Genomic DNA, 816544 nt, shown 5'->3' with positions numbered 1-816544 from the left:
AGTCGTTCCCATCATTCCAGTTGCGTGGCCATTGCATGGCGTTTGCTGCGGCCCAGGAAAGCAATGCGTTCCGCAGTTGTGCCTGTGCCGACGAAGACACAAACGCCGCTGCGCCTAATTCACCAATTGCTTCTGCATAACCGTCCAAAGCTTGGGACATAGCATCTGATTCAGCGCCGTAGTATTCGTCACGTGGGTCGACGACCAAGAAGGGCGCCGGTACAGGGCGCGGTGTTACGCTGCAATTGCCCAGCCCATCGTAGGATAATAATGCCACAGAGGGTTCGGGAGTTTGTCGAGCTACGCTGTCGGACGTTACACCCCCTGTGGTTGGTTGGCATGCGCTCAATGCGAGGATAGTCACAGCGAATGCGGTTGTACGTGTTCCCATCATCAGCCCTCCTGAGATCGTTTGAAAACAGTTGCTTGGACCGTGGTCCGTGGACCTTGGATCTGGGTAAATGGCGCGCTGGGGAGGTGGTTCGAAGCCTATCCTAAGCGCCATCAAGCAACTGAATTCTTACATTTCAATAGGTTACCATGGTCTTAGCGTGGGTCAACTATCAAAATTTTACCTGCAGTTTTACCTGCAGTGGCGCAAGGTCCGAGGATCAAGCTCCCAGCAACTCCAGATCAACGTCGGGGGTTACTTTGCCCAATCGATTTGCACGAGGCGCAGGGGGGCACCCCCGGGGGGCCTCTACGTGTGGGGCGTGCTCCTCGGACCTCGGGCCTTGGTTGTTGGGTTCGTGGATTTCGTCGGGTGGAGTTTTGATTGATGGCTCGATCCACTCAAAAATGTCCAGTTATTTCAATATTTTGTGGCCAAGCTTCTAAAATTATGCCGGCTATTTCTTGAAACTTCTAAATATGTTCACTAATTATGTGGAAGTCGCATAAATCTGCGAGAAGATTTTGGTACGCGACTGTGTCTTTGGATCTCGCCAGAGGGTGATTCCTCGCCAGACCCCGTGGCTCCGACAGAGCCGGTTCAGATCTCGCCTCTCTAGAACCAAGCGGAGACGTCTAACTGCTTTTCAGAAATTTCTGGGGCAGGCGTCTCTAGCAAATTTAACTCTATGTTAAAGCTCTCCTGTCCCTTACATGGGAAGGAGACGTTATGTCTAACACCAAAAAAAACTCTAATACTTCTTGCGTAAGCCCAATCTTGCGTATTGATCAAGTTGCTGAGCTGCTTGGCTGCAGCATCAAGCATATCCACAACCTTCAAAAAGCGGGGAAGCTTCCTCCGCGCATTCGCGTTAGCGATCGTATCATCGGTTGGCGCGAGAACGAAATTGAAGCTTGGCTTTCCTCCAACCGTGAGGAGGATTCTGATGATTAATTTTATTACGGAACCTAAGCCAAAAACCAGCGCCCTGATCGAAGAGGCAAAACAAGCCTATGAATGGTCGGGGGTTCTCCCAACTTCCTGCTGGCCAGGAGTGGGGCCTATCTCCCAAGGTGCCCTATCCCAAACACAATCTCAAATGTTACGTGACTGCAAGCGCAACAAGAATGGGTTAGTCGGGCTTCCAAGTGCTCCAAAAGGACTCGCAATTTTGGTTCGTAAAGTTTTGGTTGGAGAAGACTATCCATCTCAGTTAGCCGAGCGTTTTTTTGACCCGGATACGTTTCTCGTCACACGTACAAAGACTATCAACCTGAGGGACGGACGCATTGCACTGAACGAAACAGTAGTGGTGAAGTCCCCATTTGATTTTCTCTGTGGCATGAAAACAAACGATCCAAGCATCGTTGTCGCGCCAAACCACAGCTGGGCTTTGTTTGCTACAAAGGGAGAAAGAGTTATCGCCTTTCGTCGCTCAGGTGTTATCGTATCTATCCAGCAACTCAATGGCGGCACGTTCACAAACCGGGAAATCATGGATCCATCCTCAGATGACTGGGCCATCCTGCAAGAGGGGGCTCCTCTATGAGCGATATGTCGTCCTTAGAAATTGCACATATGGTAAAGGATATCACTGGTTATCGTGTGTTCCCCTCAAACCAGCAGAAGCAACCTTGCGTTAAGGATCCTTATGGGAAAGCCACCAATGACCTAGAAGGTATTACCGAGCTTTTCCGAAATTTCCCTAAAGCCATGACCGCTATTCCGACGGGTCCCATTAATGGGATCACGGTTGTCGATCTCGATGTGAAAGGAGGTGTTAACGGGATCGAAGCTTTTAGCAATCTAATTAAAAACGTACCCCACACTATGGTCGTCCGGACACCGTCAGGTGGCGCACATGTTTATTTTCGTACGGGGTCGGAAAACATCCCATCATCAGTCGGAAAGCTTGGACCTGGGATCGATGTTCGCGGTGCAGGAGCTAACGCAATAGCGTTTGGTAGCATTTCAGCTACCGGAGAGTATCGGTGGGATCATAGTGTATCAGGCTTCACTTGGCGGCCGGCCCCTATGCCACCAGACCTAAAGAGGTTGATTTATGAAGCAGCTTCAGCTGGTAGGAGCCCATCGAAGAGCGGGTATAATCAATCGAGCATCAGATATCGGTTGTCGGACCCTATCATTACGGGCCAGCGCAATAACGAGCTAGCGTCTCGCATTGGGTACTTATTAAAGATGTATCCTCCTCAACGAGTCCATGATCTTGCTCATCACATGAACGCTACTCTGACGACGGATCCGCTAAGCGTCAAAGAAGTTGATCGAATTTTTTATTCGATCTTGAAGCGGGAGTTGCAAAAATGACTGATGAAGAAGAACTGAACAAGCTTCTCGTTCAAGCGGCGGTGACCCCATCTCATGAAACTAGGGAGCTTATCTCCCATCTGGTGAATGCTGGGGAGTTAATAAGAAGGGAAATGCCGCCAAAGCAGATGCTGATATCGACATTTATGGCGAGTGCAAGCTTTGGAATGTTAGTCGCTCCTCGCGGGCTCGGGAAGTCCTGGTTTTCGTTAGCTTTGGCAGTTGCCGTCGCCACTGGCCAAACTTCATTTCTTGGATGGAAGATCCATAAGGAAGCACGAGTGCTCTATATTGATGGAGAAATGCAAACAATCGACTTGAAAGATCGCATTGCAGCATTGAGCACAGGTTACGGCTTAGGAAAGCTAGACATCCTGCCCAGTGAAGAGCTGTATCAATCTGGAAAACCCGTTTGCTTGGATGACAAATTTGAGCAACGGCAAATTGAAGCGTTACTTGCTACCCTGCAAAAAGAGGGACGCAATCCTAGTTTGATCATCCTCGACAATTTATCCACTCTCCGCAGAGGAGTCGATGAAAACTCAAATTCAGAAACCCAGAGCTTGGTTGATTTCCTAATCAGCTTGCGACACAAGGGCTATGCGGTGTTGGTTGTGCATCATACCAACAAAGCAGGCCAACAAAGGGGAGCCTCCATCCTTGAAGTTCCAATGGATTACGTGATCGAACTAAAGAAGCCAGAGGGAAGTGCGATTTTCCACAAAGGCGCGTGTTTCGATCTGAAGTTCTCAAAAATTCGTGGCCAAATGCCTGACAATCATAGTTTCACAGCGGTACTAGAAAAGAACGCCAGTGGAATACTGCAATTTAGCGTAGACCATAGTGTGAATGAGGTGCCAGACACCACCTCTGTGCTGCGAGTGCTCGCTGAAGCTAAGGGTACGATGGCTCAAAGGGCAATTGGTGAAAGGACGGGCTGGTCCAATGGCAAGGTAAATAAGCTTATCAACTCACTCAAAAAAGAGGGATTGGTCGCTGTTGATCACAGAGGCACAAGGATCACCGAGTATGGAGAATTTGAATTGCACCAGTTTTTTCCTGATCGCTTTGATCCCCCACCAAATCAAGAACGGTTCGAACTTCCTTTTTAGCGTTCATTTTGTGTGTTCACGCTAGTCCGTTCAAGCTCCTGTTCACACCATCCATACGGCGTGAACAGGGCCACCCTCAAGTCAACAAAACAATAGCTTTCTACATGTTCACCGGTGGTACCAAATGTGCTCACGCTCGTGTTCAGTTCATCCCCCCTTTAGGGGGGTGAACGAACGAACAAACAGCAACGTGAACAATGGGGCTAATCAAGTTGGTTTCTCCATTTGTTGGTCAACAGACCTGCCGCGATCGCCTCACTTTCAATCTCGGCTAGTTCAGCGCGGATTTGCCGCCCAACCTCGGCAGTCCGCTTGGCTTCAGCTCGCTTCTCTTTTGTGAGGCGGCCGTGCGTTGTTTGCGCCGCCGCTATCCGCGCAAGTCCTTCCTGGGTCCTTGGGCCTGTTGACTTACCTCCGTGTCGCGTACAGCGCCCGTTTTTCTTCACCGCAGGGCGCTGGCAAGCGGTTCCAGCCTTGGTTCGAGCACCACAACGTCGGCCTGCCCATTCTGGCCCAAACCTAGTAGCCGACCCGATCTTGTTACCTTTTATGAAACGCATGGCACCCCCTACATGACTTTTGTAGTATAAAGCTCTTTCTCCGCACATGCTACGCTGGGCTTGCAAGAACCACAGAGCATGGCCCATTCAACTTTCTAGGAGGACCGGGTTCGAAGCCACCCATCGGACACCGTCATCTTGGAATAGTGCTCACTCGTCAAAACTTCCAATCAGATCAACATTCTTATTCTCCGATGAGCTCGTCGCAAGAAAGATGCCGATGATCAAAGGGCACACAATCGAAGGTTTCAGATCCTGCAAATTGTGTTTTCAACTGAACGAAGCTTTAAAGTTAGTCGGGGTCAGAGTTACCTGCTCGGACACATCCCCAGAAAGAATAAAAAACTGGCCTGTTCCGCTTTTCTCATCAAAGTTGAAAACTCTATGAAGTTGATAGCTCTCCGGATGGCTCTGAGAGAAAGCAAGTTCGTTAGGGCTCAAGTAAAAGCCTGTCCCTTTTGAGCCTCTGGTGGTCTTTACCTCAATATATTTGCGGGAGCCGTCAGGAAAAAACGACAGGATGTCATATCCCAGTCCATCGCCACGGATAACCGAGCTATGTGAAACCTTAGATGCCAGCTCAGGTAGTCCAGCCGCGATAAGCCGCTCCTTTTCTTTCGCAACCACGAACTTCTCACCGGCAAGGCCGAGACTTTTATTTCGTTCATCCTGATCTGAAAAATCCGGCACTTTACTGGCTTTGAAGTCGCGTGAGCTAACAGCTCTCGCAGCGCGCTTAGGCGGCTCAACCTCAACGGCTTGTGGCGTCTCGATTTCTTGGCCACCGGGCACCGCTGTTACGGCATCACCATGCCCCTTGATTTGCTCATACACCTGTGGATCAGGCGCAAACTCGGAAATCTGGAATTGAAACCAAACTGGCCGTTCACGATCTGCGTCATGTGTCAAATATTGCAGTGTGCCGAGATAATAATACTCGTCACCCTTCCGAGGCCGGAGAAACAGGTAAATGTTATCAATCAGTGGGTCTTGATTAATCCACCTTTGTATTCGGCGGTCATCTAAACCCTGACTAGGCTGAGACTGCCACGTGAGAACACCATCAGACGTGATGCCTTCTTCAAAACTGTGATGAGCTTGTGACTGCCCGTAAGTTACAAAGAAAACCCAGTCGTTAGGCCGATCTTTTACAGAAACAACGCCCTGTAACCCCCACGACCCGGCACCTCGCGAGAACTGATATTCCGGTTCGAATATCTCTTGGACATCTTTACGTGAGTATTTACCGTATAGTTCTAGCATCGGTTTCACTTCGGCGGTTTGATGGTAAATTCAAAATCAAAGGCACACTGTATATTCTGTGAGCTTCCACCTGACCGCATTATTGCATCTGGATCAAGCTGCGTGGTTATTCGCGATGCTTATCCAGTTACTCCGGAACACGTGCTCATAATTTCGAAAAGGCACGTTGCCGATTACTTTCGGCTCACTAAAACGGAAATGAATGATTTGCACAGGATGGTTAGGCGCCAGCAATCAAGGATAAAACGCGAGGACCCCTCAGTCACCGGCTTCAATATCGGGGTTAACTCGGGGTTATCAGCCGGCCAGACAATATTCCACGTTCACATTCACTTAATCCCCCGAAGGGACGGAGATGTGGTTGAACCACGGGGTGGCGTGCGCGGGGTCATTCCAAGCAGGCAGCAATACTAACCAAGTGAGACTTGTTCGATAATCAATTCTGCTTGGCGCTTAAATGCCTCAGTAAATGTTTCTTTGGGATGGGCACCCTGAAACAAATCTTGGTTGGGGAACACACGCAGTTTCCGAGTGTATCTCTTTGCTTCAATTAATGCATCTTGAGCTTTTGCCATTCTCTTCGTCCCCTCAAAAGCGAATGGTAAAAAACAAACGCACTCCGTTTGGGCAAGCCGTTCGTCTGCAAGGTGTTTTAGGAATAATTTTGTACCCACCTCTCCGCCGAGCCCTACAACTACTACTCTAGGGTTAGAATTTTCAGATGCGGAAACCCAGTGATCAACACATGTGTGATATGTTCCACAAACAAGAAAAGTCGATCGAGGGGGAACCTCCGATATAGCATCCAATTGGAAATTTGAATCGTCATGGTCGGATTTATCCATTGCGAAACATCTAATATATTGACGATGTGTATCAACCAAGTTTGTACACATAGTACGTCCAGCACCACCTAAACCTAAGAAGGAGATGATTGTTTTTTGTCTTTGCAAATGTGTATCCATAGTCTCTGTTCGGGAGATACTTCAAAAAACCTGGTTAGTAGAACGTTCCGACTGACAACTATCACAGTTTTGCTCTGGATAGTTTTTTTGAGCCAAACCTTGGCTCAAAGCTCAACGGATGTCTATGATTGCGAGGGACAGATCGAGATCATAACAATTCCGGCACCCCTTCCACGGGGATTGGTTCCCATGCGAGACGGTCGAGCATGCTCGTTGTGCTCAAGCGATGTAAGACGTTACCAAAATATAGCCGACGCCTGCATGATAAAACTGACCCGCGAAAACTATGGAAGTTTAACTCGGCAAATCCGAAGTCATTGCCAAAGGTTAGCATGTAATCCGTCCTTACTAGATCGTCTCAGATACGATTAATTGGGCAGTCTCCGACAGCGACGCGTATATGTATCATGGTCAAAGGGATCATAGATACCGTTAGTCAGCTGTGTGTAAGTGTACGAAAGACTTATAAAATCAATCACCTCAACAGACCCTTGCACTACCCCCCCAAAGCGATCTTGGCCACCACCGTCAGTCCGGCACTGGCCACCCAAATCGCCAATTTCCAAACTTTGATTATGGTTTCTGCACCATTGCTCCCAGTCACCAGCTTTACGTATATAAATAGTAGAACTGAAAATTCCCGGTTCGAATAAAAATACAGCTTCTCTGGAGCACTGCATTATGACTTCGCTTGCCAATAGACATCTAGGAGTTAACAACCCGTACAGAGATAACACAGAAAGGATGACAAAAAACCGGGCAGAAGAGCGTGTTCGCATTACGCTAGCCGGGTTTTTAGAGCATGCCGAGCGGGGGCTGAAACCTAAATATAACAAATCATCAATTACAAGTACTAGAGCTGAATAGTACGCGTCCCGATACCAGCCGACAAGATGACCATATCAAACCACAAGGCTTAAAGGTTGTATACGCTCATTCGTCAACACGTTGTACCTTTTAAAAATATTACCGCGTTAACAGGGGCATCATTGGCTTTGGCGAGTTAGCCTTCGGTAAGGCTTGACCCAACGATACGATGGTGTTTTCGTATTTTTATGAGAAAAAGTTTCTGTCAATTGTTGATTGCAAACCTGCTTGCTCCGCTGTTGGGCCATCCCTTACATGCGGATCCTGTTGAAAGAGTACTCAATTTTTATCGCAGCGAATGTGCTGCAATTATCGGCGATGAGCGCAACATTGATGCGGATCTTGAAAAGATCATCTCGGACCCCTTGAATATAGCTGAGGACGCCATTTATCAAATTTCGCTTGGTTCGCCAGGCGTCACTGCAACAGTGGTATATGCAGGCTTTGGGTGTGAGGGCTATGGAGCGAGTTGGTGCGGGAGTGCCGGGTGTGAGTCTTATGTTATCGTAGCAGAACAAATTTTTGGTCCACTGCGTGGCGGCAGACCATTTACCACTACTTTTACAACCCCGTACGGCAATGAACAAACGCTACTTCTCGTGGGAATATCCGGAAGTGCCTGCGGTGACGCGTCTGGCGAACGCGGCATTAGTTCGGACCCATGCTATATGTCAGCCGTTTGGGATCAACAAAATCAAACATTCCGAGCCAATGGAGATCTAGTTGTTTTGTGGGATTAATAAATAGCGGAACAAACCCGTAAGACTTCAGTGTGGCCGCTGGTTTACATGTTGCGCTGTATCAATCGAATGGTTGCTGCCTTGCTTATTATAAATCTGATTAGTTAGCCGGCGGCAAACGCAAAATTTATTTTAGTAATCAAATTGCATTCCTGAGGTTTGCAAAGCTTTCAGTGCCTTACTACCTTTCTGATGGCCTTCATCAGCAGCTTTACTAAGCCAGTAATGAACCTGCTTTAGGTTTCGGCGGTTTTCAGAGAGGTAGTATAGGCTTCCCAGTTTGTAATGCATTTCAGGATTCCCAATACCATTGCTTGCATCCCATTCATACTGACACAATAAGATCACATAGTTCGAGCAATGGTTGGCATCAGAACTATTCCACCAGTCCTCTGGGGTGAACTCGTACAGATGTTGTTCAAACTTTTTACATCCATCTACAAATTTTGATGCCCTATTCCTCACTGCCTCCGCTTCTGAAGCGTTAAGCTCAGCACGTGCAAGTGCGATCCAATTGCCGTCACTGACATGGCCATTTAGCCGCGCGACTTCCAGCCAGTAGTAGCTTTGCTCAAAGTTTGGTTCTCCGCCCAGACCTGCTCCCTCAAAACCACCCAAAAAGTACTGTAAATCTGAGCGATTTTGATGCGCAGCTTTTCGAAGCCAAAAAATCGCAGTGTCAAAGTCCTCATGGCCAAAGTCTGGCCCAGCACACCGGGCGGCCAACATATACTGCGCGTGCACGTCGCCGCTTTTAGCAGCTTCTAGATACCATCTCTTAGCCTCTAAGGGGCTTCGATCAATGTGCCAGCCCTGGAAATATTGAGATGCCACTGATATTTGAGCTGATATATCGCCGTTTTCAGCAGCCGCTAGCATCCAATTGAAGGCTTTAGCAGGGTCTTCAGGGAAGCCTTTTGCACCTTGATACAGAAATGATAACCGCCGCTGAGCAATTGCATCGCCGGCTTCGGCTTTGTCTGCAAGATGTGCGAATGTTTCTGTGGTGCCCTGTTCATTGATAGGTAAAATTTCAGGATCAGTGTTCGTCATCATCAAAATCACTGCAGTGATACATCTGGAATTTGGCAATCCGAATGTTGAAAATCTGAAGCCATGCAACTTGATGCTCGTGCCTGCGCGCGTGCAATTTGTTCATTGGTCATAGAACTTGCGAGGCCATCTCGCATGCTGCGAAATAACTCCGCGTTTGAGCCAGCAGCTGCTATGTTGTACCACATATGTGCTGTTTCATAATTTTGTGGCACGCCTATTCCATGCTCAAACCACCTTCCAAGCATATATTGTGCCATGGCGTCATTATTTCTGACTGGTATCAACATCCAATACATTGCGGCATTAAAATCAGTGTCGCCATGGTCGTCGTTGACTAAGCTCAAACCCAGAGAATAGGCTGCACGGACGGAGCCTAATTCAGCGCCTCGGTGCCAAGTCTCGCGAGCTAAAGCATAATTTTGAGGCACCTCGGTGCCACTTCTATATAAGTTTCCTAGCAGATACAAAGATTCCGGATCGCCCAATTCAGCTCCCAATTTGATCCAATGAGCCGCTTCCGAGGTGTCTCTTTCAACACCATACCAACCCCAATAGTGTGTTCCAGCAAGCCATGATACGGCTGTCCTTTTGTAATACTCATCAGTCGAATTGCTTAATCTTATCAACCATTCTAGCCCAGCATCGACATCATTTACTTCAGAGTATTTACTACCCAGAAGAATGCCTACAAGCATCAGGATTGCGCCGTCATCTTGTTCAGCCGCTTCTAAAAAATAGTTTTTTGCTAAAAATAAGTTTTGTGGCACGCCCAAGCCATCTCGATACCTTTCTCCCATAATTAGCTGGGCAAATGTATTTCCTTCGCGTGCCGCTTGATCACATCGGCTTATCGCAGCATGTTCTGGAGTCCAGCAATCTTCCTCATCAAATCCACCAGTCCCGGCAACATACGTATCAGCCCAGGACCTGTCAGATTGGAATAAAGCTAACACAAATATTATACAAAATATTTTCATATTTTTTGCCTGACTGGGCGAAAAAAATCAATCATGAGGTCTCGTCAATTTTATTGCCTAAGTTCATTGTGGTCACAATGCTGGCAATATTGGTTCTTGCATTCAAGCGTTTTCCTGACGAGATCGCTTGAGTTATTCTCCGTCTGCCATCTGCACGCTTGATTGTTTTTGATGAAAAACAAGTTCACCAAACTGTTATGTATGTTGATACTAGCTTGCCCCAACAAAACTCCACCCGACGAAATCCACGAACCCAACAACCAAGGCCCGAGGTCCGAGGAGCACGCCCCACACGTAGAGGCCCCCCGGGGGTGCCCCCCTGCGCCTCGTGCAAATCGATTGGGCAAAGTAACCCCCGACGTTGATCTGGAGTTGCTGGGAGCTTGATCCTCGGACCTTGCGCCACTGCAGGTAAAACTGCAGGTAAAATTTTGATAGTTGACCCACGCTAAGACCATGGTAACCTATTGAAATGTAAGAATTCAGTTGCTTGATGGCGCTTAGGATAGGCTTCGAACCACCTCCCCAGCGCGCCATTTCCCTTACATTGTAGGTTTGTTTGTCCGTGGTGCCTCGCCTCTGCGTTTGAGTTTCAGTGGCATGACGCCAGTAGAGCTTTGGCTTAGGTTGTGAGTTCTGCGACAGGAATAAAGGGAAAGAATGTCCCGCAAGACCAAACGCCAAACCAGTCTGCGCCGCCCGTGTTATGCGCCACACCAAGATCGACAAGCCGATAAAAGCTCTTGCGATCGATAAGTGCCTCAAGGCCGCGGCGCACCATAACGTAAGGCGAAGGTTCCCCATCTGCGCTGCGGGTGAGGCGAATGGGGCTTTGGGCGCTGGCGCTGACGGTGTCGCCCACATTGGTCGTGAATTGCACCTCCTGCGCCGCGCCCTCGCCTGTCACGATAAAATCCTGCGCTACGAACGGGGCATCTTCGACCCTGATCCCCACCTTTTCTACGGGGGTCACGAGGAAATATTTATCCCCCTCCCGTTTCAGAATCGTAGAAAACAGGCGCACCATGCGCGGTCGCCCAATCGGGGTGCCGTTGTAAAACCATGTCCCGTCACGCCGAATTTCCATGTCGATATCGCCGCAAAAAGGTGGGTTCCATTGATCAACAGGGGGCAGTTTGCCTTGCTTTTGCGCATTGGTCGCGGCGGCCAATAGGGATTCAGGCGTCATGGTCACGATGTTTTGTCTCCTATGGGCTTTTGCCATTTGTGGTCGGCGCCATAGTTAGATTTACTAGCGAACAGGTTACGACCCCAACATAATCATTATGCGGAGCATTTCTATGGCTGAGCTTGAAAACCTGACATCCGAGATTGATCGGCTTGGTGCGCAGCTTGGTCAGGCGCGGGCAGAAATTTCCAAACGCATTATCGGTCAAGATCAAGTGGTCAGTTTGGCCCTGGCGGCGATGTTGTCAAACGGCCATGCCCTGCTGATGGGGTTGCCTGGTTTGGGGAAAACACGGCTTGTCGACACAATGGCCCAAGTCATGGGTCTGCGTGCCAATCGGGTGCAATTTACCCCGGACCTGATGCCCGCCGATATTCTAGGGTCTGAAGTTTTGGATACAGGCCCCGATGGGCAGCGCAGCTTTCGCTTTTTGGAGGGGCCTGTATTTTGTCAGCTGTTGATGGCCGATGAGATCAATCGCGCCAGCCCGCGCACGCAAAGCGCCCTTCTGCAAGCGATGCAGGAGCGAGAGGTCACAATCGCAGGTGCTGCACGCCCATTGCCCGCCCCATTTTTGGTTCTGGCCACGCAGAACCCGATTGAACAAGAGGGCACATATCCATTGCCTGAGGCGCAGCTTGATCGCTTTTTGTTGCGCATTGATGTGACCTATCCTGATCGCGCGGCGGAGCGGGACATATTGATTGCGACAACGGGCCCAAGTGAGGCGGCAACAGCCCAAGTTTTTACCGAAGCCGATTTGATTGCGGCACAAAATTTGGTGCGCCACATGCCCGTAGGGGATCGGATTTGTGACATGATCCTTGATCTGGTGCGCGGATGTCGCCCTGACCCTGCGGCTGATCCCGCGCGGATCGCGGCGCATTTGGCTTGGGGTGCGGGACCGCGTGCTGCGCAGGCCTTGATGGTTTCGGTGCGCGCACGGGCGTTGATGGAGGGGCGATATGCGCCTTCTGTCGAGGATATTCGCGCTATGGCCCCCGCTGTTTTGATCCACCGCATGGCGCTTGGTTTTGCTGCGCGGGCCGAAGGCCATGATCTGGCCGCTCTCTTAGCCCGCGAAATTGATCTTGTTTTGAATCGCGCAGCCTAAATGCCCCCACGCGCCTTGCATAGTGATCCAAACGATCTCATGCGCCTCCGCGCTGATGCGGCTGCCCATGCCGCACGTTTGCCCGCGTTGTTGGTTGCGGCAGAGCATTTGGCGTCCAGCCTGCATTTGGGGGATCATGGCCGCCGCCGCGCAGGCGGGGGGGATGAGTTTTGGCAATATCGACATGTCCAAGCAGGGGACAGCGCCACAGCGATTGATTGGCGCAGGTCGGGGCGAGGGGATGGATATTACGCCCGCCAAACCGAATGGCAGGCCGCGCAAAGCCTGCTGATATGGTCTGACCCTGCAGCCTCTATGCGGTATAGTTCTCTTTCTGATCCAATGGCGCAAAAACGGATGCGCGCGGATGTGATTGCGTTGGCCTTGGCCGAATTGGTGTTGCGCGCGGGTGAGCGGGTCGGGTGGTTAAATAGCCAGACCCCGCCGCGTGCAGGGGTCACGCAGCGCGAAGCTTTGGCGCGCGATTTGCTTGCCCCAAAATCAGGCACGGTCATGGCGCAGAGCATACCCAAAGGCGCAAAGATCGTGATCCTGTCCGATTTTCTGCGGGGGACGGATGAATTGGCCATAGTTCTGCGCAAGGCGACCGAGGCGCGCGCGCGCGGGGTCATTCTTCATCTTATGGATCCCGCTGAAATGGCCTTCCCTTTTGCGGGGCGTGTTTTGTTCCAAGATCATCACGCAGGGCCCGAGTTCGAGACGCAAGCGGCAGATGCATTGCGCCATGAGTATCAAGCGCGGTTAGACGCCCATCGTGCCAATCTGATGACCGAGGCACAGCGCCATGGATGGCCCTTCTTCACTCATGTAACCGACCACCCTGCCAGTGTGGCGTTGATGTCTATCTATCAGGCTTTGTCAGAGGCGCGGCAATGATTGGGGCGCTTGGATTTTCGGCGGCATGGGTCTTGGCGGCTTTGGCGGTGTTGCCCGCCCTTTGGTGGCTGTTGCGCGTTGTGCCGCCGCAGCCAAGGCGCGTTTACTTCCCCGCGCTGATCTTTTTGCTGGGATTGACCGATAAAGAAAATGACAGTGCCAAAACCCCGTGGTGGCTGTTGATGCTACGCCTTATGGCGGCAGGGTTTTTAATCTTGGCATTGTCTGGCCCCGTGGTGAACCCGCCTCCGTCTGAGGGGGATGAAACGCCACAAGCCCCTTTGGTGATTTTGCGCGATGGGGGTTGGGCAAGCGCGCTTGATTGGTCTGCAGAACAACAGGCCATCGAGGCGAATTTGCGCGCCGCCATCCGCGATGGGCGTGCTGCTGTCGTCATTAGCCTGACCGAGCAGCCTCAGGCTTCGCTTGAGGCGCTGCTGACCTCTGGGGATGAGCAAATCACGCGGTTGTCTGCGATGCGTCCCGCACCCTTCGCGCCCGATTATGCCGCATGGTCAGACTGGTTCGCAGAGCAATCCATCCCCTTTGACGGGCTTTGGTTTTCGGACGGCTTGGCGCATGGCAGTGAACGCGCGGGCTTAGCTGAGCTTTTGGCGGCGCGGGCGGCGCGGCTGCGCGTGATCGAAACGGGTGACAATCTTTTGCGAATGGTCGCCCTTGCCCCGCTTGAGCAAGGCGGGGCTGGTGTCACTCTCAGGCTCTTGCGCGCAGAATGGCCCGCGTTGCCAACGGCGCGTTATCGCGTGCAAGGGTTTGGGCCCGATCCATCAGGCGTGCCGCGCGTGTTGGTTGAGGCTGAAGCGGTCTTTGAAGAGGGGGCTGTAGAGGCCAACCTTGCCCTTACCCTGCCGCCCGAATTGCGCAATCGCCTGACCCGCTTTGAGGTGGCGGGACAGCCGCAGGCGGCTGCGCGTTTATTGATTGATGACAGTCTCGCACGGCGCGAGATCGGGTTGGTCGCGACAAATGCTCCTCAGGAGGGGCAGGCCTTGCTTTCCCCCTTTCATTATCTGCGCGAGGCGCTGGCCCCGAATGTCGATCTTATCGAGGGCGGTTTGGCCGAGATTTTGCCCGCAAACCCCGATGTGATCATTTTGGTTGATGTGACCCGTTTGCCTGAAACAGAACAATCCGATTTGACGGCATGGGTGGAACAAGGCGGTCTGTTACTGCGCTTTGCTGGGCCACGAATGGCCGCATTGTCACCCGCTGAGATGCAAGCCGATGCACTGATGCCCGTGCAACTGCGCCAAGGTGGGCGTGCTTTGGGCGGGGCGATGTCATGGGCCGATCCGCGCAAGCTTGACCCTTTCCCAGAGACATCCCCCTTTTTTGGCCTTGCCATTCCTGATGAGGTTACGGTCAGCCAACAGGTTTTGGCGCAGCCAGGCCCAGATTTGGCGGCGCGCAGTTTGGCCGCCTTGGAAGATGGCACGCCATTGGTCACGCAAATGACACGGGGCGCAGGGCGTGTCGTCTTGTTCCATGTGACCGCTAATGCAGAATGGTCAAACCTGCCTCTGTCGGGTCTGTTTGTGCAGATGTTGGAACGGCTCTCTGTCTCTACCCGCCCGATCAGCGCCGAGGGCAAAGATTACACAGGGCTTAGCTTTGTTTCCGCGCAAGTGTTGGACGGGTTTGGTGCGCTTTATGATTCGCAGGGCGAAATCACAGTTGCAGGTGAAGATTTGCAAAGCGGGGCGCTATCGGCCGATATGCCGCCAGGCCTGTATCAGACCACTACGGGTCGCGTGGCGCTAAATGTGATTAAATCTGCGCAGGATCTGACCGTGGCAGATTGGCCTGAAAATGTGTCGGTCATACGGGGGCTGGGCGCCCCACCAACGCCCCTTGCGCCTTGGTTGTTCCTGTTGGCGCTGATTGCGCTTGCCGCAGATATGATTGGCAGCTTGGCTGTTACGGGGCGGCTGCCTGTGCGGGCCAAAGCCGCGCTTTTTGTGGTGGTCTTGATTGCACCCTTCGCACCCAGTGACGCGCAAACCCTAACGCCCGAAGACATGTTTGGCTTGATGGCTACCGAAGATTTGCGCTTGGCTTATGTCCTTACCGGCGATGATGCGGTGGACGAGATTTCGCGCGCAGGGCTTCAGGGTTTGTCCGATACGCTTTGGGCGCGCACCACGATTGAGCCGAGCCCACCCGTAGGCGTGGATTTGACGCGCGATGAGTTGGCGTTTTTCCCGCTCCTATATTGGCCCGTGACAGAAAGTCAAAACCGCCCTTCTGATGATGTTTATCAGCGCCTCAATGCCTATTTGCGCGGTGGGGGCATGATTGTTTTCGATACAAGAGATGGGGATCTTGGTGGCATTGGTGGCGCAACGCCCGCTGCACGCCGTTTGCAGGATTTGGCGCAGGGTTTGGACATTCCGCCCCTCGCGCCAATCCCAGAGGATCATGTTTTGACCCGCGCCTTCTATTTATTGGCTGATTTCCCAGGGCGCTATACATCGCGCGATATTTGGGTCGAGGCGGCCCCACCCGAACCTGACCCTGCCGAGGGTATGCCCTTTCGCGCGCTCAACGATGGGGTGAGCCCCGTCATTATTGGTGGCAATGACTGGGCTGCGGCATGGGCGGTTGATGGGGCAGGTCGCCCACTCTTGCCCATTGGGCGCGGATATGCCGGTGAACGGCAACGCGAAATTGCGCTGCGGTTTGGGGTCAATCTTGTGATGCATGTCTTGTCAGGAAATTACAAATCCGACCAAGTCCATGTGCCAGCCTTGCTGCAAAGATTGGGGAATTAAGGGATGGGTATGATGATCCTATTCGATCCTTATCTCCCTCCCATGGTCGTGGCTGTTGTGGCGGCTGTGTTGTTGGTGATCACGGGCTATGCTGCACTGCGCGGCCTGCGCGGGTGGCCCTATCGTGCCCTTGCGGCGATGGTTGCACTTGTGGCGCTGATGCGCCCAATCTGGCAGGAGGAAACCCGCGCCCCTCTGGCCGATATCGCCCTCGTGGTGGTGGATCAATCGGCATCGCAAAGCTTGGCTGATCGCCCCGCCCAAACCGAAGCCGCGCTTGTCGCCCTTGTCGCAGAATTAGAGACAAAAGGGGTCGAGGTTGAACTGCGCTATGTGGCCGATGCGGATGGCAATCAAGGGACGCAGCTTTTGTCTGCCTTAAGCGGGCTTGCCGCGGAATTGCCCCAAGAGCGCATTGCTGGCGCATTTTTGCTGACAGATGGGCAAGTACATGATCTGGACGCAATGCCCACAGGGATTGGCCCCGTTCACGCGCTGATCACGGGGCAGGCAGATGATTGGGATCGCGCCCTTCAAATTGAAACGGCCCCCGCCTATGGAATTTTGGGCGAAGATGTAAAAATCGCATTGCGTGTCAGTGATTTCGGCCCCCTCCCTGATGGGGTGGATGCGCGCCAGACCGAGGTGATTTATTCGATTGACGGGAACGAGCCACAACGCGCCTTTGTGCCCGTTGGGCAGCCGCTCGAATTAACATTGAACCTCGCCCATGCAGGGCGGAACGTTGTGCGCTTTGAGGTGCCTGTGCAGGCGGGGGAATTAACCCCGCGCAACAATGTCGCTTATGCGCAGGTCAATGGGGTGCGAGATCGTTTGTCGGTGTTGCTTGTCTCAGGCGAGCCACATATGGGCCAACGGACATGGCGCAATTTGTTGAAATCTGACCCTGCGGTGGATTTGGTGCATTTTACCATTCTGCGCCCCCCTGAAAAGCGCGACAATGTTCCTGTGTCGGAATTGTCCTTGATTGCCTTTCCCACGCGTGAGCTGTTCATGGATCAAATTGATGATTTCGATTTGATCATCTTTGATCAGTATCAACGGCGCGGGATATTGCCCCTGATCTATCTTGAAAATGTGGCGCGCTATGTCCGCGATGGCGGCGCGGTTTTGGTGGCGGCAGGCCCAGATTTTGCGGGGGCAGGGTCGCTGTATCGCTCACCTTTGGCCGATATTTTGCCCGCCGAACCGACCGCGCGCGTGTTTGAAGAACCATATGTGCCGCATCTTTCCCGCCTTGGTGCGCGTCACCCTGTGACGCGGGGTCTTGAGGCGGCGCATTTACCCATTGCAGGATCAGATCAGCCATGGGGGCGGTGGTTCCGGCAAGTTGAGGTTGCCCCAAATGCGGGCGATGTCGTGCTTGAGGGGGTAGGTGATGCGCCGCTTTTGATCCTTGATCGCGTGGGTGAGGGCCGTGTCGCGCTCTTGGCCTCGGATCATGCATGGCTGTGGGATCGGGGATACGAGGGCGGCGGCCCACAATTAGAGCTTTTGCGCCGTCTGGCCCATTGGATGATGAAAGAGCCAGATCTTGAGGAGGAGGCGCTAAGCGCCGAAGCCGATGGTCGCGAGATGCGCATTACCCGTCAAACTATGGGGGCGGGTGTTGCCTCAGTCATTGTGACAGCGCCAGATGGGGAAGACATCACCGTGCCATTGCGTGAGGCGGCCGAAGGCATGTTTGAAGGCAGCTATCTTGCCCCCGAAGATGGGCTTTACCGCGTAAGCGATCCAAATGCGGCAGATTTGTCAGATATCGTTGTGGGCATTGGCCCTGCCAACCCGCGCGAATTTAACGAGGTTATAGCGACAGGCGATCTTCTTCGTCCTCACCTAGAGGCAACGGGCGGGGCGGTGTTTTTCCTCCGCGATGCTCTGCCTGATCTGCGTCTTGTGCCCGAAGGGCGCGGTGCAGTGGGGCGCGGTTGGATGGGGATTTATACCCGTGACGCCTTTGTCACTGAGGATGTGCGCGCCCGACCGCTTGTTCCTGTTTGGGTGTATCTGATCGCAGGTTTGGCTGCGCTTGCCGCCGCATGGCTGCGCGAAGGGCGCTTTAGAAGGGCTTGAAGACCACCACGATCAAAACGGCGATGGCGCCAAACACGCTGACCTCGTTAAAGACCCGCAGGTAAAAATCGCTTTCGCGGAATTCGCCCTTTAGGGCGCGCAGGATCAAGCGACCCGTCCACGCGTAATGCACGCCAAGCAGACTGACGAGGCCCAGTTTCACCCAGACCCAAGGCGCGAAATTCCAAAACCACCCAAGCCATAGCCCAGTGGCAATCGCAATGACACCAAGCCCTAGCGAAAAGCGGTAAATACGAATCGTCAGATCGCCTGTTGGGCCAAATTCACCAAGCCGCGCATATTCCCGTTTCCAAAAGATAATGGCGCGGGGGACGGCAAAAATACCTGTCATCCAGCCCATGACGCAAAGAATATGTATGACTTTGACCCAATCCATGCTGCCTTGCTGCCTGTTTTGTTATGTCTCGTCTATGGGCAATTCGGTCGCGCATGGCTTTTGCTTGCGCAATCCTTCAAATTGGTCTAGAAATCTTACCAATACCGCAGGGAGGGCTGATTATGGAAATGCCAAAACCAAACCCCGCCATTTTGGCCAAGCGCACGCGGATCATTTCGCGGTTGCGCGATGTGCTGCCCCATGATGCGGTTATTGATGATCCGCATGAAACGCGGGCCTATGAATGTGACGCTTTGACGGCCTATCGCTGCCCGCCTTTGGCGGCGGTGTTGCCCCAGTCCACGGCTGAAGTCTCTGAGGTGCTGCGCATTTGCCACGAGGAGTGTGTGCCCGTTGTTCCGCGTGGTTCTGGCACCTCGCTTGCGGGCGGGGCCTTGCCTACGGCCGATAGCGTCATTTTGGGGGTGGCGCGCCTGACACAGGTGTTGGAAACCGATTACGATAATCGATTCATCCGTGTGCAGACAGGGCGCACCAATCTCAGCGTGACGGGCGCTGTTGAGGCGAATGATTTTTTCTACGCCCCCGATCCATCAAGCCAATTGGCCTGCGCGATTGCGGGGAATATCGGAATGAATTCTGGCGGTGCGCATTGCCTGAAATATGGGGTGACGACCAATAACTTATTGGGCGTCACGATGGTGATGATGGATGGCACAGTCGTTGAGATTGGTGGCGCGCATTTGGATGCGGGCGGCCTTGATCTTTTGGGCGTGATTTGCGGCAGCGAAGGACAGCTTGGCGTAGTCACGGAGGCCACTTTGCGTATCCTCCGCAAACCCGAAGGTGCGCGCCCCGTATTGATGGGATTCGACAGCAATGAGGTCGCAGGGGAATGCGTCTCGGATATTATCAAGGCGGGCGTTCTGCCTGTGGCAATCGAATTCATGGATCGACCCTGTATCGAGGCGACCGAGGCCTTTGCCAAGGCGGGCTACCCGATGTGCGAGGCCTTGTTGATTGTCGAGGTTGAAGGATCTGAAGCGGAAATCCGCGAACAACTTGATGTGATCCTCGACATTGCCAAGCGCCACAATCCCGTGGAATTGCGCGAGGCGGCAGATGCCGATCAGGCTGCACGCATTTGGTTGGGCCGAAAATCCGCCTTCGGTGCGATGGGTCAGATCAATGATTATATGTGCCTTGACGGCACGATCCCCGTCTCAAGCTTGCCTTACGTTCTGCGCCGCATCGGCGAGATGAGCAAGGAATACGGACTTGGTGTTGCCAATGTCTTTCATGCAGGGGATGGCAATATGCACCCGTTGATCCTGTTTGATGCCAACAAACCAGGCGATCTGGAACTGTGCGAGGCTTTTGGCGCGGATATCCTCAAGCTCTGTGTTGAGGTGGGCGGTTGTCTGACGGGCGAACATGGGGTGGGCATTGAAAAGCGTGATTTAATGCTGACGCAGTATACCCCAACAGACCTCGAGGCGCAGCTTTGGGTGAAGGATGTGTTCGACCCCAAATGGCTCTTGAACCCTGCAAAGGTGTTTCCGCTTTCGGTCACTGAATCCCGCCGCGATCACGCTGCCTAAGCGAAATTTCATCCCCCGATCTCGCTCTTGGGGGCCTACCTTATGAAAGGGGCGTTGCGCTATGTTGCAACCGAAATCCGAGGCTGAATTGGCCGATTGTCTCGCCGCAGCAAAACATCCCATGGCGATCCGTGGTGCTGGCACCCGCCCGATTGGCCGCGCGGTTGCGGGCGAAGTTTTGTCAACGGCGGCTTTGACGGGGATCACGCTTTACGAGCCGGGTGCGCTGACCTTGGTTGCGCAAGCTGGCACGCCCTTGGCCGAAATTGAGGCCGTGCTTCATGCCGAGAACCAGCGCCTGCCCTTCGAGCCGATGGATCATCGCGCGCTTCTGGGCACAGATGGCACGCCCACAATCGGTGGGGTGGTTGCTGGCAATGTTTCGGGGCCGCGCCGCATTCAAGCGGGCGCCGCGCGTGACAGCTTGATCGGCGTGCGTTTTGTTGATGGGGCGGGAACCGTCATCAAGAATGGCGGTCGCGTGATGAAAAACGTTACGGGCTATGATCTCGTGAAACTGATGGCAGGCAGTTACGGCACGCTTGGGGTTCTGTCCGAAGTCTCCTTCAAGCTTCTTCCTGAAGTCGAAACCTGCGCCTGCCTGATCCTTGAGGGGCTGTCGGATCAGTCCGCCGTGGCTGCGCTGTCGCGTGCCCTAGCCTCGCCCTATGAGGTGACAGGGGCCGCGCATGCCGCCAATCGTGGTGGCAGGTCACGCACCATGCTGCGTCTCGAAGGCTTTGCCAAAAGCGTGGCCTATCGCACAGATGCCCTACGCGCCGTTCTTGCCGAGTTCGGGGAAGTGGAGGTGATATCTGATCCCGATCTGGTGCGCCAGATGTGGAAAGATCAACGCGATGTGACCGCGTTTGCGGGGCAAACGGGCGATGTCTGGCGCATCTCGTGCAAACCCAGTGACGGGCCTGCAATCGGCGCGAAAATCAAGGGCGAAGTGATCTATGACTGGGGCGGCGGTCTCATTTGGGCCTTGGTTGGCGAAGGGCATGATCTGCGCAAGACCCTTGGTGCATTTGGTGGCCATGCCACGCTGATCCGTGCATCTGAGGCCACGCATGCGCGCATCCCGACCTTCCACCTTGAGCCTGCGCCTTTGGCGGCGCTGTCAGATGGGTTGCGCCGCAAATTCGACCCAAAAGGAATATTGAACACAGGGCTGATGGCCACGGCCATGCCCGCCGCATAAGGAAGGGCGTGTTTCGCCATGCAGACGACATTCACCCCAGAACAGCTTGCTGATCCCGCCACTGCGCGCTCGAACGAGATTTTGCGCGCCTGTGTCCATTGCGGATTTTGCACGGCCACTTGCCCAACCTATCAAGTGTTGGGCGATGAATTGGACAGTCCGCGTGGGCGGATTTACCTGATCAAGGATATGCTTGAATCTGGGCGTCCAGCAGACGCAAAGACCGTCAAACATATTGACCGCTGTTTGTCCTGTTTGGCCTGCATGACCACCTGCCCTTCGGGGGTGCATTACATGCATTTGGTCGACCACGCCCGCGCCCATATTGAGCGCACCTATAAGCGCCCCTTTATGGATCGTGTTCTGCGCTTTGCCTTGGCGAAAATTCTGCCCTATCCGACACGGTTTCGCCTTGCACTTTTGGGGGCGAAGATTGGGCGGCCTTTTGCCTTTTTGATGCCCGATGCGCGGCTCAAGGCGATGTTGAACATGGTGCCTGCGCAAATCCCGCCCGTTAGTCGCAATGATGATGCACAAAGTTTTGCGCCGCATGGCGCGCGCAAAATGCGGGTTGCTTTGATGACGGGATGCGCACAACGGGCGCTGAATACGGATATCAACGATGCCACAATTCGCCTGTTGCGCCGTTTGGGCTGCGAGGTGGTTGTGGCCGAAGGTGCAGGCTGCTGTGGGGCCTTGACCCATCACATGGGCCGCGAGACGGAATCGCATGGCTTTGCGGCAGCCAATATCAAAGCATGGATGCGCGAGGCGCGCGGCGCAGGTTTGGACGCGATTGTGATCAACACGTCTGGCTGTGGAACCACAGTCAAGGATTACGGACATATGTTCCGCAATGATCCTTTGGCGGAAGATGCTGCAACGATATCAGGTCTTGCGATGGATATTTCGGAGCTTCTGCAAAAGTTGGACTTGTCTGCCGCCAAAGCCCCTGAAGATTTGAACGTGGCCTATCATGCGGCCTGTTCGCTGCAACATGGGCAAAAGGTGAAAACTGCGCCGAAGGATTTGCTCAGAGCCGCGGGGTTCACGGTGCTGGAACCTGCCGACAGTCACCTATGCTGTGGATCGGCAGGCACATATAACCTGATGCAACCTGAAATCTCGGGCAAGCTCAAGGCGCGCAAAATCCGCACGCTTGAGGCCCTGCAGCCCGATGTGATTGCTGCGGGCAATATCGGCTGCATGATGCAAATTGGGTCAGGCACAGGGCATCCTGTGGTGCATACGGTCGAGTTGCTGGATTGGGCCACAGGTGGGCCGAAACCGCCTGCGATATCGCGCGCACCGCAGGAAATGCCTGTGCCAATCTTGCGCTAAATCCCTGTTTCAAGGGTCTTGAAACGCGAACAGCTGCTTCCAATATCAGAACGGTCGGTGCCGCCAAGCGGGCCGACCTGAACCTTTGTTGGCGTGTCTCATGATGTAGAGCGCCACGAAAACCTTGGTATCGCTTCTGATGGAGGATGTCCTATGCGAAACTACGACCTAACCCCCCTATACCGCGCCACTGTCGGCTTTGATCGAATGGCCGATTTGTTAGACAGCCTGCTGACGCAGGAAACGGGCGCGAACAGCTATCCCCCCTATAATATCGAAAAAACCGATGAGAATACCTATCGCATCTCAATCGCTGTTGCGGGTTTTTCAGAGGCTGAATTGCGTGTTGAGCAACGCGAGACGGAACTGGTCATCGCGGCCCGCAAAGAGAAAGACGACACCGCCCGCACCTATTTGCATCGTGGCATTGCGACCCGCGCTTTTGAGAAGCGGTTCCAATTGGCCGATCATGTGCGCGTGACCCAAGCAAGCCATGAGAACGGCATGTTGCATGTCGATCTCTTGCGTGAGGTGCCAGAGGCAAAAAAACCGCGTCAGATTGCAATCACATCTGGCAAGGCATCCAAACAAACACCTGCACTTGAAGTGACAGATATAGAGGTCTGAGACAGACCTTCAGACACCCCTGCGCGTGCGCCCTCCCTCGCGCGCGCAGGCGGTGATCGGTGGCAGGACTGGGCGTGGCCCTAGAACCATTGCCCTGGTTCCATCAGCCCCAAATCCATCAATTGCTGACTAGACCATTGGAACCGCTTTGAGCGGTGCCAGCGAAAATCCCCGATATCATAGCGAGACCCTGCATTGCTGCGCAGTGCTTTGGCCACGCGAAACGAACAGATGGTTGCGGTGATGGAATGGTGCCATTGGCACGCAAAAGTGTTCATTTCCTCGTCACTGAGACGATGATCTTCGAACATTTGCAGCCCTTCCTTCGCCCGAAAGAACCCGATCCGATCAATGCGCCGCCGTTCTTTGGGAACATGTTCCTCAAAGCGCCAGCGTAAACCGCCAAAAAAATCATGTTGGCGATCCTTAGCGCGGCCCGTTTCATCACGGCGCGCATCGGCAAAATACCCTGCACTGTCGAGCATGGCATGATCTAGGTTCACGGCATTTGGTGCGATGTTCAGGTCTTGTGCGTAGAGATCAATCACATAGGTCAGCGCGCAGTCGCGGCGTTCTTCCGCGATAAAGGCTGCCATTTCTCCCACAGTGCGATCCTCGCAGAACGGGTAAAAGAAATATTCAGCGTTATAGCAGTAATGAACCCATTCATTTGGCACGAGAGGGATCAGCGCATTCACAAGACTGGCAGCGGCATCTGCGCGGCGGGTTTGCGCGCGAATAATCGAAACAGTGTTTGGGGCGTGCCCCTCTGTCTCGGGGGTAATGTCCAAACCAGTGGGGGCTGCGATGAACACATGGCGAAACCCCAATTGCATCAAATGAGACAGTGTCGAGGCCAATTCAACCCGATCCTCTGCAATCAAAATTGCAAAAGGCCCCTTGCCAAACCCGCCCCGCGGCAGGCGGCGAAATTCGGCCAAAGATGCATAGTCTTTGATCTGCATATGCGGTTTATTCCGACCAATTCTGAAATTTTTGTAACCCAACCCCAATTTGCGGGGCTTTGTGGTCTATTGCAATGGGTCACATGCGTTGATGTGCGCCCGCTCTTGGGCTAAATGACCCTGTGCTGCGATCTGCGAAAAAGGCCCCGTGCAATGACTGAACCCAAAAAGCTATTCGTGAAAACCTATGGCTGCCAGATGAATGTCTATGACAGCGAGCGTATGGCAGAGGCGCTGTCTGGTCAGGGTTATGAGCAGGTGGGCAGTGCGGAAGAAGCGGATATGATCCTGCTGAATACGTGCCACATTCGCGAGAAGGCATCGGAAAAGATCTATTCGGAATTGGGCCGCCTGAAACCTTTGCGCGATGACAACCCCAATGTGAAAATTGGTGTTGCGGGCTGTGTCGCGCAGGCCGAAGGCGAAGAGATTATGCGCCGTCAACCGATTGTGGACTTGGTCGTTGGCCCGCAAACCTATCACCGCCTTCCTGCCATGATGCGCGCGGTTGAGGCAGGGGAAAAGGCCCTTGATACGGATTTCCCCGAAGAAGATAAGTTTCTGCATCTGCCAAAAGATCGCCGTGCCAAGCGCGGGCCTTGTGCGTTTTTAACGGTGCAGGAAGGCTGCGACAAATTCTGTGCGTTTTGCGTTGTGCCCTATACCCGCGGCGCTGAGGTCAGTCGCCCCGTTGCGCGCATTTTGGGGGAGGCGCGCGATCTGGTCGAACGCGGCGTGCGCGAAATCACGCTTTTGGGGCAAAATGTGAATGCCTATCACGGCCAAGATGAGGATGGGCGTGAATGGGGGCTTGCGCGCCTGATCCGTGAATTGGCGAAAATCGAAGATTTGGCGCGTATCCGCTTTACCACATCGCACCCCAATGACATGGAAGATGACCTGATCGCGGCTTTTGGCGATTGTGATAAGCTGATGCCCTATCTTCATTTGCCTGTGCAATCGGGGTCTGATCGTATTCTCAAAGCGATGAATCGCAAACATACCGCGCAGGACTATCTCGACCTGATCGCACGCATCCGTGACGCGCGCCCTGATTTGTTGCTGTCAGGGGATTTCATCGTGGGCTTCCCCGGCGAGACAGATGAAGATTTTGCGCAAACGATGGATTTGGTGCGCAAAGTGAATTACGGACAGGCCTATTCCTTCAAATATTCCGCGCGTCCCGGCACGCCCGCGGCCGAGCGTGCAGATGTTGCGCCTGAGATTGCAGATTCCCGTTTGCAAGAACTGCAGGCGCTTTTGACCGAACAACAAAGGGCGGCTCAAGACGGCATGGTGGGGCGCGAACTGCCAGTTCTGTTTGAAAAGCATGGGCGCCAAGAGGGGCAATTGATTGGAAAATCGGGCTATTTGCATTCGGTTCATGCTGTCGCGCCTGCTGAATTAATTGGTCAAGTGGCAATGGTTCGAATCATTAAGTCTGCCACCAATTCCTTGACAGGCGCGTTGGTATAGTCTGCGGATGTCTGGGGTGGCCTTCGGCGGGTAGGATGCCCCAACAGGAACAATTTCTCACAATTTGTTGAGATTGTTTCTCTATTTATATCTAAATATTGATATATTTTTCTTTCCGAAGCGAAATTGCTCGGATATTCTCTCGAATAATCGCGCTGTTAACCACTCTTCCGCATTTTAGCGGGATGGTCGCAGGGAAAGAATTTTGAGATTGGGCGTGCTTTTGAACAGCTTTATCCAACATGGAATGGCACATGCTGTGCGGTTTTTGGCGATTGGGCTGCTTGCCTTTGTGCCACAATTCGCGGCAGCGCAGAGTGGGGCTATTTCTGGTCGCGTGCAGCCGGGGATCTGGATTGATCCTGACGGCTGTATGCATTGGGTCGCCGATGGCGGTCTTGAGGGCTACATGGAGGGACGTGTGAATCCCCAAACGGGGATGCCTGTCTGCATGCGCGTCAACACCTGCGCAGTGACGAATAGCGATGTTCTTTTCGCGACAGACAGCGCGCATTTGACCGCAAATGGTCGCGCGCAGTTGGAACAGTTTTTCCGCTCGGCGGGTGCGTTTGCCTATGCGATTTATGGGCATACTGATGCGCGCGCCTCAGATGAATACAATATCCGCCTCTCCCAGGCCCGCGCCGAATCGGTGGCCAATGTGGCGCGCGGTGTTGGGGCGCGCGTGGCGCGTGAAATTGGCTATGGCGAACGCCGACCAATTGCACCCAATGACAGCGCCTCCAATATGCAGCGCAACCGCCGCGTTGAAATCGTATGTTATAGATGAAGGGGGCCATGATGCGTCAGCGATATTTGGCGATTGCCCTAATTGGGGCGGCTACAGTTTTGTCGGGCTGTTCAGGTCTAGACCGCCCAATTGCGAGCAATCGTGATCGCGGTTTTGACGCAAAAGACCTTAGCCAATTACAGGCCGCCATCTATGTCGACCCTGATGGTTGCCACATTTGGATGATTGACGATGGCGCGGAAGGGTATTGGTCGCGCCGCCGTGATCCCGTGTCTGGCTTGCCTGTTTGCACGGCTGTTGCGCCGCCAAATTCAGTTGTTGGTGACTACGCTACAGGTGGGGTTGTGCCTGATATTCGCTCTGCTGGTCTGTTCTAGGCGCAAAAATCGGTCAGCTGTCGCCTAGATATGTGAAATTTTCGTGCATATCACACTAGCTATTGATTTGGCTGCGAGGGCTTGGCACTCTCAACTCAGGAATCTTCTCTGAGCGAAGGAGAGTATGTTGGCATTGTCCACGTTGAGCGCACCCGCCACCCCTAAATCTGGCCCCCCTGCGGATTTGCAGCTGAGCTTTCCTGACAATCGCCTTCTGATCGACCTTTGTGGAGAATTCGACCGAAATCTCACGCAAATTGAAACAACGCTGTCGGTGCAGATCATTCGCCGTGGCAACCAATTGGCCGTGCATGGCGAGGCGCGGGAGCGCGCGGCCGAAGTTTTGGGCAGTCTCTACGCGCGATTAGAGGCAGGAAAATCAGTAGAGGCCGAAGATGTCGAGGGCGCAATCCGTATGCGTGGCTCTGTTGAGGGGACAGGCGTTCGCGCAGGTGACCAGATTGAAATGTTTGGTGCATCCTCGTTGGAAATCGGCACCCGCAAGAAAACGGTCGAGCCCCGCACCGATGCGCAAAAAGCCTATGTTCAAAACTTGCTAAAAAACGAACTGGCCTTTGGGATTGGCCCAGCGGGAACGGGTAAAACCTATTTGGCGGTTGCTGTCGCTGTAAACCGCTTGATCAATGGCCATGTGGATCGGATCATCTTGTCGCGCCCTGCTGTGGAAGCGGGCGAGCGTTTGGGATTCTTGCCTGGGGATATGAAGGACAAGGTCGATCCCTATATGCAGCCCCTTTATGATGCGCTGCACGATTTTCTGCCCGGTCGGCAATTGCAGAAATTGATGGAAGAAAAAACCATTGAAATTGCACCTTTGGCGTTCATGCGGGGGCGGACATTGGCCAATGCCTATGTCGTTTTGGACGAAGCCCAAAACGCAACCACAATGCAAATGAAGATGTTCTTGACCCGTCTGGGACGCGGCAGCCGCATGGTTATCACGGGTGATCGCAGTCAGGTTGATTTGCCGCGTGGCGTAAATTCTGGCCTTGCTGAGGCCGAACGCATTTTGGGTGCTGTCTCAGGGATCAGCTTTAACTATTTCACCGCAAAAGATGTGGTGCGTCATCCGATGGTCGCCAAGATTATCGAGGCCTATGACGCCGATGAGGTTAAAGGTTAGGCGCAAGGCGCATGGAAATTGACATTCTGATTGAAACCCCTGCGTGGCAGGCCTGTGACATTGAAGATGTCACTGCGCGCGCGGCAGAAGGTATATGTGCCGAGCTTAGGCTTGATCCTGCGCGGTTTGCAGTTTCAGTTTTGGCCTGTGACGATACCCGCATCGCAACCCTAAACAGCGATTTTCGCGGCAAGCCGACATCGACCAATGTGTTGTCTTGGCCCGCAGAAGAGATTGACCTGCCCCTTGGTCAAATGCCCCAATTGCCGACCCCCGCCGCGGATGGCCCACCACATGAATTGGGCGATATTGCAGTCGCCTATGAGACTTGCGCCCGCGAGGCGGAGGAGCAGGGCAAAGATTTTGATGATCATTTGACCCATTTGATGGTTCATTCGATCCTTCATTTGTTGGGATTTGATCATATAAATGATCCCGATGCCACGGTGATGGAAAGTTTAGAGACACGCATCCTTGCCAGACTGGGGGTTGCTGACCCATATTAGGGCGGATGGCACAAGTTTTGTCAGTGTAACCTTGGAAAGGGGCTATGAGCTCAAATCCCGAACCCTCGTCTATCGCGGCGCAAAGCGCGCCCCTTGATGACGAGCCTCTGCCGCAAAGGCAAAGTTTCTTCTCCCGTCTTTTTGGGTCTAGCCCATCAGACCCCGATCATGCAGATCATGCCGAAGGCGAAAGCCTGAGCCACCCCGCAAGCGAGGGTAAATCCTTTGCGCAATTTGGCATGTCCAATCTGCGCCGTTTGCGGGTCGAGGATGTGTCGATCCCGCGTGTCGAGATCACAGCGGTGCCCGCTGATATCAGCCTTGACGATCTCATCGCGGTGTTTCGCGAAAGCGGCAACACGCGCCTGCCAGTTTACGATGGCACCCTCGATAGCCCCATCGGCCTCGTCCATTTGAAAGACGTTGCTTTAGGCCATGGCTTTCACAAGTCGGACGGCGATTTCGATTTACGCTCTATGCTGCGGCCCTTGCTTTATGCGCCGCCCTCCATGCCGATTGGGGTGCTTCTGCAAAAAATGCAGACCGAGCGCACCCATATGGCTTTGGTGATTGATGAATATGGCGGTGTCGATGGTTTGGTGACCATCGAAGATTTGATCGAACAGGTCATCGGTGAGATTGAAGATGAGCATGATGTCGAAGAAGACAGCCCATGGAGCCATGAGAAATCAGGCGCTTATCTCGCCCTTGCCCGCGCCCCTTTAGACGAGTTTGAAGCCGAGATTGGGATCAAACTGCTGGACACTGACGAAGATGAGGAAATCGACACCCTTGGTGGTTTGGTGTTCAAACTGACGGGGCGTATTCCCGCGCGCGGGGAAATCGTTCCGCACCCTTCTGGCGCCGAGTTTGAGGTTGTCGATGCCGATGCGCGGCGGATCAAACGGTTGCGTGTGCGATTGCCCAAAGGTGACGCTGCGTGATCATGACACGGCTGCGCGATCCGCGTCTGTTGGCATTTTGCGCAGGTTTCGGCGCGGCTCTGGGCATTGCGCCGTTTAACATACTCATCGCGACCCCATTGGGTTTGGGCGCTTTGATCTATCTCTTGGCCCAATCACCAACCTCCAAGGCCGCGGCGGTTTCCGCGTTTTGGGGGGGATTGGGCTACTTCATCCTTGCGCTGCATTGGATTGTCGAGCCCTTCATGGTCTATGCAGCGCAAGAGGGGTGGATGGCCCCTTTCGCGATTTTGGGCTTATCAGGTGGGTTGGCTCTGTTTTTCGCACTGCCCGTCTGGGCGATATGCGCCTTGGCCCGGCCCCAAGGCCGTGCGGCCCGCATCATGGCGATTGTTCTGGCGCTGTCATTCGGGGAATATCTGCGCGCCTATATCCTGACGGGGTTTCCTTGGGCAATGTTTGGCCACGCCATGATTGGCACCAATTTGCGGATTTTGGCGGGGGTCATCGGTGCGCATGGGATGGGCCTCCTGTTGCTCAGTGCTGCGGGTCTTTTGGCCCATTTTACAATGAACGGCGCGTGGCGTTTCGTTGGGGGGCTGTTGGGCGGCATTGTGGCGCTTTGGGTGTTCATGCCAGTCTTTCCCGCGCCACAGGCGGCCCCAGATGCGCCGCTCATCCGCATCATTCAACCCAATGCTGCACAAGACCTCAAATGGCGGCCTGAGATGAAGCCGTTTTTTCAAGATCGGATTCTGGATCTCACCGCTCTGCCCGTCCGTGAGGCAGGGGGCGCACGGCCCGATTTGATGCTTTATCCCGAAACGGTTTTAACTTCGCTCTTGGAGAATACCGAAACCATCCGCCAAGATCTGGCCTCTGCTGCAGGCGGCGGCCTGTTGATTTTGGGCGCACAACGTCTTGAGGGGGAGGTTGCCTATAACTCCCTTGCACTGGTGGATCAAACCGGCGCAGTGACTGCAACCTATGATAAGCATCATTTGGTGCCTTTCGGGGAATATATGCCCTTGCAATCCCTTGCGCGCGAGATGGGGCTACACGGGCTCGCAAATCGCATGGGTCTAAGTTTCTCACGCGGGTCAGGGCCACAGGTCTTTGACCTCGGCGCAGATATTGGAACCGTGTTCCCGATGGTCTGTTACGAGGCGATTTTCCCGCATTATATCACGGATGTGCCACGCCCTGATTGGATGTTCCATGCCACCAATGATGCGTGGTTTGGTCAGTTTTCAGGCCCGTACCAGCACTTGGCCCTGCTTCAGCTGCGCGCAGCAGAGCAAGGTTTGCCCGTTTTGCGCGCCGCCAATACAGGTGTCAGCGCCGTGATAGATGCGCGTGGCGAAATCGTATCTGCTTTGGGAATGGGAGAGATGGGTGTGATTGATGCCACCTTGCCCCCATCCTTACCCCCGACCCTTTATGCGCGGTTTGGGGATGTAGCTTATGGGGTGATGCTTTTGGGGCTCTTGGGCGCATTTTTGCGCAAGCGGCGTGTTGATATGGTTGATCCCACCCGCACTTGAAGATAAAGCGGCGCAATCTTGGCCCCACAACGGCTTCCTGACGTGGCGGCTTTAACCCCAATGGAGCACTTATCATGTCCCGTAAGCACTATGTTTTCACCTCCGAATCCGTTTCGGAAGGTCATCCTGATAAAGTATGCGATCGTATCTCTGATGCGGTCTTGGACGCGTTTTTGTCCGAAGAACCAGAAGCGCGTGTTGCCTGCGAGACTTTCGCCACGACCAATCGCGTTGTGATCGGTGGCGAGGTTGGTTTGTCCGACCAAGATAAGCTGCGCGACTACATGGGCCGTATCGAAGATATCGCCCGCGCGTGTATCCGCGACATTGGGTATGAGCAGGACAAATTCCATTGGAAAACCTGTGAGATCACCAACCTCTTGCACGAGCAATCCGCCCATATCGCACAAGGCGTGAACGCCGCAGAGGATAAAGACGAGGGTGCAGGCGACCAAGGGATCATGTTTGGCTTTGCCACCAATGAAACCCCTGATCTGATGCCCGCCCCGATCCAATATTCCCATGCGATCCTGCGCCGTTTGGCTGAGGCACGCAAATCGGGCGCGGCCCCGCAGCTTGGGCCAGATGCGAAATCGCAGCTTTCTGTGCGCTATGAGGATGGCAAGCCAGTTGAAATCACTTCCTTGGTTTTGTCGACACAGCATTTGGACGAAAGCATGACCTCCGCTGATGTGCGGGACTTGGTCGAGCCGTATATCCGCGAAGTGCTGCCCGAGGGGTGGTTGACCGCCGCTACAGAATGGCACGTTAACCCAACGGGTAAATTCGTCATTGGTGGCCCCGATGGCGATGCGGGTCTCACAGGGCGCAAGATCATCGTAGACACCTATGGTGGCGCGGCCCCACATGGCGGCGGTGCGTTCTCGGGCAAAGATCCAACCAAGGTGGATCGCTCAGCCGCCTATGCGGCGCGCTATTTGGCGAAAAACGTGGTGGCTGCGGGTCTTGCAGATCGCTGCACTATTCAGCTGTCCTATGCGATTGGTGTGGCCAAGCCCTTGTCGATCTATGCCGACACACATGGCACCGGCAATGTCGATGAGGCCGCGATTGAGCGCGCCGTGGCGCAGGCGATGAACCTGACCCCACGCGGCATTCGCCTGCATTTGGGTTTGAATAAGCCAATCTTCCAGCGCACTGCGGCCTATGGCCATTTTGGCCGCGCCCCCGAGGCAGATGGTGGCTTCTCGTGGGAGCGCACTGATTTGGTCGATGCGATCAAATCCGCGCTCTAATTTGAACCTTGCAGATGGAGTATGGCCCTGACCGATTTGGTTGGGGCCTTCTTTCAAAGATGACCGAAGCCAGACCCTACCGCAATTTCTATGGCCGCCGTAAAGGGCATAACCTGCGCGACAGCCAAGAAGCCTATTTGGAACAGGACTTGGCCAAGCTTAGTCCTGGCGCGGTTGATTGGGATGAGAACCCCGATCGCACAGCCCTTGATCTTGAGACGCTGTTTGGCGGGCGCGATGTTTGGCTTGAGGTTGGGTTTGGCGGCGGCGAGCACATGGTGCACCAAGCCGCGCTGAACCCCAATGTCGGATTGATTGGTTGCGAGCCCTATATCAATGGCGTGGCCATGCTACTTGGCAAAATTCGCGCCAGCGGTGTCGCCAATCTGCGGGTTTTTCCGGGCGACGTGCGCGATATGTTTGATGTGCTGCCTGATGCATCAATAGCGCGTGCGTTTTTGCTTTATCCTGATCCGTGGCCGAAGAAACGCCACCATCGCCGCCGTTTCGTCACGCCCGAGCATTTGGAACCTTTAGCGCGGGTTTTGCAGCCCGGCGCGATTTTTCGGGTTGCAACCGATATTCCCGACTATGTCCGCCAGACATTGGAGGAAGTTCCAAAGGCAGGGTTTGAATGGTTGGCCGAAGGGCCAGAGGATTGGCGCAAACCTTGGGGCGATTGGATTTCCACCCGTTACGAACAAAAAGCCCTGCGGGAGGGGCGGGTTCCCCATTATCTGACCTTCCGCCGATTGGGGTAATACCCCCAAAGCCTGTGGACGCGGCGGGCTGTCACCGCTATCAGATGGGCCAAGTTAATTTGCGAGGGAATGAAGCATGTCTGCCCACGGAAAACCTATCAAAATGCAGGCGCGGAAATCCGCGGGTTTGTCGGGCGAGGCGCATGTGCCAGGCGATAAATCCATCTCGCATCGCAGCCTTATTTTTGGGGCGATGGCCATTGGGCAAACGCGCATCAAAGGGTTACTTGAGGGGCAAGATGTTTTGGATACGGCCAAGGCGATGGCCTCCTTTGGTGCCCGCGTCACGCGTGTTGCGGATGGCGAGTGGCATGTGGACGGCGTTGGTGTTGGCGGCTTTGCCGAGCCTGATCATGTGATTGATTGCGGCAATTCTGGCACAGGCGTGCGTCTGATTATGGGGGCTATGGCCACAACCCCAATTGCCGCCACCTTTACAGGCGATGCAAGCCTTAATAAGCGCCCCATGGCACGGGTCACAGACCCGCTCGCTCTTTTTGGTGCACAGGCCTTTGGGCGCTCAGGCGGGCGCTTGCCGATGACGATTATCGGTGCGGAAACCCCCGTGCCTGTGCGCTATAAGTTGCCTGTGCCCTCAGCACAGGTCAAATCTGCGGTTCTGTTGGCGGGCTTGAATGTGCGCGGACAAACTGTGGTCATCGAAGAAGAGGCCACGCGGGACCATACCGAACGGATGCTTGCGGGTTTTGGCGCAACGATTACGAGCGAGCAGACCGATGAGGGCCGTGTGATCACCCTAGAGGGCCAACCAGAATTGCGCCCTCAAGATATCACTGTGCCCCGTGATCCCTCCTCCGCGGCCTTCCCAATTTGTGCGGCGCTGATCACGGAAGGTTCAGATGTATTGGTGCCAAATATCGGACTTAACCCCACCCGCGCAGGTTTGTTTGAAACCCTGATCGAGATGGGGGCGGATTTGACCTATGAAAACATCCGCGATGAAGGCGGAGAGCCTATGGCAGACATCCGTGCGCGTTTCTCACCTGATCTCAAGGGGATCGAAGTTCCGCCTGAGCGCGCCGCAAGTATGATTGATGAATACCCAATTCTGTCGGTCGTGGCCGCGAATGCCACGGGCGCGACTGTGATGCGCGGGGTCAAAGAACTGCGCGTCAAGGAAAGCGACCGCATTGATGCCATGGCCACAGGTCTGCGCGCAAATGGGGTTGAGGTGGAGGATGGCCCTGATTGGTGGATTGTGCAGGGTCGCGGTGCGGGCGGTGTGCAAGGCGGCGCGATATGTGCAACGCATTTGGATCATCGGATCGCCATGTCTTTCTTGTGCTTGGGGCTGTCCACGAAAGAGCCCGTGCAAATTGATGATGGCGGGCCAATTACGACTTCATTCCCCATCTTCATTGACCTGATGCGGGGGCTTGGCGCCACGCTTGGCGAGGTGGACGTTTGATTTTCACGGTCGCCATTGATGGGCCTGCGGCCGCAGGTAAGGGCACGATTAGCCGCCGCTTGGCTGATCAATTTGGCTTTGCCCATCTCGATACAGGCCTGCTTTATCGGGCCGTTGGGGCAAAAGTGGCTGATGGCGCCGCGCCTGAGATGGCCGCGCAAAATCTGACAGCCGCCGATCTGGCCCGCACTGATCTGCGCAGCCATGCGGCGGGGCAAGCCGCCTCAAAAGTTGCTGTGATCCCCGAGGTGCGCAGTGCCTTGGTGACATTTCAACGCGAGTTTGCCCGTCAAAGTGGCGGCGCCGTTTTGGATGGGCGCGATATTGGCACGGTGATCTGCCCCGATGCGGATTTGAAATTATTCATCACAGCCCGCCCCGAAGTGCGCGCGCATCGCCGCTATTTGGAACTTGGGGGAGATGAAGCACAGATCTTGAACGAGATCATTGAGCGCGACAGCCGCGATATGTCGCGTGCAGATGCCCCATTGCGTGCCGCCGAGGATGCGGTGGTGATCGACACCAGCGATTTGGATATTGAGGCGGCTGTTCGCCTTGCGGCAGAACATGTGACAGCTCGCCTCAAGGGCTAGTGTGAAAAATGGCCAAAACCCTTGTCATACTGGCGCAATGACTGTATGAGCCACGCAATCAAGCAGACGGTCAACGTCTCGGATTGAGCAGGGTCGGGATATCCTCCGGCCCTTCATCATTTTCGAGGGGGCGATTGAAAACGAAACCAAAGACCTGCGGAGACAACCGCATGGCCCGAATAGCTCTATGAAAAGGAACTGAATATCTATGTGCGCTAAAGCAACTATGGAAGAATTCGAAGCCCTTCTGAATGAAAGCTTCGAGATTGACACCCCCGCGGAAGGTGCGGTTGTCACTGGTAAGGTCATCGCAATCGAAGCGGGCCAAGCCATCATTGATGTGGGCTACAAAATGGAAGGCCGCATCGACCTTAAAGAATTCGCAAATCCCGGCGAGGCCCCCGAAATCGCAGTAGGCGATGAGGTAGAGGTTTACTTGCGCAATGTGGAAAACGCGCGTGGCGAAGCGGTTCTGAGCCGCGAAATGGCCCGCCGCGAAGCCGCATGGGATCGCTTGGAAAAAGCATATGCCGCAGAAGAGCGTGTCGATGGCGCAATCTTTGGCCGCGTCAAAGGTGGCTTCACCGTTGATCTTGGCGGTGCTGTTGCGTTCTTGCCTGGGTCTCAGGTTGACGTGCGCCCCGTGCGGGATGCAGGGCCTTTGATGGGCCTCAAGCAGCCATTCCAAATCCTGAAAATGGATCGCCGCCGTGGCAATATCGTTGTGTCCCGCCGTGCAATCCTTGAGGAAAGCCGCGCCGAGCAGCGCGCCGAAGTTATCGGCAAACTGGGCGAAGGCGACATCGTGGATGGTGTGGTCAAGAACATCACCGAATACGGCGCATTTGTCGACTTGGGCGGTGTTGACGGCCTGTTGCACGTCACCGACATGGCATGGCGCCGTGTGAATGATCCAAAAGAGGTTCTCACAATTGGTGAGACCGTGAAGGTTCAGGTGATCAAGGTCAACAGAGACACCCATCGCATCAGCCTCGGCATGAAGCAGCTGTTGGACGATCCATGGGATTCCGTTGAAGCGAAATTCCCGCTTGAATCCGTTCACATGGGCCGCGTCACCAACATCACCGATTACGGTGCATTTGTTGAGCTGGAGCCTGGCGTTGAAGGTCTGGTGCACGTTTCCGAGATGTCTTGGACAAAGAAAAACGTGCATCCTGGCAAGATCGTTTCGACCAGCCAAGAAGTCGAAGTTATGGTTCTGGAGATCGACAGCTCCAAGCGCCGCGTATCGCTTGGCCTCAAGCAGACCATGCGCAACCCATGGGAAGTGTTTGCAGAAACCCATCCTGTTGGCACAGCGGTTGAAGGCGAGATCAAGAACATCACCGAATTCGGTTTGTTCATCGGTCTCGACAACGACATTGACGGCATGGTTCACCTGTCTGACCTGACATGGGAAGGCCGTGGTGAGGATGTGATCGGCGATTACCGCAAAGGCGATATGGTCAAAGCGGTTGTTACCGAAGTTGACGTTGAGAAAGAGCGTATCTCTCTGTCGATCAAAGCTGTTGATGGCGATCCATTCGCAGATGCAGTTGGCGGCGTGAAGCGTGGCTCGGTCATCACTGTTGTTGTGACTTCGGTCGAAGAAGGCGGTTTGGAAGTGGAATATGAAGGCATGAAATCCTTCATTCGCCGCTCTGACCTCAGCCGCGACCGTGGTGATCAGCGCCCTGACCGTTTCTCGGTTGGTGACAAGATCGATGTGCGCGTAACCAATATCGATGCGAAGACCCGCAAACTGGGCCTGTCGATCAAGGCACGCGAAATCGCCGAAGAAAAAGAAGCGGTCGAGCAGTATGGCTCATCCGATTCTGGTGCAAGCTTGGGCGATATCCTTGGCGCTGCATTGAACAAAGACGAATAATCATCACGCGGGCCTTTGGCCCCGTTATGAGATCGAATTGCCCCGCTCAGCAGAGCGGGGCTTTTTCTTTGTCGGAACGACAGGCTGTCGCAGCCCATAGATTTTTCATCTTTTGCGCCTAACTCGAATACTAAGCATCAATGCGGGCAGGGCAGAGATGCATGATTTTATGCCGAAAGGTTGCCCGATGGACGTTGCAGACACGCTGTTGCTGTCGCGAATTCAATTTGCCGCGAATATCTCGTTTCATATCTTGTTTCCCACGATCACCATCGCCTTGGGGTGGGTGCTTTTGTATTTCCGCCTGCGGTTTTGGCGCACGGGCGAGGCGCGGTTTATGGCGGCCTATCTGTTTTGGGTGAAAATCTTTGCCCTGACCTTTGCCATGGGGGTGGTGTCTGGGATCACCATGTCCTTCCAATTCGGCACGAATTGGCCCGGGTTTATGGAAACTGTGGGCAATATTGCAGGGCCGCTATTGGCCTACGAGGTGTTAACCGCGTTTTTCCTTGAGGCGGCTTTTGTCGGCATCATGCTGTTTGGGGCCAGCCGTGTGCCTGCTTGGCTGCACATCTTGGCCACGGGCTTGGTCGCCTTCGGCACGACCTTGTCTGCGTTTTGGATTCTTGTGTTGAACAGTTGGATGCACACGCCAGCAGGGTTTGAGATGATTGATGGCGTGGCGCATGCCACTGATTGGGCGGCGATTATCTTCAACCCCTCAATGCCCTATCGCCTGTTGCATATGCTTTTGGCATCAGGGCTGACAGTAGCCTTCCTGATGGCGGGCTTGGCGGCCCTGCGCTGGCTGTGGGGGGATCGTGCGGCAGAACTGCGCGTGATGCTTCGCACGGGTCTTGTGATGGGTGCTGCGTTGATCCCACTGCAAATTCTGGCGGGCGATCTACATGGGCTTAACACGCTCGAACATCAGCCGCAAAAGGTTGCCGCAATGGAAGCGAATTGGGAGACGCAAGGGAATGTGCCCTTGGTTCTTTTCGCTTTGCCAGATGAGGCGGCTCGCGAAAATCGTTTTGAGATTGCTATCCCAAATGGCGCCTCATTGATCCTGACTCATAGTTTTGATGGGGTCGTTCCGGGGCTGAATGAGTTTATTGCCGAGGATGGCACGGCCCTACACCCGCCTGTCGCGCCTGTGTTCTTTTCGTTTCGCGTGATGGTGGCCACAGGCTTTGCCATGTTGTTCCTGTCATGGGGCGCGTTGGCCTATATGCGCCGCGGGCGTGTTGCGGGTGAAGCCCTCTCTCCCGAAGGGCTGCCAAAACTAATGCTTTATGCGCTCGTGCCAATGGCGTTGTCGGGATGGGTGGCTACCCTTGCGGGGTGGTATACGACCGAGATTGGGCGGCAGCCTTGGTTGGTGCAAGGCGTGGTCACAACCGCTGAGGCCGTGGCCGAGGTGCCCGCACCGATGGTGATGGGAACGCTGATCGTTTATCTGGCGATCTACGCAGCGCTTTTGGCCGCTTATGTGGGCGTATTGGTCTATCTTGCGCGTAAGGCCGCCATGGGGCAGGGCGGGGCGCGCCCTGCACGCCCGCAACAGGGCCTTGAAGCTGCATTGGTCGCAGGGGAATAGGGCGATGCTTGATCTCTTTGGTGATCCAAATATTTGGCTGCCGTGGGCCTTTGCCTCGTTGATGGGGTTTTCGATCTTGGTCTATGTGACCTTGGATGGGTTCGACCTTGGCGTGGGGTTGTTGTTCCCCTTCGCATCTGCCGAGGAAAAAGACCGCATGATTGCCTCCATCGGCCCGTTTTGGGACGCGAATGAAACATGGCTGGTTTTGGCTGTCGGGCTGCTTTTGGTGGCCTTTCCAGTGGCGCATGGGATCATTTTGACCGCGCTCTATCTGCCCGTTTTCGTAATGTTGGTGGGCCTCATCCTGCGCGGGGTTGCTTTTGAATTCCGCGCCAAGGCAAGCCTTCGGTTCAAATCCACTTGGAACCGCGTGTTTTTTGCAGGCTCGTTGATGACCTCTTTGGCGCAAGGATTCATGTTGGGCCTCTATATTCTTGGCCTTGAATATACAGGGGCGCATGTGTTTTTCGCGATATTGACAGCGGGCTGTTTAACAGTGGGCTATAGCTGCATTGGGGCCATGTGGTTGATTTACAAAACCGATAGCGGGCTACAGGCCAAGGCAATCACATGGGGCAAGCGCAGCCTCTGGGGTGTGATCCTTGGAATTGGATTGGTTTCTGCGGCAACACCATTGGTGTCGCTGCGCATCTTTGAGAAATGGTTCAGCTATCCTTCATTTCTCTATCTCGCGCCTTTGCCAATTCTCTCTGTCTTATTGGTGGCTGTTTTGTGGGTTATGCTAAGGCGCATGCCATTCAAGGGGGATCACGCGTCTTGGGCGCCTTTCGCAACAGCAAGCGCGCTTTTTGCGATGGCCTATATCGGGCTGGCCTATAGTTTTTACCCCTATGTCGTGCCCGAACGATTGACCATATACGAGGCGGCATCCGCCCCCGAAAGCCTGCTGATTATCCTGATCGGCGCCTTGTTCGTGGTGCCAATCATTATCGCCTATTCAATCCTTGCCTATGTGATCTTTCGCGGCAAGGCGACAGCCCTCAGTTACGACTAGGTTCAGAAAGAAACCGCAACATTGGGCAGGCGCAAATCTTTGATTAGGTCGCGCAGTTCTTGCTTTGCGGCGAGGTTTGAGATGTTTAGCTTGTCAACGCCAACCTCTTTCAAATCAAGAAGGGTCAGGCCTGATGGGAATAGCTCTCGAAAAATCACGCGCTCGGCAAAGCCCGAGCTGACGCGAAACCCGATCCGCTTGGCCAAGGCTTCCATCGCCGCGCCGACTTTGCGCTTATTGTGCATCTCTTGCGCGCCGAGGCGGTTGCGCAGCACGATCCAATCAAACGGCTTAAGCCCCGCCTGCGCGCGCAATTTGCGCGAATGCCACACCATTTCGGAATACACGCTTGGGCCTGTGATGTCGTAGGTTTCGGGATCAACCCGCGCCAAAAGATCAAAATCAACAAAGCTGTCATTCATGGGCGTCACCAAGGTATCTGCCATGGAATGGGCGACTTGGCTGAGCCGCGTATGCGATCCGGGGCAGTCGATAACGATGAAATCGACCTGGTTTTCCATGCCCGCAACCGCCGCGGACAGGCGTTTGTCGAAAATATTCTCACCTTCGGCCAAGGATGCAGGGTCAATTTCTGGCAGCGTCATCAAAATCGGACAAGGCAAAGAGATTGCACGTTTTTGCATCGTGGCTTGGCGGTTTTCGATATAGCGGTGGAAACTGCGCTGCCGCAAATCCAGATCTAGACCGCCAACCTTAAACCCCTCGCGCACCAGTGCTGTGGCCACATGCATGGTTGTGGTCGACTTGCCCGAACCGCCCTTTTCATTCCCGAATACGATAATATGCGCCAAAACGAACCTCACTTACCCCACTGCGCACCCGATATTGTGGGCGCATTCCGTTGATCCTCAATATACGGAAGGAATGCTGCGCTGTTAAGCAAGAAAGACATTTAACTTATGGCTAAAATGAAAAACACCGCCCCAAAGGGACGGTGTTTTGAAACAGTTAAGTGCGTTTGGATTAGAAACCCAGACCTTCGTATTTCTTTTTGAACTTGGAAACGCGGCCGCCTGTATCCATCAAGCGCGCGCCACCACCTGTCCATGCAGGGTGCACAGAAGGGTCAATATCCAGCGCAAGCGTATCGCCCTCGGAACCCCAAGTGGATTTCATCTGAACAACGGTGCCATCGGTCATTTTGACATCGATGACGTGGTAATCGGGATGGATGTCTTTTTTCATCGTCTAAGCCCTTCTTACGCTTCGGCGTTATCGCTGAGTTCGCGATAGTTTGTTTTCTCGGCGATACGGGCCGACTTACCACGGCGATCACGCAAGTAGTACAGCTTCGCGCGGCGAACACGGCCGCGGCGCACCACTTCGATTGAATCGATATTGGTCGAGTAGAGGGGAAATACGCGCTCTACGCCTTCACCAAATGAAATTTTGCGAACAGTGAACGAACCTGCGATCCCTTTGCCGTTTTTACGGCTGATGCAAACGCCTTCATACATCTGCACACGAGAGCGCGACCCTTCGGTCACTTTAAAGCCAACGCGAATGGTGTCGCCAGCTTTGAAATCGGGAATGGTCTTCCCAAGGGCGGCAATCTGTTCCGCCTCGATTTGTGCGATCAGATCCATTGGATCTTCTCCTCTAAATGCTCGCGGTTGCTCCGCGAAGGTGTGGTCGCATCTGAGAGCTCTGGTCTTCGACCGGATCCACCTGTTCCCATATGGGGGTGTCCGCCAGAGGTCACGCTGACTTTCCTAATGTGATCTTTGGCCAATCTGCCTTGCGCCGAAGTTCCGCTAAAGCGCGGGGACAAAGCCCCAAGAAAAACCAAAGAGGCCCGATCAGCCGATTCCGACTGCGGACGGATGGCGTATAGGCTGCAAATCCCAAAGGATCAAGCCTTATCGCGCCCGGTCTTGCCCTGTTTAGAGAGATATTCCGCCCAAAGATCAGGGCGGCGCGATTGCGTCAAAGCCTCGGCTTGGGCATGGCGCCACTCGGCAACGCGGGCGTGATTGCCAGATGTCAAAACCTCGGGGATCACCATCCCACGCCATTCAGCGGGGCGGGTATAGTGCGGATGCTCCAACAGGCCATTGGAAAAACTTTCTTCTTGGGTCGAGTCAAAATTTCCCAAGACACCCGGAATAAGGCGAATGGTGGCATCTAGCACCGCTTGGGCGGCAATCTCGCCGCCCGTCAGAACAAAATCACCTAGTGAAATTTCTTCCATCTCGTAATGGTCAATCACACGTTGATCCACCCCTTCGAACCGCCCGCACAACAGGGTCATGCCGTCACAGCCCGCAAAGCGCGCGGCATCGGCCTGTGTAAAAGGCCGCCCCCGAGGTGACAGATAGACACGTGGCCATCTTGCAGGGTCAGGTGGTGTGTTATCAGCGGCCATGTCCATGGCGCGCCCCAAAATGTCGGGACGCAAGACAAGCCCTGCGCCGCCCCCTGCGGGCGTATCATCAACATTGCGGTGCTTGCCCTCGCCGAAGATGCGCAGGTCGATGGTGTCTAATGCCCAAAGACCGCTTTGCAATGCCTTCCCCGTCAGTGAGCCCCCCAAGACACCTGGAAACATGTCAGGGAAGAGTGTGATGACCTTCGCGCACCATGCGTCCTTCAGGCGCTGCGGCCCCATCAAATCGCGTGGGGTCGCATTGGCCGAAATCGACAGACGGCCATAGCTGCGGGGTGGTTTAGACGTCATCGTCAAACAAGCCTTCTGGCGGATCAATCACGATGCGCTTGGCGCTGAGGTCGACTGTGGGAACAACCGCCTGTGTAAAAGGCACAAGAACGCTGCCCTTGTGATTGGGCACGCTGCGCAGTTCGAGAATATCACCTGCGCCATGGTTCAAAACGGCCGCCACCTTGCCGCGCGCCGCGCCGCCTGTGTCGACCACGTTAAGACCGAGAAGGTCGCTGTGATAAAACTCGTCATCAGGAAGGACGGGCAGGGCGGTGCGCGGTGCAAACAGACGGGTGCCGCGAAGGCCATCTGCCGCTTCTTTTGTCATCACCCCAACAACCCGCGCGGCAAAGCCACCTTTGACGGCACGGGTGATTTTAAGATCAAAGCTGCGGTCGCCTTTTTCAGAAAACAGTGGCGTGTAAGTGCCGATATCTTCGGGATTGGCGCAAAAACTTTTGAGGCGCACTTCACCGCGCACGCCAAAGGAGCCTGCAATCGCACCGACACAAATCAGGTTTTGATTGCTCATTCCACGGGGCCCTCTCTTAGGCATAACCGATCTGCGCTGACCCAGTCGCCCGAAAGGGCGAGACAGGCCGCTTGCGCATTGCGCCGTTCTTCAACGCGCCCACCTATATAGGCGAAAAGGCAGAGGATCGAAATTAGGATCAGGCGGCGCATTTAAGATACTCAAAGCCACATCTACGCTTGGCCCAAAGGCCGCCTTGCCCCCAGTACACAACAAGCGGGGGCAAGGCAGGGGGCTGATTACTCAGCCTTTGCTTCTTCTGCGGCTTCCTCAGCGGCAGGCGCTTCTTCAGGTGCAGCTGCTTCTTCAACAACGGCCTCTTCTGCGGGCGCTTCTTCAGCGGCAGGTGCAGGTGCGGCTGCTGCTTCGGCTGCTTCTGCGGCCTTAGCGGCTTTTTCTTCTGCGCGCTCTTGTGCTTTTTTGCCTGGAACGGCTTTGTTCGGGTTGTTGCGGGTTTTCGCGGCCAACACGCCAGCTGCTTCCAAGAAACGGCTTACGCGGTCGGTGGGCTGTGCACCCTGCTCGAGCCAGTATTTCACGCGCTCCATGTTCATTTTCACGCGATCTTCGCTGTCTTTTGCCAAGAGCGGGTTGTATGTGCCGAGCTTCTCGATGAAGCGGCCATCGCGGGGCATGCGGCTGTCAGAGGCCACGATGCTGTAGAATGGGCGCTTTTTCGAGCCACCACGGGCCAAGCGGATTTTCATTGCCATGTTAGTCTTCTCCTTCGGATAGATGATCGGGGCGTCTTTGTTTATTGCCCGTTTTCAATGTGTTGTTCATGGTGACGGATGACCTCCTGAATGATGAATTTCAGAAAGGTCTTGGCGAATTCGGGGTCGAGATCGGCCTCCTCAGCCAAACGCTCAAGCCGCGCGATTTGTTTGGCTTCGCGGTCTGGGTCGGAAGGGGGCAAATCATGCTGTGCCTTCAACTTCCCTACGGCTTGGGTGTGCTTAAACCGCTCGCCAAGGGTATAGACAAGGATTGCGTCCAAGCGATCAATCGAGGCGCGATGTTCCTTGAGCAGCGCTGCGGCGCGGGCGGCTGTATCGGTCATGATGCGATCCCTTTATTTCTTTTTGCCAAAGCCCGTCAGGGGCGGCAGACCACCGCCGCCACCCAAGCCGCCAAGCCCCATCTTGCGGGCTGCGGCCTCCATCGCTTTGGGATCCATTGCTGAAGGATCCATGCCCGCCAAATCTTTGGGTGCGCCTTTGCCCATTAATGCGCCAAGGCCCTGCTTGAGCATCCCGCCTTTGCCCATTTTGCCGAGCTTCTTCATCGCATCGGCCATTTGGCGGTGCATTTTCAAAAGCTTGTTCAGGTCAGAGACATCTTGCCCTGCGCCTGCGGCAATGCGCTTTTTGCGGCTTGCCTGCAAAAGGTCAGGGTTGGCCCTTTCCCGCTTTGTCATAGATTGGATCAGCGCGATCTGGCGTTTGATTACCTTGTCATCAAGCCCTGCATCATCAAGCTGCTTTTGCATCTTGGCCATGCCCGGCATCATCGACATCATGCCCTGCATCCCGCCCATTTTCAGCATCTGCTCTAACTGGCCTTTAAGGTCGTTCATGTTGAACTGACCTTTTTGGAAGCGCTTCATCATGCGCTCGGCCTGTTCAGCCTCAAGGGTTTCTTGGGCTTTTTCAACAAGGGCCACGATATCGCCCATGCCCAAGATGCGGCCAGCGACACGCTGCGCTTCGAATGTTTCAAGCGCCTCGAGCTTTTCACCCAACCCCACAAAGCGGATCGGTTTGCCTGTGACGGCGCGCATCGACAGTGCCGCGCCGCCGCGACCATCGCCGTCCATACGGGTCAAAACGATGCCAGAGACGCCAATTTTATCGTCAAATTCCTGCGCAACATTCACCGCATCTTGGCCCGTGAGGCCATCCACGACCAAGAGTGTCTCGCGCGGGTTGGCAATGTCACGCACGGCTGCGGCCTGCGCGATCAGGTCTTGATCAATATGCAAGCGCCCTGCGGTGTCGAGGATATAGACATCATAGCCGCCAAGCCCCGCTTGGGTTTTGGCGCGCTTTGCAATCGTCTCAGGGTTTTCACCTTGGATGATGGGCAGGGTATCCACGCCAATTTGTTGGCCAAGGATGGCCAACTGCTCCATCGCGGCAGGGCGGTTTGTGTCAAGGGATGCCATCAACACGCGCTTGCCTTCGCGCTCCTTCAGGCGCTTGGCCAGTTTCGCGGTTGTTGTGGTTTTCCCTGAGCCTTGCAGACCCACCATCAGGATGGGTGCAGGCGGGTTGTCGATTTTCAGTGCGCCAATCTCGCCTTCGCCCTGAAGCGTGGCGATCAATTCGTCATGCACAATTTTGACGACCTGTTGACCCGGGGTCACCGATTTGGTCACCGCAGCGCCTGTGGCCTTTTTCTCGACCGCGCGAATAAATTCACGTGCCACGGGCAAAGAAACATCTGCCTCAAGCAAAGCCACCCGCACTTCGCGCAGGGCTGTTTTTACATCATCAGCAGACAAAGCGCCTTGCTTTGTCAGCCCCTCAAAGACCGAGGAGAGGCGTTCTGAAAGTGTTTCAAACATTGGCCAAGGCCCCTTTGTCACGTCATCTCTTTGGTGATCTGTGCATCAGGCCACCGCATTGCAATGCACCAAGGCCCCCGTGGGCGAAACTCGCTGACGGGGGGCGATCTTGGACATATCCTAAGACCAGAAAGCCAAAGCTTGCTGGAAGTTGCGCTGCTCTTACGCGCGCGAAGAGGGGAATGTCAAGCCTTCGCGCCTTAGTTCAAATGGCGCAAGAGCCGCGCATGACGATCAAAGGCCGTGATCAACTGTCCCAAATTTTGGATATCTGTCGCCTCAAGCATGGGCAACATCTTCACAAAGGCCCGCGCCGTTCCCAATGTGTCGCCAAGTGCGGTATGACGGGCATTGTCGGGTATGCGGATGCTGAGGCGGTCACAGAGCGCGTCCAATGTGTGTTCCGCAGACTGACCAAAAAGGATGGCCGAACACAGAACAGTGTCCAAGATCGGCTGATCAAAACGCGCACCAATGGCCCCTTCGCGCCGCTGTAGAAAAGCCATGTCAAAGGGGGCGTTATGGGCCACCAGAACCGCGCCATCGGCAAAGCGATGAAACCGCGATAAGGAATCAACGACCGATGGAGCGTCTGCCACCATCTCATTGGTGATGTGATGCACCGCTGTTGAGGCCGCAGGGATTTTGCGCGCAGGGTTGACCAATGTGTCAAAGCGTTCGCTCTCGACCAATTTGCCGTTTACAATTCGCATCGCGGCGATCTGACAGATTTCATCGACTTGCGGGTTCAGCCCGGTGGTTTCTGTATCGAACACCACGAAAGACAAGTTCTTCAGCGGGGCCTGTGACAGCTCAGCAGGCAGTGCGGTTTGCAACAGGTCAAAATCATATTGGATCACGCGCGGCGTTTGCAGCGTTTCGGGGGCGGCGGCTAGTGACAGGCTGATCCGTTGATCTGTGGCTTCGATCTTGGCGCCGTGGCTGCGCAAAACATCGGCCCCTGCAAAGCGTGAATGGCCCGTGATCAGGGGGCTGTCTAACCAATCATTGAGTCGTGCCGCGTCAGGGGCCTTTGCATCTCCCTGCAGGTCAAGAATGGCCTCTCCCTCTGACAGTCGGGCCGAAAGTCGAATGTCAGACGCCCCCGCGCCAATCCACGACAGCGTCAGGCGCTCTAACAAGCGGCTGATGGCAAAGCCATCGGCGCGCAGTCGCAGGTCAGGCAGCGCGTCATACTGCAGTTGGATATCCTTTTGCGCCAAGCGCGTGGCAAGCGCGATTCCAATATCGGATAGGTCAAGCTGCTCAAGGGGCCACCATGCTGTATCGGTTTTGGCTTTTTCTTTTTGCACATCGTGCAACGTCTTTTCCAACTGCGCACGCGGCGCCCCATGGGGCAGGTCTGGCAAAACGGCATCCACGGCCTCAATTAAATCGGCAAACAAAGCCTCGCGCATGCCATGCAGTGCCAAATCCTCGGATCGGTCTTGCAAGCACAAGAGATAGGCAGGATCGGCTGTTTCCTGACCTTCGAGCCAGAATAAGCGCATCCGTGCCTCGAACAGGCGGGCATCGTGGCGGGTTGTTACCAAAATATCCGTGCCCTTAGCGCTCTGTGCGCGCAACAGCCTGCCATAAGCCTCGCGCAAGGGGGCCATGCGCAAAAGCTGATCAAGGGGGCGGTTCAGACCCAACCCCTCATCATCATTGAAGAGGTCCCGCATCTTGCCATTGTAAAGTGCGATTTTATGGTCAGGCGTGCAGAACACGACCCCAGCGGGAATTTCAGCCAGTAAGGTTTCAAGCCGCTGCTTCTCAAGGCCGAGCCGTGCTGTTTCACGCCCCACGGCCAATGCCATTGCGTTGCGCGTTTCGGTCAAATGCGCGGCAACAGCCGCAGCAGCAGGGGCTAAATCACCCAAATATCGCGCATAGTTTGGATTGATTTCATCATCCACATCGGCATGGGCGCGGGCGCGCATATCCGCGGCCAATGCTTCAAGGGGGCGGGCGACATACTCATCGAACTTCGTCCAAACCCAAGCAGACAGGCCGATAATTGCAAATGCCCCAACCGCCCCTGCGGTGATAAAGGCCGATAGCGCGTGATCCTCGCCCAAACGAACATACCCGATCACCAGACCCGCGGTCAGCAGGGCCGCGCCCCCAAGGGCCAAGAGCGCAAAGAACAAAAAGATGCGCAAACGCAAACTAAGATGGGTGAACATGGGCGTGCGGGCCTCCTCCTCCCGCAGCGGTGACGCGGCCTAGCCGCCCAAAGTTGGGCAGACCACCGCAATCAACGGATCATCTGCGGAAACCGCTAACCAATCGGCATTCTCGGCGCGGCCATCAGCATCAAAACTGGTGGTTGGAAAAATCTCTGCGCGGGCGGGGGTCGTGCAATCCACCAAGATGGGTTTGATGATCGCGGGCTGCCACCGCTCATGCAGGCGCGTTTGCACAACCCATTGGCCCGAGCCTTCGACTGTTTCGACAGTCTCTGACGGGGTAACTGCGACAAAACCTTTGATCCATGGCTTCACATATGTCCACGGCTGCCAAACAGCGCGCTGTTCGCGCGTGGCGATCATTACAGTGTCTGTGGGCAGGGTGGCCATGACGCCGCGCGCCCATGAATATTCGAGGGATATTGTGGTCAGGATCATCGCCAGCCCTGCGCCTGCAGGCACGAACCATTTTGGTATCCGCTCTCCTATCAGGCGGCGCAGGCCATAGGCGATGCCTGCCCCTGCAAAGGCTGAGGACAGTGCCGCAATAAGGACGAGGAACATTTGCATTTCGTTGGTCTTTCTCTTTTCGTGACAACCAAAAACAGGTGCGGGGGTTATAGAAATCCGCTGCGCTGTCCGATTGCCGATTGCATTGTTTTAATCACAACGAAGGCATCGCGGAGATGACTTCGATCAAAATCCGATAAATAAGCAGGTGCCATGAAATTATCGGGCGCGTGGCCATTGCGGATTTGGCGCGCTTGATGCGCAAGCCGCGCTTCTGCGATCATGTCATAGGCATCCAACAAATCACGTCCGCCCGAGGCAGAAACCGCACCTCCGTCAATTGCGGCAACCAAGCGCGCGCGGGTGTTTACTTCGGTCAACTGTCCTTTCAGCGCATAGATGCGCCCCAAATCCACCACGGGCACAACGCCGTTATGCTTGAGATCAATGCGATCTTTATGCTCGCCCGACCGAACAGTGGCAAAGCCCCGAAAGAGACCAAGCGGGGGCGTATGCTTGAGCGAATTGGAAATCATATGAGCCACAAAAATCGAATTTCCCGAAGCCTCTGCAAGGGTCGAGGCGTGAAGATCGTCAAACAGGGCCATCGTGCCGCCAATGGGCCGCAGGTCAAACATCACCGATGCCAACATCTGCGCCTCGGTGTCAGGTTTGTTGATCCATTTCGAGAAATAGTTTCGCCAAACGCGTAAGGGTTGCCGCCAACGCGCGGCGGTCGCCATCATATCACCTGGGCAGTAGAAATAGCCTGCCTCATCTAAACCATCCGAGACGAACTTTGCCAAAGCGGCGAAATACGCGTCATCTTCTGGGCGCATGGCATCGTCTATGATCAGGCAATTGTCTTGGTCGGACACGCCCGTTTGTTCTTGCCGACCTTGGCTGCCGCAGGCCAGCCACAGATAGGGCACAGGCGGCGGCCCAAGATGGTCTTCGGCAAGTTTTAGCAACCGCCGGGTCGCGGCATCGCCGATATCGGTGATCAGGCGTGTGACCACCTGATGATCATTATTTGCCCCAACCAATTGCATCAAAAGGGCAGGGATGCCTTTTACATATTTGGCAATTTCTGCGCTATTCGCGGCATAGGCGATATCCATGATGATTGAGGCGGAACTGGTCGCCTGAAAGCGCATCATATCGGTCTGGCTTAATATGCCTTCGGGCTGTCCGCGATCCATGACGGGCATATGGGTAAACCCATGCTCGACCATCAAATGCAGCGCATCAGCCACAAGGGCGGAGGCGGGCAAGGTCTTGGGCGCGCGCGTCATCACTTCAGCCACGGCCGTGTCTGATGGCAGCCCCGCCGCCATCGCGCGATTGGTTAAGTCGCGTGTGGTGATGATCCCTTGCAGCGCCCCCGTTTCGGAGGTGACAAGCAAGCAAGAGACGCGGTGATCCCGCATCTTCTGCGCGGCTCTCAGCAAGCTGTCTTGCGCTGTGCAGGTCAGAGGATTGCGCGTCATTAAATCGCCCAAGGTTTGGGTCGACAAGGCGCTGCGCTTGGCGCGGGCTGGGCGGGTGCGGTCAAAGAAATCTAGAAAGGCGGGGTGCTCTTTCACCAATTTATGGAAAAGTGGCGCCGAGATCTCCAAAAGTTCGGTTGGTTTCACGGCGGTTGCGGTGACAGGCGCAATACCATCGCGCATCAAGCCGCGCTCCCCGAAGGAGTTTTTGGGGCCGAGGATCGAGACCAGTTCACCATTGGGTTCGGTGATATCAACCTGCCCTGACACGATGAGGTAAAGCGCCTCAAGCGGCGCGCCCGCGTGATAAATCACAGCGCCCGCTTTTGCCATGGAGCGGTTCACCTGCCCTGCCAGTTCCGCCAGATAATCATGCGGTAAGCTGTCATAGGGGTGCGTTTGTGACAGAAGTGTCAGGATTTCTTTTGGCATCTGGATCTGGGTCTGATTGGTCGGTCTGGCTCAGCCTAGACTATTTATGAAAAAGGCGCATCCCGATTGATCGGAATGCGCCCATTTTTCTTAAGGGGTAGCCCCTAAGTGATCAAAGGATCACTTGTTGATGGCTGCACCTGCGCCACGTGGGATACGTACGGATTCCACGAGGTCTTGGATCTCCTGCGGAGGCTCTGCTGTCACGCGGGATACTGCGAACGCAACGGCAAAGTTCAGCAATGCGCCCACTGGCCCGAAATGGGTTGGTGGGATGCCGAACAGGTAGTTCGCTGCAGTGTTATCCAGCATGTTGGTGCCTGGGATGAAGAACCAACCCAAGAATGTGAACAGGTAGAGACAGGTTGAAATCAGACCTGCAAGCATACCTGCTGTTGCACCTGCGGAGTTCATGCGCTTGGAGAAGATACCCATCATCAGTGTTGGGAACAGCGAAGCTGCTGCCAGACCGAATGCCAGAGCCACGGTTTGCGCCGCGAAGCCTGGAGGGTTTAGACCAAGATAGGTTGCCAAAGCAATCGCGCCTGCCATCGAGATACGGGCAGCCAGAAGCTCGCCTTTTTCGGAGATGTCAGGATTGATCACCGACTTGATCAAGTCGTGGCTGATGGCAGAGGAGATCGCCAACAGAAGACCCGCCGCTGTGGACAGAGCCGCTGCCAGACCACCTGCCGCGATCAGAGCGATAACCCAACCTGGCAACTGTGCGATTTCTGGGTTTGCCAGAACGAGGATGTCACGGTTGAAGGTCACAAGCTCGTTGCCTGCCCAACCACGCTCGGCTGCCATTTCAGCCATACCAGCACCATTTTCATTGTAGTACTGGATCAGGCCATCGCCGTTCTTGTCTTCAACAGCCAGAAGGCCAGTGACCGACCAAGTGTTGAACCAATCAGGCAGATCAGCTTGTGCAACAGGCTCACCTTCAACGCCATTTGGCCACATGGTGGTCATGATGTTCAAACGTGCCATGGCACCTACCGCAGGAGCGGTCAGGTAAAGCAGCGCGATGAACACCAGCGCCCAACCAGCAGACCAACGTGCGTCAGCCACTTTGGGAACGGTGAAGAAGCGAATGATAACGTGGGGCAGACCCGCGGTACCAATCATCAGCGACAAGGTGAACAACGCCATCAACCATGGGCTAGAGCCTGTGGTGTAAGCATTGAAGCCCAAATCTGTCAGCAAGCCGTCCAATGTGGTCAGCAGAGGCTGGCCAGAGGCGGTGTGCTCGGAGAAGAGGCCGAGGCTTGGGATTGGGTTACCTGTCAGTTGCAGCGAGATAAACACAGCAGGGATCGTATACGCTGTGATCAGAACGCAATACTGCGCCACCTGCGTATAGGTGATGCCCTTCATGCCGCCCAAAACCGCGTAAACGAAAACGGTTGCGGATGCGATGTAGAGACCTGTTGTGCTGTCCACTTCGAGGAAGCGGGAGAAGGCCACGCCAGCGCCAGTCATCTGACCGATAACATAGGTCACGGACATAACGATCAGCGAGATAACGGCCACAACGCGTGCAGTCTGGCTATAGAAACGGTCGCCTACGAATTCAGGAACCGTATACTTGCCGAACTTGCGCAAATAGGGCGCAAGAAGCATCGCCATAAGCACGTAACCACCCGTCCAGCCCATGAGGAAGGTCGAGTTGTTATAGCCTACGAATGCGATCAGACCTGCCATCGAGATGAAGGAGGCCGCCGACATCCAGTCCGCTGCAGTTGCCATGCCGTTGATGACAGGGTTAACACCACGCCCTGCGGCGTAGAATTCAGATGTGGAACCCGCGCGGGCCCAAATCGCGATACCGAAGTAGAGCGCAAACGACAGCCCCACAACGATAATATTGAGTGTTGTTTGATCCATAATCTGGCCCGTCCCTTACTCTTCGTCCACGCCATATTCTTTGTCTAATTTGTTCATACGCGCTGCGTAGAAGAAAATCAGAACAAGGAATACGAGGATTGAACCTTGCTGAGCAAACCAGAAGCCCAGATCTGTGCCACCCACCGCGATGCCGCTAAGCATCGGGCGGAAAAGAATAGCAAAGCCATAGGAACACAGCGCCCAGATCACCAAGCATAGGGTGACCAAGCGGATGTTCGCGGCCCAGTATTCAGAGTTATTTGCCTTTTCGGCCATTGATATCTCCCTTCGGTTTCTAACCAGTGAGGCACTGCCCCAACGGTGACATCTGACGCCGCCTCCTCCTAAGGCGTCGACAGAATTCTTTTGCCCAATTACGCCCCAGTAAGGTGGGACACGATCTTGCCAAGTGCCTTGGCAATATCGTCAATAGCCCCCATAGCCGCGACTTTGCTAAGCGTGCCGCGGGCATTGTAATACTCGATAAGGGGGGCCGTTTGGGCATGATATGCCGACAGGCGCGTGCGCACTGTTTCGGCATTATCATCAGGGCGGCGCTTAAACGCGCTGCCCTGACATTTGTCACAAACACCCGCTGTTGCAGGCTGCTTGAATTCGTCATGATATCCTTCGCCACAATCCGCGCAGGTATAGCGACCCGATACGCGGGCCACCATCGCTTCATCATCCACCTCAAGGCTGATGACAGCGTCAATCTGCTGGTTGCGTGCCGCCAAAAGGCCATCAAGCGCCTCGGCTTGCGCGGCGGTGCGGGGGAAACCATCCAGAATTGTGCCTGCGGCCACATCGGGCTGCTGAAGGCGTTCTTCGAGAACGGCGAGCACAATCTCATCCGAGACCAATTCGCCCTTTTCCATAACCGATTTCGCGGCCAAGCCTGCGGGTGTGCCTGCATTGACTGCGCCGCGCAGCAAGTCACCAGTGGACAGCTGCACAAGCCCGAATGCCTCTTCTAGCATGCGGGCTTGGGTGCCCTTCCCAGCGCCCGGAGGCCCGAGAAGGATTAAGTTAACTGGTCGTGTCATCGTATCTGCCGTCATTTACTGAATTCCACGCGTTACTTAACGATGCGATTGGCGATGAGGTCATCCACCACGCTTGGATCTGCCAAGGTCGATGTGTCGCCAAGGCTGCCGAAATCGTTTTCGGCGATCTTACGCAAAATGCGGCGCATGATTTTCCCCGACCGCGTTTTGGGCAGGCCAGGTGCAAATTGCAGCGCGTCTGGTTTTGCAATTGGGCCGATCTCTTTACGCACCCAATTGGTCAATTCTGCCCGCAATTCTTCGGAGGGCTCTTCGCCCGCCATCAACGTGACGTAGCAGTAGATCCCCTGACCTTTGAGATCATGGGGGAAGCCCACCACTGCGGCCTCTGATACTTTTTCATGTGCCACAAGCGCCGATTCAACCTCGGCTGTGCCCATGCGGTGGCCCGACACGTTGATCACATCATCCACGCGGCCCGTGATCCAGTAATAGCCATCTTCGTCACGGCGGCATCCGTCCCCTGTGAAGTAATAGCCTTTGTAGTCACTGAAATAAGCCTGCACAAAGCGATCAGGATCACCCCACAGGGTGCGCATCTGACCAGGCCAGCTGTCTTTGATACACAAAACGCCTTCTGCGGCGGTTTCGTGGATTTCTTGACCAGTGGTGGCATCCAACAGCACGGGCTGAACGCCGAAGAATGGATTTGTCGCTGAGCCTGGCTTAAGCTTGGTGGCACCTGGCAGAGGCGTAATCAAATGGCCGCCCGTTTCGGTCTGCCACCATGTGTCAACAATGGGGCAGTTCCCCTTGCCAACAACGTCATTATACCAATTCCATGCTTCTGGGTTAATCGGCTCGCCCACCGACCCCAAAAGTTTGAGGCTAGAGAGATCATATTTGGTCACGAATTCATTGCCCTGACCCATCAGCAAACGAATGGCTGTAGGGGCGGTGTAGAATTGGTTCACTTTGTGCTTTTCACAAACAGCCCAGAAACGGCCCGCGTCTGGATAGGTTGGCACACCTTCAAACATCAAGGTTGTCGCGCCATTCGCAAGCGGGCCGTAGATGATATAGCTGTGGCCTGTTACCCAACCCACATCGGCGGTGCACCAGAACACATCGCCATCATGATAGTCGAATGTGTATTGATGCGTCATCGCAGCATAAGTCAGATAGCCACCTGACGTATGAACAACGCCCTTGGGCTTGCCAGTTGAGCCCGAGGTGTAAAGAATGAACAGCGGATCTTCAGCGTTCATTTCTTCCGCAGGGCAGGCGGTGGATTGGCCCGCAGAGGCCTCATGATACCAGATATCGCGACCATCGGTCCAAGTTACATCTTGACCTGTGCGCTTCACGACCAAGCATTTCACGTGGTCATCACAATGCAAAAGCGCCTTATCCACGTTAGATTTCAGATCGGTCACACGACCGCCGCGGGGGGCGCCGTCCGAAGTGATGACAACCCGTGCTTCCGAGTCATTGATCCGATTTGCCAATGCGTCAGGCGAGAAGCCCGCGAAGACCACGGAGTGGATCGCGCCGATGCGCGCGCAGGCAAGCATGGCATAGGCGGCCTCGGGGATCATCGGCAAATAGAGAACAACACGATCACCGCGCTTAACACCCAATGATTTCAGGGTGTTGGCAAAACGGCCCACTTCATCGCCGAGCTGTGCGTAGGTGATATGCTGCGCGGCTTCGTTGGGATCGTCTGGTTCAAACAAAATCGCGGTCTGGTCGCCGCGCGTTGCCAAATGGCGATCAATGCAGTTTGCCGCTACGTTCAGCGTGCCGTCCTCATACCAACGGATATCTACATTGTCATAGGCAAAGGAGGTGTTTTTGACCTTGGTGTAGGGCTTGATCCAATCAAGGCGCTTGCCTTGCTCGCCCCAAAACGCCTCAGGATCGGAAATGGAGGCCTCATACATTGCTGTGTATTTATCCGCGTCAATATGCGCGCCAGCAAGAAGGTCAGGGAATTTCGAAGTCGTTGGCAATGTAGTTCTCCCTCAAAGGTGGCGGCGCGGATGTCGTTTGACAAAGGGTGCCGCGCCGCAGCTTGGGTGTCGCTCACCCCGATCCCTTCGTGGAAATATGGCGGTTCGTGCTTGTTCAATGTAAACAAACGACACAAACGCAGCTCATGTGATGACTAAAACAGATCCTCCCCGATCCCCAAATTTTGCGTCCTTGCCCCCTCCATTGGGCGGTTTCGCAAAGTCGACAGTGGCCCCATCCTTGGCCTGATTTCCCGATCAGGCACACCGCTATCAATCACGAACAGTTTACAACAAGTTTTTGGCTTCAGAAGGAATACATCCTGATTTCCGCGATTTCTGTGTAACAAATTTACACTGCGTTGCGGAATTTGTAAATTTATTAACAATATTGGAAAATTTCCTTGGAAAACATACCTAGTTTGGTGGCGAGCGTATTTAAACCATAGGTTGTATTTGTGCGTTTTTAGAGAGTTAGCGCTAAATTCTGCGCTGCGGCGCAACCCCAACATGTGGTGTTTTTCCTGATTATCGGTTGATGGAGGGCCAAAGCCGCGCGCGAGTCACCCGAAATTAAGGGCGCTAAAGCACGCGGAAATCCGCCCCCAGCCAAGGCATCCTTTGCAGGGCTGGCGCAATGAACAGCTTCTGTGAAAGATCGCGGATCAGGTTCGCCATTTCACTGGGAATGGCGCCCGTCCAGTCATCGGTGCAATAGAGCATGATCTGGCGCGGTTGCGCGGGTGAGGGCAAAGGGTAGGTGTCAATCCCATCTGCAAATCGCTCGCCCCGCATCAGGCTTAGGGGCGTTGTGATGGTGAAGCCAAGCCCTGCCGCCACGAGGGCCGAAATGGATTGGTTCGAGTCGATCTCAAATCTGCGACTAACCTCCATATTATGCTTCTGAAGATACTCATCAATATGCTGCGCCATAACCTGCGCAGGGTCGCGCCCCAAAAAAGCAAGCCCGCCCAAATCTTCGAACTTTCCCTCAAAGGCATATCCTTTTGGGAGGGCCAAAATATAGGGATCCTGCACAATCGGGTGCGCCACGATATCGGCGGGCGCGGTCTGCGGTGCGGCGCAAATGATCATATCAAGGTTCCGCTTGGTCAACATATTCAGCAAGATGTGGCTCGCCCCAGTTTGTAGGCGGAATTTACAATCGCTGAGCGTCTCGGCCAAACGTGCGGCCAATTGTGGGGTTAGATCATTCTCAAAATCATCAATAACCCCAAGACCAAGGGCGGATATGCCCGATAGGTTTAGGCGGCTGAGATCTTTTTGCCCTGCACGCAGCGCACCAAGCGCCACTTCCACCCGTTTTAGGAACAACCGTCCCGCAGGTGTCAGGCCAATAGGCCGCCTGCGGGTGTCAATCAATTCAACCCCCACTGCCAAAGATAAATTGCGCAGTTGCTGCGAGGCGGCGGGAACGGATAGACCCATCTCCTCTGCCGCATCGGACAGCGATCCCGTGCGCGCCATGACCTCGAAGGTCTCAAGGCTCTTGAGGCTGATCCCCTTAAGATCGGGTCGCGTCATGCGGCGATGATCCGTTCCAATAGCGCCTGAGGCACAGCGACCCCTTCTGTCAGCGCGGTTTCAAATTTTTGCCTACGCGAAAGCGCCTGCAACCTGTTGGGGGCATCGGCAAGAAGGGCTTGGGTGAATTGCTCAAGCGCCGATACCTGCCCGTATGATTGCGGCTTGATGGCAAAAAGACAATGCCCCATGCGCAGCGGCCCGCTGCTTGGATCATCAGGGTCACCGATCATGGCAGAGGCCCCCGCCCCAACAAGGCTGAGCACGAGAATTTCGACCATCACCGCAATATTGAACCCGTAGTTGCCTTGAACAGGCAAGATGCTGCCCTCAATCGCCGCGCGGGGATTTTGCGTGGCGCGCCCGTGGTCATCAAGCGCAAGGTGGGGCGGCAGCGTGGTTCCTGATTTGATGTGATCAAACACAGTATCGCGCGATATCGCGGCTTGGCCTTGTTCAAAAATCAACACACCCTGTCCGCGCTTGTCAGGGACTGCCAGTGCCATTGGATTATCCCCCAAAGTCGGGGGCAAAGGCGGGTTTGTGCTGATGCATGCCGTGTCGGTCGATAGCGCCAAGCTCACATAGCCGCGCCGCGCAACGTCTTCGGCCATCTGCGGCAGAAATCCTGGGCTATGACCATTGACAAAGGCCAAACAGGCCGTCCCTTCCGCCTCGGCGATCTGCAGAAACTCGGGCAGGGCCAGATCAAAGGCCGCGGGCAAAAAGCCGTTGGCGATGTCACAATGTAACCGCACGCCGTGTCTGGTCTGCAATTTCGGCATCGCCCCCCCATCACAGCGACCAAGCGCCAGATCCTCAAGGCAATGCAATAAATAGCGAAGGCCTGCGCGGGCGCGTCCTTCAGCTTCGGCGCGGGCGATGCGGCGTGCAAGGGGTTTGGCTTGATGTGTTTTGGCCGACAATCTGCTGAGGCTGTCAAAACTCAGCGCCTCTAAATCGGCAAGGCTTAGCCGTTGATTGTTTTCGTCTTGCTGCTCATTCATACCCTGTCGCCTTTTACACTGCGGCTCAACATTGAGCCTCTATGGGACAGATTGTTTCACTCAAGAACGGCGGCAGAAGGGCGCAAGCGCGGCAAAAGCGGTGCGATATTGGGGCGCGCCTAGCCCTCGATGATCAGTTCGGGCAATTGACGCGCATAGCCGCGGATCACATCGGCCAATTGCCGATGCGCAGTGCTGGCCCCTGAGGTTGAACGCCATACAAGCCCGATAGAGCGCGAAAAACGCTTGCCCTTAAAGGGCCTTACCGCAACATCCTGCGCGCGCCCCGATATTTCGGAACGCACATAAAGCGCAGGCAAAAACGTGGCCCCCATCCCCATTGCAACCATCTGGCGCAGGGCATCAAGCGATGTGCCCTCATATTCGCGCGACAATGTCGCCCCTGTTTCAACACAAAGTGCAGATATCTGATCATGCAGCGCATAATTCGGCGACAGTGACAGGATTGTTTCGCCGCTGAGGTCTTGCGGTTCAATTTGGCTGCGCTGCGCGAGTGGATGATCGGCCGAGATTGCCACGACCAAGGGCTCTCGGAACAACCGCTCCGTAATCAAAGACGCGCCAGGGATTGGCAATTGCGTTAGGATCAGATCATGGCCCCCTTCGCTGATTTGACGGGCAAGGTCATGTGGGGCCGCCTCGCGCACATAGAGACGCAGATCAGGGTGGGAGCGATGCAAATCGCCCACGATATGTGGCATCAGATAAGGCCCCAGCGTGGTGGACGTGCCAAGGCGCAATGTGCCCGCGAGGCCCGTTTGCAAGGTTGCGGATAGATCAACAATCGCTTGAGTCGCGTCCAAAATATCGCGCGCGCGCGCCACAACTTCGCGTCCCGCTAGGGTCAATTTCACAGGCCCGCGCCCCCGTTCAATCAGGGTCAGGGATAATGCCTCCTCCAAGGTTTTGATCTGCACCGAGAGCGAGGGTTGCGATATCCCACAGGATTCTGCCGCTAGGCGGAAATGGCCCGTTTCCTCAATCGCGACCAAGTACCGAAGTTGGCGCAAGGTAAGCGGAATTTTTGGAATTGGCATGGCGGATGCCTCATTAGTTTTTTCCTATCAAAATATGTTGTAATGCAATATTTTCTTTCAGCAAGGGTGACCCTAAATCTTGGTCATGATCAGGCGCAAACCTGATTGGGCCGATGCGAAGGCACGCGCGCAAAGGCCATTTACACGCAAGGCCCAAGTCTCTGGTTGTTAGTCCCTTCCAGTGGTTTGAGATGGGCAAAGCGTTTCGGGTGTCCTGACGGGATCCTGCCGTCACCCCTGAGGGACACCCGATTTCTCCTTAAAAGCGCGGATTAATCAGCTCTCCCCGGTTAATCCGCGCTCACCTCTCTCTTAGGTATGAAATTCGGTGGTGCTGCCATCGGGCAAAATTGCCACAGCGCTTAAGCGTCCTGTTTCATCGGGGCGCGTGTTTAGCGCGATGCGCCCCTCCGCTTGGGTTACGCTGTCGACTGCGTTATGGCCGTGGGCTATCCATAGGCCATCTCCACGCAGGCGATAGGCAAATTCAGGATGGCCCCAGATCAGATTGCGCCCGCTTTGTTGGTCAAGCGGATGATGCGGATCAGCGCCAGCATGGGTTGCAGCCAAGCTGCCTGATTTCCAAAACAACGGCAGGTTGGCTAACCACGCAATGCGCGCCTCTCCCAAGACTTCTGATAGATGTGCAACCAAGTCATCGGGGGGCAGGTTCGGGTCAAGCTTGAGTTCCTGCAAAAATCGCGGTGCCCCTGCACGCAGCCAGCGTTGAAGTCGCACCGCCGGCGCATCTAAACTATCGAGCAAAAGCCGTTCCTGCGCACCGCAAAGACAGGTGACGTTATTTGGAAATTCTTGGGTCAAATCCATCAGGCGGTCGAGCGTGGCTAACCCTTGCCCGCCCGCGTGCAGGTAATTTCCAACGAAAACCAATTGTGGATTTGTTGCGCCACTATTGCCGATATGGGCATCAATGCGCGCCAAAATGCCTTCAAGCAAACTGGCGCAGCCCATAAGGTCGCCCACGATATAGCTTGCCAATTCAGGCCGCGGTTGCCCGCCTTTGCCCTGACCGAAGGCTGCCTGTCCTGTGGGTTTGGGGGTGCGCTTGAACAGTTTGAACATGGTTAAAATCTGCGCGGATATGGGCGCATAAGCAAGGCTAAATTTGCGGTGCAGCTGCGCGCTTAATCGCGCGCGCGCAACCGTCCCGCAGGGCGCATGGCCAAAGGTCGCCATGCGTAACCAAGCCCCGCAGCAAGGCTGACTAAGGCACCGCCCCCAATGATGAGAATGGCCGAGGTGAGGTCAAACTGAAAGGGCGCCTCCATCACAAATTCCATGACTGCAAAGCCGCCAAGCGTGCCTGCGCCAAGGGCGACCAAGCCCGCCATCGCCCCTAACAATGCGGAACGAAGGGCGAAGGATGACAGGATTTGCCCACGCGAGGCGCCGAGGGTTTTCAAAAGTGCCGCCTCATAGCTGCGCGCCCGTTCGCCCGATGCGGCCGCACCGATTAATACGATCAATCCTGTCAACAGGGTCACGCCTGCGCCAAGGGACGTTGCCGTTGCAATGGCCCCAAGCGCCTCGGCCACGCGGTCTAGTGCATCACGGATACGAATGGCGGTAATGTTGGGGGCATCGCCCGCAATATCACGCAACAACTGCGCTTCTGCCGACTCTTCGGCATAGACTGTTGCGATGAATGTATGAGGTGCGTCTGCAAGCGCGTTAGAGGAGAGGGTCATAACAAACCCAATCCCTGCATTCGAAAAATCAACCTCACGCAGCGCGGCTATGGTCGCGGTGATGTCCCGCCCCAAAACGTTAACAGTGATCTGATCGCCAAGCCCGACACCTAATTCGGCGGCCTCTTCGGCGGCAAAGGCCATCAATGGTGGCCCGTCATAGCCTTGATCCCACCATTGCCCTGCAACGATTTGGTCAGATGGTGGGGCTTCGTCCAGATAGGTCAGGCCACGATCCCCGCGCACGACCCAGTGATCCCCTGCCACTTCGCGCGCGTCTTGCCCGTTGATCCCCGTCACGATGCCGCGCAGCATGGGCGCGGTTTCCACCCGTGATACCGCAGGGTCGCTTGCCGTGCGGGTGAGAAAGGCGTCAATTTGGTTTGGTTGGATATCGACAAAGAAATAGGAGGGGGCAACCTCGGGAAGGTCGCGGTCAATCGCATTTTGTAGATTGGACGAGATTTGCCCCACCGCCGCCAGAACTGACAGGCCCAGCCCCAGCGAGATCATCACCGCGGTTGCTTCTGAACGGGGGGCGGCAATCGCAGCGAGGGCCGCGCGCAGCATGACCCGTCCGCGCAAGGCGCGCCCGCGCGCCAAATTGCGCAAGACACGGCGCAACACCCATGCAGCCACCCATAGGATCAAAAGGGCTGCGGCAATCCCCCCTGCTGCGCCAAGCGTCAAAATCGGCACGCCAGACCGCCATAGCGCCAATCCCAAGAGCGCGGCGCATAGGCCAAGCAGCGCTGCGATATAGCGTTTGCGCGGGGTGGCAATGGCTGGGCTTGCCGCATCTCGAAAGATCGCTGCGGCGCGCAGGCGTTCGGTTTGCGCCAAGGGTAGCAGCGTAAAGATTAACGCCGTCAGCGCGCCATAGCTCGCCGCCTCAAGAAGGGCAGCAGGGGCGATGGTTATGTTCAAATCCACAGGCATATGCGGGGCCAAGAACGGAGCCGCCACAAGCGGCAACACCGCCCCAAGCACCACACCCATGCCAACACCAAAGGCGCCCAAAATAATAATTTGGATCAGATAGGCGGCAAAGATCGTATGCCCCTCGGCCCCGATGGTTTTCAGGATCGCAATGGTGGATAGACGATTTTCCAAATAGGCCCGCACCGCGGCAGCAATGCCAACTCCACCTACGGCCAGACCTGCAAGGCCAACCAACACAAGGAACGTGCCGATACGATCGACAAAGCGTTGCACCCCCGGGGCCGCGCGGCGGCTGTCTTGCCAGCGGATACCGCCTTCGGGAAAAGCTGCCTCCATCTGACTGCGCAAGCTATCGAAATTTGCCCCTTCGGGCAGTTTCAACCGCACTTCGGTTTCATATAGTGTGCCGGGTTGGATCAGGCCTGAGGCGGTCAATCCGTCCAGCGATATGATGGTGCGCGGGCCAAGGCCAAAGCCGCCTGCCGCGCCATCAGGTTCTGCATCAAGGGCGGCGCGCAGTTGAAATTCTGCCGTTCCAATGGTGAAGACATCACCAATTTGCATGCCCAAACGATCAATCAGCACTTGCTGCATCACTGCGCCATGCAGGCCGTTTTGTGCTGAAATGGCCTCTTGGATCGGGTGATCTGGTATAAGATCCGCCGCGCCATAAAGCGGATAGGCCGCATCGACCGCCCGTAATTGGGTCAGGGCGTAATCCATCCCCTCGGGCCCCGTGAAACCCGCCATAGACCGCAGTTCGATGGTCTCAGAGAGATCTGTTGAGATTGCCGCCATAAAGGCGCGCTCTTCATCATTTGGGCCGCGATAGGTGAATTCCATTTCAGCGTCTCCGCCAAGGATCACCGCCCCCTCACGCGACAAGCCATCGCCAATTGCGCTGCGCACTGTGCCAACAGTGCCGATAGCCGCCACGCCCAAAATCAAACAGGCGAGAAAAATGCGAAAACCACGCAACCCCCCACGCCATTGCGCGCGCAATTCGCGCTGCGCAATTCGCCACGCCATGATCATGTGCGCGATCCTTTTTGCGGGCGTGTTTCTGAGACGACCCGACCATCACGCAAGGTGACCATGCGGTCACATTTTGCGGCCAGTTCCGAAGAATGGGTGACGAGGATCAGCGTAGCCCCGTGACGGGTTTGCAGATCCATCAGAAGGTCCATGATCTGCGCTCCATTGGTTGCGTCCAAATTCCCTGTCGGTTCATCCGCCAACAAGATCGAGGGGCGCGGTGCTGCCGCACGGGCCAAGGCCACGCGCTGTTGTTCACCGCCTGACATTTGCGCAGGATAATGCCCCGCGCGATGCGCAAGGCCAACCGAAGCCAGTTCCGCCTCGGCCCGATCAAACGCATCGGCCACCCCTGCCAATTCAAGGGGCGTTGCAACATTCTCCAGCGCGGTCATGGTTGGGATCAGGTGAAAAGATTGAAAAACAACGCCCATATGGTTGCGGCGAAACCGCGCTAAGGCATCTTCATCCATACGTCCCAAATCATGATCAAGCGCACGCACTGTGCCCGATGTGGGGCGCTCTAATCCACCCATCAACATTAAGAGCGAGGACTTGCCCGAACCCGATGGCCCAACGAGGCTGACGCTTTCCCCTTTGCTTATCGCCAAAGACACCCCATGTAGGATATCGACAGGGCCCGCATTGCCCATCAAGGACAGACCCGCGTCTTCAAGCGAAAGGATGGTTTCAGCCATGTTCAATAACCCCGCATACTTGGTTGCATCTCGATATGGGGTTTTGCCGCGCTGCGGCAAGGGGCGGCCTGTCTGGGCGGCGCTCTTTGGCGTGCTGCTGATGCTGCTGCCACAGACGGGGGCCGCACAGGTGCAGGTCGTTGCCTTGGGCGACAGTCTGACCCAAGGATACGGCTTGCCCCAAGGCGAAGGTTTTGTGCCGCAGCTGCAAAATTGGATCAATGAGCAAGGTCTTGATGCACAAGTCGTCAATGCGGGTGTCTCGGGTGACACGACCGCAGGGGGGCTGTCTCGGATTGACTGGACGCTGACCCCTGATGTGGATGCCGTGATCGTGGCATTGGGGGGGAATGACCTGTTGCGTGGGATTCCACCTGCAACTAGCCGCGCCAACCTTGAGGCAATTTTGCAGAAAATATCTGCGCGCAATTTGCCGGTTCTTTTGGTGGGCTTGCCCGCGCCCAATAATTACGGCCCCGCATTTAAGGCTGAATTTGACGCGATTTACCCCGATCTCGCGGCCCAATATGAGACTAGTCTTGTGCTTGATTTTCTTGGGCCTATTGCCGCGGCCGCAGAAAGTAACCGCCAAGAGGCATTGAGCGATTTGATGCAGCCCGATGGCATTCACCCTAATGCCAAGGGCGTGGCTTTGGTGGTCGAGGCACTTGGCCCTGAGGTTGCAAACCTTATTGCCCGCGCCGAGGCAGGCGGGTCATGAGCGAGGCTGCCGATCATCTGCGTGTGGCTCTTGGGCAGATGTGTTCTGCCACGACCCACGCCCCAAATATCGCCGTGATGCAAGAGTTTGCACGCGATGCGGCGGCAGCGGGCGCAGATCTTTTATGTCTGCCTGAAGTGGCGGGTTTGATGTGCCGCGATCGTGAGAAAGCTTTGGCACAGGTCAAGACCGCTTCGGAAGATCCGTTTCTGGATGCCGCGCGCAATGCGGCGCGCAGGCACAACCTTTGGATCCAAGCAGGCACAACACCGATCCGACCTGAAGGCGCAGAAAAATTCCGTAATCACGCTGTTTTGATCGCGCCTGATGGGGATGTGGTCGCGGCCTATGATAAAATTCATCTGTTTGATATCGCACTGGACGGGCAGGCCCCAATTGGAGAGTCGAGCCGATTTGACGCGGGGGATCAGGCGGTGTTGGTCGACACCCCTTGGGGCGCGTGGGGGATGAGCGTGTGTTATGATCTCCGCTTTGCCCATCTCTTTCGCGACTATGCCAAGGCCGGCGCGCGCATGATCTTTGTGCCATCGGCCTTTACGGTGACCACGGGCCAAGCTCATTGGGAGGTTCTGCTGCGTGCCCGTGCCATTGAGACGGGCAGTTTTATCGTAGCCGCCGCTCAATCAGGCAGCCATGAAGATGGGCGCAGCACCTATGGTCATTCGATGATTGTCGCGCCATGGGGCGAGATTTTGTTGGATGCAGGCACGGCAGTGCCCGCCTTACATATCTGCGATTTGGATTTGAGTCGTGCGGATCACGCGCGGGCACAAATTCCGAACCTGTCCAATGAAAGACCCTATCAGCTATCGCGAAAGGATGCGCGCACCAAAGCGCGCAATCCCAACGAAAGATAGGTGTGTCTACCGCTAAGATGGCGTGACCTGCTCTCGTCCTTCTTGGGGCGTTGGGATAAATTAAACCTATCGAAAGCGTGGATGTCTTTGCGATGGATGACGCGGCTTTTGCCAAAGGGGACGGATGGTTTTTGAGTAAGTCTGTCCAGATTGTTGTTGTCGTGAATTCTTTCTGTGGCAATGCGCTGAGGGCGGCATCGTCAAACGTGAAAGGGTTTTCTGCCTCTGGTTTAACCACCAGCAACGCATCATTTGCCAAAGCGCTTTGGGTAGCGGCGCTTAAAAATGCGCCACAAAGCATCAGCCTTGCTGCGCCGCGAAAACTTGCGCGGTTTATCATCATCGTCTCAATCCCAGTTTAGCTTGCATGAATCTATAGCATGACGGTTGTCTTTTTTATGGTATCGAAAGATAGTTATGCCTATCTATCGTTTATAATTTTTCGAGTAAGTATGCTGTGCTGCGAAAGGCTGGCATATTTTTTGAATAAGTAGTCATATAGTATAACTCTATATGATCTTTGTGTATTTAGTTTCGAGGTCGCAGGCGTTGGACAAGGCAAAGTGATCTTGAATATGTGGACGTATCTATTGGGAGATTGTGAATGTCCGAGGGGAATGGGAACGCTGCTGCTGCCCTTCAGGTTTTAATTGCCGATGATCACCGCCTCTTGGGTGAGGCAGTCGCAAACCTTCTGAAAACGGGGGCGGGCTATGGTGTGAAAACCGCTGAAACCTACGACAGCACCCTCAGTGCACTTGCCGAGGCGCAATATGATATTGTGCTGCTTGACCTGAAAATGCCGGGCATGGTGGGTTTGGCCTCTGTGCGCACAGTGATCGAAAAAGCGGGCGCAGGGAAAGTTGTTCTTTTCACTGGCCAAGTGGATCGCCATTTCTTGAATTCTGCGCTTGAGCTGGGGGTCAAGGGATTGATCCCGAAAACTATGCCGCTGCAATCATTGGTATCAGTCATTCAACTGATCGAGTCGGGTCAAGTTTTTGTGCCTATGCAAGAAACGGGCGCGGCGCTGCCCTCAGCGGGTCAAAGCGATGTGCCCCTGACGGAAAAAGAATTTTTCGTGCTGCGTTTGGCGGCAGATGGTCTAACCAATAAGGAAATTGCCCGCGATATGGGCACGACTGAGGTGACGGTGAAGATGCATATGCGTTCAGTTTGTAAGAAACTGGGCGCGCGCAATCGGGCGCATGCCGCAATCATCAGCCGCGAGCGCGCCATTTTGTGACCTGTCGGGTGTAGCGGTCAGTTTTTGGAAGAATTGGCTGGGGTGGTAGGATTCGAACCTACGGTACGCGGTACCAAAAACCGTTGCCTTACCACTTGGCTACACCCCAACCGTGACGCGCTAGTTACTTTGCGCGGGTCGCAGGATCAAGACCCTTGTGCGAAAAATCTTTGGTTTATTTTCGTGGTCTCAAATCGTTTGATCATAGGCCCCGACATCGGGTTCTGTTCGAATGATCGCGTCTAGGTCTTGGAAGATTGCGCGCATTTCTGCTTCGCTGGCGGGACTTTCGCAGACAACCACCAAATTCGGCGTGTTGGATGAGGCGCGCACAAGGCCCCATCCGCCATTTTCCAACATCACCCGCGCGCCATTTACCGTGACAACATCCACGATTTTCTGCCCGCCCAGTGAGCCGCCTTGACCCTGTAAAGCCACGAGTTTTTCCACCAACCGAGCGAGAACATCGTATTTTATCGTGTCCGCGCAATAGGGTGACATGGTCGGGGTGGCGTAGGTTTGGGGCAAAGCGCGGCGCAGATCCGCCATAGAGGCGTCAGGGTTGCGATCCATCAATTTACAGATTTCTACCGCAACGCGCATGCCGCAATCATAGCCACGCCCCAGAGGCGGCGCGAAGAAATAGTGGCCCGATTTTTCGAACCCCGCGAGTGCGCCCAATTCATGCACGCGGCGTTTCATATGGCTGTGGCCGGTTTTCCAATAATCCGCCCGCGCGCCAAGCGCCCGCAATTCAGGATCAGAGGCATAAAGCCCCGTAGATTTCACATCCGCTACGAAAATCGCGCCCTTGTGATGTTTGGCCAGATCGCGGGCCAAGATCACGCCCATCTTATCGGCGAAAATTTCTTCACCTTCATTGTCGGCCACGCCGCAACGATCGCCGTCCCCGTCAAACCCAAGCGCAAAATCAGCGCCGCTTTCACGCACAGTGTCGGCCATGTCATGCAACATTTCCATCGCTTCGGGGTTTGGGTTGTAATGTGGGAATGTGTAATCAAGCGCATTATGTGATGCGACCACCTCGACCCCCATGCGCGCGAATAACTCAGGGGCAAAGGCCGAAGCCGTGCCATTGCCCGTGGCGCAGACCACGCGCAGCTTGCGGGTCATTTTGAAATCGCCAACGAGATCATCCAAATAGGCCTCTTTGACCCCATCGACAAACTCATACGCGCCGCCCGTGCGCGCCACACCCGCGCCGCCCAAAACGATATCGCGCAAACGCGCCATCTCGACTGGGCCATGGGTGAGGGGCTTTTCAAATCCCATTTTCACCCCTGTCCATCCATTGGGGTTATGGCTGGCTGTCACCATGGCCACGGCTGGCGCATCAAGGTGAAATTGCGCGAAATAGGCCATCGGGCTGAGGGCGGGGCCGATATCCCGCACCTTGATCCCCGCCTGCATCAAACCCAAGATCAGCGCGTTTTTAACCGAGAGCGAATAGTCGCGGTAATCATTGGCGACCACGATCTCAGGGCGGATGCCCGCCTCATGCATTTGTGTGCCAAGCCCTAGACCCAAGGCAGTAACGCCTGGCAGGTTGATCTCTTCGGGAAAACGCCAGCGTGCATCATATTCGCGAAACCCGGTCGGTTTAATCATGGGATCGCGCAAAAAGGCCCATGTATTCGGGGTGACCTCGGCGAGGGGTTTTGTCATGACGAATACCTTATTGGGCTTGGGTTAAATGCGGATTGGGTTGGCTTTGGCCAATTGGTCAAGCTGCATCAACATTTCAATTAATGCGGGCATATCCGACAGTCGGATCATATTGGGGCCATCGCAAGGGGCGTTGTCGGGGTCTTGGTGCGTCTCGGTAAAGACCGCGGCCACACCAACCGCCACGGCGGCACGGGCCAAAACTGGGGCGAATTCGCGCTGCCCGCCTGATGCGCCACCCAAACCCCCAGGTTGTGCCACAGCGTGGGTTGCATCCATTACAACGGGGCAGCCCGTTTTTGCCATCTCGGGCAGAGACTGCATATCAACCACGAGGCGGTTATAGCCGAAACTGACCCCGCGCTCGGTGAGCAGGATCCGATCATTGCCCGTGCTTTCGATTTTGGCGACCACATTGGGAATATCCCACGGGGCAAGAAACTGTCCCTTTTTGACGTTGATCACGGCACCCGTCCTTCCCGCCGCTAGCAAAAGGGCGGTTTGGCGGCACAGAAAAGCAGGGATCTGGAGAACATCCACCACCTCGGCCACGGGGGCGCATTGCTCTTTTTCGTGAATATCGGTCAGAACAGGCACGCCAAGCGTGGATTTAACAGATGCTAAAACCTCAAGGCCTTTATCCAAACCCAAGGGGGGCGCGGCATTGAGTGAGGTGCGATTGGCCTTATCAAAGCTGCCCTTGAAAATATACTGCGCGCCTGCCTTTTCGCAGGCCTCTTTTAGGATACCTGCAATCATCTGCGCATGGTCTGCGCTTTCCAATTGGCAAGGCCCCGCAATAAGCGTGAGCGGGCGGTCGTTGCCGACCGTCAGATTTCCGATTTGCACGTCTCTCATAGTTTTTACGCCGATACCTGTTCGCGAAGAATGGATGCTGTCATTGATATCAACAGGTAGATGCCCGAAAACACAAGGAAGGCAAGCAATGTATTTTCAAAACTGCGCGGATAGGCCGCCTCGTCAGGGGCGATAGGAAAGACCCCGATAGAGAGGTAAAGCGTTTGGCGATTGGCCTCGATCCGTGCGCCCTCCATCTGTTGCAGAGCTTGGCTGAGCATTTGTTGGCGTGTTTCTAAATCGGTCTCAGCCACCATCAATTCCGACTGCACCCGTGCAAGTGAGGTTTCGCCTGTATCCGTATCGGTCAGGCCACTGCGCAGGCTTTCGATTAAGGTTTCAAGGCTTGCAATATTGCGTTCAGCCACCTCAACACGGGTCGAGTTGGGGCGAGGGTTCGATAACAGTTCACTCAAGCGCAGTCTTTCTTCCTGCAATTGCAGCTCGAAATTCGAGATCTGCTGGAACACGGTTGCAACCTCGCGATCAGCTGACAAAATCCCGCGCCGTTCTTGCAATTCGATCACGCGTTGACGCGCGGACATCATATTAGCCTCGGCTTCTTCATAACTTTCCCGCGCGCCACGCATTTGATCTTCGCGTAAACGTTGGCTCATTTGATCCACCCGCTCTTCAGCGTAGGTGATCAAGGCGGTTGAGAAATTCTGCGAGGTTTCAGGATCAGAGGCCAGAACCTCCATCTTGATTAAGCCTTCGGTCGGGTCATAGCCAATGGTCAGGTGACGCAGATAGGTGTCGTATAGCTCTTCGTCACTGGCATTGGCGGGTAAACGCGTCAGTGGGTCAAGGGCGGGGTCACTGAAATGTGCGCGCAGGTTCATCTCTTCATCAAGCCGCAGCATTGCTTCGCGACTTGTCAAATAGCTTTGGACGGTGATGCTTTCTTGGACTGTAGCAAAACTTGATCCGCCAAGTAGCCCACCCAAGCCCGAGGAACTGCTTTGTGCCTCGGCCTTTTGGATCAAGAATTCGGTATTGGTGGCATACATCGGTGTCGCCACCATGTAGAAATACCACCCCACAAGCATGGTGGGTAAGAGCACGAAAAATGCCAAACGTGCGCCAAGTAGCACCAATTTACGTTTGCGCCGCCGTGCGATTTCCATCTGCACATGGCGAATTTCGGCCAGCCGGCCCGCCTCGTCCATAGGGGCTGCAGCCGTGGGAGAGGCAGGCAGGGTTTGGCGAGTAATGCGCGCGGGCAAGTTTTGGCTTGCACCCTCCTCCGCCTCAGGGCCGCTGTTTGAAAATAGGTTGATCATCGGCGTGCGGGCAAATGGGTCAAGGCCACGTTGGCGCAGCATCCGCACCGCATCAAAATCCGAAGCGGGCTCCAGACCATGCTTCAACGCTAAGCGCCGTGCCATCCGCAACTGCCGACCTGTCAGACCTTCACGCCGTATCTCGGCCAGCGCCTCTTCGATCTGCTGCGCCTCAGAATTTGCAGGGGGCAGGGATGTGGTGCCTGCTGCATGTGCCGCTGATCCTGGGAAAACGCGATCACCGAATCCGTCATCATTGGGGTCAAAGGGACGATCTTCGGTTGCGGCTTGATCCGTTTGATGGGGTGCAGTTCCGCCTGCAATGCTGCCTAATCGGAATTTGCGTGCCTTAGGTGGAGTAGTCATAAAGCGCCTTTGCCTCCTCCAAATTGTTGAAACGATAGAGCGCGCCATCGCGCAGAACGGCGGCTTTCTGGGCAAAACGCTCTACGGTTCGCATTTGGTGTGATACGATAATGACTGTGGCTGATTTCAAACGCTCCGCGAGGATAGAGCCCGCACGGCGGTTGAATTCCGCATCAGTGGATGAGGGCATCCCCTCGTCAATCAAGTAAATGTCAAACTCAAGCGCGAGCAGCAGCGAAAACGAAAACCGCGCCCGCATGCCCGAGGAATAAGTGCCAAGGGGCCGATCAAAATATTCACCTAGATCGCAAACCCATCGACAAAAGGCTTGAACATAGTCGGCATCAAGGCCGTAAAGATGGGCGATGTAGCGTGCGTTCTCACTGGCTGAGAGGCGCCCGACCACCCCGCCCATAAACCCAAGCGGAAAGGAAATGCGACAGCCCCGGTGAATTTCTCCTTCGTCAGGTTTTTCAAGGCCCGCCATCATGTTGATCAATGTGGTTTTCCCAGTGCCGTTTGGGGCCAGAATCCCCAAAGACTGTCCGAGATCGACCCGAAACGAGGCGCGATCAAGGATCACCTTTCTCTGGGTGCCCGTCCAAAACGACTTGGAAACATTCACAAATTCGAGCATTCTCAGCCCTATACTGCTTGCCTAAGCGCCGATTATTCTTCGCGCATTTTCCCATATATGACATTTATGCATGGTTTATGTCTATGAATTATGTGTGAGGTGGGGCGGGTTTGGCAATTTGTTGCAAGATTGGGTGTGATCCTGCGCCCCGCCCTTGCGCAGGCCGAGGCAGGGCAATACGGGATGGGGGAAATAATCCTGGCCTGCGCGTCTTTTGCGCAAGATGTTGGAGTGTTGATGGATGACCGAAACGCCCTTGGATCATGCCCATGCGCAAATGCAAGCAGACCCTGATGCCCAGATGCCGCGAATGCGGTTCTATGACCGCCTTTTGGGGGCTGAGCTATTCGTGCTGCTTGAGCGCCCAATGGCCGCTGGGCAGGATCGGATTGAGCCAAAAATCCTGACATCTGAGGGGGTTTCCTTTGTCTTGGCCTTTGACCGCGAAGAACGGCTGTCGCAGTTCGTGGACGGGGTAGAAGCTCCCTATGCTGCGCTTACGGGGCGGGCCTTGGCGAAAATGTTGGCACCTCAGGATATTGGTCTGGGCTTGAACCTTGGGGTCGCGCCCAGCGAGATCTTGCTTGACGGCGCTGCGATGATCTGGCTGCGCGATATTGCCGAGCAGGGGCCAACATCCATAGATGCGCGCCCCGTGTCGCTGAACGCACCACGCGGCCTGCCGCAAGATGTTTTGATTGCGTTGGACGCCAAATTAGCAGGGCTGACGGGGTTGGCCGCAGGGGCCTATCTTGCCTTAGCCGATTATGCCGATGGCAGTCACAGCCATATTCTATGCTTTATCGATGCAGCGCCTGAGGCGCATGAGGCCTTGGCGCGCGCCGTTTCAGAAACGCTCCATCTGTCTGGCGTTGAGGCGGGCATGCTTGACGTGGTGTTTTTGCCGTCACATGAGGCCTTTGTTGCCAAATTGGCGAAGGTTGGCTTGCGTTTTGATCTGCCACAGGTTGAAAAGCCACGGGAACGCCCCGCGCCGGGATCGGACCCAGATAACCCACCCAAGCTGCGATAGCTTGGCCCGCTGCAACGAAAGGCTTAGCCATGCAAACCGCATTGACGACCGAGCTCTACATTCTCGCCCTCGCTTTCTTTTTACAGGTATTCCAATTGATGCTGTATGGCGTTGTTGCGAATTTACAGGTCGGGGTTGGGTATTCCATGAGTGCGCGGGATACAGCCAAAAGCCTAACGGGTGTGGCAGGCCGATTGCAGCGCGCCTTAAACAACCATTTTGAGGCATTGATCCTCTTTGCCATCGCGGTGGGGTTGGTAACGGCGCTTGGGGCGTCTAATGCTGCCACCGAAATTTGCGCCCATGCCTATTTGGTGGCGCGGATCCTTTATGTGCCAGCCTATGCGCAGGGACTCACGCCGTGGCGGTCTGTCATTTGGGCGGTTGGGTTCTTTGCGACAATCGCTATGGTTGTGATCGCAGTTTTTTAATTTGTGATCACAAAGCCGAAAATCACCCCCTGAGCCGCGCTATTTTGGCCCGTTTTCGGGGGGGTGAGGGGTGAAAATCCTTGTTTCGCGCACGCCAATTTCCTATGCGCTTGGCAAATTCGGCCTGACACAGGGCCACGACCAAGCGCCAAGGAGGCGAAGATTATGGCAGATTATGATGTTATCGTTATTGGCGCAGGCCCTGGTGGCTATGTGTGTGCAATCCGTTGCGCACAGTTGGGCCTAAAGACCGCCTGTGTCGAAGCCCGCGACACATTGGGCGGCACATGCCTTAATATCGGCTGCATTCCGTCTAAGGCGCTGCTGCACGCTAGCCATGCCTTGCACGAGGCAGAACATAACTTCGCCAAGATGGGCCTCAAAGGTGCTGCGCCCAAGGTCGATTGGAAAGGTATGCTGGCCTATAAAGATGATGTGATTGGCCAAAACACCAAAGGGATCGAATTCCTGTTCAAAAAGAACAAGGTGGATTGGATTAAAGGCTTTGGTTCCATCCCCGCAGCGGGGCAGGTGAAGGTTGGCGACACAACCCATAACGCAAAATCGATCATTATTGCATCTGGCTCAACGCCGTCCACGCTGCCAGGCATTGAGGTAGACGAAAAAATCGTGGTCACGTCTGAGGGTGCCTTGGCTCTGGGTAAAGTGCCCAAGAAAATGGTTGTCATTGGTGCTGGGGTTATCGGTCTTGAGCTTGGGTCGGTCTATGCCCGTCTTGGGGCCGAGGTCGAGGTGATTGAGTATCTCGATACCATCACCCCCGGTATGGACAGTGAAGTTGCCAAGAATTTCCAAAAAATTCTTTCAAAACAGGGTTTGAAATTTACGCTTGGCGCCGCTGTTCAAGGGGTAAAAACGACCAAGACCAATGCGACTGTCAGCTACAAATTAAAGAAAGATGACAGCGACCATCAGGTTGTTGCGGATGTGGTTCTGGTTGCGACTGGGCGCAAACCCTACACCGAGGGGCTTGGCCTTGATGCGCTTGGGGTGGAACTGTCCGAGCGCGGCCAAATCAAAACGGATGGCCACTGGCAGACCAATATCAAGGGCGTTTATGCGATTGGCGATTGTATCGCAGGCCCAATGTTGGCGCATAAAGCCGAGGACGAAGGCATGGCCGTTGCCGAGGTTGTCGCGGGCAAACATGGTCATGTGAATTATGGTGTGATCCCTGGCGTGGTTTACACAAACCCCGAAGTGGCTTCGGTTGGCGCGACTGAGGAGATGCTGAAGGCTGAGGGCCGCGCTTATAAGGTTGGGAAATTCTCCTTTATGGGCAACGGCCGCGCTAAGGCGAATTTCGCGGCGGATGGTTTTGTGAAAATCCTTGCCGACAAAGACACTGACCGCATTTTGGGGGCTCATATCATTGGCCCTGCAGCAGGGGATTTGATCCATGAGGTTTGTGTCGCGATGGAATTTGGCGCCAGTGCGCAGGATTTGGCGCTGACCTGTCATGCGCATCCTACATTCTCTGAGGCAGTGCGCGAGGCGGCATTGGCCTGTGGGGATGGGGCGATCCACGCCTGACTTGCGGCGTTTGAAACAAAGAGATGCCGAATGCAGGGGAGGCATTCGGCATCTTTCCTTTGGGGTGACTTGCGCAACAGTCGGGGAAACCTTGGGCAAGTCTAACGGCGGTTTCCTGATTGGGGGACTGCAAACCGCATGGCTCATTTAAAACCCGATTCGGTTTAAGCAATGGTTAATGGTCAGCCTCAGGCGGCCAGCAGCCTTAATCCATGGGTGACATCGGCCCGAACGGCCAAGCGCAACCCTGGCTCATCTCCAGCCTTTAATGCAGCGAGGATTGAGCGATGATGCTGCGGTGCATCGGTTCGGTTGAGCCGCCCGTAGAGGGCGCGCATGGTCGGCCCCAATTGCAGCCAAACCGTTTCCGCCAAAGCCAACATTGCGGGCGCTTGTGCGCGCAAATAGAGCGTGCGGTGGAATTCAAGGTTATAGCGAATATAGGCAATGGCATCGCCCGTATGGATCACCCCTGCAATCGCGCTATTGGTGCTTTCCATACGTTCGATAAGGGCCATATGCGCCCGCGGCAGGGCGCGTGCGGCCAATTCAGGCTCAAGCAAGGCGCGTAACGCTGCCAATTCTTCGATCCGTTCATTACTAAGTTCTGGGGTCGATACGCGGCCAGAAGCCGATAAAAACAATGCACCTTCGCTGACCAAACGCCGCACCGCCTCGCGCGCAGGGGTCATGGATACCTGAAATTCTTGGCCAATTCCGCGCAGCGTCATTGCCCGCCCCGGTAAAATTTCGCCATGCATGATGCGCGAGCGCAAAGCGCGATAGACCCGTTCATGGGCCACGGCAGCGGTTTGTTCAGCTGGGCGCGGGTTGATCAACATAGGCTATATGTGATCACAAACCTTATCCCGTTGGCAAGCTCTCAAAACGCCAAGCCAAAATCTCGTTCCCATGGGTTTTGAGCCATGCGCGATGCCGTTGATACTCAGGGCAAAGCGCGGCGCAATGTGCCCAGAATTTTGGGCCGTGGTTCATTTCTGCCAAATGCGCAACCTCATGGGCGGCGACATAATCTAGCACCTCAGGCGGGGCCATGATCAGTCGCCAAGAATACATCAAATGACCCTGCGCCGAGCAACTGCCCCAGCGGCTTTTGGTGTCACGAAGTGTGAGCTTGGAAAACTGTCTTCCCAGTTTATTCGCGTAATATTCCGAGGCTGTGTGGAGCCGCGCATTGGCGCGGGTTTTTAGAAAGGCGGCCACGCGAATGGGCAGGCGTGGATCATCGGCAACGCTTAAACATCCATCGACCAGCTTTGCGGAACGGCCACTGCCTGCGATGATTGGATGGGGAACACCTTCGATGGGAATCACCGCACCAATGACGGGGCGCTGTGCTGTGGGGCGGTTTTGCAAATGCCCCATCAACCAATCACGGCGAGCGTGCAGAAAGGCCAAGGCCTCACCTTCTGGCGCCCAATGGGGCATGGTTAGGCTGACAGTGCCATCTCGATTGGACACCCGTAACGAAAATCGCGTGGCGCGCACGGATTTCTTCATCACCACCTCAACGGGCTGTGGCCCGTCCAACTGGTGAATCCAAGATGATGTCTTGCGCCGCATCGCAATAAGCCTCTGTGTTTCGTCAATCGAACGGGCAATCCGCGCATTAGTTTTCGGAAAGCCTTTGACACCCTATTCACATTGTGGCAGGGGATCGCAATTCTCTCGATAGCGTTCATTGAAGGGGGTGTCATGCCCAAAGAGGAATGGGGTGTTAAACGCGTATGCCCAACCACAGGCAAGCGTTTCTACGACCTAAACAAAGACCCAATCGTCAGCCCATATACGGGCGAGGTGGTCACATTAGATACTGGTAAAGGCAGCCGCAGCTTGGTCGCCGAAAAACCATCTGCCGCCTCTGCGGCTAAGTCCAACGCCCATGCGGATGATGAGGTGGTCTTGGATGATGAAGATGATTTGGTGTTGGATGATGATTCCGATCTCGATGATGATCTTCTCGAAGATGACGATGACGACAATGTCTCGCTCGATGACATTGCCGATGTCGGTTCGGATGATGACGAGTAAACCACTTTGAAAACCGTTGCGTGTGGGGCGGATTTTTCGCTTGATCTGCCCCGCGCGACACCATAAACCGCAGATCGCAACAAATGTTGCGCATGGTTACGGGGCCTTAGCTCAGCTGGGAGAGCGCTTGCATGGCATGCAAGAGGTCAGGGGTTCGATCCCCCTAGGCTCCACCAAACCCCCTTGGATAAAACCAGTAAGAAGCGCGCATATTTGTGCGGTTTTCATGCCGTTTTTGCTAAATCATCGCTCTGCCGAGCCGTTCTTGTGACTACGTCCCAGATAGAGGAAGTGGCGCAATGAACGCAGAGCCAACCAAGCAGTTTCATGAGGCCGCAGCGCCTATTGCCTCGGGTCGCACTGACGAGACGATAGACTCGATAAAAGGGATCGCGCGGCGTGTTGGTAATCTGTCAATCGCCATTGCCCAAGTTTCTGGCGATGTTCAGGATGTCTCAGAAGGTGCCGAGCAACAACGCAGCACCTTTCATATTATCCGTGATCGGATGCGCGCCATGGCCTTGCGGGGGAATGACGTGATGATTGCCGCGACCCAAGCACGCGATGGGTCGAACGCGGCAAGTCATCAGATTTCTGAAACCACGCAAAGCATTGCGCAAATGATGCAAAGCGTGACGACCTTGACCGATCAGGTCAATGAAATTGCATCGCATTTAGGGCGCGTTGCCTCCTCGTTGGAGCGGGTTGCCAAAGTTTCGCATCATGTCAGTGGCATTGCGCGTCAGACCAATCTTTTGTCTTTAAATGCCTCGATTGAGGCCGCACGTGCGGGCGTGCATGGGCGCGGCTTTATGGTGGTCGCAGGTGAAGTCAAACAGCTGTCCAATCAAGCGGGTCTTGCCACAGCCGAAATTGGTGACACGATTGAGGAACTCAGCAGCGAAATGCAGGCGGTGATCTCGCAAGCGACCCAAGCCAGTGAAGTAGCCCAGATGATCCGCGCCCATACGGGCAATGTTGGTGATGATGTTCAGACCCTACCACAGACCTTAGAACAAATGCGCCAAACCCAAGAGCAGATCGTTGCGGCCGCGCGCGCGATTGATGCAGATATCAACGAGACACAAGTCGATATCGACCAAATGACGCAAAGCGTGGACAGTCAGGCGGCCACCTTGGCCAAAGCCAGCCAATCGCTTTTGACCATAACCGACCATTCAGAGGCGCTGACAGGGATCTCGGCACGACTTGGGGTCGAGACAGTCGATAGCCCCTACATCGCCGCAGTTAAAGAGGTTGCCGCGCTGATCTCGGGCATATTCGCGGCGGCTGTGCGTGACCGAAAGATCAGCGAAGCCGACTTATTTGACGAGCGTTATGTTGAAATCCCGCAATCTGATCCCAAGCAGCATATGACCAAATTTGTTGGCTTCACCGATCAAGTTTTGCCGCCGCTTCAAGAGCCCGTATTGACCCTATCGCGCGCGGTTGTGTTCTGTGCTGCGATTGATCGCAACGGGTTTATTCCTACCCATAATTTAAAATTCAGTGAACAGCAGAAATTAGGTGATCCTGCTTGGAATGCGAAACATTGCCGAAACCGCCGCATCTTTGATGATCGTGTCGGATTGGCCGCAGGCCAAAGCCAACGCCCATTTCTGTTGCAGGCCTACCGCCGTGACATGGGCAATGGCGAGTTCCGAATGATGAAGGATGTCTCTGCACCCATCACGGTCAATGGTCGTCACTGGGGCGGGCTGAGGTTGGCCTATTTGATTGACTAGGTCAAATCTTAGATGGGGCCATCACATCATGGCCCCATCCCAAGTGGCTTATCCCAAGACCTCTTTGATGGCCTCGGTCGTTACGCTAACGACAGTATCCGCTTCCTCGCGGCTGAGGCAGAGCGGCGGCGCATAGCCAATGATATCGCCCTGCGGCATGGCCCGTGCAATCACGCCGCGCCGCGCCATTGCGGCGACAATCTGTGGGGTGATCTTTTTGGCGGGGTCAAAGAAAGTGCGCGTGTCGCGATCCTCGACCAATTCCACCGCGCAAAGCATCCCATCACCGCGCACTTCGCCCACATGGGCATGCTCGGCAAGGGCGGTGCGCATGGCTTGGTTGAAATAGGCGCCCGTGTCACGGGCATTCTCAACCAAATTCAGGCTGTCCAAAAGTTTGATATTGGCAACACCTGCAGCCGCGCCGATGGGGTGGGCGGAATATGTCCAACCATGCCCCAAGGGGCCGAATTCATCGGTGCCGTCCTCAAGAACCTTCCAAACTTTGTTGGAAATAATGGATCCTGAGAGCGGCGCATAGGCCGAGGTTAGGCCCTTGGCGATGGTCATGATATCTGGAGTGATGCCATAATGGGGTGAGCCAAACATTGATCCCATGCGGCCAAAGCCCGTGACCACTTCATCTGCAATCAACAAGATGTCATGCTTTTGCAGAACGGGTTGGATTGCCTCCCAATACCCTGCGGGCGGCGGCACAATCCCGCCTGTTCCCAGTAAGGGTTCTGCGATAAAGGCCGCGATTGTGTCAGCACCTTCGCGGGCGATCAGCTCCTCAAGATCAGCCGCGCATTTGGCCGAGAATTCCGCCTCGGAGAGGCTGAGGTCATCACGGCGGAAGTAATAGGGGCTGGTCGTGTGCAAGACCGCATCAAAAGGCAGGTCAAATTTTTGATGGAACAGGCTCAACCCTGTCAGGGATCCCGACATCAGGCCTGAGCCGTGATAGCCGCGCCAGCGCGAGATGATCTTTTTCTTCTGCGGCAACCCACGGATATTGTTGTAATACCAAACCAGTTTGATGTTGGTTTCATTGGCATCTGATCCACCAAGCCCGAAATAGACCTTTGACATATGGTCGGGCGCACGATCCATGACCATCTGCGCAAGCGTGATTGAGGCCTCAGTGCCATGGCCTACATAGGCGTGGTAATATGCCAATTCGCGGGCTTGCTCGGCAATCGCCTCGGCCACTTCTTGACGGCCATAGCCGATATTCACGCAGTAAAGCCCGGCAAATGCATCCAAAAAACGATTTCCATCGCGATCGGTGATGTGACAGCCGCTTGCGGTTTGCACGATCCGATTAGGGCTTTCGCCGCGGGCGTGCTGCGCAAGATGTGTTGAGGGGTGCATGAAGCTGTCGCGATCCCATTTCGACAGCTGATCATTGGTAAGCATCGGCTTTGTCCTTTGTCATGTGGTTTGGCACGTTTGCCGCAAGCCTAAGGGAAAATCCGCCCCAGTGCCATGCCTTGCGGCGAAGTCATGGATCACAGACCCGACACTGTGATTGGCGCAAGCGACGTTTTTGGTGCAAGCAATGACGCGAAGCGGGAAGCGGTGGGCGCTGAATTATCGAAAACTTGGCCCACCAACAGGAGGCGGCAGATGGTTTCTCGTATTCATAACTTTCCAACCCAAGAATATCAGGCGCGTATTGCGCGCACACGCGCCGAGATGGCCGCGCGAAATTTGGATTTCATCATTGTAACGGACCCGTCCAATATGGCGTGGTTGACGGGCTATGACGGTTGGTCATTTTACGTCCATCAAGCAGTGCTCTTGGGCCATAAAGGCGAGCCGATTTGGTGGGGCCGCGCGATGGATGGATTGGGTGCCTTACGCACGGTCTGGATGTCAGATGACGCTGTGGTTGGCTATGATGACACCTATGTGCAAAACCCAGAAAAACACCCGCATGAAACCCTTGCAAGCCTGATCCATGATCATGGCGGCGTGCGAGGGCGCATTGGCGTTGAGATGGATAATTACTATTTCTCTGCTGCGGCCTATGCGGCTCTGGTGAAGGGGTTGCCGGATGCTGAATTTGTGGACAGCACAGGTTTGGTCAATTGGCAACGCGCGGTGAAATCCGAGCAGGAAATCACCTATATGCGCCGCGCTGCAAAAATAGTGGAGCGGATGCACGAAGTCATCCGTGAAACGGCCGAGCCCGGCATGCCGAAAAACGCCCTTGTGGCCGAGATTAGCCGCACGGGCATTTTGGGTGCAGATGGTCATTGGGGCGATTATCCCGCCATCGTGCCCCTGACCCCCTCAGGTGTGGATGCCACCGCCCCGCATCTGACATGGGATGACAAACCTATGGCTGCAGGCGAAGCGACCTTTTTTGAAATCGCAGGCTGTTATCGCCGCTATCATTGCCCTCAATCGCGAACCCTATTCTTGGGCGAGCCGCCTGAAAAATATCGCCGTGCTGAAGAGGCGGTGGTTGAGGCAATCCATGCAGGCCTTGAACAAGCGAAGCCAGGTAATTTCTGTGAAGATATTGCGAATGCCTTTAACAAAAAGCTCAATGAAATGGGGTTCGAGAAAGACAGCCGCTGTGGCTACGCGATTGGTCTAAGCTATCCGCCTGACTGGGGCGAGCGCACAATGAGCTTTCGGCGCGGGGATCGTTCCGTTCTTAAACCAGGAATGACCTTCCATTTCATGCCTGCTTTGTGGTTGGATGATGGCGGGCTTGAAATCACTGAGCCGATCCTGATCACCGAGACAGGTGTTGAATGCCTGTCTAACTTGCCACGCGAGGTATTTGTGAAATGACCCCAACCATTGCCCTTGATGGCATGGGCAAGGCGCATGGCCATTTGCGCCTGCCCCATAGCCGCGATGACAGCGCATGGGGCCATGTTATGATTCCGATATGCGTCATCGGCAATGGGGATGGCCCGACCGTTTTGTTGACGGGCGGCAATCATGGGGATGAGTATGAAGGGCCGATTGCCCTGCATGATTTGGCCTATTCGCTTGAGGCCTCTGATGTCGCGGGACGGGTCATCATTCTGCCGCAGATGAATACGCCCGCCTTTTTGGCGGCAAGCCGCACATCGCCGATTGATCAAGGCAATATGAACCGCGCCTTCCCTGGAAATGCGCGGGGCACGGTCACACAGAAAATCGCAGCATATCTCAACGATGAACTCCTGCCGCGGGTTGATGCGGTTTTGGATTTCCACTCAGGCGGCAAGACGTTGGATTTTCTGCCCTTTGCCGCAAGCCATGTCTTGTCCGATGCGGCTCAAGATCAGGCTTGTGCGCAGGCCGCCCGCGCCTTTGGCGCACCTTATACTGTTAAAATGCTTGAGATTGATGACACAGGTATGTTTGACGGCGCGGTTGAGCGCGCAGGGAAAACCTTCGTGACGACCGAGCTTGGTGGCGCAGGGATGGCGCGCGCGGAAACAGTCGCGATTGCCAAGCGCGGGGTGCGCAATTTTTTGGTTCATTTGGGCGTTGTGCAGGGCAAGGTAGAAGAGGCGCCAAGCAGTCTGTTAGATATGCCTGATGCGGATTGTTTTACCTTTGCCGAGATGAATGGGCTTTATGAACCCGTTGTTGATTTGGGCGCGCGCCTGCGCGCGGGCGATCTTGTTGCCCGCATTTGGCCTGTTGAGGCCACAGGCAAACCCCCGCTCGGCCTTCTGGCCAAGCGTGATGGTTTGCTTGTGGCCCGCCATGCACCTGGCTTGATCAAATCAGGCGATTGTGCAGCGGTCGTGGCTGTCGAGATGGGTGCCGCCTAATCTGCGCCCTCAACCTTGTGCAGGTCTTGCATGAGCGCGGGATCGACCCCACGCTGGGTGAGTTCGTAAGCCGTGTAAGAGAGCCATAACGCGAACTCACGCCCTTTGCGGATGTCTTGACGATTTTCGCCATCCTTGAAAGTGCGTGCGATCACTTCGCAGGCCTTTAGCACTATGCCGATCACATCGGACACGCGCACTTCGGGCCATTCTTTTGCAAGTTTTTTGGCGCAGTCGCTGAAATCTGATGTTTCAGACATAAGCAAAGCCAAAACTGCCTCAAGCAGTTCTTCATCTTCCATGGACATGTGGGGTTTTCCCGTACCAATTAATTATGGCCGGATTCTCCGAGCCGTATCCCGACAGGCTTTTCCTGCGGGCGCTCTGGTGCTGCACATGCCGTGCCAAGATGAATAAAAAAACCCCAAAATTTGAAAAACACTTTCCATGAATTTTGGTTAACTTCTCCGAAGCGGTGTTTTTGCCGTGGAAGGGGGGCATCTTGGGCGTTAGGGTGCGCCCATGTCTGCGTTGACCTTCTCCTCTGATCAGGCCGAGGCCTTTGATAATGTTGCCGCCATGTTGGCGGGGCATGGTGTGGACATTGAAGCTGAGACGATTACCCCAATCTCAGATGGCCAATCAGGCGTTCTGGCGATTACGGGAAAAGCGGGCTCTGGGAAAACAATGCTGTTATCGGCCTTGGTAAAAGGTCTTGAGGCCGCAGGGGTCGACCTGATCACAGGTGATTTCGAGCCGCGCCGCCGAAAAGACCGCAGGTCTGCTGCAATCCTTGCCCCCACCAATAAAGCCGCAAGCGTTTTGCGCATGCGCGGGGTGCCAGCCACAACGATCCACCGCATTCTGTATACGCCTGTTTATGACCCTGAATTTGAAAAGGTCGCAGAATGGCTGACAGGGCAGGGGGAAAGGCCGCAGATTGAAGCCCTGAGTGATGAGGCGCTCGAGCGCGCGCGCCTGACCTATGAAACCCATAAATCCGTTCCTGCAGCCTTGGCTGCAGCGGGCTTGCGTGGGTCGGATTTCATCACAGGCTGGAAACGGCGAGAGGAGCCATTGGATATCGGTCTGGTCGATGAGGCCAGCATGCTGGATGATAAGCAATTCACGGATTTGCGCGAGATATTTCCCGCGCTTGTTCTGTTCGGCGATCCCGCCCAATTGGCGCCCGTGGGGCAGTCTGGCAAAATGGTGTTCGAGCAGATCAACCAAAAAGCGGTTTTTTCCTTGGGCCGTATCCATCGCCAAGATGCAGATAACCCGATCCTTGATCTGGCCCATGCCTTGGGGGATCCCGCGCTTGAGTTCGAGCAATTTGAACGGATGATTGAACAGGCGGCCGCGCGGGATGAGCGCGTGGTTGTTTCGCCGCGCGCTGATAGTGATTTGATGGCCCGCAGCCCCGTTTTGGTTTGGCGCAATGCCACACGGGTGCGATTGATCACGGGCTTCCGATCGGTGCATGGCGCGCCCTCTGATGCGCTATTGCCAGGCGAACCTCTGATTTGTGATGGGATTGAATTGCCGCTGAAGCATCGCAAGAAGCGCATCGATCTGGAGGCGCGCGGATTGATTAAGGGGGCGCAGGTTGTCTATGTTGGGCCAGGCTCAAAACCTGGGTTTTCGCGCTTGCATGTCATAGGGGCCGAGGCGCCGCGCCTTTCGGCAGCCTCTATCGTGAAAATTGAACTGCCCGATGAGGAGGAACCATTCATCCCCTATGCCGCCCATATGGGCGCTGCGTTTTTGCACGGGGCTGCGGTGACGATCCATAAGGCACAAGGCAGCCAATGGCGCGATGTGCAGGTCTTTGCCCCTGATCTTTACGCGGCAAGCCGCATGGGCCGTGTCGAAGCGGGCCAACCATTGTGGAAACGCTTGGCCTATGTGGCGATTACGCGGGCCGAGAACCGCTTGATTTGGGTGACGCGCTATATGCTGTCAAAACCCAAAAGCCCGCTTGGGGTCGGTGATCTGGAGGTGCCAAGCGCGCCTTTGGTCTTAGATGCCCAATCAGGCGCGGATCATGCGGAATAGGGCGGAGACAAGCCACCCCACGGCAATGGCGATGAAGAGCGCCAAAAACCCGTAAAGCAACGGCTGTTCATTGGCGAGACGATAGGCTGCGCGCTCAATCCCGACTTTGCGAACGGCAATCGTGTTTTCATGTGCACTGATGACGCGCCCTTCACGGGTCAGGAAAATGCGCACCAAGTAATCTCCCTCAACCAAATTTGCGGGCAGGGCGATAGAGGTCGAAAATAGGGTGTCTTCCCGCAGATCGACACTGTTTTCATTGATCTGATAGAGGCCTTCTTCGGCGCGCAGACGGGCTAGGGCTTCGAGGAACCCACTGGCATGATCTGCGCCGCCAGCGACATTGCGAAACGCACGCGGCAGAGAGATGCTATAAAGCACATCAGACACACTGCTAATCGCGTCACGATAGGGGGCGCTGGTGGCGACAGCATAAAATGTTGGCGCAGCATCGATATGCGCAAAGGCGCGGTTGATCCAAATCCCGCCAAAGCGTTCCTTACGCCGCATTGTGACAGGGCGGCTTGGGCCTGCAACAGTCACCACGACCTCAAGGTCTGTATCGCGTGCAATGGGCGCTTCGCGCCGCACAGCACCAAAAATCAAAATTTCGGAACCAGAGAAATTGGTCGTAATCGAGATGCTGTCTTGGCTGAACCCTGCGACCACATCTTCGGCCCAGACCGGCAGAAGCGTGGTCAGATAAACTAAGACTGCGACAAGCATTCTCATCGTCCCACCCCCGCTTGGTAGGAGATGGAATAGAGCTCGGCGGGTTCGACCAAGAGATCAAAAGCCAGTTTTGCACAGACGATCAAAACGAGGCTTGCCAATAAAATCCGCAATTGCTCGGCCCGTAATTTTGTGCCGATCTGCGTCCCGATTTGCGCGCCAATCGCGCCGCCCACCAAAAGAACAATCGCCAAAACAATATCGACCGTGCGGTTCGTTGCGGCATGCATCACAGTGGCAAAGCCAGTGACAAAAATAATCTGGAACAGAGATGTGCCAACCACAACTTTGGTGGGCATTCCCAAGAGATAGATCATGACAGGCACCATGATGAACCCGCCACCGACCCCCATGATGGCCGCCAAAAGCCCGACAAACGCCCCTGCAATAAGTGGGGGGATTACCGATATATACAGCCCCGAAACACGGAATTTCATCTTGAAGGGAAGGGCATGAACCCAGTTATGTTTGCGCCGCTTGGGGGCTGTGCCATGGCGACTTTTGCGCAAGGCGCGTAGGCTTTCGACAAACATCATGCTGCCGATAATGCCCAAGAACACCACATAGGAAATCTGCACCACCAGATCGACCTGACCCATGGCGCGCAAAATCGCGAAAAGCTGCACACCTGCGCCCGCGCCGATCAAGCCGCCAATCAGCAAAACCACACCCATGCGCAAATCAACTGTGCGCCGCTTGAGATGGGCCATCACGCCTGAAACGGATGACGCCACGACCTGACTGGCGGATGTGGCAACCGCCACGGCGGGGGGGATGCCGATGAAAAACAGCAAAGGCGTGATCAAAAAGCCGCCGCCGACCCCAAACATACCTGACAATATGCCAACCAATCCGCCAATCCCGAGAATGGCAAAAGCGTCAACACTGACTTCGGCGATGGGCAGATAGATTTGCATAAGGGGGGCCGTTCATCACTCTTATCCCCTTACAGCACAGGCAGACAGTCGGGAAAAGTTAAATTTCTTTAACCATTTTTGAGATAGTGCCGCAAAAGGCTTTCGAATTTCTGCGCGCCCAAGGGGGCCATGGCCTTTGTATGGGCATGGCTGATGGCTTCATCAGACAGGCCCGCTGCCATGTTTGTGATGACCGATACCGCCGCGACCTCAAGACCTAAAAAGCGACACAAGATGACTTCGGGCACGGTCGACATTCCCACTGCATCTGCGCCAAGAATGCGGATAGCGCGAATTTCGGCGGGCGTTTCGAATGAGGGGCCAGAATACCACGCATAAACCCCCTCTGGCAGGTCGATGCCTTCGGACACCGCAGCCCTGCGCAGCGCGTCACGGATCACGGGGTTATAGGCGTCTTTCATCGGAACAAAGCGCGCATCATCCTCGACCCCGATCAACGGGTTGCGGCCCGAGAAATTGATATGATCATTGATCAGCATCACATCGCCAGGGCGGCACTCGGGCGTAAGGGAACCTGCGGCATTGGTGATCAACAGTTTCGAGCCGCCAAGCGCCTTGAATACCTCAAGAGGTAGGCGCATTGCATCAGCTTGGCCTTGTTCATAATAGTGAACACGGCCCCCGAAAATGAGAACGCGCCGCCCCTCAAGCTGACCTATCGCCAGTTGGGGCGAATGCCCTGACACGCTTGCATGGGGAAATCCCGCAAGATCGCTGTAGGGGATTTTGACCCCCTCAACCATATCGACCAAATGGCCAAGGCCCGAACCAAGGATCAGGCCGAGTTCAGGCGGTGTGTCCCCTGCGAGGGATTGTATCTGTCTGGTGAGGGCTTCAACGTTCTTTGACATAAGGCTCGCCTCCCGCGCGGGGGGGGATTGCACGCCCCACGAACCCCGCCAAAATTACAACTGTCAGAATATAGGGCAAGGCCTGCATGAATTGGACGGGGATCACGAGTCCTGCGATATCGATATTCTGATAGCGGTTGCCAACAGCATCCAGCAGGCCAAACAGGAAGCAGGCGGATAGCGCATACCATGGCCGCCATTTTGCGAAGATCAGTGCCGCCAGTGCGATAAAGCCTCGACCTGCACTCATGTCTTTGACAAAGCCCGCAGAAAGCCCAGTGGCCAGATAAGCCCCCGCAAGACCACAGAGCAGCCCGCAGATCAAAACCGCGCTGTAGCGCATCGCGGCCACAGAGATGCCCGCTGTGTCAACTGCGGCGGGGTTTTCTCCAACTGCACGCAAGCGGAGACCAAACCGCGTGGCATAAAGCAGCCACGCCGTGGCGGGAACAAGCGCTAGGGCCACATACACCAAGATCGAATGACCAGAGATCACCTCAGCATAAAGCGGGCCGAGATAGGGGATTTGTCCCAACGTTTCGGTAAAGGGCAAAGTGATTTCGCTAAAGCGCGCATTGCCCGTCAAGGAGGGCGTGCGCCCACCTTGGGCGAACCATGTCTGCGATATGACCACGGTTAGGCCTGCGGCTAGGAAATTAATCGCCACACCTGAGATCAGCTGATTGCCGCGAAAGGTGATTGACGCCAAGCCATGCAAGGCCGCCAACAGGCTAGAGGCGACAATCCCCGCCGCAAGACCAATCCAGACACTGCCTGTCACAAAGGCAATCGCTGCTGAGAAGAAAGCCGCGACCAACATTTTTCCCTCAAGGCCAATGTCGAACACGCCTGCACGCTCAGAGTAAAGCCCTGCAAGACAGGCCAAAAGGAGCGGGGTGCCAAGACGGATTGAACTGTCCAAAATTTGCAGGATCGTTGCGTAATCCATCACATATCCCCCGCTTGACGGGTGCGCGTGCGCGCAAAAAATGCCTCAAGGGGAAGACGCACCATCGTGTCCAAGGCCCCCGTGAACAAGATGACCAAGGCTTGGATGACCACGATCATTTCACGGCTGATTGCGGGGATGACGAATTCTAATTCCGATCCTCCTTGATAGAGTGCGCCAAAAAGTAAGGCCGCCAAACAGACACCAATCGGGTGAGAGCGCCCCATGAGGGCCACGGCAATCCCCACAAAGCCCGCGCCTTGCACGCTGCTGATAACCAGTCTTTCAGCCTCGCCCATAACCGAGTTAATCGCCATGAGCCCTGCAAGCGCGCCCGAGATCAGCATAGTGACGATGATAATCCGCACAGGCGAAATCCCTGCGTAAATCGCGGCCCGTTCCGAATGACCAAAGGCGCGGATCTCATAGCCAAGTCGCGTGCGCCAAATCAGAACCCACACCGCAAAAGCGGCCAAGAGTGCGACAAAGAAGGTCACATTCAACGGGGTTGAGGGGCGAAAGCCTAAAAAACCTGCGAATTGCGAGGCATTTGGCAAATGCACAGCCTCAGCAAAGCGCGCGGTTTCTGGTGCCATGGATCCAGGCACGCGGAACACATTGACCAAGAGGTAAACCAACAAAGCGGCCGCGATGAAGTTAAACATGATTGTGGTGATCACCACATGACTGCCGCGTTTGGCCTGCAACCATGCAGGGATAAGCGCCCAAACCGCGCCAAAGGCGGCGGCGGATAAGGTTGCAGCGAGCAATGCGATACTCCAATGGGGCCAAGCGACAGAGAGGCATATCACCGCCACCCCAAGCCCGCCCAATGTGGCCTGACCTTCACCGCCGATATTGAACAGGCGCGCATGAAAGGCCACCGCCACCGCAAGCCCCGTGAAGATGAAATTGGTGGCGTAGAACAGGGTATACCCCCACCCATAGGCGGAGCCCACCGCGCCTTGCACCATCACCGCCATCGCGTGAAACGGGTTTTCGCCGATTGCCGTGACCACAAGCCCTGAAACAATCAGCGCCAAAAAAATGCTGATGACAGGAACCAGAAAAATATCGGCCCATTTTGGCATGCGTTCCATCACGCGGCCCCCTTTGTGAGGCCTGCCATCAACAGGCCCAGTTCCGCCTCATCGGTTTTGGCGGCATCGCGCTCGCCCATGATTTGGCCGTCAAACATCACCGCGACCCGATCGGCAAGCCCCATGATCTCGTCCAATTCGACCGAAACCAAAAGAATGGCACAGCCCTGATCACGCAAGGCAATGATCTGACGATGGATGAATTCAATCGCCCCAATATCGACACCGCGGGTCGGCTGCCCAATCAGCAGTAGATCGGGCGTATGGGCCATCTCGCGCGCGACCACGATTTTTTGTTGATTGCCGCCCGAGAAATTGCGCGCAGGCAACATAATGTCAGGTGGACGAATATCGAATTGCGCCATTTTCTCGGCGCAATCTTTTTGGATTGCGGCATTGTCCATCAAGGTTGCACCCGCCTGATAGGCCGCGCGTTCATGATAGCCAAAGGCAATATTTTCCCATGCCATAAAGGGCATAATCAGCCCTGCGGTTTGGCGATCTTCGGGGATATGGGCAATATCCATTTGCCGCCGAGCGCGGCCATTTGCAGTGGCGCCAGATAGGGGCAGAGGTGCGGATTTATAGAGGGCTGCGCCCGCGCTTGCATGGCGCATACCGCCCAGAATCTCCAAAAGCTCGGATTGGCCATTGCCTGCCACACCCGCGATCCCCAGAATTTCACCTGCGCGCAGTTCTAGGTTGATATCCTTCAGGCGCGCCACGCCGCTTGCATCCACGAAAGACAGGTTTTGCACCTCTAGCACGATGTCCTTGGGGCGCGCGGGTTCTTTTTCGACCCGCAGTAGAACTTTGCGCCCTACCATCAGTTCGGCCAAACCCTCAGGCGTGGTGTCTGCGGTTTTGACAGTGGCGGTCATCTCGCCACGGCGCATCACGCTGACAGTATCCGTAATCTCCATGATCTCGCGCAATTTATGGGTGATCAGGATGATGGTTTTCCCTTCTTCGCGAAGGCGGCCCAAAATCCGAAACAGTTGGTCTGCCTCTGCAGGGGTCAACACCCCTGTGGGCTCGTCCAAAATCAAAATATCCGCTTCGCGATACAGCTGTTTGAGAATTTCGACCCGCTGCAAATGGCCGACCGATAAATCCTCAATCACCGCATCGCCATCAACCTTGAGCCCATATGTCTCGGAAAGATCCGCCAGTGCTTTGCGGGCTTTGGCAATCGAGCCGTGCAAGAGCCCGCCTTCCTCTGCGCCAAGGATGATGTTTTCCAGAACTGTGAAATTCTCAACCAATTTGAAATGTTGGTGCACCATCCCAATACCCGCCGCGATGGCGGCTTGGCTGTCGGTGATCTCGACCGCGCGTCCATTGATGAAAATCTCACCCTGATCCGCGCGGTAGAACCCATAAAGAATGGACATCAGCGTGGATTTGCCCGCGCCATTTTCCCCCACAATCCCGTGGATCGTGCCGCGCGCAACTGTCAAAGAAATATCTTTGTTGGCCTGCACAGGCCCGAAGGATTTTGAAATCCCTCTCAATTCAATGGCGGGTGCGGAGGTCATAGGGTGTCCTTGCCTTTTGGTGCAATGCGAGAGGGGCGAAGAGGGTATGATCCGCTTCGCCCCCGCATCTGTCACGCGCAAATTGCGCGCGTGTCGTTATTGCATCTGCACGGGGCAGCTGCCGTCATCGGTGTAGTTGTGAACCGCAATTTCACCCGCGATGATCGCCTCACGCGCGGCATCAACAGCGGCCTGCATTTCAGGGGTGATCAGAGCCGCGTTATTTTCGTCCAACGCATAGCCTACGCCATCTTCGGCCAAGCCCAACACAACCAAACCTGGCTGAACGTTTTCGCCTGCGCTGAATGCGTTATAAACGGCAACGTCAACGCGCTTAAGCATCGAGGTCAGAACCGAACCAGGGTGCAGGTGGTTTTGGTTGCTGTCCACACCGATAGAGTAAACGCCAGCATCGGTTGCGGTTTGCAATACGCCCACACCTGTGCCGCCGGCGGCTGCGTAGATCACATCAGCACCACGGTCAATCTGACCACGGGTCAATTCACCACCACGCACAGGATCGTTCCACGCGTCAGGCGTGGTGCCGGTCATATTGGACAGCACCGTCACATCTGCGTTGGCAGCCACGGCACCTTGGGCATAGCCACAGGCAAAACGAGAGATCAAAGGAATGTCCATGCCACCGATAAAGCCAACAGTGCCGCTTTCCGAGGCCATGGCCGCCAACATGCCAACCAAATAGCTGCCTTCATGCTCGCGGAAAATGACTGATTGCACATTTGGGGCATCGACAACGCCATCGATGATGACGAATTTTGTGTCAGGGTATTCTGGGGCGAGAACTTCTAACACGGAACCCCATGCGAAGCCTGCCATCACGATTGGGTTGGAGCCGTTTTCCGCAAAGCGGCGCAGGGCTTGTTCGCGCTGTGCGTCATTTTGCAATTCGATTTCTTGGTAGCTGCCGCCTGTTTCGCTGGCCCATGCTTCGGCACCACCAAATGCAGCTTCGTTGAAGGAGCGGTCAAACTTGCCGCCGAGATCGAAAATCAGCGCTGGATCAGCAAAGGCACCAGTCGCGCCCAAAGCGAGGCCCGCTGCAGCGCCCATCAAAGATTTCAATGCGCGTGAGGATTTTGTCATTGTGTTACTCCTGTTGTGCAAAGCCCTATTTGCAGCTTCCAATAAGCGGCAGAAATCAATGGGGCCTGTTTATTAATTGGCACCTATAAAGCGGGGCTTGCGCGAAATGGTCAATAAGATTCGCGCAGCTATCCACCGCTTTATGGCATGTGCCTTAAATTCAGGCCTTGCCGCTTTGATCAGTAGAAAAACGTCTTTGCCAAGAGGATCGCATCACCAAATGCACCGTTTTTGTAGCGGTAATAGTTTTTGCGCAGGCCCGTCTCATCAAACCCCGCAGATGCATAGAGGGCGCGCGCGGCATGGTTGGTGCTGTCGACCTCAAGAAAGATATCTTCTACGCGCGCCTCTTGCGCATGCGCCATCAATTCCTGCAACAAAACGCGCCCAAATCCCTTACCTTGATGGCTTGGGTCAACCGCGATGGTTAGGATTTCTGCCTCAGGTGGCACGATCCGCAAAACGGCAAAGCCGTGGTCGTGATGGCAGATGGTCATGTTGCGCGCCACGAGTAGCTCTTCAAAATCTTTGCGCGTCCACGCGCCACCTCTGCTAAAGGCACGAGCGTGTAAGGCGGCCATTTGGGTGGCGGTGCGGGTCACAGCAAACGTGGCCCATAGTCGCGCGCGGGGGCTGCATCCGCCGCGCGCAAGTAAAGCGGCGCAGGGCGCGGAAACGGCATATCCGTCGCGCGTTTTGCCTCGGCAATGTGGGCGATGGCCGTGGCAATCATGACAGGTGGGGCGACATAGGTTCGCCCATAAGCATCGGCAATTTGCGGCCCCAGACTGCCTGTGACCTGCTGAGCCAGTTCACGAGCAGAGAGCGTGTTCAAGCTGACAAGCCGCGCCTCATCTGCGCGGCCCTGATCATCAAAGCTTTGCAGATAGGCCTCATCACGGCGGGCATCTTCGATCACGCTGAGCGGGCCCTTGATCCCATAACGGCGCGCCTCAAAAACAGAGACACCAATCGCAGGTCGCGCTAAGGCCAGTGCAAGACCACGGGCGGCTGAGACGGAAATGCGAAGGCCTGTGAAATTGCCCGGCCCGATGCCGACACCAATGGCACCCAAGTCTTCGGCTGTTTTGCCTGCTTCTGCGAAAATCTCATCGACCAAAGGCATCAGGCGTTCCGCCTGACCTTTCGCCATTGGTTCAAACCGCGCAGCAAGGACTGCGCCCCCGTCTACCAAAGCGGCCGCGCAATGCGCGGCCGATGTATCTATCCCTAAGCAAAGCAAGGGGGATTAGACCGTGACAGGGCGCACTTCCACCACTTCGGGGATGTAATGGCGCAACAGATTTTCAATACCCATTTTCAGGGTCAAGGTTGATGAGGGGCAGCCCGCGCAGGCCCCTTGCATATGCAGATACACCACCCCACGATCAAAGCCGTGAAAGGTAATGTCGCCGCCATCTTGCGCCACAGCAGGGCGCACACGGGTGTCGAGCAATTCTTTGATCTGACCCACGATCTCGGCATCCTCGCCGCTGTGGTCAGCATGGCCCCCTGCGGCGGGCCCCTCATCCCCCATCACGGGCGCGCCAGACTGAAAATGCTCCATAATCGCGCCAAGAAGGGCCGGCTTGATATGATCCCATTCGATTGTATCGGCCTTGGTCACAGTCACGAAATCGGTGCCAAAAAATACCGCCGTCACGCCATCAACCGCGAAAATGCGCGCGGCAAGTGGCGATTTATCCGCCGTCTCGCGCGATGGAAAATCGGCTGTGCCCATGTCCAGAACGGTTTGCCCTGGCAAAAACTTCAGCGTGGCTGGGTTCGGGGTGGATTCCGTTTGAATAAACATTGGGCTATCTCCTGCGCGCAAGCATGAGCCTGATATGATATGACACCCTCGATAAGTCAAGTTTTAGAATAGTTCTAAAACTTAGCAATCAGGTGATCTGCTCAAGCTGTTCTTTGGTCAACTCACCTGGAACAATTGTGATCGGCGCGGGCAAACTGCCGGCCTGTTTCGTCAATTGCGTGACCAATGGGCCAGGCCCACCCTTGCCCGATCCTGCCCCAAGAACCAACACACCAATATTGGGATCATCGTGAATATGGGCGAGAATTTCTTGGACAGGTTCCCCCTCACGGATGGCGAGACTGGGATCAATCCCCTGTCGGTCGCGCATCCATTTTGCAAACACTTCGAAATGTGCCTCGATCCGTTCCCGCGCTTCGGCGCGCATCAAATCGCCAATGCCGATCCAGTGTTGGAATTCCTCAGGTGGGATGATGGAGAGGATTTCAACCGCACCCTTGGTGTTGGCTGCCCGCATCGCGGCAAAGCGCATCGCGTTAAGACATTCACGCGTGTCGTCTAGAACCACCAGAAACTTGCGCATCTTTCCATCCCCTCTCACCGCGTCAAAGGATGCGCATTTGCACGCCCCATTTCAACAACAAACGCGTGATGCTTTACGAGGTCGCCTCGCTGCGTGCCCAATCCCAATAGAGATCGCGCGCTTTCAAGCTGATGGGTCCGATCTCATAGGTGATCTCGTCAAAGGCGCTGACAGGGGTGATTTTTTGCAAGTTACCCGTCAAAAACACCTCATCGGCGCGGCGGAAATCATCAAAACTGAGCACGGTTTCAACCACCGTGATGCCATTTTCGCGCATGTTTTTGATATGGCGCGCCCGTGTTATGCCTGCCAAAAATGTGCCATTTGGAATTGGCGTATAGACCACGCCATCGCGCACCATAAAGACGTTTGCGGTGGCGGTTTCCGCAACATTCCCCATCGCATCGGCCACAAGTGCGTTGTCAAAACCCTTGGTTTTCGCCTCAAGAAGCATCCGCGCATTGTTGGGGTATAGGCAGCCTGCTTTTGCGTTAACCACATTATCCGCCAAGACGGGGCGGCGGAAGGATGTGGTGGTCAGGCGCACGGTTTTCTTGGGGTCGGGCATTGGGATTTCTTCAAGGCTGATCGCAAATCCTGTTGCGCCCGCCTTTGGCAATATCCCCAATTCGCCCCCATCAAGCGCCCAATACATGGGGCGAATATATACGGCGGCATCCGCGGGATAGCGCGCCAATCCTTCCCAAATGATTTCAAACATGGCCTTCGGGCTATGGCTTGGCGTGATCATCAACGCCTCGGCAGATCTGTTGACCCTTGCGCAATGCGCCATCAAGTCTGGCGCAAGCCCGTCCACATAGCGCGCGCCGTCAAACACATTCGAGCCAAGCCAAGCGCCATGATCAGCGGCGCGGATGACAGGGATATCCCCATCATGCCACGCGCCGTTGAAATAGGTTTTTATATTGCTGCCAGTTGCCATGAGTGATCCTCCTCATGGCTACCTATAGGCTGCTTCAGCCCGTTGGGCCAGTCGCAAAGCCCAATTGATATTCCATCGCTGATGACGCGGGTTTTGGGCCAGCTTTCGGATCTTGAGCAGGCTTTGCCGCCTGTGGTGCTGCGCCCAATTTGGGCGACTGCGGTGTTCCATTCTTCGATATCGTAGTCATGTCGAACCTCCGTTTCGTGTGAACCGTCGACCGAAATCAGCCAACGGAGGTTGAGGGCGCAAAAGCGCCCTGCCTTAGAATGCGTGCAAACCTTAACAACGGTATGACAAAGAAAGTGTTAAGCGCGGCACTATTCTTGCCGCGTTTGCAAAATATACGCCGCAATGCAGCAAAAAGTCAAGCCTCCGCCAAGAGCGCCTCTAGATCAAGCGGGGCGTTGACCATCTCCAATGCGCCTGATGCATCGCGGGGCCAATCAGCAGGCGCGCGGTCGCGGTAGAGTTCAATCCCATTGCCATCGGGGTCAGAAAGATAAAGCGCCTCAGACACGCCATGATCCGCTGCCCCTTCAAGCTGCACACCTTTGGCAACCACATTCGCTAGGGCACGGCCAAGGCTTTTGCGGTCAGGATAGAGAAAAGCCACGTGGTAAAGACCAGCCGCCCGCCGCGGTGCGGGGCCAGCCCCCGCGGATTCCCACGTGTTAAGGCCAATATGGTGGTGATACCCCCCGGCCGATAGAAATGCCGCTTGGCGGCCATAGCGTTGTTTAAGCTCTAACCCCAAGACATCGCGATAAAATGCGATAGAGCGCTCAAGATCGGTGACTTTCAGATGGACATGGCCAATGGCCAAGCTGTCAGGTGCAGTATATGTCATGATGTTCTCCTTTGCAGGCAATCTGCCCCCAAAGCACGCGCACATAAACTGACCATTTCGCAGGGGTTCTGTGCAAAAATGCACTAACGGCGTCTAGCTGCGCACCATCCCGACAATGTCATAGGCCTGCGCCAAAATCGGCGCTGCAATTTCGCGCGCACGTTCTGCACCGCGACCGAGAATGCGATCAATTTCGGCCTGATCCTGCATCAGGCGCGCCATTTCTGCCGAGATTGGGGCAAGTTTTTCCACAGCCAAATCAGACAGCGCCATTTTGAAATGACCAAAGAGCGCACCTTGATGCTGATCCAAAACGGCCTGCGGATCAATTTCTGCCAAAGCGGCATAGATATTGACCAGATTGCGGGCCTCGGGCCGCGCCGCCAGTTCGGCCAATACATCCGGCAGCGGATCAGGGTCCGTCTTCGCCTTGCGGATTTTCTTGGAAATCGCATCCGCATCATCGGTCATATTGATCCGACTTGCATCTGCGGGGTCGGATTTCGACATCTTCTTAGTGCCGTCTTTTAGGCTCATAACCCGTGTTGCCGCCCCTTCAATCACGGGCTCAGCGATCGGGAAGAAGTCGACCCCAAAATCATGGTTGAACTTGGCCGCAATATCGCGGGTCAGTTCCAAATGTTGTTTTTGATCTTCGCCGACTGGCACATGGGTGGCGTGATAGACCAAAATATCGGCGGCCATCAGCGCGGGATATGCGAATAACCCAAGCGAGGCGTTTTCGGCGTTTTTGCCCGCTTTGTCCTTCCATTGGGTCATGCGGCCCATCCATCCCATGCGAGCCACGCAATTAAACAACCACCCAAGCTGCGCATGTTCAGGCACTTGGCTTTGATTGAAGAGGATGGATTTTTCTGGATCAATCCCTGCGGCAATGAAGCCCGCACAAAGCTCGCGGGTGTTTTTCGTAAGGTCACTTGGGTTCTGCCAAACGGTAATCGCGTGCATGTCCACCATGCAATAGATGGTCTGAAATCCGCCTGCCTCTTGCATATCTACAAAACGCTTCATCGCGCCCAAGTAATTCCCAAGGGTCAGCCCGCCCGAAGGTTGGATGCCGGAAAAGACGCGTGGTGTGAATTTTGTCTCAGCCATTGGTGACCTATTGCGGTTGTGATTGGATGCCAGAAGAAAATCATTCCACAATACTGGCATTTGCCTTGCGCATCGCTTACCCACGAGGCGCAACAAGGTCAACCGAAGGTGCAGCCATGGATCAAGAGAATAATAGCCTGTTCAACGACCTTCACCCAGTCGTTCTTGGTTTGGCTGTGGTGATCTTCGGCCTTGAGGTGATGTTTCAGCTGGCCACTGCTGGGCTTTTGGGCGGGTCAGGCGGGATTGGGTGGCGCATGGCCGCGGTGCGGGATTATGGCGTGTTCCACGAAATTGCCGCTTGGATGTTTGCCAATAACAGCTATCCCGCACATGATCTGATGCGTCTTGTGACCTATCCGCTGATCCATGGCGGTTTTATTCATGCCGTGTTCGTGAGCGTGTTCATATTGGCCATTGGCAAAATGGTGTCACAGGTTTTCTCAGGGCTGTCGATCTTGGTTCTGTTCTTTGCGGGTTCCATCATCGGGGCTTTGGCCTTTGTGGGCTTGTTAAACAGCACCTACCCCCTGATCGGCGGGTATCCGGGTGTCTATGCTCTGATCGGTGCCTTCACCTTCATCCTCTGGGCCAATATGGGTCGGACAGGCGACAATCCGATGCGTGCTTTTTCCCTGATTGCAATGCTTTTGGGCATTCAAATCTTATTCGCTTTTTTGCAAGGCGATTGGGGCAGCGTGGTCTCTGATCTTTCAGGATTTGTGACAGGATTTGCTCTGTCTTTTGTATTGATCCCAGGGGGGTTGGCCTTGCTTTTGCAACGCCTTCGCAAACGCTAATCTAGCGGGCGGCAGCCACGATTATTGGCTGAATAGGGGATGTTGTTACCACCGCTTGTGGCGTGTTTGTGGTCATGGCCAAGATGGCCAAGCCAAAAATCACCGCAAGCGGCGCGTGAAGGATCAACCCGCGAGAAATGCTGTCACCTCATGCGATTGCGCCTCAAGGGATTTGCGCATCTTGGCAAATGCGGCAGCCTCAAGTTGGCGCACACGTTCCTTGGACAGGCCCAGTTCTTCGCCCAAGGATTCCAATGTGCGCGGTTCATCCCGCAATTTGCGTTCGCGCACAATGAACCGCTCGCGCTCGTTCAATGATGACAAGGCATTCAACAACCATTCGCGCAGTTGCGCGCGGTCGCGGGCGTGCTCAACCAAATCGGCAGCCTGTTCGCTGTCATCCTCAAGCGTGTCGATCCATTCGCGCCCCTCATCCTCAACAGATTGCGTGGCGTTCAAAGAATAATCAGACCCTGCAAGGCGACCTTCCATCATCTCAACATCATGCAGCGGCACGCCGACCTCTGTGGCGATCATCTGCAACAATTGATGCTTGTCGAGGTTTTGGCCTGCGGCCATTGCCTCGCGTTCGATGCGCGTCTGCACGCGGCGCATATTGAAGAAAAGTGATTTTTGGCTGGAGGTAGACCCCGTGCGCACCATCGACCAATTGCGCATCACGTAATCTTGGATAGATGCCTTGATCCACCACACGGCATAGGTTGAAAACCGCACGCCACGATCAGGGTCAAATTTATCTGCCGCCTTCATCAAGCCCAGACCCGCCTCTTGGATCAGGTCATTCATCGGCGCGCCGTAGCGCTTGAATTTCGCGGCCATGGAAATCGCAAGGCGCATATAGGCCGTCACCAGACGGTGCAAGGCTTCCTCATCTCGATGATCGCGCCAAGCATAGGCCAGCCGCAATTCCGTCTCTGCGTCTAACAGTTCCGCTTTCATCGCACGGCGCGAAAGCGCTTTTTCTCCACCCATGTCCAAAGCCATAACGCACCCCCTGTTGGCGTATCATTTTTGGCAGTGTCTTGTTCCGCATCTTGTGCGGTTCTATTGGTGTTACGCGGCAGCATGATGAATGGATCACTTTTGGTGAGGAATTTCTTTTGACGGGTTTGGCGGGTTTGACATTGGTTTTTGGCGGTGCGGCGTCTGGCAAGTCGCGCTTTGGCGAGGATTTGGTGCTGAATACGGGGCTGTCGCCCGTTTATCTCGCGACAGCACAGGCCCACGATGCCGAGATGGAAGCCAAAATCGCCAAGCATAAATCCGCGCGTGCGGCGGCCCAGTGGCGCACAGTCGAAGTGCCGACCGATATTCCTGCGGCTCTGACACAACTGCACAAAAGCGAGGCCGTGTTGATTGATTGCGCCACGCTGTGGTTGGCCAATTTGGGTATGACTAAACGGGACTGGCGGGCTGAATGGGCGGCGCTGGCCCGCGCCATAGCTAATTGCCCGGCCCCTGTTGTCATTATTTCGAACGAGCTTGGAATGGGCGTTGTGCCAGATCATCCCCTCTCGCGGGCCTTTCGTCAGGATCAAGGGGAATTGAACCAAGCCATTGCTGCTGCAGCGGATCTTGTGGTGATGGTGGCCGCAGGTCTGCCTCTCGTCCTCAAAGGGCAATTGCCAAAGGGGCAGGGGTGATGCGCCGTGCCTTTTGGCTGCGTCATGGGCCGACCCATGCCAAGGTGATCACGGGGTGGCGTGACGTTCCTGCTGATCTCAGCGATCACGCGCAAATCGCGCGGCTTGATGCCTATCTTCCCGCACAGGCCGTGATGATTTCCTCTGACCTCATCCGTGCTAAGGCCACTGCAGATGCGCTATCGCCGCGCCTGCGCCTGCCTCATGAGCCTCATTTGCGCGAATTTCATTTTGGCGAATGGGAGGGGCAGGGGTTTGATGCGGTTAGCCAATCTGCCCCTGAACTTTCGCGCGCCTTTTGGGAGGGGGGGGAAGACATCTGCCCGCCCAACGGGGAAAGTTGGGCGATGGTCATGGCACGGGTGAGCCGCGCGTCTGATCGCGTTCTGGCGCAGCACCCCGATCAAGATGTGATCTTTACATGCCATTTCGGCGCAATCCTAACGCAAATCGCGCGTCATTCAGGGCTAAGCGCATATCAGGCTTATGCCCATACCATCCCCCCTCTCTCGGTCACAGAATTTCACCAGAGAGAAGGCAGATGGTTTGTTGTGAGAATCGGGTATTGCCCCTAGCGGTGGTGTCCTTGGCACAGGATGGGGTGAGGCATGGCATACAGGCTTTTGATCGGGCAACGATCCTATTCCAGTTGGTCACTTCGGGGTTATCTGTGCTTTGCGCTTTTCGATATTCCCGTGACCCTCGAAGAGGCCGTGATCTACAGCCCTGACTTTGCTGCACAGGTTCGTGCCTTTGGCGGTGGGTCAAGCGTGCCTGCCGTGGCCACGGAAAACGGCACTATCTTACGCGATAGCCTGTCCATTGCGTGGCATTTGAGCGAGGCTTTCCCGCGACATGGTCTGTTGCCCCGAGATGATGCTGCGCGGGCTGAGGCGCAAAATCTTATCGCTGAAATGCATGCGGGCTTTGGTGCCTTACGCAATGCGTGCCCGATGAATCTACGCACGGCTTGGGCCGATTTCGTTCCCAGTGACGCGGTGATGGCCGATCTTGCGTGCCTTGAGGCCCGCTTGGGCGCCGCGCTTGAAAAATCGGGCGGGCCTTTCCTATTTGGCGCGCCTACAGTGGCGGATGCATTTTATGCACCTGTCGCCATTCGCATTGCAGGCTATGGTCTGCCCGTCAGCGCGCGCCTGCGGGCCTATGTCAACGTCATCCTTGCTCTGCCTGCGATCCAAGAGTGGCGCGAGGCGGGTCTTGCACAGGATGAAGAGGTGTCTGTTTATGACATGGCCCCGCTTGAGCGGCGGCGGTTTCCACAGCAAATTTGAATTAACCACCCGCTAACCATGTGCCGCCTATGGTGCGGCCTATGTTTGACGCGCCCAACCCATCTTCGCTTGCCACGATCCACACCGTCAGCTTTGAGGGGTTGGAGGCGCGGCGCGTTGAGGTGCAATGCGCGGTCACGGCGGGCACGCCGCAATTCAACATCGTGGGCTTGCCCGACAAGGCCGTGACTGAAGCAAAGGAGCGTGTCCGCACCGCTCTGACGCATATGGCGATTGCCCTTCCTGCCCGCCGGATCACGATAAATCTGTGCCCCGCAGACCACCCCAAGGAAGGGGCGCATTATGATTTGCCGATTGCCTTGGCGCTGTTGGCCGCACTTGGCGTGATCCCAAAAGATCGCAGTGAGGAAGCGTTGGCTTTGGGCGAGTTGTCGCTCGATGGCAGGCTTCTGCCTGTGTTGGGCAGCTTACCCGCTGCCTTGGCCGCAGGCGAGGATGGGCGGGTTTTACTCTGCCCTGCCGCATGTGGCGCAGAGGCGGCATGGGTCGGGGCAACGGCCGTATTCGCCGCGCGCGATTTGGCGCAAATGATTGCGCACCTCAACGACAAGCGCCCTCTTTTGCCCGCAGAACCGGGTGAGGTGCGGGGTGGGGATCACACCACCTGTTTCTCCGAGGTGCGTGGACAAGAGCGCGCCAAGCGTGCGCTGGAGATTGCAGCCGCAGGGCGCCATCATGTTTTGATGATTGGCCCGCCCGGATCGGGAAAGTCGATGTTGGCCAGTCGAATGTCCACCATCTTGCCACAACTCAGCGCGTCCGAAGCCTTGGAAACCTCGATGATCCATTCCATCGCAGGGCTTTTGGATGAGGGTGGCATTTCGCGGGATCGGCCCTTTCGCGCGCCCCATCATACGGCCTCAATGGCGGCACTTGTCGGGGGTGGACGGCATGCGAAACCGGGCGAGATCAGCTTGGCTCATAACGGGGTTCTGTTTTTAGATGAGTTCCCTGAATATCCGCGCCCCGTTTTAGAAACTTTGCGCCAACCCATTGAGACGGGTGATGTTCATGTGGCGCGCGCCAATGCGCATGTCAGCTACCCGTGCAGGTTTTTACTTGTGGCGGCGGCAAACCCCTGCCGCTGTGGTCAGCTTTATGACGCAAACGCCGCCTGTTCGCGCGCGCCGATCTGTGGATCTGATTATCTCGGTCGGATCTCTGGCCCGCTGATGGATCGGTTTGACATCAGGCTTGAGGTGCCCGCCGTAGCCTTTAGTGATCTTGATCTCCCGCCTGCGGGGGAGACATCCGCCATTATCGCGGCGCGTGTGGCTGCCGCCCGCATGCGTCAAACTGCGCGGTTTGAGCGATTGGGGGTGGAGGCGCGGGTGAATGCCGATGCCACAGGAAAATTGCTAGAGGAGATCGCGCAGATCACCCCTGCCGCACGCGCCGTGATGACACGGGCGGCAGAGCGGTTTGGACTATCGGCGCGTGGCTATCACCGCGTATTGCGTCTGGGGCGCACCATTGCGGATTTGGCAGCATCCGACAAAACCGAAGAGGCGCATATCCTCGAAGCGGTCAGTTATCGCATCAGCACAGGGCGTGAAGATTAGCCCGCACGCCGTGCCTCGATGGCTTGCCAAATGATTTCGGCGACATTGATTCCGTCAAAGCGTTCTAACTCTTGAATGCCCGTAGGTGAGGTCACGTTAATCTCGGTTAGGTAATCGCCGATCACATCAATCCCCACAAAAATCTGGCCTTTTTCGCGCAGCAGCGGGCCAATTTTGGCGCAGATCTCATGTTCACGCGCGGTCAGCCCGATTTTTTCAGCCCGTCCGCCAACATGCATATTTGATCGGGTTTCGCCTTCGGCAGGCACGCGGTTGATCGCCCCAACGGGCTCGCCGTCAATCAAGATGATCCGCTTGTCCCCCGCCGTCACATCAGGCAAGAATTTTTGCGCAATCAGGGGTTCGCGGCTGATAGAGGTGAACATCTCATGCAAGGAATTGAGGTTGCGATCCGTAGGTTCAAGACGAAACACGCCCGCGCCACCATTGCCGTAGAGCGGTTTGATGATGATATCCCCATGGCGCGCGCGGAACTCACGCAAAGCACCAATATCGCGGGCGATCATAGTGGGCGGGGTTAAATCGGGGAATTCCAGAACCAACAATTTTTCAGGATAATTGCGCACCCAAAACGGGTCATTCACGATCAAGGTTTTGGGATGAATCCGTTCCAAAAGATGGGTGGTGGTGATGTAACCCATGTCAAAAGGCGGGTCTTGGCGCAAAAGCACCACATCCCAATCGCCTAGGTCGATGGTCTGTTCTGCCCCAAGGGTGAAGTGGTTCCCTTTTTCGCGGCGCAAGGTGATCGGCCACCCGCGCGCGCAGACACGACCCTCGTCAAAAAACAAACGGTCTGGAGTGTAATAAAACAGCTCATGCCCCCGCGCCTGTGCCTCCAGCCCCACGCGAAACGTGCTATCCGCGTCAATGTTAATAGGCGCGATTGGATCCATCTGAATTGCGACTTTGAGTGCCATGTCTCACCCCGTATCTATACCCACCCTTTCATGGCCTTTGGCAGGGGGGGACGCAATGCCCAATTCATGTGAGGCAGGCTATTCGAGAAACGCATTCGCGATGATGTGAACCTGTCCGATCTGGTTGAGGGCTGCGAGATCATAACGGCAAGGGGTCGCAAGGCCCATGGGACAAAGACCTAAATACTCATCACCTGTCTGTAGGATGCGCGCCCTTTGTGCGGGGCTAACCCGTGATGCAGCGGTGTCAAAATCCCGCGATTTTTTAACTTCCACAAAAGTTATTTCGCCTGATTTTTCGAAGATCAGATCTATCTCGCCGCCCCGCCCGCGCCATCGCCGCGCCCGCAAGTGATAGCCATGGGTTTCATAGAGCCGCGCCACCTGATACTCGGCTGAAAGCCCCGCAAGATAGGCGGTTTTCCCGCTCACGGATCCGCGTCCAAGGACAGACCCAATTGATAAACATCGCGTTTCGGCAGGCCCAGTTCGGTTGCCACCTGTGCCGCAGCCTCTTTCAGCCGTGCAGTCTTAAGTCGCGCCCGAAGCGCCGCAATCACGGTGGCCTCATCAGCGGCCTGCTTTTCCGCGCGGTCAATGACAAGCACGATCTCACCTTTCAATGCTCGATCTTCGATCGCCGCAATCACATCTGCAAGCGATCCGCGAATGACCTCCTCAAATTTCTTGGTCAATTCGCGGCACAGAGCGATCTGGCGATCTTGGCTCCAAATCTCGGCCATCTCGTTTAACAATTTATGAATGCGCTTCGGGCTTTCATATAAGATCAGCGTTGTTTGGGTCTGATCCAAATCTTGCAGAAATTTGCGCCGTTCCCCTGATTTTGGGGGTGGGAAGCCCGCAAAAAGAAAGCGGTCACTGGGCAAGCCCGACACGGTCAGTGCGGCCAATGAGGCGGATGCCCCCGGTGCGGTGGTGACCATATGCCCATCCGCAATGGCAGCACGCCCCAAGGCAAAACCAGGGTCGGCCACCAACGGCGTCCCTGCCTCTGATGCATAGGCCACGGATTTTCCTTCGCCCAAAAGGGACATGATCTTTGGCCGCATCTCTGCGCCGTTATGATCGTGATAGGGCAAGACTGCGCGGCCATTCAGCGCCACCCCATGGATTTCCATCAAATGGCGCAAGGTGCGCGTGTCTTCTGCGGCGATGACATCGCAGGTGGCAAGGATGTCTAACCCGCGCAAGGTGATGTCGCGCGCGCTGCCAATCGGGGTTGCGACAAAATACAAACCTGCGGCCAGTTTGCTGTCGCGGGGGGTGTAGGCAAATTCGCGCCCGTTTTCTGTGTCGTTTCGCATCAGCTCACTTACATATCTGCGCAGTCTGTCCATTGCGAGCGTTTACTTGGCGGACAGGACTGGCTAGGGTTTGTGCAAATTGGCCCCACTGGGAGAGATCACTATGATCCCTGCTTTGACAAGATTTCGCAAGTTCTTGCGGTTGAGTTTGCTTTTGCTCTTTGGCGTGGTTCTGTCGGCCTGTCAGGCCACAATGGGAACAGGGCCACAGGTCGGGCAATCTGTGCGCGTTGCGATGCTGCTGCCCTATGGTTCGCCCAATGCAGGGGACGACCTTCTGGCCAGTAGCCTTGAGAACGCCGCGCGCCTCGCCGCCGCCGAGGCCGTTAGCACGCAAATCGAATTGGTGGTTTATCCAACGCAAGCCGATGCAGGCACGGCCGCAGCTGTGGCACAGCAGGCGGTTGCGGAAAGGGCGGATGTGATCCTTGGGCCATTGCGCTCGGACGCGGCGGCGGCGGTTGGTGTGGCCGTGGCGAATACCAATGTCTCGGTTCTTAGTTTCTCGAATAATGCCAGCATTGCAGGGCGCAATCTGTTTGTGCTTGGCCTGACTTACGACAATGCCGCCGCGCGGATGGTGTCCTATGCGGCGGCGAATGGCCGTGATCGCATCATGGTGGTGCATGCGCGCAATTTGGCGGGTGAAGTGGCGCGTGATGCAGTGCGCCGTGCGGCGGCGGCCTCAGGTGCCACTGTTGTGGGTGAAATCGCCTATGAGTTCAGTCAGACTGGCGTTGTTGCTGCCTTACCTGAGGTTGAGGCGATGGTCGCACAAACTGGCGCAAATGCGATGATTTTGACTGCGGACGCCTCAGGGGCTTTGCCGCTTTTCGGTCAACTCTTGCCAGATAATGGCTTTGACACTGAGGCCACCAAAATCATTGGTCTGACCCGTTGGGATATCCCTGCGCAGACCTTGGAAATTCGTGGCTTGCAGGGCGGGTGGTTTGTCCTGCCCGATCCCAATGCCGAAAGTGCGTTCCGCACCCGCTATCAATTGGCCTATCAGCAAGCCCCCCATAACCTTGCACCCTTGGCCTATGACGGGATGCGCGCTGTGATTGACACCGTGGGTCGCACGGGCCGTTTGGGCGGTGTGGATTTTGCATCAGGCTCTGGCTTTGCGGGCGCGAACGGCGTATTCCGATTGCTACCCGATGGCTCTATTGAACGCGGCCTTGCCGTAGTGACTTTGCAAGACAGGCAGATCATCCTTGTTGACCCCGCCCCAAGAACCCTCGGCGCTGGATTCTGAGCAGAACCCACGCCTTTCGGTCATCCCATCTGCTGCGGGGCAATTGATTTGTCCCGCTGAAGATATTTTTGATGCAGAGGCCGTGACGGCGGCGATTGATGGCGCGATATCTGATCTCAGCGATCCTGCCAAAATCCGCGCGGCGGTCGTGGCGATCTTGCAAGATGCCCAAGCAAAGGGTCGATCTGCCATTGATGCGGCCTTTGCGGAAAATCCCCTGACCGCACGCCGTGTGACCCGCGCCTATGTCCATCTGACCGATGGGTTGGTGCAGCAGGTGCTGCGTGTTTCATCTACGCGCTTACACCCCAATCCCACCCCGACTGAGGGGGAGAGGATGGCGATCTTGGCGGTTGGCGGCTATGGGCGTGGCGAGATGGCCCCGTTCTCGGATGTTGATCTTCTGTTTTTGACCCCATGGAAAAGCACAGGTTGGGTCGAAAGCGTGATTGAATCTAGTCTCTACATGCTTTGGGATCTTAAGCTGAAAGTGGGCCACGCCACCCGCAACATCAAAGATTGTCTGCGTCTGGGGCGCGAGGATTTTACAATCCGCACGGCCTTGTTGGAGATGCGCCACTTGACGGGCAATGCCGAATTATCGGCCAATCTCAAGACGGCACTGCGCAAAGATTTGTTTGAGGGCAGCCTTTCCGAATTCATCGAAGCCAAGCTGGAGGAACGGGTCAGCCGCCACAAAAAGCAAGGTGGCCAACGCTATATGTTGGAGCCGAATGTAAAAGAGGGGAAGGGCGGTCTGCGCGATTTGCAGACGCTCTATTGGATTGCGAAATATCAGCATGGCGTGGCGCGGGCTGAAGATCTGGTTGCCCTCAAGGTGTTCAGCCGCGAAGAATTTGACGCGTTTGATGCGGCCGAACGGTTCTTGTGGTCGGTGCGCTGTCATTTGCACGCAATTGCAGGCCGCGCGCAGGACGGTTTGAGTTTCGATTTGCAAGTGCAGGTCGCGGAACGCATGCAATATGCCGATCACTCAGGCCGCCGTGCGGTTGAGCATTTCATGCAGGATTATTTCCGCCATGCCACCCGCGTGGGCGAATTGACCCGCATCTTTTTGACCGCGCTTGAGGCCAGTCACGCCAAAAGCGAACCGATGATCTTAGGCTTTTTGCGCGGGCGCAGCCGCAAAAAGAAACTCAAAGACGGCTATGCGCTGAAACAAAATCGTCTGACTGTCGAAAATGAAAAGGCGTTTTTGGCCGATAAGATCAATCTATTACGCATTTTTGAGGAGGCGTTGCGCACAGGCTATCTTCTGCACCCCGATGCAATGCGGATGATCTCGGCCAATTTGCACCTCATTGACACAGCAATGCGCCGCGACAAAGAGGCGAACCGCATTTTCCTTGATTTGCTTTTGAAACAAGGCAACCCCGAACGTGCCTTGCGGCGGATGAATGAATTGGGGTTCTTGGGCGCATTCATCCCTGATTTCGCGGCTATCGTGGCGATGATGCAATTCAATATGTATCACAGCTACACAGTGGACGAGCATACGATCCAAGTTGTCTCTACCCTTGCGCAGATCGAACGGGGCGAATTGGTCGAGGAATTGCCGATTGCATCTGGTATTTTGAAGCGTGGGGTAAACCGCAAAGTGCTTTATGTGGCCTGCTTGCTGCATGACATTGGCAAAGGTCGGAAAGAAGATCATTCGATTTTGGGCGCGCGGATTGCGCGTGCACTCTGCCCTCGCTTGGGCCTCAAACCCGATGAGACTGAAACAGTCGAATGGCTTGTGCGCTACCACCTGTTGATGTCCGACATGGCCCAAAAACGCGACATTGCGGATCCGCGCACAGTGCGTGATTTTGCCAAACTGGTAAAAACGCGGCAGCGTCTGGATTTGCTGACTGTTTTGACAGTTTGCGATATTCGCGGGGTTGGGCCTGACACATGGAACAACTGGAAAGCCACGCTGTTGCGCGGCCTCTATCGCGCCACGGCTGAAGCCTTGGAAACGGGTCTTGAGGATCTTAACCGCGACAAATTGGAAAGTGAGGGCAAAAAGGCCCTGCGCGATGCCTTGGCAACTTGGCCTAAGGCGGATCTTAAAACTGAAATAGACCGCCATTATGGCCCCTATTGGCAAGGGCTTGATCTGGCCAGCCAGATTATCTTTGCCAATATGCTGCTTGGCCTTCGGGATGATGAAATCCGGATTGACACACAGCGTGATACTGACCGCGATGCGACCCGCGTCTGCTTTGCGCTTGTGGATCACCCAGGCATCTTTAGCCGCCTTTCTGGCGCCCTGTCACTGGTGGGCGCGAATGTGGTCGATGCCCGCACCTATACCTCGAAAGATGGCTATGCGACTGCCGTGTTCTGGGTTCAAGATGCTGATGGCAACCCCTATGAGGATGCTCGCCTGCCGCGTCTGACCTCGATGATCGACAAAACCCTAAAGGGCGAGGTAGTAGCCTCAAAAGCGTTTGAGGGGCGCGACAAGATCAAAAAGCGCGAGCGCACGTTTAACGTGGCGACCAATATCACATTCGATAATGACGGGTCGGAAATCTACACCATCATCGAAGTGGATACACGCGACCGCCCTGGTCTGCTATATGATCTGACCAAGACCTTAGCCGCGAACAATATTTACATCGCCAGTGCGATGATCGCGACCTTCGGTGTTCAGGTGGTAGATGTGTTTTACGTGAAAGATATGTTCGGTCTCAAACTCCACTCCAAATCCCGCCAAGATGTGTTGGAGCGCAAGTTGCGCGATGCCATCGCGCGCGTGGCCGAGCGGGCAGGGGTCTAGCGGCTGTGGCGGCCCCGCAAATCAGATTGGGCTTTGGCTTTCTCACGGTCGGCGGTTGGACATTGGTCAGCCGCGTCTTGGGATTTCTGCGCGATATTCTGATTGCCCGCTATCTTGGTGCGGGCGGCGTGGCCGAGGCGTTTTTGGTGGCGTTTTCTTTGCCAAATATGTTCCGCCGCTTTTTTGCTGAGGGTGCAATGAACACGGCCTTTGTGCCGATTTTTTCCAAAAAACTCGAAGGCGGCAGCGATGCGATGCCATTTGCGCGCAATGCACTATCCATGCTCGCTGTGTTTCTGATTGGCTTCACCCTGCTTGCGCAGATTGCCATGCCTTGGTTGGTTTTGGCGATGGCATCGGGCTTTGCCGATGATCCCCGCTTTGGGATCGCGGTGGAATTTGGCCGGATCTGTTTCGCCTATATTTTGCTGATCTCACTGGCGGCGTTGATTTCGGGCATGCTGAATGCGGCGGGTCGCTTTGCGGCTGCTGCTGCGGCGCCTGTGCTGTTGAATGTGATCCTTGTCTCGGCGCTGATCTTTGGCGCGCAGAGCGCTAAGGACAGCCCCGAAGCCGCGCGCATGATCGGGCTGGCCCTGTCTTGGGGGGTGCCCGTGGCGGGCGTGGCGCAACTGGCTCTGGTGTGGGGGGCGGCTGCACGCGCAGGGTTGGTCATCCGCCCAACTTGGCCGAAATTCACGCCTGATCTGCGCCGACTGGCCGTTGTGGCAGGGCCTGCCATGCTTGCAGGTGGGGTGGTGCAGGTCAATCTTTTGGTGGGGCGTCAGGTTGCAAGCTTCTTTGATGGGGCGATTGCATGGTTGTCTTATGCCGACAGGCTATATCAATTGCCGCTCGGTGTGGTTGGGATCGCAATAGGGATTGTGTTGTTGCCAGATCTCTCGCGCCGCTTGCGGGCAGGCGATGATGCAGGGGGGCGGCAGGCCTTATCGCGTGCGGCTGAGATTGGGATGACCCTGACCATTCCTGCCGCGGTTGCGTTGATGGTTATCCCAGTGCCTTTGGTCTCGGTCTTGTTTGAGCGTGGGGCCTTTGAGGGCCAAGACACTATCGCCACGGCTTGGGCGGTGGCGATTTATGGGGCAGGGCTGCCCGCCTTTGTTCTTCAGAAAATCTGGCAGCCCGTGTTTTACGCGCGCGAGGATACTAAGCGCCCATTTCACTATGCCGTGGTGGCAATGGTCATAAATGCCGCTCTCGCCATCGGGCTTGCCTTTTTCATCGGCTATATTGCCGCCGCATTGGCCACCACCATTTCTGCATGGGTCATGGCCTATCAGCTGCGCCGTGGTGCAAAGACCTATGGTGATGTCGCTGCCTATGATGCGCGGTATCTCGCGCGCATTCCACGCATTGCGGGGGCGGCCATCGCGATGGGGGCGGTGCTCTATGGTTCGGGATTGATCCTTGCCCCCGTTCTTGAGGGGGGGGGCGTGCGCTATCTCGCGCTTGCGGGGCTGATTGCAGTTGGCGCGGGAGCCTATGCCCTTTTTGGTCGCCTGTTTGGCGCCTTTTCATTCGGAGAAATTCTGGGCGCGCTGCGCCGCAAAGGGGCCGCGTGAGGGGCATTTCCCATTGCCCCACGCCGCCGCGCCACATAGGTTTCGCAACAGAACAGGCGAAAAGGTGAGATCATCATGATTTCGGGGAAACGTATATTGTTGATCATCGGGGGCGGGATCGCGGCCTATAAATGCCTTGAGCTGATCCGCCGTTTGCGCGACCAAGGGGCCGCTGTTACCCCTGTTCTCACACAGGCGGCACAAGAATTTGTGACACCACTCTCGGTCGCAGCCCTCGCGGGTCAAAAGCCATATACGCATCTTTTTGATCTGACCGATGAGGCCGAAATGGGCCATATCGAATTATCCCGCGCCTCAGATCTAGTTGTGGTGGCTCCAGCAACGGCGAATTTGATGGCCAAAATGGCGGGCGGTCATGCAGATGATCTGGCCTCGACCCTGCTGATGGCAACTGACAAGCCGGTGCTGATCGCCCCTGCAATGAATGTGCGGATGTGGGAACATCCCGCCACGCAACGCAATTTGGCGCAGCTTTTGGGGGATGGGATTCGGTCTGTTGGCCCCAATGAGGGCAGCATGGCCTGCGGTGAATTTGGCCTAGGCCGCATGGCCGAACCCGATGAGATTGTCAGCGCCATTGCCGCGCAATTTGCGGAAGGCCCGCTTGCGGGGCGACATGTTCTGATTACTTCTGGCCCAACACATGAACCCATAGATCCCGTGCGCTATATTGCCAACCGCTCGTCAGGGGCGCAGGGGGCGGCACTTGCTGCGGCCTGTCGCGATTTGGGCGCGCGGGTCAGTTTCGTCACAGGCCCTGCATCCGTGCCACCGCCTCATGGTGTAGATGTGATCAAGGTCGAGACTGCCGCGCAGATGGCAAAGGCCGTGACAGAGGCCCTACCTGCAGATGCCGCTATATTTGCCGCTGCCGTTGCCGATTGGCGCGTGGATAATGCCGCGAACCAAAAGATCAAGAAATCGGGCGATGGCGCGCTGCCCCGTCTCAGCTTTGCGGAAAACCCCGATATTTTGGCATCTGTGGCGCAGATGAAAAAAGGCCGCCCGACCTTGGTTGTAGGCTTTGCCGCCGAAACCGAAAATCTGGTTGATCATGCGCAAGCGAAATTGGCGCGCAAAGGATGTGATTGGATTGTGGCCAATGATGTGTCCCCTGAAACGGGGATCATGGGGGGTGCATATAATGCGGTCACGCTGATCACGCGCACAGGCGCCGATCCATGGCCACGCTTGAGCAAATCTGAGACTGCAGCACGGCTTGCCCTGCGCGTGGCCGAGGCTTTGGGGCAGGCATAATGGCGCAAGTAGAAGTAAAGTTCTTACGCGAAGACTGGGCCGATCCTGACCTGCCCCTGCCGCGATATGAAACCGATGGGGCGGCGGGTTTTGATCTGCGCGCACAGTTCACGGCTGACGCCCGCGAGGCCGGGCTGACGCTTGCCCCGCAGACGCGCGCCTTGATCCAAACAGGGTTTCGTGTGGCTGTGCCTCGCGGGTATGAGCTGCAAATTCGGCCGCGATCTGGCCTTGCCCTGAAACATGGGGTGACGCTTGCCAATGCGCCTGGAACGGTTGACTGCGATTATCGCGGGCCATTGGGGGTTATCCTCATCAATTTGGGCGATGCACCTTTTGTTATTGGCCATGGGGATCGGATTGCTCAAGGCGTTGTCGCGCCAGTGACGCAAGTCCGTTTTACGCTTGTGTCGCGTTTGGATGAAACCGCGCGTGGGGCGGGTGGTTTCGGCTCAACTGGGCAGGGCTGATGTTCACGGTTCTTGCAATCATGGCTGCGCTTTGGGGCTTTGGGGCCGTGATGAAAACCGCCTATACCCCCCGTCTTGTGATGGTCGCCCTTGTCTATGGGGTGGTTGTCTTGGGCCATTTCGTATTGCCCGAGGGCCACCCTTTGCGCATCGCGACAGGCGAAACTGCCGCGCCATGGTTGATTTTAGGCGGTGCGGTTCTGTTGGTTCTGGCCTATCGCGCGGGTCTAAACCGCTTGCGCCGCGTGGCCCAGCCCATGATCACGCCCGCGCCGCGCCAAAGCGGCACCTTCACGCCAGAGGAATTAGAGCGCTATGCCCGCCACATCACCTTGCCTGACATTGGTGGGCAGGGGCAAAAGGCGCTGAAATCGGCCAAGGTTTTGGTGGTGGGGGCAGGTGGCTTGGGCTCGCCTGTTCTGCTGTATCTCGCAGCTGCGGGGGTCGGGCGCATTGGGGTGATTGACGCGGATCATGTCAGCCTGTCGAACCTACAACGCCAAATCATTCACCGCGATGCCGATCAAGATATGCCCAAAGTGTTTTCAGCAGAACGTGCGATGAAGGCGATAAATCCACATCTTGATATCCGACCTTACAATCGTGCTTTGGACGAGACGATCGCGGCAGAGCTATTCGCGGGCTATGATCTAATCATTGATGGCACGGATCAATTTGAAACGCGGGCAATGATCAACCGCGCTGCGGTGTCCGCCAAGCGCCCGCTTTTGGCAGGTGCAATTTCAGCATGGGAGGGGCAGATTACCCTCTACGATCCAAGTGCTGGCGGGGCATGCATGGCCTGTGTCTTTCCCAATCCGCCTCAGGCAGTGATGGCTGCCACCTGTGCCGAGACGGGTGTCATCGGCGCGCTTCCAGGGGTGGTGGGCACCATGATGGCACTTGAGGCCATCAAGCAGATTACAGGTGCGGGTCAGGGGCTATTGGGGCGTATGCTGCTCTATGATGGGCTTGCGCCTGAGACGCGGATCGTCAAGCTAAAGCGCAATGCTTCTTGCCCCGTTTGCGCAGGGGACTAGTCGAAAATCTCGTCCTCCATCACGCCCCAAAGGGCGGATTTCTCGACCCATCCTGTAAACCCATCAACGGCAAAACGACACCAGTCGCGTTCGCATTCGCTTACCCGTCCGACCACGCCGCGTTGGGCTTGGGCAATGACAGTGGCCTCTGCATCAGGGCGTTGGTGCAAATCGGCAAGGTCAATGTCAATTTGCGCTGTGCGCCGCCCTGACAAAAGGGCGTAATGCATCCATCCGCCCACCCCGTCATGATCCACGACCCGCCGCCAATGCCCATGCTCGGCCACAACCATCAGCGGCATATTGCGTTCTTGAAAGACCCAATCAATGCGGTGGTTGCGCGAGGGGCCGCGCCGTGCATAGCCGCGTGTTGCATCCATCGAAACATAGCGCGGCAGCGGAAAACCTGTTTCAGGCCCAGTGGTCGGGGCGTCAAAACTGGGCGTTGGCGTGGGGGTGGCGGTCTCAAGTTCAGGTGTCTCGACTGGCACAAGATTGTCGGGGCGTGGCAACGGCACCGCGCCATCGGTGCTTTGCGCCCCTGCGTTGGCTGCAAACACAAGACAAACCGCACCAATCGCTAGGGTTATGCGCCAATCTGACCGTGGCATGACTATCCTCAATAGGCCTCGTCCCGCCGCTTTGGGCTGGGTTATTTTGATCTTTCTCACACCATAGCGAGAAAGCCATCGCGGGGGAAGATGACATTACGAAGCGCCTGTCGCGGCCAAGGCCCCGCGAATGCTTGCACCCGCGCGCAGAATGGGGAAGGGTAACAGCGTCAGACATGCCATCCGCCTCAGGAGAAGCCCATGCCCGCACCAAGGTTAAAAGTTGTCGTTACCCGCCATTTGCCCGAAGCGGTGGAAACCCGCATGAGCGAATTGTTTGATGTTCAGCTCAATGACGAAGACCGCAAAATGAGCCGCGATGATCTGGTTGCAGCGATGAAATCAGCGGATGTTCTGGTGCCATGTGTGACGGATCAGATTGATGCAGGCATGTTGGGGCAAGCGGGCGAACGGCTCAAGCTGATTGCCAATTATGGTGCAGGGGTCGATCATATTGACGTTGCCACCGCACGCCAACGCGGGGTCTTGGTCACCAATACACCCGGTGTCATGACGGATGATACCGCCGATATGACTATGGCGATGATCTTGGGTGTTCTGCGCCGCGTGCCAGAAGGGCAGGCTGTCATGCAAACGGGCACATGGCAGGGATGGGCGCCAACCGCCTTTATGGGGGGGCGTATCGCGGGTAAGCGTTTGGGTATTCTGGGAATGGGTCGCATCGGTCAGGCCGTGGCCCGCCGCGCGGCTGCTTTTGGAATGCAGGTTCATTACCACAACCGCCGCAGGGTTCACGCTGATATAGAGACAGCGCTCGGCGCGACTTATTGGGAAAGCTTGGATCAAATGTTGGCGCGGATGGATGTGATTTCAGTGAATTGCCCGCACACCCCTTCGACCTTTCATTTGATCAATGCACGCAGGTTGAAGCTGATGAAGCCATCAGCGGTGATTGTGAACACATCGCGGGGAGAGGTGATTGATGAAAACGCACTCACCCGCATGTTGCGCGCGGGTGAGATCGCGGGTGCGGGCTTGGATGTGTTTGAGCGTGGCCATGATGTGAACCCCCGATTGCGGGAATTGGATAACGTGATCCTCCTCCCGCATATGGGGTCAGCCACGCTTGAAGGGCGGATTGAGATGGGCGAAAAGGTGTTGATCAATATCAAGACCTTTGCAGATGGCCACCGCCCCCCCGATCTGGTTTTGCCGAGCATGCATTGAGACAGCGGGGATATGCGGCAAAAATCGCCTCATCCCCGACAGTCGCGCCTGACCTCGCGTTCCCTCAGCCCTGTCTCGACCAACATGCATCTGTCCCGTGCTACATAGTAATAGCCACGCGCGTAATGCATGACGGCCGTGTCATAAGATCCATCTGACAGCAGCCATGCGCCGCGCAGATATTTGACGGCATAGGTGAGATTGGTTTCTGCATCCAATAAATCGGCATCTTCACCCGTAAACCCCATATTGCGGGCTGTGGCGGGCAAGATTTGCATCATCCCGTAATAGGGGCCGTTGCGGGCATGGGCACGATAGTCGCTTTCCCGTTGGATCACGCGGTGGATCAGGGGGGCGGGCACATCATATTGGCGCGCCATTTTATTCACGAGGGCCCTAATTTCTGCTGTTTCGCCCGGGTAAAGATCAGGTTCGGGTGTGCCAATGCAGGCCACAAGCATCACGCAAAGGGCTGTGATCATAAGGCGGCGCATAGATCAATTCCCCCCGAACAGGCCACGCAAGGCACCTTCGACCTCATTGCGCAGTTGATTTTCGATGGCATCGCGCGCATCGCCCTCGGCGGGCAGGTTAAGCCGATCGCGCGCCTCTTGTTCCAGCCTAGCACGCTCTTCGTCAATACGGGCTTGGGCCGCAGCTTCAAGTTCTGCGCGTTCCAGTTCTAGCCGCTGATTGGCCAAATATTCTAGATCAGGTGCAAAACTAAGATCAGCCCAAGGGCCGCGCACGATGACGGGCACGGCAATATTCGACCCATCGGAGGATGTTTGCACAGCGGGGATCACGCGATATTCCACTGACTGGCCCCCAATATTGATCTCGCCCGTCCCTGTGACACCGCCCCATCCAGCGGTCAAGGTGAGGTCGTCATTGCGCGCCACACCGCCCGCAATCGCAAGGGTCGCGGTGATGCTGTCATAGACTGTGCGCGCGCCTTCGCCCCGATAGGAGCTGTCGAGATTGCGGATCATCCCCGCAAGATCAAGCCCCTCAATCGCCCCCTGACCAAAGTCAAGCGCGGCACTGCCCTCAAGGCTGTTCATCCATGCCGCTACAGACCGCCCGCCCGCTAAAATGTTGAAGGTGACGTTTCCCGTGCCTGAAAGGCGGTCATAATCTGCAAAATCTTGCAGCAAGGGTTGCAATTGCACCGCACGGATCGCCATGTTGCTGGCCACGGATCCATTGCCACGGCCATTTATTACAGTTTGCCCTGCAATCGTGCCGCCATAGGCCACGGCGCGCGCCAAATCGAGCTGCAGACGACCCGCATCAAGCGTGGTTTGTAGCGCAATATCTGACAGCCGCATCATACCCAAATCCAATTCGGCAAGGGCCAGATCAAGATCGGCATCTACCGCGAAGAGGCCCGTGAGGTCGATTTCGTCACGCGGCCATCCGCCGCCTGCGCTGCTGCCCTGGGTTGCGCTGCCTTCTGTCAGGTCGCTTAGGTCAACGCGCCCGCCCGCGATGCGGCCCGTGATCTTAGGGCGCTCACCGCCTGTGCTGAGCTCTGCAGATAGGGTTATGGCCGTGTCATCTAGCGCAAGGGTTGCATCCATGATCTGCGCAACGCCCTCGGGCGTGATCGCAATGGGGCCGTTCAGCGCGATACGATCGCGACCCAATCCCGTCGGTAAAGTCACCGCTGCAATACCCGCCGCAGTCGTGATCGGGGTCAGGTCGGTGATATCGGCATTCACCTCGCCCGCCAGGCTGAACGGGGCAAGCATAAGCGCGCCGCGATAGCCAAGGCTGCCGCCTGTCCAAGACAGGGACAGATCAATGCGCGCCTCACGCCCTGCAAGCGCATCGGCAAGAGTGGTGAGGGTCACATCGCCCCTCAAGCGCGCGCCATTGATTGCGGCGTTAAAGCTGCCTGTCAGACCGCCGTTCAGATCGGGCGCTTCAAGGCGAAGATTGACCGCTTCGGCCGCATAGCTTTGCGCTGTTGTGGCATCAGTATAGCGCAGGGTGCCATCGCTGATCTGTGCAAGGCTGAGGCTGATTTGCGGCAGGTCACCGCTTGTGCCTGTCTCGGCTGTGGGGGCGGTGGTTGAAAATTCCCAATTGGCCTGTCCATCTGCGTTTCGCAGCAAAATGATGTCAGGTTTTATAAGTTCCGCGCGCGCAATCCGCACCTCGCCAGAAAAAAGGGGCATGATTTCGACCCCGATATGCAAGGCCTCAGCCCGCAGCATCGGGCCTTGATCCGCAGCCCAGTAAGGGTTGGAAATTTCAAAACCTTCGGCGCTGATCCCGATCATGGGGTAAAAACTTGGCCGCACTGCGCCCGTCAGGGTCACATCACGCGCGAGGCTGGCCGATAGCCGCTCTGTCGCCAATCTGGCAATGGTATCCGTTGGAATTAACGCAATCCCTCCAACAGCCACGCCTACGAAAATCACGACAGCCAAAATGACCCGCAACACCCACTTCATCGAGAATCCCCCAAGCTATTTTTGTAACCCCAAGCACCTTTGTGTTTAGCGGCTATGGTTCGGGGCCGTAAAGCCTTGGCGGTGCCTTTTTGTTCAAGGTTGCGCGAGGTCATGGCAGAACAAGATGAGGCTGGATGTTGGCCCGCGCCGATGGTGCCTGAGTGCTTTCTTGCTTCACGATGGCCAAAAGCCACGCTATAGCGCGGGATATGACACAGAACCCACCAAATCTTCGCCCAGATCTTGCCCGTGCGCGCGTAGAGGAGACGATCCGCGAGGGTCAGCCCAAAATCGGGATGGTCTCGCTTGGCTGCCCCAAGGCGCTTGTGGATAGTGAGCGGATCCTGACCCGACTGCGCGCCGAAGGCTATGGGATCAGCGCCGATTATAGCGGTGCCGATGCTGTCATTGTGAACACCTGCGGCTTTCTCGACAGCGCCAAGGCCGAAAGTTTGGACGCGATTGGCGAGGCGCTGCGCGAAAATGGGCGCGTGATCGTGACGGGCTGTTTGGGGGCCGAGCCTGACTATATCACAGGTGCGCATCCGCGTGTTCTGGCCGTAACGGGCCCACACCAATATGAGCAGGTCTTGGATGCGGTGCATGCCGCCGTGCCACCCGCGCCTGATCCGTTTGTCGATCTATTGCCAAGTTCAGGCGTAAGCCTAACGCCCCGTCATTACAGCTATCTCAAGATTTCCGAGGGCTGCAATCACAAGTGCAAGTTTTGCATCATCCCCGATATGCGGGGCCGCCTGCAAAGCCGTCCCGCAAAGGCCGTGTTGCGTGAGGCAGAAAAACTGGTTGAGGCAGGGGTGAAGGAACTTCTGGTCATCAGTCAGGACACCTCGGCCTATGGCACGGATTGGGCTGGTCGGGATGAGAAATTCCCAATCCTTCCTTTGGCGCGCGATTTGGGCCAACTAGGCGCGTGGGTGCGGTTGCATTACGTCTACCCCTATCCGCATGTGCGGGAGTTGATCCCTTTGATGGCCGAAGGGTTGGTTCTGCCTTATCTGGATATCCCATTCCAACATGCCCATCGCGATACGTTGCAACGTATGGCCCGCCCTGCGGCATCAAGTAAAACCTTAGACGAAATCGCGGCTTGGCGTGCGGACTGCCCTGAGATCACCCTGCGCTCAACCTTTATCGTGGGGTATCCGGGCGAAACAGAGGCCGAATTCCAGACCCTGCTTGATTGGTTGGATGAGGCGCAGCTCGATCGGGTCGGCTGTTTCACCTACGAAAATGTTGCGGGTGCGCGGTCAAATGATTTGCCAGGCCATGTGCCGCAAGAGGTCAAGGACGAGCGTTTTGCGCGCTTTATGGAAAAGGCGCAGAGTATTTCCGAGGCGAAATTGGCCGCCAAAATTGGCACGCGTCTTGAGGTGATCGTGGATGAGGTGGACGATGAAGGGGCCACCTGCCGCACCAAATCAGACGCGCCAGAGATTGATGGCAATCTCTTTATCGATGAAGGGTTCCAAGATCTCAAAGCGGGCGACATCGTGACTGTGACAGTTGATGAGGCCAGTGAATATGATCTTTGGGGTCAGATCGCCTGACCCCCACCCTTAGCGCAAGCTTGCCATCGTATCCCGCACGATTTGAATGCGGTTTGCATTGGGCGGGTGCGTTCCAAGAAAGGTTTCGCCCGGATCAGGCAGGCGGGTGAAATATTGCGCGCCACGCTCGGGATCAAACCCTGCGCGATAGGCGATGACAGTGCCCAAAGCATCGGCTTGCAATTCGTGATCTTGGCTAAAACGGCGCGCGCCCACTGTGGCGCCAATATCGGCCGCATTTTGCACCATAGAGGCATCGCCACCCGCAATCCCTGCAAGCACGCCGAAAATTAACGCCCCCCCTTGGGCAGAGGCCCGTTGGCGGGGAATATGGCGGGCGATGTGATGCGCAGCCTCATGACCCATCACAAAGGCCAATTCGTCAATATTGCGCGCATCTTCAATCAGGCCAATCGTAAAGACCAGATATGGGTTGCCCGCATTGTCCAAGGTTTGAAACGCGTTGATGCCTGCATTTCTGTCACGCTCAATCGCAATGGTGAAATTACAGTTTTGATCTGGTGTTTCTTGACGGCAAATATCTTCGGCAATGGGTTCGACCTTGGCGACCACTGTGCGGAAATTATTCATTGCCACATCTGGGGCCAGTTTGGGCAGATTATCGCTGCTGGCCGTGCTTGTAGGTGCGCCGCTTGGTGGGGGGCTTGCCACCTGACACGCGGCAAGGAATGCAAGCATCGGCAAAATCAGAATTGCACGCATCAGAACCAAATACCTTTTTGTTGAGGCCAACCCTATTTTGCAGCCCATTTTGAGATATCTCAATCGAATTCTCATCACGAGAGGATCACATGATTGCCAAGAGGGAAATTCCCGCCTAGCGTGATCTTATGTTTAGCATTGAGCATGATTTTGACGCCACAGTTGTGACCTTGATGGATGAGGGGGAAAGCCCTCTCCAAGAGGATGTCGTGCTGACGGCTTTTGAAGAGGTCGTTCAGGTTGAACAATATGACCCGCGCAGTGATAGCATTCAGAAAATCTCAATCTCTATGGCGCAGTTGCGCGAGTTGGCGGCAGCGCTGAACTTGCCAGAAGGGGTGTATCGGATTGATCGCCCGACCCGCTAAGGCCCCTCAATTATCCCTGACACATCCCATCACGCGGCCAATTTGCGCGGCAGTTTGTTCATGGTTTTGGCAATGCTTGCCTTTACCCTTGAGGATGTCTTTATCAAGGCGGCAGCGGCGCATATCCCCTTGGGCCAAGTTATGGTGACCTTTGGGCTTGGTGGGCTGTTGGCCTTTGTGGTCATGGCGCGCCTTCGGGGCGAGGTGATCTTGCACCCTCAGGCCTTTGGTCGCGCCATGGCGTGGCGTGCTTTGTTCGAAATCACGGGTCGGGTATGTTACACGGTCGCGATTGCCTTAACGCCCCTGTCCTCGGCCAGTGCGATTTTGCAAGCCACGCCTTTGGTGGTGGCGGCAGGGGCGGTGATGGTGTTTCGCGAAACCGTGGGCTGGCGGCAATGGGCGGCGATTGGCGCAGGGTTTGTTGGGGTGCTATTAATCCTACGGCCTGGGCTGGACGCGTTTGAACCGCTGTCCCTCTTCGCGGTCTTGGGCATGATCGGCTTTGCTGGCCGTGATCTGGCGACACGCGCCGCACCAAAGAGCATGACAACGGCGCAGCTTGGCGTTTACGGGTTTATCATGCTGAGCATCGCAGGTGGTATCGTTTGGGGTTATCAGGGCGGCGTGGCCCCACTGGGCGCGGGCGGCATGGTGCTGACAGGGCCTGCCATCTTATTTGGCGTTGCCGCCTATATGTGCCTGACTATGGCCATGCGAACAGGGCAAATTGCCGTTATTGCCCCATTTCGGTATACTCGTTTGGTTTTTGCGATGATCTTGGCCGTGGCCGTGTTTGGCGAACGCCCCGATGCCCAGACCTTGATTGGCAGTTTGATTATTGTTGCCTCGGGCCTTTATACGGTTTGGCAAAGCCGCAGGGTTTAGCCCATATTCACGCCAACCACTTTGTTCCGATCCGTCTCGCCGCGTATCAGCGTCAGGCATGAGGGCGCGATCCCGATTGCCTGAGCCAAGAGTTTGAGAACGGCACGATTTGCTTTGCCGCTATCGGGTGCTTGGGTCACATAGACCCGCAACAGGTCTTCTTCGACCACGATACGGTTCTGCGCGGCTTTTGGGGTGACGCGTAAATTTAGCCGTATACCGGTCTGCGCATAGGCGCTGAGGTCGGGTAGGGATTTGCGCAAGGGGGGCCTCTCAAAAGCCAATGAGCTGCAAACTTGCACTCTGTCTCCTAGGGTGCAAGATGCGCGCGGTGGATTTGGTGATGAGGAAAGGTTTGATCATGGCAACAGGGTTTTTCTGGGATGAGCGCTGCTTTTGGCATTCGGGTGGCAATTATGCCTTTCTCGCCCCTGTGGGCGGATTGGTTCAACCTCTTGCCGCAGGCGGCCTGCCCGAAAATCCTGAAACGAAGCGGCGCTTGAAAAACCTTCTTGAGATCACGGGACTGTGGTCTGAACTTGCGCCTCGCCACGCGGATCCTGCAACCGAAGAAGATATTTTGCGCATTCATCCCGAAACCTATTTGCGCCAGTTTCAAGATATTTCAGCGCAGGGTGGGGGCGAGTTGGGGTTGCGCACACCTTTCGGCCCCGATGGGTTCGAGATTGCAGCCCTGTCTGCGGGTTTGGCCAAATCAGCCCTGTTTGCCGTGCTAGAGGGGGATTTGGAGAATGCCTATGCGCTGTCTCGTCCGCCAGGGCATCACTGCTTGCCTGATTTTCCCAATGGGTTTTGCCTCCTTGCCAATATCGCCATCGCGATTGAGGCCGCGCGGGCCGAAGGGCTGGCCACGAAATTTGCCGTGATTGACTGGGATGTGCATCACGGCAATGGAACTGAGGCGATTTTCTATGATCGTGATGATGTTCTGACCATCTCCCTTCACCAAGATCGCAATTATCCCCGCGATAGCGGTGCGTTTGAGGATCGTGGATCGGGTGCTGGGGCAGGGTTTAACCTCAATATCCCGCTGCCCCCCGGGGGCGGGCATAATGCCTATCTTGAGGCGATGGAGCGTTTGGTGATCCCCGAATTGGAACGCTTTGCGCCTGAAGTGATTATCATCGCTTGTGGGTTTGACGCGTCAGGTGTTGATCCTTTGGGGCGAATGATGGCAGGCAGCCACACGTTCCGTGCGATGGCAGAACAGGTGCGGGACGCGGCTGACGCGCTGTGCGAGGGTCGCCTCGTGATGGTGCATGAAGGCGGTTATTCCGAATTGCACGTGCCGTTCTGCGCCCATGCGGTTCTGGAGGTTATGAGCGGCAGTCGCATCACCGCCCCTGATCCTTTGTCAGAACGGATCACCGCACAGCAACCCGATGTGCGGTTTGATGCATTTGTGAGCGAATGGATCGCCGAGATGGAAGCAAGCCTTTCTGATATGCGCTAACAGACCCGCAAACTGATATTTGCTGCATTGCAGCACGTTGACACCGCGCAGGTTGCGGGTCAATTTGCCACAAATCTTTTTGGAAAAAGGGTGAGACCCGATGAAGAAAATCTATGGCTCTGCTGCTGAGGCTTTGGATGGCCTTTTGCAGGATGGAATGCTGATCGCGGCAGGCGGCTTTGGCCTCTGCGGGATTCCTGAATTGCTGATTGATGGCATCGTGGACAGCGGTGTTAAAGATTTGACCGTGGCCTCCAACAACGCGGGCGTTGATGATTTTGGTTTGGGCAAACTTCTGGCCACACGCCAGATCAAAAAGATGATGTCTTCTTATGTGGGCGAGAACGCAGAATTCATGCGCCAATATCTGGCGGGTGAATTGGAACTGGAATTCAACCCCCAAGGCACTTTGGCCGAGCGGATGCGCGCAGGGGGGGCAGGCATTCCGGGGTTCTACACCAAGACAGGTGTGGGCACAGTGATTGCCGAAGGCAAAGACCACAAAGATTTTAACGGCGAAACCTATATCCTTGAGGAAGGGATCTTTGCGGACATCTCTATCGTCAAAGCGTGGAAGGCTGATGAAACGGGCAATGCGATTTTCCGTAAGACCGCGCGGAACTTCAATGTGCCTGCTGCGACCTGTGGCAAGGTTTGCATCATGGAGGTCGAAGAAATCGTGCCCGCGGGCAGCCTAGACCCTGATCATATCCATTTGCCTGGAATTTTCGTGCATCGCTTGATCAAGGGGCAGCATGAGAAACGAATTGAACAGCGCACTGTGCGCCAGCGTGAGGAGGCCTAATCCATGCCATGGGATCGCAATCAAATGGCCGCCCGCGCGGCACAAGAACTTGAAGACGGGATGTATGTGAACCTTGGCATCGGGATTCCGACCCTCGTGTCAAATTATATTCCAGAAGGCATGACCGTGACCTTGCAATCCGAAAACGGAATGCTTGGCATGGGGCCTTTCCCCTATGAGGGCGAGGAAGATCCAGACCTGATCAATGCAGGTAAGCAGACGATCACTGAATTGCCCCATACCGCCTATTTTGACAGCGCGACATCATTTGCGATGATCCGTGGCGGCAAGATTGCGATGGCAATTTTGGGCGCGATGGAAGTGTCTGAGACGGGCGATCTTGCCAATTGGATGATCCCTGGCAAATTGGTCAAAGGGATGGGTGGCGCGATGGACTTGGTCGCAGGCGTGCGCCGTGTTGTGGTTGTGATGGATCACACCAATAAGCATGGGGAAAGCAAGGTTTTGAAATCTTGCACCTTGCCGCTGACAGGAACGGGCGTTGTGCATCGTATCATCACCAATTTGGGCGTTCTGGATGTGGTCGAAGGCGGCCTCAAGATCGTTCAACTGGCCGATGGTGTCACCGAAGCTGAACTGCGCGCGGCAACAGAGGCGCATATTGTCTGACCCTTAGGGTTGCATGGTTGCAAAAACGCAGCCATCCGAAATCAACTCAGGTGGCGTGATGCATAACAGCCGTGCCACCTGCCACGCCTCAGCCACTTTTGGCACATAGGCACGGGTCTCGGCAAAGTTTGGCACGCCACCCGCCGTATCCACTGCCCCTTCTCCCGCATTATAGGCCGCGATGACCAAAAGCGGGTCACGGGCGAAGCGCCCCATTAGAAAATCCAGATAGGCCACGCCGCCGCGAATGTTTTGCGCGGGGTCAAAGGGATCATCTACGTTAAAGCGCGCCGCTGTATCAGGGATTAATTGCATCACCCCTTGGGCGCCTGCGCGGCTTTGGGCATCTGCGACCCCAGCCGACTCCACCGCCAAAATGGCTAAGGCGAGAGCAGGGGATACCTGCGTTTCGATTGTCTCGCGCAGGATCACTGCGCCATAGCGGCGCGCCAGATCACCCATGCCCGCAGCGTTATATCCGTGTTGCCTATCAGGTGCGTTGGCGATCACATTCAGCGCGGCCTCAAATCTTGGCACCCCGCCCGTAAGCCCATCGGGGATATCTGCCCAGAACCATGCGCTATGGGCCCCGTCATCATGCGGGTTTCGCGGCAGGGGGTTCGCCGCAGGCGTGGCGTCTGGGACGGGCGGTGTGATTTGAATAGTGATCCGTGGCCCTTGGTGATTGGCATCCGGCACAGTCACCCGGCGAAAGTTAAATTCGGGCCAAGCTGGGGGGTCTGTGGCCTCTTGTGCAGGCAATGCGCTGCCCATGCCCAAGAACAGGCACAGAATCCCGAGTCGCAAAAATCCCGTTTGCATGACTGATATTGCCAATAATTTCGTAACCCAGGTCCATGCTTTGCCGCGTTTCTTCAATAAATCAAGCATTTAGCGCCAAGCCGAATGCTTTGCGCCATTAACTTACCCTTAAGATTTCGCGAGAATTTCCCATCTCCGCCCAATTCCCGCCCTGATCTGGGGGCAAAACAGGCTCATCAGCGGGCCAGATAGCCCAAAGGTATCAAGGCAAACATACAGCAAATTAACACTGGAGTGAAAACTATGAACATGATCAAATCTTTCTTCGCATCTGAATCTGGCGCAGTCACCGTTGACTGGGTTGTTCTGACTGGCGCAATGGTTGGCGTTGGTATTGCAGCGGCAGCAGCTGTAAGCACAGGCATCACTGGCTTGACAGACGATCTCGCAGCCAACCTCGGCGCGCAAGTGACCAACCCGAACGACTAATCTCCAAGTCACAGACTTGCACAAGAATTTATAAGGCCGCGCCCCGATGGGTCGCGGCCTTATCATTTCATTTCCTGCATATTAAAATTTAACATTCATTGTCAGAAACGGGCCCAGAATAAGCGCCGAAGGGTCACGGCTGCGCCACGATTGGCGTGGGATTTTAGCTCACCAAACGGCCAGAACGGCGTGCGGTGAACAGACAAATCACACGTAAATTCTGGAGCGCATATGATGACCAAGATTAGCGATTTTCTCGCGTCCGAGACGGGTGCGGTCACAGTCGATTGGGTTGTTTTGACGGGGGCGATGGTGGGCACAGGCATTGCCGCAGCAACCGCAATAAGCAATGGGATTGATGTCATTACGACCGACATTGCCGCCAATCTTAGCACCCAACTTGCAGGCCCCGCCTCGTCTCTCCCGCAAGGGGGCATTGCATCATCGTCTGAAATGTCGGGTGGCAGCCCGTCTTATTACGGGCCCAGTCACGATGATGATGACGAAGATGACGACTATGATGACACCGATGAGCGGTATTCATATCGCGATGACGATGACGATTATGACGATGATGATGACGATCAGGGCGAGGATGATGATGATTAGGCCGATCTGACCTTGTCCCTCACTCTAAAGGCCGCGCTGATATTTGGCGCGGCTTTTTCACAATCCACCCTCATCCATTTTCATAAAATCAGGGCAATTTGGCGCAAGGCTGCGCATCTTTTGCCGTATTCTGGCCCTATGGCACGCTTAAACCCAATCCCTGCGGCGGGCGGTGTCATGCGCTTTGGTCAGATGCATGATCCCGCCTTGCACCGCACGAGGTTGATGACTTCGGTCACCTTGGGGCCTGCCGCTCTGCCCCCTCTGACAGGGGCGGCGGGCCATCCCAAAGATTTCGCACCCTTTCCATCATTCTGCCCGAATCCGCCGCGATAAAGGCGTCTGAGGCAGTTTGTGCCGCGCACAGATCGCGGCAACTTGAGAAAGGATAGACCATGCGGATCATCTTTGGATTGGTTTTGTTTTTGGGGATCGGTTTGGCGGGTCTTGCCGTGACCTATGCCAAGGATCGGATGGAACAATATAGCACTGCGCTCGATCAGCAGCGCGAAGCGGTGATTGAAACCACCAAAGTGGTCATTTTGACCGCGCCGATGCGCTATGGTCAGTCGTTAAGCCGCACCAATGTGCGCTTGATTGATTGGCCCGCTGAATTTGTGCCAATGGGGGCGTTTACGTCACTTGACGAAGTGTTCCCGCCCGATGCTGAGGGTGATCGCGTTGCCCTGCGCGCTATGGAACGTCACGAACCGCTGTTGCGCGCCAAAGTCACTGCGCCGGGTGAGGATGCCGGCGTTGCTTCGCGGCTTGGATCAGGTATGCGGGCCTTTTCGTTGAGTGTTGATGTGACCACTGGCGTTGCAGGCTTCATCCGACCAGGTGACCGCGTGGATGTATATTGGACGGGCGGGGGCCGTGGTGAACGGGTGACGCGTTTGATCCAAACCAATTTGCAGATTATCGCGGTTGATCAGCAATCTGACCAAGATCAGAACAATCCAATGCTCGCCCGCACAATCACAGTAGAAGCGCCACCAGAACGCATTGGTGCCCTGGCGCAGGCGCAGGCATCAGGCACGCTCTCGCTTGCGTTGGTGGGGGTGCATGATGAAACCGAAAGCGGCATGGTTGAAGTAGGGCTTGATGATATCTTGGGTATTGTTGATGAACCCGCCGCCCCTGCCGAGGTGGCACAGGCCCCACAGGTTTGCACAGTGCGCGCGCGCCGTGGCGGCGAAGTGCAAATCGTGCCTGTCCCCTGTTCAAATAATTGAGTGCCAGACTGATGCGGGCAGAGGGATCTCCCTTGCCGTTTGCCCGCACTTTTTTGGCATCTATGGATGGCTTGCAAAAATACGTAATCTCATTCATACTGAAATAAAATATATAAAAATACAAAAAATGTGATCAGAGAGGCAGGATCACGATGCATATACGGATTTGGGGTTTCGCCAGATTAGCGTCATTTTTTGTGGCGCTTGTGGTGGTTTTTGCCATTCCAACGCCCCACGTGGCGGCGCAAAGTTTGCGCGTGCTCGAAGGGGGGACATCCTCGACCTTGCGGGTTCCGATGAACCGCGCCGTTGTTGTTGAGAGCGATGCGCCATTTGCCGAATTATCCATCGCAAACCCAAGCATTGCCGATATCGCAACCTTGTCTGAGACAAGCATCTATGTGCTTGGTCGCGCCCCAGGGCGCACCACGATGACGCTCTTGTCGCTTGAAGGGCGGTTGATTGCGAATGTCGAAGTGCAAGTTGTGCCAGATGTCACCGAACTGCGCGAACGTCTGCGTGAAATCTTGCCCAATGATCAGATCGAGGTGCGCACAGCGAATGATGGTATCGTTCTGTCTGGCCGTGCCAGTTCATTGGCTGCGGCAGAAAGCGCGATACAATTTGCTGACCGTTATGCGCCTGGTCGGGTGTCCAATCTGTTAACGATTGGCGGCGCGCAACAGGTGATGTTGCAGGTGCGTTTCTCTGAAATGTCGCGCAATGTGCGCCAAACTTTGTCCTCTAGTTTTTCGGGCGGCGCGTCAGATGTGCTGACAGGCACGGGAAATTTGATCGAAGGCACAGGCCTCGCCAACCCGACATTGCCTTCGGCTGTTGCCTCAAACGGGGCGCTGTTGGGGCGGCAAGGCGCGCTTTCTGTGACCTTTGGTGCGGGTGCGGCGCAAATGGGTATTTTGCTTGAGGCGCTCGAGGTTGAGGGCCTTGTGCGCACCTTGGCTGAACCCAATCTTACCGCCCTGTCAGGTCAGCCCGCCGCGTTCCTTGCAGGCGGCGAATTTCCTGTGCCTGTTCAAACCAATAATGGCCCTGCGATTGAGTTCAAAGAATTCGGTATTCAATTGAACTTTACCCCCACAGTGGTCAGTGACGGGGTGATCAATTTGCAGCTCGACACCGAAGTGTCATCGCTTGGTGAAACGGTCACTTTGGTGGGCAACCAAGTGCCCAGTTTGCGCACCCGCTCGGCATCTACCACGGTCGAGATGCGCGATGGCGAAAGCTTTGCCATTGCGGGCTTGCTGCAAGATGATTTCCGCGACTCCATTGGCCGCGTGCCATGGTTGGGTGATTTGCCCGTGATTGGGGCCTTGTTTCGGTCAACCTCCTATCAGCGTGAGCAGACAGAACTTGTGATTATCGTGACGGCGCATCTGGTGTCGCCCACCTCCAGTTCTGCCCTCGCCTTGCCAACTGATCGGGTGACAATCCCCACGGAAAGCGAGCTGTTCTTGCTCGGGCGCACTGCAGGCACGGGGCGCACTGGCCCCGCAGGCGATGTCGCGCGGCAAGATTTTAGTGGCTCATACGGCTATGTGATGGAGTAGGCGCGATGAAACTGTCCCACATCTTCGGCCTGATCGCCGTAACGGCCCTCTGCGCCTGCGAGCCGTTCAATCGCCCCCTTGGCGATGGGTTGGATGAGGGTGGCTTTGGTAATCCCACGATGCAGAATATCATGGCGCATCGTCAGGCACAGCGCACCAATCCGATCACCTACACTGTCAGTGCCGCGCAAGAACGCCAAGCCGCCGCTGCGACAGCACCTGCGCCCACAATGGGCGTATCCCCAACTGCTTTGACGAATATTTTAAGCGGTGCCGCAGGGCAGGGGGCAACGACCCCTTAGGTTGTTCGTAAAAATTCGACAAAGGCACTGAAAATTCCTCAGTGTTTCGGCTTTTTGGCCCCAATCTCGCCGCAGTTTGTCGCCATCATCATCCTTGCCCGCATTGGGTATGTCGTGATGTCCCGTCTGGTTTGGCCCCCAAACCACGATGTCAACGGGATATTCGTTCAGTTGGAAGTGAACAGATGAGCGCGGATTTGGAACTTGGAACCTCAAAGCAGGCTTTTGAGCCGCCCCTTGCCTGCACGGTCGCACGGGATGTCTATCATTTTGACCTCTTGATTGAGGATATGGAGAACCTCTGGGGGGATAAATGGGGGGATCTTAGCTTTGCCGATGCGGTGGAATATTTTGGGCAACCTGAGGCGCAAAGCCTGAAATTGATCACTGTCGCGGTCAGTCATCGCGATGAGGAAGATATTGCTGTGGTGGCTGAGATCATCCGCCGCGCCAAAGGGCGCGGGATTCGGGTCTTGCTTGTTGCAGGTGATGTAAGCCCCGCCATGTTGCACCAATTCTTGAAACTCGGTGCCGATGATTTTGTGCCTTACCCCCTGCCTGATGGCGCGTTGAAGGATGCCGTGACGCGGGTCTTAACGGCACCAAGTCCAACTGCGCAGTCGGGGCAGGCACCACAAACGGCGCGCACATTGGCGGGCCCATCAGATCTGGGTGGGTCTGTCTTTGCGGTGCATGGCCTTGCAGGGGGGGTGGGGGCGACCTCCTTTGCGGTCAATCTGGCGTGGGAAATGGCCACCATTGATGCAACCTTAAAGGGGGCGGTCGCGCCACGGGTCTGTGTCATTGATTTGGATTTGCAATTTGGCAATGTGGCGACCCTCTTGGATCTGCCCCGCCGCGAGATGATCGTAGAAATCCTATCAGATTTGCAGAGCATGGACAGTGACGCATTTTGCCAAGCACTGCTGGGGTATCGTGACAAGCTGTCAGTTTTCACCGCACCCGCCGATATTCTGCCCTTGGATTTGATTGGGCCAGATGATGTGCGCGCCTTGATTTCCCTCGCACGCAAGAATTTTGATCTCGTCATCCTTGATCTGCCCTCTGCTTTGACGGGGTGGAGTGATGCGATTTTGAACGAGGTGGATATCTATTTCGCCGTTCTCGAATTGGAGATGCGCTCGGCCCAAAATGCACTGCGTTTTGCGCGGCTTGTGCGCGGCGAAGGTCTGCCGATTGACCGGGTGAAATTCATTCTAAACCGCGCGCCGGGGCTGACAGATTTGAACGGCAAGTCACGGATCAAACGTCTGGCAGAGAGTTTGGACGTTTCCATCAAGACCTTGCTGCCTGATGGCGGCAAGCAGGTCGCAGGCGCCTGCGATCAGGGCGAACCCTTGGCCATTGGGGCGCGCAAAAATCCATTGCGCCGCGAAATTCAAAAAATCGCCACCAGCCTTCATGGCGGTTTGGTGCAGACGGCGACAGCTGCATAGGACGGGGTAGGTTATGTTCTCACGTTACAAAAAACCACAAATGGATGGTGTGGCCCCAATCGCGCGCGCAAGCGGTGCGGAAAAAGTGGAGCCTCTACAGGCCGCGGCACCTCTGCCACCGCCCATCTCTGCAAAACCCCTCGAACAAGAGCGCGACATGAAACGCCGCGCGCGGCTGGATGAATTGACGGGCGAGTTGCATCACCGCATTTTGGACAACCTCAACCTTGCCGCACTTGATACGGCGCAACCGCAGGAATTGCGCGCCGAAATCAATGCAATCGCCGCCGAAGAACTGGCGGAGATGGGGGTTTTGCTGAACCGCGAAGATCGCCAAACCATTCAAGACGAATTGTTTGACGAGGTGATGGGCCTTGGGCCGCTAGAACCACTTTTGCGCGATGACAGTATCGCGGATATTTTGGTGAATGGCCCGAACCGTGTGTTTGTCGAACGGGGCGGTCGATTGGAACTTAGCCCCGTGCGCTTTAAGGATGAAAAGCATCTGATGCGCATCATCGACAAGATCGTGTCGGCCGTGGGGCGCCGCGTAGACGAGTCGACCCCCTATGTGGATGCGCGCCTAAAGGATGGATCGCGATTTAACGCCATGGTGCCACCTGTCGCGGTCGATGGCAGCCTCGTGTCGATCCGTAAATTCAAGAAGGAAAAGTTGAAAATTGAGGATCTGATCAATTTCGGCGCATTTTCTGACGACATGGCAAAATATCTTGAGGCGGCCGTGGCCACGCGCCTTAACGTGATTGTGTCGGGCGGGACGGGGTCGGGGAAAACCACGACCCTTAATGCGCTGTCCTCCTATATCGACAATAAAGAGCGCATCTTGACTATCGAAGATACGGCTGAATTGCAGCTTCAGCAGGTGCATGTGGGCCGCATGGAAAGCCGACCCGCCAATATCGAGGGCAAGGGTACAGTAACGCAACGTGACTGTCTGCGCAACGCGCTGCGGATGCGGCCTGATCGCATCATCGTGGGAGAAACCCGTGGTGAGGAGGTGATCGATATGCTGCAGGCGATGAACACAGGCCATGACGGATCTATGACCACGATCCACGCAAACAACGCGCGCGATGCGGTCAGCCGTTTGGAAAACATGATCGCCATGGCAGGGATTGAAATGCCGCTCAAGGCTGCGCGCGCGCAGATTGCCAGCGCCGTGAACCTGATTGTGCAGGCCTCGAGACTGCAAGATGGCAGCCGCCGCATGGTGTCCATCACCGAGATCACCGGGATGGAGGGCGAGGTGGTCTCGATGCAAGAAATCTTTCGTTATCAGCGCCTTGGTCTAGAGCCCAATGGAAAAATCATTGGGCGCTTCACGGGCTGTGGTGTGCGCTCGCATTTCTCGGAGCGGTTCCGCCAATGGGGTTATGAGCTGCCGCCAGAGATTTACGAACCCGCTGTTTAGACCAGCGATGGAAAGGGATTAAGACCATGCAATTCAATGTCGAAACGCTGATCTATATCGGGCTTTTCCTTGGCACGCTTTTGTTCGTGGGCGGGCTCTATTTGGTAGTTTTTGGTGCGACCTTGACCAAAGCCAGCAAGTTTAATCGCCGTATGGCGATGCTTGAGGCAGGAAAGACCCGCCAAGATGTGCTGACCACGCTGCGTAAAGAGATCAACAAGCAAAGCCGCACAGGAAAAATCCCGTTTTTGAGCGGCCTTTTGTTGCTCAGTCGCCGTGCAAATTTGAACCTGACTTTGAAGGTTCTGGTAATGGCGATTTTGGGCATTGCGGTCGCCATTTTTGCTGCATTGAGCATCTTAACCGAAGCGGCGTTTGTCCTTAAATTGGCCGTGGGCCTGATTGGCGGCGCGGTTGCGGTGCATAGTTTCATTTCAAACAAGGCCAAGGCGCGCATTAAGCTGATTGAAGAACAATTGCCCGATGCGGTCGAATTGTTGGTGCGCAGTTTGCGCGTTGGGCACCCGTTCAGTGCCGCCCTTGCTGCCATCACCCAAGAAATCCCTGACCCTCTTGGCACCGAACTGGGACTGATTGCCGATGAAGCCGCCTATGGTGGTGATGTGGCGCAAGGTTTGGCGGATTTAGCCGATCGTTTAGATAATCAGGATTTACGCTTTCTGGCGGTGTCCGTCTCAATTTCGCAAAGTTCTGGGGGCAATCTTGCGGATGTTTTAGATGGTTTGGCAAAGGTCATTCGCGCGCGGTTTAAATTGTTCCGCCGCGTGCAGGCCATCACGGCGGAGGCAAAGTTTTCGGGAAAATTCCTATCGAGCTTCCCCGCGCTGATGTTGGGGGCCATCAAATTAATGAAGCCCGATTATTTTGACGGCGTTCAACAAAGCAGCCTGTTTATCCCTGGTGCAATCACGGTTTTTGTCCTGATGGCGGTGAACGTGTTTTTCATGAAACTCATGGTCAACATCAAGGTTTGAGGGGGGGGCGCAAAGATGATCAATCAAATCTGGCATGATCTCTCGCGTGTAGTTGAGAATTTTGTGGGTGATCTGGGTGTTATGGCCCTTTTGGGCATGGTGGGCGTGGCTCTGATCGCTGTTGCCTTGCCTGTGCTTCTCATCAAGCCAAAGGATCGTTTTGGGAAACTCGATTTGCGCGGTGTCGCGGAAAAGCCCGTGGAAGGCGAAAAGCGCGCGTTGCGGATCGCGAACACCGACAACCGCCTTGATCGCTACAAGCAATTTCTAGAGCCGACCGATGCCAAGGAATTGGATGCAACCCGCCTAAAACTGGTGCGTGCGGGCTATCGCAATCGCGATGCGGTGCGCAATTTCCATTTCGCGCAATTTGCTTTGGGTGTCGGTGGTTTGGTCGTAGGGCTTATTTATGGATTGTTCTTCAGCGGTGGATCGATCCAAGCTGTTGCCCTCAGCGTGGTTATCCCCGGCGCTCTGGGATACATGCTGCCCCGCTATATTGTCACCAAACGGCTACAATCCCGTATGGAAGAAATCGAGCTTGGTTTCCCTGACACATTGGATTTGATGCTTGTTTGTGTTGAGGCGGGGCAATCTCTGGATCAGGCCATTGTGCGCGTTTCAAAAGAATTGCGCTCTGCTTATCCTGCCTTGGCCGATGAGCTAGAAATTGTCGCCTATGAATTAAAAGCGGGCAAAGACCGCGCCACCGTGTTGCGTGAATTTGCGCATCGGGTGGATTTGCAAGATGTGCGTAGCTTTGTCACCACCCTGATCCAATCGACCAGCTTTGGCTCTTCGATTTCTGAGGCCATCCGTGTCTATGCTGATGAGATGCGTGACAAGCGCGTGATGCGGGCTGAGGAGAAAGCCAATAAGCTGCCCACGAAATTGACATTGGGCACGATGGTTTTTTGTTTGCCGCCCTTGTTGTTGATCCTCGTTGGGCCTGCGATTTACGATATTTTGCAGAATTTCAGTGGTGGTAATTAAGGCGATGCGGGCCGCGAAGGTCAGTTTCATCACCATTCTGACCCTGACCTTGGTTGCAGGATGCGGTGATCCCATGCGTGACCCGCTTGCAACTGGTGAAGCGCGCGCGGTCATCGACCCCGCGGGACAGTCGGTGGATGGGTTGATAGTGGGCCATCGGTTGATGGAGGCGGGCGAATATGAACTGGCCTTGCGCGCCTATTATCGGGCGGCCTCCGATCAGGGCATGACGGCCGATGTCCTCAGCGCGATTGGGTCGGCCAACTTGCGGTTGGGGCGTTTAGGCCAAGCGGAACAAGGGCTACGACAGGCCATTGAACTGGACGAGAGATTTGCCGCGGCTTGGAACAACCTTGGTGTTGTCTTGATGGAGCGTGGCGATTTTGGCCAAGCCCGCCGTGTTTTTGAGACCGCTTTTGCCCTTGATGGCGGCAAATCCCCCCCGCTGCGAGAAAATTTGCGCTTGGCTATCCAAATGATGGAAAATAATGTATATCATGAAGATATAAATAATGACGCGTTTGAGTTGGTGCGCCGGGGTGGTGGTCGTTACGAATTGCTGCAAACCCCTTAAGGCCCTCAATTACAGCGCGCCCGAGCAGTTGTGATTGGATTTCAGAATGCGTCTGTCCCCGTTTCGGTGGCTTTTGCTTGGCTTGGCATGCCCGCTTTTGGCGGCCTGCCTTGTCCAATCGGAACAGCCCGATCAAGCGGCGCAGGCCATTGGTGCCGCGAATTTAGAGTCGATCATGCTGACCTCGGCAGACCCCGAAGATGCAATCAGCTATTTTTCACGCCAAACCACGGAAAACCCCAACGATATTGGCGCGCGCCGTGGCCTTGCGCAAAGTCTGACACGGGCGGGGCGTGCGGCGGAAGGGGTCGTGATATGGCGGCAGGTTTTGGCCCATCCCGAAGTGTCTGATGAAGATCGGGTTGGCTTTGCCGAAGCCTTGATCCGCGCGGGGGAGTGGAATGAGGCACGCAGCGTTTTGGATCAAGTGCCGCCGACCTATGAAACCTATGAACGCTACAGGCTTGAGGCCATGTTGGCCGATTATGCGCAGGATTGGGGCCGTGCTGATGCGTTTTATGAGACTGCAGCGGGGATGACGACACGCCCCGCATCGGTCTTAAACAATTGGGGCTATTCCAAGCTGACCCGCGGCGATCACGCCGAGGCAGAGCGCCTCTTCACCGAGGCGATTGCCTATGATCCAAGTGTTTTCACAGCAAAGAATAACCTTGTGCTGGCGCGCGCCGCACAAGGTGAGTTTACCCTTCCGCTTGTCAATATGACCCAAGTGGAGCGCGCACAGCTTCTCTATACGATGGCATTGGCGGCCATTCGACAGGATCGCATTGATCTAGGCCGTGGCCTGCTGGCTGAGGCCATTGATACCCATCCACAATATTTCGAGGCCGCTGTCGCAACACAGCGCGCCTTAGACAGCGGGGTTCGCAACTAATGACACATTTGATGCAGATTGAGGCTTTGGTTTTTTTAATCCTGACCGCACCGTTGTGCCTTTATGTGACTTGGACAGACCTGAGCCAAATGCGCATTCCAAATCTGTCAGTGCTGATCCTAATTGCGATTTTCGCGGTTGCGGGACTGTTTCTATTACCGCTTGAGGTTTACGCCATGCGTTGGGTTTGGGCCTTGGGGGTTTTGGTTGTTGGGTTTTTGATGTCCACAATCGGCCCGATTGCCATTGGGGCGGGGGATGCAAAATTTGCAGCCGCTTTGTCCCTGTTCATCGCCAAAGGGGATGGGCTGCAATTTTTGGTTCTTTTTGCAGGCGTTTTGTTGGCGTCGTGGTTGGTGCATCGTATCGCGGGCAAAATCACCTTGATCCGCAAGGCTACCGCAACATGGGCCAGTTGGGAGGCTGGCAAATTGTTTCCTATGGGCGTGGCCTTAGCGGGCACATTGATCCTTTATCTTGCCTTAGGCGCGGCGCAAATCTGATCTTTGATTGGACGGGCAGGCGGGCCGCCCTATGATCGGGGTATGGACGCATTGCCTGCCCAAATTGACAATTGGTTCGCTGCGCGCGGATGGCAGATGCACCCGCATCAGCGCGCGATGCTGCGCGCGACATCACCTGCGCAGGTTTTGATCGCCCCCACGGGCGCGGGCAAAACCCTGTCGGGCTTTCTCCCTTCGCTTGTGGATTTGATCCATGCACCCAAACAAGGGCTGCACACGCTCTACATCTCGCCGCTTAAGGCGCTTGCGGCAGATATCAGGCGCAATCTTCAGACCCCTGTTGCCGAGATGGGCCTTGATATTCGTATTGAGGATCGAACGGGTGATACATCGGCCCATATGCGGCGGCGCCAACGCGCTGACCCGCCTCAGATTTTGCTGACCACGCCTGAATCGCTTGCGCTGTTATTGTCCTATCCTGAGGCGGATAAAATTTTTGCCTCGGTGAAGCGGGTTATTCTCGATGAAATTCATGCGCTGATTGACAGCAAACGGGGCGATCAACTGATGTTGTGTCTCGCGCGGCTTGCGCGGTTGTCCCCTCAGATGACCCGTGTGGGTTTGTCCGCCACAGTAAAAGAGCCCTCTCAAATCGCGGCCTATTTGGCGCCTGACGGCGGGGCTGAGATCATTACCGCGCCGCAAGGCCCCGCGCCCGATATCGCCATTCTTGAGGCGGATATCCCGCCCCCATGGGCGGGGGGCGGCGGGCGATATGGCGTGCAGGCGGTCTATGACCAGATTAAACGCCATCGCGCTACGCTGATTTTTCACAACACCCGCGCAAATGCCGAACTGTTTTTCCATGAATTGTGGCAGGCCAATGAGGACACCCTGCCGATTGGCATCCATCACGGCGCGCTGTCGCGCGAGGCCCGCGCTAAGGTCGAGGCCGCGATGAGTGAGGGCAGCCTGCGCGCAATCGTCTGCACAGGCAGTCTCGATCTGGGGATCGACTGGGGCGATGTTGATCTGGTGATCCAAATCGGTGCGCCCAAAGAGGTTAAGCGCCTTGTGCAACGTATCGGGCGCGCGGGGCACCGCTTTGATCTTGCATCTAAGGCGCGTATTTTGCCCGCCAACCGCTTTGAATATCTCGAATGCCAAGCGGCGCTTGAGGCGGTACGCGATGGTGGGCTTGAAGATGACCCCATCCGTCAGGGCGGGTTGGACGTTCTGTGCCAGCATATCTTGATCTCTGCCTGTGCAGGGCCGATTGCACCCGATGATCTTTATGCCGAGATCACAACAGCCGCGCCCTATGCGGGAGTAACCCGTGCCGAGTTTGACCGCGCCTTGGAGTTTTGCGCGACAGGTGGCTACGCGCTGCGCGCTTATGATCGCTGGCAAAGACTGGTCACGCGGCCCGATGGGACGCTAGCTTTGCGAGATCCACGCAGTGCGGCGCGCATCCGCCAAAATATTGGCACGATTATCGAAACCGACAGGTTGAAAGTGCGCATGGCCAAACGGCGCGGCGGGGCACCTTTGGGCGAGGTTGAAGAAAACTTTGCCGCGCAATTGCGCCAAGGTGACAGTTTCCTCATCGGGGGGCAGATCGTGCGCTATGAGGGTATGCGCGAATTGGTGGTTGAGGTCAGCCCAAGCCCGCAAAAGCGGCCGAAAATTGCAACATTCATGGGCACGAAATTCGCAACCTCGCTGCAACTTTCTGATCGCATTTTGGCGCGATTGGAAAGTGGCGATTGGTCGGGCTTGCCCGCCCATATTGCCGACTGGCTGGATTATCAGACGCGGCTGTCCCGCTTGCCGCAGCGTGACCGATTGCTGGTGGAAACCTACCCCCATGAGGGCCGCGCACATCTTTGTGTGCATGGTTTTGCGGGGCGCAATGCACAGCAGACCCTTGGCCTTGTTCTGACCCATCGCATGGATCAACTGGGTCTCGCCCCTATGGGCTTTGTGGCCAATGATTATGCCACGCTGATTTGGGGGCTTGATCCCATAGCTGATCCAAGGCCGCTCTTTGCGCCTGATTTATTGCGTGCGGCCTTTGAAGGGTGGCTGTCAGAAAACGCCGTCATGAAGCGCAGTTTCAAGGCGGTTGCGTTGATCTCTGGGCTGATCGAGCGCAGCGTGAACGGCACCAAGAAAACAGGGCGGCAGGCTGTGTTTTCGTCAGATATCCTTTATGACACGCTGCGCAAATATGACAGCGACCATATCTTACTTGAGATGACGCGCCGTGATGCGTTGCGGGGTTTGGTCGATTTTGGTCGCATTGATGAAATGTTGGCCCGCGTAGGCGGGCGTATTGACCATATCGCGCTGCCCCGCGTCAGCCCATTTGCAGCGCCCTTGTTGCTTGAGGCGGGGCGCATCCCTGTCCATGGTTCTGCCGATCAACGTCTGTTGGAGGAAGAAGCCGCAAAATTCCTGCCCCAAGCCGCGCTTGGTCACAGGTGAGAGGACTTGCCCCTGTCTTTGGCTTGGCGCATCTATAGGCGATGCAAGCCCATCTTGAATTTCAGTTTGGCATGGAACGCCTTTTGGCTACGCCGCAAGGCGCGCTTTATTGGCCAAAGGCGGATGTTCTCATCGTGTCCGACCTTCATCTGGGAAAATCTGAACGGATGGCGCGGCGTGGTGCAGGGTTATTGCCGCCCTATGACACCCCCGAAACCCTTGCGCGATTGACAGAAGAGATTGCCACCTATGATCCCGCTGTGGTGATCTGTCTGGGGGATAGTTTTGACGACCTAGAGGCCGCGCGGAACCTCTCGCCCTATTTGGCGCGGCGTTTAGGGCCAATCCAAGCAGGGCGCAAATGGGTTTGGATTTTGGGCAATCATGATGCAGGCCCTGTAAATCTTTCGGGCGAACATCTGGATGAATTTGAAACGCCGCCCTTTATCCTGCGCCATATCGCGCGGGCTGATTTACCTGAAGGGCAGTTTGAGATTTCAGGTCATTATCATCCAAAAATGCGCGTGGCTTTGCGTGGGCGTAGCCTGTCGCGCGCTGCGTTTTTGATGGATGCACAGCGCCTGATCTTGCCCGCATTTGGGGCTTATACGGGCGGTCTTTGGGCCGATGATCCCGTCTTTGCGGGGCTGTTGGGGGCAGATGCGGCGGCCATCGTTTTGGGACAGCCGCCTGTCATGATCCCGCTTAAGCGGTAAGCCCTTCGGGCTCGGGCAAGCCATGGCTGCGCGCGCAGGCGGTGAGCGTATTGGCCAAAAGGCAGGCAATGGTCATTGGCCCGACACCGCCAGGAACAGGGGTGATCGCGCCGGCTTTGGCCGCGCAGCTGTCATAATGACAATCGCCGACAAGGCGCGTTTTGCCCTCAGGGGTGGCGATGCGGTTGATGCCCACATCAATCACCGTAGCCCCCTCTTTGACGAAGTCACCCGTGATCATCTCGGGGCGGCCGACAGCGGCCACCAGAATATCTGCGCTACGGCAAATTGCGGCCAAATCCTTGCTGCGGGAATGGGCGATGGTGACAGTGCAGCTGTCGCCAAGCAAAAGTTGCGCCATAGGTTTGCCCACAATATTCGAGCGCCCAACAACCACAGCGTTGAGGCCAGAGAGGCTGCCGTGATGATCGCGCAACATCATCAAGCAGCCCAATGGCGTGCAGGGCACCATGGACTTTTGCCCCGTTCCAAGCAGACCCACATTCGAGATATGGAACCCATCCACATCCTTCGCAGGGTCAATCGCATTGATCACAAGCGCGCTGTCAATGTGGTCAGGCAGGGGCAATTGCACCAAAATACCATGCACCGATTGATCCGCGTTCAATTGATCAATCAAGGCCAGCAGTTCCGCCTGCGAGGTTGTGGCATCAAGGCGGTGTTCATAGGAATTCATCCCCGCCTCAACTGTGCGCTTGCCTTTTGAGCGCACATAAACCTCGCTTGCAGGATCTTCGCCGACCAACACCACAGCAAGGCCTGGGGTGATGCCATGATCTGCTTTCATTGCGGTCACATGGTCAGTCACCATTTGCTGAACTTTGGCTGAGAAAGCTTTGCCGTCAATGATATGGGCGGTCATGGCGTCATTCCTTATTCGGGGTCGTTTTTCGGTCTGTTGACAAGGCACATATCCCCACCGCGTTACTGCTGCAACGGGCGGGGATCGCGTTATTGAAAAAGGCGCTTAGAACAGCCCCTCAACCTCGCCTGCATCATTCAGGCGGATATTCTCCGCACTGGGGACGCGCGGCAGGCCAGGCATGGTCATGATCTCGCCGCAGATCACAACGATAAACCCTGCACCTGCCGAAAGACGCACTTCGCGCACGGGCAAGGAATGGCCTGTTGGTGCGCCGCGGCGGTTTGGATCTGTGGTAAAGCTATATTGTGTTTTTGCCATACAGACGGGCAGGTTTTGATAGCCTGCATCCTCCCATGCTTTGAGTTGATCACGGATTTTTTGATCCGCCAAAACCTCATCCGCGCGATAAATCCGCTTGGCCACTGTTTCGATTTTTTGGAACAGTGGCATGTCATCGGCATAGAGCGTTTGGAAGGCAGCAGAGCCGCTATCCGCCAATTCCGCCACTCGGGTCGCAAGGTCGGTGATCCCCTTTGATCCTTCTGCCCAGTGGCGGCACAAGATGGCCTCAGATCCCAGTGATTTCACATAGTCCTGAACGGCGGCGACTTCGGCATCCGTGTCGCTGTAGAAATGGTTGATTGCGACAACCACAGGAACACCAAAACCTTTGAGGTTCTCAATGTGGCGACCAAGGTTTGGGCAGCCTTTTTTGACCGCTTCAACATTTTCTGTGCCCAAGTCAGCCTTAGCAACGCCGCCATTCATTTTCATGGCCCGCACAGTGGCAACCAAGACCACGCAATCGGGCGAAAGCCCTGCTTTGCGGCATTTGATATTCATGAATTTTTCAGCGCCCAGATCCGCACCAAAGCCCGCTTCGGTGACCACATAATCCGCCAATTTCAGCGCGGTTTTGGTGGCAATGACCGAGTTACAGCCATGCGCGATATTGGCAAAGGGGCCACCATGCACAAAAGCGGGGTTGTTCTCGAGGGTCTGCACGAGGTTTGGCTGCATGGCATCTTTGAGCAGAACAGTCATTGCGCCATCGGCCTTGATGTCGCGTGCGTAAATCGGGCTGCGGTCACGGCGATAGGCCACGATCATATCGCCCAAACGGCGCTGCAAATCCGCCAAATCATCTGCCAAGCACAAGATGGCCATCACTTCGGAGGCCACTGTGATGTCAAACCCGGTCTGCCGTGGGAAGCCGTTGGACACACCGCCAAGCGAGGTCACAACATCGCGCAATGCGCGGTCGTTCATATCGAGAACACGGCGCCAGACCACGCGGCGCTCGTCAATCTGCAGCTCGTTGCCCCAGTAGATATGGTTGTCGATCATCGCAGAGAGCAGGTTATGCGCCGCCGTAATCGCATGAAAATCGCCTGTAAAATGCAGGTTCATTTCTTCCATTGGGACAACTTGCGCCAAGCCACCGCCAGCTGCACCACCCTTCATACCAAAGTTTGGCCCAAGCGAGGCTTCGCGGATACAAATCGCGGCCTTTTTGCCAATTGCACAAAGGCCATCCCCAAGCCCCACCGTGGTGGTGGTTTTGCCTTCGCCCGCAGGGGTGGGGTTGATCGCTGTTACAAGGATCAGCTTGCCATTGTCGCGGCCCTCAAGTCTGTTGATGAAATCCTGAGACACTTTTGCCTTGTCGTGCCCATAGGGCAGCAGCGCCTCATATGGGATTTCCAGCTTTTCGCCGATGTCTTTGATTGGCTGTTTGTTTGCGGCGCGTGCGATTTCGATGTCGGTTTTGAAGGCCATGATGCGCGTGTCCCATTCATAGTTTGGGGTTGAGAAAAAAGGTCGAATTCAGCGCGACTATAGGGAGGCGATTCTGAATCGCGCGGACTGTTTTCGACCTTTTCGCGCCGTGGTGCGCCAGAAGCAGAGCGCGCAGAAATGAAAACACCCCCAGATCGAAACGGATCGGGGGGTGTCTTGTGGTCTAGAAAACCATGGCCGCTTAGGGCGTGGGTTCAGGCTCCATCCCGCCATCGTCATTGCGCGGTTTGCGCGACTTGGTTTTTGGAATCGCGGTGATCGAGGCGCCACCGCCTGTGCCTGTGTCATCCCCATCATCGCCACGGTTCAAAGGTTCGCCCGCGATAACACGGGTGATCTCAGAGCCCGTGAGGGTTTCATATTCAAGCAGACCTTGTGCCAAACGCTCAAGGTCATCGCGCTTTTCGGTCAAAATGCGCTTGGCGGTCTCATAACCTTGATCCACCAATTCCTTGACCTTGTCGTCAATGACCTTTTGCGTGGCCGCCGAATGGTTCGTGCCGCCGCCATAAGAGCCCAAATAAGATTGCTGCTCATTGGCGTAATCGACATAGCCTAGCTCTTCAGCATAGCCAAATTGCGTGACCATGGCGCGCGCAATGCGGCTGACCTGTTGAATGTCAGAGGCCGCCCCAGAGGTGACGTTCTCTTTGCCAAATACCAACTCCTCAGCCACACGGCCCCCCATCGCCATTGCGATTTTCGAGGTGTATTTTGTGTAGCTGACGGACAGTTGATCGCGTTCAGGCAGGGAGAGAACTAAACCCAAGGCACGACCGCGCGGGATGATTGTCGCTTTGTGAATTGGATCGTGCTGCGGCACGTTCAATCCAACCACCGCGTGGCCCGCTTCGTGATAGGCGGTAAGGCGTTTTTCATCCTCAGTCAACACCATTGAGCGGCGTTCAGCCCCCATCATCACCTTGTCTTTGGCATTCTCGAAATCTTCCATCGTGACAAAGCGGCGATTGACGCGGGCCGCCATCAAAGCGGCTTCATTCACCAAATTGGCCAAATCAGCGCCCGAAAAGCCTGGCGTGCCCCGTGCGATGATTCGCAGATCGACATTCGGGCCAAGAGGCACTTTGCGCGCATGAACGCCCAAGATTTTTTCACGTCCCTTGATGTCTGGGTTGGGCACCTGCACCTGACGGTCGAAACGACCTGGACGCAGAAGGGCAGGGTCAAGAACATCGGGGCGGTTGGTCGCCGCTACGATGATAATACCCTCGTTGGCCTCGAAGCCGTCCATCTCAACCAGAAGCTGGTTCAAGGTTTGCTCGCGTTCGTCATTGCCGCCGCCATAGCCAACACCGCGCGAGCGCCCGACCGCGTCAATCTCGTCAATAAAGACGATACAAGGCGCGTTCTTTTTGGCCTGCTCAAACATATCGCGCACGCGGCTTGCGCCGACACCCACGAACATCTCGACAAAGTCAGAGCCAGAGATGGTGAAGAAGGGCACACCCGCCTCGCCAGCGATGGCGCGTGCAAGCAAGGTCTTACCCGTTCCAGGAGGGCCGACAAGCAGCGCGCCCTTGGGGATCTTGCCACCAAGCTTGCTGAATTTCTGCGGATTCCTTAGGAATTCAACGATTTCTTCCAATTCTTCCTTGGCTTCATCAATCCCCGCAACATCGTCAAAGGTGACGCGGCCATGCTTCTCGGTCAGCAGTTTCGCCTTGGATTTTCCAAAACCCATTGCCCCGCCACGACCGCCGCCTTGCATGCGATTCATGAAGAAAATCCAGATCCCGATGAGAACTAGAACGGGCAACCACAGCGACAAAATGGACATGAATCCCGATTGCTCCTGTGGGCGCACTTCGACCCGCACCCCTTGGTCAATCAAGGCGGTGGCGATGTCACTGTCCGCAGGACGGGTGGTTTCAAATGTGCCCTCCGAAGTGGTGAACTGCACCGCTTCGCCATCTATCGTTGCCGTGCTCACCGAGCCTTGTTCGACTTGAGAGATGAAATCAGAATAAGCCACTGATCGGGCATTGACCGATGACTGGTTGCCGCTGAACAGATTGAACAGCGCAAGGATCAACAAAAACAAAATGACCCAAAAGGCGATATTACGAGCATTGCCCAAGAGAATTCTCCTCGCTTTCGCGGCAGCCGCGCCACATGCGCGCTTGCGTTCCCTCTAAGATAAGGAAGCTTTGGCTGACTTCAATGCGATAATATGGATCGGTGGAACTCTGCCGATGGATCATATTGCGGCGCGCATAGTCCCTCGCGCGCCAAATAGGGCACGGCAACCAAGGCTTGGCCCGCCCAAAGCGCGGGATAAGACTGAAACGCGGCCTTTGGCAAACCCTTTGGCAACTCAAGCGCAGCAAGGCTTTGCGCGCCCAAGGGGCGGATCACCGCCTCGCCCAAACGGCGCCCTTTGATGCGCCACCGCCCGTCCCATGCTGACGCCCCATCTGCAGGGCATTCATAATCGGCCACTGCGCGCAATTCACGCACCAAGATCAGCGCATCATCTTGCACAAAACTTTGCGCCCCTTGAAGCGTTGCCCCGCGCCCCGCATATGCGGCTTCTGCCAAGGCCTCTAAGCTGCTGAGGCGGGGCCTGTAGGGGGCTTGGGTCAAGCACCCAATCCCATGTGCCAAGAGGCGCAATTGGGTTTCTTCTTCAATCCGTTCAAGGCGCGTCAGGTCAAACCGCAGAATGCCTGGATAGGGCTCGGTGACAACATCGCGGGCCACATCCGCCGCGCGCGCCCAAAGTGCAACGCTGGCGCGGGCCATGTGGTCTGCCGTGCGCGTGAGAGTGTCGACATCAAGACCAATTTCGGCCAGATCGCGCATCGCCTTGCGCGTGCGCACGCGCAGATAATCTTCGTTATCGTTTGAGGGGTCATCAATCCATTGCATCCCGCGCGCTTGCAGGGCCGCACGCAGATCAGCGCGGGACGCCCAAAGGATTGGGCGAATAACCGGGGCAGCCCCTGCCGCATCTGCGGCCTTATGCGAGAGCGGCAAGGCTTTCATCGCGGCCAACCCCTCAACGCCCGATCCGCGCGATAGGCGCATCAAAAAGGTTTCGGCCTGATCATCACGGGTATGGCCCACAAGGATCGCGCCAATTTCAGGCCGTTTGCGTCTGCGCCATTCTTGAACAAGACTATAGCGCGCAGCGCGCGCGGCGGCCTGTAAGTTGCCCACGCCATCCCATTTCCATTGCAAGGTGACGTGATCAATCCCAAGATCATGCGCGATTTTCGCCACCCCTTCCGCCTCGGCGGCGCTTTCGGGGCGTAGTCCGTGATCCACAGTAATCGCAATCAGCGTCACGGGGCCATTGTCAGGGTCTTGGCGCATCTCTGCGGCCCAGTCATGGGCCAGCATCATCAAGGCAAGGCTATCGCTGCCACCTGAAACCATGATGGCCAAAACTGGCGGTAAAGGCGCGGGGCATAGCCGCGCCATCTCACTGTGAAATTTATCGCTCAGGCTCAATTGCACGCAAGCGCCGCGCGCGTTGCTTCGGCAGTCGCAATTTCGCTGCGTGCCTCTGGATAGCGCGTAGCGACCTCCGACAGCGTGATACAGGCTTCCTCAATTTGGCCCAATTCGCCTAAGGATTGCCCAAGGCGGGCCAAGGCCGCAGGCGCGCGCGCGCCATCGGGGCTGCCTGAGAAACTGTCAAGAAAGGCACGGGCTGCACGGCTCCAAGCCCCTTGCTGGACTTCGGCCTCACCGCGCAGGAAATGTGCTTCGCCCGATAATGGGCCGCCCGGATAAGTTTCTGCGAAGCGGCTAAAGGCTTGCGCGGCCTCTGCCCAATTGCCCGCATCATAGGCCGCAAGGGCGCGGTCAAAATCCGATTGTTCGGCAACGGCCAATTGCGGGCCATCGCTGGCCCCGCCGGTGCTTGGCGCGGGCGCAAGGGTGCTGCCTTGGCCCAAGGGCGTGCCTGTGTCCCCACTGGGGGCAACACCGCCCAAGGAGGGCGTATCGCCCAGCGTTGCGATATCGCAGTCAGGTTCCAATTCACACAGGCGGAATTCCAGATCACCAATGCGGTTGGTGCCGTCCCCCACAATCGCCTCGATGCGCAATTGCAGCGTTTCGGTTGCGGCGGTCATACGGCGCAATTCCGCCTCAATGGCATCAAGCCGCGAAAGCGGGTTCGCCGTTCCTGCGGGCAGGCTTGGCCCGCCCGTTGTTGAGAGCTCAAGCCTGAGGCGCTGTATCTCGAAGTAAAGCACCGATAGCTCTTGCCGAATATCGGCAAGGCTTTGGGCTTGGTCAGTTTGGGCAAAGGCCGCTTGGGGGGGCATGCCGCCCCCAAGGCCAATGACCATAACCCCGCAGATCAGCGCCCGCTTGAGCATATCGTTTAGGCCCCCGCACCAGCGGCAATCACCGTCACCGCGCGGCGGTTGCGGCTATAGCACGCTTCGTTCGAGCAAATCTCAATCGGGCGCTCTTTACCATAAGAGATGGTCGACAGACGATTGGGCGCGACCCCACGGCTGATCAGATATTCCTGTGCCGATGCCGCGCGGCGCGCGCCAAGCGCAAGGTTATACTCGCGCGTGCCTTGTTCATCCGCGTGACCCTCGATAATCGCGGTGTAGTTTGGGTTGCTCAACAGCCAGTTTGCCTGTTGGTCTAGGGTCGCAATTGCCTCAGCCGACAGGTTCGATTGATCGACCGCAAAGAACACGCGGTCACCAATGGTTTGGTTGAAATATTCGGGGCTTGCAGGGTCGTAATTCCCGCCTGCGCCAGCGCCATATTGGCCACTTGCACCATTGCCGCCAAGCCCTGCTTGCGAACAGGCTGCAAGACCAAGCATCGCAACCATCAAAGTTGATTTTACCAAAAGTTTCATCGTTTACATTCCTAAGACAGGGGGCAGGTCATTCCACCCCGATTGTGGGCACCGCTTTGGCCCTGTGTAACATGTCCAAAGCGCGTTGTGAATCGGGCATAATGATTTGGCCAATCACGTGCGGGTTATTGCAACAGCGGCGACCAAGCGGGATCGGACGCCATTCCTGGTGTCGCGACACGCTGAAGGTTGCGCCCCGAAATATCGACCGAATAAAGCGCAGGCGCCCCATTTGTGCCTGCAGTTTCGCGGGTGAACATAACCACGCGCCCATTCGGCGCCCAAGTTGGCCCTTCATCAAGGAAAGACGCTGTCAAAAGACGCTCTTCGCTGCCATCAATGCGCATCACGCCGATATGGAACCGCCCTGCCTCTTGTTTGGTGAAGGCGATATAGTCGCCGCGCGGGCTCCAGACGGGGGTGCCATAACGACCACTGCCGCGGCTGATACGCTGCGCAGGGCCACCCGTGGCAGGCATGATGTAAAGCTGCTGGTTGCCAGAGCGGTCGCTTTCAAATACGACTTGGCTGCCATCTGGTGAAAAGCTTGGCGCCGTTTCAATCGAAGGCGCTTCGGTCAAACGTGTCTGCGTGCCCGTGACCAAATCAAGCATATAAATATCGCTATTTCCGCCCCGTTCGACCGAAAACACAACGCGCTGCCCGTCAGGGGAATAGCGCGGGGCAAAGGTCATGGTTCCAGGAAGATCGGCCAAAGGACGGTGGGTCACGCTCGCAATATCCATCTGATAGATGCGCGGTGTGCCACTTTCATAGGATGTATAGAGCAAGCTGCGCCCATCTGGCGAAAAGCGGGGCGCAAGAACAATCGCGCTGCTATCTGTTAGATATTGAACATTTGCGCCGTCATAATCCATCAGGGCCAGACGCTTGAGCCGCGCGTTTTTGGGGCCTTCCTCGTTTATGAAGGCCACGCGTGTGTCGAAATATCCGCTTTCGCCTGTAATGCGGCTATAGACTTGATCTGCCACCCGATGCGCCATGCGCCGCCATGTTTCGGGCGTTGCCACGAATTGCAGCCCATCCCCGAGTGGCAGTTGCGAGAACACATCAAAAAGCCGAAAACGCACAACCATCTGCCCCTCTGGGGTGCGGCCCACCGAGCCCGTGATCAGGGCTTGGGCATTGATGGCTTGCCAGTCGGCAAATTGCACGGGGCTGTCAAAACTGGTGATTGTGGAAATATGGGCCTCGGCTGGGATTTCGCGAAACAGGCCTGTGCCACGCAGATCGGCGGCAATCACCCGCGTGATATCTTGGGCGGCATCAGCCATATCAGGCGTGTCCGCGATAAAGACGGGCAGGGCAAAGGGGAGCGGCTCAATCACACCTTCGGTGATCTCAATGCGCAAAGGCCCGCCTGCACCTTGGGCCCATGCGGGTAGGCTGCTTGCGCCAAGCGCAAGGCACAGCCCCAAGCCGCGAAAAACTGTAATCAACTGCGCCTTCATCTCAGCCTCATCTGTTCAGGGTTGAAGACCATCTCGATGGTTTGCCATTGGTCGTATTTTTCCGGGGGCAGGTTAAACCCGTTTGCGCCACAGCGCAAAATTGCACGGCGTCCTGCTTCAAATGCTTGGGAGACCGATGCATCCGAGCCACCAGAACTGTCGATCATTCGGATAGACCCCGCATCTGGCCGCCCATCTTGGCCCAAGGTGACCGAGATGGTGACAATTGTGCGCTGCGCTTCGGAGGATAGCGCGCCCACATTCCAACAGGCGCGCACATCGGCGATCAAACCATCCACCTCGCCACTGCTGAGGGGCGGGCCAGAGGGGACGGAGGGTGTCGCAGGGGCGCTGACCGCATCTGCAACCGCCGCCGCAATCGCATCAGCGAGCGGGTCAGCAGGTTCAGGCGCGGGTTCAGGTTCAGGCTGCGGCTCTGGTTCGGGTGTTGGTTCGGGTGTGGGGCGCTGTGGCCGTGCGGTCGGCACTGGTGACGCAATCGGTGCAAGGCTTGCCGCGGGTGTTTCGGCCTCTGTTACGATCTGGGTCGTTGCGGCTTCGGGGGCTTGGGCCACCTCTTGTTCAACGGGTGTTTCACTTTGCGTATCAGGCTCAGGGGTTGCCTCGACAACAGTCGGCGCGATTTCGGCATCAGGCGGCGGTGCGGGCGCGGGTGTTGGTGCCACGCGCGGCGCGGCCTCAGGTGTTGGCGTGTCTGACGGGGGCGCATCCTCCGCACCCAAAGGGGGCGCGCTGATTTCTGGGGGCTGTGGTTGCACCTCGGGTTGCGGTGCGGGGTCTGGCGTTGGCTCTGGCGCAGGTTCGGGCGCAGGTGGCAGGCTCGCCGCTTGGGTGAGTTCCTCAAATTCAGCGGTTGAGATGATTTGAACGCCCGTCACCTGAAAATCGGTTTCCGTGTTGCGGTGAAACAAAATATCTCCAAACGCCACCCATAAGAGCAGCGCGATGTGCAGCCCAGCCGAGACATAAAGCTCCCGCCGCATCAAACTTACCCCTCAGGCCCGCTGCCCGCCGCGCCATCCAGCGCAGGCCCGCCCGCATCGGTCACAAGGCCAATTTCGCGAAAGCCGCCCGCATTCAGCGCGCCCATGATTTGCATCACTTGCTCATAGGAAATCGCGCCATCCGCGCGTAGGAAAATGCGCGTGCTGTCGCGCTCACCTGCAATGGCCAACAGCCGCGTGACCAGTTCATCCCGCGAAACTTCGGTGGTTTGGATCATCACCCGCCCATCGGGGGCGATGGTTACAGTGAGCGGTTCTTCTTCCTCACTCGGCAGGGCTTCTGCGGCAGTGTCTGGCAGGTTAATCGGCACACCAACAGTCATCAACGGGGCGGCCACCATAAAGATGATCAAAAGGCACAACATCACGTCCACGAAAGGCGTGACGTTGATTTCGGACATGGCGCGGCTGCTGCCCGCCCGTCTGCGGCCGCGTCTGCGACCGCCGCCCGATTTTTGCGCAACCGAGGCCCCCATCAGTCAAGCTGCCTTGACAGGAGGGTGGAGAACTCATCTGCAAAGCTCTCATAGCCTGCAATGATCCGATCTGAGTCGGACGACAGTTTGTTGTAGAAAATCACGGCAGGGATCGCGGCCAATAGGCCAAGACCTGTAGCCAGTAGGGCCTCGGCAATACCAGGCGCCACAACGGCAAGGGATGTGTTGCCAGAAATCGCGATTTCTTGGAAGGATCGCATGATCCCCCAAACTGTGCCAAAGAGGCCAACAAATGGTGCCGTTGCGCCTGTTGTGGCAAGGAAGGTCAAGCCTGCGGTTAGGCGCTCTGCTTCGCGGGCAATCGCCACATCCATTGAGCGATCCACGCGCTGCTGCACTCCAGGGATGAGCGCGCCATCGTCACGCAGCGAGTTGCGCCATTCGGCCATGCCCGCCACAAAGACACGTTCCGCGGCTGATTGCGGGCTTTCGGCGATTTGATCATAGAGCAAATCAAGCGGCTGACCCGACCAAAACGCTGCGTCAAAATCCGCTGTGTTTTGCCTTGCGCGGCGATAAATCCGAAATTTGTTAATCGTGATCGCCCAGACCCAAACTGAGGCCACGATCAGTGCGATCATCACGGCCTGCACAATAAAGGATGCGCGGAAAAACAGCGCCATGAGGGTGAAATCAGCCTCTTGCGCCATGCTAAGCGTTGTAGCGTCCATGCCCGTTCTTTCTATTTGCCTCGATGCCCGACCTTGCCTTTTGGGCAAAGCACCCCCAAATCGGCGCCGTTCTTTTTGCGGCACTCAGTATGGGGTCACATTCCCCTATATCAGGTTCAAAATCACTTGGGAATGGGCGCGCGCTCAAGCCCGCGTGATTGGCAAATCCTTGCGCTCAGGGCTTAGCAGAATTTCGACAGCATTTCGGGCGGCAGTTTCGCCACGCCGCCTTGACCATTGATGGTGGCGAGGGTGACTTTGGCGGCAAAGATCACGGTGCCTGCGCGCATGACATCTTGGCTCAATTCCAAGCGCACAGGGCTTGCGCGCAGAATTTTGGTTTCAACCACCAATTCATCATCGAATTTTGCGGGCGCGCGGTAATCAGCCTCAACGCGGCGCACGGCAAATACGATATCTTGGGTGGCCTTTAGCGCCGCTTGATCAATGCCAAGGTCGCGCACCATCTCGCTGCGGGCGCGCTCGATGAATTTTAGGTAATTGGCATAATAGACGATCCCCGCCAGATCGGTATCTTCGTAATAAACACGGATGGGCCAGTGATGCGTCATGCTCAATTTCTATGCTCCAAGACAGCCACCCGTGCCGCCATGCGTAGGCCATGCGTGCTGTCTTGCGCACAGACGGGCATCACAGGATCATAGCCTGCACGAATAATCGCTGCAATTTCAGGTTTCAGGCGCGCCGCGCCATCCGTCCCTGCGGCCAGTGGGGAGTGCCCTAGAAAGGCTTGATCCGACCAAAGTAAAATCGTCTGCACCGCTTGTGACAGCGCGATGGTATCGGCGGGCAGACGCGATAAATCCGCATCCATGCGCACAAAAACAAAGGCCGCTTTGATGCCACCATCGGCATCAAACCGAAATGCGCGATATTGATTGGCATCTACCGATTTGAGCCGCGCAATGATCTCGGCCAAATCGGGCAGCAGGCGATCCATATTGGGTGTGGCAAGCACCTCGTCCCAATCACGGATGAAAAACATCATGAAATTCGCGCCCAGTTCGGGATCTGTCTCGGCCATCTGGTGGCCGGCGAGTGCGACAACCGCCTCAAGCGCGCCCTTGACGATGGACACGGTCGCATCCTCAACCCCAAACACTACAGGGGCGATAGGCCGACCCCAACGGGCGAAGAGATAGCTGCCATCAGCGCGGGTGAAATAGGGTGTGACTGCATCTTGGGTCATAGGCCACGGGATTAGCGGCTTGGGGGCTGTGGTTCAATCCCCTCAACTGATCTCAAGCCTGCCAGTTTGATCCGTTATCTCGCCAATAACCCATCCGGTGTGGCCTGTGGCCTGAAGTCCCGCTTGCACCTCTGGCAGGGCGGTTTGGGGCAAGGCTGCCAAAAGCCCGCCTGCGGTTTGAGGATCAAATAACAAATCGGCGTGCGGGCCCGATGTGGTGCCCCGTATTTGCCCCAAAAGATGCGCGCGGGTTTGCGGGTAGAGGGTCGATTGAAACCCCGCTGCCGCCAAATGAAGCGCGCCTTGATAGAGAGGAATTCGATCAAGCCAAATCTGCGCCCCCACGCCCGAGGCGCGGGCGATATTCATGATATGGCCTGCAAGGCCGAACCCCGTCACATCGGTCATGGCGCAGGCATGGGGGGCGAGAATATCCGCCACCGCCCCCTGCGGTGTCGTAAGCCCCTGATAAAGCCGCGCAATGTCGCGGCCCTTTGCCAATCCTTGCATCTCTGCCGCCAGAAGAACCCCTGTGCCAATGGGTTTGGTCAGGATCAGCGCATCCCCTGCTTGCGCCCCCGTAAGTCCGATTGCGCGATCTGCAACAAGACCTGTGACTGTGAACCCGATGCTCAGTTCCGCCCCCGCCGCACTATGGCCGCCGATAATATCGGCCCCTGCCGCTGACATCACCTCGGCGGCGGCTGACATGATTTCGGTCAACCAAGCACTTTGCAGCGGTTCTGATAAGGGGGGCAGGGTGATCATTGCCAAGGCCGATTGCGGGGCGGCCCCCATGGCCCAAATGTCGCCAAGTGCGTGAATGGCAGTGATGCGCGCCATCACTGCAGGGTCATTGCAAAACGCGCGCAGATGATCTGTGCTGATCACTTGGCGCGCGCCGCCCATATGCAGCACCGCCGCATCATCCCCCCGCCCAATCTCAATGTCTTTGCGGTGGGTTGGGGGTGGGGGCAGGGCGGCCTCAAGCGCGGCTTGGCCCAGTTTCGCGCCACAGCCGCCGCATTGCGGTTTTGGCCCCATGGCCTCGATTATGCCAAGTGCGTGGTCTTGTGGCGGTTGCGGTCGTGCCGCCATCTCAGGCAACTGCGTCAGCTGTTGCATGAACTTGCGATCAATTTGGTCTTTCCACGTCCACAGAAAGGGAAAGGATGCAGCCACCCTCCCGCGCGTGGCAATGGCCCGCTTATCGCCCAAGGAAATCAGCTTGAGATAATGGCGTTGCGGCTGGTAGGTGCGCAAACTGCGCCCCATCGCAGCCGCGCGCAGATTGTGAAACAGGGGCTTTGCCGCGCGCACCGCATAAACGCCCGCCTTACTGCGGGGGGCATGATCAAAATGCGCGCAATCCCCTGTCGCGAAAATATCGGGGTCTGTCACGCTGCGCAGATCGGCGCCCACGCGGATGAACCCATCTTTCAGGGCAAGCCCTGTCTGTGCCAGCCACGGATGCGCCCGCGCGCCTGCCGCGCCAAGGATCAAATCAAAGGGCAGCGGAGGCTCATCCCGCAGATGGATCATTTGCGCGGTGATCTCGGTGATCTCAACGCCCTCGCGCAGGGTAATATTTTGGGTGCGCAAGTCTTGTCGCAAAAGCCGTGCCGCGCGCGAAGGCAATTCTTGCAACGCTTGTGCCCGCTCAAATATCGTCACCTCGGGCTTGCGCCCTGTGGCGCGCAGGCGGTGCGCCACGGCCATGGCGACCTCACCCCCCGCAATTCCGCCGCCGATAAGGGCGATGCGCGCAGGATTGGGCGCTTGGTTTAGAAAGCCCTCCCATGCGGCTGCAAACCCCTCGAGAGGTTTGACGGGCAAAGCATGATCTGCAAAGCCTGCTAAGGCGGGCATATCAGTCGTAATGCCAATATCAATCGACATTATGTCATAGGAAATAGACCTGCCCCCCGCGAGATGCAGGCGTTTTTCCGCTCGATCAATCCCAATGGCGGGGGCAAGGATGAGGCGGGCATTGGCGAAACGGGCAAGGCGAACCAGATCAATCTCGATTTCGTCTTGTTGGTAATGCCCTGCAATCGCACCGGGCAGCATCCCTGAATAGGCCGCCGTTGGGTTTGGCGAGACAAGGGTCAAGCGTGCACCCGCAAGTGGCTGCATCCCCCACATGCGCGCGACCAGCGCGTGACTATGCCCGCCCCCCACAAGCACAATTTCGCGGGTCACGGGCCAAGCGGTGGGGGTCATGATCCTTGACCCCTAAACGGATCATCTGGATACCCCACGCCCGTCAAGATTAATCCATCTGGCGGTGCAACAGGGCCGCAGGCGGCCCGATCGCGCGCCTCTAGGCTGATGCGCACATCGTCAGGCGCCCATGATCCCGCCCCAACCCGCTCAAGCGTGCCGACAATCGAGCGCACTTGATTATGCAGGAACGAGCGCGCGCGCAGGTGAAATTGAAATTCGACCGCATCGCCGCGCGCGAAGGCCTCAATCCGTATCTCATCAAGGGTTTTGATGGGTGATTTTGCCTGACAGATAGAGGCACGGAAGGTTGTGAAATCATGCTTGCCGATCAAATGGCGCGCGGCTTCTTGCATGGCGGCAAGATCAAGGGGCTGCTTGACGGCCCATGCCTGCCCCACATCAAGGGTCAAGGGCGCGCGGCGGTTGATCAGCCGATAGGTATAGCGCCGTTCAACTGCGGAAAACCGCGCGTGCCAATCCTCTGACACGGGCGCACAGGCCACAATCGCCACGGGCAAGGGTTTCAAATGATAATTCAGCGCCTCGGACAGGCGAAAGGGCTGCCATTCTTGGGCCATGTCGCATTGGGCAACCTGACCCGTGGCATGAACGCCCGCATCTGTGCGCCCTGCCGCAGCGATGGAGGGCACATCCGCCTCAAGCTGTGCAAGCGCAGCCTCAATCGCACCCTGCACTGAGGGTTGATCAGCCTGACGTTGCCACCCCGCAAAGGGGCGACCATCATATTCGACTTTGAGCGCATAACGGGCCATGGCTTTGGCTAGCGGAAACGCGCGCGCCATGCAATTGCCCATAACCCCCTATCCATGGCGGCTTTGGCATCCTATCTTTGCGCAAGGCATCAGATGGGGGCAGGCCAAGCGTGATATCATCTTTGGGCGATATGCTGCGTGACAGCGTGGAGGGCACGGGCGAAGCATTGACGCGCGCCTTTTCAGACCCAAGCCTGCGCTTGGGGGTGACAGGGCTGTCTCGCGCGGGAAAGACGGTGTTTATCACCTCTCTCGTGGCCAATTTGATGGAGCGGGGCCGCATGGCGGCATTCTCGCCCGAGCGCGAAGGTCGGATTGAAGCGGCCTATCTGCAGCCACAACCCGATGATACAGTCGCGCGATTTGATTACGAAAGCCATCTCGCCGCGATGACGGGGCCAGAGGCGCATTGGCCGATTGGCACGCGCAGCGTTTCGCAATTGCGCTTGTCCTTGCGCGTCACGCCAAAATCACGGCTTGCGCGTCTGACGGGTCCACGCCGCTTGCATTTGGATATCACTGACTATCCGGGTGAATGGTTGCTGGATTTGGGACTGTTGACGCAAAGCTACGCGCAATGGTCTAAGGCCAGCTTGGCGCAGATTTCCGCCAAGGCGCAGAACTTGGTCGAAGCACGAGATTTCTTGGCGATGGCCACCGAAGCCGTGGCTGAGACGCGCCATGATGAGATGCAGGCCTCGGCCCTTGCGCAAAGTTTTACCGCCTATCTGCACGCGGCGCGCGCGGCGGGGTTTAGCCAATTGACCCCTGGTCGCTTTATCCTGCCGGGCGAATTGCAGGGCAGCCCCGCGCTGACCTTTTGCCCCTTGCCGATTGAGGCCCTGAGGCGTGGCACAATCGCGCGCGAGGCCGCGCGGCGCTTTGAGGCCTATAAATCGCAAATCGTGAGGCCGTTCTTTCGCGCGCATTTTGCGCGCATTGATCGTCAGGTGGTTTTGGTGGATCTGCTCAGCGCCATGCAAGGTGGGCCTGAGGTCTTAGAAGATCTGCGACAGGCAATGGCGGGTATTTTGTCGGTGTTCCGCCACGGCGCGAATGGCCCTTTGGCAGCACTCTTGGGGCAAAAAACCGATCGCATCCTTTTTGCCGCGACCAAGGCAGATTACCTGCATCAATCCCAGCATCAGGCCTATGCCAATCTTCTTGAGGCTTTGGTGCAAGAGGCCAAACAGCGCGCCGATTATCGGGGGGCGAAAACGCGGGCTATGGCGATTGCAGGCCTGCGCAGCACCGTTGAGGAAAGCCGCGTTCTAGACGGGGCCGAGGTTGATCTGGTGCGGGGCCGTGTTGGGCAATCTAATCAGATGCGCGCCCTTTATGCGGGGCACTTGCCCGACCATCCCGACCATATCCTTGCCCCTGCACGCGAAGGCGCGCGGGATTGGTCGGATCATGAATTCGCGGTGACAGATTTCGCCCCGCCGATATCAAGCCTGCGCGCGGGGCTTGGCCCCCCGCATATTCGCCTTGATGCGGCGGCGGAATTTCTTTTGGCAGATCGTATGGGGTGAAAGTTTCAATTGCCAAGCCTAGCCCTTCGGGCCTATGGCAAAGTCTATGAAGCTCGTGCCCCTTTCTGAAACCTCACATTTGCCGCGCTGGCAGCGCCCGCAGGTTCTTTTGTTCCTGATGGCCTTTGCGATGCCTGTGGCCTTTGCCACATGGTCTGCATTGCTCAATAATTTTGTGATTGAGGCGGCAGGGTTTGACGGGGCCGATATAGGATGGCTGCATTCAGTGCGCGAAATTCCTGGGTTTCTCGCGATTGGCGTGATCGCCTTATTGCTTGTGATCCGCGAGCAAAAATTGGCGATTGTGTCCTTGGTTATGTTGGGTCTGGCCACGGCGCTGACCTCGCAATTCCCCTCCTTGGGGGGATTGTTGATCGTAACCCTGATCTCCTCCATCGGGTTCCATTATTACGAGACAGTCAACCAGTCGCTGCAATTGCAATGGATCGACAAAAAGCGCGCGCCACAGACCATTGGTTGGCTGATGTCGATGGGGTCTTTGGCCACGCTTTTGGCCTATGGGTTAATCGTGCTGACATGGCGTGCTTATGATTTGAGCTATGACTTGGTCTATGGCGTGGCAGGTGGCTTTACCGCCTTGGTTGCAGTGATTGCATTTTTCGCCTTCCCCCAATTCGAGGGCCCAACCCCGCAGAACCGCAAAATGATCCTGCGCCGCCGCTATTGGCTCTATTATGCGCTGCAATTCATGTCGGGCGCGCGGCGGCAGATTTTCGTGGTCTTTGCAGGCTTCATGATGGTCGAGCGCTATGGCTTTGCCGTGCATGAGATCACCGCGCTGTTCATGGTCACATTGGTCGCCAATATGATCGCAGCCCCGCTATTGGGTCGTGCTGTTGCCTTTTTTGGGGAACGTGCGGCCTTGATGTTTGAATATGCGGGATTGTTCGTGATTTTCTTACTTTATGCGGGCCTCTATCATTTTGATTGGGGCGTGGGTATGGCGGCGGTGCTCTATGTCGGCAACCATATCTTTTTCGCGTTGGCCCTCGCCATCAAAACCTATTTTCAGAAAATCGCAGATCCCGCTGATATTGCGCCTACGGCCGCTGTGGCCTTCACCATCAACCATATCGCTGCGGTGTTCTTGCCTGCGATCTTGGGGTATATCTGGCTGACCTCGCCGATTGCGGTGTTCCTGCTTGCATCAGGGATGGCTGCCACATCTTTCGCCTTATCGCTTTTGGTGCCGCGTCATCCAGAGGCGGGGAATGAAACCTTACTTGCGCGGCGCGGTTTACCCGTGGCTGCGCCCATCACCACCGTGATCAAATAGGGTGCTTATGACGACCTTTACCGCCTTTACCACATTGCCTGCTAAATCCGCCGCCGAAGCCTTAGGTGAGGCTATAGAGGCCCTTGATCCCGCGCCCTATGGCGTAGGGGTTTTTGAGATCGAAGATGGCTCTGGCCGGTGGGAGGTGGGCGGCTATTTCCTTGATGCCCCTGATGAAATCGGATTGGCGCTTTTGGCGGCATCGCATGGCGCGCGGGAATTTGTCGTTTCAGAATTGCCCGAAACTGATTGGGTCGCGCAGGTGCGCCGTGAATTGCACCCTGTGCGCGCGGGGCGGTTTTATCTTTACGGCAGCCATGATGCCGATACAGTTCCAAACGATGCCGTGCCCTTGCTGATTGAGGCCGCAATGGCCTTTGGCACAGGGCATCACGGCACCACCTCTGGATGTTTGATTGCCTTTGATCGCCTGCTCACTGAGGGCCATGTTTTCAAAAATGTGGTTGATATTGGTTGTGGCACGGCGGTCTTGGCCTTGGCTGCCGCCCGGGTCTTTCCGCAGACTGTTCTGGCCTCGGATATTGATGAGATCGCGGTTGATGTCGCCCGTGTAAACGCCCAAGCAAATGACCTCGCAGATCGGATCGAGGCTGTGCAAGCCGCAGGGTTTGATCATCCCACCCTTGCAGCCCGTGCGCCCTTTGATTTGATCTTTGCCAATATCCTAAAGGGGCCACTGATCGAACTGGCCCCCGATATGGCGCGTCATGCCGCGCAGGGCGGCTATGTGATCTTGTCGGGCCTTTTGTTGGAGCAGGCTGAGGACGTCACTGCCGCCTATCTGGCGGCAGGGTTCGAGCGGGTTTATGCGTCCGAGCATGGGGAGTGGGCGGCGCTGACACTGCGTTATCTGGGGTGATTGGCACGCCCCGCTTGTTGAATGTTCTTGTTTCGTGCTATTGATGGGCTAAGCTGACGCAAAGAACCACAAAGGGCGAGCAGGCCATGCGTATCATCGGTATTGACCCAGGGCTTCGCTATCTTGGGTGGGGCGTAATCGAGGCGGATGGCCCGCGCCTACGCCATATATCAAATGGCGTTGTCGAAGGGGTGGGCGATGATCTCGCCCCGCGTCTTTTGGCGCTATATGATGGATTAATCGCCGTCCTTGCCGAATTTGCACCAGATTGTGCGGCGGTCGAACAGACCTTCGTCAATCGTGATGGGGCGGCCACGTTGAAATTGGGGCAGGCGCGTGGTGTTGCGATGTTGGCCCCTGCCAAGGCAGGCTTGCCTGTGGCTGAATATGCGCCAAACACAGTAAAGAAAACCGTGGTTGGGGTGGGGCACGCGCATAAAGATCAGATTGGACATATGGTGCGCCTGCAATTGCCCGGATGCGCGCCAAAATCCCCTGATGCTGCTGACGCTTTGGCGATTGCGATATGTCATGCCCATCATGCGCAATCGCAAAGGCGGATCATGAATGCAGTGGGGGCAAGCCTGTGATCGGGAAATTGACAGGTCGCGTGGATTACCGCGCCAGTGACCATGTGCTTTTGGATGTCGGCGGCGTGGGCTATGTGGTTCATTGCTCAGAACGCACTCTTGCGAACCTGCCGAATGCGGGGCAAGTGGCAAGCCTTTACACCGAACTTCTGGTGCGCGAAGACCTTTTGCAGCTTTTTGGGTTTTTAACCCCCTATGATCGTGAGTGGCATCGTTTGCTGGTGTCTGTTCAGGGCGTGGGGGCCAAAGCTGCGATGGCAATCTCAGGCGCGCTTGGCACAGAGGCCTTGGCCCGCGCCATTGCGATTGGGGATTGGGGCGCGGTCAAAGCGGCCCCTGGTGTGGGCCCGAAATTGGCGCAGCGCGTGGTCAATGAACTAAAGGATAAAGGCCCCGCTTTGATGGCGATGGGCGGTAGTCTGGCCCATGATTTGACGCAGAATGCCCCTGCGCCCGTGGTGGACGGCCCGCAGGGGCCTGTATCCACCCCTGCGGAACCGCCGCCGCCTGCAACCGCGCAGGCCGATGCGCAAAGTCAGGCTGAGGCAATTTCAGCCCTGACCAATTTGGGCTATGGCCCTTCTGACGCGGCAAGTGCGGTTGCGCGCGCGGCAGATGAGGCCGACACGACCCCTGCGCTGATCCGCGCGGCACTGCGCCTTTTGGCCCCGAAGGAGTGATATGAGCACGCCTGATCCAACATTGCGCCCCGATCCGCACCCGCAGGATGATCTGCGCGAAGATCGCGCTTTGCGTCCTGAACTTCTGACCGAGTTTATTGGTCAGGCCGAAGCGCGGGCAAATTTGCGGGTGTTTATCGAAAGTGCCCGCAAGCGCGGTGAGGCGATGGATCATGTGCTGTTTCATGGCCCCCCCGGCTTGGGCAAGACCACCTTGGCGCAAATTATGGCGCGCGAATTGGGGGTGAATTTTCGCATGACCTCTGGCCCCGTTTTGGCAAAAGCGGGGGATTTGGCCGCGATCCTCACCAATCTTGAGCCGCGTGATGTTTTGTTTATTGACGAAATTCACCGCCTGAACCCCGCAGTCGAAGAGGTGCTCTATCCCGCGATGGAGGATTTTGCACTGGATCTGGTCATAGGTGAGGGGCCTGCCGCGCGATCTGTGCGCATCGAATTGCAGCCCTTTACCTTGATCGGGGCCACTACCCGCTTGGGGCTGTTGACCACACCCTTGCGGGATCGGTTCGGCATTCCCACGCGTCTGGTTTATTATGACACGCCCGAGTTGGAGCAGATTGTGACCCGTGGTGCGCGCCTGATGGGCGCCCCTGCGGATGAGGAAGGCGCGCGCGAGATCGCCAAGCGTGCGCGCGGCACCCCGCGCATTGCAGGCCGCTTATTGCGCCGCGTGGTCGATTTCGCCGTGGTCGAGGGGGATGGCCGCGTAACGGCGGCGATTGCAGATCGCGCTCTGACACGGCTTGGGGTCGATAAGCTTGGGCTTGACGGGGCAGATCGGCGGTATTTGCGCCTAATTGCGGAGTCTTATGGCGGCGGCCCTGTTGGGATTGAAACGCTTGCAGCCGCCCTTTCCGAAAGCCGCGATGCGCTCGAAGAGGTGGTTGAACCCTATCTCTTGCAGCAAGGTCTGATCGCGCGCAGCCCGCGGGGGCGGATGCTGACGCAATCGGCCTTTGCGCATCTAGGGCTGCCCGTTCCTACCCCGCCTGCGCAAACGGGGCTTTTTGAATGATCAGCCAAATTTCTCGGCCCATGTGGGCAGGGGATCATGCGCGGCAGGGGTGGCTTCAAAGACCGCGCGGGCAATCGCGCGGCTCAGACACAGGGCAGCTGCATTTCCCAAATGTAGCGTGTCCATCAGCGGATCACGCAGCGGCTGCGCGCCCGTTGCAGCTGCAAAGACCAAATCCCCATCCATCGGCGTATGCGCGGGGTAAATCGCGCGCGCCATGCCATCATGCGCGGCGGTGGCCATGCGGGTGGCTTGCGCTTGGGTTAATGCAGCATCTGTCGCCACAATCGCGATGGTGGTTGCCCCGTCCCGATGCCCTTTGACCAAGGGGCGTGCGGATGGATCGAACGCCCCTGTCCCAAGCGCCCCTGTTCCAAGCGCCCCTGTCCCAAGCCCGCCAAATTCTGCACCCAATTCAAATGGGGCTGCCCAGAATTGAGGGCCATCGCCCATAGTCACGCGGCCCAATGCGTTGACAGCGACCAGAGCGCCCACCGTGATCCCGTCAAAGGTGACCGAGGCTGAGCCAAGCCCACCCTTGAGGTCAGCGGTCAGCGCCCCTGTTCCTGCGCCCACTGTCCCAAGGACAAAATCAGGGGATGCTGCCTCAAACGCCGCACGTCCCAAGGCAGGATAGGGGTTCTGACCCCATGCTTTGTCACCGCCATTGATCAGATCGAAGAGAATTGCGGCGGGCACGATTGGCACAAGCTGATCGCCAACGGCGAAGCCGCGCCCCGCGGCCCGCAAGCCATCCATCACACCTGAGGCCGCATCAAGGCCAAAGGCAGACCCGCCCGCGAGAACCAGTGCATCCACCTCCTGCACCAATCGCTCAGGCGATAAGAGCGCCGTTTCTCGCGTGCCAGGCGCACCGCCCATGATATGCACCCCTGCCACAAAGGGGCGCTCGGCTGTCAGAACAGTGACCCCTGTTTTGATCACGTCATCCTGAGCGTGGCCGACATATAGGCCCGCGACATCGGTGATTAAGTTTTTCGCGCCTTTCTCAAACATCGCCATCCCCTTAGATGCAGCGCCCGCCATCAACCTCCAAGGCGGCACCTGTGATCATTGAGGCTTCATCCGAGCACAGGAAGCAGGCAGCATTGCCCATATCCTCGGGCGTGGAAAACCGGCCCAAGGGGATGGTTGATAGAAATTTTTCCCGCATTTCGGGCGTGTCCTCGCCCATAAAACTGGACAACAGCGGGGTTTCCCCCGCCACAGGGCATAGCGCGTTGACGCGGATACCTTGCGGGGCGAGTTCTACCGCCATCGCCTTGGTTGCGGTGATCATCCAGCCCTTGGAGGCATTATACCAATTCAGCTTGGGGCGTGGGCTGAGGCCCGCAGTTGAAGCAATATTGAGGATGGCGCCCGCTTTTGCAGTTTTCATATGCGGAACGATTTCACGGGCCATCAGATAAACAGATTTCGCATTCACCGCGAGGACGCGGTCGAACATCTCCTCGGTAACATCTTCCATCATCTGCGGCAGATGGGTGATGCCCGCATTGTTCACAACAATATCAATACGCCCCCACGCGGAAAGCGCAGATTGGGCGAGGGCGGCCACGCTCTCGCCCTTGGCGACATCGGTTTCATGGGCAAGGCTGCCCGTGGCCTGGGCCATGTCATGGGCTGCCGCGCCATTGAGATCGGCAATCATCACCTCGGCCCCTTCGGCGCGGAATTTGCGCACGATCCCTGCGCCAAATCCCGATGCGCCGCCTGTTACAATTGCGGTTTTTCCTGCAAGCCTCATGAAACTGTCCCTTTCTTTGGGGCCGCGTCCAAGCGGGGCGCGGTGTTGAGTAAGTTTTGTGTATAAGGATGTCTGGGGCCAGATAGAATTTGGGGCGCTGGCCCCTGTTCGACAATCACCCCATTTTCCATCACCGCAATAGTGTCGGCCATATGGGCCACAACCGTGAGATCGTGGGTGATGAAAATATACGAAAGCTGCAATTCCTGTTGCAGTGATTTTAGCAAATCCAAAACCCGTGCGCGCACGGAGACATCAAGGGCAGAAACAGCCTCATCAAGCACCACGATATCGGGTCGCGTGATCAGCGCGCGGGCAATGGCAATGCGTTGTCTTTGCCCGCCTGAGAATTGATGCGGGTATTTTTGCGCATCCTGAGGCGAAAGCCCGACCTGCTCAAGTGCAGTCGCAACGCGAGATGTGACCTCATTAGATGGGACATTTTGCAGATCAAGCGGTTCCGCGATCACGCGCCCCACCCGCCAACGGGGGTCAAAGCTGCCATAGGGGTCTTGAAACACAATTGACAGACGTCGCCGATTTTCAAGCGGCATGTTCGGATGCACCTCTGTGCCGTCTAAGACAATCCTCCCTGATTGCGCGGCCTCTAGCCCCAAAATGGCACGGGCGAGCGTGGATTTTCCGCATCCAGAGCCCCCTACGATCCCCAAACATTCCCCTCGCCTAAGGGTAAGATTTGCATCACGCACCGCAACGAAGGGTTCAGATTTGCGCAAGCCTAGGCGTTTGGGCGGATAGATGCGACTGACGCCTTCCACGGATAAGAGTGTCTCGCCTGTCAGGGGTTCGGTCTCTTTTGGGGCGGGGCGGGCGGCGGATAAGAGCGCCTTGGTGTAAGGGTCGCGCGGGCGGGACAAAAGCCGCTTTGTCTCGCCTTTTTCAATGATGCGGCCTTGGTTCATCACCGCCACCTCATCAGCCATCGAGGCCACAACGGCCAGATCATGCGTGATCAGCAAAAGCGCCATGCCATCCTCGGCAACGAGGGTTTTCAAAAGTGCTAAAATCCCCTGTTGTGTGGTGACATCAAGCGCGGTTGTCGCCTCGTCCGCGATTAAAACATCGGGCGCTGCCGCGATCGCAGCGGCAATGGCCACGCGCTGCCTTTGTCCGCCAGACAGCTCATGCGGATAACGATCAAGCGCGATCTGCGCCAAGCCAACCCGATCTAAAACGGTGCGCGCCTGCGCCATTGCGGCCCGCCGATTGGGGGTGATGCGATGCACCATAAGGGTTTCGGCGACCTGTGCGCCGATTTGCATAACGGGGTTCAGCGCGGTCATGGGTTCTTGGAAAATCATCCCAATCCTTCGACCGCGCAACTGGCACATTTTTTGATCTGACAGGCCCAAGAGACTGTCAGTGCCATTGAGCAGAACCGAACCCTGCGCGCAGCATCCTTGGGGCAATAGGCCCATAATCGCCAGCGCCGTCATCGATTTACCTGATCCAGATTCCCCAACCAACGCCGTGATCCGATGCGCGGCGAGCGTCAGGGAAAGATCAGAAACCAATGCACCCTCGTCATGGGTGATTGTCAGGTTCTTCAGTTCAAGGCGGGGCGAAGCGGTCATTTCAGGGCGCGCTCCAGTCTTGGGTCAAGGTGATCGCGCAGCCCATCCCCCGCCAAGTTCAAGCCAAGAACCAAGGCCATGATGCAGGCCCCGGGAAGAATGGCCAGCATCGGATGGGTGTAGATCATGGTTTGCGCCTCGGCCAACATGCGGCCCCAACTGGGGGTTGGCGGTTGCGCCCCAAGCCCAACATAGGAGAGCGCTGCCTCAGCCAGAATCCCAAGGCTGAATTGGATCGTGGCCTGCACGATGATCAGGTTCAGAATATTGGGCAAGATATGTTCAAGGCTGATCCTAAACTTGGATTTTCCCGCCACACGCGCGGCAAGGATGTAATCCAATGTCCAAAGTGGCAGCGCCCCTGCACGGGTCACGCGGGCAAAGACGGGGATATTGAAAATGCCAATTGCAAGGATCGCGTTAAACGCTGAGGGGCCGTAGGTTGCAGTGATCAGAATGGCGATCACCAACGCGGGAAAGGCAAAGATCAGATCATTGCCCCGCATAATCAGTTCATCGCCAAAGCGCCCATGCTGTGCGGCTGCCAGCAGACCCAAAGGCACGCCAATGCCTGCCCCAATGCCAATGGCCGCCACCGCCACCGCAATAGAGGTTTGCGCGCCCACCATCAGCAAAGATAGGACATCGCGCCCGAATTGATCCGTGCCAAGCAGATAGGTGGCGCTTGGCCCTTGCAGGCGATTGGCAATCGCAAGGCTTGTGACCTCATGGGGCACCCAGAGGAGGCTAAGGGAGGCGAGAGCAAGGAAAAACAGGCTGATCGCACCGCCAATGATCAAGGATCGCTGCACCTTCATCTGCGCAGCCTAGGATCAAGGGCGGCATAGGCCAGATCAACCAAAAAGGTTACAAGGATCACGGCGAACACAAGCAGCATAGTGACCGACTCGACCACGATCAAATCGCGTTGGGTGATGCCCTGAAAGATCAGGCGACCAAGCCCAGGAAGAAAGAAAACATTTTCGATGATAATGGCGCCCGCAAGAAGAAACGAGAATTGAAGGCCTAAGATCGTCATCACGGGAATGCCTGCATTGCGCAAGGCATGACGCCATAGGGTTTGCCTGCGGCTTAGGCCCTTGGCGCGGGCGGTGCGGATATAGTCTTGCTCTAATGTCTCTAAGAGGGCCGAACGCAAAACCCGCGCCAAAATGGCCGCCTGCGGCAGGGCCAAGGCGAAGGCGGGCAGCGTGAGCGAGGCGAGCCCCGCCCCAAAGCTGTCCCATCCCGCAAATCCACCCGCCGACACCCATTGTAATTGTATCGCGAACAGCAGCACCAACAGCATTGCAAACCAGAAATTGGGGATCGCAATGCCGATTTGCGCAGCCGCCATCACCCCAAGATCGGGCCATGCGCCGCGCTTGGCCGCGGCCAGCACCCCCACAGGGATCGCGAGGGCAGTTGACAGGATCAGCGCGTAAATGGCCAAGGGCAGTGAAACGGCAAGCCTATCTTGGATCAAATCGGCTACGGGCACGCGATAGGTGTAGGATAGGCCAAAATCTCCCTGCACCATGCCCCCGACCCATGCCAGATATCGGGGCAGAAGCCCCCCATCGAGGCCCAGTTCCGCCCGAAGGTTTGCAACCGCCTCGTCTGTGGCATTTAGGCCAAGCATGAAACTGGCAGGATCACCGGGGATCACCTCAATGAGGCAAAAGATAACCACGCTTGCCACGGCAAGGCTAAGGATCATCGCAAGCGCCCGATTGAGAAAATAGCTCAACATGGCAAAACCTTAGCCCGAAGGCGTGCTAGGCCGCTAGAGGGGACTTGCGCGACTCAAGGCTTTCGCGGCAGATAGTGCCACGAGGTTGGGGACGATGGCGTCGTCCTATGGCAGACCTTAACCGCCCTGAACGCCGGGGTCTTCTGTCAAAGGAGGGTCGGCGATGCAGCGACCTGAATTCTTCCGTTTCCACAATGGCGAAAAAGCCATTCTTCCGTTTTCTCAAGCTGAGTATGACGCCCGCCTGATGGGGCTGCGCGCGATTATGGATGCGCAAGGCCTAGATGCGGTTGTGCTGAGTTCGATGCACAATATCGCCTATTACTCGGGTTTTCTCTACTGTGCCTTTGGCCGCCCCTACGCGTTGGTTGTGACCGCATCTGAGGCGGTCGTGATCTCTGCGGGTATTGATGCGGGGCAGCCATGGCGGCGCTGTGCCTGTGATGGGATCACCTATACCGATTGGCAGCGCAACAATTACTGGCGCGCCGTGGCCCATGTGGCGGGGCAGGGCAAGGCAGTTGGTTACGAAGCCGATCATCTGGTCTTGAGCCAATTTGCGCTTCTCACTGAGTTCTTGGCACCAAAATCCACCGCCGATGTTGCGCCTGCTACGATGCGCCAGCGCATGGTGAAATCTGTCGCCGAGCGCGAGTTGATCCGCGCAGGCGCGCAAGTTGCCGATGTGGGCGGTTATGCCATTCGGGACGCCGTGAAGGCGGGGGTGCGTGAGATTGATGTCGCCATGGCAGGGCGCGATGCGATGGAGCTAGAAATCGCCAAACGCTTTCCCGATGCCGAATATCGGGACACTTGGGTATGGTTCCAATCGGGGCTTAACACCGATGGCGCGCATAACCCTGTCACGGGGCGGGTTTTACAGCGCGGCGATATCCTGAGCCTCAATACCTTCCCAATGATCTCGGGCTATTACACCGCGCTTGAGCGCACGATGTTTGTGGGCGAAGTGGATGCGGCAAGCCTTGGTTATTGGCAGGCGAATATCGAGGCGCATGAATTGGGTATGAGCCTGATGAAGCCGGGTGTCAGCTGTGCTGAGATCACCCATGCGATCAATGATTTCTTCGCGGAACGCGATTTGCTGCAATATCGCAGTTTTGGCTATGGCCATTCCTTTGGGGTGTTAAGCCATTATTACGGCCGCGAAGCAGGTCTTGAGCTTCGTGAGGATATCGACACTGTTCTCGAAGAAGGCATGGTGATTTCCATGGAACCGATGCTGACAATCCCCGAGGGGATGGCAGGCGCGGGCGGCTATCGCGAACATGATATTTTGATCATCACCAAGGATGGGGCCGAGGACATTACGGGCTATCCATACGGCCCTGCCGAAAACGTGGTGGGGTAATCTATCGGAAGGGGCGGTCAGGTGGCCGCCTCATTCCGTTGAAGTTTCTGCTTCAACCTTGCCCCCTGCATGGCATAAGCTGACATCAGGCTTGCGGAACGCACGGGTGATCTATGGCACGCAAAGGCATCATTTTGGCGGGTGGCACGGGAACGCGGCTTTATCCGATTACCATGGCCCTCTCGAAACAGCTTTTGCCGATTTATGATAAGCCTATGATCTATTACCCGCTTTCGGTGCTGATGTTGGCCGATATCCGCGAGATTGCGATCATCACCACCCCGCAGGATCAAGCCCAGTTCAAAAGCGCCCTTGGCGATGGCAGCCAATGGGGCATTCGGTTGGACTGGATTGAACAACCCTCGCCCGATGGTCTGGCCCAAGCCTATCTTTTGGCGGAGGATTTCTTGGCAGGGGCACCTTCGGCGATGATTTTGGGTGATAACCTGTTCTTCGGTCACGGATTGCCTGAATTGATGAAAGAGGCCGATCATAACAAAGCAGGTGGCACTGTCTTTGGCTATCATGTGTCAGACCCGCAGCGATATGGCGTGGTCGGGTTTGATGCTGAGGGCCGCGTGCGCGAAATCATCGAAAAGCCAGAAGTGCCGCCTTCAAATTATGCGGTGACAGGCCTCTATTTTCTGGATGGCACGGCACCTGCGCGCGCCAAATCGGTGACCCCATCGGCGCGGGGTGAGTTGGAGATCACCTCGCTTTTGCAAAGTTATCTTGACGATGGGCAATTGGATGTTTGCCAAATGGGGCGCGGGTATGCGTGGCTTGACACAGGCACTCATGCCAGTCTGCTCGAGGCTTCGGAATTCGTCTATACATTGCAAAAACGCCAAGGTTTGCAGACGGGCAGCCCCGATGAGATCGCCTATCACAAAGGCTGGATTTCGGCGGCAGATCTTGTCGCGCGCGCCCAGTTGTTTGGCAAGAATGAATATGGGCAATATTTGCAGGCACTCATCAAAGGGGGTTGACCTTCCAGTAACTGGAACCCTTATCTGAACGGGGAAATGCCCCAACTGAATGATAAGTGACCCTTTAGAATGCTAGACCACCAAGCGCAGCGCGTGATCCCTTTGACTGTTGAGAACCTCTCTTGTGGGGGCTGTGCTGCGCGGGCGGAAAAGGCGCTTGCGGCCTTGCCGCATGTTCGTTCTGCTCAGGTCAATTTGACCACCAAAACCGCCCAAGTGACAGCCACGCCAGAGTTTGATCTGTCGGCGATGGATGCAGCGATGCGCAAGGCGGGGTATCCCGTTGCGCTTGACCCTGCGCAGACCAATCACTGGCGTTTTGCCGTGGAAAATCTCAGTTGCGGGGGCTGCGCCTCCCGCGCTGAAAAAGCCTTGAATGCCTATCCCGCCGTGATCAAAGCCGAAGTCAATCTGGCCATGAAAGAGGCCTATGTCACCGCGGCCCCCGATTTGGCCCTTTCCGATTTGACCGATATGATGCGTCAAGCAGGTTATCCAATCCTGCCTGAGACACCGGCGGCAGAGGTGCAGTCCGAGAGCAGCGCAGAGGATGAAGGGCACCTGCTAAAGCGACAGTTGATCTTGGCGGCGCTCCTGACCCTGCCTGTTTTTATCATGGAGATGGGCGGGCATCTTTTTCCCGCGTTTCATCACTGGCAGGTCGCGACCTTTGGAGAATTTACAACCCGTCTGGTGCAATTTGCCCTGACCACCTTGGTCTTATTTGGCCCCGGTGCTGTGTTTTTCCGCCTAGGGGTGCCTGCATTGCAGCGCGGCGCGCCAGAGATGAATTCCTTGGTTGCGATGGGGGCCACGGCGGCGTGGGCCTTTTCCACCGTGGTCACATTCGCACCAGACTTAATCCCAGAAGCCAGCCGTTTCATCTATTTCGAGGCCGCTGCGGTCATCGTCACCTTGATCCTCTTGGGACGTTTTTTGGAATTTCGCGCGCGCGGTCAGGCGGGCGCAGCTATTCGCAGCCTCATGGAACTGCGCCCTGACACCGCCACCCTCTTGCAAGATGGGGCCGAGCGGCAGGTGGCAGCGTCTGAACTGCGGATCGGGGATCTGATCCGCGTCAAACCAGGTGAGAAAATTGCCACCGATGGCATCGTGACCGAGGGCGAGGCCTTGGTTGAAGAAAGCATGATCACAGGCGAGCCTGTTCCAGTGACGAAATCTGTGGGTGATAGTGTTGTGGGCGGCACGATGAACCGCGCGGGCAGCGCCATTTACCGCGTGACTGCGACAGGTGGGCAAACGGTTCTCGCGCAAATCGTGGATATGGTCACAAAGGCGCAGATGACGCGCCTGCCCATTCAATCTTTGATCAATCGCGTTGCGGCGGTGTTTGTGCCTGTCGTGATCGCTGTGGCGTTTGTAACCACGGCGCTTTGGTGGGTCTTTGGCCCATCCCCCGTGCAGGCTATGGTGATTGGCGTGTCTGTTCTCATTATTGCCTGCCCCTGCGCAATGGGTCTGGCGACACCTGTTTCTGTTATGGCAGGAACGGGGCGCGCTGCGGAATTGGGGGTGCATTTCCGCGAGGGACGCGCACTGCAAGATTTGCGGCAAGCCGACATTGTGGCCTTTGACAAAACAGGCACCCTCAGCACGGGCGCGCCTGCGCTTTTGGCGTGTTACAACGCGCAGAACGAAGATCGCCTGATTGCCTTGGCTGCAAGTGTTGAGCGTGGATCAGAACATCCCTTCGCCCAAGCAATTGTGGCCGAGGCCGAGGCACGTGGGCTGACCATCGCGGCGATGCAAGGGTTCCAGAACAGCATCGGTGGTGGCGTCCGCGCGACTGTCGGGGGCGCGGAGATCGCCCTAGGCACAGAGGCCTATTTGGCAGAGTTGGGTGTTAGTGTCCCAGACATTCCCCCTCAGGGCGCAAGCCTGATCCACTTGGCACAGGATGGTGCCTATGCCGGCAGTCTGGCCTTTCGTGACCCTGCTAAGAAAGATGCCCGAGACACGATTGACGCGTTGAAAAACATGGGTCTGAAGATCGCGCTTCTTTCAGGCGATGCGGCGCCTGCGGTTGATGCGCTTGCCGCAGAATTGGACATCACAGAAGCCCATGCTCGCCTCAAGCCCGAAGATAAATTGGCACTTGTGGCGGCGTGGCAAAAGGCGGGGCAGCGCGTTGTTTTTGTCGGTGATGGGATCAATGACGCCCCTGTTTTGGCGCAGGCAGATGTGGGCATCGCGCTTGGCAGTGGCACCGATATCGCGATGCAGGCGGCAGATGTGGTTCTGGTGTCTGGCGCGCCATGGGGTGTTGTGGATGCCATGACCCTGTCGCGGGCCACTTTGCGTAATATTTGGCAGAATCTGTTTTGGGCTTTTGGCTATAATGTGGCGTTAATCCCTGTCGCAGCAGGGGCATTGGCCCTGATCGGAGGGCCGCTTTTGAACCCGATGTTGGCGGCGGGCGCGATGGCGGCAAGCTCGGTCTTTGTGGTGATGAATGCGCTACGCCTGCGTCATGTGGGGGGGCATTGATGAATATATCGCAAACGGCCATGGCCACGGGGCTGCCCGCCAAAACCATCCGCTATTACGAGGAAATTGGTTTGATTGCGCCTGCGCGCGGTGAAAACGGATACCGCAGTTTTTCGCAACAAGATGTGCATAAGCTGGGCTTTCTTGGGCGCGCTCGTGAATTGGGGTTTTCCATCGAGGAATGCCGCGCGCTTTTGGCCCTTTACGAGGATCGCGGGCGCGCAAGCGCCGATGTGAAAGAGATCGCGCAACAACATTTGCAGGATATTGATGCGAAAATGGCCAAATTGGCCGCGATGCGGGCGACCTTGGCCGATCTTGTGTCGCGCTGTTCGGGGGATCACCGCCCCGATTGTCCAATCTTGGAGGATCTCGCGATTGAGCCAAGCGGGCGGGTGGATTGAAAAACTGCGCAGGCGCTTCGATTTTGAGGTTGACGCTTGCCCCCGCTTGTCCTACTTCCGCGATGCTTCTGGCGGAGTAGCTCAGTTGGTTAGAGCAGCGGAATCATAATCCGCGTGTCGGGGGTTCAAGTCCCTCCTCCGCTACCAAGCCCTTCCTTGCACATTCAGCACTGTGATTGACGCAGCAGCGGCGCTCGTGCGCCGCCGCGTTCATCTTAGCACAATTCCGCCAAACGCGCGAAGGCGGTTTTAATCTTGGCTTCTTCTTCCTCACGGGCCGCAAGGTTTTCGCGGGCCTCCGCGACCACATCTTCGGGGGCGCTTGCCACGAATTTGGGGTTGTTCACGCGGCCCTTCAGCCCGCCGATTTCCTTGGCCAACTTATCCAGCAGCTTTTGCAAGCGCGCCTTTTCCTCGGCCACATCAATCAGATCAGCCACGGGCAGGCCGAACGTGCCGCCCTCAACCGCAACTGTGACCGCGCCTTTGGGCATGGTCTGGGTATGGGTCAGCTCCGAGATGCGGGCAAGCCGTTCGATCATCGCTGCGTTATTGTCCCACGCGGCCTGACCGCGCGCATCGAGATCAAGCTGCAGCAATTGCACCTTAAGCCCCACAGGGACATGCATTTGCGCGCGCACGGAGCGGATTTCTTCGATCAGCGAAATCACCCAAGTCATCTCGCGCGCAGCCTCGGCATCGACCAGTTCCGCGCCATAGTCGGGCCAATCTGTATGCACCAGCATCTTGGGGCGATCTGCAATCTCGCCCCACAGCTCTTCGGTGATGAAGGGCATTGTGGGGTGCAAAAGGATAAGACATTGGTCGATCACCCATGCCATGGTTGCGCGGGTTTCGGCGATGACAGCCGCGTCATCAGAGGCAAAAAGCGGCTTGGCGAATTCCACATACCAATCGCATACTTTGCCCCAGACAAAGGCATAAAGCCCGTTTGCCGCATCGTTGAACCGATATTGCGACAGCGCCTCGTCATGGGCCAAACGCGCCTGCGCGGTTTCGCCGATGATCCATTTGTTTACAGTTTGACTGACCGATTTTGGATCAAACCCTGCAACAGGTTTGCAATCGTTCATTTCCGCAAACCGTGCGGCGTTCCACAGTTTCGTGCCGAAATTGCGATAGCCTGCGATGCGGTCTTTCGACAGTTTCAAATCGCGCCCCATCGCGGCCATGGAGGTCAGCGTAAAACGCAGCGCATCCGCGCCAAACTCGTCAATCAATTCGAGGGGATCAAGCACGTTGCCGATGGATTTCGACATCTTGCGCCCCTTTTCATCGCGCACCAGCGCGTGGACGTAAACGTCACGGAAGGGGATATCATCGACCACGGCCAATTGCATCATCATCATCCGCGCAACCCAGAAGAAGATGATGTCAAAGCCCGACACAAGCGTTGAGGTCGGGAAATAGCGTTCCAATTCTGGTGTCTTTTCAGGCCAGCCAAGCGTGCCAATGGGCCAAAGGCCAGAAGAGAACCAAGTGTCGAGAACATCGGGGTCGCGGGTCAGGGATTTGCCGCCTGCCATCGCCTGCGCTTCTGCCTCTGTTGGGGCGCAATACATTCCGCCTTCGTCATCATACCACACAGGGATCTGATGCCCCCACCAGAGTTGCCGCGAGATCGTCCATGGCTCAATATTCTCAAGCCAGTGGAAATAAACCTTGCGGTGTTGTTCGGGCATGATCCGCGTGCGGCCCGTGCGAACGGCCTCCAGCGCGGGTTCCACGATCTTGGCGGTATCGACAAACCATTGGTCGGTCAGCATCGGCTCGATCACGACCTTTGAGCGATCCCCGAAGGGCTGCGTGATGGTCTTTTCTTCGACCAAAGGCACCAGCGCATCCGCGCCTTCCGCATCCGCTTTCAGGGCGACTTTGCCAAGGCGGGGATCATCGGCGCGTGTCATCACAGCCAGACCTTCGGCGGTGATCTCGGCCACAACCGCATCACGGGCGGCGTAACGCTCCATCCCGCGCAGATGGTCGGGAACAAGGTTCAGCGCGTCCACTTCGGCCTCGGAGAGCGTGCGCGCGCCATTGGCCACTTCCTGCGCAATCTTCGCCGCCTCGGCATAGGCTGCGCCATCGGCGCGCAGATGCGCGCGCGTGTCCATCAGGCGATAGCAGGGGATATTGCCCCGCTTGGCCACGGCGTAATCGTTGAAATCATGCGCACCCGTGATTTTAACCGCGCCCGAGCCGAAAGTCGGGTCAGGATATTCATCGGTGATGATCGGGATCAGGCGGCGATGTTCCTTTGGCCCGACAGGAATTTCGCAGAGCATCCCCACGATGGGCTTGTAGCGTTCGTCATCGGGATGCACCGCCACCGCGCCATCGCCCAGCATGGTTTCAGGCCGTGTGGTGGCAATCGAGATATAATCGCGCGTCTCGCGCAAGGTGACGTTTCCGTCCTCATCCTTCTCGACATATTCATAGGTGGCCCCATCCGCGAGCGGATATTTGAAGTGCCACATATGGCCTGTCTGGTCGATGTTCTCGACCTCTAGATCGGAAATCGCGGTCTCAAAATGGGGATCCCAATTCACCAACCGCTTGCCGCGATAGATGTAGCCTTTGTTATACATATCGACAAAGACCTTGATCACCGCATCATGGAAATTGCCCTCTTCGCCTGCGGGCGCATTGGGTGCACCCGACATGGTGAAGGCCTCGCGCGACCAGTCGCAGGAGGCGCCAAGGCGTTTGAGCTGTTCGATGATCGTGCCGCCAGATTTCTTTTTCCACGCCCAAACATGGGAGAGGAATTCCTCGCGGCTCATATCGCGGCGTGCTTTGCCCTCCTTGGCCAATTCGCGCTCGACTACCATCTGCGTGGCGATGCCTGCGTGATCGGTGCCAGGCTGCCACAGCGTGTCAAAGCCGCGCATCCGATGCCACCGCACAAGCACATCTTGCAGCGTGTTGTTGAACGCATGGCCCACATGCAGCACGCCCGTCACATTGGGGGGCGGGATCATGATGCTAAACGCCTCGGAACCTGCTTTGGCATTGGCCCCTGCCTTAAAGCATTCCCCTGCTTCCCATTTCGCGGAAATCCGCGCTTCGGCTGATTTTGCGTCGAATGTCTTTTCCATTTGATCTGCCTTCGGGCTGCATCTGCGTGTGGGTTCTCAGTGCCTCCCTTACCCAATGGGGCGGGTGAGGCCAAGGGGCAAGGGGGCGCTTCTCCACGGGAAATCGTGAGAAAGCGGCGGGCGAGACTGGACAGATCGATCTGGCCCGCTACTGTGCGACATAAGCGAAGGCGCGTTTCGCAGGTCAGCGCCATGCCAGTAGGAGGGATCATGAAAAAGTTTGGATCAAGCCAATCGGTAAAACGCCTTGAAGATGCTCGTCTTTTGACGGGGCAGGGGCGCTATATTGATGATATTGCGCCAAAGGATGCCTTGGTGGGGTTCGTGCTGCGCAGCCCTGTTGCACATGGCACTATCACCACCCTTGATCTTGATGCCGCGCGCGCCGCGGATGGGGTGCATATGATCATCACGGGCGCTGATATCGAGGCGGCGGGGTATCCGAATGCGATGCGCTATGTCACCGTGAAAAACGGCGATGGCAGCGATGCGGCTGCCCCGCGCCGCCCCGTCCTGACCACCTCGCGGGTGCGGTTCGTGGGCGAGGCCGTGGCCTTTATCGTGGCAGATAGCCTTGCGCAGGCGCGAGATGCGGCTGAACTGATCGAATTGGATATTGATGACCTGCCCGTGAAATTAGATCTTTCTGCAGGCGGCGCGGCGCTGCATGACGAGGCGCCCGATAACGTGGCCTATAATTGGGAACATGGCGACGAGGCGGCTGTCAAAACTGCGATGGCACAGGCCAAACATCGTGTCAGTCTGCGCATCGAAGACAACCGCATTATCGTCAATTCAATCGAGCCACGTGGGTGCTTCGCGGAACCGCAGGGTGAGCGTATCCATCTGGGCGTAAATGGTCAGGGGGTCTGGGGCACCAAAGGTGATCTATCCAAATTCTTTGGCATTGATCCTTCGCACGTCCGTGTGACCACGCCCGATGTAGGCGGTGGGTTCGGGATGAAGACCATGGGCTATCCCGAATATTTCTTAACCGCGATGGCCGCCCGCCATCTGGGCCGCCCTGTGCGGTGGATGTCCGATCGCACCGAGGCCATGTTGGCCGATAACGCCGGCCGCGATTTGGTCACAGTAAGTGAGCTTGGCTTTGACGAGAATTATCGCCTCGTGGCCTATCATTTGGACAGTTGGTCGAACCTTGGGGCCTATGTCTCGCAATATGGGCAGCTGATCCAATCAAACCTATTCGCTCGCGTTTTGACGGGCACCTATGACATTCAAAATGTGTTCTTCCGCAACCGTGCGGTATTTACAAACACCGCGCAGGTCGATGCCTATCGTGGGGCGGGACGCCCTGAGGCGATTTTCTGCCTTGAGCGCAGCATGGATCACGCTGCCCGCGTCTTGGGGGTGGATCCCGCCGAACTACGCCGGCGCAATTTCATTCGCCCCGATCAGATGCCCTATCGCACCGCAACGGGGGAGTTATACGATGTGGGCGAGTTTGGGGCGCTTTTGGATCGTGCTTTGGAAAAAGCGGATCTGTCAGGCTTTGACGCACGCCGTGCGGCCAGCGCCGCCAAGGGCAAACTGCGCGGCGCGGGGATTTGTTACTATATCGAGTCAATCCTAGGCGACCCCGATGAGCGGGCCAAGATCGAACTCACCGATTCCGGCGCGCGCGTTTATGTCGGAACGCAATCAAACGGGCAGGGCCACGAAACGGTCTATCCGCAGCTTGTCCATGATCAAACGGGCCTTCCACTTGAGGCGATTGAGATCGTGCAGGGTGATAGTGATTTGATCGAAATGGGTGGCGGCACGGGTGGATCGCGCTCGGTCACTGTGCAGGGTATGGCGCTGCGCGCCGCAGGTGATAGCCTCATCGGTGGCTTGCGTGATTTCATGGCGGATCATCTTGATGCGGATGATGTCAATTTCGATGCCGATGAAGGTGTCTTCCGTGCGCCTGGCTCCAATGTGGTGGTTACGCTCCTAGAGGCTGCAGAGGCCGCGCGCGGTGCGGGCCGTGCTGATCTGTGTGTGGTGCAGGAATATGTCAAACTGCCCGGGCGTTCCTATCCCAATGGGTGCCATATTGCTGAGGTCGAGATTGACCCCGAAACGGGTGTGATGGCCGTGGATCGCTACACTGTGGTAGATGATTTCGGAAATATGATGAACCCAATGCTGGCCGAGGGCCAAGTGCATGGTGGCGTTGCGCAGGGGATTGGTCAGGCGGTTTGCGAGCGCGTGGTTTATGACGCAGATGGTCAGCTGTTGACAGCAACTTTCATGGATTACGCGATGCCGCGCGCCGATAATATGCCCTTTATCGGCTTCTCCATCCGTCCTGTTCCTTCAACCGCAAACCCGTTGGGGATGAAGGGCTGTGGCGAGGCAGGCACAGTGGGTGCGCTGGCGGCAGTTTCCAATGCGGTCAATGATGCGCTTGCGGATATGGGCGCCAAGGTTGAGATGCCCTTCACCCCCGCCCGCCTGTGGGAGGCCATCGAAGCCACCCGTGCGATTGCGGCAGAATAGGGTTATGTCCCGCGCGGTTTGGCCCGCAGGGTTGGGTCAGCCGCGCGTGGATCTTCGGGCCAAGGGTGGCGGGGATATTGCGCGCGCATATCCTTGCGCACATCCGCATAAGAGCCTTCCCAAAATTGCGGCAGATCTTGCGTCACCTGAATAGGGCGCTGCGCAGGAGAGAGCAGCGTGAATTTAATGGGCAAGCGATCTGGCCCGATGCGCGGATGCTCGGTCACGCCAAAGACCTCTTGGATGCGCAGTGCAATGGCGGGTTGGGCATCGCCGTAGTCAATCGCGACTTGTCGCCCTAAGGGGGTTGTCCAATGCGCAGGTGCAAGGCGATCAAGCTCGGCCAAGGCCTCATATCCCACCAACAGCTTTAGCCCCTCGCTTGGATCGAACCGCCCCAGATCATCTGCGGTGCGCGCTGTGCCGAGGAAGGGCAAAGCCCAATCTTCAAGCTGTGCCAAAAGCGCCTCATCGCTGACATCGGTCAAGCCTGCGAAGGCAATGCGCGCCCGCAGAAATGTTGCGCCGCGTGTCCACCCTAACGCGTTTAGACCAAGGTCGCGAATACCCGCGCAGAGGGCTTTTGCAACCTCCTCGGGGTTTGGCTTGGGGTCATGCCTCTCGTCTAGGATGAGCGCGCCAAGGCGTTCTTGCAGCTTGGTTTCAACGCGCCGCAGGCGCGGGTTCCAGTCGCAAATCTTCTGCCATGCAATCTGATCGCCATAGATGTCGCGCAACTCGGCTTCGGTCAGGGCAAGCGCGCCCCTGATCCGGGCTTCGCGCGGGTTGCCATCAAGGTCACTGGCAACAATCAAGCGCGCGCCTGCCAATTCATCGCCTGCGTCAAAGATGGCACCTTTTCCACCTGAAAGAATATATCGCGGGGCGTCCCCCTTGCGGCGCATCCCGATGCGGTCGGGATAGGCCAAAGCCAGATATTGCGCGTCACTTAATGCGCGACCTTTGGCGAAGGGTTTGAGGCGCGCCATTTCCTGACGGATACGCGCAAGGGCAGGGGATTTTCCTGCAGGGTCATCCACAAGGCGCAGACGCAGCTTCAGATCACTTTGCGAAGTTTGCCCCTGCAGGGGGTCACGCTCGCCCAAAAGGGCAGCAATTCGGGCGGCGCGCGCATCCCCAGACAACAGCATATGCGCAAGACGCGGGTGCAAGGGCATTACCGCCATCGCGCGCCCGTGAGCCGTGATCCGCCCTTCGGCGTCCAAACCCCCAAGCCCCTGCAACAAGGCCCGCGCCTCGGCCAGGGCGCCCAGAGGGGGCTGTGTGAGAAAAGCCAAGCCATCCGCGCTGCCCCAAAGGGCCAATTCCAATGCCAAGCCTGTCAAATCGGCGGCCTCGATTTCGGCGGGGGGGAAAGCGGGTAGCGCGCCTTCGCTGCCCTTCGTCCAATTTCGATAACAAATGCCTGCCGAGACACGACCCGCGCGGCCACGGCGTTGATCCGCCTCGGCGCGGCTGACGGGTTCGGTTACAAGCCGTGTCATGCCTGAGGCGGGGTCAAACCGCGCGCGCCTTGCGCGGCCACTGTCGATGACCACGGATATATCCGCAATGGTCAGTGAGGTTTCTGCGATGGATGTGGCAAGCACCAATTTTCGCGCACCATCTACCTCGGGGGTAATGGCCGCGCGTTGCGCGGCCAAGGGCATTGCCCCATAAAGTTGATGCAGGCGAATATCGCGGGGTAAATCAAGCAGGGCTGCGGTGCGCGCAATCTCGCCTTGACCCGGCAAAAAGGCCAAGATGCCCCCCTCCGTTTCGTGCAGGGCCTGCAGGATAAGATCGGCCATCGCGCGCTCAAGCCGCGTCTCCTTGGGTAGGGGGGCGGGCAGATGATGGGTCAGCACCTCAAAGGCTTGGCCCGCTGATGTGACAAGGGGCGCGTCATCAAGGAGTGCCGCCACGGGGGCCGCATCCAATGTGGCCGACATGACCAAGATCTTTATATCTGGCCTAAGCGCGCCGCGTAATTCCCAACTCAAGGCAAGACCAAGATCAGCATTGAGCGACCGCTCGTGGAATTCATCAAAGATGATCGCGCCAATGTCAGGCAGGTCAGGCGCGTCTTGGATCATGCGGGTGAGAATGCCTTCGGTCACAACCTCAATCCGCGTGGCAGGGCTTGTTTTGCTGTCGCCGCGCATGCGGTAGCCGATGGTCTGCCCCACCCCCTCGCCCAAGGTTTGCGCCATGCGTTCGGCAGCGGCACGCGCGGCCAAACGGCGGGGTTCAAGCATGAGGATACGACCCTGCACCACCCCCGCCTCCAGTAAGGCAAGGGGCACACGGGTGGTTTTGCCCGCGCCGGGCGGGGCCTGCAAAACGGCGCGGCCTGCGCGTGCAAGGGCGGCGATCAGCTCAGGCAGGATATCATCAATCGGCAGGCGCATGGGGCGGCAAAAGTCTTTCGGGGTGGACGTAGCTTGGCCGAACAGGCAGAAAAGCCCTTGTAAGGTCAAGGAGTAATCAGCCCCGATGACGGCAGAATTGGACATTCTCGATCTCAAGGATCGGATTTTGGCGGGTGAACGCCGTGCGCTTGCCCGTGCCGTGACCTTGGTCGAAAGCAGCCGCGCCGATCATCGTGCGCAGGCGGCCGCACTTTTGGACGCGCTGCGCGGCCATGGGCGTGAGGCGCTGCGCATCGGCCTCTCGGGCACGCCCGGTGTAGGGAAATCTACCTTTATCGAGGCCTTTGGGATGATGCTGACCGATGCAGGGCTGCGCGTGGCGGTTTTGGCGGTTGATCCCAGCTCTGCGCGCTCGGGCGGGTCAATCTTGGGCGATAAGACACGGATGGAGCAGCTCTCGCGCGTGCCCTCGGCCTTTATCCGCCCCTCACCCAGTCAGGCAAGCCTCGGCGGCGTGGCGCGCCGCACCCGCGCGGCGGTGTCGCTGTGCGAGGCGGCGGGGTTTGATGTGGTCTTGATCGAGACAGTGGGCGTGGGCCAATCCGAAACGATGGTGGCCGAGATGTGCGATCTTTTCGTGCTGCTTTTGGCGCCCGCGGGTGGGGATGAATTGCAAGGGGTCAAGCGCGGGATCATGGAAATCGCCGATCTGATCTTGGTGAACAAGGCTGATGGTGATTTGCGCGCCACCGCCACCCGCACAGTGGCCGATTACGCAGGCGCGCTGCGGCTGTTGCGCAAACGCCCGCAAGACCCCGAAGGGTTCCCCAAGGCACTGGCCGTTTCTGCCGTGGAAGGGGCAGGGATTGAGACAGCATGGGCCGAGATGCAGAATTTGGCGCAGTGGCGAAGGGAGGCGGGCATCTGGGAAGAAACCCGCGCCACGCAAGCGGCCCATTGGTTCGAGACAGAATTGCGCGAGGGGCTATTGGCGCGATTGCGCGAGGATCAAACGATCCGCGCCGCCATCGAGACCCGCGCGCGTGATGTGGCAGAGGGCAAAATCAGCCCCGATGCGGCGGCGGCGGAGATTTTGGGAAAAATGGCCCCTTAGGCCGTTTTCCGCATGAGCGCGACTTTGGCGATCAACAAAAGCCAAGGCAGGCCGTGCAGCAGCAGATCAAAGATATCGATGGCCTGCGTCAACCCACCCGCCGCCAGCAATTTCAGCTTTTCCCAGATATGGGGTTCGGGCGTGAAGGGCGCGAGGCCGAGTGTCAGGCACATCACGATCAGGATCGGGAAAGACAGTTGGTCTAGAAGGCGGCGGAGATTGGTCATGGCGGGCATCTAGCGGCTACGGGCGATGGGGGGAAGGGGAAAGGCGGCGCGCGACGGATTGGTTGCGGATTTTACCGCGACCGACACGCGGGGGCGTTAAAGGTGCGACCATCGTCGCGCCCGCCACAGGGTCTAAAGAATTTGGGGACGGTTTGGGCGCAGTTCACTGTCACAACCCAATGCGGGTAAGGAAAATTGCGACAACACTTGCAACTTAAATTTTTTCATAAATAAAATTTGTGTAAATTTAATATATCAGTGTGATACTGTTGTTACTTGATTAAATTCAACTAGGGAAATCATTCAATGATTGAGTTATCAATAAAGCCGATGGGCTATAGCCAACAACAATTCATTACATTTATAATGACCCAGGATACTTTAGAGGTAGTCGGAAAAAGTCAGTCACTCATAATCGATGACACGGATTGGAAACTGACAAAAAATCCAAACAAGCTTTCAAAAAACGAAGCTTTCAAAGTGATCTTTGAAGGATTAAATTGGCCTGAAAATTTACCAGATTGGCTTGAACTAATCTGGAGACGTTGGACAGAAGGCGTTTCCAGCGAACTTGATACACGCGCTAAGCTTTTGAATATTGAACAAGTCTTGACAGAGGTAAGCAAACTAACCCGTTCTTGGGGCTAATAGAAATGCACCCAAAGGGGCGCATTTCTCCTCACTGATCCAAGAAACTCCGCAGCTTTCTGCTCCGCGAGGGGTGCTTCAGCTTCCGCAGGGCTTTCGCCTCGATTTGGCGGATGCGTTCGCGGGTCACGCTGAATTGTTGGCCGACTTCCTCCAACGTGTGATCGGTGTTCATCCCGATGCCGAAGCGCATCCGCAGCACGCGTTCCTCACGCGGCGTGAGCGAGGCCAGAACGCGGGTTGTGGTTTCCTTCAGGTTTTCCTGAATGGCACTGTCCAACGGTAGCACGGCGTTCTTGTCTTCGATGAAATCGCCAAGCTGGCTGTCTTCTTCATCGCCAATCGGGGTTTCCAAGGAAATAGGTTCCTTGGCGATTTTCATGACCTTGCGCACTTTCTCAAGCGGCATTTGCAGCTTTTCGGCCAATTCCTCGGGCGTGGGTTCGCGGCCGATTTCGTGCAACATCTGACGGCCTGTGCGCACCAGTTTGTTGATCGTTTCAATCATATGCACAGGGATACGGATCGTGCGGGCCTGATCCGCAATCGAACGCGTGATCGCCTGCCTGATCCACCATGTCGCATAGGTCGAGAATTTATAGCCGCGGCGATATTCAAATTTATCCACCGCCTTCATCAGGCCGATATTGCCCTCTTGGATCAAATCCAAGAATTGCAGGCCGCGATTGGTGTATTTCTTGGCGATCGAAATCACGAGGCGCAAATTCGCCTCGACCATTTCCTTTTTGGCCTGACGCGCTTCTTTCTCGCCCTTTTGAACTTGGTTCACGATGCGGCGGAATTCGCTGATATCAAGGCCGACATATTGACCAACTTGGGCCATATCGGCGCGCAAGTCTTCGACCTTATCGCGGGAGCGTTCCATCAGGGCTTGCCACCCACGGCCAGGTTTTTCAGCCATGCGATCCACCCATGTGGGGTCAAGTTCATAGCCGCGATAGGCCTCGATGAATTCATGGCGATTGATGCGGGCCTGATCCGCCAGTTTCACCATGGCGCTGTCGATCGACATGATGCGGCGGTTGATGCCGTAAAGCTGGTCAATCAGCGCCTCGATACGGTTGTTGTGCAGGTGCAGTTCATTCACCAATTCCACAATCTCGCCGCGCAGTTTTTGATAGGTGGCCTCATCGCCCGAATCAAAGCTCGAATCTTCATTCAGCGTGGCCGAGATACGCTTGTCCTGCATTTCGGCCAGATAGATGTAATCATTGGCGATACGATCTAGGGTTTCCAAAACGCGTGGCTTAAGCGCGGCCTCCATCGCGGCCAAGCTCATATTGGCTTGATCGTCCTCGTCCTCGTCATCATCGCGGGCGATTGGGTTCCCGTCCGCGTCCAATTCTGGTTCGTCACTCTGGTTTGATGCAGCACTGCCGCTGTCGCGGTTGTCGCCATCCAAACCACCAACCACGGGCGCATCGTCATCTTCTTCACCGATTGAGCGGCCAAATGTGGCGTCTAGGTCAATCACATCGCGCAGAAGAATATCTTCTTCTAGCAATTCGTCCCGCCAGATGGTGATCGCCTGAAAGGTCAGGGGGCTTTCACAAAGCCCTGCGATCATGGTGTTGCGGCCCGCTTCAATGCGCTTGGCAATCGCAATTTCACCTTCACGCGAGAGCAACTCAACGCTGCCCATTTCGCGCAGATACATCCGCACAGGGTCATCTGTGCGATCCAGCTTTTCGGTCTCGCTGCTGGCCAAGGCCACTTCGCGCGAGGTGGAGGTTTCCACCAACTCACCGCCAGAGGATTTGTTTTCCTCGTCCTCGACCTCATCATCTTCGATGATATTCACGCCCATCTCAGACAGCATCGACATGACATCTTCGATCTGTTCAGAGGAGACCTGTTCAGGCGGCAAGACAGCGTTCAATTGATCATAGGTGATAAACCCACGCGCGCGGGCCTCGGCGATCATTTTTTTGACGGCAGCTTGGCTCATATCTAGACCGATTTCGGTCTCTTCGCCTTCGGGTTTGCCGTCATCGCTGTCTTTGGCCATCGGCGATTATCCTTTTCGTTCAAGCTCGGCCAAGGTCGGCTGACGCTTGCACCTGAAATCATTGTAGTGCGAATCAGTGATTCGCAAAGCGGATTAGCGTTTTTTCTTCTCCCACACACGCTCCTCTATCAAGTGGCGCAGGCGGTTTGAATATGCAGATGTGTCTTCACTGGCATCCGCTTGGTCGTTTCTTTTCGGCTTTGTGGCTTGTTGTAACGTCTTTAAGGCCTGAGTTAAACGCCATGACAGGTGCGGATCGTCTTCGGTGCGATCCAACCCCTCAAGGGCTTCGGCCATTTCATGGTCGATCCCATGCCACGCGGCCAGTTTCGCGAATTCCTCCGTGAGGCAGTCTCGTGCTTTGTCTTCGGCGCCCTGCGATAAAACGGGCGGTGTAATGCGGACATGGCCCATTGAGAGCAGATTTTCAAGAAGGGGAGATAACCCAAAAGCCTCTAATTCTTGGTTAAGGCTTTCTTTGTCACGGCATCGCGTCCCCAAAAGATGCGCGCTCAGGCGGCGATATTCCTCCAGCTCAGGGTGCAGTCGGTCAAGCTGCGGCTCAAAATGATCGAGCAAGGCGGGGTAAAGACACAACAACGCCAAGATGACCGACCAACGCAGATCTTTTTCGCTAATTGCCCCTGATGCGAGGGCCGAGGCACGGGTTTCCGCCAAAGGTTCGAGAGGGAGGTCAGGGCGCACAAACCCAGCCTTGCGGGGGCTGCGGGCTGTTTTAGGTGCTGCGGAACTCTGCCGTTTTTGGCGGAACAGCTGCCATTTGAGGTCTTTGAATGCTGTATCGTAGTGGTGGCGTAAATCAGGATCTTGGATCTGTGCCGTGGCGCGGCGCAAAGATTTGTCCAACTCGGCGCGCCGTTCGGGGCTGTCAAAAACACGGCCTTCGGTTTCGCGTTGCCACAAGAGGTTGACCAAGGGCTGCGCCCCTTCAATCAGGGTTTGCATTGCGCCGCGCCCTTTGGCACGGATCAGATCATCAGGGTCCTGGCCCTCAGGAAGGATGCAAAACCGCAGGGATTTTTGCGCACCCAACAAGGGCAGGGCTAGATCAATCAGGCGCATTGCGGCGCGCAAGCCCGCCTTGTCGCCGTCAAGGGCGATGATCGGCTCGGGCGAAATGCGCCACATGAGTTGTAATTGATCGGCGGTGATGGCGATGCCAAGCGGGGCCACCGCCGCCTCAAACCCTGCACGCCATAGCGCGATGACATCCATATAGCCTTCTGCCACGATCAAAGGCTGGCCCTTGCCCGCGGCTTCGCGGGCGGGGCCGTGATTGAACAAGGCGCGCCCCTTGTCGAACAGAGGTGTCTCGCGACTGTTGAGATATTTGGCGCGTGCGTTCGGATCCATCGCGCGCCCGCCAAAGCCGATGCAGCGCCCGCGCGGATCACGGATGGGAAACATGATCCGATCTCGAAACGCATCATAAGGCGCGCCACCATCATCGGGTTTGCTGGCAATCCCTGCGGTGATGATATCCTCGGCAGCGATACCTTTGGCCTGCAATGCCTCAAAGGTCCCGCGCCGTGCTGATGGGGCAAAGCCGATTTCAAACCGTGCAAGCGTGGCTTCATCTAGGCCCCGCTTTTCAAGATAATCCCGCGCGTCACGGGCCGCAGAGGATTTCAACTGTAGCTTATAGAATTGCACCGCCGCCTCGGTGGCCTGTGCCAAATTCTCGCGCGCGTCTGATTTTTCCTGTGCGCGTGGATCTCGTTCTGGCATGGGCATCCCTGCCTCACGCGCAAGAATTTCAATCGCCTCTATGAAGCTGACATTTTCAGTATCTTTCACAAAGCTGATTGCATCGCCTTTGGCCTGACAGCCGAAACAATAATAAAACCCCTTGCGATCATCGACATGGAAGGATGCAGTTTTCTCTTGGTGAAAGGGGCAAGGGGCCCACATATCCCCCTTGGCCGCATTGGATTTGCGGTTGTCCCACATGACTTTGCGCCCGACCACCTGCGACAGCGAGATGCGGGTGCGCAATTCATCCAAAAATCCAGGCGGCAAACTCATGGGGCGAGTATCTTCGCGAACGCGGGCGCTGTCCAGATGCCGCCGTGTGATCCTCTGTGGAGAACCCTGTGGGCAAACTCATAGTGCGGCTGATCTGCGCGCCGCCACCCCTTGCATTGCATGGGTCAGTTCGGTCAGGGCGGATTGCGCCATGGATCGCATCACAAATATCTCGATGTGACCTTTTTCATCGGATGTCACAAATAGCGCATCAATATGGCCCAATAAACTGCGCGCAGAACGCCATGGCCCGAAGGCGGTGGGGCGCAGGTCCAACGGACAAAGCCGCGCCAAAACCTCGGCCAGATCAGGCCCTGTCAGCGTGAACCGCGCCAAAGCCCCGCTTTGATCTGCCAAAAGCGCGTAAGGTGCCAAGGGGGCGAGGGGGGCTGAAGTCCCCAAAAGAAGCGCATGATCTAGCCCGTTCCAAATCAGCCGCAGTGTGTCGTGTGTGACGACCTCACTAGGCGCAGGAAATTTTAGGCCCAAATCAGATTTCAGGATCGTGTTCACCGCATCAAGGCAGTTTGGATGGGGCAAGAGTGCCGTGATGTTTTGGGGGGCATCAATGCTGAGCTGCATCGCGCCATGAGAGATTTCACTGGGGCCCGTTACAACTGGGGCTAGGGAAAGATCAGTCACGCATCCGCCCTCCGTCAGGGTCAAAGAAGACAGGCGGGCAAATCTCGCAAAGGGTTTCTTGCCCGCGCAGATGATCAACCATTTTTACTTGATCCCCATGTCGTGCGCGCCCATCCACAAAGAAGCCAAGTGCGATTGGATGGCCCAAGGTCGGCGAGAAACAGGCGGAAGATACGTAGCCTTTTGAGGTTTCCCGACTGGGTTTTGCATCGGCCTCGAACAAATGCCCGCCTGCAAGAATTTTTGATTGGCCATCAACAGGGCGCAACCCGATTAATGCAGGGCGCGCAGGGTCAAGCAGCCCTTCGCGCGCTGCGCCTGCACGGCCGATGAAATCACTTTTCTTCTTGGACAATAGCCCCGCCATGCCCAAGTCACCCGCGGTCACGCGGCCATTGATTTCGGCATGGGTGATAAAGCCCTTTTCAAGGCGCAAGACGTTGAGGGCCTCGACCCCATAAGGCCCGCCCTCCATCGCTTCGGCGCGGGTCAAAAGCACGTCATAAAGGCTTGCGCCATAGCCCACGGGAACCGCGATTTCATACCCTTCCTCGCCTGAGAAAGAGATGCGGAAAATGCGGGCAGGCACGCCCAAAACATCCCGCGCGACCCATCCCATAAAGGGCAATTCATCGCGGCGCAGTCCTTTGGTCAGACCCGCCACGAGGTCGAACGCCTTTGGCCCTGCAACCGCGAATTGCGCCCAAGCCTCTGTTGTAGAAGTCAGGCTGAGTTTCCAATTAGGGCAAAAGACCTGCGCCACAAATTCCAGATGCGCCATGACCTCGGCTGCGGCGGCGGTTGTCGTGGTGATCACATAGTCATAGGGGCCTACGCGCGCGCAGGTTCCGTCATCCATAACAAACCCATCTTCGCGCAGCATCAAACCATAGCGCACACGCCCCTCTGGCAGGGTCGACATCATATTGCTGTAGACAAAATCAAGGAACCGCGCGGCATCCGGGCCAGACACGGCGATTTTGCCCAAAGTGGAAACATCGACAACACCGACCGCATTGCGCACATAGCCCACCTCGCGGTTGCAGGATTGCAGCCACGTTGTCTCGCCATTTTGTGGGAAATAGGACGCACGATACCACAGGCCCGTGGCCACCATCGGGGCATTGCGAGCAACACTTGCTGCATGGCTGGTGGTCAGGCGTTCGGGTGCAAACCCTTTGCCTTGCGCGCCTGCGCCAATCGCACCAAGGGACACGGGCACAAAAGGTGGGCGATAGGTTGTCGTGCCAGTCTCGGAAATTCCACGACCCGTGGCATCTGCCAAAACCGCAATCGCGGTCGTGTTTGAACTGCGTCCTTGATCGGGCGCCATTCCTTGGGTCGTGTAGCGCTTCATATGTTCGACCGATTGATACCCTTCTTGCGCGGCAAGGCGGATATCTTTGGTGGTCACATCATTGGCGAAATCTATCCATGCCCGCTTTTTGCCAGAAACCACCCAATGGGGCCTCGCTGTCTCGCGCGAAGCGGGGGCGATTGGGCAGGGCGTATGAGGGGCCGTCAGGCCCAATTCGGACAGGGCATTGATCGCCGCTGCAAACCCCGAGGTGAAACACTCGGCAGTGCTGAAATATCCTGCAGCACTGCCTGCGTAATGCAGGGCAGGCACCGCGCCCTCAGGGGCAAGAAAACAGGATTTCTCCGCGTTCCAAATTGCGCGGGCGCCCATATGGCAGGCAAGGTGAATATTGGGGTTCCATCCCCCAGACATTCCCAAAGCGCCGATGTCCATATCGGTGGTTTTTCCCGCGGCATCACGAATGGTTATGCCCGAGATACGCGTGCGGCCGCGTGTCGCCACGACCTCCGCACCACGATAAAGGGGATAATCGCCAAGCGCAGGTGCATCGCTGCGCGGGTCGATGACGGCGGCAAGGGTTGCCCCCGCGGCCTGCAAGGCAAGCGCATCGCGATGTCCTTGATCCGTGCTGACAAACAGCGCGATTTTGCGCGCTGGTAAGACGCCGTAGCGGTCGAGATAGGATCGCATTGCGCCTGCCATCATAATGGCCGGGCGGTCATTGTCTGCAAATGCAATGGGCCGTTCAACCGCGCCCGTGGCCAAAATCGCAGCGCGCGCAGTGATGCGCCAGAAACATTCGCGCGGCACAGTGCCACTTGGGGCCTGCTCAAGTCCCACGCGCTCGATCATGCCATAGGTGCCACCATCATAGGCCCCCGTGACTGTGCAACGCGGCATGATACGCACATTGGGCATTGCAGAAAGCTTGGCCGATATCTGCGCGAGCCAAGTTTGCGCAGGCATATCGTCAATCGCAGCATCCTCAAGCCAAAGCCTGCCGCCGAGTTCTGTGTTCTCGTCAACAAGGATCACATCCGCGCCCGCTTCAGCCGCGACAAGGGCGGCAGTCAGGCCCGAAGGGCCAGCGCCAATGACCAGAAGATCACAATGCCCAAAGGCCTTTTCAGATGGTTCTGCCTGCATCTCGCGGGACAAGCGGCCCAAACCCGCTGCGCGGCGGATCAGGGGTTCGTACACCGCTTCCCAAAAGCGGCGCGGCCACATGAATGTTTTGTAGTAAAACCCCGCGCTTAAGAAGGGCGCGGCCAGATCATTCACGGCCAAAAGATCAAACCCAAGCGGCCCGAGATGGTTTTGACTGTGCGCAACAAGCCCCTCATAGAGGGATTGCATCGTGGCGCGTGTGTTCGGGATTGCGGCCCCATATGGCCCGCGTGACAGTTCAACCAAGCCGTTTGGATCATCCGAGCCTGCCGTCACGATCCCGCGAGGGCGGTGATATTTGAAACTGCGCCCGACCAATGCGACATCATTGGCCAGAAGGGCAGAGGCAAGGCTATCGCCCTCGAACCCCTGATAGGTTTTGCCGTCAAAGGTGAAATTGAGCGGCTTGTCGCGATTGATCCGTCCTTTGCCCTCAACCCGCATGATCTTGCCCTCGATCGCGGAGCAACTGTGCCCCTAGGATGGCGTGGCTGACTGTGTTTCGAGTGACAGATATCCACGCCCCGCAGCCGTGTGCATGACGCCAAATCTCAACGATTTGGCCCGGTTGATTGTCTCGCAAATGCAGATAGCTGTGCCACGCCGCCGCGCCCGCCTCAGCCGCAGGGCGATCTGCATATGTGATATCGCCTTTGGGACGAAATTCGCGGCTGTCTCTTTGGCCGCAAATGGGGCAGGGGATGCGCATAACCGTCTCGATCTCTAATGCAAATTATGTTGGCTGCCGCGGCCTTCTTCATCCATGAGGCCCCGCCCCGTCTCAAACCGGTCGAGGCGATAGCGCTCGGCGCTTTGATGCGGCTGATCTGTGGCCATAAGATGTGCGAAGGCATAACCCGATCCCGGCACGGCCTTAAAGCCGCCATAACACCACCCACAATTCAAATAGAGGCCCTCAATCGGGCTTTTGTCGATAATGGGGCTGCCATCCGAGGACATATCCATAATCCCGCCCCAAGAGCGCAGCATTTTGGCCTGTCCGATCATCGGCATGAGAGTCATACCTGTTTCCACCACATGCTCTGCAGTGGGCAGGTTCCCGCGCGAGGCATAGGATGCATAAAAATCAAGGTCACCGCCAAAGACCAGTCCGCCCTTGTCAGACTGGCTGATATAGAAATGCCCCATGCCATAAGTGATCACATGGTCAATTGCGGGCTTTAGCCCTTCGGTGACAAAGGCCTGCAACACATGGCTCTCAATGGGCAAGCGCAGACCTGCCATTGCGGCCACCTGAGAACTGCGTCCCGCCACCACAACGCCAATCTTGCGTGCGCTAATGGCACCCCGCGTGGTTTGGACACTCGTGACGCGGCCCTGATGCACATCAATCCCTGTGACTTCGCAATTCTGGATGAGGTCTACACCACGTTGATCCGCCGCGCGGGCATAGCCCCAAGCCACCGCATCATGGCGCGCTGTGCCGCCGCGTTTGTGGTAGAGCCCGCCAAAAATTGGGAAACGGGTTTGATCATAATCGAGATAGGGGATCATGCGCCGCAATTCATCACGATCCAACAAGATCGCATCATCGCCTTGATTGATCATCGCATTCCCGCGCCGCGCAAAGGCATCGCGTTGCCCGTCTGAATGGAACAGGTTGATGATGCCGCGCTGGCTGTGCATGACATTGTAATTCAGGTCTTGCTCTAGCCCTTCCCACAGTTTCAGAGAATGGCTGTAAAATTGAGAATTGCCTTCAAGTAGGTAATTTGCGCGCACAATGGTGGTATTACGACCGATATTGCCACCGCCCAAATAGCCCTTCTCAAGCACGGCAATATTTGTGATGCCATGATTTTTGGCGAGGTAATAGGCGGTTGCCAGACCGTGGCCGCCACCGCCAATGATAATCATGTCATACTGCGCTTTTGGAGCAGGATCGCGCCACGCGCGCGTCCATGATTTTTGCCCTCGCAATCCTTCGCTGATCACACGAAGGCCTGAATAGCGCATCTGACCTCTCCCTTTGTCCCTAAGCTCACCCTAGGACAGCAGCGCAGAAGGGTTTCGTCAAGTTGCGACAAACTCGGGTATTTTGCCGACTCTTTCAGTATCACCTAGGGCTGGGGCAGGGTGGGCGCTTCGCCCTCGGGCGCAGGGACAGGTTCCATCCCGATCCCTTCTGAGATGTTGCAATTGCTGACGCAGTATTGCGCACCAGACGCCAAGGAAAAGATCACCCGATCCCCAAATCGAGGCCGTGTTGGCATGAAGTTGTCGAACACCCGCGTAGGCATATCGAAATTCAAAATCGGCTCGTAGACAAAGCGGGTTTCGACCAACAAGATGTGGCTGCCCTCTGGCAAGGCGGGAAGGCGTGAACGGGCTGAGATGGCGGTGGCGCCATCCATTGCTGCAAGATCGCCTGCCCCATATGACCAATCTAGCGTTACCTCATCATTGATCCGCTTAAACTGCGACACGCGCAAAGACGTGCCTGTTTCTTGATGGGTCATGTAGCGAAACACGTTCAATAATCCCTCAATATCCTCAGGGGTCAGAACGGCTTCAATGCGCGATATGGAATCTGCCAAAACATTACTGGCGCGCGTGGTCATGGTGTAATGACGAAACCCGTCATACAGCGCCAAGCAAGTGACGATAATGGCGATCAACACGGGCAGGATAAGCGCGACTTCAATCGCGATTGCGCCCTGTGTTTGGTGCAGGAATTTTTTAATTACGCGCCTCATTGTTGGGCCACCTCAGTGATGGGTTCAGACACGAAAATCGTGCTTGCTTCCATGAACAAACGCCCGCTGGTGTCGCCATTGATTTGGGCCATCAAGGCCGAAACCCGCAATAACGGATCAATCTCGACACAGACGCGCAGAAGCATCAATTCATTGGGCAAGGTCTGGCTTGGCTCAAACCGCGTCACGGGACGTAGCAGGGTGTTGCGGTCGATACACATCGCATCGCGTGAAGGCAGCACATAGCTTGGCCGCACAATCGAGCGCAGATCGAGAGAGATTGTCTCGTGGCAATTCCGGATAATCCGTGCCTTGTCACAGATCATGTCTGCGACTGTGTCAGTTGTCAGATCAAGTCGCGAAGAGAGGCGTAAGCTCCGCGAGGTGATGTCGACCGCCCGTTCCAACATAGCTTGGCGCACGATGATGATGGATGTCTCAAGCGACATCAAAAACACCGAAAAGACCACGGGAAATAAGAGCACGAATTCGAGGGTCGAAGCGCCGCTCTCGTCTTTGATCCATGTGTGAAGATGTTTCATTCAATCAGCCTCAACATACCGATGGCCTCGGAGATCGAGGCGAAAGCATCCGTCAGGTTGCTGCTGCGCGTTAAGTAATGGTTGGAGGTTGTCGCAGCGCAATTTTGCAATATAGCGGCGTCTGATTCAGTCGCATCCAGCGAGATCGTAAAGATCACAATGTCACGCGCCGCAGCTGCCGCGCAGAGGGTCTCGAAATTCTGGTTTGAGCGGGCGGTCGTATCGGCCAGAGAGATCGCATTGTCGCTGAAGTTAAAATACGCATCATACGCGTTGCCCCATCCGACCAAGCCGTCTAGGGCCGCGCGGATTGTCATCGGGTAATAAAAGTCAAACAGGATCGACCTTGATGTCCGCGTTGCCCAAAGTTCAGGCCACGTCAGTTGCTGCGCTGCTGCACCGCCAAAGGGCTCAGACTGCCATGTGCCTGCGGTATCAAAGGGGGCTGCGCCGCTTGTGACATAATAACGACCAGCCGCGGCATGATAGGTTGACCATCGCACAACACCGCCCGCTTCAAAGCGGTAGATGGGCGCAAATCCGCGTTTGAATTGTTGTGCCACATCAGGGCTTTCACCGCTGGCCATGCCATCGGCGATCAAGACGATGACCTTTAACGCGTCATTGCTATAAGCGGTTGGTCTATTTGCAAAGCTCGCGGGAATCTCGCCATCGCTGGCCAGAACTGCCGCGGCAGGCTGTGCCGCAGGGTCAAGCAGGGCCGCGCCCCATTTCAACGCTTGGTCAGGTCGCGCAAAACCTTCTGCCACCAAGCCTTGGATATGGGCATTAATCTCGGCTTCATCGTTAGACCAAGGCAAGATCGCGTTCACGTCATCCGTTGGGCAATAGGCCTGTGCGAAGGGTATCCAATTATATTGGTAGATATAATCGAAATGCATGGTGCGCTCGATTGGGTCAAATGGGGTGACCGCAACCGATGAGAAACTGTCATCTGGAAATTTGGCACAGGTGCTGAAGGAGTGTTCTTCGGTAAAATTGAACACGCCCGCCAGTGCAGTCCCCGCAACAATGCGATCATTGAAAGGAATGACTGAGATCGAAACCACATCGCTGCTTCGGTTATTTCCAAGCATCTCTGTCACGAAATTGGTCGCTGCGGTCTTCATCCAGTCCAACTTGGAATTGTCCAGCATGGAACCTGAGCGATCCAGAACCAGCGAGATTTCGACTGAGCGAATATTCTGTTCCGCCCGCGAATTGGCCTCTGCCCGCAAGGTGTTGAATCCGAAATAGCGCAAGAAATAGGTGCGAACATCTTGTTCTACGCGCACCCCTGTGATCCGCCGACCATCTTGGATGAAATAATCAGGGGTTAATCGCGAGGGCGTAATGTTTTGCGCGTTCAAATATTGTGTGACGATGCTAGAAACTTCGGCCTCATCATTGGCGGTGCCTGCCGCAGAAAGAACCGCACGATCAATCGCGCTTTGCAATTGCGCCCGTTGAGATTCGAAGCGGATCACATCCACCGCCAAGCCGCCAAGGCTAACCATGACCATCGTCAACAGCACCACAAAGATCGTGACCGATCCTTGCTCGTCCCGCCAGAATCGGTTCGCGCCCAAACCATGGCGGCAAAGCTGTGCCGTTTTCGGTTTTCCCTGCATCATCCTCAATCCATTGACCTGACCCACCGCAGATTTGGCGGAGGCTTTCCTGTCATGTCCTCAAAGAGCGGCGAAAATGCGGCGATTACGGGAAGAGTTTACGAAGTTTTTTGCAATCTTCGTGGCAAGGCGTAGGGTTCGAAGTGTGACACAGATCACAAACCCTTTTTGAGTGTCATGATTTGGCAAAGTTTGGGTGCGATGAGGGGGGATATGTAAATTTAATCGCACCCGCGCCGTTTTGTTCGCTGTCTAAGGAAGGAACAGCTATGGCCAGCATCCCTGCAAATGAACCGAGTTTTCGTCAATCCGTTGAACTGATGTTCAACCGTGCGGCCGCGTTGATGGATCTCTCCCCCGGATTGGAGGAGAAAATTCGCGTCTGCAATTCCACCTATGTGGTGCGTTTTGGCGTTAAGCTACGCGGCGAAATTAAGACCTTTACAGGTTATCGCTCGGTGCATTCCGAGCATATGGAACCTGTAAAAGGTGGCATCCGCTATGCCCCCAATGTCAATCAAGATGAGGTTGAGGCCTTGGCGTCCCTGATGACGTTTAAATGTGCGCTTGTAGAGGCGCCATTTGGTGGCTCGAAGGGTGGTCTGTGCATTGACCCGCGCGAATGGGATGAAGATGAACTCGACCGCATCACCCGCCGCTTTGCCTATGAGTTGATCAAGCGTGATCTCATCAACCCCAGTCAAAACGTGCCCGCCCCAGATATGGGCACGGGCGAGCGTGAGATGGCGGTGATTGCAGATCAATATGCTCGCATGAACACAACCGACATTAATGCAAAGGCCTGCGTTACAGGGAAACCCATTCATGCGGGGGGTATTCAAGGCCGTATCGAGGCCACAGGGCGAGGCGTGCAATATGCCTTGCGGGAATTCTTTCGCCATCCAGAGGATATCAAGGCGGCCAATCTATCGGGCGACCTTGAGGGCAAGCGTATCATTGTGCAGGGCTTGGGCAATGTGGGCTATCATGCGGCGCTGTTTCTGCGTGATGAGGATGGCGCAAAGATTACCCATGTGATCGAACGCGATGGCGCGGTTCATAATGATCAGGGTTTGGATATCGAAGCCCTGCGCGCACATATCGTTGCCACGGGCGGTGTGCGTGATTTCAAAGGCGGCACCTTCATCGAGGATGGCGCCTCTGCGCTTGAGGCTGAGTGCGATATCCTGATCCCTGCAGCGCTTGAAGGGGTGATTAACCTGTCCAATGCCGCGCGGATCAAAGCACCGCTCATCATTGAGGCGGCCAATGGCCCGATCACCGCTGGCGCGGATGATGTGCTGCGCGAAAAGGGCGTGGTGATTATTCCTGATCTTTACGCCAATGCGGGTGGCGTGACCGTGTCCTATTTCGAGTGGGTGAAGAACCTGTCACATATCCGATTTGGTCGGATGCAGCGCCGCCAAGAAGAAAGCCGCCATGAATTGATCGTAAATGAGCTGGAGCGGCTGTCGCGCGACACGGGCATTGGTTGGACGTTGTCGCCCGATTTCAAACAAAAATATCTGCGCGGCGCAGGAGAGTTGGAATTGGTGCGTTCGGGCCTCGATGATACGATGCGCACCGCCTATCAGGCGATGCGCGAGGTCTGGCACGATCGCCACGATGTGCCTGATTTGCGGATGGCGGGATTTTTGGTGTCCATTGCTCGTGTGGCGGCAAGCTATCGCGCAAAAGGGTTATGACCTCTTTCGGGGGCGGGTTCGCGCTTTAGGATTTCGCCCCCAAATCCCGCTCCGCCAATATGATTTTGATCAAATCAGCTACGGCCTTGGCTTCGCCTGCGGATGTGACGCCGCCAACAGCCACAGATTTCCCCCAACGCCGCCAAAGACCAGGGGCATAAACGCGACCCCCTTCCTCGGGTTTGTGCAAAAAGACGATAAAGCCTCCCGCGGGCTTCATCGCGAAAAACCCGCGATCCACGCTTTCGACATTGTCTATATGGAACAGCACGCGGCCATTCTCTTCGCGTAGGCATTCGCGGGTTAGGATCAATTTGTGCGATGAGGCTTCCCACAATTTATAGGTCATCCCCAATGACCCCACGCCAAACACAATCAACAGCAAGAGCCAGAAGATATGTTGGGGCGGGTTTGTGGCCGCAATCATGATCAGAAGAAACCCTAGGCCACCCAAACAAAACACCGCAAAGCTGCGGCGGGCAATATTGGGGGCGATATAGCCGATAATCTCGTCTTGGGCGCGTTTCTTGGCCACGAAGCATTCCTTTCGCTGAAATCTGCTCCCCGCTCATACATGGAATATCGGCCCTCGCAAAGATGCACATCTTTTTGCGGATTTGTGCAGATTGTCATGGTGCGGGATGCGCCCTAGTTTCACTCACGACACGCCCCAAAGATCTTAAGGGGCATGAGAAGGAGAAAGCTTATGTCGATCCGTCCTGTTGTCGAAGCGCGCAGCGCAAAGCCCACGTTGGAAGGGGCAGGGGTGCATTTGCACCGCGCCTTTGGCTTTCAAGATCCAACCGAACTTGATCCGTTCTTGTTGTTTGACGATTTTCGTAACGAAGATCCCGCCTATTTCCAGAAAGGGTTCCCTTGGCATCCCCATCGTGGGATTGAGACAATCACCTATGTGCTGGCAGGCACGGTTGAGCATTCAGACAGCCTTGGCAATACTGGCAAATTGGGGGCAGGTTCGGTGCAATGGATGACCGCAGGGCGGGGCATCTTGCACCAAGAAATGCCGCTCGGAAACGCCAAAGGGCAAATGCACGGATTTCAGCTGTGGGGCAATCTGCCGTCATCTATGAAAATGACAGATCCGCGCTATCAAGATGTCGCCGCGCAAGAAATCCCAGAGGTGATTGATGATGATGGCACCCGCGTCAAAGTGATCGTTGGGGAGTTTTGGGGCAAGAAGGGCCCCGTTGATGGCATTGCCGCTGATCCTCAATATTTGGATATTTCGATCCCTGCGGGCGTGAAGAAAACCTTCCGCATCGACACCTATCGCCGCGCCTTTGCCTATGTCTTCGAAGGCCAAGCCGCATTCGCGGATGCAAGCCAACCCACAGGCGTGCTTTTGGAAAAAGAGGTCATGGGGCAAGAAGTGAACATTCGCGATATGTCGGGCGATCGCACCTTGATCCGATTTGGCACAGGCGATGAGATCACTGTGCAGGCGGGGCCTGAAGGTGTGCGGTTCCTTCTGATTTCGGGTGCACCGATTGAAGAACCTGTCGCGTGGCATGGGCCAATTGTGATGAATACCCAAGACGAAATCCGCCAAGCCATTGCGGATTTGCGCAATGGCACCTTTGTGGCGCCCGCGCATTAAGTCACCTTTCCAAGGGGCGGGGGATCCCCTAAGAAGCGGCCTATGTTGAACATTGTCGAACATGGCACGCCGCAGGATCGCCCGCCGCTTTTAATCGCGCATGGTCTTTATGGATCAGCGCGCAATTGGGGTGTGATTGCGAAACGGGTCGAACGGCATTGCCTCACCGTTGATATGCGCAACCACGGCGCAAGCCCATGGTATGACAGTCACAGCTACCCTGATCTGGCCAATGATCTGGCCCAAGTGATCGAGGCGCATGGCGCCTGTGCCGATGTGGTTGGCCATTCGATGGGAGGCAAGGCGGTGATGATGCTGGCTCTGACGCGGCCCGATTTGATCCGCCGCGCCGTGATCGCGGATATTGCCCCCGTGACCTATGGCCATTCGCAACAACCGATGATTGATGCCATGCGCGCAGTTGATCTCAGTGCGGTTGCGACACGCGGGGATGCAGATCGCCAATTGCAGGCCCATGTGAACGATGCAGGGGTGCGCGCGTTTTTGCTGCAATCGCTGGATGTTAAGGCACAGGCGTGGCGGCTAAACTTAGATGTTCTCTCGCGCGAAATGGCGAAGATCACAAGCTGGCCTGAGGGGGATTTCACCCCCTTTGCGGGGGATATCTTGTTCCTGTCGGGCGGGCGTTCCGATTATGTCCGCCCCGAGCATCGCCCCGCCATTAAGGCGCTGTTTCCCAATGCGAAATTCGCAGAAATTCCGCAAGCGGGGCATTGGCTGCATGCTGACACCCCGCGGGAATTTGTGGAAAGCCTCAAGGTGTTCTTAGGCTAACCTGCGCGTTTCATGCGCTGCATGATATTGGTCTTCCAGACAAATTGATGCACCAAGACCGCGCCCACATGCACCAAGACCAAAAGCATGAGAAGCGACTTGAGAACCTCATGCACCTCGGCGCTCGCCTCAATCTGACCGCCCCATGCCAGCATCCCTGTGATTGGCAAGGCCAGCATCAGCGCATAAAAGGCCCAATGGGCGAGATGCGATAGCCGCGCGAAAATCGCGGGCTCTTCTGCGGGGGCATCAGGCGCGCCGCGCCGCAGGCGCAGAACAAGCCGCCAGATCACCAAAAGCAGCACCAAAATCCCAGGAATGGCGTGGCTCGCCCATCCCAAGGATTGCGCGTAAACGCCTGTTTCAAGCGCCTGCTCATAGGCCTCTTCAATGCCTTCGTGGTAGACGAATTGATAAATGATCAGGGCGGCTATGCCCCAATGCAGCGCAATCTGCGTGCCGCTATAGCCCAGTGGTTTTGACATCTCTTTTCCGTTCCTATCAGGTTAATGCCTTAATACGCCCCGCTATGATCCACGCAGCGGGCAAGGCAATGACCGCACCACCCCCTGCGGCAATGGCAATCGGCTGCCACCCGTCAAGACCTGCGGCCAACACAGCTGTTACGCCGATCCCCGCCAAAGCTGTCGCGGCCAATGTGAACAAAAGCAAGAACAGGCGCATCTAACACCCCCTTTATCGCATGAGGCGCGTTCCCCATGAGGGCAGGATGGCAGAGGTGGGGCCAGTCCGCCTTGATTTTGGTCAATTCATTGAGAAAATATGACCTGCGCCGAAAGCGTGGCCCCAGACCCTACTTCCGACGCAGCACAAGGCCACCATTTACCCCCATCACTGCGCAAAGCCGCTGGCCCGACTGTTGCGCCCCCTCATCAGAGCGCGCGCGGGGCCGTGATGTCAAGGCAAAGCCGCGGGTCAGTTGGCTACAAAAAGGGCGTGGGAGTATTGGACGCGGGAGGGATAGCTGTTTGTTACCCTGCGCTTCAATGCTCATCGCTGGAGTTGCTAATGCGGTAGTTTTTGATTGGAGCGCGAGCTTGGGGCGTACGGGCAATGATTCCGATGTTGTCATTACAAAAAAAATATATATTTTTAACAACAAACAGACGTCGCACTGAGCATATCATGACACCCGATCATTTTGACAGGTCGATCTTCGAGGTTGTGAACAACCGAGCGCAAAAACTTGAAGGCGTGCTGGAGTCAGACGTAATTTTTTATCATGGAAGCATATACCCTCAGTATTTTCGATACTTCCGCGATTTTGTTGAACAGGTAAAGCGCGCAAGCAAACGTAGTGACAACGCAATATCTGTGATACTAAGAACTGGTGGCGGGTCAGCCGAAACCACAGAACGTATGGTCGGGGTCCTTCGTAAGCATTACAATACAGTCAACTTCGTCGTGCCGGACGTTGCGATGTCGGCAGGAACAATATTTTGTATGTCTGGTGACAAGATTTATATGGACTATGCATCAACCTTAGGTCCGATTGATCCTCAAGTGCCCACCCCAGATACTGGAGACTACGTGCCAGCGCTTGGATACCTTGATAAAGTGCAAGAGTTGACGGTTAAGGGGCAGCTTGCACCAGCCGACGTTGTAATGTTGAAAAGCCTTGATCTCGCTAAACTTGCACTTTTCGAGCAAGCTCGTGAGCTCTCAATAGAACTTCTTAAGAAGTGGTTAGTGGAGTACAAGTTCCGCAATTGGACGCAACATCGCACTACAAATCGTGGGGCGCCAGTCACTGAACACGAAAAAGCCGAACGCGCTGAGCAGATTGCGCGGGATTTAGCCGATCATCGAATGTGGCGATCTCACGGACGGAGCCTAGACGTGAAAAAGCTTACTGATCTAAGAATTGAGATTGACGATTATTCTGATGATGAGGCACTGCGAAATGCCATACGAGAATATAACGATCCTTTAACTGGTTTTGTGGATCGTATGCGTACGGAATTCATGCTACATAGTCACAATGTTCCGTTGTGAGGGAGGAAGCGATGAGCATAACTGGTGATGTACGGAAGCTGCTCGCCCACCAGCGGCAGCCTGAAGAGTTGGAAGGCGCTTTGCGCGATGCCGAGCTATTAGCGGACCTTTTTTCGGATGTAAGACCAATCCCGTACATTGTGCCGATAGAGAGGTTCGCTGGGTTGCCAATCTTAGGCGAGGAAAAGAGCAGCTTTCTACCTTAGCCCGCTTCATACGCAGTGCATAATTTTGCCTGCCTACGCCCTAAGTGGTTGAGCGTAACTTAAGGCACTGTAAGCGGTTAACTGGGACCTAGCATTGGCCCCCGACCAATTTTTTGATGGTGGTAGTTCTAGGACGCATTGTCTTATTACCATTGGCACGACCTGTGCGTGATTGGCATCGCTTGAAAAATTACTGAACCAAACGCTCTGATTAATGCTCAATCATCCATCTTCAACGCGTTGATGAACGCGCTTTGCGGGATTTCGACCTTGCCGAATTGGCGCATCTTCTTCTTGCCCGCTTTCTGCTTATCCAAGAGTTTCCGCTTGCGGGTGGCATCCCCGCCATAACATTTTGCGGTCACGTCCTTGCGCAGCGCGGCCAAGGTTTCGCGTGCGATGATGCGCCCGCCAATCGCGGCTTGGATCGGGATTTTGAACATATGGCGGGGGATCAGCTCTTTGAGCTTTTCGCACATCATGCGGCCCCGCTGTTCGGCGCGGTCCCGATGCACCATGGTCGATAGGGCATCAACTGGCTCATCATTCACCAGAATTTGCATTTTGACCAAGTAATCCTGCTGATAGCCCGTCATCTGATAGTCAAAGCTGGCATAGCCTTTGGTGACCGATTTCAGGCGGTCGTAGAAGTCAAACACAACTTCGTTCAGCGGCAAATCATAGACCACCATCGCGCGGTTGCCCGCATAGGTGAGGTCAAGCTGCACCCCGCGGCGGTCTTGGCAGAGTTTCAGGACATCGCCCAAGAAATCATCAGGCACAAGGATCGTGGCCTTGATCCGCGGTTCTTCGATATGATCGACATAGGTCAGGTCGGGCATATCGGCGGGATTGTGCAATTCCACCATCGACCCATCCCGCATATGCACATGATAAATCACCGAAGGTGCGGTGGTGATAAGGTCGATATCATATTCACGCTCGAGACGGTCGCGGATGACCTCAAGGTGCAAAAGACCCAAGAACCCGCAGCGGAAGCCGAACCCAAGCGCGGCCGAGGTTTCCATCTCATAGGTAAAGCTTGCGTCATTGAGGGCCAATTTCTCAATCGCATCGCGCAGGTCTTCGAAGTCATTGGCATCCACAGGGAAAAGGCCGCAGAACACCACAGGGATCGAGGGCTTGAACCCAGGAAGCGCTGCCGCACAGCCGCCTTTATCATGGGTGATGGTGTCGCCCACACGGGTGTCGCGCACCTGTTTGATGGAGGCGGTCAGAAACCCGATCTCGCCTGGCCCGAGCTCTGCAATATTTTCCATCCGCGGGCGGAACACGCCTAGGCGGTCAATTTGATACAGCCCGCCCGTTTTTATCATACGGACGCGGTCGCCCTTTTTGATCTTGCCATCCACAACGCGGATCAGAACGACCACGCCCAGATAAGGGTCATAATAGCTGTCGATCAGCATCGCTTTTAGCGGTGCATTCGCGTCACCTGTGGGTGCAGGCAGGCGGGTGACGATTGCCTCTAGAACGTCAGGGATGCCCAAACCCGTTTTCGCGGAAATCATGACCGCGTCCGAGGCATCAATCCCGATCACATCTTCGATCTGTTCGCAAACCCGTTCAGGTTCGGCGGCAGGCAGGTCAATCTTATTGAGAACGGGAACAATCTCATGATCCGCTTCAATCGCCTGATACACATTGGCCAAGGTCTGCGCTTCAACCCCTTGGCTGGCATCCACAACCAATAGCGACCCTTCCACCGCCCGCATCGAGCGGCTGACCTCATAGGCGAAATCGACATGGCCGGGCGTGTCGATCAGGTTCAGAACATAGGTCTGGCCGTCCTTGGCAGGGTATTCAATCCGCACAGTATTGGCCTTGATGGTGATCCCGCGCTCGCGCTCGATATCCATCGCGTCAAGCAATTGCTCTTTCATATCTCGCTCGGCCACTGTGCCTGTCAATTGAATCAGGCGATCCGCCAAGGTGGATTTGCCGTGGTCGATATGCGCCACGATGGAGAAGTTACGAATGCGAGAAAGCTCGGTCATGTTGGCCCTAGGCTATGCGTGCAGTAAGCGGTCAGATAGCGCAAGGCGGGCCAATAGGAAAGAGGGCTCAGATGATAAACCCGCGCAAGCACATGCCCTGCCTGCGCGGGTTTGCGGGATCAGTTGTTATGGCCTTCGCCCATCGACCCGTGGCCACTCATGGAATGACCTTCGGGCATGCGATCAAGATCAACGGGGATGGTCACTGTCAGCGGGCTTGCCGTCTCGAAGGTGAACGTCACTTCGATCTCAGCACCATTTTCCATCGGTGCATTCAGCCCCATGAACATCACGTGCTTGCCGCCACGTTCTAGGAAGATGGTTTCGCCTGCTGCAATGGGAAACCCTTCTTCGACATGCACCATACGCATCACCCCATCCCCATCGGCGATATGGGTGTGTAGCTCGACTTTGGCAGCCGCATCTGACGTCACGCCCGTGATGACGTCATCTTGGCCCGTATCGTTGGTGATTTGCATAAAGGCCGCACCTGTGGGGGCCGAGGGGCCTGTGCTGCGGGCATAGGCATCGCTGACGACCATATCGGCCAACGCGAAAGAGGGCAGCGCGCAGAGGGCTGCCGCGAGGAAAAACTGTTTTTTCATTTTGGATATCTCCATCCAGATCTGTGTTGAAATTCAAATAGGGTTGAACTCACAGAAGGATGGGGGGTGCGCGGGCCTGTTTGTGGCGGGGGAGAGAGGCCCCAATTAGGGTGGGGGCTTCGCGTGTCTGGTCAAATTTATGATAGCTTGCATTAGCCTGCCAAGCAGGGCTGAGGATCAGCGGGGCGGCATGGGCCAGATGGCAATCAAGGCAGGCGTGTTTGTGCGCGACAGGCGCCCCGTCTTGATCCAGAAGTGGCAAGCCCTGCGCATCGGTGGCGATCCAGACCTGCTCGGCCCCGAGGCATAATGTCGTTAAGTCGCCCCAAACCATTTGACCGCGCGCCATGGCATGGGCGCTGCTCGTTAGCACCATCAGCGCAATCAGCGCTGTCATCAGCCAATTGGAAGCCTTGCGTATCATGGCGCCAATCAAAACCACAAAAAACAATGTCTGGCCCTGCGCGATGGTGTCGCGTTGCCGCATAAAACGAAACACCCCGCAACCAAGGGTCGGGGGCGTTTCTTGCAGCATCCTCACCCGCGAAGGTCAGGATCTCGATAAGCGGTGATTAGGCTTGCGCAGCTTGCGCTTTGGCAATCTCGCGCTTGATCTTCAAGGCGCGGGGCGACAAGACGTCATCCTTCGCGCGCAGAAGAACAGCATCCAAACCGCCGCGCGCATCTACGGTGCGCAAAGCAGAGTTGGAAACACGCAGTTTGAAGCTGCGATCAAGAATTTCAGAGCCCAAATTCACTTCCGTCAGGTTTGGCAGGAAGCGGCGCTTGGTTTTGTTGTTGGCATGGCTGACATTGTTGCCAGACATCGGCCCCTTGCCAGTCAATTCGCAGACGCGTGACATTGGATCATCCTCGTCATAAGAACGGTGTATAACTATAAAAGGGCGCGGAAGGCTCCACGCCCCTTAATCTCGCGAGGGGATACGGGCCTTCGCCGCAGGTGTCAAGCGATTCATCGGCAAGATTTCTGCTTCCGTCCGAGATCTTGGAAAGCGCAGTTTTGTCGCAAAATGCAGTAGTTTGAACCTGCCTCTACCCAATCCCTATTGATTCCCCTAGACTGGCTGTGGATAACTAGCATCCAGATGCAGGATATTGAGCAGGGATAAGGAACCACCATGCGTTGCCCCTTTTGCGGAAATGTTGACACCCAAGTCAAAGACAGCCGCCCCGCCGAAGACCATGTCGCCATTCGCCGCCGTAGGCTCTGCCCAGGCTGTGGGGGACGGTTCACCACTTATGAAAGGGTGCAACTGCGCGATTTGGTGGTCGTGAAAACCAATGGTAAGCGCGAAGATTTCGACCGCGATAAGCTTGAACGCTCCATTCGTATTTCTATGCAGAAGCGTCCGGTCGAGCCTGAGCGGATTGATCAAATGATCTCTGGCATTGTGCGGCGTTTGGAAAGCATCGGCGACACGGATATTCCATCGAAAACCATCGGTGAGATCGTGATGGAAAGCCTCGCGCGGATTGATACAGTCGCCTATGTGCGCTTTGCGAGCGTGTATAAGAATTTCCAAGCTGCGGATGATTTCGAAGATTTCGTTGCTGAATTGCGCCCGCCGATCCCCCCTGAGGGGTGAGCCGCAATGAACGCGGCATCGCAGGAAGAAGATTTACGCTTCATGCGGGCCGCGCTGACACTCGGACAGCGCGGGCAAGGTCGCACTTGGCCAAACCCTGCTGTTGGCTGTTTGATTGTTAAAGATGGCTTGATCATCGGGCGGGGCGTGACCGCACCTTCGGGTCGGCCACATGCCGAAACGCAAGCCTTGGCACAAGCGGGGGAAGGCGCGCGGGGGGCGACTGCCTATGTTACGCTTGAGCCGTGCAATCATCACGGCCAAACCCCGCCTTGCAGCATGGCCTTGATCGAGGCAGGGGTGGCCCGTGTGGTCATCGCCCAAGATGATCCCGACCCGCGCACCGCGGGGCAGGGCATCGCGCGGCTGCGTGACGCGGGTATATCTGTGACGACCGATATTGCCGCGCCCGAAGCTGCGCAGGCCCATGCAGGGTTTTTCATGCGTGTGACACGCGGCAGGCCCTTGGTGCATTTGAAACTGGCAACAACGCTTGATGGTCGCATCGCAACGGCCAGTGGCGAAAGCCGCTGGATCACGGGTCCTGAGGCGCGGCGTATGACCCATGTCATGCGTGGCTGCCATGATGCCGTGATGATCGGTGCCGCCACCGCGCGGGCCGATGACCCTGACCTCACCTTGCGCGATATTGGCAGCCCGCATCAGCCGTTGCGCGTTATCCTTTCGCGCAGGTTAGATTTGCCGCGTGGGGGGCGCTTGCAAGCCTCTATCGCGAAGGCGCCGCTTTGGCTTGTCCATGGCCAAGACGCCCCGCATGAGGCCTGTGCCTATTGGGGCGAGGCAGGGGCGCATTTGATCCCGCTTGCCCAGTCCCAAGGGGGGCATCTTGAGTTGAACGCCGCATTGCAGGCGTTGGGGGATGCAGGTCTGACCTCCGTTTTCTGCGAGGGCGGGGGGGCTTTGGCCGCAGGTCTGTTATCGGCGGATTTGGTGGATCGTCTCAGTGTATTTTCCGCAGGCAGCCTGATTGGTGCCGAGGGGAAGCCCGCGCTTGGTGCTTTAGGGATTTCCGAACTTGCCGCTGCACCACGGTTCTCGCGCCTTACGCATCGTGTGGTTGGGGCGGATATTCTCAGCCAATGGTTGCGCGTCTAAAACGCCTTGCGCAGACGATTTAGGCGATCCATTGCCGTCAGAATGGGGCTGCGCCGTTGTGGATCTTTGAGACGGGCAAGCGCCACCTCAATGCTACAAGGGCTATTGATGATCGGATCATAATATCGCGGATAGGCGATGAGCGCGGCATAGGTCAGCGAAAGAAGATCAGGCTGCACCCCTTTGCGCCGCTCGGGTCGTGGTAAAAGATCATCCGTTAGCCGCCATCCCGCATAAAAGGGCATGCCTGTTGTGGTCACGGGAACCCCCCGCAAAAGCGCCTCAAACCCATAAGTTGAGGAGATGGTCATAACCCGGTCAATTTCGGCGAGCAGCTTGGTGGGGTTGCCCTTGAGGACGATGTGATCGACCAAAGGCCCAAGATCTGTATCCCCTTCACGCAGGCCAGCCACCACATCGGGGTGGGGTTTGTAGATCAGGACAGCATCGGGAAATCGTGCCCGTGCAGCCTCGGCCAAGGTGCGGTCGCTGCGAATATCGCCTGCGCCATGGCGGATTGAGGCATCATCGGCCACTTGACCCACCACCAAGACCCGTGCCCGTCCATCGCGGGGCGGCAGGGCAGGGGTGATAGGATCAGCAAGCCCGTATTTATTGGCCCCTGTTTTGCGGATAAGCGTCAGCACGGTTTCGACCCGCGCGCTAAGCCCCTCAGGCAGGGGCGTGGTGTCGCGGATCAAAGCCTCAAGGCGTGAAGGTTGGCTTGGATCATAATGTATGCCCAGATCATCGCAGATCAGACTTAGCGGCGGGATCAGCCTTGCGCCAAGGCCATTTGAGCGGAGGAACCCATCCTCAACCCTTATCGCTGTGGATTTCGTGTTGTCGCGTGCGGCCCAAACCATTGGGCGGGGCGTGCTCTTGGGGTTCACGGGCCCCTGCGCGAAACGGATTGGCCCCTTGAAAAAGCGGCGCAGATGCCTGCGCTTCCATAGGCTCATGCCATAGGCTGTGTAGCCGCCTCGATCTTCGCGCCACGCGCGGGCTGTGGCCTCGAGATGGCCCAAGACATCTTCGATGTTGCACAGCCTGTCGTGATGGGGGTCATACCATTTTGGATAGAGGATGAGCGCCGCCGCAGCCAATTGTGCGCGGCTCAGGCTGCGATTGCGCCTTGGCATTTGACCCAGACGATCATCGCTGAGGCCCCATCCCGCGTAAAAAGGTGCGCCAAAGGTCACGGGCCGATGCCCCGCCAAAATGGCCTCGAACCCCATTGTGCTTGAGACAGTATAAACCGCGATTGCCCCTTCGAACAAAATCCATGGCGAATAGTTGGCATCAAGCAGGGTGATGTTATCGTCAAATCCACCTATAACTGCGGGCGTGAAATGCCCTGCCCGCAATCCTCGGGCGGTTTCGGGATGGGTTTTGATGACGATATGCGCTTTTGGATGATCGGCACGGGCGGTGGCCAACATTTCCTGAAAATGCGAAGCATTGGCCATGGCCCCTGTGATTGAGGCGTCACCACGGGCTTGGTCGATAACCAACACATAGCCTGCAGGCAGAGGGGGCAGATCAAGGTCTGTGGCGCTAAATTTTGACAGATGGCACGCGCGCATTCGTGCGATGACAGAGCGCGCCCTATTCAAAACGGCGCTATCATCCAAAGGATTGTGCCGCAGGATGGTTTCTAAATCGCTGCTTTGGCGGGCATCATAATAGATGCCGCTGCGATCTAGCACGAGGCCAATCGGTGCTTCGCCTGTGCGGCCCGGGAAAAGGCCACGCAAAAATGCCTCCTCCACGCGGATCAGCGGCAGCGCGCATCGCGTTGCGGTGCGTTCGGCGCGCGCGGCATATCTGCCATTGCCCCATGCCAAAACAGCCTCCGCGCGATGCGGGGGGCAGAGGCTTGGGGTTAATCCTGCCAGTGTTAGGATACGATGGATGCGGCGATTGGTGAAAAACCCCGCCGTGACTGCAATCCCCCGCCCTTTTGGGGCGGGGGATTTTGGCTGTGCGTCAAAGGTGCAGGCTTTAATTGCCATTCGCCAAATTGGTGATGGCCCCAGCAGTCGACAGCGTGCCGGTCACAACACCCAACACCTTAGACCATTGCGCAAACGGGGCTTCGGTCACGAGGATCGTGTCACCATCGCGGATCACAAAATCGCGCGCCTCGAACATGCCCGTGGGTGCGGTCAGATCCAGCACATAAATCATCCGCTGCGTGCCCGTCAGATCATTGCGGCCCAATACATTGCGCGCGATGGTTTCAGGCTCGTTGCGCAGTACGAAAACCCCTGTTGGATCGGCAAGGTTCGAGTTCAGGCCACCCACTGTTGCAATGGCATCAATTGCGGAGATCGTTTGGCTCTCGAAATCGACCCGTGTTTGTTGGCCTGTCGCACCAAGCGAGGTGAAGGAACGGCTGTCCTCCTCAACCAGAATTCGGTCGCCCGCACGAAGAGCGATATCCAATTCTGGGTTTTCATAGAGATCTTTGAACCAAATTGTTCCGCGATGCGCACCGCGCAAAACCGTGACGCGAGAAATATCAGGGTCGCCCGTCATGCCGCCTGCAACGGCCAACATACCCGACAAGGTGCGGTTAGGGCGCTCGATTGGGTAGACGCCTTGGCTGGCAATGGTGCCTGCCACTGACACAGTCGACCCATCGCCCGCAGTGCGGCGCACGATGACTTGGGGGTCTGGGGTTTGCTCGTCCAAATTGCGGGTCAAGATTTCCCGCAATTGATCGGGCGTGTTGCCTGCGGCGCGAATGCGACCTGCATAGGGCACGAAAATATTGCCTGCGCCATCCACTTGGACTTCTTGGATTGTGGCATTGCCAGATTGCCCTGCCAATAGGCCATCATCCACGTTTTCATAAACGGTCAGGCTAATCTCATCCCCTGGTTGGATGATGTCCGCATTGCCAATCCCTGCCGTGATGAACTCGGTCGGGAACCCAAGCGCCTCGGTCACTGAGGTCGCGCGGGTTACACGCGAATTCACCTCGACCACAAAGGCATCGCCTTGGCGCTGAACAGAGCCTGCAAAGATTTGACCACGGGTTGGCCCTGATCGCGGCAAACACCCTGCAAGCATTGCCGCAACAACAAGCGCGACAAGGCGCGCCCCTTTTGAAGCCTGCTTGAACACGTGACGGCTCCTTCTGAAATAACTGCCTCGATTATATTTTTTTATTATCCTAACATATCATGTAGGATTGATCTAGTGTTTTGGCGTCTTTGTGGGGGCCAGTAATTTCTGATAGGGGTCTGCCTCGGATAGCATCAAATCCCCCATGCGGCGCAGCAATTGTGCCCGCCCTGCCGCGGAATAAAACGACCCACGAATTTGCGAGCTTTCCATCAAGAATTGCCGAAAAAGCAAATAGCTTGCGTGATTGGGTTTTGCGGGGTTCTCGAAGAAAGATGCCGTGTCTTGGTTGGAAACAAATTCGGGTTTGCTGTAGACTGCGGTTCCATAGGCCTTGAGCGGCAGACCCCGCCACAACGCCTGTTGTGCGGCGGTTGAATTCACAGTGAGGGCCGAGCAGGCCTCGTCTAAAAGCGCGGCCAATTTGCCACCATCAATGAAATGCACACGCCCTGTGAGATCATACTCGCGCGCTAGATCGCGCAAGATGCGTGGGATCGGGCTGCGTCCATCTTCGAGGGGATGTGCTTTGAACACCAAATGATGATGTAAGGGGGCGCCCTTGGCAAAACCTGCCATCACTTCCTGCAAAAAGGTGCGTTGATTGGCAAAGGGCCCGTGATCTCGAAAACTGGCATCATGTTCCAGTTGCAAAAGAACCAGATGATAAGGGCGTCCTTGCCATTGCAGGCGGCGGGTGGCGAAATGGCGGTGCAAATAGATAAAGGGCGCAAGGGTCATACGGCGCAGATAAAGGCGGAATTCCCCCGCCACGCTTAGACTGCGATGGGGGCGAAACTGCCGATAGGCGCGATTCAACGCTAAGACATACCAATGATAGACTGCGCCATAGTAAATGTGGTGCCACAATTGCCCCCAACGGGCAGGAATATCGGTCAAGTCGGGTTCGCGTCCGATCACCGCTGCTTCGATTTGCGACATCGGCATATCCATCAGCGGGCTGTTTCCGTTGGCCCCCCCGCGTTCATAGCTGACCCAATAGGGCCGCAGATACCCTTCCTCAAAAACATGGATCCGCATTTTCTGTGCCTTGGCCAGTGCGATGGCCGTGGCATGGATTGGACGGGTGTCGCCATAGAGAACAAGATCACTAAAGGGTGTCTCGCGCAAAAACGTGGCTAGCCATGTCCGCCATTCATCAGGCGCTTCAAGATAGGGGGTATAGGTCTTGCGATCTTGCCAAAATGCCTGATCGCCGCGATTAAACCCGATGCGATGACATATTGCGCCCGCCGCGGTCAATTGCTGCGCAAGTTCCGAAAAAAAGGGCCCGTGAGGCCCCTGAAGAAAAAGAAACTTGCGCTGCATCGTAACCTTTTACACGCCGAAGGGGAGGCGCGCACAAAGCGCGCATTGGGGAATAGAGAGTGGCACCGCCCGTGCCGAGCCTTATTATTTTGAGGATGCTTGGGCACATCCCACGAAAATCATGCGCTTAGATGGTGGTTGCAGTAGGGCTGAATTGTGGCACAAATTTGGCGCAGCTTTTGGGGCACGCTCTTGCTCTAAGGCAGGGGCGGCGCTAGGCAGAGGGACAAAGAGGGTCTCAAACGAAAGGCGGGCCGATGTTCACTGGCATCATCACAGATATCGGAACGGTCACGGTATTAGAGCCGCGCGGGGATTTGCGTGCGCGCATTTCTACACATTATGACACGACACGCATTGATATCGGGGCTTCGATTTCCTGTGACGGCGTTTGTTTGACGGTTGTGTCATTGGGTGAGGATTGGTTCGCGGTCGATATCTCGGCCGAGACCGTGTCGAAAACCACGATTTCGGACTGGGTCGAGGGGCATCACATCAACCTTGAGCGGGCCTTGCGCTTGGGTGATGAGATGGGGGGCCATATCGTTTCGGGCCATGTGGATGGCGTGGCTGAATTGATTGAAATGTATGACGAAGGCCAATCCACCCGTATGCGATTTCGCGCACCACGCGATTTGGCCGGATTTATCGCGCCAAAAGGATCGGTCGCGCTGAATGGCACATCTTTGACCGTGAACGAAGTGGACGGCGATGTGTTCGGCGTGAATGTGATCCCCCACACGAAATCGGTCACAACATGGGGGGCAATGGCGGTGGGTGCGCGCCTGAATATCGAGATTGATATGCTCGCGCGCTATGTCGCCCGATTGCAGGATTGGAGAGGTTAACACCTCTCTGCGTTGACGCGCCGCGCGAAGCACCTTAGATGCGGCGCAACTTATGACAGATGATGCGCGCGCGAGATGCTGCGCCCCAAGGATTGATACAAGCCCGATGAGCACCCCGTCAGATGACACCCCTAGCCGAGAGACTGCCCCACAAAATGCGCGGCAGATGAAATCGGCAGCCCGTCTATATGCGGTGCAAGCCCTCTTCCAGATGGAGCATTCTGGCCAAAGCGTGGACGCCGTGCGCCGCGAATTCGAGGCGCATCGCTTTGGTGCGGTTCTCGATGGCGAAGAAATGGCTGAGGGCAATATCGACCTCTTCACCCAGCTTCTTGAGGATGCTGTGGCGCGTCAGGCCAAGATCGACCAAATGACTGATCGCGCCTTGGTTGCAAAATGGCCGATTGACCGCATTGATCCCACCTTGCGTGCTTTGTTTCGCGCGGCTGGGGCGGAATTGGTTGGGTCTGATACACCGCCCAAGGTCATCATCACGGAATTTGTAGATATTGCGCGCGCGTTCTTTCCCGAAGGACGCGAACCAAAATTCGTGAACGCCGTGCTAGATCATATCGCCCGCGAAGCACGCCCCGAGGCGTTTTAACCGCCAAAGCCATGCGGCCGATCTGTCGCAGGAATCGCAGTTGCACTGGCGTTTCTTTGCGCTAACCTCTCTTTAGGGATTCCCAAATTATCCTGCAAAGGGAGGTGCGAGATGCCAGAACATATCCGTTTGATTCTACGCCACGCGGCCATTGGTGCCGTGATTGCCTTTGCCTTTGTTGCGATGCTGTTGGGTTTCAACCTTGCCAATCTGCGTCATCTGGTTCTGAACAGCGCTGATGGGGTTCTTGCCGTTGTGATGCTTTATATCTTTTGCACCATTACCTTCGGTTCGGCGCAAGTCGGGTATCGCATTATGACCCTATCAGATGAGGACAAAGGCGATCAGGGTCGCCGTGATCGGGCCTTTACCCCCGAGATGCAGCCAATTCCCGTTCGTATCCGTGAGGATAAGCGCGGCTAAGTTTAAGGCTGAGGTGACGGAACCGCATCCACCGTAGAGGCGTAATTCCCGAGAGCCTGTATATACAGGTGGGTGCCAGGTAACGCGACCAGGGCCGTGACAGAGCCAGCTCCCTCGGAAATGATTAAGGCCACCGGAATGTTGCCACAGATACGAATGGCGCAGAACCGTCACCACATCACTTAGGTCTTTCCTTGGCTTTCGACAAGTGGGGCAGGATCGACCTAAGCCTTGCTTTTGTTCCGTATTTGTTCCAATCATGTGACTATGACTGCCTCTGATCCGCACCCGTCCGATATAATGACCGCAGGCCAACGTCTTGCACGGGGGGTGTGTCGGCATTTCGCGCGGCTTGGTTTCACCACATTGGAGGAGTTTTGCCCCAAACGGGGCAAGCGTGTGGATGTCATCGCACTTGGGCCCAAAGGTGAAATTTGGATTATCGAGTGCAAATCAGGCGTGGCTGATTTCCGCAGTGACGGCAAATGGGATGGCTACCTCGAATGGTGTGACCGTTATTTCTGGGCGGTTGATGCCGATTTCCCAACCGAAATTCTGCCCGAGGATACTGGGCTGATCTTTGCGGATGATTACGATGCCGAAGTGATCCGCATGGGGCCAGAGGTAAAACTGGCCCCTGCGCGGCGCAAAAAGATCACGCATGATCTGGCGCAGACCGCCGCGCGGCGCTTGGCGCGGATGCGCGACCCGATGGGGCGTTATTGATTATTTGCGCGATTTGCGTGCGGCTTCGGCAGCAAGGCGCAATTCTTCGGCGATTTCATCTGCCTCGTCAGGATCGAAATCAAGCGGAAGGTCGACACCTTCGGCCTCGACATAGATGCGCACCATCCCAAGGCTTGTTGGCCCGATCTGTAGATTCGCGGCGATATCGCTTTCGCTATTGATACTCATCTCTTCCTCTCCAGATGACAAAAGGCACGGATGCATTGCCCCTTGCGGCAAAGGCCCTAATCCTTTGCGCCATGAATGACAATATCCGCGTCATCCACCCCTTGCAATCGCGGCGCGAGGGGGCTATTTCCGCCGACAGTGCCGCCTTAGCTCAGTTGGTTAGAGCGCTGGATTGTGGATCCAGAGGTCCCCCGTTCAAGCCGGGGAGGCGGTACCATCTCTCTCTCCCTGTCTATCGTTACTGCGCGGTTGTGATGTCCAACCGTCCGATTTCGGCCATGGTGGTCGCGTCAAACACAATGATCTGCGCGCCTTGATCGACCACCGCAATCCACCCATCGCCAAAGGTCACGGCCGTTGCTGTGATCCCTTCGGGCAGGGTAAGGTCAGCTGGAAGGGCGATTTCATTTTGCGCGGGCTTTGGGAAACGGGTGACAAAAACCGAAACCACCGTTATCAGGCCCAAGATCATCACAAGGGTCAAAACCCAAACCATACGCTGCAGCCAGACCAGATGGGATGGCAGCGCGGCAGATTGGGGATCGTCACCTGAGGAAGGCGTGTTCATGGCGGAACTCCGCATCATTAGTTTCGAGATTGGGCCAGAGCCTGCACCTCGTCTTGATAAGGCACTTGGCCGCGATGTGCCAGAAGAAGCCGCGCTCAGCCGATCCCGGCTTGCCCGGTTGATTGCGGCAGGGGATGTCGCGATCAATGGCGCAACAATCACAGATGCCCGCGCGCGTGTTGTTGAGGGCGATCAGGTCACCATTCGCGTGGCCGAGGCATCAGAGGTGGAAACCCGTCCTCAGGATATCCCGCTTGATATTTGCTACGAGGATGACGATCTGATTGTGGTGAATAAGCCCGCAGGTTTGGTTGTCCACCCCGCACCAGGCAGTCCTGACCACACGCTTGTGAATGCGCTGCTGCATCATTTTGGCGGCAATTTATCTGGGGTGGGCGGCGAAAAGCGGCCAGGCATTGTGCATCGCATCGATAAGGACACATCGGGCCTTCTGGTCATTGCGAAATCAGATCGTGCGCATCATGGGCTGGCCGACCAATTCGCCGCCCATAGTGCCGAGCGGCATTACATCGCGCTCTGCCATGGCAGCCCTGACCCCGCTGATCCCCGCCTGCGAGGTGTGCGTGGCACAAGTTTTGAGGATGGTAATATCCTAAAAATCACCACCCAATTGGCGCGCCATAAAACTGACCGTCAACGTCAAGCGGTTCTGTTCCAAGGGGGGCGTCACGCTGTGACGCGGGTCAAACCCTTGCAAAACTATCACGATGCCTTGGCCTTGATTGAATGCAGGCTAGAGACGGGTCGCACGCATCAAATTCGCGTGCATCTTTCGCATGCAGGTCATGCGCTTGTGGGGGACCCCGTCTATGGCGGGCGGCGTAGGGTTTCGGAAAAGCTGTTTGGGCCCGAGCTTGCGGGTGCCGTGAACCAATTTCCGCGTCAGGCCCTGCACGCTGCCTCGCTTGGCTTTGCACACCCTGCCAGTGGCGAATGGATGCGCTTTGAGGCGGATTTGCCCGAGGATATGGCAACCCTCGTCACTCGCCTTGAGGCAACCTTACCTTAGCGCGCCAAGGCCAAGCCATTTGCGCGGGGGTCGGTCGCGGCCTCAACCAGGCCGTCCAAATGGGTGACAACCGCGCCCGCATGACCAACCAAATCGCTGTAATCGGGTAAGATTTCTGTCTCATGCCCCATATTGGAAAGAGCCGTGATCAAGTCAGGACCAAACCGTGCCTCGAGTTTCAGAGAGGTCGTTGCATCGCCCCATGTTCGCCCCAACAGCCATCGTGGCGCTGTAACCGCCTGTTGTAATTCCTGACCCAAATAGGCATAGCGCGCAAAAATCGCCGCTTGGGTTTGTGGCTGTCCTTCGCCGCCCATCGTGCCATAAGCCATGACGCGCCCGTCTTCGAACACGGCCATTGCGGGGTTGAGGGTATGAAATGGCACTTTGCGCGGCGCGATTTGGTTCGGGCCATCGCCCATGCCAAAGCCTGCGCCACGGTTTTGGAAAAACACGCCCGTGTCGGGGCAGGTCAGGCCTGACCCAAATTCCCAGTAGACGCTTTGGATGAAGCTCACAGATGTGCCTTCCGCATCGCTGGCCCCCATCCAAATTGTATCACCGTCCTTTGGCTCATAGGGCCATGGCAATGCGCGCTTGTGGTCAATTTGCCCTGCCAGATCGTCTAGCACCTGATCTTGCAAGAACGTCTCGGGCGGTTGCCGCATGGCGCTGAGGTCACCCAATTCACGATTTCGCAGAATAAAGGCCTGCTTCGTGGCTTCGATCAGGGCGTGAATAGGCGCGACCCCTTCTTTCGCCCATGTTTGGATGCGATCATAAATCCCCAAAATCATCAGTGATGACATCCCTTGGGTGGGTGGGATCATGTTGTAAAGCATGGCTTTTGATGTCTTGACCGACAGCGGTGTCACCGCACGGGCGCTATAGGCGGTGAAATCTTCAAGACGCAAAGGGCTGCCTTGGGCCTCAAGAAAGGCCGCGTGGGTTTTGGCCAAATCGCCGTGATAATAATCTGCAATGCCCTTTTGCGCGATCTGGCGCAGCGTTGCCGCCAAAGCAGGTTGTGTAAACCGCGCACCCGCCACAGGGATTGCACCGCCAAACAGATAGGTATCCGCAAATCCAGGCACATCTTTCAGCCCGTCAATCTTGTCTGTGATGCACTGGGATTGATTATTGCTGACAGGAAAGCCTGCCTCGGCGTGATAGATTGCATGCTCAAGAAGACGCGACAGGGGCAGGGGGGTGGCGCTTGGGGCGGCTTCGAGCGCGGCGCGCCACCCATCCACCGATCCTGGAACAGTCAACGCGGCCTTGGCGCCGCGGGTGGGGATTGCATCGGTGAAACCAGCGGCCTCATACCACGCACGGCTTGCCAACGCGGCAGAGTGGCCCCCTGCAAAAATCGCCTGCACAGGGGCATCCTTGCGTTTGATCAGCCAAAACCCATCGCCGCCGATCCCGTTCATATGCGGATAGGTCACGGCTATTGTTGCGGCCATGGCCACCATCGCTTCAACGGCGCTGCCGCCCTCGGCGAGAATATCCTGACCTGCCTGTGCGGCCAAATGATGGGGGGCTGTCACGGCGCCCCGAAATCCTTGTGTGGTGTTCAGCATGGTTTGTCCCTCGTCACGCGTTGAGCTTTAGCTTATGTCGTGGCTGCCTCGTGACAAGGGGTGGGACGCATTGCGATCATATCCGCGTGAGCTTTGCTATAAAAAATGGCAGTATGCCTTGTTTGCTGCTGGTTGCGGGGGTAGGCCTAGGATCTTTCTGCACGCTTCCCCTTGAATGGGGGATAAAAATTCCCATCTGAGATGAAGTTAATCATCGTTACATTCACGGTTTCTTAAAAAAAATCGTGCAAATTAAGACGAAAATCAGGGATCCTATGCTTATGAGCAGCTATGCAAATCTTCCAGCACCTTCCCCCGAACAGGGGTTGAACCGCTATTTGCAGGAAATTCGCAAATTCCCCCTGCTTGAGCCCGAACAAGAATACATGTTGGCCAAGCGTTGGGCGGAAGATCAAGATACCGAAGCCGCCCATCAATTGGTCACATCGCATCTGCGTTTGGCGGCTAAAATTGCGATGGGGTATCGTGGGTATGGCTTGCCGCAGGCCGAGGTGATCTCTGAGGCCAATGTGGGCCTGATGCAGGCAGTCAAACGTTTTGATCCCGAAAAAGGGTTTCGTCTCGCCACCTATGCGATGTGGTGGATCCGCGCGGCGATCCAAGAATACATCCTGCGCTCTTGGAGCCTTGTAAAACTTGGTACGACATCAGCACAGAAAAAGCTGTTCTTCAATCTGCGCAAGGCGAAGGCGCGGATCGGCGTGTTGGAGGAGGGCGATTTGCGCCCCGAGAATGTCGCCAAAATCGCCACAGATTTGGGTGTGACTGAGGATGAAGTGATCTCAATGAACCGCCGCCTGTCGGGTGGGGATGCCTCGCTCAATGCGGTGATTGGCAGCGATGGCGAGGGTGCCACGCAATGGCAAGACTGGCTTGAAGATGAGGATGCTAACCAAGCCGAAGATTACGCCGAGCGGGATGAGTATCAAAGCCGTATGGCCTTGATGCAGCAGGCCATGGAAGTTTTGAATGAGCGCGAGCGTGAGATTCTCGCGCAGCGCCGCCTGCAAGATGTGCCTGTCACCCTTGAGGAGCTGTCTGGAAAATACAATGTCAGCCGCGAACGCGTGCGCCAGATCGAGGTGCGTGCCTTTGAAAAGCTGCAAAAGAAAATGCGTGAACTGGCCGTTGAAGGCGGGATCATTCCCGCCTAACCTGCGTTCAGGCGGGTTCTGCGTTCAGGGCTGTGATGAGGGGGGTAAAGGCCTCTTCAAGTCGCTGTTGAAGATGCCAGTAAAACGCTTTTTCGGCCCGCGCTCTGCCGCTGCCTATTTGCACCAAACTACCCGTTTCAAGGGGGCCTTTGAGCATGTCATGCGGGGCCGCGACCCAGCCAAGCCCCGATTGTGCGCCAATCACGCAATCCCCAAGCGATGGCATGATCCGCGCAGGGCCAAACGCGTCATGCTTATTGCCAAAATGTGCCTTGGCCCAAATATCGGGCAGAGAGGATTTTGGCGCGGTGACCAGACGCGGGGCCTTTAGGATGGCAGCCTCTGGATAATTGCGCACCATTGCAGGGCTTGCGCAGGCGACAATTTCCATCGGGGGCAAACTATAGCTTGCCACACCCGAAATCGACAAAGGGCGGCTTGTGATCCCTGCATTCACCTCGCCGCGCCGTAATAAGTCCAACACATCGTCAGAATTGCGCTGCACGATTTCAAAATTTTGCATTTGCGCGCGTCCCAAAGCCCGCAGGAGCAGGCCATTAATCGCCTCGCTTGGGGCAGCGATGCGGAAATGCGCGCTGATATTGGGCGCAAGCAGGCCTAAATCTTTGATCAGCTGAGCTTCCATAAGGGTAACATCGTCAATGTGGCGCAGCATCCTTTGGCCCGCTTCGGTTGGGCGGACCGGGCGGGTGCGTTGCACCAAATTGCACCCAAGCCGTTCCTCCAATGCTTTGACGCGCTGCGACACAGCCGATTGCGTGACGCCCAAGATTTGCGCGGCCGCGTCAAAAGACCCAGTCCGCAAGACAGCAGCAAAAGCCGCAAGCGCAGCATAATCCAACATGGCAAACCTGCATTTGTATAGAATTATTAGGCATAATTATAAATAATGCGAAGGTAAATCAAGACTTTCATCGCGTGACGCCCGCGGGATTTTGCGGCTTGTGGTTTTTTGAGATTGGCGCATCATGCGCGCTATGACGACCACCCCACGCCTCAAAAAAGAAACAGCCACGCGCCCCGTGATTGGGATGGCGTGGATGTTGTTGACGGGCCTCTGTTTCGTTCTGGTGACGGCCTTGGTCAAACATGTTGGCAGTGATGTCCCGCCCGCACAATCCGCCTTTTTGCGCTATATTTTAGGCTTGGGTTTCTTGATCCCGATGATCCGCCCCATTTTGCGCGCGCGCCTGACGCGGGGGGATCTGGCGCTGTTTTCTTTGCGGGGCGCGTTGCACAGTTTGGGCGTGATTTGTTGGTTCTATGCGATGACGCAAATCCCAATCGCTGAAGTGACCGCGATGAACTATCTGAACCCTGTTTATGTCACTGTTATGGCAGTGCTTTTCTTGGGCGAGCGTATGGCGCTGCGCCGCGCACTTGCGGTGCTTTTGGCCTTTGTCGGGGCGCTTGTAATCTTGCGCCCGGGCTTTCGCGAATTATCGATGGGGCATTTCGCGATGATTTTCACGGCCCTGTTTTTCGCAGGCGGCTATTTGGTCGCCAAAATCATGGCAGATCGGGTTGATGCAGCAGTGGTGGTTGGGATGCTGTCGGTCACAGTGACCATCGGCCTTGCCCCCTTTGCTTTTGCGGTTTGGATCACACCCACATGGGAACAGATTTTTTGGCTGTTCCTTGTGGCCTGTTTTGCCACGGCGGGACATTACACCATGACCTTGGCCTTTGCAGCTGCACCTTTGACCGTCACGCAGCCTGTGACCTTCCTTCAACTTGTGTGGGCGACCACGATGGGGGCTGTCGTGTTTGGCGAGGCGGTTGACCCCTATGTGATTTTCGGTGGGGCGATTATCATTGGCTCGATTTCCTTTATCACATGGCGCGAAGCGGTCTTGAATCGCCGTCAAATCACGCCAGCGGTGCCGCAAACAAAGTAGGTGAATTTTGGATTGCCTGTTTCTTGGGCATCGCGCTTGTTTTTTGCACAAGCGCGCACCAGCCTGCCACGCTGCAATGCAGAAAGGTCGGCCATTTCATTGTTCCTTTACGTTGATTTGCTTCAGTCAAACCAAAGGAGTTGCGGTGAATGTCTGACTGGTTGCAGGGCTATGATGCGGTGATTTTTGGCGGGCTTGGCACATTGGCCGATTGTGCAGAGCTTGACCTTGCCGCGTGGAACGCGGCCTTTCGGATCCATGGGTTAGATTGGTTCTGGTCATGGGAAACATATGCATCCCTGACCCATGAGGTGGGGCATCGTCATTTGGCGGCGGCCTATGCGGCGCTGCATGGTGAAGATCATCGTGCTGATGCACTTGATGCGACCCACCAGAAAATCTTTGCAGCGAAACTGGCTCAGAACATTCATTTGCGTTCGGGTGTGCGCGATGTGCTGCGCGCTGCGGCCCATGGGGGGCGGGGTCTTGGCTTTGTCTCGCGCTCGGATTTGATGCCTGTGCGCGCGCTTTTGGGGGCAACGGCCCGTGCCCGCGAAGGAATTTCCTTTGACGCTGTGATCCTGCGCGGCGATGTCACCCGCCACGCCCCTCATCCTGAGGCCATGCAAAGCTGCATCAGGGCGCTAGAGGTTCCAGCAGACAAGGTTTTGGCAATCGTTGATCGCGGTGCCGCGGCCTATGCCGCACAAGATGCGGGGTGTCATGTGGTGGGTTTTCCCAGCCGTTTGGCAGAAGAGGGCGAATTTCCTGCTGACCTGCCCTTGCTGCATATTTTGGATATTACAAAATTGGTTAGACCCGGCGCTGACGGGCAGGGCCAACACGCCGCTGAATAAGGTGCAAAAAAGGCTGGCCACATGGCCAGCCTTTTTTAATTCTCATGCGGGCAGATCAGATCACAGTTGATCCATGATCTCGTCAGGAATTTCAAAATTCGCTGTGACGGTTTGCACATCGTCATCATCTTCAAGCGCATCAATCAGCTTCATCAGCTTCTGCGCCCCGTCAAGATCAAGCGGTGTTGTCGTCTGGGGACGCCAGACCAATTTGGTGCTTTCCGATTCCCCCAATTGATCCTCAAGGGCGGTCGAAACATCCGACAGGTCGGTGTCGGCGCACCAGATGATATGACCATCTTCGCTGCTTTCGACATCCTCGGCCCCGGCCTCAATTGCGGCCATCATGACGCTATCTGCATCCCCTGCTGAGGCGGGATAGCTGACCTGACCTTTGCGGTCGAACATAAAGGAAACCGACCCTGTTTCGCCCAAATTCCCGCCATTCTTGCTAAAGGTCGAACGCACATTTGATGCGGTGCGATTGCGGTTGTCTGTCATGGCTTCCACGATGACCGCAACGCCATTGGGGCCATAGCCTTCGTAACGGATTTCTTCGTAATTCTCCGCATCGCCGCCTTGCGATTTCTTGATCGCGCGCTCAATCACGTCTTTCGGCACTGAGCTTGACTTCGCTTCTTTCACGGCAAGGCGCAAACGTGGGTTTTTATCAGGATCGGGGTCGCCCATCTTCGCGGCAACGGTGATTTCCTTTGCCAGCTTAGAAAACAGCTTAGAGCGCAGCTTGTCCTGCCGCCCTTTGCGATGCTGAATATTCGCCCATTTTGAATGGCCTGCCATGGCATGCGTCCTTGTGTTTGAAACTCGCGCGGGGTTTTAGCCCTGCGGCCCAGATTGCGCAAGCGCGGCTTTCGGGATGATCAGCGAATGGGAGCCACGGGGCGGGGTGATACAAATTCGTAGGTCTGGCCCCGCGCATCTGTGATGGTCACGCTTGCCACTGGGGGAAGCTCTGCTTCGGGTGCCACCGATTTGACCACCAATTCGACCACGCGGCGCAAGATATTGCTGCGCGGGTCAATCTCAACCACATAGCCAAAGCCATCAGGGCAGCCCTCAAGCGCCCCTTGCCACAGCGTCACATCCGCTTCGGGCGCGGTTGCGGTGCAGGTTGTTCCATCACTCATTCGCACTTCTAAGTCACCACGCGACAGGCGGATGTCCGTAGGGTTTGGGTTCGCTTGGGAAAGCGCGCAAGCACAAAGCGCAAAAACCAAAGGCACAAGTGCAAAATTGCGTGTCATCAAGAACCATCCTTTTCACAGTGGCCAAAGCAGAGGAATGGTCAAACAGACCACGACACCTAAGGATATATTCAAAGGGATACCCACTTTGAGATAGTCGGTAAAGCGATAGCCCCCAGGCCCGTAAACAAGCATATTGGTCTGGTATCCAATCGGCGTCGCAAAACAGGCAGAGGCTGCAATCATCACCGCCACGACCAAGGGGCGCGGATCCACCCCCATCGTTTGCCCAAGCGCGATGGCAATCGGGGCCATAATCACGGCGATTGCGTTATTGGACACCAGTTCCGTCAGAAGTGTTGTGATGAAGTAGATTGTCCAAATCAGAACCACGGGCGGCACATTTTCAAGCCAAGGGGCAAGACTGCCAACCAAAAGCTCGATGGCGCCCGTGTGTTCAAGCGCTGCGCCAACAGCCAGCATGGCGAAAATCAAAGCCAAAAGCCGTCCTTCGACAAAAGAGAACGCTTCCTCGGCGTCAATGCAGCGCGCAATCAGAACCACGGCCATGGCTAAGACGGCCAAGGGCAAAATAGGGGCCAAATTCAGCGCGGCCAAAACCACGATGCCTGCCATAGCCAACAGCGCGATTGGGGCTTTCTCGCGGCGATAGGGGCGTTCGGATGGGGTTGAGACATCGACCATGTCCATGTCAGCTGCAAGGCGTTGGATGTCGGCGGGATCGCCCTCCAACAACAGGGTATCGCCCACTTGCACAACCAAGTCATCTAATTGCCGACCGATATTTTGGTTCCGCCGATGCGCTGCCAATGGATAAACGCCATAGCGCCGCCGCAGGCGCATAGACCCGAGGGATCGGCCCACCATGCGGCACCCAGGTGTAATCAGAACCTCAACAGTGGTGGTTTCCACCGAAGACAGCTTATCAATCGTGCGCAGGTCTTTTGAGCTTTGCATCCCCAACAGCTCGGCCATCTCGGTGCGCAAAACCACGCGATCGCCCAACTGTAACGTGACCCCGTCCATGTTGCGCCGCAGCGAGGCATCCCCGCGCAAAACGTCAATCAAACGCACCCCGTCTCGGGTAAACAGCTCGACCTCGGTGACATTTTGCCCGATCAGCGCACTGTCTTCTGGAATGGCCACTTCGGTAAAGAATTTCATTTTGGCCCGATTGCCACCCAAAAGCGTGGCCATAGAGGCGCGATCAGGCAACAGATGCCGCCCGATTAAGGCAAGGTAAATCATGCCCCATGCGACCACGACAAGGCCAAGCGGGGTTACCTCAAAAATCGTGAAAGGCTCTAATCCCTGACTGCGCGCCACCCCATCGACCAAAAGATTGGTTGATGTGCCGATCAATGTCAGCGTGCCCCCCATGATTGCGGCATAGGACAGCGGGATCAAAAGTTTAGACGCAGATTGTTTGAGGATTTTCGCGACCTGCACGAAAATCGGGATCATGATGACCACAATGGGCGTGTTGTTGATAAAGGCCGAGGCCAAAGCCGCAAAACCAAGCAAAAGCGTCACCGCCAATTTCGGATGCGTTTTGGCCGTGGTTTCCGCCAAACGCGTCACCCGATCAAGCGACCCTGTTCGCACCAAAGCCCCCATGACAATAAACATGGCCGCAATTGTCCATGGTGCGGGGTTCGACAAAACCGCCAAGCCATCACTATAGGGCAAAAGACCCGTGACCAGGAGCAGGCCAACGACACCAATGGCCACCACCTCGGTCGGGTAGGTCTCGCGCAGGAATAGGATGAACATCCCAACCAAAATGATCAGGGTTGTAATCGCCTCACCCGTTGGTGTCAGTCCCAAGTCTAGCATTGGCACCCTCGCTTGTGCGGGCCAAGGTCAGCCCGCCCACAGCCCCATCTTCCCCATCTGATCAGGAGAGCGCAAGCACCCTATTCACGCAGTTGCCTGAGACAGCTTGCCGCCGACCCGCACCGCGCGCGCGACAGTGGCGCGGCCTGTGCGGTCATCGGTTTCAATGTATACCCCTGATAAGGTCGCCTCACCGAGGGCAGGGCTGAAACGCTCTTTTGGGATGTGGGTCAGGAAACGGCGCAGCGGCTCGGCCTTATCCATCCCGATCACGCTGTCATAATCGCCGCACATCCCCGCATCTGTTTGATAGGCGGTGCCATTTGACAGGATCATCGTGTCTGCGGTCGGCACATGGGTGTGGGTGCCCACAACAAGGCTCGCGCGGCCATTGCAGTAATGGCCCATGGCCATTTTCTCGGATGTCGCTTCAGCGTGGAAATCCACGATGACCGCTTGCACCATGCCGCCCAAAGGATGCGACTTTAGGATCGGATCAAGGGCTGAGAAGGGATCATCATAAGGGTGTTTCATGAACACCTGACCCAAGGCCTGCGCAACCAATACTTTGCGCCCACCGGGGGCTGTGAAAATACGCGCGCCCTGTCCAGGTGCCGCTTTCGAGATATTCAGGGGCCGTATCACGCGCGGCTCATTTTCGATAAAGCCAAACATATCTTTTTGATCAAACGCATGATCGCCCAAAGTTATGCAATCAGCCCCAGCCGCCAGAATATCTTTCGCATGCCCACCCGACAGTCCCATGCCCGAAGTGGCGTTCTCGCCATTCACAACAACGAAATCAAGTTTCCAGTCTTCGCGCAGACGCGGCAGATGGGTGGTGATGGCGGCGCGCCCCGCGCGGCCCATCACATCTCCTAAGAAAAGGCATTTCATGGGGAAACCCCTAGTCCCCTTTGGTGTTTTGCGCAAGCGCAGCATGGTGAAGGCCGCTTTCGGTGACGACCACATCCAAGGGTTGATCTGTTGGCTCAACGGGCAAGCCGCCAAATCGTTGGGCACTATAGGCAAAGCCAATCGCGCGCAAATTAGGCTTTGCTACGCGCAGACCTTCTAGGCTGCGGTCGTAAAACCCGCCCCCATACCCAAGGCGCTGGCCATGATCGTCAAACCCGACCAAAGGAACAATCACGATATCAGGGATCAGGCTTGCCCCTTCTGGCGGGATTTCTGCGCCAAATTCCCCCGTGATCAACGGGCCATCATAAGCCCATTCTCGAAACAGCAGCGCCGCATCCTTGGCCACGATTACGGGAAGGCAGAGGCGATTTTTCTGCCCCAAACGTGCCATTGCAGGGCGGGGGTCTATTTCCGTGCGGATGGGCATATACGCGGCGATGATTGCCCCCTCGACTGGCCCGATTTCAGCCAAAAGTCGCGCGGTCGCGGCCTCAGGCGCAGGCCCTAATTCGGTATGGGCCAATTTACGCGCGGCGAAGGCAGATTTGCGCAAGAGCGCCTTGTCATTCGGGGTTGTCATTTTTGCCTCTTGCCTTTGCGCCGAAATCTTCATTCAACACGATCATAAGGTCGTGCAAGGGCGCAAGGATGTTTGCGCGCGACCATAACCCTGCATAAAGGCGACTTGAAGATGATGATGGTATTAGATCACGTGGCAATCGCCGCAGAAGACTTGGCTGGCGCCGAGGCAGAATTGACCGCGGCCCATGGCCTGACCTTTCAAGGCGGCGGTCAGCATATGGATATGGGCACTCATAATCGCCTCATTGGGCTTGGGCCTTCGGAATATTTGGAACTGATTACCCCGTGCCCAGACATTCCCGCACCTTCGCAACCGCGTTGGTTTGATTTGGATCGGTTCTCTGGCGCGCCGCGGGCGCGGTCTTGGGTCTGCGCAGTGACAGATTTGGACGCTGCTTTGGCGCAAATTCCCTTTCCTGTGGGCAAGGTCTGGAATTTGGGCCGTGGTGATCTGCGGTGGCGCATGACGATCCCTGAAGATGGGATTTTGCCGTTTGATGGCCTGTTTCCTGCGCTGATCGAATGGCAATCGGGCGGCCACCCTGCAACGCGCCTGAATGAGGTTGGGGTGCGACTTGAGGCGCTCGCGCTAGAAACGCCACAGGCGGAGGCGCTTCGGGCCGCGCTTGCGCCTCTTTTCGCGGATACCCGCTTGTCTATCGCCAAGGCGGACACGCCTAAGATTTCCGTAACGCTTGCGACCGAAACTGGCACTGTGGTTCTTTAAATTGTGGTTCTCTCAACAATCGACACCTTCAAAATGACCCCAGAAATTTGTCCCGCCCGTGCCGCGCATATTCCTTCGATCCTTGAGATTTGGAACCATGTGATCCGTGACACGGCCTATACATTCACAAGCACGCTCAAGACGGTTGAAGATGTGGAACATATCCTCACCGATCAATGCGCCCTTGTGATGGTTGAAGGGGCGCGGGTCATTGGGTTCGCGCGCTTTGGCCCGTTTCGCGGGGGGGATGGTTATAGGTTTATCGCAGAACATACGATCTTGATGGCCCCATCGGCGCGCGCACGCGGGCTCGGCCCCCGCCTCCTATCGGCCCTTGAGGACGAAGGGCGAAAGGCAGGCATCGCGCGTTTCGTTGCGGGTATTGGTGGCGAAAATGACATCGCGCAGAAATTTCATAAATCCATGGGATATACCGAAACGGGGCGGATGCCGCGCATGGGGTGGAAATTTGAACGCTGGCACGATCTGGTCTTGATGCAGAAAGATCTTTGAGTGGCGGCAAAAGCCCAAAAAACTCTGACAAGCCCTGCCAAACAAGCTATGGCTAGGCCCATGTCGATCTGGGCCAAAATATCGGATGCCATATCCGCCCTCGCCCGTGGTGAAAGCCTCTCGGTTCTGTTCGAGCGCCTGCGCCGTCCGCCCGAGCGCAGTGTGGCCTTTACCATCGCAGTCATCGCGCTTGGGGCAAAAATGGCCAAGGCGGATGGTCAAGTCACCCGTGATGAGGTCGCAGCCTTTCGGCAAGTGTTCCATATTCCTGCGGCGGATACCGCTGCTGCCGCGCGTGTTTTCAACCTAGCGCGCGAGGATGTAGCAGGATTTCAGGATTACGCGCGCCGCATCGCACGGATGTTTGAGCCCGCTGCGCCAATTTTAGAGGATCTGCTTTCAGGTCTGTTTCATATCGCCCAAGCCGATGGTCACTATCACCCCGCTGAGGATGAATTTTTGGCGCGAGTGGCCGAGATTTTTGGAATTTCGCCTGCGCGGTTTTCCGCCCTGCGCGCAACATTTATCCCAGATGCGCCGCAAGACCCTTTTGCCATTTTGGGCATATCCCCTGAGGCCAGTGCACAGGACATTCGCAGCCGCTATCGCGCGCTTGTGCGGGAAAACCACCCAGACCAGATGCAGGCCCGTGGCGTGCCGCCCGAAGCGGTTAACCTTGCTGCTCATAAAATGGCGGCGATCAACCGCGCCTATGATGAGATTGTAAAATCCCAGACCCGACAGGGGGGATAGATGCGCTTCGCCAGCTACAATGTCGAATGGTTTGATGCGCTGTTTTCGGATGATGGCAGCTTGCTTGAAGATGGCACATGGTCATCGCGCTATAAAATCACCCGCGCGGATCAAGTGCGGGCCTTGGGGCGGGTTTTCATCGAGCTAAATGCCGATGCGGTGATGATCATCGAAGCCCCAGACACCAAAAAATCCCGCGACACAGTGCGTGCCCTTGAAAATTTTGCGGCCCGATTTGAGCTGCGCTGCCGTAAGGCTATCAAAGGATTTGATAACGACACACAACAGCAAATTGCGCTTTTGTATGATCCTGATCAGATGGATGTGCGCCATGATCCCGTGGCGAGCGAGGCCGCGCCGCGGTTTGACGGAAAATTCCGAATTGATCTCGATATTGATGCGCGCGCCGATGTGATTGGCTTTTCCAAGCCGCCGCTTGAGGTCGCCGTGACAACCGCTAAAGGCGCAATGCGCATGATCGGTGTTCATGTGAAATCCAAAGCCCCGCATGGGGCCCGTAGCCCCGAGGAGGTGATGCGCCTCGCCATCGCCAATCGGCGCAAACAACTGGCCCAAGCGATCTGGTTGCGTGCCCGTGTTGATGACCATTTGGCCGCAGGTGATCCCTTGATTGTGATGGGCGATTTCAATGACGGGCCAGGTTTGGATGAATATGAAAAACTGTTTGGGCGCTCCTCGCTTGAGATTGTTTTGGGCTGCGATCTGCCGCGGGCGCAACAATTGTTTGATCCGCATGCCGCGCGCGCGCTGCAAAGCCTAACTGCGGCAACACAAACCAGCGCGCGGTTTTATATCCCAGAGGAAAAGCGCTATCTGTCAGCGCTGCTAGATTATATCATGGTTAGCCCCGATTTGCGCGCCAAACGGGGGCAGTGGCGCATCTGGCATCCGTTCGAGGATGCCGCCTGCTACGCGGATATTGATCTGCGCACAGCGCTGTTGGTGGCATCCGATCACTTCCCCGTTGTGGTTGATCTTGACCTTTAACTTGGCGCCCTGAGAGGAAATCTGCGCCTTAGGGGTTGAGGGCGCGGGGTTTGCACCGCATATCTTGGGAAAGATATTTCGCAGTTTATCAAAGGCAGTGACATGACCCATCATACCGATCCCCGCCAATTCGATGCCCAGTCTGAGACAGGTGGCGGGGCATGGGCGGATTTGCCCGAATGGGATTTGAGCGACCTTTACCCATCGGTTGATGCGCCCGAACTCAAACGCGACATGGAATTTTTGACCAAAGAATGCGCGGCATTTGCCGCGGATTACGAGGGCAAATTGGCCAATCTCGATGCCAAGGCCATGCTGGATTGCGTGCTGCGCTATGAAAAGATCGACATGGTGGCAGGGCGGATCATGTCCTTTGCAGGTTTGCGCTATTACCAAAAAACCACTGATGCAGGCCGCGCGAAATTCATGTCCGATTGTCAGGACAAGATCACCAACGCGACCACTGCGCTGGTATTCTTTAGCCTTGAGTTTAACCGTTTGGACGAAGCCCATCTTGAGGCGTTGTTGGCTGCGAATGCCGAACTGGCGCGGTATCGCCCCGTCTTTGATCGGATGCGCGCGATGAAGCCCTATCAGCTGTCTGACGAGATGGAGAAATTCCTGCATGACCAATCGGTCGTGGGGGCGGCTGCATGGAACCGTCTTTTTGACGAAACGATCGCAGGCATGAGCTTTAAGGTGGATGGCGAAGTGATGGGGATTGAGGCCACGCTCAATTGCCTATCTGAGCAGAACCGCGCCAAGCGCGAGGCGGGTGCGCGCGCCTTGGTAAAGGGGTTCACTGCGCAATTACCCCTCTTTGCGCGGGTGCATAACACTTTGGCCAAAGAAAAAGAGATCGAGGATCGGTGGCGCAAATTGCCCTCCGCGCAGGCGGCACGGCATTTGGCCAACCATGTCGAGCCCGAGGTGGTCGAGGCGCTACGCAACGCGGTCGTGGCGGCCTATCCGCGCATTTCGCACCGCTATTACGCGCTTAAGGCCAAGTGGCTGGGCCTTGAGACCTTAGAGGTCTGGGATCGCAACGCGCCCCTGCCGATGGAGGATGAGCGCATCGTACCATGGATCGAGGCGCGCCGTATTGTGACCGAGGCTTATTCAGCCTTTGATCCGCGCATGGCCGAATTGGCCGAGCCGTTTTTCACCGATGGTTGGATTGACGCGGCGGTGAAAGAGGGCAAAGCGCCCGGTGCCTTTGCGCATCCCACTGTGGCCGATGCGCATCCCTATGTGATGCTCAACTATCTGGGGAAACCGCGCGATGTGATGACCTTGGCGCATGAATTGGGCCACGGCGTGCATCAGCGTCTGGCGGCAGGGCAGGGGGAATTATTGTCCTCCACGCCTTTGACCTTGGCGGAGACGGCAAGCGTTTTTGGCGAGATGCTGACCTTCCGCAGAATGTTGTCTGAGGCCAAAGATCAAGCTGCGCGCAAGGTTATGTTGGCGGGCAAGGTTGAGGATATGATCAACACAGTCGTGCGGCAAATTGCGTTTTATGATTTTGAATGCAAACTCCATGCGGCGCGGCGCGAGGGGGAGTTGACCCCTGACGATATCAACGCGCTTTGGATGAGCGTCCAAGCCGAAAGCCTTGGGCCTGTGTTTAACTTCATGGAAGGCTATGAAACCTTCTGGGCCTATATCCCGCATTTCGTGCATTCGCCCTTCTACGTATATGCCTATGCCTTTGGCGATGGGCTGGTGAACGCACTTTATGCGGCTTATGAGGAGGGCCAAGACGGGTTTGAGGAGAAGTATTTCGATATGCTAAAGGCAGGCGGGTCAAAGCATCACAAAGACCTGCTTGCGCCCTTTGGGCTTGACGCCTCTGACCCTGCGTTTTGGGATAAGGGCCTGTCTATGATTGAAAGCATGATTGATGAGCTAGAGGCGATGGAATAACCCCGCGCCACCACAGCCAAAGAAAAAGGGGCCGCGCGGATGCGTGGCCCCTTTTTTCTTACCCCGCCTTGGCGCGGATTGCGTCAATCGTTTCTTGGGTTTCTACCGCATCCTCAAGTCGCCATTTGAGCGCGGCGCCATCCAAAATGGCCGCATTCAGATTTTCCACCTGCAACACATATTGATTGACCTTGGGGAAGCGGATTTCGCGGCGCTCCATCCCTGTTTCAATCACGAGGCGGGCTTGGTCGAACACGCCCGCATTATAGGGGGTTGGGACGCGCAAAACCCCATCGCTGCCGTGGAAGGTGACCTCTTGGAACGGGTGCATCCGCATTGAGGTGAGCCATTGCGCATCAAACCCATCAAAGCCTGCCCGCGCCTCTGCGGTAACTTCACAATCGCCCTCATATTCGATTTTCGCGTCATAAATCTCGCGTAAGGTTCCACCTGTTGCAAAACGGGTCGAGCCGATGGTGTAAACCCCGATATCGGGCAATGATCCGCCACCCATGGCCGCCTTATTGCGGATGTTCTGGGTATCGGCCGCATTGTTATAGGTAAAGGCCGCACGCACGCGCTGCAGCTGCCCCAATTGGCCCGATGTAATAATCTCTCGGGCCATTTGCCATTGCGGGTGATGCACGATCATAAAGGCCTCGCTGGCAACCAGACCTGATTTATCGCGGGCTTCGATCAAAGGTTGGATTTCGGGCGCGGTCATCGCGGTTGGTTTTTCAACCAAAACATGCTTGCCCGCTTGGAGGGCTTTGATCCCCCATTCAACATGCATCGTATGGGGCAGCGGAATATAGACCGCATCAATCATCGGATCCGCCAAGAGCGCGTCATAGCTGTCATGCACGTTCAGGTCAGGGGCGATCCGAGTGAAGGGCGCGGCCTTGCCGACATCGCGCGTGGCAATTCCCGCCAAACGCCCACGCCCCGCCAGATGCAGCGCAGGTGCCATCTCGTTTAGTGCAAAATTGGATGCGCCCAAAATGCCCCAATTGACGTAATGTTCCATTCTGTCCCTCCCTTATATGCCGAAACCCTAGCGCCAAGCTGTGGCGCATGCAAAGTGCAATCATTTGATTTAGCGCAAAGACCGCTGCCTGTCTGGGGATTTAGATGGGGCGTGACTGTAATGGTAAAAGGACGCGAACCGATGTCGAACACCCCGCATGAACTGGCCGAAGATTTTCCACAGGATGCTGAGAAAATCCATGAGCTGAAAACCCAAAACGCGCATTTTGCAAAACTGGCGGCTGATTATCATGAGGTGAACCGCGCCGTGCATCGTGCCGAGACAGGTGTTGAGCCATTGGAAGAATTGGCTGAAATGGCGCTGCGCAAGGAGCGGATGCGTCTCAAAGACGAAATCGCCGCCATGTTGGCGGCGGCGTAATCGCAGATTGAAAATTTGGGGGTGGGCCTGATTGGCCCCCCGCCTTAGCCCTCAGCAGTGCCTTCGACCTGCGCCTGAAAGCGTTCAAAGAATTGATCAGCCATTTTAGTGGCAAAGCTATCAATCAAGCGCGAGCCAAGTTGTGCGATTTTACCTCCAACTTTGGCCTCGACCTCATAGGTCAGTTCGGTGCCACCGCCCTCGGCATCGGATAAGGCCACTTTCGCGCCCCCTTTGGCAAAGCCCGCAACACCGCCTTTGCCTTCGCCTGTGATCGTGTAGCTTTCAAGCGGAACGATATCGGAAAGCGTGACCTCGCCCTTAAAGGTTGCTGAAACAGGCCCAACCTTCTGTTTGACTGTAGCGGCGAAGCCTTCCTCAGGGCTGCCTGTCAATTCCTCGCATCCTGGGATGCACGCCTTGAGCACCTCGGCGGAATTCAGCGCCGCCCAAACGGTTGCGCGGTCTGCGTTCAAAATACGAGAGGCTGCTAATTCCATGGATGTCATCTCCGTCACTGTGTTGCGAAAATCCTATATCCTAGGGTGGTCAGCCGTCAATTCTGTATGGCCTAAGTTTCGAGGCGATAGGGCAGTGTGCCGCGTTCATGCGGATCAACGCGCAGTTTTCCTTCGAGAGGCGGCACGGAGCGTTGGTGACAATTTTGCCGTTCGCAAATGCGGCAGGAAATCCCGATGGGCTGATAGGCCCCATCATCGTCCAAGGGCATGCCATCGGCATAGATCAATTCCTTGGCATGTTTCACCTCGCAGCCCAAAGAGATCGCAAAGCGGCGCAACGGTGCGCCCCATGCCCCGCCTGATTTCGAAACATCCCGCGCCAAAATGAAATAGCGCACCCCGTCAGGCGTTTCGGCCAATTGACGCAAGAATTGGGTCGGTGTTTCAAAAGCCTGATGGACATTCCACAAAGGGCAAGCCCCGCCAAAGCGCGCGAATTGAAAGCGTGTCGCAGAATGGCGCTTAGTGATCGTGCCTGCTTGATCGACACGGGTAAAGAAAAACGGCACCCCTTTGGCCCCTGGTCTTTGTAGGGTGGCCAGACGATGGGCAACTTGTTCAATTGAAGCGCCAAACTGGATCGACAGGCGTTCTAGATCATGGCGGGTGGTGCGCGCGGCCTCGGCAAAACGGGTATAGGGCATTAACACAGCGCCCGCGAAATAATTGGCCATGCCGACTTGGGCAATGGCGCGGGCTGTCTCCGATTGGAACCGAGCGAAATCAAGCGTTGCGTCCAACAACTGCGCCTGCCCCAAAAGCGCGTATTGATGCAGCAATTGAAAGCGCTGTGTTTCGGGCGCGGCGCGTGGCGACAGCGTTAAAACGCGCGTTTCGGTGTCATAACGGCGCAATCCCTGATCTGTCGCGCGCCGAATTGTGACGCCTTGCGCGGCCAACATGGCCTCGGTATGCGCGGCCAAGTCCCCTTGCGCTTTCGCGGCAAAACGTTCGGCGGCATGATCCACGGCATCAATGTAATTGTCGCAATAATGGAAGAAATCCCGCACCTCCTCCCAAGGTGAGGGGGCAGCGCCGCTGCCATCGCGGCCCAATGCCTCATCCAAGGAGGCGAGGCGCTCTTGCGCCTGACGATAGGCGCGATGCAGGGAGAGGAAACTACGGGCAAGCGCGGGCGCGTTTGAGGCGGCCAGCCTCAGATCGGTCAGCGCAGGTTGGCCATCCGTGAAAACGGGGTCTGCCAAGGCCTCGCGCATATCAGAGATCAGGCGTTCCGCATCGCCCGAGGTCAGTTCAGTCACATCAAAACCAAATTCCTGCGCCAAGGCCAAAACAACCACGGTCGAGAGCGGGCGGTTGTTGTTTTCCATTTGGTTCAGATAGGGCAAGGAAATGCCAAGCTTGGCTGCGAAGTCCTTCTGCGTCAGCTCAAGCCTTTGACGCAATTCGCGCAATTTCGCGCCCACATAGAGCTTGCGTGTATCTTGGCCATTCGCGCGCATGGATTTGCCCCTTGGTTGGCTTTGCAAACCCTATTTTGCCAATTTGCAAGATTGCGCGCAAGTCTCACACGCGGGCACGGATCCCCTGATAGGCGAGAGCGGCGATCCCGCCAACAGCGGCAAGGCTCAGTGATGGATCACTTTGCCATTGCGAGACAATCACACCAACCAAGGCCCAGATCACGGCAATCGGATAAGTGATGACCCTGAGCCGCGTGGTCAAGGCGGAGGCGGTGGCAAGCGCCCCCAAAAGACCCGCCCAACCTGCAATCTCGCGGGGCATTATGCCAAAACCCGTCAAGGTTGTTGCAAGCGCCACAAACCCCGCAGCCGAGAGCCACCCCGCATATAGGCCCAAAGGCGCCCGCGCCCATGAGGTTGGGCTTATTGGTGCGCGTAAACAGGCCAGAACGGCGGTGATCAGCATGACGAAGATAAGGATCGTTGCCCAAATCGGACTGCGCAGCGCCACCTCAATCCAGATTGCGCCAATGCCTGCGCTGACGATCAGGGGCCAGCGCATGGCATCCCAGTTTGGATTGTTGGCATGGCGCCACAGCCCATAGCCCGCGCTTGCAATCAGCCACAGGTAAATGACCCCCCAAATCGCAAAGGCATAGCCCGCGGGCTGCACAGGCGGGGTGCTGACATCATAGGGCAGGGTTGAGGGGTCAAATCCTGTGAAAGGCGCGGTTAAAAGCGGCGCGCCTGCAAAGGCCAAAACCAAGACCAGCGTGACAGCGGCACGCAATGTTGTGGGGTTTAGGCCAGAGTTAGCCAAGCGTGCCATCCGCCAAAAGCCGTGTTTTGCCGCCCAAATAGGGGTGCAGCGCCGCAGGCAGGGTGACGGAGCCATCTGCCTCTTGCCCATTTTCAAGCACTGCGATCAAACAGCGCCCGACCGCAAGGCCAGAGCCGTTGAGGGTATGCACAAATTCAGGCTTGCCGCCGCCTGATGGGCGGAAGCGCGCATTCATGCGGCGTGCTTGGAAATCTCCGCAGCTTGAGACTGAGGAAATCTCGCGATAGCAATCCTGACCTGGAAGCCATGCTTCAATGTCATAGGTGCGCACCGCGCCAAAGCCCATATCGCCCGTGCAGAGCGTGACAGTGCGATAGGGGATATTGAGCGCCTCTAAAATGCCCTCAGCACAGCGCAACATCCACTTTTGTTCATCATCCGAGTGATCGGGATGCGTGATCGAAACCATTTCAACTTTTTCGAACTGGTGCTGACGCAGCATTCCCGCCGTATCGCGCCCTGCGCTGCCTGCCTCAGACCGAAAACACAGGGAATGCGCGGTATAGCGCATCGGCAATGCGGCCTCCTCCACAATCTCGCCTGAGACGATATTGGTCAGCGTCACTTCGGAGGTTGGGATCATCCACCAGCCATTGGTGGTTTCATAACTGTCTTCGCCGAATTTCGGCAATTGGCCCGTGCCGAACATCGTTTCAGGGCGCACAAGGACAGGGCCGTTCATTTCGGTTAGGCCGTTTTGATCGACATGGGTGTCGAGCATAAATTGCGCCAAGGCGCGGTGGATCCGTGCCACAGCACCCCCAAGCATCACAAAGCGCGCGCCTGACAGTTTTGCGGCTGTCTCAAAATCCATGCTTGGCGCAACAGACGACAATTCAAAATGCTCTAAAGGTTTGAAATCAAAGCTGCGCGGGGTGCCCCATTTGTGCAATTCCACATTGTCAGTCTCATCCGCCCCATCTGGCACATCAGCGGCGGGCGCATTGGGGATCGTGGCCAGCATATCGCGCAAAGCCGCATCACGGGTCTTGGCCTCATCCTCAAGGCGGGCAATCTCGTCTTTCTTTTCTGCAACAAGGGCGCGCAGGCGATCGAATTCGGCTTCATCACCGCGGGCCTTGGCCGCCCCCACATCTTTTGATGCGGCATTGCGTTCGGCCTGCGCCGCCTCAGATGCCGTGATGCAGGCGCGCCGTGCTTCGTCCAACGCCAGAATTTCCGCAGACAGTGGTGCGAGACTGCGGCGCGCAAGGTTGGCGTCAAATTGTGCGGGGTTTTCACGAATGGCGCGAATGTCATGCATTGGATTTGCCTTTATCTCAGAACGGGGCGCAGGTTCCCTTTTGGGCGGTATGCAATATTGCGCGGCGCGGGGAAAGGGGGTGTTATAATTCTTGGCGCCTCAGGGGCTGACAGCGCCGCATCTTATACCCATATAGGGCGCGATGGCAGGATTGCCGCAGGGCGCAGTCGCAGTATTGGCCTGCCTTGCGCTTCGGGCGGGGGGAAAGTAACGTGCCGCCAAATTGACGGGGCTTGGATTAACATGCACCCAAGTCCGCCAACCATCTGCCCGATCTTGGGTGAATTTGATCAAGCCTCCGCCGCTGCGGGCGCGAATATAAGGATAGACCGACCATGGAAGCATTTGCACAATTCGTGCCGCTGATTTTGATCTTCGCGATCATGTATCTGCTTTTGATCCGTCCCCAGCAGAAAAAAGCCAAAGAGCATCAGGCGATGGTTGCTGCCTTGCGCCGCGGCGATCAGGTTGTGACCGCAGGCGGCATCATGGGCAAGGTCAGCAAAGTCAAGGATGAGCGCGAGGTCGAGCTTGAGATTGCAACGGGCGTAAATGTCCGCGTTGTGCGCAACACCATCACGCAGGTTGTTTCAAAAACAGAACCCGCGAAAGAATAATCTTCGACTGACCAAGCCCTGCCATTTGGCGGGGCTTTGTGTGAGAAAAGGCTAAGATATGCTCGATATCCCGCTATGGAAACGCATCCTGATTTGGGGCGTGGTTCTGGTTGCACTGGCTTTGGCTGTTCCAAATTTGGCCTATGATCGGGTCGAGCGTCACAATGATGCCCTTGCTGCCCTCGAAGGTGGCGCACCCTCTACGCCTGAACTCGAAGCGGATCTGGCACTTTGGCCGTCTGTCCTGCCCTCAAGCCTTGTTAATCTTGGGCTTGATTTGCGCGGTGGCGCGCATCTTTTGGCTGAGGTGCGGGTTGAGGATGTCTATACCGCACGCATGGACGCGCTTTGGCCCGAGTTGCGGGATGCATTGCGCGATGCCCGCGATGAGGTAGGCCCCATTCGCCGCACCGATGCCCCCGCAGGCGAATTGCGGGTGCAATTGGGTGAGGCTTCGGGCATGGCCCGCGCGGTGGAATTGGCCCGCGGTTTGGGTGGCCCTGTTGTCAGCCTAACAGGTGTAGGATCAGCCAGCCTTGAGGCGCGCGGCGAGGGTGATGTGCTGATCGTCTCGCTTTCTGAGGCGGAGAAGATCGCAACCGATGATCGCACCATGCAGCAATCGGTGGAAATTGTGCGCCGCCGTGTCGATGAGGCAGGCACCCGTGAGCCGACCATCCAACGCCAAGGCGAAAATCGGATTTTGATCCAAGTTCCCGGTGTAGGTTCTGCACAAGAGTTGAAAGACCTGATTGGCACCACGGCACGCCTGACCTTTCACCCTGTCATCACCCGCACCAGCGACCCTGAGGCCCGTGTGGACGCGCGGCAACTGCTGCTGCCCTCGATGGATGAAGAAGGCGCGTATTACATTCTAGAAGAAACCCCCGTGGTGACGGGCGATGATCTTGTGGACAGCCAACCCGGTTTTGACGCGCAAAATGGTCAGCCCAATGTCAGCTTCCGCTTTAACCCGCACGGCGCGCGCCTCTTTGGGGAATATACATCGGCTAATGTCGGTGCGCCTTTTGCCATTGTTCTGGACGATGAGGTCATTTCAGCGCCCACAATCCGTCAGGCGATTACGGGCGGCTCTGGTCAGATCACAGGCAGTTTTACGGTCGAAAGTTCGACCCAATTGGCGGTTCTTCTGCGCGCAGGGGCCTTGCCTGCTGAGATGACCTTCCTTGAGGAACGCACCATTGGCCCTGAATTGGGGGCTGATAGTATCGCAGCGGGTCGGATTGCCGCGATTGTGGCCTTTGTGGCGGTGCTGGTGTTTATGCAGGCGAGCTATGGCCTTTTCGGCCTGTTCGCCAATATCGCGCTGCTGATGAACGTGGCGATGATCTTTGGTACCCTAAGCCTTGTGGGGGCAACCCTGACCCTGCCGGGGATTGCGGGGATCGTCCTGACGATTGGTATGGCGGTTGATGCCAATGTGTTGGTCTTTGAACGGATCCGTGAAGAATTGAAAACTGCACGCGGCCCCGCCCGCGCGATTGAACTAGGCTATGATCGTGCGATGTCGGCGATTGTGGATGCCAATATCACAACCTTCCTAATCGCGGTGATCCTGTTCACCCTTGGCTCTGGCCCTGTCAAAGGCTTTGCCGTCACCTTGGCCATTGGGATCATCACATCTGTTTTCACTGCGCTTTATGTGACGCGGGTCATGGTCGTGACATGGTTCGAACGCGCCCGCCCCAAAAAGATTGAGGTCTGATATGAAACGTCTGAGACTGGTTCCAGAAGTCACCAATATCGACTTCTTCCGTCATGCCCGTATCACGTTTGGGGCCTCAGTCGTGGCGGTGTTTCTGTCCATTGGGGTTTGGTTTGCGCTTGGTCTGAATTTCGGGATTGATTTTTTGGGTGGCACGACCATCCGTGCCGAAAGCTCGACCCCTGTCGATGTGGGGGCCTATCGTGAAGCCCTCAGCCCGCTGGGCCTTGGCGATATCGCGATTTCCGAAGTGTTCGACCCAAGCTTTGGCGAAAACCGCCATGTGGCCATGATCCGAATTCAGGCACAGGCGGGTGAAGAGTCTGTTACACCCGAGATGATCGCGGCGGTTGAAGCCGCATTGCAAACCATCGCGGAGGATATGACCTTCCCATCGGTAGAATCCGTTGGCCCCAAAGTCTCAGGTGAATTGATCACCACAGCCCTCATTGCGGTGGGCGCCTCCCTTGCGGCGATTTTGATTTATATTTGGCTGCGATTTGAGTGGCAATTTTCGGTGGGTGCAATTGCGGCGCTGGTGCATGACGTTCTGCTGACCATTGGCCTTTTTTCCCTTCTCCAAATCCGCTTCGATCTGGCGACCATTGCCGCGATTCTGACGATCATCGGTTATTCGATCAACGACACGGTGGTGATTTTTGACCGCCTGCGCGAGAATCTGATCAAATACAAAAAGCGCGATTTGCAAGATGTGATGAACCTATCGGCCAATGAAACACTCAGCCGCACCTTGATGACATCCGGCACCACCCTTTTGGCGCTTTTGGCGCTGCTTGTTCTGGGGGGGGATGTGATCCGCAGCTTCGTTTTTGCGATTTTCTGGGGTGTCATCGTTGGCACCTATTCCTCGATCTATGTTGCAAAGAATGTGGTGTTGATGATTGGTGTAAAGCGCGATTGGTCAAAACCAGACCAGAAGGCAGGCACGACCTTCGCGGAAAAAACCTAATCCGAAGGGGGCGTATTGCCGATGGAACTTAACGAGGTGCGCTATAATGGCGGCATGCCGATTGATGGATATGGCGCAGGCTTTTTCCGCATTGACGGGGCGGTCTATCACGGCGCTCAGCTGATCTTGCCCAATGGGCGCCAGGATTGGGGCGGCTATGATGATCCCGCGCCCCTGCTTGCAGCGGCGGGTTTAATTGATGTTTTGCTGATTGGCACAGGGGCGGAGATTGCGCATATCCCCGCCAAACTACGCGCGGCACTTGAAGGCGCGGGATTGGGTGTTGAAGTGATGGGCAGCCCCTCAGCCGCGCGCAGCTATAATGTGCTGCTTGGCGAGGGGCGGCGCATCGGTGCGGCCCTGCTCCCTGTTTAGGCAACCTCCCGAAACACGGCGTTCAATGCGCTGTTCAGCTTGTCGCACATTTCGTCCATTTGCTCATTGGTCAGATTGAACGGCGGACACAGAACCACGGACTGTCCCAAGGGGCGGCAAATCAAGCCGTGATCCGTGCAGGTGTTGGCGATGCGCTCACTGACCGATAAATCAGAGGCAAAGGGGGTTTTTGTGGCGCGATCCTGCACCGCCTCAAGCGCCCACATATAGCCGATCCCGCGCAACTCGCCGATATTTGGGTGCTTCGCGATCTCGCGAAGACCTGCCTCCATGCGGGGTGCGCCGATCTTCACCATATCGGCCAATCCCTCGTTCAGAACCACATCGATTGCTTTAAGCGCAACGGCGCAGCCCACAGGATGGCCTGAGGCGGTGAAGCCGTGCGGAAATTCCTCGACCGGGTCGATGGTGGCTTGCAGTCGCGCGGATAATTCTGGCCCTAAAATCACCGCGCCCATCGGGAAATAGCCTGCGGTCAGCGCCTTGGAGGAGATAATCGCATCAGGCACAAACTGATAAGTGTCGCATCCCCATAGGTTGCCCGTGCGACCAAAGCCGCAGATCACCTCATCTGCGATGAGAGGGATGTTATGCTTGCGCAAGATCTCTTGCACGATCTGGAAATAGCCTGCTGAGGGGGGGATCACGCCGCCTGCACCCATGACGGGTTCTGCGAAAAACCCTGCGATTGTATCGGCGCCTTCGCGCGCGATGACCTCCTCCAATTCTGTGCCAAGGCGGGCGCTGAATTCTGCCTCGGTTTCATCTGCGCGCCCTTCACGCCAGTAATGCGGACAAGTCAGGTGGATGAACCCCTCCATCGGAAGACCAAAGAGGCTGTTGTAAGGTTTGCCTGTCATCGAGGCTGAAACCGCGGTGACGCCATGATAGGCATTCTTGCGGGTCAGAATCTTGCGCCCCTGTGGCCGCCCCTCGGCCTGTGTCATGAACCATAGCATCTTGACCATGGTGTCATTCGCCTCAGACCCAGAATTGGTGTAAAACACCTTGCCGCTATCAAAGGGGGATACCTCAATCAGACGTTCAGAGAGAGCAACAGTCTGATCTGACATCCGCCCGAAAAAGGCGTGATAGCCAGGAAAGCGGTCATATTGCGCCTTGGCGGCTTCGGCCAAACCTTTGTGATCAAACCCCGCCACCATATTCCACAGGCCAGAGTTCGCGTCCAAATAGCGTTTGCCGTTTGTGTCGAACACATAAGGCCCCTCGCCATGGGTTAAAACGACAGTGCCACGATCCCGAACGGATGGCAGATCGGTAAAGCCATAAAGACTATATTCTTCAGCGCGGGCTTCCCATGAATTGAGCGGGCTATGATCATGCGCGGGCATCTGGTCACTCCTTCAAGCGTGTCTGTGCAGAGGCTAGCGCCGCATCTGCGCTGCTGCAATTGGGCAAACGCGCCAAAGCCATAATAAAAAGCCCGCGCAAAATTGTGCGCGGGCCTGTCTTGCTATTGGATCAGGGGTGCTGCGTTACGTGCCGTAGGCGGCCTCCTCTGACCCCATCACATCTTCGGCCGCCATCACCAGCGCGTTAATGATAAAGTCAAGCTCGCTGCGTGTCAGGCGGGCAGGCAGGCGCACATCGCAGGCGCGCATCAACATCGCGCGCGTCTTTGGCAGATCAGGCATCTCACCGGGAATGAATTGCCAGTTCCAAAACGCACGGGCATTGTCGGTCGATAGGCCAAAGACCTGCACCTTCACGCCGCGTGCTGCTGCTGCATCTTGAAAGGCGACCGCATCCTCATCACGCGCAAAATCCACCAGATTAAACTGGATAGAATCTGGTGCGCGGGTTTCGGGCGCCAAGGCAGGGGGAACATTCAGCCAAGGTGATTTGTTCAACTCACCCGCGACATAGTCGTGATTGGCAAGGCCATCGCGCACACGGCGCGCCAATTCAGGCAATTGCGGACGGATCACCGCGGCAGACAGGTTTTGCAGGCGCATGTTGTAAAGCGGCAATTGGTTTTGCCAACGCGCAAAGGCCTCAGCCAATTCTGGGTCATTTTGACCATTCGGGCCTTTGTGCTTTTTCCAATTATGTTCATAGGCCCCTGACATGATCACAGCGCGGGCAATCAGGTCGGGATCATTCGAGATTAAAATCCCTCCTTCGCCCGCGTTGATCATTTTATAAGATTGGAAAGAGAAACACCCAACTTTGCCAAGGGTGCCAATTTTTTCGCCATGCCACAGCGTGCCAAGCGAATGGGCCGCGTCCTCAATCACGGGGATATTGCGCGCGTCACAGAGCGCCTTGATGGCATCCATATCGGATGTATGGCCGCGCATATGGCTGATCAAAACCGCATCAATGTCTTGGTCGATCTTGGCTGTGAAATCGTCCAAATCAATGCGGTAGTTTTCACCCACTTCGACCAATACAGGCTGCATCCGTGCATGCACGATGGACGAGGGAACAGCGGCAAAGGTGAAGGCAGGAATAATCACCCGCGCGCCCTGTTTCAGGCCAAGCGCCTCGAGCGATAAAAACAGCGCGGCGGAACAAGAAGACACCGCAAGCGCGTATTTCACGCCCATCAAATCTGCAAATTCGCGTTCAAGCAGCGCAACAGGCGCATCGGCGGGGGCGGTGTAGCGGAACAGGTCGCCAGAGTGCAGAAGGCGGTCGATCTCGGCACGCGCGGCTTCGGGGATCGGTTCTGCGTCATAAACATTTGGCGCAACGGTCATGATTTCACCTTTTTGAAAAAGTCCCTTTCAAAAATCTTTACATAAAACGCGGTTCAAAATCTAGCGAAGCTTTTGTGACACTGGGGCGGTCAGGGCAATTCGCCATGCGTCTGTGGCATCAGTGCCGCAGCGCTAAATTCCCAATCGGTCGCGCAAAGCGAACCACGTCATTGCAAGGGCAAGGATTGGCGCGCGCAATGCGCTGCCACCTGGAAAGCGGGGCGTGGGAAGGGTTGCGAAGGTCTCAAGCCCGCGCCCATCCCCTAAAATGGCCTCAGCCATGATGCGCCCCGCCATGCCTGACAGCGCAACCCCCTGTCCCGAAAACCCGCCAGCAGCGATGATATTGGGCGCAATGCGCTTGACCATCGGCAAACGGGTGGGGGTGATGCCAAGCGCGCCACCCCAAACATAGTCGATCTTCACCCCCTCAAGCTGAGGGAATAGGCGATGCATCCGTGCGACAAGCGCGGTGGCGATATCATCGGGAAAGCCAATCGAATAGCTTTCCCGCCCGCCGAATAAAAACCGCCGATCTGCGCTGAAGCGATAGTAATTCACAACGAATTTGCTATCCGCCACGGCAATATCTTGGCCCAGCACCTCTTGCCATTTTTGGGGCAGGGGTTCGGTCGCAGCAATGAAACTGTTAATGGGCATCACGGCCGCATTCACCTGCGGCAGAATATTGGGCAGATACCCATTTCCTGCGACAATCACCTGATCTGCTGTGACACTGCCCTTAGCGGTTTTCAGGGCTGCCTTTGCCCCGCGGACAATTTCTGTCACCTCGCTGCATTCGTGGATGACCGCCCCTTCGGCCTCGGCTGCACGGGCAAGGGCTTGGGCATAGGCCAAGGGGTGTAGATGTCCGCCGCTTGGGTCAAGCGTGCCGCCGCGATAAAGCGGGGATTTGACCAATTCCGCAAATTGGGAACGATCCATCACATGGATCTCATGGTCATAGGTGCGGGCCATATAGTCAGCCTCGCGGGCCAATTCATCCCGCTCGGCCATGCTATAGGCGCCATGCGTGATCCCTGAGCGATATTCTGCTTCGGGCGCGTGGGTCTCGCAAAAATCGCGCAGGTTTTTCTTTGCCGCTTCGCTAAGGGCCCATAAGGCGCGGGCCGCATCAACCCCAAGTCGCGCCTCAAGCCAATCTTGCCCCTTGTTAAAGCCAGAATGCACCTGCCCGCCATTGCGCCCCGATGCCCCAAACCCCACGCGATGCGCGTCTAGAACCACAACCCGCACGCCACGGCGGGCAAGGGTTAGGGCCGCCCAAAGACCTGTGAACCCTGCGCCCAAGATGGCCACATCGGCGCGGATCGTGTCGGCCAATGCGGGCCGATCAGGCGCGGGGGGCACTGAGGCCGCATACCAAGAGGGGGCATGATGTCCCGAAATGTCGTTGCGATAAAGCGGGTTCATACGTTCAACAAAAGATGCTCGCGTTCCCAAGGGCTGATAACTTGCAGGAATTCTTTATATTCGAGGTCTTTGACCGTCTTGTAGACGCTACAAAATTCAGGCCCGAGGATTTCGGTCATTGCCGCGTTTTCCACGAATAAATCCAAAGCATCGCCAAGACCGCGGGGAATATTGTCATCGCCTTGATAGGCATCGCCTTTGAATTCTGCGCTTGGCATTTTACCCTCGTGCAGCCCGATCAAACCGCAGGCCAGAGAGGCGGCAATCCCAAGATAGGGGTTGCAATCCATGCCTGGCAGGCGGTTTTCGACACGGCGGCTTGCAGGGTCAGACACGGGCACACGCAGGCCTGTCGTGCGATTATCGCGCCCCCATTCAAGGTTAATGGGGGCTGCGAAATCAGGGACATAGCGGCGATAGCTGTTTACATATGGGGCCAGTAGGGCAATCGCAGCAGGCAGGTTGTTTTGCAGCCCTGCTATGAAATGTAGAAATTCGGGCGTTTCATCACCTGACAGGGTCGAGAAGATATTTTGCCCTGTGGTCATATCCACCACTGAATGATGGATATGCATCGCTGAACCCGGCTCGCCCTCAATCGGTTTCGCCATAAAGGTGGCATAGCAGTTGTGGCGCAACGCGGCCTCGCGGATCATGCGCTTGAAATAGAAAATCTCATCTGCCAATCGCACAGGGTCGCCATGGCGGAGGTTCAACTCAATTTGGCCTGCGCCGCCCTCTTGCAAAATACCATCAATCTCAAGGCCCATGGCTTCGGCAAAGTCGTAGATATCGTCAATCACAGGGCCATATTCATCGACCGCAGACATGGAATAGGCCTGTCGAGCGGCAGCCCGCCGCCCTGAGCGGCCCATGGGTGGCTCGATCTCGCGGGCGGGGTCGGTGTTCGGGGCCACGAGGTAGAATTCCATCTCAGGCGCCACAATCGGCGCGAGCCCTTTGGCGTTATACATTTCGACCACGCGGCGCAGCACATTGCGCGGAGCAAAGGGCACCATCTGACCCTGTTGGTCATGAATGTTATGGATCACCTGTAGCGTCCAATCGGCTGTCCATGGCGCAGGCAGGGCAGTATCCCAATCAGGGGTCAGCACCATATCAGGTTCAGTGAACCCATCGGGCGAGGCATCCGCCCAATCCCCCGTGATCGTTTGGAAGAAGATAGAATTGGGTAGGTAAAACTGGGTTTGGCCTGCAAATTTCTGGCCGGGCATGGCCTTGCCACGCGCAACACCTGCAAGGTCGGAGACGATACATTCCACCTCGTCCAAGCGGCGATTTTCTAGAAAACTGCGCGCAACCTCAGGAAGTTTGTCAAGAAAACTGTCATAAACGCTGCTCATGCAGGCACCTTGGCGCTTTTGAATAGGCTTGCCATCTGTTCAGCCAAAATCCCGTTATCGGTGGGGGCTGAAAGTTCGGCTTTGGCGCGCTGCAAGAGGGGGTCGGGCACAATCCCTTGACCCCGATGCGCAATCAATCCCGCAATCACATCAGCCCCGAATTCTGGATGGGCCTGCACAGTAAAGGTATGCCCCCCGTAAGACAGCATCGCATGGGCGCAAAATTCATTCGAGGCAAGGGTTTCCGCCCCCTCACAGGGGGTAATGACCTGATCCTGATGCCATGCGTTCAAATGCAATTTGCGGCCATCTTTGAGGTGGTATTCTTGCCGCCCGACACACCAGCCGCCTGAAAATTTTTCAACCCGCCCGCCAAGGGCCTGCGCGATGATTTGGTGCCCGAAACATACCCCAATCAACGGAATGCGCGCGGCGTGGATGTCGCGGATCAATGCCTCGAGCGGCGGGATAAAAGGATGATCCTCATAGACCCCATGACGTGAGCCCGTAATGAGCCACCCATCGGCATCAAATAGGCCTGTGGGAAACTCCATATCGACCACGTTATAGACGCGGAATTCGAAATCTTGCCCGTCCAAAAGCTGGGCAAAAAGCCGCGCGTAATCGGTGAAATCAGGTTTTAATTCATCAGGCATATGGCCTGTTTGTAAAATGCCAATGATCATGGGTGGCCTGTAAAAAAAGGATATCCAAAGGCTACGCCGCCGCGCATCGTTCGGCAAGGGGGCAGTTTAGACAGTGTCGAGGTAGAGTTGCATCTGCTCTTCGGGTGAAAGTTCGGCCATGTAATGCATCTCTTGACGCTTGGTGGCGAGGTAGTTTGCGACCAACTCCCGCGGAAAGATTTGCGCGGTCATCTGGCAGTCTTCAAAGGCCGCGATGGCCTCACCCCATGTGGTTGGCAAATGCGGGCTTGCCGCATCATAGGCGTTGCCATGGGTGGGCGTGGGTGGTGTGAGTTTGCCCTCAATCCCTGTGAGTGCCGCGCCAAGGATACTGGCCACCAAGAGATAGGGGTTCACATCACCCCCCGCGACCCGATGTTCGATCCGCCGCGCGGCAGGCGCGCCAGAGGGAACCCGCAGCGCGGTTGTGCGGTTCTCATAACCCCACGCCAAAGCAGTTGGGGCGTGGGCGCCTGGCACAAATCGATCATAGCTGCTGGCATGGGGGGCGAAGATCAGCATAGACCCTGCCATCCCTGCCAAGCACCCCGCAATGGCATGGTGCAACGCCTCTGACCCTTCAGTGCTGCCATTGTCGAAAATATTGCGCCCCTGTTGATCAAGAACCGAGAAATGCATATGCATTCCGTTGCCCGCGTAATCTTCGTAGGGTTTGGCCATAAACGAGGCGGCAAAGCCATATTTGCGCGCAACACCTTTGACCAAAAGCTTGAACAGCCACGCGTCATCCGCCGCCTTCAAAGCATCGGATTGGTGCATCATATTGATCTCGAACTGTCCAGGGCCTGCCTCGGAAATCAATGTGTCGGCGGGTATATCCATCGCCTCGCAGGCATCATAAATTTCGGTAAAGAACTGATCAAAGGCATCAAGCTGCCTGAGGGCCAGAATTTCGGCTTGATTGCGTCTTTTGCCTGAGCGGGGCGATGGCGGCACGCGCAAGTCGGGGCCGCGATCATCGATGATGTAGAATTCCAACTCGGTGGCCACAACAGGGGTCAGGCCAAGCGCCTGATACCGATCTAGAACTCGCGCCAGCGCGTGGCGCGGATCACCCGCAAAGGGGCGGCCATCTTCGTGGAACATCCAAAGCGGCAACAGCGCGGTTGGATTGCTCAGCCACGGCATTGGCACAAAGCCCCGCTCGGTCGGCAGAAGCAGACCATCGGGATCACCGCTTTCAAAGACAAGCGGGCTGTCATCGATATCTTCGCCCCAAATATCAAGGTTCATGACGGAGAAGGGAAAGCGTGTTCCGTCTTCCCATGCTTTTTGCGCATAGCGCCGCGCAATCCGTTTTCCGCGCGGCTGACCATTGAGATCAGAGGCCGCAACGCGGATCGTTTTGATCTCTGGATTATCGTTGAGATAGCTGCTCATGCGCCCAGTCTAGCGTGGCATTTTTGAAATGGCAGCGAAATTCGCGCAGGCTTGCGCGTAATTTATGCGCTTGCCTAAAGTTTGGCCACACGTTGGCGCGCAAGGGCGCTGTCGCGGTCGTTGATCCCCAACATAGGCGCCACCATACGCAATAGCGCGTCCTCATCCGCGCTGCGGTGCCCATCGGCTAAGGCAATCGCCCAAAGGGCCTCAATCACCACGATCCGATCTTCATAGGCGACCGACTCCTTGATGGCGCGTGTAAAGCGCACCGTGTCTGGGGCTTCTGCTTCAACCGCCTCGGCCTCATGGATCAGGGCGTCAATGCCTGACGGGTCAAGCCCGTAGCGCGCCGCTAAGGTTTCCGCGATTTTCGCGCGTTCTGCTTGGGCATAATCGCCGTCACTGCGCGCAAGACGCACGAGTAATGCGCAAAGCGCCAGCCGCGCATCGCTGTCAGTGATGGGTTCTGGTTTGGGTGCGCCAAGGCGGCGAAGGAGATCTGCAAACATAGGCCCCAATATAAGCCGTTTTTGCGATAAGAGAACCCGCCTATTGCGCCTTGGATTTTGCAAACACCGCTGCAATCTTGGCCAATGCGGCCTCCATGCCGAAAGGCGGGTTGAGAATAAACAGGCCCGAGCCAATCATCCCATGTCCTTCGCGGGCGGGGGGGAAGGTCTGGCGGTGGAGCATCGCATCAGTAAAGGTTTGGCGTAACTCTGTTTCCATCGGCTGATGGGCTTTGTTTGCGAGGATCGGATACCACAAGATTATAATCCCAACATTCCATTTGCGCGCCAACTGCCCCATGATTTTTGGGATGCGGGCATAGTCGGTCTTCACCTCATAGGAGGGATCAATCAACATCAGGCCACGCCGTGGATCAGGCGGGCAAATGGATTGCGCCATCTCGAACCCGTCTTGGCGATAGAGCTGCGCCCCGCCCGCTTGGATCATTGCCGCCTGCAGGGCAGCATGTTCCTGAGGATGCAGTTCCGCGAGATGTAAATTATCCATAGGCCGCAACAATTCAGCCGCCAAAAGGGGGGAACCCGCATAGGCCTGAGGGCCGTATTTTGCGGCAATTTTTTCCTGCAGGGCCGCGTAAGGATGATCTGCTGCAAAACCTGCGCGCAAGCGGGCGATGCCTGCCTCTGCTTCGCCCGTTTTTACGGCTTCGGGGGCGGCAAGATCATAAAGCCCCCGCCCCGCATGGGTTTCGATATAACTCAGCGGTTTGTCTTTGCGCGTCAGGTAATCCAACACCCATGCGAGGGCCGCGTGCTTATGCACATCGGCCAAATTGCCCGCATGATAGATATGTTGATAAGACAGCATCGCGGGCCTGTCAGGCAGGCTTAGACAAGCCTGCTGACATCCTTGGCTGCCCGCACAAAGTCACGGAACAGCGGGTGCGGTGCGAAGGGTTTCGATTTCAATTCTGGATGGAACTGAACCCCGATATACCACGGGTGGTCTTTGATCTCGACAATCTCGGGCAGTTTCCCATCGGGCGAAAGGCCCGAGAAAAGCAGACCGCATTTTTCAAGTTTATCACGATATTTGATATCGACCTCGTAGCGGTGGCGATGACGTTCCTCGATGGCGGTTGTGCCATAGGCCTCGGCTACGCGGCTGCCTTCTGCGAGAACCGCATCATAAGCACCCAAACGCATCGTGCCGCCTTTGTCATCATCTGATTTGCGGGTGACTTTATAATTGCCCTGCACCCATTCTTTGAGGTGATACACAATCGGCTCGAACCGCTTTTGACCCGCTTCGTGATCAAATTCCTCCGACCCTGCTTTGGCCATGCCCGCCAGATTGCGCGCAGCCTCGATCACCGCCATTTGCATACCCAAGCAGATGCCCAAATAGGGGATCTTGCGGGTTCGGGCGAATTCTGCAGCTTTGATCTTGCCCTCGGTTCCGCGCTCACCAAACCCACCAGGGACAAGGATCGCATGGAAGCCCTCAAGATGTGGCGCAGGATCTTCGCGGTCGAAAATCTCGGCATCAATCCATTCGGCGCGCACTTTGACGCGATTGGCCATGCCGCCATGGGTCAGCGCCTCGGCGATAGATTTATAGGCATCTTCCAACTGCGTGTATTTGCCAACAATCGCCACGCGCACTTCGCCTTCGGGATTGTGAATGCGATCTGACACATCTTCCCAACGGCTGAGATCTGGTTTCGGGGCGGGGGCGATTTGGAAAGCATCCAACACCGCCTGATCCAACCCTTCACGGTGATAGGCCAAAGGCGCATCATAAATCGTGCTGAGGTCTTGTGCGGCAATCACGCTATCGGGGCGCACATTGCAAAACAGCGCAAGCTTCTCGCGCTCTTTGCGCGGGATCGGCCCCTCAGACCGGCATACCAAAATATCGGGGGCAAGCCCGATAGAGCGCAGCTCCTTTACGCTGTGTTGGGTGGGCTTCGTTTTCAACTCACCCGATGCTTTGATATAGGGCAATAGGGTCAGGTGCATAAAGATACACTGGCCACGCGGGCGCTCTTGGCCGAATTGACGGATCGCCTCAAAAAACGGCAGGCCCTCGATATCGCCGACCGTGCCGCCGATTTCGCACAGCATGAAATCCACTTCATCCTCGCCGATGGCGATGAAATCTTTGATCTCATTGGTGACGTGGGGAATCACTTGGATGGTTTTGCCTAGGTAATCACCACGGCGCTCTTTTTCCAAAACGTTGGAATAGATACGGCCTGATGAGACGCTGTCTGTCGCGCGGGCAGAGACGCCTGTGAAGCGCTCGTAATGGCCCAAATCCAGATCGGTTTCCGCACCATCATCGGTCACGAAAACTTCGCCATGTTCAAAGGGCGACATCGTCCCAGGATCAACGTTGAGATAGGGGTCAAGCTTGCGCAAACGCACGGTGTAGCCACGTGCCTGTAGCAATGCACCAAGCGCGGCTGAGGCGAGGCCCTTGCCAAGCGAAGAGACCACACCACCCGTGATAAAAATGTATCGTGCCATATACCTGTATTCTCCCGCGCGGGCTATTTTGTCTGTTGGAAACAGACCGCGTTTGCCACCTGTATCACGGGATTTGACCGTATCAGGATTCGTGTCCTTAGGGCAAGCGGTCAGCGCTATATCATGTGGCTAAAAATAACAAAGACCCAATATTTATTGGGTCTTTGCGGTGAATTAATTTTAGATGCTGCGTTATTCCGCCCGTGGCGGTAGCGCGGGCGCATCCCCCAGTGCTGGGGGCAGAAGGCTATCTGCCGCAGGCGCGTTGTCGGTTGTGCCATCGGTTGCGGCCCCGTCAGCGGGGGCTGATGTGCCAATGCGGTCTAGCACAGATGTGGTGGCCGAGTTTTGCGCCGCCAAAATGGTCAATGTAACCGATGTAATCAAAAACGCAGTCGCAAAGGCCCATGTGAGTTTGCTGAGGGCTGTTGCCGCTTGGCGGCCTGTCATAAGGCCACCGCCTGCACCACCGCCGCCACCAAGGCCCATGCCGCCCCCTTCGGAGCGCTGCAAAAGCACCACGGCAATCAAGCAGATTGCGAGGATAAGATGGATGACGAGAACGATATTTTCCATGAGCGGCCTCAGGTGCGTGTCTGTAACAATCCGTCACTTTTCGCGGCTTACTTAGGGGATGCGACCCGCCGCCGCAAGCCAAGAGTTTCACAACTTTAAGGCGAATTCGGTGAATATTGCAACACATATGACAGTTCCATGACCCAAGGATGCGGGCCCGTCCCGCGTTCTGCCGCAGGCGGGCAATGCGTTTCGCGCTTTTCACCGAGGCTGCGTGTCGTTATAGACGCCATCGTTTGCAAGAGCCGGCCATTCTGGCCTGCGGATAAGGACGGATCGTAAAATGGCGAATGTTGTGGTTGTTGGCGCGCAATGGGGGGATGAAGGCAAGGGCAAGCTTGTCGACTGGCTCAGCGAGCGCGCAGATGTGATTTGCCGCTTTCAAGGCGGGCATAATGCAGGCCATACATTGGTTATTGACGGCAAGGTCTACAAGCTCAACGCGCTGCCTTCGGGTGTGGTGCGCGGCGGCAAGCTGAGCGTTATTGGAAATGGCGTTGTTCTAGATCCTTGGCACCTCATCGAAGAGATCGGCAAAATCCGCCAAGATGGTGTGACCATCAGCCCTGAAACATTGATGATTGCGGAGAATACCCCGCTGATCCTGCCAATCCATGGTGAGTTGGATCGTGCCCGCGAGGATGCGGCCAGCGCCGGTACCAAAATCGGCACCACAGGCCGCGGCATCGGCCCTGCCTATGAAGATAAGGTTGGTCGCCGTTCGGTGCGGGTTGCGGATTTGGCGGATGAGGCCACCTTGATCGCCCGTGTTGATCGCGCGCTGCAGCATCACGACCCGCTGCGCCGTGGCCTTGGCATCGCGCCTGTCGATCGCGATGCGCTGATCGAAAAGCTCAAGGCCATTGCGCCTGAGATTTTGCCCTACGCCGCACCCGTTTGGAAGGTTCTGAACGAACAGCGCCGCGCGGGTAAGCGTATTTTGTTCGAGGGCGCACAAGGCGCGCTGCTGGACATTGATTTTGGCACCTATCCCTTTGTGACCTCCTCCAACGTCATTGCAGGGCAGGCTGCGACAGGTGTCGGTCTTGGGCCAGGTGCGGTTGATTATGTGCTGGGCATCGTAAAAGCCTATACAACCCGCGTGGGCGAGGGGCCGTTTCCAACGGAATTGGACGATGAAGATGGCACCCGTCTGGGGACGCGTGGCCATGAATTTGGCACGGTCACAGGGCGCAAGCGGCGCTGCGGGTGGTTTGACGCCGCCCTTGTGCGCCAGACCTGCGCGACCTCTGGTGTGAATGGCATTGCGCTGACGAAGCTGGATGTTCTTGACGGGTTTGACACGCTCAAAATCTGCGTGGGCTATGAATTGGACGGCACGCGGATTGACTATCTTCCAACCGCGTCTGAGGCGCAAAAACGCTGCACGCCAATCTATGAAGAGATGGAAGGATGGCATGAGACGACCGAGGGCGCACGCTCTTGGGCGGATTTGCCTGCCAACGCGATCAAATATGTGCGCCGTGTGGAGGAGTTGATTGACTGCCCCGTGGCGCTACTTTCCACCTCACCCGAGCGTGAAGACACAATTCTTGTGACTGACCCGTTCGCGGATTGATCTGATCACCGACCAAAGGGAGAGCTGCCCGTCATGGCCCTTGGCTATAAAACCCGCAAGCGATTGTCCCTGCTTATCCTGATCTTCGGGCTGCCTGCCTATATCGCGGCGGCGTGGTGGCTGATGAGCTTGTTTGAGCGCCCCTCCATCTGGGTGGAGTTTGCCATATATGTGGGGCTTGGTATTTTGTGGGCCCTGCCATTCAAAGCCGTTTTCAAGGGCGTTGGACAGGCGGATCCAGACGCAGCTCATGACGATCAGCGCTAGCCATTAAGCGAGAGAAAAGGCCCCATTCTCATCGCGGGTAATGCGGCCTGACTGCAACAAGGCTGCAAACCCTTGCAACAGCGTCTCGCGTTCGAAACCCGCCCCTGCATCGACCTCCAGCAGTTCAAGGATTTGTGGGCGCTGAAACTTTGGGCTGTCGGAATAGTCGATGATATGGCGCGCCGCCAAAAGAATTGCGTCTTCCGCCGTTTTAGGGGCCGCGTCTAGAAACGCCGCCGCAAAATTTCCACGAAGGTCTGGGCGCAATTTCGGCAGGTTTTCTGCGCCGCCCCCAATACTGGCGGTGCGTTCTGCCAACATTGCCAAAGTTGCCGTGAACTTGCGGGTTGGCATGCGTGGCACGGGCGCGCCATTGGCATAGCCTCCGCCACCCGCCACGGCGCGGCGTGGGGGCAGCGCTTCTTCAACTTCGCCGAGTGCGGGTGCATTGAGATCAATGCGTTGTTCGGACACCAGCACCAAGGGGGCGGGGCGGGCTGCCACCTCAGATGCCTCTGGCCTATTTTCCAAACTGCCACGCTTTACATCTACGCTCACGCGGCGTGGCCCCTCTGTTGCTTGCGCGACTTGTGCCTCAGCACTTGTTGCAGCCATCGCCGCCTTGAGGTGGCGCAAAGTGTTTTGACGGCGTGCATGTCCCTCATCACCCATATAGGCGTCGCTTGAGGCGAAGAGACGGGCCGCCACCGCGTCAGGATTTTCAGCGGGGGCTGTCATCCCTGGCGGGGTGGTTGAGCTTTTCCCTTCCTCCTGCGCAATGGCGTTGAGTTGTGCCATCAACTCGTCATCGGCCACAGTGTCGAGGGTGGACATTGCTGGTGCAGGCGGGGGTGCCTCCGCGTCACGCGTGTCGCGTTTGGCCAAATCATCCATCCGCTCGGTCATCTCGGTGACGATATCAAGCGGAGGGATGTCCGAAGGCGCAGCTTCGCTTGCAGGGGCGGGGGTGGCCTCATCCTCGACAGTGCTGTCTGGTGTCGGGGATACGGGCAGGTGATCTGGTGTTTCTGGTTTCGGCGCTGTGCGGCGGATGCGCGCCTCGTTCAGAATATCGGCAAGGGCAGCTTCTGCCGCAGCAGCCAAATCAGGATTATCTGTTGCCTCCGCAAAAGTTTCGCCAACCGTGGTTGCCTCTTCGGTTTCGGCTGTCGGTTGCGGGGCTGCCGCCTGCGCAATTGGCTGAGGCGATATTTCGGGCGCGGGTTCCGCCGCGATGGTTGACGCAGCTTCGGTCGTTTTGCGCAAGGTGACAGGCGCGGTCATATCAGAGGCTTCGGCCCCTCTATCGCGGGTCAAGGCCTCGATTTGCGGGTCACGCTCCGATGCTACGGGATCCGCCGAAATCTCAACCGCGGGCGCAGGTTTCGCGGGGGGTGCCATGAAATCGGCGTCAGCGTGTTGATCTTCGGTAAACTCGTCTTGCGGCGCCCGCGAGATCACGCTGCTTAGTGCCGCCAATCTCGGACGCGTGGCCCCCTCCACCGCAGTTGGGGGGGGCGGTGCGGAAACAGCCGCATCGCCCATAGGTTCATCGGCGGGCTTTGGGTCAGGCATAGATGCTGCGCCCGCATCAGGGTTTTGGGCCTCGGGTGCTTTCGGCTGCGCGGCATTGGTCACCATATCTGGGTCAACTGCATCTTGAGCAAGCTCAGGGCGCAGGATCATGCCGTTTTCAATCATCTCGGCGCGAATTTTCCCTCGTGCGGCGGTTTCAGCGAATTGGCGTAGCATCTCGGCATCGGGTTGCGGGGGCTCTGCGCCAAAAAAACGATCCTCTGCGGCGAGGTCACGGAAATATTCTGCGACACCTTTCATGGCGCTGAACGGATCATCAAACCCCTCCAACGTGCAGGAAAATGTGCCATAGGACACCGTTAGAATTTTTTGCGTTTCACCCATCTGAACCACTCGCTTGCGCTTTGGGGCGCATAGACTTCATTTATCATTTATTCATTTACGGTAAAAAAACTATTAATCATAAAGACGACAGGATTGGGGCTATTCAGTGATGAATTCTTGCGAAATTCGCCACAATGCGGCGGGAGAGCCGCGGATCGTTTCCGAAACGGGATTGATCTGCCTGATCGGTGGTGGGGCGGTCGATTTTGAGGCCGTTCAGGATTTGGTCGCGCGCGGGGCGATTCTTGTGGCGGCAGATGGGGGGGCGGATCACGCCCGCGCACTCGGTCTGCGACCTGTTGCTGTTATTGGGGATATGGATTCCATCAGCCCTGAGACGCGCGACCAATTTGGGGATCTTCTGCATCACATTCCCGAGCAGGACAGCACCGATTTTGAGAAATCTTTGCGGGTTTTGGATGTTGCGGGCATCGTAGGTTTTGGGTTTCTAGGGCCGCGCGCCGATCATGGATTGGCCGCGATGCAGGCCTTGGCGCGGCATCAAGGCGCGCCCGTCATTTTGCAAAGCGCGCAGGATGTGGTTTTCCACCTACCTGCGCATCGTGAAATGGCTTTTGAATTGCCACCAGAAACGCGCGTCTCTTTATTCCCCTTTGCCTCTGTGGCTTGTGCCGCTGAAGGGCTGCGTTGGCCCCTTGATGGTTTGACCTTCGACCCGATGGGGCAGATTGGCACATCCAACAAGGCCACGGGTGGGGCGCTGCGTCTGATGGCCAAGGGGGCAGGGCTGCTTGCCATTTTGCCTGCGCGTCACCGTGATCAGGTTTTGCAGAGTTTCGGTTTGTCTCTTTGACCCTCGCATCCCTGAACAAGTTTCGCTAAACATGATGCGAGATCGACAAACGCCACTGGCGCAGCGCGGCTGACCCTTTGGCATGACAATATGGAGACGCGCGAATGGCGGCTGACCTGAACCCAATTGATAAAGCAAAATATGTGGCGGCAAAGCGCGCTGTTGATTTTGTTGAAGATGGGATGCGCCTTGGGCTTGGGACGGGATCAACGGCGGCGTGGATGGTGCGTTGTCTGGGCGAGATGGTGCGCGAAGACGGATTGCAGGTCACAGGTGTTGCCACATCCACCCGCACAGCAGAGCTTGCCCGTGAAGTTGGCATCACAGTCAAAACCTTGGACGAGGTGAAATGGCTGGATCTCACGATTGACGGCGCGGATGAGTTTGACCCAAACTTGAACCTCATCAAAGGTGGCGGTGGTGCGTTGTTGCAAGAAAAAATCGTAGCAACCGCTTCGGATCAGATGATCGTGATTGCCGACCCTGCAAAAGAGGTAACGGGTCTTGGGGCCTTCCCCTTGCCCGTTGAGGTTATTCCGTTTGGATGGCAAACCACCAAAGCCCTGATTGAGGAAGTTTTGGTCAATCTCGATGTTCTGGGTCGCAGCACATCTTTGCGCCTTTCGGGGGAAGAACCCTATCGCACAGATGAAGGGAATTTCATCATCGACTTGCATCTCAAGCGCATTGCCAACCCGCAACAAGCCTCACTTGTTCTGAACCAGATCCCTGGCGTGGTAGAGAATGGTCTGTTCTTAGATATTTGCGACATTATCGTGATCGGCAATGGCGATGGCACCGTTGAGGTGCGCAATATCAACGATGGCACGGTCGAGCGGGAGAAGATCGAAATTCTTGAGGGTGATAACCTCTTTAACCTCTCCTAATCCCTCAACTCAGGCTGATTGATGACATTCGACTATGATCTTTTCGTAATTGGTGGGGGCTCTGGCGGGGTGCGCGCCGCCCGCGTTGCAGCAGGTTTGGGGGCCAAGGTGGCCTTGGCTGAGGATAGCCGCATGGGGGGCACCTGTGTGATCCGCGGATGCGTGCCAAAAAAACTGATGGTCTTTGCCTCCGAATATGCGCCGATGGCAGAAGATGCAGCGGCCTATGGGTGGGATATTTCACTGGGGGCATTTCATTGGCCGAATTTCCAGCGCAAATTATCCGCCGAGTTAGATCGCTTGGAAGGGGTTTATAACGGCCTGTTGGACAAATCAGGCGTCACTGTTTTTGCGCAGCGCGCCACGCTGTCGGATCCGCATTCCGTGCGCCTTGCCGATGGCACAATCAAATCCGCGAAACATATCTTGGTCGCCACGGGCGGTCGGCCCGTCCGCCCCGATGTAAAAGGCGCGGAATATGGCATTGTATCGGATGATATTTTCAACCTGCCGCAACTGCCGAAATCAATATTGATTGTGGGTGGTGGCTATATCGCGTGCGAGTTTGCCTGTATTCTCAACGGCCTTGGGGTTGAGGTCACGCAATATTATCGCGGCGCACAAATTCTGCGTGGCTTTGATGATGAGGCGCGTGGGCTGATTTGCGACCAGATGCGGGCCAATGGGATTTCTATCCATATGGGCACCGATGTGATCGGGATTGAGAAAACAGACACGGGCTTGCGTGTTGAGGCGACAAATGGCGAGACGCAAAGTTTCGATCAGGTGTTTTTTGCTACAGGCCGCCGCCCCAACACCGATGGGTTGGGGTTAGACGCCCTCGGCCTGGAATTGGGCCGTGGTGGTGAGATTGTGGTGGATCAATTCAGCCAAACCGCCGTGCCTTCGATTTATGCGATTGGGGATGTGACCAATCGAGTGAACCTGACCCCCGTTGCCATTCGCGAAGCGATGGCCTTTGTGGCGACAGTCTTTGAAGGCAAGAAGACGCCCGTGGATCATGACTTAATCCCCTCGGCGGTGTTCACGCAGCCTGAATTTGGCACTGTGGGCCTGTCTGAGGAAGAGGCCCGCGCGGCAGGCCCGATTGAGGTCTACGCGACATCTTTCAAAGCGATGCAATCCAGTTTTGCGGGGCGGTCTGATCGGGTGATGATGAAATTGGTGGTTTGCGCTGAAACGCGCCGCGTTTTGGGCTGTCACATTGTCGCCCCACAGGCGGGTGAGATGATACAATTGGCGGGTATTGCTGTGAAGATGGGCGCAACAAAGGAAGATTTTGACCGCGTCTGCGCCGTGCATCCCACCATGTCGGAGGAATTGGTGACACTGAAAACACCCGTCCGCGTGGCTTGAAAATCAGGCGCAAAGGCACATCTGTGACAAGACGGTGATGGCCCATGTGGTGCAGCGTGGCGCGGCAGGGCACAGATTTGACTGAATATGTAAGACGAGAGATCACAAGAGGATATAGCGCAGCATGGCTGGAAATAACGGCGGCCCTTGGGGCTCTGGCGGAAATCGCGGTGGCGATGATGATGGTCGCAATGGCGGCCCGCGCCGCCCTGAACAGGGCGGTGGGCAACAGATCCCCGAATTGGATGATTTGGTTCGCAAGGGCCAAGAGCAACTCCGCGTTTTGATGGGGGGGCGCGGTGGCGGCAATGGCGGCTTCGGCGGCGGCGCAGGCGGCGGTGGGTTTAAACCGACACGCAGCATGTTCCTGCTTGGCGCGGGCGCAGGCATCGTTGCTTGGTTCTTGGCGTCCTTTTACACGGTTCAGCCGTCTCAGCAGGGCGTTGAGACATTCTTTGGCAGTTTCTATCGCACCACGGGCGATGGCCCGCATTTGGCGCCTTGGCCGTTTGTGCGTGCCCAAGTGATCGAAGTCACCACGCAGCGCACCGAGGCGATTGGGTCTTCCCGTGCGGGCGAGGGCCTGATGCTGACCACGGATGAAAACATCGTTGATATTGATTTCCAAGTTGTTTGGAACATCAAAGACCCCGCAGAGTTCCTCTTTAACCTTCGAGATCCAGAGGTCACTGTGCGCTCGGTGTCCGAGGCCGCCATGCGCGAAGTTATCGCGCAATCCGAACTTTCGCCAATTCTAAACCGCGATCGCGGCGTGATTGCGGATCAGGTGCGGGATCTGATCCAAACCACGATGGATGGATATGATTCAGGCATCAATATCGTGCGTCTCAACCTTGACCGCGCTGACCCGCCCGCCGAGGTGATTGACGCCTTCCGTGACGTGCAAGCCGCAGAACAGGAACGCGACCGACTAGAGCGTCAGGCGGATGCCTATGCCAACCAAGCCCTCGCGGGCGCGCGCGGTGAAGCGGCGCAGCTACTAGAAGAGGCCGAAGGGTATCGCGCCCAAGTGGTCAATGAAGCCGAAGGTCAAGCAAGCCGTTTCTTGGCGGTTCTTCAAGAATATCGCGGGGCGCCCGAAGTGACACGCCGCCGTATCTATCTTGAAACCATGGAGCAGGTTCTGGGTGATGTGAACCTGATCGTCATGGATGAGAATGGCGGGGGGAATGGCGTTGTGCCGTATTTGCCGCTCAATGAATTGCGCAGAACTGAGCCCGCAGCAGGGGGGAATAACTGATGTCTCGTATTGCTTTCCTAATCCCCGTTGGCGTTCTCGCCGTTGCCGTGGCGTTCAGCTCATTGTTCATCGTGGATGAGCGTCAAAAGGCGCTTGTTCTGCAATTTGGTCAAATTCGTCAGGTCATCGAAGAGCCAGGGTTGAATGTCAAAGTGCCGTTCATCCAAGAGGTGGTGTATTATGACGACCGGATCCTGTCGCTTGACACCCAACCGATTGAGGTGACCCCGTCTGATGATCGCCGCTTGGTGGTTGATGCCTTTGCGCGCTATCGGATTTCAGATGTGGTTGCCTTCCGTCAGGCGATTGGCGCGGGCGGTCTGCGCGCGGCTGAGGCGCAGTTGCAAGATATTCTCAACCCACAGATCCGTGCTGTTTTGGGTGCTGATGGTGTGACATCAAACACCATTTTGTCTAGCGAGCGCGCAGAACTTATGGCGCGGATCACGGCGCAAGCGCGTGTCTTGGCCGAGCGTTTGGGTCTTGAGGTTCTGGATGTGCGCCTTAAGCGCACGGAATTGCCACAGCAAAACCTTGAAGCCACCTTCGCCCGTATGGAAGCCGAGCGGCAGCGCGAAGCCACCGATGAACGCGCCCGTGGTGCCGAGGCTGCACAGCGTGTCCGCGCCCAAGCCGACCGCACCGTGGTTGAGATCGTGTCAGAGGCCACCCGCGAAGCCGAAATCATCCGCGGTGAAGCGGATGGGGAACGGAACCGCATCTTTGCCGAGGCCTTCTCGCAGGATACGGAATTCTTTGAATTCTATCGTTCGATGAATGCCTATAGCCAAGCCCTGCGCACGGGGAATTCAACCTTCCTCTTGGCCCCTGATAGCGAATTCTTTGATTATTTGGGGTCTTCGCAGAGCCCGCGCTGATGCTGGGATTGTCGTGGGACATTATAATTGCAGGGCTTGGTATGGCCCTGCTGATCGAGGGGCTGGTCTTTGTGCTGGCCCCTTCGCGTTTGGAAAATCTGATTGCTTTTCTCGCGGCGATCCCCGTGGAAACACGCCGCCTCATCGGCTTTGGCGCGGTGTGTTTCGGGGTTATCATTCTGGCCTTTGCGGGAAGTTTGTAATTTACTTTCACGGCCTTGTGACGGGGGTGTGAGATAGGGTGATGGGGATGGTTCTTGAATAGCCTTGTGGGCGGCCAAATATTCATCTGACCCTATTGGTTATGACGGAACCTAACCGCAGCCCGTCTGGGCGTGGTTTGGGAGATGAAAAAGGAGTGTGCAGGTGAGACGCGATTATCAAACCACGGAATGGATGCGGCTAAGAGGTGCTGCGCGGGCGAATGCAATTGCCATCGCGCCACCGCAGGTCTCGCCTCTGCGCCAAGCGGCGCTATTGCTGGCTGCCGCACTTGTGGCGCTGGGGCTAATCACCCTGCAAAGCCCCGCGCAGGCGCAATCGGCGCGGCCTGACACATTCGCAGATTTGGTGGATCAAGTGGGCGATGCAGTGGTGAATATCACCACAACCTCAATCGTTGCCGCCCGCCAACAAGGGCCGCAGGGCATCCAACCCATGTTGCCACCTGGATCGCCATTTGAAGATTTCTTTAACGATTTCATGAACCGCAATGGCCAAGGGGGCCAAGCTCCCCGCCGTTCGCAGGCTTTGGGATCGGGGTTTGTGATCTCTGACGATGGGTTCATCGTCACCAATAATCACGTGATCGAAGGGGCCGATGAGATTTCGGTCGAATTCCGCACGGGCGAGGTCTTGCAGGCTGAATTAATCGGCACAGACCCCAACACCGATATCGCGCTTTTGAAGGTTGACCCTGAAAGCCCGCTCACCTCTGTCTCCTTTGGGGATAGTGACGCGCTGCGCGTGGGGGATTGGGTTATGGCCATGGGCAACCCGCTAGGGCAGGGGTTCTCTGTTTCGGTCGGTGTCGTATCGGCACGCGGGCGGGAATTGTCGGGGGCCTATGATGATTTCATCCAGACAGACGCTGCAATCAATCGCGGTAACTCGGGCGGGCCATTGTTCAACCTCGAGGGCGATGTCATCGGCGTGAACACTGCGATCCTGTCACCTAACGGTGGCTCGATTGGTATCGGGTTTTCTATGGCCTCTGCCGTGGTCAGCGATGTGGTTGATCAATTGCAGCAATTCGGCGAAACGCGCCGCGGATGGTTGGGCGTGCGCATTCAGGACGTGACCCAAGATATTGCCGATGGCCTGTCCTTGGAGGAGGCGCGCGGTGCATTGGTCACAGATGTGCCAGAAGGCCCCGCCCGTGATGCGGGTGTCGAGGTGGGCGATGTGATCCTCAGCTTTGATGGGCAGGATATTCAGGATACCCGCGAATTGGTGCGTGTTGTGGCCGCGGCCCCTGTTGGGGAAACGGTGGATATGGACGTTCTGCGCAGTGGTGCCGTTGAAACTCTCTCTGTCACCTTGGGGCGCCGCGAGACCGCGGATGCAGGCGGTGCGGGGCAGCCCGAACCGATTAAACCCGCATCCGTGGATGTGCTTGGCCTGCGCCTTGGCCCTATCACCGAAGAGGATCGTGCAGACCTCGCGGCACGGGGCCTGAGCGGTGTGCTGATTGAGGCGGTCGATCCAAGCTCGGACGCGGCGGCAAAGGGCCTTCAGGCGGGCGATATCGTGACCGAAGTTGCACAAATGCCGATTTCCACCCCGCAGGAATTCGACCAAATTGTTAGAGAGGCGCGTGATGCAGGGCAAAAATCTATTCTCTTACTGATCCGCCGCGCGGGGGATCCACGCTTTGTTGCTCTGACCCTGACGGATTAAGGCACCCCACCTAGCAGACACAGGCGCGGGCTGAATTTATCTTCGGCCCGCGCTATTTCTTTGCCCCAAGCGCAAGGGTTTGCTAGGGGAGGCGTGACCAGAATTTCGACTGCCCCAAGGAGGGCCAAACCCATGCGCCACTTGCCCGTTGCTTTGATCTTGACCGCCACCTTTCTTGCAGGGTGTCAACCGATGAGCATGCCCCCTGTGGAAGAGTTGAGCCCCCCCCAACAGGCTTTGGCGCAGGTGATCCCGCCGCGTGGTGGGGTGGTTATGGCCGCTTTCACAGATCCCGAACTGCAGCCGCAATATCTCACCGATGATTTGGTGCAGGCCTCGGCCCGTGCCGCTGCCTGCCATCAGGACGCCTATGGGGTGCCACTAGAGATAAGCGACGTCTTGCCAGTCCTCGCGGAACTTCCTGAGACCTTGGTCTATGAGAGCCAGATAGAGACCTTGCAAGCAGCACAGGTATCCGTATTGACCGGTCGCACTCCGGGCTCGCAGCGCGTGGATGTGACGTTATTGCGCGACGGGTATCGTTGGAAAATTGCTGACCTTTCGCATGACGGTAAATTACTGTCGGCTCAATTGGGTGCTCACTGTGATTTTATAGCCCGGGAGGCGGCTGCACTCGAGCGTGCGGCTGCCCAGTCGGAAGCTGAAGCAGACGCGTCAACTCAAGAGGCGCCGCCAGCGAGCTGAGGGCCTACATGGTCATCGATATCTTTGGGCCGCCCGTATCGCGATGAATTTTATCATTTCTGGCGATTTCTAATGTAATGGTAGCTTGATAAAATGGTCGCCGTTGTATGAATAACATTACCCTCGATTGCTGGCGCAATTGATTGATTTTACCTGCTGAGATATATTGTCCACGTGGACTAAATTATTTGGAGTGGCTTCCAATGGGGCGGCATGCAAGTTTAGCTCGTATCTGTGTACTGGCATCGCGTCTGGAGCGTATGGAGCAGGCTGCTGGGATAGGCAGCCTGTCTCATCTTGAGAGGAAGGTGTTAAGGGCAGCCTTTGCGGCATCCAATTCGGAAAATATATTTTCTCCGGTTGAGGTTCTTGAAATGTTGAGGGGAGAGGATGGTGTGTCTCGGAGTTCTTTTTTCCGTTCACTCAAAGCTTTGTGTGAAGGTGGTTACGTAACTAGGCTCGGAACGGACAAGAGAGCTGGGTACGCAATTTCGTTGCCAGATTGATATTATTATATTTTTGGTGGTAAATCTTCTCGCTCACTCTGAAGTTTTTGGCTACTTAATTATTTTCGCTTCACTAATTAATTATTCAAGACAAATTTTAAAAAAAATTTTTTGGTGCCCCCATTAAAAAGCCTTGAATTTTTCTTCCATTTATTGAATTGGTTTCAGGCAATTTATTTGGAGTATCAAAATGAATATAGATCTTGATAATCTTTCCTTAGCTGAACTCCGTGATTTGAATAAGCGCGTCAGTAAGGCTATCGATGGCTACGAAGACCGAATGAAGAGGGAGGCGCTAGCCAAACTTGAGAAGCAGGCTGCTGAGATGGGCTTTTCGCTTTCGGACTTATTGGGCGGGAAGCCAAGGAAGTCGGTATCCAAGGTGGCGCCAAAATACGTGAACCCGGACAATTCAGAGCAGACTTGGACTGGGCGTGGGCGCCAGCCAAAGTGGGTCGAGGCACACCTTGCCTCCGGCAAGTCACTTGACGGTTTGCTGATAAAGTAACCGAAGCGTTGTGTGGCCGGGCGCTGCTTGGCCACATGAGCGGCTATCCAGAAAGTGTTTCGCGGGTTATAATTCAACCCAGTGAGGCAAACTTTTGTGAGGTGGAGGCAATTGGCTATGAATTTTGACATCCTCACCAATGTTGCGCGGTTGCGCTATACGTTGGAAAAAATGGAGGCGTCAGTGGGCATTCACCAACTCACTGAGGCTGAGAAATATGTGCTCAGTGCCGCGGCATTGGCCGCAAAAGCGGACGGCTCGTTTTCGCTTCATGATTTAGAGGCGCAGGATTTGATTGCGGACATGCCCGTGAGCACGAAATTCCGCACGCTGCGTTGCCTGATCGATAAGGGCAAGCTGAAGCGCGCAGGCGCAGGTCGCAAGTCCGATTATATTATCGTGGCTTAATCTTTTAAGCTCCCGAGTAAGGCTGTGCGTATGCGCCATGCACTTATGACCGATCTTGTGGCCTTGGTCATGTGTTCGATCTTTTACGCGGTTGCCTTTGAGGCCGTATTTGTTGTCTCGGATAAATTGCAGCAGTCCGTGGTGCCTGGCATTATTTATGGCAGCGTGCTGTTCTTCCCGCATGGTGTTCGGGTGCTGGCGGCCTATTTATTTGGCTGGCGAAGCATCCTCTACCTTCTGCCTATCAGCGCGGTCTATGCGGGGCTTGGGGGTGATGCGGCCACGATCCTCGAAGGGCTTGTTCTGGCATTGGGGAGCCTCGTGGCCTGCGTTCTGGCCTTTGAGTTATTGAGCCGCTTTGACTTTATAGAGCGTAATTATCTCGCGGTTTCAATCGATTGGAAAAGTCTGGTTCTCGCCGGTGCGTTTGGTGCAATGATGAATGCGGCCCTGCATTACACTTTGGATGTAACAGACGCGCGGGCCTCTGGCGCTATTTTTGTCGGAGATGTGTTAGGTTTTGCAGCAGTGCTCTTAGTTTCGACGCTTTTCTTCAGATTGCTCCGCGAACTCTCCTGAGCCCATCTGCAACTGCGCTGATTGGCAAGCAGACTGCCCGTGGAAGTAAATTTTTGCACACCCAAACATAACTTATCCCCACTAGCAGTATAGCTCAGTCGTCACGCCTACTCGGCGGCAAAGTTTTTACGTTGTCTGTGTGCTGCAAGGCGCTCTAACTTTTCTGATAGTGCTTTATGAAGCCGCGGGTGTACAAAATCAGGTTCCAAGTTCGCCATCATACACACTTCTCGAAAGTCTCTCGACGGGTATTCTCCAATCCAGCGCCTGACGTCTTGAAACTCTCGATCTCTGCTGCTTTCGCTTGCTTGTAAATCCTGATTTGCCCTCCACAGGACGGCTTGCCACAGTCTCAATTCTGGAATCGGATCGCTCATTGCGTGAGGCTATCATGGGTATTTTTTCTATCAAGATGAAAGATAACTGCACGTCGACATAATTTGTAGACTTAGTCCCGAAGACTAAGCCACTGTTTTGATCCAGTTAATAAACGAGCGGGTATTTTGTGTCGGTGTTTTCCAGCTTGAGATGTAATATGCCGTACCAAAATTGTGGGCTAGATCTGCGAGTGGTCGAAGTGTTCCATCATTAATTGCGCCAGCAGTAATCGAGCGCCACCCTAGCATGAGGCCTCGGCCATCCAGAGCTGCTTGCATGGCTTGGACATAGTTATTGAATGAGTGCCCTGCCTGCTTGGGCGCTGGCATACCCTTGGCTGCAAGATAGGCCTCCCACCCGGCCCAGTGTTGTGTGTGCGGGTTTCGCACATGTATTAAGGGGGCGCTCCATATTGGAGTGCCACTTGCTCGCAGTGTATCGATGAGCTTAGGGACTCCCACGGGACAGACCACTTCATCAAACAGCTTTTCGTTGTGCCCGTCACGCCAATTCTGAGCCCCATAACGCAGGGCCAGATCGATATCTGGCGACAGTATTGGTAAGTCTGTGGGTGGCGCCTGGACGTTCACCGTTATTTCTGGGTGCAGCGCGTAAAACTGCGGGAGGCGCGGCATCAGCCAATAGGTTGCAACCCCCAGAGTGCAAGCGACTGTGATTTGCAGCTCACGTCCCGCTTGCGCTGCCCGAATGTCGCTGATGGTCGCGCGAATTTGGCTCAATCCCTCCCGCACAGAGCGCGCCAGTATCTCACCTTCTTCCGTCAAGCTTGCTGGTTTGCGGCGCCGATCCAATAGTGTGGTGCCAATATATTCCTCGAGTGTCTTTATCGCCTGACTGATCGCTGGCTGGCTCACGTTCATTTGTGCGGCAGTCTCGCGCATGGATCCGTGCCGGGCGAATGCCTCAAAGCAGACCAATAAGCGAAGTGGGGGGAAGTGATCCATAATATGATTATAACTCAAGACTTATGTTATATTCATATAAATCCATCTATAATTAAAAAATCAATGTGCAATTGTAATTTTTAATTATTGTAATCATCTGGACCAAAGTAATGCTTGACGGAAAATCCTCAGTCGTAATGGCAGTAGAGTTGGGGGATAGGGGCCTGTTGGTGACCCTGCCCAAGCGGGGCCGTCGCTACCTAAATTATTATTGGCTGCGCGACAATTGCCCTAGTTCCTTCAGCCCAATAACGCGTGAACGTAGTTTTGACATTTTTCATTTAGAGCAACCGCCACGAGCGAAAGCAGCCCGTATTGCTGATGGTATCCTGCAGGTTGAGTGGTTAGACGAGGATCACGTGACGCGCATGCCGCTGGACTGGATTGAAACTTATGCAATTGGCAAGCCCCGCCCAGATCCAGCCGACCTCAAGCGTGAGGCTTGGTACAGCGATCACTACCCCAATGTTCCGCGTTTTGCGCAACCGGATCTCCTTGCAGACACTGGACAGCGATCAGCGTGGATTGAGGCCATGCTCGTCCATGGCTTTACGATAGTCACAGACATGCCCGACAGTGACGAGGGATTGACCCAGACTGCTGAGTTGATGGGGTATGTTCGCCCGACATTCTTCGGCACTTATTTTGATGTGCGCACTCACATCAATCCAACCAACACCGCCTACACCTCGGCTGCGCTCGAGCTACACACAGACACACCCGCAGAGGAGTTTGCGCCGGGCATTCAGTTTCTTCACTGTCGTGTCAACACAGTTGAGGGAGGGCAGAGCCTTTACTCTGACGGCGTGGCAGTGGCTAATGATTTCCGGCTGCGAGACCCACGGGGGTTTGAGCTCCTCTCAACGATCTCAATTCCGTTCTTCTGTGAACACGATCACTATGATGCACGCTCACGCCAGACTGTGATTGAACTCGACAATCATGGCGAGGTGTCGGGTCTCACAATTAGCCAGCACATGGCAGATATTTTTGACCTCGATCAGACGCTGTTGGACGAGTATTACCCCGCCTTCTGCCGGTTTGGCCGTATGCTCCAAGAGGACAAGTATATGATGCGCTTCATGATGAAGGGTGGCGAGTGCCTGGTGTTCGATAATCACCGAATTGTTCACGGGCGCGCGGCCTATTCAGCAACGAGTGGAGATCGCTATCTGCGCGGTTGCTACGTTGATCGCGGGGAAATGCGCTCGACATATCGCGCATTGGTCAGTGAGGGGCGGTTCAAGTCATGATGGACGAACATGAAATTACCCTGCGCGCAGAATTAGCCGATGCATTTCGAATTTGTCACGCTCTCGGCTGGAGCGAAAGTGTCGGTAACCACTTCAGCGCAGCGCTAGACCCGGATGGCAAAGTCTTTCTTCTAAATCCCCGTTGGCAGCACTTTGCAACAATCAGTCCCGAGGATCTCTTGACCTTGAACTCAGGTGACCCATCCGTCATGACGCGGGATAATGCGCCCGACGCGTCTGCTTGGTGTATTCATGGGACAATCCACCGGCGACTGCCGAGCGCGCGTGTGGTGTTGCACGTGCACTCGCCATATGCGACTGCCTTGGCCTGCCTTGAAGACCCCACACTCTGGCCGATTGACAATAACACTGCACGCTTCTTCGGCCGGGTCGCGTACGACCTGCACTTTGGTGGCATTGCGGACGCGCTAGAGGAAGGCGAAAGGATTGCAGGGGCACTGTCTGATAAATCAGTGCTCGTGATGGGCAACCACGGCGTCACTGTCGCGGGACCTACCGTTGCCGATGCGTTTGAGGATCTTTATTTTTTCGAGCGTGCGGCCCAGACCCTCATGCTGGCCTATGCAGCTGGACGCCCCCTGGCGGTGCTAGAGGATAAAGTGGCGAGGGACACCGCAGAGGGTTGGGTGGCCTATCGTGGTATGGCGGCACGCCACTTTAACCATCTGAGGACTGCCTATGGGCTAGCAAATAACGCTGGCTAGACAATAGCCGTCTCAGAGGTTTGAAAATACCAAGTAAATTGCTGCTGAAATTAAGGCAGCAGATGGGACTGTTATCACCCATGCGGCGATAATCGTCATGAAGTGTGACCGGCGTACCAGCTTGCGGCGCTTCTTCTCCTCGCGCCCCGGCAGGTCAGATTTTGATAGACCAATCTGTAGTCTCTGGCGCCGCCGATCTGCATCCCACTCGCGGAAGAAGCCCACTCCGAAGACACCACCAACCGCTATGTGAGTTGAGCTTACTGGTAGCCCGAGCCAGCTGGCCACGATAACCGTAATTGCCGCTGAGAGGGCCACGCAGTAGGCCCGCATTGGGTTAAGTTTCGTGATTTGATTGCCGACCATGTGGATCAGCTTGGGGCCAAATAGGAACAAGCCAAATGAGATCCCGAGCGCCCCAATAATCATGACCCAAAGGGGAATGGCTGCGGTACTTTCCACCATACCGGATTGCGAGGCCTGCACAATGGCAGCAAGCGGGCCCACGGCATTGGCCACGTCGTTTGCGCCATGTGCGAAACTCAACAATGCCGCGGAGACGAGTAGCGGTATACGGAACAATACCTTGAGCGACTTATTTCTATTTTCCAATCCCTCGGATTGTTTCTTGATCACTGGAAACATTAGGATTGTGACCAAGATGCCCGCTGCCACTCCGATACCGAGCGCTGTGGTGAGATCAATCTTCACTAACTTCTTGATGCCCTTGAGCGCCAAGTAAGTGGCAAATGCACCGGCCATGATTCCAAGTAAAATCGGGACCCACTTTCGAGCCGCCTGAATTTTATCTTCCTGATAGATGATCCGAGACTTGATCAGCGCCAAAAAGCCCGCCGCGATGACGCCACCCAACACGGGTGAGATGACCCAACTCGCCGCGATCGCACTCATGGTGGGCCAATTAACGCTGGCCAACCCCGCGGCGGCGATGCCCGCGCCCATGACTCCGCCCACAACTGAGTGAGTGGTGGACACTGGCGCGCCAATCCAAGTCGCTAAGTTAACCCACAGGGCAGAGGCCAATAGGGCGGCAAGCATAGCCCAGATGAAACTCTGTGTGTTAGAAAGTGCGGATTGGTCAATAATGCCCTTCGCAATGGTCGAGACCACATCTCCGCCCGCAATCAATGCGCCCGCGCTCTCGAATACAACGGCAATCGCGATTGCGCCGGCCATTGTAATTGCCTTTGCACCTACGGCTGGCCCCATATTATTTGCGACGTCGTTGGCTCCAATGTTGAGTGCCATGTAGGCACCAAAAATTGCTGCCAACACAATTAAGAAGCCGCCATTGGATAAGCCGAACATTGTGGCACTGGCTAAACCGGCTATCGCAATGAAAACAAACGCAAGGCTGGGGCCAACAATTGGGCGTGAAACATAATTAGACGCAACTTCAATTGCAGAAAGACGGTCGAGGTCACGGTCGAGGGTCTCCAAGTGCCGTGGATCAAACTGATTTTGTGCCATATCTCTCTCCAAGGCCGTGAAGTTCGTCAGCGCCCCGAGGGTGTATCTTTTCCTGCTATCGCTGTCGAGAAATCTAAGATCATCTTTTTTAATTCGGGTTCCGAAACTTTTTTGGCTGCCTTCTTCGGGGTGAACCACTTACGTTTACGCTGGCTTTTCTCGGGGTAGTTTTTTGTGATCTTCGATACCTCGCAGGGATACACAAAAGTCGTGACGGGCAGGGCCAGGCCACTCGCCATTTTCTTGCGATAGCGATATTGTCCGAGCGGTTCGCTTTCAATTTGAGCAATAGCCACGCCGGCCTCCTCCCAAGCTTCCTGCTTTGCGGCGGGGGACCCGTGCTTGCCCGGCATTGGCCAGCCCTTCGGAATAATCCAGCGCTTTGTGCCGCGGCTCGTAACCAGAAGGATCTGTAATTTCCCTTTTTTGTGGCGATAGCACAGTGCGCCGACTTGAACCCACTCGGGGCGCTGCACCAACAGCTTAAGGCTCTCTTCAACGATTTTTGGAATAAAATTTTTCATGCGGTGCGGATGCCGCCTCTCTGCCGAAGGTGCTTTTGAGCCTCAATGATATTTTGTAGTGTGGATTAGATCCAATAGCCAGCTCAGGGCCCAATATTGTCATGATGACTAAATCGGCCCTCTAGTTGTAGACGATCTGATGTGTTTTGTGCGCGGCAATAAACTCCCAGTCGTAAGCCACGCCAAGCCCCACGCCATCAGGTAATTGGACCATGCCGTTTTCGTCAATGCAGTCCAGTTGGTCAGTGTAGCCGCATTCATACACTGGCGGCACTGCATTTGGGCAGTCAGGCCCCACCAGGGCCACCTCGTAGAAATTTGAGTTACGACTGCGGGCGATCATGTGGCGATGCGCGGGCCCACAGGCATGCACCTCGACATCCACGCCGAAACTTTCGGCCATATTATGAATTTTAAGGCAGCCCGTGATCCCCATGTCATATTCGGGATCAGAGCGCAGGAAGTCAGTGCCGCCCGCAATTAAGAAGTCAGCTTTGGGTTCAACGCCACGCACGTGTTCAGTTTGTAGCAACGGAGTGCGCAACATTTCGCGTAATTTCTTGTGGGCAAAAGCTGAGACGCCGCTGTCGCGGTAGGGATCTTCAAGCCAAAAGTAATTGGCCTCGTCGCAGGCCTTCCCGACGTAGAGCGTGTCCGCGAAGTTGCGCAACTGACAGGCTGGGTCGAGCATCAGCGTCATCTCATCCCCAACAGCCTTACGCACGTGAAGCACTAACTCTGCCTCCTCTCGGGCATTGCCATCGTGCCAGCCGTGGATTTTAAAGGCGCGATATCCCATTTCCTTGCAAGCCAAGGCGAAGTCACCGTAGGCCTCCTTGCGGTCTAGCCCACCACTGCGGTCGCCGTGGTAGGTGCTCGCATAGGCGGGGAATTCCCGCCGGTGGCTACCGAGTAGTGTGGCTATCGAGCAGCCCAGTGCTTTTCCCTGCCAATCCCAGAGGGCAATATCAAGCGGCCCATGCCCCATGTGATCAAACTGGCGAGCCTCACGCTTGAGGTCGTCGTATATACCCTCACGCTCCTCCGCGTCGCGTCCAATAAGCATTGGTGCCAGCATCTGCATTTGTCCAAAAACAGAGAGTGACGCCCCCCAGTTCGCGACGTAGCTTCCAATGCAGCCATCATCTGTCTCGACTTCAACGGCGTATTTTTTGATTGGCGTGGACGCGCCGGATCGGTAGTGAAGCCCGCCGATTGAACTGCCCCCGGCAGATGGTGCCAGATTTGCGGCCTCGAATTCAAACTCAGTGAGGGTGACGCGCGTAATCTTTGTCATTGGAAAATTTCCTAATTCAATTGATTGATGAGCGGCCGGCCCTCAGCCAGGCGCGCGATGTTGTCTGCAATTGTAGCCTGTCGCCGCGCTATGGTGCCGCTTGTCCATCCCGACATGTGCGGCGTCATAACTATGTTTGGCAGCTCCTCGAAGCGGCGTGTCGCGGGGCGGTGTGGTGTGGAGGTATCCGTCGGATAACTGTACCAAGTATCTATGATTGCGCCGCCAATTGTCTTGTCCGCGAGGGCGTCATATAGCGCGTCTTCATCTACCACGCCGCCACGACCCACGTTCAGGAAGACGCAGTGGCGCTGCATGGCGGTGAAGGCTGAGCCGTCAATCAATGAGACTGTGGAGGGCGTGAGCGGGAGCGTGTTGACGACAATGTCAACCGCGCTCAGCATATTGTTGAGTTCGTCTAGACCGTAAACGGCGGTATAGCGTTCGCCCGTGACAGGGCTTCGATTGGCAACGTGTACCGCCATGCCAAAGGCTGCCGCCCGCTCCGCGACGGCCTGCCCGATGTGGCCATGGCCAATGATCCCAATGCTCTGAGCACCCAGTTCGGTTCGCAGAGCCGTGGGGCCCGCGCCCGCCCAAAAATTCCAGGTGCCCGCTCTCAATTGAGCGTCTGCCGTCGCTAGGGGGACGTGACGGGAGAGGAGGGCAGACATTACATATTCTGCAATCGCATTCTCGTGGCCAAAGGCGTTACACACTTTGCAGGTGGCCGGAAGAGCGTCAAATGCCACCTGGTCGTATCCTGCTGCGGGTAGCTGGAATAGTTGCGCATTTCGAGCTGTGACGGGGGACTTGAAGTGGACACCCACTACAACGTCTGCTGCGTTAAGTGCATCCTGAGCAATTCGATCAACCGCGTCCGGTACGCTGGTGATCTCATGGGGGGGCGCTAACAGGTCAGACAATCCCGGTAGAAAGGTTGTGGCATTTGCACCGTAGAAGACAATTTTCATGGCCTCAATGTCTCGTCAGATTGCTGCGTGTTCACTCACCCATAAGATATTGATCAAACGGATAGGTCGAGAGATTTTCGTAGCCGCACTCAGTGATGACGACCTGGTCCTCCAACTTGATCGAGAAATCCTGTCCCACTTCGCTCACCAGTACCTCCACGCAGAGCGTCATGCCGGGCTGCAGAATGTAGTCGAATGCCCCGGCGACCTCCTGGTCGGAATAAGCCACCAACGGCCACTCGTCGCACAGTCCGACGCCGTGCATCAGGCATCCATATTTCTGGGCTTGGTATTTGTCTGCGAGCCGGTGCGACTTGGCCACGAGCTCTGGGATGCTGATGCCGGGCCGCAGCAAGCTCATGTTGGTCATCATGTGCTCCTGGGCGTGCCGCATTGCGTCCAACATGTCTGGTCGAGGGCGCTGATCGCCCACCCACCAAGTCCGGCTCATGTCAGTGCATATGCCATAACTGCCGATGAGGTCAGTGTCGAAGGCTATGATCTCATTATTTTGCACGATCCGTCCACCGCACTCCTGAAACCATGGATTGGTGCGCGGGCCCGAGGTGAGGAGGCGTGTCTCGATCCACTCACCCCCTCGGCGAATGTTTTCAGCGTGCAGCACCGCCCATATGTCGTCTTCTGAAACTCCGCCGCGCGGCACCTCGGTCCGGGCAAAGTCCTCCATCTTCTGCATGGCGGTCTCGCAGGCGTGGACCGAACAGCGCATGGCCCGTATCTCGTCCGGCCCCTTAATTGAGCGTGCCTTCTCAGTCAGCTCCTCGCCCTCCATGATTTCTAAGCCCTGCGCCTCGAGCGCGCGGAGCCCGTGGATCATGATTTTGTCAACGGCGAGGCGGTTATTTTGGCCGGCGTGCTCCTCAATAAGGATCCTCACTTCATTGGAGAATTGATCCGCGGCCACGTCAATTTTGTCGCCGCGGTCGAAATAGAAGAGATCAGCCCCGGACCGGACCTCGCGCACTAGGGGATTGAACTGTGATAGGAATGGGGCGTTCTTATAGTCCCACATGACCATATACCCGTCCGCACAGAGCAGGACTGCGCGGAATGGGTTGTGGGTGTTCCACAGCTGCATGTTGGTGCTGTCAGTCGCATAGCGAATATTGAGGGGGTCAAAGAGCAAGAGGCCGGCGTAGCCGCGCGCCTGAATTGCGTGCGTCAGGCGAGCCCAACGAAACCGTCGCATCTCCTGCAAATCAGGCAGGGCGAGACCCGCATCGGCCCACTCTGCATAGGCAAGCTGGGTCGGCCCAATTTCAATGCGATCTTGATCATTGGGGGTATTGTCGCCGGTGACGGCGCCGCGACTGGGGTCAATCTTGCGACTGTCTCGAAAGTGGTTGTTCATGGCACTCCTCCCACCACCAGCGTGGTGAAGGTTCGTCAATTGAACGCGCCGATTTGCGACGGCAGCATCGGCGTAGATGCCGCTTTTGTTGTCTGAGTGCGCGCTGCGCAGTGTGCCTGGGCACTAGCCATCGCCTGATCGAAGGCTTCTCATTTGACGGGCTTCGGCAGTTCTATTACTACCCCTTGTAGGAACTCCAGAGCGTCATCGTGCGCTCAACGTCACGTGGCACCTCTCGCCAAAAGGCAGCCGTGACCACCAATTTTCTAGGGGTCTCGCTGAATTGCGTGCTCAATGCGCCTGCCCAAGTTCATCGCAATTTGCGTCCCAAATGCCACGCAATACTTATGGTTATCGGCCACGACTGCCGGAAGGTTTGTCGTATCGCTCAATGCCTTGTCGATCCCTGTGAGGCCCGCTCCGCCGCCCGTTAAAACGAGCCCATGCTCCTGAATGTCCCCCGCCAGGTCAGGTGGCGTCTGCTCTAGGAGTAGCATCACGGCCTCGCAGATATTGTTTACCAATGGTCGCAGTGCCTCGGCCATGTCTGCCTGCGTGACCTCGATCTCTTCCGGGAGGCCGCTGACGCCGTGGCGGCCGCGCACTTTTGTCTTCCTCCCGACGCCGTCACTGGGGGGGGTGGCGGTCCCGATCTCGAACTTCAGCATTTCACATGTGGCCAGGCCGACGTTGAGGTTATATTTCTTTTTCAGGAATGCCGCTATCGCCGCGTCGAAGTGGTCGCCACCAACTCGGATGGATTGCGCCACGACAATGCCCCCGAGGGACAGCACCGCGACCTCGGTCGTGCCGCCGCCAATGTCTACGATCATGGAGCCAGTGGGCTCTAAAACTGGCATTCCGGCGCCCAGTGCGGCCGCCATTGGCTCCTCGACAAGGCCAACACGGCGGCCACCAGCAGCCTCAATGGATGCCTTGATCGCGCGCTTCTCCACCGGGGTGGCGCCATATGGCACGCACACGAACACAACCGGCTTTCTGAAGGCAAAATTATTCAGGACCTTTTTGAAGAAGGCAGAAATCATGTCCTGGGCCGCGTCGAAATCCGCAATCACGCCATCGGACAGGGGGCGGATGGCCAATATACTCTCCGGTGTCTTGCCCAGCATGAGTTTGGCGTCATCCCCAACCGCTAGGAGGCGTTTCTGACCGTTTTTCAACTGATAGGCGATCACCGAGGGCTCATCTAAGACGACGCCATTCTTGTTGTCGACGATGACGATGTTGGCAGTGCCGAGGTCAATGCTAATTTCATAAGCCAAGAATTCGCCTTCACCATTCAATTCCTGGCCTTTTGATGGCTCAGGCTAGTGCTCGACTGCGGTGACTCTGGAACAGCGGTGCATTCCAGTCTTCATTTTCTCCATAACTTTACAAAAATATTAATTGCAAGCAATCAATGATTTTCTGGGCTATGACTGTGCCTAAGCACTTTCCCAGACGTTGTGCTCTGCCTTCTCCAGGTATCGCGCCAAAATTGTGGGTGTGCGCCAGCCGCCCGCACGCATTATGGCGACGCTGTCGTGTCCCCTCCGGAGTAATTCCTGCGCGGCGCCCACGCGGAGCGAGTGCGCGCTAAAGTCACTCACGACCCAGGGGTCATACCCAGCCGCACGCGCGCTGGACTTGATGATGTTTTTCACGGTGGAGCCAGATAGCGGCCGATTGATAGCCACGCCACGGTAAATCGAGCAGAAGAGGGGAGCTATCTCGCCGCCGCGCCACTCTAGCCAGGCGCCCAAGAGACTGGCAGAGCGCGGCGACGTGAATGCAATGCGGCCTAGACCAGATTGATCCGTCTTGGATCGGCGCAGGATTACCTCCAGCGTGCCGTCCCGGCGCCAACTCACATCCTCGCTGCGCAGCGCGGTAATTTCTGACCGGCGCGCTAACAAGTCATAGCCGAGCGAGAGAAGTGCCCGATTGCGGAGCCCCCAGGGCGTGTCGGGCTGCACGTCTAGGAGTTTGTGTAGTGCGGTGAGACTGAGACCCCGAGCCTGCTTGGGCCGCGTCGGCCGCGCCCGAGCGATCCGGCGCAGGCACAATTCGACTTCTGGACTATTGGAGGGGTCAGACACTCCCGCCAGCGTGAAGACACGGCGGGCGCTGTAGACACGCCGCACGATAGTGCCATGGCACATGCCACGCTCCGCCTCATGCTCCAAGAAGTCACACACGTTCTCGGGTGACAGGGCATCCCAATTGAGGCCATGTCTCACGCACCAGTCGACTAGCGCGCGCATGTCGGTATAGTACGATTTAATCGTGGCGGGCGCGTATGCGCCGTTTAGGCGTTGAATGTGAGCTGTCCAAACATTCGAATCGGATTGTTGCATACGACATATATGGTCTAATTTGGATCTTAAGTGAAGTTTAAAATGATTACAGGTGACCAATTGAAAGCGGCAAGATCTGTCTCTGGCTTGTCAGTGCAGCAACTTTCCGATGTTACTGGGCTCGCTACAATGACGATCAAACGTTACGAAATGTCCACCGGTGTTCCAAAATCGCGAAAGGGACACCTAGAGCTTTTGAAGTCATTCTTCGAGGCCCGCGGAATTGAGTTCGTGGGCGCGCCCGACGAGGGCCCCGGGATCCGCATCTGGCGCCGCCCAGACTGAGACTGCCCCTGCCTCCACGCGTCGCACTCAAACGAATTGCGCACGCCTCAGTCGCCTAAACAAGCACAAAACACACGCCGGCGCGCTAAAAATCTAAGTGACTGAAATCATTTACTGAAAAGCGTTCCACGCGCGCGTGGCTGCGTGCTCAAAAATTTTTTGATTTTTTGAATTCCCGATAAGGTCACAACCCCCTCACACCCCCTCCACAATCTCGCGCATGGCGGTGAGGAATTGTGCGACTTCGGTTTCGGTGTTGTAGTGGCACATTGAGACGCGCACAGCGGCGTCTAGGCCCAAGGGGGAGAGCACGTTGCCTGAATAATGATCCGCCTTGCGGGTATGGGTGCGGATGCCGCGTTCGCGCAGTTTGGTCACAATATCAGGCGCGGCTTGGCCCTTGACGGTCAGGCAAACCAGACCCTCGCGGGCGGGGTTATCGAGGCCGCCGATGATGTCGACCTCCGCCATATCCTTGAGGCCTTTGATATTGCCAATGCCGTTGATCATGGCATCGGTGAGGTGTTTTTCATGGGCGTGGATCGCCTCGCCTGCCGCGACAATCCGCGCGCGGGGATCGGTCTGATCTGAAACTTCACCGCCGAGCCAGACAAAATAATCCACCACATCGGAAAAGGTCACATAGGCACCCGTATCGCGGGTGCCGAATTCCCACGGGTTTCCGGGTGCATCAATCAGATGTTCGTGCTTGATCGCATGCAGCCTGTCGCTGACCCAAGCCACGCCATAGCCATGACGCGAGAAGACCTTATAGGGCGAGATGACATAGCCATCGACATCATAGCTCTCGATATCAAGCCTGCCATGCGCGGCGTGCTGGATGCCATCAACGATAATAATGCAATCAGGCGCGATTTTGCGGATTTCGGCGGCAATGGCGCCCACATCCACCCCCATGCCCGTGACGGGCGAGGTGTGCAGGATGGTGGCCACGCGGGTATCTGGGGTGATTTCGGGGCGATAGGCCTCGGGGCCGACTGTGCCCGTGGTGTCATCATGCGCGACAAGAATATGGGGTTTGCCCGCCACTTCGGCCCAATGGGCGGCGGCACTGCGCGAGGCGGGATGCTCCAACGTGCTGCCCAAAACGCGGCCTGCGCCGGTGCCCACAATCGCGGTTCGGATCAAGCGAAACAGCAATTCTGTGCCGCTTTCGCCGACGAAAAACTGCCCCTTCGGTGCGTTGAAAAACAACCGCATATCGGCCTTTGCTTTGTCAATCAGCGCCACAAGGGCATGGGCGGCAGGGTTGTCACGACCTTGATTGTCGGGGATGGCGGCGAATTTGGCCGAAGTTTCGACCACAGAATTCAACGTCAATGCACCGCCTGCATTCTCGAAAAACACCCGGGGCCCTTCAAAGGGGCAGGTGTCCACATGGGCGAAGCGACCGCGAATTTCATCCAACAAACCCGATTTTTCACTCAGCATTTGACCATTTCTTTCTAGACAGTAAGGTTGCGCCTCTTAGGGCAGAGGGCGATAAAACGTCCCAAATCAGCGCGCCCATAGGAGTGAGGAAATCGCAAATGAGCAACCCCCTTTTTGACGCTTTATTGGCCCCTCATCAGGGCAAGGAGAGCAGCTTTCTCATTTTGCCGGACGGGTCAGAAGTCACACATAGCGCATTCCTTGGTTTGGCCAACCAAATGGCGCATGCTTTGCGCGCCGCCGATGTGGGGGTGGGGGATCGGGTTGCGGTGCATGTTGAGAAAACCGCGCCTGCCTTGGCGCTTTATGCGGCATGTATCACGGCGGGTGCTGTGTTTTTGCCATTGAACACCGCCTACACGCCCGCAGAACTATCCTATTTCATCACTGATGCGGATGCGGCGCTGGTGGTCTGTGACCCGTCTGAACTGGCCGCCTTGACCCCAATTGCCGAAACCTGCAAGGCGGCAATCCTGACCTTGGACGCCTCAGGGCAGGGCAGTTTGGCCCGTGCCGCGGCGCAACACCCCACGGAATTTACGCCCGTGCCGCGCGGCCAGAATGATCTTGCAGCGCTTCTTTACACCTCGGGGACAACAGGCCGCTCCAAGGGGGCGATGTTGACCCATGAGAACCTGCTGTCAAACGCGCGCGCCTTGGCCGAGGAGTGGCGCTTTACAAGCGATGATGTGCTGCTGCACGCTTTGCCGATTTTCCATTCTCATGGGCTTTTTGTGGCGTGCAATGTCAGCTTATTGGCGGGCAATGCGATGATCTTTTTGCCAAAATTTGACCAAGAGGCAATTTTGCAGCTTCTGCCGCGCGCCACCACGATGATGGGGGTGCCGACCTTTTACACGCGACTGTTGGAGGATGCGCGCTTTACCCGTGACTTAGTCGCGCATATGCGGCTGTTTGTGTCTGGCTCTGCGCCGCTTTTGGCGGAAACCCATCTGGCTTTTGAGGGGCGCACAGGTCACCGCATTCTTGAAAGATACGGGATGACTGAGACGAATATGAACACCTCAAACCCCTATACGGGGGACCGGCGCGCAGGAACGGTGGGCTTCCCCCTAAAGGGGGTGGAGGTGCGTGTCTGTGATCCGGAGACGCACGTAGAATTACCCACGGGTGAGATCGGGATGCTTCATGTGCGCGGGCCAAATGTATTTTGTGGCTATTGGAATATGCCTGAAAAAACCCGTGAAGAACTGCTTGAAGATGGGTTTTTCATCACGGGCGATTTGGCCAAGATTGACGCGGATGGCTATGTCAGCATTGTGGGGCGGGGTAAGGATCTGATCATCTCAGGCGGGTTTAACATTTACCCAAAAGAGATCGAGATGTTCCTCGATGCGCAGTCAGGGGTTAAGGAAAGCGCTGTCATCGGGGCGCCGCACCCTGATTTTGGGGAAAGCGTGGTCGCGGTCTTGGTGCCTGAGGCAGAAGGCAGTATTGATTTGGATGCCATCCTTGCCTTGGCCAAGGCCGAACTTGCAGGCTTCAAGCGCCCCCGTCATTTCGCGATTGTCGATGCCTTGCCACGCAATACAATGGGCAAGGTGCAAAAGGCCGAGATGCGCAAAACCTATGCAGATGTGTTTCAGGCTTAGACAGGTGGGGTCGGGCGGCGTTCCAAATCTGCGCGCCGCTCGCGTGCAAAGACATACAGACCTGATCCCACGATAATCGCGATACCCAACCATGTCAGGCTGTCTGGGAAATCTTGGAACAAGATATATCCCACTGCGACAGATCCCGCGATTTCGAGATATTGCAGCGGCGCGATTGTGGCTGTGGGGGCCAGTTTCAATGCAACTGACAGCAACAGATGAGAAATCGTTGCCATGATCCCCACGGCCAATAAGGTCATCATCGCAAATTCATTGGGCCAAACAGGGTCGAGCCAAGGGTTGCCCGTGCCGTCAAACCCAATGATCAGGGGCAGGATCAGCACGGATGCCCCCAAGGCCGTATAGGCCTGAAGCGTGATTGGATGTTGGCGATCTGACATCGTGCGTGTGAGGATCATATAGGCGGCAAAGGTCACAGCCGTGCCAAGCGGGAATAACGCCACAAACCCCAATTCCTGAAAGCTTGGTTGGATCACAAAAAGCGCACCGATAAACCCTATGATACAGGCGATGATACGGCGCGGGCCAACCTGCTCGCCCAGCAAAAGACCGCCCATCAGGGTCAAGATAAACGGCTCAACAAAGAAGATGGCCATAGCATTTGCAATCGGCATGTATCGAATGGCCGAAAAAAAGCAAAATGTTGCCAGAAGCAGCATCAAGCCGCGCATCAGATGGCCGATAACATCGCGCGCTGTGGGGCGCATGGCGACCCCCATCATGATCGCCAAGGGGATCAAGATCACAACTTGAACCCCGAAGCGCGCCGCAACAATTTGCAGCACAGGCACTTCATTTGGGGTCAGCTTGGCCATCCCGTCCATGATTGGGGCTGTGATGCAAAAGCCGATCATAAAAAGAATACCCAAAACGGGCTTATCTGCGGTGCTGCGCATGCTGTGATCCATCGTCAGGTGCCCCACCTAACAGGGGCGCATGGCCCATCACTGGCACGATCATGCGGTTTTTGGAATGATAATTTGCGGGGCGCGGGTTTAGGCCATGACCTCGTTGCGATCATCATCGCGCAAGGGGGCTTGGCGGGGGGCAGGTGTTGCAAAGACGATCAACCCCATCACATCTTCTCCACGATCTTGGCGAATAGGGGCTTCGGTGATCTGCGGCGGGGCAAAGCCCGCTTGTGCCAGAAGATCGGTGATATAGCCCTGTGAATGGGTGAAGCGGCGCGATGCCATCAGACGCAGGGGCGCATCCCCAGCCTCAACCGTGAAACAAAGCCGCCCTTCTGGCAAAAGCGCATCGGCGCACCAGCCAATCACCTGTTCCAAAGCGCCGATATAATTGAACACATCCGCCGCAACGATCAGATCATAACTTGGGCCGATCAGAGCCAGTTCCGTGATGTCGCATTTTTCCAGCCTGTCGTAACAGCCCTTTTCTTGCGCCTCTGACAACATGGCGGCAGAGAGGTCATACCCAACAAGCTGCGCTGCAAGGGGCCGCAACAGAACCCCCATCAGACCTGTGCCGCATCCCAAATCCAGTGCAGCATCGGCGTGGCGCAGGCCTGCGCGTGCCAATCCTTCGGCAATCAATTCTGGGGCGCGATATCCAAGCCCCTCGCGCAGGGATTTCTCAAAGCGCGGCGCATATTGATCGAATAATGTTTCGACAAAGGCAGCGGGCATGCGGTCGGTAATGGGGTCAACCCGCGCCACAAGATCACATTTCATCGCCGCGCCAAAAGGATCACTTGGGTCAAGGGCCATGGCCTTGCGCCAAGCTGCAAGGGCCAAATCCGCTTCGCCCGTGGCCTCGTAATATTCCCCTAAACGATACCATCCAGCCGCCCAATCAGGCGAGAGTTCAAGCGCGGATTTCAACGCCTCAACCGCGCCTGCCGCATCGCCTAAATGGGCCAGTGTCTCGGCAAATGAGGCACGCCGATCTGCCGCTGCATCGCCAGAGGAAAAGGTCTTAAACCCCATGATCGTATCACTGTAGATAGCAGCCCTGCGCCAATGCCGCGCCTGTAGCCATGATGCTGCGGCCAAGTCCCCGCATCACTTCGCCATCTAGGCCTGCGCGCCTTTACAGTCAAGGGAAATGGCGCGCCTGCCAAGATCCGCTATGGCGTGGGTTTTGGCCCATCATAGCTATACAGAAACCGTGGTGGGATCGGCCCCTTATTGCGACCGCCTTGTTGGGTTTGTTCCCATGCGTGGGCAAGGATCCCCACGGATCGTGACAGGCAGAACAACCCTCGCGCCAACGGGGGGGCGCAGCCAAGCTCCGCAAATATGACGGCAGTGGCCCCGTCAATATTCATCGGCAAGGGGCGCGGACGGCCCTGGCCCAAATATTGCTCAACAGCATGACCAATATCGGCAAAGCGGCCCGTGATGCTGCCTTTGGCTGCCATGTCGCGGACAAGTGCCATCAAGCGCGGCGCGCGCGGATCGCCATCTTTGTGAAAGCGATGCCCAAACCCGGGCACGAATTTACCATTGCTGGCCTGCCAGTCTGCAATCGCGTCTGCGGTGGCCGCAGTCAAACCCGCGCCTTGTGCCATGCGGGCATCAATGTCGTAGTAGAGTTCAAGCGCCTGTTGCCCCGCCCCCCCATGCACATCGCCCAACATATTCACCGCAGTTGCCATTGCATTGTTGAGGGGCAAGCCACAGGTGACGGCCATCCGCGCCGCCGCAATCGAAGGGGCCTGTGGCCCATGATCCACTGCCGCAACAAGGGCCGCCTCTAACAGTGCCGCCTCATCCGCGTTGGGCAAACGCCCCGCAACCATTAACCAGATCATTGCGGGAAAGCTGACAGTGCCGATCAACTCCTCAATCGGCAGACCGCGAAACCGGATTACGCCCGGCTCCATCTCGATGATTGAACTGCGCCACCAATCGCGAACTTCGTCTGCATCCGTGCTCATATCTCGCCCCTTTCGCGCATTGTGCTGATTTCGTCCACGCCATAGCCAAGCGCGTGCAGGATCGCGTCAGCATCCTCTCCCAAGGCAGGGGGTGGTGTCGTGACTGACAGCGCCGCGCCGTCAATTTTCACGCCCGTGCGCAGAACCGATACAGGGCGCGCTACGCCTGCCACAGCATCGAATGTGGCAATCAGGTCGCGCCCCCGGATCACGGGGTGATCCAAAATAGCGGGCAGGTCAAAAACCTCGCCTGCGGGCACGCCCAATTTGTTCAAGTCTTCGGCCCAATCAGCGGCGGGTTTGGCGGCCAAGGTCGCATCAATTTCCGCCTTTAGGGCCGCGCGGTTGCGCTTGCGCAATTCGCGGGTGGCATATTCAGGGCGCGCCAACAAATCCGCACGCCCAATATGCTGAGCAAGGATCATCCATTGCTCGTCCTTATTGGCGGCGATGTTTAAGGGGCCATCTTTGGCGCGAAACGTGCCCGATGGCGCGGATGTCAGATTTTCATTGCCGTTCGCCGTTGGGCGCTGATCTGCGACCAAGTAATTCGAAACAGCCCATCCCATTGTCGCAATCAGGCTTTCTAACATTGAGATATCAATATAGGCCCCACGCTTGGGTGCGTTGAGGGCGGCGGAAATCGCCATGGCGGCGGTCAGTCCCCCCACCGTATCCGCCACGGGAAACCCCACCCGCAAAGGCGCGCTATCGGTGTCGCCCGTAATCGCCATGACGCCCGATGCCCCTTGGACGATCTGATCATAGGCGGGCCTGTCTGACCAATCCCCCGTTTGACCAAAGCCCGAAATGGCGCAGTAAATGAGGCGCGGGTTGATATCGCGCAACGCCTCATAGCCCACGCCAAGCCTGTCCATCACGCCGGGGCGATAATTCTCCACCAAAACATCGGCGCTTGCCACCAGACGGCGCAAGACCTCTTTGCCGCCTTCAGATTTAAGGTTGGCTGTAACCGATTTTTTCCCTGCATTTTGAGCAAGAAACGAAACCCCCATCCCGATCTTGTTGAGCTCAGGGTCAGCCCCCAATTGGCGGGCCAAATCCCCCGTTTTTGGCACCTCAACTTTAATCACCTCAGCGCCAAGATGCGCCAGTTGATGACAGCAAAACGGCCCTGCAAGCACATTGGTTAAATCCAATACGCGAATTCCGTGAAGCGGGGTTTGTCGATCCACTTAGGTTTGCCTTTTGCTGTGTTCTATCTAGTAGAACAAAATTGCTAATAATAGAACAGGCTGATAGGATTTTGGGGATGAGTCAAGAATATAAGGGCAAAAGGCATGGCAGAGTCGAAAGGTGTGGATGCGGTCGAACGCGCGTTGTTGATCCTAGAATGCTTTACGGCGGACCAGCCCGATCTTAGCCTCGCTGATCTAGCCCGTGCAACGGGCCTCTACAAAAGCACCATTCTGCGCTTGGCTGTGTCGCTTGAAAAATTTGGCCTGCTGCAGCGCGCGGCAGACGGGCGGTTTCGGCTTGGCGCAGGCGCATTGCGTCTTGGTTCGGCCTATCGGCACGGGTTCGATCTGGCGCATGTCTTGCGCCCAGAATTGCGCGCTTTGTCGGATGCAACGGGCGAGACAGCCTCGTTTTATGTGCGTGATGGCGAAAGCCGCCTCTGCCTTTATCGCAGCGAGCCCGCGCGTGCGATCCGCCATTCGGTCACCGAAGGGGCGACCATGCCATTAACCTATGGGGCCAGTGGTAAAATCTTGCGCGCCTATTCGGGCCAAGCGGCCAAGGCGGACGCACAAATTTTGCAAGATGGATATGCGATTTCACGCGGTGAGCGTGATCCCGATGTGGCGGCCATATCTGTGCCCCTTTCTGCCCCTGATGGAAGCTTAGTTGGTGCTTTGGCCCTCTCAGGGCCTATCTCGCGATTTGAGGACGCGCATACGGCCCGTTTTGTGAAGGCGCTGAGGCAAAGCCAAACCCGCCTTGCAGGGCAGCTTGCACTTGGGTCGTGATATTGGGGGATGTGGCAGCCCGTAGGGGAATCGAACCCCTCTTTCCAGGTTGAAAACCTGGCGTCCTAACCGATAGACGAACGGGCCACGCTTGGTGTGGGCGGTTATTAGGAAATGCACGGCGGGGGCGCAAGAGGATTCTGCATCACGATGCGCGAATTTTTTGCGGCTGCAAACTGGCCCTATTGGGGCTTAGCTCGGCGCGCCCTCCGCCCATGCGGCATCCTCAAGGCGCAGTTGCACTTTGGTGCGGCCCTGCCAATGGTTTAATTCAAGACGCCCCGCCAAATGCATTTTCCGCCCCGATCGCTGCGCCTCTTGCAAGGCGGGGCCAAGCGGGCCGTCCATCGCGCCAAAGGCGATGCCCTCCATGGCAACGGGCCCGCCATCGGTGGCGGTGAATTTCAGATGCGCCTCGCCCACAGGTTTCGTGAAACTAATCCTTAGGCTTGGCAGCGCAAAACGCGGGGCAGGGGCAGAAGCGCCGAATGGCCCTGCCTGCTCCAACATCTCGAGCAAGTCAGGTGTAGCACCTGAGGGCAGGATCACGGCATCAACCCTCAAATCCTGATATGTGCTCTCGCCCGCGCCTTGGCGGGCCAACAGATCAGATAGGCGCGCCATTGCAGGCTCGAGTTGCGCACGATGAAGGCTTAGACCTGCGGCCATCTTATGCCCGCCGCCCTTTTCAATCAGCCCTTCTGCGGCAAGCTTTTGGATTGCAGCCCCCAGATCAACACCTGCAACCGAACGCCCCGACCCTTTGCCCGCATCCCCGTCAAAACTGATGACGATAGAGGGGCGGTTTGCTGTCTCCTTCAGGCGGCTTGCAACAATGCCCACCACGCCTGCGTGCCACCCATCGCCTGCGGCCCACACAAGCGGGGCATCCAGACCACGCGCTTCGGCTTGGGCAAGGGCAGCCTCCCGCACAGCGGCTTCAATCTCGCGGCGGTCGGTGTTCAGGCTTTCGAGGCGGGTTGCCATCGCTTGGGCCTTCTGCGGATCGGTTTCGCATAACAGCCTCGCGCCGAGATCTGCCTCACCGATGCGCCCGCCCGCATTGACCCGTGGCCCAAGGACAAAGCCCAAATGATAGGCGTTTGGCGCGCGATCAAGGCGCGCCACATCGCACAGCGCCACAAGCCCCGCCCGCGCGCGCCGCGCCATAACCGTCAGACCTTGTCGCACAAAGGCACGGTTCACCCCCACGAGGGGCGCCACATCCGCTACAGTGGCAAGCGCCACAAGATCCAGCATCGCCATAAGGTCGGGGCCGGTTGTGGCATGATCCTCGCGCAGGCGGCGGTTCATCTCGACCAACACCAAGAAGACCACCGCAGCGGCGCAGAGATGGCCTAAGTCGCCTGTCTCGTCTTGGCGGTTTGGGTTCACCACGGCCACGCAGGTTGGTAAATCTGCACCGCCCAAATGGTGATCGAGAACAACAACATCGCAGCCCGCTGCCGCAATCGGTTCATGGGACAATGTCCCACAATCCACACAGATGATCAGATCATGTGTCGCGCCCAACTCCTGCATTGCGGGGATGTTCGGGCCATAGCCTTCGTCAATTCTATCAGGCACATAGAGGGTCGCACTGTGGCCCATTTGGCGCAGCCAATCGACCAATAGCGCAGCCGAACTGCCGCCATCGACATCATAATCTGCGAAAATTGCAATTTTTTGGCGCGCGGTCAGGGCATCCAAGATGCGCGCGGCGGCCTTGTCCATATCGCGCAAATTGCGCGGGTCAGGCAGGAGGTCGCGCAAAGCAGGGGTTAAAAACGCCTTTGCATGTTCCGGCAAAACGCCCCGCTGTGCCAACAAGATCGCTACCGCCTCGGGCAGGTCTGCCTCGCGTTTGATGGCGGCGGCATGGCGCATCACCTCAGAGGCGGGCGCGATCCATCGTTTTTGGCCGAGTGACAGGCCGACATCAAGGCAGAGGGGGTGTGCGAGATCATCATTCATCACAGGCTTTTCAGGATTTCGTCACAAGATTGCGCGCGGACAAATTCGCCATGCAAATGCGCAACCGCGATCTGGTGGCTGGTTTCAGGGTCAATCGCCATGCTTGCGTCAGACCACGACATATCCCCATTGCGCGCGAAGGTCGCACAGGCATCATGTGCAAGGATAACATCGAAACCCAAATTGGCAGCCATGCGGGCGCTGGTTGAGACGCAATGAGGCGTGGTTAGCCCTGCAATAACAACCGCCTTTATGCTTTGATCGCGAAGATATGCCTCAAGTCCCGTGCCGATAAATGCGGAATTCACGGATTTCTCAAACACAGGCTCATCGCCTTTGGGGGCAAGCGCATCCATAAAGGCAAAGCCTGCACTGCCTTTGGCAAGGGGGCTGCCCGCCTGCGTAGAGGCGTGGCGCACATGCACGACAGGCGCATGGCCCGCGCGCCATGCTGCAAGCAGCCCTGCGGCGTTTGTTTCTGCATCCTTATTGTTGCGCTGCCCCCATATTGGGGCTTCGAAGCCTTTTTGAAAATCAATCAGGATCAGTCCCTGCGTCATTCAACGCTCCGTTGGGTCGGGTGGCGATAGCTCATTCGGCGGATCGACCCTGTTTTCGAACGCATCAAGATTGTTTCGGTGGTCAGCCATCCAGGTTCGCGCTTGATCCCCGACAGGATTGAGCCCGAGGTCACGCCTGTTGCCGCGAAGATCACATCTTCGGTCACCATTTCATCGCGTGTGTAGACGCGGTCAAAATCGCTGATGCCTGCCTTAGTGGCGCGGGCGCGTTCATCGTCATTGCGGAACACCAAGCGGCCCCACATCTGACCACCCATGCATTTCAGGGCCGCTGCGGCCAACACCCCTTCGGGTGCGCCGCCTTGGCCCATATACATATCGATCCCTGTCAGATTGGCCTCTGCCGTATGGATCACCCCCGCGACATCACCATCCGTAATCAAACGAATTGAGGCGCCTGTGCCGCGAATTTCTGCAATCATCGCCTCATGGCGGGGGCGTTCGAGAACACAAACTGTAATGTCATTTGGGCTGCATCCGCGTGCTTTGGCCAAGGCCATGACACGTTCTGCAGGGGTCATATCCAAATTAAGGACGCCCTCAGGATAGCCCGGCCCAATGGCAAGCTTATCCATATAAGTGTCGGGGGCGTGCAACATGGAGCCACGTGGCCCCATCGCAATCACTGTCAGGGCGTTAGGCATATCCTTTGCGGTCAGGGTTGTCCCTTCTAGGGGATCAAGCGCAATATCAACTGCGGGGCCAGTTCCTGTGCCGACCTCTTCGCCGATATACAGCATGGGGGCCTCGTCCCGTTCGCCCTCACCGATGACAACCACACCTTGGATATCAAGCAGGTTCAACTGCTCGCGCATGGCGTTTACCGCGGCTTGGTCGGCGGCCTTTTCATCGCCGCGGCCAATAAGATCTGCCGAGGCAATCGCCGCCGCTTCAGAAACACGGGCCAAGCCCAAAGAGAGCATACGATCATTGAAATCGGATTTTTGCGACATGGGCGGTATGGCCTTTCTTTCAGACGTCTTCGATGCGCAGGGCGACAGGGGGGCTCATCAGCACACCCGTCTGCGGCAGGGCGGCAAGCGCCTCTTGCAACGCGGGCTGTGCGGCTTTGTGGGTCACAATCAAAACAGGCGCGGCCTCGTCTGGGTGATCATATTGGCGCATCCGATCAATAGAAATGCCATTATCGCCCAAAACTGTGGCAATTTTTGCCAAAGCGCCTGGTTTGTCGGTCAAGGTCATGCGGATATAGTAGCAGGCCGCCGAAGCTGCTGATGCAGGTGGGGCTGCCTTGAGGGTTTTTGCAGGTTGGCCAAAGGTCGCAACCCGTATGCCGCGCGCAATGTCGCAAATATCAGACAGCACCGCGCTGGCGGTTGGGCCTTCGCCTGCACCCGCGCCGCGCAGCACGATTTGACCAACATGGTCGCCTTCGACCACCACCATATTCGTTCCGCCCTCAAGCTGCCCCAAGGGGGAGGAGGCGGGAACAAGGCAAGGGCTCATGCGCTGCTCTAGGCCACGGCCCGTCATCCGCGCCACGCCCAAAAGTTTGATCTTGAACCCCAGATCAGCCGCGCGCTTGATATCTTCGATGGTGACAGCGCCGATCCCCTCAAGGCGCATGCCGTCAAAATCAACCTTTGTGCCAAAGGCGATAGAGGACAGAAGCGCCAATTTATGACCCGCATCAATGCCGCCCACATCAAGCTGTGGATCCGCCTCCAAATAGCCAAGACCATCGGCTTCGGCAAAGGCCTCCTCATAGGTGAGGCCTGCATTTTCCATCCGCGTGAGGATGTAGTTGCAGGTTCCGTTCATCACGCCCATCACGCGGGTGATCTGGTTGCCTGCCAAACCTTCGGTCAAGGATTTGATAATTGGGATGCCACCCGCCACTGCAGCCTCAAAGCGCAGGACAAGGTTCTTATCCTCTGCCGCTTCGGCCAATTCTTGCCCATGCAAGGCCAAAAGCGCCTTATTGGCCGTAACAACATCTTTGCCTGCGGCAATCGCGGCCTCGGTCGCGGCCTTGGCAGGGCCATCCGAGCCGCCCATCAGTTCAACAAAGACATCCACATCCTCGCGCTTGGCCAGTGCCACGGGATCATCCTCCCATGCGTATTTCGCCAGATTCACGCCGCGATCTTTGTCACGGCTGCGGGCGCTTACGGCGGAAATGGTGACCTTGCGCCCTGTGCGGGCTTCAATGAGCGCGCCATTGTTCTGAATCATCTTGATGACACCTGTGCCAACGGTGCCAAGACCTGCGATTGCAAGACGCAAAGGGCGTTCCATGATCCCGAACCTCCAAATACTTATGCGCAAGGCGCACATTCTTAAGTTGAACCCCTGTTAGCCCCTTCCAATGCGAGGTGCAACGCAGGCAGGGCAACTATTCCACACGGATTTAATTGAGTGGCGCGTTGGCCAAGGCAGCGGCGCGGCGGCGCATGTCTTCTGCGCGCTCGGACAATTCCCCAACAGTGGCCTCAGCGGTGCTTGGTGTCTCGGCGCGGGTCGGGTCACGCACCCCCTCAACTTCAAGCGCGCCAAGCGGCAAAAGCGCGGGGTAACTTGCGGCGCGCAGATCTTGGCGCGCGGTGTTCTGTGCGCTGCAAGCAGACAGCGCGAGAGGCAAGACCAGCAAAAGGGGCGTGATATATCGCATGATCTTGCGATAGCGCGCCAATCGGCTTGGGTCTAGCCTTGTTTGCGTGCTCAGGCCTTTGCCATTTGGCAAATTGGCGGTTTTTGTGGTTAGAGTGACGCGGGGAACACGAAAGCACCGATAAACTGGTCTTAGGCTTGGTGCGATTAGAAAAGGGACATTGCGCCATGGAAGACACAGCCTTGCACCCAACCGCGATCCACGAGAATCCTTATCGCGGGGCGGGTCTGCCTGATTTGCAGTGCTTTCCCAGTCAGGATGCAAGCCCCGTTCAGGCCCTATTGGAACAGTGCCCCGCTTATGCGCCCACGCCCCTTTTGGTGCGCGATGATTTGGCCAAAGCGGCAGGCACAGCCGCGTTTTTCGTTAAAGATGAGCGCGCGCGTATGGGGCTTGGAAGCTTCAAAGCCTTGGGCGCGGCCTATGTCATCGCCCGCGCTGCGCGCGCAGCCATGGAAAATGGGGCCACTGACTACAGCACGGCCCTGACAGGCCGCGCGTTTATCGCCGCAAGTGCGGGCAATCATGGTCTGTCTGTTGCGGCAGGCGCGCGGGTCTTTGGCGCGCGTGCCATAATCTATCTGTCTGACACTGTCCCTGAGGCTTTTGCCAATCGTCTGCGCGCGCAAGGGGCGGAGCCGCGCCGTGCAGGGGCAACCTATGAGGAAAGCATGAAGGCCGCCGAGGCTGCAGCCGCGGCGGGGGAAGGCACGCTTTTGCCCGATAGCACATGGGCGGGTGAGATGACCCAAGGCTATCTCGTGATGGAGGGGTATTTGCAAATCGGGGCGGAAATGGCCGAAGCACTGGACAGCCCCCCAACCCATATTTTCTTGCAAGCAGGTGTGGGTGGCATGGCAGGGGCCTTGGCCGCCCATGCGCGCGCCACATGGGGGCAGACCCCGCAGATTATCGTGGTCGAGCCTGACGCAGCCCCCGCCCTGCAAGATGCGATTGCCGCGGGTCATGTGGTCGACAGCCACGGCCCTGTCTCAATCATGGGACGGCTTGATTGCAAAACCGCCTCGCTTGTGGCGCTTGCGGGGCTGGCGCGCGATGCGGATCAATTTTTGACGATCTCAGATGGTCAAGCGGCCTCGGGCGTCGCGCGCTTGACCGAGGCGGGGCTTGCCTCCACGCCATCGGGCGCCGCGGGCGTGATTGCTGCGGCCTATCTTGGCTATGACTTCCCACCCGATGCGCGGGTTCTTTGTGTGTTGAGCGAAGGGCCAGAGGATGTCTGACCTGTTCCCGCCCTCTGAATATCACCGCCGTCATAGCGCGATTCAGGCCCGCCTACAGGCCGCAGGCCTAGATGCCATTTTGCTGACCCAAGCCGCGGATATTTTCTATGTTACGGGTTTTCTCACCCGCTTTTGGGAAAGTCCCGCCCGGCCTTGGTTTGTGGTGATCCCCGCCACAGGCACCCCAATCGCCGTGATCCCCGAGATTGGGGCCTATCTTATGGGGCAATCGGTGATCTCCGATATCCGCACATGGCCCGCGCCGCGCCCCGAAGATGATGGGGTCAGCTTGTTGGCTGAGGCCTTATGTGACGTCACATCCAAAGACGGAAAGATTGGTGTGGCCATGGGCCTAGAGACGCAGCTGCGGATGCCTTTGGGGGATTTCTTTGCGCTGCAAACCCGTCTCGCCCCCCGCAGTTTTGTGGATGCGACAGATATCATGCACCGCACCCGCGAGATAAAATCAGCGCTTGAGATTGAAAAATTGCGCGCCGCCTGCGCCATTGGTAATCGTGCCTTTGCCCGCGTTGATGAAATTGCCCGTGTTGGCACGCCCTTAGACGCGGTGTTTCGGGCCTTTCAAATCCTGCTGCTCGAGGAGGGGGCCGACTGGGTGTCCTATGTCGCAGGGGGCGCGGGCGAGGGGAGCTATGGTGATGTGATCTCACCTGCCGCGCCGACACCCCTGCACAGTGGCGATATTTTGATGCTTGATACAGGCGCGGTGAAAGACGGCTATTTTTGTGACTTTGATCGCAATTTTGCCATCGGCACCCCAAGCCCTGAGGCGGCCCGCGGGCATCAGATTTTACAAGATGCGATCCATGCGGTGATGGAGGGGGTTGCGCCGAATATACGCGCCTCAGACCTGCACGCGATGCTATGCCGCGAAATTACGGCGCACGGCGGCACGCCTTGTGGTGGTCGCTTAGGGCACGGGTTGGGCGTGACGCTGACTGAATGGCCATCCCTGACACCGCACGATCAGACAATGCTGCCTGCGGGTATGGTTCTCACGCTTGAGCCATCTGTTGATCTAGGGCAGGGGCGGATACTGGTCGCCGAAGAAAATATTGTCCTGACAGAAAACGGGGCGGAGTTTTTAACAAACCCCGCCCCGCGTGATATTACAATTTTATAGGCGCTGTCAGATGCTTGGGTAGATGGGGAAGCGCTGGCAGAGTGCCTTTACCTCTGCGGCAACTTTTGCCTCTACGGCGCCATTGCCGTCCTCACCATTCGCGGCCAAGCCATCGACCACTTCAACGATCCAATCTGCAACTTGGCGGAATTCGGTCTCGGTAAAGCCACGGGTTGTGGCCGCAGGTGTTCCCAAACGCACGCCTGAGGTGATCATCGGCTTTTCGGTGTCAAACGGGATGCCGTTTTTGTTGCAGGTGATGTTGGCACGGCCAAGCGCCTTTTCAGTGGCGTTGCCTTTTACGCCTTTGGGGCGCAGGTCAACCAACATCAAATGCGTATCTGTGCCGCCTGTGACGATATCCAAGCCGCCCTTCATCAGCTGATCCGCCAGCGCCTTGGCATTGGCAATCACTTGGGTCTGGTAGGCTTTGAATTCAGGGCGCAGCGCCTCACCAAAGGCCACGGCCTTGGCGGCGATCACATGCATCAACGGCCCGCCTTGGATGCCAGGGAAGATGGCAGAATTGACCTTCTTGGCGATATCTTCGTCATTTGTCAGGATCATCCCACCGCGTGGCCCGCGCAGGGTTTTATGCGTGGTGGTGGTTGCAACATGCGCATGCGGGAAAGGCGAGGGGTAATGACCCGATGCCACAAGTCCCGCGAAATGCGCCATGTCGACCAAAAGATAGGCCCCGACACTGTCAGCAATCTCACGCATTTTTGCAAAATCAATGACACGCGGAATGGCCGAGCCGCCCGCAATCAGCATTTTGGGCTTATGTTCAGCCGCAAGTTCGGCAATCGCGTCATAGTCGATTTCCATGTCCTGCTTGCGCACACCGTATTGGATGGCGTTAAACCACTTGCCCGATTGGTTGGGCTTGGCGCCATGGGTCAGGTGGCCGCCTGCATCAAGGCTCATACCCAAGATGGTATCGCCAGGCGTCAAAAGAGCTGTGAAAACCCCTTGGTTCGCTTGGCTGCCTGAATTGGGCTGCACATTGGCATGCGCACAGTCAAACAATTTGCAGGCCCGCTCAATCGCAAGGTTTTCTGCGATATCGACATAATCGCAGCCGCCATAATACCGCCGACCAGGATAACCTTCGGCATATTTATTGGTCATCACCGAGCCTTGCGCAGCCATCACAGCAGCCGAGACGATGTTCTCGGAGGCGATCAATTCGATCTCTTCGCTTTGACGACCGAACTCTTTGGTAATCGCGCCAAAGATTTCAGGGTCACGGGTGCTGAGGGCTTCGGTGAAAAATCCATCGTCACGGTGGGGCGCAGTCATAGTGAGGGCTCCTTACATCGGGGGCGCGTTTTGTTGGGTGACGCGCGGGCGCTGTCTATCGCATGGGGTTTAGGGCAGAACAGCCCTTTGGAAAAGGGCGAAAGCGGCAATTCGACAGAGAGTCGCGCCCTGCCGCCCTGCAAGGCGGGCAAATTTGCACTGTTTTGCGGGGTCTTGTGTTTCGGCATGGCAGGGAACAGGATGGCATCACCCCTGTCTCGCAAAGGTCGCGCAGATGAGCAAAGATTTGAAAATAGCCTTTTTGGCCTCGCGGGCGCGGATGGCGCAGGCCGCCCTTGCGGAATTGAGCGCGGCTTATGGCCAATCAACGCCTCAGGAGGCCGATATCATCGTGGCGCTTGGCGGGGATGGCTTTATGCTGTCGACCTTGCACGAAACCCAACCGCTCAATCGTCCGGTCTATGGAATGAACCGTGGCACGGTCGGCTTTTTGATGAATGAATATTCTGCCGATGGTTTGATGGCCCGCCTCACTGCGGCGGAGGAGGCGCAGATCAACCCGTTGCGGATGAAGGCGCGGCGCGCGACAGGCGAAACAATCGAGGCTTTGGCGATCAATGAGGTCAGTTTGCTGCGCGCAGGCCCCCAAGCCGCCAAGCTGCGCATCCATGTTGATGGAAAGCTGCGCATGCAAGAACTGGTCTGCGATGGCGCGCTGTTATGCACGCCTGCAGGCTCGACCGCCTATAACTATTCCGCGCATGGCCCGATTTTGCCCATTGGTGCAGATGTTTTGGCGATGACCGCCGTGGCGGCCTTTCGTCCGCGCAGGTGGCGGGGGGCGCTGCTCAATAAATCATCCAATGTGATTTTCGAAGTGGTCGATCCTGACCACCGCCCTGTGATGGCAGATGCCGACAGCGTTTCGGTGAACAACGTCACCCATGTAGAGATATCCAGCGCGCAAGACGTGACCCATCGTATCCTGTTCGATCCAGGCCATGGTTTGGAAGAGCGGCTTTTGCGCGAGCAATTCGTGTAATCCAAACGGGATTTGCCCTTTCCTCGGCGATAGTTTAACGTTAAACTAATTGTGGAGGGTGGCCGTTTGCGGCCGTTTGGCGACCATAGCCGATTGGGAATAGATCATGACTGAAGACAGCAACGACAGTTTGCGCCAGCGCGCGCTTGCCTATCATGCAGGCCCGAAACCAGGGAAATTGGAGGTGCGCGCGACCAAGCCTTTGGCGAATGGGCGCGACCTGTCCTTGGCCTATAGCCCCGGCGTTGCTGAAGCCTGCCTTGAAATCAAAGCAGACCCCGCCCATGCCGAAAGCTATACAGGACGCGGCAACCTTGTCGCCGTGGTGACCAATGGCACGGCTGTGCTAGGTCTTGGCAATATTGGCGCACTCGCCTCTAAGCCTGTGATGGAGGGGAAGGCGGTTCTTTTCAAGAAATTCGCCGGCATCGACTGCTTTGACATTGAATTGAACGAGAGCGATCCCGAGAAATTGGCGGATATTGTTTGCGCGCTTGAGCCAACCTTTGGCGCAATCAATCTTGAGGATATCAAAGCGCCAGATTGTTTTATCGTAGAAAAACTGTGCCGTGAGCGAATGAATATTCCCGTTTTCCATGACGACCAACATGGAACGGCGATTGTCGTGGGCGCGGCCGCAACCAATGCGCTGCGTCTTGCGGGGAAATCCTTTGCCGATATCAAGGTCGTGTCTACGGGCGGCGGTGCGGCGGGGATTGCCTGCCTCAATATGCTGCTGAAACTGGGCCTCAAGCGTGAGAATGTTTGGCTCTGCGATTTGGATGGTCTGGTCTATCGGGGCCGTGAGGCGGGAATGACACCGCAAAAAGCCGAATATGCCCAAGGGGCCAGTCCTGCTTCCTTAAGCGATGTGATCGAGGGGGCGGATTTGTTCCTTGGCCTGTCTGGCCCGGGTGTTTTAACGCGCGAGATGGTTTCGCGCATGGCGGATCGTCCTGTGGTCTTTGCCCTGGCGAACCCGAACCCAGAAATCACCCCCGATGATGTGCGCGCGGTAAAGCCGGACGCGATCATTGCCACGGGGCGGTCAGATTTTCCCAATCAGGTGAACAACGTCTTATGCTTTCCGTTCATCTTCCGCGGCGCTTTGGATGTCGGCGCAAGCGAAATCAATGACGCGATGCAAATTGCCTGTATTGAAGGCATCGCCGCATTGGCGCGCGCAACCACCAGTGCCGAAGCTGCGGCGGCCTATAAGGGCGAGCAGCTGACCTTTGGCCCTGACTATCTGATCCCCAAGCCATTTGACCCGCGCCTGATGGGTGTGGTGGCCAGTGCCGTGGCCGAGGCGGCTATGAGTTCGGGTGTGGCGAAGCGGCCCATTGATGACATCGCCGCCTATCGCGCCAAACTTAATCAGGCGGTGTTCCGCTCTGCGCTTATCATGCGCCCTGTCTTTGCTGCAGCGGCCACCACGACCCGCCGTATCGCTTTCGCAGAAGGCGAGGATGAGCGCGTTTTGCGTGCGGCCCAAGCCATGCTTGAGGAAACCACAGACACCCCCATTCTTATCGGTCGTCCCGATGTGATTGAAATGCGGGCCGAGCGGGCAGGCCTGACCATCCGCCCGCGGGTGGATTTCGAAATCGTAAACCCCGAAAATGACCCGCGCTATCGGGATTATTGGGGCAGCTATCACAGCGTTATGGAACGTCACGGGGTGACCCCCGATTTGGCCCGTGCGATTATGCGCACAAACACCACCGCCATCGGCGCGGTCATGGTGTATCGCGAAGAGGCAGACAGCTTAATCTGCGGCACCTTTGGCCAGTATTTGTGGCACTTGAAATATATCAGCCAGCTTTTGGCCCGTGACGGGTTACATCCCGTTGGGGCGCTGTCCTTGATGATTTTGGAAGATGGGCCGCTCTTTATTGCCGATACGCATATTCATGCGCAGCCCACCCCAGACCAAATCGCCGAGACGGTGATTGCCACGGCCCGTCATGTGCGCCGCTTTGGCATCGCGCCAAAAATTGCGCTGTGTTCTGGCAGTCAATTTGGCAATCTCGACAGTGATAGTGGGCGGCGGATGCGCGCGGCGCTTGATATTCTGGACGCGATGGCGCTTGATTTCGCCTATGAGGGCGAGATGCATATCGACAGCGCGCTTGATCCCGAACTGCGCGCCCGAATTTTCCCCAATTCGCGCCTTGAGGGGCAAGCCAACGCGCTTGTCTTTGCCAATACTGATGCCGCTGGGGCGGCACGGAACATCCTAAAGATGAAGGCGGGCGGGCTCGAAGTTGGGCCGATTCTTATGGGGATGGGTAATCGCGCGCATATCGTCACCCCCTCAATCACCGCGCGGGGGCTGTTGAATATTTCTGCCCTCGCAGGCACGCCTGTCGCCACCTATGGCTGACAGGCGCACTGCCGCGCCTTAGCCAAAGGTGATGCGCAACAGTGTGAGAAACATCAATGCGGTTGCCCCAAGCGCCGAGATGATCAGTGCGGGGAATCCCCAAATCAGAATGGCCGAGGCAACAGCCGAAACAACCATGATAATAAGGGCAAAACTGTTGTCTACTTCGCCCTCGACCACCTCGCGCGCGATGCGCCCGATGACGGGCAGGCGATAGGTGACATGGCGTGTGATATAGTGGCTTGTGTCTTCGTTTAAGGACATGGTCATGGGGGAGGCTCCTGTTCAATATCCCCTCATTTAACCTTCCCCCCGTTAAAACAAAGTGGCGCATGGTCGCAGTTTTCGCGCCTGCGTCAAAGTCACCTTCTTGCGCAAGCTATGGTTGAAGGGATAGAAAATTGCGCAAGCAAAGGGAGGCCCGCATGAGCTATCAAAAGATTTATGAGTATGCCCGTTCCAACCCAGAAGGGTTTTGGATGGAGGCTGCTTCTGCCATTGATTGGGATGTTGAACCATCCCACGCGCTGTCTGATGAAAACGCGCCTCTTTATGAATGGTTTGCAGATGGTCAACTGAATGGTTGTTGGAACGCGGTCGATCGCCATGTTGCAGCAGGCCATGGGGATCGCACCGCTATCATCTATGACAGCCCCATCACCAACACGGTTCAGAAAATTTCCTACGCAGAATTGCAAGAACGTGTCGCGCTTCTGGCGGGTGGCCTTCAGGCCAAAGGTGTGACCAAAGGGGATCGGGTCATTATCTATATGCCGATGGTGCCACAGGCGGTTGAGGCGATGCTTGCCTGCGCGCGCATTGGCGCGGTGCATTCGGTGGTCTTTGGCGGCTTTGCTGCGGCTGAATTGGCGGTGCGCATTGATGATGCGCAGCCCAAATGTATCATCGCCGCCTCCTGTGGCCTCGAGCCGGGCCGCGTGGTGCATTATAAACCACTTTTGGATGCGGCCATCGAGGCCGCTGCCCATAAGCCAGATTTCTGCGTGATCTTTCAGCGCGAGCAAGAAGTGGCAAGCTTGACCGATGGGCGCGATGTCGATTGGTATGGCTTCCAACACGGGGTTGCGCCTGCGCCTTGTGTGCCCGTAGAGGGCAACCACCCCGCCTATATTCTCTACACCTCTGGCACAACGGGCCAGCCAAAGGGCGTTGTGCGCCATACAGGCGGCCATCTGGTTGCGTTGAATTGGTCAATGCGCAATCTCTACGATATGAACCCCGGCGAGGTGTTTTGGGCCGCCTCTGATGTGGGTTGGGTCGTGGGGCATTCCTATATTTGTTACGCGCCTCTGACCTTTGGCTGCACCACAATCGTCTTTGAAGGCAAACCTATTGGCACGCCTGATGCAGGCACGTTCTGGCGCGTGATTGATGAGCATAAGGTCAAATGCCTCTTTACCGCCCCAACGGCCTTTCGCGCGATCAAGCGCGAAGACCCAGAAGGCAGCTTTATTGGGAAATATGACATCTCTAGCCTTGAATCGCTGTTCTTGGCGGGCGAGCGTGCCGACCCTGACACAATCCAATGGGCGCAGGCAAAACTTGGCGTGCCAGTGATTGACCATTGGTGGCAAACCGAAACGGGTTGGGCCATTTGTGGCAACCCATTGGGTATTGAAAAATTGCCTGTCAAAATCGGCAGCCCCTCGGTGCCAATGCCTGGGTATGATGTACAAATTTTGGATGAGGGCGGGCATGAAGTGCCTGCGGGCGAATTGGGCGCGATTGCGATTAAATTGCCCTTGCCGCCTGCAACCTTGCCTACGTTGTGGAATGCCGAAGCCCGCTTCCGCAAATCCTATCTTGAGCATTTCAAAGGCTATTACGAGACGGGTGATGCGGGATATAAGGATGAAGACGGGTATCTTTATATCATGGCGCGCACGGATGATGTGATCAACGTGGCGGGTCACCGCTTGTCGACAGGTGGGATGGAGGAGGTTCTAGCCTCCCACCCAGATGTGGCTGAATGCGCGGTAATCGGTGTGGCAGATGATCTCAAAGGGCAAATGCCTCTGGGGTTTTTGTGTCTCAACAAAGGGGCGACCAAAGATGCGGCAGATGTCGTGTCTGAATGCGTGAAACTTGTGCGTGACAAAATCGGCCCCGTTGCGGCGTTCAAACTGGCCGTTGTGGTGGATCGCCTGCCCAAAACCCGTTCGGGCAAGATTTTGCGTGGAACAATGGTGAAAATCGCCGATGGCGAAAGCTATAAAATGCCTGCAACAATTGATGATCCTGCGATTTTAGACGAGATTGCAGTGGCCTTGAAAACTTTGGGCTACCCCAAAGCCTAAGGCGGGTTTGACGAGACGGGATGAAGGGCGGGCCTTTGGGCCCGCTTTTTCTTTCGCCTTGCGTGCATCGGTTCGTCAGGACAGATTGAGGCAACGCAATTCAAGGAGTGCGGATCATGCCCCAGACCAAGACACCAGACCCCGCATTGATGGCCGCCGCCGCAGAAATCCGTCCGCGCGCCTATGCCCCATATTCGGGCTTTGCAGTCGGTGCTGCGCTGCGTGGGGCAGATGGGCAGATTTACCACGGGGTGAATGTCGAAAACGCGGCCTATCCCCAAGGCACCTGTGCCGAGGCGGGCGCAATTTCAGCGATGATTGCCGCAGGCTGTCATGAGATCCTAGAGGTTGCTGTGATCGCAGATAGCCCCGTTCCTGTCGCCCCTTGTGGGGGGTGTCGCCAAAAATTGCGAGAATTCAGCAAAGATGAGGTGCTGATCACCATGGCCACAACGCGCGGCACAGGTCAGGCGATCCTGAGCATGGCGGACATTCTGCCTGGCGCCTTTGTGAAATCGGCGATGGAATAGGGCAGATCATGGCCGATCCGCGCAGCATCTTGGCAAAATTGCGAGAGGGGCAAACTCTGACCGAATTTGAGATGTTTGCCTTTGCCGAAGGGTTGGCGGATGGCACTGTCAGCGATGCGCAGGCGGGGGCCTTTGCGATGGCCGTATGTTTGCACGGTCTCAGCCTTGAGAACCGCACCCATCTGACCCATGGGATGCTGGAAAGCGGCACGGTTTTGGGGTGGTCACTGGATGGCCCTGTAATCGACAAACATTCCACAGGCGGGGTGGGCGATTGTGTGTCGCTGATCCTTGCCCCTGCCTTAGCGGCGTGCGGGGCCTATGTGCCGATGATTTCAGGGCGTGGCTTGGGGCATACGGGCGGCACTTTGGACAAACTTTCGGCAATTTCGGGCTTGCAGATTGATGTCGCCATTGAGGATTTGCAACGCATTGTGGGGCAAGTGGGCTGTGCGATTGTCAGCGCCAATGCCGATATCGCCCCTGCGGATCGTAGGCTTTATGGGTTGCGTGATATCACCGCCACTGTGCCAAGCATTGATTTGATCACGGCCTCTATTTTGTCCAAGAAATTGGCAGCAGGGCTAGAGGCCTTGGTTTTAGACGTGAAATGCGGCACGGGTGCCTTTATGCAAACCCCGCAAGAGGCCGTGCAACTGGCTCAATCCTTGGTGGATACAGCGCAAAGCGCGGGCTGTAAAACCACGGCGCTTGTCACCGATATGAACCAACCGCTTGCGCGTGCAGCGGGCAATTCTTTGGAAATGATGGAGGTGATGGAGGCGCTGTGCAGTCCAAAGCTCGACAGTGATCTGATCCGCCTAACCATCAGCCTTGGGGGTGAGGTTTTGGTGCAAGCGGGGCTTGCGGTTGATGCGGCGGCAGGTGAGATGGCACTGACAAACGCGCTGACCCAAGGTCACGCCGCCGAGGTTTTTGGCCGTATGGTCGCGGCGCAAGGGGGCGCCACAGATTTTGTGGCACGTTGGCGAGATCGCTTGCCTGCAGCGCTCTATGCGGTGGATATTTTCCCGCAAAAGACGGGCTATATCCGTGCAATTGACGCCCGCACCTTGGGCGAGGTTGTGGTGCATCTTGGCGGGGGGCGCCTACAGGCAGAGGATCAGATCGACAAACGTGTGGGTCTTTCTGACATCCAGCGGATTGGTGATTTGGCCGACCCCACGACCCCGCTTTTACGCCTTCATGCGCGCGACCCTGAGATTGCCAAACATATGGGGGCAATCGTGTTAGACGCCTTCACCCTTTCCGAAGAAAGGCCGCCGCGCCCTGCCTTGATCCATGAAAGGATCGGCTGAATGGCGCGTGGATTTTTGGTGGTGATGGATTCTGTTGGTATCGGGGGCGCACCAGACGCAGACCGATATTTCAATGCGGGCCATCCCGATACAGGCGCGAATACCTTGGGCCATATCGCGCAGGCACAGCCGCTGAGAGTGCCGAATTTGGATCGTCTAGGCCTTGGGGCCGCTTTGCATCTGGCAAGCGGCATCTGCCCTGCACCCCTGACATCGGCTGCACCGAATGCCATTTGGGGCGTGGCCGAAGAATCCGCCAAAGGCAAAGATACGCCATCAGGCCATTGGGAATTGACGGGCTGCGCCTTGCCTTGGGATTGGCACTATTTTCCCGCTACCGTTCCCAGTTTCCCTGAGGCTTTGGTCGCGGCGGTTCAATCTATCGCAGGTGTTGGGGGGATTTTGGGCAATTGCCACGCCTCTGGGACTGAGATCATCGAACGCCTTGGGGCGCAACATCTGCAAACGGGGTATCCGATTTGCTACACCTCCGCCGATAGTGTCTTTCAGATTGCCGCGCATGAAGAGGTCTTTGGGCTAGAGCGTCTCTATGACCTCTGCGAAAGGATCGCACCGCAACTGCACGCGATGCGGGTAGGGCGGGTGATCGCGCGCCCCTTTACGGGTCGCCTAGGCGCGTTTGAGCGCACTGAAAACCGCCGCGATTACGCGATGATGCCGCCCCACCCAACCTTGTTGGATCACGCATCTGAGGCAGGGCGCGCGGTCATTGCCATTGGCAAAATCAGCGATATTTTCGCCCATCGTGGCATCACAGAAAGCCATAAGGGAGGTGATGCCCGCCTGATGGAACATCTGGCCCACGCGGTAGATTGCGCCCCCGATGGTAGCCTCACAATCGCCAATTTCGTTGAGTTTGATGCCCGTTTTGGCCATCGCCGCGATGTGGCGGGTTATGCGGGTGCGCTGGAATGGTTTGACGCAGCGATTGCGCCGATTATCGCTGCGCTGCGCCCGGGTGACATGCTGATTTTAACAGCAGATCATGGTAATGATCCCACATGGGTTGGCACGGATCACACCCGTGAACGTGTCCCCTTTTTGGTGGCGGCCCCTGACCATGCGCCCCAAGGGCTAGGCCTTCGGGCCTTTGCCGATATTGGCGCAAGCCTCGCCGCGCATTTGGGGCTTGGCCCCCTTCAGATTGGAAGCCCTGTCTTATGAGCCAGATTGACAGTCAAATCATCTATGCTGCCATGACCTTTGTCGCTGCCCTATTTGGGGTGCGTTTGGCCGCGCGGATCTTGTCGCAGCGAGTGATCTCATGGCGCGCGGCTACCTTATTTGCCATAGTGGTCACCGCGCTTGGCTATTATTTTTAGGGGAACGGCGATGTCAGATATGGCCCGCGTCAAAAAGGTTGAATTGCACCTTCATCTTGAGGGGGCGGCACAGCCTGATTTTATTCGTCAGATCGCCTTCGAAAAAAAGGTGGATTTATCGGGCATTTTCACCGCGCAAGGCGGTTATGACATTCATGATTTTGTGCATTTTCTGCGCGTCTATGAGGCGGCAACATCGGTTCTCACCACGCCCGAAGATTATGCGCGTCTGACGCGCTCTGTGCTTGAGGCATCAGCAGGCCATGGGGTGGTTTATTGCGAAACCTTCTTGTCCCCTGATTTTTGCGGCGGTGGGGATATTGGTGCTTGGCGCGAGTATCTTTCTGCGATGACCGAAGCCGCAGATGCCGCCGAGCGGGATTTTGGGATCACGATGCGGGGCGTGATTACGGCGGTTCGTCATTTCGGGCCAGATCAGGCGAAGCGGGCCGCGCGCTGTGCTGCGGAAACGGCGGGGCGCATGATTTGCGGCTTTGGAATGGCGGGGGACGAGAAGATTGGCCATGTGCGCGATTTTTCGTGGAGCTTTGATTGCGCGGCCGAGGCAGGACTACCCTTCACCATTCATGCAGGCGAATGGGGGGGCGCGCAATCGGTGCGCGAGACGCTAGATGCCTATAATCCGCCCCGTATCGGGCATGGTGTCGAGGCGATCAGTGACCCTGACTTGGTCGCACGCCTTGCCGATACGGGTGTTGTTTTGGAATGCTGCCCTGTGTCGAATGTTTTTCTTGGGGTTTTCCCAAATTGGAAAAGTCACCCGCTTGCGAGTCTGCGCGAGGCTGGGGTCAAAGTAACCGTGTCAACCGATGATCCACCCTTTTTCCATACCAATATGAGCCGTGAATATGAGGCCTTGGAACAGCATTTTGGGTGGGCTGAGACGGAATTCACGGAAATAAACCAAACCGCGCTTGCGGCGGCCTTTTGTGATGAGGAAACCCGCGCGCGCGTTGCAAAACGGCTTGAAAGCTAGGGGGAAGACTATGCCAGAATTCGATACACTGACCATCGTGACCCATCCGCTTGTGCAACATAAGCTGAGCTTGATGCGCGATAAAAACTGCGCCTCCCAAGATTTCGCGCGGCTTTTAACCGAAATTTCGATGCTGATGGCCTATGAGGTGACCCGCGATTTGGCGGTTACCACCACCGCCGTTGAGACCCCGCTTGAGGTGATGGATGCGCCGACACTTGCAGGGAAAAAACTGGCTTTGATTTCGATTTTGCGGGCGGGCAACGGAATGCTTGAGGGGATGCGCGCCGTGATCCCCGCTGCGCGGGTTGGATTTGTCGGGCTGTATCGCAATGAGGAAACGCTTGAGCCCGTGGATTACTATCTCAACCTGCCCTCGCACCTGTCCCAACGTCATGTCATCGCCCTAGATCCCATGCTGGCCACGGGCAATTCGGCGGCTGCGGCGGTGGATAAAATCAAATCGGAAGGGGCCGTTGATATCAGTCTGATGACATTGCTGGCCGCCCCTGAGGGTGTCAGGACATTCGCCGCTCGCCATCCTGATGTGCCAATTTTTACCGCGGCCTTGGATCGCGGTTTGAACGAAAAGGGGTATATCCTTCCGGGTCTAGGGGATGCGGGGGATCGGATATTTGCCACCAAATGAGGGGCGGATATCTATTTGTTCTGTTATGTGCCTTTACTATGTCTAAATATTGATGCATTCTTGCCCCAATTCGGGGGCTTGAATGGTCAAAAAAGCAGTAAAATTTTGGGGCAGCATGGGATTTTCTGCAACGGTTCTATCCTCAATGGTTGCCGTTGCTGGGCAGGGGATCGCGCAGAACCTAAGGCCACCCGCGGAATTCCCCCCCCAGTCATTCACCTCTGAACAATATGTCGACAGCACAGGCTGTGCGTTCATTCGCACGGGGCAGGGGGCTTCGACAGATTGGATTCCGCGTATCTCGCGGGATCGCAGGCAGATTTGCGGTTTGCCGCCCTCCCTGTCGCAAATGGCGGCGGCCCCTGTCGCAACTGCCCCGGTTGTGGGTGCAGCGCCCGTGACACGGCCCGCACAGGCCCCCATGCGCCTGCGGGAACCCGTTGGTGTGGCACCCGCTGCGGCACCTGTCATGGCGATTGTTCCGCCCGTGCCAAGCCCGTCAAATAATTCCAATCGCTGCATCATTCGCGCCCGCGATGGCAGCGTGACCGAAATTCGCAGCCGCACGGCAATACGTTGTGGCCCGCAACCCATTCACCCTGCCGATGGGTTGGCCCGTTCTGAGGCTCGCGCGCCATTGGCGGTTCCCGCCATGATTGCGGGTGCCGCGACAGGACGGATTGGGGCAACGGATCCAAGCGGGATTATCGTGCCCGAAGGGTATCGGCCTGCGTGGTCAGATGGGCGTCTCAATCCGATGCGGGGGCCGCGCACGGCTACGGGTGATGCGCAAATGGCTCAGATTTGGGATCAGGGCGTGCCAGCGCGTCTGCAAAATGACCGCAGGGGACGCTTGCGCTTTGGCCTGCAAAATTTTTTCGCGGGCCTATTTAGCGGTGGCAGACCACCCGTTGCCACAGCGGTGGCAGCACCCGTGCCTATCCCACAGGCCATTGCAACGCCTCAAGCCATGGAGGCGCCGTCAATTTTCGTCAGCCGATCCACACGCGCGCAACCCGCCGCACAACCGCAGGGGCCCGTGACGCAATCAAGCCGCAATGCCCCAGCCGCAGAGGCAGCACCCGTCCCGCCCCGTAGCGGCCTAAGGGCCTCAGAACCTGCAACGGTTCAGGCAACAGCCATGCCCACAGTTTCCGTGACAGGGGCCTTGGTTCGCGCCGCCACCTATAGCACGCGGAACGAAGCCGCGCAGACCGCCGCGCAATTGGCTCAATTTGGCATGACTGCACGGCTTGGGCGTATGAGTTCGGGATATGCGGTTCTGGTCGGTCCGTTCTCAAGTGATGCAGCCACGCAACGCGCGGCATTGGCCCTGCGTGCGGCAGGGTTCACCTCGGCCCGCGTTCAGTGATCTGTTCACTCAGTGCAAATCTCCTGCAGGGCAACCCATCTCGTATCTTCTAGCAAGGGCGCATTTGGTGCTGTCCGCAGGGGGTCTGCCTCGATCAGGCTAAGGGTGTTTTCACCCGAGATATCGAGTGCGTAGGCGTAAGGCTGCGAGGAAATCTCGGCCTGTGCAAATTGCGATAAAAGCGCCTCATCGGCCACATCTGTTGGTGTTTCGGTCAGCAGACTGGCGGCGCGCGCAGCCAGATGCGTGTCGCTGATCTGGCCTGTGGTCAACAGTCGAAATGTCGCCCATAAACCCGCCTCTTGCAGCAGGGCTTGGGTGGGGTTGCTGTCCACCAAGCGTATATATTCCGACAATAAAAACCCTGCCAACACATCAGGGCTTTGGTAATCCTCAACCACGGATCGGTTGAGCACGATCAAATCACCGGGCAAATGTAGGCTTGCGGGCAGACCATCACGCAGAACCACAAGCCGCGGCACGGTCGGCGTGGCGATGAACACCCGCCGCGCAAGGGCTGCAAGCGCGGCTTGCCCCGCGGTTTGATTGCAGCTTGGCCCCGTCAGTTGGATCATCTCTGTGAGAATATCCTGACCTATTTCGCGCTTTTTTGCCTCGGGCAAAAGATGCACTGTCTGGCGCACCAAGGCATCAGGCAACCAAAACAGGCCCAAGCCCAGAACCACTGCCGCGGTTGTGGCCGCCAGAATACCACGCAACCGCCCCGGATGGGGGCGATGGCGGTCAATCATACTGCGCAGCTTTTCGATTGCGGCGATCATGTCCTCATCCGCGATCTCTAGGCTTTCGTCACTCCCCTCCACAGGCACATAAAGGGCTGGCAGCTCGCCTGGATTGACGCGGATCACCGCGGCCAGCGACCAATGGGTGAGCGCTGTTTCTGAAAGGGTCGATATGATCAAAGAAGTGTTGCCCAAATTGATCAACACTTCGCGGCGTTGGCTGTCGCCAACATCGCGCCAAAGGCCTGTGGCCTCTAGTTTTTGATATTCCTCTAACGCGGTCACGCACTGCCCTCGCGCTTATGCATCGCGAAACCCGTTATCTTTGCCCAAGGTTGGCGCAGGCATTAGGTCATAGGGATGTGCCCAATTGGGTTGGTGGGCCAAGCGGGTCAGCCATGCCGAAATCGCAGGATAATCGGCGCGCGTGAAATTGAAATTTTCAGGATAATAGAGATAGCCCGCGCAGGCGATATCCGCCGCTGAGACACTGTCGCAGGCAATCCAGTCGCGGGTGCTGAGCACCCCTTCGAGAATGGAAAGCGCGGCCTGCATCCGCCCCGTCAAATACCCAATAACGCCCGCATCTCGTTTGTCCTCGGGCGCGAAATTCATCAAAAACCGCAACGGCCCCGCAGTGCCCGAAACCTTTTGATTATCGAACAAAATCCACCGCAAGATTTCTTGACGATCTGCGGCACTCGCCCCTGCAAGTTTGCCTGTTTCATCCATAACCCAAGTTTGTATCAACCCTGATTGGGTCAGGATTTTACCCCCTGCATCTAGCACGGGAACTTCGCCCATTGGGTTTATTGCGCGAAACTCTGCACCGCGCGCCTCGCCGTTGAAGAAATCAACAAAACGGGGCTGCCAAGGCACACCTGCCAATGTTAGGCACAGCGCGGCTTTATAGGCATTTCCAGATTCCCCAAAACAATAGAGGGTGTTGGTCACGGCTCGGTTTCCTTATGTCACGTTATGACTGTGGGTCTTGATCCGATTTTCGGTCTGCCAGCATTTGCGCCACCAAATCAATTTGACTTTGCAAATCTCGAATGGCTTGGCCTAACTCGGTATATTGTGCCTGCATATCGTGCAATCTTTCACGCCCAACTTCTAGGCTTCTTTCCAGTTGCGTCACTTGATTGTCGCCAAGTGCATAAAGGTCAAGCAATTGTCGCATCGCCTCTAAGCTAAAGCCAAAGCGTTTGCCCTGTAAAATCAGTTTAAGACGTGCTTGATCGCTGCGGGAATAAAGCCGCTTTTGTCCCACACGCAAGGGGGCCAACAGCTCCTTGCTTTCGTAGAACCGAAGGCTGCGCGGCGTCACTTGAAACAGGGCGCACATCTCGCCGATGGTGCGAAAATCGGCCTCGCGCTGTGGGGCGTCTGATGGCATTTGCGGCATCCTCGGCTGATCCATGATTTGACCACAGCTTATCATAGAATTGGTATCGATGTAATTTGCGCATTGCCGCGGGCGCGCGCTGCGCGTTAGATGGTGCAGATCATTAACCCCAATTTGTTGGATTATGCCCGTGCCCTCCGACCAGTCGGATATCCTCCATGTCGCGCAAAGTTTCATCACGCAACTGCCCTATGCGGCGGCGTTGCAGATGAACATTGTTGCCCTTGGATCTGGGACTGCGGCGATGACGATGCGGGTTCTGCCCGATCTTTGTGATGCGGTGGGCGCGCTGCATGAAGGCGCACTTACGGCGCTGATGGACACCTGTGCAGGCACAGCAGTGGTGGCGCATGACAGCAAACCCCTTGCGACCGCGACCTTAGATCTGCGCCTTGATGTGATGGGCCAGAGTGCAAAAGGCACTGTTCTGGCCAAGGCGGAGTGTTACGCCATCAGGGGAAATGTGGCCTTTGTCACTGTGGCGGCCACTGATCAAGAGACAGGCGCGCTTTTGGCCAAAGCCAGCGGAAGTTTCACGGTCGAATATGGGCCAGAGGGCAAGGGTGTCTTGGAGATGGTCAACCCGCAAAAGAGGCAGGGCTGATGCAGCAGATTTTGAACCAGCTGCCCTATGCGCGGTTTTTGGGCCTAGAGGGCCAAAAGGGCGGGGTAATCAAATTGCCTTATCGTGGCGTTTTGATTGGCAATCCGATTTTGCCCGCGCTGCATGGCGGGGTTACAGCATCGGTGCTGCAGATCACGGCGCAAACCCATGTTATTGATGCGCTCTCTATCCCGCTGACAACCCCGCCAAAGTTGATTGATTTCACTGTGGATTATTTGCGCCGCGGCCTGCCCGAAGATGGGTTTGCCAAGGCGCAGCTGACCCGCGCGGGGCGCCGTTTTGCCTCGGTCTCGGTCACGATGTGGCAAGGTGATCCAGACACTCCCATTGCCGCGGCGCATGGCCATTTTGCCTTGGTGACAGCCCCATGACGGACCAGACCCCGCCCTTGACTCATGCGCGGGTGTTGCGCATCGCCGTGCCTGTGGTTTTGTCAAACATCACAGTGCCGCTTTTGGGTTTGGTCGACACGGGCGTTGTTGGCCAATTGGGTGATGCAGCTATGATCGGCGCGGTGGGCTTGGGTGCGATATCCATGACCACTGTGTTTTGGATTTTTGGATTCTTGCGCATGGGCACTGTCGGCTTGGCCGCGCAGGCCCATGGGGCAGGGGATCAGGCAGAAATCTCGGCCTTGCTGTCGCGTGTTTTGATGATTGGCGTGGTGGCTGGTGTGCTTTTGATCCTGCTGCAATCGGTAATTTTTGCGGCTATTTTTGCGATAGCCCCCGCAAGTGATGCGGTCGAGGCTTTGGCGCGCGATTACATGGCAATCCGCATTTGGTCTGCCCCCGCGGCAATCGCGATTTATGGCATCACGGGGTGGTTGATTGCCGCTGAACGCACAGGCGCCGTGTTCGTTTTGCAGCTCTGGATGAACGGGTTGAACATCCTGCTGTCAGTGGGGTTTGTGTTGGGTTTGGGCTATGATGTCGATGGTGTGGCCGCGGCCACGGCCATTGCAGAATGGTCGGGCTTGGCGCTTGGGCTTTATCTGTGTCGCGCGGGATTTTCGCAAGCGGCATGGCGCGATTGGCCGCGCGTTTTTGATCGCGGGCGGCTGTTGCATATGGCGCAGGTCAACACCGATATTTTGATCCGTTCCGTCTTTCTGATGGCGGGGTTTACCTCCTTCATCTATATCGGCTCGGATTTCGGGGATACGACCCTCGCTTCCAATCAAATTCTTATGCAATTCATCCATATTACCGCCTATGGGTTGGACGGATTTGCTTTTGCCGCCGAAAGTCTTGTTGGAAAATCCTTAGGGGCCAAAAACCGCGCCGCCTTGCGCCGCAGCGCCATGATGACGGCGCTTTGGTCGGGCGGTGTGGCGGTGGTGATGGCCGCAGCTTTTTGGGTCTTTGGAGGCGAGATTATTGATATTCTCACCACTGCGCCCGAAGTGCGGATTGAGGCGCGTGATTACCTGTTTTGGATGGTGCTTGCGCCGCTTGTTGGGTTTCAAGCATGGATTTTGGACGGGATATTCATTGGCGCAACCCGCACCCGTGACATGCGCAACATGATGGCCCTGTCTTTCGCAGGCTATGTCATACTGTGCCTGACGCTGATCCCCGCCTATGGAAATCACGGGTTATGGGCCGCGTTGTTGGGGATGTTCATCCTGCGCGGTCTCAGCCTTGGGGCGCGCTATCCCGCACTTGAGCGCAGCGCGACCTAAAGCAGCGTAAGGATATTTTCAGGCGGGCGGCCAATCGCGGCGGCGGTTTCACTGATCAAAACAGGGCGTTCAATCAGGCGTGGATCATCGGCCATGGCAGCCAAGATTGCGGCTTCATCCGTCAAATCCACCCCCGTTTCGCGGGCCTCTTTTGCGCGGATCAAATCGCGGGCAGGGCGGCCTAGTTTTGCGATCACTGCGGCCAGTTCGGCATGGGTGGGCGCGGCGTCTAAATAGGCGCGCGTGTCAAACTCGATGCCCCTCTCTGTCAGCAATGCCAAAGCCTGACGGGATTTCGAACAGCGTGGATTATGCCAGAGGGTCAAAGCCATGCGTCAACCCCCGTGCCGATGGCAGATTGCAAACTGTCATGGCCATCTTGCGCAAGAGCGGCGTCAAGGCCTTGAAGGATATCGGCAACCAAACCCATACCCCCATAAACAAGCCCCGTGTAAAGCTGCACCAAATGCGCGCCCGCCTTGATCTTGGCATAGGCTTGATCCGCATTGGCCACGCCCCCCACACCAATCAAGGCAATCTTGCCGCCTGTTTGCTGCGACAGTCGTGCCAGAACTTTGGTGGATCGCTCGAACAAGGGTTGCCCTGACAGGCCCCCAGTTTCGCGCCGATGGCGCCCGCGCAACCCCTCGCGTGAAATGGTGGTATTGGTGGCAATGATCCCCGCAAGCTGCATCCGCAAGGCAAGCTCTGCAATGGCGTCAATCTCGTCATTGGTCAGGTCAGGTGCAATTTTCACAAAGAGGGGCACGGGGCGCGCGAGATCAAAATTCGCATCCATTACCCCTTGCAACAAGCGCTCAAGCTGGTCTGCGGCCTGTAGGTCGCGCAGGTTCTCGGTGTTGGGCGAGGAGATGTTGATCGTAGCAAAATCAATCAGCCCCCCACAACGGGCCAAAACCAAAGCGTAATCTGCCGCGCGATCCGTGCTGGTTTTATTGGCGCCCAAATTCAAACCCAAAGGAATGCGATGGGGGCGCTCGGCCAGACGTTTGGATGCAGCCTCCATGCCTTCATTGTTAAAGCCAAAGCGATTGATCACTGCGCGGTCACGCGGCAGGCGAAACACACGGGGTTGCGGGTTTCCCGGTTGGGCCTGCGGCGTGATTGCCCCCACCTCAAGAAACCCCAACCCTGTTTCCATTAAGGGCGCAATTGCGGTGGCATTTTTGTCAAAGCCCGCCGCAAGGCCAAGCGGGTTTGGGAAATTCATCCCCGCCACAGTTGTTGCCAAACGTGCGGTGGTGATTGGCCCTGGTTTGGGGGCAAGCCCCATGTTCAGCGCGGTCAGCGCAAGACCATGCGCGCGTTCAGGCGAGATCAGGCGCAAGGCAGCAAGGGCGGCTTTTTCAAACATCAGATGTCCTAATCTCTCATCACCCGTTCAAATCGGGCAGAATGTGAAGACCATTTTCAAGCGTCAATTCATGATGCCATAAAACCCCGTCTAAGGGCAGCTTGCCATATAAATGTGGGAAAAGATCGCCGCCGCGCGACACCTCCCACCGCAGGGCATCGCCAAAGGCATCGGCCTCATAGGCGGCAAGGATCAATCCTTCGACAGCTGAAAAATGCTTGGCCAAGGTTTCGGCCACCTGCGCTGCGGTCGAGAAATGGATATAGCCATCGGCCTGATCAATCGGCGCGCCAAGGGTTTCTTTCTGGGCGCAAAGCGCGTCCCATTCGGAAGGGCGGAGAATTTTGAATATCAACATATGTGTGCTGTGCGGAAATCCGCATCATAGGTCAAGGCTCATTCATCCTTGACGAAAACGGGACGATGACTTACCCCCAGATTCAAGGACGCGGGTATGGTGTAATGGTAGCGCCCTAGCCTTCCAAGCTAGTCGTGCGGGTTCGATTCCCGCTACCCGCTCCACGCTCTCACCACTTCATCAGACTTGTATCATGGCCCAAGTTCCGCAAAGCTATGCGGTGTGAACAGGGCGCATGGGGCAAACTATGTCTAGGGCAGTCGTGATTGGTGGCACAGGCGGGATCGGCGCAGGCATTGCGCGGGTTTTGCTGCGCGAAGGATGGCAGGTCACGGCCACCGGCCTGGCCCCACAAGAGATTTCTGATTTTGCAGCGGCTATTCCACAGGTGGCCACAGCCCAGCTTGATGTCACGGACCAAGCGGCGGTGGATCAGTTTTTCGGACAGTTTGACGGGCTTGACGCTTTGGTGAATTGCGCAGGCGTTTTGTTTCGCGGCGCGGAATATGAAATGGATGTGTTCACCAAAGTGATCGAGATCAATCTGACAGGCACGATGCGCACTTGTGTTGCCGCCCATCCGCTGCTTGCGAAATCTAAAGGGGCTATTGTGAACACGGCCTCCATGCTGAGCACATTTGGAGGGCCGCTTGTTCCCGCTTATTCGGCCTCCAAGGGCGGTGTCGCGCAGTTGACAAAGGCCTTGGCGGGGAAATGGGCCGCGGACGGCGTGCGGGTCAATGCGATTGCGCCGGGATGGATCGAAACTGAGATGACCGCAGCCTTGCGCGAAGACCCCGCGCGAAACGGCCCCATTCTGGCGCGCACCCCGATGGGGCGGTGGGGCAAACCCGATGAAATAGGCGAGTTGGTTGCGTGGCTGTTATCGGCCCGTGCTGGCTTTGTGACAGGTGCCATTTATCCCGTGGATGGCGGCTATAGTGCAATGTGAGGTGACCATGCCCCTTCAGAAATCTGACCATGATCCAATGACCCCCTATCAGTTGCCCTTTCCCCAAGATGCATTGGAGGAGATTATGATCCCCAATGCCATCCCAGAAGATGAGCGGATTTGGGTGCCGCAGGCCCCGAATGTTTGGTTTCGGCCGCTCTGTCTTAATCGCTCGCAAGGGTATTGGATGAACCTGCTTAAGGTGACCAAATCGGGCGTGCTGTCGCGCCATCGCCATCCGCAGGCGGTGCATGGTTGGGTGTTGAAGGGACGGTGGCATTACCTTGAGCATGACTGGGAGGCCACAGCGGGCTCTTATGTTTACGAACCACCGGGCGAGACGCATACATTGGTCGTGCCCGAAGGGGTTGATGAGATGATCACCTTTTTTCAGGTCAATGGCGTCATGTGCTATGTCGATCCTTATGGCGAGGTTTTGGGCTATGAGGATGTCTTTACCAAGATTGATCTGTGCCGCGCGCATTACGAACGTGTCGGGCTTGGCGCAGATTACGTTGACCAATTCATCAGATGACAGATCATGCACCATCCCCGAATGCTGCGGAAGCTGGCTTTTGGGATGCGGTCTATCACGATCGCGCGGTTGATCAGCTTGGGTGGTATCAAGCAGATTACACCTACGCCCTTGCCCAAATCGCGGCGCTCAAGCTTGGGCCTGACGCGCCCATTCTAGATGCAGGGGCAGGGCGGTCAGGCTTGGCGCGTGGCTTGGCGCTTACAGGCTATCGCGATGTCACAGTCATCGATATTTCGGCCCATGCCATGACCCAAAGCAAGGCGGCCTGTCGTGATCTTGATCATCCGCCGCGCTTCATTTGTGCGGATTTGCGCAACTGGCAACCGCCCCGCCACTATCACCTTTGGCATGATCGCGCGGTGTTTCATTTCTTAACCGACCCTGACGCGCAGGCGGCCTATGTGCAGATGATGGCCCGCGCTGTGATCCCCAAGGGTCATGTGATCTTGTCGGTGTTTCACCAAGATGGCCCTGAGCGATGCAGCGGCCAGCCTGTGCAGCGTTATGATGCCGCCACGCTTGCTGGGCGACTGGGGTCAGATTTCACCTTGCACGCGGCGGAGACAGCCACGCATCACACGCCAAGCGGTGTTGCGCAGCTTTTCCTTAGGGCGCATTTTGTGCGGGCGGCAGGGGTGTCGGGGCAGAGCCCTCAACCCGCAATTTAACGCGCCCGCCGACCATCACGCTTTGCCCGAATTCCAAGACCGCGCCAGATTTTGCGCAGATGTTAATCGCGGTGATTTCTAACAGGGCCGCGCCATGGCGAATGCCCAATTGATGTGCCTGCAATTTTGTGGCCGCGCGCGCGTCAATTTGCGTGTCGCGGCGCAGGTAATCGTCAAATCCATCCGCCGCAAAGGCCGCTGTAATCGAAGGGTCGCGGGTAAGATTGTCCAATAAATTCGGCAGCCTTGCGGCAGGAAAGCAAGATGAAAACAGCGACAGAGCCACCCCATCGGCATAGGATAGACCCTCTGCGTGATGCACCAATTCCCCCTCGCGGATATCGAGCATTTCGGCCTCTTTGGCATCAGCAGGGCGGCTGAACAATGCGGTGTAACGTCTGTCGGGCACACGGCCTGTTGCGCGGATGGCTTGGGAAAACCGCACCCTTGGCCCAATCTGATAGGGGGTCTGGGCTTCGGTTGCAAAAACGCCTGCGCCTTGGCGGCTAAGGGCCAGCCCTGCCTCAACCAGACTTGCGATGGCGCGGCGCACCGTATGGCGGTTCACGCCAAAGCGGGCGGCCAATTCCGCCTCCGTGGGCAATTTCGTGCCCGCTGCAAAGCGTCCCAAACGGATATCGGTTTCAAGGTCGTTTCGAATTTCTGTCCAGATCGTGGCTTTGGGCATCTGTCATCAAAATTTCATCAAAAGCCGCTTGTGAGGGGGCAGGGTTGAGCGTAAAGTTTGTCTAGTTGTATATTTTATCGGATAACTTCGCAAGATGTCGAATTTAGGCGAACACATCGAACGGCAAGCATGGCTGTCCACAATGGCACAGGCCCCCGCAGATCGCCTGATCGCGCTGTGCCAATCCGCAGGCGTTGAGGTGCCGCATAGCGTTTTGCGTGCGCCTGAAATTGGCACGGTCATGGTGCGTGGGCGCGCAGGTGCGGTGGGCGCTGCGTTTAATCTCGGTGAAATGACTGTCACCCGCGCCTCGGTGCGCCTCAATGAAAGCGGTGCGGTTGGGCACGGATATGTGCAGGGCCGCAGTCATGAGGCCGCAACCTATGCCGCGCTTGTCGATGCGCTGTGTCAGACCGATCAGGGGTCGGCTTTGATCGCCTCCGTGATCGCCCCTTTGCGTGCGGAGAAAGCGGCGCGTGAGGGCGCGCGGGCGGCGCGCGCGGCGGGAACAAAGGTTGAATTTTTCACCATGGTTCGGGGGGAATGAGCATGGCACTGTCTGAGCCAAATGTGACCGATGCGATGGGGGGCGGGTTCGCCAATCCCCCGCGCGATGCGGCAATTGCCTTTCGCGCGGCTTTGGATGTGATGGCCCGTCCTGGGGTGATCCGCGAAATTTCAGGCGGGCATCCGCCGCTGCCCTTATCCCCTGCCGCAGGCAGTTTGCTGCTGGTTCTTTGTGATCCCGAAACACGGGTTTACCTTTCCCCGTCTTGCGACAAAGACGCCATTCGCGCATGGCTGCGCTTTCACTCGGGCGCGCCTCTGGTTGCCGCGGATGAGGCGGATTTCGCCATTGGCCCATGGGATGAGCTTTGCCTTGATCTCGCGCGCATGCGTCAAGGCGTGCAAGATTACCCTGACCGCTCTGTCACATTGATCGTTGAGATGGATCATCTCGCGGCGGAGGGGGTGCGCTTGACGGGGCCAGGCATTCAGGCGGAGGCCTATCTTAATCTGCCCGAGACCGCGGCCTTTGTCGCCAATGCGCGCCGCTTCCCGCTTGGGTTTGACACGTTCTTCACATCAGACAGCCAAATAGCGGCCCTGCCGCGATCCACCCGTATTGAGGGGGCTTCCTGATGTATGTTGCGGTAAAGGGGGGCGAGCGGGCGATTGACGCCGCCCATGAATGGCTGGCCGATGAGCGGCGCGGCGCAACCGATGTGGCGGAACTGACTATTCCGCAAATTCGCGAACAGCTTAGCTTGGCTGTCAATCGGGTCATGGCCGAAGGTTCACTATACGATCCTGATTTGGCGGCTCTGGCGATCAAGCAGGCGCGCGGCGATATGATTGAGGCGATTTTTCTGATCCGCGCCTATCGCACCACCTTGCCCCGTTTTGGGGTGAGCGCCCCGATTGATACTGGCGCGATGCGCTGTGATCGGCGCATCTCGGCCACCTTTAAGGATCTGCCGGGCGGGCAGATCTTGGGGCCAACCTTTGACTACACCCACCGCCTTTTGGATTTCGCTTTGATGGCGGAGGGGGCGGTGTCGCCCGAAGCCGAAGAAGCCGCCCTAGTGGACGCCGCACCTTTGCCGCATGTCACCGAATTTCTGGATCGCGAGGGCCTATTGCAGCCCGAGCCTGAGGATAACACGCCCCCGCGTGATCTGACGCGCGAGCCGTTGGATTTCCCCGCGGATCGTCCGCTGAAACTTCAGGCCTTGGCGCGTGGCGATGAGGGTTTTGTTCTCTCCATGGCTTATTCCACGCAACGGGGCTATGCGCGCAACCACCCGTTCGTAGGCGAATTGCGGATCGGGCGCGTGGCTGTGTCGATGGATATTCCCGAATTGGGGTTTGCGATTGATCTCGGCGAGATCACGGTCAGCGAATGTGAAACCGTGAACCAATTCACAGGCAGCAAGACCGAGCCGCCGCAATTCACCCGCGGTTATGGTTTGGTCTTTGGGCAATCCGAACGCAAAGCGATTTCCATGGCCCTCGTGGATCGCGCCTTGCGATGGGAGGAATTGGGTGAGGATGATGTGGGCGCGCCCGCGCAAGACGCAGAGTTTGTCCTGTCCCATTCTGATAATGTGCAAGCAACTGGGTTCCTCGAACATATCAAACTGCCCCATTATGTGGATTTCCAATCTGAATTGGAACTGATCCGCCGCCTGCGCGCCGAGGCGATGATGGCATCTACAGGCCCACGGGAGGCTGCAGAATGAGCTATAATTTTGCCTATCTGGATGAGCAGACCAAGCGGATGATCCGCCGCGCTATTCTGAAGGGGGTGGCCATTCCAGGCTATCAGGTGCCCTTCGCAAGCCGCGAAATGCCGATGCCCTATGGGTGGGGCACGGGCGGCGTGCAGGTTTCTGCCGCCTGTCTGACCCCTGATGATGTATTCAAAGTCATCGACCAAGGCGCGGATGACACGACCAATGCCGTCTCCATTCGCCGCTTTTTCGAGAAAACCGCAGGCGTGGCCGTGACCGAGAAAACCACAGAGGCCACCGTGATCCAAACGCGCCACCGTATCCCTGAAACGCCACTCAGCGCAGATCAGATTTTGGTCTATCAAGTGCCAATCCCCGAGCCGCTGCGTTTCCTAGAGCCGCGTGAAACCGAAACGCGCAAGATGCATGGGCTTGAGGAATATGGCCTGATGCATGTCAAGCTTTACGAGGACATTGCGCGCCATGGCGAGATTGCGACCGCCTATGCCTATCCTGTGAAGGTGGAAGATCGCTATGTGATGGATCCCTCTCCAATCCCGAAATTCGACAATCCCAAATTGGAAAGCCCTGCCTTGCAATTGTTTGGGGCGGGACGTGAGCAAAGGATTTACGCGCTGCCGCCCTATACCAAGGTCGTAAGTCTCGATTTTGAAGATTACCCCTTTGATCCGTCAAAAGCGGCACATCCTTGTGCGCTATGTGGGGCTGAAGACAGCTATTTAGATGAGGTGATCGTGGATGATGCGGGTGGGCGGATGTTTGTCTGTTCCGACACAGATTACTGCGCCAGCCGCCGCGAGACAGGAGAGGCCGCATGACCCCGCTTTTGCAAGTGCGTAATATTGAGAAACGATACGGCGCGCGGATTGGCTGTGCAGATGTCTCGTTTGATCTTTATCCAGGCGAAGTCTTGGGGATTGTGGGGGAGTCTGGGTCAGGTAAGTCCACGCTGCTCAATTGCCTCGCGGGGCATCAGAGCCCTGATCAGGGGGAGGTGATTTTTGACACCCGTGCCGATGGCCCCCGTGATGTCCGTCAGATGCCCGAGGCCGAGCGGCGGATGCTGTCGCGCACTGATTGGGCCTTTGTGCATCAAAATCCGCGTGATGGATTGCGGATGCGGGTATCCGCAGGCGGCAATGTCGGCGAGCGGTTGATGGCGGTCGGCGCGCGTCATTATGGCGATATTCGCCAGACAGCGGGTGACTGGCTGAGCAAGGTTGAAATCGACACCGCCCGCATGGATGATCGCCCTTCGGCCTTTTCAGGTGGGATGCAGCAGCGCCTGCAAATCGCGCGCAATTTGGTGACAGGCCCGCGCCTTGTTTTTATGGACGAACCCACGGGCGGCTTGGATGTAAGTGTGCAGGCACGGCTGTTGGATTTGCTGCGCGGTCTTGTCCGCCGTATGGGTCTTTCGGCCATTATCGTCACCCATGATTTGGCGGTGGTGCGTCTTTTGGCAGATCGGCTGATGGTGATGAAATCGGGCCATGTTGTGGAAACAGGTTTGACCGATCAGGTCTTGGATGATCCGCAACACGCCTATACGCAGCTTTTGGTATCTTCGGTTTTGCAGGTGTGAGGGATGACGATGATCACAGTCACAGATTTGGGAAAATCTTTTACCCTGCACAATCAAAACAGCGCGGTGATCCCCGTGCTGGAGGGCGCGAATTTTTCCGTAGCGGCGGGCGAATGTGTCGCCCTGACAGGGGAAAGCGGGGCAGGGAAATCCACTGTCATGCGCATCCTTTACGGAAATTATCTGGCGCAAGCGGGGCGTGTGGTGGTGAACGGGTTGGACATCACCACCGCTACCCCGCGTGAGATTTTGACCCTACGGCGCGAGGTTTTAGGGTATGTCAGCCAGTTCTTGCGCGTGGTGCCGCGCGTGCCCACCCTAGAGGTTGTGGCAGAACCTCTCTTGTCTCTTGGTGTGGCTGAGGACGAAGCGCGCGCGCGGGCCGCAGATTTGCTGACGCGGTTGCGTATCCCCGAACGGCTGTGGCCGTTATCGCCCACGACATTCTCGGGCGGTGAACAGCAACGCGTCAACATCGCGCGCGGATTTGCACATCGGTATCCCGTTTTGCTGTTGGATGAGCCAACCGCCAGCCTTGATGCCCAGAACCGCGAGACGGTGCTATCGCTGATCGAAGAGGCGAAGGCAGAAGGGGCTGCGATCGTTGGAATTTTCCATGACCTTGAAGCGCGCGAGCGGGTAGCGGATCGCGCCATTGATGTCAGCGTCTTTACCCCAAGGAAGATCGCATGAAGACAGGCCGCCTCATTGCGGTTGTTGGCCCCTCTGGCGTGGGCAAAGACAGCGTGATGGCAGGGCTGATGGCCCGCCATCCAGATTTGCGCGCGGCCAAACGCGTGATCACCCGCCCCAGTGATGCGGGGGGTGAGGCGTTTGATGGGGTCAGCGCAGATGAATTTGCGCGTCTCAAGGGGAAGGGGGCCTTTGCCTTGTCATGGCAGGCGCATGGCCTCTCTTATGGTATTCCCGCTGAGGTGGCCGATTGGATTGCCGCAGGTCATGATGTCCTTGCAAACCTGTCTCGCAATATGTTGAGCGAGGCTGCATTGCGATTTACGCATGTGGTGGTTCTGTCCATCACCGCAAGCCCTGCGGTTTTGGCCACGCGTCTTGCCGCGCGCGGGCGCGAGGACGCACAGGATATCGCCGCACGTCTGGCGCGACAGGTTCCTTTGCCCGAGGGCCTGAATGTCGTGGAAATTGACAATAGCGGCACGTTAGAGGTCGCCATCGCCGCCGCTGAGGCAGGCTTATTCAAAGGATAGAACAATCATGAGCAGCGAAGTGATTTTCGGCAATGCGCAGATCGTTACTGTGGATCGGGTCTTTGCAGGCAGCGTGATTGTGCAAGATGGGGTCATTGCGGATATCCATGAAGGCGCCACCTTGCCGCGTGGCGCGATTGATTGCGAGGGCGATTATCTGACGCCCGGTCTGGTTGAATTGCACACCGACAATCTTGAGCGGCACATGCAACCGCGCCCGTCAGTTGATTGGCCCCATGATGCGGCCATTATCGCCCATGATGCCGAACTGGCAGGGGCAGGGATCACGACAGTTTTCGATGCCATGCGCATTGGGTCGATTAATTCGGGCAAAACCCGTTACGAACGCTATGCCCGTCCTTTGGCCAGCGAGATGTTGGCCCTGCGCGATCAAGGGATGCTGAAGATCAGCCATTTTCTACACCTGCGTGCCGAAATCTGTTCCGAAACCTTGGCCGAAGAATTGGCAGAATTTGGCCCAGCAGACCGCGTGGGTTTGGTGAGCCTCATGGATCACACACCAGGGCAACGGCAATTCCGTGATCTGTCCAAGCTCAAAGCCTATGTGATGGGTAAGAACAATCTCAGTGAGGATGAATGGTTAGACCATATCGCACATCTGACAGAGATGCGTGCGCGGTTTGGGGATATGCACGAACAGGCCGCAGTGGATCACGCCCGCCGCTATGGTGCGCTTTTGGCAAGCCATGATGACACCACCGCGGATCATGTCGAAAAATCTGCGGGCTACGGGATCAAATTGGCCGAATTCCCCACCACGCGCGAGGCGGCTGAGGCCTGCCATAGGCATGGCATCGCGGTTATGATGGGCGCGCCCAATTTGATCCGTGGCGCGTCACATTCGGGCAATGTTTCGGCTGCCGAACTGGCCGAAGCAGGCCTGTTGGATATCATCTCCTCTGATTATGTCCCTGCTGCGCTTTTGCTGTCAGCTTATCGCTTGGGGCAAATGTGGAATGATCTGCCGCGCGCCATCGCCACAGTAACGGCCAACCCAGCTGAAGCTGCGGGTTTGCAGGATCGTGGCCGCATCGAACAAGGCTTGCGCGGTGACGTTTTGCGCCTGTCCGTTGCGGGTGGCACACCGCGTTTGCGCGGGGTCTGGTCGCGCGGCTTGCGCGTTGCCTGACCGATGATTTTTTTACGAAACGGTAACAATTCGGTCATGTAACTGACTCACTGCACAGCGATACGGCCCTCAAGATTTTGGAAGGGGGCCTTATGCTCGAAGTGCGCAACGTAACCCGGGTTTTTGGCAGCAAGATTGCCGTTGACCGTGTTAGCTTTTCTATCGACCGACCTGCCTTTGTCGGGATCATTGGTCGCTCTGGGGCGGGCAAGTCCACCTTTCTTCGAATGATGAACCGCCTGACCGATGCCACGGATGGCGAAATTCTGGTTGATGGCACCAATGTGCTTGCCTATCGCGGTGCGGATGCGCGCGCATGGCAAAGCCGCTGCGCCATGATCTTTCAGCAGTTTAATCTTGTGCCGCGCCTCGATGTTGTCTCGAATGTGTTGCATGGGAAATTGAACCACGCTTCGACCTTGGCCACGATGTTTAATCTTTGGTCAAAGGCCGATATTTCCCGCGCGATTGATATTCTTGATCGTCTGGGCATTGCCGAACAAGCACCCAAACGGGCCGAGGCGTTGTCCGGTGGTCAACAGCAACGGGTCGCTATCGCCCGCGCCTTGATGCAAGACCCCCAGATCATTCTGGCCGATGAGCCAATTGCCAGCCTTGATCCCATGAACGCCCAAATCGTGATGGATACGCTCAAGCGGATCAACACAGAAGACGGGCGCATGGTGATTGCGAACCTGCACACATTGGATACGGCGCGCCAATATTGTGACCGCGTGATCGGAATGCGGGACGGGCGCATCGTGTTTGATGGCACCCCTGAGCAACTGACCACGGGTGTCGCGCGCGACATTTATGGCGCGGATGAAACATTCAACGAATTCGCTACCTCTACCAAGATTTCGGGTGCTGAGGCGGTGGCGGAAAAGCGGGTCAAAAATCCCGCGATGCAAGGTCTGATCTAAGACCAAAACCCCAGTCCATCTGTTCGGACATCTCATCTCACGGAGACTTCTCATGAAGAAACTGGCAACCCTCCTCGCAGTGACAACAGCCCTTGCTGGGCCTGCTGCGGCACAGGAGATCACCGAATTCAATATCGGCCTTTTGGGCGGTGAAAACGCGCAAGACCGTTTGGCAAATAACGAATGCTTCCGCGCCTATGTTGAAGAGGCCCTTGGCGTTCCAACCCGTTTGTTTACCCCTGCAGATTACAACGGCGTGATCCAAGGTTTGCTTGGCGGCACGCTTGATTTCGCATGGTTGGGCGCGTCTTCCTATGCCGCGACCTATATCGCAGATGAAAACGCGGTCGAGCCAGTCTTGGTTAAGACCAATTTGGATGGCTCTTTCTCGTATCATTCCATCGGCTTTGCCCGCGTTGACAGCGGCATTACCGATTTGGCCGATCTTGAAGGCAAAACCTTCGGCTTTGGTGATCCAAACTCGACCTCTGGTTTCTTGATCCCTTCGGTTGAGATCCCACAGTTGGGTTACTCGATGGAGCCAGGCGATTTCTTTGGTGATGTTGTATTCACAGGCGGTCACGAGCAGACAATCATCGCCGTAAACAATGGCGATATTGATGCAGGCGTGACTTGGGCCGATGGTTTGGGCAACTGGGAAGACGGCTACAACTCGGGCGCGTTGCGCCGCGCGGTTGATGCAGGTCTGGTTGACATGAACGACTTGGTTGAAATCTGGCGCTCTAAGCCAATTCCAGAAGGCCCTGTTGTTCTGCGTCAATCGCTGCCTGACGATGTAAAGGCGACTGTCACCGAACTTTTGGCCAATCTGCACGAAACAGATGAGGCCTGCGCCTATGGTGTGGCGGCAGGTGAAACCGCAGGTTTCGCACCCATCAGCCACGAAGCCTATGAGACCATCATCGCTGTGCGTTTGGCACAAGGCAACTAAGCCCTTGTTGCACACTGGTGCATGACATTGGGGGGTGCGCAGATTTGCGCGCCCCCACCTTTACGAAAGGTTGACCATGACCGATATCACCTCATCCCAGATGGATCGAGAAAGACGGGAAACAGTGCGCGAAGATTATCTGCAGATGACGCAGCGCCGCCGTCTCTATTCAGGTCTGCTCATTTTGATCTTTGCGGTGATGTTGATTTCTGGCTTCTCTATTGCAGAAGATCGCAATGCAGGTGGTTTCTGGGACGGTCTACATCGCCTTTTTGATTTCCCTGCTGATCTGATTTCTGAGGCGATTGAAAAAGCAGCAAACCTGCCCGGCCATATGGTGGATGCACTGCCTGCTTTGATTGAGACGCTTAATATTGCGGCGGTCGCGACTTTGCTTGGCTGCGCGGGTGGGGTGGTGTTCTCGCTCTTGGGCACGCGCGGGCTGGCCTATTGGCCGCGTCTGATCCCGTTCTTTCGCCGTATCACCGATATCTTGCGCGCGATCCCTGAGGTTGTGGTGGCATTGGTGCTGATTTTCATCATGGGCGGTGGCCCTGTGCCTGCAATGATTGCCATCGCGCTGCACACGATGGGTGCCATGGGCAAATTGTTTTCTGAGGTGAATGAAAACACGGACATGAAACCTGTCGAAGGGTTGCAGTCTGTCGGTGCAAATTGGGGTCAACGGATTTGGTTGGGTGTCATCCCACAGGTTTTGCCCAATTACCTCAGCTATGGGTTGCTGCGCTTTGAGATCAATATCCGCGCGTCAGCCATTCTTGGTTTTGTGGGCGCGGGCGGCATTGGCTACGAGCTGAAAAATGCGCTGACCTTCGGGCAGGGCAAGTTCGATGAGGCCGCCGCCGTTTTCGTAATCCTGTTTTTGACCATTGTCGCGGTTGATCAACTCTCAAGCAGCCTGCGCAATTATTTGACCAAGGGGACGTTCTGAGATGGTCATGGCTACCCAAGATGTTGCGGCCTTGCGTGCCTCCGAAATTCGCCGCATTGGGCGCAAGAAACTATTTGGTTTTGCGATCCCAGCGGTGATCTTGGCCTATGCGGTCTATGTCTTTTTTGCCTTTGACATTCTGGGTCTGGCAGAACGGGCGCGGATGGATAACGCGGCGGTGTTGGTGTCGGATGCGGTTAGCTATAAAACCCATGTCACGCGCGATAATCGCTCAGGCGAGATCACGGTCGCCATTGAAGGTTCACGCCGTGCCACCTATGCGCCTGATCAAATCCCCGCTTGGGCCGAAGTGGCAGGTGACACAGCCGAAATCGAACTGCGCCATGGGCATCGCGTGAGCTATGCCGGGCCGCTGATCACCTATCACCATCCTGAATTTGGCGATATTGTCATTGATACATCAAATGGGGTTGATTTGCGCCTATCCGCCGAGGCGGTTCCTGATTTCATCAATGCCTCGGGCAATCGCGTCTCGATTGCGACCGAAGGCGGGCGGCTGTCTGTCACCCGCAACCGCACCGAAACGATGCGCTATTTCGCGGGATGGGAGATGTTCTTTTTCGATCTGGCCAGCCCCTATTCGGGCATGAGCGCGGGCGAGGTTTTCGCAACCATCACCCGCGGCGCACAAATTGACCCCGCGCATTCCAATTTTGGTCTGATGTTGTCGAATGTCTGGAACAATTCAATCTGGCGGCATGGGGATGTTTTTTGGGCTTTGGGGGAAACGATCCTGATGGCCTTTCTAGGCACATTCGGCGCGGCAATGATTGCGCTGCCTTTGGCATTTTTTGCAGCAACAAATTTCGCCCCGTCCAAAGCGGTGCGCTTTGTCATCCGCCGCCTGTTTGATTTCGTACGTGGCTTGGATGCGTTGATCTTTACCATCATCTTATCGCGGGCCTTTGGGCCAGGGCCGATGACGGGGGCCTTGGCGATTTTGCTGACAGATACGGGCAGCTTTGGGAAACTGTTTTCTGAGGCCCTTGAAAATGTCGATGAAAAGCAGATTGAGGGGCTGGCATCGACTGGCGCGAATGCAGTGCAGCGTAATCGTTTTGGCGTCTTGCCGCAGGTCATGCCCATTTTGCTCAGTCAGGTGTTGTATTTCTTTGAATCGAACACGCGCTCTGCCACGATTGTGGGCGCGATTGTGGGCGGGGGCATCGGTCTATTGCTGACCCAAGCCATCCAGACCACGGCAGATTGGGAAAAGGTCACTTATTATATCACCTTGATCGTGCTGATGGTGGTTGCAATGGATGCGGTTTCTGGTCGTATACGGGCGCGCCTGATCAAAGGCGATGGGTCGGGCAAGTGATAGGCCAACATGAGTGACGCAAAAAAACTGACAGCCGATACGCCCCTGATCCATCAAGGCTGCGAAATCGCCAATTCTACCTTCGGGGCTTATTGCGAGGTGGGGGCGTTCTCGCGCGTTCTGAACTCGGCTTTCGGGGACTACGCCTATTGTGACCGCATGGCCGATATTGCCAATGCAGATATCGGCAAATTTTCGAACATTGCCGCGATGATACGGATCGGTCCAACCGATCACCCGATGCACAATGCGGCACAGCATCATTTTCTCTATCGCTCTGAGCTCTATTTCGATGACGCGTCAGACGATGCTGCATTTTTTGCAGCGCGTGCGGCGCGCCGTCTTAGCCTTGGGGCCGATTGTTGGATCGGTCATGGTGCGATTATCAAACCCGAAATCCGCGTGGGCATCGGCGCGATTGTGGCCGCGGGCGCTGTGGTGACCAAGGATGTGCCAGATTTCATGATTGTGGCAGGCACGCCCGCAAAGCCCTTGCGCATGCGCTTTGCCGATGAGGTCGCGCAAGATCTGATGGATTTGGCGTGGTGGGACTGGGATCATGCCCGTCTGCGCCGCGCACTGCCTGATTTCCGCGCGATGCCTGCGGCGGAATTTGTTGCCAAATATCGTGGGCAGCGTCCCTGATTTCATTTCTGCGCGCATTAGGTCGCGCCACGCGGGGCTTGTTTGATGGGCCGTGCCGCTTTATCCCACTTTCACAGATTGAGGATAAACGCGACCATGACCACCCGAACCGATGCCGCCAAGGCAGCACCGCCTGCAAAGGCCGCCAATGCCACGGAAGAGCGTGCGCGCTCCAAAAAGATTGGATCGCTGCGTGCGCTTGTGCCATTTCTTGTGCCGTATCGTGTCTGGATCATCGGGGCGGGTTTGGCGCTTGTGACCACGGCGCTTGTGGCGCTGATTATGCCCTTGGCCGTGCGCCGTGTCGTAGATGGGTTTGAGACAAACACCGCCGCCCTCTTGGACAGCTATTTTCTTGCTGCCTTGGGGATCGCGGGCCTTCTGGCGTTGGGGACGGGCGCGCGCTATTACCTCGTGACACGATTGGGCGAGCGCGTGATTGCCGATATTCGCAAGGCTGTGTTTTTCCGCATGATCTCCATGAGCCCAAGTTTTTATGAGAAGGTCATGACGGGTGAGGTGCTCAGCCGCATCACCACAGACACCACGCTTTTGCTCAGTGTGATCTCCTCCTCGGTGTCGGTGGCCTTGCGCAATGCGCTGATTTTGATGGGCGGCTTGGTGATGATGGTTGTCACATCGCCCAAGCTGACGGGGATGGTTCTGCTGCTTGTGCCTGCGATTATCGTTCCGATTGTGGTTTTGGGGCGCAAGCTGCGTGCGTTGTCGCGTGAAAACCAAGATTGGATTGCGCAAAGTTCTGGCGCGGCCTCCGAGGCGCTTTTGGCGGCTCAAACGGTGCAGGCCTTTACCCATGAGCGCGCCTCGTCCAACGAGTTTTCCAATGTGACCGAGGCCAGTTTCACAAGCGCCAAGCGCCGCATTTCAACCCGCGCCTTTATGACTGTCATTGTGATCTTCCTCGTTTTTGCGGGGATTGTGGGTGTGCTTTGGGTGGGCGCCCGTGATGTGCGTGCAGACGCGATGAGCATCGGCGCGCTGATCCAATTTTTAATCTATGCAATTATGGTTGCGGGTGCGGTAGGTGCGCTGTCTGAGATTTGGGGCGAATTGCAGCGGGCCGCAGGTGCGACCGAGCGGTTGGTCGAACTCGTTTATGCAGAAGATACAGTCACCGATCCCGCCCGCCCTGTGCCCCTGACCCATGGGGGCAAGGGCGATATCATGTTTGATGGCGTGGGTTTCGCCTATCCAACCCGCGCGGAAACGGCGGCCCTCACGGATGTGAGCTTCACCATTAAAGCAGGCGAGACAGTGGCACTTGTCGGGCCATCAGGCGCGGGTAAATCCACGATCTTCCAATTGCTGCAACGCTTCTATGATCCGCAAACAGGCAAGATCACCCTTGATGGGGTTGATCTGCGGGATATGCGCCGCGAGGGGTTCCGCGCGGCTATGGCGCTGGTGCCGCAAGACCCTGTGATTTTCGCGGCCTCTGCGCGTGACAATATTCGCTTTGGTCGTCCTGACGCCACCGATGCTGAGGTCGAAGCCGCCGCCCGCGCCGCCGCCGCGCATGAGTTCCTTGCGGCTTTGCCCGAAGGCTATGACAGCTATGTGGGCGAGCGGGGGATTATGCTGTCTGGGGGGCAGAAACAGCGTATTGCCATCGCCCGCGCCATTTTGCGCGATGCGCCGATCCTGCTGCTAGACGAAGCGACCAGTGCGCTTGACGCTGAAAGCGAGCGATTGGTGCAGCGCGCGGTCGCAGATCTCAGTGCCGAGCGCACGACCTTGATTGTTGCGCATCGTCTGGCAACGGTGAAAAAGGCCGACCGCATTTTGGTCTTTGATGCGGGACAGATTGTTGCCGAAGGCAGCCATGATGCGCTTGTCGCGGAAGGCGGACTTTATGCGCGTCTGGCGCGGTTGCAATTCACCGATGGAATCGCCGCTGAATAATCACAGCGTGCTTGCGAAAACGCGCTTTTCTCTTCATTCTCACGCAAAGCCTGCCGTGCGACCGCGTGCATCGTGACCGCAGGATCATTTGGGAGAATGATGGGGGGAGGCAAGGCCATGCTGCCTTTTGCGAATAATCAAGATGTGCGCAAAATTGAGACAGATCACCCGTGGCCTAAGGCCGCGCCTGCGCAAAGCATTTATGAATTGCTGACTGACGTTGCAGCGCGCCATCCCGCGCGCCCGGCGGTTACCTTTCAACTGTTTTCAGATCCTGACGCAAAAGCAGAGACATTGGACTGGCAAAGACTCAGGGCGGAGGTGACCCAACTGGCCAATCTGTTCGCGCGGCTTGGCATTGGCTCTGAGGATTCGGTGGCCTTTGTGCTGCCCAATAGCACCGAAACAGTCTTGACCCTTCTGGCGGGGATGGTTGCAGGCGTTGTGGTGCCCATAAATCCGCTGCTTGAGCCTGACCAAATTGCAAGCATCCTGCGCGAAACCAAAGCGCGGCTTGTGGTGACTTTGGCGCCATTTCCGAAAACGGATCTTGCGCAAAAGACCGCTGCCGCCGTGGCCATGGCCCCCGAAGTTGAAACAGTGTTGGAGGTTGATCTTCTGCGCTATCTGACGGGGATCAAGCGGGTGATCGTGCCCTTGCTGCGGCCCAAGGTAAAGGTGACGCATCAGGCCCGCCTGTTGTCCTTGCGCGCGGAAATGGCGGGCGAGGCGGCGGATCGCTTGCGCCACCCAGATCAGGGCCGAGATCGTATCGCGGCCTGTTTTCATACAGGCGGCACAACAGGCATGCCCAAAGTGGCGCAGCACAGCTATTCGGGCATGATCTATAATGGTTGGGTGGGTCACAGTCTGTTATTCACAGAAACCGATACCGTGCTCTGCCCGCTGCCGCTGTTTCATGTTTTTGCAAGCCATGTGATCCTGATGGGGGGATTGTGTTCAGGCGCCCATACGGTCTTTCCGACCCCGCAAGGCTATCGCGGGGCAGGGGTGTTTGATAATTTCTGGAAATTGGTCGAACGCTGGCAGGTCACCTTCTTGATCACGGTGCCAACTGCGCTTGCGGTGTTGATGCAACGGCCTGTGAATGCGGATATTTCATCGGTGAAAACCGCTTTTTCAGGGTCAGCCCCCTTGCCTTTGGAATTGTTCCGCAGATTTGAGGGGGCAACGGGCGTCAGCCTTGTCGAGGGATATGGCCTGACCGAGGCCACTTGTCTTGTCTCCTGCAACCCAGTTGAAGGTGAGAAAAAAGTGGGTTCTGTTGGGATCCCCTTTCCGCATTGTGATGTGATCATATTGAAAGATACGCCCGAAGGCCCCACGGAGTGTGCGATTGATGAGATCGGCGAAATTTGCGTGGCAAGCCCAGGTGTAACGGCGCAAGGTATTTATAAAGACGCTGCAAAATCGGCGGCGCAGATGTATCAGGGCCGATATTTGCGCACGGGCGATTTGGGGCGGTTTGATGCGGATGGGTATCTTTGGATCACGGGCCGTGCCAAGGATTTGATCAATCGTGGCGGCCACAATATCGACCCCGCCCTGATCGAGGAGGCTTTGGCCACTCATCCCGCCGTGGCCATGGCCGCGGCCATCGGGCAGCCCGACCCAATCGCAGGCGAATTGCCCTGTGCCTATGTCGAATTGGTTCAAGGCGCAGATGTGACAGTCGAGGCGCTGATGGAACACGCTCGCACGCATGTCAGCGAACGTGCAGCCGCACCCAAATATATTGAGATTCTCTCAGAACTGCCCAAAACCGCCGTGGGTAAAACCTTCAAGCCTGATCTGCGCAAGCGCGCGATTGCCCGTGTCTTGGATGCAAGCCTTGCCGAGGCGGGCTTTGCGGCCCGTGTCATGGCCGTGCGCGAAGACCCGAAATTTGGCTTGGTAGCCATGATCCATAGCGCAGATGCGGCGGAACAGGCCAAGGTGCCGTCCGTCATGGATAAATTTGCCCTTCATTGGGCATGGGGTCAGGCGTAATTTGGGGGGGATGGTGCTGCAGGGGAGGATTGAACTCCCGACCTCTCCCTTACCAAGGGAGTGCTCTACCACTGAGCTACTGCAGCACGCTTGTGGCGCGTGGATTAGACGCAATCGCAGACCCATGCAAGACCAAAGCAGGCGAAAATTTGCACCAAGGCCTAATTCCTTATGGTGGGTGCGGATGCACATGGGCAATTTTTGCCAATTTCGATTTGCATCGCGCTAGACGCGAATTGTCCGCTTCGCTATGAGAGGCGGCATGAAGCAACCATCAAACCCGCAGAAAAGATCAAATTCTGGTCAACGAAGCGCGCAAGACATTCGCACGGAGCGGTTGAAAGCAGCGCTTAAGGCCAATTTGGCCCGCCGCAAGGCGCAGGCCCGCAAAAGACGTGCGGAAGATGGCGAAAATGGCGCGGGCCCGTCATCTTGACGCGGCCTGAGCAGAGCAAAAGAGGCAGCACCCGTGGACAGTATCATCGTTAAAGGAAATGGCCCGCTTTCGGGCGAGGTTCCCATCGCGGGCGCGAAGAACACCTGCCTAAAGCTGATGTGTGCGGCCCTCTTATCGGATGAACCTTTGACGCTGACCAATGTGCCGCGCCTGTCTGATGTGGCGACACTGGGCAGCTTGTTGGAAAGCTTGGGCTGCGAAGTGGCCCGTTTGGCCGATGGCCGCGCGATGATGATCTCGTCTGCCGATGTGACCAATCTGACCGCGCATTACGACATCGTGCGCAAACTGCGCGCTTCTTTCAACGTGCTTGGGCCCTTGGTGGGCCGATTTGGTGAGGCGGTTGTCTCGCTTCCGGGCGGTTGTGCAATTGGGGCGCGCAAAGTGGATTTGCATTTGACCGCGCTTGAGGCTTTGGGGGCCACAATTGATCTGCGCGAAGGCTATGTTCACGCAACGGCAAAAAATGGCCTCAAAGGGGCTGAGATCAGCTTTCCCTTTGTTTCCGTGGGTGCCACGGAAAATGCGCTTTGCGCGGCGGTTTTGGCCAAAGGCACCACCGTTTTGCGAAATGCCGCGCGCGAGCCCGATACCGTGGCGCTGGCGCATTGTTTGCAAGGCATGGGCGCAGATATCAAAGGCGCAGGCACAGACACCATCGTTATTCGTGGCGTGGATCGTTTGCATGCAACAACGCATCGTGTCATCGCAGATCGTATTGAACTGGGCACATATATGATTGCCCCCGCGATTGCAGGCGGCAGCGTGGAATTGATCGGCGGCAGCCGTGCTATTGTGGCGGCCTTGGCCGATAAGTTGGAAGAGGCGGGGGTCGAGATTGTTGAAACCGATCGCGGCTTGCGCGTCAGCCACAAAACGGGCCGCGTGCGGGCCGTGGATGTGACCACCGCCCCATTCCCAGGGTTCCCAACTGATTTGCAGGCACAGATGATGGCGTTGATGTGCACCGCTGACGGGGTTGCCACATTGGAAGAGACCATCTTTGAGAACCGCTTTATGCATGCGCCCGAATTGATCCGCATGGGGGCCAAAATTGATGTGCATGGCGGAACAGCCAAAGTGACCGGCGTTGCACAATTGCGCGGCGCGCCTGTGATGGCCACGGATTTGCGCGCCTCGGTCAGTTTGATCCTCGCGGGGCTTGCAGCCGAAGGGGAAACCCGTGTGAACCGCGTCTATCACCTTGATCGCGGGTATGAGCGGGTTGAAGAAAAACTCAGCGGCCTTGGCGCACATATTGAACGGGTGGCAGACCATGGTTGATGCCCGATTTGAGGATGGTTTCGAAGCGCCTTTGGCGCTTGCCGCCGCAGATGCGGAGGATGTGAAAATCCTGTCTGCGCTTGCGCAAGATGCCGTCCTTACTGTGGCTGATATCAAATACACGCGCGCCAAACGTCAGGTGGTTCTGCTTCTCAATCGCTTTCGTTGGGAAAATGGGGCGCGCGTCAGCCCGCCTGAGCGGGTGCGCAGTTTGCTGATTGTGGATGATGTGCTGAGCATGGCTGCGCAAGGCATCAGCCCGCAGGCGCGCGATGTGGTTTTATCATTGCTTTCGGTCGAGTGGCAGGCGGGCGAAGATGGTATGGGGCGCCTCACCCTGACCTTTGCAGGCGATGGGGCCTTGGCGCTTGAGGTCGAGGCAATCAACCTTGCTCTGCGCGATGTGACCAAGCCCTATCAGGCCCCTTCAGGAAAAACCCCCTCGCACCCGTGACGCTTTCGCGTCTTGAGCGCGCGGCCAACACAAGGTAAGCCCCTCCTATTCTGACGGAGACGGGTATGCCTATTTTTCTGAACACGGATACGGCGGATTTTGAGGCGGCGTTTGAAGCGCTTCTCGGGATGAAGCGCGAGGATAGCCCTGATGTAGATACGGTGGTTGCCGATATCATTGCGCAGGTGCGCCGTGATGGCGATGCAGCCTTGATTGCCTTTGGCGAGAAATTTGATCGTGTCCGTCTGACGCCCGAGCAGTTGATCTTTTCCGAGGCCGAGATTGATGCGGCGATTGCCACTGTGCCCGCCGCCGAGCGCGCAGCACTGGAATTGGCCGCCACGCGCATACGCGCCTACCATGCCCGCCAACTGCCCGAAGATGCTGCGTGGCAGGACGAACTTGGTGCCAAACTTGGGTGGCGGTGGAGCCCTGTTTCACGCGCGGGTCTTTATGTGCCGGGCGGGCTGGCCAGTTATCCCTCATCCGTTTTGATGAATGCCATCCCCGCTGCCGTGGCAGGGGTTGGCCATTTGTCGATGGTGGTGCCCACGCCCGATGGCAAGGTGAACCCTCTTGTTCTCTTGGCGGCGCGTCTTGCGGGGGTGCATCGCATTTACCGCATGGGTGGTGCGCAGGCGATTGCAGCCTTGGCTTATGGCACTGAAACCGTGCTGCCCGTGGATAAGATCACAGGGCCCGGCAATGCCTATGTCGCCGCCGCAAAACGGCGGGTCTTTGGCAAGGTCGGAATTGACATGATCGCAGGCCCGTCTGAGATTTTGGTGATCGCAGATCGTGACAATGACCCCGATTGGATTGCACTGGATCTTCTGTCGCAAGCGGAACATGACGAAAGCGCGCAATCCATTCTGATCACGGATGATGCAGAATTTGGCCGCGCTGTTGCGGAGGCTGTAGAGAAACGCCTCGAAACCCTAGAGCGGCGGGCCATCGCAGGGGCCAGTTGGCGTGATTTTGGCGCTATCATTGTTGCGCGTGATTTGGATGAAGCGGCCGCGCTCTCCAACCGCATTGCGCCTGAACATCTCGAGCTTTGCGTGGCTGAGGCCGAAACCTATGCCGATAAGATCACCCATGCCGGCGCTATTTTTGTGGGGGCGTGGACGCCCGAAGCGATTGGCGATTACATCGGGGGGCCAAACCATGTGCTGCCGACCGCGCGCTCTGCGCGGTTCTCTAGCGGGCTATCGGTGCTTGATTTCATGAAACGCTCCACCATGGCGCAAATGACACCTGCAGCATTGCGGGCCATTGGCCCTGCGGCGGCAACATTGGCGAAATCAGAAAGCCTTGAGGCACATGGCCTATCCGTTTTGGCGCGGCTTGCGCGGATCAATCAGGGGGATGGTGAATGACAATGCACATTACCGATATTCAGATTGACACCTCGAATATGCCTGCGCCAACCCCTGAGATCGAACAGGAACGGCGCGTAGCGATTTTTGATCTACTCGAAGAAAACAGTTTTGTTTTGCCTGCGCGGGATGGGCGCACACCGCCCGATGGGCCCTATCATTTGGCTTTGGCCATTCGTGACAAACGTCTGGTCTTTTCTGTTGCCACCCAAGAGACGGAACTGGCCGCCGAATTTCACCTTTCACTGTCGCCATTCCGTCAGGTGGTCAAAGATTATTGGCAGATTTGTGAGAGCTATTATTCTGCCGTGAAAAAGCTACCTGCGGCCCAAATCGAGGCGATTGATATGGCGCGGCGCGGCATTCACAATGAGGGTGCGCGCGTTTTGCAAGAACGGCTTGAAGGCAAAGCCGAGATTGATACCGATACCGCGCGCCGCCTCTTTACCCTGATCTGCGTGCTGCATTTCGGGAATTGATCTGGTGGGTAAAGAATTTCCATCCTCGGTTCTGTTTTGTTGCGATCATAACGCAACCCGCTCACCCATGGCGGAAGGGCTGATGAAGAAATATTACGGCCACCGCGCCTATGTTCAATCTGCGGGTGTGCATCATGAATTGGAGATAGATGGCTTTGCCGTTTCTGTTTCCGCCGAGATTGGCGTGGCCCTTGAACGTCATCGCGTGCGCTCTTTCGATGAAATGGCGGAATGGGGGGATGATCTCTCGGGGTTTGATCTGATCGTGGCGCTTTCGCCCGCCAGTCAACGCCGCGCGCTGGATCTGACGCGTCATGCGCATCTCGATATTGAATATTGGCCCATCATTGACCCAACAGGGTTGGGCGAAACGCGCGAGGCGAAATTGGATGCCTATCGCCAAGCCCGTGATCAAATCAAAAAACGCATTCTAGATCGTTTTGGCCCCCCAGATGCGGGGCTAGAACAGGAGGGGGACTAATGGATCTGATCAATCGGTATTACGCCGCGTTTAATGCGGGCGATCTGGAGGCCATGCTTGATTGCCTCAGCGAAGATGTGGCGCATCATGTCAATGAGGGGCAGGTGCGCATGGGCAAAGCGGCCTTTGCCGATTTTTGCGCCCATATGAACCGCTGCTATAAAGAACATCTCACCGATATCGTGGTGATGCAGAATGAAGCAGGCAGTCGCGTTGCCGCCGAATTTATCGTAAATGGCACCTATCTGGCCACGGACGCAGGATTGCCCGAGGCGCGCGGACAGACATATGTCCTGCCCGCTGGCAGTTTCTTTTCCGTTGAGGACGGTAAGATCACCCGTGTTGTGACCTATTACAACCTTGCTGATTGGATCGCTCAGGTTTCGGCATGAGCCTTGACTATCGCATCTATCGCGGGGCTGAGATCGCGGCAATTGTTCCCGATCTGGCACGGCTGCGCATCACGGTCTTTCGTGATTGGCCCTATCTCTATGAGGGGGATTTGGCCTATGAGACGGGTTATCTCGCCCGCTATGCGCAAGGCGGGGCCATAGTGGTTGCCGCCTATGATGGCGCGCAGATGGTGGGCGCGGCCACGGGGATGCCCTTGCTTCAGCATGATGATGATTTCTCTGGTGCTTTGGCGGCCTGCGATATCGCCGCCGAAGATGTGTTCTACTGCGCAGAATCTGTTCTGATGCAAGACCATCGCGGGCAGGGGGCAGGGCATATATTTTTCGATGCGCGCGAGGCAGAGGCCCGCGCACAGGGAAAAACATATAGCGCCTTTTGCGCAGTGGTGCGCCCTGCGGATCATCCGATGGCCCCAAAGGACTATCGCCCGCTTGATGAATTCTGGAAAAAGCGGGGCTATCAGAAATTGGATGGCGTCTTTGCAGAATTTTCATGGCTCGATATCGGAGATTCTGAAAAAACCCAAAAGCGCCTGCAATTTTGGATCAAACAGCTATGAAATGTGCCGCCGCCGCCTATCCGCTCGATCCCTTGACCCGTTTCGCTGATTTTGACGCGAAGATCACCGCATGGGTCGCTGAGGCCGCGGATGGCGGCGCAGAGATTGCGATTTTTCCTGAATATGGCGCGATGGAATTGGCCCATCTTGCAGGGCCATCCGTTGCGGCAGATCTTGAAGGCAGCCTGCGTGCGGTCAGTGATATTTGGCCTGAGGCGGATGCCCTTTTTTCGCGGCTTGCGGTGCAGCATGGCCTTGCCCTAGTGGCCCCATCTGCGCCGATTTTTGACCAAAATTATGGGCTGCGGCCCGTCAATCGCGCCTGCATTTATGGGGCGCAGGGGCGGATTGGGCATCAAGACAAGCAGATTATGACCCGCTTTGAACGCGAGATTTGGCAGGTGCAATCGGGCGGGCCTTTGCAGGTCTTTGACCTTGGCGATCTGCGGGTGGGTGTGTTGATCTGCTATGATGCGGAGTTTCCGCTTTTGGCGCGCGCCTTGGTTGAGGCGGGGGTTGATTTGCTTCTGGTGCCATCCTGCACGGATAGTGGCGCAGGCTATTGGCGAGTGCGGGTGGGGGCGATGGCCCGCGCGCTAGAGGGACAATGCGCGGTTTTACAATCACCCACAGTCGGACAAGCGGCATGGTCGCCCGCAGTGGATGAAAACCATGGCGCAGCGGCGATCTACGGCCCGGCTGAAGCGGGCTTTTGTGACAATGGCGTGTTTGCTGAAGGCGCAATGAACAAGCCAGGATGGGTGATGGCCGATATTGACCTTGGTCGGCTGCGAGATCTGCGCCAAAACGGCACTGTTTTAACCCGCCGCGATTGGCCAGAGAGCGCCGCGCGCACAGCGCTTGTGCCGCAGGTGAAAGATTTACCTTGAAAATCCGCTCCTTTGGGCGCATTTACCGCGGCGAAGCTGCCATTTGGGGCAGTGAGAAAGCTAAGGAGAGACCATGGCCAAGGAAGAGATGCTCGAATTCCCCGGTGTCGTGAAGGAACTCCTGCCAAATGCGACATTCAGGGTCGAGCTCGAAAACGGCCATGAGATCATCGCACATACGGCAGGCAAGATGCGCAAAAACCGTATCCGCGTTCTGGCAGGCGACAAGGTGCAGGTTGAGATGACCCCCTATGACCTGACCAAGGGCCGTATCAATTACCGCTTTAAGTGATTTGTTTTGCGCCTGATTTTGGGATCAGCAAGCCCGCGCAGGCGGGAGTTACTGGCGGTGTTGGGGATCTCACCTGACGACATCGCCCCGCCTGAAATTGACGAAACCCCGCAAAAGGGGGAACATCCGCGCGCCTATGTCACCCGTATCGCGCGCGAAAAGGTTGCCGCCGTGTCATCTGCGCCCGAGGACATCGTTCTATGCGCAGATACGACCGTCTTTATGGGCCGGCGGATTTTGGGCAAGCCTGCGGATGCCGTGGAGGCTGAGGCGTTTTTGCGCCTTTTGTCGGGCCGCCGTCATCGCGTCATCACGGCCTTGGCCGCCCGAAAAGGCGCGCGCGTGATCGAGCGCGCAGTTGAAAGCCGTGTGAAGATGAAATCCCTCAGCGATGCGGAAATCGCGGCTTATCTCGCGACAGACGATTGGCGCGGCAAGGCAGGCGGTTATGCCATTCAAGGCCCTGCTGGTGCGTTTATTCCGTGGATTTCAGGCAGCTATCCCGCCATTATGGGCCTTCCTTTGGCGGAAACAGCCAGTGCCTTGGCGGCCTTGGGCTATCCCGTTTGGAGGCAAGAATGAAGGGCTGCGTTATTGCATTGGATGAGGTTGCAGGGCGCAAGGCGGCGGCATTGATCGTTGATGGCCGCTTGCAGGATATCCGTATTGATCCCCCCGAAAATGACCCAAGCCCCGAGATTGGCGAGATTTACCGCGCCAAGGTGGCCCGTGCCATGGGCGGGCAGGGCGGCGTTATGGTTACCCTTCCCGATGGGCAATCGGGATTTTTGCGCGGGGTCAAAGGCCTTGAGCAAGGGGCAAGCGTGATTGTTCAGGTGATGGGCTATGCCGAAGGCAATAAGGCCGCGCCTGTGACGACAAGGCTGTTGTTCAAAAGCCGCTACGCCATTGTCACGCCCGCGGCGGCAGGATTTAACATCGCCCGCTCGATCCGTGACGAAGAAGACCGCGATCACCTGTTGGAACTGGCCCATGAGGCGATGGAGGGCGCGCCTGAGGATTTTGGCGTGATCATTCGCTCAGCCAGCGCTGAGGCGGTGGATGAAGATATAGTTGAGGATGTCAGCGCCATGCGCGCCTTGGCCGAGGCCGTGGTGGCCGATATGAATGGCGCCCCCGAATTGCTGGTTGCAGCCCCCACATCTCATGAGGTGGCGTGGCGCGATTGGACAAGCCCAATGCCTGATGAAGTGGTGGAAAGCCCCACCGCCTTTGCCGATCTCGGCGTGGAGGAGGCGGTTGATGCCCTCCTCTCCCCGCGGGTGGAGTTGGGTGGTGGCGCCTGGGCCATGTTTGAACCCACCTCTGCCCTCGTGGCGATTGATGTGAACACGGGCGGTGATTTATCCCTTGCGGCAGGGCTGAAGGCCAATTTGGCTTTGGTGCGTGATTTGCCGCGTCAATTGCGTCTGCGTGGGTTGTCGGGGCAGATTACAATGGATTTGGCCCCGATGCCGAAAAAAGACCGCCGTCTGTTCGAGGATAAATTGCGCAGTGCCTTGCGCTCTGACGCGACTGACACGGTGCTTGCGGGATGGACACCGCTTGGCCATTTTGAACTGCAGCGCAAGCGCGACCGCGCGCCTTTGCACGAGATATGGCCGTCATGAGTTGCCCGATTTGTCAAAAAGAAACAGTCGCGGCTTATCGCCCTTTTTGCTCGCGCCGCTGCGCGGATGTGGATCTGGCGCGATGGTTGAACGGATCATATGCCGTGCCGTCCAATGACCCCGAAGATATCGAAGAAGCCCTTGATCAAGCAGCCCGCGCCAAAGCATTTGGTCGCAACGGCGATGGCGAGGATGACGCAGGGCCGCTGCAATAGAAAAAACGCGATAATTTTGCGCAAACCCTATGGACAGCCCCCCACGAAGGCCCTAGAACGCCCCCACCCTGATGGTGTTCCGCCATCTCCCGTGCCCGGGTAGCTCAGGGGTAGAGCAGTGGATTGAAAATCCTCGTGTCGGTGGTTCGATTCCGCCCCCGGGCACCATTTATACAATAAAATCAAATACTTAAGTTGACGCTATACACGCTAAGAGTGTATTTTTCAAAAACACACCAAACACACACTTTTTGCTTTGTTTGTCGCTGGAATTTGCGCGGAATCGCTGTGTTGAACACAGCTAATCTGTCAGTTTGCTCATAGTTTGATAGACATGTTGGAGTAACGAGCCATATTGTTGGGCAAGGAGCTCAATATGCGGCAACTGCGCGACGATACACATTTGATACTTGACGGCGAAGTCCGTGTGTATCGGCGTGAGCGCAGCAAGCGGTGGCAGACGGCTTTTAGCATCGATGGGCATGTGGTGCGTGTCAGCACGGGCAAGCGCGACTTGGAAGAAGCCAAAGAGTACGCCCGTGATACATACTTAGAGTACAAGTTCCGTCATAAGAACAACCTACCAGTTGTTAGTAAGAAGTTCTCTGACGTGGCGCGGCTGGCTATTGCTGACATGCGCAAGCAGCTGGATGCGGGCTTGGGCAAGCTGGTGTATGAAGACTACATCGTCTGCATCGAACGCTATCTGATCCCATTCTTTGGCGCACAGTACGTAACCTCAATCGACTATGAGAAAATCCAGCAGTTCTATGACTGGCGTCGAAACAAAATGGGGCGGGAGCCAAAGGCATCCACGCTGAACACCCACAACTCTGCAATGAACCGTGTGTTCGATGAAGCGGTGGCACGTGGGTTTCTCGCACATAAGAACGTGCCCTTGCTAGTGAACAAGGGTGAAAAGAGCGAACGCAGGCCTGACTTTACGCGCGAAGAATACGCCACCATGATCCGGAAGCTGCCGTCATGGATCAATCAAGGTAAAGCCGGCAAGCCAACAGACATGCGGCACTTGATGCGGGATTATGTTCTGATCCTAGCCAACACAGGTATGCGTCATGGTACAGAGGCGCTGAACCTACGGTGGAAGCACATCACCCTGTTTGAAGAAAACGGCCTCCAGTATTTAGAAATGAGTGTACGCGGCAAAACAGGTCGGCGTGACATCATCTGCCGCAGCGGCACCATAAACTACCTTAAGCGCATCCACGAACGCAGCGATGACATCAAGCACATGAGCTTTGAGCGGCTCATCAAAGATCGAGTTGACCGTCCTGTATTCCGTTTGCCTGATGGCACAGTTAGCAAAAACTTGCATCAGACGTTCCGTGCCTTTCTGACAGAAACAGGGCTCATCAAATGTCCGCGCACCGGACAGAACCGAACCTTGTACAGTCTACGCCACACCTATGCGACATTTGCTCTTCTAAACGACGGCATGGATATACACGCTCTAGCAATACAGATGGGCACATCGATTGGTATGATTGAGCGGCACTACAGTCACCTCACGCCGCGTCTCAAAAAAGAAATGCTCACTGGCAAACGCTATGAACAGTCGCGACTGGAGTATGAAGAAGAGCAGGGCGCAGAGCCGTAGAAGTATAACAATGCAGTTGCGTATTTAGTATACTCTTTACAGTAATGCACAACTTATAGTAGCATAAAGATACTGGCACGGAGCACTGTATCCTCTCCAAGAAGAACTACCCCTGCCGTGCCAGCAGCTTTTGATGTATTAAAGGATTATGAATTGTATCCAAACAGCTCGGGTAGAAAGAGAACTATGTTTGGAAAAATGATCAGTGCCAAAAGCGCTATTACTAAAACAACAAAAAATGGTAAAATTTCTCGAATTATTTCAGCTAATGGAATCCCGGTAACGGCATTTATTACAAAGAGAAGAATTCCATAAGGTGGTGTAATCAAGCCAATCATCGTGTTTATGATGGCTACAACCCCGAAGTGAACAAGGTCAATTTCCAGCTCACGACACGCTGGCAGAAACAGTGGCAAGATGACCAGAATGATAGTTGTGGCATCTAAAAAGCAGCCTAACAGGAGCAACAAGATGTTGACTCCGATCAGAAAAATGAGCGGGTGTACATCAAGACCCGTCAAGTGCTGTGCCAACATACTTGGAATATTTTCGGAAGCGACAATGTAATTGAGTATAAGCGCACCGCCAATGACCAGTCCAACAGCAGCAGATGAGCGTGCGCTTTCAACTAAAACTTCAAATAGTGAGCGAAAGCTTAGAGTTCGGTAAAAGAATGCCGCGAGCATCAAGGCATAGAATGCGGCTACCGCAGCTGCTTCAGTGGGTGTGGTGACCCCCCCATAAATTCCGTAAAGCAGGATAGCTGGCATTAAAAGAGCGGGAAAAGCGCTCATAGTGCGCTTAGGTAAGTCAGAGAGTGGTACTGCCTCCTCAAGTGCAAAATTACGTTGATGCGCAATAAAGGAATTAAGCCCCATCAAGACTATTCCCATCAATAGGCCCGGTAATATGCCGCCTAAAAATAGGTAACCGATTGATGTATTTGACACCAAAGCATAAATAACCATCGGAATTGAAGGAGGTATAATTGGTCCAATTGTTGCAGATGCAGCCGTTATCGCCGCAGCGTAACCTCGAGTGTAGTGCCCGCTCTTTGTCATCATGCCAATGATAATTTTTCCAATGCCTGCAGCATCTGCCACCGCTGATCCTGACATCCCTGAAAAGATTAAAGAAGCTACGACATTCACATGTCCCAACCCACCACGAAAACGGCCAACAAGCGCGACACAGAAACTGAGTAACCGATCACTTATTGTACCTGCGTTCATAATATTGGCTGCAACAATAAATAGTGGAACAGCTAGCAATATGAAACTTTGATAAAGGCCATCCATGAGAGTTTTGCCGGCGAGTCCAATACTTTGACCGGAAACAAAAAGATAGCTAATTGACGCCACAAGAATGGCATATGCGATTGGCATTCCAATTCCTGCGATCAAGAACAAAACACCCAAGCAGATAAGGAACTCTATACTCATTGCTAGTCCTCATTCTGCCGTAAGCAGCCCTCATTTTTTGTATGTTTGGTTGCTGCGTTGTATACTGAGTGGGCGTAACGCATAGCCACAACAAATAGAAACATAATATATATGTAATATATGTCTCTCATGCGTATCCAGTCGCCAAATAAGCTGGACAATGTGGCAGTTCGTTTCAGTCTTAAAATCTCGAACTTTTCCCACGTCGGGTATATAGAAATAGTCAGAGCAAAACACACAAGGGCACCGCCAAGCATGACGAGCGCTCGTTTTAACTTTGGGCTCATGATGTTAAAAATAATATCAAAGGTTACATGGTCCTGATCGCGCACGACAAATGCGCTGCTCCAAAACACTAACCATACCCATAGTAATAAACAGAACTCTAAAGTCCAACTATACAGTGATGGATCAAGGATTGGCAGTGCTTCGGGAATCCACTCTGTACGCGCGGTATACCGTATAACGATCTGCAAAATAAATGTTCCAAACATTCCTGCCACCATCAGTGCAGCGACTGTTTGCGCAAAGCTCTTAAAGCCTTTTTGCAGTATTTTCATGGAAGGCTCGCGCTCAAATACAACTTTGTTTTCGTATGGTGGGGGCAATCTCTATGCCCCCACCATTTGAAAGCAGTAATTAATTGCCGAGGGCATTAATGCGGTCTAGCACACCTTCAGGCCAACTTTGTGCAAGCTCTGAACCAGCATACTGGGCTTGAACATGCGTCCTGAACGCATTCAAGTCTGGCTCATAAACGTCTAGCCCTTGCTCCGTCAGAAACGATACTAATTCGGACTCTAGAGCCAACTGCCGTTGACGAGCACTTTCGGCTGCAGCGTCAGCAGCCTCTTGAACAGTCGCTTGTTGGTCGGGCGTAAGGCTGTCCCATACCTCTTTTGAGAACGCGATATAATTCAGATCTACCAAGTGAGAAGTCAGAACGATTTGGTTAGTAACTTCATAAAATTTGGCATCAACCACAGTTGGAAGCGGGTTATCTTGACCATCTACAGAACTTGTTTGGAGAGCAGTGTAGATCTCGGTAAAGGCCATCGGTGTTGGGTTGGCTCCCAGTGCAGAGCCAAGAAATTGCCAAGCATCTGTACCAGGCATACGTAGGTTGACACCGGCCAAATCAGCTGGAGTCATGACTGTTAGCTCATCTTTAGTCTGACGCAGATTAACGTGGCGCTGACCAAGATACATGACTGATAGAAGTTTAACTCCTAACTCATCCTCCACCATGGCTTTGAATGGCTCCATCAACGGATCGTTAAATACAGCCACCTGGTGTGCGGCACTTTGGTGAACATACCCAGTGGCAAAAATTGTAAATTCAGGGAAAAACTGTCCTAGCTCTTGTGCCGAGGTTATAGACATTTCGAGATCGCCAGATGCGATGCTTTCGAGTTCGGAGCCTTGTGCTATCAAGGATGCGTTGTAGTGTGGTTGATATGTCGCAAATTCAGCTACCGCCGGGGCAAAAACTTCTGCCAAAGCAACGGAGCGTTGATCGGTTTCAGATGCAGGTGTGGACATTCGCAAAGTGATGTCACTTAACGCCATCGATGGTGCAATGACCGCACTTGTAGCTAACGCTACGGCAATGAATGCACCTTTTTTGAATTCTCTGATCATCATTGGTCCTCCCTATTTAAGTAATGATCGTTTCTGCTCGGTATCTGAGTATCCTCGTTTGCGCAAAGAAATGAGACTAAACGTTGAGTGCTCTTTTCCTAGCGCTGTTTATATGGGTTTGCAGGGTAAAGACTGCCGCCCCCACGTCTCTTGAGATCAAAGCCTCAATGATTGCAAAATGTTCGTCGAGTACGGATGATAATAAATCCGGATATATCGATGTTTTACTGTTACGTATTAAGCGGATCTTGATCATGTTCACTCGATAGATGTCCGATATTATTTTGTTTTCTAAACGATCGACAATCATATCGTGAAAGTCCCAATCTGTTTTTTGTGCCTTTTTCAGGGCATCATCAGACATACCTTGACCTGCCAAAGCTTTCAGTTTTTGGTGATCTTGATCAATTTTTTCGATTTCACTTGACGATGCTAGCCGGCAGAAGTTCGAGATGGCCTCTGTCTCGATAATTGAACGTAGTTGGAATGCATTTCGAACAAGTTCAATATCAACAGATAAAACCTGTAATCCTCTTTTTGGCACTGTTTTTATAAGCCCATCGGCTTCAAGGCGCGGGATCATTTCTCGTATGGCCCCAAGTGATCTTCCCGTGAGTTCAACCAGTTCACGTTGTGACAAAATTTGCCCGGGCTTTATATCCCGAGCTAGAAGCTTTTCGGTAAAATTCGAGTATGCATGATCTCGGAGCCGCATATGAGTATTTTCTGTTCTCATGTATTGTACAATTACCTCAGAAAACGCTCTGAAATTTGTGCCTTTGCAGCAGCATCCAAAGCATTTAGCGGTGATCGCAACCGTCCCCAATTATCATTGCCGCTCAGGATGACTTTTGCCTGCTTTATTGCCGCTATCACAGGATGACCCACAATCATGTTTACATCCGTACAAAGATCATGATCCTCTTCATGGGTTGTTAGAATTTGTTTAATGCGTTCTGGATATAAATTAGCCATACCACAAATCGAACCTGCTCCACCTATTGCAACGGCTTTGTGCAGAGCTCGCTCGTCACCCACTAAAATCGGTATGGAACCGTCTTTGAGACGATTGTACGTTTTGCCCCAGTCTCCTTCGCTGTCTTTGAGTCCAATCACTTGTTTGCTGAAGTCTGTTGCGAGACGCTTAGCAAGTGTTTGGGAGATAGGAATTTGAGTGATTTGTGGGATGTGATACAGTATGAATTGCGCTTCGCGAGGTGCTCGCTCTAACATGCTGACATGCCACTCATACAAAGCATCATCGTTAATGCCCTTAAAGTAGAACGGTGGCAAAACTAAAAACTTGCTAACCCCTAGCGAGCAAGCATGTCGCACTTGATCCAAGGCGTCGCCTAACGAATTGGCACATATCCCAACAGTGATTTTTTCTGCAGGTACACCGGATTTATTCATTGCTTGAATACTAATGCGACGCTCCTCAGCGCCAATCGATGCACCCTCTCCTGTGGTTCCGAACATAGTGATACCATCGGCGCCTCGCTCTAACATCTCAATGGCATGATCATTAAAGAGAGCTTGATCAATCGTCATATCGGTGCGGAATGGCGTAAGAAGCGCAACAGAAACTCCAAAGTTCATCATCCACCTAACCTTATTTATTGCTTCAAACTGACCATCCGCGTGAGCCAGTGTTGTAATATGACTAACATGTTACGCTGCTTGTCAATAAATTATTTGAAGGTTGCTAGAAATGCTAACCGCACACTATTGTCAGCGAGTTGTGTTTGCGATGTTTCAAAAAATTCAGGGATTGTTCGGTGCCTAGTGTTCTCTGTTGTGGCCTTGTGACAGCTGACTTATTTTATCATTATGACGACCCCGTTGTTTGGGGCGGAAAATTCAAATCTGCCTCAAGCAATATCGAGCCTGGTGGAGGTGCTGCCATTGCAGCATCAGCTATTGCAGCGCTCGGTGGTGACGCCAGCGTCGTTGGACGTATAGGACAAGATATATTGGGTGACTGGGTCCAAGCTGATCTCAACAAAAGAAATGTAGACACAAAATTCTTACAAAAAGTACAAGGATATTATACTCCAAATTCTGCTATAATCACCACGTTTGATGGAGAGCGCACCGTTTTTAACGCGCGCGATAGCCGTCTTCTATCCGCAAGATCCGATATCCATCAATTTCCTGCTTTTGATGCGGTTTTAACTGATACGAGGTGGCCCGCTGGAGCGGAAATGCTTTTAAAGGCGGCACAATTACGCAACAAACCGGCTATTCTTGATGCAGAAGCACCTGTGTCATTCGCAGAAGATGTCATTCACCTGGCAACTCATATAATTTTTTCCGAGCAGGGGCTAAGCGACTATGCTGGAAAATGTGACGAAAATGCACTTATTAAAGTGGCGAGGGAAACCGGCGTTTGGGTTGCAGTAACACGCGGTTCCAAATCAGTGATATGTTGTCACGAAAACAAGTTAACATACTTCGCGCCCCCTAAAGTAAAAACGCGGAACACTTTGGGGGCAGGTGATGTTTGGCACGGAGCATTTGCGCTATCAATGGGGCAGACTGGTTCTGAAAGTGTGGCTGTGGAATTTGCTAATGATGTAGCTGCAATGAAAGTTTCATTGCCTAACGGTTACCCGACTTTGGCCATGCTCCAAGGAAAGTAATATCGTGGTTCATGATTAGATCAAAAAGTTAAAGCAGTTCTACTGCTGCGCTGAGTTGCTCGGCGTTCACATCAATATATCTTTGAGTGGTTGATATGTGAGAATGGCCTGCAAGTTCAGCCAGCAAACGTACGCCCACACCCTTGTTGGCCAACCTAGTAATGTATGTCCTGCGTCCCGAGTGACTTGATGCATCTTTGAGCCCTACGGCTTTGTAGATGTCCAGGAACAGCTGGCACATTGTGTTGGCAGAAAAGTGCCCGCCTTTTTGGCTTTCAAACAGTGGGCGGTTTGGATCCTGCAAGTAAAGTTTAGCGCCATAATCTGCCAAAGCCCTGCGCAGGCGTTGATTGAGATATACAGTGCGTGTATTGCCGCCCTTGCTCTGTGCCGCGCTCAAGATAAACTGCTCGCGCACGTTGCCATCCTCATCAAATATATCCCCGCGTGTAAGGGCAGCTAACTCCTTAGCTCTAAGCCCGGCGTAGAAGCTGAACAGGATGATTGTTTCATCACGAGTTGGATGACGACGACTACGGCAGTAGTGTAAAACACGACGCAGTTGGGCTTCGTTGAGTGTCTGTGCTTGGCGCATGGCGTGATCCCCTCAAAACATAATCATTTGCTACAAATGACTGTAAAGTCTGAGGTTTTGGTTGGTCGACCGAAATCACGCCTGCCATGATTTATATATTTTTCAATGACTTAAGCGAAAATCTCATGGAATACTAATTATGTGAGATTTTATGTATGCATGCTTCTCACGGCACAAAAAGTAAAAAAGTGGCAGGTGTTTAGCTAACGGTGGCGCTAATGGCACGAGCGGTCAGTTTTCTTTCTGGCGGCATTCGAGTGTCTGGATCCGGTTATGTGTTGACCAAGAGTTTAAAATCATTATCCCTAGAAGCGTCAGGGGCGCCGAGAGGCTGAGAAGTACCCTTTGAACCTGAACCGGATAATGCCGGCGGAGGGAGGCACACAAAAACCTTGTAGGTTTATTGCGTCTTTCCGTCAGTTTTGAAGAGGAAAGATTGCATGAACGCCAACACGACCTTTGCCAAACTTCGTGATCAGGTGCCACTGGTGCACTGCATAACGAATTACGTCGCTATGAACATAGCGGCGAATGTAACGCTGGCAGCTGGCGCATCCCCAGCGATGATCCATGCGGAAGAAGAAGTCGCTGATTTTTCCCCAATTACCGGTGCGCTTACAATCAACATTGGCACATTGTCCACGCCGTGGCTGAGGGCAATGAAGAATGCAGCGATTGCCGCAAATGAAGCAAATATCCCTTGGGTTTTGGACCCGGTCGCTCATTTTGCGACGCCCTATCGTGCCCTTGCAGCAAAAGACCTTCTTGCTCTGAAGCCGTCTGTTGTTCGAGGGAATGCATCTGAAATCATTGCACTTTCTGGGCAGGCGGGTTCTGGAAAAGGCGCAGACAGCGGAGACAAGGTGGAAGATGCAAGGGCTAGCGCCGAAATTCTGGCACTCACGCATGGCTGTGTTGTCGCTGTATCTGGGCCAGTTGACTATATTACAGATGGCGAACAGCGTGCGCATATAACTGGTGGCTCTGCGCTCATGCCGAGCGTAACGGCTTTAGGCTGTTCGCTTACAGCATTAGTTGGTGCTTATTGTGCTATTGCACCAAGACTTGAAGCCGCTGTTGGCGCTTTTCTACTCTTTGCTGAAGCTGGAGAACGAGCGGAGGCTCACGCTTCAGGCCCAGGCTCGTTTTGCGTTGCATTCTTGGATTGTCTGCACAACTTGCAACCTGGAGATCTTGATGAGGCACGGGTCTCATGGGGATAAAGGCAGAACAACTTTTGCTTTACCTTGTGACCGATCCAAGCCTTTGCCCGGGGCCAGTTTTATTGGATACCGTAAGTGCTGCTGTGCGCGGCGGCGTGACAGTCGTGCAATTGCGGGACAAAAAGGCGTCCACTCGTCAGCGGATCGATGCAGCACGCGCAATCAAAGCAGTTTTGCATGACAGTGGCGTACCTTTGGTCGTCAATGATGATGTCGAGGCAGCTATCTTAAGTGACGCTGATGGTGTTCATATCGGACAAGAGGATGTCGCACTGCGCAGTGCACGTGCGCGGTTAGGACCAGAAAAAATTATTGGCTTATCCTGCGAGACACTCGATCAGGTGGCACATGCTAACTGCCAGCTAGTGGATTATCTCGGCTTAGGAACGGTGTTTCAAACATCGACTAAGCCAGATCATAAAGCAACAATTGGGATCTCTGGTTTAGCGGCTATGGCTCAGATCGCAAAGGTTCCAACGGTTGCAATTGGCGGGCTAAAGCACGGTCATGCGCGCGATGTCATCCAAGCAGGATGTGACGGCATGGCTGTTGTTTCAGCAATTTGTGGACAGCCTCATCCTGAAAACGCAGCGCGCGAACTCGCAACGGCTCTAAAGGCTTTAAAGAGGGTGATCTGATGATCAAGAATGTTCTGAGTATAGCTGGATCTGATCCTTCTGGAGGCGCAGGCATACAAGCCGACCTTAAGGCATTTGCGGCAAATGGTGTGTATGGAATGGCGGTTATAACCGCTTTGACGGCGCAAAATACTCAAGGCGTTACAGGCGTTGAACTGGTTGCGCCACAGTTCGTAAAGGCGCAGATTGATGCCGTCTTTGCCGACATAAAAGTGGATGCAGTCAAGATTGGAATGATTGCAACAGCTGAAATCGCAATCGCGATCGCAGAAACATTGGCGGATAAGAAAGACGTCCCCATTGTACTTGATCCGGTGATGATTGCGAAGGGTGGCGCTCCGCTTTTGCAACCAGATGCAATGGAAGCTTTACGGACTGTATTGGTACCCAAAGCAACGGTCTTAACACCAAACCTGCCGGAGGCAGCTCAGCTATTGGATTTGTCTGAGGCGCGGGATCGCTCAGAGATGGCTCAGCAAGCACGCGCTTTAACGGCTTTAGGGCCTAAGACTGTTCTTGTTAAGGGCGGTCATCTTCCCGGTGATGAAAGCCCCGATGTGCTTTGGGATAGTGGTACGCTGCATTGGTTTGAGAATAGGCGCATCTCTACAAAGAACACCCATGGCACAGGCTGCACCCTGTCAGCATCGCTGGCGGCCTTTATCGCCAAGGGGCTTAGTCCTTGCTCCGCAGTAGCACAAGCAACTGAATACGTATGTGGCGCCATCGCCGCGGCAGACCATCAGAGTGTTGGCCATGGTCACGGGCCGATACAGCATTTTTATAATTTATGGAGAAATGAACTATGAACAAAAATATAGCTGAACAAACCGTTTTGGTTACTGGTTCGGGTCGTGGGCTGGGTTCTGCAGTTGCGCGAGCATTCGCCCGTGAAGGAGCAAAGGTTATTATTAACTACCGAAACAGTCGAACATCTGCAGAAGAACTGTCGCAGGAGCTTGGGCCCCGTGCTGCAGCCTTTCAAGCGGATGTTCAAGATGCAGCCTCTGTCGCGCAAATGGTCATGGAGGCGGAGACAGCCTTTGGCCCAATAACAACCGTAGTTCACAATGCTTTGGCAGATTACAGCTTCAATGGTGATGCTCGGGCAAAATTAGACACTTTGACTTCTGAAGAAATTATCTCACAGCACAGTACAGCTGTTTTGGGGGCACTAAATGTTATTCAAGCTACAATACCCGCGATGGTTAAGGCAAGCTTTGGTCGGATCATAACTATTGGGACTAATTTAGTGCAAAATCCGGTTGTGCCTTATCATGACTATACATCTGCAAAGGCAGCGTTACTTGCGCTGACACGCACATCTGCTGCGGAGCTGGGTCCTAAAGGCATTACCGTCAATATGGTATCGGGTGGCTTACTTCGGAGCACGGATGCGAGTTCAGCTACGCCAAGTGAGGTTTTTGAATACATTGCTAGCGTGACGCCGCTACGCTCAGTCACGACGCCAGAAGAAGCTGCCGATGCTGTGTTGTTCTTTGCTAGCCCCTGGGCAAGGGCAGTGACAGGTCAGAACCTTATTGTGGATGGTGGGTTGGTTTACGGATAGTGCCTTTAGGCCGGCTAAGAACGGAGTGTTGAAAATTGATGAATAAGCCAAGATAGGACAGCCGATATATGCGTAGCGTAATTGAATTAAAGCAACTGGAACTTCAGCTGTCTTTGGGGTCGTATGGCCCTGATGATGTTGTCCCTGAGGCTTATCTGCTCGACCTTACACTAACTATTGATCCCAGATTGGTTTTAATCTCCAGAGATGGCATGGATTTGGTATTTGATTACGACCCTATAATCGCGCAGATCGATCAGCTGGGCAAAGACGGACATTACCATACGCAAGAGTAGCTGATATCACGGATCGTCTATGCCTGTGCAATGCATTAAGAAATCATCGCTGTTGATGTCTGCCTCAGTAAGCGGCCGGTCATTTGAGATGCGGGCGTTCTAGGTGTTGGCTTGACGGTTGACCAGAAAAGTCTTGACGCTATCCGTGCTTCAAAAAATTCTCTAATTTTTTCCTAACTTGAAATGTGTCGACCCTACAATGATATGTTTTTCTAGCTGTTTAGATCAGGCGGTCCACAGAATTTAATAATGCCCATGCCGTTATGGTATGGGCATTACTTGTTCCTTTTTGCGAGATCACCAAGCGTTGTAAGCTAAATACTTACCTGACATTTCAATCTTTACGCGATCACCTTTTGGATTAGGAACCCGCGTAATCTGCATATCGAAATCGATTGCTGACATGATGCCGGTGCCAAACTTTTCTTCGATCAACGCTTTTATAGTGGGACCGTATACTCCTACGATTTCGTAGAGACGATAAATGCATGGGTCAGTCGGAATGCTTTGTTCCCAAACCTTAGTTGGCGGCTCCTGCATAATGTCGATTGCTTCATTAGGTAAGTCCAACACTTTCGCTAGTGCTGTAGCTTTTTCCTCAGAAAAAGCGTTCATTCCCATACATGCAGAATGTGTCCATACAGGTGACATAGAGATTTTTTCGGCAATTTCTTCCCATGTGAGCCCGCTAGATTTTTTTGCGGACAAGATCATCATAGTGACATCTTCTTTGGTCAGCATGGGTTCAATTTGGAAGGTATGTTTCATGATAAGGTCCTTTTCTTTGTAAGGAGAGGTCTCAATGAGCCAACGCGTGAAAGTCACGGTTATTGGTTTACTGCTCTGAGTGACGGTGTTGAGCTGTCTGGTTCTTTCGTCCCAGTTTTGTCGATGTGAACTGTTTCTGGACGGACGGCTTGATCAGCAAAACTTTTCCCTGCCAATTCCTTTGACCGATGTCCAAGGAACTGCACGAGATGATTTCGAATAGCATAGTAGTTGGGATGCTCTACAATTTCCGTACGGTTGCGAGGCCGAGGGATTGTTATGTCCACAGACTCTGCGACACGTGCGTACGGACCGTTAGTCATTAGAAGAATCCGGTCAGCCAGCAACATTGCTTCATCAATATCATGAGTGATCATGAATACAGTTTGTTCAGTTTCACCCCATACTTTGATGAGTTCATCTTGGATTGTGCCCCTGGTTAGTGCGTCGAGCGCACCAAACGGTTCATCTAGTAGCAAAAGTTTTGGTTGGTTTGCGAATGCACGTGCAATAGAAACACGTTGGCGCATGCCGCCTGACAATTGGCTAGGTTTGCGGTGGACAACATCACCTTCCAGGCCGACCTTCGAAAGAAATCCAAGTGCGTGCTGTTCAACTTTTTCACTGGGCCAATCTGGATAGCGTGCTTTCACCCCAAAAGTTACGTTTTTAATCGCCGATAACCACGGTAGCAGTGAGTAATTTTGGAAGACAACGCCACGGTCTAAAGAGGGCCCGGACACTTCTAAGCCATCCATTTTAACCGCTCCAGATGTGGGTTCAGCTAATCCGGCCAAGATATTCATTATCGTGGATTTGCCACAACCCGAGTGCCCAAGAATGCACACAAACTCGCCCTTCTCAATTCCGAAAGTGGCATTTTCAAAAACAGTATGTGTGCCGCCTTGCCCATCAGGAAATTTTTGAGTCAAGCGCTCGATACTAAGGAAAGGTTTAGACATATGATTTCTCCCTATTCGGCGTACGCGACGGCTCGTTGCAAAATGCCAAAAGCAGAGTCGAGCAGCATTCCTACCACGCCAATCATCAGAATTGAGAATATGACGGAGGTTAGATCCAGATTGTTCCACTCGTTCCAGACGTAGTAGCCAATACCGGTTCCGCCCACGAGCATTTCTGCAGCCACAATTACGAGCCACGCGATGCCAATAGAAATTCGCATTCCGGTGATAATCGTTGGAGCTGCAGCCGGTAAAATGACAAAGAAAGCTGTCTTTAAATTACTGAGCTCATGTGTGCGTGCTACGTTGACCCAGTCTTGACGTACGCCGGCTACCCCAAATGCCGTGTTAATTAGCATCGGCCAAATTGAACATATGAAGATGACGAAAATCGCACTCGCTTCGCTATCTTGAATGATAAAGAGTGCAAGTGGCATCCACGCCAGTGGCGATATAGGGCGGAGGACCTGGATGAACGGGTTGAAGGCTTTGTACGCTACTTGGCTCATCCCAATGAGAAAACCAAACGGAATGGCTACCAGAGCTGCCATAAAGTAACCTGATAGGACGCGATAGATCGAGTATCCTATTTGGATGCCGATACCTTTGTCATTTGGCCCTGCATCGTAGAAAGGGTTGCTAAGTTGCTCCCAGGCCTTGGCTAACACATCAGATGGTGGAGGCACGCCTGCGCGTTCTTGGCCAAGCCCCATGAGCCGTTCATATTCGGTCAGTTCTGAAGCTGCTGTTTGTGCGGGGATCGCGGCCTCCCATATCAGGAGGCCGACCACCAACATAATCAATGACAAAAGCGCAGCTCTCTGATGAATTGAGAGAGTGTATGACATCGATCAGCCTCTACCGATTTCAAAGCTTTGAACATAAGCTTCTGGTTGTGCTGGATCGAAGGTCTTACCCATGATCATGTGCGACTTGTAGGTAACGTCCGGGGCATCGTAGCCCAGGTCTTCCATTACTTTTTTGCAATCGGCGGCAAGATAAACTTGTTCAGCAACTGCTTTGTAATCTACGTCACCCTCAATGTAGCCCCAGCGCTTCATTTGCGTCAGGATCCACACCCCCATTGAGTGCCAGGGGAACGGATCGAAATCAATTCGATCTGGTACATTTTGCACTTGTCCAAGTCCGTCTGCAAACGTGCCAGTTAACACTTGCTCGATGACTGGAACGGGTTGGTTTAGATAGTTCGTTGGTGCAATTGCTTCCGCAATCTGGCTTCGGTTGTCTGGGTTTGAAGCATATTGTGTGGCATCAATAATAGACTTGAGAAGGGCGCCGTAAGTATTTGGTAGCTCTTGTGCAAAGGACAATGGCGCCGCAAATGCACAACATGGATGACCTTCCCAAATGTCCTTAGTGAGCATGTGGATGAAACCAATACCTTCCCAAACGGCACGTTGATTGAATGGGTCTGGTGATAAGTAACCGTCTAGGTTTCCAGCGCGCAAATTAGCTACCATTTCAGGCGGTGGAACAACGCGAATTTGGATGTCTACGTCTGGGTCCAAACCAAACTCCGCTACATAGTAGCGCAAAAGAAAATTATGCATTGAATACTCGAATGGAACGCCAAACGTGAAGCCCTTCCATTGCGTTGGGTCGCGCTTATCAAGGTGCTCATTGGACAAGACGATTGCCTGACCATTAATGTTCTCAACCGCTGGCATAATATATGGCGAGGCCACTGACCCAGCACCCAATGTCATTGCGAGTGGCATCGGTGTGAGCATGTGGCTCGCGTCATACTCACCAGACAAAGACTTATCGCGCGCAACTGCCCAACCAGCAGTTTTGATCACTTGTGCGTTCAAGCCGTACCGTTCGTAGAAACCCATGGGCTGCGCCATAATAATTGGTGTGGCGCAGGTGATGGGAACGAACCCGATATTCAAGTCTGTTTTCTCAGGTGGGCCCAGTTCATCAAGAATCGCAGCTTTAGCTTTGTCTAAGGGGAATGCTGACGCGAGTGCAGCAGCAAAGGTGCTGCCACCGAGCATCCCCATGAAAGAACGGCGACTTATATCGTTCTGACCAAAAACTGAACGTACCACTGCACTCTCGATGGCGCGCTCCAACATCTGTTCAGACGACATGCTGGGAGCGGCGTGGTGTTTAGATGAAACTGCTTCGCTGATGGCACATGCATGGCAACCGCAATCAGCACCATGACGTAAGTCCGTTTTTTCGGAGAATGGATTTCCTAAACTTTTTATAGACATGGGAGGTCCTTCCTGAGTGGTTGGTCGTCCCATGAACAATCACAAAAATTTTCAGTGTGGTGCAGGTCATCGCTGAAAATTTCTCAAATTATGAAATTTGTTTTAAATCAATATCTTACTATGAATTTTGTTGTTTTATAATTTACGAAAAATCGTAAATTATAAAATTTCGTATCAATTTTTGTTTGCATAGTGATAGTGTTGCCACATGGCGAGGATTGTTGAGTTTCTTGATTCCCTTGTGTCGGCTTTGCCGAGCCCTGCGCTTATTTTGGACACGCATTCTGATGAGATTGTTGCCTCCAATCCCGCTGCTAAAAAATTACTCGCAGCGGATGAGGTTATTGAAGGCATTGCATTCTCACGCTTGATACAAGCTGACCTTGCGAAATTTATCGTATTTCTGGAGGAGGTGGATCACCGCGGCGAAGCCTGGTCACGAGATATACAACTTTTTACGCTTCATAACCGATCGGTGCGTTGCGAAATTCATGCAAAAATTCTTCCGGATGACCCAAGGCATGTTTTGTTGCTTATGATTGATCTCGATGAATTTTCTCGAAGAGCCGCGTTAGCCGAGACGGCAAAGATCCACCGCGGCGGCTTAGAAGAGTGGAAACATGCCGAGCAATTTTTTACTGAACTGGAACGTGAAAACCAACTTATTCTCAACGCCGCTGGTGAAGGAATTTATGGTGTTAATGCTGAAGGGCAGGCAACTTTTGTAAATCGCGCCGCCCGTGAAATGTTGGGCTGGACAGCAGAAGACCTATTAGGTCGTAATATTCACTCTTTGATTCATCACCATCATTTAAACGGCGACGTATACCCAGCGCATGAGTGTAAGATTTATCAATCCTTTCGATATGAACAAGTTAATCGAATTGATGATGAAGTGTTTTGGCGTAAAGACGGCAAACCGATCCGTGTAGAGTACGTTTCGACACCAATCTACGACCAACAAGTTCTGGTTGGAGCTGTGGTGATCTTCCGTGATATCACTGAGCGAAAAGAAAACGAACGCAAGTTAAAAGACGCATTAGCTGAAGTGGCGTCGTTACGCGATCGGCTAGAGCAGGAAAATGCATATCTTCAAGAAGCCATAAGTTCAGAGCGTGCCCATCATGATATTGTTGGTGTATCGCCAGCAATAAAGCAAGTTAGGGCTCGCATTGATTTGGTTTCTGCGACGGATAGCACTGTTTTGATCACCGGAGAGACTGGTACAGGAAAGGCCCTGGTGGCCAATGCAATTCACAAAATAAGCAATCGATCAAAACGTGCAATGATACAGTTCAAGTGTGGCAGCGTTGCAGCAGATGAATTAGAACGTGAGCTTTTTGGCGTTGTTCGCGGAGCTTTTGCCGATGTGTTACGTGATAAGCCTGGAAAGTTAGAGCTTGCGCATGGCGGAACGTTATTTTTGGATGACGTTTCTGAGCTGCCACAAGAAACCCAAGGGCGGCTTTTGCAGTTTTTGCAGACAGCAACTATTACCAGGCTTGGTGATACCCGTGTAAAGGCATTGGATGTGCAAGTGATTGCAGCAATGACTGACACACCTGAGAGCGCTGTAAAGTCAGGTAAAATGCGCGAAGACTTAATGTACTTTCTCAATGTGTTCCCAATATCATGTGCGCCATTAAGAGATCGGCCAGAAGATATCCCATTGCTAGCTAGCCATTTATTGGGCGTTACTTGTAAGAAGTTAAATCTTGAAGCTCCAATCCTCACAGAGCGCGCTGTGCAGCAAATGAAAGCATACTCATGGCCAGGTAATGTTCGCGAGCTGCGAAATGTAATTGAGCGTGCTGCGATTTTGTCTGCTGGTGGTAAAATTGTTTTAGAACTTGGAGCATCAGGGGCTTCAAGCGCCGCGCCTGTACGTCAAATCCGAACTGAAGACCAAATAGATGATATAATACGCGACAGCATGATAGCATGTCTTAGAGAAACTAACGGCAAGGTTGCTGGTGCCAACGGTGCGGCAAGCTTGATGAATGTTAAACCAACGACATTTTACTCTCGTATTAAACGGTATCAAATTACGCCTGCGGAATGGCGCTCCATTTAACAAAAGGTTTTTAGAGCGAACTTGGAGTAATTACGGTCAAAACCGACCGACATGTGCCAGTGTGCCCATCATGAACTCTCGATTGTAGTGAAGGTATTTCACGCGAGGGTCGTTGTTGGATCGTCGCATTACAGTGTCATAGTCAGATAGGCAGACAAGCTGGGCTTGGTTGTGCACAACTTCAAAACTTCTGTCGGTTAAAAACTCCGCTTTGAATTGGTCCGCCAGCGCCCTGTCTACAAAGTTGAGCACCGTTACCGTTCCACCCGCGTTGTTCTTCAGGCCGTAGCAAATGACCTTGCTTCGCTCGTATATGAAGCTCGCGTATTCCATTGGGCTTTCGTAGAATTCCGTCATTGCACCTACTCCCAATACCACGATTTCAGCGTGTGCTCTTAGAAGCAAGTAGTGCAACAAGCGGAATAAGCGACTTTGCATGGTAGATTGGATTGCGCGCGAATGATGCAGATGAATTGGCCATTCGCACAAAATATAGCCGCTTATGATGCCGTATGTAAAAGCAGTCATTAGCGCATTTGTATTAAAACCGTTTCTCCACGAAGGCTGGAAAAGACCTATCGCCGGAGTGCACGTCGGACTTCAAATCCTCTAAGCTCTTATCAGTGCCGCTGCTGTCCTGTGGCGTATGGATGCTCCAAAGCGCTGAATATACCACGAAGCTCCGCAAGACCTTTGAGTCTCCCAATCACTGGATATCCAGGCTGCGTATTACGACTAAGATCATCCAAAATATTTTGTCCATGATCTGGTCGCATAGGGATTGAGTAATCGGACCGTCCTTCGGCTTTGCGCCGCGCCTCTTCATAAACAATTGCTGCAATTAAAGCCACCATATCAGTATTGCCACCAAGGTGCTCGGCTTCGTGGAATGAACAAAGGATACCGTCAGTTTCTCGCAATACATTACGGAGATGGAGGAAATGTACCCGATCACCCAAACGGCTCATCATTCCAGGTAGGTCATTGTCTGGTCGCGCGCCGAGTGACCCAGAGCACAGGGTAACGCCGTTGGCCATAACGTCTACCGCTTGCAGTACTTTAGTATATTGTGCCTCAGTGGACATAACACGTGGTAATCCCAAAAGGGGAACGGGTGGATCGTCTGGGTGGCAACACAAGCGTAACCCTAACTCTTGAGCAACTGGTGCAACTTCAGTCAGGAAATCAATTAAATGGGCTTGGAGCTTAGCTTCACTCATGTGAGCATACTGGCTTATATGTGTCCGCACATCGTCTAGTGAAAAATGTTCTGCCGCCCCTGGCAGTCCACATACAATGTTCGATGCTAATTGTTCTTTGCGAGCATCCGACATATCGGCAAATCTTTTTTCTGCGGCTTCTTTCAACTCCTCATTTAAATCATGTGGTGCTTCAGGTCGCTTGAGAATAAACAAGTCAAAAGCAGCGAAATCTACTAGATCGAACCGCATACAAGTGCCACCGTGTTTAACTTTCCAGGCTAAATCCGTTCGGGTCCAATCTAAAACTGGCATAAAGTTGTAACAAATTACCTCAAGACCAGCATTGGCGAGATTTTGAAGGCTAGCTTTGTAGTTTTGGATATGTGCTCGCCAGTCTCCATTCTGCTTTTTTATATCTTCGGATACTGGCAGGCTTTCGACCACGTCCCAAGTCAGTCCTGATTTTGAACCATCTTTAAAGTGTTCAATCTCAGCTTGCCGTTTTGCTATTTCACTGGCTGTCCATATCGAGCCAGTAGGTAGATGATGGAGTGCCGAGACAATGCCTTCAGCACCCGCCTGAACTACATCGTCAATGGAGACAAGATCTTTCGGGCCAAACCAACGCCATGTTTGTTTCATGATTCCCTCCAAAATATTGACTATGAACTTATCAGGAAAATTATTTGCCGACTAGTATGGCAGTATGGTAATTCTGTGATTAGGAGGACAAGAATCATGGATGGTGGATCAATCCGCGCTTGGAAAATTGATCAATATCTACCGATCGTGCCGCAGTTGTCTGCTTTTTTGCGCGATGCCATTATCCGTGGTGATCTCACTCCTGGCCAAAGAATTTCCGAAAGTGAGATAGCAACGCTTTGCAAAGTCAGTCGCCAGCCTGTGCGCGAAGCATTTATTCATCTTGCGATTGAAGGACTGTTGGAAATCCGCCCACAGCGAGGGACGATCGTCTCTAAAATTGATTTTGTTACGGTGTTGGATGCGCGTTTTCTGCGTGAAGCAATTGAAGCGGATATTGTTGGAATTTTAGCTTCCAAGCCAAATCCTGAATTAATTCGAGACCTAAAAGCCCAGATCAAGGCGCAATACAAAGCTGTAGATCCATCGGAGTTTATGCGCTTAGATGAGGACTTTCATCATACTTTGGCAGATGCTGCAGACAAAAAAGGTGCATGGAAACTCATTCAAGGTCTGAAATCGCAAATGGACCGCGTTCGTTTTTTAACGCTCGATAATTTTGAAGTTCGTCATTTGATCGCTCAGCATGAGACTGTGGTTGATTGCATTTCTAGGTCTGACCGGAAAGGTGCCAATCGTGCGATACGAACCCATCTTCGCGCAATTTTGTCAGATCTCCCAAACATGATTGCAGAGCATCCAACCTCATTTCATCGGCCGGAAGGGGATCTTCCATGTCCTCTGAACGCACCCATCTAGCAGGGAGGAACGAACAGTTACAACTTAAGCTTCTACTCGTGATCAAAACTATTGATTGCAGGTGAAAATTTGTGAACTCTCTGATGCAGGGAGTGAATGTATAGCGATCAGGCTTAACATTGATATAGGGAGGAAAATCATGCCATCCATCAAAACCATGACGCAACTTGGGGCAAGCACCGCCATCTTGGCGTTGGGATTTGCGAACATTTCTGCCGCCCAAGAGGCTGGCACAACTTTAAAATTTGCACACGTGTATGAAACTAGCGAGCCTTATCACACGTGTGCCGTTGACGCACATTCTGCGTTAATGGCCGCAACAGACAATCGATACGGGATTGAAGTGTATCCAGCGTCAACCCTCGGTAAGGAAGTCGACATCAATGAAGGTTTAAGTCTTGGTACAGTAGATATTATATACACTGGGCAACTTTTTGCAGGCCGCTCATATGGCCCAATTGCGATTGGTGGTGCCCCTTACATGTTCCGTGACTATGAACATTGGGATGCTTTCAGAAACTCCGATTTGTTTGATGAGCTGTCTCAGGGTTACACGGATGCCACCGGGAACCGCATTGTCGCGATGACCTATTATGGAAATCGTCACGTAACATCGAACACTCCAGTCACAAGTCCTGCAGACATGGAGGGATTAAAAATTCGTGTGCCAAACGCGCCTTTGTACATGATGTTTCCTGAAGCAACGGGCGGTAACCCAACCCCGATTGCCTTCGCAGAGGTTTATCTAGCTTTGCAGCAAGGGACAGTTGATGCGCAAGAAAATCCACTTCCCACCATTCAAGCGAAAAAATTCTACGAAGTGCAGTCAAACATTAATTTGACAGGCCACATAACAGACGCATTGCTGACCATCGTTGGCGGGCCCACCCTGTCATCCATGGATGAAGCAGACCAGGCAGCTCTTAGCCAAGTACTGCAAGATACAGCCGTTTGCGCGACCGACGCAATTCGTGCGGCAGAAGCAGAGCTAGTTGATTGGTTCCGTGCGGAGGGCGTGACAGTCAATGAAGTTGATCGGGGTCCATTCATCGAAGCTGTTCGTGCAATGCACAACGGTGAAATGGCAACTTGGGATCAAGAGACGTACGATCGTCTTCAGGCCATCGGCCAATAATTTATTTCGGCAAAAAAGTAATAAGGGGGACGGTGTCGTCCCCCTTACGTACGGACACAAATTAGGTTGTCTCACATGAACCATGATAATGGCAGCAGCGACGGACAAGAAAATTTACCGGAATTTCTCGAGGAAGAAATTTCGCTTTCCGATGTACGTTTAGATGATATTCCAGTCTTCCTAATTTTTTGGATCTTAGCATTTGTTGTATTTTTGCAGTTTTTCACTCGCTATGTGCTTAATGACTCATTGGGCTGGACTGAGGAGATAGCTCGCTTTCTTCTGATAGGTGTGGCTTTTTTGGGAGCTGTGATGGCTACGCGGAAACAGTCTCACATCGCAGTGGAGTTTCTTTATCGCTACGTACCCCGTCAGGGACGCAAAATTGCTCAATTAATTATTGATTTGGTAAATGTTGCCTTCTTTGGTTTGTTAACAGTCCTAACAATCCAAATATCGGGCCGGACCCAACAAATGATGGTCTCAATCGATGTACCCAAAGCATACATGTATTGGGTGGTCGTGGGCTGTTTTGCCGCAATGACGTTATATGCATGTTTGAACACATGGAGGCACTGGCAGACCGGAACTTCGCGGCTCATAGACCCAGAATTACACGCAGATAAATCCGCAAAGGTTGAATAGGAATTTTCCAATGGAGATAGCAGTACTCTTTTTGGCTTTATTTGCTTTGATTGTAATGGGCGCGCCCATCGCTATTGCGCTGGCGGGTTCATCTGCAATCTTTATTTTTCTAAATGGCAGCGTTCCGCCGATGGTCGTGTCTCATCGCATGATTAATGGCGTGGACAGTTTTCCTTTGCTGGCAGTCCCGTTTTTTATTCTTGCTGGTAATCTGATGAACACGTCTGGAATTACCGAGCGTATTTTTAGTTTTGCACTTTCGCTAGTTGGTTGGATGCGTGGTGGCTTAGGCCATGTGAATGTTGGGGCTTCAGTTATTTTTGCGGGTATGTCAGGGGCTGCAGTTGCTGATGCGGGAGGACTAGGTGCTATCGAAATCAAGGCGATGAAAGATGCTAAATACGACCCTGAATTTGCGGTTGGTGTGACGGCAGCATCTTCTACAATTGGACCTATCATACCGCCTTCCCTACCGATGGTTATTTATGGAGTTGTCGCGAGTGCTTCAATTGGTCAGTTGTTTGCAGCTGGCTTTATTCCGGGCCTACTCATGGCAATTTCCTTGATGATCCTCGTTGCTGTAATCGCACGACGCAGGAATTATCCGCGTGACCAGAACTTTTCTTTTGCATTTTTGTACAAAAGCTTTGGACGAGCGTTTTTGTCGTTAATGACACCCGTGATTATTGTCGGTGGTATTTTGTCTGGAGCTTTTACGCCAACTGAAGCGGCAATCGCTGCGTGTGCCTATGCTATCTTTCTTGGCCTTCTCGTGTATCGCACGCTTAGCTGGAAACGATTTATTCGAGTTAGTTACGACACAATTGAAACGACAGCGGTTGTTTTGTTTGTTGTGGCCGCGGCTTCCATATTCGCGTGGGTTTTGACTTCTAATCAAGTTCCCAGGACAGTGGCTGATTTTCTTCTGACTATTTCTGATCGCCCCTGGGTAATCCTGCTGCTCATCAACGTCATTCTTTTGATTGTCGGTTGTTTTATGGAAACTGTAGCCGCAATCACAATTATGGTACCGGTTCTTTTGCCCGTAGCCATGGCAATTGGTGTGGATCCAGTGCATTTTGGCGTCATTATGGTACTAAATCTGATGCTTGGTCTTCTTACACCTCCCGTTGGCATGGTCCTATATGTGCTGGCGAGAATAGCGAATATTCCCTTTGAACGAGCGTTTGTCGGAACTGTGCCATTCTTGATACCTTTGGTAATTGTCTTGTTGTTGGTCACCTATGTGCCAGCCATAACAATGTGGTTGCCGACCTTGCTGTACCGTTAATGAGCTCCTTTTTAGCAATTGGTTAGAAAAATTGATTGTTAATGATAGGTGAGTTTGATGGCTGACCAAATGGATTAGTATTTTCAATATTCCTCAGCCAACATCACCGTGAGCACCCGTGCGGTAACGGTTTCATCTGCAGGGTCAGGTGAGTGCATGGTGTAATCGAGGTCGTAGTAATCAAACTTCCAGAACACCTGGTGTTCCCCGTAGTGAAATGACCCGAAGTCATGCTCGCCATAGGGATCGTTGGCAGGAATAAAATCGTCATAGGCTTTGATGCGATCAAAGATCTCATAAACAGCAGCATGACCCAGAGCTGCGATGCCCGCTATGACGGCCACACGACAGCCCGTGAAGCTCTGCCGTGCGCGATCATTAAGTGCCCTTATTTGCTCAACATCTGGCTCAGCCATTTGCGGCTGCCCGCGCTGCTCCTGGCTTGACACGTGGCTCTCGCTGTGTGGCTTTGGCTATGGCACTGTCCAATTCCCCAGATGATGCTGCGGCGATGAATGCATCTAGAACAGGCTCGACCTCTTTGAGTGTTTTGACGAATACAGCATTGTTGATGCCATCGACTGCGATCACACGTGCCCCATAACGGCACTGCACATACCAGCCGCCGTCTTGAGCAAAGAACCAAGGCCGCACACGGCGATGGGTTTGTACTGACACTCGTTCCCCGTGCTCGTTGTTCATCCATTTGTGTCGTTCAACTCTATGATCCTTTCCTTCAAGTGCAGCGGCATAGACCAGCTTTTGTTCTTTGAGCCCCGCCACGAGCTTTTCACGACGTGCGATCACAGGATCACGTGTTGTGGCTTTGGTAACTGTCTTGAAGTTGAGTTTTGCCAATGCATTCATCTGCTTGCTCCGATATTATCTAGTGATATCAGAAGCATATGGTCACAGATGTGCTTGGACGACCGAAAAGATTGGTCGCTGTCAACTATTGGCTAGCGCACATAAACCGAAGCTACGCCCATAAAAAAAGCGCCTCGCGGTGTCATCCGCTGACGCTTGATGTTCATTGATCTCTTGTTCGCTCGCTGAGCTCTTGTTTGTTGTGTTTGATCTTCACTGAGTTTGTTTGATCAATTGCTGTTCGAGCATTTGCTGTTTGATGCCACTGAACAAGGATGTGCCAAGATTTTCATCTACGACACGATTTAGTTCTACTTGTCAGATATGCGTCAGTGCGAAGGGGCCTTGCCACGCTCCGCTAGGGCTGTGATGCCCTCTGAGGAATATCTTGCCCAATAATCTGCGTAAGCTGCTTGAGCTTGCTGCATCCAAATGGGACTTGCTGCTTTATTTATGCGCAGCGCCTGTTGTTCATGCTCATAGGCACGCATTGCATCAGGATAGCCACGATCCCAAGAGATGTCCAACAGCTGTGTGTCTGCACCCATGCGCCAATATTCGCGTGTGGCGTAGTTGGCTACTTCCCATCGGTCCTTCACAGGCATGATCCAGTTTTTGGCAATCGGACCAGTTTGTTCGTGATGTTGGGCCCAAACAGCGTTCAGCACACAGCAGGCGTGCTTAGTGTCAGCAACAGGCGACTTGAGTAGGAAGTGGAGGTGGAAGTTTTCGCTGTCTGAGCCTTCATGCGCAAAGCACCAGCGTGGCACACGCATGTTCTGACGATCTGCTGCATGTCCGAAGAACACGCGATCCACACGGTTCCAGTAGCTGCGGAGAAGTTTATCTGCGGTGTTGCGGCCAAGCGTACGGCCATTCACAAACTTGAGCGTGCCGAACACATCCCAGTCTTGCTCCAGCAGATGCTTCATTAAAGCTCTGCGTTCCTGCTTGCGCTGCGCAAATGTCATGCTCTGTCCTCCTCGTGTATTTATCAACGAGGGGCAGATGCTGGCGACAACTTGGATGTTCAGTTCATTTTTGACATGCGGTGTTAGTGGCAGCCCATGAATTAGGCGATAAGTCCTGGCATTTTGCGCTTAATCAAAGAGACCGCCGGCTGAAGGCTGCCAGCCACATCGCAAAGTGAAGTAAGTTTTGCAAAATTCAGATCGCTACCTCGATCAATATAGAGACAAACGGTGCGTAGGTCTTGGATCAAAACTGCATGTTTTGTTTCGTCTACAAACTGATCCGCGAGCGATGCCGCATATCGAAACCAAGGCGCATAAAGTTGAAGCTCAGTTGCTAGAGCCGCAGATTTTGTTCGGAACACAGTTTCCGAGAATGCATCCAACCTGATGTCTCGGACCGCTCCGTGTAAGTACATCATCAGGGAGAAGCGTTCGACGTCATGCAGATTAATCTTACAATCAAATCCTACGTAATCGCATGAGTGATCAAAGAGCTCAGAAGATGCGTATTTCTCAAAGATCGTTTTCAGAGGCTCAGGAAACTCACTGCGAATTGACGTTGAAATAAGCCCGGCCTTGCCGCCATGTTTAGGCAAATTCATGACAGTGATATTGCCTTCATCCCAAATAACGCAGTTGCCAAAATCGTGGCATTGGAACACGTCAGCCTGAAATCCAGTTATCATTGATGTGTATGGATTGGGATCATCATCGTTGTAGGTAAAGCAGAACTCAGCATCCAAATTTATGATGCAGATCCAATCTCGAACCATTTGGTCCAAGACAGCATTTAGCTCTGATACTCCAGTGCTGAGATTGTTCATTTGGAAACACCTCGCACGTAGTCTTCGAGATACTGAAACTGCTCATATACAGACATTTGGTGCCATTGATCTGCAAAGACAGAGCCAGCTTCGCGGGAAAGATTTTCAAAGATTGAGCGATCAATTGCATGAATGAGATCACTTTCCAGGTGATCCAGCATGTCATGGAAGGGGTTCACCGCTTCGTATTCATCCGCCAGAGTGTTTACAGCCTGGCGCTTGTAGATAAGATCTCGTACGTCTGCGTCCACAACCTGCGAGAGCCCCTTCAGTTCCAACATCAGTGTTTTCCTATCCATGATCTTTCTCCAGCATGGTGCAGATTTGTGTTTGTTCATCTGCGGTGAGGGTTGGCCAACGCGCAGCGAATGCACGGGCTTGGGTTTCGGGAAGCAGCGCTTCAGCTAGAGGCACAAAATCTGAGGATGCGATTTTGTAAGTGTGTGCAGCATTGATCACGCGGCGTAGCCCATAGAGCTCAAAAAGCTTCAATTCCGTGGTGAGGCTTTTGTCAGGATCGCTCATGGCGTGCCTCCAGAGGCTTGGTTCAAGATGCTTGCCACCGTGCGCGGCTGAGGGGAGGCTGCAGGCGCAAACTGCCGTGCGGCGTCCACTTGTTCTTCGAGGTAATCGATGAAGTCACGTGCATCGCCAGTAAAGTTAGCCATCAGCTGCTGAACTATAGACAGGGGGACATTTGCCCCCTCAGCGGTGAGGATGGCATGAGCGCGCGGCACCCAATCCATTGGCGCAGGCTTTTTGACCTCCACACAGCGCATACGGCTTTGCAGAGCGGGCTTGAGCTTCTTGATGTAATTGGTACTTGCCAGAAGCTGCACGCTTTTGTGCTGCTCGATGAAGGTGCGGGTTTTACCCGGGAGAGCCTCTTCGATCTCGTCTATCTCATCGACCACGATAATTGCGGGCGTGCCGATTGGCCACATCTGCATCTGGGCCATGTTGAGCATCTTGTCATAGATGCCTTTGGCTGCATCCGCGCCGTTGAGTGTAAAATCCTCACATTCAATGCCTGCTTGAGCGAACTGGGTTTCTGCGATCAAACGCAAAGCTTCTGACTTACCAGTGCCTGGCTCACCATAGAGCAAGAGGGGCTTGGAGGGGCGTGCATGGGCGTAGCGATCAATGATCGCGGCGACATTGGGATCGGCAAAGACGAGGTCATGCACAGACCGCGGCCTGTGACGTTCAGCGAAGGTCATGGGATATCCTTTCGGGGGAAGAGAGCTTGCGCTGCGGGACGTAATTAGAGACGCCCCGCAACGACGTTTGTCATTCAGCTGGGATAGCTTCACCGTTGATCCGCACCTTGTGTGACATGGAGGCAAAGAGCTTGGGCGCAAAAGTTTTGACGTCTTCTGTGCGCCGCTTGGCAACGTCAGCTGCCTCAAGACCTTTCTGATCATCCTGCGCTTTTTGATCGAGATACTTGCCCGATGCGATCAGCACCGTATCGATGACCTTGGCATCGTTATTGCCAAACAAGAGATCACCCGTGCCATCAGGATTACAGCGGATCAGACCCACCACATAGTCCTCGTCATATTCGCTGTTGGGTTGGATGAACTCAGGCAGATCAAAGGTGGCAACTGGAATGCGGGCCATATTAAGACCCATAACGGCCATTTGCTTGTAGTCTTCGGCAGTCATTGTCTTGCCGTCTTTGATCTTAGACGTACGGCGCACTTCTTCCACGCCACCGCATTGTTCGATGTAGCTGGTTAGAGATTGATCAGCGGGCTTAAGATCATAGGAGATGCCCAACACACGCGCATAAGCCTGCTCGCGGTTGCCTTCTTTGCCAAACACGTAGCGGATTACCTTTAAGCCCAGGCTCGTATTTGAACGTGGCTTCATTGCACGATCAGTGAGCAACGCATTCAAGGTGCGGCGCTTGGCTGTGTCTTCCTTCATCTCTACGAAGACGGCAAAGCAACGCTCGAGAATAGCATAGAGCTCTTCATTGGCAGCTTTGAGCGATCCTTCTTCCCATACAGCCCGTGCATGGGCGATTTGATCGAGTGTGGTTTCCAGCGTTTTGCGATAGTCATTAGTAGACATGTGATGTCCTTTCACAGATTGAGCTTGGTGTGGCTTAGAGCCACGCAGACAGCCAACGGACGGCTGATCATCACAATCTGCTCGACAAATACTGATCTGGGACTAACTGACGAACATGCAGAGCTTCGTGGAGTCACTTCCTGATTACCAAGCATCTGGGTGTTTCTCCCAGTACAGTTTTCAATGTGCCCCTCCCAAAATAAGCAAGAGACAAAGGGTCCGAAGCGCACCAACACCTCCATACATAGGCGCGCCCGGACATAAATGCTCGGTTTATTATTACTGGTGGCGCTTTTTAAAGCTCAGCTCAAATTACTATCAAACCTGTAAACAAAACGGTGTAGGTCCCTGCGCTAAACTCTATGAAGACTTTGGCGATCTTTACAAAACTGGTTTCCGTGATTGGTGGCAGGAACGGTGGCAACTCTTTGCTGAGCGGCCTGCCGTTACGGTTGCCGATGGTCAGTCTGCAGCGGACGACCCGTCGAATATTCTTACACTCAAGCTGGACTTAAGCCGAGGCAAAGAAGCTATACGGCGATCCCTTGAGGCACTGCATTTGCAACTTCATTATCCAGAACGTGTCGCAACAAACCATGGGTCTACTGCACGATACTCTGTGTTTTCGCGTCCCATCTTGATGACCTTGCATCGTCAACTTCAAATTTACCGGCATAAAACACGTGATCCTGGTGCCACTGATGCAGAAATCGCGGACAGGGTTGGTATCACCGTAAACAATCGCCTCGAAGGCTTAACAGAGCGACAACTGATCAAAGCTGGCATCTCAATAGATCCGCTTTATGCCCAAATGCGACGGGCCAAAAATCGCGTGGTTCAGCGAGACTTTCGAATGGCATGCAGCCTGATAAGGAATGTAGAGCAAGGGATTTTCCCCAAAGCGGACACACGCTAAGGATGATTTTGGGAAATTTTGCTCGCCTCGATTGGCTTCCCAAAAATCTTAACTACATGTTTTAAATTGATAAAAAGTTCAAACACTGTGTTGTGAAACACTATGTTTTTGACAGTAAACTCAAACACTGTGTTCTGCGAAGTAAACGCCAACACTGTGTTAAATCCGTAAACAACCGCAGAATGTTTGCAGCAAGATTTACAGGGCAGACCAATATACTGATACGCTTACCGGACCGCTGCTGCCTCGCTCCTATTTTGGATAAATATCTGTGAACGTTGGATATTTAGGAGGCAACATGAGCGTAAAACTACTTGAACATTTGAGAGATGAGCTGATTGGCAGTGGCGCTGTGCGTAACACGCCAGAGTTTTGTCGGGCCTGGCTTGGGCGCAGTGAGGGGTACATTCGAACACTCCGCAATCATGGAACAGGCCCAAGCGTAGAAACCCTTGCAATCTGCTCTCATAAGCTTGGGCATTATGCTGAGCGCCTACGTGCTACTGGATCAGCAGAGCACGGCAAGCTCGCACTACAATTTGAGCGTCTCAAAGGATTGTGTGATCAGAGTATAGCCCGACATGCGGAGGCTGTGTGGCGAGACCCAGAAAGGATGTCGGCATGAGCGTACATTCGAAATGGGTCCTGCAGGATAAAAAATCTGCCGCGCGGATTTTTCTAGGGAAGTACTTATCAATTCAGCCTGGTGATTTTGCATCACCCCAATTTTGCACAGGGGCAGCGCATGGATGATCGTGATGAACTGCGACGCTTGATTGATTTGATCGAAAAAGGATCAGGAGCTGCAAGTGTTGAGCAGGCGGTAGATGACCTCAAAACTTTTGCCAACACAGCGAGCTTCCTCGCAAACAAACTTGATGGCAGGCTCAAGGCAAAAGATGCCAAGCCAAAAGCGAAAAAAGCGGCTGCAGCTCCCAAGGCGCCAATGCCTATCCCAAAGTCGAAGGTTAAACCCGCTAAACCATCTCAATCTCCTGAGCCTGCTAGCAAGCCTGTGATCAATGCGATCTCTACTGGGATATCGCAGGCAGACTTTGATCGTCTCAAGCCGCAGTCACCACAGGCCCCGATCAGCTCTATTACATCGTAATGGCGTCTAAGACACGCTGTACGGGCCCTGTGTGGGGTGGACGGTGGTGATGCTAGGCCAGTGTAGCGGCACACGTGAGTTGATAAACTGCGCCTAAAAACGAGCGAAACATTCGCAGATTTTGGGTGAAAGAACTGCCTCCTAAAATCTAGACCTTACGGCCAAGAGGTGCATAGCGCGAATAGTGTTTCAGCAGAGGTACACCCCATCCACGTCAATCAAGTATATGATTTGTATGAAAATAATAGACCGGCAAAATAGTGTAGATCCGAATCTTTCATCTGTTTAGCTCTCAAGGCTGTTGCAAAAATGTGAGGGACTAATGACTGCTTCTGCCGATCTACTTCTATTCGTAAAGTCAGCCGGGGTAGGGGAGCAGCATCAGTATGCTCACAGCAATGGCCACAGACCTATGTCTTTGATGGAATTGGCGCGTAACCTGTCGGAGCAGGGGCTGGTTCATCTGGTTCAAAAGCGTGACCGCAACGGCTTTGCTTATATTGCAGTTCGAACAAGCCAGCCTTTTTACGCGGCAGCAGAATAGCCAACGCCTTCCTCGTTATGCTTGCTTTCAATTTGAAAGCGTTCAAGGTGTGAGTGTCAGCAGCTACTTTCTGATCCCAAGTCCCTTATGTAGCTGCTCACATCCAGAAAGCGGATGACTTTGGAGCTGCAAGGGCGTTCATCAATTCTTGATCATAGCAGATCAATTCATCATCCGTTCATGCACAGCTTGCATCCCACGATCCACCATGTCGCTTACCTCAGCGGCATGGCGATGTAATGCCGATACCAGTTCTGGATCGTTTGATGTTTGGGTCACTGCAACGCCGTTTTCGATGACTTCAATTTCAGTATCTATATGCTCACCGCGCATGAAGAATGCATCCAGCGTTGGGCTTTGAATAATGACTTGTGGGTCATCCTTCGCTTCAACACGTGCAATCATGCCCGTCACATGGCTCACCAGAGCGTTGAATGTATCAGGGTCACTGGTTGTTGTTACCGTATATATGCCGTTTTCCAGATTGCTCACCTCACGCTCAATTAATGTGAAGTTACGAAATAAGGTTTGCATTTCGGCAGTCTCATCCGCTGTCGTATTAGCCCCTCGAAGTCCTGGCATGGTATGTTCGTCATGCCCCATTCCATGGCCACCGTGCTGCGCATGAAGCCGCTCATGCCGGGTCATCATCTGTGCTTCAACGATATACGCACCTGCCGCGAGTGTGCTGAGAACTGCTATGCCTGCGAAAAGGTAACGTTTATTCATTGGATGGGTCTTTCTGTAACTATCAGGCACTAAATCAGCGTGGCTTACTTCCTACAAGTCCACGGATTGCCGCATGAGAATTAGCTATTTCAGTGTTGCGGGGTCAAATTAAGCAATGAGAATTTCGTTTGGTATCAAGCAAATGATACGTTGCGCTGATATCCTACAAGATTTTGAGGTTTTGCTAGAAAAGGTCCAATTTCTCTATAAGCCAACCCCTGCTTTGATCCCATGTTGCATGCGGTGTCGTTTTTTTCTAGCCTGGCGTCATGGCATTATTACGTAGTGCAATTTTGGGGTGTTTCGTTCTTTTCGGGGCGATGTTTGCTGTGTCGGCGAACGCGCACACTGTCATGTCGGAACCGCACATGACTGTTGCTGGCATGGATGGACATGGCGATGCCGCATGCTGTGACGAGATCAAACACTCTGCTTCAACTTGCTCCGTGTTTATGGCTGTCTTGGCACCCACAGAGATATTACAGATTGTTGCGCAGCAAGCATCTATTGTCTTTGCAACAGATACTGTCTTGCCAGATGGGTTCATCGTGCCACGGCTTAGGACCCCGCCACGAGGGTGAAACTGGTCATAGAAGGACGGCTACGCTTCGCCGTCACGACGCAGTGAAAATTTTCTAGTGGTAATAGCGATAGGTCCACTCCCCCTAAGCCCTTGGGTGATGTGAAAGGTCGCTTGGTCTTGATCGAATTGGACATAATCAGAAATGAAACGAGCATTAATTCTTGGTGCGGCGGGTGCAGGTTTTGCGGCTGTTGGTTATTTTGTCATGGGCAGCAACCAGCCCGCTCAAGCAGTAACCTTACAGGCTGAAAACCCGATGGTCGTCTTGCAAGGCAGCCAAATTTATCAGAACAACTGTGCATCTTGTCACGGTGCCAATCTGGAGGGTCAACCCAACTGGCGCCAACGAGATGCAGAAGGGCGTCTGCCCGCGCCTCCGCATAATGAAGATGGCCACACATGGCATCACGATAGTCTTACGCTATTTGGTTTAACCAAATACGGCGTCGCAGCCCTTATTAATGACCCGAGCTATCAGTCAAACATGCCCGCTTATGAGGACATTTTGACGGACGAAGAGATCATCGCGGTGCTGAGTTACATCAAATCTACTTGGCCAGAAGAAATTAAGGCCATGCATGACGAAATGGAGCGACAACGATGAAACAGGTCTTTTTTGCATTCCTTGTGGTTCTGGGCAGTTACGCGGCAGCATTCGCGCATTCTGAATCTGAAGAAACGACACCGGCTAATGCCTCACGCGTCACGGCTGTTGATCAAATTGAAATACGATTTGACGACCCGATGCGCGTGACAGCGGTGTCACTTGTCGGGCCGAATGGCGACACCGCCCTTGAGCGTCAAACAGGCCTAGATCCCGCGACTGAGTTTGTCGCCACCCCTGAAGATGCGCTTCAGCCCGGCAACTATGAGGTTGAATGGAGAGGGCTGTCTAGTGATGGCCATCCCATGGAGGGCAGCTTTTCTTTTGAGGTGGTTGAGTGATGCTTGATGGCATCATTGCGACCGCAATTGCGCTCAAGGCGGGCAATTACGCAGCGAGCCTTCTGTGTTTAGGAGGGCCGCTATTCTTAGCGGCTTTTCCTGACGCCGATAGCAAGATCAAGAAAGTGGCCAAGGATGTCGCTATCTTATGTGCGTTAGCCCTGCCGCTTGTTGTTGCCCTGCGGATTGCTGTCCGTTCGGCCCGTATTTCTGGGGGCGGGTTGGAGGGGATGCTTGACCCGATCATGCTTCAGATCGTTTGGGAAAGTCCTTTAGGGAGCTTTGCGCTGTTGCAAGTTATTGGGTGCACCCTAATTCTGGCTACAATTGCCTCGCGACAGTTGCGGCTTGTTGTTGGTTTGACCGGGGCAATCATTGTTGCAACATCATTCGCAACCATCGGCCACTCTCTGGGGGAACCTCGTTATCTCCTTGCGCCGCTCATAGTCGTCCATATCTTGGCGGGGGCATTTTGGGTAGCAGGTCTAGCACCCCTATATCGCGCTTCTTGTGAGGCCAATGGAGTTGTGCTCCTGCATAGATTTGGCGTTTTGGCAGGTCTGGCAGTGCCAATACTGGCGATAGTCGGACTGGCATTTGCGTGGTGCATGCTAGGGTCATTGTCGCTGTTGTTCACGACAGACTATGGCGTGACACTCTTTGCCAAACTTGTCTTGGTTGCGGGGCTTCTAAGTTTAGCGGCTCTTAACAAGTTCAGATTAGTCCCAGAAATGGGTCAGTCGGCGCAAGCTGCGGGCAAAAAGCTGCGGCGCTCCATAGCATTTGAGGCGATCGCCATCGGGGCAATTCTTATCGTGACCGCTGCACTTACCAGCGTGACAATTCCTCCTGTTAACATGTAGGCGGCTCGCCTTAGTCTATGCTGTATAAGTCAAAGACTGAGCGTATGTTTGCCCACCTGAAGAGGGCTAGCACAGCCCACCATGCTAGCCCTCAAACGTATTTTCTTACGCGGCCAGTTTCGAAGTAATCTCAACTTGCCGTTTGATTTGATAGTGGAGCGACTTTTTCAATGTTTCTGTCAGCTCACCTGGTTGCATAACAAAGCCGTAAGGGTTGCCGCCATCCTCAAACTTAACTGGGTCACCGTAACCTGGTGCGACTGGGATCATTCCGAAGTGCATGGAAGACACATAGGTCTGCTGGATTGCGCCTTCAGCTCCACCATTTTTATTCTGCGCAGTTGCAGCCGCTGAAATTGTTTTACCTGCCAGAGCACCGCGCATCCATAATCCACCCAATGTGTCGAGCCATGCGCGCGTTTGGCTCGCCATTCCGCCATAACGTGTTGGGCTCGAAACAAATAGGGCGTTACACCACTCCAAGTCCTCCTCAGAAACGAGTTCTACAGCGGCCGCTTTTTCGGCTTGAGCTTTCCAGCCATCTTGGCTGTTCACAACCTCTACCGGTGCGGTTTCCACGATGCGCCGTAGACGGACAGAAGCACCTGCTTCTTCGGCGGCTTTTGCAGCTTCTGCTGCGATCGCGTGATTGGTGCCGTAGGTAGAATAGAATACTATCAAAAGGTTAGTGTTAGACATGAGTGCCTCCAAATTTGATAAGGCGATATGTAAAGCGCAAAGTGGCGAAATGCTTCCCGCTAAAGTGCACAGCTGATGTGCATTTTTTGATGTGTAGATGATGTTGATTTTCTTCTAGAGCGGTTTGACTGGTCTAGGAAAAGGCCTTTGGTGAGGTAAGGGCTACAGATTATGGATTTAGAAAACACGGATACGAAGTCTGGCCTTGCCTTTGCAGTTTCCGCATATCTGCTTTGGGGTGTCTTGCCTCTCTACATGAAGCTTTTGGCACATGTCTCTCCGGCAGAGGTGGTCGCGCATCGAATTATTTGGTCCGTCCCGATTGCTGCTGCTGTTTTGATATCCTTGGGCAGGGTTGCAGATGTGGTTGCAGCGTTCAAATCGATCAAAATGATGACGATGGGCCTCATAACGGCGGCCCTAATTTCCTTCAATTGGACGGTATATGTTTGGGCCATAGCAAGTGACCGAGCGTTGGATGCTGCGCTTGGATATTATATCAACCCACTTTTCAGCGTTGCACTGGGAGCTGTTTTTCTTCGAGAGCGGCCAAATGCCGTTCAGTTGCTTGCCATTGGCTTTGCCGTTGCTGCTGTCGCCATACTTACGGTTTCAGCAGGCAGCCTGCCTCTTGTTACAGTCGGGCTCTTTGTGAGTTGGGGTTTTTATGCGCTTGCGAAAAAGCAGCTTCCAATCGGCCCGAACCAAGGCTTTCTTCTGGAGGTTTTGGTCCTGCTGCCGTTTGCTCTCGGCTATAGCTTTTATTTGTTCGCAACGGAGACCGGTAGTTTCCTTGAAAGTGATTTGATGACAACGCTTTTGCTACTTGGTTGCGGTGCTATTACGGCAGTGCCTCTTTTGCTTTACTCTAATGGTGCAAAAAGACTGCGCCTCACAACGATCGCAATCCTGCAATATATTGCGCCGACAATGATATTTTTATGCGCAGTGCTTATCTTTAAAGAGCCGTTCACGGGGCCACGTGTAATAGCGTTCCCTTTAATTTGGGCTGCTCTGATAATCTATTCTTGGTCGCTGTACCGTAATTTTAGTGTCAACCGCAGCAATTGATGTGCGTTACAGATCTTTGGGGTCACGTCCCGGGGCGGAGCGATAAGCGGGCAGGCGCCAGCCATATTTTATAGTGCCACCTCGAATGATGAATGCGAACACAAAGCCTGCAGTGGCGGAGATCCAAGTGGAATACTCTAATCCTTCAGCAACAACATAAATCGCTGCTCCAACTGCACAGGCGGCTATGTAGATTTCACGCCGCAAAAGAACTGACGGTTCCCTTGCTATTATATCTCGGATTATGCCACCCAAAGCAGCTGTAAACATGCCCATGACGATTGCTACAGCTGCTGATCCGGTCAAGGAGAGGCCCTTGTATGCCCCATAGACACTGTAGGAAGCCATGGCGAGTGCATCTAGCCAAAGCAAAACCTTGTAGCGAGACTCAACAAAGGGTGCTGTGAAGTAAATTCCAATAGAAGTGCAGGCACATATTAGTAGATACGTCGGCTCAACAATCCAAAAAACTGGGACATCTAAAATTAGATCTCTCGCCGTGCCACCACCTATGCCAGTTGCTGCTCCAAGAAATATAAAGCCTATGAAGTCTAGTTGCTTTCTAGAAGCTGCAAAGGCACCAGTCGCGGCAAACAGCGCCACTCCAAGGTAATCAAGTGCTTCTATGGGGGTCATCACGGAGCAAACTTCCATAATTTTCGTGGGCCAGATTTTGTCATTAGCCGTATATGTTGCTTTGGTTTAGATAGCATTTGAAAATTGCGGGCTCGAATGTTTTATTTTGTCAATTTGTCCACTCGAATTTGGCAAGGGCTTAGTGTCGCCCCTGATGGTTTTTCAAATTTTTTGATGCTTTAAAGTGCATTTTTGACGTCAGCTATCATTCATTTTTCCGACGCAAAATCTAAGATTAGGCGTTTAAGCTCAGGCTCAACCACTTTTTTACTGGCTTGCTTTGGTGAAAACCACTTGCGTTTTCTCTGGTGCTTTTCGGGATACTCTTTGGACAATTCTGAGACTTCATAGCAATAAACAAGTGTTTCAACGTTAAGGCCTACACCTGTTGGCAGTATTTTTTTTGACCGGTATTTTCCTATCATCGCGGAGTTGATCTCGCCAGAAGTGACACCTGCCTCTTCCCAGGCCTCTTGTTGCGCCGCTAAACATTCGTGTTTACCTCTCATGGGCCATCCCTTTGGGATGATCCAACGACCTGTTCCTCGGCTTGTAATTAAGAGAATTTGAAGCTTTTCCTTTTTGTATCTGTAACAAAGCGCGCCAACTTGCAGGTGGTCAGGTCGACGGACTAGTAATTTGATGCTTTCTGCGAGAGCGTTTGAAATAAATCTCTTCATAGTTTTTGATTTCGATTTGTTCTTTAGAGAGCGGTTACGCGCGAAAGCTCTCAACACTTTTTTCAAAGTGAGCTATGAATTCCTTGGTCAGCATAGACGGGGCTTTGTGGATTGGCCTGACCAACGAAATGCGATGTGGGAGAGCGGGAGTAAACGGTCTGAAGCTCAAGCCTTTTTCAGTGTATTGTACTGCGTCGAGCTCACTAACTACTGATACTCCAACACCGTTACAAATGAGCTCGCAGGCTGCTGTGAATTGCCTGACTTCCACGTGTGAATTGAAGTTACTTTTAGCCATTTGGAACCGGCTAGAAAGTTGACTGAAAAATACACTGTCTTTTCGAGTGTGCACCATTGGCTCTTCTGCAAGATCAGAGGGCGAAATCTCATGCAACGCTTCCAAGCGATGCCCAGTTGGGAAAATGCAAACCGTTCTTAAGTTGAGCTCGATATGGTCAATTGCAGGATGACCAAAGAAACCATCGGTAATGCCGAAGTCGTATTGTTCATTTACCATCCATTCTAGGATGCGTTCTGGTCTATCGGGCTCTATTGTCATTGTGATGCCCGGACGATCACGTAAAAAGTCGGCAACTACTTTAGGTAAGTGGCTTGTTGCAAACCCAGGCAAACAAGCGATCCTTAGGTGGCCAGCTTTGTGGCGCGTAATATCGGCGCTTACATCAGCAATGTGCCGCATCAATTCAAGCACTCTGCGAATGTCAGCTTCCAGCACTTGGATTTCTTGACTTGGGCGCAGTTGGCCATCGCGTTTTTCAAAAAGCTGAAAGTCGAAATCCTTCGCCAAATCACTCAGAAGCCGGCTGATCGCTGGTTGACTAATGCCAAGGTTTGCAGCTGCTGCAGTCATTGAGCCGCTGGCTATTACTGACATTAATGCTTCAAGTTGACGAATTTTGGGAATGTTGCGTGATGTCATGCACTTAGCTCCTGGTCGTTTAAAATTATAACCTTGTATTATAAAAATCCACCAAAATAATTACTTGAATTATATGTCGCCCAAGATAAAGTTTCGATTCTGAGGGTCGGTGCGGGTGGGAGACCCGCTTGGCCGTTTGACAGCGCAGTTGAGCGCGTAAGGGAGGGAAAGATGAAAAAGTATCTTTTGAGCGGGGCAGCTGTCGCCGCGACACTGTCGCCCGTCGCAGCATACGCTCAGACGGAAATAAATTTTTGGCATGCTTTCACTGGTCGGCTTGGTGAATTGGTAGCAGAGCAAGTTGAACAGTTTAACGCGAGCCAAAGCGACTATGTCGTAGTTCAGAGCCACAAAGGAAATTACTCAGAAACACTAAACGCTGGTATTGCTGCATTTCGTGCTGGCGAACAGCCTCATGTACTAATGGTCTTTGAGGTTGGTACTGCCACAATGATGGCCGCCGAGGGTGCGGTGCGCCCAGTTTATGAAGTTATGGCTGAGAGTGGCGCAGAGTTTGACCCTGATGCATACATTGGCGCTGTCAAAGGCTATTACACGACAACTGACGGCGACATGTTGTCATTGCCGTTTAACTCCTCAACGCCAGTTTTGTGGGTTAACCGCGATGCATTTGAAGCAGCAGGTGTGGATCCCGACATGGATCTCTCAACCTGGGAGCAAGTTGGTGAAGCTTTGGATGCTTTGAAAGCTGGCGGGGAAGATTGCCCCCTCGTAACCGCATGGCAGAGCTGGATCCATTTGGAAAATTTTTCCGCCTATCACAATGTTCCTTTCGCAACTCGTGACAATGGTTTCGCAGGTCTTGACACCGAGTTGACCTTCAATGGTCCTGCGCAAATTGCGCATTTGACTGCAATGCAAGAGTGGGCTCAGGACGGTAAGTTCATTTATACTGGTCGTCGCAATGAGGGCGGTGCAAACTTCCGCGCCGGCGAGTGTGCTTTGTTTACTGAAAGTTCGGCTGGGTACGCAGGTATCAGTGCCGAGGCCGAGTTTGACTTTGATGTGCGCCCACTGCCTTACTGGGAAGCTGTCGCATCTGAACCCCAAAATACTATTATTGGTGGTGCATCTTTGTGGGTTATGGAGGGGCATGACGCAGAAGAGTATCGTGGCGTTGGCGAGTTTTTGAGTTTCTTGTCATCTACAGACATCCAGGCAGCGTGGCACCAAAATACAGGTTATTTGCCAATTACCGCTGCTGCAGGTGAAGCTACCCGAGCATCTGGTTTTTATGATGAAAACCCTGGCACGGATGTTGCTGTAATCCAAATGACCGCTAACGAGCCAACAGCAAACTCGAAAGGGCTGCGTTTGGGCTCATTTGACCAAATTCGCGGAATTATAGATGAAGAGCTGGAAGCCATTTGGTCTGGTGACAAGTCGCCACAGGAAGCAATGGATAGCGCTGTTGAACGCGGAAACGGATTGCTACGGCGTTTTGAGCAAGCAAATCGTTAATCACGGTAACGGTGGATTTGGTGCGGGCTAATTAGGCCCGCACCTATTCGGGGTTTCATAATGGAAAAGCGTGTAACTTTTCGAGGCTGGCTTTTGCCTTTGCTTCTGATTGCGCCACAAGTTTTGATATCGGCTGTTTTCTTTTTTTATCCAGCAGCACAGGCTATTTGGCAGTCGCTTTTCATTCCTGATCCTTTTGGGCTTTCTGCGCAATTTGTCGGGTTGGGGAATTTTGAATTTCTTTTGTCTGATCGCTTTTATCGCGCATCCTTTGTAACTACTGCTGTTTTTTCTGTTTTGGTTACTCTTTGTTCTATGGTGCCTGCTTTATTTTTGGCGGTGGTTGCAGACCGCTTGATCAAGGGTTCTGGCCTGTACCGGACCCTACTTATTTGGCCTTACGCTGTGGCTCCAGCAGTGGCAGGGGTGTTGTGGATGTTCATGTTCAACACTCGCGTTGGCGTGGTGTCTTGGTACCTTGGGCAACTTGGCTATGATTGGAACCACGTCCTCAACGATGGTGAAGCGATGGGGTTGGTCGTTATCGCTTCAGCATGGGGGCGCATAAGTTATAACTTTTTATTTTTCTTCGCGGCTCTGCAATCTGTCCCGCGTTCTGTCATTGAAGCTGCAGCAATTGATGGCGCACATTTCTGGCGTAGGTTTTTTGGAATAGTATTGCCTTTAATTACTCCAACAGCGTTCTTCTTGTTGGTAGTGAATGTTGTGTATGCTTTTTTTGAGACGTTCGGGGTGATCCACACGATCACTTCAGGTGGGCCACAACAAGCAACGACTATCCTCGTTTACAAAGTGTTCTCTGACGGGTTCGTAGGCCAAGATTTGGGCTCATCCTCTGCGCAATCAGTAATTCTTCTGTTTGTTGTCGGTTTGTTAACGGTCATTCAATTTAAGTATGTAGAGAAAAGGGTGCATTACTAATGGCGCAACATCACGGAATGGTCGAGCGTCGTGGTGCGGGTCTATGGCTAAGCCATATTTTTATGATCTTTGGCGTACTCGTAGTGTTTTTTCCAATATGGTTGGCTTTTGTAGCATCAACTGTAACCCAGCCTGAAATCGTGCGGCCGCCTATGCCGTTGATCCCAGGCGAACATTTTTGGGAAAATTACAAAGCCGCGCTCTTTTCAGGCGTCAACGTGCCAGTTCTAACGATGCTGCTTAATAGCTTAGTAATGGCGCTGGGGATTGCTATTGGAAAAATCGCAATTTCGTTATTGTCTGCTTTTGCTATCGTTTATTTCCGCTTCCCAGGGCGAACTACTTTTTTCTGGATGATTTTTATTACTTTGATGCTCCCTGTAGAGGTACGCATAGTTCCTACTTTTGAAGTGGTTGCAGGTTTTGGAATGCTGAATAGCTATGCGGGACTTATTTTTCCTCTGATCGCTTCTGCAACTGCTACGTTTTTATTTCGTCAATTTTTCCTCACAATTCCAGATGAACTCGCCGAAGCTGCTCGGGTCGACGGCGCAAGGCCAATGCGGTTTTTTATAGACATCGTTGTCCCAATGAGCCGTACCAACATCGCAGCCTTATTTGTAATTTTATTCATATATGGTTGGAACCAGTACCTTTGGCCGCTGTTAATTACTACAGATCCGAGCATGAATACGATTGTGATGGGTATCAATCAGATGTTCCCATCCGGCGATGATGTAGCTGAATGGCCAGTCATTATGGCGACGTCGATTTTGGCCATGGTTCCCCCTGTGATTGTTGTGGTTTCAATGCAAAGCCTTTTTGTCCGCGGCTTGGTTGATAGCGAGAAGTAGAATGGCGACGGTAAGTTTAAACAACGTAAAAAAGAGCTTCGGTTCAGTGGATGTCATACATGGTGTGAGCCTGGATATTTTTGACGGAGAATTCATTGTAATCGTTGGGCCGTCTGGCTGTGGAAAGTCCACACTTCTTCGAATGGTTGCTGGTTTGGAAACGGTGACTGAAGGCGACATTATTATCGCAAATCAGCGTGTTAACGAGAAAGAGCCAATGGAGCGAGATATCGCAATGGTCTTTCAAAACTATGCATTGTATCCGCATATGTCTGTTAGAGAAAATATGGGATACAGCCTGAAGATAGCGGGTTTGCCGAAAGCTAGCATAATGTCAAAAGTTGATGAGGCGGCCAAATTGCTTCAATTGACTGAATTGCTGGATCGCAAACCACGGCAATTATCTGGAGGGCAACGCCAGCGTGTCGCGATGGGGCGCGCAATTGTCCGAGAACCATCTGTTTTTCTTTTTGATGAGCCTTTATCCAACTTGGACGCCAAATTGCGCGTACAAATGAGGTTGGAAATAAGAGAGCTTCAACAGAAACTTGGAATTACCTCTCTTTATGTGACGCATGATCAAGTCGAAGCTATGACAATGGCGGATCGAATGATCGTTATGAATAGTGGCGTCGCAGAACAAATTGGAACCCCTTTAGAGGTCTATGAAAGGCCGCAATCATTGTTTGCAGCACAATTCATTGGAAGCCCCGCAATGAATGTGTTTGATGCGCACGTCAAAGATAAATTCGTTTATCTCAATGAAAGCAAAGTCGTAGCCACTAAGTTGCCAAATGGCCCTGTTAAATTTGGCGTTAGGCCTGAACATTTAGTTCCTGATCAAGAAGGAACTATCAGCGTTGAGATGCGCGTGTCCGAACCTTTAGGTGCTAACACACTCTTGCATGGTCACTTAGAGGCCACATCCGAAGCTATAACTGTGAGTGTAAACGGTGTTCATACCCTTGATCATGCATCAAATCTTATGAAGTTTAGTGTGTCTGCTGCGAACATCCATCTCTTTGATCCAGCTTCACAAAAGAGGTTGGATCATGACTAAATTGGATGCTGCGGAAGCTTTCCGTGGTGCCGAAAATGTGGTCAGAATAATTGGGCACAGGGGGGCACGTGGAATTCTTCCTGAAAACTCAATGATCGGCTTTGAGTTTGCTCTAAATACAGGAATAAATTTGTTAGAATTTGATGTGGTTATGACCGCGGATTTTGTTCCTGTAATAACCCACAACCATCGACTACACGCTCCGACCTTTCGTGAGCCAAGCGGTTTATTTATTAGCAAAGAACAGCCTATTTCAGAGCTTACGCTAGATGAAGTCCTACAGTTTGATATTGGTCGGATTGATGGCACTACAACGTACGGGCAGAGGTTCAAAGACCAAGCGCAAATCGATGGCATTCATGTGCCCAAGCTGGACGATCTCTTAAACCTAGCTGCCAGACCTGAACACTCTAATACCTTCCTAATGCTTGAGATTAAGTCTGATCCACAGCGTTCCTGCGATATGCAGTATCGTAAACGCCTTGTTAAAGAAGTCGTTGATGCGGTCAGAGTGGCGAAATTAGCTGACCGAACGCTTCTGCATAGTTTCGATTGGAAGTTGTTGAATTTATGCCAGCAGTATGCGCCAGATTTCCCCACTTCTTTCCTCACACATTTAAATCCTCCAGAGACTTTAGAAGGGGAAGACTCTTCGCACTCTGTTGCGCCGGACTTCACAGGGTTGAGTGCTCAAATTCCTCAGCTAATCAAAGATGCAGGTGGGCGTGTTTGGTGCCCATATTTTGATGAGGTCACCAAAAATATGGTAACGGCTGCGCAAGACCTTGGATTGGTGGTAGCGGTTTGGACCGTCAATGAGGCCGACGACATCATTCGGATGCTGGATATTGGAGTTGATGCAATAGTAACTGATTATCCGGGAAGAGTGCAGCGACTGATTGCAGATGCCGGCATGAGGCCCAACATATAAACAGGCGGCGCGAGCCTTTTCATTAATCAGAGTTCTTAGGATTACCGCTTAAATACGCGACAAGCGCCAAGTGGAGTCTAGCCCTGCATTGGTTCGATAGCCCACAGTATCCACACCGGCAAACATTCCGTCGCGCTCCACTAGAACGGTGCGCCAGTTTCTTGCCGCGGCTCCCAGTATATCAGTATGAAGAGTGTCTCCGCACATTGCTATTCGTGACGTCGATGTGCTCGGAAGAGATTTTTCAATCATTTCGAAAACTTCGGGAAACGGTTTTCCATAGAATTTAATATTTTCTATGCCATCATCTGCTAAAAGATGTCCGAAGTGTCCGGGTTCAAGGGAAAAACCGTAATCACGCGGAGCAGCAATATCAGCATTTGCGATAATTAAAGGTCGTGGCTTGCGTAACAGGGTATCGCGCAGGATGAGCTGGTATTCTGGGGTCCAGCTTTCAGTAGATAGAAACAAAAAACCGTCGACGTTGTCGTAATCTTTCGCTTGATCCGATAGCTTGATTGTATCTTTTCCAATATCTTCGAGCTGATCTGCGTCAGCAGCAATGCAGCCCCACAGTCTGTCGTCTAAATCTTTTAGCGCAGCATCTCGACTAGTTATGATTTCTTCTGAATCGATTTGGATGCCAAGATCCCGAAATTTTTGTACGGCATGATCATGGGAGTAGCTTGCAGCGTTGGATAGGATTCGTATCTGCAACCCAAGATGACGTAGTTCTTCAAGTCTTTGTGCTGCGCCAGGTATCGGTGTTTCTCCCACATTCAGAACACCAAATGCGTCAAATACAAAGGCGTCAATCTCATCTGCAATTTCAATTAGTGAAGCAATAAACACAGAGCTTTTTGCACTGACAGCGCTCGGCAATCGATGCCTGATGGCTTCGTATCTGTGAAATATACTCGCGACGTCGTGCATATGTGGGACGGCCTTTCGTGCAACCTGGTTGCTTCATAGCGTTGCGTATCCTTGTATAGCAACAAAGTTACAAAACAACAAAAAATGAGCTATTTGGCAAAAAATATCAAATATTTTAGGTATGTAATGCTTTAATTTTGCGTTGTTTGTTAAATTTGTAATAAAAGATTACAAATAGTGTTGCTTTGTTGCTTTTGTGGTGTATCGTAAGCGCTCGAGGGAGGAATATGCCTTGGCGTCAAAAAAAATTAGAAGACATGAGCTAATCATGGAGCTTGTAAGAGAGCGTGGTGGCGCAAGCGTCGGCGCTCTCTCAGAAATGCTTGGCGTCTCGATGCAAACAATTCGGCGAGACGTCGATTTGCTGTGCGATGGGAAAACTTTACGGCGAGCGCATGGTCGAATTGAGCTCGCGGCTGGCCATGTGAATACGCCCTTTGATCAACGTGCTGGAACCAATTTGATGGGTAAGCGCGCAATCGCCTCGGTGGTCGCGTCCCAAATTCCCAATGGAGCAACATTATTTATGTCAATTGGCTCCACGCCGCTGACGGTCGCTCGTGCTTTGCGCTATCATAAGGAGCTTACGGTCATCACAAATAACCTGAGCGTTGCGATGGCTTTAAGTGAAGAGCTATCTAATCGCATTATCCTTCCGGGTGGTGAGCTTCGCCTTCCAGACCGCGACTTTGTGGGTGAGGAAGTCGTCTCATTTTTCAATCGTTATCGCGCTGAATTCGCCGTCTTTGGAACTGCTGGTGTCGCGGAAGATGGTCGTTTGCTTGAATTTCATGAGGCTGAAGTTCGGGCGAGTGAAGCGATGCGCATGAATGCTCAGCGTTCAATACTTGTTATCGATAGTAGTAAGTTTGGCCGGCTTGCTCCTGCCGCTGGCGCCATGATTTCTGAAGTCAGTGAGGTCATTTGTGACCATCGACCTGACGTTACTTATGATCCTGTCGTTGAGATGATTTCGGATAGAATTTCTTTTGTAGGAATAACTGAATGACCCAACCAGTAGCCTTTGTGGAAATCAGTGGTGTTGCTAAGCGTTGGAATGGTCAGCTTGGGGTTGAGGATGTGTCCCTTTCTATTCCACGGGGAGCATTTGTAGCCCTTTTAGGGCCAAGTGGTTGCGGAAAATCAACAACCTTGCGCCTCTTGTCAGGTTTAGAGCTGCCAGATCAGGGACGTATTACAATTGATGGGGTCGATGTCACCAACGCGGCGCCGTCAGATCGTAATTTGTCGATGGTTTTTCAATCATACGCGTTGTTTCCGCATTTAACAGTTTCTGAAAATGTTGTTTTTGGCCTCAAGGTCCGTAAGGTTTCAGCGCCTGAACGCAAGGCTAAACTCCAGCGAGCTCTCGAGATTACAGGTCTGCTGGGATATGAAGATCGCAAGCCAGGCGAATTATCAGGTGGACAGCGCCAACGTGTTGCGTTGGCTCGAGCTATCGTAGCTAACCAGCCGCTATGTCTGATGGATGAGCCTTTGTCCAATCTTGATGCTAAACTACGCGCATCTGTGCGTAAGGATATTAAGAAACTTCAAGTGGATCTTGGAATTACTGTTGTTTACGTCACTCATGATCAGACCGAAGCCATGAGTATGGCGGATATCGTCGTCTTGATGAAGGATGGCCGGATACAACAGGCCGGTACCCCAGAAGAGCTTTATTATTCGCCTGCAAATACGTTTGTTGCAGAGTTTGTTGGCTCGCCACCGATGGCTCTAATCAATGCTTGCGATGTAGGCGAGTTCGATGGAGTCGAAAAAGTTGGGTTGCGAGCAGAAAACATCACTGTTTCAAAAAAAGGCAAAGGACGCCTCACATGTACCGTAACAGAATGCGAATTTTTGGGTTCTGAGACTTTTGTCGGATTAGAGCACAAATCTGCATCGGGTTTGACACTCAGCTTGCCTGGGCTCCACAACATTTCATCCGGTGAGACGATAGAAATCTCGTTCGCGGATAAAGATCTCCACCTTTTCGATACTGCAGGCAATCGGCTTGCAAATCATGCCCGATAAGGGCTTAGCGCATTAAATTTTAATGCAAATCAGGGAGGACTAAAATGAAACTTTCATGCAAACTAGGAGTTGTTGCGACCGCTGCTACAGCGTTTGCCACACCCGTTGTCGCGGACACCGAACTCACTATGTACTACCCGATTGCTGTGGGTGGTGCGTTAACCGAAGTGGTCGATGGGATCGTAGCCGATTTTGAGGCAGCTAACCCCGATATTACCGTAAATGCGATTTACTCAGGCAACTATGACGATACTCGTGTACGAGCCCTTTCAGCTTTGTCGTCGGGTGAACCTGCTCAATTGGCAGTCATGTTCTCAATCGATGCTTACGATTTAATTGAACAGGAGCTCATTGTCGCGTTTGACGATATCGAAGGTGTTGATCCAGCATGGCTGGACAGCTTTTATCCTGCATTGATGGCAAATAGCCGTATCGAAGGAAAGACTTGGGGTATTCCATTCCAGCGCTCAACCATTGTTGCTTACTACAACAAGGATATGTTTCGAGCTGCTGGTCTAGATCCTGAAAGCCCGCCTACGACGTGGGAAGAGATGATTTCGATGGGGCAAGCGCTGACGAATGGCGATACCTATGGACTTATGATCCCGTCGACGGGATATCCGTATTGGATGTTCCAGGCATTAGCCATTCAAAATGGTAAAGAGGTGATGTCAAACGATGGTTTGACAACTTATTTCGATGATGAAGCCGTTGTCGATACTCTTGAGTTTTGGCTGTCGCTTAGTCAAGAACATGGCATAATGCCTGAAGGTACAGTTGAATGGGGAACATTGCGTCAAGCCTTCCTAGAAGGGCAAACGGCAATGATGTGGCATTCAACTGGCAACCTTACGGCCGTCAAAAATAATGCTACTTTTGATTTCGGTGTCGCAGAATTGCCAGCGAATGTTCGTCCAGGCTCGCCGACTGGTGGTGGTAACTTCTATGTTTTTGAAGATACCACACCCGAGGAACGTGAAGCAGCTCTTCGTTTGATTGAGTTTATGACTTCGCCTGAGCAAGCTGCAGCTTGGTCAATTGCTACCGGGTATATGGGGGTATCGCCTGCTGCATATGAGACCGAGGCTTTGCAGGCCTACACCGCAGAATTTCCTCCCGCATTGGTTGCTCGTAACCAGCTTGAGAATGCAGTTGCAGAGTTCTCAACGTTTGAGACAGCTCGTGTCCGTGAGGGTCTGAATAATGCAATTCAGGCAGCACTGACAGGAACTGCTACTCCTGAGGCAGCCTTGTCGGAAGCTCAAGAAGCAGCAGAGCGCCTGTTGCGTGCTTATCAGTGAAATCACTATGGGCGCCCATAACATTTGGGCGCCCAATGTCTCGCAAAGGCTAATTTTATGTCACGATTTGTTCAAATGGAGCGACGACGGCAGGCTGTATACGGGTGGATCTTGCTCTCTCCCGCAGTGGTTCTCTTGAGTACCTTTGCATTTTACCCATCACTTGCAACCTTTTGGTCAAGTATCTTTAGTCGCCAAACACGTAGGCGCCCAAGCGAGTTTGTTGGCTTCGAAAATTATTCTGATTTGTTCGCGGATCCGACCTTTTGGAAAGTTGTAACCAATAATCTAATCTATGCCGCTGCGACTATCCCGATATCAATTGCAATAGCTTTGGCCATGGCACTTTGGGCCAACTCCAAAATCCCAGCCCGTGGCTTCATTCGGACTGCGTATTTTACGCCTACCGTTCTTCCTATGATTGCTGCGGCAAATTTGTGGTTATTTTTCTACACACCGGGATTAGGTGTGTTGGATCAAATTGGCGGCTTGTTTGGATTGCCGAGTGTGAATTGGCTTGGTCAGCCCTCTACCGCGTTGTGGGCAGTTATCATTGTCACAATCTGGAAAGAGGCCGGATTTTTTATGATTTTTTATCTAGCCGCACTTCAAACCATTCCAGAGGATTTAAAAGAGGCTTCCGATATCGAAGGTGCAAGTCGTTGGACTTATACGCGGCGCATTGTGTTGCCTTTGCTAATGCCGACGACCCTTTTCATAATGGTGAATGCGCTGATTAATTCGGTAAAACTTATCGACCATTTATTCATTTTGACTAAAGGCGGTCCGAACGATGCGTCCAAACTAATACTCTATTACATTTGGGAGATGGCGTTCGCATTCTTTGATGCGCCCCATGCTGCTGCTATGACTATCCTTGTGCTTCTGGTGCTGGGGGTTGTGGCCGGTGTGAAGTTCACCGTTCTTGATAAGCGGACGCACTATCAATGAGCCGTATTATTCAAAATATTGAACCAATCGGGGCTATCCTGCTCGCTATAGTTTGGATTTCGCCCTTGGTCTTTGCCTTCTGGGCTGCGTTTCACTCAACTTCGGATGCAGTGAATTTCAATCTAACGGCAAGTTGGACCTTTGATAACTTTCGGACTGCTTGGGATGGTGCTCCGTGGATGCGGTATTTTTTAAATACGTTTGCATTGGTCACTATCATACTCATCGGGCAGTTCGTTGTTACAACCTTAGCGGGCTTTGCTTTTGCTCAAGTACGTTTTCCTGGCAGGGACTTAATGTTTATCCTTGTGCTTATGCAGTTGTTCATACTTCCTGAAGTTCTGATTGTTGAAAACTATGCCATGGTTTCGCGTATCGGTCTTTTCGACACAATCCTTGGCGTTGGGATGCCTTACATGGCCTCTGCTTTTGGTATCTTCTTGATGCGGCAGGCTTTCAAAGGCGTTCCCGTGGAGCTGCATGAAGCTGCGCGAGTGGAGGGTTGTGGTTGGTTTGGAATTTTGTGGCGTGTTTATGTGCCATTGGCGCGGCCTACCTATCTTGCGTATGCATTGGTTTCGGTTTCTACCCACTGGAACAATTTTTTATGGCCGCTTATTGTTACCAACTCACCTGATACGCGTCCACTCACTGTTGGCTTGTCAATTTTTGGCGCGCCTGAAAATGGAGTAGATATAAGCGTAATCTCTGCAGCAACAATGATGTCCGTTGCGCCTCTTCTGCTGGCTTTTTTAATCTTTCAGCGTCAATTCGTGCAGGCATTTTTGCGGGCAGGGATCAAATAATCCAATGGCTCGATTTTTGCATCTGACCGATCTACACGTGGTTGCAGAAGGAAAAACTGCTTCTGGTGTCTTGGATACTAGGGCTATTTTGTTAAATACGATCGATCAAATCATCGAAATGCTATCCGCTCTTGATCCGGTCGATGCTGTGTTGGTTAGTGGCGATTTAAGTGACGATGGTACCGCATCTAGTTATCAATTCGTACGCGCACAATTAGATCGATTGGGCGTGCCGGTTCTTCCGATACCTGGGAACCATGACCACAGAGAGCATTTTAGAAATGCATTTAGTGATTTGCCGTTTATGCCCGATTGTGGTGCTATAAATTGGCAGACCACAGTTAACGGAACTTTGATTGTGGGCCTCGATACCCTAATCGAAGGAAGCGGGTCAGGAGAAGTGAATAAAGATGGCCTAGCTTTTCTAAGCTCTGCGATGTCTCAGTCAGTTAAAACTCCAACCGTCGTGTTAATGCATCACCCACCCTTCAAAACGGGCATTAAATTTATGGATGCAATTGGGTTAAGAGGCATTGATGAATTCAGCGCAATAATGCGTGATGTCAAACATAGCATTATAATTCTAGCTGGGCATGTACACGGGGTGCATTACGGTCAGGTAGGCGGCCATTCAGCCGTAACTGCTCCGTCGGTTTGCAGTGCATTTGCGCTCGACAGAAGAACGGATGCTTTTATTGGCTTTTTTACCCAACCAACCGGTTTTGGCGTCCTTGATACAGAAATGGGTTACCATTGGAGTGCAGTTCCAACATCGTATAACGGTGGCCCTTATGCTTTCTGAGTGTAGTTAGAATGGACCATGCACCAATAATAGTTGCTCTGAATTTAGCTGCTGCCGCCGGTCTTTTGATTTGGGCGGTAAGGCTGGTTCGCACTGGTTTTGAGAGGGCATACGGAAGCAACATCCGCCTCTGGATGAGGCGTACCACACAAAACAGGGTCAGTGCTGCATTAACTGGTATAACCGCCGCGACGCTACTGCAAAGCTCAACCGCTGTGGTGCTTTTAATGGCTGGTTTTATGTCCAGTGGCGCTTTGGGCACAATGTCAAGTCTAGCGCTCGTGTTAGGAGCGGATCTTGGATCTGCTATCGTGGTACAGGTTCTCAATTCTAGAGTTGCTATTTTGGAGCCAGTGCTTCTCTTAGTTGGGGTCATTTTTTTCTTGAGAAGTTCTCGCAGAACTCTGCGACAGGTTGGACGCATTTTTATCGGGCTGGCCCTAATTTTTGTCTCCTTAGATTTAATTCGGATTGCAAGTGCACCTGTAGCTGAAGCTGAAGCTCTTCAAGCTGTTACAAGATATTTAGCAAACGATTTGATCACTGCTTTTATAGTTGCTTCAATATTTGCTTGGTTTGTTCATTCTAGTGTGGCGGCAATCCTATTGTTTGCGATGTTTACTGCCTCTGGAATTCTTCCCCTAAATGCAGCTTTCGCAATGGTTTTAGGTGCAAATCTTGGAGGTGCGTTTATCGCGTTTGTTTTGACATTGCATGCTGATCTGTCTGTCAGGCGTGTTGTGATTGCAAATTTGCTGCTGCGCGGCGGAGGCGCAGTTGCAGGCTTAATGTTTGTTGCCCAGTTTCAAGTAGGCGAGCTAACAATGGGTGTCAGCGCAGAACAGCAGGTTCTAGGATTACACTTGGTATTTAATTTTTTCTTAGTCATCCTGGGGCTAGTGTTTTTAAGCCCAGTTTTACGAGTTGTAGAACTCATGGTTCCTAATAAGCAAACAAGTGATGGACTAGTTTTCGAACGCTCTGCTTTAGATCAATCGGTGCTTGATCAGCCTGAGCGTGCTTTTTCATGTGCTCGCAGAGAAATGGTTGAGATGGGTAACCGTGTTGAAGCAATGTTACGAGAAGCCGTTGGTTTGTTTGATGTTTATGATCAGCGCGTGGCAGATCAGTTAAAAGAAGAGCATGCTCAAATTTCTCGAATGGCTACCGATGTAAGGGTTTACCTTTCCAATATACAAAGCGCCGATAGGAAAGAGGAGATCGGTACACGTGCCTTCGATTTGTCAAGTAATGCAGTGAACATAGAAACTGGCTCAGATGTAATCGCCAGAAAGCTAGTTGGGCTTGCACGACGTAAATTCCTAGAAAAGACAAACTTTTCAGATCAGGGGAAGGCTGAACTTTTAGATTTTTATGATCGTGTACTACGTAATATTCAGCAGGGTATTGTGGTGCTGATGTCTGATGATGTGGGTATTGCGCGTGCGGTGGTAGAGCAAAAAGAAACTATAAGAGATCTTGAGCAAGAGTTGGAAAAACAACATTTGATCCGCTTGCGCGAGGGGCAAATTGCCTCCATTGAAACAAGCGCTATTCACATTGATCTTTTAAGATCTTTGAAAACTTTAAACTCTTCATTTGCAACCTTGGCGTACCCACTTTTGACTGAAGCAGGTGAATTGTTAGATAGTAGGTTAGCGAGCGCTTAGAGGTGCTAGCAGTTTATGCACCGCCAGCATGCTAATACGCTATGTTCAACACAGTGGTTGCGTTCCAAATTTGGGTGCATTTTAAAACACATTTATAAGCACACCAAAAAATGTTATTTCTAAATTATTGTAAATCAACAGAAATATATAAACATCTTCATTGAAAATCCTCGTGTCGGTGGTTCGATTCCGCCCCCGGGCACCACTTAAATAATAAAAATCAACCCCTTAACCGCATTCGAGTTGCGCTCACCGGATAGGCGCATTGGGCTGGGTGCCCGTTGGGTGCCATGTAGCAACGTCTAGTGCCGAATACGCGCACCGTTCGGTCGGAGCAACGTGTAAAACACCTTGGCACCTGTGGTCGACACACGCACGTGCAGGCCGTTTACTTTCTGGTCGCGGACCTCGTACCGTTTGGTGGTCGCGGGGCGCATCGCGTCGAGCGATTTGGTTGTCAGCATCTGTTTCATGCAGACATCATAAGACACCCAGAATCCGCGTGTCAGGGTATGGTTTGGCAGGTTCTGTGCCGGATCGCATACGTATGCTTGGGATTGCCCATATCCAGAGGCTAGTCTTCATCTGGCAGTTGCTCGGGTTCTTCCCAGCCCAAAGAGCGAAGGTGTTCCCAAACATCGTCGAAGCGGGTTCTTAAGCGGCTTGAAAGGCTCAGAAAGAATTCGTCGACCGAACCGGCGCTGGGGCATATTGGTTGCTTGGCTTTCAACAACTCGAAAAGACGGTCAGGTACTCCGCCTGCATCCCAGATTTGCCCATTCTCTCGGGTTGCCTCTAGCACCTGATCCAGCATTTCTTCCGTCATACCTTCGGTGAATGGCCTTATGAATCTGTCAAAGTTGGCCTCAGCATTCCGGTAACTTCCTGAGTTGCCGAACCTTTCAAGCGCGTTTGGCCAGAACATTTTTGCAGCGACTACATTCAATACTTCTGCGGCCTCAGTGCGCGAAAGGTCTGCGAACCTTGTTAGGAGTGCCTCTTTAAACGGTTCAAGCTCCACAGCTGCAAATGCTTCTGGGTAGTCTACAAGCTGTGCATCGGAGCTCGCAACTTCCTGCAAAGCAGCCAACGGCGCCTCCTCAACCCTTGGCAGAAGCTCAGGGAAGTCTGCAAGCATGGCTAGCGCGCGCGGTCGCAACTCCGGATCGTCATCATTGATCAGCTTTGCGACAGCTGTAAGAATCTCTTGCCAGCTTTCTGATCGGCGGAGCCGCAGCGCGTTCAGCGCGTCAACAATACGAATGCGATGATTGTCCCATTCGGCAGGCACGTTCTTAATGAGAGACTTTGCCAGTATTATTCCGAAATTCTTAAGGACTTCGCTACGCATACCAGAGAGGTATTTGTCTTCAACGAATTGGATTGCTTTTCCCTCGTCACTTGGGAACCCGGGCGATTGGACGTCGGTACTAAAGGCCTCGAAGATCTTTCGCCCTTGTACGGGGCGCTGACTCAGGACGATGTCCACAATGCTCACGATATGCGTTCGCACCAACTCATCAGTCGGTTCAAACAGCTTATCTTCTACCGCAAATGCCGGGTGAGCGCACAGGTGCCGATCCTCGTAAAGCCTCTGCAGGAGGCGATGCTCCTGCAAGTTCATCAGACCCATCTTTGTCTTGGCGTGCTCAAGCAAACTGCGTTCATGCTCAAGCAGCTTTGCGACATCGTTCGCCGCAATAGCTTTGTCCCAACCGCCAATGAATGTCGTGGCTTCTGCATCACCTGCTGCAGAAAGTTCCCGGTACTTAAGCAAGATATCGAATACCAACGCCACCCACGCTGAGGAGATCGCTGCGCGATACGCTCCCGAGCGATAGGCGCGCAAGGCTTCAGTGTAGTACGTTCTAGACCTGTGGTCTCTGATTCTGACGATTTCTGCGTCGAGGTCTTTCAATGCCATAATTAAGAACCTTGGTCGTGGAGGTGGCTACAGGGCCACAAAAATCAATCAATCAGGCACGAACAACTTTCTCAAGGCTCGGAACTTGGCCTTGGGTGCCGTGGGGGTGTCCCACAGCGTAGGCTAGAATGATCTGAAGGGGAACGGATCGGGGCAGTCTGCTACTCTTAAAACATTGAAGTCACGATATTACTTGCGCGGATTGCTACGGTTTGAACCCCTTTGGAATCTAATCCGGGAAAATTGAAAATCCTCGTGTCGGTGGTTCGACTCCGCCCCCGGGCACCACTTCAAAAAACCGGATAAACTGTGTTGATCTTCCTTTTGTGCCTCAAATGTGTTGGGCCACATATTCGGGACGTGTTCGGTCAGGGCGTTTGTCAAGAAATCCTTGCGATAACGCAACGGGTTGCGGCTGTCCGGCGCTGTGCTGGACTCAAGCGGCCGACCCACATAAACTATCGGAAATCATTCGACTGCTAATATGACAGCAGAAGGAGCACTTATACGTGTCGATGAAGTTTGACATCCTCACCAATGTCGCGCGGTTGCGCTATACGTTGGAAAAAATGGAGGCGTCAGTGGGCATTCACCAACTCACTGAGGCTGAAAAATATGTGCTCAGTGCCGCGGCATTGGCCGCAAAAGCGGACGGCTCATTTTCGCTTCATGATTTAGAGGCGCAGGATTTGATTGCGGACATGCCCGTGAGCACGAAATTCCGCACGCTGCGTTGCCTGATCGATAAGGGCAAGCTGAAGCGCGCAGGCGCAGGTCGCAAGTCCGATTATATTATCGTGGCTTAATCTTTTAAGCTCCCGAGTAAGGCTGTGCGTATGCGGCATGCACTTATGACCGATCTTGTGGCCTTGGTCATGTGTTCGATCTTTTACGCGGTTGCCTTTGAGGCCGTATTTGTTGTCTCGGATAAATTGCAGCAGTCCGTGGTGCCTGGCATTATTTATGGCAGCGTGCTGTTCTTCCCGCATGGTGTTCGGGTGCTGGCGGCCTATTTATTTGGCTGGCGGAGCATCCTCTACCTTCTGCCTATCAGCGCGGTCTATGCGGGGTTTGGGGGTGATGCGGCCACGATCCTCCAAGGGCTTGTTCTGGCATTGGGGAGCCTCGTGGCCTGCGTTCTGGCCTTTGAGGTATTGAGCCGCTTTGACTTTATAGAGCGTAATTATCTCGCGGTTTCAATCGATTGGAAAAGTCTGGTTCTCGCCGGTGCTGGCGGCGCGCTGATCAACGCTGTGCAGCATTATAGCTTGAACGTCACCGATGCGCAGGCTTCGGGTGCGATATTTGTCGGAGATGTTCTTGGCTTTGCTGTGGTGTTGCTCATCGCTATGATGGGCTTTCGGCTCTTGCGAGAGTTGAAATAGCTTTGAAAAAGCGGAAACAGCAAGCGCACGCCCCGAAAAAAGGACGTGCGCTCGTTGTAAATGCTTACGCGGCCAGTTTCGAAGTTATGTCGATCTGGCGTTTGATTTGATAGTGTATCGACTTTTTCAAGGTGTCAGTCAGCTCACCTGGTTGCATGACAAAGCCGTAGGGGTTGCCGCCATCTTCAAACTTTATGGGGTCACCATACCCAGGTGCGACTGGGATCATCCCGAAATGCATGGATGAAACATAGGTTTGCTGAATCGCCCCTTCGGCGCCGCCGTTTTTATTCTGCGCCGTTGCCGCTGCTGAGAGTGTCTTGCCCGCCAAGGCGCCGCGCATCCATAAGCCGCCCAATGTGTCAAGCCATGCGCGCGTTTGGCTCGCCATGCCGCCGTACCGCGTTGGGCTCGAAATAAAGAGCCCGTTGCACCACTCCAAATCCGCTTCGGACACCAGATCAACAGTGGCCGCTTTTTCGGCTTGGGCCTTCCAACCATCTTGGCTGTTTACAACCTCTGCCGGTGCGGTTTCCGCGATGCGCCGTAGACGGACAGAAGCACCGGCTTCTTCGGCGGCTTTTGCAGCCTCGGTCGCGATGGCATGGTTGGTTCCATATGTGGAATAAAAAACGATCAGTAAATTTGTGCTAGACATATGTGCCTCCAAATTAGGTGACCTAACGTATAGCGCGCGCAGCAGGGGGGTGCTTCATACGAGAACGCACAGGGTATGTGCGTATTTTGAGGGTTGGCCACCGAGAGAAATGCCTATTTTTCAATAGGCTGCCCAGCAAGGGGCTAAGAGCGATGGATTGAAGCCCCTCAAACCTTGAATTAAATTCATTTATCCAACGGCAAGCCTGTTGCGAGATGGCGAAATCGGCCTGATCTGGCCCGCGCTGCGCGGCAGCCGCTCTCATCTGGATCGGGCCTTGTCGTTAGTCGGCCGCTTTGCCCAAGATTGATTTCAGGCTTGTATGCGGTTTGGCGGCCTCGCGCAGATCCAATGCGGATAGAATATCCAAAAGATGGCTTTTCATCAGCGCCTCGGCCTCTGCGCCATCTTTGCGGCGGAAGGCCTCGACAAGGGCGTGATGGGCGTGCTTCTCGCAAAGCGCGCTTTGGCGGCGCCAGTAAATCGCGACAATCAGCGAAGATCGCGCAACCAAGCGTTCGATGAATTCTGCAATGGTGGCTTGGTCAGCGATGTGAGAAATTTCGATGTGGAATTGACCCGAAAGGCGCACTGCCTTGCCCTGTTCGCCTGCATGGATGGCTTGATGTTCGGCCTCGATATGGGCCTCAAGCCGCGCAAGCGCCGCATCTGTCATCCGCTCGGCGGCAGAACGGGCGGTGCGCGGCTCAAGCAAGGCGCGGGCTTCGAAAATTTCGCGGGCCTCACGGACAGTCGGTTGCGAGACAAAAGCACCCCGATTGCGGCGCAATTCGACCAGTTGCAAATGCGAAAGTGCCTGCAAAGCCGTGCGCACCACGGTGCGTGAGACGTTGTAAATATCGCTCAATTCGTCTTCCCCCAGTTTTGTCCCTGGAAGAAGGCGGTGTTCATAAATTGCCATGCTGAGATCAGTGACCAGATCCCCGCTTGGGCCATTGACCACGGGATTCAGAAAGAACTGTTCTTTGGGTGCTTTGTTCATCAGGTTCTCCTTACACACAAAGATGGGGGCGAATAGAATCGAGTGCAAGGCGCGCCCGTTCAGTATCCAAGCTATTATCAGATTGTATACAATTTTGTGCGCAATCGCTGCGCAAACAGGGAAATACGTGCTTAAATTTTAAGCGTTTGCCTGCAAGGGCGAGATTCGATTTCTGTCCATCATAGACCTGCGCCGCTTTGGGCCGCTTGCTGAGAAAAACAGCAAGGAAACCCCATGACGGCCCCGCTTGACCTTGAATTGATTTCTCTCACCAAACGCTATGGCGATGCGCTTGCGGTGGATGCGATTTCGCATGGCTTTAAGTCGGGGGTCTATGCATGCCTGCTGGGCCCCTCTGGCTGTGGTAAATCTTCGACATTGCGGATGATCGCGGGCCATGAAGGGGTATCAGACGGCGCAATCGTTCTTGACGGGCGCGAAGTCACCCATTTGCCACCCGCAAAACGCGGCACGGCTATGATGTTCCAAAACTATGCCCTGTTCCCGCATCTCAGTGTGCGCGACAACGTTGCCTTTAGTCTGCGGATGGCAGGGATTGATCGCGCAACCCGTCACAAGCGCGCCAATGAGATGCTTGAATTGGTCGAGATGTCTGCAATGGCCGAGCGCAAGCCTGATCAATTATCAGGTGGGCAGCAACAGCGGGTTGCCTTGGCGCGCGCCCTGATTACCCGCCCGCAAGTCTTGCTGTTGGACGAGCCGCTTTCGGCGCTTGATCCGTTCCTACGTATTCGGATGCGCGCGGAGCTTAAGCGCCTTCAGCGTGAGCTTGGGATTACCTTCATCCATGTCACCCATGGCCAAGACGAGGCGCTGGCCTTGGCCGATGAGATTATCGTGATGAACAATGCCAAGATCGAACAGGCAGGATCGGCACGCGATATTTTCAATAAGCCAAAAACCGCCTTCGTTGCGCGGTTCTTGGGGGGGCATAACGTTTTGAAATTGCCCCAAGGTCAGGTTGCGCTGCGCAATGATGCAATCCAAGTCACCGCCCAAGGGGCAGGGCGCATGGATGGCCGTGTGATTGGCGTTGAATATCAAGGCGCGCATGTGGCGTTGACCGCCCTTGTGGCGGGGGATCAAGAGGCCACCGCCCTCGTGCCAGATCATCAATTCATCGAAACCCCCAAAGACCTTGGTGAGGTCATTGGGCTTACCTGGGACGACCAAAACGCACATCTGGTCTCCGCCTAAAACTGCCGTTTCAGCCAAGAGGATCACGACATGACTTCAGTTCCAAAAATTCGCTACAGCCGCCGCTCCCTCCTGAAAACAGGCGGGGCAGCTTTGGCCGCCTCTGCATTGCCCGCGCCAATGGTTTGGGGGCAATCCATTCGCGACATCACCTTGCGCCAGTTTGGCACAGGCGTCTCGAACCTCAATGAGGTGGCAACCAAGGTGAAAGAAGACCTCGGTATCACCCTTGAGATGACCGCACTCGACACCGACAGTGTGACGCAGCGCGCCGCCACCCAGCCTGACAGTTTCGACATTGCGGATATCGAATATTTCGTCTGCAAAAAGGTTTGGCCTTCGGGCAATCTTCAGGCGATGGATGCCAGCCGCATCACCAATTACGATAAGATTGTCGGCATTTTCCGCGATGGTAAGCTGACCCCAGAAAGCACCATTGCACAGGGCACCGCGCCCCATACTGTTGGCTTTGTTGAGGGGCCAGATGGCACCGAATTTGTGAACAATGAATCGGGGTGGATGACCCTGATCCCAACCATCTACAACGCAGATACGCTTGGCATTCGCCCCGATTTGATTGGTCGCCCGATTGAAAGCTGGTCTGAGTTGTTGAACTCAGAATTCGCAGGCAAGGCCTCGATCCTTGATATTTCCTCCATCGGCATCATGGATATGGCAATGGTTTGCGAGGCCATGGGGGAAATCCAATATGGCGACAAGGGCAATATGACCCGCGATGAAATCGATCGCACCATCGCCATCTTCACGGAAGCCAAACAAAATGGCCAGTTCCGCGCCTTCTGGAAAACCTTTGACGAAAGCGTCAACCTGATGGCTTCGGGCGAGGTGGTTATTCAGTCTATGTGGTCGCCCGCGATTACCGCCGTGCGTTCGCGCGGTATCCCATGCGTCTATCAGCCATTGCGCGAAGGCTATCGCAGCTGGGGTGGCGGCATTGGCCTGTCGGCCAATCTCTCGGGCATGGAGTTGGATGCCGCCTATGATTACATCAACTGGTATCTCTCGGGTTGGGTTGGCGGCTTCTTGATGCGTCAGGGCTATTATTCTGCCGTGCCTGAAACCTCCAAAGACTTCATGAGCGAAAACGAGTGGGGCTATTGGTTCGAAGGCAAAGAAAGCACCGATGACATCACCTCGCCATTTGGGGATAAATTGGCAGGTGCCGGTGAGATCCGTGATGGTGGCTCATTCTATGACCGCATGGGGGCTGTGGCCTGCTGGAACTCAGTCATGGAAGAGAACCAATACATGGTGCGCAAGTGGAATGAATTCATCGCCGCTTAAGCGATCTTGCACAACTGAGGGGGTGGCCCATGCTGCCCCCTCATACCCCAAAACCACCCCATAACCAAAGTGTTCCCAGATGACCAAACAAGTCACCGCATGGATACAAGCGGCCCCGATGGCGGCTGTTCTCTTATCCTTCCTTGTTGCGCCGATTGTCATGATTGTGATTGTCAGCTTCTGGGGCGCGACCGAATATTCAATTTACCCTGCTTTTCAATTCGACAATTATGAATTCCTGTTCGGGTCATCCGTGACCTACAGGGTCTTTCTCAATACATTCAAATATGCCTTGATCACTTGGGCCTTCACCCTCGTGATCGGGTTCACTGTTGCCTATTATCTGGCCTTTGAAATCCGCAGCCTCAAATGGCAAATTGCGCTCTTTTTGCTCTGCACCATCCCATTTTGGACATCCAATATCATCCGTATGATTTCGTGGATTCCGTTTTTGGGGCGAAATGGCCTAGCCAATTCTACACTGATCTCATGGGGTGTTATTGACGAGCCCCTTGAATGGTTGCTGTTCAGCGATTTCAGCGTGATCTTGGCCTTTGTGCATCTCTACACGCTGTTCATGGTCGTACCAATTTTCAACACGATGATGCGCATTGATCGCGCCCTGATTGAGGCAGCGCGAGATCAAGGGGCCAGCGCGTGGCAGAGTTTGACCCATGTGATCATCCCACTGTGCAAGCCTGGCATCATGATTGGCACCATTTTCGTCACCACGCTTGTGATGGGCGATTTTATCACGGTGCGCTTTATGTCGGGCAGTCAACGCGCCAATGTGGGGCGCCTGATTTCCAATGACATTAACCTGCTGCAATACCCTTCGGCCTCTGCCACGGCGGTGGTCTTGCTGATCACTGTCTTGATCGTCATCGGCCTGTTGTTGCGTCTTGTCGATATTCGAAAGGAGCTGTGAGATGGAAAAGCGCAGCCGCAGCTTTTATCTGCTCTCCGCCTTTTTTGGCCTTTTCGTTCTGTTCCTTTACGGCCCAATTTTGACCATTGGCATCCTCAGCTTTCAGGGGCCAGAGGGGGGGCTGACCTTCCCAATGCGCGGTGTGTCGCTCTATTGGTTTTACGATTTGTTCGAAGAACAGGCCGTAGGGGATATTTGGGGCAGCTTCCGCCGTTCCTTGGCCTTGGGTTTGATGGTGATGGTGACGACTGTGGTTGTCTCGGTTTTGGGCGGGCTTGCCTTTCGCAAGAAATTCGCAGGCTCCAGCTTACTGTTTTATCTCTGCATCGCCTCGCTCGTGATCCCTTCGATCCTGATTTCATTGGGTGTTGGGCTGATCTTCAACCAAATTGGCCTGCCCGTGCATTGGGCCAGTTCTGGCTTTGGCAGCCAACTGACATGGACATTGCCCTTTGGTCTTTTGATCATGTTTGCCGTCTTTAACCGTTTCGACAAAAGCTATGAGGAGGCGGCGCGTGACCAAGGTGCGACCGCGTGGCAGACATTTGCCCATGTGGTCTTGCCGATTATTGCCCCATCCTTGATTGGTGTTGCTCTGTTTGGCTTCACGCTCAGCTATGATGAATTCGCACGCACCCTTTTGACTGCAGGCAGCTACAATACCCTGCCGCTTGAAATCTTTGGGATGACCACGAATGTGACAACGCCTGTGATCTTTGCGCTTGGCACGCTGACCACGGTATTTTCCTTTTGCATAATTGGGGTGTTTTTCCTTGCTGTTTGGCTGTTCTCACGGCGCAAGGATCATTCTTCTGATGCAGGTCAGGGGATGGTTTGATCCCATGCGCGTGTTCCTGATCAACCCCAACAGCACCGAGGCGATGACGCAGACCGCCCTTGCGGCTGCACAGCGAGCGGCCCCAGATTTGGTGTTTGAGGGGTGGACATCGCATCTTGGCCCGCCCGCAATCGAAGGGCCCGAGGATGGCGCGCGCGCTGTGCCGCCTTTGCTGACGCTGATTGACCAAGCGGCCGCACAAGGGGCAGGGGCGATTATCATCGCCTGTTTTGACGATACGGGCCTTGCAGAGGCCCAAGCGCGGGTCAGTTGCCCCGTGATTGGGATCGGCCAAGCCAGCTTTGTCATGGCGCAGCTCAGAGGTGGATCAAGTGCCGTGATCACGACTGTTCCCGAGGCCATCCCCGTGATCCAAGAAAACCTCCGTGCGCAAGGATTTGCGCAGACCATCAAGGTGGTAGAGGCGGCCAACACGCCTGTTTTATCGCTGACCGAAGATCCCGAATGGGCGGCTGCGCAATTCCTAAAACTTGCGCGCAATTTGCCCCAAGGCACCCGAAGCTTGATCCTCGGCTGTTCTGGGGCCGTTTCTATCATCGAGGCTTTATCCCGCGACCTTGATCTTGTTTTGATTGATGGGGTGACAGCCGCTGCACGACTGGCCACTGTTCTGCGCCCGTCTTGATGGTCGACCAATCCGCCGAAGGCAGTCCAAGGGTCTCAATCTGACAGATTGGCATGGCCCTATTTTTGGCCTCAAAACCGTCATGCATCGCAAATGACTCGGACATTTTATCGGCATATTTTCGATGCATTTGCGGTCTGTCATTCGTTAATAAGTTATTAAATTATGCTTGAAAATTAAATATTATTGTGAAATCAAAAGAGGTGATGCGCTCTCTTTTGAGCACGATTTTTTAACTATGGGTGCCCGGTGCTGCTTCAGCACCTACAAAATGTGGTGGTTAAACATGCGCGATCTTTCCCCTGTTGATGCGGCTTTCTCGGTTGTTTCTGGGCGCAGCTCTGTGGTTCGGGTGGCCGATTATGCGCAGATGGATGGGTTCTCCGTTATAGGGGCCGATGGCGCCCTAGATGGGGTCTCTTTCGTTGTCGTGCAGCGGGGCGATGATCTTGTTGTAATTTATGCCGATGGCACCGAAGTCATCATCGAAGATTACTTCCTCAGTAATACAATCGCGGTTTTTGATACGGGCGTCACACCTGTGGAACTCGGCCCCTTGGTCGAGCCTATTGGCACAATCGGTGATGACGCGCTCTATGGCTATAGCGGCCCCGTAGATGAGGTGCGCGCGATCATCCTAGATCGGGCTGATATCGCACCGCTTGAGCCGTTCCTCAGCGATGATGACGGGGGTATTGCATCTTTTGCGGGCAATCTGGCCGGTCTTGGTTGGGGTGGATTTGCCGCAGCCGCAGTTGCCAACGCCGTGAGTGGCAGCTCTGCGCTCTTGGGCGGTTTGGCTGCTGTGACCACCGTGATTTCGGGCAAGTTCGTGGCAGGCCCGATTGTTCCCGGCAATGGTCTTGTCGTGGATGTCTATGATGCTTTGGGCAATTTGTTGCTGTCCGATGTCCCGCTCGATGCGAATGGATCCTTTTCTGTCACCTTGCCTGGCACGGTTCCAAACGTCATTGCGATTTTGCGCGATACGAATGCCGCCCCAGATTACCGTGACGAGGCGACAGGCGGCAATGTTGATTTGAACGCCAATCTCGCAGGGATTGGGGTGGGCGTTCCGCAACCAGGGGGCACCACCACGGTGTCGCTCAATATCAACCCCGTGACCACAGTGGCCGCCCGCTTGGCGGGCGTTGGGGCAAATGGAACAATCCCTCAAGGCGGCATCACGCCCGAGGCGATCACGCAAAGCCTTGCGACTGTCCAAAACAGCTTTGGGGTGTCCGATCTCAACGGGGTTCCGCCGATTGATATTTTTGATCCCGACTTTAACGACACCGATGGGAATATCAGCGATGGCGAGCGGTATGGTCAGGTTCTCGCAATGCTGTCGGGGAAGGATAAGCTCAATGGTGGCAACCAACAAACGACAATTGATGAGCTTGTAACATCCCTTCAGAATGCGGGGGGCGACAGCACGGCGCAACAATCCGCAGTGCGGACAGAGCTGCTTGAAGGCGCGCGCGAGTTTGAATTCAACAACACCAGTGGCACGCAAACAGAGGCGGATCTTCTGGGCCCGCCCAGCCTTGGGGTTGAACGCACGCCAGAGGTCGGCACAGATGGCAACACAACTGAGCCGAGTTTTGCAAACCTTCTCGAGGATGCGTTGGAGGGCACCTCCACAGGCGATGGTGCCAACCCTAATGCCGATACGATCACGGGGTTTCAAACCCTTGTGGATACCGCCGATGCGGTTCAAGCCCTCGCCGCCCTCGATACAGGCGCGGGCATTCCGCAAGCGTTGATTGATCAACTGACCGAAGAAAACCTCACCGCTTTGGGCCTGACGGGCCTCACCGCCCCATCGCCCTATCTAGACCAATTCCTTGACGCCCTGCGCGATGTGGCGACCGAAGACGCGGATACGGTTCAGGAATTGCAGGATTTATTTGATGGTGTGGTCGCGGCAAATCTCTTGCCGCCCACGATCACGACCTCGAACGCGGATACGCTGTCGGGCACGGCCGAGCCGAACAGCACGGTCACGCTGACGCTGGCTGATAACAGCACGGTCACGGCAACGGCGGATGGGTCTGGGAATTATGCCTTCTCGCCGAACCCTGTGCCAAACGGGCAGACCGCGACCCTGACCGCCACCGATGCGGCGGGGAACGTCTCGGCCCCGACCACGGTTCCTGCGGTGGATGCGACCGACCCGAACCCGCCCACGATCACGACGTCGAACGCCGATACGCTGTCGGGCACGGCCGAGCCGAACAGCACGGTCACGCTGACGCTGGCTGATAACAGCACGGTCACGGCAACGGCGGATGGGTCTGGGAATTATGCCTTCAGCCCGAACCCTGTGCCAAACGGGCAGACCGCGACCCTGACCGCCACCGATGCGGCGGGGAACGTCTCGGCCCCGACCACGGTTCCTGCGGTGGATGCGACCGATCCCACGCTCACCATCACGACCCCTATCGAGGGGGATAATGTGGTCAGCGCGGCGGAAGATAATGATGTGGTGGTGCAAGGCACCACTGATGCCGAAGACGGGCGGGTGGTGACGGTGGTCTTCACCGATAGCCTCAACGCCACGGTGACGGCGACTGCGACTGTCACGGGCGGCAATTGGAGCCTTGCGGGGGCCGATATCTCGGGCCTTGCGGAAGGGGCGATCAGCGTTAGCGCGACTGTCTCGGATGCCGCTGGCAATGCGGCGACGCCTGCCACGGCGACAGTGACCTTGAACAACACGCCGCCCGCAGCACCCACGATCAACCAAGGCATCACCGATCAAGCCAATACCGTCAGCGGCACAGGCGAGGCGGGGGCGACCCTGACGCTTTTCAACGGCGGAACCCAGATCGGCACGACCACAGTGGCCAGCGATGGAACCTGGTCGCTGATTACGGCGGCGCCGGTCGCCGATGGCGCGGTCCTGACCGCCCGGCAGACCGATGCGCAAAACAATGAAAGCCCGCTTTCGGCCGGGGTGACCACCTTTACCGATACTGATGGGGACGGCATCCGCAACTCACTAGATACCGATGATGATGGGGATGGGATCGCTGACGCAACTGAGCAGCCGCAGACAGTCTTTACGGAAAACTTCGACAATCTGACGGGCGATGTAGAAATCACCAGCACGGGAACGCCTTGGGTATTTACCGGCATTTCCGACACCGACTCAGGCGGCGGCACGCCGAATTCCTTCTACGCCTATCAAGGAAAATTGCAGTTCTTCCGCAATCCCGCGCAGCAAACCCTCACCCAGAATTTCACGGATATGACGGGCGGCAGCAGCATCACCGTCAATATGGCGATACGCAGCAGCCTGCCCAACAGCGCCACTTTGGAAATTCTCTATGAAGGTGTTGTCTATGCCACGATTGACACGACCACGCCGAACAATGTGGTGTTCTCCAATGGTGCCAGTGGCAGTTGGGGGGGCAGCACCGATCTTGCCACATTAAGCAATCTCGTGGTCAATTTGCCTGTTTCTGTTCCCAATTCTGGCACGGTGACCCTGCGCTACACGACCACTGCGTTTGACGCGGATGATATCGACATCAGTTCGATCACCGTCAGCAAACTTCCTGTGCTCGGAGATATCGATGGCGATGGCGTTGTGAATATCCGCGACCGTGACACCGATGGCGACCGTATCTGGGACGAGTTTGAACCGACCACCGATGGCGATGGCGATGGACGCCCCGATTACCGCGACACCGATAGTAATGGCGCGGGCGTGGGCGATGACACCAGCAATGCCAGCCTGACCGCGGCGCAGATCACCGCGCTCGAGGGGGGCGGGACCTATGCCAATGGTTTCATCCTGTTGTCCGAGGCCGTGACGCTTGATTTCACGGCGATCCCTGACAGTGGGGTTTTCACCTCGGATGTTGAATATATTGACATGCGCGATGGTGCGAACGCGCAAGTGGTGATCTTGAACGAGGCCGAGGTGATCAACCTGACCGATGGGAATAATGAATTGATCCTAATCGGTGACGGCAATGACAGCGTCACCGCAACTGGGTTCGTGGGTACGGGCAAGGATCAATCCATCGATGGGCGCAGCTTCAGCATCTATGAGGCGGGCACGGCGACCCTGTTTATTGATGATGAGATTGGCACGATCACATTGACCTAAGGTTGGGGGGGCGGGGGCTTCCTCCCGCCCTCTTGCCTTAAATATCCTCAGGGTCGCGTCCAGGGGTTGAGCGATAGGCGGGCAAACGCCAGCCGAATTTTATCGTGCCGCCGCGAATGCCAAAGGCCATGACAAAGCCAACCGCCGCCGCAGCCCAAGGTTCAAGGCCCGCCTTATTCAGTGCAACATATATCGCCGCGCCAATCGCACAGGCGGCGATATAGATTTCGCGCCGCAGCAAAACCGAGGCTTCGCGCGCAAGGATGTCACGAATGATCCCGCCAAGCGTGCCTGTCAGCATGCCCATCACAATGCCGATTGTGGCGGATCCCGTCACAATCAGCCCTTTATGGGCTCCAAATACCCCATAGGCCGCCAATGCCACTGCATCCAGCCAGAGCAAAATTTTATAGCGCGACTCCACAAAAGGGGCTGTGATGTAAATGACACCTGCCGTGCCCGCACAAATCAAAAGGTAAATCGGATTGCTGATCCAAAACACGGGCACATCCAAGATCAAGTCGCGCGCTGTGCCGCCCCCGATCCCCGTGACAGCCGCTAGGAAGAGGAACCCGATAATGTCCAACTGTTTGCGCGATGCGGCCAAGGCGCCTGTGGCTGCGAATAGGCCCACGCCCACGTAATCAAGGGTTTCAATCGAGGTCATCGGCGGCACGCTCCAGATATATTTTTTGCGATCTTAACGGCTCTTGCCGCGCTTCTAAAGGAGCACGCTTTTTGGTTTGTGATGAGATCACTTTACTTTCTCAGTCAAGCGCATAAGTCAGGGGCAACCCATTTCATCCAGTCTTATCATAGGCGGTCTGCTATGCACTTTGAGAGTAAATTATTTTCGCCCGTGACCCTGCGTGGCCTCACCTTGCGCAATCGTATCGTTCTCTCGCCGCTGTGTATGTATTCCGCACAGGATGGTTTGGCCTCTGATTTTCACGCGTCCCACCTGTCGGCGTTTGCGCGCGGCGGGGTGGGATTGGTCTTTACCGAGGCGACTGCGGTCGAGCCGCGCGGACGGATCACGCCCAAATGTTTGGGAATTTGGAACGATGCACAGGTGGAGGCGTTCAAACCCATCACGCGGTTCATCACTGAGATGGGCGCGGTGCCTGCAATCCAATTGGCCCATGCGGGGCGCAAAGCCAGTAGCGCCCCCCCATGGGGCGGCGGCAAGCCTGTCGCCCCCGATGACACAACATGGGGCGAGGGGGGGTGGCAAACGGTTGCGCCCTCTGGCCTGCCTGTAGCCGATGGGTGGCCAAGCCCCAAAGCGTTGGGTGTGGAAGAGATCGCGGGGCTGATTGCGGCCTTTGCCGATGCCGCAAAACGCGCGCTGGCCGCAGGGTTCAAGGTGATCGAAATTCACGGCGCGCATGGGTATTTGATCCATAGCTTTTTGTCGCCCGCCACCAATCAGCGCAATGATGCCTATGGTGGGGATCTTGAGGGGCGGATGCGCTTTGCCTTGGAGGTCAGCCGCGCGGTGCGCGCGGTTTGGCCTGAGGAACTTCCCCTGTTTTTCCGTATCTCTGCGGTGGATACAGGGGGGTGGTCGCTTGAGGATTCCGTCACGCTGGCCAAGGCGCTTAAGGCGATTGGGGTTGATGTGATTGATTGCTCATCAGGTGGGATTGCGGGCGCGCCTGCCTTCCGCGCCAGCGATGATGGGCGGCCTTTACCTGCAGGCGGACAGCGACCTTTGGGATTTCAGGTGCCCTATGCCGAGGCGATGGAGCGCGAAGCAGGTATTGCTGCCATGGCGGTTGGACGGATCGTGGACGGGCAGCAGGCTGAGGATATCCTGCAAGAGGGGCGCGCCAGTTTCATCGCCTTGGGGCGGGAATTGATGCATGATCCGTTTTGGCCCCTTCACGCCGCCGAGGCCCTTGGCGAGGCGGATGCCTTTTCGCTCTGGCCTGAACAATATCGGTGGGCCATCGTGCGCCGTGCCGAGCTTGGACAGTATCAGGCCGGGTGACCTCAGGCCCTGCGGTCAAACAGCCCCGATGCCAACACCACGCCGGCAGCCACCAAGATCACACCGATTAATTTGATCAGGGTAACAGTTTCGCCCAAAAACAGCGCGCCCCCGATTAAGGCGAGAACGGGGGTCAACGCGCCAAAGGCGGCGGTTTGCGCCGCCCCCAATTGGCGCACCGCTATGGCATAGAGAACCAAAGCCAAGACCGCGATGAGCACGCCTTGCAACAGCGCCATGACTAGAAAATCGCGCGGGCTTACGCCCGCAAAGCTGACATTCCCTGAGAGGGCCAAAAATGGCGCCACGGCCAGGGTTCCCCAAAATAGCCCAATTACCAAACCATGCAGGGGCGTGAATCCGCTTTGTTTGAAATAGACCGAATAGATCGCCCATAAAAAAGACCCAGAGAGAAACAGGATATGCCCCCGCCATGCGCCATCTGCGCTGCCATGCAAGACCTGCCACAGCCCCACCATCAAAGCCCCGATAAAGATCACGATCAATCCGATCAGTCGTGGCTTTGAGGGCTGCTCACCCGTCATGACGACCATAACAAGCGCCGTCCAAAACGGCAGCATTCCCGGTGCCAAAACCCCCGCATCCGAGGCAGGCGCAAAGAATAGGCCCATTGAAACGATGTAGGGGAAAAGCGCACTGGCCCCTAGACCGAGCATGACTGCACCAATCACGCTTTGCCCGCGGGGGATCACGCCCAATTTCAACATCAGCGGGATTGTGACCAAAAACCCAGTGCCAAGGCGCAGAAGCAACACCTCCTCTACTGTGAAATTCGTGCTGACGGCAAACCGCGTGCCGACCAGAAACACGGCCCATATCGTGACAGTCGCCAATGCGGCGAAAAGACCTTTGAGGGGAAGGGTCATTGGCGGGTGTCATCCATCATTGCAAAGGGGTTTTCCGCGCGGAAACTGCGCAACCCGACCATCGCGCGGATTGTGGCCCAAATGCAAGGGGTGGGGTGCATAGCGGCTATGCACCAATCACCGCTTGACTTCTCATCTCAGATACACGAGGTGCAAGGCCTGCACCCGCGTGATCGCGTGAGAGAGTTGTGCCCGACAGACGGGCCGAGCGGGGCATCACCACTCAGTATCCCAACACGCAGGGTTCCTGATACAGCGATAGGGTGGCGGGAAGGCCAATGTCGTTGTGAACCCGAAACGGCTGCCGATCATTTGGCGGCCAAACGGCTTTGTGCGCGCTTTGCACAGGGCTTTGTGAAAAGGATATCTCTTTGTTTGATTTCGATATGCTGGGACTTGAGCCCACATTGAACGCGGCGTTGAAGGCCGCAAACCTGTCCGAACCCACCCCGATCCAGAACCAAGCCATTCCTTTGGCCTTGGAAGGGCACGATATTATGGGTCTGGCGCAAACAGGCACAGGCAAGACGCTGGCCTTCGGTTTGCCGCTGATCAACCATTTGTTGGGCAAGCAGGGCAAGCCTGAACCAAAAACCGTCAAGGCATTGGTGCTTGCGCCAACGCGTGAATTGGTCAACCAAATCGCAGACAGCCTCAAGCCTCTGACGGCAGGGTCCAAGTTGCGGGTTCATTCTGTGGTGGGGGGGCAATCCATTCCCAAGCAGATCAACCTTCTTGCGCGCGGCACTGATATTTTGGTGGCAACACCCGGTCGCTTGATTGACCTGCTCAATCGCCGCGCGGTTGATCTCAGCCAAACGCGCCATCTGGTTTTGGACGAGGCCGATCAAATGCTTGATCTGGGCTTTATCCATGCGCTGCGCCAAATCGCGCCGCATTTGGCAACCCCGCGCCAAACCATGCTGTTCTCGGCCACCATGCCCAAGCAGATGGAAGAATTGTCGAGCGCCTATTTGAACAACCCCCGCCGTGTTCAAGTTTCGCCTCCAGGAAAAGCGGCAGATAAGATCACGCAGTCGGTGCATTTTGTTTCTAAGGGCGATAAACCCGCCAAACTGCGCGAAATCCTGAGCCGCGATTTGGACGCGCTGACGCTTGTTTTTGCGCGCACAAAACATGGTGCGGAAAAGCTGATGAAAGGCTTGGTTGAGGATGGCTATAAGGCCGCATCGATCCACGGCAACAAAAGCCAAGGTCAGCGCGATCGTGCCATCAAACAATTCCGCGCGGGTGAGATCACTGTGTTGGTCGCAACCGATGTTGCGGCCCGTGGCATCGATATCCCAGGTGTGGCTTATGTGGTCAATTATGATTTGCCAGATGTGCCTGAGAATTACGTCCATCGTATTGGCCGCACGGCCCGCGCAGGGCGCGAGGGAGAGGCAATTGCCTTTTGCGCCGCTGATGAAATGGATTTGCTGCGCCAAGTGCAAAAGCTGATGAAACTCGAAATCCCCGTGGCCAGCGGCAGCGCGCCCGAGGGGGCCGAGCAAGGTGGCGGTCGTCCCCATCGCGGCGGCCCTCGCCGTGGCTTTAAGCCAAAGGCCAATGCAGGGCATGGCGCGGCGGATGGAAAACCGCGTCATCGCCGCCGTGGCAAACCCGCCCGCGGGCCACGCCAAAAGGCAGCATAATCTTTAAAAAAGGGGGCCATGCGCCCCCTTTTTTCTTTGCACCCCCGTCCTTCGGGGTTTAGCAAAAGCACCACAGTGTTTCGTGGGAGGGGACAAGATGGTGGTGCGTGTGGCGGTCATTGGCGCAGGCGTGATGGGGGCGGATCATGCAAAGATCATCGCCCAAGATGTGCCGAATGCCTGTTTGCAACTTGTCTGCGACATGGATGGCGCGCGGGCGCGCGCCGTGGCCGATGCGACAAGTGCGGTTGATTGCACAGATGACTCCGAAGCCGCGCTGTTGCGCGAAGATATTGATGCGGTGATTATCGCCTCGCCCGATTTTACCCATGCAGCTTACACCAAGACGCTGATTGCACGCGGCAAGCGGGTTTTGTGTGAAAAGCCCCTAAGCCAAAAGATTGACGAATGTTTGGATGTGATGGCCGCCGAACAGGCGACAGGTTCGCCCCATATCATGGTTGGCTTCATGCGCCGCTATGATCGTGCCTATTTGGATATGCGCGAAGCCCTTGCCAAAGGTGTGTTGGGGCGGGCTTTGATGATGCATAACTTTCACCGCAACCTCGCCACGCCTTATCCCAGTTTCACGGGGGCCATGGCGATTACCAATTCCGCGCCGCATGAGTTTGACATCGCGCGGTATCTATTGGGGGTGGAGGTGACCACGATCACCGCCCATCAGCCTAAGCGCAGCGATGATGTTGTGGCGCCCGTGGTGATGGTTCTGGAAACCGATGATGATCAATTGATCACAGTCGAGGTCAACAACAACGCCGCCTACGGATATGATGTGCGCGCAGAATTGGTGGGCGAGCTTGGCAGTATCTCAACCAACAAAGTGGCGCATTCCCGCCTTGATGCGCGACTGAGTTCGGCGATCCGCTATGACGAGGATTGGCGCGGACATTACCATGATGCCTATGTCGCCCAAAATCGAGATTTCATGGGATTTGTGCAAACGGGTATTTTGCCAGAAGCGGCTGCCAGCACATGGGATGGCTATGCCGCCGCCCTTGTTGCGGATACAGGCGTGCGTGCCTTGCACTCAGGCGTCAAAGAGCGGGTTGAAATGATCAAAAAACCCGCCTTTTACGCTTAGGCCCGTTCCATCAAATCGCGGGTCATGGCCGCGTGATTTGCCAAGAGTTTGCTCATATCCATGCTGACCAACTGCCCCTCTGCAACAATAACCTTGCCGTTGATGATGGTGTAATTGGTCTTGCCCGAGCCGCAGAACAACAGACCTGCAAGGAGATCCCATTGCGCGCCTGCAAAATCGATGCCGCGTGTATCAAAGGCAGCAAGATCGGCGGCATAGCCCTTGGCAAGCACCCCAATATCATCGCGGCCTAGAACTGACGCGCCGCCACGGGTTGCCACCGCCAAAGCCTCGCGCGCGGTCATCGCATCGCCCCCTTTCATGACGCGCTGCAGCAGCATGGCTTGGCGCGCCTCATTGAGCATGTGGCCGCTGTCATTGGAGGCCGAGCCATCAACCCCAAGCCCCACCTTTACCCCTGCATCCAGACAGTGACGGACGGGTGCAATGCCACTGGCCAACCGCATATTCGAGCAGGGGCAATGCGCAATGCCCGTGCCTGTTCGTGCGAAGAGGTTGATCTCGCCGTCATCCAATTGAACGCAATGGGCGTGCCAAACATCGTGGCCTGTCCAACCAACCGCCTCGATATATTCACCGGGGCGCATCCCAAAGGTCGCAAGGCTATAATCGATATCCTCGACATTCTCGGCCAGATGCGTGTGCATCCCGACCCCGTAGCTGCGCGCCATAGTGGCGGTTTCGCGCATCAAATCCATGCTGACGGAGAAAGGCGAACACGGGGCCAAAGCTACCCGCCGCATCGCATAGCGGCTGGCGTCATGATGGGTTTCGATCAGGCGTTGGCAATCGGCCAGAATGGCGGGTTCGGCTTCGGTCAGACGATCTGGGGGAAGCCCCCCTTTGCTTTCGCCAATGCTCATCGAGCCGCGTGTGCCGTGAAAGCGTAAACCGATATCTTCGGCAGCGGCAAAGCTATCTTCAAGCCGTGCGCCATTGGGATAGAGATACAAATGGTCGGAGGAGGTTGTGCAGCCCGTCATCGCCAATTCCGCCATGGCCAAGGCCCCTGACCAATAAATATGATCTGGCCCGATATTGCACCAAATAGGGTAAAGGGTCTGCAACCAACCAAAAAGCGGTGCGTTTTGCGCCGCAGGCACGGCGCGGGTGAGGTTTTGGAACATATGGTGATGGGTGTTCACCATCCCAGGGATCACCACATGACCGCGCATATCAATCACGCGGTCTGCGCTTTGCGGCAGATCCGCGGTTTTTCCAACCGCCTCGATCACCCCGCCGCGTGCGAACAGCGCGCCATCGGTTATTTCATCGCCATAGGGCGCATCTGGGCGCGCCTCCATCGTGCACAGAAGATCTGCGTGTTTGATCAAAAGCGTCTCTTGCGCCATGGGCACCTCTTTTTGTGGGGTCTGCGCGACCCATGCAGAGCCATGCCTGAACTCAGGTGAACGTATGAACATTCACTCAACATCTCGCGCAGACCACCTCATTGCTCAATTAGGCGACTCTAAGCTGCTCGGCGAAGTATAGCCTCGATTTTAGAGTTTGTGCCATCTCGTCCAGCGCCTGACCAATCTACAAGGTTTAATACGTCATTGTTCATTGTGCGTTGGCGATTTTTCTTTGAAATAGAGGAGTTTATGAAGTCTTCGTATACTACAATTGGCGTCACTGTTACCAAACGCTCACGCGCAATCAACTCCGCCGCAAGAAGAGCTTCCAGCACCTTTATTTCTGCCGTGGCAACGTAAACTGCTGCTGATCTTCCACTATCGGCTGCAACAAAGATGTCTGTTATGTATCCACCTTTGTCGGGGGATATTTCGTGCTTCTCGAATACAGTATAGCCATTTGTGAAGTGCCCCCTTATTGCGTCAAGCAAGTCTTCTTTGAACAAATTTTCAGCCCTCTCTCGGGATTGAAACTCTAGGTCTTGAAGTCTGTTCATAAACGAGAGTAATTCGATTACGCCTTGGCCCGATTGGTCTTCGTCGAACCATTGGCTTGAGAACGTCACGGTGTCTTCATCAAAGTTTATCTCATGTAGCTTTGCTAGCTGACGCACCGTTTCCATTCTGGTGTCTGTCGTAAGATCACCCGCTACGTCTTCTAGGTAAAGAAAGGAAGCGCCACTATCCTCGAAACGTATTTTCGAGGCTTCTTTGCTTGCGTAAAACACTAGTGGTTCATCGCCAAGCCACGTGAAAGGGGAAGTTATTACAAACCCTTTTGGAACTTCTCGTACTCGGAAGCCGTCACAGAATGATTTGCATATTTGTTTTTGAAGGTTCATGCAAAAAGCTCACTTTGTTCAGGCTCTTGAAAGCGAAAGCGGACGGCTGCGTGTTTTACAGCATTTGATAGGTTGATGGTAAAGGCCGTTGTACACTCGATCTCCACGCCTCCGCTCGGATGGTATATCATGTGTTCTCGATCACGCAAATATCCTGTCTCTACGCGTGTCACATCGCCTTTAATGAAGTGACAGTGCCAGTTCTTGTGGGACACGTGGAGATCATGGCTACAGAGCACAGCCATTCCATCGTCTCTCTTGTGGCCGAGATAGGCATAGTATTCTTGAATACGCTCGTTGACGCGGATTAGTATAATGAAATCATTGTCTAACGCTTTGAATTCTATGATGCGCCAATACCATTCTTGACTTTGCTGCATCTTCTTTTTTCGTAGTGGAAACGAAGCTCTTGGGATCGTTCCTCTTTCCCAAGTGCCGTATGAGGTAACTTTTTTGTCAGCTTCTATGATTTCCCTCAGCAGCATTAACTTTCCATTTCTCGCTTCTATAGGCCTTAACAGTATACGTATCTATAAATATTATCTACAAGTTAAGAATCTTTACGGCAGGCGGCGCGACAAAATTCTTGCCAAACGCGAAAACCCTCGCTTTCATTGTTATTAACACAGCCGCTCAGGTCTCTACGCCGCATCGACGCCTGAGGATGTGACAGCACATGACGGGGTAAAGCGGCAGGTTAAATTCTCGATGGAGGTTTCGTTTCTTCTGAATGGAGAGGCCGTGCAGGTCTCGACCCATCCCACTGCGACATTGCTCGATTGGCTGCGCGAAGCGCGGGGTCTGACCGGCACAAAGGAAGGGTGCAACGAAGGCGATTGTGGGGCTTGCAGCGTGGTGGTTCAGGATATTGACGGGGTTCGCGCCGTTAATGCCTGCATTCTATTTTTGCCCCAGATTGATGGCAAAGCCATTCGCACCGTTGAGGGTATTGGTTCTGACACGCTGCACCCGGTCCAAGAGGCCATGATCACGCATCACGGGTCGCAATGCGGCTTTTGCACGCCCGGCTTTATTGCTTCGATGGTCGCAGGCCATGCCAATGGGCGCCGTGATCACGACACGGTTTTGGCGGGCAATTTGTGCCGTTGCACGGGCTATGCCCCGATCATCCGCGCGGCACAAGCGGCTGAAGATGGCGCGCAACCCGCATGGCTTGCGCGTGATGCAGCATGGGTGGCCACGGCACAAAAAAGCATTCATGCCCCGCAAAACAGCGATGAATTGGCCACGCTTTATGCTGCAAAACCTGACGCGTTATTGATTGCGGGGGCCACCGATATTGGCCTTTGGGTCACCAAACAGTTGCGCGATTTTGACGAGGTGATTTTTCTCAACCAATGCGCTGATCTGGCTGATGTGCAGCTGGGCCAAGATGAAATTTGCTTGGGCGCAATGGTTAGCATGGCGCGGGTGCATCAGGTGATGGCGCAGTATCACCCCAGCTATGCCGAGATGATCCGCCGCTATGGGTCAGAGCAGGTTAGAAACGCCGCCACAATCGGCGGGAATATCGCGAACGGCTCGCCCATTGGGGATAACCCGCCCGCATTGATTGCGCTTGGCGCGCGGCTGCATTTGCGCAAGGGCGATGCGCGGCGGGAGATTGCGATTGAAGATTTCTTTATCGACTACGGCCAGCAAGACCGCGCAAGCGGGGAATTTGTCGAAGCCGTCACTTTGCCGAAATCCGCGCCTGATTTGCGGTGTTATAAATTGTCAAAACGCTTTGATCAGGATATTTCCGCCGTTTGCGGTGCGTTCAATGTCGTCGTCAAAAATGGCATTATTCAAGACGCGCGTCTGGCCTTTGGCGGTATGGCAGGAACGCCCAAACTGGCCCGCGCGGCAATGGCCGCGTTGATCGACCAACCTTGGGGCGAGGCCACAATCGCGGCTGCTGCTGCAGCCTTAGTTGATGATTTCACGCCGCTCTCTGATATGCGGGCATCAGCCGCCTATCGGATGGCAGCGGCGCAAGGCATGATGTGGCGCTATTACGCCGAACGCCAAGGCACACCTGTATCTGTGCTGGAGGTGACTCCATGAGCGTTCAAGCCCCCATGGCCCATGACAGCGCGCGCCTGCACGTGACGGGCGCCGCGCGATATGTGGATGATATTCCAACCCCGCAGGGCTGCTTGCATCTGGCCTTTGCCCTGTCGCCCGTGGCGCGTGGGGTGATCCGCGGGCTGGATCTTGCCGCCATGAGGGCTGCACCAGGCGTGGTCGCGGTGCTTGTTGCGGCTGATCTGCCCTTTGCCAATGATGTCAGCCCTTCGGTGCATGACGAACCTTTATTGGCGACAGATCGGGTGCATTACATGGGGCAGCCCGTGGCCTTGGTTGTGGCAGATACTCACCTTGCAGCGCGCAAAGCTGCGCGGCTTTTGCAGATTGAGATTGAGGCAGAGCCACCGATCCTCAGCATTGAGGATGCATTGGCCGCGGAGAGTTATTTTGAGGATGGCCCGCGTGTTTGGGCCAAGGGGAACACAACTGCCGCCCTCGATCAGGCTCAGCGCCGCCTGCAAGGTGAAATCACCATGGGCGGGCAAGAGCATTTCTATCTCGAAGGTCAAGCCGCCTTGGCCCTGCCACAAGAGGGCGGGGATATGGTGATCCATAGCTCGACCCAACACCCGACTGAGATACAGCACAAAGTGGCCGATGCTTTGGGCCTGCCCATGCATGGGGTGCGGGTGGAGTGTCGGCGTATGGGGGGTGGCTTCGGCGGCAAGGAAAGCCAAGGCAACGCATTGGCCGTGGCCTGTGCCGTGGCCGCGCGTCAGATAGGGCGCGCCTGCAAAATGCGCTATGATCGCGATGATGACATGATCATCACGGGCAAACGGCATGATTTTCGAATTGCCTATGATGTGGGCTTTGATGATCAAGGCCAGATCGAAGCGGTGCGGTTCACGCAGATCACGCGGGGCGGTTGGGCGCAGGATTTAACGGCACCCGTGGCAGATCGCGCGATGTTGCACGCGGATAACGCCTATCTTTTGCCCCATGCGGAGATCACTTCGCTGCGGTTAAAGACCAATATGCAATCGGCCACGGCCTTTCGCGGGTTTGGGGGGCCTCAGGGCGTTTTGGGGATTGAACGGGTGATGGATCATATCGCCCATGATTTGGGCCTTGATCCCGCCCTTGTGCGGCGCAGAAATTACTACGCTGCCCCAAAGAGCGCCGCGCGTGCGGGGCTTGCGAACACCACCCCCTATGGGATGGAGGTGCGCGATTTTCTGCTGCATGAGATGACAGATCAATTGCTGTCTGATTGCGATTACGCGGCGCGGCGTGCAGAAATTGCCGCGTGGAATGAAACCTCGCCCATCCTGAAACGCGGCATTGCGTTTTCCCCCGTGAAATTCGGAATTTCCTTCACCCTCACCCATCTCAATCAGGCGGGTGCGCTGGTTCATGTGTATCAAGATGGGTCAATTATGATGAACCATGGCGGCACGGAAATGGGGCAGGGCTTATTCCAAAAATTGGCCCAAGTGGCGGCAAGCCGTTTTGGGGTCGGGGTGGATCAGGTAAAGATCACCGCGACCGACACGGCCAAGGTTCCTAATACTTCGGCCACCGCGGCCTCATCGGGCAGTGATCTGAACGGGATGGCCGTTCTGGCTGCTTGTGATGCCATTCGCACCCGCATGGCCGAGTTTCTGGGCCAAGGGGCAGAGGTGCGGTTTGCCGATGGCCGTGTCATGTGGGGCGACCAAAATATCAGCTTCGCCGAGGCTGTGGCGGCCTGTTATCAGGCCCGCGTGGGTCTGTCGGCTACGGGATTTTACAAAACCCCCGATCTGTCATGGGATCGCGCCGCAGGGCAGGGCAGGCCCTTCTTTTATTTTGCGCATGGTGCCGCCGTGAGTGAGGTGGTCATTGATAGATTGACGGGCGAGAACCGTATTTTGCGCGCCGATATTTTGCATGATGTGGGCGCATCGCTGAACCCCGCGCTTGATCGCGGGCAGGTTGAGGGCGGCTATGTCCAAGGGGCCGGATGGCTTATGACCGAGGAATTGGTCTGGGATGATCGGGGCCATTTGCGCACCCATGCGCCATCCACCTATAAAATTCCTGCCTGCTCAGATCGGCCCGCCATTTTTAACGTGGCGCTTGTGGATGGTGAAAACCCCGAAGCCACGATTTATCGCTCAAAGGCGGTTGGTGAGCCGCCCTTCATGCTGGGCATATCCGCCTTTCTTGCTGTGTCAGACGCGATTTCGGCCTGTGGTGGGGGCTATCCAAATCTGGATGCACCTGCAACGCCCGAGCGTATTTTGCGCGCCATCCAAGGCTTGCAACCATGAGCCTTGATTTGGCATATTTGCGCGCTTGTGCGGCACGGGGGCCGTTTGTGCGGATTTTGATCACGCGCACGGCGGGGTCTGTCCCACGCGAGGCGGGCACATCCATGATCGTTTGGGCCGAAGGTCAAGAGGGCACAATCGGCGGGGGGCGTCTTGAATGGGAGGCTGTGGCAGAGGCCCGCACGATGCTGCCGCAGGGCGGGATCGCGGCGCGGAACTATCCGCTTGGGCCAAATTTGGGTCAATGCTGCGGCGGGTTTGTCAGCGTGGTGTTCGAGGTCTTTGCGAAAGATATTCCAGATAGTTTGCCCTATGCGCGGCCGCTTGGGCCAAATGCGCGTTGGGACGCAAAAATCGCGCGCGCGGTCGCGCGTCTGCACCCATCCCATAGCCCTGCCGTTGTTGGGGATTGGCTGATCGAAACGGGGCCTGCCGCCCCGCATCAGATTTGGATCTGGGGCGCGGGTCATGTAGGGCGGGCTTTGGTGAATGTGCTTGCACCTTTGCCCGATCTGGCCCTGACTTGGGTGGATATCGCGCAGTCGAGATTTCCCGAGGTCATCCCCCCCAATGTCACGCCATTGATCGCGCAGACCCCGCAAGGGGTGGTGCGCCATGCGCCAAAGGCGGCTGATCATATCATCGTGACCCATAGCCATTCCCTCGATCTCGAACTGTGCCATGCCCTGCTTGGTCATGAGTTTGGCAGCGCAGGATTAATCGGGTCGGCCACAAAATGGGCGCGGTTTAAGGGCAGATTATCGGCGCTTGGCCATAACAGCGCACAAATTTCGCGCATATCCTGCCCAATAGGGGATATATCCTTGGGCAAACACCCGCAGGCCATTGCCTTGGGGGTTGCCACAGCCTTGCTGTCTCGGGCAGAAGAGGCGGCACATAAAAACACGGGGGCAATGTGAAGCTTCTTGAATTGCAGGGACTGACCAAAGCCTATCCGGGCGTCATCGCGAATAGCGATGTCAGCTTTGATATCGACAAGGGCCAGATCCACGCCGTGCTTGGCGAAAATGGTGCAGGCAAGTCGACCTTGGTCAAGACCATCTATGGTCTTGTGCGCCCCGATGAGGGGCAGATGCTGCTTGAGGGCGCGCCCTTTGCCCCCAGTGACCCGCGCGCTGCACGCGCCGCAGGCGTGGCGATGGTGTTTCAGCATTTCTCGCTGTTTGACGCGATGAGCGTGGCAGAGAATATTGCGCTTGGTATGGAAAACCCACCCAAGACGCAGGACCTTGCCGCGCAAATTCGGGCTGCATCTGAAAATTATGGGCTGCCACTATCGCCTGATCGAATTGTGGGCGATCTATCTGCGGGCGAGCGGCAGCGGGTCGAGATCATTCGCTGTTTGCTGCAGAATCCCAAGCTTTTGATCATGGATGAGCCAACCAGCGTCCTGACCCCGCAAGAGGTCGATATCCTGTTTGGCACATTGCGTCTCTTGGCGTCTGAAGGGACATCAATCCTCTATATCTCGCACAAACTTGAAGAAATCCGCGCTTTGTGTGAGCACGCCACTGTTTTGCGCCAAGGTAAGGTTGTGGGCACCTTCGACCCGCGCGAAATGAGCAACCGTGACATGGCCGAGATGATGGTGGGCAAGACCCTTGCCACGCCAAAGCGCGCGGCTGTCACGACTGGACAGCCCTTGTTGCAAGTGTCGGGCCTGAGCGCGCCTGCGCCGCACCAATTCGGAACAAGCCTAAAAGAGATCAGCTTTACCCTACACGCGGGCGAGGTCTTGGGGATCGGCGGTGTTGCGGGCAATGGTCAAGATGAATTGGTCGCGGCCCTGTCAGGCGAGATGCGCACACATGCTGATATGATCCAATTAGAGGGTCAGGGCATTGGCGCCGATGGGCCAAATGCCCGCCGCGCCCTTGGCCTTTGTGCCGCGCCAGAGGAACGCAATGGCCACGCCGCCGCCCCTGATATGAACCTTGTAGAAAACGCATTGATGACGGCGAAAACGCGGCTTTCTTTGTTGAAAAACGGGTTTATTGATTGGCCGCGCAGTCGGGCCTTCGCCCAAGAGGTGATCGCGCGTTTTGATGTGCGCACCCCAAGCCCCGAAACTGCCGCGCGTGCGCTATCGGGCGGGAATTTGCAGAAATTCGTAATCGGGCGCGAGATCAGCCAAAACCCGCGCGTTTTGGTGATCAACCAACCCACATGGGGCGTTGATGCAGCTGCCGCAGCCGCGATACGTCAGGCTTTGCTGGATTTGGCCAGTGCAGGATCAGCGGTGCTTGTGATCTCGCAAGACCTTGAGGAGGTTTTGGAAATCACTGACCGCTTCGCGGCATTGAACGAAGGCACCTTGTCACAAGCGGTGCCAACATCGGGGCTGACCATGGAGAAAATCGGGTTGATGCTCGGTGGTGCGCATGATCTGGAGGTGGCCCATGCTTAGGCTTGAGAAACGGCCACAGCCTTCGCGCGGGTGGACATATGGCGCGCCCGTCTTGGCGGTGATTTTGACCATCATTCTCGGCATGGGTCTGTTTGCGATTTTGGGCAAAGACCCATTGATCGCGATCAAGACGATTTTCTGGGATCCAATCTTCGGCCCCTTTGCGCATTTTTACCGCCCCGAGATTGTCAAGAAAGCTGCCCCTTTGGTGCTGATCGCCGTGGGGCTGTCCTTTGGGTTTCGGGCGGGAATTTGGAATATCGGTGCCGAAGGTCAGTATATTATCGGCGCCATTTGTGGGGCAGGGGTGGCCTTGGCCTTTTACCCGATGGAGGCGCGCTGGTTGATCTTTCCGCTGATGATCGTTGCGGGCCTCTTGGGGGGGCTTCTTTGGGCGATGATCCCTGCGATTTTACGGGTGGTGTTCAAGACCAACGAAATCCTTGTATCGCTGATGCTGGTCTATGTGGCCGAAGTTTTGATCAAGGCCTTTTCCATTGGCCTTTTGCGCAACCCCGAGGGGTTTGGCATGCCTGGTAGCCGTAATTTGCGGCAATACCCATCGGCCGCCAATTTGGATTTGATCCCCAACACAGGCTTTCATTGGGGGGCTTTAGCGGCGCTGATGGCCGTGGTGGGGGCCTATATCCTCTTCACCCGACATCAGTTTGGCTTCAACGTGCGCCTTGCAGGGCAAAGCCCGCGGGCGGCGGGATTTGCAGGGGTCAATGCTAATCGCCTTGTGATCTTATGTATGGGTATATCGGGCGCGCTTGCGGGACTTGCAGGATTGTTTGAGGTGGCTGGGCCATCGGGGCAAATCCTTGGTTCTTTCCCCGCCTTTTACGGGTTTACCGCAATTATCGTGGCCTTTTTGGGGCGCTTGCATCCTGTGGGCATTCTTTTTGCGGGGCTGATCATGGCGCTGACCTATATCGGTGGACAGGCGGCCGAGGCACAGTTGAACCTGCCTGCAGCGGCAATTTTGACCTTTCAGGGCATGTTGCTCTTTTGCCTTTTGGCTGTGGATGTGCTGACCAATTATCGTTTCAAATTCGGCCAAGGGGAGGTGCGCTGATGGATATCAATCCAATCCTGCTTTTGGCCGCGCTGATGGTGGCCTCAACGCCGATCTTGCTTGCGGCAATCGGTGAATTGGTGGTCGAGCGCGCGGGCGTCCTGAACCTTGGGGTTGAGGGGATGATGATTGTCGGTGCGGTTTGCGGCTATATTGCGGGCCATTCAAGCGGCAACCCCTATTTCGGATTTGTCGGGGCGGCCTGTGCGGGGGCAGTCGTTTCCTTGGTCTTTGCCGTCTTGACCCAATTTCTTTTGACCAATCAGGTCGCCACAGGTTTGGGCCTGACGATGTTCGGCTTGGGCCTGTCATCGCTGATCGGGCAAGATGCGGTTGGATCACCTGATTTGACGGTGGCGAAGCTGTCTTTCCCCATTTTGTCCGATATTCCGGTTTTGGGGCCGATCCTGTTTCGCCATGATCTGATGGTCTATCTGAGCATTGCCATCGTGGCGGGGGTTTGGGCGTTTTTGAAATATAGCCGTGCGGGCCTGATCCTGCGCGCTGTTGGTGAGAATCACGAAGCCGCGCATGCGCTAGGGTATAATGTGCGCCGTGTGCGCGTTCTTGCGATTGTATTTGGTGGGGCCTGTGCAGGGCTTGCAGGCGCCTATATCAGCCTTGTCCGCGTGCCCCAATGGATTGACGGGATCACGGCAGGCGCAGGCTGGATTGCTTTGGCCATTGTGGTTTTCGCCTCTTGGAAGCCATGGCGCTTGATTGCAGGTGCCTATCTTTTTGGCGGTGTTACTGTTCTTCAGCTTAATTTGCAGGCAGAAGGCTTGAAAATTCCTGTCGAATATCTGTCAATGGCCCCATACCTTGCGACCATCATCGTCCTTGTGATGATACGCGCAGGACGGGCGCCTGCCTCATTGGGCAAACCCTTTCACCCCTCGTCTTGAGGGTTTCAGCAACGACCAGAGCCTGATCTCTGGTAAACCGGGAGAGTAATTATGAAACGCAGAACACTACTTGCGACTGGTGCGGGTGCCGCCCTCGCCGCAGCAATGGGCATGCCCGCGCGCGCGCAGGACAAGACCAAAGTCGGCTTTATCTATGTTGGCCCGATCAATGATGGCGGCTGGACACAGCACCACCATCATTCCGCAATGGAAATGGTCGAGCATTTTGGCGATGCGGTTGAATTTGTCTATCAAGAGAGCGTCCCAGAAGGCCCCGATGCCGAGCGTGCGATCACCCAAATGGCTTTGGGTGGTGCGGATATTATCTTTACCACATCCTTCGGCTTCATGGATCCAACCGTGAATGTGGCGGCGAATTTCCCTGATGTGAAGTTCGAACACGCAACAGGCTATAAGCAGGCGGATAACGTGTCTGTCTATTCCGCGCGCTTCTACGAAGGTCGCGCGATCCAAGGCACATTGGCGGGTCGTGTCACCACCACCAACAAGATTGGCTATATCGCGTCTGTGCCAATTCCTGAGGTGATCCGTGGCATCAACTCGGCCTATATCCACGCCAAAAAGGTCAACCCTGATGTGGAATTCAAGATCATCTGGATCTTTGAATGGCTGAACCCCGCGAAAGAAGCAGATGCGGCCAAGGCATTGATTGAACAGGGCTGTGACGTTGTTCTGCAGCACACCGACTCGACCGCGCCGCATCAGGCCGCGCGTGAGGCAGGTGGCGTTTACACCTTTGGTCAGGCGGCCGATATGGCGGAATATGGTCCGATGCCCCGTATTTCTTCGATCATCGATAACTGGGCGCCCTATTACATCGACCGCGTGCAGGCCGTGATTGATGGCACATGGTCATCCGTGAACACATGGGATGGCATCAGCACGGGCATGGTTGGCATTGGTGAGATTTCCGATGTCGTGCCCGCAGATGTAAAGGCCGAGGCCGAGGCGCTGCGCGATGCAATCGCGGCGGGCGAATATCATCCGTTCACAGGGCCGATCAACAAGCAAGATGGCAGCCCATGGTTGGCTGAGGGCGAGACCGCGTCCGATGGCGACCTTGCGGGTATGTTCTTCTATGTCGAAGGGGTCGAGGGCGATATCCCGTCCTGATCCCAACCCTTATTGGGCGTGAAAGTGGGCGCATCTGCGCCCACTTTTTCTTTGCGGTGGGTTATAGTGCCTGATCTCCCTTTAGGCGTAGAAGCTCCACCAATGCAGCATCGCGGCGCGCGCGCAAATCTGCGCCTCCCATGCTCGCCAATTCCGCTTCGACACCTGCAACCAATTTCGCCTTGAGTGCCTCGGTCAGTTCGGGATGACCAAGGTCTTTCCATCGCGCCTCTTGCGTGGGGCCAAGATGGTCAAGATACGCGCGATAGCCGCCCGCGCCACCGCCCAAGTGATAGGTGAGATGTGGCCCCATCAAGGCCCATCTCAGACCTGGCCCATTGGCAATGGCGCGATCAATATCGGCGACATCCGCAATTCCTTCGGCCACAAGATTGACCGCTTCGCGATAGAGTGCTGCGGTCAGGCGGTTGGCGATGTGGCCTTGCACCTCGCGCTTTGCACGAATGGGCACGCGGTGCAGTGCATGATAATGCGCTTCGGCTTGATCCATTGCGTCTGGTGCGGTGAGGCGGCCTGCGACCAGTTCAACCATCGGTATCAGATGCGGCGGGTTCATTGGGTGCGCGACCAAGATGCGCTCAGGATGTTTGGCGCCCTGCTGTAGATCACTGGCCATGAGTGACGAGGTGCTTGACGCAATCACGACCTCGGGCCCGACCTGCGCCTCGATTTGACGGATCACCTCGTGCTTGACTGCGATCCGCTCTGGCGCATTCTCTTGGACAAATCTGGCCCCTTTGAGGGCCGCATAATCTGGGCTGACATCAGGCGCAGTCGGAGATTGCGCTAACCCCAATGCTGCGAGGTTCGGCCATGCATGGGCCAAGAAGGTCGCAAGATGCTGATTGCAGTCAGGATCACGGTCGATAATGACCACCTTATGCCCCAGTGATGAGGCCAAAGCGGCCCAACTTAGACCGATCAAACCACCCCCAACAATTCCAATTTGGTCTAAATCCGACATATATGAAGCCTTTTAGGTATTTTTATTATGCGTTAACAATTTCAAATACTTGCCTTACATCCCCCGCAAGATGAAATAATGATAACTTAACCCCCTACGACATCTAGTAGTCATTGACTGTTGCGCGTGGATTTGATTCCATAGCATTGCCCATAAGGAGTGATTGATCATGAAAAAACTATCTGTTGCAGTTTGCATCACAGCGCTTGTTGCTCTGTCGGCGTGCTCTTCGCAGCCCGTTGCAGCGCCAATCGAAGCGCCTGCGGCAAACAAAGTTCCAGGCTGAGGTTTGCCTCGGATTTCCCCATCACCCGCCACGAGCAGGTGATGGGGCATCTTTCAGTTACCCATTCATCGCGCGGGTAAGTTCTGAAATCTCTACAGCGCGATGTTCCTTCATCGAAATTTGTGCAGCCATTCCCATAATGACGGCCATGTAGCCATCATTCAGGCTGACTTCGGGTGCTTGGCTTTTCCCGCGCACCAAATCTAAGAATTTCTGATGCTGATAAAAGGTTGATCCATTATGGTCGCCTGCGGCCAATAGGGTCGGGTCGACAGGGATGTCGCGGGCGATAGGCCCTTTGGGGTCTCGTGGGCTTTCAATCAATTGCGGGATTGGGGCCTCGCCCAAATGATCGGGCCAGAACCGACCGGGGCCGGGCACATAGGCCTCAATCTTGCCTTTAGGGCCAGTGGCGCAGACCTCTTCTTGATAGCGGCTGCCTTCAGCGAACATGCACAGTTCGAGCAGCGCCCGCGCACCACTGGCGAAATCCACGATGACAAACCCATTATCGAGGATATCTGGCGTCTCGCCGTCATAGGCCTCGTCTCGGTGGTTCACATCCATCCCGCCCGAGGCCAACACCCGCACGGGTTCCGATTTCAAGGCGAGGCGCATCAGGTCAAAGAAATGGCAGCATTTCTCAACAAATGTTCCGCCCGTATAGCGGTTAAAGCGGTTCCAATCGCCAACCTTTTGAAGGAAAGGAAAGCGATGCTCGCGCAAAGACAGCATCTTGATCCCGCCTGTGGCCCCTTCGGCGGCCTCAAGGAAGGCGGTGATTGGCGGCATATAACGATATTCCATCGCGACCCAAATAGGCGCGGGATAGCTGTCACGGATCTCGCGCAGGCTGTCTTGTTGCGCGGGATCCGTAAAGAGCGGCTTTTCCACGAGGACGGGCAGGGGGCGATGTTTTGCGAGATATGTTAACTGCTCGACATGGCGGAAATTCGGGCTGGCGATCAGGTAACAGTCGAGATCAGGATGGGCCACCAGTGCCTCAAGGCTATCGTAAAGCGTGGCCTTCGGTGCAAGGGCCAGTGATTTCGCAGCCATACCCGCATCGGGCTCGAAAATCGCGGCCACCTCCGCCCCGTCTAGCAGGGCGATATTTTGCAGATGTTCTTGGCCCATCATACCGCAACCGATGATGCCGTAGCGTGTGATTTGAGACATTTGTCCTCTCTACTTTAGACGCTGCACATAATGTGCACGCGTGTGGTCAATCCAATTTCGGGAATATTCAATGATGCCCTGACCGTCTGCATGGCTGTAACGCTCGACAAAGGGGGCGGGGCTTGTGGCTGGGCGCGCGAACTCGGGCGGCGCCCAATCGGGGATGGGGGCGATGCTGACATAATCCTCAGCCTGAAGAATCCGCAGGCCCAATTGCACACGATAGGTCAGATACAACGAATCAGACAGCTTTTCGGCCTCCAATCGGCCCGCAGCCCCGTCTAGCCAGATCTCCTCCACCGCCACTGGCAGAGAATTGAGGAACCTCAAACGGCGGATTCGCGTGGCATGCGAGGCCGTGCCAAAACTGGGCAGATCGGCGGGTTTCGCAATATAGTCCACCGCCAGAACTTGCGCGCTTGGCAGCCCGCCGCCTGTGCGAAGTTCGAGGCGAAACATCGAGTAAATCGAACTGATCTGCGCGCTTGATTGCACGTAATTTCCAGAACCCTGCACGCGGCGCAAAAGACCTTTTTCTTCTAGAATATCTAGGGATTTTCGCAATGTGCGCACCGTAGTTTGATACTGCGCAGCCAGCGTGCGTTCGGGCGGCAGGCGGCTGCCATCGGGCAGACGTCCCGCTGCGATTTCGCGGATCAAGACCTCGCTTAATTGTATGTAAAGCGGCAGCGCCGATGAGGCGGGTCTGCGGTCGATTTGATCGCGCATCGAAGCGGCCTTTCGAAAAAATTGATACACTATTGATCCAGATCAAGGACACGGCTAATTTCGGGGAAAGTCAAGCGGCAGCGATGACGATTTAGATCAACGCGCCGTAGGGAGGGGAGAAGAGATTTGAGCGTGGTTCCCATCACATCTGCCGATCTAGATGCCGCCGAAGTGTCGTGGTTTGCTGCGCTTTGCTCGGATGATTATCAATTCTTGGGCGTGCCAGATGGGGCGTTGCGCTCATCTTTTGCGCATTGCTCGGATATTGTGAAAACCGCTGAAAACCACGGCTTTCGCAATGTGCTGTGCCCCTCGTCCTATCAGGTGGGACAAGATACGCTCAGCTTCGTTGCAGGCTGTGCGCCGATCACCTCCAAGATTAACCTGCTAGCGGCTGTGCGCTGTGGCGAGATGCAGCCCATTATGTTGGCGCGCACCATCGCGACACTCGATCACATGCTGGAAGGCCGCCTGACTGTTAACATCATCTCTTCGGATTTTCCTGGTGAGGTGGCCGACAGTTCATTTCGCTATCAGCGTTCGCGCGAGGTTGTGGAAATCCTGAAACAGGCATGGACGCAGGACGAGATCAATTACAAAGGCGAAGTTTATAACTTTGAAGGCCTGACCACAGATCCCGCGCGCCCCTATCAAAAGGGCGGGCCGCTGCTGTATTTTGGGGGCTACTCGCCTGATGCGCTTGAGCTTTGCGGTCAGCATTGTGACGTCTATCTCATGTGGCCTGAACGCGAGGAAGAGTTGCGCGGACGGATGCAGGCCGTGAATGCCGTGGCTGAACGTTATAACCGCACGCTTGATTACGGTCTGCGCGTCCATGTGATTGTGCGCGACACCGAGGCCGAAGCGCGCGAATATGCCGAATATATCGTTTCAAAACTTGACAAGGATCAGGGGGACGCGATCCGCAATCGCGCGCTTGATGCCAAATCCCTTGGGGTGAGCCACCAGTCGAAAAACCGCGAGATTGCGGATGATGCGGGGTATATTGAACCCCATCTTTGGACGGGTGTTGGTCGCGCGCGGTCTGGCTGTGGGGCGGCGCTTGTTGGCTCTACCGATCAGGTTTTGTCACGGCTTGAGGATTACCAAAAAATGGGCATCCGCGCCTTTATTCTTTCGGGGTATCCGCACAAAGACGAGGCAGAGCATTTTGGCAGTCGCGTGTTACCGCAGATGAAAACTTGCTCTTTGCCCCATGAATATGGCCGCGTGCCCGCTACATTGCCGAATACACCCCTAGGCGGAGGCGTTCGCAAATGACCAAAACACCCCCCACCATGCCCCGCGTCCAAATCGCCGAGGGCCTGAGTTTTAGCCGTCTTGTCTACGGGATGTGGCGGCTTGGCGATGACACGGATACCTCCACCGATCATGTCATCGCAAAAATCGAAACCTGCCTTGCCCAAGGGATAACAACCTTTGATCAGGCGGATATTTATGGCGCTTACACCGCTGAGGCCATTTTGGGTGCAGCATTGCGCGCGCGGCCCGATCTGCGGGCCAAAATGGAAATCGTCACAAAATGCGATATCGTGGCCCCGATTGGCCGCTATTCTGACGCGCCTGTGAAATATTACGACACATCCGCAGCTCATATCACGCAATCTGTTGATACCTCATTGCGCGAGATGGGGATTGATCAGATTGATCTGTTACTCATCCACCGCCCCGATCCTTTGATGGATCACCACGAGACGGGGGCCTGCCTTGATGGATTGATCAAATCGGGCAAGATCCGCGCAGCGGGTGTGTCGAATTTCCGCCCTTGGGATTGGGAGTTGCTGCAATCTGCGATGAGCGCGAAATTGGTGACCAACCAAATTGAGCTGTCGCTGTCTCATATCGCGCCCTTCACAAATGGGGATTTGAGTTTCCATCAACGCCACGCACAGCCCGTCATGGCGTGGTCGCCTTTGGGGGGTGGTGCGCTGATGACGACACGCGAGGGGCTGTTAGCCACGCGTCTTGACGCCATTGCGGCAGAGCAGGGCGTGGATCGTGCGGCTGTTGCTGTGGCGTTCCTCTTGGCCCATCCTTCGACAATCTTGCCTGTGCTTGGCACCAATGCGTTGCCGCGCATTGCCACTATTTCAGACGCGCTGCGCGTGCGTCTTGATCGGCGCGATTGGTTCTCGCTTTACGAGGCCGCACTTGGTCACGAGGTCGCCTGATGGATCAGAAGATGCGCCGCCACCCCCTCAGCAGCTTTGTGCCTGACCCTGCAAACCCGCGCGCCTTTCGCACTGCGCTTGGGTGTTTTGCAACGGGTGTGACCATTGTCACAGTCGCAAGCGATGAGGGGCCGGTGGCCATCACGGCGAATAGTTTTACATCCGTGTCGCTCGATCCTGCATTGGTCTTGTGGTCGATTGATCGCGCTTCGCGCCGTTACCCCTATTTCGGTGCGGCCCCTGCCTATGCCATTCATGTTTTGGGGGCGGATCAAGAAGATCTTTGCTGGCGCATCGCGCGCGATGCAAAGGGGCTTGGGCCTGATGATTTTGATATGAATGCCGAAGGTGTGCCCGTGCTGCATGACTGTCTTGCGCGGTTTGAATGCACAGCTTGGGCCAATTACGCGGGCGGTGACCATGATATCATGGTCGGCCAAGTGCAGCGTGCGGGCTATCGCGATTTGGGTGGGTCGCTGGGATTTTTCCGCGGCAAGCTTGGCACGTTCACCGTGAGGGAGACAGAGCCCGCATAACTAAGTTACCCCGATCAAAAGGGGGAAAGTGAGACGACCAAAACCAACGGGAATGTTTAAGGGAGGAATTACATGACCGCTAAGTTTACCAGCACTGCACTTGCAGCACTTATGGTTGCAAGCGCAGCCCCCGCTTTCGCGGATGAAATTACGTTTTTGTGCTATCAAGACGGCAATGAATGCGATGTGATCGGCGAAATGCTGCCCGAATTCACCGCTGCCACAGGCCATACTGTTAACATGGAAACCGTTGCCTATGACGTGATCCGTGATCAGTTGGAAAACCAGTTGCAAACGGATGCGGCCCCTGATGTCGCGCGCGTGACCAATTTGGGCGGCTTGAACCAGTATTACCTTGATCTCGCGCCCTATGTCGATCGTGGCGCATGGGAAGCCGCCTATGGCGCGACCCTGCCGTGGTTCCGCGCACCAGGTGCGGGGGATGATGGGATTTACGGGTGGATGACCCAGCTGACTGTGACAGGCCCCTATGTCAACGTCTCGCTCTTTGAAGATGCAGGCGTGGATATGCCAGGGGATGGCGCAACATGGGACGATTGGGCAACGGCCTTGGCCGAAGTTCAGGCCGTAACAGGCGTGACTGCAGGCTTGGCAATGGATCGCACGGCGCATCGTATGGCGGGCCCTGCGTTTTCCTATGGCGCGCGCTTCTTTGATGATGCGGGCAACCCGATCCTCGTGGATGAAGGGTTCCGTGACTTTGCAGAAACATTTGTGGGTTGGCACGCCTCAGGCCTGATGCCTGCCGAAGGTTGGCCTGCGGGTGAGGGCACGCAATACCGCAACGCTGCACCGCTGTTCCAATCGGGCGAAGCTGTGATGCACATGTCGGGCTCGTGGATGATCAATTCCTACTCGGAAAACATCACCGATTTCGAATGGCGCGCGGTTCCAGCGCCATGTGGCGTAGGTGGCTGTGGCGCAATGCCAGGGGGTGCCGCGATCACGGCGTTCAAATCGACCGATGCACCTGAAGCAGCTGCGGCCTTTATCGATTTCCTCGCTTCTGAGGAAAATGCAGCCCGCTTTGCATCTGCAACCCGCAACATCACCGCGCATCAGGGCCTTCAGGCTTCGGGTGTTGATTATGGTGATGCATCCCCCGCGGTTGCGGCTGCGCTGTCTGTCTTTGCGGCAAATGCTGGCAAGGCAGCAGAAACGACACCACAGGCTTACACCTTCCAAGGTTACGCCAAGAATTTCGTAATCTATGGTGTTGTGCCTGACTACCTGACCAAAGCGATCACAGGCGAAATGAGCCTTGATGATGCTTTGGCCGCGATTGATGCGGATGTTGCCGCACAAATTGCCCAGTAAGTGAACCAAAGGACGACCCTGCAATGATTGACGCCTTCATCGCCGCATTTGCAGGGTCACCTTGGCCGCTCTATCTGGCCCTCTACTTGGCCGTGGGGTGGGTGTTGATCCGCCCCACTGGCCCAATTACGGGGCAATTGGCCTCGATTATGGGATGGCCGATTGAGATGACACAGCGCCTCGCAGGCGCGACTGGTCTGCCCTATTTGTTCCTTTTGCCCAATATGTTGGTCTTTGGCCTGTTCACCTTTGCCCCGATGTTTATCAATTTGGGGTTCGCGGTGACCGAAGGCCAATCCATTCTCTTTGATGAGCGTGCCTTTGCAGGTCTTGATAACCTGCGCCGTCTTGTGGCCGAAACACAGATTGACACCGGCGCCGCCAATCTTGAGGACGACAAATTTTTCTCGGCCGTCTACGACACGGCGATCTTCGTGATTTTCCAAGTGCCCGTTATGATCCTTGTTGCGCTGTTATCTGCGCTTGCGCTGAACCGCCAAATCATCGCGCGCGGCTTTTGGCGGGCGGTGTTTTTCTACCCTGTGATGTTGTCGCCCGTGGTGGTCGGCTTTTTGTGGAGTTTGATCCTCAAGCGTCAAGGCGTGTTGAGCCAAAGCCTGATCATGTGGGGCTGGATTGAGGAGCCGATCCAATGGCTGACCGATCCGTCATGGACGATGTTTTGGTCTGTCTTTGTCTACACTTGGGCGCATCTTGGCTTCTATATGCTGATCCTGCTTGCAGGGCTGCAGGCAATCCCGCGCGATGTGTACGAGGCCGCTGAAATGGATGGCACATCCGCCTTTCGGCAATTGACCCGCATCACCATCCCGCTGCTTGCGCCGACCCTGTTGGTGGTCACGGTTCTGTCGCTGATCAAAGCCTTTCAAGCATTTGAGGAACTCTATGCCATGTCGGTGCGGTGGTCTTCGCTTGTAGCCTATATTTTTGAAACATCAGGTCTGCGGGGGCAGGCCACAGCCAATGGTCTGGGGGTTGCGGCGATGGCATCGCTGATTGTGGCTGCGGTTTTGATTATGCTGTCGTTGTTGCAGGTTTGGCTCTCATCGCGGGGGGCGCGGCAATGAGTGGGGCATGGGCATTTCTGACCCGCAAGGCAGGCGGGCCACGTGCGAATTGGTTGGATTACCTCACCTATGCCTATCTCTTGCTTGGCGTGATTGTGATCCTCGTGCCTGTGCTGTGGCTGGGGCTGAATTCGTTGAAATCTTCGGCGCAGTTGGAACGCCAAGACCTATCGCTTTTGCCTGCCCCTTATAAACAGGTGGCGCGCGCCACAGTCACAGGGCCAGAGGGTAAGCGCATTTTCTACATCAGTGATCTGCCCTATTGGGTTTTGGATTGGTCGGATCTGCCCGATACGCAAAAGGCACGACACGATTTATCCGCCTTCTTGGCAGGGTATGAGGGGGATGCGCATTATGCCTTGCGGGCGCATTTGGGCCTTTTGCCTGAGATGACGCGTGACTTGGTTGCACGGGAAAACCTGCCTGATTGGATTTTGCGCTACGTGTCCATGTCGGCGCAGGCACGCAGTGAATATGATGTTGCGGCCATCATCGCGGGGCTTGGCCCCGAAGATCAGCGACTTCTGTCGGAATTTTTATCGCTTGATCCTTACGAGCCATCTGCCATTTCCGTTCAGATTTTGGCCCGCGCCCCTGATCCAGTTACAGGCATTGAGACACTGTTTGGGGTGTCGCGCATCAACCCCACGCGCGACACAACGCCCGCGCGCTATGTTGATAACCGCAGCGCGGAGGTGGTTCAGCTTGCCACGGCCACCATTCGCACAGAGCGCAGCTTTGCCCCCAGTTGGGAAAACTACACCGATCCCCTTTTGGGGCGTGCCTTTGGCGTAAACGTGAATTTTGCGACCTGCTTTACCAATTCGGTTTTGGTCACGGCCATAGCCACGGCTCTGACCTTGCTCATCAATTCGATGGCGGCCTTTGCGTTGGCGAAATATAAATTCCGTGGCCAAGTTTTGTTCTTTGTGATCATCTTGGCCACGCTGATGGTGCCCCCCACCATTACGCTTGTGGGCTTGTTCAAGGCAATCAATGCCACGGGCCTGTCAGGGTCGATCTGGGGCGTTATCATTCCAGGGGCGGCCACCCCAACGGGGGTGTTTTTGCTTCGCCAATATATGCTGTCGATCCCCGATGAGTTGATCGAGGCAGCGCGCATGGATGCGGCGAGCGAATGGAAGGTCTATTGGCGTATCATTTTGCCTTTGGCCTTGCCCGCGATTGCGGCCTTGGCGATCCTATCGGTGATCTGGCGTTGGAATGATCTGATCTTGCCGATGGTGGCCATCGCGACCACCAAAGAGGCCTATACAATTCAACTTTGCCTGCTTGAATTCCGTGGCGAGCATCTCAGCCAAGAGCATTTCCGCCTCGCTATGACCATGGTCAGCCTCGTGCCTGCGACCTTGGTCTTTGTGTTCTTGCAGAAATACATCACCACGGGCATTGCCAATACGGGATTGAAATAGTGAGTGACCTACAGCTGAAATCAGTGATCAAGCGCTACGGCTCGGTCGAAGTGATCCATGGCATTGATCTTGAGATCAAGTCAGGCGAGTTTTGCGTCTTTGTTGGCCCATCTGGCTGCGGAAAATCCACGCTGCTGCGGATGATTTCGGGGCTTGAGGGGATCACGGGCGGGGATGTCGTGATCGATGGGGCCGTGGTCAACCATGTGCCCGCGGCACAGCGTGAATTGGCGATGGTGTTTCAATCCTATGCGCTTTACCCGCATATGTCGGTGCGCGGAAACCTGTCTTTCGGGCTTGAGAACCTCAAAATGCCGAAAGCCGAAATTTCCCGCCGCGTGGAGGAGGCCGCGCGTATGCTCCGCATTGAGGCGTATCTGAACCGCCGTCCTGGTCAATTGTCAGGCGGTCAGCGTCAGCGGGTTGCCATTGGCCGCGCGGTTGTGCGCGAGCCAAAGATTTTCCTTTTTGACGAGCCGCTGTCCAATCTTGACGCTGAGCTGCGCGTGACGATGCGCCGCGAGATTGGCAACCTCCATCGCCGCCTTGGGAACACGATGATCTATGTGACCCATGATCAGGTCGAGGCGATGACAATGGCCGATAAAATCGCGGTTTTGCGCGATGGCAGGCTGGAACAATTCGGAACCCCATTAGAACTGTTCAACAATCCAGATAATCGCTTTGTTGCGGGCTTTATTGGGTCGCCTGCGATGAATTTCCTGAAGGGCAAAATCGCCGAAGGTGGGGTGGCTTTGGCCGCTGGGGGGCACATTCCCCTTGGGCCGCGCAGCGGTGTCGGTCAAGGCGATGCAATCGAATTGGGCATCCGCCCACGTGACATTAGCATTGCCAAAACAGGCGGCGTGAAGGGCGAAGTGACCGAAGTCGAACAATTGGGCAGCGAAAGCTATATCTTCGTCACCCTGCCGTCAGAGGAGCCGCTGGTGATCCACCAAGCGGGTCAGACTGATATCGCCATTGGCCAAACAGTTGCCGTCAAACTTGCCCCTGAGGCCGTTCACATCTTCCGTGCCGATACAGGGCGCGTGTGTCGGTGACCCTGCGCAACGCTGACATCCTCTCTGGCCTTCAGCGCATTGGGCCAGGGTTGCTGATGGCGCTTTTGGTGGCGATGGCTGCGCAATTCCTGTCGGATCATTACGGCGCGCCTGTGATGCTGATGGCGATTTTGCTCGGCATCCCATTTCATTTCCTCTCGCAAGAGCCGCGTATGGCCGCAGGCATTCAATTTGCAGGCCGCACCGTTCTGCGCATTGGGGTGGCGCTGCTTGGCCTTCGCATCAGCGCGCAATTGTTGGAAGGCATTGGCGTGGCCGAAGCGATCATGCTGGCGATGGCGGTCGTCACCACGATTGGCGCGGGAATTTGGCTGGCCCCGCGGTTTGGCAGATCGGGCTATTTTGGGTTTCTCGCGGGTGGCTCTGTTGCCATTTGTGGCGCCTCTGCGGCGCTTGCCATTTCAGCGTTACTGCCAAAACGGCATGTGGCCGAAGATGATGTCACCTTTACTGTGGTGGGGGTAACGGTTCTCTCAAGTGTCGCGATGATCATCTATCCGATGATCGTCACCTCGCTTGGTCTGTCGACCCATATGGCAGGGATATTCTTAGGCGGCACCATTCACGATGTGGCCCAAGTTGTGGGGGCGGGCTATTCCATCTCGGATGAGACGGGGGATCTTTCCACCTTGGTCAAATTGTTTCGCGTGATGATGTTGGCCCCCGTGATTTTGGTGGCGTCTATGATCCTGCGCAAAGCTCATCTTGAGGCGGGCGAGGGCGGGAACGCCCCGCCACTCATCCCTGCGTTCGTGGCGGGGTTCATCGCATTGGCCGTTCTGGGCACGATGCAGCTTGTGCCGCCGATGATCACAGAGGGCGTTAACCTTGTCTCGCGAAGCTGCCTTGTGGTGGCCGTTGCTGCCGTTGGGATGAAAACCTCGTTGCAGGCATTTGCATCAGTTGGGCGCAGCGCCTTGGCGTTGTTGATCACCCTAACGCTGCTAATTGCAGCTTTGGTTGCCATTGGCCTCGCGGTCTTGGCCTAGGCCTGACGTGCTGTCAGATTCCGATTCTCAGATCCGAGAGAGTGTCTGTGCATCTTGCGCGGTGCCCCCAACAGATTGTGACAAAAATCGCGCCACTGCGCCCGATGCGCGCCAATTGTTTCCAGTTTTGGGGCTTTGCCCAAGTTTTTTATAAATATTTTCAAATAATTGGCGGGTATGTCTTAAGTTCTGCGCAATTTTTAGAAATTTTTTAATTGTGGCGGGTGTTTCTACAATCCTGTCCCATCTTGGCCAAATTCCCCCCCTAAACCTGTGACCATTACGAGCATTACTTGCATCAGCAAGGCTAAAACAGGACTGGGAACAATGTCGAAAACCGATATTTCAAAGCTAAGCGAGATTGCGGGCTTTATTGGGGCCTGCCTTGTCGACAGCGAGACAGGAATGATGTTGGCCGCCGTTGGCGGTGGCGCGAAATTTGACCTAGAGGCGGCAGGCGCTGCCAATACCGAGGTGGTGCGGGCAAAATTGGCCGCAATGGAGCAGATCGGTCTGAATGATCAGATCGAAGATATGCTCATCACCTTGGGCACCCAATACCATCTCATCCGCCCGCTCAAGGATAGCCCAAGTGTCTTTCTATATGTGGCCTTGGAAAAGAAATCGGCAAATCTGGGTATGGCGCGTCTCAATGTGAAGGCGGTGGAAAGTGGTTTGGCCATCTAAGGCCTATGGTGGGCGCATCTGACAGATGCGCCACGCATTTTGGTTTCGCAATGGTAGAGATGAAGACGGGTTTAGGTGATGGAGCGCGATAGCACCCCAAGATTGGATCGAACGGCCTTTCAGGCGCTGCAAGCCCAATGGGACTTGATCAGCCAGTTTGACTCTGTGTTCCATTCGATTCTAGAGCCAGATGTTGAATTCGTGCGCGACACGATCGACCGCTGCCTTGAGAAAATCGCGGCTTTCGAGCCAAATGTGAGCATTATCGGTCAGGTTAAGGCGGGTAAATCCACTCTTCTAAACGCGATGGTGGGCAAGCCCGATTTTCTACCTGTGGATGTGAATCCATGGACATCGGTGATCACGGGGCTGCATTTTAACTGCCGCCGCCGCCCGCCGCAAACCCGCGCGCTGTTCCGCTTTTTTGATCAATATGAATGGGATCGTCTCATTGAGACGGGCGGAAAACTGGGCGAGATGGCCAATCGCGCAGGATATGCGCAAGAGGCCGAAGATGTGCGTCTTCAGGTGCTTGAGATGCGCGCTGCAACAGAAGCGCGGCTTGGGGGCGCGTTTCAACGTCTGCTCGGTCAAAGCCACGCTTTCGCCGAATTTGATCAAGATATGATCAATCGCTACATCTGCTATGGCGATCCCGATGATCTGGGCGATGGCGGACAGGATGGATTTTACGCCGATATCACCAAATCGGCGGATCTTCATATCGAAGATCCAAATTTCCCGACCAATCTTTGCTTTCGCGACACGCCGGGGGTCAATGACACTTTCATGATGCGTGAACAAACCACGCTGAACGCGATTGGTGAAAGCCGCGCTTGTATCGTGGTTCTGTCGGCACATCAGGCCCTCAGCACAATGGATATGGCCCTGTTGCGGATCATCTGCGCGATTGATGCACGTGAGGTCGTCATTTTTGTAAACCGCATGGATGAATTGGCCGACCCATTGGCCGAAGAGACAAAAATACGCGCAAGCATCACCAAGACCCTTGAGCGTTTCGGACTTGGGACAGAGATCGAGATCCTGTTTGGGTCGGGATATTGGGCCCAAGCCGCGCGTTCGGCGCAGCCGCAAAATATGTTACCTGCTGCCCAGAAATCGCTGCGGGCTTGGGCCGATGCTGCGGGACGTAGTATCACAAATGAGGCCGATTTGCGCCGCGTGGCCTATGAGGCAAGCGGTCTGCATCAGTTGTTATCCGCCGTGGCGGGGCGTATTGCAGATGGCCCTGGCGCAAGGATGGTTGAGGAATTGCGCGCCGAGGCGCGCAATATCGTCTCGATGATGGAGACTGTGCAAACCATTGGTGCAAAATCGGGCGCGGATCATGATGTTGCCGCGATCAAGCAGCGCCTTGACCGCATCAGGGATACAGCACTCAGTCGCCATCAGCAAAACTTAGAACAGACCCGCGAAGACCTCGAAGCGCGCCTGCGCCGCGCGCAAGAGGCCTTTGTCGAAAGCGCGCTTTCTGCCTTGTCCTCTCATGTTGCGATTTACGGCGAAGCTGAAACATGGACGCATGAGCCAATGAGCCTGCGGATGTCGATGCGATCGGCCTATTTATCAGCATGCAAAAGCCTTGATCGCAAGGCGCAAGCCCTACTGGTCGAGGGGGCCGCGGCAGTGCAGGACATTTTGGATGTCGATCTGGCCGTGGTCGGTGTGGATTTGCCCGATGATCAGGTCTTTTTTCCCATCATTCGCCCGCCTTCCAGCTTGTCTGCCACGCTTTCGCTTGATCTCAGTCAAGCCTGGTGGCAGCGGTTTTGGAAATTTGGCGCGGCCGCACGATTGCGCAAGAAATATGCGGATGTGATTTTGGCCGAAACAGACCCGCTGATTGAGCAGGTTTTAACGCAGCATTTTGATCAGCGCGCGGCAGAAGTGTTGGAGGTGATCCAAGATTATCTCAATGATCGTGCGCGCTATATCACTGCGATTTTGGATCAAAAAACGCCTGCAACCAAGCAGACGAGGGATGTGGCATGATGCAAGAAACACGCAAACCGCGCCTTCTAATGGCGGGTGAATTTAGCGCAGGCAAAACCCAATTGATCAACGGGTTGCTTGGGGTTGATTTGCTGCCTGCAAACGTGACCTCAACCTCTTTGCCGCCCATTTGGCTAAGTGCCGATCACGCGGCCGATCTTGTTATCGGCGCAGATGGGACAAGGCAGCCGCTTGGCGATTTGAGCCATGTCCCTGTCGAGGGGACGTTATGCTGTCAGATGCGCTATGCAGCCCCCATTCTGGACTATGTGGATTTAATTGATACGCCCGGAAATTCTGATCCAAATATTGATGCGGCCTCATGGATGCGAATGCTAGATGCGGCCGATATGGTGATCTGGTGCACCAATGCGGTGCAAGCATGGCGTCAATCCGAAAAGGCGGTCTGGCAACATATGCCCGCGCGTTTGCGCGCTAACGCCACCTTGGTGGTCACCCATGCAGATAGATTGCAGGATAGCAAAACGGCAGATCGCCTGATGCGCCGCGTCTTGCGCGAGGCTGAGGGGTTCTTTGACCATCACATTCTTGCCTCTTTGATGGTTGAAAGTGATTTGGATTTTATCGCCAATCATGTGGTCAACCAATCTGAAACCATCGCGCGCACGGGCAGCGAGCTTACGATCCGCGCAGCAGCCCATCCTTCAGTGGCACCAAGCGCGGCAGCGGCACCGCGCCGCGTGATGGTGCGTGCTGTGCGCCAGTTGCGCACCGCCCCCCCTGAGCCCGCGGGCGACCCAGCGACCAATGTGGTGCCGCTGTTTGAGGGCAGTTCCCCAAAAACGCGGGCCGAAGAAATTTGGGCTGAGTTGGTCAAAAGCAGCCCCCCCGTATCGCCAGAGGACTGGCAAGCGATGATGTCAAAATATATGCGCGCCGTGGATGCGGAGCTTGGGCCAATGGCCGATGGCACCCCGCCGCGTCATCTGAGCATCACATAATCGGGGGTGGGTATGGAAATTGCGCCACTTCAACGCCAAGAAATCGATCTGTTGGATCGCATGCTGGCCCATTTATGTGATGGGGTAGGGCGTGAGAACCGTGGCAATTTGATTGCATTGCGTGATCAACTGGCGGCATGGGCCGCGCGTATCTCTGTCATCGGTCAGGTTAAAGCGGGCAAATCCACCTTTCTCAATGCGTTTTTGCATGAGCGTGATTTTCTGCCTTCGGATGTGAACCCGTGGACATCGGTGGTCACAAATATTCGGATCAATATTCCTCATGACCCGCGTGTTGGCGCCATGTTTGAGTTTTTTTCCGAGGCTGACTGGGATGAAATTATCAATGGCACATCAGAGCTGCGCGATTTGACCGAACGGCTGTTGCCCGGATTTGATTCAGCCGTGCTGCGCCGCCAAGCCGAGGAGATGCGCGCACGCGCGCAGAGGCGCTTGGGTAAATATTACCCCATGCTTTTGGGGCAATCGCACAGCTATGAATTTCTCAACGCTGATTTGATGAAACGCTATGTCTGTGCAGGCCAAGAAGAGGACACAGGCGATGCGCAAGGGCGCTACGCATTGATCACCAAAGTGGCCAATGCCTATATGCGCCGTCCTGAATTCAAAGTGCCTGTGATCCTGACGGATACGCCAGGTGTGAATGATCCTTTTTTGGTGCGCGATGAATTCACCTGCCGCAGCCTGGATCGATCGGATATTTTCATCGTGGTGCTATCTGCGCACCAACCCTTGACCTCGGTGGATCTGGCTTTGATCCGTTTGCTTGGGCAACAACGCACCAAAGAGGTATTGATTTTTATCAATCGCATGGATGAGTTGGACGATTATGCAACCGAAGTGCCACGCGTCATCGAAGATGTCTCGACACGGCTGCGGATCGCGGTGCCCGAGATTAAATTTACGATTTTGGCAGGCAGCGCCTTTATGGCCGAGATGGCCACGCGCAATGATGCTGAGGCCGCCGAGATCCGCGCGGCCCTCGATACGCCTCAATTGCACGCCTATGTGCGGCATATTGCGGGCTATGTCCCCCAGGACCAGATTGATCGCTTATTGATCGCTTCTGGCCTCGATACGGTCAAAGAGGCCTTGTCGGAAATCATCGACAGCGGTATTGGCGCGCACGGGTTGTCGCGCATTTGCGAAGATACACGGGCCGAGATTGCCACGCTTGGCTATGCCATGAAACGCGAGCGAGAGTCGGTCGCCCACCAATTGCACGGGTTACAACGCAGCAATGCAGACAGTGTGGTGCGCAGCCTCGAAGTAGAGATCACCCAATTAAGCGCGGTTGAGCGTGACGTGATGGGTTTGATCGAAGCGACAGATGGGGTTTTGACAGGGCATCTTGATCAGTCATGGGCCAGCTTCGAGGCGGATTTGGGTCAGGCCATCCAATTGTTTTTACAAGAACAATATCGCGCTTTGAATGATCAGATTTTGCGCGAAACTGTTGCTGACAAAACATTCGGGGGGTTGCGGGTTGACCTTACGCATTTGCATCAAGCCTTTGAGAAATGTTTTGCGCAGCATTTTGAAAAATCGCGCGCCGGCATCGATCTGGTGTTGGAGAAATGCCTGCAGGCCTGCAAGCAGATCGTCAGCAGCGCGCTTGATGATGTGATCTCGGGCGTGGGCCTTGATGATTTGCCGCATGACCATTTCACCTCGGCGGTTACCTTCTCCAAAAAGGAATTATTGGTGCCATTGGTCAGTGACCGCGGCTGGGCCTTTTGGCGTCAGGGCACAATCAACGCCGAGAAATCACGCGCGGCATTTTACACGATTTTCACCGCGGAACTTCGACCTGTTGTTCAGAAGATGGTGCGGGTTTTCAACGAGGCACAGGTGGAACGTGCGAGCAGTGGCACGGATCGCATCCGTGCGCTGAGCCGTATGGTTGAGGTGGCTGTGGCCGAGCGGCAGCGCCGTCTGCGCCGCGACCGCCGCCAAATTGATGCCCTTGGCCATGATCACGGCCAAGCCGCAATTTTGTACGACCGTTTGCAAAGTCAAATGGAAATTTTGGAACGCCGTTTGCAGATCCTATCGGTGGCGCAATCGGCCTTGTCACGAGTGAACTTGTCCCATGCAGCCTAATTATCTTATCGAACCCAATAACGTCACCCAATTCCCGAAAAACCCAAATGTCACATCCGCATTGCGTGTTGTGATTTTGGGCGAGGGAAAGGCAGGAAAATCTGCGCTGATCAACGCGGTGGCGCGCGGGGTTGTCATAACGCAGCCTTCTGAGGGAGAGGGGCCTGTAACCCTGCGCCACGGCGTGGCACGCGCCGCGCATGACATCAGCCATGACTTGGCGCATTTGCAAGATATTGAGTTTACGGAAATTGCCTGCGACCATGAGCGCCCGTTAACCCCGCCCGAACAAGATATGATTGCGGGTGCCGATCTGATCATTTGGGTCACCATCGTATCGCAGGCGTGGCGCTTGAGCGAACAGGTGATCTGCGACCGCCTGCGCGAGAGTGTAAGCTGCCCGATGATTTTGGCGGTAAGCCGCGCAGATAAATTGCGCAGTCAAACCGATATTGAGAAAATCGCAGGCCGTTTGCATCGGGATACGGGTGGAAGATTTGAGGATATTGTCTTTATTTCGGCCAGCCCCGCCGCGATTGAGGCCAGTGCGACAGATGCCCATGCGTGGAAGGCCACGGCGGGCCAGAAGCTGCATGGTTTGCTGATGCGCGCCACCAAGATAAAGCTGCGCGAAGCCCCGCGTGCGCGCCCCGTTTCCACATGGATTGATGATCTGACCCAGAAGCTAGAGCGCGTTTCTGCACGGCTTCAGCGTTTGGTTGTGACAGGGGTGATCTTGCATGAAACAGGTCAGGTCATTTCGCCTCAACAAGGCCACCCTGATTTGATGAAGCTGTCTCAAATGTGCGGTCTGTGGTCTGAGGCCCAAGCCCGTCTGGCCGAACGTCAAGGGGCGGAGCGATCGGATATTTTGTCAGAGGTGAGCATGGAAGGCTATTACCTCATTCACCATACTGACCGCCACCGCCAGCGCACTGTGTTCTTGTTTTGCGGGGCGGATTTGCAGACCCGTATTTTGGCGCGCACCTTGTTCATGCCGATCTCAAAGGCGGCATGATCAGCCAATATCTTCGCGCGCGACCGATAGGGTTTTAAGGATGGCATAGACCGCCCGCCCTTCGTTCAGGCCCAATAGATGGGCCGAGCGGCGGGTCACACGGGCCAAGATCCGCCCCAATTTCGTGTCGACTGCGACCAAAACGGCGGGGCCATCGCCGCTGCGCATACTGTGAATTGTGCCTTCGATGACGTTGAGCGCCGATAGGCCTTGTGGTTTTTGGGTGGCCAAAATCACTTCATGTGCGGCAATACGCAGTTGTAATTTTCGCCCCAAATCGCCGCTCAAACGCGGCACAAAAAGTGCCACATCGGCGTTACGTAATTCGCTGACCCCATCCGCGTGATGCGCCGTCAGCGTGGCCTCAATAACGGCCCCCGCTTCGCGTGACCCTGCAGGCAGGCTATGGGGGTCAGAAAAGACCTCGCTTGGGCGCCCTTGCGCCTGTATCCGCCCCGCCTCAATCATGATCACTTCTGTCGCTAATCGCGCAACCTCGGTGGGGGCGTGACTGACATAAAGAATGGGAATGTCCATTTCATCGCGCAGACGTTCAAAATAGGGCAGGATTTCTTGTTTGCGCGCCTCATCAAGGGCTGCCAGTGGCTCATCCGCCAAAAGGATACGGGGGGCTGCCAACAACGCGCGCCCGATTGCCACGCGTTGCTTCTCGCCGCCTGATAGCATCGCAGGTCGCCGCTGCAGCAACGGCCCGATCCCCAACATCTCGACAATATCCGCGAAATTCGGGGCAGGGCGCGCGCCGCGATAGCGCATCCCATAACGAAGATTTTGCGCAACGCTTAGATGCGGAAAGAGGCGCGCCTCTTGAAAAATATAGCCCGCTTGGCGCTCATGCGCGGCAAGGTTTATCCCGCGCGCAGCGTCAAACAGATCCATATCCCCCACGCGGATATAGCCGTCATCAGGCGTGATAAGACCCGCGACTGCATTGATCACGGTGGTTTTGCCCGCGCCCGAGCGACCAAAAAGGGCGGTGATCCCGCGGGCGGCTTGGAAGTTGAGATCAAGTGAAAACGCACCGATCTGGTGACGAAGCCTCAGATCAAGCATCACGTCCCCCGATACGTTTGGACAAAGCCCGCGCCAGAATTTCTGACAAAACGAGGGCAAGAATAGCGATAAAGATCGACACGGCCACTAAGATCAGCGCGCCCTGTTCCCCGTCTGGTTGCTGCAAAAATGTGTAAATCGCCGAAGGGATTGTGCGGGTTTGATTTGGAATATTCGAAACGAAGGTGATGGTGGCGCCAAATTCCCCCATCGCCTTTGCAAACCCCAAAATCGCGCCAGCCAGAACCCCTGGCAGGCTCAGAGGCAAGGTGAGGGTGGCAAAGACCGCCCAAGGCGGCGCGCCTAGGCTGCGGGCTGCATCCTCTAGTTTGGGGTCAACCGCCTCAAGGGATAGGCGCATCGCACGCACCATCAGCGGAAAGGCCATGACCGCCGCGGCAAGGGCTGCCCCCGTCCAATGAAAGGCAAAGCCCAGACCTAGTGCAGCCAAGGCCTGCCCCACGGGGGCCTGCGCGCCAAAGACCAAAAGCAGCACATATCCCGTCACCACAGGCGGCAAGATCAGGGGCAGATGAACCGCTGCATTCAAGATTTGCTTTCCAAAAAAGTTACAGCGCGCCAACAGATAGGCAACCCAAAGTGCAAAAGGCAGGCTGGCCAAAGTGGCCCAAAAACTGACCTTGAGGGACAGCGCGATTGCGGCCCATTCTGCGGGGCCGAGAAGATCACTCATTTCTCAGCCTCCGCCAGTGTCTCAAATCCATTTGCCGTGAAAATCATCGCCGCGTCACGCCCGCGCAGATAGGCGAGAAAAGCCGCGGCCGCAGGTTTCATCTCCGCGCCAAGCGCGGCAACAGGGTAGCGGATTGGGTCGTGACTGTCTGCGGGGAAGGTGCCAATGATATGCACCTGCGTGCTGATCATAGCATCGCTGCGATAGACCACCCCAAGGGGGGTTGCCCCCGCTGCAACTTGGGCAAGGGCGCTGCGCACATTGTCGAATTGCGCGACCCGATCCGCGACTGTGTCCCAAAGGTCGAGATGGGTGAGTGCGGCGTGGCCATAAATCCCCGCAGGCACGGCATCAACAAGGGCCATGGCCAGATAACCGCCGTCCAGTAAATCGGTCAAATTGATCTCTGGCGTGATAATCTGACCCGATTGATCCAGACCTTCCCCATGCGCCACAAGAACCAGTTGATTGCCCAAGAGATCAAACCGAGCATCGGGCGCAATCAATCCCGCTTGGGCGATGCGATCCATCCAGTCGGTATTGGCTGAAATAAAAATATCGGCAGGCGCGCCCTGTTCAATCTGACGGGCCAGTGTTGAGGATCCTGCATAAACCATGCTGACCTCAGTATCGCTTGCGGCCTCAAATTTCTGTTCGATTTCATCTAGGGCTGTCGCAAGGCTAGAGGCCGCGAACACCAATATCTCTTCAGCCCGTGTCAAAGTCGGGCTAAGGCACAGCATCAGGGCTAAAAATATAGGACGGATAGGGGCGTTCATAGGGGCAGAGTTTCCGCGACCAATGCCGCTTGTGCAAGGGCCTTATGCGCTCTTGATGACCTCTGCCAAATAGTCGCGCCACCTTGGTCGGGCGATGCCGAAGGCGTTTTGGGTTGTCTCGCAATCAAGACGACTGTTGAGGGGGCGTGTTGCAGGCGTGGGATAATCCCGTGAGGGGATGGGGGTGATGGTCACCTGATCGCCGCTTTGTGCGAAAATTTCAGCGGCGAAATCGGCCCAAGAGAGATCAGGGGTGCCGCTGAAATGATAAATCCCTGCCAAGTCAGGCTGCTTGCGCAGGATATCCCCCATTTGCAGCAGGGCCTCGGCAATGGCGCGCGCAGGCGTGGGGCCGCCAATTTGATCGTTGACGATGGATAGCGCCGTGCGGCCCTGCGCCAATCGCACCATGGTTTTGACGAAATTGCCGCCATAGGGAGAAAATACCCAAGAGCAGCGCAATATCGCCGCCACGCCCCCTGCGGTCAGAACCGCCACCTCGCCTGCCCGTTTGCTGTCTCCATAGACCGAAAGGGGCGCGCAGGGGTGATCTGGCGCAAAGGCTGCATCCCCTTGCCCGTCAAACACGTAATCGGTCGAGATGTGCAAAAACACCGCCCCGATTTCTGCAGCCGCCTTGGCCATCGCGGCAGGGGCATCGCGGTTTACGGCAAAGGCGGTTTCAGGGTCGGCCTCAGCCGCATCCACCGCCGTGTAGGCGGCGGCATTGATCACCACCGCAGGTTTATGCGCGAAAATTGCAGCAGCACAGGCGGCGGGGTTGGTCAAATCAGCACCCGCGCGATCAAGAAAAATCGCGTCAGGCGAAAGATCGGCCAAAGCGCGGGCCACTTGCCCCGTTTTGCCGAAAATCAGGATCATGCTTTACGCCCCAAACGCTGGCCCACCCCATCGCGAGATTGCAGCGCGCGCCACCATGCCTCGTTGTCCAGATACCAGCGCACTGTCTGTTCAAGCCCCGCTTCTAGTGTGGTGTTGGGCCGCCACGACAGTTCGGTCGCAATGCGGGTGGGATCAATCGCATAGCGCGCGTCATGTCCGGGGCGGTCAGGGACAAAACGGATTTGATCCCGATAGCTGCCTTGCGTTTTGGGGCGCAGACGATCAAGGATATCACAGAGTGTTTCGACCAATTCGAGATTGCTGCGCTCATTCTCGCCGCCAATGGCATAGCTGCGGCCAATTTGCCCGCGGGTGATGATTAGCAACAGCGCCTCTGCGTGATCCTCGACAAACAGCCAATCGCGCTTATGCGCGCCATTCCCGTAGATCGGTAAATCTTTGCCAGAAATCGCGTTGATGATGATCACGGGGATCAGTTTTTCAGGGAAATGAAAGGGGCCGTAATTGTTGGAACAATTACTCAGCACCACTGGCAAACCATAGGTTTCGTGCCATGCACGCACCAGATGGTCGGAGCTGGCCTTTGACGCGGAATAGGGGCTGCGCGGGTCATAGGCGGTGGTTTCCGTGAATTTCACGCGTGGATCATCGGGCAAGCTGCCAAAGACCTCATCCGTGCTGATGTGATGGAAGCGAAAGGTTTCGGGTCGCCCTTCCGCGTCCCAATAATGGCGCGCGGCTTCTAGCAGATTGAAGGTGCCAAGGATGTTGGTTTCAATAAAGGTGGCGGGGCCATCAATGCTGCGATCTACATGGCTTTCTGCGGCCAGATGCATCACGGCATCTGGGCGATATTCGGCCAAAATTTTATCAAGTGCCGCGCGGTCGCGGATATCCGCCTGCACAAAGCGATAGCGGGGGTTGTCGGCCACGGGCGCGAGATTGTCGAGGCAAGCCGCATAGGTCAGCGCGTCAAGGTTGAGCACCTCATGCCCTTGTGCAATGGCCAAGCGCACCACTGCCGATCCAATAAACCCCGCCCCGCCTGTAACCACCAATCGCATCAGTCTGCCCCCCCGTGAAATGGGCTGTCTAAATCTGACAGGGGCAGGGCGGCGCGGTCTTTTTCAGACAACACCGCATCTGCCAAATCCAAGGGCCATTCAATCTCGCAGGATTGCCAATGCACCGCCCCCTCATGGTCGGGCGCATAGGGTGCGGTGCATTTATAGATGATTTCGGTGTCAGGGGTCAGCGTCATGAACCCATGCGCAAAGCCCTCGGGTATCCAGAGCTGTTTGCCATTCTCAAAGCTTAATTCGACCCCGAACCAGTTTCCATAAGTCGGGGAGGTGCGTCTGATATCCACGGCAACATCAAACAGAGCGCCGCGCCCGCAGCGCACAAGTTTGCCCTGAGCAAAAGGGGGCGCTTGGAAATGCAGGCCGCGCACCGTGCCGCGTGCGGCAGAGAAAGAGTGATTGTCTTGCACGAAGGCAGGCAAATTTACCCCGTGATCTACAAGGGTGGCCGGGTTCCATGTCTCGCAGAAAAAGCCGCGCGCATCGCCAAAGCGGCGCGGTGTTATGACCAAAAGTCCCGCGAGGGGGGATGTCTCTATCTGCATGATGCTGCCTCGGGCCAATTCCCTTTGGCTATATATCGGCCCGCGCCCCCTGACAAGAAACCCCGCCCTTAGGCCCCCCTGATTGTTTCATGGGTTTGTTACCTTTTTGTTGCGTGGCCGTAACGCAGATGGGGCAGGTGGGGCGGCGTAGTCTGTTTTACCTGAGGGGGATACCTGATGAAGCTGCGCATGCTTTTGGCCACAACAGGCCTTGCTTTGCTTGCAGGGCCTGCACTGGCCCAAGATATGAATTTTAACCGCATCGCGTCTTTTCCAGTTGCCGCGAATACGCCCGATGCCGAAGAAACCTCGGCCGAGATTATCGCGGCCACGGGCGATGGCATGACATTGGTCTATTCCGATAGCCCTGCAGGTGTGATCGGTTTTGTCGACATCACCGATCCTGCGAACCCTGTTGCCGCAGGCGTATTCGCGCTGCCAAGTGGCGAGCCAACAGCCGTATCCGCGCTTGGAAACACGGTGTTTGTCGCGGAAAACACATCGGAAAGCTATACCAGCCCGTCAGGCGTTTTGCATGCGATTGATGCAGGGAGCCGTGACGTTCTCGCCTCTTGTGATCTGGGCGGGCAGCCCGACAGCACGGCTGTTGCCCCCGATGGCAGCTTCATCACTGTTGCGATTGAGAACGAACGTGACGAGGATCTAGGCGATGGCCGCGTGCCGCAAATGCCTGCGGGTCATTTGGTGATCCAACCCTTGGGCGAAAATGGCGCGATGGATTGCGCGGCGCAGATCCGTGTTGATCTGACAGGCCTTGCTGATATTGCCCCAGAAGACCCTGAACCAGAATTCGTTGATGTGAACGCCAATGGCGACATCGTTGTGACGATGCAGGAAAACAATCACATGGTTGTGGTTTCTGCTGCAGGTGAGGTGCTCAGCCATTTCTCGGCGGGTGAGGTGACGCTGAACGGTGTGGACACCGAGGAAGAAGGCGCGCTGATCTTTGATCAGACCATCACAGTCCCGCGCGAGCCTGATGGGGTGCAGTGGATCGATACAGACCATTTCGCGATCGCAAATGAAGGCGATATGGATGGTGGCAGCCGCGGCTTTACCGTGTTCAACCGCGATGGCACCGAAGTTTTTGAGGCAGGCACGGCTTTTGAATACGCGATTGTGGAAATCGGCCATTACCCCGAAGAGCGCTCTGGCAACAAAGGTGTCGAGCCTGAAGGGATGGAATTTGCAACATTTGGCGGCGTGCCAATGATGTTCCTCTTGTCCGAACGTTCCTCTATCGTGGGCGTCTATGATATGTCGAACCCTGCTCAGCCTGCATTGGCACAGCTTCTGCCCTCTGGCATTTCCCCTGAGGGTGCGATTGCGATCCCCTCGCGCAATATTTTGGCCACGGCCAATGAATATGACGCGCGGGGTGATAGCGGCGCGCCTGCCCATGTAATGATCTATGAATATCAAAACGCCCCCGCCGTATATCCGCATCTGACGAGCGCAGGTATGGATGAGTTGACAGGGTGGGGTGCGATCTCGGGGCAGGTCATGGCTGAAGATGGCACGCTCTATGCGGTGTCTGACAGCTTCTATGCCATGCAGCCAACCATCTTCCACATCGATGTTAGCCAAACCCCTGCGCGCATTGTCGATGCAATTCGCGTCACCCGCGAGGGTCAGCCTGCGCAGTTGATGGATATGGAAGGCATTGCACTTGATGGTGAGGGCGGTTTCTGGGTTGCCTCAGAAGGGCGCAGCGACCGCTTGGTGCCGCACGCGATCTATCACATTGGGGCCGATGGCGCGATTGAGGATTACATCGCCCTGCCAAATGAATTGCTGGCCGTGGAACAGCGTTTCGGGTTTGAGGGGATCACCCGTGTTGACGATATGCTGTATATGGCCGTGCAGCGTGAATGGCGCGATGATCCTGAAAACCATGTTAAGGTTCTGGGCTATAACCTCGAAACCGAAGCGTGGAGCGTGGCGCATTACCCGCTGACCGAAGCATCTACGGGTTGGGTGGGTCTCTCGGAAATCGTTGCGCATGGTGACGACCTCTATTTCATCGAGCGTGACAATCAACTGGGTGACGCAGCGGTGACCAAGCTGATCACCCGCGTCTCAATGGATCAGATGGCGGGGATGGTCGCGCTGGGCGAAACGCCACCCGTTCTGACCAAAGAGATTGTTGTCGATCTGCTGCCTTACCTGACCTCGACAGGCGGCTTTGTCTTGGACAAGGTCGAAGGTCTTGCAATCGCTGAAGATGGCACAATGTGGGTGTCCACCGACAATGATGGTGTGGACGACCATTCTGGCGAAACGATGCTGTTCGCGATCTCGGCGCAGTAACCATCGGTGGTTTGACTGAGCGAAAAACGCCCCTCGCAAAGTGATTTGCGGGGGGTTTCTTATGCCAGATTGTGGCTTTCGATATGATGAAACTGCCCTGTCTCATCCTCGCCCATAAGGGCCAATGAGGCGACCTCAAAAGGCTGGGGGATCACAGGCGCGAAATGCGCATGTAGACGGGACACCAGATCATTGGCCTCGGATTGTGGCAGGCGGCCTGACAAGGTCAGATGAAAGCGGAATTCCTCCATCACATAGGGATAGCCCCATGCGACCAACATCTCTTCTTGGCGGGGGGTAAGGTTGGCTGATCTACGCTTGGCCAATTCCGCCTCGGATGCAGGCGCGCGAAACGGATCCAACCCTTTGACCATCGTTGCGGCCAGTTCTTGGAGCGCGGGATTATGACTTGCTGGGACAGCGGCGACAAAGCCCCCCAAACGGCGGATTTCCAAAACGGGGATTTCAACCCGCGATGTTGTTTGGCACAATTCCCGGAACCTTGCCGCAAGGTCATGGGCGCTTTGACCCTTGGCCAGTTTGAAAGGTGGCTTGATCGTTGCGTGAAACCCGTATTTGCGGGGGGTGTCGGTGATTTGTGCGATGGGCCGCGATAGGCCCGCAAGCTCGGGATGCATGCGCACAGCGCCTTGGCGGCTGCACCAGCCCAACCAATCCGCGCCAAGGCGATAAAACCCGCCATCGGGCAGAAAATATACCGCATATCGGCTATAGTCGGACATTCTGCGTCCCCCCTTTTGGCTTGGGGTCGGCCTAGGTTCTGCGTCTTGATTTGGCAATGATTAATTAACCAATAAGGTCTATCCTTTGGTTGTGGCAGATGGTGGACAACGCCCCCCTTTGGGTCGCTGCCCCAAACACCGCTGCCCTTGGCCGAGTTTCACTTACCCGAACGGGGGATCGGTCGCACATATCATGGTTTAATCCCGCTCCTTCGCTCGCATAGCAAAGGATAGATTATGGATATTTTCCATGGACGCGCGTTAAGCCCTGCAGGCCCCGCCACCGATATTATGCCCGTAACGCCCAATGATGCGGCTGATCTTGCGATCACCGCTTCGGCGCTTTTCATTGAAATTGGGGGCATCATTGAAATTGTCACCGTGCGCGGTGAGACGCGCAGTGTGACAGTTGGGGATATGATGCTGCTGCCTGTTGGCGTGCGCCGCGTTCTGGCAACGGGCACAACGGCACAGGGTATCCATGCCCTTGTGGTGGCCTGATGATGGCATTGCAATTAGACGTTTCCCTGACCAGCGCGGCGTTTCGACGTCGCGTTTTGCCATGGTGGTCGGTCTATCGGTCTGTTGACGGACGGATGCCTGACTTGATCCTTGATTATACAAATGATGCATATGGCTTGGGCGGTCAAAAGATTGCCCAACCCATAGCGCAGGCGCGGCTTGGCCCATCTGTGGTTGATGGGCGGGCGGCTGGGCTGTTGGTTGAGCCACAGCGGAGCAATCTTGTGGCGCGCTCTGTCGCGCGGCCGACATGGGGGCCCGTGGGCCCTGTGACCTTGACCGCTCTTGATGAAGCGCGCGCAGGGGTGTTTCCAGGGCTGCTGATCACCTCTGGCGGGGCAAGTTGGCATCGCGCGGCCCCAGGCAATATGACCTTCGAGGCTGGGCAATCCTATGCCATGACCCTTTGGTATGGGCAGCCCTCAGCCGCAATGATGAAGGCCACGCTTTATAGCACCGCCACCACCCCACCAAGCAATCTTGAGTTGCAAGGCGCGGCGGGTCAGTTGGCTGCTGTGGTGCAAAACGGGGGGCAGATCACAGATATTCGTAACGATCAGATTACCGATGGCCTCTATCGCATGCGCTGCCGCTTTTCTCTGAGCCAGACTGTGACCACAACATGGGGCTTTGGGTCTGGCACCGCCACGGCGGGGGAGAGCGTGACAATCTATGGTTTGCAAATCGAGGAAGGCGCGGATGCCACAGGCTATATCCTCAGCGATGGTGTCGCCGTTTCGCGGGGTGCGGATCGGTATACACTCGCGGCAACGGGGTGGGGCGGTCTCGAGGGGGGCACGCTTGCCCTGCGCGCCACGCCCATGGGGGCGGGCGCTGCGGTCTTTGCCTCTGTCACAGACCTGTCTGGGGAAAAGATCACCGCCTTGTGCCGCGCTGATGGCGAAATTGTCCTGCGGTATGGTGCGCTGGGCAGCGTGGAGGAGATGCCAACGGGCATGAACGCGCTCAGGGATCAGGCGGTGGCAATTGCGCTGTCATGGAGTGGCACGGCTCTGCGCCTAACGCTGGGCGGGTCGCCCGTTCAGACCGCTGCACCCATTGCATTTGGGGCGCTCTCGGAATTACGCCTCTATGATGATGATATCATCGCCGCGCCTGCGCCTGTGCAAATTGGGCGTCTGTTGCATTATCCAATGCCCGTATCGGACGCTGCCTTGCAGGCCCTGTCTTCATGAATGGGCGGCCTTTGCCTGTTTGCAGGCAAGGGCCGCCTCATAGCAGTGCATCATCAATTCAAGGTTCTGTGCAGCGGTAAATCTTGCGTCAAATTGGGCGCGCGCCGCATGACTGAGCCGCGACCAATCCATGGCCTCGAATTGTAAGACAGCGTTTGCCAAAGCTTCACCCTAGAGCGGGTTAAACGAAAATGTGGCGAATTCTTGCGGCAATAACTCGCCCGCCACGCCGATATTGCTTGCAAGAACGGGGGTTCCCTTCGCAAGCGCCTCAAGTAAGATCATTGGGCAGCCCTCATACCATTTTGACGGAAAGAGCAGCGCGCGTGCACGACCAAGGATCTCTTGGGTTTGCGCATAGGGCAGGGCGCCATGAAGGCGGATATGGGGGGCTGCATGCGCGGCACACCATTCGGCCTCTGGCCCGTTGCCGATGATGTTTAGCGGATGATGCGGCATCTTATTCCATGCCGCAATCAAGCGCGCGATGCCTTTTTCTTGCGAGAGCCTGCCAATAAAAACATAGCCCATATCACGGGCATCTTTAGGCACGGTTGGCACGGGGCAGTGGGGCAGGAAGTTCGGCTTCACGAAGAGGTTCTCTTCAGGCAGCCCGCCTTTGACAAACAGCGTTTTGCCAAATTCCGTGAGCGCAATGAAACGATCAACCGACCTGATCCATTCAGGATTGTCTGTCGCAGCGCCGATCATCCGATTGACCGCCAAACTGCCCAGATACGACCCGCGATAGCATTTGTGTCTGATTGCGGGCAGACGGCTTGGGCCGAGGCACTCCTCGCAAGTCTTTCCACCCCGCATCAAAAGGGCCGAGGCACAGAGCAAGCGGTAATTGTGCAAGCTTTGCACAACCGCAGCCCCTGATCTTGCCGCTGCAACATGGGCGGCAGGTGTAAGGCGCGGGAAGAAGTTGTGAATATGCACAATATCAGGCCGCAATGTTCGGCACATTTGCAGCACCCGCTGATATTGGGCCTGCGACCCTGAAATGGCATAGGCCGTTCGCACTCTGTCGAATGGGCTGGTGATGTCATCATTGCTGATTTGGTCGAGAACCACCTCGTGCCCCGCGTCATGCAACAGGTTGTGTTCATGCCTCACCACAACATCTTCGCCGCCCTTTTGTTGATAGCTGTTGTGTAAAATCAGGATTTTCATTGTTGCGCGGCGCATTGCGACCTATGGTCGAAAGTTGGAAGGGGTTCCAAAACTATCTGATTGTATTGGCCATTCATGTCAAATTTTGAAAGACGATCTGTCGTCTTTTTTACACTTGTGTTGACGCATTACCGCGTGGCCTTTCACAGGGCGCTGCGCGCGCATCTGGCTGCGCGGGGTGTGTGCTATGATCTGGTCTACAGCCCCGCCACAGGGCCAGAGGCACAAAAAGCGGATGTTGTTGATCTGGAATGGGCCAGATGTCAGCCTGCATGGTCTATGCCCTTTGTGCCGGCTTTGCGCTATCAATCCCTGTGGCACTGGCGCAAGGCAGGTTTGGTCATTGTGGGCCAAGAGAACCGAAACCTAACCGCCTATGCGGCCATTTTGGGCGCGCGGCTGTTTGGGTATCGCGTGGCTTATTTCGGGCATGGGCGAAACTTCCAAGCCAAAAACCCAAATAGCCTGGCCGAACGATGGAAGCGGTTCTGGGCCACCAAGGTGGATTGGTGGTTCACCTATACTAATGGCTGCGCTGATTTGATTGCGGGCTATGGTTTCCCGCGCGCCAAAATCACCGTGTTCAACAATGCCATTGACCTGTCGCAAATTGCGGAGGAACGCGCCGCGTTAGATCCCGCGAAAATCATCGCGCTGCGGGCGCGCCTTTGCCACGGCAGCGAGAATGTCGCGGTCTTTGTGGGGGGACTCTATGCGCAGAAAAGATTGTCGTTCTTGATCCACGCGCTTGATCTTTTGCGCTGGGATATTCCTGATTTGCAAGTCTTATTCATCGGTGCGGGGCCAGAGGCGCATATCATTCAAGAGGCCGCCGAGACGCGCGATTGGTTGCACGCCCTTGGCCCAAAATTCGGGGCCGAAAAAACCCTTTATGTCAGCCTTGGAAAGGTTTGGCTGATGCCGGGTTTGGTGGGTCTGGGGGTTTTGGACAGTTTCGCCTACGAAACCCCGATGGTCACCACCCAATTGCCGTATCACAGCCCCGAGATTGATTATCTGCAAGATGGGGTCAATGGCGTGATCGTCAGGGACAGCGATAACCCGCAGGCCTATGCCGATGCCGTGCATCGTGTCTTGAGTGATCTGCAATATCGCGACACCCTGATCCAAGGCGCCCGCATCGCCCGCCACAAATATTCCATCGAGGACATGTCCCGCCGCTTTGCCGAAGGTGTTCTGAGGGCCATGAAATGATGGGAGCCGTGGCCTCTATTCGTGCGCAATGGCGCAATCTGGGCACGATTGCCGCCTTTGCCTTTGCCTTTATCGCCGTTTTTGCAATGGCGTCCTTGATTGTGCGACTTGCGGGTGTGGCCGTATATGCCGAATACGCGCTTTACCTGACCTTCGGCGTTGCCATCCGCATCATCTGGCATGGTATTATCGGCACTGTGTTCGCGCGGGGGTTTTCGATTGCCACGGCCCAAGGGTTGGGCGCGCATCATTTGGCCTATTTTGGCATAGGTCTGTTTGCCCCTTTCGCAGGTCTTGCAACCATTGCCCTGACCCCAGTTCTGCTGGATGCTCAGATCGGGTTTGGCGAGATTACACTCAGCCCGTTTGGTCTGTTTGCGGGGCTGATGTTGGGGGCAACAATCTCGGCTGCGGGGGCGGTTGTCGAATTGGCCAATGTCATGGGGCGGCGCAGGCAGGCAATCTGTGCGATGCTCTCGCCAAGCGTTGCGCAACTTATGGCTTTGGCAAGTCTCAAAGAAATTGGCCTGCTCACTGCGCCCAATCTTGCGGCGCTGGCCGCAGGATTAGGATTTATCTCCCTTGTGGCGCAGTTCATTTTTCTGAGGCGCGCGCAGGGCGTGGCAGAAGCTAAACCCGAGGGCGCGGGGCGCTTAAAATCCTTTCTGACGGAACATTCGAAAACCATGCTCTTCTGGGTGCCGCCAAGTCTTATGATGCGCGCACTTGATAAATGGTATGCGGCGGATCATCTGTCGGTTGAGGGATTTGCCGCAATGGCGGTTCTTATCCTAATGACCCAAGGAGCGATGCAGGCGGGAATGTCGATCCTGTCGCGTGTGGTTTTGCCTAAAGTTTATGATTTGGCCGCCGATGGCCAATCCCCTAATCGGCTTAGAGCCGCCCATCAGATCACGCGGCGGTTCGGATACCTGATCCTAGTCGCAGGGGGCATCTGGGCCGTTATTCTAGCGCAATGGGGGTCTTGGCTTTTGGCGCGGCTGTTCACCGATGAAATCGCAAACCACCATCTGGCCTTAATCCCATTTGCCATTGGGGCAACGCTGATGACCTATGCGGGGTTTCAGATCACACATGGGCATATCGCGCAAAATATCAAACCCTTCACCAAGCAACGCTATGGCGAGGCGATTGCCTATGCCGTTGGCTTGGTGCTGTTCGTGCCCGTCTACGGGGTGATTGGGGTGGGGTTTGCGATGGGAATATCTGGTATTATTTCGTGTATTCTGTCATTTTGTGCGCGACTGGAAATATTTAATAGTACTCTAAGCTAGAATTCATTGTCTTTGGAGCGTGCAAAGGCTAATAGGAAGATCCAATAAAAGTGATAGCTGATAATATTGTCGGTCAAAAATAAAACTGACGAATATATTGATGCATATCCAATAAAACCCTTTTTTGTCGAAAGATATATAAGAGCTGTAATGAGGGTTATGATTCCGAACCAGCCATAATCAACTAAAACTCTTAGATAGTCATTGTGTAGGAGGGTGAAGTTACTATTAACATAGTTATGACGGGCGAGGAATGTATTGGTGGCCCCAACGCCATCGCCAAAGATAATTTGTATAAATCCAGTTCTTTGTTGTAGATCGGAGGAGATATAGCCTATTGTGTCAAATCTTCCAGAACTGAGCTCGTTTGGAGATATAAATATATCATAGGACCTTAGGTAGTAAGAAATACTTTGAAATACATTGTTTGATTCAAGTCCAATAAAAAAAAGAATAATTGGAATGAGAATCCTTGCGGCAATGCTTACTGGCTTAATTCGGTCGAATCTATCAAGATAAATTAAAATGAGGACAATTATGAGCCCTAATAATGCTATCCTTTTGAAAATTATAAATGAGGATACGATTGAAAGAATGAGCGGTATGTTTTTCCGATTTGCGGCTGACCAAATGCCCATTAGGGGTATAATTAGGGCAAATGACGATTCATAAGTAGCTTGCGTTGGTGTGAGTATACTAAAGCCTAGCTCTTCTTGAATCGCAATAATCATGGCGATAGAGGAAAAAAATATAATATAGATATATATTTGTAAATATTTTTGTGATGTTGTGAATGTCAATGATGCAGCAATAAGGCTACATGATATGTGTGCGAACACAGTAAAGTTAGATTTATCAGAAAATGCTAGGAATGGTGTGCAGTATATTGCGTATATTGCTAAGAAAAAAAGTCCGGCCTTGTTGATTTTTAGAGATTTGTTCACTACTTGAATAAATATTATAGCTAATGGTGTAAGGTATATTAAAAATCTGAATGGTGTGTCATTAAAAATAGTCAAGTATGTAGAAACTTGAGTAAGTAGAAAAGTCGTTAATATTCTACCGTCTGCAATGTAATTTTCTTTTGTATGTCTATTTTGCATTATCATCTTTTGCATAAATTTTTAATCCTGATAGCAACACCAACCACACAAACCTTGGCGCCAAGATCAAATAGCGGCGCCACAGGCGGCGGGGCTCGCTGATGAGGCGGAGCAGCCATTCAAGGCCTGAGCGTTGCATCCACCGCGGCGCGCGCCGCACGCGGCCCGCGTGAAAATCAAACGCGGCCCCGATCCCGATCAAGGTTTGCGGCAGGGCGTCTACATGATCCCGCATCCAGACATCTTGTTTGGGCGAGGACATGCCGACCCAAACGATATCCGCCCCAGATTGGGTGATGCGCGCGATTGTTTGGCTGCGCTCTGTCGCGGTCATGGGGCGGAAGGGGGGGCACTCCCATCCTGCAATCTGAATGCTTGGATAGCGCGCCTGACACAGCTCCGCGAGGGTTGCCGCGACCCCCTCATTGCCGCCAAAAAAATAGTGCCGTAGCCCCGACTGGGCCGAATGGCGGCATACATAGTCAAACAGATCAGGCCCCGCGCAGCGCGCGACCTTATGACCCTGTTTCTGACCCAGCCAAACCAATGGCATGCCATCTGGGATGACCAGTGCTGCCCTTTGGTGCAGGGCGCGCAGGTCTGGATCATCGCGGCAGGCCATTAGGCTTGCAACCTCGCGCACAGCTATGAAGCGGCCCGTTTGATCCCGTGACCATTGCAGCAGTGCCGCATAAATTTCGGGAATCGATGTGGCCGCGATTGGGATGCCCAATACATCATATCGCGGGATAGCGGAGGGATCACGCAAGAGATAGCCTTTTAGATATAAATAATACACCTATATGGCAGAAGCGCCTTCTGCGCAATTCGCTTTGGGACATTTATGATGCGCGGCAAGGCCGCGCGGCCCCCATAGCGACCAGATCCGCACCACTGAGTGCGCGATACTCGCGCCCCGTCAGATGCGCTGCTTCGCGCAGATACCAGCCTTGCAAATTGGCGGGCAGGTATTCAGCAAACAACCGCAGGGCATCGCGGTTTTGTGCTGCGGTTCCACCGCTTGGTGCGTGGAACCCAAATTGCGCATCCCGTGACACGCAGGTTTGCGGCAGGCTGAGGTAAAGCGTGCAGGCGGAGGCGCACCACCCTGTGATCTGCACCTCGTCATGCGTCAGCCCCGCAAGGCGGGTGTGCAGGATATAGTCGCCCAATGGGCCACCGCCATCATTTTGGATCAGCAAACGTCCTGCAGCATGGCCTGGGGCCATCATCCCGCCTGTCGCAAGGAGACATAACCAAGCCATGACCGCGCCACGCCACCGCGTTATCGCGCGCATCTCAACACTCCCATAACTGTCAGAAGGGCCGGCTTCTGCGCGGCGACTGGCAGCGGGGATGAAACGGCGCAGCTTTGCGCTTGAATATGAAGGCAAGGGTTCGCTCTATCGTCTGGGTATCGCCAGACATAGGCAAAACGCGTGCCAAATTTCCCACCACCTCAGCAGTGGGTTATGGCATCAAATTGTTAATGTAAGTTTAGGATGGGTGCGATGGTGTCAGTCTTAGCCGCCATAAGGCCTGCCATAGCCGTATCCATATCCATAAACACCTTGTTTTGCTTCGCTTAAATTCAGCGCGGTGACAATCGGAACCGCACTGGCCGTTGACTGCATCAAAATAGAATAAGCGCTACGAAAATCTGCCAGACGCGTTGCAGCCCATTTTACGGGCATGACGATCATATCCACCTGTGGGGCGATGTAGCGGGCATCCACCACCGGTAGCACGGGCGAGGTGTCGATGATGATAACCTCAAAAAGACTGCGCGCCTGATTAAGCAAGTTTTCAAATTCCAAGGAACTGATCAATTGATCCGTTGCAATCTGCGGCCGATCCGCGCCCGGCAGAATCCGCAAAGGGGACTTGTTATCCTTAAGTAGGCTTAACTGTGGTTCAGCCGTTTTGTCGGTAATAGTGTCGCTGAATTGCTCGGGATCGAGATAGGTCAAAAGCCCTTTTTTGGGCTTTTGTCCGAGATAGGCGGCAACCGATGGTTTTCTGAGATCTGCGTCAATTAAAAGCGTGGACTTACCTGTCGCGGCATAAATCCGCGCCAGTGAGAGGGCTATGGTTGTCTTTCCTTCGGCAGGCAAGGTCGAAGTGACCATAATCACATGGCCCTCAGGTCCAACCCGTGCTTCATTTGATGTTCTGCGGCGTTGCAACTCGATGGCGGCGCGCAGTTTTCGGATCGACTCAGAATAGATTGACAGCGGATCATCGATGATCTGATCCACCATGATCTTGTTGTCTTTTTCATCAAGCCGTGGGACTGCGCTTGCGGCCATATGTCCCGTAACCATGCGCAACTGGTCTGGATTGGTGATCCCGCCGATATAGGTTTCGTTGAGCACGGCAAGCCCGAGGCCAAGCCCAAGCCCAAGCATGGCGGCAATTGTAAGGATCAAACGCTTGTTCGGGGCGCTTGGCGCATTTGGCGGCAAGGCGGGCGAGACGATACGGCTGTCTGCAACCTGCAAGGCCGCGCGGGTTTCGATCTCGCCAAATTGGGCGAGCAGCGTTTGATACTGGCTGCGGGTGATCGAGGCGGCCTGTTGCAATTCGAAAATCCGCGCCAAAACATCCGATGGCAGATCGCTTGAGACAAGGTTTTCGCGCAATGTGGCCCGTAGGTTTTCGGTCTGGCTTGTGATCTGTGCAACGTTTTGGCTGATAGCGGCCAACTGGGCCCCCGCCCGCTCCTCAATGCGTGCATCGACCTCGGCCAAGGCATTTTGCAAATCAAAAAACACAAGCCCCCCCGCGGAGGCTTCTTCCAACTGGCGTGTTATTTCAGCTTGCTCTGCCGCTAATTCCCGCAGGGCTTCATCGGCCAAACTTTCTGCAAGGGCAGTGAAATCTCGGGTCTCAAATGCGGTTGTCGCAGTGGACAGTCTCAACTCGTTGCGGCTCAATTCGCTGCGCAAATTGTTGATTTCATTTTGCAGAACCGCAAGATTTGGATTTCCGCCCTGACGTGCAAGGTCCTCAAGGCTTGCATCAATGAAATCATTGAGCGCCTTGTCCGAGGCGGCGACAGCCACGCGCCCCGCTTCCACTTGGCGGCTGAGGATATCGCGCGCGGATTGACTGGCGGCGATCTTGGTGTCGACTTGCGCGTCAATATAGGTTTGCGCCATGAGATTGGCCAAATAGGCCGCTTTTTCGGGGCTGGTCGAGGTGACATCGATTGAGATCAAATGTGTCAGCCCGATGCGGCGGATTGTTGTTGCATCCTGGAGGGCCTGACGCACCGCTTGTAAAAGGGCGGGGCCAGATGGCGGCTCATCGGCGCCTAATCCCAGACGCAGGCGGATTTCTTCAAAAAAACTTACGCTTGGCCCGAATTCATCATCGGTTACCAACCCGGCGCTTTGGATCACGGCCAATGTCGTGGCGGGCGCGCGAAGGATCTCGACCTCGCTATCCACGCGCGCGTTGTCGATCATGGGCGCACGGCGCATTGTATCGTCAGCTTCAAGCAGGTTTTGCTGTGTGGGGTCGACCATAATCAGGCTGCGCGCGGTATAAACGGGGGTGACGCTGACCACGTATAAAACCGCCGCCCCAATCACCAAAGCGCTCACCAATAGGATCAACCGCAACTGGCGGCGCAACAGCTGCAAAATATCGCGTAGGTCGAGATGCTCTTGTGCCGTTTGGGTGTGCGTTTGGTCTGTCATCTGGGAAATTTGCGTTTGGGAGGGATGCGTCATTGGGCTGAAAAACTCGCTACGTCTGTGATGATGGGGCTGTGCCGATCAGCGGCGGTCTGGATCAGGCGCGCGCGACCTGTCGCGGAAATGGCCAAGGCGCTCAGAACGCCCGTGGCATAAGCGCCTGTGTCAAGGCCAATCATGGGTTTGGAGCAGTCGATGATTGATTGTGGAATGTGGCCGTGGATGACATGGCTGATCCCGCATGGCATATGAGTGCGGTCAGCTGTGCTGCGCGACCACAAAAGATCATAGGCCGTCTGTGCATCGGGCGCCGCATCGGGGTTCAGCCCCGCATGGGAAAGAAAGACTGTCCCGTGTTGGGCCGAATGCGGCAAATTTTCCAAAAAATCGAAATGGTATTGAGGGATATGTGCCTCAAGCAGCAAGCGCCGTCTTGTCCGCCTTGTGCTGTGCCAGAGTTCAGGTGTGATGCCATAAGAGGTGAGGGTGGCCGCGCCCCCGAATTCCAACCAAGCAGCGTCTTCGTTTGGGTCATTGAGAAAGCGCCGCATCATCTCTTCGTGATTGCCGCGCAGGCAAAGGCGCGACAGCCCTGATGGGGGCGCTTGAAGCAAATGATCCAGCATCTTTGCCGTATCAGGGCCGCGATCCACCATATCGCCTAAGAGAACGAGGGTCGCAGGGGCCTTGCCTTGCGCTACCTCTGCCGCGATCACGGTTTCGATTTGGTGGTAAAGCGCGAAACATCCGTGAACATCGCCCACCACATACAGCCCCCCCGCACAGGGAGAAAGGTAATTGGGGGCGAAAACCGCTTCTCGTTCGATACCAGAGGGACTATCGAACAGCCCGCGAGCCGTGGCAATCAGGCCGTTCAACAATGTTTTCCGTCCTTTGCGCGCGGCGCCCTTAGGCGGCACTGCCCAACTGTGCGACAATCTCGGGTGGAACATCGCCGCCCGCCTCAATGGAGCTGGCCACAGCCTCGACCGCCGCCAATTGTGTGGCGATTTCTTCTGCCGCGCCTGTGAAGCCAACCTCAGGATCGGCTGCCACGCGCACCGCAGCGGAGATGCCCGCGCGTTGTGCCACGGGTAGGTTGAGGGCAACCGCCGCAACACGTGTCACCACGGCGGCGATCTGCGCGTTCAATGTTGCGGGTGGCAGGGTCACGCCCGCAGCGCGCAAGCGGGTCAGGGCGGTGCGCATGATGGCCGCACAGCTGCCAGAATCGGCTGCACATCCCGCCTCAACCTCAGTGATCAGAGCATCGACATCAACGGCTTCTTGTGCATGGAGCGGTGTTACGGCCACCGCTGAGGCGATGACCGTAGCGCGCAAAAGGTTAGAAAAAGAGGGCATCAGACGATTTCTCCATTTACAGGCGATCATGTGAATTCACTGAAGATAGATATATATTTACATATAATAGTCAAATATAAATAACCATATAAAGGTGAGTAATCGCGCCTGTTGGGGGCCTAACGTTGAAACAGGCGCTTTTGCGGCTCTTGAAATTCATTGAGATTAATTAAGGATACCTTTTCCAGTGCGTTGGGTGATCGGATTCATTGTTTTAGCGGGTCTGACCTTTGCAGCAGGTGCCCTTGCTCGCGATGAGTGGCGTGCGCAACGGCAAGCGGCGATATCCAACACTGCGCTGCGCCTTGATCCCGCACAAATCCTTGGCCATCTGCCCCGTACGGTTGAAAGCCGATATCGGCTGCTTTCACGGTGCGATGCGGTGATGTCTGATAGGTTTCAGCCGCTTCAGCCGCCCCAGACGCGCGCCGCTGTAGGGGCCGCTTGCCAATCCTTGGCCGAGTATATCTTGCTCGATGCACCAAGCCTGTCTTTGGCGCATCTCGTGCGCGCACAGGCCTTGGCCGAACAGGGCCAAGATCCCCATAATAGCTTAATGGCCGCGCATGAAACGGGGGGCGCGCTTCTGTGGATGGCGGCGCGCCGTCTGCGCCTCGCCTTCGATGGCGCGGGGCGCGCGGCGCTTTCGGAAATGATTGGCGCGGATATCGCGCAATTGGCCAAGGCGGATCTTGGCCGCGATTTCCTTGCCGCGCTTTATCTGCAAGCCGATGCGGGCAAGCGGGCAGAGATGAGCGCGGTTTTCGCAACCCTTGCCCCCGATCTGCAGGCGCAGATCGTGGCGCAGATCAGGCGGCGCCTATGATGCGCAGCGATACAAATAAGCTCAACCGCGCATTGGCGCTGACCCTTAGCCTTGGCGTGATTTTCTCCACGGTATTCATCGGCCTGAACCGTCCGCTTCTATGGGCAGGGTTTTCCACAATGATTGGCCTTGTCGCGATGATCTACTTTGCCAATTTGTGGCGCGTAGCCCCCAATCGCACGCTTGCCGCGCGCAAGCTTTGGCCTGCTTTTGCCTGCGCCGCGCTTGTGCCGATCTGGGCCATAGTGCAATCCATTGCGCTGCCACAAGGCCAAGGTTGGGGCAGTCTGCTGTCGCCCGATCTGCAACCGTCCACGCTTTCGCTGATGCCAGATGCGGGACGTTCTGCATCGGTGCGGTTCGCCTTTTACGGCCTTTGGATGGCATTGGTGCTTGAGGCCGCGCGCCGCGTGTCGCGTGGGCGATTAATGCTGCAAATCCTGTTTTGGGGTGTGTCCGCCCATGCGCTTTGGGGGCTTTTGGCGCTGAATGTCTTGGGGGATATCACCGTTTGGGGGGAGGCAAAGACCACCTATCAAGGGTTTGCAACGGGGGTGTTCATCAACCGCAATTCCTTCGCCAGTTTCCTTGCTATGGGGGCCGTGATTGGGGTCACTTTGTTAATAGTGCCCGCGGCCAATCAATCATCGCATAGGTCTACACTGCTCAGCCATGGGAATGTTACCAATGGACTTTATGCCTTGGGTCTTGTGATCATTTTTGCGGCGTTATTTGCCACGGGATCGCGCCTAGGTGTGGCCTGTGCTCTTCTTGCCTGCCTGCTTTGCATCGGGGTGTGTCTCGCGCAGCGGGGCCTGTCGGCTTGGCGCATCGTGTTGGGCAGCCTAGGCCTAATCGCCTTGGGGGGCGGTGCCATGGCCCTGCTTTATGGCAAAGAGGGGATTTTACGCTTGTTCGATTTGAGCATAGCAGGCGATGTGCGCATGGCCGCGTGGGGTCGGATATGGGATTTGATCTTACTGCGCCCTTTAACGGGGTATGGGTTCGAAACCTTCCGCCCTGCTTATGAGTTGATCCATGGCGGGACAGGTGCAGGCGAGCAGATATGGGATCGCGCCCATGCAACCTATCTGTCGCTTTGGTTAGAGCTTGGGCTTATCATTGGAACGGTGCCAATCGCGCTGTTCTTCTGGGCGGCAATGGTATTGGTCCGCCGCGTTCATGCACGAGGTCGCGATGCACCCTTGGCGATTGCTGCCCTTTTCGCAATGCTTGCGGTTGGCCTTCATTCCTTGGGGGATTTTGGGCTGGAGATGCCCGCAAATGTGTTTCTGTTGCTCACATTGGTTGGGATTGGTCTTGCGCCACGGGCTTAAACGCCTGTGCCTTTGACCACCGCGCGGACAGTGCGCAGCAACAACAGCATATCGGTCTTGAGCGAGGCCGTGCGCGCATAGATACGATCATAATGGGCGCGGGCCGCAAAGCTGGTCATATGACGCGCGGTGACCTGCCATAGGCCCGTGATCCCCGGGGTGCGACCAAAGTAAATCGGGCCAGGGTAGAGCGGGGCCTGTTCTGGCATCATGGGGCGGGGGCCGACAAGGCTCATTTCCCCCTTCAGCACATTGAACAGCTGTGGCAATTCATCAAGCGAGGATCGCCGCAAAAATCGCCCAACCCATGTGATCCGAGGGTCAGTTTTCAGCTTTTGGTGCAAGACCCATTCGCGCCGTAGAACAGGGTCTGCGGTTATCGCGTCTTGCAGTCGCGCCTCCGCATCTGGCACCATCGTGCGCAGCTTGAGGCAGTCAAAGGTGCTGCCATCCGCGCATAGGCGTTTTTGGCGGTAAAACCCCGCTCCCCCATCAAGGCGGACAACCAGCCATAAAGCGGCAATAACAGGTGCAGTTACGGGCAGGGAAAGGGTGACTAAACCAATGTCCATAACGCGCTTAAAAGGATAGGAACAGCCCGTGGCGTTAGCGCGATTGGCCACGTCAGGCCTTTGCGCGTGGCTATGTCCTGTCGCATTTGATAGGTTTGCAGGATGGCGTCTCGATGCACCCAAAGCGGGCCCTGACGATGTGGCCAAGGGAATGTTCGCAGCATCAGCCGTTTTAAGGTCATCCAACATTAGCATATATCTTTCGATAGCCGAGCATATCGATCTCTCGATCCCTGCTCTTAAGATGCCCTAACCAACTATAAAAGATATATATAATTTCAAGATAATTTTAGCAAATTTCTCACAAGAGTTTGATTTAAAAAAACTTTTTTCTGGAAATTTTTTTAGTTCGCGCGGTTTTTACCTAGGGTTCTTTGCATTTGCCACTATCGATTCTGTGCCTGCAAAACCTAGGGTTGAGCGCGGCGTGCTCACCTGTTTTGTATGGCGTGGCTCAATGCTGCCCCTAATTCGTAATAGGCCGCGCGCAATTGACCAAATCCCGTTACCGATTTTTGCAATGGTGGCATCGGCCAGAGGTTGCGGTTTTGTTGCAAAAGGGCCTGCGCGGCCACTGTGCCAAATACGGTTCCAGGGCCTATCCCGCGCCCTGAATATCCAAACACAGCCGCACCATTTGGTCCGATCTCCAAGACTTTGGGAATATGGTCGCCAGTCATGGCGATACGCCCTTGCCAGATATGGCTAAAGCCTTGCCCTGCCAGTTGCGGGAAGGTTTGCGCCAATTTGCGCGCTGCCCATGCGTGATGCGTGCCGCCCCCAAGCCGCCCTTCAACATTGCCAATCGCGCCCAAGATCAGGCGCCCTGTCGCATCCATGCGAAAGGAACTCATGACCATTGCCGTGTCCCACGCCCCTTCACCGCCCGCTAGAATTTCGGCGCGCAAGCTCTGCGGCAGGGGTGTTGTCGCAAATTGGCTATAATAAACGGGGATGAAGCTGGGCCTGTAACTGGAAAATCCCGCCATGTGATAGGCATTGGTGGCAATCAATGCGGATTGCGCGGTGATCTCGCGCCCTGCGGCGCGCGCCACCCAAGCGCGGCCCTGATGGGTTAAATCTTCAACTGTGAGGGGGGCAAAGATCAGTGCCCCTGCCGCTTGGGCCGCGCGGGCAAGCCCGCGTGCGTAAGCCAAAGGTTGAATCGTGCCAGCACGCGGATCAAACAGCGCGCCTGAAAAGTTAGGGCTGCCCGTGCGCGCGGCAGTTTCCTCGGCATCAAGCAGCTGCAAGGGCGCGCCATATTGGTTGCCTTGGCGATGGCGGGTTTTCAGATCATCCAATCCCGCCGCGTTATGGGCAAGGTGCAAGGTGCCGTTCCGCGTGGCTTCGCAGGCGATATTCTCGCGCGCGATCAGGTCAAAAACACGGGCAGGGGCCGCGCCAAGCGTATCAATCAGCGCTTCACCCGCATTGACGCCGAGGGTTTTGATGATCTCCTGCGGCGGCAACCACAGCCCTGCATTCACAAGGCCCACATTGCGCCCCGATCCGCCATGGCCGATCTCTTGCGCCTCAAGAAGCGCGACCTTGGCGCCCATGCGGGCGGCCTCTAATGCCGCAGAAAGGCCCGTGAAGCCGCCCCCGATGATCAAGAGATCAACCGCGCTTGGTAAAGCGTCTGCGCTGTCGGCTGTCACCTGCTCGCGCGCGGTGCTGTGCCACAGATTGCCCTTTGATCCAAAAGCCCCAGACGCCTGCATCGGCGCGCCCCTTTGTGATTAGAAAAACGCCTGAAGCCCTGTTTGCGCGCGCCCCAAAATCAGGGCATGCACGTCATGTGTGCCTTCGTAGGTGTTGACCGTCTCAAGGTTTTGCGCGTGCCGCATCACATGATACTCAGCCATGATCCCATTGCCGCCATGCATATCCCGTGCATCGCGCGCCACGGCCAAGGCTTTGCCGCAATTGTTGCGTTTGATCAGGCTGATCAATTCGGGCGCACAGCTGCCCTCATCCATCATGCGACCTGCACGCAAAGCCCCTTGCAGGCCAAGCGCGATTTCCGTCTGCATATCGGCCAACTTTTTCTGAAACAGCTGTGTTTGCGCAAGAGGGCGGTCGAATTGGCGGCGGTCGAGCCCATATTGGCGGGCGCGATGCCAGCAATCTTCGGCGGCACCCATCACCCCCCACGCAATGCCATAGCGCGCGCGGTTGAGGCAGCCAAACGGCCCCTTCAGCCCCTCGACATTTGGCAAAAGCGCATCTTCTGGCACGGCAACCTGATCCATCACGATCTCGCCCGTGACCGAAGCCCGCAAGGAAAGTTTGCCCTCAATCTTGGGCGCAGACAGGCCCTTCATCCCTTTCTCAAGGATGAAGCCGCGGATCTTGCCGCCATGGGCCTCCGATTTTGCCCAAACGATAAAGACATCCGCGATAGGTGCGTTGGAAATCCACATCTTTGCGCCGTTCAACACATAGCCATCTGCGGTTTTCGTGGCTGTGGTTTTCATCCCTGCGGGGTCAGAGCCCGCTTCGGGCTCGGTCAAACCAAAGCAGCCAATAAGCGCGCCGCTGATCAGTTTGGGCAAATATTTTTGTTTTTGTGCCTCTGACCCGTAAGCATGGATCGGGTAGATCACGAGGCTTGATTGCACGGACATCATCGAACGATATCCAGAATCGACCCGCTCGACTGCGCGGGCGATTAAGCCATAGCTGACATAGCTTGCGCCAATGCCGCCATAGGTTTCGGGCACAGTTACGCCCAAAAGGCCCATTTCTCCCATCATGGGAAATAGTTCAGGCGCAGTGGTTTCGTTCAAATAAGCTTCGGTGACGCGGGGGGCGAGGTGGTCTTGGGCAAAGGCCTCGGCGCTTTCGGAAATCATCACTTCCTCAGGCGCAAGCTGCGCTGCCAGATGAAAGGGATCGGCCCACTCAAAAGCCGCGAGAGCAGGGCCTGATTTTGCGCTGTGACCATCTGGCATCGTTACGTCCTCCAAAGCAAAAAACATATGGTCGACATTGCCGCGAAGCGCGGCAAGGTTCAACCCATGCGCACCCGCCCAATAAGGGCAGAAAGCGCAAAGAACAGGGCGGCCGCACAGACAATGCTTGGCCCTGTGGGGGTGTCATAGGCGAATGATCCCCAAAGTCCAAGCGCAACCGATGCCACCCCAATCAGCGAGGCCAAAATGGCCATCCCTTCTGGGTTGCGGGCCAAGGGCCGTGCCGCTGAAGCGGGAATGAGCATCAATGCAATGATCAACAGCGCCCCCACCACCTTGATGGCCACAGCCACGCTGATGGCAAGGGCAAGGGTCAGCAACATATTCTCACGCCGTGGCGCAATGCCACTGGCATGGGCCAATTCAGGCGACAGCGTCACAGTCAACAGCGCCTGCCAACGGCTGAGGATCAGCACCAAAACCACCGCCGCACCAAGCCAGATCACCGCCAAATCAGCACGACTAACCGCCAGAATGTCACCAAAAAGATAGGCCGATAAATCAGCACGCACCCCTTTGGTCAGGCTTACGGCCACTAGGCCAATAGCAAGCGCCGCATGGGCGAAGGTGCCAAGCAAGCTGTCAAGGCCGAGTGAGCGTTCTGATAGGCTTGTCACCATCAAGGCCACGATCAGGCAGATCACCAGAACCCCTGTGAAAATCGACAGGTTCAACGCAAGCGAGATGGCAACCCCCAACAGCGCGGCATGGGCCGTGGCATCACCAAAATAGGCCATGCGCCGCCAAACCAGAAAACAGCCCAAAACACCCGCAACCACAGCGACCCCGACCCCCGCAAGGGCGGCGCGGATCATGAAATCATCAAGCATCATTGCACCTTTTCGGGGCTGTGGTCGTGGCTGTGCGCATGGCCGTGATCGTGATCATGGCTGTGGCTATGTTCATGCCGATACAGGGCCAATGCCCCATGCGTGCCCGTTCCAAAAAGCGCGCGATATTCAGGCGCGCTTGCAACTGTTTCGGGGCGGCCTTCGCAGCAGATATGCCCGTTGAGGCAAATCACCCGATCCGAGGCACTCATCACAACGTGCAATTCATGGCTGACCATCAAAACCGCACAACCCACCTCGCGCCGCAGATCTTCGATTTGGGTGTAGAAGGCGGCAGATCCCGGTTGATCCAGCCCTTGTGTGGCTTCGTCCAAAATCAGCAATGTTGGGCGGTCAAGAATGGCGCGGGCCAAAAGGACACGCTGAAATTGCCCCCCTGACAATTCGGTCATCTGCCGCGCGCCCAAATCGGGCAAACCCGCTTGATGCAAGGCGGTTGCAATTTCCGCAGGGCTGTGACGGCGCGGCATCGACAAAAACCGCGCCACAGTCACAGGCAGGCTGCGGTCAATATGCAGCTTTTGCGGCACATAGCCGATCCGCAAATTCTCGGCCCTTGTGATTATGCCCCGCTCAGGCTGCAACGCCCCAATCAAGGCGCGCAATAGCGAGGTTTTCCCCGATCCGTTCGGCCCCACGATTGTAACGATTTCACCAAGGGCAATTTCAAAATTCACATGATCCAACACCACGCGCCCCGCTTGGCTCAGGCGCAGATTTTGGGTTTGGATCAGGGGCCGTTTTCTAGGTGCGTTCATGGCCGTGCCTCGCGGCAGGCGGGGCAGAGCCCTTCCAATTCGACCGAACTGCGTTCAACCGCGAAGCCCAAATTTTTTGCCTCGCTCACCAGCCCCAATTCGGCCTCAGGCCTGCCCGTTTCTGCAACCATATCGCAGTTGCGACAAATCATGAAGGCAGGCATATGCGCCCCCTCATTGGGCAGGGTGCAAGCGATATAGGCATTGAGGCGCTCAATGCGATGCGCGAAGCCATGGCTGACCAGAAAATCGAGCGCGCGATAGGCCACAGGGGGTTGGGCATTCTGCCCCTCAGCCGATAGGCGCGCCAGAATATCATAGGCCCCAAGGGCGCGATGCTCCTCAAGTAGGATTTCCAAGACACGTTTACGCTGCGCCGTCAGGCGCAGGCCTTCGGCGGCGCATCGTGCCTCGGCGGCGGCAAGCGCCGAGGCGATGCACCCTTGATGGTCGTGGTCGTGGAATTGGTTTTGCGACATTGGCGCGCATAACCTTTCATATTGCCGATTTTCGGTATTGATATGTTATAACATATCTACTAACTCTGACCCTGTTCTAATCATGAGGGTGCGCGGATGTCTATGAGATTCTTACTTGGCACAGGTGTGATTTGCGCCTTTTCAGCGGCAACGCCGTCTGCGGCGGTCGCAGAGGTGCCGAGGGTTGTAACAGATATCGCCCCCGTGCATTCGCTTGTGGCACAGGTCATGGCGGGGGTCGGTGTACCTGATTTGTTGATCGACCAAGCCACAAGTCCGCATCACTTTGCCTTGCGCCCCTCGCAGGCGCGCGCGCTGCAAGAGGCTGATTTGGTGATCTGGATTGGGGCTGGCCTGTCACCCGCCTTGTCGGGGGCGATTGCTGATCTTGCAGGGGCGGGTAAGGAGATGGCGCTTTTGTCGGTGCCGCAGACGGATCTCCTGCCCATTCGCGAAGATGTGCGTTTTGAGGCGCATCGCCACGATGATCACGATGATCACGGCCATGATGACCAAGGTCACGATGATCATGACGACCACGGGCATGACGACCACGGGCATGACGATCACGAAGATGAGGGTCACGAAGACCATGCCCACGATGGCGCGATTGATCCCCATGCGTGGCTTGATCCTGACAATGCCGCCCTGTGGCTGACCGCGATTGCCGAGGAATTGGCGGCGGCAGACCCCGACCATGCACAGACATATCTCAGAAATGCCGAAAACGCCGCGCGGCAGGTGGAAGATCTCGCGGATCAAATCGAGGCGGATTTTGCGGCAACGCCGCCGCCCGCCTTCATCGTGTTCCACGATGCTTATCAGTATTTTGAAGATGCGTTTGATATTTCCGCGCAAGGGGCCATTAGCCTGTCAGATGCAAGCGCCCCTTCGGCGGCGCGCCTGTCTGAAATTCGCACGATTGTGGCCGAGCAGGGGGTCGAATGCCTGTTTGCGGAGCCGCAATTTGACCCAGATATCCTCAGCGCCGTGGCCGATGCGGCCCCTGTCTCAATCGCAGTGATTGACCCATATGGCGGGCATATCCCCACGGGTGTCGATTTCTACCCCGCGCTTTTGCAGGATTTGGCTACAGGTATTTCGGGCTGCAAGGGCTAATGGCCTAGCGTAGGCCAAGCCGCTTTTTGAGGCTGCGCTTCCAACGGAACATCAGATGCACGCGCCGCGCATGGCGCAAATCGGCGGCGGTGACAGCGGGGCGCTTGGTGACCGCAATGCGGCGCAAGATCGTCAGGCTGCCTGCGCGTGCCTCAATTTTGAAATCCGGGTTATGGGCGAGGAATGTGTCAATCGCCCATCCCACGCCAGGAAATGCCGCGCCGTGATCATGCAGGGCAATAACGCCACCTTTGGTGACGCAATCGGCCCATTGCAAATCCACAGTGACGTAATAGTGGCGATGGTCACCATCAATGAAAACGAAATCAAACATCTGCCCTGATGCGCGAGCAGGATCGATGAAATCTTGGGTCACACCTTTCCAAAAGGTGACCAGATTGGGGTCAATCCCCGCCGATATCAGGTTGCGGGTGATGATATTTTCTTGATCGGGGTAATAGGTCAGCGGATCAATCACAAAAAAATCTGGGCGGGCATCGGGCGCGTATTGCCCCATCATCTCTTTCAATGTGCCGCCCGCCGCGGTGCCAATTTCCAAATGCGCCCCTGAAAATGCAGAATTTTTCAAGGTTTCCATCAAAAGTGTGCGCTCTTCTGCGGTGCATTCGGATTCGAGCGTGGTCGCGCTAGGTCTGGCCATTGTGATATTTCCCCGTAAATCTTGTCTGCGGCATTGCGCGAATATGGCAACAAGTCAAGCGTGCCACCCTTGCAGCCCCTGTCCTGCAAGACTAAGACTCTTGGTAACACTTCGATGATACAGCGCCAAAACAGCAATTAACCCCAGTTGAGGATGCACCATGAAAGATCCGATTGATACCTACATGAACACGCTTGTGCCTATGGTGGTCGAGCAAACCTCGCGCGGGGAGCGGGCCTATGACATTTTCTCGCGCCTGCTGAAGGAACGGATCATTTTCATCTCTGGCCCAATCCATGACGGCATGTCGAGCCTAATCGTGGCGCAGCTTTTGCACCTTGAGGCCGAAAACCCTTCAAAAGAGATTTCGATGTATATCAATAGCCCTGGTGGCGTGGTGACATCTGGCCTGTCGATCTATGACACCATGCAATACATCAAACCAAAGGTCTCGACTTTGGTGGTGGGGCAGGCGGCCTCGATGGGGTCGCTTTTGCTAACCGCAGGTGAGGCGGGCATGCGCTTTTCTCTGCCCAATAGCCGCATCATGGTGCACCAGCCCTCAGGCGGGTATCAGGGTCAGGCGACCGATATCATGATCCATGCACAAGAGACGCAAAAGCTGAAAGATCGCTTGAACCAGATCTATGTCAAACATACTGGCCAGAAATTCGAAAAAGTGGTCGAGGCGCTTGAGCGCGACAATTTCATGGATGCCGAACAAGCCAAGGCTTGGGGTCTGATTGACCAGATCGTGGAAAGCCGCGCAGCCCTGGAAGAAAAGTAAGAATGGCACGGGCGGGGCAGATATGACCTCGCCTGATGCAATTTGGCGTTGTGGTGGCGGTTTTGCTGTTCTACGCTATGAGCCAAAGATGAAACAGGCGCAGATAGTTTGCGGCAGGGGCCGTTCCTGCCGAACCGTTCGAAGGTGATTGAGATGGCAGATTCCGCCAGTGGCGACTCGAAAAATACGCTTTACTGCTCGTTTTGCGGCAAAAGCCAACACGAGGTTCGCAAGCTTATTGCAGGCCCGACAGTGTTCATTTGCGATGAATGCGTTGAGCTTTGTATGGATATCATTCGGGAGGAGACGAAATCCTCAAGCTTGAAATCCACTGACGGCGTGCCAAGCCCGCGCGACATTTGCGCGGTTCTCGATGACTATGTGATCGGCCAAGAGCATGCAAAGCGCGTGCTGTCTGTTGCGGTTCACAATCACTACAAACGCCTAAACCATTCGGATAAATCCGAGATTGAATTGGCGAAGTCCAATATCTTGCTGATCGGCCCGACTGGCTGCGGCAAAACCCTTCTTGCGCAAACCTTGGCGCGGATCTTGGACGTGCCGTTCACGATGGCTGATGCAACCACCCTGACCGAAGCGGGTTATGTGGGTGAGGATGTCGAAAACATCATTCTTAAGCTATTGCAGGCCTCTGAATATAACGTGGATCGTGCGCAACGCGGCATCGTCTATATTGACGAGGTCGATAAGATCACGCGCAAATCTGACAATCCCTCCATCACCCGTGATGTTTCGGGCGAGGGGGTGCAGCAGGCCCTTCTGAAAATCATGGAAGGCACGGTTGCAAGCGTTCCGCCACAAGGGGGGCGTAAACACCCGCAGCAGGAATTTTTGCAGGTCGACACGACCAATATCTTGTTCATCTGCGGCGGCGCTTTTGCGGGTCTTGAAAAAATCATCGCGCAGCGTGGCAAAGGGTCGGCCATCGGTTTTGGCGCCGATGTCAAAGACAATGACAGCCGCGGTGTCGGTGAAATGTTCAAGGAACTTGAGCCAGAAGATCTGTTGAAATTCGGCCTGATCCCCGAATTTGTGGGCCGTTTGCCCGTGATCGCAACGCTGACCGATCTTGATGAGGCGGCTTTGGTCACGATTTTGACCGAACCGAAAAACGCGCTTGTGAAACAGTATCAGCGTCTTTTTGAACTGGAAGATGTGAAGCTGAAATTCACCGATGACGCCCTGAGTGCGATTGCTAAGCGTGCGATTGAGCGTAAGACGGGCGCACGCGGCCTGCGGTCAATCATGGAAGATATCCTGCTCGATACCATGTTTGAATTGCCAGGCGCGGAAGGCGTGTTGGAGGTTGTGGTCAATGATGAGGCCGTGACGTCAGACGTTCAGCCCCTGATGATCTATGCCGATCGCAAAAAAGATGAGGCCGCCTCCTCGGCAGGTTAAGGTCTAGCGCATCCAATAGCCTGCATTGCGCAGTCTGTTTCGAATAACCTGCTCCTTTCGGGGCAGGTTTTTTTGATCGAACAAGGCCCGCGCCTCACGCCCTTTTCCCTGATAAATCAGCCGCTTGAAGGGGGCATATGCCTTGAGAACCTTTTTGTATTTCTGGGGCGCTGTGATCGCCTCTAAGGCCTCTACCACGGCATCGCTTTCCCGCGCATATAGCAATGGGATTAAGCGGTAATGGCAGGAATGGCTGCCATCAAGATATCCTTGTGGCAGGGCCTCTGCCCCCCCGCCGAAGGAGTGAATAACCAAGGGAAGCGCCACTTGATCCAGCCACGGATCAAGCGATTGACAGGCAAGTTCAGGCAAATCGCGGTCGCGGATTGTGCAGGCATATTCTGCAAACCGCGCCCCGAATTGGGGGGCTGAGTGATAATAGAAAAATCCCGCATTGAAATAGGGGTAATGGCGCCAACAGTCAGGCGGATATGCGGGATTGACGGCTGTCGCCATATCAAGCCCAAACAGCCCATAGAGCGCCCCCCAAATGCCCGCATAATCGGGCCCGTAAAGGGGCAGTTCAGGCCAAGTGCCGCTGACCCGCAGCGAGGCAGAGGGGCGGCTGAAATCAAGAGGCACATCGCGCACCTCGTCCGTGATCAAAGTATCACTGTCAAAGAAGAGGAAAGGCCGCCCATCGGGCATTGCGCTTAACGCTTCGATCTTATTGCCGTAGGGGTAGGGCGCACCAAAATGACGGTTTTCAAACGGTAAGATCTCCGCCCCTAAATCGCGCAACAAACCCTTGACCTGAGGGTCATTGATGCGCGGGTCTTTGGGCCAAAGCGGCCCGGGCTGCGGTTCGGCCACATAAAGCTTGCCTGAAAAACGGGGGGAATAGGCGCGCAAAGACAGCGCAAACAGTGCCGCCTCATATTGCCACCGCCCCGCTTGGGCAATGATGACGATGTCAAAATTCTGCTCAGACGCGGGGTGCGCCTGTGATGTTTGTGCTTTGGCCATATGTCCCGTAACCCTTTGGACCCCTTATGCTTAGGCCCGTTTCCCTGCTCTGTCACGAGGCAAATCACCGAGCCGCCCTTGGCAAGCCCGTTTCGCACTGCGATAGAGGGGCAAGACGCACGACAAAAGGGCATGGGCAAATGGCCGCGATCATTTTCGACCTAGACGGCACGCTGATTGATGCGGCGCCTGATATTTGCGCCACCGCCAATACCGTCTTGGCCGAGGAGGGGGCCGCCCCCATCAGTCTTGAAGAGACAAAGTCATTTATCGGCAATGGCGCGCGCGTCTTTGTCGAGCGGATGTCAAAGTTGCGCAACCTGCCTGAGGCGGGGTTCGAGGCGCGCCACCGCCGATTTCAACAGGTCTATGTCGAGGCGCATGATCACACCGTAATTTATGAGGGCGCAGTGGCCGCGCTTGATGATTTGCGCGCGGCGGGGCATCGTTTGGGCCTGTGCACCAATAAACCGCTGCTGCCCACGCAATCGGTTTTGGCGCATTTCGATCTGGGTGGCTATTTCGATCATGTTATCGCGGGCGATAGTCTGTCGCAGCGTAAACCAGACCCCGCCCCTCTGCAGGCCGTGGTCGCGGCGCTTGGGGTTTCGCCTGTGATCTATGTGGGCGATAGCATGACCGATGCGCTGACTGCCAAATCGGCAGGCGTGCCGTTTCTGCTTTATACGGAGGGCTATAATCATGGCCGCTTGGCCGAGATGGAGCGCGCTGCAACCTTCAGCCATCACCGCGATATGGTCGCGCAAATTCAGTCAATTTTGGCCTGTGAGGCCTAAATCAAACCACCAAGTCCATGAGGGGGAGAATGGTGGGCGACCCTGGAATCGAACCAGGCATGGGTCTCCCCGGCGGAGTTACAGTCCGCTGCCGCACCTTGCAGCACGTCGCCCGACGCGAGAGGCGGGATAGCCGCCACAGGCCTCAGGGTCAAGGGCAAATGCGCGCTTTTGGCTTGCAGTTTTTCGCGCAGAGTGATCAAGGTCAGCCATGGCAAAAAAACCAACATGGGTGGTGGAAAAGGAACGCGGCGCAAAGGCGGCTGCGGCCGCTACGATTTGGCTGTTTGGACTGCACGCAGTGCGAGATGCGCTGATGAATTCGGCGCGGCAGAAATTGCGCCTGATTGTTACCAAAAACGCATATGACAAACTGGCCGATGCGATTGCAACGGCCGCGATTGAGCCAGAATTGGTGGATCCGCGCAAATTCAACGCGCCGCTTGATCCGCAATCTGTCCATCAAGGGGCAGCCCTCGAGGTTAAGGCGCTCGATTGGGGCAGTCTGGCTGATCTGGCGTTGTCGGATGGTCACGGGCCTGCGCGGCTGTTGCTGCTCGATCGGGTCACAGACCCGCATAATGTCGGTGCAATCCTACGCTCAGCCGAAGTTTTCGGCGCGCGTGCGGTGATCGCCCCCGCCCGCCATGCCGCGCCCGAGACAGGTGCGCTTGCCAAAACGGCCTCGGGCGCGTTGGAGCGGCAACCCTATCTGCGGGTCAAAAACCTTGGTGATGCGATAGAAGAACTTAAGGCGATGGGATATATCTGCCTCGGCCTTGCGGGCGAGGCTGAAGATGAGATTGACTGCATCGCAGATCAATATCGGGATCGCCCCCTTGCCTTGGTTCTCGGGGCTGAGGGGCCAGGATTACGGGAACGCACCCGCGAACTATGCGACCATTTGGTCAAAATCCCCTTTTTGGGCGAATTTGGATCGCTCAATGTCTCAAATGCGGCGGCAGTCTCCCTATATGCGGTAAGAGCAAAGCCGTAATGAGGAGGGGTGCCAATGCCCCATGATCGCAAACTTGCCACCTGCTGCTATTGTGGGCGGCGCACGGTTCTGGAACTAACCGCGCGGGGTGGGCATGAACTGGCCTGTGGATCATGTGGCGCGCCTTTGCATGAGATGAAGGCGCTGAAACCCCCAAGCGGGTCAGCGAAATATGCGCCGCCAAAACCGCGCCCCGTTGCAGAATTTGGCCAAGGACGTAAGAAATCCGCGAATAAGAAAAAGAAGAAGCTTTGGAAAAAGGCCTTTGGCGAGATTTTTGATCTGGTCGAGGACATCCTCGACTGATCTCACAAATTCGTGGGCACGTCTTTTACGCGCGCTGTGCATGCATATCTTTGACATATGCCAACGTGGCTTCGGAACGCCATGTTGGGCACTGTTACTGTCCCTCGTTCCGTAACTTATCGCCTGCGCGCCTTTGGCCCGCAGGCGTCTTTTTCAGCGGTTGGCTTTCTCGGAAATCCCGCTTTGGCTTGTGCGGCGCTCAAGCTCGGCAAGGACGTCTGAGAGCGCAACATCGCGCGCGGCTAGCATGACCATCAAGTGGTAAATCACATCGGCTGCCTCCCGCGTCAGCGCCGCCTTGTCGTCCTTTACGGCCTCGATAATGGCCTCAACCGCCTCTTCGCCGAATTTCTCGGCGGCTTTTTCGGGGCCTTTGGACAGGAGTTTTGCTGTCCAACTGCTTTCGGGATCGGCGCCTTTGCGGGCTTCGATCGTTTGGGCCAATTGGGTCAGAATATCACTCATGTCAGCCTCATTGGGATACCTGCCTTGGCCATATGCGCCTTGGCTTCGGAAATCGTATAGGTTCCGAAATGAAAAATCGAGGCGGCTAAAACCGCGCTTGCCTTGCCGATGGTCACCCCTTCGACCAAGTGATCCAAATTCCCCACCCCGCCTGAGGCGATCACGGGCACATTCACCGCGTCAGAAACCGCGCGGGTCAGGGGCAGGTTAAAGCCCGATTTAGTGCCGTCCCGATCCATCGAGGTCAGCAAAATCTCGCCTGCGCCTTTTTGGGTGACCAGTTTTGCGAATTCCACCGCATCAATCCCTGTGGGTTTGCGCCCGCCATGGGTGAAAATCTCCCATTTACCTGGGCTGACGGTTTTGGCGTCAATGGCCACGACAATACATTGGCTGCCGAATTTATCGGCGGCGCGGGCCACCACATCGGGGTCAGCCACAGCCGCGGAATTAAAGCTGACCTTATCGGCGCCTGCCAGAAGCAGATTGCGGACATCTTCCACTGTGCGCACCCCACCACCTATGGTCAGCGGCATAAAACATTGCTCCGCGGTGCGGGTGGCCAGATCATACATGGTGCCGCGGTTTTCATGCGTGGCATGGATGTCTAGGAAACACAGCTCATCCGCGCCTGCCGCATCATAGGCGCGGGCCTGTTCGACAGGGTCGCCTGCATCAATCAAATCCACGAAATTCACACCCTTCACCACGCGGCCATCGGCCACGTCCAAGCAGGGGATGATCCGTGTCTTGAGCATTACGCGCCCTCACGCAACGCGGCCAAGGCCGCCGCTAGATCAATCGCGCCATCATAGAGCGCGCGGCCCGAAATCGCGCCTGCAATCACGCCTGTGTCGCGCAAGGCGATGAGATCAGCCAATGATGACACACCGCCCGAGGCAATCACAGGCAGTGTGGTTGCGCGCGCCAAGGCCTCGGTCGCCTCGATATTTGGGCCAGCCATTGCGCCATCGCGATTGATGTCGGTGTAGATAATCGCGGCCACACCTGCATCCTCAAAGGATTTGGCCAAATCGGTCACCATGACATCGGTTTCTTCGGCCCAACCACGGGTGGCCACACGGCCCTCGCGTGCGTCCAAACCCACAGCGATTTGATTGGGGAAGTGGCGCGCGGCTTCGCGCACCAAATCGGGGTTTTCCACGGCCACGGTGCCAAGAATGACCCGTGATATGCCGCGCGTAAGCCACATCTCTATCGTGGCCATGTCGCGGATACCCCCGCCAAGCTGCGTTGGCACATCGACATCGGCCAAAATTGCCTCAACCGCAGCGCCATTAATGGGCGTGCCTGCAAAAGCCCCATTAAGATCAACCAAATGCAGATATTCACAGCCCGCGTCCACAAAGGCGCGCGCTTGCGCGGTAGGGTTGTCGTTGAACACGGTCGCCTGTTCCATTTCGCCTTTGTAAAGGCGCACGGCCTGTCCATCTTTAAGGTCAATCGCGGGATAAAGGATCATCTTATCTATGGTCTTTCTAACCGAGGTTACGGCGCCCAATTGAGGAAATTTGCAATCAGGCGCAACCCCGCCTCTTGGCTTTTTTCTGGGTGGAACTGCGTGCCGATCACATTGGCATGGCCCACAATTGCGGTGACATCGCCGCCATAATCACAATGGGCCAAACGATGAGCGGGGTTGCGCATCTCCATATGATAGGAATGCACGAAATAGGCATGCGCGCCGGTGGCGATACCCTCTAAAACGGGGTGGGGTTGGTCGATGACCAGATCATTCCACCCCATATGTGGCACTTTGAGGGCGGGATCATTGGGTGCGATCTTGCGCACATCGCCTGCGACCCAACCAAAGCCTGTGACGGTTTCATATTCATGGCCCTCATTGGCCAACATTTGCATCCCCACGCAAATGCCCAAAAAGGGAATAGCGCGTTTGGTCACCGCTTCGACAATCGCCTCCTCCAGCCCGTCAATCGCGGCGAGGCCGCGGCGGCAGGCGGGAAACGCCCCATCGCCTGGCAAGACGACACGGCTTGCTGTTGCCACATCCTCGGGGCGGTTGCTGACCCGCACCATGCCTTGGCCCGTTTCGCGCGCCATGCGTTGAAAGGCTTTTTCCGCTGAATGCAGATTGCCGCTGTCGTAATCAATCAGAACGGTGGTCACGGCGATTACAGCTTGCCCTTGGTGGAGGGGATTGCGCCCGCACGGCGCGGGTCTTCTTCCACCGCTTCGCGCAGCGCACGGGCAACGGCCTTAAAAGCCGCCTCTGCAATGTGGTGGCTGTTGACCCCGTCCAGCTGTGCAATATTCAAGGTGATCCCCCCATGGGTGGAGAGCGCCTGAAAGAATTCGCGCAGAAGTTCGGTGTCGAATGTGCCGATTTTGGGGGCTGTCATGGCCACATTCCAGACCAGATAGGGTCGCCCCGAAAGATCAAGGGCCGCCCGCACCAAGGCATCATCCATCGGCAAAAGGCAAGCACCGTAGCGGCGAATCCCAGCCTTGTCGCCAACAGCCTCGGCAATTGCCTGACCAAGCGCGATCCCGCTATCCTCTACCGTGTGGTGGTCATCAATGTGCAAATCGCCCTGCGCGCGCAATGTGATATCGATCATCGAATGGCGAGCCAGTTGTTCGACCATGTGATCAAAAAAGCCGACCCCTGTTTTCACATCATAGGCACCAGTGCCATCGAGATTGATCTCAACCTCAATGGATGTCTCGGTCGTGCTGCGGCTGATCTTTGCGCGGCGCATGGGGCATATCCTTATCGTGTGCTGTGTCACAGGGGGCTTATAGGCGGATGTGGCTTTCGTGCCAAGCCCGCCAATGCGCGGGACAAATTTACGCGATGTGTCGGTTCTGACACGCAAATCTGGGGCAGATGTGTCCTTATCCGCCCATTGGTTCGGGGCTCTCGGAAAACCAGAGCGAAATTAATATTTGATCCCTTGCTCCATCACCTTAACTCAACCTCCATGGCACCATTAATTGTCTAGGGAGGACATCGGATGAAACATACGCATAAACTGGCCTTTGCCTTGGCCCTGCTCGCAAGCCCCGTTGCGGCGCAAGAGCAGCTTTCCATCGCCACAGGCGGCACAGGCGGCGTTTACTATCCCATGGGGGGTGGTTTGGCTGAGGTGATCAACAATTACGTTGATGGGTATTCTGCAACAGCCGAAGTGACCGGCGCATCAGTAGAAAATATGGGCCTTGTGGCCACAGGGGACGCGGATCTGGCGATTGGTTTGGCCGATACTGTGTTTCAGGCGTAATCAGGCACAGGTCGCTTTGAAGGTCAGCAGCTTGAGATGATCCGCGGCGTTGCGGTTCTTTACGCAAACCTTGTGCAGATCGTGACCTTGGCCGATAGCGGCATCACCACGCTTGATGATCTGGTGGGCAAGCGCGTGTCAGTCGGCGCGCCCGGTTCGGGCACCGAAGTGAACGCAGAGGCTATTTTGACCGCCAATGGCATTTCCTATGATGACATTGACGAGCAGCGCCTGAACTTTAACGAAACCGCAGATGCATTGGCCAATGGCGACATTGATGCGGGTTTCTTCTCGGTGGGTGCGCCGACCTCGTCCATTTTGAACCTCGCCACCACCAATTCAATCCGCATGATTGCCCTCAGCGAAGAAGAGATTGCCGCAGCGCAAGCGGCTGATCCGATTTTCGCCAGCGCCGAGTTGGCAGGCGGTCTTTACGAGGGGGTCGATGCACCCGTGGCAGGTTTGGGCATTCCAAACGTCTTGGTCGCATCCTCTGAGATGAGCGAAGACACGGTTTACGAGATCACCAAAGCGATGTTTGAAAACATTGCAGATCTGCGCGCCGTGCATCCTGCGGCGAACCAAACCGAGATCAGCTTCACTTTGTCGGCTTCTCCGATCCCGCTGCATCCTGGTGCAATTCGGTATTACGAAGAAACAGGCGCAACAATTCCTGACCGTATGCGCCCCTAATGTTGGGACGTCATGCAAAGGGGTGGCGCATCTGCGCTGCCCCTTTTTTCTCTTTGATGGCAGGGGCGGCGCTGTTCCTGCTGCCGCAGTCCACTCATGCCGCCTCGCTTGAGGTGAGTTTGGCTGAGACGGGCGCGGTATTGGCCGAAATTGACCTTCCTGATCCCGCTGAATGGTGTGTGCTGTGGCGGCATTCCGTCAAAGGGTTTGAAGTGCAAGATTGCTACGCGATGCAGAACGGGCAAATGGTGCTTGTTTGGTCGCATCTGCCAGATTTTGCCGCGGGTCTTGACCATATCATTGGCCGCGGTCGACAAATCTCTGACGGGCAGGGCGGTTATATCATTGAAGACATTAACGAGCCTGTCGCAGGCAATGCCTATATCTTGCGGCCAGGTTCGATGGCGGTGGATCACCGTATCCACGCGGGCGCGACTGAAATCTCGCTCTCGCGCATGGCAGAACATCAGCGGGTGCGCATTGCGCTGATCCCGTAACGAACAAAAGGATTTGGGGTATGGCAGATCAAATCGACATCACAGATATCGGCCCAAAAGATGCGGCTGAACCGAAATTGATCCTGCGCTTGATCGCTGTGGTGGGCATCGCGCTGTCGCTGTTTCAACTTTACGCTGCGGGTGTTCAGCCCTTGGGGCTGTTCTATCAAAGGCCCATCCATTTGGGTTTTATCCTTGTTCTGTGTTTCTTGGTCTATCCGCCCCGTGGCCGCGCCAAAGGGCGCAGTCCCTTAGACTATGCGATAGACGGCTTTCTCATTCTGGCCTCTATCGCGGTTGGGGCATGGGTGCCTGTAAACATTGACACAATCGCAAATCAAATCTTTCCCCGCGACATCGATGTTGCAATGGGGGTTTTGACTGTTCTCTTGGTGCTTGAGGCAGCGCGCCGCGCGGTCGGTTGGGTGATGACGGTGATCGCGGGCGTGTTCTTGCTCTATGCTTTTGCAGGGTCGCGCGGGGAACTGCCGTTTTTGGCAGATTTCATGCCCGGCATCCTAAACCATCGCGGCTATTCCTTGGATCGCTTGGCAAGTCAAATGACGTTGGGGGCCGAGGGGATTTATGGCATCCCCTTGGGTGTGGCTGCGACATTCATTTTTGTATTTGTTCTCTTTGGCGCGTTCCTTGAGGTAACGGGCGCAGGCAAATTTTTCATTGATCTGGCCTATGCCACAACAGGCCGTCAACGCGGCGGGCCTGCCAAGGCGGCGGTTGTTGCCTCTGCGGGGATGGGGTCAATCTCAGGCTCTGCCATCGCCAATGTGGTCACAACGGGGGCCTTCACAATCCCGCTCATGAAAAAACTGGGCTATCGCCCTGCCCAAGCGGGCGGGGTAGAGGCCGCTGCCTCAACAGGGGGGCAGATCATGCCGCCCTTGATGGGGGCAGGCGCCTTTTTGATGAGCGAATTTACCCAATTGCCCTATGTTCACATCGTGTTGGTGTCGATTTTCCCGGCCTTTCTCTATTTTGGGGCCGTCTACCTGCTTGTGCATATCGCGGCTGTCAAACAGGGGATGCGAGGCTTGACTGCGGCAGAACTCCCCAGCGTGCGCCAAGTGATGCGCGAAGGGTGGCATTTCATCTTTCCGCTTGTGGCGCTCATCTTTTTATTGGTGGCAGGATATTCACCGATGCGGGTGGGGTTCTATGCGATTGTGGCGGTGATGGCGGCGGCTGCGGCACGCGCGCTTTGGACATTTTCAAGGGACGCGCCCAGTGTCGAAGGCTTTGTGGCCCTGTGCAAACGTGGCGGGGCCTTAACCCTTGAGGCGCTCGAACTTGGGGCGCGCAACGCAGTTGCCGTTTCAGTCGCCTGCGCCGTGGCGGGGGTGATTGTGGGGGTTGTCGGGCTCACAGGGTTGGGTCTGAAATTCTCGGCCATGATGTTGGCCTTCTCAGGCGGTAATCTGTTCTTGGCGTTGATCCTCGTGATCTTGGCCTCCTTGATCCTTGGCATGGGCCTGCCAGTTACTGCGGCCTATATCGTTTTGATTATCTTGGTCGGCCCTGCCTTAACCACGGAATTTGGCGTGCCGCTGTTGATCGCGCATTTGGTGGTGTTTTGGTATAGCCAAGACAGCAACGTCACCCCGCCTGTCGCATTGGCAGGGTTCGCAGGCGCGGCCATTGCAGGATCAAAACCGATGGAGACCAGTTTTCAGGCGTGGAAATACGCCAAGGGCCTCTATCTGATCCCGCTCTTCATGGTCTATAATGAAGAGATCATCCTTGGTGGCCCGCTGCATATGGTCATTTTTGCAGGCATCTTGGCGCTTGCGGGGATTGTGGCCTTTGCCGCTGTCCTTGAAGGGTTCCTTTTCACCTCAATGGCGCTTTGGCACCGTGCGGCGCTGATCCCTGCGATTGTTGCGGTCTTTTGGTCATCGGCCATGGTTGAGGCGATCGGTCTTGTCGCGATCCTTGTCCTTTTGGGGCTTAACTGGTGGCAGGCCAAACAGCACCCCTATCAGGCAAAAACCTAAGCGGTTGGGTCTAATCATGACACAAGAAAAAACCCTCTCGAAATCGAGAGGGTTTTTTTCTGAAATCTTCGATTTTGAAGATTGGAGCGGGCGATGAGATTCGAACTCACGACCCTTACCTTGGCAAGGTAATGCTCTACCCCTGAGCTACGCCCGCTCTGTGAGGAGGGGTTCTATGACCATGGATCAGGGTTTGCAAGGGGGAAATTCCACAATGCGCGCGTTTTTTTGCGCCATTTGTCCTGCGCATTTTTGAGCTGATTTCAGGTTGGGAAAATCCCCGCCCCAAGGCCATGGGCACAGGGCGGGGGATGTTCTGATCCGCGTGGCTCAGTAACTTACCTCGAAATTGTCGAGGCCATAGAATTCATTATCTATGCCTTCGTTCAGGTTGTTTGTCATGGCAAAGGTCACCTCAGGAGGTGGGTTGTCCATGGTTAGGTAAACCCGCGTGATCGAGTCCTTCCAATAAGGATCGCCGCCGATATTCTCGTTGATACGGATTGTTTCATATCGCGCAGAAAACCCTGCAGGTGTGCTACCATCATTGCCAAGGAAGGCAAGGTTGGTTTCCTCGCTAGCGGTTGGCCGGCTTTGCGAGTTGAGGTGGGTGATCAGCTCATCATTCAGATAAAAGAAGGCGGTTTCCAAATCCACTGTGTCGCCAGAGGCCACATCAAAGGAGAAAGTCACCTGTTCAGTGCCTTCTGGAATCTCAACTGTGCGGGTCATGGTTTCGCCTGCGGCCATCACCAACAGTTCACCAAATTGGTCGATATCCATCACCGTGCCGCCCGTCCATCCTGCACGATCCCCGCCCGCGAACCCGTCAGACGCTAAGATATTTTGCGTCTGTGCGGATGTTCCCATCAGTTCTGATGCGATGTTTTGCGCCAAGGTGTTGACGCCACCCGATACTGCCGCGGCGGTCGTCACACCAACGCCCGTGAGTGCACCCGACAGGACGACATAATCCACGGTCACTGCGCCAGTTTCATCCCGTAAAAAACGGGTAATCCTCTCGCCATGTTTCATGTTGCTCTCCAAACTATGCCCCTGATGATGGCTACTGGCTTGGAAAGGCCAAATTGTGGCGAAACTGGTTAATTTCCGCTGAGTATTTTCTGATTGTTGAACGATTATCGGGATGTTGCGGCACTATCCACAGCGCCGCAACAATCTCTTAGGCTTCGAACTCGATCAGCAGGTCTTTTGCGTCAATCTGGGCGCCAGGGGTGACATGCACAGATTTGATTCGACCATTGCGTTCTGCGTGCAGGCCTGTCTCCATTTTCATCGCTTCGATGGTCAGCAAAAGATCGCCCGCCTTAACCTCGGCCCCGTTTGACACGGCGATAGAGGCCACAACCCCCGGCATGGGCGCACCGATATGCGCAGGGTTGCCGCCTTCGGCCTTGGCCCGTTTGGTGCTGCTTGCGGCGGCTTTGCGGTTTGGCACGCGGATGGTGCGGGGTTGACCGTTCAATTCAAAGAAGACTTTGGCCTCGCCTTCTTCGTTGGTGTCCCCGACCGCTTGCAACTGCACAACCAGCGTCACACCTGGGTCAATTTCGACTTCGATTTGCTCGCCAACATCCATCCCATAGAAAAAGGTTTTTGTAGGCAAGGTGCGCACAGGGCCGTAATCGGCGTGACGCATGGCGTAATCGGTAAAGACCTTGGGATACATCAAATAGCCGTTGAGGTCTTCATCATCGACCGCCTCATCAAGTGTAGCTTCCAATTCCTTGCGCGTGGCCTCCAGATCAACGGGGGGCAGATGCTTGCCGGGCCGTTCGAAATTTGGTGCCTCGCCTTTGAGAACCTTCGCCACAATTGCAGGGGGGAAGCCACCATGGGGTTGGCCCAAATTGCCGCGCATCATGTCGATCACGCTATCGGGGAAGGAGACGTCTTTCTGCGGGTCTTCCACATCGGCGCGGCTCAGACCTTGGGACACCATCATCAGGGCCATATCCCCGACCACTTTGGAGGAAGGCGTCACTTTGACAATATCGCCGAACATTTGGTTCACATCCGCATACATCTGCGCCACTTCGTGCCAGCGTTCTTCAAGGCCCATGGAGCGCGCCTGTGCCTTGAGGTTGGTGAATTGGCCACCTGGCATTTCGTGCAAATAGACCTCGGATGCAGGGGCCTGTAGCCCTGATTCAAAGGCCAAGTAATGGGCGCGCACCGCCTCCCAGTAATCCGAAATCTCGCGGATTGCCGCGATGTCCAGACCTGTGTCGCGTTCGGTGTAGCGCAAGGATTCCACAATCGTGCCAAGTGTCGCTTGGCTGGTATTGCCCGACAAGGCATCCATGGCGCAATCGACCGCGTCAACACCTGCCGCACTGGCCGCCAGAATGGTGCCAGAGGCAACACCTGCCGTGTCATGGGTGTGGAAGTGGATAGGCAGATCAACCGCATCCTTCAGGGCAGGGATCAGCACCGATGCCGCGGCAGGCGTCAACAACCCCGCCATATCCTTAAGGCCCAAAACATGCGCCCCTGCGGCCTCAAGCGCGCGGGCTATATCGACATAATATGTGACGTCATATTTCGCGCGATTGGGGTCAAGGATGTTGCCCGTGTAGCAAATCGTGCCTTCACAGATTTTGCCCGTTTCACCGACCGCATCCATGGCCACGCGCATATTCTCAACCCAGTTGAGGCTGTCAAAGACGCGAAAGACATCGACCCCCGACTGCGCCGCCTGTTTGACGAAACTTTGCACCACATTGTCAGGGTAATTCGTATAGCCCACACCATTCGAGGCGCGCAAAAGCATCTGTGTCATGATGTTGGGCATTTTCGCACGAATATCGCGCAGGCGCTGCCATGGGCATTCCTGCAAGAAACGATAGGCCACATCGAATGTCGCCCCGCCCCAACATTCTACGCTGAACAGCTGCGGCAGTTTCTCGGCGTAGGCAGGGGCCACTTGAATCATATCATGCGAGCGCATCCGTGTCGCAAGCAGCGATTGGTGGCCATCGCGCATGGTTGTGTCAGTGATCAAAAGCCGTGTTTGATCTTTCATCCATTTGGCAACCGCAAGCGGGCCTTCACGCTCAAGCAGTTGCCTTGTGCCATCGGTGACAGGATCGGTTCCCACACGCGGCGCGCGCGGTGGTTTAAGATCAGCCGCAGGGCGGGGGCGGCCAACCGTTTCAGGATGCCCGTTCACCGTAATATCCGCGATATAGCGCAAGATTTTGGTTGCGCGGTCGCGGCGCGGCGCAAAGTCAAAAAGTTCCGGCGTGGTGTCGATGAATTTCGTTGTATATTCGTAATTCAAAAATGTTGGGTGCTTGAGCAGGTTTTCGACAAAGGCGATATTGGTCGAAACCCCGCGAATACGAAATTCGCGCAAGGCCCGATCCATGCGCGCAATCGCGGCCTCGGGCGTGGGGGCCCATGCCGTCACCTTTTCCAAGAGGCTATCATAATAGCGCGTAATGACCGCGCCCGAATAGGCCGTTCCGCCATCAAGGCGGATGCCCATCCCTGTTGCTCCGCGATAGGCGGTGATGCGGCCATAATCGGGAATGAAATTGTTGGTTGGGTCTTCGGTTGTCACGCGGCACTGAATGGCATGGCCCGAAAGCGTGACCTCATCTTGGGCCGCTACGCCAGTGGCCTCAAGCAGGGTTTTGCCTTCGGCAATCAAAATCTGGGCGCGCACGATATCAATGCCTGTGACCTCCTCGGTCACAGTATGCTCCACCTGCACGCGCGGGTTTACTTCGATGAAGTAGAAATTCCCGCTGTCCATATCCATTAGGAATTCAACAGTGCCCGCGCATTCATAGCCCACATGGGCCGCAATCTTGCGACCAAGCTCGCAAATCTCGCTGCGCTGCGCCTCGGTCAGATAGGGGGCAGGGGCGCGTTCCACCACCTTTTGGTTGCGCCGCTGCACCGAACAATCGCGTTCATAGAGGTGATAGATATTGCCATGGCTGTCGCCCAAAATCTGCACCTCAACATGGCGCGCGCGGGTGATCATCTTTTCGAGATAGCCCTCGCCATTGCCAAAGGCGGCTTCTGCCTCGCGGCGGCCTTCGCGGATTTTTGTTTCAAGCTCGTCTTCGCCAAGGATTGGGCGCATACCGCGCCCGCCGCCGCCCCATGAGGCCTTCAGCATCAACGGATATCCAATTTCGCGTGCGACTTCGCGGGCGCGGGCCATGTCATCGCTTAAAACCTCGGAGGCGGGGATCACGGGCACCCCTGCGGCAATCGCCACCTGCCGCGCGCTGGCCTTGTCACCCAAGGCACGCATCGTGTCGGCCTTGGGGCCAATAAAGGTGATACCCGCCGCGGCGCAAGCCTCGACAAAATCGGGGTTCTCGGACAAAAGCCCGTAGCCGGGGTGGATGGCATCAGCCCCCGCCATTTTTGCCACGCGAATGATTTCAGGGATCGACAGATAGGCCGCAACAGGCCCCAAACCTTCGCCCACCTTATAAGCCTCGTCTGCCTTAAAGCGGTGCAGCGACAGCTTATCTTCTTCGGCATAGATCGCCACGGTGCGTTTTCCCAACTCATTGGCCGCGCGCATGATGCGGATGGCAATCTCACCGCGGTTGGCGATCAGGATTTTCTTGAATTCGGGCATATCATGTCCTTGAGCTGTCAAAACGGAAGGGAGGGGCAAGGAAACTCAGGTCGCGCGGTTCGGCCACCTGTCACAAAACTTTTTATGATCTGTTCTATCGTCATCGCTGCAAAGCAGCATTAACTGCAACGCGGCAAGAGTCAATCAGCCGTGAAAATGAGGTTTTGCCCTTTTCAAATGTAATTATTGCGCCAGATCAGTGTCGATGCGGCGGTTGCGAAATGGCGCGGTCATTTGCAGACGGATCAGGAAATCCACATCAATCACGCGGTATGCCACGCCCGTGGCCCGCGCTGCGGTTTCAACCTGAAATTCGGTTGGGTTTTCCCGCCCGTCCGTGTCGATCAAGATCACCATGGGCGCGCGATCCAAGAGCGCGCCGTAAAACAAGGCCTGTTGCAAACTGTCGAGGGACGAGCGGCGATCATCCAGCCCGATTTCGATAGCATGGGTGTCTGTGACGCAATCCACCCGCACATAATGGGCGCTGTCGTTCAAGCTATAGGGCAGGCGCAATTCGGCCTCGCCGCCAAGCAGCATCGCGCAAATAATCGGGATCAGGTCAGCCTCGGTCATGGAGGCCATGTTAACATTTGTTAACAGGCACGGCGAGGGCAATTGCCCGCTTTGGTTAAAGGGTTAACAGCCGCGCGGGCAGGTCGGCAAAGCGGCGCGCGCCAATCTGCGCCATGTTTGAAATCATGTCTTTGCGCAACAGGTCAACCAAATGGTCAGGGCCATCCGTGCCAAGCGCACCTAGCGCGTAATGCCACGCACGGCCCATCATGATGAAATCTGCGCCAAGGGCCAAGGCGCGCAAAATATCCAATCCCCCTTCAATCCCACTGTCAAAAATGAGGGGCAGGGTGGTGGCGCGGCGAATGGCGCGCAGGGCGTCAAGCGCCGCAGGCGCACCATCAAACTGACGCCCCGCATGGTTTGACACCCAAATCGCATCCGCCAGATCATCGGTTTGGGCTTGGGCGGCGACCTCAGACCCCATCACGCCCTTCAGGATCAAGGTGCCCTGCCATTCATCGCGCAAAATGCGCAGATAGTCCCAGTCGGGCGCGGCGCGCAAAAGGTAACCTATATGCGCGGTCGAGGGCAGGGTGCCGCCCGTCATTTCCTTGGGCGCATATCCATCCATCAGCCGCATCCGGGGCATCCCGTGTTTTAGGGTGCCAAATGCCCAAGACGGGCAGCGCGTCACCTGTAGCGCAAGCCGTGGGGTGAGGCGCGGGGGCTGTGTCAGCCCGCCCCGTGTCTGCCTTTCTCGGCGGCTTGCGGCAGGCACATCCACAGTTAGCACAAGCGTATGAAACCCTGCCCCTTTTGCGCGCGCAAGCATATCGCGCCGAATGCCTGCATCGCGCGGCGGATACATCTGAAACCACCCTTGATCGCCAATGTGATCTGCCACCTCTTCGGGGGTGCGGGTGGCCACAGTCGAGAGGCAATAGGGCATCTGCGCCCGCGCGGCGGATGCTGCCAAAATCCGCTCTGCATCGGGCCAGACAAGGCCTGACATCCCCACGGGCGAGATGCCAAAGGGCTGGGGATAGTCCCGCCCCAAGAGGCGGCAGGACAGGTCAGGTGAAATTTCCCCGCGCAAGGCTGCGGGCTGCATCAAGACGGCATCAAGCGCGGCACGATTGCGCCGCAGCACGGACTCGCTCCCAGTGGCGCTGTCGAGATATTCCCACACGAAATGCGGAATGCGCGCACGGGCATGCGATTTGAGATCGCTCAGGGCGGGATAGCGGCTGTGAAACTGTGTCATGGCGGCGATCCTGTGCGCAAAATTTAACCCTTGTAAACCCTGACATAAGGTTTTGCGAACAATTACAGAACATATCTTTTCGAGCCGCGCGAATATCGTTATGGTTCCGCTCATGAGCAGTTCTGAAAATAACACCCTTGCCGCCACCGTTCCCCTGTCGCAGAGGGCCGCCGCTCTGCGGCCCATGCCCTATTTGGAGGGGTTGAACCCAGAGCAGCGCAAGGCCGTAGAAACCTTGGACGGCCCCGTGTTGATGTTGGCGGGCGCAGGCACGGGCAAAACCCGCGCCTTGACCGCGCGGATTGCACATTTGATCTCCACAGACCGCGCCACGCCGCGCAGTATTTTGGCCGTAACCTTCACCAACAAAGCCGCGCGCGAGATGCGCGAACGCGTCAGCGCGGCCCTTGGTCATCCGACCGAAGGCATGGCCTGGCTTGGCACGTTCCATTCGATCTGCGTTAAACTTTTGCGCCGCCATGCCGAATTGGTTGGGCTGAAATCCAATTTCTCGATTTTGGACACGGATGATCAAATCCGCCTGCTGAAACAATTGATCGAGGCCGAGGGCATTGACGCAAAGCGCTGGCCGCCACGGATGTTGGCGGGCATCATCGATCATTGGAAAAACCGCGCATGGCGTCCCGATACGCTGCCCGCCGCTGAAAGTGGGGCCTTCAACGGCAAGGGGCCAAAGCTATATGCGCTTTATCAACAGCGCCTTGCCGCGTTAAATGCCTGCGATTTTGGCGATTTGCTGTTGCATATGGTAACCATCTTTCAGGCGCATGAAGATGTGTTGCAGCAGTATCAGCGCCAGTTCGCCTTTATTTTGGTCGATGAATACCAAGACACCAATGTGGCCCAGTATTTATGGCTGCGTCTTTTGGCGCAGGGGCATTCCAATCTTTGCGTGGTGGGGGATGATGACCAATCCATCTACGGATGGCGTGGGGCCGAGGTGGGCAATATTCTGCGCTTTGAGGCAGATTTCAAAGGTGCCGCCGTAATCCGCCTTGAGCAGAATTACCGCTCGACAGGCCATATCCTAAAGGCCGCCTCTGCGGTGATTGCGGGCAATTCGCAGCGTCTTGGCAAGGAGCTGTGGACAGAAGGCGAGGACGGCGCGCCTGTGCGTCTGATCGGCCACTGGGATGGCCAGGAGGAGGCCCGCTGGATCGGTGAGGAGATCGAGGCGCTTGGCATTGGCACGCGCGGATTGCGCGCGATTGGCCCCGAGGAAATCGCCATTCTCGTGCGCGCCAGCCATCAGATGCGCGCCTTTGAGGATCGTTTCCTCACCATTGGTCTGCCCTATCGCGTCATCGGTGGCCCGCGCTTTTACGAGCGGTTAGAAATTCGTGATGCCATGGCCTATTTCCGCCTCGTGATCAGCCCTGAGGATGATCTGGCCTTTGAGCGGATCGTGAACACCCCCAAACGCGGGCTTGGCGACAAGGCTCAGGCCACCATCCATGAGATCGCTCGCCGCAATGGCGTCAGCCTTTTGCAAGGGGCGGCAATGGCGGTGGAAACTGGTGCGATTGGCGGCAAGGGCGGCAAGGAATTGGCCCGTTTCGTTCTGCAAATTGCCCATTGGCGCAATCTATTGCGCGAGGGGGTGGTTGCAGGCCCCGCCACCGATGATCTGATCGAGCGCGAAAATCCCGAAGGTCTGAGCCATATCGAATTGGCCGAAACGATTTTGGAGGAGTCGGGCTACACCGCCATGTGGCAAAACGACAAAACCCCCGAGGCCCCAGGGCGGCTTGAGAACCTCAAGGAATTGGTCAAGGCGCTTGAGCAATTCGAAAACCTGCAAGGCTTTCTCGAACATGTCAGCCTTATCATGGATAATGAGCAAGATGATGGTCAGGCCAAGGTCACCTTGATGACTTTGCACGCGGCGAAGGGTCTGGAATATCCCGCAGTCTTTTTGCCAGGTTGGGAGGACGGCCTGTTCCCAAGCCAGCGTGCGATGGATGAAGAAGGGATGAAAGGATTAGAGGAGGAGCGCCGCTTGGCCTATGTGGGTATCACACGGGCCGAGGAGCTATGCACAATTTCCTTTGCGGGCAATCGCCGTGTTTATGGCCAATGGCAAAGCCAGATGCCCTCGCGCTTTATCGATGAATTGCCCGAAGCCCATGTCGAGATTTTAACCCCGCCAGGCCTTTATGGTCATCAAAGCCACGGAATGGGGCAGTCAGCGTCACCTGTTTCTCAAATGCAGATCGCCTCGAACCTGCCAAACCGCGCAGCGCAGGCAGATGCCTATAATTCACCGGGGTGGCGGCGCCTGCAGGCGCGGCAGGGGGAATATGGCCTCAGCCAACCCCGCGAAAGCAAGCGCGCGGGTTTTGACGAGGCGGCAACGGTTCCTTTTGATATGGGCGAGCGCGTCTTTCACCAAAAATTTGGCTATGGGGCAATTACCGCGATTGAGGGTGACAAGCTTGATGTGGCTTTTGACAAGGCAGGCGTGAAAAAAGTGGTGGCGCGCTTTCTTGTTGCGGCGGACAGCGCGGGCGATCTGCCCTTTTAAACGCAGCTGATCTCAGCATTTCGAAAATAAAAAAGCGGTGATGCCAAGGGAGGAGGAGGCATCACCGCTTCTTTTTTTCAACCACACCCCCAAGGGAGGAGGAAGAGGGCGCAGTTGTGGCGGCGCGGATCCTAAGGGAGGAGCGGATCCTTGCCGTGATACGGCCCCAAGGGAGGAGGAGGGGCGCGTCCTTGCGGGTCTTTCGACCCTTGTTCTTGCGAGAACCACTAAGGGAGGAGGAAGTGGTTCCCGCTAAATCCCGCGCTTCAAGGGAGGAGGAGAAGCGAGAGATGTTCCTATGTTTCAGGCGTAACGCCCGTAAGCAGCCTCAAGGGCGATGTTGCGCAGGTTGCTGCGCGCGATGCCCAAATCGGCCAGCTCGCGGTCGCTCAGGCTATTCAGCTCATCAAATGTGCGCTGATAGACGCGGCGGGCTTTGATCGCTGCGGTCAGGTGGGATTTCATTTCCCCCAGACGTTCGGCGAAGCTCAAGCTCGGTGCGTGGCGTGTGGCAAGATAGGCCATTTCAGTAATCCTTAGTTCATATTCATAACCGCTCGCGCTGTTGGGTTATCCGAAGCGCTTTGGTTCCAAGCCATGTTGGCTTACACGGGTGTGTGTAGGTAATTGCTGCGATTGCACAATAGGTCTTCTTATCAATTCTGCTATGCAGCAAATGCATAGCAAATGCTGACCTATTTCATAATTTTGTCACTTTCGTGTTTTTTGCCTATTTTCTGAGCAAAAGAGGGGGTTGCAGCCGCGCATGCGCCGCGCGACATAAGGACGAGTGAGCCAAAACGTGGAGTTGCCACCCAATGTCGGACGGAAAGTCGCAGATCACCCGCGCAGAAGTTGATGCATTTTTGGCACAGTTTGCCCTTCCAGACGGCGGAAATCTGATTTCCCGCGATATGGTTCGGGCGTTGCGAGTCGAAGATGGCCGCGTCACATTCATCATCGAAGCAGAAACGCCGCAGGCGGCGCGCGCTCTCGAGTGGTTTCGGGCCGCCTTGCAACAGGCCCTTGAGGCGCAGGCGGGGGTGAGCGCTGTTTCAATAGCCCTGACCGCACCGACCCAAGCCCCGCAACAAGCCCCTCAGCAAGCGCCGCACTCTGCGAAACCTGCGCCCGATGGCCCCCCAAGTCTGAAAATCGGGGGGCATGCTAAGCCGCAATCGGAGCCGATGAACCCCAAAGGCGTTGCGCGGATCATCGCGATTGGATCGGGCAAAGGGGGTGTTGGAAAATCGACATTATCTTCAAACCTCGCCGTGGCCCTTGCGCGGCAGGGGCGCAAAGTGGGCCTGTTGGATGCAGATATCTATGGGCCATCACAGCCGCGCATGATGGGTTTGACCAAGCGCCCCGCTTCGCCTGATGGCAAAACCATCCTGCCTTTGCACAATCATGGCGTCACATTCATGTCGATTGGTCTGATGCTGCCCGAAGAAAAGGCTGTTGTTTGGCGCGGGCCTATGTTGATGGGCGCGTTGCAGCAAATGATGACCCAAGTTGAGTGGGGCGAATTGGATATTCTGTTGGTCGACCTGCCGCCTGGAACGGGCGATGTGGCAATGACGCTGTGCCAGCGATCAAAGCTGACAGGTGCGATTGTTGTCTCTACCCCGCAGGATGTGGCCCTTCTGGATGCGCGCAAGGCGCTTGATATGTTTGCCACCCTCAAGACCCCCGTTTTGGGTCTGGTCGAAAATATGTCGGGCTTTGTTTGCCCCGAATGTGGGCATGAGGCGCATATCTTCGGGCAGGGCGGCGTGGCGGCTGAGGCCGAAAAGATGGGCGTGCCGTTTTTGGGTGCTTTGCCGATCTCCCTTGAAACACGCTTAGCGGGGGATGCCGGCAGGCCGATTGCCGCCAGCGAGGGCGCGGCCGCCGAGGCCTATGCACAATTGGCCGCCCGTCTTGTGGCTGGTGGCATGGCATAATCACCTAAAAACCAAAGGTGATTCGTGTAATTGGGCGCGAAAATGCGCTGATTTTGCGAGATCTGGCGCGGTTGGATGGAAATTTCCCCCATTTCGCCCCAAATCGCAGGCCACCCCGAAAAATCAATATATTGTGGTTGTGATTTTCCAAACCACCCCATGCAGGGGTGGTTTTTTCATTTTGGCACAAGATGCTGCAATTTTCAGACCTACAGGGGCACATCTTGGGGCAAATTCCCAAAAAAAGGGATTGATTGGGAAATATTTCCATGAGACAAAGATGGCACAGCAAAAGAGACGCGCCCAGAACCTGAAACAGGCGGGCGCATACAATAAAAAAAGAACTCTAGGCAGGTGTTCATACAGGCATCTCAATTGCTGAAGCGCCGTTGCGTAAGCGAGCAGACCATCCCCCCAGATGTGCTGCGCAATCGGCCCCCGATGACGGGATGAGGGCGGCGGATCGGGCATAAAACTGTCTCGGTCCGCCGTTGTCGTTTCACGGGTCGGGAAAGTTTGAAGATGTGACGGGGAAACGGCCATTGGGGCCATAACGAGGGCAGGGCAGTGGAGCGCAGGTTTCAGGGCGAGAGCCTGAACAAGGTGGACGGAAAGGGCCGAATTTCGATTCCGGTCAAGTTTCGCCGTGTGCTTGCCAATTCCGATGCCAAGGCTACGGCGGGCGCCTCTCCGCGCCTATACATTGCCTATGGCGACAAATCGAAGAATTACCTTGAATGTCTGTCTGGTGACGCCTTTGACCAAATTGACGCGATGATCCGCCGCGCGCCCTTGGGCACGCCTGTGCGCCGCGCTTTGGAATTTCTCTATTATCAGAAATGTGATGAAACCACCGTGGATGACACGGGCCGTTTGGTTCTGCCTCAGGCCGCGCGCGACAAGATCGCGCTTGCCGATGAGGCGCTGTTTCAAGGCATGGGCGACAAGTTTCACATCCTCAACCCAAGCGATGCAAAAGACGCCGAGGCGCAAATTGATGCGCTGATTGACAGTCTTGCCCAAGGTGACGAGTTCTTTGATCCGCTGTCCCTCGTGGCTGGTGGTGTTGGAGCGATGGATCATGACGGGGGCGTATGATCATGGCGGCGGCCAAGCTCAACGAACCCGCGAGGGCAGAGGGGCCGCATATCCCTGTTCTATTGGATCGGATCTTGGCCGAGATCGCACCCGTGTCTGGGGACTGGCTCGATGGAACTTTCGGCGCTGGTGGCTACGCCCGTGGCTTGCTTGATCGGGGGGCGGCATCGGTGATTGGTGTCGACCGCGATCCTCTGGCGCTTGAGATGGCCGAAGCGTGGCGCGCTCAATATGGTGACCGTTTAAAATTGGTTGCGGGCGAGTTTGGCGATCTTGATGATCATGCCCGTTCTGTGGGCTATGATGCGCTTGACGGCGTCGTGCTTGATCTGGGCGTTTCGTCTATGCAGCTTGATTTGGCCGAACGTGGCTTTTCATTCATGCGCGATGGCCCGCTTGATATGCGCATGAGCCAAGCAGGGATGTCCGCCGAAGATCTGGTGAACGAGGCGCCCGAGGCGCATTTGGCGGATATTTTGTATCATTACGGCGAAGAACGCGCCGCACGGCGCATTGCCCGCGCGATTGTTGCCGCGCGCAAAGGCGCGCGCATCACCACCACTGCCGCCCTTGCCAAAATCGTTGAGGGCTGCCTGCCGCGCCCCAAACCCAATCAAAGCCACCCCGCAACGCGCAGCTTTCAGGCCTTGCGCATCGCGGTGAATGATGAGTTGGGCCAATTGGTTAAGGGCCTTTTGGCCGCAGAGCGTATCTTGCGCGAAGGCGGCATTTTGGCGGTGGTCACCTTTCATTCATTGGAGGATCGGGTGGTCAAACGCTTTATGCAATTGCGCAGCGATACGGGCGGCGGCGGGTCGCGCCACGCCCCAGAGCGCGCGCGCCAAACCCCCAGTTTCCTGCAAAATACCCGCAAGGCCATCGCACCAAGCCCCGAGGAAGCCGCGCAGAACCCCCGCGCGCGCTCGGCCAAATTGCGATTGGCTGTGCGCAGTGGGGAGGCCGCCCCCGCCCCCCTTGATTTTAGTGCTTTGGGCCTGCCCCCGTTAGAGGTGACATAATGCGCGCTTTGATGTCCTTATTCACAGCAATTGCCGTTATTGGCCTTGGATTTTGGGCCTATCAGCAAAATATCCTAACTCAGCAAGCCGAACGCGAAGTGGCGCGCCTAGAGGCCGAGATTGCCGCGCATCATGAACGGCTTGCCATTTTGCGGTCGGAATGGGCCTTTCTCAATCGTCCTGATCGCTTGCGCGCGTTGGTCGATATGAATTTTGATCGCTTGGGGCTGTTGCCGATGCAGCCAGATCAGTTTGCCACCATTCATGAAGTGTCTTTCCCTGATCCTCTGGCCGCGCTGACGGAGGCAAGCCTTGTGTCGGATGAGGCCGTGCAGGAGGATCAACCATGAACGGTCAACGCATCCCCTTGCGCCCGTTGTCACGGGTGATTGAAGCGCGCCAAAAGGGCGAAAACCCCGATTACATCGAGCGCGAAAACCTGCGCCAACGCCACGAAGCGGAGCGGGACAAATTGCGCTTGCGGGCCGAGGGGCGGATTTTGGTCGTGGCTCTGTGCTTTTTGCTTGGCTTTGGCGCGGTTGGCGTGCGCATGGGCGCCTTGGCCGCCTCCGAACCGCAAGAGCCTGGTGTGACCTCTGTTGCAAGCGCCATTCAGACCGCCCGCGCGGATATTGTCGATCGGCAGGGGCGTATTTTGGCCACTAATCTTTTGACCAATGCGCTTTACGCCCACCCCCACGAGATGGTCGACCCGCTTGCTGCGGCTGAAGGTTTGGTCGAAATCTTCCCTGAGATGGATTATGACCGCTTGGTCGCGCAACTGACCTCTGAGCGCCGCTTCCTTTGGCTGCGCCGCTCGATCAGCCCCGAGCAGGAACAAGCGGTGCATGATCTGGGCGAGCCTGGCTTGCTCTTTGGCCCGCGCGAAATTCGGCTTTACCCCAATGGCGCGATTGCCGCGCATGTTTTGGGGGGCGCAGGGTTTGGGCAAGAGGCCGTGAATGCCGCAGAAATCGTAGGTGTTGCGGGGCTTGAGGCGCAGTTTGACGCCGAATTGCGCGATCCTGCCCGTGCACATACGCCGCTGCGCCTGTCGATGGATTTGGCCATCCAATCCGCCACCGAGGAAGTTCTCGCCTCTGGCATGGGATTGATGAATGCGCGCGGCGCTTCGGCGGTGTTGATGGATGCCCATACGGGCGAGGTGATCTCCCTTGCAAGCCTGCCTGATTTTGACCCCAATGCGCGGCCCCGTCCGCTGACATCGGGCAATGATCCGAGCCAAAGCCCGCTCTTTAATCGCGCGGTGCAGGGCGTGTATGAGCTTGGGTCTGTGTTCAAAATCTTCACCATGGCGCAGGCCTTGGAATTGGACATGGTGACGCCTGAGACATCAATCGACACGACAAGTCCGTTGCGGATTGCAGGGTTCAACATCCGTGACTTCCACAATTACGGGCCACGCCAAACCGCGACTGAAGTGATTGTGCATTCGTCAAATATCGGCACGGCGCGTATTGCTGATGAGATCGGGCCAGATCGCCAACGCCTGTTCCTCGAAGATTTGGGTTTGCTTGAACCAACCCCCCTTGAGATTGTCGAAGCCCCAACGGGCCGCCCGATGATCCCTGCGAGATGGGAACGCCTTTCAACTATGACTGTATCCTACGGCCATGGTCTGTCGACATCGCCTTTGCATTTGGCGGCAGGATTTGCCGCGATGGTCAATGGTGGCACGCGGGTTGCGCCGACCTTGATCGCACAGCGGGGCGCGCCGCAGACGGGGGCGCGCATCATTTCCGAAGATACCTCTGCGCAAATCCGTGCCATGATGCGTGCCGTGGTCGATGGCGGCACAGCCAGCCTTGCCGAAGTCGAAGGCTATGAGATGGGCGGGAAAACGGGCACGGCCGATAAACCCAACCCATCGGGCGGCTACTACGAGGATCGCGTGATTGCGACCTTCGCAGGGGCCTTTCCAATGAGTGACCCGCAATATGTGATTGTCGTCACCTTGGACGAACCTGAAATTGTCGCCCTTGGCGAGACGCGCCGCACCGCGGGATGGACGGCTGCGCCAGTGGCCGCAGAAATCCTACGCCGCGTAGGCCCTTTGCTGAATCTGCAGCCGCGTGGTGCAGCAGAGATTGCGCAAAGTGGGGTTTCTCAGCTATCGAGCCATATCGAGTGATTTTGCCAAACCGACCAAAGGATTAACCCATGCCTGCGTCCCATCGCGATGAGACAATCCGCCTTTCATCGCTTGGGTTGACCCCAACGCGGGGTGAGGATGTGGCGGTGACGGGTTTGTGTCTTGATAGCCGCAAGATCAAACAGGGCGAGGTCTTCGCCGCCCTTGCAGGCAGTCATGCTCATGGGGCCAATTATGCGCAAGCGGTGCTTGCCGCGGGGGCTTCGGCGATTTTAACCGACCCTGAGGGCGCAAAGATCATTGGTGATCTTGCCGCTGATCACAATGCCAGCCTGATTGTCGTGGCCGAGCCGCGCGCAGCATTGGCGCAGGCTGCTGCCCTTTGGTTTGGCGCGCAGCCCGACACCATGGTCGCAGTGACAGGCACCAATGGCAAAACCAGTGTCGCAAGCTTTACCCGTCAGATTTGGAACGCCTTGGGTTTTGATGCGGTGAATATCGGCACCACGGGCGTGGAGGGCAGTTTTGCCGCCGCAGGCACCCACACAACGCCCGATCCTTTGACCTTACACGCCTTGTTGCGCGATATGGCCGAGGCGGGTGTCACCCATGCCGCGATGGAGGCCTCGTCACACGGGCTTGATCAACATCGCCTTGACGGTGTGCGCTTGGCTGCGGCGGGTTTTACCAATTTCACCCAAGATCACCTTGACTATCACGGCACGATGGAGGCCTATTTCGAAGCCAAAGCCCGCCTCTTTCGCCAAGTTTTGGATGAAAATGGCACTGTCGTGGTCAATCTCGATGATCCCAAAGGGGCGGCCATTGCCGCCATCGCCGAAGCGCGAGAGATTGAAGTGATCACTGTGGGTGAGGATGCGCCAAATGCACGCCTGCGTATTACGGCGCGGCGCTTGGATGAACGGGGTCAGGATTTACTCTTTACATGGCAAGATGACCCCTATCGCGCGCGACTGTCCCTCATTGGTGGGTTTCAGGCCATGAATGTCTTGGTCGCGGCGGGTTTGGTGATTGCTGCAGGGGCCGCCCCTGACGCGGTTTTTGCTACGCTGCCGCGCCTACAAGGCGTGCGCGGGCGAATGCAGCTTGCCGCAACCCGTGCCAATGGCGCGCCTGTTTTTGTCGATTATGCGCATACGCCCGATGCGTTGCGCACGGCGCTTTTGGCGCTCAGACCGCATGTCATGGGGCGGCTTCATCTCGTCTTTGGTGCAGGCGGGGATCGCGACCGCGCCAAGCGCCCTTTGATGGGGGCCGAGGCCGCCGCCCATGCAGATTGCATCACTGTCACCGATGATAACCCCCGCAGCGAAGACCCCGCCGCCATTCGGGCCGCCATTCTTGAGGCCTGCCCGCAAGCCCGCGAGGTCGGCGATCGCGCCGAAGCGATTTTGCGCGCCGTGGCCGATTTGGCGCCAGGCGATGCGCTTTTGATTGCGGGCAAGGGGCATGAAACAGGGCAGATCGTCGGTGACGTTACGTATCCGTTCGATGATCTCGAACAGGCAAGCCTTGCCGTGAGCGCATTGGAGGGTCAGCAATGAGCGCGCTTTGGACATCAGCCGAGATTGCCGCAGCCACCCATGGCCGCACGCATGGGCCAGATTTTGAGGTCACAGGCATCTCGATTGACACCCGCAGCCTTATGGCAGGGGATTTCTTTGTGGCCTTGTCTGCCGCGCGCGATGGCCATGATTTTGTGGCAGATGCCTTGGCCAAAGGTGCCGCAGGCGCGTTGGTCAGCCGCATTCCTGACGGCGTTGCACAAGATGCGCCCCTGATCCTTGTAGAGGATGTGCAAACCGCGCTTGAGGATTTGGGGCGCGCAGGGCGCGCGCGGATGACGGGGCAGGTGGTTGCCATTACGGGGTCGGTTGGCAAAACCACCAGTAAAGAAATGATGCGCGCAGCCCTCGCACCCTTGGGGCGGGTGCATGCTTCTGTTGCCTCCTATAACAATCACTGGGGCGTGCCTTTGACTTTGGCGCGGATGCCGCGCGAGACAGATTTCGCGGTGATTGAAATCGGCATGAATGCCCCTGGCGAAATCGCCCCCTTGGCGCGCATGGCGCGGCCCCATTTGGCCATTGTGACCACTGTTGCCGCCGCACATCTAGAGGCATTTGGCAGTCTTGAGGGGATCGCCCATGAAAAGGCGAGCATCTATGAGGGGCTTGAGACAGGTGGGATCGCCCTTGTTAATGCAGATGTTGAGACGAGCGCCATTTTGCAAGACAAAGCAACCGCCTGTGCCGCCCGCGTCCTTCGTTTCGGCGAGGCCGAAACCGCCGCGGCGCGCTTGGCTTCGGTTGAGATTATCGAGGATCGCACCATTGTCTCGATGGTCTTTGACGGGGACACACATCTGTTTAAGCTGAACACCGCAGGGCGGCATTTGGCGCTGAATGCGGTGGCCGTTATGGCCAGTGTTGCTGCTTTGGGCGGGGATGTGGCGCTTGCGGCCCTTGGTTTGTCGGATTGGCAGGCCGTAACAGGGCGCGGCACCCGCGAGCGTTTGACCCTGTCAAATCGTCATGCCCATGCAGGCGAGATTGAAATGATAGATGATGCCTATAACGCCAATCCTGCCTCTATCGCAGCCGCGCTTGATGTTCTGGCTTCGGCAGAGGCACGCCGCCGTGTGGCGGTTTTGGGCGATATGTTGGAATTGGGCGCACAAGGCCCCGCGATGCACGCAGAATTGGCTGATCTTCCAAGTATCGCCAAGATCGACCGTATTCATACAGTGGGCGGCTTGATGGAACATTTGCACGAAGCCCTGCCAAGCGACAAGCGCGGGCTGCATTGCGAAACCGCCGATGAGATGGCGCGCGCCCTGCCCAAAACCCTAGAGGAGGGCGATATTGTCCTTCTGAAAGGTTCAAACAGCGTAAAACTTGCGCGCGTGGTTGACGCATTGCGCAATCTCGGGCAATCCGTTGAGGAACGCTAAGGGGAGAACCGCCATATGTTGTATTGGCTCAGCGAATTGTCAGATGGCGGCGACCTCTTTAACCTGTTCCGCTATATCACCTTCCGTGCAGGGGCCGCGTTTTTCACGGCGCTGATCTTTGGCTTTATCTTTGGCCGCCCCCTGATCAACGCGCTGCGCCGCCGCTATGCCAAGGGACAACCCATTCGGGAAGATGGGCCTGCGCATCATATCGCAACCAAGGCAGGCACGCCCACGATGGGGGGCTTGCTGATCCTTGCGGCGCTGACGCTGTCCACGCTGCTTTGGGCGCGGCTTGATAATGGCTTTGTTTGGATTGTCTTGGGGGTGACTGTGGCCTTTGGCCTGATCGGTCTGGCGGATGATTGGGCCAAGGTCAGCCGCCAAACCACGGCGGGGCTTTCGGGCAAATTGCGCTTGGCGCTTGGCTTTGTGATCGCGGCTGTGGCCAGCATTGCGGCCTCAGCTTTGCACCCTGATGATCTGACGCTGCAACTGGCCGTGCCTGTGTTCAAAGATGTGCTGATCAATCTGGGCTATGTCTTTATCCCCTTTGCAATGATTGTCATTGTGGGCAGCGCCAATGCCGTCAACCTGACCGATGGTTTGGATGGCTTGGCGATCATGCCCGTGATGATCGCCGCGGCCACGCTTGGGGTGATTGCCTATGCGGTGGGGCGGGTCGATTTCACGGAATATCTTGATGTGCATTACGTGCCGGGAACGGGCGAATTGCTGGTGTTTTGCGCGGGCCTGATCGGCGGCGGTCTTGGGTTCTTGTGGTATAATGCCCCGCCCGCGGCCGTGTTTATGGGGGATACAGGCTCGCTCGCCTTGGGCGGTGCTTTGGGCGCCATTGCCGTTGCCACAAAGCACGAAATTGTTTTGGCCATCGTGGGCGGCTTGTTCGTGGCCGAAGCGATGAGCGTGATTATCCAAGTTCTCTATTTCAAACGCACAGGCAAACGCGTGTTCTTGATGGCCCCCATCCATCACCATTTTGAGAAAAAAGGCTGGGCTGAGCCGCAAGTGGTGATCCGCTTCTGGATCATTTCCCTTATCCTTGCGCTGATTGGCCTTGCGACATTGAAACTGCGCTAACAAAGCAAGGAGCGGTCAGATGATCCCCGTCACTGGGTTTTCAGGTCAAAAAATCGCTGTTTTGGGCTTGGGCCGTTCAGGTCTTGCCACAGCGCGGGCGCTGCAAGCGGGTGGGGCCATTGCGCTTGTTTGGGATGATGGGCAAGAGGCGCGCGCGCGCGCCGAGGCGGATGGGTTTGTGGTCACTGATCTAACAAAGGCAGGCGCTTTTGAGGGCGTGTCGCGCCTGATCACCTCGCCCGGTATCCCCAACCTCTACCCTGCGCCGCATCCCGCAATTTTGGCCGCCTATCGCGCCAATGTGCCTGTTGATAATGATGTGGGCCTGTTTTTCGCGGCGCTTGGTCAGGCGGATTGGGCGCAATTTGACCGCCCCCCGCGCGTGGTCGCGGTGACAGGGTCAAACGGGAAATCGACCACCTCGGCGCTAATCGCCCATATTTTGGATGTTGCGGGCTTATCTGTGCAGCTTGCGGGCAATATTGGGCGCGGTGTTTTGGATATTGATCCGCCCGAAGATGGGGGGGTGGTCGTGTTGGAATTATCCTCCTACCAAACCGAGCTTGCCCGCGCCCTGACACCCGATATCGCGGTCTTTACCAACCTGTCAGCAGATCATTTGGATCGTCATGGTGGGATGGGGGGCTATTATGCGGCCAAGCGCAGGCTTTTTGCCGAAGGTGGCCCAGATCGCGCCGTGATTGGGATTGATGAGGTTGAAGGGCTGTCCTTGTCCAATCAACTGACCCAAGGGGCAGGGGATGATCGGGTGATCCGCATCTCCTCTGCGCAGAAATTAGACGGCACGAATTGGGATGTCTTTGCCCGTAAAGGCTGGCTGTCGGAATGGCGCAAGGGGCGTCAGGTGGCCTCTATTGATTTGCGCGATATCGCGGGGCTTGCGGGCGCGCATAACCATCAAAACGCCTGCGCGGCCTATGCGGTGGCGCGCGCGCTTGGCCTTGCGCCGCGCGTGATCGAGGACGCGTTGCATTCCTTCAAGGGCCTGCCGCATCGCAGTCAGGTTTTGGGCGAACTGCGCGGTGTGCGTTTCGTCAATGACAGTAAGGCCACCAATGCTGATGCCGCCGCCAAGGCGCTTGCCGCTTATCCTGCCATCCGTTGGATTTGTGGCGGGCTTGAGAAAGAGGGCGGGCTTGATGTGGCACGGCCACATTTCGGCTCGGTCAAAAAGGCCTATGTCATCGGGCGCGAAGCTGCAAAATTTGCCTTGAATTTGGGGGATCTTCCCAAAGAGATTTGCACCGATATGGCCACCGCCGTGGCCCGCGCTGTCGCCGAGGCCGAGCCGGGCGATGTAGTTCTATTGGCCCCTGCCGCCGCTAGTTTTGATCAATACGACAATTTTGAGAAGCGGGGCGATGATTTTGCCGCCCAAGTTGCGCAAGTTCTTGCGCAATCGTAGGGCTGATGCGGCTTTCTCTGGCTTTCGGGAATAAATTTCGCTAATTTGCCCATGAGACCCGAAAAATCGGGCGGTTGAGGCAGTATCGGGCGGTATATCCCATGACAGAAATGGCGCATGGCACAGTTCTTGTGCAATCAGGCGAAGCGGTTTTGCCCCGTTGGTGGCGCACTGTTGATCGCGGCACAATAGGCTGCATTTTGGCACTTTTTGCGATTGGCCTGTTATTGGGCTTTGCCGCATCGCCACCTTTGGCCGAACGCAATGGTCATCCGCCCTTTCACTATGTAACACGCCAAGCCATCTTTGGCGGTGCGGCGATGATTGGGATGCTGTTAGTGTCGATGCTGCCGCCGCTCATGCTGCGCCGCTTTGCGGTGGTGGGGTTTGGTGGCGCGTTTCTATCCCTTGTGGCGCTGCCGATTTTTGGCACTGATTTTGGGCAAGGCGCTGTGCGGTGGTATTCGCTTGGGTTTGCTTCGGTGCAGCCATCCGAATTTCTGAAACCTCTCTACATTGTCACAGTCGCTTGGATGGTCGCCGCAAGCCAAGAATTGGCAGGCCCACCAGGCAAGCGCCTGTCCTTCGGATTGACCATTCTCATTGTTGGCATTTTGGTGATGCAGCCTGATTTCGGTCAGGCGGCCCTGATCTTGATGGGGTGGTGCGTGATCTATTTCGTTGCAGGCGCGCCCATTATTCTCATGGTCAGCGTTGTGGCGCTTGCAGGGGTCGGGGGTATCTTTGCCTATCATGCCTCCGAGCATTTTGCGCGCCGTATTGATGGGTTCCTCAGCGCCGAAGTGGCGCCAAACACCCAGCTTGCTTATGCGGCCAATGCAATCCGTGAAGGTGGGTTTTTTGGCGCAGGCTTGGGCGAGGGTGCTGTGAAATGGACATTGCCTGACGCGCATACCGATTTCATTATCGCGGTCGCTGCCGAAGAATATGGTGTGATCCTTGTGTTGATCATCATCGCCCTCTTCGCAGCAATCGCCTTTCGCAGTTTCCTGCGTTTGCTTAAAGAACGCGACCCGTTCATCCGCCTTGCAGGCACGGGTCTTGTGACCATGTTCGCGCTACAGGCCTTTATTAACATGGGCGTTGCGGTGCGGCTTTTGCCTGCAAAGGGCATGACCTTGCCCTTTGTGTCCTATGGCGGGTCTTCTATCCTTGCAACAGGTCTTGCGATGGGGATGATTTTGGCCTTTACCCGTGCGCGGCCACAGGGTGATTTGGCCGATATCTTTAGCAAACGGGGGCGTTGATCCGATGGGGACTGGAGGCGCGCGTCACGCTATCATCGCGGCAGGGGGAACGGGGGGGCATATGTTCCCCGCCCAAGCTTTGGCCGAGGCCTTGGTGCGGCAGGGGTGGCAGGTGACGCTTTCGACAGATGCGCGCGGTGCGCGCTATGCGGGGGGATTTCCCCATGTGGTGTCTGTGCAAACAGTGGCGGCGGCCACATTCGCCCAAGGGGGGCTGGCCGATAAACTTAAGGCGCCCTTTAAAATCTTGGGGGGTATTCTATCGGCCTTGATGCTGCAGCGCCGCCTTCAGCCCGATATTGTCATAGGCTTTGGCGGTTATCCCACCATTCCCGCATTGGCCGCGGCGTGGATTGCGCGGCGTCCGCGGGCCTTGCATGAGCAAAATGGCGTCCTTGGTCGCGTCAATCATCTGTTTGCGCGGCGCGTGGATCGGGTGGCCTGTGGCACATGGCCCACGCGCCTGCCTGAGGGCACACAGGCGGATCATATCGGCAACCCTGTGCGGGCTGCGGTGATGGCGCGCGCAGGCGCCGTTTATACACCGCCCGGCGATTGGCCCCTGTCACTTGTGATCATCGGTGGCAGCCAAGGCGCGCGTATCCTGTCTGAAATTGTGCCAAATGCGGTGGCGAAACTGCCCAAAGGAATTTTGGCGCGCTTGCGCGTGGCCCAACAGGCCCGCCCCGAGGATATTGATCGCGTCATCCGTGCCTATGATTATTTAGGTGTCACCGCCGAGGTGCAGCCGTTTTTCGATGATATTCCTCGCCGGATCGCGGAGGCGCAATTGGTGATCAGCCGCGCAGGCGCGTCCTCGGTTGCGGATATTTCGGTCATTGGGCGGCCTGCGATTTTCATCCCCTTTGCCGCCGCCACCGCAGATCATCAAACCGCCAATGCCGGCCCTATGGTCGCCGCAGGGGCCAGCCTTGCGATTGCGGAACATGAGCTGAACGCCGACAGCCTATCAGAAGCCATGCTTGAGGTTTTGGCCGACCCCGCACAGGCCCAAGCCATGGCAAATGCCGCGCTTGCGCAATCCGTGCCAGATGCCACCGATCGTCTTGTTGCGATGGTCGAGGAAATTGCAGCGAAAGGAAGATCATGAACGCCGCCGCCACAAAACTGCCCACACAGCTTGGGCCGATCCATTTCACAGGCATTGGCGGCATTGGCATGTCGGGTATTGCTGAGGTGCTATTGAACCACGGCTATGCGGTGCAGGGCTCTGACCTGAAGGAAAGCAAGATCACCGAACGGCTTGCGGCATTGGGCGCGCGGATTTTTATCGGACAGGCGGCAGAAAATTTGGATGGGGCCGAAGTGGTTGTGATCTCCTCCGCCATCAAACCCGGCAATCCTGAATTTGACGCGGCCCGCGCGCGGGGCTTGCCGATGGTGCGCCGTGCCGAGATGTTGGCCGAATTGATGCGCCTGCGCTCGAATGTGGCGATTGCAGGCACGCATGGCAAAACGACCACCACCACCCTCGTGGCGACCCTGCTCGATGCGGGCGGCATTGACCCCACTGTGATCAATGGCGGCATCATCCACGCTTATGGCTCAAACGCCCGCGTGGGCCAAGGCGAATGGATGGTGGTCGAGGCCGATGAATCGGATGGCACCTTCAACCGCCTACCCGCCACCATCGCCATCGTCACCAATATCGACCCCGAACATATGGAACATTGGGGCACAATCGAGAATCTGCGCAAAGGCTTTTACGATTTCGTCTCGAATATCCCCTTTTACGGGCTCGCGGTCTGCTGCACCGACCATGCCGAGGTGCAGGCACTGGTTGGGCGCGTCACGGATCGCCGCGTGGTGACATATGGGTTCAACGCGCAGGCCGATGTGCGCGCGGTGGGCTTGCATTACCTCAAGGGTGTCGCGCATTTCGACATCGCACTGCGTGGCGAGGATCGGGTGATTGCGGGCTGCACCCTGCCTATGCCCGGCGATCACAATGTCTCAAACGCGCTGGCCGCCGTGGCCGTGGCGCGCCATTTGGGCATGAAATCGGATGAAATCCGCGCGGCCCTTGCGGGCTTCAAGGGGGTCAACCGCCGCTTCACCAAATTGGGCGAGGTGGGGGGCGTGACCATCATCGATGATTACGGCCACCACCCCGTGGAAATCGCGGCCGTTTTGCGCGCCGCAAGGCAGGCCAGCGAGGGGCGCGTGATCGCGGTGCATCAACCCCATCGCTATACGCGCCTCTCCTCCCTGTTCGAGGATTTTTGCAGCTGCTTTAACGATGCCGATGTGGTGGGCATTGCCGAGGTTTACGCCGCAGGCGAGGCGCCCATTGCGGGCGCATCCCGCGATGATCTGGTCGCGGGCCTCACCCGCCACGGCCACCGCAACGCGCATGCAGTCGACAGCGAAGACGCGCTCGAGGCACTGGTGCGCGCCGAGGCCAAAGCGGGCGATATCGTGGTCTGCCTCGGCGCAGGCACGATCAGCGCATGGGCGCATGGCCTTGTGGGGCGGCTGCAGAAATAGGTTTGCTATTTAGGTCTGAATTGGGCCACTCTTGACTCGGGTAACGGGGTCAGGGGTTTGGCTGCATGAAGGCGGAAGAGATTCAAACGGCAGATGATCTAGAGGCGTGGCTGAATGGGCTGCCTGAGGAGCAGGCATTGCAGGTCGCGCCGCTGATTGTCGCTCGCGCCGCGCTGCGGCTGTTCCCAGTTTGGGCGGAATGTTGCGCTCATCTAAACGGAAAGGAGTCCGAAGATTCGCGTGGCCCGCATTTTTTCAATGGTTTGAGATGTTATATCTTCATGCTTGTGCTGTCACAGCCCTGTGCAAATGGGGAGAGGGTATATGACTTTTCAACTCCTTTAATGAAGATTGCATTTAGGCTCCCAGAAGATTTTAGTAAATACCCAGTTCTGGCGGCTATTACAGGCAAAGTAGCTTTTGAAGCTGCGGCATGTGCGTTGCGGGAAAACACAACTTCCAGAGCAGTGCGTGCAACCCAAGATGCGCTAGGGTGTACTGAATCTGTGCTACTTTCTTATTCGCTAAGTGCGCCTATTTTTTCAATTAAAGACGATAATTGCAATCCCCTATCGGTAATAGTCTCCGATGCTATATCCTTTGAAGAGGGTCAGGAATTTCTTCATTTACCACTATGGCCAATTGGTGAAGACCCGCTTGCTACAATATGGGCAGAAGCTGCCCCTCTGTTTGATCGTCACCGCGCATGGTCCGTCTTCAAAGACCTCTACGAAAACGCCCTTCACGCCCGCCCGCAGAACTGGCCGCTTCTGACCGAATTGGCGCAGAAGGACGAGGCGTTTTGGACGGGGACGGATACGGAGGTTCTGGATCGTATCGCGGGGGTGATGGAGGGGTTTGCTATCTCGCGTGCTATTCCATTTGATTATACCTTCGATCAGATAGCACGAATGATGCGTATCGTTGGTATAGGCGATGACGCGGCGCACCTTCGCGACCCTAAGGCAAATAGACGTTTTCTTGATGATGCAGAGGAAGCGCGGGATCGGCTTCAAGATTTTGTTGACTACACTGCCAACATGGGCGGTGGTAGCAACACCGCAGGGGTGACGCGCATTGCCGCAGTTAAATTATTGGATGAGTTAAGACGCATTGAGGACCTAAATCACTTGCGCGTGCGATTGCTCATGGAGCGCGCCAAGTCTCTTGAGATGTTCATGGGGGATCCCCAACACGCGGGTGACCTGAGTGCGTCATTAATCACTATTTTGGCGGATGCGGTCACAGGGTTGCGAGGGGTGTTTCGGACCCATTTCGGCCCCGCCTTTGCTGCGCTTGCGCCGCTCTCACAGTTGTCATGGGACCAGTTGGACCGAGACGCCGTCTTGAGCTTATTCGACCAAAAGATCCATGAAATAAGGACAATTTCTTCTGAGCAGGTTCCACTTGATTCAGAGGGGCAGGCGATCTTGGCTGATATGTTGCGCGAGTTATTCGAATGGCGCGCGCGCGTCTTTCAGGCGTCAGACGATCAAATGCGTGAAATTTTCGATCAGCGATTCGCAGAGGCAACGGGTGCCACGGGTTTGGCATTGTTGAGGTTTTGGCAGAAGCGGGCGCCTCAAATTGGGAAACTTGCTGATGGGACGGTGAAGATTGGAAACGCGGCTAATGCCCTTGGCGATATCGTTGAAAGTGTGACGAACTTGTCCAACTAAATGATCGCGGCAGCCTAACCACAAAACCCTGACGGGGGTGCGGGATGGCCCACTCCTCGGGCTGTGCGCGACAAAACCTTAAAGGGGGGCCAAACTCCTACCTCTCTGCCAAAACCCTTGCGCGGGGGAATCGCAACCGCTACTTCCCCCGATATGACCCACCGCCTTCCAATCCCGCGCGGCACTTTGACCCCAGATCGCCCTTTGGCGGATCTGACTTGGCTGCGCGTGGGTGGGCCTGCGGAGTATCTGTTTCAGCCTGCGGATCTTGACGATCTGCAATCCTTCCTTGCTGCGCTTGACCCTGCCATTCCTGTTTTTCCCATTGGGGTGGGCTCGAACCTCATCATCCGCGATGGCGGGATGCGCGGTGTGGTGATCCGTTTGGGGCGCGGGTTTAACGATATTCGCATCGAAGGGGATCAGGTCATTGCGGGGGCGGCGGCGCTTGATGCCCATGTCGCGCGGCGCGCGGGCGAGGCGGGGTTAGACCTGACCTTTCTGCGCACCATTCCTGGCACCATCGGCGGGGCTTGCCGCATGAATGCGGGCTGCTATGGGGCCTATGTGGCGGATCATTTGACCACAGCGCGCGCCGTGACGCGGGCGGGCAGGGTGGTTACGCTTGCCCCTGATGACTTCCAATTCGCCTATCGCCAGACGGGGCTTGACCCTGATCTGATCTTGATCGAGGCGCGGTTCACCGCGCCGCGCGCCAAACCCGATGATCTTGCCGCCAAGATGGACGACCAACTGGCGCGCCGCGATGCCAGCCAGCCGACCAAAGACCGCACCGCAGGTTCGACCTTTCGCAACCCTGCGGGGTTTTCCTCGACTGGGCGCGCCGATGACAGCCACGAGATGAAAGCGTGGAAGCTGATCGAAGATGCAGGTCTGCGCGGGTATCGTCTGGGCGGCGCGGTGATGAATGAGAAACATCCCAACTTCCTGACCAATGCAGGCGGGGCCACCGCCAAAGAATTGGAAGATTTGGGCGAATATGTGCGAAAAAAGGTTTTCCAAAACAGCGGATTGCAGCTAGAATGGGAAATTATGCGTGTGGGTGATCCGTAACGGATCAAAAGCGCGCCAATAACAGCCCGCCGCATAGATGCGGGCAACGCGGTGGCCAAGGGGCGCAAAGACCCTGAAGGCCGATTGAGGCAAGAGGCAAGATTTGGGCGGTTCTGCTGCAAAAGCATCCCCCCGTATTGCGTTATTGATGGGTGGCCCCTCGGCAGAGCGCGAGGTGTCCCTTTCATCGGGGCGCGAATGTGCCAAGGCACTGGCGGGCGAAGGCTATGAGGTGATCGAGGTCGATGCAGGCCCCGATTTGGCTATGCGTCTGTCTGACATTTCTCCTGATGTTGTGTTCAACGCGCTTCATGGCCGCTTTGGCGAAGATGGGGTGGTGCAAGGCATGTTGGAATGGATGCGTCTGCCCTACACCCATTCGGGTGTTTTGGCCTCTGCGCTTGCCATGGATAAACAGCGCACCAAAGATGTGTTGCGCGCCGCAAACCTGCCCGTGATGGACAGCCAGATCGTGGCGCGGGACGATGTCGCGCGCGCCCATGTGATGCCGCCGCCCTATGTGGTAAAGCCCAATAACGAGGGCAGTTCTGTCGGGGTGTATCTGGTGATGGACGGGGCCGATACCCCCCCCGTGCTTGGCCCTGAGATGCCAGATCAGGTGATGGTGGAAACCTATGCGCCTGGTCGTGAATTGACCACCACAGTGATGGGGGATCGCGCCCTTGGCGTGACCGAGATCATCACGACAGGGTGGTATGATTACGATGCCAAATACAAGCCCGGCGGGTCGCGTCATGTGATCCCTGCCGATATTCCCGCTGAGATTACGCAAGCCTGCCTTGATATGGCGATTGCCGCGCATCGCGCGCTGGGTCTGCGGGGGGTCTCGCGCAGCGATTTCCGGTGGGACCATACGCGCGGCTTGGCTGGTTTGGTGATGCTTGAGGTCAATACGCAACCCGGCATGACCCCAACCTCACTGGCGCCCGAACAGGCGCAGGCCGCAGGGATCAGTTTCGGCGCTCTGTGTCGTTGGATGGTGGAGGATGCCTCATGCGACCGCTAGGCCCCGCGCAGCGCCCAAGCGCACCGCAACATGGCGCAAGCGCCTTAAGCCCGCGCCAAAAGCGCGACCCCGCCCCATCGGTGATGGCCTATCGTTTTCAGCGCCTTTGGCTGACGCCCGTCTTTCGCGTCTTTATGCGCTATGGTCTGCCATTGATCATAATCGTTGGGGGCAGCGCCGCCTATCTGTCGAACCCGCGCAATATGGATCAGCTGACCGCGCAGGTGGAAGATCTGCGCCGCACCATTGAGGCGCGCCCAGAATTTCGGGTGACGCTGTTGTCAGTGAATGGAGCAAGTCCCGCTTTGGCCGATGAAATTCGCGGGCGTTTGTCGCTTGATTTCCCGCTCTCCTCCTTCGATCTCGATTTGCCCCAGATCAAGGCGCAGATCGAAGACATGCCCGCAGTGCGCAACGCCCAACTGCGCATCGCGGCAGATGGGGTCTTGCAATTGGACATTGAGGAGCGGCTGCCTGAATTGATCTGGCAAACGCGCGAGGCGTTCTTGTTGATTGATGGCGATGGCGTGGTCATCGATGATTTGATCAGCCGACCCATTTCGCAGGCCTTGCCGTTGATCGGCGGGGAAGGGGCTGATCTTGCCGCGCGCGAGGCCTTGAACCTTGTGCGTATCGCGGCCCCTTTGGCCGATCAGTTGCGCGGTTTCGTGCGTGTGGGCGAGCGGCGCTGGGATGTCATCCTTTCTGATGGGCGCAAGATTATGCTGCCCGAGGAAAATGCCAGTTTTGTCTTAGATCGTGTGATCGCCTTGGATCAGGCGCAGGATATCCTGAGCCGCGATATCCTCAGTATAGATATGCGCAGGCCAGATCGGCCCACATTACGCCTCAGCGCAGAGGCCAAAGATAATTTCGACATGTTGCGTGGTCAGTTGGTGGTGAGTGGAGAACGGCAAGGATGATGAACAATCTGTATCATATGCAGCGCGCAATGCGCGCCAAACGCCAAGAGGCGCTCAAGCGCGGTGTCATGGCGGTTTTGGATGTGGGCAGTTATAAAATCTCCTGCCTCGTGTTGCGGTTTGATGAGACGGGCATGGCCTATTCCACAGATCGCCAAGCTGCCCTTGCGGGGCAGTCTGCCTTTCGGGTGATTGGCATGGGCACAACGCGCTCGCGCGGTGTGCGTTTTGGCGAGATCGACACGGTTCAAGAAACCGAACGTGCCATTCGCACCGCTGTCCAGACCGCGCAAAAAATGGCCCATACCCGCGTGGATCACGTCATGGTGGCTTTTGCAGGGGCGCGTCCGCGCTCCTATGGCATGGCGGGCGAGACGATTGTTCAAGACAAGACTGTGCAAGATGATGATGTGGCCCGCGCTTTGGCCAGTTGTGATTTGCCTGATTTGGGCGAAGGACGCGAGGTTTTGCACGCGCAGCCTGTCAATTTCTCATTGGATCATCGCACAGGCCTATCCGACCCCCGTGGTCAGGTTGGCGAACGTCTGGCGGTGGATATGCATCTTCTGTCGGTCGAGGCCAATGCCATTGAGGCGCTGCTCTACTGCGTGAAACGCTGTGATTTGGAACTCGCAGGTCTGGCCTCTTCGCCCTATGTGGCGGGGGTGTCGAGTCTTGTCGAGGATGAACAAGAATTGGGCGCGGCTTGTGTGGATATGGGCGGCGGTGCCACGGGCCTGTCTATTTTCATGAAAAAGCATATGATCTATGCCGATACCGTGCGCATGGGCGGGGATCATGTCACCTCGGATATTTCGCAGGCGTTGCAAATCCCCATGACCCATGCCGAGCGGATCAAGACCCGCTTTGGGGGGCTTGTTGCCACGGGCATGGATGATCGCGAAATGATCGAATTGCAGGGCAATACAGGCGATTGGAATTACGACCGCCGTCATGTCAGCCGTGCGGAACTGATCGGCGTGATGCGCCCGCGCGTTGAGGAAATCCTTGAAGAGGTGCGCGCCCGCCTTGATGCCGCAGGGTTTGATCATCTGCCCAGTCAGCGTATTGTTTTGACAGGGGGGGGCAGTCAGGTGCCGGGTCTTGATGGTTTGGCCTCACGCATTTTGGGCAATCAGGTGCGGCTTGGTCGCCCGATGCGGGTGCAAGGTTTGCCGCAATCGGCCTGTGGCCCCGCGTTTTCAACATCGGTTGGTCTGTCGCTGTTTGCGGCTTATCCGCAAGATGAATGGTGGGATTTCGACATTCCTGCCGAAAGCTATCCTGCCCGCTCGCTGAAGCGCGCGGTGCGTTGGTTCCGCGACAATTGGTGAGATACCGCCCCGCTTGCCGCGTCAAACCCTAGCGAAATTGCCCCCTCGCACCACAGAATGCGGGGGGTGTCGGCAAGATCACGCCGAATGTCACAGATAAGCCACTCTATTTTGTGGTAAATTTGCAATTTTCTGATGACGCGGCGCAGATTTATCGTTACTGTGATCCAAAAGAAACACGAGGCAGTCAAACCCCAAGATATCTGGCGCAAGATCAGATCAGGGACGACAAAACAGGTGGACCGAGTAGATGACCTTGAACCTTTCCATGCCCGACACAGGGACAGAGCTAAAACCACGGATCACCGTTTTCGGTGTGGGTGGCGCAGGCGGCAATGCCGTGAACAACATGATTGAGCAGGCCCTTGATGGCTGCGAATTTGTTGTCGCGAATACCGATGCCCAAGCCTTGCAGCAATCCAAAGCGCCGCAGCGCATCCAGATCGGCGCGCGCGTGACCGAGGGTCTTGGGGCAGGGGCGCGCCCTTCTGTTGGGGCAAGCGCGGCAGAAGAATCCATCGAAGAGATCGTGGATCAATTGGCAGGCTCACATATGTGCTTCATCACCGCGGGCATGGGCGGTGGCACAGGCACGGGTGCGGCGCCAATCATCGCGCAAGCGGCGCGTGAACTGGGCGTTTTGACAGTGGGTGTGGTGACAAAGCCCTTCCAATTCGAAGGCGCCAAGCGGATGCGCCAAGCCGAAGAGGGCATTGAGCAGCTGCAAAAGGTTGTTGATACGCTGATCATCATTCCGAACCAAAACCTGTTCCGTTTGGCCAATGAGAAAACCACCTTCACCGAAGCCTTCGCGATGGCGGATGATGTCCTCTATCAGGGCGTCAAAGGTGTGACGGATCTGATGGTGCGTCCGGGCCTGATCAACCTTGACTTCGCGGATGTGCGCGCCGTCATGAACGAGATGGGCAAGGCCATGATGGGCACAGGCGAAGCCGAAGGCGAAACACGCGCCATTCAGGCCGCTGAAAAGGCCATCGCCAACCCGCTCTTGGATGAAATCAGCCTCAAAGGTGCAAAAGGCGTCTTGATCAATATCACAGGCGGCTATGATCTGACCTTGTTTGAATTGGACGAGGCCGCAAACCGCATTCGTGAAGAGGTTGACCCTGACGCGAATATCATCGTGGGCTCGACCCTTGATACCTCGATGGAAGGTCGGATGCGTGTGTCTGTTGTGGCAACAGGTATCGATGTTTCTGAAATGCAGATGTACCAGCCAGAGCGCAGCTACACAGCCGCGCCTCAGCCTGTTGCAGAAGTTGTTGAAGAACAGCCTGCACCTGCCGAAGAAGTCGCAGAAGATCAATCGCCTGAGCCGTTCTTGTTCGATGATCTTGAGCGTGAAGTTACCTCTGAGCCCGCCCCGATGATGGAGGTGGATCACAACGAGGTTCCCGCGCCTGTGTATGACAGCGCGATGAGCAGCCCCGCCCCTGTCGCGGCTGACCCTGAGCCTGTTTACGAGCCTGAAGCGGCCAGCTTTACCGCCCCGATGCGTCCTGCAGCAGGCACGCCACGCCCGCAGGCCTTGGATCGTCTGAAAAATGCAATCGCAACGCATAATGCAACGACAGCACGCCCAACTGCGCCGCGCCCCGCATTGACGGAGAAACCCGCCGCGCCCCGCCGTGCCTTTGGGATTAATTCGCTGCTTGAGCGGATGACGGGTCAAAGCAACACAGACGCCCCCGTGAATCGCAGCCGCCCTGACCTCAGCGCGCAGCATCAGCCGATGATGGAGGATGACGCAGTCGACCCAGAGCAGGAGCGCATCGAAGTTCCTGCATTCCTGCGCCGCCAAGCGAATTAAATTTTCGAAAATATGACAGCGAAAAGGCCGATTTTGTGTCGGCCTTTTTCGTTTTTAATCAAAGGATTAGATGAGTATCCTGTGGTCTTTGGCAAGATTCTGCCGATGCGTTTTTGCATTGTTGCAGAGAGTCACAAAGGTTGAATTGTCTCGCCCCCGCTCAGTTTGTATCACAGGCTTGCAGTCAGATGGGGTGGCTGTATTGGGGGCGCCCACGATTGTGGGCACATGACGACAGAAAGGTTTGCTGTGCAAGCAACGCTGAAAAAATCTGCAAGTTTCAAAGGTGTAGGCCTTCATGGGGGAAAGCCTGTTACCTTGACCATCCATCCAAGCGTGGCCGATAGCGGCATTTGGTTCAATCGGGTGGATGTGCGCGATGCGGATCCGCTGATCCCCGCGCGCTATGATGCGGTTCCAGAAAGCCGCCTTTGCACAAAGATTTCCAACGCTGATGGGGTTTCCGTTTCGACCATTGAACATTTGATGGCGGCATTGGCGGGCTGTGGTATCCACAATGCGCGTGTCGATATTGATGCCGAGGAAGTGCCCATTTTGGATGGCTCGGCGGTTGAATTTGTGCGCGGCCTTCTTGCTGCGGGTATCGCGCCGCAAGATCGCCCCATCTATGCGATTGAAATCCTGAAGAAAGTGACTGTGCGTGATGGCGATAGCGAAGCATCGCTTTCGCCTGCCTCGCATCTGACAATGGCCTTTTCGATTGATTTCCCTGATCCTGCGATTGGGGTGCAGCATCGCCACGCGGATTTGGCCAATGGGCGTTTCGTGCGCGAACTCTGTGACAGCCGCACATTCTGTCGCCAATCCGATGTTGAGGCGATGTGGAATGCGGGTCTGGCCCTTGGTGGATCCTATGACAACGCTGTGGTTGTGGATGGTGATGATGTGCTGTCCCCCGGTGGTTTTCGTCATGCGGATGAGGCTGTGCGCCACAAAATGCTTGATGCTCTTGGTGATTTGGCCTTGGCAGGCAATCCGATCCTTGGCCATTACGAAGGCGTGCGTGCAGGCCATATGTTGACCAATCGCCTGCTGCGCGCGCTATTTGCCATGCCTGATGCGATGCGTTTGGTGCAATGTGACGCCCAGACAGCCGCCCATTTGCCTGGCATGGGGGTTGGCCAACATGATTTGGCGCATGTTGCTTGAGGCAATCTGACGTTTTGCCCTTCCGATTAATGTGCTAACACCCTAGGAATAAGATACCCAAGATTTGGGGTTGGGCGGATTTCTACAGGGTAGATAGATGAACGACACGTCACGCGCGCATGGATTTTCACGAAAGCTTGGGCTTGGTCTGCTGATCCTGTCGCTTGGGGTGACGGCCTGTGGCCCGCGCGCCGATGGTGAGCCGCGCCGTGGTCTCTTTGGGCCGCGTGTGGTGGAACAGCCCCTTGAGGCCCTGACCGCCGAAGAAATTTACAACCGGGCCGAGTTTGAGCTTGAAAATAAAGATGATCCAGAGGCAGCCGCGCCTTTGTTCCTAGAGGTTGAACGCCTGCATCCCTATTCGGAATGGGCCAAGCGCGGGTTGATCATGGCCGCCTTCAGCCATCATGAGGCGCGCCAATACGAAGAGGCGCGGGTTGCCGCACAGCGCTTTATCGAATTTTATCCTGCCGATGATGATGCCGCCTATGCGCAATATCTTTTGGCGTTGAGCTATTATGATCAGATTGAACAGGTGGGCCGCGACCAAGGTTTGACTTTTCAAGCCCTGCAAGCCCTGCGCGCGGTGATCGAACTTTACCCTGATAGCGAATTCGCCAATTCCGCCGCTTTGAAATTCGATTTGGCTTTTGATCATTTGGCAGCAAAAGAAATGGAAATTGGCCGCTACTATCTTGAGCGCCAACATTACATGGCGGCAATCAACCGCTTTCGTGTCGTTGTCGAAGAGTTCCAAACAACCTCGCACACGCCTGAGGCGCTGATGCGCTTGGTTGAGGCCTATCTTTCTTTGGGTCTGACGGATGAGGCGCAAACTGCGGGCGCGATATTGGGCTATAACTTCCAATCTTCGCCCTTCTACGAAGATGCTTATCGTCAATTGCAGGGGCAGGGCCTCGAGCCTGAACCGCAAGGTGAGGGTTGGTTGCGCGGCATTTGGAACAACACGATCCGTGGGGCGTGGCTCTAGGTCACTGAACGGGGGCATGGCCGATGCTGCGGCATCTCGAAATTCGCGATCTTCTGTTGATTGATCATCTCAGCCTTGAGTTTCAGGCGGGGTTGAATGTTTTGACGGGGGAAACGGGCGCGGGGAAATCCATTCTTCTTGACGCGCTTGGCTTTGTCTTGGGCTGGCGGGGCCGTGCCGATTTAGTGCGCCAAGGTGCAGAACAGGGCGAGGTATCCGCCGTATTTGATCTGCCCATGGATCACCCTGTTCAGGCAATTTTGGCGGAGGCGGGTCTCCCCTCTGGCCCTGAATTGATCTTGCGCCGTATCAACACCCAAGACGGGCGCAAGACCGCATGGGTGAATGATCGCCGGGCAAGTGGTGATGTTCTGCGCGCCCTGTCGGATGTTTTGGTCGAATTGCACGGCCAGCATGATGATCGCGGTCTGCTTGACCCGCGCGGACATCGTGCGCTGCTCGATGAGTTTGGCGGCCATAGCGATGATTTGGCCGCGTTGAGCGCGCTGTGGCGGGCGCGCAGCAAGGCCGCATCTGCCCATAAAGCGGCGCTAGACGATCTCGAAAAAATTCGCGCTGAGGAAGATTTCCTGCGCCACGCTGTGGCCGAGTTCGAATCCCTTGCCCCCGCAGCGGGTGAGGAAGATGCGCTTGATGCCAAGCGCCGCCTTATGCAAGGGGCCGAGCGGTTGCGGGAAGATGTGGCGCGGCTTGTCGCCATTTTGTCGGATCAGGGGGCTGAGGGGCAGATTGGCGATGCGCTGCGCCTTGTGGCTGGGTTGTCGGATCGTAGCGATGGCGCCTTGGACGAGGCACTGGCCGCCCTAGAGCGCGCCAATCTCGAATTGGGCGAAGCGCAACGCGTTGTGGGCGATTTTGCAGATCGTTTGATTTTCAATCCGCAGGATTTGGAAGAAACCGAAGATCGCCTTTTTGCTTTGCGCGCTTTGGCCCGCAAACACGGCGTTCTATGTGATGCCTTGCCAGAGATGTGGCAGGATTTGCAAACCCGCCTGAGCGCGATTGAAGGGGGGGATGCGCATTTGGCTGCTCTTGCCGCCGCCGAAGCCGCCGCAGATCAGGCTTATCACGCGGCAGCCACCGCCTTGCGCAGCAAACGTGAGGCAGCGGCGCGCACCCTTGATGCGGCGATGGCGGGGGAATTGGCCCCGTTGAAAATGGAACGCGCGGTCTTCACCACCGCGCTCACTGATGCCCCCGCAGGGCCAGAGGGGATTGATGCCGTGACCTTCACTGTGGCCACCAATCCTGGCGCGCCTGCAGGGCCCTTGAACAAGATCGCCTCGGGCGGAGAATTGTCACGGTTCCTCTTAGCGTTAAAGGTGTGCCTCACGCGGCAAGAATCTGATATAACGATGATTTTTGATGAAATCGACCGCGGTGTTGGGGGGGCGACCGCCGATGCCGTAGGGCGCCGTTTGGCCGCGTTGGCGCAAGGGGGGCAGGTCTTGGTTGTGACCCACAGCCCGCAGGTTGCGGCCCTTGGCGCGCATCATTGGCGCGTCTCAAAAGCGGTTGAAAATGAGACCACACTCAGCACCGTGACGCCGCTTGATGCCGATGCCCGTGTCGATGAGATTGCGCGCATGATTTCTGGGGATGTCATTACAGACGCCGCGCGCGAGGCGGCGCGTGCCTTGGTGTTCCAGGCTCAGCTTTAGCGCGCTGCCCGCGCGCCAAGCCCCGCGCGCATCAAGATTTGGCGCACAGGTTTCACCGAGTAAAAACTGTTCAGCGCCTTCATCCGCAAATCGCGCAAGCCTTGATCATCGGCCATCGAGGCGCGATTGAGCGCATCCACCCCTGCCACGCGGGCGGCAATCTCGGCATGGCGTGCGCGTTCATATTTTTGCAACATGGCAGTCTCACCCAATCGGTCAGGCGCGGCCTTGGCCAGATCAAGCAGGGTCGCCATATCGGTAAGGCTCATGTTGAGGCCCTGCGCGCCAATCGGGGGAACCACATGCGCGGCCTCGGCCACCAAGGCGAGACGCTCGCCTGTCAGGCGATGCGCCACTTGCGAAATGATCGGCCAGATCGTGCGCTGTGAAATCAGACGCAAGGGCCCATAAAGCTCGGCAGAGCGCGTGCGCATTTCATCCTCAAACGCGGGTTGGGGGAGGGCATAGAGGCGTTCTGCCTCTGGCCCGCGTTCCATCCAAACCACGGCGGAGGAGGGTTTGCCTTCGTAATCTGGCAACGGCACAAGGGTAAATGGCCCGCCCGAGCGATGCACCTCGGTCGAGATATTATCATGCGGGTGGTCATGGCTGACAGCAAAGGCTAAGGCCTTTTGACCATAGCGCAAGGTCGTCACTGGGATGCCCGCCGCCTTGCGCATGGGGGAATTGCGCCCGTCTGCCGCAATCACCAAACGGGCCCGCACACGGGTGCCATCGGTGAGGGTGACGCGCGCCTCTGCGCTGCGGGTGAGTAAGGATTTCGTGCCAACGCCCGCCCGAAAGGTGACATGATCCAATTCAGAAATCCGAGCCAAACCTTCACGGCGCAACAGCCAATTGGGCAGGTTCCACCCAAATGGCAAATCCGAGATATCGCTTGCGTTGAAATCATGCGCGCTGCGCGCCACGGCCTCGACCCCGCCTGCGTCCACGATGCGCATGATCTGCAAGGGCATTGCATGCGGTGCAAAATGCCGCCACAGCCCCGCCTGATCGAGAAAGTCGCGCGAGGGCTGTAAAAACGCGGTGCTGCGCAGATCGGAGCCTTCTGCATCGCGGGTGGTAATCGGCGCGCTTGGGTCTACGCAAAGAACGGAAAAACCTGCCGCACCAAAGGCAGAGGCGGCAATCAGCCCTGCAATGCCGCCACCCGAAATCAGAATATCTGTGTCGATCATATCGCTCATGATCTCTTAAATAGGCCGCACCCTGCCGCGCGTCCAAGCGTCATTTTCGCGCGGCCCATCGTGCCGCCCGCGGATCCATCACCCGCCGCCACAGCGGCGGCACCGTTGCCAAGGCGGCCATGACAGGAAGGCTGTAGGGCAGGCGCGGGTGATCTGGAGCACAGCTTAGTTCCACATAGCTGCGGGTCGGATTGAGGTGGTGGTCTGAATGCAGCGGCGCGGCCAAGAGCATGTTGGTGCTAAAGGGGCGCGGTGCGTTCCAGCTGTCTTGCGCAGATTGCGGCGCGGGGCGGCCATCTGCGTCAATGGCGCGGCGCAGCCCGTAATGTTGGATGTAATCGGATAACATCACTTGGATATGGAAGAGGGCGGCCACCAACAGAAATGCGGTCAAAGCCAAACCACCCCCCGCGGCGAAGGCATAGATCAGGAACAGCGCCGTAAGCGCGATATGCCACGGATAGGGATGCGCCCATGTGACACCGCCACGGCGCGCAGTCTCGCGGGCAAGCGCCCCGTGAAAGGAGCCCCACCATGCCCGCGTAAGATAAGCCCAAAACCCAACCCCAAGCGCGGGGCTATTTGGGTCGCGCGCGGTTGCAACATGGGGGTGATGGATCAACAAATGGGCCGAGGCGTGATGCCCCATCCCAAGGCTTGCATAAAGGCTATGCCCCAAGCGCCGCGCGGCACGGCTGGGGTGGTGGATCAATTCATGCGCATTGGGGTGCGTGATCTGTCCTGCAAATGATGCCAGCGCAAAGGTGAAGATCAGGGAGGCAAGTCCCCCCCGTTGCACCACAAAAGGCAGGGCAAGGATAAGACCAATATGACCGATCCCCAAAATCCATTGCAGGGCCAGTGCCCCATGTCGGTTGGGGCGCGCAGATACGCCGCTTGGGCGGGAGAGCTGCGGACTGAGATGGTCAACCAGACCCGCCACCACCGTCAGCACAATCAGCGCAAACAGCCCAAATGGGCCTCGTGCGAAAACCTCAAGCCACAATAGCCCAAAAGGCAACAATGTTGCGCCTGCGAATAGAACAATGGGCGGAAGTTTCATTCCCGCAAAACCCCGTCTGTGATCTGGCCAAATCAAGTGCTGAAAACTTACCCGCAGGGGCCAATCAGTGCAAAGCCTTTGCAATGCCCCGCGCGGCGTATTAGGGGAAGGGACGTAAGGTAAAAGGCGGTTTTTGAGCGAATGTCATTTTTCAAGAAAATGAAAGAGCGGCTCTTTAAGTCTTCGTCCAAGATTGACGAAGGGTTAGAGGCTTTGGTGGCCGAAGGCGCCACTGATGATATGGCCCCTGAGATAGTCGAAGAAACTGCCGAAGCAGCCGAGCGCATAAGTGAGGGGCAGCAGGCACCAGAGCCAGAACCTGCGCTAGAACCTGAACCACAAGCCGAGCCAGAGCTAGAGCAAAGCCAAGACCCTGAGGGTGCCCCTGAGGATGCTGCAGAACCTGCCGCGGTGGAAGAACCGCAGCCGCAACCAGTCGCCCGCCCCGCGACTGAGAGCGCGCAGGCGGAGGCGGCGAAACCACCTAAACCTGCGCCCGAACCTGCGCCCGAACCCGCGCCTGCAGCGAAGCCAAGCCTGTTGCGCCGCTTGGTGGGTGGAGGCGCTGCGCCCGTTGCTAAGCGCGTGATTGATGATGAGATGATCGAGGAATTGGAAGAAATCCTCATCAGCGCAGATTTGGGGGTGGAAACCGCCCTTGCGCTTTCGTCAAATCTGGCCTCCGAACATTTTGGCCGCCGCATGAGCGTGGCCGAGATCAAAGCGGCGCTTGCCCGCGATGTGGCCCGCGTTATGGAAGCTGTGGCCAAGCCGATGCCGATTTACCCCAAACGGCCGCAGGTGGTGTTGGTGGTTGGTGTGAACGGGTCTGGCAAGACCACAACCATCGGTAAATTGGCCAGTCAATTCAAAGCTGCGGGGAAATCCGTTGTCATTGCCGCCTGCGATACATTTCGTGCGGCAGCGGTTGAGCAATTGGAGATTTGGGGCAATCGCGCTGGCGTGCCTGTGCTGCGTGCCGAAACGGGGGGCGATCCCGCAGCCTTGGCCTTTGATGCAATGGCGCGGGCCGAAGCCGATGGGGCCGATTTGCTGCTTATTGATACGGCGGGGCGGTTACAGAACCGCGCGGATTTGATGGAAGAATTGGCCAAAATCGTGCGGGTGATCCGCAAAAAAGACCCTGATGCGCCGCATAACACGCTGTTGGTTCTTGATGCGACCACGGGCCAAAACGCGCTCAGACAGGTCGAAGAATTCCGTAAGATATCGGATGTCAGCGGCCTGATCATGACCAAGCTTGATGGCACGGCCAAGGGCGGTATCCTTGTGGCATTGGCCGATAAATTTGGCCTGCCCATTCACGCCATTGGTTTGGGCGAGCAGATTGACGACCTCGCCCCCTTTGATCCCGAAGAATTTGCAAACGCGCTTATGGGGTTGGAGAGCAATGCGTAACAGGGTGGAGGGTCGCCCTTGGGGGATCTGATCATCGCCCTTGAGGGCACGGCTGCGGGCGAACAATTGGCCCTGATCTTAGCCTTATGCGCAGCGCTGCTGCATGCGATTTTCGGCGCGTTGCAAAAGGGGCGGCATGACCCCCTGTTGTCACGCGGTGCGATTGATGCGGCGATGGTGGTTTTGGCAGGGCCTGTTGCCCTGTTCATCGTGCCATGGCCCGAGCCGCATATGTGGCCGATTTTTGCGGGCATGTTCATCATCCATGCAGGCTATAAATGGGCGGTGCTGTCGGCCTATCGGCGTGGCGCCTATACGGTGGTTTATCCCGTGATGCGGGGCACAGGCCCGCTCTTTACTGTGATCGGGGCGGGCATCTTGTTTGGCGAGGTCTTTACCCTTGGCCAATGGATTGGGGTGGGCGTTTTGATCACGGGGCTTTATGGGCTTGCTGCCTATAATATCGCCACGGTGACGATTGACCGCGAAACGCTGATCCCCGCCTTGGGATTTGCAGTGCTGACAGGGTTATTCGTGGCGCTTTACACCAATTATGATGCCTATGGCATTCGCGCCACCGCCGACCCTTTTACCTTTCTGGCATGGTTTTTCTTTATTGATGGCTTTGCCATGCCTGGTTTTGCCTATGTCGCGTGGCGGCGTATGGCAAACCCGCCCGCGCTCTCAGGGCTGGCTTTGCGTGGGGTCATCGGGGCCTTGGTGGCATTCGGGTCTTTTGGGTCGGTCATGTTGGCCACGCGCCTTGATCATGTGGGCGAGGCTGCTGTGCTGCGCGAGACATCCACCGTGTTTGCCGCGCTGATTGGTTGGATTTTCCTCAAGGAAACCGTTGGCCCGCGGCGTTTGGCCCTTATGGGGTTGATTGCAGCGGGCGCGGTGATAGTTGAGGCAGCAGGCTAGAAAAGGAACAGACCCATGCAAAACGGAAAACCCATCGCGCCATGGTTGAAAACCACGCTAGAGCTTGGGCCTGTTTTGGGGTTTTTCGTTCTGTATCTGTGGATCAAAGAGCAGACCTTCACCATTGCGGGGGTGGAGTATTCGGGCTTCATCATGGCGACCGCGCTGTTTATCCCCGTGATTGGCGCGGCAATCGCGGCCCTTTGGTATCTGACAGGGCATATCTCACGCATGCAGATATTCACCTTGGTTATGGTCGTGTTCTTTGGGGGGCTGACCATCTGGTTCAATGACGAGCGGTTTTTCAAGATGAAAACCACGCTTGTTTACGCAGTGTTTGCGGCCTTGTTGGGGATTGGCCTTCTGCGCGGGCAAAGCTGGCTCAAGGTGTTGATGGGTGAATTTCTCAAGATGCGGGATGAAGGTTGGATGATCATCACCCGCCGTCTGACAGCCGTTTTCGCCGCAATGGCGGTTGCCAATGAGATCGTCTGGCGCAATTTTTCGGAACAGTTTTGGGTAACCTTTGAAACCTTCGCGCTGCCCGCCTTTTTGTTCGCGGCCTTTATGGCGCAAGCCAAGGTGATTGAGCGCTTCAGCGAGCCTTCGGACGAGGCTTAAACCCGCCCCGTTTGGCCGTCCCACCATCGCGCGTGGGGGGCGTAGATTTTTTGGGCGGCGCTTTGCGCAGCTTTCCCGTTTTGGGGCCAGTTTTGGCCTTCGCGTGCCCCTCAACCCGCACTTCTAGGCCCAGTTGATCCGCCAAGACGCGCGGTTTGATCTCTTCAACCTCGCCCGCTTTGAGTTCGCCCAAGCGAAACGGGCCGTAAGAGATGCGGATCAGCCGGTTGACCTCAAAACCAATCGCCTCCATCGCACGGCGAATTTCGCGGTTCTTTCCCTCGCGCAGGCCAATGGTGAGCCATGCATTGGCCCCTTGTTGGCGATCCAGTGAGACGCTCATGGGTTGAAATGTCTCGCCCTCGATGCTCAGGCCCTTGCGCAGAGGGGCAAAGGCCTCGTCATTGGGTTTTCCCTTAATGCGCACGCGATATTTGCGAAGCCATCCCGTAGAAGGCAATTCAAGTTTGCGCTTCAGGCCGCCATCATTCGTCAATAAAAGCAGACCTTCGGAATTCAGGTCGAGCCGCCCCACGGACATCACCCGTGGTAGTGTATCTGGCAAAGCGTCAAAGACGGTCTTGCGCCCCTTTTCATCCGCGGCGCTTGTGATCAGCCCCGCAGGTTTGTGATAGAGCCACAGGCGCGGGGCGGCGATCTCGGGCAGGGGGGCGTTGTCCACCTCGATGCGATCTTGCGCGGTCACATTTAGGGCAGGGCTGTCGATGACTTTGCCATTCACGCTGACGCGACCCTCGGCAATCATCCGCTCTGCCTCGCGGCGCGAGGCAATCCCTGCGCGGGACAGGCGTTTGGCGATCCGCTCGCCCTGTGGTGTGCTTGTGTTCATGTGCCCTCCCTAAGGGTTTGGCTTCTGCTTGGAAAGAGGCAGAAACTGAGGCATGAAGGGAATATGAACGAATTTCACAGCCATATGCCCCGCGCGCTTGATCTGGCGCGACAGGCCGCCTTGCAGGGTGAGGTGCCTGTTGGTGCCGTGATCATCAAGGATGGCGCGGTAATTGCCGAAGCCCGCAACGAGATGCGCGCGCGTCATGACCCGACCGCCCATGCCGAGATGCTCGCCATTCGTGCCGCTTGTGCCGCATTGGGGCAGGAACGCCTTACAGGATGCGATATTTGGGTCAGTCTTGAGCCTTGCCCTGCCTGTGCAGGGGCCATTGCCGCAGCACGCCTGTCGCGTCTTTATTATGCGGCTTCTGATCCGAAATCGGGCGGCGTGGCGCAGGGGCCATGTGTCTTTGACCACCCCCAATCGCATTGGAAGCCTGAGATATATTCTGGCATAATGGAGAATGAGGCAGCCGCACTCTTGCGCGCGTTCTTCGCAGCCAAGCGAGACGAGTGATGGCCGACAGAATATGCGCGGAGGGCCTATAAGCCGGATTCTGTCTTGCCCCTTGCGGGGCATGGATGACCATTCCTCTGGGCGATCTGTTGCCAGATCACTCTAGCTGCCAACCCGGATCGCACGGGGCAGAAGCGGCCCTGAAAGGTTGCCCTTTCCAACGATCCCTATTTGGCATTGCTCCCGGTGGGGCTTGCCGTGCCGCCCGTGTCACCACGCGCGCGGTGGGCTCTTACCCCACCGTTTCACCTTTTCCCAAGGCCGAAGTCTTGGGTAGTTTCATTTCTGTGGCGCTTTCCGTCAGATTGCTCTGCCTAGGCGTTACCTAGCACCGTTGCCTCTTGGAGTCCGGACTTTCCTCGAACATTGCTGCCCGCAGTCATCCAGCCCTCCGCGCAAGAGGCGCTTTACGTGACGCGGCCCGCGCGGTCAACGCCAAAGCGCGCCGCCAAATCAGCCGCAATCGCGCAATCCCATCCGTCAAGCGGCGCGGCTTTTGCCAAAGCATGGGGGCGATACCTGCGCCGCAGCGTGTCGCGCATAAGGTCGAGATCCTCCACATGATACCCAATTTGCGCGCAATCATTCATAAAGCGCTGCGGGTCTATCGCCAAAGGCGCGCGGGGCTTTGGCATTACGGCGAGGCCTTCATGCGCAAGCCGTGCCCAATCAAATCGTGGGCCTGGGTCAATCTTGCGCCCTGCGGCCAGATCAGAATGGCCGATAACGCCTTCGGGCGGAATATCCCAACGGGCCATGATCCCGCGCAGTAGATCACCAAGGCAGGCCATTTGTGGTTCGGAAAACGGGCTAAATCCGCAATTGTCCAATTCAATTCCGATAGAGTGGGAATTTACGTCCACGATCCCGCGCCAAGCCCCCGCGCCCGCATGCCATGCCCGCATCGCCTCATCCACCAAAGCGTGGCATCCGCCATCACGCCCAATAAGATAATGCGCCGAAACCTCGCGGGATGGGTCGCAGAGCGCGCGCGCTGCCCCCTCGCAATCCTCCATCGCGGTATAATGGATCACGATCAAAGAGGGGGTTGCCCCCTCGCGCCTTGGCCCGAAATTCGGGCTTTGGCGGGGCAGGCTCATTGGGTCGCACGCGCGGCTTGGGCCGCCGCGCGATAGGGTGCAGGATCCCATCCGCAGGCATAGCCATCCCCATCAGGGTCAAGCACCATTGGGTCGCGATTGGGCCCGCCGCGCGCTAAGAAATCTTCTTGCGCGAGATCATCCCCGCGATAGGCCGCACAGTTTTCCGCATGTCGCCCCCGACCCAAGGGGGAACGGGCATAAACCCGTTGCCCCATCGGATGGCTCGTTGCCAAGGCGTAATTCAACACCGATGGGCCAACCGTTTGGGGGCGCTCAGGCACGGGTTCAGGTGCCACCACTACCAATTGTTGCTGCATCCGTGCGCGCCGTTCGGCGTCTGATTCAATTGTCTCACGCGCGGACACCGCGTTGAAATCCTGTTCGTCAGAAATCCCACGGGGTGTTGCAGATCTCGGGGGTGCAGATACGGGTGCCGCAGAGGCAATGGTTGTCACAGCGACAGATGGCGTGGATGCCGCAGGCGCGGGGGCGGCGATAGCGTGCGCGCCTTGTTGTGAGACCGCCTGTGGCGCGGCGGCCTCAATGGCCGCGCGGGCGCGGGCCGCTAAAATTTGATCTTGCGTCAAAACGGGTGCTGCGGGTGCGGCAGCATTGGCCACGATCGGCGCCGTTTGCGGCGCGGTGATTGCCTGTGGCGGTGTTCGCAAGGCCTCGCGCCGTGCAGCCTCGGCGGCGAGATAGCTTTGATAATCGTTGAACCCAACCCCTTTGGCGACATCATTGGGGGCAGAGACGCATCCACTTCCCCCAATTCCTACGGCCACAAGCAATGCCCCCACGCGCAGCTTGTCCCGCAAATTTGCGGAATGCCCGACCTTAAACCCCATCACTGCCTCATAAGCTTTTTGCATATTTATGCAGAAAGCTTACCACCATTTATTGGGTTTGGCTACAAATCCCGCCGCAGTTTCCAGCGCGTAGGCGGTGTTGAGCAAATCACCCTCTTCAAAGGGGCGGCCGATCAATTGCAGACCCAAAGGCAGGCCCGCACTGCTCAACCCTGTGGGCAGGGCCACACCTGGCAGGCCCGCAAGGTTCACGGTGACTGTGAACACATCGTTGAGATACATCTCAACAGGGTCAGCCACCTCTTTCCCCAACTCAAACGCCGCCGATGGTGTGGCGGGTGTCAGGATTGCATCAACGCCTGCGGCAAATACCTCGTCAAAATCGCGCTTGATCAGGCTGCGCACACGGCGCGCGCGGTTGTAATAGGCATCGTAAAACCCTGCTGATAGCACATAGGTGCCGATCATGATCCGCCGCTTTACCTCGGCACCAAAGCCTTCGGCGCGGGTTTTCTCGTAGAGTTCTGTAATGCCGTCCCCTTGGGACAGTTCCGCGCGATAGCCAAAGCGCACCCCATCATAGCGCGCAAGGTTTGACGAGGCCTCGGCTGGTGCGATCACGTAATAGGCGGGCAGAGCGTATTTTGTATGCGGCAGCGAGATGTCGCGCAGTTCTGCACCTGCATCTTTCAGCATCGCAGCGCCATCGGCCCAAAGTTTCTCAATCTCTTCAGGCATCCCATCAACACGATATTCGCGCGGGATGCCGATGGTTTTGCCCCGAATATCACCCGTCAGAAGTGCTTCGAAATCGGGAACGGGCAGATCGGCGGATGTGCTGTCTTTGGGGTCATGCCCCATCATCGCGGCCCCCATGATTGCGGCGTCCCGCACCGTTTTGGTCATTGGCCCTGCTTGATCAAGGCTAGAGGCAAAGGCGACAATCCCCCAGCGCGAGCAGCGCCCATAGGTGGGTTTCAGACCTACTGTGCCCGTGAAGGCGGCAGGTTGGCGGATTGACCCGCCCGTATCCGTGCCAGTGGCCCCCAGGCAGAGGTCAGCCGCAACCGCGGCAGCCGATCCCCCAGAAGATCCACCGGGTGTCAGGTTTTGATCGCTGCCGTTCGCGCGCCACGGGTTGACCGCTGGCCCGTAAACAGAGGTTTCGTTGGACGACCCCATGGCAAACTCATCCATATTAAGTTTGCCCAACATGACCGCGCCTGCATCGCGCAATTGCGCTGAGACGGTCGATTCATATTCAGGCCGAAAGCCTGACAGAATTTTTGACGCGGCTTGGCTCTCGACCCCTTCGGTGCAGAACAGGTCTTTGATCCCAATAGGAATGCCGCAAAGGGCGGGCGCATCGCCCGATTTGATCCGCTGATCTGCGGCCTCGGCGCGGGCAAGCGCAAGATCGGGGGTGTTATGGACGAAGGCGCCAAGCGCGCTGCTGCCCTCAATCGCGCTGAGGCAGGCATTGGTCAATTCAACTGCTGTGGTCTCGCCACGGCGCAGGGCATCGCGCGCCTCGGCAATGGTCAATTTGTTCAGATCAGACATCACTCAACCACCTTTGGCACGGCAAAAAATCCTTCGCGCGCATCGGGCGCGTTCGACAAAACTTTGGATTGTTGATTGCCATCCGTCACCTCATCTACACGCGCCTTAAGGCGCTGTGGCGTGACCGATGTCATCGGCTCAACATCGCTGACATCCAGTTCTGAGAGTTGCTCAATAAAGCCCAAGATCGCGTTGAATTCGGACGCTAGGCTTGGCAATTCGGCAGGGTCAACCTTGATGCGGGCAAGTTTCGCCACGCGGGCTGCGGTGTCGGTGTCAATTGACATCGTAATATCCCTTCTGTTCTGTCAGGCGCGGGTTTAGCGGGGCAGGGGCAGCACTGCAAGCGGCCACGCGCAGAAAACCCGTTAGGTGAACCGAACACTTGGCGGGTCGTCATCTGACTGTCACAGTGTCACGCCATAGCCGTGATCCGTAGTATAGGTGCGCCAGCATGAGCGAAAATCAACACCCCCCCAGTCTGAGCGCGCTTTTCGCGGTTTTTGCGCGCATTGGGGTTTTGTCCTTTGGCGGGCCCGCCGCGCAAATCGCCTTGATGCATCGTGAGTTGGTCGAGCAGCGCAATTGGTTGAGCGAACGACAATTTCTTGCGGCACTGTCCTTCACCATGCTTTTGCCCGGGCCAGAGGCTATGCAACTGGCCACTTATGCAGGGTGGCGCTTGCGCGGCACTTTGGGTGGCTTGATCGGTGGGGGACTTTTCGTCTTACCGGGTGCTGCGGTGATCATGGCCTTAAGCGCGCTTTATGTGGGCTTTGGTCAGCTGCCGCTTATGGCGGCGCTGTTCTTGGGCATCAAGGCAGCGGTGATTGTGATTGTCATCCAAGCCTTTTTGAACCTGTCAAAGCGCGCCTTAAAGGGGGCCGTTGCCGTGTGGATTGCGGGACTGGCATTTACGGCACTGTTCGTATTTGATCTGCCCTTTCCTTTGGTGATCGCAGGGGCGGCGCTGATTGGCTATTTGGGTTGGATCACGCCGATTGCGGCGGCGGCAGACCTGCCGCAAGGGCGCCCGTCCAACAGCGGTGCTCATCTGGCGATCTGGGGCGGGTTGTGGGCCGCGCCCTTGGGGCTTTTATACCTGATAGCGCCTGAGGGGCTGTTGTTGGAGGTTGGGCTTTTCTTCTCGAAACTGGCGCTTGTGACCTTTGGCGGGGCTTACGCGGTCTTGGCCTATATGGTGCAGCAAGTTGTCGGGGATTTTGGATGGCTCACCACAGGGCAGATGATGGATGCTTTGGGCTTGGCTGAAACCACGCCTGGGCCGCTGATATTGGTGACGCAATTTGTTGGCTTCCTTGCAGGGTTTGGCACCTATGGGTGGGCAGGTGCGGTCACTGCCGCGGTTTTGACCCTTTGGGTGACGTTCATACCCTGCTTCTTGTGGATATTCCTATTCGCGCCACAAGTGGATCGCTTGGTCGCATGGCCCAAGCTAAAGGCCGCGCTTGACGGGGTTATGGCGGCGGTTGTTGGGGTTATTGCCAATTTGTCTGTGTGGTTCGCGCTGCATGTCTGGTTTGAAACGGTCACGCGCGACAACGGGCTGTGGCTGCCTGATTGGGCGAGCCTTGATTTGGCTGCCGTGATCTTGACCCTTCTCGCGGCAATCTTACTGCTGTGGCAGAAGATGGGCCTGATCCGCGTTCTTGTGATTATGGCGGGGGCGGGCGCGCTTATTTCCCCGTTTTTCGGTTGACACCTGCCGCCCCGTCAGTAAAAGCGCCCAAACAGAATTATCTCGCGCGCGGATTCTCGCGCCGATCAACGCCGTTCAAGGAGCAACGCCATGGCGAAGCCGACCACGATTAAAATCCGCCTGAACTCCACGGCGGGTACAGGCCACTTCTATGTGACCAAGAAAAACGCACGCACAATGACCGAGAAAATGACAGCGCGCAAATACGACCCAGTCGTGCGCAAGCATGTCGAATATAAAGAAGGTAAGATCAAATAAGATCTGCCTCTCTTGGGTATACATAAAAAAGCCGCGCCTGATTGCGCGGCTTTTTTATTGGCGTGATACAGCAATGGAAAAGGGCCGCACTGTTCATGCGGCCCTTCATTTTTGGATATGTGCCCTGAAGGCTTATTCGCGGTTACCCAAGAATTGCAGCAGGAACATGAACATATTGATAAAGTCGAGATAGAGGCGCAACGCCCCCATAATCGCGGATTTGTTCAGCCATTCCTGATCGCCATGCACGGCATGGTCGATATATTCTTGTTTGATGGACTGGGTGTCATAGGCAGTCAGACCTGCGAAGATCAGCACGCCCAAAATGGTGATTGCGAAATGGATCGCGGGTGAGCCCAAGAAAATATTGATGATCGAGGCCACAATCAGGCCGATCACGCCCATCATCAAGAATGTGCCCCAGCCGCTGAGATCCTTTTTGGTGGTGTAGCCATAAAGGCTAAGCCCCGCAAAGGCGATGGCGGTGGTCAGGAAGGTCTGTGTGATGGACACGCCTGTGAACACAGCAAAGATCCACGAGATGGAGATACCCATCACGGCAGCGAAGGCATAGAAGAACAACTGCGCTGCTGCAGCAGACAAGCGGTTCACCGCCGCGCCAAAGGCAAAGACCATGATCAGCGGCGCGAACATGGCAATCCAGCCAAGGATATTGGGCTGCATCGTGATCGGGTCGCGGAATAGGGCGTTCAGCGCAGGGTTGCTGCCGATTGCCCAAGCAGCGCCTGCGGTCATGACCATGCCTACGGACATGGTGCCGTAGACCTTGTTCATATGGGCGCGCAAGCCCTGATCAATCTGCGCTGCATTGGCCGAGGCCGCTGCCGAGCGCATCGTTTGATATGGTGCCATTGATCCCTCCTACAGAGATGGCTGTGACGGTCAAAAAGGGTGGCAAAGCCGCCCCTTGGGGTCGCAGGCGGCACTCTGCCGCCCGTCCTTGGCCTTAATATTGGCAAGAAGGGCTATTTTTTCAAGTGAAAGCTATGCAAAACACACTCAAAGGTTTGATAGTTTTTTCCTATCACGTAAGCCTGCGATAGGTATCAAAGCGTCTTTGAAATTTCGATCACCACTTTGCCCGTGGATTTGCGCGATCTAAGCGCGTCAAGGGCTGCAGGCAGGGCGTCAAACGGGTAAGTTGCACCAATATGAGGCTTGAGGCCGCCTTGTGTATAAAGGCCAAAAACCTGTTCAAGGGAGTGTTGCAAGGCCTCTGGATTAAAGCGCAGATACCCGCCCCAATACAGGCCCATCACATCAAGATTTTTGACAAGCAGATGATTGGCGGGGATTTGCGGAACGGTGCCGCTGGCAAAGCCGATGCTTAAAATCCGCCCTTCGGGCCGCATAGCGCGAAAACCGGCCTCAAATCCCGCGCCGCCAACCGCATCATAAAGCACATCAACACCGCCAAGGGCGCGCAATTGGTCGCGCAGATCGGGGGTGTCTGCGTCAATCACATGATCCGCACCAGCGCGTTTGGCAATTTCAAGCTTGGCTTGCCCGCGCGCCACCGCAATGACCTTGGCCCCAAGGCTTGCGCCGATTTCCACCGCGGTCAGGCCGACCCCACCTGCCGCACCTAACACGGCAAGGGTTTCCCCCGCAGCCAGACGCGCACGCCGCGTCAGTGCCAGATGTGAGGTGCCATAGGCAATCAAAAATCCTGCGGCCTCGGTCAAGGGCATGTGATCTGGCAGGCGCAGGGCGCGCTGTGCGGGAAAGCATCCATATTCTGCCAAACCGCCTTGGCCCGCATAAACGGCCACAGGATCCCCTACCGCGTGGGTTGTCACCCCATCCCCAAGCGCATCCACCACGCCCGCCAATTCTAACCCCATGACGAAGGGCGGGGTCGGGGTGTCTTGGTATTTTCCCTCAATCATAAGCAGATCGGCAAAGTTCAGACCACAGGCGGCAATGCGCACCCTGATCTCGCCTTTGTTTGGGCGTGGCATTGGAAGTTCACGGATTTCTGGCGCGGTGTTAAAGGCGCTCAACTCCCATGCTTGCACGGCAAAATCCTTTCCCAATCATCCAAGCCCCTGATCTTGCACAGTTAAGACATCGCGCCAAGCCGTCAAAGCGCCGCGCGCTTTTTCGTTAGGAAAAATTCGCCTTATGCGGTATCATAGGGCTCCGAACGCAGGTTGTGTGACCGGCTTTGGCGCGTGAATTATCAGGTCTGCCTCTCCCCTTTCTTGACCGATATTCGTTGCGCCCTATCTTGCACTCGGTGCCGCATGGGTTGAGTGATGTCTTGCGAACTCGCTTGGCTTTTGTGGTCGTTTGTTGCCAAACACCAATCGCAGTCGCAGGAGTAACCAAGTGACACATCCCGTAGACATTCATGTCGGCAAGCGCGTTCGTCATCGCCGTTGGATGGTGGGTATGACCCAGCAACAGCTCGCGGCCCATGTTGGGATCAAATTCCAACAGATCCAAAAATACGAAACTGGCATGAACCGCATCAGCGCCTCGCGCCTTTGGGATATTGCGGCAACGCTTGGCGTGCCTGTGCAGTATTTCTTTGAGGGATTGGACGAAGCCAACACCACCGCCGCAAATCAGCCCGATGATCTTTTGGCGGATAAGGAAGCGTTGGATTTGATCCGCTCTTACTACGCGATCCCAGAAAATCAGCGCCGCCGTTTGTTTGATTTGGCGCGGGTTCTGTCGGACGCAGCTGCTTGACCTAGGGCGGTTTTGCGTGGCACTGCGCGGGGGCGGGGCAGAAGGCCCTGCTGCCACCAGTGAGATGCCATCATGACCGCGACCCGCAATTTGCCCAATGTGACCGATGTCGAGGCGGCCGAGCTGATTGCCTTGGCCCATGACCTGGCGGATGCTGCGCGCAAAGCGACCTTGGCCCGTTTTCGTCAAGCGGGGCTTTCAACCGAAAACAAGGCAAGCGCGGGATTTGATCCCGTAACCGAAGCCGACCGCGAGGCCGAGGCAGCGATGCGCGCCTTAATCGAGGCACGCCGCCCGCAAGATGCGATTTTGGGCGAGGAATTTGGCGTAAAATCGGGGCAATCGGGCCTGACATGGGTGCTAGACCCAATTGACGGCACGCGTGGATTTATGACGGGCACACCCAGTTGGGGGGTGTTAATTGCCCTGTTGAATGAGACAGGCCCAATTTTCGGCGTCATTGACCAACCCTATATCGGTGAGCGTTTTATCGGCGGTTTGGGGCAAAATTCCCTGACTGGCCCGCAAGGCGAAATGATCTTGCGGACAAGCGCGCGCAAAACTTTGGCTGAGGCGCGGCTCTTTTCGACTTTTCCAGAAATCGGCACGATGTCCGAGCGGCTCGCCTTCGAAGCGGTGCGCGATCAGGTGCTTTTGACGCGCTACGGGATGGATTGCTACGCCTATGGTTTGGTGGCCTTGGGGCAGGCAGATTTGGTGATTGAGGCGGGTCTGCAATCCTATGACATCGCCGCCCCGATTGCCGTGATTGAGGCGGCGGGGGGCATTGTCACCAATTGGCAAGGCGGCCATGCCCATCAGGGCGGGCAGGTCTTGGCTGCAGCCAATCGCGATTTACATCAGGCGGCATTGGTGCTTTTGTCTAAGCATTCTTGATCCTTTATGGGGTGCGTCATGCGTAAATTTCTTTCGCTCGGTCTTGTGGTTGCGGCCCTTGCGGCCTGCGCGCCAAACGCGCCGCAAAACGGGCCTGATCAAGATGGCCGTCTCTCCCTGCGCCAATCCTCGGAAATTGGGCGTGTGGGCACCTATCTGGCCATCGCGCGCGCGGATGCGGGGCTGACCATTCCGCTGCGCCATTCACCGAAATTGCAAGGTGTCGCCGCCGCGCGTGCGGTTGATCTCGCCTCAGGTGGGCTGGCCCCCTTGTCGGATCGCATTGCGCAAGCGGGCTACTCTGCCTGTTTTAGCGCCGAGGCGGTGGCGCGCGATGCGGCCGATTTGCGCACGGGCGTAGATCAAATGTTGGCAGATCCCGCCACCCGCGCAGCGATCCTATCTGCAAGCCCAAGCGAGTTTGGCTTCTTGCGCAATGGGGCAGAGCAAATCTTGATCCTTGCGCGCCCCTGTTAAAGGGGTCAGGCGCGTGGGCCAAGGATGCGGATCACTGTTTTCCATTGGCTGATTGCGACCCCGCACAAGATTAATCCAAGCGCCACAAAAAAGCGCAAAGGCAGGTCTTCTGACAGGATCAGCCAGCCAAAGAACACCGACCACAGCGGCACTTGATAATTGACCAAGGTCATAAACACTGCGCCCGCGCTGCGGATCACCGAAACCCGCAAAAGCGCGGCAAGCGCGGTGGGAAAGAGGCCAAGCACGATGATGGCCCCCCCTGAGCGAAGGCCTTGCCATTGCGGCAGACCTTCAACGATCAGCATCGCAGGCAGGATCAAGACCGCCCCAACAGCAAGGGTCGTTCCCGCAAGGCTGATGGGGTCGACCGCAGGGCAGGTGCGGGTCATCACCGAGGACACGGCGTAGGAAATGGTCGCGGCCAAACAGGCGAGGGGGGCCAACACCTCCCATCCTTGTGAGGTGCCCATCTGAAACGCCGCACCGAGGTTTGGGCCCACCAAAGTTAGCGCGCCGAAAAAGCCCACAGTCACGCCAATCACACGGCGGCGATCCATTTTTTCATCGCTAAAGACATGCGCCAAAGGCAGCACGAACAGGGGCAGCGCGGCCATGGAAATACCTGCAAAGGCCGAAGGCACATATTGCTGGCCCCACGACAGAAGTGAGAAGGGCAGCGCGGAATTGAGCGCACCAATGATCAGAATATAGGGCCATGCGGCGCGGGTGGGCAGGGGGCGGCCAAGGGCCGCCATCAATCCAAGCAAGGCCAATGCCCCCAATGTGGTGCGGGCTGCCGCAACAGTAAGCGGGCCATAGCCCTCAAGCGCGATAGAGACGACCATAAATGTGCCGCCCCAGATCACGCCAAGCGCGGCGATCGAGGCCCAATTAGAGGCACTGGGGCTGTCGGATATACGGGTTTCGGTCATGATATTCTGCTCCTGCCAAGGCGGGTTCTGCCGCCTTCAGAGGGCATGTGCAATGGGGCGACAGAAAAAAGGCCCGTCTTTGCGGACGGGCCTTTGATCGGTTGAGCTGCTAAGCGACTTAGTTCTTCGCTTTGTCCACCATCTTCCCTGCGGAAATCCAAGGCATCATGCCGCGCAGTTTTTCGCCCACTTCTTCGATCTGGTGTGCGTCATTGATGCGGCGTGTCCCTTTGAAGAAGGGCTGACCCACGGTGTTTTCGGTCATGAAGTCACGAACGAATTTACCTGTCTGAATATCGGTCAGAACCTCTTTCATGCGCGCCTTGGTTTCATCGTAAGGCAGGATGCGGGGGCCAGAGACGTATTCGCCATATTCGGCCGTGTTCGAGATCGAGTAGTTCATATTCGCGATGCCGCCTTCGTAGATCAGGTCAACGATCAGCTTCACCTCGTGCAAGCACTCGAAATAGGCCATCTCAGGGGCGTAGCCGGCTTCGACCAAAGTCTCAAAGCCCATGCGGATCAGTTCAACCAAGCCACCGCACAACACGGCCTGTTCACCGAAGAGGTCGGTTTCGCACTCTTCTTTGAAATTGGTTTCGATGATGCCCGAACGGCCACCGCCAATGGCGGAGCAATAGGACAAACCGATTTCCAAAGCTTTGCCGCTTGCATCATTGTGAACGGCCACAAGGCAAGGCACGCCGCCGCCTTTGGTGTATTCGCCGCGCACTGTGTGGCCTGGGCCTTTGGGGGCCATCATGATTACATCAACGCCAGGCTTAGGCTCGATGAGGCCGAAATGCACGTTCAGGCCGTGGGCGAATGCAATCGCCGCGCCTTCGCGCAAATTGTCATGGACGTATTTCTTGTAGGTTTCGGCCTGCAATTCATCGGGCATGGTGAACATGATCAAGTCGCACCAAGCGGCGGCTTCTGCGATCCCCATAACCTTGAGGCCTTCGCCCTCGGCCTTCTTCGCAGAAGGGGAGCCCTCGCGCAGGGCCACAACAACATTCTTTGCCCCGCTGTCGCGCAGGTTCAGCGCGTGCGCATGGCCTTGGCTGCCATAGCCCAAGATGGCAACTTTTTTGTCTTTGATTAGGTTCACATCGCAATCGCGATCGTAATAGACGCGCATCGGCTTTCTCCTTGCTGGCTGCAAATTTCATCTGCCGTTGGTATAAGCGCGGTTTGCTGCGAAGTGCGGATGAATATTTGATTATTTTGAGTATTATATGATAAGATCATTCGCAAATATTAATTTTTGGATTATTTCATGCTCGATGATCTGGATCGCCGCATTTTGCGCCATCTACAGTCTGACCCTGACCAACCTGTGGCGCGGGTGGCCAAAGCGGCGGGTGTGCCTGTGGCGACCTGCTATAAACGGCTTGATCGCATGCAGGCGATGGGCGCGTTGCGCGGGACGCGCGCTGTTATTGATTGGCGGGCACTTGGCTATGCGGTTCAGGTGTCGTTGCGGATCTCATTGGATAAAACAGATCCACGCGCCTTTGATGAATTTATCGTCGCCGCGCGCGCCGTGCCAGAGGTGACCGAAATTCAAACATTCTTGGGCCGTGTTGATGTGCGCCTTGAGGTGATTGCGCGCACCATGCCGCATTACCAAGAAATTTACCGCGACCGCATTCTAAGCCTGCCCCATATCGCGGATATCGAGGCCCTGATGCATGTCGCGGCAATCAAAGACAGCGAAAGCTTGCCCTTATGATTGATCTTGATCCGATTGACCGCCAAATTCTGCGCGCTTTGCAGGAGGACGCCACGCAAAAGGCCGCCGAGATCGGGCGGCGCTTTGGCCTAAGCCAACCCGCAGCATGGCGGCGCATTAAGCGCCTGTCTGATGCAGGTGTGATCACCACCCGCCGTCTTGATCTTGATGCTGAAAAGCTGGGCTTTGGCGTGACAGTGTTTTTGGGGGTGAAATTGGCCACCAAGGGCCGCGTCAGCCTTGAGGATTTCGAGCGCGCGGTGACCGCCATCCCTGAGGTGCAATTGGTGCAGCATGTTCTGGGCCTTTATGATTACAGGCTGCGCATTATTGCCCGCGATCTGCCAGATTTTGAACGGGTGTTGCGCCGCCGTATCATGACCCTGCCTGGGGTTGGGAATGTCGAGGCGAATGTGCTGTTGTCAGAGGAACGCCGCCCTGGCCCCTTGGGGTAAGCGCGCTATTTTTCAGCTATGCCCAAAATGAAACGCAAATCAGACCTGCCTCAAAAAACCTGTGCCACCTGTGGTCGCCCCTTCGTGTGGCGGCGCAAATGGGCCAAGGATTGGGAGGGGGTGCGCTATTGCTCGGACAAATGTCGCGCGGCGCGCAAGTCGGTCAAAGCGTAAATTGCCTTCCCTCGATAATTGGTCTGTTTATTTTACCAGATCGCTTGCCTCTCGTGTGATTTTTGGCTAACGCGAGGGAAGGGACGCGGGCTGCTTTTGTGCAGCATGAAGAGAGGAGACCCCGCAAATGACCAAACGTGTAGAGCGTGCAGGCCTGCAAGTGGCGCAGGTTTTGGCGGATTTCATCGAGACTCGGGCCTTGGTTGGCACTGGCGTGGCCGCTAATGCATTTTGGACGGGGTTCTCTGATCTTTTGCATGGCAAAGCTGACAAAAACCGCGCCCTTTTGCAAAAGCGCGAAGATTTGCAGCGTCAGATTGATGAATGGCATATTGCACGCCGTGGTCAGCCCCATGATGGCGATGCCTATCAGGCCTTTTTGCGTGAGATCGGGTATCTCTTGCCTGAGGGGGAAGATTTCCAGATCGACACAGATCGCGTTGACCCTGAGATCGCCACAGTGGCAGGCCCGCAATTGGTGGTGCCCATCACCAATGCGCGATTTGCCCTGAACGCGGCCAATGCGCGTTGGGGCAGTTTCTATGATGCGCTTTATGGCACGGATGCTATGGGCAGCCTGCCCCCCAAAGGCGGCTATGATCGCGGTCGTGGATCGCGCGTTGTGGCGCGCGCGCGGGTCTTCCTTGATGACAGCTTCCCCATTGAGGGGGCAAGCCATGCCGATATCCGCCGCTATAGCGTGGATAAGGGGCAGTTGATGATGGATGACAAGCCCCTCGCAGATCCTGCGCAGTTCAAGGGCTATACGGGCAATGCAAAGGCGCCTGATACCATCCTTTTGTGCAACAATGGCCTGCATGTTGAATTGGTCTTTGACCGCGCCCATCCGATTGGCAGCCGTGACCAAGCCTTGCTTGCGGATATCCGTTTGGAGTCTGCGGTTTCGGCTATCATGGATTGCGAAGATTCCGTGGCCTGTGTCGATGCTGAGGACAAGGTTTTGGCCTATTCCAATTGGCTTGGTTTGATGCAGGGCGATCTGGAAGAAAGCTTTGAGAAGGGCGGGCAAACCATGACCCGCCGCTTGGCCGCCGATAAAACCTTTACCGCGCCCGATGGCAGCACGTTTGACGTGAAAGGCCGCGCTTTGATGCTGGTGCGCAATGTGGGTCATTTGATGACCAACCCTGCGATTTTGCTCAAAGATGGCAGCGAGGCTTACGAGGGCATGATGGATGCGATGATCACCGCATTGATCGCCATGCATGACCTGAAGAAAGCCGATGGTCTGCGCAACAGCCATGCAGGGTCGGTTTATGTGGTGAAGCCCAAGATGCACGGGCCTGAGGAAGTTGCCTTTGCGGACGAGATTTTCACCCATGTTGAGGGCGTTTTGGGTCTGAAACCCAATACGGTCAAACTGGGTGTCATGGATGAAGAGCGCCGCACCTCGGTTAACCTCAAGGAATGTATCCGCGCAGCCAAGCATCGCTTGTGCTTTATCAACACAGGCTTCCTTGATCGCACGGGTGATGAAATTCACACCTCCATGGAGGCAGGGCCATTCAGCCGCAAGGATTTCATCAAGCGCAAATCATGGATCACCGCCTATGAAAACCAGAATGTGGATATTGGTTTGGAATGCGGGTTGCGCGGTCGCGCGCAGATCGGCAAGGGGATGTGGGCCATGCCCGATGCCATGGCCGCGATGCTAGAGCAAAAGATCGAACATCCGCGCGCGGGCGCAAATTGCGCTTGGGTTCCAAGCCCGACTGCCGCGACCCTGCACGCCACCCATTATCACCGCGTGAATGTGGCTGCGGTGCAGGAAAAACTGGCCGCAGGTGGTCGCCGTGCCTATGTGACGGGTCTGTTGGATATTCCAATGGCCAGCTATCGCCGTTGGTCGCAAGATCAGATCACCCGTGAATTGGACAATAACGCCCAAGGTATTTTGGGCTATGTTGTGCGTTGGGTGGATCAGGGTGTTGGCTGCTCGAAAGTGCCAGACATCAACAATGTGGGCCTGATGGAAGACCGCGCGACCTGCCGCATCAGCGCGCAGCATATCGCGAATTGGCTGCATCATGGTGTCGTCAGCGAGGATCAGGTCATGGCCGCCATGCGCCGTATGGCCGAGGTGGTTGATGGCCAAAATGCAGGCGACCCTGCCTATAGCCCAATGGCGCCCGGGTTTAACGGCATCGCCTTTGCGGCGGCCTGTGATCTGGTCTTTAAGGGTCGCGTGCAACCCTCTGGCTATACTGAGCCAGTGTTGCACGCCCGCCGCCTTGAATGGAAAGCGGCGTAAAGCCACCCGATTATATCGGTTTATCTCTGCCCCCCCCGTGCCTGTCTGATCGCTGGCGCGGGGGTTATTTTATCGTGGAACCCGCGTGAAAAAGGGGGGGCTTACCTACCACAAGACGGGTGTCTTTACTTTCGATAGACCGCCGCGCGTCCTTTGAGGGGTCGTGATACCTTTGCGCGGCCGACCTAACCCTCCGCCCATCTGCACAAAGCCCGCAAATGTCGTTGTCACTGTCAAACACTGTGTTTGAAGGGTGCAAGTCATGGATCGGTTTGTGATCAGCGGTGGAACACTGCAAGGCGATGCGATTACATCGGATTTATTTGGCGCGAATTTTGTCACCAGTTTCGACCGCACCGATGGCAGTTTTGCAGCGCGTGTCGAAATGATCGGGGCTGATTATCTGCGCTATCCCGGTGGCACGGTGACGGAGCTCTTGTTTGACCCTGCAAACCCCGATGCAAACAGCGCCGAGGTGACCCGCGCCGATGGCGTGACTGTTTCCCGCAGCCTAGAACCCCTCAGCGATTTTTTGGATTACCTCTACGAGGCTGATCGCGGCGGGCTCTTTGTGATCCCAACCCTGCGCTATCTTGATGCGGCGGGGCAAGGCAGTCAGCTGTCAGACAGCGATATTGCGGGGCTGCGCCATTACATCGGCACAGTTTTGAGCAGCGGTGTCGAGGTCAAGGCTTTTGAGCTTGGCAATGAATTCATGTATCTAGACTGGTTTGACATCCCTTCTTATGCGCAAATCGCGGGTCAAATCGCCTTGATTGCGGATGAGGAAATCCGCAGCTTTGAGGCAAGCACCGATTTGGCCGCAGATTACGCGCGGCCCCTAATCTCGCTTCAGTCGACTGTGCCGTGGCAGATATCCGATGCGGATGGCGATGGCATAGCCACGGCACAAGAGGCGATGGTGACCTTGATCGAGGCGCTTCCGCAGGGCGCGCTTGAGGCGATCACGGGCCTTTCTGCGCATCGCTATATCAGCGGGGCCTATGAGGGCATTGATCATGTCGATGCCTTGTGGTCGCATTTGGATCAAATGTCCGACTTGGTCGGGCGCGATCTGCCCGTGCTGTTGTCTGAATGGAACATAAAATCCAACCAGCTTGGGGTGCGCGATTGGAACAGCGCCACGGAGGCTGAACGCGATGCGATTGACACAGGCCTTAAGCACGCAGGGGCCTTAGCCGCCTATTTTCACGAGATTGCAGCCAATGATGTTGAATTTGCCTCGATCTGGGGGCTTCAGCATCAAAACCAGATGTCGCTCGCGGCTGCTGAAGGCAGCGACAGCGCGCTTAAGGCGGGCGGCGTTATGATGCAGCTTTTGCAAGATTTGGTGATTGGCACCCATGCGATGGAGATTGCCCGCCCCGATGGCGCATTCGATATTCACGGATTTGGTGGGGCCAAACGTCAGGTCTTTGTGATCAATTCGCGCGTGGGGGATGATCTGGCGATAGAATTGGATTTGACCCAATTCGTGGGGGGCGCAGCCCCGCGATCTGCGCAAATTCTTGGGGTGGTGGATGGGGCTGACCCGCGCGATCCGAATGCGCCCACAACCCTGCAAAGCCTTGACCCTGCAAGTTTGATTGCGGGCAGCGGCGTGGTTCTCCACCTTGCCCCTTACGAGGTGCTGGTGTTGGACTATGACGTGCCTGTCGCAGATGCGGCGATTGCGCCCGATACTATTTTTGATCTCTTTTCCCATGACCCTGCGGAGATCATCGCCGCCGAGATCGTGTTGCCACAAGGTGATGCGCCCGATGCAGTCGAGACAGAAAACCATTTCGATCTTTTCACGGCCTTCGCCGCATTCGATAAAGCCACGCCTGCACCAATCGCGCAGGTCTTAGGGCATGATCAAATTTTGGCCCATTTGATGTATCGGGATGAGGCACTGGCCGAGGCTGCCGTTGGCGATCTGCGCCACCGCGGTGGCAGCGCCCATGATGATGGGATCATGGGGCGGGGCGGGGGGGATGAGCGGCTCGTTGGTCGTGGTGGTCATGACACGCTGTGGGGCGCGCGGGGGGCGGATGCGCTTTTTGGCGGTGTCGGCAGCGATGCGCTGTTCGGTGGGCAAGGCGATGACCTCCTGCATGGCGGTGCGCAGCATGACAGGCTGTTTGGCGATGCAGGCAATGATCTGTTATTTGGCGGCTCAGGCAGTGATCACCTTGAGGGTGGGGCGGGGGATGATCTCTTGTCTGGTGGCGCAGGGTTCGACCGCTTTATCGGCGGGGAGGGGCGTGATGTGTTCTTCTTTGATGCAGAAGGGGCCGCATGGCGGGAAACCATTGTGGATTTTAACGCTGCAGAGGATCGTCTTGCCTTTCAGCTAGAGGGGCTATCGGTGATGGAGGCGTTGAGCCTCTCGCGCGAAGAAACGGATTTGATTTTGAACTACGGTCTAGGCTCGGTCGTTTTGTCAGGTCAGGCTGAGGCAGAGCTGACAGAAGACCATTTCCTCTTTGTTTGAACGTGCTATCTGAGGGAGCAGGGGCTATGGCCCCAAGATCAAGACAAGAGGGACAAAACCAAGATGATCACACTCGATCAGGCACGCACAATTATTTCTGCAACCCGCGCCAAAGGCCGTGAGATGGGGCTAAAGCCCCTTTCGGTCGTTGTTCTCGATGCAGGCGGCAATATTCAAGCCTTTGAGCGCGAGGATGGCGCAAGCCCAGGTCGCTTTGAGATTGCGCGCGCCAAGGCCTATGGCGCGGTGATGTTGGGCATGGGCGGCAAGGCGCAAATGGCGCGGGCCGAGGCGCAGGCCTATTTTGTCAACGCGGTCAACGGGGCCTTTGGGGGCCGTGTTGTGCCTGTGCCTGGTGGTGTTCTGGTTAAGCGGGATGGCGTTGTGATCGGCGCAGTTGGGGTTACGGGTGACACATCCGATAATGACAGCGATGCGGCTGTGGCGGGTATTGCCGCAGCGGGGCTTGACGCAGAACCATGAGCGCGGATGCCCTATCAGGGCGGCGCCTGATTTCCTCAGGCTCGCCCTTTGAGGCCGAGATCGGATATAGTCGGGCAGTTGTGCAAGGTGATTGGATTTTCGTGTCGGGAACCACGGGATTTGATTACAGCACCATGCAAATTGATGCCGATATTGCGGCCCAAGCCGAGCAATGCTTTGCCAATATTGACACCGCCCTGCGGGCAGGCGGTGCGTCAATCTCCGATGTTGTGCGGGTTCATTACATCGTGACCGATGCCGCCCTTTGGCCCACGTGCTGGCCTGTCACGCAAAAATGGCTTGGCGCAGTGCGCCCTGCGGCCACAATGTTTGTGGCAGGCCTGCAAGACCCGCGCATGAAGATCGAGATTGAGGTAACAGCCTATCTTGGCTCAAAATGAGGATAAATTTATCGAAAGCAGCCCCGCTAAATTCTTGCGGCGAGTTGGGCGAAGGCCTATAGATTTGGGGAACAGATTTTTCCTAACGGCGTCCCCAAAAGCCTGAAGGAGAGGATATTATGGCCCGCCCGGTCATTGGAATTATTGGAAATTTTCATCTGATCAATGATCAATACCCCGCGCATACAGTGGGGGCTATGGACTGTTGTGCTGTCTCGGATGTCGCCAAATGCACGCCTTTGGCCATTCCTGCCAATCCAAATTTCGTCAATTACGAAGACCTGCTTGAGATTTGTGATGGGTTTCTGTTCACGGGCGGTCGCCCGAATGTCCATCCCGAGGAATATGGTGAGGAAGAAACAGAGGCGCATGGCGCCTTTGATCGCAACCGTGATGCTGTGACATTGCCCCTGATCCGCGCGGCGGTCGAGCGGGGCTTGCCGATCCTTGGTGTTTGCCGTGGGTTTCAAGAGGTGAACGTGGCCATGGGGGGCAGTCTTTACCCCGAAATCCGCGATTTACCCGGACGGATGAACCACCGCATGCCGCCCGATGGCACCTTGGAGGAAAAATTCGCACCGCGTCATGTCGTGCGCTTCACGCAAGGCGGGCCGTTTCAGCGGCTCTATAACAGCGCCGAGGTGACCACCAACAGCCTGCATGGTCAGGGGTTAAAGACCTTGGGCCGTGATGTGGTGGTTGATGGATGGGCCCCTGATGACACGCCTGAGGCCATTTATATCAAAGGCGCGCGGGGGTTTACCCTTTCGGTGCAATGGCATCCTGAATATCGCGCCGCAGAAGACCCTGTCTCGCGCCCGTTATACGAGGCCTTTGGCCGCGCGGCCCATGCATGGCAGGCTGATGGCAAGCCCATGCCAGTCGCGGATGTGGCCTAATCAAGATCACCCAATATATGGCCTAAAAACCATGATAGATCATGGGTCTGGTGATGGATGTGGGCACTTGGGCCCTCATGGCTACCCTCTTCGTCAATCAAGATCGTCCGCAGGCCCAATTCATGCGGCACGGCCAGATTGCGGGGGTCATCCTCGAACATCGCGGCACGCGTTGGGCTAAGCCCGTCTTTGCCAAATATCATTGCAAAGGCATCGGGGTCTGGTTTGGGGCGATAATTGGCGTCCTCGACCCCGTAAATCGCGTCAAACAGGCCCGACAAACCCCGATGGTGCAAAACATTACGGGCATAATCGGCGGTGCCATTGGTGTAGACGATACGCCGCCCCCTCAGGCGCGTGATACGGTCTGCCAAAATCGGATCTGGTTTGAGGATGCTGAAATCTATCTCATGCACCTCGTCCAAATAAGGGTAGGGCGGGATATTATGCTGTGCCATCAGCCCCGCCAGGGTTGTGCCATGGGCGCGCCAATAGGTGTGGCGGATATGATCCGCCTCCTGCGCATCGACATTCAAGGCGCGCATGACAAACGCGGACATGCGGATATTGATCTGATCAAACAGCGCCATTGAGGCGGGATAAAGCGTGTGATCGAGATCGAACACCCATGTGTCGACATGTTGGAAATCTGCGTGTTTCATGGCCGCTACACTAGCCTCAGGTGCTTTTGCTTGCCAAGGGGGGCGGGGCTGCTTAGCTTTGGCAGCGTTAAGAATTGGAAAGACCCTACGCGATGCACAGCAAGCCACAGCAAAAAGACGCCTATGATATGATTTTGGATGCGATAGATGGCGGCATCTATCGCCCTGGATCGCGTTTGGTGGAATCGGAATTGGCCGAGCGGTTCGGTGTCAGCCGCACCCCCGTGCGCGAGGCGTTGCAGCGGTTGGAAACCCAAAGCCTGCTCACCCGCGATGGGCGCAGTCTGATTGTGGCCTCATTGGATCATGCGCAGATGGCCGAACTTTATGCCGTGCGCACCGAGTTAGAGGCGCTGGCCGCCCGTTTGGCCGCGCAACATGCCGCAACCGAGGAAGTGCGCGTCTTGCGAGAAATGGCACAGGCGGATCGCAAATTGTTGAATGATCCGCAGGCGCTGAGCCGTGCAAACCGCCGCTTTCATAAGCAAATCCATCTTGCCAGCCATAATCGCTATTTGGTGCAGCAATTGGATCTTGTGCATCGCTCAATGGCGTTGATGGCCACCACATCCTTGGCCGCAAAGGGGCGGGGCGAAAAAGCCTTGGACGAGCACGATGATATCGTCAACGCCATTGCCGCGCGTGATGGGGATGCAGCAGCTGATGCATTGCGGCGGCATCTTTCCATTGCCTTTGAGGTGCGCCTCAAGGAGGAGGCGGGCGCGGTCAGCTAGGTTTGCGTGTCACCACCGTGCCACCAAAAACCCCATGCTTTGTTTTCGCCCAATGAAACGGGCGCAACAGTAAATTCGCAACCGCCATCCATGCTGCGAGTGTGGCCAAAGGGAAGTAAAGCTCCATCATCGGAATAAACCACCGATGTTTGCGCAAATGCGGGGCTTCGCAGGCGATGATCATCGTGGCCCAATTCAGCAGCATGACCAACAAAAATCCCAGCCCCGCAATCAGTTCTAGATTGCGGTTCAAAACCGCCTCCATCGGGTGTTCAAGCCCAAAGGGCATGACTAGAAAGCTCCACAATAGGGGGGCAAGAAGGAAACCCAAGATGGTGCAAAGAAGCTGCACCTGCAGGCCCAAAAATCGCCATGGCCCCAATTCCCGCAGCAAGCGCACGGGTGCACGCATCGCGGTGGCATAGGTCATCAGATAGCCTTTTTGCCATCGCGCCCTTTGGCGCAGCCATGGCAGGATGGCGCAATTGGCTTCTTCATAGGTGGTGGTGTCGAGCAATTCTGTGCGCAACCCAAACCGTGACAGTCGTAGACCCAGATCAGCATCTTCGGTGACATTATGCGCATCCCACCCGCCAACCCGTTCAAGCGCGTCACGGCGCAAAAACACAGTTGTTCCACCGAGCGGCACAAACAGCCGCAACGCCTGCACGCCGCGCAGCATCACCCGAAACCATGTTGCATATTCAACCGTGAAACAGCGCGCGACCCAATTATGGGTGGGGTTATAGTAATCAAGCCGCCCTTGCAGACAGGCCAGATCATCGGGTGCGGTCGCAAAGCGGCGCACAACGCGCCAGATTTGGTCGGGTTCGGGGTGATCCTCGGCATCATAGATGCCAATGATGCTGCCACGGGCAAAGTTCAACGCAAAGTTTAGCGCCCGTGGTTTAGTGCGTGGCGATCCATCAGGCACCACAACCACGCGCATATGTCGCGCAAGGGGCGTGCGCGCCAAAGCGGTGCGGGTGACAGTGTCGACCTCCTCCACGATCAGCAGTATTTCGAGACATTCGCGGGGATAGTCCAACGCGGCAAGACGTTTGAGCAGGGAATTGGCGATGTCACCCTCCTCAAAGAGCGGCACAAGCAGGGTAACGTTTGGGCGGTGCAGCAGGGGCACAGGCGTCTTCGCAAGCCCTGACAGGGCCGTATCCGCCCCATCAAGGCGCTTGGCGCGTCCCTCTATCATCGAGGCAATCAGCACAGCCACCCGCAGCCCTGTGTTCAACACGAATACCCCCACTGCAAGGCTGAACCCTGCGATCATAGCAATCTGCCAATCAAGCCGCGCCAATAGCAGCGTGGCGGTGATCAGCAGCACAGCAAGGGCAATCATCTCGCGTGATTTCAAATTGCGACAAGAGACATCTGCGGGGGCCATGCCTGCGGCTTGATGGGCTAGACAGGGGCCATAAGAGCGGGTCAAAGCCGCCTCAATTTGCGCTTCGGGGGCCAGAACGAAGATAGGTTTCACCCGCCCTGCGAGGGCATCGCGAACACGTGCGGCCTGTGACAGGCGCGAAATTGCGACCAAAAGCGCGCCACCCTGCCATGCAAGGGGCAGGGCGCCAATGCGCAACGCTACGCGCCCCGATAGGTGCTCTAGCGCCGAGGCAACAGGGCGCGGCATCTGCGCGAGGTCAACCACATCGGCGCGCATCATCTCAGCCTCAAGCGCATGAAGGCTGGCCTCATCCATCACACCTCGCAGCACAAGAATTTCCGATAAAGACAGCTCGCTGATTTTCTCAAGCGCCAAAGCATGGGCAAGGGTTTCAAACGGGATCAAGCCACGGGTCAGTAACAGGTCAGCCAATTTGCGCTTATTGCTGGCACGTGGCATCGGGGCTTTGGGGCCTGTGTCGGGTTTCTGACGAGAGAGCCGCAGAAAGCGCTCTTGCCAGTGTTTCAGCGTTTGATCCTTTTGCGCAGGGGTAAGGGCCGCCTCAAATCTGGACGCAAGCGGTGATTTGATAAAACGAATATTCTCTCCCACGATCGAAATGCGCCTGTCAAAAGGGTCTGAACACGGCAAAACGGGGGCCTGCCCCCCTGATGGCCGACTTGAAATCTTCGCGTTTCAAGCCCCGTTAGGGAAGCGCTGCGATGGTTAACAAAATCCTAATCGCGAATAATTTTTTTACGAAAATTCAACGATTTCCGCGGTATACAGCCTTGGGTTTAAGGGGCTTTTGCCCCCTTCAACTTTAGCGTGTTGCCATGGCGGCGGCGAAGCGCTCGAAAAGGTAATAGCTGTCTTGTGGGCCGGGGCTGGCTTCGGGGTGGTGCTGAACGGAAAAGATCGGGCGATCCTTGACGCGGATGCCGCAATTTGACCCGTCAAACAAGCTGACATGGGTTTCCAAAACATCATCAGGCAGGGTTTGGCTGTCGACAGTGAACCCGTGGTTCATCGAGGTGATTTCGACTTTGCCCGTTTCCAAATCTTTGACAGGGTGGTTTGCACCATGGTGCCCGTGGTTCATTTTCACGGTTTTCGCCCCAAGCGCCAAAGCCAACATTTGGTGGCCAAGGCAAATTCCGAAAACGGGTAGGTCTTTTTCCAAAATCGTACGGATCATCGGCACGGCATATTCCCCCGTTGCGGCAGGGTCGCCTGGCCCGTTCGACAGAAATACACCATCTGGGTTTTGTGCAAGGATTTCTTCGGCGGTGGTGCTGGCGGGCATCACAGTGACATCACATCCCGCGCTTGCGAGACAGCGCAGGATATTACGCTTGGCACCGTAATCAATCGCCACCACTTTGGGGCCAGTGCCCGTGCGCTTGCTATAGCCCTCAGGCCATGACCAACGCATCTCGTCCCAACGATAGGATTGCGCGCAAGTCACCTCACGGGCGAGGTCGAGCCCCTCCAGACCCTGCCATGCGCGCGCCTCCTTCAGCATCGCCTCAATGTCGAAATTGCCCTCAGGATCATGCGATAGGCAGACATGCGGCGCGCCTTGTTGGCGGATCGCGCGGGTGAGGCGGCGGGTGTCAACACCGCCCATTCCGATGCGGCCCCGTGCGGACAGCCATGTGGTCAGGTTCTGCTCCATCCGCCAATTGGAGGGCTCGGTCGGATCCCATTTCACAATCATCCCTGCCGCGACTGGATCGGCGGTCTCGTCATCCTCAGCGGTGATGCCTGTGTTGCCAATATGCGGGAAGGTGAAGGTGACGACCTGCCCAGCATAGGAGGGGTCGGTCATAATCTCTTGATAGCCCGTCATCGCGGTGTTGAAGCACAGCTTGGCAACCGTTTGGCCTGTGGCGCCAAAACCCTTGCCGTAGAACACGGTTCCATCAGCCAAAACAAGACATGCAGTGGGGCGTTCAGTCATGGCGCTGCTCCGATTACGGCGATGTTGAAATTCGCGGCAACCTAAGTGTCCAAGCGTGCAGGGTCAAGCACCTTGCGACACCAAGTTGCAACCACCAATCTGCCCCCTATTTCAAAGGTTGTTGCGCGACAAAAAATGCCTTAAACGGGCGGTCTGGTGCGGGTCAGATGGCCCGTTGCAATCTGGGGATAAGACCATGAGTTTGCGAGAGCGTATCACCAACGGCCTAAAAGACGCGATGCGCGAAAAGGATGCTGCGCGTTTATCAACCCTGCGTTTGATCAATGCGGCGATCAAGGATCAGGACATTGCCGCGCGCGGCGCAGGCAAGACCGAGGGTGTCGATGAAGGTGAGATTCTCGCCATCCTTGCCAAAATGGTGAAACAACGGATCGACAGCGCCAATGTCTATGAAGAGGGCGGGCGCCTTGAATTGGCCGAAAAAGAGCGTGCAGAGATCAAAGTGATCGAAGGGTTCTTGCCGCGCCAACTGTCCGAGGCGGAAATCGCCGCAGCGATTGATGCCGCGATTGAGCAGACAGGGGCGAGCAGCATTCGCGATATGGGCCGTGTGATGGGGGCGCTGAAAGCGGCCTATGCGGGGCAGATGGATTTCGGTGCCGCAGGGGCGCTGATCAAGGAGCGGTTGGCCTAAACCGCCCCTGACCCTTAGGCCTTTGCCTGTGCTAAGGCCTCTTCTAATGCGAATTTCAGCTTGACCCTTTCGCTGGGCGTCAGAAACGCGCCAAGCTCGATTTCGCGTGTTGCCTTATCGCCGCGCAAGGTCAGGTAATTGGGCACAGGCCCACCCGTTTTGTGCAAGGTCAGCCGCACCCAATAGGGGTTTGCTTCCCAGATTTTCGTTTCTTTGCGGGGCTCCTTGCGCTCAACCCTTATATGATCAGGCCACAATGTCAGGGTTTCTGCGATTTCCTTATCGCGCCATGAGCGTTTCAGCGCCGCCCAAATGGCCCAAATCGCCGCCAATAGAAAGGGCAGCAGCGCCCAGAACACCGCCGTGCCTAGAATGCCGAAAAGCGGCAGGGCAATTAGCGCGGCGGTCGCACCGACAAACCAAACGAACCCTTCAGGTGTCAGCGATTTATGCGGCGTAATCCGCATCAGCATGTGAGGTGCGCCGCGATCAGGATGAGCAAAGGCCCCGAATTTCTCCGGGGCCTTCTCTATTTGCGGCGTCTCGATATGAAACGGCATATTTTCTCTCAACTGTTCAAAAAGCGGCCAGATTAGTGGCTTGGCTGTTTGTCCCACATTTCGCGTGTGGGCAGTTCCTCGAACGTGTGCTCGGGCGGTGGGTTTGGCAATGTCCATTCCAAAGTATCGGCATGCTCGCCCCAGTAGGCAGGTTCGCTCAGTTTGCGGCCTGCAAGCAGGGTGTAGGCGACAATGCCAAGGAAGAAGAGGAAGGACGCGAATGCGATGAACGCACCGATCGAGCTGACATAGTTCCAGGTTGCAAATGCATCAGGATAATCGATGTAGCGGCGTGGCATGCCCTGACGACCCAAGAAGTGCTGTGGGAAGAAGGTCAGGTTTGCGCCGATGAAGAACAACCAGAAATGCAGCTTGCCCGCCCATTCAGGGTATTGGCGACCGGACATTTTGCCGATCCAGTAATAGATGCCTGCGAAGATACCGAAAACGGCACCCAAGCTCATCACATAGTGGAAATGCGCCACAACGTAGTAGGTGTCGTGATAAGCGCGGTCAACGCCCGCTTGGCTGAGCACAATCCCCGTTACACCGCCAACGGTGAACAGGAAGATAAAGCCAATCGCAAACAGCATTGGGGTTTCAAACGTCATCGACCCTTGCCACATCGTTGCAATCCACGAGAAGATTTTGACGCCTGTTGGCACCGCAATCACCATGGTTGCGACCATGAAATAGGCCTGCTGGTTCAGCGTCATGCCCGTTGTATACATGTGGTGCGCCCACACAACGAAGCCCAAGCCACCGATTGCGATCAACGCCCAAACCATCGGCAGATAGCCAAAGACGGGCTTGCGCGAGAAGGTCGAGATCACATGGCTGACAACGCCAAAGGCGGGCAGGATCACGATGTAAACCTCGGGGTGGCCGAAGAACCAGAAGATGTGCTGGAACAAGAGCGGGTCACCGCCGCCTGCCACATCAAAGAAGGTTGTGCCAAAGTTGCGGTCGGTCAGCAGCATGGTGATTGCGCCTGCCAAAACGGGCAAGGACAGCAAGAGCAACCAAGCGGTCACAAAAATCGACCATGCAAAAAGCGGCACTTTGAACAGGCTCATGCCAGGGGCGCGCATGTTGAGGAAAGTCGTGATAATGTTGATCGACCCCAAGATCGAGCTTGCACCCGAGACGTGAACCGCGAAGATCGCGAAATCCACCGCGCGGCTTGTGGGGGCATCTTGCCACGACAAGGGCGGGTAGAATGTCCAACCTGGGCCTGCACCACCATCCACGAACACTGCGCAGAAGGCCAAAGCCGTGCCTGCAACATAAAGCCAGTAGGACAGGTTGTTCAGACGGGGGAAGGCCATATCAGGCGCGCCGATCATCAGCGGCATGAAGAAGTTACCAAAACCACCGAACAGGGCAGGAATGACGACAAAGAACATCATCAATACGCCATGGCCCGTGATCAACACGTTCCACAAATGCCCATCAGGGGTACATTCGCCCGCTGCAGCTTGGCTCAAGACGCGTGCGCCTTCGGCACACATGTATTGAACGCCAGGCTCCATCAACTCGAGGCGCATGTAAACGGTGAAAGCAACCGATACGAGACCCACCAAACCTGCAGTGATGAGGTAGAGAATCCCGATATCTTTATGGTTTGTGGACATGAACCAGCGGGTAAAGAAGCCCGGCCGTTCGTGATCATGTCCAGAAATGGCTGCATCGGCCATGTCTGTCTCCTGTTCATAATTATGAGGGGCAGGGGTCTGGCCACCTGTCCCTTTGACGTTCCACTGACCCCCGTTCTAGTGCGCCTCGCGCGCGCGATCAATTGCGATCACGCCTTTGAGGTGGGAAAAATTGCCTCATGCCAGATCAGCAAGTTTCGCGCCGAAATCTTACGAAAATGGAAAAGGGGGCGGTTGCAATGATCTTTAGGGGTTAGCCGGGTCAGCCAGATCCGCGTCCTGCGTTGGCCCAAAGCGCCGTTCAAATTCTTGGCGCAAAGCGACATCAAGGTCATCCAAGCTCACGGGCAGGCCTAAATCCGCAAGGCTTGTCACGCCGTGATCACGGATCCCGCAAGGCACGATTCCCTCAAAATGGCTCAGGTCAGGATCGTGATTGATCGAGATGCCATGAAAGGACACCCATTTGCGCAAGCGAATCCCGATGGCTGCAATCTTGTCCTCACGCGGGCTGCCATCGGGCAGGGGGGCTTTGTCGGGCCGTGCAACCCAGACCCCAACACGCCCGTCCCGTATTTCGCCTCGCAGGTTAAAACTTGCGAGCGTGTCGATCACCCAATGTTCCAAATCTTCGACAAAACGGCGCACATCGCGGCCACGTTTGTTGAGGTCTAGCATAACGTAGATCACCCGCTGGCCTGGGCCGTGATAGGTATATTGCCCCCCGCGCCGAGCCGCATAGACAGGAAAACGATCGGGGTCCGTCAAATCTTCGGGCTTGGCCGAAGTGCCTGCGGTATATAGCGGCGGATGCTCCAACAGCCAAATTGCCTCGGCTGCAGTGCCTGCCGCAATTCTTTCAACCCGCGCCTCCATCATGCGGAGCGCGTCCTCATAGGGGGTCAGCCCATCCGATATGATCCAATCGACCATTGCGGCCTCCGTTAGCGCGGCAAAAGTCCCGCTTGTTTGATCGCAGCTATATGCGCGCGGCTGACGGGGATGTCATCCCCCATGCTGAGCTGCAAGAGAGTGCGCGCGCCAGTGCGGCGCACAGCTACCACCTGATCAAGCGCCACCCAATGCGAGCGATGCACTTGTAAACCTTGCGCAGGCGCAGCTTCGCGGATGGAATCCGCCAAGCGCAGCAAAGCCAATTTCTCCCCCTTGGTGGTGCGAATGCGGGTATAGTGATCCTCGGAGGAGAGGGCGACCAAGGCCCCGCGCTTGTCCAAAGGCAGGCGTGCAAGAATATTTGGCACACGCGGCTCTGATGGAGGCGCTTTTGAGACTTGACCTGAAATTGTTTGAAAAATGATCGTGATACTCAGCGCGATTGCCAAGAACTGTGCAAGCAATATTGGCCATTGCTCAAGCGCAGGCCAAAACCCGAAGCTGATCAGATTAAGCAAGGTGATCATAGGCGTTATCGCAAGGCCAGTGGCCAAGCCCACCACGACCAAGCAGATGGGTTTCGGCAGCCTTGAGGCCAGGCGGGGCCAGAGGGCGGCGTTGACCAAGAAACCGATTGAATAGGTCGTGCTTGCCATCATCACCCAATAGACAAAGCGCGGCACAAGGCCGAGCATTTCGCCCGTATTAAACGGCCCTAATATCGCCAATAAGGCCGCCACCGATCCCAGCGTCACAAGGGTCGGCAGTTTGGAAAACTGCGCCGCCCATTCACGAAGCGCGGATGACACTAGGGTGTTATTCACGAAGCAGACCTTGCGTTTGACGAAGCTTGGATTGAGGCGCACGCAGCCTTGGGTCAGTCATAGCCAATCGAAATGAATAAGCCAATATTTCAAAGGAAATCGCCATGACACTTGCCCCGTTTTTTGACGCGCCCATTTATATCCAACTTCATGCCAGCACCGCTGCGCTGGCGCTTATCCTTGGCCCTTTTGTGATCCTGCGCACCGCCCGTGACCGCCTGCACAAGGTGGGCGGCTACATTTGGGTTCTGGCGATGTTTGTGGTGGCGGTTTCCTCCTTTTGGATCACGGAATTTGGCCTTATCGGCCCCTTCAGCCCGATCCATCTTTTGTCGGCCTTTACGCTGTGGTCGCTTTGGGCGGGGATGCGCTATGCATTCGCGGGACGGATGGATTTGCATCGCAGGGTGTTTCAAAATCTCTATTGGCGCGGGCTGGTGATTGCGGGGCTGTTTAATTTTCTTCCGGGTCGTGCATTAAATCGGTCGGTCTTGCCCGATAGGGCCGATGCAGGCTGGCTTGTGATCGGGTTTGGCATGACCCTGATCTTGGGCGATATGGCCCTCCGCCATCGGCGCGCAATTTCTCTTGAGAGAAACGCGAAATTTGCCCTTGAGAAGCCCGCGCCCTTGGTCTAGAGAGCGTTTCACCAAGCCTCAGACAGTGCGGTCGTGGCGGAATTGGTAGACGCGCAGCGTTGAGGTCGCTGTGGGGTAACTCCCGTGGAAGTTCGAGTCTTCTCGACCGCACCATTCTCTCTCCCGTTATCAGTGAACCATCGTGACCTGTCCGGCTTTGTGCCCGCTGTGGTTTAGGGAATTCTGACCAAATCATATTTCAGAAAGAACATCACAGACCGCTCAATGGTTGCGGGTGGCCAGCCTGTGCTGTGGCATAATTCGGGCAGGGTGATCCCTGCATCCCCCGCCTCGTGAATGAGGGTAAAAATGCGCTCAAGCGTGCTTTGTTTCTCAAAGGGGCTGCCGATCTTCTCATAGCGCCTGAGGGCGTAAATCTCTATCAATCGCGGCAGGGGCGCATTGGCCACGACCCGCATCCCGCCATCGGGCGCGCGCAGGCTTGGGTAGCCTGCGAAGAGGGCGGCGGGTGGTGGGCTCAGGGTCAATGCTTCGGGCGGCAGTGGGGCGTGGGCGCGGCGTCTGGCGTTTTGTTCGGCCCATAGGTCTTGATAGGCGGGAATGATCTGCGCCCAATCAAACAGCGCGCGCGCGCGGGCAAGGCCCGCTTGGCCAAGCCGTTTGCGCAATCCCTCATCACGGGCAAGCGCGAGAATGGCTGCGCGCATCGCGGATTGATCCAGAACTGTCATAGCCGAAAGGTTATTGCCGTATTGGCCATAGTTCAGCCGTCCAAGAAAATGACCATGGCCCTCGGGTAGGCTGGCAGGCCCGCTGATCATGCGGGTGGGGATCAAGATGCCCGTGTCGCTGGTGACTGTGTCTCGGATTCCGTCCCAGTCTGAGGCCAGAATAGGCAGGCCCGCCGCCATGCCCTCAACAGGGGCGAGGCCAAAGGTTTCCTGAATATTATCAATGGGAAAGCTAAATACATCGCCGCCTGACAGCGCCTCGGCACGGGCAGTGGCATCGGCCCCGTCTAAATGGGTAAAACTGACATCGGGCATCAGGGTGCGGGCGCATTCCTCAAACACCGATTGCGAATGCGTGTCGCCATAGATCCCGCACATGACGACATGCAGCGTGCGAGTTTTGCCAAGCTCGGCTTGGGCGGCTTGCAGGGCGATGAAATAGGGGGCGGGGTCAAATTTGCCATAGGGCAAAAGCCGCGCAAGGGTCGTAAAGACCACATCTTTCTTGCCCCACCCCATACGGGTGCGCAAAGATTTGCGCGCGGCCTCATCGCGCGCATAAGATGCCACATCAAGCCCAAGCGGGATCACAGGCATGAGGGGGAGGGCGCGGCGCACGGCCCCCGCACCCAAGGTTTTGCTCAAATAATCATCCACATGTTCCAGGTTATAGAGACACGCGGCCTTAACTGCTCGTGAGGTGCAAATCACCGCATCCCAGGATTGATAGGGGCTTGTGCGGAGGTGAAAAAACCCTGCCATCACAGCAAGCGTTGAGGTCGTGTGGGTGATGCCGCAAAGGCCATAGGCGCTATGGCCAAAGGCCTGACGTTGAAAGGCCAGCGCGCTAAAGTCAGGCGCGGGGTAAAACATCACCCCTAAAGGGGCGATTTGTGCGGCGCTATGTTGTGCAACATGGCGCAATGGATGCTGCACTGCCCCTGATGTGGCCTGCATCAAGCTGGCAAATGCCGCCCCGTCTTTTTGGCTATCAGAGACAGACACGACCTGATCGACATCGGCATGACGAAAATAGCCTTGCAGAAAGGATTGCCCTGCAACGCGGCGGCCATTGATCCCTTTGCCTGCCACATCATAGCCGTCACTCAGGGCATAAAGCGCGGCGTTGCGGTCGGGATCAGCCATGGCGCGTCATCCAAAGCCATGGGGTGGGGCCAACGCGCCATTCCCATAACGCAATAGCACGATCCAAATCCCCAAGCTGCGCCATCCAATCAGGCAGCGCCTCGGGCGCAAGGCCGCGTTCAATGCGGGTGATGTGATGGGTTGTGGCGAAGCGCTGCGTGATCTCGGCGGTCAGGCCGCGATGCCAACATTCATGCACCTCAACCAGAATGTCGCAATCGCGCAATTTAGGGTGCTGAATGGGATCAAGAAGCGTTCTCTCGCCCCCCTCGATATCGCAGATCAGCACCGTGTTTGGCGTGATGTGTCTGTGCAAAAACGCACCATCCACTTCGCCCCCGATTTTGATGCGGGCTGCAACCCCATTGACATGTGCAAGTTCGGCGCAGCGCTTTTGGCTTTGCGGGTTGGTGTCACGCGCTAAAATCTCGGCCCGCGGCATTCGCCGCGCTAGACCCACCGCATAATATCCTTCGGCGCAACCAATATCGATGATGCGGGCATAGTCGCGGGCGATGATCTGTTCGATGATTGGGTGCAGGCTTGCCTCATAGGCCCCGATCCGGCGCGCCAGTGCCGCGCCCTCGGTCGCAGCCCCTGCATAGGACATGCCCGCAAATGGCCCATAGGCGATTTGCACAGCGCCGCCCGATCTGGCGCAATGGGTCGCGTCTAAAAGGGCCGCGCGCCATTTTGCTAAATCCCGCAAGGCCGCCGAAAGGGCGGCCTGCGAAGGCGGGCCCTCAAGATGTTGGCGCAGCCTGTTGGTGATGGCCTTTGTCAAGGCAGAGGCCGCATCAGGGGTCACACCCTGATCCGCCCCCTGATCCGCCATAGGCGTCTTGGGTTGGGTCATAGCAGCCGATCTTGCGCGAAATCCCCGCGCGGTTTTGTTTAGCAGTCACAGGTAGTGTTGCGGCAGAGGGCGCACAAAGTCAACAAAACGAAGCCCGCCAAAAGGCGGGCCCGCGCAAACAGCGTAAAATCAGCCTAAGGTGAAATCAGGCCGCGCGATCTAGATCAAAGGCGTCATGCAGGGCCTGCACCGCCAATTCCAGATATTTGCGATCAACAAGAACCGAGACTTTAATTTCGGATGTGGTGATGACTTTGATATTGATGCCTTCATCGCGCAAAGTCGCAAACATCTTCGCGGCCACGCCTGCATGGCTGCGCATCCCGATCCCTACGATTGATACTTTGCAAACATCGCTGTCGATCAGCAATTCGGAAAAGCCGATTTCATTGCGGGCTTTCGCCTCCTCAAGGGCCTTTTGCGCGCGTTTGACCTGATCAATCGGCAGCGAGAAGGTCATATCGGTTTTGCCTTCTTCCGAGATATTTTGCACGATCATGTCCACATTGACCGCGGCCTCGGCGAGGGGGCCGAAAATAGCGGCTGCAATGCCTGGGCGATCTTCGACCTCGGTCAGGGTCACCTTTGCTTCATCGCGCGAATAGGCCACGCCCGCCACAGCTTTGCTTTCCACGATTTCCTCCTCGTCACAGACCAATGTGCCCGCGCTGTCATCCATTTCTTCAAAACTCGACAAAACCCGCAAGCGCACCTTATAGCGCATCGCCAGTTCAACCGAGCGCGTTTGCAGAACCTTCGCACCGAGGCTTGCAAGCTCAAGCATCTCTTCAAATGAGATTTTCTCAAGTTTGCGCGCCTTGTTGGTGATGCGCGGGTCGGTCGTGTAGACCCCGTCAACATCAGTATAGATATCGCAGCGCTCGGCCTCGAAAGCAGCGGCAAAGGCCACGGCAGTCGTGTCTGATCCGCCACGGCCCAATGTGGTGATGCGCCCTTCAGGGCTGATGCCTTGGAACCCCGCAACCACGGCAACCTTCATCCCTTCGCCAAATTTGGCCATGATGTTATCGGTTGGGATTTCTTCAATCCGCGCACTGGCATGGGCGGAGGTGGTTTTGACGGGCACCTGCCATCCTTGCCACGAGCGCGCAGGAATATCCATTTCTTGCAAGGTCAGCGCCATCAGGCCGGCTGTAACATTCTCGCCCGAAGAGACGACCGCATCATATTCGCGCGCGTCATAGAGCGGCGAGGTCTCGCCCACATATCCTACAAGCTTGTTGGTCTCGCCCGACATGGCCGAGACAATCACGATCACATCATACCCATTGGCCACCTCGCGCCCCACACGTTTTGCGGCGCGGCGGATGCGATCAAGGGTGGCCACCGATGTGCCCCCGAATTTCATGACCAAAAGCGGCATAGCACTTCCCACTTATAAAGTTGCGCCGAGGCTTTACGCGCCAACGCAAGCGGGCGCAAGTGGAAGCGCTATTCCACCGTGACCGATTTCGCCAAATTGCGCGGTTGATCCACATCGGTGCCTTTGGCGATTGCGCTGTGATAGGCCAAAAGCTGCGCAGGCAGGGCGTAGAGGATGGGTGCGCTCAGCGGCGTGGTCGCGGGCAGGGCCAATGTGGCCGCGGTGCCCTCAGCGGCGGCTTTGCGCCCCGCCTCATCGGTGATCAGTGTCACTTGGCCGTGGCGCGCCATAACCTCCTGCATGTTTGAGATGGTTTTATCAAACAGTGCGTCATGCGGTGCGAATACCACCACAGGCAGGCTGCGATCAATCAGGGCGATCGGGCCATGTTTTAGTTCACCTGAAGCATAAGCTTCGGCGTGTATGTAGCTGAGTTCCTTTAATTTTAAGGCCGCCTCAAGGGCTGTGGCATACATCACGCCACGGCCTAGAAACAGCGCAGATTTTGCATCACTCAAGCCTTCGGCGAGATCGGCAATCTCGCCCTCCTTCGTCAGAACTTGGCGCATTTGATCGGGCAGTTTTTCCAAGCTTTGGATGTGATCCCGCACTTCTTGGGGGGACAGCGCACCGCGCTGCGCCGCGGCCTGCACCGCCATCAGCGCAAGGATGGTTAATTGGTTCACATAGGCCTTGGTTGACGCCACCGAGACCTCGACCCCTGCTAGAATGGCCAAGGCCAGATCGCTTTCGCGGGCGATGGAGGATGTGCCAACATTGACAAGGCTTGCCACCATGGCAGCGCGTCCGCGCATATATCGTAGGGCCGCCAATGTGTCAGCCGTCTCGCCAGATTGACTGACGAAAAGCGCAAGGGTGCGGGGCGCCACGGGCGGTTCACGATAACGGAATTCCGATGCGATATCGACATCGCAAGGCATCCCTGCCACCTGTTCGAACCAATATTTGGCGGTCAGGCAGGAATAATAGCCTGTCCCGCAGGCCACCATCACAACGCGGTCGAATTGGGTGAAATCTAAGGCTTCGGGGAAGGCAGGCACACCTTTGGGGGCATAGCGCCCCAAGGCCTCGCTCATGGTTTGGGGCTGTTCATGGATTTCTTTTGCCATGAAATGCTTATAACCCGCCTTGTCGATCACGGCGGCCCCTTGTTCGATACGGGTTTTGGCGCGGCTGACAGCGTGGCCCGCCTCATCAAAAATCTCGATGCTGCTGCGGGTCAGGATGGCGCAATCGCCCTCCTCAAGATAGGTAATTTCATGGGTGAGGGGGCCAAGCGCGATTGCGTCTGAACCGACATAGGTTTCACCATCGCCATGACCAATGGCCAAGGGCGACCCTTTGCGCGCGGCGATCATCAGATCATCTTCGCCCTCAAAGAGGAAACAAAGCGCAAACGCGCCTTCAAGCCGTGACAAAGTTTTTCGTGCGGCCTCAGCAGGGCTTAGACCTTGGGCAAGGTAATGCGCGCAGAGCTGAGAGACGGTTTCTGTATCGGTTTCGCTTTCAAAATTGCGGTCTTTTAATTCAGCCCGTAATTCGCGGAAATTCTCGATAATGCCATTATGCACCACCGCAACTTGCCCCGATTTATGCGGATGCGCATTGGTTACAGTGGGCGCGCCATGCGTGGCCCAACGGGTGTGCCCGATACCAGACTTGCCTGCCAAAGGGTGATGCACCAATTCATCCGACAGGTTCACAAGCTTACCCACCGCGCGGCGGCGATCAAGCGCACCGTTTTGCACAGTCGCAATGCCTGCGCTGTCATAGCCGCGATATTCCAGACGTTTAAGCGCCTCAACCAATGTGGGCGCAACCTCGTGGCTGCCCAAAATGCCAACGATCCCGCACATAGCCCTTACCCCTTTTTGGTCTTTTCTTTCAGCGCCAGCAGCCGCGCACGCAGGCGTGTGGCAAGCCCCGCTTTGTTTTCCTGCCGTCCACGCGCCACCGCCAAAGCCCCCTCTGGCACGTTTTCGGTGATCACCGAACCTGATGCGGTCAGTGCATCCGCACCAATGGTAACAGGGGCCACAAGCATCGTGTTTGACCCAATAAAGGCCCGCGCGCCCACTTCGGTGTGATGTTTGAACACGCCATCATAATTGCAGGTGATGGTTCCTGCGCCGATATTGGCCCCTTCGCCGATAGTCGCATCCCCGATATAGGACAGGTGGTTGACCTTAGCCCCTTCTTGGATTTGTGCTGATTTTACCTCAACGAAATTGCCGATCCGCGCGCCATTGTCGATTTCAGCACCAGGGCGCAGGCGGGCGTAAGGCCCCACAACGGCCCCTTGCGAGACATGTGCGCCCTCAAGATGACTAAAGGCGCGGATATGCGCGCCCGATTCAACAGTCACATTGGGGCCGAAGACCACATATGGCTCGATCACCGCATCGCGGCCAATATAAGTGTCATGGGCAAAATAGACTGTTTCGGGCGCGTGCATGGTGACGCCCAACTCTAGCATCTCGGCGCGGCGGGTTGCTTGAAAAATCCCTTCGGCGCGCGCCAGTTCCGCACGGCTATTGATCCCCAAGGTTTCCGCTTCTGGGCACGTCACATAGCCTGCTTTCAGGCCCGCCTTATGTGCCAAAGCAGGCACATCTGTCAGGTAATACTCGCCCGCCGCATTCGCGTTATCGACCTGTTCCAAAAGGTCGAATAATTGCGCGGCATCTGCGGCCATGAGGCCAGAATTACACAAGGTTATAGCAAGCTCGTCTCGGGTCGCATCCTTGGCCTCGACAATTTTATGCAAGGCCGTGCCCTTGGTCACCAAGCGGCCATAGCGCGCAGGGGTGTCTGCCTCAAATCCCAAAACGACCACATCATGGTCAGCGCGGGCCGCGATCAATTTGGTCAGGCTGTCCTCGCTGACAAAGGGCGTATCGCCGAACAACACCACCGCATCGCCCGCGAAATCCGCCAAAGCGGCGCGGGCCTGCGCCACGGCATGACCTGTGCCCAATTGTTCATTTTGGCGAATGCAGGTCACAGGGTGGTCGGCCAAGGCCGCCTCAACTTGATCCGCGCCATGACCTGTTATCACCACAACCCGCGCGGGCTCGAGGCTGAGGCCGCTGGCAAGGCTGTGTTCAATCATCGGAACGCCGCCCAAAGGATGCAGCACCTTGGGCAGGTCGGAATTCATCCGCGTCCCTTGGCCTGCGGCCAGAATGATCAGGGCAACGGGGCGTGTGCTCATGAGGGTGCCTTTTGGGATTTATGCCTGTTTGGTGTTCTCTTAACCTTCTTCACTTGATCTGCAAAGCCCGCAGGCGGTCACTTCCTCTTTCGATTTGTTACGATGTGCCATCGGCCCTTGGCGAAAATCCGCCTTTAGGTCATAAGCGGGGCACATCTGAGGCATGAGGACAGAATGGGCGCGCATATTATCGTTTTCGATTTGGATGGCACTTTGGCTGATACCAGCGCTGATCTTCTTGCTGCGGCCAATCAGGCGGTGGCAGAGGCGGGATGGCCCGCGATGTTGTCTCATCCAAAAGACGCGCTTTGTGCCTTTCGGGGCGGGCGGGCGATGTTGAAGCTTTCCCATGCGCGGCTTGCGGCGCAGGGCGGGTCTGACCTGCCACAGGAGGAGGCCTTCATCGAGGCGGGCTATCCCCGTCTGCTTGCGGCTTATGGGGCCGCGATTGACACGCATACAAGGCTTTATGAAGGTGCGGTTCAGGCGGTGCAGGCGTTGCGTGCCGCAGGCCATGCAACGGCGATTTGCACCAATAAGCCCGAGGCGCTGGCCGTGGATTTGGTCGCGAAATTGGGTGTTTCTGATCTTTTTGATGCTTTGGTCGGGGCCGATACATTGCCCACACGAAAGCCAGATGTGGCGCCCTATCATGAAACGCTGCGCCGTGCGGCCAAGCGGCGCTTTGGCGTGGATTTGGGGGCGGATGTGCGCGATTTTCCGCAATCCTGTTTGATAGGGGATACAGTCACTGACCGCGAAACGGCGCGCGCGGCAGGGGTGCCTTCAATTCTCGTGGGCTTCGGGCCAGAGGGGGGCGATATTGCACGCCTCAGCCCTGAGGCGATTTTGGATCATTACAGCGATCTGCCTGCGCTGATTGAGCGGGTCTTATCGGCGTGAATTCAATTGACCTGCCGCGTGAGAACCCTAACCTGTGCGCTATGAGCGACAAACCCATTTTCATCCGGTCTTTCACCCAACAAGAGCCAATCCCAGAGGCGGCGATTGAGGCGGCTAATCGGGTTTTGCGGACGGGCAGGTTGCACCGCTACAACACCGCCCCTGATGAGATTGCCGAAACTGCCCTTTTGGAGGAGGAATTCGCGGCGATGACGGGGGCCAAATATGCGCTTGCCGTGGCATCGGGTGGCTATGCAATGGGGGCGGCCTTGCGTGCAATTGGCGTGGGGCAGGGGGATTTGGTTCTCTCAAACGGATTTACGCTTGCGCCTGTGCCCGGTGCCATCGCCTCGGTGGGCGCTGTGCCTGTCTTTGTAGAGGTGACCAAAAACTTAACCATTGATCTTGAGGATTTGAACACCAAAGCCCAAGCCAGCGGTGCGCGCGTGTTGCTGTTGTCGCATATGCGCGGGCATATCTGCGATATGGGCCGCCTCATGGAAATATGCGATGCGGCGGGCATCACCGTGATTGAGGATTGCGCCCATACAATGGGGGCCGCATGGGATGGTCTGGCCTCAGGGCGGCATGGCAAAATCGCCTGCTATTCCACCCAGACCTATAAACATATCAACTCAGGCGAAGGTGGGTTCCTCACCAGTGATGATGCCGATGTCATGGCGCGGGCCATTCTGCTGTCGGGCAGTTACATGCTTTACACGCGCCACCGCGCCGCCCCCCCGCCCGAGGCTTTTGCCCAAGCGCGTTTTGAGACGCCCAATGTTTCGGGGCGGATGGATAATTTGCGCGCCGCCATCCTGCGCCCGCAATTGGCCGATCTGCCGCGCCAAGTGGCGCGTTGGCGCGAGCTTTACGAGCGGATGGAGGCGGGGCTTGCCAATCTGCCCCATCTGCGCTTGACCGAGCGCGATCCGCGCGAGGATTACGTTGGATCCTCGTTTCAATTCCTTTTGCCCGATTGGTCGCCCGATAAAATCACGGCATTCGTCCAAGCGGCCGCGCGGCGGGGTGTTGAACTGAAATGGTTCGGCGCGGCAGAACCTGTTGCCTTTACCTCGCGCTATGACAGTTGGCGCTATGCACCTGCGCAAACCCTGCCCAAAACGGATCACATTTTGGCGGGGTTGATTGACTTAAGGCTGCCTTTGACCTTTGCGCCCGAAGATGTGGATCTTCTCGCCGAGATTTTGCGCGATGAGGTGATCGCGCATGCCCCCTGATGCCTCAGGCGGGTTTGGCAAGGCTTGTGCGATTTCGACCATCGGCCTTTGAGGCGTAAAGCGCCGCATCTGCGGCCTCAATCAGGCGGGGCGCGGTTTGGTTATTCTGTGGATGGGCCACTGCAAGACCGATACTTGCGGTAATGGTCAGCGGGCTTTCCATCGTATCAATCACAAACCCTTGCCCCGAGATCACCTCGCGCAGCGTGTCGGCGAGATGATAGGCCGCGCTGCCATCGCGCACGGGTGTGGCGACCAAGAATTCTTCCCCGCCCATGCGGGCGATGACGCAGCCATCGGGAAGGAATGATTTCATACGCAGGGCCAAATCCGTCAGGATTGCATCCCCTGCGGCGTGACCAAAGCGATCATTCACCGATTTGAAATGGTCAATATCAATCACCATCACCGCCAGATTGCCGCTTATATCGCACAGCAATCGGTCAAGCTGAAACATGGCGTAACGCCGATTGAACAATCCTGTCAGCGGGTCTGTGGTGGCCATTTGCATCCCTGCAGAGAGGCCCGCGCGCAAACGGTCTGCTTGGCGTTTGCGGCGCAATTGCGTTTTCAGACGCACCGCCATTTCTGCGGGATCAAAGGGGTCATAGATGATGTCGCCCGCCCCCAAATCCAACGCAATCGCGGCGCGTTCGGCGTCATTGGCAGGCAGAACCATCATCATGCCCGCATGGCGCGTGGCAGGGCGCGAGCGCAGATCAGACAATAGGCGCAACCCCTCGTTGCGATGGGATAGGTCTGTGGCAATGACAAAAATATCAGGAACGGATTGACTGGCCGAAAGATCAGAGAGCGCTTCACTGCGTGTCATGATGCGAATGTTAAGGCCCCGAAACCCAGCCAAACCTGCACGCCAAAACAGTCCCGTTTCAGGGCGGGGTGCAATCAGGGCGATTGTGTTTTCTGTGTCATTCGGGGCGGGGGTCGCCTCAAGCGCCAGATCAAGGGCGCTTGCCCCTTGTTGGCGCAGTTCCGCTGTGCCGTTCGTTTCGCGCAAAAGCGACCGCACCCGCGCCAGAAGTTGGTTTTCATCAACGGGCTTGGTGAGATAGTCATCCGCCCCCGAATTCAGCCCCTCAAGTTTTGAGGCGTGATCAAGGCGCGAGGTGATCAAGATGATTGGAATATCGCGCGTGGCGGGGTCACGTTTGAGGCGCGCACAAACCGAAAGCCCGTCAAGATCGGGCATCATCACATCCAACAAGATTAGGTCAGGGGCCGCATGGCGGGCCATGCGCAGCGCCTCATGGCCAGAGCTTGCCTGCAAAACCTCGTAACAGGCGCTGCGCAGCTTCACTTTCAGCACGATGCGATTGGTCGCGACATCGTCCACGATCAAAATACGCTCGCCCATATAACCTCTATCCTCGTTAGATCGCGCGGGGTTTGCCCGCGCCTATGTTTTGACCTTCATCATCAGGTCTTGTCTTGGGTTATGCATGGCCCAAGTGATATGTGCAGTGATACAAGAGGAATGGTTAACAAATTCTTTCTATGCGCGAGGAATGCAAAGAATGAAGAAAGAAATCGCACAGGAAAAGGCGATTGCAGCCCTTGTGTGGCTTTCGTCCGATGACGCGCTGACGGGGCAGTTCTTGGGCGCATCTGGCCTGTCGGTCGAAGATATGCGGGCCGCTATCGCCAAAGGTGATCACGGGTTCTTATCCGCCGTGGTCGAATTCATCTCGCAAGACGATGCTTGGGTGGTTGAGGCTGCGGGGGCAATTGGCCTCACGCCAGATGAATTTGTCACCTTGCGGCAGGTGATGCTTGGGCGCTCTGCCACCCATTGGACATAAGTTTATCTGCCCCCTTTGGGGGCTTCATTCCCGTTGAGCTTGCATAAGAGATAGCGCAGCTGATCCAGCTCTTCTGGGGTTAATCGCCCCTCAATCATCTGCAAATGATCGCGGCAGGAGGGGTGGTAATAAGCCATAATTTCCACCCCGCGCTTTGTCAGTTTGACTTGGGTCATACGGCGATCAGAATGATCGATGCTGCGCTTGATTGTGCCCAACTCCTCTAATTGCCGCAGAGCCCGCGAGGTGGCAGTGCGATCAATTCCGACAAAGTCGGAAATTTCCGAGGGGCTTGTCAAATTATGTTCATGCAGGGCCAATAAAATGCACCAATTCACCCGCGACAGACCACTGTGGCGTAGGGATAGTTCGATGCATTTTTCAAATACACGCGCCGTTCGCTGTAGTTTAAAACCGATACTAGAATGCAAACGCCCCGTGGGCGTCTCATCAGTCATTTGCATGGCGGCTACCATATGTTCTGGGTCTGACAGAAGTTATTATTAAGTAGTCATTTATCTCATTTTAGCCGAATTTATGGGAAAATAAACAAGGGGGCAGCAAAAATATGCAAGAAAATTACTTCCAATTGTTAATATTTGACAAAGATGGAACACTGTTTGACTTTGCTAAATCTTGGGAAAATTGGGCAAAATCGGCTCTGCTTGCGCTCGCGGGGGGTGATGAAATTTTATTTCGCGCCCTTGCAGATCGCTTGTCCGTTGATGCGGAGCGTGGCGTGTTCTTGCCCGATAGTGTCGCTATTGCAGGCACGCTGGACGAGACTGCGCACCACTTGGCCCCGCTTTTGGGGGCTGATTTTACCCCGCAGCAGATCGCGGCGCGTCTGAATCACCTTGCACAATCTGCTGTCATGGTCGAGGCGGCCCCGTTGACGCCGCTGCTCACGGGCTTGCGGCAGGCGGGCTACATCTTGGCTGTGGCGACCAATGGGCAAAAGGACGAGGCCGAGGCCCATTTGGCGGCACATGATATCCGCCCCTATTTTGCCGAAGTCATCGGGTGCGACAGTGGGCATGGTGCGAAACCTGACCCAGCCATGTGCGCCCATATCGCACAGGCCTGTGGTGTTGCGCCTGCGCGCGCGGTAATGGTGGGCGATAGCCTGCATGATCTACGGGCGGGCCGCGCCGCTGGCATGGCGACAGTGGGCGTTCTCACAGGACTTGCCGATCATGGCACGCTCGTGCCGCATGCTGATGCCGTGTTGCCAGACATTGGCCATCTTCCCGCTTGGCTGGGGCATTGAAGCTGCGTTTGTCTGTTCGCGTCAAAATGGCGAGGGGTTTGGTCGGAATTTGTCGGGTTTTTCCCGCCCTCGCGCGGGCAGTCTAAAGGGGCTTTGATCTCCCTTTTTGTAAGATCCGATCCTATGACCGAAACCACAGTTGATCCAAAACGCCGCCGTTCCGGGGGCACGCGCGCCAAACATCAAGGTGTCAGCCAACATGCGATTGCGCAAAGGCCGTGGCGTATTCCGCAAAATATAGATCAACCAACCGAACCCTTGCCGCCTGAGGGTGTCTTGGCCATCCACAACAACGCTCTGCGGATTCTGTCCGAGCTTGGGCTTGAGATGCTGCATCCTGAGGCGCGGCAAATATTGGTGCAGGCAGGCTGCCGCCAAGAGGGCGAGACGATCTTTTTTGATCCTGATTTTGTGACCGAGATGGTCGCGCGTGCGCCCCAAAGCTTTACAGTGACGCCGCGAAACCCTGCGCGTCAGCTGACCATTGGCGAGGGGCATATTCTCTTTGGCAATGTGTCCTCCCCCCCCAATGCATGGGATATGGCACGCGGCAAACGGGCGGGCGATTTTGCGACCTTCCGCGAATTCATCAAATTGACGCAATATTTTAACTGCATCCATTTTGCAGGCGGCTACCCCGTTGAGCCGATAGATATTCATCCCTCAATCCGCCATTTGGATTGTTTGCACGAAAAGCTCATCGCGACTGACAAGGTGGTGCATACCTACTGCCTTGGCAAAGAGCGGGTTGAAGACGCTATGGAGATGGTGCGGATCGCCGCGGGTCTCAGCCACGAGGAATTCGAGGCGACACCGCGGTTTTACACCAATATCAACTCGGTCAGCCCGCTGAAACATGACTATCCAATGTTGGACGGGGCGATGCGTATGGCGCGGCGCGGGCAGCCTGTGGTTGTTACCCCCTTTACCTTAGCGGGGGCGATGGCGCCTGTGACCCTTGCGGGGGCTGTGTCCTTGTCCATTGCCGAGGCTTTGGGGGCGATTGCCTTGTTGCAATATATCGCGCCGCACGCGCCTGTGGTGATTGGAACCTTCACCTCAAATGTTGATATGAAATCAGGCGCGCCTGCCTTTGGCACACCTGAATATATCCGTGCCACCCAAATGACTGGGCAGATGGCCCGTTTTTATGGGCTGCCTCTGCGTTCCAGCGGGGTTTGCGCCGCCAATGTGCCCGATGGGCAGGCCCAAGCCGAAACCCTGCAAAGCTTGTGGGCCGCGGTGCAATCTGGCACAAATATGGTCTATCACGCCGCAGGTTGGCTGGAAGGGGGGCTGATCGCAAGCCCCGAGAAATTCGTGATGGATTGCGAATTGCTGCAACAGTTCCAACGCTATTTTGACCCCGTTCTGACCCAGACCAATGCGGATGATCTGGCCTTTGAGGCCGTGCGCGATGTTGGGGCGGGGGGGCATTATTTTGGCACGGCGCATACCCAAGCCCGTTTTAGCACGGCCTTTTATCAGCCGTTTCATTCTGATTGGCGCAATTTCGAGGCGTGGGAAAAAGATGGTGCCGTTTGGAGCGCCGAGCGCGCGCATGGAATTTACAAGGCAATCTTGGCCGAGGCGACAGACCCACCCCTTGATCCGAGTATCCGCGAAGAACTCGATGCCTTTGTCGCCAAGCGCAAGGAGGAGGGCGGCGCGCCCACCGATTTCTAACGCGCAGATCCCGCTGCATGCATCAGCATCTTGTTAATCTTTTGCGCTTAAGCGTGGAAAGAGTGATGTTTGATTTTGCAAGGTAAATCGGTGCGATGCAGGGCTTTGTAAACCGCGCATTTCAGCAATATGTGCAAGATATGCACGGCGCTGCCGCGTGGGAGGAAATACGGGTCATTGCCGGCGCCCCCCTTGATGGGTTCGAGCCCATGTTGCCCAGTGATGCGCAATCCACGCGGTATCTTTTGGATGCTATGACAGGTCATTTGGGCCATAGCGAAGACGCGCTTTGGGAGGAGTTGGGTCTTTACCTCGTCACCCACCCCCGAATGGAGGGGCTGCGCCGCCTTCTGCGCTTTGGGGGGCGGGATTTTGTCGAATTTATTTGGTCTTTGGCAGATTTACATGATCGCGGGCAGCTTGCCTTGGGCCTGCTTGATTTGCCCAAGATCAATATCCGCAGCATGGATGGCCCAAACCAGATGCGCTTTGATCTCGACATCACATGGATGATGGAGGGGGGGGTGTTCTTGATCTATGGCGCATTGCAGGCCATGGCAGATGATTACGGGGCCTTGGCCGTGATCCGACCCAATCCGGGCTGCATTACGATTGAGCTGCACGATTTGGGCTTTGGCCCTGCGCGCAGCTTTGCCCTGATCGGTGAGCCGCCCCTGTCCGAGGCGCGGGCATGATGGCGCGTGCCCCTTCATCACTTGCGCCGCATGGCCCCGATGCCTTGCCTTGGGCGGGCTTGGCCCCGCTTTTGCCGATGCATCTGGCCTGCGATGATCAGGCGCGGATTGTCTCGGTCGGGCCAACTGTGTCGAAAATGTTAGAGGTTCCGCCTGATCAGCTTATTGGGCAGCCTTTGTTTGACTTGGTTCAGATCAAATCCCCGCAATTGGCCAATAGTTTTGAGGAGCTGTGCGCCATAACGGGGCAGCGTTTGCAGCTATGTCTTTGCAGCGCGCCCGAGATTATGTTGCGCGGCGTGATAAGCGCGTGGGGGCAGGGCGCAGTTCTCAGCCTGTCATTGGGGCTGAATTTCACCCAAGGCATCGCGCGCTGGGCCTTGCATATGTCGGATTTTCCGCACACGGATCAGACCGTGGAATTGCTCTATTTGCAGGAGGCCAATACCGCTGTCGCGGCCGAAAGCCGCGCGTTGACAGAGCGCCTTTTTACCGCCCGCGCGTTGGCCGAGCGCGAGGCATTAACAGATCCGCTCACGGGGCTTGCCAATCGCCGTGCCTTGGAACGCGCGCTGCCGCGCCTCTTGTCGCGCATCGAGCGGCCCTTTGCCCTGCTGCATATTGATTTGGATTATTTCAAGGCGGTGAATGATCAATATGGTCATGCGGCAGGTGATCTGGTGCTGACCCAAGTTGGGCGTATCTTGCGCAGTGACATCCGCGCGGGTGATTTCGCCGCGCGTTTGGGGGGCGATGAATTTGTGGTGATGATCGCCAATGCCATTGATCCCACGATCCTTGCAGATCTCGCAGCGCGGCTGATTACCCATCTTGAGGCCCCCATCACAGTCGAAGGCGGGGTTGCCCGCATCTCGGCCTCTGTCGGGATCGCGATTTCAACGGATTTTGCGCAAGATGCCCGCGCCATGCTGCAGGCGGCTGATGAGGCGCTCTATAACGCCAAGGCCGCAGGGCGGGCAGGATTTGCCTTTGCTGCCCCGCCTCAGCTGGGGGTGGCATCGCCTGTGGCTATTGCCTCATCGGGTTGATCCAGTAATTCGGGATACCAAACCGCCAACCCCAATTGTCGCGCTGCGGGCAGGGATAAAATCGGGCTGTCGAGGCCTTGCCCGCGTTGAAAGGCGCGAATGGCGGCCTTGGTTGGGGCGTCTAATTGCCCTGTGATTGCGCCTTGATACTGCCCGCGCGCCTGCAGCGCGCGCTGTAGGGCGGTCAAAAGCTCAGGGTTGCGCTCAAGATCGCAAATGGTTTCAAACCATCTCTCGCGCCGTTCCTCAACAATCACCTGACGGGTTTCTGTGCGATAGGTTGCAGGGGTCACCACCTGACCCTCCGCACCAAGGCGTGCGGGGCGGGTGATGATCTGCTCGGTCACAGTTTCAATCACTGCAGGCGTCACCTGTAGCCCATAACAGGCCTCGGGGCGGGCATCAGGTGGGCCTGATCCGCGCTGCACTTCTGCAATATGGGGGGCAATTTGACCACGCTGTTCAGGGTCAATCTCGAAAGGCGCGCCCACGACACAGCCCGAGAGGCCAAATGCCACCCCAATCATGCCGCAAAGAACACTGCGCGCCATAAATTTATGCCTCAAGGTTATTCTTATTTTTCCATAACAATAGGCAAACTGGCTCAAAGGGCAATGGCTTTGCGCAGGCTGTGACGCTCTAGGGGGCGGTATGGTGCAAAACAATCTCATCCAGCAGGGGCGATATATCTTCGATCTGTTCGGCGATGATATGGGTGATGCCCGCCTGCCGTTGCAGCCGCCCCGTCACGCGCATCAGCCGCGCTGCGATGACCGCACGGCGAAATTGCTGATATATTTTCTGCCAGATGATCACATTGCAGGTGCCAAACTCATCTTCCAAGGTGATGAAAATCACACCTTTGGCCGTGCCTGGTCTTTGGCGCAGCACCACCAAGCCCGCCACCGCAACCCGCGCCCCCTCATGGGGCAGATGCAGCAAATGATGGGGCAGGCAATCGGGCGGTTTGGGCCAAACGCGTGGGGCGAGATCGGGTTCCATGGCAGATATCCTGTTTTAGAACAAAAATAGAACATTTGCCTAAAGATGCAAGCGCGACTGCATGACATAAATTTCGGGGCTAGAAAGCGGCAGCAAGGAACGCTACCTAGGCAAGATCCGAGGTTAACAGCAAGAAAGTGCGCGTTTATGGCTAAGATCACTTATATCGAACATAACGGAACCGAGCATGTCGTTGATGTGCCAAACGGGTTGACCGTGATGGAAGGCGCGCGCGACAATGGCATTCCTGGCATTGAGGCTGATTGCGGCGGCGCCTGCGCCTGTTCGACCTGCCATGTCTATGTGCATCCTGATTGGGTCGCAAAACTGCCAAGCATGGACGCGATGGAACAGGATATGCTGGAATTCGCCTATAAACCTGACGAGGGGCGTTCGCGCCTGACCTGCCAGTTGAAGGTGACAGATGCGCTTGATGGTCTGGTTGTGCAGATGCCAGAAAAACAAATTTGAGCCAACAGGCCTCAAAATGACACCAAAGCCCGCGCTGTGCAGTCGCGGGCTTTTCGCTGCTTGGGGTTGACTTCGCGCCCCGCTCCATGTGTATCGGCGGCACAGAGATGACAGGCCAAAAACAAGGCCAATATATAGGATATTTCGTGATGCACGCTTTCCGCAGCCATACCTGCGCAGACCTGACTAAGGAAAATGTCGGTCAAACGATCCGCCTCTCGGGCTGGGTTCATCGGGTGCGCGATCATGGTGGGGTTTTGTTCATTGACCTGCGCGACCATTATGGGATGACACAAGTGCTCTGTGATCCCGACAGCCCTGTGTTTGCCGAGGTTGAAAAACTGCGTGCGGAATGGTGTATCCGCATTGATGGCGAGGTGAAGGCCCGTGATGCCAGCCTTGTGAACCCAAAAATTCCTACAGGCGAAATCGAAGTTTTCATTCGGGATCTCGAGGTTCTGGGTGCGGCGAATGAATTGCCCCTGACGGTGTTTGGCGATCAGGAATATCCTGAGGAAACCCGCCTGCGCTATCGCTATCTCGATTTGCGCCGCGAGGTCATGCAAAAGAATATGACCTTGCGTTCTGATGTTGTGGCCTCAATTCGCAAGCGGATGTGGGACAAAGGCTTTCGCGAATTCCAGACCCCAATTATCACGGCCTCTAGCCCTGAGGGCGCGCGCGATTTCCTTGTGCCTTCGCGTCTGCATCCTGGCAAGTTTTACGCGCTGCCACAGGCACCACAGCAGTTTAAGCAGCTGTTGATGGTGTCGGGCTTTGATAAATATTTCCAAATCGCCCCTTGTTTCCGCGATGAAGACCCGCGCGCGGATCGCTCGCCGACTGATTTCTATCAGCTCGACATGGAAATGAGCTTTGTTACACAGCAAGATGTGTTTGATACGATCCAGCCCGTGCTCAAAGGCCTGTTCGAGGAATTTGGTGGCGGCAAGAAGGTCGATCAAGACTGGCCACTGATTTCCTATAAAGATGCCGCGCTGTGGTATGGCACCGATAAGCCGGACCTGCGCAACCCGATCAAAATGGAAGTTGTGAGCGAGCATTTCAAAGACTCGGGCTTTGCGATTTTTGCAAAAATCCTCGAGCAGGACGGCACCGAAGTGCGCGCCATTCCTGCCCCCACAGGCGGCAGCCGCAAATTCTGTGACCGCATCAATTCATGGGCGCAAGGTCAAGGCCTGCCTGGCATGGGCTATATGTTCTGGCGCGAAGGCGAGGATGGCACGATGGAGGCCGCAGGCCCCTTGGCCAAAAACATTGGCCCTGAACGCACCGAGGCCATCCGCACGCAATTGGGCCTTGGTGTCGGTGATGCGGTGTTCTTTATGGCAGGCAAGCCCGCGGATTTCGAGGCCGTTGCGGGGCGCGCGCGCACCGAAGTGGGCCGCGAATTGGGGCTGATTGATGAGAACCGCTTCGCCTTTGCATGGATCGTGGATTTCCCGATGTATGAAAAAGACGAGGAAACGGGCAAAATCGATTTCAGCCATAACCCGTTCTCGATGCCCCAAGGCGGGATTGACGCACTTGCGGGTGACCCGCTTGAGGTGTTGGGATATCAATATGACCTAGCCTGTAACGGCTATGAATTGGTGTCGGGTGCGATCCGAAACCACAAGCTTGAGATCATGTTCAAGGCGTTTGAACTTGCAGGCTATGGTGAGGACGAAGTCCGCCGCCGTTTTGGTGGTATGGTCAATGCGTTCCAATTCGGCGCGCCGCCTCATGGCGGCTGTGCGGCGGGGATTGACCGCATCGTGATGCTCTTGGCGGAAACGGCGAATATCCGCGAGGTGATCCTCTTCCCGATGAACCAACGCGCGGAAGATGTGATGATGAATGCACCCTCCGAGCCGATGGCAGATCAGCTGATGGAATTGGGTCTGCGGGTTTTGCCGCGCGACTGATCCCGTTTCACCCTTGCCAATTTTTGCGGCCTCTGCCCTGATGGGCGGGGGCCTTTTCGCGTTTTGATGGGGGTTACGATGCAGGATTTGTCAAAATATGTGCCGCCCGCGCGGCCCGAATTCCAACAGCGGCAAGGGCGCTATGCGCGACTTGAACGGCTCAGGGCGCATTTGCACGCGGATGAGCTGTTCCGGGCCTATGACGGGGCAGAAGAATTGTGGCAGTTTCTGCCCTATGGCCCTTTCATTTCTGCCGCCGCCTATCATCGCTTTTTGCGCGGCTTTGAGGCGGGCGAAGATCCTGTGTTTTACGCAATCCGCGACATGGCGCGGGGGCAGGTGATGGGCGTGGCCTCTTATTTGCGTATCGCGCCTGAGAAAGGATCAATTGAATTGGGGCATATATGCCTTGGCCCCGCCTTGCAAAAAAGCCCCGCCGCGACCGAAGCGTTTTTTATGATGATGTCATGGGCCTTTGATGCGGGGTATCGGCGTTTTGAGTGGAAATGCGATGCGCGCAATATCCCCTCGCGCCGCGCGGCACAGCGTTTGGGGCTGAGTTACGAAGGGGTGTTTCGCCAAGACAATATCGTCAAAGGCAAAAATCGTGACACCGCATGGTTTGCCGCCATTGATGCGGAATATCCCGCGCTGAAAGAGGCCTTTACCGCATGGCTTTTGCCGCAGAATTTCGATGCGACAGGGCGCCAGATCGAACGTCTTTCTGACCTGACGGGATTGGTGCGGGTGGCGCGCGACCCCGCGCTTGGCTCATAGTCGTGGGCTGATTTCCGCGATTTTTTGTGTCAGCGCATGGCGCAGCGCCGCGCGGGTGTCGCGCATCAGACCGCGCGCGGCTTCGGCCAATTCACGATCGCCCGCCTCCTGCGCGATGCCCATCAAGAAGGGGCGCAGATAGGGCAGGGGTGGGTCGGGCTGATCCAAGAGATCAATCGCATGGGTCAAATCCTCGCGATAGGCGATGGGGTCAGGGCTCACGGTGTCGCCTGACACAGCATGGGGGGTTGTGGGGGCCAAATCGGGGGGCAAATGGCGCAAGATTGTTTCTTGGAAATGCGCGAGGGTTTCGATGGGTTTGGCTAAAAACCCATCGGCACCTGCGGCCTTTGCCTCGGCGGCGCTGTCATGGGGATCAGCGGCGGAACAGGCCAAGATCACGGGCAAGCGGGGGCTTGCCATGGCCAAATCTTGGATCAAATCCAAGCCAGACCCATCTGGTAGACCGAGGTCGATAATGGCCACGCTGGGGCGATAGACCTGCAGGTGACGCCGCGCGGAGGACAGGCAATCGGCCCGCCTGATCCGCGCGCCCGAACGCAGGCTCAGCAATCGCAGCGATTCCGAGGCGTATCGGCTATCCTCAACGATTAAAATGGTCAGCCCCATCAGCGGATTTAGCGCCTGCATTTTCGCCTGACGGGTTGGCGGCAATTTGAACTCATCCATTTCAGGCACCTCGAATTTGTGATTCCCTTCCTCGATTACAGCCTGTCGCGGTTACCGAAGGGTAAACGGGGCGCGACCACACGCCTCTTGCCCACAGGATTTTGCGCAGGCATATCGTGGGGCGAGTGACCCAAGGAGATGAAAATGATCGGTAGATTGAACCATGTGGCCATTGCTGTGCCTGATCTCGAGGCCGCATCAGCGCAATATCGTGATACGCTTGGCGCAAAAGTTGGCGCGCCGCAGGATGAACCCGATCACGGGGTGACGGTGGTCTTCATCGAATTGCCCAATACCAAGATCGAGTTGCTCTACCCTTTGGGTGAAAATTCCCCCATCGCGGGCTTTCTTGAGAAAAACCCCTCAGGCGGCATTCACCATATTTGCTACGAGGTCGAAGATATTTTGGCGGCGCGCGATAAGCTTCAGGCCAGTGGCGCGCGCGTTTTGGGCACGGGGGAGCCGAAAATTGGGGCACATGGCAAGCCCGTGTTATTCCTCCACCCCAAAGATTTCACAGGCACATTGGTTGAATTGGAGCAGGTCTAATGGGTATTGTCACAGGCCTCGTGGTTTATGCGATTGTATGGTTCATGTCGCTGTTTCTGACCTTGCCGTTTTTCGTGCGCACCCAAGGGGATGAGGGCGAGGCCGCGCGCGGCACATCGCAATCTGCCCCCGCCTCAAGCTTTAACCTGCGCCGCAACCTGTTGATCAATACAGCCATTGCCACGCTGATCTGGGCCGTGATCGCGGGTATCATTTTATCGGGTCGTGTCTCTATCGAAGATATTAACCTCTTTGCCCTCTTTGGCATGGGCGACAGCGCTTATTGACGCGCCCCCGTCAGGCCCACCCGATGGGCCATATGGGTAAAGGTCGCAGCCCCCAATATGGGCACGATGAGGTTCAAGATTGGCACGCTTAAGGGGAGTGCCATCATGACCCCGCCTGCAAAAAATGTCAGGCGATTTTTGCGCCGAAATTCAATCGCCGATACGCGATCGAGGCGGCGCTGTGCCACCATCTGCGAATATTCACGCCCCAAGAGAAACCCGTTCAACCCCCAGAATACAAAGGGGGCGAAGGGCGTGAAATAAAGAACCAAGGCCAATGTGTTGGCCAATAGGATCACGCCCAAGAATCGTAGGCTGTCACCGATGGCTTCGGCCAATTTCACATGGCGGGCGGGCGGCAGCTGGGGGTAATGTTCTGCTTCAACCGCATCTGCGATTTCGTCTAAGAAAAACCCCGTAAAGGCCGAGGCCACAGGCACCATCATCACCGATGACAGCAAGATCAAAAATGGCACGGCCGCCCATGAGAGTGCCGCCCCAAAGAAACTGATTGTGCCAATCCAAGGCAGGGTGATTGCATCAGGCAAGAGCCATCCCAAAAAGATCAGAACCGCCGCTGAGATCGCAACCAGCAATGCAATGGTCAACGCCACGCCAATCAACAAAACGCGCAAAAAGCGCCTGTCGCGGAATTGCAAAACGGATTTTAGGAAATCAGCAAGTAATGCGGCCATGTTGAGATGGCTCCTTTTGGGGCAGGTCTGTTCTTAGGTGGGGCAGGCCCCATCATGGCGCAAGGGCAAGGTCACGCCCTAATCGCGATATGTGACGATATCGCCCATCTCGGGGCGGGGGCGTTCTGGGGCCTTGGCGCTTGGCGTTCCAAGATGAATGAACCCTGCCACGAATTGCGGCGCAGTAATGCCATAGGCACGGGATAAAAATTCGGGATCAAAGGCCATCCAACCGCTCAGCCAATTTGCGCCAAACCCGTGGGCCATCGCGGCATGCATCATTTCAAGACAAACCGCACCTGCCGACAGTTGCTGTTCCAAGAGGGGGATTGCATCATGCGCAACGGGGTGAGACAGAACCGCGACCACAAGAGGGGATTGGTCAAATGCCGCGGCGGATTTTTCGACCTTTTCGGGCACGCGGCCTGCGCCATGGCCCAATTCGCGGGTGAGCGCGGCCAAGCCCGCACGGCTTTCTGGCCCGTGCACAACGATGCGCCACGGGGCCAATTTTCCGTGATCTGGCACCCGCATCGCGGATGTGAGGATATCTTCCAACACCGCCCCTTCAGGCGCGGGGGCATTGAGAAGCTGCGCAGGGGTAGATCTGCGCAGGCGCAAAAATTCAGCCAATTCTGGCCAATGCGGGGGCTGATAGGGGGCGTCCGTCATGATTTTTTTGCCGCAGCTTTTTTCGGGGCTGCCTTCTTTTTGGCAGCGGCTTTAGGCGCGGCTTTCTTGGCGGCGGTCTTGCGCGGGGTTTTCCCGCCTTTGGCGGCCTTGGCCGCGATCAGCGCCAAGGCCTCCTCCATCGTGACGGCTTCGGGTTCGGTACCCTTGGGCAGGGTCGCATTGATTTTGGCCCATTTCACATATGGCCCATAGCGGCCATTCATCACCTGAACCGCGCCGCCATCAGGATGCTCGCCCAACTCTTTGAGAGGGGCGGCCGCGGCCCCACGGCCTGCACCGCGCGAGGCGGCCTTGGCGGCCAAAACCTCAACCGCGCGGTTCATGCCGATCTCGAACACCTCATCCACCTCGGGCAGGTTGGCGTAAAGGCTGCCATGTTTGACATAAGGCCCGTAACGGCCAATGCCTGCCTCGACCAAAACGCCATCCTCAGGATGCGCACCAATCGCGCGAGGCAATGACAAGAGGCGCAGCCCTTTCTCCAAATCCATGCCCGCAGGGGGCCATGTTTTGGGCAGTGAGGCGCGCGGAGGTTTGGGGCTGTCTTCGGTCGCTTCGCCCAATTGAACATAAGGGCCAAACCGCCCTGCTTTCAGCCAAACGGCCTGTCCGCTTTCGGGTTCGACCCCCAGCATTTTATCACCCTCGCTTTCCTCGCCATTGGGGGCGAGGGGGCGGGTATAGCGACATTCAGGGTAATTGGAGCAGCCGATAAACGCCCCGCCAGAGCGCGCTGTGCGCAAGGATAGACGCCCTTCACCACATGCCTGACATTGGCGTGGATCACCACCATCGAAGCGCTGTGGGAAGAGGTGCGGTTCCAACACCTCGTTGATTTTTTCCAAAACATCGGTGATCCGCAACTCGGCGGTTTCATCGACCGCCGCCTTGAAATCGCGCCAGAAACGGGTCAGCAAATCGCGCCAATCGCGCTCGCCTGCACTGACCTCATCCAGTTGGTTTTCCAAATCCGCGGTGAAATCATAGCCCACATATTTTTGGAAATAATTGCTGAGGAATATGGTGACTAAGCGCCCCTTATCCTCGGGGATCAGGCGCCCCTTATCTTTGAGCACATAGCCGCGATCTTGGATCGTGGTGACGATAGAGGCATAGGTGGACGGGCGGCCAATGCCCAATTCTTCCATGCGCTTGACCAAGGTGGCCTCGGTGTAGCGGGGTGGCGGTTGGGTAAAGTGACGCTGTCCAAACACCGCGCCTGAAGTGTCGATGATGCCCCCTTCCGAAAGGCGCAAGCCGCCGCTTTCACTGGCTGTGGCCCCATCCAAGGCCTTGGTGAAATCACCCATCAAACTGCTTTGATCAAAGTCAAGCTTGTCGCCAACCGCCATATTGGGCAGGCGATTTGCGTCTTCCTCATCGCTGTCATCACGCCCTTCGACATAAACCTTGAGGAAACCCTCAAACTGGATGACCTGACCGCTTGCGCGCAGCACGACATTCTCATCGCTTGAGGAAATATCAACCGTGGTGCGCTCGAGGCGGGCGGCCTCCATCTGGCTTGCGATGGTGCGTTTCCAGATCAGTTCATAGAGTTTTTTCTGATCCGCATCCGTGATGCGCAGCTTTTCTGGCCCCATGGACATATCGGTGGGGCGGATACATTCATGCGCCTCTTGGGCGTTTTTGGCCTTGTTCTTATACATCCGTGGGGATTTTGGCAGGAAGTCTTCGCCAAATCGTGCGCGGATTGTGTCGCGGGCGGACATCACCGCCTCGGGGGCCATGTCGATCCCGTCTGTTCGCATATAGGTGATATGCCCCGCCTCATAGAGGCGCTGTGCCGCGCTCATGGTTTGGCGCGCGCCCATCCCAAATTTGCGGCTGGCCTCTTGTTGCAGGGTCGAGGTCATAAAGGGCGGGCTTGGATTGCGGGTGGCAGGTTTCGCCTCGACACTGGTCACAGTGAGCGCGCGGCTTGCTACCGCGCTGACCGCCATCTGGGTCGAGGATTGCGTGGCCAAGTCGAATTTATCCAACTTCTTGCCCCCAAAATGGGTCAAGCGCGCCTCAAACCCCTGTCCGCGCGGCGTCACAAGGCCCGCGCGCACTGACCAATATTCTTGGGCGCGGAACGCCTCGATTTCCATTTCGCGCTCAACGATCAGACGCAGGCAGACGGATTGCACACGGCCTGCTGATTTTGATCCGGGCAATTTGCGCCACAAAACGGGGCTAAGGGTGAACCCCACCAAATAATCCAACGCTCGCCGTGACAAATAGGCATCGACCAATTCCATATCGACCTCGCGCGGGGCCTCCATCGCTTGGGTCACAGCGGTTTTCGTGATTGCGTTGAACACAACACGGCGCACGGGCGTGTCTTTCTTAAGTGCCTTTTTCTGCGTCAACGCCTCAAGCAAGTGCCAAGAAATCGCTTCACCCTCGCGGTCAGGGTCGGTGGCAAGGATCAAATCGGGGTCAGATTTCAGCGCATCGACAATCGCCTTGATGTGCTTTTTGCTATCTGTGGCGACCTCCCATTTCATCTCAAACCCTGCGTCAGGATCGACTGAGCCATCCTTGGGGGGCAGGTCGCGCACATGGCCGTAGGAGGCCAAAACTGTATAATTCGCGCCCAGATATTTATTGATCGTCTTGGCCTTGGCGGGCGATTCGACAACGACAACGGGCATGAGTGGCAACCTAACTTTTTATGGAAATGTAATCGGTCTTAGGTCGCGCAACATTTGGTCTTGTGCAGGGTTTGTCAATGCACCCCTGTCACAATCACCCTATTTTTGTGGCATCTAGGCTGCGGTTTGGTGTCTCTGTGCGGCAGGTTCTGCGGCGCTATGATCACTGCGCGCCACCATGCCGCCTGCGCTGCGGGTGATCTCACCTGCAAGCTCCAACTCGGTCAAATGGCGGGCGAGATCGGCGCTGGGCATTGCGCTCACACGCGCCAGATGATCCTCGCTGACCGCGCCTGCGCCGATGAACGACAGGATCATTGCGTGGGGGCTGTCGTGATGGGTGATGTCGCGCGCTGCTGCAGGGTCGGGCGGCTCTGCGCTGGCAGGGGCGGGGGCAAAAGCCCCGTCCAGATCAAGCGCCACGAGGACATCGCGGGCCTCGCGGATGAGATGCGCCCCTTCGCGCAGCAAAAGATTACACCCCGATGCGCGGGTGTCGAGCGGATGCCCAGGCACGGCCATCACCTCGCGCCCCTGTTCAGCGGCCATACGCGCGGTGATCATCGACCCTGATCTTAATGCGGCCTCAATCACCACAATGCCCCGCGATAGCCCTGAAATGATGCGATTACGCCTTGGGAAATGGCGCGCTTGGGGCGCGCGGCCCATCGGCATCTCAGACAGGCGCAAACCGATTTGCGCCGCAAGTTTGGCGTTTTCGGGCGGATAGATCACATCCACCCCGCCTGCCATGACCGCGACCGTGCCTGTGCTGAGGCTTGCGTGATGCACGGCTGTATCAATGCCGCGGGCAAGGCCTGAGGCGGTCACAATCCCCGCTTGGCCCAAGTCGCGTGCCACCGCGCGCGCCATCCGCAACCCAAGCGCTGACGCATTGCGCGTGCCCACCATGCCGACCATTGGGCGGGTGAGCAGGTCAAGATCGCCAATGGCCCACAGAAAAGGCGGGGCATCGGACAGTGCGGCGAGGGTTGCAGGATAGGCCGCCTCACCCAGAAACAGGGCGCGGGCCGCACAGCTTTGCGCTGCGCGAATTTCGGCCTGTGCCGCAGATTTGGAATAGACCGCATAGCCTGACACACCCGCCTTGGCCGCAATCTGTGGCAGGGCCGCCAAGGCATCGGCCCCCGATCCATATTCGGCAATCAATCGGCGATAGGTCACTGGCCCAACTTTTGGCGAGCGGATCAACCGCAGCCGCGCCAAGCGTTCGGCCGTGTCATCGGACGGTGCAGGGAGAGGGGCAGAAGGGGCGGCATGATCTGTCATGCCGCAACCCTAGACGCAGCTTGGTTGAGAAGGCGTTAATGCAGGATCAGGCCGAACCGCCGACTGTCAGACCGCCAATCATCAATGTGGGTTGACCGACCCCCACAGGCACCCATTGCCCCGCTTTGCCGCAATTCCCCATGCCCGGATCTAGGGCCATATCATTGCCAATCGCGCGGATTTGCTTCAGCGCAGTGGCCCCATCCCCGATGAGCGTGGCCCCTTTGACAGGCGCCCCGATCTGGCCGTTTTGCACGCGATAGGCCTCGGTGCAGGAAAAAACGAATTTGCCATTGGTGATGTCAACCTGCCCGCCGCCAAAGCCAACCGCATAAATCCCGTCTTTCAAATCCGCCAAAATATCGGCAGGCGCGCTGTCGCCGCCAAGCATATAGGTGTTGGTCATCCGCGTCATCGGGGGGTGGGCATAAGATTCGCGCCGCCCATTCCCTGTCGCAGCTACACCCATCAGGCGGGCGGATTGGCGGTCTTGCATGTAGCCAACCAAAATCCCGTCCTCAATGAGCGGGGTGGCTTGGCTTTGCGTACCCTCATCATCAATCGAAATGGATCCACGCCGATCAGGCAGCGTGCCATCGTCCAAAACAGTCACGCCTTTGGCCGCCACTTGCTGCCCCATCAGGCCTGCGAAGGCGGATTGGCCTTTGCGGTTGAAGTCCCCCTCTAGTCCATGACCCACAGCCTCGTGCAGTAGGATACCTGGCCAGCCTGGCCCCAGCACCACATCAATCACGCCCGCAGGGGCAGGGACGCTGTCGAGGTTCACGCAGGCCACGCGCAGGGCCTCACGTGCAACCGATTGCCAATGCGCAGGGGCCATGACGCGGTCAATCGCAAACCGCCCCCCACCGCCTGCCGAGCCACTTTCACGGCGGCCCTTTGCCTCGACAATGACCGAGATATTCAGGCGCACCAAAGGCCGTGCATCGCGCAACACCTGTCCCTCAGGGCGCAGGATTTCGACCTCTTGATGCGAGGCGGCAAGCGATACAGACACTTGCACAACGCGCGGATCAAGGGCGCGGGTATAGGCGTCAATCTCGCCCAATAGATCAATGCGGGCCTCAAAGCTGCTGCCATCCATCGGGTCATTGGGCATATAGAGGTGGCGGTTGGTGCCTTGTGGGGGGGCGGCCATGATCCCGCCGCTTTGGCGAATGGCCATGCGGGCAGTGTCACTGGCGCGGGACAGGGCCGCTTCGCTTAACTCGGTCGCATGGGCATAGGCCGAAACCTCCCCCAAGACCGCGCGCAGCCCGAATCCCTCGCTTGCGTCATAAGACGCGGTCTTGATCCGCCCGTCATCGAAAACCAAGGCCTCAGATCGTTTTCTTTCGAGAAATAACTCTCCGTCTTCGGCCCCTGTCAGGGTTGCGCGCAACAGTCGCAGGGCGGCCTCTTGGTCGAGGGATGTCTCGAAGGGACGGAAGCTACTGGCACGATCAGACACGCAAATTCCTTTCAAAATTGGGCACTTGGCCCGCGTTCCGCCGCCGCGGCGGCAGCATAATCACCCCATTTGAGCCGTGAAAATGATCCAAATCAACTTTCCCAAGGGTGAGACATTTTTATCCAATGTCTTGTAATGTAACCCTCTATATGGTTCTTGCAGCTTTGAACGCAACGGGATGTCACAGACCTTAAACGGGCATCACGAAAAAACAGGACGACATGACAATGGCACTTCGTACCAAGCTCTCAAGCTTTTGGGCCGCAGCAGCGGCAACATTTGCCCTGACGGGTGGTGCATCTGCGCAGGCGTTGCGCGATGGTTTGGAGATTATCGGCGCACCCCATCTAGGTGGTGTGAATATGCAAACAGGCGTGACCGAATTGGCGCATGACGTTCGCATGTTGGATGGTCTGCTTTTGGTGATTATCACCGCGATTGTTATCTTCGTGACCGCATTGATGGTCTATTCCATCCTGCGCCACAATCGCCGTGCGAACCCAAAACCTGCAACCTTCACCCATAACCGCAAGATCGAGATCATCTGGACAGTCGTGCCAATGATCATCTTGTTTGTGATCGGCGGCTTCTCACTGCCTGTGTTGTTCAAGCAGCAGACCATTCCTGATGGCGAAGTGGTGATCAAGGCAACGGGCTATCAGTGGTATTGGGGCTACGAATACCCGCAGCATGACATTGTTTTTGACAGCTTCATGTTGGCCGAAGATGAATTGGCCGATTATGGTTACACAAGCGATGAATATTTGCTCGCCACCAACACAGCGATGGTTGTGCCAACAGGCCGCGATGTTGTGGTTCAGGTCACGGGCGCGGATGTGATCCATTCTTGGACAATTCCCGCCTTCGGTGTGAAGCAGGACGGGATCCCTGGCCGCCTTGCGCAGCTGTGGTTCAATGTTGAGCCTGGCCGTGAAGGCATCTATTTCGGGCAGTGTTCTGAGCTGTGCGGCGTGAACCATGCCTTTATGCCAATCACCGTCTTCGCAGTGACCCCTGAGGAATATGACGCATGGACACGCGGCGAGATCAGCGATTTCGCCTCCGTAGATGCGCGTGCGCCACAGGATGTGGAACTGGCCGCGGCGCAATAAGCGCAGCAAAGCTTCTGCCAAGCCACCCGCGCAATCAGGTGGCTTGGCGATCTCGCAAATAACCCCCCAAAGGACGCGCCCGCAGATGAGCGATGCATCCATTGATATCACCACCAAACCGGCGAAACCCGCTGAACTGGAACCCAAAGAAGCAAGCTTTGGGGATTATGTGCTGCTGCTTAAGCCGCGTGTGATGTCTTTGGTGGTGTTCACCGCTTTTGTTGGCATTGTCGCGGCCCCCGAGGCGCAGTCTTTGTTCATCTCTTTCTGCGCCATTTTGTTCATCGCCATTGGTGCGGGGGCGTCTGGCGCGCTGAATATGTGGTATGATGCCGATATTGACCGCGTTATGAAGCGCACCGCCTCGCGCCCTGTGCCGTCTGGGCGTGTCACCGCGCAAGAGGCGTTTCAGATCGGTCTTGCGCTCTCGGTCATGTCGGTTGTGTTCCTTGGCCTTGCGACCAATTGGGTTGCAGCGGGGCTCTTGGCCTTTACCATCTTTTTCTACGTTGTGATTTACACGATGTGGCTGAAACGCGCGACCCCGCAGAATATTGTCATTGGTGGCGCGGCAGGGGCCTTTCCCCCAATGGTGGGCTGGGCCGCTGTTACGGGAGATGTTTCGCTGGCCTCTTTGCTGATGTTTGGCTTGATCTTCATGTGGACGCCGCCGCATTTCTGGGCCTTGGCCTTGTTTATGAAATCGGATTACCACAAGGCCGATGTGCCGATGCTGACGGTGACCCATGGGCGCGCGGCGACCCGCCGCCATATCTGGATTTACACTGTGCTCTTGGCGCCTGTGGCGCTTGGCATTGGTGTGACGCAAATCGGCGGCCCGCTCTACATGGCGGCAGCGGTGGTTCTGAACCTGATCTTCTTGAAGGGCGCATGGGATATCCGTGCCCGCAGCGAAGATGTGGCAGAGGCCGATGGCTATGCGACTGAAAAGAAATTCTTCCGCTTTTCCCTCTATTACCTTTTCCTGCATTTCTGCGCGATCTTGGGCGATATTGCCCTGCGCGCCGCAGGTCTGTCATTGGGGGGGTGGTAAGCCATGGCGATCCGTGAACAAAGCGATATGCACAAGCGCCGCCTGAGCCGCAATATCGGCGTGGGGCTGAGCCTTGTTGCCTTTTGCGTGATCGTCTTTGGGATGACGGTGGCAAAAATCCGTGAAGGCTCGAAGATGGAGGCCTTTGATCATCAACCGCGCGTGTCGATGACCCCTGCGCAAGAGGGGCAATCAGGAGGCACGCAGCAATGACACAAAACCGTAAAACTGTTTACAGCCTGCTGGGTGTCATCGTCTTTATGGGGGCGATGGCATGGGCGGCAGTGCCTCTTTACGATCTCTTCTGCCGTGTCACAGGCTATGGCGGCACCACGCAAGTTGCGGATACTGAAAGCGCGGTGGTGTCTGATCGCATCGTCACTGTGCGCTTTGATGCAAGCACCGCGCGCGACATGCCGTGGGAATTCCGCCCCATGCAGCGCGAAATTGATGTCCGCCTAGGCGAAACAGCCTTGGTGTTTTACGAGGCCTATAACCCGACCGATGAAGTGGTGGCAGGCACTGCGAGCTACAACGTGCTGCCCTACACGGCGGGCGCTTATTTTGCGAAAATCGCCTGTTTCTGTTTCACCGAGCAGGTGCTGCAACCAGGTGAGCGGGTCGAAATGCCTGTGACCTTTTTCGTAGACCCCGAAATCCTTGAGGATGACGAGGCCTATGACACACAAGAAATTACCCTGTCCTATACATTTCATGTTATGGATATAACCGAAGACCTTGCCGCGCTGAGCGGCACAACTGAATGACCGAAAGCGAAGGACCAAAACAGATGGCCCATGCAAAGAACCATGATTATCATATCATTTCGCCCTCGCTCTGGCCGCTGATTGCTGCCGTTGGGGCTTTTGTAATGCTTACGGGCAGCGTGCTGTGGATGCACGGCTCTGGCCCGTGGATGTTCCTGATGGGCCTTGTGGCCGTCCTTTACGTGATGTTCGGCTGGTGGTCGGATGTGGTCGCGGAAAGCAACCAAGGCGATCACACCCCCGTTGTGCGGATCGGCCTGCGCTATGGCTTTATCATGTTCATCATGTCCGAAGCCATGTTCTTTGTCGCATGGTTCTGGGCGTTCTTTAAGCACGCGATTTACCCGATGAATGAATATGTCGGGTCGCAATATGTGCAGCCAAGTTTCTATCAGATGGATGTCTGGCACTTGCCTTTGATCAACACGCTGGTGTTGCTTCTGTCGGGCGCGGCGGTGACTTGGGCGCACCACGCGTTGGTGCACAATGAAAGCCGCAAGGATGTCGAATGGGGCCTTTTGATCGGTGTTGTGCTGGGCCTGTTCTTCACGGCGCTTCAGGCCTATGAATACTGGGAATTGCTGGTTCACAAAGACTGGACATTCGGCGGGGATAAGTTCTTCTCGACCTTCTTCCTTGCAACGGGTTTCCACGGGATGCACGTGATTATCGGCACAATCTTCCTGTTCATCTGCTATCTGCGCGTGCGCAGCGGCCATTTCACCGCAGAGAAACATATCGGCTTTGAAGCGGCTGCATGGTACTGGCACTTTGTTGATGTGGTCTGGTTGTTCTTGTTTGCCGCAGTCTATATTTGGGGCATTGGCGGCTGAGCTGATCCCGCGTGATCACCTGATTTTGGAACGGCCCGCCACCACAAAGGCGGGCCGTTTCTCGTTCGATCTGCCATCTATGAGAGGTGCTATGACACATTCGCGCGTTGCGATTTTCTCGGTTCTGTCATTCGGGGTTGCGGGGGCCGCTATCCTGATTGCGCTTGGCGTGTGGCAGACCCAACGTTTGTCTTGGAAACAGGGCGTGTTGGCCGATATCGAGGCGCGGATTGTTGCCGAAGCAGTGACCTTGCCTGACGCGCCAGATGCGATCCGTGATCGGTATATGCCTGTGATGCTTGAGGGGCAGTTTATCCGCGGGGCAGAGGACACGCTGCGCGTCTTGGTCAGCCGCAAGGGCGTGGGGGCGGGTTATCGCCTGATCTCAGGGTTTGAGGATGATCTGACGGGGCGCCGTGTCCTGGTGGATCGTGGGTTTTTGCCCGTAGCCGCCGAGATGCGTTCTGCGCCAGAAGGCCGCTTTGCCCTTACGGGCAACCTGCATTGGCCAGATGACCGCAACAGCTCGACCCCCGATAATGACCGCGCCGCAAATATCTGGTTCGCGCGCGATTTGGCGGATATGGCCGCGGTGCTTGGCACAGACCCCTATCTTGTGGTGCTGCGTGACGGCACCCCGCCAGAGGCAGACCTGACACCGATGCCCGTGGACACATCCGCCATCCCCAATGACCATTTGCAATATGCGGTGACATGGTTTTCGCTTGCAGCGGTATGGTTGGGGATGACAGCCTATCTTCTGTGGCGTATCAGGCACAGAACGCTTTGAAGGGACAATAACCATGCGCTACATCTCGACACGCGGCACAGCGCCTGAACTGACATTTGAGGACGCCATGTTGACGGGGCTTGCCCGTGATGGGGGGCTGTATGTGCCTGCAAGCGTCCCACAGTTGAGCCATGCGGAGATCGCCGCAATGGCGGGTCTGCCTTATGAGGAGGTCGCCTTTCGCGTGATGCGCCCCTTTGTGGGCGATACATTCAGCGATAGTGAATTTGGCGATATCATCACCCGCGCCTATCAGGGCTTTCGCCACGCAAGCCGCGCCCCGCTCAAGGAATTGGCACCCAATCATTTCCTGATGGAATTGTTCCACGGCCCCACCTTGGCGTTCAAAGATTTTGCGATGCAGCTTATTGGGCAAATGTTTGAGCATAGCCTGACCAAACGCGGGCAGCATGTGACCATTGTGGGGGCAACGTCAGGCGATACAGGCTCTGCCGCGATGGAGGCATTTCGCGGGCTTGATGCGGTGTCGGTGTTCATCCTGTTCCCCCATGGCCGTGTGTCCGAGGTGCAGCGCCGCCAAATGACCACGGTCACCGAGGCCAATGCCCATGCTTTGGCTATTGACGGCACATTTGACGATGCGCAGGCGCGGCTCAAAGATATGTTCAATGATCTCACCTTTCGCGATGAGGTGCGCTTGGCAGGGGTGAACTCGATCAACTGGGCGCGTGTCATGGCGCAGGTTGTTTATTATTTCACCGCCGCAGTCAGCCTTGGCGCGCCACATCGTGCCGTCAGCTTTACCGTGCCGACTGGCAATTTCGGCGATATTTTCGCGGGCTATATCGCGCGCCAAATGGGTCTGCCGATTGATCGTCTTGTGGTGGCGACCAATAGCAATGACATTTTGGATCGCGCCTTGCGCACGGGCGGCTATCATATGGGCGGTGTGCAGGCCACAATCAGCCCTTCGATGGATATCGAAGTGTCGTCCAACTTTGAGCGGGCATTGTTTGATGCATATGGTCGTGACGCAGGCGCGGTTGTGCAATCCATGGCTGCGTTGAAATCCGAAGGCGGGTTTGACATCAGCCAAGGCGCGCTTGAGGCTTTGCGGGACATCTTTGCCTCGGGTCGTGCGAGCGAGGATGAGACATCCGCGATGATCACATCTTGCCTGTCAACATCGGGCGAGCTGCTTTGCCCCCATTCCGCAGTCGGGGTTCATGTGGCCCAAGATCACCTTGGGACGACCCCGATGGTTACATTGGCCACAGCGCATCCTGCGAAATTCCCCGATGCGGTCGAGGCGGCAACAGGCATCCGCCCCGCATTGCCGCCCCATATGGCAGATTTGTTCGAGCGTTCCGAACGGGTGCAGCGCGTGCCAAATGACCTTGCCGCCCTTGAGGCGCTGATCCGCGAAAAGGTGGCCGCATGAGTGTTGAGATGCACCAACTCTCCAACGGGTTGCGGGTGATCACCGAACGGATGGAGGGGCTGCAATCCGCAGCAATCGGGGTTTGGGTGTCCGCAGGCGGGCGCCATGAGCGGGTCGAGCAAAACGGCATCGCGCATTTCCTTGAACATATGGCGTTTAAGGGCACGAAACGGCGCAGCGCGCTGCAAATCGCCGAGGAGATCGAAGATGTAGGCGGCTATATCAACGCCTATACCTCGCGCGAAGTCACCGCCTATTACGCGCGCGTGTTGGAGCAAGATGTGCCCCTTGCCCTTGATATGATTGCCGATATCGTGCTGAACCCTGTGTTTGATCCCCGCGAGATCGAGGTTGAGCGGGGCGTCATCCTGCAAGAAATCGGTCAGGCGAATGACACGCCTGATGATGTAATTTTCGACTGGCTTCAGGAAACGGCCTATCCCAACCAACCGCTTGGGCGCACCATTCTTGGCCCCAGTGAGCGGGTACGCGGCTTTGGTCGCGAGGATTTCGGCCAATTCGTGACCGAACATTATGGCCCCGATCAGATGATCCTATCGGCCGCAGGGGCGGTGGATCATGCGCAGATCGTGCGACTGGCCGAAGAGAATTTTGGCCATTTACCCTCACGCCGCGCGGCCCCAGCACCTTTGGCGCAATTTGCAGGCGGAGAATTCCGCAAGGTCAAGAAACTGGAACAGGCCCATATTGCGATGGCCTTTGAAACACCTGGATATCGGTCTGACGACATCTATACCGCGCAGATTTACGCAAGCGCGCTTGGCGGGGGCATGTCCTCGCGCCTTTTCCAAGAACTGCGCGAAAAGCGTGGCCTGTGCTATTCGATTTTTGCCCAAGTGGGGGCCTTTGATGAAACGGGCCTTCTTACCATTTACGCAGGCACGGGCGGTAAGGATGTGGGGGATTTGGCGCTTTTGAGCATGGATGAGATCAAGCGCGCCGCGAGTGATTTGAACCAAGCCGAGCTTGATCGTGCGCGCGCGCAGATGAAAGCGGGGCTTTTGATGGGGCTTGAAAGCCCATCTTCCCGCGCTGAACGTCTGGCACGGGTTTTGGCCATCTGGGATCGTGTGCCGCCCCTAGAGGAAACTGTGGCGCGGATTGATGCGGTCAGCCTTGCGCATATTTGTGACTTTGGCGCAGGGATTGCCGAAAGCGGCGCGCTTGCCTTGGCGCTTTATGGGCCCGTCAGCAAAGCGCCTGATTACGCGCAATTGACGCAGCGTTTGGCGGCTTGATGCTGAGGCGGCGGCCGAAACTTGCCATTGAAACCGAGCGCATGACCCTGCGCCTGCCTCTGCATGAGGATTATCGCCATTGGGCGGGATTGCGTGAAGCGTCAGCCGCCTTTCTGCAGCCATGGGAGCCTGCTTGGTCATCGGATCATCTGACCCGAAAAAGCTTTTCTGCGCGGGTCTATTGGGCACAGCGTGCCTCATCGGAAGAAAGCGCGCTGCCGCTGTTTTTGATCCGCCGCGAAGACCAACGCCTGCTTGGCGCGGTCACATTGGACAATATTCGCCGTGGCCCCGCGCAGGCGGGAACGATTGGCTATTGGATTGGGCAGCCATATGCGCGCAACGGATATATGCGCGAGGCGGTGGTGGCCTTGATCCACTATGCTTTTACCCGTCTTGATCTGTCCCGTATCGAAAGCGCCTGTTTGCCTGAAAACACCCCTTCCCGTGGTCTTTTGGAGAAATGCGGCTATAAATATGAGGGGGTCGCGCAAAGCTATTTGCAGATCAATGGGCGCTGGCGCAATCATGTGCTTTACGCCAATTTGCGCAGTGACCGCCGTGGCCGCACCGAAGTGGGCTAAGGCTTTGTGGGTGTAAGGGGGACAGGCGTGACAGCTTCATCAAAACTTGACGCGGTGAAGGGCGATTTGCCCGCAGATATCTGGCGCGAGGCGACCCCGAACTATCTCGAAGAACCGCGAGGGCGGTGGCAGGGCAAAGCTGCGGCTGTTTTGGCACCGCGCTCTACCGAGGAGGTTGCTTTGGCCCTGCGCGCCTGTGCGGCGCATCGGGTGGCGGTGATCCCCTATGGCGGCGGCACGGGCTTGGTCGGTGGGCAGCTGTCTGAAAATTTTGATCATGGCGTGATTTTATCACTCGAGCGGATGCGCGCGATCCGCGCGATGGACGAAGATGGGCGCAGCCTAACCGTTGAGGCGGGTGTTATCTTGGCTGATATTCACGCGACCGCGCAAAAGGCGGGGCTGCTTTTCCCCTTAAGCCTTGCAAGCCAAGGATCGGCGCGCATAGGCGGCCTTTTGGCGACCAATGCGGGCGGGGTGAATGTTCTGCGTTATGGCAATGCACGGGATTTGGTTTTGGGCATTGAGGCGGTGATGCCCGATGGCAGCATTTTTCACGGGCTGTCGCCTCTGCGTAAAGATAACACGGGCTATGATCTGCGCCATTTGTTGATTGGCTCTGAGGGCACATTGGGCATCATTACAGCGGCCAGTTTGCGGCTTTTCCCTGAGCCTGCGGCACAAGGCGCGGCCCTGATGGCGGTGCCCGATCCACGCGCGGCCCTGTCTTTGTTGCGAATGACGCAGGATATGGTGGGCGAGGGGCTTTCGGCCTTTGAATTGATGCACCGCCAAGGGTTTGATTTCTTGGCCGAGGTCGGGCCAGATTTGCGTCAACCTTTTGATGACATCCCCGAATGGTGCGTCTTGATCGATTTGGGCCTTGGCGCGGGGCAAGATCCCGCCGCGCTTTTGGAGGGGCTATTTGCCCGTGCTTTTGAGGCGGATTTGGTCAGTGATGGGGTGATTGCCCAATCCATGGCGCAGCGGGATGATTTCTGGGCCTTGCGCGAAAACATACCCGAGGCCAATCGGCGCATCGGCGCGGTCAGTTCCCATGACATCTCTTTGCCCGTGGGGCTGGTGCCGCAATTCATTGCTGACATTCCTGCGCGCATCGCCGAGATCGGGGATTTCCGCCATAATTGCTTTGGCCATATGGGGGATGGGAATTTGCATTACAACATCTTCCCCATGCCAGGCAAAACGCGTGCGGATCATCTGGCCGAGCGCGATGTGATCAAGCGCGCCATGCATGATCTGGTGCATGAGATGGGCGGATCCGTATCTGCCGAACATGGGATCGGGCGGCTTAAGGTCGATGACCTTGAACGCTATGGCGACCCTGCCAAATTGGCCGCCATGCGCGCGATCAAGGCCGCGCTTGACCCGCAAGGCATCATGAACCCTGGTGCCGTGCTGCGCAGCAACGCAGGCTAAGGGCGTTTATTCCTCGGGCGGGATTAGGCGCAATTCGCCTGCCTCCTCCAAGTCACGGATCGCGGCAATGACGCTGTTCATTGCGGCCTCCCCTTCCTCAAGGCGCGGGGTCTCGCGGGCATTGGCATCTTCGCGGATTTGTTCGGCCAAGCGCTTGGACATATTGCCAAGCAAGAACTCCACCACTGCAGGGCAGGATTTCAAACCAGCGGCCAAGGCGGTCAGCATGGTTTCACCATCCACTCTACGCATAACCTTGGCCACATCTTTGGCATCCAAACGGCGTGGAATATGCTCGAAGGTAAAGATGGCGCGCTTCACATCCTCGCCGAAGGCGGCGTCGCGTTCCATCAACCCTTTGAGGATCGCCTCGCGCGCTGTGCCGCGCGCAGCGTTGAGCATGGCCCCAACACGTTCGACTGCGGATGCCTTGAACACTGAACGTGGCTGAGATTGCATTTGTTTTAATAGGGCCTTGCCAATTTTCTCAACCATCGTTGGGGTCACAGTCGAGGTGAGGGAGATTGCATGGGCCACTTGTGGCGCGCGATCCTCGGGCAGGCCTGCCAGAATTTCGGCGGCCTTAGCCACGCCAATTTTTGAAAGCAAAATGGCGCAAACCTCGGCGCTTTCATGCACCAAAAGCGGGGCAAGCCGTTCGGCGGGCATGGCGGCCAAAATGGGCCACGGGTCTGACCCATCCCCTGCGGCAGCTTTGGATTTCAGATTCTCTGCGGCATTGGGGGAGAGGTGCTGTTCCAACAGTTGCACGGCATCGGGCAGGGCACTGGGAAAGGTCAGCGCCAGATCATCCAAGGCTTCGGCAAATTCGCGGATCACGGCATAAAGCGTGTCGCGGTTGATCGGCCCCAAACGCGACATGGTCAATGCAAGGGTTTCTTGGTGTTCTGGGGGCAGGCGGTCAATCGAGGGGGTTAGTCCCTGCGACAGAAGCAGACGCACAATCACCGCCGCCTTTTGCGAGGGTTTCAGCGGCCGCACCCGCGCGGCGCGCGAAGGCAGGCCTTGGATAGCCATCGCGGCAGGCCCAAGGATTTCTTCCTCCTGCGTTTCTGAAAAACTTGCACCGCTCAAGGGGTCTTTGACCCGCCCGGCAACGGCCATATTCTCTGTATCATCCGACAGCATATCCATGCGCATCACCCAGATCTCGCTTCACCCATGGGCGAATGTGGCGGCAAATCCTTAATCATTGCCTAGCATGCGGAGGTCAAAACGTGATGTTATGTGCAAGATTTTACACGATTTAAAAGGAAAACCCCGCCTTTGAGGGGCGGGGTTTGTTGCGGGTGCTGCCGTCTTTGGCCCTTAGCCAAAAACGCGCTTGAAAATCGTGTCTACGTGTTTGGTGTGATAGCCGAGGTCGAATTTCTCTTCGATTTCTGCGGCGCTCAGTGCGGCGGTCACTTCGGCATCTGCGAGAAGTTCGGTTTTGAAATCAGCCCCTTGCTCCCAAACTTTCATCGCGTTGCGTTGGACAAGGCGATAGGCGTCCTCGCGGCTGACGCCCGCTTGGGTCAACGCCAAAAGCACGCGCTGCGACATCACCAAACCCTTAAACTTGTTCATATTGGCAAGCATGGTTTCGGGATAGATCACCAGTTTTTCGACAACGCCCGCCAAGCGGTTTAATGCGAAGTCCAAGGTGATGGTGGCATCAGGGGCAATCCCGCGCTCTACTGAACTGTGCGAGATATCCCGCTCGTGCCAAAGCGCGACATTTTCCATTGCGGGGATCACCGCCATTCGCACAAGCCGCGCAAGCCCTGTCAGGTTTTCGGTCAAGACAGGGTTGCGCTTATGCGGCATTGCCGAGGAGCCCTTTTGCCCCGCAGAGAAGAATTCTTCTGCTTCAAGCACTTCAGTGCGTTGCATATGACGGATTTCGATTGCGATATTTTCAATGCTGCTTGCAATGACGCCAAGCGTGGCAAAGAACATCGCGTGACGATCGCGAGGGATCACTTGGGTTGAAATCGGCTCAGGCGAAAGGCCCATCATTTTGCAGACATGTTCCTCAACGGCGGGGTCGATATTGGCGAATGTGCCAACCGCGCCTGAAATCGCACCCGTGGCGATCTCGGCACGCGCGGCTTGCAGGCGGGCCTTGTTGCGATCCATTTCCGCATAGAAGCGGGCAAAGGTCAGGCCCATTGTGGTGGGTTCTGCGTGAATGCCGTGGCTGCGGCCAATCCGAACGGTGTCTTTATGCTCTATCGCGCGGGTTTTGAGCGCGGCTAAGACCTTCTCCAGATCCGCCAGCAAAATATCCGCCGCGCGCACAAGCTGCACGTTCAGGGTGGTGTCCAGAACGTCTGATGAGGTCATGCCCTGATGCACGAACCGCGCATCCTCAGACCCGATATGCTCGGCCAAATGGGTAAGAAAGGCGATCACATCATGCTTGGTGACAGCTTCAATCTCGTCAATGCGGGCCACATCGAATTCTACATCCTTGGCCTTCCAAACGGCGGCGGCGTTTTCGCGGGGGATCACGCCAAGCTCGGCCTGCGCATCGCAGGCATGGGCTTCGATCTCATACCAGATGCGGAATTTGGTTTCGGGCGACCAAATGGCAACCATTTCAGGGCGGGCATAGCGGGGGATCATGGGCGAACCTTCTGTAATGCAGTTTCAAAGGGGTTGCGCGCCTTCTAATCTAAATGTCACAGAAGGGGAAACCGCTTTTCGACCGCCTGCGACCATGAGGGAGGCCAAATTGGATCATTGCGCCCTAATACCAGAAAGTGACGCGCTGGCAGGCGCGTGGCGGGTCGCGCGCGAGATCCACGATCACCGCGCAGAAATGCACGGTCATTTCGAAGGGCATGCGCGGTTCACCCCCGCTGAGGATGGTGTCCTGCGCTATCACGAGGCAGGGCGTTTGAACTATGGCGCGGGTCAAATCTTTGAGGCGGAGCGGCGCTATATTTGGCGGCGCGTCCCAGAGGGTTGGCAAGTGGATTTTGACGATACCCGCCCCTTTCACCTCATTCGCGCCGCGGATCACCCTGCGCGCCATGACTGTGCCCCTGATCTCTACATCTTGCGCTATCAGTTTGAGGCACTTCCGCGGCAGTGGCAGTGCCAATGTCGTATTACGGGGCCGCGCAAAGATTTGGATTTGGTGACGAATTATTATCGCGACTGATCGCGATTGACCCGTTCGGCCTTCTTGCGCACCAAAACGCTGCGCAGATCATGCATCGCCAAAAGCAAGCGATCAGTGAAATCCTCGAGATCCTCATCATCGGCGCGGGATTGCGCCCAATGTGCCGTTTCGTTGAGATGGTCGATGGTGCGGTGAATGTCATCGAGGTCACGGCGCTTGAGCAGGGCGCGGCGCGCCTCCATCCATTGGGTTATTGCGGTGGTCTCGTCTGCGGTTAACTCATGCGCGCCATGCGCTTTGATATTGCCATTGCGGATATTCACCATGGCAATCTCGTGCATTTCAATACGGCGGTGGCGGTTTTCGGTATCAACCCGAAACACCGATGCCCCGTTTTCACGCACGCGGAAATAAAATTCAGGCAGCTCGGCCATGGCCCCCCAACGACACAGATACCCCAGTTATACAGCCGTATGACCCTGCGCGGCTTTGGTCAAAAGGTCAAGTGACCTTGCGCTGTGGCGTTGATTTATGGGGGATTTGTGTGCCACCCGCAGCAGGCGCTTGCGGCGCTGCTGCGGGTGGGGGAGTTGTTCACAGAACAAAGATTATTTCAGGCTTGCGCAGAAGCGTTGGATGCGGCTGCACGCCTCGCGTAGATTGTCATCCGATGTCGCATAGGACACGCGGAAATTGGGCGATAGGCCAAAGGCCCCCCCAAAGACCACAGCCACGCCCTCTTCCTCGAGAAGGGCTGTTGCGAAATCCTCATCCGTTTCGATCTTTTTGCCAGCGGGGCTGGTCTTGCTGATGCAGCCTGCAATGGACGGATAGACATAAAATGCCCCGTCTGGTGTTGGGCAGGTGATGCCCTCTGCCGCGTTCAGCATCTCAACCACCAGATTGCGGCGGCGCAAGAACAGCGCCACGTTATCCGCCAAGAAATCCTGCGGGCCATTGAGCGCCTCAACAGCGGCCCATTGGCTGACCGATGAGGGGTTCGAGGTGGACTGACTTTGAATTTTGCGCATCGCGCCAATCAGGTTCTCGGGGCCTGCCGCATAGCCGATCCGCCACCCTGTCATCGCATAGGCCTTGGAGACGCCGTTACAGGTCAAGGTGCGCTCATAAAGGGCGGGCTCCACTTCGGCCGGGGTGCAGAATTCAAAGCCGTCAAAGACCAGATGCTCATACATATCATCCGACATGATCCAGACATGAGGATGGCGCAGCAACACATCGGTCAGCGCCTTCAACTCGGCGCGGGTATATCCCGCACCTGTGGGGTTCGAGGGGCTGTTGAAAATGAACCATTTGGTCTTGGGGGTAATGGCCGCCTCAAGCGCCTCGGGTGTCAGTTTGAAATTCGTTTCAATCGTGGCCGTTGCGATGACAGGGGTGCCGCCTGCAAGCAGAACCATATCGGGGTAGCTCACCCAATAGGGGGCAGGGATGATCACCTCATCGCCGGGGTTTAAAGTGGCCATCAGCGCATTATACAAAATTTGCTTGCCGCCCGTGCCCACCGACACTTGCGAGGGTTTATAGCTTAGGCCATTTTCCCGCTCGAATTTCTTGCAGATCGCCTGCTTGAGTTCGGCAATACCATCCACCGCAGTATATTTGGTCCGACCCGCATCAATCGCGGCTTTGGCCGCGTCTTTGATGTTTTGGGGGGTGTCAAAATCAGGCTCACCTGCGCCAAGCCCAATCACATCTTTGCCTTGCGCCTTCAACTCTGCGGCGAGGTTGGAGACGGCGATTGTGGGGGAGGGTTTGACCCGCGAAAGCGTGTCGGACAAAAAGGCCATTGGATTTCTCCAGTTCTGCGGCGCACGCATCAAAGGCGGGGGCCTGCGGTTTACTTCACTGCGGCACAGCTTTAGGGTTTGGCGCAAGGCTGTTCAAGCGCGGAATTGTTGGGCGAAGTGCCGCATATATGCATTTCCTGCGCCTTTATCCCTTTTAGGTTGAACAGTGAGAGCTGCGCGCGCCCGCGCTGTGCAGCGTGAAAATAAGTTGGCCGATTTGAAAAGGAGCCTCCGCAATGAGCGATGATGTGATCACCCATGAGCCCCAGACAGATGCAAGCTGGTATGACGAAGATACAGCCACATTTGGGGATCGTATGGCAGGGGCGCGCGAAGCGGCAAATATGGGTCAAGCAGAACTGGCGCGGCGCATGGGGGTCAAAGCCAAGACGATCCGTGCATGGGAAAATGACCAAGCCGAACCGCGCGCCAATAAGTTGCAGATGTTGGCAGGGGTTTTGGGCGTGTCGATTATGTGGCTGTTGACAGGGCGCGGCGATGGGATTGATGGCCCGTTTGAGGCATCTGCCCTGAGCGAAGACACCAGTGCGATCCTAAAAGACCTGCGCCGCATTCGTGCCGAGCAAGCCCAACTCTCCGAAGCCTTGGGTCGGTTGGAAAAAAGATTGCGTCAAACTCTGGTGCAAGAGGCAGGTGGGCAGTAGAGAGGGGTAAATTTGCCCCCAGCGAAGAGGCCGCCTATGTCCCAATCAGCCCCCCAAGAGACCCGCGAAATCCGTCTCAAGCGTCTTCGGATGCGGGCATGGCATCGGGGTATCAAAGAGATGGATTTGATCTTGGGGGGATGGGCAGATGCGCATTTGCCCTCTGCTGATGATGCCACGCTCGATCTGTTCGAGGCGGTGCTCGAGGAGGCGGATCAAGACCTGTATCAATGGGTTTCTGGGCAAAGACCCGCGCCTGATCATATCGCAGAATTCCTCGAACAAATCAGCCGTGAGTTTCGCGCCACATTAAACCGCAGCACTTAACGGTTTTTTTGTTTTTTGCCGTCATCTGTTGGGTCGTGACTGAATCACGGAGTAGCAGATGAGTATTGAGACCCCCATTGTTCCCGCAGGATCGCGTGCTTTGGCCGCGGGCTATCTTGAATCCCTCGCCTTGGTGGAGCGGCTTCATCGTCTGCTTCTCGATGTGATCAAAGACGAATTTGAGCGTCTGGGGATGTTGGAGGTCAATTCCGTTCAAGCCCTGCTTTTGTTCAATATCGGCGAGCATGAGGTGACAGCGGGCGAGTTGAAAAGCCGTGGCTATTATCAAGGCTCGAACGTGTCGTATAACCTCAAGAAACTGGTTGATATGGGGTTCATGCACCACCAGCGCTGCGATATTGACCGCCGTTCCGTGCGGGTGCGCCTGACGCCAAAAGGGCGCGAAGTGCGCAATGCCGTGGCCGAACTTTTTGAGCGGCATGCAGGGCAATTAGAGGCGCAAGGCTTTCTCATGGCGGATGGTGTTGGGCAAATCAACCATTCGCTAAAACGATTGGAGCGGTTCTGGACGGATCAAATCCGCTATATCTATTGATTAGCCCTCAGTGGCCTCGAACCCTTCGGGTATGACCAGATCATAACCTTTGTCCTGCAAAGAGGGCAGCACTTGATTGGCCAAGACCCGTTGCGTGATCGGGCCTCGGAAATGTAGCACCACTACACCTTCGGAATTGATAAAGAAGGTTTCAGGCATCGCAACCACGCCCCAATCGCGCCCATTTCGCGCTTCTTCATCGCGACCGATGCGGTCATAGGGATTGCCCAATTCAGATAAAAAAGCACGCGCTTGGCCCAATTGATCGCGATAATTTACGCCAAATAGCGGGTTTCCTGCTTCGGCCAATGCGGTAAGGGTCGGATGCTCGGCGCGGCAGGGTGGGCACCAACTGGCAAAGAAATTCAGAATGATAAGCCCGTTGCCCTCAAGATCGGCACGGGTCAGAAGCGGCGTGTCGTCAAGCGCCGTCAGATCAAGATGCGGGGCCACGCGGCCTTCACGCGTGGAGGGGAGGGCGGCCGTGTCAACGCCGATGCTGCGCGCGTCCTCCGTGCGGCTTAGCTGCACCGCCGCAAGCCCGAAAAACCCAAGCGTTACGGCCAAAGGCACAATCATCATCGGACGAAATTTCATCACAGGTTTTCCGTAGATTTTGGACGCTTGGCCGTGCGGCGCGCTTCGAATTCCTCAAGCCTGATCCGCGTTTTGCGCCCCTGCCAAACAGAGCCTGCCACCAAGATCAACAAAAGCGCCAATGTCCCTGCATAGGCAGATAAGACCTCGACCGCATATGGCCCCAGATCGGGAAAGATGAAAGCTGTCATGCCATCCGCTCCTGCGCGATCAGGGCGCTGAGGCGGCGGGCGCGAATTTCAGTGCGCGTGCGCAACAGCACAAGGCAGATAAACAAAAGGCCAAAGCCGATAATGCAAATCCAAAGCGGATAGGCAAAGACATCGGCGACATTTTCCTCGGCATCCATAGACAGCGAGGCGCCTTGATGCAGGCCTTGGTTCCAGAACAAAATCGCATAGCGCGAAATCACCGCAAAGACCGTGCCAACAAGGCAAAGAACGGCGGTCAGGTCTGCGGCCGTATCGGGGTTTTCGACCGCCGCCCACAGCGCCATATAGCCCAGATAGAACAGGAAAAGGATCAAAAATGCGGTCAATCTTGGGTCCCATTCCCACCATGTGCCCCACATGGGTTGCCCCCAGACCGCGCCTGTGAACAGGCCGATCAGCGTAAACACCATCCCAACGGGGGCCGCGGCCTTGGCCGCGAGGGCGCTGACATGGTGGCGGCGAATGACCCAAACCAACGAGGCGGCCAACATCATAAACCATGTGCCCGAACCCATAATCGCGGCAGGCACATGGATATAGATGATTTTGACAGTCGCGCCTTGGCGAAAATCATTCGGGGTGAAGAAAAACCCCCAGATCAGCCCACCCACCACCATGGCAACGGCAAGGGCCGTCACCCATGGCAGAACCGCGCCCGACAGCGACATAAATTTTCGCGGATTTGCGTATTCCCATATGCTCATGAGCGCAGAGATTAGTCGCAGCGCCGCAAGGCCACAAGGGGCTGAAAGAGCGGCAGCCTAGCGCAGATTGACGCGGAGGACAGAGGCCGAAGCAAAGGGCAAAATCGCCAAACTGCCCAGACTGATGGCCGCCAATAGGGCCAAAGGGGTGCCAACCGCCTCGCCAGAGGCCCCGTATGAGACGACCATCGACCCAAAAAGTAAACTGGGCACATAGAGCGGCAGCACCAATAGCGACAGCAACAACCCGCCCCGCCGCATCCCCACCGTCAAAGCCGCGCCAAATGTGCCAATGGCCGAAAGGGCGGGCGTTCCTACCAAAAGCGAGATGACAAGCCACAGAAACCCGTCTTCGGGCAAATTCAACAACAGCCCCAAAAGCGGCGCCACCAAGGCCAAGGGCAGCCCCGTGGTGATCCAATGCGCCGCAGATTTGGTGATTGCGACCATCTCAAGGGGCAGGGGGGAGGTTGCCAGAAGTTCAAGACTGCCATCTTCCCAATCAAGGGCAAAGATCCGATCCAGTGATAAAAGGCAGGCCAAAAGTGCGCCAAGCCACAAAACGCCCCCCGACACCTCGCGCAGCAAACCCGTTTCTGGCCCGATCCCGAACGGCACCAGAACCGAAACGATCAAGAAAAAAGCAAGCGCAAGGCCAAAGCCGCCCCCCGCTTTTACGGCCAACCGCAAGTCGCGTATCAAAAGACCGATCATGCCGCCCCCCAATCCGAAAACGGGTCAGTCTCGGCTAACTTTTTGCACATGAAAGGTTTGATGTCGAAAATTCGCGCCTCGGCCAGCCCGAGATCAATATGGGTGGCAATCAATGCGGCCCCGCCACGGGCCAAATGCGCCTGCACGGCGGCAGCAAAGCGCGCGACATTTTCTTGGTCAAGCGACACTGTCGGCTCATCAAGGCACCAAATGGGGCGCCCCGTCACTAAGAGCCGCGCAAGGCTGAGGCGGCGTTTTTGACCTGCACTCATTTCGCCTGCAGGGCGGTCACGCAGATCATGCAGATCAAACGCATCAAGCGCAGGCGTGATGTCACGTTGTCCAAAAACACCTGCCCAAAAATTCAGGTTTTGCGCCACGGTTAGACTGGTTTTGATCCCGTCTGCGTGACCGCTATAGGCGATGCTATCGCTGGCGCAACTGATCTGTCCCGACAGGGCGGGGGCTAGCCCCGCGATGATCCGCAACAGCGTGGTTTTACCTGCCCCATTCGGCCCGCGCAGCACCACGGCCTCGCCCGCAGAGAGGGTGAGGTCGACATTTTGCAACACTTGCACAGCGCCACGCGCGCAGGCCAGAGAGGTGATTTCCAACATCATAGCTTCACAGCTAAACGGAATTTAAGAATTTGGAAAGCGCGCAAACAGGAATGCTTGCGCCTGCCTGTGAAAAAATGTATGCAACGGCATACAAACGCGACCAACCCCCATTGCCACATCCAAAAGCAAGGGCTAAGGCCGTGACCGTTCAACCCGTTTTTTCGATGAGGGAGGCAAATATGCCCATCACCGTAGGCCACGATAGCGCCGCGACCCGCAAGACCCTGACGGCAGGGGGAAAAACCTATGCCTATTATTCCATCGCCGCCGCTGAGGCCGCGGGGCTTGGCGATTTCTCGAAATTGCCTGCCGCGTTGAAAGTGGTGCTGGAGAATATGCTACGATTCGAAGATGGTAAGACGGTCAGTGTCGATGACATCAAGGCCTTTGCTGAATGGGCCAAGTTGGGTGGTCAAAACCCGCGCGAGATCGCCTATCGCCCCGCCCGCGTTTTGATGCAGGATTTCACAGGCGTGCCTGCGGTGGTGGATCTGGCCGCGATGCGGGACGGGATCAAGGCGCTTGGCGGCAACCCTGACAAGATTAACCCGCTGAACCCCGTGGATTTGGTCATTGACCACTCCGTGATGATTGACGAGTTTGGCAATCCGCGCGCCTTCCAGATGAATGTGGATCGCGAATATGAGCGCAACATGGAGCGTTACACCTTCCTCAAATGGGGCCAGAACGCATTCAACAATTTCCGCGTTGTGCCTCCTGGAACGGGGATTTGTCACCAAGTGAACCTTGAATATCTGGCCAAAACGGTTTGGTCGGATGTGGATCAGAACGGCGATTTGGTCGCCTATCCTGATACGCTTGTTGGCACAGACAGCCACACCACCATGGTCAATGGCGCGGCTGTTTTGGGATGGGGCGTTGGCGGTATCGAGGCAGAGGCCGCAATGCTTGGTCAACCGATCTCGATGCTGATCCCCGAAGTGATTGGCTTTAAATTGACGGGCGCAATGGTGGAAGGCACGACAGGCACTGACCTTGTGCTGAAAGTTGTGGAAATGCTGCGCAAGAAAGGCGTGGTTGGCAAATTCGTTGAATTCTACGGCGAAGGTTTGGATCGCCTGCCTTTGGCGGATCGCGCGACCATCGCCAACATGGCGCCGGAATATGGCGCGACATGTGGCTTCTTCCCAATTGATGATGAAACCCTGCGTTACCTGCGCAACACGGGCCGCGAGGAAGAGGTTATCGCCTTGGTCGAAACCTATGCCAAGGAAAACGGGTTCTGGCGCGATGCGAATTACGCGCCCGTTTATACCGACACGTTGGAATTGGACATGGGCACGATCGTGCCTGCCATTTCTGGCCCAAAACGCCCACAAGATTATGTGGCGCTGTCGAGCGCAAAATCCGCCTTCCGCAAGGAAATGGAAGAAACGTTCAAGCGTCCTTTGGGCAAGCAGGTCGCCGTCAAAGGCGAAGATTACAGCATGGAATCAGGCAAGGTTGTAATTGCTTCGATCACCTCCTGCACCAACACATCGAACCCTTATGTGATGATTGGCGCAGGTCTTGTGGCGCGCAAAGCCGCTGAATTGGGCCTGACCCGTAAACCATGGGTCAAGACATCGCTTGCGCCAGGCAGCCAGGTTGTATCTGCCTATCTAGAGGCCGCAGGCCTGCAAGAAGATCTTGATAAGGTCGGCTTTAACCTTGTGGGCTATGGCTGCACCACCTGTATCGGTAACTCTGGCCCGCTGCAGAAAGAGATTTCCGAGGCGATTGCCGAGGGTGATTTGGTCGCCACCGCGGTGCTGTCAGGGAACCGTAATTTCGAGGGCCGTATCAGCCCTGATGTGCGCGCAAACTATCTCGCCTCGCCGCCGCTGGTCGTGGCTTATGCGATTGCGGGCACGATGGATATTGATCTGGTCAATGACCCGATTGCCCAGACCCCAGATGGCCGTGATGTTTATCTCAAGGATATTTGGCCAACCACGCAAGAAGTGGCAGAAACAGTTGAGCGCACTGTGACGCGCGAAGCGTTCCAAGCCAAATACGCCGATGTGTTCAAAGGCGATGAGAAATGGCAGGGGGTCAAAACCACCGATCAGCAGACCTATGATTGGCCTGCGACCTCGACCTATGTTCAGAACCCGCCTTATTTCCAAGGCATCACGATGGACACCAAAAAGATCGAGAATATCGAAGGGGCCAAGGTTCTGGCGCTTTTGGGCGATATGATCACCACAGACCACATCAGCCCTGCAGGATCGTTCAAGGACACCACCCCTGCGGGTCAATATCTGATCGAGCGTCAGGTGCCTGTACGCGAGTTCAACTCTTACGGCGCGCGCCGTGGCAATCACGAGATCATGATGCGCGGCACATTCGCCAATATCCGCATCAAGAATGAGATGTTGGATGGCGTTGAAGGCGGCTATACCAAAGGCCCAGATGGCGCGCAGACCTCGATCTTTGACGCGGCAATGGCCTATCAAGAGCAAGGCACGCCCTTGGTGATCTTTGGGGGCGAGCAATATGGCGCGGGCTCAAGCCGTGACTGGGCTGCAAAAGGCACCGCCCTTTTGGGTGTCAAAGCCGTGATCGCAGAAAGCTTTGAGCGCATCCACCGCTCCAACCTCGTTGGTATGGGGGTAATCCCGTTCGAATTCACAGGCGGCGACACCCGCAAGACCTTGGGTCTGACGGGCGATGAAACCGTGGCAATCAAGGGCTTGGATACAATCACACCCTTGGCCGAAGTGCCCTGTGATATCACCTATGCCGATGGCAGCGTGAAAACGATCACGCTGAAATGTCGGATCGATACGGCGGTTGAGATCGAATATATCGAGAATGGCGGCGTCTTGCATTACGTTCTACGCAACCTCGCCCGCGCTGCGTAAGCCTCGCCACAGTGAAACCAAAAGCCCCGCGCATCGCGCGGGGCTTTTTTATTTGGGTGGGTTTTCGGCGAATTCTACCTCGACAATCCGCGCTTGCCCCGTGGCCCATTGCCAGATTTGGCGGGGGGCTTGGTTTATTTCGGCGCTGCCGCGTTTGAGTTTGCGCCATGTTTTGGCCCATCCTTTGGGGCGCACGGCTTTGCCAAGGCCTGAGATATCAGAATTATAGGCATAGGCGCGCTGTGTCGCCATCGCGGGCACAATGATGCTGGCGGCCAAAGCACGGCGAATGGGGCTGACCGTGTCATTGAACAGGAAATGGTCAATCGGCACCCGCATCTTGCCGCGCCAAGACAGGGCCAGCTCCGCCCCCCGCCGCGACAGGATATAGGCCCCACCCCCGACATGACGCGAACGCATCGGGTGGATTGCGCGGCCTGAGGGGGTTTGACCAATTTGCGCGCCAAGCAATAGTTTGGATATGCCTTCGTTGAATTTCTCAAGTTTGACCGCCTCAGTGCCGCGCGGGATCCAATCAGAGGTCATTACCGCAGAGGCCAGATCAGCGGCGAGATAGATGTCATCCTCTAAAAAGAGGGCGAATTGCGCGTCTGTTTGCAGAAAGGCGGCCCAAGCCTCGGTGTGGCTGACGGTGCAGGCGCGGTCACCCAAACCAAGCCGACCCAAGGGGCCATATTCGGCAATCACAGCATCTATGCGGGCGGCATCCGCGCTTTGTGCATCACAGGCGGAATGACGAATGAAGGTCACGCCGCGCGCGCGCAGATGATCCCCGATCCGCTCGAGCCGATCAGGGCGGCGGTCGAGATTAACGACATAGATTGGGATATTTTGCGCCATGCGCGCCTCTGGGGTGATTTCTGCTTGCGGCGCATTTGTCATGAAAGCGGCTGTTGGGGCAAGCAATGATGCGCGGCGCTTGTGTTCAAACCCGTGGCTGGGCTATGCCATTCCCAAGGATAAAGGAGCGGCGCGCGTGCAAGACTGGCCTGTTTACGTCATCAATATGGACAGCAATGAAACGCGGCTCGCCCGTGTCGGCGCAGAGTTGGACGGCGCGGGTGTCGCATGGACGCGCCTGCCTGCGGTGAATGGTCGGGCGCTGTCCGAAGGCGAGTTGGCCCGCGTCTATGATGTGCGCGCCAATCGCCGCTACGCGCGGCATGATTTGGTGGCGCCTGAAATTGGCTGTTACCTCAGCCATATCAAGGCCGCTGAGTGGCTGTTGGAAAGCGGGGCTGAGGCCGCGGTGGTTCTAGAGGATGACCTGCGCATCACGGGTGACTTTGCCGCGACCCTATCCGCCTTGCAGGATGATCTGCAAAAGCGCCCCGCGGCATGGGATATGGTAAAGCTCTTTTCGTTCAAGCCTGTGCGCCTTGATCAGGCGCAGGCGATTGGGCTGGGCTTTACGCTGGGTCGCCCTGATCGCGTTCCCTCTACCACTTTGGGCTATGTTCTGACGCGGGCGGGGGCCGAAAAAATATTGGCCAAAGTGCCGCCGATTTTCCGCCCTGTCGATGAAGATCATAAGCATTTTTGGGAGTTTGATTTGCGCGTGGCGATGATTGCGCCGCAAACGATTGCCATAGGCGCGCAAGAGACGAGCGATGGCACAGTCGGCGATAGCCGCAAAAAAATGGCGCAGAAGGATCCGATTTGGATCAGGTTGTGGCGCTTTGGGCGGTATCGCGTGAATTACCGCCTGCACTTGGCGCGCGCACGGGCCAAGGGATTATAGGCGCGTGGTCAAACGGATCTTCCATATCATGATGGGGCGCGATGGTGGCACAGAGCGCTTCTTCCTTCGCCTGACCCAAGGGTTTCATGAGGCGGGGATCGAACAAGAATTTGCCGTGCGGCCCGCGCAAATCTGGCTGCCCGAATTGGCCCCGCGCGGGCGCGTGCATCAGGCGACCTATTTGCGCCGTGATCCGATCTCGCTCCTGCGTCTTTGGGGCTTGCATCGCCAAATTGCGCGGTTCGCGCCTGATGTGGTGATGGCATGGCGCGCCCCCGTTGCGCGCCTGATCCCCGATGGCCCATGGGTCAAGGTGCTGCGCCTTGGCGATTTTCCGTTCAATATCAAATATTTCCCGCGTCTTGACGCAGTAATTGCCAACACGCCCGACATTATCACCCATATTCGCGGCCAAGGGTGGCAGGGCGCAGCACACGTGATTTCAAACTTTCCGCCCGCGCCGAAAACTACATCGGGGGCGCATGTGCCCCAAGCCCCCCGCGCCAAAGGCGGGCGGGTCGTGGCGATTGGCCGCTTTGTCGGGATCAAGGGGTTTGACACGCTGATCCGCGCAATGAGCCACGCACCTGACGCAGAATTGTGGCTGATCGGTGATGGCCCACTAGAGGCGGATTTGCGCGCCTTGGTTGCCGATCTTGGTCTTGTGTCCCGCGTCCATTTCTTGGGGTGGCAAGGGGATATTCTGCCTTTTGTGCAGGCCTGCGATATCTTGGCCATGCCGAGCCGTGATGAGGCTTTGGGCAATGTCATCCTCGAGGCATGGGCGGCAGGGCTGCCCGTGGTCGCCACGCGCAGTCAGGGGCCGCTCTGGTATGGGGTGGATGGCGAGAATATGGATTTGGTTGATATTGATGATGCGCCTGCGATGGGGGCCGCGATTGCACGGCTGGGGGCAGATCCTGCGCGGCGCGCGCGATTGGCCGAAGCGGGCGCTGCAACCCTTGCAGCACGCTTTTCCAAAGAGGCAGTGATCGCGCAATATGTAACCCTTTTTCAAAATCTGGCCGAAGAAAAGGCGCTGCGATGACCGGACGCCGCGTGATCCATATGCATTTTGGCACCGATGGCGGGGCGGAGCGGTTCTTTGTCAATCTGTGTCAGGCTTTGGCTGAAGCGGGGGTTGAGCAGCGTTTTGTGATCCGCCCCAATCGGGCTTGGGCCGAGGATCTTCGCCCGCTTGGCGCGATTTATGAAACCAATTTTCGGCTTCTCAGCCCTCAATCCCTTTGGCTGCGGTGGCGCTTGCGCCAGATGCGCGCGGCGTGGCGGCCAGATGCGACATTTGCATGGATGTCGCGCGCCTCGAAACTCTTGCCCCAATCGGGTGGGGGGGTGCGGATCACGCGCTTGGGGGATTATCCGCGCCATTTGAAAAACTTCGCACGCAATGATGTGATCGTTGCGAATACGCCCGGTATTGCGCAGGCTTGCCGCGATTTGGGTTGGCAGCGTCCCCTTGGGGTGATTTCCAATTTCGTGCGCGAGGTGACACCGCGTGCGATCGCGCGCACCACCTATGACACGCCTGACGATGCCTTTTTGATTGTCGGGTCGGGGCGTTTCATTCATCGCAAGGGGTTTGACACGCTGATCCGTGCCTTCGCACAGGTGGAGGGCGCGTATTTATGGCTCGCGGGTGAGGGCGAAAAACGCCCCGCGCTCGAGGCGCTTGCCCGTGATCTTGGGGTGATAGATCGCGTTCGCTTTTTGGGTTGGGTCGAGGAGCCGATGCATCTTGTGGCCAGCGCAGATGCCTATGTCATGCCTTCGCGCCATGAACCGCTTGGGAATGTCATTCTCGAGGCATGGCGCAGTGCCACCCCTGTTGTCGCCACGCGCAGCGAGGGGCCATCATGGTTTTGTGAGGATGGCAAGGATGCGCTGCTTGTTGACATTGACGATGTTGATGCAATGGCACAGGCGCTCTTGCGATTGCGGGCGGAGCCAGACTTGGCCGCGCAATTGGTGACAGCGGGCCAAGCGCAATTATCCGAGAAATTCACCAAATCCCGCGTTGTGGCGCAATATTTGGCGCTGATTGACGGGGATTTGTCTGCAATGGATTTTGGCCGATGAAGGTGTTGATCATCAATATGGCAACGGCCACGGATCGTATGGCGTTTATGGCCGCGCAGATGGATCATTTCGGTCTGGACTGGGCGCGGATTGAGGCGATCACCCCCGACACGTTAACCCCGCCTGCCGATGATCCTGTATGGCATCGGTGGCAGCGCCCCTTGCGGGTGACAGAAATGGCGCTTTGCGCTTCGCATATGGCCGCGTGGCGCGCTGTGATTGCGGCGGATGTCCCGCATTTGATTTTAGAGGATGACGCGACCTTGGCCGCGGATTTGCCCGCCTTCCTCGCGGGTGTTGCGGGGTTGACCGATGTCGATCACATCTCGCTTGAGACGCGCGGTCGCAAAAAGGTTTTGGGCCGTGTCTTGCATTCTGCGGCCCCGATGCTGCGCCTGTGGCAGGATCGAACGGGTTCTGCGGCCTATATCGCCTATCCTAAGGGGGCAAAGCTGATGCTTGATCACGCGCTGCGTGTGGGTGGGCCATCGGATGCGATTATTTCCTCCACATATGGGATGCGCAGCTATCAGGCTGTTCCTGCTTTGGCGGTGCAATTGGATATTTGTGCGCAATATGGGGTGCCGCAGGCGCTTGAAACTCGATCATTGATTGATGCCGTTGAAAAGCCGCGCTTGCCGGTGTCAGGCATGGCGGCGCTTGGGTTTCGGACACGGCGGATTTGGGGGCAGATCGTCATGGGATGGCGCCAGTTGCGGTATCGGGGCACAAGGCTGCATGTTGCGCCTGCGCGCGATTGGCCAAAGATCACGCTATGAGGGCGTTACGGGCCTATATTGATATTCCACCGATATGGCTGTTCCTTGCCGCAGCGGTGGCGTGGATCTTGGCGCGAGAATTGCCCCTGATCATGGCCTTTGGCCCCGTGTTTCGTGTCGGCGGGGGTTTGACCATCGCTGTGGGGGTCGCCGTGATCTTATGGGCGGCTTGGTTTTTCTATCGGGCCAAAACACCGATTGAACCGCGCCATACCCCAAAGGCTTTGATCACATCTGGCCCGTTCAAATATAGCCGCAACCCGATCTATTTAGGCATGGTGTTGATTTTAATCGGGTGGGTATTGGTTTTGGGTGCGCTATCGCCTGTCTTGATCCCCTATCTCTATTTTTGGATGGTGGATCAACGATTTGCTGCCCCTGAGGAGGAGGGGTTGCGCCACGCGTTCGGCGTTGAGGGACTGCGCTATATTCAAACCACGCCGCGTTGGATTTAACGCTTCTTTGGTTTCCTTCGATAACAATCGCGGCCATAGTTGTGGCATGGGTGGAATATTACCGTGGCTCGCAAAGGCTTGATTGGCGCAGTCGCGAAAAGCGGCCTATGTGAAAGGGGACAGTGCAAGAGGGATGATGATGACAGGCTCGCTGCTGCAAATGGTTCTAGGTCGGATGGTCATTGGCCTGCGCCCCATGGTGCAGGCGCTCTGTTTTGCGATTTTAGCCATCATGGCCCTTTCCCCCAAAATGGCCGAGGCGCAATTATCCGCAACAGGCCCTGTTGTTGTGGAATTGTTCACCTCGCAAGGCTGTTCCTCTTGCCCGCCTGCGGATGCCTTGCTCAATGAATTGGCCACGCGGGGCGATGTTTTGCCCTTGGGTCTGCATGTGGATTATTGGGATTATATCGGTTGGCCCGACACATTCGCCCAACCTCAATTCTCGCGGCGCCAAGAGGCCTATGTGCGCGCCGCAGGGGGGCGGCGGGTTTATACGCCGCATATGGTCGTGGGGGGGCATGATCATCTGGTGGGGGCGCAGCCGATGGAATTGGCCGATTTGATCCGCGCCCATGCCGCGCAGGGCTATCCTGTTGCGGTCGAGCTTATTCGCAGTGCAGACGGCTATCGCCTGACGGCGCAAACCACGCAGACTGCGCCAATGGTGGTGCAGGTGATCCGCTATACCCCGCGTGCTGAGGTGGATATCACCCGTGGCGAGAATGCGGGGCGTGATGCCCATTACAGCAATGTGGTGCGGGGTTTGGAAATCTTGGGCGATTGGGATGGCCGCGCCCCGTTTGTGCGCACGATCACGGCAGAGGCAGAGACGGATTTGGCCGTGGTGGTGCAGGCCCGTCTTGGCGCTGGTGCGCTTGGCCCTGTGATGGGGGCTGCACGGGCGCCTCAATAAACGGGGCGCTACAAATCGCGGCGCAGCGCCTCTTCCTCTTCGGGATCTAGATCAAAATAACGCAATTGGCGTTCCGGCTTCCAGCGGCGATGCACCCACAGCCATTGTTCGGGTGTTTCGCGGATGCGCCGCGATATTGCATCTGAAATGGCCTGCGTCATGGCCTCGGCTGTGTCATGCGGGATGGGCGCATCGACCAGAATATCGAAATCCAAGCCATTTTCACAGCGGCGTGCAAAAATTGGCACAACCAGCGCGTCATGGCGCAACGCCATTTCCGCCCCCGTCAGGGCCGTTGGTGCAGGTTTGCCTAAGAAATCAACGCGCACCCCGTCTGCAAAATATTGATCCAACAAGATGGCGCATTGCCCTCCCCCCTTAATGTGGCGCAGGAATTGCGCCACGCCCCGCCGCCCGCGGGGAAAGGCGGGGCCGCCGAATGCGCGCATCGTATCTTCGTAATGGGCATTCACATAGCCATTGTTCATTGGGCGATAGAGCCCGCCCATGTGATAGCCGCGTTGGTTCATGGCGCTGCGAAAGGCTTGGTAATTGCCGAAATGGCCTGAGACAAACAGGATCGGGCGCCCCGCCTGTCGCGCGGCTTCGGCCGCCTGCCATCCCGCGCCATGAGGCTGCCAGTGCCCTGCACGGGCAATCAGGTCGGGTGCGGAATATTGCTCGATCACCGAACGGCCCAGATTATCTAAACTGGCATCGGCAATATCCGCGCGCCGTTTCTCGGGCAGATCAGGCCAGATATAGGCCAGATGCCCCATCGCGCGGCGGCGAAACCCCGCAAGCGGCCCCAACACGCGCCGCGTCAGCCATCCGATCAAGGCCACACGCTGCGCATAGGGCAGGGCGCGTGCCGCCGCCAGAACCGCTTGGAACAGGGCGTTTACGACCCAATCAACAGGGGTGCGGCGATCTCGGTCATAGGCGGCCATGGCGGCTGTATCTTTCCCTCAGCCATCCGCGCGGGTGGATGCCACATGGTCAATCTGCGGGCCGAGATGGGGCATCGGATAGCCCGCAGTGGCAATCGCGTCCAAAATATCATCCCGCGCCATGGTGCCTGCAAGGGCAAAGGCCGACAAAACCGCCGAACGCGTGCCAGAGGCGCAATAGGCCAAAATCTTGCCGCTGCTGCCCTCAATCGCATCGGCCTGTTCGTCAATCATGTCCATGCTTAACCCCGCAGCCCCCATTGGGTTATAGACAAATTCCAAGCCCGCCGCTTCGGCCGCGGTCTCAAATGCCGCTGCTTGGAGGGCTTCGGGGTTCTCGGCATCGGGGCGGTTGCAGATCAAGGCTGTGAACCCTTCTGCTTTGAGGGCGGCCAAATCCTCGGGTGCGACTTGCGGCGAGACAAAGATTTTATCGGTGATTTGGCGCAGTTCCATTTCGGGGCATCCTTTGGTTGGGCGGCTATCTCGCCCAATCTAGGCAGGGTTGGGGCCAAGGGCAATTGCAGAAGTTGACACAAATCAAAGCGGCGCTGCCTGCCTCGCGGCACTGTTGGGGGGTGAACAGGCAAGTTTTAGGAAAGGATAGGGTTATGAGTGGCCATCTGAGTAAAACTGCGATTGCCGCAAAGCGTGATCAATTACAGACACGTTTGGCGCAATTGGATCAGCGCATTCACACTGTGGAGGATGCGCTTGACGCCCCCCATTCGCGCGATTGGCCCGAAGCCGCCAAAGAGCGCGAAGATGACGAGGCCCTTGAGGCGCTTGGCCTTGAAGCACAGCATGAGATTGCGATGATAAACGCGGCAATCGCGCGCATAGATGCAGGGCAATATGGGATATGCACCTCTTGCGATTTGCCAATAGCCGAAGACAGGCTAGAGGTTCTGCCCTTTACGCCGTTTTGCCGTGATTGTGCCGCACAGGCGGCCCATTGAGCCGCGCGTTTCAGGCGAGGAAAATTCCAACCACCACGGACATCAGCCCGAGCGCTGAGAGCAAAAGCGCGCCCATATTGATCACCACGATCCGTTGCAATTTTGCGCGCAACTCAGCCTCAGGCAGGCCCGCGCGTTTGGCGGCCATGGCCGCGAAAATGCAATAGGCCAAAAAGCCAAGACCGATCAGTGTTAGCCCCGTCCCGATCCAAACAAGCCATTCCATCGCGCATATTCCCTTGGGCTTAGACTTCACCGCCTGCGGGCTAACGCGATTGCGGCCTTCGCGCAATCCCTTTGCGCCAAACGCGCTTGCGAAAGCCAAGGACAGGCGCTAGGTCATGGGCCGCAGAATTGCGCTGACCCGCCCTAAGGAGAGATGTGTCATGGATGACCAAATTGCCCCAAGCCCCGCTGCCCCCTCCTCCTCGGATGCGACCTATCGGGTCACCGCAGATGAGCTGCGCGCCTTTATCGAGCGGTTCGAGCGTCTCGAAGCCGAGAAAAAAGACATCGCCGATCAACAAAAAGAGGTGATGGCCGAGGCCAAAGGGCGCGGTTACGACACCAAAGTCATCCGCAAGCTGATTACATTGCGCAAGCGTGAACCTGACGATATCGCCGAAGAAGAAGCCGTGCTTGAAATGTATAAAGAGGCGCTTGGGATGCGCTAAGGCGCAATCATCCTCACCCCTTCGATCTGTGCCACGCTGAGCAAATCCGCCTCATAGGCCGCACTCATTCGGTCGAGCAGGGTTTGATCCCAATCTGGGATTGTGCAGGCCTCAACCATGAGATCTTCTTTCGCGTATCGCTCTAGGAATGCCAGATGGATACGGCGTAAATGCGCGGTCGACTGGGGCGGGTTTGTCATCAAGTAAAGCTCCATCTGCGCGGCCACAGATTTATCAAGCAAAGACGCGACCAAATCGCTTTCGCCCTTGAGGCGGGTGTCGGGCGGTAGGCCCGCCAAGGCACGCATCACATCGCCCCAAATCAAGGGCGTATCTTCGTTGGCCCAAACTGTCAGCTGTGCATCAGGTTGAGCCGCGCGCAGCCGTTGCAGCATCTCTGACCACCGCAGGGCTTCGGGCTGTATATCCGCCGCAAATTCGTTGAAGTCATCATAACGCGATGCCCGAAATAATGCGGGCAAAAGCGTGCTTGGATCTCGCAACGCAATAAAGAATTCGATCTCGGCCTCGGGGAAAAGGGCGCGCATATTGTCAGTCTGCCGCTCAATCGCGGGCCAAAATTGTGCACCTTGCGCAACAAGACGATTGATCGAGACAAGCCTTGGGTCAGATAACACCAAACGCTTGGGCGTTCCCGCACCCAGTATCGCATCTAAAAGCGCCTCGGTGATCTCGCGCGAAGCGGCCTTGCCTTTGAGTGCGCGCATGGTGTCGCGCAGCACGGTGCGGAATTGCCCCGCCTCAGGGATTGCAACCCCTAAGGCCGCCAATTCGGCGGTGTTTTTGTTTAGCGCAGCCAATAACATATCGTCATCCGTGCATGGCGCACCGAGATGAAAAGCAACCTGCATAAAAGGCCCAGTCCTTATTATCGCTCGTAACCCTAAGGTGCAAATTACAGAAGGGTCAGGATTTGCGCAAATCCTAATGCCGCAGAGAGGCTGAATGTTTCTTTCGGAAATTTTTCAAGCAGCCTCTTGCGTCCGCCCGCATAAAGCCCTATTTCCCCGCGCAGTGCCCCTATAGCTCAGCTGGTAGAGCATCTGATTTGTAATCAGAGGGTCCGCGGTTCGAGTCCGTGTGGGGGCACCATTTCATATTAAAACACTAGATTTAAGTGCGGTGTTCCGATGGGCCGTTTGCGCGCTGCTATGCGCTGCTATGCGGCGCAGTGACCCCTGTGCAAGCGAAGGGCGCTGTCCGTTTTAGGATGGTGGCGGTGCGGCAGGCGGCTTTTGTCTGCGTTATTTTGGCATCAAAAAATCAACAGCGGGATCGGCCTGAAAGCGCCATTTGCGCAACGGGCCTGCCATGACGTTGAGGTAATAAAGTTCAAACCCGTGCGGTGCGCCGCAGGGGTGGTGGCCGCGTGGCACCAGAACCACATCGTGATCTTGCACGGCCATCACCTCGTCCAAGCTGCCATCTTCGGTATAGACGCGCTGCAGCGCGAAACCTTGGGCAGGGTTGATGCGGTGGTAATAGGTTTCCTCAAGATAGGTGATATTGGGATAATCATCCTCATCATGGCGATGACTGGGATAGGATGACCAATTCCCTGCGGGGGTAAATACCTCGGTCACCAGCAGGCTGTCGCAGTAATCTTCTGCTTCCATCGCGATATTGTTGATGAAGCGGGTGTTGTTGCCTTCGCCCCGCTGCGTCAGCGTGATCCCGTCAGGGCCAATCTTGCGCGGCCCGTGGCCCGATTTCCCAGGCGCGGCACAAACCGCGACCGTGCAATCAGTCTGCGCCACCAAAGACCAATCGCTGTCATTTGGCACATAAAGGCAATGGGGCGGGGTTTTTTCGAACACATCCATCCGATCCCCCAACACGCCCCAATCTTGCCCTGCGGCGGTGATCTGCGCCTTGCCTTCGACCATGACCAAAATCACCTCATTCGCCCCCGTGAGTTCAGCGGCCTTTTCGCCTGCACGCAGGCGATAGAGCGAAAATCCCACATAACGCCACCCCGCGCTTGCGGGGGTAATCTCATGGGTTTTGCCATGGCTGCCAAAGGGTTTGAGCTGCAATTGGGGCATGGTTTTGGGCCTTTCTTCTGCGGGGTTTATCCCATCCGCTCCGAGGCGTAGGAGCCAGGTGAGGGCGGGAAAACCACGGTCTTGTCGCCGTTGAGGAACACGCGCCCTTTGACATGGGCATGGATCGCGCGGGCGAATACTTGCGCCTCAACATCACGGCCAAGCGAGACATAATCCTCGGCCGATTGGGCATGGGTGACGCGGATGATATCTTGCTCGATAATCGGGCCTTCATCAAGGTCAGCGGTCACATAATGCGAGGTCGCGCCGATCAGTTTTACCCCTCGTTCAAACGCTTGCTTATAGGGGTTCGCGCCTTTGAAAGAGGGCAAGAAGGAATGGTGGATATTGATAATCCGCCCAGACATTTTGCGGCACAGATCATCTGACAAAATCTGCATATAGCGCGCGAGGACGACCAATTCTGCCCCCGTTTCTTCGACCACGGCCATAATGCGCGCCTCGGCATCTGGTTTGTTTTCCTTGGTCACTTTGATGCAGTGAAACGGGATGTCGTGGTTCACCACCAGTTTTTGATAATCCATGTGGTTCGAGATCACCGCAACAATCTCAACGGGCAAGGCGCCGATGCGCCACCGATAGAGCAGATCGTTCAAACAATGACCAAAGCGGGAAACCATGATGACCATCTTGCGCTTGACGGCCTCGTCAAAAAATTCGGCCTCCATGCCAAAGGCCGCGGCGATTGGGGCAAATGCATCCTGCAACCCGTCTAGCCCCTGACCTTGTTCCGAGCGGAAACTGACGCGCATAAAGAAATTACCCGTTTCGGTGTCGTCAAATTGGGCGCTGTCGGTGATGTTGCAGCCTTGATCGGCGAGGAATGTGGAAATCGCGGCCACAATACCCCGCCTGCTGCTGCATTGCACCCGAAGGGCGTAACTGCTCATGGAATGCGCCCCGCCTTAGATGTCAGCCAGAAGAACGGGCTGCCCCGTTTTCGCGGATTTTGTTGCCGCCTCGGCCATTGCAAGGGCCAAAACCCCATCGGCCAAGGTGACGGGCAGGGCGGCCCCTTCGGTGATCGCCGCAACAAAGGCCGACCATTCAGCCTTGTAGGCCTGCATATAGCGTTCAAGGAAGAAATAGGTGGGCTTGGCCCCCGTTACGCCATCGGTGCCTGATTTTACGACCGTATTTTCAAGCATATTTTGCGCCTGCAAGAGGCCCTCTGACCCAAGCAGCTCCACGCGTTGATCATAACCATAAACCGCGCGGCGCGAGTTTTTGATGACGGCCAATTCGCCGCCTGCATAGCGCAAGGTCACAATCGCCGTGTCAAAATCACCTGCCGCGCCGATGTCTGGATCCACGATTGAGGAGGCCGTGGCACTGATCGAAACAGGGGCAGAGCCCATGATGAAATTCGCCATGTCAAAATCATGGATCATCATATCGCGGAAAATCCCGCCAGAGACTTTGATATAAGCAACAGGTGGGGGGGCGGGATCAAAAGAGGTGATCGAGAGCAATTCCGCCTTGCCAATCTCGCCGCCCGCAAGCGCGGCTTTAAGCGCGCCAAAATTTGTGTCAAAGCGGCGGTTGAACCCGATCATCACGGGGCGGCCTGTGGCATCGACCACGTTTTGGCAGGCGCGCGCGCGCTCAAGGCTGAGGTCAACGGGCTTTTCGCACAGCACGGCCTTGCCCGCGCGGGTGGCAGCCTCCATCAAATCGGAATGGGTGTCGGTTGAGGTTGCAATCAGCACAGCGTCAATCGCGGGGTCTGCGATGATCTCATCCGTGCTGCGCGCCACAGCCCCGTATTGCGCCGCCAATTTTTCAGCCGCCTCAGGATAGAAATCTGATACCGCGACCAACTCGCTTTGGGGGTGTGAGGTAATGGCTGTGGCATGCACGCCCGCGATGCGGCCCGCGCCGAGAAGTCCAACTTTCAACATGATCTGTGCCTTTTCTTCGGGTCAAAACCCGTGGGAGTGTGAGTCTCAAGTGTTAGCGCCAAATGTGAGGATGCCCGCGTCCGCGTCAAGCGCCGAGTTTGGCAAGAAAAGCATCATATTCAGAATCCGCTATCGCCACGCTATGCCCTGCTTCGGGGTATCCGCCTTGGTCGACATCTGCCTTGAATTCACGAAAGGCTGCGATGCGCTCTTGCTGAAGGCGTTCAAATTCAGGGGCGAAATTGCGATACATTTTGCCGTGCCGCGGTTTGTGGTTTTTGCCATAGCCGCAGACATCTTCGGTAAAGAGATATTGCGCATCCGCATATTTGCCTGCCCCCATGCCCAGCATCACGAGAGATGAATTCTCGGTCAGATATTGCGCGACACGATCAGGCACGACTTCAAGCTCAGCGGCAAAAACGCCGATTTCTTCAAGCTTTTTGGTATGGCGCCAAAGCGCGGCGGCCTCGTCTGCGGTTTTTCCAACAGCACGCCATCCTGTCCAGGTTATGTAACTTGGGATTAGACCGATATGCCCCACAACGGGCAAGTGATTGTCGCACAACACCTTTTGAATGTCATAGGAGGCGGCGCAGTAATAGGCATCGCCGCCCAGCCCCGCGTAATGAAAGGCCGCGCACAGGTAATCTTCGGCGGTCGCAATGGGCCGCCCTTCGAAACGCCCCCAACCGCCATAGGGCAGGCCGACCTGAACGAAACAATCGCCGGCCGCTTCGCGCATCTCTGCATCAAAAAAGCGCCCCTCAATCGAGAGCATGTGAATACCCGCTGCATGGGCTGCGGCGGCCTCCTCAGGCGTGGTGACGAATAACATAGAAATTTTTTCACCGCGCTTTTTCATGGCGCGAATATCTTCGACATGGGGGCGATTGTGATACATGGGATGTCTCGCTGATTAAAACTGTGGCGATAGGGTAAAGGCTGTGCGGAACGCGTCTAACGCCTCCTCAGGGGTGCGGGAGGCAAAGGCCTCCATGCCCACGGGGCCGTTGTAGCCCATTTTCTGAAGGGCGCGGGCAATGTTTGGCCAATGCATTTCACCTGTTCCAGGCTCGCAGCGGCCAGGGTTGTCGGCCACTTGCACCTCGCCGATCCAAGGCAGGCAGGCCTCAGCCCATCGGATCACATCGCCTTCGCCAATTTGCGTGTGGTAAAGATCAAGATTGATCCGCAGTTCTGGGCGATTAATGCTCGACACCAGTTCTAAGACGTCATTCGTGCTTGAAAACGGGCATCCTGGATGGTCGCGCAGATTGAGGTTTTCGAGCGTAAACACCACGCCCTCGCGCGCGGCAAGATCACAGATGCGATGCAACGTGTCGCGTGCGCGTTGCCACATACCAGGCGCGACATGGGCAAGCTGCGGGATTGGCAGGCCCTGATCGCCCAGACCCGTGCCATGCAAATTATACCGCGCCACACCAAGCCTTTTGCCTTGTTCAACCGCCTCGGCCGCAGAGGCCAAAAGCATATCTGCGCCCTCTGCATCGGCCAATCGACCCTGCAGGTAGCCGTTCATTATCGTGAAAGTCGCACCAGTGCGGGCGAGGGCATCAATATCCCAAGCGGGCCAATTCCACAGGCCCACGCCAAACCCCATCTCATGCAGGCGCGCCGCCCGCCATGAGATCGGTTTATCCTGCCACAACATTTCGGCACATGCGGCGAGTTCAAAGGCCATCTTTTAGATCTCCACAAACACGCGGCCCGCTTCGACCTTGGTTTTATAGGTGTGCAAATTCTCGCAGGCGGGGGGTGTTTCAACTTCGCCTGTGCTGACATCAAAAATCGAGGAATGTTTTGGACATTCAATCGTGGCTTCTACGACCAAGCCCTCGCACAGATGCACATCTTCATGGGTGCAGAGCCCGTCTGTGCAATAGTAATTATCCTCGTGATCGCGCACGATGATAAAAGTACGATCCCCGTGATCAAAGCGGATCACATCTTCTTCGGCGATGTCAGTGGCGGCGCAGGCGTCAATCCATTCGGCCATGGTCAGTCCTTTCTTCTGTGTCAGTCAACCTCTGCCCTAGCGGGCATACGGTTAAATATCCTGTAGTTTAAAATCTGCGGGTTTGTCGGGCATCACGGCGTGCAGCAACGCCACTGATTTTTCCAAACCCTCGAGCGAATTGAGCAGCACGTCCTCATGTTCAATGGACAGCCACCCATCATAGCCGCCCATTTTAAGCCGATAACAAAATTGCCGCCACCAATGCGCGCCATGACCGTAGCCCAAGGTGATGTATGACCAACTGCGCGCAGGGATATCCAACAACGAGCCATTTTCAAGCAAGCTGGTTGTGGCTTGCACAGGGGGGTTTAGGAAGGTGTCTTTCGCATGCACATGATACACTGCAGCACCCAAAGCCTCAGCCGAGATGAGCGGGTCTGCCCCCATCCAAAACAAGTGCGAGGGATCAAGATTGGCCCCAATAATCGGCCCAATTTCCGCGCGCAGTTTCAGCAAAGACGGCACATTGTAGACGCATTGATTGCCATGCAATTCGAGCGCAATCTGGCGCACCCCTTCGGCTTCGGCAGTTTTGGCGATGTCAGTCCAAAACGGGATCAGTTTTTCGTGCCACTGATAGGTCAAGATCGTCTGCGTTTCAGGGGGCCAGCTTGAGACAACCCAATTGGGCATCGTATCACCCGGCGCACCTGCGGGCAGCCCCGACATTGTGCAAACTTTGGCTACCCCCATCTGGCCGGCCAGTCGTAACGTGCGGCGCAGATCGGCCCCTTGTTTGGGGTCGGTCGGGTGCAATGGATTGCCATTGGCATTAAACGCAATGATCTCAAGGCCTCGATCGGCAAAAGCCTTAAGGAAGGTTTTCTGCGCGGCGCTGTTATCAAGCAGGTCGTCAAGACTGCAATGGGGTGCGGTTGACCAACCGCAAGTATTGACCTCAACCCCGCTGACACCAAGGCGCGCTGCATGATCAAGCATATCCTCAAAAGACAACCCGCCGAGACTGTCGGATACAAAGCCAAGCTTCATTTATAAAACTCCGGTTTTGGGGCCATGGTGACGGGGTGCTTGCACCCTTCGGCCAAGGCACGCGTGCCTGCCATCGCGACTACGGCGGCGGCATAGCCATCCCAACAATCTGCCGCGCGGGAAGGGAATTGACCGCTGTCTACAAAGGTCAAGAAATCGCGGTTTTGGCGCAGATAGGCCTCGTGGTAGCGGCCACGCCAATCGCTTTCATATCGGGTAGCGGCCTGCAGCCCTGCATCGAGCCGCGTATAGGCGATGGGGGCCATGGTGATGCTGCCTGTCTCCCCAACCAATTCGGCCCGCACATCATACCCATAGGCCGCATTGTTGTTGATCTCGATGGTGACCAGTTGATCATCATCCGTCTCAAGCACCATAATCACAGGGGCCACGACATCATCTGAACGGCGCGGTTGATACGCGCTGATGGATGTATATTCACAGCCCAAAACATGACGGACCACATCAAATTCATGGGGCGCAGAATTGGTGATCGCCATAGCCCCTGTAAATTCTGCATTCGGCGTTTCCACATTGCGGTGGAAATTATGCATCATCAAGGCGCGGCCAAGTGCCCCTTGGGTTAAGGCATCGCGCATCTCGATATAGGATTGGTCATAGCGGCGCATGAAGCCCAACATCACATGGCGGTGGCCAGCTGTGATTTCAGCCTCCATCACCGCGAGGCATTCGGCGACATCTTGACTGAGGGGTTTTTCGCATAAAACAGGCTTACCTGCTTGGGTGGCCCGCAAAGAGAGGGGCGCGTGAGTAAAATCGGGCGAGGCGATCACAAGCGCATCGACATCTGCGCGCGCAATCACCGCAGCGGGGTCTGTAGATATATCCCGCGCGCCGCAGCGATCCGCAACAGAGCGCGCGCGGGTTTCGTCCATATCGCAGATCACCTCAAGCGTGGCATTGGGCAATTCTTCGGCGATGATCTGTGCGTGATCCGCCCCCATTAGCCCCGCCCCGATAACAGCAAGTCTGATACTCAATTTTTGTCTCCGATCACAGTTAGATCTGCGCTTCGATGGTGGCTTCAAGGTCTGCCATAGATTCCCCGCCCGCCATCAAATCAGCGATTTCTTCACGGGTTTTCTCGCCTTTGCGGAAATCAGCGGCGACCGCGCCACGAATGAGAACGGCAAAGTGATCGCCAACGGCCATGGCATGCATGACCTGATGGGTGATGAAAATCACCGCAAGCCCGCGCTTTTTGGCTTCGTTGACGATACGCAGCACATGGGCCGCTTGTTTGACCCCAAGGGCCGCTGTCGGTTCATCAAGGATCAAAACCCGTGCCCCGAAATAGACCGCGCGCGCAATCGCAAGCGATTGCCGCTCGCCCCCTGAGAGGCCGCCGACCAACCGGTCACCATCATCAATGCGGGTGATGCCAAATTTCTGCACCTGTTCCACCGCAATGCGATTGGCGGTTTTTCGATCAAAAATCTTGAACGGGCCAAAGCCGATTGTTGGTTCTGCCCCTGCAAAAAAATTCCGTCCAATCGACATCAGAGGATAGGTTCCGCCGAATTGATGCACCGTTGCAATGCCCATGTCCTGCGCATCTTTGGGGCCAGTGAAGTTCACGGGTTTTCCATCCATGAACATCTCGCCGCGGGTGGGCTGATGCACCCCTGATAAAGTTTTGATCAGGGTCGATTTGCCCGCGCCATTATCGCCCAAGAGACATAAAACTTCGCCCTCATGCACCTTGAGGCTGATCTCATGCAGGACATCAATCGGGCCAAAGCTTTTGTCGACCTTGCGCATCTCTAGAACTGGGTGGTGTTGTGTCACAGGTTTGATCTCCCGATGGGTTCGGTTAAGGCGCTGGGGTCGCTGGTTTTGGGCGGCGTTTGGATTTTGCCCCAACAAGGCCAAAGGCCATTTGCCGAAAGCTGGTGTTCATCGCGACCGCGATCAAAAGCATCACGCCGATGATGAAGTTTGACCAATTGCGGTCAATATCTGTGAAATCGATGCCTTTGTTGACGATGGCAAAGGTGAGGGTGCCTACGAAAATTCCTGTGATCGAGCCAAACCCACCGCTCAGCAATACACCACCCACAACAACGCTGACGATGATGTTGAAAATATCATTCATGCCGCCCGATACTTGGGCGGAATTGAACAAAATGGCCTGACACATTCCCACAAAGGCGGCGGAGGTGGCGCTCATCACGAAAAGCGCGATGGTCATGCGATCTACGGGGATGCCCGCATTTCGCGCGCTTTCACGATCCCCACCAATGGCAAAAATCCAATTGCCAAAGCGGCTGTGATGCAAAAACACCCAAGCCAAAACCGCACATCCGATCCACCATAAAATAAGCACCTGATGTGCGCCGCCAAAAATGAAATCCCCAAACAGGGTCTTGGCCCAATCAGGGGCATTCAGCGGCACAGAGGCGCTGCCCGTCAAAATTTTAGAACCTGCCAAGACCACCCCTTGCATTCCGACCAGCGTGGCCAAGGTGATGATGAGGGTCGGCACATTGGTGCGCACGGCTAGGATACCATTGATAAAGCCCACGATTAGTCCAATCCCAAGGGCGCCTGCGATACCATAGGCAATGGGAAGGCCGTAATGGCCAGAAATAATCGCAACGCTCATCGCACCCGCAGGGATCATGGCGCCGATGGAGATGTCAATCTCGCCAGAGATCATCAACAATCCCACGGGTAAGGCCACAATCCCAATCCGCGCTGCGTAATTGGCCCAACTGGCCGCACCGAATAATGTCTCAAGATTGACGCCGCCAATCAGCACGTAAAACAGCAAAACGGCAAAGAGGCTGAGAACCGATGCGCTTGCGGGGCGTGCCAAAAGTGAAAGACCGATCATGCCCCCCTCCTATTTCGCTGTGCGGCTTGCTTGGGCGGCAAGCCTACGGAACGTGTCGTTGGACAGAACAGCCACCAACAACAGCGCGCCTACAATGATCGAGCCAATATTGGGGTCGAGCGCTGCAAAAAACACGCCTTGATTGACCACTGCGAAGGTGATGGTGCCAAGGAATATCCCAAGAATTGAGCCCGCACCGCCTGTCAGCAGGACGCCACCGATCACCACGCACATGATCGAGTTAAAGATAAACGCCTGACCGCCTGCCACTTGTGCTTGTTGATATGTCATGACCTGAGCAACGCCTACAAAGGCCGCGCAAAACCCAGAGGCCATGAACATACCTATCGTCAACTTGCGTGTCGGAATGCCGGCATTGCGCGCGCTTTCGCGGTCGCCGCCAAGGGCGAATATCCAATTTCCAAGCGGTGACATATGCAAAACGAAATAGGCAAGGGCGACAAATCCAAGCCACCAGAAAATTGCCACGTTGAACATGCCGTTTATGAATTGCCCGAGCATCGCTTTGGCAAGTGGGGCAGGGACATAAGAGACGCTGGTGGAACCCTTGATCATCACGGCGATGCCTAGGGTTAGCCCCATGACCGCAAACATAACGCCAATGGTCACAATTAGGGAGGGGATCGCGCTGCGCGTGACGATGATACCATTGATAAAGCCGACCCCCAACCCCACGGCTAAGCCGCCGAAAATCGCCACGAGCGCAGGAAAGTCGTAATGCCCTGCAAGCATGGCCGTTGTCATAGAGGCTGCGGGGACAACCGACCCGACCGACAAATCAAATTCCCCCGCGATCATCAATAAACCGACAGGCAGGGCAATAATGCCAACTTCGGCGGCGATATTCAGCCAACTTGACCAACCCGGCGCACCAATGAAAACGGGGCCGCCCATGATTGCAAAAAAGACATAGACCGCAAGAAAACCCAATGCTGTCCCCATTTCAGGCCGTTTGAAAAAGGCGCTGAGGCGCAGATCTAGGCGAGGGGCAGGTTGCATTGCTAAGGCTTTCTTGTGCTGCAAAGAGAGGCGCGCGCCACCCCTTGGGAGTTAGGCAGCGCACGCGAAGTTTTCTTGAAAGACGCTTGGCTTTAGCGCGCGCCCGCCTGAACGCCCGCGATCACCAGATCCACGTTATTTGCATCGACAATGCCAGGCCCTGTGAGGATTTCACGGGTCGGGATCGTGGTGCCATATTGCACGTGGTTGGTCAGGATCGACACGGCGAAAAAGCCTTGCTGATAGCCTTGCTGATCAATCGCGCATGCCTGAGTGCCCGATTGAATATTCGCAAGGATCGAGTCGTTGAAGTTCATGCCGCACACATGAACTGACCCGGTCTTTCCAGCCTGCTGAATGCCGCTGATCGTGGCGTTTGTGTCTTGGTCGCCAATGGCGAACATTGCTGTGATATCGGGGTTTTGCAAAAGATGCGCCCGCACAGCCTGCGCTACGGCGGTCGAGTCACCAAAGGCGGTCGCTGGCAATTGCAACACGGAACCCGTGCCGCCGCCTGCAACGATGCCATCGTTAAAGCCGTTGCAGAAAGCTTCGATATTCGCGGCACCGGGCAGGGTGTTCACGCATGCGCCGTTGGTATGTCCTGCCGCCGCGAGATATTCACCCCCCGCATAGCCAGAATTGTAATCAACCGCACCAACATAGTTCATTGCGCCAAGGCGATCTGCCGCCTCAATGCCGCCTGCGTTATAGATCACAAGAGGAATTCCTGCTGCGACAACGGCCTCGAATGCGGGATCCATCGCTTCGGGCACCCAGTTTGGGCCGACAACCGCATCGGCACCCTGGTCGATGGCTTGACGGATCAATTCAGCGGCATCAGGGCCCAGATTGTCATAGTTTTGTGGGCCAAGCCATGTCACCGAGCCGCCATGCGCTTCGGCGACCAAACCCGCATGTTCCGCACCCAGTTTCACGCGCGACCAGAATGGATCGTCTGGCTTTCCGCCAATCACGAAAATATTGGGGCCACCATCGGCCATCGCGAATGTCGCAGACATTGCAAGACCTGCGGCTGCGAGTATGTATTTTGATAGTTTCATTTCTAGTTTCCTCCCTATTTTTGCCGCGATACGGCAATCTTAAAAACCGCAGCCCCTGCCATCCGAGGCGTCCTCCGCCTCGGGTGTTGTGGGATTATTCTGCGGGTGTTTGTGGTGCCTGTTTTGCCTTGAGCCGCTCTTTTTTGCGGCGGAAGCGGGCCTTCATTTGCTCGTCCGCTTCTTTTGATCCGTCATGCCAAAGCCCGAACCACTTATCGAGGGGCACAAGACCATCCGCGCCGTAATTTACCTCGAAATATTTGTGATGCAGGTGATGGGCATAGGCATGGCTGTCGATTTGGACATCATCGGTAATTTCGAGTTTGTCGAAGCCAATATGCCCGTTCAGTGCGCCATAGCCGACCGCGTGGCTGTTGAACATCATCACAATCGGATTGGACGGGATAATCAGATGCCAGAAAATCTCGCCAAAATAGAACAGGTGCTCGACAGGGTGCATCGACAAGGATGACCACGGGCTGGGGTTGATCGAGTTATGATGCACCGAATGCACGTGTTTATAGAGAAACGGCGTGTGGATCAGGCGGTGGATGCAGAAAAAATGAATCTCATGGATCGCAGGAACCAGAAGGGTCAGCGCGATCAACCACAGCCAATTGTCTTGGAAATCCACCCAACCAAAGAGATGGATGCCATTGGCAAAGCACAGTAGCATCACCACTTCAATCGCTGTCCAAATCGGGATGCCGACCAGAAAGCTGCGCAGGAAATTGTCAAGGTTTTGGCTTTTGAACCAAAACACATCTGACGGGTTCTCGGATGGGAATTTAGCGTTGTATTTAAACCGCGTCTCTTGCTTGCGTTTGATATAGAAAAACAGCTCAATGCTGCCATAAAGGACAAAAATCCCGCCTGCATTGACCGCAAAGAGATACAGCGCCCAATCCCAGGAAAAGCTTTTCATCACCTCGACATCAGGCAATACAAACGCCCAATAGAGCAGGGCGGTTGCCATGTGAAACGCGTTCCAAGGCCAGAAATAATCGAGGATGAAATGTGCCATCTTTCCCCATTTCCCAGTCCAGAAAGGGGCGATTTCTAATGTTGCATTCGGTGTCCAGTTGCCGCGTTTGTCGCGGGTTCCATAATCCAAATCGTTCATAACTTGCCCTTCGCAAATGGGGTCGTTTCACAGCGCAAACTGCGCCAGTCCTTTGCTGCGCAATTTGTGAGAAATTGATCTGGATCAAATCAATCATATCTTTACATCTCAGAAATTTTCATGCCAAATAATATCAAATTGGCGTGAATTTGAGATGAAATGAGATTTTTATGACGGCGCGGCGCCCCACCATTCCTGATCTTGCAGCGGCCGCGGGCGTTTCTGTGTCGACTGTGAACCGCGTCTTGAATCAGCCAGAATCGGTGCGAAAGCCAACACGCGATAGGGTTTTGGCCGCGGCACATGACATCGGATTTTATGGGCTTGGCACGCTGCGCCATTCTGTGGCTGGCCTGCGCAAGACCCATCGCTTGGGCGTTTTGCTGCATCAAAAAGGGCGTAGGTTTTACGATAATTTGGCCCGTGCCATTCGTGAGGCTGCCGAAGGGCGCGCCGAAGATCAGGTGGAATTGACGCTTGAGCATCTCGATGATCTGTCGCCTGAGAAGATCGCGGAACGTCTGTTGCGGATGTCGCAAAGCTGTGAGGCGATTGCGGTTGTGGCCGCTCAGCACCCTTTGGTGTCAAACGCGCTTGATGAAGTGATCGAGAAAGGTGTGGCCGTGGCGGCGCTGATTGCACCGCTTTCAGCGCGCAATAATGTCAGCTATGTCGGCTTGGACAATTGGAAGGTCGGGCGCACAGCCGCTTGGGCCTTTGATAAAATCAGCCGCGAACCAGGCAAGATTGGTATCCTTTTGGGCAACCACCGCTATCGTAACCAAGAAATGAATGAAAGCGGGTTTCGATCCTATTTCCGCGAGCATAACACCGCCTTCACAGTGCTTGAGCCGCTTGCGACCTATGAATCCGCGACCGCCGCCCGTGATTTGGTTGATCAGCTATTCCACGAGCATCCTGATCTATGCGGGCTTTATGTGTCAGGCGGCGGGATCACGGGGGCGATGACGGCCCTGCGTGCGCAAGAAAAGCGTGAGGGGTTTGTGACAGTTGGCTACGAATTGTTTGACGAGACCCGCGCCGCCCTCAGTGATGGCACGCTGACGATGGTCATTTCCCACCCAATGGCGCGTCTGGCACAAGAAACGCTCAACACATTGATCATGGCGAAGTCAGCGGGCCCCCGCGGCGGCGCGCAACGTGTGGCCTTGGAATTTGATATTTATACATCAGAAAATCTGTAACAGGGGTCAGCCCAACCATCGCGCATAGTCGCTGACCAGAAGATGGGTGGGGGGCTGATCTTCTTCGATCTCAGCAAAACGCCCGATCGGGTCGCGGAATATGTTATCGGTTTCATCATCATTGACAGTTGAAACCTCGCCGATCAAAACATCGCCCCCTTCGCCCCAGAAGGCGTGCCAATCACCGGGGCGCAACGTGACGCTTTGACCAGGGGCAAGGATCAGCTTTTGCCCCGCATCATACTCCACCCGCAGACCATCACAAAAGACAGTGCCACCCCGATCCTCGGCGAAATTGCCGTGATCATCTGATCCGTAAAGTTCGACCACCAATTTTGCGCCGCCGCGGTTGATGATGTCTTCGGCCTTTAGGATATGGCTGTGCATCGGGCTGAGTTGATCTTGCTTTGAAATCAACAGCTTTTCTGCATAGCACATTCCGCCCCCCTGTCGCAGATCATCGAGAAGACCATTGCGCAAGGTGAACAAGAACAGACCCATGCGATCATAATCGCCCGCACCGTAATCGGTGATGTCCCATCCACAGCGCGAGGTGATGAGGTGGGCGGCTTGATCTTTGCGGGCCACGAATTCTTCAGCTGTCCAATAGGCAAAGGGCGGCAGCACAAAGCCGAATTGGCGGATCATCTCATCGGCATCCGCCATGATGGCATTGATGGCAGAGCGTTTCATGTCAGATCCTTTTCCAAGGGGGTGAGCGTCCATGTGTCAGTCGAAAGGCGCATCATGCGGGGCAGGCCCCCCTGTCCATAGCGGAGGCCGATGAGTGCTGCGGGTATAGAGGTTGCAGCGCGCAAGGCCTCAATAAGGGGGATGCCGACATTCTCAACCATCACCTGCACTGCACGGGTCAGGTCTAAATCCGCGCCTGCAAGCGTGCCATCGGCCAAGGTCAAAACCCCGTTCTTTCGGGTGATGCGCCGACCGCCGAGGTCAAATTCCGTGATGTCGCCACCTGCCACCGCCATTGCATCGGTGACAAGGAATAGCCCGCATGGCCCCTTTTTTGCGTCCCATGCCGCGCGCAAGGATTGTGGATGCACATGCACCCCATCCGCAATCACACCTGCGCTGACGCTGCCCGTGCCCAAGGTCGCCCCGACCAAGCCAGGCGCACGGCTGTTGAGCTGGCTCATGGCATTGAACAAATGCGTTGTGGCCCGCACCCCCGCCTTAAAATAGCGCAGGCAGGTATCGTAATCTGCATCCGTGTGGCCCAAGGACAAAATGACGCCTGCGCGCGCCAATTGGGCCACTTGGTCTTCTGTGACGTTTTCAGGGGCGATGGTCAGTTTCAAACAGGGCAGGGATGCCGCCGCGTCAAGATAGAGCGCCAGATCCTGCTCGGTCATCGGGCGTATCAGGCCGCCCGCATGCGCCCCTTTGCGCGCCAGTGACAGATGCGGCCCCTCAAGGTGCAAACCCGCAATCCCATCGACCTGTGCCGCGACAGCATCTTGGGTGGCGGCGATGGCCGCACGGGTGACTTCGGGGGTATCGGTGATGAGGGTCGGCAAAAAGGCAGTGGTGCCCAAGCGGCGATGCGCCTTGGCGATGCGCCGCAATCCGTCACAATGAGGGGCAGAATTGAACAAGATCCCATCCCCGCCATTGACCTGCAAATCCACATAGCCTGCAAATAAAATATCGCCGCCCAGATCAATCTCTGCGGCCCCTTGCAGGTGGTGATCCGTGCCAAACGCCCCTGCAAAATCATCGCCGTCAAACTGTGCTGTGGCGGGGCCCGTCAGGGTGGCGCCATCAAAATAGCGGGCGTTGCGGATCAGGTGGTGTCGCGCGCTCATGCAACCCCCTCGCGGGCAAAATCCGAGGCAAGGGCGAGGGCGCCGATAATGGGTGCGGCCGCAGGCGCGGTGATGCGGGCCTGTAAGGCGGGTGGCAAATAGGGGTGATACTCGCCCCCAAGCCCCCCTGTGAGGCAAAGATCTAGCCCCTCATGCCATCCCAAGGCCGTTAGGCTTTGCGTGATTTCTTGCGCCCCTGCCTGCATCAGGGCGAGGGCGAGAGGGTCATCTTGGGCGGCGGCGCTGCACACCAAGGGCGCGAGTGCCGCGATCTCCTCAGGGCGGGCATGGGTGGCAAAGCGCACAATCCCTGCCGCCCCATCATATTGGGCGAGCAGGGATTGCGAAAAATCAGTGGCGCACCGCCGCTCGTCCACGGTTTCTAGCGTGGCGCTGAGGGCCGCGCGCCCCAACCAATGGCCCGAGGCCTCATCCCCCAAAACATAGCCCCAACCGCCTGCGAATTTTTGCGCCCCGCCCAGTTGAACCCCCCAAAATGATCCTGTGCCACAATGGGCAATCGCGCCATCTTTTGCCCCAAGAGCGCCGCGCAGGGCAGGGGGTCGGTCATCGGTCACTTGGACATGAGAAAAGGGCAGCGCCTTGCGCAGGCGCGCGGCCATCTGTGGCCCAGTCACCCCGGCAACCCCGATATAGCAGGGGCAGGCGATAAGATCCGCAACGGGCATTTGCAATTTGGCACAAAGCGCCTCAACCCCGCCAAGGATCGTGTTCACTGCGCCCTCAAAATCACTCGACACATTGGCCGCGCCCATATCCACCAAGCTGTGATTTTCACAGCTGCCATAGGCGATACGGCAATGCGTGCCGCCACCATCAATGGCCAGAACATTCGCGTCAGGGGCATTTTTCATAGCCTCTGCGATAGCATAGGATTTGTCGCTCAAGAAAGCTTATTCCTGCATCTACGTCAGTTTGATGCTCTAGGCTGAAAGAAGTAGCCCTGCCGCAATGGCCCACATGATGCTGCCAATGACGGCCTCAAGAATGCGCCAGGCTTTGGCGGACTGAAACAAGGGTCGCGCAAGCCGTGCGCCGAAGCCAAGGCTGAAGAAAAAGCAAAAAGAGGCCAGAACGGCCCCCGCTGCAAAAATGGGTTTCTGCCCGATAAATTGGGCAGAAACCGCGCCCAAAAGAACCATGGTGTCGAGATAGACATGCGGGTTGAGCCATGTGATGGCCAAACAGGCGGTCAGACTTGCCCAAAGGCGTTTTGGCGGGGCGGCCTTGCTCAGGTCGATTGCGTCCGTGCCTGCAAATGCAGCGCGAAATCGCAACGCGCCATAGGTGAACAGAAAGAGCGCCCCGCCATAGGTGAGGGCAGGCGCAATCCAAGGCGCTGCCGCGGTCGCCCGTTCAAAGCCTGCAACCCCAAGGCTAATCAAAATCGCGTCTGACAGCGCACAGGTGAGGCAAACCCAAAACACATGACGCCCCAACAGCCCTGTGCGCAACACAAAGGCATTTTGCGCCCCAATGGCCAAAATCAAGGTCAGGCTGGTGAAAAATCCTGTGATGAAGGCGGTCATAATCTGCGCATGGGTGAATTGGTGTCGGGTTGAAATGTTTTCATAATACAGGACTTTTTTTCTATTGATCCTTTGGTGTTTCAACGTCCTAAATTTCTACTTAGCGTTTGAAAGCACTTATTTTTTTAAGAAAATCTCTTATATTATCGGGGTGAACGTAATGAGTATGAAAGGGGTTTGTGATGGCACGCAAGGGTATAGTGACGATTTCTGTGTTGGCTTCAATCGGGTTCTCTCTCGGGGCTGTTCAAGCGCAGGAGGTCGCGCCAGAGATTGAGGAATTGGTCAGTGATCTCGCCACAGAAGGGTATACTGAGTTTACGCTCGAAGACTCGATCTTCACCCCGCCGACTTTGGTCGCAGAGCAAGACGGCATTCTTCTTGAGCTAGAGTTGGATCCTGAAACCTTTGAGGTGACCGAGACGGTTGTCGCCTTGGATGAAGATGGGGATGGCACGGTTTCGCGCGCCGAGCGTAGGAACGCTATCGTTGCAGAAGACTTGCCCGCCCAAGCATCTGATCGCGCGCGTGAGGCAGTCGCACAGGCCCGTGCGCGTCAGCAGGAACGCGTAGAAACCCGCGCCGCAAATGGCGGCAATATGGGCAATGCTGCGGCGTCTGCCACCCGCGCTGATGGCCCGTCCAACAGCAATGCGGGCGGCAATAGCGGTGGCAATGGAAATGGCAATGCGGGCGCCAATGGAAATGGGAACGGCGGCGGCAATGGCCGCGGCCGCAACTAGGCTTTCGCTACGGATGTGATGATTAAGAGGTGGGGCGTTGTCACGCCCCCTCGAACCGATACCCCTGATTGGCGCGGGTGACACGGCCAATCCCGCCATTGGGCAGGTGATAGCCGATGATGGTGATTTCGTCAGCGGCGCATTGATCCATCAGCGCGGCACGGGTTGCTGCCCCCAAGGCCTCATCCTGATCTGATCCCGATGTCCACTCGGGCCGTGCAAAGCCAACATGGTCATTGGTCACGACATCACCAATGATCATCAATTGTTGTGACCCTGACGCAATTTCAAAGGCCATATGGCCCGGGCTATGGCCGGGCGTTAATTTCGCGCGGAGGCCAGAAACGATTTCGGCGCCATCACTGATCCGTGTGATCTGGTCGCCCAAACTGTCAAGCCGGCGCGAGGCGCCTGCGGCAAAGGCCGCGCGGGCCTCGCCAATTGAATTGACGGTGTTTGGGTCCATCCAATAGTCATATTCAATCTCGCCCATGATATGCTCGGCATTGAAGAATGTCGCCTCGTCAAAATCATCTAGCACACCCCAAAGATGGTCAGGGTGGCCATGGGTAAAGAGAACATGGGTGATGTCATCTGCCGCAATGCCCGCCGCGTTGAGTGCATCAAGCAATTGCCCCGCGCTGTCTTGAAAAGCAAAACCTGCGCCCGTGTCGATCAGGATTGTTGCATCGCCCTTTCGCAGAAGCGTAACATTGCAGGGCGGCGTCAGCGGCGCGTTTCGATCTACGCCCGCCTCGGCCAAAATGGGGGCAAGGGCCGCGTCATCCATTGGGCCAAAGATGAAATCTGCGGGCAGGGTGAGGCTGCCATCTGAGAGGGTCATCACCTCAAAATCACCCATATTTAGCGTGGTCTGCGCCCATAATTTGCGCGGCAGGGCAAGGCCTGACAGGGTGGCTGCAGCACTTGATAAGATCAAATTGCGTCTGGTGATTTGCATGGTCATTCCTCCCAAATTTCGAGGGAAGGATAGCCAAGCAAAACATATTCGAAAAGTCTAATATTTACGACTCGGCCTCGAATCCAAGGATCAGTTGGCGCAGGCCCACCCATGCCCCAAGCCAGATCGCCGCCGCGACAAGGGGGGCGGTGATGGAGAGGCTGGACATCGCAGATAGACCCTGGCCAATGCTGCACCCCGCGGCCAAGACAGCCCCAAAGCCCATGAGAACCGCCCCAAACAATTGGCGTTTCAATTCACGCGGGTCTTCGCAGGCCTCCCACCGAAAGCCCCCTTTGATCAAGCTGCCTAAAAAACCGCCCGAGATTACGCCGATGACGGAGCCAATTCCAAATTTCGCGGCGAGCCCTGAGGAGAACATCGCATAATGGATGGTCTCACCGATAGAGGCAGCAAAGGTTTGTGAGACAACAGGCCAAGCCTGCCATCCGTTTTGCCCCACCCAATAGGTGCCGAAAAAACCCCATGTCACCGCGCCCCCAACCGCCATGCCCCAGAAAGTGTTGCGCAAGAGCCGCGCCTTTGGGGTTTTGACCAAGGCGATTAAAAACACAGTCAATCCAAGAGCCATTCCTAAAACCGAAGGGGCCACCAAATCGCCTGCAAGAAAGGCAAGGCTTGTTGGGGTGCCATGCGCAGGGGTGGCATCAAAGAACAAGACCCGCAGCGGGGCCAGAATGCCCGATAGGGCGATCAGGGCTGCAACGCCCATAACCAAAGCAATGACCATCGCGCGCAAATCGCCACCACCAAAGCGGGCCAAGGCCGTAAAGCCGCAATTGCCCGCCTGTGCCATGCCATAGCCAAAAATCAGCCCGCCGATCATGGCGCCCGCGATTGTATAGCTGTTTTGCAGGTAAACCACGCGGCCCAAATCAAGATAGCCTAAGTGATGCAGCGCGTGGTTGAGGAAAATGGCGATGCCAAGCGCCGCGAGCCACAGATAAACGCGGCCTGTGTTTTCGCCATAATGGACATCTTCAATCATGCCTAAGGTGCAAAATCCCGCCAAACGCGCGGCAAGGCCCAAGACCAAACCACCTGTTAGGCCGATCAGCACAATGGCCAATGGCTCACCCAATACTTCGAGCACGTCCCCTCCCTTCCGCCGGAACAGGGGTGACCGATTTGCCCGATCTTACCCTTTGGCGCAGAACAACTCGTAAACCAGTTCGATGATCCGCGCTGCGCGGTCATCTGTCAAACGATAATATATTTGCTTGCCATCGCGCCGTGCGGTCACCAACCCCTCAAGGCGCAGGCGCGCAAGCTGCTGAGACACGGCCGCCTGACGTTGCGACAGGAGTGTTTCAATCTCGGTCACGGATTTTTCGCCGCGCGTGAGGGCGCACAAGATCATCAAGCGGCCCTCATGGCTTATGGCCTTGAGGACATCGCTGGCGGCTTGTGCGTCACAGCGCAGTTTTTCCCAACTGGCCTCGTCCATCGGCGCGGTGAGGTCAGGCAATATTGTTGGCCTGTCTTCGTTAAGCATGGTTCATCCTGCCAAGATCGGGTGGCACGTCCCAAATTTTGACTGGCTTTAGCTTAACCTGCTGCATCAATCAACTGGCCGAGCAAAAACCAAAAGAATTCTTCGCCCGGATAGCCTTCGATACGGCCTGTTTCTGCACCGTCTTTGAGCAGAACAAAGGTTGGCGTATAGACCGCCCGCCGCGCAAGGGTCACGCCATCGGGCAAGGGATCATCAATATCGGTCTGGCGCAAAGGGGCTGTTTGCCCCTCTGGGGTGATCGGAAATTCAGGGCCAACCTCGGCATGCCACTGCGCGCAATACACACATCCCTCATCTTCAACCATCAGCAATTCCAAATTTTGCGCCGAGGCCGCAGTGGCCGCGCACAACCCAAGCGCAAAAAACAGCGTTACAACACGCGCAAAGATTGACTTGCCCAAATTTGTGAATGCAATATGAATATTTGAATATGAAAAGGTAGGAGGCGTCATGTTCGATGTAACCTTGGGCGGTGCCTTTGTTGCGGGACTGTTGTCGTTTCTATCGCCATGCATTTTGCCGATGGTGCCATTCTACCTCAGTTACCTAGCCGGCGTAAGCCTAAATCAGGTTGCCGAGGGTGGTGGCATTACCCGTGAAATCCGTCTGCGTGCGGTTCTTGCGGCGATGTTCTTTGCCGCGGGCATCATGACGGTCTTTGTTGGGCTGGGGGCTTCGGCCTCGGTATTTGGGCAATTGCTGCGCGATTGGTTCGACATCCTGCGTTGGATTGCAGCCGCGCTGATTATTGCGATGGGCCTCCATTTCCTTGGCGTGATCCGAATTGGCATCTTGTATCGTCAGTTCCGGGCAGAGGCGGGATCGGTCAGCAATATGTCATATGGCGGGGCTTATGTGATCGGTCTTGCCTTTGCCTTTGGGTGGACACCCTGCGTGGGCCCTGTTCTGGCTGCGATCTTGTTCACCGCTGCAGGCACTGACACCGCCAGTCAAGGGGCCACATTGCTGTTGGCCTATGGTCTGGGCATGACCTTGCCCTTTGTTTTGGCCGCAGGATTTGTGGGGCCATTCATGCGCATGATGGGGCGGTTCCGCCGTCATTTGGGGCTGGTCGAAAAAATCATGGGTGCGCTTTTGATCATCTTTGGTGTGCTGATTGCGACCAATGCCCTCAATTACATCGGCCAATGGCTGATCGAGAATTTCGAGATTTTCCGCCAATTGGGTTAAGGCGGCAAAAGGGGAGGATGCGATATGAACCTAAGAACCATGATCGTTGCCGCAGGTCTTGCGCTGCTACCAATGTCGGCTGTGGCGGTGGAATTGGATGGCGATGGGCTGCACCGCGCCGATTGGATTGTAGATACGTTCCGTGATCTTCGCGAGGATTTGGACGAGGCCAATGCGATGGGCAAGCGTCTGGTCGTGATGATCGAACAGCGCGGCTGCATCTACTGCACGCAGATGCACGAAGAGGTCTATGTGATCCCCGAAATTGAACAGATGCTTACCGATGATTTCTTTGTGGTGCGCGTCAATATGTATGGCAGCACCGAGATGGTTGATTTTGACGGCACCACGTTGTTGGAGGGCGATATGGTGCGGCGGTGGCGGGTGATGTTTACGCCCACAATCTTCTTCTTCCCCGAGGATGTGCCAGAAGATGCCACCGCGCCTGATGCCGCGGTGGCGATGATCCCCGGCGCTTTTGGGCGGTGGACGACCTTTAATATGCTCAATTGGGTATTGGAAAAGGGCTATGAAGGCGAGGAGGGCTTTCAGGCTTATCATGCGCGCATGCTACGCGATCAGCTGCCGCAATAGGAAATCTTTGGTTTCGCAACAGTATTAAGTGCAAGCAATTTCAATGGCTTGGCTGGCAACTAATTCAAAAAACTAAATATGTTGTTGCAATCTAAGGGCGAGCTTGTTTACCGTTGCATACAGAGGTGACTGAATCGCCTTAGGGAGGAAATAAAGTGACGCGCCATCTTATTTTGGCGGCTCTCTTCGGAGTGTCCGCAGGTGTCGCACAGGCCGAAGTGGTTGCACCTTCGGATGTTGTGGCGAATGAATACGGAGAAATCAGTGTCTCTCTCACCGGTGTTGCGGGTGATCCCGTGCGCGGTGAAGAGGTGATGACATCACGTGGCTTGGGCAATTGCATTGCGTGCCACCAAGTTACGGCATTGGAGGATTACCCGTTCCATGGTGAGGTTGGCCCATCCTTGGATGGTGTCGGCGCCCGTTGGGACGCTGCGGGTTTGCGGGGGATTGTAGCCAACGCAAAGGCCGTTTTCCCTGAATCCGTGATGCCAAGTTTTTACAAAATTGACGGCTACACACGCCCCGGTGACGCCTTTACCGGCAAGGCCGCAGAAGGCGGTCTTGATCCGCTTTTGTCGGCTCAAGATATCGAGGATGTGGTGGCCTATCTTTTGACCCTCACCGAATAATCGGTCGAGCGTAGGTAAGGAGAAAAACTTATGTCGCTAACGCGCAGAGAATTTGTTGGAACCAGCCTGACGGGCGCTGCTGCATTTGCGGTTTTGCCTTCGATGGGTTTGGCCGAAGGTGCAGATGAGGCTATCGCCGCCTACACGGGCGGGGCGGCCACATCGGACGCGGGCATCACCCTAATCGCACCAGAAATTGCGGAGAACGGCAACACCGTGCAGATCGAAGTCAGCGCGCCAGGTGCTGAGGAGATCATCATCTTCGCAGCAGGCAACCCGAACCCGAATGTTGCGACATTCAAATTCGGCCCAATGGCAGGGTCGCAAGCTGCCACAACCCGTATTCGTCTCGCAGGCGAGCAGGATGTGGTCGCCATTGCGAAAATGCCCGATGGCAGCTTTGCCAAGGCGGTTTCCAACGTAAAAGTCACCATCGGCGGCTGCGGCGGCTAATAGGCAGAGGGTTAGAAAAATGGCAGAGAATGTAACACCACGCGTCCGCGCCCCTCGTGAAGCTTCGGCTGGCGAAGTGGTTTCCGTGCGCACCTTGATCAGCCATCCCATGGAAAGCGGTATGCGCCGCGATGGCGATGGTAACACAATCCCACGTTCGATCATCAATCGCTTTGTTTGCACCTTTAACGGCGAGACTGTGGTCGATGTCACGATGGAACCCTCCATCGCAACAAACCCTTATTTTCAGTTTGAAGCCAAAGTGATGGAGTCGGGCACGTTCAACTTCACTTGGTATGATGATGATGGCTCGGTTTACGAGGATAGCTCGGACATCACCGTAAGCTAATCTGATCCATCGCAAGGGAGGGCGAAGGATGACACATAAAACAAAACTCGCAACGGCAGCTTTGGCAGCACTGTCATTGTCTGTATCTTCATTGGCCCTTTGGGCCGATGAGGACGCAGATCTGGTGGTCAATGGCGAGATCGAAATGGTCGTGCGCACCGATGCGCCTGCGCATTTGGATGGGGCGCTGAGCACCATCTATTCGGGTTGGGTCTTCCGCTCGGACGAGACGCAAGCCATGCAAATGGATGACTTCGATAACCCCGCAATGCTTTTTGCAGAGCAGGGTCAGGAGTTGTTCAACACGGCCATGGGCGCGAATGGCGAAAGCTGTGCTTCTTGCCACTCGAACCCAGACGACCTGAACCGCGTGCGCGCCACCTATCCGCAATGGGATGAGGAACATGGCACTGTGCAAACAGTCGAGATGCAGGTTCAAGAATGCCAAACCGAAAGCATGGGCATGGCCGAAGCTTGGGGGATTAATTCCCAAGAGATGCTGAACATGACGGCCTATATCGCCTCAATCGGGCGGGGTCAGGTGATTGACGTGGCCATTGACGGGCCTGCGCAAGACACATGGGAAGCAGGGCGCGAGATTTATTACACGCGTTTTGGTCAGCTTGAGCTGAGCTGTGCAAGTTGCCACGAACAAAACTATGGCAACTACATTCGTGCAGATCACCTTAGCCAAGGGCAGATCAATGGGTTCCCAACCTATCGTCTGAAGAACGCGCGCCTCAATGGCATACATAACCGTTTCCGCGGCTGTGTCCGTGACACGCGCGCTGAAACCTTTGCCATCGGTAGCGATGAATTTGTTGCGCTGGAACTTTATGTTGCCTCGCGCGGCAATGGTCTGACGGTCGAAGGTCCTTCGGTTCGAAACTGATTTGCTGCTTGCCCGCCTTGGGGATCCTGAGGCGGGCATTTTGCATCTAAACATATGCAATTTATAGAATGTGAGTGACAGAATATGATCGCACGCCGCCATTTCCTTCAGGCTGCTTTGGCCACGACCGCGCTTTATGGCGCATCGGGCTTTGGCAATTGGGCCAAACTTGCCGCGCAACAAACCTTGACGCAGGAAGATCTGATTGGCACAGGCGGGGCAGGGAATGTCACCTTGGTGCATATCACTGACATTCATGCGCAAACCCAACCGATTTATTTCCGCGAGCCCGAGTTCAACTTGGGCGTGGGCTCTGCCTTGGGGCAGGTTCCGCATTTGACGGGCGCAGATTTCCGCGCGGCCTATGGCATCTCGCAGGGCAGTCATTTGGATTATGCGCTGACCTATAGTGACTTCGCGGCCCTTGCCCAAGGTTATGGCCGCATGGGCGGGCTTGACCGCATCGCGACTGTGGTCAACGCCATTCGCGCCGAACGGCCTGATGCGATTGTCTTGGACGGGGGCGATACATGGCAGGGGTCTTTGCCCGCCTTGCGCACCAATGGCCAAGATATGGTGGATCTTTTCAACGCGCTTGGCGTGGATGCCATGACCTCGCATTGGGAATTCACGCTGGGCTCTGACCGCGTGCATGAGATTGTCGAAAATTCGCTGCAACCTGCCTTCTTGGGCGCGAATATTTTTGACGCTGAATGGGATGAACCCGTTTTTGACGATTACAAATTGTTCGAGCGCGGCGGCACCATGGTTGCGGTGATTGGGCAAGCCTTCCCTTATATGCCAATCGCCAATCCAGGTTGGATGTTCCCTGAATATAGTTTCGGGCTGCGCCGTGAACGCATCGCCGAAGTGGTCGAGGAGGTGCGCGGCCTTGGTGCTGAGGTGGTCGTTCTACTGTCGCACAATGGCTTTGACACAGACCGCCAATTCGCCCGCGACATACCTGGAATTGATGTGATCCTGACAGGTCACACCCATGATGCGCTGCCTGACGCGGTTCAGGTGGGCAATACATTCCTCATCGCCTCGGGCAGTCATGGCAAATTCGTCAGCCGTGTTGATTTGGACGTGCGCGATGGCGCGCTGCAAGGCTTGACCCATCGGTTGATCCCGATCTTCTCAGATGTGATTGCGCCTGATCCTGACATGGCGGCCTTGATTGCGCAGACCCGCGCGCCCTTTGAGGCCGAGATGGGCGAGGTGATCGGCACCGCAGGGTCGCTGTTGTATCGCCGCGGTAACTTTAACGGCACATGGGATGATGTGATCTGTAACGCCCTGATCAGTCAACGGGACGCACAGATTGCGCTATCCCCCGGTTTCCGTTGGGGGCCAAGCGTGCTGCCGGGTCAAGAGATCAAGCGCGAAGATATCTATAACGCGACCGCCATGAGCTATGCGCAGGCCTATCGCACTGAGATGACCGGCGAATTCCTAAAAGTCGTTATGGAAGATGTGGCTGATAACATCTTTAACCCCGACCCCTATTACCAACAGGGCGGCGATATGGTTCGCGTGGGCGGTATGGGATATCGGATTGATGTCAACGCGCCAGCGGGCAGCCGCATTTCCGAGATGACCCTGCTTGAAACAGGCGAACGCATCGACCCTGCTGCCTCTTATGTCGTGGCGGGTTGGGCCAGCGTGAATGAAGGAACCGAAGGGCCTGCGATTTGGGATGTGGTCGAAGACCATATCCGTGCGCAAGGCACCGTCACAGTTAACCCCAACACCAGCGTGGATGTTGTTGCGGGCTAAGCCTCGCCCGCATTGATTATTGAAGGAGCTGACATGGCTAAAGACGATGGTTTCACCCCTTCGCGGCGGCAATTCCTGAAAGGGGCCGCAGTTACAGGTGGCGCTCTTGCTGCAGGCAAGGTTTACGCGCAGGCGGCCCCCGATCCATTGATCACGGAAATGCAGCCTTGGACACAGTATCTTGGGCCCGGCGTGGATGCCGCGCCCTATGGTATGCCATCCCCGCATGAGGCCCATGTGGTGCGCCGCAACGTGCCATGGCTGACCGCCGATACCGTATCATCGGTCAATTTCACGCCGCTGCATGAGCTTGATGGGATCATCACCCCCAATGGCCTGTGCTTTGAGCGCCATCACGGCGGGGTGGCCGAAATCGCCCCCGAAGATCATCGCCTGATGATCAACGGCTTGGTCGATAATCCGCTTGTCTTTACCATGCAGGACATCATGCGCTTCCCGCGTGAGAACCGCGTTTATTTCCTCGAATGCGCGGCCAATTCAGGGATGGAATGGCGTGGCGCGCAGTTGAACGGCTGCCAATTCACCCATGGGATGATCCATAACGTGGTCTATACAGGCGTGCCCTTGCGCCTGCTGCTTGAAGAGGCAGGGGTGAAAACAAATGGCACATGGATCCTGCCAGAAGGGGCGGATGCCTCTGGCATGACCCGTTCCATCCCTATGGAAAAGGCGCTTGATGATTGTCTTGTCGCCTTCAAGATGAACGGCGAGGCGCTGCGCCCTGAACAGGGCTATCCGCTGCGTCTTGTCGTGCCGGGTTGGGAAGGGAATATGTGGGTGAAATGGTTGCGCCGCATCGAAGTGGGCGATCAACCATGGCATCACCGCGAGGAAACCTCGAAATATACCGACCTTCTCGAAAATGGTCAGGCGCGGCGCTTCACATGGGAGATGGATGCAAAATCCGTCATCACCAATCCAAGCCCGCAAGCCCCCATCACCCATGGGCCTGGCCCAACTGTTTTGACAGGGGTGGCTTGGTCGGGCCGCGGCACAATTCCGCGGGTTGATGTGACATTGGATGGTGGCATCAATTGGCACCAAGCGCGCATGTCTGGGCCATCCTTAGACAAGTCGATGCATCGCTTCTATTTCGAATTTGATTGGGATGGGCGGCCCTTGCTGTTGCAAAGCCGGGCCCATGACAGCACGGGCTATGTGCAGCCCACCAAGGAAATGCTGCGCCATGTGCGCGGCGAGAACTCCATCTACCACAATAACGGGATCCAGACTTGGGCGGTGGATGAAAACGGCAATGCGGAAAATGTGGAGGTTGGATAAGATGAATAAGGTAATCAGTCTTTCCGCAGCCCTGTTGATGGGGAGCGCAACCTTTGCGCTTGCTGAGAATGCGGCCCCGTCTCGGGATGGCGGCTATGGTTTGGGTCGCACCGCTTTGCCCGAAGAAATCGCGGCATGGGATATTGATGTGCGCCCCGATGGTCTGGGCCTGCCCGTTGGATCGGGTGATGTGTTCACGGGCGAAGAATTATGGATTGATAATTGCTCGGCTTGCCATGGTGACTTTGGCGAGGCCCGTGGCCGTTGGCCCGTGATTGCGGGTGGTTTTGGCACTTTGCAAGGCGAAGACCCCAACAAGACAGTCGGGTCATATTGGCCTTATCTGTCGACTGTGTGGGATTATGTCCACCGCGCAATGCCCTATGGCAATGCTCAGAGCCTCAGCAATGATGAGGTCTACGCGATTGTGGCCTATATCATGTATTCCAACGATCTCGTGGATGATGATTTCGAATTGTCGAATGAGAATTTCCTCGAGGTGCGTTTGCCTAATGAAGAGAATTTCTTCATGGATGACCGCGCCGAGGTGGAATTGCCCATGTTCAGCGAAGCGGTCTGTATGGAAAACTGCGCCGAAAGTGTCGAGATTACGGCACGCGCGGCGGTTTTGGATGTAACCCCAGAAACCGAGGGTGATGCCGCCGCCGCTGAGGTGGTTGAGGTTGCCGCCGCCGCCGAAGAGGCCGCGCCCGCAGATACAGGCCCAAGCCCAGAATTGGTTGCTGCAGGTGAGGAAGCCTTCCGCGCCTGTCGCTCTTGCCACCAAGTGGGCGAGGGCGCGCGCAATGGTGCGGGGCCGCAGCTTAACGGCATCTATATGGCAACCGCGGCCCATGCCGAAGGGTTCCGCTATTCCCCTGCCTTTGAACAGGCCCGCGCCGATGGTCTGGTGTGGGATGATGAAGCGCTGACTGCCTATCTGATGGATCCGCGCGGTTATCTTCCAAATAACCGCATGGCCTTCCGTGGATTGCGGGATGCGGCAGATGCCGAGGCCATTATCGCCTATCTGCGCGCCGAAGGTGGGGAGTAGGCGATGGGGAAACAAGGGCTCTTTGCCTTTGCTTTGATCTCTTGGGCAATGCAATCCTCCCCCGCATTGTCCGAGGGTGACCCGAGCGCTGGGCAGGCGGCATTTCGTCCCTGCGCCGCGTGCCACATGATCGGGGATGGCGCGATCAATCGCGTGGGCCCGCATCTGGATGGTTTGATGGGCCGCCCCGTTGGGGGGCTTGCGGATTACCGCTATTCTGACACGCTGACCGAGGCGGGCAATGAGGGCGAGCTTTGGACAGAAGACCGCCTCAACCGCTTTCTCGAAGATCCGCAAGGCTATTATCGCGGCACACGGATGGTGTTTCGTGGGATCAGCGATCCTGAAACCCGTGCCGATTTGGTTGCCTATATCGTGGCGGAGGCGGGCCATTATGACAGTGACGCCACCCCAACCAGCACAGGGGATGTGCCCCCAGAAATCGCTGCGATTTTGGCGATTGAAGGCGACTACGCCTATGGCGAGTATCTGTCATCTGAATGCACCGCTTGTCATGCGGCGCAATCGGGCGGCGATATTCCCGCGATTGCAGGACTTGCCCCCTCAACATTCATCCATGGCTTGATGAGCTACAAAACAGGCGCACGCAGCCATCAGGTGATGAGCATGATTGCCGAGAGATTGGGAGATGAAGAGATTGCCGCATTAGCGGCATATTTTGCCACTGTTGAGTGACGATCAAAGGACAACAGGGCGGGCAACCAAAAGGGAGGAATTTGGAATGCCATTCGATAGACGACAGTTCTTAACCAGCGCCGCGGCGCTTGGTGCAACCCTTGCAGCACCCATGGTGGCGCGGGCGCAAACCGCGCCCCATGTGGTCGTAATTGGGGGCGGTGCAGGCGGGGCAACAGCCGCGCGCTATATCGCCACTGGCAGCAATGGCGCCATCAATGTGACCTTGGTGGAACCGACCCGCGCCTATTACACTTGTTTCTTCTCGAATCTTTATCTTGGCGGGTTCCGCGAGATGAACAGCCTCGGCCACAGCTATGGCACTTTGGCCTCGAATTTCGGGATCAATGTGGTGCATGATTGGGCCGTTGGCGTTGATCGCGATGCAAAATCGGTCAGCTTGGCAGGCGGGGGCAGCCTGTCTTATGACCGCCTCGTCCTCAGCCCTGGGATTGATTTCATCGAAGACAGCGTTCCAGGCTGGTCGCAAGCGGCGCAAAATGCCATGCCCCATGCCTATAAGGCAGGCAGTCAAACCGAATTGCTGAAGGCGCAAGTGATGAATATGCGCGAAGGCGGTGTCTTTGCCATGATCGCCCCCCCGAACCCCTATCGCTGCCCTCCAGGGCCTTATGAGCGGGTGTCGATGGTCGCGCATTTGCTGAAGCAAAATAATCCAACCGCAAAAATCCTGATCGTTGATCCAAAAGAGTCGTTCTCAAAGCAAGGCTTGTTCGAGGATGGATGGCAGCGCCACTATACGGGCATGATTGAACGGATTGGGCCTGATTTTGGTGCCACCAATGTGTCTGTTGATCCTGACGCGATGACTGTGTCAATCGATGGCAATGTCGAGCAGGTTGATGTCTGCAACGTGATCCCTGCGCAGCGTGCAGGGCGCATTGCCCATCTGGCAGGGATCACCGATGGTAATTGGGCGCCTGTATCGGCCTATGATCTGTCATCTAAGATGGATGAAAATATCCATGTCTTGGGCGATGCGGCGGCGCAGGGCGCGATGCCGAAATCAGGGTTCTCGGCCAACAGTCAGGCCAAGGTCTGCGCGAATGCCATCGTGGCGGCCCTTGCGGGCGGTCGGGCCTTCCCACCGCGTTTCGCCAATACTTGCTGGTCACTCATTGATACCAATGACGGGATCAAAGTCGGTGCGACCTACGAGGCCTCGGACGAGGGGATTGTTTCGACCTCTAGCTTCGTGAGCGATGTGGGCGAGGATGCCGCAACCCGCGAAACCACCTATCGCGAAAGCCTCGGTTGGTATGACGCGATTACCGAAGATATGTTTGGCACGGCCTGACATAACACCACCACAAGGGCAGGGGCGCAGATCGCCCCTGCCGTCATTTGATAAAGGACTAGGCCCATGTCGTGCTGCACCGCCCCCCGTTTGTTTCTTGGCCTCATGGCTGGCCTTTTCGCGGCATTTGCTGCGCAGGAATCCCCCGCACAAGAGGCGGTGTTTTTCGAGTATGACGGCAGTTTCGAAGATGCCACTTTTGCGGTGGAAAACACCATTATTGGGCGCGGCTTGGTCATCGATTACCGCTCGCATACGGGTGATATGCTGAACCGCACCGCCGCGGATATCGGCAGCGATGTGGTGATTTTTGATCAAGCGGATATTTTCTTATTTTGCTCGGCCGCCGTGTCGCGCCGCGTGATGGAGGCGGATCCCGCGAATATCGCGCATTGCCCCTATAATATCTTTGTCACCTCAAAGGATGGTGTCGTGCAAATAGGTCACCGCACCTATCCCGATGGGCCAATGCAAGAGGTCGAGGCATTGTTGGACGCAATCATCCTAGAGGCGCGTGACCAATGAGCGCCTATGATTACGAGGGTTTTTTCGCCGCCAAAATTGACACGCTGCGCAGCGAAGGCAATTATCGCTATTTCGCGGATATTGAACGCAAGCGGGGCGCATTTCCCCATGCCCGAAATCACCATAAGGGCGGCACGCGGGACATTACTGTGTGGTGTTCCAATGATTATTTAGGGATGGGGCAACACCCCAATGTGATTGCCGCGATGCAAGACGCGATTGAGCGCACAGGCGCAGGCGCGGGCGGCACGCGCAATATCTCGGGCACAACCCACGCCCATGTCGCGCTTGAGGCGGAATTGGCCGATCTGCACGGCAAAGAGGCCGCGTTGTTATTTACCTCAGGCTATGTGTCAAATTGGGCGGCCCTTGGAACATTGGCCGCGCAGATCCCTGATTGTGTTGTTCTGTCAGATGCAGGCAATCATGCCTCGATGATTGAAGGCATCCGTCATTCGCGCGCGCAAAAGATCATTTGGGCGCATAATGATTTGGCGGATCTCGAGGCGAAACTGGCGGCCCTGCCGCCAGAGCAGCCCAAATTAATAGCCTTTGAATCGGTTTATTCGATGGATGGCGATATTGCCCCCATCGCCGCGATTTGTGATTTGGCAGATCGCTATGGCGCGATGACCTATCTCGATGAGGTGCATGCCGTGGGTCTTTACGGGCCACGCGGCGGCGGGATTGCCGAAGCGCTGGGGTTAATGGATCGTCTGACTGTGATTGAGGGCACGCTTGGGAAGGCTTACGGCGTGATGGGGGGGTATATTGCGGCCAGTGCCGCATTGGTTGATTTCATCCGCAGTTTTGCCAGCGGCTTTATCTTTACCACCGCCTTGCCGCCTGCGGTTGCGGCAGGGGCCTGTGCCGCTGTGCGCCACCTGAAAACAAGCCAGACAGAACGCGCCGCCCATCAGGAACGGGTCGCAGAATTGCGCGCGCGCCTTGATGGGGCGGGCATTCCCCATTTGGCCAATGACAGTCACATCATTCCCGTCATGGTCGGTGATCCTGTGAAATGTCGCTATATCTCAGATAGGCTCTTGGATGAGCATGGCATCTATATCCAGCCAATCAACTATCCCACAGTTCCCAAAGGCACGGAGCGTCTGCGCATCACCCCAAGCCCTGTTCATGATGCAGAAGCGATGGATCATCTGGTCAAGGCGCTGTCAGAGCTTTGGGCGGAATGCAAATTGGCGCAAACCGCACGCGCCGCGCAATAGTTGACCTAGATCATCGCAGGCGGCGCAGGCCCTGTGGTCTGCTGCGCGTGTGGATAAAACCAATGAGGCGCTTTTATGATTGAGAACCTGCTCATCGCATGGGGCGAAGGCCCTGTTCTGGCGCTTGCAGGGGTGGGGGTGGGCCTTGTGTTTGGCGCGGCGGCTGAGCGGTCGCAATTCTGTCTGCGTGCCTCAACTGTTGAAGTGGCCGAAGGCCATGCAGGCCCACGGTTTTCGATTTGGCTCATTGCCTTTTTTGCCGCGCTGACCCTCACCCAAGGGCTGATTGCAGCGGGGGCTTTGGATGTGACAGCGGCACGACAATTGGCCGCCACAGGCAGTATGAGCGGGGCGATTATCGGCGGATTGATGTTTGGGGTGGGAATGGTTCTTGCCCGTGGCTGTGCCTCGCGGCTGTTGGTCTTATCTGCCACAGGAAATCTGCGCGCGCTGATCACAGGGCTGGTTGTGACCTTGGTCGCGCAAGCGGCCTATAGCGGGGCGCTTGCCCCTCTGCGCGAGGCAGTTGTTGGCCTTTGGACAGTTCAAGGCAATGGCGCGCGAAATTTGGCAAGTGCGATTGGCCTTGGCGCCCCTGCAGCGGCCTTTTTGGGGAGTGTCGCCTTGAGTGCTGCCATCGCTTTTGCGCGCCGCCATGCAATGTCTTATGCCCGTATCATCGGGGCTGCGATGGTGGGGGCGGCGGTGACCTTGGGGTGGTTTGCGACCTATATGATCGCGCAAAATTCCTTTGAGATCGTCCCGATTTCCTCGGTTACTTTCACAGGGCCTGCGACCGATACATTGATGGCTTTGGTGGCCGAGCGAAATATCGCGCTTAGCTTTGGCATTGGCCTTGTGCCAGGTGTGTTTCTTGGCGCGGGCGCAACATCCCTTTTGGCGGGCGCGTGGAAATTGCAACGCTTCGGCCCCGATAGCCCGATGGAGCGGCATTTGATTGGCGCTGTTTTGATGGGGTTTGGCGCTATGGCCGCAGGGGGCTGCGCGGTTGGGGCAGGGGTGTCAGGTGGCGCAATCCTATCTCTGACCGCATGGGTTGCGGTGGCCGCCATGTGGGCGGGGGCCATGACCACAGTTTGGATCATGAAGGCAGGGCAAAGCCGCCCCGCCGTGACCTGATCCCCTTAATCATGCTGCATCTGCGGTCGCACCAAAGCCCGATAGATATCCTCCATCTTCACCTTGCCGATGATCTTGGTGGGATCGTTCGGGTCAGAGACGGCAAAGGTGCCATCAATGCGGCCCTTATGGGCGTTGATGACCGCCTCTAGCGTATCATCGCCCTGCACGACATCACTACAGCCGCGCTTTGTTTTGGCGGGGCTCATGATGGATTTCACCTTCAAAACGCGAGCGCGGTTGATGTCTTGGATGAATTCCTCAATGTAGCGTGCGGCGGGGCGCAGCAATATCTCCTGCGGATCGCCTTGCTGCACGATATAGCCATCTTTCAAAACCACCAAGTGATCGGCCAGTTTCAGCGCCTCGTCCAAATCATGGGTGATGAAGATGATGGTCTTGTGCAGATCGCGTTGCAATTCCAACAGCAAATCTTGCATCGAGGTGCGGATCAGCGGGTCAAGCGCGGAAAATGCCTCGTCCATCAGCATCACATCGGCGTTTGAGGTCAAGGCGCGGGCCAGACCCACGCGCTGCTGCATCCCGCCTGAAAGCTGGCTTGGATAGCTGTCTTCCATCCCTTCAAGACCCACACGCGCCAACCATTTGCGCGCCTCATCCTCGGCTTGCTTAATATTCTCGCCGCGCGCCTCGGGCGCAAGGACTGTGTTGGCCAAGACGGTGCGATGAGGCAAAAGCGCGAATTTCTGGAACACCATCGACATAGACCGCCGCCGCAAATTGCGCAGCGCCTCCTCGTCCATGGCCAGAACATCTGTGCCATCGAGAAAGATCTGCCCTGAGGTCGGTTCGATCAATCGGTTCAGGTGGCGGATCAGCGTGGATTTGCCAGAGCCAGACAGGCCCATCACAACGGTAATTTGCCCCTCGCGCATATCCACGTTGATATTATTCAACGCCAGAACATGCCCCGTTTCTTGCATGAAGGCGGATTTGTCGATGCCATCATAAACCTTGTCCTGCACGGCGCGCGGATTGTGGCCGTAGATTTTGAACAGGTTTTGCACCGAGATTTTTACGTCACCCAAAGCCATGGTTTCTTAGTCCCTTCTGCGGTGCTTATGATTTGTTCGACTTGTCGATGCGTGCCAAGGCGGCCTTGGAGACGCGATCAAGCATAATCGCGATCAACACGATGCCAAAACCTGCCAAGAAGCCAACACCGAGGCGCAGGTTGTTGATGCCATCGAGAACCAATGTTCCCAGACCTGGGGCCGATACGAGCGAGGCAATCACCACCATCGCAAGGCTCATCATGATCGTTTGGTTCACACCCGCCATAATATTGGGCAGGGCCAACGGAATTTGCACGCGATAAAGTTTCTGGCGATCCGTTAAGCCAAAGGCCGTGACCGCCTCCATCACATCGCGATCCACAAGGCGAATGCCCAAATTGGTCAGGCGCACCACGGGCACAATCGCATAGAGGATAATCGCAAGCCCATAGAGCTTGGGTTCGGTGATATTGAACAAGAAAATGAGGGGGATCAGATATACAAAGGTCGGCAAGGTTTGCAGCATATCCAAAATCGGGATCATCGCGTTTTGAAACCTGTCCGAGCGCGACATGGCAATGCCAAGCGGCACCCCGAAGGCCACACACAGCACCGTGCACACAAAAATGATCGACAGCGTTTGAATGGCGAATTCGTAGTAATCGACAAAGAGCAAAAACAAGAAAGACGCCGCCACAATGCCCGCCACCTTGTAGGAATTCGACAAAAGCTTGGCCACCAAGATCAAAAGCGGCACCAAAATCCACCACGGCATTTCCACAAACAGGGTCAAGGCACCATCAAGCGCCCATGACAGGGGCTGTGTCAGCGGATCAAGCACAGCGCGCAGGGCGGGGCGAATATAAAGGAACCCATCCTCCAACGCGGCGGTGAAATCGCGGGTTTTGGGAAAGGCTGCACAGGCTTCGTTCAGCGTATCAAGCGAGGGAAAAGGCAAATCCCATGGGCTTGGGGCTTCGTTGCGCAAAGATGACAGTGATAAAAGCGGCCCGCTATCGGTTTTGCAGGCGTCTGTCATGCCAAGCGCGCTGAATATCCAATCATATGCCATAGGTTTCCCTCCTCGCAAAATGAGAGAGGCCAGCGCCCTGCGGCGCTGACCTTTGTCATTGGTTGTGGATTATTGCAGAAGCGCTGAAACGCGCGAAGCTGCATCCTCGGACATCCAGCCAAGGATCATGTCGCTGTGGTTGGTCAAAACCCAAGCCGCAGCTTCATCCGCGGAGGCGCCATTGTCCTCAGCCCATGCAAGCATAGAGCTGACAACATCATTTGGCATTTCCATATTGCGAACGAAATCAGCAACCTCGGGTGCACGCTCTGCCAAATCGGCGGTCACAGCGTTCACAACAGTTGCAGCAGGGAAATCCGATGGGCCCCAAGTGGCAGGGTCAGCATCGGCATTTTGGTTGATCGCATGCTGTGGCCCGTCAACAGGGCCAAGGTCGATCTTGGTCAGGTCGTATTTGCCCAAGATTGCAGTCGGGCCCCAGTAATAGCCGAACCATGGCTCACCCGCCTCGTCAGCGGCGGCGATGGAGGCGGCAAGGTTCGCGCCCGAGCCGTGATCAAATACTTCGATCCCGTTGCCCTCAAGGTCAAATACAACTTTCAGCGCATCATTCACGATACGGCAGCCCCACCCAACAGGGCAGTTGTTAAAGCGTCCGCCAACCAGTTCTGGATTGGCCAAGACACCTTGAATTGTTGCCAATTCAGGATGGGCTTCAACCGCACTTGTGGAGATCCACCAACCTTCTTCGCCGCCATTGGAGAATGTGTTTGAGGCAGTGATAACTTTGCCTTGCGCTTCAAGATCGGCATAGACAGTGGCCGAGTTCACCCAGACCTCAGGCACGATGTCTGGCTCGCCATTTTCGGCCAAAGATGTGACTGCGGGCACGGTGTCTGTTGGCACGATGGTGACTTCGCAACCATAGCCTTGCTCAAGGACAAAGCCCGTCAGCGCCGCCAAGGCCTCGCCCGAGGCCCAACCCATTGCGCCAACGCTGACCTGACCACAGGCAAATGCGCCGCTTGTGGACAGCATGAGGGCCGCCACGGATGTATAAGCAAACTTCTTCATCTTTCATTACCTCCCAGATGGTGTTCCAAGTTCACAACGAACTTGTAGGTTTTCAGGTTCTTCAACCGACATTTTGCGCGCAATTGCGACATTCTCGGTTTTAGTGTCCGACCTCGGCGCAAGATCAGCGCCGAACCCGATTTCTGGCATGGGCTTAGCATGCCGGTCTCGGCACGAGGGTCAACCAGGTGAGGCTGAAATTTTCGTGCAAACTGAATATTTTTTGGCAAGAGCGTCTTGGTCTTTTTGCCACCTCCGCGGTGGGCTGTTTGGTATCCTTCTGATCAATCATTGTCGCTCAAGCCCGCACCTGCGCCCGTCTCGCGCGATTGCGCCGTGGCGGGCACGGTTGTCGCAAGCGCAAAGCGATCAAGGCTTGCGTAGGCCTCTGGCGTGATTTCGGGGGGATGGGGCGCGCGCAGCACAGATGCGCCATAGGGGCTTGGTTTGGCGCAGAGGGTCAGGGTGTGACCGCGCGCGTGATCTGCAAATTCGGTGATGTCGCGCGCAGCCAAAGGGACAAGCCCGCCAAAAACAAGCGCGGCTTTGGGTGTTGTAATTTGCACCGCGCGGCCCGCGCGCGCAGCCAGCCCATCCACGAGCGGCAGCAGCATCAGCGGCTCGGCCACAGCGGCAAGCGTCACGGGGTTTGGGCCAAAAAGACCCCGCGGGCTCGTCCCGAGATCACAAATCAGCGCGCCCGTTGTGACAGGGCAAAGCGGTGTGCCAGATTGCCCCCAAACGCGCCCGTCAATCTCGGTCATCTGTGGCAGACCCAAAACCGCCTGCGCGGCACATAACGCAAGGGCAGGGCCTGCGCCGTTGATGCCCCATTGCGCTAAAGTCGCCAAACTTGCGCCGAATTCCTCGGCCAAGCCCCAAGAATAGCCCGCGCCGCGCGCGGCCTTCATGCCCAAGCTCGCCCATTCCCCCGCGCTAAGCTGCATCTGCCCCCCCATGCGCGGGTGCGCAGATATGTTCAGGGAAAACTTGCCCCGCAAAGAGGCTGATGCGCAGCCATTTATCCGAGCGCGGATCAAAGTGATTGGCCCCAAAAAAGGCCAGCTTATAGCGCATCATATCAATGGGCAGGATGTCAGCGCCGATGAGGTTTTCGCGAATCTCGCCATAATCGCGCCCCGCCAACCATTGTAGGCGGCGCAGAATTTGGCGATGTTCGGGATGGGCCAAAAGAAACGCATAGGCGGGCGTGGCATCAGGGTAGGCGGCCATCGCGTCATAGGCCTGACGGATCAAATAGGCGATGCCAAGCGGGGCTTCACGGGTTGCGCCCTCTTCCTCGAAGCGCGCGCCAAGGCGGGGTTCAAGCTTTTCTTCCGAGACATACCAGAACCGCGCTCGTGCTTCTTGGGTTGAGAAATCATAGGACAAGGCCCAATCGTAACGGCCCTCAATCGCGCGGCGCAGATCGCCAAGCCGCGCTTGCCCCTCAATCGGGGGGGCAGGTGGCTCGTCTGCGCGCAGCGACATTTCCAAATCGTCAATCAGCGCGCCGCAGGGTTCAAGCAGGATCGACAAGAGCATTTCTTGCCCCTCAAGGCTTAGATGCGCTTCCCCCCAGTGCCATATCGCATTCCATGGCAGATCTTTCGCGCAATGTCCGCGACCTGTGGTGAGATGATGATGCAGCTTTTCCAAATCCCCCCGCAGATCTGCCAATTTGGCCAGTTGCACAGGGTGACTTGAACGCCATGTCGCGGCTGTGTCGCGCGCAGCCTCGCAGCCCGCGATCAGCGCACGCAAATCTGCCTCTGACATCCGTCTTTGGCCGCGCACCCGTGCAAGCGCCGTTTCGCGCACCCGCACCCAAGCGTCCAAAAGGGCAGGGTGACGGACTAAGAACGGGGCCATGCCAAGACCTGTAGAATTTCCCACCCCAAGACTGCGGGCCAATGCGGGCGCAAGCGTTGTGGCCTCTGCCCCGCCTTTGGCGCGGGCCAGATGATTGACAAGGTCGATGGTAAAGCTGCGGGTCAGCCAAACCGACATCATCTCAGCTTGGAACGGCGCGCATAATTCTGGCCGCGTGGCAATATCGGCATTTTCCGCCGCCCCGAATTTGGACGAGCCATAAACGGCGGTTGTGCGCATTAAATAGCCCACCTCATCAAGCGCATCGCGTTCTGGCTGTTGGCCCGTGGCCAAGCGGGCCACAACATGATCAAACAACCTGACCGACCGATTGGCGCGGCTGAGGGATAATTCCCGCGGGCTGATGCGCCCTGCCTCTTGCAGGGGCACATTGGCGCTCAGCCGCGTGATATCATCTGCGGTGGGGATACCATCAAAGAGGGTAAAGGTGGCATCCCACGCAGTCGCAATCACCCGATCCGAGCGTTGATCTGCGGGCAGATCGTGGGCAAAGGCCACAAGGCTATAACTGCGCTTAGGCCCGTGTAGGCAATAGACGGCATACCCAACACCGTTTTCGTCAAGATCAAAAATACGCCGCTCAAACCGCCACCCTTCGGTTTCAATGCGGCGCAGCAACATGCGCAGAAATGACAGCCGCGTGGGGTGGGCTGATCCCATCCGCGCGAGGCGCATGACCGTATCAGGCGCCCGCAGCGCAATCGGCGCAAGGCCCATGATATGGGGCGCCGCCCGATCCATCATTGCGCGGCCTTTGTATTGGGGACAGCCTGCACTGCGGGGGTGAAACTTTCGCTGAAAAAGCGCTGCCAATTTCCACCCATGATTGCCGCGACATTGCCCGCGTCAAACCCCGCTGCGCGCAGCCCTGCGGCCAAACGGCCAAAATCGCGATTGTCGGCAAAGAAATCAGGCATGGGCGGGAACCCCGCCTGCGCGGCACTGCCTTCGCCATAGTCGATATTTTTCGTCCAACGCCCGACCCGCATCCATTCGACCACGCTGTCGGGTTGATCTTGGCATAGATCCGTTCCAATGCCGATCTGCGAGACGCCCATCAAATCGGCAGCCCGCGCAACCATGTCGCAGAAATTTTGCAAGCTACAGGCAGACCCGCCCTTCAGGTGATGGGGATAGATCGAAAAACCAAGCATCCCCCCCGATTGGCCAAGGGCGCGTAAGAGATCATCGGATTTATTGCGCAAGGCAGGGTGCCAACTGGCCAGATTTGCATGGGTGATTGCAATCGGGCGGGTGGAGTGTTCCATCGCCTCAAAGGTCGAGCGCTCGCCCGAATGGCTCATGTCGATGACCAGACCCACGCGGTTCATCTCGGCCACCACCTCGCGCCCCATGCGGGTGAGGCCTGTATCCTCGGCCTCATAGCAGCCCGTGGCAAGCAGGGATTGGTTGTTATAGGTCAATTGCATGAACCGTAGACCTAAGCGATGCAGCACCTCGACCAACCCAATGTCATCTTCGATGCAGGAGGGGTTTTGCGAGCCAAAGAAAATTGCCGTGCGCCCCGAGGCGCGCGCGCGGGCAATATCGCTCGCGTCAAAGCCTTGAAAAATCAGGTCTGGATAGGTTTCGAACCAGCGGTTCCATTTTTCGATATTGAGAACCGTTTCACGGAAATTCTCGTGATAGGTGATGGTGACATGCACCGCATCCACCCCGCCTTCGCGCATCTGGCGAAAGACTTTTTCCGACCAATTGGCATATTGCAGCCCGTCAATCAGCGGGTTTTGCACGGGATGCATCGCACCTGTTCCACTCATTCCAAATCCCCCGTGACCCCAAGGTAAGAGGTTTTGACTGTCGTGTAAAACTCTGCGGCATAGCGGCCTTGTTCGCGTGGCCCGTAGGAGGATGCCCCCCGCCCCCCGAAAGGCACATGGTAATCTGTGCCTGCGGTGGGAAGGTTCACCATCACGCAGCCCGCCCGCATATGCGCGCGGAAATGGGCGGCGCGGGCAAGGCTTTTGGTCATGATCCCTGCGGTGAGGCCAAATTCGCTGTCATTGGCAACGTCTAGCCCTTCGGCATAGCTGCCCACCTTAATCACCGATGTGATGGGGGCGAACATTTCTTCGCGGTTGATCCGCATATCATTGCGGGTCTTGGCGAAGACCGCAGGGCGCATGAAATAGCCTGTGGTATCCGCCTCAGCGCGGGTTCCGCCACATAAAAGCTCGGCCCCTTCGGATTGACCGAGGGCGATATAATCAAGATTGCTCTTAAGCTGGGCTTCGCTCACCACAGGGCCGATTTGCGTGGCGCTGTCTAGGGCGGGGCCAACCACGAGCTTATTTGTGGCCGCGACCAATTTTTCGACAAAAGCATCGTGGATTTTCTCATGCACGATCAAACGCGAGGCGGCGGTGCATTTTTGACCCGTGCCCCCGAAAGCCGCATTCACACTATGGGCCACAGCCAGATCAAGGTCGCAATCCTCCATCACGAGCATAGGATTCTTTGATCCCATTTCCATTTGCAACTTGGTCATATTGGGAATGGCTGATGCGGCAATGGCGCGGCCCACAGGAACCGAGCCTGTAAAGCTGATGGCATCCACTGCGGCACTTTCCACCAAAGCCTGTCCAATCGTGCCCCCTGCGCCCATAACCAAGTTGAACAGGCCTTTGGGAATGTTTTGGCGAGCGATGATCTCGGTCAGCATCACGGCGCTTGCAGGGGTTAGGTTGGCAGGCTTCCAGATCACGGCATTGCCAAAGGCCAATGCAGGCGCGATTTTCCACGCGGGCGTTGCGATTGGAAAATTCCAGGGGCTGATGATCGCCACAACGCCTACAGGTTCGCGGCGCACATCCACCTCAATGCCGCCGCGCACGCTTTCGGCATGGTCGCCTTGATTGCGCAGCGCCTCTGCTGCGAAATAGGTAAAGAATTGGCCTGCGCGATAGGCCTCACCGCGACCTTCGGCGCGCGGTTTTCCCTCCTCGCGGGAAATCATCTCGCCCAGTTCATCGGCCCGTGCCATCATCTCTGTGCCAATGGCCATCAGCACATTGTGCCGCGCCTCAATGCCCATGGCCCACCATTCGGCCTGTGCACGCCGCGCCGCGGCCAAGCTTTCTGTCAAATCTTCATGGCTGGCTTGGGCGAAATGGCCAATCACATCGCTGGTGTCAGATGGGTTGATATTCGCAATCTGCGCCACGCCATCGCGCCACATACCATTGATGAAATTCTGACCCTGCATAAACCTGTCCCTTGTTACCGCGCATTCAGCCTAGACAGGGGGGTATACTTCAGGCAATCTCAAATTATTGAAATAAATTTCAAGAATCCTGAAATATGATTAAGTTAGAGATGTTGCGCGTGTTTTTGGCCGTGGCCGAAGAGGGGGCCTTGGCGCTTGCGGCGCAGAAATTGGGGCGCACGCCATCGGCCCTGTCGATGGCCCTATCACAGCTTGAGGCCCAAGTGGGCGCGCCCCTCTTTGAAACGGATCGCAAAAATCGCCTCACCCCTTTGGGACGTTTGGTGTTGGAGGAGGCGCGGCGCGCCACCAATTCCTATACCCGCAGTCTCGATGCCATAGCGCGCCATGCGCGATCTTTGGCGGGAACTGTGCGGGTCATGGCGGTGCCTTCTGCGACCATCACGCTTTTGCCGCGGGCGGTTTTGGCCTTTTCGCAGGCCCGCCCTGATGTGCGCCTTGATATTCGCGACAGCGACACCGCCAGTGTGATTGCACAAGTGGCGATGGGCGAGGTGGATATTGGGATAATCTCGCAATCCCCGCGTGCCAATGCCGCGCCATCCGTTGAGGCAGAGGTCATTTTGAGCGACCCTTTAGGGATTGTCGCGCGCCATGACGGGCGATTTGCACAGATGACCAAGGGGCGCGGCGTGCGGTGGCAAGATTTGATCCACGAGCCGCTGATTGCCAATCCGCTTTGCGATTTGGTGGATCACCCAAGCGTGACCGAAGGATTGCAAGATTGCCGCATTGAGGCGCGCAATACCACCGCACTTTTGGCCTTTGTGCGGGCGGGTATCGGGATTACGATTTTGCCCCAAACCGCGATGACCGAGGCCGACCCCGCCTTGCGCTTCTTTGCCCCAAATGATCCGCATAGCCGCCGTGAGCTGTGTAAAATAAGGAACCGCGCCGCCCATCTTAGCCCTGTGGCGCAGTCATTTTGGGACTTGCTTGCACCGCTTGCGTCAAGCCCTTAGCCTTTGACAAAACGACCACAGGGAGGGCGGCCATGGCGCAAGTGGCGATCAGCGAGATTGAAACCGTGACCAAAGCCGCGCTTATGGCCCATGGGGCAGGCGCATGGCAGGCGGGGGAGGTGGCCCGCGCCACTGCCCATTCCGAGGCGCATGGCAATGTGATTTGCGGCCTGCAATATGTCGAAAGCTATTGTGTGCAATTGGCCTCTGGGCGTGTTGATGGGCAGGTCATGCCTGTTGTCAGCCGTCCCAAGGCGGCTGCGATCTTGTCAGATGCAAAACTTGGTTTTGCCCAACCAGCCTTTGCCGCGGCCAAAGATCAATTCTGCGATCTTGTGGATGAAACAGGCGTGGCCATGCTGGCCGTGGCGCAAAGCCATACCTGCACCTCGCTTGGTTATTTTACCGAACAAATCGCGCAAGCGGGAAAGCTTTGCATCGGCTTTACCAACGCCTCGCCCGTGGTGGCAGCGCCAAATGGCAAGCGGCGCGTCATCGGCACCAACCCCATCGCCATGTCTGTGCCTGATGGGCAAGGGGGGCTGTCGGTGCATTTTGATTTCTCAACCTCGGCCGTGGCTTTGGGGAAAATCACCATGGCGAAATATGCAGGGGAGGAGATCCCATTGGGTTGGGCCGTAGATGCCGAAGGCCGCCCCACAACCGACCCCGAAGCGGCCTTGCAAGGTGCCTTGTTAAGTGCAGGTGGCTATAAAGGGTGGGGGTTTGGCATTATGGCCGAGGTCTTGGCGGCCGCGATGACGGGCTCGGTCAATTCGCTCGATGTGGGGGGGCTGAAATTGCCAGATGGCCCGCCGCATCGTTTGGGGCAATTCTATCTGGCCATGGATACGGGAACATTTAGCGATCAGTTTGGCGCGCGGATCACGCGACTGTTGGAGGCCGTGGCCGAAGATGAGGGTGCGCGTGTTCCGGGCCAAGGGCGGGTGCGGGAGACATCGGTGGATGTGCCTCAGGCCCTTTGGGATAAGATTACAGGATTGGCGGCCTAACGCGCCGCGAGACAGGAAGAGAACCCATGGATTTAACAGTTTACCTTTCGGGCGAGATTCACACGACATGGCGCGAGGAGATCATCGCCGCCTGTGCCGAAGCAGGCCTTTCGGTTCGCTTTAGCGCGCCCGTGACCGATCATGCCGCCAGTGATGATTGCGGCGTGGCTATTTTGGGGGCTGAGGATCAGAAATTCTGGCATGATCACAAGGGCGCAAAGATCAATGCCATTCGCACCCGTAAGGCGATTGCAGATGCAGATATCGTGGTTGTGCGCTTTGGCGAGAAATACAAGCAATGGAATGCGGCCTTTGACGCGGGATATGCGGCGGCCTTGGGAAAGTCGCTGATTGTGATGCATGGGGCAGATCATCAACATGCGCTCAAAGAGGTTGATGCGGCGGCCCTTGCTGTAACCGAGACGCCCGCGCAGGTTGCAAAAATTCTAGCCTATGTGATTGACGGCACCCTTTAGGGGGTTATCTGCGCTTGGCAGTGCTGCGGGGCTTTCGTATGAAAGGGCCAAAGCGGCGCGCGTGCCGCGCATATCCCGTGACGGGGAGTGCGCATTTTCTGGAGGGACAAGATGGATTTCATGACGGCGGAATTCGCCATGGTGGCAGTGATGCTGCTTGCGGCGGGTGCAGTGACGGGCGTTCTCGCGGGGCTGTTCGGCGTGGGCGGCGGCGCATTGATTGTGCCTGTGCTTTACGAGGTCTTCGGCTTCTTGGGTCTCTCAGATGAGGTGCGGATGCCGTTGGCGGTTGGCACCTCATTGGCCATCATTATTCCCACCTCAATCCGCTCTTATATGGGCCACCGCGCCCGCGGGGCTGTGGACGAGGCGCTGTTGAAATCATGGGCGCTGCCCATTCTGGCAGGTGTGCTGATCGGCGCGGGTTTGGCCCGTTTTGCACCGCCATTCGTCTTTCAGATCGTTTTTGTCGTGGTGGCGGGGGCCAATGCGATCAAGATGATCTCTGGTGCAAAGAAATGGGATTTGGGCGCTGATTTGCCCACGGGGGCAGGGCTTTATTCCTATGGGGGTTTGATTGGCCTTTTGTCAGCCCTGATGGGGATTGGTGGGGGTCAGATTTCAAATATGATCATGACATTGCATGGCCGCCCCATTCATCAGGCGGTGGCCACATCGGCAGGGATTGGGGTTTTGATCTCGGTCCCCGGCGCGATTGGCTATATGATCGCGGGCCTCGGCCAAGAGGGGTTACCGATGGATGCCATCGGATATGTCTCGTTTTTGGGGATGATCCTATTTGTGCCAACCACTATTCTGACTGCGAATTTGGGGGTGAAATTGGCGCATAGCCTGTCGCGGCGGCATTTGGAATTGGCCTTTGGCCTCTTCCTGGCCTTGGTCTGTTTGCGCTTTGTCTACGCGATTGTAACGGGTTAGTCGGGTGCCACCAAGGGCAGCAGCAATGCAGCATAAAGACGCGTCTATCGGATAGGTCGCAGATCTCATGCCCCTTGGTGGCATTGAAAACGCTATCATATTCAATGAGTTGTGTATGAATGATTTCACTTGATAGGAAAATCCTATCTTGGTCTTTCGCATTTCATACATGGCTTGGCCAAAGGGACGAAAGCGGCGCAAATAGGCCATGAGAGGTCGCAGGGCGCGCATGATTTATAACAAAACCCCCGCAGCATAGAGGGCAATCGCGATCACGCATGGGGCCCTTGGCCATGGAAGATGTGTTTGACTACACTGTTGCACCTATTTTGGGGCGCCGTGCCGTGTTGGGCATGGTCGTGTTGCAATCCGATGAAACGCTAGAGCACGACCTGCGCCGTATCTTGCCGCAAGAGGATGTGGCCCTCTATATCAGCCGCGTTCCCAGTGCGGAAACGGTCAGTTCAGACAGTCTTGCCGCGATGGAGGGGCATCTAAGCGATGCCGCCGCCCTGATGCCGCCCCCTTTGGACTTTGATGTGTTGGGATATGGTTGCACCTCGGCGACATCGGTGATCGGGGCGGGGCGGGTGGCTGAATTGCTGCGCAAAGGATGCCCCGCGACCCATGTGACCGACCCGCTTTCGGCGCTCGTGGCGGCCTGCCGTCATATGGGGATCACGCGCTTGGCGTTTTTGTCACCCTATGTGCCCGAGGTCTCAAGCCGCCTGCGCGCCGCAGTTGCGGCACAAGGGGTAAAAAGCCCAGTGTTCGGAACCTTTAACGAGGCGCGCGAACATGCAGTTGCGCTCATCGATGGCCCGTCTGTCACCCGCGCGGCAACGGCGTTGCTGCACCGGGGTGGGGCCGAGGCGGTGTTTTTATCCTGCACGAATTTGCGCACCTTAGATGTCATTGATGCCATCGAGGCCGAGACAGGTGCCGTTGCCCTGTCGTCCAACCAAGTGATGGCATGGCATATGTGCCATCTCGCGGGGATTGCGCCCGCCTTGCGCGTTGGGCGCTTGATGGCCGAGCCTCTATTCGACCGAAGTGCCGAATAGGGTGATCGCCCCACCTAGGAGGGCCATCGCAAAAAAGAATAGGCGCTTTGGCCAATTGCCCGCGCCTGCCGCCGCAATCGCGGCTTGTAGCGCGTAATAAAAGGCAAAGGCGCGGGACGCGTAGCCGATGATGGAAAACACATCGCCCACCCATGTAAGGATCAGCGCGACTGCGCCCAAAATGACATAGCCTTGGCGCGCATCGATGCGGTCGCGGGTCAATTCTGCGAGCAGCCCGCCTGATCCGCCCGTATCGGCCAAAGCGGCGCTGAACTGGGCACTCAGCGCCGCAATCATCAAAAGCGGCGCAAGGATTGGGGCCAAACGGCCCATCATGTCGATAATGGCTGTTTCGCTGACGGCTTGCGGGTCGGGCGTAAAGATTAGGCTGAGGGGCAGAAGATAGGCCATATAGATCAGCGTGGCGATAAGCAGCGCCATATGCATGGCGCGGATCCGTAACGCGGGGTCATACTCCGCCCCCATATACCGCACCGTTTCGAAACCTTGCACGGTCACAATCAGCCCAAACACCAAAAACAGGGCTGCGGGGCCCGTTTCTGTCGCGGGGGTTAGGATCACACCCTGCCCATCGAGCATATCTGTGCCAAGCGCCAACCATAGCGCGCCAAGAAGCCCCGCAATCACCGCCAATTTGATCCCAACCGAGATTTGTTCGACCCGTTCAAGGGCATGAAAGCCGTGAGCAAGCCCCAAGATCACGATGAACCCGAGCGCGCCTGTGGTGATCCATCGCGCGGCATGCGGATCGGTCACGGGGGTCAGGCGGGCTGCAAAAGCGCCAAACAGATTTAGGTAATAGGCCACCGACACCATATAGGCAAACGCCAAGGCCCATGACGCGGCGCGATCTAGCCAGATCTCTATGGGCCTGCGTGATCCTTCAGCCAATCGCAGGATATTATGAGCAATGGCCCGACTAAACCCCCAAGCCAGCGCACATAAAACGGCCATTGCAAGCGCGGCATAGGCGCCAAATGCGTGGTGCAAAACGGGCCCAAGAACCAAAAACCCGCTGCCGATAATTGAGGCCAATGGGGTGATTGCGGCGCGCCAGAGTGTCGATTTTGCCAAGGGTGGCCAGATCAACAGACCCGCAACAGCCAAAGCAATGATCAATATAAGTGCCGTTTGCATGCGCCTAGGGCTAGCAGGCAGGTCTGGTCTGTGAAAGATAAAAAAACGCGCGCCCTTTTGGGGCGCGCGTTTGTCTTTGCTTAGCTGCGTGTTTTATGCGGCCGCGTCAAAGCGGTCTGCATTCATCACCTTTGTCCACGCAGCAGCGAAATCATGCACGAATTTCGCGGCATTATCGTCTTGTGCGTAAAGTTCAGCATAAGCGCGCAGGATTGAGTTGGAGCCAAAAACCAAATCCACACGGGTGGCTGTCCATTTTGTTTCGCCTGTTTTGCGAGACACGATGTTGTAGAGGTTCGGCCCTGCAGGTTCCCACTTATAGGCCATGTCGGTCAGCGCCGTGAAGAAATCGGTCGACAATGTGCCAACACGATCCGTAAACACCCCATGCGCGCTGCCGCCATGGTTGGTGCCAAGCACACGCATACCGCCAATCAATGCGGTCATTTGGGGCGCTGTCAGACCCAAAAGCTGCGCACGATCCAACATCAGCTCCTCTGGTTGCACGGTGTAATCCGCTTTCAACCAGTTGCGGAACGCGTCATGGACGGGCTCTAGCACTTCGAAGCTGTCAATATCGGTTTGCTCTTGGGTGGCGTCACCACGGCCTGGCGTGAAGGGCAGGGTGATCTCGACACCTGCGGCTTTGGCCGCCTGCTCGACACCGACATTACCTGCCAGAACGATCACATCCGCAAGGCTTGCGCCTGTTTCCGCGGCGATGGGTTCCAATGCGGCCAGCACCTTTTGCAGGCGGGCCGGCTCGTTGCCTTCCCAATCCTTTTGTGGGGCCAGACGAATGCGCGCGCCATTGGCACCGCCGCGCATATCAGACCCACGGAAGGTGCGCGCGCTGTCCCATGCGGTCGCGACCATCTCGGAGATGGAAAGGCCCGTTGCCGCGATTTTCGCCTTGACCGCTTCAACATCATAACTCGTGGAGCCCGCAGGGATCGGGTCTTGCCAGATCAGATCTTCGGCAGGCACATCTGGCCCGAAATAACGCGCCTTTGGCCCCATATCGCGGTGGGTCAGCTTGAACCATGCGCGGGCGAAGGTTTCTGAGAAATATTCAGGATCGGCATAGAACTTTTCCGAAATCTTGCGATATTCGGGATCCATCTTCATCGCCATATCCGCATCCGTCATGATCGGGTTGTAGCGGATAGATGGGTCTTCGACATCAACGGGCTTGTCCTCTTCCTTGATGTTTACAGGTTCCCATTGCCATGCCCCTGCGGGGGATTTCTTCAATTCCCAGTCATAGTTCAGCAGCAGATGGAAATAGCCGTTATCCCATTTCGTGGGGTGGGTTGTCCAAGCGCCCTCGATGCCCGAGGTGACAGTGTCGCGGCCCACGCCACGGGTGGTGTGGTTGTTCCAGCCAAGGCCCTGCTCATGCACATCGGCACCTTCAGGGTCAGCACCCAAATTGGCCGCATCGCCATTGCCATGCGCTTTGCCCACTGTATGGCCGCCTGCGGTCAGGGCCACTGTTTCTTCGTCATTCATCGCCATACGGGCAAAGGTCACGCGCACGTCATGCGCGGTGCGCAGCGGATCGGGCTGACCATTCACACCTTCTGGGTTCACATAGATGAGGCCCATTTGAACCGCCGCAAGCGGGTTTTCCAATGTCTCAGACCCGCGATCTTCGGCATAACGCTCAGACCCCAGCCAATCTTTTTCTGCGCCCCAATAGATGTCTTTTTCAGGATGCCAAATATCGGCGCGGCCAAAGGAGTAGCCAAAGGTTTTGAGGCCCATGGATTCATAAGCAATATTGCCTGCGAGGATAAACAAATCCGCCCAAGATACGGAATTTCCGTATTTTTTCTTGATTGGCCACAGCAGGCGGCGAGCTTTGTCGAGGTTGGTGTTGTCGGGCCAAGAGTTCAAAGGCGCGAAACGCTGGTTGCCAGTGCCGCCACCGCCGCGACCGTCAGCGGTGCGATAGCTGCCCGCCGCGTGCCATGCCATGCGGATCATCAAGCCACCATAATGGCCCCAATCTGCAGGCCACCAATCTTGGCTGTCGGTCATCAGCGCGTGCATGTCTTTCTTCAGCGCATCGATATCGAGCTTTTCCAATTCTTTGCGGTAATCGAAAGCCTCGCCCATCGGATCGGTCTTGCGATCATGTTGGTGCAAAATGTCGAGGTTCAACGCATTTGGCCACCAATCGGTAACAGTTGTGCCAAGCGCGGTTTGCGCGCCATGCATCACGGGGCATTTGCCAATGTTATTTCCATCCATGAGGGCAGTCTCCTTTTGGGTTGTCTCATGCAGGCCCCATCATCGGGGTGCGGTTCTCGGTGATCAGAGGGCCGTTGCACGGATTCGCATGCAAACGGCGCTTAGGCTTGTTTTAGCATCAGTGAGCGATTAGTTTAATTTTGATTTTCTGATGTGAGCGATCAGGTTTTGTTATGGCTAATATCACCTTGAAACAGTTGCGATATGCGGTGGCCGTGGCCGAGCATGGTCATTTTGGACATGCGGCCGCCGCATCCGCGATTTCGCAGCCCGCTTTGTCTATGCAAATTCAAGCCTTAGAGGATGGTTTGGGTCTGGCCCTGTTCGAGCGCGCCGCCCGCCATGTGCGACCCACGCCCTTTGGGGTTGGGTTCTTGGCGCGTGCGCAGCGAATATTGGCCGAGGTTGACGATTTGGGCGATAGCGCGCGTGCGGCGCGGGGCGATGATTTGGGGCGCCTGCGTCTTGGTGTGATCCCCACCATTGCGCCATATCTTTTGCCCCGTGTGGTGGGCTTGATGGGGCAGTATTACCCGCAGGCCAATTTGGCATTGCGCGAAACGATCACCCCGCGCTTGATCTCGGAATTGTCCGAAGGGCGGTTGGACGCGGCGATTGTGGCCCTGCCCATATCTGAGCCGAGCTTTGAGGAGGTGGAGGTGTTTCAAGAAGATTTCATTCTTGTGCGCCCGCCCGAAGATGCGGGCAAGCCTGTGCCCGATGCCAATTCCCTGCGCGAAATGAAACTGCTTTTGTTGGAGGAGGGGCATTGCTTCCGCGACCAAGCCCTGTCTTTTTGCGCACTTGGCGCAAATACCCCGCGCGAGGTGATGGATGGCTCATCACTGTCAACGCTTGTGCAGATGGTGGGGGCGGGGATTGGCGTGACGCTTATCCCTGAAATGGCTGTGCCTGTTGAGACGCGCTCTGCGAGCGTGGCCTTGGCGCGGTTTCGCACCCCTGCGCCTGCGCGCAAAATCGGGGTTATTTGGCGGCGCACAAGCCCGCTTTCCAATCAGTTGCGCAAATTGGCCAATGTGGTGCGCGAGGCGGCAGAAACGGGCGCGTCCGATGCCATGACAGGCGGGCTTATGCCCAAAATCGCGTAACCAAAAAGAAAAAGGCGGGCCAAAGCCCACCTTTTCCAATCCAAACTGGATGAGGCTTATGCCTTAGACCAGCGTGATATTTACGGCGCTTTCGCGGCCATCACGGCCTTTTTCCAGCTCGTAAGTCACTTTCTGGTTGTCGTTGAGGCCTTTGAGGCCAGAACGCTCAACACCAGAGATGTGAACGAATACGTCTTTGCCGCCTTCATCAGGTGCGATGAAGCCGAAACCTTTGGTTGCATTGAACCATTTCACGGTGCCATTGGCCATTTCCGTGTCTCCTGTCATTATGCTGCCCACACCATGTGGCAGCTTGGCAATCGTCATGCGAGATAGGCTGCACTGTTGCCTTTAAAGAGGGACAGAAGAGCGATATCAGATAACTAGCGCGGCCCGTGTCGCATGAAATGGGCTTCGCGTAAAGATAAATCGTTGGGGGTAAAAGATGCTGTTCAAATTGTTCATATCGGTTGCAACGCTTTTTGGCATCGTAATTTTTGCGGCGGTGGCCTTTCGCGTGATGCCAATGGATGCCGCCCGCTATCATATTCGCCCCGCTTTGGCTGTGCCGCCATCAACCCCCAATTTCGCCCTGATGGTGGGGGATGAGGCCTTGGTGTTGCCGCGCAATCTGGCGGATGTGGCGGCAGATGTCGCACTGAAGGCCGCCAGCGATGGCGCCGTTCTGTTGGCAGGCCAACCAGAGGATGGCTTTGTCACCTATGTCTATCGCAGCCGTTTGATGGGCTTTCCTGACGCGCTCAGCCTAACGCTTGATCCCACTGATGAGGGGGGGACGCGGGTTCAGATCTTCTCGCGGTCGCGCTTTGGTTATAGTGATTTGGGGGTGAATGCGGCACGCGTGGCCGATTGGGTCGCTGCGTTGCAGGCCGCGCGCTGATCAATCAGGCTTGACGCGCCCGCGCCGCTTCGCCAAACCCTGCCTATGTTGCCAGCAGAACCCCTTCGCCAAATTGTCGAGCGCTTCGAGTATCTCGAGGCGCAATTAAACGCAGGCCCCGCCGCTGATGCGATTGCCGCAATCAGTCGCGAATATGCGCAGCTGAAACCTGTGGTCACGCAGATTGACGAATATCAGCAGATCAAATCTGACCTTCAGGGGGCCGAGGCGATGTTGGCCGATCCTGAGATGCGCGCCTTGGCTGAAGAAGAATTGGCACGGCTGAAAATCGCGCTGCCTGAGGTTGAATATGCCTTGCGCATTGCGCTTTTGCCCAAAGATGCGGCCGATGCCCGCCCTGCCATTCTTGAAATTCGTCCAGGAACGGGCGGCGATGAGGCGGCCCTTTTTGCGGGTGATTTGCTGCGGATGTATCAACGCTACGCCGAAGTGCGGGGGTGGCAATTTGAATTGATCGAGCAGCAGCTCTCCGAGCTTGGCGGTGTGCGTGAAGTGACCGCACGGATCGTGGGCGAGGGTGTTTTTGCACGAATGAAATACGAGTCTGGCGTTCATCGCGTGCAGCGGGTGCCAGAAACGGAATCAGGCGGGCGTATCCATACATCCGCCGCGACTGTGGCTGTTCTGCCCGAGGCCGAAGATGTTGATATCGATATCCCCGCAACCGATATCCGTATTGATACAATGCGCGCCTCAGGCGCGGGTGGTCAGCATGTGAACACCACCGACAGCGCCGTGCGCATCACCCATTTGCCCACGGGGATCATCGTCACCTCATCGGAGAAGTCACAACACCGCAACCGCGAGATTGCAATGCAGGTCTTGCGCGCGCGGCTTTATGATCTGGAACGGCAAAAGGCCGATGATGCCCGCGCCGCTTCGCGCAAAAGTCAGGTGGGAACGGGCGATCGTTCCGAGCGTATCCGCACCTATAATTTCCCCCAAGGGCGCATGACAGATCATCGGATCAATCTGACCTTGTATAAGTTGGATCAGGTCTTGTCGGGTGATTTGGACGAGATCATTGACGCGCTGACCGCCCATGATCAAGCCGCCCTATTGGCTGAGATGGACGGGTGAGCGCGCGCTATCGGGATCTTTACGCCGCCGCGCGCGTGCGTTTGTCTTTGCGCTTGCCCCGAGATGAGGCTGAGCGCGATGCACGCCTTTTATTGGCGCATGCGGCAGGCCTGTCAGCGGCGGGGTTGTCAGCCTGTCTCAATGATCTGGCCGCCCAAAATCACATCACTGATTTTGAGGCAGTGGTGGAGGCCCGCCTTGCTGGACAATCTGTGGCCCATATCATCGGGAAATCTGCATTCATGGGATTGGATTTCGTGGTTGGGGCAGGGGATTTGGCCCCGCGGCCTGACACGGAAACCTTGGTAGAGGCTGCACTCGCGCATGGCTTTACGCGCTTGCTTGATCTGGGCACAGGCACAGGGGTGATTGCAATCAGCCTGCTTGCCGCGCGGCCAGAGGCGCAAGGGGTTGCAACCGATTTGGACGAGGGCGCATTGGCCCGCGCGCGACAAAATGCAAAGACCCATGGCGTGGCGGGGCGGTTGCAGTTTTTCACAGGCCCATGGTTCGCGGCGCTGCCAGAGCCCGCGATATTTGATCTGATCCTATCCAATCCGCCCTATATTGATCAGGCAACTTATGCAGGTCTACCCGAAGAGCTGCGCTTGCATGAGCGCGCTGCGGCGCTGACCGATGGTCATGATGGGCTGAGCGCATATCGCGTGATCGCGGCGGAGGCAGGCGCCTATCTTGCGCGCGATGGGGCGGTCATGGTCGAAATCGGCTATGATCAAGGCGAAACGGTGCCGCAAATCTTTGCTCAAGCAGGGTTTCGGTCTGTGCGCGTCATCCATGACTTGGCAGGCAAGCCGCGTGTTGTGGTGGCGCAAGCGATGCGTTCCTAGGCGAAAAAGCTGATAATTTCGCCGTTTTTGCAACTTTCCGCTTGTAAGCGCCCCTCAGCCATGGCAAGCGGAGGTCACGGGAGAGGAATTATTAAGACATTCCCCCGAAATAACAGCCACGATATTCTGGACAAAGGCACAGATTGCACAGGCTGATCGTGGATATTGGCACGGACTTGGCACTAGGCCGCCTGACACCCTGCCGTGGATGGCTTCAACACTGGACTATATAAGAACAATGAGATCATCAAAGAACCGCTCGCGGTCAAAGGGCAATCGCAACCGCTCTGTTGGCAATATCATCAATCGGGTGTTTGACAGCTCTGGCCCAGAGGGCAAGGTGCGCGGCACACCGCAGCAGATCATCGACAAATATCAGCAATTGGCCCGTGATGCGCAGTTGAGCAATGACCGCGTGGCCGCTGAGAATTTCTTGCAGCACTCCGAGCACTATTCCCGCCTCCTAAGCGAGGCGCAGCGCGAGATGGACGCGCGCCGCGAAGAGCAGCAAAGCAATAATGGCGGCCAGAATGGCCATGATCGCCGTGGGTATTCGAACGAGGACGAGGCCGAGACTTCGCAGGATGCAGGCCAAGAGGTCGTGCCCAGTGAGACGGATGGTTTGGCGATTGCCGCCGATGGCGATGGGGAAGAGGCCAGCACCTTGGTCGACACGCCCGAAAGCAAACCTCGCGCGAAACGCGCGCCGCGTGGCCCCCGCCGCCCGCGCAAATCTGACGAGGCGGGCAGCGATGCCGCCCCAATGGTTGCAGCCCCAAGCGAGGCGCAAGGCGAATAATCGCGCCTGACCTTGTCGCATGACATTGCCCCCGTGCCATCCTTGGCGCGGGGGTTTTTCTTGCCTTAATCGGCTGCGACAGCGCGGGCGAGGGCGCAAAACCCCTCAAGGCTGACTGTTTCTGCGCGGTCAGTCGGGCGCAGCCCTGCGGCCAAGATGCGATCCTCAATATCAGGGCAAAGCCCCTTCAGCGCGGCGCGCAGCATTTTGCGGCGTTGATTAAAGGCTTTAGCAACCACGCGCTCCAGCACCTTTTGATCGGCGGGAAATTTCGGTGCCTCAAGTGCTGTTAAATGCACCACCGCAGAGCTGACCTTTGGGGGTGGGGTGAAGGCCTCGGGCGGCAGGTTCAGCGCAATCCGCGCCTCACAGCGCCATTGCGCCAAGACGGCCAAGCGGCCATAGGCCTTGCTGCCCTCGCGTGCCACAATACGTTCGGCCACTTCGCGTTGGAACATCAAGGTCAGGCTTGACCATTGTGGCGGCCAAACAGGCGGGATCAGCCAACGGATGAGCAATTCGGTGCCCACATTATAGGGCAGATTGGCGATGATACGGATCGGCGGTTTCAGATGCGCCGCCCAATCCACGGCCAAAGCATCCTCATTGAGAACGCTCAGGCGGTCGGGATAGGCGGCGGCGATTTCTGCCAACGCAGGAAGGCAACGCGCGTCTTTTTCAATCGCCACAACGCGCCGCGCCCCTTCGGCCAAAAGGCCACGGGTCAAACCACCAGGGCCAGGGCCGATTTCCAGAACATCACATTCGCTTAAATCCCCTGCAATGCGGGCGATTTTTGCGGTCAGATTCAGATCAAGCAGGAAATTCTGCCCCAAGGATTTCTTGGCGCGCAGATCATGGGTTGCGATCACCTCGCGCAGGGGGGGGAGGGTATCAATCATGCCGCGCGCACCTGTGCCATTTGATCCGCCATGCGCAACGCGGCGACCAAGCTTGTGGCATCTGCGCGGCCCGTGCCCGCGATGTCAAAGGCCGTGCCATGATCGGGCGAGGTGCGGATAAAGGGCAGGCCAAGCGTCACATTCACCCCGCCTGAGAAATCAAGCGTCTTGATCGGGATCAGCGCCTGATCATGATAGGCGCAGATGGCCACATCATACCGCGCGCGCGCCGCAGGGTGGAACATCGTATCTGCGGAGAGCGGCCCCGCGATCTGATAACCTTCGCCGCGCAGCCCCTCCAGACAGGGGATCATCCATGCGATTTCCTCGCGCCCCATGGCGCCATTTTCGCCCGCATGGGGGTTCAGGCCCGCCACGGCAAAACGTGGGGACTGCAGACCGAAATCACGCTGCATTGCGTCCGAGGTCACGCGGATCACATCGCGCAATAGATCGGGGGTATAGGCCGCAGGAACCGCGCTGAGGGGGATGTGGATGGTGGCAGGCACAACGCGTAATTCTGCGCAGGCCAACATCATCACCACCTTCACCCCGCCCGCCAAGGCCGCGAGATATTCGGTATGGCCTGGATAGGCAAAACCCGCGCCTTGTTGCAGGGCGTGTTTATGGATGGGCAGGGTGCAAATTGCGCGCGCCGCACCCGATTGGGCAAGCTCTACCGCCTCCGCGATTGCGTCAATAACCCCTTGCGCATGGGCGGCTTGGGGGTGGCCTGCCACACGGGCGGGGCCAAAGTCGCGATGCAGAACTGGCAACCCATCGCCAAAGGCCGCAAAGGCGGCACTTGCCTGGGATATTTTGACAATAGGTGCGCCATGCCCGTTGAAATGATCCGCATCCCCAATGACAAAAAAAGGAACCGCGCCCCGCAATTCATGCCACGCTTTCGCGGCAATCTCGGGGCCAATCCCCGCAGGCTCCCCACTGCTGAGCGCAATGGGGCCGGTCGTGCCCGCACCCATGGGATCAGTCCAAATCACGGATGATGGCGTCCGCGCGCAATTCCTCAAGATAGCCAGAGGCATAAGTCTCAAGGCGCTGCGAGAACAAGGCTTGGCGAATTTCCTCACGCGCGCCATCTTCAAGCTCGACTGTGCGATTGCACAGCCAAACCATCAGAAGGTCGGCGCCATTGTTGCGGCGCAGGGCGGTCGAGCTTTCATTCGGGTCAAGCTTAGCAAGCTCTGCCGCAATATCTGCGGGCACTTCGGCGCGCGGGGCGCTGATCCGTTCAAACTGACCTTCTAGAGTGCCGTAAAGATCATCGCAGCGGTCATTTTGCGCGGCGATCTCAGCGGCGCGCGCGGCGGCATCTGGCCCTGAAAGCAGAATGGTCGCGTAATCATAACTGCTCGGCGTTGGGAATTGATATCCCGCCTCTTCAAAGCCCAGCATTTGAAAAATCCCAATCCCAGGCCCCAAAGGGACGGGTTCGGTGACGTCACCAACATCCAAGGTGATCAACATGGCACTCAGGCCTTGGGGCAGAGATGACAGGGGACGCCAATCCAACGCACCACCATCCACCGCGGTGGGGGCGGCTGAACGGGCGCGGGCGGCATCGGCAAAAGCCGTCAGATTTCCATCCACATCTTCGGCAATCGCCAGCAATTCCGCGCGCAGCGTGTCAATATCGTTGCCTTCAATCGGCAGGATCAATTCCGCCAAACGAATTTGCGCCCCGCCCCCGCTGGAGCCGAGCGCAAGTGCGCGGTCAATCTCGGCCTCAGAGACTTGGGCGCGTGCCCCAAACCGACTGCGCAATATCTCGCGCCACAAAAGGCCTGCATTGATAAAATCGCGCAGGGTCTCATAGGCGACCCCCTCGTTCTCAAGCGCATCAATCAACCCTTGGCCGTCCAAATTCGCGCGGGCGGCAAATTCGTCAATTCCGATCATCAACTGGTCTTGGGTGATTGTGATCCCCGCTGCTTGGGCAGCGGCCATTTGCAGGCGTTCCTCCACCAAAACCTCGCGCGCGCGGGCCTGTAGGTCACCTGGTGCATTCAAGATGCCCAAAAATGTGGCGCGTTGATCCACCTCATATTGCGTGATCACGGTATCATTAACCGCAATCACAGGCGTGAAATCGAGCGATTGCGCGCGCATTTGTGCAGGGGTAAGCGCCAAGGCGCATCCCATGATCACACCAAAACACAGGTTGCGCGCGGCGCGCGCGCCCAAGAATTTACCCAAGATTGGGGAAGATACGTGATGTGAACTCATCTTGTCCTTCTTCGGTCACTCTTGCGAGGGGCGGCGTCAGAGCGCCCGTTGATATTTGTGCCAAGCCTACAAGAGGCGAGCAAGCGAAGCGAGGGGAAATTCATGCCCCCCTCATGTCTTGGGCCGATCCATCACTGTCTTAGCCATCTTCCATATGCAAAATCACCCCAAGCGCCAAAAGCGACCCCGCAAGGGGCGGTGTCCATGCAACGATAAAGGCGGAAAGCTGACCATTCTCACCCAAAACTTGGGCAAAGCTGCGCAGAAAATAGAGGCCAAAGCCCAACAAAATCGCGGCGAGCACCAAAGGCCCCGTGCGGCCAAAACGGGTGTGACGCATCGTAAGGCTTGCACCGATCAAGACCATGCTCATCAGCATCAAGGGGTTTGCCAACTGCATCTGGAACCAGACCCGATGCGACAGGCCCGCAAATCCCGCATCCTGCAACTGCGTAATGAAATCGGGAAGGGCGTAGATCGAGATATTGCTCGGATCCCCAAAGGAATCGAGAATTTGTTCCCGCGTCAGCGTTGAAGGAACGGCATAGCTTTCAAAACTTTCTGCACTGGCCTCGGGGTTGGTTTGGGTTAAGTCCCAGATCTTGGCGCGGGTAAGATCCCATGATTGCAGTCCAAGGCGCGCTTCATCGGCGTCAATGCGCTGTTCAATTCGGCCAAATGTATCGAAATTATAGAAGGTGACGTCAAATAACTGCGTGCCATCGCTATTGGCGCGCAGCGCGTTGATGACGGTTTGCTGATCGCGCGTGCCTTGGCGCAGCCAAAGCCCTTCTTGCGTGATGGCCAAGGTGCGTTCCTGTGCGCCACGCACCTGTGCCAACTTACGCTCATGCGCGATCTGTGTGTCGGCCACGATTGGGTTGATCACCAAAAGACCGATGATCCCGATGAGGGCGGCCACGCCAATTGGGGCCATCGTGGCCCGCAAAGCCGAGCGCCCCGATGCCCGCACCACCACCAATTCCGAACTGCGTGCCAGTGACAAGAAAAAGACCAAGGTCGCCAGCATGACAACCAGTGGAAAGAGGGAATAAAGCGCTGACGGCATATTGAGCAGCGCAAGCGTGAGCGCATCGCCCAAATCCCCGCCGTTGAGCGCGATTTTTCGCATCTGTTCGGTCAAATCCACGACCATGTGGATCACCGCAAAGATCGCCAACACGGTGAGGAAGTTTTTGAAATAGCGCTGCGCGAGGTAAAGTTGCAGGATCATGCGCCGCCCTCAACCAGATCAGGCTGCCGCATCGGGCGCCAATGTGCGGTTTTATATACCGCCAACAGCACCGCCCCGAACACCACGGCGCAGAGCAGTGGCTGCACATAGGCCAATGGTGCCAAATGCGGCGCGTTGGTCACCTGAGCGCTCAAAAGGTTCTTGCTCATCTGCAACGGGATCACCAACCCTACGGCCAGCATGATCTGCGCCCATAACCCAAGCCGCGAAAAATTGCGCAGCATCAGGCAACTGGCCGCAATCAAAGGCACAAAAAACGCGAACATCGCCTGCGCGAAACGATAATGCAGTTCCCATTTGATACGATCTAGGGGAATGCCCGCGCGGTTGGCAAGATCTTGATCCGCCGCAATCAGCGCAGGCGTGGACATCGCGCGCTCGTTCTCGGGCAGAACTTCGCCCTCTTCGTCACTGCCTGATGCAGTCGGGCTTTGTGCCTGTGTGATATCATAGTTCAATCGCTCAAAGCTGAGATTGCTCAGGCGGTTTGTGACCCGATCCAAGGTGATACTGCGCCCTGATACCAAGATCATCCGCGCGTTTTCCGCATCGCGCAAAAGATACCCGCGATCCGCGCGATAGGTCACTTCGCGGGTCTCGCTGCGGCGGTCATGAATGAACAGACCCTGCAACTCACCTTCGGGTGAAATATCGCTGATGTAAATCGTGATGCCCGAGATCGGGGATTGGAACACGCCCGCGCGCAGCAACTGCGCGACCAGATCATTGCCCAAGATGTTTGATCTTTCGCGAAATTGTGCTTCGGCCTGCGGGGCCAAACCATTGCTAAGGCCCGCAACCAAAAACGCCATAATCGCCCCGAAATAGAAAACGGGCCGTAACAGGCGCAGCGGCGAGATGCCGGCGGTCTGCAAAATCACCAATTCACTATCGGTGATCAGGCGGTTGAACACATAAAGGGTCGCCACAAACCCCGCCACCGGCAGCACCATCATGATAATCGGCGGCAGCGCCAATGTGGTCAGTTCGAGGAAGGCCAAAATGGTTTGGCCGTCCGAGATCAATTGATCGAACAAATCAACCCCTTGGTTGATCCAATAAACGGACACCAAAACAAGCGCGAAGAAGCCAAAGAAACTGAGGCACATGAGCAAGATATAACGATCATATCGTGTCAAATTGGCAGCCTTTGTAAATTTGGCCCCATATCTTTGGGGTGCAAGCGGGCCTGATTGCCCACAAGGTCTTTTGGTTTTGGGGGTTTTTGGGGCTTAATGCAAGGCTTCCGCGCGAAGGGCACGGGTTCGTGCAATCGCCCATCTGGTCAAGCCGCAGTTTGCGCCCTAGTGTTGCCGTGAAATGACGCTTTCAACCAATGTGAGGATCTTCATGACCCGTCCATCCGCGACACAGTTTTGCGAAATTGATCTTGATGCGCTTAAGGGGCTTTCGGGAAAGATTGCCTGTTTGGCCACGCCAGAGGGTGGTTTGGATGCAGCGGGGCGGCGGTTGAACCGCCTGAGCAAAGGCGCGGTGGATCGGGCCCTTGGCAGCCCTGCATGGGAGGGATTAAACGCGGGCGATGTCATGGTCTTGGCCTATCCTGCGGGCATGGCGGCAGAGGCCGTGTTGCTCCTCAAAACAGAGCGCCGCGTCACCGCACAAGCGGCACGCCGCGCGGGCGCTAAATTGCGGGTCGCGGCGGGCAAATCAGAGTTGCATATCTGTGCGGGCAATTTCGCACGCAGCGCGGATTTGGCGCTTGGGGTGGTCTTGCGGGGCTATGAATTTGGCGATCACAAATCCAAAGCCCCCGAAAGCTATGGCAGCGTCACGCTCTATTGCAGCAAACCTAATGAGATTGCCGCAAAGGCCGCGCCGCTTTTGGCGGTGGCGGAAGGGGTGTTTTTCACCCGTGATCTGGTCAACGCCCCAGCCAATGTTCTGACGACCACCAGTTTTGCCGAACAGCTCAGCGATTTGGCCGCGCTTGGCGTCAAGGTCGAGGTTCTTGATGAACCCGCGCTCGAAAAATTGGGAATGCGCGCCCTTTTGGGGGTTGGGCAAGGCTCGGAAAGCCCGTCCAAGGTTGTGGTGATGGAATGGATGGGCGCAGGTGATGCGCAGCCCTTTGCCCTCGTGGGCAAGGGGGTTGTGTTTGACACAGGCGGCATCAGCCTAAAACCCGCCGCAGGCATGGAAGATATGACCATGGATATGGGCGGCGCAGGTGTTGTTGCAGGGGTGATGAAAGGCCTTGCCTTACGCAAGGCGCGCGCCAACGTGGTTGGTCTGGTTGGCTTGGTTGAAAACATGCCCGATGGTCGCGCGCAGCGTCCTGGCGATGTTGTGGTCTCAATGAAAGGGGACACAATCGAGGTCATCAATACCGATGCCGAAGGGCGCCTCGTTCTGGCGGATGTGCTGTGGTATGCGCAAGAACGCTTTGCCCCACGCGCGATGATAAATTTGGCCACGCTGACAGGCGCAATTATCATTGGTCTGGGCCATGACAATGCAGGCGTTTTTGCAAATGATGATGCGCTTTGCGCAGCCTTCCTAAAGGCCGCGAAAGCCGAAGATGAAGGCGCATGGCCGATGCCATTGGATGACAGCTATGATGACCTGATCAAAAGCCGCATAGCCGATATTAAAAACTCAGGCGGGCGGCCTGCGGGCTCGATCACAGCGGCCAAATTCCTGCAGCGTTTTGTCAAGAAAGACATGCCTTGGATCCACCTTGATATTGCGGGTGTTGCTTCGATTGCAAAGGACAGCAAATACGCCCCCGCAGGGGCAACAGGTTGGGGCGTTTTGGCACTGGATCGGTTGATCCAAGATATGTTTGACGAAGGCTGATGTCCGAACTGTGGTTCTACCATCTGACCCGCTCGCGGCTTGAGCAAGTTTTGCCCATGCTGATTGAGCGCGCTTTGGCGCAAGGGTGGCGCGTGGCCTTGCGCGCGCCCGATGCGCAAAGCGTGGCGCGGATGGATGACCTTTTATGGGCCGCGCATCCGCCCGAGCGTTTTCTGCCCCACGGGGTCGAGGGCGGGGCGGATGCCGAACTTCAACCCATTCTCATTGGCACAGGCGATCTGCGCGCCAATCGCCCCGATTATCTGGTGGCGATTGGCGGGGCCACGATCACACCTGAGGATTGCGCAGGCCTGACCCGCGCTGTTTTGGTTTTTGACGGCCGAGATGAGGCATCCGTCACCCATGCGCGCACCCATTGGCGCAGTTTTGCCGAGGCGGGCCTGCGTCTTCAATATTGGTCGCAGGCCTCAGGCGCGTGGAAAATGGAACGCGAACATCCACAACCTTCGACAAAAGATTGATGTTTCGATGAAAAACCAAATTGCTTTGACGAATTATTAGGATTCCATCCTCTACAACCCTCGTCACCTTGGGCCATGATTGCGCGCCCATCAGTCGTTGAGGAGAGGGTCTGGCCCATGGTTGCCTATGAATTTGATCAACATCTGCCCGAATTCAATTTGGTCGGGGACGACCTAAACCTATTGGCCAATGTGGGCACGCTTATTGTGCCCGAGATTGATGCCGTTCTCTCGGAATTCTACGCCCATGCCTTGAACGATGCCGATTTGGCCAAATATTTCAAAACAGAGGCTTCGGTTGATCATGCGCGCATGGCGCAAAAGGCGCATTGGATCAATCTGTTTTCTGGGCGTTTTGATGCGGATTATTTCGCCTCGGTGCAGCGCGTGGGGGCGATCCATGCCAAGATTGATCTGCCCCTTTTTGCCTATGTTTCCGCCTATTCCAAGGCAACAGGACGGTTGCTTGAGGCGCTGACGCGCAAGGCGCAAGTGCCGCCAAAACGGTTTCGGGGGGTGCGCGAAGCGGATGACCGCTTGGGGCCGATGTTATCGGTTCTCAGTCGCGCCTTTGCCTTTGATATGCAATGCGTGGTGGAGGTGACCATTGGCATATGGCGTGACGAACAGCAGCGCCTTTTTGATCATATGGAGGTCGCAGTTGGCGCCTTGGCCGAAGGAAATCTGGGTCATGTGATCCCTGACCCAGATTATAGCGATTTTCCAAGACGCTATGACCCGATGCGGAGGGATTTCAACGCAACTGTCGCCCGTTTGGCTGCGATTGTGCGCGACATCGGGGCCTCAATGGAAAAGTTGATGTATGAAACCGAATCCGTGACCCGCGCCGCACAGGATTTGTCGGGGCGCACCGCCTCGCAGGCGGCCTCGCTGGAGCAGACCGCAGCCGCGATGGAGGAGTTGACTGTCTCCGTCCAAGGCTCGGCCCAAAACACCCGCGCCGCAGCCGATGTTGCGCGCGAAGCCCGCCAAGAGGTGACCCGCGGGGCAGGGGTTGTGTCCGATGCCGCAAAGGCGATGGAAATGATCAAGCAATCTTCGGATCGCATTTCCCAGATCACTGGTGTGATTAATGATATTTCCTTCCAAACCAATCTTTTGGCTCTGAACGCTGGGGTCGAGGCGGCCCGCGCGGGGGATGCAGGGCGCGGTTTTGCGGTGGTGGCCCAAGAGGTGCGCGCCTTGGCCGCCAAATCCAGCCAAGCGGCGCGTGAGATTGATCAATTGATCAGTGAAAGCGCCGCGCATGTCTCCTCAGGTGTCGGTCTGATGGATGAGGCAGGCAGCACCCTAGAAGGGATCGTGGTCAGTTTCGAAAGGGTATCGGTTTTGGCGGGCGAAATTGCATCGGCGGCGCAAGAACAGTCCCAAGGTTTGGGCGAGGTCAACCTCTCGGTTGGTCAAATGGACGAGATTACACAGAAGAACGCGCAAATGGTGGAGCAGACCAATGACGCGCTTCATAAGCTTAGCCTGCAAGCCAAAGATGTTCAGCGTCTTTTGGGCAGTTTGCAAATCGAACCCAATTCATCCGCCTCAACGGGGACAGGGCGTGGCCCTTCGGCCCGTGGGATTGCGGCATAAAGGATGAAAGCGCGCGGGGTGAGCGGATTGGCCCGCGCGTTAGCGTTCCAAAATCATTTCGCCGTTTTCAATCACGATCCTGCGAAAGCCGTTTAAAAATTCCATCCCAAGTAGGCTGTGATCCATCTCGCCGCCATTGATGACGGCAGCGATGTTTTGCGCAGTGGTTGTGCCCAGGCCAAGCCGCGCTATGCGCACAGGCGCGGTGGAAATGCGCCCGTTGGCCGTATTGGCGCGCCCTGAGAAAACGATGCCTTCAAGATTGAAGCCTGCGCGTGTCGCATCTTGGCGTGATAACACAATTTGGCTTGCGCCCGTATCAATCATGAACAGCACGGGCACATCATTGACCTGCAAGGTCAGATAATAATGCCCATCCATCGCGCGGGACAAAATGATATCCCTGCCAGTGTCGCGCATTTGCGCCAAGCCGCTGGACGCACTGCGAAAATCATTCCAAAGGCCAATGCCTGCGACTGTCCCAATGATAATAAAGAACCACAGCGCGCTATGGCGCAGAAGTCGGCCCAAATTCCGCCGATGTGCTGCAATCGCATAGCCCAGAACCGCGACAAAAATAGCGCCAAGGTAGAAAAGCTGCGGGATATCTTGCAGATCAAAAGCCCCCATCTTGCCCCTCATAACACCTGTAAATCGCGCATCCCATCAATCACGAATTGCACGGAAAGCGCGGCCAAAAGCATGCCCAACAATCGTGTGACCACGTTGATCCCCGTCGGCCCCAAGGCGCGCTCTAACGGGGTGGAGAGCAAAAACAGCGAAAAGACACAGATCAAAACCGCCGCCATCACGCCATGCACCGCCAAAACCCATGTGATGTCGCCGTCCATCTGGCCCGTCAAAAGGATCATGGTCGCCAAGGCACCAGGGCCTGCGATCAGGGGGGTGGCGAGTGGAAAGACGCTTGGGTCGTCCTTATGGGGTTGATCCGCCTGTCCCTGTCGGCGGGCGCTGCGCCGCTCAAACAGCATATCAAGCGCGGTCAAAAACAATAAAATCCCGCCCGCGATGCGAAAGGCTGGCATGGAAATACCAAGGAAGTTCAAAACGGCCTCACCCGCCACGCCAAATAGCGTTAACAGGACAAAGGCGATCAGGGTCGCCCGCAGCGCAATCTTCCGCCTTTCGGCCATGCCCATGCCGCGGGTCAGCGCGACAAAGAGCGGCGCCAAACCGATGGGATCAATAATGACAAAAAGCGCCACAAAAACGGGGATGAGGGTTGCGAATTCCATGCCCTATCCCTGACCTTTGAGGGGGCAAAGGTCAAATGAAATCGGGGGAGGGGGCTATTCTTGCAACGCCGCGTCAAGCCGCGCCTGTGCTGCGACCCAAAGCGCCTCGGCGCGCGCTAATCCTTCTTCGACTTCAGTGAACTTCGCCTGCCATTGCGCCAATTCAGATGCTTTGGCAGCCTCATAGAGCGCAGGATCAGCCAGTTTCACCGAAAGTTTCTCATGCATCTCCATAATCTTTTCGACCCGCGCTTCGGCACGGCGCAATTCGGCGCGTATCTCTTTGATCTCGTCATGGCTTGGGCGGGGCGCAGTTGGTGCGGGCTTGTCTTTGCTGGGTTTGTCTGGCCGCGCCCCCAAGAGGGTGGCGCGATAACTGTCCAAATCGCCCTCATAGGGGGCAACCCGCCCATTTGCGACCAGCCACAACCGATCGGCCACTAGCCCCAAAAGGTGCATATCATGGCTGACCAAGATCACCGCCCCCGAATAGGCCGAAAGTGCCTCGACCAAGGCCTCGCGACTTTCGATATCCAGATGGTTGGTCGGCTCGTCCAAGATGAGCATATGCGGCGCGTCCAAAGTCGCGAGCAACAAGGATAAGCGCGCCTTTTGCCCGCCCGATAATTGGCCAACTTTGGTTTCGGCCTGCGCCGCCGCCAGACCAAACCCCGCAAGTCGTGCGCGGTGGCGTGTTGGCGCCTCCTCGGGGCGCGCGCGGCGCAGGTGGTCAAGCGGGGTTTCGTCCAAATGCAATTCGTCAACCTGATGCTGCGCGAAATACCCGACCCGCAACTTGGAGGAGGCGGTGACACTGCCTGCCATTGCCGCCAATTTGCCTGCAATCAATTTGGACAGGGTCGATTTGCCCTCGCCGTTGCGCCCAAGCAGAGCGATGCGGTCATCTTGGTCAATGCGCAAATCCAGCTTTGACAGCACCGCACGCCCCTCATAGCCAACACTTGCCCCGTCCAGCCGCAAAATAGGCGGCGAGAGCGTCTCGGGTTCGGGGAAGGTGAAGACAGTGCGGGCCGCGTCTTCGGGGGCGCGGATGGGTTCCATCCGTTCCAGCATCTTAAGCCGTGCCTGTGCCTGCTTTGCTTTCGAGGCTTTGGCGCGGAAGCGATCCACGAAACTTTGCAAATGCGCGCGCCGCGCCTCTTGTTTTTTGGCTTCTGCCGATTGCAGCGCCCGCTGCGCCGTGCGGGTTTTGATGAAATCATCATAGCCGCCCGCATAAAGGGTCAATTTTTGATCACTTAAATGCAAGATATGCCCCACCGCGCGATTGAGCAGTCCGCGATCATGGCTGATGACAAGGACAGTGTGCGGATATTTGGCCAGATAAGCCTCAAGCCAGAGCGCCCCCTCAAGGTCGAGATAGTTGGTGGGTTCGTCCAAGAGCAGGAAATCAGGTTGCGAGAAAAGAACGGCGGCCAAGGCCACGCGCATCCGCCACCCGCCCGAAAAATCGGAACAGGGGCGGGCGGTTTCCGCATCTGTAAAGCCCAAACCCCGCAGGATCGTAGCGGCGCGCGCCTCGGCCGACCAAGCATCAATATCGGCAAGCCGTGTTTGCACCTCGGCCATGCGTTCGCCCGTTGCGGTTTCCGCCTCGGCCATGAGGGCGGCGCGCTCTGTATCGGCGGCCAAGACAGTGTCGAGCAGCGACACCGCGCTGCCAGGCACTTCTTGGCTGACGCCGCCGATGCGCGCGCGCGCGGGGATCTCAATCCCCCCCCCATCAAGCGATAATTCCCCCTTGATCAGACGAAACAGCGTGGTCTTGCCCGCGCCATTGCGCCCGACAATGCCCACCTTATGCCCCGTGGGGATGGTCGCGCTGGCCCCATCAAACAGGGGACGACCCGCCATAGAAAAAGAGAGATCAGATATGCGCAACATGCGCGGCTCATGCACGGCTTGGCGCGTGCTGTCAATCGCGGCTTCCCTATTCTGATCCCTCATGTTATGGCCGCGCCAAATTCACCTTCCCATGGAGAGACCAATGGCCGTGCAACGCACATTTTCCATCATTAAACCCGATGCAACCAAGCGCAACTTGACGGGTGCAATCAACGCAAAGATCGAAGCAGCGGGCCTGCGCATCATCGCGCAAAAGCGCATTCACCTGACCCCCGCGCAGGCAGGCGTGTTCTATGCCGTGCATAAAGAGCGCCCTTTCTACGGCGAGCTGTGCGAATTCATGGCGTCTGAGCCTGTTGTTGTGCAGGTTCTGGAAGGCGAAAACGCGATTGCGAAATATCGCGAAGTCATGGGCGCCACTGATCCTGCCGAAGCGGCAGAGGGCACAATCCGCAAAGATTTCGCGCTGTCTAAGGGCGAAAACTCCGTTCACGGGTCAGATGCCCCTGAAACTGCTGCGGAAGAGATTGCCTATTTCTTTGCAGGCCTAGAATTGGTCGGCTAAGCCGATCACCATAGTCCTTGAATGAGGGCCGCATAGCCAATCGGCTGTGCGGCTTTTATTTTGCGCGTAAGCCGAGAATATCCATTTGGCGTTCAAATTCGCTGCGGTCTGGATCGTAGTGGTCATTGCAAATCTGATCAAAACTTGCGCGCAATTGGACTTTTTCAGCCCCTTTGCAATCGTTCCAAGCGCGACCTTGAAGTGCCATATGCAGAACGTAATACATGATAAAATGGGGTGATACCCCTGAGCGTAACAGCGCGATATAGGCCTGATCTGCCCCCAGTTCGCGCAAATCTGAGGCGGTTTTGATCCCAGCCTTACGCAGGCTTTGTGCCATGGCAGGGCCAATATTGCGCAAGGATTGCAGATCATCGGGATCGGATTTTGGCATCGTGATATCCTCGGGGGCGGCCATATGACGTGGCCTATATTATTCATTTCGTGCCACGAAACATGGCGAAACGCGCGAATATCCGCCGATTTTGGCGCGAAAAGTTCCATTTTTGCAAAATGACATGAAAATTTAATATGATTCTTGTATGCGATTCGCGCTGTTGCTGCTATGCGGGGTGCGATTTTGGCCTAGGGGTAGGTCAAACGTCAAAACCCTTGGGGGGCAACTCTGTGGGGAAAACGACCAATTACGATGGTGCCTGCCAGATCGAAAAGGATTGGGCAAACAGATTTGGTGGCATCAAGAGGGGAATAAGATGGGGTTGGATTTTAAAACGACAACAAAACCAAAGAAACGGTTTCGTTTATTGGTCATTTTGGCGGCGATGGCGATGATCGCTTCTTTATTGATGCCGCTCTCTCTGGCACGGACAGCTTAACCATCACAGGCGGCGAAGGCGGCGAGATCGGCTTGGGCGATATTCTCGATCTGTCGGGGCTGAACCCCGCCGATGTGAACATCACCTTCAGCGATCCCGCCAGTCAAAGCGGCACGCTGACCTATCTCAATTCCTTTGGCCAAAGCGTGACCGTCACGTTCTCCGAGATTGAGCGCATCATCTGCTTTTGTCCCGATACCCTGATTGATACCCAAGATGGCCCGCGCGCGGTGCAGGATTTGACCATCGGCACCAAGGTTTGGACGCAGGATCATGGCTATCAACCTCTGCGGTGGATTGCACAGCGCCGCATCCCGCAAAAGGTGGCGCTGCAGCATCCCAATCTGTGGCCCATTCGCATCAAGGCAGGCGCGATGGGGCAGGGTTTGCCGACACGCGATTTGATGGTCTCACCCCAGCATCGCGTTTTGCTGCGCTCGCGCGTGGCGCAACGGATGTTTGACTGTGACGAAGTTTTATTGGCCGCCAAGCATTTGACCGCCCATGCGGGCATTGATCAAATTCGCCCCGAGGCAGGCATCGAATATTGGCATTTCATGTTCGACAACCACGAATTGGTCGCATCAAACGGGCTGCTGACCGAGTCGCTCTTTACAGGCCCCGAGGCGGTCAAAGCCATCCCCGCAGAGGCACGGGACGAGCTGTTCACCCTCTTCCCCGATTTGCGTCATATCGAAGACTGCCCCGCAGAGCACAAAGCCCCCGTGCGCCCCGTGCCACGCGGCGCAGCCGGCCGACGCTTGGTCGAACGCCACATCCGCAATCAAAAAGAATTGGTCATGCGCGCATAAACTAGGCCACGCCTTTAGAACGCCGCGCTGCAACGGGTCTGCCAATTTAAATTTCAGGAAAATTGGCTCCGGCGGTAGGGATCGAACCTACGACCAATTGATTAACAGTCAACTGCTCTACCGCTGAGCTACGCCGGAACACGTTGGGCCGTATAGCAAGACGATTTTTGCGCGTCCAGTGCTTTGGGGCGAAAAAATCGTTCTTTGGATCAAATTCTGGAAAAACCTGCCTCGGCGCTGAGGGGGCTATCTGGTTTTGCTTGGTTTTCTTCAATCAATCCAATGAGATGCGCCAAAATGTTGCGCTCAGCCATCGGGTGCAGCAGGGGCTGAAGATCGGGGTAGATTTCCGCACGCAGGCTGCTGAGGCTGCGCGGGTTTGCTGTGAGGGCAGAAAGAATCTGGCCGTGTCGCATCGCGCGATGGGCGCGCAACTCGGCACAGCGCGCGCGGGGGTTCGCAATCGCGGCCCCATGGGCGGGCAAAAGCCGTTTTGGCCCGCGCGCCTCGATCGCGGCGAGCGAGGTCAAATAGGCCCCCAAATGACCATCAGGCGGGGAAATCAAGGTGCTTGACCAATCCATGACGATATCGCCGCAAAATTCGACATCTTGCCATGCGACATTCATATGATTGCCCATATGTCCGGGGCTGTGATGGGCAGTGATGCGCCAGTCTTCTGTCTCGATCACGGCCCCATCGGGCAGGGCAATGTCGGGGATGAAGCCGTGATCCACCCCCTCGCCACCGCCCAGATCAGGCAGCGTGCTGCGCCCCATATCCCATGGGCCTGCCGCCAAAATGGGCGCCTGTGTCGCCGCGGCCAAAGGGCGGGCGAGGGCGCTGTGATCTAAATGGGCATGGGTGACAAAAATATGGGTGATCCGCCCGCCCTGCGGCACGGCCGCGAGGATAGCAGCCAAATGCTGGTCTGATGCAGGCCCGGGGTCAATCACGGCGATAGAGCTTTCCCCCAGCATATAGGTCAATGTGCCTTCTGCCGTCATGGGCGAAGGGTTTGGGGCGCAGATGCTGCGCAAAAGTGAGCCATGCTCGGTCATCATCGGGCGTGTTTTTCCTTTGGCGCTTTGCGCGGGCCGCGGCTATAGATGGCCTATGTTGACGCGATTGATCAAGAAAATGCTGCCACGCGGCCTTTATGGGCGGGCTGCGCTGATCATGCTTGTGCCAATTTTGACGATCCAGCTTGTGGTTTCTGCGGCGTTTTTGCAGCGCCATTTTGACGGGGTGACGCGTCAGATGATGGAGGGGTTGGCGGTTGAGCTGCGCTTTATCATCCAAGAGATTGAGCGCGGCGGGATTTGGGCAGGTCGCAGTGTGGCCGCCCCGCTTGAGATCAGCCTTTTTGAGGGTGGGGACAAGCCATTTGAGGGCGGTGGACTGGAGGCGCGCGCCTTTTATGACCTCTCAGGGCGCAGTGTGATTGAGGTTTTGCGCCGTGCGGTGCCTGAGGTGACATGGATTGATCTGATCACCGATGATCGCAAAGTGATGATCGGGCTGCGTCTTGCCGATGGCACGCGCGTGGATGCCGAGATTGCACGGCGGCGTGTATCGGCCTCGAACCCGCATCAATTGTTGGTCTTGATGGTGTTTACGGGCATTTTGATGACTACTGTGGCGTTTCTCTTTCTACGCAACCAACTGCGCCCCATTCGCCGCTTGGCGCGGGCGGCAGAGGATTTCGGCAAAGGCCGCATCGTGGATTACAGCCCCGCAGGGGCATTGGAGGTGCGCAGTGCGGGCCGCGCCTTCCTCGATATGCGCAATCGTATTGAAAACCAGATCGAGCAGCGCACCATGATGCTCTCAGGTGTCAGTCATGATTTGCGCACCCCGCTGACGCGGATGAAATTGGGTCTCAGTGTCATGGAGGAAAGCGAAGATGTGACGGCCCTGCGCCGTGATGTCGAGGAGATGGAAACCCTGCTCGAGGCGTTTCTTGATTTCGCGCGTGGCGATGCATTGGATGATTTGGCGGAATTGGATATTGATAAATTCCTGCGCGAGATTGTCTCGGATGCCACGCGGTCAGGGGCGCAGATCAACTTTGCCCATTCTTCGAACAGTGGGATGCTTCAGGATTATACGGCCACATTCCGACCTGCGGCGCTGCGCCGTGCGCTTGGCAATTTGATTTCAAATGCGCAGCGATATGGCAGCGAGGCGCGTGTGACCTTGTCGCTTACGCCGCGCCAATGGCGCATTTCTGTGGAAGATGACGGGCCAGGCATCCCCGCAGATCAGCGCGAGGAGGCGATGCGCCCCTTCGTGCGGTTGGATGTGGCGCGAAACCAAAATCGCGGCTCGGGCGTTGGATTGGGTTTGGCGATTGCGCAAGATATTGCACGACGGCATGGCGGGCGGCTGACTTTGGGGAAAAGCGCCGATCTGGGCGGATTGAAAGCAGACATCATTCTACCGCGATAGCCGTGCTGGGGGGAGGATGGTAGGCCCGGCAGGACTTGAACCCGCAACCAAAGCGTTATGAGCGCTCTGCTCTAACCAATTGAGCTACAGGCCCCCGTAGGGCTTGGGTTACTGCGCCAATGCGAGGGGGTCAAGTATTGGATCACTCGCTTATGGACGAAGGCGGCGAAGATCGGTATCAGGGCGGAAATTCACGCCCCCTGATGAAAGGCCCGATCAATGCCCGCAGATGCGCAAGCGCCCAAAAACAGTCTCACCTATGCCCAAGCGGGTGTTGATATTGATGCGGGCAATGCGCTTGTTGATCGGATCAAACCTGCCGCTGCCGCGACTGCGCGAGCGGGGACGATGTCGGGACTGGGCGGTTTTGGGGCTTTGTTTGATCTCAAGGCTGCAGGATATCATGACCCGATTTTGGTCGCCGCCACCGATGGGGTTGGCACCAAGCTGCGCATCGCGATTGATACGGGCGCGGTGGACACCATTGGCATTGATCTGGTGGCGATGTGCGTGAATGATCTGGTCTGCCAAGGGGCGGAGCCTTTGTTCTTCCTTGACTATTTTGCCACGGGCAAATTGGCGGTAGATCAGGCTGCGCGGATCATCGAAGGGATTGCCGAGGGCTGTGCGCAATCGGGCTGTGCCTTGGTTGGGGGGGAAACCGCCGAAATGCCTGGTATGTATGACGCAGGCGATTTCGACCTTGCGGGCTTTGCCGTTGGCGCGATGGAACGTGGCGCAAGCCTGCCTGCCAATGTCACGGCGGGCGATGTGATCCTTGGCTTGGCCTCGGACGGGGTGCATTCAAACGGCTATTCCTTGGTGCGCCGCATTGTTGATGTGTCGGGTTTGGCATGGTCAGACCCCGCGCCCTTCGCCCCTGAGACAAGCCTTGGCGCCGCGCTTTTGGCCCCAACACGGCTTTATGTGAAGCCTATTCTTGAGGCGATCCGCGCAGGCGGGGTGCATGGGTTGGCCCATATCACGGGCGGTGGTTTGACCGAGAACCTGCCCCGTGTCCTGCCTCAGGGGCTTGGCGCGCGGATTGATTTGGGCGCTTGGGGTCTGCCACCCGTGTTCCAGTGGTTGGCCGAAACAGGCGGGATAGAGACGCGCGAGATGCTCAAGACCTTTAACGCAGGGATTGGGATGTGCGTGGTAGTCGATGCGGCTGAGGCCGATGCCATTGCGCGGCTCTTGGTGGCTGCGGGTGAAACCGTGACACGGCTTGGCGTGGTTGAGGCGGGCTCTGGCGTGACCTATGAGGGCGCGCTTTCGTGAAACGGGTCGCCATCCTGATTTCAGGGGGCGGTTCCAATATGGTGGAACTGCTCAAGTCAATGACGGGGGATCACCCCGCGCGGGCCTGTGTGGTTTTGTCGAATATCCCTGATGCGGGCGGTCTGGCCAAGGCAGAGGCCGCAGGCGTGCCAACAGTGGTGGTGGATCACAAACCTTTTGGGGCTGATCGCGCGGCCTTTGAGGCTGAGATGGCCAAGGCGCTTGACCAATATCAGCCTGATATCATTGCGCTTGCGGGTTTTATGCGGGTTTTGACCGCTGAATTTGTGGCCCGCTATCAGGGGCGGATGCTGAATATTCATCCCTCGCTATTGCCCAAATATCGCGGCCTGCATACCCATGCCCGCGCGATTGAGGCAGGGGATGATATCGCAGGCTGCACAGTGCATGAGGTGACCGCGGATTTGGATGATGGCCCGATCTTGGGGCAGGCACGCGTCCCTGTGGTGGCGGGGGATACGCCCGAAACCTTGGCCGCGCGGGTTTTGGTGCAGGAGCATCGCCTTTACCCTGCCGTATTACGCCGCTTTGCTGCGGGGGATCGCAGCCCGCTGATCTTTGAGGATGCTGCGCCCTGATCTAGAGGGGGGCTTTCCTTTTCCTGCGCCTTTTCGTAAACCCGTGTATCGCGGAAAAATTGAAGAAGTAACGCCCTTGCCGAAGACGCTGACAACCACATCCGAATTGGCCGAATTTTGCGAGGCCGCCGCACAGCACCCTTATGTGACCGTTGACACTGAATTCCTGCGCGAGCGCACCTATTATGCGCAGCTGTGTCTTGTTCAATTGGCGATGCCGGGCACGGATGACAGTGGTGCGGTTTTGGTTGACCCGCTGGCCGAAGGCATGTCGCTTGAGCCGCTTTATGAGCTGTTCCGCAATCCTGATGTGGTCAAGGTGTTCCATGCTGCGCGGCAGGATCTCGAGATCTTTCATGTGGAGGGCGGGCTCGTGCCTGCGCCTCTCTTTGATACGCAAGTGGCCGCAATGGTCTGCGGATTTGGCGATCAAGTGGGATATGAAACTTTGGTGCGCAAAATTGCCAAGGCCGCGCTTGATAAATCCTCACGCTTTACCGATTGGTCGCGGCGTCCTCTATCTGATGCGCAAAAAACCTATGCCTTGGCCGATGTCACGCATCTGCGCCAGATTTATGAATATCTGTCCGCGCAACTGGCCCGATCTGGGCGCAGTGCATGGATGGAGGAAGAATTGGCGCAGCTGACCAATGCAGACAGCTATATCGTAAATCCAGATCACGCGTGGATGCGGATCAAAATGCGCTCAAGCTCGGGAAGGCTTTTGGCGGTTGTGCGTGAATTGGCCACATTCCGCGAGGCCTATGCGCAGGAACGTAACATCCCGCGCTCGCGCGTCTTCAAGGATGATGCCTTGATGGAATTGGCCTCGACCAAGCCGCGCTCTTTGGCGGATTTGTCGAAATCGCGCCTATTGCTGCGCGAGGCGCGGCGGGGCGATATTGCGGAAGGCATTATTGCGGCGGTCAATCGCGGCATGGACACGCCGCCCGAAAAATTCCCCAAATTGCCAAATGGGCCAGATCGCAGCGACCTTAACCCTGCCTTGGCGGATTTGCTGCGTGTCTTGCTCAAGGCCAAGGCCGATGAAGCGGGCGTTGCACAAAAGCTGATCGCGTCCAGCGCGGATTTGGACAATATCGCGTCTGGCCATTTGGATGGCCTGTGGCGCAAAGGTTGGCGCGGTAAGGTCTTTGGCGAGGACGCATTGCGCCTTGTTCAAGGCGATGTGGGCCTTGGTGTCAAAGGCAGCAAAGTAGTTTTGTTCGAACTTTAACGCGACACCGTGCGGCGATTATTGGCCCCTTGCACGCTGATCCGTGTGACACCGCGCAGTTCATTCGCGCTGCGGAACGTGCCGACCAGAATTTCGCGAGTGCGCGGCGCACCTTCTGCCGTGTCATCCCGCGGGGGAACCACGCGGAATTCGAACAGCATGAGCCCGTCCTCATTGGAAATCTCGACCAGTTCGGCCTCCCAATAACCTTGACGTTCTGCGCGTCCTACGGCGCGGATGATGGCGCCGCCGTCAACCTGATCCGCCTCAAGCGAGATGACATCTGCGACAAGCGGGCGTGGATCGACAAATTCCTCGACCTGCACAACCTCGATCCGCTGCTCTTGGCGGTCATTTCCGAACCAGTTGAAGGGGTTCAGCCGCGTGGAACAGCCCGCAAGCCCCAAGATCATCGCAGCAAAAATGGCAGTGCGCAGCATATTGGCCCCTCTTGGCAAAGCATTACCCTTTGAGTGCTACCCTATCAGGGCGGTTTTGAAAAGCGCCTCTGGACGAATGGGGGGCTGCGCTTTAGGTCAGGGGGAGGTGACAGAAGAATGAGGGAAGAATGGCCAGCGAACGCTTTGAGGAAATCGCAGAAACATTCGAATTTCTGGACGATTGGGAAGACCGCTATCGCCATGTGATCGAATTGGGCAAAGCGATGGAGCCCTTGCCCGAGGCGATGCGCGTTCCCGCCACCAAGGTGGATGGTTGCGCCTCGCAGGTCTGGATCATGCCGCGGATCGAAGGGCAGGGGCCAGAAGCGCGGTTCGACTTTCAAGGTGAAAGTGACGCGATGATTGTGCGGGGCTTGATTGCGGTCTTGCACGCGCTTTATGCGGGCCTGAGCATTGCCGAGGTTTTGGCGGTTGATCCACGGGCAGAATTGGCGCGGTTGGGGTTGAATGACCACCTCTCTGCGCAGCGCTCAAACGGGTTGCGGGCCATGGTCGAACGCATCCACCTATTGGCGGCAGAAGCGCGGGGTTAATCCGCCCATTTTTTCAGGGCCGTTTCAAGATCACCATAGCCCGTAAAGCGGTGTTCAAAAGCAAGGCCGAGAAAATCGGCACAGGCTTTGGCTTTTTCGGTTAGGGCGGCGTCATCTGTCTGCGCCTGATAAACCAGCTTTTCGTAATTGCCAAAATAGATATCCCGCAATTCGGGGTGTTTATCGAGGCCAAGAGGGCGGGTAACAAAAGCGTCAAATTGACGGGTAAGGAAATCCGTCAGGTAAAAGGCAGTGACCTCGCCCAAGTCTTCAAAGCGGGCATTGCCCTCGAAAAAGCTGTAGCAATGTGGGCCTTCGAGCATGTCAACGCCAAGCGCGGCACAGCGCGCGGCCAAAGCCCCGCCTGTGCCGCAATCGGCATAAAGCACATAGATACTGTCGTAATCCCCACGCGCCCGCGTGACCGCCGCTTCAACCGCGTCAGGGATCAATTCGGGGCGATTGTGTAGAATGGCGGGCAGGCATTGCAGGTCGAGATGGTCAAACCCATTGGCCGCTTTGATCGCCAAAACTTCATGCGCCAAGGCCCCGCAGGCCAAAAGCAAAACCCGCCCCCTGCCAGATGCTGAAACGCCGCTATCGCGTAACGTGTCGTCATCTGGCAGATGCAGGGCGGGCTTTGTCATAATCGCTTAATGCGCGGCCATTTGGTTGTGTTTGCGCAGAACGAACTCCTTGGCGGTTTCCACGGCCACGGCCGCGTCACGGCAATAGGCGTCTGCGCCAATCGCGCGGCCAAATTCTTCGTTCAAGGGCGCGCCGCCGACCAACACGATGTAATCATCGCGGATGCCTTGCTCTTTCATCGTGTCGATCACGACCTTCATATAGGGCATGGTCGTTGTCAAAAGTGCGGACATCCCCAGAATGTCGGGGGTCTCTTTTTCCAAGGCTTCAAGATAGGCTTCGACCGCGTTATTGATACCAAGGTCAACCACTTCAAAACCTGCGCCTTCCATCATCATGGTGACAAGGTTCTTGCCGATATCATGGATATCGCCCTTTACCGTGCCAATCACCATTTTGCCGATACGGGGGGCGCCTGTTTCTGCCAAAAGCGGCTTAAGGATGGCCATGCCACCCTTCATCGCATTGGCCGCCATCAGAACCTCGGGCACGAACAAGATGCCATCACGGAAATCGTGACCCACAATGGTCATACCACCCACCAGGGCCTTGGTCAGGATGTCGTAGGGGGCCCATCCGCGCTCAAGCAGAATGTTAACCGCCTCTTCGATTTCTTCTTTTAGACCATCGTAGAGGTCATCGAACATTTGTTGGACAAGTTCGTCATCGTCCAGTTCTGAGAGGATGATTTCATCATTTTCGTCAGACATCTCAAGCGTCTCCTGAAGCGGCACTCAGCCGATAGCGTTTGAACGATTACCTAAGCTCTTCGCGCCACCAGACGCGCAAATTTACGACATCACGACCGCCGCAGGCGACCTTTGCCCATGCGATTGCATACCAAATTAGCTGCGGCGGCGGCCTGTGCGCTCGCGGCGCTGCGGGCCATTGCCATCCGTGCCATCCGATCCTGAGGAAAAGCCGCCCAACTCTTCGGCGATCTGTTCAAGGCTTGGAACGGCGCCGCGCGGGGTTTCTTCCAGCGCCTTGCGCATTGCCGCAAGATGGACAGGTTGGGTGCCGCAACAGCCCCCGATGATCTTGGCCCCTGCATCGCGGGCTAGAACGGCGTAACGGGCCATCAACTCGGGGGTGCCATCGTAATGGATATGGCCATCAACGTATTTGGGGATGCCTGCATTGCCCTTGGCAATCACGGGGCGCTCGTTGCCCGAGGCGCGAAAGCCCAGAACCGTGCGCATCAAATCCGAGGCCCCAACACCGCAATTTGCACCATAGGCCAAAGGTTTGTGATCCAGTTTCTCAACCAAATCCGACATCGCGGCGGAGGTGACACCCATCATCGTGCGCCCTGCCGTGTCAAAGCTCATGGTGCCGCACCATGGCATACCTGCTAGTTTGCACGCTTCGGCTGCGGCGGCGTATTCTTCGGGGGCTGAGATTGTCTCGACCCAACATACATCCGCACCGCCTGCCTTAAGCCCTTCGGCCTGTTCATGGAACATCTCCACGGCGGCCTCGTGGGTCAAAGGCCCCATTGGCACCATGATCTCACCCGTTGGCCCCATGGACCCTGCAACGACCACCTCGCGGCCAGAGGCATCAGCGACTTCGCGGCCGATCTCTGCGGCAATTCGATTTAGGTCAAAGGCGCGATCTTGGGCATCATGCAATTTCAGCCGTGCGCGCGTACCACCAAAGGAATTGGTCAAGAAGATATCGGATCCCGCATTGACGGCCCCGCGATAGAGTTCGGCAATGCGATCAGGGTGATCTTCGTTCCACAATTCTGGCGCATCGCCCGATTGCAGCCCCATGTTAAAGAGGGTCGTGCCCGTTGCGCCATCGGCCATCAGCCAATCGCGGGTTTCCAAAAGGGTCTGCAAACGGTTCGACATAATGAAATTCCTTGTGTCACATCAGCTGCGACATGGCCCCTCTGGGGCAATGATGCAAGCCCGAAAATCCACATGATCTTTATGAAAAATCTGCGAGGTCAAAAAAGAAACACCCCGCGCAACAGATGCACGGGGTGCGCAGAATTGGGGCAGGGGTGGTGATTAATTCTCGTTCACCAATTGGGTCTTGGCCTCGATCAAGAGCGCTTCAAATTTTGCGCGCAGCTCATCTTCCGAAACTTTATCGCCCAAATCCGCCTTCAGCTTGCCGATGACATCCTCGTGGCCTGCTTCTTCGAAATCAGCGCGGATCACCTCTTTGGCATAGGCCTCGGCCTCATCGCCCGTTTTGCCCAAGATTTCGGCGGCCCATAGGCCCACCAGTTTATTGCGGCGCGCTTCAAGCTTGAATTTCATTTCTTCATCATGCGCGAATTTTGCTTCGAACGCGTGTTCACGGTCGTCAAATGTGCTCATTAATCTGTCTCCTTGGGCGGTGAGCTTGCGGTTTATCCCTGTGATAGCCTTAGCAGGGTTTTGGCCGCAAGCGGTGATTGGCAATCCAACTTGCGACACAGCGCGCTTTGGTCTATTGCGCGAGCAAGAGAGAACGGGGCGCAGCATTGGTTTGGGCCAGATGCGGCGTTGCAGCACGCCCTCGATCTCAGACCACCACCTGCCTCCCGCAGATCAGGGATTGGAGACATCATGGCACGGCGCAAAAAAATCTACGAAGGCAAGGCGAAAATCCTATATGAAGGCCCCGAGCCAGGCACATTGGTGCAATATTTCAAGGATGACGCGACCGCCTTTAACGCGGAAAAGCGCGCCACGATTGACGGCAAAGGCGTGTTGAACAATCGCCTGTCCGAATTTTTCATGTCGGGTCTGAATGCAATTGGCGTTCCAACCCATTTCATTCGCCGCCTCAATATGCGCGAGCAGTTAATCCGCAGCGTTGAGATCATCCCGCTTGAGGTGGTGATCCGCAATGTCGCCGCGGGTTCGATTTCCAAGCGATTGGGGATTGAGGAGGGCACAGCCCTGCCGCGCCCGATTGTTGAATTTTACTACAAGGATGACGCGCTGGGTGATCCTTTGGTGGCCGAAGAACATGTCATTGCCTTTGGCTGGGCTAGTCAGCAAGATTTGGACGATATGGTCGCCTTGGGCTTGCGGGTGAATGATTTCCTGTCTGGCCTGATGATGGGTGTCGGCATCAAATTGGTGGATTTCAAAATCGAAATTGGCCGCATTTGGGAGGGCGATTATATGCGCCTGATCGTGGCCGATGAAATCAGCCCCGATAGCTGCCGCCTGTGGGATATGAAAACGGGCCAGAAGTTGGACAAAGACGTCTTCCGCCGTGATTTGGGCGATTTAGCAGATGCCTATACCGAGGTGGCCAAGCGCCTTGGCGTTTTGCCTGATCAGGGCACGGTGTCAGGCCCGACATTGGTGAATTAAGCGAAGCCCCGCTTCGCAGATAGAACGTAGACAGAAAGGCAAAAGCAATGCGCGCAACCGTGACCGTGATGTTGAAGCAGGGGGTTCTTGATCCACAAGGCGAGGCGGTGCGCCATGCGCTGGGCGCTTTGGGCTTTGAGGGTGTTTCGGGTGTGCGGCAGGGTAAAGTGATCGAACTTGATCTGGCCGATGGCACCACCGAAGACCAAATCCGCGAGATGTGCGAAAAGCTTTTGGCCAATACTGTGATCGAAAGCTACCAAATCGCGATCAGCTAAAGGGGTCTGTCGATGCGTGCTGCCATCCTGCGTGAATATAACAAAGACCTGTCGATTGAGACTGTGTCAGACCCTGAATGCCCCGAAGACGGGGTGATCCTCAAAGTTCTGGCTTGTGGTGTTTGTCGCTCTGACTGGCATGGTTGGGTGGGGGAACACCCACGCATCAAACCCGGTCAAATCGGCGGGCATGAATATTGCGGCGAAGTGATCGAAGCAGGACCGCGCGCCACCTACAAAAAGGGGGATCGTTTGGTTGCCCCCTTTATTCTCTCCTGCGGCTCTTGCCCGACCTGTCAATCTGGCGCGGGTCATACCTGCCCCAATCAACGCTTGCCGGGCTTTACTGAGCCGGGCGCCTTTGCCGAATATGTCGCCGTTCCTTTTGATCATAATCTTGCGCGCTTGCCCGAAACGCTGTCACCGACTGTTGCGGCGGGGCTAGGGTGTCGTGTGACAACATCATGGCACGCGCTGACGGGGCGCGCGGCCGTGCAGGCGGGGGAATGGGTCGCGGTGCATGGCACGGGCGGCATTGGCCTTTCTGCCGCGATTTTGGCCAAGGCGCTTGGGGCTTTTGTGGTTGTCGTAGATGTCGTGCAGGAAAAGATCGACCATGCCCTGTCTTTGGGTATTGATGCAGGGGTGAACGCCCGTGATGGCGATGTCGCGGCCAAGATCATCGAAATCACCAAGGGCGGCGCACATGTCAGCATCGAGGCCCTCGGGATCGAGGCCACGGTTGCAGGCTCTATTGGATGTTTGCGCCCCTTGGGGCGTCATGTCCAGGTGGGCATGCCCGTAGGGCATACAGCCCAGATGCAGATTGATATGAACACGGTCTATATGCGCAATCTGGCCCTTTACGGCACGCGTGGCATGCCCTCTTGGCGGTATCCAAGTCTCTTGGGTCTGATCGAGGCAGGTCGGGTGGATATGTCCCCCCTGATTGCGCGGGAAATCCCGCTTTCGCAAACAGGGGCCGAGCTTGCCGCATTTAATGGCCCAACACCGCCCGGTGTGGCGGTCATCACTGATTTTACGTCCTGACGAAAGGAACCCCCAAAGATGAAAGCCGCCGTTCTTGTGTTTCCCGGATCGAATTGTGACCGCGATCTGAAGCGCGCCTTTGAACAGGTGGGCTTTTCCGTGGATATGGTCTGGCACAAGGACACCAAACTGCCTGAAGGGGTGGATTTGGTCGGTGTTCCGGGCGGGTTTTCTTATGGCGATTATTTGCGTTGCGGCGCGATTGCCGCGCAATCGCCCATTTCAGGCGCGTTAAAATCCCATGCGGATCGGGGCGGGTATGTGTTTGGGGTTTGCAACGGGTTCCAAATCTTGACGGAGACCAAATTGCTGCCCGGTGCGCTGCTGCAAAATATGTCGACCCGCTATATTTGCGAAACGGTTGGGTTGCGCGTGGAAAACACGCAAAGCGCCTTCACCACCGCCTATGAACAGGGCGCTGTGATCGAGGTGCCAATCGCGCATCATGAGGGAAATTATCAAGCCGATGCAGAGACGCTTGCGCGCTTGAACGGCGAGGGCCAGGTGGCATTTCGCTATATCGAAAACCCCAATGGCGCGGTCGAGGATATTGCAGGCATCTTGTCAGAAAACCGCCGCGTTTTGGGGATGATGCCGCATCCCGAGCGCGCCTGCGAGCCATTGCATGGCGGCACGGGTGGTGCAGGCGTTTTTGCTGGTTTGGCACAGGCCTTGGTTGCGGCCTAGCGCGGCTCTGCCATCGGCAAGACATCGCGCAAGCGTGATCTAATCTTCTTGTCTGGCCTGCAGGGCGCGCGTAGGTTTGCGCCATGAGCCTAAACACACGCCCCACTCTTGAACCCCGCCGCTTGCGTGCCTTACCACGCCTCAGTGGCGTTTGGGTTTTACGCCTTTTCTTGGCGCTGTTCTTGGTGGGCTTTATCGTCACCATCTGGGCGGCCAACCTGTTTTTGACCGAGCGCCTGACCGAAAGCACCCGCAACCGCGCAGAAATTCGATTGGCGCTCTATTCTGGCACGATCATGTCAGAGCTACAGCGCAGCTCTGTCGTGCCGCTGTTGTTATCGCGCGACCCTGTCCTCATCACCGCGCTGCGCGAGGGGGAATTTACGGCCACCTCACAACGCCTGATTTCTTATTTGGATGAAATCGGGGCGGCCTCTTTTGTGCTTCTAAACCGCTCGGGCCGTGTTGTTGCTGCGACAGACCGCGCGCGGCTTGGGGAATTGCGCGCAAGCGAGCCCTTTTTTGTGCAAGCGGTGCGCAGCGCAGATACGGTCTTTACCTCAAACGAACCTGCCACTGGGCGGTATGACTTTACCTTTTCGCGCCATATCACTGATAACAATCAGCTTTTAGGCGTGATCATGGTCGAGGTGAACTTGGCCCGTGTGGTCGAACAATGGCGCGGGGCATCCGAGGCTGTGTTCATCACCCAAGGGTCAGGCGAGATCATTTTGGCAACCGAACCCCGTTGGCGTGGCTTGATTGAGGCGGATGCCTTGGCCCGCCAAGATGCCCCATCGGCCATTCGCCGCGCCATTGAGAATGCGGGCGATTGGGCCTTTGGCGAGGAGGGGTATGTGTTTGGCGATGACACGCTGCGCCTTGCCCAAGATATGCCCTTTCGCGGGTGGGAAATCGTGTCCTACACTGCCTATGCCTCGGTGCGTGAGCGGGTGAACGGGGTATTGGCCCTTTTGACAATGGGCTTTGCCCTTGTGCTTGCTGGCGCGTTTTACCTGTTGTCGCGCCGCGCGCGGTTGCAAACGGCCGTGTTTCAACGCGAAAGTGCGGAATTGCGCCGCCTCAATGACCGCCTCAGCCGCGAGATTGCCGAGCGCGAAAAAGCGCAGCGCGATTTGGAGCAGGCCGAATTATCGCTAGCGCAGAGCCAGAAATTGGCCGCTTTGGGGGAAATGTCCGCTGCTGTCAGCCATGAGTTGAACCAACCGCTTGCGGCCATGAAAACCTATCTGGCAGGGGCGAAATTGCTGTTGCAGCGCCGCCGCCCTGATGAGGCGATGTCCTCCTTTCAGCGCATTGACGATCTGATTGAACGCATGGGGGCGATCACGCGGCAGCTCAAATCCTATGCCCGCAAGGGCGGCGACAGTTTTGCCCCCGTTGATCTGCGCGATGCGATCACAGGCGCGATGACCATGATGGAGCCGCAAATGCGGCAGATGAAGGTGGAAATTGCACAAATCATCCCCAATCAGCCTGTGATGATCTTGGGCGATATCGTGCGGTTGGAACAGGTGATAATCAATCTGTTGCGCAACGCCCTTGATGCGATGAAAGGCCAAGAGACGCGGCGCATTGAAATCCTTTTGGCCGAAGGGGATGAGGCGGTTCTCTCGGTGCGTGACAACGGGGCAGGGATCGAAGATTTAGATCAACTCTTCGAGCCGTTTTACACCACCAAGAAGCCTGGTGAAGGGGTGGGGCTTGGCCTTGCGATTTCTTCGGGCATTGTCACTGATTTTGGGGGCCGTTTGCGCGCACGCAACAGCGACACAGGCGGCGCGGTATTTGAAATCAGGCTGCCGCGTCATCAGATAAAGGGGGCCGCAGAATAGGCGGCGAAAGGATCGGGTTGGAATGAAAGTTGTGATTGTCGATGACGAGCAGGATATGCGCCAATCGATCAGCCAATGGTTGGCCCTTTCTGGGTTTGAAACCGAAACCTATGGCAGCGCAGAAGAGGCGCTCAAAGAGATCACATCCGATTTCGCGGGCATTGTTATCAGTGACATTCGTATGCCCGGCATGGATGGGATGGCCTTTCTCAAACGGCTGAATTCTATCGATCACAGCCTGCCAGTGATCATGATCACGGGCCATGGCGATGTGCCAATGGCGGTCGAGGCGATGCGCATCGGCGCTTTTGATTTTCTCGAAAAACCCTTTGATCCCGAAAAGATGAGCAGCCTTGCCAAACGCGCGATCCAAGCGCGGCGTTTGACCCTTGATAATCGCTCGCTCAGGCGGGAACTCAGCGATGGCACAGGGATCATGCGCCGCTTGGTGGGCACAAGCCCCGCGATGGAACGGCTGCGCGAGGATATTCTCGACCTTGGCCAAGCCGATGGTCACGTTCTGATCACAGGCGAGACGGGCACGGGCAAAACCCTTGTCGCCCATGCCCTGCACGCGGTCGGCCCCCGCGCGGGCAAACCCTTTGTCACCGTCACCTGTGGCGCGCAGGACGAGGCGCAGTTGCGCAGCCTGATCTTTGGCGCAGAAGAAAACGATCTGGCCCGTCCCGCCCTAGAGGCCGCACGCGGCGGCACATTGGTGCTTGAGGATGTCGAAACCCTCAGCGATGCGCTGCAGGCGCGGCTGCTCTCGGCCTTGGACGAGGCGCAAAGCGCGGGCCGCGATCTGCGCATCATTGCCATTTGTAACGGGGCCGAAGGGGCCGCGGGCTGCGAGGCGGCGCTCAGGCCCGATCTGTTTTTCCGCTTGGCCGCGATGCGCAGCGCGCTGCCCCCCTTGCGGCAGCGCGGCGAGGATGTGCTGACACTGTTCGCACAATTCGCTGAAAATTACGCCGAAGAATACGGCACCGACCCGATCCACCCCAATGCCCAAGAGACCGCGCAGATGTTGCAGGCCCCATGGCCGGGAAACCTGCGTCAATTGCTGAACTTGGCTGAACGCGCCACGCTGCAAGCCCGCCGTGGCGCGGCCTCGATCACGGCGCTGTTGATGAACGACACGACCGAGGTGGTGCCGCAGGATATGGGCGAGGGCAAACCCCTCAAAGAATATGTCGAGGCGTTCGAGCGGATGCTGATCGACAACACCATGCGCCGCCACCGCGGCTCCATCGCTGCCGTGATGGAGGAACTCAGCCTACCACGGCGCACCCTGAACGAGAAAATGGCGAAATACGGGTTGAGCAGGTCGGATTATTTGTGAGGGGGGGGCGATATGGGCGGGAAGTGGAAGTTCGCTGCACAGGCGAAAGTGTTAAGGCCAGTTGGTCAAAGCAGGCATTTGCTTGGAGCTTCACAATACTCTCGGAACCGCGCCCAAGGACGAGTTCCCCCGATCCATAGATGCAGTATTCTAAAGTATTATGATGAATCCATTTTTTAGATTTACCATGGTGGTAACGTGCAAAAAGAACCGAGAACTGAGCGCGAGATATTTGAAGACCTTGTAAAACTTTGCACGCGCCCAGGTTATGTGCATGCCATTGCTTACCTTTGCTTCCGAGACAATGTCATCCGCTACACAAAGGATGTTTCGGGAAAAGACTTTGCAAAAGTGCGACCGTTCGAGCGGCTGATCCGCAACGAAATCAATGCCCTCATCGGCTGCATGGTCAAAGCAGACCTTGATTGGTCACTCCCAGAACCGGCGACAATGAACGAGTTGATCGAGTCATCGGATAGTCTTCTTGCCGAATACCACGACAGAATGAGGGCAGATGCTTATGCGGGCATGTCAGCTGAAGCAGTTCAATCTGGGTTTGACCCAACTTCCACTGGTGAAGCGCTTAGGGAAGCGGTCTTCTATGCAGCGGAGTCTGCATATGTTTTTCAGTTTCGAGACATGGCGTGCTAGCGGTATGGACAAGACAGTGACTGGCTCGTAGAGCAAAAAGGATATTCGCCTATTGACGCGCGCGAAATCTGCCGAGCCCTGTTTACTTCGCAAAATCAGATAATCACCACCACCCTAAACGGATTGAGGAATAAGCCACCTTCGGAGTGGACTGTTTTGGAGGGTTTTCGGCTCGATATTGATGACATTGCTGATCGATGTGGCAAGACAAAGGAGACTGTTTCCAAGTTCCTTTCAGCCTTCACATACCAAATGGAGAATGGTCATAAAGGTTACTCGCAGATTGATGATTTCAATGAGGTGGCTGTAGCACCTATACTGCAAGCTCCGGACGGTGCTCGGTACCTGTTTCAATATTATCCACTTGTGGAGGCTGTCTATGACAGCCCCTTCTATTGGTTCTTGGAGGACGAACAGTATTTTCCTGCCGCCTTGAGGAATCGCGGTGAATTCACTGAGAAATTTCTGACTGAGCGCCTCATTTCGATATTTGGAAAAGAGGCTGTCTTTGCCAACGTAGATGTCTACGATGGGAAGAACCGAGTAGGTGAAATGGATTGTTTGGTCGTGTTTGGCGAGTACGCAATCATCTTTCAGGCGAAATCTCAGCGTCTCACCCATCCAGCCAGAAAGGGAAAGCTTGAAAAGCTGAAAGAAGATTTTGGACGTGCTGTCCAGAATGCGTACGATCAAGCAGTCGCATGTGCGAGGACGATCCCGAAGGAAGGCGTCCGTTACGTATGTCAAGATGGACGGGAACCTGACCTTTCGCAAATTGAGCGCGTCTACCCAGTCTGCGTCTTGGCGGATCATTATCCGGCATTGGCTATGCAGGCGAGATCGTTTCTCAAATCCACGACTGACAGCCTGATTGGAGCGCCACTGGTTTGCGATCTCTTCCTGATCGACGTGGCCACTGAAATGTTGCCGTCCCCACTGCGTTTCCTCAGCTACATCACATTGAGGGCGCAGTTTGGAGAAAAGATCCTGGTTACAAACGAATTGGCTACGTTTGGTTACTATCTGCGACAGAGCCTATGGGTTGATGACGCTTACAACATGTTGTTGCTGGACGACAGTGTAGCAAGTGATCTTGATGCGGCGATGACCGTGCGAAGGGACGGTTTACCAGGCAACGACACGCCCAAAGGCATACTTACGAAACTCCAAAACACCCGCCTTGGCAAAATAGTTGCGGAGGTTGAACATGATCCCAATCAATTCTGTGTCGGTATGGGCTTATCCATATTGGAGATGGGTGAAGATTCCTTTCGAAAAATGAGCTCCGCACTTGATGTCATGATCAGGGATGCTGGCCGTACTGGCAGGCAGCATGACCTGACTATCCCATTAGAGCACCGAGACGCTGGTCTGAGCATACATGTGAATGCTGATCCAGATCAGGGAGCTTCTGATAAGCTGCGTTCTCACATGCTATATCGCAAGTATGCCCAGCGAGCGGGAAAGTGGTTTGGGCTTTTACTTGAACCGACGACGGGGAAACCACGTTTTGGTGCCAAGGTTCGCTCGCTACACACATTCGACTTTGAACTTGAGGCAATCACGTCCAAAGCAGCGCCTCTCCAAAAGTTAGATGAACTGCCTTCCCAATTCGCAAACCGGAAGACTGGACGAAACGATCCATGTCCTTGCGGCAGTGGGAAAAAGTTCAAGCGTTGCTGTCTCGAATAGCAACAATTGTGGGTTCTTTAGAACTGGTCTGATGAGTATCCGCTTTGGAGAAGCTGCGCTACGGAATCGTTTATGGCGGCGAATGTCTCCTAAGGGCCGATCGCCGACCAAAATGATTTCATCTTTATACATCGTTGCCCCCCCCCAAAAAAAACCCATTGCCCTCTTCCCCGCTCTGCCTCTATGGTGATTGGGATGATCTGGCGGTTTGAGCCAGCTGGACATCTGCAAAGTTTATCTGCCCCCTTCTTGAAGCGCGTCCGAAAACCCGCGCGGGAGAGAGGGCAGGATGCCAAAGCCTGACCGCCGCCCTTGTGCTGCCCTCAGGCCCATCTAACCCCCCGCGCAAGCGGGACATAATGGGAGAGGCGCGGGCGAGTGCACGCGCAGCTTCGGAGATAAATCGCGATGAAACGCGTGCAGATCAGCCAAGTGAGTGACGGGGCGGCCCATGCCGCGCCCGCCCATCCTGCTGTCCGCGTCATCGCCCTTTCAGGACAATATCCCCCTCTCACGCGACCCTCTGGGGTGCGCGCAGCGCGGGGATGTGCAAGGAACCCATGGCAAAGAAAATGCTTATCGATGCCACCCACGCGGAGGAAACCCGCGTTGTTGTGGCAGATGGAAACAAGGTCGAGGAATTCGATTTCGAGTCGCTGAATAAGCGGCAACTGGCAGGAAATATCTATTTGGCAAAGGTGACGCGGGTTGAGCCCTCGTTGCAGGCGGCCTTTGTGGATTATGGCGGCAATCGTCACGGTTTCTTGGCTTTTTCCGAAATTCACCCCGATTATTATCAAATCCCCAAAGCGGATCGTGAGGCGCTTTTGGCCGAGGAGCGGGAATTGGCCGCCGAGGCCGAAGCCGATGAGGAGGAGAAATCCGCCCCCAAACGCCGCCGCTCGCGCCGCCGCAAATCCTCGGACACCCGTGCAGAGGCCGCCGCAGGTGATGCGATTGCCACAGGCGAGGTCAGCACGCCCTCGGGCATGGATGTGATTGATCTGGACGCGGATGCTGAGACTGAATCTGAGATGGAGGTAGATGAGGCGCTTGATGCGGCCCTGACGGACACGGCCGCCCCTGAGAGCGATGCCGATCCTGAGGTTGAGGCCGATATCGAAGATGGCGCATCTGAGGAGGACGCCACCGCCCCCGCCGAGGCCGAAACCATCGCCGATGATGATGATCATGAAGATATTCGTCCTGTGCGCAAACCGCGCGCGCGCAAATATAAAATCCAAGAAGTGATCAAAGTGCGCCAGATTATTCTGGTGCAGGTCGTCAAAGAGGAACGCGGCAATAAGGGTGCTGCCCTGACCACCTATCTCAGCCTTGCTGGGCGCTATTGTGTTTTGATGCCCAATACCGCGCGCGGTGGCGGGATCAGCCGCAAGATTACCAATATTTCGGATCGCAAAAAGCTAAAGGAAATCGCGCAATCGATGGAGGTGCCGCAGGGCGCGGGTCTGATCATCCGCACCGCGGGCAGCCAACGCACCAAGGCCGAGATCAAGCGCGATTACGAATATTTGCAGCGCCAATGGGAACAGGTGCGCGAATTGACCCTGCGCTCGATAGCGCCTGCGCCAATTTACGAGGAAGGTAATCTGATCCACCGCTCGATCCGCGATCTCTATAATCGCGATATTGACGAGGTGTTGGTTGAAGGCGAGGCGGGCTATCGCCAAGCCAAGGACTTCATGAAAATGATCATGCCGTCCCATGCCAAAAACGTGAAACATTATGCGGACAGTCTGCCGCTTTTCGCGCGCTATCAGGTCGAGGGTTACTTGGCTGATATGTTCAACCCTGTCGTGCAGCTCAAATCGGGCGGCTATATCGTCATCGGCATCACTGAGGCTTTGGTTGCGGTTGATGTGAACTCGGGGCGCGCGACCAAGGAAGGCTCTATTGAGGAAACCGCGCTTAAGACCAATCTTGAGGCTGCCGAAGAGGTGGCGCGTCAAGTGCGCCTGCGCGATTTGGCGGGTCTGATTGTGATCGACTTCATCGATATGGATGATCGGCGCAACAATCTGGCTGTGGAAAAGCGGCTGAAAGATCGCCTCAAAACCGACCGCGCGCGCATTCAGGTTGGGCGTATCTCAGGCTTTGGCCTGTTGGAAATGTCGCGCCAACGTCTGCGTCCTGGGATGTTGGAGGCCACGACACAGCCCTGCCATCACTGCCACGGCACGGGGCTTGTGCGTTCTGATGACAGTCAGGGCCTATCAATTCTGCGTCAGTTGGAAGAGGAAAGCACCCGCCGCCGCTCGCGCGAGTTATTGTTGACTGCGCCTGTGGGCATTGTGAATTTCATCATGAACCAAAAGCGCGAATACCTCGCTGATCTTGAGGCGCGCTATGGGGTTTCGATCCGTGTCGAGGCCGATCCTGCGATGATCACGCCCGATTATCGGATTGAAAAATTCAAAACAGCCACCCGCCGCATCGCCCCTGCAAGCCCTGTTGTTTCGATGGATGCAGGGCTGATGGAGGAAATCGAAGCCGCCGAAGCCGATGCTGCGGATGAGATTGATATCACCGAGGCACCTGAGGCAGACCGCCCCGAGGCACAAGGCGAAGAGGGCGAGGGCAAGAAACGCCGCCGCCGCCGCCGTGGTGGCCGTGGCCGCCGCCGCAATCGGGGCGAGGGGGACGAGGCCCGCACAACCGAAGCGGGCCCTGAGGCCCCAGAGGTTGCAGAACAGAGTGCAGGCGCGTCTGAGGCTGATGCCTCGCCCGCAGTGGAGGCAGAGGCCACGCCCGAGGTTGAGGAAAAGCCAAAGCGCCGCCGCAGTCGCAAGTCAACCAAATCTGACGCATCGGCAGAGACGGTAGCCGCGTCAGAACCATCTGATCCCGCCACAGAAGCACCTGCAGAGGCAACGGTAGAGGCAGCGGTGGAAGAGGCCCCAAAACCAAAGCGCCGTGGTCGCAAAACCAAGGCCGAGAAAGCCGCTGAAGAGGCCGCTGCGGCAACGGTGTCGGTGGCTGAGGCCGAACAGGCCCCAGAGCCCGCGGAAGAGGCGCCAAAGCCCAAGCGGGCCACGCGCAGCCGTAAAACCCCTGCGAAAAAGGCCGAACCTGTGGCCGAGGTGCCATCTGCGCCAGACGCGACTGTCGAGGCGGTGTCTGCGCCACAGGCCGCAGAACCTGCGCCTGAGGGGCCAAAGAAGCGCGGGTGGTGGTCACGCGGCTAACCGACCCGATTAAAATAAAACGGGCAGGGGAAACCCTGCCCGTTTTTCATTTTCACGCTAAGCGTTTGTTCAGTTTGCGCTGCGTTCAGCTGCAATAGCCGCCTCAATCTGGTCGCGCGGCAAGGCCCCGCGCAAGAGCCCCGTTTCCAGCACAAATGTGGGCGTGCCTGAAATATTCAGCGCACGGGCCAATTCGTAATTGAGGCTGATTGTTGCATCGATTTGCGGGTTGTTAATTTCGGCCACGATGGCCGCGTGATCAAGACCCAGCCCTTCGGCGGTGGCCTGCAATGACCCTTCGCTGACCTCGGCCCGCATCACCATCATCGCATCATGAAGCGCGCGATAGGCCTCATCCCCCAATGCGATTTTGGCCGCAATCGCATAGCGTGAGGCCAAGAGCGAGGCATCACCCAAAATCGGAAACTCTTTGACGATAAAGCGGATGTTCCCATCTGCCTCGAGCATGGCTTCGATATCGGGGAAGGCACGTTTACAATAGCCACAGCGATAATCAAGAAACTCGACTAGGGTCACATCACCCTCGGGGTTGCCGCCGACATAATCATAGGGTGAGGCGAAAATCGCGTCAGAATTGGCCGCGATAATCTGGGATTCAGCCTGCGCCTCTGCCGCGGCTTGACGCTCGTCTAGAATGTCGAAGGCCTCCATCAGCACTTCGGGATTATCCAGCAGATAGGCGCGGATTTCCGCACGAAACGCTGCGCGTTCTGTCTCGCTCATGGCATCGATGTCAAATGCGGCAGCGGGATTGAGGGCGCCAAGTGTTAGGCCAAGCGCCAAGATCAGGCTTTTCGGGGAAGGGGTCATCGCGCATCCTGTCAGTCGTTTTTCGTTTCAGCCAGACGTAACACATCTTGCGCCCGAAGCCACCCGCTTGATCCTTGGGGCAAGAGGCCTGTGGCGCGGCGGGCGTGAAGGGCGGCGGTTTCAAAATCTCCCTCCAAGGCCGCGCGTTCTGCGGTGGCCCATGCGGCCATACCATCTTGGCCATCGCGCGCATAGGCCATAGCCAAATCTCGCATAAGCCGCGCGTTGCGCCGTTCGCGGGCAAAGGCGGCCTCTAGCACCTCCAAGGCCTCGGCATTGCGCGCGGGGCTGTCGGGCGCAAGAAGGGCACGACCATATCCCGCTAAAATCAGACCTGCATCAGGGGACATCTGGATGGCCCGTTCATAGGCCACAATCGCCGCGTCATACCGGCGGTTTTCAAATAGAACCTGTGCATATAGCTCTTGGTAATAGGGGTCTGCGGGGTGGTTTAGGATCAACCGCTCTAACTCACGCAAGGCGGCATCGCCTTCGGAATTGCGGTGATAGGCCACTGCGCGGCGCATTGTTGCGATCTCTGAGGGGTCATTTCCCACCTGCGCAAATGTCCAAGAGGGTGGGTTCAGAAAGGCTGCTAATTTCCCCTTGCTGCGATCAAACCAATATTGCGCCTCGCTGTCAGGGGTTGGGGCTGTGCCGCCGTCAAAATTTGCAACCAATCGCAGACGATCACGGGTCAGCGGGTGGGTGCGCACATAGGGGTCTTGGCGGTCAGTTGAGAGTAACTCTTGCCCTGCAAAGCGATCTAGGACGCGCGCCATTGCGGTGGGGTCAACGCCTGCGCGCTCGAGATATCTCAGGGCGGCGGCATCCGCGCTCGCCTCTTCGGCGCGGGTATGTGAGAAAAAGACGCGCTGCGCGCTTGAGGCCATACCTGCCGCAACGCCCGCGCCTGCACCCGCATCCCCCGTGACGCCTGCGGCGAGCAGACCTGCCACCAAACCCAGCCGCGATGCACCGCTCATCGTGTCGGCATTCTCGGGGCGGCGGGCCAAATGCCCGTTGGCAATATGCGCGGCCTCATGGGCCAAGACGGCCTGCAATTCGGCAGGCTCGTCCAAGGCCATCATCAGCCCCGAAGTGATAAAAATCGTGCGTGCATCGCGCACAAAGGCGTTCATCTGCGGATCATTGAGCAAAATCACGCGGATAGATTGCCCCAATCCTGCCGCCTCGAGAATGGGCATAAGCAGGTTGCGTAAACCTGCCTCAATCTCGGCATCGCGGATTATGGATTGCGCCAAGGCCCCTTTGGGCGCAAGGCCAAGGCACAGGCCCAAGATCACGGCAAAAAGAAAGGATCGCATCTGTGATTGACCTTTTCGGGCAGGGCTGTTTCAAACCGATGCATCCAGTCTAGTGAGGAAGCAATGCGTTATTCAAGCCGTGGTCAGGTGGATCCCTTTATTGTGATGGACGTCATGGAGGCCGCCCGCCGTCTTGAGGAGGAGGGGCGCCACATCATCCATATGGAGGTCGGCCAACCCGGCACAGGCGCGCCACGCGCCGCGCGCGAGAGGCTCGCGCGCGCAATGGAAGAAGACACGCTAGGCTATACTGTGGCGCTCGGGCGTCCTGATCTGCGCGCGGGGATCGCAGCCCTTTATGGCGAATGGTATGATATCGACCTTGATCCTGCGCGCGTGGTGATCACCGCGGGGGCATCGGGCGGGTTTTTATTGGCATTTTCCGCGCTTTTTGATGCGGGCCAAAAGGTTGGTATGGGGCTTCCCTGTTATCCGTCTTATCGGCAAATCCTTAAGGCAATGAGTTTGGACGTTGCGGGATTGCGCACCGATGCCAGCAGTGGGTTTCAGCCGCGCCCTGACCAGATCACCGAAGATCTCGCAGGTCTGATCTTGGCAAGCCCTGCAAACCCGACAGGCACGATGATCCAAAAGCCCGCACTTGCGGAACTGGCAGCTGCCTGCGCCGCGCGGGATGTGGCCTTGATCAGTGATGAAATCTATCACGGGCTGCATTACGGGGCGCGCGCCGTCAGCGCGCTTGAGGTGACCGATCAGGCCTATATTATCAACTCCTTTTCCAAGTATTTCTCGATGACAGGATGGCGATTGGGGTGGATGGTCGTGCCCGAAGAACACCTGCGCGTGGTCGAGCGTTTGGCGCAAAATATGTTTATTTGCGCGCCACATGCGGCACAAATCGCGGCCTTAGGGGCCTTGTCGCCTGAAGGGCGTGCGGAACTGGATGAGAACCGCGCGATCTATGCCAAAAACCGCATGATCTTGTTGCAAGGGCTGCGCGCGGCGGGATTTGAGCACCTCGCGCCTGCAGATGGTGCGTTCTATGTCTATGCCGATATCAGCGCCTTTGATTGGCCTGCGCAGGATATGGCGCGCGCAATGTTGGAGGAGGCAGGGGTTGCCGTCACCCCGGGCCTTGATTTTGATCCCGAAGAGGGCACGCGCGCCTTGCGGTTCTCCTATGCCCGCAGCACGGCCGATATCGAAGAAGGGGTTGCACGCATCACGGCCTTTATGGCTGCGCACGCAAAATAGATTGTAAATCTCAATCTAAATTTTGTATCTTTCTGACGCGGATAAGAGCAGAAAGATAACCCCATGCCGCAGGTCGTGTTTCGCAGTATTTTTGCGATACTGTTTTTGTGGATTGGCCCCATGGTTTGGGCCGAAACACCCGTGCGCCTTGATCTAGGCGAAAGCTATGTCACGGATCGAGGCCAAGGGATTGAGGTGCAGCTTCGCCTTAATCGTGCCACCGCCTATGGGCTGCGTCTGCGCGACAATCCGATGCGGTTGATTGTTGATTTGGCGGGGGTAGAGGTGCAAAATCTGCCCAATGGGTTTGATCGAGCGGATCGCGCACAGGCGGTCACGCTTGGCCCCGCACCGCGTGCAGGTTGGGGGCGGTTGAGTCTGCATTTGACCGCGCCCATGGTGATTGAGCGCGCGGTGATGGATACAAGGCATTCTGACGCGGTGCGTCTCACCTTGCGGCTGCGCCCCGCAACGGCGCAAGAATTTGCAACCCATCTCACCCCCGCAAGCGCAGATGAGCCACCTCAAGCGGTGATTGCAGAACCCGCGCCGCCACTGCGCACACGGCCCTTGATTGCCCTTGATCCGGGCCATGGCGGGATTGATCCAGGCGCAGAGCGCGATGGCTATAGCGAAGCGGATTTGGTTTTGCTCTTCGCGTTAGAGTTGCGCGAGATGCTGTTGCGTGATGGACTGGTGGATGTGTTCATGACGCGCGAGCGGGATGAATTTATCCCCTTGCCCTATCGGATGTCGCGCGCGCGCATGGCGGGGGCTGATCTTTTCATTTCAATTCATGCCGATGCCTTGGCCGCAGGCGATGGCATGGCGTCTGGGGCGACAGTTTATACCTTGTCCGAGACAGGCTCTGATGCGGCCTCAGCGGCGCTTGCTGCGCAGCATGACCGCGCCGATCTATTGGCGGGCGTGGATTTGGGCCAATCCGATGATGTTGTCGCAGATTTGCTCATGGATTTGGCGCGCCTTGAAACCGATCCGCGCAGTGATGCCTTGGCCGATGCCTTGGTGACGGGCCTTGAGGGGGCAGGGGTTGAATTGCACAGCCGCCCGCGTCTTGAGGCAAATTTTACAGTGCTGCGCGCGCCTGATTACCCTTCTGTCCTCTTGGAAATCGGATTTATGTCCGAAGGTGGGGATTTGGAAAATATCCTTGACCCTGTTTGGCGGTCGCGGGCGCAAGGCGGGATTGCGCGGGCCATCGAGGCATGGTTGGCCGAAGACAATCTGCGCCGCAGCCTGATGCGGCGATAATCTTGTGTGATCTCACCATGAAGTGAAGGTTTAAGCTTTTGACGCGCGCGCGGCTGCGCCCTATAAGCGGACACGCGCTTGGGGTAAGGCTTTTTGGGGAAGTGACACGCATGGGCCAGATCATCCGTTTTGTGATGGGTATTTTCGGCGGGCTCTTTGCCTCGGCGATCATGGCGGTTGTGTTTGGTGCCATTATTGTTGGCGGCGTGATTTGGGTTTTTGCGCGCGATTTGCCCAATTACGAAACGCTGTCGCAATATACCCCTGCCACAATTAGCCGCATCTATTCGCGCGAAGGCCGTATCATTGACGAATTCGCGCAAGAGCGCCGTGTTTTCGTGCCAGCCGAAGAAATCCCTGATCTGGTGGCTCATGCCTTTATCAGCGCCGAAGATCGCAATTTCTATCAGCATGCGGGCTATGATCCGCGCGCGATTGCATCGGCCCTTGTGGATGCGGTGCGTTCGCGCGGTCAGGATGTGCGCGGCGCCTCCACCATCACGCAGCAGGTGATGAAGAATTTCCTTCTCGATGGCAGCCGCACGATTGAGCGCAAGGTGCAGGAAATCATTTTGGCCGCACGCATTGAGCGATCCATGAGCAAGGAACGTATCCTTGAGCTGTATCTCAACGAGATTTTCCTTGGTCAGAATTCCTATGGTGTTGCCGCCGCTGCGCAGACCTATTTCAACACGGCGCTGTCCGATTTGACCCCTGCGCAAGCTGCCTATTTGGCCGCTCTGCCGCAACGGCCTGCGCGTCTGCATCCTGTGCGTGATTACGATGATGCGGTTGAGCGGCGCAATTATGTGCTGCGCGAGATGTTCGAGAATGGCTATATCACGCGCGAGGTGATGGAAGATAGCCAAGCCTCTGAACTTGAGACGGTGCAGCGGGGGGATATCGCGCCTTTCCGCTCTAGCCTGCCGCCACGGGGCTATTTTACGGATGAAATTCGCCGTCAATTGTCGACCCAGTTTGGCGAAGAAGAATTCTTCACAGGCGGGTATGCCGTGCGCGCAACGATGGATGAAAATCTTCAAATCGTGGCACAGCGCGCGTTGCGCAGCGCGCTTGAAACCTATGATCGCGGGCGCGGAGTTTGGCGGGGGGCCTTGGCGCAACTGGATGTAGCGGCCCTTGAGGATGCGGCCAGTTTGGCCGAGGCACTCTCAGCTGCGGACATCCCGCGCGATGTGGATCAGTGGCGTGTGGCTGCTGTGACGGGGTTCGAGGGCGGTGATGCCCTGATTGCCTTTGAGGATGGCGAAACGGGCCGCATCTTGGCCGATGATGTCACTTGGGCGCGTCCTTTGCGTGAAGATGGCACAACAGGCAGCGCGGCCAATTCTGCCGATGACCTGCTTGCACGCGGGGATGTGATCCATGTTCTGCCTGTGGAGGATGACACAGGGGCAGGGCATTATTCCTTGCGCCAAATCCCCGAGGTGCAAGGCGCCTTTATGGCGATGGATGTGAACACGGGCCGCGTTTTGGCGATGCAAGGCGGCTTTTCCTATCAATATTCGGTGTTTAATCGCGCCACCCAAGCCACGCGGCAGCCCGGCTCAAGCTTTAAGCCATTTGTGTATGCGGCGGCGTTGGACAGTGGCTATAGCCCCAACACCATTGTGATCGATGCGCCCATTCAGGTGGAAACGCCCGAGGGTCTTTGGCGTCCAACCAATGCTTCGGATCGGTTTTATGGCCCTGCGCCCATCCGCACAGGGATTGAACAATCGCGCAACTTGATGACCATCCGCTTGGCCCAAGATGTGGGGATGGAGACCGTTGCGCGCTATGCCGAACGCTTTGGCGTTTATGATGAGATGCAACCATTTTTGGCCAATTCCTTGGGCGCGCAAGAAAGCACGCTTTACAAAATGGTCGCGGCCTATGCGATGTTTGCCAATGGCGGTGAGCGGGTGGAGCCTACCCTTGTTGACCGTGTCCAAGATCGGTTTGGCCAAACTGTGTATCGCCATGATCAGCGTATTTGCGAAGATTGTTTGAGCGACACATTGCCCGCAGGCTTGGGACCGCGGATCGTATCCAACCGCGCCCGTGTTATGGATCCAATTACCGCCTTTCAACTCACCTCGATGCTTGAGGGGGTTGTCGAGCGCGGAACGGCGGCGCGCGCGGTGAACCTGCCCGTGCCTGCCGCAGGGAAGACGGGCACAACCAATGACGCCCGCGATGTTTGGTTTATTGGCTTTACCTCCAATATCGTGGCGGGCTGCTATATCGGCTATGACCAACCGCGGTCGCTTGGCCGCGCCTCGGGCGGTGGCACTTGTGCGCCCGTGTTCCAAGAATTTATGCAAGAGGCCGTGGCTGAATATGGCGGCGGCCCGTTCCGCGTGCCCGAGGGCGGTGTGTTCGTGCCAATTGATCGCTTCTCTGGCGAACGTCTGGCCGATGGGGAAAGCGGCGAAAACGTGGTTTATGAATATTTCCGCGCCGCCGAAGTGCCCCCTGTTGGTGCGCGTTCGGCCATTGTGGATGGTGGGTTTGCTATGGCCTCGGATTTGCCCGTCTTTGGGCCGGGTGAGGTTGATGGCGCATTGCAGGAAGAGGGCGCAGATGTGCGCACCTCGTCAGGCGAAACAGTGCGGGTTCCCACCGATACGGGCTTTGGCACGATCAGCTCAGGCGGGCTCTATTAAACCCCATCGGGGATTGCAGCCACGCCGCCGCTGGTCTAGATCACCGCGACCAGATGATTTCTTGATGCAATTGGAGCAGGTATCCGATGCGGGCCGAAACCCAATCCAATATCGACAAAATTCGCCGTTCGCTTGATTTGCTCGGGCTGCGAATGGATTTGACCACCGCCAAGCACCGCTTGGAGGAGTTCAACGCCCGTGTCGAGGATCCAGACCTGTGGAACGATCCCGAAAAGGCGCAAAAGCTGATGCGCGATCGTCAGGTTTTGCTTGATAAAATCGGCACCTATGATGCGATCAAATCGGGACTGGACGATAATATTGGACTCATCGAATTGGGCGAGGAAGAAGGTGACAGCGCCATCGTGACAGAGGCGGAAGCCGCCCTGTCTGCCTTGGTCGAGACCGCCGCCGCAAAAGAGCTTGAGGCCCTATTGAACGGCGAGGCGGACGCCAATGACAGCTTCCTTGAGATCAATGCGGGCGCAGGCGGCACAGAAAGCTGTGATTGGGCCTCCATGTTGGCACGCATGTATGTGCGTTGGGCCGAAAAACAGGGATATGAGGTTGACCTTCAATCTGTCTCTTACGGGGAAGAAGCGGGGATCAAATCCGCCGTTTACAAAATCTCGGGGCATAATGCCTATGGCTGGTTGAAATCGGAATCGGGCGTGCATCGTTTGGTGCGCATCTCGCCTTATGACAGTTCCGCGCGGCGGCATACGTCCTTTTCTTCGGTTTGGGTCTATCCTGTGGTTGATGATAATATCGAAATCGAAGTGGCCCCAAATGAGATCCGCATCGACACCTATCGCTCGTCAGGGGCGGGGGGGCAGCACGTCAACACCACCGACTCAGCCGTGCGTATCACCCATATTCCCACGGGGATCGTGGTCACGAGTTCGGAAAAATCGCAGCACCAAAACCGCGATATCGCGATGAAGGCACTGAAATCGCGCCTTTATCAGATGGAGCTCGACCGCCGCAATGCCGAGATCAACGCAGCCCACGAAGCCAAAGGTGAGGCGGGTTGGGGCAATCAAATTCGCTCTTATGTTTTGCAGCCCTATCAAATGGTTAAAGACCTGCGCACAGGGTTTGAGACCTCTGACACCCAAGGTGTTTTGGATGGCGAAATTGATGGGCTGATGGCCTCGGTTTTGGCGCTGGATGTCTCTGGCAAAAGCCGTGCCGATGCACAGGCCGAAGATTGACGCCTGAGACGCAAGCACGCAGCGATGCGGCGCATTCGCGTCTTGCACTGCAGCCTTTGGTTGATTACTTCTACTGACATTCTCGGGGCGGGGTGAAATTCCCCACCGGCGGTGACAGCCCGCGAGCGCCTTGGTTTCACGACCAAGGGTCAGCAGATTTGGTGAAATTCCAAAGCCGACGGTTATAGTCCGGATGAAAGAGAATGAGCCGTGTTTCGCGGTTGCGCGGGGGCGTGTCCCTTGTGCAGGTTCGGACGCGCGTTCACGATCGCCTTGGGCACCTTGGTCTTTAGAAAGGATGACCCAAATGACGAAAACACTGAATATCGCTTTTATCAAAGCAAATTGGCACAGCGACATTGTCAACCAAGCCTTGGTTGGCTTTGAAGCGGATATGAAAGCATCAGGTCAGGCGTATAACCTGATGACCTATGATGTGCCCGGCGCGTTTGAAATGCCGCTATTGGCAAAGAAACTGGGCGCGTCTGGTAAGGTTGATGCGATTGTCTGCGCCGCATTGGTGGTGGATGGAGGCATTTACCGCCATGATTTTGTGGCCGCTGCTGTGGTTGATGGTCTGATGCAAGCACAGTTGGACACAGGCATTCCCACCTATTCCGTATCGCTGACCCCGCATCATTTCCACGAGCATGCGGTGCATCACGATTTCTATCATGATCATTTCGTGAAGAAAGGCGCAGAAGCAGCGCAAGCCTTGCGCATGGTCGCAAGTATCGAGGTTTGATCCTGATGGCGCAGGCCCTGAGCTTTGAGTTTCTCACCGCAGGTCAAATTCAATTTGGTCGCGGAAAGGTCGGGGCGGGGCTTGCGCCGCAGATTATGACTTTGGGGGTGCCCGTGATGGTGATCACGGGTGGCTCTGGTCTGCGTCACGCAGGAACGCGTGCTTTGGTTGATGCTCTTGCGCCCGTGCTGCAGGTGGCGATTGCGGCTGAACCCGATTTGAAAACCATTGAGGGTGCCGTCATGCGTGCGCGCGGGGCAGGGGTTGCCTGCGTTGTGGCGATTGGCGGGGGGGCCGTCATTGATGCAGGCAAGGCCATCGCCGCCTTGATCCCCGCACCGCATCCCGCGCTTCGTTATCTTGAGGTTGTCGGTGAGGGGCGCGCACTGGATGCCGCGCCTTTGCCTTTTGTGGCCATTCCCACCACAGCGGGCACAGGGGCCGAGGTCACCAAAAACGCGGTGATTTCTGTGCCCGAACATCAACGCAAAGTATCTTTGCGTGATGCGCGAATGTTGCCAGATTTGGCCATTATTGACCCAAGTTTATGTGACGGGACGGGGCGCGCGCAAACCATGATGAGCGGGCTTGATGCCCTGACCCAAGTGATCGAGCCTTATCTGTGCACCCGCGCCAACCCGTTCACCGATGCGCTGTGCAGGGATGCCATTCCGCGGGCCGTGTCGGGGCTGCGCCGCCTATCTGATGCCTTTGATCGGGGCGGCGATGATCCGATGGCGCGCGATGATATGGCCTTGGCATCGGTGATTGGCGGTCTTGCCTTGGCCAATGCGGGTTTGGGGGCGGTGCATGGCTTGGCGGGGCCTGCAGGCGGCTATCTGGCGCAACATGGCCTGATTTGCGCCCGTTTATTGGTGCCTGTTCTTTTGGCCAATGAGGCCCGCGCCGAAAGCCCCGCATTGCGTGGACGCTTTTCTGATCTGCGCGCTTGGATGGGCGATGCCTTTGGCGTCAGCGCCGAGATGGCCTTTGAGGCCTTGGCGCGATTTATCGAGGGGCAAAACCTGCCGCGATTGGGGCAAGCGGGTCTGCCTGCCGACAAGATCGACCAGATTGCACAAGCGGCGGCAAGCTCGTCTTCGATGAAGGCGAATCCAGTCGATTTGACCGCGTCTGATTTGACCGAAATTCTGCGCGAAGCCTTATAACCCAAGCCCCAAATTACCCGTTGCAATTGCAACAATGGCCTCGGTTTCCGCCAAAGTTCCAAAGATTTTTTCAAGAAATTATCTCATGAAATCAACGTAAAGTTGAGGCCGCTCGCATGTTTTCTGCAATGCGGCGTGTAATCCCTGTTGACGTAATTTTGCCCGAATGCAAGAAATTACAGCAAGTGTAATATTTTTCATTGCGGCGATGTATTGCCGCGCGAGGGGGGATCACGGGTTATGCCGAAGCCAAGGATGATCTTTGGGGATGCTCATGGATTATGAGGCCAGTCTCGCCATTCGGGCTGCGTGGCTGCATTACGCAGGCGGTTTGACGCAGGCGGCTGTGGCCAAGCAGCTTGGCGTGCCATCGGTAAAGGCGCACCGCTTGATCTCACGCGCGGTGCAAGAGGGTGCTGTCAAAGTGTCGATTGATGGCGATATCTCGGAATGTGTGCGCTTGGAGAGCGAGCTAAAAGCGCGCTTCAATTTGGATTTTTGCGAAATTGCCCCCGATATCGGCGAAGAAGGCTTTCCCATTCGGGCCTTGTCGATCGCGGGGGCAAGCTTTCTGCGCCGCGAAATCGAACATGGCGGCCACAGTTGCATCGGGGTTGGGCATGGGCGCACCTTGGCCGCTTCGGTGGCAGAGATGCCGCGTCTCGATGCCAAAGGGGTGCAGTTCGTGTCTCTTCTGGGGGGGCTTACGCGCAATTATTCGGCCACGCCCCATGACGTTATGACCCGCTTGGCCGAAAAAACAGGCGCAACCGCCTATGTGATGCCCGTGCCGTTTTTCGCCAACACTGTTGAGGATCGCGAAGTGCTGCTCAGTCAGCGCGGTGTTTCTAACGTGTTTGAGCTGGCCGCAGGGGCAGAATTGAAACTTGTCGGGGTCGGCACAACCGAACCTGACGCCTCCCTGGTTTCATCGGGCATGATCCAGCTCGATGAAATCCAGGAAGTCATTTCTCAAGGGGGGGTGGCCGAAATCTTGGGTCACTTTTTTGACGAGAAGGGGCAGCCGTTGGAAACAACGCTGACCGCAAGAACGCTGTCGGTCGGGCTGGAGGAGCCTCGCCGCACGCGGATTGTCGCCATCGCTGGTGGCAAGGAAAAGATCGGCGCAATCCGATCTGTTTTGATGAGCGGCTGTCTCAGCGGCCTCATCACTGATGAGCGCACAGCAATGGCGCTTGTGGTCCAAAAATCCTGATTGGTATCGGGATATAACGGGAGGATACCCTATGTACGATAAGGAAAAGCAGCTTGCCGAGGATTTTGTTGCTAAAAAAATCGGCCGCCGCGATCTGATCAAGGGAATGTCGGCTTTGGGCGTGAGCACTGCTCTTGCATCCACTTTGGTGAATGCCGCAGCGACACGCGCATTGGCGCAAAACGGGTTCAACTGGCGTGCGCATGAAGGCACGACCATCAAATTGCTGCTCAATCAGCACCCCTATACCGATGCGATGATCGCCAATATTGAAAACTTCAAATCCCTCACTGGGATGAATGTTGAATATGATGTGTTCCCCGAAGACGTCTATTTCGACAAAGTGACCGCGGCGCTGTCCTCGGGCTCCAGCGAATATGATGCCTTCATGAGCGGCGCATATATGACTTGAACATATGGCCCTGCAGGCTGGATTGACGATCTGAACGAATACATCATGGATCCCTCCAAAACCAACCCAGATTACAACTGGGAAGATGTTTTGGAAGGCGTGCGCAAATCTTGTGCGTGGAATGGTCGCCCAGGTGGTGCATTGGGCTCTGACGATGCGATGCAGTGGTGTATCCCATTGGCCTATGAGCAGAACAACCTGACCTATAACAAGCGCGTTTTTGACGCGAACGGCCTCAGCGTTCCAACCGATCTCGACAGCCTTGTTGATACCGCTGCTGCCGCAAAGGCCGCGATGGGTGATGGCTACGGCATCGGTGTGCGTGGTTCGCGGTCTTGGGCAACGATCCACCCAGGCTTCTTGTCGGGCTATGCAAACTTTGGCCAGTCTGACCTGACTGTTGGTGGCGATGGCACCTTGTCTGCGGCAATGAACACAGATGTGTCGCGCAACTTCCACAGCAAGTGGGTGGAAATGATCCAGAATTCAGGGGCGCCTGACTGGTCAACCCATACATGGTATCAGGTCGGCACAGATGTCGGCGCAGGTAAGTCTGCGATGATGTTTGACGCGGATATCTTGGGCTACTTCATGAATGGTGGCGATAATGCCGAAGCGGGTAACCTTGCCTTCTCCGCATTCAAAGCCAACCCTGCGGCCGCTGCCCCCACACCAAATATCTGGATTTGGGCAATGGCGATGTCGTCCTTCTCGACCAAGAAAGACGCGACATGGTATTTCCTTCAGTGGGTCACCGGCCCTGAGCATCAGCTGTTCGGTGCGCAGGATATGGACCTCGTGAACCCAGCCCGCAGCAGCGTTTGGGCGGATGAAATGTTCCGCAACAAGTTGTCTGCATCCTATTCTGGCTATGTGGAAATGCATGATGTCTCGGCGCCTGGTGCATCGATCAAATTCACCGCACAGCCCTTGTTCTTCGATCTGACCACAGAATGGGCGGCGATGTTGCAGCGCATGGTGGCAGGCGAGGTGCCTGTGGATGAAGGTCTCGATATGTTGGCTGAATCGGTAAACAGCCAGCTTTCTGAGGCTGGTCTGCGCTAAGAGATCACGCAGAGGTCGGGGGTGCGCTTGCATCCCCGACCTCATCCATTTTCACAATTTATTTTCTAATTCAGTGACGCCCCATGAGGTTTGCACCTTGGGGACGCCATAAGAGGGACTGAAATGTCTGACACCAGCTTTAACGCGCCACCGCGGCGCAGGTTCAAAGTCAGCCGCAAGTTTTTGCCTTATCTGCTGAGCTTGCCCGCGCTTTTAACCTGTATCGGCATTTTGATCCCATTCTTTACGGCCGTTTGGTATTCGCTCCAGCGGTATCGTTTGTCTCAACCTTGGAACCGCGGGTTCAATTGGGGTGAGAATTACCTGAATTTCATGACCGATGATGCGTTTTGGAATACCTTGCAGGTGTCCTTGACCTATGCGTTTTTCGCAGTCACAGCGCAGCTGCTCTTGGGGCTTGGGATTGCGCTGCTTTTGCAAAAGCGCAGCATGTTCAACAATTTTGTCTCGATTATGTTGCTGATGCCGCTGATGACGGCCCCTGCATTGGCTGCCCTGATGTGGAAGCTGATGACCAATCCGGGCTTCGGGATCTTAAGCTATCTGGCAAGTTTGATCGGGCTGGAAGATTTCAGATGGGCCTCTGACCCGCAGACCGCCATGCTGACCGTGGTGATTGTCGATATCTGGGTCTACACGCCCTTTATCATGATCTTGCTTTTGGCGGGTTTGCGCTCGCTGCCGCAGCAGCCCTTCGAGGCCGCAGCCCTTGATGGTGTGCCGCGCCTCTTCGTGTTCTGGCGCATCACCCTACCGATGCTGACGCCATTCCTTTTGACCGCGACCCTGTTTCGCGTGATCGAAAGCATTCAGCAATTCGACATTATCTACGCCATGACCCAAGGCGGGCCTGGTAATACGCTGACCGTGTTTCAGGTCGAGGCTTATTTGAATTTCTTCCAATCCACCAATGTGGGGCGGTCTGCAGCGCTTTTGATGATCCTTTGGGCGATCACCTATGTGCTGTCGAACATCTTTATCAAAAACTGGTTGCGCCTGCGTGAAAAGCAGCGCGGCGAAGCCTGACGCGCGGAGGGGGCATCCATGGAAAGCACAAGTTTGATTGAACGCATCCTGCGCGGCATCGCCATCACCGCAGTGATCCTTTTCTTTATGTTTCCGATTTTCTGGATTTTCTTGATGAGTCTCCAGACAAACGAAACGATTTTGCGCGTCCCACCTTCGATGGTGTTTGAGCCGACTTTTCAGAATTACCGCGCGCTCATCACGGGGCAGCTTGAGACACAGACAGGCACATTGGAAATTCGGTTCATGGGGAACCTGTTTAACTCCTTCTTCCTGTCGACCACATCTGTTGCGATTGGTTTGTTGTTGGGCGTGCCTGCGGCCTATGCCTTTGCGCGGCTCAAATTCCGCGGCTCTGAGGACATCGCCTTTACGCTGCTCTCCTTCCGCTTCGCGCCGCCTTTGTTGGTGTTGCTGCCCTTGACCATCTATTTCCAACAATTGGGTCTGGCCAATACCTATGGCGGGTTGATCTGGGTGTATCAATTGATTGTGCTGCCGCTGATCCTATGGATCGTGCGTGGCTATTTCGAGGATATCCCCGCCGATGTCGAATATGCTTATCGCATCGCGGGGCATGATTTCTGGGCGACCTTCCGCAAAATCGCGCTGCCTTTGGCGGGCCCAGGTATCGCGGCGGCAGGTCTGTTGGCCTTTATCTTTGCGTGGAACAATTTCATTTTCGCCTTGGTTTTGGCCTCAGCTGATAAGCAGCCCGTCACGGTGGGGGCCTTGGCCTTTATCACGGCATCGGGCATTCAATATGGCCAAATCGCGGCGGGGATTGTGCTGTCAATCGCACCTACATTTGCCCTCGCGCTTTATGCGCAGCGCTATCTCGTTGAGGGTCTCAGCCTTGGCGCGGTGAAAGGATAAGAACATGAGTTTGGTTCTCAATAATATCGTCAAACGCTTCAAGACTGAGACCGTTCTCGATGATGTCAGTCTCAGCGTGGACACGGGCGAGACGCTTGTGTTGTTCGGGCCATCTGGCGCAGGGAAAACCGTTTTGTTGCGTCTGATTGCGGGGGTGATCGAACCCGATGCAGGGCAGATTTCCATTCATGGCCAAGATATGGACGGGGTCGAACCCGAAGATCGCGGGATCGGGATGGCGTTTCAAAACTTTGCGCTGTTTCCCCATATGGATGCCAGTGCCAATATCGCGGCCCCTTTGACCGCGCGGCGCATGGGGCAGGGCGCAATTTCTGACACGGTCGGAAAAGTCGCTAAGATGTTGAAGATCGACCACGTTTTGCATCACAAGCCCAAGGAATTGTCGAACGGGCAAAAGCAGCGCACGGCCTTGGCCCGCGCACTTGCGGGCGCGCCATCAATCTTGTTGCTCGATGATCCGCTGCGCAATGTGGATGCCAAGTTGCGCTTTGAGATGCGTCTGGAATTGCCGCGCTTGCTGAAAGATCAGCAGGCCACAGTGATCTATGTGACCCAAGATTATAAAGAGGCGATGGCGCTTGGCGATCGCATTGCGGTGATGAGTGGCCGCGGCATTCAACAAATTGGCACGCCGCAGGATATTTATCTCAATCCCGCAAATATTGATATTGCGCGTCTTTTTGGCGACCCTGTGATCAATCTGCTGGATGTGACCCCTGAGGCGGATGGTGCGGGTGTTGTTGTCTCGCTTTCGGGTCAGCCGCTTAGTCTGGATGCGGGCTATGCCGATGCTGTCGGGCAGGACTGTGTGATCGGCATTCGCCCCGAAAGCCTGCGTTTTGTCAGCAAAGGCACCAAGGGCGCAATTCCTGTGACCATTGAAACAGAGGCGCCGTTGAACGAGAAAACAGTGACCTTGGCGCTTACGAAGAATGGCCGTGAGATCATGATCTCGCGTCCTGCAGGTCAAATCGCACCGAGCAGTGGCGAGGCCTATATTGCCGCCGATACATCACAGATTTATTTGTTTGATCGCAAAAGCGGCACGCGCATTGCGCAATCTTCGGCACAAAACAAGAAAAAAGGAGCGGCCTGATGACAGCGCAACTCAAGCTTCAGGGCGTTGATAAATTTTACGGCCCGATTGGCAAAGGCGTTCATGCCGTGCGTGATATCAATATGGATATCGAAAAAGGCGAGATTATCGCCCTTTTGGGTTCGTCTGGCTGCGGTAAAACCTCGACCTTGCGGATGGTTGCAGGGTTTGAAGAAACCAGCCGTGGCAAAATCCTAATCGCGGGGCGTGAGGTGCAAAATCTGCCTCCTGTGCGCCGCAATGTGGCCATGGCCTTTGAGGGGTATTCGCTTTATCCCACAGTGACGGTGCGCGAGAATATTGCTTTTGCCCTAAAGGCGCAGCGTGAAAGCGATGCGCAGGTGGATGCCAAGGTCAATGAAGTGGCCGAGATGTTGGAAATCACATCCATCCTCGACAAATTTCCCGCGTCCATTTCTGGCGGCCAGCAGCAGCGCGCCTCTTTGGCACGCGCCTTGGTGCGCGATGCTGATCTCTATCTTTTGGATGAACCCATGGGCCAGCTTGAGCCGCAATTGCGCACGCTTTTGCGCGGGCGGATCAAATATTACATCAAGGAGCGTGGTCTAACCGCGATCCTTGTGACCCATGACCAGACCGAGGCCAATGCCATGGCAGATCGCATCGCGGTGATGGAAGGGGGCGTTTTGCAGCAATTCGCAAGCCCCGATGAAATCAAACTGGCCCCTGCCAATCTGTTCACGGGCACATTCGTGGGCGAGCCGCCAATGAATGTGTTTCCCGCCCGTGCGTCCGAAGTGTCAGGCGATATTCAATTCCGCCTCGATGCAGGGGTGGAGCTGACCTACAACGCCGATCAATTCGCGCCTGATCTGCGCGCGGCGCTGTTGTCGCGCGGTGATGTGGTCATCGGGGTGCGCCCCTATGCCGTGCGCCGCGCCAAGGGCAAGAGTGGGGCTGCCGCGCAGGTTGTGGCCAATCAATGGTTGGGGGATCAAACCCATATCGCCGCGGCCTTTGCAGGAAGCACGGTGGTCTTGGTCGAACATGATCGCGCCGATATTTCGATGGGTGACACCATTAGCGTTGAACTGAAGCCCGAAGATTTGCATTTCTTCGACCCTGCAAGCGGGGCCGCAATCAGCCACGGGACGCAAATGGCATGAGCGCATCAGGGGCAGACATTCTGATTGGAATTGATGCAGGCACATCGGTGATCAAATCGGTGGCCTTTAGCCTTGGCGGACAGCAGATCGCCATGGCATCGGTTCCGAATGTCTACCACTCTGACGCAAGCGGGGCGGCGAGCCAGTCCTTGGCGGATACATGGGCGGGCTGTGCGCAAACGCTGCGGGATTTGGGCGAAAAAATCGAAAACCTAGGGGCGCGGGTTGCTGCGATTGCCGTCACGGGACAGGGGGACGGCACATGGTTGGTGGGGGCAGGGGGCAAGCCAGTCACTGATGCTTGGCTTTGGCTCGATGCGCGGGCTGCGAAAACCGTGGATCGCCTGCGCGCCAGCGCCGCGGACATATCGCGGTTTGCCAAAACGGGGACGGGTCTCAACACCTGTCAGATGGGCACGCAAATGGCCCATATGGATCAGCACCATCCTGAGTGGTTGGATGCTGCCGAAGTCTCGCTGCATTGTAAGGACTGGCTTTATCTTCAGCTGACAGGCATACGCGCCAGTGATCCGTCCGAGACAAGCTTTACCTTCGGCAGCTATAAATCGCGCGGCTATGAGGCGGATGTGATTGCGGCTTTGGGATTGACCCATCGCGCGCATCTTTTGCCCCCCGTGGTCGATGGGGTGCGGCAGACGCATCCTTTAAGTGCCGATGCCGCAAGCCAAACGGGCCTGCGCGCGGGAACGCCCGTTTCCCTTGGCTATGTCGATGTGGTTTGCACCGCTTTGGGGGCGGGGATTTACACGCCAAACGCCCCATCGGGTTGCACCATCCTTGGCTCAACAGGCATGCATATGCGCGCCACGGCAGAGGCGGATGTTGTCCTGAATGAGGGGCGCACAGGCTATGTCATGGTTTTGCCCGTTTCGGGAATGGTTGCGCAAATCCAATCGAATATGGCCGCGACATTGAATATTGATTGGGCGCTGAAATTGGGCGCGAAACTGATGGCTGAGTTTGGCCATGAGGTGAGCCACAAAGAGATGGTGGCCCGTATCGATGATTGGCTATCGGCCACCCGTGCGGGCCAGATTCTGTATCATCCTTATATTTCCGAAGCAGGTGAGCGCGGCCCCTTTGTTGATGCGCGCGCGCGCGCAGCCTTTACGGGGTTGGCCAGCAATCACAGCTTTGCCGATCTCATCCGCGCGGTGATAGAGGGTTTGGGATATTCGGCGCGCGATTGCTATAGCACCATGGGGGCTGTGCCCGATGAGGTTCGCCTCACGGGGGGGGCGGCGCGCTCGGGTGCGCTGCGCAAAATTATGGCCGCCGCGATTGGCACCAAGCTGCGCAGTTCGACCCGCGAAGAGGCGGGTGCGGCAGGGGCCGCGATGATGGCCGCCTGCGCCATTGGTGTCTATCCTGATATGGATGCCTGTCTGCGCGATTGGGTAGAACCTGCGCTTGGCCCGATTGAGGCCCCAGATGCCGCCCTCACAGCGCGCTATTCGGCACTGTTCCCGTCCTATCGTGCGCTGCGTGAAGCCGCGCCTGTGGCGTGGGCGGCCCTCTCTGAAACTCAATCGCAACAAGGAGAATAATAAAAATGACAACCAAAATTGCGATTATCGGTGACCTGTTCATGTTGCCTTCAGCCTTTGAGGATGCCGTGACATTGGCCTGCGCAGGCAAGGATCTAGAGATCCGCACTCGCCAAGATGCATGGCCCGATGAGCCGATGGAACATGGCTATGCGGTGGCGGGCATGGATGGCCTGAAAGAATATTTTGGCACGGCTGACGATGTGGTTGAATTTGTTGGGGATGCAGAGATTTTGATCACGCAATTAGCGCCCATGTCGCGCGGCATGTTCGAGCGCCTTCCCCATCTCAAGATGATTGCCGTCTCGCGCGGTGGCCCTGTGAATATTGATATGAAGGCGGCCAAGGATCACGGCGTCTTGGTTGTGAACACGCCTGGCCGTAATTCTTCGGCGGTGGCGGAATTCACGCTTGGGGCGATCCTGTCGGAAACCCGCCGCATTCGTGCAGGGCATGAGGCGCTGCGCGCAGGCACTTGGCGCGGGGATCTCTACCGTGCCGATGTGACGGGGCGCGAATTGTCAGAGATGACTGTGGGTGTCATCGGCTATGGGGCGATTGGCACCAAGGTCGTGCGCCTGTTGCGCGCCTTTGGAACCCGCGTTTTGGTGTGCGACCCCTATGTGCAACTCAGCCCCGAGGATGCGCGCGATGAGGGGGTCAGCCATGTCGATTTCGACACGCTTTTGGCGCAGTCGGATGTGGTCACCTTGCACAGCCGCGTCACTGATGAAACGCGGGGGATGATGAACAAGCATGCCTTCACCAAAATGAAGCCTGACGCGATTTTCGTGAACACGGCGCGCGGGCCGATGTGTGATTATGACGACCTTTACGCCGCCCTCACCACGGGCGAGATTGCAGGCGCGATGTTAGAGACCTTTGCGGTTGAACCTGTGCCAGTGGATTGGCCGCTGCTGCAATTGCCCAATGTTACAATCACCCCCCATATTGCGGGCGCGTCTGTGCGCACCGTCACCTATGCCGCCGAACAAGCCGCAGAAGAGGTGCGCCGCTATTTGGCGGGCGAGCCAGCACGGAACCCTTGCGCATGAGTGGCCCTGCATCAGAAAAGCAGCTTCGCGCTGATATTGTCGCCGCTTGTCACAAGCTAGAGGCGATGGGACTAAACCGTGGCGCTTCGGGAAACATTTCGGTGCGCTATGGTGATGCGATGCTGATCACACCTTCGGCCATTCCCTATGATGCGCTGACACCCGATATGATTGCGGTCATGGATTTGGCGGATGAAACAGGCGCATGGCAAGGGCCAAAGGCCCCTTCGTCCGAATGGCGCTTTCACCGCGATATTTTGCGCGCGCGCCCCGATATGGGGGCGGTCGTGCATACCCACGCGCCCTATTGCACGATTTTGGCTGATGCGCGCCGCCCGATCCCTGCCATTCACTATATGATCGCGGCCTTCGGCACTGTGGAAATTCCCGTGGCGGGCTATGCGCGCTATGGCACACAGAAGCTATCTCAACAGATCATCAAGGCGCTTGGCCCAGTGCAGGGCGGCAGCAAGGGCTGCCTTATGGCCAATCACGGCATGATCGTTGGAGGGGCTGACCTGACGCGGGCCTTATGGTTGGCGGGGGAATTAGAAAGCCTTGCGCATCAATATTATCACCTTCTCGCCATTGGCGGGGGGCATGTCTTGAGTGCGGCAGAGATTGAAGACACTGCGCGCGGCTTTGAAAGCTATGGCGTGCAGTCGAAAGGGGACGGTGCATCATGACGCAAACGGTTGATCTGTTTGTCATTGGCGGCGGCATCAACGGCGCAGGCATTGCGCGCGATGCGGCAGGGCGTGGCCTGTCTGTGGTCTTGGCGGAAAAAGATGATCTGGCGCAAGGCACGTCCTCACGTTCTGGCAAGCTTGTTCATGGTGGTTTGCGATATTTGGAATATTACGAATTCCGCCTTGTGCGCGAGGCATTGATTGAACGCGAAGTTTTGTTGAACTCAGCCGCCCATATCATTTGGCCGATGCGGTTTGTCTTGCCGCATTCGCGCGATGATCGGCCTGCATGGTTGGTGCGGTTGGGTCTGTTTCTTTATGACCATTTGGGTGGGCGCAAGAAATTGCCGCCCACGCGGGTTTTGAACCTTGCCACGGCCCCCGAAGGGCGGGCGCTGAAAGACAGCTATAAAAAAGGCTTTGAATACTCTGATTGCTGGGTCGATGATGCGCGGCTTGTGGTCTTGAATGCCCTTGATGCCGCCGAACATGGGGCCAAGGTTCTCACCCGCAGCGCCTGCACCTCAGCGCGGCGCGTGGATGGGATGTGGCAGATTGAGGTGCAAGATGGGCGCACAGGCGAAAAACGTCAGTTTCGCGCCCGCGCCTTGGTGAATGCAGGCGGGCCGTGGGTGAATGACATCATTGGCCGCGTTGCAGGCAGCAACAGCCGCCGCGCGGTGCGCTTGGTCAAAGGCAGCCATATCATCACCCCAAAATTTTGGGAGGGGTCACAAGCCTATCTGGTGCAAAACCACGACAAACGCGTGATTTTCATCAACCCCTATGAGGGGGATAAGGCGCTGATTGGCACAACGGACATTCCCTATGAGGGTGCGCCTGAACGGGTCGAGGCGGATGAAGATGAAATCACCTATTTGCTCGCTGCAGTGAACCGCTATTTCAAGCGCGCGTTGACCCGTGAGGATGTGATTGAACATTTTTCAGGTGTGCGGCCCCTCTATGATGATGGCAATGGCAACCCTTCTGCGGTGACGCGGGATTATGTGTTTGATCTTGATAAAACCGCCCAAGTTCCGATGCTGAACGTGTTTGGTGGCAAGATCACCACTTTCCGCAAATTATCTGAACATGCGATGCATAATCTGCGCGAGATTTTCCCGCATATGGGCGGCGATTGGACGGCGACAGCGCCGCTGCCTGGGGGGGATATGGCTCGCGCCGATTTTGAGGGCTTTTTGCAAGAGGTCAGCGCGGCTTATCCGTTTTTGCCATTTGAATTGTGCCACCATTGGGCGCGGCTTTACGGCACGCGGATGCATCGCTTTTTGCATGGAACCAACAGCCTCGCCGATCTGGGGCGGAAATTCGGCCCGCGCCTCTATGAGGTTGAGGTGAAATATTTGCGCGACCATGAATGGGCGCTGAGTGCCGAGGATGTGCTGAAGCGGCGCACCAAAGAGCATCTCAATATGACCGATACACAAATGACCGATTTGCAGGCATGGTTTGATGATATGTTGGAGAAATCCGCATGAGCGCGCCTGCGCGCCCCGCTGATCTGGCGGCTTTGGCGGAATATTCTGCCAAAATCGGGGCCGATCCTTTGCTGATACAGGCTGCGGGTGGCAATAGTTCTGTCAAATCAGGCGATGTCATGTGGATCAAGGCCTCGGGCACGGTTTTGGCGGACGCGATGCGGCGCGATATTTTCGTGCCCTGTGATCTACCCAAGATGCGGGCCGCCCTTGCCGCGCAAAGCGCGATTGCCGATCAACCGCAGGAGTTTTTGTTGCAAGAGGGGGGGCTGCGGCCTTCGATTGAAACCTCGCTTCATGCGGTGTTTCCGCAGCCTGTGGTTGTGCATGTGCATTGCGTGCATACGCTGTGCATGGCGATCCAAGCCGACCCTTTGGCGGCTATTGGCACAGCGCTTGACCATTTTTCTTGGGGCTATGTGCCCTATGCAAAGCCTGGCGCGAATTTGGCCGCGCAGGTTGCGGGGCTTGTGGGCAGTGGCGAGGTCGATGTGATTGTCTTGGGCAATCACGGCTTGATCGTGGCCGCAGAAACTGTGGGCGAGGTTGCCTCGCTGTTGGCGGCTGTGCATGAGGCGTTGCGCCCGAAACAGGCCCCGTTGACGGGGCCCACGGAGATGCCTGATCTGCCCAAAGGGTGGCAGCCCGCACCAGACAGTTTGATCCGCCTTGGCAAATCGGCGGAGTTAACGGCAATGGCCAGTGCAGGCAGCCTTTATCCTGACCATGTGATTTTTTGCGGTGTTGCAATTCGTGCGGTTCCCTCTGTCGCGGATTTGCCAGACCCAACTGACCCCGACACGCCCCCCGCGATTTTGATCCAAGGGCAGGGCGCGGCCCTTCGGGCTGATGCAAGCGCAGGCGCGCGCGCCTTGGCGCAATGTTTGGGCGATGTTCTGGGCCGCACCGCCCCTGATGCCCGCCTGCATTATTTGAGTGCGGCGCAGAATATGGAACTATTGGATTGGGATGCCGAAAAATATCGGCAAGCGTTGAATGCCTGATCTTTACCTTGGCCTTGATATCGGCACATCGGGCGCGCGGGCGCTTGTGATGTCCGATAGAGGCACGGTTGTGGCCAGTGCAAAATCCGCCATGTCGGATCATGGGGCCAATCATCGTGACCCGATGGTGTGGTGGGCTGCGGCGCAAACGGCCTTGCAGCGGGCCTTGGCGGACTGCCCTGTGAAAAATATCCGCGCTGTGGCTGTGGATGGCACATCTGGCACAATGCTGGCCTGTGACCGCGCGCTGACGCCTCTGGGGGATGGGGTCATGTATAATGACCCTAGTAGCGATCAAGGTTTGATCGCGCGTATTGCGGCCGCTTCGCCCCCCCAAACCGCGGCGCGGGGCGCAACCAGTGCCTTGGCCCGCGCCGTTGCCTTGTATCATGCGCATCAGGGTGTGACGGGTTTGCACATCCTGCATCAGGCCGATTGGATCGCGGCAAAGCTGACGGGCATTGTCGCCAGTGACGCAAATAACGCCCTGAAAACGGGCTATGATCCTGTGGCGGGCAGTTGGCCTGATTGGGTGGCAGGGTTTTTGCCCCTCGATCTTTTGCCCAACATCCATGATGCAGGCACAGATTTGGGGGCCATTGGCGCGAATGATTTCGGTCTTTCGCCCGACACCCGACTGGTTGCAGGCACGACAGATGGCTGCGCCTCTTATTTGGCAACGGGGGCCGATCAAGCGGGGGATGGGGTCAGTGTTCTTGGCACGACCCTGACCCTTAAAATCCTGTCAGATCAGCCCATTTTTGCGCCTGAATTCGGGATATATAGCCATAAGGTTTTGGGTCTTTGGCTGGCTGGGGGGGCATCGAACACGGGCGGGGCGGTGATTTTGCAAGAATTCCCCGACCAAGATATTGCACAGCTCTCGCAGCAGATTGACCCTGCCGCACCAACAGGTCTGGACTATTACCCCCTGACCCAAAAGGGCGAGCGGTTCCCAATCAATGATCCAGAGCTGCCCCCACGCCTTGGCCCGCGCCCCGCGCAGGATTGGCGGCACCTTCAGGCGATATTCGAAGGGATTGCGGCGATTGAATGCCGTGCCTATCGCCGCTTGGCCGAATTGGGTGCGCCTGCCTTAAGCACCATTCGATCTTTGGGGGGCGGGGCGCAGGATCGGGCCTTTACGGCCATCCGCCTGAATAGATTGGGGGTTCAGCCCCGCAAGCCCCTCTCGGGCGAAGCTGCGATGGGCGCGGCGATTTTAGCGCAAAAGGGGATGCGCGGATGAGGGCCACGCTCACCACATTGCGCGATCTGGCCGATCAATATGATGCCTTTTTGATTGATCAATTTGGCGTTCTTTTGGATGGCGCTGGCGCTTATGAAAATGCCCCTCGGACCCTGTCGGAATTGGCCAAAACGGGCAAGCCCATTGTGATTTTGTCCAATTCTGGCAAACGCGCGGCCCCCAATGAGGCGCGCCTGACGCGTTTGGGCTTCGCGCGGGGGGATTATCAAACCGTGCTCTCCTCGGGCGAGGCGGCCTATCGCCTACTGTCAGAGATGGGCGATGATCGGCGGGGTGGGGCCACGCCCGTGTGGTTGCATGCCCGTGACGGCGATCAAAGCGCGATTGAGGGGCTCAATCTGCGCTCTGTCGCTTCCGCCTCTGAGGCTGATCTCTTGATCCTTGCGGGCAGCCAAGGGGATCAGCGGGCCCTTGAGTGGTATCGTGCCGAACTTACACCTGCGGCGCAGCGCGCTGTGCCCTGTTATTGCACCAATCCCGACCTCGAAATGTTGACCCCGCAAGGCAAGGCCTTTGGGGCTGGGCGGATTGCGGCGCTATACGAAGAATTGGGCGGACGCGTCACCTATATCGGCAAACCCTATCCTCAGATTTACCAAATCGCGGGGCAAATTTTGGGCCAGATCGCGCCGCGTGGGGTCTTGTGTATCGGCGACAGCCCCGCGCATGATGTTTTGGGTGGGGCGGGCGCAGGGTTTTCAACCGCGCTTGTCCGCGATACGGGGCTTCATGCGGGGGCCGATTTTGCCCATCTGCAAGAGATTTGTGAGGGTCTGGGCGCGCGGCTTGACCATGTGATACCCGCCTTCGACTGGGAGAGTTGAGATGCCACTGACCTTGTCATTGAACACCAATCCTTTGGTCAATCGCTTTGCCGAAATGGATGATCTGATCTTCACAGTCGCGCGCGATATCAAAATCCGCGACCTGCAATTGACGCATGAATTCATCAACCCTGCATGGCCTGCCCATGTGACCGCGCGGCTTACGCGCCAGATGCGGCGGGCTTTGCAGCAAACGGGTGTTCGGGTGACCTCGGGCATGACGGGGCCTTATGGGCGGCTCAACCATTTCGGCCATCCCGATGCGGATGTGCGGCGATACTATCTTGATTGGTTCAAACATTTTGCCGCGATCACTGCCGATTTGGGCGGGCGGGCCTTGGGCACGCAATTTGCCATTTTCACCTATCGCGATTTTGATGACCCTGCACGCCGCGCCGCGTTGATTGAGATTGCGCTCGACCATTGGGCGGAATTGGCTGAATATGCCAAGCCCCTTGGGATTGAGCATATTTTTTGGGAACCGATGAGCGTGGGTCGCGAATTTGGCGACACGATCGAGAACGCGATGGCGCTGCAAGATCAGATTGCCGCGCGCAAGATGGCCGTGCCTATGTTCATGATGGCAGATATTGATCACGGGGATGTCACATCGCCAAATCCCGATGATTTTGACCCTTATTCTTGGGCGCGTGCCGTGCCGCCTGTCTCGCCCATCATCCATATCAAGCAATCCTTGATGGATAAGGGGGGGCATCGTCCCTTTACCGCCAAACATAATGCGGTCGGGCGGATACAGCCCGCACCGCTTTTGGCGGCTTTTGCAGAAGGCGGGGCGGTGGATAACGAGATTTGCCTTGAGTTAAGTTTCAAAGAGCGTGAACCAGATGATCGGGCCGTGGTGGCCGATATCGCTGAAAGCGTGGCTTTCTGGGCGCCCCATATCGACACAGGCGCGTCTGATCTGCGGGTATGAAAAAAGCGGCGGGCCTATGGCGCCGCCGCTTTTCAAAATCGGTATGAACCTGCCTTAAAGAATGGTTTGGCCCGTTGCAGCCCAATCTTTTGTGAATTGCTCAAGGCCCTTATCGGTCAAGACGTGCTTGGCCAGACCCTTGATCACTGCGGGTGGAATGGTCGCCACATCTGCACCAACCATCGCGGCATCTTTCACATGGTTTGCCGTCCGAATGGACGCCGCCAGAATTTCAGTCTCAAATCCATAATTGTCGTAAATCTCGCGGATTTCTGCTATCAATTCCATGCCATCAAGGTTGAGGTCATCCAAGCGCCCGATGAAGGGGCTGATATAGGTTGCACCTGCCTTGGCCGCCAAAAGCGCCTGATTGGCCGAGAAGCACAAGGTCACATTGGTGTTAATGCCCTTATTGGTGAAATGGCGGCAGGCCTTTAGGCCATCCAAGGTCAAAGGCAGCTTGATCACGACATTATCGGCGATTTTTGCCAAATGCTCGCCCTCGGCCACCATGCCCGCAAAATCGGTTGCGGCGACTTCGGCGGATACGGGCCCATCGACCAGCGCGCAAATTTCAGCGATGACCTCTTTGAAATCGCGGCCTGATTTTGCGATCAGCGAGGGGTTCGTGGTGACCCCGTCCAACAGACCATAATCGTGCAATTCACGGATTTCATCGACCACGGCAGTATCGACAAAGAATTTCATGGATGGCTCTCCTTGATGCTTATTCGCGCGGGGCAGGCGAGGCCTGATGCGCATGGGTTGCTTGGCGCTTCGATAACCTTGCGCGACAAATTCTGCAAATCGCAATTTGCGCAAGGCCGCTTGTAAACCACCACATCAAACATCACAATTAAAAATCACAAAATCACATTTTTATATTGATTTAACTGCGCCCCCTGATAGCGTGCAGGCGTATCTAAAGGGGATCACATGAAACTTGAGACGCGGCGCGAGCAGATATTGGCATGGCTGGCCGAAGCGGGATTCGTAGGGCTGGATGATCTGGCTGCGCGGTTTGCCGTGTCAAAGATGACGATCCACCGCGATTTAGATGATCTTGAGGCAGCGGGGCTTTTGCGCAAGTTGCGTGGTGGGGCCTCGATAGAGGCGAGCGCGCAGTTTGAGGCAGATTATCGCTATCGCGCCCTGCGCCATGTCGAGGCCAAGCGCCAAATCGCCCGCGCTGCGGCTGATCGGGTCGAGACGGGCATGCGTGTGATGCTGAATGATGGCAGCACCGCCGCGCTTTTGGCCGAAGAGATTGCCCTGCGCGGTCTTGGCGTGACCATTATCACCAATAACCATGCCGCCATCCATGTGCTGCAAGAGGCTGCAAGCGTGACCCTCATCACCCTTGGTGGCCGCTATAGTCGCAAATTTCACTGTGCCACGGGGCCCATGGTGCAAGCCGAAATTGCAATGATGCGGGCTGATCTGGCCTTTATCTCAAGCCCCGCAATTGATGCGCGGGCCTGCTATCACATGGATGAGGGCGTGCGCGCGATAAAGGCTGCGATGATTGCGGCCGCCGCGCGCCCCATTTTGATGGCAGAAGGTGCGAAATTTGGGCGCGATGCGTTGTATCACCTTGCCGATCTAGACGCGTTTTCAGCACTCGTGACTTATGATTTGCCACAGGCCCATAGGGCTGTTTGGGCAGACCTAAACCTGCCTTTCATTGATGCAAAGGAAATATGAAATGTCCGAATTTTGGGTTGGCACCAGTTGGAAGATGAACAAAACCCGCGCCGAGGCACGGGCGTTTGTTGCAGGTCTGAAGGGGGCGCAGACCCCCGCCGACCCGCGCATTCAGCCTTTTGTGATCCCGCCTTTCACAGCCTTGGCTGAGGTTGCGGCTGACCTCGCGGATAGCTCGGTGATGGTGGGGGCGCAGAATATGCACTGGGCCGATCAAGGTGCATGGACGGGGGAAATTTCCCCCGTGATGCTGCGCGACTGCGGCGCGCAGATTGTCGAATTGGGCCATTCTGAGCGGCGCGCCAATTTTGGTGAGACGGATGAGACAGTCGGGCTAAAGGTTGCAGCTGCGCTGCGCCACGGCCTTGTGCCCCTTATTTGCATCGGCGAGACTTGGGCCGAGCGCGAAGCAGGGCGCGCCACCGAAGTTTTGTGCGCTCAAACCGAGGCTGCCTTGGCGCAGATTGCCTCGACTGATCGCGCCCGTGCCATTCTATTTGCCTATGAACCCGTGTGGGCGATTGGCGAGGGGGGCGTGCCTGCCACCGCTGACTATGCTGATGCGCGCCATGCCGAGATCATCGCGGTCACGAAGGCGGTGATGGGGCGCGCTTTGCCCTGTCTTTATGGCGGGTCGGTTAATCCTGAGAATTGCGCAGAATTGATCACCTGTCCGCATATTGACGGGCTGTTTATTGGCCGCTCCGCATGGAACGTGGCGGGCTATCTTGATATTTTGGCGCGGGTGTCGCGCGCTATTCAATCCCTATGATCGCAGGAGGAATGATCATGAAATTGGCAATCGCAGGTGACAGTGCAGGTGACGGTTTGGCGCGGGTTTTGGCAGATCACCTCAAAGCCAGCCATGAGGTGACGCTGATTGATATGGATGCAGCAGGCGCAGAGTTTTACGCCAACCTGTCTGAATTTGTGGCCAATCGGGTTTTGACGGGCGAGTTTGACCGCGCGATTCTGGTCTGCGGCACGGGGATTGGCGTGGCCATGTCCGCGAACAAGGTGCGCGGCATTCGCGCCGCACAGACCCATGACACCTATTCAGCCGAGCGTGCCGCGTTGTCGAATAATGCGCAGATCATCACGATGGGCGCGCGGGTGATCGGGGCAGAATTGGCGAAATCTATTGCCGAGGCCTATTTGGCGCAAAGTTTTGACCCCAATGGCCGCAGCGCCAGCAATGTTGCCGCGATTGATGCGCTAGACGGATAGCGCGGTCTGCCAAATTTCCCTTGGCGGCGCGTGGATCGGGGGCTTAACCTATTCCTGACGGAAGAAGGGAGGGCGCAATATGAACGACCGCGTGCAGCTCGAGGGGCCATCGCCCCTGCCGCCATTGGCCAAGATGGGATTGGGCGATATTTGGGCGGCATTGGGCGCAGGGTGGCGCGATTTTCGCCAAAAGCCGATGATGGGCCTGTTCTTTGCCCATATCTATGTGGTGGGGGGCTGGTTGATCTATGGCAGCCTTTCGATCCTGGATATGGGGTGGTTGGCTATTCCGATTACGGTTGGCTTTCCCCTCATAGGGCCTTTCTTGGCGGTCGGGCTTTATGAGGTTTCCCGCCGTCTTGAAGCGGGGGATCGGGACTTTCGCCGCAATGATATCTTCAGCGTGATCTGGCGGCAAAGATTGCGCCAATTGCCGTCTATGGCATGGGTGATCATCGTTTATTTTCTATTTTGGTCTTTCTTTGCGCATATGTTGTTCGCCCTGTTTATGGGGCCATCTGCGCTGATGAATGTGACCTCAAGCTATGCCTATCTGCTTCAGCCCGAAGGGTTGATTATGCTGTTGGTGGGCTCAGGCTTTGGTGCGGTTTTTGCTTTGGTGTTATTTTGCCTCACGGTGATTTCGCTGCCCCTTTTGTTGGATAAGGAAGTGGATTTTGTCACCGCCATGCTCAAAAGCATTGCGGTGGTCAAAGCCAACCCGAAGGTGATGCTGATCTGGGGGGCGCTGATTGCAAGCCTAACCTTTTTGGCGATGCTGCCTGCGCTGTTGGGGTTGTTTTTGGTCTTGCCCGTTTTGGGTCATGCCTCATGGCATATTTATCGCCGCGCCTTTGTGCATGAGGCAATATGATGACAAAGAAAAACCCCCGCGCGCGGATGCGGGCGGGGGTGCATTGTAAATAAATCGCTTCTGCGCTTATTTCTTTTCGGGCTCTGCGGCGGCTGCGGCAGGTTTTGCGGCTGGGGCAGGGGCCGATTTCGCACCGCTAGACAGCGGGTCTTCTTGACGCTGAACCGTGCCTTCAAAATGCGCACCAGATTCAATCGCGATGGTCTTATGAATGATATCGCCCTCAACTCGCGCGCTTGAGGTGAGGCGCACTTTCAAGCCACGAACGCGGCCTTTGACATAGCCGTTCACGACCACATCATCGGCAAGAACCTCGCCATCAATGCGTGCGCTTTCACCAACAGTCAGCGAATGTGCGCGGATGTCACCCTTGACGGTGCCTTCGATTTGAATGTCGCCCGAGGTTTTCAGATTGCCCGTAATCACCAAATCTGAGCTCAGCAAAGACGCAGGCGGCTTTGGCTTGGCGGGGGCAGCAGATGTGCTGGAGGCCACCGGTGCCGAAGGCGCGCTTGGCGCTGGCGCGGCAGGGGCCGCGCTTGGCGTTGTTGTTTCTTTTGGTCCAGGTTCGTTGATTTTTGATTTAGAAAACATTTCGTCCTGCCGTGATAAAGGTCATCGGGTTGGTTGGGTTGCCATTCTGGCGCACTTCGTAATGCAAATGGGACCCGGTCGAGCGTCCAGTATTTCCCATATCACCAATTCTGTCGCCGCGCGACACTCTTTCGCCCCGTGTCACGCGAATACGCGATAAATGTGCGTAGCGTGTTGTATATCCCATAGCGTGGCGAATTTCTATCATATTGCCATAGGCGCCGCGGCGGCCCGCGAAAACCACAGTGCCATCTGCGGCGGCAACAATTGGGGTTCCAACGGGGCCCGCAAAATCTTGGCCCTCATGCATCCGCCGCCCCCCTTGGATCGGATCATTGCGATAGCCATAGCCCGAGGTGCGCCGCGCAGCGCCCTGCACAGGGTAGCTGAAGGGCAGGCTCTCTGCGGCAATACGATAGAGGTTCACCGCATCGAGATCTTCCAACACCTCATTGGCGCGCAGCGAAACAGGGTCGGGTTGGCCGTTGGAGGTGGAAAAGGTAATTGGCGTCAAAGGCCCGCCTTGGCCTGAATAGCCACGGCGCACCGTCTCAAGAATGCTGTCGGTGGGCAGGCCTGCCGCACGGAACATCGCATCAAGTGGCTCAAGCGACATCGCGACCGCGTCTTCAATTTGAGTAAAGATGCGTTCATTGCGCTCGGCGGAAAGGGCAGCTTGGAATTCCAAGTCTTGAATCTGCGCGCGCGCCTCGGCGATCAAATCATGTGTTTTATCGCGCCCTTCGGCTGTTTCTTGCAGCGCCTCGGTCAATAGCGCCAAAACCTGCTCTAGATCCCGTTGACGGCTTGCGGCGGATTGCAGGCTGCCATTCTCATCGGTCATCTCGGCGGTCAATTGTGCCACCTCTTCAAGCGCGTCATCGCGTTCACTGATGGTGCGGCGCAAGGTGCTTTGGATCACGTTGACCGCGGTTTCCAACTCGCGGCGGCGTTCTTCTGATGCCAGAAGCTGCGATTGCATGGCAGAGACTTGGGCCATCGCAACGCCAAATCGTTCATGGGCGGCTTGTGCCTCAAGGGCGCGGCTGTCGCGTTCACTGGACATTGCATTGAGGCGGTCTTGATAGGCCTGCGAGGCGCGCGCGACCTGATCGCGATTAGAGCCTGCATTGATGGCATCGATGAAAAACACCGCTGAAACAATCGCCGTCCATGTGACCAGAAGCCCTGTCGTGGCAATGATTGCGGCCTGCGTCAGGGGCCTCAGGCGCACAAAGCGCGTGCTTGTATCGGATTTCAGAAACAGCCGTTTTTCAGGCAAATGCCGATCCAATGCGTGGTTTGCGCGCTCAATCAATCGCGATTTCAATGCCAAGTCCCCTGTTTTGTCGTTCGGGCGCTTTGCTCTGCGCCTCTCGTCACCACCCCATCACAGCGTCCCCAAACCAATTGGGGGGCGCGAGGAGTGGATAGGACATTGAGCGGGGCGGCTCAATATTTTTTGCGCCATTTAGACGGGAAATTGAGGTCATCCCCGCAATTTGGGCGAGATTTCGCCGATAGATGGCCTAGCGTTCAGAGAGAGGCCAGTAAAAATCGGGTGGAAGGCCCGCTTCGGCGCGCTTTTCTTCGTTGAAGGGCGGCTTCAATGCGCCGTGGAAATAACGCTGCACCAGTTCATGAAACGCATCCTTTGGATCAAGGTTTTCGCGGCCACAGAGGAAATGAAACCATTTGCTGCCATAGGCCACGTGATGCACCTCTTCGGCATAGATCACGTTTAGCGCATCGACCGCAGCACTGGCGGCAGGGTCATTTTGCGGGCGTTTGAAAATCTCGATCATCGAGGGCGTGACATCAAGGCCGCGTGCCTCGAGAACCATCGGCACCACCGCCAAGCGGCCCATGAAATCGGTGGCCGTATCTTCGGCGGCGCGCCACATCCCCGCATGTGCGGCAAGCGCGCCATAATGACTGCCCATTTGTTCAAGGCAATCTGACAATAGATTGAAATGCTTGGATTCTTCATCGGCCGATTTGACCCAATCATCGTAGAACCCGATGGGCATGGGCGTCTCGGCAAAGCGGGGGATAATGTCCCAATGTAAATCCACCGCATTAAGTTCGATATGCGCCACCGCGTGCAAAATCGCGATCCGACCCTCGGCTGTACCAGGTTTACGCTTTGGCACCTCGCGCGGATCAAGCAATGCGGGTTGTGCAGGGCGCGCGGGTTGATCGGGCGGTGTGGCGCGGCCAAGGGGCAAGGGCGTCCCTGCTGCCCGCGCAGCGAACCATTTCTTGGCACAAGCGCGCGAAAGTGCGCATTTCTCCTTGGCATTGGCGGTGGTCAAAACCGCCACCGCCATTTCGGCCAATGTCTCGGGTATTTGTAAGTCACTCATGGGGCGGTGAATTAGCCCAAGGATTTCACCGCGTCCAGCACGGCATCAACATGTCCTGGCACCTTTACCTTGCGCCAAATCTGGGAAATTTTCCCATCGCCATCAATAAGATAGGTGCAGCGTTCGATGCCCATGTATTTTTTGCCATACATGGATTTCTCCACCCATGCGCCATAGCGTTCGCAGACATCGCTGGCTTCATCCGAGGCAAGGATCACCCCAAGATCATATTTGGCGATGAATTTATCGTGCTTGGCCACGCTATCTTTGGAGACACCAATCACCACGGCGCCTGCTGCGGCAAAGGCGTCTGCCGCTTCGGTGAAGCCTTGCGCCTCTTTGGTGCAGCCTGATGTGTCATCTTTGGGATAGAAATAGAGAACCACTTTCTTGGGCTTTTGAGCCGATAGCGTCACTTCGCCACCGCCATCGCGGGGAAGGGTGAAATCTGGGGCGGGGCTGCCGATCTCAAGCATGGGCTTCATCCTTTGTTCATTCTTTTGCGCGGAAACTCGCCACATCTTGATCCAGTGCGGCGAATATTTGCGCGGGGCCAGTTGCAGGGTTTTGTTATGTGTGATTGCAAGCTAGGGGATTTACAGCAAAGATAAAGGGCGGCATCCGAAATCGCCCCTCTCTTTGTTCCGCGCCCGACCCGTAAACAGCCCCGTGACCAACCTCGTGACCAGACAGATTATAGATTGACCGCTTCCCGTGACCTCCAAAGAAAACGCCGAGTCCGAAGTTAAACCACAGCCTGCCAAATCGCGCAGAGGGCGGTGGGTCTTGGCTGTGGTTTTGGGCCTGTTTGTGACCATTTCAGCGGTGCTTGGTGGGTTTTACCTGCGACTGTCTCAGGGGCCCGTTTCGCTGCCGACCGCATGGCAGGCGCGTATTATTGCGCAAATGCAAGCGGGTATGGTGCGCGATGAGTTAAGCATTGCAGATATGTCCATTGCCCTTGATGAGACGGGGCGCCAAGCCCTTTTGGTCATCACCGATGTCACGGTGCGCGATGAAACTGGCCTGCGTGCGGCGTTTCCGCAGCTTGGCTTTGCCTTCGATGCAGGCGCCTTGCTGATGGGGCAAATATCCCCCATCCGCGCCGAAATGCGCGGTGCCAGTCTTTTGCTTGAACGGGATGCAACAGGCGGTATTGATTTGGCTTTCACAACCAATCAAGACGCCGCGCGCGCCGATTTGGCCCAAACCATGGCCGCCTTTGACAGAATGTTTGCCGATCCGCGTTTTGCCAATTTTCAAGAGGCGGTTGGCCGCGAGATTACGATTTCTCTGCGCGATGCCACCACAGGACGGGCCTTATCTATTGAAAACGGGCAAATGCGTCTGGCCCGTCAGGGCCAAGATTTGGTTTTGGCGGTGACCGCAGGTCTTGAGGCCCATGCGGAGGGGGCGGCAGATCAGGCGGGGCGTCTTTCCTTTGTGGCGACCCGCACCGATGCCGCGCGTGAGACTGAATTACGCCTCCAATTTCAAGGGATACCTGCAAATAACCTTTCTGTTGCATCGCCTGCCTTGCGGTGGCTTGATCTGATCTCTGCACCATTGTCGGGCAGTCTCAGCACGAAATTGCGCGATGCCGAAGGCGTTGGTGATCTTGAAGCCCGCCTTGATTTGGGGTCAGGGGAATTGGCCCTTGAGGGAGCAGAGCGCCCCCTAAGCTTTAGCGAGATCTCAGCGCGATTTCGGTATGAGGCCGCCACAGGGCGCGCGGCGCTGGATGAGCTGTTGGTTGATGCGCGCGACCTAGATTTTACCGCAACGGGTGATGCGCTGATTTCGCCCGATGGCACGCGAATTGACGCCACGCTTGATCTTAATGATCTATTGGTGAACCCCAATGAGATGTTCGAGGCGCCCTTGCTGTTCTCGCAGGGGCGGTCTGAATTTCGGATCAGTTTGGGGGAGGAGCCGCGCCTCGATCTTGATCGTGTTTTGATCCGCACAGATGCGTTTGAGTTGACCCTTTCAGGCTATGGGGTGGCGCGCTCTGATGGCACGGAATTGGCGATTGATGGGAGTATTGCGCAAATGGTTCTGCGCGATGCCCTGATTTATTGGCCAAATGAGTTTGTCTCTAAAACGCGTGACTGGATTGATCGCAATCTGCACGAAGGGCAGGCGCAGAACCTTATGCTGAGCCTGCGTAAGGCCCCGCAAGATGCCCGTGCGCAGGCGGCCTTGGGGTTTGATTTTAGCGCGCTCGCGCTTAGCCCCATTCGCGATATGCCGCCTTTGCGGGATCTGCAGGGCCAACTGCGCCTAGAGGGGGCGCGGCTGACCATTGTGGCGCAAGATGGTTTGATGCGCGCGCCAACGGGCCAAGATATCGTGATGCATCAAGGCAGGTTTACCGTGCCCAATGTGGCAATGCGCGGCCCTGCTGCCACCCTTGATTTGGATGTGTCTGGAGAAATTCCTGATCTTTTGACCCTATTTGCAGGGCCGCCCCTCAACCTATTTCCCGAAGACGGGCGCCTTGACCCTGCCACATTGGCCACAGGTCAGGCAGAGTTGTCGGGTCAGATCGGTCTGAATTTGGTGCAACGCCAACCCATTGGTGAGATGAGCCTCGATATCACGGGCCGTCTGATAGATGTGCGCTCAGATACACTGGTTCCCAATCGCGATCTGCGTGCAGAGGCGCTTGATTTGGCGATTACCTCCGAGGCAGGTGTGATGATTTCTGGCGCTGCCACAATGTCAGGTCGGCCCCTCACAGGCCGTTGGGTTCGGCCTGATCTTAACCGTGATGCCCCGCAATCTTATGTCGAAGGGCGGGCGCGTTTGAGCCCTGAAACCCTTGCGGCCTTTGGTGTCATTTTGCCTGATGGTATGGTGCAGGGCGATGCAGCACTGGATTTGCGGCTTGATCTTGCAGGGCGCGGTGCAGCCCCAGAATTGCGTCTCACATCACCGCTTGAGGGCGTTGCGCTGTCCCTCGCCGCGTTGGGTTGGACGAAACCCGCAGAGGCAGCGGGGGATTTAGACGTCACCCTGATCCTTGGGCCTAACCCAAGCCTGCGCGCATTCCGCCTATCAGGGGCGGGCCTATCTGCACAGGGTTCGGGGGATCTCGGCCCCGAAGGCCGTCTTGAGCTGTTGCGCATAGAAGGCTTTACCATTGATGACTGGCTAGATGTGACGGGCACGCTGACGCCGCGTGGCGAGGGTCTGGCACCTGCACTTGGGATTGCTTCGGGGCGGTTGGATTTGCGGGGCCTGCCGCAGGGCGGCGCACAAGCGCAAACGGCACGCGCCCCCCTGTCGGTCAATTTGGACGAGCTGCGCATTGGCGCCACGATTGCCCTCAGCGATCTGCGCGCGGATCTCAGTTCTGGCGGTGGCGGGTTGGCAGGGGCGTTTCGCGGCAACCTTAACGGCGCCGTTCCGCTAGAGGGCGCGATTGCCCCGCTTGAGGGCGGGGGCATTGATATTCGCCTTCAGGCTGATGATGGCGGGGCCGCCATGCGCAGCGCGGGCATCATGCGCAACCTCTATGGTGGCGCGCTGACACTGCAATTGCAGGGCGCGACTGGCGCGCGCAGCTATGAGGGCCAGTTGCAAATCACCAACCCCAGACTGCGCGATGCGCCCGTTATGGCCGAATTGCTCAACGCCGTCTCCGTGATTGGATTGATTGAACAACTGTCGGGGGACGGGATTAATATGGGCGAGGTAAATGCGCGCTTCACGCTCGATCCGTCAAAGATCACTGTGCATCAAGGCACCGCCATTGGCCCGTCTTTGGGGATCAGCATGGATGGGGTCTATAATACATCTGCGCGGAATTTGGACTTTCGCGGTGTGCTGACGCCGATTTATGCGCTCAACGGCGTTGTCGGGCGGCTGTTTGCACGGCGCGATGAGGGGTTGTTTGGATTTAATTTTACTCTGAACGGCCCGCCCGATACGCCGCAGGTGCGGGTCAATCCGCTCTCCATACTTGTGCCAGGCATTCTGCGCGACTTGATGCGCCCGCAGCTTGACACAAATTCCCAATAATCCGCCCGTTTCTTTGCGATGGCCCGTTTCTGTCAGGTTTACAATGCGTCTTGATGATTTCGATTTTCACCTTCCCGAAACCCTTATTGCGACCCGTCCGGCAAAGCCGCGCTCTTCGGCGCGGCTGCTATATGCGCAAGGTGGGCAGATCACCGATGCGATTGTGCGCGATCTGCCGCAATTTTTGCGCAAGGGGGATCGGTTGATCCTGAACGACACCCGCGTCATTCCGGCCCGTCTGCGTGGCCAAAGGTGGCGCGACAGCGCACAAGGCCGCGTGAGCGCAAAGATTGAGGTGACCCTTCTCGAGCCACAGGCCGATGGCACATGGTCGGCCCTTGCCAAACCGATGCGGAAACTCGCCTTGGGCGAGGTGGTGGAGTTCACCCCCGATTTTCACGCTGAGGTGGCAAGCCTTGAGGGGGGGCTGCACCTGCGCTTCAACCTTGGGGGGGATGATTTTGATGCGGCGTTGAACGCCGCAGGTGCGATGCCCCTGCCGCCCTATATTGAGGCCAAGCGCCCCTCTGATGCCCAAGATCGGGAAGATTACCAAACCATTTGGGCCAAGCGCCAAGGGGCGGTGGCCGCCCCAACCGCAAGCCTGCATTTTGACGAAGGGTTGATGGCAGATTTGCGCGCCCATGGGGTGACGTTCAGTTTTGTCACCTTGCACGTTGGTGCGGGCACGTTTCTGCCCGTGACGGTGGAAGATGTCACCACCCATAAAATGCATGCCGAATGGGGTGAGGTTTCGCAAAGCGCGGCGGATGAAATCAACGCCACCCGCGCCGCAGGCGGGCGGATTATCCCCGTGGGCACAACAGCATTGCGTTTGATTGAAACTGCGGCAAGCGAAACTGGCGAGATGCGCCCCTTTGAGGGGGATACCGATATTTTCATCTACCCCGGGTATCGCTTTAAAATCACCGATGGGTTGATGACCAATTTCCACTTGCCCAAATCGACCCTGATGATGTTGGTGTCGGCCCTGATGGGGGCTGAACAAATTCGGACGATCTATGACCATGCAATCACTCAGAACTATCGTTTTTTCTCCTATGGGGATGCTTCGCTATTAATCGGGTCGCAGACGTGACAGGATAGGGCGTGAACGCGGCATTAGTTTGGTGCCGCGCAGCGTAAGGATCGCGCATGTTATTGGTGTTGCGAAATTCATGGGCCTTGCTTTTGGGTATCATGCTTCTGATGGTCGGGAATGGCCTTCAGGGCACGCTTTTGGGTGTGCGCGGCGAAATTGAGGGTTTTTCAACCTTTGAGATGTCCGTGGTGATGTCTGCCTATTTTGCGGGGTTTCTGATCGGCTCGCGTATGGGGTCAGAAATGATCCGCCGCGTGGGACATATCCGCACCTTCGCTGCGCTGGGCTCGGTCATATCGGCGGTGCTGATCCTTTATCCTGTGCTGACGGATCCTATTGCATGGACAGTGTTGCGCCTGATTATTGGGGCCTGTTTTGCAGCCGTCTATGTCACGGCGGAATCTTGGCTGAACAATGCCGCAACCAATGAAACCCGTGGTCAGACCCTATCGGTCTATCTGGTGGTGCAGATGGTCGGCATTGTTGCCGCGCAAATGCTGCTGAACCTTGGGGATCCGTCCGACTATTTCCTCTTTGTGGTGCTGTCGGTTCTGGTTTCGCTAAGTTTCGCGCCGATTTTGCTGTCGGTCACCCCAACGCCGGCATTTGAAACCGCCAAGCCGATGAGCCTGATGGAGGTTTTGAAAATCTCGCCCCTGGGTGTGATTGGCACATTCCTTATGGGCGGTGTCTATTCGGCCATGTTCGGCATGGCGGCCGTTTTCGCCACGCAGGCAGGGCTGCCAATTGCGCAATTGTCCATTTTTGTATCGGCCTTTTATGTGGGCGGCTTGGTTCTGCAATTCCCCATTGGATGGATTTCTGATCGGATGGATCGCCGTCTGTTGATCATGATCTTGGCGGCCATTTGCGGCGCAGCGGGCCTGTTGGGTGCGCTCAGTTCTGGCATCTTTTCGATCTTGGTGATTTCGGCCTTCTTCATAGGCGGCATGGCCAACCCGCTTTATGCGTTGTTGATTGCCTATGTGAACGACTTTCTTGAGGTTGAACAAATGCCCGCCGCAGGGGGGCGTCTGTTGTTTGTGAACGGGGTCGGGGCGATTTTCGGCCCGATTGTCGTGGGCGGCATGATGCAGGCCATTGGCCCCTTGGGGTATTTCTATTTCATCGGCGGCTTGGTCACGGTTTTGGCGCTTTATGCGGCCTATCGTATGACGGTGCGCCCTGCACCCACAGTGGAAGATACAGGCAGCTATGCGCCTGTTTTGCCCTCAGCCTCGCCCGTTGTGGTGGGCTTGGCGCAAGAGGTTTTCGCGGATGCGGCCTCCGATGATGGCGATGACGCGCAAGGAACGCTTCCTCCTGCTGCGTGATCGTGGCAGTCTCTCTTTGACAATAGTCTAAAGGGGGAAGATCGGATGACAGACCCGCTGGCGCAAGAGATCACAGAGTTCTGGATCGGGGCAGGGCCCGAGGCGTGGTATCGCCGCGATGATGATTTTGACGCTGAAATTCGCGCCCGTTTTGGCACGGCATGGCAGGGGGCGGCAGCAGGCGCGATGGATCATTGGATCAATACCGCCCCGACTGCCTTAGCGCTGATGATCCTGTTGGATCAATTCCCGCGCAATATGTTTCGCGCCGACCCGCGGGCCTTTGCCACCGATGCAAAGGTTTTGGGATTGGCCAAGGACGCGTTAGAAATGGGCCATGATCTGAGCATCCCAGAGCCTGAACGTCAGTTTTTCTACCTGCCCTTCATGCATTCGGAGGATTTGGCAGATCAAACCCGCGCGATTGAGTTGATCGAAACGCGGATGCCGCAGACGGGGCAGGGCAATGTGATCCATGCCCGCGCCCATGCTGAAATTATCCGCCGATTTGGCCGTTTTCCCTATCGAAACGCGGACTTGGGGCGGGATATGACCGCAGAAGAACAGGCGTTTCTAGACGCGGGCGGTTATGGTTCTGTGCTGCGCAGTCTGCAGGAATCTTAGATAGATTGCAGCGCGATCAGAGATGGTTTAGAGATAGTTTAACGTTGAACAATTCCGAATCCCGCCGCCCCTGCGTGGCCCGAATTGCAGGAGAACTGCCATGTCCAACCAAGATTTCGATGTAATCGTCATCGGTGCAGGCCCCGGGGGCTATGTGGCCGCGATCCGCGCCAGCCAATTGGGGCTGAAAGTTGCGATTGTCGAGCGGGAACATATGGGCGGGATTTGTCTCAACTGGGGCTGTATCCCAACCAAGGCCATGCTGCGCTCGTCCGAAGTTTTCCACCTGATGCACCGCGCTAAAGAATTCGGTCTGTCTGCGGATGGCATTTCCTATGATTTGGATGCGGTCGTGAAACGCTCGCGCAATGTGGCCAAACAGCTGAATTCGGGCGTTGGCCATTTGATGAAGAAGAATAAGGTCACAGTCGTGATGGGCGCGGCCACCATTCCCGCGAAAGGCAAGGTCGAGGTGAAGGCCGAGGATGGCGTGAAAACCATGACCGCCAAACATATCATTCTGGCCACAGGCGCCCGGGCCCGCGAACTGCCGGGCCTAGAGGCGGATGGCAAGCGCGTATGGGCCTATAAATCGGCACTGACCCCGCCGCATATGCCTAAGAAATTGCTTGTCATTGGGTCGGGCGCGATTGGGATTGAATTTGCAAGTTTTTATAACACGCTAGGCGCTGAGACGACAGTTGTTGAGGTGATGGATCGCATCCTGCCCGTGGAAGATGCTGAGATTTCCGCCTTTGCCAAAAAGGCCTTTGAAAAGCAGGGGATGAAAATTCTGCAAAAGGCTGTGGTCAAGAAACTGGATCGCGCGGCTGATAAGGTCACAGCGCATATCGAAATGGGCGGCAAGGTTGAGACGCAAGAATTCGACACAGTCATTTCTGCCGTTGGTATTGTCGGCAATGTTGAGGGCTTGGGCCTAGAGGGGCTTGGGGTCAAAATAGACCGCACCCATGTTGTGACGGATGAATATTGCCGCACGGGCGTGGACGGGCTTTACGCGATTGGCGATGTTGCAGGCGCGCCGTGGCTTGCACATAAGGCCAGCCATGAAGGCGTGATGGTCGCCGAGATGATTGCAGGGCGCAAGGTTCACGCGGTGAAACCTGAAAGCATTGCAGGCTGCACCTATTGCCACCCGCAAATCGCCTCGGTCGGTTTGACCGAAGAAAAGGCCAAAGCCGCAGGCTATGCCGTAAAAGTGGGCCGCTTCCCCTTTATTGGCAATGGCAAGGCCATCGCCTTGGGCGAGCCTGAAGGGCTGATCAAAACCGTGTTTGATGCCAAAACGGGCGAGCTTTTGGGCGCGCATATGGTGGGCGCGGAAGTGACCGAACTGATCCAAGGCTATGTGGTGGGGCGCAAGCTGGAAACCACTGAAGAAGACCTGATGGAGACCGTTTTCCCGCATCCAACCTTGTCAGAGATGATGCATGAGGCGGTTCTTGATGCCTATGGGCGGGCGATCCATATCTAGGGGGCATGCGTCTCATGTGTCTGGGGTATTGGGGCAGGGGCAACCTTGCCCCTTTTGCTGTTCTAGCGCCATGCTTGACAGGTTTGCGCGTTTCGGTTTTGTTCTCGCCATCCTGCCCCTTGCTTTGTGGCACTGGCGCAGGCACAGGATCGCCCTAGCTTGTGGCGCATTAATATAGGATCGGGCGGTCAGATGGCGGAATTAAAGAAAATCGAAGTGCGCGGCGCACGCGAGCATAATTTGAAGAATATCGATGTCGATATTCCCCGCGACCAACTGACCGTGATCACGGGCCTATCGGGATCAGGAAAATCGTCACTGGCCTTTGACACGATCTATGCCGAAGGGCAGCGCCGCTATGTTGAAAGCCTCAGCGCCTATGCGCGGCAATTCCTTGACATGATGCAAAAGCCCGACATGGATCACATCTCGGGGCTGTCGCCCGCGATTTCCATTGAGCAGAAAACCACTTCGAAAAACCCGCGCTCGACCGTGGGAACCGTGACCGAAATTTACGACTATATGCGCTTGTTGTTTGCGCGCGTGGGCACGCCCTATAGCCCCGCAACAGGTCTGCCCATTGAGGCGCAGCAGGTTCAGGATATGGTCGACCGCATTATGGGCATGGAGGAGGGAACCCGCGCCTATCTCTTGGCCCCGATTGTGCGCGACCGCAAAGGTGAATATCGCAAAGAAATGCTGGAGCTGCGCAAGCAGGGGTTTCAAAGGGTCAAGGTAGATGGGGCGTTTTACGAATTAGAAACCCCGCCAAGCTTGGACAAGAAATTTCGCCACGATATTGACGTTGTGGTGGATCGCATTGTGGTGCGTGCGGGCAGTGAGACGCGTCTGGCCGATAGTTTGCGCACGGCGCTTGATCTGGCCGATGGGATTGCCATTCTGGAGACTGCACCAAAGGACGGCGATCCCGAGCGGATTACCTTTTCTGAGAATTTCGCCTGTCCTGTTTCGGGCTTTACCATTCCCGAAATTGAGCCGCGCTTGTTCTCTTTTAACGCGCCCTTTGGGGCGTGCCCGTCTTGTGATGGGTTGGGGCATGAGCTGTTTTTTGATGAACGGCTGATGGTGCCTGATGTCACGCTTAGCCTTGCCGATGGGGCCATTGCGCCGTGGCGCAAGGGGAAATCACCCTATTTCCTGCAAACCATCGAAGCAATTGCCCGTCACTACGGCTTTGATCCTAAGGCGCAATGGAAAGACCTGCCTCAGGCGGTGCAAGATGTGTTCTTGCGCGGCTCTGGCGAAGAAGAAATCGCCTTTCGGTATGACGAGGGCGGGCGGGTTTATCAGGTTTCCCGCGTGTTTGAGGGGGTGATCCCCAATATGGAACGCCGCTATCGTGAAACCGATAGCGCGTGGATCCGCGAAGAATTTGAACGCTATCAGAACAATCGCCCCTGTGGTGCTTGTGGCGGGCACCGCCTTCGGGCTGAGGCATTAGCGGTGAAAATCGGCGGCCTTCATGTGGGCGAGGTGGTGCAAATGTCCATCCGTCAGGCCTATGATTGGATCGACACTGTGCCAGCGGCCTTGAGTGCGCAAAAAAATGAAATCGCCCGCGCGATCCTAAAAGAGATCCGCGAACGCCTCGGGTTTTTGAACAATGTGGGGTTGGATTACCTGACGCTGTCACGCAATGCAGGCACCTTGTCAGGTGGTGAAAGCCAACGCATCCGTTTGGCCAGCCAGATCGGCTCGGGCCTCACTGGGGTGCTTTATGTTCTTGATGAACCCTCGATTGGTTTGCATCAGCGCGACAATTCCCGCCTTCTGGATACGCTGAAAAACCTGCGCGATCAGGGCAATACCGTCATCGTTGTTGAGCATGACGAGGAAGCCATTCGCGAGGCGGATTACGTTCTGGATATTGGCCCAGGTGCAGGGGTGCATGGCGGCCAAGTTGTGGCCTCTGGCACGCCGCGTGAGATCATGGAAAACCCTGCCTCAATCACGGGGCAATATCTGTCGGGCAGCCGCGAGATTGCTGTGCCCCAAGAGCGGCGCAAGGGCAAAAAGGGCGGCAAGTCCGTGACCGTGGTCAATGCGACAGGCAACAACCTGCAGGGGGTGACAGTGGATTTCCCGCTTGGGAAATTTGTTTGCGTCACGGGTGTTTCTGGGGGGGGCAAATCCACCCTGACGATTGAAACCCTGTTCAAAACAGCCTCAGCCCGGCTGAATGGGGCGCGCCAGACACCTGCGCCTTGCGAGACGATCAAAGGGCTAGAGCATCTCGATAAGGTGATTGATATTGACCAACGCCCAATTGGGCGCACGCCCCGCTCGAACCCTGCGACCTATACAGGCGCCTTCACCCCAATCCGTGATTGGTTCGCAGGCCTGCCCGAGGCCAAGGCGCGCGGCTACAAGCCTGGACGGTTCAGCTTTAACGTCAAAGGCGGTCGCTGCGAGGCCTGCCAAGGCGATGGGGTCATCAAGATCGAGATGCATTTCTTGCCCGATGTTTATGTGGAATGTGAAACCTGCAAAGGAAAGCGCTATAACCGCGAAACCCTTGAGGTGACGTTCAAAGGTAAAAGCATTGCCGATGTATTGGACATGACTGTCGAAGACGCGCAGGAGTTTTTCAAAGCGGTGCCATCCATTCGCGAGAAGATGGACGCGCTGATGCGTGTGGGGCTCGGCTATATCAAGGTGGGCCAGCAAGCGACCACCTTGTCGGGTGGCGAGGCGCAGCGTGTGAAACTGTCCAAGGAATTGAGCAAACGCGCCACGGGCCGCACCCTCTATATTCTGGATGAACCCACCACGGGCTTGCATTTCGAAGATGTGCGCAAATTGTTGGAAGTACTGCATGAATTGGTTGATCAGGGCAACTCAGTCGTAGTGATTGAGCATAATCTTGATGTGATCAAAACCGCCGATTGGCTGATCGACATTGGCCCCGAAGGCGGTGATGGCGGGGGGCAGGTCGTGGCGACAGGCACGCCCGAGGATGTCGCGGGCGTTGCCGCATCGCATACGGGACGTTATTTGGCCCCGATGCTGCCCGCGGCCCGTGTTACGGCTGCGCAATAGATTTACCCCTTCACGCAAATTTTTCCCCGTTCGGTGCTGATTGCGTCTAAGCTTGGCGTGACGGATGAAGCATAAATAGGGGTTAACCAATGTCGGCACGTATGTCTTTTGCCTTGTCACTGGGGCTGTTTGCGGCAAGCAGCCCTGCCTTTGCGCAGGATTTTTGTGGGGGAATGGGGGCCATGGGTCTTTGGGCCAATGGCACCGAGGCCGCCTCTGACCTTAGCCAATCAAGCACGGCCTTTGATCTGACGGGTCTTGGCCTGTCTGCGGGCAATCAGGCGGTCGGGCTGTTCACATTATCGCAATCTGCAAATCTGCGCGTTGAGGCGGTGGGGCAGGGTGGGGTTGATCCCGTTTTAGACCTCTATGACGAAACGGGCCGTCTGATCTTGAATGATGACGATAGCGGCGGAAACCTTGCTGCGCGCGGTGAGATCAACTTGGCGGCGGGGCGCTATTGCGTTGCGGTGCGCGATTTTAGTGGAACCGCTGGCGCGGTTGACCTGCGTATTGGCCTCAGTGATCGCGATCCTGCGCTGACGATGGGATTGGATGCAGGCACAGGCAGCTTTGCAGGGGTTACGCCCTGCACGGCGGATACGCCCGCCACGGTTTTGGGAGCGGGGGCCTTGAGCCAAGCGGAGCTGAGCGCAGGTATCAGCCAAACAGGCAGCGTGGCAAGCACACCTTATTATCGCTTTGGCCTTTCGGCCCCAACGGCGGTGACCATTCAAGCCGAAAACAGTGCGGCTGATCCCTATATCTATCTCTATGGGCCAGATGGGCGGCTCTTGGCGGAAAATGACGACCATGTGGGTCTTGATAGCCAGATTGACATGGCTGACCCGCTGCCCGCAGGCAGCTATTGTATCGCGATGCGCGCCTTGTCGGATCAAAACGCGCCTGTGACAGTGACCTTGCGCGATTATGACCCCATGCGTGCCATGCAGCAGATGTATGAGGCGCTAGAGGCCAGCCCCCCCATCGGTGGCAGCTATCCTATCACGGATTTGGGCGCAATTTCGGGGCAGTTTGTGCGCGATGTCAGCGTGTCAGGCAAGGCGCAATGGTTCCTCGTGTCTATGCCAGAGGATGGGCTTTTGCTGATTGATGCGGTTGGCATGGGCAATTCTGACCCAATTCTGGCCCTTTACGATCCAGTGGGCCGTGAGCTTGCCTATAATGACGATAGCGGGTCTGGATATGACAGCCAAATCGCGCAGCCTCTTGGCGGTGGCAGCTATTTGGTGGGCTTGCGGCAATATGATAACAGCGCAGGCATGGTGCGTCTGGTGATCCAGCGCTTTGTGGCGGCCAATTAAGCGCGTTCAGGCCCCGTCTGATGTGGCCAAGGCCGTGATGATGGGGCCAAAATCCTGCGCCTTCAGAGAGGCCCCCCCCACCAAAGCGCCATCGATATTTTCCAATGCGAAAATCTCGGCGGCATTGGTTGGCTTGACTGACCCGCCATAGAGCAGCGGCACGCTTTTTGCGGCATCCGCGCCGTAGCGGGCAGCCAGATTAGCGCGCATGGCATCATGGATTTCGGCAATATCACCCAGTTCAGGAACAAGCCCTGTGCCAATCGCCCAAATCGGTTCATAGGCTATCACAAACGCGCCTTCATCGGGGAGGGAGGCGTCAAGCTGTGCTTCAACAACCGCGCGGGCATGGCCCGCGCGCCGTTCTGCCTCGCTTTCACCTAAGCAGATAATGGGGGTCAGCCCCGCCGCCAGTGCCGCTTCTGCTTGCGCGCGCACTTGGGCGTTGGTTTCGCCGTGATCAGCGCGCCGCTCGGAATGACCCACAATCACATAATCCGCCCCGGCATCCTTCAGCATGGGTGCGGAAACATCGCCCGTATGCGCCCCTGCCGTTGCGGTATGGCAATATTGCCCCCCAAGCGCGATGGCGCTGTCGCGGCACTTTGCGGCAAGCGCACCCAGCAAGGTCGCGGGCGGACAGATCAAAATATCGACTGGCTGCGGTGCAGGGAATGCCGCAATCAGGCTTTGCACTTCGGCCATATTCGCCAAAAGCCCGTTCATTTTCCAATTTCCTGCGGCAAGTTTTCTGCGCATCGCGCTCTCCTCTTTATCTTTGGATTTATGGGTGGCAAGGATGCAGCCAAGGGTCAAGCCAATATGGGGTAAGAATCGTGATGATACCGCGAATTGATTTTCAGAAAATGATCGCAGGTGATGCCGAGACCCTTGAGACTATCGCCTATGGCGCGCGTGACGTTGGGTTTTTGACGCTTGAGAATACGCCGATTTCGGGCGAGGCTGTTCAAGAATTAATCGCGCTCTATCGCCGTTTTTTCAAAATGGATGATGCGGCCAAAGCGGCCGTGGATATGGCGCGCACAGGGGCCAATCGCGGGTGGGGTGCCTCCAAATCCGAACAGGTCGATCCCATGGCAAACCCTGATTATAAACAAGTGTTCGACTGTGGCTTGCCCGTGCCCGATGGCGATCCAATGGCGCATTTGCCTGTCTATGCGCCAAATCTTTGGCCCGAAGCCCCTGAAGGTTTTCAAGAAACAGTCGAGCAGTATTTTGCGCAAGCGCGCGCTGTGTCCTTGGCCCTGCTTGCGGCGATTGCGCGGGCAATTGGCAAGGACGGGGATTATTTTTCCGATAAATTCGATCGCCCCATGGCGCTGTTGCGGGCAAATTTCTATCCACCCCGTCCAGATTGGGCGGGTGAAAAGGATTTCGGCATCGCGGCCCATACCGATTATGGCTGCCTCACCCTTTTGGCCACGGATGGGCAGGCGGGCCTTGAAGTAGAGATGCGGGATGGGTCATGGCTGCCTGTCGCGGTTGAGCCGGGTGTCTTTGTCATCAATTTTGGCGAAATGCTCGAGATGTGGAGCGAGGGCGGGGTGAAAGCCACATTGCACCGCGTCACAGGCGGTTCGGAAGAGCGCATTTCCATCCCGCTGTTTTTCAATCCTAATTATGATGCCAATGTCGCACCCGCAGGATCAGATCAGGTGATCCGTGCAGGCGATCACCTCAGCCGCCGCTACGCAGAAACCTATCTGCATATGAAAACCGCCTAAGCGGCCATCAGCGCGGCAAGGATTTCTGCGCGGCTTTCCTCAATCTCTTGCGGGGTTTTGGTGGTTGAGTAGCCGCTTGTTGTCGTGCCCCATAACTGTCTGCAAAACGGGTGCTCGGGGCCCTCATAGCGCCATCCGCGAAAATGTTCGGGCACGAACATATAGGCGGGATAGACATAAAGACCGCGCGCCAAATCCCGATGCCGCTTGAAAAACTGCCGCAACCTAAAATTTCCTGAACCTTTCCATGGCTTTGGCAAAGTGGCTGGATCTGATTGTGACAGTTCCTCGATCAAAGTGGCGAGAATTGGATGGCCCTTGGGGCTGCCCAGAATGGGGCAAAGCAGGCCCTTTTTGCGCGGCATACCATGGGTATCGCATACCTCATTTTCCACCTCACGGCAGGTGAACGGGCCTTGATGGTGAAGCAGGTCATGGACGGGGCGCAGGCAGATGGAATCCGTTTCAGGAATGATCCCGCCAAATTCATAGAGAATTTCATAGCGCATCAAATCTGACACGCCGGCATATTCCCCTTGCCGAAAATATTCAGTGATCTGCGCGTGGCATTTGAATTTGCGTCCCGTCAAAAACTGATTGTCATACAGGGTATAGTCCCAGTCAGGGTGCATATCGCGCCACGTTTTCATCCACTGAAGCGGTGGATCAAGCGGGCCAATCCAGATTTGCCCAAGCCGTTTGTCGACCGTTTGCGAAGCAGACATCAGAGGCCTTTCATCTCTCAGTGACCCGTTTTATCGCGTCATGTATTATTGGGGCGCGGCTGTGATTTTATTATCCTTGTGGTGAAACAGATAATCTGTGCGGCCAAACCGATAGGCCAGTTCATATCCGATTTCTTTCAAAGCCTCGGTCGCAGGGGCCACTTCGCCAAAGCGGGGGATCAATTCGATCCACATCGGAGGTTTGAACCTGTCCAAGGTTTTATGCGCCCCCGCAATCACCTCAAGGGCCATGCCTTCGACATCAATTTTGATGAAATCAATCGTCTTGAGTTTGGCTTTGGCGCAATAGGCATCCAGTGACTGCACCTCAAATGTTCCGCCGTCAGACAGTTCAAATCGTGTTGCACCGTAATTATTGGGATCAAACCGCGTGATTTGCATTTTCGCGGCCGCGCGTCCAAGGCCCATCAACTCAAAGCGCACACCGCTGAGATTGTTTTCTTGAACATTGCGTTCGAAAATACGCTGGCAATGGGGTTGAGGATCAAAGGCGATGACCTTTGCGGCCTTCATCACTTTTGCAAAAAATAGGCTGTGATTTCCGATATTGCAGCCAATATCCAGAACCGTGCCACCCGTGGGGATCAGTTTGTCACGATACACACCCGTCAGATGCTTCATTTCGAAAAAGCTGCCTGTGGTGGCGATCAGGCCTTGGATCACATCTTGGGCCACATCAGGCAAATACATTCGGATCGTCTCGCCAAAGGCGTTGAATGTGAAAACGCCCTCTGCATCCAACAGCGCCTTGCGCCCCTGCGCCGCAATTTGCGCATTAAGCGAAATCAAGCTGTCGATTTTTTTCGACAGCGCCTCAAATTCTTCTGATTGCACGGATCAACCCCTTGTGCCCGTCCCAAGTTTAGCGGGTTCACTATAGGGGGCAGAAATCGCGCTTGGCAAGCGATGCGGTGCGTCAGCCCTCGCGTTCTGCGTTGAGTTCTGAGACATCCTTGAACTTGATCGATTCACCACAACCACAGGCATCGGCCACATTGGGGTTGTTGAATTTGAACCCTGCCTCAAGAAGCGAGGTTTGATAATCAATCTCTGTGCCAAAGAGGAACATTTGCGCCATGGGCGCAATCATCACGCGCGCGCCTTCGACCTCGACCACCTCGTCATGGGGGTCAATCTCCGCGGCGTAATCCATCGTATATTCCATGCCCGCGCAGCCGCCCTTTTTCACCCCGATGCGCAGCCCCTGATGCCCGTCACGCGTCATCAGTTTCTTGATCTGCCCAATCGCAGCGGGGGTAAGGGTTACTGCCGCTTTTCCTGGAATGCCGAACATCTTACATGAACCCTAGCTCAAGACGGGCTTCATCGCTCATCATATCCATACCCCATGGGGGTTCCCATGTCAGCTTGACATCGACCTGTTTGATCCCTTCGAGCGGCTCGATTGCATCTGCCACCCACCCAGGCATCTCGCCCGCAACCGGACAGCCCGGTGCGGTTAGGGTCATGATTACCTCGACTGCATTCTCAGCATCGATATTGATCGTGTAGACCAAGCCCAGATCATAAATATTCACTGGAATTTCAGGGTCATAAACAGTGCGGCAGGCCTCGACCACCGTGTCGTAAAGCGGGTGGTCCGTGCTAGAGGGCGCAATCAAAGGCGCCCCTTCAAGCGTTTCTTGCGGCATCGGATCGGGAGTGCTGGTCATCTTGGGCCATATCCTTTGCGGGACGAATTCCTGACTAAACATATAAGGAAAGGGTGGGCCAAGGGCAAGGGTCAGTGACGCTCATCACCGCGGCGGGCGGCGTTTGATGGGGGCAGGGCGCACATGTTTTTCGATGGCGCTATAAAGATGGGCGGCGATGTTTTTGCCCGTGACCTCCTCTATGCCCTCAAAGCCCGGAGAAGAGTTGACCTCAAGCACCTTAGGCCCGTCAGCGCCACGCAGCATATCGACCCCCGCAATCCCAAGGCCAAAGGCGCGCGCGGATCGAATGGCGGTTTCGCGTTCCTCGCGGGTGATACGCACGCTGACCGCCGTGCCGCCACGATGCAAGTTCGAGCGGAAATCATCCGCCGCCCCCACACGTTTCATCGCAGCCACCACTTTGCCGTCAATGACAAGGCAGCGAATATCCTCGCCTGCGGCCTCTTTGACAAAATTTTGCACAAGGAAATTCGCAGATAGGCCGCGAAAGGCATCGATCACCGATTGCGCGGCTTTCTTGGTTTCGGCCAAGACTACGCCCTTGCCTTGGCTCGATTCCAATAATTTGACCACCAACGGGGCATTGCCCACCAAGGTGATGAGGTTGTTGGTGTCCTTTGGGCTTGCCGCAAAGGCCGTTTGGGGCATGCCAATGCGGTGGCGCGACAGAATTTGGTGGGCGTGCAGCTTGTCACGGCTTGCGGTGATGGCGGCGCTGCCATTCAGGCAATAGACGCCAAGCGTTTCAAATTGCCGTAAAATCGCCGCACCATAGGCCGTAATCGAAGGGCCGATGCGGGGAATAACCGCATCATATTTTGGCAATTCTTGCCCGTCATAATAAACCGCAGGCGTTATGGCATTTAGCGCCATGTAACAACGGGTTGTGTTGATCACTTCAACGACATGGCCGCGCGCCTCGCCCTCGGCCTGCAATTTTTGTGTGGTGTAGTTTTGTTCGCGGCTCAGAACGGCAATGCGCAGCGCGCGTTTGGGCGCGGTCTCTTTGACCGCAGCGGTGTGATAGACCTCGTAACTGCGTTGCGGCTGACAGAAACTTTCTGAGGGGGTTATGATCCAATCTGCCCCAATCGCCTGCCGCCCCAGAAGCATCCGATAGCTCATATTCGCGCGATCGGTGAGCGTGATTTCAATTTCTTGCCGCAACGGGCCGATTTCGAGCTGGCTGAGGATCACATAGCGCGCCTCTGTATCACCATTGGAACTGGTCACATCGCGGCGGTCATGGATGGTTGCAGAACAGGCAATCGCCAAATCTGGGCGGGCAGGAATTGGATTGATCAAAAACCGCACTTTCGGCTTAGTAGCGGGGCCAAAGAGTTCGATATCAAAGGCGTGCAGCGCCGAGGTGCGCGCGCCTGTGTCCACCTTAGCCTTTAGTGCAGGCAGCCCCAATTGTGGCAAGCCAACCCATTCTTCCCAACCAAGTTTAAAGACTTGATCCATGCGATACCCCATCTGGTGAAATCATTCTCGGGCCTTGGCATTGGCGCAGAATCGCCTATGAACGGAGGCCCAATCTGAGCGAGGCTTTATCCCGTGCCCAAAGAGTTTGCATTTGAATTATTACACCAAGATGGCAAGGCGCGCCGTGGCGTGATTTCGACCCCGCGTGGGCAAATCCGCACGCCCGCCTTCATGCCTGTAGGCACGGCTGCAACGGTCAAGGCAATGATGCCCGAAAGTGTTGCAGCCACAGGTGCGGATATTCTTTTGGGCAACACCTATCACCTCATGCTGCGCCCGACCGCTGAGCGGGTTGCGCGTTTCGGGGGCCTGCACAAATTCATGAATTGGCAGAAGCCCATCCTGACCGATAGCGGCGGGTTTCAAGTGATGAGCCTGTCAGATCTGCGCAAACTGACCGAGGAAGGGGTTGCGTTCCGCTCGCATGTGGATGGGTCAAAACATATGCTGACGCCCGAGCGCAGTATGGAAATTCAGGCGCTGCTGGGGTCGGATATTGTGATGTGTTTCGATGAATGCCCCGCTTTGCCTGCGGATCGAGATCGCATTGCGGCCTCGATGGAATTGTCCATGCGATGGGCAGCGCGCTCGAAAGCGGCGTTTGGCGAGAGGCCGGGTCATGCGCTTTTTGGGATCATGCAAGGTGGGCTAGAGCGCGATTTGCGACAGGCAAGCGCCGAGGCGCTTTGTGATATTGGCTTTGACGGTTATGCGGTCGGTGGTCTCGCCGTTGGCGAGGGGCAGGCGGCCATGTTTGATTGCCTCGATTACGCCCCTGATTTCTTGCCCCAAGATCGCCCCCGTTATCTGATGGGGGTGGGCAAGCCCGATGATATTGTGGGGGCTGTGGCGCGTGGGATTGATATGATGGATTGCGTGCTGCCTTCGCGCTCGGGGCGCACGGGGCAAGCATGGACGCGGCGGGGGCAGGTGAATATCAAAAATGCCCGCCACCAAGATGATCCGCGCCCCTTGGATGAAAATTGCACCTGTCCCGCCTGTCGCAATTACTCGCGCGGCTATCTGCATCATGTGTTCCGCGCGGGCGAGATTATTTCTTCGATGCTGCTGACATGGCATAATTTGCATTACTACCAAGAACTTATGGAAGGGATGCGCGGGGCCATCGAGGCGGGGCAATTCGCCCAGTTTGAGGCGGGCTTCCACGCCGCCCGCGCAGAGGGCGATATCGAGCCGATCTAACCCTGATTTTCGGCTTGTCACTGCCCGCGCCCTAGTGCAGCATTGCATGAAATGCAGCCGCAAGACGCGTCAAGATTGGCAGGGGCGCAATATGGCACGCAGATTGAAGGCGCGGCCCTGATGCGTAAACCATAGATTAACTTCCCCGCTTGAAATGCGTCTCAAGGCTGCCCAAATGTAGCTGCTCCATGAGGAGAGAGCCAAATGATTGCCAAAGATGGGATCGCGCGCTCTCTTGCCACGAAGAAAAGGAAGGCATGATGCCAGAAATTCACGAAACCTATCCAGTTCTGCCGCTGCGCGACATTGTCGTGTTTCCCCATATGATTGTGCCGCTCTTTGTGGGGCGCGAAAAATCGGTGCGTGCGCTGGAAGAGGTGATGCAGGATGATCGCCAGATCCTGCTGTCCAGTCAAATTGACCCCGCCATTGATGACCCTGAACCAGAAGGAATTTATTCGGTGGGTGTCTTGGCCTCGGTTCTGCAATTGCTGAAATTGCCCGATGGCACAGTCAAAGTATTGGTCGAAGGAAAATCCCGCGTCAAAATCAAGAAATTCACCAAAACGGACGAGTTTTTTGAGGCAGAGGCCGCGCCGCTTGAAGAAAAATTGGGTGATGAGGCGGCAACAACGGCCTTGTTGCGGTCGGTCGCAGACGAGTTTGAGCGCTATGCCAAGATCAAGAAAAACATCCCAGAGGATGCGCTGACCTCGGTTTCTGAAACCCAAGCGCCACAAAAACTGGCCGATCTGGTCGCGGGGCATCTCGGTGTTGATGTCGCGCAAAAGCAAGATTTGCTTGAAACGATTGACGTCTCCGAGCGCCTTGAAAAGGTCTATGGCCTGATGCAGGGCGAAATGTCCGTGCTGCAGGTTGAGAAAAAGATCAAAACCCGCGTGAAGTCACAGATGGAGCGCACGCAGCGCGAATATTATCTGAACGAACAGATGAAGGCCATTCAGCGCGAGTTGGGGGATGGCGAAGACGGCGCCAATGAGGTGGCCGAACTAGAAGAAAAAATCGCCGCCACCAAACTGTCAAAAGAGGCGCGCGACAAGGCCGATGCAGAGCTGAAAAAGCTAAAAAATATGTCGCCCATGTCCGCTGAGGCGACTGTGGTGCGCAATTATCTCGATTGGATCGTCTCGCTGCCTTGGGGCGTGAAAAGCCGTGTGAAAAAGAACCTCACCCGCGCCGAAGAGGTTTTGGATGCGGATCATTACGGGCTTGAGAAGGTCAAAGAGCGCATTGTCGAATATCTCGCGGTGCAGGCACGTTCGGCCAAGGTGAAGGGGCCTATCCTTTGTCTTGTGGGCCCTCCGGGTGTTGGGAAAACCTCGCTTGGGAAATCGGTGGCGAAGGCCACGGGGCGCGAGTTTATTCGCATCAGTCTGGGCGGTGTGCGGGACGAGTCCGAAATTAGGGGCCATCGCCGCACCTATATCGGGTCGATGCCTGGCAAGATCATTCAGGCGATGAAAAAGGCGAAAACCACCAATCCGCTGATCCTGCTCGATGAGATCGACAAGATGGGGCAAGATTTCCGTGGGGATCCTGCCAGTGCGATGTTGGAGGTTCTCGACCCTGAACAAAACGCCACATTTGTGGATCACTATTTGGAGGTTGAATATGATCTCTCGAACGTGATGTTCCTGACCACGGCGAACAGCTATAACATGCCTGCGCCGCTGTTGGATCGCATGGAGATCATTTCGCTTTCGGGCTACACCGAAGATGAAAAACTGGAAATTGCGACACGGCATCTGCTGCCAAAGCAGGTGAAAAACCACAATCTCAAGGCGCGGGAATTCGCGGTCGAGCCTGAGGCGCTGACCGATGTGATCCGCTATTATACCCGCGAGGCGGGCGTGCGGAACCTAGAGCGCGAAGTTGCGAAACTTGCCCGCAAGGCCTTGACCGCGATCCTCAAGGGCGGCGAGAAATCGGTGACAGTGACCCGTGAGCGACTTGAAGAGATGCTTGGAGTGCGCCGCTATCGCTTTGGTCTGGCGGAATCGGATGATCAAATCGGTGTTGTCACAGGGCTGGCTTGGACAAGTGTGGGCGGTGATCTGCTGTCGATTGAGGCGCTGCGTCTGCCGGGCAAGGGGCGTATGAAAACCACGGGCAAGCTTGGCGATGTGATGAAGGAATCCATCGATGCGGCCAGTTCCTATGTGCGTTCTATCGCGCCCAAAATCGGCGTGCAGCCCCCGAAACTGGACGGATGGGATATCCATGTCCACGTTCCAGAAGGGGCGACCCCGAAAGATGGCCCCAGTGCAGGGATCGCGATGGTGACGTCTATCGTGTCGGTTCTGACCCAAACGCCCGTGCGCCGTGATATTGCGATGACGGGCGAGGTGACGCTTCGCGGCAATGTCTTGGCCATCGGTGGCCTGAAGGAGAAGTTGTTGGCCGCGTTGCGAGGGGGGATCAAAACAGTGCTGATCCCGCAGGAAAATGAAAAAGACCTGCCCGAAATCCCTGACAATGTGAAAGAGGGATTGGAAATTATCCCCGTGTCCCATGTCAGCGAGGTTCTCGCCAAGGCCTTGACCCGTCAGCCCGAACCGATTGATTGGGATGAGGAGGCAGAGGCCGCCGCCGCCGCACAGCGCGCGCTTGAGGCCGCAAAAGACAGCAGCGCCACAACCCATTAACGTGGCACATTCCGCGAAATTGCCCCCGTTACATCCGTGGCGGGGGTTTTCTTTTTCGGGTGCCGCAAAATCAAAACATATAGTTTTAATATATAATATGTCCTGATACCATGCGGCGTAGATAGGATTGGCCAAATGGGGGCACACATGGCACCAAAATCACCAAAATCCACGACGGATAAGGCGGCAGCGAAACCAAAACCTGCGGTGGCCTCGGTCGCGGCGGTGATCGCGCCCAAATCAAAAGCAACAGCAAAACCGTCTGACAAGCCCGCGCTCAAGGCCGTGACCGCCGCCAAATCTGACAGCAAACCCAAAACGAAGATTGAGGCGCTGAAGCGCCGCGCCCTGCTTGAGGCGGTTGCGATGCGGGTGGGTGTCAAACGCACGGATGCGCGCGAAGTCATGGATGCGGTTCTGGTCGAGATGGCCGAAGCCCTAGATCAAGGGCGCGACCTGATCCTGCCGCCATTTGGCAAGGTCATGTTGCGCAAAGATAAGGATGGTCAGGATGGGCGCCCGATGGTGGCGCGGATAAAACTGATCGAGGCTGATAAACGCGGTGCAAGCGCCGAGGAAACCGACCAAGACTAAACCCTTGCGCAGTGGGGCGCGGCTGACTAGAAGAACTCCGCGCAGAACGGGTGATTAGCTCAGTGGTAGAGCGCTTCGTTCACATCGAAGATGTCGGGGGTTCAAATCCCTCATCACCCACCATCTGGCCTATTGTTGAGGCGGGGCAGGTCTGTGACCCACGGGCGAGGTGATCTTTGTGATGCGGCGAAATTTTCCGATATATTTGCTGCGCCATGGGGAAACCGAATGGAATAACGAGCATCGGTTTCAAGGTTGGCTCGACTCTGCGCTTACCCCCAATGGGGTTGTGCAGGCGCAGACGCAAGGTCGTTTGTTGCAGGAAATGATCAGCCGCCAAGGCTATGACGCAGTGACAGATTTCCGAACCAGTCCGCTTGGGCGCGCGGCACGCAGCGCGCGGTTGATTGCGCGGGCCTATCCCGATTTGCCGACCCTCGTGCAAGACGCGCGTCTGCGCGAGGTGAATATGGGGCAATGGCAGGGGCTTACGCGGGCCGAGGTGCAGGCGAATTGGCCTGTGCGCTTTGACACCGAGGCGCAGGTCTATCGTCATTCTCTCTTGACCCAAGGGGGCGAAACGCGCGCGGCCCTTGAGGCGCGTCTGCAGGATCTGGTGGCTGATTTGAAGGGGCCAAGCCTATTGGTCAGCCATGGCGTTGTGATCCAAACCTTGCGCGGCCTTTTGCGCGGGCTAGACCCTGACCAAACGGCATCTTTGGGCCATGCGCAGGGCGGGGTTTATGTGATTACCGCCAATGGGGGTGAGGTGAAGATTGGGTTTTGAGAAAACTTTGCGCCTTTGGCGCAAAATTCTTTGCAGATCGGGCTTGCATATCCCTGCATCATGCGGCTAATACGCCTTCACGCGATGGCGAGGGTGATTAGCTCAGTTGGTAGAGCGCTTCGTTTACACCGAAGATGTCGGGAGTTCGAGTCTCTCATCACCCACCACGCGCTTCCCTCCCCAATCCTCAGTCTGATTGATGCAAAGGGCGTGCGCGATCATTTTGCACTGTAAAGCAGGGCTGTAATGCGGTCGCGGATATTGCCCGCGTCACCAGTATCCCCAATCCGATGCACATGGATGAAATACAGCTGATTGTTGTAACATTTCATGGTCACAAAAATATTGCCGTTGATTTGATACCACAAATATTCCGCGCCATCGCCGCCCGAAAAATCGACCCAAGAAGCGACTTGGTTCACGGCGCGCTCGGATGCGGTGACGCAGGCATAATTGCTGCTAAAGCTGCGTTCATCCACGGCAAAAGCCACCTCGTCTGCGCGGGCAATAGTGGCAAGGCCGCATAGGGCAAGAGCGGCAAGAATTGTTTTACGGGTCATTGGGCACTCTTCATATTCATCGGTCATATGAATTGGCCGCACAAGCATCACTGTGCGGCCAAATTTGATCAGAAAGTTTCGATTTCCAAACGGGCGTTACAATAGGCCCCATCATAGGTGCCAACCCAAATATCAATCGGCCCGTCTTGCGGGTTGGTTAGGATGATACGGGGGTCAAGATTTCCGTTATCGTCATCATCATAATACCAAGTTGCCGATGCGGTATTGATCAAAAGGGCCGCGTCACATTCGCTGACCACGCGAATATGCAACTCGTAAGCCGCCATACCCGAGACGTTGAATCGGAAATCTGGTCGATCTGGGAAAAATCCCGGGCCGACATCTGTGGCCGGTCGGATATGGCTGCATTTCGAGAGCGAATAATCACCCCCAGCGACAATATTATAATAACGTGGCGTGTAAAAATAGCTTCCGCTGCCGCTATATTGCTCTGCCGCTTGAAAGTTCCAATTTGGACACGCGTCCGCTGATGTGGTGAAGAATGACCCCGCGACAAGCGCCGCTGAAAGCAAGATTTTTCGCATCTGTTTGTCCCTTATTTTCTTTATTTATTGGAATAAAACTAGCTCAAAATATAAATTTGTCTAATGTTTTGCGGATAAAGTGAATATCGACATTGCAGTGGAACGGGCGCGGCATAATCTGGGATGAGCGAAAGGCGGATGAATGACAGGTGATCCAAGTTTAGACGGGTTTCTGGCGACCTATGCGATTGTGATTGTCGCAGCGTTCTTCTTTCCAACCCTCGTGGCCATAAGCGCACCATTGGCGTTTTCATTCTGAACATCGTGGTGGGATGGACGGGATTGGGGTGGATTTTACTGCTGGCCTTCGCGTTATTGAGCGAGGCAAAAGCGCAGCCGAGGTAAGCTCTGAACTTTCCCTGCACGTATGCGGTCAAACGCAAATTTGCTTTTGCGCATTTTTTGCGCCAATCGCGCCAAAGGGGGCCTTGACGGGGCAGGGCGCGCAGCATAGACACCCTGCACGCTACAGGGTTGCCTGTGGCCGATGGTGAGCGGTTGTAGCTCAGTTGGTTAGAGTACCGGCCTGTCACGCCGGGGGTCGCGGGTTCGAGCCCCGTCAACCGCGCCACCACCATCGCGCCCCAAAAGCCCCTGTTCGTCTGCGCGGTTGTAGCTCAGTTGGTTAGAGTACCGGCCTGTCACGCCGGGGGTCGCGGGTTCGAGCCCCGTCAACCGCGCCACTTCTTCCCTAGATTGACGAAAAATGCGCGGGCATTTTACCCTTTGTGGATCCATCCACCGCCAAAGATTCGGCTGCTGTTCTCATCATAAAAGACACAGGCCTGACCGGGGCTGACACCTTCTTCGGCGGTCAGCAATTCCACCATCGCGGTTGTCGGGGATGTCGGATGGATCAGGGCCGCGCGTGGTGGGCGAGTTGAGCGGATTTTGACCGCAACCTCGCGGGTCTTTTCGCTGTCAAAGGGCGTATCACCCAACCAGTTGATTTCGCGCACAGGGATATGGCGGGTCGCCAAGGCCTCCTTGGGGCCGACCACGACATGACGCGCCTCTGGATCAAGTTTGACCACATATAACGGGTCAGCCAGCCCCCCAATGCCAAGGCCGCGGCGTTGGCCGATTGTGTAATGGATCACGCCATTATGTTGGCCCAATACACGGCCTTCCATATCCACGATATCGCCCGGATCCGCCGCGCCGGGGCGCAATTTTTCAATTACACTGGCATAGTCGCCATTTGGCACAAAGCAGATATCTTGGCTGTCTGGCTTATCAGCCACGGGCAGTCCGTATTTATGGGCCAGTTTGCGGGTTTCTTCCTTAGACGCCAGATGACCAAGGGGAAAGCGCAGGAAATCCAATTGCGCTTGCGTGGTCGAAAACAAGAAATAGGACTGATCGCGCGTTGCATCTGCGGCGCAATGAAGCTCTGCTTTCTCAGCCCCCATTTTGCGTTGAATATAGTGCCCCGTGGCCATGCAATCGGCCTCGAGTTCTTGTGCGGTGGCAAGCAGATCTTTGAATTTCACGCGCTCGTTGCAGCGGATGCAGGGCACAGGCGTGGCCCCTGCGAGATAGGCATCGGCGAATTCGTCAATCACCGCATCCTTAAAGATATTCTCGTAATCAAGGACATAATGCGGAAAGCCCATATTTTCGGCCACACGGCGCGCATCGTGAATATCGCGCCCTGCACAGCAGGCGCCTTTTTTTGCCAAGGCCGCACCGTGATCATAAAGTTGCAGGGTGACGCCCACCACATCATAGCCTTCTTCGGCCAATTGGGCCGCCACAACCGAGCTATCCACCCCCCCAGACATAGCCACAACAACCCGCGTCTCCTGCGGGGGTTTGGCAAAGCCAAGCGAGTTGAGCGGCGCATTGGGGCGGTCAAGGGGCATGTCGATCTCCAGATGATAGGGCGGAATATAGGAAAATCTTATCTATTCACAAGGGGCTGAAGGCTTGGACGCTTACCTTGCCTTAAGGCTTGGGGGGTTAGCCCTAGGCCTGCGTTCGTGAATAAGGATAAAGTTATGTATATCCGCAAACCCAAAGGCCCTGTCAGCGTCACGTTGCCTAATGGTCAGCAGATGACCCGCGCTGATTTGCCCCCCGCAGACACCACAAGGTGGGTCGCAAGCCGAAAGGCATGCGTGTTGCGGGCGATTGCGACAGGCCTTATTTCACGGGACGAGGCACTGAGCCGTTGGGATCTGTCGGCGGAGGAATTGGACACTTGGCTTGCCAAGGCCAGCCGCTATGGTGAGGCGGCACTCAAGGCCACAGCAGTGCAAAACTATCCACGCGAGCAGGGCATAAAATCACCCGCCGCTGGCTCTGCCGCGCGCCCGCCATCAGGCGAGCAAAGATTGAGTTGGCCGCAGTCAAAATAAATAATATATGTAATTTATACATATTTTGCATTAAAGCTAAATTAACCTTTTGACGCGATTATCCTCTTTAAGCGAGTATTAGGAGGTTAGAAGATGCGGCTTCTCTTGGTTGAAGATGATCCAACCACCGCGAAAAGCATCGAAATGATGCTGCGGCACGCCAATCTGAATGTCTACTGCACCGATTTGGGTGAGGAAGGCATCGATCTGGCCAAGTTATATGATTACGATCTGATCCTTTTGGATCTGAATCTGCCTGATATGACCGGCCTCGAGGTGCTGCGCCAATTGCGTATGGCGCGGGTTGATACGCCGATCCTGATCCTGACAGGCGCAGATGACACCGATAGCAAACTCAAAGGATTCGGGTTTGGCGCTGATGATTACCTCACCAAACCCTTCCATCGCGAGGAACTGGTGGCGCGCATCCATGCCATTATCCGCCGCTCAAAGGGGCATGCACAATCGGTGATCAAAACCGGTGAGATTTGCGTCAACCTTGATGCCAAAACGGTCGAGGTGGCGGGGCGCGCGGTGCATTTGACGGGCAAAGAATACCAAATGCTTGAGCTGCTATCGCTGCGCAAAGGCACGACATTAACGAAAGAGATGTTCCTCAATCATCTTTACGGCGGCATGGATGAGCCAGAATTGAAGATCATTGACGTTTTCATCTGTAAATTGCGCAAAAAACTGTCCGAGGCTTCGGGCGGTCAGAACCATATTGAAACGGTTTGGGGGCGTGGTTACGTGCTGCGTGATCCGCATCCAAAGGCCGCTTTGGCTGCCACGGCTTGATCTGCGCTAGACCTCTGCCGCTGCTGCCCATATCTATAGGGCAGCAGTCAGGCGAGGCGGTCTATGTCAGAAGAAGATCAAAACACGGGCGCGGGGGTATCCCTCTTAGGGCGCGATCAGGCGGCACAGCGTTTGGCCGAATTGGCCGATATTTTGGCGCGCGCCAATAAGGATTATTTCCAAGAAGACGCGCCCACCCTCAGCGATGCGGAATATGACCGCCTGAAACGCGAAAACGCGGATCTTGAGGCGCGGTTTCCCGATCTGATCCGCGGCGATAGTCCAAGCGCGCAAATCGGCGCCAGCCCTGCCGAGGGCTTTGGCAAAATCACCCATGCCGAACGCATGATGTCCTTGGCCAATGCCTTTGACGAGGCCGATGTCGCGGAATTTATCGCGGGCATTCAGCGCTATTTGGGCCTGTCTGATACCACGCCCTTGGTCTTTACCGCCGAGCCAAAAATCGATGGGCTGTCCCTGTCTTTGCGCTATGAAAACGGCGTTTTGGTGCATGCCGCCACGCGCGGCGATGGGGAGACGGGCGAAAACGTCACCGCCAACGCCCGCACGATTGCCGATATTCCGCAGGCCATCCATCACAGCGATTGTCCCGATATTCTCGAAGTGCGCGGTGAAGTTTACATGAGCCACGCAGATTTCGCCGCGCTCAACGCGCGCGCCGAGCAGGCAGGGGGCAAAACCTTTGCCAATCCACGCAATGCGGCCGCAGGATCGCTGCGCCAATTGGATGCCGAGATCACCCGCGCCCGCCCGCTGCGGTTTTTCGCCTATGCGCTTGGGGTTGTCTCCGCTCCGCTTGCAGACACGCAATTTGGACTGATTGCGAAATTGCGTGATTTTGGATTTCTGACCAATCCCTTAACCATTCGCTGCGAGAGCCTTGAGGCGATTATCGCCCATTATCAGGCAATTGCCCATGATCGCGCGGGTCTTGGCTATGATATTGATGGGGTGGTCTACAAGCTCGATGATCTGGCCTTGCAGCGCCGCTTGGGGTTGCGTGCCACCACCCCGCGTTGGGCCATTGCGCATAAATTCCCCGCTGAACTGGCCTGGACGCGGATCGAGGCGATCGACATCCAAGTGGGGCGCACAGGCGCGTTGTCGCCCGTAGCGCGGCTTGCCCCCGTGACTGTGGGCGGTGTGGTTGTCTCGAATGCAACGCTGCATAACGAGGATTACATCGCAGGCCGCAACAACACAGGCGAGGCGATCCGCGCGGGGCGCGATATTCGCGTGGGTGATTTGGTTCAGGTCTATCGCGCGGGTGATGTGATCCCCAAAATTGCAGATGTGGATGTCACGCAGCGCCCTGCTGATGCGCAGCCCTATATCTTTCCCACCACATGCCCCGAATGCGGATCAGAGGCGCATCGTGAGGAGGGCGATTCCGTGCGCCGCTGCACGGGCGGGCTGATCTGCCCAGCCCAAGCGGTTGAGCGCCTCAAGCATTTCGTCTCGCGCGCGGCCTTTGACATCGAGGGTTTAGGGGCAAAGCAGGTCGAACAATTCAACAAAGACGGATGGATCACCGAGCCTGCCGATATTTTCACCCTTGAGGCACGCTATGGCAGCGGTATCCAGCAGCTAAAAAACCGCGAGGGGTGGGGGGATAAATCTGCGCAAAATCTTTTCGCTGCGATTGCAGAGAAACGTCAAATCCCCCTCGGCCGTCTGATCTTTGCCTTGGGCATCCGCCATGTGGGCGAGGTGGCGGCCAAGGATTTGGCCGAACATTTCCGCAGTTGGGCCGCCTTTGACGCGGCCATTCATGCCGCCCGCCTTGAGCCTGCCGCAACGGCGCCTGACGCCAAATCGCGCAAAAAATTGCTTGAGGACAGTCCCGCATGGGCCGAAATCACTGGTATTGATGGCATCGGGGATACGGTTGCCACGGCGCTCTGCGAGGCATGGGCGCAGCCGCGTGAATATGCGTCAATCGAACGGCTTGTGGCCCATCTTGAGATCCAATCGCCCGCTATTCGTGATGTGTCGGGCAGCCCCGTGATGGGCAAGACAGTGGTGTTCACGGGCAGTCTCGAAAAGATGACCCGCGCAGAGGCCAAATCGCGTGCCGAAAGTTTGGGGGCCAAGGTCGCAGGTTCGGTTTCTGCCAAAACCGACCTTTTGGTTGCAGGGCCTGGGGCAGGATCAAAGGCCAAAAAGGCCGCAGAATTGGGCATTGAAACCATTGATGAAGATGCGTGGTTGGCCCTCATTGGGGATCTTTAACCCATGGCCGCGCAGGGCCGACCAGAGGTTTTGTTCGGGCTCTTCTCGCGCCTTGAGGGCCTATCTGGTATTGGCCCCAAAGCTGCGCAGGCATTGGGGCATCTTCATATCGAAACCCCGAAAGATCTGATTTACACCTTGCCCGTGGGTGTGGTGGATCGCCGCCCCGTAACGCGCCTTGCTGAAATCACCCCACCGCGCATTGCCACGCTAGAGGTTGAGGTGATCCGTCACCGCCCGCCCCCGTCCCGCGGGCGTGGGCCCTATCGGGTTACGGTCACCGACAGTCAAACCGCCTTTGATCTGGTATTTTTTCACGCGCGTGCGCCCTATCTCGAAAAGCTTTTGCCCATAGGCGCGCGGCGTCTGATCTCGGGCAAGGTTGAGCTTTTCGATGGGATTGCGCAAATCGTGCATCCTGATCACATCCTGCCCGTTGAGGAGGCGGAAACCCTCCCCAAATTCGAGGCGATTTATCCGCTTGGGCAAGGGTTGACGCAAAAGATCATGGCGCGCGCGATTGCCGATGCCTTGCAAGCCGTGCCTGACCTGCCCGAATGGATTGATCCCGCCCTAAAGGCGCGCGAGGGGTGGCCCGATTGGGCCACTGCGATGCGGGCACAGCACCATATGCAATCGGCCAGTGAGGCCGCCCCCAATGCCAAGCCGCGGCTGCGTCTGGCCTATGACGAATTGTTTGCTCATCAATTGACCCTTGCCCTTGCGCGGGCGCGGGCCAAGCGGCGCAAAGGGCGGATCAGCCAAGGCGATGGTGCGCTGCGGGCCAAGGTTCTGCAAAGCTTGCCCTACAGCCCCACGGGCGCACAGACCCGCGCCATTGCGGAAATCGTGGCCGATATGGCCGCGCCCGAACGGATGAGCCGCCTGTTGCAGGGCGATGTTGGGGCGGGCAAAACCCTTGTTGCTTTGATGGCGCTTTTGGCGGCGGTCGAGGCGGGTGGGCAGGGGGTGATGATGGCGCCCACCTCGATCCTTGCGCAACAGCACGCCGCCAATCTGCGCCCCTTGGCCGAAGCGGCAGGTGTCGTGCTTGAGGTTCTCACAGGGGCGGATAAGGGGCGCGAGCGGGCCGCAAAACTGGCCGCCCTTGCGCGCGGCGATATCGCGATCTTGGTCGGCACCCATGCCGTGTTTCAAGAGGATGTTGAATTTGCCGATCTGCGTTTGGCGATTGTGGACGAGCAGCACCGCTTTGGCGTGCGCGAACGCCTGCGATTGGGGGAAAAGGGCGCTTTGGCGGATATGTTGGTGATGACGGCCACGCCCATTCCCCGCACGCTGAGCCTTGCGCAATATGGCGATATGGATCTGTCGATCTTGGATGAAAAACCCGCCAATCGTCAAAAGATCACCACGGCTTTGGTGTCCGAGGCGCGGATGGATGAGGTGGTGGCACATCTGCAAAAGGCGGTGGCAGAGGGCCAGCAAGCCTATTGGATTTGCCCATTGGTTGAGGAATCCGAAGTTTACGAGGCCACCGCCGCTGAAGAACGCTTTAAATCCTTGCGCGCACGACTGGGCGAGGGGGTGGTGGGCCTTGTCCATGGGCAGATGAGCGGCCCTGAAAAAGATGCGGCCATGACCGAATTCAATGAAAACCGCACCAAGGTTCTGGTGGCCACCACGGTGGTTGAGGTGGGGGTGGATGTGCCAAATGCCAGCATTATGGTGATTGAACAGGCCGATCTTTTCGGCATGGCGCAGCTGCATCAATTGCGGGGGCGGGTGGGGCGCGGCAGCCGTGCATCGACTTGCGTGCTGCTTTATCGCAATGGCCTGACAGAAACGGCCAAGCGCCGCTTGCATGTCCTGCGCGACACGGATGATGGCTTTGTCATCGCAGAAGAAGATTTGGCCATTCGTGGCGCAGGCGATGTGATTGGCACGGCGCAATCTGGTCTGCCGCGGTTTCGCGTGGCCGATCTGGAACAACATGGCGGCTTGATGGCGATGGCGCAAAGCGATGCGCGCGCGCTTTTGGCGCTTGATCCATCGCTTGAGGGGCCGCGCGGTCAGGCCGCACGCACCCTGTTATGGTTGCTTGAGCAAGATAAGGCTATTCGCCTGATTTCGGCGGGCTGACCCGCTTTGTTCACAAATGTTCTCAAAAAGTTCTTGACGACTCGCGTCAGGGTATGAGAACAATCCGGCAACATTAACGGGAGATGGCCCATGTTGTCAGATGTAAAAACGATTATCACGCGTTCATCCACCACGCTTTTGGCCGATCTTTGCGGGGCGATGTCCCTTGTTGTTTTGGCGATGGGGCTGCTGCATCTGCCGCAATTTTTCTAAGTTTTCTGCCTGCGGTTCAGGTTTCAGGGGTATGCGCCCCCTTGGCATCATGATCCTTGCCTCGGATCTGTCCCCAATGCCGATAGGCCGCGCGATCCCCCAATCGCACGGTTGAAACGATACACCGCATCACTGTGACCGCCCCTTTGCATTGCCCTGCAGGGGCGGTTTTTTTTAGGGGTCTTCGGCGCGCTCCATCGCCTCAAGGGTCGCTTCGAGTGACAGCATGATAGAGGCGTGGCGATTGCGATAATCGCGGGCGGGGGTCAGCACCTCATAACCCTCAAATGGGGCCTCTGGCCCGTTCCCCTCACCTTTGAGCATGGCGGCAAGCGCGTCTCGGGCGGCGGCAATTTCGGCACGGTTGCGGCCCAGAATATGGGCACCCATCAATGCGGCGGAGGCCTGACCGAGTGCGCAGGCCTTTACATCTTGGGCAAAGCGGCTGATCCGCCCCTCGGCGATATCCAAATCCACTGTAACGGTTGATCCGCAAAGCGGGGCCCGCCGCTTGACACTGGCCTGTGGCGCCTCAAGCCGCCCGTGATGCGGAATATCCGCCGCCAATGCCAGAATTCGCTGCGAATATAGCTGCACCAAATCGGATTTTGTGTCGCTCATCTCAGCCATGCGCGTCTCGGCCCCTTCCATGATCTCCCCCCAAGAGCTAGTGTGAATATGACCATTTGGAAAGGGTGAGATGTGGAAATGACGGGTGCTGTGGAATTTGACCCAGATAGCCTGCGCTATAATGAGGCGGGTCTGATCCCTGCGATTGCGCAATGCGCCGAGACGGGCGATGTGCTGATGATGGCATGGATGAACCGCGCCTCTCTCGTAAAAACCCTAGAAACAGGCAAAGTCACCTATTGGAGCCGCTCGCGCGCGGCTTTTTGGGTTAAGGGTGAAAGCTCGGGCCATGTGCAGGATTTGGTTGATCTGCGAGTGGATTGTGACCGCGATTGTCTTTTGCTCGTGGTTCGGCAAACGGGGCCTGCCTGCCACACCAATCGCCGCAGCTGCTTTTACACCGCGATCCGCGAGGGGGGCGAGGTCGAATTGATGCAACCCGAGGGCTAAAGCCCGACCATTGCACGAATATCCGCAGGGGTTTTTCCTGTATCCCGATAAAGGGCAATAGCGCGCGCATCATCGCGCTTGGCCAGACGTTTGCCCTGCTCATCACGGATCAAGGCGTGATGATGATATTGCGGCACGGGGTAGGCCAACAGATTTTGCAAAATCACATGGATTGCGGTTGCCTCAAATAAATCTTCGCCGCGAATGACATGGGTCACGCCTTGTGCCGCGTCATCAACCACCACGCTGAGATGGTAAGAGCTGCCCATGTCTGGCCGCGCCAATACAGGGTCGCCAATATGGGCCAGCGCGGCATCGCGCGTGATCTCATGCCGCCCCTGATGGCATGGCCCTGTTTCTGTGAAACGCATTTGCGCAAGGCGCTCAAAGGCGCGCGCCAGATCAAGGCGTAAGGCGGCCCCTTCGGCCTCGGCGGCACTGGTCACAGTCTGGCCGCGACAAGTGCCAGGATAGATGCGCCCATCTGGCCCGAATGTGGGGGCCCCTTCCTGCGGGGCGGCACTGGCCGCCTCGATATCCCGCCTGCGGCAGGTGCAGCGATAAATCAGGCCCTGTTGCGCCAATTGATCCAAAGCGGCGCGATAGCGGGCCATCTGCTCGGATTGCCGCATCACGGGCAGGGGCCAAGACAGCCCCAACCATGTCAGATCATCATAAATTTGCGCCTCCCATTGCGGGCGGGCGCGGGATTGGTCGATATCCTCAATCCTGAGCAAAAATTGCCCCTGCGTCATTCGCGCCATGTCATGGGCCAGACACGCACTATAGGCATGGCCCAAATGCAAAGGCCCTGTGGGGGACGGGGCAAATCGGGTGACACAGCCCTTAGGCAGGGAAGGCATCAAGCCATGCGCGCCAATCGGTCTTGGCGCGGTCCGTATAGGCCTTATAGCGGTCTTTGCGTCCACGCCGCCCCGATTTCGGGCCTTCGACCGGGGGAAAAAGACCGAAATTCACATTCATCGGCTGAAAGGTTTTCGCCTCCGCCCCGCCTGTGATGTGATGGATCAAGGCCCCCATCGCGGTGGTATTGGGCAAATCGGGCGGGGTGAGGCCGCGCAATTCTGCCACCGCGTAGCGCCCCGCTAGCAGACCCATTGCCGCCGATTCAACATAGCCCTCAACCCCCGTGATTTGGCCCGCAAAGCGGATATGCGGCATGGATTTCAACCGCATTTGCGCATCGAGAAGCGTGGGGGAATTGATGAAGGTGTTGCGATGAATGCCGCCAAGACGGGCAAATCGTGCCTCCTCCAAACCGGGGATCATGCGCAACACCTCGGTCTGTGCGCCGTATTTCATTTTGGTTTGAAAGCCCACGATATTGTAAAGCGTGCCCAGTTTATTGTCGCGGCGCAGCTGCACCACAGCCCAAGGTTTCACATCGGGCTGATGCGGGTTGGTTAAGCCCACAGGTTTCATAGGCCCGTGGCGCAGGGTTTCGCGGCCCCGTTCTGCCATGACCTCAATCGGCAGGCATCCATCGAAATAGCCCGCCGTTTCGCCTTCGTGAAACTCGGTTTTTTCGGCAGCCAGCAGGGCATCGATAAAGGCCTCATACTGGTCGCGCGTCATGGGGCAGTTGAGATAAGCGCGCTGCTCTTCCTCGGTTTCGCCCTTGTCGTAGCGCGACTGCATCCACGCCCGCGACATGTCGATACTCTCGGCATAAACGATGGGGGCGATGGCATCGAAAAAGGCAAGGCTGTCTTGACCTGCCTCTTTGGCAATGGCCTGTGCCAGCGCGCCTGATGTCAACGGGCCTGTTGCTATGATCCAATGGCCTGTTTCGGGCAGGGTGCTGATTTCGCCTTCCTCAATCGTAATATTGGGATGCGCGTGCAGCCGCGCTGTGACGGCTTGGGCGAAAGCATCACGATCCACCGCCAATGCGCCCCCTGCAGGCAGGCGGTGGTGATAGGCCATTTCCATAATGAGGCCACCTGCCGCGCGCATTTCCCAATGCAAAAGGCCGACCGCGTTTTGTTCGTGATCATCCGAGCGGAAGGAATTGGAACATACCATTTCCGCCAAATGCCCAGTTTGATGGGCAAATGTGCCAATCTTTGGGCGCATCTCATGGATGACGACCTGTTGACCAAGCTCTGCGGCCTGCCAAGCGGCCTCAGAGCCCGCCATGCCGCCGCCAATGATATGAAGCGCGTTATCTGACATGGGCGCTTCTTAGATCAAAAGCGGGGCAGGGTGAAACGGGTTTTTTGGGGGGCGTTACAGGCCGCGCGCCACCACAGGCAGGAATGGGTCTGCAAAGGGCAGGGGCGTGTAAACAGGGCGGTTCCCCAAGGCGATCTCGACCCCAAGACGGAACTGGCCTCTATCGCGCAAGGCGGGGTTGGAGAATTCTTCAAAACCATAGCTTGCCGTCACCGCAACTGCACCGCTGTGATCCAGCCATTGCACACCAATTTCGCCAGTGACCTGCGTTGTGGACAGGCGCAATTCGTCAAATTCTGCAAGTCCGATTTGCGCAAAGGCCTGCCATGCGGGGCCCAGATCAAGACGGATCTCACCACCTGCAAAAAGCACATCTGCATCCCCAAGGGGGCGTGTCGCCATGGCGCTGTCGCGCAGGCCAAGCCCGCCATAAGCCCCCAACGTAAGCCCTGCAATTTCACGGCGCCCTTGAATGCCAAGCCCACCCCAGCGGCTGCTTTCATTGTTGAGATCGGCCAAATAGGCAAAAAGACCATAGCGCCGATCAGCGGCAGGGCTGAGGTGTAGGCCTGCCCGAACGGCGCCAATGGTGCCGATTTCGGTATCGGCCAGATCAAAATTCACCTCAAACCCGTGATGCGCGGTAATCGCGTAATCAAGATTGAGATGCGCCCCATTTTGGTCAGCACCAGTGCTGTTAAGCCCAAGCGTTGCGGCACGCAGGCCCAAATTATCGGCGTGCGCCATATCCGCAGCCAAAGAGGCCAGACCGAGGCAAAGGCAAAATTGCGAGATTGGTGCAGCCATCAGAACGCGCTTTCAACAAAGGTTCTTTTGCAAATGGCGCATGGTGAAGAAAAAATATATATGAATTATATCATATGGTTAATGGCCGCAATTTATCTTAAATCGTAAGGCCCGCACGCGCCTTGGCGGTGCGGCCCTTGATGTGGGTCGTAAATTTTTGGTTTGAGCGGGCCTGAGCTTCAGCTCTCTGCGCTGGCCTCGGCCGCATCCGCATCCGCCGTGGCGGTGTCCTCGTCATCACCTTCAACGATGCGCGCGACTGACACAACGGTTTCGCCTGCCTTGGTGTTAAACACCTTCACCCCACCTGCCGAGCGTGAACGGAATGAGATGCCCTCAACAGGCACGCGAATAGATTGACCCGTTGATGAGGCGAGCATGATCTGATCGGTCATCTCGACAGGGAAGGCTGCCACCAGTGGCCCGCCGCGCATCGCCTTGTCGATGGCCATAACCCCCATGCCGCCACGGCCCCTGACAGGGTAATCATGGCTTGAAGATAACTTTCCAGACCCGCTTTCTGTAATGGTCAGGATCAAATCCTCTGAGGCGCGCATTTCGGCAAAGCGTTCAGGGCTAAGGGTGCCTTCGGCCACCACGCCCTCATCCTCGTCCGTTTCGACCTCATCTTCGGGCGCACCTGCCAAGGCGCGGCGCTGTTTGAGATAGGCGGCGCGCTCAGCAGGGTCAGCGGTGAAATGGCGGATCACGGCCATGGAAACCACAGATTCCCCATCACCCAAACGGATGCCGCGCACGCCTGTGCTGTCGCGGCCCTTAAAGACGCGGACATCGGTGCAAGAGAAGCGGATCGCGCGCCCCCCTTCGGTGACCAACATCACATCGTCTTCCTCGGTGCAGATGCGCGCATTCACAAGGCTGACTGTCCCATCTTCGGGCAATTTCATTGCAATCTTGCCGTTTGATTTCACATTGGTGAAATCCGACAATTGGTTGCGGCGCACATCGCCTGCGGATGTGGCAAAGATAATTTGCAGATCGCCCCAATCTTCCTCGGGGCGATCAACCGGCATGATCGCCGCAATCGTAACCCCCACAGGAATGGGCAGGATATTCACAATGGCCTTGCCTTTTGATGTGCGGCTGCCAAGCGGCAAGCGCCATGTCTTGAGCTTGTAGACCATCCCATCGGTGGTGAAGAACAAAAGCTGGGTGTGGGTATTGGCCACAAAGAGCGATGTTACGACATCGTCTTCCTTGAGGCTGCCGCCCGATAGCCCTTTGCCGCCGCGTTTTTGTGCGCGGAATTCAGCCAAGGCCGTGCGCTTGATATAGCCACCTGCGGTGACGGTCACGACCATGTCTTCGCGTTCGATCAGGTCTTCGTCATCCATGTCGCCAGACCAATCGACAATCTCGGTGCGGCGCGGCACGGCGAAGGCCGTTTTCACCTCGGCCAATTCTTCCGAGATGATCGCCATGATCCGATCACGGCTGGCGAGGATGGCAAGATATTCTTTGATCTTACCTGCGAGTTCCTCCAACTCATCCGTCACTTCCTTGACGCCAATCTGGGTCAGGCGTTGCAGGCGCAGTTCCAAAATCGCGCGCGCCTGCGCCTCGGAGAGGTTATAGGTGCCGTCATCGTTCATGGTATGGGTCGGGTCGTCAATCAGACGGATATAGGCGGCAATATCCGCTGCTGGCCAGCGCCGTGTCATCAAGGCTTCGCGCGCCGCTGCCGCATCTGCGGAGGCGCGGATCGTGGCCACAACCTCATCGACATTGGAGACGGCAACCGCCAAACCACACAGAATGTGACTGCGTTCGCGTGCTTTGTTCAACTCAAACGCGGTGCGGCGTGCCACGACCTCCTCGCGGAAAGCGATAAAGGCGGTCAAAAAGCCCCGCAAATCCAACTGCTCGGGCCGCCCGCCATTCAGCGCCAACATATTGCAGCCAAAGGAGGTCTGCATCTGGCTAAAGCGGAACAATTGGTTCAGCACTACATCAGGGGTGGCATCGCGTTTCAACTCGATCACAACGCGCACGCCGTTGCGATCAGATTCGTCCGCCACGCCTGAGATGCCTTCGACCTTTTTCTCGCGCACCAATTCTGCAATGCGTTCGATCATCGAGGCCTTGTTCACCTGATAGGGGATCTCATCAATAATGATGGCAAAGCGGTCTTTACGAATTTCCTCAACATGGGTGCGCGCGCGAATGACCACGCTGCCGCGCCCCTCGGTATAGGCCCGCCTTGCGCCAGAGCGGCCCAAGATGATCCCGCCTGTGGGGAAATCGGGGGCAGGGATAAACTCGATCAACTGTTCCGAACTGAGGTCGGGATCTTGGATCAAGGCCTGACAGGCATCAATCACCTCGCCCAAATTATGGGGTGGGATATTGGTGGCCATGCCAACCGCAATGCCGCCCGCACCATTGACCAACATATTGGGAAAGCGCGCAGGCAGAACGGTGGGTTCTTTTTGCTTGCCATCATAATTGTCTTGGAAATTGACCGTGTCCTTGTCGATATCGGCCAAAAGATAGGCGGCGGGTTTGTCCATGCGCACTTCGGTATAGCGCATGGCGGCGGGGTTATCGCCATCCATAGAGCCGAAATTGCCCTGACCATCGAGCAGGGGCAGGGACATCGAAAAAGGCTGCGCCATCCGCACAAGCGCGTCATAGATCGCACTGTCGCCATGCGGGTGATATTGACCCATCACATCGCCCACGGGTCGTGCAGATTTCCGATAGGCCTTTTCATGCGTGTTGCCCGTTTCGTGCATCGCAAACAAAATGCGGCGATGCACGGGTTTGAGGCCATCGCGCAAATCGGGGATCGCGCGGCTGATGATCACCGACATCGCATAATCGATGAAGGATGTTTTCATCTCATCGGCGATATCAATCGAAGGGCCAGAATGCGGGTGCCGCGCGGGGAGCGTGGCGGGGTCATTCTCGGGGGTTTCGGGCGTATCTGTCACTGTGCGGGCCTGCTGTCTTTTCGATCTTGTTCTGCGATGACATGCTGCACCTCTTGGCACAGCTATATTTTGTTATTTGACACTATAGACCCCCGCGATATAGGGCGCAATGCTCCTGTCTGGTGAATTGGCCTTTGTCGGTCTACCGCTTGTTATCAGCCACCGCAGGATGCTGCTAATGCATTGTTTTTGTTGATTTTTAATTTGCATTTGCAATCATGAGACATCATGAACCAAGCAAGGGAAAGTGCAGATGACTTGGGGGTCTCGCAACAGTGATGAAACCGCAACGGGGCTGATGCTTGAGGGGTATGGGCTGACCACGGCGGAATTTTACTATCGGATGCCTGATTATCGTAATGTTATCAACGTGTTCATCTGGCAGGATTACGATCTCGCGCCAGATTATCCGCGCATTTTCGGATTTATTGATTTCTGGAAGCGCGAGATTGAGGCACCGTTGCATTCTGTGCGTTTTGCGCATCGGCGGCTGATATCTGACGGGTCATGGCGCAATGTCGTTGAGGAGATTTCCTATCACTAGCCCACGGGACAGGCGTGGGGCTATGCTTTGGCCGCTGCGGCCTTGGCCCAGATCACGAACAGGGCCAAGCAAATCAGGCCATTCCATGAGGCCATCGACAGACCCGCAAAGGCCCATGCAACCTCGTCACACATAACAATCGCAGGCGCGGTGTCTGTTGAGAGCAATTCACTGGCCGAAAGCGACAGGATATCTTCTGCGCCCCCCGTGCAGGAGGTGGGGCCTTGCCACCACCCGCGCTCAACCCCTGTGTGATACAGCGCGATCCCTGCATTCACGAGCATCGCGCCCGCCCCAATCAGGGTCAAGCCGCGCGCCAATTTGGGGGCAATGGCGGCAATGATTACGATGAACAGCGCAACCAGTGCAGCGCCCGCATGGGGCCAACGTTGCCACAGGCACATGGCGCAGGGCGCAAGCCCGCCAAGATACTGAAACCCAAAAGCGCCCGCCAATGTCGCGGCAGACCCCAGACCCGCGAGGGCGGATAATTTTGACAAATTCAGATCCCGCATCATCCCATGAACCTCACAGCATAAAATCCGCCAAGCAAGATGACGATGAACAATGTAAACATCAGCCCCAGACGGCGCTCGATGAAATCGCGTAAAGGGGCGCCGAATTGGCGCAGCAATGCCGCGATGACAAAGAATCGAATCCCCCGCGCGATGATCGAGGTGACAATGAATGTCCCCAAAGGCAGGCCTGTCCACCCTGACATGATGGTGATGACCTTATAGGGGAAGGGGGTTAGCCCTGCGATCAATACGGGCCAAAAGCCAAGATCATTAAAGCGCGTGTTAAACTCGGCCATTGCATCGGCCTTGCCAAGGGCCGCCAAAATCGGCGCGCCGATTTGGTCATAGAACAGCGCCCCAATCGCATAGCCTGCAATACCCCCCAAAACTGAGGCGATTAAGCAGACAGAGGCAATTAAAAAAGCCCGATTGGGCCGCGCAAGGATCATTGGGATCATCAAAATATCAGGGGGAATGGGAAAGATTGAACTTTCCGCAAAGGACACAATCGCCAAGGCCCACAGGGCGTGGCGATGACCCGCCAAACCCATTGTCCAATTATAGAGCCCGCGCAGCATCGCATTTATCCTAATATCGCCCCAATGTCAGAGGCGATGCCCGACAGGGCGGAAAAGGTCAAGCCAAAGCCAGATGACATGAGTGTGACAAAACTCTTGACGGATCGTTGCAAATGATAAAATGTCGCAGGCACATTGAATACGCGCGAGCCCCGAAAGGGAGTTTCACGTCGCGTTGAGGCTCAAGCGGAGGGGAGGCCGCTTGAGCCTTTTTCATTTTACGCCGCGCCACAGCGCGCGAAAATCTGCCCCGCCGCTTTGCCAAATCTTCAGGCTCTGCTAGACTTTGGGTTCGAGATTGGCTAAGCCCGCCTTAGCTTTCGTTAGCGCTAACGTAAATCGCGGCCAAAGGCGGCAATAACCTGTGAATTTCCCAAAGAATTTGGGTCAGATGCAGGGCAAAGGAGAGAAAATGGTTTCGCGCGTCATTCCAGTTGAAGATTTTGATCTGGTCATTTTTGGGGCGACAGGGGATCTGGCGCGGCGCAAAATCCTGCCTGGACTTTATCGGCGCTTTCATGACGGGCAAATGCCGCCCGAGGCGCGGATCATCGGCGCAGCGCGCACATCCCAAGATGACGTAGCCTTTCGTGATTTTGTCCGCGCGGCCATTGCCGAATTCACCCCCGAAGCCAGACGCGATGAAACCAGCCTTGCCGCGTTTTTGCAGCGTTTGAGCTATGTCGCCATTGATGCGCGCGGCACGGATGGATGGGCCGATCTCGCGGGAACAATGCGTGATGGTGTCGTGCAGGCCTTTTATTTCTCGGTCGCGCCCGCCTTGTTTGGCGATCTGGCCGAACGTCTGCACACCCATAAAGTTGCGCGCTCTGACGCGCGGATTGTGGTGGAAAAGCCCTTTGGTCATGATCTGGCCACCGCCAAGGCCTTGAACGCAACTCTGGCCGAGCATTTTGACGAAGGCCAGATTTACCGCATCGACCATTATTTGGGTAAAGAAACGGTGCAAAACCTGATGGCGATCCGCTTTGCGAATATCCTGTTCGAGCCGCTGTGGAACGCCCAATATGTCGACCATGTGCAAATCACTGTGGCCGAAGAGGTCGGTGTTGGCGGGCGGGGGGCCTATTACGATAAATCAGGCGCGATGCGTGATATGGTGCAAAACCATTTGATGCAGCTTCTGTGTTTGACCGCGATGGAGCCACCCAATCATTTTGACCCTGATGCGGTGCGCGATGAAAAGCTTAAGGTGATCCGCGCACTCGATCCTGTGCGCCCCGAGGATATTGTGCGCGGCCAGTATAAAGCAGGCGATAAGACAGCGTCTTATTTGGACGATGTCGAAGACCCCAAAAGCCGCACAGAAAGTTTTGTGGCCATGAAGGTGCATATCGCCAATTGGCGGTGGAACGGCACGCCATTCTACTTGCGCACAGGCAAACGGATGCGCGCGCGGATGTCCGAGATTGTGATCCATTTCAAAGAACCGCCCCATTCCATTTTTGATGAGGATGCAGGGACGAAGCCCAATGTTTTGTCTATTCGCCTGCAGCCTGATGAGGGCATTGATCTAAGCGTCACCATCAAAGAGCCAGGCCCAGGGGGGATGCGTTTGGTCGATGTGCCGCTTGATATGACCTTTGCCGAGGCGCTTGGGGCGGATGCGGCCGATGCACCCGATGCTTATGAGCGGCTGATCATGGATGTGATCCGTGGCAATCAAACGCTATTCATGCGCGGCGATGAGGTTGAGGCAGCTTGGCGTTGGACGGATCCAATCATCCAAGGGTGGCAATCGCGCAATGAGCGCCCCGTGCCCTATCAGGCCTTTAGCACAGGGCCAGAAGATGCGCTGATGTTGTTGCATCGCGATGGGCGGCGTTGGCGTGAGGTGGGCTGATCTCATGGAATTGATCACCTATCCCGACCGCGATCTATTGATGATGTCCTTGGCGGATCGTATCGCCTCGGAATTAGGGCAGGCCTTGCGCATGGCGGGGCGTGCCTCGCTCTGTGTTCCAGGCGGCACGACACCGGGCCCTGTGTTCAAAACCTTGGCCGAAGTGGATTTGGCTTGGCGCGATGTTGCAGTCTTTCTCAATGATGAACGCTGGCTTGGTGAGGATAGCCCACGCTCCAACACAAGACTTTTGAGGGAAACTCTATTACAATCAAAGGCATCCGCGGCAAAGTTAATTCCCTTATTTAACGGCGCCGATACGCCAGAGGATGGCATCCCCGATCTGACAAACGGGCTGTTGCCGCATTTGCCGATCACAGTTTTGCTGTTGGGGATGGGCGCAGATATGCATACCGCAAGCCTCTTTCCCGATGGGGATAATCTCAACGCAGCTCTCAGCGCAGATGCGCCGCCCCTGATGGCGATGCGGGCCGCAAATGCGGGCGAGCCGCGGATCACCTTGAGCGCCCCCGTGCTGAAAGCCGCGCTGCATTGCCATATCTTGATCACAGGGCCAGAAAAGCGCGCAGCACTTGAGCGGGCCGCAGACTTGCCTGAAGATCAAGCACCAATTGCCACTGTTTTAAAGACCGCCACCATTCATTGGGCTGAGTAAATCATGACCATCTGGACAGAGCTTTCCACCGCGTGGGATCACCTGCGCAGCACCCGTATGTCGCAGCTTTTTGACAATGATCCTGCCCGCGCTGCGCGGTTTTTGGCCAAGACGGGCGATATGATGTTCGATTTTTCTAAGACACATATCACCGATGAGGTGCTGTCACTCTTGGTGGAATTGGCGCGCAAGTCCAATGTCGAAGAAAAACGCACGGCGATGTTCGCGGGCGAAAAGATCAATGAAACCGAAGGTCGCGCGGTGCTGCACACGGCCTTGCGCGCGCCCTCTGGCCCGATCATGGTGGATGGGGTGGATGTTCTGCCTGCCGTGCAAGAAACCCGCGCCCGTATGGCACAGTTCGCCGATGATCTGCGCGCAGGCCGCTATAAGGGGCAGGGCGGCAAGATCACGGATGTGATCAATATTGGGATTGGCGGGTCTGATCTGGGCCCTGCGATGGCCACGCTTGCGCTTGCACCTTATCACGATGGGCCGCGCGTGCATTATGTGTCAAACGTGGATGGGGCACATATCAACGACACGCTGCAAGGGCTTGATCCAACAACAACTTTGGTCATTGTGGCCTCGAAAACCTTTACCACGATTGAAACCATGACCAATGCGCAAACGGCGCGCGATTGGATGGCGCAGGCGGTCAACGAGCCTGCCGCGCAATTCGTGGCCCTGTCCTCTGCCACGGATAAAACAGCGGCCTATGGTATTGATCCGTCCCGCGTGTTTGGGTTCGAGGATTGGGTCGGCGGGCGCTATTCCCTCTGGGGGCCAATTGGCCTTGGGGTGATGCTGGCCATTGGGCCAAAACAGTTTGACGAATTCCTTGCGGGTGCGGCGGCCATGGATGCCCATTTCCGCGAGGCTGATCTTCCCGAGAATATGCCCGTATTATTGGCCTTGGTCGGGCTGTGGCACAATCAGGTTTGCGGTCATGCGACCCGCGCGGTGTTGCCCTATGACCAACGCCTATCGCGTCTGCCCGCCTATTTGCAGCAATTGGAAATGGAATCGAACGGCAAGGGCGTGTCTATGGATGGGCAGGATTTGCCATATCATTCAGGCCCGATTGTTTGGGGCGAGCCGGGCACAAATGGGCAACACGCGTTTTATCAGCTGATCCATCAGGGCACGCGTGTCGTTCCGTGCGAATTTATGGTGGCCGCCGCAGGGCATGAGCCTGAATTGGCGCATCACCATACCCTGCTCTTGTCGAATTGCTTGGCGCAATCTCAGGCCTTGATGCAGGGCCGTAGCCTTGAGGTGGCGCGCGGCATGATGGCTGCAAAAGGCCTGTCTGGTGCGGAATTGGAACGCCAAGCGCGGCACCGCGTTTTCATGGGCAATCGCCCGTCAACCACGCTGATCTACCCCCGCCTGACCCCGTTCACCTTGGGGCAGATCATCGCCCTTTATGAGCATCGGGTGTTTGTGGAAGGGGTAATTTTGGGGATCAATTCCTATGACCAATGGGGGGTGGAATTGGGCAAAGAACTGGCTTTGGCGCTGCAACCCGCCGTTGAAGGCGCGGCGGGGGCAGAGGGGTTAGACCCTTCTACCGCAAGCCTGTTGCGCTATATCCACGCGCATCGTTAACCAAGCGCCACCGCGCCCATCCACATTCCAAGGCCAAAGACCGTATGGGCCATAAGGCCCAAAACCCGCCCCTTCCATGGGGCGGCGGTTTTGGCAAGCGCCCATCCAAGCCCGAGGCCTGGATGCAACAAAAACCATCCCGCCCCGATGGTCAGGATCGCGAAAATCCAAAGCGGCAGGAAATTGGGCGCGCTTAACCACGCTTGGCCCATGATCCCCAAAAACAGCGCACCATAGACCGCACCGACCGCATAGTGGAAAATCCAACCAATTAGGCGTTCGCGGGCCACGGGGGTGCTGGTATTGATATCAGCGTGAAACACTGTCCCGCGCCCCAAATGCGCAACCCAACGGCCCACATTGCCCCAATTGGGCGCAGGGATGCCCGCAATCCGTGTCAGGATGACCGCCCAGATATCCATCGCAACAGTGCCACAGATGCCCATGATGAGGCCCAGTGTGATGACGCTCATTTTCTCTTCTCCCCTGCTTGCAGGTTCAGGTCACGCGGACGCGCAACGTGCCCAGACCTGCAACCTTTCCTTCCATCACATCGCCGCGCGCCACGGGGCCAACCCCCGCAGGTGTGCCCGTTAGGATCACATCCCCTGCCGCCAATTCAAAATATTGCGACAGATAGCGAATGATTTCGGGCGTTTTCCAAATCATTTGCGCCAAATCCCCCTCTTGGCGCAGCGCCCCATTCACATGCAGCGTGATCTCTCCTGTGCTGGGATGGCCCACTTGGGCCACTGGCAAAAGCGGGCTTATCGGGGCGGAGTGCTCAAAGGATTTACCGATCTCCCAAGGGCGGCCTAATTTCTTGGCCTCGCCCTGCAAATCGCGCCGTGTCATATCAAGCGCCACGCCATAGCCCCACACATGGGATAGCGCGTCTTCAAGTGCGATATCGCGCCCGCCTGATTTCAGCGCCACCATCATTTCGATCTCATGATGCAAGTCAGACGTGCCAACAGGGTAGGGCATCTCGCCTGACGCATCCAAACTGTCTGGATTTTTCTGAAAGAAGAACGGCGGCTCGCGGTCGGGATCATGACCCATTTCAATCGCATGGGCGGCATAATTGCGCCCGATGCAATACACGCGGCGAACAGGAAATACGCCGCCCCCCTCCACGGGAATCATTGGGTGCGGGGGGGCAGGGATCACAAAATTATCTTGGTTCATTTGGGCTATTTTCTTTTTCAGTTCTCACGCGACTGCCACGCTAGGGGCTTGGGGTTCGCTTGGCAATTGGAGAAAAATTTAAGGGAATTTTACAAATTCTTCATCTATCAGCTTCGCGGTTTGCTTTTTTTCTAGGCAAAATTTCTGGAACTGCCTAATCTTTAACAGGCCTTCGTCATGGCGCGCCGTCTTGCCCATGCCGCGGATTGACCGCAGGCGGGTGGGATCATGAGGTGGCTTCACAGTGCTGCATTGGATTGGAGAATAAGCCGTGCTTCGTAAAACACTACCACTGATCGCCGCAGGGATGATTGCAACCACCCCTGCCTTCGCCCAAACCGATATCCCCTTTACGCTCGATTGGCGGTTTGAGGGGCCATCTGCGCCTTATTTCTTGGCTATCGATAATGGCCATTTCGCAGATGCAGGCCTTGATGTTGAGATTTCTGCAGGCGAAGGGTCGCTTGATGCGATCCCCAAGGTTGCCACGGGTGCATTTCCCATTGGGTTTGCCGATATCAACTCATTGATCCGCTTCCTAGATCAAAACCCTGGCGCCCCTGTGACCGCCGTTATGATGATCTATGACAGCCCACCTTTCTCGATTGTGGGTCGTAAAAGCCTTGGGATTAACGGGATTGAAGATCTCGAAGGCTCTACCCTTGGTGCACCGCCCCCTGATGGGGCATGGGCGCAATTCCCGATTTTGGCAGCCGTAAATGGTATCGATGTCAGCACAATCACGGTCGAGCCTGTTGGCTTCCCCACGCGCGAGCCATCTTTGGCCGAAGGCACAGTGGACAGTGTGACGGGCTTCAATTTTAGCTCCTATCTCAGCGCCGCACGTTTGGGCGTGCCTGAGGATGATCTGACCACGATCCTTTTCGCGGATCACGGGGTTAAACTTTATGGCAACGCGATCATCGTAAACACGGATTACGCCGCCGCGAACCCCGAGATTGTGACCGCGTTCTTGGGTGCGGTTGTCGATGGTGTGCGCGATGCTATGGCTGACCCTGCCGCAGGCGCAGCTGCCGTAATCGCGCGCAACCCTGCAGGCGATGTTGATTTGGAAACGCGGCGTCTGCAAATGGCGCTCGATGCGAATATCGCAACCGCTTATGCGCTTGAAAATGGCATGGGCGATATTGACCCTGCCCGCATGGCTGAGGCGCTTGAGCAGATGACCATCGTTTACGATTTCCAAAACGCGCCTGACGCATCGCTCTATTTCACCGATGCCTATCTGCCCCCCGCTGAGGAGCGCAGCTTGGCCCAATAAAGCCAAACCATAAGACAATAAAGGGCCAGCGCGACCTGATCTCGCTGGCCCAATTTTTCAGGGATAAAGGCACAGATGGCGTTTCAAATAGAATTAAAAGGGGTCACTCATGCCTATCGCACGGCATCGGGGCCTTTGCCCGTTCTTGATGATCTCTCTTTGCAGATTGAAGAACATTCATTTTGCGCGGTGGTTGGGCCTTCGGGCTGTGGGAAATCCACGCTGACGCGATTGGTGTCAGGGCTGATGCGCCCTGACCAAGGCGAGGTCTGGTTGTCAGGTCAAAAGGTAACAGGGCCACGCCCCACAGTGGGGATGGCGTTTCAAAACCCCGTTCTGTTGGAATGGCGCACAATTTTGGAAAACGTGCTTCTGCCCTTGGAGATTGTCAAAACCCCAATGAGCCGCGCCGAGGGCGAGGCGCGCGCGCGCCATTTGTTGGAATTGGTGGGGCTCAAAGGGTTTGAGGGCAAGAAACCCTCCGAGCTTTCAGGGGGGATGCGCCAACGGGCCTCCTTGTGCCGCTCTATCATCCATAAGCCCGATGTGCTGATCTTGGATGAACCCTTTGGGGCGCTTGACGCCTTCACCCGCGAAGACCTGTGGTGCACCATGCATGATCTGCGTGCGGAAGAGCCCTTTACCTGCCTGTTGATCACCCATGATCTGCGCGAAAGTGTGTTTTTGGCAGATCAAGTGGTGGTTCTCTCGGGTCGCCCCGCCCATGCCCAACATATTTTGCAGGTTGATCTGACGGGCAAGCGCAGTCTTGAAGATCTCTACAGCAAAAAAGCGGTCGATATGTTGGCCGTGCTGCGCCACCAAATTCAACTGGCGCAAGGTCGCGTTCCTCAGGAGGGCGCAGCATGAATGATAAGTTCCTTAAAATCGGCGTGCCGATCCTGTTCATCGCGGCTGTGATTGCCATCTGGGAATGGTTGGTCTGGTTCTATCAACTGCCCAATTATCGCATGGCCTCACCTTCGGATTTGATCCCAAAATTTTGGCAATTCCGCGAATTATTCGTTGTGGCCTCGTGGGAAACGCTTTGGCGCACAGTGGTGGGTTTGGCCTTGGCGGTGGTGTTTGGCACAGGGTTGGGGATGATCATGGGCTTTTCGCGCATCGCGCGCGAGGGGTTATACCCGCTCTTGGTTGGCTTCAACGCGATCCCCAAGGCGACAGTGGTGCCGATTGTGGCGCTGATCTTCGTGGGTCAGCATGATTTCAACACCGTGCTTATCGCCTTTATGATCTCGTTTTTCCCGATTGCAGTCTCTGTCTCAATCGGATTGTCCACGCTAGAACCTGAATATCGCGATATTTTGCGCGCACTTGGTGCCTCGAAATTCACGATTTTCTGGAAAATTGCGTTGCCCAAAACCCTGCCCGAATTTTTCGGGGCGTTGAAGGTTGCTGTCACCTTGGCCTTTATTGGCACAAATTTGATGGAAATCGTCAGCCCGCATGGTCGCGGCCTTGGGGCGTTGTTCGATTCAGGGCGGATTAGCGCAGATTATCCATTGATGTTTGCGGTGCTGTTCATGTTGGCCGCCCTTGGCATCTTGCTGTTCTATGTGGTTGTGGCGCTTGAGCGTATCTTTGCAGGATGGGCAGAGCGCGCGCCAAATTGACCCGAGTGATTTGGCCCCCGCAGGCACGCGCCGCGGGGGCTTTTCATTTCGCGCTATTTTTGGGCGCAGATCAAAATTTCGATTAAAATTTAATCAATCATCCGCGGGGGCCGATTGGGGCCAAGCGCGCCTCTTTTCCTTGCTGCCCGAGAGGGAAATCGTGGGTCAGACGTGCAATCCACCATCAAGGCCGCCTCCGCGTGACTGAAACTTTGCCCATATCGCCACCATGCGCCCCCCCGCGTGCAAAGGGGGCTTTGCGTGTGGCTTTGGGGCCCTCGGGGCGATTACAGGATTTTCGGGCCGAAGGATCATTGCGCGCGCTGTTTCCGCGCCGCGAAGGCACCGTTGAGGCGGTGATGATCAACACTGCTGGCGGCATCACAGGCGGGGATCGCTTCGCCATTGTGGGCGATGTGGCGGGCGGGCATCTGACGTTGACCACGCAATCGGCCGAACGCATCTATCGCGCCGCAACGGGCCGTGGTCAGGTCAGCACGCAGTTAACCATTGCAGCAGGGGCTGCGCTGTCATGGCTGCCGCAGGAGGTGATCTTGTTTGATGGCGGCGCGCTGCGGCGGCGCCTCTGCGTGGAGATGGCCGAAGACGCGTATCTATTGGCCGCAGAAAGCGTTATCCTTGGGCGCGCTGCGATGGGCGAGGTGGTGCGACAGGGCTATCTGCAAGATCACATCAGCATCACCCGCGCAGGGCGTCCCCTCTATCGCGATGCGCTGCGGATGGAGGGTGATCTTCACGCCCATCTTGCGCGTGCCGCCATCGGGCAGGGGGCTGCGGGATTTGCCACGGTGATATGTGCCGCGCCTGGTGCCTGCGCCAAGCTTGAGATGATCCGCACCCTGTTGCCCCAAACCGCTGCCGTATCAGCCCCGCAAGCGGATTTATTGCTGCTGCGCATTCTAGCCGAAGATGGGTTTGGCCTGCGCCGCACTTTGGTGCCCGTTTTGCGCGCCTTATCCCCCCATGATCTTCCCCGTTCTTGGAGCCTGTAAGAGATGAACCTCACCCCCCGTGAAAAAGATAAACTGCTAATCTCGATGGCCGCTGAGGTGGCCCGCCGCCGCCTTGCGCGGGGGGTGAAGCTGAACCATCCCGAGGCAATCGCGCTGATCACCGATGCGGTGGTCGAAGGGGCCCGTGATGGCCGCAGTGTGGCGGATTTGATGCAGGCAGGGGGCCATGTCATCACGCGCGATCAATGTATGGAAGGCGTGCCTGAGATGATCCACGAGGTGCAGGTCGAGGCCACATTTCCCGATGGCACAAAATTGGTCACTGTCCATAACCCTATTCGTTGAAGATAAAGGAATAAATTCATGAAAACTATGATCCTTTCTGCCCTGTCCCTCATGCTTGCTAGCCCTGCAATTGCGCATGAGGGTCTGCATCTTCACCCGCATGGGGTCGAACCTTGGGCCGTGGCGCTTGGCGCTCTTGGCGCAATTGGATTGGCTGTTTTGATCATTGCGGAGCAGCGGAAATGATCCCGGGCGAGTTGTTTGTTGTAGAAGGGGATTTGACCCTGAATGCGGGTGCCGCGGCGATGACTGTCATGGTTGCCAATACGGGCGACAGGCCTGTGCAAGTGGGCAGCCATTATCATTTCGCTGAAACCAACCCCGCGCTAGAGTTTGACCGCAAGGCCGCCCGTGGGATGCGCCTTGATATTGCCTCAGGCACATCGGTGCGGTTCGAGCCTGGTCAGCGCCGCGAGGTCACTCTGATCCCGATTTCTGGGGCGCGGCGGGTCTTTGGCTTTAACGCCGCAATCATGGGGGATTTGTGATGCCTGCCTCAATTTCGCGCCGCGATCATGCAGGGATGTTTGGGCCGACCACAGGCGACCGACTGCGCCTTGCCGATACAGATTTGATCATCGAGGTCGAGCGTGATCTCACAGGCCCCCATGGGGAGGAGGTCAAGTTTGGCGGCGGCAAGGTGATCCGCGATGGTATGGGCCAATCGCAACTGACCCGCGCTGAAGGGGTGATGGACACAGTCATCACCAACGCGTTGGTGGTGGATTACACAGGGATTTATAAAGCGGATATTGGCCTGAAGGATGGGCGCATCGCCGCCATCGGCAAGGCGGGCAATCCCGACACGCAGCCCAAGATCACCATCCCCATCGGCGCAGGCACCGAGATCATCGCGGGCGAGGGGCGTATCCTGACCGCAGGCGGGTTTGACAGCCATATCCATTACATCTGCCCGCAGCAGATCGAAGATGCGCTGCATTCAGGCCTGACCACGATGTTGGGCGGGGGCACGGGGCCTGCGCATGGCACGCTTGCCACCACCTGCACGCCTGGGCCGTGGCATTTGGGGCGGATGTTGCAGGCGGCGGATGCCTTTCCGATGAACCTTGCCTTCGCGGGCAAGGGCAATGCCAGCCTGCCCGCCGCCCTTGAGGAACAGATTATGGGCGGGGCTTGCGCGCTGAAACTGCACGAAGATTGGGGCACAACGCCTGCTGCAATCGATTGCTGCCTCAGCGTGGCCGATGCGATGGATGTGCAGGTGATGATCCATACCGACACGCTCAACGAGTCGGGTTTTGTCGAACATACGATCAAGGCGCTGAAAGGCCGCACGATCCATGCCTTCCACACCGAAGGGGCGGGGGGCGGTCATGCGCCTGACATCATCAAAATCTGCGGCGAGGCACATGTGATCCCGTCCTCAACCAACCCAACACGGCCCTTCACCGTGAACACGGTCGAGGAACATCTCGATATGTTGATGGTCTGCCACCATCTGGACAAATCCATCCCCGAAGATATCGCCTTCGCCGAAAGCCGCATTCGCCGCGAAACCATCGCCGCCGAAGATATCCTGCACGATATGGGCGCGTTTTCGATCATTGCGTCTGACAGTCAGGCGATGGGGCGGGTGGGTGAAGTGATCATCCGCACATGGCAAACGGCGGATAAGATGCGCAAACAACGCGGCCGCCTGCCCGAGGAGACGGGCGAGAATGACAATTTCCGCGTCCGCCGCTATGTCGCGAAATACACGATCAACCCCGCCATTGCGCATGGAATTTCGCATGAGATTGGCTCGATTGAGGTTGGCAAGCGCGCCGATCTGGTGCTGTGGTCACCTGCCTTTTTCGGGGTCAAGCCTGAGATGGTCTTGATCGGCGGCACGATTGCCATGGCGCAAATGGGTGATCCCAATGCCTCAATCCCGACCCCGCAGCCCGTCTATTCGCGGCCCATGTGGGGGGCTTATGGGCGTTCGGTGGAACGCGGATCGGTCAGTTTCGTATCCGAGGCCGCGCAATCGCGCGACATCAAATCCGCGCTTGGCCTCGCCAAAGCGACCCTTGCGGTGCGCAACACACGCGCCATCGGCAAGGCAGATATGAAGCTGAACACCGCCACCCCACAGGTCGAGGTGAACCCTGAAACCTATGAGGTGCGCGCAGATGGGGAATTGCTGATCTGCGAACCTGCCGAGGTGCTGCCAATGGCGCAGCGCTATTTCCTATTCTGAAAAAGGGGGGAAGGATGACTGATCTACCCTTGTGCCATGAGGTGATGCGCGGGCCTGTCACGGGCGTGGCCCTTTCTTTTGACACGATCACGCTGGATTACGAGGCGCGGTTCTTACGCCGCAAGCGCCTTATCAGCGATGGTGGGCGGGCGTTTTTATTGGATTTGGCGCAGACCACATCGCTGGACGCGGGGGATGTTTTGGTGCTGACCGATGGTCGCCGCATTGCAGTGCGCGCCGCCCCTGAGGCGGTGTTGGTCATCCGTGGTGAAAACTTAGCGCGTCTCGCGTGGCACATTGGCAATCGCCACACCCCTTGCGAGATTGGACAGGGCTGTCTGATCATCCGCCGCGATCCCGTAATCGCGCATATGTTGGGGCAACTTGGGGCGGATTTGGTGGAAGAAACCCGCCCCTTCACCCCCGAGGGCGGGGCCTACGGCCATGGGCGCACCCATGCCCATGAACATGGCGCAAGCGCGCATATGCCCCATGCGCATTGATGCCGATTATATCACACTGGCGCAGTGGGTTTCGCCTGCCTTCCCTGTGGGGGGCTTTGCCTTTAGTCATGGGATTGAGGCCGCCATTCAAGACGGGCTAATCACATCTGCCGATGATCTTGAGGATTGGTTATGTGACCTGCTGCATCATGGCACGGGGCGCAATGATGCGATTTGGATCGGGCTTGGCGCCAAAGCCGAGGGGCATGGCGCCTTGATCGCACTCCAAGATGAGGCCCGCGCATGGCAGTTTGCGGCCCCCCGTCTGCGCGAGGCGCAAAATATGGGGGCCAGTTTCAGCGCCTTGATGCGCGATGTTTGGGGGCAGGAGGGCCTGCCTGATCTGTTTGTGCCAATCGCGCTAGGCTTTGTGGCCGCACAGCGCGGGATTGCGCCCGCCGATGCGGCGGCCCTCTATCTTCAGGGGTTTTTCGCAAATCTTGTCGCTGCGGCGCAACGCTTGATGCCCTTGGGGCAGGTGGCGGCACAAGGGATATTGGCGCGGCTTTCGCCCCAGATTACCGCCCTTGCCCCGATTGCTGAAACCGCAAGTTTGGATGATTTGCACAGCACCGCCTTTCTTTCTGACATTGCCGCCGCACACCACGGGTTGGCCCCTGCGAGGATGTTTCAATCATGACCAATCTTTCCCCAAATGGCCCGCTTCGAATTGGGATCGGTGGCCCTGTTGGCGCGGGTAAAACCACGCTGACCGCAAGGCTCGCCGCGCGTCTGAAAAACCAGTTTTCCATTGGTGTCATCACCAATGATATTTACACCCAAGAGGATGCAGAGGCGCTGATGCGGATGCAGATCCTGCCCCTTGATCGGATCATTGGGGTTGAGACAGGGGGCTGCCCCCATACGGCCATCCGCGAGGATGCCAGCATCAATTTGGCCGCGATTGCGCAAATGCAGGCGCGCCACCCTGACCTTGAAATCGTGTTGATCGAAAGTGGCGGCGATAACCTATCGGCGACATTCAGCCCTGAATTGGCGGATTTGACGATTTATGTGATTGATACGGCATCGGGCGAGGATATTCCGCGCAAAGGCGGGCCTGCACTGACACGCTCGGATATCTTGGTGATCAACAAAACTGATCTCGCGCCTTATGTCGGGGCGCGGCTTGAGGTGATGGAGGCTGACGCCACCCGCGCACGCGCAGGGCGGCCCTTCGTGATGGCGCAATTGCGCAATGAGCAGGGCGTAGAGAAAATCGTTGATCTGATCCTTGAGATGGGCGGCTTGCCTAAGGTGCAGTCTGCAAAAATTGCCTAATAGAGTGCTGTGATTGTCAAAGAAACCCGAAAACTGCCTTCGTGCTTTTTGGGTGCGACAGCGCCGCAACAAGCGCCTATCATAGTCTCAGTTTTCAATGTGAGTTGCCTTTATGAGCCCCAAATATTTCGCCCCCACAGGCGGCCATCCCCCGCAGGAACAGCTTTTGACAGATCGTGCGGTCTTTACCGAGGCCTATGCCGTGATCCCACGCGGCACGATGCGCGATATTACCACCAGTTTCCTGCCCTTTTGGGAGAAAACCCGCCTTTGGGTGATTGCGCGGCCCCTGTCGGGCTTTGCTGAAACCTTTTCGCATTACATCATGGAAGTCGCGCCCGAAGGTGGCAGCGCGCGCCCTGAAACCGATGAGGAGGCCGAAGCGGTTCTTTTTGTGGTGGAGGGCGAAGCAAGCCTGACAGTGGATGGTCAAACCCATCTGTTGGAGGAGGGCGGTTACGCCTATTTGCCGCCTGCCCATGCATGGGAATTATATAATCGTGGGCAGTCGCCTTTGCGGTTTCATTGGATCAGAAAGGCCTATCAAGAGGTTGAAGGTCTTGATCACCCTGATGTTCTAATCTTGAACGAGCGCGATATCGCGCCCACGCCAATGGCGGGCACAGAAGGGAAATGGGCCACCACGCGCTTTGTTGACCCGGCTGACCTGCGCCATGATATGCATGTGACCATCGTGACATTTGAGCCTGGCGCGGTGATCCCGTTTCTGGAAACCCATGTGATGGAGCATGGTCTTTATGTGCTAGAGGGCAAGGCCGTCTATCGCCTCAACACGGATTGGGTCGAGGTTGAGGCGGGCGATTATATGTGGCTGCGCGCCTTTTGCCCGCAAGCCTGCTATGCAGGGGGGCCGGGCAAGTTCCGTTATCTGCTCTACAAAGATGTGAACCGCCACATGCCCTTATGAGGTGGCAATAATCACCTCATCAGGCAGCCAATATTCTTCTAAATTGGGGCCTTCGCCGATGCGGTCGATGACCGCGAAAAGACCAGGGTCATAAAGCGGCGTCAGCACCCCATGCCAGACGCCGCGATGAATATTGATCGCTTGCCCGGCCTCGGTCAGGAAGGCGCGGATGTTCTGCGGTGTCCCGTTTTGATCTTCGGCCACGACCACCAAAAACGGCTGGTGGCTCATCGGAACAAAGGCCTGAGATCCTTCAGAGTGCCGCTCGACCAGATCAAGCTTTAAGGGCAAATCGCGCTTTTCTGCGTGAAAGATACTGATCCCCGCACGCCCATCCGAAAAATCCATCCGCGCGCGGTCGTGGAAACGGCCACATAGGCCTTGATTGATGATTTTATCAGGCGTGCCTTTCGCCTCAAGCAGATCGCCAAACGGGGCGAAGGCATCGGCGCTCATGGGTTCGATGATGATTTTCATTGTGCGAACCGATCTATCAGACGCAATTCTGCGATACGCTCGACCTGACGGCAGGCTTCGGTGAATTCCACATCGCGCGATTGCGTCACCCGGCGCTTGAAGGCCTCCAAGATACTGGCCTTGGTGTTGTCGCGCACGGCGATAATAAAGGGAAATCCGAAGGCTTCGGTATAGCGGTCATTCAAGGCGGTGAATTCGGCGCGTTCTGCATCTGTCAGGCTATCAAGCCTGACTGAGGCCTGCTCGGCGGTGGAGTCTGCCGTCAGACGCTTGGCCGCGGCCAGTTTCCCCGCCAGATCAGGGTGGGCTTGCAACACCCCAAGCTGTTCCGCCGCGCTGGCGCTGCGAAAGGCGCGCGCAAGAACCGAATGAACCCCCGCCGCGCAATCATGTGCGGCACCAAGCTCCATCTCAAAGGCACGTTCAGCAATCCACGGGCTATGCTCAAACATGCCTCCAAATTCGGCGACAAATTCCTCCCGTGTCATTTGCGAGGGGGTCATGCGCGCGGTCACGGGGTGGGTCGCGGCCCAATGATCGGCAATCTCCGCGCGAGTAGCAAACCAAACGCCCTCATGTGCTTGGAAATGCGCAAGCGCGCGTTTCAGCGCCAGCGCACGGGCAGGGCGCCCTGCAAGGCGGCAATGCAGACCGATCGACATCATCTTGGGCGCGCCTGCCGCCCCTTCGGCGTAAAGCTGATCAAAGGTGTCGATCAAGCTGCGCTCAAATTGCGCGCCTTCGGTGAAACCTGCTTGGATTGCAAAGCGCATATCGTTGCAATCCATTGTATAGGGCACGATCAGTTGATCCTTGCCGCCCGCCTTGACCCAATAGGGCAGGTCATCGGCATAGCTGTCTGCGATATAGGCCAGATCCCCCTCTTGCGCGGCAAGATCCACAGTGTTCATGGAGCAGCGCCCCGTATACCACCCGCGTGGCGGGGTTCCGGTCACCTCGGTATGCAGGCGGATGGCCTCGCGGATTTGCGCGCGCTCCTCTTCGGGGGGCATATCTTTGTGTTCCACCCATTTCAGGCCGTGGCTGGCAATTTCCCAACCCGCCTTTTTCATCGCCGCCACCTGTTCGGGGCTGCGGGCAAGGGCCGTGGCCACACCATAAACTGTCACGGGTAGGTCGGACATCATGGAATAAAGCCGCCAAAACCCTGCACGCGCACCATATTCGTAGATCGACTCCATATTCCAATGGCGCATCCCAACCCATGGTTGCGCGCCTGTGATCTCGGATAAAAAAGCCTCGGAGGCAGCATCGCCGTGCAGGATATTGTTTTCGCCACCTTCCTCGTAATTCAGCACGATCTGCACAGCGATTTTCGCGCCATTGGGCCAAGCGGCATGGGGCGCATCTGGCCCGTGGCCGCGTAAATCTCGGGGGTAGCGTGTCATATCAGCCTCGTTTGTTTTTCTATGGCATAATGCAGATAATCGCAGATGATTTTAAAAAAAATCTATAAGCACTCTTTTGATCGCTCTGCACTGTATCAGGCGCATAATCTCGCCTATCATGGGCGCAAGTTTTGAGATTTTCTAGGGTTCATTTACAGGCAAAAGGACGCGCGCGATGGCGGGATATTTGACCACCCATGTTTTGGATACGGCAACGGGCCGCCCTGCGGCAGGCATGAAAATTGATCTTTATCGCATCAGCGGTGCTGGGGCGGAGTTGATCAAAACTGTTGAAACCAACGCAGACGGGCGCACCGATGCGCAGATTTTGCCAAGCGCGGAATTTGCGCGCGGGGTTTATGAGCTCTGCTTTCACGCAGGCGCCTATCTTGACGCGCAAGGCGTGCCACCCGAAAGCCCCCGTTTCTTGGATATGATCCCGATCCGCTTTGGCATGTCAGAAGACACGCATTACCACGTGCCGCTTTTGCTGTCGCCTTTTGGCTATTCCACCTATCGCGGCAGTTAATCGCGCGCGCTGTTGCGGATCACATCCCCCACGCGGTCAATCATGAATTCCATGAAAAGCCGCGTTTTGGGGTCTTGTCTGCGCCGATGGGTGAAAAGACAGGCCATTTGAATAGGGGCGGGTGGGGTTTCTGTTGCCACGGGCACAAGCGCGCCTGAGCTGAGATGCTCGGCCACCTCAAAGATGGGTTTCATTACAATCCCATGCCCCGCCAAAGCCCAGTCTGTCAGGACATCGCCATCATCGGATTCGTAACGCCCGGCCACGCGGAACCGCTCAAACCCTGCTTTGGTTTGCAACCGCCATTGAAATTCCTTTGCCCCTGGAAAGCGCAAGTTGAGGCATTCATGTCGCTCGGTCACGAGATCAGCGCCTGATTTGGGCATCCCCCGCGCCGCGATATAGGCAGGCGCTGCACACAATACCCGCGCGACATCCGCAATCTTGCGGATGCGCAGATTGCTATCCTCGGGTTCCCCGAAGAAAAACACCAGATCAAGCCCTTCGGTGGTCAGATCAATCTTGCGATCTGACAGGCGCAGACGCACATGAATTTCAGGGTATTGCGCGATAAAATCTGGCACATGGGGCGCGATCAAGCGCCGACCCACCCCCAAAGGTGCGGCCACATAGAGACTGCCTTTGAGGTTCTCTGTGATGTTGACGATCTGCGCTTCGGCATCCTCGACCGATTCCAAAATCCGCGTTGCCCCCCTATAAAAGGCTTGGCCCTGCTCGGTGGGGGTGAGGTTGCGGGTTGTGCGCTGAAACAGACGCACGCCCAAATGTTCCTCAAGTTGAGAAATCCGCGAAGATGTCACGGCAGGTGAGATGCGCAAATCGCGCCCTGCCGCCGACATTGACCCAAGCTCGTAGACACGGACAAAGGTTCGGATATTATCAATATAGGACATTGTTTTGCTTTTTTTGATACTGCTTGGCGTTTGCCCGTAATAGCAGAATAAACCTCAGCCGCCTAGTATGCAGGAAAGACAAGTAACAACAGGGAGATGCCGGTATGTATGATCTGGCCATCATTTGGGATTGGATCGCGTTTTCCGTCAGGTGGCTGCATGTCATCACGGCGATGGCGTGGATTGGTGCATCCTTGTTTTTCATTGCCTTGGATTTGGGGCTGCGGCCTGTGCCAAATATGCCCAAAGGGGCCTATGGCGAAGAATGGCAGGTGCATGGCGGCGGCTTTTACCACATTCAGAAATATTTGGTCGCCCCTGAAAACATGCCCGAGCATCTGATCTGGCACAAATGGCAAAGCTATATGACTTGGGTCTCAGGTGCAGCTTTGTTGATGATTGTTTATTGGGTCGGGGGCGAGTTGTTCTTGCTTGACCCGACAAAGGCCAATTTGGCGCTGTGGCAGGGGATTTTGATCTCAGGCGGCTCGTTGGCCTTGGGGTGGGTTCTGTATGACCAGCTTTGCAAATCGCCTTTGGGTGAGAACCCTACGACCCTGATGTTGATCCTGTTTGTGATCCTTGTGGTGATGTCTTGGGGGTATCATCAGGTCTTTACGGGGCGGGCGGCGCTGCTGCATTTGGGGGCCTTTACCGCGACTATTATGACGGGGAATGTGTTTTTCCAGATCATGCCGAACCAACGCATTGTGGTAGCAGATCTCAAGGCGGGGCGCACGCCTGATGCGAAATATGGCAAGATCGCCAAGCTGCGCTCAACCCATAACAATTACCTCACGCTGCCCGTTATTTTTCTGATGCTGTCCAATCATTATCCGCTCGCCTTTGCGACCGAATATTCGTGGATCATTGCAAGCTTGATCTTCCTGACGGGTGTGACCATTCGCCATTATTTCAACACGATGCACGCCACGGGCAAGGGGCCGCATTGGACATGGGCGGTCACGGTCTTGCTGATGATTGTCATCGCTTGGCTGTCAATCCCACGCACGGCAGAAACCTACGAGGCCGCAGCAAGCCGCGCCTTGACGCCCTATGAGGCCGAGATGGTCGCGGCAGACGGGTTTGAAGAGGCCTATTATGCCGTGATCGGCAATTGCTCGATGTGCCATGCCCGTGAACCCGCATGGGATGGTATCCGTTGGGCCCCGAAAAATGTCTATCTCGAAACCGAGGCGGATGTGGCCCGTCATGCCAGCCAGATTTATACTCAGGCGGGCGTTTCCCATGCGATGCCGCCCCCAAATGCCTTTGCAATGGATGATGAGGCGCGCCGCGCCATCGTGGCATGGGTGCAGGCCGCGCGCTAGGGGCAGCGCCCCCCAATGGCGGCGGTGACCTGATCGGCGGCTTCGCGCACCATGCCGCCAAAATCCATGGAACGTGTCAGCGACAGCCGAAATGCGGGGCCAGAGATTGAGATGCCCGCCACAGGTTCGCCATGCACATTGAAGATCGGGGCTGCAATGCAGCGCATTCCTTCGGCGCGCTCTTGGTCATCAATGGCAAATCCGCGCGCACGGGCCTGATCGAGATCGGCGCGCAAGGCTGCCTCATCTGTTAGGCTATGCGCGGTAAAGGCCGACAAGCCCCGTTTGAGGATGATTGACTGCACATGGGCGGGCGGAAGCCATGCCAATAACGCCTTACCAATTCCAGAGACATGCATCGGCGCGCGGGTTCCGGGTGGAAAAAAGGCGCGGATCGCTTCGTGGGTTTCGACTTGCGTCAGGAATAAAACCTCATCCTGCATTTCGACACCCAAATTTGCCGTCTCGCCCGTTTCGCGCATCAGCCGCGTCATGCCTGCGCGGGATCGTTCCACAACATTGGTGCGGCGCAAAAAAGCAGACCCGATTTGAAAGGCGCCCGCGCCGATATGCCAGACCTGCTGCATCTCATCGCATTCGACCATCCCGCGCGTCTGCAATGTGGTCAACGCGCGATAGAGCGTTGCGGTGGCCTGACCCGTTTCCTCGGCCAGTTCAGACAGCCGCAAACCAGGTTTTTGTGCCACCACCTCCATCACGGCAAGCGCGCGATCTAGGGCCTGCACCGTGTTTTGTTCGGTCTTGTCATGAAAGGCCTTCGGACGGCCCCTTTGACGCGTGGTTGATGTCATATTTGCGGCCCTTTCATTTGCAAAGAGAGAAGTGAAAAACTGCAACGCATTGAATTTTATGATGAAAAAGTATTTTTTCACCTATTAAAAAATTATTTCGAAAAAATTGCGAGCTGTAAAGCCCCCCTGTTAATCTGCACCCAACCTTTGAAGGGAGGGCCGCACGAGATGTCGTTTCAAAATCCAGTTTTCATTCCTGGGCCAACCAATATCCCAGAGAGCATTCGCAAAGCCTGTGATATGCCCACGCTTGACCACCGCAGTCCCGCCTTTGGCGCGATGTTCAAACCCGCCGTGGCGGGGGTGCGCCGCGTGTTGAAAATGACCGAGGGCGAAGTGATCTTGCTGCCCTCGACAGGCACAGGCGGGTGGGAGGCGGCCATCACCAACACATTGAGTGCGGGTGACACTGTTCTTGCCGCGCGGTTTGGCATGTTCAGCCATCGCTGGATTGACATGTGCCAACGCCATGGTCTGAACGTCCAGATCATTGATGTGCCATGGGGGCAGGCGGCCCCGATTGCGCAGATTGAGGCGGCGTTGCGCGCGGATGTTCAGGGCAAGATCAAAGTCGTCCTTGCCACCCATAATGAAACCGCGACAGGGGTGCGCTCTGATATAGCGGGGATACGCGCGGCCCTCGATGCCGCAGGCCATGATGCGATGCTGTTTGTCGATGGCGTGTCATCCATTGCGTCTATGCCATTTGAGTTTGACGCTTGGGGGGTCGATATTGCCGTGGCAGGTAGCCAGAAAGGCTTCATGCTGCCTGCAGGCCTTGCGATTTTGGGCGTCAGCCCCAAGGCCTTGGCGGCAATGGACAGTGCCACCCTGCCGCGCTGTTTCTTTGATTTCCGCGACATGCTGAAATCCTACGCGGCGGGGGGATATCCCTACACCCCTTCTGTTGGTCTGATCGCGGGCCTGTCTCACTCTATCGCACTTCTTGAGGGCGAGGGGTTAGAGGCTGTTTATGCCCGTCACCACCGATTGGCTGAAGGGGTGCGCCGTGCTGTTGCGGCATGGGGTCTGCAGATTTGTGCAACCGATCCTGCCACGGCCTCTGACACAGTGACGGCGGTGGTGGTGCCTGCGGGGAAATGCGGCACCGAACTCGCGCAGCTTGCCGCCACTAAATATGGCGTGGCCTTTGGTGTGGGTCTGGGCGAGGTCGCAGGCAAGGTGTTTCGCATCGGCCATTTGGGGATGTTGACCGATGTTATGGTTCTTTCTGGTCTGGCCACTGCCGAAATGTGCATGGCCGATCTGGGATGGGACATCCCGCTTGGGTCAGGGGTTGCCGCTGCGCAGGATTATTTCCGCGCGGATCAAACCGCCCTTCGCCAAGCTGCTGAATGAGAGGGTAAAAATATGAACGACCTTAGCCCAATTTCCGTGCCAAGCTATCAAGACAGCCTTGATGCCTACGCACGGATCACGCCCTATATCCACCGCACGCCCATTCTGACCTCGCGCTTTTTGAACGCGTTGGTCGGGGGGGAGATGTTCTTTAAATGTGAGAACTTTCAGAAGGCAGGCGCCTTCAAGGTGCGCGGTGCATGTAATGCGGTGTTTGGCCTGTCAGATGCAGAGGCGGCACGCGGCGTTTGCACCCATTCGAGTGGCAATCACGCCTTGTCTTTGTCCTATGCAGCAGGGCGGCGGGGCATTCCGTGCCATGTGGTGATGCCGCACAGCGCGCCGCAGGCCAAAAAAGACGCGGTGCGGGGCTATGGCGGGATCATCACGGAATGTGAGCCTTCGACAACCTCGCGCGAGGCGGTCTTTGCCGAGGTGCAGGCGAAAACAGGCGGCAATTTTGTGCATCCCTATAATGATCCCCGCGTGATTGCAGGCCAAGCCACCTGTTCGCGTGAATTGATCGAAGATGTGCCCAATCTTGACGCTGTAGTGGCCCCAATTGGCGGGGGTGGTATGATCTCTGGCACCTGTTTGACGCTGTCAAATATCGCCCCTGAGATCAAAATATATGCCGCCGAACCAGACCAAGCGGATGATGCCGCGCGCAGTTTTCGGGCAGGCCATATCATCGCGGATGACGCGCCCCAGACCATCGCGGATGGTTTGAAAGTGCCGTTGAAAGACCTGACTTGGCATTTTGTGAAATCCCATGTCACCGATATTTTGACCGCAAGCGAAGATGAAATCGTGGATGCGATGAAACTGACTTGGGCGCGCATGAAAATTGTGATCGAGCCAAGCTGTGCAGTGCCCTTGGCGGTGATTTTGAAGAACAAACATCTCTTTGCGGGCAAGCGCACTGGGGTGATTATTACAGGCGGCAATGTCGATTTAGACCGTTTGCCATGGATGAAAGGCTAAGAGCATGAACACCCATACAAGTTTTGAAAATCTGGAAGTTGGCTATGACATTCCCGCGCTGCCTGGCATGGCGGAGGCGGATATCCAGACCCCGTGCTTGATCCTTGATCTCGATGCGCTTGAGCGCAACATCAAGAAAATGGGCGATTATGCCGCCGCCCATGGGATGCGCCACCGTGTGCATGGCAAGATGCATAAATCAGTCGATGTGGCGAAGTTGCAAGAAAGCCTTGGCGGGGCCTGTGGTGTCTGCTGCCAAAAGGTGAGCGAGGCCGAAGTTTTTGCCCGCGGCGGTATTCGGGATGTTTTGGTCAGCAATCAGGTGCGCGACCCGCAAAAAATTGATCGTTTGGCACGGATCCCCCTTTTGGGCGCGCGCGCGATTTGCTGTGTCGATGATCTGAGCAACATCGCCGATCTTTCTGCGGCTGCCACCCGTCACGGCACGGTCATCGAATGTCTGGTTGAGATTGATTGCGGGGCAGGGCGCTGTGGTGTCACCACCACCCCCGAGGTTGTGGCCTTAGCCCGCGCCATTGATGCGGCCGAGGGGTTAAAATTTGCAGGCATTCAGGCCTATCAAGGCGCAATGCAGCATCTTGATCACTATGAAGACCGCAAAGCGAAAATTGCGGTTGCCGTGGCCATGGTCAAGGACGCGGTCGATACATTGGCCGCAGAAGGGATTGCCTGCGATATCGTGGGCGGTGGCGGCACAGGCAGCTATTATTTCGAAAGTACATCGGGCGTCTATAACGAGCTTCAATGTGGCTCTTACGCCTTTATGGATGCGGATTATGGCCGCATTCTTGATGAAAACGGCAACCGCATTGACCGCGGCGAATGGGAAAATGCCCTGTTCATCCTGACCTCGGTGATGAGCCATGCCAAGGCCGATAAGGCGATTGTCGATGCAGGGCTCAAGGCGCAATCGGTCGATAGTGGCTTGCCTGTGATCTATGGGCGCGATGATGTCGAATATGTCAAATGCAGCGATGAGCATGGCGTGGTGGCCGACCCAAAAGGGGTTTTGGCCATCAATGAAAAGCTGCGTCTTGTGCCAGGTCACTGTGACCCGACCTGCAATGTGCATGATTGGTATGTCGGCGTGCGGGGCGGCAAGGTTGAGGTGGTTTGGCCCATCTCGGCCCGTGGCAAGGCCTATTGAGGCGGGGGGACGATGTATATCATTCCAGAAAGTTTGATTGCCGATCTTGTCAGTGCCGAAGATGCGTTTGAGGCAATGCGCGGCTGTTTCGCCGCGATGGCCGATGGCGATGCCTATAATTTCCCCGTGATCCGCGAGGCCTTGGGCGAGGGGCGCCAATATGGGTTCAAGTCGGGCTTTGATCGCGCAGGCGCGGTGATGGGGGTGAAATCGGGCGGGTATTTCCCCGGAAATGCCGCGCGCGGTTTGATCAATCATCAATCCTGTGTGCTGTTATTTGATCCTGAAACAGGCCGTCCCACCGCAATGGTGGGGGGGAACCTGTTGACGGCCCTACGCACAGCCGCCGCATCGGCCCTGTCGATTGATCAATTGGCGCGTCCCGATGCCCAAGTTTTGGGTATGGTGGGCGCGGGGCATCAGTCGGCATTTCAATTGCGCGCGGCCCTGCAGGTGCGCGAATTTACCGGCGTTTTGGGTTGGAACCGCAATCCTGACCGCCTGTCCCGCTTGGCGGAGGTCTGTGCCGAAGCGGGGGTTGAGTTCACCCCCGTTGATCTGGCCGCGATGCAGGAGGCCGATGTGATCATCACCATCACCTCATCCAATGCCGCAAGCCTGCTTACGGACCATGTCAGTGCAGGCTGCCATATCTCTGCGATGGGAACCGATACAATCGGCAAGCAGGAGATTGATCCTGCACTCTTTGCGCGCGCTGCGGTCTTTACCGATGAGGTCGCACAATCTGTCACTATCGGCGAGGCACAACACGCCGTGGCGCAAGGCTTGATTGGGCGCGAGGATATCACCCCCTTGGGGGCGGTGGTCACAGGGGCGGCCAAGGGCCGTGTCTCGCCCGATCAGATCACGATTTTCGATGGCACGGGTGTCGGGCTTCAGGATTTGGCCGTAGCCCAAACCGCCCTCAGCCGTGCCCGCGCGCAGGGTTTGGGTTCAGAGGTCGTGTTTTAGGGAAAGACATAAGGCTGGAGCGGGTAGCGGGAATCGAACCCGCGCCAAGAGCTTGGGAAGCTCGTGTGATACCATTTCACCATACCCGCGCATGGCCTTGATGGGCCAGTCGATACGATAAGGCAGGGGTTTCGTCAACCTCTGCCTTTCTCTCAGTCAGCCCCGCCGTCTGCGCCGCCGCCCGTCATCATTGGCCCCGCCGCCAGAGGCGCCAAAATTTACATCAGGCAGGCTGACCACTGTGGTCAGATGGGGCATGGCGGCGGTTTTATGCGGGATGGCGTTTGCGGCCACGAAATGTTCCTGAAACCTTGGCTCAATCGCGGTTTCAACCTTTTGGATGGCGCGCACGCCCCCCTCAATGCGCTTGCGTGCCGCACGGTTGCACAGCGCAATGCGCGCGCCATGGCCTGCGGCATTGCCTGCGCTTGTGACTTTCTCAAGCGGGGCATCGGGGATCATCCCTAAAATCATTGCGTGTTTTGGGCTGATATGCGCGCCGAAAGCCCCCGCCAAAACCACGCGATCGACCGCTTCTACATCCATCTGATCCATCAACAAACGCGCGCCTGCATAAAGCGCGGATTTCGCCAATTGAATGGCGCGAATATCGCCTTGCGTGACGGTGATGCGCGGCCCGCCCGTGGCGGTGCCGTCAAAGATTAGATATTCATGGGTGCGCCCTGTGGGGATAGACCGCGGGGTTCCTGTTTGCTCGGCACTGCCAATCAGACCTGACCCGTCCAACAGGCCCGCGGCGCGCATTTCCGCCACGGCCTCGATTATGCCAGAGCCACAAATGCCCGTAATGCCTGTCTGCGCGGTGGCCTCGGCAAACCCTGCCTCGTCAGACCACAGATCGCAGCCAATGACGCGAAACCGCGGTTCTTTGGTGGCGGGGTCGATTTCGATATGCTCAATCGCACCAGGCGCGGCCCGTTGCCCTGACGAGATTTGCGCCCCCTCAAAGGCAGGCCCCGTGGGCGAGGAACAGGCGAGAACCTTGGTCTTATTCCCAAGCAGGATTTCAGCATTGGTTCCGACATCCACGATCAGCACCAAATCCTCAGATTGTTCTGGGGCCTCCGATAGGGCCACGGCGGCGGCATCGGCCCCCACATGGCCCGCGATACAGGGCAGCAGGTAAATCTGCGCTTGTGGGTTCAATGTGGACAGCCCCAAGTCAGGCGCACTGAGACGCAAGGCATCCGAGGTTGCCAGTGCAAAGGGCGCTTGGCCCAATTCCACAGGATCAATTCCCAAAAGCAGATGGTGCATCACGGGGTTGCAGACGAATACGGTTTCCACGATCAGCTTGGGGTCAATGCCCGCATCCTCGGCAATTTGCCCGGCTAATGTGTTAATGGCCTCGCGCACCGCGCGGGTCATCTCAGTGGCACCGCCTTCTTGCATCATGGCATAGGAGACGCGGCTCATCAGATCCTCACCAAAACGGATTTGTGGGTTCATGATCCCCGCAGAGCCCATCACTGCACCCGTGGTCAAATCACACAGATGCGCCGCGATTGTGGTCGAGCCAAGATCAATCGCAAGGCCGTAAATTCCGCCCTCATGAAGATTTGGCCAAATCTCAAGAATTTGCGCCACGCCGCCCTCATCGGGTTGAAAGAGGGCGACTGAAATTTGCCATTTGCCCTTGCGCAAAACGGTTTGCAGCTTGGCCAAAACGGGCAGGGCGGCGCTGACCTGATGCACATCCCATTGTTGTGCGAGGGCATCTTTCAAGCGTTCAAAATCGCCCGAGGGTTCATGCATGTCAGGCTCGGCCACCTCGACCATGACAATCCGCGTGGCGGGATCCATAGTGATTGGCTTGGTCGAGGCCTCTTTGCGCACGACCTGACGATGCACCTGACTGGTTTCAGGCACATCAATCACAACATCGCCCAACACCTTGGCCTGACAGCCCAAACGGCGGCCTGAAATCAGACCTTTCACGCGGTCATAGCGGGCCTCAACCTCGTTCCATTCGGAAAGGGCATCTTCGTGCACTGTGACGCCATGTTTGGCAAATTCACCGAAACTGGGGGTGATCTGGCATTTGGAACAAATGCCGCGCCCGCCACAGACACTATCCAAATCCACCCCGAGCGCGCGGGCCGCCTGCAGCACGGGCGTGCCTTTGGCAAAGCGACCGCGTTTGCCAGAGGGGGTAAAAATCACCAAAGGGTCTTTGTCATCTGTGCCTGCGCTGCCCATCGGGAAGGATCCTGTTTTGGTCTTTCATTGCTTTTATTGGCGCAAAGGCCAGAGCATAAGGTTAAATATGCTCTGGCCCGCGATTTTCAAAAAATGGTGCCTTAGCCGCGGCGGCGACCGCCTGCGCGGCGGTTGGCGCGCCCCCCTTGCAGGGCGGCATCTGGATCTTTGTTGAAATTGATCCAAGCAGTCCCACCGTCATCTTGGTTAAGCAGCAGGTTGGCGGCGCGGATCGCCTCCATCTCCTTGCCCGCGCGCGGCTTGGTCGAGCCCATGCCGAACAATTTGACGAAGGTTTCATCGTCCAGATCTGCGGGCAGGATAATTCCTGCGGCCTCAATCGCGGCTTTCTTTTCGGCAATCGCTTTGGGGCCAACGGGCAGGGCGACTGGGTTCATGATCGCACTGGTCATGCCCGCTGCATAGGCCATGGGCAAAAACGCGTTATTCACGCCGTGGCGGTTCGGCAAGCCAAAGCTGATATTGGATGCGCCGCAGGTGGTGTTCACGCCCAATTCCTCGCGCAAGCGGCGCACGAGGGTAAAGACCTGATGGCCCGCTGTGGCCATCGCGCCAATGGGCATGACCAATGGGTCAACCACGATATCATGGGCGGGAATGCCATAATCAGCCGCGCGTTCAACAATCTTTTTGGCAACGGCAAAGCGCACTTCGGGGTCTTCGGAAATGCCTGTGTCATCGTTAGAAATCGCAACAACGGGCACGTTGTATTTCTTGACCAAGGGCAAAACCATCTCAAGGCGTTCTTCTTCGCCTGTGACAGAGTTCAAAAGCGGGCGACCTTTGGCAGCAGCCAGACCATTTTCCAAGGCACCGGGAACCGAGCTGTCGATGCACAAGGGGCAATCGGTTACTTCCTGCACGCATTCGACCAAGGCCTTCATCAAGGCAGGCTCAACAAAGTTATTGTCGGCATAGCGGGGATCTTCGGCCATTTTGTTCGAGAACACCGCGCCAGAGTTGATGTCCAACACGGTCGCACCCGCCGCCACCTGTGCAATGGCATCCGCTTGCACGCGTGAGAAATCACCGCGTTCCAGCTCTTCGTTCAAGATTTTGCGCCCTGTGGGGTTGATCCGTTCGCCAATCACGCAAAACGGTTCGTCAAAACCGATCACGGTGGTTTTGGTTTGGGATTCAATGATGGTGCGAGTCATGCTGGCTTATACTCCTTCAACGGCCGGACGCGTGGATGCGCCGCCATGGTCGATGGCCCATTGGGCATTTGTCTTGATCCCGCCAAGCGGGAAGAAATGGACGGATTCAATCCCGAAATCAGGATTTGCGGCCTTATGCGCGGCGAGTTCTGCGATGATCTCGTCAGGCTCGAACGGCAAAAGAAGTTTCGAGACATCCTTGGCGCGTTTTTGCAAAACCGACAGAGATGGGCCAACGCCGCAGGCAATGGCGAATTTGATCAAGGTTTGCAGCTTGGCGGGGCCTGCGATACCGATATGGACGGGCAGATCAATCCCCGCGGCCTGCAAGGCATTCACCCATGCAATCACGGGCTTGGCTTCAAAGCAGAATTGCGTGGCAAGGGCCATTTTTGCATCTGTGCGCGCGCTAAAGGCCTGTTTCCAACGCAAAGCCTCCATCACATTGGCATCGCTGCCATCTGGGTCGATGTCGCGGTTGCCTTCGGGGTGGCCTGCCACATGCAAGCGTTTGAACCCTGCTTGATCAAACAGCCCCGTTTCCAACAGCTGCATCGAGCTTTCAAATTCACCATGCGCCTGAGGGATGCCGCCCGCCAAGATGAGGCCAGAGGTGACACCTGCCTCGCCCTGATAGCGCGCGATCCAATCGCCAAGCGTGGCCTTGTCTTTGATTGAGCGGGCGGGGAAATGTGGCATCACCTCGAACCCGTCACGGGCAAGGCGCGCTGCGGTCGCGACCATGTCATCAATCTCGGTGCCGTCAATATGGGCGATATAGACGCGGGTGCCCTCGGGCAAAAGGGCGCGGAAATCTTCCACCTTTTCGGCGGTGCGCGGCATAACCTCAATCGAATAGCCTTGAAGAAAGGCCTCAACCTGAGGGGAATGGGGCGCGACTGGCGCGCTTGGTTTTTTAAAGTTTAACAAGGCCATAATCTGATCCCTCACGCGCTCAAGGCTCATCAGGCTGCCTCAACGCCATCGCCCGCGATCAAACGCTTGAGGCGGTCGGTGTCATAGTCGGCATCCAAACGATCTGCATAGACGCGCGCGATGTCGGATGGGTCACCTTCGACCTCGGCCTCTACCACACGGCGCCACTCGGCGAGATAGGCTTCGTCATCTTTTGCCCCGACCTTCATCGCGCAGCGGTCAATTGCCTGCTCGAACCGTTCGGGCAGGGGCAATTTGGCTGCAGCGCGGCCTTTGCCCACAATCACTTGGGCAGGGATGTCGCGCCAGTAAACGATGGTCACAGATGGCATTGAATGCGATTCCTTTCTCGTAAGGCGCACCATATGGGCGCAACCCCCGCGCAATGGGACTAATTTCGACACTAAAATCGGCGCAACCGACCTTGTAAGAGGCACATAGCCCGCGCATACGCACATTGCGAGTGGTCGAACATCCCAAAATTTTCATGATGATCATGCGCCAAAGCGCCCAACTGCCCCCGAATGCCACGCGAAAGCAGTTGTCGCTTTTTCATGGGGGCGCTACCATGCCCATGAAGGAGGGGCAGAAATGGCCCGCAAACGCCGCAACCCAAACCGACAGAGAGACGCAAAAGAGGGCGGGGTAAACCCTGCGCCTGTGGCGCATATTTCTGATCCAAGCGGCCTTGATCCGAATATGGGGCAGGGGCAGCGTAGATTTTATAGCAAACCCAAACCTGCCGCCCCCGCACAGATCGAAAAAGCAGACCCAGCCGATCTTTACGCCGCTCTTGATTTGGGCACGAATTCCTGCCGAATGTTGATTGCACAGCCGAAAGGCACGCATCTACATATCGTTGATAGTTTCTCGAAATCGGTGCAACTGGGGCACGGGCTAGAGGCCTCGGGGCGCTTGTCGCGTGCCTCGATGGCGCGGGCGATTGGGGCGTTGAAAATCTGTCAACGCAAACTGGCCCAACACCAAGTGCGCCATATGCGTATCGTGGCCACCGAGGCCTGCCGCCGCGCCACCAACGGGGGCGAGTTCCTCAACCTTGTGAAGCGCGAAACGGGCTTGCAGATGGAGATCATCAAGCCCGAAGAAGAGGCGCAGCTGGCGGTGATCTCCTGCGCGCCATTGGTGTCAGCCAAAACCGAACAGCTTTTGGTGGTGGATATCGGGGGGGGATCAACCGAATTGGTTTGGATCGACCTGTCTCGGGTTGCGCCCTCGGAACGCGCCCGCGCGATCATGCGCCTGCATCAAGGGTTTGGGCATGAGGAAACCATTTTTCCCCGCGCGAAAGTCGTGGATTGGATTTCTGTGCCTTTGGGCGTGGCAACCCTGAAAGACCTTTATCACGATGTCGAAGATGACGGGGCGCGGTTTGCGCTGATGTCATGGTATTTCGAAGAACAGCTTGCAAAATTCTCACCCTATGTCGATGCGGCGGATCAAGCACGCGAAGGGTTCCAGATCATCGGCACCTCTGGCACTGTCACAACTGTTGCCGCCAGTCATTTGGGCCTCAAGCGCTATGATCGCAATAAGGTCGATGGTCTGCGGATGACTTCGGATCAGATTGACACTGTGATCCAAACCTATCTTGCCTTGGGGCCAGAGGGGCGGCGCAATGATCCGCGGATCGGGCGGGATCGGCACAGTCTGATTATGTCAGGCTCTGCGATTTTGCAGGCGCTGCTGCGCGCATGGCCAACGGATCGCTTGTCTGTGGCAGATCGTGGCCTGCGCGAGGGCTTGCTCTATGCGCAGATGTGCCGCGATGGGGTGATGGAAGACGGGCTTCTGTAACAGCCGCCCGCCTTGAAAAAAGCCGTTACGCGGCCTTTTGCAGTTCAAGCCGAACAAGGGTTTGGTTCAGCAGCATATAGGCAATTTCCCCAAAGGTCATTGGGCCTGTGAAACCTGACACTGATTTGCCCTCCATTTCGCCGTAGAGATAGTTCAAGATGCAATTACAACTGTAATCAGCGCCTGTGACCTTATCGCAGAGCGAGCCGGCAAAGGCTTGGGCATAGTCATCGGGAAGGGCTGCGGCGGGGCGATAGACCACGCCCTCCTGCACAGGGGCATAGAAGCTGACAATGCCTGTATCGGCATCAACCGATTTGATCGACACATTGAGATGGGCGCCGCCGTAATTGGCGATGAGCGGCAAGCGCGTATCCCAATTTTGCGCCGTCAAATAACGTGCCAAATTCCGCTTGGCCCCGTTGATCATGGCATCTTCCGCTTCGAAACCAGAGGTTTCAAAAATAATGCTTGTGGCCGTATCCCCTGCCTGCTCGAAAATATTCACAATCTCCAAGTTGGGGGTGACCCCTTTGGCAAAGCCGAGATGCATCACGATCGCGGCATCCTCGTGGGTCTGACCGGTGCTGCCATCAATGACAATGGCATGATCTTGGCCGATCCGCTCTAGCGCAGTGCCTGCGACCCATCCCATCAAGGGCTGCGCGAATAAAGCAGGGTTTTGCGGCGCATCAATCGCAAAGCGGCGATGTGCGTGACCAAAAGCGGGGATCAAGATCAGACTTGCCCCGCCTGTCTGATACCCTGTGGCGATATCGGTTAAATTATCGGGGGCGATGACGCGGATTTCTGCGGCTTCGGCCTCGTCAAAACTGGTGCAATAGAGGCGGTTTTCGATTTTTTTGCCACCTTCAGAGGTCACAAAGTAATGGCTGCTGCCCCCGATCCAAGTTCCCTTTGGCAATTGCGCCAAATAAGCGGGGTGGCCTGCAATGCTTAGGATTTCCCCTGAGACGATGCGCGCGGATGCCTCCGCGAGGGTCAAAACTTCGTTTTTCATTTTGTTTTATCCTCGTTAGCGGGTCATTTTCGCCAAATCATCGGCGGCGAAGGCATTTGCTTTGGCAAAATCAGCCAATTCCTTGATCTTGGCTTCAAGCAATGTAGGGGTGCTTCGGATTTCGATGCGCAAACGACCGATCAAGATACGTGTGGCAAGCGAAGCTTGGGAGAGATCCTGATTGGATTGGATCACGCCCGCGAGAAAGCTGTGTGAAAACATGCAGATGGGTTCCGTTTTAAATGCGGGGCTGCGCCCCTTGGTGATGTTCGCGCATCTGTTGAAACGGCAGGAGCGGCTTTCAGCTTAGGGGTGAGGGCCGCTTTGTCGCATAAAAAACGCGCCGCACGGGTGCGGCGCGTGTAAGGTCTTGAAAGGAAAGGGGGGTCTTAGCCCACCAGTGCCTTGTTCAGATTTTCATCAATTTTCTCAAGGAAGCCTTGCGTGGTCAGCCATTTCTGATCTGGCCCAACCAAAAGCGCCAAATCCTTGGTCATAAAGCCTGCTTCGACTGTATCGACCACGGTTTTCTCAAGCGTCTGCGCAAAGCGCAGCAGCGCGTCATTGTTATCAAGTTTTGCACGATGCTTAAGCCCGCCTGTCCATGCATAGATGGAGGCGACCGAATTGGTTGAGGTCGCCTCGCCCTTTTGGTGCTGGCGGTAATGACGGGTCACGGTGCCATGCGCGGCTTCTGCCTCGACAATTTTGCCATCGGGCGTCATCAACACCGAGGTCATCAACCCAAGCGACCCAAATCCTTGGGCGACAGTGTCGGATTGCACATCACCATCATAGTTTTTACAGGCCCAGACATAGCCGCCCGACCATTTCAGGGCAGAGGCCACCATGTCATCAATCAGGCGATGCTCATACCAGATTTTCTTTTTCTCAAATGCCTCGCGGAATTCTTCGTCATACACTTTCTGGAACAAATCCTTAAAGCGGCCATCATAGGCTTTGAGAATGGTGTTTTTGGTCGACAGATAAACGGGCCATCCCAAATTCAGCCCGTAATTCAGACTGGCGCGGGCGAAATCAATGATGGACTGATCAAGGTTATACATCCCCATCGCCACACCTGCGGCGGGGGCATCGAAAATCTCATGCTCAATCGTGGTGCCATCTTCGCCCACAAATTTCATCGTAAGCTTACCCTTGCCTGGAAAGCGGAAATCGGTGGCGCGATATTGATCGCCAAAGGCATGACGCCCCACCACAATGGGCTGCGTCCAGCCTGGCACAAGGCGGGGCACGTTTTTGCAAATAATCGGTTGGCGGAAAATCACGCCCCCAAGGATATTTCGGATTGTCCCATTGGGGCTGCGATACATCCGTTTGAGGCCAAATTCCTCAACCCGCGCTTCATCTGGGGTGATGGTGGCACATTTCACGGCCACGCCAACCTCGCGGGTCTTTTCGGCAGCGGCCACTGTGATGGCATCATCGGTGCGATCCCGCTCCTCGATTCCAAGATCATAGTAAAGCAGATCAAGATCCAAATAGGGCAGGATGAGCTTATCTTTGATAAAGGCCCAAATGATGCGGGTCATCTCATCCCCATCCATATCCACGATGGGGTTTTCAACTTTGATTTTGGTCATATCAGGCAGCCTCGCGCGGGGAAGAAATACTGAGGCTGCGCATATCAAATTCTGGCGGATTCGCAAGAACTGTATGCCGTTGTATACAGATTTGTGATGCCACTAGTTTGGGGCTTGGCTGCGTTTGGTGCGCAAAAAATCATAGCCACGTTTTTCGGCCATGCGCATGCGTATCGCAGTGCGCAAGGCTTCCTCGACAGTGGGGGAAAGCGCACCAACGGTTTGGCACAGCTCATCAGTCAGGCGTTCATCCCCCGTTTCTTGCGCGACACGCAGGGCCTCTTGGGCCAAGGCATCTGCGATTTCTTCGGCAAGACGGGTGCTCATGGTGGATTACCGCGTGTTTTCCGTCAGGCGCCGCTTCACATAGGCCTTAACCATGTCGATCATCGGGTTCATCTGGGTCTCTTCATCTTCAAAGAAGTGACCCGCCCCCTCCATCTCCTCATGGGTGATGGTGATGCCTTTTTGCTCATGCAGCTTATCGACCAAGATACGGGTGTCTTGGGGTTTGGCCACGCGGTCGGCGGTGCCGTTCACGATCAAACCTGACGCGGGGCAGGGTGCAAGGAAGCTGAAATCATACATATTCGCGGGCGGTGCGACCGAGATGAACCCCGTGATCTCCGGGCGCCGCATCAGCAGCTGCATCCCAATCCATGCGCCAAAAGAAAACCCCGCAACCCAACAATGTTTCGAGTTAGGGTTCATCGTTTGCAGATAATCCAAGGCCGATGCTGCATCAGACAATTCGCCCTGACCTTGGTCATATTCGCCCTGACTGCGCCCGACACCGCGGAAGTTAAAGCGCAGAACGGTGAAGCCCATATTGTAGAAGGCGTAATGCAGATTATAGACCACACGGTTGTTCATCGTGCCGCCAAATTGCGGATGCGGATGCAGGACGATGGCAATCGGGGCATCCTTTGCCTTTTGTGGATGATAACGGCCCTCAAGCCGCCCTTCTGGGCCTTGGAATATCACCTCGGGCATGTCGTTCCCCTTGTCGCTTTCTGGCGCATGCGCGTCATGCTTGACCTGCGCAATCGCCCTACCTAGAACCTGTGTCACCGCAATGCTGCGGTTTTGCCCCTAAACGCGGGGCGCGCGTGTCTGTGCGGTTTGCACCACGCATTGCAGTTAAGCGTGACGGATCAAAAGGTCAATCACGGGCTTGGTGTGAATAAGGGCGCGCGGCAAAGTTTCTGCGAAACAGGGCTGCCAAAATGGCACAATTCGGGGGGCAAGATGAAGCTCAGCACAAAAGGCCGATACGCGATGGTGGCTATGGCCGATCTTGCCTTGCAAGCGGACGGCGCGTTGACCTCTCTTGCGGATATTGCCAAGCGGCAGGATATTTCGCTGCCCTATCTTGAGCAGCTGTTTGTAAAACTGCGCCGCGAGGGTTTGGTGGTGTCTGTGCGCGGGCCTGGCGGGGGGTATAAACTGGCCAAAGCGCCCGCAGAAATTCGCGTGGTCGATATTTTCTCGGCGGTCGAGGAAACGGTTTCAGCGATGCATAAGGGGGCGGGCGCCTCTGGCGGCATGTCGGGCAGTCGTGCGCAAAGCATGACCAATCGCCTTTGGGAAAGTCTCAGCGCCCATGTTTATGTCTACCTGCATCAAACACGGCTTTCGGATGTGATCCGCAATGATTTGACGCCATGCCCGGCCGTTCCAACCCTCTTTACAGTGGTGGATGGGGCCTGATGGCGCGCGTCTATCTGGATCACAACGCCACAATGCCGCTTCGGCCCGAGGCGCGCGCGGCAATGATCGCTGCAATGGATGTGGTGGGTAACCCGTCCTCCGTTCATCAAGAGGGGCGCGCGGCCAAGGCGTTGATGGAACGCGCGCGCGGTCAAATTGCCAGTGCCATCGGCGCAGAGGCCGCCGATATCGTGTTCGTGTCTGGCGCGACCGAGGCCGCCGCATTGGCCCTGTCTGGGCGCAATCTTAAAGGGGCCGCGATTGAACATGACGCTGTGCGCGCGTGGATCCGCGAGGAACTAGAGGTCGATGCGCAAGGTCAGGTGCATGTCACAGATCCTGCAGAAGCGACCCTCCAACTTGCGAATTCCGAAACGGGGATCATCCAATCCTTGCCCGAAGGTTTGGCCGTATCTGATTGGACGCAAGGCTTTGGCAAGCTGCCGCTTGCCTTTGATTGGTCGGGGGTCGATATGGCGTTTATCTCGGCGCATAAAATTGGCGGGCCGAAGGGAATCGGCGCGCTGATCTTGCGGCGTGGCCTTGATGTGGCGGCGCAAATTCGTGGCGGCGGTCAAGAAATGGGGCGCCGATCTGGAACCGAGAATTTAATTGGCATTGCAGGATTTGGTGGTGCAGCGCAGGCTGCAATACAAGATATTGAAAATGGCCTGTCGAAAAAGCTGGAAAAACTTAGAAATATTCTAGAAAAGACACTGGAACATCGCGCCAAAGATACTATTTTTGTCGGGAAAGATGTCGCGCGGCTTCCCAATACCAGCCTGATGGTCACGGAGGGGTGGAAAGGGGAAAGCCAAGTGATGGCAATGGATCTAGCAGGATTTGCGATTTCCGCAGGCTCTGCTTGTTCCAGTGGCAAGGTCAAATCCAGCGCCGTTTTGCAGGCAATGGGGCTGACGCCAGAGATGGCAGGATGCGCGATCCGTGTCTCTCTTGGGCCACAAACGCAGGAGGCCGATGTAATGGCCTTCGCGGAAGCTTGGGCCGATGCCTATGACAGGCGCAAGGCGCGGGCAGGGTTAAACCGCTAGGGGGCCGCATCATCATAAGATGCGGCAGGGCCACCGCGCCGCACCCCTTGCGATCGAATAGATGCACGAGGGGGTGGGTGGCCTATACGCACCCATCAGGAAGAAACAGGAGTTGATCCCATGACCGCACTCGACAGCGATATCCGCGAAGGTGTCGATCGCGAAACCGTTGAAACCGTCAAGGCGATGGGTGGCGCGTATAAATACGGTTGGGAAACCGATATTGAGATGGAGTTCGCCCCAAAAGGCCTGAACGAGGACATTGTGCGCCTCATCTCAGAAAAGAATAACGAGCCCAAATGGATGCTTGATTGGCGCCTGCAGGCGTTCAAACGCTGGAAGCAGATGGCTGAACCTGATTGGGCCATGCTGAATTACACGGCGATTGATTACCAAGATCAATATTACTACGCCAAACCCAAAAGCATGACCGAAAAGCCCAAAAGTTTGGACGAGGTCGACCCAAAGCTTTTGGCGACCTATGAGAAACTTGGTATCCCCCTGAAGGAGCAGATGTTGCTCGCAGGGGTTGAAGGCGCAGACGCCGAGGCCGCACCGCGCAAAGTGGCGGTTGATGCGGTGTTTGACAGTGTCTCGGTCGGCACGACATTCAAGGATGAATTGGAAAAGGCAGGAGTCATCTTCTGCTCCATTTCCGAGGCGATTCAAAAGCACCCAGATCTGGTGAAGAAATATCTTGGCTCGGTTGTGCCGATTTCGGATAATTTCTTCGCCACTTTGAACTCTGCCGTGTTTTCGGATGGTTCCTTCGTCTATGTGCCACCTGGCGTGCGCTGCCCTATGGAATTGTCCACCTATTTCCGCATCAATGCGGAAAATACGGGCCAATTTGAGCGCACATTGATCATTGCGGATAAAGACGCCTATGTGTCCTACCTTGAGGGCTGCACCGCCCCGATGCGCGACACCCACCAATTGCACGCCGCAGTTGTGGAATTGGTCGCCCATGATGATGCCGAGATCAAATATTCCACAGTGCAAAACTGGTATCCGGGCGATGAAAACGGCAAGGGCGGGATCTACAATTTCGTAACCAAGCGTGCCGATTGCCGTGGGGATCGCTCGAAGGTGATGTGGACCCAAGTGGAAACGGGGTCGGCCATTACATGGAAATACCCGTCTTGCATCCTGCGCGGTGATGACAGTCAGGGGGAATTCTACTCCATCGCCATCGCCAATAATGCGCAGCAGGCCGATACAGGCACCAAGATGATCCATTTGGGCAAGAACACCAAATCGCGGATTGTCTCCAAAGGCATCAGCGCAGGGCGCGCGCAAAATACCTATCGCGGTCAGGTTTCGATGCATCCAAAGGCGAAAAACAGCCGCAATTACACCCAATGCGACAGTTTGCTGATTGGTGATAAATGCGGCGCGCATACTGTGCCATATATTGAGGTCAAGAATAACTCTTCGCGGGTTGAGCATGAGGCCACCACTTCGAAAGTGGATGATGATCAGCTGTTCTATTGCCGCTCCCGCGGGATGGATGAGGAAGAGGCGGTGGCCTTGGTGGTCAACGGCTTCTGCCGCGAGGTGTTGCAGGCGCTGCCAATGGAATTTGCCATGGAAGCGCAGCAATTGGTTGCAATCAGTCTTGAGGGGAGTGTCGGCTGATGAACTGGAAATATTGGCTCACCGCAGGGGAACCACGCCCGCGTTATGCGCTGTTGGTTGCTATCGGTGTGGTTGTGATGATGGCCTTGACCTATTCTATCTGGCATCCAGGTGGGCCAGGCCTCGCGGCCTTCGCCGCCGTGGCGGCCACCATTATCAGCCATGTATCGGCAAAAATGATCATGCGGAAATAAGCCCATGTTGCCAGAGCTGTTGCATCAAACCGCGGGGATCGGCGTTGGCACCTTTCTTGGGGCGCTGATTGGCCTGTCTGTGCGGGCGCGCCAAGGCAAGCGCGGTGGATTGGTGCGCAGATCGATCTTTTTGACCTCAGTTCTGGTGGGCATGGCGGCTTGGGTTGCAATGGCCGTGCTGCGCGGCGTTATGGGGTAAGGCGGATGATCGTTACAACAACACAATCTATCGAAGGTCGAAAAATCACGGACTATCGTGGTATCGTGGTGGGTGAAGCGATTTTGGGCGCAAATGTGTTTCGCGATATTTTCGCAAGCATCACTGATATTATCGGCGGGCGCTCTGGGGCCTATGAGGGCGAGATGGCCCGTGCGCGCGAAACCGCGCTGGCCGAAATGCAAGATCGCGCGCGCGAGCAGGGCGCGAATGCGGTGGTCGGTGTCGATCTAGATTACGAAGTTATCAACAATATGCTGATGGTCAGTGCCTCAGGCACGGCTGTCACGGTGGAATAAGGTAAAGGGCCTACGCCCTTGAAGGAGAAGATAATGCTTGAGATCAAGAACTTACATGTCGAACTTGAGGAAGAAGGAAAGCAAATCCTCAAAGGTGTCGATCTGACCGTAGAGGCGGGCAAGGTTCATGCGATCATGGGGCCAAATGGCTCGGGCAAATCGACCTTGTCCTATGTGCTGTCGGGGCGCGATGGGTATAGCGTCACGGATGGCTCTGCCACTTTGCTCGGCGAAGACATCCTTGAAATGGAACCCGAAGAGCGCGCCGCCGCAGGCCTGTTTTTGGCATTCCAATATCCCGTTGAGATCCCCGGTGTTGGCAATATGACCTTCTTGCGCACGGCGCTGAACGCCCAGCGTAAGCTGCGCGGCGAGGATGAGGTAAGTGCGGCAGAGTTTCTGAAACTGGTGCGCGAAAAGGCCAAGACCCTCAAGATTGACGCAGAAATGCTCAAGCGTCCCGTCAATGTGGGCTTCTCGGGCGGTGAGAAAAAGCGCAATGAAATTCTGCAAATGGCGATGTTGGAACCCAAGATGTGCATCTTGGACGAAACCGATAGTGGCCTTGATGTGGATGCGATGAAACTGGTCTCCGATGGTGTCAACGCGTTGCGGGATGCGGGGCGTGGGTTCCTTGTGATCACCCATTATCAGCGCCTGCTTGACCATATCAAACCTGATGTTGTGCATATCATGTCGGATGGCCGTATCATCAAAACGGGCGGGCCAGAATTGGCCTTGGAAGTTGAGAAAAACGGCTACGCGGATCTGTTGGCGGAGGTTGCGTAATGGCTTTGGCGCAGGCACGCATTGATTTGACCGAGGCGCGGATTGCGGCGCTTGAGTTGCCGCACGGGGCCAATTGGGCCAATGAGGCGCGCCATACTGCCCTCACACGGCTGCGCGCCATGGGTTTGCCCACCGCGCGGGATGAATATTGGAAATACACAAACCCCGCCGAGTTGACCGTGGCCGATACACCCGAAGCGGCGCTGTTTGATCCGGGCCAAGATCGGCGTGTCTTTGAAGACATTGATCGCCTCAAGATTGTCTTTGTGGATGGTGTGTTTGACGCGGCTCAATCAGATGATCTCAGCCTTGAGGGGCTGGAAATCTCGCGACTGTCGGATGTTTTGAAAACCGACATTCACTGGGCGATGGATCTTTATGGTCATCTTGAAACCCATGGCCAAGACCCTGTCGCGCGCCCCTTGGCTGCGCTGAACACGGCCTTTGCCACGGATGGCATTGTGATCCGTGCCACAGGGCGGGTGTCCAAACCCGTCAGCCTGATCTATCTGCATCAGTCTGAAACCTCCGATGCCGTGTTGCACCATGTGATCCGCGTTGAGGAAGGCGCAGAGATGACCTTGCTTGAACAGGGCCCTGCGGCGGCGCGGTTCAATAAATGCACTGAGGTTGATCTGGCCCCGACCGCACGCTTTCATCACATCCGCGCACAGGGGCGCGATCACGCCCGCCGCGCCGTGACCCATAGCTTTGTGCGCGTGGCCGAGGCGGCGCATTACAAAAGCTTTACCCTCACCTGCAACGGCGTTCTGACCCGCAACGAGCATGTGATTGATATCGTTGGGGATAATGCAGTTGCCCATGTGGCGGGTGCAGCACTTGGCGATGGCAAGCGGGCCGAATTCCATCATGACGACACGGTCTTTGTGACCCATCGCGGTGAGGATTGCGAAAGCCGTCAGGTGTTTAAAAAGGTGTTGCGTAACGGGGCCTCTGGCGTGTTTCAGGGGAAAATCCTTGTGACGCCTGGTGCGCAAAAGACCGATGGCTATCAAATCAGCCAAGCCCTGCTTTTGGATGATGACAGCACGTTCTTGGCCAAGCCCGAGCTTGAGATTTACGCCGATGATGTGAAATGCAGCCACGGCTCGACCACTGGCGCGATTGATGAAGAGGCGTTGTTCTATCTGCGCTCGCGCGGGGTGGATCACTCAACAGCCACCGATCTTTTGGTTCTGGCCTTTTTGGCCGAGGCGATTGATGAGATCGAAGATGAGACGCTGCGCGCAGATATATTGGCCCAGCTAGAGCTGTGGTTGGCACGGCGGCGCGGCTAAAGGGTAGGGTCTGCAATGTCAGTCAGCCGCGATATTGTCGCCTCTTGGCGTCGCCCGCGACAGGTGCTGCGGTCTATGCTGAACCATGGCCGCCGCGAGGATCGGGCGATTGCCTTTGTCATGATCGCGTCTTTCCTGATGTTTGTGGGGCAATGGCCCAAACTGAGCCGTGAGGCGTTTTTGGATCCATCGGTGCCACTGCAGGCGCGCCTGGCCATCACATTTTTCTCAATGATGATGGTGATGCCTTTGATGCTCTATGTCTTTGCAGGGATTTCGCATTTGGTGGCGAAATTGTTTCGCGGGCGCGGCACGTTTTATTCTGCGCGGTTGGCGCTGTTTTGGTCGCTTTTGGTGACGGCACCGCTATTTTTGCTGAACGGGCTTGTGGCAGGGTTCATCGGGCAGGGGCCTGCATCCGATGCCACGGGTTTGGTGACATTGCTTGGCTTTTTGGTGATTTGGCTGGCGTGCCTGATTGAGGCAGAGCGCGCACCAGAGGCCGTAACAGAAGGGGTTTAGGCGCGTGAACCTGTCAGAGATTCTCACCCTATCGGGTCTGTGGCGTCATACGCGTGACACGATCCGCGCCCCGCAAGAGGCGGCGCAGGCGGTTTTGGCCCTCAATTTGCCGCGCAATGTTTTGTGGTTGGGCTTGGCCTTGGTCATTACCCTATCAACCCTGTTGGCAAGTGCGGTCTTGTTGATGGTGCCGATGCCAGAGGCGGGCGCAGGCGTGCCGATGCCTGTCGTGATGGGGATTGTTCAGGCGGTTTTCCTTGTTTTGGTGTCCCTTGGCATCGCGGTGATTGGTGCGCGCTTTGGGGGCAAGGGCGATTTTGACGGTGCGCTTGCGTTGATGGTCTGGTTGCAGGCCGTGTTTCTGGTCGTGCAGGCCTTTCAAATCGTAGCCATTGCCATTGGTTTGTCGGTTCTTGCCGATATTGTCAGCCTTGCCTCTATCCCACTATTCTTTTGGCTCATGGCGCAGTTTGTCACTGTTTTGCATGGGTTTTCGTCCGTTTGGAAAACCTTTTGGGCGATTATCATGTTTCTCATCGCCTTTGCCTTTCTTCTTTCGCTAGTCGTGACAAGTTTCGGTCTTGTCCCAATGATGCCGTAAAGGGTTTCCATGTTTGATGTAGATAAAATCCGCGCTGATTTTCCGATCCTCTCACGTGAGGTGAACGGAAAGCCATTGGTCTATCTCGACAATGGGGCGAGTGCGCAAAAGCCGCGCGCGGTGATTGATGCGATGACCCATGCCTATGAGGCGGAATACGCCAATGTGCATCGTGGTCTGCATCATCTCTCTATGGTTGCGACCGAGGCCTATGAGGGGGTGCGCGGCAAGATTGCGCGCTTCCTCGGCGTGGCGGACGAGCGCGAGATTGTCTTCACCTCAGGGGCAACGGAAGGCATCAATCTGGTTTCCTACGGTTGGGCCGCGCCGCGCCTGCAGGCGGGGGATGAGATCATCCTCACCATTGCCGAACATCACGCCAATATCGTGCCGTGGCATTTTCTGCGGGAACGTCTTGGCGTGAAATTGGTCTGGGTCGAGACAGATATGAACGGGGATTTGGACCCGCAAGCGATGATTGATGCGATCACCCCGCGCACGCGGCTGATTGCGATGTCGCATATGTCAAATGTGCTTGGCACTGTATTTGACGTCAAAACGGTGATTGATGCCGCCCATGCCCGCGATATCCCCGTGTTGGTGGATGGGTCGCAGGCGGCTGTGCACATGCCGCTGAACCTTGATGCGCTTGGCGCGGATTTTTACGCAATCACAGGGCACAAACTCTATGGCCCGTCAGGATCAGGTGCGATCTATATCAAATCGGCGCGCATGGCTGAGATGCAGCCCTTCTTGGGCGGGGGGGACATGATCCGCGAAGTGCATCGTGATGAGATCACATGGAATGACCCCCCAATGAAATTCGAGGCGGGGACACCGGGCATCGTGCAGCAAATCGGTCTTGGCGTTGCCCTTGATTACATGAGCGCCGTGGGGATGGAGGCAATTGCCGCCCATGAAGCCGATCTAACCCAATATGCACGCACCCGCCTTGCGGGGCTGAATTGGCTGAATGTTCAGGGGAATTCTGCGCATAAAGGCGCGATTTTTTCCTTCACGATAGATGGGGCGGCGCATGCCCATGATATTTCCACTGTCCTTGATAAAAAAGGTGTGGCCGTGCGCGCGGGCCATCATTGTGCACAGCCTTTGATGGAACATATGGGTGTGACGGCCACCTGCCGCGCGTCCTTTGCGATGTATAACACCCGTGCCGAGGTGGATGCCTTGGTCGAAGCCTTGGAACTGTGCCACGATCTTTTCGCCTAAGCGCGCACGGATTGATGATTGCGAAACCGCGCCCGCGCCGCTAAAAGCGGGCTCAGGCACCCGTAGCTCAGCTGGATAGAGCGCTGCCCTCCGAAGGCAGAGGCCAGAGGTTCGAATCCTCTCGGGTGCGCCAGTTTTCTTTTTCATCTGGAATGCCGCCCCGCCGATCCTATAGCATATCGGCAGATATGATGGTGGAGGGCGCGAGATATGGGCAAGATTGCGATTGTGGGGGCAGGGCTGATTGGTCAGGCATGGGGGGCTGTGTTTGTGGCAGCGGGCCATGATGTTGTGCTTTATGATCCTATCGCGGGTGTTGCCGATGGCGCGGCGCCAAAGGTTTTGGCGCGGTTGCAGGATTTAGCCGATCACGGCCTGATTGCCGCACAAGAGTATCGCAGTCAGATCAGCGTGG

At 56.2% G+C, this 816544-nt stretch carries 810 protein-coding genes, 20 tRNA genes, 2 other RNA genes, 2 pseudogenes and 3 riboswitches (1 of these 837 cut by a window edge); of the genes and pseudogenes, 466 read left to right on the top strand and 368 right to left on the bottom strand.

Annotated elements, in window-relative coordinates; genetic code table 11:
- Positions 1-1120: 1120 nt before the first annotated feature.
- From RYZ18_RS07240 to RYZ18_RS07225, 4 genes are read left to right on the top strand one after another with little or no spacing between them, the layout of a single operon-like run.
- Positions 1121-1345 carry a helix-turn-helix transcriptional regulator gene (locus tag RYZ18_RS07240; protein ID WP_317655769.1) on the top strand — a complete coding sequence of 75 codons (225 nt, stop codon included), beginning with the start codon at positions 1121-1123 and terminating at the stop codon, positions 1343-1345.
- Positions 1338-1940, top strand: coding sequence for a hypothetical protein (locus RYZ18_RS07235; protein WP_317655768.1), 603 nt, complete (start codon positions 1338-1340; stop codon positions 1938-1940). The genes RYZ18_RS07240 and RYZ18_RS07235 overlap by 8 nt, the downstream gene beginning before the upstream one ends.
- Positions 1937-2719 carry a bifunctional DNA primase/polymerase gene (locus RYZ18_RS07230; protein WP_317655767.1) on the top strand — a complete coding sequence of 261 codons (783 nt, stop codon included), beginning with the start codon at positions 1937-1939 and terminating at the stop codon, positions 2717-2719. The genes RYZ18_RS07235 and RYZ18_RS07230 overlap by 4 nt, the downstream gene beginning before the upstream one ends.
- The gene (locus RYZ18_RS07225) at positions 2716-3831 is read left to right on the top strand and encodes an AAA family ATPase (RefSeq protein WP_317655766.1); all 1116 of its coding nucleotides are present in this window, start codon (positions 2716-2718) and stop codon (positions 3829-3831) included. The genes RYZ18_RS07230 and RYZ18_RS07225 overlap by 4 nt, the downstream gene beginning before the upstream one ends.
- Positions 3832-4034: 203 nt before the next feature.
- On the opposite strand, the gene RYZ18_RS07220 is transcribed toward RYZ18_RS07225, so the two are convergent.
- Together RYZ18_RS07220 and RYZ18_RS07215 are read right to left on the bottom strand one after the other, a co-directional pair.
- Positions 4035-4391, bottom strand: coding sequence for an HGGxSTG domain-containing protein (locus tag RYZ18_RS07220; RefSeq protein WP_317655765.1), 357 nt, complete (start codon positions 4389-4391; stop codon positions 4035-4037).
- Between the two features lie 270 nt (positions 4392-4661).
- The gene (locus RYZ18_RS07215; protein ID WP_317655764.1) at positions 4662-5663 is read right to left on the bottom strand and encodes a DUF3427 domain-containing protein; all 1002 of its coding nucleotides are present in this window, start codon (positions 5661-5663) and stop codon (positions 4662-4664) included.
- A 12-nt stretch (positions 5664-5675) separates the two neighbouring features.
- Between RYZ18_RS07215 and RYZ18_RS14210 the strand changes: the two genes are divergently transcribed.
- On the top strand, positions 5676-6068 hold the full coding sequence (locus tag RYZ18_RS14210) for an HIT family protein (RefSeq protein WP_411567083.1): 393 nt from the start codon (positions 5676-5678) through the stop codon (positions 6066-6068).
- Here the strand turns inward: RYZ18_RS14210 and RYZ18_RS07210 are convergent.
- Complete coding sequence (locus RYZ18_RS07210) at positions 6065-6619, bottom strand: hypothetical protein (RefSeq protein WP_317655763.1); 555 nt, start codon at positions 6617-6619, stop codon at positions 6065-6067. The genes RYZ18_RS14210 and RYZ18_RS07210 overlap by 4 nt on opposite strands.
- A 1055-nt stretch (positions 6620-7674) precedes the next feature.
- Here RYZ18_RS07210 and RYZ18_RS07205 point away from each other — a divergent pair.
- Positions 7675-8226, top strand: coding sequence for a hypothetical protein (locus RYZ18_RS07205; RefSeq protein ID WP_317655762.1), 552 nt, complete (start codon positions 7675-7677; stop codon positions 8224-8226).
- A 132-nt stretch (positions 8227-8358) separates the two neighbouring features.
- Here RYZ18_RS07205 and RYZ18_RS07200 read toward each other — a convergent pair whose 3' ends face one another.
- The 3 genes from RYZ18_RS07200 to RYZ18_RS07190 all read right to left on the bottom strand — a co-directional run bounded on the left by RYZ18_RS07200 (position 8359) and on the right by RYZ18_RS07190 (position 11448).
- Positions 8359-9279: a tetratricopeptide repeat protein gene (locus tag RYZ18_RS07200; protein WP_317655761.1), complete on the bottom strand. Its 921-nt coding sequence runs from the start codon at positions 9277-9279 to the stop codon at positions 8359-8361.
- An 8-nt stretch (positions 9280-9287) separates the two neighbouring features.
- On the bottom strand, positions 9288-10259 hold the full coding sequence (locus RYZ18_RS07195; protein ID WP_317655760.1) for a tetratricopeptide repeat protein: 972 nt from the start codon (positions 10257-10259) through the stop codon (positions 9288-9290).
- A 622-nt stretch (positions 10260-10881) separates the two neighbouring features.
- Positions 10882-11448: a DUF1285 domain-containing protein gene (locus RYZ18_RS07190; RefSeq protein WP_317655853.1), complete on the bottom strand. Its 567-nt coding sequence runs from the start codon at positions 11446-11448 to the stop codon at positions 10882-10884.
- A gap of 112 nt (positions 11449-11560) precedes the next feature.
- On the opposite strand from RYZ18_RS07190, the gene RYZ18_RS07185 reads away from it, so the two are divergent.
- Genes RYZ18_RS07185 through RYZ18_RS07170 form a run of 4 tightly spaced genes read left to right on the top strand, consistent with a single transcriptional unit; the run spans position 11561 to position 18345 of the window.
- Positions 11561-12562, top strand: coding sequence for an AAA family ATPase (locus tag RYZ18_RS07185; RefSeq protein ID WP_317655759.1), 1002 nt, complete (start codon positions 11561-11563; stop codon positions 12560-12562).
- Positions 12563-13459, top strand: a complete 897-nt coding sequence (locus RYZ18_RS07180; protein WP_317655758.1) for a DUF58 domain-containing protein — start codon at positions 12563-12565, stop codon at positions 13457-13459.
- Entirely contained in the window at positions 13456-16251 is a 2796-nt protein-coding gene (locus RYZ18_RS07175) for a DUF4159 domain-containing protein (protein ID WP_317655757.1), read from the top strand. Before RYZ18_RS07180 ends, RYZ18_RS07175 begins: the two co-directional genes overlap by 4 nt.
- A 3-nt stretch (positions 16252-16254) precedes the next feature.
- Positions 16255-18345 (top strand): hypothetical protein, encoded by a 2091-nt coding sequence (locus tag RYZ18_RS07170; RefSeq protein WP_317655756.1) that lies wholly within the window; start codon positions 16255-16257, stop codon positions 18343-18345.
- Here RYZ18_RS07170 and RYZ18_RS07165 read toward each other — a convergent pair.
- The gene (locus RYZ18_RS07165; protein WP_317655755.1) at positions 18332-18742 is read right to left on the bottom strand and encodes a CopD family protein; all 411 of its coding nucleotides are present in this window, start codon (positions 18740-18742) and stop codon (positions 18332-18334) included. The two genes, RYZ18_RS07170 and RYZ18_RS07165, sit on opposite strands and share 14 nt — an antisense overlap.
- 122 nt (positions 18743-18864) lie before the next feature.
- On the opposite strand from RYZ18_RS07165, the gene RYZ18_RS07160 reads away from it, so the two are divergent.
- From RYZ18_RS07160 to RYZ18_RS07145, 4 genes are all read left to right on the top strand, one after another.
- The gene (locus tag RYZ18_RS07160; RefSeq protein ID WP_317655754.1) at positions 18865-20304 is read left to right on the top strand and encodes an FAD-linked oxidase C-terminal domain-containing protein; all 1440 of its coding nucleotides are present in this window, start codon (positions 18865-18867) and stop codon (positions 20302-20304) included.
- A 64-nt stretch (positions 20305-20368) separates the two neighbouring features.
- Positions 20369-21508 (top strand): FAD-binding protein, encoded by a 1140-nt coding sequence (locus RYZ18_RS07155; RefSeq protein WP_317655852.1) that lies wholly within the window; start codon positions 20369-20371, stop codon positions 21506-21508.
- A gap of 18 nt (positions 21509-21526) precedes the next feature.
- Complete coding sequence (gene glcF, locus RYZ18_RS07150; protein WP_317655753.1) at positions 21527-22849, top strand: glycolate oxidase subunit GlcF; 1323 nt, start codon at positions 21527-21529, stop codon at positions 22847-22849.
- Between the two features lie 153 nt (positions 22850-23002).
- Entirely contained in the window at positions 23003-23476 is a 474-nt protein-coding gene (locus tag RYZ18_RS07145; RefSeq protein ID WP_317655752.1) for an Hsp20 family protein, read from the top strand.
- A gap of 80 nt (positions 23477-23556) precedes the next feature.
- On the opposite strand, the gene RYZ18_RS07140 is transcribed toward RYZ18_RS07145, so the two are convergent.
- Positions 23557-24441, bottom strand: coding sequence for a glycosyltransferase family 2 protein (locus RYZ18_RS07140; RefSeq protein ID WP_317655751.1), 885 nt, complete (start codon positions 24439-24441; stop codon positions 23557-23559).
- A gap of 153 nt (positions 24442-24594) precedes the next feature.
- On the opposite strand from RYZ18_RS07140, the gene miaB reads away from it, so the two are divergent.
- The 14 genes from miaB (at position 24595) to RYZ18_RS07070 (ending at position 39707) form a co-directional block, all read left to right on the top strand.
- Positions 24595-25917: a tRNA (N6-isopentenyl adenosine(37)-C2)-methylthiotransferase MiaB gene (gene miaB / locus RYZ18_RS07135; protein ID WP_317655750.1), complete on the top strand. Its 1323-nt coding sequence runs from the start codon at positions 24595-24597 to the stop codon at positions 25915-25917.
- 205 nt (positions 25918-26122) lie between these two features.
- Entirely contained in the window at positions 26123-26707 is a 585-nt protein-coding gene (locus tag RYZ18_RS07130; RefSeq protein ID WP_317655749.1) for an OmpA family protein, read from the top strand.
- A gap of 8 nt (positions 26708-26715) precedes the next feature.
- Entirely contained in the window at positions 26716-27045 is a 330-nt protein-coding gene (locus tag RYZ18_RS07125; RefSeq protein WP_317655748.1) for a hypothetical protein, read from the top strand.
- A 124-nt stretch (positions 27046-27169) separates the two neighbouring features.
- Positions 27170-28189: a PhoH family protein gene (locus tag RYZ18_RS07120; RefSeq protein WP_317655747.1), complete on the top strand. Its 1020-nt coding sequence runs from the start codon at positions 27170-27172 to the stop codon at positions 28187-28189.
- Between the two features lie 11 nt (positions 28190-28200).
- A complete protein-coding gene (gene ybeY, locus RYZ18_RS07115; protein WP_317655746.1) occupies positions 28201-28695 on the top strand; it encodes an rRNA maturation RNase YbeY in 495 nt (164 codons plus the stop codon).
- 44 nt (positions 28696-28739) lie between these two features.
- Positions 28740-29639: a hemolysin family protein gene (locus tag RYZ18_RS07110; RefSeq protein WP_317655745.1), complete on the top strand. Its 900-nt coding sequence runs from the start codon at positions 28740-28742 to the stop codon at positions 29637-29639.
- A gap of 2 nt (positions 29640-29641) precedes the next feature.
- Positions 29642-31162 carry an apolipoprotein N-acyltransferase gene (gene lnt / locus RYZ18_RS07105; RefSeq protein ID WP_317655851.1) on the top strand — a complete coding sequence of 507 codons (1521 nt, stop codon included), beginning with the start codon at positions 29642-29644 and terminating at the stop codon, positions 31160-31162.
- Between the two features lie 18 nt (positions 31163-31180).
- A riboswitch (SAM-SAH riboswitch) is annotated at positions 31181-31230 on the top strand.
- A 6-nt stretch (positions 31231-31236) separates the two neighbouring features.
- Positions 31237-32418, top strand: a complete 1182-nt coding sequence (gene metK / locus RYZ18_RS07100) for a methionine adenosyltransferase (RefSeq protein WP_317655744.1) — start codon at positions 31237-31239, stop codon at positions 32416-32418.
- Positions 32419-32477: 59 nt separating this feature from the next.
- Entirely contained in the window at positions 32478-33179 is a 702-nt protein-coding gene (trmB, locus tag RYZ18_RS07095; RefSeq protein WP_317655743.1) for a tRNA (guanine(46)-N(7))-methyltransferase TrmB, read from the top strand.
- 76 nt (positions 33180-33255) lie between these two features.
- Positions 33256-34608 (top strand): 3-phosphoshikimate 1-carboxyvinyltransferase, encoded by a 1353-nt coding sequence (gene aroA, locus RYZ18_RS07090; RefSeq protein ID WP_317655742.1) that lies wholly within the window; start codon positions 33256-33258, stop codon positions 34606-34608.
- The gene (locus tag RYZ18_RS07085; RefSeq protein ID WP_317655741.1) at positions 34605-35201 is read left to right on the top strand and encodes a (d)CMP kinase; all 597 of its coding nucleotides are present in this window, start codon (positions 34605-34607) and stop codon (positions 35199-35201) included. The genes aroA and RYZ18_RS07085 overlap by 4 nt, the downstream gene beginning before the upstream one ends.
- 208 nt (positions 35202-35409) lie before the next feature.
- Positions 35410-37089 (top strand): 30S ribosomal protein S1, encoded by a 1680-nt coding sequence (gene rpsA, locus RYZ18_RS07080; RefSeq protein WP_317655740.1) that lies wholly within the window; start codon positions 35410-35412, stop codon positions 37087-37089.
- Positions 37090-37276: 187 nt separating this feature from the next.
- On the top strand, positions 37277-38689 hold the full coding sequence (locus RYZ18_RS07075; RefSeq protein WP_317655739.1) for a cytochrome ubiquinol oxidase subunit I: 1413 nt from the start codon (positions 37277-37279) through the stop codon (positions 38687-38689).
- Positions 38690-38693: 4 nt separating this feature from the next.
- Positions 38694-39707, top strand: coding sequence for a cytochrome d ubiquinol oxidase subunit II (locus RYZ18_RS07070; RefSeq protein WP_317655738.1), 1014 nt, complete (start codon positions 38694-38696; stop codon positions 39705-39707).
- 2 nt (positions 39708-39709) lie between these two features.
- Here the strand turns inward: RYZ18_RS07070 and RYZ18_RS07065 are convergent, their stop codons facing one another.
- From RYZ18_RS07065 to RYZ18_RS06965, 21 genes and pseudogenes are all read right to left on the bottom strand, one after another.
- Complete coding sequence (locus RYZ18_RS07065) at positions 39710-40519, bottom strand: division plane positioning ATPase MipZ (protein WP_317655737.1); 810 nt, start codon at positions 40517-40519, stop codon at positions 39710-39712.
- A gap of 172 nt (positions 40520-40691) precedes the next feature.
- Positions 40692-40913 (bottom strand): 50S ribosomal protein L31, encoded by a 222-nt coding sequence (gene rpmE, locus RYZ18_RS07060; protein WP_317655736.1) that lies wholly within the window; start codon positions 40911-40913, stop codon positions 40692-40694.
- A 14-nt stretch (positions 40914-40927) separates the two neighbouring features.
- A complete protein-coding gene (gene rplS, locus RYZ18_RS07055) occupies positions 40928-41314 on the bottom strand; it encodes a 50S ribosomal protein L19 (RefSeq protein WP_317655735.1) in 387 nt (128 codons plus the stop codon).
- A 266-nt stretch (positions 41315-41580) separates the two neighbouring features.
- A complete protein-coding gene (trmD, locus tag RYZ18_RS07050; protein WP_317655734.1) occupies positions 41581-42405 on the bottom strand; it encodes a tRNA (guanosine(37)-N1)-methyltransferase TrmD in 825 nt (274 codons plus the stop codon).
- Positions 42395-42919: a ribosome maturation factor RimM gene (gene rimM / locus RYZ18_RS07045; RefSeq protein ID WP_317655733.1), complete on the bottom strand. Its 525-nt coding sequence runs from the start codon at positions 42917-42919 to the stop codon at positions 42395-42397. The genes trmD and rimM overlap by 11 nt, the downstream gene beginning before the upstream one ends.
- A 317-nt stretch (positions 42920-43236) precedes the next feature.
- Positions 43237-43632 (bottom strand): annotated as a pseudogene (gene rpsP / locus RYZ18_RS07040) (30S ribosomal protein S16); the annotation flags it as partial.
- 41 nt (positions 43633-43673) lie between these two features.
- Complete coding sequence (locus RYZ18_RS07035) at positions 43674-43979, bottom strand: chorismate mutase (RefSeq protein WP_317655731.1); 306 nt, start codon at positions 43977-43979, stop codon at positions 43674-43676.
- Between the two features lie 12 nt (positions 43980-43991).
- Entirely contained in the window at positions 43992-45485 is a 1494-nt protein-coding gene (gene ffh / locus RYZ18_RS07030; RefSeq protein WP_317655730.1) for a signal recognition particle protein, read from the bottom strand.
- A gap of 200 nt (positions 45486-45685) precedes the next feature.
- A complete protein-coding gene (locus RYZ18_RS07025) occupies positions 45686-47674 on the bottom strand; it encodes a 3'-5' exonuclease (RefSeq protein ID WP_317655729.1) in 1989 nt (662 codons plus the stop codon).
- A 39-nt stretch (positions 47675-47713) separates the two neighbouring features.
- Positions 47714-48247 (bottom strand): hypothetical protein, encoded by a 534-nt coding sequence (locus RYZ18_RS07020; protein WP_317655728.1) that lies wholly within the window; start codon positions 48245-48247, stop codon positions 47714-47716.
- A gap of 47 nt (positions 48248-48294) precedes the next feature.
- Positions 48295-50109, bottom strand: a complete 1815-nt coding sequence (locus tag RYZ18_RS07015) for a DUF294 nucleotidyltransferase-like domain-containing protein (RefSeq protein ID WP_317655727.1) — start codon at positions 50107-50109, stop codon at positions 48295-48297.
- 120 nt (positions 50110-50229) lie between these two features.
- Positions 50230-51999, bottom strand: coding sequence for a sodium:solute symporter family protein (locus RYZ18_RS07010; RefSeq protein ID WP_317655726.1), 1770 nt, complete (start codon positions 51997-51999; stop codon positions 50230-50232).
- Positions 52000-52014: 15 nt separating this feature from the next.
- Positions 52015-52275 carry a DUF4212 domain-containing protein gene (locus tag RYZ18_RS07005; protein ID WP_317655725.1) on the bottom strand — a complete coding sequence of 87 codons (261 nt, stop codon included), beginning with the start codon at positions 52273-52275 and terminating at the stop codon, positions 52015-52017.
- 98 nt (positions 52276-52373) lie between these two features.
- Positions 52374-53060: an adenylate kinase gene (locus RYZ18_RS07000; protein WP_317655724.1), complete on the bottom strand. Its 687-nt coding sequence runs from the start codon at positions 53058-53060 to the stop codon at positions 52374-52376.
- A gap of 17 nt (positions 53061-53077) precedes the next feature.
- The gene (acs, locus tag RYZ18_RS06995) at positions 53078-55018 is read right to left on the bottom strand and encodes an acetate--CoA ligase (protein WP_317655723.1); all 1941 of its coding nucleotides are present in this window, start codon (positions 55016-55018) and stop codon (positions 53078-53080) included.
- A gap of 582 nt (positions 55019-55600) precedes the next feature.
- The gene (locus tag RYZ18_RS06990) at positions 55601-56563 is read right to left on the bottom strand and encodes a LysR family transcriptional regulator (protein ID WP_317655722.1); all 963 of its coding nucleotides are present in this window, start codon (positions 56561-56563) and stop codon (positions 55601-55603) included.
- On the bottom strand, positions 56560-57570 hold the full coding sequence (locus RYZ18_RS06985; protein WP_317655721.1) for an Ldh family oxidoreductase: 1011 nt from the start codon (positions 57568-57570) through the stop codon (positions 56560-56562). The genes RYZ18_RS06990 and RYZ18_RS06985 overlap by 4 nt, the downstream gene beginning before the upstream one ends.
- Before the next feature lie 119 nt (positions 57571-57689).
- Positions 57690-58628, bottom strand: a complete 939-nt coding sequence (locus RYZ18_RS06980; RefSeq protein ID WP_317655720.1) for a hydrogen peroxide-inducible genes activator — start codon at positions 58626-58628, stop codon at positions 57690-57692.
- 312 nt (positions 58629-58940) lie between these two features.
- On the bottom strand, positions 58941-59825 hold the full coding sequence (locus RYZ18_RS06975; RefSeq protein WP_317655719.1) for a serine/threonine protein phosphatase: 885 nt from the start codon (positions 59823-59825) through the stop codon (positions 58941-58943).
- A complete protein-coding gene (locus RYZ18_RS06970) occupies positions 59774-62314 on the bottom strand; it encodes an ABC transporter permease (RefSeq protein ID WP_317655718.1) in 2541 nt (846 codons plus the stop codon). The genes RYZ18_RS06975 and RYZ18_RS06970 overlap by 52 nt, the downstream gene beginning before the upstream one ends.
- Positions 62311-63012, bottom strand: a complete 702-nt coding sequence (locus RYZ18_RS06965) for an ABC transporter ATP-binding protein (protein WP_317655717.1) — start codon at positions 63010-63012, stop codon at positions 62311-62313. The genes RYZ18_RS06970 and RYZ18_RS06965 overlap by 4 nt, the downstream gene beginning before the upstream one ends.
- Between RYZ18_RS06965 and RYZ18_RS06960 the strand changes: the two genes are divergently transcribed.
- The 4 genes from RYZ18_RS06960 to RYZ18_RS06945 all read left to right on the top strand — a co-directional run bounded on the left by RYZ18_RS06960 (position 63011) and on the right by RYZ18_RS06945 (position 65857).
- Positions 63011-63733 (top strand): arylesterase, encoded by a 723-nt coding sequence (locus RYZ18_RS06960; RefSeq protein WP_411567082.1) that lies wholly within the window; start codon positions 63011-63013, stop codon positions 63731-63733. The genes RYZ18_RS06965 and RYZ18_RS06960 overlap by 2 nt on opposite strands.
- Positions 63730-64611: a carbon-nitrogen hydrolase family protein gene (locus RYZ18_RS06955; protein WP_317655716.1), complete on the top strand. Its 882-nt coding sequence runs from the start codon at positions 63730-63732 to the stop codon at positions 64609-64611. Before RYZ18_RS06960 ends, RYZ18_RS06955 begins: the two co-directional genes overlap by 4 nt.
- Positions 64612-64742: 131 nt before the next feature.
- Entirely contained in the window at positions 64743-64973 is a 231-nt protein-coding gene (locus RYZ18_RS06950) for a hypothetical protein (protein ID WP_317655715.1), read from the top strand.
- Positions 64974-65215: 242 nt separating this feature from the next.
- Positions 65216-65857, top strand: coding sequence for a response regulator (locus RYZ18_RS06945; protein ID WP_317655714.1), 642 nt, complete (start codon positions 65216-65218; stop codon positions 65855-65857).
- Positions 65858-65891: 34 nt separating this feature from the next.
- Here the strand turns inward: RYZ18_RS06945 and RYZ18_RS06940 are convergent.
- From RYZ18_RS06940 to RYZ18_RS06920, 5 genes are all read right to left on the bottom strand, one after another.
- Positions 65892-65966 (bottom strand) — tRNA-Gln (locus RYZ18_RS06940).
- An 80-nt stretch (positions 65967-66046) separates the two neighbouring features.
- A complete protein-coding gene (locus tag RYZ18_RS06935) occupies positions 66047-67543 on the bottom strand; it encodes a phosphomannomutase/phosphoglucomutase (protein ID WP_317655713.1) in 1497 nt (498 codons plus the stop codon).
- A gap of 24 nt (positions 67544-67567) precedes the next feature.
- The gene (kdsA, locus tag RYZ18_RS06930; protein WP_317655712.1) at positions 67568-68401 is read right to left on the bottom strand and encodes a 3-deoxy-8-phosphooctulonate synthase; all 834 of its coding nucleotides are present in this window, start codon (positions 68399-68401) and stop codon (positions 67568-67570) included.
- Positions 68402-68406: 5 nt separating this feature from the next.
- Positions 68407-70050 carry a capsule biosynthesis protein gene (locus tag RYZ18_RS06925; RefSeq protein ID WP_317655711.1) on the bottom strand — a complete coding sequence of 548 codons (1644 nt, stop codon included), beginning with the start codon at positions 70048-70050 and terminating at the stop codon, positions 68407-68409.
- On the bottom strand, positions 70034-70687 hold the full coding sequence (locus RYZ18_RS06920) for an ABC transporter ATP-binding protein (RefSeq protein WP_317655710.1): 654 nt from the start codon (positions 70685-70687) through the stop codon (positions 70034-70036). Before RYZ18_RS06920 ends, RYZ18_RS06925 begins: the two co-directional genes overlap by 17 nt.
- 241 nt (positions 70688-70928) lie before the next feature.
- On the opposite strand from RYZ18_RS06920, the gene RYZ18_RS06915 reads away from it, so the two are divergent.
- From RYZ18_RS06915 to lpdA (RYZ18_RS06905), 3 genes are all read left to right on the top strand, one after another.
- Positions 70929-71720: an SseB family protein gene (locus RYZ18_RS06915; RefSeq protein ID WP_317655709.1), complete on the top strand. Its 792-nt coding sequence runs from the start codon at positions 70929-70931 to the stop codon at positions 71718-71720.
- Positions 71721-71749: 29 nt separating this feature from the next.
- Positions 71750-72151, top strand: a complete 402-nt coding sequence (locus tag RYZ18_RS06910; protein ID WP_317655708.1) for an MAPEG family protein — start codon at positions 71750-71752, stop codon at positions 72149-72151.
- 165 nt (positions 72152-72316) lie between these two features.
- Complete coding sequence (gene lpdA, locus RYZ18_RS06905; RefSeq protein WP_317655707.1) at positions 72317-73705, top strand: dihydrolipoyl dehydrogenase; 1389 nt, start codon at positions 72317-72319, stop codon at positions 73703-73705.
- A 188-nt stretch (positions 73706-73893) separates the two neighbouring features.
- On the opposite strand, the gene RYZ18_RS06900 is transcribed toward lpdA (RYZ18_RS06905), so the two are convergent.
- Entirely contained in the window at positions 73894-74547 is a 654-nt protein-coding gene (locus RYZ18_RS06900) for a GntR family transcriptional regulator (protein WP_317655706.1), read from the bottom strand.
- 22 nt (positions 74548-74569) lie between these two features.
- Complete coding sequence (locus RYZ18_RS06895) at positions 74570-75289, bottom strand: M48 family metallopeptidase (protein ID WP_317655705.1); 720 nt, start codon at positions 75287-75289, stop codon at positions 74570-74572.
- Between the two features lie 132 nt (positions 75290-75421).
- Here RYZ18_RS06895 and RYZ18_RS06890 point away from each other — a divergent pair, with 132 nt between their 5' ends.
- From RYZ18_RS06890 to RYZ18_RS06880, 3 genes are all read left to right on the top strand, one after another.
- On the top strand, positions 75422-75757 hold the full coding sequence (locus tag RYZ18_RS06890) for a TIGR02300 family protein (protein ID WP_317655704.1): 336 nt from the start codon (positions 75422-75424) through the stop codon (positions 75755-75757).
- A 100-nt stretch (positions 75758-75857) separates the two neighbouring features.
- A tRNA-Ala gene (locus tag RYZ18_RS06885) sits at positions 75858-75933 on the top strand.
- Between the two features lie 123 nt (positions 75934-76056).
- Positions 76057-77502, top strand: a complete 1446-nt coding sequence (locus tag RYZ18_RS06880) for a methyl-accepting chemotaxis protein (RefSeq protein ID WP_317655703.1) — start codon at positions 76057-76059, stop codon at positions 77500-77502.
- Between the two features lie 48 nt (positions 77503-77550).
- On the opposite strand, the gene RYZ18_RS06875 is transcribed toward RYZ18_RS06880, so the two are convergent.
- On the bottom strand, positions 77551-78921 hold the full coding sequence (locus RYZ18_RS06875; RefSeq protein ID WP_317655702.1) for an aspartate aminotransferase family protein: 1371 nt from the start codon (positions 78919-78921) through the stop codon (positions 77551-77553).
- Between the two features lie 210 nt (positions 78922-79131).
- On the opposite strand from RYZ18_RS06875, the gene doeA reads away from it, so the two are divergent.
- Together doeA and doeB are read left to right on the top strand one after the other, a co-directional pair.
- On the top strand, positions 79132-80310 hold the full coding sequence (doeA, locus tag RYZ18_RS06870; protein WP_317655701.1) for an ectoine hydrolase DoeA: 1179 nt from the start codon (positions 79132-79134) through the stop codon (positions 80308-80310).
- The gene (gene doeB, locus RYZ18_RS06865; RefSeq protein WP_317655700.1) at positions 80307-81290 is read left to right on the top strand and encodes a N(2)-acetyl-L-2,4-diaminobutanoate deacetylase DoeB; all 984 of its coding nucleotides are present in this window, start codon (positions 80307-80309) and stop codon (positions 81288-81290) included. The genes doeA and doeB overlap by 4 nt, the downstream gene beginning before the upstream one ends.
- Here doeB and RYZ18_RS06860 read toward each other — a convergent pair.
- Positions 81287-81598: a hypothetical protein gene (locus RYZ18_RS06860; protein WP_317655699.1), complete on the bottom strand. Its 312-nt coding sequence runs from the start codon at positions 81596-81598 to the stop codon at positions 81287-81289. The two genes, doeB and RYZ18_RS06860, sit on opposite strands and share 4 nt — an antisense overlap.
- 214 nt (positions 81599-81812) lie before the next feature.
- Between RYZ18_RS06860 and RYZ18_RS06855 the strand changes: the two genes are divergently transcribed.
- On the top strand, positions 81813-83348 hold the full coding sequence (locus tag RYZ18_RS06855; RefSeq protein ID WP_317655698.1) for an ATP-dependent RecD-like DNA helicase: 1536 nt from the start codon (positions 81813-81815) through the stop codon (positions 83346-83348).
- Here RYZ18_RS06855 and RYZ18_RS06850 read toward each other — a convergent pair.
- From RYZ18_RS06850 to trpS, 15 genes are all read right to left on the bottom strand, one after another.
- Entirely contained in the window at positions 83325-84074 is a 750-nt protein-coding gene (locus RYZ18_RS06850; protein WP_317655697.1) for a TIGR02186 family protein, read from the bottom strand. The two genes, RYZ18_RS06855 and RYZ18_RS06850, sit on opposite strands and share 24 nt — an antisense overlap.
- 2 nt (positions 84075-84076) lie before the next feature.
- On the bottom strand, positions 84077-84997 hold the full coding sequence (locus RYZ18_RS06845) for a sulfite exporter TauE/SafE family protein (RefSeq protein WP_317655696.1): 921 nt from the start codon (positions 84995-84997) through the stop codon (positions 84077-84079).
- 68 nt (positions 84998-85065) lie between these two features.
- Positions 85066-85869, bottom strand: coding sequence for a purine-nucleoside phosphorylase (locus RYZ18_RS06840; protein ID WP_317655695.1), 804 nt, complete (start codon positions 85867-85869; stop codon positions 85066-85068).
- Complete coding sequence (locus RYZ18_RS06835) at positions 85853-86818, bottom strand: ABC transporter permease (protein WP_317655694.1); 966 nt, start codon at positions 86816-86818, stop codon at positions 85853-85855. The genes RYZ18_RS06840 and RYZ18_RS06835 overlap by 17 nt, the downstream gene beginning before the upstream one ends.
- Entirely contained in the window at positions 86818-87918 is a 1101-nt protein-coding gene (locus RYZ18_RS06830; RefSeq protein ID WP_317655693.1) for an ABC transporter permease, read from the bottom strand. The genes RYZ18_RS06835 and RYZ18_RS06830 overlap by 1 nt, the downstream gene beginning before the upstream one ends.
- Positions 87918-89456 carry an ABC transporter ATP-binding protein gene (locus tag RYZ18_RS06825; protein ID WP_317655692.1) on the bottom strand — a complete coding sequence of 513 codons (1539 nt, stop codon included), beginning with the start codon at positions 89454-89456 and terminating at the stop codon, positions 87918-87920. Before RYZ18_RS06825 ends, RYZ18_RS06830 begins: the two co-directional genes overlap by 1 nt.
- Positions 89457-89552: 96 nt before the next feature.
- Entirely contained in the window at positions 89553-90560 is a 1008-nt protein-coding gene (locus tag RYZ18_RS06820; protein ID WP_317655691.1) for a BMP family protein, read from the bottom strand.
- 179 nt (positions 90561-90739) lie between these two features.
- Positions 90740-91162 (bottom strand): ribosomal protein S18-alanine N-acetyltransferase, encoded by a 423-nt coding sequence (gene rimI / locus RYZ18_RS06815; RefSeq protein WP_317655690.1) that lies wholly within the window; start codon positions 91160-91162, stop codon positions 90740-90742.
- Complete coding sequence (gene tsaB / locus RYZ18_RS06810; RefSeq protein WP_317655689.1) at positions 91159-91803, bottom strand: tRNA (adenosine(37)-N6)-threonylcarbamoyltransferase complex dimerization subunit type 1 TsaB; 645 nt, start codon at positions 91801-91803, stop codon at positions 91159-91161. The genes rimI and tsaB overlap by 4 nt, the downstream gene beginning before the upstream one ends.
- 6 nt (positions 91804-91809) lie before the next feature.
- Positions 91810-92373, bottom strand: coding sequence for a NifU family protein (locus tag RYZ18_RS06805; RefSeq protein WP_317655688.1), 564 nt, complete (start codon positions 92371-92373; stop codon positions 91810-91812).
- Positions 92374-92461: 88 nt separating this feature from the next.
- Positions 92462-92917, bottom strand: coding sequence for a universal stress protein (locus RYZ18_RS06800; protein ID WP_317655687.1), 456 nt, complete (start codon positions 92915-92917; stop codon positions 92462-92464).
- A gap of 73 nt (positions 92918-92990) precedes the next feature.
- Positions 92991-93860, bottom strand: coding sequence for a branched-chain amino acid aminotransferase (locus RYZ18_RS06795; RefSeq protein WP_317655686.1), 870 nt, complete (start codon positions 93858-93860; stop codon positions 92991-92993).
- A 34-nt stretch (positions 93861-93894) separates the two neighbouring features.
- Positions 93895-94050 carry a hypothetical protein gene (locus RYZ18_RS06790; RefSeq protein WP_317655685.1) on the bottom strand — a complete coding sequence of 52 codons (156 nt, stop codon included), beginning with the start codon at positions 94048-94050 and terminating at the stop codon, positions 93895-93897.
- 177 nt (positions 94051-94227) lie between these two features.
- Positions 94228-94710, bottom strand: coding sequence for a VOC family protein (locus RYZ18_RS06785; protein WP_317655684.1), 483 nt, complete (start codon positions 94708-94710; stop codon positions 94228-94230).
- Between the two features lie 93 nt (positions 94711-94803).
- Positions 94804-95826: a tryptophan--tRNA ligase gene (gene trpS, locus RYZ18_RS06780; RefSeq protein WP_317655683.1), complete on the bottom strand. Its 1023-nt coding sequence runs from the start codon at positions 95824-95826 to the stop codon at positions 94804-94806.
- A gap of 116 nt (positions 95827-95942) precedes the next feature.
- Here trpS and RYZ18_RS06775 point away from each other — a divergent pair, with 116 nt between their 5' ends.
- Positions 95943-96626 (top strand): rhomboid family intramembrane serine protease, encoded by a 684-nt coding sequence (locus RYZ18_RS06775; RefSeq protein WP_317655682.1) that lies wholly within the window; start codon positions 95943-95945, stop codon positions 96624-96626.
- Between the two features lie 123 nt (positions 96627-96749).
- Here the strand turns inward: RYZ18_RS06775 and RYZ18_RS06770 are convergent, their stop codons facing one another.
- Positions 96750-97631 carry an RNA polymerase factor sigma-32 gene (locus tag RYZ18_RS06770; protein WP_317655681.1) on the bottom strand — a complete coding sequence of 294 codons (882 nt, stop codon included), beginning with the start codon at positions 97629-97631 and terminating at the stop codon, positions 96750-96752.
- A gap of 38 nt (positions 97632-97669) precedes the next feature.
- On the opposite strand from RYZ18_RS06770, the gene cobU reads away from it, so the two are divergent.
- Genes cobU through RYZ18_RS06750 form a run of 4 tightly spaced genes read left to right on the top strand, consistent with a single transcriptional unit; the run spans position 97670 to position 101165 of the window.
- Positions 97670-98290, top strand: a complete 621-nt coding sequence (cobU, locus tag RYZ18_RS06765) for a bifunctional adenosylcobinamide kinase/adenosylcobinamide-phosphate guanylyltransferase (RefSeq protein WP_317655680.1) — start codon at positions 97670-97672, stop codon at positions 98288-98290.
- Positions 98290-98865, top strand: coding sequence for a histidine phosphatase family protein (locus tag RYZ18_RS06760; protein WP_317655679.1), 576 nt, complete (start codon positions 98290-98292; stop codon positions 98863-98865). Before cobU ends, RYZ18_RS06760 begins: the two co-directional genes overlap by 1 nt.
- Positions 98866-98898: 33 nt before the next feature.
- Positions 98899-99582, top strand: coding sequence for a glutathione S-transferase (locus RYZ18_RS06755; RefSeq protein ID WP_317655678.1), 684 nt, complete (start codon positions 98899-98901; stop codon positions 99580-99582).
- Between the two features lie 41 nt (positions 99583-99623).
- Positions 99624-101165, top strand: a complete 1542-nt coding sequence (locus RYZ18_RS06750) for a YifB family Mg chelatase-like AAA ATPase (protein ID WP_317655677.1) — start codon at positions 99624-99626, stop codon at positions 101163-101165.
- Here RYZ18_RS06750 and gshB read toward each other — a convergent pair.
- From gshB to rsmI, 3 genes are all read right to left on the bottom strand, one after another.
- Entirely contained in the window at positions 101162-102106 is a 945-nt protein-coding gene (gene gshB, locus RYZ18_RS06745; protein WP_317655676.1) for a glutathione synthase, read from the bottom strand. The two genes, RYZ18_RS06750 and gshB, sit on opposite strands and share 4 nt — an antisense overlap.
- A 78-nt stretch (positions 102107-102184) precedes the next feature.
- The gene (locus RYZ18_RS06740) at positions 102185-102538 is read right to left on the bottom strand and encodes a YraN family protein (RefSeq protein WP_317655675.1); all 354 of its coding nucleotides are present in this window, start codon (positions 102536-102538) and stop codon (positions 102185-102187) included.
- Positions 102535-103431: a 16S rRNA (cytidine(1402)-2'-O)-methyltransferase gene (gene rsmI, locus RYZ18_RS06735; protein ID WP_317655674.1), complete on the bottom strand. Its 897-nt coding sequence runs from the start codon at positions 103429-103431 to the stop codon at positions 102535-102537. The genes RYZ18_RS06740 and rsmI overlap by 4 nt, the downstream gene beginning before the upstream one ends.
- A 103-nt stretch (positions 103432-103534) precedes the next feature.
- Here rsmI and RYZ18_RS06730 point away from each other — a divergent pair, with 103 nt between their 5' ends.
- The 6 genes from RYZ18_RS06730 (at position 103535) to RYZ18_RS06705 (ending at position 111848) form a co-directional block, all read left to right on the top strand.
- Positions 103535-104689 carry an ABC transporter substrate-binding protein gene (locus tag RYZ18_RS06730; protein WP_317655673.1) on the top strand — a complete coding sequence of 385 codons (1155 nt, stop codon included), beginning with the start codon at positions 103535-103537 and terminating at the stop codon, positions 104687-104689.
- On the top strand, positions 104652-107477 hold the full coding sequence (locus RYZ18_RS06725; RefSeq protein ID WP_317655849.1) for a [protein-PII] uridylyltransferase: 2826 nt from the start codon (positions 104652-104654) through the stop codon (positions 107475-107477). The genes RYZ18_RS06730 and RYZ18_RS06725 overlap by 38 nt, the downstream gene beginning before the upstream one ends.
- Positions 107478-107482: 5 nt before the next feature.
- Complete coding sequence (gene murJ / locus RYZ18_RS06720) at positions 107483-109060, top strand: murein biosynthesis integral membrane protein MurJ (RefSeq protein ID WP_317655672.1); 1578 nt, start codon at positions 107483-107485, stop codon at positions 109058-109060.
- A gap of 75 nt (positions 109061-109135) precedes the next feature.
- Complete coding sequence (gene coaBC / locus RYZ18_RS06715; protein ID WP_317655671.1) at positions 109136-110338, top strand: bifunctional phosphopantothenoylcysteine decarboxylase/phosphopantothenate--cysteine ligase CoaBC; 1203 nt, start codon at positions 109136-109138, stop codon at positions 110336-110338.
- Positions 110338-110808 (top strand): dUTP diphosphatase, encoded by a 471-nt coding sequence (gene dut / locus RYZ18_RS06710; RefSeq protein ID WP_317655669.1) that lies wholly within the window; start codon positions 110338-110340, stop codon positions 110806-110808. Before coaBC ends, dut begins: the two co-directional genes overlap by 1 nt.
- A complete protein-coding gene (locus tag RYZ18_RS06705; RefSeq protein WP_317655667.1) occupies positions 110808-111848 on the top strand; it encodes a molybdopterin-synthase adenylyltransferase MoeB in 1041 nt (346 codons plus the stop codon). The genes dut and RYZ18_RS06705 overlap by 1 nt, the downstream gene beginning before the upstream one ends.
- Here RYZ18_RS06705 and RYZ18_RS06700 read toward each other — a convergent pair.
- Positions 111845-112459, bottom strand: coding sequence for an SH3 domain-containing protein (locus RYZ18_RS06700; RefSeq protein ID WP_317655665.1), 615 nt, complete (start codon positions 112457-112459; stop codon positions 111845-111847). The two genes, RYZ18_RS06705 and RYZ18_RS06700, sit on opposite strands and share 4 nt — an antisense overlap.
- A 201-nt stretch (positions 112460-112660) precedes the next feature.
- Between RYZ18_RS06700 and RYZ18_RS06695 the strand changes: the two genes are divergently transcribed.
- Positions 112661-113647 (top strand): D-glycerate dehydrogenase, encoded by a 987-nt coding sequence (locus RYZ18_RS06695; protein WP_317655664.1) that lies wholly within the window; start codon positions 112661-112663, stop codon positions 113645-113647.
- 29 nt (positions 113648-113676) lie between these two features.
- Here the strand turns inward: RYZ18_RS06695 and RYZ18_RS06690 are convergent, their stop codons facing one another.
- Together RYZ18_RS06690 and RYZ18_RS06685 are read right to left on the bottom strand one after the other, a co-directional pair.
- Entirely contained in the window at positions 113677-114141 is a 465-nt protein-coding gene (locus tag RYZ18_RS06690; protein ID WP_317655663.1) for a lytic transglycosylase domain-containing protein, read from the bottom strand.
- Positions 114142-114144: 3 nt separating this feature from the next.
- Positions 114145-116109, bottom strand: a complete 1965-nt coding sequence (locus RYZ18_RS06685; RefSeq protein WP_317655662.1) for an AsmA family protein — start codon at positions 116107-116109, stop codon at positions 114145-114147.
- Positions 116110-116318: 209 nt separating this feature from the next.
- On the opposite strand from RYZ18_RS06685, the gene rimO reads away from it, so the two are divergent.
- Complete coding sequence (gene rimO / locus RYZ18_RS06680; RefSeq protein WP_317655660.1) at positions 116319-117677, top strand: 30S ribosomal protein S12 methylthiotransferase RimO; 1359 nt, start codon at positions 116319-116321, stop codon at positions 117675-117677.
- 9 nt (positions 117678-117686) lie between these two features.
- On the opposite strand, the gene RYZ18_RS06675 is transcribed toward rimO, so the two are convergent.
- A complete protein-coding gene (locus tag RYZ18_RS06675; RefSeq protein WP_317655658.1) occupies positions 117687-118400 on the bottom strand; it encodes a M57 family metalloprotease in 714 nt (237 codons plus the stop codon).
- A 128-nt stretch (positions 118401-118528) separates the two neighbouring features.
- On the opposite strand from RYZ18_RS06675, the gene RYZ18_RS06670 reads away from it, so the two are divergent.
- Positions 118529-118768: a hypothetical protein gene (locus RYZ18_RS06670; RefSeq protein WP_317655657.1), complete on the top strand. Its 240-nt coding sequence runs from the start codon at positions 118529-118531 to the stop codon at positions 118766-118768.
- Positions 118769-118810: 42 nt separating this feature from the next.
- Complete coding sequence (locus tag RYZ18_RS06665; RefSeq protein ID WP_317655656.1) at positions 118811-119656, top strand: DMT family transporter; 846 nt, start codon at positions 118811-118813, stop codon at positions 119654-119656.
- Here RYZ18_RS06665 and RYZ18_RS06660 read toward each other — a convergent pair.
- A complete protein-coding gene (locus RYZ18_RS06660; protein WP_317655655.1) occupies positions 119653-119919 on the bottom strand; it encodes a DUF167 domain-containing protein in 267 nt (88 codons plus the stop codon). The two genes, RYZ18_RS06665 and RYZ18_RS06660, sit on opposite strands and share 4 nt — an antisense overlap.
- A 98-nt stretch (positions 119920-120017) precedes the next feature.
- On the opposite strand from RYZ18_RS06660, the gene RYZ18_RS06655 reads away from it, so the two are divergent.
- From RYZ18_RS06655 to RYZ18_RS06645, 3 genes are all read left to right on the top strand, one after another.
- A complete protein-coding gene (locus RYZ18_RS06655; protein WP_317655848.1) occupies positions 120018-121130 on the top strand; it encodes a class II histone deacetylase in 1113 nt (370 codons plus the stop codon).
- 100 nt (positions 121131-121230) lie between these two features.
- Positions 121231-121935: a CoA transferase subunit A gene (locus RYZ18_RS06650; RefSeq protein WP_317655654.1), complete on the top strand. Its 705-nt coding sequence runs from the start codon at positions 121231-121233 to the stop codon at positions 121933-121935.
- A gap of 3 nt (positions 121936-121938) precedes the next feature.
- Positions 121939-122565, top strand: coding sequence for a CoA transferase subunit B (locus tag RYZ18_RS06645; protein ID WP_317655652.1), 627 nt, complete (start codon positions 121939-121941; stop codon positions 122563-122565).
- A gap of 3 nt (positions 122566-122568) precedes the next feature.
- Here RYZ18_RS06645 and RYZ18_RS06640 read toward each other — a convergent pair whose 3' ends face one another.
- Positions 122569-123387 (bottom strand): lytic transglycosylase domain-containing protein, encoded by an 819-nt coding sequence (locus RYZ18_RS06640; RefSeq protein WP_317655650.1) that lies wholly within the window; start codon positions 123385-123387, stop codon positions 122569-122571.
- 243 nt (positions 123388-123630) lie between these two features.
- Here RYZ18_RS06640 and RYZ18_RS06635 point away from each other — a divergent pair, with 243 nt between their 5' ends.
- From RYZ18_RS06635 to pdeM, 15 genes are all read left to right on the top strand, one after another.
- Positions 123631-123816 carry a Flp family type IVb pilin gene (locus RYZ18_RS06635; protein WP_317655648.1) on the top strand — a complete coding sequence of 62 codons (186 nt, stop codon included), beginning with the start codon at positions 123631-123633 and terminating at the stop codon, positions 123814-123816.
- Between the two features lie 234 nt (positions 123817-124050).
- Positions 124051-124425 (top strand): hypothetical protein, encoded by a 375-nt coding sequence (locus RYZ18_RS06630; protein WP_317655647.1) that lies wholly within the window; start codon positions 124051-124053, stop codon positions 124423-124425.
- Between the two features lie 12 nt (positions 124426-124437).
- Positions 124438-124761: a hypothetical protein gene (locus tag RYZ18_RS06625; RefSeq protein WP_317655645.1), complete on the top strand. Its 324-nt coding sequence runs from the start codon at positions 124438-124440 to the stop codon at positions 124759-124761.
- A gap of 59 nt (positions 124762-124820) precedes the next feature.
- Positions 124821-125660, top strand: coding sequence for a Flp pilus assembly protein CpaB (cpaB, locus tag RYZ18_RS06620; RefSeq protein WP_317655643.1), 840 nt, complete (start codon positions 124821-124823; stop codon positions 125658-125660).
- Between the two features lie 152 nt (positions 125661-125812).
- Entirely contained in the window at positions 125813-127228 is a 1416-nt protein-coding gene (locus tag RYZ18_RS06615) for a type II and III secretion system protein family protein (RefSeq protein ID WP_317655642.1), read from the top strand.
- 5 nt (positions 127229-127233) lie between these two features.
- Complete coding sequence (locus tag RYZ18_RS06610) at positions 127234-127530, top strand: hypothetical protein (protein WP_317655641.1); 297 nt, start codon at positions 127234-127236, stop codon at positions 127528-127530.
- Between the two features lie 185 nt (positions 127531-127715).
- On the top strand, positions 127716-128987 hold the full coding sequence (locus RYZ18_RS06605; RefSeq protein WP_317655640.1) for a CpaE family protein: 1272 nt from the start codon (positions 127716-127718) through the stop codon (positions 128985-128987).
- Between the two features lie 13 nt (positions 128988-129000).
- Complete coding sequence (locus tag RYZ18_RS06600) at positions 129001-130419, top strand: CpaF family protein (protein WP_317655638.1); 1419 nt, start codon at positions 129001-129003, stop codon at positions 130417-130419.
- A 26-nt stretch (positions 130420-130445) separates the two neighbouring features.
- On the top strand, positions 130446-131414 hold the full coding sequence (locus RYZ18_RS06595) for a type II secretion system F family protein (RefSeq protein WP_317655636.1): 969 nt from the start codon (positions 130446-130448) through the stop codon (positions 131412-131414).
- 15 nt (positions 131415-131429) lie between these two features.
- Complete coding sequence (locus RYZ18_RS06590) at positions 131430-132407, top strand: type II secretion system F family protein (protein ID WP_317655635.1); 978 nt, start codon at positions 131430-131432, stop codon at positions 132405-132407.
- Positions 132408-132411: 4 nt separating this feature from the next.
- The gene (locus RYZ18_RS06585; protein WP_411567094.1) at positions 132412-132981 is read left to right on the top strand and encodes a tetratricopeptide repeat protein; all 570 of its coding nucleotides are present in this window, start codon (positions 132412-132414) and stop codon (positions 132979-132981) included.
- Between the two features lie 46 nt (positions 132982-133027).
- Positions 133028-133876: a tetratricopeptide repeat protein gene (locus tag RYZ18_RS06580; protein ID WP_317655634.1), complete on the top strand. Its 849-nt coding sequence runs from the start codon at positions 133028-133030 to the stop codon at positions 133874-133876.
- Positions 133876-134379 carry a prepilin peptidase gene (locus RYZ18_RS06575; protein ID WP_317655633.1) on the top strand — a complete coding sequence of 168 codons (504 nt, stop codon included), beginning with the start codon at positions 133876-133878 and terminating at the stop codon, positions 134377-134379. Before RYZ18_RS06580 ends, RYZ18_RS06575 begins: the two co-directional genes overlap by 1 nt.
- 42 nt (positions 134380-134421) lie before the next feature.
- A complete protein-coding gene (locus tag RYZ18_RS06570; protein WP_317655632.1) occupies positions 134422-136827 on the top strand; it encodes a ligase-associated DNA damage response DEXH box helicase in 2406 nt (801 codons plus the stop codon).
- Positions 136828-136868: 41 nt separating this feature from the next.
- On the top strand, positions 136869-137543 hold the full coding sequence (gene pdeM / locus RYZ18_RS06565; protein ID WP_317655631.1) for a ligase-associated DNA damage response endonuclease PdeM: 675 nt from the start codon (positions 136869-136871) through the stop codon (positions 137541-137543).
- On the opposite strand, the gene folD is transcribed toward pdeM, so the two are convergent.
- The 14 genes from folD to truA all read right to left on the bottom strand — a co-directional run bounded on the left by folD (position 137533) and on the right by truA (position 152958).
- Entirely contained in the window at positions 137533-138426 is an 894-nt protein-coding gene (gene folD, locus RYZ18_RS06560; RefSeq protein WP_317655630.1) for a bifunctional methylenetetrahydrofolate dehydrogenase/methenyltetrahydrofolate cyclohydrolase FolD, read from the bottom strand. The genes pdeM and folD overlap by 11 nt on opposite strands.
- 105 nt (positions 138427-138531) lie before the next feature.
- Positions 138532-140208, bottom strand: coding sequence for a formate--tetrahydrofolate ligase (locus tag RYZ18_RS06555; protein WP_317655628.1), 1677 nt, complete (start codon positions 140206-140208; stop codon positions 138532-138534).
- A 202-nt stretch (positions 140209-140410) separates the two neighbouring features.
- The gene (gene ftsH, locus RYZ18_RS06550) at positions 140411-142327 is read right to left on the bottom strand and encodes an ATP-dependent zinc metalloprotease FtsH (RefSeq protein WP_317655627.1); all 1917 of its coding nucleotides are present in this window, start codon (positions 142325-142327) and stop codon (positions 140411-140413) included.
- An 80-nt stretch (positions 142328-142407) separates the two neighbouring features.
- Positions 142408-143709, bottom strand: a complete 1302-nt coding sequence (gene tilS, locus RYZ18_RS06545) for a tRNA lysidine(34) synthetase TilS (RefSeq protein ID WP_317655626.1) — start codon at positions 143707-143709, stop codon at positions 142408-142410.
- The gene (ybgF, locus tag RYZ18_RS06540; protein WP_317655625.1) at positions 143700-144581 is read right to left on the bottom strand and encodes a tol-pal system protein YbgF; all 882 of its coding nucleotides are present in this window, start codon (positions 144579-144581) and stop codon (positions 143700-143702) included. The genes tilS and ybgF overlap by 10 nt, the downstream gene beginning before the upstream one ends.
- Before the next feature lie 5 nt (positions 144582-144586).
- A complete protein-coding gene (gene pal, locus RYZ18_RS06535; protein ID WP_317655623.1) occupies positions 144587-145084 on the bottom strand; it encodes a peptidoglycan-associated lipoprotein Pal in 498 nt (165 codons plus the stop codon).
- A gap of 125 nt (positions 145085-145209) precedes the next feature.
- Entirely contained in the window at positions 145210-146556 is a 1347-nt protein-coding gene (gene tolB, locus RYZ18_RS06530; RefSeq protein WP_411567081.1) for a Tol-Pal system beta propeller repeat protein TolB, read from the bottom strand.
- A complete protein-coding gene (locus RYZ18_RS06525; RefSeq protein ID WP_317655621.1) occupies positions 146553-147560 on the bottom strand; it encodes an energy transducer TonB in 1008 nt (335 codons plus the stop codon). The genes tolB and RYZ18_RS06525 overlap by 4 nt, the downstream gene beginning before the upstream one ends.
- 5 nt (positions 147561-147565) lie before the next feature.
- Positions 147566-148057 carry a protein TolR gene (gene tolR, locus RYZ18_RS06520; protein ID WP_317655620.1) on the bottom strand — a complete coding sequence of 164 codons (492 nt, stop codon included), beginning with the start codon at positions 148055-148057 and terminating at the stop codon, positions 147566-147568.
- Positions 148057-148749, bottom strand: coding sequence for a protein TolQ (gene tolQ / locus RYZ18_RS06515; protein WP_317655619.1), 693 nt, complete (start codon positions 148747-148749; stop codon positions 148057-148059). Before tolQ ends, tolR begins: the two co-directional genes overlap by 1 nt.
- Before the next feature lie 182 nt (positions 148750-148931).
- Positions 148932-149321, bottom strand: a complete 390-nt coding sequence (gene ybgC, locus RYZ18_RS06510) for a tol-pal system-associated acyl-CoA thioesterase (RefSeq protein ID WP_317655618.1) — start codon at positions 149319-149321, stop codon at positions 148932-148934.
- Between the two features lie 2 nt (positions 149322-149323).
- Positions 149324-149959 carry a hypothetical protein gene (locus RYZ18_RS06505; protein ID WP_317655617.1) on the bottom strand — a complete coding sequence of 212 codons (636 nt, stop codon included), beginning with the start codon at positions 149957-149959 and terminating at the stop codon, positions 149324-149326.
- 42 nt (positions 149960-150001) lie between these two features.
- The gene (gene selD / locus RYZ18_RS06500; protein ID WP_317655616.1) at positions 150002-152182 is read right to left on the bottom strand and encodes a selenide, water dikinase SelD; all 2181 of its coding nucleotides are present in this window, start codon (positions 152180-152182) and stop codon (positions 150002-150004) included.
- Entirely contained in the window at positions 152179-152958 is a 780-nt protein-coding gene (gene truA / locus RYZ18_RS06495; RefSeq protein ID WP_317655844.1) for a tRNA pseudouridine(38-40) synthase TruA, read from the bottom strand. Before truA ends, selD begins: the two co-directional genes overlap by 4 nt.
- Positions 152959-153089: 131 nt before the next feature.
- Between truA and RYZ18_RS06490 the strand changes: the two genes are divergently transcribed.
- The 6 genes from RYZ18_RS06490 (at position 153090) to ruvB (ending at position 158973) form a co-directional block, all read left to right on the top strand.
- The gene (locus RYZ18_RS06490) at positions 153090-154490 is read left to right on the top strand and encodes a YcjX family protein (RefSeq protein WP_317655842.1); all 1401 of its coding nucleotides are present in this window, start codon (positions 153090-153092) and stop codon (positions 154488-154490) included.
- Between the two features lie 46 nt (positions 154491-154536).
- The gene (locus tag RYZ18_RS06485; protein ID WP_317655615.1) at positions 154537-155787 is read left to right on the top strand and encodes an MFS transporter; all 1251 of its coding nucleotides are present in this window, start codon (positions 154537-154539) and stop codon (positions 155785-155787) included.
- A gap of 7 nt (positions 155788-155794) precedes the next feature.
- Positions 155795-156667: a 50S ribosomal protein L11 methyltransferase gene (locus tag RYZ18_RS06480; RefSeq protein ID WP_317655614.1), complete on the top strand. Its 873-nt coding sequence runs from the start codon at positions 155795-155797 to the stop codon at positions 156665-156667.
- 86 nt (positions 156668-156753) lie between these two features.
- A complete protein-coding gene (gene ruvC, locus RYZ18_RS06475) occupies positions 156754-157257 on the top strand; it encodes a crossover junction endodeoxyribonuclease RuvC (RefSeq protein ID WP_317655613.1) in 504 nt (167 codons plus the stop codon).
- On the top strand, positions 157254-157937 hold the full coding sequence (gene ruvA / locus RYZ18_RS06470) for a Holliday junction branch migration protein RuvA (RefSeq protein ID WP_317655611.1): 684 nt from the start codon (positions 157254-157256) through the stop codon (positions 157935-157937). The genes ruvC and ruvA overlap by 4 nt, the downstream gene beginning before the upstream one ends.
- Position 157938: 1 nt before the next feature.
- Positions 157939-158973 (top strand): Holliday junction branch migration DNA helicase RuvB, encoded by a 1035-nt coding sequence (gene ruvB, locus RYZ18_RS06465; protein WP_317655609.1) that lies wholly within the window; start codon positions 157939-157941, stop codon positions 158971-158973.
- Here the strand turns inward: ruvB and RYZ18_RS06460 are convergent, their stop codons facing one another.
- The 5 genes from RYZ18_RS06460 to RYZ18_RS06440 are packed head-to-tail and all read right to left on the bottom strand — an operon-like array spanning position 158974 to position 164089.
- Positions 158974-159990, bottom strand: coding sequence for a P1 family peptidase (locus tag RYZ18_RS06460; RefSeq protein WP_317655608.1), 1017 nt, complete (start codon positions 159988-159990; stop codon positions 158974-158976).
- A gap of 10 nt (positions 159991-160000) precedes the next feature.
- Positions 160001-160741, bottom strand: coding sequence for an SDR family oxidoreductase (locus RYZ18_RS06455; RefSeq protein WP_317655607.1), 741 nt, complete (start codon positions 160739-160741; stop codon positions 160001-160003).
- The gene (locus RYZ18_RS06450) at positions 160738-162336 is read right to left on the bottom strand and encodes an ABC transporter ATP-binding protein (protein ID WP_317655606.1); all 1599 of its coding nucleotides are present in this window, start codon (positions 162334-162336) and stop codon (positions 160738-160740) included. Before RYZ18_RS06450 ends, RYZ18_RS06455 begins: the two co-directional genes overlap by 4 nt.
- Positions 162333-163154 (bottom strand): ABC transporter permease, encoded by an 822-nt coding sequence (locus tag RYZ18_RS06445; RefSeq protein WP_411567080.1) that lies wholly within the window; start codon positions 163152-163154, stop codon positions 162333-162335. Before RYZ18_RS06445 ends, RYZ18_RS06450 begins: the two co-directional genes overlap by 4 nt.
- Entirely contained in the window at positions 163151-164089 is a 939-nt protein-coding gene (locus tag RYZ18_RS06440; protein WP_317655605.1) for an ABC transporter permease, read from the bottom strand. Before RYZ18_RS06440 ends, RYZ18_RS06445 begins: the two co-directional genes overlap by 4 nt.
- Before the next feature lie 163 nt (positions 164090-164252).
- On the opposite strand from RYZ18_RS06440, the gene RYZ18_RS06435 reads away from it, so the two are divergent.
- The 5 genes from RYZ18_RS06435 to RYZ18_RS06415 all read left to right on the top strand — a co-directional run bounded on the left by RYZ18_RS06435 (position 164253) and on the right by RYZ18_RS06415 (position 169506).
- Positions 164253-165458, top strand: a complete 1206-nt coding sequence (locus tag RYZ18_RS06435; protein WP_317655603.1) for an aminopeptidase P family protein — start codon at positions 164253-164255, stop codon at positions 165456-165458.
- Between the two features lie 113 nt (positions 165459-165571).
- Entirely contained in the window at positions 165572-166447 is an 876-nt protein-coding gene (rfbA, locus tag RYZ18_RS06430) for a glucose-1-phosphate thymidylyltransferase RfbA (RefSeq protein WP_317655602.1), read from the top strand.
- Between the two features lie 69 nt (positions 166448-166516).
- Positions 166517-168955 carry a heavy metal translocating P-type ATPase gene (locus tag RYZ18_RS06425; protein ID WP_317655601.1) on the top strand — a complete coding sequence of 813 codons (2439 nt, stop codon included), beginning with the start codon at positions 166517-166519 and terminating at the stop codon, positions 168953-168955.
- Complete coding sequence (cueR, locus tag RYZ18_RS06420; RefSeq protein WP_317655599.1) at positions 168955-169359, top strand: Cu(I)-responsive transcriptional regulator; 405 nt, start codon at positions 168955-168957, stop codon at positions 169357-169359. Before RYZ18_RS06425 ends, cueR begins: the two co-directional genes overlap by 1 nt.
- A gap of 70 nt (positions 169360-169429) precedes the next feature.
- Positions 169430-169506: transfer RNA gene (locus tag RYZ18_RS06415), tRNA-Met, on the top strand.
- A 68-nt stretch (positions 169507-169574) separates the two neighbouring features.
- On the opposite strand, the gene RYZ18_RS06410 is transcribed toward RYZ18_RS06415, so the two are convergent.
- Positions 169575-172478 carry a valine--tRNA ligase gene (locus tag RYZ18_RS06410; RefSeq protein ID WP_317655598.1) on the bottom strand — a complete coding sequence of 968 codons (2904 nt, stop codon included), beginning with the start codon at positions 172476-172478 and terminating at the stop codon, positions 169575-169577.
- Between the two features lie 210 nt (positions 172479-172688).
- On the opposite strand from RYZ18_RS06410, the gene RYZ18_RS06405 reads away from it, so the two are divergent.
- Entirely contained in the window at positions 172689-174983 is a 2295-nt protein-coding gene (locus RYZ18_RS06405; RefSeq protein ID WP_317655596.1) for a xanthine dehydrogenase family protein molybdopterin-binding subunit, read from the top strand.
- A gap of 2 nt (positions 174984-174985) precedes the next feature.
- Here the strand turns inward: RYZ18_RS06405 and hrpB are convergent, their stop codons facing one another.
- Positions 174986-177394, bottom strand: coding sequence for an ATP-dependent helicase HrpB (hrpB, locus tag RYZ18_RS06400; RefSeq protein ID WP_317655838.1), 2409 nt, complete (start codon positions 177392-177394; stop codon positions 174986-174988).
- Between the two features lie 85 nt (positions 177395-177479).
- On the opposite strand from hrpB, the gene meaB reads away from it, so the two are divergent.
- On the top strand, positions 177480-178469 hold the full coding sequence (gene meaB / locus RYZ18_RS06395) for a methylmalonyl Co-A mutase-associated GTPase MeaB (RefSeq protein ID WP_411567079.1): 990 nt from the start codon (positions 177480-177482) through the stop codon (positions 178467-178469).
- On the opposite strand, the gene RYZ18_RS06390 is transcribed toward meaB, so the two are convergent.
- Entirely contained in the window at positions 178466-178696 is a 231-nt protein-coding gene (locus tag RYZ18_RS06390; RefSeq protein ID WP_317655594.1) for an RND transporter, read from the bottom strand. The genes meaB and RYZ18_RS06390 overlap by 4 nt on opposite strands.
- Before the next feature lie 306 nt (positions 178697-179002).
- Between RYZ18_RS06390 and RYZ18_RS06385 the strand changes: the two genes are divergently transcribed.
- Positions 179003-179344, top strand: coding sequence for a hypothetical protein (locus RYZ18_RS06385; RefSeq protein WP_317655593.1), 342 nt, complete (start codon positions 179003-179005; stop codon positions 179342-179344).
- 31 nt (positions 179345-179375) lie between these two features.
- Here the strand turns inward: RYZ18_RS06385 and rpoD are convergent, their stop codons facing one another.
- The 9 genes from rpoD to RYZ18_RS06340 all read right to left on the bottom strand — a co-directional run bounded on the left by rpoD (position 179376) and on the right by RYZ18_RS06340 (position 191442).
- Complete coding sequence (gene rpoD / locus RYZ18_RS06380) at positions 179376-181373, bottom strand: RNA polymerase sigma factor RpoD (RefSeq protein ID WP_317655592.1); 1998 nt, start codon at positions 181371-181373, stop codon at positions 179376-179378.
- A gap of 93 nt (positions 181374-181466) precedes the next feature.
- Positions 181467-183419, bottom strand: coding sequence for a DNA primase (gene dnaG / locus RYZ18_RS06375; RefSeq protein WP_317655590.1), 1953 nt, complete (start codon positions 183417-183419; stop codon positions 181467-181469).
- A gap of 78 nt (positions 183420-183497) precedes the next feature.
- A complete protein-coding gene (locus RYZ18_RS06370) occupies positions 183498-184061 on the bottom strand; it encodes a sarcosine oxidase subunit gamma (RefSeq protein WP_317655588.1) in 564 nt (187 codons plus the stop codon).
- Positions 184054-186993 (bottom strand): sarcosine oxidase subunit alpha family protein, encoded by a 2940-nt coding sequence (locus RYZ18_RS06365; RefSeq protein ID WP_317655586.1) that lies wholly within the window; start codon positions 186991-186993, stop codon positions 184054-184056. Before RYZ18_RS06365 ends, RYZ18_RS06370 begins: the two co-directional genes overlap by 8 nt.
- Positions 186983-187258 (bottom strand): sarcosine oxidase subunit delta, encoded by a 276-nt coding sequence (locus RYZ18_RS06360; RefSeq protein WP_317655585.1) that lies wholly within the window; start codon positions 187256-187258, stop codon positions 186983-186985. Before RYZ18_RS06360 ends, RYZ18_RS06365 begins: the two co-directional genes overlap by 11 nt.
- Before the next feature lie 14 nt (positions 187259-187272).
- Complete coding sequence (locus RYZ18_RS06355) at positions 187273-188526, bottom strand: sarcosine oxidase subunit beta family protein (protein ID WP_317655584.1); 1254 nt, start codon at positions 188524-188526, stop codon at positions 187273-187275.
- A gap of 104 nt (positions 188527-188630) precedes the next feature.
- The gene (locus tag RYZ18_RS06350; protein WP_317655583.1) at positions 188631-189266 is read right to left on the bottom strand and encodes a hypothetical protein; all 636 of its coding nucleotides are present in this window, start codon (positions 189264-189266) and stop codon (positions 188631-188633) included.
- Entirely contained in the window at positions 189263-189808 is a 546-nt protein-coding gene (locus tag RYZ18_RS06345) for a TadE/TadG family type IV pilus assembly protein (RefSeq protein WP_317655582.1), read from the bottom strand. Before RYZ18_RS06345 ends, RYZ18_RS06350 begins: the two co-directional genes overlap by 4 nt.
- A complete protein-coding gene (locus RYZ18_RS06340; RefSeq protein WP_317655580.1) occupies positions 189805-191442 on the bottom strand; it encodes a TadE/TadG family type IV pilus assembly protein in 1638 nt (545 codons plus the stop codon). The genes RYZ18_RS06345 and RYZ18_RS06340 overlap by 4 nt, the downstream gene beginning before the upstream one ends.
- A gap of 266 nt (positions 191443-191708) precedes the next feature.
- Between RYZ18_RS06340 and RYZ18_RS06335 the strand changes: the two genes are divergently transcribed.
- Positions 191709-193145 (top strand): Glu/Leu/Phe/Val family dehydrogenase, encoded by a 1437-nt coding sequence (locus RYZ18_RS06335; RefSeq protein WP_317655579.1) that lies wholly within the window; start codon positions 191709-191711, stop codon positions 193143-193145.
- 25 nt (positions 193146-193170) lie between these two features.
- Here RYZ18_RS06335 and RYZ18_RS06330 read toward each other — a convergent pair whose 3' ends face one another.
- The gene (locus RYZ18_RS06330) at positions 193171-193680 is read right to left on the bottom strand and encodes a hypothetical protein (protein WP_317655578.1); all 510 of its coding nucleotides are present in this window, start codon (positions 193678-193680) and stop codon (positions 193171-193173) included.
- Between the two features lie 171 nt (positions 193681-193851).
- Here RYZ18_RS06330 and RYZ18_RS06325 point away from each other — a divergent pair, with 171 nt between their 5' ends.
- The gene (locus RYZ18_RS06325) at positions 193852-194763 is read left to right on the top strand and encodes a pirin family protein (RefSeq protein ID WP_317655577.1); all 912 of its coding nucleotides are present in this window, start codon (positions 193852-193854) and stop codon (positions 194761-194763) included.
- 42 nt (positions 194764-194805) lie between these two features.
- Entirely contained in the window at positions 194806-195558 is a 753-nt protein-coding gene (locus tag RYZ18_RS06320; RefSeq protein ID WP_317655576.1) for an alpha/beta fold hydrolase, read from the top strand.
- Here the strand turns inward: RYZ18_RS06320 and RYZ18_RS06315 are convergent.
- Together RYZ18_RS06315 and RYZ18_RS06310 are read right to left on the bottom strand one after the other, a co-directional pair.
- Complete coding sequence (locus tag RYZ18_RS06315) at positions 195555-196043, bottom strand: cytochrome b (RefSeq protein ID WP_317655575.1); 489 nt, start codon at positions 196041-196043, stop codon at positions 195555-195557. The two genes, RYZ18_RS06320 and RYZ18_RS06315, sit on opposite strands and share 4 nt — an antisense overlap.
- Before the next feature lie 16 nt (positions 196044-196059).
- Entirely contained in the window at positions 196060-196242 is a 183-nt protein-coding gene (locus RYZ18_RS06310) for a CTP synthetase (RefSeq protein WP_317655574.1), read from the bottom strand.
- 390 nt (positions 196243-196632) lie between these two features.
- On the opposite strand from RYZ18_RS06310, the gene RYZ18_RS06305 reads away from it, so the two are divergent.
- A complete protein-coding gene (locus tag RYZ18_RS06305) occupies positions 196633-197574 on the top strand; it encodes an SDH family Clp fold serine proteinase (protein ID WP_317655573.1) in 942 nt (313 codons plus the stop codon).
- 424 nt (positions 197575-197998) lie between these two features.
- On the opposite strand, the gene lepA is transcribed toward RYZ18_RS06305, so the two are convergent.
- The 4 genes from lepA to rpmB all read right to left on the bottom strand — a co-directional run bounded on the left by lepA (position 197999) and on the right by rpmB (position 201266).
- Complete coding sequence (gene lepA / locus RYZ18_RS06300; RefSeq protein ID WP_317655571.1) at positions 197999-199798, bottom strand: translation elongation factor 4; 1800 nt, start codon at positions 199796-199798, stop codon at positions 197999-198001.
- A 119-nt stretch (positions 199799-199917) separates the two neighbouring features.
- The gene (locus RYZ18_RS06295; protein WP_317655570.1) at positions 199918-200403 is read right to left on the bottom strand and encodes a copper chaperone PCu(A)C; all 486 of its coding nucleotides are present in this window, start codon (positions 200401-200403) and stop codon (positions 199918-199920) included.
- A 49-nt stretch (positions 200404-200452) separates the two neighbouring features.
- A complete protein-coding gene (locus RYZ18_RS06290; RefSeq protein WP_317655569.1) occupies positions 200453-200890 on the bottom strand; it encodes a hypothetical protein in 438 nt (145 codons plus the stop codon).
- 85 nt (positions 200891-200975) lie between these two features.
- A complete protein-coding gene (gene rpmB, locus RYZ18_RS06285) occupies positions 200976-201266 on the bottom strand; it encodes a 50S ribosomal protein L28 (RefSeq protein WP_317655567.1) in 291 nt (96 codons plus the stop codon).
- A gap of 276 nt (positions 201267-201542) precedes the next feature.
- Between rpmB and nrdR the strand changes: the two genes are divergently transcribed.
- Positions 201543-202010, top strand: coding sequence for a transcriptional regulator NrdR (gene nrdR / locus RYZ18_RS06280; RefSeq protein ID WP_317655566.1), 468 nt, complete (start codon positions 201543-201545; stop codon positions 202008-202010).
- Positions 202011-202016: 6 nt separating this feature from the next.
- Positions 202017-203126 (top strand): bifunctional diaminohydroxyphosphoribosylaminopyrimidine deaminase/5-amino-6-(5-phosphoribosylamino)uracil reductase RibD, encoded by a 1110-nt coding sequence (gene ribD, locus RYZ18_RS06275; RefSeq protein WP_317655564.1) that lies wholly within the window; start codon positions 202017-202019, stop codon positions 203124-203126.
- Here the strand turns inward: ribD and RYZ18_RS06270 are convergent.
- From RYZ18_RS06270 to RYZ18_RS06260, 3 genes are all read right to left on the bottom strand, one after another.
- Positions 203123-205141, bottom strand: a complete 2019-nt coding sequence (locus RYZ18_RS06270) for a capsular polysaccharide biosynthesis protein (RefSeq protein WP_317655562.1) — start codon at positions 205139-205141, stop codon at positions 203123-203125. The two genes, ribD and RYZ18_RS06270, sit on opposite strands and share 4 nt — an antisense overlap.
- Positions 205131-206204: a polysaccharide biosynthesis/export family protein gene (locus RYZ18_RS06265; RefSeq protein WP_317655836.1), complete on the bottom strand. Its 1074-nt coding sequence runs from the start codon at positions 206202-206204 to the stop codon at positions 205131-205133. The genes RYZ18_RS06270 and RYZ18_RS06265 overlap by 11 nt, the downstream gene beginning before the upstream one ends.
- Before the next feature lie 126 nt (positions 206205-206330).
- Complete coding sequence (locus tag RYZ18_RS06260) at positions 206331-207587, bottom strand: capsule biosynthesis protein (RefSeq protein WP_317655561.1); 1257 nt, start codon at positions 207585-207587, stop codon at positions 206331-206333.
- A gap of 257 nt (positions 207588-207844) precedes the next feature.
- Between RYZ18_RS06260 and RYZ18_RS06255 the strand changes: the two genes are divergently transcribed.
- The 3 genes from RYZ18_RS06255 to RYZ18_RS06245 all read left to right on the top strand — a co-directional run bounded on the left by RYZ18_RS06255 (position 207845) and on the right by RYZ18_RS06245 (position 209462).
- Complete coding sequence (locus RYZ18_RS06255) at positions 207845-208435, top strand: riboflavin synthase (protein WP_317655559.1); 591 nt, start codon at positions 207845-207847, stop codon at positions 208433-208435.
- A 106-nt stretch (positions 208436-208541) separates the two neighbouring features.
- On the top strand, positions 208542-209039 hold the full coding sequence (nusB, locus tag RYZ18_RS06250) for a transcription antitermination factor NusB (RefSeq protein ID WP_317655558.1): 498 nt from the start codon (positions 208542-208544) through the stop codon (positions 209037-209039).
- A 111-nt stretch (positions 209040-209150) separates the two neighbouring features.
- Positions 209151-209462, top strand: a complete 312-nt coding sequence (locus RYZ18_RS06245; RefSeq protein WP_317655557.1) for a hypothetical protein — start codon at positions 209151-209153, stop codon at positions 209460-209462.
- Positions 209463-209477: 15 nt separating this feature from the next.
- Here the strand turns inward: RYZ18_RS06245 and ssrS are convergent.
- Positions 209478-209633: non-coding RNA, 6S RNA (ssrS, locus tag RYZ18_RS06240), on the bottom strand.
- 96 nt (positions 209634-209729) lie between these two features.
- On the opposite strand from ssrS, the gene RYZ18_RS06235 reads away from it, so the two are divergent.
- Positions 209730-210188 (top strand): MmcB family DNA repair protein, encoded by a 459-nt coding sequence (locus RYZ18_RS06235; protein WP_317655556.1) that lies wholly within the window; start codon positions 209730-209732, stop codon positions 210186-210188.
- Here RYZ18_RS06235 and RYZ18_RS06230 read toward each other — a convergent pair whose 3' ends face one another.
- Positions 210189-210377: a DUF6324 family protein gene (locus RYZ18_RS06230; protein ID WP_317655555.1), complete on the bottom strand. Its 189-nt coding sequence runs from the start codon at positions 210375-210377 to the stop codon at positions 210189-210191.
- A 140-nt stretch (positions 210378-210517) separates the two neighbouring features.
- On the opposite strand from RYZ18_RS06230, the gene RYZ18_RS06225 reads away from it, so the two are divergent.
- Positions 210518-210594, top strand: a tRNA-His gene (locus tag RYZ18_RS06225).
- A gap of 21 nt (positions 210595-210615) precedes the next feature.
- Here the strand turns inward: RYZ18_RS06225 and RYZ18_RS06220 are convergent.
- Positions 210616-210945 (bottom strand): DUF6476 family protein, encoded by a 330-nt coding sequence (locus tag RYZ18_RS06220; protein ID WP_317655554.1) that lies wholly within the window; start codon positions 210943-210945, stop codon positions 210616-210618.
- On the opposite strand from RYZ18_RS06220, the gene RYZ18_RS06215 reads away from it, so the two are divergent.
- Positions 210944-211975, top strand: a complete 1032-nt coding sequence (locus RYZ18_RS06215; protein WP_317655553.1) for an RluA family pseudouridine synthase — start codon at positions 210944-210946, stop codon at positions 211973-211975. The genes RYZ18_RS06220 and RYZ18_RS06215 overlap by 2 nt on opposite strands.
- Here the strand turns inward: RYZ18_RS06215 and RYZ18_RS06210 are convergent.
- On the bottom strand, positions 211972-213558 hold the full coding sequence (locus RYZ18_RS06210; RefSeq protein WP_317655551.1) for a gamma-glutamyltransferase family protein: 1587 nt from the start codon (positions 213556-213558) through the stop codon (positions 211972-211974). The two genes, RYZ18_RS06215 and RYZ18_RS06210, sit on opposite strands and share 4 nt — an antisense overlap.
- Before the next feature lie 281 nt (positions 213559-213839).
- Between RYZ18_RS06210 and rpoH the strand changes: the two genes are divergently transcribed.
- Entirely contained in the window at positions 213840-214733 is an 894-nt protein-coding gene (rpoH, locus tag RYZ18_RS06205) for an RNA polymerase sigma factor RpoH (protein WP_317655550.1), read from the top strand.
- Positions 214734-214740: 7 nt separating this feature from the next.
- Here rpoH and RYZ18_RS06200 read toward each other — a convergent pair whose 3' ends face one another.
- Positions 214741-215598, bottom strand: a complete 858-nt coding sequence (locus tag RYZ18_RS06200) for a LysR family transcriptional regulator (RefSeq protein ID WP_317655549.1) — start codon at positions 215596-215598, stop codon at positions 214741-214743.
- A gap of 124 nt (positions 215599-215722) precedes the next feature.
- Between RYZ18_RS06200 and RYZ18_RS06195 the strand changes: the two genes are divergently transcribed.
- Both RYZ18_RS06195 and RYZ18_RS06190 read left to right on the top strand, forming a co-directional pair.
- On the top strand, positions 215723-216652 hold the full coding sequence (locus RYZ18_RS06195; RefSeq protein ID WP_317655548.1) for a DMT family transporter: 930 nt from the start codon (positions 215723-215725) through the stop codon (positions 216650-216652).
- 149 nt (positions 216653-216801) lie between these two features.
- Positions 216802-217509 carry an HAD family hydrolase gene (locus tag RYZ18_RS06190; RefSeq protein ID WP_317655547.1) on the top strand — a complete coding sequence of 236 codons (708 nt, stop codon included), beginning with the start codon at positions 216802-216804 and terminating at the stop codon, positions 217507-217509.
- 60 nt (positions 217510-217569) lie between these two features.
- Here RYZ18_RS06190 and RYZ18_RS06185 read toward each other — a convergent pair whose 3' ends face one another.
- From RYZ18_RS06185 to RYZ18_RS06165, 5 genes are all read right to left on the bottom strand, one after another.
- The gene (locus RYZ18_RS06185; RefSeq protein WP_317655546.1) at positions 217570-218310 is read right to left on the bottom strand and encodes a YebC/PmpR family DNA-binding transcriptional regulator; all 741 of its coding nucleotides are present in this window, start codon (positions 218308-218310) and stop codon (positions 217570-217572) included.
- An 80-nt stretch (positions 218311-218390) separates the two neighbouring features.
- A complete protein-coding gene (locus RYZ18_RS06180) occupies positions 218391-218774 on the bottom strand; it encodes a hypothetical protein (RefSeq protein WP_317655545.1) in 384 nt (127 codons plus the stop codon).
- A gap of 15 nt (positions 218775-218789) precedes the next feature.
- Positions 218790-220571, bottom strand: a complete 1782-nt coding sequence (locus RYZ18_RS06175; RefSeq protein ID WP_317655544.1) for an SLC13 family permease — start codon at positions 220569-220571, stop codon at positions 218790-218792.
- A gap of 84 nt (positions 220572-220655) precedes the next feature.
- Positions 220656-221468 carry a TIGR00282 family metallophosphoesterase gene (locus tag RYZ18_RS06170; RefSeq protein ID WP_317655543.1) on the bottom strand — a complete coding sequence of 271 codons (813 nt, stop codon included), beginning with the start codon at positions 221466-221468 and terminating at the stop codon, positions 220656-220658.
- A 10-nt stretch (positions 221469-221478) separates the two neighbouring features.
- A complete protein-coding gene (locus tag RYZ18_RS06165) occupies positions 221479-222072 on the bottom strand; it encodes a 5-formyltetrahydrofolate cyclo-ligase (RefSeq protein ID WP_317655542.1) in 594 nt (197 codons plus the stop codon).
- Positions 222073-222183: 111 nt separating this feature from the next.
- Here RYZ18_RS06165 and RYZ18_RS06160 point away from each other — a divergent pair, with 111 nt between their 5' ends.
- From RYZ18_RS06160 to RYZ18_RS06140, 5 genes are all read left to right on the top strand, one after another.
- On the top strand, positions 222184-222801 hold the full coding sequence (locus tag RYZ18_RS06160; RefSeq protein ID WP_317655541.1) for a VOC family protein: 618 nt from the start codon (positions 222184-222186) through the stop codon (positions 222799-222801).
- A 33-nt stretch (positions 222802-222834) separates the two neighbouring features.
- On the top strand, positions 222835-223314 hold the full coding sequence (locus tag RYZ18_RS06155) for a GNAT family N-acetyltransferase (RefSeq protein WP_317655539.1): 480 nt from the start codon (positions 222835-222837) through the stop codon (positions 223312-223314).
- A 60-nt stretch (positions 223315-223374) separates the two neighbouring features.
- Entirely contained in the window at positions 223375-224067 is a 693-nt protein-coding gene (locus RYZ18_RS06150; RefSeq protein WP_317655537.1) for a molecular chaperone DjiA, read from the top strand.
- A complete protein-coding gene (locus RYZ18_RS06145) occupies positions 224068-225075 on the top strand; it encodes an endonuclease/exonuclease/phosphatase family protein (RefSeq protein ID WP_317655535.1) in 1008 nt (335 codons plus the stop codon). It abuts the gene before it with no gap.
- A 102-nt stretch (positions 225076-225177) separates the two neighbouring features.
- Positions 225178-227001, top strand: a complete 1824-nt coding sequence (locus RYZ18_RS06140; protein ID WP_317655534.1) for a M3 family oligoendopeptidase — start codon at positions 225178-225180, stop codon at positions 226999-227001.
- 58 nt (positions 227002-227059) lie between these two features.
- On the opposite strand, the gene RYZ18_RS06135 is transcribed toward RYZ18_RS06140, so the two are convergent.
- Positions 227060-228028 (bottom strand): Gfo/Idh/MocA family oxidoreductase, encoded by a 969-nt coding sequence (locus RYZ18_RS06135; RefSeq protein WP_317655533.1) that lies wholly within the window; start codon positions 228026-228028, stop codon positions 227060-227062.
- A 141-nt stretch (positions 228029-228169) separates the two neighbouring features.
- On the opposite strand from RYZ18_RS06135, the gene RYZ18_RS06130 reads away from it, so the two are divergent.
- Positions 228170-228409 carry a YdcH family protein gene (locus RYZ18_RS06130; RefSeq protein ID WP_317655531.1) on the top strand — a complete coding sequence of 80 codons (240 nt, stop codon included), beginning with the start codon at positions 228170-228172 and terminating at the stop codon, positions 228407-228409.
- Positions 228410-228453: 44 nt separating this feature from the next.
- Here RYZ18_RS06130 and RYZ18_RS06125 read toward each other — a convergent pair whose 3' ends face one another.
- The 4 genes from RYZ18_RS06125 to serS form a co-directional block, all read right to left on the bottom strand.
- Positions 228454-228909 (bottom strand): CoxG family protein, encoded by a 456-nt coding sequence (locus tag RYZ18_RS06125; protein WP_317655530.1) that lies wholly within the window; start codon positions 228907-228909, stop codon positions 228454-228456.
- A 71-nt stretch (positions 228910-228980) separates the two neighbouring features.
- Positions 228981-230393, bottom strand: coding sequence for a short-chain fatty acyl-CoA regulator family protein (locus RYZ18_RS06120; protein ID WP_317655529.1), 1413 nt, complete (start codon positions 230391-230393; stop codon positions 228981-228983).
- Positions 230394-230457: 64 nt separating this feature from the next.
- Positions 230458-231183 (bottom strand): tryptophan-rich sensory protein, encoded by a 726-nt coding sequence (locus tag RYZ18_RS06115; protein WP_317655528.1) that lies wholly within the window; start codon positions 231181-231183, stop codon positions 230458-230460.
- Positions 231167-232459 (bottom strand): serine--tRNA ligase, encoded by a 1293-nt coding sequence (serS, locus tag RYZ18_RS06110; protein ID WP_317655527.1) that lies wholly within the window; start codon positions 232457-232459, stop codon positions 231167-231169. Before serS ends, RYZ18_RS06115 begins: the two co-directional genes overlap by 17 nt.
- Before the next feature lie 335 nt (positions 232460-232794).
- Here serS and yajC point away from each other — a divergent pair, with 335 nt between their 5' ends.
- Genes yajC through RYZ18_RS06090 form a run of 4 tightly spaced genes read left to right on the top strand, consistent with a single transcriptional unit; the run spans position 232795 to position 236147 of the window.
- Positions 232795-233076, top strand: a complete 282-nt coding sequence (gene yajC, locus RYZ18_RS06105; RefSeq protein WP_317655526.1) for a preprotein translocase subunit YajC — start codon at positions 232795-232797, stop codon at positions 233074-233076.
- 58 nt (positions 233077-233134) lie between these two features.
- The gene (gene secD, locus RYZ18_RS06100; protein WP_317655525.1) at positions 233135-234802 is read left to right on the top strand and encodes a protein translocase subunit SecD; all 1668 of its coding nucleotides are present in this window, start codon (positions 233135-233137) and stop codon (positions 234800-234802) included.
- Between the two features lies 1 nt (position 234803).
- Positions 234804-235772: a protein translocase subunit SecF gene (secF, locus tag RYZ18_RS06095; RefSeq protein ID WP_317655524.1), complete on the top strand. Its 969-nt coding sequence runs from the start codon at positions 234804-234806 to the stop codon at positions 235770-235772.
- A 21-nt stretch (positions 235773-235793) separates the two neighbouring features.
- Complete coding sequence (locus tag RYZ18_RS06090) at positions 235794-236147, top strand: Mth938-like domain-containing protein (protein ID WP_317655523.1); 354 nt, start codon at positions 235794-235796, stop codon at positions 236145-236147.
- On the opposite strand, the gene RYZ18_RS06085 is transcribed toward RYZ18_RS06090, so the two are convergent.
- The 10 genes from RYZ18_RS06085 to secG form a co-directional block, all read right to left on the bottom strand.
- Positions 236144-237520 (bottom strand): aminotransferase, encoded by a 1377-nt coding sequence (locus RYZ18_RS06085; RefSeq protein ID WP_317655522.1) that lies wholly within the window; start codon positions 237518-237520, stop codon positions 236144-236146. The genes RYZ18_RS06090 and RYZ18_RS06085 overlap by 4 nt on opposite strands.
- 144 nt (positions 237521-237664) lie before the next feature.
- The gene (locus RYZ18_RS06080) at positions 237665-238891 is read right to left on the bottom strand and encodes a DegT/DnrJ/EryC1/StrS family aminotransferase (protein WP_317655521.1); all 1227 of its coding nucleotides are present in this window, start codon (positions 238889-238891) and stop codon (positions 237665-237667) included.
- A 132-nt stretch (positions 238892-239023) separates the two neighbouring features.
- Positions 239024-240325, bottom strand: coding sequence for an FAD-binding oxidoreductase (locus tag RYZ18_RS06075; protein ID WP_317655520.1), 1302 nt, complete (start codon positions 240323-240325; stop codon positions 239024-239026).
- Complete coding sequence (locus tag RYZ18_RS06070; RefSeq protein ID WP_317655519.1) at positions 240322-241689, bottom strand: glutamine synthetase family protein; 1368 nt, start codon at positions 241687-241689, stop codon at positions 240322-240324. Before RYZ18_RS06070 ends, RYZ18_RS06075 begins: the two co-directional genes overlap by 4 nt.
- Positions 241686-242375, bottom strand: a complete 690-nt coding sequence (locus RYZ18_RS06065) for a type 1 glutamine amidotransferase (protein ID WP_317655518.1) — start codon at positions 242373-242375, stop codon at positions 241686-241688. Before RYZ18_RS06065 ends, RYZ18_RS06070 begins: the two co-directional genes overlap by 4 nt.
- A gap of 66 nt (positions 242376-242441) precedes the next feature.
- On the bottom strand, positions 242442-243776 hold the full coding sequence (locus RYZ18_RS06060) for a glutamine synthetase family protein (RefSeq protein WP_317655517.1): 1335 nt from the start codon (positions 243774-243776) through the stop codon (positions 242442-242444).
- Between the two features lie 74 nt (positions 243777-243850).
- Positions 243851-244288, bottom strand: coding sequence for a TerB family tellurite resistance protein (locus RYZ18_RS06055; protein ID WP_317655516.1), 438 nt, complete (start codon positions 244286-244288; stop codon positions 243851-243853).
- Between the two features lie 40 nt (positions 244289-244328).
- Positions 244329-245117: a 23S rRNA (adenine(2030)-N(6))-methyltransferase RlmJ gene (gene rlmJ, locus RYZ18_RS06050; RefSeq protein WP_317655515.1), complete on the bottom strand. Its 789-nt coding sequence runs from the start codon at positions 245115-245117 to the stop codon at positions 244329-244331.
- A 20-nt stretch (positions 245118-245137) separates the two neighbouring features.
- A complete protein-coding gene (locus tag RYZ18_RS06045) occupies positions 245138-246781 on the bottom strand; it encodes a CTP synthase (RefSeq protein WP_317655514.1) in 1644 nt (547 codons plus the stop codon).
- 192 nt (positions 246782-246973) lie between these two features.
- Positions 246974-247357 carry a preprotein translocase subunit SecG gene (gene secG, locus RYZ18_RS06040; RefSeq protein ID WP_317655513.1) on the bottom strand — a complete coding sequence of 128 codons (384 nt, stop codon included), beginning with the start codon at positions 247355-247357 and terminating at the stop codon, positions 246974-246976.
- A 283-nt stretch (positions 247358-247640) separates the two neighbouring features.
- Between secG and RYZ18_RS06035 the strand changes: the two genes are divergently transcribed.
- Complete coding sequence (locus tag RYZ18_RS06035; RefSeq protein ID WP_317655512.1) at positions 247641-248936, top strand: adenylosuccinate synthase; 1296 nt, start codon at positions 247641-247643, stop codon at positions 248934-248936.
- A gap of 33 nt (positions 248937-248969) precedes the next feature.
- Positions 248970-249203 (top strand): DUF2842 domain-containing protein, encoded by a 234-nt coding sequence (locus RYZ18_RS06030; RefSeq protein ID WP_317655511.1) that lies wholly within the window; start codon positions 248970-248972, stop codon positions 249201-249203.
- Positions 249204-249206: 3 nt separating this feature from the next.
- Here RYZ18_RS06030 and RYZ18_RS06025 read toward each other — a convergent pair whose 3' ends face one another.
- Positions 249207-251123, bottom strand: a complete 1917-nt coding sequence (locus tag RYZ18_RS06025; RefSeq protein WP_317655510.1) for a hypothetical protein — start codon at positions 251121-251123, stop codon at positions 249207-249209.
- 109 nt (positions 251124-251232) lie between these two features.
- Between RYZ18_RS06025 and RYZ18_RS06020 the strand changes: the two genes are divergently transcribed.
- The 11 genes from RYZ18_RS06020 (at position 251233) to RYZ18_RS05970 (ending at position 260945) form a co-directional block, all read left to right on the top strand.
- Positions 251233-251937 (top strand): thiamine diphosphokinase, encoded by a 705-nt coding sequence (locus RYZ18_RS06020; RefSeq protein WP_317655509.1) that lies wholly within the window; start codon positions 251233-251235, stop codon positions 251935-251937.
- Between the two features lie 104 nt (positions 251938-252041).
- A complete protein-coding gene (gene rpiA, locus RYZ18_RS06015; RefSeq protein ID WP_317655508.1) occupies positions 252042-252824 on the top strand; it encodes a ribose-5-phosphate isomerase RpiA in 783 nt (260 codons plus the stop codon).
- A 21-nt stretch (positions 252825-252845) separates the two neighbouring features.
- Complete coding sequence (gene gorA / locus RYZ18_RS06010) at positions 252846-254201, top strand: glutathione-disulfide reductase (RefSeq protein ID WP_317655506.1); 1356 nt, start codon at positions 252846-252848, stop codon at positions 254199-254201.
- Between the two features lie 124 nt (positions 254202-254325).
- Positions 254326-255462, top strand: a complete 1137-nt coding sequence (hflK, locus tag RYZ18_RS06005; protein WP_317655505.1) for an FtsH protease activity modulator HflK — start codon at positions 254326-254328, stop codon at positions 255460-255462.
- Positions 255462-256340, top strand: coding sequence for a protease modulator HflC (gene hflC / locus RYZ18_RS06000; RefSeq protein WP_317655504.1), 879 nt, complete (start codon positions 255462-255464; stop codon positions 256338-256340). The genes hflK and hflC overlap by 1 nt, the downstream gene beginning before the upstream one ends.
- The gene (locus RYZ18_RS05995; protein WP_317655503.1) at positions 256340-256543 is read left to right on the top strand and encodes a DUF2065 domain-containing protein; all 204 of its coding nucleotides are present in this window, start codon (positions 256340-256342) and stop codon (positions 256541-256543) included. Before hflC ends, RYZ18_RS05995 begins: the two co-directional genes overlap by 1 nt.
- 193 nt (positions 256544-256736) lie before the next feature.
- Positions 256737-258239: a Do family serine endopeptidase gene (locus RYZ18_RS05990; protein WP_317655835.1), complete on the top strand. Its 1503-nt coding sequence runs from the start codon at positions 256737-256739 to the stop codon at positions 258237-258239.
- Positions 258240-258371: 132 nt separating this feature from the next.
- The gene (locus RYZ18_RS05985) at positions 258372-258944 is read left to right on the top strand and encodes a hypothetical protein (RefSeq protein ID WP_317655502.1); all 573 of its coding nucleotides are present in this window, start codon (positions 258372-258374) and stop codon (positions 258942-258944) included.
- A gap of 696 nt (positions 258945-259640) precedes the next feature.
- Entirely contained in the window at positions 259641-259958 is a 318-nt protein-coding gene (locus tag RYZ18_RS05980) for an H-NS histone family protein (RefSeq protein WP_317655501.1), read from the top strand.
- Positions 259959-260075: 117 nt separating this feature from the next.
- Complete coding sequence (locus RYZ18_RS05975) at positions 260076-260366, top strand: hypothetical protein (RefSeq protein WP_317655500.1); 291 nt, start codon at positions 260076-260078, stop codon at positions 260364-260366.
- Positions 260367-260396: 30 nt separating this feature from the next.
- Positions 260397-260945 (top strand): hypothetical protein, encoded by a 549-nt coding sequence (locus RYZ18_RS05970; RefSeq protein ID WP_317655499.1) that lies wholly within the window; start codon positions 260397-260399, stop codon positions 260943-260945.
- A gap of 107 nt (positions 260946-261052) precedes the next feature.
- Here the strand turns inward: RYZ18_RS05970 and RYZ18_RS05965 are convergent, their stop codons facing one another.
- Both RYZ18_RS05965 and RYZ18_RS05960 read right to left on the bottom strand, forming a co-directional pair.
- Positions 261053-261322 (bottom strand): hypothetical protein, encoded by a 270-nt coding sequence (locus RYZ18_RS05965; protein WP_317655498.1) that lies wholly within the window; start codon positions 261320-261322, stop codon positions 261053-261055.
- A gap of 84 nt (positions 261323-261406) precedes the next feature.
- Positions 261407-262288 carry a LysR substrate-binding domain-containing protein gene (locus tag RYZ18_RS05960; protein WP_317655834.1) on the bottom strand — a complete coding sequence of 294 codons (882 nt, stop codon included), beginning with the start codon at positions 262286-262288 and terminating at the stop codon, positions 261407-261409.
- 170 nt (positions 262289-262458) lie between these two features.
- Between RYZ18_RS05960 and RYZ18_RS05955 the strand changes: the two genes are divergently transcribed.
- Both RYZ18_RS05955 and RYZ18_RS05950 read left to right on the top strand, forming a co-directional pair.
- Positions 262459-263541 (top strand): TauD/TfdA family dioxygenase, encoded by a 1083-nt coding sequence (locus RYZ18_RS05955; protein ID WP_317655497.1) that lies wholly within the window; start codon positions 262459-262461, stop codon positions 263539-263541.
- A complete protein-coding gene (locus tag RYZ18_RS05950) occupies positions 263538-264266 on the top strand; it encodes a class II aldolase/adducin family protein (RefSeq protein ID WP_317655496.1) in 729 nt (242 codons plus the stop codon). The genes RYZ18_RS05955 and RYZ18_RS05950 overlap by 4 nt, the downstream gene beginning before the upstream one ends.
- A 12-nt stretch (positions 264267-264278) precedes the next feature.
- Here the strand turns inward: RYZ18_RS05950 and RYZ18_RS05945 are convergent, their stop codons facing one another.
- The 8 genes from RYZ18_RS05945 to RYZ18_RS05915 all read right to left on the bottom strand — a co-directional run bounded on the left by RYZ18_RS05945 (position 264279) and on the right by RYZ18_RS05915 (position 274018).
- The gene (locus RYZ18_RS05945) at positions 264279-265757 is read right to left on the bottom strand and encodes an inorganic phosphate transporter (RefSeq protein WP_317655494.1); all 1479 of its coding nucleotides are present in this window, start codon (positions 265755-265757) and stop codon (positions 264279-264281) included.
- A 26-nt stretch (positions 265758-265783) separates the two neighbouring features.
- Positions 265784-266281 (bottom strand): NUDIX hydrolase, encoded by a 498-nt coding sequence (locus RYZ18_RS05940; RefSeq protein ID WP_317655493.1) that lies wholly within the window; start codon positions 266279-266281, stop codon positions 265784-265786.
- Positions 266282-266402: 121 nt separating this feature from the next.
- Positions 266403-267578 carry an enolase C-terminal domain-like protein gene (locus RYZ18_RS05935; RefSeq protein ID WP_317655492.1) on the bottom strand — a complete coding sequence of 392 codons (1176 nt, stop codon included), beginning with the start codon at positions 267576-267578 and terminating at the stop codon, positions 266403-266405.
- Positions 267579-267589: 11 nt separating this feature from the next.
- Complete coding sequence (locus RYZ18_RS05930) at positions 267590-268552, bottom strand: 2-hydroxyacid dehydrogenase (protein WP_317655490.1); 963 nt, start codon at positions 268550-268552, stop codon at positions 267590-267592.
- Positions 268553-268583: 31 nt separating this feature from the next.
- Positions 268584-269924: a dimethylsulfonioproprionate lyase DddP gene (dddP, locus tag RYZ18_RS05925; RefSeq protein ID WP_317655489.1), complete on the bottom strand. Its 1341-nt coding sequence runs from the start codon at positions 269922-269924 to the stop codon at positions 268584-268586.
- 266 nt (positions 269925-270190) lie between these two features.
- Positions 270191-271228 carry a rod shape-determining protein gene (locus tag RYZ18_RS05920; RefSeq protein WP_411567078.1) on the bottom strand — a complete coding sequence of 346 codons (1038 nt, stop codon included), beginning with the start codon at positions 271226-271228 and terminating at the stop codon, positions 270191-270193.
- Positions 271229-271369: 141 nt separating this feature from the next.
- Positions 271370-272281, bottom strand: a complete 912-nt coding sequence (locus tag RYZ18_RS14205; RefSeq protein WP_411567077.1) for a tyrosine-type recombinase/integrase — start codon at positions 272279-272281, stop codon at positions 271370-271372.
- A gap of 480 nt (positions 272282-272761) precedes the next feature.
- Positions 272762-274018, bottom strand: a complete 1257-nt coding sequence (locus tag RYZ18_RS05915) for an aminotransferase class V-fold PLP-dependent enzyme (RefSeq protein WP_317655487.1) — start codon at positions 274016-274018, stop codon at positions 272762-272764.
- 98 nt (positions 274019-274116) lie between these two features.
- On the opposite strand from RYZ18_RS05915, the gene RYZ18_RS05910 reads away from it, so the two are divergent.
- Positions 274117-275631: a malonate--CoA ligase gene (locus RYZ18_RS05910; RefSeq protein ID WP_317655486.1), complete on the top strand. Its 1515-nt coding sequence runs from the start codon at positions 274117-274119 to the stop codon at positions 275629-275631.
- Here RYZ18_RS05910 and RYZ18_RS05905 read toward each other — a convergent pair.
- The 4 genes from RYZ18_RS05905 to RYZ18_RS05890 all read right to left on the bottom strand — a co-directional run bounded on the left by RYZ18_RS05905 (position 275628) and on the right by RYZ18_RS05890 (position 279750).
- The gene (locus RYZ18_RS05905; protein WP_317655485.1) at positions 275628-276548 is read right to left on the bottom strand and encodes a DMT family transporter; all 921 of its coding nucleotides are present in this window, start codon (positions 276546-276548) and stop codon (positions 275628-275630) included. The genes RYZ18_RS05910 and RYZ18_RS05905 overlap by 4 nt on opposite strands.
- A 99-nt stretch (positions 276549-276647) precedes the next feature.
- Positions 276648-277601, bottom strand: a complete 954-nt coding sequence (locus RYZ18_RS05900) for a class I SAM-dependent DNA methyltransferase (RefSeq protein ID WP_317655483.1) — start codon at positions 277599-277601, stop codon at positions 276648-276650.
- A 140-nt stretch (positions 277602-277741) separates the two neighbouring features.
- Positions 277742-278554, bottom strand: a complete 813-nt coding sequence (locus tag RYZ18_RS05895; RefSeq protein WP_317655482.1) for a citryl-CoA lyase — start codon at positions 278552-278554, stop codon at positions 277742-277744.
- Complete coding sequence (locus RYZ18_RS05890; RefSeq protein WP_317655481.1) at positions 278551-279750, bottom strand: CoA transferase; 1200 nt, start codon at positions 279748-279750, stop codon at positions 278551-278553. The genes RYZ18_RS05895 and RYZ18_RS05890 overlap by 4 nt, the downstream gene beginning before the upstream one ends.
- A 105-nt stretch (positions 279751-279855) precedes the next feature.
- Here RYZ18_RS05890 and RYZ18_RS05885 point away from each other — a divergent pair, with 105 nt between their 5' ends.
- On the top strand, positions 279856-280545 hold the full coding sequence (locus tag RYZ18_RS05885) for an IclR family transcriptional regulator (protein WP_317655479.1): 690 nt from the start codon (positions 279856-279858) through the stop codon (positions 280543-280545).
- Between the two features lie 12 nt (positions 280546-280557).
- On the opposite strand, the gene RYZ18_RS05880 is transcribed toward RYZ18_RS05885, so the two are convergent.
- The 6 genes from RYZ18_RS05880 to RYZ18_RS05855 form a co-directional block, all read right to left on the bottom strand.
- A tRNA-Glu gene (locus RYZ18_RS05880) sits at positions 280558-280632 on the bottom strand.
- Positions 280633-280737: 105 nt separating this feature from the next.
- The gene (gene recJ, locus RYZ18_RS05875; protein WP_317655478.1) at positions 280738-282519 is read right to left on the bottom strand and encodes a single-stranded-DNA-specific exonuclease RecJ; all 1782 of its coding nucleotides are present in this window, start codon (positions 282517-282519) and stop codon (positions 280738-280740) included.
- Positions 282519-283079 (bottom strand): cysteine hydrolase family protein, encoded by a 561-nt coding sequence (locus tag RYZ18_RS05870; protein ID WP_317655477.1) that lies wholly within the window; start codon positions 283077-283079, stop codon positions 282519-282521. Before RYZ18_RS05870 ends, recJ begins: the two co-directional genes overlap by 1 nt.
- Positions 283076-284053 (bottom strand): class II fructose-bisphosphatase, encoded by a 978-nt coding sequence (gene glpX / locus RYZ18_RS05865; protein WP_317655475.1) that lies wholly within the window; start codon positions 284051-284053, stop codon positions 283076-283078. The genes RYZ18_RS05870 and glpX overlap by 4 nt, the downstream gene beginning before the upstream one ends.
- Before the next feature lie 19 nt (positions 284054-284072).
- Complete coding sequence (locus tag RYZ18_RS05860) at positions 284073-285359, bottom strand: homoserine dehydrogenase (protein ID WP_317655473.1); 1287 nt, start codon at positions 285357-285359, stop codon at positions 284073-284075.
- 112 nt (positions 285360-285471) lie between these two features.
- A complete protein-coding gene (locus RYZ18_RS05855) occupies positions 285472-285804 on the bottom strand; it encodes a hypothetical protein (RefSeq protein ID WP_317655472.1) in 333 nt (110 codons plus the stop codon).
- Positions 285805-285899: 95 nt separating this feature from the next.
- On the opposite strand from RYZ18_RS05855, the gene RYZ18_RS05850 reads away from it, so the two are divergent.
- Entirely contained in the window at positions 285900-286976 is a 1077-nt protein-coding gene (locus RYZ18_RS05850; protein ID WP_317655470.1) for a pyridoxal-phosphate dependent enzyme, read from the top strand.
- Positions 286969-288120 carry a Xaa-Pro peptidase family protein gene (locus RYZ18_RS05845; protein WP_317655469.1) on the top strand — a complete coding sequence of 384 codons (1152 nt, stop codon included), beginning with the start codon at positions 286969-286971 and terminating at the stop codon, positions 288118-288120. The genes RYZ18_RS05850 and RYZ18_RS05845 overlap by 8 nt, the downstream gene beginning before the upstream one ends.
- Before the next feature lie 6 nt (positions 288121-288126).
- Here the strand turns inward: RYZ18_RS05845 and glyA are convergent, their stop codons facing one another.
- Positions 288127-289422 carry a serine hydroxymethyltransferase gene (glyA, locus tag RYZ18_RS05840; RefSeq protein ID WP_317655468.1) on the bottom strand — a complete coding sequence of 432 codons (1296 nt, stop codon included), beginning with the start codon at positions 289420-289422 and terminating at the stop codon, positions 288127-288129.
- Between the two features lie 235 nt (positions 289423-289657).
- Between glyA and RYZ18_RS05835 the strand changes: the two genes are divergently transcribed.
- Together RYZ18_RS05835 and RYZ18_RS05830 are read left to right on the top strand one after the other, a co-directional pair.
- The gene (locus RYZ18_RS05835; protein WP_317655467.1) at positions 289658-290425 is read left to right on the top strand and encodes an NAD kinase; all 768 of its coding nucleotides are present in this window, start codon (positions 289658-289660) and stop codon (positions 290423-290425) included.
- A gap of 106 nt (positions 290426-290531) precedes the next feature.
- Positions 290532-292811 carry an NADP-dependent malic enzyme gene (locus tag RYZ18_RS05830; protein ID WP_317655465.1) on the top strand — a complete coding sequence of 760 codons (2280 nt, stop codon included), beginning with the start codon at positions 290532-290534 and terminating at the stop codon, positions 292809-292811.
- An 18-nt stretch (positions 292812-292829) separates the two neighbouring features.
- Here RYZ18_RS05830 and RYZ18_RS05825 read toward each other — a convergent pair whose 3' ends face one another.
- Positions 292830-293081 carry a hypothetical protein gene (locus RYZ18_RS05825; RefSeq protein ID WP_317655464.1) on the bottom strand — a complete coding sequence of 84 codons (252 nt, stop codon included), beginning with the start codon at positions 293079-293081 and terminating at the stop codon, positions 292830-292832.
- 155 nt (positions 293082-293236) lie between these two features.
- Here RYZ18_RS05825 and RYZ18_RS05820 point away from each other — a divergent pair, with 155 nt between their 5' ends.
- The 8 genes from RYZ18_RS05820 (at position 293237) to RYZ18_RS05785 (ending at position 301339) form a co-directional block, all read left to right on the top strand.
- The gene (locus RYZ18_RS05820; protein ID WP_317655462.1) at positions 293237-295129 is read left to right on the top strand and encodes a propionyl-CoA synthetase; all 1893 of its coding nucleotides are present in this window, start codon (positions 293237-293239) and stop codon (positions 295127-295129) included.
- Positions 295130-295245: 116 nt separating this feature from the next.
- Positions 295246-295659 (top strand): cytidine deaminase, encoded by a 414-nt coding sequence (locus tag RYZ18_RS05815; RefSeq protein WP_317655460.1) that lies wholly within the window; start codon positions 295246-295248, stop codon positions 295657-295659.
- A gap of 8 nt (positions 295660-295667) precedes the next feature.
- Positions 295668-296978, top strand: coding sequence for a thymidine phosphorylase (locus RYZ18_RS05810; protein ID WP_317655458.1), 1311 nt, complete (start codon positions 295668-295670; stop codon positions 296976-296978).
- Entirely contained in the window at positions 296979-298163 is a 1185-nt protein-coding gene (locus RYZ18_RS05805) for a phosphopentomutase (protein ID WP_317655457.1), read from the top strand.
- A complete protein-coding gene (locus tag RYZ18_RS05800; protein ID WP_317655455.1) occupies positions 298160-298321 on the top strand; it encodes a hypothetical protein in 162 nt (53 codons plus the stop codon). The genes RYZ18_RS05805 and RYZ18_RS05800 overlap by 4 nt, the downstream gene beginning before the upstream one ends.
- Positions 298322-298331: 10 nt before the next feature.
- Complete coding sequence (locus tag RYZ18_RS05795) at positions 298332-299318, top strand: adenosine deaminase (protein ID WP_317655454.1); 987 nt, start codon at positions 298332-298334, stop codon at positions 299316-299318.
- 10 nt (positions 299319-299328) lie between these two features.
- Complete coding sequence (gene upp, locus RYZ18_RS05790) at positions 299329-299967, top strand: uracil phosphoribosyltransferase (protein WP_317655453.1); 639 nt, start codon at positions 299329-299331, stop codon at positions 299965-299967.
- 82 nt (positions 299968-300049) lie between these two features.
- Positions 300050-301339, top strand: a complete 1290-nt coding sequence (locus tag RYZ18_RS05785) for an SPOR domain-containing protein (protein WP_317655452.1) — start codon at positions 300050-300052, stop codon at positions 301337-301339.
- Between the two features lie 5 nt (positions 301340-301344).
- Here RYZ18_RS05785 and RYZ18_RS05780 read toward each other — a convergent pair whose 3' ends face one another.
- The 3 genes from RYZ18_RS05780 to RYZ18_RS05770 are packed head-to-tail and all read right to left on the bottom strand — an operon-like array spanning position 301345 to position 303481.
- The gene (locus tag RYZ18_RS05780; RefSeq protein ID WP_317655450.1) at positions 301345-302367 is read right to left on the bottom strand and encodes a hypothetical protein; all 1023 of its coding nucleotides are present in this window, start codon (positions 302365-302367) and stop codon (positions 301345-301347) included.
- A gap of 15 nt (positions 302368-302382) precedes the next feature.
- Positions 302383-303036 carry a glutathione S-transferase family protein gene (locus RYZ18_RS05775; protein WP_317655449.1) on the bottom strand — a complete coding sequence of 218 codons (654 nt, stop codon included), beginning with the start codon at positions 303034-303036 and terminating at the stop codon, positions 302383-302385.
- 22 nt (positions 303037-303058) lie between these two features.
- Positions 303059-303481, bottom strand: coding sequence for a MerR family transcriptional regulator (locus RYZ18_RS05770; RefSeq protein WP_317655448.1), 423 nt, complete (start codon positions 303479-303481; stop codon positions 303059-303061).
- Positions 303482-303620: 139 nt separating this feature from the next.
- On the opposite strand from RYZ18_RS05770, the gene RYZ18_RS05765 reads away from it, so the two are divergent.
- Genes RYZ18_RS05765 through RYZ18_RS05755 form a run of 3 tightly spaced genes read left to right on the top strand, consistent with a single transcriptional unit; the run spans position 303621 to position 305799 of the window.
- The gene (locus RYZ18_RS05765; protein WP_317655447.1) at positions 303621-304094 is read left to right on the top strand and encodes a PaaI family thioesterase; all 474 of its coding nucleotides are present in this window, start codon (positions 303621-303623) and stop codon (positions 304092-304094) included.
- Entirely contained in the window at positions 304094-304486 is a 393-nt protein-coding gene (locus RYZ18_RS05760; protein ID WP_317655446.1) for a PaaI family thioesterase, read from the top strand. The genes RYZ18_RS05765 and RYZ18_RS05760 overlap by 1 nt, the downstream gene beginning before the upstream one ends.
- Complete coding sequence (locus RYZ18_RS05755; protein ID WP_317655445.1) at positions 304483-305799, top strand: MATE family efflux transporter; 1317 nt, start codon at positions 304483-304485, stop codon at positions 305797-305799. The genes RYZ18_RS05760 and RYZ18_RS05755 overlap by 4 nt, the downstream gene beginning before the upstream one ends.
- Here RYZ18_RS05755 and arsC read toward each other — a convergent pair.
- Genes arsC through RYZ18_RS05740 form a run of 3 tightly spaced genes read right to left on the bottom strand, consistent with a single transcriptional unit; the run spans position 305796 to position 307532 of the window.
- Positions 305796-306131, bottom strand: coding sequence for an arsenate reductase (glutaredoxin) (gene arsC, locus RYZ18_RS05750; RefSeq protein WP_317655444.1), 336 nt, complete (start codon positions 306129-306131; stop codon positions 305796-305798). The two genes, RYZ18_RS05755 and arsC, sit on opposite strands and share 4 nt — an antisense overlap.
- A complete protein-coding gene (locus tag RYZ18_RS05745; protein WP_317655443.1) occupies positions 306122-307174 on the bottom strand; it encodes a quinone-dependent dihydroorotate dehydrogenase in 1053 nt (350 codons plus the stop codon). Before RYZ18_RS05745 ends, arsC begins: the two co-directional genes overlap by 10 nt.
- A 19-nt stretch (positions 307175-307193) precedes the next feature.
- Positions 307194-307532 (bottom strand): DUF952 domain-containing protein, encoded by a 339-nt coding sequence (locus RYZ18_RS05740; protein ID WP_317655442.1) that lies wholly within the window; start codon positions 307530-307532, stop codon positions 307194-307196.
- A 90-nt stretch (positions 307533-307622) separates the two neighbouring features.
- Between RYZ18_RS05740 and RYZ18_RS05735 the strand changes: the two genes are divergently transcribed.
- The 4 genes from RYZ18_RS05735 to RYZ18_RS05720 all read left to right on the top strand — a co-directional run bounded on the left by RYZ18_RS05735 (position 307623) and on the right by RYZ18_RS05720 (position 309690).
- Positions 307623-307696, top strand: a tRNA-Gly gene (locus RYZ18_RS05735).
- Between the two features lie 83 nt (positions 307697-307779).
- The gene (locus RYZ18_RS05730) at positions 307780-308484 is read left to right on the top strand and encodes an SDR family NAD(P)-dependent oxidoreductase (RefSeq protein ID WP_317655441.1); all 705 of its coding nucleotides are present in this window, start codon (positions 307780-307782) and stop codon (positions 308482-308484) included.
- A gap of 7 nt (positions 308485-308491) precedes the next feature.
- Positions 308492-309019, top strand: a complete 528-nt coding sequence (locus RYZ18_RS05725) for a 2,4'-dihydroxyacetophenone dioxygenase family protein (RefSeq protein WP_317655440.1) — start codon at positions 308492-308494, stop codon at positions 309017-309019.
- Complete coding sequence (locus tag RYZ18_RS05720; protein WP_317655439.1) at positions 309016-309690, top strand: class I SAM-dependent methyltransferase; 675 nt, start codon at positions 309016-309018, stop codon at positions 309688-309690. Before RYZ18_RS05725 ends, RYZ18_RS05720 begins: the two co-directional genes overlap by 4 nt.
- Here RYZ18_RS05720 and phnF read toward each other — a convergent pair.
- Positions 309629-310378 (bottom strand): phosphonate metabolism transcriptional regulator PhnF, encoded by a 750-nt coding sequence (phnF, locus tag RYZ18_RS05715; protein ID WP_317655438.1) that lies wholly within the window; start codon positions 310376-310378, stop codon positions 309629-309631. The genes RYZ18_RS05720 and phnF overlap by 62 nt on opposite strands.
- Before the next feature lie 94 nt (positions 310379-310472).
- Between phnF and phnG the strand changes: the two genes are divergently transcribed.
- The 15 genes from phnG to RYZ18_RS05640 all read left to right on the top strand — a co-directional run bounded on the left by phnG (position 310473) and on the right by RYZ18_RS05640 (position 325341).
- Positions 310473-310925 (top strand): phosphonate C-P lyase system protein PhnG, encoded by a 453-nt coding sequence (gene phnG, locus RYZ18_RS05710; protein WP_317655437.1) that lies wholly within the window; start codon positions 310473-310475, stop codon positions 310923-310925.
- A 2-nt stretch (positions 310926-310927) separates the two neighbouring features.
- Positions 310928-311521, top strand: coding sequence for a phosphonate C-P lyase system protein PhnH (phnH, locus tag RYZ18_RS05705; protein WP_317655436.1), 594 nt, complete (start codon positions 310928-310930; stop codon positions 311519-311521).
- Entirely contained in the window at positions 311521-312621 is a 1101-nt protein-coding gene (locus tag RYZ18_RS05700; protein WP_317655434.1) for a carbon-phosphorus lyase complex subunit PhnI, read from the top strand. The genes phnH and RYZ18_RS05700 overlap by 1 nt, the downstream gene beginning before the upstream one ends.
- Positions 312618-313451: an alpha-D-ribose 1-methylphosphonate 5-phosphate C-P-lyase PhnJ gene (locus tag RYZ18_RS05695; RefSeq protein ID WP_317655432.1), complete on the top strand. Its 834-nt coding sequence runs from the start codon at positions 312618-312620 to the stop codon at positions 313449-313451. Before RYZ18_RS05700 ends, RYZ18_RS05695 begins: the two co-directional genes overlap by 4 nt.
- Positions 313448-314218, top strand: coding sequence for a phosphonate C-P lyase system protein PhnK (gene phnK, locus RYZ18_RS05690; RefSeq protein WP_317655431.1), 771 nt, complete (start codon positions 313448-313450; stop codon positions 314216-314218). The genes RYZ18_RS05695 and phnK overlap by 4 nt, the downstream gene beginning before the upstream one ends.
- A gap of 9 nt (positions 314219-314227) precedes the next feature.
- Complete coding sequence (gene phnL / locus RYZ18_RS05685) at positions 314228-314911, top strand: phosphonate C-P lyase system protein PhnL (RefSeq protein WP_317655832.1); 684 nt, start codon at positions 314228-314230, stop codon at positions 314909-314911.
- Positions 314908-315444 carry a phosphonate metabolism protein/1,5-bisphosphokinase (PRPP-forming) PhnN gene (gene phnN, locus RYZ18_RS05680; RefSeq protein WP_317655429.1) on the top strand — a complete coding sequence of 179 codons (537 nt, stop codon included), beginning with the start codon at positions 314908-314910 and terminating at the stop codon, positions 315442-315444. Before phnL ends, phnN begins: the two co-directional genes overlap by 4 nt.
- Positions 315445-315451: 7 nt before the next feature.
- The gene (locus tag RYZ18_RS05675) at positions 315452-316594 is read left to right on the top strand and encodes an alpha-D-ribose 1-methylphosphonate 5-triphosphate diphosphatase (RefSeq protein WP_317655428.1); all 1143 of its coding nucleotides are present in this window, start codon (positions 315452-315454) and stop codon (positions 316592-316594) included.
- Between the two features lie 92 nt (positions 316595-316686).
- The gene (gene phnC, locus RYZ18_RS05670) at positions 316687-317517 is read left to right on the top strand and encodes a phosphonate ABC transporter ATP-binding protein (RefSeq protein WP_317655427.1); all 831 of its coding nucleotides are present in this window, start codon (positions 316687-316689) and stop codon (positions 317515-317517) included.
- Positions 317518-317569: 52 nt separating this feature from the next.
- Complete coding sequence (phnD, locus tag RYZ18_RS05665; protein ID WP_317655426.1) at positions 317570-318469, top strand: phosphonate ABC transporter substrate-binding protein; 900 nt, start codon at positions 317570-317572, stop codon at positions 318467-318469.
- Positions 318470-318545: 76 nt separating this feature from the next.
- Positions 318546-319421, top strand: coding sequence for a phosphonate ABC transporter, permease protein PhnE (gene phnE / locus RYZ18_RS05660; RefSeq protein WP_317655425.1), 876 nt, complete (start codon positions 318546-318548; stop codon positions 319419-319421).
- Positions 319422-319428: 7 nt separating this feature from the next.
- Positions 319429-320763: a phosphonate ABC transporter, permease protein PhnE gene (gene phnE / locus RYZ18_RS05655; RefSeq protein ID WP_317655424.1), complete on the top strand. Its 1335-nt coding sequence runs from the start codon at positions 319429-319431 to the stop codon at positions 320761-320763.
- Positions 320764-320772: 9 nt separating this feature from the next.
- The gene (locus RYZ18_RS05650; RefSeq protein WP_317655423.1) at positions 320773-321408 is read left to right on the top strand and encodes a chloramphenicol acetyltransferase; all 636 of its coding nucleotides are present in this window, start codon (positions 320773-320775) and stop codon (positions 321406-321408) included.
- A 96-nt stretch (positions 321409-321504) separates the two neighbouring features.
- A complete protein-coding gene (locus RYZ18_RS05645; RefSeq protein ID WP_317655422.1) occupies positions 321505-323331 on the top strand; it encodes an ABC transporter transmembrane domain-containing protein in 1827 nt (608 codons plus the stop codon).
- Positions 323332-323427: 96 nt separating this feature from the next.
- The gene (locus RYZ18_RS05640) at positions 323428-325341 is read left to right on the top strand and encodes an acyl-CoA synthetase (protein WP_317655421.1); all 1914 of its coding nucleotides are present in this window, start codon (positions 323428-323430) and stop codon (positions 325339-325341) included.
- A gap of 11 nt (positions 325342-325352) precedes the next feature.
- On the opposite strand, the gene RYZ18_RS05635 is transcribed toward RYZ18_RS05640, so the two are convergent.
- A tRNA-Thr gene (locus RYZ18_RS05635) sits at positions 325353-325427 on the bottom strand.
- 176 nt (positions 325428-325603) lie between these two features.
- On the opposite strand from RYZ18_RS05635, the gene RYZ18_RS05630 reads away from it, so the two are divergent.
- The 15 genes from RYZ18_RS05630 (at position 325604) to RYZ18_RS05560 (ending at position 335494) form a co-directional block, all read left to right on the top strand.
- Positions 325604-325777 (top strand): hypothetical protein, encoded by a 174-nt coding sequence (locus RYZ18_RS05630; protein ID WP_317655419.1) that lies wholly within the window; start codon positions 325604-325606, stop codon positions 325775-325777.
- A gap of 33 nt (positions 325778-325810) precedes the next feature.
- The gene (murA, locus tag RYZ18_RS05625; protein WP_317655418.1) at positions 325811-327082 is read left to right on the top strand and encodes a UDP-N-acetylglucosamine 1-carboxyvinyltransferase; all 1272 of its coding nucleotides are present in this window, start codon (positions 325811-325813) and stop codon (positions 327080-327082) included.
- Positions 327075-327536: a DUF2948 family protein gene (locus RYZ18_RS05620; protein WP_317655417.1), complete on the top strand. Its 462-nt coding sequence runs from the start codon at positions 327075-327077 to the stop codon at positions 327534-327536. The genes murA and RYZ18_RS05620 overlap by 8 nt, the downstream gene beginning before the upstream one ends.
- Positions 327537-327601: 65 nt before the next feature.
- Entirely contained in the window at positions 327602-328915 is a 1314-nt protein-coding gene (hisD, locus tag RYZ18_RS05615) for a histidinol dehydrogenase (protein WP_317655416.1), read from the top strand.
- Positions 328912-329394, top strand: a complete 483-nt coding sequence (locus tag RYZ18_RS05610) for a UPF0262 family protein (RefSeq protein ID WP_317655415.1) — start codon at positions 328912-328914, stop codon at positions 329392-329394. Before hisD ends, RYZ18_RS05610 begins: the two co-directional genes overlap by 4 nt.
- A 4-nt stretch (positions 329395-329398) precedes the next feature.
- The gene (locus RYZ18_RS05605; protein ID WP_317655414.1) at positions 329399-329875 is read left to right on the top strand and encodes a low molecular weight phosphatase family protein; all 477 of its coding nucleotides are present in this window, start codon (positions 329399-329401) and stop codon (positions 329873-329875) included.
- A complete protein-coding gene (locus tag RYZ18_RS05600) occupies positions 329875-330267 on the top strand; it encodes a ketosteroid isomerase-related protein (RefSeq protein ID WP_317655413.1) in 393 nt (130 codons plus the stop codon). Before RYZ18_RS05605 ends, RYZ18_RS05600 begins: the two co-directional genes overlap by 1 nt.
- Positions 330264-330848, top strand: a complete 585-nt coding sequence (locus RYZ18_RS05595; RefSeq protein ID WP_317655412.1) for a GNAT family N-acetyltransferase — start codon at positions 330264-330266, stop codon at positions 330846-330848. The genes RYZ18_RS05600 and RYZ18_RS05595 overlap by 4 nt, the downstream gene beginning before the upstream one ends.
- Positions 330845-331738 carry a carbon-nitrogen hydrolase family protein gene (locus RYZ18_RS05590; protein ID WP_317655410.1) on the top strand — a complete coding sequence of 298 codons (894 nt, stop codon included), beginning with the start codon at positions 330845-330847 and terminating at the stop codon, positions 331736-331738. The genes RYZ18_RS05595 and RYZ18_RS05590 overlap by 4 nt, the downstream gene beginning before the upstream one ends.
- Before the next feature lie 73 nt (positions 331739-331811).
- On the top strand, positions 331812-332030 hold the full coding sequence (gene infA, locus RYZ18_RS05585) for a translation initiation factor IF-1 (RefSeq protein ID WP_011455993.1): 219 nt from the start codon (positions 331812-331814) through the stop codon (positions 332028-332030).
- A 6-nt stretch (positions 332031-332036) separates the two neighbouring features.
- Positions 332037-332612, top strand: coding sequence for a Maf family protein (locus RYZ18_RS05580; protein WP_317655409.1), 576 nt, complete (start codon positions 332037-332039; stop codon positions 332610-332612).
- Positions 332609-333661 (top strand): ribonuclease E/G, encoded by a 1053-nt coding sequence (locus tag RYZ18_RS05575; RefSeq protein WP_317655408.1) that lies wholly within the window; start codon positions 332609-332611, stop codon positions 333659-333661. The genes RYZ18_RS05580 and RYZ18_RS05575 overlap by 4 nt, the downstream gene beginning before the upstream one ends.
- A complete protein-coding gene (locus tag RYZ18_RS05570) occupies positions 333658-333876 on the top strand; it encodes a DNA gyrase inhibitor YacG (protein WP_317655407.1) in 219 nt (72 codons plus the stop codon). Before RYZ18_RS05575 ends, RYZ18_RS05570 begins: the two co-directional genes overlap by 4 nt.
- A gap of 93 nt (positions 333877-333969) precedes the next feature.
- Positions 333970-334044 (top strand) — tRNA-Phe (locus RYZ18_RS05565).
- A 208-nt stretch (positions 334045-334252) separates the two neighbouring features.
- Complete coding sequence (locus RYZ18_RS05560; RefSeq protein ID WP_317655406.1) at positions 334253-335494, top strand: tyrosine-type recombinase/integrase; 1242 nt, start codon at positions 334253-334255, stop codon at positions 335492-335494.
- Positions 335495-335640: 146 nt separating this feature from the next.
- On the opposite strand, the gene RYZ18_RS05555 is transcribed toward RYZ18_RS05560, so the two are convergent.
- The 5 genes from RYZ18_RS05555 to RYZ18_RS05535 all read right to left on the bottom strand — a co-directional run bounded on the left by RYZ18_RS05555 (position 335641) and on the right by RYZ18_RS05535 (position 340179).
- Positions 335641-336936 (bottom strand): TRAP transporter large permease, encoded by a 1296-nt coding sequence (locus RYZ18_RS05555; protein ID WP_317655404.1) that lies wholly within the window; start codon positions 336934-336936, stop codon positions 335641-335643.
- 2 nt (positions 336937-336938) lie between these two features.
- Positions 336939-337496 (bottom strand): TRAP transporter small permease, encoded by a 558-nt coding sequence (locus tag RYZ18_RS05550; protein ID WP_317655403.1) that lies wholly within the window; start codon positions 337494-337496, stop codon positions 336939-336941.
- 79 nt (positions 337497-337575) lie between these two features.
- A complete protein-coding gene (gene dctP, locus RYZ18_RS05545; RefSeq protein WP_317655831.1) occupies positions 337576-338577 on the bottom strand; it encodes a TRAP transporter substrate-binding protein DctP in 1002 nt (333 codons plus the stop codon).
- A gap of 76 nt (positions 338578-338653) precedes the next feature.
- Positions 338654-339292 (bottom strand): GntR family transcriptional regulator, encoded by a 639-nt coding sequence (locus RYZ18_RS05540; RefSeq protein ID WP_317655830.1) that lies wholly within the window; start codon positions 339290-339292, stop codon positions 338654-338656.
- 32 nt (positions 339293-339324) lie between these two features.
- Positions 339325-340179 carry a dihydrodipicolinate synthase family protein gene (locus RYZ18_RS05535; RefSeq protein ID WP_317655402.1) on the bottom strand — a complete coding sequence of 285 codons (855 nt, stop codon included), beginning with the start codon at positions 340177-340179 and terminating at the stop codon, positions 339325-339327.
- 176 nt (positions 340180-340355) lie between these two features.
- Between RYZ18_RS05535 and RYZ18_RS05530 the strand changes: the two genes are divergently transcribed.
- Positions 340356-341219: a carbohydrate kinase family protein gene (locus tag RYZ18_RS05530; RefSeq protein WP_411567076.1), complete on the top strand. Its 864-nt coding sequence runs from the start codon at positions 340356-340358 to the stop codon at positions 341217-341219.
- Between the two features lie 28 nt (positions 341220-341247).
- On the opposite strand, the gene RYZ18_RS05525 is transcribed toward RYZ18_RS05530, so the two are convergent.
- On the bottom strand, positions 341248-341814 hold the full coding sequence (locus tag RYZ18_RS05525; RefSeq protein WP_317655400.1) for a tyrosine-type recombinase/integrase: 567 nt from the start codon (positions 341812-341814) through the stop codon (positions 341248-341250).
- A gap of 306 nt (positions 341815-342120) precedes the next feature.
- Positions 342121-342209, top strand: a riboswitch (TPP riboswitch).
- A gap of 45 nt (positions 342210-342254) precedes the next feature.
- Here RYZ18_RS05525 and thiM point away from each other — a divergent pair.
- From thiM to RYZ18_RS05500, 5 genes are all read left to right on the top strand, one after another.
- Positions 342255-343037, top strand: a complete 783-nt coding sequence (gene thiM, locus RYZ18_RS05520; protein WP_317655399.1) for a hydroxyethylthiazole kinase — start codon at positions 342255-342257, stop codon at positions 343035-343037.
- Positions 343028-343675: a thiamine phosphate synthase gene (gene thiE / locus RYZ18_RS05515; protein WP_317655398.1), complete on the top strand. Its 648-nt coding sequence runs from the start codon at positions 343028-343030 to the stop codon at positions 343673-343675. The genes thiM and thiE overlap by 10 nt, the downstream gene beginning before the upstream one ends.
- Positions 343675-344484, top strand: coding sequence for a bifunctional hydroxymethylpyrimidine kinase/phosphomethylpyrimidine kinase (gene thiD, locus RYZ18_RS05510; protein WP_317655396.1), 810 nt, complete (start codon positions 343675-343677; stop codon positions 344482-344484). Before thiE ends, thiD begins: the two co-directional genes overlap by 1 nt.
- Positions 344481-345245, top strand: a complete 765-nt coding sequence (locus RYZ18_RS05505) for a 3-oxoacyl-ACP reductase (RefSeq protein WP_317655395.1) — start codon at positions 344481-344483, stop codon at positions 345243-345245. The genes thiD and RYZ18_RS05505 overlap by 4 nt, the downstream gene beginning before the upstream one ends.
- A 68-nt stretch (positions 345246-345313) precedes the next feature.
- Positions 345314-345541, top strand: coding sequence for a hypothetical protein (locus tag RYZ18_RS05500; protein WP_317655394.1), 228 nt, complete (start codon positions 345314-345316; stop codon positions 345539-345541).
- 297 nt (positions 345542-345838) lie between these two features.
- Here the strand turns inward: RYZ18_RS05500 and cynS are convergent, their stop codons facing one another.
- From cynS to RYZ18_RS05480, 4 genes are read right to left on the bottom strand one after another with little or no spacing between them, the layout of a single operon-like run.
- Positions 345839-346309, bottom strand: a complete 471-nt coding sequence (gene cynS, locus RYZ18_RS05495) for a cyanase (RefSeq protein WP_317655393.1) — start codon at positions 346307-346309, stop codon at positions 345839-345841.
- A gap of 59 nt (positions 346310-346368) precedes the next feature.
- Complete coding sequence (locus RYZ18_RS05490; RefSeq protein ID WP_317655392.1) at positions 346369-347271, bottom strand: ABC transporter ATP-binding protein; 903 nt, start codon at positions 347269-347271, stop codon at positions 346369-346371.
- 11 nt (positions 347272-347282) lie between these two features.
- Positions 347283-348080, bottom strand: a complete 798-nt coding sequence (gene ntrB / locus RYZ18_RS05485; RefSeq protein WP_317655391.1) for a nitrate ABC transporter permease — start codon at positions 348078-348080, stop codon at positions 347283-347285.
- Positions 348081-348122: 42 nt separating this feature from the next.
- Entirely contained in the window at positions 348123-349511 is a 1389-nt protein-coding gene (locus RYZ18_RS05480) for a CmpA/NrtA family ABC transporter substrate-binding protein (protein WP_317655389.1), read from the bottom strand.
- A gap of 208 nt (positions 349512-349719) precedes the next feature.
- On the opposite strand from RYZ18_RS05480, the gene RYZ18_RS05475 reads away from it, so the two are divergent.
- A complete protein-coding gene (locus RYZ18_RS05475) occupies positions 349720-351585 on the top strand; it encodes a sigma 54-interacting transcriptional regulator (protein ID WP_317655387.1) in 1866 nt (621 codons plus the stop codon).
- Positions 351586-351621: 36 nt separating this feature from the next.
- Here the strand turns inward: RYZ18_RS05475 and RYZ18_RS05470 are convergent, their stop codons facing one another.
- Positions 351622-351942: a hypothetical protein gene (locus tag RYZ18_RS05470; protein ID WP_317655386.1), complete on the bottom strand. Its 321-nt coding sequence runs from the start codon at positions 351940-351942 to the stop codon at positions 351622-351624.
- Between the two features lie 263 nt (positions 351943-352205).
- Positions 352206-353429 carry a mannonate dehydratase gene (uxuA, locus tag RYZ18_RS05465; RefSeq protein ID WP_317655385.1) on the bottom strand — a complete coding sequence of 408 codons (1224 nt, stop codon included), beginning with the start codon at positions 353427-353429 and terminating at the stop codon, positions 352206-352208.
- 96 nt (positions 353430-353525) lie between these two features.
- Between uxuA and RYZ18_RS05460 the strand changes: the two genes are divergently transcribed.
- The 4 genes from RYZ18_RS05460 (at position 353526) to RYZ18_RS05445 (ending at position 357319) form a co-directional block, all read left to right on the top strand.
- On the top strand, positions 353526-354248 hold the full coding sequence (locus RYZ18_RS05460; RefSeq protein ID WP_317655384.1) for a GntR family transcriptional regulator: 723 nt from the start codon (positions 353526-353528) through the stop codon (positions 354246-354248).
- Positions 354249-354387: 139 nt separating this feature from the next.
- A complete protein-coding gene (locus tag RYZ18_RS05455) occupies positions 354388-355383 on the top strand; it encodes a sialic acid TRAP transporter substrate-binding protein SiaP (protein WP_317655383.1) in 996 nt (331 codons plus the stop codon).
- Positions 355384-355458: 75 nt separating this feature from the next.
- Positions 355459-356028, top strand: coding sequence for a TRAP transporter small permease (locus RYZ18_RS05450; RefSeq protein ID WP_317655382.1), 570 nt, complete (start codon positions 355459-355461; stop codon positions 356026-356028).
- Positions 356029-356038: 10 nt separating this feature from the next.
- Positions 356039-357319, top strand: a complete 1281-nt coding sequence (locus tag RYZ18_RS05445) for a TRAP transporter large permease (protein WP_317655381.1) — start codon at positions 356039-356041, stop codon at positions 357317-357319.
- Positions 357320-357402: 83 nt separating this feature from the next.
- On the opposite strand, the gene RYZ18_RS05440 is transcribed toward RYZ18_RS05445, so the two are convergent.
- From RYZ18_RS05440 to RYZ18_RS05405, 8 genes are all read right to left on the bottom strand, one after another.
- Positions 357403-357735, bottom strand: coding sequence for a DUF3768 domain-containing protein (locus RYZ18_RS05440; protein WP_317655380.1), 333 nt, complete (start codon positions 357733-357735; stop codon positions 357403-357405).
- Positions 357728-358186 carry a hypothetical protein gene (locus RYZ18_RS05435; protein WP_317655379.1) on the bottom strand — a complete coding sequence of 153 codons (459 nt, stop codon included), beginning with the start codon at positions 358184-358186 and terminating at the stop codon, positions 357728-357730. The genes RYZ18_RS05440 and RYZ18_RS05435 overlap by 8 nt, the downstream gene beginning before the upstream one ends.
- Before the next feature lie 329 nt (positions 358187-358515).
- Positions 358516-359157, bottom strand: coding sequence for a hypothetical protein (locus RYZ18_RS05430; RefSeq protein ID WP_317655377.1), 642 nt, complete (start codon positions 359155-359157; stop codon positions 358516-358518).
- Positions 359158-359258: 101 nt separating this feature from the next.
- On the bottom strand, positions 359259-359984 hold the full coding sequence (locus RYZ18_RS05425; RefSeq protein ID WP_317655375.1) for a hypothetical protein: 726 nt from the start codon (positions 359982-359984) through the stop codon (positions 359259-359261).
- Complete coding sequence (locus tag RYZ18_RS05420) at positions 359981-360265, bottom strand: hypothetical protein (protein ID WP_317655374.1); 285 nt, start codon at positions 360263-360265, stop codon at positions 359981-359983. The genes RYZ18_RS05425 and RYZ18_RS05420 overlap by 4 nt, the downstream gene beginning before the upstream one ends.
- A 10-nt stretch (positions 360266-360275) precedes the next feature.
- Positions 360276-360509, bottom strand: coding sequence for a hypothetical protein (locus RYZ18_RS05415; RefSeq protein ID WP_317655373.1), 234 nt, complete (start codon positions 360507-360509; stop codon positions 360276-360278).
- A complete protein-coding gene (locus RYZ18_RS05410; protein ID WP_317655372.1) occupies positions 360506-361204 on the bottom strand; it encodes an AAA family ATPase in 699 nt (232 codons plus the stop codon). Before RYZ18_RS05410 ends, RYZ18_RS05415 begins: the two co-directional genes overlap by 4 nt.
- 70 nt (positions 361205-361274) lie before the next feature.
- Complete coding sequence (locus tag RYZ18_RS05405; protein ID WP_317655370.1) at positions 361275-362063, bottom strand: hypothetical protein; 789 nt, start codon at positions 362061-362063, stop codon at positions 361275-361277.
- 115 nt (positions 362064-362178) lie between these two features.
- On the opposite strand from RYZ18_RS05405, the gene RYZ18_RS05400 reads away from it, so the two are divergent.
- The 4 genes from RYZ18_RS05400 (at position 362179) to RYZ18_RS05390 (ending at position 364634) form a co-directional block, all read left to right on the top strand.
- The gene (locus RYZ18_RS05400) at positions 362179-362979 is read left to right on the top strand and encodes a winged helix-turn-helix domain-containing protein (protein WP_317655369.1); all 801 of its coding nucleotides are present in this window, start codon (positions 362179-362181) and stop codon (positions 362977-362979) included.
- Between the two features lie 298 nt (positions 362980-363277).
- Positions 363278-363604, top strand: coding sequence for a DUF6626 family protein (locus RYZ18_RS14200; RefSeq protein WP_411567075.1), 327 nt, complete (start codon positions 363278-363280; stop codon positions 363602-363604).
- 120 nt (positions 363605-363724) lie between these two features.
- Positions 363725-364090: a hypothetical protein gene (locus tag RYZ18_RS05395; protein ID WP_317655368.1), complete on the top strand. Its 366-nt coding sequence runs from the start codon at positions 363725-363727 to the stop codon at positions 364088-364090.
- Between the two features lie 322 nt (positions 364091-364412).
- Positions 364413-364634, top strand: coding sequence for a hypothetical protein (locus tag RYZ18_RS05390; RefSeq protein WP_317655367.1), 222 nt, complete (start codon positions 364413-364415; stop codon positions 364632-364634).
- A 162-nt stretch (positions 364635-364796) separates the two neighbouring features.
- Here the strand turns inward: RYZ18_RS05390 and RYZ18_RS05385 are convergent, their stop codons facing one another.
- Positions 364797-365363 carry a hypothetical protein gene (locus RYZ18_RS05385; protein ID WP_317655366.1) on the bottom strand — a complete coding sequence of 189 codons (567 nt, stop codon included), beginning with the start codon at positions 365361-365363 and terminating at the stop codon, positions 364797-364799.
- Positions 365364-366088: 725 nt separating this feature from the next.
- Here RYZ18_RS05385 and RYZ18_RS05380 point away from each other — a divergent pair.
- From RYZ18_RS05380 to RYZ18_RS05370, 3 genes are read left to right on the top strand one after another with little or no spacing between them, the layout of a single operon-like run.
- Positions 366089-366550, top strand: a complete 462-nt coding sequence (locus RYZ18_RS05380) for a cytochrome c (RefSeq protein WP_317655365.1) — start codon at positions 366089-366091, stop codon at positions 366548-366550.
- Complete coding sequence (locus RYZ18_RS05375) at positions 366547-366891, top strand: copper resistance protein CopC (RefSeq protein WP_317655364.1); 345 nt, start codon at positions 366547-366549, stop codon at positions 366889-366891. Before RYZ18_RS05380 ends, RYZ18_RS05375 begins: the two co-directional genes overlap by 4 nt.
- A complete protein-coding gene (locus tag RYZ18_RS05370) occupies positions 366891-367754 on the top strand; it encodes a copper resistance D family protein (protein ID WP_317655363.1) in 864 nt (287 codons plus the stop codon). Before RYZ18_RS05375 ends, RYZ18_RS05370 begins: the two co-directional genes overlap by 1 nt.
- A 105-nt stretch (positions 367755-367859) precedes the next feature.
- On the opposite strand, the gene RYZ18_RS05365 is transcribed toward RYZ18_RS05370, so the two are convergent.
- On the bottom strand, positions 367860-368453 hold the full coding sequence (locus RYZ18_RS05365; protein ID WP_317655362.1) for an NAD(P)H-dependent oxidoreductase: 594 nt from the start codon (positions 368451-368453) through the stop codon (positions 367860-367862).
- A 171-nt stretch (positions 368454-368624) separates the two neighbouring features.
- Between RYZ18_RS05365 and rarD the strand changes: the two genes are divergently transcribed.
- Positions 368625-369524, top strand: coding sequence for an EamA family transporter RarD (gene rarD / locus RYZ18_RS05360; RefSeq protein WP_317655361.1), 900 nt, complete (start codon positions 368625-368627; stop codon positions 369522-369524).
- 6 nt (positions 369525-369530) lie between these two features.
- On the opposite strand, the gene RYZ18_RS05355 is transcribed toward rarD, so the two are convergent.
- From RYZ18_RS05355 to RYZ18_RS05345, 3 genes are all read right to left on the bottom strand, one after another.
- Positions 369531-370160, bottom strand: coding sequence for a trimeric intracellular cation channel family protein (locus tag RYZ18_RS05355; RefSeq protein ID WP_317655360.1), 630 nt, complete (start codon positions 370158-370160; stop codon positions 369531-369533).
- A 209-nt stretch (positions 370161-370369) separates the two neighbouring features.
- On the bottom strand, positions 370370-370840 hold the full coding sequence (locus RYZ18_RS05350) for an NUDIX hydrolase (RefSeq protein WP_317655359.1): 471 nt from the start codon (positions 370838-370840) through the stop codon (positions 370370-370372).
- 34 nt (positions 370841-370874) lie between these two features.
- Entirely contained in the window at positions 370875-371780 is a 906-nt protein-coding gene (locus RYZ18_RS05345; RefSeq protein WP_317655358.1) for a LysR substrate-binding domain-containing protein, read from the bottom strand.
- A 171-nt stretch (positions 371781-371951) separates the two neighbouring features.
- Here RYZ18_RS05345 and ugpB point away from each other — a divergent pair, with 171 nt between their 5' ends.
- Genes ugpB through RYZ18_RS05320 form a run of 5 tightly spaced genes read left to right on the top strand, consistent with a single transcriptional unit; the run spans position 371952 to position 377049 of the window.
- Complete coding sequence (ugpB, locus tag RYZ18_RS05340) at positions 371952-373262, top strand: sn-glycerol-3-phosphate ABC transporter substrate-binding protein UgpB (RefSeq protein ID WP_317655357.1); 1311 nt, start codon at positions 371952-371954, stop codon at positions 373260-373262.
- A gap of 60 nt (positions 373263-373322) precedes the next feature.
- Positions 373323-374204, top strand: a complete 882-nt coding sequence (gene ugpA / locus RYZ18_RS05335) for a sn-glycerol-3-phosphate ABC transporter permease UgpA (protein WP_317655356.1) — start codon at positions 373323-373325, stop codon at positions 374202-374204.
- Positions 374205-374221: 17 nt separating this feature from the next.
- Positions 374222-375058, top strand: coding sequence for a sn-glycerol-3-phosphate ABC transporter permease UgpE (ugpE, locus tag RYZ18_RS05330; protein WP_317655829.1), 837 nt, complete (start codon positions 374222-374224; stop codon positions 375056-375058).
- Position 375059: 1 nt separating this feature from the next.
- A complete protein-coding gene (locus tag RYZ18_RS05325; RefSeq protein ID WP_317655354.1) occupies positions 375060-376118 on the top strand; it encodes a sn-glycerol-3-phosphate ABC transporter ATP-binding protein UgpC in 1059 nt (352 codons plus the stop codon).
- Positions 376111-377049, top strand: a complete 939-nt coding sequence (locus RYZ18_RS05320) for a glycerophosphodiester phosphodiesterase family protein (RefSeq protein ID WP_317655352.1) — start codon at positions 376111-376113, stop codon at positions 377047-377049. The genes RYZ18_RS05325 and RYZ18_RS05320 overlap by 8 nt, the downstream gene beginning before the upstream one ends.
- A 48-nt stretch (positions 377050-377097) precedes the next feature.
- On the opposite strand, the gene RYZ18_RS05315 is transcribed toward RYZ18_RS05320, so the two are convergent.
- On the bottom strand, positions 377098-377982 hold the full coding sequence (locus RYZ18_RS05315; RefSeq protein ID WP_317655351.1) for an HAD-IIA family hydrolase: 885 nt from the start codon (positions 377980-377982) through the stop codon (positions 377098-377100).
- A gap of 232 nt (positions 377983-378214) precedes the next feature.
- Between RYZ18_RS05315 and RYZ18_RS05310 the strand changes: the two genes are divergently transcribed.
- Genes RYZ18_RS05310 through RYZ18_RS05280 form a run of 7 tightly spaced genes read left to right on the top strand, consistent with a single transcriptional unit; the run spans position 378215 to position 385549 of the window.
- Positions 378215-378991 (top strand): DeoR/GlpR family DNA-binding transcription regulator, encoded by a 777-nt coding sequence (locus RYZ18_RS05310; RefSeq protein WP_317655349.1) that lies wholly within the window; start codon positions 378215-378217, stop codon positions 378989-378991.
- Positions 378988-380019, top strand: a complete 1032-nt coding sequence (locus RYZ18_RS05305) for an ABC transporter ATP-binding protein (RefSeq protein ID WP_317655347.1) — start codon at positions 378988-378990, stop codon at positions 380017-380019. Before RYZ18_RS05310 ends, RYZ18_RS05305 begins: the two co-directional genes overlap by 4 nt.
- Before the next feature lie 44 nt (positions 380020-380063).
- On the top strand, positions 380064-381320 hold the full coding sequence (locus RYZ18_RS05300) for an ABC transporter substrate-binding protein (protein ID WP_317655346.1): 1257 nt from the start codon (positions 380064-380066) through the stop codon (positions 381318-381320).
- A 57-nt stretch (positions 381321-381377) separates the two neighbouring features.
- A complete protein-coding gene (locus RYZ18_RS05295; RefSeq protein ID WP_317655345.1) occupies positions 381378-382271 on the top strand; it encodes a sugar ABC transporter permease in 894 nt (297 codons plus the stop codon).
- Positions 382268-383077 carry a carbohydrate ABC transporter permease gene (locus RYZ18_RS05290; RefSeq protein WP_317655344.1) on the top strand — a complete coding sequence of 270 codons (810 nt, stop codon included), beginning with the start codon at positions 382268-382270 and terminating at the stop codon, positions 383075-383077. Before RYZ18_RS05295 ends, RYZ18_RS05290 begins: the two co-directional genes overlap by 4 nt.
- 4 nt (positions 383078-383081) lie before the next feature.
- Positions 383082-383879: a metallophosphoesterase gene (locus RYZ18_RS05285; RefSeq protein ID WP_317655343.1), complete on the top strand. Its 798-nt coding sequence runs from the start codon at positions 383082-383084 to the stop codon at positions 383877-383879.
- 11 nt (positions 383880-383890) lie between these two features.
- Positions 383891-385549: a Na/Pi cotransporter family protein gene (locus RYZ18_RS05280; protein ID WP_317655342.1), complete on the top strand. Its 1659-nt coding sequence runs from the start codon at positions 383891-383893 to the stop codon at positions 385547-385549.
- 302 nt (positions 385550-385851) lie between these two features.
- Here RYZ18_RS05280 and RYZ18_RS05275 read toward each other — a convergent pair whose 3' ends face one another.
- Together RYZ18_RS05275 and RYZ18_RS05270 are read right to left on the bottom strand one after the other, a co-directional pair.
- The gene (locus RYZ18_RS05275; RefSeq protein ID WP_317655340.1) at positions 385852-386022 is read right to left on the bottom strand and encodes a hypothetical protein; all 171 of its coding nucleotides are present in this window, start codon (positions 386020-386022) and stop codon (positions 385852-385854) included.
- Positions 386023-386123: 101 nt separating this feature from the next.
- Entirely contained in the window at positions 386124-387473 is a 1350-nt protein-coding gene (locus RYZ18_RS05270; RefSeq protein ID WP_317655338.1) for a hypothetical protein, read from the bottom strand.
- Between the two features lie 509 nt (positions 387474-387982).
- Between RYZ18_RS05270 and RYZ18_RS05265 the strand changes: the two genes are divergently transcribed.
- Both RYZ18_RS05265 and RYZ18_RS05260 read left to right on the top strand, forming a co-directional pair.
- Entirely contained in the window at positions 387983-388279 is a 297-nt protein-coding gene (locus RYZ18_RS05265) for a hypothetical protein (protein WP_317655336.1), read from the top strand.
- Between the two features lie 30 nt (positions 388280-388309).
- On the top strand, positions 388310-388858 hold the full coding sequence (locus RYZ18_RS05260; RefSeq protein ID WP_317655335.1) for a hypothetical protein: 549 nt from the start codon (positions 388310-388312) through the stop codon (positions 388856-388858).
- Positions 388859-388922: 64 nt separating this feature from the next.
- On the opposite strand, the gene RYZ18_RS05255 is transcribed toward RYZ18_RS05260, so the two are convergent.
- Both RYZ18_RS05255 and RYZ18_RS05250 read right to left on the bottom strand, forming a co-directional pair.
- The gene (locus tag RYZ18_RS05255; RefSeq protein WP_317655334.1) at positions 388923-389516 is read right to left on the bottom strand and encodes an NAD(P)H-dependent oxidoreductase; all 594 of its coding nucleotides are present in this window, start codon (positions 389514-389516) and stop codon (positions 388923-388925) included.
- A 283-nt stretch (positions 389517-389799) separates the two neighbouring features.
- On the bottom strand, positions 389800-390519 hold the full coding sequence (locus tag RYZ18_RS05250; protein WP_317655333.1) for a GntR family transcriptional regulator: 720 nt from the start codon (positions 390517-390519) through the stop codon (positions 389800-389802).
- Positions 390520-390753: 234 nt separating this feature from the next.
- On the opposite strand from RYZ18_RS05250, the gene RYZ18_RS05245 reads away from it, so the two are divergent.
- The 6 genes from RYZ18_RS05245 to RYZ18_RS05220 all read left to right on the top strand — a co-directional run bounded on the left by RYZ18_RS05245 (position 390754) and on the right by RYZ18_RS05220 (position 399574).
- Positions 390754-391737, top strand: a complete 984-nt coding sequence (locus tag RYZ18_RS05245; RefSeq protein ID WP_317655331.1) for an ABC transporter ATP-binding protein — start codon at positions 390754-390756, stop codon at positions 391735-391737.
- Positions 391738-391767: 30 nt separating this feature from the next.
- Positions 391768-393042: a PotD/PotF family extracellular solute-binding protein gene (locus tag RYZ18_RS05240; protein ID WP_317655329.1), complete on the top strand. Its 1275-nt coding sequence runs from the start codon at positions 391768-391770 to the stop codon at positions 393040-393042.
- Between the two features lie 79 nt (positions 393043-393121).
- Positions 393122-393970 (top strand): ABC transporter permease, encoded by an 849-nt coding sequence (locus tag RYZ18_RS05235; RefSeq protein WP_317655327.1) that lies wholly within the window; start codon positions 393122-393124, stop codon positions 393968-393970.
- Between the two features lies 1 nt (position 393971).
- Positions 393972-394808, top strand: coding sequence for an ABC transporter permease (locus tag RYZ18_RS05230; protein WP_317655326.1), 837 nt, complete (start codon positions 393972-393974; stop codon positions 394806-394808).
- Positions 394786-395454 carry an aspartate/glutamate racemase family protein gene (locus RYZ18_RS05225; protein ID WP_317655325.1) on the top strand — a complete coding sequence of 223 codons (669 nt, stop codon included), beginning with the start codon at positions 394786-394788 and terminating at the stop codon, positions 395452-395454. Before RYZ18_RS05230 ends, RYZ18_RS05225 begins: the two co-directional genes overlap by 23 nt.
- 286 nt (positions 395455-395740) lie before the next feature.
- Positions 395741-399574 carry an Ig-like domain-containing protein gene (locus tag RYZ18_RS05220; protein WP_317655324.1) on the top strand — a complete coding sequence of 1278 codons (3834 nt, stop codon included), beginning with the start codon at positions 395741-395743 and terminating at the stop codon, positions 399572-399574.
- A 37-nt stretch (positions 399575-399611) separates the two neighbouring features.
- Here RYZ18_RS05220 and RYZ18_RS05215 read toward each other — a convergent pair whose 3' ends face one another.
- On the bottom strand, positions 399612-400241 hold the full coding sequence (locus RYZ18_RS05215; RefSeq protein ID WP_317655323.1) for a trimeric intracellular cation channel family protein: 630 nt from the start codon (positions 400239-400241) through the stop codon (positions 399612-399614).
- Positions 400242-400403: 162 nt separating this feature from the next.
- Between RYZ18_RS05215 and RYZ18_RS05210 the strand changes: the two genes are divergently transcribed.
- The gene (locus tag RYZ18_RS05210; protein ID WP_317655322.1) at positions 400404-401567 is read left to right on the top strand and encodes an NADH:flavin oxidoreductase/NADH oxidase; all 1164 of its coding nucleotides are present in this window, start codon (positions 400404-400406) and stop codon (positions 401565-401567) included.
- A 2-nt stretch (positions 401568-401569) separates the two neighbouring features.
- On the opposite strand, the gene RYZ18_RS05205 is transcribed toward RYZ18_RS05210, so the two are convergent.
- Positions 401570-402454, bottom strand: coding sequence for a DMT family transporter (locus tag RYZ18_RS05205; RefSeq protein WP_317655321.1), 885 nt, complete (start codon positions 402452-402454; stop codon positions 401570-401572).
- A gap of 371 nt (positions 402455-402825) precedes the next feature.
- On the opposite strand from RYZ18_RS05205, the gene RYZ18_RS05200 reads away from it, so the two are divergent.
- Together RYZ18_RS05200 and RYZ18_RS05195 are read left to right on the top strand one after the other, a co-directional pair.
- Complete coding sequence (locus tag RYZ18_RS05200) at positions 402826-404109, top strand: DEAD/DEAH box helicase (RefSeq protein WP_317655320.1); 1284 nt, start codon at positions 402826-402828, stop codon at positions 404107-404109.
- A 97-nt stretch (positions 404110-404206) separates the two neighbouring features.
- Positions 404207-405211 (top strand): Gfo/Idh/MocA family oxidoreductase, encoded by a 1005-nt coding sequence (locus tag RYZ18_RS05195; protein WP_317655319.1) that lies wholly within the window; start codon positions 404207-404209, stop codon positions 405209-405211.
- Here RYZ18_RS05195 and RYZ18_RS05190 read toward each other — a convergent pair.
- From RYZ18_RS05190 to RYZ18_RS05180, 3 genes are all read right to left on the bottom strand, one after another.
- Complete coding sequence (locus RYZ18_RS05190) at positions 405208-406584, bottom strand: 8-oxoguanine deaminase (RefSeq protein WP_317655318.1); 1377 nt, start codon at positions 406582-406584, stop codon at positions 405208-405210. The genes RYZ18_RS05195 and RYZ18_RS05190 overlap by 4 nt on opposite strands.
- 119 nt (positions 406585-406703) lie before the next feature.
- On the bottom strand, positions 406704-407489 hold the full coding sequence (locus RYZ18_RS05185; RefSeq protein ID WP_317655317.1) for a DUF1828 domain-containing protein: 786 nt from the start codon (positions 407487-407489) through the stop codon (positions 406704-406706).
- On the bottom strand, positions 407486-407974 hold the full coding sequence (locus tag RYZ18_RS05180; RefSeq protein ID WP_317655316.1) for a hypothetical protein: 489 nt from the start codon (positions 407972-407974) through the stop codon (positions 407486-407488). Before RYZ18_RS05180 ends, RYZ18_RS05185 begins: the two co-directional genes overlap by 4 nt.
- 223 nt (positions 407975-408197) lie before the next feature.
- Here RYZ18_RS05180 and xdhA point away from each other — a divergent pair, with 223 nt between their 5' ends.
- From xdhA to RYZ18_RS05145, 7 genes are read left to right on the top strand one after another with little or no spacing between them, the layout of a single operon-like run.
- Complete coding sequence (xdhA, locus tag RYZ18_RS05175) at positions 408198-409556, top strand: xanthine dehydrogenase small subunit (RefSeq protein WP_317655827.1); 1359 nt, start codon at positions 408198-408200, stop codon at positions 409554-409556.
- A complete protein-coding gene (gene xdhB / locus RYZ18_RS05170; RefSeq protein ID WP_317655315.1) occupies positions 409553-411835 on the top strand; it encodes a xanthine dehydrogenase molybdopterin binding subunit in 2283 nt (760 codons plus the stop codon). Before xdhA ends, xdhB begins: the two co-directional genes overlap by 4 nt.
- The gene (gene xdhC / locus RYZ18_RS05165) at positions 411832-412755 is read left to right on the top strand and encodes a xanthine dehydrogenase accessory protein XdhC (protein WP_317655314.1); all 924 of its coding nucleotides are present in this window, start codon (positions 411832-411834) and stop codon (positions 412753-412755) included. Before xdhB ends, xdhC begins: the two co-directional genes overlap by 4 nt.
- Positions 412752-414263, top strand: coding sequence for an ABC transporter ATP-binding protein (locus tag RYZ18_RS05160; RefSeq protein ID WP_317655312.1), 1512 nt, complete (start codon positions 412752-412754; stop codon positions 414261-414263). Before xdhC ends, RYZ18_RS05160 begins: the two co-directional genes overlap by 4 nt.
- Entirely contained in the window at positions 414256-415341 is a 1086-nt protein-coding gene (locus tag RYZ18_RS05155) for an ABC transporter permease (protein WP_317655311.1), read from the top strand. The genes RYZ18_RS05160 and RYZ18_RS05155 overlap by 8 nt, the downstream gene beginning before the upstream one ends.
- On the top strand, positions 415341-416246 hold the full coding sequence (locus RYZ18_RS05150) for an ABC transporter permease (protein WP_317655310.1): 906 nt from the start codon (positions 415341-415343) through the stop codon (positions 416244-416246). The genes RYZ18_RS05155 and RYZ18_RS05150 overlap by 1 nt, the downstream gene beginning before the upstream one ends.
- Before the next feature lie 51 nt (positions 416247-416297).
- The gene (locus tag RYZ18_RS05145) at positions 416298-417380 is read left to right on the top strand and encodes a BMP family ABC transporter substrate-binding protein (protein WP_317655309.1); all 1083 of its coding nucleotides are present in this window, start codon (positions 416298-416300) and stop codon (positions 417378-417380) included.
- A 61-nt stretch (positions 417381-417441) separates the two neighbouring features.
- On the opposite strand, the gene RYZ18_RS05140 is transcribed toward RYZ18_RS05145, so the two are convergent.
- The 3 genes from RYZ18_RS05140 to RYZ18_RS05130 form a co-directional block, all read right to left on the bottom strand.
- Positions 417442-418365: a 3-hydroxyacyl-CoA dehydrogenase NAD-binding domain-containing protein gene (locus RYZ18_RS05140; RefSeq protein ID WP_317655308.1), complete on the bottom strand. Its 924-nt coding sequence runs from the start codon at positions 418363-418365 to the stop codon at positions 417442-417444.
- A 343-nt stretch (positions 418366-418708) separates the two neighbouring features.
- Entirely contained in the window at positions 418709-419830 is a 1122-nt protein-coding gene (locus RYZ18_RS05135; protein WP_317655306.1) for a Gfo/Idh/MocA family protein, read from the bottom strand.
- 9 nt (positions 419831-419839) lie between these two features.
- Positions 419840-420559 (bottom strand): GntR family transcriptional regulator, encoded by a 720-nt coding sequence (locus tag RYZ18_RS05130; RefSeq protein ID WP_317655305.1) that lies wholly within the window; start codon positions 420557-420559, stop codon positions 419840-419842.
- A gap of 126 nt (positions 420560-420685) precedes the next feature.
- On the opposite strand from RYZ18_RS05130, the gene RYZ18_RS05125 reads away from it, so the two are divergent.
- The 13 genes from RYZ18_RS05125 (at position 420686) to RYZ18_RS05065 (ending at position 436021) form a co-directional block, all read left to right on the top strand.
- Complete coding sequence (locus RYZ18_RS05125) at positions 420686-421840, top strand: LLM class flavin-dependent oxidoreductase (protein WP_317655304.1); 1155 nt, start codon at positions 420686-420688, stop codon at positions 421838-421840.
- Between the two features lie 17 nt (positions 421841-421857).
- Positions 421858-422751 carry an aldo/keto reductase family oxidoreductase gene (locus RYZ18_RS05120; RefSeq protein WP_317655825.1) on the top strand — a complete coding sequence of 298 codons (894 nt, stop codon included), beginning with the start codon at positions 421858-421860 and terminating at the stop codon, positions 422749-422751.
- Between the two features lie 11 nt (positions 422752-422762).
- Positions 422763-423287 (top strand): flavin reductase family protein, encoded by a 525-nt coding sequence (locus tag RYZ18_RS05115; RefSeq protein ID WP_317655303.1) that lies wholly within the window; start codon positions 422763-422765, stop codon positions 423285-423287.
- A 72-nt stretch (positions 423288-423359) separates the two neighbouring features.
- Positions 423360-424625: an ABC transporter substrate-binding protein gene (locus tag RYZ18_RS05110; RefSeq protein ID WP_317655301.1), complete on the top strand. Its 1266-nt coding sequence runs from the start codon at positions 423360-423362 to the stop codon at positions 424623-424625.
- 23 nt (positions 424626-424648) lie between these two features.
- Positions 424649-425713, top strand: coding sequence for a carbohydrate ABC transporter permease (locus tag RYZ18_RS05105; protein WP_317655300.1), 1065 nt, complete (start codon positions 424649-424651; stop codon positions 425711-425713).
- Complete coding sequence (locus tag RYZ18_RS05100; protein WP_317655299.1) at positions 425710-427146, top strand: carbohydrate ABC transporter permease; 1437 nt, start codon at positions 425710-425712, stop codon at positions 427144-427146. The genes RYZ18_RS05105 and RYZ18_RS05100 overlap by 4 nt, the downstream gene beginning before the upstream one ends.
- Complete coding sequence (locus RYZ18_RS05095) at positions 427146-428207, top strand: sn-glycerol-3-phosphate ABC transporter ATP-binding protein UgpC (RefSeq protein WP_317655297.1); 1062 nt, start codon at positions 427146-427148, stop codon at positions 428205-428207. The genes RYZ18_RS05100 and RYZ18_RS05095 overlap by 1 nt, the downstream gene beginning before the upstream one ends.
- On the top strand, positions 428204-429217 hold the full coding sequence (locus tag RYZ18_RS05090; protein ID WP_317655295.1) for a YeiH family protein: 1014 nt from the start codon (positions 428204-428206) through the stop codon (positions 429215-429217). The genes RYZ18_RS05095 and RYZ18_RS05090 overlap by 4 nt, the downstream gene beginning before the upstream one ends.
- A gap of 327 nt (positions 429218-429544) precedes the next feature.
- Complete coding sequence (locus tag RYZ18_RS05085; protein ID WP_317655294.1) at positions 429545-429904, top strand: roadblock/LC7 domain-containing protein; 360 nt, start codon at positions 429545-429547, stop codon at positions 429902-429904.
- Positions 429905-429982: 78 nt separating this feature from the next.
- Positions 429983-431917, top strand: coding sequence for a dynamin family protein (locus RYZ18_RS05080; protein ID WP_317655293.1), 1935 nt, complete (start codon positions 429983-429985; stop codon positions 431915-431917).
- A complete protein-coding gene (locus tag RYZ18_RS05075; protein WP_317655292.1) occupies positions 431914-432879 on the top strand; it encodes a hypothetical protein in 966 nt (321 codons plus the stop codon). The genes RYZ18_RS05080 and RYZ18_RS05075 overlap by 4 nt, the downstream gene beginning before the upstream one ends.
- Positions 432880-432891: 12 nt before the next feature.
- Complete coding sequence (locus RYZ18_RS05070) at positions 432892-435003, top strand: dynamin family protein (RefSeq protein ID WP_317655291.1); 2112 nt, start codon at positions 432892-432894, stop codon at positions 435001-435003.
- On the top strand, positions 434993-436021 hold the full coding sequence (locus tag RYZ18_RS05065) for a hypothetical protein (protein WP_317655290.1): 1029 nt from the start codon (positions 434993-434995) through the stop codon (positions 436019-436021). The genes RYZ18_RS05070 and RYZ18_RS05065 overlap by 11 nt, the downstream gene beginning before the upstream one ends.
- Here the strand turns inward: RYZ18_RS05065 and modC are convergent, their stop codons facing one another.
- From modC to rfbC, 6 genes are read right to left on the bottom strand one after another with little or no spacing between them, the layout of a single operon-like run.
- Complete coding sequence (modC, locus tag RYZ18_RS05060; RefSeq protein ID WP_317655288.1) at positions 436022-437095, bottom strand: molybdenum ABC transporter ATP-binding protein; 1074 nt, start codon at positions 437093-437095, stop codon at positions 436022-436024.
- Positions 437088-437789, bottom strand: coding sequence for a molybdate ABC transporter permease subunit (modB, locus tag RYZ18_RS05055; protein ID WP_317655287.1), 702 nt, complete (start codon positions 437787-437789; stop codon positions 437088-437090). Before modB ends, modC begins: the two co-directional genes overlap by 8 nt.
- A complete protein-coding gene (gene modA / locus RYZ18_RS05050; RefSeq protein WP_317655286.1) occupies positions 437786-438568 on the bottom strand; it encodes a molybdate ABC transporter substrate-binding protein in 783 nt (260 codons plus the stop codon). Before modA ends, modB begins: the two co-directional genes overlap by 4 nt.
- 42 nt (positions 438569-438610) lie before the next feature.
- Entirely contained in the window at positions 438611-439450 is an 840-nt protein-coding gene (gene rfbD / locus RYZ18_RS05045) for a dTDP-4-dehydrorhamnose reductase (RefSeq protein ID WP_317655285.1), read from the bottom strand.
- Positions 439447-440496, bottom strand: a complete 1050-nt coding sequence (gene rfbB, locus RYZ18_RS05040) for a dTDP-glucose 4,6-dehydratase (protein ID WP_317655283.1) — start codon at positions 440494-440496, stop codon at positions 439447-439449. The genes rfbD and rfbB overlap by 4 nt, the downstream gene beginning before the upstream one ends.
- Positions 440496-441059: a dTDP-4-dehydrorhamnose 3,5-epimerase gene (gene rfbC, locus RYZ18_RS05035; protein WP_317655282.1), complete on the bottom strand. Its 564-nt coding sequence runs from the start codon at positions 441057-441059 to the stop codon at positions 440496-440498. The genes rfbB and rfbC overlap by 1 nt, the downstream gene beginning before the upstream one ends.
- A 177-nt stretch (positions 441060-441236) precedes the next feature.
- On the opposite strand from rfbC, the gene RYZ18_RS05030 reads away from it, so the two are divergent.
- On the top strand, positions 441237-443390 hold the full coding sequence (locus RYZ18_RS05030; RefSeq protein WP_317655281.1) for an esterase-like activity of phytase family protein: 2154 nt from the start codon (positions 441237-441239) through the stop codon (positions 443388-443390).
- Between the two features lie 59 nt (positions 443391-443449).
- Here the strand turns inward: RYZ18_RS05030 and RYZ18_RS05025 are convergent, their stop codons facing one another.
- The gene (locus tag RYZ18_RS05025; protein WP_317655280.1) at positions 443450-444133 is read right to left on the bottom strand and encodes a DUF1045 domain-containing protein; all 684 of its coding nucleotides are present in this window, start codon (positions 444131-444133) and stop codon (positions 443450-443452) included.
- A gap of 237 nt (positions 444134-444370) precedes the next feature.
- Here RYZ18_RS05025 and RYZ18_RS05020 point away from each other — a divergent pair, with 237 nt between their 5' ends.
- Together RYZ18_RS05020 and RYZ18_RS05015 are read left to right on the top strand one after the other, a co-directional pair.
- Positions 444371-444634, top strand: coding sequence for a hypothetical protein (locus RYZ18_RS05020; RefSeq protein ID WP_317655279.1), 264 nt, complete (start codon positions 444371-444373; stop codon positions 444632-444634).
- Entirely contained in the window at positions 444634-445851 is a 1218-nt protein-coding gene (locus tag RYZ18_RS05015; protein ID WP_317655278.1) for a hypothetical protein, read from the top strand. Before RYZ18_RS05020 ends, RYZ18_RS05015 begins: the two co-directional genes overlap by 1 nt.
- On the opposite strand, the gene RYZ18_RS05010 is transcribed toward RYZ18_RS05015, so the two are convergent.
- Positions 445846-446013, bottom strand: coding sequence for a hypothetical protein (locus RYZ18_RS05010; RefSeq protein ID WP_317655276.1), 168 nt, complete (start codon positions 446011-446013; stop codon positions 445846-445848). The two genes, RYZ18_RS05015 and RYZ18_RS05010, sit on opposite strands and share 6 nt — an antisense overlap.
- Positions 446014-446022: 9 nt before the next feature.
- Positions 446023-447027, bottom strand: coding sequence for a glycosyltransferase family 4 protein (locus RYZ18_RS05005; protein WP_317655275.1), 1005 nt, complete (start codon positions 447025-447027; stop codon positions 446023-446025).
- 75 nt (positions 447028-447102) lie between these two features.
- On the opposite strand from RYZ18_RS05005, the gene RYZ18_RS05000 reads away from it, so the two are divergent.
- Both RYZ18_RS05000 and RYZ18_RS04995 read left to right on the top strand, forming a co-directional pair.
- Positions 447103-448242: a glycosyltransferase family 4 protein gene (locus RYZ18_RS05000; RefSeq protein WP_317655274.1), complete on the top strand. Its 1140-nt coding sequence runs from the start codon at positions 447103-447105 to the stop codon at positions 448240-448242.
- Complete coding sequence (locus RYZ18_RS04995; RefSeq protein WP_317655273.1) at positions 448239-449537, top strand: hypothetical protein; 1299 nt, start codon at positions 448239-448241, stop codon at positions 449535-449537. Before RYZ18_RS05000 ends, RYZ18_RS04995 begins: the two co-directional genes overlap by 4 nt.
- Here the strand turns inward: RYZ18_RS04995 and RYZ18_RS04990 are convergent.
- From RYZ18_RS04990 to RYZ18_RS04965, 6 genes are all read right to left on the bottom strand, one after another.
- A complete protein-coding gene (locus tag RYZ18_RS04990; protein ID WP_317655272.1) occupies positions 449534-450655 on the bottom strand; it encodes a hypothetical protein in 1122 nt (373 codons plus the stop codon). The two genes, RYZ18_RS04995 and RYZ18_RS04990, sit on opposite strands and share 4 nt — an antisense overlap.
- Positions 450630-451409 carry a WecB/TagA/CpsF family glycosyltransferase gene (locus RYZ18_RS04985; protein WP_317655271.1) on the bottom strand — a complete coding sequence of 260 codons (780 nt, stop codon included), beginning with the start codon at positions 451407-451409 and terminating at the stop codon, positions 450630-450632. The genes RYZ18_RS04990 and RYZ18_RS04985 overlap by 26 nt, the downstream gene beginning before the upstream one ends.
- A 73-nt stretch (positions 451410-451482) precedes the next feature.
- Positions 451483-451938 carry a hypothetical protein gene (locus RYZ18_RS04980; protein ID WP_317655270.1) on the bottom strand — a complete coding sequence of 152 codons (456 nt, stop codon included), beginning with the start codon at positions 451936-451938 and terminating at the stop codon, positions 451483-451485.
- Between the two features lie 225 nt (positions 451939-452163).
- Entirely contained in the window at positions 452164-454344 is a 2181-nt protein-coding gene (locus RYZ18_RS04975; RefSeq protein WP_317655268.1) for a GumC family protein, read from the bottom strand.
- A 29-nt stretch (positions 454345-454373) separates the two neighbouring features.
- Positions 454374-455294, bottom strand: a complete 921-nt coding sequence (locus RYZ18_RS04970) for a metallophosphoesterase (protein WP_317655266.1) — start codon at positions 455292-455294, stop codon at positions 454374-454376.
- Entirely contained in the window at positions 455251-455703 is a 453-nt protein-coding gene (locus RYZ18_RS04965) for a hypothetical protein (protein ID WP_317655264.1), read from the bottom strand. The genes RYZ18_RS04970 and RYZ18_RS04965 overlap by 44 nt, the downstream gene beginning before the upstream one ends.
- Positions 455704-455890: 187 nt before the next feature.
- Between RYZ18_RS04965 and RYZ18_RS04960 the strand changes: the two genes are divergently transcribed.
- Both RYZ18_RS04960 and RYZ18_RS04955 read left to right on the top strand, forming a co-directional pair.
- On the top strand, positions 455891-456529 hold the full coding sequence (locus tag RYZ18_RS04960; RefSeq protein WP_317655263.1) for a hypothetical protein: 639 nt from the start codon (positions 455891-455893) through the stop codon (positions 456527-456529).
- Entirely contained in the window at positions 456526-457866 is a 1341-nt protein-coding gene (locus RYZ18_RS04955) for an O-antigen ligase family protein (protein WP_317655262.1), read from the top strand. The genes RYZ18_RS04960 and RYZ18_RS04955 overlap by 4 nt, the downstream gene beginning before the upstream one ends.
- Here RYZ18_RS04955 and RYZ18_RS04950 read toward each other — a convergent pair.
- From RYZ18_RS04950 to RYZ18_RS04925, 6 genes are all read right to left on the bottom strand, one after another.
- Positions 457863-458627 carry a sugar transferase gene (locus tag RYZ18_RS04950; RefSeq protein WP_317655261.1) on the bottom strand — a complete coding sequence of 255 codons (765 nt, stop codon included), beginning with the start codon at positions 458625-458627 and terminating at the stop codon, positions 457863-457865. The genes RYZ18_RS04955 and RYZ18_RS04950 overlap by 4 nt on opposite strands.
- A 242-nt stretch (positions 458628-458869) precedes the next feature.
- Positions 458870-460162, bottom strand: coding sequence for an NAD(P)/FAD-dependent oxidoreductase (locus RYZ18_RS04945; RefSeq protein ID WP_317655259.1), 1293 nt, complete (start codon positions 460160-460162; stop codon positions 458870-458872).
- An 18-nt stretch (positions 460163-460180) separates the two neighbouring features.
- Positions 460181-461395, bottom strand: coding sequence for an acyl-CoA dehydrogenase (locus tag RYZ18_RS04940; RefSeq protein WP_317655824.1), 1215 nt, complete (start codon positions 461393-461395; stop codon positions 460181-460183).
- A 59-nt stretch (positions 461396-461454) separates the two neighbouring features.
- On the bottom strand, positions 461455-462246 hold the full coding sequence (locus RYZ18_RS04935; RefSeq protein WP_317655258.1) for a metal ABC transporter permease: 792 nt from the start codon (positions 462244-462246) through the stop codon (positions 461455-461457).
- Positions 462246-463025, bottom strand: a complete 780-nt coding sequence (locus RYZ18_RS04930; RefSeq protein ID WP_317655257.1) for a metal ABC transporter ATP-binding protein — start codon at positions 463023-463025, stop codon at positions 462246-462248. The genes RYZ18_RS04935 and RYZ18_RS04930 overlap by 1 nt, the downstream gene beginning before the upstream one ends.
- Complete coding sequence (locus tag RYZ18_RS04925; protein ID WP_317655256.1) at positions 463022-463504, bottom strand: Fur family transcriptional regulator; 483 nt, start codon at positions 463502-463504, stop codon at positions 463022-463024. Before RYZ18_RS04925 ends, RYZ18_RS04930 begins: the two co-directional genes overlap by 4 nt.
- Positions 463505-463600: 96 nt before the next feature.
- Here RYZ18_RS04925 and RYZ18_RS04920 point away from each other — a divergent pair, with 96 nt between their 5' ends.
- A complete protein-coding gene (locus RYZ18_RS04920) occupies positions 463601-464623 on the top strand; it encodes a zinc ABC transporter substrate-binding protein (RefSeq protein WP_317655255.1) in 1023 nt (340 codons plus the stop codon).
- A 4-nt stretch (positions 464624-464627) separates the two neighbouring features.
- Here RYZ18_RS04920 and RYZ18_RS04915 read toward each other — a convergent pair whose 3' ends face one another.
- Positions 464628-465284 carry a class I SAM-dependent methyltransferase gene (locus RYZ18_RS04915; protein WP_317655254.1) on the bottom strand — a complete coding sequence of 219 codons (657 nt, stop codon included), beginning with the start codon at positions 465282-465284 and terminating at the stop codon, positions 464628-464630.
- A gap of 160 nt (positions 465285-465444) precedes the next feature.
- On the opposite strand from RYZ18_RS04915, the gene RYZ18_RS04910 reads away from it, so the two are divergent.
- The gene (locus RYZ18_RS04910) at positions 465445-466071 is read left to right on the top strand and encodes an ATP-dependent Clp protease proteolytic subunit (RefSeq protein ID WP_317655253.1); all 627 of its coding nucleotides are present in this window, start codon (positions 465445-465447) and stop codon (positions 466069-466071) included.
- A gap of 153 nt (positions 466072-466224) precedes the next feature.
- Positions 466225-467493, top strand: coding sequence for an ATP-dependent Clp protease ATP-binding subunit ClpX (gene clpX, locus RYZ18_RS04905; protein ID WP_317655252.1), 1269 nt, complete (start codon positions 466225-466227; stop codon positions 467491-467493).
- A gap of 3 nt (positions 467494-467496) precedes the next feature.
- Here clpX and RYZ18_RS04900 read toward each other — a convergent pair whose 3' ends face one another.
- Positions 467497-468519 carry a hypothetical protein gene (locus RYZ18_RS04900; RefSeq protein WP_317655251.1) on the bottom strand — a complete coding sequence of 341 codons (1023 nt, stop codon included), beginning with the start codon at positions 468517-468519 and terminating at the stop codon, positions 467497-467499.
- Between the two features lie 140 nt (positions 468520-468659).
- Here RYZ18_RS04900 and gph point away from each other — a divergent pair, with 140 nt between their 5' ends.
- A complete protein-coding gene (gph, locus tag RYZ18_RS04895) occupies positions 468660-469316 on the top strand; it encodes a phosphoglycolate phosphatase (protein WP_317655250.1) in 657 nt (218 codons plus the stop codon).
- Between the two features lie 30 nt (positions 469317-469346).
- Here gph and RYZ18_RS04890 read toward each other — a convergent pair.
- Positions 469347-469430, bottom strand: a tRNA-Tyr gene (locus tag RYZ18_RS04890).
- A 97-nt stretch (positions 469431-469527) separates the two neighbouring features.
- Between RYZ18_RS04890 and rlmB the strand changes: the two genes are divergently transcribed.
- Both rlmB and RYZ18_RS04880 read left to right on the top strand, forming a co-directional pair.
- The gene (gene rlmB / locus RYZ18_RS04885; RefSeq protein ID WP_317655249.1) at positions 469528-470313 is read left to right on the top strand and encodes a 23S rRNA (guanosine(2251)-2'-O)-methyltransferase RlmB; all 786 of its coding nucleotides are present in this window, start codon (positions 469528-469530) and stop codon (positions 470311-470313) included.
- A 15-nt stretch (positions 470314-470328) separates the two neighbouring features.
- Positions 470329-470619, top strand: a complete 291-nt coding sequence (locus tag RYZ18_RS04880) for a hypothetical protein (protein WP_317655248.1) — start codon at positions 470329-470331, stop codon at positions 470617-470619.
- 153 nt (positions 470620-470772) lie between these two features.
- Here the strand turns inward: RYZ18_RS04880 and RYZ18_RS04875 are convergent, their stop codons facing one another.
- Genes RYZ18_RS04875 through hisB form a run of 5 tightly spaced genes read right to left on the bottom strand, consistent with a single transcriptional unit; the run spans position 470773 to position 473825 of the window.
- The gene (locus RYZ18_RS04875; RefSeq protein ID WP_317655247.1) at positions 470773-471084 is read right to left on the bottom strand and encodes a phosphoribosyl-ATP diphosphatase; all 312 of its coding nucleotides are present in this window, start codon (positions 471082-471084) and stop codon (positions 470773-470775) included.
- Positions 471081-471842, bottom strand: a complete 762-nt coding sequence (hisF, locus tag RYZ18_RS04870; RefSeq protein WP_317655246.1) for an imidazole glycerol phosphate synthase subunit HisF — start codon at positions 471840-471842, stop codon at positions 471081-471083. Before hisF ends, RYZ18_RS04875 begins: the two co-directional genes overlap by 4 nt.
- The gene (gene hisA, locus RYZ18_RS04865; RefSeq protein WP_317655245.1) at positions 471842-472567 is read right to left on the bottom strand and encodes a 1-(5-phosphoribosyl)-5-[(5-phosphoribosylamino)methylideneamino]imidazole-4-carboxamide isomerase; all 726 of its coding nucleotides are present in this window, start codon (positions 472565-472567) and stop codon (positions 471842-471844) included. The genes hisF and hisA overlap by 1 nt, the downstream gene beginning before the upstream one ends.
- Positions 472568-472593: 26 nt before the next feature.
- The gene (gene hisH, locus RYZ18_RS04860; RefSeq protein ID WP_317655244.1) at positions 472594-473232 is read right to left on the bottom strand and encodes an imidazole glycerol phosphate synthase subunit HisH; all 639 of its coding nucleotides are present in this window, start codon (positions 473230-473232) and stop codon (positions 472594-472596) included.
- A gap of 5 nt (positions 473233-473237) precedes the next feature.
- Positions 473238-473825, bottom strand: coding sequence for an imidazoleglycerol-phosphate dehydratase HisB (gene hisB / locus RYZ18_RS04855; RefSeq protein ID WP_317655243.1), 588 nt, complete (start codon positions 473823-473825; stop codon positions 473238-473240).
- Between the two features lie 255 nt (positions 473826-474080).
- On the opposite strand from hisB, the pseudogene RYZ18_RS04850 reads away from it, so the two are divergent.
- The 3 genes and pseudogenes from RYZ18_RS04850 to RYZ18_RS04840 all read left to right on the top strand — a co-directional run bounded on the left by RYZ18_RS04850 (position 474081) and on the right by RYZ18_RS04840 (position 477546).
- Positions 474081-475040, top strand: a pseudogene (locus RYZ18_RS04850) (TAXI family TRAP transporter solute-binding subunit).
- Positions 475040-475537: a DUF1850 domain-containing protein gene (locus RYZ18_RS04845; protein ID WP_317655242.1), complete on the top strand. Its 498-nt coding sequence runs from the start codon at positions 475040-475042 to the stop codon at positions 475535-475537. The pseudogene RYZ18_RS04850 and the gene RYZ18_RS04845 overlap by 1 nt, the downstream one beginning before the upstream one ends.
- A gap of 20 nt (positions 475538-475557) precedes the next feature.
- Positions 475558-477546, top strand: coding sequence for a TRAP transporter permease (locus RYZ18_RS04840; protein WP_317655241.1), 1989 nt, complete (start codon positions 475558-475560; stop codon positions 477544-477546).
- Positions 477547-477628: 82 nt separating this feature from the next.
- Here the strand turns inward: RYZ18_RS04840 and RYZ18_RS04835 are convergent.
- From RYZ18_RS04835 to RYZ18_RS04815, 5 genes are all read right to left on the bottom strand, one after another.
- A tRNA-Gly gene (locus tag RYZ18_RS04835) sits at positions 477629-477703 on the bottom strand.
- Positions 477704-477876: 173 nt separating this feature from the next.
- Positions 477877-478581, bottom strand: a complete 705-nt coding sequence (locus tag RYZ18_RS04830; RefSeq protein WP_317655240.1) for a Flp family type IVb pilin — start codon at positions 478579-478581, stop codon at positions 477877-477879.
- A gap of 148 nt (positions 478582-478729) precedes the next feature.
- Positions 478730-482173, bottom strand: a complete 3444-nt coding sequence (locus tag RYZ18_RS04825) for a pyruvate carboxylase (protein WP_317655239.1) — start codon at positions 482171-482173, stop codon at positions 478730-478732.
- Between the two features lie 183 nt (positions 482174-482356).
- Positions 482357-482749 carry a hypothetical protein gene (locus RYZ18_RS04820; protein ID WP_317655238.1) on the bottom strand — a complete coding sequence of 131 codons (393 nt, stop codon included), beginning with the start codon at positions 482747-482749 and terminating at the stop codon, positions 482357-482359.
- A 55-nt stretch (positions 482750-482804) separates the two neighbouring features.
- Entirely contained in the window at positions 482805-483956 is a 1152-nt protein-coding gene (locus RYZ18_RS04815; protein WP_317655237.1) for an alpha-hydroxy acid oxidase, read from the bottom strand.
- A gap of 112 nt (positions 483957-484068) precedes the next feature.
- On the opposite strand from RYZ18_RS04815, the gene RYZ18_RS04810 reads away from it, so the two are divergent.
- Positions 484069-486501, top strand: coding sequence for an ATP-dependent helicase (locus tag RYZ18_RS04810; protein WP_317655236.1), 2433 nt, complete (start codon positions 484069-484071; stop codon positions 486499-486501).
- A gap of 303 nt (positions 486502-486804) precedes the next feature.
- Here RYZ18_RS04810 and RYZ18_RS04805 read toward each other — a convergent pair whose 3' ends face one another.
- Positions 486805-487026: a DUF1127 domain-containing protein gene (locus RYZ18_RS04805; RefSeq protein WP_317655235.1), complete on the bottom strand. Its 222-nt coding sequence runs from the start codon at positions 487024-487026 to the stop codon at positions 486805-486807.
- A 293-nt stretch (positions 487027-487319) separates the two neighbouring features.
- Between RYZ18_RS04805 and RYZ18_RS04800 the strand changes: the two genes are divergently transcribed.
- From RYZ18_RS04800 to recN, 21 genes are all read left to right on the top strand, one after another.
- Positions 487320-488447, top strand: a complete 1128-nt coding sequence (locus RYZ18_RS04800) for an Mrp/NBP35 family ATP-binding protein (protein WP_317655234.1) — start codon at positions 487320-487322, stop codon at positions 488445-488447.
- Between the two features lie 567 nt (positions 488448-489014).
- Positions 489015-489545 (top strand): division/cell wall cluster transcriptional repressor MraZ, encoded by a 531-nt coding sequence (locus RYZ18_RS04795; RefSeq protein ID WP_317655233.1) that lies wholly within the window; start codon positions 489015-489017, stop codon positions 489543-489545.
- 2 nt (positions 489546-489547) lie between these two features.
- Complete coding sequence (gene rsmH, locus RYZ18_RS04790; protein ID WP_317655232.1) at positions 489548-490564, top strand: 16S rRNA (cytosine(1402)-N(4))-methyltransferase RsmH; 1017 nt, start codon at positions 489548-489550, stop codon at positions 490562-490564.
- Between the two features lie 11 nt (positions 490565-490575).
- Positions 490576-490914 carry a cell division protein FtsL gene (locus tag RYZ18_RS04785; protein ID WP_317655231.1) on the top strand — a complete coding sequence of 113 codons (339 nt, stop codon included), beginning with the start codon at positions 490576-490578 and terminating at the stop codon, positions 490912-490914.
- Positions 490911-492716, top strand: a complete 1806-nt coding sequence (locus tag RYZ18_RS04780; protein WP_317655230.1) for a penicillin-binding protein 2 — start codon at positions 490911-490913, stop codon at positions 492714-492716. The genes RYZ18_RS04785 and RYZ18_RS04780 overlap by 4 nt, the downstream gene beginning before the upstream one ends.
- 29 nt (positions 492717-492745) lie before the next feature.
- Positions 492746-494242, top strand: a complete 1497-nt coding sequence (locus tag RYZ18_RS04775; RefSeq protein WP_317655229.1) for a UDP-N-acetylmuramoyl-L-alanyl-D-glutamate--2,6-diaminopimelate ligase — start codon at positions 492746-492748, stop codon at positions 494240-494242.
- Positions 494239-495651 carry a UDP-N-acetylmuramoyl-tripeptide--D-alanyl-D-alanine ligase gene (locus RYZ18_RS04770; RefSeq protein WP_317655228.1) on the top strand — a complete coding sequence of 471 codons (1413 nt, stop codon included), beginning with the start codon at positions 494239-494241 and terminating at the stop codon, positions 495649-495651. The genes RYZ18_RS04775 and RYZ18_RS04770 overlap by 4 nt, the downstream gene beginning before the upstream one ends.
- Positions 495652-495666: 15 nt before the next feature.
- Positions 495667-496752, top strand: coding sequence for a phospho-N-acetylmuramoyl-pentapeptide-transferase (gene mraY, locus RYZ18_RS04765; RefSeq protein ID WP_317655227.1), 1086 nt, complete (start codon positions 495667-495669; stop codon positions 496750-496752).
- 19 nt (positions 496753-496771) lie between these two features.
- Positions 496772-498178, top strand: coding sequence for a UDP-N-acetylmuramoyl-L-alanine--D-glutamate ligase (murD, locus tag RYZ18_RS04760; RefSeq protein WP_317655226.1), 1407 nt, complete (start codon positions 496772-496774; stop codon positions 498176-498178).
- A 101-nt stretch (positions 498179-498279) separates the two neighbouring features.
- Positions 498280-499446: a putative peptidoglycan glycosyltransferase FtsW gene (locus RYZ18_RS04755; RefSeq protein WP_317655225.1), complete on the top strand. Its 1167-nt coding sequence runs from the start codon at positions 498280-498282 to the stop codon at positions 499444-499446.
- A 4-nt stretch (positions 499447-499450) separates the two neighbouring features.
- Complete coding sequence (locus RYZ18_RS04750; RefSeq protein ID WP_317655224.1) at positions 499451-500557, top strand: UDP-N-acetylglucosamine--N-acetylmuramyl-(pentapeptide) pyrophosphoryl-undecaprenol N-acetylglucosamine transferase; 1107 nt, start codon at positions 499451-499453, stop codon at positions 500555-500557.
- Complete coding sequence (gene murC / locus RYZ18_RS04745; RefSeq protein ID WP_317655223.1) at positions 500554-501954, top strand: UDP-N-acetylmuramate--L-alanine ligase; 1401 nt, start codon at positions 500554-500556, stop codon at positions 501952-501954. Before RYZ18_RS04750 ends, murC begins: the two co-directional genes overlap by 4 nt.
- Before the next feature lie 65 nt (positions 501955-502019).
- Positions 502020-503633, top strand: a complete 1614-nt coding sequence (locus RYZ18_RS04740; RefSeq protein ID WP_317655222.1) for a hypothetical protein — start codon at positions 502020-502022, stop codon at positions 503631-503633.
- 153 nt (positions 503634-503786) lie between these two features.
- The gene (gene murB / locus RYZ18_RS04735; RefSeq protein ID WP_317655221.1) at positions 503787-504707 is read left to right on the top strand and encodes a UDP-N-acetylmuramate dehydrogenase; all 921 of its coding nucleotides are present in this window, start codon (positions 503787-503789) and stop codon (positions 504705-504707) included.
- A gap of 148 nt (positions 504708-504855) precedes the next feature.
- The gene (locus RYZ18_RS04730; protein WP_411567074.1) at positions 504856-505734 is read left to right on the top strand and encodes a D-alanine--D-alanine ligase; all 879 of its coding nucleotides are present in this window, start codon (positions 504856-504858) and stop codon (positions 505732-505734) included.
- Positions 505722-506657 carry a cell division protein FtsQ/DivIB gene (locus RYZ18_RS04725; protein WP_317655220.1) on the top strand — a complete coding sequence of 312 codons (936 nt, stop codon included), beginning with the start codon at positions 505722-505724 and terminating at the stop codon, positions 506655-506657. Before RYZ18_RS04730 ends, RYZ18_RS04725 begins: the two co-directional genes overlap by 13 nt.
- Positions 506657-507991 (top strand): cell division protein FtsA, encoded by a 1335-nt coding sequence (ftsA, locus tag RYZ18_RS04720; protein ID WP_317655822.1) that lies wholly within the window; start codon positions 506657-506659, stop codon positions 507989-507991. The genes RYZ18_RS04725 and ftsA overlap by 1 nt, the downstream gene beginning before the upstream one ends.
- Positions 507992-508241: 250 nt before the next feature.
- The gene (gene ftsZ / locus RYZ18_RS04715; protein WP_317655219.1) at positions 508242-509822 is read left to right on the top strand and encodes a cell division protein FtsZ; all 1581 of its coding nucleotides are present in this window, start codon (positions 508242-508244) and stop codon (positions 509820-509822) included.
- Between the two features lie 249 nt (positions 509823-510071).
- Positions 510072-510992: a UDP-3-O-acyl-N-acetylglucosamine deacetylase gene (gene lpxC / locus RYZ18_RS04710; protein ID WP_317655821.1), complete on the top strand. Its 921-nt coding sequence runs from the start codon at positions 510072-510074 to the stop codon at positions 510990-510992.
- A gap of 97 nt (positions 510993-511089) precedes the next feature.
- The gene (locus RYZ18_RS04705) at positions 511090-511983 is read left to right on the top strand and encodes an outer membrane protein assembly factor BamD (protein WP_317655218.1); all 894 of its coding nucleotides are present in this window, start codon (positions 511090-511092) and stop codon (positions 511981-511983) included.
- Between the two features lie 23 nt (positions 511984-512006).
- Entirely contained in the window at positions 512007-513665 is a 1659-nt protein-coding gene (recN, locus tag RYZ18_RS04700) for a DNA repair protein RecN (protein ID WP_317655217.1), read from the top strand.
- Here the strand turns inward: recN and RYZ18_RS04695 are convergent.
- The gene (locus tag RYZ18_RS04695; RefSeq protein ID WP_411567073.1) at positions 513662-514873 is read right to left on the bottom strand and encodes a UbiH/UbiF family hydroxylase; all 1212 of its coding nucleotides are present in this window, start codon (positions 514871-514873) and stop codon (positions 513662-513664) included. The genes recN and RYZ18_RS04695 overlap by 4 nt on opposite strands.
- A gap of 40 nt (positions 514874-514913) precedes the next feature.
- Complete coding sequence (locus RYZ18_RS04690) at positions 514914-515936, bottom strand: alkane 1-monooxygenase (protein WP_317655216.1); 1023 nt, start codon at positions 515934-515936, stop codon at positions 514914-514916.
- Between the two features lie 141 nt (positions 515937-516077).
- On the opposite strand from RYZ18_RS04690, the gene ftsY reads away from it, so the two are divergent.
- From ftsY to RYZ18_RS04675, 3 genes are read left to right on the top strand one after another with little or no spacing between them, the layout of a single operon-like run.
- Positions 516078-517355, top strand: coding sequence for a signal recognition particle-docking protein FtsY (ftsY, locus tag RYZ18_RS04685; protein WP_317655215.1), 1278 nt, complete (start codon positions 516078-516080; stop codon positions 517353-517355).
- 18 nt (positions 517356-517373) lie between these two features.
- On the top strand, positions 517374-518276 hold the full coding sequence (locus tag RYZ18_RS04680) for an EamA family transporter (RefSeq protein ID WP_317655214.1): 903 nt from the start codon (positions 517374-517376) through the stop codon (positions 518274-518276).
- 15 nt (positions 518277-518291) lie between these two features.
- A complete protein-coding gene (locus RYZ18_RS04675; protein ID WP_317655213.1) occupies positions 518292-518897 on the top strand; it encodes an inner membrane-spanning protein YciB in 606 nt (201 codons plus the stop codon).
- Here the strand turns inward: RYZ18_RS04675 and RYZ18_RS04670 are convergent.
- Positions 518872-519747 (bottom strand): pseudouridine synthase, encoded by an 876-nt coding sequence (locus tag RYZ18_RS04670; RefSeq protein ID WP_317655212.1) that lies wholly within the window; start codon positions 519745-519747, stop codon positions 518872-518874. The two genes, RYZ18_RS04675 and RYZ18_RS04670, sit on opposite strands and share 26 nt — an antisense overlap.
- Before the next feature lie 63 nt (positions 519748-519810).
- Here RYZ18_RS04670 and RYZ18_RS04665 point away from each other — a divergent pair, with 63 nt between their 5' ends.
- The gene (locus RYZ18_RS04665) at positions 519811-520266 is read left to right on the top strand and encodes a nucleoside deaminase (RefSeq protein WP_317655211.1); all 456 of its coding nucleotides are present in this window, start codon (positions 519811-519813) and stop codon (positions 520264-520266) included.
- Positions 520267-520279: 13 nt separating this feature from the next.
- Here RYZ18_RS04665 and rnpB read toward each other — a convergent pair.
- From rnpB to gatC, 5 genes are all read right to left on the bottom strand, one after another.
- Positions 520280-520661, bottom strand: an RNA gene (gene rnpB / locus RYZ18_RS04660) — RNase P RNA component class A.
- A 12-nt stretch (positions 520662-520673) separates the two neighbouring features.
- Positions 520674-521366 carry an N-acetylmuramoyl-L-alanine amidase gene (locus RYZ18_RS04655; protein WP_317655210.1) on the bottom strand — a complete coding sequence of 231 codons (693 nt, stop codon included), beginning with the start codon at positions 521364-521366 and terminating at the stop codon, positions 520674-520676.
- On the bottom strand, positions 521363-522241 hold the full coding sequence (locus tag RYZ18_RS04650) for a hypothetical protein (RefSeq protein WP_317655209.1): 879 nt from the start codon (positions 522239-522241) through the stop codon (positions 521363-521365). The genes RYZ18_RS04655 and RYZ18_RS04650 overlap by 4 nt, the downstream gene beginning before the upstream one ends.
- A gap of 15 nt (positions 522242-522256) precedes the next feature.
- The gene (gatA, locus tag RYZ18_RS04645; protein ID WP_317655208.1) at positions 522257-523741 is read right to left on the bottom strand and encodes an Asp-tRNA(Asn)/Glu-tRNA(Gln) amidotransferase subunit GatA; all 1485 of its coding nucleotides are present in this window, start codon (positions 523739-523741) and stop codon (positions 522257-522259) included.
- Entirely contained in the window at positions 523741-524028 is a 288-nt protein-coding gene (gene gatC, locus RYZ18_RS04640) for an Asp-tRNA(Asn)/Glu-tRNA(Gln) amidotransferase subunit GatC (protein ID WP_317655207.1), read from the bottom strand. Before gatC ends, gatA begins: the two co-directional genes overlap by 1 nt.
- 167 nt (positions 524029-524195) lie before the next feature.
- Here gatC and chrA point away from each other — a divergent pair, with 167 nt between their 5' ends.
- Both chrA and rpmG read left to right on the top strand, forming a co-directional pair.
- Complete coding sequence (chrA, locus tag RYZ18_RS04635; protein ID WP_317655206.1) at positions 524196-525461, top strand: chromate efflux transporter; 1266 nt, start codon at positions 524196-524198, stop codon at positions 525459-525461.
- 90 nt (positions 525462-525551) lie between these two features.
- The gene (gene rpmG / locus RYZ18_RS04630; RefSeq protein ID WP_111731977.1) at positions 525552-525719 is read left to right on the top strand and encodes a 50S ribosomal protein L33; all 168 of its coding nucleotides are present in this window, start codon (positions 525552-525554) and stop codon (positions 525717-525719) included.
- 132 nt (positions 525720-525851) lie between these two features.
- Here the strand turns inward: rpmG and RYZ18_RS04625 are convergent, their stop codons facing one another.
- Both RYZ18_RS04625 and RYZ18_RS04620 read right to left on the bottom strand, forming a co-directional pair.
- Positions 525852-526592, bottom strand: coding sequence for a Bax inhibitor-1/YccA family protein (locus RYZ18_RS04625; protein ID WP_317655205.1), 741 nt, complete (start codon positions 526590-526592; stop codon positions 525852-525854).
- Between the two features lie 194 nt (positions 526593-526786).
- Positions 526787-527758, bottom strand: coding sequence for an NADPH:quinone oxidoreductase family protein (locus RYZ18_RS04620; RefSeq protein ID WP_317655819.1), 972 nt, complete (start codon positions 527756-527758; stop codon positions 526787-526789).
- Between the two features lie 313 nt (positions 527759-528071).
- Here RYZ18_RS04620 and RYZ18_RS04615 point away from each other — a divergent pair, with 313 nt between their 5' ends.
- The 3 genes from RYZ18_RS04615 to RYZ18_RS04605 all read left to right on the top strand — a co-directional run bounded on the left by RYZ18_RS04615 (position 528072) and on the right by RYZ18_RS04605 (position 529811).
- Positions 528072-528437: a helix-turn-helix domain-containing protein gene (locus RYZ18_RS04615; protein ID WP_317655204.1), complete on the top strand. Its 366-nt coding sequence runs from the start codon at positions 528072-528074 to the stop codon at positions 528435-528437.
- Positions 528438-528509: 72 nt separating this feature from the next.
- Positions 528510-529334 (top strand): histidinol-phosphatase, encoded by an 825-nt coding sequence (gene hisN, locus RYZ18_RS04610; protein WP_317655203.1) that lies wholly within the window; start codon positions 528510-528512, stop codon positions 529332-529334.
- A gap of 18 nt (positions 529335-529352) precedes the next feature.
- The gene (locus RYZ18_RS04605) at positions 529353-529811 is read left to right on the top strand and encodes a CAP domain-containing protein (RefSeq protein WP_317655202.1); all 459 of its coding nucleotides are present in this window, start codon (positions 529353-529355) and stop codon (positions 529809-529811) included.
- A gap of 5 nt (positions 529812-529816) precedes the next feature.
- Here the strand turns inward: RYZ18_RS04605 and RYZ18_RS04600 are convergent, their stop codons facing one another.
- Positions 529817-530731: a DMT family transporter gene (locus RYZ18_RS04600; RefSeq protein WP_317655818.1), complete on the bottom strand. Its 915-nt coding sequence runs from the start codon at positions 530729-530731 to the stop codon at positions 529817-529819.
- A 133-nt stretch (positions 530732-530864) separates the two neighbouring features.
- Complete coding sequence (gene ilvC / locus RYZ18_RS04595) at positions 530865-531887, bottom strand: ketol-acid reductoisomerase (RefSeq protein ID WP_317655201.1); 1023 nt, start codon at positions 531885-531887, stop codon at positions 530865-530867.
- A 138-nt stretch (positions 531888-532025) separates the two neighbouring features.
- Here ilvC and RYZ18_RS04590 point away from each other — a divergent pair, with 138 nt between their 5' ends.
- The 8 genes from RYZ18_RS04590 (at position 532026) to RYZ18_RS04555 (ending at position 539662) form a co-directional block, all read left to right on the top strand.
- The gene (locus RYZ18_RS04590; RefSeq protein WP_317655200.1) at positions 532026-532481 is read left to right on the top strand and encodes an Lrp/AsnC family transcriptional regulator; all 456 of its coding nucleotides are present in this window, start codon (positions 532026-532028) and stop codon (positions 532479-532481) included.
- Positions 532478-532936, top strand: a complete 459-nt coding sequence (locus tag RYZ18_RS04585; RefSeq protein ID WP_317655199.1) for an Lrp/AsnC family transcriptional regulator — start codon at positions 532478-532480, stop codon at positions 532934-532936. Before RYZ18_RS04590 ends, RYZ18_RS04585 begins: the two co-directional genes overlap by 4 nt.
- A gap of 18 nt (positions 532937-532954) precedes the next feature.
- The gene (locus RYZ18_RS04580; RefSeq protein WP_317655198.1) at positions 532955-533110 is read left to right on the top strand and encodes a DUF2256 domain-containing protein; all 156 of its coding nucleotides are present in this window, start codon (positions 532955-532957) and stop codon (positions 533108-533110) included.
- A gap of 127 nt (positions 533111-533237) precedes the next feature.
- Positions 533238-535382, top strand: coding sequence for a malate synthase G (locus tag RYZ18_RS04575; protein WP_317655197.1), 2145 nt, complete (start codon positions 533238-533240; stop codon positions 535380-535382).
- Between the two features lie 262 nt (positions 535383-535644).
- The gene (locus RYZ18_RS04570) at positions 535645-537879 is read left to right on the top strand and encodes a calcium-binding protein (RefSeq protein WP_317655196.1); all 2235 of its coding nucleotides are present in this window, start codon (positions 535645-535647) and stop codon (positions 537877-537879) included.
- 63 nt (positions 537880-537942) lie between these two features.
- On the top strand, positions 537943-538362 hold the full coding sequence (locus RYZ18_RS04565) for a GlcG/HbpS family heme-binding protein (RefSeq protein WP_317655195.1): 420 nt from the start codon (positions 537943-537945) through the stop codon (positions 538360-538362).
- A complete protein-coding gene (locus RYZ18_RS04560) occupies positions 538359-538763 on the top strand; it encodes a RidA family protein (RefSeq protein WP_317655194.1) in 405 nt (134 codons plus the stop codon). Before RYZ18_RS04565 ends, RYZ18_RS04560 begins: the two co-directional genes overlap by 4 nt.
- A 119-nt stretch (positions 538764-538882) precedes the next feature.
- Positions 538883-539662, top strand: coding sequence for a gamma-glutamyl-gamma-aminobutyrate hydrolase family protein (locus RYZ18_RS04555; RefSeq protein ID WP_317655193.1), 780 nt, complete (start codon positions 538883-538885; stop codon positions 539660-539662).
- Here RYZ18_RS04555 and RYZ18_RS04550 read toward each other — a convergent pair.
- Positions 539659-540324 carry a pyrimidine 5'-nucleotidase gene (locus RYZ18_RS04550; protein ID WP_317655192.1) on the bottom strand — a complete coding sequence of 222 codons (666 nt, stop codon included), beginning with the start codon at positions 540322-540324 and terminating at the stop codon, positions 539659-539661. The genes RYZ18_RS04555 and RYZ18_RS04550 overlap by 4 nt on opposite strands.
- 92 nt (positions 540325-540416) lie before the next feature.
- Between RYZ18_RS04550 and RYZ18_RS04545 the strand changes: the two genes are divergently transcribed.
- Complete coding sequence (locus RYZ18_RS04545; RefSeq protein WP_317655191.1) at positions 540417-541058, top strand: GntR family transcriptional regulator; 642 nt, start codon at positions 540417-540419, stop codon at positions 541056-541058.
- Here RYZ18_RS04545 and RYZ18_RS04540 read toward each other — a convergent pair.
- The gene (locus RYZ18_RS04540; RefSeq protein WP_317655190.1) at positions 541051-543075 is read right to left on the bottom strand and encodes a glycosyltransferase; all 2025 of its coding nucleotides are present in this window, start codon (positions 543073-543075) and stop codon (positions 541051-541053) included. The genes RYZ18_RS04545 and RYZ18_RS04540 overlap by 8 nt on opposite strands.
- A gap of 211 nt (positions 543076-543286) precedes the next feature.
- Positions 543287-544426: a glutamine-hydrolyzing carbamoyl-phosphate synthase small subunit gene (gene carA, locus RYZ18_RS04535; RefSeq protein WP_317655189.1), complete on the bottom strand. Its 1140-nt coding sequence runs from the start codon at positions 544424-544426 to the stop codon at positions 543287-543289.
- Positions 544427-544622: 196 nt separating this feature from the next.
- Between carA and RYZ18_RS04530 the strand changes: the two genes are divergently transcribed.
- Positions 544623-545081, top strand: a complete 459-nt coding sequence (locus RYZ18_RS04530; protein ID WP_317655188.1) for a GatB/YqeY domain-containing protein — start codon at positions 544623-544625, stop codon at positions 545079-545081.
- A gap of 14 nt (positions 545082-545095) precedes the next feature.
- On the opposite strand, the gene RYZ18_RS04525 is transcribed toward RYZ18_RS04530, so the two are convergent.
- From RYZ18_RS04525 to RYZ18_RS04510, 4 genes are all read right to left on the bottom strand, one after another.
- Positions 545096-545641, bottom strand: coding sequence for a DUF2244 domain-containing protein (locus tag RYZ18_RS04525; RefSeq protein ID WP_317655187.1), 546 nt, complete (start codon positions 545639-545641; stop codon positions 545096-545098).
- A gap of 32 nt (positions 545642-545673) precedes the next feature.
- A complete protein-coding gene (gene ctaD / locus RYZ18_RS04520; protein ID WP_317655186.1) occupies positions 545674-547338 on the bottom strand; it encodes a cytochrome c oxidase subunit I in 1665 nt (554 codons plus the stop codon).
- 204 nt (positions 547339-547542) lie between these two features.
- A complete protein-coding gene (gene lipB / locus RYZ18_RS04515) occupies positions 547543-548229 on the bottom strand; it encodes a lipoyl(octanoyl) transferase LipB (RefSeq protein ID WP_317655185.1) in 687 nt (228 codons plus the stop codon).
- An 11-nt stretch (positions 548230-548240) separates the two neighbouring features.
- Complete coding sequence (locus tag RYZ18_RS04510) at positions 548241-549014, bottom strand: LytTR family DNA-binding domain-containing protein (RefSeq protein WP_317655184.1); 774 nt, start codon at positions 549012-549014, stop codon at positions 548241-548243.
- A gap of 104 nt (positions 549015-549118) precedes the next feature.
- Between RYZ18_RS04510 and RYZ18_RS04505 the strand changes: the two genes are divergently transcribed.
- Both RYZ18_RS04505 and RYZ18_RS04500 read left to right on the top strand, forming a co-directional pair.
- A complete protein-coding gene (locus tag RYZ18_RS04505; protein WP_317655183.1) occupies positions 549119-549652 on the top strand; it encodes a DUF2306 domain-containing protein in 534 nt (177 codons plus the stop codon).
- A gap of 27 nt (positions 549653-549679) precedes the next feature.
- Positions 549680-549766, top strand: a tRNA-Leu gene (locus RYZ18_RS04500).
- 59 nt (positions 549767-549825) lie between these two features.
- Here RYZ18_RS04500 and RYZ18_RS04495 read toward each other — a convergent pair.
- From RYZ18_RS04495 to glmU, 5 genes are all read right to left on the bottom strand, one after another.
- Positions 549826-551490 carry a glycosyltransferase family 4 protein gene (locus tag RYZ18_RS04495; RefSeq protein ID WP_317655182.1) on the bottom strand — a complete coding sequence of 555 codons (1665 nt, stop codon included), beginning with the start codon at positions 551488-551490 and terminating at the stop codon, positions 549826-549828.
- The gene (locus tag RYZ18_RS04490) at positions 551483-552346 is read right to left on the bottom strand and encodes a class I SAM-dependent methyltransferase (RefSeq protein WP_317655181.1); all 864 of its coding nucleotides are present in this window, start codon (positions 552344-552346) and stop codon (positions 551483-551485) included. The genes RYZ18_RS04495 and RYZ18_RS04490 overlap by 8 nt, the downstream gene beginning before the upstream one ends.
- 145 nt (positions 552347-552491) lie before the next feature.
- Positions 552492-553730, bottom strand: a complete 1239-nt coding sequence (locus RYZ18_RS04485) for an aspartate kinase (RefSeq protein ID WP_317655180.1) — start codon at positions 553728-553730, stop codon at positions 552492-552494.
- Between the two features lie 68 nt (positions 553731-553798).
- Entirely contained in the window at positions 553799-555607 is a 1809-nt protein-coding gene (gene glmS, locus RYZ18_RS04480) for a glutamine--fructose-6-phosphate transaminase (isomerizing) (protein ID WP_317655179.1), read from the bottom strand.
- 5 nt (positions 555608-555612) lie between these two features.
- On the bottom strand, positions 555613-556965 hold the full coding sequence (gene glmU, locus RYZ18_RS04475) for a bifunctional UDP-N-acetylglucosamine diphosphorylase/glucosamine-1-phosphate N-acetyltransferase GlmU (protein ID WP_317655178.1): 1353 nt from the start codon (positions 556963-556965) through the stop codon (positions 555613-555615).
- 174 nt (positions 556966-557139) lie between these two features.
- On the opposite strand from glmU, the gene RYZ18_RS04470 reads away from it, so the two are divergent.
- Together RYZ18_RS04470 and RYZ18_RS04465 are read left to right on the top strand one after the other, a co-directional pair.
- Entirely contained in the window at positions 557140-557868 is a 729-nt protein-coding gene (locus RYZ18_RS04470; RefSeq protein WP_317655177.1) for an HAD hydrolase-like protein, read from the top strand.
- Positions 557869-557909: 41 nt separating this feature from the next.
- Positions 557910-559109, top strand: coding sequence for a DegT/DnrJ/EryC1/StrS family aminotransferase (locus RYZ18_RS04465; RefSeq protein ID WP_317655176.1), 1200 nt, complete (start codon positions 557910-557912; stop codon positions 559107-559109).
- A gap of 4 nt (positions 559110-559113) precedes the next feature.
- Here RYZ18_RS04465 and RYZ18_RS04460 read toward each other — a convergent pair whose 3' ends face one another.
- A complete protein-coding gene (locus RYZ18_RS04460) occupies positions 559114-560484 on the bottom strand; it encodes a diguanylate cyclase domain-containing protein (RefSeq protein WP_317655175.1) in 1371 nt (456 codons plus the stop codon).
- A gap of 160 nt (positions 560485-560644) precedes the next feature.
- Between RYZ18_RS04460 and RYZ18_RS04455 the strand changes: the two genes are divergently transcribed.
- The gene (locus tag RYZ18_RS04455) at positions 560645-560929 is read left to right on the top strand and encodes a DUF3572 family protein (protein ID WP_317655174.1); all 285 of its coding nucleotides are present in this window, start codon (positions 560645-560647) and stop codon (positions 560927-560929) included.
- A gap of 2 nt (positions 560930-560931) precedes the next feature.
- Here the strand turns inward: RYZ18_RS04455 and RYZ18_RS04450 are convergent, their stop codons facing one another.
- Complete coding sequence (locus RYZ18_RS04450) at positions 560932-561393, bottom strand: MarR family winged helix-turn-helix transcriptional regulator (protein ID WP_317655173.1); 462 nt, start codon at positions 561391-561393, stop codon at positions 560932-560934.
- Positions 561394-561497: 104 nt separating this feature from the next.
- Between RYZ18_RS04450 and RYZ18_RS04445 the strand changes: the two genes are divergently transcribed.
- From RYZ18_RS04445 to RYZ18_RS04430, 4 genes are all read left to right on the top strand, one after another.
- Positions 561498-562199 carry an HAD family hydrolase gene (locus tag RYZ18_RS04445; protein WP_317655172.1) on the top strand — a complete coding sequence of 234 codons (702 nt, stop codon included), beginning with the start codon at positions 561498-561500 and terminating at the stop codon, positions 562197-562199.
- A gap of 123 nt (positions 562200-562322) precedes the next feature.
- The gene (locus RYZ18_RS04440) at positions 562323-563885 is read left to right on the top strand and encodes a trimethylamine methyltransferase family protein (RefSeq protein WP_317655171.1); all 1563 of its coding nucleotides are present in this window, start codon (positions 562323-562325) and stop codon (positions 563883-563885) included.
- Between the two features lie 95 nt (positions 563886-563980).
- On the top strand, positions 563981-564580 hold the full coding sequence (locus tag RYZ18_RS04435) for a heme NO-binding domain-containing protein (RefSeq protein ID WP_317655170.1): 600 nt from the start codon (positions 563981-563983) through the stop codon (positions 564578-564580).
- The gene (locus RYZ18_RS04430) at positions 564577-565629 is read left to right on the top strand and encodes a diguanylate cyclase domain-containing protein (protein ID WP_317655169.1); all 1053 of its coding nucleotides are present in this window, start codon (positions 564577-564579) and stop codon (positions 565627-565629) included. The genes RYZ18_RS04435 and RYZ18_RS04430 overlap by 4 nt, the downstream gene beginning before the upstream one ends.
- Here the strand turns inward: RYZ18_RS04430 and RYZ18_RS04425 are convergent.
- Complete coding sequence (locus tag RYZ18_RS04425) at positions 565584-566180, bottom strand: peptidoglycan-binding domain-containing protein (RefSeq protein WP_317655168.1); 597 nt, start codon at positions 566178-566180, stop codon at positions 565584-565586. The genes RYZ18_RS04430 and RYZ18_RS04425 overlap by 46 nt on opposite strands.
- 88 nt (positions 566181-566268) lie before the next feature.
- The gene (locus tag RYZ18_RS04420) at positions 566269-566631 is read right to left on the bottom strand and encodes an OB-fold nucleic acid binding domain-containing protein (protein ID WP_317655167.1); all 363 of its coding nucleotides are present in this window, start codon (positions 566629-566631) and stop codon (positions 566269-566271) included.
- Positions 566632-566778: 147 nt separating this feature from the next.
- Here RYZ18_RS04420 and RYZ18_RS04415 point away from each other — a divergent pair, with 147 nt between their 5' ends.
- From RYZ18_RS04415 to RYZ18_RS04405, 3 genes are all read left to right on the top strand, one after another.
- Positions 566779-567102: a 2Fe-2S iron-sulfur cluster-binding protein gene (locus RYZ18_RS04415; protein WP_317655166.1), complete on the top strand. Its 324-nt coding sequence runs from the start codon at positions 566779-566781 to the stop codon at positions 567100-567102.
- 149 nt (positions 567103-567251) lie between these two features.
- Complete coding sequence (aspS, locus tag RYZ18_RS04410) at positions 567252-569030, top strand: aspartate--tRNA ligase (protein WP_317655817.1); 1779 nt, start codon at positions 567252-567254, stop codon at positions 569028-569030.
- Between the two features lie 78 nt (positions 569031-569108).
- The gene (locus tag RYZ18_RS04405; protein WP_317655165.1) at positions 569109-569807 is read left to right on the top strand and encodes a GNAT family protein; all 699 of its coding nucleotides are present in this window, start codon (positions 569109-569111) and stop codon (positions 569805-569807) included.
- Here the strand turns inward: RYZ18_RS04405 and RYZ18_RS04400 are convergent.
- Entirely contained in the window at positions 569802-570497 is a 696-nt protein-coding gene (locus tag RYZ18_RS04400) for a response regulator (RefSeq protein ID WP_317655164.1), read from the bottom strand. The genes RYZ18_RS04405 and RYZ18_RS04400 overlap by 6 nt on opposite strands.
- 144 nt (positions 570498-570641) lie before the next feature.
- On the opposite strand from RYZ18_RS04400, the gene mce reads away from it, so the two are divergent.
- On the top strand, positions 570642-571046 hold the full coding sequence (gene mce / locus RYZ18_RS04395) for a methylmalonyl-CoA epimerase (RefSeq protein ID WP_317655163.1): 405 nt from the start codon (positions 570642-570644) through the stop codon (positions 571044-571046).
- A complete protein-coding gene (locus tag RYZ18_RS04390; protein ID WP_317655162.1) occupies positions 571046-571333 on the top strand; it encodes a DUF1467 family protein in 288 nt (95 codons plus the stop codon). Before mce ends, RYZ18_RS04390 begins: the two co-directional genes overlap by 1 nt.
- Here the strand turns inward: RYZ18_RS04390 and RYZ18_RS04385 are convergent.
- From RYZ18_RS04385 to tldD, 5 genes are all read right to left on the bottom strand, one after another.
- Complete coding sequence (locus tag RYZ18_RS04385; RefSeq protein ID WP_317655161.1) at positions 571327-572028, bottom strand: EI24 domain-containing protein; 702 nt, start codon at positions 572026-572028, stop codon at positions 571327-571329. The two genes, RYZ18_RS04390 and RYZ18_RS04385, sit on opposite strands and share 7 nt — an antisense overlap.
- A gap of 78 nt (positions 572029-572106) precedes the next feature.
- Complete coding sequence (locus RYZ18_RS04380; protein ID WP_317655160.1) at positions 572107-572700, bottom strand: nitroreductase; 594 nt, start codon at positions 572698-572700, stop codon at positions 572107-572109.
- Positions 572697-575378 (bottom strand): type I DNA topoisomerase, encoded by a 2682-nt coding sequence (gene topA / locus RYZ18_RS04375; protein ID WP_317655159.1) that lies wholly within the window; start codon positions 575376-575378, stop codon positions 572697-572699. Before topA ends, RYZ18_RS04380 begins: the two co-directional genes overlap by 4 nt.
- Before the next feature lie 114 nt (positions 575379-575492).
- Entirely contained in the window at positions 575493-576668 is a 1176-nt protein-coding gene (gene dprA / locus RYZ18_RS04370) for a DNA-processing protein DprA (RefSeq protein ID WP_317655158.1), read from the bottom strand.
- Between the two features lie 46 nt (positions 576669-576714).
- The gene (gene tldD, locus RYZ18_RS04365) at positions 576715-578139 is read right to left on the bottom strand and encodes a metalloprotease TldD (protein ID WP_317655157.1); all 1425 of its coding nucleotides are present in this window, start codon (positions 578137-578139) and stop codon (positions 576715-576717) included.
- A gap of 227 nt (positions 578140-578366) precedes the next feature.
- On the opposite strand from tldD, the gene coxB reads away from it, so the two are divergent.
- The 10 genes from coxB (at position 578367) to RYZ18_RS04315 (ending at position 587380) form a co-directional block, all read left to right on the top strand.
- Positions 578367-579251 carry a cytochrome c oxidase subunit II gene (gene coxB, locus RYZ18_RS04360; RefSeq protein WP_317655156.1) on the top strand — a complete coding sequence of 295 codons (885 nt, stop codon included), beginning with the start codon at positions 578367-578369 and terminating at the stop codon, positions 579249-579251.
- A gap of 85 nt (positions 579252-579336) precedes the next feature.
- The gene (gene cyoE, locus RYZ18_RS04355) at positions 579337-580305 is read left to right on the top strand and encodes a heme o synthase (RefSeq protein ID WP_317655155.1); all 969 of its coding nucleotides are present in this window, start codon (positions 579337-579339) and stop codon (positions 580303-580305) included.
- A gap of 3 nt (positions 580306-580308) precedes the next feature.
- A complete protein-coding gene (locus RYZ18_RS04350; protein WP_317655154.1) occupies positions 580309-580518 on the top strand; it encodes a hypothetical protein in 210 nt (69 codons plus the stop codon).
- Positions 580515-581072: a cytochrome c oxidase assembly protein gene (locus RYZ18_RS04345; protein WP_317655153.1), complete on the top strand. Its 558-nt coding sequence runs from the start codon at positions 580515-580517 to the stop codon at positions 581070-581072. The genes RYZ18_RS04350 and RYZ18_RS04345 overlap by 4 nt, the downstream gene beginning before the upstream one ends.
- Positions 581073-581095: 23 nt before the next feature.
- Complete coding sequence (locus RYZ18_RS04340) at positions 581096-581905, top strand: cytochrome c oxidase subunit 3 (protein ID WP_317655152.1); 810 nt, start codon at positions 581096-581098, stop codon at positions 581903-581905.
- Positions 581906-581996: 91 nt separating this feature from the next.
- On the top strand, positions 581997-582695 hold the full coding sequence (locus RYZ18_RS04335; protein ID WP_317655151.1) for an SURF1 family protein: 699 nt from the start codon (positions 581997-581999) through the stop codon (positions 582693-582695).
- Between the two features lie 13 nt (positions 582696-582708).
- Positions 582709-584097, top strand: coding sequence for a threonine synthase (gene thrC, locus RYZ18_RS04330; RefSeq protein ID WP_317655150.1), 1389 nt, complete (start codon positions 582709-582711; stop codon positions 584095-584097).
- Positions 584094-585356, top strand: a complete 1263-nt coding sequence (locus tag RYZ18_RS04325) for a M16 family metallopeptidase (RefSeq protein WP_317655149.1) — start codon at positions 584094-584096, stop codon at positions 585354-585356. The genes thrC and RYZ18_RS04325 overlap by 4 nt, the downstream gene beginning before the upstream one ends.
- Positions 585356-585940 carry a GNAT family N-acetyltransferase gene (locus tag RYZ18_RS04320; RefSeq protein ID WP_317655148.1) on the top strand — a complete coding sequence of 195 codons (585 nt, stop codon included), beginning with the start codon at positions 585356-585358 and terminating at the stop codon, positions 585938-585940. The genes RYZ18_RS04325 and RYZ18_RS04320 overlap by 1 nt, the downstream gene beginning before the upstream one ends.
- A gap of 27 nt (positions 585941-585967) precedes the next feature.
- Entirely contained in the window at positions 585968-587380 is a 1413-nt protein-coding gene (locus RYZ18_RS04315; protein WP_317655147.1) for an FAD-binding oxidoreductase, read from the top strand.
- 6 nt (positions 587381-587386) lie between these two features.
- Here the strand turns inward: RYZ18_RS04315 and RYZ18_RS04310 are convergent, their stop codons facing one another.
- Positions 587387-588535 carry a FliG C-terminal domain-containing protein gene (locus RYZ18_RS04310; protein ID WP_317655146.1) on the bottom strand — a complete coding sequence of 383 codons (1149 nt, stop codon included), beginning with the start codon at positions 588533-588535 and terminating at the stop codon, positions 587387-587389.
- Positions 588536-588709: 174 nt separating this feature from the next.
- Entirely contained in the window at positions 588710-590011 is a 1302-nt protein-coding gene (gene purB, locus RYZ18_RS04305; RefSeq protein WP_317655145.1) for an adenylosuccinate lyase, read from the bottom strand.
- 109 nt (positions 590012-590120) lie between these two features.
- Here purB and RYZ18_RS04300 point away from each other — a divergent pair, with 109 nt between their 5' ends.
- On the top strand, positions 590121-590552 hold the full coding sequence (locus RYZ18_RS04300; RefSeq protein WP_317655144.1) for a DUF6314 family protein: 432 nt from the start codon (positions 590121-590123) through the stop codon (positions 590550-590552).
- Here RYZ18_RS04300 and RYZ18_RS04295 read toward each other — a convergent pair.
- Together RYZ18_RS04295 and RYZ18_RS04290 are read right to left on the bottom strand one after the other, a co-directional pair.
- Complete coding sequence (locus RYZ18_RS04295; protein ID WP_317655143.1) at positions 590540-590947, bottom strand: hypothetical protein; 408 nt, start codon at positions 590945-590947, stop codon at positions 590540-590542. The two genes, RYZ18_RS04300 and RYZ18_RS04295, sit on opposite strands and share 13 nt — an antisense overlap.
- A 174-nt stretch (positions 590948-591121) precedes the next feature.
- Positions 591122-592324 carry a pyridoxal phosphate-dependent aminotransferase gene (locus RYZ18_RS04290; protein WP_317655142.1) on the bottom strand — a complete coding sequence of 401 codons (1203 nt, stop codon included), beginning with the start codon at positions 592322-592324 and terminating at the stop codon, positions 591122-591124.
- A gap of 236 nt (positions 592325-592560) precedes the next feature.
- Between RYZ18_RS04290 and RYZ18_RS04285 the strand changes: the two genes are divergently transcribed.
- Genes RYZ18_RS04285 through RYZ18_RS04275 form a run of 3 tightly spaced genes read left to right on the top strand, consistent with a single transcriptional unit; the run spans position 592561 to position 593872 of the window.
- On the top strand, positions 592561-592989 hold the full coding sequence (locus RYZ18_RS04285; RefSeq protein ID WP_317655141.1) for a multiprotein-bridging factor 1 family protein: 429 nt from the start codon (positions 592561-592563) through the stop codon (positions 592987-592989).
- Between the two features lie 36 nt (positions 592990-593025).
- Complete coding sequence (locus RYZ18_RS04280) at positions 593026-593316, top strand: succinate dehydrogenase assembly factor 2 (RefSeq protein WP_317655140.1); 291 nt, start codon at positions 593026-593028, stop codon at positions 593314-593316.
- A gap of 58 nt (positions 593317-593374) precedes the next feature.
- A complete protein-coding gene (locus RYZ18_RS04275; RefSeq protein WP_317655139.1) occupies positions 593375-593872 on the top strand; it encodes a MarR family winged helix-turn-helix transcriptional regulator in 498 nt (165 codons plus the stop codon).
- On the opposite strand, the gene RYZ18_RS04270 is transcribed toward RYZ18_RS04275, so the two are convergent.
- Genes RYZ18_RS04270 through ccmA form a run of 5 tightly spaced genes read right to left on the bottom strand, consistent with a single transcriptional unit; the run spans position 593873 to position 596719 of the window.
- Positions 593873-594469, bottom strand: coding sequence for a DsbE family thiol:disulfide interchange protein (locus RYZ18_RS04270; RefSeq protein WP_317655138.1), 597 nt, complete (start codon positions 594467-594469; stop codon positions 593873-593875).
- Positions 594469-594660 (bottom strand): heme exporter protein CcmD, encoded by a 192-nt coding sequence (gene ccmD, locus RYZ18_RS04265; protein ID WP_317655137.1) that lies wholly within the window; start codon positions 594658-594660, stop codon positions 594469-594471. Before ccmD ends, RYZ18_RS04270 begins: the two co-directional genes overlap by 1 nt.
- Positions 594657-595385: a heme ABC transporter permease gene (locus RYZ18_RS04260; RefSeq protein ID WP_317655136.1), complete on the bottom strand. Its 729-nt coding sequence runs from the start codon at positions 595383-595385 to the stop codon at positions 594657-594659. Before RYZ18_RS04260 ends, ccmD begins: the two co-directional genes overlap by 4 nt.
- A 57-nt stretch (positions 595386-595442) precedes the next feature.
- Positions 595443-596099, bottom strand: coding sequence for a heme exporter protein CcmB (gene ccmB, locus RYZ18_RS04255; RefSeq protein ID WP_317655135.1), 657 nt, complete (start codon positions 596097-596099; stop codon positions 595443-595445).
- Positions 596096-596719, bottom strand: coding sequence for a heme ABC exporter ATP-binding protein CcmA (ccmA, locus tag RYZ18_RS04250; protein ID WP_317655134.1), 624 nt, complete (start codon positions 596717-596719; stop codon positions 596096-596098). The genes ccmB and ccmA overlap by 4 nt, the downstream gene beginning before the upstream one ends.
- Positions 596720-596898: 179 nt before the next feature.
- Between ccmA and acnA the strand changes: the two genes are divergently transcribed.
- Positions 596899-599586, top strand: a complete 2688-nt coding sequence (gene acnA / locus RYZ18_RS04245; RefSeq protein WP_317655133.1) for an aconitate hydratase AcnA — start codon at positions 596899-596901, stop codon at positions 599584-599586.
- Between the two features lie 48 nt (positions 599587-599634).
- Here the strand turns inward: acnA and RYZ18_RS04240 are convergent, their stop codons facing one another.
- Entirely contained in the window at positions 599635-600489 is an 855-nt protein-coding gene (locus RYZ18_RS04240; protein ID WP_317655132.1) for a glycosyltransferase family 25 protein, read from the bottom strand.
- On the opposite strand from RYZ18_RS04240, the gene RYZ18_RS04235 reads away from it, so the two are divergent.
- The 6 genes from RYZ18_RS04235 (at position 600488) to RYZ18_RS04210 (ending at position 605595) form a co-directional block, all read left to right on the top strand.
- On the top strand, positions 600488-601348 hold the full coding sequence (locus RYZ18_RS04235; protein ID WP_317655131.1) for a glycosyltransferase family 25 protein: 861 nt from the start codon (positions 600488-600490) through the stop codon (positions 601346-601348). The genes RYZ18_RS04240 and RYZ18_RS04235 overlap by 2 nt on opposite strands.
- 4 nt (positions 601349-601352) lie before the next feature.
- Positions 601353-602396 (top strand): glycosyltransferase, encoded by a 1044-nt coding sequence (locus RYZ18_RS04230; RefSeq protein ID WP_317655130.1) that lies wholly within the window; start codon positions 601353-601355, stop codon positions 602394-602396.
- Positions 602393-603445, top strand: coding sequence for a glycosyltransferase (locus tag RYZ18_RS04225; protein ID WP_317655129.1), 1053 nt, complete (start codon positions 602393-602395; stop codon positions 603443-603445). The genes RYZ18_RS04230 and RYZ18_RS04225 overlap by 4 nt, the downstream gene beginning before the upstream one ends.
- Entirely contained in the window at positions 603442-604224 is a 783-nt protein-coding gene (locus RYZ18_RS04220; RefSeq protein WP_317655128.1) for a glycosyltransferase family 25 protein, read from the top strand. The genes RYZ18_RS04225 and RYZ18_RS04220 overlap by 4 nt, the downstream gene beginning before the upstream one ends.
- A complete protein-coding gene (locus tag RYZ18_RS04215; protein WP_317655127.1) occupies positions 604221-604679 on the top strand; it encodes a methyltransferase family protein in 459 nt (152 codons plus the stop codon). The genes RYZ18_RS04220 and RYZ18_RS04215 overlap by 4 nt, the downstream gene beginning before the upstream one ends.
- Positions 604680-604818: 139 nt before the next feature.
- Positions 604819-605595, top strand: coding sequence for a DUF1223 domain-containing protein (locus tag RYZ18_RS04210; protein WP_317655126.1), 777 nt, complete (start codon positions 604819-604821; stop codon positions 605593-605595).
- Between the two features lie 8 nt (positions 605596-605603).
- On the opposite strand, the gene RYZ18_RS04205 is transcribed toward RYZ18_RS04210, so the two are convergent.
- Both RYZ18_RS04205 and RYZ18_RS04200 read right to left on the bottom strand, forming a co-directional pair.
- The gene (locus RYZ18_RS04205; protein ID WP_317655125.1) at positions 605604-606545 is read right to left on the bottom strand and encodes a lysophospholipid acyltransferase family protein; all 942 of its coding nucleotides are present in this window, start codon (positions 606543-606545) and stop codon (positions 605604-605606) included.
- Positions 606546-606563: 18 nt separating this feature from the next.
- Positions 606564-607001: a TIGR01244 family sulfur transferase gene (locus tag RYZ18_RS04200; protein WP_317655124.1), complete on the bottom strand. Its 438-nt coding sequence runs from the start codon at positions 606999-607001 to the stop codon at positions 606564-606566.
- A 155-nt stretch (positions 607002-607156) separates the two neighbouring features.
- On the opposite strand from RYZ18_RS04200, the gene RYZ18_RS04195 reads away from it, so the two are divergent.
- Positions 607157-607504, top strand: coding sequence for a TraR/DksA family transcriptional regulator (locus RYZ18_RS04195; protein ID WP_317655123.1), 348 nt, complete (start codon positions 607157-607159; stop codon positions 607502-607504).
- Between the two features lie 10 nt (positions 607505-607514).
- Here the strand turns inward: RYZ18_RS04195 and RYZ18_RS04190 are convergent, their stop codons facing one another.
- Positions 607515-607730, bottom strand: a complete 216-nt coding sequence (locus tag RYZ18_RS04190; RefSeq protein WP_317655122.1) for a hypothetical protein — start codon at positions 607728-607730, stop codon at positions 607515-607517.
- 160 nt (positions 607731-607890) lie between these two features.
- On the opposite strand from RYZ18_RS04190, the gene RYZ18_RS04185 reads away from it, so the two are divergent.
- Positions 607891-608178, top strand: a complete 288-nt coding sequence (locus RYZ18_RS04185) for a DUF2312 domain-containing protein (protein ID WP_317655121.1) — start codon at positions 607891-607893, stop codon at positions 608176-608178.
- On the opposite strand, the gene RYZ18_RS04180 is transcribed toward RYZ18_RS04185, so the two are convergent.
- A complete protein-coding gene (locus RYZ18_RS04180; RefSeq protein WP_317655120.1) occupies positions 608175-609050 on the bottom strand; it encodes a hypothetical protein in 876 nt (291 codons plus the stop codon). The genes RYZ18_RS04185 and RYZ18_RS04180 overlap by 4 nt on opposite strands.
- Before the next feature lie 165 nt (positions 609051-609215).
- Between RYZ18_RS04180 and RYZ18_RS04175 the strand changes: the two genes are divergently transcribed.
- Positions 609216-609291, top strand: a tRNA-Thr gene (locus tag RYZ18_RS04175).
- A 152-nt stretch (positions 609292-609443) separates the two neighbouring features.
- Here the strand turns inward: RYZ18_RS04175 and iolB are convergent.
- From iolB to RYZ18_RS04110, 13 genes are all read right to left on the bottom strand, one after another.
- On the bottom strand, positions 609444-610244 hold the full coding sequence (gene iolB, locus RYZ18_RS04170) for a 5-deoxy-glucuronate isomerase (RefSeq protein ID WP_317655119.1): 801 nt from the start codon (positions 610242-610244) through the stop codon (positions 609444-609446).
- 26 nt (positions 610245-610270) lie between these two features.
- Positions 610271-611155 carry a formyltetrahydrofolate deformylase gene (gene purU / locus RYZ18_RS04165; protein ID WP_317655118.1) on the bottom strand — a complete coding sequence of 295 codons (885 nt, stop codon included), beginning with the start codon at positions 611153-611155 and terminating at the stop codon, positions 610271-610273.
- Between the two features lie 15 nt (positions 611156-611170).
- On the bottom strand, positions 611171-612166 hold the full coding sequence (iolG, locus tag RYZ18_RS04160) for an inositol 2-dehydrogenase (protein WP_317655117.1): 996 nt from the start codon (positions 612164-612166) through the stop codon (positions 611171-611173).
- Between the two features lie 85 nt (positions 612167-612251).
- Positions 612252-613070 carry a 3-methyl-2-oxobutanoate hydroxymethyltransferase gene (locus tag RYZ18_RS04155; RefSeq protein WP_317655116.1) on the bottom strand — a complete coding sequence of 273 codons (819 nt, stop codon included), beginning with the start codon at positions 613068-613070 and terminating at the stop codon, positions 612252-612254.
- Between the two features lie 15 nt (positions 613071-613085).
- On the bottom strand, positions 613086-613871 hold the full coding sequence (locus RYZ18_RS04150) for a TIM barrel protein (RefSeq protein ID WP_317655115.1): 786 nt from the start codon (positions 613869-613871) through the stop codon (positions 613086-613088).
- Between the two features lie 3 nt (positions 613872-613874).
- Positions 613875-614186 carry a MocE family 2Fe-2S type ferredoxin gene (locus RYZ18_RS04145; protein WP_317655114.1) on the bottom strand — a complete coding sequence of 104 codons (312 nt, stop codon included), beginning with the start codon at positions 614184-614186 and terminating at the stop codon, positions 613875-613877.
- Between the two features lie 51 nt (positions 614187-614237).
- Entirely contained in the window at positions 614238-615197 is a 960-nt protein-coding gene (locus RYZ18_RS04140) for a sugar phosphate isomerase/epimerase family protein (protein WP_317655113.1), read from the bottom strand.
- Positions 615194-616198 (bottom strand): Gfo/Idh/MocA family oxidoreductase, encoded by a 1005-nt coding sequence (locus RYZ18_RS04135; RefSeq protein ID WP_317655112.1) that lies wholly within the window; start codon positions 616196-616198, stop codon positions 615194-615196. The genes RYZ18_RS04140 and RYZ18_RS04135 overlap by 4 nt, the downstream gene beginning before the upstream one ends.
- Before the next feature lie 19 nt (positions 616199-616217).
- Positions 616218-617006, bottom strand: a complete 789-nt coding sequence (locus tag RYZ18_RS04130; RefSeq protein ID WP_317655111.1) for an ATP-binding cassette domain-containing protein — start codon at positions 617004-617006, stop codon at positions 616218-616220.
- A 25-nt stretch (positions 617007-617031) separates the two neighbouring features.
- Positions 617032-618054 carry an ABC transporter permease gene (locus tag RYZ18_RS04125; RefSeq protein WP_317655110.1) on the bottom strand — a complete coding sequence of 341 codons (1023 nt, stop codon included), beginning with the start codon at positions 618052-618054 and terminating at the stop codon, positions 617032-617034.
- Positions 618055-618063: 9 nt separating this feature from the next.
- Positions 618064-619074 (bottom strand): ABC transporter permease, encoded by a 1011-nt coding sequence (locus RYZ18_RS04120; RefSeq protein WP_317655109.1) that lies wholly within the window; start codon positions 619072-619074, stop codon positions 618064-618066.
- A gap of 92 nt (positions 619075-619166) precedes the next feature.
- Positions 619167-620138: a substrate-binding domain-containing protein gene (locus RYZ18_RS04115; RefSeq protein ID WP_317655108.1), complete on the bottom strand. Its 972-nt coding sequence runs from the start codon at positions 620136-620138 to the stop codon at positions 619167-619169.
- Between the two features lie 94 nt (positions 620139-620232).
- Positions 620233-621261: a sterol desaturase family protein gene (locus RYZ18_RS04110; RefSeq protein WP_317655107.1), complete on the bottom strand. Its 1029-nt coding sequence runs from the start codon at positions 621259-621261 to the stop codon at positions 620233-620235.
- Between the two features lie 170 nt (positions 621262-621431).
- Between RYZ18_RS04110 and RYZ18_RS04105 the strand changes: the two genes are divergently transcribed.
- Positions 621432-622466: a LacI family DNA-binding transcriptional regulator gene (locus RYZ18_RS04105; RefSeq protein ID WP_317655106.1), complete on the top strand. Its 1035-nt coding sequence runs from the start codon at positions 621432-621434 to the stop codon at positions 622464-622466.
- Positions 622467-622472: 6 nt separating this feature from the next.
- Here the strand turns inward: RYZ18_RS04105 and RYZ18_RS04100 are convergent, their stop codons facing one another.
- From RYZ18_RS04100 to RYZ18_RS04085, 4 genes are read right to left on the bottom strand one after another with little or no spacing between them, the layout of a single operon-like run.
- Positions 622473-623159, bottom strand: coding sequence for a D-lyxose/D-mannose family sugar isomerase (locus RYZ18_RS04100; RefSeq protein WP_317655105.1), 687 nt, complete (start codon positions 623157-623159; stop codon positions 622473-622475).
- Positions 623156-624292: an N-acetylglucosamine-6-phosphate deacetylase gene (nagA, locus tag RYZ18_RS04095; RefSeq protein ID WP_317655104.1), complete on the bottom strand. Its 1137-nt coding sequence runs from the start codon at positions 624290-624292 to the stop codon at positions 623156-623158. The genes RYZ18_RS04100 and nagA overlap by 4 nt, the downstream gene beginning before the upstream one ends.
- On the bottom strand, positions 624289-625200 hold the full coding sequence (locus RYZ18_RS04090; RefSeq protein ID WP_317655103.1) for a BadF/BadG/BcrA/BcrD ATPase family protein: 912 nt from the start codon (positions 625198-625200) through the stop codon (positions 624289-624291). Before RYZ18_RS04090 ends, nagA begins: the two co-directional genes overlap by 4 nt.
- Positions 625201-625236: 36 nt before the next feature.
- Positions 625237-625842 (bottom strand): LysE/ArgO family amino acid transporter, encoded by a 606-nt coding sequence (locus tag RYZ18_RS04085; protein WP_317655102.1) that lies wholly within the window; start codon positions 625840-625842, stop codon positions 625237-625239.
- A gap of 182 nt (positions 625843-626024) precedes the next feature.
- Between RYZ18_RS04085 and RYZ18_RS04080 the strand changes: the two genes are divergently transcribed.
- Positions 626025-626585 (top strand): hypothetical protein, encoded by a 561-nt coding sequence (locus tag RYZ18_RS04080; protein WP_317655101.1) that lies wholly within the window; start codon positions 626025-626027, stop codon positions 626583-626585.
- 40 nt (positions 626586-626625) lie between these two features.
- Here the strand turns inward: RYZ18_RS04080 and RYZ18_RS04075 are convergent, their stop codons facing one another.
- The 4 genes from RYZ18_RS04075 to RYZ18_RS04060 form a co-directional block, all read right to left on the bottom strand.
- Entirely contained in the window at positions 626626-627546 is a 921-nt protein-coding gene (locus tag RYZ18_RS04075) for an MBL fold metallo-hydrolase (RefSeq protein WP_317655100.1), read from the bottom strand.
- A 64-nt stretch (positions 627547-627610) separates the two neighbouring features.
- A complete protein-coding gene (locus tag RYZ18_RS04070; RefSeq protein WP_317655099.1) occupies positions 627611-628660 on the bottom strand; it encodes a YeeE/YedE family protein in 1050 nt (349 codons plus the stop codon).
- Positions 628661-628705: 45 nt separating this feature from the next.
- Positions 628706-629014 carry a metalloregulator ArsR/SmtB family transcription factor gene (locus RYZ18_RS04065; RefSeq protein ID WP_317655816.1) on the bottom strand — a complete coding sequence of 103 codons (309 nt, stop codon included), beginning with the start codon at positions 629012-629014 and terminating at the stop codon, positions 628706-628708.
- Between the two features lie 101 nt (positions 629015-629115).
- Positions 629116-629484: a hypothetical protein gene (locus tag RYZ18_RS04060; RefSeq protein ID WP_317655098.1), complete on the bottom strand. Its 369-nt coding sequence runs from the start codon at positions 629482-629484 to the stop codon at positions 629116-629118.
- 49 nt (positions 629485-629533) lie between these two features.
- Here RYZ18_RS04060 and RYZ18_RS04055 point away from each other — a divergent pair, with 49 nt between their 5' ends.
- The 14 genes from RYZ18_RS04055 to RYZ18_RS03990 all read left to right on the top strand — a co-directional run bounded on the left by RYZ18_RS04055 (position 629534) and on the right by RYZ18_RS03990 (position 642237).
- Complete coding sequence (locus RYZ18_RS04055) at positions 629534-630274, top strand: cytochrome c biogenesis CcdA family protein (protein WP_317655097.1); 741 nt, start codon at positions 629534-629536, stop codon at positions 630272-630274.
- A 24-nt stretch (positions 630275-630298) separates the two neighbouring features.
- Positions 630299-630868: a thioredoxin family protein gene (locus RYZ18_RS04050; RefSeq protein WP_317655096.1), complete on the top strand. Its 570-nt coding sequence runs from the start codon at positions 630299-630301 to the stop codon at positions 630866-630868.
- Positions 630869-631023: 155 nt separating this feature from the next.
- On the top strand, positions 631024-631500 hold the full coding sequence (soxX, locus tag RYZ18_RS04045; protein WP_317655095.1) for a sulfur oxidation c-type cytochrome SoxX: 477 nt from the start codon (positions 631024-631026) through the stop codon (positions 631498-631500).
- A 30-nt stretch (positions 631501-631530) separates the two neighbouring features.
- On the top strand, positions 631531-631953 hold the full coding sequence (gene soxY, locus RYZ18_RS04040; protein WP_317655094.1) for a thiosulfate oxidation carrier protein SoxY: 423 nt from the start codon (positions 631531-631533) through the stop codon (positions 631951-631953).
- A gap of 19 nt (positions 631954-631972) precedes the next feature.
- Positions 631973-632302 carry a thiosulfate oxidation carrier complex protein SoxZ gene (gene soxZ, locus RYZ18_RS04035; protein ID WP_317655093.1) on the top strand — a complete coding sequence of 110 codons (330 nt, stop codon included), beginning with the start codon at positions 631973-631975 and terminating at the stop codon, positions 632300-632302.
- Positions 632303-632330: 28 nt separating this feature from the next.
- Entirely contained in the window at positions 632331-633194 is an 864-nt protein-coding gene (gene soxA / locus RYZ18_RS04030; protein WP_317655092.1) for a sulfur oxidation c-type cytochrome SoxA, read from the top strand.
- An 84-nt stretch (positions 633195-633278) separates the two neighbouring features.
- Entirely contained in the window at positions 633279-634973 is a 1695-nt protein-coding gene (gene soxB, locus RYZ18_RS04025; protein ID WP_317655091.1) for a thiosulfohydrolase SoxB, read from the top strand.
- 33 nt (positions 634974-635006) lie between these two features.
- Positions 635007-636275, top strand: coding sequence for a sulfite dehydrogenase (gene soxC / locus RYZ18_RS04020; RefSeq protein WP_317655090.1), 1269 nt, complete (start codon positions 635007-635009; stop codon positions 636273-636275).
- Entirely contained in the window at positions 636268-637329 is a 1062-nt protein-coding gene (locus RYZ18_RS04015; RefSeq protein ID WP_411567093.1) for a c-type cytochrome, read from the top strand. Before soxC ends, RYZ18_RS04015 begins: the two co-directional genes overlap by 8 nt.
- A gap of 3 nt (positions 637330-637332) precedes the next feature.
- Positions 637333-638025 (top strand): c-type cytochrome, encoded by a 693-nt coding sequence (locus tag RYZ18_RS04010; protein WP_317655089.1) that lies wholly within the window; start codon positions 637333-637335, stop codon positions 638023-638025.
- Positions 638026-638071: 46 nt separating this feature from the next.
- The gene (locus RYZ18_RS04005) at positions 638072-639343 is read left to right on the top strand and encodes an NAD(P)/FAD-dependent oxidoreductase (protein WP_317655088.1); all 1272 of its coding nucleotides are present in this window, start codon (positions 638072-638074) and stop codon (positions 639341-639343) included.
- Between the two features lie 105 nt (positions 639344-639448).
- On the top strand, positions 639449-639868 hold the full coding sequence (locus RYZ18_RS04000) for a DUF302 domain-containing protein (protein WP_317655814.1): 420 nt from the start codon (positions 639449-639451) through the stop codon (positions 639866-639868).
- On the top strand, positions 639865-641097 hold the full coding sequence (gene hemA, locus RYZ18_RS03995) for a 5-aminolevulinate synthase (RefSeq protein ID WP_317655087.1): 1233 nt from the start codon (positions 639865-639867) through the stop codon (positions 641095-641097). Before RYZ18_RS04000 ends, hemA begins: the two co-directional genes overlap by 4 nt.
- A gap of 75 nt (positions 641098-641172) precedes the next feature.
- Entirely contained in the window at positions 641173-642237 is a 1065-nt protein-coding gene (locus tag RYZ18_RS03990) for a YeeE/YedE thiosulfate transporter family protein (RefSeq protein WP_317655086.1), read from the top strand.
- Positions 642238-642242: 5 nt separating this feature from the next.
- Here RYZ18_RS03990 and RYZ18_RS03985 read toward each other — a convergent pair whose 3' ends face one another.
- From RYZ18_RS03985 to RYZ18_RS03955, 7 genes are all read right to left on the bottom strand, one after another.
- On the bottom strand, positions 642243-643292 hold the full coding sequence (locus RYZ18_RS03985) for a glycine betaine/L-proline ABC transporter ATP-binding protein (protein ID WP_317655085.1): 1050 nt from the start codon (positions 643290-643292) through the stop codon (positions 642243-642245).
- 25 nt (positions 643293-643317) lie between these two features.
- Complete coding sequence (locus tag RYZ18_RS03980; protein ID WP_317655084.1) at positions 643318-644325, bottom strand: ABC transporter permease; 1008 nt, start codon at positions 644323-644325, stop codon at positions 643318-643320.
- Between the two features lie 69 nt (positions 644326-644394).
- Positions 644395-645360, bottom strand: a complete 966-nt coding sequence (locus RYZ18_RS03975) for a glycine betaine ABC transporter substrate-binding protein (protein ID WP_317655083.1) — start codon at positions 645358-645360, stop codon at positions 644395-644397.
- A 284-nt stretch (positions 645361-645644) separates the two neighbouring features.
- Positions 645645-646307, bottom strand: a complete 663-nt coding sequence (locus RYZ18_RS03970; RefSeq protein WP_317655082.1) for a DUF3726 domain-containing protein — start codon at positions 646305-646307, stop codon at positions 645645-645647.
- On the bottom strand, positions 646297-647997 hold the full coding sequence (locus RYZ18_RS03965) for a hypothetical protein (RefSeq protein WP_317655081.1): 1701 nt from the start codon (positions 647995-647997) through the stop codon (positions 646297-646299). The genes RYZ18_RS03970 and RYZ18_RS03965 overlap by 11 nt, the downstream gene beginning before the upstream one ends.
- The gene (locus tag RYZ18_RS03960; protein ID WP_317655079.1) at positions 647994-649034 is read right to left on the bottom strand and encodes a membrane dipeptidase; all 1041 of its coding nucleotides are present in this window, start codon (positions 649032-649034) and stop codon (positions 647994-647996) included. Before RYZ18_RS03960 ends, RYZ18_RS03965 begins: the two co-directional genes overlap by 4 nt.
- Positions 649031-650479, bottom strand: coding sequence for an aldehyde dehydrogenase family protein (locus RYZ18_RS03955; protein WP_317655078.1), 1449 nt, complete (start codon positions 650477-650479; stop codon positions 649031-649033). Before RYZ18_RS03955 ends, RYZ18_RS03960 begins: the two co-directional genes overlap by 4 nt.
- Positions 650480-650574: 95 nt before the next feature.
- Here RYZ18_RS03955 and RYZ18_RS03950 point away from each other — a divergent pair, with 95 nt between their 5' ends.
- The 5 genes from RYZ18_RS03950 to RYZ18_RS03930 all read left to right on the top strand — a co-directional run bounded on the left by RYZ18_RS03950 (position 650575) and on the right by RYZ18_RS03930 (position 654954).
- On the top strand, positions 650575-651462 hold the full coding sequence (locus RYZ18_RS03950; RefSeq protein WP_317655076.1) for a LysR family transcriptional regulator: 888 nt from the start codon (positions 650575-650577) through the stop codon (positions 651460-651462).
- A 32-nt stretch (positions 651463-651494) separates the two neighbouring features.
- Entirely contained in the window at positions 651495-652475 is a 981-nt protein-coding gene (locus RYZ18_RS03945; protein WP_317655075.1) for an Ldh family oxidoreductase, read from the top strand.
- Between the two features lie 26 nt (positions 652476-652501).
- On the top strand, positions 652502-652951 hold the full coding sequence (locus tag RYZ18_RS03940; protein ID WP_317655074.1) for a YtoQ family protein: 450 nt from the start codon (positions 652502-652504) through the stop codon (positions 652949-652951).
- A gap of 111 nt (positions 652952-653062) precedes the next feature.
- On the top strand, positions 653063-653890 hold the full coding sequence (locus tag RYZ18_RS03935; RefSeq protein WP_317655073.1) for a sulfite exporter TauE/SafE family protein: 828 nt from the start codon (positions 653063-653065) through the stop codon (positions 653888-653890).
- 293 nt (positions 653891-654183) lie between these two features.
- Positions 654184-654954 carry an Asp/Glu racemase gene (locus tag RYZ18_RS03930; RefSeq protein ID WP_317655072.1) on the top strand — a complete coding sequence of 257 codons (771 nt, stop codon included), beginning with the start codon at positions 654184-654186 and terminating at the stop codon, positions 654952-654954.
- Here the strand turns inward: RYZ18_RS03930 and RYZ18_RS03925 are convergent.
- The gene (locus tag RYZ18_RS03925) at positions 654931-656112 is read right to left on the bottom strand and encodes a hypothetical protein (RefSeq protein WP_317655071.1); all 1182 of its coding nucleotides are present in this window, start codon (positions 656110-656112) and stop codon (positions 654931-654933) included. The two genes, RYZ18_RS03930 and RYZ18_RS03925, sit on opposite strands and share 24 nt — an antisense overlap.
- A gap of 93 nt (positions 656113-656205) precedes the next feature.
- Positions 656206-658368, bottom strand: a complete 2163-nt coding sequence (gene katG / locus RYZ18_RS03920; protein ID WP_317655070.1) for a catalase/peroxidase HPI — start codon at positions 658366-658368, stop codon at positions 656206-656208.
- A 173-nt stretch (positions 658369-658541) separates the two neighbouring features.
- Here katG and RYZ18_RS03915 point away from each other — a divergent pair, with 173 nt between their 5' ends.
- A complete protein-coding gene (locus RYZ18_RS03915; RefSeq protein WP_317655069.1) occupies positions 658542-659477 on the top strand; it encodes a hydrogen peroxide-inducible genes activator in 936 nt (311 codons plus the stop codon).
- A 63-nt stretch (positions 659478-659540) separates the two neighbouring features.
- Here the strand turns inward: RYZ18_RS03915 and RYZ18_RS03910 are convergent, their stop codons facing one another.
- The gene (locus RYZ18_RS03910; protein ID WP_317655813.1) at positions 659541-659747 is read right to left on the bottom strand and encodes a cold-shock protein; all 207 of its coding nucleotides are present in this window, start codon (positions 659745-659747) and stop codon (positions 659541-659543) included.
- A gap of 175 nt (positions 659748-659922) precedes the next feature.
- Here RYZ18_RS03910 and RYZ18_RS03905 point away from each other — a divergent pair, with 175 nt between their 5' ends.
- From RYZ18_RS03905 to RYZ18_RS03890, 4 genes are all read left to right on the top strand, one after another.
- Complete coding sequence (locus RYZ18_RS03905; RefSeq protein WP_317655068.1) at positions 659923-660378, top strand: DUF1499 domain-containing protein; 456 nt, start codon at positions 659923-659925, stop codon at positions 660376-660378.
- Positions 660379-660423: 45 nt separating this feature from the next.
- Positions 660424-661479, top strand: a complete 1056-nt coding sequence (gene prfA, locus RYZ18_RS03900) for a peptide chain release factor 1 (protein WP_317655067.1) — start codon at positions 660424-660426, stop codon at positions 661477-661479.
- Entirely contained in the window at positions 661476-662327 is an 852-nt protein-coding gene (gene prmC, locus RYZ18_RS03895; RefSeq protein WP_317655065.1) for a peptide chain release factor N(5)-glutamine methyltransferase, read from the top strand. Before prfA ends, prmC begins: the two co-directional genes overlap by 4 nt.
- A gap of 238 nt (positions 662328-662565) precedes the next feature.
- Positions 662566-663126 carry a DUF4167 domain-containing protein gene (locus RYZ18_RS03890; protein ID WP_317655064.1) on the top strand — a complete coding sequence of 187 codons (561 nt, stop codon included), beginning with the start codon at positions 662566-662568 and terminating at the stop codon, positions 663124-663126.
- Between the two features lie 65 nt (positions 663127-663191).
- Here the strand turns inward: RYZ18_RS03890 and rsmA are convergent, their stop codons facing one another.
- The 5 genes from rsmA to lptF form a co-directional block, all read right to left on the bottom strand.
- Positions 663192-664028 (bottom strand): 16S rRNA (adenine(1518)-N(6)/adenine(1519)-N(6))-dimethyltransferase RsmA, encoded by an 837-nt coding sequence (rsmA, locus tag RYZ18_RS03885; RefSeq protein ID WP_317655063.1) that lies wholly within the window; start codon positions 664026-664028, stop codon positions 663192-663194.
- A complete protein-coding gene (gene pdxA, locus RYZ18_RS03880) occupies positions 664025-665011 on the bottom strand; it encodes a 4-hydroxythreonine-4-phosphate dehydrogenase PdxA (RefSeq protein ID WP_317655062.1) in 987 nt (328 codons plus the stop codon). The genes rsmA and pdxA overlap by 4 nt, the downstream gene beginning before the upstream one ends.
- A 4-nt stretch (positions 665012-665015) precedes the next feature.
- Entirely contained in the window at positions 665016-666275 is a 1260-nt protein-coding gene (locus tag RYZ18_RS03875) for a peptidylprolyl isomerase (RefSeq protein WP_317655061.1), read from the bottom strand.
- A gap of 139 nt (positions 666276-666414) precedes the next feature.
- Positions 666415-667509: an LPS export ABC transporter permease LptG gene (lptG, locus tag RYZ18_RS03870; protein ID WP_317655060.1), complete on the bottom strand. Its 1095-nt coding sequence runs from the start codon at positions 667507-667509 to the stop codon at positions 666415-666417.
- The gene (gene lptF, locus RYZ18_RS03865; protein WP_317655059.1) at positions 667506-668669 is read right to left on the bottom strand and encodes an LPS export ABC transporter permease LptF; all 1164 of its coding nucleotides are present in this window, start codon (positions 668667-668669) and stop codon (positions 667506-667508) included. The genes lptG and lptF overlap by 4 nt, the downstream gene beginning before the upstream one ends.
- A gap of 211 nt (positions 668670-668880) precedes the next feature.
- On the opposite strand from lptF, the gene RYZ18_RS03860 reads away from it, so the two are divergent.
- The 3 genes from RYZ18_RS03860 (at position 668881) to RYZ18_RS03850 (ending at position 672437) form a co-directional block, all read left to right on the top strand.
- Entirely contained in the window at positions 668881-670350 is a 1470-nt protein-coding gene (locus RYZ18_RS03860; protein ID WP_317655057.1) for a leucyl aminopeptidase, read from the top strand.
- Entirely contained in the window at positions 670350-670832 is a 483-nt protein-coding gene (locus RYZ18_RS03855) for a DNA polymerase III subunit chi (protein WP_317655056.1), read from the top strand. The genes RYZ18_RS03860 and RYZ18_RS03855 overlap by 1 nt, the downstream gene beginning before the upstream one ends.
- Positions 670833-670949: 117 nt before the next feature.
- The gene (locus tag RYZ18_RS03850; RefSeq protein WP_317655055.1) at positions 670950-672437 is read left to right on the top strand and encodes a globin-coupled sensor protein; all 1488 of its coding nucleotides are present in this window, start codon (positions 670950-670952) and stop codon (positions 672435-672437) included.
- 39 nt (positions 672438-672476) lie between these two features.
- Here RYZ18_RS03850 and RYZ18_RS03845 read toward each other — a convergent pair whose 3' ends face one another.
- Genes RYZ18_RS03845 through RYZ18_RS03835 form a run of 3 tightly spaced genes read right to left on the bottom strand, consistent with a single transcriptional unit; the run spans position 672477 to position 675598 of the window.
- Positions 672477-673067, bottom strand: coding sequence for a TIGR02281 family clan AA aspartic protease (locus tag RYZ18_RS03845; RefSeq protein WP_317655054.1), 591 nt, complete (start codon positions 673065-673067; stop codon positions 672477-672479).
- A gap of 8 nt (positions 673068-673075) precedes the next feature.
- Positions 673076-673693, bottom strand: a complete 618-nt coding sequence (locus RYZ18_RS03840) for a MarC family protein (RefSeq protein ID WP_317655053.1) — start codon at positions 673691-673693, stop codon at positions 673076-673078.
- A gap of 54 nt (positions 673694-673747) precedes the next feature.
- Positions 673748-675598, bottom strand: coding sequence for an ABC-F family ATP-binding cassette domain-containing protein (locus tag RYZ18_RS03835; RefSeq protein ID WP_317655812.1), 1851 nt, complete (start codon positions 675596-675598; stop codon positions 673748-673750).
- A 103-nt stretch (positions 675599-675701) separates the two neighbouring features.
- On the opposite strand from RYZ18_RS03835, the gene ndk reads away from it, so the two are divergent.
- On the top strand, positions 675702-676124 hold the full coding sequence (ndk, locus tag RYZ18_RS03830; RefSeq protein WP_317655052.1) for a nucleoside-diphosphate kinase: 423 nt from the start codon (positions 675702-675704) through the stop codon (positions 676122-676124).
- 55 nt (positions 676125-676179) lie between these two features.
- Here the strand turns inward: ndk and RYZ18_RS03825 are convergent, their stop codons facing one another.
- Positions 676180-676542: a TfoX/Sxy family protein gene (locus RYZ18_RS03825; RefSeq protein ID WP_317655051.1), complete on the bottom strand. Its 363-nt coding sequence runs from the start codon at positions 676540-676542 to the stop codon at positions 676180-676182.
- Between the two features lie 295 nt (positions 676543-676837).
- Between RYZ18_RS03825 and RYZ18_RS03820 the strand changes: the two genes are divergently transcribed.
- On the top strand, positions 676838-676960 hold the full coding sequence (locus tag RYZ18_RS03820; protein WP_317655050.1) for a hypothetical protein: 123 nt from the start codon (positions 676838-676840) through the stop codon (positions 676958-676960).
- Between the two features lie 32 nt (positions 676961-676992).
- The gene (locus tag RYZ18_RS03815; RefSeq protein ID WP_317655049.1) at positions 676993-677772 is read left to right on the top strand and encodes a Hint domain-containing protein; all 780 of its coding nucleotides are present in this window, start codon (positions 676993-676995) and stop codon (positions 677770-677772) included.
- Positions 677773-677835: 63 nt separating this feature from the next.
- Here RYZ18_RS03815 and RYZ18_RS03810 read toward each other — a convergent pair.
- Together RYZ18_RS03810 and RYZ18_RS03805 are read right to left on the bottom strand one after the other, a co-directional pair.
- Positions 677836-677910: transfer RNA gene (locus tag RYZ18_RS03810), tRNA-Asn, on the bottom strand.
- 71 nt (positions 677911-677981) lie between these two features.
- The gene (locus tag RYZ18_RS03805; RefSeq protein WP_317655048.1) at positions 677982-678836 is read right to left on the bottom strand and encodes an MBL fold metallo-hydrolase; all 855 of its coding nucleotides are present in this window, start codon (positions 678834-678836) and stop codon (positions 677982-677984) included.
- A gap of 52 nt (positions 678837-678888) precedes the next feature.
- Between RYZ18_RS03805 and RYZ18_RS03800 the strand changes: the two genes are divergently transcribed.
- Complete coding sequence (locus RYZ18_RS03800) at positions 678889-680223, top strand: ATP-binding protein (protein WP_411567092.1); 1335 nt, start codon at positions 678889-678891, stop codon at positions 680221-680223.
- A 17-nt stretch (positions 680224-680240) separates the two neighbouring features.
- Here the strand turns inward: RYZ18_RS03800 and RYZ18_RS03795 are convergent.
- Positions 680241-680317, bottom strand: a tRNA-Ile gene (locus tag RYZ18_RS03795).
- Positions 680318-680442: 125 nt separating this feature from the next.
- Here RYZ18_RS03795 and purM point away from each other — a divergent pair.
- From purM to rnd, 3 genes are all read left to right on the top strand, one after another.
- Positions 680443-681504, top strand: coding sequence for a phosphoribosylformylglycinamidine cyclo-ligase (purM, locus tag RYZ18_RS03790; RefSeq protein WP_317655047.1), 1062 nt, complete (start codon positions 680443-680445; stop codon positions 681502-681504).
- Positions 681501-682103: a phosphoribosylglycinamide formyltransferase gene (purN, locus tag RYZ18_RS03785; protein ID WP_317655046.1), complete on the top strand. Its 603-nt coding sequence runs from the start codon at positions 681501-681503 to the stop codon at positions 682101-682103. Before purM ends, purN begins: the two co-directional genes overlap by 4 nt.
- A 76-nt stretch (positions 682104-682179) precedes the next feature.
- A complete protein-coding gene (gene rnd, locus RYZ18_RS03780) occupies positions 682180-683340 on the top strand; it encodes a ribonuclease D (RefSeq protein WP_317655810.1) in 1161 nt (386 codons plus the stop codon).
- Here the strand turns inward: rnd and RYZ18_RS03775 are convergent.
- Positions 683337-683780, bottom strand: coding sequence for a hypothetical protein (locus RYZ18_RS03775; protein WP_317655045.1), 444 nt, complete (start codon positions 683778-683780; stop codon positions 683337-683339). The two genes, rnd and RYZ18_RS03775, sit on opposite strands and share 4 nt — an antisense overlap.
- Positions 683781-683908: 128 nt before the next feature.
- On the opposite strand from RYZ18_RS03775, the gene RYZ18_RS03770 reads away from it, so the two are divergent.
- Positions 683909-684334, top strand: coding sequence for a SufE family protein (locus RYZ18_RS03770; RefSeq protein ID WP_317655044.1), 426 nt, complete (start codon positions 683909-683911; stop codon positions 684332-684334).
- Here RYZ18_RS03770 and RYZ18_RS03765 read toward each other — a convergent pair.
- The 4 genes from RYZ18_RS03765 to RYZ18_RS03750 form a co-directional block, all read right to left on the bottom strand.
- Positions 684331-684981 carry a DUF1638 domain-containing protein gene (locus RYZ18_RS03765; protein WP_317655042.1) on the bottom strand — a complete coding sequence of 217 codons (651 nt, stop codon included), beginning with the start codon at positions 684979-684981 and terminating at the stop codon, positions 684331-684333. The genes RYZ18_RS03770 and RYZ18_RS03765 overlap by 4 nt on opposite strands.
- Before the next feature lie 6 nt (positions 684982-684987).
- Positions 684988-685692 carry a corrinoid protein gene (locus RYZ18_RS03760; protein ID WP_317655041.1) on the bottom strand — a complete coding sequence of 235 codons (705 nt, stop codon included), beginning with the start codon at positions 685690-685692 and terminating at the stop codon, positions 684988-684990.
- Positions 685693-685827: 135 nt separating this feature from the next.
- A complete protein-coding gene (bmt, locus tag RYZ18_RS03755) occupies positions 685828-686841 on the bottom strand; it encodes a betaine--homocysteine S-methyltransferase (RefSeq protein WP_317655040.1) in 1014 nt (337 codons plus the stop codon).
- 162 nt (positions 686842-687003) lie between these two features.
- Complete coding sequence (locus RYZ18_RS03750; RefSeq protein ID WP_317655039.1) at positions 687004-687318, bottom strand: DUF1476 domain-containing protein; 315 nt, start codon at positions 687316-687318, stop codon at positions 687004-687006.
- Positions 687319-687549: 231 nt separating this feature from the next.
- Between RYZ18_RS03750 and purC the strand changes: the two genes are divergently transcribed.
- The 9 genes from purC to RYZ18_RS03705 all read left to right on the top strand — a co-directional run bounded on the left by purC (position 687550) and on the right by RYZ18_RS03705 (position 699073).
- Positions 687550-688308: a phosphoribosylaminoimidazolesuccinocarboxamide synthase gene (gene purC, locus RYZ18_RS03745; protein WP_317655038.1), complete on the top strand. Its 759-nt coding sequence runs from the start codon at positions 687550-687552 to the stop codon at positions 688306-688308.
- Between the two features lie 47 nt (positions 688309-688355).
- The gene (gene purS / locus RYZ18_RS03740) at positions 688356-688586 is read left to right on the top strand and encodes a phosphoribosylformylglycinamidine synthase subunit PurS (RefSeq protein WP_317655037.1); all 231 of its coding nucleotides are present in this window, start codon (positions 688356-688358) and stop codon (positions 688584-688586) included.
- Between the two features lie 12 nt (positions 688587-688598).
- On the top strand, positions 688599-689636 hold the full coding sequence (locus tag RYZ18_RS03735; protein WP_317655036.1) for a zinc-binding dehydrogenase: 1038 nt from the start codon (positions 688599-688601) through the stop codon (positions 689634-689636).
- An 18-nt stretch (positions 689637-689654) separates the two neighbouring features.
- Positions 689655-690323, top strand: coding sequence for a phosphoribosylformylglycinamidine synthase subunit PurQ (purQ, locus tag RYZ18_RS03730; protein ID WP_317655035.1), 669 nt, complete (start codon positions 689655-689657; stop codon positions 690321-690323).
- Positions 690324-690406: 83 nt separating this feature from the next.
- On the top strand, positions 690407-692179 hold the full coding sequence (locus RYZ18_RS03725; protein WP_317655034.1) for an ATP-binding protein: 1773 nt from the start codon (positions 690407-690409) through the stop codon (positions 692177-692179).
- A 22-nt stretch (positions 692180-692201) separates the two neighbouring features.
- Positions 692202-693524, top strand: coding sequence for a sigma-54 dependent transcriptional regulator (locus RYZ18_RS03720; RefSeq protein WP_317655033.1), 1323 nt, complete (start codon positions 692202-692204; stop codon positions 693522-693524).
- A gap of 198 nt (positions 693525-693722) precedes the next feature.
- Positions 693723-694175 carry a hypothetical protein gene (locus RYZ18_RS03715; protein ID WP_317655032.1) on the top strand — a complete coding sequence of 151 codons (453 nt, stop codon included), beginning with the start codon at positions 693723-693725 and terminating at the stop codon, positions 694173-694175.
- 156 nt (positions 694176-694331) lie between these two features.
- Positions 694332-695867 (top strand): SEC-C metal-binding domain-containing protein, encoded by a 1536-nt coding sequence (locus tag RYZ18_RS03710; protein WP_317655031.1) that lies wholly within the window; start codon positions 694332-694334, stop codon positions 695865-695867.
- A 560-nt stretch (positions 695868-696427) separates the two neighbouring features.
- Positions 696428-699073 (top strand): ribonuclease E/G, encoded by a 2646-nt coding sequence (locus RYZ18_RS03705; RefSeq protein WP_317655030.1) that lies wholly within the window; start codon positions 696428-696430, stop codon positions 699071-699073.
- A gap of 69 nt (positions 699074-699142) precedes the next feature.
- On the opposite strand, the gene RYZ18_RS03700 is transcribed toward RYZ18_RS03705, so the two are convergent.
- Both RYZ18_RS03700 and RYZ18_RS03695 read right to left on the bottom strand, forming a co-directional pair.
- Positions 699143-699904 carry a DsbA family protein gene (locus tag RYZ18_RS03700; protein WP_317655028.1) on the bottom strand — a complete coding sequence of 254 codons (762 nt, stop codon included), beginning with the start codon at positions 699902-699904 and terminating at the stop codon, positions 699143-699145.
- 11 nt (positions 699905-699915) lie between these two features.
- Positions 699916-701232, bottom strand: coding sequence for a M48 family metalloprotease (locus tag RYZ18_RS03695; protein WP_317655026.1), 1317 nt, complete (start codon positions 701230-701232; stop codon positions 699916-699918).
- A 63-nt stretch (positions 701233-701295) separates the two neighbouring features.
- On the opposite strand from RYZ18_RS03695, the gene RYZ18_RS03690 reads away from it, so the two are divergent.
- From RYZ18_RS03690 to RYZ18_RS03590, 21 genes are all read left to right on the top strand, one after another.
- Entirely contained in the window at positions 701296-702447 is a 1152-nt protein-coding gene (locus RYZ18_RS03690; protein ID WP_317655025.1) for a pyridoxal phosphate-dependent aminotransferase, read from the top strand.
- Between the two features lie 63 nt (positions 702448-702510).
- Entirely contained in the window at positions 702511-703719 is a 1209-nt protein-coding gene (locus RYZ18_RS03685; protein WP_317655023.1) for an N-acetylmuramoyl-L-alanine amidase, read from the top strand.
- Positions 703720-703838: 119 nt separating this feature from the next.
- Positions 703839-706388: a penicillin-binding protein 1A gene (locus RYZ18_RS03680; protein WP_317655809.1), complete on the top strand. Its 2550-nt coding sequence runs from the start codon at positions 703839-703841 to the stop codon at positions 706386-706388.
- An 86-nt stretch (positions 706389-706474) separates the two neighbouring features.
- Complete coding sequence (gene prfB, locus RYZ18_RS03675) at positions 706475-707602, top strand: peptide chain release factor 2 (RefSeq protein ID WP_317655022.1); 1128 nt, start codon at positions 706475-706477, stop codon at positions 707600-707602.
- Between the two features lie 74 nt (positions 707603-707676).
- Positions 707677-707811, top strand: a riboswitch (FMN riboswitch).
- A 98-nt stretch (positions 707812-707909) separates the two neighbouring features.
- The gene (locus tag RYZ18_RS03670) at positions 707910-708347 is read left to right on the top strand and encodes a 6,7-dimethyl-8-ribityllumazine synthase (RefSeq protein ID WP_317655021.1); all 438 of its coding nucleotides are present in this window, start codon (positions 707910-707912) and stop codon (positions 708345-708347) included.
- Between the two features lie 5 nt (positions 708348-708352).
- Positions 708353-709516 (top strand): iron-containing alcohol dehydrogenase, encoded by a 1164-nt coding sequence (locus RYZ18_RS03665; protein ID WP_317655020.1) that lies wholly within the window; start codon positions 708353-708355, stop codon positions 709514-709516.
- 268 nt (positions 709517-709784) lie between these two features.
- Complete coding sequence (locus RYZ18_RS03660; RefSeq protein ID WP_317655019.1) at positions 709785-710732, top strand: sugar-binding transcriptional regulator; 948 nt, start codon at positions 709785-709787, stop codon at positions 710730-710732.
- Between the two features lie 31 nt (positions 710733-710763).
- Positions 710764-711144, top strand: a complete 381-nt coding sequence (locus RYZ18_RS03655) for a hypothetical protein (RefSeq protein ID WP_317655018.1) — start codon at positions 710764-710766, stop codon at positions 711142-711144.
- 21 nt (positions 711145-711165) lie between these two features.
- Complete coding sequence (locus RYZ18_RS03650; protein ID WP_411567091.1) at positions 711166-712209, top strand: ABC transporter substrate-binding protein; 1044 nt, start codon at positions 711166-711168, stop codon at positions 712207-712209.
- 123 nt (positions 712210-712332) lie between these two features.
- Positions 712333-713256 carry a carbohydrate ABC transporter permease gene (locus RYZ18_RS03645; RefSeq protein WP_317655017.1) on the top strand — a complete coding sequence of 308 codons (924 nt, stop codon included), beginning with the start codon at positions 712333-712335 and terminating at the stop codon, positions 713254-713256.
- An 18-nt stretch (positions 713257-713274) separates the two neighbouring features.
- Positions 713275-714132, top strand: coding sequence for a carbohydrate ABC transporter permease (locus RYZ18_RS03640; protein WP_317655016.1), 858 nt, complete (start codon positions 713275-713277; stop codon positions 714130-714132).
- 4 nt (positions 714133-714136) lie between these two features.
- Entirely contained in the window at positions 714137-715249 is a 1113-nt protein-coding gene (locus tag RYZ18_RS03635) for an ABC transporter ATP-binding protein (protein ID WP_317655015.1), read from the top strand.
- Positions 715249-716376, top strand: a complete 1128-nt coding sequence (locus tag RYZ18_RS03630; RefSeq protein WP_317655014.1) for an ABC transporter ATP-binding protein — start codon at positions 715249-715251, stop codon at positions 716374-716376. The genes RYZ18_RS03635 and RYZ18_RS03630 overlap by 1 nt, the downstream gene beginning before the upstream one ends.
- Complete coding sequence (locus tag RYZ18_RS03625) at positions 716373-717944, top strand: FGGY-family carbohydrate kinase (RefSeq protein WP_317655013.1); 1572 nt, start codon at positions 716373-716375, stop codon at positions 717942-717944. Before RYZ18_RS03630 ends, RYZ18_RS03625 begins: the two co-directional genes overlap by 4 nt.
- A gap of 5 nt (positions 717945-717949) precedes the next feature.
- Positions 717950-718999, top strand: a complete 1050-nt coding sequence (locus tag RYZ18_RS03620; RefSeq protein ID WP_317655012.1) for a 2-hydroxyacid dehydrogenase — start codon at positions 717950-717952, stop codon at positions 718997-718999.
- The gene (locus tag RYZ18_RS03615; RefSeq protein WP_317655011.1) at positions 718996-719685 is read left to right on the top strand and encodes a class II aldolase/adducin family protein; all 690 of its coding nucleotides are present in this window, start codon (positions 718996-718998) and stop codon (positions 719683-719685) included. The genes RYZ18_RS03620 and RYZ18_RS03615 overlap by 4 nt, the downstream gene beginning before the upstream one ends.
- The gene (locus RYZ18_RS03610) at positions 719682-721187 is read left to right on the top strand and encodes a glycerol-3-phosphate dehydrogenase (RefSeq protein ID WP_317655010.1); all 1506 of its coding nucleotides are present in this window, start codon (positions 719682-719684) and stop codon (positions 721185-721187) included. The genes RYZ18_RS03615 and RYZ18_RS03610 overlap by 4 nt, the downstream gene beginning before the upstream one ends.
- On the top strand, positions 721184-722191 hold the full coding sequence (locus RYZ18_RS03605; protein ID WP_317655009.1) for a class II aldolase/adducin family protein: 1008 nt from the start codon (positions 721184-721186) through the stop codon (positions 722189-722191). The genes RYZ18_RS03610 and RYZ18_RS03605 overlap by 4 nt, the downstream gene beginning before the upstream one ends.
- On the top strand, positions 722184-723440 hold the full coding sequence (locus tag RYZ18_RS03600; RefSeq protein ID WP_317655007.1) for an FGGY-family carbohydrate kinase: 1257 nt from the start codon (positions 722184-722186) through the stop codon (positions 723438-723440). The genes RYZ18_RS03605 and RYZ18_RS03600 overlap by 8 nt, the downstream gene beginning before the upstream one ends.
- Positions 723437-724285, top strand: coding sequence for a TIGR01459 family HAD-type hydrolase (locus tag RYZ18_RS03595; RefSeq protein WP_317655006.1), 849 nt, complete (start codon positions 723437-723439; stop codon positions 724283-724285). The genes RYZ18_RS03600 and RYZ18_RS03595 overlap by 4 nt, the downstream gene beginning before the upstream one ends.
- Position 724286: 1 nt before the next feature.
- Positions 724287-725219: a sugar phosphate isomerase/epimerase family protein gene (locus tag RYZ18_RS03590; RefSeq protein ID WP_317655005.1), complete on the top strand. Its 933-nt coding sequence runs from the start codon at positions 724287-724289 to the stop codon at positions 725217-725219.
- Between the two features lie 54 nt (positions 725220-725273).
- On the opposite strand, the gene fsa is transcribed toward RYZ18_RS03590, so the two are convergent.
- A complete protein-coding gene (gene fsa / locus RYZ18_RS03585; RefSeq protein WP_317655004.1) occupies positions 725274-725927 on the bottom strand; it encodes a fructose-6-phosphate aldolase in 654 nt (217 codons plus the stop codon).
- A 228-nt stretch (positions 725928-726155) separates the two neighbouring features.
- Here fsa and RYZ18_RS03580 point away from each other — a divergent pair, with 228 nt between their 5' ends.
- The 4 genes from RYZ18_RS03580 (at position 726156) to RYZ18_RS03565 (ending at position 729024) form a co-directional block, all read left to right on the top strand.
- On the top strand, positions 726156-726923 hold the full coding sequence (locus tag RYZ18_RS03580; RefSeq protein WP_317655003.1) for a DeoR/GlpR family DNA-binding transcription regulator: 768 nt from the start codon (positions 726156-726158) through the stop codon (positions 726921-726923).
- Position 726924: 1 nt separating this feature from the next.
- Positions 726925-727695, top strand: a complete 771-nt coding sequence (locus tag RYZ18_RS03575; protein WP_317655002.1) for a triose-phosphate isomerase — start codon at positions 726925-726927, stop codon at positions 727693-727695.
- Between the two features lie 17 nt (positions 727696-727712).
- A complete protein-coding gene (locus RYZ18_RS03570; RefSeq protein WP_317655001.1) occupies positions 727713-728150 on the top strand; it encodes an RpiB/LacA/LacB family sugar-phosphate isomerase in 438 nt (145 codons plus the stop codon).
- A 79-nt stretch (positions 728151-728229) separates the two neighbouring features.
- Positions 728230-729024 (top strand): DUF2189 domain-containing protein, encoded by a 795-nt coding sequence (locus RYZ18_RS03565; RefSeq protein ID WP_317655000.1) that lies wholly within the window; start codon positions 728230-728232, stop codon positions 729022-729024.
- A gap of 66 nt (positions 729025-729090) precedes the next feature.
- Here RYZ18_RS03565 and RYZ18_RS03560 read toward each other — a convergent pair whose 3' ends face one another.
- The 4 genes from RYZ18_RS03560 to RYZ18_RS03545 form a co-directional block, all read right to left on the bottom strand.
- Positions 729091-729618 (bottom strand): polymer-forming cytoskeletal protein, encoded by a 528-nt coding sequence (locus tag RYZ18_RS03560; protein WP_317654999.1) that lies wholly within the window; start codon positions 729616-729618, stop codon positions 729091-729093.
- On the bottom strand, positions 729608-730948 hold the full coding sequence (locus RYZ18_RS03555; protein WP_317655808.1) for a DUF5930 domain-containing protein: 1341 nt from the start codon (positions 730946-730948) through the stop codon (positions 729608-729610). The genes RYZ18_RS03560 and RYZ18_RS03555 overlap by 11 nt, the downstream gene beginning before the upstream one ends.
- 199 nt (positions 730949-731147) lie before the next feature.
- Positions 731148-731948 carry a ferritin-like domain-containing protein gene (locus RYZ18_RS03550; RefSeq protein WP_411567090.1) on the bottom strand — a complete coding sequence of 267 codons (801 nt, stop codon included), beginning with the start codon at positions 731946-731948 and terminating at the stop codon, positions 731148-731150.
- 47 nt (positions 731949-731995) lie between these two features.
- A complete protein-coding gene (locus RYZ18_RS03545; protein ID WP_317654996.1) occupies positions 731996-732460 on the bottom strand; it encodes a peroxiredoxin in 465 nt (154 codons plus the stop codon).
- 238 nt (positions 732461-732698) lie between these two features.
- Between RYZ18_RS03545 and RYZ18_RS03540 the strand changes: the two genes are divergently transcribed.
- From RYZ18_RS03540 to RYZ18_RS03510, 7 genes are all read left to right on the top strand, one after another.
- Entirely contained in the window at positions 732699-736010 is a 3312-nt protein-coding gene (locus tag RYZ18_RS03540) for a DUF3971 domain-containing protein (protein ID WP_317654995.1), read from the top strand.
- 43 nt (positions 736011-736053) lie between these two features.
- Positions 736054-737109 (top strand): tRNA preQ1(34) S-adenosylmethionine ribosyltransferase-isomerase QueA, encoded by a 1056-nt coding sequence (gene queA, locus RYZ18_RS03535; protein WP_317654994.1) that lies wholly within the window; start codon positions 736054-736056, stop codon positions 737107-737109.
- Positions 737110-737165: 56 nt separating this feature from the next.
- A complete protein-coding gene (locus RYZ18_RS03530) occupies positions 737166-738446 on the top strand; it encodes an MFS transporter (RefSeq protein ID WP_317654993.1) in 1281 nt (426 codons plus the stop codon).
- Positions 738447-738491: 45 nt separating this feature from the next.
- On the top strand, positions 738492-739070 hold the full coding sequence (locus RYZ18_RS03525) for a DUF924 family protein (protein ID WP_317654992.1): 579 nt from the start codon (positions 738492-738494) through the stop codon (positions 739068-739070).
- Positions 739071-739170: 100 nt separating this feature from the next.
- Entirely contained in the window at positions 739171-740565 is a 1395-nt protein-coding gene (gene lpdA, locus RYZ18_RS03520) for a dihydrolipoyl dehydrogenase (RefSeq protein WP_317654990.1), read from the top strand.
- Between the two features lie 192 nt (positions 740566-740757).
- Positions 740758-743625 (top strand): excinuclease ABC subunit UvrA, encoded by a 2868-nt coding sequence (gene uvrA, locus RYZ18_RS03515; protein ID WP_317654989.1) that lies wholly within the window; start codon positions 740758-740760, stop codon positions 743623-743625.
- A gap of 89 nt (positions 743626-743714) precedes the next feature.
- Positions 743715-744950, top strand: coding sequence for a DVUA0089 family protein (locus RYZ18_RS03510; protein ID WP_317654988.1), 1236 nt, complete (start codon positions 743715-743717; stop codon positions 744948-744950).
- A gap of 6 nt (positions 744951-744956) precedes the next feature.
- Here RYZ18_RS03510 and tpiA read toward each other — a convergent pair whose 3' ends face one another.
- Positions 744957-745709, bottom strand: a complete 753-nt coding sequence (gene tpiA / locus RYZ18_RS03505; protein ID WP_317654987.1) for a triose-phosphate isomerase — start codon at positions 745707-745709, stop codon at positions 744957-744959.
- 80 nt (positions 745710-745789) lie between these two features.
- Here tpiA and RYZ18_RS03500 point away from each other — a divergent pair, with 80 nt between their 5' ends.
- Complete coding sequence (locus RYZ18_RS03500) at positions 745790-746695, top strand: isopenicillin N synthase family dioxygenase (protein ID WP_317655807.1); 906 nt, start codon at positions 745790-745792, stop codon at positions 746693-746695.
- Here RYZ18_RS03500 and RYZ18_RS03495 read toward each other — a convergent pair.
- The 5 genes from RYZ18_RS03495 to rimK all read right to left on the bottom strand — a co-directional run bounded on the left by RYZ18_RS03495 (position 746692) and on the right by rimK (position 750584).
- Entirely contained in the window at positions 746692-747420 is a 729-nt protein-coding gene (locus RYZ18_RS03495; RefSeq protein WP_317654986.1) for a glycosyltransferase family 32 protein, read from the bottom strand. The genes RYZ18_RS03500 and RYZ18_RS03495 overlap by 4 nt on opposite strands.
- A 45-nt stretch (positions 747421-747465) precedes the next feature.
- A complete protein-coding gene (locus RYZ18_RS03490) occupies positions 747466-748275 on the bottom strand; it encodes an FkbM family methyltransferase (protein WP_317654985.1) in 810 nt (269 codons plus the stop codon).
- An 82-nt stretch (positions 748276-748357) separates the two neighbouring features.
- A complete protein-coding gene (locus tag RYZ18_RS03485) occupies positions 748358-748735 on the bottom strand; it encodes a HesB/IscA family protein (protein ID WP_317654984.1) in 378 nt (125 codons plus the stop codon).
- A 1-nt stretch (position 748736) separates the two neighbouring features.
- Positions 748737-749114 carry an SUF system Fe-S cluster assembly protein gene (locus RYZ18_RS03480; protein ID WP_317654983.1) on the bottom strand — a complete coding sequence of 126 codons (378 nt, stop codon included), beginning with the start codon at positions 749112-749114 and terminating at the stop codon, positions 748737-748739.
- A gap of 84 nt (positions 749115-749198) precedes the next feature.
- On the bottom strand, positions 749199-750584 hold the full coding sequence (gene rimK / locus RYZ18_RS03475; RefSeq protein WP_317654982.1) for a 30S ribosomal protein S6--L-glutamate ligase: 1386 nt from the start codon (positions 750582-750584) through the stop codon (positions 749199-749201).
- A 93-nt stretch (positions 750585-750677) separates the two neighbouring features.
- Between rimK and tgt the strand changes: the two genes are divergently transcribed.
- The 6 genes from tgt to RYZ18_RS03445 all read left to right on the top strand — a co-directional run bounded on the left by tgt (position 750678) and on the right by RYZ18_RS03445 (position 756022).
- Positions 750678-751808, top strand: a complete 1131-nt coding sequence (gene tgt, locus RYZ18_RS03470) for a tRNA guanosine(34) transglycosylase Tgt (protein ID WP_317654981.1) — start codon at positions 750678-750680, stop codon at positions 751806-751808.
- Between the two features lie 257 nt (positions 751809-752065).
- Positions 752066-754474: an endopeptidase La gene (gene lon / locus RYZ18_RS03465; RefSeq protein WP_317655806.1), complete on the top strand. Its 2409-nt coding sequence runs from the start codon at positions 752066-752068 to the stop codon at positions 754472-754474.
- Positions 754475-754621: 147 nt separating this feature from the next.
- Complete coding sequence (locus RYZ18_RS03460) at positions 754622-755068, top strand: HU family DNA-binding protein (protein WP_317654980.1); 447 nt, start codon at positions 754622-754624, stop codon at positions 755066-755068.
- A gap of 48 nt (positions 755069-755116) precedes the next feature.
- Positions 755117-755191 (top strand) — tRNA-Val (locus tag RYZ18_RS03455).
- A gap of 58 nt (positions 755192-755249) precedes the next feature.
- Complete coding sequence (locus RYZ18_RS03450) at positions 755250-755855, top strand: histidine phosphatase family protein (RefSeq protein ID WP_317654979.1); 606 nt, start codon at positions 755250-755252, stop codon at positions 755853-755855.
- Between the two features lie 91 nt (positions 755856-755946).
- Positions 755947-756022 (top strand) — tRNA-Val (locus RYZ18_RS03445).
- A gap of 51 nt (positions 756023-756073) precedes the next feature.
- On the opposite strand, the gene RYZ18_RS03440 is transcribed toward RYZ18_RS03445, so the two are convergent.
- Complete coding sequence (locus RYZ18_RS03440; RefSeq protein ID WP_317654978.1) at positions 756074-756415, bottom strand: hypothetical protein; 342 nt, start codon at positions 756413-756415, stop codon at positions 756074-756076.
- A gap of 68 nt (positions 756416-756483) precedes the next feature.
- A complete protein-coding gene (locus RYZ18_RS03435) occupies positions 756484-756960 on the bottom strand; it encodes a hypothetical protein (RefSeq protein ID WP_317654977.1) in 477 nt (158 codons plus the stop codon).
- 240 nt (positions 756961-757200) lie between these two features.
- Here RYZ18_RS03435 and RYZ18_RS14195 point away from each other — a divergent pair, with 240 nt between their 5' ends.
- The 3 genes from RYZ18_RS14195 (at position 757201) to RYZ18_RS03425 (ending at position 757643) form a co-directional block, all read left to right on the top strand.
- Positions 757201-757305, top strand: coding sequence for a hypothetical protein (locus tag RYZ18_RS14195; protein ID WP_411567089.1), 105 nt, complete (start codon positions 757201-757203; stop codon positions 757303-757305).
- A gap of 149 nt (positions 757306-757454) precedes the next feature.
- Positions 757455-757531 (top strand) — tRNA-Asp (locus RYZ18_RS03430).
- A 35-nt stretch (positions 757532-757566) separates the two neighbouring features.
- Positions 757567-757643: transfer RNA gene (locus RYZ18_RS03425), tRNA-Asp, on the top strand.
- A 36-nt stretch (positions 757644-757679) separates the two neighbouring features.
- Here the strand turns inward: RYZ18_RS03425 and mnmA are convergent.
- Complete coding sequence (gene mnmA / locus RYZ18_RS03420; protein ID WP_317654976.1) at positions 757680-758825, bottom strand: tRNA 2-thiouridine(34) synthase MnmA; 1146 nt, start codon at positions 758823-758825, stop codon at positions 757680-757682.
- A gap of 135 nt (positions 758826-758960) precedes the next feature.
- On the opposite strand from mnmA, the gene RYZ18_RS03415 reads away from it, so the two are divergent.
- The 5 genes from RYZ18_RS03415 (at position 758961) to RYZ18_RS03395 (ending at position 764687) form a co-directional block, all read left to right on the top strand.
- Positions 758961-759320, top strand: a complete 360-nt coding sequence (locus RYZ18_RS03415; RefSeq protein ID WP_317654975.1) for a DUF1153 domain-containing protein — start codon at positions 758961-758963, stop codon at positions 759318-759320.
- A 93-nt stretch (positions 759321-759413) separates the two neighbouring features.
- Positions 759414-760118, top strand: coding sequence for a response regulator transcription factor CtrA (gene ctrA, locus RYZ18_RS03410; protein ID WP_317654974.1), 705 nt, complete (start codon positions 759414-759416; stop codon positions 760116-760118).
- A 63-nt stretch (positions 760119-760181) separates the two neighbouring features.
- Positions 760182-762371 carry an NAD-dependent DNA ligase LigA gene (gene ligA, locus RYZ18_RS03405; protein WP_317654973.1) on the top strand — a complete coding sequence of 730 codons (2190 nt, stop codon included), beginning with the start codon at positions 760182-760184 and terminating at the stop codon, positions 762369-762371.
- Positions 762372-762374: 3 nt separating this feature from the next.
- Positions 762375-764474 carry an ATP-dependent DNA helicase RecG gene (gene recG, locus RYZ18_RS03400; RefSeq protein ID WP_317654971.1) on the top strand — a complete coding sequence of 700 codons (2100 nt, stop codon included), beginning with the start codon at positions 762375-762377 and terminating at the stop codon, positions 764472-764474.
- A gap of 90 nt (positions 764475-764564) precedes the next feature.
- Complete coding sequence (locus RYZ18_RS03395) at positions 764565-764687, top strand: hypothetical protein (RefSeq protein ID WP_317654970.1); 123 nt, start codon at positions 764565-764567, stop codon at positions 764685-764687.
- A 174-nt stretch (positions 764688-764861) separates the two neighbouring features.
- Here the strand turns inward: RYZ18_RS03395 and RYZ18_RS03390 are convergent, their stop codons facing one another.
- A complete protein-coding gene (locus RYZ18_RS03390) occupies positions 764862-765308 on the bottom strand; it encodes an iron-sulfur cluster assembly scaffold protein (RefSeq protein ID WP_317655805.1) in 447 nt (148 codons plus the stop codon).
- 87 nt (positions 765309-765395) lie between these two features.
- On the opposite strand from RYZ18_RS03390, the gene hisI reads away from it, so the two are divergent.
- On the top strand, positions 765396-765767 hold the full coding sequence (gene hisI / locus RYZ18_RS03385; RefSeq protein WP_317654968.1) for a phosphoribosyl-AMP cyclohydrolase: 372 nt from the start codon (positions 765396-765398) through the stop codon (positions 765765-765767).
- Here the strand turns inward: hisI and gluQRS are convergent.
- The 4 genes from gluQRS to gyrA form a co-directional block, all read right to left on the bottom strand.
- Complete coding sequence (gluQRS, locus tag RYZ18_RS03380) at positions 765764-766630, bottom strand: tRNA glutamyl-Q(34) synthetase GluQRS (protein WP_317654967.1); 867 nt, start codon at positions 766628-766630, stop codon at positions 765764-765766. The two genes, hisI and gluQRS, sit on opposite strands and share 4 nt — an antisense overlap.
- Positions 766614-767963 carry a methylenetetrahydrofolate--tRNA-(uracil(54)-C(5))-methyltransferase (FADH(2)-oxidizing) TrmFO gene (gene trmFO, locus RYZ18_RS03375; protein ID WP_317654966.1) on the bottom strand — a complete coding sequence of 450 codons (1350 nt, stop codon included), beginning with the start codon at positions 767961-767963 and terminating at the stop codon, positions 766614-766616. The genes gluQRS and trmFO overlap by 17 nt, the downstream gene beginning before the upstream one ends.
- A 54-nt stretch (positions 767964-768017) precedes the next feature.
- Positions 768018-768770, bottom strand: a complete 753-nt coding sequence (locus tag RYZ18_RS03370) for a hypothetical protein (RefSeq protein ID WP_317654965.1) — start codon at positions 768768-768770, stop codon at positions 768018-768020.
- A 179-nt stretch (positions 768771-768949) separates the two neighbouring features.
- Positions 768950-771724: a DNA gyrase subunit A gene (gene gyrA, locus RYZ18_RS03365; protein ID WP_317654964.1), complete on the bottom strand. Its 2775-nt coding sequence runs from the start codon at positions 771722-771724 to the stop codon at positions 768950-768952.
- Between the two features lie 253 nt (positions 771725-771977).
- Between gyrA and RYZ18_RS03360 the strand changes: the two genes are divergently transcribed.
- On the top strand, positions 771978-772268 hold the full coding sequence (locus RYZ18_RS03360) for an usg protein (RefSeq protein ID WP_317654963.1): 291 nt from the start codon (positions 771978-771980) through the stop codon (positions 772266-772268).
- Positions 772269-772288: 20 nt separating this feature from the next.
- Here the strand turns inward: RYZ18_RS03360 and RYZ18_RS03355 are convergent, their stop codons facing one another.
- Together RYZ18_RS03355 and RYZ18_RS03350 are read right to left on the bottom strand one after the other, a co-directional pair.
- Positions 772289-772786, bottom strand: coding sequence for a disulfide bond formation protein B (locus RYZ18_RS03355; protein WP_317654962.1), 498 nt, complete (start codon positions 772784-772786; stop codon positions 772289-772291).
- Complete coding sequence (locus RYZ18_RS03350; protein WP_317654961.1) at positions 772783-773364, bottom strand: YqaA family protein; 582 nt, start codon at positions 773362-773364, stop codon at positions 772783-772785. Before RYZ18_RS03350 ends, RYZ18_RS03355 begins: the two co-directional genes overlap by 4 nt.
- 412 nt (positions 773365-773776) lie before the next feature.
- Between RYZ18_RS03350 and zwf the strand changes: the two genes are divergently transcribed.
- Genes zwf through pgi form a run of 3 tightly spaced genes read left to right on the top strand, consistent with a single transcriptional unit; the run spans position 773777 to position 777515 of the window.
- Positions 773777-775228, top strand: a complete 1452-nt coding sequence (gene zwf / locus RYZ18_RS03345) for a glucose-6-phosphate dehydrogenase (RefSeq protein ID WP_317654960.1) — start codon at positions 773777-773779, stop codon at positions 775226-775228.
- Between the two features lie 4 nt (positions 775229-775232).
- Positions 775233-775904: a 6-phosphogluconolactonase gene (gene pgl / locus RYZ18_RS03340; protein WP_317654959.1), complete on the top strand. Its 672-nt coding sequence runs from the start codon at positions 775233-775235 to the stop codon at positions 775902-775904.
- Positions 775905-777515 carry a glucose-6-phosphate isomerase gene (pgi, locus tag RYZ18_RS03335; protein ID WP_411567088.1) on the top strand — a complete coding sequence of 537 codons (1611 nt, stop codon included), beginning with the start codon at positions 775905-775907 and terminating at the stop codon, positions 777513-777515.
- Here the strand turns inward: pgi and RYZ18_RS03330 are convergent.
- Both RYZ18_RS03330 and RYZ18_RS03325 read right to left on the bottom strand, forming a co-directional pair.
- Entirely contained in the window at positions 777512-777988 is a 477-nt protein-coding gene (locus tag RYZ18_RS03330) for a DUF2938 domain-containing protein (protein WP_317654957.1), read from the bottom strand. The genes pgi and RYZ18_RS03330 overlap by 4 nt on opposite strands.
- Before the next feature lie 25 nt (positions 777989-778013).
- Positions 778014-778703, bottom strand: a complete 690-nt coding sequence (locus tag RYZ18_RS03325) for a fumarylacetoacetate hydrolase family protein (protein WP_411567072.1) — start codon at positions 778701-778703, stop codon at positions 778014-778016.
- A 271-nt stretch (positions 778704-778974) separates the two neighbouring features.
- On the opposite strand from RYZ18_RS03325, the gene RYZ18_RS03320 reads away from it, so the two are divergent.
- The 12 genes from RYZ18_RS03320 (at position 778975) to RYZ18_RS03265 (ending at position 787850) form a co-directional block, all read left to right on the top strand.
- A complete protein-coding gene (locus RYZ18_RS03320) occupies positions 778975-779985 on the top strand; it encodes an ABC transporter substrate-binding protein (protein ID WP_411567071.1) in 1011 nt (336 codons plus the stop codon).
- A gap of 75 nt (positions 779986-780060) precedes the next feature.
- Positions 780061-780855, top strand: a complete 795-nt coding sequence (locus RYZ18_RS03315) for an ABC transporter ATP-binding protein (RefSeq protein WP_317654956.1) — start codon at positions 780061-780063, stop codon at positions 780853-780855.
- On the top strand, positions 780852-781619 hold the full coding sequence (locus tag RYZ18_RS03310; RefSeq protein WP_317654955.1) for an ABC transporter permease: 768 nt from the start codon (positions 780852-780854) through the stop codon (positions 781617-781619). The genes RYZ18_RS03315 and RYZ18_RS03310 overlap by 4 nt, the downstream gene beginning before the upstream one ends.
- Positions 781620-781882: 263 nt before the next feature.
- Positions 781883-782632: an urease accessory protein UreD gene (locus tag RYZ18_RS03305; protein WP_317654954.1), complete on the top strand. Its 750-nt coding sequence runs from the start codon at positions 781883-781885 to the stop codon at positions 782630-782632.
- 3 nt (positions 782633-782635) lie between these two features.
- Positions 782636-782938: an urease subunit gamma gene (locus tag RYZ18_RS03300; protein WP_317654953.1), complete on the top strand. Its 303-nt coding sequence runs from the start codon at positions 782636-782638 to the stop codon at positions 782936-782938.
- A gap of 18 nt (positions 782939-782956) precedes the next feature.
- A complete protein-coding gene (locus tag RYZ18_RS03295; RefSeq protein ID WP_317654952.1) occupies positions 782957-783124 on the top strand; it encodes a peptidase M23 in 168 nt (55 codons plus the stop codon).
- The gene (locus tag RYZ18_RS03290; protein WP_317654951.1) at positions 783121-783426 is read left to right on the top strand and encodes an urease subunit beta; all 306 of its coding nucleotides are present in this window, start codon (positions 783121-783123) and stop codon (positions 783424-783426) included. Before RYZ18_RS03295 ends, RYZ18_RS03290 begins: the two co-directional genes overlap by 4 nt.
- Positions 783426-785138: an urease subunit alpha gene (gene ureC / locus RYZ18_RS03285; RefSeq protein WP_317654950.1), complete on the top strand. Its 1713-nt coding sequence runs from the start codon at positions 783426-783428 to the stop codon at positions 785136-785138. Before RYZ18_RS03290 ends, ureC begins: the two co-directional genes overlap by 1 nt.
- A 14-nt stretch (positions 785139-785152) precedes the next feature.
- The gene (locus RYZ18_RS03280; RefSeq protein WP_317654949.1) at positions 785153-785641 is read left to right on the top strand and encodes an urease accessory protein UreE; all 489 of its coding nucleotides are present in this window, start codon (positions 785153-785155) and stop codon (positions 785639-785641) included.
- Entirely contained in the window at positions 785595-786281 is a 687-nt protein-coding gene (locus RYZ18_RS03275; RefSeq protein WP_317654948.1) for an urease accessory protein UreF, read from the top strand. The genes RYZ18_RS03280 and RYZ18_RS03275 overlap by 47 nt, the downstream gene beginning before the upstream one ends.
- Complete coding sequence (ureG, locus tag RYZ18_RS03270) at positions 786278-786922, top strand: urease accessory protein UreG (RefSeq protein ID WP_317654947.1); 645 nt, start codon at positions 786278-786280, stop codon at positions 786920-786922. Before RYZ18_RS03275 ends, ureG begins: the two co-directional genes overlap by 4 nt.
- Before the next feature lie 112 nt (positions 786923-787034).
- A complete protein-coding gene (locus RYZ18_RS03265; RefSeq protein WP_317654945.1) occupies positions 787035-787850 on the top strand; it encodes a bifunctional allantoicase/(S)-ureidoglycine aminohydrolase in 816 nt (271 codons plus the stop codon).
- On the opposite strand, the gene RYZ18_RS03260 is transcribed toward RYZ18_RS03265, so the two are convergent.
- Both RYZ18_RS03260 and puuE read right to left on the bottom strand, forming a co-directional pair.
- Positions 787845-788327 (bottom strand): ureidoglycolate lyase, encoded by a 483-nt coding sequence (locus RYZ18_RS03260; protein ID WP_317654944.1) that lies wholly within the window; start codon positions 788325-788327, stop codon positions 787845-787847. The genes RYZ18_RS03265 and RYZ18_RS03260 overlap by 6 nt on opposite strands.
- Positions 788324-789736 (bottom strand): allantoinase PuuE, encoded by a 1413-nt coding sequence (puuE, locus tag RYZ18_RS03255; RefSeq protein WP_317654943.1) that lies wholly within the window; start codon positions 789734-789736, stop codon positions 788324-788326. Before puuE ends, RYZ18_RS03260 begins: the two co-directional genes overlap by 4 nt.
- A 175-nt stretch (positions 789737-789911) precedes the next feature.
- Between puuE and uraH the strand changes: the two genes are divergently transcribed.
- On the top strand, positions 789912-790265 hold the full coding sequence (uraH, locus tag RYZ18_RS03250) for a hydroxyisourate hydrolase (protein WP_317654942.1): 354 nt from the start codon (positions 789912-789914) through the stop codon (positions 790263-790265).
- Here uraH and RYZ18_RS03245 read toward each other — a convergent pair.
- Complete coding sequence (locus tag RYZ18_RS03245) at positions 790262-791179, bottom strand: LysR family transcriptional regulator (RefSeq protein ID WP_317654941.1); 918 nt, start codon at positions 791177-791179, stop codon at positions 790262-790264. The genes uraH and RYZ18_RS03245 overlap by 4 nt on opposite strands.
- 104 nt (positions 791180-791283) lie before the next feature.
- On the opposite strand from RYZ18_RS03245, the gene RYZ18_RS03240 reads away from it, so the two are divergent.
- Complete coding sequence (locus RYZ18_RS03240; protein ID WP_317654940.1) at positions 791284-792510, top strand: urate hydroxylase PuuD; 1227 nt, start codon at positions 791284-791286, stop codon at positions 792508-792510.
- On the opposite strand, the gene bhcR is transcribed toward RYZ18_RS03240, so the two are convergent.
- Positions 792507-793322, bottom strand: coding sequence for an HTH-type transcriptional regulator BhcR (bhcR, locus tag RYZ18_RS03235; protein ID WP_317654939.1), 816 nt, complete (start codon positions 793320-793322; stop codon positions 792507-792509). The two genes, RYZ18_RS03240 and bhcR, sit on opposite strands and share 4 nt — an antisense overlap.
- Before the next feature lie 168 nt (positions 793323-793490).
- Here bhcR and bhcA point away from each other — a divergent pair, with 168 nt between their 5' ends.
- Genes bhcA through bhcD form a run of 4 tightly spaced genes read left to right on the top strand, consistent with a single transcriptional unit; the run spans position 793491 to position 797805 of the window.
- Positions 793491-794681 carry an L-aspartate--glyoxylate aminotransferase BhcA gene (gene bhcA, locus RYZ18_RS03230; protein WP_317654938.1) on the top strand — a complete coding sequence of 397 codons (1191 nt, stop codon included), beginning with the start codon at positions 793491-793493 and terminating at the stop codon, positions 794679-794681.
- A gap of 12 nt (positions 794682-794693) precedes the next feature.
- A complete protein-coding gene (bhcB, locus tag RYZ18_RS03225; RefSeq protein WP_317654937.1) occupies positions 794694-795665 on the top strand; it encodes a beta-hydroxyaspartate dehydratase BhcB in 972 nt (323 codons plus the stop codon).
- A 4-nt stretch (positions 795666-795669) separates the two neighbouring features.
- Positions 795670-796833 (top strand): 3-hydroxy-D-aspartate aldolase BhcC, encoded by a 1164-nt coding sequence (gene bhcC / locus RYZ18_RS03220; RefSeq protein ID WP_317654936.1) that lies wholly within the window; start codon positions 795670-795672, stop codon positions 796831-796833.
- A gap of 12 nt (positions 796834-796845) precedes the next feature.
- A complete protein-coding gene (bhcD, locus tag RYZ18_RS03215) occupies positions 796846-797805 on the top strand; it encodes an iminosuccinate reductase BhcD (RefSeq protein WP_317654935.1) in 960 nt (319 codons plus the stop codon).
- A gap of 15 nt (positions 797806-797820) precedes the next feature.
- Here bhcD and RYZ18_RS03210 read toward each other — a convergent pair.
- From RYZ18_RS03210 to RYZ18_RS03190, 5 genes are all read right to left on the bottom strand, one after another.
- Positions 797821-797894 (bottom strand) — tRNA-Gly (locus tag RYZ18_RS03210).
- Positions 797895-797961: 67 nt separating this feature from the next.
- Complete coding sequence (locus RYZ18_RS03205) at positions 797962-800025, bottom strand: ASKHA domain-containing protein (RefSeq protein WP_317654934.1); 2064 nt, start codon at positions 800023-800025, stop codon at positions 797962-797964.
- Positions 800026-800126: 101 nt separating this feature from the next.
- A complete protein-coding gene (locus tag RYZ18_RS03200) occupies positions 800127-801203 on the bottom strand; it encodes a methyltetrahydrofolate cobalamin methyltransferase (protein ID WP_317654933.1) in 1077 nt (358 codons plus the stop codon).
- 6 nt (positions 801204-801209) lie between these two features.
- Positions 801210-802139, bottom strand: coding sequence for a methylenetetrahydrofolate reductase (locus RYZ18_RS03195; protein WP_317655802.1), 930 nt, complete (start codon positions 802137-802139; stop codon positions 801210-801212).
- Positions 802140-802168: 29 nt separating this feature from the next.
- Positions 802169-802471: a virulence factor gene (locus RYZ18_RS03190; protein WP_317654931.1), complete on the bottom strand. Its 303-nt coding sequence runs from the start codon at positions 802469-802471 to the stop codon at positions 802169-802171.
- Between the two features lie 367 nt (positions 802472-802838).
- On the opposite strand from RYZ18_RS03190, the gene RYZ18_RS03185 reads away from it, so the two are divergent.
- Positions 802839-803954 carry a Ppx/GppA phosphatase family protein gene (locus tag RYZ18_RS03185; RefSeq protein ID WP_317655801.1) on the top strand — a complete coding sequence of 372 codons (1116 nt, stop codon included), beginning with the start codon at positions 802839-802841 and terminating at the stop codon, positions 803952-803954.
- 25 nt (positions 803955-803979) lie between these two features.
- On the opposite strand, the gene RYZ18_RS03180 is transcribed toward RYZ18_RS03185, so the two are convergent.
- From RYZ18_RS03180 to RYZ18_RS03160, 5 genes are all read right to left on the bottom strand, one after another.
- Positions 803980-804975 carry a DUF6976 family protein gene (locus RYZ18_RS03180; RefSeq protein WP_317654930.1) on the bottom strand — a complete coding sequence of 332 codons (996 nt, stop codon included), beginning with the start codon at positions 804973-804975 and terminating at the stop codon, positions 803980-803982.
- A 15-nt stretch (positions 804976-804990) separates the two neighbouring features.
- The gene (locus tag RYZ18_RS03175; protein WP_317654929.1) at positions 804991-805197 is read right to left on the bottom strand and encodes a hypothetical protein; all 207 of its coding nucleotides are present in this window, start codon (positions 805195-805197) and stop codon (positions 804991-804993) included.
- 167 nt (positions 805198-805364) lie between these two features.
- Complete coding sequence (locus RYZ18_RS03170; RefSeq protein WP_317654927.1) at positions 805365-806579, bottom strand: NADP-dependent isocitrate dehydrogenase; 1215 nt, start codon at positions 806577-806579, stop codon at positions 805365-805367.
- A gap of 102 nt (positions 806580-806681) precedes the next feature.
- Positions 806682-806906 (bottom strand): hypothetical protein, encoded by a 225-nt coding sequence (locus RYZ18_RS03165; protein WP_317654926.1) that lies wholly within the window; start codon positions 806904-806906, stop codon positions 806682-806684.
- Between the two features lie 6 nt (positions 806907-806912).
- A complete protein-coding gene (locus RYZ18_RS03160; protein WP_317654925.1) occupies positions 806913-807572 on the bottom strand; it encodes an alpha/beta hydrolase in 660 nt (219 codons plus the stop codon).
- A 255-nt stretch (positions 807573-807827) separates the two neighbouring features.
- Here RYZ18_RS03160 and RYZ18_RS03155 point away from each other — a divergent pair, with 255 nt between their 5' ends.
- From RYZ18_RS03155 to RYZ18_RS03095, 13 genes are all read left to right on the top strand, one after another.
- Complete coding sequence (locus RYZ18_RS03155) at positions 807828-808289, top strand: Rrf2 family transcriptional regulator (protein ID WP_317655800.1); 462 nt, start codon at positions 807828-807830, stop codon at positions 808287-808289.
- Complete coding sequence (locus RYZ18_RS03150) at positions 808289-809341, top strand: cysteine desulfurase family protein (protein ID WP_317655799.1); 1053 nt, start codon at positions 808289-808291, stop codon at positions 809339-809341. Before RYZ18_RS03155 ends, RYZ18_RS03150 begins: the two co-directional genes overlap by 1 nt.
- A 120-nt stretch (positions 809342-809461) precedes the next feature.
- The gene (sufB, locus tag RYZ18_RS03145; protein ID WP_317654924.1) at positions 809462-810979 is read left to right on the top strand and encodes a Fe-S cluster assembly protein SufB; all 1518 of its coding nucleotides are present in this window, start codon (positions 809462-809464) and stop codon (positions 810977-810979) included.
- Positions 810979-811173: a hypothetical protein gene (locus tag RYZ18_RS03140; RefSeq protein ID WP_317654923.1), complete on the top strand. Its 195-nt coding sequence runs from the start codon at positions 810979-810981 to the stop codon at positions 811171-811173. Before sufB ends, RYZ18_RS03140 begins: the two co-directional genes overlap by 1 nt.
- Positions 811174-811177: 4 nt before the next feature.
- Positions 811178-811372 (top strand): hypothetical protein, encoded by a 195-nt coding sequence (locus RYZ18_RS03135; protein WP_317654922.1) that lies wholly within the window; start codon positions 811178-811180, stop codon positions 811370-811372.
- 5 nt (positions 811373-811377) lie between these two features.
- Positions 811378-811689: a heavy metal-binding domain-containing protein gene (locus RYZ18_RS03130; RefSeq protein WP_317654921.1), complete on the top strand. Its 312-nt coding sequence runs from the start codon at positions 811378-811380 to the stop codon at positions 811687-811689.
- A gap of 33 nt (positions 811690-811722) precedes the next feature.
- Positions 811723-812478 (top strand): Fe-S cluster assembly ATPase SufC, encoded by a 756-nt coding sequence (gene sufC / locus RYZ18_RS03125; protein WP_317654920.1) that lies wholly within the window; start codon positions 811723-811725, stop codon positions 812476-812478.
- The gene (gene sufD, locus RYZ18_RS03120; RefSeq protein WP_317654919.1) at positions 812478-813776 is read left to right on the top strand and encodes a Fe-S cluster assembly protein SufD; all 1299 of its coding nucleotides are present in this window, start codon (positions 812478-812480) and stop codon (positions 813774-813776) included. Before sufC ends, sufD begins: the two co-directional genes overlap by 1 nt.
- Before the next feature lie 15 nt (positions 813777-813791).
- Positions 813792-814298, top strand: coding sequence for a YIP1 family protein (locus RYZ18_RS03115; protein ID WP_317654918.1), 507 nt, complete (start codon positions 813792-813794; stop codon positions 814296-814298).
- Positions 814299-814302: 4 nt separating this feature from the next.
- Positions 814303-814899, top strand: coding sequence for a YIP1 family protein (locus tag RYZ18_RS03110; RefSeq protein ID WP_317654917.1), 597 nt, complete (start codon positions 814303-814305; stop codon positions 814897-814899).
- Between the two features lie 9 nt (positions 814900-814908).
- A complete protein-coding gene (locus RYZ18_RS03105) occupies positions 814909-816129 on the top strand; it encodes a cysteine desulfurase (RefSeq protein WP_317654916.1) in 1221 nt (406 codons plus the stop codon).
- A 56-nt stretch (positions 816130-816185) separates the two neighbouring features.
- A tRNA-Arg gene (locus RYZ18_RS03100) sits at positions 816186-816262 on the top strand.
- 77 nt (positions 816263-816339) lie between these two features.
- Positions 816340-816544 carry the 5' end (the start) of a 3-hydroxyacyl-CoA dehydrogenase gene (locus RYZ18_RS03095; RefSeq protein WP_317654915.1) on the top strand. The gene runs 728 nt beyond the window's last position, so 205 of the gene's 933 nt are visible here — the first part of the coding sequence; it begins with the start codon at positions 816340-816342; the stop codon falls past the right edge of the window.

This window comes from Roseovarius sp. 10, assembly GCF_033100315.1.
Taxonomy (GTDB): Bacteria; Pseudomonadota; Alphaproteobacteria; order Rhodobacterales; family Rhodobacteraceae; genus M30B80.
Note: the sequence above shows the minus strand (reverse complement) of the source record. Positions and strands in the feature narration are given on the sequence as shown.

What these genes read in the sequence shown, in the direction of transcription:
- RYZ18_RS03960 (WP_317655079.1), bottom strand. Translation starts at nt 649,034, where the DNA reads ATGAGTGGAACAGGTGCGATGCATCCCGTGCAAAACCCGCTGATTGAC.
- RYZ18_RS05140 (WP_317655308.1), bottom strand. Translation starts at nt 418,365, where the DNA reads ATGTCGGATTTAGACCAAATTGGAATTGTTGGGGGTGGTTTGATCGGT.
- hrpB (WP_317655838.1), bottom strand. Translation starts at nt 177,394, where the DNA reads ATGCGCCTGCCGATTGATGATATCCTGCCTGAGCTGATCGCCGCCCTT.
- ybgC (WP_317655618.1), bottom strand. Translation starts at nt 149,321, where the DNA reads ATGACGCATCACTGGCCCATCCGTGTTTATTACGAAGATACCGATCTG.
- RYZ18_RS05540 (WP_317655830.1), bottom strand. Translation starts at nt 339,292, where the DNA reads ATGCGGCTCCGAGATCATGCATACTCGAATTTTACCGAAAAGCTTCTA.
- RYZ18_RS03280 (WP_317654949.1), top strand. Translation starts at nt 785,153, where the DNA reads ATGACTGATCTACCCTTGTGCCATGAGGTGATGCGCGGGCCTGTCACG.
- RYZ18_RS03705 (WP_317655030.1), top strand. Translation starts at nt 696,428, where the DNA reads ATGGCAAAGAAAATGCTTATCGATGCCACCCACGCGGAGGAAACCCGC.
- ybgF (WP_317655625.1), bottom strand. Translation starts at nt 144,581, where the DNA reads ATGCTCAAGCGGGCGCTGATCTGCGGGGTTATGGTCATTGGCCTTGGG.
- RYZ18_RS06790 (WP_317655685.1), bottom strand. Translation starts at nt 94,050, where the DNA reads ATGACTACGATATCGAAGAATGGAACACCGCAGTCGCCCAAATTGGGC.
- RYZ18_RS05255 (WP_317655334.1), bottom strand. Translation starts at nt 389,516, where the DNA reads ATGTCTAGCACAAATTTACTGATCGTTTTTTATTCCACATATGGAACC.
- RYZ18_RS04825 (WP_317655239.1), bottom strand. Translation starts at nt 482,173, where the DNA reads ATGCCCGAATTCAAGAAAATCCTGATCGCCAACCGCGGTGAGATTGCC.
- lon (WP_317655806.1), top strand. Translation starts at nt 752,066, where the DNA reads ATGATGCCAGAAATTCACGAAACCTATCCAGTTCTGCCGCTGCGCGAC.
- bhcR (WP_317654939.1), bottom strand. Translation starts at nt 793,322, where the DNA reads ATGACATCAACCACGCGTCAAAGGGGCCGTCCGAAGGCCTTTCATGAC.
- RYZ18_RS04140 (WP_317655113.1), bottom strand. Translation starts at nt 615,197, where the DNA reads ATGAAGCTTGGCTTTGTATCCGACAGTCTCGGCGGGTTGTCTTTTGAG.
- ugpE (WP_317655829.1), top strand. Translation starts at nt 374,222, where the DNA reads ATGGTCGAGCGTCGTGGTGCGGGTCTATGGCTAAGCCATATTTTTATG.
- RYZ18_RS05085 (WP_317655294.1), top strand. Translation starts at nt 429,545, where the DNA reads ATGTCGAAAACCGATATTTCAAAGCTAAGCGAGATTGCGGGCTTTATT.
- uvrA (WP_317654989.1), top strand. Translation starts at nt 740,758, where the DNA reads ATGGCGGAATTAAAGAAAATCGAAGTGCGCGGCGCACGCGAGCATAAT.
- RYZ18_RS06175 (WP_317655544.1), bottom strand. Translation starts at nt 220,571, where the DNA reads ATGCTAGACTTGGGACTGACACCAACGGGTGAGGCGATTACAACCCTG.
- RYZ18_RS04800 (WP_317655234.1), top strand. Translation starts at nt 487,320, where the DNA reads ATGTCGGACGGAAAGTCGCAGATCACCCGCGCAGAAGTTGATGCATTT.
- RYZ18_RS03180 (WP_317654930.1), bottom strand. Translation starts at nt 804,975, where the DNA reads ATGAAAAACGAAGTTTTGACCCTCGCGGAGGCATCCGCGCGCATCGTC.
- RYZ18_RS05720 (WP_317655439.1), top strand. Translation starts at nt 309,016, where the DNA reads ATGACAGATCATGCACCATCCCCGAATGCTGCGGAAGCTGGCTTTTGG.
- RYZ18_RS06650 (WP_317655654.1), top strand. Translation starts at nt 121,231, where the DNA reads ATGAAGAAAATCTATGGCTCTGCTGCTGAGGCTTTGGATGGCCTTTTG.
- RYZ18_RS04470 (WP_317655177.1), top strand. Translation starts at nt 557,140, where the DNA reads ATGGGCGCGCATATTATCGTTTTCGATTTGGATGGCACTTTGGCTGAT.
- bhcD (WP_317654935.1), top strand. Translation starts at nt 796,846, where the DNA reads ATGTATATCATTCCAGAAAGTTTGATTGCCGATCTTGTCAGTGCCGAA.
- RYZ18_RS06850 (WP_317655697.1), bottom strand. Translation starts at nt 84,074, where the DNA reads ATGCTTGTCGCAGTCTTAGTTTATCTGACCACGCTTCTGCCGGTCTGG.
- RYZ18_RS06195 (WP_317655548.1), top strand. Translation starts at nt 215,723, where the DNA reads ATGCGCGCTATGACGACCACCCCACGCCTCAAAAAAGAAACAGCCACG.
- RYZ18_RS06855 (WP_317655698.1), top strand. Translation starts at nt 81,813, where the DNA reads ATGTCTGCGTTGACCTTCTCCTCTGATCAGGCCGAGGCCTTTGATAAT.
- RYZ18_RS07220 (WP_317655765.1), bottom strand. Translation starts at nt 4,391, where the DNA reads ATGCGTTTCATAAAAGGTAACAAGATCGGGTCGGCTACTAGGTTTGGG.
- RYZ18_RS03500 (WP_317655807.1), top strand. Translation starts at nt 745,790, where the DNA reads ATGATACCGCGAATTGATTTTCAGAAAATGATCGCAGGTGATGCCGAG.
- nagA (WP_317655104.1), bottom strand. Translation starts at nt 624,292, where the DNA reads ATGAGCGCGCGACACCACCTGATCCGCAACGCCCGCTATTTTGATGGC.
- RYZ18_RS05575 (WP_317655408.1), top strand. Translation starts at nt 332,609, where the DNA reads ATGAAGGGCTGCGTTATTGCATTGGATGAGGTTGCAGGGCGCAAGGCG.
- RYZ18_RS05905 (WP_317655485.1), bottom strand. Translation starts at nt 276,548, where the DNA reads ATGCGCAGCACCGCAGATAAGCCCGTTTTGGGTATTCTTTTTATGATC.
- RYZ18_RS05940 (WP_317655493.1), bottom strand. Translation starts at nt 266,281, where the DNA reads ATGAAAAATTTTATTCCAAAAATCGTTGAAGAGAGCCTTAAGCTGTTG.
- RYZ18_RS07020 (WP_317655728.1), bottom strand. Translation starts at nt 48,247, where the DNA reads ATGCAAATGTTCCTCGTCCTTATTGCGGCACTGTCCTCAGCCTTTGCA.
- RYZ18_RS05785 (WP_317655452.1), top strand. Translation starts at nt 300,050, where the DNA reads ATGGTCAAAAAAGCAGTAAAATTTTGGGGCAGCATGGGATTTTCTGCA.
- RYZ18_RS06525 (WP_317655621.1), bottom strand. Translation starts at nt 147,560, where the DNA reads ATGCGGCGGGAGCTTTATGTCTCGGCTGGGCTGCACATCGCGCTGCTC.
- RYZ18_RS05000 (WP_317655274.1), top strand. Translation starts at nt 447,103, where the DNA reads ATGTCAAATTTTGAAAGACGATCTGTCGTCTTTTTTACACTTGTGTTG.
- RYZ18_RS04965 (WP_317655264.1), bottom strand. Translation starts at nt 455,703, where the DNA reads ATGCCCTCTTTTTCTAACCTTTTGCGCGCTACGGTCATCGCCTCAGCG.
- RYZ18_RS03275 (WP_317654948.1), top strand. Translation starts at nt 785,595, where the DNA reads ATGCCCATGAACATGGCGCAAGCGCGCATATGCCCCATGCGCATTGAT.
- RYZ18_RS06210 (WP_317655551.1), bottom strand. Translation starts at nt 213,558, where the DNA reads ATGCTGAACACCACACAAGGATTTCGGGGCGCCGTGACAGCCCCCCAT.
- RYZ18_RS06335 (WP_317655579.1), top strand. Translation starts at nt 191,709, where the DNA reads ATGGCCAGCATCCCTGCAAATGAACCGAGTTTTCGTCAATCCGTTGAA.
- RYZ18_RS04000 (WP_317655814.1), top strand. Translation starts at nt 639,449, where the DNA reads ATGGCTGGCCTTTTCGCGGCATTTGCTGCGCAGGAATCCCCCGCACAA.
- RYZ18_RS04815 (WP_317655237.1), bottom strand. Translation starts at nt 483,956, where the DNA reads ATGACACAGTTTCACAGCCGCTATCCCGCCCTGAGCGATCTCAAATCG.
- RYZ18_RS04605 (WP_317655202.1), top strand. Translation starts at nt 529,353, where the DNA reads ATGCGTAAATTTCTTTCGCTCGGTCTTGTGGTTGCGGCCCTTGCGGCC.
- RYZ18_RS03240 (WP_317654940.1), top strand. Translation starts at nt 791,284, where the DNA reads ATGTATGATCTGGCCATCATTTGGGATTGGATCGCGTTTTCCGTCAGG.
- RYZ18_RS07230 (WP_317655767.1), top strand. Translation starts at nt 1,937, where the DNA reads ATGAGCGATATGTCGTCCTTAGAAATTGCACATATGGTAAAGGATATC.
- RYZ18_RS05105 (WP_317655300.1), top strand. Translation starts at nt 424,649, where the DNA reads ATGATTGACGCCTTCATCGCCGCATTTGCAGGGTCACCTTGGCCGCTC.
- RYZ18_RS05410 (WP_317655372.1), bottom strand. Translation starts at nt 361,204, where the DNA reads ATGACCTTCGCTGAACGTCACAGGCCGCGGTCTGTGCATGACCTCGTC.
- ilvC (WP_317655201.1), bottom strand. Translation starts at nt 531,887, where the DNA reads ATGCGCGTCTATTACGATCGCGATTGCGATGTGAACCTAATCAAAGAC.
- RYZ18_RS05975 (WP_317655500.1), top strand. Translation starts at nt 260,076, where the DNA reads ATGAATTTTGACATCCTCACCAATGTTGCGCGGTTGCGCTATACGTTG.
- RYZ18_RS05075 (WP_317655292.1), top strand. Translation starts at nt 431,914, where the DNA reads ATGATGCAAGAAACACGCAAACCGCGCCTTCTAATGGCGGGTGAATTT.
- RYZ18_RS03435 (WP_317654977.1), bottom strand. Translation starts at nt 756,960, where the DNA reads ATGCGAAAAATCTTGCTTTCAGCGGCGCTTGTCGCGGGGTCATTCTTC.
- RYZ18_RS06455 (WP_317655607.1), bottom strand. Translation starts at nt 160,741, where the DNA reads ATGAGGCTTGCAGGAAAAACCGCAATTGTAACAGGCGGCGCATCGGGA.
- RYZ18_RS06585 (WP_411567094.1), top strand. Translation starts at nt 132,412, where the DNA reads ATGCGGGCCGCGAAGGTCAGTTTCATCACCATTCTGACCCTGACCTTG.
- RYZ18_RS04935 (WP_317655258.1), bottom strand. Translation starts at nt 462,246, where the DNA reads ATGCTTGATGATTTCATGATCCGCGCCGCCCTTGCGGGGGTCGGGGTC.
- folD (WP_317655630.1), bottom strand. Translation starts at nt 138,426, where the DNA reads ATGACCGCCCATATCATTGACGGCAAAGCTTTCTCAGCCAAAGTTCAG.
- gshB (WP_317655676.1), bottom strand. Translation starts at nt 102,106, where the DNA reads ATGGCACTCAAAGTCGCAATTCAGATGGATCCAATCGCGCCTATTAAC.
- RYZ18_RS04755 (WP_317655225.1), top strand. Translation starts at nt 498,280, where the DNA reads ATGACAGAAATGGCGCATGGCACAGTTCTTGTGCAATCAGGCGAAGCG.
- RYZ18_RS03610 (WP_317655010.1), top strand. Translation starts at nt 719,682, where the DNA reads ATGACGCAAACGGTTGATCTGTTTGTCATTGGCGGCGGCATCAACGGC.
- RYZ18_RS03525 (WP_317654992.1), top strand. Translation starts at nt 738,492, where the DNA reads ATGACAGACCCGCTGGCGCAAGAGATCACAGAGTTCTGGATCGGGGCA.
- tolB (WP_411567081.1), bottom strand. Translation starts at nt 146,556, where the DNA reads ATGAAGGCGCAGTTGATTACAGTTTTTCGCGGCTTGGGGCTGTGCCTT.
- RYZ18_RS03200 (WP_317654933.1), bottom strand. Translation starts at nt 801,203, where the DNA reads ATGACTCGCACCATCATTGAATCCCAAACCAAAACCACCGTGATCGGT.
- phnK (WP_317655431.1), top strand. Translation starts at nt 313,448, where the DNA reads ATGACCCCGCTTTTGCAAGTGCGTAATATTGAGAAACGATACGGCGCG.
- rplS (WP_317655735.1), bottom strand. Translation starts at nt 41,314, where the DNA reads ATGGATCTGATCGCACAAATCGAGGCGGAACAGATTGCCGCCCTTGGG.
- RYZ18_RS05900 (WP_317655483.1), bottom strand. Translation starts at nt 277,601, where the DNA reads ATGGGGTTTAAGACCTTTTCCTCTGGCGATGCAGCGGCAGATCGGCGT.
- RYZ18_RS04200 (WP_317655124.1), bottom strand. Translation starts at nt 607,001, where the DNA reads ATGGAACTGCGCCAAATCACCGATAAAATCTTTGTCTCGCCGCAAGTC.
- RYZ18_RS03970 (WP_317655082.1), bottom strand. Translation starts at nt 646,307, where the DNA reads ATGCAGCTTAGCGCGGGGGAATGGGCGAGCTTGGGCATGAAGGCCGCG.
- RYZ18_RS03955 (WP_317655078.1), bottom strand. Translation starts at nt 650,479, where the DNA reads ATGCAGGGTCAGAATTTCATCAATGGTATGTGGCGCGATGGCGTGGCG.
- RYZ18_RS06685 (WP_317655662.1), bottom strand. Translation starts at nt 116,109, where the DNA reads ATGAAGTGGGTGTTGCGGGTCATTTTGGCTGTCGTGATTTTCGTAGGC.
- recG (WP_317654971.1), top strand. Translation starts at nt 762,375, where the DNA reads ATGGCCGCGCAGGGCCGACCAGAGGTTTTGTTCGGGCTCTTCTCGCGC.
- pgl (WP_317654959.1), top strand. Translation starts at nt 775,233, where the DNA reads ATGGAATTGATCACCTATCCCGACCGCGATCTATTGATGATGTCCTTG.
- RYZ18_RS06785 (WP_317655684.1), bottom strand. Translation starts at nt 94,710, where the DNA reads ATGACATATACTGCACCTGACAGCTTGGCCATTGGCCATGTCCATCTG.
- rpmE (WP_317655736.1), bottom strand. Translation starts at nt 40,913, where the DNA reads ATGAAAAAAGACATCCATCCCGATTACCACGTCATCGATGTCAAAATG.
- RYZ18_RS07110 (WP_317655745.1), top strand. Translation starts at nt 28,740, where the DNA reads ATGAGCTCAAATCCCGAACCCTCGTCTATCGCGGCGCAAAGCGCGCCC.
- dut (WP_317655669.1), top strand. Translation starts at nt 110,338, where the DNA reads ATGGCGCAAGTAGAAGTAAAGTTCTTACGCGAAGACTGGGCCGATCCT.
- RYZ18_RS03760 (WP_317655041.1), bottom strand. Translation starts at nt 685,692, where the DNA reads ATGTCTGACGAAAATGATGAAATCATCCTCTCAGAACTGGACGATGAC.
- RYZ18_RS05380 (WP_317655365.1), top strand. Translation starts at nt 366,089, where the DNA reads ATGAAACGAGCATTAATTCTTGGTGCGGCGGGTGCAGGTTTTGCGGCT.
- RYZ18_RS04495 (WP_317655182.1), bottom strand. Translation starts at nt 551,490, where the DNA reads ATGGCTGATCCCGACCGCAACGCCGCGCTTTATGCCCTGAGTGACGGC.
- tpiA (WP_317654987.1), bottom strand. Translation starts at nt 745,709, where the DNA reads ATGCGCAGAAAACTTGCCGCAGGAAATTGGAAAATGAACGGGCTTTTG.
- RYZ18_RS04125 (WP_317655110.1), bottom strand. Translation starts at nt 618,054, where the DNA reads ATGATCGGTCTTTCACTTTTGGCACGCCCCGCAAGCGCATCGGTTCTC.
- RYZ18_RS04785 (WP_317655231.1), top strand. Translation starts at nt 490,576, where the DNA reads ATGTCCTTATTCACAGCAATTGCCGTTATTGGCCTTGGATTTTGGGCC.
- RYZ18_RS04530 (WP_317655188.1), top strand. Translation starts at nt 544,623, where the DNA reads ATGAGTTTGCGAGAGCGTATCACCAACGGCCTAAAAGACGCGATGCGC.
- RYZ18_RS03575 (WP_317655002.1), top strand. Translation starts at nt 726,925, where the DNA reads ATGTCCGAATTTTGGGTTGGCACCAGTTGGAAGATGAACAAAACCCGC.
- RYZ18_RS06025 (WP_317655510.1), bottom strand. Translation starts at nt 251,123, where the DNA reads ATGGGTGAAACGCAAAAAATTCTAACGGTGTCCTATGGCACATTTTCC.
- RYZ18_RS03325 (WP_411567072.1), bottom strand. Translation starts at nt 778,703, where the DNA reads ATGAACCAAGATAATTTTGTGATCCCTGCCCCCCCGCACCCAATGATT.
- trmD (WP_317655734.1), bottom strand. Translation starts at nt 42,405, where the DNA reads ATGACGTCTAAACCACCCCGCAGCTATGGCCGTCTGTCGATTTCGGCC.
- RYZ18_RS03395 (WP_317654970.1), top strand. Translation starts at nt 764,565, where the DNA reads ATGTTGTCAGATGTAAAAACGATTATCACGCGTTCATCCACCACGCTT.
- RYZ18_RS06125 (WP_317655530.1), bottom strand. Translation starts at nt 228,909, where the DNA reads ATGGAATTAGCAGCCTCTCGTATTTTGAACGCAGACCGCGCAACCGTT.
- kdsA (WP_317655712.1), bottom strand. Translation starts at nt 68,401, where the DNA reads ATGAGAGACGTGCAAATCGGAAATCTGACGGTCGGCAACGACCGCCCG.
- RYZ18_RS04435 (WP_317655170.1), top strand. Translation starts at nt 563,981, where the DNA reads ATGCAGGGCTTTGTAAACCGCGCATTTCAGCAATATGTGCAAGATATG.
- tolR (WP_317655620.1), bottom strand. Translation starts at nt 148,057, where the DNA reads ATGGGGGCCTCGGTTGCGCAAAAATCGGGCGGCGGTCGCAGACGCGGC.
- RYZ18_RS04690 (WP_317655216.1), bottom strand. Translation starts at nt 515,936, where the DNA reads ATGAAACTTCCGCCCATTGTTCTATTCGCAGGCGCAACATTGTTGCCT.
- serS (WP_317655527.1), bottom strand. Translation starts at nt 232,459, where the DNA reads ATGCATGACATTCGCGCCATTCGTGAAAACCCCGCACAATTTGACGCC.
- ribD (WP_317655564.1), top strand. Translation starts at nt 202,017, where the DNA reads ATGAACGCGGCATCGCAGGAAGAAGATTTACGCTTCATGCGGGCCGCG.
- phnH (WP_317655436.1), top strand. Translation starts at nt 310,928, where the DNA reads ATGGCACTGTCTGAGCCAAATGTGACCGATGCGATGGGGGGCGGGTTC.
- RYZ18_RS03390 (WP_317655805.1), bottom strand. Translation starts at nt 765,308, where the DNA reads ATGAGCGACACAAAATCCGATTTGGTGCAGCTATATTCGCAGCGAATT.
- ybeY (WP_317655746.1), top strand. Translation starts at nt 28,201, where the DNA reads ATGGAAATTGACATTCTGATTGAAACCCCTGCGTGGCAGGCCTGTGAC.
- RYZ18_RS07035 (WP_317655731.1), bottom strand. Translation starts at nt 43,979, where the DNA reads ATGACCGATACAGCCGCCCGCGCCGCAGCGCTGCTCAAGGAACATCGC.
- RYZ18_RS03170 (WP_317654927.1), bottom strand. Translation starts at nt 806,579, where the DNA reads ATGACCAAAATCAAAGTTGAAAACCCCATCGTGGATATGGATGGGGAT.
- RYZ18_RS03595 (WP_317655006.1), top strand. Translation starts at nt 723,437, where the DNA reads ATGAGGGCCACGCTCACCACATTGCGCGATCTGGCCGATCAATATGAT.
- RYZ18_RS03965 (WP_317655081.1), bottom strand. Translation starts at nt 647,997, where the DNA reads ATGATGGATCGGGCGGCGCCCCATATCATGGGCCTTGCGCCGATTGCG.
- RYZ18_RS07160 (WP_317655754.1), top strand. Translation starts at nt 18,865, where the DNA reads ATGGAAATGCCAAAACCAAACCCCGCCATTTTGGCCAAGCGCACGCGG.
- glyA (WP_317655468.1), bottom strand. Translation starts at nt 289,422, where the DNA reads ATGACTGCGCCCCACCGTGACGATGGATTTTTCACCGAAGCCCTCAGC.
- RYZ18_RS04390 (WP_317655162.1), top strand. Translation starts at nt 571,046, where the DNA reads ATGGGTATTGTCACAGGCCTCGTGGTTTATGCGATTGTATGGTTCATG.
- RYZ18_RS05970 (WP_317655499.1), top strand. Translation starts at nt 260,397, where the DNA reads ATGCGCCATGCACTTATGACCGATCTTGTGGCCTTGGTCATGTGTTCG.
- RYZ18_RS04655 (WP_317655210.1), bottom strand. Translation starts at nt 521,366, where the DNA reads ATGAGCCTGCCCCGCCAAAGCCCGAATTTCGGGCCAAGGCGCGAGGGG.
- RYZ18_RS04210 (WP_317655126.1), top strand. Translation starts at nt 604,819, where the DNA reads ATGACAGGCTCGCTGCTGCAAATGGTTCTAGGTCGGATGGTCATTGGC.
- purQ (WP_317655035.1), top strand. Translation starts at nt 689,655, where the DNA reads ATGAAAGCCGCCGTTCTTGTGTTTCCCGGATCGAATTGTGACCGCGAT.
- RYZ18_RS04490 (WP_317655181.1), bottom strand. Translation starts at nt 552,346, where the DNA reads ATGACCCAACCCAAGACGCCTATGGCGGATCAGGGGGCGGATCAGGGT.
- RYZ18_RS04910 (WP_317655253.1), top strand. Translation starts at nt 465,445, where the DNA reads ATGAAAGATCCGATTGATACCTACATGAACACGCTTGTGCCTATGGTG.
- RYZ18_RS05350 (WP_317655359.1), bottom strand. Translation starts at nt 370,840, where the DNA reads ATGAAGAGATTTATTTCAAACGCTCTCGCAGAAAGCATCAAATTACTA.
- RYZ18_RS03550 (WP_411567090.1), bottom strand. Translation starts at nt 731,948, where the DNA reads ATGGCGGTGGCGGTTTTGACCACCGCCAATGCCAAGGAGAAATGCGCA.
- RYZ18_RS05220 (WP_317655324.1), top strand. Translation starts at nt 395,741, where the DNA reads ATGCGCGATCTTTCCCCTGTTGATGCGGCTTTCTCGGTTGTTTCTGGG.
- soxC (WP_317655090.1), top strand. Translation starts at nt 635,007, where the DNA reads ATGGCTAAAGACGATGGTTTCACCCCTTCGCGGCGGCAATTCCTGAAA.
- rsmA (WP_317655063.1), bottom strand. Translation starts at nt 664,028, where the DNA reads ATGATTGATACCCTCCCCCCCCTGCGCGAGGTGATCGCAACCCATGAT.
- RYZ18_RS04560 (WP_317655194.1), top strand. Translation starts at nt 538,359, where the DNA reads ATGAGCGCGGATGCCCTATCAGGGCGGCGCCTGATTTCCTCAGGCTCG.
- RYZ18_RS05025 (WP_317655280.1), bottom strand. Translation starts at nt 444,133, where the DNA reads ATGTCCGACTATAGCCGATATGCGGTATATTTTCTGCCCGATGGCGGG.
- RYZ18_RS06975 (WP_317655719.1), bottom strand. Translation starts at nt 59,825, where the DNA reads ATGGCGACCTTTGGCCATGCGCCCTGCGGGACGGTTGCGCGCGCGCGA.
- RYZ18_RS03295 (WP_317654952.1), top strand. Translation starts at nt 782,957, where the DNA reads ATGAAAACTATGATCCTTTCTGCCCTGTCCCTCATGCTTGCTAGCCCT.
- RYZ18_RS04445 (WP_317655172.1), top strand. Translation starts at nt 561,498, where the DNA reads ATGCAAGAAAATTACTTCCAATTGTTAATATTTGACAAAGATGGAACA.
- RYZ18_RS06170 (WP_317655543.1), bottom strand. Translation starts at nt 221,468, where the DNA reads ATGAAATGCCTTTTCTTAGGAGATGTGATGGGCCGCGCGGGGCGCGCC.
- RYZ18_RS06895 (WP_317655705.1), bottom strand. Translation starts at nt 75,289, where the DNA reads ATGCGGCGCAAGACATCATCTTGGATTCACCAGTTGGACGGGCCACAG.
- RYZ18_RS04385 (WP_317655161.1), bottom strand. Translation starts at nt 572,028, where the DNA reads ATGGCCGCATTACTTGCTGATTTCCTAAAATCCGTTTTGCAATTCCGC.
- clpX (WP_317655252.1), top strand. Translation starts at nt 466,225, where the DNA reads ATGGCAGATTCCGCCAGTGGCGACTCGAAAAATACGCTTTACTGCTCG.
- RYZ18_RS04950 (WP_317655261.1), bottom strand. Translation starts at nt 458,627, where the DNA reads ATGTTGGATGACCTTAAAACGGCTGATGCTGCGAACATTCCCTTGGCC.
- RYZ18_RS05825 (WP_317655464.1), bottom strand. Translation starts at nt 293,081, where the DNA reads ATGACCATGTCCTTAAACGAAGACACAAGCCACTATATCACACGCCAT.
- RYZ18_RS07075 (WP_317655739.1), top strand. Translation starts at nt 37,277, where the DNA reads ATGGACGTTGCAGACACGCTGTTGCTGTCGCGAATTCAATTTGCCGCG.
- gatA (WP_317655208.1), bottom strand. Translation starts at nt 523,741, where the DNA reads ATGTCTGATCTGAACAAATTGACCATTGCCGAGGCGCGCGATGCCCTG.
- bmt (WP_317655040.1), bottom strand. Translation starts at nt 686,841, where the DNA reads ATGTCGAACCGTTTGCAGACCCTTTTGGAAACCCGCGATTGGCTGATG.
- RYZ18_RS05420 (WP_317655374.1), bottom strand. Translation starts at nt 360,265, where the DNA reads ATGTTGGAACTGAAGGGGCTCTCGCAGGTTGTGGACGCAGACGTACGA.
- RYZ18_RS06120 (WP_317655529.1), bottom strand. Translation starts at nt 230,393, where the DNA reads ATGCGCGCGAATGGCCAAGATACACGCAAGCTCTATGTGGGCGCGAAA.
- RYZ18_RS06145 (WP_317655535.1), top strand. Translation starts at nt 224,068, where the DNA reads ATGCGCTTCGCCAGCTACAATGTCGAATGGTTTGATGCGCTGTTTTCG.
- uraH (WP_317654942.1), top strand. Translation starts at nt 789,912, where the DNA reads ATGGCGGGATATTTGACCACCCATGTTTTGGATACGGCAACGGGCCGC.
- RYZ18_RS06215 (WP_317655553.1), top strand. Translation starts at nt 210,944, where the DNA reads ATGGCGGAACTCCGCATCATTAGTTTCGAGATTGGGCCAGAGCCTGCA.
- RYZ18_RS05810 (WP_317655458.1), top strand. Translation starts at nt 295,668, where the DNA reads ATGGCCGATCCGCGCAGCATCTTGGCAAAATTGCGAGAGGGGCAAACT.
- iolG (WP_317655117.1), bottom strand. Translation starts at nt 612,166, where the DNA reads ATGTTGAAAGTTGGACTTCTCGGCGCGGGCCGCATCGCGGGCGTGCAT.
- RYZ18_RS14200 (WP_411567075.1), top strand. Translation starts at nt 363,278, where the DNA reads ATGAGCGTAAAACTACTTGAACATTTGAGAGATGAGCTGATTGGCAGT.
- RYZ18_RS06200 (WP_317655549.1), bottom strand. Translation starts at nt 215,598, where the DNA reads ATGTTGGATTATGCTGCGCTTGCGGCTTTTGCTGCTGTCTTGCGGACT.
- RYZ18_RS04805 (WP_317655235.1), bottom strand. Translation starts at nt 487,026, where the DNA reads ATGGCCTATCTTGCCACACGCCACGCACCGAGCTTGAGCTTCGCCGAA.
- RYZ18_RS03820 (WP_317655050.1), top strand. Translation starts at nt 676,838, where the DNA reads ATGGGGTTGGATTTTAAAACGACAACAAAACCAAAGAAACGGTTTCGT.
- RYZ18_RS05675 (WP_317655428.1), top strand. Translation starts at nt 315,452, where the DNA reads ATGAGCAGCGAAGTGATTTTCGGCAATGCGCAGATCGTTACTGTGGAT.
- RYZ18_RS05845 (WP_317655469.1), top strand. Translation starts at nt 286,969, where the DNA reads ATGTCTGACCTGTTCCCGCCCTCTGAATATCACCGCCGTCATAGCGCG.
- RYZ18_RS06140 (WP_317655534.1), top strand. Translation starts at nt 225,178, where the DNA reads ATGACCCATCATACCGATCCCCGCCAATTCGATGCCCAGTCTGAGACA.
- trmFO (WP_317654966.1), bottom strand. Translation starts at nt 767,963, where the DNA reads ATGTCAGATAACGCGCTTCATATCATTGGCGGCGGCATGGCGGGCTCT.
- RYZ18_RS04505 (WP_317655183.1), top strand. Translation starts at nt 549,119, where the DNA reads ATGACACTTGCCCCGTTTTTTGACGCGCCCATTTATATCCAACTTCAT.
- RYZ18_RS04485 (WP_317655180.1), bottom strand. Translation starts at nt 553,730, where the DNA reads ATGCCGCTTTTGGTCATGAAATTCGGGGGCACATCGGTGGCCACCCTT.
- mce (WP_317655163.1), top strand. Translation starts at nt 570,642, where the DNA reads ATGATCGGTAGATTGAACCATGTGGCCATTGCTGTGCCTGATCTCGAG.
- RYZ18_RS06630 (WP_317655647.1), top strand. Translation starts at nt 124,051, where the DNA reads ATGACCAAGATTAGCGATTTTCTCGCGTCCGAGACGGGTGCGGTCACA.
- hisB (WP_317655243.1), bottom strand. Translation starts at nt 473,825, where the DNA reads ATGCGCCGCGCAAAGATCAGCCGCAGCACGACCGAGACATCCATTGAG.
- cpaB (WP_317655643.1), top strand. Translation starts at nt 124,821, where the DNA reads ATGCGGATCATCTTTGGATTGGTTTTGTTTTTGGGGATCGGTTTGGCG.
- glpX (WP_317655475.1), bottom strand. Translation starts at nt 284,053, where the DNA reads ATGTCGCAAAAATCCGATTTCAATGATCGTATGCTCTCTTTGGGCTTG.
- RYZ18_RS05005 (WP_317655275.1), bottom strand. Translation starts at nt 447,027, where the DNA reads ATGAAAATCCTGATTTTACACAACAGCTATCAACAAAAGGGCGGCGAA.
- RYZ18_RS07190 (WP_317655853.1), bottom strand. Translation starts at nt 11,448, where the DNA reads ATGACGCCTGAATCCCTATTGGCCGCCGCGACCAATGCGCAAAAGCAA.
- RYZ18_RS03510 (WP_317654988.1), top strand. Translation starts at nt 743,715, where the DNA reads ATGTCGGCACGTATGTCTTTTGCCTTGTCACTGGGGCTGTTTGCGGCA.
- RYZ18_RS07240 (WP_317655769.1), top strand. Translation starts at nt 1,121, where the DNA reads ATGTCTAACACCAAAAAAAACTCTAATACTTCTTGCGTAAGCCCAATC.
- RYZ18_RS06385 (WP_317655593.1), top strand. Translation starts at nt 179,003, where the DNA reads ATGATTGAGTTATCAATAAAGCCGATGGGCTATAGCCAACAACAATTC.
- RYZ18_RS03105 (WP_317654916.1), top strand. Translation starts at nt 814,909, where the DNA reads ATGTTTGATGTAGATAAAATCCGCGCTGATTTTCCGATCCTCTCACGT.
- RYZ18_RS03485 (WP_317654984.1), bottom strand. Translation starts at nt 748,735, where the DNA reads ATGTTCGGCATTCCAGGAAAAGCGGCAGTAACCCTTACCCCCGCTGCG.
- RYZ18_RS04190 (WP_317655122.1), bottom strand. Translation starts at nt 607,730, where the DNA reads ATGGAATGGCTTGTTTGGATCGGGACGGGGCTAACACTGATCGGTCTT.
- RYZ18_RS03655 (WP_317655018.1), top strand. Translation starts at nt 710,764, where the DNA reads ATGTACGATAAGGAAAAGCAGCTTGCCGAGGATTTTGTTGCTAAAAAA.
- RYZ18_RS04440 (WP_317655171.1), top strand. Translation starts at nt 562,323, where the DNA reads ATGACCGAAACCACAGTTGATCCAAAACGCCGCCGTTCCGGGGGCACG.
- RYZ18_RS05015 (WP_317655278.1), top strand. Translation starts at nt 444,634, where the DNA reads ATGATGGCATTGCAATTAGACGTTTCCCTGACCAGCGCGGCGTTTCGA.
- RYZ18_RS06440 (WP_317655605.1), bottom strand. Translation starts at nt 164,089, where the DNA reads ATGTTGAGCTATTTTCTCAATCGGGCGCTTGCGATGATCCTTAGCCTT.
- RYZ18_RS04005 (WP_317655088.1), top strand. Translation starts at nt 638,072, where the DNA reads ATGCCATTCGATAGACGACAGTTCTTAACCAGCGCCGCGGCGCTTGGT.
- RYZ18_RS04205 (WP_317655125.1), bottom strand. Translation starts at nt 606,545, where the DNA reads ATGGCCGCCTATGACCGAGATCGCCGCACCCCTGTTGATTGGGTCGTA.
- RYZ18_RS06150 (WP_317655537.1), top strand. Translation starts at nt 223,375, where the DNA reads ATGTCGATCTGGGCCAAAATATCGGATGCCATATCCGCCCTCGCCCGT.
- RYZ18_RS05490 (WP_317655392.1), bottom strand. Translation starts at nt 347,271, where the DNA reads ATGTCTAAACCTTTCCTTAGTATCGAGCGCTTGACTCAAAAATTTCCT.
- RYZ18_RS03640 (WP_317655016.1), top strand. Translation starts at nt 713,275, where the DNA reads ATGGAAAGCACAAGTTTGATTGAACGCATCCTGCGCGGCATCGCCATC.
- ccmA (WP_317655134.1), bottom strand. Translation starts at nt 596,719, where the DNA reads ATGATGTTGGAAATCACCTCTCTGGCCTGCGCGCGTGGCGCTGTGCAA.
- RYZ18_RS05185 (WP_317655317.1), bottom strand. Translation starts at nt 407,489, where the DNA reads ATGAACCTTCAAAAACAAATATGCAAATCATTCTGTGACGGCTTCCGA.
- RYZ18_RS03750 (WP_317655039.1), bottom strand. Translation starts at nt 687,318, where the DNA reads ATGAGCACATTTGACGACCGTGAACACGCGTTCGAAGCAAAATTCGCG.
- RYZ18_RS03545 (WP_317654996.1), bottom strand. Translation starts at nt 732,460, where the DNA reads ATGCTTGAGATCGGCAGCCCCGCCCCAGATTTCACCCTTCCCCGCGAT.
- ruvC (WP_317655613.1), top strand. Translation starts at nt 156,754, where the DNA reads ATGCGTATCATCGGTATTGACCCAGGGCTTCGCTATCTTGGGTGGGGC.
- RYZ18_RS07125 (WP_317655748.1), top strand. Translation starts at nt 26,716, where the DNA reads ATGATGCGTCAGCGATATTTGGCGATTGCCCTAATTGGGGCGGCTACA.
- ureC (WP_317654950.1), top strand. Translation starts at nt 783,426, where the DNA reads ATGCCTGCCTCAATTTCGCGCCGCGATCATGCAGGGATGTTTGGGCCG.
- ctrA (WP_317654974.1), top strand. Translation starts at nt 759,414, where the DNA reads ATGCGGCTTCTCTTGGTTGAAGATGATCCAACCACCGCGAAAAGCATC.
- RYZ18_RS06190 (WP_317655547.1), top strand. Translation starts at nt 216,802, where the DNA reads ATGTCTGACTGGTTGCAGGGCTATGATGCGGTGATTTTTGGCGGGCTT.
- RYZ18_RS05555 (WP_317655404.1), bottom strand. Translation starts at nt 336,936, where the DNA reads ATGAGTATAGAGTTCCTTATCTGCTTGGGTGTTTTGTTCTTGATCGCA.
- RYZ18_RS06705 (WP_317655667.1), top strand. Translation starts at nt 110,808, where the DNA reads ATGTTCACGGTTCTTGCAATCATGGCTGCGCTTTGGGGCTTTGGGGCC.
- rpoD (WP_317655592.1), bottom strand. Translation starts at nt 181,373, where the DNA reads ATGGCCAAAGACAGCGATGACGGCAAACCCGAAGGCGAAGAGACCGAA.
- RYZ18_RS06220 (WP_317655554.1), bottom strand. Translation starts at nt 210,945, where the DNA reads ATGAACACGCCTTCCTCAGGTGACGATCCCCAATCTGCCGCGCTGCCA.
- RYZ18_RS04275 (WP_317655139.1), top strand. Translation starts at nt 593,375, where the DNA reads ATGAGTATTGAGACCCCCATTGTTCCCGCAGGATCGCGTGCTTTGGCC.
- phnL (WP_317655832.1), top strand. Translation starts at nt 314,228, where the DNA reads ATGATCACAGTCACAGATTTGGGAAAATCTTTTACCCTGCACAATCAA.
- hemA (WP_317655087.1), top strand. Translation starts at nt 639,865, where the DNA reads ATGAGCGCCTATGATTACGAGGGTTTTTTCGCCGCCAAAATTGACACG.
- RYZ18_RS03690 (WP_317655025.1), top strand. Translation starts at nt 701,296, where the DNA reads ATGCGTTATTCAAGCCGTGGTCAGGTGGATCCCTTTATTGTGATGGAC.
- RYZ18_RS03905 (WP_317655068.1), top strand. Translation starts at nt 659,923, where the DNA reads ATGCTGTTCAAATTGTTCATATCGGTTGCAACGCTTTTTGGCATCGTA.
- queA (WP_317654994.1), top strand. Translation starts at nt 736,054, where the DNA reads ATGCGTCTTGATGATTTCGATTTTCACCTTCCCGAAACCCTTATTGCG.
- RYZ18_RS05600 (WP_317655413.1), top strand. Translation starts at nt 329,875, where the DNA reads ATGGATCTGATCAATCGGTATTACGCCGCGTTTAATGCGGGCGATCTG.
- yajC (WP_317655526.1), top strand. Translation starts at nt 232,795, where the DNA reads ATGGAAGCATTTGCACAATTCGTGCCGCTGATTTTGATCTTCGCGATC.
- hisD (WP_317655416.1), top strand. Translation starts at nt 327,602, where the DNA reads ATGCCTATTTTTCTGAACACGGATACGGCGGATTTTGAGGCGGCGTTT.
- RYZ18_RS14210 (WP_411567083.1), top strand. Translation starts at nt 5,676, where the DNA reads ATGGTAAATTCAAAATCAAAGGCACACTGTATATTCTGTGAGCTTCCA.
- rarD (WP_317655361.1), top strand. Translation starts at nt 368,625, where the DNA reads ATGGATTTAGAAAACACGGATACGAAGTCTGGCCTTGCCTTTGCAGTT.
- RYZ18_RS03360 (WP_317654963.1), top strand. Translation starts at nt 771,978, where the DNA reads ATGACTTGGGGGTCTCGCAACAGTGATGAAACCGCAACGGGGCTGATG.
- ndk (WP_317655052.1), top strand. Translation starts at nt 675,702, where the DNA reads ATGGCCGTGCAACGCACATTTTCCATCATTAAACCCGATGCAACCAAG.
- RYZ18_RS06045 (WP_317655514.1), bottom strand. Translation starts at nt 246,781, where the DNA reads ATGGCACGATACATTTTTATCACGGGTGGTGTGGTCTCTTCGCTTGGC.
- RYZ18_RS06990 (WP_317655722.1), bottom strand. Translation starts at nt 56,563, where the DNA reads ATGACGCGACCCGATCTTAAGGGGATCAGCCTCAAGAGCCTTGAGACC.
- aroA (WP_317655742.1), top strand. Translation starts at nt 33,256, where the DNA reads ATGTCTGCCCACGGAAAACCTATCAAAATGCAGGCGCGGAAATCCGCG.
- RYZ18_RS05295 (WP_317655345.1), top strand. Translation starts at nt 381,378, where the DNA reads ATGTCACGATTTGTTCAAATGGAGCGACGACGGCAGGCTGTATACGGG.
- RYZ18_RS07185 (WP_317655759.1), top strand. Translation starts at nt 11,561, where the DNA reads ATGGCTGAGCTTGAAAACCTGACATCCGAGATTGATCGGCTTGGTGCG.
- RYZ18_RS06180 (WP_317655545.1), bottom strand. Translation starts at nt 218,774, where the DNA reads ATGACACGCAATTTTGCACTTGTGCCTTTGGTTTTTGCGCTTTGTGCT.
- RYZ18_RS07140 (WP_317655751.1), bottom strand. Translation starts at nt 24,441, where the DNA reads ATGCAGATCAAAGACTATGCATCTTTGGCCGAATTTCGCCGCCTGCCG.
- chrA (WP_317655206.1), top strand. Translation starts at nt 524,196, where the DNA reads ATGAGCGAAAATCAACACCCCCCCAGTCTGAGCGCGCTTTTCGCGGTT.
- RYZ18_RS04945 (WP_317655259.1), bottom strand. Translation starts at nt 460,162, where the DNA reads ATGCAGGCGTCTGGGGCTTTTGGATCAAAGGGCAATCTGTGGCACAGC.
- RYZ18_RS06980 (WP_317655720.1), bottom strand. Translation starts at nt 58,628, where the DNA reads ATGCCAATTCCAAAAATTCCGCTTACCTTGCGCCAACTTCGGTACTTG.
- RYZ18_RS04220 (WP_317655128.1), top strand. Translation starts at nt 603,442, where the DNA reads ATGAAGGTGTTGATCATCAATATGGCAACGGCCACGGATCGTATGGCG.
- xdhC (WP_317655314.1), top strand. Translation starts at nt 411,832, where the DNA reads ATGAGCCTTGATTTGGCATATTTGCGCGCTTGTGCGGCACGGGGGCCG.
- RYZ18_RS03860 (WP_317655057.1), top strand. Translation starts at nt 668,881, where the DNA reads ATGACCCGTCCATCCGCGACACAGTTTTGCGAAATTGATCTTGATGCG.
- RYZ18_RS06035 (WP_317655512.1), top strand. Translation starts at nt 247,641, where the DNA reads ATGGCGAATGTTGTGGTTGTTGGCGCGCAATGGGGGGATGAAGGCAAG.
- RYZ18_RS03775 (WP_317655045.1), bottom strand. Translation starts at nt 683,780, where the DNA reads ATGCTGCGCACTGCCATTTTTGCTGCGATGATCTTGGGGCTTGCGGGC.
- RYZ18_RS05745 (WP_317655443.1), bottom strand. Translation starts at nt 307,174, where the DNA reads ATGTTTGAAAAAGCCGCCCTTGCTGCCTTGCGCCTGATCTCGCCTGAA.
- RYZ18_RS04055 (WP_317655097.1), top strand. Translation starts at nt 629,534, where the DNA reads ATGTTCGATGTAACCTTGGGCGGTGCCTTTGTTGCGGGACTGTTGTCG.
- RYZ18_RS07195 (WP_317655760.1), bottom strand. Translation starts at nt 10,259, where the DNA reads ATGAAAATATTTTGTATAATATTTGTGTTAGCTTTATTCCAATCTGAC.
- RYZ18_RS04650 (WP_317655209.1), bottom strand. Translation starts at nt 522,241, where the DNA reads ATGCAAAAAGCTTATGAGGCAGTGATGGGGTTTAAGGTCGGGCATTCC.
- RYZ18_RS05365 (WP_317655362.1), bottom strand. Translation starts at nt 368,453, where the DNA reads ATGTCTAACACTAACCTTTTGATAGTATTCTATTCTACCTACGGCACC.
- RYZ18_RS03495 (WP_317654986.1), bottom strand. Translation starts at nt 747,420, where the DNA reads ATGTCTGCTTCGCAAACGGTCGACAAACGGCTTGGGCAAATCTGGATT.
- RYZ18_RS04155 (WP_317655116.1), bottom strand. Translation starts at nt 613,070, where the DNA reads ATGTATCACAATCGCCCCCATGTCGAAGATATTCGCGCCATGAAAAAG.
- RYZ18_RS06450 (WP_317655606.1), bottom strand. Translation starts at nt 162,336, where the DNA reads ATGACCGCTTCGCCCCGCCTTGAACTGAAGAACCTGACAATCACCCAT.
- RYZ18_RS06775 (WP_317655682.1), top strand. Translation starts at nt 95,943, where the DNA reads ATGGATCAAGAGAATAATAGCCTGTTCAACGACCTTCACCCAGTCGTT.
- RYZ18_RS05740 (WP_317655442.1), bottom strand. Translation starts at nt 307,532, where the DNA reads ATGTTGATATTCAAAATTCTCCGCCCTTCCGAATGGGACGCGCTTTGC.
- recN (WP_317655217.1), top strand. Translation starts at nt 512,007, where the DNA reads ATGCTGCGGCATCTCGAAATTCGCGATCTTCTGTTGATTGATCATCTC.
- RYZ18_RS03185 (WP_317655801.1), top strand. Translation starts at nt 802,839, where the DNA reads ATGGGGCAGGGGCAGCGTAGATTTTATAGCAAACCCAAACCTGCCGCC.
- RYZ18_RS04270 (WP_317655138.1), bottom strand. Translation starts at nt 594,469, where the DNA reads ATGAAATTTCGTCCGATGATGATTGTGCCTTTGGCCGTAACGCTTGGG.
- trmB (WP_317655743.1), top strand. Translation starts at nt 32,478, where the DNA reads ATGACCGAAGCCAGACCCTACCGCAATTTCTATGGCCGCCGTAAAGGG.
- murB (WP_317655221.1), top strand. Translation starts at nt 503,787, where the DNA reads ATGACCCACCGCCTTCCAATCCCGCGCGGCACTTTGACCCCAGATCGC.
- prfB (WP_317655022.1), top strand. Translation starts at nt 706,475, where the DNA reads ATGCGGGCCGAAACCCAATCCAATATCGACAAAATTCGCCGTTCGCTT.
- RYZ18_RS05455 (WP_317655383.1), top strand. Translation starts at nt 354,388, where the DNA reads ATGCCATCCATCAAAACCATGACGCAACTTGGGGCAAGCACCGCCATC.
- coxB (WP_317655156.1), top strand. Translation starts at nt 578,367, where the DNA reads ATGGCACTTCGTACCAAGCTCTCAAGCTTTTGGGCCGCAGCAGCGGCA.
- RYZ18_RS05315 (WP_317655351.1), bottom strand. Translation starts at nt 377,982, where the DNA reads ATGCACGACGTCGCGAGTATATTTCACAGATACGAAGCCATCAGGCAT.
- RYZ18_RS04405 (WP_317655165.1), top strand. Translation starts at nt 569,109, where the DNA reads ATGCAGGATTTGTCAAAATATGTGCCGCCCGCGCGGCCCGAATTCCAA.
- RYZ18_RS06230 (WP_317655555.1), bottom strand. Translation starts at nt 210,377, where the DNA reads ATGAGTATCAATAGCGAAAGCGATATCGCCGCGAATCTACAGATCGGG.
- RYZ18_RS05995 (WP_317655503.1), top strand. Translation starts at nt 256,340, where the DNA reads ATGCTGGGATTGTCGTGGGACATTATAATTGCAGGGCTTGGTATGGCC.
- RYZ18_RS03765 (WP_317655042.1), bottom strand. Translation starts at nt 684,981, where the DNA reads ATGACAAAGCCCGCCCTGCATCTGCCAGATGACGACACGTTACGCGAT.
- RYZ18_RS07180 (WP_317655758.1), top strand. Translation starts at nt 12,563, where the DNA reads ATGCCCCCACGCGCCTTGCATAGTGATCCAAACGATCTCATGCGCCTC.
- RYZ18_RS05990 (WP_317655835.1), top strand. Translation starts at nt 256,737, where the DNA reads ATGCGGCTAAGAGGTGCTGCGCGGGCGAATGCAATTGCCATCGCGCCA.
- RYZ18_RS03160 (WP_317654925.1), bottom strand. Translation starts at nt 807,572, where the DNA reads ATGCCCGAGGTGATATTCCAAGGCCCAGAAGGGCGGCTTGAGGGCCGT.
- RYZ18_RS04325 (WP_317655149.1), top strand. Translation starts at nt 584,094, where the DNA reads ATGAGTGTTGAGATGCACCAACTCTCCAACGGGTTGCGGGTGATCACC.
- RYZ18_RS05190 (WP_317655318.1), bottom strand. Translation starts at nt 406,584, where the DNA reads ATGGCGCAAGAGACGCTTTTGATCAAACACGCAGATCTTCTGTGCACG.
- rsmI (WP_317655674.1), bottom strand. Translation starts at nt 103,431, where the DNA reads ATGCGAAACGACACAGAAAACGGGCGCGAATTTGCCTACACCCCCCGC.
- RYZ18_RS06750 (WP_317655677.1), top strand. Translation starts at nt 99,624, where the DNA reads ATGTTTGACGCGCCCAACCCATCTTCGCTTGCCACGATCCACACCGTC.
- ccmB (WP_317655135.1), bottom strand. Translation starts at nt 596,099, where the DNA reads ATGATCGGTCTTTTGATACGCGACTTGCGGTTGGCCGTAAAAGCGGGG.
- RYZ18_RS07145 (WP_317655752.1), top strand. Translation starts at nt 23,003, where the DNA reads ATGCGAAACTACGACCTAACCCCCCTATACCGCGCCACTGTCGGCTTT.
- RYZ18_RS05210 (WP_317655322.1), top strand. Translation starts at nt 400,404, where the DNA reads ATGCACTTTGAGAGTAAATTATTTTCGCCCGTGACCCTGCGTGGCCTC.
- RYZ18_RS05770 (WP_317655448.1), bottom strand. Translation starts at nt 303,481, where the DNA reads ATGCCATCAGACGCCCCACAGCGCGAGGCCGATTTTCGCACCATCGGC.
- RYZ18_RS03800 (WP_411567092.1), top strand. Translation starts at nt 678,889, where the DNA reads ATGTTGACGCGATTGATCAAGAAAATGCTGCCACGCGGCCTTTATGGG.
- RYZ18_RS06135 (WP_317655533.1), bottom strand. Translation starts at nt 228,028, where the DNA reads ATGGAACATTACGTCAATTGGGGCATTTTGGGCGCATCCAATTTTGCA.
- RYZ18_RS05965 (WP_317655498.1), bottom strand. Translation starts at nt 261,322, where the DNA reads ATGAGCGATCCGATTCCAGAATTGAGACTGTGGCAAGCCGTCCTGTGG.
- RYZ18_RS06600 (WP_317655638.1), top strand. Translation starts at nt 129,001, where the DNA reads ATGTTCTCACGTTACAAAAAACCACAAATGGATGGTGTGGCCCCAATC.
- RYZ18_RS05150 (WP_317655310.1), top strand. Translation starts at nt 415,341, where the DNA reads ATGGATATCAATCCAATCCTGCTTTTGGCCGCGCTGATGGTGGCCTCA.
- RYZ18_RS06075 (WP_317655520.1), bottom strand. Translation starts at nt 240,325, where the DNA reads ATGAACCCGCTTTATCGCAACGACATTTCGGGACATCATGCCCCCTCT.
- RYZ18_RS06080 (WP_317655521.1), bottom strand. Translation starts at nt 238,891, where the DNA reads ATGACCGTTGCGCCAAATGTTTATGACGCAGAACCGATCCCCGAAGCC.
- RYZ18_RS04665 (WP_317655211.1), top strand. Translation starts at nt 519,811, where the DNA reads ATGAACGAATTTCACAGCCATATGCCCCGCGCGCTTGATCTGGCGCGA.
- RYZ18_RS03910 (WP_317655813.1), bottom strand. Translation starts at nt 659,747, where the DNA reads ATGGCCAATGGCACCGTGAAATGGTTCAATGCAACCAAAGGTTTCGGC.
- RYZ18_RS03620 (WP_317655012.1), top strand. Translation starts at nt 717,950, where the DNA reads ATGACAACCAAAATTGCGATTATCGGTGACCTGTTCATGTTGCCTTCA.
- gorA (WP_317655506.1), top strand. Translation starts at nt 252,846, where the DNA reads ATGACATTCGACTATGATCTTTTCGTAATTGGTGGGGGCTCTGGCGGG.
- RYZ18_RS03590 (WP_317655005.1), top strand. Translation starts at nt 724,287, where the DNA reads ATGCCACTGACCTTGTCATTGAACACCAATCCTTTGGTCAATCGCTTT.
- RYZ18_RS05435 (WP_317655379.1), bottom strand. Translation starts at nt 358,186, where the DNA reads ATGAATGCATTGGCAAAACTCAACTTCAAGACAGTTACCAAAGCCACA.
- RYZ18_RS07165 (WP_317655755.1), bottom strand. Translation starts at nt 18,742, where the DNA reads ATGGATTGGGTCAAAGTCATACATATTCTTTGCGTCATGGGCTGGATG.
- RYZ18_RS04295 (WP_317655143.1), bottom strand. Translation starts at nt 590,947, where the DNA reads ATGGCCGAGCTGCCTGAATTTTATTTCCGCGTGCGTGAAAACGGGGCA.
- RYZ18_RS04225 (WP_317655129.1), top strand. Translation starts at nt 602,393, where the DNA reads ATGACCGGACGCCGCGTGATCCATATGCATTTTGGCACCGATGGCGGG.
- RYZ18_RS03580 (WP_317655003.1), top strand. Translation starts at nt 726,156, where the DNA reads ATGAAACTTGAGACGCGGCGCGAGCAGATATTGGCATGGCTGGCCGAA.
- RYZ18_RS04845 (WP_317655242.1), top strand. Translation starts at nt 475,040, where the DNA reads ATGTTGGGACGTCATGCAAAGGGGTGGCGCATCTGCGCTGCCCCTTTT.
- RYZ18_RS05805 (WP_317655457.1), top strand. Translation starts at nt 296,979, where the DNA reads ATGGCGCGTGGATTTTTGGTGGTGATGGATTCTGTTGGTATCGGGGGC.
- RYZ18_RS05375 (WP_317655364.1), top strand. Translation starts at nt 366,547, where the DNA reads ATGAAACAGGTCTTTTTTGCATTCCTTGTGGTTCTGGGCAGTTACGCG.
- RYZ18_RS04970 (WP_317655266.1), bottom strand. Translation starts at nt 455,294, where the DNA reads ATGTTCCACCCGAGATTGTCGCACAGTTGGGCAGTGCCGCCTAAGGGC.
- RYZ18_RS06325 (WP_317655577.1), top strand. Translation starts at nt 193,852, where the DNA reads ATGTCGATCCGTCCTGTTGTCGAAGCGCGCAGCGCAAAGCCCACGTTG.
- RYZ18_RS04185 (WP_317655121.1), top strand. Translation starts at nt 607,891, where the DNA reads ATGGATGACCAAATTGCCCCAAGCCCCGCTGCCCCCTCCTCCTCGGAT.
- RYZ18_RS05500 (WP_317655394.1), top strand. Translation starts at nt 345,314, where the DNA reads ATGCGTAGCGTAATTGAATTAAAGCAACTGGAACTTCAGCTGTCTTTG.
- trpS (WP_317655683.1), bottom strand. Translation starts at nt 95,826, where the DNA reads ATGGCTGAGACAAAATTCACACCACGCGTCTTTTCCGGCATCCAACCT.
- RYZ18_RS05030 (WP_317655281.1), top strand. Translation starts at nt 441,237, where the DNA reads ATGAAGCTGCGCATGCTTTTGGCCACAACAGGCCTTGCTTTGCTTGCA.
- murD (WP_317655226.1), top strand. Translation starts at nt 496,772, where the DNA reads ATGATCCCCGTCACTGGGTTTTCAGGTCAAAAAATCGCTGTTTTGGGC.
- RYZ18_RS05885 (WP_317655479.1), top strand. Translation starts at nt 279,856, where the DNA reads ATGGCAGAGTCGAAAGGTGTGGATGCGGTCGAACGCGCGTTGTTGATC.
- RYZ18_RS05385 (WP_317655366.1), bottom strand. Translation starts at nt 365,363, where the DNA reads ATGAATAAACGTTACCTTTTCGCAGGCATAGCAGTTCTCAGCACACTC.
- RYZ18_RS05980 (WP_317655501.1), top strand. Translation starts at nt 259,641, where the DNA reads ATGAATATAGATCTTGATAATCTTTCCTTAGCTGAACTCCGTGATTTG.
- phnE (WP_317655425.1), top strand. Translation starts at nt 318,546, where the DNA reads ATGACCGATATCACCTCATCCCAGATGGATCGAGAAAGACGGGAAACA.
- RYZ18_RS04585 (WP_317655199.1), top strand. Translation starts at nt 532,478, where the DNA reads ATGATTGATCTTGATCCGATTGACCGCCAAATTCTGCGCGCTTTGCAG.
- RYZ18_RS06835 (WP_317655694.1), bottom strand. Translation starts at nt 86,818, where the DNA reads ATGGATTACGCAACGATCCTGCAAATTTTGGACAGTTCAATCCGTCTT.
- purC (WP_317655038.1), top strand. Translation starts at nt 687,550, where the DNA reads ATGGCACGGCGCAAAAAAATCTACGAAGGCAAGGCGAAAATCCTATAT.
- RYZ18_RS06970 (WP_317655718.1), bottom strand. Translation starts at nt 62,314, where the DNA reads ATGATCATGGCGTGGCGAATTGCGCAGCGCGAATTGCGCGCGCAATGG.
- RYZ18_RS06310 (WP_317655574.1), bottom strand. Translation starts at nt 196,242, where the DNA reads ATGCGCCTGTTCTTGCTTTTGTTCACATTGGCCGCGACAGCTTTGGCG.
- RYZ18_RS05730 (WP_317655441.1), top strand. Translation starts at nt 307,780, where the DNA reads ATGTCTAGGGCAGTCGTGATTGGTGGCACAGGCGGGATCGGCGCAGGC.
- RYZ18_RS06185 (WP_317655546.1), bottom strand. Translation starts at nt 218,310, where the DNA reads ATGGCAGGCCATTCAAAATGGGCGAATATTCAGCATCGCAAAGGGCGG.
- RYZ18_RS04335 (WP_317655151.1), top strand. Translation starts at nt 581,997, where the DNA reads ATGACACATTCGCGCGTTGCGATTTTCTCGGTTCTGTCATTCGGGGTT.
- RYZ18_RS04705 (WP_317655218.1), top strand. Translation starts at nt 511,090, where the DNA reads ATGAACGACACGTCACGCGCGCATGGATTTTCACGAAAGCTTGGGCTT.
- nrdR (WP_317655566.1), top strand. Translation starts at nt 201,543, where the DNA reads ATGCGTTGCCCCTTTTGCGGAAATGTTGACACCCAAGTCAAAGACAGC.
- modC (WP_317655288.1), bottom strand. Translation starts at nt 437,095, where the DNA reads ATGCTTGATCTGAGGCTTCGTCACCAGATCGGTGCGTTTTCACTTGAT.
- modA (WP_317655286.1), bottom strand. Translation starts at nt 438,568, where the DNA reads ATGAACGCCCCTATCCGTCCTATATTTTTAGCCCTGATGCTGTGCCTT.
- RYZ18_RS03450 (WP_317654979.1), top strand. Translation starts at nt 755,250, where the DNA reads ATGCGGCGAAATTTTCCGATATATTTGCTGCGCCATGGGGAAACCGAA.
- lnt (WP_317655851.1), top strand. Translation starts at nt 29,642, where the DNA reads ATGACACGGCTGCGCGATCCGCGTCTGTTGGCATTTTGCGCAGGTTTC.
- RYZ18_RS05570 (WP_317655407.1), top strand. Translation starts at nt 333,658, where the DNA reads ATGAGTTGCCCGATTTGTCAAAAAGAAACAGTCGCGGCTTATCGCCCT.
- lpdA (WP_317654990.1), top strand. Translation starts at nt 739,171, where the DNA reads ATGTCCAACCAAGATTTCGATGTAATCGTCATCGGTGCAGGCCCCGGG.
- RYZ18_RS03695 (WP_317655026.1), bottom strand. Translation starts at nt 701,232, where the DNA reads ATGCGATCCTTTCTTTTTGCCGTGATCTTGGGCCTGTGCCTTGGCCTT.
- RYZ18_RS05760 (WP_317655446.1), top strand. Translation starts at nt 304,094, where the DNA reads ATGCAGCAGATTTTGAACCAGCTGCCCTATGCGCGGTTTTTGGGCCTA.
- RYZ18_RS07210 (WP_317655763.1), bottom strand. Translation starts at nt 6,619, where the DNA reads ATGGATACACATTTGCAAAGACAAAAAACAATCATCTCCTTCTTAGGT.
- RYZ18_RS03310 (WP_317654955.1), top strand. Translation starts at nt 780,852, where the DNA reads ATGAATGATAAGTTCCTTAAAATCGGCGTGCCGATCCTGTTCATCGCG.
- RYZ18_RS05305 (WP_317655347.1), top strand. Translation starts at nt 378,988, where the DNA reads ATGACCCAACCAGTAGCCTTTGTGGAAATCAGTGGTGTTGCTAAGCGT.
- RYZ18_RS04820 (WP_317655238.1), bottom strand. Translation starts at nt 482,749, where the DNA reads ATGACCGAGGCTGACCTGATCCCGATTATTTGCGCGATGCTGCTTGGC.
- RYZ18_RS05230 (WP_317655326.1), top strand. Translation starts at nt 393,972, where the DNA reads ATGGAAAAGCGCAGCCGCAGCTTTTATCTGCTCTCCGCCTTTTTTGGC.
- RYZ18_RS05300 (WP_317655346.1), top strand. Translation starts at nt 380,064, where the DNA reads ATGAAACTTTCATGCAAACTAGGAGTTGTTGCGACCGCTGCTACAGCG.
- RYZ18_RS06690 (WP_317655663.1), bottom strand. Translation starts at nt 114,141, where the DNA reads ATGCGCCGCCTTATGATCACAGCCCTTTGCGTGATGCTTGTGGCCTGC.
- RYZ18_RS04990 (WP_317655272.1), bottom strand. Translation starts at nt 450,655, where the DNA reads ATGCAAAAGATGATAATGCAAAATAGACATACAAAAGAAAATTACATT.
- RYZ18_RS05535 (WP_317655402.1), bottom strand. Translation starts at nt 340,179, where the DNA reads ATGATGAACTTTGGAGTTTCTGTTGCGCTTCTTACGCCATTCCGCACC.
- gph (WP_317655250.1), top strand. Translation starts at nt 468,660, where the DNA reads ATGGCCGCGATCATTTTCGACCTAGACGGCACGCTGATTGATGCGGCG.
- RYZ18_RS06020 (WP_317655509.1), top strand. Translation starts at nt 251,233, where the DNA reads ATGAATTCTTGCGAAATTCGCCACAATGCGGCGGGAGAGCCGCGGATC.
- RYZ18_RS07225 (WP_317655766.1), top strand. Translation starts at nt 2,716, where the DNA reads ATGACTGATGAAGAAGAACTGAACAAGCTTCTCGTTCAAGCGGCGGTG.
- RYZ18_RS04065 (WP_317655816.1), bottom strand. Translation starts at nt 629,014, where the DNA reads ATGGACGAGGCCAGTTGGGAAAAACTGCGCTGTGACGCACAAGCCGCC.
- RYZ18_RS03825 (WP_317655051.1), bottom strand. Translation starts at nt 676,542, where the DNA reads ATGGCCGCCCCCGAGGATATCACGATGCCAAAATCCGATCCCGATGAT.
- ctaD (WP_317655186.1), bottom strand. Translation starts at nt 547,338, where the DNA reads ATGGCCGATGCAGCCATTTCTGGACATGATCACGAACGGCCGGGCTTC.
- xdhA (WP_317655827.1), top strand. Translation starts at nt 408,198, where the DNA reads ATGGAGGTTTCGTTTCTTCTGAATGGAGAGGCCGTGCAGGTCTCGACC.
- lepA (WP_317655571.1), bottom strand. Translation starts at nt 199,798, where the DNA reads ATGACCGAGCTTTCTCGCATTCGTAACTTCTCCATCGTGGCGCATATC.
- RYZ18_RS06570 (WP_317655632.1), top strand. Translation starts at nt 134,422, where the DNA reads ATGGACGCATTGCCTGCCCAAATTGACAATTGGTTCGCTGCGCGCGGA.
- RYZ18_RS06655 (WP_317655848.1), top strand. Translation starts at nt 120,018, where the DNA reads ATGGCAACAGGGTTTTTCTGGGATGAGCGCTGCTTTTGGCATTCGGGT.
- RYZ18_RS03165 (WP_317654926.1), bottom strand. Translation starts at nt 806,906, where the DNA reads ATGAGCACCCGTCTTGCCGAAGAAATCGCAGATGCCTTGGCCCAAGAG.
- sufB (WP_317654924.1), top strand. Translation starts at nt 809,462, where the DNA reads ATGACCGCACTCGACAGCGATATCCGCGAAGGTGTCGATCGCGAAACC.
- RYZ18_RS06405 (WP_317655596.1), top strand. Translation starts at nt 172,689, where the DNA reads ATGAAAAAGTTTGGATCAAGCCAATCGGTAAAACGCCTTGAAGATGCT.
- RYZ18_RS06435 (WP_317655603.1), top strand. Translation starts at nt 164,253, where the DNA reads ATGCAGCGACCTGAATTCTTCCGTTTCCACAATGGCGAAAAAGCCATT.
- RYZ18_RS04915 (WP_317655254.1), bottom strand. Translation starts at nt 465,284, where the DNA reads ATGGCCAGACCTAGCGCGACCACGCTCGAATCCGAATGCACCGCAGAA.
- RYZ18_RS05755 (WP_317655445.1), top strand. Translation starts at nt 304,483, where the DNA reads ATGACGGACCAGACCCCGCCCTTGACTCATGCGCGGGTGTTGCGCATC.
- RYZ18_RS06635 (WP_317655648.1), top strand. Translation starts at nt 123,631, where the DNA reads ATGAACATGATCAAATCTTTCTTCGCATCTGAATCTGGCGCAGTCACC.
- RYZ18_RS06410 (WP_317655598.1), bottom strand. Translation starts at nt 172,478, where the DNA reads ATGGAAAAGACATTCGACGCAAAATCAGCCGAAGCGCGGATTTCCGCG.
- RYZ18_RS06955 (WP_317655716.1), top strand. Translation starts at nt 63,730, where the DNA reads ATGAGCGAGGCTGCCGATCATCTGCGTGTGGCTCTTGGGCAGATGTGT.
- RYZ18_RS05945 (WP_317655494.1), bottom strand. Translation starts at nt 265,757, where the DNA reads ATGGCACAAAATCAGTTTGATCCACGGCACTTGGAGACCCTCGACCGT.
- RYZ18_RS03300 (WP_317654953.1), top strand. Translation starts at nt 782,636, where the DNA reads ATGAACCTCACCCCCCGTGAAAAAGATAAACTGCTAATCTCGATGGCC.
- lpdA (WP_317655707.1), top strand. Translation starts at nt 72,317, where the DNA reads ATGGCAGATTATGATGTTATCGTTATTGGCGCAGGCCCTGGTGGCTAT.
- cynS (WP_317655393.1), bottom strand. Translation starts at nt 346,309, where the DNA reads ATGAAACATACCTTCCAAATTGAACCCATGCTGACCAAAGAAGATGTC.
- RYZ18_RS04460 (WP_317655175.1), bottom strand. Translation starts at nt 560,484, where the DNA reads ATGGGCGAGCGTATTTTGATCGTGGACGATGTCGCGACCAATCGCATC.
- RYZ18_RS07005 (WP_317655725.1), bottom strand. Translation starts at nt 52,275, where the DNA reads ATGGCCGAAAAGGCAAATAACTCTGAATACTGGGCCGCGAACATCCGC.
- RYZ18_RS04080 (WP_317655101.1), top strand. Translation starts at nt 626,025, where the DNA reads ATGGCACGCAAGGGTATAGTGACGATTTCTGTGTTGGCTTCAATCGGG.
- RYZ18_RS03440 (WP_317654978.1), bottom strand. Translation starts at nt 756,415, where the DNA reads ATGACCCGTAAAACAATTCTTGCCGCTCTTGCCCTATGCGGCCTTGCC.
- RYZ18_RS05285 (WP_317655343.1), top strand. Translation starts at nt 383,082, where the DNA reads ATGGCTCGATTTTTGCATCTGACCGATCTACACGTGGTTGCAGAAGGA.
- coaBC (WP_317655671.1), top strand. Translation starts at nt 109,136, where the DNA reads ATGATTTCGGGGAAACGTATATTGTTGATCATCGGGGGCGGGATCGCG.
- RYZ18_RS03990 (WP_317655086.1), top strand. Translation starts at nt 641,173, where the DNA reads ATGATTGAGAACCTGCTCATCGCATGGGGCGAAGGCCCTGTTCTGGCG.
- RYZ18_RS05320 (WP_317655352.1), top strand. Translation starts at nt 376,111, where the DNA reads ATGACTAAATTGGATGCTGCGGAAGCTTTCCGTGGTGCCGAAAATGTG.
- doeB (WP_317655700.1), top strand. Translation starts at nt 80,307, where the DNA reads ATGACCCCAACCATTGCCCTTGATGGCATGGGCAAGGCGCATGGCCAT.
- RYZ18_RS07015 (WP_317655727.1), bottom strand. Translation starts at nt 50,109, where the DNA reads ATGCCAAAAGAAATCCTGACACTTCTGTCACAAACGCACCCCTATGAC.
- RYZ18_RS06160 (WP_317655541.1), top strand. Translation starts at nt 222,184, where the DNA reads ATGATGATGGTATTAGATCACGTGGCAATCGCCGCAGAAGACTTGGCT.
- RYZ18_RS06805 (WP_317655688.1), bottom strand. Translation starts at nt 92,373, where the DNA reads ATGTTTATTCAAACGGAATCCACCCCGAACCCAGCCACGCTGAAGTTT.
- RYZ18_RS06760 (WP_317655679.1), top strand. Translation starts at nt 98,290, where the DNA reads ATGCGCCGTGCCTTTTGGCTGCGTCATGGGCCGACCCATGCCAAGGTG.
- RYZ18_RS04450 (WP_317655173.1), bottom strand. Translation starts at nt 561,393, where the DNA reads ATGCAAATGACTGATGAGACGCCCACGGGGCGTTTGCATTCTAGTATC.
- RYZ18_RS04975 (WP_317655268.1), bottom strand. Translation starts at nt 454,344, where the DNA reads ATGACAGACCAAACGCACACCCAAACGGCACAAGAGCATCTCGACCTA.
- RYZ18_RS06055 (WP_317655516.1), bottom strand. Translation starts at nt 244,288, where the DNA reads ATGTTTGCAGATCTCCTTCGCCGCCTTGGCGCACCCAAACCAGAACCC.
- RYZ18_RS04775 (WP_317655229.1), top strand. Translation starts at nt 492,746, where the DNA reads ATGCCTGCGTCCCATCGCGATGAGACAATCCGCCTTTCATCGCTTGGG.
- hflK (WP_317655505.1), top strand. Translation starts at nt 254,326, where the DNA reads ATGGCTGGAAATAACGGCGGCCCTTGGGGCTCTGGCGGAAATCGCGGT.
- RYZ18_RS05325 (WP_317655354.1), top strand. Translation starts at nt 375,060, where the DNA reads ATGGCGACGGTAAGTTTAAACAACGTAAAAAAGAGCTTCGGTTCAGTG.
- RYZ18_RS05245 (WP_317655331.1), top strand. Translation starts at nt 390,754, where the DNA reads ATGACGGCCCCGCTTGACCTTGAATTGATTTCTCTCACCAAACGCTAT.
- puuE (WP_317654943.1), bottom strand. Translation starts at nt 789,736, where the DNA reads ATGACACGCTACCCCCGAGATTTACGCGGCCACGGGCCAGATGCGCCC.
- RYZ18_RS06945 (WP_317655714.1), top strand. Translation starts at nt 65,216, where the DNA reads ATGTCCGAGGGGAATGGGAACGCTGCTGCTGCCCTTCAGGTTTTAATT.
- RYZ18_RS05630 (WP_317655419.1), top strand. Translation starts at nt 325,604, where the DNA reads ATGAAGCAACCATCAAACCCGCAGAAAAGATCAAATTCTGGTCAACGA.
- RYZ18_RS03140 (WP_317654923.1), top strand. Translation starts at nt 810,979, where the DNA reads ATGAACTGGAAATATTGGCTCACCGCAGGGGAACCACGCCCGCGTTAT.
- RYZ18_RS06295 (WP_317655570.1), bottom strand. Translation starts at nt 200,403, where the DNA reads ATGAAAAAACAGTTTTTCCTCGCGGCAGCCCTCTGCGCGCTGCCCTCT.
- RYZ18_RS04050 (WP_317655096.1), top strand. Translation starts at nt 630,299, where the DNA reads ATGAACCTAAGAACCATGATCGTTGCCGCAGGTCTTGCGCTGCTACCA.
- RYZ18_RS06770 (WP_317655681.1), bottom strand. Translation starts at nt 97,631, where the DNA reads ATGGCTTTGGACATGGGTGGAGAAAAAGCGCTTTCGCGCCGTGCGATG.
- RYZ18_RS03605 (WP_317655009.1), top strand. Translation starts at nt 721,184, where the DNA reads ATGAGCGCGCCTGCGCGCCCCGCTGATCTGGCGGCTTTGGCGGAATAT.
- RYZ18_RS03945 (WP_317655075.1), top strand. Translation starts at nt 651,495, where the DNA reads ATGGCGCAAGTGGCGATCAGCGAGATTGAAACCGTGACCAAAGCCGCG.
- RYZ18_RS05795 (WP_317655454.1), top strand. Translation starts at nt 298,332, where the DNA reads ATGTCAGATATGGCCCGCGTCAAAAAGGTTGAATTGCACCTTCATCTT.
- RYZ18_RS05110 (WP_317655301.1), top strand. Translation starts at nt 423,360, where the DNA reads ATGACCGCTAAGTTTACCAGCACTGCACTTGCAGCACTTATGGTTGCA.
- RYZ18_RS05480 (WP_317655389.1), bottom strand. Translation starts at nt 349,511, where the DNA reads ATGTCTATAAAAAGTTTAGGAAATCCATTCTCCGAAAAAACGGACTTA.
- RYZ18_RS06890 (WP_317655704.1), top strand. Translation starts at nt 75,422, where the DNA reads ATGCCCAAAGAGGAATGGGGTGTTAAACGCGTATGCCCAACCACAGGC.
- pal (WP_317655623.1), bottom strand. Translation starts at nt 145,084, where the DNA reads ATGAAACTTTTGGTAAAATCAACTTTGATGGTTGCGATGCTTGGTCTT.
- uxuA (WP_317655385.1), bottom strand. Translation starts at nt 353,429, where the DNA reads ATGAAACAAACATGGCGTTGGTTTGGCCCGAAAGATCTTGTCTCCATT.
- RYZ18_RS07070 (WP_317655738.1), top strand. Translation starts at nt 38,694, where the DNA reads ATGCTTGATCTCTTTGGTGATCCAAATATTTGGCTGCCGTGGGCCTTT.
- RYZ18_RS03875 (WP_317655061.1), bottom strand. Translation starts at nt 666,275, where the DNA reads ATGAGTTCACATCACGTATCTTCCCCAATCTTGGGTAAATTCTTGGGC.
- RYZ18_RS05650 (WP_317655423.1), top strand. Translation starts at nt 320,773, where the DNA reads ATGAGTGACGCAAAAAAACTGACAGCCGATACGCCCCTGATCCATCAA.
- RYZ18_RS05290 (WP_317655344.1), top strand. Translation starts at nt 382,268, where the DNA reads ATGAGCCGTATTATTCAAAATATTGAACCAATCGGGGCTATCCTGCTC.
- RYZ18_RS03350 (WP_317654961.1), bottom strand. Translation starts at nt 773,364, where the DNA reads ATGCTGCGCGGGCTCTATAATTGGACAATGGGTTTGGCGGGTCATCGC.
- RYZ18_RS06575 (WP_317655633.1), top strand. Translation starts at nt 133,876, where the DNA reads ATGACACATTTGATGCAGATTGAGGCTTTGGTTTTTTTAATCCTGACC.
- truA (WP_317655844.1), bottom strand. Translation starts at nt 152,958, where the DNA reads ATGGCCCGTTATGCGCTCAAAGTCGAATATGATGGTCGCCCCTTTGCG.
- RYZ18_RS05400 (WP_317655369.1), top strand. Translation starts at nt 362,179, where the DNA reads ATGCAGAGCTTCGTGGAGTCACTTCCTGATTACCAAGCATCTGGGTGT.
- sufD (WP_317654919.1), top strand. Translation starts at nt 812,478, where the DNA reads ATGGCTTTGGCGCAGGCACGCATTGATTTGACCGAGGCGCGGATTGCG.
- RYZ18_RS03975 (WP_317655083.1), bottom strand. Translation starts at nt 645,360, where the DNA reads ATGAAGAAGTTTGCTTATACATCCGTGGCGGCCCTCATGCTGTCCACA.
- RYZ18_RS05390 (WP_317655367.1), top strand. Translation starts at nt 364,413, where the DNA reads ATGACTGCTTCTGCCGATCTACTTCTATTCGTAAAGTCAGCCGGGGTA.
- ruvB (WP_317655609.1), top strand. Translation starts at nt 157,939, where the DNA reads ATGAGCACGCCTGATCCAACATTGCGCCCCGATCCGCACCCGCAGGAT.
- purS (WP_317655037.1), top strand. Translation starts at nt 688,356, where the DNA reads ATGCGCGCAACCGTGACCGTGATGTTGAAGCAGGGGGTTCTTGATCCA.
- ligA (WP_317654973.1), top strand. Translation starts at nt 760,182, where the DNA reads ATGTCAGAAGAAGATCAAAACACGGGCGCGGGGGTATCCCTCTTAGGG.
- dprA (WP_317655158.1), bottom strand. Translation starts at nt 576,668, where the DNA reads ATGACAGATCATGCCGCCCCTTCTGCCCCTCTCCCTGCACCGTCCGAT.
- rlmB (WP_317655249.1), top strand. Translation starts at nt 469,528, where the DNA reads ATGGCAAAAAAACCAACATGGGTGGTGGAAAAGGAACGCGGCGCAAAG.
- RYZ18_RS05645 (WP_317655422.1), top strand. Translation starts at nt 321,505, where the DNA reads ATGACCACCCGAACCGATGCCGCCAAGGCAGCACCGCCTGCAAAGGCC.
- RYZ18_RS05440 (WP_317655380.1), bottom strand. Translation starts at nt 357,735, where the DNA reads ATGGCTGAGCCAGATGTTGAGCAAATAAGGGCACTTAATGATCGCGCA.
- RYZ18_RS06795 (WP_317655686.1), bottom strand. Translation starts at nt 93,860, where the DNA reads ATGGCAACTGGCAGCAATATAAAAACCTATTTCAACGGCGCGTGGCAT.
- RYZ18_RS05725 (WP_317655440.1), top strand. Translation starts at nt 308,492, where the DNA reads ATGCCCCTTCAGAAATCTGACCATGATCCAATGACCCCCTATCAGTTG.
- ftsA (WP_317655822.1), top strand. Translation starts at nt 506,657, where the DNA reads ATGAACAATCTGTATCATATGCAGCGCGCAATGCGCGCCAAACGCCAA.
- RYZ18_RS07235 (WP_317655768.1), top strand. Translation starts at nt 1,338, where the DNA reads ATGATTAATTTTATTACGGAACCTAAGCCAAAAACCAGCGCCCTGATC.
- RYZ18_RS05195 (WP_317655319.1), top strand. Translation starts at nt 404,207, where the DNA reads ATGGTGGTGCGTGTGGCGGTCATTGGCGCAGGCGTGATGGGGGCGGAT.
- RYZ18_RS04940 (WP_317655824.1), bottom strand. Translation starts at nt 461,395, where the DNA reads ATGCCAGATGGTCACAGCGCAAAATCAGGCCCTGCTCTCGCGGCTTTT.
- RYZ18_RS04555 (WP_317655193.1), top strand. Translation starts at nt 538,883, where the DNA reads ATGGCCCGCCCGGTCATTGGAATTATTGGAAATTTTCATCTGATCAAT.
- RYZ18_RS04670 (WP_317655212.1), bottom strand. Translation starts at nt 519,747, where the DNA reads ATGAACACAAGCACACCACAGGGCGAGCGGATCGCCAAACGCCTGTCC.
- RYZ18_RS04075 (WP_317655100.1), bottom strand. Translation starts at nt 627,546, where the DNA reads ATGCAAATCACCAGACGCAATTTGATCTTATCAAGTGCTGCAGCCACC.
- RYZ18_RS04545 (WP_317655191.1), top strand. Translation starts at nt 540,417, where the DNA reads ATGCACAGCAAGCCACAGCAAAAAGACGCCTATGATATGATTTTGGAT.
- RYZ18_RS14205 (WP_411567077.1), bottom strand. Translation starts at nt 272,281, where the DNA reads ATGCAACAATCCGATTCGAATGTTTGGACAGCTCACATTCAACGCCTA.
- RYZ18_RS05800 (WP_317655455.1), top strand. Translation starts at nt 298,160, where the DNA reads ATGAGCCAGATTGACAGTCAAATCATCTATGCTGCCATGACCTTTGTC.
- RYZ18_RS03700 (WP_317655028.1), bottom strand. Translation starts at nt 699,904, where the DNA reads ATGACCCCTTCCCCGAAAAGCCTGATCTTGGCGCTTGGCCTAACACTT.
- RYZ18_RS04345 (WP_317655153.1), top strand. Translation starts at nt 580,515, where the DNA reads ATGACACAAAACCGTAAAACTGTTTACAGCCTGCTGGGTGTCATCGTC.
- aspS (WP_317655817.1), top strand. Translation starts at nt 567,252, where the DNA reads ATGCACGCTTTCCGCAGCCATACCTGCGCAGACCTGACTAAGGAAAAT.
- cyoE (WP_317655155.1), top strand. Translation starts at nt 579,337, where the DNA reads ATGAGCGATGCATCCATTGATATCACCACCAAACCGGCGAAACCCGCT.
- RYZ18_RS04350 (WP_317655154.1), top strand. Translation starts at nt 580,309, where the DNA reads ATGGCGATCCGTGAACAAAGCGATATGCACAAGCGCCGCCTGAGCCGC.
- RYZ18_RS06340 (WP_317655580.1), bottom strand. Translation starts at nt 191,442, where the DNA reads ATGATGCAGGGAAAACCGAAAACGGCACAGCTTTGCCGCCATGGTTTG.
- RYZ18_RS03770 (WP_317655044.1), top strand. Translation starts at nt 683,909, where the DNA reads ATGGCCAGCGAACGCTTTGAGGAAATCGCAGAAACATTCGAATTTCTG.
- RYZ18_RS04525 (WP_317655187.1), bottom strand. Translation starts at nt 545,641, where the DNA reads ATGCCGTTTCATATCGAGACGCCGCAAATAGAGAAGGCCCCGGAGAAA.
- RYZ18_RS04235 (WP_317655131.1), top strand. Translation starts at nt 600,488, where the DNA reads ATGAAAGCGGCTGTTGGGGCAAGCAATGATGCGCGGCGCTTGTGTTCA.
- RYZ18_RS06085 (WP_317655522.1), bottom strand. Translation starts at nt 237,520, where the DNA reads ATGCCCGCGCATGATCATAGCCCGCTCAATTCATGGGAAGCCCGCGCT.
- infA (WP_011455993.1), top strand. Translation starts at nt 331,812, where the DNA reads ATGGCCAAGGAAGAGATGCTCGAATTCCCCGGTGTCGTGAAGGAACTC.
- RYZ18_RS03670 (WP_317655021.1), top strand. Translation starts at nt 707,910, where the DNA reads ATGACGAAAACACTGAATATCGCTTTTATCAAAGCAAATTGGCACAGC.
- gatC (WP_317655207.1), bottom strand. Translation starts at nt 524,028, where the DNA reads ATGTCAATTGACACCGACACCGCAGCCCGCGTGGCGAAACTTGCCCGC.
- RYZ18_RS05395 (WP_317655368.1), top strand. Translation starts at nt 363,725, where the DNA reads ATGGATGATCGTGATGAACTGCGACGCTTGATTGATTTGATCGAAAAA.
- RYZ18_RS06840 (WP_317655695.1), bottom strand. Translation starts at nt 85,869, where the DNA reads ATGTCAAAGAACGTTGAAGCCCTCACCAGACAGATACAATCCCTCGCA.
- RYZ18_RS04340 (WP_317655152.1), top strand. Translation starts at nt 581,096, where the DNA reads ATGGCCCATGCAAAGAACCATGATTATCATATCATTTCGCCCTCGCTC.
- phnD (WP_317655426.1), top strand. Translation starts at nt 317,570, where the DNA reads ATGAAGAAACTGGCAACCCTCCTCGCAGTGACAACAGCCCTTGCTGGG.
- RYZ18_RS03685 (WP_317655023.1), top strand. Translation starts at nt 702,511, where the DNA reads ATGCCGCAGGTCGTGTTTCGCAGTATTTTTGCGATACTGTTTTTGTGG.
- thiE (WP_317655398.1), top strand. Translation starts at nt 343,028, where the DNA reads ATGGGGATAAAGGCAGAACAACTTTTGCTTTACCTTGTGACCGATCCA.
- carA (WP_317655189.1), bottom strand. Translation starts at nt 544,426, where the DNA reads ATGACTGAACGCCCCACTGCATGTCTTGTTTTGGCTGATGGAACCGTG.
- RYZ18_RS05280 (WP_317655342.1), top strand. Translation starts at nt 383,891, where the DNA reads ATGGACCATGCACCAATAATAGTTGCTCTGAATTTAGCTGCTGCCGCC.
- RYZ18_RS04740 (WP_317655222.1), top strand. Translation starts at nt 502,020, where the DNA reads ATGAAGGCGGAAGAGATTCAAACGGCAGATGATCTAGAGGCGTGGCTG.
- RYZ18_RS04150 (WP_317655115.1), bottom strand. Translation starts at nt 613,871, where the DNA reads ATGGCCTTTGAACTCGCCGCATGTGCCGAAATGTTGTGGCAGGATAAA.
- RYZ18_RS04840 (WP_317655241.1), top strand. Translation starts at nt 475,558, where the DNA reads ATGGCAGATCAAATCGACATCACAGATATCGGCCCAAAAGATGCGGCT.
- RYZ18_RS06610 (WP_317655641.1), top strand. Translation starts at nt 127,234, where the DNA reads ATGAAACTGTCCCACATCTTCGGCCTGATCGCCGTAACGGCCCTCTGC.
- RYZ18_RS06460 (WP_317655608.1), bottom strand. Translation starts at nt 159,990, where the DNA reads ATGTTTGAGAAAGGCGCGAAAAACTTAATCACCGATGTCGCGGGCCTA.
- RYZ18_RS03805 (WP_317655048.1), bottom strand. Translation starts at nt 678,836, where the DNA reads ATGATGACCGAGCATGGCTCACTTTTGCGCAGCATCTGCGCCCCAAAC.
- RYZ18_RS05820 (WP_317655462.1), top strand. Translation starts at nt 293,237, where the DNA reads ATGAGCTATCAAAAGATTTATGAGTATGCCCGTTCCAACCCAGAAGGG.
- RYZ18_RS06820 (WP_317655691.1), bottom strand. Translation starts at nt 90,560, where the DNA reads ATGACAAAATCCTCACGCGCATTGAAATCTTTGATGGGCGCTGCAGCG.
- RYZ18_RS06480 (WP_317655614.1), top strand. Translation starts at nt 155,795, where the DNA reads ATGACGACCTTTACCGCCTTTACCACATTGCCTGCTAAATCCGCCGCC.
- RYZ18_RS05345 (WP_317655358.1), bottom strand. Translation starts at nt 371,780, where the DNA reads ATGACATCACGCAACATTCCCAAAATTCGTCAACTTGAAGCATTAATG.
- RYZ18_RS05205 (WP_317655321.1), bottom strand. Translation starts at nt 402,454, where the DNA reads ATGACCCTTCCCCTCAAAGGTCTTTTCGCCGCATTGGCGACTGTCACG.
- RYZ18_RS03735 (WP_317655036.1), top strand. Translation starts at nt 688,599, where the DNA reads ATGCGTGCTGCCATCCTGCGTGAATATAACAAAGACCTGTCGATTGAG.
- thrC (WP_317655150.1), top strand. Translation starts at nt 582,709, where the DNA reads ATGCGCTACATCTCGACACGCGGCACAGCGCCTGAACTGACATTTGAG.
- RYZ18_RS03660 (WP_317655019.1), top strand. Translation starts at nt 709,785, where the DNA reads ATGCTCATGGATTATGAGGCCAGTCTCGCCATTCGGGCTGCGTGGCTG.
- RYZ18_RS05700 (WP_317655434.1), top strand. Translation starts at nt 311,521, where the DNA reads ATGTATGTTGCGGTAAAGGGGGGCGAGCGGGCGATTGACGCCGCCCAT.
- rpoH (WP_317655550.1), top strand. Translation starts at nt 213,840, where the DNA reads ATGAGCAGCTATGCAAATCTTCCAGCACCTTCCCCCGAACAGGGGTTG.
- rpsA (WP_317655740.1), top strand. Translation starts at nt 35,410, where the DNA reads ATGTGCGCTAAAGCAACTATGGAAGAATTCGAAGCCCTTCTGAATGAA.
- RYZ18_RS06445 (WP_411567080.1), bottom strand. Translation starts at nt 163,154, where the DNA reads ATGAAGGTGCAGCGATCCTTGATCATTGGCGGTGCGATCAGCCTGTTT.
- RYZ18_RS03720 (WP_317655033.1), top strand. Translation starts at nt 692,202, where the DNA reads ATGAAAGTTGTGATTGTCGATGACGAGCAGGATATGCGCCAATCGATC.
- rpmG (WP_111731977.1), top strand. Translation starts at nt 525,552, where the DNA reads ATGGCGAAGCCGACCACGATTAAAATCCGCCTGAACTCCACGGCGGGT.
- RYZ18_RS06165 (WP_317655542.1), bottom strand. Translation starts at nt 222,072, where the DNA reads ATGACAACCCCGAATGACAAGGCGCTCTTGCGCAAATCTGCCTTCGCC.
- purU (WP_317655118.1), bottom strand. Translation starts at nt 611,155, where the DNA reads ATGAGCAGTTACGCCCTTCGGGTGCAATGCAGCAGCAGGCGGGGTATT.
- RYZ18_RS04925 (WP_317655256.1), bottom strand. Translation starts at nt 463,504, where the DNA reads ATGTCGCAAAACCAATTCCACGACCACGACCATCAAGGGTGCATCGCC.
- RYZ18_RS04725 (WP_317655220.1), top strand. Translation starts at nt 505,722, where the DNA reads ATGCGACCGCTAGGCCCCGCGCAGCGCCCAAGCGCACCGCAACATGGC.
- RYZ18_RS04240 (WP_317655132.1), bottom strand. Translation starts at nt 600,489, where the DNA reads ATGACAAATGCGCCGCAAGCAGAAATCACCCCAGAGGCGCGCATGGCG.
- RYZ18_RS05695 (WP_317655432.1), top strand. Translation starts at nt 312,618, where the DNA reads ATGAGCTATAATTTTGCCTATCTGGATGAGCAGACCAAGCGGATGATC.
- sufC (WP_317654920.1), top strand. Translation starts at nt 811,723, where the DNA reads ATGCTTGAGATCAAGAACTTACATGTCGAACTTGAGGAAGAAGGAAAG.
- meaB (WP_411567079.1), top strand. Translation starts at nt 177,480, where the DNA reads ATGACGGCAGAATTGGACATTCTCGATCTCAAGGATCGGATTTTGGCG.
- recJ (WP_317655478.1), bottom strand. Translation starts at nt 282,519, where the DNA reads ATGAATGATGATCTCGCACACCCCCTCTGCCTTGATGTCGGCCTGTCA.
- RYZ18_RS05235 (WP_317655327.1), top strand. Translation starts at nt 393,122, where the DNA reads ATGACCAAACAAGTCACCGCATGGATACAAGCGGCCCCGATGGCGGCT.
- RYZ18_RS06965 (WP_317655717.1), bottom strand. Translation starts at nt 63,012, where the DNA reads ATGGCTGAAACCATCCTTTCGCTTGAAGACGCGGGTCTGTCCTTGATG.
- bhcC (WP_317654936.1), top strand. Translation starts at nt 795,670, where the DNA reads ATGAACACCCATACAAGTTTTGAAAATCTGGAAGTTGGCTATGACATT.
- rfbA (WP_317655602.1), top strand. Translation starts at nt 165,572, where the DNA reads ATGGCACGCAAAGGCATCATTTTGGCGGGTGGCACGGGAACGCGGCTT.
- RYZ18_RS06265 (WP_317655836.1), bottom strand. Translation starts at nt 206,204, where the DNA reads ATGCTTGCAGGGTGTTTGCCGCGATCAGGGCCAACCCGTGGTCAAATC.
- RYZ18_RS03195 (WP_317655802.1), bottom strand. Translation starts at nt 802,139, where the DNA reads ATGGCCTTGTTAAACTTTAAAAAACCAAGCGCGCCAGTCGCGCCCCAT.
- RYZ18_RS05915 (WP_317655487.1), bottom strand. Translation starts at nt 274,018, where the DNA reads ATGCTGAGTGAAAAATCGGGTTTGTTGGATGAAATTCGCGGTCGCTTC.
- RYZ18_RS05020 (WP_317655279.1), top strand. Translation starts at nt 444,371, where the DNA reads ATGGATATTTTCCATGGACGCGCGTTAAGCCCTGCAGGCCCCGCCACC.
- RYZ18_RS06060 (WP_317655517.1), bottom strand. Translation starts at nt 243,776, where the DNA reads ATGAGCAGCTATCTCAACGATAATCCAGAGATCAAAACGATCCGCGTT.
- RYZ18_RS05430 (WP_317655377.1), bottom strand. Translation starts at nt 359,157, where the DNA reads ATGACATTTGCGCAGCGCAAGCAGGAACGCAGAGCTTTAATGAAGCAT.
- RYZ18_RS04900 (WP_317655251.1), bottom strand. Translation starts at nt 468,519, where the DNA reads ATGGCCAAAGCACAAACATCACAGGCGCACCCCGCGTCTGAGCAGAAT.
- RYZ18_RS05910 (WP_317655486.1), top strand. Translation starts at nt 274,117, where the DNA reads ATGAGCAACCCCCTTTTTGACGCTTTATTGGCCCCTCATCAGGGCAAG.
- RYZ18_RS06590 (WP_317655635.1), top strand. Translation starts at nt 131,430, where the DNA reads ATGATCAATCAAATCTGGCATGATCTCTCGCGTGTAGTTGAGAATTTT.
- zwf (WP_317654960.1), top strand. Translation starts at nt 773,777, where the DNA reads ATGGTTTCGCGCGTCATTCCAGTTGAAGATTTTGATCTGGTCATTTTT.
- RYZ18_RS06925 (WP_317655711.1), bottom strand. Translation starts at nt 70,050, where the DNA reads ATGACTACTCCACCTAAGGCACGCAAATTCCGATTAGGCAGCATTGCA.
- RYZ18_RS04575 (WP_317655197.1), top strand. Translation starts at nt 533,238, where the DNA reads ATGACCAAACGTGTAGAGCGTGCAGGCCTGCAAGTGGCGCAGGTTTTG.
- RYZ18_RS05135 (WP_317655306.1), bottom strand. Translation starts at nt 419,830, where the DNA reads ATGTCTCAAATCACACGCTACGGCATCATCGGTTGCGGTATGATGGGC.
- RYZ18_RS06985 (WP_317655721.1), bottom strand. Translation starts at nt 57,570, where the DNA reads ATGAATGAGCAGCAAGACGAAAACAATCAACGGCTAAGCCTTGCCGAT.
- soxY (WP_317655094.1), top strand. Translation starts at nt 631,531, where the DNA reads ATGTCGCTAACGCGCAGAGAATTTGTTGGAACCAGCCTGACGGGCGCT.
- hisA (WP_317655245.1), bottom strand. Translation starts at nt 472,567, where the DNA reads ATGATCCTTTATCCCGCGATTGACCTTAAAGATGGACAGGCCGTGCGC.
- RYZ18_RS05870 (WP_317655477.1), bottom strand. Translation starts at nt 283,079, where the DNA reads ATGACGCAGGGACTGATCCTGATTGATTTTCAAAAAGGCTTCGAAGCC.
- rfbB (WP_317655283.1), bottom strand. Translation starts at nt 440,496, where the DNA reads ATGCGATTGGTGGTTACAGGCGGGGCGGGGTTTATTGGATCGGCAGTG.
- RYZ18_RS04145 (WP_317655114.1), bottom strand. Translation starts at nt 614,186, where the DNA reads ATGGCCGAATGGATTGACGCCTGCGCCGCCACTGACATCGCCGAAGAA.
- rimO (WP_317655660.1), top strand. Translation starts at nt 116,319, where the DNA reads ATGACACAGAACCCACCAAATCTTCGCCCAGATCTTGCCCGTGCGCGC.
- RYZ18_RS06485 (WP_317655615.1), top strand. Translation starts at nt 154,537, where the DNA reads ATGAAGCTCGTGCCCCTTTCTGAAACCTCACATTTGCCGCGCTGGCAG.
- RYZ18_RS03835 (WP_317655812.1), bottom strand. Translation starts at nt 675,598, where the DNA reads ATGTTGCGCATATCTGATCTCTCTTTTTCTATGGCGGGTCGTCCCCTG.
- RYZ18_RS06755 (WP_317655678.1), top strand. Translation starts at nt 98,899, where the DNA reads ATGGCATACAGGCTTTTGATCGGGCAACGATCCTATTCCAGTTGGTCA.
- modB (WP_317655287.1), bottom strand. Translation starts at nt 437,789, where the DNA reads ATGAGTGATCTTCTCGGCCCCGCAGAATGGGCCGCAATCGCGCTGTCC.
- RYZ18_RS04100 (WP_317655105.1), bottom strand. Translation starts at nt 623,159, where the DNA reads ATGAAACGCTCTGCCATCAATGCCATCATGGCGGATGCCGATGAGATG.
- glmS (WP_317655179.1), bottom strand. Translation starts at nt 555,607, where the DNA reads ATGTGCGGGATCGTTGGCATTTTGGGCAGCCACGAGGTTGCGCCCACA.
- RYZ18_RS04320 (WP_317655148.1), top strand. Translation starts at nt 585,356, where the DNA reads ATGCTGAGGCGGCGGCCGAAACTTGCCATTGAAACCGAGCGCATGACC.
- RYZ18_RS04310 (WP_317655146.1), bottom strand. Translation starts at nt 588,535, where the DNA reads ATGGATATGCTGTCGGATGATACAGAGAATATGGCCGTTGCCGGGCGG.
- RYZ18_RS04380 (WP_317655160.1), bottom strand. Translation starts at nt 572,700, where the DNA reads ATGACGGACGCCCCCTATCAGCCCCCGCATTGGCCAGAATTGGCTGAA.
- RYZ18_RS05460 (WP_317655384.1), top strand. Translation starts at nt 353,526, where the DNA reads ATGGATGGTGGATCAATCCGCGCTTGGAAAATTGATCAATATCTACCG.
- RYZ18_RS05450 (WP_317655382.1), top strand. Translation starts at nt 355,459, where the DNA reads ATGAACCATGATAATGGCAGCAGCGACGGACAAGAAAATTTACCGGAA.
- RYZ18_RS06670 (WP_317655657.1), top strand. Translation starts at nt 118,529, where the DNA reads ATGTTTAGCATTGAGCATGATTTTGACGCCACAGTTGTGACCTTGATG.
- RYZ18_RS05550 (WP_317655403.1), bottom strand. Translation starts at nt 337,496, where the DNA reads ATGAAAATACTGCAAAAAGGCTTTAAGAGCTTTGCGCAAACAGTCGCT.
- RYZ18_RS05260 (WP_317655335.1), top strand. Translation starts at nt 388,310, where the DNA reads ATGCGGCATGCACTTATGACCGATCTTGTGGCCTTGGTCATGTGTTCG.
- RYZ18_RS05895 (WP_317655482.1), bottom strand. Translation starts at nt 278,554, where the DNA reads ATGAGCACGGATGCAGACGAAGTTCGCGATTGGTGGCGCAGTTCAATC.
- RYZ18_RS06255 (WP_317655559.1), top strand. Translation starts at nt 207,845, where the DNA reads ATGTTCACTGGCATCATCACAGATATCGGAACGGTCACGGTATTAGAG.
- RYZ18_RS05640 (WP_317655421.1), top strand. Translation starts at nt 323,428, where the DNA reads ATGATGGGGGGAGGCAAGGCCATGCTGCCTTTTGCGAATAATCAAGAT.
- ffh (WP_317655730.1), bottom strand. Translation starts at nt 45,485, where the DNA reads ATGTTTGAAACACTTTCAGAACGCCTCTCCTCGGTCTTTGAGGGGCTG.
- RYZ18_RS03415 (WP_317654975.1), top strand. Translation starts at nt 758,961, where the DNA reads ATGTATATCCGCAAACCCAAAGGCCCTGTCAGCGTCACGTTGCCTAAT.
- RYZ18_RS03725 (WP_317655034.1), top strand. Translation starts at nt 690,407, where the DNA reads ATGAGCCTAAACACACGCCCCACTCTTGAACCCCGCCGCTTGCGTGCC.
- RYZ18_RS05080 (WP_317655293.1), top strand. Translation starts at nt 429,983, where the DNA reads ATGGAGCGCGATAGCACCCCAAGATTGGATCGAACGGCCTTTCAGGCG.
- RYZ18_RS07170 (WP_317655756.1), top strand. Translation starts at nt 16,255, where the DNA reads ATGGGTATGATGATCCTATTCGATCCTTATCTCCCTCCCATGGTCGTG.
- RYZ18_RS03665 (WP_317655020.1), top strand. Translation starts at nt 708,353, where the DNA reads ATGGCGCAGGCCCTGAGCTTTGAGTTTCTCACCGCAGGTCAAATTCAA.
- prfA (WP_317655067.1), top strand. Translation starts at nt 660,424, where the DNA reads ATGTTGCCAGCAGAACCCCTTCGCCAAATTGTCGAGCGCTTCGAGTAT.
- metK (WP_317655744.1), top strand. Translation starts at nt 31,237, where the DNA reads ATGTCCCGTAAGCACTATGTTTTCACCTCCGAATCCGTTTCGGAAGGT.
- RYZ18_RS03635 (WP_317655015.1), top strand. Translation starts at nt 714,137, where the DNA reads ATGAGTTTGGTTCTCAATAATATCGTCAAACGCTTCAAGACTGAGACC.
- RYZ18_RS03615 (WP_317655011.1), top strand. Translation starts at nt 718,996, where the DNA reads ATGAGTGGCCCTGCATCAGAAAAGCAGCTTCGCGCTGATATTGTCGCC.
- RYZ18_RS06115 (WP_317655528.1), bottom strand. Translation starts at nt 231,183, where the DNA reads ATGGCACGCTTGGCTAACTCTGGCCTAAACCCCACAACATTGCGTGCC.
- RYZ18_RS05505 (WP_317655395.1), top strand. Translation starts at nt 344,481, where the DNA reads ATGAACAAAAATATAGCTGAACAAACCGTTTTGGTTACTGGTTCGGGT.
- RYZ18_RS06695 (WP_317655664.1), top strand. Translation starts at nt 112,661, where the DNA reads ATGCCCGCACCAAGGTTAAAAGTTGTCGTTACCCGCCATTTGCCCGAA.
- RYZ18_RS04415 (WP_317655166.1), top strand. Translation starts at nt 566,779, where the DNA reads ATGGCTAAGATCACTTATATCGAACATAACGGAACCGAGCATGTCGTT.
- secF (WP_317655524.1), top strand. Translation starts at nt 234,804, where the DNA reads ATGAAACGTCTGAGACTGGTTCCAGAAGTCACCAATATCGACTTCTTC.
- RYZ18_RS06070 (WP_317655519.1), bottom strand. Translation starts at nt 241,689, where the DNA reads ATGAGCAGCGTTTATGACAGTTTTCTTGACAAACTTCCTGAGGTTGCG.
- RYZ18_RS06390 (WP_317655594.1), bottom strand. Translation starts at nt 178,696, where the DNA reads ATGACCAATCTCCGCCGCCTTCTAGACCAACTGTCTTTCCCGATCCTG.
- RYZ18_RS06270 (WP_317655562.1), bottom strand. Translation starts at nt 205,141, where the DNA reads ATGGCAATTAAAGCCTGCACCTTTGACGCACAGCCAAAATCCCCCGCC.
- RYZ18_RS06290 (WP_317655569.1), bottom strand. Translation starts at nt 200,890, where the DNA reads ATGCGGCAACGCGACACCATCGCGCAGGGCCAGACATTGTTTTTTGTG.
- rlmJ (WP_317655515.1), bottom strand. Translation starts at nt 245,117, where the DNA reads ATGCTGTCTTATCAACATATCTATCATGCGGGCAATTTGGCCGATGTG.
- RYZ18_RS06245 (WP_317655557.1), top strand. Translation starts at nt 209,151, where the DNA reads ATGCCAGAACATATCCGTTTGATTCTACGCCACGCGGCCATTGGTGCC.
- RYZ18_RS06315 (WP_317655575.1), bottom strand. Translation starts at nt 196,043, where the DNA reads ATGTCAAAACCACTGGGCTATAGCGGCACGCAGATTGCGCTGCATTGG.
- RYZ18_RS03850 (WP_317655055.1), top strand. Translation starts at nt 670,950, where the DNA reads ATGGTTGCCTATGAATTTGATCAACATCTGCCCGAATTCAATTTGGTC.
- RYZ18_RS05225 (WP_317655325.1), top strand. Translation starts at nt 394,786, where the DNA reads ATGCAGGTCAGGGGATGGTTTGATCCCATGCGCGTGTTCCTGATCAAC.
- soxA (WP_317655092.1), top strand. Translation starts at nt 632,331, where the DNA reads ATGACACATAAAACAAAACTCGCAACGGCAGCTTTGGCAGCACTGTCA.
- purB (WP_317655145.1), bottom strand. Translation starts at nt 590,011, where the DNA reads ATGATCCCCCGCTATGCCCGCCCTGAAATGGTTGCCATTTGGTCGCCC.
- RYZ18_RS04285 (WP_317655141.1), top strand. Translation starts at nt 592,561, where the DNA reads ATGAGCGATGATGTGATCACCCATGAGCCCCAGACAGATGCAAGCTGG.
- RYZ18_RS05815 (WP_317655460.1), top strand. Translation starts at nt 295,246, where the DNA reads ATGCCCCAGACCAAGACACCAGACCCCGCATTGATGGCCGCCGCCGCA.
- RYZ18_RS03175 (WP_317654929.1), bottom strand. Translation starts at nt 805,197, where the DNA reads ATGTTTTCACACAGCTTTCTCGCGGGCGTGATCCAATCCAATCAGGAT.
- dddP (WP_317655489.1), bottom strand. Translation starts at nt 269,924, where the DNA reads ATGAACAACCACTTTCGAGACAGTCGCAAGATTGACCCCAGTCGCGGC.
- acnA (WP_317655133.1), top strand. Translation starts at nt 596,899, where the DNA reads ATGCCCATCACCGTAGGCCACGATAGCGCCGCGACCCGCAAGACCCTG.
- RYZ18_RS05115 (WP_317655303.1), top strand. Translation starts at nt 422,763, where the DNA reads ATGCGCCGCCACCCCCTCAGCAGCTTTGTGCCTGACCCTGCAAACCCG.
- fsa (WP_317655004.1), bottom strand. Translation starts at nt 725,927, where the DNA reads ATGAAATTCTTTGTCGATACTGCCGTGGTCGATGAAATCCGTGAATTG.
- RYZ18_RS06675 (WP_317655658.1), bottom strand. Translation starts at nt 118,400, where the DNA reads ATGCGTGCAATTCTGATTTTGCCGATGCTTGCATTCCTTGCCGCGTGT.
- phnE (WP_317655424.1), top strand. Translation starts at nt 319,429, where the DNA reads ATGGCTACCCAAGATGTTGCGGCCTTGCGTGCCTCCGAAATTCGCCGC.
- RYZ18_RS05250 (WP_317655333.1), bottom strand. Translation starts at nt 390,519, where the DNA reads ATGAACAAAGCACCCAAAGAACAGTTCTTTCTGAATCCCGTGGTCAAT.
- RYZ18_RS03155 (WP_317655800.1), top strand. Translation starts at nt 807,828, where the DNA reads ATGAAGCTCAGCACAAAAGGCCGATACGCGATGGTGGCTATGGCCGAT.
- RYZ18_RS05240 (WP_317655329.1), top strand. Translation starts at nt 391,768, where the DNA reads ATGACTTCAGTTCCAAAAATTCGCTACAGCCGCCGCTCCCTCCTGAAA.
- RYZ18_RS06030 (WP_317655511.1), top strand. Translation starts at nt 248,970, where the DNA reads ATGGCCCTTGGCTATAAAACCCGCAAGCGATTGTCCCTGCTTATCCTG.
- RYZ18_RS03600 (WP_317655007.1), top strand. Translation starts at nt 722,184, where the DNA reads ATGCCTGATCTTTACCTTGGCCTTGATATCGGCACATCGGGCGCGCGG.
- RYZ18_RS05475 (WP_317655387.1), top strand. Translation starts at nt 349,720, where the DNA reads ATGGCGAGGATTGTTGAGTTTCTTGATTCCCTTGTGTCGGCTTTGCCG.
- RYZ18_RS05130 (WP_317655305.1), bottom strand. Translation starts at nt 420,559, where the DNA reads ATGCGCGATCAAATCGACCGCAGACCCGCCTCATCGGCGCTGCCGCTT.
- rfbD (WP_317655285.1), bottom strand. Translation starts at nt 439,450, where the DNA reads ATGATCCTGATTTTCGGCAAAACGGGGCAAGTGGCCCGCGCTTTGGCC.
- glmU (WP_317655178.1), bottom strand. Translation starts at nt 556,965, where the DNA reads ATGAGCACACGCCCCGTTGCCCTGATCATTCTGGCCGCAGGCCAAGGG.
- thiD (WP_317655396.1), top strand. Translation starts at nt 343,675, where the DNA reads ATGATCAAGAATGTTCTGAGTATAGCTGGATCTGATCCTTCTGGAGGC.
- RYZ18_RS04120 (WP_317655109.1), bottom strand. Translation starts at nt 619,074, where the DNA reads ATGCAACCTGCCCCTCGCCTAGATCTGCGCCTCAGCGCCTTTTTCAAA.
- RYZ18_RS06090 (WP_317655523.1), top strand. Translation starts at nt 235,794, where the DNA reads ATGGAACTTAACGAGGTGCGCTATAATGGCGGCATGCCGATTGATGGA.
- RYZ18_RS06920 (WP_317655710.1), bottom strand. Translation starts at nt 70,687, where the DNA reads ATGCTCGAATTTGTGAATGTTTCCAAGTCGTTTTGGACGGGCACCCAG.
- RYZ18_RS05415 (WP_317655373.1), bottom strand. Translation starts at nt 360,509, where the DNA reads ATGAGCGATCCTGACAAAAGCCTCACCACGGAATTGAAGCTTTTTGAG.
- RYZ18_RS03570 (WP_317655001.1), top strand. Translation starts at nt 727,713, where the DNA reads ATGAAATTGGCAATCGCAGGTGACAGTGCAGGTGACGGTTTGGCGCGG.
- RYZ18_RS07120 (WP_317655747.1), top strand. Translation starts at nt 27,170, where the DNA reads ATGTTGGCATTGTCCACGTTGAGCGCACCCGCCACCCCTAAATCTGGC.
- iolB (WP_317655119.1), bottom strand. Translation starts at nt 610,244, where the DNA reads ATGCCCCAATTGCAGCTCAAACCCTTTGGCAGCCATGGCAAAACCCAT.
- RYZ18_RS06910 (WP_317655708.1), top strand. Translation starts at nt 71,750, where the DNA reads ATGCAAACCGCATTGACGACCGAGCTCTACATTCTCGCCCTCGCTTTC.
- RYZ18_RS03630 (WP_317655014.1), top strand. Translation starts at nt 715,249, where the DNA reads ATGACAGCGCAACTCAAGCTTCAGGGCGTTGATAAATTTTACGGCCCG.
- RYZ18_RS03930 (WP_317655072.1), top strand. Translation starts at nt 654,184, where the DNA reads ATGGAAGATGTGTTTGACTACACTGTTGCACCTATTTTGGGGCGCCGT.
- RYZ18_RS06155 (WP_317655539.1), top strand. Translation starts at nt 222,835, where the DNA reads ATGACCCCAGAAATTTGTCCCGCCCGTGCCGCGCATATTCCTTCGATC.
- RYZ18_RS04675 (WP_317655213.1), top strand. Translation starts at nt 518,292, where the DNA reads ATGCAAAACGGAAAACCCATCGCGCCATGGTTGAAAACCACGCTAGAG.
- RYZ18_RS04830 (WP_317655240.1), bottom strand. Translation starts at nt 478,581, where the DNA reads ATGAAACATGGCGAGAGGATTACCCGTTTTTTACGGGATGAAACTGGC.
- ureG (WP_317654947.1), top strand. Translation starts at nt 786,278, where the DNA reads ATGACCAATCTTTCCCCAAATGGCCCGCTTCGAATTGGGATCGGTGGC.
- RYZ18_RS03560 (WP_317654999.1), bottom strand. Translation starts at nt 729,618, where the DNA reads ATGTTTTCTAAATCAAAAATCAACGAACCTGGACCAAAAGAAACAACA.
- RYZ18_RS03565 (WP_317655000.1), top strand. Translation starts at nt 728,230, where the DNA reads ATGAACGACCGCGTGCAGCTCGAGGGGCCATCGCCCCTGCCGCCATTG.
- doeA (WP_317655701.1), top strand. Translation starts at nt 79,132, where the DNA reads ATGGTTTCTCGTATTCATAACTTTCCAACCCAAGAATATCAGGCGCGT.
- RYZ18_RS06355 (WP_317655584.1), bottom strand. Translation starts at nt 188,526, where the DNA reads ATGCGCTATTCAGGCCTTCGTGTGATCAGCGAAGGATTGCGAGGGCAA.
- RYZ18_RS04260 (WP_317655136.1), bottom strand. Translation starts at nt 595,385, where the DNA reads ATGAGCATATGGGAATACGCAAATCCGCGAAAATTTATGTCGCTGTCG.
- RYZ18_RS06915 (WP_317655709.1), top strand. Translation starts at nt 70,929, where the DNA reads ATGACCGAAACGCCCTTGGATCATGCCCATGCGCAAATGCAAGCAGAC.
- RYZ18_RS06800 (WP_317655687.1), bottom strand. Translation starts at nt 92,917, where the DNA reads ATGCGCAAGTTTCTGGTGGTTCTAGACGACACGCGTGAATGTCTTAAC.
- RYZ18_RS04430 (WP_317655169.1), top strand. Translation starts at nt 564,577, where the DNA reads ATGATGGCGCGTGCCCCTTCATCACTTGCGCCGCATGGCCCCGATGCC.
- dctP (WP_317655831.1), bottom strand. Translation starts at nt 338,577, where the DNA reads ATGATCAGAGAATTCAAAAAAGGTGCATTCATTGCCGTAGCGTTAGCT.
- soxB (WP_317655091.1), top strand. Translation starts at nt 633,279, where the DNA reads ATGATCGCACGCCGCCATTTCCTTCAGGCTGCTTTGGCCACGACCGCG.
- RYZ18_RS06360 (WP_317655585.1), bottom strand. Translation starts at nt 187,258, where the DNA reads ATGCGCATCCCCTGCCCCATTTGCGGCCAAAGAGACAGCCGCGAATTT.
- RYZ18_RS04110 (WP_317655107.1), bottom strand. Translation starts at nt 621,261, where the DNA reads ATGAACGATTTGGATTATGGAACCCGCGACAAACGCGGCAACTGGACA.
- RYZ18_RS06130 (WP_317655531.1), top strand. Translation starts at nt 228,170, where the DNA reads ATGTCGAACACCCCGCATGAACTGGCCGAAGATTTTCCACAGGATGCT.
- RYZ18_RS06365 (WP_317655586.1), bottom strand. Translation starts at nt 186,993, where the DNA reads ATGCGGGTTGAGGGCAAAGGACGGATCAATCGCGACAAGCCGCTCAAT.
- RYZ18_RS04930 (WP_317655257.1), bottom strand. Translation starts at nt 463,025, where the DNA reads ATGAACGCACCTAGAAAACGGCCCCTGATCCAAACCCAAAATCTGCGC.
- RYZ18_RS04570 (WP_317655196.1), top strand. Translation starts at nt 535,645, where the DNA reads ATGGATCGGTTTGTGATCAGCGGTGGAACACTGCAAGGCGATGCGATT.
- RYZ18_RS05620 (WP_317655417.1), top strand. Translation starts at nt 327,075, where the DNA reads ATGGTTGATGCCCGATTTGAGGATGGTTTCGAAGCGCCTTTGGCGCTT.
- RYZ18_RS03935 (WP_317655073.1), top strand. Translation starts at nt 653,063, where the DNA reads ATGGATTTCATGACGGCGGAATTCGCCATGGTGGCAGTGATGCTGCTT.
- bhcA (WP_317654938.1), top strand. Translation starts at nt 793,491, where the DNA reads ATGTCGTTTCAAAATCCAGTTTTCATTCCTGGGCCAACCAATATCCCA.
- RYZ18_RS05065 (WP_317655290.1), top strand. Translation starts at nt 434,993, where the DNA reads ATGCAGCCTAATTATCTTATCGAACCCAATAACGTCACCCAATTCCCG.
- RYZ18_RS03130 (WP_317654921.1), top strand. Translation starts at nt 811,378, where the DNA reads ATGATCGTTACAACAACACAATCTATCGAAGGTCGAAAAATCACGGAC.
- RYZ18_RS06305 (WP_317655573.1), top strand. Translation starts at nt 196,633, where the DNA reads ATGATTCCGATGTTGTCATTACAAAAAAAATATATATTTTTAACAACA.
- RYZ18_RS06490 (WP_317655842.1), top strand. Translation starts at nt 153,090, where the DNA reads ATGCTGCGTGACAGCGTGGAGGGCACGGGCGAAGCATTGACGCGCGCC.
- RYZ18_RS06555 (WP_317655628.1), bottom strand. Translation starts at nt 140,208, where the DNA reads ATGGCCTTCAAAACCGACATCGAAATCGCACGCGCCGCAAACAAACAG.
- RYZ18_RS06730 (WP_317655673.1), top strand. Translation starts at nt 103,535, where the DNA reads ATGATCCCTGCTTTGACAAGATTTCGCAAGTTCTTGCGGTTGAGTTTG.
- RYZ18_RS05355 (WP_317655360.1), bottom strand. Translation starts at nt 370,160, where the DNA reads ATGACCCCCATAGAAGCACTTGATTACCTTGGAGTGGCGCTGTTTGCC.
- pdeM (WP_317655631.1), top strand. Translation starts at nt 136,869, where the DNA reads ATGCAAGCCCATCTTGAATTTCAGTTTGGCATGGAACGCCTTTTGGCT.
- RYZ18_RS06935 (WP_317655713.1), bottom strand. Translation starts at nt 67,543, where the DNA reads ATGACAAAACCCCTCGCCGAGGTCACCCCGAATACATGGGCCTTTTTG.
- RYZ18_RS04875 (WP_317655247.1), bottom strand. Translation starts at nt 471,084, where the DNA reads ATGAGTGATATTCTGACCCAATTGGCCCAAACGATCGAAGCCCGCAAA.
- ccmD (WP_317655137.1), bottom strand. Translation starts at nt 594,660, where the DNA reads ATGACAGCTTTCATCTTTCCCGATCTGGGGCCATATGCGGTCGAGGTC.
- gluQRS (WP_317654967.1), bottom strand. Translation starts at nt 766,630, where the DNA reads ATGCCTTCCCTGCCTAAGGGCTGTGTCACCCGATTTGCCCCGTCCCCC.
- RYZ18_RS03625 (WP_317655013.1), top strand. Translation starts at nt 716,373, where the DNA reads ATGAGCGCATCAGGGGCAGACATTCTGATTGGAATTGATGCAGGCACA.
- RYZ18_RS06605 (WP_317655640.1), top strand. Translation starts at nt 127,716, where the DNA reads ATGAGCGCGGATTTGGAACTTGGAACCTCAAAGCAGGCTTTTGAGCCG.
- RYZ18_RS06900 (WP_317655706.1), bottom strand. Translation starts at nt 74,547, where the DNA reads ATGTTGATCAACCCGCGCCCAGCTGAACAAACCGCTGCCGTGGCCCAT.
- RYZ18_RS03265 (WP_317654945.1), top strand. Translation starts at nt 787,035, where the DNA reads ATGAGCCCCAAATATTTCGCCCCCACAGGCGGCCATCCCCCGCAGGAA.
- RYZ18_RS03355 (WP_317654962.1), bottom strand. Translation starts at nt 772,786, where the DNA reads ATGATGCGGGATCTGAATTTGTCAAAATTATCCGCCCTCGCGGGTCTG.
- RYZ18_RS04010 (WP_317655089.1), top strand. Translation starts at nt 637,333, where the DNA reads ATGGGGAAACAAGGGCTCTTTGCCTTTGCTTTGATCTCTTGGGCAATG.
- selD (WP_317655616.1), bottom strand. Translation starts at nt 152,182, where the DNA reads ATGACCCCCACCGCTTGGCCCGTGACCCGCGAAATTGTGCTTGTGGGG.
- pdxA (WP_317655062.1), bottom strand. Translation starts at nt 665,011, where the DNA reads ATGGGTGCGGGCACGACCGGCCCCATTGCGCTCAGCAGTGGGGAGCCT.
- thiM (WP_317655399.1), top strand. Translation starts at nt 342,255, where the DNA reads ATGAACGCCAACACGACCTTTGCCAAACTTCGTGATCAGGTGCCACTG.
- RYZ18_RS05850 (WP_317655470.1), top strand. Translation starts at nt 285,900, where the DNA reads ATGGAAGACACAGCCTTGCACCCAACCGCGATCCACGAGAATCCTTAT.
- RYZ18_RS07175 (WP_317655757.1), top strand. Translation starts at nt 13,456, where the DNA reads ATGATTGGGGCGCTTGGATTTTCGGCGGCATGGGTCTTGGCGGCTTTG.
- RYZ18_RS04180 (WP_317655120.1), bottom strand. Translation starts at nt 609,050, where the DNA reads ATGCAGGTTGCTTTTCATCTCGGTGCGCCATGCACGGATGACGATATG.
- RYZ18_RS06425 (WP_317655601.1), top strand. Translation starts at nt 166,517, where the DNA reads ATGCTAGACCACCAAGCGCAGCGCGTGATCCCTTTGACTGTTGAGAAC.
- RYZ18_RS03190 (WP_317654931.1), bottom strand. Translation starts at nt 802,471, where the DNA reads ATGCCATCTGTGACCATCGTTTACTGGCGCGACATCCCTGCCCAAGTG.
- RYZ18_RS05215 (WP_317655323.1), bottom strand. Translation starts at nt 400,241, where the DNA reads ATGACCTCGATTGAAACCCTTGATTACGTGGGCGTGGGCCTATTCGCA.
- RYZ18_RS05860 (WP_317655473.1), bottom strand. Translation starts at nt 285,359, where the DNA reads ATGGAACGCCCTTTGCGTCTTGCAATCGCAGGTCTTGGCACCGTTGGC.
- rimM (WP_317655733.1), bottom strand. Translation starts at nt 42,919, where the DNA reads ATGAGCAATCAAAACCTGATTTGTGTCGGTGCGATTGCAGGCTCCTTT.
- secG (WP_317655513.1), bottom strand. Translation starts at nt 247,357, where the DNA reads ATGGAAAATATCGTTCTCGTCATCCATCTTATCCTCGCAATCTGCTTG.
- upp (WP_317655453.1), top strand. Translation starts at nt 299,329, where the DNA reads ATGCCAGAATTCGATACACTGACCATCGTGACCCATCCGCTTGTGCAA.
- RYZ18_RS06350 (WP_317655583.1), bottom strand. Translation starts at nt 189,266, where the DNA reads ATGAGGCGCGTAATTAAAAAATTCCTGCACCAAACACAGGGCGCAATC.
- RYZ18_RS06235 (WP_317655556.1), top strand. Translation starts at nt 209,730, where the DNA reads ATGACTGCCTCTGATCCGCACCCGTCCGATATAATGACCGCAGGCCAA.
- RYZ18_RS06825 (WP_317655692.1), bottom strand. Translation starts at nt 89,456, where the DNA reads ATGACCTCCGCACCCGCCATTGAATTGAGAGGGATTTCAAAATCCTTC.
- RYZ18_RS04565 (WP_317655195.1), top strand. Translation starts at nt 537,943, where the DNA reads ATGATCACACTCGATCAGGCACGCACAATTATTTCTGCAACCCGCGCC.
- RYZ18_RS05960 (WP_317655834.1), bottom strand. Translation starts at nt 262,288, where the DNA reads ATGGATCACTTCCCCCCACTTCGCTTATTGGTCTGCTTTGAGGCATTC.
- RYZ18_RS03460 (WP_317654980.1), top strand. Translation starts at nt 754,622, where the DNA reads ATGGCACCAAAATCACCAAAATCCACGACGGATAAGGCGGCAGCGAAA.
- phnF (WP_317655438.1), bottom strand. Translation starts at nt 310,378, where the DNA reads ATGCCCAAAGCCACGATCTGGACAGAAATTCGAAACGACCTTGAAACC.
- RYZ18_RS04695 (WP_411567073.1), bottom strand. Translation starts at nt 514,873, where the DNA reads ATGAGCGATATGATCGACACAGATATTCTGATTTCGGGTGGCGGCATT.
- RYZ18_RS04770 (WP_317655228.1), top strand. Translation starts at nt 494,239, where the DNA reads ATGAGCGCGCTTTGGACATCAGCCGAGATTGCCGCAGCCACCCATGGC.
- RYZ18_RS06640 (WP_317655650.1), bottom strand. Translation starts at nt 123,387, where the DNA reads ATGCAAACGGGATTTTTGCGACTCGGGATTCTGTGCCTGTTCTTGGGC.
- ugpA (WP_317655356.1), top strand. Translation starts at nt 373,323, where the DNA reads ATGGAAAAGCGTGTAACTTTTCGAGGCTGGCTTTTGCCTTTGCTTCTG.
- RYZ18_RS04280 (WP_317655140.1), top strand. Translation starts at nt 593,026, where the DNA reads ATGTCCCAATCAGCCCCCCAAGAGACCCGCGAAATCCGTCTCAAGCGT.
- RYZ18_RS04920 (WP_317655255.1), top strand. Translation starts at nt 463,601, where the DNA reads ATGTCTATGAGATTCTTACTTGGCACAGGTGTGATTTGCGCCTTTTCA.
- phnG (WP_317655437.1), top strand. Translation starts at nt 310,473, where the DNA reads ATGTCGAATTTAGGCGAACACATCGAACGGCAAGCATGGCTGTCCACA.
- RYZ18_RS03855 (WP_317655056.1), top strand. Translation starts at nt 670,350, where the DNA reads ATGTCCGAACTGTGGTTCTACCATCTGACCCGCTCGCGGCTTGAGCAA.
- RYZ18_RS05525 (WP_317655400.1), bottom strand. Translation starts at nt 341,814, where the DNA reads ATGCGCCAAGCACAGACACTCAACGAAGCCCAACTGCGTCGTGTTTTA.
- RYZ18_RS03980 (WP_317655084.1), bottom strand. Translation starts at nt 644,325, where the DNA reads ATGGCATATGATTGGATATTCAGCGCGCTTGGCATGACAGACGCCTGC.
- RYZ18_RS03150 (WP_317655799.1), top strand. Translation starts at nt 808,289, where the DNA reads ATGGCGCGCGTCTATCTGGATCACAACGCCACAATGCCGCTTCGGCCC.
- ftsY (WP_317655215.1), top strand. Translation starts at nt 516,078, where the DNA reads ATGTCATTTTTCAAGAAAATGAAAGAGCGGCTCTTTAAGTCTTCGTCC.
- RYZ18_RS07200 (WP_317655761.1), bottom strand. Translation starts at nt 9,279, where the DNA reads ATGACGAACACTGATCCTGAAATTTTACCTATCAATGAACAGGGCACC.
- RYZ18_RS06645 (WP_317655652.1), top strand. Translation starts at nt 121,939, where the DNA reads ATGCCATGGGATCGCAATCAAATGGCCGCCCGCGCGGCACAAGAACTT.
- rimK (WP_317654982.1), bottom strand. Translation starts at nt 750,584, where the DNA reads ATGGATCAAGTCTTTAAACTTGGTTGGGAAGAATGGGTTGGCTTGCCA.
- RYZ18_RS04425 (WP_317655168.1), bottom strand. Translation starts at nt 566,180, where the DNA reads ATGGCGCGCAGTGTTCTTTGCGGCATGATTGGGGTGGCATTTGGCCTC.
- RYZ18_RS06595 (WP_317655636.1), top strand. Translation starts at nt 130,446, where the DNA reads ATGCAATTCAATGTCGAAACGCTGATCTATATCGGGCTTTTCCTTGGC.
- RYZ18_RS03205 (WP_317654934.1), bottom strand. Translation starts at nt 800,025, where the DNA reads ATGGGCAGCGCAGGCACAGATGACAAAGACCCTTTGGTGATTTTTACC.
- RYZ18_RS06580 (WP_317655634.1), top strand. Translation starts at nt 133,028, where the DNA reads ATGCGTCTGTCCCCGTTTCGGTGGCTTTTGCTTGGCTTGGCATGCCCG.
- RYZ18_RS03645 (WP_317655017.1), top strand. Translation starts at nt 712,333, where the DNA reads ATGTCTGACACCAGCTTTAACGCGCCACCGCGGCGCAGGTTCAAAGTC.
- RYZ18_RS04580 (WP_317655198.1), top strand. Translation starts at nt 532,955, where the DNA reads ATGCCCAAAATGAAACGCAAATCAGACCTGCCTCAAAAAACCTGTGCC.
- mnmA (WP_317654976.1), bottom strand. Translation starts at nt 758,825, where the DNA reads ATGCCCCTTGACCGCCCCAATGCGCCGCTCAACTCGCTTGGCTTTGCC.
- lipB (WP_317655185.1), bottom strand. Translation starts at nt 548,229, where the DNA reads ATGGTCGATTGGATCATATCGGATGGGCTGACCCCCTATGAGGACGCG.
- murC (WP_317655223.1), top strand. Translation starts at nt 500,554, where the DNA reads ATGAACGCCGCCGCCACAAAACTGCCCACACAGCTTGGGCCGATCCAT.
- RYZ18_RS06830 (WP_317655693.1), bottom strand. Translation starts at nt 87,918, where the DNA reads ATGGAACGCATGCCAAAATGGGCCGATATTTTTCTGGTTCCTGTCATC.
- RYZ18_RS06505 (WP_317655617.1), bottom strand. Translation starts at nt 149,959, where the DNA reads ATGACCCAAGATGCAGTCACACCCTATTTCACCCGCGCTGATGGCAGC.
- RYZ18_RS03940 (WP_317655074.1), top strand. Translation starts at nt 652,502, where the DNA reads ATGGATTTAACAGTTTACCTTTCGGGCGAGATTCACACGACATGGCGC.
- RYZ18_RS05590 (WP_317655410.1), top strand. Translation starts at nt 330,845, where the DNA reads ATGAAATGTGCCGCCGCCGCCTATCCGCTCGATCCCTTGACCCGTTTC.
- RYZ18_RS04455 (WP_317655174.1), top strand. Translation starts at nt 560,645, where the DNA reads ATGAAGAAAGAAATCGCACAGGAAAAGGCGATTGCAGCCCTTGTGTGG.
- RYZ18_RS05830 (WP_317655465.1), top strand. Translation starts at nt 290,532, where the DNA reads ATGACTGAAGACAGCAACGACAGTTTGCGCCAGCGCGCGCTTGCCTAT.
- RYZ18_RS07205 (WP_317655762.1), top strand. Translation starts at nt 7,675, where the DNA reads ATGAGAAAAAGTTTCTGTCAATTGTTGATTGCAAACCTGCTTGCTCCG.
- RYZ18_RS04085 (WP_317655102.1), bottom strand. Translation starts at nt 625,842, where the DNA reads ATGACCGCCTTCATCACAGGATTTTTCACCAGCCTGACCTTGATTTTG.
- miaB (WP_317655750.1), top strand. Translation starts at nt 24,595, where the DNA reads ATGACTGAACCCAAAAAGCTATTCGTGAAAACCTATGGCTGCCAGATG.
- RYZ18_RS04115 (WP_317655108.1), bottom strand. Translation starts at nt 620,138, where the DNA reads ATGAAACTATCAAAATACATACTCGCAGCCGCAGGTCTTGCAATGTCT.
- phnC (WP_317655427.1), top strand. Translation starts at nt 316,687, where the DNA reads ATGCTCGAAGTGCGCAACGTAACCCGGGTTTTTGGCAGCAAGATTGCC.
- RYZ18_RS03845 (WP_317655054.1), bottom strand. Translation starts at nt 673,067, where the DNA reads ATGGGGGCTTTTGATCTGCAAGATATCCCGCAGCTTTTCTACCTTGGC.
- RYZ18_RS03530 (WP_317654993.1), top strand. Translation starts at nt 737,166, where the DNA reads ATGTTATTGGTGTTGCGAAATTCATGGGCCTTGCTTTTGGGTATCATG.
- rpiA (WP_317655508.1), top strand. Translation starts at nt 252,042, where the DNA reads ATGGCGGCTGACCTGAACCCAATTGATAAAGCAAAATATGTGGCGGCA.
- RYZ18_RS03925 (WP_317655071.1), bottom strand. Translation starts at nt 656,112, where the DNA reads ATGCAAACGGCACTTATATTGATCATTGCTTTGGCTGTTGCGGGTCTG.
- RYZ18_RS06260 (WP_317655561.1), bottom strand. Translation starts at nt 207,587, where the DNA reads ATGCAGCGCAAGTTTCTTTTTCTTCAGGGGCCTCACGGGCCCTTTTTT.
- RYZ18_RS04420 (WP_317655167.1), bottom strand. Translation starts at nt 566,631, where the DNA reads ATGGAACCCGATCTCGCCCCACGCGTTTGGCCCAAACCGCCCGATTGC.
- RYZ18_RS03115 (WP_317654918.1), top strand. Translation starts at nt 813,792, where the DNA reads ATGTCAGTCAGCCGCGATATTGTCGCCTCTTGGCGTCGCCCGCGACAG.
- RYZ18_RS03315 (WP_317654956.1), top strand. Translation starts at nt 780,061, where the DNA reads ATGGCGTTTCAAATAGAATTAAAAGGGGTCACTCATGCCTATCGCACG.
- phnN (WP_317655429.1), top strand. Translation starts at nt 314,908, where the DNA reads ATGAAGACAGGCCGCCTCATTGCGGTTGTTGGCCCCTCTGGCGTGGGC.
- RYZ18_RS06875 (WP_317655702.1), bottom strand. Translation starts at nt 78,921, where the DNA reads ATGCTTACCAATGATCAGCTGTCGAAATGGGATCGCGACAGCTTCATG.
- RYZ18_RS05930 (WP_317655490.1), bottom strand. Translation starts at nt 268,552, where the DNA reads ATGAAAATTGTCTTCTACGGTGCAAATGCCACAACCTTTCTACCGGGA.
- RYZ18_RS06700 (WP_317655665.1), bottom strand. Translation starts at nt 112,459, where the DNA reads ATGCCACGGTCAGATTGGCGCATAACCCTAGCGATTGGTGCGGTTTGT.
- RYZ18_RS07000 (WP_317655724.1), bottom strand. Translation starts at nt 53,060, where the DNA reads ATGACGGCAGATACGATGACACGACCAGTTAACTTAATCCTTCTCGGG.
- nusB (WP_317655558.1), top strand. Translation starts at nt 208,542, where the DNA reads ATGAGCACCCCGTCAGATGACACCCCTAGCCGAGAGACTGCCCCACAA.
- RYZ18_RS04290 (WP_317655142.1), bottom strand. Translation starts at nt 592,324, where the DNA reads ATGGCCTTTTTGTCCGACACGCTTTCGCGGGTCAAACCCTCCCCCACA.
- katG (WP_317655070.1), bottom strand. Translation starts at nt 658,368, where the DNA reads ATGGATGGAAATAACATTGGCAAATGCCCCGTGATGCATGGCGCGCAA.
- RYZ18_RS05370 (WP_317655363.1), top strand. Translation starts at nt 366,891, where the DNA reads ATGCTTGATGGCATCATTGCGACCGCAATTGCGCTCAAGGCGGGCAAT.
- RYZ18_RS05425 (WP_317655375.1), bottom strand. Translation starts at nt 359,984, where the DNA reads ATGAACAATCTCAGCACTGGAGTATCAGAGCTAAATGCTGTCTTGGAC.
- RYZ18_RS03330 (WP_317654957.1), bottom strand. Translation starts at nt 777,988, where the DNA reads ATGAGCGTCATCACACTGGGCCTCATCATGGGCATCTGTGGCACTGTT.
- rpmB (WP_317655567.1), bottom strand. Translation starts at nt 201,266, where the DNA reads ATGTCACGCGTCTGCGAATTGACTGGCAAGGGGCCGATGTCTGGCAAC.
- RYZ18_RS05445 (WP_317655381.1), top strand. Translation starts at nt 356,039, where the DNA reads ATGGAGATAGCAGTACTCTTTTTGGCTTTATTTGCTTTGATTGTAATG.
- RYZ18_RS06615 (WP_317655642.1), top strand. Translation starts at nt 125,813, where the DNA reads ATGCATATACGGATTTGGGGTTTCGCCAGATTAGCGTCATTTTTTGTG.
- topA (WP_317655159.1), bottom strand. Translation starts at nt 575,378, where the DNA reads ATGCCCGTTGTCGTTGTCGAATCGCCCGCCAAGGCCAAGACGATCAAT.
- RYZ18_RS03840 (WP_317655053.1), bottom strand. Translation starts at nt 673,693, where the DNA reads ATGGAATTCGCAACCCTCATCCCCGTTTTTGTGGCGCTTTTTGTCATT.
- RYZ18_RS03370 (WP_317654965.1), bottom strand. Translation starts at nt 768,770, where the DNA reads ATGGCTGCACCAATCTCGCAATTTTGCCTTTGCCTCGGTCTGGCCTCT.
- RYZ18_RS03290 (WP_317654951.1), top strand. Translation starts at nt 783,121, where the DNA reads ATGATCCCGGGCGAGTTGTTTGTTGTAGAAGGGGATTTGACCCTGAAT.
- RYZ18_RS04550 (WP_317655192.1), bottom strand. Translation starts at nt 540,324, where the DNA reads ATGAAACACGCAGATTTCCAACATGTCGACACATGGGTGTTCGATCTC.
- RYZ18_RS05155 (WP_317655311.1), top strand. Translation starts at nt 414,256, where the DNA reads ATGCTTAGGCTTGAGAAACGGCCACAGCCTTCGCGCGGGTGGACATAT.
- RYZ18_RS05950 (WP_317655496.1), top strand. Translation starts at nt 263,538, where the DNA reads ATGATGGACGAACATGAAATTACCCTGCGCGCAGAATTAGCCGATGCA.
- secD (WP_317655525.1), top strand. Translation starts at nt 233,135, where the DNA reads ATGCTCGATATCCCGCTATGGAAACGCATCCTGATTTGGGGCGTGGTT.
- RYZ18_RS05610 (WP_317655415.1), top strand. Translation starts at nt 328,912, where the DNA reads ATGACAATGCACATTACCGATATTCAGATTGACACCTCGAATATGCCT.
- RYZ18_RS03480 (WP_317654983.1), bottom strand. Translation starts at nt 749,114, where the DNA reads ATGACCAGCACTCCCGATCCGATGCCGCAAGAAACGCTTGAAGGGGCG.
- RYZ18_RS03985 (WP_317655085.1), bottom strand. Translation starts at nt 643,292, where the DNA reads ATGGCTTTGGGTGACGTAAAAATCTCGGTGCAAAACCTGTTCAAAATC.
- ftsZ (WP_317655219.1), top strand. Translation starts at nt 508,242, where the DNA reads ATGACCTTGAACCTTTCCATGCCCGACACAGGGACAGAGCTAAAACCA.
- hflC (WP_317655504.1), top strand. Translation starts at nt 255,462, where the DNA reads ATGTCTCGTATTGCTTTCCTAATCCCCGTTGGCGTTCTCGCCGTTGCC.
- RYZ18_RS05405 (WP_317655370.1), bottom strand. Translation starts at nt 362,063, where the DNA reads ATGTCTACTAATGACTATCGCAAAACGCTGGAAACCACACTCGATCAA.
- mraY (WP_317655227.1), top strand. Translation starts at nt 495,667, where the DNA reads ATGTTGTATTGGCTCAGCGAATTGTCAGATGGCGGCGACCTCTTTAAC.
- RYZ18_RS07010 (WP_317655726.1), bottom strand. Translation starts at nt 51,999, where the DNA reads ATGGATCAAACAACACTCAATATTATCGTTGTGGGGCTGTCGTTTGCG.
- RYZ18_RS06345 (WP_317655582.1), bottom strand. Translation starts at nt 189,808, where the DNA reads ATGAAACATCTTCACACATGGATCAAAGACGAGAGCGGCGCTTCGACC.
- RYZ18_RS06065 (WP_317655518.1), bottom strand. Translation starts at nt 242,375, where the DNA reads ATGATCATTGGCATTTTACAAACAGGCCATATGCCTGATGAATTAAAA.
- RYZ18_RS04995 (WP_317655273.1), top strand. Translation starts at nt 448,239, where the DNA reads ATGATGGGAGCCGTGGCCTCTATTCGTGCGCAATGGCGCAATCTGGGC.
- RYZ18_RS04625 (WP_317655205.1), bottom strand. Translation starts at nt 526,592, where the DNA reads ATGGCACCATATCAAACGATGCGCTCGGCAGCGGCCTCGGCCAATGCA.
- cueR (WP_317655599.1), top strand. Translation starts at nt 168,955, where the DNA reads ATGAATATATCGCAAACGGCCATGGCCACGGGGCTGCCCGCCAAAACC.
- xdhB (WP_317655315.1), top strand. Translation starts at nt 409,553, where the DNA reads ATGAGCGTTCAAGCCCCCATGGCCCATGACAGCGCGCGCCTGCACGTG.
- RYZ18_RS03260 (WP_317654944.1), bottom strand. Translation starts at nt 788,327, where the DNA reads ATGAAAATCATCATCGAACCCATGAGCGCCGATGCCTTCGCCCCGTTT.
- RYZ18_RS04400 (WP_317655164.1), bottom strand. Translation starts at nt 570,497, where the DNA reads ATGGATGAGTTCAAATTGCCGCCAACCCGTCAGGCGAAAATGCAGGCG.
- RYZ18_RS04810 (WP_317655236.1), top strand. Translation starts at nt 484,069, where the DNA reads ATGAGCAGTTCTGAAAATAACACCCTTGCCGCCACCGTTCCCCTGTCG.
- RYZ18_RS05985 (WP_317655502.1), top strand. Translation starts at nt 258,372, where the DNA reads ATGCGCCACTTGCCCGTTGCTTTGATCTTGACCGCCACCTTTCTTGCA.
- RYZ18_RS05145 (WP_317655309.1), top strand. Translation starts at nt 416,298, where the DNA reads ATGAAACGCAGAACACTACTTGCGACTGGTGCGGGTGCCGCCCTCGCC.
- bhcB (WP_317654937.1), top strand. Translation starts at nt 794,694, where the DNA reads ATGAACGACCTTAGCCCAATTTCCGTGCCAAGCTATCAAGACAGCCTT.
- arsC (WP_317655444.1), bottom strand. Translation starts at nt 306,131, where the DNA reads ATGGCTTTGACCCTCTGGCATAATCCACGCTGTTCGAAATCCCGTCAG.
- RYZ18_RS04195 (WP_317655123.1), top strand. Translation starts at nt 607,157, where the DNA reads ATGAGTGGCCATCTGAGTAAAACTGCGATTGCCGCAAAGCGTGATCAA.
- RYZ18_RS05070 (WP_317655291.1), top strand. Translation starts at nt 432,892, where the DNA reads ATGGAAATTGCGCCACTTCAACGCCAAGAAATCGATCTGTTGGATCGC.
- RYZ18_RS03890 (WP_317655064.1), top strand. Translation starts at nt 662,566, where the DNA reads ATGAGATCATCAAAGAACCGCTCGCGGTCAAAGGGCAATCGCAACCGC.
- RYZ18_RS05595 (WP_317655412.1), top strand. Translation starts at nt 330,264, where the DNA reads ATGAGCCTTGACTATCGCATCTATCGCGGGGCTGAGATCGCGGCAATT.
- tolQ (WP_317655619.1), bottom strand. Translation starts at nt 148,749, where the DNA reads ATGGACGCTACAACGCTTAGCATGGCGCAAGAGGCTGATTTCACCCTC.
- RYZ18_RS06880 (WP_317655703.1), top strand. Translation starts at nt 76,057, where the DNA reads ATGAACGCAGAGCCAACCAAGCAGTTTCATGAGGCCGCAGCGCCTATT.
- RYZ18_RS05180 (WP_317655316.1), bottom strand. Translation starts at nt 407,974, where the DNA reads ATGCTGCTGAGGGAAATCATAGAAGCTGACAAAAAAGTTACCTCATAC.
- RYZ18_RS04730 (WP_411567074.1), top strand. Translation starts at nt 504,856, where the DNA reads ATGGGTGGCCCCTCGGCAGAGCGCGAGGTGTCCCTTTCATCGGGGCGC.
- rfbC (WP_317655282.1), bottom strand. Translation starts at nt 441,059, where the DNA reads ATGCAGATAGAGACATCCCCCCTCGCGGGACTTTTGGTCATAACACCG.
- RYZ18_RS05270 (WP_317655338.1), bottom strand. Translation starts at nt 387,473, where the DNA reads ATGGCATTGAAAGACCTCGACGCAGAAATCGTCAGAATCAGAGACCAC.
- RYZ18_RS06960 (WP_411567082.1), top strand. Translation starts at nt 63,011, where the DNA reads ATGTTCAATAACCCCGCATACTTGGTTGCATCTCGATATGGGGTTTTG.
- RYZ18_RS04980 (WP_317655270.1), bottom strand. Translation starts at nt 451,938, where the DNA reads ATGCGCGCGATAACGCGGTGGCGTGGCGCGGTCATGGCTTGGTTATGT.
- RYZ18_RS07025 (WP_317655729.1), bottom strand. Translation starts at nt 47,674, where the DNA reads ATGTTCACCCATCTTAGTTTGCGTTTGCGCATCTTTTTGTTCTTTGCG.
- RYZ18_RS06845 (WP_317655696.1), bottom strand. Translation starts at nt 84,997, where the DNA reads ATGCAAATCTATCTGCCCATCGCCGAAGTCAGTGTTGACGCTTTTGCC.
- RYZ18_RS05100 (WP_317655299.1), top strand. Translation starts at nt 425,710, where the DNA reads ATGAGTGGGGCATGGGCATTTCTGACCCGCAAGGCAGGCGGGCCACGT.
- RYZ18_RS06860 (WP_317655699.1), bottom strand. Translation starts at nt 81,598, where the DNA reads ATGTCCATGGAAGATGAAGAACTGCTTGAGGCAGTTTTGGCTTTGCTT.
- soxZ (WP_317655093.1), top strand. Translation starts at nt 631,973, where the DNA reads ATGGCAGAGAATGTAACACCACGCGTCCGCGCCCCTCGTGAAGCTTCG.
- rsmH (WP_317655232.1), top strand. Translation starts at nt 489,548, where the DNA reads ATGGCGGCGGCCAAGCTCAACGAACCCGCGAGGGCAGAGGGGCCGCAT.
- RYZ18_RS03915 (WP_317655069.1), top strand. Translation starts at nt 658,542, where the DNA reads ATGGCTAATATCACCTTGAAACAGTTGCGATATGCGGTGGCCGTGGCC.
- dnaG (WP_317655590.1), bottom strand. Translation starts at nt 183,419, where the DNA reads ATGAGTTTGCCGCCTGGATTTTTGGATGAATTGCGCACCCGCATCTCG.
- ugpB (WP_317655357.1), top strand. Translation starts at nt 371,952, where the DNA reads ATGAAAAAGTATCTTTTGAGCGGGGCAGCTGTCGCCGCGACACTGTCG.
- glcF (WP_317655753.1), top strand. Translation starts at nt 21,527, where the DNA reads ATGCAGACGACATTCACCCCAGAACAGCTTGCTGATCCCGCCACTGCG.
- hisI (WP_317654968.1), top strand. Translation starts at nt 765,396, where the DNA reads ATGACGGGTGCTGTGGAATTTGACCCAGATAGCCTGCGCTATAATGAG.
- purM (WP_317655047.1), top strand. Translation starts at nt 680,443, where the DNA reads ATGCCCGCAGATGCGCAAGCGCCCAAAAACAGTCTCACCTATGCCCAA.
- RYZ18_RS04105 (WP_317655106.1), top strand. Translation starts at nt 621,432, where the DNA reads ATGACGGCGCGGCGCCCCACCATTCCTGATCTTGCAGCGGCCGCGGGC.
- RYZ18_RS05935 (WP_317655492.1), bottom strand. Translation starts at nt 267,578, where the DNA reads ATGACAAAGATTACGCGCGTCACCCTCACTGAGTTTGAATTCGAGGCC.
- RYZ18_RS05120 (WP_317655825.1), top strand. Translation starts at nt 421,858, where the DNA reads ATGCCCCGCGTCCAAATCGCCGAGGGCCTGAGTTTTAGCCGTCTTGTC.
- RYZ18_RS05470 (WP_317655386.1), bottom strand. Translation starts at nt 351,942, where the DNA reads ATGACGGAATTCTACGAAAGCCCAATGGAATACGCGAGCTTCATATAC.
- RYZ18_RS04880 (WP_317655248.1), top strand. Translation starts at nt 470,329, where the DNA reads ATGCCCCATGATCGCAAACTTGCCACCTGCTGCTATTGTGGGCGGCGC.
- RYZ18_RS05835 (WP_317655467.1), top strand. Translation starts at nt 289,658, where the DNA reads ATGAGCAAAGATTTGAAAATAGCCTTTTTGGCCTCGCGGGCGCGGATG.
- RYZ18_RS06320 (WP_317655576.1), top strand. Translation starts at nt 194,806, where the DNA reads ATGTTGAACATTGTCGAACATGGCACGCCGCAGGATCGCCCGCCGCTT.
- RYZ18_RS05560 (WP_317655406.1), top strand. Translation starts at nt 334,253, where the DNA reads ATGCGGCAACTGCGCGACGATACACATTTGATACTTGACGGCGAAGTC.
- hisF (WP_317655246.1), bottom strand. Translation starts at nt 471,842, where the DNA reads ATGCTCAAGACACGGATCATCCCCTGCTTGGACGTGGCCGATGGCCGC.
- lptG (WP_317655060.1), bottom strand. Translation starts at nt 667,509, where the DNA reads ATGATCCTGCAACTTTACCTCGCGCAGCGCTATTTCAAAAACTTCCTC.
- RYZ18_RS03950 (WP_317655076.1), top strand. Translation starts at nt 650,575, where the DNA reads ATGATTAAGTTAGAGATGTTGCGCGTGTTTTTGGCCGTGGCCGAAGAG.
- RYZ18_RS05275 (WP_317655340.1), bottom strand. Translation starts at nt 386,022, where the DNA reads ATGAAACAGATGCTGACAACCAAATCGCTCGACGCGATGCGCCCCGCG.
- hisN (WP_317655203.1), top strand. Translation starts at nt 528,510, where the DNA reads ATGACCGCGACCCGCAATTTGCCCAATGTGACCGATGTCGAGGCGGCC.
- RYZ18_RS04750 (WP_317655224.1), top strand. Translation starts at nt 499,451, where the DNA reads ATGGGGACTGGAGGCGCGCGTCACGCTATCATCGCGGCAGGGGGAACG.
- RYZ18_RS03135 (WP_317654922.1), top strand. Translation starts at nt 811,178, where the DNA reads ATGTTGCCAGAGCTGTTGCATCAAACCGCGGGGATCGGCGTTGGCACC.
- RYZ18_RS04955 (WP_317655262.1), top strand. Translation starts at nt 456,526, where the DNA reads ATGATGCGCAGCGATACAAATAAGCTCAACCGCGCATTGGCGCTGACC.
- RYZ18_RS04215 (WP_317655127.1), top strand. Translation starts at nt 604,221, where the DNA reads ATGAGGGCGTTACGGGCCTATATTGATATTCCACCGATATGGCTGTTC.
- RYZ18_RS03245 (WP_317654941.1), bottom strand. Translation starts at nt 791,179, where the DNA reads ATGTCCTATATTGATAATATCCGAACCTTTGTCCGTGTCTACGAGCTT.
- RYZ18_RS04590 (WP_317655200.1), top strand. Translation starts at nt 532,026, where the DNA reads ATGCTCGATGATCTGGATCGCCGCATTTTGCGCCATCTACAGTCTGAC.
- RYZ18_RS04780 (WP_317655230.1), top strand. Translation starts at nt 490,911, where the DNA reads ATGAACGGTCAACGCATCCCCTTGCGCCCGTTGTCACGGGTGATTGAA.
- RYZ18_RS04465 (WP_317655176.1), top strand. Translation starts at nt 557,910, where the DNA reads ATGAGCGACAAACCCATTTTCATCCGGTCTTTCACCCAACAAGAGCCA.